This window comes from uncultured Pseudoteredinibacter sp., from assembly GCF_947502065.1.
GTDB lineage: Bacteria > Pseudomonadota > Gammaproteobacteria > Pseudomonadales > Cellvibrionaceae > Pseudoteredinibacter.
On sequence record NZ_CANMYE010000001.1, the window covers coordinates 115,344 to 1,038,089 of the forward strand.

The 922,746-nt window shown below is 46.2% G+C and carries 761 protein-coding genes, 11 tRNA genes, 1 pseudogene and 1 riboswitch (1 of these 774 cut by a window edge); of the genes and pseudogenes, 438 read left to right on the top strand and 335 right to left on the bottom strand.

Going from position 1 to position 922,746, the window contains the following annotated elements; genetic code table 11:
* A protein-coding gene (locus Q1A41_RS00490) for a M23/M56 family metallopeptidase (RefSeq protein WP_299973172.1) crosses the window boundary here: on the top strand, positions 1 to 1,080 show its 3' portion. It extends 369 nt beyond the left edge of the window; 1,080 of the gene's 1,449 nt are visible here — the last part of the coding sequence; the start codon falls outside the window, past its left edge; it ends in the stop codon at positions 1,078 to 1,080.
* A 56-nt stretch (positions 1,081 to 1,136) separates the two neighbouring features.
* On the opposite strand, the gene Q1A41_RS00495 is transcribed toward Q1A41_RS00490, so the two are convergent.
* Entirely contained in the window at positions 1,137 to 1,730 is a 594-nt protein-coding gene (locus Q1A41_RS00495; RefSeq protein ID WP_299973175.1) for a 2-hydroxychromene-2-carboxylate isomerase, read from the bottom strand.
* Between the two features lie 221 nt (positions 1,731 to 1,951).
* On the opposite strand from Q1A41_RS00495, the gene Q1A41_RS00500 reads away from it, so the two are divergent.
* The gene (locus Q1A41_RS00500; RefSeq protein WP_299973178.1) at positions 1,952 to 2,842 is read left to right on the top strand and encodes a DMT family transporter; all 891 of its coding nucleotides are present in this window, start codon (positions 1,952 to 1,954) and stop codon (positions 2,840 to 2,842) included.
* Positions 2,843 to 2,961: 119 nt separating this feature from the next.
* Here the strand turns inward: Q1A41_RS00500 and Q1A41_RS00505 are convergent, their stop codons facing one another.
* Positions 2,962 to 3,225, bottom strand: a complete 264-nt coding sequence (locus Q1A41_RS00505) for a hypothetical protein (RefSeq protein WP_299973181.1) — start codon at positions 3,223 to 3,225, stop codon at positions 2,962 to 2,964.
* Between the two features lie 314 nt (positions 3,226 to 3,539).
* On the opposite strand from Q1A41_RS00505, the gene Q1A41_RS00510 reads away from it, so the two are divergent.
* The 5 genes from Q1A41_RS00510 (at position 3,540) to Q1A41_RS00530 (ending at position 7,882) form a co-directional block, all read left to right on the top strand.
* Positions 3,540 to 3,884: a BolA/IbaG family iron-sulfur metabolism protein gene (locus tag Q1A41_RS00510; RefSeq protein WP_299973184.1), complete on the top strand. Its 345-nt coding sequence runs from the start codon at positions 3,540 to 3,542 to the stop codon at positions 3,882 to 3,884.
* 3 nt (positions 3,885 to 3,887) lie between these two features.
* On the top strand, positions 3,888 to 4,898 hold the full coding sequence (locus Q1A41_RS00515; protein WP_299973187.1) for a rhodanese-related sulfurtransferase: 1,011 nt from the start codon (positions 3,888 to 3,890) through the stop codon (positions 4,896 to 4,898).
* 18 nt (positions 4,899 to 4,916) lie between these two features.
* The gene (locus Q1A41_RS00520) at positions 4,917 to 6,296 is read left to right on the top strand and encodes a hypothetical protein (protein ID WP_299973188.1); all 1,380 of its coding nucleotides are present in this window, start codon (positions 4,917 to 4,919) and stop codon (positions 6,294 to 6,296) included.
* A 64-nt stretch (positions 6,297 to 6,360) separates the two neighbouring features.
* Positions 6,361 to 7,161: a 3-hydroxybutyrate dehydrogenase gene (locus Q1A41_RS00525; protein ID WP_299973191.1), complete on the top strand. Its 801-nt coding sequence runs from the start codon at positions 6,361 to 6,363 to the stop codon at positions 7,159 to 7,161.
* A gap of 55 nt (positions 7,162 to 7,216) precedes the next feature.
* Positions 7,217 to 7,882, top strand: a complete 666-nt coding sequence (locus Q1A41_RS00530) for a response regulator transcription factor (RefSeq protein WP_299973193.1) — start codon at positions 7,217 to 7,219, stop codon at positions 7,880 to 7,882.
* A gap of 40 nt (positions 7,883 to 7,922) precedes the next feature.
* Here the strand turns inward: Q1A41_RS00530 and Q1A41_RS00535 are convergent, their stop codons facing one another.
* From Q1A41_RS00535 to Q1A41_RS00545, 3 genes are all read right to left on the bottom strand, one after another.
* Entirely contained in the window at positions 7,923 to 11,318 is a 3,396-nt protein-coding gene (locus Q1A41_RS00535) for a PAS-domain containing protein (protein ID WP_299973195.1), read from the bottom strand.
* Positions 11,319 to 11,412: 94 nt separating this feature from the next.
* Positions 11,413 to 13,368, bottom strand: a complete 1,956-nt coding sequence (locus Q1A41_RS00540; RefSeq protein ID WP_299973198.1) for a 3-hydroxybutyrate oligomer hydrolase family protein — start codon at positions 13,366 to 13,368, stop codon at positions 11,413 to 11,415.
* Between the two features lie 10 nt (positions 13,369 to 13,378).
* Complete coding sequence (locus Q1A41_RS00545; protein WP_299973201.1) at positions 13,379 to 14,683, bottom strand: GntP family permease; 1,305 nt, start codon at positions 14,681 to 14,683, stop codon at positions 13,379 to 13,381.
* A gap of 354 nt (positions 14,684 to 15,037) precedes the next feature.
* Here Q1A41_RS00545 and Q1A41_RS00550 point away from each other — a divergent pair, with 354 nt between their 5' ends.
* The 3 genes from Q1A41_RS00550 (at position 15,038) to Q1A41_RS00560 (ending at position 19,007) form a co-directional block, all read left to right on the top strand.
* Positions 15,038 to 17,272: a TonB-dependent receptor gene (locus Q1A41_RS00550; protein ID WP_299973204.1), complete on the top strand. Its 2,235-nt coding sequence runs from the start codon at positions 15,038 to 15,040 to the stop codon at positions 17,270 to 17,272.
* Positions 17,273 to 17,824: 552 nt separating this feature from the next.
* On the top strand, positions 17,825 to 18,553 hold the full coding sequence (locus tag Q1A41_RS00555; RefSeq protein ID WP_299973207.1) for a hypothetical protein: 729 nt from the start codon (positions 17,825 to 17,827) through the stop codon (positions 18,551 to 18,553).
* 145 nt (positions 18,554 to 18,698) lie between these two features.
* Positions 18,699 to 19,007 (top strand): hypothetical protein, encoded by a 309-nt coding sequence (locus tag Q1A41_RS00560; protein ID WP_299973210.1) that lies wholly within the window; start codon positions 18,699 to 18,701, stop codon positions 19,005 to 19,007.
* Here Q1A41_RS00560 and Q1A41_RS00565 read toward each other — a convergent pair.
* The 15 genes from Q1A41_RS00565 to Q1A41_RS00635 all read right to left on the bottom strand — a co-directional run bounded on the left by Q1A41_RS00565 (position 19,004) and on the right by Q1A41_RS00635 (position 31,961).
* Positions 19,004 to 19,555, bottom strand: a complete 552-nt coding sequence (locus Q1A41_RS00565; protein WP_299973213.1) for a hypothetical protein — start codon at positions 19,553 to 19,555, stop codon at positions 19,004 to 19,006. The genes Q1A41_RS00560 and Q1A41_RS00565 overlap by 4 nt on opposite strands.
* A gap of 232 nt (positions 19,556 to 19,787) precedes the next feature.
* The gene (rdgC, locus tag Q1A41_RS00570) at positions 19,788 to 20,702 is read right to left on the bottom strand and encodes a recombination-associated protein RdgC (RefSeq protein WP_299973216.1); all 915 of its coding nucleotides are present in this window, start codon (positions 20,700 to 20,702) and stop codon (positions 19,788 to 19,790) included.
* Between the two features lie 154 nt (positions 20,703 to 20,856).
* Complete coding sequence (locus Q1A41_RS00575; RefSeq protein ID WP_299973219.1) at positions 20,857 to 21,255, bottom strand: SirB2 family protein; 399 nt, start codon at positions 21,253 to 21,255, stop codon at positions 20,857 to 20,859.
* Between the two features lie 64 nt (positions 21,256 to 21,319).
* Positions 21,320 to 21,901, bottom strand: coding sequence for a DUF4202 domain-containing protein (locus Q1A41_RS00580; RefSeq protein WP_299973221.1), 582 nt, complete (start codon positions 21,899 to 21,901; stop codon positions 21,320 to 21,322).
* Complete coding sequence (yjgA, locus tag Q1A41_RS00585) at positions 21,901 to 22,449, bottom strand: ribosome biogenesis factor YjgA (RefSeq protein ID WP_299973224.1); 549 nt, start codon at positions 22,447 to 22,449, stop codon at positions 21,901 to 21,903. Before yjgA ends, Q1A41_RS00580 begins: the two co-directional genes overlap by 1 nt.
* 45 nt (positions 22,450 to 22,494) lie before the next feature.
* Entirely contained in the window at positions 22,495 to 23,859 is a 1,365-nt protein-coding gene (mgtE, locus tag Q1A41_RS00590; protein ID WP_299973227.1) for a magnesium transporter, read from the bottom strand.
* A 173-nt stretch (positions 23,860 to 24,032) separates the two neighbouring features.
* On the bottom strand, positions 24,033 to 24,893 hold the full coding sequence (gene rapZ, locus Q1A41_RS00595; protein ID WP_299973230.1) for an RNase adapter RapZ: 861 nt from the start codon (positions 24,891 to 24,893) through the stop codon (positions 24,033 to 24,035).
* Between the two features lie 139 nt (positions 24,894 to 25,032).
* Entirely contained in the window at positions 25,033 to 25,323 is a 291-nt protein-coding gene (gene raiA, locus Q1A41_RS00600; RefSeq protein WP_299973233.1) for a ribosome-associated translation inhibitor RaiA, read from the bottom strand.
* Positions 25,324 to 25,492: 169 nt separating this feature from the next.
* Positions 25,493 to 27,055 carry an RNA polymerase factor sigma-54 gene (locus tag Q1A41_RS00605; protein WP_299973236.1) on the bottom strand — a complete coding sequence of 521 codons (1,563 nt, stop codon included), beginning with the start codon at positions 27,053 to 27,055 and terminating at the stop codon, positions 25,493 to 25,495.
* A gap of 402 nt (positions 27,056 to 27,457) precedes the next feature.
* A complete protein-coding gene (gene lptB / locus Q1A41_RS00610; RefSeq protein WP_299973239.1) occupies positions 27,458 to 28,183 on the bottom strand; it encodes an LPS export ABC transporter ATP-binding protein in 726 nt (241 codons plus the stop codon).
* A gap of 8 nt (positions 28,184 to 28,191) precedes the next feature.
* Entirely contained in the window at positions 28,192 to 28,734 is a 543-nt protein-coding gene (gene lptA, locus Q1A41_RS00615; RefSeq protein WP_299973242.1) for a lipopolysaccharide transport periplasmic protein LptA, read from the bottom strand.
* Entirely contained in the window at positions 28,718 to 29,302 is a 585-nt protein-coding gene (gene lptC / locus Q1A41_RS00620; RefSeq protein WP_299973245.1) for an LPS export ABC transporter periplasmic protein LptC, read from the bottom strand. Before lptC ends, lptA begins: the two co-directional genes overlap by 17 nt.
* 17 nt (positions 29,303 to 29,319) lie before the next feature.
* Complete coding sequence (locus Q1A41_RS00625) at positions 29,320 to 29,856, bottom strand: HAD family hydrolase (protein WP_299973248.1); 537 nt, start codon at positions 29,854 to 29,856, stop codon at positions 29,320 to 29,322.
* Between the two features lie 45 nt (positions 29,857 to 29,901).
* On the bottom strand, positions 29,902 to 30,867 hold the full coding sequence (locus Q1A41_RS00630) for a KpsF/GutQ family sugar-phosphate isomerase (protein WP_299973251.1): 966 nt from the start codon (positions 30,865 to 30,867) through the stop codon (positions 29,902 to 29,904).
* A 110-nt stretch (positions 30,868 to 30,977) separates the two neighbouring features.
* Positions 30,978 to 31,961 carry a calcium/sodium antiporter gene (locus tag Q1A41_RS00635; protein WP_299973254.1) on the bottom strand — a complete coding sequence of 328 codons (984 nt, stop codon included), beginning with the start codon at positions 31,959 to 31,961 and terminating at the stop codon, positions 30,978 to 30,980.
* A 549-nt stretch (positions 31,962 to 32,510) separates the two neighbouring features.
* On the opposite strand from Q1A41_RS00635, the gene Q1A41_RS00640 reads away from it, so the two are divergent.
* From Q1A41_RS00640 to rhlB, 12 genes are all read left to right on the top strand, one after another.
* Positions 32,511 to 35,885 (top strand): sensor histidine kinase, encoded by a 3,375-nt coding sequence (locus tag Q1A41_RS00640; RefSeq protein WP_299973257.1) that lies wholly within the window; start codon positions 32,511 to 32,513, stop codon positions 35,883 to 35,885.
* Positions 35,886 to 36,276: 391 nt separating this feature from the next.
* Positions 36,277 to 36,897, top strand: coding sequence for an ABC transporter substrate-binding protein (locus Q1A41_RS00645; RefSeq protein WP_299973260.1), 621 nt, complete (start codon positions 36,277 to 36,279; stop codon positions 36,895 to 36,897).
* Positions 36,898 to 37,069: 172 nt separating this feature from the next.
* The gene (locus tag Q1A41_RS00650; protein WP_299973263.1) at positions 37,070 to 37,300 is read left to right on the top strand and encodes a BolA/IbaG family iron-sulfur metabolism protein; all 231 of its coding nucleotides are present in this window, start codon (positions 37,070 to 37,072) and stop codon (positions 37,298 to 37,300) included.
* A 74-nt stretch (positions 37,301 to 37,374) separates the two neighbouring features.
* Positions 37,375 to 38,637: a UDP-N-acetylglucosamine 1-carboxyvinyltransferase gene (murA, locus tag Q1A41_RS00655; RefSeq protein ID WP_299973265.1), complete on the top strand. Its 1,263-nt coding sequence runs from the start codon at positions 37,375 to 37,377 to the stop codon at positions 38,635 to 38,637.
* 49 nt (positions 38,638 to 38,686) lie between these two features.
* The gene (hisG, locus tag Q1A41_RS00660) at positions 38,687 to 39,304 is read left to right on the top strand and encodes an ATP phosphoribosyltransferase (protein WP_299973268.1); all 618 of its coding nucleotides are present in this window, start codon (positions 38,687 to 38,689) and stop codon (positions 39,302 to 39,304) included.
* A gap of 144 nt (positions 39,305 to 39,448) precedes the next feature.
* Positions 39,449 to 40,759, top strand: coding sequence for a histidinol dehydrogenase (gene hisD, locus Q1A41_RS00665; protein ID WP_299973271.1), 1,311 nt, complete (start codon positions 39,449 to 39,451; stop codon positions 40,757 to 40,759).
* Positions 40,760 to 40,925: 166 nt separating this feature from the next.
* On the top strand, positions 40,926 to 41,294 hold the full coding sequence (locus Q1A41_RS00670) for a hypothetical protein (protein WP_299973274.1): 369 nt from the start codon (positions 40,926 to 40,928) through the stop codon (positions 41,292 to 41,294).
* A 306-nt stretch (positions 41,295 to 41,600) separates the two neighbouring features.
* Entirely contained in the window at positions 41,601 to 42,059 is a 459-nt protein-coding gene (locus Q1A41_RS00675) for a hypothetical protein (RefSeq protein ID WP_299973277.1), read from the top strand.
* Between the two features lie 70 nt (positions 42,060 to 42,129).
* Positions 42,130 to 43,002, top strand: a complete 873-nt coding sequence (locus tag Q1A41_RS00680; protein WP_299973280.1) for a DUF692 domain-containing protein — start codon at positions 42,130 to 42,132, stop codon at positions 43,000 to 43,002.
* Entirely contained in the window at positions 42,995 to 43,774 is a 780-nt protein-coding gene (locus Q1A41_RS00685) for a DNA-binding domain-containing protein (RefSeq protein ID WP_299973283.1), read from the top strand. Before Q1A41_RS00680 ends, Q1A41_RS00685 begins: the two co-directional genes overlap by 8 nt.
* Positions 43,775 to 43,854: 80 nt before the next feature.
* Complete coding sequence (locus Q1A41_RS00690; RefSeq protein ID WP_299973286.1) at positions 43,855 to 44,514, top strand: DoxX family protein; 660 nt, start codon at positions 43,855 to 43,857, stop codon at positions 44,512 to 44,514.
* A gap of 124 nt (positions 44,515 to 44,638) precedes the next feature.
* Positions 44,639 to 46,138 (top strand): ATP-dependent RNA helicase RhlB, encoded by a 1,500-nt coding sequence (gene rhlB, locus Q1A41_RS00695; protein ID WP_299973289.1) that lies wholly within the window; start codon positions 44,639 to 44,641, stop codon positions 46,136 to 46,138.
* Between the two features lie 83 nt (positions 46,139 to 46,221).
* Here rhlB and Q1A41_RS00700 read toward each other — a convergent pair whose 3' ends face one another.
* A complete protein-coding gene (locus Q1A41_RS00700; protein ID WP_299973292.1) occupies positions 46,222 to 47,454 on the bottom strand; it encodes a serine hydrolase in 1,233 nt (410 codons plus the stop codon).
* 227 nt (positions 47,455 to 47,681) lie between these two features.
* Between Q1A41_RS00700 and Q1A41_RS00705 the strand changes: the two genes are divergently transcribed.
* Complete coding sequence (locus Q1A41_RS00705; protein WP_299973295.1) at positions 47,682 to 48,818, top strand: alpha-hydroxy acid oxidase; 1,137 nt, start codon at positions 47,682 to 47,684, stop codon at positions 48,816 to 48,818.
* On the opposite strand, the gene Q1A41_RS00710 is transcribed toward Q1A41_RS00705, so the two are convergent.
* From Q1A41_RS00710 to Q1A41_RS00720, 3 genes are read right to left on the bottom strand one after another with little or no spacing between them, the layout of a single operon-like run.
* The gene (locus Q1A41_RS00710) at positions 48,815 to 50,371 is read right to left on the bottom strand and encodes a DHA2 family efflux MFS transporter permease subunit (protein WP_299973298.1); all 1,557 of its coding nucleotides are present in this window, start codon (positions 50,369 to 50,371) and stop codon (positions 48,815 to 48,817) included. The two genes, Q1A41_RS00705 and Q1A41_RS00710, sit on opposite strands and share 4 nt — an antisense overlap.
* Positions 50,361 to 51,479, bottom strand: a complete 1,119-nt coding sequence (locus tag Q1A41_RS00715; RefSeq protein ID WP_299973302.1) for an HlyD family secretion protein — start codon at positions 51,477 to 51,479, stop codon at positions 50,361 to 50,363. Before Q1A41_RS00715 ends, Q1A41_RS00710 begins: the two co-directional genes overlap by 11 nt.
* 7 nt (positions 51,480 to 51,486) lie before the next feature.
* Positions 51,487 to 51,954 (bottom strand): MarR family transcriptional regulator, encoded by a 468-nt coding sequence (locus tag Q1A41_RS00720; protein ID WP_299973305.1) that lies wholly within the window; start codon positions 51,952 to 51,954, stop codon positions 51,487 to 51,489.
* A 223-nt stretch (positions 51,955 to 52,177) separates the two neighbouring features.
* Between Q1A41_RS00720 and Q1A41_RS00725 the strand changes: the two genes are divergently transcribed.
* Positions 52,178 to 52,948, top strand: coding sequence for an enoyl-CoA hydratase (locus Q1A41_RS00725; RefSeq protein ID WP_299973308.1), 771 nt, complete (start codon positions 52,178 to 52,180; stop codon positions 52,946 to 52,948).
* Between the two features lie 215 nt (positions 52,949 to 53,163).
* Here the strand turns inward: Q1A41_RS00725 and Q1A41_RS00730 are convergent, their stop codons facing one another.
* From Q1A41_RS00730 to miaB, 6 genes are all read right to left on the bottom strand, one after another.
* Positions 53,164 to 53,697, bottom strand: coding sequence for an energy transducer TonB (locus Q1A41_RS00730; RefSeq protein ID WP_299973311.1), 534 nt, complete (start codon positions 53,695 to 53,697; stop codon positions 53,164 to 53,166).
* Positions 53,698 to 53,812: 115 nt separating this feature from the next.
* Positions 53,813 to 54,034 carry a DUF3820 family protein gene (locus Q1A41_RS00735; RefSeq protein ID WP_299976124.1) on the bottom strand — a complete coding sequence of 74 codons (222 nt, stop codon included), beginning with the start codon at positions 54,032 to 54,034 and terminating at the stop codon, positions 53,813 to 53,815.
* A 45-nt stretch (positions 54,035 to 54,079) separates the two neighbouring features.
* Positions 54,080 to 54,937, bottom strand: a complete 858-nt coding sequence (locus Q1A41_RS00740; RefSeq protein ID WP_299973314.1) for a transporter associated domain-containing protein — start codon at positions 54,935 to 54,937, stop codon at positions 54,080 to 54,082.
* An 83-nt stretch (positions 54,938 to 55,020) separates the two neighbouring features.
* The gene (gene ybeY, locus Q1A41_RS00745) at positions 55,021 to 55,467 is read right to left on the bottom strand and encodes an rRNA maturation RNase YbeY (RefSeq protein WP_363322340.1); all 447 of its coding nucleotides are present in this window, start codon (positions 55,465 to 55,467) and stop codon (positions 55,021 to 55,023) included.
* An 11-nt stretch (positions 55,468 to 55,478) separates the two neighbouring features.
* Positions 55,479 to 56,462 (bottom strand): PhoH family protein, encoded by a 984-nt coding sequence (locus tag Q1A41_RS00750; RefSeq protein ID WP_299976128.1) that lies wholly within the window; start codon positions 56,460 to 56,462, stop codon positions 55,479 to 55,481.
* A gap of 315 nt (positions 56,463 to 56,777) precedes the next feature.
* Entirely contained in the window at positions 56,778 to 58,178 is a 1,401-nt protein-coding gene (gene miaB, locus Q1A41_RS00755; protein ID WP_299973316.1) for a tRNA (N6-isopentenyl adenosine(37)-C2)-methylthiotransferase MiaB, read from the bottom strand.
* Between the two features lie 200 nt (positions 58,179 to 58,378).
* On the opposite strand from miaB, the gene Q1A41_RS00760 reads away from it, so the two are divergent.
* From Q1A41_RS00760 to Q1A41_RS00770, 3 genes are all read left to right on the top strand, one after another.
* Positions 58,379 to 58,711 (top strand): DUF1820 family protein, encoded by a 333-nt coding sequence (locus tag Q1A41_RS00760; protein WP_299973319.1) that lies wholly within the window; start codon positions 58,379 to 58,381, stop codon positions 58,709 to 58,711.
* Between the two features lie 2 nt (positions 58,712 to 58,713).
* Positions 58,714 to 59,502, top strand: coding sequence for an alpha/beta fold hydrolase (locus Q1A41_RS00765; protein WP_299973322.1), 789 nt, complete (start codon positions 58,714 to 58,716; stop codon positions 59,500 to 59,502).
* Positions 59,503 to 60,017: 515 nt separating this feature from the next.
* A complete protein-coding gene (locus Q1A41_RS00770) occupies positions 60,018 to 63,533 on the top strand; it encodes a PAS domain-containing hybrid sensor histidine kinase/response regulator (protein WP_299973325.1) in 3,516 nt (1,171 codons plus the stop codon).
* Between the two features lie 56 nt (positions 63,534 to 63,589).
* Here Q1A41_RS00770 and Q1A41_RS00775 read toward each other — a convergent pair whose 3' ends face one another.
* From Q1A41_RS00775 to acs, 3 genes are all read right to left on the bottom strand, one after another.
* The gene (locus Q1A41_RS00775) at positions 63,590 to 64,384 is read right to left on the bottom strand and encodes a response regulator (protein ID WP_299973327.1); all 795 of its coding nucleotides are present in this window, start codon (positions 64,382 to 64,384) and stop codon (positions 63,590 to 63,592) included.
* 254 nt (positions 64,385 to 64,638) lie between these two features.
* Positions 64,639 to 65,292, bottom strand: coding sequence for a response regulator transcription factor (locus tag Q1A41_RS00780; RefSeq protein WP_299973329.1), 654 nt, complete (start codon positions 65,290 to 65,292; stop codon positions 64,639 to 64,641).
* Between the two features lie 305 nt (positions 65,293 to 65,597).
* Positions 65,598 to 67,547, bottom strand: coding sequence for an acetate--CoA ligase (acs, locus tag Q1A41_RS00785; protein ID WP_299973332.1), 1,950 nt, complete (start codon positions 67,545 to 67,547; stop codon positions 65,598 to 65,600).
* 326 nt (positions 67,548 to 67,873) lie between these two features.
* Here acs and Q1A41_RS00790 point away from each other — a divergent pair, with 326 nt between their 5' ends.
* The 5 genes from Q1A41_RS00790 to Q1A41_RS00810 all read left to right on the top strand — a co-directional run bounded on the left by Q1A41_RS00790 (position 67,874) and on the right by Q1A41_RS00810 (position 74,586).
* Complete coding sequence (locus Q1A41_RS00790; protein WP_299973335.1) at positions 67,874 to 69,247, top strand: DcaP family trimeric outer membrane transporter; 1,374 nt, start codon at positions 67,874 to 67,876, stop codon at positions 69,245 to 69,247.
* 654 nt (positions 69,248 to 69,901) lie between these two features.
* Positions 69,902 to 70,168 carry a DUF4212 domain-containing protein gene (locus Q1A41_RS00795; protein ID WP_299772706.1) on the top strand — a complete coding sequence of 89 codons (267 nt, stop codon included), beginning with the start codon at positions 69,902 to 69,904 and terminating at the stop codon, positions 70,166 to 70,168.
* 4 nt (positions 70,169 to 70,172) lie between these two features.
* On the top strand, positions 70,173 to 71,876 hold the full coding sequence (locus Q1A41_RS00800) for a sodium:solute symporter family protein (RefSeq protein WP_299973338.1): 1,704 nt from the start codon (positions 70,173 to 70,175) through the stop codon (positions 71,874 to 71,876).
* Between the two features lie 197 nt (positions 71,877 to 72,073).
* On the top strand, positions 72,074 to 73,948 hold the full coding sequence (locus Q1A41_RS00805; protein WP_299973340.1) for a DUF294 nucleotidyltransferase-like domain-containing protein: 1,875 nt from the start codon (positions 72,074 to 72,076) through the stop codon (positions 73,946 to 73,948).
* Positions 73,948 to 74,586 (top strand): exonuclease domain-containing protein, encoded by a 639-nt coding sequence (locus tag Q1A41_RS00810; RefSeq protein WP_299973343.1) that lies wholly within the window; start codon positions 73,948 to 73,950, stop codon positions 74,584 to 74,586. The genes Q1A41_RS00805 and Q1A41_RS00810 overlap by 1 nt, the downstream gene beginning before the upstream one ends.
* 15 nt (positions 74,587 to 74,601) lie before the next feature.
* On the opposite strand, the gene Q1A41_RS00815 is transcribed toward Q1A41_RS00810, so the two are convergent.
* The 9 genes from Q1A41_RS00815 to Q1A41_RS00855 all read right to left on the bottom strand — a co-directional run bounded on the left by Q1A41_RS00815 (position 74,602) and on the right by Q1A41_RS00855 (position 85,080).
* Complete coding sequence (locus Q1A41_RS00815) at positions 74,602 to 74,976, bottom strand: YkgJ family cysteine cluster protein (RefSeq protein ID WP_299973346.1); 375 nt, start codon at positions 74,974 to 74,976, stop codon at positions 74,602 to 74,604.
* 95 nt (positions 74,977 to 75,071) lie between these two features.
* Positions 75,072 to 75,911 carry a S1-like domain-containing RNA-binding protein gene (locus tag Q1A41_RS00820; RefSeq protein WP_299973348.1) on the bottom strand — a complete coding sequence of 280 codons (840 nt, stop codon included), beginning with the start codon at positions 75,909 to 75,911 and terminating at the stop codon, positions 75,072 to 75,074.
* Positions 75,912 to 76,506: 595 nt separating this feature from the next.
* Positions 76,507 to 76,968 carry a YccF domain-containing protein gene (locus Q1A41_RS00825; RefSeq protein WP_299973351.1) on the bottom strand — a complete coding sequence of 154 codons (462 nt, stop codon included), beginning with the start codon at positions 76,966 to 76,968 and terminating at the stop codon, positions 76,507 to 76,509.
* Between the two features lie 108 nt (positions 76,969 to 77,076).
* Entirely contained in the window at positions 77,077 to 77,589 is a 513-nt protein-coding gene (locus Q1A41_RS00830; RefSeq protein ID WP_299973354.1) for a methylated-DNA--[protein]-cysteine S-methyltransferase, read from the bottom strand.
* Positions 77,590 to 77,599: 10 nt separating this feature from the next.
* Entirely contained in the window at positions 77,600 to 78,994 is a 1,395-nt protein-coding gene (locus Q1A41_RS00835) for an AlkA N-terminal domain-containing protein (RefSeq protein ID WP_299973357.1), read from the bottom strand.
* A 110-nt stretch (positions 78,995 to 79,104) separates the two neighbouring features.
* Complete coding sequence (locus tag Q1A41_RS00840; RefSeq protein ID WP_299973360.1) at positions 79,105 to 82,335, bottom strand: sensor histidine kinase; 3,231 nt, start codon at positions 82,333 to 82,335, stop codon at positions 79,105 to 79,107.
* Between the two features lie 172 nt (positions 82,336 to 82,507).
* Positions 82,508 to 83,617 (bottom strand): NADH:flavin oxidoreductase, encoded by a 1,110-nt coding sequence (locus Q1A41_RS00845; protein ID WP_299973362.1) that lies wholly within the window; start codon positions 83,615 to 83,617, stop codon positions 82,508 to 82,510.
* 21 nt (positions 83,618 to 83,638) lie between these two features.
* A complete protein-coding gene (locus Q1A41_RS00850; RefSeq protein ID WP_299973364.1) occupies positions 83,639 to 84,247 on the bottom strand; it encodes a TetR/AcrR family transcriptional regulator in 609 nt (202 codons plus the stop codon).
* 362 nt (positions 84,248 to 84,609) lie between these two features.
* Positions 84,610 to 85,080, bottom strand: coding sequence for an Lrp/AsnC family transcriptional regulator (locus Q1A41_RS00855; protein WP_299973366.1), 471 nt, complete (start codon positions 85,078 to 85,080; stop codon positions 84,610 to 84,612).
* 285 nt (positions 85,081 to 85,365) lie between these two features.
* Between Q1A41_RS00855 and Q1A41_RS00860 the strand changes: the two genes are divergently transcribed.
* Positions 85,366 to 86,142, top strand: a complete 777-nt coding sequence (locus Q1A41_RS00860) for an SDR family NAD(P)-dependent oxidoreductase (RefSeq protein WP_299973367.1) — start codon at positions 85,366 to 85,368, stop codon at positions 86,140 to 86,142.
* A 200-nt stretch (positions 86,143 to 86,342) separates the two neighbouring features.
* Here the strand turns inward: Q1A41_RS00860 and Q1A41_RS00865 are convergent, their stop codons facing one another.
* The 3 genes from Q1A41_RS00865 to Q1A41_RS00875 form a co-directional block, all read right to left on the bottom strand.
* Entirely contained in the window at positions 86,343 to 87,248 is a 906-nt protein-coding gene (locus Q1A41_RS00865; protein WP_299973370.1) for an ion channel, read from the bottom strand.
* A gap of 90 nt (positions 87,249 to 87,338) precedes the next feature.
* Entirely contained in the window at positions 87,339 to 87,737 is a 399-nt protein-coding gene (locus Q1A41_RS00870) for a VanZ family protein (protein ID WP_299973372.1), read from the bottom strand.
* Positions 87,738 to 87,764: 27 nt separating this feature from the next.
* The gene (locus Q1A41_RS00875) at positions 87,765 to 88,217 is read right to left on the bottom strand and encodes a MarR family transcriptional regulator (RefSeq protein ID WP_299973375.1); all 453 of its coding nucleotides are present in this window, start codon (positions 88,215 to 88,217) and stop codon (positions 87,765 to 87,767) included.
* Positions 88,218 to 88,454: 237 nt separating this feature from the next.
* On the opposite strand from Q1A41_RS00875, the gene Q1A41_RS00880 reads away from it, so the two are divergent.
* The 9 genes from Q1A41_RS00880 to Q1A41_RS00920 all read left to right on the top strand — a co-directional run bounded on the left by Q1A41_RS00880 (position 88,455) and on the right by Q1A41_RS00920 (position 99,053).
* Complete coding sequence (locus tag Q1A41_RS00880; protein WP_299973378.1) at positions 88,455 to 90,827, top strand: bifunctional salicylyl-CoA 5-hydroxylase/oxidoreductase; 2,373 nt, start codon at positions 88,455 to 88,457, stop codon at positions 90,825 to 90,827.
* 238 nt (positions 90,828 to 91,065) lie between these two features.
* Positions 91,066 to 92,067, top strand: coding sequence for an ELM1/GtrOC1 family putative glycosyltransferase (locus tag Q1A41_RS00885; protein ID WP_299973380.1), 1,002 nt, complete (start codon positions 91,066 to 91,068; stop codon positions 92,065 to 92,067).
* Positions 92,068 to 92,070: 3 nt separating this feature from the next.
* Entirely contained in the window at positions 92,071 to 93,183 is a 1,113-nt protein-coding gene (locus Q1A41_RS00890) for a glycosyltransferase family 4 protein (protein ID WP_299973382.1), read from the top strand.
* Between the two features lie 8 nt (positions 93,184 to 93,191).
* Positions 93,192 to 94,229 (top strand): glycosyltransferase, encoded by a 1,038-nt coding sequence (locus Q1A41_RS00895; RefSeq protein ID WP_299973385.1) that lies wholly within the window; start codon positions 93,192 to 93,194, stop codon positions 94,227 to 94,229.
* 174 nt (positions 94,230 to 94,403) lie between these two features.
* Complete coding sequence (locus tag Q1A41_RS00900; protein ID WP_299973388.1) at positions 94,404 to 95,681, top strand: O-antigen ligase family protein; 1,278 nt, start codon at positions 94,404 to 94,406, stop codon at positions 95,679 to 95,681.
* A 31-nt stretch (positions 95,682 to 95,712) separates the two neighbouring features.
* Complete coding sequence (locus tag Q1A41_RS00905; protein WP_299973390.1) at positions 95,713 to 96,747, top strand: glycosyltransferase family 9 protein; 1,035 nt, start codon at positions 95,713 to 95,715, stop codon at positions 96,745 to 96,747.
* 8 nt (positions 96,748 to 96,755) lie between these two features.
* Positions 96,756 to 98,033, top strand: a complete 1,278-nt coding sequence (gene tviB, locus Q1A41_RS00910) for a Vi polysaccharide biosynthesis UDP-N-acetylglucosamine C-6 dehydrogenase TviB (RefSeq protein ID WP_299973393.1) — start codon at positions 96,756 to 96,758, stop codon at positions 98,031 to 98,033.
* 166 nt (positions 98,034 to 98,199) lie between these two features.
* A complete protein-coding gene (locus Q1A41_RS00915; protein WP_299973396.1) occupies positions 98,200 to 98,598 on the top strand; it encodes an AraC family transcriptional regulator in 399 nt (132 codons plus the stop codon).
* A gap of 65 nt (positions 98,599 to 98,663) precedes the next feature.
* Positions 98,664 to 99,053, top strand: coding sequence for a VOC family protein (locus Q1A41_RS00920; RefSeq protein ID WP_299973399.1), 390 nt, complete (start codon positions 98,664 to 98,666; stop codon positions 99,051 to 99,053).
* Between the two features lie 704 nt (positions 99,054 to 99,757).
* On the opposite strand, the gene Q1A41_RS00925 is transcribed toward Q1A41_RS00920, so the two are convergent.
* Complete coding sequence (locus Q1A41_RS00925) at positions 99,758 to 102,151, bottom strand: TonB-dependent receptor (RefSeq protein WP_299973402.1); 2,394 nt, start codon at positions 102,149 to 102,151, stop codon at positions 99,758 to 99,760.
* Positions 102,152 to 102,562: 411 nt separating this feature from the next.
* Between Q1A41_RS00925 and Q1A41_RS00930 the strand changes: the two genes are divergently transcribed.
* From Q1A41_RS00930 to Q1A41_RS00940, 3 genes are all read left to right on the top strand, one after another.
* Positions 102,563 to 103,531 (top strand): flavin reductase, encoded by a 969-nt coding sequence (locus Q1A41_RS00930; RefSeq protein WP_299973405.1) that lies wholly within the window; start codon positions 102,563 to 102,565, stop codon positions 103,529 to 103,531.
* 87 nt (positions 103,532 to 103,618) lie between these two features.
* Positions 103,619 to 104,425, top strand: a complete 807-nt coding sequence (locus tag Q1A41_RS00935; protein ID WP_299973407.1) for an SDR family oxidoreductase — start codon at positions 103,619 to 103,621, stop codon at positions 104,423 to 104,425.
* 613 nt (positions 104,426 to 105,038) lie between these two features.
* Positions 105,039 to 108,215 (top strand): glycoside hydrolase family 9 protein, encoded by a 3,177-nt coding sequence (locus Q1A41_RS00940; protein ID WP_299973412.1) that lies wholly within the window; start codon positions 105,039 to 105,041, stop codon positions 108,213 to 108,215.
* Positions 108,216 to 108,275: 60 nt separating this feature from the next.
* On the opposite strand, the gene Q1A41_RS00945 is transcribed toward Q1A41_RS00940, so the two are convergent.
* Positions 108,276 to 109,322: an AraC family transcriptional regulator gene (locus Q1A41_RS00945; RefSeq protein WP_299973415.1), complete on the bottom strand. Its 1,047-nt coding sequence runs from the start codon at positions 109,320 to 109,322 to the stop codon at positions 108,276 to 108,278.
* A 240-nt stretch (positions 109,323 to 109,562) separates the two neighbouring features.
* Between Q1A41_RS00945 and Q1A41_RS00950 the strand changes: the two genes are divergently transcribed.
* Positions 109,563 to 110,324: a head GIN domain-containing protein gene (locus Q1A41_RS00950; RefSeq protein WP_299973418.1), complete on the top strand. Its 762-nt coding sequence runs from the start codon at positions 109,563 to 109,565 to the stop codon at positions 110,322 to 110,324.
* 57 nt (positions 110,325 to 110,381) lie between these two features.
* Here the strand turns inward: Q1A41_RS00950 and Q1A41_RS00955 are convergent, their stop codons facing one another.
* Positions 110,382 to 111,962: an NAD(P)/FAD-dependent oxidoreductase gene (locus Q1A41_RS00955; protein ID WP_299973421.1), complete on the bottom strand. Its 1,581-nt coding sequence runs from the start codon at positions 111,960 to 111,962 to the stop codon at positions 110,382 to 110,384.
* A 234-nt stretch (positions 111,963 to 112,196) separates the two neighbouring features.
* On the opposite strand from Q1A41_RS00955, the gene Q1A41_RS00960 reads away from it, so the two are divergent.
* Positions 112,197 to 113,402: a styrene monooxygenase/indole monooxygenase family protein gene (locus Q1A41_RS00960; RefSeq protein ID WP_299973424.1), complete on the top strand. Its 1,206-nt coding sequence runs from the start codon at positions 112,197 to 112,199 to the stop codon at positions 113,400 to 113,402.
* Between the two features lie 79 nt (positions 113,403 to 113,481).
* Here Q1A41_RS00960 and Q1A41_RS00965 read toward each other — a convergent pair whose 3' ends face one another.
* The 10 genes from Q1A41_RS00965 to Q1A41_RS01010 form a co-directional block, all read right to left on the bottom strand.
* Positions 113,482 to 113,745, bottom strand: coding sequence for a hypothetical protein (locus Q1A41_RS00965; RefSeq protein ID WP_299973427.1), 264 nt, complete (start codon positions 113,743 to 113,745; stop codon positions 113,482 to 113,484).
* 161 nt (positions 113,746 to 113,906) lie between these two features.
* Positions 113,907 to 115,535: a long-chain-fatty-acid--CoA ligase gene (locus Q1A41_RS00970; protein WP_299973430.1), complete on the bottom strand. Its 1,629-nt coding sequence runs from the start codon at positions 115,533 to 115,535 to the stop codon at positions 113,907 to 113,909.
* Positions 115,536 to 115,769: 234 nt separating this feature from the next.
* Positions 115,770 to 117,254: a M48 family metalloprotease gene (locus Q1A41_RS00975; protein WP_299973433.1), complete on the bottom strand. Its 1,485-nt coding sequence runs from the start codon at positions 117,252 to 117,254 to the stop codon at positions 115,770 to 115,772.
* 5 nt (positions 117,255 to 117,259) lie between these two features.
* Positions 117,260 to 117,937, bottom strand: coding sequence for a hypothetical protein (locus tag Q1A41_RS00980; RefSeq protein ID WP_299973436.1), 678 nt, complete (start codon positions 117,935 to 117,937; stop codon positions 117,260 to 117,262).
* The gene (locus tag Q1A41_RS00985) at positions 117,924 to 118,589 is read right to left on the bottom strand and encodes a hypothetical protein (RefSeq protein WP_299973439.1); all 666 of its coding nucleotides are present in this window, start codon (positions 118,587 to 118,589) and stop codon (positions 117,924 to 117,926) included. Before Q1A41_RS00985 ends, Q1A41_RS00980 begins: the two co-directional genes overlap by 14 nt.
* Before the next feature lie 146 nt (positions 118,590 to 118,735).
* Positions 118,736 to 119,746: a VWA domain-containing protein gene (locus Q1A41_RS00990; protein WP_299973442.1), complete on the bottom strand. Its 1,011-nt coding sequence runs from the start codon at positions 119,744 to 119,746 to the stop codon at positions 118,736 to 118,738.
* Positions 119,743 to 120,816, bottom strand: coding sequence for a VWA domain-containing protein (locus Q1A41_RS00995; protein WP_299973445.1), 1,074 nt, complete (start codon positions 120,814 to 120,816; stop codon positions 119,743 to 119,745). Before Q1A41_RS00995 ends, Q1A41_RS00990 begins: the two co-directional genes overlap by 4 nt.
* A 14-nt stretch (positions 120,817 to 120,830) precedes the next feature.
* Complete coding sequence (locus Q1A41_RS01000) at positions 120,831 to 121,637, bottom strand: MotA/TolQ/ExbB proton channel family protein (RefSeq protein ID WP_299772788.1); 807 nt, start codon at positions 121,635 to 121,637, stop codon at positions 120,831 to 120,833.
* 58 nt (positions 121,638 to 121,695) lie between these two features.
* On the bottom strand, positions 121,696 to 121,953 hold the full coding sequence (locus tag Q1A41_RS01005) for a hypothetical protein (RefSeq protein ID WP_299973448.1): 258 nt from the start codon (positions 121,951 to 121,953) through the stop codon (positions 121,696 to 121,698).
* Positions 121,954 to 122,023: 70 nt separating this feature from the next.
* On the bottom strand, positions 122,024 to 124,111 hold the full coding sequence (locus Q1A41_RS01010; protein ID WP_299973451.1) for an SUMF1/EgtB/PvdO family nonheme iron enzyme: 2,088 nt from the start codon (positions 124,109 to 124,111) through the stop codon (positions 122,024 to 122,026).
* Positions 124,112 to 124,238: 127 nt separating this feature from the next.
* Between Q1A41_RS01010 and Q1A41_RS01015 the strand changes: the two genes are divergently transcribed.
* Positions 124,239 to 125,069 (top strand): ABC transporter substrate-binding protein, encoded by an 831-nt coding sequence (locus Q1A41_RS01015; RefSeq protein WP_299973454.1) that lies wholly within the window; start codon positions 124,239 to 124,241, stop codon positions 125,067 to 125,069.
* Here Q1A41_RS01015 and Q1A41_RS01020 read toward each other — a convergent pair.
* The 4 genes from Q1A41_RS01020 to Q1A41_RS01035 form a co-directional block, all read right to left on the bottom strand.
* Positions 125,020 to 126,504 (bottom strand): hypothetical protein, encoded by a 1,485-nt coding sequence (locus Q1A41_RS01020; RefSeq protein WP_299973457.1) that lies wholly within the window; start codon positions 126,502 to 126,504, stop codon positions 125,020 to 125,022. The two genes, Q1A41_RS01015 and Q1A41_RS01020, sit on opposite strands and share 50 nt — an antisense overlap.
* Before the next feature lie 56 nt (positions 126,505 to 126,560).
* Positions 126,561 to 127,748, bottom strand: coding sequence for a hypothetical protein (locus tag Q1A41_RS01025; protein ID WP_299973460.1), 1,188 nt, complete (start codon positions 127,746 to 127,748; stop codon positions 126,561 to 126,563).
* 20 nt (positions 127,749 to 127,768) lie between these two features.
* Positions 127,769 to 128,794 (bottom strand): hypothetical protein, encoded by a 1,026-nt coding sequence (locus Q1A41_RS01030; RefSeq protein WP_299973463.1) that lies wholly within the window; start codon positions 128,792 to 128,794, stop codon positions 127,769 to 127,771.
* Positions 128,795 to 128,931: 137 nt separating this feature from the next.
* Positions 128,932 to 130,122, bottom strand: a complete 1,191-nt coding sequence (locus Q1A41_RS01035) for a hypothetical protein (RefSeq protein WP_299973466.1) — start codon at positions 130,120 to 130,122, stop codon at positions 128,932 to 128,934.
* A gap of 293 nt (positions 130,123 to 130,415) precedes the next feature.
* On the opposite strand from Q1A41_RS01035, the gene purU reads away from it, so the two are divergent.
* Positions 130,416 to 131,291 carry a formyltetrahydrofolate deformylase gene (purU, locus tag Q1A41_RS01040; protein ID WP_299973468.1) on the top strand — a complete coding sequence of 292 codons (876 nt, stop codon included), beginning with the start codon at positions 130,416 to 130,418 and terminating at the stop codon, positions 131,289 to 131,291.
* A gap of 87 nt (positions 131,292 to 131,378) precedes the next feature.
* On the opposite strand, the gene Q1A41_RS01045 is transcribed toward purU, so the two are convergent.
* Positions 131,379 to 131,588 (bottom strand): cold-shock protein, encoded by a 210-nt coding sequence (locus Q1A41_RS01045; RefSeq protein ID WP_299772804.1) that lies wholly within the window; start codon positions 131,586 to 131,588, stop codon positions 131,379 to 131,381.
* A 646-nt stretch (positions 131,589 to 132,234) separates the two neighbouring features.
* On the opposite strand from Q1A41_RS01045, the gene Q1A41_RS01050 reads away from it, so the two are divergent.
* Entirely contained in the window at positions 132,235 to 132,447 is a 213-nt protein-coding gene (locus Q1A41_RS01050) for a carbon storage regulator (RefSeq protein ID WP_299772806.1), read from the top strand.
* 70 nt (positions 132,448 to 132,517) lie between these two features.
* On the opposite strand, the gene Q1A41_RS01055 is transcribed toward Q1A41_RS01050, so the two are convergent.
* The 3 genes from Q1A41_RS01055 to cobB all read right to left on the bottom strand — a co-directional run bounded on the left by Q1A41_RS01055 (position 132,518) and on the right by cobB (position 135,410).
* The gene (locus Q1A41_RS01055; RefSeq protein WP_299973470.1) at positions 132,518 to 133,840 is read right to left on the bottom strand and encodes an aminotransferase class III-fold pyridoxal phosphate-dependent enzyme; all 1,323 of its coding nucleotides are present in this window, start codon (positions 133,838 to 133,840) and stop codon (positions 132,518 to 132,520) included.
* A 195-nt stretch (positions 133,841 to 134,035) separates the two neighbouring features.
* Entirely contained in the window at positions 134,036 to 134,614 is a 579-nt protein-coding gene (locus Q1A41_RS01060; RefSeq protein ID WP_299973473.1) for a CPBP family intramembrane glutamic endopeptidase, read from the bottom strand.
* Positions 134,615 to 134,693: 79 nt separating this feature from the next.
* Positions 134,694 to 135,410, bottom strand: coding sequence for a Sir2 family NAD+-dependent deacetylase (gene cobB, locus Q1A41_RS01065; protein WP_299973476.1), 717 nt, complete (start codon positions 135,408 to 135,410; stop codon positions 134,694 to 134,696).
* Positions 135,411 to 135,576: 166 nt separating this feature from the next.
* On the opposite strand from cobB, the gene Q1A41_RS01070 reads away from it, so the two are divergent.
* The gene (locus Q1A41_RS01070) at positions 135,577 to 136,134 is read left to right on the top strand and encodes a dienelactone hydrolase family protein (protein ID WP_299973479.1); all 558 of its coding nucleotides are present in this window, start codon (positions 135,577 to 135,579) and stop codon (positions 136,132 to 136,134) included.
* Between the two features lie 56 nt (positions 136,135 to 136,190).
* On the opposite strand, the gene yegQ is transcribed toward Q1A41_RS01070, so the two are convergent.
* Positions 136,191 to 137,591 (bottom strand): tRNA 5-hydroxyuridine modification protein YegQ, encoded by a 1,401-nt coding sequence (gene yegQ / locus Q1A41_RS01075; protein WP_299973481.1) that lies wholly within the window; start codon positions 137,589 to 137,591, stop codon positions 136,191 to 136,193.
* A gap of 292 nt (positions 137,592 to 137,883) precedes the next feature.
* On the opposite strand from yegQ, the gene Q1A41_RS01080 reads away from it, so the two are divergent.
* Positions 137,884 to 139,035 carry a sensor domain-containing diguanylate cyclase gene (locus tag Q1A41_RS01080; protein WP_299973484.1) on the top strand — a complete coding sequence of 384 codons (1,152 nt, stop codon included), beginning with the start codon at positions 137,884 to 137,886 and terminating at the stop codon, positions 139,033 to 139,035.
* Here the strand turns inward: Q1A41_RS01080 and Q1A41_RS01085 are convergent.
* From Q1A41_RS01085 to trmL, 4 genes are all read right to left on the bottom strand, one after another.
* Complete coding sequence (locus Q1A41_RS01085) at positions 138,956 to 139,648, bottom strand: glutaminyl-peptide cyclotransferase (protein ID WP_299973487.1); 693 nt, start codon at positions 139,646 to 139,648, stop codon at positions 138,956 to 138,958. The two genes, Q1A41_RS01080 and Q1A41_RS01085, sit on opposite strands and share 80 nt — an antisense overlap.
* 133 nt (positions 139,649 to 139,781) lie before the next feature.
* On the bottom strand, positions 139,782 to 141,884 hold the full coding sequence (gene mnmC / locus Q1A41_RS01090) for a bifunctional tRNA (5-methylaminomethyl-2-thiouridine)(34)-methyltransferase MnmD/FAD-dependent 5-carboxymethylaminomethyl-2-thiouridine(34) oxidoreductase MnmC (protein WP_299973489.1): 2,103 nt from the start codon (positions 141,882 to 141,884) through the stop codon (positions 139,782 to 139,784).
* Positions 141,884 to 142,411: a flavodoxin FldB gene (gene fldB, locus Q1A41_RS01095; protein WP_299973492.1), complete on the bottom strand. Its 528-nt coding sequence runs from the start codon at positions 142,409 to 142,411 to the stop codon at positions 141,884 to 141,886. Before fldB ends, mnmC begins: the two co-directional genes overlap by 1 nt.
* A gap of 9 nt (positions 142,412 to 142,420) precedes the next feature.
* Positions 142,421 to 142,900 (bottom strand): tRNA (uridine(34)/cytosine(34)/5-carboxymethylaminomethyluridine(34)-2'-O)-methyltransferase TrmL, encoded by a 480-nt coding sequence (gene trmL / locus Q1A41_RS01100; protein WP_299973495.1) that lies wholly within the window; start codon positions 142,898 to 142,900, stop codon positions 142,421 to 142,423.
* A gap of 204 nt (positions 142,901 to 143,104) precedes the next feature.
* Here trmL and Q1A41_RS01105 point away from each other — a divergent pair, with 204 nt between their 5' ends.
* The 16 genes from Q1A41_RS01105 (at position 143,105) to Q1A41_RS01180 (ending at position 160,874) form a co-directional block, all read left to right on the top strand.
* Positions 143,105 to 144,082, top strand: a complete 978-nt coding sequence (locus tag Q1A41_RS01105; RefSeq protein WP_299973498.1) for a hypothetical protein — start codon at positions 143,105 to 143,107, stop codon at positions 144,080 to 144,082.
* Positions 144,082 to 144,696 (top strand): hypothetical protein, encoded by a 615-nt coding sequence (locus tag Q1A41_RS01110; RefSeq protein WP_299973501.1) that lies wholly within the window; start codon positions 144,082 to 144,084, stop codon positions 144,694 to 144,696. Before Q1A41_RS01105 ends, Q1A41_RS01110 begins: the two co-directional genes overlap by 1 nt.
* Positions 144,686 to 145,396, top strand: coding sequence for a hypothetical protein (locus Q1A41_RS01115; protein WP_299973504.1), 711 nt, complete (start codon positions 144,686 to 144,688; stop codon positions 145,394 to 145,396). Before Q1A41_RS01110 ends, Q1A41_RS01115 begins: the two co-directional genes overlap by 11 nt.
* A gap of 6 nt (positions 145,397 to 145,402) precedes the next feature.
* Positions 145,403 to 145,756 (top strand): hypothetical protein, encoded by a 354-nt coding sequence (locus Q1A41_RS01120; RefSeq protein WP_299973507.1) that lies wholly within the window; start codon positions 145,403 to 145,405, stop codon positions 145,754 to 145,756.
* A gap of 21 nt (positions 145,757 to 145,777) precedes the next feature.
* Entirely contained in the window at positions 145,778 to 147,406 is a 1,629-nt protein-coding gene (gene mshL / locus Q1A41_RS01125; RefSeq protein WP_299973510.1) for a pilus (MSHA type) biogenesis protein MshL, read from the top strand.
* 9 nt (positions 147,407 to 147,415) lie between these two features.
* Entirely contained in the window at positions 147,416 to 148,315 is a 900-nt protein-coding gene (locus Q1A41_RS01130) for an AAA family ATPase (RefSeq protein ID WP_299973513.1), read from the top strand.
* Entirely contained in the window at positions 148,312 to 149,580 is a 1,269-nt protein-coding gene (locus tag Q1A41_RS01135) for a hypothetical protein (protein WP_299973515.1), read from the top strand. Before Q1A41_RS01130 ends, Q1A41_RS01135 begins: the two co-directional genes overlap by 4 nt.
* On the top strand, positions 149,577 to 151,310 hold the full coding sequence (locus Q1A41_RS01140) for a GspE/PulE family protein (RefSeq protein ID WP_299973518.1): 1,734 nt from the start codon (positions 149,577 to 149,579) through the stop codon (positions 151,308 to 151,310). Before Q1A41_RS01135 ends, Q1A41_RS01140 begins: the two co-directional genes overlap by 4 nt.
* Before the next feature lie 2 nt (positions 151,311 to 151,312).
* Positions 151,313 to 152,536 carry a type II secretion system F family protein gene (locus Q1A41_RS01145; RefSeq protein WP_299973521.1) on the top strand — a complete coding sequence of 408 codons (1,224 nt, stop codon included), beginning with the start codon at positions 151,313 to 151,315 and terminating at the stop codon, positions 152,534 to 152,536.
* A 41-nt stretch (positions 152,537 to 152,577) separates the two neighbouring features.
* The gene (locus Q1A41_RS01150) at positions 152,578 to 153,015 is read left to right on the top strand and encodes a type II secretion system protein (RefSeq protein ID WP_299973523.1); all 438 of its coding nucleotides are present in this window, start codon (positions 152,578 to 152,580) and stop codon (positions 153,013 to 153,015) included.
* Between the two features lie 15 nt (positions 153,016 to 153,030).
* Entirely contained in the window at positions 153,031 to 153,456 is a 426-nt protein-coding gene (locus Q1A41_RS01155) for a hypothetical protein (RefSeq protein WP_299973526.1), read from the top strand.
* Positions 153,453 to 153,935, top strand: coding sequence for a type II secretion system protein (locus Q1A41_RS01160; protein ID WP_299973529.1), 483 nt, complete (start codon positions 153,453 to 153,455; stop codon positions 153,933 to 153,935). Before Q1A41_RS01155 ends, Q1A41_RS01160 begins: the two co-directional genes overlap by 4 nt.
* A complete protein-coding gene (locus Q1A41_RS01165) occupies positions 153,935 to 154,720 on the top strand; it encodes a prepilin-type N-terminal cleavage/methylation domain-containing protein (protein WP_299973531.1) in 786 nt (261 codons plus the stop codon). The genes Q1A41_RS01160 and Q1A41_RS01165 overlap by 1 nt, the downstream gene beginning before the upstream one ends.
* Positions 154,710 to 155,180: a hypothetical protein gene (locus tag Q1A41_RS01170; RefSeq protein ID WP_299973534.1), complete on the top strand. Its 471-nt coding sequence runs from the start codon at positions 154,710 to 154,712 to the stop codon at positions 155,178 to 155,180. The genes Q1A41_RS01165 and Q1A41_RS01170 overlap by 11 nt, the downstream gene beginning before the upstream one ends.
* Before the next feature lie 152 nt (positions 155,181 to 155,332).
* Positions 155,333 to 157,981 (top strand): DUF6701 domain-containing protein, encoded by a 2,649-nt coding sequence (locus Q1A41_RS01175; RefSeq protein ID WP_299973536.1) that lies wholly within the window; start codon positions 155,333 to 155,335, stop codon positions 157,979 to 157,981.
* 262 nt (positions 157,982 to 158,243) lie between these two features.
* On the top strand, positions 158,244 to 160,874 hold the full coding sequence (locus Q1A41_RS01180; protein ID WP_299973538.1) for a DUF6701 domain-containing protein: 2,631 nt from the start codon (positions 158,244 to 158,246) through the stop codon (positions 160,872 to 160,874).
* Between the two features lie 41 nt (positions 160,875 to 160,915).
* Here Q1A41_RS01180 and Q1A41_RS01185 read toward each other — a convergent pair whose 3' ends face one another.
* Positions 160,916 to 161,440, bottom strand: coding sequence for an ACT domain-containing protein (locus Q1A41_RS01185; RefSeq protein WP_299973541.1), 525 nt, complete (start codon positions 161,438 to 161,440; stop codon positions 160,916 to 160,918).
* Positions 161,441 to 161,515: 75 nt separating this feature from the next.
* Between Q1A41_RS01185 and Q1A41_RS01190 the strand changes: the two genes are divergently transcribed.
* Positions 161,516 to 162,337, top strand: a complete 822-nt coding sequence (locus tag Q1A41_RS01190; protein ID WP_299973544.1) for a methyltransferase — start codon at positions 161,516 to 161,518, stop codon at positions 162,335 to 162,337.
* Positions 162,334 to 162,561, top strand: coding sequence for a YheU family protein (locus Q1A41_RS01195; RefSeq protein ID WP_299973549.1), 228 nt, complete (start codon positions 162,334 to 162,336; stop codon positions 162,559 to 162,561). The genes Q1A41_RS01190 and Q1A41_RS01195 overlap by 4 nt, the downstream gene beginning before the upstream one ends.
* A 73-nt stretch (positions 162,562 to 162,634) precedes the next feature.
* On the opposite strand, the gene Q1A41_RS01200 is transcribed toward Q1A41_RS01195, so the two are convergent.
* A complete protein-coding gene (locus Q1A41_RS01200; RefSeq protein WP_299772864.1) occupies positions 162,635 to 162,916 on the bottom strand; it encodes an antibiotic biosynthesis monooxygenase in 282 nt (93 codons plus the stop codon).
* A 42-nt stretch (positions 162,917 to 162,958) separates the two neighbouring features.
* Positions 162,959 to 163,363 (bottom strand): hypothetical protein, encoded by a 405-nt coding sequence (locus Q1A41_RS01205; protein ID WP_299973552.1) that lies wholly within the window; start codon positions 163,361 to 163,363, stop codon positions 162,959 to 162,961.
* A gap of 134 nt (positions 163,364 to 163,497) precedes the next feature.
* Between Q1A41_RS01205 and tusA the strand changes: the two genes are divergently transcribed.
* Complete coding sequence (tusA, locus tag Q1A41_RS01210; RefSeq protein ID WP_299973555.1) at positions 163,498 to 163,770, top strand: sulfurtransferase TusA; 273 nt, start codon at positions 163,498 to 163,500, stop codon at positions 163,768 to 163,770.
* 98 nt (positions 163,771 to 163,868) lie between these two features.
* Here the strand turns inward: tusA and Q1A41_RS01215 are convergent, their stop codons facing one another.
* On the bottom strand, positions 163,869 to 164,573 hold the full coding sequence (locus tag Q1A41_RS01215) for a hypothetical protein (protein WP_299772874.1): 705 nt from the start codon (positions 164,571 to 164,573) through the stop codon (positions 163,869 to 163,871).
* 260 nt (positions 164,574 to 164,833) lie between these two features.
* Here Q1A41_RS01215 and Q1A41_RS01220 point away from each other — a divergent pair, with 260 nt between their 5' ends.
* The 4 genes from Q1A41_RS01220 to Q1A41_RS01235 are packed head-to-tail and all read left to right on the top strand — an operon-like array spanning position 164,834 to position 167,934.
* Positions 164,834 to 165,289 (top strand): gamma-glutamylcyclotransferase family protein, encoded by a 456-nt coding sequence (locus Q1A41_RS01220; RefSeq protein WP_299973558.1) that lies wholly within the window; start codon positions 164,834 to 164,836, stop codon positions 165,287 to 165,289.
* Positions 165,286 to 165,852 (top strand): elongation factor P hydroxylase, encoded by a 567-nt coding sequence (locus Q1A41_RS01225; RefSeq protein ID WP_299973561.1) that lies wholly within the window; start codon positions 165,286 to 165,288, stop codon positions 165,850 to 165,852. Before Q1A41_RS01220 ends, Q1A41_RS01225 begins: the two co-directional genes overlap by 4 nt.
* The gene (locus Q1A41_RS01230) at positions 165,849 to 166,748 is read left to right on the top strand and encodes a 5'-3' exonuclease H3TH domain-containing protein (protein WP_299973564.1); all 900 of its coding nucleotides are present in this window, start codon (positions 165,849 to 165,851) and stop codon (positions 166,746 to 166,748) included. The genes Q1A41_RS01225 and Q1A41_RS01230 overlap by 4 nt, the downstream gene beginning before the upstream one ends.
* 40 nt (positions 166,749 to 166,788) lie before the next feature.
* The gene (locus Q1A41_RS01235) at positions 166,789 to 167,934 is read left to right on the top strand and encodes a 4-phosphoerythronate dehydrogenase (protein ID WP_299973566.1); all 1,146 of its coding nucleotides are present in this window, start codon (positions 166,789 to 166,791) and stop codon (positions 167,932 to 167,934) included.
* 64 nt (positions 167,935 to 167,998) lie between these two features.
* Here the strand turns inward: Q1A41_RS01235 and Q1A41_RS01240 are convergent, their stop codons facing one another.
* The 9 genes from Q1A41_RS01240 to map all read right to left on the bottom strand — a co-directional run bounded on the left by Q1A41_RS01240 (position 167,999) and on the right by map (position 177,127).
* Positions 167,999 to 168,208: a PA1571 family protein gene (locus Q1A41_RS01240; protein WP_299973569.1), complete on the bottom strand. Its 210-nt coding sequence runs from the start codon at positions 168,206 to 168,208 to the stop codon at positions 167,999 to 168,001.
* A gap of 234 nt (positions 168,209 to 168,442) precedes the next feature.
* Positions 168,443 to 169,570 carry a succinyl-diaminopimelate desuccinylase gene (gene dapE / locus Q1A41_RS01245; protein ID WP_299976129.1) on the bottom strand — a complete coding sequence of 376 codons (1,128 nt, stop codon included), beginning with the start codon at positions 169,568 to 169,570 and terminating at the stop codon, positions 168,443 to 168,445.
* Between the two features lie 123 nt (positions 169,571 to 169,693).
* Positions 169,694 to 170,725, bottom strand: coding sequence for a 2,3,4,5-tetrahydropyridine-2,6-dicarboxylate N-succinyltransferase (gene dapD, locus Q1A41_RS01250; protein WP_299973571.1), 1,032 nt, complete (start codon positions 170,723 to 170,725; stop codon positions 169,694 to 169,696).
* Positions 170,726 to 170,773: 48 nt separating this feature from the next.
* A complete protein-coding gene (locus tag Q1A41_RS01255) occupies positions 170,774 to 171,124 on the bottom strand; it encodes an ArsC family reductase (protein WP_299973574.1) in 351 nt (116 codons plus the stop codon).
* A gap of 157 nt (positions 171,125 to 171,281) precedes the next feature.
* Positions 171,282 to 171,578 carry a DUF4190 domain-containing protein gene (locus tag Q1A41_RS01260; protein ID WP_299772891.1) on the bottom strand — a complete coding sequence of 99 codons (297 nt, stop codon included), beginning with the start codon at positions 171,576 to 171,578 and terminating at the stop codon, positions 171,282 to 171,284.
* 91 nt (positions 171,579 to 171,669) lie between these two features.
* Positions 171,670 to 172,323: an endonuclease III gene (gene nth, locus Q1A41_RS01265; RefSeq protein ID WP_299973577.1), complete on the bottom strand. Its 654-nt coding sequence runs from the start codon at positions 172,321 to 172,323 to the stop codon at positions 171,670 to 171,672.
* 22 nt (positions 172,324 to 172,345) lie between these two features.
* A complete protein-coding gene (gene dapC, locus Q1A41_RS01270; RefSeq protein WP_299973580.1) occupies positions 172,346 to 173,542 on the bottom strand; it encodes a succinyldiaminopimelate transaminase in 1,197 nt (398 codons plus the stop codon).
* Between the two features lie 81 nt (positions 173,543 to 173,623).
* A complete protein-coding gene (locus Q1A41_RS01275; RefSeq protein ID WP_299973582.1) occupies positions 173,624 to 176,350 on the bottom strand; it encodes a [protein-PII] uridylyltransferase in 2,727 nt (908 codons plus the stop codon).
* Between the two features lie 6 nt (positions 176,351 to 176,356).
* Positions 176,357 to 177,127 carry a type I methionyl aminopeptidase gene (gene map / locus Q1A41_RS01280; RefSeq protein WP_299973585.1) on the bottom strand — a complete coding sequence of 257 codons (771 nt, stop codon included), beginning with the start codon at positions 177,125 to 177,127 and terminating at the stop codon, positions 176,357 to 176,359.
* A gap of 684 nt (positions 177,128 to 177,811) precedes the next feature.
* Here map and rpsB point away from each other — a divergent pair.
* The 16 genes from rpsB to Q1A41_RS01360 all read left to right on the top strand — a co-directional run bounded on the left by rpsB (position 177,812) and on the right by Q1A41_RS01360 (position 197,432).
* Positions 177,812 to 178,549 (top strand): 30S ribosomal protein S2, encoded by a 738-nt coding sequence (gene rpsB, locus Q1A41_RS01285; protein WP_299973588.1) that lies wholly within the window; start codon positions 177,812 to 177,814, stop codon positions 178,547 to 178,549.
* A 117-nt stretch (positions 178,550 to 178,666) separates the two neighbouring features.
* The gene (tsf, locus tag Q1A41_RS01290; protein ID WP_299973591.1) at positions 178,667 to 179,542 is read left to right on the top strand and encodes a translation elongation factor Ts; all 876 of its coding nucleotides are present in this window, start codon (positions 178,667 to 178,669) and stop codon (positions 179,540 to 179,542) included.
* Between the two features lie 176 nt (positions 179,543 to 179,718).
* A complete protein-coding gene (pyrH, locus tag Q1A41_RS01295; RefSeq protein WP_299973594.1) occupies positions 179,719 to 180,459 on the top strand; it encodes a UMP kinase in 741 nt (246 codons plus the stop codon).
* Positions 180,449 to 181,006: a ribosome recycling factor gene (gene frr, locus Q1A41_RS01300; protein ID WP_299976131.1), complete on the top strand. Its 558-nt coding sequence runs from the start codon at positions 180,449 to 180,451 to the stop codon at positions 181,004 to 181,006. The genes pyrH and frr overlap by 11 nt, the downstream gene beginning before the upstream one ends.
* An 8-nt stretch (positions 181,007 to 181,014) precedes the next feature.
* A complete protein-coding gene (uppS, locus tag Q1A41_RS01305) occupies positions 181,015 to 181,764 on the top strand; it encodes a polyprenyl diphosphate synthase (protein WP_299973597.1) in 750 nt (249 codons plus the stop codon).
* A 62-nt stretch (positions 181,765 to 181,826) separates the two neighbouring features.
* Entirely contained in the window at positions 181,827 to 182,654 is an 828-nt protein-coding gene (locus Q1A41_RS01310) for a phosphatidate cytidylyltransferase (protein ID WP_299973600.1), read from the top strand.
* Positions 182,654 to 183,835, top strand: coding sequence for a 1-deoxy-D-xylulose-5-phosphate reductoisomerase (gene ispC, locus Q1A41_RS01315; RefSeq protein WP_299973603.1), 1,182 nt, complete (start codon positions 182,654 to 182,656; stop codon positions 183,833 to 183,835). The genes Q1A41_RS01310 and ispC overlap by 1 nt, the downstream gene beginning before the upstream one ends.
* A gap of 22 nt (positions 183,836 to 183,857) precedes the next feature.
* Complete coding sequence (rseP, locus tag Q1A41_RS01320; protein ID WP_299973606.1) at positions 183,858 to 185,216, top strand: RIP metalloprotease RseP; 1,359 nt, start codon at positions 183,858 to 183,860, stop codon at positions 185,214 to 185,216.
* A gap of 124 nt (positions 185,217 to 185,340) precedes the next feature.
* Entirely contained in the window at positions 185,341 to 187,947 is a 2,607-nt protein-coding gene (bamA, locus tag Q1A41_RS01325; protein WP_299973609.1) for an outer membrane protein assembly factor BamA, read from the top strand.
* Positions 187,948 to 188,042: 95 nt separating this feature from the next.
* Positions 188,043 to 188,546: an OmpH family outer membrane protein gene (locus Q1A41_RS01330; protein WP_299976133.1), complete on the top strand. Its 504-nt coding sequence runs from the start codon at positions 188,043 to 188,045 to the stop codon at positions 188,544 to 188,546.
* A 193-nt stretch (positions 188,547 to 188,739) separates the two neighbouring features.
* Positions 188,740 to 189,789, top strand: a complete 1,050-nt coding sequence (lpxD, locus tag Q1A41_RS01335) for a UDP-3-O-(3-hydroxymyristoyl)glucosamine N-acyltransferase (RefSeq protein WP_299973612.1) — start codon at positions 188,740 to 188,742, stop codon at positions 189,787 to 189,789.
* A gap of 100 nt (positions 189,790 to 189,889) precedes the next feature.
* Positions 189,890 to 190,330, top strand: a complete 441-nt coding sequence (fabZ, locus tag Q1A41_RS01340; protein WP_299973616.1) for a 3-hydroxyacyl-ACP dehydratase FabZ — start codon at positions 189,890 to 189,892, stop codon at positions 190,328 to 190,330.
* A gap of 37 nt (positions 190,331 to 190,367) precedes the next feature.
* A complete protein-coding gene (gene lpxA / locus Q1A41_RS01345; RefSeq protein ID WP_299973619.1) occupies positions 190,368 to 191,153 on the top strand; it encodes an acyl-ACP--UDP-N-acetylglucosamine O-acyltransferase in 786 nt (261 codons plus the stop codon).
* A 6-nt stretch (positions 191,154 to 191,159) separates the two neighbouring features.
* Positions 191,160 to 192,314, top strand: coding sequence for a lipid-A-disaccharide synthase (lpxB, locus tag Q1A41_RS01350; RefSeq protein ID WP_299973622.1), 1,155 nt, complete (start codon positions 191,160 to 191,162; stop codon positions 192,312 to 192,314).
* A 53-nt stretch (positions 192,315 to 192,367) separates the two neighbouring features.
* Positions 192,368 to 192,985, top strand: a complete 618-nt coding sequence (rnhB, locus tag Q1A41_RS01355; RefSeq protein ID WP_299973625.1) for a ribonuclease HII — start codon at positions 192,368 to 192,370, stop codon at positions 192,983 to 192,985.
* Positions 192,986 to 193,289: 304 nt separating this feature from the next.
* On the top strand, positions 193,290 to 197,432 hold the full coding sequence (locus Q1A41_RS01360) for an EAL domain-containing protein (protein ID WP_299973628.1): 4,143 nt from the start codon (positions 193,290 to 193,292) through the stop codon (positions 197,430 to 197,432).
* A 20-nt stretch (positions 197,433 to 197,452) separates the two neighbouring features.
* Here Q1A41_RS01360 and Q1A41_RS01365 read toward each other — a convergent pair whose 3' ends face one another.
* The gene (locus Q1A41_RS01365; RefSeq protein WP_299973631.1) at positions 197,453 to 199,171 is read right to left on the bottom strand and encodes an amidohydrolase; all 1,719 of its coding nucleotides are present in this window, start codon (positions 199,169 to 199,171) and stop codon (positions 197,453 to 197,455) included.
* A gap of 151 nt (positions 199,172 to 199,322) precedes the next feature.
* On the opposite strand from Q1A41_RS01365, the gene Q1A41_RS01370 reads away from it, so the two are divergent.
* Both Q1A41_RS01370 and Q1A41_RS01375 read left to right on the top strand, forming a co-directional pair.
* The gene (locus Q1A41_RS01370; RefSeq protein WP_299973633.1) at positions 199,323 to 200,720 is read left to right on the top strand and encodes an aldehyde dehydrogenase family protein; all 1,398 of its coding nucleotides are present in this window, start codon (positions 199,323 to 199,325) and stop codon (positions 200,718 to 200,720) included.
* Positions 200,721 to 200,750: 30 nt separating this feature from the next.
* Positions 200,751 to 201,467 carry a GMP synthase gene (locus tag Q1A41_RS01375; protein ID WP_299973636.1) on the top strand — a complete coding sequence of 239 codons (717 nt, stop codon included), beginning with the start codon at positions 200,751 to 200,753 and terminating at the stop codon, positions 201,465 to 201,467.
* Positions 201,468 to 201,584: 117 nt separating this feature from the next.
* Here Q1A41_RS01375 and Q1A41_RS01380 read toward each other — a convergent pair whose 3' ends face one another.
* Positions 201,585 to 202,004, bottom strand: coding sequence for a nuclear transport factor 2 family protein (locus Q1A41_RS01380; protein WP_299973638.1), 420 nt, complete (start codon positions 202,002 to 202,004; stop codon positions 201,585 to 201,587).
* Positions 202,005 to 202,280: 276 nt separating this feature from the next.
* The gene (gene tauD, locus Q1A41_RS01385) at positions 202,281 to 203,108 is read right to left on the bottom strand and encodes a taurine dioxygenase (protein ID WP_299973640.1); all 828 of its coding nucleotides are present in this window, start codon (positions 203,106 to 203,108) and stop codon (positions 202,281 to 202,283) included.
* 223 nt (positions 203,109 to 203,331) lie between these two features.
* Between tauD and Q1A41_RS01390 the strand changes: the two genes are divergently transcribed.
* From Q1A41_RS01390 to Q1A41_RS01410, 5 genes are all read left to right on the top strand, one after another.
* A complete protein-coding gene (locus Q1A41_RS01390; protein WP_299973643.1) occupies positions 203,332 to 204,069 on the top strand; it encodes a sulfite exporter TauE/SafE family protein in 738 nt (245 codons plus the stop codon).
* Positions 204,070 to 204,120: 51 nt separating this feature from the next.
* Positions 204,121 to 204,558, top strand: a complete 438-nt coding sequence (locus Q1A41_RS01395; RefSeq protein WP_299973645.1) for a hypothetical protein — start codon at positions 204,121 to 204,123, stop codon at positions 204,556 to 204,558.
* Positions 204,555 to 205,034 (top strand): hypothetical protein, encoded by a 480-nt coding sequence (locus tag Q1A41_RS01400; RefSeq protein WP_299973648.1) that lies wholly within the window; start codon positions 204,555 to 204,557, stop codon positions 205,032 to 205,034. Before Q1A41_RS01395 ends, Q1A41_RS01400 begins: the two co-directional genes overlap by 4 nt.
* A gap of 401 nt (positions 205,035 to 205,435) precedes the next feature.
* Positions 205,436 to 206,443: a lipid A-modifier LpxR family protein gene (locus tag Q1A41_RS01405; protein ID WP_299973651.1), complete on the top strand. Its 1,008-nt coding sequence runs from the start codon at positions 205,436 to 205,438 to the stop codon at positions 206,441 to 206,443.
* 138 nt (positions 206,444 to 206,581) lie between these two features.
* Positions 206,582 to 207,817 (top strand): serine hydrolase domain-containing protein, encoded by a 1,236-nt coding sequence (locus Q1A41_RS01410; RefSeq protein ID WP_299973654.1) that lies wholly within the window; start codon positions 206,582 to 206,584, stop codon positions 207,815 to 207,817.
* Positions 207,818 to 207,945: 128 nt separating this feature from the next.
* Here the strand turns inward: Q1A41_RS01410 and Q1A41_RS01415 are convergent, their stop codons facing one another.
* The 4 genes from Q1A41_RS01415 to Q1A41_RS01430 form a co-directional block, all read right to left on the bottom strand.
* Positions 207,946 to 210,726, bottom strand: a complete 2,781-nt coding sequence (locus Q1A41_RS01415) for a valine--tRNA ligase (protein WP_299976135.1) — start codon at positions 210,724 to 210,726, stop codon at positions 207,946 to 207,948.
* 200 nt (positions 210,727 to 210,926) lie between these two features.
* Positions 210,927 to 212,321, bottom strand: coding sequence for a hypothetical protein (locus Q1A41_RS01420; RefSeq protein ID WP_299973657.1), 1,395 nt, complete (start codon positions 212,319 to 212,321; stop codon positions 210,927 to 210,929).
* Positions 212,322 to 212,418: 97 nt separating this feature from the next.
* Positions 212,419 to 212,862, bottom strand: a complete 444-nt coding sequence (locus Q1A41_RS01425; RefSeq protein ID WP_299973659.1) for a DNA polymerase III subunit chi — start codon at positions 212,860 to 212,862, stop codon at positions 212,419 to 212,421.
* A gap of 41 nt (positions 212,863 to 212,903) precedes the next feature.
* Entirely contained in the window at positions 212,904 to 214,382 is a 1,479-nt protein-coding gene (locus Q1A41_RS01430) for a leucyl aminopeptidase (RefSeq protein WP_299973662.1), read from the bottom strand.
* A gap of 321 nt (positions 214,383 to 214,703) precedes the next feature.
* On the opposite strand from Q1A41_RS01430, the gene lptF reads away from it, so the two are divergent.
* Both lptF and lptG read left to right on the top strand, forming a co-directional pair.
* Positions 214,704 to 215,822 (top strand): LPS export ABC transporter permease LptF, encoded by a 1,119-nt coding sequence (gene lptF / locus Q1A41_RS01435; protein WP_299973665.1) that lies wholly within the window; start codon positions 214,704 to 214,706, stop codon positions 215,820 to 215,822.
* Positions 215,809 to 216,873: an LPS export ABC transporter permease LptG gene (lptG, locus tag Q1A41_RS01440; RefSeq protein WP_299973668.1), complete on the top strand. Its 1,065-nt coding sequence runs from the start codon at positions 215,809 to 215,811 to the stop codon at positions 216,871 to 216,873. The genes lptF and lptG overlap by 14 nt, the downstream gene beginning before the upstream one ends.
* A gap of 110 nt (positions 216,874 to 216,983) precedes the next feature.
* Here lptG and Q1A41_RS01445 read toward each other — a convergent pair whose 3' ends face one another.
* From Q1A41_RS01445 to Q1A41_RS01455, 3 genes are all read right to left on the bottom strand, one after another.
* Complete coding sequence (locus Q1A41_RS01445; protein ID WP_299973671.1) at positions 216,984 to 217,448, bottom strand: RDD family protein; 465 nt, start codon at positions 217,446 to 217,448, stop codon at positions 216,984 to 216,986.
* A 139-nt stretch (positions 217,449 to 217,587) separates the two neighbouring features.
* Positions 217,588 to 218,004, bottom strand: a complete 417-nt coding sequence (locus Q1A41_RS01450; protein WP_299973673.1) for a hypothetical protein — start codon at positions 218,002 to 218,004, stop codon at positions 217,588 to 217,590.
* 349 nt (positions 218,005 to 218,353) lie between these two features.
* The gene (locus tag Q1A41_RS01455; RefSeq protein WP_299973676.1) at positions 218,354 to 219,274 is read right to left on the bottom strand and encodes a YegS/Rv2252/BmrU family lipid kinase; all 921 of its coding nucleotides are present in this window, start codon (positions 219,272 to 219,274) and stop codon (positions 218,354 to 218,356) included.
* A gap of 174 nt (positions 219,275 to 219,448) precedes the next feature.
* Between Q1A41_RS01455 and gltX the strand changes: the two genes are divergently transcribed.
* The 5 genes from gltX (at position 219,449) to Q1A41_RS01480 (ending at position 226,014) form a co-directional block, all read left to right on the top strand.
* A complete protein-coding gene (gltX, locus tag Q1A41_RS01460) occupies positions 219,449 to 220,936 on the top strand; it encodes a glutamate--tRNA ligase (RefSeq protein WP_299973678.1) in 1,488 nt (495 codons plus the stop codon).
* A 304-nt stretch (positions 220,937 to 221,240) separates the two neighbouring features.
* On the top strand, positions 221,241 to 223,616 hold the full coding sequence (locus tag Q1A41_RS01465; RefSeq protein WP_299973680.1) for a LysM peptidoglycan-binding domain-containing protein: 2,376 nt from the start codon (positions 221,241 to 221,243) through the stop codon (positions 223,614 to 223,616).
* A 256-nt stretch (positions 223,617 to 223,872) separates the two neighbouring features.
* Positions 223,873 to 223,948 (top strand) — tRNA-Ala (locus tag Q1A41_RS01470).
* A 54-nt stretch (positions 223,949 to 224,002) separates the two neighbouring features.
* The gene (locus Q1A41_RS01475; protein ID WP_299973683.1) at positions 224,003 to 225,460 is read left to right on the top strand and encodes a site-specific integrase; all 1,458 of its coding nucleotides are present in this window, start codon (positions 224,003 to 224,005) and stop codon (positions 225,458 to 225,460) included.
* Positions 225,461 to 225,684: 224 nt separating this feature from the next.
* Positions 225,685 to 226,014 (top strand): hypothetical protein, encoded by a 330-nt coding sequence (locus tag Q1A41_RS01480; protein WP_299973685.1) that lies wholly within the window; start codon positions 225,685 to 225,687, stop codon positions 226,012 to 226,014.
* 523 nt (positions 226,015 to 226,537) lie between these two features.
* Here the strand turns inward: Q1A41_RS01480 and Q1A41_RS01485 are convergent.
* Positions 226,538 to 226,825, bottom strand: a complete 288-nt coding sequence (locus tag Q1A41_RS01485; RefSeq protein ID WP_299973688.1) for a hypothetical protein — start codon at positions 226,823 to 226,825, stop codon at positions 226,538 to 226,540.
* A 153-nt stretch (positions 226,826 to 226,978) separates the two neighbouring features.
* On the opposite strand from Q1A41_RS01485, the gene Q1A41_RS01490 reads away from it, so the two are divergent.
* The 5 genes from Q1A41_RS01490 to Q1A41_RS01510 all read left to right on the top strand — a co-directional run bounded on the left by Q1A41_RS01490 (position 226,979) and on the right by Q1A41_RS01510 (position 229,276).
* Positions 226,979 to 227,227, top strand: coding sequence for a hypothetical protein (locus Q1A41_RS01490; RefSeq protein ID WP_299973691.1), 249 nt, complete (start codon positions 226,979 to 226,981; stop codon positions 227,225 to 227,227).
* A gap of 424 nt (positions 227,228 to 227,651) precedes the next feature.
* Positions 227,652 to 228,329, top strand: a complete 678-nt coding sequence (locus Q1A41_RS01495; RefSeq protein ID WP_299973694.1) for an AAA family ATPase — start codon at positions 227,652 to 227,654, stop codon at positions 228,327 to 228,329.
* An 8-nt stretch (positions 228,330 to 228,337) separates the two neighbouring features.
* Complete coding sequence (locus tag Q1A41_RS01500; RefSeq protein WP_299973697.1) at positions 228,338 to 228,562, top strand: hypothetical protein; 225 nt, start codon at positions 228,338 to 228,340, stop codon at positions 228,560 to 228,562.
* A gap of 71 nt (positions 228,563 to 228,633) precedes the next feature.
* Positions 228,634 to 228,810 (top strand): hypothetical protein, encoded by a 177-nt coding sequence (locus Q1A41_RS01505; protein WP_299973700.1) that lies wholly within the window; start codon positions 228,634 to 228,636, stop codon positions 228,808 to 228,810.
* Between the two features lie 19 nt (positions 228,811 to 228,829).
* Positions 228,830 to 229,276, top strand: a complete 447-nt coding sequence (locus tag Q1A41_RS01510) for a hypothetical protein (RefSeq protein ID WP_299973703.1) — start codon at positions 228,830 to 228,832, stop codon at positions 229,274 to 229,276.
* A 51-nt stretch (positions 229,277 to 229,327) separates the two neighbouring features.
* Here Q1A41_RS01510 and Q1A41_RS01515 read toward each other — a convergent pair whose 3' ends face one another.
* Together Q1A41_RS01515 and Q1A41_RS01520 are read right to left on the bottom strand one after the other, a co-directional pair.
* A complete protein-coding gene (locus tag Q1A41_RS01515; RefSeq protein WP_299973706.1) occupies positions 229,328 to 230,038 on the bottom strand; it encodes a hypothetical protein in 711 nt (236 codons plus the stop codon).
* Between the two features lie 154 nt (positions 230,039 to 230,192).
* On the bottom strand, positions 230,193 to 230,417 hold the full coding sequence (locus Q1A41_RS01520) for a hypothetical protein (RefSeq protein WP_299973708.1): 225 nt from the start codon (positions 230,415 to 230,417) through the stop codon (positions 230,193 to 230,195).
* Positions 230,418 to 230,580: 163 nt separating this feature from the next.
* On the opposite strand from Q1A41_RS01520, the gene Q1A41_RS01525 reads away from it, so the two are divergent.
* Positions 230,581 to 230,826: a helix-turn-helix transcriptional regulator gene (locus Q1A41_RS01525; protein WP_299973711.1), complete on the top strand. Its 246-nt coding sequence runs from the start codon at positions 230,581 to 230,583 to the stop codon at positions 230,824 to 230,826.
* Positions 230,827 to 230,834: 8 nt separating this feature from the next.
* Here the strand turns inward: Q1A41_RS01525 and Q1A41_RS01530 are convergent, their stop codons facing one another.
* The 5 genes from Q1A41_RS01530 to Q1A41_RS01550 form a co-directional block, all read right to left on the bottom strand.
* Positions 230,835 to 232,208 carry a DUF6602 domain-containing protein gene (locus Q1A41_RS01530; protein ID WP_299973714.1) on the bottom strand — a complete coding sequence of 458 codons (1,374 nt, stop codon included), beginning with the start codon at positions 232,206 to 232,208 and terminating at the stop codon, positions 230,835 to 230,837.
* A gap of 155 nt (positions 232,209 to 232,363) precedes the next feature.
* Positions 232,364 to 233,110: an MAE_28990/MAE_18760 family HEPN-like nuclease gene (locus Q1A41_RS01535; RefSeq protein ID WP_299973717.1), complete on the bottom strand. Its 747-nt coding sequence runs from the start codon at positions 233,108 to 233,110 to the stop codon at positions 232,364 to 232,366.
* A gap of 3 nt (positions 233,111 to 233,113) precedes the next feature.
* Positions 233,114 to 234,211, bottom strand: a complete 1,098-nt coding sequence (locus Q1A41_RS01540) for a DUF262 domain-containing protein (protein ID WP_299973720.1) — start codon at positions 234,209 to 234,211, stop codon at positions 233,114 to 233,116.
* Positions 234,212 to 234,323: 112 nt separating this feature from the next.
* The gene (locus tag Q1A41_RS01545; protein ID WP_299973723.1) at positions 234,324 to 235,856 is read right to left on the bottom strand and encodes an N-6 DNA methylase; all 1,533 of its coding nucleotides are present in this window, start codon (positions 235,854 to 235,856) and stop codon (positions 234,324 to 234,326) included.
* A gap of 3 nt (positions 235,857 to 235,859) precedes the next feature.
* Complete coding sequence (locus Q1A41_RS01550; RefSeq protein ID WP_299973726.1) at positions 235,860 to 236,084, bottom strand: ribbon-helix-helix domain-containing protein; 225 nt, start codon at positions 236,082 to 236,084, stop codon at positions 235,860 to 235,862.
* A 640-nt stretch (positions 236,085 to 236,724) separates the two neighbouring features.
* Between Q1A41_RS01550 and Q1A41_RS01555 the strand changes: the two genes are divergently transcribed.
* Positions 236,725 to 237,474, top strand: coding sequence for an HNH endonuclease signature motif containing protein (locus Q1A41_RS01555; RefSeq protein ID WP_299973729.1), 750 nt, complete (start codon positions 236,725 to 236,727; stop codon positions 237,472 to 237,474).
* A 611-nt stretch (positions 237,475 to 238,085) separates the two neighbouring features.
* Here Q1A41_RS01555 and Q1A41_RS01560 read toward each other — a convergent pair.
* Both Q1A41_RS01560 and Q1A41_RS01565 read right to left on the bottom strand, forming a co-directional pair.
* A complete protein-coding gene (locus Q1A41_RS01560) occupies positions 238,086 to 238,466 on the bottom strand; it encodes a Fis family transcriptional regulator (RefSeq protein WP_299973732.1) in 381 nt (126 codons plus the stop codon).
* A 56-nt stretch (positions 238,467 to 238,522) separates the two neighbouring features.
* Positions 238,523 to 238,798 (bottom strand): hypothetical protein, encoded by a 276-nt coding sequence (locus Q1A41_RS01565; protein WP_299973735.1) that lies wholly within the window; start codon positions 238,796 to 238,798, stop codon positions 238,523 to 238,525.
* A gap of 154 nt (positions 238,799 to 238,952) precedes the next feature.
* Between Q1A41_RS01565 and Q1A41_RS01570 the strand changes: the two genes are divergently transcribed.
* Positions 238,953 to 239,681 carry a pseudouridine synthase gene (locus tag Q1A41_RS01570; RefSeq protein ID WP_299973738.1) on the top strand — a complete coding sequence of 243 codons (729 nt, stop codon included), beginning with the start codon at positions 238,953 to 238,955 and terminating at the stop codon, positions 239,679 to 239,681.
* A gap of 104 nt (positions 239,682 to 239,785) precedes the next feature.
* On the opposite strand, the gene Q1A41_RS01575 is transcribed toward Q1A41_RS01570, so the two are convergent.
* Positions 239,786 to 241,015 carry an NADH:flavin oxidoreductase/NADH oxidase family protein gene (locus tag Q1A41_RS01575; protein ID WP_299973741.1) on the bottom strand — a complete coding sequence of 410 codons (1,230 nt, stop codon included), beginning with the start codon at positions 241,013 to 241,015 and terminating at the stop codon, positions 239,786 to 239,788.
* Between the two features lie 171 nt (positions 241,016 to 241,186).
* Between Q1A41_RS01575 and Q1A41_RS01580 the strand changes: the two genes are divergently transcribed.
* Both Q1A41_RS01580 and Q1A41_RS01585 read left to right on the top strand, forming a co-directional pair.
* On the top strand, positions 241,187 to 241,591 hold the full coding sequence (locus tag Q1A41_RS01580; RefSeq protein WP_299973744.1) for a MerR family transcriptional regulator: 405 nt from the start codon (positions 241,187 to 241,189) through the stop codon (positions 241,589 to 241,591).
* 345 nt (positions 241,592 to 241,936) lie between these two features.
* Positions 241,937 to 245,767 (top strand): leucine-rich repeat protein, encoded by a 3,831-nt coding sequence (locus Q1A41_RS01585; protein WP_299973746.1) that lies wholly within the window; start codon positions 241,937 to 241,939, stop codon positions 245,765 to 245,767.
* A gap of 14 nt (positions 245,768 to 245,781) precedes the next feature.
* On the opposite strand, the gene Q1A41_RS01590 is transcribed toward Q1A41_RS01585, so the two are convergent.
* Positions 245,782 to 246,336: a PadR family transcriptional regulator gene (locus Q1A41_RS01590; RefSeq protein WP_299973749.1), complete on the bottom strand. Its 555-nt coding sequence runs from the start codon at positions 246,334 to 246,336 to the stop codon at positions 245,782 to 245,784.
* A 209-nt stretch (positions 246,337 to 246,545) separates the two neighbouring features.
* Here Q1A41_RS01590 and Q1A41_RS01595 point away from each other — a divergent pair, with 209 nt between their 5' ends.
* Positions 246,546 to 248,186: an NAD(P)/FAD-dependent oxidoreductase gene (locus Q1A41_RS01595; protein ID WP_299973752.1), complete on the top strand. Its 1,641-nt coding sequence runs from the start codon at positions 246,546 to 246,548 to the stop codon at positions 248,184 to 248,186.
* Between the two features lie 3 nt (positions 248,187 to 248,189).
* On the opposite strand, the gene Q1A41_RS01600 is transcribed toward Q1A41_RS01595, so the two are convergent.
* Positions 248,190 to 248,816 (bottom strand): TetR/AcrR family transcriptional regulator, encoded by a 627-nt coding sequence (locus Q1A41_RS01600; RefSeq protein WP_299973755.1) that lies wholly within the window; start codon positions 248,814 to 248,816, stop codon positions 248,190 to 248,192.
* 199 nt (positions 248,817 to 249,015) lie between these two features.
* Here Q1A41_RS01600 and Q1A41_RS01605 point away from each other — a divergent pair, with 199 nt between their 5' ends.
* The 3 genes from Q1A41_RS01605 (at position 249,016) to Q1A41_RS01615 (ending at position 255,223) form a co-directional block, all read left to right on the top strand.
* A complete protein-coding gene (locus Q1A41_RS01605) occupies positions 249,016 to 251,340 on the top strand; it encodes a TonB-dependent receptor (protein WP_299973758.1) in 2,325 nt (774 codons plus the stop codon).
* Between the two features lie 75 nt (positions 251,341 to 251,415).
* Entirely contained in the window at positions 251,416 to 253,182 is a 1,767-nt protein-coding gene (locus Q1A41_RS01610; protein ID WP_299973761.1) for an amidohydrolase, read from the top strand.
* A gap of 154 nt (positions 253,183 to 253,336) precedes the next feature.
* Positions 253,337 to 255,223, top strand: coding sequence for a DUF3604 domain-containing protein (locus Q1A41_RS01615; protein ID WP_299973763.1), 1,887 nt, complete (start codon positions 253,337 to 253,339; stop codon positions 255,221 to 255,223).
* A 50-nt stretch (positions 255,224 to 255,273) separates the two neighbouring features.
* On the opposite strand, the gene Q1A41_RS01620 is transcribed toward Q1A41_RS01615, so the two are convergent.
* Complete coding sequence (locus Q1A41_RS01620) at positions 255,274 to 256,032, bottom strand: methyltransferase (protein ID WP_299973766.1); 759 nt, start codon at positions 256,030 to 256,032, stop codon at positions 255,274 to 255,276.
* 253 nt (positions 256,033 to 256,285) lie between these two features.
* Between Q1A41_RS01620 and Q1A41_RS01625 the strand changes: the two genes are divergently transcribed.
* Entirely contained in the window at positions 256,286 to 256,702 is a 417-nt protein-coding gene (locus Q1A41_RS01625; protein ID WP_299973769.1) for an energy transducer TonB, read from the top strand.
* Here the strand turns inward: Q1A41_RS01625 and Q1A41_RS01630 are convergent.
* From Q1A41_RS01630 to Q1A41_RS01640, 3 genes are all read right to left on the bottom strand, one after another.
* Positions 256,695 to 256,961, bottom strand: a complete 267-nt coding sequence (locus Q1A41_RS01630) for a hypothetical protein (protein WP_299973772.1) — start codon at positions 256,959 to 256,961, stop codon at positions 256,695 to 256,697. The two genes, Q1A41_RS01625 and Q1A41_RS01630, sit on opposite strands and share 8 nt — an antisense overlap.
* A gap of 536 nt (positions 256,962 to 257,497) precedes the next feature.
* Positions 257,498 to 257,665 carry a hypothetical protein gene (locus Q1A41_RS01635; protein WP_299973775.1) on the bottom strand — a complete coding sequence of 56 codons (168 nt, stop codon included), beginning with the start codon at positions 257,663 to 257,665 and terminating at the stop codon, positions 257,498 to 257,500.
* Positions 257,666 to 257,675: 10 nt separating this feature from the next.
* The gene (locus tag Q1A41_RS01640; RefSeq protein WP_299973778.1) at positions 257,676 to 257,855 is read right to left on the bottom strand and encodes a hypothetical protein; all 180 of its coding nucleotides are present in this window, start codon (positions 257,853 to 257,855) and stop codon (positions 257,676 to 257,678) included.
* Between the two features lie 395 nt (positions 257,856 to 258,250).
* Here Q1A41_RS01640 and Q1A41_RS01645 point away from each other — a divergent pair, with 395 nt between their 5' ends.
* Both Q1A41_RS01645 and Q1A41_RS01650 read left to right on the top strand, forming a co-directional pair.
* Positions 258,251 to 259,489, top strand: a complete 1,239-nt coding sequence (locus Q1A41_RS01645) for an HlyD family efflux transporter periplasmic adaptor subunit (RefSeq protein WP_299973781.1) — start codon at positions 258,251 to 258,253, stop codon at positions 259,487 to 259,489.
* Positions 259,490 to 259,506: 17 nt separating this feature from the next.
* Positions 259,507 to 261,630, top strand: coding sequence for a peptidase domain-containing ABC transporter (locus tag Q1A41_RS01650; protein ID WP_299973784.1), 2,124 nt, complete (start codon positions 259,507 to 259,509; stop codon positions 261,628 to 261,630).
* 9 nt (positions 261,631 to 261,639) lie between these two features.
* On the opposite strand, the gene Q1A41_RS01655 is transcribed toward Q1A41_RS01650, so the two are convergent.
* Complete coding sequence (locus tag Q1A41_RS01655; protein WP_299973786.1) at positions 261,640 to 262,254, bottom strand: tRNA-uridine aminocarboxypropyltransferase; 615 nt, start codon at positions 262,252 to 262,254, stop codon at positions 261,640 to 261,642.
* Positions 262,255 to 262,373: 119 nt separating this feature from the next.
* Here Q1A41_RS01655 and Q1A41_RS01660 point away from each other — a divergent pair, with 119 nt between their 5' ends.
* A complete protein-coding gene (locus tag Q1A41_RS01660; RefSeq protein WP_299973788.1) occupies positions 262,374 to 263,084 on the top strand; it encodes a DUF599 domain-containing protein in 711 nt (236 codons plus the stop codon).
* Positions 263,085 to 263,156: 72 nt separating this feature from the next.
* On the opposite strand, the gene Q1A41_RS01665 is transcribed toward Q1A41_RS01660, so the two are convergent.
* From Q1A41_RS01665 to Q1A41_RS01680, 4 genes are all read right to left on the bottom strand, one after another.
* Positions 263,157 to 263,414: a GIY-YIG nuclease family protein gene (locus tag Q1A41_RS01665; RefSeq protein WP_299973791.1), complete on the bottom strand. Its 258-nt coding sequence runs from the start codon at positions 263,412 to 263,414 to the stop codon at positions 263,157 to 263,159.
* Positions 263,401 to 263,880: a molecular chaperone DnaJ gene (locus tag Q1A41_RS01670; RefSeq protein WP_299973794.1), complete on the bottom strand. Its 480-nt coding sequence runs from the start codon at positions 263,878 to 263,880 to the stop codon at positions 263,401 to 263,403. Before Q1A41_RS01670 ends, Q1A41_RS01665 begins: the two co-directional genes overlap by 14 nt.
* Before the next feature lie 174 nt (positions 263,881 to 264,054).
* Positions 264,055 to 265,980 carry a GGDEF domain-containing protein gene (locus Q1A41_RS01675; protein ID WP_299973797.1) on the bottom strand — a complete coding sequence of 642 codons (1,926 nt, stop codon included), beginning with the start codon at positions 265,978 to 265,980 and terminating at the stop codon, positions 264,055 to 264,057.
* Between the two features lie 159 nt (positions 265,981 to 266,139).
* Positions 266,140 to 267,591 carry a Ppx/GppA phosphatase family protein gene (locus tag Q1A41_RS01680; protein WP_299973799.1) on the bottom strand — a complete coding sequence of 484 codons (1,452 nt, stop codon included), beginning with the start codon at positions 267,589 to 267,591 and terminating at the stop codon, positions 266,140 to 266,142.
* Positions 267,592 to 267,967: 376 nt separating this feature from the next.
* Between Q1A41_RS01680 and Q1A41_RS01685 the strand changes: the two genes are divergently transcribed.
* From Q1A41_RS01685 to Q1A41_RS01730, 10 genes are all read left to right on the top strand, one after another.
* Positions 267,968 to 270,202 (top strand): bifunctional diguanylate cyclase/phosphodiesterase, encoded by a 2,235-nt coding sequence (locus tag Q1A41_RS01685; RefSeq protein ID WP_299973802.1) that lies wholly within the window; start codon positions 267,968 to 267,970, stop codon positions 270,200 to 270,202.
* A 110-nt stretch (positions 270,203 to 270,312) separates the two neighbouring features.
* Positions 270,313 to 272,631 carry a YgiQ family radical SAM protein gene (locus Q1A41_RS01690; protein ID WP_299973804.1) on the top strand — a complete coding sequence of 773 codons (2,319 nt, stop codon included), beginning with the start codon at positions 270,313 to 270,315 and terminating at the stop codon, positions 272,629 to 272,631.
* A gap of 70 nt (positions 272,632 to 272,701) precedes the next feature.
* Positions 272,702 to 273,931, top strand: coding sequence for an MFS transporter (locus tag Q1A41_RS01695; protein ID WP_299973807.1), 1,230 nt, complete (start codon positions 272,702 to 272,704; stop codon positions 273,929 to 273,931).
* A gap of 10 nt (positions 273,932 to 273,941) precedes the next feature.
* Positions 273,942 to 274,505: a transcriptional regulator BetI gene (gene betI / locus Q1A41_RS01700; protein ID WP_299973811.1), complete on the top strand. Its 564-nt coding sequence runs from the start codon at positions 273,942 to 273,944 to the stop codon at positions 274,503 to 274,505.
* Between the two features lie 269 nt (positions 274,506 to 274,774).
* Positions 274,775 to 277,156, top strand: a complete 2,382-nt coding sequence (locus tag Q1A41_RS01705) for a TonB-dependent receptor (protein ID WP_299973814.1) — start codon at positions 274,775 to 274,777, stop codon at positions 277,154 to 277,156.
* A gap of 57 nt (positions 277,157 to 277,213) precedes the next feature.
* A complete protein-coding gene (locus Q1A41_RS01710) occupies positions 277,214 to 278,902 on the top strand; it encodes an alkaline phosphatase D family protein (RefSeq protein ID WP_299973817.1) in 1,689 nt (562 codons plus the stop codon).
* Positions 278,903 to 279,193: 291 nt separating this feature from the next.
* Positions 279,194 to 279,952, top strand: coding sequence for a helix-turn-helix transcriptional regulator (locus tag Q1A41_RS01715; RefSeq protein ID WP_299973820.1), 759 nt, complete (start codon positions 279,194 to 279,196; stop codon positions 279,950 to 279,952).
* Between the two features lie 82 nt (positions 279,953 to 280,034).
* Positions 280,035 to 281,918 (top strand): MFS transporter, encoded by a 1,884-nt coding sequence (locus tag Q1A41_RS01720; RefSeq protein ID WP_299973822.1) that lies wholly within the window; start codon positions 280,035 to 280,037, stop codon positions 281,916 to 281,918.
* Between the two features lie 350 nt (positions 281,919 to 282,268).
* Positions 282,269 to 282,481 (top strand): hypothetical protein, encoded by a 213-nt coding sequence (locus Q1A41_RS01725; protein ID WP_299973824.1) that lies wholly within the window; start codon positions 282,269 to 282,271, stop codon positions 282,479 to 282,481.
* Between the two features lie 207 nt (positions 282,482 to 282,688).
* Complete coding sequence (locus Q1A41_RS01730) at positions 282,689 to 284,236, top strand: AMP-binding protein (protein ID WP_299973827.1); 1,548 nt, start codon at positions 282,689 to 282,691, stop codon at positions 284,234 to 284,236.
* A 65-nt stretch (positions 284,237 to 284,301) separates the two neighbouring features.
* Here the strand turns inward: Q1A41_RS01730 and Q1A41_RS01735 are convergent, their stop codons facing one another.
* Together Q1A41_RS01735 and udk are read right to left on the bottom strand one after the other, a co-directional pair.
* The gene (locus Q1A41_RS01735; RefSeq protein ID WP_363322327.1) at positions 284,302 to 285,531 is read right to left on the bottom strand and encodes a NupC/NupG family nucleoside CNT transporter; all 1,230 of its coding nucleotides are present in this window, start codon (positions 285,529 to 285,531) and stop codon (positions 284,302 to 284,304) included.
* Positions 285,532 to 285,578: 47 nt separating this feature from the next.
* On the bottom strand, positions 285,579 to 286,214 hold the full coding sequence (udk, locus tag Q1A41_RS01740; protein ID WP_299973830.1) for a uridine kinase: 636 nt from the start codon (positions 286,212 to 286,214) through the stop codon (positions 285,579 to 285,581).
* A 118-nt stretch (positions 286,215 to 286,332) separates the two neighbouring features.
* Between udk and Q1A41_RS01745 the strand changes: the two genes are divergently transcribed.
* On the top strand, positions 286,333 to 288,396 hold the full coding sequence (locus Q1A41_RS01745; protein ID WP_299973833.1) for a M13 family metallopeptidase: 2,064 nt from the start codon (positions 286,333 to 286,335) through the stop codon (positions 288,394 to 288,396).
* Positions 288,397 to 289,071: 675 nt separating this feature from the next.
* Here Q1A41_RS01745 and Q1A41_RS01750 read toward each other — a convergent pair.
* Positions 289,072 to 289,431 (bottom strand): cupin domain-containing protein, encoded by a 360-nt coding sequence (locus Q1A41_RS01750; protein WP_299973835.1) that lies wholly within the window; start codon positions 289,429 to 289,431, stop codon positions 289,072 to 289,074.
* 157 nt (positions 289,432 to 289,588) lie between these two features.
* Here Q1A41_RS01750 and recJ point away from each other — a divergent pair, with 157 nt between their 5' ends.
* From recJ to ppk2, 3 genes are all read left to right on the top strand, one after another.
* Entirely contained in the window at positions 289,589 to 291,334 is a 1,746-nt protein-coding gene (gene recJ / locus Q1A41_RS01755) for a single-stranded-DNA-specific exonuclease RecJ (RefSeq protein WP_299973838.1), read from the top strand.
* 183 nt (positions 291,335 to 291,517) lie between these two features.
* A complete protein-coding gene (locus Q1A41_RS01760; RefSeq protein WP_299973841.1) occupies positions 291,518 to 292,471 on the top strand; it encodes an NAD(P)-dependent oxidoreductase in 954 nt (317 codons plus the stop codon).
* Positions 292,472 to 292,764: 293 nt separating this feature from the next.
* A complete protein-coding gene (ppk2, locus tag Q1A41_RS01765; protein ID WP_299773110.1) occupies positions 292,765 to 293,775 on the top strand; it encodes a polyphosphate kinase 2 in 1,011 nt (336 codons plus the stop codon).
* 197 nt (positions 293,776 to 293,972) lie between these two features.
* Here ppk2 and Q1A41_RS01770 read toward each other — a convergent pair whose 3' ends face one another.
* The 6 genes from Q1A41_RS01770 to Q1A41_RS01795 all read right to left on the bottom strand — a co-directional run bounded on the left by Q1A41_RS01770 (position 293,973) and on the right by Q1A41_RS01795 (position 298,614).
* Positions 293,973 to 294,539 (bottom strand): hypothetical protein, encoded by a 567-nt coding sequence (locus tag Q1A41_RS01770; protein WP_299973844.1) that lies wholly within the window; start codon positions 294,537 to 294,539, stop codon positions 293,973 to 293,975.
* Positions 294,540 to 294,657: 118 nt separating this feature from the next.
* Positions 294,658 to 295,092: a hypothetical protein gene (locus tag Q1A41_RS01775; RefSeq protein WP_299973846.1), complete on the bottom strand. Its 435-nt coding sequence runs from the start codon at positions 295,090 to 295,092 to the stop codon at positions 294,658 to 294,660.
* A gap of 65 nt (positions 295,093 to 295,157) precedes the next feature.
* Positions 295,158 to 295,703 carry a hypothetical protein gene (locus tag Q1A41_RS01780; protein ID WP_299973849.1) on the bottom strand — a complete coding sequence of 182 codons (546 nt, stop codon included), beginning with the start codon at positions 295,701 to 295,703 and terminating at the stop codon, positions 295,158 to 295,160.
* A gap of 2 nt (positions 295,704 to 295,705) precedes the next feature.
* Positions 295,706 to 296,194: a DUF4303 domain-containing protein gene (locus tag Q1A41_RS01785; RefSeq protein ID WP_299973852.1), complete on the bottom strand. Its 489-nt coding sequence runs from the start codon at positions 296,192 to 296,194 to the stop codon at positions 295,706 to 295,708.
* A 72-nt stretch (positions 296,195 to 296,266) separates the two neighbouring features.
* Positions 296,267 to 298,054 carry an ATP-binding protein gene (locus Q1A41_RS01790; protein WP_299973855.1) on the bottom strand — a complete coding sequence of 596 codons (1,788 nt, stop codon included), beginning with the start codon at positions 298,052 to 298,054 and terminating at the stop codon, positions 296,267 to 296,269.
* A gap of 98 nt (positions 298,055 to 298,152) precedes the next feature.
* Positions 298,153 to 298,614: a hypothetical protein gene (locus tag Q1A41_RS01795; protein WP_299973858.1), complete on the bottom strand. Its 462-nt coding sequence runs from the start codon at positions 298,612 to 298,614 to the stop codon at positions 298,153 to 298,155.
* A gap of 358 nt (positions 298,615 to 298,972) precedes the next feature.
* On the opposite strand from Q1A41_RS01795, the gene Q1A41_RS01800 reads away from it, so the two are divergent.
* The 4 genes from Q1A41_RS01800 (at position 298,973) to Q1A41_RS01815 (ending at position 304,536) form a co-directional block, all read left to right on the top strand.
* The gene (locus Q1A41_RS01800; protein ID WP_299973860.1) at positions 298,973 to 300,874 is read left to right on the top strand and encodes a sodium:proton antiporter; all 1,902 of its coding nucleotides are present in this window, start codon (positions 298,973 to 298,975) and stop codon (positions 300,872 to 300,874) included.
* A 353-nt stretch (positions 300,875 to 301,227) separates the two neighbouring features.
* Complete coding sequence (locus Q1A41_RS01805) at positions 301,228 to 301,878, top strand: hypothetical protein (RefSeq protein ID WP_299973863.1); 651 nt, start codon at positions 301,228 to 301,230, stop codon at positions 301,876 to 301,878.
* A 152-nt stretch (positions 301,879 to 302,030) separates the two neighbouring features.
* A complete protein-coding gene (locus Q1A41_RS01810; protein WP_299973866.1) occupies positions 302,031 to 303,203 on the top strand; it encodes a saccharopine dehydrogenase NADP-binding domain-containing protein in 1,173 nt (390 codons plus the stop codon).
* A gap of 148 nt (positions 303,204 to 303,351) precedes the next feature.
* Positions 303,352 to 304,536: a Xaa-Pro peptidase family protein gene (locus Q1A41_RS01815; RefSeq protein ID WP_299973869.1), complete on the top strand. Its 1,185-nt coding sequence runs from the start codon at positions 303,352 to 303,354 to the stop codon at positions 304,534 to 304,536.
* A 460-nt stretch (positions 304,537 to 304,996) separates the two neighbouring features.
* Here the strand turns inward: Q1A41_RS01815 and Q1A41_RS01820 are convergent, their stop codons facing one another.
* The 8 genes from Q1A41_RS01820 to Q1A41_RS01855 all read right to left on the bottom strand — a co-directional run bounded on the left by Q1A41_RS01820 (position 304,997) and on the right by Q1A41_RS01855 (position 313,839).
* Positions 304,997 to 305,995 carry an AraC family transcriptional regulator gene (locus Q1A41_RS01820; protein WP_299973872.1) on the bottom strand — a complete coding sequence of 333 codons (999 nt, stop codon included), beginning with the start codon at positions 305,993 to 305,995 and terminating at the stop codon, positions 304,997 to 304,999.
* Between the two features lie 86 nt (positions 305,996 to 306,081).
* Positions 306,082 to 306,828, bottom strand: a complete 747-nt coding sequence (locus Q1A41_RS01825; protein WP_299973878.1) for an alpha/beta hydrolase — start codon at positions 306,826 to 306,828, stop codon at positions 306,082 to 306,084.
* Positions 306,829 to 306,868: 40 nt separating this feature from the next.
* The gene (locus Q1A41_RS01830; RefSeq protein WP_299973881.1) at positions 306,869 to 307,207 is read right to left on the bottom strand and encodes a zinc ribbon domain-containing protein YjdM; all 339 of its coding nucleotides are present in this window, start codon (positions 307,205 to 307,207) and stop codon (positions 306,869 to 306,871) included.
* Between the two features lie 79 nt (positions 307,208 to 307,286).
* Positions 307,287 to 308,360 (bottom strand): alpha/beta hydrolase, encoded by a 1,074-nt coding sequence (locus Q1A41_RS01835; RefSeq protein ID WP_299973883.1) that lies wholly within the window; start codon positions 308,358 to 308,360, stop codon positions 307,287 to 307,289.
* Between the two features lie 55 nt (positions 308,361 to 308,415).
* Complete coding sequence (locus Q1A41_RS01840; protein WP_299973885.1) at positions 308,416 to 309,075, bottom strand: DUF4253 domain-containing protein; 660 nt, start codon at positions 309,073 to 309,075, stop codon at positions 308,416 to 308,418.
* Between the two features lie 430 nt (positions 309,076 to 309,505).
* Positions 309,506 to 311,221 (bottom strand): amidohydrolase, encoded by a 1,716-nt coding sequence (locus Q1A41_RS01845; RefSeq protein WP_299973888.1) that lies wholly within the window; start codon positions 311,219 to 311,221, stop codon positions 309,506 to 309,508.
* Positions 311,222 to 311,364: 143 nt separating this feature from the next.
* Entirely contained in the window at positions 311,365 to 312,096 is a 732-nt protein-coding gene (locus Q1A41_RS01850) for an OmpA family protein (protein ID WP_299973891.1), read from the bottom strand.
* 3 nt (positions 312,097 to 312,099) lie between these two features.
* Complete coding sequence (locus Q1A41_RS01855) at positions 312,100 to 313,839, bottom strand: hypothetical protein (RefSeq protein WP_299973894.1); 1,740 nt, start codon at positions 313,837 to 313,839, stop codon at positions 312,100 to 312,102.
* Between the two features lie 296 nt (positions 313,840 to 314,135).
* Here Q1A41_RS01855 and Q1A41_RS01860 point away from each other — a divergent pair, with 296 nt between their 5' ends.
* Positions 314,136 to 314,699 (top strand): YeeE/YedE thiosulfate transporter family protein, encoded by a 564-nt coding sequence (locus Q1A41_RS01860; RefSeq protein ID WP_299973897.1) that lies wholly within the window; start codon positions 314,136 to 314,138, stop codon positions 314,697 to 314,699.
* Between the two features lie 12 nt (positions 314,700 to 314,711).
* A complete protein-coding gene (locus tag Q1A41_RS01865; protein WP_299973900.1) occupies positions 314,712 to 315,269 on the top strand; it encodes a DUF6691 family protein in 558 nt (185 codons plus the stop codon).
* A gap of 79 nt (positions 315,270 to 315,348) precedes the next feature.
* Here Q1A41_RS01865 and Q1A41_RS01870 read toward each other — a convergent pair whose 3' ends face one another.
* Positions 315,349 to 315,786, bottom strand: a complete 438-nt coding sequence (locus tag Q1A41_RS01870; protein WP_299973903.1) for a YtoQ family protein — start codon at positions 315,784 to 315,786, stop codon at positions 315,349 to 315,351.
* A 336-nt stretch (positions 315,787 to 316,122) separates the two neighbouring features.
* Here Q1A41_RS01870 and Q1A41_RS01875 point away from each other — a divergent pair, with 336 nt between their 5' ends.
* On the top strand, positions 316,123 to 317,253 hold the full coding sequence (locus Q1A41_RS01875; protein WP_299973905.1) for a zinc-binding dehydrogenase: 1,131 nt from the start codon (positions 316,123 to 316,125) through the stop codon (positions 317,251 to 317,253).
* A gap of 232 nt (positions 317,254 to 317,485) precedes the next feature.
* Positions 317,486 to 320,737: a glycosyl hydrolase gene (locus Q1A41_RS01880; RefSeq protein WP_299973908.1), complete on the top strand. Its 3,252-nt coding sequence runs from the start codon at positions 317,486 to 317,488 to the stop codon at positions 320,735 to 320,737.
* A gap of 68 nt (positions 320,738 to 320,805) precedes the next feature.
* Here the strand turns inward: Q1A41_RS01880 and Q1A41_RS01885 are convergent, their stop codons facing one another.
* Complete coding sequence (locus tag Q1A41_RS01885; RefSeq protein WP_363322328.1) at positions 320,806 to 321,234, bottom strand: helix-turn-helix domain-containing protein; 429 nt, start codon at positions 321,232 to 321,234, stop codon at positions 320,806 to 320,808.
* 84 nt (positions 321,235 to 321,318) lie between these two features.
* Between Q1A41_RS01885 and tmpT the strand changes: the two genes are divergently transcribed.
* Together tmpT and Q1A41_RS01895 are read left to right on the top strand one after the other, a co-directional pair.
* Positions 321,319 to 321,957 (top strand): thiopurine S-methyltransferase, encoded by a 639-nt coding sequence (gene tmpT / locus Q1A41_RS01890; protein WP_299973911.1) that lies wholly within the window; start codon positions 321,319 to 321,321, stop codon positions 321,955 to 321,957.
* A gap of 433 nt (positions 321,958 to 322,390) precedes the next feature.
* Positions 322,391 to 323,176 carry an isocitrate lyase/phosphoenolpyruvate mutase family protein gene (locus tag Q1A41_RS01895; protein WP_299973914.1) on the top strand — a complete coding sequence of 262 codons (786 nt, stop codon included), beginning with the start codon at positions 322,391 to 322,393 and terminating at the stop codon, positions 323,174 to 323,176.
* 41 nt (positions 323,177 to 323,217) lie between these two features.
* Here Q1A41_RS01895 and slyD read toward each other — a convergent pair whose 3' ends face one another.
* The 4 genes from slyD to purM are packed head-to-tail and all read right to left on the bottom strand — an operon-like array spanning position 323,218 to position 326,405.
* The gene (gene slyD / locus Q1A41_RS01900; RefSeq protein WP_299973916.1) at positions 323,218 to 323,706 is read right to left on the bottom strand and encodes a peptidylprolyl isomerase; all 489 of its coding nucleotides are present in this window, start codon (positions 323,704 to 323,706) and stop codon (positions 323,218 to 323,220) included.
* A 15-nt stretch (positions 323,707 to 323,721) separates the two neighbouring features.
* Positions 323,722 to 324,630 (bottom strand): DUF3108 domain-containing protein, encoded by a 909-nt coding sequence (locus Q1A41_RS01905; RefSeq protein ID WP_299973919.1) that lies wholly within the window; start codon positions 324,628 to 324,630, stop codon positions 323,722 to 323,724.
* Positions 324,631 to 324,681: 51 nt separating this feature from the next.
* Entirely contained in the window at positions 324,682 to 325,350 is a 669-nt protein-coding gene (gene purN, locus Q1A41_RS01910; protein WP_299973922.1) for a phosphoribosylglycinamide formyltransferase, read from the bottom strand.
* 8 nt (positions 325,351 to 325,358) lie between these two features.
* A complete protein-coding gene (purM, locus tag Q1A41_RS01915) occupies positions 325,359 to 326,405 on the bottom strand; it encodes a phosphoribosylformylglycinamidine cyclo-ligase (RefSeq protein WP_299973925.1) in 1,047 nt (348 codons plus the stop codon).
* A 373-nt stretch (positions 326,406 to 326,778) separates the two neighbouring features.
* Between purM and Q1A41_RS01920 the strand changes: the two genes are divergently transcribed.
* Together Q1A41_RS01920 and hda are read left to right on the top strand one after the other, a co-directional pair.
* Complete coding sequence (locus Q1A41_RS01920; RefSeq protein ID WP_299973928.1) at positions 326,779 to 328,050, top strand: DUF2066 domain-containing protein; 1,272 nt, start codon at positions 326,779 to 326,781, stop codon at positions 328,048 to 328,050.
* Positions 328,051 to 328,206: 156 nt separating this feature from the next.
* Positions 328,207 to 328,923 (top strand): DnaA regulatory inactivator Hda, encoded by a 717-nt coding sequence (hda, locus tag Q1A41_RS01925; RefSeq protein WP_299973931.1) that lies wholly within the window; start codon positions 328,207 to 328,209, stop codon positions 328,921 to 328,923.
* A 74-nt stretch (positions 328,924 to 328,997) separates the two neighbouring features.
* Here the strand turns inward: hda and Q1A41_RS01930 are convergent, their stop codons facing one another.
* From Q1A41_RS01930 to arsC, 5 genes are all read right to left on the bottom strand, one after another.
* A complete protein-coding gene (locus Q1A41_RS01930; RefSeq protein WP_299973933.1) occupies positions 328,998 to 330,011 on the bottom strand; it encodes a hypothetical protein in 1,014 nt (337 codons plus the stop codon).
* A 157-nt stretch (positions 330,012 to 330,168) separates the two neighbouring features.
* Complete coding sequence (sppA, locus tag Q1A41_RS01935; protein ID WP_299973936.1) at positions 330,169 to 332,007, bottom strand: signal peptide peptidase SppA; 1,839 nt, start codon at positions 332,005 to 332,007, stop codon at positions 330,169 to 330,171.
* Positions 332,008 to 332,125: 118 nt separating this feature from the next.
* On the bottom strand, positions 332,126 to 332,548 hold the full coding sequence (locus Q1A41_RS01940) for a DUF2069 domain-containing protein (RefSeq protein WP_299973939.1): 423 nt from the start codon (positions 332,546 to 332,548) through the stop codon (positions 332,126 to 332,128).
* 8 nt (positions 332,549 to 332,556) lie between these two features.
* Complete coding sequence (wrbA, locus tag Q1A41_RS01945; RefSeq protein ID WP_299973942.1) at positions 332,557 to 333,153, bottom strand: NAD(P)H:quinone oxidoreductase; 597 nt, start codon at positions 333,151 to 333,153, stop codon at positions 332,557 to 332,559.
* A gap of 59 nt (positions 333,154 to 333,212) precedes the next feature.
* On the bottom strand, positions 333,213 to 333,557 hold the full coding sequence (gene arsC / locus Q1A41_RS01950) for an arsenate reductase (glutaredoxin) (protein ID WP_299973945.1): 345 nt from the start codon (positions 333,555 to 333,557) through the stop codon (positions 333,213 to 333,215).
* A gap of 269 nt (positions 333,558 to 333,826) precedes the next feature.
* On the opposite strand from arsC, the gene Q1A41_RS01955 reads away from it, so the two are divergent.
* The 3 genes from Q1A41_RS01955 to Q1A41_RS01965 all read left to right on the top strand — a co-directional run bounded on the left by Q1A41_RS01955 (position 333,827) and on the right by Q1A41_RS01965 (position 338,199).
* Complete coding sequence (locus Q1A41_RS01955) at positions 333,827 to 335,134, top strand: YihY family inner membrane protein (RefSeq protein ID WP_299973948.1); 1,308 nt, start codon at positions 333,827 to 333,829, stop codon at positions 335,132 to 335,134.
* 37 nt (positions 335,135 to 335,171) lie between these two features.
* The gene (locus Q1A41_RS01960; RefSeq protein WP_299973951.1) at positions 335,172 to 335,687 is read left to right on the top strand and encodes a TlpA disulfide reductase family protein; all 516 of its coding nucleotides are present in this window, start codon (positions 335,172 to 335,174) and stop codon (positions 335,685 to 335,687) included.
* Between the two features lie 187 nt (positions 335,688 to 335,874).
* Entirely contained in the window at positions 335,875 to 338,199 is a 2,325-nt protein-coding gene (locus tag Q1A41_RS01965) for a TonB-dependent receptor (RefSeq protein ID WP_299973954.1), read from the top strand.
* Positions 338,200 to 338,257: 58 nt separating this feature from the next.
* Here Q1A41_RS01965 and Q1A41_RS01970 read toward each other — a convergent pair whose 3' ends face one another.
* Entirely contained in the window at positions 338,258 to 338,704 is a 447-nt protein-coding gene (locus Q1A41_RS01970; protein WP_299973958.1) for a fibronectin type III domain-containing protein, read from the bottom strand.
* Positions 338,705 to 338,967: 263 nt separating this feature from the next.
* Between Q1A41_RS01970 and Q1A41_RS01975 the strand changes: the two genes are divergently transcribed.
* From Q1A41_RS01975 to Q1A41_RS01985, 3 genes are all read left to right on the top strand, one after another.
* The gene (locus tag Q1A41_RS01975) at positions 338,968 to 339,522 is read left to right on the top strand and encodes a MarR family transcriptional regulator (RefSeq protein ID WP_299973961.1); all 555 of its coding nucleotides are present in this window, start codon (positions 338,968 to 338,970) and stop codon (positions 339,520 to 339,522) included.
* A 95-nt stretch (positions 339,523 to 339,617) separates the two neighbouring features.
* Complete coding sequence (locus tag Q1A41_RS01980) at positions 339,618 to 341,012, top strand: cytochrome ubiquinol oxidase subunit I (RefSeq protein WP_299976141.1); 1,395 nt, start codon at positions 339,618 to 339,620, stop codon at positions 341,010 to 341,012.
* 1 nt (position 341,013) lies between these two features.
* Positions 341,014 to 342,030 (top strand): cytochrome d ubiquinol oxidase subunit II, encoded by a 1,017-nt coding sequence (locus Q1A41_RS01985; protein ID WP_299973964.1) that lies wholly within the window; start codon positions 341,014 to 341,016, stop codon positions 342,028 to 342,030.
* A 45-nt stretch (positions 342,031 to 342,075) separates the two neighbouring features.
* Here the strand turns inward: Q1A41_RS01985 and Q1A41_RS01990 are convergent, their stop codons facing one another.
* From Q1A41_RS01990 to Q1A41_RS02015, 6 genes are all read right to left on the bottom strand, one after another.
* Entirely contained in the window at positions 342,076 to 342,828 is a 753-nt protein-coding gene (locus Q1A41_RS01990) for an SDR family oxidoreductase (RefSeq protein ID WP_299973967.1), read from the bottom strand.
* Between the two features lie 44 nt (positions 342,829 to 342,872).
* Complete coding sequence (locus tag Q1A41_RS01995; protein ID WP_299973969.1) at positions 342,873 to 343,637, bottom strand: SDR family oxidoreductase; 765 nt, start codon at positions 343,635 to 343,637, stop codon at positions 342,873 to 342,875.
* A 96-nt stretch (positions 343,638 to 343,733) separates the two neighbouring features.
* Positions 343,734 to 344,708 carry an NADPH:quinone oxidoreductase family protein gene (locus tag Q1A41_RS02000; protein ID WP_299973972.1) on the bottom strand — a complete coding sequence of 325 codons (975 nt, stop codon included), beginning with the start codon at positions 344,706 to 344,708 and terminating at the stop codon, positions 343,734 to 343,736.
* A 36-nt stretch (positions 344,709 to 344,744) separates the two neighbouring features.
* On the bottom strand, positions 344,745 to 345,770 hold the full coding sequence (locus Q1A41_RS02005; protein WP_299973975.1) for a phosphotransferase family protein: 1,026 nt from the start codon (positions 345,768 to 345,770) through the stop codon (positions 344,745 to 344,747).
* 96 nt (positions 345,771 to 345,866) lie between these two features.
* Entirely contained in the window at positions 345,867 to 347,075 is a 1,209-nt protein-coding gene (locus Q1A41_RS02010) for an acyl-CoA dehydrogenase family protein (protein WP_299973978.1), read from the bottom strand.
* 49 nt (positions 347,076 to 347,124) lie between these two features.
* A complete protein-coding gene (locus Q1A41_RS02015; protein WP_299973981.1) occupies positions 347,125 to 347,802 on the bottom strand; it encodes a histidine phosphatase family protein in 678 nt (225 codons plus the stop codon).
* Between the two features lie 267 nt (positions 347,803 to 348,069).
* Here Q1A41_RS02015 and Q1A41_RS02020 point away from each other — a divergent pair, with 267 nt between their 5' ends.
* The 6 genes from Q1A41_RS02020 to Q1A41_RS02045 all read left to right on the top strand — a co-directional run bounded on the left by Q1A41_RS02020 (position 348,070) and on the right by Q1A41_RS02045 (position 353,768).
* Positions 348,070 to 348,987, top strand: coding sequence for a LysR family transcriptional regulator (locus Q1A41_RS02020; protein ID WP_299973984.1), 918 nt, complete (start codon positions 348,070 to 348,072; stop codon positions 348,985 to 348,987).
* 84 nt (positions 348,988 to 349,071) lie between these two features.
* On the top strand, positions 349,072 to 349,776 hold the full coding sequence (locus Q1A41_RS02025) for a response regulator transcription factor (RefSeq protein ID WP_299973986.1): 705 nt from the start codon (positions 349,072 to 349,074) through the stop codon (positions 349,774 to 349,776).
* Positions 349,763 to 351,001 carry a HAMP domain-containing sensor histidine kinase gene (locus Q1A41_RS02030; protein WP_299973989.1) on the top strand — a complete coding sequence of 413 codons (1,239 nt, stop codon included), beginning with the start codon at positions 349,763 to 349,765 and terminating at the stop codon, positions 350,999 to 351,001. Before Q1A41_RS02025 ends, Q1A41_RS02030 begins: the two co-directional genes overlap by 14 nt.
* 89 nt (positions 351,002 to 351,090) lie before the next feature.
* Positions 351,091 to 352,158, top strand: coding sequence for a type 1 glutamine amidotransferase domain-containing protein (locus Q1A41_RS02035; protein ID WP_299973992.1), 1,068 nt, complete (start codon positions 351,091 to 351,093; stop codon positions 352,156 to 352,158).
* A 158-nt stretch (positions 352,159 to 352,316) separates the two neighbouring features.
* On the top strand, positions 352,317 to 353,126 hold the full coding sequence (locus Q1A41_RS02040; protein WP_299973995.1) for an ATP-binding cassette domain-containing protein: 810 nt from the start codon (positions 352,317 to 352,319) through the stop codon (positions 353,124 to 353,126).
* A gap of 27 nt (positions 353,127 to 353,153) precedes the next feature.
* A complete protein-coding gene (locus tag Q1A41_RS02045) occupies positions 353,154 to 353,768 on the top strand; it encodes a LysE family translocator (RefSeq protein ID WP_299973998.1) in 615 nt (204 codons plus the stop codon).
* A 55-nt stretch (positions 353,769 to 353,823) separates the two neighbouring features.
* Here the strand turns inward: Q1A41_RS02045 and Q1A41_RS02050 are convergent, their stop codons facing one another.
* The gene (locus tag Q1A41_RS02050) at positions 353,824 to 354,705 is read right to left on the bottom strand and encodes an alpha/beta hydrolase (protein WP_299974000.1); all 882 of its coding nucleotides are present in this window, start codon (positions 354,703 to 354,705) and stop codon (positions 353,824 to 353,826) included.
* A gap of 284 nt (positions 354,706 to 354,989) precedes the next feature.
* On the opposite strand from Q1A41_RS02050, the gene nhaA reads away from it, so the two are divergent.
* The 4 genes from nhaA (at position 354,990) to Q1A41_RS02070 (ending at position 358,603) form a co-directional block, all read left to right on the top strand.
* Positions 354,990 to 356,210 carry a Na+/H+ antiporter NhaA gene (gene nhaA / locus Q1A41_RS02055; RefSeq protein ID WP_299976143.1) on the top strand — a complete coding sequence of 407 codons (1,221 nt, stop codon included), beginning with the start codon at positions 354,990 to 354,992 and terminating at the stop codon, positions 356,208 to 356,210.
* Positions 356,211 to 356,268: 58 nt separating this feature from the next.
* Positions 356,269 to 356,880 (top strand): HD domain-containing protein, encoded by a 612-nt coding sequence (locus tag Q1A41_RS02060; protein ID WP_299974003.1) that lies wholly within the window; start codon positions 356,269 to 356,271, stop codon positions 356,878 to 356,880.
* 166 nt (positions 356,881 to 357,046) lie between these two features.
* Positions 357,047 to 358,276 (top strand): threonine/serine exporter family protein, encoded by a 1,230-nt coding sequence (locus tag Q1A41_RS02065; RefSeq protein WP_299974006.1) that lies wholly within the window; start codon positions 357,047 to 357,049, stop codon positions 358,274 to 358,276.
* 48 nt (positions 358,277 to 358,324) lie between these two features.
* Positions 358,325 to 358,603: a hypothetical protein gene (locus Q1A41_RS02070; RefSeq protein ID WP_299974009.1), complete on the top strand. Its 279-nt coding sequence runs from the start codon at positions 358,325 to 358,327 to the stop codon at positions 358,601 to 358,603.
* Positions 358,604 to 359,002: 399 nt separating this feature from the next.
* On the opposite strand, the gene Q1A41_RS02075 is transcribed toward Q1A41_RS02070, so the two are convergent.
* A complete protein-coding gene (locus Q1A41_RS02075) occupies positions 359,003 to 360,949 on the bottom strand; it encodes a M1 family metallopeptidase (protein WP_299974012.1) in 1,947 nt (648 codons plus the stop codon).
* Between the two features lie 760 nt (positions 360,950 to 361,709).
* On the opposite strand from Q1A41_RS02075, the gene Q1A41_RS02080 reads away from it, so the two are divergent.
* Complete coding sequence (locus tag Q1A41_RS02080; protein ID WP_299974014.1) at positions 361,710 to 363,935, top strand: S9 family peptidase; 2,226 nt, start codon at positions 361,710 to 361,712, stop codon at positions 363,933 to 363,935.
* 114 nt (positions 363,936 to 364,049) lie between these two features.
* Positions 364,050 to 364,526, top strand: a complete 477-nt coding sequence (locus Q1A41_RS02085; protein ID WP_299974017.1) for a GNAT family N-acetyltransferase — start codon at positions 364,050 to 364,052, stop codon at positions 364,524 to 364,526.
* Between the two features lie 37 nt (positions 364,527 to 364,563).
* Here the strand turns inward: Q1A41_RS02085 and Q1A41_RS02090 are convergent, their stop codons facing one another.
* Positions 364,564 to 365,214: a TetR/AcrR family transcriptional regulator gene (locus Q1A41_RS02090; protein ID WP_299974021.1), complete on the bottom strand. Its 651-nt coding sequence runs from the start codon at positions 365,212 to 365,214 to the stop codon at positions 364,564 to 364,566.
* 190 nt (positions 365,215 to 365,404) lie between these two features.
* Between Q1A41_RS02090 and Q1A41_RS02095 the strand changes: the two genes are divergently transcribed.
* Complete coding sequence (locus tag Q1A41_RS02095) at positions 365,405 to 366,907, top strand: amidase family protein (RefSeq protein ID WP_299974023.1); 1,503 nt, start codon at positions 365,405 to 365,407, stop codon at positions 366,905 to 366,907.
* A gap of 75 nt (positions 366,908 to 366,982) precedes the next feature.
* On the top strand, positions 366,983 to 367,495 hold the full coding sequence (locus tag Q1A41_RS02100; RefSeq protein ID WP_299974026.1) for a GNAT family N-acetyltransferase: 513 nt from the start codon (positions 366,983 to 366,985) through the stop codon (positions 367,493 to 367,495).
* Positions 367,496 to 367,499: 4 nt separating this feature from the next.
* Here Q1A41_RS02100 and Q1A41_RS02105 read toward each other — a convergent pair whose 3' ends face one another.
* The 3 genes from Q1A41_RS02105 to Q1A41_RS02115 are packed head-to-tail and all read right to left on the bottom strand — an operon-like array spanning position 367,500 to position 369,977.
* Entirely contained in the window at positions 367,500 to 368,714 is a 1,215-nt protein-coding gene (locus Q1A41_RS02105; protein ID WP_299974028.1) for a hypothetical protein, read from the bottom strand.
* Complete coding sequence (locus Q1A41_RS02110) at positions 368,711 to 369,598, bottom strand: ABC transporter ATP-binding protein (protein ID WP_299974031.1); 888 nt, start codon at positions 369,596 to 369,598, stop codon at positions 368,711 to 368,713. Before Q1A41_RS02110 ends, Q1A41_RS02105 begins: the two co-directional genes overlap by 4 nt.
* Positions 369,591 to 369,977, bottom strand: a complete 387-nt coding sequence (locus tag Q1A41_RS02115; RefSeq protein ID WP_299974034.1) for a GntR family transcriptional regulator — start codon at positions 369,975 to 369,977, stop codon at positions 369,591 to 369,593. The genes Q1A41_RS02110 and Q1A41_RS02115 overlap by 8 nt, the downstream gene beginning before the upstream one ends.
* Positions 369,978 to 370,554: 577 nt before the next feature.
* Between Q1A41_RS02115 and Q1A41_RS02120 the strand changes: the two genes are divergently transcribed.
* The gene (locus tag Q1A41_RS02120; protein ID WP_299974037.1) at positions 370,555 to 371,580 is read left to right on the top strand and encodes a GGDEF domain-containing protein; all 1,026 of its coding nucleotides are present in this window, start codon (positions 370,555 to 370,557) and stop codon (positions 371,578 to 371,580) included.
* Between the two features lie 176 nt (positions 371,581 to 371,756).
* Here the strand turns inward: Q1A41_RS02120 and Q1A41_RS02125 are convergent, their stop codons facing one another.
* On the bottom strand, positions 371,757 to 372,437 hold the full coding sequence (locus Q1A41_RS02125; protein WP_299974040.1) for an OmpA family protein: 681 nt from the start codon (positions 372,435 to 372,437) through the stop codon (positions 371,757 to 371,759).
* 304 nt (positions 372,438 to 372,741) lie between these two features.
* On the opposite strand from Q1A41_RS02125, the gene Q1A41_RS02130 reads away from it, so the two are divergent.
* The 4 genes from Q1A41_RS02130 (at position 372,742) to Q1A41_RS02145 (ending at position 378,985) form a co-directional block, all read left to right on the top strand.
* Positions 372,742 to 373,170, top strand: coding sequence for a hypothetical protein (locus Q1A41_RS02130; protein ID WP_299974042.1), 429 nt, complete (start codon positions 372,742 to 372,744; stop codon positions 373,168 to 373,170).
* 79 nt (positions 373,171 to 373,249) lie between these two features.
* Positions 373,250 to 374,590, top strand: a complete 1,341-nt coding sequence (locus Q1A41_RS02135) for a TolC family protein (protein WP_299974045.1) — start codon at positions 373,250 to 373,252, stop codon at positions 374,588 to 374,590.
* Positions 374,591 to 374,605: 15 nt separating this feature from the next.
* Positions 374,606 to 375,850: an efflux RND transporter periplasmic adaptor subunit gene (locus tag Q1A41_RS02140; RefSeq protein ID WP_299974048.1), complete on the top strand. Its 1,245-nt coding sequence runs from the start codon at positions 374,606 to 374,608 to the stop codon at positions 375,848 to 375,850.
* Positions 375,851 to 375,862: 12 nt separating this feature from the next.
* The gene (locus tag Q1A41_RS02145; RefSeq protein WP_299974050.1) at positions 375,863 to 378,985 is read left to right on the top strand and encodes a CusA/CzcA family heavy metal efflux RND transporter; all 3,123 of its coding nucleotides are present in this window, start codon (positions 375,863 to 375,865) and stop codon (positions 378,983 to 378,985) included.
* A gap of 60 nt (positions 378,986 to 379,045) precedes the next feature.
* Here the strand turns inward: Q1A41_RS02145 and Q1A41_RS02150 are convergent, their stop codons facing one another.
* Positions 379,046 to 379,528 carry a hypothetical protein gene (locus Q1A41_RS02150; protein WP_299974053.1) on the bottom strand — a complete coding sequence of 161 codons (483 nt, stop codon included), beginning with the start codon at positions 379,526 to 379,528 and terminating at the stop codon, positions 379,046 to 379,048.
* Positions 379,529 to 379,613: 85 nt separating this feature from the next.
* Entirely contained in the window at positions 379,614 to 379,898 is a 285-nt protein-coding gene (locus tag Q1A41_RS02155; RefSeq protein WP_299974056.1) for a hypothetical protein, read from the bottom strand.
* 326 nt (positions 379,899 to 380,224) lie between these two features.
* Between Q1A41_RS02155 and cueR the strand changes: the two genes are divergently transcribed.
* The 4 genes from cueR to Q1A41_RS02175 all read left to right on the top strand — a co-directional run bounded on the left by cueR (position 380,225) and on the right by Q1A41_RS02175 (position 387,418).
* Positions 380,225 to 380,647, top strand: coding sequence for a Cu(I)-responsive transcriptional regulator (cueR, locus tag Q1A41_RS02160; RefSeq protein ID WP_299974059.1), 423 nt, complete (start codon positions 380,225 to 380,227; stop codon positions 380,645 to 380,647).
* Positions 380,644 to 381,849: a permease gene (locus Q1A41_RS02165; RefSeq protein ID WP_299974061.1), complete on the top strand. Its 1,206-nt coding sequence runs from the start codon at positions 380,644 to 380,646 to the stop codon at positions 381,847 to 381,849. Before cueR ends, Q1A41_RS02165 begins: the two co-directional genes overlap by 4 nt.
* Before the next feature lie 177 nt (positions 381,850 to 382,026).
* The gene (locus Q1A41_RS02170) at positions 382,027 to 383,073 is read left to right on the top strand and encodes a 2-dehydropantoate 2-reductase (RefSeq protein WP_299974064.1); all 1,047 of its coding nucleotides are present in this window, start codon (positions 382,027 to 382,029) and stop codon (positions 383,071 to 383,073) included.
* 187 nt (positions 383,074 to 383,260) lie between these two features.
* Positions 383,261 to 387,418, top strand: a complete 4,158-nt coding sequence (locus Q1A41_RS02175) for an EAL domain-containing protein (protein WP_299974067.1) — start codon at positions 383,261 to 383,263, stop codon at positions 387,416 to 387,418.
* A gap of 5 nt (positions 387,419 to 387,423) precedes the next feature.
* On the opposite strand, the gene Q1A41_RS02180 is transcribed toward Q1A41_RS02175, so the two are convergent.
* Positions 387,424 to 389,340 carry a carboxylesterase family protein gene (locus Q1A41_RS02180; RefSeq protein ID WP_299974070.1) on the bottom strand — a complete coding sequence of 639 codons (1,917 nt, stop codon included), beginning with the start codon at positions 389,338 to 389,340 and terminating at the stop codon, positions 387,424 to 387,426.
* 233 nt (positions 389,341 to 389,573) lie between these two features.
* Here Q1A41_RS02180 and Q1A41_RS02185 point away from each other — a divergent pair, with 233 nt between their 5' ends.
* Together Q1A41_RS02185 and Q1A41_RS02190 are read left to right on the top strand one after the other, a co-directional pair.
* Complete coding sequence (locus Q1A41_RS02185) at positions 389,574 to 391,001, top strand: DUF4331 family protein (RefSeq protein ID WP_299974073.1); 1,428 nt, start codon at positions 389,574 to 389,576, stop codon at positions 390,999 to 391,001.
* A 35-nt stretch (positions 391,002 to 391,036) separates the two neighbouring features.
* Positions 391,037 to 392,335 carry a hypothetical protein gene (locus Q1A41_RS02190; RefSeq protein WP_299974075.1) on the top strand — a complete coding sequence of 433 codons (1,299 nt, stop codon included), beginning with the start codon at positions 391,037 to 391,039 and terminating at the stop codon, positions 392,333 to 392,335.
* Positions 392,336 to 392,367: 32 nt separating this feature from the next.
* On the opposite strand, the gene maiA is transcribed toward Q1A41_RS02190, so the two are convergent.
* The 5 genes from maiA to Q1A41_RS02215 all read right to left on the bottom strand — a co-directional run bounded on the left by maiA (position 392,368) and on the right by Q1A41_RS02215 (position 397,781).
* Positions 392,368 to 392,997 (bottom strand): maleylacetoacetate isomerase, encoded by a 630-nt coding sequence (gene maiA / locus Q1A41_RS02195; protein ID WP_299974078.1) that lies wholly within the window; start codon positions 392,995 to 392,997, stop codon positions 392,368 to 392,370.
* Between the two features lie 89 nt (positions 392,998 to 393,086).
* Positions 393,087 to 394,403: a fumarylacetoacetase gene (gene fahA / locus Q1A41_RS02200; RefSeq protein ID WP_299974081.1), complete on the bottom strand. Its 1,317-nt coding sequence runs from the start codon at positions 394,401 to 394,403 to the stop codon at positions 393,087 to 393,089.
* A 112-nt stretch (positions 394,404 to 394,515) separates the two neighbouring features.
* Positions 394,516 to 395,868, bottom strand: a complete 1,353-nt coding sequence (gene hmgA, locus Q1A41_RS02205; RefSeq protein ID WP_299974084.1) for a homogentisate 1,2-dioxygenase — start codon at positions 395,866 to 395,868, stop codon at positions 394,516 to 394,518.
* Between the two features lie 20 nt (positions 395,869 to 395,888).
* Positions 395,889 to 396,086: a DUF2783 domain-containing protein gene (locus tag Q1A41_RS02210; RefSeq protein ID WP_299974087.1), complete on the bottom strand. Its 198-nt coding sequence runs from the start codon at positions 396,084 to 396,086 to the stop codon at positions 395,889 to 395,891.
* A 48-nt stretch (positions 396,087 to 396,134) separates the two neighbouring features.
* Positions 396,135 to 397,781 (bottom strand): FAD-dependent oxidoreductase, encoded by a 1,647-nt coding sequence (locus Q1A41_RS02215; protein ID WP_299974090.1) that lies wholly within the window; start codon positions 397,779 to 397,781, stop codon positions 396,135 to 396,137.
* 344 nt (positions 397,782 to 398,125) lie between these two features.
* On the opposite strand from Q1A41_RS02215, the gene Q1A41_RS02220 reads away from it, so the two are divergent.
* From Q1A41_RS02220 to Q1A41_RS02270, 11 genes are all read left to right on the top strand, one after another.
* Positions 398,126 to 399,088 (top strand): MBL fold metallo-hydrolase, encoded by a 963-nt coding sequence (locus Q1A41_RS02220; protein WP_299974094.1) that lies wholly within the window; start codon positions 398,126 to 398,128, stop codon positions 399,086 to 399,088.
* A 527-nt stretch (positions 399,089 to 399,615) separates the two neighbouring features.
* Positions 399,616 to 401,157: a peptidoglycan-binding domain-containing protein gene (locus Q1A41_RS02225; RefSeq protein ID WP_299974097.1), complete on the top strand. Its 1,542-nt coding sequence runs from the start codon at positions 399,616 to 399,618 to the stop codon at positions 401,155 to 401,157.
* Positions 401,158 to 401,643: 486 nt separating this feature from the next.
* Entirely contained in the window at positions 401,644 to 403,917 is a 2,274-nt protein-coding gene (locus Q1A41_RS02230) for a TonB-dependent receptor (protein ID WP_299974100.1), read from the top strand.
* A 48-nt stretch (positions 403,918 to 403,965) separates the two neighbouring features.
* Positions 403,966 to 405,681: an arylsulfatase gene (locus Q1A41_RS02235; RefSeq protein ID WP_299974103.1), complete on the top strand. Its 1,716-nt coding sequence runs from the start codon at positions 403,966 to 403,968 to the stop codon at positions 405,679 to 405,681.
* A gap of 92 nt (positions 405,682 to 405,773) precedes the next feature.
* Entirely contained in the window at positions 405,774 to 407,198 is a 1,425-nt protein-coding gene (locus Q1A41_RS02240) for an aldehyde dehydrogenase family protein (RefSeq protein WP_299974105.1), read from the top strand.
* A 334-nt stretch (positions 407,199 to 407,532) separates the two neighbouring features.
* Positions 407,533 to 408,756, top strand: coding sequence for an amine dehydrogenase large subunit (locus tag Q1A41_RS02245; RefSeq protein ID WP_299772042.1), 1,224 nt, complete (start codon positions 407,533 to 407,535; stop codon positions 408,754 to 408,756).
* Positions 408,756 to 409,292 (top strand): MauE/DoxX family redox-associated membrane protein, encoded by a 537-nt coding sequence (locus tag Q1A41_RS02250; protein WP_299974108.1) that lies wholly within the window; start codon positions 408,756 to 408,758, stop codon positions 409,290 to 409,292. Before Q1A41_RS02245 ends, Q1A41_RS02250 begins: the two co-directional genes overlap by 1 nt.
* Positions 409,292 to 409,876: a redoxin domain-containing protein gene (locus Q1A41_RS02255; RefSeq protein WP_299974111.1), complete on the top strand. Its 585-nt coding sequence runs from the start codon at positions 409,292 to 409,294 to the stop codon at positions 409,874 to 409,876. The genes Q1A41_RS02250 and Q1A41_RS02255 overlap by 1 nt, the downstream gene beginning before the upstream one ends.
* A gap of 63 nt (positions 409,877 to 409,939) precedes the next feature.
* Complete coding sequence (locus Q1A41_RS02260; protein WP_299772048.1) at positions 409,940 to 410,479, top strand: methylamine dehydrogenase light chain; 540 nt, start codon at positions 409,940 to 409,942, stop codon at positions 410,477 to 410,479.
* A 17-nt stretch (positions 410,480 to 410,496) separates the two neighbouring features.
* Positions 410,497 to 410,985, top strand: a complete 489-nt coding sequence (locus Q1A41_RS02265; protein WP_299974114.1) for a cytochrome c, class I — start codon at positions 410,497 to 410,499, stop codon at positions 410,983 to 410,985.
* A 39-nt stretch (positions 410,986 to 411,024) separates the two neighbouring features.
* Positions 411,025 to 411,582: a c-type cytochrome gene (locus Q1A41_RS02270; protein ID WP_299974116.1), complete on the top strand. Its 558-nt coding sequence runs from the start codon at positions 411,025 to 411,027 to the stop codon at positions 411,580 to 411,582.
* Positions 411,583 to 411,590: 8 nt separating this feature from the next.
* Here Q1A41_RS02270 and Q1A41_RS02275 read toward each other — a convergent pair whose 3' ends face one another.
* The 3 genes from Q1A41_RS02275 to Q1A41_RS02285 form a co-directional block, all read right to left on the bottom strand.
* The gene (locus Q1A41_RS02275) at positions 411,591 to 412,082 is read right to left on the bottom strand and encodes a GNAT family N-acetyltransferase (RefSeq protein WP_299974119.1); all 492 of its coding nucleotides are present in this window, start codon (positions 412,080 to 412,082) and stop codon (positions 411,591 to 411,593) included.
* Between the two features lie 11 nt (positions 412,083 to 412,093).
* Positions 412,094 to 412,642: a GNAT family N-acetyltransferase gene (locus Q1A41_RS02280; protein ID WP_299974122.1), complete on the bottom strand. Its 549-nt coding sequence runs from the start codon at positions 412,640 to 412,642 to the stop codon at positions 412,094 to 412,096.
* A 78-nt stretch (positions 412,643 to 412,720) separates the two neighbouring features.
* Entirely contained in the window at positions 412,721 to 413,107 is a 387-nt protein-coding gene (locus Q1A41_RS02285) for a VOC family protein (protein ID WP_299974125.1), read from the bottom strand.
* Between the two features lie 267 nt (positions 413,108 to 413,374).
* On the opposite strand from Q1A41_RS02285, the gene Q1A41_RS02290 reads away from it, so the two are divergent.
* The 3 genes from Q1A41_RS02290 (at position 413,375) to Q1A41_RS02300 (ending at position 416,324) form a co-directional block, all read left to right on the top strand.
* On the top strand, positions 413,375 to 413,869 hold the full coding sequence (locus Q1A41_RS02290; RefSeq protein ID WP_299974128.1) for a hypothetical protein: 495 nt from the start codon (positions 413,375 to 413,377) through the stop codon (positions 413,867 to 413,869).
* A 200-nt stretch (positions 413,870 to 414,069) separates the two neighbouring features.
* Positions 414,070 to 414,462, top strand: coding sequence for a lactoylglutathione lyase (gene gloA / locus Q1A41_RS02295; RefSeq protein ID WP_363322341.1), 393 nt, complete (start codon positions 414,070 to 414,072; stop codon positions 414,460 to 414,462).
* A 293-nt stretch (positions 414,463 to 414,755) separates the two neighbouring features.
* Positions 414,756 to 416,324 carry a SulP family inorganic anion transporter gene (locus tag Q1A41_RS02300; protein ID WP_299974134.1) on the top strand — a complete coding sequence of 523 codons (1,569 nt, stop codon included), beginning with the start codon at positions 414,756 to 414,758 and terminating at the stop codon, positions 416,322 to 416,324.
* A gap of 109 nt (positions 416,325 to 416,433) precedes the next feature.
* Here the strand turns inward: Q1A41_RS02300 and Q1A41_RS02305 are convergent, their stop codons facing one another.
* The 9 genes from Q1A41_RS02305 to metG all read right to left on the bottom strand — a co-directional run bounded on the left by Q1A41_RS02305 (position 416,434) and on the right by metG (position 426,407).
* Positions 416,434 to 417,006 (bottom strand): DUF4124 domain-containing protein, encoded by a 573-nt coding sequence (locus tag Q1A41_RS02305; RefSeq protein ID WP_299974137.1) that lies wholly within the window; start codon positions 417,004 to 417,006, stop codon positions 416,434 to 416,436.
* A gap of 240 nt (positions 417,007 to 417,246) precedes the next feature.
* Entirely contained in the window at positions 417,247 to 417,933 is a 687-nt protein-coding gene (locus Q1A41_RS02310; RefSeq protein WP_299974140.1) for a TetR family transcriptional regulator, read from the bottom strand.
* Between the two features lie 56 nt (positions 417,934 to 417,989).
* Positions 417,990 to 418,712, bottom strand: a complete 723-nt coding sequence (locus Q1A41_RS02315) for an electron transport complex subunit E (protein WP_299974144.1) — start codon at positions 418,710 to 418,712, stop codon at positions 417,990 to 417,992.
* Positions 418,705 to 419,361 carry an electron transport complex subunit RsxG gene (gene rsxG, locus Q1A41_RS02320; RefSeq protein ID WP_299974147.1) on the bottom strand — a complete coding sequence of 219 codons (657 nt, stop codon included), beginning with the start codon at positions 419,359 to 419,361 and terminating at the stop codon, positions 418,705 to 418,707. Before rsxG ends, Q1A41_RS02315 begins: the two co-directional genes overlap by 8 nt.
* On the bottom strand, positions 419,358 to 420,410 hold the full coding sequence (gene rsxD, locus Q1A41_RS02325; RefSeq protein ID WP_299974150.1) for an electron transport complex subunit RsxD: 1,053 nt from the start codon (positions 420,408 to 420,410) through the stop codon (positions 419,358 to 419,360). Before rsxD ends, rsxG begins: the two co-directional genes overlap by 4 nt.
* Positions 420,410 to 423,046, bottom strand: coding sequence for an electron transport complex subunit RsxC (rsxC, locus tag Q1A41_RS02330; RefSeq protein WP_299974153.1), 2,637 nt, complete (start codon positions 423,044 to 423,046; stop codon positions 420,410 to 420,412). The genes rsxD and rsxC overlap by 1 nt, the downstream gene beginning before the upstream one ends.
* Positions 423,043 to 423,681 (bottom strand): electron transport complex subunit RsxB, encoded by a 639-nt coding sequence (rsxB, locus tag Q1A41_RS02335; protein WP_299976145.1) that lies wholly within the window; start codon positions 423,679 to 423,681, stop codon positions 423,043 to 423,045. Before rsxB ends, rsxC begins: the two co-directional genes overlap by 4 nt.
* A 9-nt stretch (positions 423,682 to 423,690) precedes the next feature.
* Entirely contained in the window at positions 423,691 to 424,266 is a 576-nt protein-coding gene (gene rsxA, locus Q1A41_RS02340) for an electron transport complex subunit RsxA (RefSeq protein ID WP_299772076.1), read from the bottom strand.
* A gap of 113 nt (positions 424,267 to 424,379) precedes the next feature.
* Complete coding sequence (metG, locus tag Q1A41_RS02345; RefSeq protein WP_299974156.1) at positions 424,380 to 426,407, bottom strand: methionine--tRNA ligase; 2,028 nt, start codon at positions 426,405 to 426,407, stop codon at positions 424,380 to 424,382.
* A gap of 424 nt (positions 426,408 to 426,831) precedes the next feature.
* On the opposite strand from metG, the gene apbC reads away from it, so the two are divergent.
* The 6 genes from apbC (at position 426,832) to arfB (ending at position 432,633) form a co-directional block, all read left to right on the top strand.
* Complete coding sequence (gene apbC, locus Q1A41_RS02350) at positions 426,832 to 427,935, top strand: iron-sulfur cluster carrier protein ApbC (protein ID WP_299974159.1); 1,104 nt, start codon at positions 426,832 to 426,834, stop codon at positions 427,933 to 427,935.
* A gap of 163 nt (positions 427,936 to 428,098) precedes the next feature.
* Positions 428,099 to 428,668 carry a dCTP deaminase gene (dcd, locus tag Q1A41_RS02355; protein WP_299974162.1) on the top strand — a complete coding sequence of 190 codons (570 nt, stop codon included), beginning with the start codon at positions 428,099 to 428,101 and terminating at the stop codon, positions 428,666 to 428,668.
* 503 nt (positions 428,669 to 429,171) lie between these two features.
* Positions 429,172 to 430,350 carry a M15 family metallopeptidase gene (locus Q1A41_RS02360; RefSeq protein WP_299974165.1) on the top strand — a complete coding sequence of 393 codons (1,179 nt, stop codon included), beginning with the start codon at positions 429,172 to 429,174 and terminating at the stop codon, positions 430,348 to 430,350.
* An 8-nt stretch (positions 430,351 to 430,358) separates the two neighbouring features.
* Complete coding sequence (locus Q1A41_RS02365) at positions 430,359 to 430,544, top strand: hypothetical protein (RefSeq protein WP_299974168.1); 186 nt, start codon at positions 430,359 to 430,361, stop codon at positions 430,542 to 430,544.
* Positions 430,545 to 430,722: 178 nt separating this feature from the next.
* Positions 430,723 to 432,177, top strand: a complete 1,455-nt coding sequence (pyk, locus tag Q1A41_RS02370; RefSeq protein ID WP_299974171.1) for a pyruvate kinase — start codon at positions 430,723 to 430,725, stop codon at positions 432,175 to 432,177.
* 42 nt (positions 432,178 to 432,219) lie between these two features.
* Entirely contained in the window at positions 432,220 to 432,633 is a 414-nt protein-coding gene (gene arfB, locus Q1A41_RS02375) for an alternative ribosome rescue aminoacyl-tRNA hydrolase ArfB (RefSeq protein ID WP_299974174.1), read from the top strand.
* A 182-nt stretch (positions 432,634 to 432,815) separates the two neighbouring features.
* On the opposite strand, the gene Q1A41_RS02380 is transcribed toward arfB, so the two are convergent.
* The 5 genes from Q1A41_RS02380 to hutC form a co-directional block, all read right to left on the bottom strand.
* Positions 432,816 to 433,919 (bottom strand): glutathione S-transferase, encoded by a 1,104-nt coding sequence (locus Q1A41_RS02380; RefSeq protein ID WP_299974176.1) that lies wholly within the window; start codon positions 433,917 to 433,919, stop codon positions 432,816 to 432,818.
* Between the two features lie 118 nt (positions 433,920 to 434,037).
* On the bottom strand, positions 434,038 to 436,449 hold the full coding sequence (locus tag Q1A41_RS02385) for an ATP-binding protein (RefSeq protein ID WP_299974178.1): 2,412 nt from the start codon (positions 436,447 to 436,449) through the stop codon (positions 434,038 to 434,040).
* 246 nt (positions 436,450 to 436,695) lie between these two features.
* A complete protein-coding gene (gene hutH / locus Q1A41_RS02390; RefSeq protein ID WP_299974180.1) occupies positions 436,696 to 438,225 on the bottom strand; it encodes a histidine ammonia-lyase in 1,530 nt (509 codons plus the stop codon).
* An 11-nt stretch (positions 438,226 to 438,236) separates the two neighbouring features.
* Positions 438,237 to 439,913 (bottom strand): urocanate hydratase, encoded by a 1,677-nt coding sequence (gene hutU / locus Q1A41_RS02395; protein WP_299974183.1) that lies wholly within the window; start codon positions 439,911 to 439,913, stop codon positions 438,237 to 438,239.
* A 76-nt stretch (positions 439,914 to 439,989) separates the two neighbouring features.
* A complete protein-coding gene (gene hutC / locus Q1A41_RS02400; protein ID WP_299974187.1) occupies positions 439,990 to 440,691 on the bottom strand; it encodes a histidine utilization repressor in 702 nt (233 codons plus the stop codon).
* A gap of 335 nt (positions 440,692 to 441,026) precedes the next feature.
* Here hutC and hutI point away from each other — a divergent pair, with 335 nt between their 5' ends.
* Together hutI and hutG are read left to right on the top strand one after the other, a co-directional pair.
* Positions 441,027 to 442,229 carry an imidazolonepropionase gene (gene hutI, locus Q1A41_RS02405; protein WP_299974190.1) on the top strand — a complete coding sequence of 401 codons (1,203 nt, stop codon included), beginning with the start codon at positions 441,027 to 441,029 and terminating at the stop codon, positions 442,227 to 442,229.
* A 114-nt stretch (positions 442,230 to 442,343) separates the two neighbouring features.
* Positions 442,344 to 443,336: a formimidoylglutamase gene (gene hutG / locus Q1A41_RS02410; protein WP_299974193.1), complete on the top strand. Its 993-nt coding sequence runs from the start codon at positions 442,344 to 442,346 to the stop codon at positions 443,334 to 443,336.
* A 79-nt stretch (positions 443,337 to 443,415) separates the two neighbouring features.
* On the opposite strand, the gene Q1A41_RS02415 is transcribed toward hutG, so the two are convergent.
* The 3 genes from Q1A41_RS02415 to Q1A41_RS02425 form a co-directional block, all read right to left on the bottom strand.
* Positions 443,416 to 443,631 carry an NF038104 family lipoprotein gene (locus Q1A41_RS02415; protein ID WP_299974196.1) on the bottom strand — a complete coding sequence of 72 codons (216 nt, stop codon included), beginning with the start codon at positions 443,629 to 443,631 and terminating at the stop codon, positions 443,416 to 443,418.
* 160 nt (positions 443,632 to 443,791) lie between these two features.
* The gene (locus Q1A41_RS02420) at positions 443,792 to 445,075 is read right to left on the bottom strand and encodes an MFS transporter (RefSeq protein WP_299974199.1); all 1,284 of its coding nucleotides are present in this window, start codon (positions 445,073 to 445,075) and stop codon (positions 443,792 to 443,794) included.
* A gap of 123 nt (positions 445,076 to 445,198) precedes the next feature.
* Positions 445,199 to 446,650: an aspartate aminotransferase family protein gene (locus tag Q1A41_RS02425; protein ID WP_299974201.1), complete on the bottom strand. Its 1,452-nt coding sequence runs from the start codon at positions 446,648 to 446,650 to the stop codon at positions 445,199 to 445,201.
* A gap of 138 nt (positions 446,651 to 446,788) precedes the next feature.
* Positions 446,789 to 446,918: riboswitch (SAM-I-IV-variant riboswitch) on the top strand.
* A 214-nt stretch (positions 446,919 to 447,132) separates the two neighbouring features.
* On the opposite strand from Q1A41_RS02425, the gene Q1A41_RS02430 reads away from it, so the two are divergent.
* Positions 447,133 to 447,468 (top strand): hypothetical protein, encoded by a 336-nt coding sequence (locus tag Q1A41_RS02430; RefSeq protein WP_299974204.1) that lies wholly within the window; start codon positions 447,133 to 447,135, stop codon positions 447,466 to 447,468.
* A 36-nt stretch (positions 447,469 to 447,504) separates the two neighbouring features.
* A complete protein-coding gene (locus tag Q1A41_RS02435; RefSeq protein WP_299974207.1) occupies positions 447,505 to 448,683 on the top strand; it encodes an MFS transporter in 1,179 nt (392 codons plus the stop codon).
* A 17-nt stretch (positions 448,684 to 448,700) separates the two neighbouring features.
* Here the strand turns inward: Q1A41_RS02435 and Q1A41_RS02440 are convergent, their stop codons facing one another.
* Positions 448,701 to 449,822 carry a hypothetical protein gene (locus tag Q1A41_RS02440; RefSeq protein WP_299974210.1) on the bottom strand — a complete coding sequence of 374 codons (1,122 nt, stop codon included), beginning with the start codon at positions 449,820 to 449,822 and terminating at the stop codon, positions 448,701 to 448,703.
* Between the two features lie 55 nt (positions 449,823 to 449,877).
* Positions 449,878 to 450,663 (bottom strand): RNA methyltransferase, encoded by a 786-nt coding sequence (locus tag Q1A41_RS02445; RefSeq protein ID WP_299974213.1) that lies wholly within the window; start codon positions 450,661 to 450,663, stop codon positions 449,878 to 449,880.
* 206 nt (positions 450,664 to 450,869) lie between these two features.
* On the opposite strand from Q1A41_RS02445, the gene Q1A41_RS02450 reads away from it, so the two are divergent.
* The 3 genes from Q1A41_RS02450 (at position 450,870) to Q1A41_RS02460 (ending at position 453,081) form a co-directional block, all read left to right on the top strand.
* Positions 450,870 to 451,328 (top strand): MaoC family dehydratase, encoded by a 459-nt coding sequence (locus Q1A41_RS02450; RefSeq protein ID WP_299974216.1) that lies wholly within the window; start codon positions 450,870 to 450,872, stop codon positions 451,326 to 451,328.
* Between the two features lie 50 nt (positions 451,329 to 451,378).
* A complete protein-coding gene (locus Q1A41_RS02455; RefSeq protein WP_299974219.1) occupies positions 451,379 to 452,293 on the top strand; it encodes an SDR family NAD(P)-dependent oxidoreductase in 915 nt (304 codons plus the stop codon).
* Positions 452,294 to 452,481: 188 nt separating this feature from the next.
* Positions 452,482 to 453,081: a hypothetical protein gene (locus tag Q1A41_RS02460; RefSeq protein WP_299974222.1), complete on the top strand. Its 600-nt coding sequence runs from the start codon at positions 452,482 to 452,484 to the stop codon at positions 453,079 to 453,081.
* A gap of 389 nt (positions 453,082 to 453,470) precedes the next feature.
* On the opposite strand, the gene Q1A41_RS02465 is transcribed toward Q1A41_RS02460, so the two are convergent.
* From Q1A41_RS02465 to Q1A41_RS02490, 6 genes are all read right to left on the bottom strand, one after another.
* Positions 453,471 to 454,256, bottom strand: coding sequence for a hypothetical protein (locus Q1A41_RS02465; RefSeq protein ID WP_299974225.1), 786 nt, complete (start codon positions 454,254 to 454,256; stop codon positions 453,471 to 453,473).
* 167 nt (positions 454,257 to 454,423) lie between these two features.
* Positions 454,424 to 454,903 (bottom strand): YiiD C-terminal domain-containing protein, encoded by a 480-nt coding sequence (locus Q1A41_RS02470; protein WP_299974228.1) that lies wholly within the window; start codon positions 454,901 to 454,903, stop codon positions 454,424 to 454,426.
* Positions 454,900 to 455,541: a trimeric intracellular cation channel family protein gene (locus Q1A41_RS02475; RefSeq protein WP_299974231.1), complete on the bottom strand. Its 642-nt coding sequence runs from the start codon at positions 455,539 to 455,541 to the stop codon at positions 454,900 to 454,902. Before Q1A41_RS02475 ends, Q1A41_RS02470 begins: the two co-directional genes overlap by 4 nt.
* Before the next feature lie 50 nt (positions 455,542 to 455,591).
* Complete coding sequence (locus Q1A41_RS02480; RefSeq protein WP_299974234.1) at positions 455,592 to 456,467, bottom strand: Rossmann-like and DUF2520 domain-containing protein; 876 nt, start codon at positions 456,465 to 456,467, stop codon at positions 455,592 to 455,594.
* A 105-nt stretch (positions 456,468 to 456,572) separates the two neighbouring features.
* Positions 456,573 to 456,977: a CBS domain-containing protein gene (locus Q1A41_RS02485; protein WP_299974237.1), complete on the bottom strand. Its 405-nt coding sequence runs from the start codon at positions 456,975 to 456,977 to the stop codon at positions 456,573 to 456,575.
* A gap of 127 nt (positions 456,978 to 457,104) precedes the next feature.
* Complete coding sequence (locus Q1A41_RS02490; protein ID WP_299974240.1) at positions 457,105 to 457,869, bottom strand: pyridoxine 5'-phosphate synthase; 765 nt, start codon at positions 457,867 to 457,869, stop codon at positions 457,105 to 457,107.
* Positions 457,870 to 458,344: 475 nt separating this feature from the next.
* Between Q1A41_RS02490 and xerD the strand changes: the two genes are divergently transcribed.
* From xerD to Q1A41_RS02515, 5 genes are all read left to right on the top strand, one after another.
* Positions 458,345 to 459,310: a site-specific tyrosine recombinase XerD gene (gene xerD, locus Q1A41_RS02495; RefSeq protein ID WP_299974243.1), complete on the top strand. Its 966-nt coding sequence runs from the start codon at positions 458,345 to 458,347 to the stop codon at positions 459,308 to 459,310.
* A gap of 243 nt (positions 459,311 to 459,553) precedes the next feature.
* Complete coding sequence (locus Q1A41_RS02500) at positions 459,554 to 460,351, top strand: DsbC family protein (RefSeq protein ID WP_299974246.1); 798 nt, start codon at positions 459,554 to 459,556, stop codon at positions 460,349 to 460,351.
* Positions 460,352 to 460,598: 247 nt separating this feature from the next.
* On the top strand, positions 460,599 to 461,903 hold the full coding sequence (locus tag Q1A41_RS02505) for a homoserine dehydrogenase (RefSeq protein ID WP_299974249.1): 1,305 nt from the start codon (positions 460,599 to 460,601) through the stop codon (positions 461,901 to 461,903).
* A 180-nt stretch (positions 461,904 to 462,083) separates the two neighbouring features.
* Positions 462,084 to 463,478, top strand: a complete 1,395-nt coding sequence (thrC, locus tag Q1A41_RS02510; RefSeq protein ID WP_299974252.1) for a threonine synthase — start codon at positions 462,084 to 462,086, stop codon at positions 463,476 to 463,478.
* A gap of 152 nt (positions 463,479 to 463,630) precedes the next feature.
* Complete coding sequence (locus Q1A41_RS02515; RefSeq protein WP_299974255.1) at positions 463,631 to 463,915, top strand: hypothetical protein; 285 nt, start codon at positions 463,631 to 463,633, stop codon at positions 463,913 to 463,915.
* 99 nt (positions 463,916 to 464,014) lie between these two features.
* Here Q1A41_RS02515 and Q1A41_RS02520 read toward each other — a convergent pair whose 3' ends face one another.
* Positions 464,015 to 465,109, bottom strand: a complete 1,095-nt coding sequence (locus Q1A41_RS02520; protein ID WP_299974258.1) for a site-2 protease family protein — start codon at positions 465,107 to 465,109, stop codon at positions 464,015 to 464,017.
* Positions 465,110 to 465,401: 292 nt separating this feature from the next.
* Positions 465,402 to 465,782 carry a GFA family protein gene (locus Q1A41_RS02525; protein ID WP_299974261.1) on the bottom strand — a complete coding sequence of 127 codons (381 nt, stop codon included), beginning with the start codon at positions 465,780 to 465,782 and terminating at the stop codon, positions 465,402 to 465,404.
* 188 nt (positions 465,783 to 465,970) lie between these two features.
* Here Q1A41_RS02525 and Q1A41_RS02530 point away from each other — a divergent pair, with 188 nt between their 5' ends.
* Entirely contained in the window at positions 465,971 to 466,561 is a 591-nt protein-coding gene (locus Q1A41_RS02530; RefSeq protein ID WP_299974264.1) for a carboxymuconolactone decarboxylase family protein, read from the top strand.
* Positions 466,562 to 466,720: 159 nt separating this feature from the next.
* A complete protein-coding gene (locus Q1A41_RS02535) occupies positions 466,721 to 467,242 on the top strand; it encodes a MarR family winged helix-turn-helix transcriptional regulator (protein ID WP_299974267.1) in 522 nt (173 codons plus the stop codon).
* On the opposite strand, the gene Q1A41_RS02540 is transcribed toward Q1A41_RS02535, so the two are convergent.
* The 7 genes from Q1A41_RS02540 to Q1A41_RS02570 all read right to left on the bottom strand — a co-directional run bounded on the left by Q1A41_RS02540 (position 467,237) and on the right by Q1A41_RS02570 (position 473,217).
* Positions 467,237 to 468,241, bottom strand: coding sequence for a kelch repeat-containing protein (locus Q1A41_RS02540; RefSeq protein ID WP_299974270.1), 1,005 nt, complete (start codon positions 468,239 to 468,241; stop codon positions 467,237 to 467,239). The genes Q1A41_RS02535 and Q1A41_RS02540 overlap by 6 nt on opposite strands.
* A 159-nt stretch (positions 468,242 to 468,400) precedes the next feature.
* Complete coding sequence (locus tag Q1A41_RS02545; protein ID WP_299974273.1) at positions 468,401 to 469,177, bottom strand: MipA/OmpV family protein; 777 nt, start codon at positions 469,175 to 469,177, stop codon at positions 468,401 to 468,403.
* 713 nt (positions 469,178 to 469,890) lie between these two features.
* Complete coding sequence (locus Q1A41_RS02550) at positions 469,891 to 470,253, bottom strand: hypothetical protein (RefSeq protein WP_299974276.1); 363 nt, start codon at positions 470,251 to 470,253, stop codon at positions 469,891 to 469,893.
* Complete coding sequence (locus Q1A41_RS02555) at positions 470,240 to 470,554, bottom strand: Bor family protein (RefSeq protein WP_299772164.1); 315 nt, start codon at positions 470,552 to 470,554, stop codon at positions 470,240 to 470,242. Before Q1A41_RS02555 ends, Q1A41_RS02550 begins: the two co-directional genes overlap by 14 nt.
* 14 nt (positions 470,555 to 470,568) lie before the next feature.
* Complete coding sequence (locus tag Q1A41_RS02560; RefSeq protein ID WP_299974278.1) at positions 470,569 to 471,930, bottom strand: ATP-binding protein; 1,362 nt, start codon at positions 471,928 to 471,930, stop codon at positions 470,569 to 470,571.
* Between the two features lie 2 nt (positions 471,931 to 471,932).
* Positions 471,933 to 472,613 carry a response regulator transcription factor gene (locus tag Q1A41_RS02565; protein ID WP_299974281.1) on the bottom strand — a complete coding sequence of 227 codons (681 nt, stop codon included), beginning with the start codon at positions 472,611 to 472,613 and terminating at the stop codon, positions 471,933 to 471,935.
* Positions 472,614 to 472,620: 7 nt separating this feature from the next.
* Positions 472,621 to 473,217 carry a hypothetical protein gene (locus Q1A41_RS02570; RefSeq protein ID WP_299974284.1) on the bottom strand — a complete coding sequence of 199 codons (597 nt, stop codon included), beginning with the start codon at positions 473,215 to 473,217 and terminating at the stop codon, positions 472,621 to 472,623.
* 468 nt (positions 473,218 to 473,685) lie between these two features.
* Between Q1A41_RS02570 and Q1A41_RS02575 the strand changes: the two genes are divergently transcribed.
* The 8 genes from Q1A41_RS02575 (at position 473,686) to Q1A41_RS02610 (ending at position 482,310) form a co-directional block, all read left to right on the top strand.
* Positions 473,686 to 475,302 carry an AMP-binding protein gene (locus Q1A41_RS02575; RefSeq protein WP_299974287.1) on the top strand — a complete coding sequence of 539 codons (1,617 nt, stop codon included), beginning with the start codon at positions 473,686 to 473,688 and terminating at the stop codon, positions 475,300 to 475,302.
* On the top strand, positions 475,299 to 476,555 hold the full coding sequence (locus Q1A41_RS02580; protein ID WP_299974290.1) for a thiolase family protein: 1,257 nt from the start codon (positions 475,299 to 475,301) through the stop codon (positions 476,553 to 476,555). The genes Q1A41_RS02575 and Q1A41_RS02580 overlap by 4 nt, the downstream gene beginning before the upstream one ends.
* A gap of 2 nt (positions 476,556 to 476,557) precedes the next feature.
* Entirely contained in the window at positions 476,558 to 477,031 is a 474-nt protein-coding gene (locus Q1A41_RS02585) for a zinc ribbon domain-containing protein (RefSeq protein ID WP_299974292.1), read from the top strand.
* A 25-nt stretch (positions 477,032 to 477,056) separates the two neighbouring features.
* Positions 477,057 to 477,800, top strand: coding sequence for an SDR family NAD(P)-dependent oxidoreductase (locus Q1A41_RS02590; protein ID WP_299974294.1), 744 nt, complete (start codon positions 477,057 to 477,059; stop codon positions 477,798 to 477,800).
* 95 nt (positions 477,801 to 477,895) lie between these two features.
* On the top strand, positions 477,896 to 479,221 hold the full coding sequence (locus Q1A41_RS02595) for an aromatic ring-hydroxylating dioxygenase subunit alpha (protein ID WP_299974297.1): 1,326 nt from the start codon (positions 477,896 to 477,898) through the stop codon (positions 479,219 to 479,221).
* Positions 479,222 to 479,232: 11 nt separating this feature from the next.
* On the top strand, positions 479,233 to 479,724 hold the full coding sequence (locus Q1A41_RS02600) for an aromatic-ring-hydroxylating dioxygenase subunit beta (protein ID WP_299974300.1): 492 nt from the start codon (positions 479,233 to 479,235) through the stop codon (positions 479,722 to 479,724).
* A 186-nt stretch (positions 479,725 to 479,910) separates the two neighbouring features.
* Positions 479,911 to 481,689 carry an FAD-dependent oxidoreductase gene (locus Q1A41_RS02605; protein ID WP_299974303.1) on the top strand — a complete coding sequence of 593 codons (1,779 nt, stop codon included), beginning with the start codon at positions 479,911 to 479,913 and terminating at the stop codon, positions 481,687 to 481,689.
* Positions 481,690 to 481,917: 228 nt separating this feature from the next.
* Complete coding sequence (locus Q1A41_RS02610; protein ID WP_299974306.1) at positions 481,918 to 482,310, top strand: hypothetical protein; 393 nt, start codon at positions 481,918 to 481,920, stop codon at positions 482,308 to 482,310.
* A 17-nt stretch (positions 482,311 to 482,327) separates the two neighbouring features.
* On the opposite strand, the gene Q1A41_RS02615 is transcribed toward Q1A41_RS02610, so the two are convergent.
* Together Q1A41_RS02615 and Q1A41_RS02620 are read right to left on the bottom strand one after the other, a co-directional pair.
* Positions 482,328 to 482,549 carry a DUF3565 domain-containing protein gene (locus Q1A41_RS02615; protein ID WP_299974308.1) on the bottom strand — a complete coding sequence of 74 codons (222 nt, stop codon included), beginning with the start codon at positions 482,547 to 482,549 and terminating at the stop codon, positions 482,328 to 482,330.
* A gap of 55 nt (positions 482,550 to 482,604) precedes the next feature.
* Positions 482,605 to 482,850, bottom strand: a complete 246-nt coding sequence (locus tag Q1A41_RS02620; protein ID WP_299974311.1) for a DUF5062 family protein — start codon at positions 482,848 to 482,850, stop codon at positions 482,605 to 482,607.
* Between the two features lie 278 nt (positions 482,851 to 483,128).
* Between Q1A41_RS02620 and Q1A41_RS02625 the strand changes: the two genes are divergently transcribed.
* The 4 genes from Q1A41_RS02625 to Q1A41_RS02640 all read left to right on the top strand — a co-directional run bounded on the left by Q1A41_RS02625 (position 483,129) and on the right by Q1A41_RS02640 (position 486,429).
* Positions 483,129 to 484,730 carry an ABC-F family ATPase gene (locus Q1A41_RS02625; RefSeq protein WP_299974314.1) on the top strand — a complete coding sequence of 534 codons (1,602 nt, stop codon included), beginning with the start codon at positions 483,129 to 483,131 and terminating at the stop codon, positions 484,728 to 484,730.
* A 73-nt stretch (positions 484,731 to 484,803) separates the two neighbouring features.
* Complete coding sequence (locus Q1A41_RS02630; RefSeq protein ID WP_299974317.1) at positions 484,804 to 485,160, top strand: YibL family ribosome-associated protein; 357 nt, start codon at positions 484,804 to 484,806, stop codon at positions 485,158 to 485,160.
* A gap of 240 nt (positions 485,161 to 485,400) precedes the next feature.
* The gene (locus Q1A41_RS02635) at positions 485,401 to 485,601 is read left to right on the top strand and encodes a DUF4177 domain-containing protein (protein WP_299974319.1); all 201 of its coding nucleotides are present in this window, start codon (positions 485,401 to 485,403) and stop codon (positions 485,599 to 485,601) included.
* Between the two features lie 45 nt (positions 485,602 to 485,646).
* Entirely contained in the window at positions 485,647 to 486,429 is a 783-nt protein-coding gene (locus Q1A41_RS02640; RefSeq protein WP_299974322.1) for an alpha/beta hydrolase, read from the top strand.
* Between the two features lie 31 nt (positions 486,430 to 486,460).
* Here the strand turns inward: Q1A41_RS02640 and Q1A41_RS02645 are convergent, their stop codons facing one another.
* Positions 486,461 to 487,012: a TetR/AcrR family transcriptional regulator gene (locus tag Q1A41_RS02645; protein WP_299974325.1), complete on the bottom strand. Its 552-nt coding sequence runs from the start codon at positions 487,010 to 487,012 to the stop codon at positions 486,461 to 486,463.
* 110 nt (positions 487,013 to 487,122) lie between these two features.
* On the opposite strand from Q1A41_RS02645, the gene Q1A41_RS02650 reads away from it, so the two are divergent.
* Together Q1A41_RS02650 and Q1A41_RS02655 are read left to right on the top strand one after the other, a co-directional pair.
* Positions 487,123 to 487,587, top strand: coding sequence for an HPP family protein (locus tag Q1A41_RS02650; RefSeq protein ID WP_299974328.1), 465 nt, complete (start codon positions 487,123 to 487,125; stop codon positions 487,585 to 487,587).
* A 72-nt stretch (positions 487,588 to 487,659) separates the two neighbouring features.
* Positions 487,660 to 488,142: a VOC family protein gene (locus Q1A41_RS02655; RefSeq protein ID WP_299974331.1), complete on the top strand. Its 483-nt coding sequence runs from the start codon at positions 487,660 to 487,662 to the stop codon at positions 488,140 to 488,142.
* 71 nt (positions 488,143 to 488,213) lie between these two features.
* Here the strand turns inward: Q1A41_RS02655 and Q1A41_RS02660 are convergent, their stop codons facing one another.
* A complete protein-coding gene (locus Q1A41_RS02660; RefSeq protein ID WP_299974334.1) occupies positions 488,214 to 489,161 on the bottom strand; it encodes an ROK family protein in 948 nt (315 codons plus the stop codon).
* Between the two features lie 142 nt (positions 489,162 to 489,303).
* On the opposite strand from Q1A41_RS02660, the gene Q1A41_RS02665 reads away from it, so the two are divergent.
* The gene (locus tag Q1A41_RS02665) at positions 489,304 to 490,017 is read left to right on the top strand and encodes a YebC/PmpR family DNA-binding transcriptional regulator (RefSeq protein ID WP_299974337.1); all 714 of its coding nucleotides are present in this window, start codon (positions 489,304 to 489,306) and stop codon (positions 490,015 to 490,017) included.
* 645 nt (positions 490,018 to 490,662) lie between these two features.
* Positions 490,663 to 491,754: a glycerophosphodiester phosphodiesterase gene (gene glpQ, locus Q1A41_RS02670; RefSeq protein ID WP_299974340.1), complete on the top strand. Its 1,092-nt coding sequence runs from the start codon at positions 490,663 to 490,665 to the stop codon at positions 491,752 to 491,754.
* 53 nt (positions 491,755 to 491,807) lie between these two features.
* On the opposite strand, the gene Q1A41_RS02675 is transcribed toward glpQ, so the two are convergent.
* The 3 genes from Q1A41_RS02675 to Q1A41_RS02685 are packed head-to-tail and all read right to left on the bottom strand — an operon-like array spanning position 491,808 to position 493,368.
* Entirely contained in the window at positions 491,808 to 492,419 is a 612-nt protein-coding gene (locus tag Q1A41_RS02675; RefSeq protein ID WP_299974342.1) for a DUF998 domain-containing protein, read from the bottom strand.
* Between the two features lie 44 nt (positions 492,420 to 492,463).
* On the bottom strand, positions 492,464 to 492,886 hold the full coding sequence (locus Q1A41_RS02680) for a MarR family transcriptional regulator (protein WP_299974345.1): 423 nt from the start codon (positions 492,884 to 492,886) through the stop codon (positions 492,464 to 492,466).
* Positions 492,886 to 493,368, bottom strand: a complete 483-nt coding sequence (locus Q1A41_RS02685; RefSeq protein WP_299974348.1) for a MarR family winged helix-turn-helix transcriptional regulator — start codon at positions 493,366 to 493,368, stop codon at positions 492,886 to 492,888. Before Q1A41_RS02685 ends, Q1A41_RS02680 begins: the two co-directional genes overlap by 1 nt.
* Positions 493,369 to 493,741: 373 nt before the next feature.
* On the opposite strand from Q1A41_RS02685, the gene Q1A41_RS02690 reads away from it, so the two are divergent.
* The 3 genes from Q1A41_RS02690 to Q1A41_RS02700 all read left to right on the top strand — a co-directional run bounded on the left by Q1A41_RS02690 (position 493,742) and on the right by Q1A41_RS02700 (position 498,527).
* Complete coding sequence (locus Q1A41_RS02690) at positions 493,742 to 494,521, top strand: cyclase family protein (RefSeq protein WP_299974351.1); 780 nt, start codon at positions 493,742 to 493,744, stop codon at positions 494,519 to 494,521.
* A gap of 182 nt (positions 494,522 to 494,703) precedes the next feature.
* Positions 494,704 to 496,980 carry an indolepyruvate ferredoxin oxidoreductase subunit alpha gene (locus Q1A41_RS02695; protein WP_299974354.1) on the top strand — a complete coding sequence of 759 codons (2,277 nt, stop codon included), beginning with the start codon at positions 494,704 to 494,706 and terminating at the stop codon, positions 496,978 to 496,980.
* A gap of 23 nt (positions 496,981 to 497,003) precedes the next feature.
* Positions 497,004 to 498,527, top strand: coding sequence for an indolepyruvate oxidoreductase subunit beta family protein (locus Q1A41_RS02700; RefSeq protein WP_299974357.1), 1,524 nt, complete (start codon positions 497,004 to 497,006; stop codon positions 498,525 to 498,527).
* Positions 498,528 to 498,634: 107 nt separating this feature from the next.
* Here the strand turns inward: Q1A41_RS02700 and Q1A41_RS02705 are convergent, their stop codons facing one another.
* Positions 498,635 to 498,994, bottom strand: a complete 360-nt coding sequence (locus Q1A41_RS02705) for a DUF3703 domain-containing protein (protein WP_299974360.1) — start codon at positions 498,992 to 498,994, stop codon at positions 498,635 to 498,637.
* Positions 498,995 to 499,129: 135 nt separating this feature from the next.
* Between Q1A41_RS02705 and Q1A41_RS02710 the strand changes: the two genes are divergently transcribed.
* The 15 genes from Q1A41_RS02710 to Q1A41_RS02780 all read left to right on the top strand — a co-directional run bounded on the left by Q1A41_RS02710 (position 499,130) and on the right by Q1A41_RS02780 (position 513,119).
* A complete protein-coding gene (locus Q1A41_RS02710; protein ID WP_299974363.1) occupies positions 499,130 to 499,768 on the top strand; it encodes a YigZ family protein in 639 nt (212 codons plus the stop codon).
* 191 nt (positions 499,769 to 499,959) lie between these two features.
* Complete coding sequence (locus Q1A41_RS02715; RefSeq protein ID WP_299974365.1) at positions 499,960 to 500,355, top strand: hypothetical protein; 396 nt, start codon at positions 499,960 to 499,962, stop codon at positions 500,353 to 500,355.
* A gap of 64 nt (positions 500,356 to 500,419) precedes the next feature.
* Positions 500,420 to 501,121 (top strand): orotidine-5'-phosphate decarboxylase, encoded by a 702-nt coding sequence (pyrF, locus tag Q1A41_RS02720; protein WP_299974368.1) that lies wholly within the window; start codon positions 500,420 to 500,422, stop codon positions 501,119 to 501,121.
* Positions 501,122 to 501,129: 8 nt separating this feature from the next.
* On the top strand, positions 501,130 to 501,816 hold the full coding sequence (gene cmk, locus Q1A41_RS02725; protein ID WP_299974371.1) for a (d)CMP kinase: 687 nt from the start codon (positions 501,130 to 501,132) through the stop codon (positions 501,814 to 501,816).
* Positions 501,817 to 501,843: 27 nt separating this feature from the next.
* A complete protein-coding gene (locus tag Q1A41_RS02730) occupies positions 501,844 to 503,058 on the top strand; it encodes a hypothetical protein (RefSeq protein WP_299974374.1) in 1,215 nt (404 codons plus the stop codon).
* A gap of 273 nt (positions 503,059 to 503,331) precedes the next feature.
* Complete coding sequence (rpsA, locus tag Q1A41_RS02735; protein WP_299974378.1) at positions 503,332 to 505,017, top strand: 30S ribosomal protein S1; 1,686 nt, start codon at positions 503,332 to 503,334, stop codon at positions 505,015 to 505,017.
* Between the two features lie 761 nt (positions 505,018 to 505,778).
* Positions 505,779 to 506,072: an integration host factor subunit beta gene (gene ihfB, locus Q1A41_RS02740; protein WP_299974381.1), complete on the top strand. Its 294-nt coding sequence runs from the start codon at positions 505,779 to 505,781 to the stop codon at positions 506,070 to 506,072.
* Between the two features lie 119 nt (positions 506,073 to 506,191).
* Positions 506,192 to 507,094, top strand: coding sequence for a glucose-1-phosphate thymidylyltransferase RfbA (gene rfbA / locus Q1A41_RS02745; RefSeq protein WP_299974384.1), 903 nt, complete (start codon positions 506,192 to 506,194; stop codon positions 507,092 to 507,094).
* Positions 507,094 to 507,660, top strand: a complete 567-nt coding sequence (gene rfbC, locus Q1A41_RS02750; protein ID WP_299974387.1) for a dTDP-4-dehydrorhamnose 3,5-epimerase — start codon at positions 507,094 to 507,096, stop codon at positions 507,658 to 507,660. The genes rfbA and rfbC overlap by 1 nt, the downstream gene beginning before the upstream one ends.
* A gap of 31 nt (positions 507,661 to 507,691) precedes the next feature.
* Positions 507,692 to 508,555, top strand: a complete 864-nt coding sequence (rfbD, locus tag Q1A41_RS02755; protein WP_299974390.1) for a dTDP-4-dehydrorhamnose reductase — start codon at positions 507,692 to 507,694, stop codon at positions 508,553 to 508,555.
* 25 nt (positions 508,556 to 508,580) lie between these two features.
* On the top strand, positions 508,581 to 509,624 hold the full coding sequence (rfbB, locus tag Q1A41_RS02760) for a dTDP-glucose 4,6-dehydratase (RefSeq protein WP_299974393.1): 1,044 nt from the start codon (positions 508,581 to 508,583) through the stop codon (positions 509,622 to 509,624).
* Between the two features lie 4 nt (positions 509,625 to 509,628).
* Positions 509,629 to 510,501, top strand: a complete 873-nt coding sequence (locus tag Q1A41_RS02765; protein ID WP_299974396.1) for a glycosyltransferase family 2 protein — start codon at positions 509,629 to 509,631, stop codon at positions 510,499 to 510,501.
* Positions 510,502 to 510,622: 121 nt separating this feature from the next.
* Positions 510,623 to 511,237, top strand: a complete 615-nt coding sequence (locus Q1A41_RS02770; protein WP_299974399.1) for a hypothetical protein — start codon at positions 510,623 to 510,625, stop codon at positions 511,235 to 511,237.
* 228 nt (positions 511,238 to 511,465) lie between these two features.
* A complete protein-coding gene (locus Q1A41_RS02775; RefSeq protein ID WP_299974402.1) occupies positions 511,466 to 511,906 on the top strand; it encodes an Hsp20 family protein in 441 nt (146 codons plus the stop codon).
* A 187-nt stretch (positions 511,907 to 512,093) separates the two neighbouring features.
* Positions 512,094 to 513,119, top strand: a complete 1,026-nt coding sequence (locus Q1A41_RS02780; RefSeq protein ID WP_299974405.1) for a hypothetical protein — start codon at positions 512,094 to 512,096, stop codon at positions 513,117 to 513,119.
* 26 nt (positions 513,120 to 513,145) lie between these two features.
* Here Q1A41_RS02780 and Q1A41_RS02785 read toward each other — a convergent pair whose 3' ends face one another.
* The gene (locus Q1A41_RS02785; RefSeq protein WP_299974408.1) at positions 513,146 to 514,135 is read right to left on the bottom strand and encodes a helix-turn-helix domain-containing protein; all 990 of its coding nucleotides are present in this window, start codon (positions 514,133 to 514,135) and stop codon (positions 513,146 to 513,148) included.
* A gap of 272 nt (positions 514,136 to 514,407) precedes the next feature.
* Here Q1A41_RS02785 and Q1A41_RS02790 point away from each other — a divergent pair, with 272 nt between their 5' ends.
* The 11 genes from Q1A41_RS02790 to Q1A41_RS02840 all read left to right on the top strand — a co-directional run bounded on the left by Q1A41_RS02790 (position 514,408) and on the right by Q1A41_RS02840 (position 528,279).
* Positions 514,408 to 516,273 carry a beta-ketoacyl synthase gene (locus tag Q1A41_RS02790; protein WP_299974411.1) on the top strand — a complete coding sequence of 622 codons (1,866 nt, stop codon included), beginning with the start codon at positions 514,408 to 514,410 and terminating at the stop codon, positions 516,271 to 516,273.
* Positions 516,274 to 516,387: 114 nt separating this feature from the next.
* The gene (locus Q1A41_RS02795; protein ID WP_299974414.1) at positions 516,388 to 516,972 is read left to right on the top strand and encodes a helix-turn-helix domain-containing protein; all 585 of its coding nucleotides are present in this window, start codon (positions 516,388 to 516,390) and stop codon (positions 516,970 to 516,972) included.
* A 126-nt stretch (positions 516,973 to 517,098) separates the two neighbouring features.
* Positions 517,099 to 517,488, top strand: a complete 390-nt coding sequence (locus tag Q1A41_RS02800) for a carboxymuconolactone decarboxylase family protein (protein ID WP_299974417.1) — start codon at positions 517,099 to 517,101, stop codon at positions 517,486 to 517,488.
* A gap of 14 nt (positions 517,489 to 517,502) precedes the next feature.
* Entirely contained in the window at positions 517,503 to 518,867 is a 1,365-nt protein-coding gene (locus tag Q1A41_RS02805) for a hypothetical protein (protein WP_299974420.1), read from the top strand.
* A gap of 177 nt (positions 518,868 to 519,044) precedes the next feature.
* Positions 519,045 to 519,129, top strand: a tRNA-Leu gene (locus tag Q1A41_RS02810).
* A 96-nt stretch (positions 519,130 to 519,225) separates the two neighbouring features.
* Positions 519,226 to 520,539: a trigger factor gene (tig, locus tag Q1A41_RS02815; RefSeq protein ID WP_299974423.1), complete on the top strand. Its 1,314-nt coding sequence runs from the start codon at positions 519,226 to 519,228 to the stop codon at positions 520,537 to 520,539.
* 273 nt (positions 520,540 to 520,812) lie between these two features.
* Positions 520,813 to 521,436, top strand: coding sequence for an ATP-dependent Clp endopeptidase proteolytic subunit ClpP (clpP, locus tag Q1A41_RS02820; RefSeq protein ID WP_299772256.1), 624 nt, complete (start codon positions 520,813 to 520,815; stop codon positions 521,434 to 521,436).
* 257 nt (positions 521,437 to 521,693) lie between these two features.
* On the top strand, positions 521,694 to 522,983 hold the full coding sequence (gene clpX / locus Q1A41_RS02825; protein ID WP_299974426.1) for an ATP-dependent Clp protease ATP-binding subunit ClpX: 1,290 nt from the start codon (positions 521,694 to 521,696) through the stop codon (positions 522,981 to 522,983).
* Positions 522,984 to 523,219: 236 nt separating this feature from the next.
* The gene (gene lon, locus Q1A41_RS02830; protein ID WP_299974428.1) at positions 523,220 to 525,637 is read left to right on the top strand and encodes an endopeptidase La; all 2,418 of its coding nucleotides are present in this window, start codon (positions 523,220 to 523,222) and stop codon (positions 525,635 to 525,637) included.
* Positions 525,638 to 525,952: 315 nt separating this feature from the next.
* Entirely contained in the window at positions 525,953 to 526,225 is a 273-nt protein-coding gene (hupB, locus tag Q1A41_RS02835) for a nucleoid-associated protein HU-beta (RefSeq protein WP_299974431.1), read from the top strand.
* A gap of 176 nt (positions 526,226 to 526,401) precedes the next feature.
* Complete coding sequence (locus tag Q1A41_RS02840) at positions 526,402 to 528,279, top strand: SurA N-terminal domain-containing protein (protein WP_299974434.1); 1,878 nt, start codon at positions 526,402 to 526,404, stop codon at positions 528,277 to 528,279.
* Between the two features lie 45 nt (positions 528,280 to 528,324).
* On the opposite strand, the gene Q1A41_RS02845 is transcribed toward Q1A41_RS02840, so the two are convergent.
* Positions 528,325 to 528,621 carry a hypothetical protein gene (locus tag Q1A41_RS02845; protein WP_299974437.1) on the bottom strand — a complete coding sequence of 99 codons (297 nt, stop codon included), beginning with the start codon at positions 528,619 to 528,621 and terminating at the stop codon, positions 528,325 to 528,327.
* 201 nt (positions 528,622 to 528,822) lie between these two features.
* Positions 528,823 to 529,242: a tetratricopeptide repeat protein gene (locus Q1A41_RS02850; protein ID WP_299974440.1), complete on the bottom strand. Its 420-nt coding sequence runs from the start codon at positions 529,240 to 529,242 to the stop codon at positions 528,823 to 528,825.
* 332 nt (positions 529,243 to 529,574) lie between these two features.
* On the opposite strand from Q1A41_RS02850, the gene rmuC reads away from it, so the two are divergent.
* The 3 genes from rmuC to Q1A41_RS02865 are packed head-to-tail and all read left to right on the top strand — an operon-like array spanning position 529,575 to position 532,646.
* Complete coding sequence (gene rmuC, locus Q1A41_RS02855) at positions 529,575 to 531,161, top strand: DNA recombination protein RmuC (RefSeq protein WP_299974443.1); 1,587 nt, start codon at positions 529,575 to 529,577, stop codon at positions 531,159 to 531,161.
* Positions 531,162 to 531,173: 12 nt separating this feature from the next.
* Positions 531,174 to 532,127, top strand: a complete 954-nt coding sequence (locus Q1A41_RS02860; protein WP_363322342.1) for an AEC family transporter — start codon at positions 531,174 to 531,176, stop codon at positions 532,125 to 532,127.
* A 57-nt stretch (positions 532,128 to 532,184) separates the two neighbouring features.
* Positions 532,185 to 532,646, top strand: coding sequence for a DUF2489 domain-containing protein (locus Q1A41_RS02865; protein WP_299974446.1), 462 nt, complete (start codon positions 532,185 to 532,187; stop codon positions 532,644 to 532,646).
* A gap of 4 nt (positions 532,647 to 532,650) precedes the next feature.
* Here the strand turns inward: Q1A41_RS02865 and trmA are convergent, their stop codons facing one another.
* On the bottom strand, positions 532,651 to 533,739 hold the full coding sequence (gene trmA / locus Q1A41_RS02870) for a tRNA (uridine(54)-C5)-methyltransferase TrmA (protein WP_299974449.1): 1,089 nt from the start codon (positions 533,737 to 533,739) through the stop codon (positions 532,651 to 532,653).
* A 152-nt stretch (positions 533,740 to 533,891) separates the two neighbouring features.
* Positions 533,892 to 535,145, bottom strand: coding sequence for a gephyrin-like molybdotransferase Glp (glp, locus tag Q1A41_RS02875; protein WP_299974452.1), 1,254 nt, complete (start codon positions 535,143 to 535,145; stop codon positions 533,892 to 533,894).
* A gap of 112 nt (positions 535,146 to 535,257) precedes the next feature.
* On the opposite strand from glp, the gene Q1A41_RS02880 reads away from it, so the two are divergent.
* Positions 535,258 to 535,689, top strand: coding sequence for a secondary thiamine-phosphate synthase enzyme YjbQ (locus Q1A41_RS02880; protein WP_299974455.1), 432 nt, complete (start codon positions 535,258 to 535,260; stop codon positions 535,687 to 535,689).
* Positions 535,690 to 535,873: 184 nt separating this feature from the next.
* On the opposite strand, the gene Q1A41_RS02885 is transcribed toward Q1A41_RS02880, so the two are convergent.
* The 9 genes from Q1A41_RS02885 to rne all read right to left on the bottom strand — a co-directional run bounded on the left by Q1A41_RS02885 (position 535,874) and on the right by rne (position 543,089).
* The gene (locus Q1A41_RS02885) at positions 535,874 to 536,221 is read right to left on the bottom strand and encodes a hypothetical protein (RefSeq protein WP_299974458.1); all 348 of its coding nucleotides are present in this window, start codon (positions 536,219 to 536,221) and stop codon (positions 535,874 to 535,876) included.
* A gap of 252 nt (positions 536,222 to 536,473) precedes the next feature.
* Positions 536,474 to 536,632 carry a hypothetical protein gene (locus Q1A41_RS02890; RefSeq protein WP_299974460.1) on the bottom strand — a complete coding sequence of 53 codons (159 nt, stop codon included), beginning with the start codon at positions 536,630 to 536,632 and terminating at the stop codon, positions 536,474 to 536,476.
* Positions 536,633 to 536,980: 348 nt separating this feature from the next.
* Positions 536,981 to 537,304: a TusE/DsrC/DsvC family sulfur relay protein gene (locus Q1A41_RS02895; RefSeq protein WP_299974463.1), complete on the bottom strand. Its 324-nt coding sequence runs from the start codon at positions 537,302 to 537,304 to the stop codon at positions 536,981 to 536,983.
* A 1-nt stretch (position 537,305) separates the two neighbouring features.
* Positions 537,306 to 537,593: a sulfurtransferase complex subunit TusB gene (tusB, locus tag Q1A41_RS02900; RefSeq protein WP_299974466.1), complete on the bottom strand. Its 288-nt coding sequence runs from the start codon at positions 537,591 to 537,593 to the stop codon at positions 537,306 to 537,308.
* Between the two features lies 1 nt (position 537,594).
* The gene (gene tusC / locus Q1A41_RS02905; RefSeq protein ID WP_299974469.1) at positions 537,595 to 537,966 is read right to left on the bottom strand and encodes a sulfurtransferase complex subunit TusC; all 372 of its coding nucleotides are present in this window, start codon (positions 537,964 to 537,966) and stop codon (positions 537,595 to 537,597) included.
* 7 nt (positions 537,967 to 537,973) lie between these two features.
* Positions 537,974 to 538,360 carry a sulfurtransferase complex subunit TusD gene (tusD, locus tag Q1A41_RS02910; protein WP_299974472.1) on the bottom strand — a complete coding sequence of 129 codons (387 nt, stop codon included), beginning with the start codon at positions 538,358 to 538,360 and terminating at the stop codon, positions 537,974 to 537,976.
* Positions 538,361 to 538,788: 428 nt separating this feature from the next.
* The gene (locus Q1A41_RS02915; RefSeq protein WP_299974475.1) at positions 538,789 to 539,469 is read right to left on the bottom strand and encodes a Bax inhibitor-1/YccA family protein; all 681 of its coding nucleotides are present in this window, start codon (positions 539,467 to 539,469) and stop codon (positions 538,789 to 538,791) included.
* A gap of 376 nt (positions 539,470 to 539,845) precedes the next feature.
* Positions 539,846 to 539,933: transfer RNA gene (locus Q1A41_RS02920), tRNA-Ser, on the bottom strand.
* A 129-nt stretch (positions 539,934 to 540,062) separates the two neighbouring features.
* Positions 540,063 to 543,089, bottom strand: coding sequence for a ribonuclease E (gene rne / locus Q1A41_RS02925; protein ID WP_299974478.1), 3,027 nt, complete (start codon positions 543,087 to 543,089; stop codon positions 540,063 to 540,065).
* An 895-nt stretch (positions 543,090 to 543,984) separates the two neighbouring features.
* Between rne and rluC the strand changes: the two genes are divergently transcribed.
* From rluC to Q1A41_RS02940, 3 genes are all read left to right on the top strand, one after another.
* The gene (gene rluC / locus Q1A41_RS02930) at positions 543,985 to 544,947 is read left to right on the top strand and encodes a 23S rRNA pseudouridine(955/2504/2580) synthase RluC (protein WP_299974481.1); all 963 of its coding nucleotides are present in this window, start codon (positions 543,985 to 543,987) and stop codon (positions 544,945 to 544,947) included.
* A 91-nt stretch (positions 544,948 to 545,038) separates the two neighbouring features.
* Complete coding sequence (locus tag Q1A41_RS02935) at positions 545,039 to 545,686, top strand: HAD-IA family hydrolase (protein WP_299974484.1); 648 nt, start codon at positions 545,039 to 545,041, stop codon at positions 545,684 to 545,686.
* 72 nt (positions 545,687 to 545,758) lie between these two features.
* Positions 545,759 to 546,085, top strand: a complete 327-nt coding sequence (locus tag Q1A41_RS02940) for a hypothetical protein (protein WP_299974487.1) — start codon at positions 545,759 to 545,761, stop codon at positions 546,083 to 546,085.
* Between the two features lie 86 nt (positions 546,086 to 546,171).
* On the opposite strand, the gene Q1A41_RS02945 is transcribed toward Q1A41_RS02940, so the two are convergent.
* Together Q1A41_RS02945 and Q1A41_RS02950 are read right to left on the bottom strand one after the other, a co-directional pair.
* Positions 546,172 to 549,333 carry an efflux RND transporter permease subunit gene (locus tag Q1A41_RS02945; protein ID WP_299974491.1) on the bottom strand — a complete coding sequence of 1,054 codons (3,162 nt, stop codon included), beginning with the start codon at positions 549,331 to 549,333 and terminating at the stop codon, positions 546,172 to 546,174.
* Complete coding sequence (locus tag Q1A41_RS02950; protein ID WP_299974494.1) at positions 549,330 to 550,511, bottom strand: efflux RND transporter periplasmic adaptor subunit; 1,182 nt, start codon at positions 550,509 to 550,511, stop codon at positions 549,330 to 549,332. The genes Q1A41_RS02945 and Q1A41_RS02950 overlap by 4 nt, the downstream gene beginning before the upstream one ends.
* Positions 550,512 to 550,674: 163 nt before the next feature.
* Here Q1A41_RS02950 and Q1A41_RS02955 point away from each other — a divergent pair, with 163 nt between their 5' ends.
* A complete protein-coding gene (locus tag Q1A41_RS02955) occupies positions 550,675 to 552,801 on the top strand; it encodes a winged helix-turn-helix domain-containing protein (protein ID WP_299974497.1) in 2,127 nt (708 codons plus the stop codon).
* Between the two features lie 477 nt (positions 552,802 to 553,278).
* Positions 553,279 to 556,449 carry a triple tyrosine motif-containing protein gene (locus Q1A41_RS02960; RefSeq protein ID WP_299974500.1) on the top strand — a complete coding sequence of 1,057 codons (3,171 nt, stop codon included), beginning with the start codon at positions 553,279 to 553,281 and terminating at the stop codon, positions 556,447 to 556,449.
* 42 nt (positions 556,450 to 556,491) lie between these two features.
* Here Q1A41_RS02960 and Q1A41_RS02965 read toward each other — a convergent pair whose 3' ends face one another.
* A complete protein-coding gene (locus tag Q1A41_RS02965) occupies positions 556,492 to 557,070 on the bottom strand; it encodes a nucleoside triphosphate pyrophosphatase (RefSeq protein ID WP_299974504.1) in 579 nt (192 codons plus the stop codon).
* A gap of 154 nt (positions 557,071 to 557,224) precedes the next feature.
* Here Q1A41_RS02965 and Q1A41_RS02970 point away from each other — a divergent pair, with 154 nt between their 5' ends.
* The 10 genes from Q1A41_RS02970 to tmk all read left to right on the top strand — a co-directional run bounded on the left by Q1A41_RS02970 (position 557,225) and on the right by tmk (position 565,552).
* A complete protein-coding gene (locus Q1A41_RS02970; RefSeq protein WP_299974507.1) occupies positions 557,225 to 557,779 on the top strand; it encodes a YceD family protein in 555 nt (184 codons plus the stop codon).
* A 39-nt stretch (positions 557,780 to 557,818) separates the two neighbouring features.
* On the top strand, positions 557,819 to 558,001 hold the full coding sequence (rpmF, locus tag Q1A41_RS02975) for a 50S ribosomal protein L32 (protein ID WP_166847084.1): 183 nt from the start codon (positions 557,819 to 557,821) through the stop codon (positions 557,999 to 558,001).
* An 89-nt stretch (positions 558,002 to 558,090) separates the two neighbouring features.
* Positions 558,091 to 559,134, top strand: a complete 1,044-nt coding sequence (plsX, locus tag Q1A41_RS02980; protein ID WP_299974512.1) for a phosphate acyltransferase PlsX — start codon at positions 558,091 to 558,093, stop codon at positions 559,132 to 559,134.
* 85 nt (positions 559,135 to 559,219) lie between these two features.
* Positions 559,220 to 560,152 (top strand): ACP S-malonyltransferase, encoded by a 933-nt coding sequence (gene fabD, locus Q1A41_RS02985; RefSeq protein ID WP_299974515.1) that lies wholly within the window; start codon positions 559,220 to 559,222, stop codon positions 560,150 to 560,152.
* A gap of 62 nt (positions 560,153 to 560,214) precedes the next feature.
* The gene (gene fabG, locus Q1A41_RS02990; protein WP_299974517.1) at positions 560,215 to 560,958 is read left to right on the top strand and encodes a 3-oxoacyl-ACP reductase FabG; all 744 of its coding nucleotides are present in this window, start codon (positions 560,215 to 560,217) and stop codon (positions 560,956 to 560,958) included.
* A gap of 318 nt (positions 560,959 to 561,276) precedes the next feature.
* Complete coding sequence (gene acpP, locus Q1A41_RS02995) at positions 561,277 to 561,513, top strand: acyl carrier protein (RefSeq protein ID WP_166847095.1); 237 nt, start codon at positions 561,277 to 561,279, stop codon at positions 561,511 to 561,513.
* A gap of 178 nt (positions 561,514 to 561,691) precedes the next feature.
* Positions 561,692 to 562,930, top strand: coding sequence for a beta-ketoacyl-ACP synthase II (gene fabF / locus Q1A41_RS03000; protein ID WP_299974520.1), 1,239 nt, complete (start codon positions 561,692 to 561,694; stop codon positions 562,928 to 562,930).
* 20 nt (positions 562,931 to 562,950) lie between these two features.
* On the top strand, positions 562,951 to 563,829 hold the full coding sequence (gene pabC / locus Q1A41_RS03005) for an aminodeoxychorismate lyase (RefSeq protein ID WP_299974523.1): 879 nt from the start codon (positions 562,951 to 562,953) through the stop codon (positions 563,827 to 563,829).
* 14 nt (positions 563,830 to 563,843) lie between these two features.
* Positions 563,844 to 564,899: an endolytic transglycosylase MltG gene (gene mltG / locus Q1A41_RS03010; protein ID WP_299974526.1), complete on the top strand. Its 1,056-nt coding sequence runs from the start codon at positions 563,844 to 563,846 to the stop codon at positions 564,897 to 564,899.
* A gap of 20 nt (positions 564,900 to 564,919) precedes the next feature.
* The gene (tmk, locus tag Q1A41_RS03015) at positions 564,920 to 565,552 is read left to right on the top strand and encodes a dTMP kinase (protein ID WP_299974529.1); all 633 of its coding nucleotides are present in this window, start codon (positions 564,920 to 564,922) and stop codon (positions 565,550 to 565,552) included.
* Positions 565,553 to 565,575: 23 nt separating this feature from the next.
* Here the strand turns inward: tmk and Q1A41_RS03020 are convergent, their stop codons facing one another.
* The 3 genes from Q1A41_RS03020 to Q1A41_RS03030 form a co-directional block, all read right to left on the bottom strand.
* Positions 565,576 to 566,133, bottom strand: a complete 558-nt coding sequence (locus Q1A41_RS03020; RefSeq protein ID WP_299974532.1) for a hypothetical protein — start codon at positions 566,131 to 566,133, stop codon at positions 565,576 to 565,578.
* A 140-nt stretch (positions 566,134 to 566,273) separates the two neighbouring features.
* A complete protein-coding gene (locus Q1A41_RS03025) occupies positions 566,274 to 566,906 on the bottom strand; it encodes a pseudouridine synthase (protein ID WP_299974535.1) in 633 nt (210 codons plus the stop codon).
* 130 nt (positions 566,907 to 567,036) lie between these two features.
* Positions 567,037 to 568,302: an autotransporter outer membrane beta-barrel domain-containing protein gene (locus tag Q1A41_RS03030; protein ID WP_299974538.1), complete on the bottom strand. Its 1,266-nt coding sequence runs from the start codon at positions 568,300 to 568,302 to the stop codon at positions 567,037 to 567,039.
* 232 nt (positions 568,303 to 568,534) lie between these two features.
* On the opposite strand from Q1A41_RS03030, the gene Q1A41_RS03035 reads away from it, so the two are divergent.
* From Q1A41_RS03035 to Q1A41_RS03045, 3 genes are all read left to right on the top strand, one after another.
* Positions 568,535 to 569,542, top strand: a complete 1,008-nt coding sequence (locus Q1A41_RS03035; RefSeq protein WP_299974541.1) for a DNA polymerase III subunit delta' — start codon at positions 568,535 to 568,537, stop codon at positions 569,540 to 569,542.
* 166 nt (positions 569,543 to 569,708) lie between these two features.
* Positions 569,709 to 570,062 carry a PilZ domain-containing protein gene (locus Q1A41_RS03040; RefSeq protein ID WP_299974544.1) on the top strand — a complete coding sequence of 118 codons (354 nt, stop codon included), beginning with the start codon at positions 569,709 to 569,711 and terminating at the stop codon, positions 570,060 to 570,062.
* 138 nt (positions 570,063 to 570,200) lie between these two features.
* Positions 570,201 to 570,974: a TatD family hydrolase gene (locus Q1A41_RS03045; protein ID WP_299974547.1), complete on the top strand. Its 774-nt coding sequence runs from the start codon at positions 570,201 to 570,203 to the stop codon at positions 570,972 to 570,974.
* Between the two features lie 83 nt (positions 570,975 to 571,057).
* On the opposite strand, the gene Q1A41_RS03050 is transcribed toward Q1A41_RS03045, so the two are convergent.
* Both Q1A41_RS03050 and Q1A41_RS03055 read right to left on the bottom strand, forming a co-directional pair.
* Positions 571,058 to 572,116: an MJ1255/VC2487 family glycosyltransferase gene (locus Q1A41_RS03050; RefSeq protein WP_299974550.1), complete on the bottom strand. Its 1,059-nt coding sequence runs from the start codon at positions 572,114 to 572,116 to the stop codon at positions 571,058 to 571,060.
* Between the two features lie 12 nt (positions 572,117 to 572,128).
* Entirely contained in the window at positions 572,129 to 572,665 is a 537-nt protein-coding gene (locus Q1A41_RS03055; RefSeq protein WP_299974553.1) for a phosphatase PAP2 family protein, read from the bottom strand.
* A gap of 533 nt (positions 572,666 to 573,198) precedes the next feature.
* Between Q1A41_RS03055 and Q1A41_RS03060 the strand changes: the two genes are divergently transcribed.
* From Q1A41_RS03060 to yajC, 5 genes are all read left to right on the top strand, one after another.
* On the top strand, positions 573,199 to 573,825 hold the full coding sequence (locus Q1A41_RS03060) for a dUTP diphosphatase (RefSeq protein ID WP_299976149.1): 627 nt from the start codon (positions 573,199 to 573,201) through the stop codon (positions 573,823 to 573,825).
* Between the two features lie 350 nt (positions 573,826 to 574,175).
* Positions 574,176 to 575,159, top strand: a complete 984-nt coding sequence (locus Q1A41_RS03065; protein WP_299974556.1) for a malate dehydrogenase — start codon at positions 574,176 to 574,178, stop codon at positions 575,157 to 575,159.
* 186 nt (positions 575,160 to 575,345) lie between these two features.
* A complete protein-coding gene (gene bcp / locus Q1A41_RS03070; RefSeq protein WP_299974559.1) occupies positions 575,346 to 575,816 on the top strand; it encodes a thioredoxin-dependent thiol peroxidase in 471 nt (156 codons plus the stop codon).
* A 329-nt stretch (positions 575,817 to 576,145) separates the two neighbouring features.
* Positions 576,146 to 577,324 carry an AraC family transcriptional regulator gene (locus tag Q1A41_RS03075; RefSeq protein WP_299974562.1) on the top strand — a complete coding sequence of 393 codons (1,179 nt, stop codon included), beginning with the start codon at positions 576,146 to 576,148 and terminating at the stop codon, positions 577,322 to 577,324.
* 132 nt (positions 577,325 to 577,456) lie between these two features.
* A complete protein-coding gene (yajC, locus tag Q1A41_RS03080; RefSeq protein WP_299772367.1) occupies positions 577,457 to 577,792 on the top strand; it encodes a preprotein translocase subunit YajC in 336 nt (111 codons plus the stop codon).
* Positions 577,793 to 578,549: 757 nt separating this feature from the next.
* Here the strand turns inward: yajC and Q1A41_RS03085 are convergent.
* On the bottom strand, positions 578,550 to 579,410 hold the full coding sequence (locus Q1A41_RS03085; RefSeq protein WP_299974564.1) for a hypothetical protein: 861 nt from the start codon (positions 579,408 to 579,410) through the stop codon (positions 578,550 to 578,552).
* A gap of 114 nt (positions 579,411 to 579,524) precedes the next feature.
* Positions 579,525 to 580,862: a glutamine synthetase family protein gene (locus tag Q1A41_RS03090; protein WP_299974567.1), complete on the bottom strand. Its 1,338-nt coding sequence runs from the start codon at positions 580,860 to 580,862 to the stop codon at positions 579,525 to 579,527.
* A gap of 253 nt (positions 580,863 to 581,115) precedes the next feature.
* Between Q1A41_RS03090 and Q1A41_RS03095 the strand changes: the two genes are divergently transcribed.
* On the top strand, positions 581,116 to 582,426 hold the full coding sequence (locus Q1A41_RS03095; RefSeq protein WP_299974569.1) for an FAD-binding oxidoreductase: 1,311 nt from the start codon (positions 581,116 to 581,118) through the stop codon (positions 582,424 to 582,426).
* Between the two features lie 129 nt (positions 582,427 to 582,555).
* Here Q1A41_RS03095 and Q1A41_RS03100 read toward each other — a convergent pair whose 3' ends face one another.
* A complete protein-coding gene (locus Q1A41_RS03100) occupies positions 582,556 to 582,867 on the bottom strand; it encodes a hypothetical protein (protein WP_299974572.1) in 312 nt (103 codons plus the stop codon).
* A gap of 305 nt (positions 582,868 to 583,172) precedes the next feature.
* Positions 583,173 to 583,634, bottom strand: a complete 462-nt coding sequence (locus Q1A41_RS03105; protein ID WP_299974575.1) for a flavodoxin family protein — start codon at positions 583,632 to 583,634, stop codon at positions 583,173 to 583,175.
* A 134-nt stretch (positions 583,635 to 583,768) separates the two neighbouring features.
* Between Q1A41_RS03105 and Q1A41_RS03110 the strand changes: the two genes are divergently transcribed.
* From Q1A41_RS03110 to Q1A41_RS03180, 15 genes are all read left to right on the top strand, one after another.
* Positions 583,769 to 586,360, top strand: a complete 2,592-nt coding sequence (locus tag Q1A41_RS03110) for a DNA internalization-related competence protein ComEC/Rec2 (protein ID WP_299974578.1) — start codon at positions 583,769 to 583,771, stop codon at positions 586,358 to 586,360.
* A 490-nt stretch (positions 586,361 to 586,850) separates the two neighbouring features.
* Positions 586,851 to 587,480: a MotA/TolQ/ExbB proton channel family protein gene (locus Q1A41_RS03115; protein ID WP_299974581.1), complete on the top strand. Its 630-nt coding sequence runs from the start codon at positions 586,851 to 586,853 to the stop codon at positions 587,478 to 587,480.
* Positions 587,480 to 587,899: a biopolymer transporter ExbD gene (locus tag Q1A41_RS03120; protein ID WP_299974584.1), complete on the top strand. Its 420-nt coding sequence runs from the start codon at positions 587,480 to 587,482 to the stop codon at positions 587,897 to 587,899. Before Q1A41_RS03115 ends, Q1A41_RS03120 begins: the two co-directional genes overlap by 1 nt.
* Positions 587,899 to 588,963 carry a tetraacyldisaccharide 4'-kinase gene (lpxK, locus tag Q1A41_RS03125; RefSeq protein ID WP_299974586.1) on the top strand — a complete coding sequence of 355 codons (1,065 nt, stop codon included), beginning with the start codon at positions 587,899 to 587,901 and terminating at the stop codon, positions 588,961 to 588,963. Before Q1A41_RS03120 ends, lpxK begins: the two co-directional genes overlap by 1 nt.
* Before the next feature lie 60 nt (positions 588,964 to 589,023).
* The gene (kdsB, locus tag Q1A41_RS03130) at positions 589,024 to 589,785 is read left to right on the top strand and encodes a 3-deoxy-manno-octulosonate cytidylyltransferase (RefSeq protein WP_299974588.1); all 762 of its coding nucleotides are present in this window, start codon (positions 589,024 to 589,026) and stop codon (positions 589,783 to 589,785) included.
* Between the two features lie 38 nt (positions 589,786 to 589,823).
* Positions 589,824 to 590,357, top strand: a complete 534-nt coding sequence (locus tag Q1A41_RS03135) for a low molecular weight protein-tyrosine-phosphatase (RefSeq protein ID WP_299974591.1) — start codon at positions 589,824 to 589,826, stop codon at positions 590,355 to 590,357.
* Between the two features lie 20 nt (positions 590,358 to 590,377).
* Entirely contained in the window at positions 590,378 to 591,472 is a 1,095-nt protein-coding gene (murB, locus tag Q1A41_RS03140) for a UDP-N-acetylmuramate dehydrogenase (RefSeq protein WP_299974594.1), read from the top strand.
* Between the two features lie 33 nt (positions 591,473 to 591,505).
* Positions 591,506 to 593,449, top strand: a complete 1,944-nt coding sequence (gene uvrC, locus Q1A41_RS03145) for an excinuclease ABC subunit UvrC (RefSeq protein WP_299974597.1) — start codon at positions 591,506 to 591,508, stop codon at positions 593,447 to 593,449.
* Positions 593,450 to 593,653: 204 nt separating this feature from the next.
* The gene (gene pgsA, locus Q1A41_RS03150) at positions 593,654 to 594,223 is read left to right on the top strand and encodes a CDP-diacylglycerol--glycerol-3-phosphate 3-phosphatidyltransferase (protein ID WP_299974600.1); all 570 of its coding nucleotides are present in this window, start codon (positions 593,654 to 593,656) and stop codon (positions 594,221 to 594,223) included.
* Between the two features lie 290 nt (positions 594,224 to 594,513).
* A tRNA-Cys gene (locus tag Q1A41_RS03155) sits at positions 594,514 to 594,587 on the top strand.
* 103 nt (positions 594,588 to 594,690) lie between these two features.
* A tRNA-Leu gene (locus Q1A41_RS03160) sits at positions 594,691 to 594,777 on the top strand.
* A gap of 504 nt (positions 594,778 to 595,281) precedes the next feature.
* The gene (locus Q1A41_RS03165; RefSeq protein WP_299974603.1) at positions 595,282 to 595,800 is read left to right on the top strand and encodes a hypothetical protein; all 519 of its coding nucleotides are present in this window, start codon (positions 595,282 to 595,284) and stop codon (positions 595,798 to 595,800) included.
* A gap of 97 nt (positions 595,801 to 595,897) precedes the next feature.
* Positions 595,898 to 596,506 carry a hypothetical protein gene (locus Q1A41_RS03170; RefSeq protein WP_299974606.1) on the top strand — a complete coding sequence of 203 codons (609 nt, stop codon included), beginning with the start codon at positions 595,898 to 595,900 and terminating at the stop codon, positions 596,504 to 596,506.
* A 20-nt stretch (positions 596,507 to 596,526) separates the two neighbouring features.
* A complete protein-coding gene (locus Q1A41_RS03175) occupies positions 596,527 to 597,555 on the top strand; it encodes a Kiwa anti-phage protein KwaB-like domain-containing protein (protein ID WP_299974609.1) in 1,029 nt (342 codons plus the stop codon).
* Positions 597,556 to 597,583: 28 nt separating this feature from the next.
* Complete coding sequence (locus Q1A41_RS03180; RefSeq protein WP_299974612.1) at positions 597,584 to 598,201, top strand: hypothetical protein; 618 nt, start codon at positions 597,584 to 597,586, stop codon at positions 598,199 to 598,201.
* Between the two features lie 91 nt (positions 598,202 to 598,292).
* Here Q1A41_RS03180 and Q1A41_RS20360 read toward each other — a convergent pair whose 3' ends face one another.
* The 5 genes from Q1A41_RS20360 to Q1A41_RS03200 form a co-directional block, all read right to left on the bottom strand.
* Complete coding sequence (locus Q1A41_RS20360) at positions 598,293 to 598,469, bottom strand: YjzC family protein (protein WP_363322333.1); 177 nt, start codon at positions 598,467 to 598,469, stop codon at positions 598,293 to 598,295.
* A gap of 995 nt (positions 598,470 to 599,464) precedes the next feature.
* Positions 599,465 to 601,420 (bottom strand): replication endonuclease, encoded by a 1,956-nt coding sequence (locus Q1A41_RS03185; protein ID WP_299974615.1) that lies wholly within the window; start codon positions 601,418 to 601,420, stop codon positions 599,465 to 599,467.
* Positions 601,421 to 601,472: 52 nt separating this feature from the next.
* Positions 601,473 to 601,691 (bottom strand): helix-turn-helix domain-containing protein, encoded by a 219-nt coding sequence (locus Q1A41_RS03190; RefSeq protein WP_299974617.1) that lies wholly within the window; start codon positions 601,689 to 601,691, stop codon positions 601,473 to 601,475.
* 135 nt (positions 601,692 to 601,826) lie between these two features.
* Positions 601,827 to 602,669, bottom strand: a complete 843-nt coding sequence (locus Q1A41_RS03195; protein WP_299974619.1) for a hypothetical protein — start codon at positions 602,667 to 602,669, stop codon at positions 601,827 to 601,829.
* 588 nt (positions 602,670 to 603,257) lie between these two features.
* On the bottom strand, positions 603,258 to 604,490 hold the full coding sequence (locus Q1A41_RS03200; protein ID WP_299974621.1) for an integrase family protein: 1,233 nt from the start codon (positions 604,488 to 604,490) through the stop codon (positions 603,258 to 603,260).
* Positions 604,491 to 605,160: 670 nt separating this feature from the next.
* Here Q1A41_RS03200 and Q1A41_RS03205 point away from each other — a divergent pair.
* Positions 605,161 to 605,805, top strand: coding sequence for a hypothetical protein (locus Q1A41_RS03205; protein ID WP_299974623.1), 645 nt, complete (start codon positions 605,161 to 605,163; stop codon positions 605,803 to 605,805).
* Positions 605,806 to 606,288: 483 nt separating this feature from the next.
* Here the strand turns inward: Q1A41_RS03205 and Q1A41_RS03210 are convergent, their stop codons facing one another.
* The 4 genes from Q1A41_RS03210 to Q1A41_RS03225 all read right to left on the bottom strand — a co-directional run bounded on the left by Q1A41_RS03210 (position 606,289) and on the right by Q1A41_RS03225 (position 614,825).
* Complete coding sequence (locus Q1A41_RS03210; RefSeq protein ID WP_299974625.1) at positions 606,289 to 609,462, bottom strand: sensor histidine kinase; 3,174 nt, start codon at positions 609,460 to 609,462, stop codon at positions 606,289 to 606,291.
* A gap of 374 nt (positions 609,463 to 609,836) precedes the next feature.
* Positions 609,837 to 610,457: a glutathione S-transferase gene (locus Q1A41_RS03215; protein ID WP_299974627.1), complete on the bottom strand. Its 621-nt coding sequence runs from the start codon at positions 610,455 to 610,457 to the stop codon at positions 609,837 to 609,839.
* 205 nt (positions 610,458 to 610,662) lie between these two features.
* Complete coding sequence (locus Q1A41_RS03220) at positions 610,663 to 613,956, bottom strand: ATP-binding protein (RefSeq protein ID WP_299974629.1); 3,294 nt, start codon at positions 613,954 to 613,956, stop codon at positions 610,663 to 610,665.
* A 440-nt stretch (positions 613,957 to 614,396) separates the two neighbouring features.
* On the bottom strand, positions 614,397 to 614,825 hold the full coding sequence (locus Q1A41_RS03225) for an Rrf2 family transcriptional regulator (protein ID WP_299974631.1): 429 nt from the start codon (positions 614,823 to 614,825) through the stop codon (positions 614,397 to 614,399).
* A 284-nt stretch (positions 614,826 to 615,109) separates the two neighbouring features.
* Between Q1A41_RS03225 and hmpA the strand changes: the two genes are divergently transcribed.
* Positions 615,110 to 616,336: an NO-inducible flavohemoprotein gene (gene hmpA, locus Q1A41_RS03230; RefSeq protein WP_299974633.1), complete on the top strand. Its 1,227-nt coding sequence runs from the start codon at positions 615,110 to 615,112 to the stop codon at positions 616,334 to 616,336.
* A gap of 85 nt (positions 616,337 to 616,421) precedes the next feature.
* Here hmpA and Q1A41_RS03235 read toward each other — a convergent pair whose 3' ends face one another.
* On the bottom strand, positions 616,422 to 616,811 hold the full coding sequence (locus Q1A41_RS03235) for a VOC family protein (protein ID WP_299974635.1): 390 nt from the start codon (positions 616,809 to 616,811) through the stop codon (positions 616,422 to 616,424).
* An 80-nt stretch (positions 616,812 to 616,891) separates the two neighbouring features.
* Positions 616,892 to 617,344 carry a YHS domain-containing (seleno)protein gene (locus tag Q1A41_RS03240; RefSeq protein WP_299974637.1) on the bottom strand — a complete coding sequence of 151 codons (453 nt, stop codon included), beginning with the start codon at positions 617,342 to 617,344 and terminating at the stop codon, positions 616,892 to 616,894.
* A gap of 277 nt (positions 617,345 to 617,621) precedes the next feature.
* Between Q1A41_RS03240 and Q1A41_RS03245 the strand changes: the two genes are divergently transcribed.
* From Q1A41_RS03245 to Q1A41_RS03260, 4 genes are all read left to right on the top strand, one after another.
* Complete coding sequence (locus tag Q1A41_RS03245) at positions 617,622 to 618,557, top strand: AraC family transcriptional regulator (protein WP_299974639.1); 936 nt, start codon at positions 617,622 to 617,624, stop codon at positions 618,555 to 618,557.
* A 188-nt stretch (positions 618,558 to 618,745) separates the two neighbouring features.
* Complete coding sequence (locus tag Q1A41_RS03250) at positions 618,746 to 620,224, top strand: ankyrin repeat domain-containing protein (RefSeq protein ID WP_299974641.1); 1,479 nt, start codon at positions 618,746 to 618,748, stop codon at positions 620,222 to 620,224.
* 225 nt (positions 620,225 to 620,449) lie between these two features.
* Positions 620,450 to 621,214 (top strand): transporter substrate-binding domain-containing protein, encoded by a 765-nt coding sequence (locus Q1A41_RS03255; RefSeq protein ID WP_299974643.1) that lies wholly within the window; start codon positions 620,450 to 620,452, stop codon positions 621,212 to 621,214.
* 184 nt (positions 621,215 to 621,398) lie between these two features.
* Positions 621,399 to 621,785, top strand: coding sequence for a helix-turn-helix transcriptional regulator (locus Q1A41_RS03260; RefSeq protein ID WP_299974645.1), 387 nt, complete (start codon positions 621,399 to 621,401; stop codon positions 621,783 to 621,785).
* Between the two features lie 48 nt (positions 621,786 to 621,833).
* Here Q1A41_RS03260 and Q1A41_RS03265 read toward each other — a convergent pair whose 3' ends face one another.
* Positions 621,834 to 622,640 (bottom strand): CPBP family intramembrane glutamic endopeptidase, encoded by an 807-nt coding sequence (locus tag Q1A41_RS03265; RefSeq protein WP_299974647.1) that lies wholly within the window; start codon positions 622,638 to 622,640, stop codon positions 621,834 to 621,836.
* A 524-nt stretch (positions 622,641 to 623,164) separates the two neighbouring features.
* Positions 623,165 to 623,749, bottom strand: coding sequence for an NAD(P)H-dependent oxidoreductase (locus Q1A41_RS03270; RefSeq protein ID WP_299974649.1), 585 nt, complete (start codon positions 623,747 to 623,749; stop codon positions 623,165 to 623,167).
* A 138-nt stretch (positions 623,750 to 623,887) separates the two neighbouring features.
* Here Q1A41_RS03270 and Q1A41_RS03275 point away from each other — a divergent pair, with 138 nt between their 5' ends.
* Both Q1A41_RS03275 and Q1A41_RS03280 read left to right on the top strand, forming a co-directional pair.
* A complete protein-coding gene (locus Q1A41_RS03275) occupies positions 623,888 to 624,793 on the top strand; it encodes a LysR family transcriptional regulator (RefSeq protein WP_299974651.1) in 906 nt (301 codons plus the stop codon).
* Positions 624,794 to 624,868: 75 nt separating this feature from the next.
* Positions 624,869 to 625,447 carry a VF530 family DNA-binding protein gene (locus Q1A41_RS03280; RefSeq protein ID WP_299974653.1) on the top strand — a complete coding sequence of 193 codons (579 nt, stop codon included), beginning with the start codon at positions 624,869 to 624,871 and terminating at the stop codon, positions 625,445 to 625,447.
* 27 nt (positions 625,448 to 625,474) lie between these two features.
* Here the strand turns inward: Q1A41_RS03280 and Q1A41_RS03285 are convergent, their stop codons facing one another.
* From Q1A41_RS03285 to Q1A41_RS03300, 4 genes are all read right to left on the bottom strand, one after another.
* Positions 625,475 to 626,524, bottom strand: a complete 1,050-nt coding sequence (locus tag Q1A41_RS03285) for an AraC family transcriptional regulator (protein WP_299974656.1) — start codon at positions 626,522 to 626,524, stop codon at positions 625,475 to 625,477.
* A 17-nt stretch (positions 626,525 to 626,541) separates the two neighbouring features.
* Positions 626,542 to 628,338, bottom strand: a complete 1,797-nt coding sequence (locus Q1A41_RS03290) for an alkyl sulfatase dimerization domain-containing protein (RefSeq protein ID WP_299974659.1) — start codon at positions 628,336 to 628,338, stop codon at positions 626,542 to 626,544.
* A gap of 172 nt (positions 628,339 to 628,510) precedes the next feature.
* Entirely contained in the window at positions 628,511 to 629,641 is a 1,131-nt protein-coding gene (locus Q1A41_RS03295) for an NADPH:quinone oxidoreductase family protein (RefSeq protein ID WP_299974662.1), read from the bottom strand.
* A 155-nt stretch (positions 629,642 to 629,796) separates the two neighbouring features.
* Positions 629,797 to 630,435 carry a PepSY-associated TM helix domain-containing protein gene (locus Q1A41_RS03300; protein WP_363322343.1) on the bottom strand — a complete coding sequence of 213 codons (639 nt, stop codon included), beginning with the start codon at positions 630,433 to 630,435 and terminating at the stop codon, positions 629,797 to 629,799.
* A 181-nt stretch (positions 630,436 to 630,616) separates the two neighbouring features.
* Here Q1A41_RS03300 and Q1A41_RS03305 point away from each other — a divergent pair, with 181 nt between their 5' ends.
* The 3 genes from Q1A41_RS03305 to Q1A41_RS03315 all read left to right on the top strand — a co-directional run bounded on the left by Q1A41_RS03305 (position 630,617) and on the right by Q1A41_RS03315 (position 633,363).
* Positions 630,617 to 631,036 (top strand): globin domain-containing protein, encoded by a 420-nt coding sequence (locus Q1A41_RS03305; protein WP_299974665.1) that lies wholly within the window; start codon positions 630,617 to 630,619, stop codon positions 631,034 to 631,036.
* 163 nt (positions 631,037 to 631,199) lie between these two features.
* Positions 631,200 to 631,847, top strand: coding sequence for an arsenical resistance protein ArsH (arsH, locus tag Q1A41_RS03310; RefSeq protein ID WP_299976153.1), 648 nt, complete (start codon positions 631,200 to 631,202; stop codon positions 631,845 to 631,847).
* Between the two features lie 274 nt (positions 631,848 to 632,121).
* On the top strand, positions 632,122 to 633,363 hold the full coding sequence (locus Q1A41_RS03315; protein WP_299974668.1) for an RtcB family protein: 1,242 nt from the start codon (positions 632,122 to 632,124) through the stop codon (positions 633,361 to 633,363).
* A gap of 154 nt (positions 633,364 to 633,517) precedes the next feature.
* Here the strand turns inward: Q1A41_RS03315 and Q1A41_RS03320 are convergent, their stop codons facing one another.
* The 3 genes from Q1A41_RS03320 to Q1A41_RS03330 form a co-directional block, all read right to left on the bottom strand.
* On the bottom strand, positions 633,518 to 636,664 hold the full coding sequence (locus Q1A41_RS03320; protein WP_299974670.1) for an efflux RND transporter permease subunit: 3,147 nt from the start codon (positions 636,662 to 636,664) through the stop codon (positions 633,518 to 633,520).
* Positions 636,661 to 637,746 (bottom strand): efflux RND transporter periplasmic adaptor subunit, encoded by a 1,086-nt coding sequence (locus tag Q1A41_RS03325; RefSeq protein WP_299974673.1) that lies wholly within the window; start codon positions 637,744 to 637,746, stop codon positions 636,661 to 636,663. Before Q1A41_RS03325 ends, Q1A41_RS03320 begins: the two co-directional genes overlap by 4 nt.
* Positions 637,747 to 638,237: 491 nt before the next feature.
* Positions 638,238 to 638,909 carry a glutathione S-transferase gene (locus tag Q1A41_RS03330; protein ID WP_299974676.1) on the bottom strand — a complete coding sequence of 224 codons (672 nt, stop codon included), beginning with the start codon at positions 638,907 to 638,909 and terminating at the stop codon, positions 638,238 to 638,240.
* Between the two features lie 431 nt (positions 638,910 to 639,340).
* Here Q1A41_RS03330 and Q1A41_RS03335 point away from each other — a divergent pair, with 431 nt between their 5' ends.
* From Q1A41_RS03335 to Q1A41_RS03385, 11 genes are all read left to right on the top strand, one after another.
* Positions 639,341 to 641,425, top strand: coding sequence for a TonB-dependent copper receptor (locus tag Q1A41_RS03335; RefSeq protein WP_299974679.1), 2,085 nt, complete (start codon positions 639,341 to 639,343; stop codon positions 641,423 to 641,425).
* 88 nt (positions 641,426 to 641,513) lie between these two features.
* A complete protein-coding gene (locus Q1A41_RS03340) occupies positions 641,514 to 642,332 on the top strand; it encodes a tellurite resistance TerB family protein (RefSeq protein ID WP_299974682.1) in 819 nt (272 codons plus the stop codon).
* Between the two features lie 217 nt (positions 642,333 to 642,549).
* The gene (locus tag Q1A41_RS03345; protein WP_299974685.1) at positions 642,550 to 643,401 is read left to right on the top strand and encodes a zinc-dependent peptidase; all 852 of its coding nucleotides are present in this window, start codon (positions 642,550 to 642,552) and stop codon (positions 643,399 to 643,401) included.
* Positions 643,402 to 643,493: 92 nt separating this feature from the next.
* Positions 643,494 to 644,129, top strand: a complete 636-nt coding sequence (locus Q1A41_RS03350; protein WP_299974688.1) for a class I SAM-dependent methyltransferase — start codon at positions 643,494 to 643,496, stop codon at positions 644,127 to 644,129.
* Positions 644,130 to 644,262: 133 nt separating this feature from the next.
* Entirely contained in the window at positions 644,263 to 644,661 is a 399-nt protein-coding gene (locus Q1A41_RS03355; protein WP_299974691.1) for a hypothetical protein, read from the top strand.
* A gap of 376 nt (positions 644,662 to 645,037) precedes the next feature.
* The gene (locus tag Q1A41_RS03360; protein ID WP_299974694.1) at positions 645,038 to 646,288 is read left to right on the top strand and encodes an efflux RND transporter periplasmic adaptor subunit; all 1,251 of its coding nucleotides are present in this window, start codon (positions 645,038 to 645,040) and stop codon (positions 646,286 to 646,288) included.
* Positions 646,289 to 646,333: 45 nt separating this feature from the next.
* Complete coding sequence (locus Q1A41_RS03365; protein WP_299974697.1) at positions 646,334 to 647,020, top strand: ABC transporter ATP-binding protein; 687 nt, start codon at positions 646,334 to 646,336, stop codon at positions 647,018 to 647,020.
* 21 nt (positions 647,021 to 647,041) lie between these two features.
* On the top strand, positions 647,042 to 648,364 hold the full coding sequence (locus Q1A41_RS03370; RefSeq protein WP_299974700.1) for an FtsX-like permease family protein: 1,323 nt from the start codon (positions 647,042 to 647,044) through the stop codon (positions 648,362 to 648,364).
* A gap of 9 nt (positions 648,365 to 648,373) precedes the next feature.
* A complete protein-coding gene (locus tag Q1A41_RS03375) occupies positions 648,374 to 649,576 on the top strand; it encodes an FtsX-like permease family protein (protein WP_299974703.1) in 1,203 nt (400 codons plus the stop codon).
* Between the two features lie 87 nt (positions 649,577 to 649,663).
* A complete protein-coding gene (locus Q1A41_RS03380; RefSeq protein ID WP_299974707.1) occupies positions 649,664 to 651,016 on the top strand; it encodes a sigma-54 dependent transcriptional regulator in 1,353 nt (450 codons plus the stop codon).
* 85 nt (positions 651,017 to 651,101) lie between these two features.
* Entirely contained in the window at positions 651,102 to 652,502 is a 1,401-nt protein-coding gene (locus Q1A41_RS03385; protein ID WP_299974710.1) for an ATP-binding protein, read from the top strand.
* Between the two features lie 103 nt (positions 652,503 to 652,605).
* Here the strand turns inward: Q1A41_RS03385 and Q1A41_RS03390 are convergent, their stop codons facing one another.
* The 3 genes from Q1A41_RS03390 to Q1A41_RS03400 all read right to left on the bottom strand — a co-directional run bounded on the left by Q1A41_RS03390 (position 652,606) and on the right by Q1A41_RS03400 (position 659,909).
* Positions 652,606 to 655,116 (bottom strand): beta-propeller domain-containing protein, encoded by a 2,511-nt coding sequence (locus Q1A41_RS03390; protein ID WP_299974713.1) that lies wholly within the window; start codon positions 655,114 to 655,116, stop codon positions 652,606 to 652,608.
* A gap of 346 nt (positions 655,117 to 655,462) precedes the next feature.
* Positions 655,463 to 658,159, bottom strand: a complete 2,697-nt coding sequence (locus Q1A41_RS03395; protein WP_299974715.1) for a beta-propeller domain-containing protein — start codon at positions 658,157 to 658,159, stop codon at positions 655,463 to 655,465.
* A 181-nt stretch (positions 658,160 to 658,340) separates the two neighbouring features.
* Positions 658,341 to 659,909, bottom strand: a complete 1,569-nt coding sequence (locus tag Q1A41_RS03400; protein ID WP_299974717.1) for an AMP-binding protein — start codon at positions 659,907 to 659,909, stop codon at positions 658,341 to 658,343.
* A 199-nt stretch (positions 659,910 to 660,108) separates the two neighbouring features.
* Between Q1A41_RS03400 and Q1A41_RS03405 the strand changes: the two genes are divergently transcribed.
* A complete protein-coding gene (locus Q1A41_RS03405; protein ID WP_299974720.1) occupies positions 660,109 to 660,684 on the top strand; it encodes a uracil-DNA glycosylase family protein in 576 nt (191 codons plus the stop codon).
* Here the strand turns inward: Q1A41_RS03405 and Q1A41_RS03410 are convergent.
* The 4 genes from Q1A41_RS03410 to Q1A41_RS03425 all read right to left on the bottom strand — a co-directional run bounded on the left by Q1A41_RS03410 (position 660,681) and on the right by Q1A41_RS03425 (position 666,764).
* Positions 660,681 to 661,451 carry an SDR family NAD(P)-dependent oxidoreductase gene (locus tag Q1A41_RS03410; RefSeq protein ID WP_299974723.1) on the bottom strand — a complete coding sequence of 257 codons (771 nt, stop codon included), beginning with the start codon at positions 661,449 to 661,451 and terminating at the stop codon, positions 660,681 to 660,683. The two genes, Q1A41_RS03405 and Q1A41_RS03410, sit on opposite strands and share 4 nt — an antisense overlap.
* Positions 661,452 to 661,539: 88 nt before the next feature.
* Positions 661,540 to 662,256 (bottom strand): hypothetical protein, encoded by a 717-nt coding sequence (locus tag Q1A41_RS03415; RefSeq protein WP_299974726.1) that lies wholly within the window; start codon positions 662,254 to 662,256, stop codon positions 661,540 to 661,542.
* A gap of 139 nt (positions 662,257 to 662,395) precedes the next feature.
* Positions 662,396 to 664,492 (bottom strand): 3-hydroxyacyl-CoA dehydrogenase NAD-binding domain-containing protein, encoded by a 2,097-nt coding sequence (locus tag Q1A41_RS03420; RefSeq protein ID WP_299974728.1) that lies wholly within the window; start codon positions 664,490 to 664,492, stop codon positions 662,396 to 662,398.
* Positions 664,493 to 664,895: 403 nt separating this feature from the next.
* Positions 664,896 to 666,764, bottom strand: coding sequence for an acyl-CoA synthetase (locus Q1A41_RS03425; RefSeq protein ID WP_299974730.1), 1,869 nt, complete (start codon positions 666,762 to 666,764; stop codon positions 664,896 to 664,898).
* 174 nt (positions 666,765 to 666,938) lie between these two features.
* Between Q1A41_RS03425 and Q1A41_RS03430 the strand changes: the two genes are divergently transcribed.
* Positions 666,939 to 667,826 (top strand): thioesterase family protein, encoded by an 888-nt coding sequence (locus Q1A41_RS03430; protein ID WP_299974733.1) that lies wholly within the window; start codon positions 666,939 to 666,941, stop codon positions 667,824 to 667,826.
* Positions 667,827 to 667,842: 16 nt separating this feature from the next.
* Here the strand turns inward: Q1A41_RS03430 and Q1A41_RS03435 are convergent, their stop codons facing one another.
* Positions 667,843 to 668,661 carry an IclR family transcriptional regulator gene (locus Q1A41_RS03435; protein WP_299974736.1) on the bottom strand — a complete coding sequence of 273 codons (819 nt, stop codon included), beginning with the start codon at positions 668,659 to 668,661 and terminating at the stop codon, positions 667,843 to 667,845.
* 239 nt (positions 668,662 to 668,900) lie between these two features.
* Here Q1A41_RS03435 and Q1A41_RS03440 point away from each other — a divergent pair, with 239 nt between their 5' ends.
* From Q1A41_RS03440 to Q1A41_RS03465, 6 genes are all read left to right on the top strand, one after another.
* Positions 668,901 to 669,797 (top strand): HAD family hydrolase, encoded by an 897-nt coding sequence (locus Q1A41_RS03440; RefSeq protein WP_299974739.1) that lies wholly within the window; start codon positions 668,901 to 668,903, stop codon positions 669,795 to 669,797.
* 211 nt (positions 669,798 to 670,008) lie between these two features.
* Positions 670,009 to 670,218, top strand: coding sequence for a hypothetical protein (locus Q1A41_RS03445; RefSeq protein ID WP_299768010.1), 210 nt, complete (start codon positions 670,009 to 670,011; stop codon positions 670,216 to 670,218).
* 25 nt (positions 670,219 to 670,243) lie between these two features.
* Positions 670,244 to 671,305, top strand: a complete 1,062-nt coding sequence (locus Q1A41_RS03450; RefSeq protein ID WP_299974742.1) for an AraC family transcriptional regulator — start codon at positions 670,244 to 670,246, stop codon at positions 671,303 to 671,305.
* A gap of 383 nt (positions 671,306 to 671,688) precedes the next feature.
* Positions 671,689 to 673,488: an acyl-CoA dehydrogenase C-terminal domain-containing protein gene (locus tag Q1A41_RS03455; protein WP_299974744.1), complete on the top strand. Its 1,800-nt coding sequence runs from the start codon at positions 671,689 to 671,691 to the stop codon at positions 673,486 to 673,488.
* 54 nt (positions 673,489 to 673,542) lie between these two features.
* Positions 673,543 to 673,887 carry an SCP2 sterol-binding domain-containing protein gene (locus Q1A41_RS03460; RefSeq protein WP_299974747.1) on the top strand — a complete coding sequence of 115 codons (345 nt, stop codon included), beginning with the start codon at positions 673,543 to 673,545 and terminating at the stop codon, positions 673,885 to 673,887.
* Positions 673,888 to 674,082: 195 nt separating this feature from the next.
* Positions 674,083 to 675,678: an AMP-binding protein gene (locus Q1A41_RS03465; RefSeq protein ID WP_299974749.1), complete on the top strand. Its 1,596-nt coding sequence runs from the start codon at positions 674,083 to 674,085 to the stop codon at positions 675,676 to 675,678.
* Between the two features lie 109 nt (positions 675,679 to 675,787).
* Here the strand turns inward: Q1A41_RS03465 and Q1A41_RS03470 are convergent, their stop codons facing one another.
* The 7 genes from Q1A41_RS03470 to Q1A41_RS03500 all read right to left on the bottom strand — a co-directional run bounded on the left by Q1A41_RS03470 (position 675,788) and on the right by Q1A41_RS03500 (position 684,209).
* Positions 675,788 to 676,444, bottom strand: a complete 657-nt coding sequence (locus tag Q1A41_RS03470) for a glutathione S-transferase family protein (RefSeq protein WP_299974751.1) — start codon at positions 676,442 to 676,444, stop codon at positions 675,788 to 675,790.
* A 139-nt stretch (positions 676,445 to 676,583) separates the two neighbouring features.
* A complete protein-coding gene (locus tag Q1A41_RS03475; RefSeq protein WP_299974754.1) occupies positions 676,584 to 678,110 on the bottom strand; it encodes a SpoVR family protein in 1,527 nt (508 codons plus the stop codon).
* Positions 678,107 to 679,402, bottom strand: a complete 1,296-nt coding sequence (locus Q1A41_RS03480) for a YeaH/YhbH family protein (RefSeq protein ID WP_299974757.1) — start codon at positions 679,400 to 679,402, stop codon at positions 678,107 to 678,109. The genes Q1A41_RS03475 and Q1A41_RS03480 overlap by 4 nt, the downstream gene beginning before the upstream one ends.
* Before the next feature lie 50 nt (positions 679,403 to 679,452).
* Complete coding sequence (locus tag Q1A41_RS03485; RefSeq protein ID WP_299974759.1) at positions 679,453 to 681,375, bottom strand: PrkA family serine protein kinase; 1,923 nt, start codon at positions 681,373 to 681,375, stop codon at positions 679,453 to 679,455.
* A 572-nt stretch (positions 681,376 to 681,947) separates the two neighbouring features.
* Positions 681,948 to 682,097: a hypothetical protein gene (locus Q1A41_RS03490; RefSeq protein WP_299974762.1), complete on the bottom strand. Its 150-nt coding sequence runs from the start codon at positions 682,095 to 682,097 to the stop codon at positions 681,948 to 681,950.
* Complete coding sequence (locus tag Q1A41_RS03495; protein WP_299974764.1) at positions 682,090 to 683,049, bottom strand: NAD(P)H-binding protein; 960 nt, start codon at positions 683,047 to 683,049, stop codon at positions 682,090 to 682,092. The genes Q1A41_RS03490 and Q1A41_RS03495 overlap by 8 nt, the downstream gene beginning before the upstream one ends.
* A gap of 125 nt (positions 683,050 to 683,174) precedes the next feature.
* Entirely contained in the window at positions 683,175 to 684,209 is a 1,035-nt protein-coding gene (locus Q1A41_RS03500; RefSeq protein WP_299974767.1) for a helix-turn-helix domain-containing protein, read from the bottom strand.
* Between the two features lie 138 nt (positions 684,210 to 684,347).
* Between Q1A41_RS03500 and Q1A41_RS03505 the strand changes: the two genes are divergently transcribed.
* Entirely contained in the window at positions 684,348 to 685,805 is a 1,458-nt protein-coding gene (locus tag Q1A41_RS03505) for an amidohydrolase family protein (protein ID WP_299974769.1), read from the top strand.
* 732 nt (positions 685,806 to 686,537) lie between these two features.
* Here Q1A41_RS03505 and Q1A41_RS03510 read toward each other — a convergent pair.
* Both Q1A41_RS03510 and Q1A41_RS03515 read right to left on the bottom strand, forming a co-directional pair.
* A tRNA-Asp gene (locus Q1A41_RS03510) sits at positions 686,538 to 686,614 on the bottom strand.
* A 42-nt stretch (positions 686,615 to 686,656) separates the two neighbouring features.
* Positions 686,657 to 686,732 (bottom strand) — tRNA-Val (locus tag Q1A41_RS03515).
* Between the two features lie 250 nt (positions 686,733 to 686,982).
* Here Q1A41_RS03515 and Q1A41_RS03520 point away from each other — a divergent pair.
* The 8 genes from Q1A41_RS03520 (at position 686,983) to Q1A41_RS03555 (ending at position 697,403) form a co-directional block, all read left to right on the top strand.
* Positions 686,983 to 687,465 carry a cytochrome c-type biogenesis protein gene (locus Q1A41_RS03520; protein WP_299974772.1) on the top strand — a complete coding sequence of 161 codons (483 nt, stop codon included), beginning with the start codon at positions 686,983 to 686,985 and terminating at the stop codon, positions 687,463 to 687,465.
* Complete coding sequence (gene ccmI, locus Q1A41_RS03525) at positions 687,466 to 688,782, top strand: c-type cytochrome biogenesis protein CcmI (RefSeq protein WP_299974775.1); 1,317 nt, start codon at positions 687,466 to 687,468, stop codon at positions 688,780 to 688,782. It begins immediately after the preceding gene.
* A 197-nt stretch (positions 688,783 to 688,979) separates the two neighbouring features.
* On the top strand, positions 688,980 to 692,480 hold the full coding sequence (gene smc / locus Q1A41_RS03530; protein ID WP_299974777.1) for a chromosome segregation protein SMC: 3,501 nt from the start codon (positions 688,980 to 688,982) through the stop codon (positions 692,478 to 692,480).
* Between the two features lie 112 nt (positions 692,481 to 692,592).
* Positions 692,593 to 693,567 carry a cell division protein ZipA gene (zipA, locus tag Q1A41_RS03535; RefSeq protein WP_299974780.1) on the top strand — a complete coding sequence of 325 codons (975 nt, stop codon included), beginning with the start codon at positions 692,593 to 692,595 and terminating at the stop codon, positions 693,565 to 693,567.
* Positions 693,568 to 693,681: 114 nt separating this feature from the next.
* Positions 693,682 to 695,727 (top strand): NAD-dependent DNA ligase LigA, encoded by a 2,046-nt coding sequence (gene ligA, locus Q1A41_RS03540; protein ID WP_299974782.1) that lies wholly within the window; start codon positions 693,682 to 693,684, stop codon positions 695,725 to 695,727.
* Positions 695,728 to 695,766: 39 nt separating this feature from the next.
* The gene (locus Q1A41_RS03545; RefSeq protein ID WP_299974785.1) at positions 695,767 to 696,417 is read left to right on the top strand and encodes a transglycosylase SLT domain-containing protein; all 651 of its coding nucleotides are present in this window, start codon (positions 695,767 to 695,769) and stop codon (positions 696,415 to 696,417) included.
* Between the two features lie 66 nt (positions 696,418 to 696,483).
* Positions 696,484 to 696,909 (top strand): hypothetical protein, encoded by a 426-nt coding sequence (locus tag Q1A41_RS03550; protein ID WP_299974788.1) that lies wholly within the window; start codon positions 696,484 to 696,486, stop codon positions 696,907 to 696,909.
* Positions 696,910 to 696,974: 65 nt separating this feature from the next.
* The gene (locus Q1A41_RS03555) at positions 696,975 to 697,403 is read left to right on the top strand and encodes a PaaI family thioesterase (protein ID WP_299974791.1); all 429 of its coding nucleotides are present in this window, start codon (positions 696,975 to 696,977) and stop codon (positions 697,401 to 697,403) included.
* A gap of 59 nt (positions 697,404 to 697,462) precedes the next feature.
* On the opposite strand, the gene Q1A41_RS03560 is transcribed toward Q1A41_RS03555, so the two are convergent.
* Positions 697,463 to 698,356 carry a DMT family transporter gene (locus Q1A41_RS03560; RefSeq protein ID WP_299974794.1) on the bottom strand — a complete coding sequence of 298 codons (894 nt, stop codon included), beginning with the start codon at positions 698,354 to 698,356 and terminating at the stop codon, positions 697,463 to 697,465.
* Between the two features lie 233 nt (positions 698,357 to 698,589).
* Here Q1A41_RS03560 and Q1A41_RS03565 point away from each other — a divergent pair, with 233 nt between their 5' ends.
* Positions 698,590 to 699,975, top strand: a complete 1,386-nt coding sequence (locus tag Q1A41_RS03565) for a Na+/H+ antiporter NhaC family protein (RefSeq protein WP_299974796.1) — start codon at positions 698,590 to 698,592, stop codon at positions 699,973 to 699,975.
* Between the two features lie 32 nt (positions 699,976 to 700,007).
* Here the strand turns inward: Q1A41_RS03565 and Q1A41_RS03570 are convergent, their stop codons facing one another.
* The 3 genes from Q1A41_RS03570 to Q1A41_RS03580 all read right to left on the bottom strand — a co-directional run bounded on the left by Q1A41_RS03570 (position 700,008) and on the right by Q1A41_RS03580 (position 704,189).
* Complete coding sequence (locus Q1A41_RS03570) at positions 700,008 to 701,945, bottom strand: nucleoside-diphosphate sugar epimerase/dehydratase (RefSeq protein WP_299974799.1); 1,938 nt, start codon at positions 701,943 to 701,945, stop codon at positions 700,008 to 700,010.
* Positions 701,946 to 702,165: 220 nt separating this feature from the next.
* Positions 702,166 to 703,176 carry a glycosyltransferase family 4 protein gene (locus tag Q1A41_RS03575; RefSeq protein WP_299974802.1) on the bottom strand — a complete coding sequence of 337 codons (1,011 nt, stop codon included), beginning with the start codon at positions 703,174 to 703,176 and terminating at the stop codon, positions 702,166 to 702,168.
* An 8-nt stretch (positions 703,177 to 703,184) separates the two neighbouring features.
* Positions 703,185 to 704,189, bottom strand: coding sequence for an NAD-dependent epimerase/dehydratase family protein (locus Q1A41_RS03580; protein ID WP_299974805.1), 1,005 nt, complete (start codon positions 704,187 to 704,189; stop codon positions 703,185 to 703,187).
* A gap of 224 nt (positions 704,190 to 704,413) precedes the next feature.
* Here Q1A41_RS03580 and Q1A41_RS03585 point away from each other — a divergent pair.
* From Q1A41_RS03585 to Q1A41_RS03600, 4 genes are all read left to right on the top strand, one after another.
* Positions 704,414 to 704,490 (top strand) — tRNA-Val (locus Q1A41_RS03585).
* Positions 704,491 to 704,720: 230 nt separating this feature from the next.
* Complete coding sequence (locus Q1A41_RS03590) at positions 704,721 to 705,359, top strand: DUF4433 domain-containing protein (RefSeq protein WP_299974808.1); 639 nt, start codon at positions 704,721 to 704,723, stop codon at positions 705,357 to 705,359.
* 11 nt (positions 705,360 to 705,370) lie between these two features.
* Positions 705,371 to 706,414 carry a macro domain-containing protein gene (locus Q1A41_RS03595; RefSeq protein ID WP_299974811.1) on the top strand — a complete coding sequence of 348 codons (1,044 nt, stop codon included), beginning with the start codon at positions 705,371 to 705,373 and terminating at the stop codon, positions 706,412 to 706,414.
* A 197-nt stretch (positions 706,415 to 706,611) separates the two neighbouring features.
* Positions 706,612 to 707,088, top strand: a complete 477-nt coding sequence (locus Q1A41_RS03600; protein WP_299974814.1) for a hypothetical protein — start codon at positions 706,612 to 706,614, stop codon at positions 707,086 to 707,088.
* Between the two features lie 63 nt (positions 707,089 to 707,151).
* Here the strand turns inward: Q1A41_RS03600 and Q1A41_RS03605 are convergent, their stop codons facing one another.
* From Q1A41_RS03605 to Q1A41_RS03620, 4 genes and pseudogenes are all read right to left on the bottom strand, one after another.
* Positions 707,152 to 708,360 carry an IS256 family transposase gene (locus Q1A41_RS03605; protein WP_299974817.1) on the bottom strand — a complete coding sequence of 403 codons (1,209 nt, stop codon included), beginning with the start codon at positions 708,358 to 708,360 and terminating at the stop codon, positions 707,152 to 707,154.
* A 163-nt stretch (positions 708,361 to 708,523) separates the two neighbouring features.
* A pseudogene (locus Q1A41_RS03610) lies at positions 708,524 to 708,961 on the bottom strand (IS3 family transposase); the annotation flags it as partial.
* Positions 708,962 to 710,013: 1,052 nt separating this feature from the next.
* Positions 710,014 to 710,889 (bottom strand): hypothetical protein, encoded by an 876-nt coding sequence (locus Q1A41_RS03615; RefSeq protein WP_299974820.1) that lies wholly within the window; start codon positions 710,887 to 710,889, stop codon positions 710,014 to 710,016.
* Positions 710,873 to 711,949, bottom strand: coding sequence for a D-alanine--D-alanine ligase (locus Q1A41_RS03620; RefSeq protein ID WP_299974823.1), 1,077 nt, complete (start codon positions 711,947 to 711,949; stop codon positions 710,873 to 710,875). Before Q1A41_RS03620 ends, Q1A41_RS03615 begins: the two co-directional genes overlap by 17 nt.
* A 712-nt stretch (positions 711,950 to 712,661) precedes the next feature.
* Between Q1A41_RS03620 and Q1A41_RS03625 the strand changes: the two genes are divergently transcribed.
* Both Q1A41_RS03625 and Q1A41_RS03630 read left to right on the top strand, forming a co-directional pair.
* Positions 712,662 to 712,841: a hypothetical protein gene (locus Q1A41_RS03625; protein ID WP_299974826.1), complete on the top strand. Its 180-nt coding sequence runs from the start codon at positions 712,662 to 712,664 to the stop codon at positions 712,839 to 712,841.
* 914 nt (positions 712,842 to 713,755) lie between these two features.
* Positions 713,756 to 714,028: a hypothetical protein gene (locus tag Q1A41_RS03630; protein ID WP_299974829.1), complete on the top strand. Its 273-nt coding sequence runs from the start codon at positions 713,756 to 713,758 to the stop codon at positions 714,026 to 714,028.
* Between the two features lie 38 nt (positions 714,029 to 714,066).
* Here Q1A41_RS03630 and Q1A41_RS03635 read toward each other — a convergent pair whose 3' ends face one another.
* Together Q1A41_RS03635 and Q1A41_RS03640 are read right to left on the bottom strand one after the other, a co-directional pair.
* Positions 714,067 to 714,780, bottom strand: coding sequence for a hypothetical protein (locus tag Q1A41_RS03635; RefSeq protein WP_299974832.1), 714 nt, complete (start codon positions 714,778 to 714,780; stop codon positions 714,067 to 714,069).
* Positions 714,773 to 715,888: an AAA family ATPase gene (locus Q1A41_RS03640; protein WP_299974835.1), complete on the bottom strand. Its 1,116-nt coding sequence runs from the start codon at positions 715,886 to 715,888 to the stop codon at positions 714,773 to 714,775. The genes Q1A41_RS03635 and Q1A41_RS03640 overlap by 8 nt, the downstream gene beginning before the upstream one ends.
* 621 nt (positions 715,889 to 716,509) lie before the next feature.
* On the opposite strand from Q1A41_RS03640, the gene Q1A41_RS03645 reads away from it, so the two are divergent.
* Complete coding sequence (locus Q1A41_RS03645) at positions 716,510 to 731,839, top strand: hypothetical protein (RefSeq protein ID WP_299974838.1); 15,330 nt, start codon at positions 716,510 to 716,512, stop codon at positions 731,837 to 731,839.
* A gap of 278 nt (positions 731,840 to 732,117) precedes the next feature.
* On the opposite strand, the gene Q1A41_RS03650 is transcribed toward Q1A41_RS03645, so the two are convergent.
* Positions 732,118 to 732,288: a hypothetical protein gene (locus tag Q1A41_RS03650; protein WP_299974841.1), complete on the bottom strand. Its 171-nt coding sequence runs from the start codon at positions 732,286 to 732,288 to the stop codon at positions 732,118 to 732,120.
* Positions 732,289 to 732,823: 535 nt separating this feature from the next.
* On the opposite strand from Q1A41_RS03650, the gene Q1A41_RS03655 reads away from it, so the two are divergent.
* From Q1A41_RS03655 to Q1A41_RS03720, 14 genes are all read left to right on the top strand, one after another.
* The gene (locus Q1A41_RS03655; protein ID WP_299974844.1) at positions 732,824 to 733,285 is read left to right on the top strand and encodes a (2Fe-2S)-binding protein; all 462 of its coding nucleotides are present in this window, start codon (positions 732,824 to 732,826) and stop codon (positions 733,283 to 733,285) included.
* Positions 733,286 to 733,287: 2 nt separating this feature from the next.
* Positions 733,288 to 735,561 carry a molybdopterin cofactor-binding domain-containing protein gene (locus Q1A41_RS03660; RefSeq protein WP_299974847.1) on the top strand — a complete coding sequence of 758 codons (2,274 nt, stop codon included), beginning with the start codon at positions 733,288 to 733,290 and terminating at the stop codon, positions 735,559 to 735,561.
* A gap of 401 nt (positions 735,562 to 735,962) precedes the next feature.
* On the top strand, positions 735,963 to 737,885 hold the full coding sequence (thrS, locus tag Q1A41_RS03665) for a threonine--tRNA ligase (RefSeq protein ID WP_299974849.1): 1,923 nt from the start codon (positions 735,963 to 735,965) through the stop codon (positions 737,883 to 737,885).
* Between the two features lie 108 nt (positions 737,886 to 737,993).
* The gene (gene infC, locus Q1A41_RS03670) at positions 737,994 to 738,533 is read left to right on the top strand and encodes a translation initiation factor IF-3 (protein ID WP_299976155.1); all 540 of its coding nucleotides are present in this window, start codon (positions 737,994 to 737,996) and stop codon (positions 738,531 to 738,533) included.
* Positions 738,534 to 738,594: 61 nt separating this feature from the next.
* Complete coding sequence (rpmI, locus tag Q1A41_RS03675) at positions 738,595 to 738,789, top strand: 50S ribosomal protein L35 (RefSeq protein WP_166844586.1); 195 nt, start codon at positions 738,595 to 738,597, stop codon at positions 738,787 to 738,789.
* Positions 738,790 to 738,827: 38 nt separating this feature from the next.
* Positions 738,828 to 739,184: a 50S ribosomal protein L20 gene (gene rplT, locus Q1A41_RS03680; protein ID WP_166844588.1), complete on the top strand. Its 357-nt coding sequence runs from the start codon at positions 738,828 to 738,830 to the stop codon at positions 739,182 to 739,184.
* A 344-nt stretch (positions 739,185 to 739,528) separates the two neighbouring features.
* Positions 739,529 to 739,927, top strand: coding sequence for a hypothetical protein (locus Q1A41_RS03685; protein WP_299974852.1), 399 nt, complete (start codon positions 739,529 to 739,531; stop codon positions 739,925 to 739,927).
* 250 nt (positions 739,928 to 740,177) lie between these two features.
* Complete coding sequence (pheS, locus tag Q1A41_RS03690; protein ID WP_299974855.1) at positions 740,178 to 741,191, top strand: phenylalanine--tRNA ligase subunit alpha; 1,014 nt, start codon at positions 740,178 to 740,180, stop codon at positions 741,189 to 741,191.
* A gap of 63 nt (positions 741,192 to 741,254) precedes the next feature.
* Positions 741,255 to 743,618 (top strand): phenylalanine--tRNA ligase subunit beta, encoded by a 2,364-nt coding sequence (gene pheT / locus Q1A41_RS03695; RefSeq protein WP_299974858.1) that lies wholly within the window; start codon positions 741,255 to 741,257, stop codon positions 743,616 to 743,618.
* A 111-nt stretch (positions 743,619 to 743,729) separates the two neighbouring features.
* Entirely contained in the window at positions 743,730 to 744,035 is a 306-nt protein-coding gene (gene ihfA, locus Q1A41_RS03700; RefSeq protein WP_299768124.1) for an integration host factor subunit alpha, read from the top strand.
* Positions 744,013 to 744,372: a MerR family transcriptional regulator gene (locus Q1A41_RS03705; RefSeq protein WP_299974860.1), complete on the top strand. Its 360-nt coding sequence runs from the start codon at positions 744,013 to 744,015 to the stop codon at positions 744,370 to 744,372. Before ihfA ends, Q1A41_RS03705 begins: the two co-directional genes overlap by 23 nt.
* 312 nt (positions 744,373 to 744,684) lie before the next feature.
* Positions 744,685 to 745,164 carry a hypothetical protein gene (locus tag Q1A41_RS03710; protein ID WP_299974863.1) on the top strand — a complete coding sequence of 160 codons (480 nt, stop codon included), beginning with the start codon at positions 744,685 to 744,687 and terminating at the stop codon, positions 745,162 to 745,164.
* A gap of 189 nt (positions 745,165 to 745,353) precedes the next feature.
* Positions 745,354 to 745,430, top strand: a tRNA-Pro gene (locus Q1A41_RS03715).
* 254 nt (positions 745,431 to 745,684) lie between these two features.
* Positions 745,685 to 746,980: a serine hydrolase gene (locus Q1A41_RS03720; RefSeq protein ID WP_299974866.1), complete on the top strand. Its 1,296-nt coding sequence runs from the start codon at positions 745,685 to 745,687 to the stop codon at positions 746,978 to 746,980.
* A gap of 69 nt (positions 746,981 to 747,049) precedes the next feature.
* On the opposite strand, the gene Q1A41_RS03725 is transcribed toward Q1A41_RS03720, so the two are convergent.
* Positions 747,050 to 747,790, bottom strand: coding sequence for an AraC family transcriptional regulator (locus Q1A41_RS03725; RefSeq protein ID WP_299974868.1), 741 nt, complete (start codon positions 747,788 to 747,790; stop codon positions 747,050 to 747,052).
* Positions 747,791 to 747,907: 117 nt separating this feature from the next.
* On the opposite strand from Q1A41_RS03725, the gene Q1A41_RS03730 reads away from it, so the two are divergent.
* The 7 genes from Q1A41_RS03730 to glk all read left to right on the top strand — a co-directional run bounded on the left by Q1A41_RS03730 (position 747,908) and on the right by glk (position 757,282).
* On the top strand, positions 747,908 to 748,852 hold the full coding sequence (locus tag Q1A41_RS03730; protein WP_299974870.1) for a dihydrodipicolinate synthase family protein: 945 nt from the start codon (positions 747,908 to 747,910) through the stop codon (positions 748,850 to 748,852).
* Positions 748,853 to 749,506: 654 nt separating this feature from the next.
* Entirely contained in the window at positions 749,507 to 750,376 is an 870-nt protein-coding gene (locus tag Q1A41_RS03735; protein WP_299974872.1) for a hypothetical protein, read from the top strand.
* Positions 750,377 to 751,127: 751 nt separating this feature from the next.
* Entirely contained in the window at positions 751,128 to 752,069 is a 942-nt protein-coding gene (locus Q1A41_RS03740; RefSeq protein ID WP_299974875.1) for a sensor domain-containing diguanylate cyclase, read from the top strand.
* A gap of 258 nt (positions 752,070 to 752,327) precedes the next feature.
* Positions 752,328 to 754,526: a TonB-dependent receptor gene (locus Q1A41_RS03745; RefSeq protein WP_299974878.1), complete on the top strand. Its 2,199-nt coding sequence runs from the start codon at positions 752,328 to 752,330 to the stop codon at positions 754,524 to 754,526.
* 101 nt (positions 754,527 to 754,627) lie between these two features.
* Positions 754,628 to 755,536, top strand: coding sequence for a glycerophosphodiester phosphodiesterase family protein (locus tag Q1A41_RS03750; protein ID WP_299974881.1), 909 nt, complete (start codon positions 754,628 to 754,630; stop codon positions 755,534 to 755,536).
* A gap of 72 nt (positions 755,537 to 755,608) precedes the next feature.
* Positions 755,609 to 756,142: a L,D-transpeptidase gene (locus Q1A41_RS03755; protein ID WP_299974883.1), complete on the top strand. Its 534-nt coding sequence runs from the start codon at positions 755,609 to 755,611 to the stop codon at positions 756,140 to 756,142.
* Between the two features lie 207 nt (positions 756,143 to 756,349).
* Positions 756,350 to 757,282 (top strand): glucokinase, encoded by a 933-nt coding sequence (gene glk / locus Q1A41_RS03760; RefSeq protein WP_299974887.1) that lies wholly within the window; start codon positions 756,350 to 756,352, stop codon positions 757,280 to 757,282.
* Positions 757,283 to 757,393: 111 nt separating this feature from the next.
* Here the strand turns inward: glk and Q1A41_RS03765 are convergent, their stop codons facing one another.
* The 3 genes from Q1A41_RS03765 to Q1A41_RS03775 form a co-directional block, all read right to left on the bottom strand.
* Positions 757,394 to 758,674 (bottom strand): MFS transporter, encoded by a 1,281-nt coding sequence (locus Q1A41_RS03765; protein ID WP_299974889.1) that lies wholly within the window; start codon positions 758,672 to 758,674, stop codon positions 757,394 to 757,396.
* A 65-nt stretch (positions 758,675 to 758,739) separates the two neighbouring features.
* Positions 758,740 to 760,605 carry a glycoside hydrolase family 9 protein gene (locus Q1A41_RS03770; RefSeq protein WP_299974892.1) on the bottom strand — a complete coding sequence of 622 codons (1,866 nt, stop codon included), beginning with the start codon at positions 760,603 to 760,605 and terminating at the stop codon, positions 758,740 to 758,742.
* 225 nt (positions 760,606 to 760,830) lie between these two features.
* Positions 760,831 to 763,416, bottom strand: coding sequence for a TonB-dependent receptor (locus Q1A41_RS03775; RefSeq protein ID WP_299974895.1), 2,586 nt, complete (start codon positions 763,414 to 763,416; stop codon positions 760,831 to 760,833).
* A 473-nt stretch (positions 763,417 to 763,889) separates the two neighbouring features.
* Here Q1A41_RS03775 and Q1A41_RS03780 point away from each other — a divergent pair, with 473 nt between their 5' ends.
* The gene (locus tag Q1A41_RS03780; RefSeq protein ID WP_299974898.1) at positions 763,890 to 764,774 is read left to right on the top strand and encodes an AraC family transcriptional regulator; all 885 of its coding nucleotides are present in this window, start codon (positions 763,890 to 763,892) and stop codon (positions 764,772 to 764,774) included.
* Here the strand turns inward: Q1A41_RS03780 and nagB are convergent.
* Both nagB and Q1A41_RS03790 read right to left on the bottom strand, forming a co-directional pair.
* Positions 764,771 to 765,547 carry a glucosamine-6-phosphate deaminase gene (gene nagB / locus Q1A41_RS03785; protein WP_299974900.1) on the bottom strand — a complete coding sequence of 259 codons (777 nt, stop codon included), beginning with the start codon at positions 765,545 to 765,547 and terminating at the stop codon, positions 764,771 to 764,773. The genes Q1A41_RS03780 and nagB overlap by 4 nt on opposite strands.
* A gap of 67 nt (positions 765,548 to 765,614) precedes the next feature.
* Positions 765,615 to 766,394, bottom strand: a complete 780-nt coding sequence (locus Q1A41_RS03790; RefSeq protein WP_299974902.1) for a GntR family transcriptional regulator — start codon at positions 766,392 to 766,394, stop codon at positions 765,615 to 765,617.
* A gap of 308 nt (positions 766,395 to 766,702) precedes the next feature.
* Here Q1A41_RS03790 and pgi point away from each other — a divergent pair, with 308 nt between their 5' ends.
* On the top strand, positions 766,703 to 768,328 hold the full coding sequence (gene pgi / locus Q1A41_RS03795) for a glucose-6-phosphate isomerase (RefSeq protein WP_299974904.1): 1,626 nt from the start codon (positions 766,703 to 766,705) through the stop codon (positions 768,326 to 768,328).
* Positions 768,329 to 768,399: 71 nt separating this feature from the next.
* Here pgi and Q1A41_RS03800 read toward each other — a convergent pair whose 3' ends face one another.
* From Q1A41_RS03800 to Q1A41_RS03820, 5 genes are all read right to left on the bottom strand, one after another.
* Complete coding sequence (locus Q1A41_RS03800; protein WP_299974906.1) at positions 768,400 to 770,364, bottom strand: pitrilysin family protein; 1,965 nt, start codon at positions 770,362 to 770,364, stop codon at positions 768,400 to 768,402.
* Positions 770,365 to 770,516: 152 nt separating this feature from the next.
* On the bottom strand, positions 770,517 to 771,899 hold the full coding sequence (locus tag Q1A41_RS03805) for a B-box zinc finger protein (protein ID WP_299974908.1): 1,383 nt from the start codon (positions 771,897 to 771,899) through the stop codon (positions 770,517 to 770,519).
* The gene (locus tag Q1A41_RS03810) at positions 771,896 to 773,347 is read right to left on the bottom strand and encodes a rhomboid family intramembrane serine protease (RefSeq protein WP_299974910.1); all 1,452 of its coding nucleotides are present in this window, start codon (positions 773,345 to 773,347) and stop codon (positions 771,896 to 771,898) included. The genes Q1A41_RS03805 and Q1A41_RS03810 overlap by 4 nt, the downstream gene beginning before the upstream one ends.
* Positions 773,348 to 773,499: 152 nt before the next feature.
* Positions 773,500 to 773,871, bottom strand: a complete 372-nt coding sequence (locus Q1A41_RS03815) for a hypothetical protein (RefSeq protein ID WP_299974913.1) — start codon at positions 773,869 to 773,871, stop codon at positions 773,500 to 773,502.
* A gap of 180 nt (positions 773,872 to 774,051) precedes the next feature.
* The gene (locus tag Q1A41_RS03820) at positions 774,052 to 774,369 is read right to left on the bottom strand and encodes a DUF6763 family protein (protein ID WP_299974916.1); all 318 of its coding nucleotides are present in this window, start codon (positions 774,367 to 774,369) and stop codon (positions 774,052 to 774,054) included.
* A gap of 443 nt (positions 774,370 to 774,812) precedes the next feature.
* Here Q1A41_RS03820 and Q1A41_RS03825 point away from each other — a divergent pair, with 443 nt between their 5' ends.
* The 6 genes from Q1A41_RS03825 to Q1A41_RS03850 all read left to right on the top strand — a co-directional run bounded on the left by Q1A41_RS03825 (position 774,813) and on the right by Q1A41_RS03850 (position 779,590).
* Positions 774,813 to 775,484: a TetR/AcrR family transcriptional regulator gene (locus Q1A41_RS03825; protein WP_299974919.1), complete on the top strand. Its 672-nt coding sequence runs from the start codon at positions 774,813 to 774,815 to the stop codon at positions 775,482 to 775,484.
* A gap of 57 nt (positions 775,485 to 775,541) precedes the next feature.
* Positions 775,542 to 776,546: a beta-N-acetylhexosaminidase gene (nagZ, locus tag Q1A41_RS03830; protein ID WP_299974921.1), complete on the top strand. Its 1,005-nt coding sequence runs from the start codon at positions 775,542 to 775,544 to the stop codon at positions 776,544 to 776,546.
* 61 nt (positions 776,547 to 776,607) lie between these two features.
* Positions 776,608 to 777,735: a mechanosensitive ion channel family protein gene (locus Q1A41_RS03835; RefSeq protein ID WP_299974923.1), complete on the top strand. Its 1,128-nt coding sequence runs from the start codon at positions 776,608 to 776,610 to the stop codon at positions 777,733 to 777,735.
* Between the two features lies 1 nt (position 777,736).
* Positions 777,737 to 778,291, top strand: a complete 555-nt coding sequence (locus tag Q1A41_RS03840) for a hypoxanthine-guanine phosphoribosyltransferase (RefSeq protein WP_299974926.1) — start codon at positions 777,737 to 777,739, stop codon at positions 778,289 to 778,291.
* A 30-nt stretch (positions 778,292 to 778,321) separates the two neighbouring features.
* On the top strand, positions 778,322 to 779,125 hold the full coding sequence (locus Q1A41_RS03845) for an S-methyl-5'-thioinosine phosphorylase (protein WP_299974929.1): 804 nt from the start codon (positions 778,322 to 778,324) through the stop codon (positions 779,123 to 779,125).
* Between the two features lie 249 nt (positions 779,126 to 779,374).
* On the top strand, positions 779,375 to 779,590 hold the full coding sequence (locus tag Q1A41_RS03850; protein WP_299768220.1) for a cold shock domain-containing protein: 216 nt from the start codon (positions 779,375 to 779,377) through the stop codon (positions 779,588 to 779,590).
* 59 nt (positions 779,591 to 779,649) lie between these two features.
* On the opposite strand, the gene Q1A41_RS03855 is transcribed toward Q1A41_RS03850, so the two are convergent.
* Together Q1A41_RS03855 and mfd are read right to left on the bottom strand one after the other, a co-directional pair.
* Positions 779,650 to 780,723 (bottom strand): CsiV family protein, encoded by a 1,074-nt coding sequence (locus tag Q1A41_RS03855; protein ID WP_299974932.1) that lies wholly within the window; start codon positions 780,721 to 780,723, stop codon positions 779,650 to 779,652.
* 103 nt (positions 780,724 to 780,826) lie between these two features.
* Positions 780,827 to 784,291, bottom strand: a complete 3,465-nt coding sequence (gene mfd / locus Q1A41_RS03860; protein ID WP_299974935.1) for a transcription-repair coupling factor — start codon at positions 784,289 to 784,291, stop codon at positions 780,827 to 780,829.
* A gap of 310 nt (positions 784,292 to 784,601) precedes the next feature.
* On the opposite strand from mfd, the gene Q1A41_RS03865 reads away from it, so the two are divergent.
* The 13 genes from Q1A41_RS03865 (at position 784,602) to Q1A41_RS03925 (ending at position 798,136) form a co-directional block, all read left to right on the top strand.
* Positions 784,602 to 786,065 carry a glyceraldehyde-3-phosphate dehydrogenase gene (locus Q1A41_RS03865; RefSeq protein ID WP_299974938.1) on the top strand — a complete coding sequence of 488 codons (1,464 nt, stop codon included), beginning with the start codon at positions 784,602 to 784,604 and terminating at the stop codon, positions 786,063 to 786,065.
* Between the two features lie 868 nt (positions 786,066 to 786,933).
* The gene (locus tag Q1A41_RS03870; RefSeq protein WP_299974941.1) at positions 786,934 to 788,280 is read left to right on the top strand and encodes a Na(+)-translocating NADH-quinone reductase subunit A; all 1,347 of its coding nucleotides are present in this window, start codon (positions 786,934 to 786,936) and stop codon (positions 788,278 to 788,280) included.
* A 2-nt stretch (positions 788,281 to 788,282) separates the two neighbouring features.
* Positions 788,283 to 789,482, top strand: coding sequence for an NADH:ubiquinone reductase (Na(+)-transporting) subunit B (locus tag Q1A41_RS03875; RefSeq protein ID WP_299974944.1), 1,200 nt, complete (start codon positions 788,283 to 788,285; stop codon positions 789,480 to 789,482).
* Positions 789,475 to 790,260 (top strand): Na(+)-translocating NADH-quinone reductase subunit C, encoded by a 786-nt coding sequence (locus Q1A41_RS03880; RefSeq protein WP_299974947.1) that lies wholly within the window; start codon positions 789,475 to 789,477, stop codon positions 790,258 to 790,260. Before Q1A41_RS03875 ends, Q1A41_RS03880 begins: the two co-directional genes overlap by 8 nt.
* 3 nt (positions 790,261 to 790,263) lie before the next feature.
* Positions 790,264 to 790,920 carry an NADH:ubiquinone reductase (Na(+)-transporting) subunit D gene (locus Q1A41_RS03885; RefSeq protein ID WP_299768240.1) on the top strand — a complete coding sequence of 219 codons (657 nt, stop codon included), beginning with the start codon at positions 790,264 to 790,266 and terminating at the stop codon, positions 790,918 to 790,920.
* A 2-nt stretch (positions 790,921 to 790,922) separates the two neighbouring features.
* Complete coding sequence (gene nqrE / locus Q1A41_RS03890) at positions 790,923 to 791,537, top strand: NADH:ubiquinone reductase (Na(+)-transporting) subunit E (RefSeq protein ID WP_299768243.1); 615 nt, start codon at positions 790,923 to 790,925, stop codon at positions 791,535 to 791,537.
* A gap of 12 nt (positions 791,538 to 791,549) precedes the next feature.
* Positions 791,550 to 792,773: an NADH:ubiquinone reductase (Na(+)-transporting) subunit F gene (gene nqrF / locus Q1A41_RS03895; protein WP_299974949.1), complete on the top strand. Its 1,224-nt coding sequence runs from the start codon at positions 791,550 to 791,552 to the stop codon at positions 792,771 to 792,773.
* A 3-nt stretch (positions 792,774 to 792,776) separates the two neighbouring features.
* Positions 792,777 to 793,862, top strand: a complete 1,086-nt coding sequence (locus Q1A41_RS03900; protein ID WP_299974952.1) for an FAD:protein FMN transferase — start codon at positions 792,777 to 792,779, stop codon at positions 793,860 to 793,862.
* A 59-nt stretch (positions 793,863 to 793,921) separates the two neighbouring features.
* Positions 793,922 to 794,170, top strand: a complete 249-nt coding sequence (gene nqrM, locus Q1A41_RS03905; RefSeq protein WP_299974955.1) for a (Na+)-NQR maturation NqrM — start codon at positions 793,922 to 793,924, stop codon at positions 794,168 to 794,170.
* Between the two features lie 72 nt (positions 794,171 to 794,242).
* The gene (gene sthA / locus Q1A41_RS03910) at positions 794,243 to 795,640 is read left to right on the top strand and encodes a Si-specific NAD(P)(+) transhydrogenase (protein ID WP_299974958.1); all 1,398 of its coding nucleotides are present in this window, start codon (positions 794,243 to 794,245) and stop codon (positions 795,638 to 795,640) included.
* A gap of 229 nt (positions 795,641 to 795,869) precedes the next feature.
* Positions 795,870 to 796,301, top strand: a complete 432-nt coding sequence (locus Q1A41_RS03915) for a hypothetical protein (protein WP_299974961.1) — start codon at positions 795,870 to 795,872, stop codon at positions 796,299 to 796,301.
* 202 nt (positions 796,302 to 796,503) lie between these two features.
* Complete coding sequence (locus Q1A41_RS03920) at positions 796,504 to 797,535, top strand: GGDEF domain-containing protein (RefSeq protein WP_299974964.1); 1,032 nt, start codon at positions 796,504 to 796,506, stop codon at positions 797,533 to 797,535.
* A gap of 61 nt (positions 797,536 to 797,596) precedes the next feature.
* Complete coding sequence (locus tag Q1A41_RS03925; protein ID WP_299974966.1) at positions 797,597 to 798,136, top strand: hypothetical protein; 540 nt, start codon at positions 797,597 to 797,599, stop codon at positions 798,134 to 798,136.
* Here the strand turns inward: Q1A41_RS03925 and Q1A41_RS03930 are convergent.
* The gene (locus tag Q1A41_RS03930) at positions 798,128 to 798,979 is read right to left on the bottom strand and encodes a LysR substrate-binding domain-containing protein (protein ID WP_299974969.1); all 852 of its coding nucleotides are present in this window, start codon (positions 798,977 to 798,979) and stop codon (positions 798,128 to 798,130) included. The genes Q1A41_RS03925 and Q1A41_RS03930 overlap by 9 nt on opposite strands.
* Positions 798,980 to 799,141: 162 nt before the next feature.
* Between Q1A41_RS03930 and glyA the strand changes: the two genes are divergently transcribed.
* From glyA to Q1A41_RS03990, 12 genes are all read left to right on the top strand, one after another.
* Positions 799,142 to 800,401 (top strand): serine hydroxymethyltransferase, encoded by a 1,260-nt coding sequence (glyA, locus tag Q1A41_RS03935; protein WP_299974972.1) that lies wholly within the window; start codon positions 799,142 to 799,144, stop codon positions 800,399 to 800,401.
* Positions 800,402 to 800,421: 20 nt separating this feature from the next.
* Positions 800,422 to 801,822 carry an L-serine ammonia-lyase gene (locus Q1A41_RS03940; RefSeq protein ID WP_299974975.1) on the top strand — a complete coding sequence of 467 codons (1,401 nt, stop codon included), beginning with the start codon at positions 800,422 to 800,424 and terminating at the stop codon, positions 801,820 to 801,822.
* A 46-nt stretch (positions 801,823 to 801,868) separates the two neighbouring features.
* Positions 801,869 to 802,981, top strand: coding sequence for a glycine cleavage system aminomethyltransferase GcvT (gcvT, locus tag Q1A41_RS03945; RefSeq protein ID WP_299974979.1), 1,113 nt, complete (start codon positions 801,869 to 801,871; stop codon positions 802,979 to 802,981).
* Positions 802,982 to 803,023: 42 nt separating this feature from the next.
* Positions 803,024 to 803,395 (top strand): glycine cleavage system protein GcvH, encoded by a 372-nt coding sequence (gene gcvH, locus Q1A41_RS03950; RefSeq protein WP_363322334.1) that lies wholly within the window; start codon positions 803,024 to 803,026, stop codon positions 803,393 to 803,395.
* A gap of 134 nt (positions 803,396 to 803,529) precedes the next feature.
* On the top strand, positions 803,530 to 806,400 hold the full coding sequence (gcvP, locus tag Q1A41_RS03955) for an aminomethyl-transferring glycine dehydrogenase (protein ID WP_299974985.1): 2,871 nt from the start codon (positions 803,530 to 803,532) through the stop codon (positions 806,398 to 806,400).
* Between the two features lie 60 nt (positions 806,401 to 806,460).
* Positions 806,461 to 807,450 carry a lipoyl synthase gene (gene lipA / locus Q1A41_RS03960; RefSeq protein ID WP_299974987.1) on the top strand — a complete coding sequence of 330 codons (990 nt, stop codon included), beginning with the start codon at positions 806,461 to 806,463 and terminating at the stop codon, positions 807,448 to 807,450.
* A 376-nt stretch (positions 807,451 to 807,826) separates the two neighbouring features.
* Complete coding sequence (locus Q1A41_RS03965) at positions 807,827 to 809,200, top strand: sodium:alanine symporter family protein (protein ID WP_299974990.1); 1,374 nt, start codon at positions 807,827 to 807,829, stop codon at positions 809,198 to 809,200.
* A gap of 114 nt (positions 809,201 to 809,314) precedes the next feature.
* Entirely contained in the window at positions 809,315 to 810,508 is a 1,194-nt protein-coding gene (locus Q1A41_RS03970) for a porin (RefSeq protein ID WP_299974992.1), read from the top strand.
* Between the two features lie 320 nt (positions 810,509 to 810,828).
* The gene (locus Q1A41_RS03975) at positions 810,829 to 813,171 is read left to right on the top strand and encodes a TonB-dependent receptor (protein WP_299974995.1); all 2,343 of its coding nucleotides are present in this window, start codon (positions 810,829 to 810,831) and stop codon (positions 813,169 to 813,171) included.
* Positions 813,172 to 813,208: 37 nt separating this feature from the next.
* On the top strand, positions 813,209 to 814,201 hold the full coding sequence (locus tag Q1A41_RS03980) for a carbon-nitrogen hydrolase family protein (RefSeq protein ID WP_299974997.1): 993 nt from the start codon (positions 813,209 to 813,211) through the stop codon (positions 814,199 to 814,201).
* Positions 814,202 to 814,279: 78 nt separating this feature from the next.
* On the top strand, positions 814,280 to 815,272 hold the full coding sequence (locus tag Q1A41_RS03985; RefSeq protein ID WP_299975000.1) for a phenylacetaldoxime dehydratase family protein: 993 nt from the start codon (positions 814,280 to 814,282) through the stop codon (positions 815,270 to 815,272).
* 42 nt (positions 815,273 to 815,314) lie between these two features.
* Entirely contained in the window at positions 815,315 to 816,277 is a 963-nt protein-coding gene (locus Q1A41_RS03990; protein WP_299975003.1) for a helix-turn-helix domain-containing protein, read from the top strand.
* Here the strand turns inward: Q1A41_RS03990 and Q1A41_RS03995 are convergent.
* Positions 816,274 to 816,615: a hypothetical protein gene (locus Q1A41_RS03995; RefSeq protein WP_299975006.1), complete on the bottom strand. Its 342-nt coding sequence runs from the start codon at positions 816,613 to 816,615 to the stop codon at positions 816,274 to 816,276. The genes Q1A41_RS03990 and Q1A41_RS03995 overlap by 4 nt on opposite strands.
* A 166-nt stretch (positions 816,616 to 816,781) precedes the next feature.
* Entirely contained in the window at positions 816,782 to 817,390 is a 609-nt protein-coding gene (locus Q1A41_RS04000) for a PilZ domain-containing protein (RefSeq protein ID WP_299975009.1), read from the bottom strand.
* A gap of 217 nt (positions 817,391 to 817,607) precedes the next feature.
* Between Q1A41_RS04000 and Q1A41_RS04005 the strand changes: the two genes are divergently transcribed.
* The 3 genes from Q1A41_RS04005 to Q1A41_RS04015 are packed head-to-tail and all read left to right on the top strand — an operon-like array spanning position 817,608 to position 820,816.
* Positions 817,608 to 818,846 carry a lipoprotein-releasing ABC transporter permease subunit gene (locus Q1A41_RS04005; protein ID WP_299975012.1) on the top strand — a complete coding sequence of 413 codons (1,239 nt, stop codon included), beginning with the start codon at positions 817,608 to 817,610 and terminating at the stop codon, positions 818,844 to 818,846.
* 36 nt (positions 818,847 to 818,882) lie between these two features.
* Entirely contained in the window at positions 818,883 to 819,572 is a 690-nt protein-coding gene (gene lolD / locus Q1A41_RS04010) for a lipoprotein-releasing ABC transporter ATP-binding protein LolD (protein ID WP_299976157.1), read from the top strand.
* A complete protein-coding gene (locus Q1A41_RS04015) occupies positions 819,569 to 820,816 on the top strand; it encodes a lipoprotein-releasing ABC transporter permease subunit (protein WP_299975015.1) in 1,248 nt (415 codons plus the stop codon). Before lolD ends, Q1A41_RS04015 begins: the two co-directional genes overlap by 4 nt.
* Before the next feature lie 29 nt (positions 820,817 to 820,845).
* On the opposite strand, the gene Q1A41_RS04020 is transcribed toward Q1A41_RS04015, so the two are convergent.
* Positions 820,846 to 821,376 (bottom strand): DUF2062 domain-containing protein, encoded by a 531-nt coding sequence (locus Q1A41_RS04020; RefSeq protein ID WP_299975019.1) that lies wholly within the window; start codon positions 821,374 to 821,376, stop codon positions 820,846 to 820,848.
* A 349-nt stretch (positions 821,377 to 821,725) separates the two neighbouring features.
* Here Q1A41_RS04020 and Q1A41_RS04025 point away from each other — a divergent pair, with 349 nt between their 5' ends.
* The 6 genes from Q1A41_RS04025 (at position 821,726) to Q1A41_RS04050 (ending at position 829,534) form a co-directional block, all read left to right on the top strand.
* Positions 821,726 to 822,409, top strand: coding sequence for a GntR family transcriptional regulator (locus Q1A41_RS04025; RefSeq protein ID WP_299975022.1), 684 nt, complete (start codon positions 821,726 to 821,728; stop codon positions 822,407 to 822,409).
* A 12-nt stretch (positions 822,410 to 822,421) separates the two neighbouring features.
* On the top strand, positions 822,422 to 823,312 hold the full coding sequence (prpB, locus tag Q1A41_RS04030) for a methylisocitrate lyase (protein ID WP_299768321.1): 891 nt from the start codon (positions 822,422 to 822,424) through the stop codon (positions 823,310 to 823,312).
* Between the two features lie 384 nt (positions 823,313 to 823,696).
* On the top strand, positions 823,697 to 824,818 hold the full coding sequence (gene prpC, locus Q1A41_RS04035; RefSeq protein ID WP_299975025.1) for a 2-methylcitrate synthase: 1,122 nt from the start codon (positions 823,697 to 823,699) through the stop codon (positions 824,816 to 824,818).
* A 129-nt stretch (positions 824,819 to 824,947) separates the two neighbouring features.
* Entirely contained in the window at positions 824,948 to 827,551 is a 2,604-nt protein-coding gene (gene acnD / locus Q1A41_RS04040) for a Fe/S-dependent 2-methylisocitrate dehydratase AcnD (protein WP_299975027.1), read from the top strand.
* A gap of 95 nt (positions 827,552 to 827,646) precedes the next feature.
* Positions 827,647 to 828,825 carry a 2-methylaconitate cis-trans isomerase PrpF gene (prpF, locus tag Q1A41_RS04045; RefSeq protein ID WP_299975030.1) on the top strand — a complete coding sequence of 393 codons (1,179 nt, stop codon included), beginning with the start codon at positions 827,647 to 827,649 and terminating at the stop codon, positions 828,823 to 828,825.
* A 100-nt stretch (positions 828,826 to 828,925) separates the two neighbouring features.
* A complete protein-coding gene (locus Q1A41_RS04050; protein ID WP_299975032.1) occupies positions 828,926 to 829,534 on the top strand; it encodes a LysE family translocator in 609 nt (202 codons plus the stop codon).
* A 6-nt stretch (positions 829,535 to 829,540) separates the two neighbouring features.
* Here the strand turns inward: Q1A41_RS04050 and Q1A41_RS04055 are convergent, their stop codons facing one another.
* From Q1A41_RS04055 to Q1A41_RS04065, 3 genes are all read right to left on the bottom strand, one after another.
* Positions 829,541 to 830,278 (bottom strand): polysaccharide deacetylase family protein, encoded by a 738-nt coding sequence (locus Q1A41_RS04055; RefSeq protein WP_299975035.1) that lies wholly within the window; start codon positions 830,276 to 830,278, stop codon positions 829,541 to 829,543.
* A 164-nt stretch (positions 830,279 to 830,442) separates the two neighbouring features.
* The gene (locus Q1A41_RS04060; RefSeq protein WP_299975038.1) at positions 830,443 to 843,051 is read right to left on the bottom strand and encodes a retention module-containing protein; all 12,609 of its coding nucleotides are present in this window, start codon (positions 843,049 to 843,051) and stop codon (positions 830,443 to 830,445) included.
* Between the two features lie 540 nt (positions 843,052 to 843,591).
* Entirely contained in the window at positions 843,592 to 844,092 is a 501-nt protein-coding gene (locus Q1A41_RS04065) for an arsenate reductase ArsC (protein WP_299975041.1), read from the bottom strand.
* Between the two features lie 196 nt (positions 844,093 to 844,288).
* On the opposite strand from Q1A41_RS04065, the gene Q1A41_RS04070 reads away from it, so the two are divergent.
* Complete coding sequence (locus Q1A41_RS04070) at positions 844,289 to 844,942, top strand: TetR/AcrR family transcriptional regulator (protein WP_299975044.1); 654 nt, start codon at positions 844,289 to 844,291, stop codon at positions 844,940 to 844,942.
* A gap of 27 nt (positions 844,943 to 844,969) precedes the next feature.
* Here the strand turns inward: Q1A41_RS04070 and Q1A41_RS04075 are convergent, their stop codons facing one another.
* Complete coding sequence (locus Q1A41_RS04075) at positions 844,970 to 849,889, bottom strand: Ig-like domain-containing protein (RefSeq protein WP_299975047.1); 4,920 nt, start codon at positions 849,887 to 849,889, stop codon at positions 844,970 to 844,972.
* A 271-nt stretch (positions 849,890 to 850,160) separates the two neighbouring features.
* On the opposite strand from Q1A41_RS04075, the gene Q1A41_RS04080 reads away from it, so the two are divergent.
* Positions 850,161 to 851,063, top strand: coding sequence for a 5'-nucleotidase (locus Q1A41_RS04080; protein ID WP_299975050.1), 903 nt, complete (start codon positions 850,161 to 850,163; stop codon positions 851,061 to 851,063).
* A 42-nt stretch (positions 851,064 to 851,105) separates the two neighbouring features.
* Here the strand turns inward: Q1A41_RS04080 and Q1A41_RS04085 are convergent, their stop codons facing one another.
* A complete protein-coding gene (locus Q1A41_RS04085) occupies positions 851,106 to 851,888 on the bottom strand; it encodes a sulfite exporter TauE/SafE family protein (protein ID WP_299975053.1) in 783 nt (260 codons plus the stop codon).
* A 210-nt stretch (positions 851,889 to 852,098) separates the two neighbouring features.
* Here Q1A41_RS04085 and cysB point away from each other — a divergent pair, with 210 nt between their 5' ends.
* On the top strand, positions 852,099 to 853,073 hold the full coding sequence (gene cysB, locus Q1A41_RS04090) for an HTH-type transcriptional regulator CysB (protein WP_299975057.1): 975 nt from the start codon (positions 852,099 to 852,101) through the stop codon (positions 853,071 to 853,073).
* A 213-nt stretch (positions 853,074 to 853,286) separates the two neighbouring features.
* On the opposite strand, the gene Q1A41_RS20365 is transcribed toward cysB, so the two are convergent.
* The 5 genes from Q1A41_RS20365 to Q1A41_RS04110 form a co-directional block, all read right to left on the bottom strand.
* Positions 853,287 to 853,769 (bottom strand): phosphoglycerate mutase family protein, encoded by a 483-nt coding sequence (locus Q1A41_RS20365; RefSeq protein WP_363322335.1) that lies wholly within the window; start codon positions 853,767 to 853,769, stop codon positions 853,287 to 853,289.
* Positions 853,770 to 853,785: 16 nt separating this feature from the next.
* Positions 853,786 to 854,841 carry a threonine-phosphate decarboxylase gene (locus Q1A41_RS04095; protein ID WP_299975059.1) on the bottom strand — a complete coding sequence of 352 codons (1,056 nt, stop codon included), beginning with the start codon at positions 854,839 to 854,841 and terminating at the stop codon, positions 853,786 to 853,788.
* A 38-nt stretch (positions 854,842 to 854,879) separates the two neighbouring features.
* Complete coding sequence (gene cbiB, locus Q1A41_RS04100) at positions 854,880 to 855,803, bottom strand: adenosylcobinamide-phosphate synthase CbiB (RefSeq protein ID WP_299975062.1); 924 nt, start codon at positions 855,801 to 855,803, stop codon at positions 854,880 to 854,882.
* A gap of 127 nt (positions 855,804 to 855,930) precedes the next feature.
* Complete coding sequence (locus Q1A41_RS04105) at positions 855,931 to 856,809, bottom strand: acyl-CoA thioesterase II (RefSeq protein WP_299975064.1); 879 nt, start codon at positions 856,807 to 856,809, stop codon at positions 855,931 to 855,933.
* 19 nt (positions 856,810 to 856,828) lie between these two features.
* The gene (locus tag Q1A41_RS04110) at positions 856,829 to 858,757 is read right to left on the bottom strand and encodes a VacB/RNase II family 3'-5' exoribonuclease (protein ID WP_299975067.1); all 1,929 of its coding nucleotides are present in this window, start codon (positions 858,755 to 858,757) and stop codon (positions 856,829 to 856,831) included.
* A gap of 543 nt (positions 858,758 to 859,300) precedes the next feature.
* On the opposite strand from Q1A41_RS04110, the gene Q1A41_RS04115 reads away from it, so the two are divergent.
* Both Q1A41_RS04115 and Q1A41_RS04120 read left to right on the top strand, forming a co-directional pair.
* On the top strand, positions 859,301 to 861,643 hold the full coding sequence (locus Q1A41_RS04115) for a methyl-accepting chemotaxis protein (protein WP_299975070.1): 2,343 nt from the start codon (positions 859,301 to 859,303) through the stop codon (positions 861,641 to 861,643).
* Positions 861,644 to 861,904: 261 nt separating this feature from the next.
* Positions 861,905 to 863,134, top strand: a complete 1,230-nt coding sequence (locus Q1A41_RS04120) for a DUF819 family protein (protein ID WP_299975073.1) — start codon at positions 861,905 to 861,907, stop codon at positions 863,132 to 863,134.
* A 116-nt stretch (positions 863,135 to 863,250) separates the two neighbouring features.
* On the opposite strand, the gene Q1A41_RS04125 is transcribed toward Q1A41_RS04120, so the two are convergent.
* From Q1A41_RS04125 to Q1A41_RS04140, 4 genes are all read right to left on the bottom strand, one after another.
* Positions 863,251 to 863,571 carry a 2Fe-2S iron-sulfur cluster-binding protein gene (locus Q1A41_RS04125; RefSeq protein ID WP_299975076.1) on the bottom strand — a complete coding sequence of 107 codons (321 nt, stop codon included), beginning with the start codon at positions 863,569 to 863,571 and terminating at the stop codon, positions 863,251 to 863,253.
* Between the two features lie 88 nt (positions 863,572 to 863,659).
* Positions 863,660 to 864,886, bottom strand: coding sequence for an FAD-dependent oxidoreductase (locus Q1A41_RS04130; RefSeq protein ID WP_299975079.1), 1,227 nt, complete (start codon positions 864,884 to 864,886; stop codon positions 863,660 to 863,662).
* Between the two features lie 141 nt (positions 864,887 to 865,027).
* On the bottom strand, positions 865,028 to 866,035 hold the full coding sequence (locus Q1A41_RS04135) for a helix-turn-helix domain-containing protein (RefSeq protein ID WP_299975082.1): 1,008 nt from the start codon (positions 866,033 to 866,035) through the stop codon (positions 865,028 to 865,030).
* Positions 866,036 to 866,050: 15 nt separating this feature from the next.
* Entirely contained in the window at positions 866,051 to 866,827 is a 777-nt protein-coding gene (locus Q1A41_RS04140; protein ID WP_299975085.1) for a TetR/AcrR family transcriptional regulator, read from the bottom strand.
* A gap of 272 nt (positions 866,828 to 867,099) precedes the next feature.
* On the opposite strand from Q1A41_RS04140, the gene Q1A41_RS04145 reads away from it, so the two are divergent.
* The 5 genes from Q1A41_RS04145 (at position 867,100) to Q1A41_RS04165 (ending at position 876,190) form a co-directional block, all read left to right on the top strand.
* The gene (locus Q1A41_RS04145; RefSeq protein WP_299975088.1) at positions 867,100 to 868,119 is read left to right on the top strand and encodes an NADP-dependent oxidoreductase; all 1,020 of its coding nucleotides are present in this window, start codon (positions 867,100 to 867,102) and stop codon (positions 868,117 to 868,119) included.
* A 57-nt stretch (positions 868,120 to 868,176) separates the two neighbouring features.
* Complete coding sequence (locus Q1A41_RS04150) at positions 868,177 to 869,382, top strand: acyl-CoA dehydrogenase family protein (protein ID WP_299975091.1); 1,206 nt, start codon at positions 868,177 to 868,179, stop codon at positions 869,380 to 869,382.
* A gap of 10 nt (positions 869,383 to 869,392) precedes the next feature.
* Positions 869,393 to 870,526 carry an acyl-CoA dehydrogenase family protein gene (locus tag Q1A41_RS04155; RefSeq protein WP_299975094.1) on the top strand — a complete coding sequence of 378 codons (1,134 nt, stop codon included), beginning with the start codon at positions 869,393 to 869,395 and terminating at the stop codon, positions 870,524 to 870,526.
* A 245-nt stretch (positions 870,527 to 870,771) separates the two neighbouring features.
* Positions 870,772 to 872,265 carry a S41 family peptidase gene (locus Q1A41_RS04160; RefSeq protein ID WP_299975097.1) on the top strand — a complete coding sequence of 498 codons (1,494 nt, stop codon included), beginning with the start codon at positions 870,772 to 870,774 and terminating at the stop codon, positions 872,263 to 872,265.
* A gap of 646 nt (positions 872,266 to 872,911) precedes the next feature.
* Complete coding sequence (locus Q1A41_RS04165; RefSeq protein ID WP_299975100.1) at positions 872,912 to 876,190, top strand: sensor histidine kinase; 3,279 nt, start codon at positions 872,912 to 872,914, stop codon at positions 876,188 to 876,190.
* A gap of 75 nt (positions 876,191 to 876,265) precedes the next feature.
* On the opposite strand, the gene Q1A41_RS04170 is transcribed toward Q1A41_RS04165, so the two are convergent.
* The 4 genes from Q1A41_RS04170 to Q1A41_RS04185 all read right to left on the bottom strand — a co-directional run bounded on the left by Q1A41_RS04170 (position 876,266) and on the right by Q1A41_RS04185 (position 883,576).
* On the bottom strand, positions 876,266 to 877,969 hold the full coding sequence (locus Q1A41_RS04170; protein WP_299975103.1) for a methyl-accepting chemotaxis protein: 1,704 nt from the start codon (positions 877,967 to 877,969) through the stop codon (positions 876,266 to 876,268).
* 363 nt (positions 877,970 to 878,332) lie between these two features.
* Positions 878,333 to 880,015 (bottom strand): AMP-binding protein, encoded by a 1,683-nt coding sequence (locus Q1A41_RS04175; RefSeq protein ID WP_299975106.1) that lies wholly within the window; start codon positions 880,013 to 880,015, stop codon positions 878,333 to 878,335.
* A 94-nt stretch (positions 880,016 to 880,109) separates the two neighbouring features.
* Complete coding sequence (locus Q1A41_RS04180; RefSeq protein ID WP_299975108.1) at positions 880,110 to 882,356, bottom strand: TonB-dependent receptor; 2,247 nt, start codon at positions 882,354 to 882,356, stop codon at positions 880,110 to 880,112.
* 245 nt (positions 882,357 to 882,601) lie between these two features.
* The gene (locus Q1A41_RS04185) at positions 882,602 to 883,576 is read right to left on the bottom strand and encodes an AraC family transcriptional regulator (RefSeq protein ID WP_299975111.1); all 975 of its coding nucleotides are present in this window, start codon (positions 883,574 to 883,576) and stop codon (positions 882,602 to 882,604) included.
* A 321-nt stretch (positions 883,577 to 883,897) separates the two neighbouring features.
* On the opposite strand from Q1A41_RS04185, the gene Q1A41_RS04190 reads away from it, so the two are divergent.
* The gene (locus tag Q1A41_RS04190; RefSeq protein ID WP_299975114.1) at positions 883,898 to 884,482 is read left to right on the top strand and encodes a hypothetical protein; all 585 of its coding nucleotides are present in this window, start codon (positions 883,898 to 883,900) and stop codon (positions 884,480 to 884,482) included.
* 35 nt (positions 884,483 to 884,517) lie between these two features.
* Here Q1A41_RS04190 and Q1A41_RS04195 read toward each other — a convergent pair whose 3' ends face one another.
* Together Q1A41_RS04195 and Q1A41_RS04200 are read right to left on the bottom strand one after the other, a co-directional pair.
* Entirely contained in the window at positions 884,518 to 884,988 is a 471-nt protein-coding gene (locus Q1A41_RS04195) for an NYN domain-containing protein (RefSeq protein WP_299975117.1), read from the bottom strand.
* Between the two features lie 40 nt (positions 884,989 to 885,028).
* Positions 885,029 to 886,441 carry a DEAD/DEAH box helicase gene (locus tag Q1A41_RS04200; RefSeq protein WP_299975120.1) on the bottom strand — a complete coding sequence of 471 codons (1,413 nt, stop codon included), beginning with the start codon at positions 886,439 to 886,441 and terminating at the stop codon, positions 885,029 to 885,031.
* 151 nt (positions 886,442 to 886,592) lie between these two features.
* On the opposite strand from Q1A41_RS04200, the gene Q1A41_RS04205 reads away from it, so the two are divergent.
* Complete coding sequence (locus Q1A41_RS04205; protein ID WP_299975123.1) at positions 886,593 to 888,020, top strand: CoA transferase; 1,428 nt, start codon at positions 886,593 to 886,595, stop codon at positions 888,018 to 888,020.
* A gap of 3 nt (positions 888,021 to 888,023) precedes the next feature.
* Here Q1A41_RS04205 and Q1A41_RS04210 read toward each other — a convergent pair whose 3' ends face one another.
* From Q1A41_RS04210 to Q1A41_RS04230, 5 genes are all read right to left on the bottom strand, one after another.
* Positions 888,024 to 889,022, bottom strand: coding sequence for a hypothetical protein (locus Q1A41_RS04210; RefSeq protein ID WP_299975126.1), 999 nt, complete (start codon positions 889,020 to 889,022; stop codon positions 888,024 to 888,026).
* A 230-nt stretch (positions 889,023 to 889,252) separates the two neighbouring features.
* Positions 889,253 to 890,311, bottom strand: coding sequence for an efflux RND transporter periplasmic adaptor subunit (locus tag Q1A41_RS04215; RefSeq protein ID WP_299975129.1), 1,059 nt, complete (start codon positions 890,309 to 890,311; stop codon positions 889,253 to 889,255).
* Positions 890,312 to 890,366: 55 nt separating this feature from the next.
* Complete coding sequence (locus tag Q1A41_RS04220) at positions 890,367 to 893,486, bottom strand: efflux RND transporter permease subunit (RefSeq protein ID WP_299975132.1); 3,120 nt, start codon at positions 893,484 to 893,486, stop codon at positions 890,367 to 890,369.
* A gap of 253 nt (positions 893,487 to 893,739) precedes the next feature.
* Positions 893,740 to 894,537 (bottom strand): LytTR family DNA-binding domain-containing protein, encoded by a 798-nt coding sequence (locus tag Q1A41_RS04225; RefSeq protein WP_299975135.1) that lies wholly within the window; start codon positions 894,535 to 894,537, stop codon positions 893,740 to 893,742.
* Between the two features lie 29 nt (positions 894,538 to 894,566).
* The gene (locus Q1A41_RS04230) at positions 894,567 to 895,676 is read right to left on the bottom strand and encodes a histidine kinase (RefSeq protein ID WP_299975137.1); all 1,110 of its coding nucleotides are present in this window, start codon (positions 895,674 to 895,676) and stop codon (positions 894,567 to 894,569) included.
* Positions 895,677 to 895,897: 221 nt separating this feature from the next.
* Between Q1A41_RS04230 and Q1A41_RS04235 the strand changes: the two genes are divergently transcribed.
* From Q1A41_RS04235 to Q1A41_RS04265, 7 genes are all read left to right on the top strand, one after another.
* Positions 895,898 to 896,383, top strand: coding sequence for a flavin reductase family protein (locus Q1A41_RS04235; protein ID WP_299975140.1), 486 nt, complete (start codon positions 895,898 to 895,900; stop codon positions 896,381 to 896,383).
* Between the two features lie 83 nt (positions 896,384 to 896,466).
* Positions 896,467 to 896,542: transfer RNA gene (locus tag Q1A41_RS04240), tRNA-Val, on the top strand.
* A gap of 45 nt (positions 896,543 to 896,587) precedes the next feature.
* Positions 896,588 to 896,664: transfer RNA gene (locus Q1A41_RS04245), tRNA-Asp, on the top strand.
* A 610-nt stretch (positions 896,665 to 897,274) separates the two neighbouring features.
* Positions 897,275 to 897,796: an RNA polymerase sigma factor gene (locus Q1A41_RS04250; RefSeq protein WP_299975143.1), complete on the top strand. Its 522-nt coding sequence runs from the start codon at positions 897,275 to 897,277 to the stop codon at positions 897,794 to 897,796.
* Positions 897,789 to 898,436, top strand: a complete 648-nt coding sequence (locus Q1A41_RS04255; protein ID WP_299975145.1) for a hypothetical protein — start codon at positions 897,789 to 897,791, stop codon at positions 898,434 to 898,436. The genes Q1A41_RS04250 and Q1A41_RS04255 overlap by 8 nt, the downstream gene beginning before the upstream one ends.
* Positions 898,437 to 898,689: 253 nt before the next feature.
* Positions 898,690 to 899,853 carry a hypothetical protein gene (locus Q1A41_RS04260; RefSeq protein WP_299975148.1) on the top strand — a complete coding sequence of 388 codons (1,164 nt, stop codon included), beginning with the start codon at positions 898,690 to 898,692 and terminating at the stop codon, positions 899,851 to 899,853.
* A gap of 73 nt (positions 899,854 to 899,926) precedes the next feature.
* Positions 899,927 to 901,024, top strand: coding sequence for a pyridoxal-phosphate dependent enzyme (locus tag Q1A41_RS04265; RefSeq protein WP_299975150.1), 1,098 nt, complete (start codon positions 899,927 to 899,929; stop codon positions 901,022 to 901,024).
* Here Q1A41_RS04265 and Q1A41_RS04270 read toward each other — a convergent pair.
* Positions 900,992 to 902,149 (bottom strand): DUF1853 family protein, encoded by a 1,158-nt coding sequence (locus Q1A41_RS04270; protein WP_299975153.1) that lies wholly within the window; start codon positions 902,147 to 902,149, stop codon positions 900,992 to 900,994. The two genes, Q1A41_RS04265 and Q1A41_RS04270, sit on opposite strands and share 33 nt — an antisense overlap.
* Positions 902,150 to 902,428: 279 nt before the next feature.
* Here Q1A41_RS04270 and Q1A41_RS04275 point away from each other — a divergent pair, with 279 nt between their 5' ends.
* The 4 genes from Q1A41_RS04275 (at position 902,429) to pepN (ending at position 907,748) form a co-directional block, all read left to right on the top strand.
* A complete protein-coding gene (locus Q1A41_RS04275) occupies positions 902,429 to 903,298 on the top strand; it encodes an NAD(+) kinase (RefSeq protein WP_299975156.1) in 870 nt (289 codons plus the stop codon).
* 192 nt (positions 903,299 to 903,490) lie between these two features.
* Positions 903,491 to 904,474 (top strand): metallophosphoesterase, encoded by a 984-nt coding sequence (locus Q1A41_RS04280; RefSeq protein WP_299975159.1) that lies wholly within the window; start codon positions 903,491 to 903,493, stop codon positions 904,472 to 904,474.
* Between the two features lie 222 nt (positions 904,475 to 904,696).
* Positions 904,697 to 904,966, top strand: coding sequence for a DUF1315 family protein (locus Q1A41_RS04285; RefSeq protein WP_299975162.1), 270 nt, complete (start codon positions 904,697 to 904,699; stop codon positions 904,964 to 904,966).
* Positions 904,967 to 905,024: 58 nt separating this feature from the next.
* On the top strand, positions 905,025 to 907,748 hold the full coding sequence (gene pepN / locus Q1A41_RS04290; protein WP_299975164.1) for an aminopeptidase N: 2,724 nt from the start codon (positions 905,025 to 905,027) through the stop codon (positions 907,746 to 907,748).
* 94 nt (positions 907,749 to 907,842) lie between these two features.
* On the opposite strand, the gene Q1A41_RS04295 is transcribed toward pepN, so the two are convergent.
* The 6 genes from Q1A41_RS04295 to Q1A41_RS04320 are packed head-to-tail and all read right to left on the bottom strand — an operon-like array spanning position 907,843 to position 915,161.
* Positions 907,843 to 909,657, bottom strand: coding sequence for a BatD family protein (locus tag Q1A41_RS04295; RefSeq protein ID WP_299975167.1), 1,815 nt, complete (start codon positions 909,655 to 909,657; stop codon positions 907,843 to 907,845).
* Positions 909,658 to 909,677: 20 nt separating this feature from the next.
* Positions 909,678 to 911,633: a VWA domain-containing protein gene (locus tag Q1A41_RS04300; RefSeq protein WP_299975170.1), complete on the bottom strand. Its 1,956-nt coding sequence runs from the start codon at positions 911,631 to 911,633 to the stop codon at positions 909,678 to 909,680.
* A gap of 2 nt (positions 911,634 to 911,635) precedes the next feature.
* A complete protein-coding gene (locus tag Q1A41_RS04305; RefSeq protein ID WP_299975172.1) occupies positions 911,636 to 912,655 on the bottom strand; it encodes a VWA domain-containing protein in 1,020 nt (339 codons plus the stop codon).
* Positions 912,648 to 913,262, bottom strand: coding sequence for a DUF4381 domain-containing protein (locus Q1A41_RS04310; RefSeq protein WP_299975175.1), 615 nt, complete (start codon positions 913,260 to 913,262; stop codon positions 912,648 to 912,650). Before Q1A41_RS04310 ends, Q1A41_RS04305 begins: the two co-directional genes overlap by 8 nt.
* Positions 913,255 to 914,193: a DUF58 domain-containing protein gene (locus Q1A41_RS04315; RefSeq protein WP_299975179.1), complete on the bottom strand. Its 939-nt coding sequence runs from the start codon at positions 914,191 to 914,193 to the stop codon at positions 913,255 to 913,257. The genes Q1A41_RS04310 and Q1A41_RS04315 overlap by 8 nt, the downstream gene beginning before the upstream one ends.
* An 8-nt stretch (positions 914,194 to 914,201) precedes the next feature.
* Positions 914,202 to 915,161 (bottom strand): MoxR family ATPase, encoded by a 960-nt coding sequence (locus Q1A41_RS04320; RefSeq protein WP_299975182.1) that lies wholly within the window; start codon positions 915,159 to 915,161, stop codon positions 914,202 to 914,204.
* A 550-nt stretch (positions 915,162 to 915,711) separates the two neighbouring features.
* On the opposite strand from Q1A41_RS04320, the gene Q1A41_RS04325 reads away from it, so the two are divergent.
* The 3 genes from Q1A41_RS04325 (at position 915,712) to Q1A41_RS04335 (ending at position 922,037) form a co-directional block, all read left to right on the top strand.
* The gene (locus tag Q1A41_RS04325) at positions 915,712 to 920,580 is read left to right on the top strand and encodes an NAD-glutamate dehydrogenase (RefSeq protein WP_299975185.1); all 4,869 of its coding nucleotides are present in this window, start codon (positions 915,712 to 915,714) and stop codon (positions 920,578 to 920,580) included.
* A gap of 117 nt (positions 920,581 to 920,697) precedes the next feature.
* A complete protein-coding gene (locus Q1A41_RS04330; RefSeq protein ID WP_299975188.1) occupies positions 920,698 to 920,925 on the top strand; it encodes a DUF2835 domain-containing protein in 228 nt (75 codons plus the stop codon).
* 83 nt (positions 920,926 to 921,008) lie between these two features.
* A complete protein-coding gene (locus Q1A41_RS04335; RefSeq protein ID WP_299975191.1) occupies positions 921,009 to 922,037 on the top strand; it encodes a quinone-dependent dihydroorotate dehydrogenase in 1,029 nt (342 codons plus the stop codon).
* Positions 922,038 to 922,452: 415 nt separating this feature from the next.
* Here Q1A41_RS04335 and rmf read toward each other — a convergent pair whose 3' ends face one another.
* Positions 922,453 to 922,656 carry a ribosome modulation factor gene (rmf, locus tag Q1A41_RS04340; protein ID WP_299975194.1) on the bottom strand — a complete coding sequence of 68 codons (204 nt, stop codon included), beginning with the start codon at positions 922,654 to 922,656 and terminating at the stop codon, positions 922,453 to 922,455.
* Positions 922,657 to 922,746 lie beyond the last annotated feature (90 nt).

Sequence of the window (922,746 nt, forward strand, 5' to 3'; positions counted from 1 at the left end):
ATGAGTTTTTTAAGGGCTAGGGATAATCTCAGCAAGCAAATCAAAGGCGCATTAGCCGTAGAATCTGGTGAGGATTTACAAATCCTAATGAATGCGAAGCATGATTTATCATGCCGAAGAAGAGTGAAGCTCTTTAAAAGCAAAGATGCCAATTCAGCCTTTACGCTAGGAACCATAAACCCTGTCATATGTTTGCCAGGAAAGCTATGGGACGAATTGGATGTGCAAGATCGCCGTGCCATTATTTATCACGAACTCGCTCATGTGAAAGCCTATGATGATCTACTGCTATGCTCTTTGAACCTAATACGTTGCCTGTTCTTTTTTCACCCTGCGATGTGCTATGCACAAGCCCAGATCACCCAGCAGCGTGAGAGGCTCACCGATGTAGTAGTGGTGCAAAATTCTTCTCTAGAGCCCAAGCAATATGCCAAGGCCTTATTGAACTATATCGAAAAATCAACATTGAATCGCTTTGCGAGTGTTGCCCCCAGTGTTGGCGGTCAGTATTTACTGGTGAAATTAAGGATAGAAGCCATGGTTGAAAATAGATTGAACTACGGTCTTGCACACAAGTTATCGAGTCTGCTATTGATGATTTGCTTGCTGAGTTTTGTTTTACCAATGGAAGCTTGGTCTGAAAACCATAGCGAGGGGAGTGGAGGGAAGAGTCAGTCAAAAACTTTGCTGTTTAAAAGGCCTTTGCTCAGTAAAAAAATCTCATCGGCTTTTGGTATGCGAAAGCACCCAATAAGTGGCAAATTAAAACAGCATAATGGTATCGACTTGCCAGCCAGCCTAGGTAGCCATGTGTTTGCAGTTGCTGATGGTAAGGTTGTAAAGGTGGTTGAAGATAGAGGTTCCAAGCCTAGGTATGTCTATATCGATCATGGCCAAGGGGTGGTCAGTCGATATTTTCAGCTTGGGAATATTCAAGTTAAAGAAAATGATTGGGTTCGTTCTGGTCAGCAGATCGCAGAAATAGGATCACCTTATCGAGGAACTGGCCCGCATTTACATTTTGAGCTTATGAAAAACAAAGAGCATGTTGACCCGATGAGCTTCTTTGAGGCATTTTAAGATCTGTAGGATGCGGTGGGTATGCTGCCCACCGCGCCTGTTGGCAGATTGCCGAATTAGGCCTTCGCTAAATGCTCTTCAACAAAATCCAATCGATCTTGACCAAAGAACATCTCTCCCTCTAAGAACATGGTAGGTGCGCCAAAGATTTTCCGTTCAGCAGCCTGTTCAGTGGCTTTAATTAAATCGGCTTTTACCTCATCGCTCTGGCTTAGCTCGATAAGTGCTTTTGCATCCAGGCCCGCTTCGAGCAAAGTGCTGTTAACAATCTCCATATCTGCCATATTCTTTTCTTGTTGCCAAATAGCTTGGTAAACGCAATCGACATACTGTGCAAAGCAATCCAGCTTTTGGGCTGCAATAGCGGCGCGCATCAAATAAAGAGTATTGATAGGGAAGTGTGGGTTAAATTTGAGTTCCACTTGATAGCGTTTGCTAAAACGCGGTAGATCATGGATAAGCATGTACTCACCTTTTGCTGGGATAGCGACCGGTGAGGTATTACCCGTTGCCTTAAAAATGCCTCCCAGTAACATTGGGCGATACTCTACTTGGCAGTCATATTGCTTGGATAATTGCTGTAAGCGCATATGAGCTAGATACGCTGTTGGGCTGCCGAAATCAAAATAGAACTCGATGGTTTTGCGCATTATTATCTCCCTAGCTGCACCCCATATTGGGCCTAAGCTTTGTTAGCGGTAACTTAAGTTGTTGTTTGATGGTTCTAATATGGAACCTATAATAGATTCCTTGTTAACTCCGGTCAAAGAGTTTCTCAAAAGCCTGTTCCGAAAAGCGCTAGTGTCGCCCTAAGTCATCTGTTTTAATGTGGCCCTGCCTGTTCTGGGTATTCTTGCTTAAGGGGAAGTTTGTGTCATTCAAAGACAGTGTCATGCTGGTTCTGCTGGCCGCCATTTGGGGTGGTTCTTTCTTATTTATGCGTTATGCCGTCCCTGAGTTTGGTGTTGCTCCACTGATCTTTTTACGTGTTGGCTTGGCGGCTTTATTTTTATTGCCATTACTGTTGTGGCAGGGCAAGTGGGCGGGCCTTAAGAAGGTATGGCATTTGAGCTTTATTAATGGCTGGGCTAATTCGGCGATCCCCTTTTGTCTAATAGCTTATTCCTTGCTGACTCTGAGCTCTGGTTTCGCCTCTATCTTAAACGCTGTCACCCCTATTGCTACGGCAATCGTGGGCCTTATTTGGTTGGGGGAAAGAATGCCCCTACTTAAAAGCATGGGGATGTTAATCGGTATCGCAGGGGTGACCTTACTGGCTTGGAATAAGCTCTATGTTAGTCAAGAGGACACTGTGCAGGTGGCTCTAGCTATTGCTGCAGGTGTAGTCGCTACTTTGTTTTATGCCATATCGGCGATCTTTACCAAGCGCTACCTAAACGGTGTGGACAGCATGGTGCTATCCACAGGCTCGATGTTGGGGGCAAGCCTGCTATTGCTTCCGCTAGCGTTAATCTATTGGCCTGATCAACCACCGAGTTTGCTAAGTTGGCTGTCAGCGATAGCCCTGGCTATCGTGTGTTCAGCCTTAGCTTATCTGATGTTTTTCCGCTTGATCCATACGGTTGGGCCAGCGCGAGCGACAACGGTGACCTTTATTGTTCCAGTATTTGGCATGCTTTGGGGGGCCACTTTGCTTAATGAAGAGGTTTCTTTATTTATGCTTTTAGCTTCTGCGGTGACATTATTAGGCACAGGCTTGGCCACAGGGGTGATTTCGGGGCGAGGGGCGAAAGAATCCTGATGCCAAGCGCCTGCTTTACGGCTTAGTTGTGGTAAGGCGGTGGCGTAGTGCAATTGCTAGCTGTGCTCGCAGGGCGATAAGCCCAATGCGGGGCTTATCATGGGTAGGCTTAGCTGGGATTAGTTAATAGATGGTTTATCATCTTGATCGACTAAGCCGCCAAGCGTGCTGGGGAATTCAGCGGTATTTTGGCAGGGCTCTTCTGGCCTTGGGCCTGCTTCCATAAAAGCAAAGTAGTCTTCACTTAAGGACCGCCCCGCTGCCCTGCGATCGGCGGATTTGCGGCGTTTTCTATGGAATAAATCCAATGGGAGATCTTTACAGCGGTCCTGCTCTAGGCGGCGGTCAGCACCTTTTCGCCTATCGACAAAAATCTTACTCATATGCGTCAAACCTATAGTTACAGCTAAAGTATAGTAGAAAATGATTTAGCTGCATTATCCTTATTTTTAGTATGGTTTAATTCTTAGTATCGCTAGTGACGTAATCTCAAAGGCGATCAAATTGAACTGCCTGTCACTTTTAAAAGTTCGCTATAATGCGCCTTGTTGTGTTCGAGGTCTAGCCCTCGGCCGGAAATGACCCAGAATTGTGCAGAGCTGCCGAAATCTCTTGTGATCTGTATCTCACCGAGCCCCTTAGCTCCCTGTGAAACTGTTCAGTTGCAGCCTGGTATTAGTAATGAATTAGGACAGATATGTCACAGCAAAGAACAGAAGGCCCAGTTCAGTCGGCCATTATCGAAAAGCTGCAGGCACTTGCGCCCAGCCATCTAGAAGTCGCCAATGAAAGCCATGGCCATAATGTGCCGGCAGGCTCGGAATCTCATTTTAAGGTGGTGCTGGTAAGTGAGGCCTTTAGCGGTCTGCGCCAGGTACCGAGGCACCAAAAAATATATGGCCTTTTAGCCGAGGAAATGGCAGGCCCGGTGCACGCCTTGGCCTTGCACACATTTAGCCCAGAAGAGTGGTCTAGCCAGGCTGTTCCAGAGTCTCCAAATTGTTTGGGTGGAAGTCTGCATGATAAGAAGAGCGAGGGCTAGTTGATGAGTTTGCAAGAAGAACGCTATGTGGTCATGGCGCTGTATAAATTTACCCCCTTTGCCGACTTTGCTGATTGGCGCGAAGGCATTCAATCTGCCATGGCTGATCATCAGGTAAAAGGCTCTTTGCTTATTGCCGCAGAAGGCATTAATGGCACCGTGGCAGCAGAGCGTGATGGCATTGAGGCGATCAAAAGTTACTTGAATAGTATTGGGGCATTGGCTGGCTTCAGCTACAAGGAATCTTTCTGTAAAGAGCAGCCATTTAATCGCAGCAAGGTAAAGCTTAAGAAAGAAATTGTGACTATGGGTGTGCCTGAGATCGATCCTTTGAAAGTCGTTGGCAGTTATGTAAAGCCTGAAGATTGGAATGCTTTAATTTCTGATCCGGATGTCGTGTTGGTAGATACCCGTAACGATTATGAAGTTGAGCTTGGTACCTTTAAGGGGGCTTTAGATCCTAACACTACAAGCTTTCGTGAATTCCCTGATTATGTGGCAAAAACATTAGACCCAAGCAAACATAAGAAAGTCGCTATGTTTTGCACGGGCGGTATTCGCTGTGAAAAATCTACGGCCTATATGAAAGAGCAAGGCTTCGACGAGGTTTATCACCTAGAAGGCGGCATCTTAAAGTATCTAGAAGAAGTGGATGAAAAGGATAGTCTTTGGGAAGGCGAGTGTTTTGTTTTCGATGGCCGCGTGACAGTTGATCATCAATTGCAGCCTGGCCACTATGAACTTTGCCATGGTTGTCGGCATCCGATTGATGAGGCCGCGCGAAGCTCAGAGAAATTTGAAGAAGGTGTTAGCTGTCCGAAATGTTTCGATACCTTAAGCGAAGAGCAGCGCCAGCGTTTTCGCATGCGCCAGCAACAAATTCAACGAGCGAAAGCTCTAGGGCAGGATCATGTTGGTGGTGATGTGCACAGCTTGCAAGAACAAAATCGTACACGCAAACAAGCCTTAAAGGCTGCACAGCGTGCGGCCAGTTTAGCGGCGCAACGTAAATAATAAAGGCTTATAAAGCCAATGAAGAAGAGTAACAGCAGTGTTTTTCAATATCTAAAAACGTTGCTGTTACCTGCTTTGTTATTATTGGCATCCTGTTCCCAGCTGTCTTTAAATGATCAGTCATCTTCTAAACTCAAGGCCTTGTTAGTTGCTTGTGAGGGAGATGATGTCACGACTTCCCCTCAGCTTATTCATCATCCTCGTTGGCCAGTATTGGCGGCTAACCGCTTTTTATTAAGCTATCAAAAACAGCCGCTTAGTGTTACACAGTGGCAAGCATGGCTTGACAAGCTTTCTGCTCTGCAACAGCAAAATAGCAAACCCGCACTGCCATCAAAGTCATGCATGAAAGCACTGCGCAGTGATGCGGTTTACCAATTACGCGAAGAACTTTTCAGCCAGTGGCATTCGGGCCTCTATACCGCTTGGCCTGTGATTGCCGATATTATGGAGCCCTTGGTAAATCGTGCCGTTGAAAAAGAAATTACGCACAATAAAGGCATTGAAAAGCAATTTCGCGCGGTAGCACATCCATTAGATATGGGAATGTTATCGGATTATGAGTGGTATGGTCGAAGTGTTAGCTCAAGCCACAATTTTCAATTGTCTGATATGCCACTTAATCCATTGGGATTTCCTGAGCTGAGTGCTCTGCAAGCAGAAGCATTGCTTGATAAATGGCAACCGCTTTGGGTAATAGATCGCATGGCTGAAAATGATATACCGTTAAGCTTAGCGAGAGTTTCGGGTAAATTACAGATCGATAAATCGCCAAGCATTTATCGATATATCAGTTATGGTCGATTGCACAACGAGATTGTTTTGCAACTCAATTATGTAATTTGGTTTGCTGAGCGAAAACCAGAAAGCTGGATCGATCTTTTAGCTGGGCAGTTCGATGGGATTCAGCTTCGCAGTCATTTGGATTTGCAGGGCAATGTCTTAGCTTATGACGCAATGCATAGCTGTGGTTGTTGGTATCAACTCTTTAGTTCGCCCAAATTACGTAAGACTAAAAAGGCAGAGGGCGAGCCTGTATATCTATCGTCCTTTTGGCCGGGTAACAAAGCTCCGATAGTTGTCCTTTCGGCCAATCAGCATCAGTTGCAGGCATTACTGCCATGGCGAGATCGGGCTTGGGAGGTCGCCGGCAAAGAGCTCATCCCGCTTAATAGCAAGCCTTATAGTGAGTTGAATAATTTGTTTGATAAACAGGGCTTGCTCGCAGAGTCCGCTCGCTTGGAGCGGTTTTTGTTTGCGCCTTTGGGAGTAAAGGCAGCGGGCAGCATGCGCAGCCGTGGGCGACACCAAATTGCTTTTACCAGTGAGCGCTATTTTGATCAGCCTGATTTGCTCGAAAGCCTAGGTTTTGAAAGGGCTGAGCCAAGATCCGACTAAGGTCTTAGGGGCAAGCCCGCAAGGCCTTGCTACAGTAGCGCCTCAATGAATAGATGAGGTTAATATGAGTACATCAGCTTGCGCCAAATTGAATAAAGTCGCCCTGGTAACCGGCAGTAGCAGTGGCATTGGTCTCGGTATTGCCCGTCAATTGGCCGCAGCGGGCTATGATTTAATGTTGCATGGCTTAATGGATGTAACCGAGGGGCAGGCAATGGCCGCAAGCTTTGCCGAACAGCATCAAGTTCGCAGTAGTTTCAGCAATGCGGACTTAAGGGATCCAGCTGCTGTAAAAGCCTTGGTAGAGCAGTGTATCGAAGAGTTAGGTAGTGTTGACATCTTGGTCAACAATGCGGGGATTCAGTACACCGAACGCCTTGAAGGTTTCCCAGAACAAAAATGGCACGACATCATAGCCATTAATCTCAGCAGTGCATTTTTTGCTATGCAGGCGGCGATTCCTGCGATGCGTGAGCGTGGCTGGGGCCGAATTATTAATATTGCCTCGGTTCACGGCTTGGTCGCTTCTGCTCAGAAATCGGCCTACTGTGCTGCCAAGCATGGTGTGGTAGGGCTAACAAAAGTTGCTGCCTTAGAAAATGCTGATGCTGGGATTACCGTCAATGCTATCTGCCCGGGTTGGGTTGAGACCGATTTAGTAAAACCACAAATTCAAGCCATCGCCGATCAGCAATCGGTTTCATATGATCAGGCGCGTGCCGAGTTGGTTGGGCAAAAGCAAGCCATGACCAGTATGACTCAGCCTGCTATGCTTGGAGCCTTAGCGGTCTTTTTGTGTTCCGACGATGCCGCTACAATGACCGGAACGGCCTTGCCGGTTGATGGTGCTTGGACATCCCAGTAATGGGCTAAACAGGCTTAGTTGCGTAACATTAGTCTACCTAGAGTTAAAGACAACCATGATTAAATTGATAGTCGCCGATGATCATCCTTTGTACCGTGCGGCATTAACGCAGACTTTAGGGCAAGCTTTTGATGGCCAAGAAACGATGCTGTTCGAAGCGCAGTCTGTTGCCGAGGTGCACCACCTATTGGAATCTGAAGAAGATATCGATTTGATCATACTCGACTTACATATGCCAGGTGCACAAGGTTTTTCGGGTTTGATTAATTTGCGTGGTTGTTACCCTGAAATACCTGTGGTGATGGTTTCTGGAAATGACAGTGTTGATGTGCAAAGTAAAGCCGCCAGCTTTGGTGCGGCGGGTTTTATTCCCAAGTCCTGTGAAACTCCGCTGTTGTTAGAGGCCATGCAAGCTTTGTTGGCCGGCGAGCACTGGTTTGCAGAATTGCCTGAAGATAGGGCGAGTGATGAAAAAGACGGGCTTGCCCAAAAAGTGGCCAGTCTGACGCCCCACCAATTTCGTGTCTTTGTTATGATTGCCCAGGGTTTGCTCAACAAGCAAATTGCCTATCACCTTGGGATTTCTGAGCCAACGGTTAAATCCCATGTGACCGCTATTTTTAAAAAGCTGGGCGTACGTAAACGTACCGAAGTGATTATTGTTGCCAATAGCCTAAGCGAGTCGGTTGAAGATTTAAATCAACAAATTCTAGAAAGCTAAGTTGTAACTGCTTTTTGAATTCTTCCCGGCTTGCTTTGATTTACTTGCTTAACTTATCGAGAAGAGCTCTAAGAGCTGCAGGTTTTACCGGTTTCTTAAGAAAGTAGTGCCCGGCATCTGTTGCTTGCTGCTTAGCGGTACCCATTCTATCTGCTGAAATTATAATTGCGTTGAGCTTGCTTTGCTGTTGCTGTTGTATCTGTGCTATCCATTCTAAGCCGGTTTCCCCTTGATCGAGGTGATAATCAGCAATCACCAGCTCAATGGAAGGCTCGCTCGCTAATTGTTGGATAGAGGTTAGATGATTTACCGCAAAGCCCCATTGTTCTAGTAGCAGTTTCATTGCATCCACAGTCTCGCTTTCGTTTTCGATAAGGTAGATCGTATGAGCTTGTTTACTGTTTGGGTGAAAACGATGTTCATTATTCGTTAGTTGAGCGCGAGAGCCGGCAAAGTCAGTGTTTTTAGCCAGTGGTACAGCGACCCGGAAAACACTGCCTTGACCAACGTTTGATTCGAAACTTAATGGCAATTTAAGTAAATTACACAGTCTTTGTACTGTTGCCAGACCTAAGCCAGAGCCTTCTTCATTGACAGCGTTCAAGCGAGTAAACTCTTGGAATATACTCTCATGGCTTTCCTTTGGTATTCCAATGCCGCTATCCCACACCTCAAAAACCAGCTGTTGGGCTTTTCTTCTTGCTCCTAATACGACTTTACCTGATGCGGTATAAATAACACCGTTGCTGACTAGGTTTTGAATGATACGCAGCAGTAGTTTAGGGTCACTTTCAATGTAGGCAGAGCTTTGTTGGCAGCGAAGTTGAATTCCTTTGCGCTCGGCACTTAACTGGAAGCTGTCACAGGCCGCCTGCATAATTTCGCTTGCCCGAAAAATGCGTTGCTGAGCTTGAATGGCTCCACTGTCGAGCTTGGCAATATTAAGTAGCTGTGAAATTAAATATTCACTGGATTGTATCGCTGAGCCAATTCGATCCAATATAGGCTCTTGATGGCCAAGTTTCTGTTGCAGTGCCTCGGTAAATAAACGAGCGGCATTTAAAGGTTGCGCTAAATCATGGCCCGCCTCCGCTAAAAACCGTGTTTTATTCTGATCAGCCTCGGCTAGCAGTGAGTTCATTCGCTGTAGTTCGGCAGTGCGTTCTGCGACTTTTTGTTCAAGTAGATTTTTGTGTTCAGTTAGCTCTGTTAAAGCGCCACGGTAATCGGTGATGTCTGTATAAGTGGTTACATAGCCGCCATCAGGTAAGGGATTGCCGCGAATTTCCAAAACTGTATTGTCGGTTCGCTGCCGTTCAAAAACATAGGGCTGGCGAGCCGCCAGATAGTTCATACGCTTTTGAATGTGTTCTTCGACATCACCTGGGCCGCATTGCCCACGCTCGGCATTAAAGCGCACCAGGTCGGCGACGGGCCGGCCGACATGAATGAGTTTTTCAGGGTAATTAAACAGCTCCAAATAACGTTGATTCCAGGCGACCAGCTGCTGGTTTCCATCGACGACACTGATACCTTGGCTAATGCTGTCGATGCTTGATTGTAGAGTGCTGCGGCTGAACTGGAAGATTTGCGAGGTTTCTTGCAGCAATTCTAAATCGGAATGCAGCTTTGGACGGTTCAGTTGACCGGCATAGCGAATAATGTGATTGGCGCTGACGCTGCCAATAACACCTGACAATAGGTTTTCAACAAAATCAATCGCTTGATCGTCTGCCCATTGTTGCTGGCTTTCACTATGGGGGTGTTGGCTGTAGAACTGATCCATTGCCAGCTTGGCCTGCTCAGCGCCAAGAAAACTGCTGGCTAATCGTTGAAGCTGCTGAGGATGAATCAAGCGCTGAGGTAAATTGGTTTCTTTGCGGCGATCCCAAAGGCTAAGCCCGATAAATGCCAGGCAGTTAAAGAACAGGCTCCATAGCACGCCATTACTGATCGGCGATAAGCCGTCGATAGAAAATAGTTGCTGGGGGCGCAGCATTTCTATACCAAAGGGACCTAGCTCTATAAAATCTGAACCTATCCAACCGGCCAAAGCCAAGGCGGGGGCCAATAAGGTATAGGCCCAAATGATAAAGCCAAGCAGTAAGCCCCCAAGTGCTCCGCGCGCGCTACGAGATTGCCAAAACAAGGCGGCTAGCAAAGCTGGGGCGAATTGTGCCACCAATGCCATAGAAAGAAGGCCGATGGAGCCAAGTGCCTCGCTTGATCCAAGCCAGCGATAATAAATATAAGAAAGCGCCAGTAAGCAGATAATGGCTAAGCGCCTAAACAGGCGTAAGGCCTTACTTAAATCGGGCTGGGTTGCTAACCATCGACTGCGGTATAAGGCCGGCATAATCAGCTCATTACTGATCATGGTAGATACCGCCACACACGCTACGATAACCATCGAGCTACCTGCTGATAGACCGCCAAGATATACCAGGGTGGCCAATACACTGTCATCGTTTTGCAAGGGCAGTAACAGGGCAAACTTTTCGGGGCTCAATCCTTGCCCTTGGAGCAATAACAGCCCACCGTAAGCTATTGGTAAGATAGCTATGCCAAAAATCAGCAGATAAACGAATAAAATACGGCCGGCAGGTTTAAGATCTTCCTCGCTGCGGCTTTCCACTACTAAGGCATGGAACTGCCTTGGCAAGCAGAGAATAGCGGCCGCCCCAAGCACCAATGCAGCAATAAAGCCTTGGTCTTGTTCGCGGCTATTGACGATTTGTTGAACATAACCATCACTGTTGATCTCTTGCCAAAGTTGCCAAGGGTTATCAAAATAGTTAAAACAGATCACCACTGCCAATAATAAAAATACCAGCAGTTTGAGTACGGATTCGAAAGCAATGGCGAGCATCAAACCATGGTGGTGTTCATTACGGTCGATGCGGCGAGTACCAAAAAGAATCGTAAATAGCGCTAATGCAATTGCGGTATAGAGCGCCGTATCTTGTAATAAGTTGGCTTGTGTAGGCGATTGCGCGCCGCTAAGAGTATGAAAACTGCCGGCAATGGCTTTTAGTTGTAAGGAGATATAGGGCAGTAGGGCAATAACCGAAATAACGGTAATGCTAACTGATAATGCTTGGCTGCGGCCGTAGCGACTCCCTAAAAAATCGGCAATGGAAGTGCTGTTTTCTTGCTTGCTGATACGGATGATTTTGCGTACCAGAGGAGCGGCCAGTATTAGTGTTAGCACCGCCCCGATAAAGGTAGGAGGAAACCACCAGCCGTTATACACAGCCTGACTGGTCGTACCGTAAAAACTCCAGGCTGTGCAATAAATAGTGAGAGATAATCCGATAACCCAAGGTTTTACTTTTTCTAACCAGGCTTTGGAAGCGCGATCGCCAATATAGGCAACTGCAAATAAGCAGAGCAAGTAGGCTATGGAAAGTACTGAGATATCAACTGGGTTGAGCATGCTTTTTAGGGACAGTTAAAAAGCTAACACTAACAGGCAAATTAAAAGGGGCCAAGTGATAGTTTTTGGCCCCTGTAACATTAAGAAGCTTTGGCTACAGTATTATGCGGTCTGATTTAATTTCAATATTGCTTGTATTGCGCAATTTCGGTACGGCCTCAGCTTCAAGCTTTAATTGCCCTTTACTATGCACGCGCTGATTTGCCGGCAGTGGCTTGTTGTGCTGCAAGTGTTGCCACATAGCATCAAGTGCGCGCTCGAAGTAAATATGCATTGGCACAAGATCTTGACGAAATTCAGGCCAGCTGAGCAGGGCATCAAAATGTTGGCCGTTGTCAATTTCGATATAGCGAGCATTGTCCCGCTTGGGGAAACGTTTAGCTCTCAAAACCATATAGGCTCGGGCGTTGTGATTGGGGCCGACCAAGCTGTCATGACTGCCTTGGATAATAATAGTAGGTTTGTTATCAAGATCGCCACTAAGTGCCAGGCTTCTCAAATTATCTTGCAGCTGTTTATTTTGGTAGAACTGGGCTAAGCACTGAAAACCTTCAAAGCTGTGGTCAGTAGGATCAAAGATATTGAGTGGCTGGCCCTTGTACGCAAGGCTTACACCGCCGGTATATGGGATGCCGCTACTAAGCCCATAAAGTGCCTGTCTTGCCGCTTTAGGCATGGCCATGGCTTTGCCGGCTTGTTGATACACAAAGCTAAAGCCGCAAAGATCATCTTTAACGCCACGAGCACCATAGGCATTGGCGTAATTGATGGCGATCGATGGCCATAGCTGATTGACGACCGCAAAAGCTTGCAGAGAATAGCTCGGGCTACGCATGCCAGTTTTTTCTAGATGCTTGCGTGCGGCTTCAGCGAGGTTTTCATTGTCTTTAATAAGGCCTGCGTTTTTTAAGTTTTCGCAGCGCTTGTTCAAGGCCGCTTGGGCCATTTGACTTGCACCATGAAACAGTGAATTTTTATTGCTTTGGGTGGCTAGTAATGCACACGGTTGATACAGGGCATGTTGAATACCGACATACAAAATGTCTCTGGCAGTTCCGCGGTAGCTATCCTGCTCATGTTGAACTTGGTACTCAAAGTTTGCAGGCACATTTAAGGTGGGCTCTGAAGCCACCACTGCATCAATCCAATCACTTTTATCAAGTTCAGCGGCTTGGATAACACTGTTGCCGCCATTAGAAATACTGGCTGCAATAACATTGGTATTGGCTTTGGTAAAATAGCGCTTACTTGCGTCGCGATGATGCTGGTTCAAAAGATAAAAGGCCATCTGGACGGCTTGTAGAGTAAAGCGTCCCCAATCCTTCTCAACGTGTCTACCGCTGTGAGCATGCTTGCTGGCGATGCGCAGATCCTTGGGGTCAAAGGTTGTTGTTTTGTCGTTGCTTAAAAGGCCGTTGCTTTTATAGTTGCCGCCATCATCTAAAAACTGAAAACCTGTGCCCGTACCTTTATCGGTATAGGCAACTGCGCAAGCATGCCTTAGTCCCCAGTCACCCGCTGTACCTATCGCTCCCCAGACACCTCGAGAGCCTGAGCTTGGAGCAGCGATGATGCAGGGCTTATTGGAATCAAAGCTATCGGGTATTTGAACAACAATATTGGCCGCAAGCTCGCCATTCGAGTAATGAATGCTGCTGCTGTATTCATGTCCGGAAATATGATTTTGTCTTGCGCTTGGCCCATAGAGGCGACCAAACCCCGCGTCAGTATTTGTGCTGACGATGGCTCGATAGTTGTTATAGATGGCCGCTCGACGTAAATCTTCTTCGCTAATATTTTCTGGGTTTTCCAAGCTTGGCTGTTTTGGACTCTGTAATCCTTTAAAGCCCAGGCCAGCGCTCAGCAGGTCGTTACCTTTTCCATCAAAATAGCTATGCTGGATATCACTGTGCTTAAAACTCAGCAGTTTTGCTTCTGTTGGCACTGCTGCTGAGCTGGCACAAGCACTGAGGCTAAGGCAACTCACTGTGCTAGCCAATAGAGTTTTGCAGGCTTGAGTAGTCGATGAATGATGACGAATAAAGCTCATAACGTGCTCACTAAATCAGTAGTAGGATGGCCATTGCCGTACCGATTAACGGTACCACAACGGTGAGGGCGCCCATGGGCCAATAGGCATCTTTATGGGTTTCGCCACAGATCGCTCGAATGGTAGTTACCACATAGCCATTGTGAGGTAGGGAATCTAAAGCGCCAGAAGAAATCGCAATCACTCGGTGTAGGGCCTCGGGGTCTACACCTGCATCGACATAATGAGGCCCTAAAATAGGTAGTGCAATCGACTGGCCTCCAGAGGCTGACCCTGTCAGGGCGGCGATTGTGGTAACGGCGATAGCAGCACCAATTAAAGCATCACCTGGAATGCCGGTGATGGCATCTACCGCCATGGCAAAAGCCGGCGAAGCTTTTGCTACCGAGCCAAAGCCAACCACCGCTGCGGTATTTCCGATGGCCAAGAGGGCGCCTGTGGTTGCAACTCCAATAGCTAGCGACATATTGCCTAAACGTTGTGTGTTAATTAATGCCGCAGCGATACAGCCGGCCAGCAAGGCCACAATCAGTGCGTATTTACCGTATATCTCATGGGTAAAAAATGTTACCCCAAGAACGGCGGCAATTGGAATCATCGCTAAAACAGGCGAGGGGAGTCTATGCTCGCTGACTTCTTTGTCCCCTTCGCGTGCAACAAATTGTTCGCCATTAGCGACGGCTTTTTTTAACATGAACTGTAGCCAGATAAAGCCCATGGCGGCCATTGCAACGGCCACCACAGCACTGACTTCCCAGGCGGCATAGGGTGAAGTGCCTAGATATTCGATTGGAATCCAGTTTTGAATTTCTGGGGAGCCCGCCGAAGTCATCGTAAAGGTGACGGAACCAAAGGCCATTACGGCGGGGATAAATCGCCGTGGTAAGTTCGCACGTTTAAATAGGCTTACTGCCATTGGGTATGCGGCAAACGCGACCACAAAGACCGAAACGCCCCCATAAGTTAAAATGGCGCAAGCGAGCACTACAGCAAGAGCCGCATTGTGCTGCCCAATGTGGCTGGTAATCCAAAGTGCAATACTATCGGCGCTGCCGCTGTCTTCCATGAGCTTGCCAAATAGCGAGCCCAGCAAAAACATAAAAAACCAAGCCGCCACAAAGCCGCTAAAACCACTCATATAACTGGTGATAAAGCTGACCGCGGATTTATCGTCCAGCGGCGGGAACATATGTAGCCCACTTGTTAAGGCTACAATCAAGGCGCACAGTGGTGCCGCAATCAAAAGGTTCATGCCGCGAATTGTTAAGACGATTAACAGGGTTAATGCGCCAGCGAGACCAATAATACTTAACATGCTGTGTCCTTGGGGCGTGGCAATGTCTTTGCAATGCCATTATTAGTAAAGGTACACATTGTTGATGTTGTCAGGTTTCGACTCCACTATACCTTGGTAGGAAGGGGGAGTTTTTACTCCAGAATAAAACCAATCTACTGTAAGCGAGGCCCTGCCTGCATGGGCTTGCATGAATATCCCAGCCTTGTCCCGCTCTAGTGATCATACCTTGGTCTAGAGGCCAGCATAAAAAAGATCCAGTACAGTGATGAGCAATAAGAAAAACTGGTGAGTAAAAGCGTCTAAACAGACATTACAGTCACCACCTACATGCACTACAAAATTATAAAGCTAAAAGAGAATAGGACTGAGACGATGAAACAGCCTTCATTTGCCCTAAAGTGTTTACCCCACGCGATTGTCGCCATCGGATTAAGCGCTGGCATTTCTGCCCCCCAAGTTTTTGCCCAAGAGACTATTGCCCTTGAAGAAGTGACGGTAACCGCACAGCGCCGCGAGCAATCGTTGCAGGATGTGCCGATCGCTGTGACCGCTTTTAGTGCCGATGCCTTAGAGCAGGCCGGCACTGCGACTATCGTTGATTTGCAGCGCTCTGCTCCAAACACCACCTTACAGGTAAGCCGAGGTACCAATAGCACTTTAACAGCCTATGTGCGTGGTATTGGCCAGGCTGATCCGCTTTGGGGCTTTGAGCCTGGTGTTGGTTTGTATGTAGACGATGTATATCTGGCCCGTCCCCAAGCTGGTGTGCTGGATGTTTATGATGTAGAGCGTGTGGAAGTATTGCGCGGCCCACAAGGAACTTTGTACGGTAAAAATACCATTGGTGGTGCGGTGAAGTACGTCACCAAACGATTAACGGGTGAGCCAGAATTTACCGCTAAAGCTGCTGTGGGCAGTTATGGCCAGCGTGAGATCGAGTTATCTGGTCAAATGCCTTTGATTGAAAATGAGCTGGCTATTGGTGCGGCGATCTCTCGCAAAAAGCGCGATGGTTTTGGTACCTTTTTGCAAAGCGGTGAAGAGAACTACAACAAGGATATTTTCTCCGCTCGCATCAGTATGGAATATACCCCTAGTGAGGATTTATTTATCAGGCTGGCTGCGGATATGTCAGATGATGATTCTAACGCTAAGGGTGGACATCGTTTAACGCCAAGCTTGCGTATTCCGACTGAAGTAACTCCAAATGATGTATTCGATACCAATGCGGATATGGATACCAACAATGAAGTGAAGAGCTCGGGTGGTTCTTTAACGGTCGAGTATGATATTAGTAATCAACTGACCTTCAAATCGATAACGGCTTACCGAGAAGGTGAGACTTATACCAATATTGATTTCGATAATACCTCCCTGCCATCACTGCATGTGCCTGCGGTTTATGATGATCACCAGGCTTCGCAAGAGTTTCAGTTAAAGTTTGAAGGTGAAGGTGTTAATGGCATCGCCGGAGTTTACTATTACACAGGTAATGCATCAGGTGCCTTTGATGTTCTTTTGGGCGCATTCGATGGTTTTTTTGGCCCTGCTTTACCGGGTAACTTCAATGCATTGACGGCAGGTAATGTAGATACCGACAGTTATTCAGTGTTTGCCGATGCGACGTTCGATATCTCTGATAAATTGAGTTTAAATTTGGGCGGGCGTTACACCCGCGATGAAAAAGAAGCGACAGTATTTAAGCAAACTCAAGGGGTAAATGGCCGCTCAGATCGACTGGGTGGTGAGGTTCTTGATTTCTTCCCTGCCGCAACAGATTACACCAACTCGGATAGCTGGAGTGAATTTACTCTCCGTGCTGGCGCAAACTATCAGCTAACTGATGACTCTATGGTTTACGCTTCATTCGCCCAAGGCTTTAAGGCTGGTGGCTTTGATATGCGCGGTGATGCGAGCAAGCTACCATCGACTGTTGATGGTTATGATCCTGAAACGGTCGACACTTGGGAAGTGGGTGTTAAATCCGAGTTGCTCAACAAGCGTCTGCGCTTAAATGCTGCCTTATTCTATAGTGATTATGAAGATGTACAGGTTACCGTGCAGCAATCAGCTGATGGTGGCTCTAACTTCGTATCCGCAGTATTGAATGCAGGTGCTGCAACTATTCAAGGTGGTGAATTGGAAGCCGTTGCTCAGCTGAGTAAAGATCTAACGGCTGAGTTTACTCTTGGCTATATTGACGCTGAGTTTGATGAAGTTATCTCCGGTGGTGTGAACGTAGCTAACACTTGGGAATTTGCCAATACACCTGATGTGACCAGCTCTTTACGTTTCGTCTACAACCATGACCTTGGTGATAACGGCAGCTTGGTAGCTTCTACTAGCTTAGCCTACCGCGGCGAAACCCAGATATTCCCGCAGGTTGCTTCTCTGGTAGATGAGGACGCCTACACGCTTTGGGATGCTTCGGTAATTTGGTATGCCCCTGACGAGCATTGGACAGTTGGTCTTCATGGTAAAAATCTAAGTGATAAAGAGTACCGCGTAGGCGGTTACAACTTTGCCAACTTAGGTTTGGAATCTTCGGTGATCGGTTACTACGGTGACCCGCGTACCGTGACTTTAAGTGTGCAGTACAAAATGTAGTTCTCCACCTTCTGTGCTACCCGGGCAATGCCCGGGTTTTTTTTGAGCTTTGTTTACCTACTGTTGCTCTCAAAATTCCTATTTTGAGAGCAACGTCGTCGCAGCTAGGCCGGCGCATTTGTGTGAAAATGCTTGCCTATCTGCGACTCGCACAGAAGAGAGCGCTTAGGCGCTCTCTTCTGTGGTCAGCACTCCTGTGCTGGTTCTTTACCTACTGTTGTTCTCAAAATTCCTATTTTGATAACAACGTCGTCGCAGCTAGGCCGGCGCATTTGTGTGAAAATGCTTGCCTATCTGCGACTCGCACAGAAGAGAGCGCTTAGGCGCACTCATCTGTGGCCAGCACTCCTTCGCTGGTTCTTTACCTACTGTTGTTATCAAAATTCCTATTTTGAGCCCAGCGCCGTTACGTTCTCATTGCGGCATTTGTTTGAAAATGCCATTGACGCTTACCCCCTGCAATGTGGTTGAATTCTCACATCTCACATCTCACATCTCACATCTCACATCTCACATTTAGCTCGTTTGACACCCCTGGCGATTAGCTGTGCTATGATGCTGCCAAAAGATAATAGAGAAAGGGCGATGACAGGCGTGCAGCGGTTGTTATTACATATTGTTGGGCTAGTGGGCCTATTGCCGATAGCGCATAGTTGGGCGATGGATCAGCAAAGCCTAGAGGTAATCTATGTTGAAATGCCTCCTCTTACCTATCTCAATAGTGCCGGTGCGGCTGACGGCTTACTGATTCGTAAAACCTCGGCTTTACTTCAAGAACTAAATCACCCCCATCACTTTAGGCGGGTAAGTCTAGAGGAATTAGCCACCATGAGCGCCGATGCCGATTTGGGTTTGGTGCACTTGATCGGCGCATTTCCGGTTCCCAAGAAAAGTGTTAGCTTCGGTTCTAGGCCTTTAAGTTATCTACGCTTACACGCCTATTTTAGCGACGCTAAAAGCATTAAGGCGCGATCCGACCTTAGAGGTAAAGAAGTTATTCTGTTGAAGGGGTTTAGTTACGGCTATTTACGTGATTATTTGAATATTCCTGAAAACCGAGTCCGAATTCTTTTTGCAGATAGCCATCAACACGCCCTGAGCCTTTTGCGCGAAAAAGCAGGCCGCTACCTACTCAACTATGAGCGTCCTTTTGGCGCAGCCGTGGGGCAGAGCGCCGTGCAGAGCTTGAAGCATTATTCCCTGTCTGAGATCCCTATTTACTGGGCTGCCGGCGAAAGCTCAGCAGCCTTGTTGCCAAAATTAGAAGCTCTATTGCCTTGATCAAACGTAGTTCAACACGCCAAGGGTCTGCGCTGCACAATAGAGGAGTTGTCCGCAGCTAGAGGCGCTTTGGGAAAAAGGGTACAATGTTGTCGGATTTATGCAAAGACAGGTATAAACCTGCGGCAATTTTTAGGGTGACAATATGAATTATGACCAGTGGGTCGTCAGTGAAGACGGCCGCTCGGCCAGCCATGCCTGTGGCTGGAGTATACGAATCGAAGGCAATCCTGCCAATCCATCAGAGGTATGTCCTAGCTCAGCACCAAAAGATTTGGATGCATTGGAGCAAGCGCGCCTATTGCGCCACGGGCTTGACGCTATCGCTAAAGCGGCAAAACAGGGCGTTAAGCCAAGTACCGCAGCAGTGGCTGCCAAAAAGGCTGCTGAGCAGTACGCCAGCGATCCCAATCGTCAGCGTAAACCGAAGCTTTCGCTGAAAAAGAAAAGCTAATCGATATTTAACTGACCGGCCAGCTGCATTTGAGTTTTGTGGTTGTCCATCAGCTTTAGCAAGTTATCAAATCGCTCGCTGACAGCGGTGAGGGAGTCATAGCCTTCATCGCTGACATATGTGGCACCATTAACTAAGGCTGCCAAAATCGTATTCACTTTATCAATCGCGCTAAAGATATCTTTAGTTGTTTTATCATTGCGAAATACTCGATACCGGCTTACCTGCTGAAGATAGTCATCACATTCTTTTAGCCACTCTTTGCGTTGTATAAGAAACTTCCTGGTGTTATACATTCCCCCGCGATGAAGATCTGATAATTGATTTTCACGGTAGCGCTGTAATGACTTGGCGGCAGTCGTTAAAAACTGACCGCTAACATCTCGACAATATTTTTTGTTGAGATAAGAGGGGTATTTAATACTTAAGCGTTCTTCGGCCTGTGCACGCTTACAGCTTTCATCGCAAGCATAGGCTAATGGGCTGCCTAAATTTAATGACATAAACATCAGTGCGCATGTGATGCGCAAACTATTAGCCTTCAACATTGTGTTGGCCTTTTTTATTATTTTCTTTTAATTATCGTCGGTAGGTATATAACAACACCATACCCGGGGTTAATAAAGATTATTCCCCGTAGGACTTTGTGTAGATAGTGGTTTGTAAAGATTTTTAAGGTGTCAGTCAAGGCTTGGGGCGATAGCGCCATGATTATGGCGAAAAAAAGTGATGTTCATCACAGTTTAGCTTTTTCGCCACCTATCAAAGCTTCTTTCACAGTCAAATTGGATCTGCTCGGCGCCCGCCAAACCACTCCAATAAGCTTGGGGTCAAGCGAGCGAGTTCAGCACTTAGCAAAGAAAAATCAGCATCGAAGCGTGCTATCGGATCAGCGTCACCGGCTTCTTCACCTTCAGTGATCAGCTTGTCTGAGAACTTCAATCGTTTCAGGCTTAGATCGTCACCCAGTATGAGCTGAATACAGTCTTGCCAATTTAATGCCAGTTTCACCACTTGCTTGCCTGCATCTAGGTGCTGGCTGATCTCTTCGCTGAGAAGATCTTGATTCTTGCAGCGGACAATACTGCCTTCTTCACCGAACTCTCGAAGCTCGCATTCATTGCCTAAGACAATGTCTTCAGGTACACCTTCAGCGCGCAGCCATTGGCTCATAACAACGGCTGGGGACTCTTGTACCTGGGGTAGCATCAGCGGCAAGCTGCCGACTGTCTCGCGCAGTAAGTTAATAAGAGCTTCGGCTTTACTGTGGCTACTGGCATCGACATAGAGCCAGTTATTACGGGTATCAATATAGGCGAATGTGCGTTGCGACTTGGTGAAAGCTTGCGGTAAGCAATCATGAATAATATCGTCTTTAAGGGTTTGCTGCTCTTTGCGGTAAACCTTACGGTCTTCGCGGGCTTCAATCAGTTGCACTTTTTCCTGTAGCTTGTCTTTGATGACCGCAGCAGGAAGAATTTTCTCTTCTTTACGAGCGCATATCATAAAGCAACCATTGCCCCAGTGTTGCAGCTGATTATGATCCTGGCCGAGTGGTGATACCCAGCCATATTTACTGGGTTCTCGCTTCTTGCAAGGGCTAAACCTCAGCTTTTCAAGCTGCTCGGCAAGTTTGTCTTCATCCCAGTGCAGATCGTCACTTAGGCGATAAAATAGACAGTTTTTAAACCACATAAGAATTTCCAAACTAGAAGGGCTGCCTCTGAGCTGAGGCAAAAAAGCGCGCCATTATGGCGGAAAAGCAAGCCATTAACCAGCCAACTTGTGGTGCCTGGCTGGTCCGTATCTGAAGTGCTTATTGAGCTATGTTGTTAAAATAACCAGCCTTTTAGAAAAAGCCCATGGCTTGCAAAGGTGATAATTTGCTAAATGCTGTACTGGCTATAAGCCCAAATATAAGCACTGCGCAGACTGCTGCAAAAGCTCTAAGCGCAAAAGGAAAGTGAGCCTTCAAGGCAACAATGCCAAAACCGATATAGAGAAACAGCATGAACACTTTACTTAACAGCCAAGGCTGACTGTGAGGTGATAGCTGCAGCACAATAGTTAAGCCGATAGCGCTTAACAATAAGAAAGTATCCACGATATGCGGGCTAATTTTCACCCAGCGTTTTTGTAGCATTTCTGATCCTTGAAGTGACCAGAATGCACGCACCATAAAGCCTAAGATACTGATCAAGGCTAAGCTCATATGTAGATGTTTCAACATCGGGTAAAGGCTGCTCACAGTTTGTCCTTTTTGTTTATTTGGTATTGTTATTAACTTTTAAGCGCAGTGTATCGTATTTGGCTTAGGACGCTAGAGCTTTCTGGACAAGAGATAGTTCTTGTTCGGCAAGTGGCAGCTGCAGTGCGGCGGCCTGACCATGTTCAGACATTTTTCGCCAGGTTTTTTGCACAATGCTTATGATCTTATCTTCGCTGTGGGATTTGGCAAAATCGGCAAAGTAGTACTCTAAAAAGACTAGACAGGCAACATCCTCTAGGCATTGACTGTCTGGGTTCTTCTTAAGCTGCTGTTTGCGTAATATGACTTTGGCTTGTTCGGTCTCTTGCTCGCTGTAACCACAGCTTGCCATGATCGACGCACACAGTTCGGCGTGGTGCTTGGCCAACTCTTGGCGCCAGCGTAAGTAGCCAGGCCTGTCCATTGGGGATTCTTTGCGGGCAATGTGCCAGCGTTCAATATGTTGTGCCCGAACCGCTATTTGCAAAACTTCTGAGGCATCGGGTTTGAATGTCGCCAGGGCGGCACTCATGCGCTGACCATAAAGCAAGCAGGCAGGAATACTGTTGCCGTCTTTATCAAGCTCTTGCTTTGGATCTTGACGGTTTACCTCATCAATGCGAGCAAGGCAGGCTGCTAGGGTCATTACTGCAGCTCCATTGCTTCAAGCAGGCATTGTTGCAGTTTGCTAAACTGAGTCTTGCTGGCTTTTTTGCCTTCTTCTAATTTTGCATTGGCCGCCGCTTCTTTTGCAGCGCCGCGTTGCAGTTGTCTAAGTTGTTGACGATCGCCTTGATAAAACTCAGTTAAGAACTCTTCAACAATGCTTGGGCCTTCTTGACAGATGCGTTCAGCCCATTCGATAGACTGCTGGCGATAAAGTTGATGACGTTGCCCTTGGGTGCGAATCTTTTCGATGGCTTGGTGAATAGGCTCCATGTCAGTATTGCGTAGCAATTTGCCGATAAACTGGATCTGTCTGCGCTTAGCTTCGCGGCTCTTAAGGCGGCGCGCTAATACGATGGCTTCACTTAGCTCTGGATTCAGGGGAATATTGGCCAGTTGATTTTTACTCATATCCACCAGCTGCTCACCCATTTCTTGTAGCTCTTGGGTTTCGCGCTTAATTTGGCTACGGCTGACAAGCTCAATTTCTTCTTCGTCAGAGTAGCTTTCGAAATCTTCTTTACTCATTTTCTAGCTTCTGTGTTCTGGGGTTGCTTATATAGACAAAAGGCCTTAGGCGTAAAAATAGGTGGCCAAGCCTAGAAAGGCGAAAAAGCCTACCACGTCGGTGACGGTAGTAAGGGCAACGCTGCCCGCTAAGGCTGGGTCAATTTTCATGGCCCGCAATAATACGGGTAATAGGGCGCCCATGGTAGCGGCCGTGAGTAGATTTATCACCATGGCGGCGGCAATGATTATGGCCAGATTGATATCCTGAAACCAATAGGCCGCGATGCCACCCATGACTAAAGCCCAGATGAAGCCATTGATAAGGCCTACTGTGGCCTCTTTCGAGAGCAGGTAGCCAAGGTTGTGCCTACCCACCTGGCTGAGTGCCATACCACGAATAACTACCGTCAGGGTTTGGCTGCCGGCGACACCGCCCATGCTGGCAACGATGGGCATAAGCACCGCGAGTGCGACGACTTTATCGATCGTATCTTGAAAGATGCTAATAACCGCCGAGGCGGTGATGGCGGTAAGCAAATTAACGCCGAGCCAAATTGCGCGCCTGGGTGTGGTGCGCATTACTGGCGCAAAAGTATCCTCTTCTTCGTCGAGGCCGGCCATGCTCATCAATGAGTGATCGGCATCTTCGCGAATTACATCAACAACATCATCAATGGTAATACGGCCGACAACTTTGCCGTCTTCGGCGACCACCGGTGCTGATACCCAGTCGTTGCGCTCAAATAAGTTAGCCACTTCGGTATCCGGAAGGTTGGCATCGATAGCTTCGACATCGGTGCTCATTACTTCTCGAACGGTTATGCTAGGATCAGTGGTCAGAAGCTTTGACAGTGGTAATAAGCCGAGGAACTCATCTTTGCGATTGACCACGATTAAGCTATCAGTGGAGGCGGGTAGCTCCTCATGGCGACGCAAATAACGTAATACCACGTCTAGGGTAAAACGCGGGCGCACTGTGATGGTATCGGTGTCCATCATGCCGCCGGCGGTATCCTCATCATAGCTAAGGACGGTCTCAACACGTTGGCGGTCTTGCTCCCCCATGGCTTTGAGGACTTCTTTGATCACCCTATCTGGCAGCTGCTGAAGAATGTCGGCGATATCATCAGTATCCATGCCTTCGGTGATATGGGCGACTTCTTGGGCGTCCATGCGGCGTAGGAACTGCGCCTGAATATCATCGGGCAGCTCCTGTAAGATATCGCCTTCTTTGTCTTTGTCGACCAAGCGCCATAGGGCTCTTCGTGAAGCAGGGGGAGAGGATTCTAGTAAATGAGCAATTTCAACAGCTGATAAACCGTTAAGCATGCGCTTAACCTGCTTAAAGGTACCACTATCCAAAGCTTCAAAGAGCTCCCCAAGCTGGGTTTGGGTCTGGATGTGGAGTTCGTCTGAATTTGCCTGCATGTCGCTCTCCGCCGTCACTGGGGCCAAGAGTGGCCGGGGCAGCAATGTGCCTGTGAGAATTCAAACTATTTTAACGCAGAAAAACCGATTGAGCATCAAGCACTTAGCATGGCTTTCTAAATAGCTATCCACAATGGCTAAGCTACCGAGTAACGCCATTATTAGCCTAGCTACTATTTACGTAGTTCTCGGTGGCGCAGCTGCACATTATTAAAAGCGGGCGCTAGGCTTTGATACAGTTGCTCGGCGATAAACACCGAGCGATGCTGACCGCCGGTACAGCCGATTCCAATGGTCATATAGCTGCGGTTGTCATCCGCAAACTTTGGCAGCCAACGTTGTAGGTATTTTTCGATATCTCCCAGCATATCCCGAACATCTTGATGACTGGATAAAAATTCAGCTACGGCCTCATCCTGCCCTGTTAAGGCGCGCAAACTTTGATTCCAGTGTGGATTGGGAAGGCAGCGAACATCAAATACCAAATCGCAATCATTGGCAGGGCCATGCTTGAAGCCAAATGATTGCAGCAAAACAGCCATGCCGGGTGATTCACCTCCAGCAACGCGTTTTTTCACCAGGTCTCTAAGTTGGTGCAGCGATAGGTGGCTTGAGTCAATAGTTAAATCCGCAATAGATGCGATAGGGGCTAGAAGCTCACTTTCTTGATCTATCGCTGCACGGAGATCGGTTTGGTCGTCCGTTAAGGGATGTTTGCGGCGGGTCTCGCTAAAGCGTTTTAGTAGCGTACCTTCATCAGCATCAAAATACAGTAACTGACAATCTAGCCCTTGTTGACGCAGTGCCACGACAAAGTCTGGAAATTCCTGCAGGTCATCTTGATCATTGCGAGCATCAATGCTGACTGCGTAAGAGTTTTCATCTTTCTCGCCGTGGCTGCGTACTTGGCGGATTAAGGTGGGTAACAGGCTGGCAGGTAAATTATCAATACAGGTAAAGCCTGTGTCTTCAAGGACATTGAGGGCGGTACTTTTACCTGAGCCAGAACGACCACTGATGATGAGCAGGCGCATACAAATCTCTATTGCTAATGGTTGAAGCTGCGTAAGGCAGTATCTTTATTGCAACTATAGCTGAAATGCAGGACGGCTGTATGAAGTTTTTAAGATTATTTAGACACTCCTCAGGCAGGAGGAGTGTCTGTGCTATGAATTAGCGGTGTGCGCGAATTTTTTCTTTATGTTTGATCAATTGGCGATCAAGTTTGTCTGAAAGTTGATCAATCGCGGTGTACATGTCTTCGTGGGAGGCATCGGCAAATAGGTCTTTGCCACTCACATGAATTGTGGCTTCGGCTTTCTGGATCAATTTGTCGACAGAGAGGATGACTTTGGTGCTGGTTATTCGGTCGTGGTGCCTGCTTAGTTTCTCCAGCTTGTTATTGACATAATCATGCATGGCCTCGGTTACATCTACATGGTGGCCGCTGATAGTGATTTGCATAGGCAGATCCTCGTGTCGTTGCGTGGATGTCGGTTATTCCGACGTTTAAAACAAACTCACTTTTCAAGTAAGGTCGCAAAAACTTTTAATTTAGTCTAGCAAGTTAGACAACAAAGGTCTTGCAGATTATCCCTAAACTTGATGCGAATCAGTAAAAAATCCCAATTTTTTAAACCAAACGTTTACGTTCGTTTGAGGGAGGGATGTTTAAAGACTCGCGATATTTTGCAATTGTTCTTCGTGCGACTTTAATGCCTTGTTCTTCAAGCAATTGAGTAATTTTATTATCACTTAATGGCTTTTTAGGATTCTCTGCTGCAACTAATTTTTTAATGATCGCCCTAATGGCAGTAGAGGAACACTCTCCGCCTGAGCTGGTTGCTACATGGCTGGAGAAAAAATACTTTAATTCAAAAATGCCTTGTGGTGTGTGCATAAATTTCTGTGTAGTAACACGAGAAATTGTTGATTCGTGCATATCAACTTCATCAGCTATGTCATGCAAAATCATTGGCTTCATGGCCTCAGGCCCGTAATCCAAAAAGCCTTGTTGCTTTTCAACAATACAGCTGGCAACCTTTAACAAAGTTTCGTTTCGACTTTGCAAGCTTTTGAGAAACCAGCGAGCTTCTTGTAGGTTGTCGCGCAAAAATGTGTTTTCGCTGCTGCTGTCGGCACGCTTAATTAATGAGGCGTAGTCATTATTAATTCGAATTTTTGGTGCTATTTCGGGGTTGAGTTGCACCATCCAGCGGCCTTCATTTTTGCTTACAAAAACATCGGGTACGACATACTCTGCCGTACTTTCGCTGATACTATCACCCGGACTTGGGTTTAGTGATTGAATAATCTCGATAACACTTTTCAGCTCAGCTTCTTTTAGCTTAGCTTTCTTCATGATGGTTTTGTAATCTCGATTGCCTAAAAGGGCAATGTGTTCACCGACAACAGTTTTCGCGGCAGCTAAATGTGGAAGATCGGCAGGCAGCTGGCGCAGTTGAATCAATAAGCAGTCGGCGAGGTTTTCACCGGCAACACCTGGTGGGTCAAACTGCTGAACTCGATGCAAGACGGCCATAACTTCATCGATTTCCAAGCCGTTTTCGGGCTCATTGAGTTGATCGCCAAGGCCCAAGAAAATTTCTTCGGCGCTACTGTCCAATAAGCCGTTTGGTTGCACAGCATCAATGATAGCCATAGCGATTACGCGATCGCGATCTTCCATTGGGGTAAGATTAAGCTGCCAAAGTAGGTGGTCTTGTAGGCTTTCACCAACACTGCGACGCGATTCGAAATCGCTATCATCGTCCGGAGCTGGGGCGCTGCTAGCTGGGGAGCTGCTTTGATATACCGCATCCCAGTCAGTGTCGACAGGTAAATCTTGTGGGATGGAATCACTCCATTCGCCATCAGCATCTGCATCAGTTTCGGCTGTAACGGTGTCGCTGTTGTTATTGACGCTAAGATCTTCGGGGCCTTGGCTTAAGCCCTCGGTTTGAGCGGGTTCACTGCTCTGGCTGGCGGTTTCTGCTGAATTCTCGTTATCGCTTTGCTCCTGACGCTCATTGTCAGCTTCACCTTCGTTAACCTCGAGCATAGGGTTAGACTCCAAAGCTTCTTGGATTTCTTGCTGGAGGTCGAGTGTAGAAAGCTGTAACAGGCGTATGGCCTGTTGCAGCTGCGGTGTCATGGTGAGCTGCTGGCCGAGCTTAAGTTGTAGCGACTGCTTCATCGAAACGTCTAGAGTCCTTAGCTCAAAGAGCAATATGGCCGGCGCCGGATTTGCGGCGGTTGGCCGGTAACGCGAATAGACTCAGGCTATCGAACCTTGATTGTTTTTACAAGCAAAATATATGCCGTTTTAGTCGTTTTTGATTATAAAACAATCGGGCTTAATAAGGAGTCTTGATAACTCAAGCTGGGCGGGGCTCTTTGAGCTATGGTTGTTTAGCTTAGGGTTAGTTTTTGAGGATTTGCTAGATCTTAAGCTTAAATCTTAGCCTCTAAAACAATGGCGCCAAACAAGGAATCTACTTTAGAGTTTAGTTAATGGTGCCAATATTTCAAGGCTTTCTTTGGTCTAATTAAAAGTGCCTGGAGCTCATGGCTTGATGCTGTTGGGCTATGGTCGTTTTTAAAGAGTGAATTGTTCGCCTAGGTAAACTTTACGAACCTTGGCATTGTCGAGAACCTCGCTAGGGCTGCCTGAGGCGATAATGCTACCTTGGTTCACAATATAGGCGGTCTCGCAAATATCGAGGGTCTCGCGCACATTGTGGTCAGTAATTAATACCCCGATGCCGCGATTTTTAAGGTGACTAATAATGCTTTTGATGTCGCTAACTGAAATGGGATCCACGCCCGCAAAAGGTTCATCAAGCAGAATAAAATCGGGCTCGGTGGCGAGGGCGCGAGCTATTTCAACGCGACGCCTTTCACCGCCAGAAAGTGCCATGCCAAGACTGTCGTGAATGTGGGTAATATTAAACTCTTGCAGCAGGCCTTCTAGTTTTGCCAGCTGTTGCTCACGGTTTAGATCTTTGCGGGTCTCAAGTATGGCCCAGATGTTTTCGGTAACGGTAAGTTTACGGAATACCGAGGCTTCCTGGGGTAAGTAGCCAATTCCTGCTTTGGCGCGCTTATCAATGGGGAGCATGGTCAAATCGCGTTGATCAATACTGACCTTGCCTTTGTCGGCGTTAACAAGGCCGGCAATCATATAGAAACAGGTGGTTTTACCTGCGCCATTAGGGCCAAGTAGGCCAACAATCTGACCGCTTTCTACGCTTAGGGATACGTCGCGCACGACCGCGCGTCCTTTATAACTCTTGGCCAAGTTGGCCGCAGATAATACAGGCATGATTTAACTTATTTTTCTTCGCGATTAAGTTGTTTGGCAGGAATAACCACTTGAATGCGGCTGTTGGCCGTTTCGCCTTTGTCGCCTTGCCCTGTGGCCGTAGCCATGGAAGCGCGTACGTCGTAGTCAATTCGGTGGCCTTTCACTGTGGCGCCGTCTTGGAGTAGATAGGCGTTATCGAGCAGGTGTAAAGTTTCTTTGCCAACGAGGTATTCTATGGTGTCGGCCTTGGCGATAACGAGGTCTTTTTCGGCATTGGGCTTTTGCTGATATTGAGCTTGGCCTTTGTTGCCTTTGGCGACAATACGGCTGACCTTTTTTTCCTGATTGAAAATGGTCACTTGGTCAGCAAGAATTTTCATGCTGCCTTGATTGATAATGACGTTTCCCTTGTAAATTGTAACGCCGGTGCTCTTGTCTATCTCGGCCTTGTCGGCATCCACATAGATAGGCTGGCGAGCATCTTCGGGCAGTGCCCAGGCGCCACTTGTTAGGCCAATGCTCAGGGTGATAGCAAGCAGTAATCTGCTGAGCTTACTGTTTAAATTCATGTACACCTCTTACGCGCTGTTTTAGGCGTAATGATTCTTTATTGAGATCGGCTTCTAGGCCGATGGCTTTGATGTTATGGCCACTACTGCTGATGATAACAGCTTTGTCCGTTTCCACGTAATTGCGCTTTGTATGTATGACGAGCTCATCGGTGTTTAGTTCATTTCGCTCACCTTGTGCCACTTGTTGCCAAGCGTGAACATCGGCTTTGAGGTGGATCTTGCTACCATCTGCATTACTCCGTCCTGAAGCGGCACTAATGTGCCATGGCTTGCCATTGGCGGTGTAGAGAGTGATATTGGGCGCACTGATATCGGCGTGATCGCTTTCTTGTTGACGCCCTGGGGTGGCCTGATAATGAACTACCTTGGCCGCTTTGATTTCATAGTTGAGCTTACCGTCCTTATCAAAGTACTGGCTGTGGCTATCAATCATATAGGCTGCTGGAAATTCCGCTTTGCTACTCGGTTTTGTACCGCTCAATAGGGCCGGCGGTGATTCCCAGAACACCAGGAACAAAACCGTTAACGCGATTAATAAAAGCAGTGATATCCAATGCTTAGGCATACTTGCTGTACCGCTGCTTATAAATAGGGCGCCAAGGCGGCATCAAAGCTACCTTGGCATTGCATGATAAAGTCACAGGCTTCACGGACAGCGCCCTCACCACCACGGCGCTGGCTCTGCCAAATGGCATGTTCTGCCACCACCGGGTGTGCATTGGCAGGCGCCATTCCTAGCCCTACGCGCCTTATGAGAGGCAGATCTGGGTAATCATCGCCCATATAAGCAATCTCAGAGAAATCGAGTTCTAAGGCATGCTCGCTGAGAAGTTCATTAAGAGCTACTAATTTATCTTCACGGCCTTGTTTTAGAATTTTAATGCCGAGGTTATTGGCACGGTTTTGGACAAGCTGGCTGCTACGGCCTGTAATAATGCCTACCTTTACTCCGGAGGCTTGCAACATTTTGATACCTTGGCCATCTAGAGTGCTGAAGGACTTAAATTCGCTGCCATCATTAGCAAAATACAAACGGCCATCGCTCAATACTCCATCTACATCCAGCATGAGTAGTTTGATGGCTTTGGCGGCGTCATTCGCCGGTAGCGTTTGCGGCATATTATTGTCCTTAGCGTAATCGTTTAGGGCTCTAAGCTTCTGGGCTTAAACTAAGCCTGCCTTCAGTAAATCGTGCATGTGTAGCAGGCCGACGGGTTGCTGCTTTTCATCTTCAACAACCAAAGCTGTGATTTTCTTTTCATCCATCAGGCCTAGGGCTTCAGCCGCTAAGCGATTTTGATTGATGGTTAAAGGCTTGGCCGTCATGACTTCGGTCATGGTGGCGGTATTAAAGTCTACTCCTTGATCTAGGCTGCGACGTAAATCACCGTCGGTAAAGACTCCTAGTAGCTCTTGCTCGTCCATGACGGTAGTCATTCCAAAGCCCTTGGCGGTCATTTCCATTAGAGCTGTGCTGATCAGGGCATCTTTATCCACTTTAGGCAGCTCTTTTCCGCTGTGCATCAGGTCTTCAACTTTGAGCAAAAGTTTGCGCCCTAGCGCTCCACCTGGGTGGGAGAAGGCGAAATCATTGGCGGTAAAGCCGCGGGCCTCCAATAAAGCAACGGCCAAAGCGTCACCCATTGCCAAAGTGGCTGTGGTGCTGCATGTCGGGGCAAGGTTTAACGGGCAGGCTTCCTGTTCGATGCTGATATCCAAATGTGCATGCGCGGCTTTTGCCAGTGGTGACTGGGTTTGGCCGGTCATGCTAATCAGTGGGTTACCCATGCGCTTGAGTAGCGGTAATAGGGTAATTACTTCGGCTGATGAGCCAGAGTTCGAGATGGCGATGACTACATCGTTTTTGGTGATCATACCCAAATCGCCATGGCTGGCTTCACCTGGGTGAACAAAAAATGCTGGGGTACCAGTGCTTGCCAATGTAGCGGCTATTTTCCCGCCGATGTGCCCAGATTTGCCCATGCCAGTGACAATAACTCGATGTTGGCAATTTAGAATCATTTCGCAGGCTTTGACAAACTGATCGTCGATGCGCTCACTCAAGGCATGCACGGCTCGTGCTTCCAGGTCGATAGTGCGTTTGCCGGCGTCGATTAAAGTGTCAGTCATTCCTATACCTAAGATATTGCTCAAACAAAAAGCCATTATAGCGACAAAAGCTACCCGCTAGGCAGCTCTTTGAGTTCGTTGGGTTTTTTCAGTTCCAGAGGATTAGTTTCTTACAGCGCTCCGGCGGCAAAAAGCCAATAGTAGTAGGCACCATATAACGCTAAAAAGACCGCGCCTAGGCTGCGGCCAATGCGTTTCTTGGTGCTGGAGCGGCGTTGGCTCCAGGCGATCGCCGCAGCCAGTAGCAGGGTAATAAGCGCCATTGATAAGTAATCGCGGCTCAGCAGTGCTGGGCTAATTTCAATATTGGAAATCAAGGCGGGTGTCGACATAACCGCAAGAATATTAAACAGGTTGGAGCCAATGATATTACCAATAGCGATATCGTGATGACCTTTCAGTGCGCTCATAATTGATGCGGCAAGCTCTGGCAGGCTAGTACCTACAGCAAGCAGTGTCAGGCCAATAACCAATGGGCTAACGCCGAAGTCGAGGGCAATCTGCTCGGCGCCCCAAACTAGGGTTTTGGAGCTGGCTATTAATAGTGTTAGCCCGACGATGAACCAAAGTGCGGCTGCTTTATTACTCAGGTCAGGGATTTCCTCTTCCTCTTCTTCTTTTTCGGTCGCGCTCATATCGCTTTGCTGGCGCTTTGACATGATAAAAATGATAGGAATGATCGATAGCAGCATCACGCTCGCTTCCCACACGGCAATGTGCAGATCCCAAAGTACGAAGCCAGCGAAGGCTGTTACGGCCAGCAAAAAGACCATTTCATTGGTGATTAGGTGCCGTTGAGTAGGCAGCGGAGCCACCAAAGCCGTAATGCCAAGCACAAGGCCTATATTAGCCAAATTGGAGCCTACGGCGTTACCAATGGCCATATCGCCAATATCATTAAGGGCCGCATTGATAGCAACCAAGATTTCGGGTGCGGAGGTGCCAAAGGAGACAATCGTTAGACCAATAATCAACTTGGATATGCCCAGATTGCTGGCCGCGGCTGCGCTACCGGCCACAAATCGGTCGGCACTCCATACCAAAACAGTAAGGCCGCCGATGACGGCAATCCAGGCGAGTAATAAATCGGGCATTAGGTTGTGTCCTCTGAACGGAGCCTTGGCTAAACGCAGCGGATGGTATAGTGCCTAGGTGTGGTCTTCAAGTGGAATAACGGCTTGAAGGCAGAGTAATGACTTAAAACTCAGCTTTGTCTTGCCCGCACTGGCCGCCAGTAAGCTAGCCGGCCATGGGTTGGTAGAGCGAATACCTCTTAGATTAACAGCTATTAGGCAGGGAAAGGCTGCTCATTCTGGCTTAATTTTGATCTTCTTGCTTCATGGCTTGCATCTGATTTATTTAAGCTATGCTTTAAATAAATAGGGGCTGCTTAATGGGGGTAGAGAGTAGATCCGGGTGAGTAGATTAGGCGCTTGTTAGAGCTGTTATGCATTGAATCGCAATCTAAAATTTTTTAGTTAGAAGCTGAGCGCCTATTAAGGTTGATTGATCAGTAGGCGGCGCCGATATTCCGTCAAAATCAGTCCTTGATAACGTGAAAGTTGATCCTTCGCTTTCATTGTTTGTTGCCTTTCGGTAACTTTATTCATGTTTTAAAAATTTAGGGTTTGGGTGACCTGTTTATGCTGACGACCTGGTTTTCCGGGGGCGTTTGCATAATTGTAATGGGGTCTTTGTGTGGGTCTTTGTTTGGGTCATTGATTGGTGATCGTAAATCTATGCGTTGGTATTCTGTTGTCGCTACATTGTTGCTAACTTGGGTTGATGTGGTTTGGTCTGATTTTCCTCCTCAGGCAAGGCGTGCATATTCTCAGCTACAAGCCGGCCAATTGGATGACAGCTTACGTACCCGGGCTATGACCCAAGATAGCTTTGGTTTCTTATGGTTGGGAGGCAGTAATGGCCTGTGGCGATATGATGGCTATAAGCTGAGGCACATTCCTCACCGTAAGGATGATGTTCATACGCCTAGAGATAATGATATTTACTCCGTTGTTGGTGACTCTCGTGGCGGCTTGTGGATTAACAGTTCTCACCATATCTCATATTTCGATATACAGTCCGAAACCTTCAAACATTATTCCGCTGGAGAAGCTGAGTCAGGCTTACCCATTACCACTGAGCTCAATCAAATATTTATTGATTCGCAAGGCGGTGTTTGGTTTGCAGGATATGGTGGCTTAAGTCATTTGCCTGTGGGGGTAAGCAAGTTTGTAAATTTTGGGCCCGGTTCTGGTCTATCGGTAGGTGATGATAATTTTGTGGTCACATCGGTTACTGTGAATAACAGGGGGGATGTGTATGTAGCCACAGATAGGGGTTTAGGGTTTAAGAAAAAACAGGATAAGGACTTTCGATACTTATTCACCAAGGAAAGTGCTGAGCTTAAAGGGAGCGCCTTAAATGTTGTTGTAGAAGATGATTTTGGAAATATTTGGATAGGCTCTCAAGGTGGGGGGCTGTTTTGGTTGGATGCCCAAGGTAAAGTCCATAGTCACGAGCGTCGAGATGGGGCTTATAAGGCTCTTTCTGAATCGGTAACTTGGGATATTGTTCCCATGGGGGATGAGGTTTGGGTATTCAATTCGACCAACGGAGTGTTTGTAATAGATGCCCACTCAGGTGAAATTTTATCTCATGAGGTAGAGGATGATAGTTATCCATACGGTTTAAAGCTTCGTGATGCAAGAGTTGGTTTTCGATTGCGCAGCGGACAGCTGCTTTTAGCAGGAGAAAAAGACGATAGCGGCGCATCACCTGAAATTCAAATGTTTTCACCCCAAAAAGACTACGCAAGATGGATTACCAAAACTGATATTGGAAATTCAAGAGCGCAGGAGATTTTTACTGGGGTTAAATACGGTGATGACTTTTTATTTTTTGGGAAAAAAGTTGTTCGCTATGATTTGGCCAAAGGCGCTTACGATGATACCTCTGAATTCTTAAAGAAATTTTCTGAAAAAATTGAAAATAATCATGCCTACTTGATCCATGCTGATGAAAAGGGTCGCCTTTGGGTGACTACTTCAAACACGAGCAATTGGCTGATAGATCTGGAAAACGAAACCTTTGAATCGATTTGGGTTGGCCAGGGGCGGTGCACTCCTTATGATTCTCATCCGCTAAAAGGTGGCCTGCTGGCATTTGAATGTGAGAAAGATGCGGGTGTATTGGTGCTTGATATGCAATCTCTTGAACAGCGCTACTTTGCTTTCGATGTGAATGCACAGTTTGTGTCCTGGTCAGGGATAGAGCCGCTCGATAATGGAGACTGGGTCTTAGGCAGCAGCTTAGGTTTGATGTTGTTAAAAGCTGAGGAGCAAAACGTTGTAGGTGCCAAGTTTAGTTTGGTTGCCTTGGAAGGAATTCGTTCAGGCAGAGTTTTTTTTGATGGTGATAGAAATCTATGGGTCGATACAGATTTGGGATTGTATTTTCTGGCAAGAGGGCGGCCATGGAGGGAAATCGAGCTCCGTTTCCCAGGTGCAGAGCAGCGTTTTACTCAATTTGCTTATAGAGACGAGCAAGATAGAGTGTGGGGGCGAGAGGGCTATCTCGATTTAAAGGCGAGCCGTTTCGTCGCTCTTAATCGGATCGATAATTACCATATGAAAGGCGTGTTCTTAGGTGAGCCGCTTCAATTCCCTGGCGGACAATGGGCCGCATTTAATTTTCAAGGCATTCAGATTGTAGATTCAGCAAGGTTTGATGAGTGGAATCAGTCAGTGCCAATCCAAATAAGTGAATTAAGAATTGATGGGGTTCGCCAAAAGGGGGTTAACTTCCCTGAGATTGAGTTGCCCGCACAAGTAAGAAAGATAAGCTTTGATATAGCAGCTCTAGATTTCGAGCCCAATAAGCGCAAGCAATATCAGTATAGATTGAAAGGCTACAATAAAACCTGGCAGAAAGGTGATAGTGAGAATCGTCACGTCGATTTTGAAAACTTACCACCTGGAAATTATCAATTGCAAATAAAGGCCAGTAATTATCGTGGTGTCCTAAGTGAAAACGAGCTTTTTGTAGATTTAAGTGTGCTCCCAGCTTGGCATCAGACTTGGTGGTTTAGAAGCTTTTTGCTGGTTGCCGCATTAACCATGGTTTTGCTGTTTATTCGTTATAGAGAAAGATATTTACAAGGAAAACGCAAAGAGCTTGAAGGTATTGTTGCTGAGCGAACCAGTGAACTGGCTGAGAAAAACGAAACCTTAAATATGACGCTCGACGAATTGCATACTACCCAAGAGAGTTTAATCGAACAAGAGAAAGTTTTGGCTTTAGGAAAGATGGTTAAGGGTTTGGCGCATGAGGTTAATACGCCACTAGGTGTCGCCGTGACAGCAGCTTCTGACATAGATTCTCGTACAGAGGCCTTGGAGCGAGATTTTCATGGTGGAAGCTTATCCGCCGATCAGCTGCAGAAGTTGATCAAGATCTTGCGTGCTTCTTCTGGCATGGTGGTTCAAAACCTTGCTAAGGCGAACGAGCTAGTGAGCAGTTTCAGGGGGCTTGGCTTAGATGAAGGGGGTGAGGCCAAAACCAGTATTGATGTTTTTCAGACAATACAGGGCGTTATTAGTAGATATTCTCGAAGGGATGAGCTGGAAGCTAAGGTAACTTTCGAATGCCCAGAGAAATTATTGGTATTGTTGAATTCGCAAGATTTAGTTGAAATCAGCGAGCAATTATTAGAAAACGCCATAAAGCATGCCAAACAAACTGAGCAAGAGCTTACGGTCGATATCAATGTATTGCATCAGCTAGGACGTCTAGAGTTGCGAGTGAGAGATAACGGCAAAGGTATTCCCAAGGATATTGTTAAGCATATCTTTGAGCCCTTTTTTACCACTTTGCGTGCTCAAGGCGGGGTGGGCCTGGGTTTAAGTCGAGTTTATAACGTCGTCGTGCATAAACTCGGCGGAAGCATTTCGGTGGAAGCAGATCTTCCCCAAGGGGCTGAGTTTTTGGTGGTCTTACCGTGTGAGAAGCTTTCGTGAAAGTGCTGCCTGTTTTTTGTTCACCCATCCTATGTAGCTAACTGATGGAGCTTTTTCAGCGCTAATATTGGCAAGCCTTAAGCTTGTTAAAACTGGATATCCATTCTTTTTTAAACGGCTAATCATTGAGCTTTTGAACTATTTATCTTCGTTGAAATCCATAAGTCGTCAATCGGATTTTGTCTGTGCCTTTGAGTCTTTAGGTTTCTTGGGTACTCAAAGGGTAGTCAAGTATTACTAAGGGTTTAGGCTGTAGTCATATTCGAATGTATAGAATTGTTTGATCCTTGATCGATTTACTTGCTTTGTCGTCTCAGCTATCTATATTATTGATTTTTAGAGACTATTGGCCTCAGATATACAGATTCATACTTTATAAGGCGAACACATTATGATGCGTAATCTACAAGCGCTTTGGCTGGCAACTGTGCTGCTCATCGCTAGTTTTTCCATTCAGGCGGCTGAGAGCCCAGCGCACGATCTTGTGCGTGATGTTAGTCAGCAAGTTGAAACTCTGTTGGCCGATTACCGGGCTGGAAAGCTTGCTGGTGATGAGGCCCTGAATGATGGGGTAGCCAAGATTTTGGATCCCGTTGTGAGTTTTAAACGCATAGCCGCGGGTGTAATGGGTAGCCACCGCAAAAGCGCAAGCCCAGAGCAGAAAAAGGCATTTATTGAAAAGTTTAAAACCGAGCTAATTCGCACTTATGCAAAAGGTATGGTGGGTCTTGGTGAATTCACCATTACGGTAATTGACCCGACTGAAGATATTAGTGGCAAGCGCCGTGTCTCGGTACTGCAAGATGCAGTTACTGCCAAAGGCACAACCCGCATTGCATATACCATGGCTCAGTCTCGTAAGACAAAGCAGTGGAAATTGATTAATGTTGTTCTTGATGGCGTCAATATGGGTAAGACCTTCGCGGGTCAATTTGACGACGCTATGCAGCGTCATAACCAAGACTTAGATGCCGTTATCGCTGGCTGGGGGGCTGAAGTAGAAACCCCATAAACCAGGGCGATAAACCTAAATAGCCCCAAAGCAAGGGGCTTTAAAGCTATATTGTTAGCGGCAGGGTATAAGCCATGGCCGCAATCCATCCTATCTGGCCTGTCAATGCCTAAAAACAGGTGAAATATAGCCCTGCATTCATTAAACTAGCGGGTTTTTACAGGGGCCCGCTATGCAAGCCGAAGAAATCAAAGCGCTGATCGAATCTCAACTGTCTGATTGCCAAGCAGCCGTAGAAGTACAGGGTAGTCATATCGCCCTGGCTATCGTTAGTCCAGACTTCGAGGGGCTAACTAAGGTAAAGCGTCAGCAAAAGGTCAACGCCATCTTATTTGATGCAATTACCAGTGGTGCTATTCATGCGATCGATCGCATTGATGCTCGCGCGCCGTCAGAAATTTAAGCCTAGTCCTGTTTTGACTAGACCTAAGAAGTTTTGCAGGTACACAAGCCTGTACCTGAGAATTTGGACGCACTATGGATAAATTAATTGTAAAACACAGTGAGCCGTTAGATGGTGATATTCGCATCAGTGGCGCCAAAAATGCTGGCTTGCCGATTCTAGCGGCTACTTTGCTGGCTGATGGGCCGATGCATATTTGTAATCTGCCTCATCTCAATGACATTACCACTATGTTGGCCTTGTTGCGTTGCATGGGGGTGGGTGTAACCATCGATGAGAAAATGTGTGTCGAGGTAGATCCAAATTCGATAACAGACTACACCGCACCTTATGATCTTGTAAAAACCATGCGCGCTTCTATTTTGGTGCTAGGTCCTATCTTGGCGCGCCATGGGGTTGCCAATGTGTCGTTCCCAGGTGGTTGTGCTATCGGTAGTCGCCCTGTCGATATTCATTTGCGTGGCTTAGAGGCCATGGGCGCAGAGATTGAAGTTGATGATGGCTACATTCGTGCCCGAAGCAATGGCCGTCTAAAGGGCGCCCATATTTTTATGGATACAGTGACCGTAGGTGGAACTGAGAACCTTTTGATGGCCGCAGTGTTGGCTGATGGTAAAACCGTCTTAGAAAATGCAGCGCGTGAGCCTGAGGTTGTCGACTTAGCTAATTGTTTGATTGCCATGGGCGCCGAAATTGAAGGTGTTGGCAGTGATACATTGGTCATTCACGGTAAAGAGCGCCTAAACGGTTGTACTTTCCATGTGATGCCTGACCGAATTGAAACGGGTACTTTCCTAGTTGCGGCCGCTGCAAGCCGTGGTCGAGTAAAGCTACGTGATACCCGTGCAGACATTCTTGAATCGGTGTTGTTGAAGCTCGAAGAAGCGGGTGCTCATTTAAGTACTGGCGATGATTGGATCAGCATTGACATGAAGGGGAATCGTCCGAAAGCGGTCAACCTTCGTACGGCTCCTTACCCTGCATTCCCTACGGATATGCAGGCTCAGTTTACTGCTATGAATGCAGTCGCTGAAGGTACGGGTACAGTTGTTGAGACTATTTTTGAAAACCGCTTAATTCAGGTTCATGAGTTGAATCGCATGGGGGCGGATATCAAGTTAGAAGGCAATACAGCAATAGTGACCGGTGTGGAATGCTTGAAAGGTGCGCCAGTTATGGCTACTGACTTGCGGGCATCTGCCAGTTTGGTGATTGCGGGCCTAGTTGCCACTGGGGAGACCTTGATCGATCGCATTTACCATATCGATCGCGGTTACGAATGTATTGAAGAAAAACTGCAACAGTTGGGCGCCAATATCAGGCGTGTACCCGACTGATCTTGGCCGGATAACCGGCCAGGGCAACCATAGCAAGTAAGAAAAAATTATGTTAACCATAGCCCTGACCAAAGGTCGTATTTTAAAAGAAACGCTGCCGCTGTTAGCCAGTGCTGGTATTGAGCCGGCCGAAGATATTGCGAGCAGCCGTAAATTGCAATTCGCCACCAACCAAGACGATGTTCGTCTATTAGTCTTGCGTGGTGTTGATGTGCCTACCTATGTGCAATTTGGTTCCGCCGATCTAGGTGTTGCTGGTAAAGATACCTTGATGGAATCTGGCAGTGATAACCTCTATGAGCCACTCGATCTAGGTATCGCGCGCTGTCGATTAATGACCGCGGGTATCAAAGGTGTACCTCCAAAGCAAGGTCGCATAAAGGTCGCTACCAAATACGTCAATGTGGCAAAGCGCTACTATGCCGAACAGGGGCGCCAAGTCGATATCATCAAGCTATATGGTGGTATGGAGCTTGCGCCTTTGATGGATTTGGCTGATGAAATTGTCGATATCGTTGATACTGGTAATACCCTTGTCGCCAATGGATTGGAAGCTCGAGATCATATTGCTGATATTAGTTCTCGGATCATTGTGAATAAAGCCTCCATGAAGATGAAGCATCAAAAGATCGAAACAATCTTAGATGCGATTTCCGAAGTTTTATAAGCGAAGCGTAAAGCTAGCTCTTAAGCCTTGATGCCCAGCTTTATCAAATCGTGTTTTTAGCATTATTTGATATTGCAGCTGGGCGTGAATAATTCTTTGGCTCCAAGCTGATTGGGGCTGTCTGTAACAAAAGACGAACTTATCATGAACTGTGCCATTGCAAAATTAGATGCCAATAGTGCCAATTTCGAAAGTGCATTGAATACCTTGTTAGCTTGGGATTCGGTTTCCGATCCTACGGTGAACCAAGCGGTTGAAGAAATTATCTCTGCGGTGAAAACCGATGGCGATAAAGCAGTGCTTCACTTTACCGAAAAGTTTGATGCTATGTCGCTAAATCATTTTGATGAATTGCGAGTACCAAAGCAACGCCTGCAGCAGGCCCTTGAGGCAATTGATCCGGCGCAACGTCAAGCCTTGGAGCAAGCCGCTGAACGAATTCGAGCTTATCACCTGCATCAACGTCAAGATTCATGGCAGTACCGTGAAGCGGACGGCACATTACTAGGGCAACAAATTACCCCCTTAGATCGCGTGGGCCTTTATGTGCCCGGTGGCAAGGCCAGTTACCCCTCTTCGGTTTTAATGAATGCTATCCCTGCTAAAGTAGCAGGAGTGCCTGAGCTGATAATGGTGACGCCAACACCGGGTGGCGAAGCCAATGATATGGTCCTAGCGGCAGCGGCCATCGCGGGTGTCGATGAGGTTATCTGCATGGGCGGTGCGCAGGCGGTTGCTGCGCTAGCTTATGGAACCGAAAGCTTGGCAAAAGTTGATAAGATTACCGGCCCTGGAAATATCTTTGTAGCTACCGCAAAGCGAGCTGTGTTCGGTCAGGTGGCGATCGATATGATTGCTGGGCCTTCTGAGATTTTGGTGTATTGTGATGGCGCAACCGATCCTGATTGGATTGCGATGGATCTGTTTTCCCAGGCAGAACACGATGAGCAGGCCCAGGCCATATTAATTTCCGAAAGTGAAGAATTTATCGCAAAGGTACAAGCTAGCATCGACCGCTTATTGCCTGATTTAGAAAGAGAGGCGATTGCGCGAGCATCTTTAGAAGGGCGTGGGGCATTGATTAAAGTTGCCAATCGTCAGCAAGCTTTAGATCTAATCAATCGCATAGCGCCAGAGCATTTGGAATTATCTGTTGAAGATCCTGAGCTGTTATTACCTGAGATTCGTCATGCGGGTGCCATCTTTATGGGGCGTTATACCGCTGAGGCGCTAGGCGATTATTGCGCTGGGCCAAACCACGTTTTACCGACCTCAGGTACCGCTCGCTTTTCATCTCCCTTGGGCGTCTACGATTTCCAAAAACGAAGCTCTTTAATAATGTGTTCCGCCCAAGGTGCTTCAGATCTTGGAAAGATCGCATCGCCTTTAGCGCGCGGTGAATCCTTAGAGGCGCATGCCAGGTCGGCTGAGTATCGAATCCTGCCAGAAGATTAATTGTTTTATTGATAGCTATTTGCTGGCACTTGCCAGTGAGTAGCTTTTAGACGGTTCGCCAGCATAATGTAGATTGTCAGATTTCCATGAGGATTTGGTAATAATTTTTGTCGAAATTTCGACTATAGTTGAAGGGTCTGGATAATCTTACTTGAGGCCCGTCCTAATGAAACTCAATATTCAACGCACTCTGATCTCATCTTTTGTACTTGCCGGTATCCTCGCTCCTGTTACTTTTTCTTCTACGGTTTATTCGCAAGCTGTTGAGCTTGAAAGGCCCAGTTGGGATGGCAAAGAGAACGTTGAGATGTTTTGGCAGCGTTATATCGCCTTTAAGGGTGGATTAACTTGGGGGCGTTCGAGCGAATACCCTGATTATGACAAGCTTAGTGAGGGCGACATCTTTATGGTTGAGATGAAGCAAGGGCCGTGTTTGATGGAGTTTTTTCATGGCCGCTGGCGCCGAGCCAATGATGTCTGGCGCTGGGGAGAGGCCATGAATGAGTACGCCGCTTGCCCCTATGTTTTTGATTAACAATATTGGCGTTTAACTTCCCATACATCTCACTCGTGGCGGCAGCGCTGCGAGTGATTTTTCTAGATTGTTTATTGCTCTAATAGACTAAGCTTGGCTTTTAGCTGGGTGTATGTCTGGATTTGTCAATCTATTAATAAAAGCCACCTTTAAATCAATATATGTTTGCCATTATATGATTACCCCTCTGTGATAATTACGTTAGTTTTGCCTCCTACACTATGTTTGTCTTCATCATAAAAGCCACCTGGCTGTGATGGCGAACTTTTATCACAATGTTAATAGACAAAAGTAGAGAGAAAGCTCATGAGTCAACATCAACGCCTATTACGCGGTGCCGGTTTAGCTGTAGCTGCCGCTGGACTTGCCGCTTGCGGTACTGCCCAAACCACTGCTCAGCCAGCTGTGGCTGCTGAAAAAACCGATCTTATCCATTGTTATGGCATCAACGTATGTAAGGGTCACAACGATTGTAAGACAGCTAGCAATGCTTGTGCGGGTCACGGTTCTTGTAAAGCTGAAGGTTTTGTTGCAATGCCGACCAAATCTTGTAAGGACGCGGGCGGCAAGGTAAGTCGTGAGTGGGTGGGTGAAATTGCTCGTGCGGATCTAATTCACTGCTATGGCGTGAATATCTGTAAAGGCCACAACGATTGTAAAACCAAAGAAAATGCTTGTGCGGGCCATGCGACCTGTAAAGGCACTGGCTTCATCGAAGCACCAGCCAAGTCCTGTAAGGATGTTGGCGGTACTATTGGTAAGTAAGTGCTGTGAGCCCCGCCTTTTGGCGGGGCTTGGTTTAGAGTTTGTTGATTGACGGCTTGGGGAAGCTGAAATGGAAGGGCATGTAAAAGCAGTTAAAGACGATTATCTTGGCTTTGGCCTAGGCTTGCGAACAGATCATTTCGAAGAGGTTTTGCAGGGAAGTCCTAAGGTTGATTGGTTCGAAGTGATCTCTGAAAACTTTATGGTAGCTGGTGGAAAACCACGTTACTACTTGCAACAGGTGCGCGAGCGTTATCCTATAGTGATGCACGGCGTATCAATGTCTTTGGGGTCCACTGATCCTTTGGATATGAATTATTTAAAGCAATTAAAAGCGTTGACTGATGAAATCCAGCCGGCTTGGATATCGGATCACCTATGTTGGTCGCAGCTTGGCGGTATAAATAGCCACGACTTATTGCCAATGCCTTATACCGAAGAAGCTTTGAAACATATTGTTAGCAATATTAAGCAAGCCCAAGATTTTTTAGGGCGTCAAATGTTGATTGAAAATGTTTCTAGCTACATCAGTTATCGCGAATCGGCGATGACGGAGTGGGAGTTTTATTCTGCCGTAGTAGAAGAAGCCGACTGTTTAATGTTGCTGGATATTAATAATATTTACGTTAGCGCCCGCAATCATCATTTTGATGCTGAACAGTATTTGGCGAGTATTAATCCTCAGCGTGTTCGGCAAATGCATTTGGCCGGGCATAGTGATTATGGCGACTATATTATTGATACCCATGATCACCCAGTAGTTGATTCAGTTTGGCAGCTTTACGCTAAGGCGATTCAACGCTTTGGCCCGGTGAGCACGATGATTGAGCGTGATGATGATATTCCTGCTTTGTCCGAGCTTATTGGTGAATTAGATCAAGCGCGCCGAATCAGCGCTGAGGCCCTGACTGGTCTTTCCGTTGGGAGTCTAGTTAATGGTTAGCTTGCAAGAACGACAAGCCCAAATGATGGCTTTTCTATTAAATGGCGACGAGCAAATTGCCGAGCATATTAGTAGCAGTGAGCTTGTTAATGGAAATCAGCGATTAGAAATTTACAGCAACGGTTATCGTTTGCGCCTGAAGGAAACTTTGGCTGTTGATCACGATATTTTAGCGGCTTATATGGGAGATGAGGCTTTCGATGAGCTGGCTAATAAATTTGTTGAGTCTTGCCCCTCTCAGAATAAATCGTTGAGGCACTTTGCTCAAACATTACCGGACTTTTTAGTAGAGCATTATGCACAATACCCGCAATTGGCTGAGTTGGCGGCATTTGAGAGGCGTTTGTTGTTCAGCTTTGACGCGGCCGATGCTGAGCCTTTGGACAATGATTTTTTACAGCGATTGGCCCCCGAAGACTGGCCCATTTGTCGCTTTAGTTGGCACCCGTCATTGCAGATATTTGACTGCCAATACAATGTGGTACCTATTTGGCAGGAGCTAAAACAGGAACAAGCGCCGCCGGCTCCTATCGAACAGCGTAGTCGTTGGGCTATTTGGCGAAACGCTGAACGTTTAACCCAATTTACCTCCCTTATGGGGGTTGAAGTTGCCTTGCTGCAATCACTGGCCAATGGTGACAACTTGAGCCATGCTTGTGAGCAATTACTGGATTATTTGTCGGAAGAGGAAATTCCTAGTTTCTTACATAGCCGCTTACAAAGTTATATCAGTAACGGCATGTTGTGCCTGGCTAAAGAATCGAAAGATTAAATCAAAGCTTAAAATGTTAATAAAATCTCGGCGGTACAAATCTAAATGAGAACTTCCGCCAAAATATTGAGGATTGAGTTATGTCTCTAGTTGCAAATGTCAGTGCACTTTACTATCGCACCGTAGATGCCTTTGCCCATATTGATGGTCTGCCGGCGCTATTGTTACGCTTGTATTTAGCGCCTATTTTTATTACCGCTGGCCTGCACAAGATTAATCATATTGATGACATTATTTCCTGGTTTGGCAATCCAGATTGGGGCTTGGGTTTACCTGCGCCGGAGCTGATGGCTTACTTGGCGGCTTATACTGAGTTCCTTGGCGGTTTTGCGCTGTTATTGGGCTTGGCAACACGCCTAGTGGCGATCCCTTTGATGGTGACTATGTTAGTCGCTGCACTGACCGCTCACTGGGATAATGGCTGGTTTGCTATTGCATCTAGTGGTCAAGAGACCAGTATTGCCTATGTACTTGAAATGGTAGGCTTTCCTGGCGCCAAAGAGAGTTTAGAAAACAGCCTAGAAGTAGCGACTCGTTTAGGTAGAGCAAAGGAAATCCTTGAAGAAAATGGCAACTATAGCTGGCTGAGTGGCAAGGGTAGCTTTGTCGTGTTGAACAACGGTATTGAGTTTGCAGCGACTTACTTCATCATGTTGCTAAGCTTATTCTTCACAGGCGGTGGGCGTTATGTTAGTGCCGATCACTATCTGGCAAAGGTTTTCCCTAAGCCTCAGCACTAAATCCCTGCTAATTGGTGATAAAGAGGGTCAATTGACCCTCTTTATCACCACATTCTTTAGGGAACAATTCGACGACAGTCGTGTTATACTCCGCCGATTATTTTATCCACAATAGGGCTGTATTTTGATCGGCAGGTTGTTTAAGCGAAAATCCGCTGCCCCTGAGGCAGAAAAAAACAAGTCTTCTCAGCAAGAAAAGACCTCTAAACCCAATAAGGCTAATGCGCCAGCTGGGCAACAATCTGCTGAAAATAAAGCTGATCCCAAAAAATCACGCAATCGCCGCCGAAAGCCCAAAGTTAAAAAGCCTGCCACACCATGGGATATCAGTCAGTTTCCAGTAGAGCCTGTTGAGGGTAAGACTCGCTTTCATGACTTAAACCTACATAATGATTTACTGCATGGTATTGCCGATCTTGGCTTTGAATATTGCTCTCCCATTCAAGCTCAGTCTTTGCCACACAGCCTAGATGGCCATGATGTTGTCGGTAAGGCGCAAACCGGTACCGGTAAAACAGCCGCATTCTTATTGACCATCATTGATGATTTATTGCGTAATCCCATAGAAGGTGAGCGCTTTGCCGGCGAAGCCCGAGCATTGGTTATCGCACCCACACGCGAATTGGTGATTCAGATTGCAGATGATGCCAAGGAGTTAGTAAAACATACCGACTTACAGGTTCACACCTTGGTAGGCGGTATGGATTACGGTAAACAACAGCGCAAGCTGGAAGATTCTTATGTAGATATCCTTGTGGCTACCCCAGGGCGCTTATTGGATTTCTGTGGCAACCAAGATGTGCATTTAGATCAACTTGAAATCATGGTAATTGATGAAGCTGATCGTATGTTAGATATGGGCTTTATTCCTCAGGTGCGTCGTATCATTCGTCAAACACCTAAGAAAACCCATCGCCAAACGCTATTATTTTCAGCAACCTTTACTCAAGACGTGTTGAACCTTGCGGAGCAGTGGACGATCGATCCGGTAATGATCGAAATTGAACCTGAGTCGGTTGCTACCGATACCGTTACTCAAAAAGTCTTTATGTTGGCCACAGAAGAAAAATACACCTTGCTGTATAACGTATTAAAGCAGGACGATGTGGAAAGCCTAATTGTATTTGCTAACCGTCGCGATCAATGTCGACGCCTATTTGAGAAACTAGAAGCTCATGGCTTTAAGGTTGGTATTTTATCGGGTGATGTGCCTCAGAATAAGCGTGTGAAGACCTTAGAGGGATTTAAAACAGGTCAATTGAATGTACTGGTTGCAACCGATGTGGCGGGTCGCGGTATTCATATCGATGGTATCAGCCATGTAGTGAACTACACTTTGCCAGAAGAGCCTGAAGATTACGTACACCGTATTGGTCGTACGGGACGTGCGGGCCGTTCAGGTACGTCGATCAGTCTAGCGTGCGAAGATGATGCTTTACGTTTAGAGCCTATCGAAACACTTTTGGGTGATAAGTTAAAGTGTGAAGTGCCGCCAGAAAATTTATTGTTAGAGCATCCGCCGCTGCCTGCACGAAAGCGTCAGTCTCATCAATCCCAGGGACGAGGTCGTACTGGTGGAGGACGGTCTGGAGGTGGAAGATCAAGTGGCAATCGCCGTAACTAGCTGACTTGCAATGGCAATTGCTCTTCTAAGCCCATAAAAAAACCAGCTATTTAGCTGGTTTTTTTATGGGCTTAGATATCGAACTAACCTTTGTCACTTTGCTCGGCAATTGCTCTAAATAGGGCCAGGGTTTTTGGCAAGGAGTCGTAGTTATCTTCAGTGTAGTACGGGTTTCCCGACAGTTTAACAATAACTAACGCTCTTGCTCGGTCGATGTAGATATATTGATCATAAATACCCACAGCCATAAAAACAGCTGGATGCTTCTCTGTTTCGGGTGGCAGCCACCATTGATAGCCATAGCCCCAGTTGTCCAAGCTGCGTTCATCTTGCTTAGGTTTTAAGTGAGCGGCATCCATGGTCAAAGAATCTTTCATCCATTGAGCTGGAATAATTTGCTTGCCGTCACGTTGCCCGTTCTGCATCGCCAGTTGCCCAAAGCGTGCATAGTCTCTTAGTACAGCGTTTAAGCCCCCAAGAGCCATTTCCATATTGTGGCTATCGGTAACCCAGTAAGCATCGCTTTCGGCACCCATCGGCTGCCACAACTTTTCTTGCATATAGTCACTGATGCTACGGCCAGTTGCTTCCCTTAATATCATTCCCAGAACTTGGGTGTCGATGCTAACGTAAAGTCGGCGAGTGCCAGGTTTAACTTCGTTTTCTAAGCTGGCGGCAAATTCATCGAAGCTTCCCCCAAGCGCTAGAATTCGGCCGAAGCGATTAATATCTGAATTTAAATCGGCGTAGTCTTCGTTGAAGGCGACACCTGACGACATCTGTAAAATGTCTTTGATGCGAACGCCTTCATAGCCACTGCCTTTAAGGATAGGGAGGTAGTCGTCAGCGTTTTTATCGATGTCTATCTTGCCTTCAGAAACAGCAATTCCGAATAGGGCTGAAATAAAAGACTTAGCGACAGAAAAAGAAATATGACGGTCGTTTTCGGTTTCACCACGAAAGTAATTTTCGTAGCGAATATCGCCGTGCTGCATCACCAACAGGCTGCCAGTGTGGGTATAGCCTATATAGTCAGCTGTGTTTAGTACTTCATCATAATAATTAAAGGTTTCAGGCAAGCTTAATGGCTCGCCTTTGTGGAGCTGCCACGTCTGCTTAGCAGCTTCAACATTGCTGGAAGTATAATGCTGATCAGAGTTGCGCATGTTTTCGACAATATTGGCTTTGTCGAATAAGGTCAGTCCATGGTAGATCCGTTGAATTTCCACTCTAAAGAAGAAGACGCTTAGAATCAAAATGGCGAGCAGCCCCAGTAGCAGTTTGCTGGCGCTAAAGCCTTTTTGCGATAAGGACATTTGTTGGGTTCCTTGTGTTTGGGTTTTTATTGTTATCTTGCTCTATTGTAGCGTTACCGCATTAGGGCCCAATAGCGCCCGGATCACAATCTACTAATTGCTATCTATATTGATGAAAATTAATCACCTACTATAAATAGCAATAGGCTTGTCAGCTATATGACAGTCATTGTAGCCCTGTTAGGGTAATCTGTGGCTCGCTAAAACAAACATTACTGAGGCCAAATATGACCACTGTTGTTGAAATCAACGATCTTAAAGAAATGGCTCGTCGCCGTGTACCTAAAATGTTCTTTGAGTATGCTGACTCTGGTTCGTGGACCGAGTCGACGTATCGTGCCAATGAGGCGGATTTCAACCGGGTGTATCTACGCCAACGCGTCGCTGTAAATATGAGTGACCGAAGTTTAGCCACTAAAATGTTGGGTCAAGATGTCAGTATGCCGATTGCTCTAGCGCCAACCGGTTTATGTGGCATGCAGTATGCTGATGGAGAGATTCTAGCGGCCCAGGCCGCAGAGGAAGCAGGAGTGCCTTTTACTCTATCTACCATGAGTATCTGTTCTTTAGAGGCGGTCGCTGCGGCCACTAAAAAGCCATTTTGGTTTCAGCTTTATGTCATGCGTGATCGTGGCTTTGTAGGCGATTTAATCGATCGCGCAAAAGCAGCGGGCTGTTCAGCCTTGATGTTAACTCTAGACCTACAAATATTAGGACAGCGCCACAATGATATACGCAATGGTTTGGGCACTTTTGGCCCAAAGCAAATCCTGCAGTTAATCTCTAAGCCTCGCTGGTGTATGGGGATGGCCAAAAGTCAGCACAAGGGCTTTGGTAATATCATGGGGCATGTGAAGGAAATTGCTGACAATGCTTCACTTTCGGAGTGGGTGGCCGGTCAGTTTGACCCGGATCTATCCTGGGATGACATTGCTTGGATCAAAGAGCGCTGGGGCGGGCCTTTGATTCTGAAGGGGGTGCTGGATAAAGACGATGCGAAACGCTGTGTAGACGTAGGTGGCGACGCCCTGGTGGTATCGAATCATGGTGGCCGCCAACTTGATGGAGCTCGCTCTTCGATTCGTGTTTTGCCAGAAATTGTTGATGCCGTCGGAGATGATATTGAGGTGCAATTTGATGGTGGCATTCGAAGTGGTCAAGATGCCTTAAAGGCTATGTGCTTGGGTGCAAAAGGCACTTATATCGGTCGTCCATTCTTGTATGGGTTGGGAGCGATGGGTAAAGCTGGTGTCAGTAAAACTCTAGAAATCATGCGCGCAGAAATGGACACCACCATGGCTTTATGTGGCGAGCGCCAGCTTATTAATATGGGGCCACATAATCTTGATGGTATCGAATTTTAACGTGGCGCACGTGCCAGAAAATATACCGGTACAATCAATAAAGTGAACAGCAGTGCACTCAAGGCAAAAGTATCTTGGAAGGCTAAGGTAGCGGCTTGCCGGTAAAATTCCTGCCCCATAATGGCGCTTGCCAGTTCAATTTGCTGTAGATAGTCGATGCCCTGTTGTTGAAGATAGGGCATGATTTGCTGTACCGCAAAAACCGATTGCTGATTGCCTTCGTTTTGTTCAGCCAAGATATGCCCCATATGAAAACTGCTGCGACGCTCGAGATAAATCGCACAGAGGTTCACCCCTAAGGCCCCGCCGAATTGACGAATAAAATTACTCGCACCAGAGCCTTGGCTGAGCTTTTCCATGGGTAAGTGCTTAAACGATGCTACTGTCAGTGGCGGCATTATGAAACCCATACCGATACGGCCAATAATGACCCACCAAGTAAAAATAATAAAAGGTGTCCGAAAATCCGCAGCGGCGGTTAGCCAGCAGGAATAGGCAAACAAAAAGATACCGAAGGCGATGAGGAAACGAGGTGAAATTTTATCTGCCAAGCGCCCGGCAATCGGTAGTGATATGCCCAGCATGATTCCACCAGGTAATAGCACTAGACCAGCTTCGGTAGCGCTTAAGCCTTGAATATTCTGTAAAAAGAGCGGCGCGAGATAAAAGCTGCTATAAAGGCCGGCACCAAAAACGGCAGCAACGATGGCCGCCGGTATAAAGCCTTGATAATTGAATAAGCTGAGATCTAGCAAGGGCTTGCTGGCATGCTTTTGACGATAGATAAATAAGTAACTAAAAATAAAAAACAAGGCATAGCATATTAGAGAGAAATCAGAACTCCAGCCTTTGCTTTGGCCTTTACTTAAAGCCAGCAAGAGAACAAAAATGCCGGCGCTAAGCGCGCTTATGGAGATTAAGTCTAACCTGGCAATTGGGCCTGTGGTTTCTCGCTCCGGCATAAACTGTAAGGTCAGTAGCGCACCTGCTATAGCCAATGGTAGTGGTAAGAAAAATGCCATCCGCCAGTTAAAAGCATCTACTAGCAGGCCGCCAAGGTAGGGGCCAAGTGCAGGCGCCATCACCACAATAATGCCAAAAAGACCCATAGCCGTACCTTGCTTTTCAGGAGGAAAAACTCGGCTCATCACATAGGTGGCCAAAGGCATAAATATACCGCTGGCAGCACCTTGGATAATTCTTGAGGTAATCAATAACTCGATATTGCTGCTAAGCGCACCCAGAATCGAACTGGCTGAAAATAGCGCAAGTGCTGCAATGACGGTTCGGCGAATTCCTAAGGATTCAATTAGCCAGGCCGTAATCAACATGGTGATGGTAGAGGCCGCCAAATAGCCAGAGGAAATCCACTGCGCAGTACTTTGGGTGATACCAAAAGCGCCCATGATAGGAGGAATAGCGACATTAACACTGGTGCTACTCATGGCTGTGGTAATAGCACCAATGCCGATCGTCAATACCGCCAACCAGCGGTAATTCTCACCGTAATGTGCGAACAGAGAATCGAAGTTTTTACTGTGATTAGTGGTCACGGGTATCGATTTCTACTTCTACCATCATGCCAGGCTTTAACAGGCCTTCTTCTTGCTCTATCGCTAAGCGCAAGCTCAAGCGTTGGGTCACTTTAGTGAAATTGCCACTGGGGTTGGGGTTTGGTAATAGGGCGAATTGGCTGCTAGTGGCATGATCGATGCGTTCGACTATGGCCGTAAAGCTTTTGTTTGGGTAGGCATCTACCGATACCGAGGCTTTATCACCAATACTGATATGCCGAACCTGGGTTTCTTTAATATTGGCCTTGATCCAAATGTCGTTTGGGTCATGCAGCATCAGTAAGCGTCGGCCAGCCGGCATAAACTCGCCTGCGTGAACAAAGGTTTTATCCACTACGGCAGTTGTTAAAGGGCTATAAATTTTACGATCGTTTAAGGCAATCTCGGTGTTGTGTTTTTCAACCTGTAGTAGTTCCAGTTCGCGCTCTAAAATGGCCAGTGTTTTGGTTTGGATTTCACGCTCTTGTAAGGCTGCCTTGGCTTGAGACATGGCGGATTCTAATTGATGCAGTTGTGCCTCGGCTTCATCATATGCGTGACGAGATTTTGAGTGCTCTAATTGCGCATCTTCCCAAACTTGTGCACTAATGAGTTTTTTTTGCCACATGCTCTTTGAGCGTTCAAAATTTGACTGTGCTGCCGACACGACAGATGCGGCTTTTTTCAAGCTGGCTTGGTTGCGCTCAACGGCAGCAACGCTGGCCGCATATTGATTGTCAACATTACTACCCACTAGTTGTAATTGAGCGCGTGCACGTTCAATACTGAGTTGTTGATTGGCAATTTTTAATTCGATCGTTTTCAGCGACAGCTCTGTTTGTCTTGAATCCATCTGAATTAGTAGTGTATCTCTATTGACGGTTTGGCCGCTGTTTACCGGCATTTCCACAATCCAGCCAGGAACTCGACTGGAGAGTGAAACAATATTACTGGCAATATGTGCATCATCGAGATAAATCGTATAGCTGCGCTTATAAAGCCATTGGCCAATAATGACTAAGGCAATTAAGCCCGTAGCAATAATTAAGGGGCGCTTCTTGTTGGCACTAAACTTCTGCCTGGTATCGTTCGTATTAGGCTCGTTCATGGTAGTCTCAACGATCCCTTTGCATATTGAGTTTCATGTGATTTAAATTCTGCGAAAGTTGCATTCGTCTAACTTTGCTCAAGCCTTCCAGTGCTTGCTGTGCTAACTCTTCTGTTAACTTGTCGATATCTGGTAGTAGGGCTATTGCTTTTTCAGTGGCATAAACTAGGCGTCGTCGGCCATCACTAGGGTCAGGGCGCCGTTCTATTAATTTTGCACTTTGCATTTTGTCGATGATGGTACCTAGCGGTGCTTTTTCCATGCCTAGACTTTCAGCAAGTTCAGTTTGGCTTTGACCATCTTGGCGCGAGAGGCGAATTAGGATTCGAGATTGGGAGCGACTTAATTCAAAGCCTTGCAGACGCAAGCGGCGGTTGAACTCGTTTGTCATAATACGAGTTAAATCATTTATTAACCAACATAGCTCCTGCTCACCTTCTTCTTCAATACTTACGCCCATTTGATGGTGTTGCATGTATTGCAGCTCTCCTTGTTCGGACTATGTACGTTATTGACACGATGATCATCTTGGTAACATATGTTACTAATTTGCTCGGCTTTTACACTGGTATAAATTGCCGAAATAAGGGCTAAGGTCGACGGCTTTGCGCTTTTTCGTCAATTGAACCGCCTAAGCATAGATTTATAATTTGAAATCAGAAAAATAGACACAGACAAATAAAACAGTGGAGCCGGTGATGACGGACGATATTCAGATCAAATTGGAAGGGCGCAGCCTACACATCGTAATGGATCGCCCCAAGCGTAAAAATGCGCTGACTATGGCGATGTATACCGCTATGGCAGATGCTATCAATAACGCTGTAGAAAGCGACGAGGTTCGTAATATCGTGCTTCGTGGTGAAGCCGACTGCTTTACCAGTGGAAATGACCTTGAAGATTTTATGAAAAACCCGCCCCAGGGTGACGATAGCCCTGTGGCGACTTTTATGCGCAATTTATACAACTGCCCTAAACCGGTCTTGGCGGCAGTCGATGGTGATGCGGTTGGTATTGGTACCACAATGCTCTTGCACTGTGACCTGGTGTACGCAGCAGACAGTGCCCGTTTGCAAATGCCTTTTGTAAGCCTGGGTTTGTGTCCTGAGTACGCTTCAAGTTATGTCTTGCCGCGTATTTGTGGACATGTAAAAGCCTCTGAGCTGCTTTTGTTTGGTGAGCCTTTTGATGCCCAAACTGCTAAAGAGTGCGGTATTGTCAATGAAGTCGTTGGGTCATCAGAGCTGCTTGCATTGGTCACCGAAAAAGCCAATAAGTTGGCTCAGCAACCTCCGGCCGCAATTCGAGCGACCAAGCAGTTATTGCGTGCTCCTCGTCGCCAAGAAGGTGCCGATGTAATGGATGAAGAGATGGTGCTGTTTAGTAAAGGCTTAGAGGGCAAGGAGTTTATGGAAGCTGTGACCGCGTTCTTTGAAAAGCGGGCGCCGGATTTTTCCAACTTCAATTAACAAGCCAGGCAATTGAAAAACGTTTTCGAGGCAGTCAGCGCTAGGCAAAAACAAGCGAAAAAGCGCAGTTTATGTGTAATAAATGAGCATTTTGAGCTTGTTTTTAACAACGCGATGGCAACGCAGATAGTTTTGCAACAGCCTGCTAATTTGGGAAAGGGGGCTGGAATATATCCGGCCCCTAAGTATCTTCTTTTAGAAGCTTTTTAAAGCGATTAGGCGGCTATTAAACGGTCGTAACGCTTGCTCAATAAGTCATAAAACTTTTCGCGCTGGGTCGCGACATCTTGCTTCATGCTGACAATATCGGCTTCCTTGATATCTTGGCGCCCCACGAAGACTTCTTTGCGAAAGTGAGCAATCTTGGCGCCATAGAGACGTAAGCTTCGCTCCATTAGCTTTTCACCTAGCATCAAAAGCCTAGTTTCAGCATCCGCGAGTTTTTTGAATTCTTTGATCAAATCAGCATTAACTTGAGATAGTTCTTCACGTCGCCCCTGTGGCCATTGATCGCCAAAGCGGTAAGACTCGATGACCAATGCCGAATACTTAGCAAAGATATGATTCACCTGGCCGACATCGGTGGAGATGGCCTCCAATATGTCTACCCGGCGGTCACCGTTCTCGAGTTTATCTTGATATACATCTTTTTGACGCATGACCACCCAAGTGCTCACGCCCGCAATAATGGCGCCTAGGGCGATATTGATAGAGGATTCCAGCATTGGCCAGTAGTTTAAGCTTTCCATGGTGCGTAGCTCAGTGTCGATCGGTTGACGGAAAAAGAATACTTAGCAAGTACTAAGCACTCTTTGTGCCAACTGTGAGCTTTCGAGGCGCTAAGCCCTTAGCCGTGCGCAAGAATCAATGGAATTTCGGAACTTGCCCATTGCGCAGGGGTTCAAGCAGGTATTCCAAACCATTGAGCTTGATTTGGTACAGCAAGGCCAGTTGCCGGCCTAGCTTATTGTCAGGAAAGCCACCTTTGGAGTGCATCCAGACTAAATAGGGTTCAGGCAAGTCGGCCAGTAGGCGACCTTGGTACTTGCCATAGGGCATTTGCTGCTGAACCAACTCCAGCAGCATGCGAGGGTCTAGATCTTCCACTATCGCCAGTTTTCCTTGCTTGGGCTAGTCGTCGTTACTGGGTATTGTTAGGCGCAGTAGATGTATCTTGCGACTATCAGAGTAGAGTACTTTGAAAATATAGCCCTGTATCTCTACCTGCTCATTGCGGCTGGGTAGGTGACCGAAGGCCTGCATTACGATGCCGCCAATGGTATCGAATTCATCTTCACTGAAGCCAGATTCAAACTGCTCATTGAACTCTTCAATAGGCGTCAAGGCTTTGACAATGTAATCGCTGTCAGAGACCTGACGAATTGAGGCCTCTTCTTCCTCTTCATCGGTCTCATCTTCGATTTCACCCACAATCTCTTCGAGTAGGTCTTCAATCGTAACAAGGCCGGCGATACCGCCATACTCGTCGATAACCATGGCCATATGGTAGCGATTTTCTCGGAATTCACGCAGTAGCACATTCAAGCGCTTGCTTTCAGGAATAACGACCGCAGGGCGGATAATTTTGCTGAGATCGAAGTCTTCAGTGCCACCGAGAATAAGGGGCAGCAGGTCTTTGGCTAGCAGGATGCCTTTGATATCGTCAATCGATTCCCCAATCACTGGGAAGCGGGAATGACCAGATTCAATCACTTTCGGGAGTAACTCAGCTGGGCTGTCTTCGATATTGAGTACCACCATCTGTGGGCGGGGAATCAATACTTCGCGAACCTGTTGGTCGGCTACATCCAGAGCCCCTTCAATAATGCTTAGGGCTTCTTCATCTAAGAGTTCGCGCTCGGCGGCTTCCTTGATGATGGCCAGCAGCTCCTCGCGGGAGTTTGGCTCACTGGAAAAATTACTAAAAAAGCGATCTAACCAAGATTTCTCTTGGCCATTAGACTGGCTACTCGACGGGTCTTCGCTCATGGCGAATTAGGCTCCTCTATTTTTTGGGGCGACTATTCTAGCACTGCATTTCATAGAAAAACCATGATTTTAGCTGGGCTGCACTAGTTGCTTTCGTCTGGGTAGGGCTCGGCGTAGCCAAGCCCGGTAATTAAACGGCTTTCCAAGGCTTCCATCTCTTCGGCCTCAGTATCTTCTATATGGTCGAAACCCAGTAAATGCAAGCATCCGTGGATCGCCATATGGGCCCAGTGGGCCTCCAGTGATTTATTCTGCTCCTGAGCTTCCTGCTCTACGACGCTGGCACAAATAACCAAATCACCCAAAAGTGGAATGTCCACTTCAGGAGGAAGATCGGCTGGAAAAGATAGAACATTAGTGGGCTTATCTTTATCACGGTACTGCTTGTTTAAAGCTTGGCTTTCGTCCCTATCGACAATGCGAATGCTGAGTTCGGCCTCATCACGCACGCCGCTTAGGGCAGCACTTATCCATCGGGCAAAGTCGGCTTCCCCAGGGTTGTCTCCGTTCGAAACATCCTCAAGGTCGATATGCAGCGCTGTCACTTGTCGTTATTCTCTTGCTGCGTATCGAAGTCATCGTAGGCTTCGACAATGCGTTGCACTAAGGGATGACGTACCACATCTTTAGAATTGAAAAAGGTAAAGCTGATACCGTTAACACCTTCTAACACTTCAATAGCATGCCGTAAGCCTGAAGCAATACCGCGAGGTAAATCGATTTGGCTTGGGTCGCCATTAATAACCGCGGTAGAGCCAAAGCCAATTCGAGTTAGGAACATCTTCATTTGTTCGCGTGTGGTATTTTGACTTTCATCCAGAATAACAAAGGCATTGTTTAAAGTTCTACCACGCATATAAGCCAGTGGGGCGACTTCAATCACATTGCGCTCGATGAGTTTGTCGACGGTTTCAAAACCCAGCATCTCATAAAGCGCGTCGTATAGCGGGCGCAAGTAAGGATCCACTTTCTGTGATAGATCACCCGGTAAGAAACCGAGTTTTTCACCGGCTTCTACGGCAGGGCGTACCAGTAAGATGCGCTCAATCTCATCTTTGAGAAGAGCTTCCACAGCGCAGGCAACCGCCAAATAGGTTTTGCCGGTACCCGCAGGTCCAATACCAAAATTAATATCATTGGTTTGCACAGCGCGAACGTATTTTTGTTGGTTTTTTCCTCTAGGCTTAACCGTACACTTTTTAGTGCGGATTAAGGTAAGTGGCATTTCAACTGTGCTGTTGTTTTGTTCGGCTACGGGAGCTTCTGACATATGTTCTGCTACGCTGTTATCTTGTAAGGCGAGGTGAATTTCATCTGGGGTTAATTCTTCTTTTTCGGTAATACGGTAAAGCTGCTGCAAAATTTTTGCGGCGGCATGGGCTTTACCCTGTTGACCGATAAAACTGAATTGATTGCCGCGATTTCTAATTTCGATCCCTAAGCGCTCTTCTATTTGGCGCAGGTGGCGATCGAATTGGCCGTTAAGATTGGCCAAGCGGCGGCTGTCGGCAGGCTCTAAAGCAATGCGGTGGCTGGCATCGGCTTTAGAGTTCTTGTTCCGGGCGTCTTTCTGCTTACTGTGTTTAGCAGTCTTTGCCTCGGTTTGTTTGCTGGTGGTACTGTCCAAAAGTGTTTCTATTCTCGCGGTGTCTGTTAATGGCTCCAGCTTACTGCAAAAGCCCAATAGGCGAAATATCGCTTATGTCCTAAAAAGTACGCTGTTATTGCGCTTGTTTATTAGCCCAGCGTGAAAGCTGAGCTAATACTGTTTAATGCTTTAAATGCCTAATATAAATATAGACGATGCTTATGGTCTAAATGTGACAGCAGGGGGAGTATTCTAGGCTTCGTCTAGTTCACTGCTGATTAAAGTGCCGCGCAAAGAGTTTGGCAAAGCTTCTTCAATAAGGATGTCGGCAAACTTACCGATCAGCTCGGCTTGATCGCAGCGGAAGTTCACCACACGGTTATTCTCGGTACGACCGGCCAACTGGCCTGGGTCTTTCTTCGAATAACCACTAACCAACACGCGCTCTACGTTACCCACCATTTTGCGGCTGATATCCATAGCTTGCTGGTTGATGCGATCCTGCAGGATTTTCAAGCGCTGCTTTTTAACGGACTCATCTGTGTCGTCTGGCAAATCGGCCGCTGGTGTTCCCGGGCGGGCGCTATAGATAAAGGAAAACGACATATCAAAATTCATATCGCCAATTAACTTCATAGTGGCTTCAAAATCTTGTTCGGTTTCACCTGGGAATCCAATAATGAAATCAGAAGAGAAGCAAATATCTGGGCGAATGGCTTTTAGACGGCGCAGTTTCGATTTGTATTCGATGCAGGTATGGCCACGTTTCATGGCCATTAAAATTCGATCTGAACCGCTTTGTACAGGTAGGTGGATATGGCTGACCAGTTCCGGTACTTCGCCATACACATCAATTAAACTGTCTGAGAACTCAACCGGATGAGAAGTGGTAAAGCGGATACGGTCAATGCCATCAACCGCCGCCACATAGGTAATTAGTTCGGCTAAATCGACGATGTCGCCAGCTCCGTTATCACCGCGGTAGGCGTTAACGTTTTGGCCAAGCAGATTAATTTCACGTACGCCTTGGGTGGCCAATGCGGCGACTTCGGCCATCACATCCTGCACCGGGCGGCTGACTTCTTCACCACGGGTGTAGGGCACAACGCAGAAGGTACAGTATTTAGAGCAACCTTCCATTATCGATACAAAGGCGCTAACACCGTCGGCTTCTGGGGTTGGTAAATTGTCGAACTTTTCAATTTCAGGAAAGCTAATATCAACCACCACCGCGCCATTGTCGGTTTTGTGGGTTTCCATCATCTCCGGCAGGCGATGTAAGGTTTGTGGACCAAAAATCAGATCCACATGGGGGGCACGTTTAGCAATAGCATCACCTTCTTGGCTGGCAACACAGCCGCCAACACCAATGATGAGATCGGGGTTTTTATCTTTGTACTTTTTCCAGCGCCCTAGCTGATGGTAAAGCTTGTCTTGGGCCTTCTCGCGAATAGAGCAAGTGTTTACCAACAATACATCGGCTTCAGCTGGATCCTCGGTGGTTTCCATCTGATGGCTATCACCCAATAAGTCACGCATGCGGGCCGAGTCATATTCATTCATTTGGCAGCCATGGGTCTGAATAAACAGTTTTTTCACGCTGCTTTCGGCCGCTTCAACTGGGCTGGCTGGGTTTGACTCGTTGGCTGACATATCACTCTCAATTGCTTAAAAAACGCGCTAATTCGCGGGCGGAGCATTATAGCCGCACAGAGGGTGAATGCCCAGTACCTAATTTGCCTCAAAGGCGCTTGTATTCTGAGCTTTCGCCCCCATTTAAAAGGCCATAGCCCAAGGGCAAATCCCCTATTTTTTATGCCTCTATATTATTGAGGCCGTTATTTGAGAGCGTTATGGCTGAGCAGTCTTTTTATAAAGTGATTTTTTACAATCAGAGTCAAGTGTACGAAGTGTATGCAAAGGCGATTTACCAAAGCGAAATGTACGGTTTTATCGAAGTTGAAGAGTTCGTTTTTGGTGAGCGTAGTCAGCTATTGGTTGATCCGGGCGAAGAAAAGCTCAAAAACGAGTTTGCCTCCGTTAAGCGTTCTTTTATCCCTATGCAGGCCATTATTCGTATCGACGAAGTTGAGCAGCAGGGTACGGGTAAGGTCAGTGATATCAGTCCAAGCGATAAGATTGCTCAATTCCCTGGCATGCCAAGCAAGCCGAGCCCAGCGGAGTAAGCATGGCGGAGCTGCTGAACTATCGCATTGATGATGAAAATGAGGATAAGAGCAAAGAGACAGTGGTATTGATCCACGGTTTGTTTGGTTCTCTAGAAAACTTAGGTGCTATCGCTCGGGTCTTGCAAGAAGACTATCGCGTAATTTCTGTAGATTTGCCTAACCATGGTCGATCGCCCTGGGTTCCAGAGAGCCAAATGAGTTTGCCTGCCATGGCTGCACAGTTATTAGCGTTATTAGATCAGCTAGCTGTGGAGCGCTGTGCTTTATTAGGGCATTCCTTAGGTGGTAAGGTTGCGATGGAGTTAGCGATGGCTGCGCCCGAGCGTATAACGCGCTTTATTGCTGCAGATATAGCCCCAGTTCAATACCAGCGCCGTCATGATGGCATCTTTGCGGCCCTACGGGCCTTGCCATTAGATAATTTGAGCGGACGCCGAGAGGCTGATCAATTTCTACAAGATAAAATAGAGGAGGCTGGGGTAAGGCAGTTTTTACTCAAGAGCCTGTATAAAAACGAGCAAGGTCAATACCAGTGGCGAATGAATTTGGAAGGCTTGTATCAGGCTTACAATGAGTTTGTTGCTGCTCCTAGCCTTGGGCACTACCAAGGGCCAAGCTTATTCATCAAGGGTGAGCTTTCCGACTATGTTTTAGAAGAGCACCGTGAGGCCGTAATCTCTCGCTTCCCCAATGTGCAACTTAAAGTTATGCAGGGCTGTACTCATTGGCTGCATGCCCAAAAGCCAGAAACCTTTGCTCGGCTGTGCCTTAAATTTCTTAGCAATTGAATAATGTTAGATTGCGCGGGCTGTGGATAGCACCACATTGGCACCTATTTCCTTTTCGTTAAAAAGTACCAAGTGACAGTAAAGCCTGCTTCTTGGGCCAGCAAGTAAGTGATTGCCTACTGGTTTCCTGCGTTTTTTATTCACAAGTGTCAAAAAAACTGTGAAATAGGCATGGTAAATGTGCTGTTAATCAGTTTTATGCTGCAAAAATAGCGTAACTTGTTGTTTTTTATGCCGTATAAAGAGTTGCTTAAAAAATATACAAAATGCTGCTAGGGCCGAGCTGCCGTGTATTGCGTTGGTTTTCACCGAACTTTTAACACACTTATCCACAGAAGATGTGGGTAACTCAAAATGTGGATAAAATTTGGCTTTATTGTTGTATAGACAATCAATTTGCAGGGAGAATCATCAGTAGTCTCCTAAATTGCCAGCTGCGACTAATGTCTAATGGTTCTATGATAGTTGCTGGACCATGCTAAAACGTTTTTTACCCAAAGCACTGTGGATTATTGATGATTGATCAGCCGTTTCTGTTGTTGATAGCTCTTCTTTATGTGGGCTTATTGTTTTTGGTGGCCTGGTGGGCCGATCAATCTCAGCATTGGTACAACCGTCATAGACCTATGCTGTTTGCGCTTGCCTTAGGGGTCTATTGCAGCTCCTGGACCTTTTATGGTGCGGTAGGGCAATCCATGGACAATATGTGGAGCCACTTACCGATTTATCTGGGGCCAATTTTGGTCTTTTTGCTGGGCTACCGCTTCTTAAGAAAGTTGCTAAGAGTTGGCGAATATCACAAGGTTACCTCCATCGCCGATTTTATTGGTTCGCGTTACGGTAAATCTCAATGGTTGTCTGCCCTGGTGGCCATATTAGCCATTGTCGGTTCCTTGCCTTATATCGCCTTGCAGCTACGAGCTGTTTCTATGGCTTGGGAAGTACTCGGCAGTCATGGTCCTTCTGCACAGCTGAATATTGATACCGCTTTGATTACCGCCCTTTTAATGGGGGTGTTTGCGGTGCTCTTTGGTACTCGTCATTTAGAAGGGCGCGAACGTAATCGTGGTGTCATGGCGGCCGTAGCCTTGGAGTCGATTATTAAGCTGATTGCTTTTGTGGTGGTCGCTATGGCGGCAATTGGTTTGTTGTTTAGTAATATCGAAAAATCCAGTTGGCCACAGTTGTTAGAAGTTTCAGGATTTAATAGTAATCCAGGAATGGCCAGTTTTGTTACCCAGACTTTATTAGCAGCGGTCGCCATTATTTGCTTACCTAGGCAGTTCCATATGGCGGTGGTCGAATACCAAGAGCCAAGAGATTTACGCAAGGCGCGTTTTATTGCGCCTATATATGTGGGCTTGTTTGCTGTGTTGGTGATACCAATCGTATTAGCGGGGCACTTATTAGGTGCAGAAGCCGCTGGCGATACTTTGGTGCTGAGTTTGCCAAGTGGTCAGGGTTATACGGCCGTCTCGGTATTGGCTTTTATTGGCGGTTTCTCAGCAGCTACCGGTATGGTGATTGTCGCGGCGGTTACCTTGGCCGTGATGATCTCCAATGAATTGGTTGCACCGCTGTGGTTGCGGATCAATCGAGACCGCTCTCTGTCTGTTGCATCGCTTAGTAACCATCTGCGCCTAATTCGCCGCCTCAGCATTTTCGCTTTGTTGATCTTAAGTTGGCTGGTTCACAAAGCAATCACTTCTATGGAAGGGCTTGCCCCGATCGGCTTGTTATCTTTTGCAGCTGCAGCACAGTTTGCACCGGCGATTATTGCAGGCTTGTACTGGCACAAAGCCCATCGTTTAGGTGTGTTAATTGGCTTGATTGCTGGCTACAGTATTTGGTTGTATTGCTTAGTGTTGCCCGCCTTGGTGCCTGAGCACAGTATTGTAGAACTTGGACCTTGGGCAATCGACTGGTTGCGGCCTCAACATCTCTTCGGCGCTGAAAATTGGGACCCATTGGCCCATGGGGTTTTTTGGAGTCTACTTTTTAATGTCTTAGCGCTATTGCTCGTGTCGAAGTTCAGCACCTTAAGTTACAAGGATACCCAGCAAGCTCGCTTGTTTATCGATCACCTTAGTGAAGAAGAAAATAGCGAGCCTTTGGCCCTTACTGATGTGCATATGGGGCAGGTACAAAGCTTATTAGAGCCCTTGGTCGGGCGTGAGCGGATGCAAGAATATTGGCGCTTATTCGAGCACAGAAGCGGGCAGCGTTTGATGATTGATGATTACGCCCCGAAATTTGTTTTGCAAGAAGTCGAAGGCGTAATGGCAAGTATTTTGGGCGCCGCAACTGCGCAGCGCTCAATGAAACTATTGAGCCGTGATCGGCCATTAAAACTGCAAGATTTTGCCGAGCTAGTGGACAATGCCTCACAGCAATTGCAGTTCAATCAAGACTTGTTACAAACCACGGTAGAAACCGTCAGCCAAGGTATTAGTGTTGTAGATGCTGAGCTACGGTTGGTTGCTTGGAACGAGCATTATGCCAAATTATTTGATTATCCAGAGCGTATTTTATATATCGGTTGCCCAGTGGAAAATCTATATCGTATTAATGCCGAGCGCGGTATGTATGGTGATAACCCCGATAATTTTGAGCAAGATGTTGCAAGGCGTTTAGATCTATTACGACACGGCAGTGCCCATCGTTTTGAGCGTAAGTTGCCCAATGGCATTGTTGTAGACGTGCGTGGTACGCCAATGCCTAATGGTGGTTTTGTAACGACTTATACTGATATTAGTGATTTTAAGGCGGTGGTTAATGCACTGGAAGAAACCACTGCAAGTTTGGAGCAGCGCGTCGCGCAGCGCACCCAAGAGCTTTCCATTAGTAATGATGAGCTAGCCGAAGAAAATAAACGCCGAGCCGATGCCGAGCAACGTTTGTGGGAGCAACACAACGATAAAACTCGCTTTCTCGCTCACACCAGTCATGACCTATTGCAGCCAATTAATGCTGCGCGCTTATTCGCCGCTAGCGTGCAAGAGAAGCTCTCTTTGCGACGTTGGCATGAGGTTGCAGAAGACATCGCCAATATTGATTCGGCGTTGGCCTCTGCTGAAGATTTAATCGGTGCTTTACGAGAAATATCGAAGCTTGATGCCGGTGAGTTAACGGCCAAAAAAGACGCCTTTGCCCTAGATGATTTGTTGCAAACGTTGGCTGCAGAATTTGCCGCTGAAGCAGCGAGAGTAGGATTGAGCTTTCATTATCAGAGTTGCTCAGCTTGGGTTGAAAGCGATGCGCACTTACTGCGTAGAATTTTGCAGAACTTTTTAAGTAACGCTCTGCGCTACACCGAAAAGGGCACCGTTATGTTAGGTTGCCGACGTCGTCCGAATGGAATTGAAATTCAAGTTTGGGATAGTGGCCCAGGTATCGAGCCCCATGAACAAAGTCGAATTTTTGAAGAATTTGTGCGTTTAGGCGGTAGTCGTAAAAAAGCGGATAAAGGTCTTGGCTTGGGCTTGGCAATTTCTAAACGAAGTGCGGATATACTTGATCATCCCATCAAACTGCTTTCGGCGACAGGTCGTGGAACAATGTTTTCGATCCTGGTTCCAAAAACCCAGCCTGTAGCGCGCAAAGCGGCTGTTAATATAACCAATCTGGCAGGTGCCGATTTAAGTCAGGCGAGGATTCTTTGTGTTGATAATGAAGCATCGATTTTGCAGGGTATGCGTGGCTTGCTGGAAACTTGGGGCTGTACTGTTTGGGGGGCACCGGATATAAAAACGGCACAAGAAATCTATTTGACAGAGCAGACCGACTTTATTATTGCAGATTATCATTTAGATAATGACGAAACGGGGATCCAGTTAATTGATCAACTGTCGGAGTTGGATCAGGCCAAGCAGCAAGAACTGGCCGGAATTGTGATTAGCGCGGATAACTCAGAAACACTAAAAGATGCAGCAACCAGCCGTGGATTTTACTACTTACCTAAGCCAGTTAAGCCAGCCGCTTTGAGAAGTTTGATTCGCCGTCTGTGCCGTAAAAAATCTCATGGTCATTAAACCGCCTTGGCACCAAGGTGGCGGCGGTTTAATAGGGTAATCGACAAGCTTCAGCGCTAGTTTTCGAGCAGCTGGTACAGCAGGTGGCGAACCGTTTCTGGCTCGAAGGGTTTGTCGCACAGCGCATTAACACCTGAATCTTCAATCTGCTGTAAGTGAGTTTCATTAGCTTCAGAGGATACCATCAAAACTGGGATATGGGATTGATCGCTTTGGGTGCGAATGTACTCGGTTAGCTCACGACCATTTACGTTGGGCATATTGTAATCAGTCACCACCAGATCAAACATTTGTTCATAAATTAAATCGATGGCTTCTCTTCCATCTGTGGCATAGCTAATACGTTGCATGCCCAATGTGCCCAGTACTTTAGAAATGTATTTTCTTGCTAGGGCGCTGTCATCTACAACCAGTACGCGCAGCTCAGTAACATCGAAGAGCTCTAACTCAAGCTCTTCGAAATTAAGTAAGTCGACGGTGGCGTTGAGTGCTTTGCCCAGGTGCTCTCGACTAAACGGTTTAGGTAAAATGGCCACTACACCAGATTGTTTGAACTCCTCGAGCTGCTCTTTTCGCCACTCACTGGAAACCAACATAAAGGGGGTTTCTCCAAGCGCGGTATCGGAGCGAATGGATTTTAGCAAATCAAGGCCTGTACCATCACTGAAATACATCGCACTAGCGATTAAGTCAGGGTGCTGACTTTGCAGTAGCTCTCGAGCTTCGCTGACCGAAGAGGCGATGCTGACATTGGTGACGTCTTCGGTCTCAAGCTGGGCGCGAATAATCTTTTGTTGGGTGCTTGATGGCTCAACCAACAAAAGCGAGAGATCGGAAGGTGCAAAATCCATAAAATAAACCTTATTGATTAAAACTTACTATCAAAGGGCAGTTTGGTGTGTCGAATAGCCTTTTATCGGCAAAAAAATGAAAAGCTTAAGGCGACAAAACCTAGTGCTTATCTTTATTTAATATAGCTCGATATGGGTCAACTGCTGTTTGATTGAAGAATTTTGACGTCGTATAGATCTTTTTAGTGAGTATTTCAACAAAAGCTAGGGTGGCGAAAGCCAAGGAGGGCTGATGTGCTCAGCCCGGATTGGAATTACTTATCCATTTGTGGGGGGCTAATATCGAGCTGGTTCATGGCCAGTACCGCTTGGGTGCGTGAATGAACACCCAGCTTTCTAAATATGGCCGTTAAGTGGGCTTTCACAGTTGCCTCGGTAACATCCATTTCGTAGGCAATCTGCTTGTTCAGCAATCCATCAGCAAGCATATTGGCTACTCGAAATTGCTGAGGTGTAAAGCTGGCCACGACTTCGGCGATAGCGGCTTTATCATCGTTATTGAGTGCGTCAGCTGGGGGTAGATCCGCAGGAAGCCATATTTCACCGTCGAGAACTTTTTCGATGGCTGAGCTGATCATTTCTGGTGGCGATGATTTGGGTAAAAAGCCAGCGGCGCCATATTCAATAGCTTGGTGAATGATACTGCTTTGTTCATTGGCAGAGACTACCATGACCGGAATTTGCGGATATTGGCCATTAATAAAAATTAGGCCGCTGAAGCCATTTGCACCCGGCATATGCAGATCTAATAGAAGTAAATCTGCATCACTGTGGGTTTGTACTTGCTTCTGCAATGAGTCGATATCTTCTGCCTGGATCACCTCGGCATCGGCAAAGTGCTGCCCAAGGGCTTGCACGAGTGCACCGCGAAACAATGGGTGATCATCTGCCACTATGAATTTTGGCATGTTTATTCCCCTCACTCTTATCACATGAATGCGATAGACCGACTGTGTAGTACTTAATGTATTATTGCTTTGGCTTACTGCTGTGAGCCATTTATTGTTTTACTTATTTAATCTGGGCTGTTTATGGCCCTTTGTTTTAGCATACCTTAAGTAAAGATATTCGTCTGCATCTAGATAGACAGCTTGGCAACTGTCCGCACTTTATTATTGTATTGTAGCTGTTGTAGAAATACTTATGGCTTGCGCTATTAATACAACAGCTTCCTTAGCACTCATTGTATTAATAGCATTGCTCGGTTTTACCATCAGCTGATGGCTTTGTGCTCGGCGATTAGATCCTCGACTACATGGGGATCGGCTAAGGTAGATGTATCGCCTAACTGATCGTATTCGCTGCATGCAATTTTGCGTAAGACGCGGCGCATAATTTTCCCGGAGCGAGTCTTTGGTAAACCTGGAGCCCATTGAATAGCTTCAGGTGTGGCGATGGGGCCAATCTCTTCTCGAACCCAATTGCGTAATTCCTTGCGCAGCGCTTCGGTGGCTTCTACATCAGCAGCTAGGGTGACGTAAACATAAATCCCTTGGCCTTTAATATCGTGCGGGATACCGACCACGGCCGCTTCTGCAACTGTAGTGTGTGCTACTAAAGCGCTTTCAATTTCAGCGGTTCCCATACGATGTCCCGCGACATTTAGCACATCATCCATGCGACCGGTAATCCAGTAGTAACCATCTTCATCTCGTTTGGCGCCATCGCTGGTAAAGTAGCAGTTATCAAAGGTGCTGAAATAAGTATCGATAAAACGCTGATGATCGCCATAAATAGTGCGCATCTGTGATGGCCAGCTGTCTTTAATAACTAAGCTACCTTCGCCGGCTCCATGGATTTCATTACCGTCTGTATCCATCAGCGCGGGCTGTACACCGAAGAAGGGGCGGGTAGCCGAGCCAGGTTTTAAATCGGTGGCGCCTGGCATCGGGGTAATCATCATGCCGCCAGTTTCGGTTTGCCACCAAGTGTCCAAAATAGGGGCATTGTTATCGCCAAATTTTTCATGGAACCAGCGCCAAGCTTCAGGGTTAATCGGCTCGCCTGCGGTTGCTAGAATTCGAATGCTGCTTAAATCGGTACCTTCTACGGCTGCATCGCCATCGGCCATCAAAGCGCGAATTGCGGTGGGTGCTGTGTAAACAATGTTGATTTGATGCTTTTCAATCAAGCGAGCCATGCGGCCACAATCTGGATAATTGGGTACGCCTTCGTACATCACCACGGTCGCGCCATTACTTAGGGGGCCGTATACCGCATAGCTATGACCGGTAATCCAGCCAATATCGGCCATACACCAATAGATTTCCCCGGCTTTATAGTCAAATACGGTTTCATGGCTTAAGGAAACATACGTTAGATAGCCGCCGGTGGTGTGCAATACGCCTTTGGGTTTACCTGTGGAGCCTGAGGTGTACAAAATAAAGAGTGGATCTTCAGCGCCCATGGTCTCGGCGGGGCAGTCGCTGCTTTGTTGATTGACGAGCTCGGCAAGATCCACATCGCGATCGGCATGCCAGTCAATTTCGCCTTGGGTGTGACGCAGTACTAAAATCTTTTCAACTTCGCTGTGCTGGCAGTGATCAAGAGCACTATCAACATTTTGCTTTAGTGGAACATGCTTGCCGCCACGCAAGCCTTCATCAGCGGTAATCACGATGCGGGAATGACCATCGTCGATTCGTCCAGCAATGGCTTCCGGTGAAAAGCCGCCAAATACCACTGAATGAATAGCACCGATGCGGGCGCAAGCCAGCATTGAGATGGTGATCAACGGAACCATTGGAAGGTAAATGGTTACCACGTCGCCTTTCTTTACTCCCAAGGATTTTAAACCATTGGCCAGCTTGCAAACTTCGCTGTGCAGTTCACGATAGCTGTATTTAACAACTTCTGCACCTTCTTCATCGGGTTCCCAAATCAGGGCAATTTGATCTGCGCGTTCTAGTAAGTGGCGATCTAGGCAGTTTTCGCTGGCATTTAGCTGGCCGTCTTCGAACCAGCGAATGTGCAAGTCATCCTTGGCGAAGGAAACATCTTTAACTTTAGTAAAGGGTTTACGCCAGCTAAGGCGTGCGGCTTGCTCAGACCAAAATTCATTGGGGGAGTCGATTGAGCGTTGATACATGTCCAGATAGCGCTCGTTGTTAATCAGTGCTTGTTCGCGGTAAGAGTCGCCAACGGGAATCCGTTCATTGCTCATAATCGTTTCTCTCTATTATTGTTCTCTGTCCTTTCTATCTATTGTCTAGAAAGAGTGCAAAGTGTGTTTATAGCTTTTATTCGAATAGCTCGATTTTGCTGCAATTGCTAGTGTGTAAGCCATTAGACATAGGTCGAGAAGTGGTTGTTCTGGGATTTGTGTATTCATTTGTTCGACTTTAGTCGAGCCTCTGCGTAGCTTCTGTCTTAGACATTAGTCGAGTTAGAGTAAGCTTTAGACTAATGGCCAATATTCGAATAGCTCATAGCCTTCGACAATGCCCTCCAGCTTCAATAGCCAGAAGTCATTCTGAGGAGAACTATTCGATGTTTAAGAAAAATAATGAAAGAAAATCTTGGCCACTTATGTTGGCCGGCGTCGCAGCAATTAGCTTAAGCACCCAGGCCGCTCATGCGGCAAGCAATGCAGAGCTGGAACAACAGGTTGCCGAGTTGCAGGCACAGGTAAAAACGCTAATGCAACAAATGAATAAAAATAAGGTGGCCGTTCAGGATCTAGGTACAAAGGTTGCTAATGCTCCAACCGCTAAGTCTTCGAAAGGTAAGACCTTTGGCGGTGATCCAGGTAATTTTCGTATCGGAAACACTGATGTGAATATCGGCGGTTTTGTGAAGTTTGATATGAACTTCTCTGACTATTCAGACGGCGCAGCTGCAAATGCCGGTATTGGTGAAGACTTCTTGGTACCTTCAGTGATTCCTGTCGGTGGTGAAGGTGGTGATGTTAAATTCCACGCTCACGCCAAAACTTCTCGCTTTAATATTTCCACTAAGACGAAAACCGATACTGGCCATGTACGCACCTTTATGGAGTTTGACGCCATTGCTAGTGGTCAAGGTGATGAGCGTATCTCTAACTCATCTGCTGAGCGCTTACGCCACGCCTTTATCGATTGGAATATTGACGGTAAGAATTCGGTATTGGCCGGTCAAACTTGGTCTACCTTTTTTAACGTAGGCACGCTGCCAGAGTCTCTAGACTTCGTTGGCCCTGTTGGCACCATCTTTGAGCGTCAACCGCAATTACGTTACACCCGTAAGCTCAATGGCGGCAGCTTTATGCTAGCGGCCGAGAACCCAGCTACTACCTTATACGGCGCCAGCGAAAACCCCTATGACGATAACAGTATCCCTGATCTAATCGCTCGTTATAACGGTAAGTCAGGCAGCTTTAGTTACTCTCTAGCGGCTATGACGCGCGAGCTAAAATACGATACCGGTGCGGCGAGCGCTGATGATCAAGGCTATGCTCTAAGTGTTGCTGGTAAGTACACTATGACCAGTGATGAAATCCGTGTGATGTTTAACTACGGTGATGCTCTAGGTCGTTATATGGGCCTGAACGGTTTCCGTGCGGGTGCTATTCGTGATGATGGTGAAATTGAGCTGATTGATGCTTGGGGTGGTTTCATTAACTGGAAGCATCACTGGAATAATAAGTGGCGTTCGAATTTAACCTTGTCTGCTTCAAGTGCGGATAACCCGGATTACTTGGCGGCGACTACGGCGGCTGACTACACCAGTATTCATGCGAATCTATTGTACTCTCCAATCAAGCGCTTAACGCTCGGTGGTGAATACATTTACGCGACTAAAGAGCTTGAGAACACTGGTAACGTTCTTGATGATGATAAAGGTTCCCTTAAACGCTTGTTGTTGTCTGTGAAATACGCTTTCTAAGCTGAGTTGATCACAGTCTTTGTTTACTGGGCGATTTCCGAGAGGGAATCGCCCAGTTTTTTTATGGACCAGAAAGCTATCGTGCACTTAGACCGGCAGAGGGTGGGCTTAGCCCTGGCTCACGATCTGCGGCCTTCCAGGCTTCCCTCAGTCATGAAAAAGCCTCGCAAAAAGACGCGAGTCTTTTTCATTCGTTCGGCGCTAGATCTGAATTGTTCGCCAAGACTAAGCCCACCCTCTACCTGCTTAGATATTCACCGGAACGGGCTGGTTCACGTCTCAATGTAGCGACTTAAGGGTATGCAAAGCTAGCAGGAACCGTGGAGCGCCATGACCAATCCTGATGGAGAGGATTTGGGCTTGGCCGAAGGCTGAGCACCTGGATGGTGTGAATCCACGGCGCGAAGTCGAGCGCCCTTGGATGGTTTTAGCGCGTTCCAGCTAGCTTTGCATACCCTTAAGTTGCGGCCGGAATTAACGAATGTTCAACATTCATGCTCGCAAAAAGAAGAGTGATAAAAGAGGGGTTTATACCTTAGTAGATCAATAGACCAATGTCTAAATTCGATTTGACTCCGGCTTTGTTACATTGCCAGTGTCCGAAACCAAAACGGTAAACAATAAATGCCCAGAGGGCAAAAAGGGGGAAGCGTAATGGCTTTTGAAAGTGGTGATAAGGCGAAAGCCTACTGGTCGGAGAATGTCCGACTCATGCTGATATTACTATCGGTATGGTTCGTAGTCTCATTTGGCTGCGGGATTCTATTTGTAGATGAACTTAACTCTATCCGCATGGGTGGTTTTAAACTTGGCTTCTGGTTTGCCCAGCAAGGCTCAATCTACGTATTCGTGTGCTTGATTTTCATCTACGTTTGGTTGATGAACAAGCTCGATGCTAAATACGGCGTGAGAGAGGAGTAAGCTCATGGATGTCCAAACTTTAACGATAATCATGGTAGGTGCGAGCTTCGCACTTTATATCGCCATCGCAATCTGGGCTCGTGCGGGTTCGACAAAAGAATTCTACGTAGCTGGTGGTGGTGTTCACCCCGTTGCTAACGGTATGGCAACAGCCGCCGACTGGATGAGTGCTGCCTCCTTTATCTCCATGGCCGGTATCATTTCCTTTATCGGTTATGACGGCTCGGTTTACCTAATGGGTTGGACTGGTGGTTATGTACTGCTTGCCTTATGTTTGGCACCTTACCTGCGTAAGTTCGGTAAGTTTACCGTGCCTGACTTTATTGGTGATCGCTACTACTCCCAGGTGGCGCGTCGCGTAGCGGTATTGTGTGCGATCTTCGTCTCCTTTACCTACATCGCAGGTCAAATGCGTGGTGTTGGCGTGGTATTTTCTCGCTTCTTAGAAGTGGAAGTGGCCACCGGCGTAATTCTGGGCGGTATCGTCGTATTCTTCTATGCCGTACTAGGTGGCATGAAAGGTATTACTTATACCCAGGTAGCCCAGTACTGCGTATTGATTTTCGCCTACACCGTACCGGCAATTTTCATCTCTATGTTGATGACTGGTAACCCCATTCCTCAGCTAGGTTTTGGTGATAAAGAAGCGGGCACCGAAGTGTTTATCCTAGACAAGCTAGATGGGCTCTCGCGAGAACTCGGCTTTACGGAATACACCAGCGGGAATAAATCGACCATCGATGTATTCTTTATTACAGCTGCGCTGATGGTAGGTACTGCAGGTCTTCCTCACGTAATCGTACGTTTCTTCACCGTGCCTAAAGTCCGTGATGCGCGCAAGTCTGCCGGTTGGGCACTATTGTTCATCGCTTTCTTGTACACCACCGCTCCTGCTGTAGCGACTTTTGCTCGCGTAAATATGGTGAACACCATTAACGGCCCTGAAGCTCATGGTACCGAATACGCCAAAGCGCCAAGCTGGATCAAAAACTGGGAAAAAACCGGTTTGATCAGCTGGGAAGATAAGAATGGCGACGGCAAGATGTTCTACTCGGGTGATGAGCGCAACGAAATGAAAGTTGACCGTGACATCATCGTATTAGCTAACCCAGAGATTGCTGACCTACCTGCATGGGTAATTGCACTGGTAGCTGCCGGTGGTATTGCCGCGGCACTATCGACTTCAGCAGGCTTGCTCTTGGTAATCTCGACGTCGATATCCCACGATTTACTCAAACGGGATTTGGCGCCAGATATCAGTGATAAGAAAGAGCTTATGTTTGCTCGAATAGCCGCCGCCACAGCGATTGTCTTCTCAGGGTTACTGGGGATCTATCCGCCTGGATTTGTGGCCCAGGTAGTAGCCTTCGCCTTCGGCCTGGCCGCAGCCTCCTTCTTCCCTGCCATCATCTTGGGTATCTTCACCAAGTCGATGAACAAAGAAGGTGCGATCGCCGGTATGGTTACAGGTGTGCTGTTTACTACCGCTTATATTGTTTACTTTAAGTTTGTCGATCCTTCTGCCAACAATGCCGAGCACTGGTGGTTTGGTGTGTCTCCAGAAGGTATTGGTACGCTAGGTATGATGTTGAACTTTGTGGTATCCATCGTGGTTAGCCGCATGACCCCATCTACCCCAATTGAAGTACAAGAGTTGGTTGAGAGTATTCGCTTCCCGAAAGGTTCTGGCGCCGCTCACGACCACTAAGTACTACTAAATACCAAGCCCGGCTGAATGGCCGGGCAATTTTTTAATCTCTTTTGAGGTATCGCAAGACAGAAAACTCTTCATCAGTCACAATCTGTTTTGCGAATGTACGGTTCCCAACCGCACTTTGGCAGCTTACTCTTCCCCCAAACCGACTAGAGTAAGTTGCTTTTTTTGTTTATGGGCAAGGAGTGGATATGAGCGAAGAGAGTTCAATTGAAGTTCAAGAGATTGAACAGTTCTTATTGGAGTGTGTGCCCTTTGATCATCTAGAAGAGCCCCTTTTACTGCGGGCGGCCAATTCCGTCAAAATTGCCTACCACCGTCAAGGTACAGCGCCAGATCTCTTTCAAGAAGAAAATCCCAAGCTTTTTATTGTTCGCAGTGGTGCCTTCGAAATTCGCGACCAGAATAATGAGCTGGTTGATCAGGTTGACGTTGGTGGTTATTTCGGATTTCCATCACTGTTAACCGGTCATAAAGTCACCAACCACTGCGTAGTGTTGGAAGATGGTTTGCTGTATCAAATCGATGAGGCCACCTTTCAAAGTCTGCGGCGTGAGAATAGAATTTTTGATCGCTTTTTCAATCAGGCTCATGCCAAGCGATTAAGGCAGGCGGTACGCTTTAAAGAACGAAACTCCCAACTTACCGAAACAGTGGCCGATGTTATTAGCCGGTCGCCCATTACCATCGCCATAGATGCGGCGGTAAGAGAGGCCGCCCAGAAAATGACTGAAGATAGAGTATCTAGCTTATTGGTGGTTGGCGATACGGGCTTAAGTGGCGTATTAACTGATAGGGATTTACGCTCTAGAGTCGTGGCTGCTGGCCTAGACTATGGTGCGGCAGTTGCTGAGGTTATGACAACGGAACCTATTACCGTCGCGCACGATGCCATGCTGTTCGAAGCGTTGATGATCATGTCTACCCATAACATTCATCACTTGCCAGTAGTTGACCAAAATGCTGAAGGTAAAGAGCAAATCAAAGGTATTCTTACCGCTACCGATGTGATTAAGCACCAGCGCTCTGAACCTGTCTATTTAATTGGTGAAGCCAGTCGCGTCAAAGATCGTGCGGGCTTAGTACAAATTGCTAAAGATATTCCCACGCTATTACGTAATATGATTGCCCGTGATGCTCGTGCTGAAGAAGTTGGGCGAGTCGTCACTACTGTAACCGATGCTATAACTCGACAATTAATTCATCAAGCTATTGCAGAGTATGGCGAGCCACCGGTGCCGTTTGCTTGGCTGGCATTTGGCTCCCAAGGGCGACAAGAACAATCGGCCAAATCTGATCAGGATAATGGTTTACTGTTGTCTAACAAAGTACAGCCAGAGCATGACGCGTACTTCAAATCCCTCGCCAGTTATGTTTGCGATGGCTTAAACGAATGTGGTTATGTGTATTGTCCAGGCGATATTATGGCCACCACAGACCGTTGGCGTCAGCCTTTGAATAAATGGCGTGAGTGCTTCTTTCGCTGGATTGATCAGCCATCTCCTAAGGCCTTAATGCACTCCAGTATTTTCTTTGATATGCGAATGATTTATGGCGATGAGCCTTTATTTGAAAATTTGCAAGATTCCGTGCTTAAACGCTGCCAAGGAAATAGCATATTTCTAGCTAGTCTTACTCATAATGCTTTGCAGCTTACTCCACCGTTGAGTTTCTTTAAGAAGTTTGTACTTACTCGTGATGGAGAGCATAAAAACACCTTCGATATGAAATTGCGCGGCGTAATGCCGGTAACGGATATTGCCCGCATTTATGCGTTGGCCACTGGCTGCAAAGAGGTCAATACCTTAAAGCGCCTGCAACAAATCTCACAGGGTAAGATGTTAGCCCTAAAAGATGCCCGTGATCTTTGCGATGCCTATGAGTTTATTTCACATTTACGCCTAGAACACCAAGGGCGTAAAATGGCCGCTGGAGAAAAACCTGATAATTATCTACGCCCAGAAGATGTTTCTAGTTTATCAAGACATCAGCTGAAAGATGCTTTTGATGTGGTGAGTCGAAGCCAGTCGGGTCTTAAGCTCAAGTTTACTCGAGGTATGATGTAATGTTGCAGTGGCTCAACAAATTATCTTTAGGGCGCGGCCAGGAAGATTGGTTTGTTGATGCCCTGAATAAAGATTTTCGTCAACTTGAATTTCTCGCCTTGGATCTAGAATTAACCTCTTTAGACCCTCAGGAAGGAGATATCCTAAGTATTGGCTATGTACCCATCATCGAGGGTTTTATCTGCCCTGGTGAAGGACGTCATTGTTTAATCAGTGAGCATTCTGGGGTGGGTGATAGCGCGATTATCCATGGTATTCGCGATTGTGATACTGATGGTGGCCATACCATGGAAGACGCCTTGTCGCGCTTAGATCAAGCGCGACAAGGGAAAGTGCTGCTGTTGCATCACGCGGGTTTGGATTTAGCTTTTCTCGCGAAACATCAGAGTGAGTACAGCAAACTGCTGGCGGCAGATACCATGCAGATTGAATTTCAACGGCGCACCCGTCAAGGCCAGCCCGTGGCGAATTCGCTGCGCTTAAATCAATGTCGTGATCGTTATAACCTTCCTGCTTACAAGGCCCATAATGCACTAACAGATGCCTTGGCGACAGCAGAGCTGTTCCTTGCCCAAATGAGTTATATGGGCGGGCAGGACGCGATAAGTTTGGCAGAGATAATTCGCTTGAGCCGATAAACTCACAATTAAGGTTTAGGAGTGTTTCTCGAGTGAGTGCTGCGCTTTGCTGATATCGAGCAAATCTATGGCTTCTATCATTTCACACTCATCTCTAACCATCTCGCCAATCTCGCTGGGATATAAGCGACAATCTTCTGGGCGATTTAGGTAAATATCACATAGGTATTGTGTGGCCGAGCCAGTTACTGATTTTGTCTGCAATCGTAAAAAAGGGCACTTGTGCAACTTTGCCCCTGTATCTGGGTCGTGCCATATTTTGCCGTTTCTCACATATCGGTAAATCTCAGGGTTGAAAATCTCCCAGAGCGCAATCTCTTCATCATTGGTAGCCAAGTTTTGGCCGCCATATTTTAAACAGCATTTGCCACACTGATTACAATCTTTCACAGTTGCTTAACTATGAATTGATGTTCGTTTATTCCTAAATGAATTTTCATGTCTATCCATTTTTATGGCTTTAAAAAGCAAAAGCTGCTCTACACCTAGCGCTCGATGAGTCGAATACCATCGCTTTCAATAGTGATGATGCGGTTTTTATACAGCTTTCCGATGGCCATTTTATACACTCGTTTACTAACACCAAACTCGGCTTCTATGAGATCGGCAGGGCTTTTGTCAGCAAGGGCGATATAGCCTCCAGCACTTTGCAAGCGTTCAAGTATTTGATCCGATAGGCCGCCGACTTTCTTATAGCCAGGCTGCTCGAGTGAAATATCCAGTCGCTTATCGTCTCGCAGTTGCCGAATATATCCATCAACACGCTGCCCAATTTTTAGTGGCTGACGTATATTATCTTTGTGTATTAGCCCCCAATACTGGTGATCGACAATCACTTTTTGACCAAGCTCACTTCGATTTGCAATAGTTAAACGAACCTTTTCGCCAAGTTTATAATCACTGCTAAAGTCCTTTATGTGGCGATCGAGAAGAGTTGTGGCTGTAAGTCGATCCTCATTGTCGAGATAGACATAGATTAGAATATGTTGTCCCGCGACGACTTTATTGCTTTGATTCGAATATGGCAGAAATAAGTCCTTACTCAAACCCCAATCTAGGAAGGCACCTGTACTGTTTACATCGAGAACTTTCAAATTAGCGACTTGGTGGAGTTGAACTTTTGGGCGTTGGGTAGTTGCTATGACTCTATCTTCGGAATCTCGATAAATGAAAACTCGAATTGAGTCGTTGATTTCAATATCTTTTGGTACTTGCCGGCCAGGTAATAGTATATTCCCCAGTTTGCCTCCATCGAGCAGCGCACCGGCAGGGTGAAAGTCGACGACGTTTAAATGCGCATAGCGACCCATCTTGGGCGTTTTCATAGTGTAGTAATTCAAGAGTTCTTCCGTCCTTATAGGGTGCTGATTGCAGTATCAGCCCGGGCATTGTATGTCGCCACTGTAAAAATCAAAGCTAATGTTAACCTTCGTGATGTGACGTAGGTAAATTCGAGTACTTATTTAATCGGTGTCATTTGATGGTCTATTGAGCGTCAGTTAACTGACTCTAAAAAACAAGGACTAGTAAATACGGACTTTATTGTTTAGCACGTGAGAGTAATAAACCGCTATCGTTTAAGCCTCCAGGCAAGCGACTACTCGGTTGTGACGGTTTATTGCATTGCCAAGCGTATTGCTTTGAATTTGGCTTTTGAAGGCGAAATCTTTCAATAAGCACATAACTTGGACGTCACTTATAAACTAGGCGGCGCTATTTTAGCAGTTTTAGCCGAAATGTCCCATGGGGCGCTAAATGAGTGCTACGCCGCTAAAACTCGGATAGATAATAGGGGGGATCCAGAAGGTCGATCAGTTTGTTTTCTAAAGAACGACTTGGCCTTGCTTAATAAGCAGAGGTGGACAGTAGAACAAAAAAAGCGCCCCAATAGGCGCTCTTTGTAGAGAAAGTACGAATAAGTTAAGACCGCATGGCGTCAACTTTGGCCGCTGCATTTTTCGCTTTAGCGGCTGCTGCTACTTCATAGCTCACGACGGACTTTCCAATCGGCGCCAATGAAATGCCAGCAAACTTAATATGCTGAATGGCGAATGGGATACCGATGATGGTCACGGCATAACAGATTGCTACACACACATGGGCAATAGCTAACCAAATACCGGCTAGGAAAAACCAAATGATATTACCGATAGTGCCAAAGGGGCTGGTACCAATATCATCCCGCCCGTTGAGTTCCTCGCGATCGATGGCATCACTACCAAATGGCCAGAAGCTGAATAGAGCAATATTGAAACATGCACGTCCCCAAGGGATACCGATAATGGAAATAAAGCATATTAGGCTGATAAACATCCACACTAGACCGGCCACGATACCGCCGCCTAGCAATAGCCATAAAATATTGAGCACTAAACGTAACATTGCTTCTCCTCGCTGATTGTCTTACTGCGTTAGACGTCATTATCTAAGACTTAGAGGCGAAGGTTAACGTTTCTTGATAAAAATGGCGAATAGTAGCCCTATTGCTTGTTAAACCAACAAATAACCCTCATGGCGTAGTAGCCATTCTTTCATAGCTAACCCCCCGGCGAAGCCGGTTAGTGTGCCATTGCTGCCAATGACTCGGTGGCAAGGCACAATAATAGGTAGCGGGTTGCGCCCATTAGCTGCCCCAACGGCGCGCATGGCTTTGGGCTTGTTTATCGCCTGGGCAATATCGCCATAGCTTCGACACTCTCCAAATGGAATGGCCTTTAGTTGCTGCCAAACCTGTTCTTGGAAGTCCGTTCCCTTAACGCTCAAGTTAAGTTGAAATTCTTTGCGTTTACCAGCGAAGTATTCCAGTAATTGCTTTTTTGCCAATCGGCTGTGTTCATTGCCTTGTTCAATTACTCCCTTTTCAGGTGCATAGAGAAGGGCACAGATACCATCAGCTCGAGCGCATATCTGTAAGCAGCCCACAGGGGTTTCAATAAATTCTCGAAATGGATATCGGCTACTATCGATATTGGAATTGCTGTGGATTTTGCAGCTGTTATTCATAACGACCTCTTTAAGAAAGTTGTTCCCAGAGTTGTAGGGTTAAGTAGCTACGCCATGGCCCCGCTAAATGGCTATCGATATCGATGCTATACTTATCCAGCGCTTTTTTTACACCTAAGTCACCATCGAGCAGTATATCGGGCTGGCTGCTTCCCCGCAGTGCGGCATAGTTAATGGTCCATGGCCCAATGCCTTTAATATTGGCCCATTCTTCAGCGTTAAGCTGCCAGGGGAGTCGGCCTTGGTAATAGTGAGCGAAGTTCCGTAAGCATTGTTTGCGAGCCCCAGGCATTTTAAAAATGTCGAAATCTTGCTGAGCCAAAGTACTTGCTTGAGGAAAGTACACTTGTCCATTTTGATAATCTCCGTAATGCTGCAAGAGATTTTCCATATGTTGTTTCGCGGCGCCAACGGATATTTGTTGTCCTAATATGGCCCGGATGCCTGCTTCAAAACAGTCCCAGGTTCCCGGTAAGCGCAAGCCTTCACAGAGCTGTAACTTTGGCGCTGCTTTTTGTAAGTGTTGTTCGATAAGAAGACTGTTCGCATCCAGGTCCAGAAGTCTTTTGATATTAGCAATGACAGCGCGTAAGTCTTCTAGACGATCAATCTCAAGTTTCAATAAAAAGCCGTTTTTATCCGGTAAATGTTGCGCGGTAAATTTCCCATAGCTCAAATGCTCTTGGCTTTGCCAACTAAAGCTTCGGCCATAGCTATCGTCACTGAGCCATTCTAAACCTGCCAAATAGCGCTTACTTAAAAAGTTGTGCAATTGCTGCCAGTTATAAGGTGGTCGATAGTATAGGGGTAACTCGATGAGGTTTTCGGTACTTGTTTTTAAAGCTTTTTTACGTAATGCTGAAGGCGTTTGGCTGGCGTACTTTTTAAAAATATCGTTGAACTGACGAACACTTCCAAAACCGCTGGCGAGCGCGATTTCGGTGATACTGAGTTGGCTGTTCTGCAGGAGTTGTTTGGCAAAGTCGCAGCGCTTTAGCTGAGCATAGTGTTGGGGAGATAGGCCGATATGCTCCTGGAATAATTTGCGCAAATATCTATCACTGACACCAAGACGTTCAGCGAGTTCAGGCATCGATTGCTCATCCAATACACCGTCATCAATCATGCCCATTGCTCGAGTGACACTACTATGAGTACCACGCCATGCAGCCGATCCGGGGCTGGCATCAGGACGACAGCGGTAACAGGGACGATAGCCTTCTGCCTGGGCTTGCCAGGCGTGCTCGTAGTAATCGACGTTTTTCTCTTTCGCTGCCGGCGCCGGGCAGATAGGGCGACAGTATATGCCTGTTGTCTTAACGGCAACGAAGAATAAACCGTCAAAGCGGGCGTCGCGGCTGAGTCGAGCCTGATGAAATTGTTCGATATTGAGCGTTCGGCTCATGATGTTTCTCGCTAGTGATTTCGTCTATTGTAGCGTGAATATCGCTGTTGACTAGCGGGTTTCGGAACTGAACCATTTAAGGTGCTGGTCGGTGATTGATAGCTTATTGCTTAAGCGCCACCTGGTAGAATTAGCACTATGGATGTGCCTTTGTCGGGAAGTGAGCGACAGATAATTCTCGCATTTAAAATCTGGTTTACCCAATTGAAGACCGAGTGCATTCCAAGACCGATTCGTTCAGCCTCCTGCGAGCTGGTATAGAAGGGCTCAAATATCTGTTTTCTTTCACTCGCTGACATACCGCGGCCGTTGTCAGAGATTGAAACTCTATAGTTTTTGGCCAGCTGTCTTACTCTAATTTTTATAGTGGCCCTAGACGAGCCTTCGTTCAGCCCAGCAAACCCGTGATATAGACTATTACTTAGGATTTCGGTGACGACATTTTTTAGTACCACTGGATAGCTATCCAACAGTACAGATGTATCACAGTCGATATGTATGTCTACATCATGTAAATCAAGAGTGTCTTTTATGGTGGCAAGGCTTGCTTCGAGTATTTTATGTAGGTAAACAGCTTGCTTTTCCACTGGTAATTCTTCAGCAGCACTTTGTTTGAAGCGGCTAGTCAGCTGCGCCATGCGTTCAATATTTCTGGCCATTAAGTCGCTGCTGTTAACCGTGTTTTTCATTAGTGACTTTAGCTTTTGTTCGGTCAGCTGTCCGCTATCAAAGGCGTTTTGAGTGTCCTTAGCCAGATTCTGTAGTCCGCTATTACTGCTCTTTAGTATGCCAATCGGCGTATTAAGCTCATGGGAAACTCCTCTTACCAGGCGTCCGAGAGAGGCTTGCTTTTCACTTTCGACTAACTGGTTTTGCGTTTTCTGTAAGTTATCTAAAGATTCATTTAATTCGCTGGTCCGCTCCTTTACTGTTTCTTCAAGCCACTTTTGCTTGTTGGTAAGTTGTTGTATGCGCCAGCGATAAAGTAGATAGAGAAATAAAATGGCAAGGAGTATGAGTGCTGAGCGAAACCAATAGGTCTCATACCATGCAGGGAGCACATTCAGCTGCAGCTTTAGAGTTTGGTTTCCCCATTTGCCTAGGCGGTTACTGCCTTTCACCTCCACTAGGTAGGGCCCAGGGGGAAGTTTGTTTAGGCTGATTCTTCGGCCTTGTTGGTCGGATTCTAGCCAGCTATCTTGATAGCCTTTGATTCGGTAGGCATATCGATTTTGGTCGGGGGCGCTGTAATCCAATGCTGCTACGGTAATTTCGAGTAGCTGTGCATCGGCTGCAACTGTAATAGTTTGATTTATAGTATTGGTCGTTAAATCTGTGCGGTGACCATCAATAGTTACTTTAGACAGAACGATAGGTGTATCAAAGAGCCAGTCGGTCAATTGCTCACGTTTAAGAAAAACCAAACCTTCTGCACTACCGTGAAGTTGATGATTATTGGTGAGTTCGACTTGCGCAAAGTACCGATCAATGTGGGGCAGGAGGCCTTCTGCTCGACCAAATTTCCGATATTTGCCAGAATATATATTTGCGGTTTCATGAGAAGACCATAGTTGGCCGCTATCATCTTCAAAGAAGCGACCTGATACTGCTTGTTCTAAAGGAACTTCTTGCAAGGATATGGTTTGCCCTTTGCTTTGATAGTTTGCCTGATACAGCTTACCACCAAAGGACAACATGGCTTGTTGACTGCGCGTTGGAAACGCGTAGCGAATACGAGTGTCGTCGGAAATTTCTTTTAAGTGCCCTGCATGCAGTAGTGCATTAATCGAATCACTGCCCGCCGCTATGACGGCAACGTAGTCTTTGCCGGCAAACCATAGATTGTGGTTTTTGTCTTTAAAAGAATGATTGGTTCTGGGAGAGTATGGTCCCAGCTCGTTTAAATCTATTTTCTCGAACTTTTGCTGTTTGGGTGAGTGTTTGAATATACCGTGGCTTCCTGATGCGTAAAGCTGCTGATTTTTGTCAAACACAAGGTTAAAGTACTTTCTCCCGGTTTCATGCTTGCGATCGGCCAAAGCTTGAATGCTCTGCAAATTGGGGCTGATTTTATACACACCTTTTTCACCAATGGAGGCGTAAACATTCGCCGAGCTATCTTCGACTAAAGCGTAAATGGGCCCTTGGGGTAATTCATTGTCTCGCTTTTTCTTACTGCTCTTTAAATGCGTATACAAACTGCCGTTAGCCTGCAGAATACTGATTCCTTGGCGCGAGTGAGCAAGCCAAATACGCTCAGAGCTGTGTTTTAATAGATAGAAGATCGAGTTATTTAGCAATTGATCCTCCAGCCAGGGGTTATGGACGATATTGCGAATAGCTTGCCGTTCGGGATTGATGTACATAGATGGCTTTGAAAAACGACCTAACCAAATAATGCCAGCATTATCTTCATAGATTGCGTTAACGGTGTCCGCTCCAAGCGCCAGTCCGTGTACCGAGTTAATCGGGTGTTGTTTGATGACGCTGCCGTTGTTTGGGTTTACTTGCCATACGCCGTTACCGCGAGTTCCGATCCACAAGCTACCATCGATGCTGTAGATCATTTCGGTTATTAAACCAAGGCTTTCAACTTTGCGGTCTATTTGTTGGTCTTTAAGTCGAAGTAAATTTCCTTCGCTGGAAAACCACAGGCCACCTTGTGGGTCAGTAATCAGCTTAGAGTTGACTTTGCCTGTAAAGCCAAGGGAGCTAAGTTTTCCCTCGCCGTTAATACCAAATAGCCCATCTTGGGTGCTAAAGAATATCTGTTCCTGTGAGCTATAAATGTAGCTAATAGAATTCTTGCTGGGGTGTATTTCTGTAATGTCAAAGTTGAGGCTTTTGTTATCAAAAACTATTTTGTATATCCCTTTATCACTGGCAACCAGCAGATCACTTCCTTGATATGCGACGATATCCTCAGCTTTAAAGTGCTCTAGTGTTATATCACTAAACTCTCTTTTCGCAGCGAAAGAATAAAATGAAACGGTTTTGCGGTGTGTTAGAAACCACATGCCTTTAGCATTGGCGCTAATTAATTTGTAGATTGGGGCTTGCCCGCCAACCGTTTTATCATCACTTTTTATTCTGTGATAATCAAAGCCGTCATACCAAACGATTCCATAACGCCCTCCCATCCAAAGGCGGCCATAGTGGTCTTTGGCGAAACTGAGAATTGAAGTGGTTTCAAAGCCTTCACGTTTTAGCTCGTGAAAATAGGGCGAGCCACTTTGAAACAATCCCTCATAATTATTGCTGCTGTCGCTGCTTCTGGCGTATAGCGCACAGCTCATCAGCCAGAGCATTAACAGGGTGATCAAGCGATAATATTGTCGCATGGATTATGCTTAGCCTGCCTTTCTTTTCGGTTGGAAATTTGCAGGGAAAAACTGCTATATAGAATAGTTATAGCTTAGGAATGGGAGTTTGGCCTAATGGCGTTTGAGAGATTTTTTTGTACATCAGAAGATTGTGCTAGAGCCATCGCATTGGCTCTAGCATACTACTGGATTAGACTAACTTAAACAGCATGTCTTTTTCATAAGCGGCCATGTCATCCATTCGGCCTTCACGAACAATCTTAGGCCAGTCTGGGTTGGCAATAAGTGCGCGACCCACGGCAACTAAATCAAACTCGTCTGCCTCCATGCGTTGAATCAAGTTGTCTAGACTTGCAGGCTCGGCCTCGCGGAACATTGGCGTGCCATCAACCGGTAGGAAATCTTGGTTCAAGCTTACGCTACCAACAGTGATGGTGGGCTTTGCGGTTATTTTCTTCACCCAGCCTGCAAGATTAAGATCGCTACCTTCAAACTCCGGTTCCCAGAAACGGCGAGTTGAGCAGTGGAAGATATCAACACCGGCTTCAGATAAAGGCTTAATGAACTGCTCAAGCTCTGCTGGAGTGTTCACCAAGCGGGCAGGGTAGTCTTGCTGCTTCCACTGGGACCAGCGGAAGATAATAGGGAAATCTGGGCCTACGGCTTCGCGACAGGCTTTAATGATTTCGATGGCAAAACGTGAGCGGTTTTCTAAGCTGCCACCGTATTCATCGTCGCGTTGGTTGCTGCCTTCCCAGAAAAACTGATCGATAAGGTAACCGTGGGCACCATGTAGCTCAATAGCATCCATTCCAATTGCTTTTGCATCTTTGGCGCCTTGAGCAAAGGCAGCGACAACATCGGCGATATCTTCTTTACTCATCGCATGACCGGTAACTTTACCCGCTTTGGCCATGCCACTTGGGCTATAGCCTGGTACGTCTTTATCGGGCTCTGTTCCTGGGCGGCGAATCGCACCTACGTGCCAAAGTTGCGGTGCGATCTTGCCACCTTCAGCGTGAACAGCGTCGACAACTTTTTTCCATCCAGCTAAGGCTTCCTCACCATAAAAGTAAGGAACATTTTCGTAGCCGTTGGCCGCTTTATGATCGATACAGGTACCTTCGGTAATGATCAGGCCAGTACCGCCAGCAGCGCGGCGACGATAATAATCAACGACCATATCATTAGGCACATTACCGGGTGATGCGGTACGGGTCATCGGTGCCATAACGATACGGTTTGGCAATTCTAAGTTACCCAGCTTGGCGGGGCGAAATAAGGTTTCTGAGTTGCTCATAATGCTCTCTTTGAACGATGGTTAGTGATCGCCTGCTAGCAGCAATTGATCAAGTTGTTGTAAGACAGGGGCGATCCACTCGCCACCATGAATTCTGGAATACTGCAGCGCGCCTTTTAGGCTTAAAACAAAAATGCTCGCCTGGGCATTGGCATCGCCTGGAAAATTAAGCTCACCATCTTGGCGACCCTCTTCCAATATTTGGCTGATAAAGTCGAGCTCGTGTCTGTCTAAATCCTGCAATGTTGGTAATAAGACCGTTGGTAGTTTGGCAACATCTGCTTGTAGCGAGCTTAAAGGACACACTTTATTGGAGCCTTTGGCATAGCTCAGTAGGGCTTGTACAAATGCATGTAATTTTTCATGGGCACTCATGTCACTGGCTCGCAAGTGCCGAAAAAGATCCTCATGCCATTGTTTAATGGCTTCGCAAAGCGCTTGCCCTAGATCTTCCTTCTTGGGAAAGTGGTAGTGAATACTCGCTTTTGTAATGCCCAAGGCGCTGGAGATATCTTGATAACTGAAGTTTTCATAGCCATGGGTTTGCAGCAACTCAAGGCTGATTTGAATAATCTCCTGCTTACGGTTCTTTTTACGAACCTGCTTGGTTGGGTTGATGGGGTAGGGCATAGGGGTTTTCCACTATTTAGTGTTGCATAAATTAACCTACTAGTAGGTAAGTTAAAATGGGCAAAAATGACCTTACCCGTCTTAATTGACCGTTGGGTAGATATTTACGGTTAATTTCCCGAGATCTTGTCAGGGTGCGGAACTAAGCAGAGGTATGACAGACTAAGAAGACAGCAAGTTAATTGCTCTCCTCCTATATTGAATACTTAACCCGTCTTAGCAGGCGGGTTTTTTTTGCCTGTAAAAAAGTCGCGTGGTTGAGCTGCCGCTTGGGAAAGTACGCCGTTGTGCGTCTGAAGTAGAAATGATGAAAGCTTAGGGAAGGTTTTAATTGCTCTTCCCTAAGTGCTTGATGGCGCAGCTTAGATTGGCAGCTGGGTCGTAAACTTTACCTGCTTCAATGCAAAGGTAGAATTCACTGAGGCTACATTTGGTAAATGCACTAAGCGGGTTTTGAGCACGGTTTCATAATGATCAACGCTGCCTACAACGACCTTTAGCAAATAGTCTTTCTCGCCACTGGTGGAATAGCACTCCACTATTTCTGGAAACTCTTGCACGGCATCCTCAAAGGCCGTTAGCGAGGCTTCATCATGTTTGCTCATGGTGATGTAGGCGTGGACTGAGACGCCAAGCGATAGCGAATCCGGATTTAACAAGGTGACTCGGCCTTGAATAATCCCTTCTTTCTCCAAGCGTTTGATACGCCTCCAGCAGGGGGTATGGGAAAGGCCAACCGTCTCTCCTAGCTCGGCCATAGAATAATCAGCATTTTCCTGCAGAGCACGCAGAATCTTGCGATCAAATTCATCCAGGGCGAAGGTATCCGACATCCTAATATCTCTCTAACTTTTAGTTTAATGTCCTAAGTCTAGTCAGATATTTGGATCTGTCACTAAATGCCAATAAATTTACTGACAAATTAGACGAGCGTAACATGTACGAAAATTAGCCGATTCTTTTGTTGCATGGTTGATTAGGGCGCCAAGCAGGCTGATCAAGCCAATTGTAAGAATCGGACAGGGGGGGATGGTCATCTTTGTGGTATAACTGCTCACCAATTTGTGATCGCCTAGCGCTTAGCTGGGCTACTAAGAAAACAATCCTTTGGAGATCTTATGGAACTCAATAATAAAGTCGCAATTGTAACGGGCGGCGCCTCTGGTTTGGGTCGCGCTACTTGTGATCAGTTGGTTGCAGCTGGCGTTAAAGTGGCCATCTTCGATATGAACGAAGAAGCCGGTCAGCAGGCCGTTGCCGATTTAGGCAGTGACCGGGCTTGTTTTAGCGTGGTAAACGTAGCTGATGAAGCTTCGGTAGCGGCGGGTATCAGCGATGCTATGAATGCCTTTGGTGCGATTCATATTCTCGTTAACTGTGCAGGTATTGCGACTGCAGGGAAAGTGCTGAATCGTGAAGGCCAGGCCTTAAATCTAGGTGATTTTAATAAGGTAATCAGCGTAAATCTTATTGGTTCTTTCAATGTTGCTCGCTTGGCTGCTGAGCAAATGGCCAAGAATGAGCCAATGGGTGAAGCTCTTGAGCGTGGTGTAATCATCAATACCGCATCGGTTGCGGCATTTGATGGTCAAATGGGGCAAGCCGCATACTCTGCGAGTAAAGGCGGAATTGTGGGTATGACTTTGCCGATGGCTCGTGATTTGGCTGGCGTTGGTGTTCGCGTCAATACTATTGCTCCTGGCATTATGGGCACGCCGTTGTTGGAGTCTTTACCTGACAATGTAAAAGATGCCTTAATCGCTAATGTTCAATTTCCTAAGCGATTGGGTTTGCCATCCGAGTTTGGTGATTTGGTGGTGAGTATCGCGCAGACTGCTTATCTGAATGCCGAAACTATCCGCTTGGATGGTGGTATTCGTATGCAACCGCGTTAAGCTTGCTTCGCATACATGGGTGGAAGCTCTTTGCTTTTGCCCATTTTATTTCTTGACGGCTTTGCACTGGTGTATTTTTATTTTGTGGTGTAAAAGCTTCTTTCCTAAATCGCTAAAATCTCTCTTCGTTAATTTCTAAAAGCTGCTGTGTTGCTTGGCTTTAGCTATCGAGTTTGGAGTTTCTAAATAGAAATTCACAACTAGCGGGTCATCTTTTTAACAAAAACCACCACAAACAAAGCCAGTGTGAAACTACCCATTAAGGCTTCTATGGCGGCAAATAGCCTGGATAAACCTGTGGGGGTTATATCCCCGTAACCGAGTGTGGTAAACGTTACAATGCTGAAGTAAATGCTTTCTAAGTAGGCCATGGTGTTTTCTTTAGCGCTATGTGAAGCGTTAAAAGCCACTTCCTCGCCAGAAAAGTTTACCCCAGAAAAAAAGTAAAGCGTGGCAAAGCCTAGGATAATAATACTGCTGAAAACCACTACTCTTATCGGTTGCTCGCCGTAGCCACAAAATAAATCCACTATTTTTGATATTAGGCGTTTGGTGGAGTATTTTGGCATTTGCTTACGTCGCACCACCATTTCACGCTCAAAAAAGTAACCGGCGTTTTCAAATAGCCCCTGGTTTTCGAAAACTTTACGCAAGTGGCGATAGATTTCTTCAGCTTGCTCATAGAGGTCTAATTTCTCTTCTGGATTGTCGCTGTTGCCGGCTTGTTCCTCCTGGATAACTTTATTGCCCCAGTTAACATTTTCTAGCTTTGCATCGTGGAATTTGGTGCCTAATAGATTGCAATTACTGAGATTTGCACAATGTAAATTTGCGCCAGTAAAGTCAGCTTTCATTAAAGAACTGCCGCTAAGATCAAGCATAAAACAGTGTGCACCGCGCATATTGGCACGATATAAATCACTATCGATCAGTCGGTGACCATGCTTTGAATTACGATTAACGAGATTGATATTTTCGAGATTACAGGATTTTAATTTGAAGTTGCGCATGGCTTGGCCGGTGCCTGCGCGCTGTTGTAAAAGTGTGGCCACTTCGCCCTCGGACAGCATTTCACCTTGCTGCCATTTACTATCATCTTCGAACACCCATGACCCCTTCTTGTAAGTTCACTATGCCGCCACTGCTATTTTGAGCATAGTCAAAACTTCCAGCTTTGCTAAACGTGAAACGAGAAATTAGTTGGGGCTATAGTGCTTACGTAAATGGTTTATGGTTCGCCAAATGATGAGCGCCGAAGCAATGCCTAAGCTGTTGGCGAGAAGGTCCGCAGGGTCAAAGCTACGACCCTGCACCCACAACTGGCCTGTTTCTGCCGCGCTGGAAATCAACAGCATAGCGACGGCGTCGACGTTTTTAATAACAGTAGGGTAGCGGGCTAAACCCAGTGCGCCGGTGACAGCTGCCCAACAGATAAAGTGAAGGGCTTTATCCCAGATGATGGTGAAGCCTTCACCGGGGCTTGGGCTCAAATTCAAAAACAGGGCGATCGCCAGCAATGCCCCAAACAGATACCAGCGCAGGTGGCGGGTATGGTGAACAAGGGAGCTGTTTTCAGGGTGGGTCCAAAAGCGCACGGGGCTTCCTGCCGATGGGGTTAATGGTTATTCGGGTTCGGTGGCTACCTTAAAGGCACTGTTCGCGCGTTTCAATAAATGTAAGAGCTGATCGATCTCTAGCGCAGTGAGGTCGCCAAGTAGTTCTTGGCTCCAGTCTGCATGCGCTTGGGCCATTTCCTCAAACAGCTGCAAACCCTTATCGGTAATGCGAATTTGTATTACGCGTCGATCCAATGGGCTGGCGCTGCGCTCAATAAGGTGCTCGTTGACCATTCTATCGACTAGGCGAGTGATATTACCTCGGCTCGCTAATAGCTGCTCAGCAACTTTGCCCATAGGCAGGCCTTCAGGGGAATAGCGGTATAACTGAGCGAGTACATCAAAGCGAGACATGCTCTGCTTAAAGCGCTGGTGAAAGCGGGTCTCCATCTCTTGCTCAATGGATTTAGAGCTTTTCGCTAGTTGTAGCCAAACTCTTAGGTATTTATCACTGCTCATGCGGCTTAACTTCCTTCCTCGCCTTTGCTGTTGTTTTTTTAGGCGTCTGGGGAGGTATTTTAAGGGTAATTATTCACCAGGGCAAAATATGACTTGTTTATATATTACATGTAATATATATTGCCATCATAAAGTTCAAAATCTGGGTGCGTTTGCTGGCTTTCAAGGCGAGTTAAGGCGGACTCAAAGTAAACAAATGCTCTTAACAAGTGCTCTTAACAAGAAGGGGTTATGGCCATGAAAATTACAGTGATCGGCGGTGGACCTGGCGGAATGTACTTTGCGCTGCTTACCAAAAAAGCGCAGCCAGATTGGGATATTGAGATATACGAACAGAATAAGTGTGATGACACCTTTGGTTTTGGTGTGGTCTTCTCTGACGATACCTTAGATGAGTTCCTATCCCGCGACCCTGAATCCTATGAGCGTATTCGCGATGATTTTGCCTACTGGGACGATATCGTTATCAGCTATAAGGGCGAGAAGATTCGCTGCTCCGGTAATGGTTTCTGCGGTACTTCCCGCGTTAGTTTGTTGAACCTATTGCAGGGACGTTGCCAAGAATTGGGCATCAAGATGCACTTTGAGGCACGTATTGACCCATCTGAGTATGAAACTCGCTTTGCTGATTCCGATCTGATCTTGGCCTCTGACGGCATTGCTTCAGCTACCCGTGAATACTTCAAAGAAGGTTTCAATCCTAGCACCGAGATTAAATCTAACCGCTTTGTTTGGATGGGCTCTAAGCGTCCGCTAAAAGATTTTACCTACTTCTTTAAAGAAACTGAGCATGGCTTGATTTGTGCCCACACCTATCAATATGAGCCGGGCATGTCGACTTGGATCTTTGAGATGTCGGATGAGTGCTACCAGGGCTTTGAGTTCGAAGAGCAAAATGAAGAGGACAGCCGTGCCAAATTAGAAAAGATTTTCGAAGAAGAACTGGAAGGTCATGGCTTAATCCTAAACCGTAGCTGGTGGCGTCAATTCCCGCGTATCTTCTGTAATAATTGGTACCACAAAAATATCACCATCTTAGGTGATGCGAAGGCTTCAGCCCACTACTCAATCGGTTCGGGTACTAAGTTGGCGATGGAGTGTGCCATTGGTCTACACGATGCGGTAATGGAGAAGCATGAAGAGGGCGTTGAGGCCTGCTTTAAGCGTTATGACGAATTACGTCGTACCCCGGCACAAATTGTACAGCACAATGCTGATGTATCCTTGGCTTGGTTTGAGCATATGGATCGCTCATGGGATATGGATCCAATGCAGTTTGCGATGGTGGTTATGTGTCGTGCCAAGTCGGTAACCTATGACAACTTGATTTTGCGCGATGAAGGCTTCGTGGAAAAAGCCGATACCGAGTGGTATCAGCGCTACTTTGAAGAAACTGGCGTTGATGTGCGTGAATCTCGCCCGACTCCAATGTTTACGCCTTATAAATTGCGCGACATGGAGTTACGCAACCGCGTGGTAATGTCACCGATGGCGCAATACTCGGCGGATAAAGATGGCAATCTTACCGAGTGGCATCATATTCACTACAGCAGCCGAGCGACTGGTGGTATGGGTTTGATGTACACCGAAATGACTTGCCCGTCTGCTGGTGCGCGTATTACCGAGGGCTGCCCGGGCATGTGGACCGACGAGCATGAAGCTCAGTGGAAGCGTATTGTCGATTTTGTGCACGACAATACCGAAACTAAAATTTGTATGCAGCTTGGCCATGCTGGCCGCAAAGGTTCTACCCAGTTGGGTTGGGAAAAGATGGATATGCCAATCGCCGATAGCGACTCAAATTGGCCGCTGGTTTCCGCCTCACCGTTACCTTACTTTGATGGTATTTCCCAGGTGCCTGCTGAGCTTGATCGTGCGGCGATGGATCAAATTATCACCGATTTTGTACAGGCTGCAGCCCGTGCAGATCGCGCTGGCTTTGATATGTTGGAGCTTCACTGTGCCCACGGTTATTTGTTGGCAAGCTTCCTATCCCCGTTAACGAACCAGCGCAGCGACGAATATGGTGGCAGTGTCGAAAATCGCATGCGCTTCCCATTAGAAGTCTTTAAGGCGATTCGCGATGTGTGGCCAGACAATAAGCCGATGGCGATTCGAATTTCTGCCTGTGACTGGGTAGAAGGCGGTATTAGCGAAGAAGATACGGTCGAAATTGCCAAAGCCTTTAATGCAGCTGGCTGCGACCTCATTGATGTTTCGGCTGGGCAAACGGTTGCCGAGCAAAAACCAACCTATGGCCGCATGTTCCAGGTGCAGTTCTCAGAGGCTATTCGCAATATAACCGGCTTGGCGACAATGGCGGTCGGCAATATCACTGATGGCGGCCAAGTTAATACGGTATTGCATACTCGCCGAGCGGATCTGGTAGCGATTGGACGACCACATCTTTGGAACCCATACTTCACCCGCCACGAAGCGGCCCGCTATGGTGTGGAAGTGGATCAAGGTTGGGAGAAACAATACCTTAGTGGTCAGGCTCAAGCCTATTCAGTACAAGGTAAAGCTCGCGAGCAGCAGCTAGAGTTGCAGCGCAAAGCTAAGCCGAAGCGTCACGCGACTGACCGCACTGATGATTTTCGTCATTCATAAGCTGTAAGAATTCCCATAGTGAGCCAGCCCGCAAGGGCTTGGCTCTTTTAGTTAAAACTTCGTTAGCTGCAGTATTTCCAACACGCGCCCTCCAAGCCTTTCACAACAAGCCCCCAAGACCTATCCCTATTGCTATTATTCATGGCCTCAACTGCGCAGATTTGGTAGTCTTGCGCTTTTGATTTCACCTGCCCTAAAGGCCCGCAGAGCGCCTTGGCAACTCTATCTGGAGACCTAAGTGAGCTATTCGGGGGCTGCCAATTCACCATTGCCAGAGCTGAAGCTGCTGATTATCAGTGACGGTAAGCCTGGGCACCTAAATCAAAGTTTAGGTTTACAGGCAGCGCTTGAAAGATCTTTGGCGAAGCGTGTTGTTTGCAACTGCTCAATTCAGCCACCACTATCGTTCTGTCAAAACCTTGGCTTAGTACTTGGAAGAAGGCCAGCTGGCTGGCCTGAAAAAGCTGATATTGTGATTGGTGCTGGGCATGCTAGCCATGTAACCATTCTTGCAGCGTCAAAATACTATGGTGCTAAATCGGTGGTGCTGATGAAACCGAGCCTCCCGAGAAAACTCTTCGATTTCTGTGTGGTGCCCGAGCATGATGGCTTAGCGGAAACTGGAAACACCTTGCTAAGCCAGGGCGCTTTAAACCCGGTGTATTACCAGGGGCAAAAGAAACGCCATAACATGATATTACTGGGCGGTCCTTCTAAGCATTTTGAGTGGTTGGAAGACGACTTACTGCGGCAGCTTAAGGACGTTTTGAGCGATGCAGGCCCCAATCAAGCTGAGCCGTGGATGATTTTGACCTCTAGACGCACGCCAGATAGTTTTAAGGTAGCGCTACAAAATTTGCTGTTGAATGACACAGAAGATGAAGACCGTGCTGCAGCTGCGTTTAAGCTTATTCATCCCGATGATGTTGCCAGCGGTTGGCTTGCTGAACAGTTCCCCTTGGCGTCGCTTTGCTGGGTTAGCCCAGATAGTGTCTCTATGGTTTATGAAGCCTTAACGGCTGAGGCCCGGGTTGCTTTGTTTGATATGCCGACCAAAAAACCAATAAGTCGAGTTGCCAAAGGTGTACAAGAACTTTCAGAACAAGAGCGAGTCGATAACTACCTTGCTTGGAGTGAGCGTGGTAAAGGTGAGCTGAAGGCCAACAAAGAAGCTTTCAATCAGGCGGATAAAATAGCCCGAAAACTATTGGCTTTAAACATTGTAGATCGGGTGATTTAGTTGATGCCTTTAAAAGTGATTCAGTTTTTACCTAGCTTGCGTGGCGGAGGTGTCGAGGTTGGCACTTTAGAGCTTGCAAAAGCTTTAGTGGAAGACGGGCACGAGTCCATAGTGGTGTCTGCAGGTGGCCCAATGGTTGAGCGTTTAACGGCTGATGGCTCAACTCATGTGTTTTGGGATTTAGGCAAAAAATCCCCTTTAACCTTTCGCCATATTTGGCGCTTGCGTAAATGGATTGCCGCTCAAGACGCCCATATACTGCATGTTCGCTCGCGTATGCCTGCATGGCTGGTGTATTTAGCTTGGCGTGGCTTGCCTGAAGGCTGCCGCCCACATTTGGTAAGCACTATGCATGGCTTACATTCAGTGTCTGCCTACAGTGAGATCATGTGCCGTAGCGAGAGACTTATCGCTGTATCCGAAACCGTTAAGCAGTACATTGCGAAAAATTATCCTCAAACTGATATGGGCAAGGTACAGGTTATCAATCGCGGGGTAAGCCCTGAAGAATACCCATGGGGCTATCAAGCATCGGCACAATGGCAAGAACAGTGGCACAATGAATTTCCGGAGTTAAAGGGTAAGCGACTGATTTGTCTTCCCGGCCGGCTTACTCGTTTGAAAGGCCATCAGTTTTTGTTGAATCTTATGAGCTCCTTAAAGAGCCAGTTCGAAGACCTACACGCGATTATCGTTGGGGGTGAAGATCCAAAGCGCCTGGCCTATGCTGAAGAGCTAAGGCAGAAAGTTCTAGATCTGGGATTAGCGGATAAAATAACTTTCTGCGGGGCTCGCTCTGATATGCGCGAAGTCTACAGCCAGGCAGCGATTGTGCTGTCCTTATCGAGCAAACCAGAGTCATTCGGGCGAACAAGCACGGAGGCCCTGAGTATGGGGGTGCCGGTGGTCGCTTTTGATCATGGTGGCGTTGGAGAGCAACTAGCGAATTTGTTTCCCCAGGGCAGAGTGCCTTGCTTTGATGAGGAGGTTTTGATTAAAACCGTTACTCAAGTATTGGAAAGCGGCACTTTACCAATTAAAAATACTTTATACCTAAAAGAAGAAATGCTAGAGCAAACCCTTGCTGTTTATAAAGAGTTGGCTGGCAGGTCTTAGAGTCGAATATGAAAATTTGTGAAATATTAGCTAGCACGGGTGAAGGCGGGCTAGAAAAACATATGCTGGATTTATGCAATAGTATGGCTGCCATGGGCAATGAAGTTCATGTTATTGTCGATCCGTACTTTGCCGAACGTTTTAATGCGGGCGTAACTGTGCATTGTTTAAATATGCAGCGTAGCCGAAACAATCCATTGTTATTATGGCAGCTGCTGAAGCTGATAAAAGCCATTAATCCCGATGTCGTCCACGCACAAGCGAACAAAGCCGCTAGCCTACTGAGTCGAGTAAAAAGATTTTTGTCTGTGCCTTGTGTAGGCACTATTCATAATCAGAAATCCAAATCCGCGATGTTTCGCTCCATGGATGCGGTTATCGGTGTCAGCAAGGGTGCTTGTTCAGTCGTTGATCACAATAATAAGCACTGTATCTATAACGGTGTAGATCAAAGTTTGTCCCTAGGTGCTGAAAGTTGCCGACAAGAATTAAAAGATCTAGCAGGAATAGAGGGTAAGCGCCCGATTGCTGTGGCTTTGGTGCGCTTGGTGGAAGTAAAAAGAATTGATGTTTTGTTAAAGGCTTGGGTGGGCGTTGATGCCGATTTATTGATCATTGGCGATGGTCCATTACGCAACGAGTTAGAACAGCAAGCTAAGGGCTTGATTGAGCAAGGTAGCGTGCACTTTTGCGGTTTTGTAAAAGATGCCGCTAATTTGTTACCAGGAGCAGATTTTATGGTAATCAGCTCCGATCGGGAGGGTTTCCCCTATGCAATGGTAGAAGCTCTTTGTGCTAAGGTACCGGTTATTTCAACTCAAGTTGCTGCCGCCAAAGAAGCTCTACCATTGAGCTTGCAGGTTCCCTTAGCTGACGCTGTCCAGCTTGGCGATAAAGTTAAACACTTTATCGCCGAAGGCGCCGAATATCAGGGTGATCTCAATAAGCTGTTTACTTGGGCGGGAGATGTTTTGAGTGTTGAATATATGACCCGGGCTACAGTGAATGTTCTCTGTGCAGTGCAATCTAGTAAGTTGAATGATTGAGCCTGCAAAAAACAAATATTACTGGTATCTCATTATGAACTTCAAAAGTAGAGTTGCTGGCAATGGCACTAACTACCTGGGGTCGTTTCTAGGAATTGAATATAGCGTCAGTTAGATAGCGAGGATACCTAAATAAATATGAATGGTAGAATTTAGAATGAAAGAAGAGTACATGTGAGCTTGTCGAAAGATCTGAAAGCAAAGATATTTATAGTTGAGGGAGATACCTGGTTAAGTGGTGTTTTATCAGGCCTTTGGTTGCTAGTATTGCTGTTTAGCGCATATACCCCAAAGGTAATTGGCGTTATCCCATTCGTATTTGGCCTTGTCGGTTTATGGATTTTTGTTAAAAACGGTGAGTCTAAAAATGTTTCTCTTTTACTCAAGGGACGCTTTCGTTTGATGGGAATTGCTACCATCCTATTCCTATTATATATGGGGTTAAGTAGCGCTTTTACTTCATTTCCCGAAGCTGCTTTAAAGAGAACTGTGGGTTTATGGTTAATATTTGTTTTATGCGTAATCAGCCTTCTTCTGGTCACTCGATTTGATATATCAGTATCACGTGCACTTTTACGATGGTTACCGCTAGTTGTTTTTCTAGGGATTCTTTTTAATATATTTGAATCACTCACAGGCTACTCCCTGTATGCTTTGAATCTAAAGGATGATGAGGCAGTAGGTGCTTATGTGATAAATCGCTCCTTGAGTGTACTGTTGTTGCTAGCAGTTCCAAGTTTGTTAGTTATTAGGGCCTTGTTTGAGGGTAAAAAGCGGCAAATATTTCAGGCGATATTCCTTTTGAGTTTAGCTTTCCTTGTCCTGCAAAGCGATTCTGAAACCGCAAAAGTAGCTGTTATTGTAGTTGCCGTTAGTGCTGTACTACTACGCTTACTGGCTTCGCTTTTTTTGTATTTTTGTGGAATTTGTATTGTGGTGGGTATGCTAGCAGCTCCTTTTGTCGCACCATTGGCCTACCAATATGTTGCCAAGGGTATAGATCAAAACCACCTTTTTGGTAAAGATGGTGCACATGCTGCGCAACGTTTAGAAATCTACGATTTTGTGGCGCGTTATTCTATGAAGAAGCCAATCCTAGGGCATGGCTTAGATGCTGCTCGCGAGATTAGTGATTTTAGTTCTCAAAAGAAATTTATGCAGGAGAGTGTAATATCTCACCCACACAACTTCGCATTGCAGATTTGGTTGGAGCTGGGTGCGATAGGTGTGATCCTGGCTGCTTTTTTTATACTCTCGCTACTAGTGAGCCTTGCAAATAGGAAAACTCTAAGTCTTTCTTATTTTTCCGTATTTCTGATCGGTTTATGTGCCTATTCCTTCAGCTACAGCCTGTGGCAGGCATGGATGATCGCTGCAATTGTGGTAGCAATAATGCTTTTGAGGTTAATTGCTAGGGCTTACCCCGGAAGTGACCAGAGTGGTAAATATTAATCATCTAAAGGTGAAGGTAGTGTAGAGATTTATGGGCAAAGACGTGTTTGCAAATGGTAAGAACATTCCTGGCGTTAAAAAGATACTGATTATGCGCTGGGGAAGTATGGGTGACGTGGCCATCTGTTCAGCTGTAATCAACGATATCTGTAAGCATTTTAGTGATGTTGAGATTCATCTGAACGTAGAGCCACCGTGGGATAAATTATTCCAAGGCGATACCCGATTTGCCAAAATTCATAATATGAAAGTACGTAAGGCTCCGCGCTTGAGCTCTACACGGGCTTGGCTGTCTATGTTACGTCGTGAAAACTTCGATCTTATTATTGATTTGCAGCGCAACGATCGCAGTATGATATTACTGAATTTGGCTCGCCTATTGGGTATTGCGCCAAAAAATCGAATGGGTACAAAGTCGGGGTTTGCCTACAACCTTGAGGCGCCAGCATATGGTGAAAAGGCGCATGCTTTAATGATTATGAGAGCTGCAGCAAAAGGTTTGGGTGTTGATTGTCAAACCGAGCAACCAGTATTGAAAATTTCTGAGGATTACCAACGATCGGCCGAAACGCTATTGCACGAGTACGACTTACAATCTAAACGCTTTGCGATTCTGGTACCAGGTAGCAGTTTGAGTGGGGCTAAAAAGCGTTGGGGTGTTAAAAACTATGCTGCCATGGCCGAATTGTTTTTTGAAAAGGGCATAGAAAGCTGTGCGATTTTAGGTGGGCCCGATGAGATTGATCTGTGTAGCCAATTGGCGGATAGCATTGGTGAAAAAGCAGTAAATCTATGTGGTAAAACTCAGTTGCTAGAAATTCCCGTAATTGCTGAGCGAGCACAATACATGGTGTCAAACGATACGGGAACGGCACACTTGGCCGCGGCAGCCGATATTGCGATGGTGGTAATATGTGGGCCAACCGATGCTTCCAGAGTACACCCTATTGGTAAGCGGGTGGCTACTTTGCAAGCGCCGATGGAATGTTTCACCCAGCATCCGGCTGAACAATGTATGGCCAAGGTTAGCCCGAGCCAAGTGTGGCAGGCATTAGAGAATCTTTGAGGATAGAAATGGTGCAATTAGAGCAGTTAAAAATCGCCGTTATCGGCCTTGGTTACGTTGGCTTGCCTTTAGCCGTTGAGCTTTCTAAGCATTTTAAAACTATTGGCTTTGATATCAATGCCCAACGCGTTGGGCAGTTAAGTAATGGGCATGACTCGACCTTAGAAGTCTCTGACGAAGAAATGGCCGCTGCCGGGGATATTAGTTTCAGCACTGATATTAACGCCATGGCCGAGTGCAATGTTTACATCGTGACGGTACCTACCCCAATTGATGATCATAAAAATCCTGATCTCAATCCGCTGCGTAGAGCTAGTGAAACTGTAGCAAAGGTGCTCTCAAAAGGGGATGTGGTTGTTTATGAATCGACGGTTTACCCAGGTGCAACCGAAGAAGTTTGTGTGCCTGTACTGGAGCGTGATTCCGGCTTAGTCTTTAATAAAGACTTTTTCGCGGCCTACAGCCCAGAGCGAATTAATCCAGGTGATAAAGTTAATCGTCTGCCAAATATACGTAAAATTACCTCAGGTTCAACAGCAGAAGTAGCCGATTTAATTGATGCTATGTATGGCAAAATCATTATTGCAGGTACTTATAAGGCCAGCTCCATTAAGGTTGCAGAAGCGGCCAAGGTTATTGAAAACACCCAACGTGATGTCAATATTGCATTAATAAATGAGCTGGCTTTAATTTTCAATGCCTTAGATATCGATACAGAAGAAGTGCTGCTAGCCGCTGGAAGTAAATGGAATTTCTTACCCTTTCGCCCAGGTTTAGTGGGTGGGCACTGTATTGGTATTGATCCATACTATCTATCCCATAAGGCGCAGGCTGCTGGTTATATTCCAGATATCATTATCGCTAGTCGTCGCATTAACGATGGTATGGGTGGCTATGTGGCAGACACATTAGTCAAAGAGATGTTGCGCAAGGGCGTTCCTGTTGCTAAGGGTAATGTTTTGGTAATGGGCTTTACCTTTAAGGAAAACTGCCCTGATGTGCGTAACTCTCGGGTCTATGATGTGGTAAAGGGCTTGGAAGACTTCCACTTAAATGTTGATGTTTATGACCCTTGGGTGGATCACGATGAGGTGGATGCTGAGTATGGCTTACGCCCAATCGATCAGCTGAAAGAAGGGCATTACAATGCCGTTATTTTGGCCGTCGCTCATGAGCAATTTATCGAAATGGGCGGTGATAAGATACGTGATTTGTGTACCAAAGATGGTTTGGTATATGACCTGAAATATGTATTGCCCCAAGAGAAGAGTGACTTACGTCTGTAGTCTACTACGCTCTGCTAATCTTATTAAGCCCAGTTAATAGCTGGGTTTTTTTATAGCCCTCTATTTAATTGGCAGCGTCGGTCGGCATAGTCAGTTTTTTTGAATAATAGTACATCCCCTGGTTTATATGATAAGTTGGCTTCAAAGGTCGCAAGCAGCCAAGTATATGTCAGATAGATCGCCATCATTCTATGAAGCTGAGTTAGAACGAATCTATCATGAGCTTCCATTTCGCCAAGAGCAGTTTGCGCAGCTGAGGCAATCAAAGGTGTTTATGGAGAAGCACTACGGCTCAAAGCTTGTGATTGATGCTTTGGCAGATAGAGCCGCCATGTCTCGTTTTCATTTTATCCGAGTTTTTAAGGCGATGTACGGAATAAGCCCTATGACTTATTTACGTGACTTGAGAATAGCGAAGGCTAAGTTCCTGTTGCAAAAAGGGTTTTTAGTTACAGACGTCTGTCTCGAAGTCGGTTATGAAAGCCTGCCAAGTTTCTCTACTGCTTTTAAAAAATGTACTGGCTACACTCCAAGAGAGTATCGAAGTATCAACATAGCAATCTAGAATAAGTATATAGTCCGCAGTTGAGCTATTCTCGGGGTTTGAATGTCGCTTGGGGAGTTATCATTATGATTAAAATTTACGTAACTAGCATTCCGGTAGAAGATCAGGACAAAGCCTTAGACTTTTATACTAGGGTATTGGGCTTTATCAAAAAGAAGGAAATTCCACTAGGTGAACATAAGTGGCTAACGGTGGTCTCGCCGGCTGAACAGTCAGGGGTAGAGCTTTTGTTAGAGCCAATGGCTTTTGAACCAGCTAAGGTTTACTACAAGGCGTTAAAAGATGCCGGTATACCTTGTACATCATTCGAAGTAGATGATATCGATAGCGAGTATAGGAGGCTTGTGGATCTCGGAGTGGAATTCTCGGTAACGCCTAGAGAGTCGGGTACGGTAAAGATCGCGGTACTTGATGATACTTGTGGAAACTATGTTCAGTTGATGCAAGAGCTATGACAGTTGCTTGTTCGTGAGGTGGTTTTCTGAGTATGGTGAGACATTTGAAGCTAAAGCCGATCCGCATATGTTTTTGTATTTTCTGCTTTGCGTTATTTACAGAGCATGTAGACGCATCAGTACCAAGCTTAAATTCCTTGTTGGATAAAATCAGGCTGGCTAAGAAAAGTCAATTTCAGTATAAACCTTGAAATACGGAGCTTGAAGAATACACACTCTTTCTCGATATCCAGAGAGATAAATGGACGAGTGAAATCCACAAGATCTATCTTCCAAAAGGGTTTTTGAGCGAGGATAAGTTTTGCGGTAAATGGAGTTCCGAGGGCGATCATCCGCTTCAAGGATGGAGGAGAGATGAAGTCATGATTTCTTTAAATCCAGATAGCTCGGATTCAAATCTATATTTGGTTTTCAAAACCGATTCGTCGGGAGATGTAAAGTTAGTAAACTATTCCGGTGGGGGCTTGGTTGGTAGTTTTCGTCTAGAGAGCCATAAAAACTAGCTGGTTACTCTTAAACCTATTAATTCAGTAAAGTGATATTGTCATTGGAGAGGGAAGTGTGAGTCTTCAGGGAATATGTATTATTGTATTGCTTATAGGCTGGTTGGTAGCGGCCCTTATCAATTCGTCAGTTGAAGGAACCTAACTTCGTTATAAAAAAGCCCGGAATTATCCGGGCTTTTTTGGGACTAGCGGAGTATTTTAAAAATGATACTGCGCCGTCAAACTAAACTCGCGCCCACGATTGTATATACCTTCATAGGTTTGGAAGGCATCTCCAATAATGCCGGTCATTAGGTATTTCTCATCACTTAGGTTTTTCAGTGCGAGTAATACTTCCCATTGCTCATCGGCGCTGGTCCAGTTCAAGTTGGCATTAATGAGGTCATAGCTGGGTTGTGCAATCAGCTCCGTGTTAAAGGAATCCATATATTCCTTTGAACGGTAAGACCAATCTAATCTACCCGTTAAAGTACCTGCTTCTCCTAAATCCCAGTCATGGTTGATGGCGATGCTGGCGGTTCTTTCTGGTACACGTTCAAACTCATTGTCCGCACGAATAAATGTTTCTTCGAATGAAATGTCATCATAGCGAGCATTTAGCCAGCCGTAGCTAGCTTCAATAAGCCAGTTTTCAGCAGGCAGCCATTGGGTTTCCAGCTCCCAGCCGGTAATTTTCGCCGAAGCGGCGTTTTTGGTTACCGGTGCTACGCTGGTAAATACTTGTACTTGCAGGTCATCGTAAACGGTATGGAAAACGGCACCATTGATTCGAAGGCGACCATCCAAGCCGGTGTACTTGGCGCCCAGTTCATAGACTTCTACGAATTCTGGAGCGAAGTCTGGAATTAATTCCTGATCGGTTGCGCCAGTCGGCGCAGTAAATCCGGCAATCTGTGGGGGGAATACACGCTGGGTAAAGCCACCTGACTTAAAGCCTTCTGAATAGCTACTATAAACCATCAACTCATCATTGACGTGAAAGCTGGCATTGACCATTGGGGTCAGCTCAGAGATAGCTTGGCTATCGGTAGCGAATGGCAGTACTCGGGTGCCGACTTGCATAAACGGCGCATCTAATAGTGGGTGACCGGAGCCTGCAAAGTAGTTGTTTAAAATTACCTGGTCAGGTGAGAAAGACTTATCTTCTTCTGTGTAACGAAGCCCCATGGTTAGGCTAAACCAATCATTGATATTCCACGTGGCCTGGCCGAATGCCGCTTTGGACGTATTTTCAAAGCGACCGCCACTGGTAAAGTTGGACATGACAAAATCTAGGGTATTTACATTATTACCGTCTTCTTTGAAGTAGTACAAACCAAAAATCCAGTTTAAGGAGTCATCAAAGTGATTGCCCAAAAGCTGGAATTCTTGAGTAAATTGCTTCTGCTCTAAGGTGTCATGAAACTGAGAAACGCGGTGGGGCGAGTGATCGCCATCGCGGGCAAATTCAGCGTCAAGATCACGCCATGCAGTAATGGATTTAAAACTGATATTATCGTTTAGATCTAAGCTAACGTTTAAGTTGCTAGCCATAAAATCGCTGTTGGAAAATGCTGGTGCGGTACCAAGGTTCTGATCATCACCGACTTTATAACGAAGATCGTAACAGCCAGGTACAGCCAAATTAATCGGCATGCCAGGGGTAGCACAAGGTGCTCCATTGGTCGCGCCCGCTGCTGCATTAGCGCCAACGTTATGAATGACCGCCATTGGTGGGGTTTCTGGATCGATAGGGTTTCCAAGGTTGATGCCTAGCAGGCTCATAGCAGGGCCGTTTTCACGATCTTTTGAAAATTCTAGAGAGAAATTCACTTCGCTGCTATCGCTTGGTGTCCATAGCAGGTTTAGGCGGCCGGTTTGAGTGTTGTCATCACCTAGGTCGATGCCGTCTGTGCGATGAACATAGCCATCTTGCTGCATGTCCGCGAAGGAAATTCGGCTTAGTAAATTGTCAGATAGCGGGATATCTACACTGCCCTTGATAACGCGTTTGCTATCAGTGCCGACTGTGGCGCTTATTTTCCCGGAGAACTCTTCGCTGGGCTTTTGGCTAGTGATGCTGATGGCACCACCGATGGTGTTGCGGCCAAACAGCGTTCCTTGTGGGCCGCGCAGTACTTCTACTTGGGCGATATCCACAAGATCCAAGATAGCGCCTACGCTACGGGCGATATACACACCGTCAACATAAAGGCCTACACCTGGCTCTGTGGTTGGTAAGAATTCTTTTTGACCAACACCGCGGATATAAATCGATGCAGCGTTAGAGGCGCCGCCAAAGCTTGGGTTGCTCTGAAAGCTCATGTTGGGGCTATAGGCCGCTATGCCGTTAAGCTTGGTCATGCCACGCTTTTCCATGCCTTCACCACTAAATGCCGTTACGGCGATCGGCGTATCCTGCAGGCTTTCTTCACGTTTTCGGGCGGTAACGGTAACTTCTTCGATTTGCCAGCCAGAGCCTTCTTGGGCGCTAGCGGGTAGGGCAGTGGCGAGTAAAGCGCTACTGCACAGTAGGCTGAAGGGTAGTGCGGCTCTATTACTTTTACCGGCTTGGTGAACGCAGTGGGCAAGCTTTTGTGGCCGTGGGCTCATATTCATATCCTCGGGCAATATCATTATTGTTTATTTTCTTGAGCTTGAGTTTGAATAGGTTACATGTAATTAACTATTCGCTTTTTGCAGTCTGTATGCAAAAAGTGCTAGGCGATGGGGAAAGGTTTGAATAAGAGGAGGTATTTATAAAAGCAGAAGCGAATGGATTGTCATCGAGAAGTTTTGATTAGCGTTGCCTCTTCTTACGTAAAGGTGATGTAGATGAACTATCTGCCCTCTGTGCATAACGATGTCTTTTTCCGCATATCTAACAAGTGCCTGCTCAAAATAGCATTGTTCCATCGACGTACAGAGCGATGTCTAACCGAGTAGCGGCAAGCAATTAAAATAAGTCATTACTTATACCGAATTGCAGCCAGCAAAAAAGTGCACATAAAAGAGATAAATATTATGCCTAGTACTGCACAAGCCAATCAGGGTATTGATCCAATGGCCTTTCGTCAGGCCTTGGGAAGTTTCGCCACTGGTGTAACGGTGGTTACCGCAAAAGATAATTCAGATAGCTCCAAAAGCAGCTATGTGGGCACCACGGCCAGTAGTTTCAATTCAGTATCGTTAGATCCGCCATTGATACTTTGGAGTATTGATAAAAAGGCCCGTAGCTTACCGGTATACGAAAATGCAGAGTATTTCGCGGTCAATGTATTGGCGGCAGATCAGGTGTCTTTATCAAACCACTTTGCGCGTCAGCAAGAAGATAAGTTTGCGGGCATTGATTTTGAAAACGGAGTCGGAGGCGCGCCGCTTTTAAAAGGTTGTGCCGCTCGCTTTCAGTGTCGAACCCAGCATATTTATGAAGGTGGCGACCATCTGATCATTGTGGGAGAGGTTGTTGATTTTGATACTACTGGCCGTAAAGGTTTGATGTTTCATTCAGGGCGCTATGTGGTTTCCAGCTTTCACCCCTGCAATCAAGATCCTTCTGCCGAATCTGTAGAAAACAAAGCCTTTGTTGATGATTATCTTCACTACTTGGTAGGTAAGAGCTTTAGCCAAATTATGGATAAGCTTGAAGTGGTACTGCGTGGCCAAGGATTAGATGAAAATGAATTTCGCGTTTTGGCCTCTCTAGGCGGCTTGTCAGGCTGTACTCTATCGGAGCTAGTTCATAACGCGATTTTATCTGAGGATGAGGTGAATGATCGTTTACGCCATTTAGAAACCATGGGCTTGCTTAGCCGGGAGTACAAAGAAGACGAAACCTATATTCATCTCACTAAGGCCGGAGAAGAGCGCCTAAAACCCATGTTGAAAGCTGCCAAAACCAATGAGGCGGATGCCCTTGGTGTTTTTACTGCTGAAGAGGCACGCCAGCTAAAAGCATCGCTACGTAAATTGATCGCCTGGACAGGTGAGTAGTGTTGTTGGCGAGATCTAAAAATCTCAGTTAGTGAATCAATCTTAAAGACTTTAGATAAATATATTTAGAATAATGAGGAAAGAACTATGCGTGGACTACAAGGTAAGGTGGCTATTGTTACCGGCGGGGCAGCGAGTATTGGTGAAGCTGTAAGTCGTGCTTTGGTTAATGCCGGTGTGAAAGTAATGATAGCGGCGCGCAGCGCCGATGTTGGTACGGCTTTGGCAGCAGAGCTGGGTGAGCAGGCGGCATTTACCGCGACAGATCTACAGCAAGATAGTGATATTCGAAAGCTTGTAAGCACTACTGTTGAAAGTTTTGGCCAAATTGATTTTATCATCAATGTGGCGGCCTTATATGCCGACGATGGCATGAATTCAACCCGTGAGCAGTGGCGTGATACCTTCGATACCAATATTAATGGTCATGCGATTTTGGTGCGTGAAGCATACCCGCATTTATGTAAAAGCGAGGGCGCGGCGGTTGTTAACTTTGGCAGTATTTCCTCCAATATCGCTCAGGCAGATCGCTGGACCTACCCGGTATCTAAAGCGGCCATCCATCAGCTGACTCGCAATATGGCCTTGGATTTGGCCAAAGATAAAATTCGAGCGAATACCATTATGGCGGGCATCACTTGGAGTGTTCCGGTTGCGGGATTAACCGAAAATAATCGTGATATTGCAGATCAGGTATGTGCAAACTATCAACCTCTAGGACGTGTAGTAGAAGCTGAAGAGGTTGCTGATGCGGTATTGTTCCTATGTTCTGATTTAGCTTCTTTTATTACCGGAGCAGAACTTCCGGTCGACGGCGGTTACTCGGCGCTTGGCCCTGAAGCGGCTGAGTCCTGTATGGTGGCAATGATGCGCGCAGTGGAAGCTGCTAAATAAAGCTCCGTAAAACCCATATGTCGTAGGGATTTCGAAATGAATTGAAAGTCAATGTGCTTATTGTGACAGTTTGTCAAACCCGCTCTTAGCGGGTTTTTTTGTGCTTGTTTGCAGTCTAATGAAACAGACTTATGGCGTTCAGTCCCAAAAAAAGTCTAGGCCAATGAGGAATACAGTAGGACGCATTTGAAGTATGAACTGCCTCTTAATGCCTCTTATGCCAATATTTCTTTGCTCAGGCTGATCGCGATGGAGCGGCTACTTATAAGTTGAAGCTCTAGAAACTTCCAAATTTATAATTTCTTCCCCTGAAAAACATATAAGTGCCCAGTTGAGCAGGCTGCGAATTCTTAGTTTTAAATCCCAAGTGCGAAGCTTGCACTTTGAAACTAAAGAGAACAATCGATACGTCTCCCGGAATCGACGGCTTTCGTTCTGGCACTTTTCTAACATTGATTGGGATTTTTCAATGCATTGTTTTTGTTTAATTTGCCATGAAAACAATAGTTACTATTAATTAAGTAACCATTATTTAGCGCAGAACTGCTTCAATAAATATGAGCTTTATTTGTTGGGGAGTTCATAACAATAACGAAGAAAAAAGGAAACCCTGATGTTTAGAAAAACGAAAATAGCTACGGCAATAGGTCTTTCTATGTTGTCGCAGATGGCCTCTGCTTCAGCTGTTCACGATGTCCATTTTCGCTATAACCTGGCGGGCTATTCACCGGATAGGCCGAAGAATATCGTGATTATGAGTGATAAAAACCTAAGCTCTGATGAGCAGGCCGCCCAGTGGGTTTTGACACGAGATGGTGAGCAAGTTGCTTCGGGCGCGATTACTGATGATATGAAAGTTGCTGATAAAAGTGATCACCATTCACCCATGCAATATAGCTATCACCTGGATCTGCGCCAGCAAGCCAATGTTGAGGGAAGCTACGAGCTAAGCATCGAAGGGGAGAACCATGAGGATGAAAATGCCTCTTTTGAGGTTGTAGTCGATCCTTACGGTGATATTGTCGCTGAGATGTTAGTGCATATCAGCTCCCGTCGCAGTGGTATGCAAAACCCCATTAAAGCCTATCGCGATGCGATGCGTGATGCGTTAACTTATTCAACTGATAGTGGGCCGCAATTGGGAGTCTTAAACGCTAACGAATCCCTAAGTGAAGAGCAAAAAGAGCTGGCCTTAAAGCCCCATTACTTTGATCAAACGGCCGCCTTACCTGTATATAAATTACGAGATGTAGGCAGCTCGCACCCCAATTATATTGCTGAACAAGGTGCGAATAACATAGCGGGTAATGCGCTATGGGGCGAAGATAGCAGTGTTGCAAGCTTTGATGTCAGTGGCGGTTGGTACGATGCAGGTGATTATATTAAATTCACCCTAACCATTGCTCATGCCGCTTACTATATGCTGCGCGCTTATGAGACTAACAGTGAGCTTTTTAATCAGCACAGTTTGGCTTCTAGCCATTACTATGACGGATATGAAGGTATTATTCATTCTGGTGCCGCTAATACTGGCCGCGATGCGCCCATTATTCTAGACGAGGCAAAATTCGGCTTGGATTTTTTGGCCAGAACCTATGACCTTAGTCGTCCCGATGAATTTGTCGTGCAAGTCGGTGATCAGCGTGATCATTTGAATGAAGACTTAAATAATGAAGGTAAGCGATTACCGATTTATGATGGAACACGCCATTTATTGGCAGACTCCGAATCTGCGGAACAAATCGCCGCTAAGCGTCCCATCTTAAGCGCCTTATCCCCTAGTCATATGGGGCTGACTTTAGCTGCCTTATCGCTGGGCGCGAAAGTGTTTGAAGAAGCGGGTTATACCGAAGATGCCAATTATTACCGGGCCAAAGCTGATGCGCTCTATCAGCGTTTATTTGATCAAAATACCAAAAATGGTCAAACCAAAGAGGGTATTTTAATAGCCAGTGCGCACTCCTATGAAACTTCAACGGGCACAGATGCCATTACCGATGGTGTTCAAAAAGGCACGTCTTGTGTCGATTATTCCTATGCCAGTTTAGAAACGAGTAATATTACCAACAATTTTTACAATGACAGTGTGTACTGCTCACCTGAATTACCAGGGCTTTATCGCCGCAGTGATGCAGCCAATCAGAAAAGTACCTATGATAATCTCGGCTTGGGTGCAGTTGAATACTATCGCTTAAATAACGGTCAAGCCAATGCGCTTTCAAATGCTAATGCACTTGCTCAGAAAGCCGGCGTAGCGGCTTGGGCGTCCTGGAGCAATGTGAATATTTCGCTGCACTATCGTTTGGCGCAGTTACAGCAAGCCAACAATCAATTTAAATCAGAGATTGATAGCTTTCGGCGTTATAGCGACCGCAAGGGCAGTGGTTTAGATTCTGCAAACAATTTATTTGGTTTGCCTCAGCAGATTGTTTGGAGCTCTTTGGGGAACCACTTAATTGCCGCACCGTATGCCGCATTAGGCGCACTGCTGGATAATAGCGGTGATTCTTCAGTGGCCCAAATCGACCCTAAATCCAATATGTTGTACAACGTGTTGGACTATACCTTAGGGCGAAATAACTGGGGAGTTTCAATGGTGCACAGTGAATCCGTTGAACCAGAGGATCGCTTAGAAAAATACTATAACTGGATTTATACCAAGCTGGACCTGCCTACCGTCGGGGCAGTTTCACAGGGGCCGGCTTCCAAAGCTGATTACGATTCGCAAGCAATTAATGGCATGACCCCTGTTTCTCTGGAAGAAAAAGAGAAGCGCGATGAGTTTAATACGGCGGGCTCGGTTTTTTATGAGTATTCGAAAAACTGGGTCAATATGGAAGCCATGGGCTATCAACAAGCGGCTGCCTTATATACCTGGGCGGTTGCTAGCAAGTTGGAAGCGGCAGTAGGTGACTCGCAAGCGGGAAATAATAAGCCCAGTATTAACTGGCAAAGCCCCGTAGACACTTCCGTTATGTTGGGTAATTCGCTAAATATCAGTGTTTCGGCCAATGATGCTGATAGTGGTTTAGAGTCGGTGACATTTCGTGTCGAACAAGGCGGGCAATTATTGTCTAGCTATAGCGATATGGATACTAGTGATGCGTCCTTTTCTTACACTTGGCCGGCCACTGAATTGGGCAATTTTGACTTATCGGTGGTGGCAACAGATACCGAAGGGTTGAGTTCTTCTCTTGCTCATTCTTTCACGGTGACGGATTTGGATATTCAGCTCGACCTGAGTTTATCGTCAACCGTTGTCGAGAAAAATGAGCAGTTCTCAATCGCAGGGAACTTAACGGGACAGAATGCTGATCAAGTAGATTCGGTCAAACTCTTTATTGATGGGCTTGCTGTTGGTGATGAAGATCAAACCAGTCCCTTTGAATTTAGTCATGCTTTTGGCAATGCCGGTAGCTACTCGGTTCAGCTCAGGGGCTATGATTCAAGCGCCAGCGAGATCGTACAATCGGTTTCGAATACCGTAACGGTTAATGACGCAGATGGCAGCAGTGGCGGTGAGCTACCAATGTGCAGTGCTCTGGGCTTGAGCTTAAACCCTTCTGATATAGGCGGAATTGTTGCCAATAGCTATAACAAGAATGGTGTTTGGCATCGCAAGCCTTGGTCAAACGCAACCTTTTATGATCATTCGGCAGTTGGTGATTTGATGCTGGATGGTAACGTTGTTTATGAGGTAGTCAGTGGGTCTTGGGTAGAGCTGCTACCAAGCAGCACCCAGTATTCACAGTACTGGAGTCAGTGGGCAAAGTATTGCCAACATCAATAATCTATAGAAACTTTCTCTAGCGCCCGTTTAGCGGCCCATTTATGGGTCGCTTTTTTTGTTTTAATACATTGCTTTTTTAAATGTTTCTGAAGGGGATTCCCCATACACCTCTTTATACGTCACTGAAAAGCGACCAAGTTGAGTGAAACCCCAGCGCGTCGCAATGTTTGTGACACTATTACCATTGGCGGCCAGTAAGTCTTTACGAGCGTGCTCTAAGCGCAGCGCCCGTAAGTAGCTAAGCGGGCTTTGGCCGCGAAATTTACGAAAGCCTTCGTGTAAAGAGCGTGGGCTGACGCCCGTTTCCTGCACTAAATCATCAATAGTGATCGCCTGGGTAATGTGGTTGCGTATGTATTCTTCAGCTTTTTTAACATGGGCCGGGGCTATGGACTGGCCTTTGGCCTGTAGCGCATCACTATAGTTGTGGCGCTGGGCGTGCAGTAGCTGAGTAATAATCAATTGCTCCATATGCTCAGCACCCGGGCTATTGGTAATAGGGCATATCGATTCAAATTCGGTCAGCATATAGTCGATCAGGCGCCACCAAGCTCGAACCTTAGGCTGGTCACCCTGCATTAGCAAATCAAACTCTAAAGGCTGATTAAGCGGCCGTGAGATTATTGCTGATAGCTTTTGTTCGATGGCTTGCCTCGGAATCTGAACCATTAACTGTTCGCAGTCTTCGCTCCAGCGCATAGAAAGGTGTTTATTAGGCGAGGGGATAGACGCGCAATGCTCAGTGGAGATGGCGCTTTGTTTACCTGAATTAATCTCGGCCCAGCCGCTTAGGGGCAACTGAATGAGAAAGAAGCGATCGAGTTCGCCAGGTTCTATCTCTACCTCATTGCCGTATCGCATGTAGTTGAGGGAGATGTCACTCATTTTGGCATGGTGATGCTGAGCGTTTAAGCGGCTACCTCGAGCCAAGCCCAGCTTATGGTCACAATAGACCTTGGCCACTTCGGCTCGTACAAAGTCGAGGTTATCGGAGTGAAATAACTGGTGTTTGGGCAGAATCATCATCTCGGCAGCCGTCTTATTATTGTCTAAGGCACTCTTTACAACACTGCTTTTAGCAGGGTGCTTTTCACTGAATATACCCATCCAAACTGGCCCTGACCAGATGCTAGCGCATAGAAATCGTGGTTTTTGGGAGGTTTTGAATAATGTCTGCGTTTTTTGAATAGCCAAGATTTCCTTTAGTTACTAAAGGTTATTAGCTGTTGTCTGCTTATATCTTAGTGTTACATGTAAAGTAAATAATTTTTAGCGTGATGTAACCCTTTTCAGAAAAGTGCTCGTCTAAGTTTGTAACCAACACAATAAGATATCGAGACACACATTATGAACCTACGTTCTTACACTAAGCTTGCCGCCATTGCTCTAGCCACCGCTTCATTATCGGCCTGTCATATTCATTTGGACCTGGAAGATGGTGACGGTGATTGGTCGTACAGCTCAGGTCGGATTAAGGGTTCTGGTGTGAAATCTACCCAGAGTATTGATATCGGCAGTTTCGAAAATCTGCGCTTAAACTCCTCCGCTGATGTTCAGATCAGCCTTGGTAAGTCCCAGCAGATTACCCTTACTACAGACGATAACCTGCTCAGCAACGTCAGCTTCACCATCAAGGGCGATACCTTGGTAATCTCTAACGATAAAAGCTACCGCACTAAACTGGGCACCAAGATTGATATCGAAGTACCTGAGTTGGACACGGTGAAAGTATACGGCTCTGGCGATATCGAGTTAGACGGCGCTGAGCATATGCGTGACTTTGCTGCTCGGGTATATGGCTCTGGTGATATTGCACTTGACGATATTGAAGTGAGTAACCTTGAGCTTGAGGTTAATGGTAGCGGCGATATCGTAGTTGATGGTCGAACGAAAGATCTGCGTATTAAAGTTAATGGTAGCGGCGATATCGATGCGCGCTCACTGGAAGCGCGCAATGCTCAAGCTAGAGTAAATGGTTCGGGTGATATTGTATTGCATGCGACTGAAGAGCTTAATGCAGCCGTTTCTGGAAGTGGTGATATTCGTTACAAAGGATCGCCTAAGGTTTCTGTTAAAGATAATGGTAGCGGCGATGTTCGCTCTCTGTAAGATTTAGTTTACGAGCTAAAAGCCCTGCTTAGGTTTCCCTAGCGGGGCTTTTTTTGTTTATCCCGTAATAGATTTTGCGACCAAATAACCTGAGCCGCCACCAAGTCCAGGCCCTGGGTGTGTGGATGCTCCAATGTGATAAACATTACTTACTGGCGTTTGGTGGTTTTTAAGGGCTTTTAATGGGCGCCAAAACAAAAACTGATCCAAGCTGCAGACGCCAGAATAGGCATCGCCGTGCAATAAATTAATATTGGCGTTTTCCAAATCTTTGGGTGAGTAAACCACACGTTTTAGTGTGGCGCTTTTCAGGTTAAGAATATTTTCACTCAGCTGTTCAATCACCCGATCAGCATAGGTTTCTCGAATATCTTCGTTCCATTGTCCATCAGCAGGGCATTCAATTTCGGCTCGAACATCACCTTTGATAAGTTGAGGAATTTCCTGTAATTGAATCCATAAAATCCACTTGCCATCTGGCGCTCGGCTCTGATCAAGAGCTACCGGTTGGCATACGACAATGGTGGATTTATCAGGTAATAACCCACAATCGGCTTCGGTAACGGCTTTAGATACCGCATCTAAACCCGGGGTGACGTGAAGCATAACCACATCTTTTATTTGGGGATCTTGCCATTGGGCCGGTTCATCCATGGCGATGTGGATCATCATCATGCCGCGACCGTAGCGATAGTCTTTTGCTTGCTGCTTTACTTCAGTCGGGATGCTGGCTTGTGGTAAGAGCTGGCCGTATAAAGCAGTGGGTGTCACATTGGCGATTACGCCTTTGTTGGCGGCAAAGCGGGTCCCATCTTTGCTAATTACCGCAGTAGCTTTATTGTTTTCAACAATAATTTCACTGATATCTTGTTGTGCAATAAGCTTGCCGCCATTTTCTTCGATAAGAGCTTTGTAGGCATCAACAATACCTTGGTTGCCCCCTTTAACGACGGGGTTGCCGGTTTGCTCAATACTAAAGGCCATCACTTGGTTCATTAAACCGGAAAACGAAGATTCTGGACCGAGGCCCGCATGTAGCACCCACGGTGCTAGCATGGCACGTGATAGTGGGGATTTAAAATCACGCTCCAGCCAGCTACGGGTATTGGCCATTGCATCAGCTGCAAAGTTTAGAATGCCTTGCAGTCCAAGTTTCCAAGTGTATTTTAGTAACAGTTTTACGGTTGCGAAGCTCCATAGTGAAGAGCCTAGCAAGCCAAAAACCAATTCGGCTTTGTGCTCTAAATCTTGCATGGCGGCCTGGTAGCGATCACCGTCGCCAGGGCTAAGCTCATTCATAGCGTCGATGTTCTTTTGGCGGTCACGTTGCAGTACCAAGCTGTCCCCATTTGGAAGTACGACGCCGGTAGGGCTATCGTTATTGCAATACTCTAGCCCTAGGCGATGTAAGTCTTCTCCTAATTCGGCATAGGCTGGTGAGGAAACTACTAATGGATGTACCGCTGAAAACACTTCGTGTTTAAAACCAGGCAGACTTATTTCTTCGGTTTTAATGCAGCCACCAAAATGATCGTTTCGCTCTAACACAATTACAGAATACCCAGCTTTGGCCAGCAGTGCTGCGCAAACTAATGAATTCATGCCGCTGCCAATGATGATGTAGTCACTGCTGTGCATAGAAGGTTCCTCACTCGTTGTTGTTATTTTTACCGCTCTAACATAACCCGACTCCAGCTTTCAAAGAACCGATATTTAGCGGCGATTAGGGATTTATGCGCGGCTTGTACAGGTGCTGCGTAAGCCGCATAGTTTTCGCGCTCGGCGACACGTTAAATAAAAATAAGCGTGGAAATAAGCGCGGTGGAAGAGTGTGTATAAGCGCTTCTTAGCCGTAACATAGAGGATAAAGTGATGAGAAAAATAACGATTATTGGCGCTGGCCAAAGCGGTTTGCAGTTGGGTATTGGATTGCTGAAACATGGCTACGAGGTGAAGCTTATCACCAATAAGACGGCAGAAGAAGTTGCTGCCGGCCGGGTGCTTTCTAGCCAGTGCATGTTTGATATGGCTTTACAAAACGAGCGCGATCTTGGTTTGAATTTCTTTGATGACGATTGTCCTTGGGTAGATGGTATTGGTTTTAAAATTAAAGACACCCCTATTGCTTGGCAGCACCGTTTAGATAAACCAGCCCAATCGGTGGATCAGCGCGTAAAAATGCCAGTATGGATGAAAACCTTCACAGATCGTGGCGGTGAACTAGTGATCGATGAAGTGGATGTGGCTGACTTAGATCGTTTGTCGGCTGAGTGTGATTTGTTGCTGGTCGCTTCGGGTAAAGGTGATATTGGCAAAATGTTTGAACGCGATGCGGTGCGTTCATCTTTCGATAAACCTATGCGTGCTTTAGGCTTGACCTACGTAAAAGGTATGAAAGCACGTGAAGATTTCTCGGCGGTAGACTTTAATCTTATTCCTGGGGTGGGTGAGTATTTTACCTTTCCTGCGCTAACGACCAGCGGCCCATGCGATATCATGGTGTTTGAAGGTGTACCAGGTGGCCCTATGGATTGTTGGCAAGGCGTAGATTCACCTGACCAACACTTGCAGATCAGCAAGGATATTATCGCAGAGTTTGTTCCGCAAGATATGGAGCGCATTAAAGATATCGAACTAACGGATGATAACGGTATTCTCGCTGGGCGCTTCCCCCCTACCATTCGTAATCCAATTGGTCGCTTACCATCCGGTCGAATTGCCTATGGCATAGCTGATACGGTTTGTTTGAATGACCCTATTACCGGGCAAGGTTCGAATAATGCCAGCAAATGCGTCGCCGTTCACTTAGCCAGTATTTTGGCCAATGCTGATCAGCCCTTTGATGAAAAGTGGATGTTAAAAACCTTCGATAAGTATTGGAGTTACGCACAGTGGGTTGTGTCTTGGACCAATGCTTTATTGCTGCCGCCCACCGAAAAAATGGTACAGGTTTTGGCAGCCTGTGGCGATGACGAAGCTATGGCTCAGCGCTTTGTGAATGGCTTTGATGATCCGCGTGATTACTATCCTTGGTTTATGGAGCCAAACCAGGTTGATGTGGCGGGTAACTGGACTTAATAGCTGTTATTAACTTTGGTACTCAATGATTGAGTAAAAAGAGGAATGGCTGCTGGCTGAGACAGTCAGCGCTTTTTCTTTAATTGGCTATCGGTAAAACATAGCGGCCACGAAGCTGACCATCTATATAGGCGGCTTCGACAATGGAGCCTTCAAAGCGTGCATTTTCGTCAATAAGATAAGCTGGTACTTTTATCTGAATGGCGGGATCTATGTCTAAAGCGAGCAGGGCATACCAGCGGGTATCGCTTTGATTGAGATGTCGTACATTAGGAACTACGCGCCCTTGCTCGACAACGCCGATAACGCGAAATTTACGCCACTGTGTATTCTGATTGGCCAATGGCCTGCCTCGCTATTGTGCTTCCTGCTGCCAATTTATAGCAATTAGCAAATAATTCAATCCATTAATAAATAAGGGTAGCGGTGAATTTAACAATTTAAAACAGGCCACAAAAAAACGGGCCATTAAGGCCCGCATTTTTTATTTTCGTGGAAGAGGCTTTACACATCGCTCCACTGAAAGTTTTGGTACTCGTCGCGTAAATCTTTCTTGCTCAGTTTACCTGTTGCGGTATGAGGCAATTGTTCAACGAACACGCAGTCTGCAGGAATCCACCATTTGGCAACTTTACCTTCAAACCAGTCTAGCATTTCCTCTTTACTGATTTCTTCGCCTTCTTTAACGATGGCTAACAGCAGAGGGCGCTCGGTCCATTTCGGATGAGACACACCAATAACCGCCGCTTCGGCAATCTTAGGGTTATCTACCGCACAGTTTTCCAGCTCGATAGAAGAAATCCACTCGCCGCCAGATTTAATCACGTCTTTGGTGCGATCGGTAATTTGCATCAGTGAGTTTTCATCCATAAAGGATACATCACCGGTTTCAAACCAGCCGTCTTCAGCGCCGCCAGTGTCAAGCTTATGGTAGCGCTCGGTAATAAATGGGCCACGCACTTGTACCGCGCCGGAAGATTCTCCGTCCCAAGGCAGTTCATTGCCATCTGGATCAACAATACGTAGATCTACCCCATAAATCGGGCGGCCTTGACGCAGGCGATGGGTATCGAACTCTTCTTTGCTCATGTTTTCATGGGCATCTTCAGCAACACGGTTATAGGTTCCAAGTGGGCTCATTTCCGTCATACCCCAAGCGTGCTGCACGGTAACATTGTACTGTTCGCGGAAGGCATCGAAGATGGATAGTGGGCAAGCTGAGCCACCAACGGTTACACGATTCAGCGTATCGACGGTTTTGCCAGTTTTCTCTAGATACTGTAGTAGCGCTAGCCAAACGGTTGGAACGCCTGCCGAGCAAGTAATGCTCTCAGAGTTGATTAAGTCGCATAAGGTTTCGCCGTCACCCATCTTAGGACCAGGCATTACCAATTTCACACCTGCCATCGGGGCAGAGTAAACCAAGCCCCAGCCATTAACGTGGAACATAGGCACGATAGGCATGGTCACGTCATTACGTGATAAACAGAAGGCATCAGGCAGTGAGCTGGCATAGCAATGCAAAACGGTAGAGCGGTGGCTATAGACCACACCTTTAGGGTTACCAGTTGTACCTGAGGTATAACAAATCGCCGATGCCGAATTCTCATCCAGCTCTGGCCAATCAAAGCTATCGGATTCGCCTTCCAGCAAAGTTTCGTAGCAATGTACATTGCGCAGGCTGGTTTCTGGCATATGGGCTTCGTCGGTAAGCACAACATAGCCTTTTACGCCGCTCAGCTGATCTTGTAAGCGCTCCATAGTGCCAACAAAGGCCACATCGATAAATACCCACTGATCTTCAGCGTGATTAATAATGTAGTCGATCTGCTCATCAAATAAACGCGGGTTCACGGTGTGGCAAACCATGCCAGAACAAGAGATCGCGTAATACAGCTCTAGGTGACGGTAGTCATTCCAGGCCAAGGTGCCGATGACGTCGCCTTGCTTGGCGCCAATCTTCTCTAATGCATTGGCGAGTTTGCGTACGCGGGCAAAGGCGTCTTTATAGGTATAGCGGTGGCGAGGGTTATCAGCGGTTACTGAGACCACTTCGACATTTGGGTAAACTTTGTCCGCAAAGTTCATCACAGAAGTGATGTTTAGCGGCATATTCATCATCGTGCTTTGCATGGGATGCTCCATTTTATTTTCATCGCGGTGCCTGGGCCAATGTGGTTTATCGCTAACCACAATGACCACCAAGGCTTTAGCCTTGAGGGACGGGCTCAAGTATAAATTCAAACGCTTGTTTGATGCTAGCCTGAAAAGGGTGAATTGTTTTACATATTACGCCCTTTTGCTTGGTGCACCACTGAATAATGGCGTTGGAGCTGCCCTTTAAAACGACCGCTTACAGATATGCTTTTATTGAATGATTTTTATAACCTCGCCCGGGCGAGGTTCGCCTGAAGGGTAGTAACCATTAATGATGCGAAGTAAGTCGGCGCCATTGCGCCCTAAACGAGCCTGGCGGGCTAAATCTTCAAAACGAGTACGATGGTTAGCTTTTACAAAATGCAGGGTTTTATTACCCTTTTGGGCCAGCTGACGGCGCTCTGGGCGGAAGCTACTGATAATATCCATTACTTGGCTATCGAACTCGCCTTTTAACTTTGGAGATTGCCATTTGCTGCTTAAGGTGTACATGAGGCGTCCACGAGCAATGGCGGCGATTCTTTGCTGGCCTTTGTTGTTATCGTCGATGATTCCGGTATGGCCCGATAAGCCTTTTAAATATAAAGGCTCAGATTGTCGCAGCAGCTTTACCTGGTAATGTTTACGCAACCATTCTTCTACCGCCGTGCCTGAAAATTTATTGATACCTACGCTTAGCACAGTCTGGCCTTCAGGGTTATTGACGTTGATACTTTTGCTGCCTTGTTTTACATCCCAGCCGGCCGGGTAGGCAAAGCTAAAGCCAAGGCTGTTGTGGCGATAGCGTTGCTCTTTTTCCTGTTCAGATGATGACTCGTCTTGCTGGCTGAGCTTACCGACGGTTGCTTCGCTATTGTGTCCAAACACCATACCGTTTACCGCTTGGCGAAAAGCACTGGTCTTACGCTCGCCTTGATCCGCTTCGGCAACATTGATGAGCTTTTGCAGGCGCTTGTCATTGCGTGGGTGGCTAGAAAACACTCCGTGGTAAGCCGTGGCTTTGCGACCTGAGGCACGCGCTAAACGTTTTTGATAGACCTCATGGTCTTTTAGGATTGCAATAACCTCGTACATAGCTTTAGCAGGGTAGCCGACAGCGCTAAGGTATTTTGCGCCTAGGCCATCAGCTTCTAGCTCCATATCGCGGCCATAGCCTTTTACTGCCGCACTGGCGTACAAGCCGGTAGCCTCGCCAACTTCTGCGCTACGGGTGAGAATGGCGGTTAAGATGGATAGGGTTTTTGCACCGGTGGCCGCGCTTTCTTGCCGCACTGAATGACGCGCTGTTACATGGGCAATTTCATGGCCAAGGATTGCAGCTAACTGCGCTTCGTTTTCAAGGTAGGCAATCAAGCCGCGATTTATGTACACAAAACCGCCGGGTACCGCAAAAGCATTTACATCGGGGCTATCCACAATAAAAAACTGATAGTTGAGTTCTGGGCGATCGCTGACGGCGGCCAGTTTTTGGCCAACTTCATTGACATAGCGATTTAGTTTTTCATCTTGGTATAAAGGCGTGCTTTGTAAAAGCTTATCGTGTACTTCTTGGCCTTTTTTTATCTCGGAAGACTCAGAGCGAAACACCACATCTGGAGAGCCCGTCGCTGGATTAACCGAACAAGATGTTATTTGCAGTAGTACGCCGACGAGTAATAGGCTTAAGCTAAGTTTGTAAAAAATAGATTTGGACATGAACCTTATGCTCCTGCGTTAGCGGAAGAATCTGGAACGAAAATTTCTCGAAGTTGAGCCCCTAAGCCTTTACAGGCATTACTTTGCACCCTTGCAAGCAGGGGGATAGGCACCACAAGCGCGGGCATATAACTGGTTCCTTTGGCGTCGGCACTGACTTTGGCCACTAGGTCCTGTTTTTGATAATCCCATACTTCGGCCTCGTAATCTGATTTGTCATCCCAGGTTCCAAAGCCAAAACAACCGCCTCCTCCAGGGCCAACAGCACAACCAACAGAGCCTGCTGAGCCGGTCTGTTGGGTGCTGCCATCAATCCAAATGACGTAGCGCAGCTTGAGATCTTCGATTTTCTCTCTTACCTGGGGCTGTTTCATCAAATACTCAAGTCGCTCAGGACGCATCGGTGCCATACGAGGTTCGAACCAAGGATAGAGCTCATCGACAAACTGTTTTTCAGGGATGACTGAAATTCCACTTTGATTGGCGCTGATTACTTTGCCAACACAATTGATCAGGTCGGGCTCAGTTTCATAATCTGGGGAGTGCCTACGACCAAGCAGTACGATGCGATCTCCGCTGGCCAGACTGGCTTCTGCTCGCTGATATTCATCGATGGTAACCGATGTGCAAGCGCTTAAGCTAAGTAGGTAAAGGCAAGCCAATAGATAACTAGGGTGTCTCATTTTGCACTCCTCCTCGATCAGCAGATTGTTGCTGAACACTTGAGTCACGCTTACCCATCCAGTCTTGTAATTCTGGTACGCGAGAAAAATTCACAGTGAGATTGGCCCCGAGGTCGCGTAGCGCGACTATTATGGCTTCATTCATTGCCGCTTCATCTGATTGCATAAAACCAGATGGGGTTTTGCCATAGGCGGTAATAAACCAATCGGCCAGGAGTTGACCGTCGTTTTGGTAAAGTTGCATATTGTACTTAATCCAAACCTCAAAAATTTTACTGCGGGTTTCTCGAGGTAAGCTGTATTGGAAGTCGCTTAGTGTTGGTTTAACAATAATGTCGACCCCAGGTAATTTGAAGGCTTCACCTTCGGGGTCTGGGCTGTGGCCCGCCCACTGTTGAAAGAGCGCAGGGAGTAGGCTGTCGAAAAATTCCTGTTGTGCGGCACCTGTTTGAATATTCCATTTGACGCGATCTTCGTCGTCTTCTGCATAGCTGTGCGAGATTAATTCTGGGCTGTAGTAGGCCGCGCCATGCAATGGCATAGCGGTTGTTAAAGGGCTCGGGAACTGGCCTTTTACCGTAAGTTGGCTGGAGCAAGCTGCTAAAATCAGACTGCTTAGCATCAGTAATGATCGGCTGAGCTGTTTTTTCATATTAGACTCTTTCTATTATTGTATAGCCCGATTACACATTAATAGCACAATTCGCTTTTCCTGTCTGGCCTGTCATGATTTATTCATCAACTGACGGTCGTGACATCTTCATTTAAGACGATGCTGCAAAATCTTAAAGCAAAGTATTATCGATAATCATTTAATCCTACAAAGGTGCCGCCATTTTGGTAGCTTAGCTCGCGCATTAAGGCCGCGAATCGATAGGCGCTTTGTTGTTCTGCCGGTGCCGCCTCTGCAAGCAAAACAGGGAAGCCTACAGCGTGAATGCGAACACGCCTCTCACCCTTGTTATCACTAGCGTTTAGGCGTTCAACTGTTTTAATGACTCGACGAATCGAACCACCAGAAAAGTCATCACCAAACACATAGAGGCTGATTTTTTTATCCTGTGCATAATATTGGCGGATCGCACCTTGAATGCCTTCGACTGGGCTGGAATTACTAAAAGGATTCCAAGTTCGCATGCGTTTAATAATCGCTTTGCGCCGTGAAGGGGAGTCGGGTATCCATTGTCCGCGATAGCTGCTGAACATATAGTTCCCCATATCGTTCATTACCTGGATCCCTTTTACTTTCGGGTAAATATTCAAAGTGGCGATTATCTCGTCCATAACCCTAGGCCAGGCATAATTAAACATACTGCCTGAGGTATCGATAATAAAAATAATGTATTCACTGTCGACCGGGATACCACCAACTAGACTATTTTTAGCCGAGTGACTGCGCCCCAAAAGGCGCTCCATCTCTTCATTGAGATCCTGCAGTGCGAGTTGCAGACGGGCGCGAATTTTATCATCGGCGGCAGAGGCATTCGCGAGCTCGGTCAGTTCACTCTGCAGTTGCTGGCGTCTAGATTTTAAAATAGCCAAACGCAGAGTTTCATCATCAAGTTGTTCGGTCTTGGCGGTGAGCTCACGATTTAAAATACGGGTCTCCCCGCGAATCTCAAAGAGCTCTTGCTGCAATCTTTTCAGCTGCCCTTGCTGTTGAACATCACTGACTTCAAGTGCTCCAGGCAAAGAGCTCTTGGTGATCATTAGTAGCAAGACAATAGCACCAAAACCACAGCAGATTACGTCTAGAAAGGAAACGTTAAAATCGTCGCCTTGGCGCTCGCGTTTTCTTGAATTGCTCATGGCCAATCCTTTGATGGGCTCATAAAAGAACCTTTGCTGCGATGGGCGAGTTGCCAATAAGCGGCCGCAGCCATGGTGTCGCCTTCCATCGGTGCCAAAATGATATTGATCGGTAGGCCTCTGGGAAGAGCGTTCACCGCGCGATTGTATAAGCGCATACGTTCATTGCCATCTACCGTTTTCTTGCGTGGTGCTTGTTTACCTTGAGTTGGCAAACCATCGGTAATTAAAAAGACATTGTCAGGAAGCTGTTGAAAGCTGGATAGACTTTCAAAGGCTCTGATTAAGCTGGTGCCGTTTTTGGGGGTGAGCTGATCAAGTGCATCGAGCCCTTGTTGTAGTTGGCGACGATTACTGACATCGAGCCACTGTCCTTTAGTGTTGGCAATTAATGGACTCACCTCAGTATTGAAGGTATAAATTTGGTACTGGCTGTTAACTGGAAATTTGGCGATTAACCACTCCACGGTAGCAACCGCGCGTTGCCATTTGGCGGCTGCGCGTTGTTGCTCTGGGCTCATATTGCGACGACGAATAACGTTAACAATGGTTTCATCCAGCATACTGGCGGATGCATCCAGTAAAATCACAATGCGCTGGCCGCCGAGTTTTAAGCCTGTTAAATATTGCCGATTACCTTGGCCGGTAATTTCCCGTAAATCGTTGCCGCGCTTATTTTCTTCTTCAAGCTCGGACTTTCTTAGCTGCAGATTCTGAATTTCCTGTTTGAGTTCTTCAAGCGTGTTTTTATCGGCACTGCCAATGTCCGCAAGGCGAGTACGGGTAGCTTTAATATCTTCATTGACTTGTCGCGCTAAACCCTGGGCTTCCAGCAGTTGCTGGTCAACATCCGATAGACTGTTGCGGGCTCTAACCTGTAAGGCCTTGGCAGCCTGTATATCTTCATTGAGCATATTGACTTCGGCGCTGAGCTCGTTTGGGTTTTCCAGCTGACGTCGATCCATATCATGTTTGATGATTAGAAAAATCAGCGCCACCGCGCCAAAACCGCAGGACATAATATCCAAGAAGGATAAATTAAAAGTAGTGAACTTGCGTTTACGAGCCATGCTGAATTAATTGCCTACTGCTCACGTTGGCCAAGTTGTAAATTACGTAGCAAATGTGTATCGGCGTAATCTTGAGTATCTAACACCAGGCGTTCTTGCATGAGCTGTAACTGATGCGTAAAAAACATGATGATGATACTAATTACCAGCGCGATAAACGTTGAGTTAAAAGCTACACCAAGGCTAACAGTTACGCCGACAATATCACCTTCGACGGCTTTATGGGCCTGGCTAAGCGCCTCGCCAATGCCTCGTACGGTACCGATAAATCCAATGGAAGGAATGGCCCAGGCAATATAGCGAACCATGGCCAGTTCCGAATCCAAGCGGTCTGATTCGGTGGTGCAGGCTTCCTTTACGGCAGTTGCCGCATCGGCCATGGTATGACTGGAGCCAAAACGACGTAAAGCTTGCAGTAGTGCCCTTGGCAACAGGAAGCGTTGTTGTTCTTCTGGAAGTTGCTGTAGTGGAGCAATAAGACGATCACAGTCCTCTACGCGAATGGCGCTATTTTCGCTAATGCCCAATAGATCCAACTGTAAAAATTGCCGCTCCTTTCGGCCTTGCCAGGCTTTAAAAGCCATGATGGACATGGCCCAGAGCATCAAAATAAAACAGGCTTCCTGTTCGTAATCGCGCAGTACCACATAGAGTGAACGCTCTACGACGACGGTCTGACCGCTGGCTTGCATGGCGGCTTGGGCCTGCAGTATGGCGTCGGCATTCGGACGAATAACGGTGACGAAAATAGCGTGCACGATAATGCTGGCAATGATTAAAGCAAAAAGCTGAAATAAAAATTCAGAACCATTTCTGCGCATTTGGTTTGTCCTGTTGTTGTTTAACGCTGTTAATTTCTGTTTTACTGACTGACTAAATTTAGATATCGACAGGGAAGGCGACTGGTAGATCTTCAGATATCTCTTCTGTCGGTTTAAATACCTGCTCATTTCTAGCGCCCTTGGCCGCTTTGCTGGCTTTGTCTTTGTTTTTTACGGCTTGCTTTTCGGTTTTAGCGCTCTGTTTTTCTTGCTTTTGTAGCTTGCCTTCCACTTTTTGAGAATCCTGGCTCTGGGCAAGGCTTGCTAGGGCTAAGCTCAACAGCAGTATGCATACAGTTCTGGTGGTATTAAACATTAGCTTTACTCGTTGCTGTTCTTTAAATATGGTTTCATTGTTGCTTTTTCGTTTGACCCATCATTTGCTGCTAAAGTGCATTACGAGCAATTCTAAAGCCAACATGGCGTTTGCCTGCATTGCCATAGTCACGGAAGGCCAAGCGTAAGTCACTCATTGTCCCGCTGGTCCAGTTAGGGCCTCGAATAACATAGTGTTGGCCGCTTTGTTTACCCATAGGGTTTTCTAGTTCAGTCTTATTTAGGCCCGTGCTGATGCCATAAACATCATGTACCCATTCGGCCATGTTGCCACCTAGATCATAAATTCCGTGCTTATTGGCAGGGAATTTTCCGCTTGGTGCACTGGCCGCAAAGCCGTCATCATAGTTATTGAGTATGCTGCCAACTTGAGTGGCCGCAGAGCGATCCGCATAATTACCTGCATAGCTCGCTTTGCTGGCAGAGTGCTGCATTCGATCGCCCCAAGCGTATTTTTTCATTTTTCCGGCATTATATCGTGCAATCCAGGCCCATTCCGCTTCTGTTGGTAAGCGATAGCCATTGGCGCTTTCATCGAAGCCGCTGACTTTGCCTTGTTGCACTTTATAAAACGGTTTTAATTTCTCCTTCTGGGACAGCCAATTGCAGTATAGGGCTGCATCTTGCCAGCTAATATTGGCTACAGGATATTTATCATTGTTTAAGCTGACGCCCTTACTGTGGTTTGAGTTATGGCTGCTTTTAAATTGACGAAAGGCTTTATTGCTCACTTCATGGGTGGCCAAATAAAAAGCTCTATTTAATTTAACCTTACGCTGACTTTCATTGGCGCGTCGCCCTTGCTCACGCCTGGACGCACCCATGGTAAAACTGTGTTTGGGCTTAAATAGTTTAAGTTGTTCGCCATTGCTGTTGCGGTACACTGGTTTTAGATTCGCAAACTTTTGCTCGGCCAAAGTGAGCAATTGAATATCGAGTTGCAGTGGCCTGTTTTGACTTGGTGTTATTCGATGGCTCTGGCTAGCATAGCCAGGAGCCTCAAAGCGAAGAGTTTGTGGATGACTGGCCAAATTGATGACGCCCTTGTTTAGCTTTAAGGTTTTATTGTTTAAGAAAACTTTTGTACTACTGGGGAAAAGCTTCAAGCTCACTTTGCCTAAAACCGGTAATAGAGAGGCTTGTAATGTTTGTTGCTCCTTCTCTTTTAGCGTCACGGTTTTGCTGAAACGTTGATAGCCATCTTTATAGAGCTTAATGCTTTGAGCTTCCCCGGGGCTAAGGGCTAGGGTGATTGGAGTTTGCCCCTGGAACTGGCCGTTGACAAGCACATTGGCAGCGCTAGGTGTTGAACTCAAAGTCAAGCTGGCATCGGCTGGCAGTAGTTCAGCGAAATCAACGGCCAGTTCTTGTTTTGCGTCCAGCTCTACCCAATGGCATTGGCTTTTGTAGCCTTCCTGTTCTAAACATACATCGTAATCACCCACAGCCAGAGCGATTTTTTCCTCGCTAAGGTTTTCTTCTTTTTCATTGACTCGCAGTTGAGCCCCAGGGTTTTTGTGAGAAATATGGATCAAGCCATAGTCGGCTTGTAGTACAAGCTCTTGCTCTTGGCTTTTGCCCATTCCGGTGATTTCAATGTTTTGCTCTAGGGGGAGATACAAAGGGTGTTCAACACGCAATTGGTATTGGCCTGCTTCTACACTTGGGAAATCTGTTGTTGCTGAGTAGCTCTCTTTTAACGGGCTTAACTGGATTAAGGTGCTCTTCAGCTCATCGTTAATTGCTTGTTGCGTCCAGCCGTCTTTGGCATTTAGTTTAAGTTGACCTGGCAACTTTTTCATATTGATGTTGAGCTCTAAGCTATCATCGCCAAGCTCGAAGCTATCTTCGTAGGGATGATAGCCGGGCGCAGTGGCACTCACCGTGTATTTTCCAGGCAACATCAATACATCCTGGCCAAAAGGCAGTTTTAACCAATATCCAATCTGAGTTTGGGCAAAAGCGGGCGTTGGTCGAATTAACACTGCGCTCGCTGCACTAATAAACCAAGCTATTAGGGCGGTTAAGATAAAGAAAGCCGCAATTAATAGCTGCTTTTTACGGCTAAAGCGCCCTTGCTTTTGTATAGGTTTAAATAACTCTTTGGCGGCGTTGGCCTGTGCGTTTTGGTCGCTCAAATCTTTGTCTCGCTTTAAATAAGCTAACTATTGGTCGAAGATGACTTTATTTGTTAGCTGCAAAGGCATAAAGTTGCATTTAAACATTAAAATATTTCTATTTACCGTCAGCTGGCTGGAGGCCCAGATGCCATTGTTTAATGAGAATAAGTTAATCAATTGCATATGCCTTGTGCTAGCCACGCTTGCTAGTGTTCTATCCAGTACTTCAATTCGCGCTGAAACCACTAAAGATCTCACCTTGCTAGTGGGGCAGGCAATGCCACCGTATATCTGTCCTGATAATGAGCAGGGTTTAGAGCTTGAACTGGTTCGTATGGCCTTGGCGATCGAGGGTTATCGTGTAATCCCCAAGCGAATGCCACTGGCCAGAATTCCTCGTGCTTTAAATGCTGCCCAGGCGGATGGCGCGCTGACCCTGAGCCCCGATCTACCTTTAGAGCATGTTTATCTTTCGGATTCTCATATCAGTTACCAAAATGCCTTCTTCAGCCTTGATAAGTTCGATATCACGCTGAATTCTATTAATGATATTAAAGGCAAATCTTTAGTCGCTTTTCAAAACGCTCAACATTATCTTGGTGATCACTTTAGTGATTTGGTAAAAGGTAATCAGCTATACCAAGAGCATCATAATCAAGCAAAGCAGGTATCCATGTTGCTAAAAGAGCGCACTCAGCTAGTCGTCATGGATAAGCACATTTTTCAATATTACTATAATAAATCTCCCCAAGAAGCCATGTCGCAGAAAATACGCAGCCATGATCTATTACCGGTGAACCAATACCATGTCGGTTTTTTGCGCGATAGCTGGCGTGATGCCTTTAATCGAGGTTTAAAAAAACTCAAACAGCGCGGTATTTACAAGCAGATCACCAGTAAATACCTTGATTGCGCCCAGTTATATGTTAAATCAATTCCTGACAAGCCACCTGAAGTGGCGGAATGTCCTTGTTAAGTTCGACCTCAAAGTTTATTCGTACATCTCGATAGCCTTTTCGCTGTCCTAGTAGCGTGTAGCTGCCGGGTGGTAGATCCATTTGAAGCTCTGAAAATAAGCCTAAGCGTTTATGCCGTAATAGGCTAACCTGGGTGTGCCCATCGGACTGCAGGGTTATCTCCACCGGAGTTTGGGATTTAATCAATGCTACTTTTAACTCGGCTATTTGGCGATTAAGATTGTCATCATTGCTTTTAAGTTGACTGGCCTCTTCGATAAGCTCTTGCGCTCGCCGTCTTATTTGCTGGTCTTGTAAGGTGCTCGGTTGCTCAAGAATGGCTTTAAATCTTTGATCAATACCCAAGCGGGCTTTGGCTTTGATTAAACCGACCCTTGCACTCACTTCGGCAGGTGCCATTGATTGTACTTTCTGATATTGCTCCACCGAGCGCTGCCAGTCTTCATCTTGGGCCGCTTTTTCAGCGCGGTTTAAATGGCTTTGTATTGATGCCTGTAGTCGAGCAGTCTTGGTTTCACTCAAAGCTGATTTAGCCGAGCTATCTCCAAGCTTTAATTTTTGGGCTTTACTGAACCAGTTTTCGGCCGTTTTGTACTGCTTGTTTTCCAAGGCTGAATAACCATTGCTCATTGCTTGTGAGTACTGCTGCTCCGTAGTCGCACTGGCCATGCGTTGTGCGGCTTCACTGGCGACTTCACTTTCGGGATCAAGTTGTAGGGCTTGTTGATAGAGTTTTTCGGCATTTGGCCAATCTTGTTGGCGTTCGAACCGCTTGCCCTTGCGTATTAGGTCGTTGACTTCATCAGCAATATCTATTCGTTTGAGCAGCTTTTGGGCATCATCTAAGTTGCTCGCTAAACTGGTTTTGAGTTTGCTGGCTAAGGTTGCTTGTTCTTTGGCCTGTGTTAGCTTTTGTTCACGCAAATTTTGCTTGGCCAAGTCCATGTATTGTTGATAAACATCGTCGACTTGTCCTAGTAGATCTTCCATTGCTTTTAAAGCGGCCTGATATTGCCCCATGGCTTGCTCGAAACTTTGTTGGCGATAGAGTTGATCACCAGATTGAGCGAAATCTACAGCGCTTTGAAAATCTTGCTCAGCCCATTGTTCAACCGCCTGCTGTTCAAGAGCTTCTTGACTCTGAAGCAGTTTGGCAAGTATGTCTTGGGCGGCGCGGCGCTGTTTGCCCAATTGAGCATCTTGCCATGGGGACTGCTGAATAGGCTTGTTTGCTGATGCTGGGCTAGCATTGATTTGTGGGTTTATTGTTTCTGCAGACGGCTCTTTAACCATACTGGGCAGCCAAAACACGACGCTTAGCAATACTATTGCCAAAATGCTCAAGACAGGTATTAGAAAACGCTTTTGTTTTAAAACCCCTGGCTCTTGAGTGGGTGCTAAGCTGGCGAAGGTTTGTTCTGCTTTGTTTGGCATTGTTTTAATGAATATCTCAAATTCTTAGTTAGCGGCTTAATTTGGCGTTGGGCTTCTTAGAGGCTTAATTGACCATTTTCCACTTCATAAAGTTCACGTAGGATTTGTCGCCACTGTTGATACTGCTGTTGCACTGAGCCGCTAAGGGTAATCGTTCTATCTTCCAGCTCGATAACCTGTGGTTGAATAGCGGCCTCTAGTGAATCTCCGAGCTCGCGAATGGTTTCACTGTGCATATCGGCTTCGGCCCGCTTACCAAAGCCTTCTTTTACCAAAAAGCCACCGCCGCCAATGGCGACAGCACCAGCAGTTCTTACTGAACGGTTGTTGCTCGTTGCAGCGGCGATACCCGCAAGTACGGAAACAATTCCAGCAATGGTTTGATTGCGAGCCTGCTCTTTGACTTCTCGTAAGTTCTTAACTTCTTGATAGGTTTGTTTGCGCCAATCTCTATAAGGACTGTCTATTTGTTGAATAAAACTACCATAAAAGTCCTGCAGGGTGTCGACATATAAGTGATCGCGCTCACGAATTGTTCTAATACGTTCTAGCATTGGGTCGTTTTCTGCGGGAAGGCGTTCTATTTGGTAAATACCTTTTTTATCTTGCTGAAGCTGGCCAGCGAAAGACTGGGGTGCAAAGCTTTCGGCAAAACGCAACTCGCCGATTAGACGGGCGCGGCGAAGGTATTCGCCATCAAGCTGCTGGCGGTATTGTAAAAGATCGTTGGATATCTGGTGGTAAATAGTTTGGAAGGGGTCTGCCTTGCTCGCAGTTTCACGACGATAGGCATAGCGACTAGCTATAGCTTTATATTCCTTGCTATACCAATGTTGGCCGGTCACATCTTTAACATCAATGGCAAGTTGTAAGGTTTCACCATCGGAGTGAAGAATTCGGCCACTGAGTTGTACATCGACTAAGGTTGCTGCGCCAGGAATGAGCCGCACCGCGCCCCAAGCTGAGCTGGCCTGAATAGCATCACGAATATGCCCCGCCATGTAATGTGATTCAGCTTTGCGAACCTCTGCAAAAACCAAGGCATCGTCGTCTTCAATTTGCTCTAAATTGGGATCTAGAATTTCGACTCCAACATCTAATAGCTGGCTTTCAGGTATCTCAGCCGTTTCTTGCTGTAGTTGAACATAGCGAGTTGTCTTCACTGTATGTGAGGCGCAAGCACCCAATAAAAGACTACAAAAAATGGCGCATAGTGCAGGCCAGGGCTTACTTGAAAGCGACATATTAAATCCTATTAATCTGACTAGCGTTGCTTGTATTTGCGGTATTCCTCCCAGAGCTTCTCTCTGAGTTTTGGATCCTTTTCTGCCATGGCCGCTTCGCGAATTTGGCGGGCGACAATATCGTCGTCGCTACCATCGGGAATGTCATCGGGAACAGGGGGAAGACCGTTATTTGCTGGTTTGCCTTTCGCCCCCTGATAATCGCCGTTGTTTTCCCCTCTAGTGGCAGGGCCTTGGCCATCACCGCTATTAGACGAGTCTGTGCCAGATTGTGTGTTAGGTGCACCATAGGGGCTATTGCCACCTTCTCCTGCTCCGCCGCCTTCTCCAGCTCCGCTACCTTGGCCAAATCCCGGATCTTCTTGTTCTAGCTGGTCTTCTGCGCCCCTAGCGGCGCCATCGGCTAGCACTTTATCGCGCTCTCTCAGGATCATTCCGTCATAGCGACCAAAGGAGCCTTCAAGTTCAGCTTCCAGACTGGCTTGTCTTTCGGAGGAAGATTGGCCGTTTCCTCCGGCTGTGCTTTCATCAAAGCTGATGTCAGCGGTTTCTGCGCGAGCTCCAGGGGATGTGCTGGCATCGCTGACATCGGCATCACCGTCACTAGCAGGGTCATATTGCTCATAAAGCGGGCTATCTTCCGCTCCTGCAGCACCGTCACCGGTCTCCATGCTGCCATCTTCAAACTCTCCAGAGCTTCCGCTTTGAGGGCCAGGGCTGCGGGGCAGACCCGAGGAAGAACCTTGCTCACGATCTTGGCCGTTACTCGATCCTGATGAGGATTGCTGGCCTGTATCACTGCTAGCGGTGCTACTTGGCGCACGGCTTGCTGGCCTTGGGCTGCCTGCGCTAGGCGCGCTGCTAGGATTAGAAGAGGGGGTGCTCGCCGATGGGCTGCTATTCGGGGGTTTACTCGCTGGCACACCGCTAGGGCTCTGGCTAGTGGTAGATTGAGTTTTACAAGCGCTCAGGCTGAAACACAGCGCTAAGCTTAGCAGCGCTGTGCGGGCAGAGAATTGCTTATTTTTAGAAATACGTAGGTTCATATTCGTGCCTGAGTCACTATTTGTAGAGCATAGGTTTTTGATTCAATCAAGCTGCGCAAGTTCCCGAGTTATCACTGCAATACCCTTGCTTTCTATATGGCCGTATAAGTGGGCCAGGGGAAGTTTCCCTTATAGTATTATGGAAAACTAAAGCTCTGCTGAATATCTTTGCTGTTTTGGAAGTTGCCGTCAGCATTGATGCTTGGGCGAAACTGCGTTTTGCGCAGCTGTCGCTTGATTTTCCCGCGATACTTCTTATTCTCTTCAGCCACTTTAAGATTTCTAGCTTTGCCGTCTCTACCAATGTCGTAGCTAGCTTTAATGTGTATGCGCGGTTCCAGTTCTAAAAAACTCTCTTCCCATTCAGGTAATATTGGAATTACTTCTGGAGTTGCGAATAGTGCCGGTCGCTGGTCTTCTTCACTAAAAGCCAGAGCCTCGCGATAGTACTTTTTGGCAGTACTGTACTTACCAAACATCAAATGCCAATCACCATTAAGAATTGAGAGCCTTTGTCGGTCTGTACTGTCAGTTTCGATTGCTGACATACTCTCGAGGGCTTTTTTTCCATTAACAAAGATGTTGTTTTTTTGTTGTTGGAGTTCATTACTTGCTTGCTGTTGGCTTAGTGGATCATGCCGAAGTGTGGTTACGGAAAAACCATTACTTTGCTGGCCTTGTTCGATGATGGTGAGTTTAAAGTAATTGCTAGCTATAAAACCTTGTAGAACTTTTGAGAGGTCTTCGTGCTGCCTATCTAGCTCTGGGCTTTGTCCATATAGTTCTATGTATTGCAGATACAAACTGTTTGCAGCGTTTAAATGAGCAACATCCCTTCGGCCGTTGTATACATAAGCATGTAACTGCCACTGCCCAAGGGTCATTAGGGTTTTTAACAGCCTTTTTTTGTCTCCAAGTAGAGATCGATTTGCCAACCAATGTCTAAACTCTTGTTGTTCTCGAGCTTTTCTCCATTGACCCGCCGCGACAAGATTGGTCACTAGTTGTTTAGCAATGGGCTCTTGCAGCTCACTGTATAAGCCATGATTGACTCTCTGAGCCTGCATGGCTTGGCGAAGTAATTTGCTGGCCTCATCGTACTGCCGGGCAGATTGGTAAATGGCTGCCATATCGGCCAGTACCTCGCTACTGGCTGAAGCAAAATTGCCATGTAACTCCTGCAGTTTCCATAATCTACTTTCTAAGATACTGATTTGCTCCAAATCCTGTGCGGAAAGCGTGTTAATGGTTTTTGTGGTGGCTTGCTGTTTGCTGTCCTTTTGCGGGCTAGCTGTTGAGCTTGAATCTTGCTCTGAGCTGGAGTCCATTACGGGCTGCTCTGCGTTAGCAGGGGGGATATTTGTTGTTGCAGTGGCAATCTTGGAATCAGTTTGTGCTAGGCTAAGGGTCGAGCACAGTAGGCCGCACATTAAAATTAAAGTAGCGCTGCCTATTTTGCTTTTCATGGCAGGAAACATAAGCACTCCACAACGAATTTAGTATTGTTCTCGGGGCTCTTGTTTTCGAGCAGCCCTAATATAGGTGGTTGCTGTAGCACTATAGCAAATTGCAGCGCAGATGTGCTTGTTACATTTTCGCTAGATAAATTAAGAATTAAACAATGAATCAACAAAGCGAGTTAGTATCGGAGATTGTCTTGACCTTTAGCTGCGACGACAAGCCCGGAATTGTGGCCGCTGTGGCCAATCTGTTTGCCTTACAAGGCTTTAATATCCGTGAGTCATCTCAATTTGAAGATGTGCATAGTAAGCGCTTCTTTATGCGTACGGTCTTTGAAACGGCCGAAGGCAGCAAACCGATAGAGGACATTAAATCCGCTTTTAGGGCGGTGGCTGAACGCTATAGCATGGAGTGGTCTTTATGTGATCTACACCGACGCATAAAAGTAGTTATCGCTGTGTCTAAGTGGGGGCACTGTTTGAATAATCTGCTAAACAGTTGGAAGCGTGGCAGCTTAGCAGTGGATATTGTGGGGGTAGTATCTAACCACGAAGATATGCGTGAGTTGGTTGAGTGGTACGGGGTTCCTTATTACTTTTTACCCGTAGGACCCGACAATAAATCAGAACAAGAAGCGCAGATTTTGGAGCTTATTGATAGCGTGTCTGCAGACTTGCTTGTATTGGCGCGTTATATGCAGATTTTGTCGCCTAAAATGACTGGGGCGTTGCAAGGCCGTGCAATCAATATTCACCATTCGTTTTTGCCAGGTTTTAAAGGCGCGAAGCCGTACCATCAAGCGTATGCAAGGGGCGTTAAGCTTATTGGCGCTACAGCGCACTTTGTCACAGAGGACTTGGACGAAGGCCCGATTATCGAACAGGATGTGGAGCGGGTGAGCCACGTCAATCAACCGGAAGAATTGGTAGAAATAGGGCGTGATATTGAATCGCGAGTGTTGGGAAGAGCGGTGCGCTGGTTTGCGCAGCAAAGAATCCTACCTAATGGCAACAAGACCGTAGTCTTTAGCCGCTAGTCACCGGTTTGCTATATACCTACAAACAAACGGCGCCGTGCTCAAGGCAGGGCGCCAATCGTTTTGAAACGAAAATTTCCAGCTGAATTAAAGCGGAACTACGTTTTCTGCCTGAGGGCCTTTTTCGCCCTGAGTTACTACCATGCTCACACGCTGGCCGTCTTGCAAACTACGACGCCCTGTACCTTCAATGGCACTGTAATGAACAAACACATCTTTACCGCTTTCTTGCTCAATAAAGCCGAAGCCTTTTTCATCGTTGAACCACTTAACGGTTCCTTCAACTGGACTGGACATATCTCTCTCTTTCTTCTTGTTGCTCCGCATTTGCGGATCCAGGGCCTCAATCATTGAGGCATTTACCAACCTGGATTGGCTGGATTCGTGTAAAAACGATAGGCGAAGGTTCAAATGCAAATCGCTTTCAACAAATACTTGTACTCGCACCTTATTATTGTGGTTATGGCTGCTGCGATCAGAGAGGATCTCAGTTGCACAACGACTACTTTGATGCAGAGATTCTGACATATAATTTCCCTCTGGGAAACTCATTCTGCCTATACAGAAACGATTTTTGCCAGATCAATGTTTCAATTCGATGACTTCGTCAACAAATTCCTGCTTTCATCTACCTTCTAGGTAGTTGACTAATTCTCAGACCTCTGTGTGATTTTACGGGATTTGTTCACCATTGGACCCTTTCCATGCTTACGCATGAGTCAAATAAACTACTTTTTGTGACAGAGTTAACTTTCCAGTGGCGTTGAATCGTTACTCACATTGATAGACGGCTAGCGGCAGAGCACCAGCGACAGCGGTTTTGCACAAGGAGTAGTATCAGCGGTTGATCAAGTGAGTAGTGGCCATTGGAAGGATAGCCAAACGGTACTTCATGGATGGGGAATTTGGCTGAGGAGAAACGTAGTAATTTTGGACTTTAATCATGCTTACCTTGACACGAAAGGCCGGCCAAAAATTGATCATCGGCGATGATGTTTGTATAGAAATTGTGTCAATATCAGGTCGCCAGGTCGCTGTGGGTGTTAGTGCGCCCGATTCGGTGAGAATCTACCGTGAAGAAATTGCACCGGAAGGCTTGCTTGATAGCATCATGGACAGCTTGCATAAGAAAAAAGCGAGCAATGGAAATAAGTAGGGGCAGCTCAGCTACCCCTCTTATTTTGTAAACCTGCCATTTTAGATAGATTCTGAAGCCTTGGCTGAAGCTATTGGACTTCCGTAATAGCTTCAAGTAGGGCGTCGAATATCTGATCGATATGGCTTTGTTCGATAATCAGCGGAGGTGACATCATAATGGTGTCGCCAGCGGCGCGCACAGTGATACCTTTCTCTAAGGCCTTGGCGGCAACGCTCTGAGCCCTTGTCATTCCTTCGATACCATTCGCCGCTGGACCACTCTTAAAGTCAATGGCACCCACTAAGCCCCAATTGCGAACATCAGTAGTTAGCTCGCTATCATCTAAGCGGTGAATACCGTCTTCCCAGGCTGAGGAAATCTGCGCAGCACGCTCGAATAAATTTTCATTTTTGTAGATGTCCAAAGTCGCTAAGGCTGCCGCACAAGCAACCGGGTGCGCCGAGTAGGTGTAGCCGTGGAAGAACTCTGGTGCATTCTCAGGGCCTTGCATAAAGGCATCGTGAACTTCTTGGCTGACCAGTACGGCTCCCATTGGGACTGCACCATTGGTTAAACCTTTAGCGGTGGTAATGATGTCTGGTGTAACGCCAGTTAAGCCTGCAGCAGTACCATCACCCATGCGGCCGTACGCGGTGATCACTTCGTCAAAGATTAATAGAATGTCATTGTCGTTACAGATTTGACGAACCTTCTCCAAGTAGCCTTTAGGAGGAATTATCACGCCACCGGCCCCGGCCATTGGCTCGATAATAACGGCTGCAATATTGCTGGCATCGTACATAGCGATTTGCTGTTCCAGCTCATAGGCCAGCTTATCGGCGCCATGCTCGCCCTGACCGCGACTAAAGGCATTCTCTTCTAGACGAGTGTGACTCAGGTGAGAAACCTCTAAGCCTTGGCCAAATACCGCACGGTTAGGGGTTAGGCCAGCAACAGAAACACCACCCATGTTCACACCGTGGTAGGCCTTCTGGCGCGCAATAAAGCGGGTTTTGCCACCTTGGCCGCGTTTACGCCAGTAAGCCCTAGCTATTTTTAAGGCTGTATCGACTGACTCTGAGCCAGAATTGGTGAAAAATACGCGATTTACGCCAGCAGGAGCAATTTCTTCTGCCAGGCGAGTGGCTAGCTCAAATGCTTGCTCATGGGCAAAACCAAATGGGTTGGCATAGTCCATTTCCAATAGCTGTTTATGTACTGCTTCAGCGATTTCAGGGCGGCTGTGGCCTGCATTGGTGCACCATAGACCGGCAGTGGCATCTAGAATCTCGCGACCATCGGCCAGAGTCATGGTCATGCCTTCGGCTTTTGTGTATATCTTAGGGTTCTTTTTAAAAGCACGGTTGGGGGTGAAAGGCAGCCAGTAGTGCTCAGTATTAATGGTGCTCATAGGTTTCTCGCTCTTTAAACAGTGGCTAATCTAGCCTAAATACAATTCAATAAACCCTGGCAGCATAGGTAAGTTTAATGCGTCGGTAAATTATTATTTATCTACTTAAAGGTTGGGTATTCTAGACTTAACTTCTGCGGACACACCCAGCTTAGATAGGGCCCGCTAATAGTAAGTTGGATGATTGCTGAGAGCTTAGAGTTGCCAGTTGTTTTTCTTCAGCCAGCAAAGCGCCAGTACATCGTAAAAACCATGCCAGACGACGACTAACATCAGGCTGTCGCTAGCTTGGTAGACGTAACCAAACAATAGCCCCATAACGAAGGTGATCAGGAAGTACATCCAAGAAAGACCGTGCAGGGCCCCAAAGCAGATTGAAGCCAAAACTATACCTAGGTGGGGTGTCCAACCCTCAAAGTCCAGCAGGTTTACCAGCCAGCTTTGCAAGAAGCCACGAAACAGCCACTCCTCTGAAACACCCGCTAATATCCCTATCAAAGCAAGCTGTGGGTAACTGAAGTGGCCGATGAGGCTTTGGTATTTTGCCAGGTCTCGGTTGACGGCTTCTTTAAGAAAAGGCAGGCACTTTTCCATGATTAGCAGTGCCAGCATCATGGCACTGGCCAGTAGCAAGCCTTGCAAAATGTATTCGAGGCCTGAAAAGCTATTTAATTTGTCTTGCCAGCGAGCCAATAATAGACCCAATACACATATAATGAATTGGCTGCGTATAACCTTGCTATAGGGCACCTTGTCCTTGGCGATATCATCCATTGCAAATAATTCCTGTGCGCGTTTATTCGGGTGTTGATTATTTAGTTTGTGATTGTTAAATCAGCGATTATTTATACCATTAGGGCAAAAGAGCTTCGAAGTATTCAGCAACTATTTGGGTCGCTGGTCCATAGTGGCCTTCATCAAATTGTCCACCAGAAGCTTCGAGGTTCAGCTCAACCGTATGGGCGCCATAAGCCTTGGCTAATTGTACAAAGCCAGCGGCTGGGTAAACTTGGCCAGAGGTACCAATAGAAACAAAAATATCACAAGCCAATAGTGCTTGCTCTATTTCATCCATAAACATGGGCATCTCACCAAACCAGACGATATCTGGACGTAACTGTCCAGGGCTTTGGCAGCAAGGGCAGGGACGATCGATGCTGATTTCCTCTTTGCAAGGGTAAACCTTGCCGCTTTGCTGGCAACGGATTTTCAGCAACTCACCATGCATATGCAGTAGTTTTTCGCTGCCGCCTCGTTCGTGTAAATCGTCTACGTTTTGGGTTACCAGTAAAAAGTCGCCCAGGCCAGCCTTACGATAGCTTTTTTCAAATTCTGCGAGTGAGAAGTGAGCTGCATTGGGTTTCGCCTTTTCCAATAAAGCGCTACGTCGCATATTGTAAAAGCGTTGTACTAATTCTGGGTTGCGAGCAAAGGCTTCAGGTGTGGCAACATCCTCGACGCGATGTTGCTCCCACAGGCCGCCATTATCCCTAAAGGTATCTAAACCAGATTCTGCCGACACTCCGGCGCCGCTTAACACGACAATATTGCGGCTGTCTTTTTGGTGCATAATCGAAAATCCAATGAATTTAGCTTCTGTTGTTATGGCAATTCTGTGTGCTATGTTACGTCGTATTGATTGAGTTTGCTAAGATCAATGTCTGTTGCTATTAAATGTCTGTTTTATTAAAAGTAAAGAGCTCAAAAACTGAGAAGGGTAGGAGTGATAAGAGTATATGCGTATTGTTGTTGCAGCTGATATTTTTGGAAGAACAGATGCGTTATGTAGCCTAGCTGCCTCATTACCCTTTAGCACTGAAGTCGTTTCTCCCTATGCTGATAGTGAAATAAGTTTTCACAATGAACAGGAGGGCTACCGCTATTTTTCTAAACATGTTGGTATCGAGGCTTACGCTGCTTCCCTCTTAAATCTTATCCTCGAAATATCTGAACCTATCCAGTTAGTCGGTTTTAGTGTTGGAGCGGGAGCAATTTGGTATCTGGCAGGCCATCATAATCCTGACAATGTTATTTCGGGGATAGGCTTTTATGGCTCGCAGATTCGACATGCTAGAGAAGTTGAGCCGAATTTCCCAATTCACCTTATTTTTCCTGAATCGGAAAGCCATTTTAGTGTGGATAAGCTGATAGAGGATGTCACTCAATATCGGGCTGTGTCCGCAGAGCGATCAGCTTATTGTCATGGTTTTATGAATCGTCGTTCGATAAATTTTAATGCCGAAGCTTACGAAATTTATTTGGAGAAGCTTAAACAGAAAATCGAAGAGGCTTGATAAGCAGAGGGAAAATCTGGGCTTTGCTCAATTGGCTAAGCCCAGCTAGAAAAGGCTTAGGCGGTATAACGCATCAATAGCGTATAATCAGCATCTTGTTCAGATAACTGAATGTGTTCAGGTAAATCAATGGTTACCTGATGGCCAGAACCTGGCGCAGTTTCGGCATCCTGCCCGTGTTTATCCAGCATATGATCCAGAGTAAAGCTATGGTTACCTTGCGGGGTAATCAACTCTAATTTATCTCCTACACTAAAGCGGTTTTTCACTTCTAGGTGCAAGCGATTGTTGTCACTACCATTAACTTCAGCAACAAACTGCTGGTTTGGATTGGTCGAAACGCCTTTTTCATAGTTTTGATATTCAGCGGGCACATGACGGCGATAGAAACCTTCGGTGTAACCACGGTTGGCTAGATGCTCAAGCTCGGCCATTAGGTTCTTGTCAAATGGCTTGCCGGCCACCGCATTATCAATAGCGCGGCGATAAACTTGTGCGGTTCGTGCTACGTAATAGTGACTTTTGGTGCGACCTTCAATTTTCAGAGAGTGAATGCCCATATTCACAAGGCGCTCAACGTGCTGTACAGCGCGTAGATCTTTGGAGTTCATAATGTAGGTGCCGTGCTCATCTTCATAAGCTGGCATCAATTCGCCGGGACGGTTCTTCTCTTGTAACAGCACAGGCTCTACTTCATTGACTCCACTAGGATCGTAATCTTTGGGGGTATAAACCGCAGATAGGTCATCGGTGTTCACTGGGTTTTCGCTGCTGCGCACATCGCGTCGCTGATCGACGGCGATGAGGTCGCCCGTCTCGTTTTCTTTAGCGCTGTGGGCATTGTATTCCCAGCGGCAAGAATTGGTGCAAGCACCTTGGTTTGAATCACGGTGGGTCATATAACCAGAGAGCAGGCAGCGACCTGAGTAAGCGATGCAAAGCGCGCCATGGACGAACACTTCAATTTCCATCTCTGGGCATTGCTGGCGAATCTCTTCGATCTCATCCAGTGATAATTCACGGGAAAGAATCACCCGGCTAATGCCTTGGCGTTCCCAGAATTTCACCGAAGCCCAGTTAACCGCATTGGCCTGAACTGAAAGATGCACTTCTTGCTCTGGCCAGCGATCCTTCACCATCATAATGAGGCCAGGGTCCGACATGATTAGCGCATCTGGGCCCATCTCGATGACAGGCTCTAGATCGCGGATATAGGAACGAACCTTGTCATTGTGGGGCGACAGGTTTGAGGCCAGATAGAACTGTTTACCCATACCGTGGGCTTCTTCTACCGCCGATGCTAGGTTTTCCAGCTTATTGAACTCGTTGTTGCGCACGCGCAGGCTGTAACGGGGTTGGCCCGCATAGACGGCATCGGCGCCATAGGCAAAGGCATAGCGCATGGATTTTAGGGTGCCAGCGGGTGAAAGTAGTTCAGGGGTAAACGGGGTACTCATAAAGCCTTAGTTCTATCTGGGTTAATTGGGGCGCGCATTGTACGGCAAGCTGGCTAGATTTTCATCACCTGAATCGGCCTGATTTCAGTCTGTAAGCGCAATTTGGGCAGGCAGTTAAACCCCTTAGTTTGTTTAATAGCCCTACCTTTGATCGGTTTGTTAATGGCTTTGACGGATTTGTTTGAAGAATTATTAACTACTGTCGATAAGCACATTGCGACCCAAGCTTGGTGTTGGGCGCGCTAGGCGGCATGGCGGCCTGTGTAAAAATCGGTAGCAAGCAACGGCGACGATGAATCTAGAGCAAGAAAACAAGCGATTGCAGGGTACAGTAAAGTTACTGCTGCGACGTATTGAACAAAATCACAGCATTCAGCAACATTTTCACACTTTTGAGTTTAAGTTGCTGGCTTGTCAGTGTCTGCGTGACTTGTTGAATTTGTTATTGATTGAGGCCCAACGCCATTTCAATTTATCTGCGGTAAGCCTGGTCATTATTGATTCGGATTATTCTATTCGTGAGCTGATGGATCAGTTAGACCTCACCGATTACGGCTCCTGCCTACAAATGCGTAACGGCGTCGATTTTCTAGCGACTTTGTACCCCCAGCAGCATGAAGTGACTTTGGGCGATATGGATGTGCTGACTGCTGGGCGGATATTTCCTGGCGCTGGTCGGGTTGTCTCTAGTGCTTGTATGCCGCTTGTAAGACAAGACAAGCTGGTAGGCAGCTTACATTTTGCCAGCGATTCGACAGAACGCTTCCAGCCAGACATGGCCACCGATTTTCTTTCCCATCTTGCCTCCATTGTGTCGCTGTGTTTGGAAAACTGCATTGGCAGAGAACATCTGAGTCGTCAAGGCAAAGTGGATATGCTGACTCAGGTGAATAATCGTCGCAGTTTTGAAGCTGAATTGGAACGGGAGCTGGAGCGAGCACAGCGTAACCAAGAGCCTTTGAGTTGCATGTTTGTCGATGTTGACCACTTCAAGCAAATTAATGATCAATTTGGCCATCAGGCGGGAGACTTGGTGCTTAAACATTTGGCCTATGAGGTTTCGCTGCAACTACGGAAGACTGATTTCTTGGCTCGTTATGGTGGCGAAGAGTTTGTTGTCTTGGCACCACGCTGCCCACAAACGAATGCGGAGCGTTTAGCTGAACGAATTCGTGCAGCTATTGAGAAAATGGCTATAGATGTTTGCGGCAGTAAAAAAGTTCGCCCTACAGTCTCGGTAGGTTTAGCAACTTGGTGTCCAAAGCAGCAAGGACGTTGTGATTTGCAGCTTGTGGGGCATGGTTTGTTAGCTGCCGCTGATGAGGTGATGTATCAAGCTAAGCGTGGCGGCCGCAATCGAGTACTTAGTCAGCGTTATGAGCTGCTTGAGTCTGCGGCATCTTCAAGCGGATTAAGTGGCGCTTCGGCCAAAGCTTCCCAGTAACCCAAAACGCATCTTGTTCTTTATCATAAGCAATGCCATTTAAAACAGCCTCTGGGTGTTGGTTTTCTTGTGCCAATTGACTGAGGTCTAGCTGGTATAATACCTCTCCTGTCTCTGGGCTTATAGCAATGATGCGGTTCTCTTGCCAAATGTTTGCCCACACTAAACCTTTGGCGCATTCGAGCTCATTAAGGTTTTTCCAGTGCTGTTGGTCTGGGCTATGCACCGCTATGGTCCGGCTTAATTCAAAGCGCGCATTAAACTGTTGTAAGTCATTACTGCCATTGCTCATAAATATGTTGTCACCAAAGCTACACAAACCCCAGCCTTCGCCTCGGTACTTAAATTGTGCTAATGGTTGCAAGTCTTTAGTATTTAGGACCAGCCCTCGTTGCTGGCGCCAGCTCAATAAAAAAAGCTTGTCGTTTTGCACGGTTAACCCTTCGGCAAACCAGTGTGCAGGTAGGCGTTTCTCCAAGATTTTTTTGTTATCGGGGTAGCTGCTTTTTCGAATAAAAGAGCGGCCATAGCCTCCGCTACTTTCAAATATATGCGCTTTTGAGATCTCCCAGCCTTGAGTAAAACTAAGCTTGTCATGGCTGGCGGTTTGCAAGACCTCAAATTCAAGTTGCGTGGGGATGGGCCTTTGGTCTGCTAAACAGTGCGCGCTAAGCAGTCCGCCCACCAAGCTTAATAAGTGTACAGGCCATCTTCTACATACAGCTCTTATCAACAAAACAATATTCCTAGTGCTTGGCTTTGCGTCGAATCATATCACGAATAATAAAGCGAGCCGGGTTAAGTGCTTTACGTAATTTGGCTCCCATGGGGCTTGGGCTGCCCTGTATCTGGCTAAGCAGTTCCGCTGCAGCTAAGGGTGCATAGCAGAGTCCGCGAGATCCGTAGGCTAGGCTGACGTAAAGATCTTCATGGTAGCTACCGGCATGGGGAATGGCGGCCTTTGCGTTACGTGATAATAAGTTAAACCTGCTTTGCATATCTTGCTGCTTGGGTGCTGGGCCTAGTATAGGTAGATAATCCGGACTGGTACAGCGTAGCGCCACACGTCCCTTTAGAGCGGCGGTGTTTTGTTCTGTAGAGCTTCCAATTTCCAAAGCGTCAAAAATACTTGGGCAATCTTCCTCTAGGTGTTTTAAGTTGCTGTATTGTTCTTGCTCTTTGAGCTCTAATGATTGCTCTTTTAAATTAAAGCTTGCTCCTAAACAATGTTGCTGGTTGTTGGCTGGCGCTATGTAACCTTGACCGCAAATAACGGTTTTAAGTTCATTGCTACTTTCGGTGGCCGGCAGATAACTGACCTGCCCACGTACAGGTTTTAAAGGTAGCCCAGCTGTTTGTTCAAAGCGTTTAGCTTCATTGGCATTGGCGATTATCAATATGTCAGAGCTGTGAATTAGGGATTGGTTTTTGTCATAGCATTCCCAGTGTCCTTCCACTCGTTCAATTGTTTGCACCTCTTGCTGAATATGAATGGTGATGTTTGGGTGTTGGCACAGTGCATTGCAGGCGCTAGCGGGATTCAGCCAGCCGGCTAAAGGAAAGTACAAGGCGCCATGTTTAAGCTCTACGCCTGCGGCTTTACTTAATTGCCGCGCATCAAGTTGTTGCACAAAATCAGTGGTGCAGCCAAATTGACTGAGATAGGAGGTTAGTTTTTCTTGTTGCTGACATTGTTTTTCTGTTGTCGCTAGCTGAGCGACGCCACAGAGATCGGCCTCGATGCCCTGTTGAGTTTTAAAATGATGATAATAACTTTGCGCATAATGTAGGCATTGCAAATTAAACTGGCTTAGATTTTCGGCTCGATGAGACAGTTTTGCATAGAGTACCCCTTGGGGGTTGCCTGAGCCTTCTTGTGCTAAAGCCTGCTGGCGTTCAATAATACGTACTTGAAAGCCAGCTTCGGCCAATGCTCTGGCCGTGCAGCATGCGGCTATGCCCCCGCCAATGATATTAACTTGTTTTTTGAAGGTGCTTTTTTTGCGCAGTGCTAAAGCCCAAGGCGCTTCGTGGGGGCAATTGTGTGCGGACTCTGGCCAATTTAGCGATTCTATTTCGGGCTCATGAAAAGAACCGGACATCATCTCACGCTTAAGGCCGTAGCCAGAGCTTTTTTGCATATCAAAGCCTAAGGCAATGAGGCCTTTACGAACGGCAGAGGCGGCTGTAAATGTCGCTAGACTTGCACCATCCATGCTAAGTTCGGCAATACTTTGCAATACTTCTGCTCGCCACATATCCGGGTTTTTAGCGGGCGCAAAGCCATCCAAGAACCAAGCATTAATTTTGCGGTTGTATTGAGCGAAGCGCGGATGTTGACTGTGATATAGCTCTTTAAGCCCTTCTGCAACATCACCGATAAACAAATTTAAACTTACCGAGGGAAACTCTAAGCGGTGCCAGCCGGGGCTTGTCAGGCTGGGATAGGCTTCACAAAGCTGCTTTATTTCCGCACTTAAGCTAGACCATTGTTCCAGGGCTTTAGAGAGTTGTTGGCGGTTTAGTGGATATTTTTCAAAACTGTAGAATTCCAATTTGGAATTGTTGTTGCTCTGTTGCCACAGCTGCCACGTGGTAAGAAAGTTGAGGCCGGTTCCAAAGCCTGTCTCTGCCAACCGAAAGACCTCATTCTCGCCGAGTTGTTTGAAGCGAGATTCAAGTTGGCTTGGTCGAATAAAGTTATGCTGCGTTTCTTCTAAGCCATTGTCACTGGAAAAGTAATAGTCATCGAAGCGTTGGCATATTGGATGCTGATCTTCTTCCCAGCGAATGTCAGCTAGAGATTGCTGAGCATTTGCTTTTGATTCGGGCTTTTGCGTTTGTGTCATTAGGTTTGAAATTCCGCCATGATTTGCTGACACCACTGGCTTATTCTTGCTTCGGTTTGTTCAAATTCATTTTCTTCATCTAGTGCTAAGCCCTTAAAGAGGGTTTCGTCTTCAGTCAGTGCTGTAGAGCCATCAAAGCTATAACCTTGGTTTGGCCAGTAGCCACACATTTGTGCACCCAGTGCAGCGACCTTATCGTGTAAATAGCCCATAGCATCTAAGAACCACTCTGGGTAACCCACTTGGTCACCCAAGCCGAAAATGGCTACTTTCTTCCCACTGAAGTCAATATCGTCGATATTGTCCCAGCAATCTTCCCAGTCTTCCTGCAGTTCGCCGTAGTCCCAGGTAGGGATGCCAAAAAGCAAGTACTCGAAGTCCTGGGCTTGAAGAATATCTTCCTCAGCGATATTGAATAGCTTGATGCTAACATCAAACTTGTCTTGTAACTCGGTTTGTATCTTTTCCGAAGCGATCTCTGTGTAACACGTTGAGCTACCGTAAAAGAGTGCTATTTCTGTAGTCATGCTGTATTTCTACTCACCTATCCAGTCGGCGGCGCCGGTAAAATCCAATTGTCGCCAAGCTTCGTAAATCAACACTGAGGCGGCATTGGACAAATTCATGCTACGGCTTCCTGCACACATTGGTAGGCGCAGGCGTTCAGTAATTCGTTCGTGGTAGCGAATCTCGTCAGGTAGCCCCCTTGTCTCGGGGCCAAATACAAAAAAGTCACCGGCTTCAAACTTGCACTCACTAGGGGCTCTATGGGCTTTAGTTGTCATGGCAAATAGCCGTTTAGCTTGGCTGTTGTCTAGGAATGCCTCCCAATTGGGGTGCACTTTCATATCCTTGTACTCGCCATAGTCCAGGCCAGCGCGGCGCAGGCGCTTATCATCAATGGCGAACCCGAGCGGCTCAATTAAGTGCAGTTGACAGCCTGTGTTGGCGGCCAAGCGGATGATATTGCCGGTATTGGGGGGTATTTCCGGCTCAAACAAAACAATTTCAAACATATTTTAATACTACAAGCTGCAATACAAAGTGGATAAGGGCGACATTCTACCTCCTTATTTCAGCGCGATTGTAATCCCTATCCTACTATTTATGAAAAGCAATTAAAGATCTTATGAAAACCGCTAAAGATCGGTCAAATTTGTCCGATGTTATAAACAACGATGCTACATCCTAATAAGTAGAAATAATTGGGACAAGATACGATGAGCTGGTGGAATGCCGCAAATAAAAACCGCAATTTGGCCGTTGGCTTAGTGAAACACGCCGAAGGCTGGGCTGTGGCTAAGGTAGAGGCGCTAGGGGGCGGTCGATGGCAGCTTTCGGCCTATCGTTGGTTAGCTAGCAGTGGCTCCATCACTGAAGATCGAAAGTCTCTACAGATGCTGGTTAAGGCGATGGGCCTAAAGGGCCTCCCCTGTCATTACGTCTTGGCTGATGAAGATTATCAGCTTTTTCTACTTGAATCCCCCAAGCTCCAAGGTGATGAGCTAGTTCAGGCAATGGGCTGGCAGATTAAAGACCTCTTGCCATATCCAGTGCAGGAGGCGGTTGTTGATGTCTTTAGTGTGCCTCAATCGACGGTAAAAGCCAGTAAAACCATGGTGAATGTCGTAGCCAGTCCCCAAGAGCAAATCTTAGAGATCGCCAAGGAGGTTGCTGAGCTGGGGCTTGAGCTGGAAAGTGTGGATATTTCCGAGCTGGCTTTAGGTGCAGTAATGAGAATGAGTGGTGCGCACCCGCGAGGAGAGGCTTTAGCAATTTTACAGCCAGGACAGGGAGAGCTTTTGGTCTTTTCACAAGGTCAGTTAGCGATGTCGAGAAAATTTGATCTGGCCTATCGTGCTGAAGTAGATGAGCCTTTGCCAAGCGAACAGCTATTGCTGGAACTTCAAAGAACGCTGGACTACTACGAGCGACAGCTGGGTCAATTGCCACCAGCAAAAATTCGTCTCGCCGCAAAGCATCTTCATGAATCAAAACTTGATGATGCCTTTAAACAGGCGCTGAACACTCCCATTGAATTACTGCATTTAGATGCTCAATGGCTAGCTTACAAAGATGAGGCAGAGGATGAGTTCAGTGCTTTGTTGGCAGCTGGCGGAGCCTTGCGCGGTCTCCTAGCGAAAGGCCGCCTAGTATTAGCGGATGATGCGGATGATAGTGAACGGGGTGTTGCCTGATGCACGATCAACTGCAGCTAATCAATTTATACCCACAGCGACTACGTCCTCAAAAAGACCCATTAGACTGGGGGCATTTGAAGCTCTATGCCGGCTTGCTAATTGCCGTCATGTTACTTCAATACGCATGGCAGTGGCGTAATTTGCAGCAAAATTACCAAGAGCAAGAAGTTGCTAGGTTAAACCAGCAGCAGTTGAAGTCAAAACTAGCAGATCTCAAATCTAGTGTCCCGGCTGGCGAAAAGCAACGTTTAGAAAATCGTTTGGCAAGGGAAAAGGAGCGTAGAGCCTTATTGTTGGAAAGTCAGCAGTTGTATCTGCACAACGTAGGTGCAGAACGATACGGGTTTTACAAATCAATGGCCGCAATCGCTAATACGATCGAAAATAGCGTCAGCGTCGAGCGAATTATTATTTCAGGAAAGCAACGGCAAATTAGTATGTCGGGTCGCGCTTTGAATGCGTCGTCTGTCCCGGAGTATTTGGGGCGATTACAGCAGCAATCAGCCATGAACAGTACTTTGTTTACAGAGCTTCAGCTAAGCCAAAAGAGCGATATGGTGAATTTCAGTATGGGTACTCTCAATAGTAATGAGGGGCGAAATGAGTACTGAGGATACAGTCTTTGCAAAAGCTAAAACCAAGTATCAAGAGCGGAATATACGTGAGCGCCTACTACTCTTGCTGGCTTTGTTAGCGCTTTTATATGTGATTCTAGAAGCAAGTATCGGTGCTTGGTTAACAAAACAGAGCAAAGTAGCAGAGCAGCAGCTATCGCAGCATAGGCAAGCGCAAATTGAAGTTGAAGCTGAGCTGGCTATTTTTGCTGCGAGCAATTTGTCTCGCAGCAATCAAGAGCAGGAAACTCTAATTCGTCATCTGCAGGAAAAGAATTTACGCCTAGAAGAGGAGTTAGGTCCTTTAAAGCAACAGGTATTAAGCCGCAATCAGTTTATGAACTTGCTGCAAAGAGTTGCAGAGAATGATAGAGGCGTGAATTTATTGAGTTTGATCGAGTTGCCAAGAGAAAGTGAAAAAGCTGAACAAACACAAGGCAAACAGAAGCAAGCCAAGGTGCTTGATAAGTATCGCTTGAAATTGTCCCTCGAAGGGAATTATTTGTCACTGGCTAAGTTTGTCGGTGGCTTAGAGAACAGTGAATGGCCTATTTTCTGGTCTTCAATGGACTACCGTTTAGTTGCGTATCCAAAAGCTGTAATGGAGTTGGAGATTTACAGCCTTGCGCCTAATTCAAGCGAAGTCGCAGCCTTAAAGAATACGATGGAAGTAGCTTCCTTAAAAGCTGGGGAGTAGATGCTGATGAATAAACTGTTTTTCATCTTACTTATTTCGACATTGACTTTGTGCTGTGCTGTACAGGTGAGCGCTCAAGGAGAGCTTGCCCAAATACTGAAAAACCCAAGTGAGCCGATTAATGCTAAACCGGGCTTATTGGTGAGAAAAAAACCAAGTTATGTCCTGCAATCGATACTAATTTCCCCGAGTCGTCGGCTAGCACAGATCAATGGAAATCTACTGAATATCGGAGATAGCTTAGGCAGCTATAAATTGATCGAAATTAGTAAAAACAGTGCGACTTTGAAATCGTCAAAAGGAAAATTAGTGCTGAAGACACAGTCTTCTTCAACAAATACCAAGATCACGTTGCGTTAATTTCGCATCTGAGGATTGAGAATGAAAAATATTTATAGCAAATACTGCCTGGTTTTTTTCAGCGCCATATTGCTTTCGGCCTGCGCTAAGCAGCCCGAACAATTAGCGGTTGAGAATCATTTGCAGCAAGCTTATGAGGAAGCGGCTAGCTATGATGCAGAATTGGCAGCTGAGCTAACTGAACAACTAATGGCAGATGATATAAGCGCAGAGGCCGACGAGGAGGAGCGTTTTGATATTGCGGTGGAATCTGCAGCGGCAAAAGACTTCTTTAAAAGCCTAGTGGCCGGTACTAACACCAATATTGTAGTGCACCCAGGGGTTGCTGGGCGAATCTCTTTGCAGCTCAGTAATGTAAGTATACAGGAAGTGCTAAATGTTGTTCGCGATATCTATGGCTATGAATATCGTTGGAGTAACAACATTTATACCATTTTTCCGGCTACGATGCAGACACAAGTGTTTACTGTCGATTATCTAGACGTGGATCGTCGAGGAGTTTCAGATACTAGTGTGATTGTCTCGAAAATTAAATCTAACTCTGGAAACCCAAATACCAATACAGCCAATAGCAATACCAATAACAGTGAGGAAGAAGTTTCTGGAGCTAGGGTTAAGACCAAGACACATAACGATTTTTGGCAGTCTCTAGAACACTCCATTCGTTCAATTGTTAATGCTGATGTGTTGACCGAAGCTGGAAAGGGCAATGGTCGCTCGGTCATGGTAAATCCACAGGGTGGTATGGTAGTGGTTAAAGCTCTGCCGCGAGAGTTAGCCTTGGTGAGGGAATTTTTGGAGCGATCGCAATTAAGTGTTAAACGTCAGGTAATTCTAGAAACCAAAATTCTAGAGGTTCAGCTCAATGACAGTTATAGCGCTGGCATCAATTGGGGAGCGATTAATGGCCAGTTGACTTTGGCGAATAATGTATCTGAAATTGGTAGCAACTTCAGTATCGAAGAGCTAAATGAGGGAGTTGGTGAAGTCTTCTCCTCTGTGGTTGGTGTGAGTGACATTTCACAGCTACTTTCTTTACTACAAACCCAAGGCTCTGTGCAAGTACTTTCAAGCCCTAGGGTATCTACTGTCAATAATCAAAAAGCGGTTATTCGTGTCGGTTCTGATGAATTCTTTGTAACGGGCGTCAGCAATTCAACGACCTCTAATGCAGCCTCCACCACAAATACACCAAACCTGGAGTTGTCATCCTTCTTTAGTGGGATTGCTCTGGATGTAACTCCGCAAATTGCTGAGGATGGTGATGTGATACTTCATGTGCATCCGGTGGTGAGCAGTGTAACGGATCAAACCAAAAATATTACTGTTGGTGACCAACAGTTCAGCCTACCTTTAGCGCTTCGCGAAGTTCGCGAGTCAGACAGCATTGTTCGGGCTAAACATGGGCAGGTTGTGGTGCTAGGCGGGCTAATGAAAGAAAATTTGGTCGATAGTCGAGGTAAGCGTCCTGTGGTTGGCGATATTCCAATTGTAGATACTTTGTTCAAAACCAAGAATTACCACCGTGTTAAAGCCGAGTTGGTTATCTTAATGAAGCCCATTGTGGTTGATGATAAAACTTGGGCTAAGGAAGTAAAACGAAATCAGTTAAATGTGCAAGCATTAAGTGAAGAAGTAAGGTCGCTTTAGGTGAGTGCTATGTATCTGGAACATTTTCAACTACAGCAAAAACCTTTTAGTCTCACGCCAGACCGAGATATGTTTTACTTGGGCGATGCCCAACAAAAGGCATTAAATACGCTGGCCATTGCTCTTCAACAAGGTGAAGGCTTTATCAAAATTAGTGGTGAAGTGGGAACTGGGAAAACAACCTTGTGCCGCAAGTTGATTGCTATGCTCGGCGAAAGCTATCACGTTGCTCATATCAATAACTCCTTCGTAAATCCATGTGAGTTCAAACTGCTGTTGGCTCATGAGTTGGGAGTAGCCTTAAATCATGATGTCCCTAGTTACAGAATTTTGCTCCATATTCAAAAGCAGCTGGTGCATTTAGCACGCCAAAACAAAAAAGTAGTACTCATCATCGATGAGGCTCAAGCGATGCCCAGAGACACTTTAGAAGCATTGCGGCTAATTAGTAATCTGGAAACAGGTAAACGCAAATTGATTCAGATTATTTTGCTTGGCCAGCCTGAGCTGGATGAGCTGTTGGCGAGGCAGGATATGCGACAGCTCAACCAACGTATTGCTTATCAAGCTGAGTTAAAGGCAATGGATAAGGTTGACGCAATGAGCTACCTGGCCACTCGTGTAAAAATTGCTGGTGGACATGAAGACCTTTTTACAGAGAAAGCCAAAAGTTTATTATTTCGTTTCAGTTTGGGAAATCCTAGGATTCTTAATATCTTGGCTGATAAGGCACTGATGTGCGCCTTTGCAAAAGGTGCTAAGCAAGTGAGTAAAGCTGAGGTTGAAGCAGCGGCTGCTGATAGCAAGGCGGCCATCGGAACCAAGGAAAGATCCTTACCGAATTGGGCCTTGGCAGCCTGTTTGGCGGCGGCCATTATTATTCCTGGGGGACTTGGATTGTGGATGTGATACGAGAAAAAACAGCCCCTTCACAGCATACTGCAAGGCAGTATTTTACTACCGCAGGTCATAAATTTGGGGTGTTGAACCCTAAGTGGATAAAGTTATCATTGTTCTTTTTGCTGTTGGGCGTTGTTTCGAGTGTGAGTTTCTTTCTAGCTAGAGAGCAGAAATTTGTTCCTTATCAAGAGGCACCTATTATCAATGAACACTCGGGGCTGGTAAAAGGTGAAGAGAAAAATGATGCCGAGGTCGATCTAATTGCTACGCTGCAGCGCTTACCTGCCGCAGCGAGTGCCGCTAGTGGATCTTCGGCTCACCGAGAATTACTAGAAAAAGTTCACAGTTACAATCAAAGTTATAAATTGATTCAAGAGCCAAAGTTGGCTCTACCAGCAATTGATGAAACCGAATATCCAAGTCTTGCAAAGCTTGAAGGGCAGGTTTTTCCAAAACCCTTAATGGTGGGCGAGGATTATTCGGAAAAACCTTCGATGCCGAAGAAAAAAACTCCTTTGCAACTGGAGGCGAAACTTGATGAAAGGGCGTTCGTCCAGGCTGCCAGTGATGATAATTCGAAAGAAATTACTTTGAAAGTTGAAGCTGATAATGCTCACAATATAGCCATTAATGGTAGTGATGCGGAGGCGTTAAGCATACAGTTCAATCTTGATAGCCAGTTGGCTTCTCGACTAAAAGCGGCCAAAAAGTTGTACGCTCAAGGAAAAAAGAACGCTGCAATACAACGGCTAAGTGACTTAATGGGTCGCCATAAGAATAACTGGTCCATCCAGAAGGCTTTACTGAAAATATTATTGAAAGAGCAGCGTTGGCAAGACGGCGAAGCGCTGATAAGAAAACTGCAAAAACCGAAGCTTCAAAGGCTTGCGGCAGCGCAGTTGTTGCAGGCTCAAGGTCGAAGCCAAGAAGCCCTTGATTTACTTTCAAGCGAATTGCCAAATTTGGAAGAAATGCCTGATTATTATCAAAGTATGGCGACCTTGTCCCAGCGTCTCGAGCAGTTTTCTAAGGCAGAAAGTATTTATAAGAAGCTACTTTTGATTGATAACCAAAATGGGGCTTATTGGCTTGGTTTAGCGAGCGCTCAAGATGCTCTGGAAAGCCCTAAGGCGGTGAGTAGTTATTGGAGAGCCCGACAGTTTAATAGTAAACATAAGAATGTTTTGAACTATATTAATCAAAGAATTCGAAGCTTGAGTAAAAAACCAAACAGTGCCGCCTTGGCCGTACGTGAAGAAGGCTTGCCGATATGACTATGCAAGCTCCCAAAATACGTATTGGTGATATTCTTATTGAGCAAGGCGTAATCTCTGAAGGTCAACTTCAAGAAGCGCTTGCCGAACAGAAGAAAACGGGCCGTAAACTCGGCCGTACTTTAGTTGAGATGGATTTGGTCAAGGAAGATCGCTTGCTCAAGATTCTGTCCGAGCAGCTTAGTATCCCCTATCAAGACTTGGATAAATTACAGCTAACGATTTCTGATGTTCAAAAGCTCCCAGAAACTCTGGCTCGTCGCTATAGAATTCTTTGTTTAGGGCAGAGCAATGGCGTTGTTCAGGTCGCTATGGCAGATCCAAGTGATATCTTTGGCTTGGATGAAGTGCGTAAGCATTTCGGTGGCCCGGTAAGTTCTGTAATCGCTCGTGAAGGGCAGATTATGGATATTCTTGATAAGGCTTATCAACAGGCTGACGAAATTGCCAACTTGGCGGGCGAGCTTGAGGATGAGCTGGCCGAAAATGCTATCTCGGTGACAGGCTTATTGGGCGAAGTCGAAGAGAGTGATGCGCCAGTTGTTCGCTTGCTTGAAAAGCTCTTTGAAGAAGCGGTTCAGAATAAAGCTTCTGATATTCATATTGAACCCGATGAAAATGTCTTACGCATTCGTCGACGAATCGATGGCGTGCTATATGAGCAGATTGTTAATGAAAACAGTATTGCCGGTGCCTTGGTTGTTCGTCTAAAACTCATGGCCAGTTTGGATATCTCCGAGAAACGCTTGCCTCAGGATGGACGCTTTCACTTAATGGTACGGGATCATAAGGTCGATGTTCGACTTTCTACAATGCCCGTGCAATATGGTGAGTCTGTTGTATTGCGTATTTTGGATCAAACTGAAGGCATTCTGCCGCTGGATAAAGTGGGTATGACCAGAACGCACACTGAACGCTTTCGGGCATCTATTCAGCGTCCACATGGCCTGATCCTCGTAACTGGCCCTACCGGATCGGGTAAGACCACCACGCTTTATGGCGCTGTGAGCGAACTGAATAGCGCCGACAAAAAAATCATAACTGTCGAGGACCCCGTCGAGTACCGCTTGCCTCGCGTTAATCAAGTTCAGATTAACGAAAAAATTGGTCTCGATTTCTCTACCGTTCTGCGTGCCACTTTGCGTCAGGATCCAGATATATTGCTGGTGGGTGAAATTCGGGATGCAGATTCTGCAGAAATCGCTATGCGTGCAGCGATGACCGGTCACTTGGTATTGTCTACTTTACACACCAATGACGCGCTCAGCTCAGCCTTACGCTTGGTTGATATGGGGGTCGATCCATATTTGGTAGCTGCGTCTTTAAAAACCGTTGTTGCGCAACGCTTAATTCGGCGCGTTTGCCGCGCTTGCGCAGAGCAGCATCAAGCAAGCGATGCCGAGCTGAAATACATTGAAAGTATACTGGGGCTAGGACAGCACGATACCTCTCGCATGAAAAAAGGACGCGGCTGTGCAAGCTGTAATCACACAGGCTATCGTGGTCGCATTGGTATCTTTGAAATTCTTGATATTAACGAGTCAATGGCTAAAGCACTACGAAGCCGCGATGTTGATGGATTTAATAAAGCCGCTATTAATCAGAAAAGCTTCATTCCTTTAGGGCGCAGCGCACTAGCTTATGCCTTGCAAGGCTTAACTTCTATTGAAGAGGTTATGCGTATATGTGCCATGTTGGATGATGAAAGCCAGCTGTTGGAGGCTAACTGATCATGGCTAGCTTCTCGTATATAGGTCGATCTGCAGATGGTCAACGGCTAAGCGGTAGCTACGAAGCGGCAAACGCTGAGTCGGTAGCAAACAGGTTGGCTGAGCGCGGAATAATTCCCCTGGAGATTCAACCGCAAGTAGAGCAGCAGAGTTTTATTGATGAGCTTAACAAGTCTCTTGGACTTGAGCGTGTCGAAAAACAAGAACTGATCATGTTTGCGCGCCAAATGTATACCATTAGCCGTTCTGGGATTCCGCTAATCAAAGCGATCAGAGGTCTAGCATCGACTACCAAACAACGGGCTCTTGAAAAAGTACTGCTGGCTATTGTCGAGCAATTGGAGTCAGGGTCCAGCTTGGCAAACGCAATGCGTCATCACCCAAGGGTTTTCGACAATATGTTTGTTTCTATGGTTGATGCTGGTGAGAACAGTGGTCAACTAGAGCAAACCTTTAAGCAAATTGCAGAGTATATTCAGCAGGATATCGACAATAAAAAACGTGTGTCGGCGGCTTTAAGGTATCCGAGTTTTGTCATTATCGCACTTAGTATTGCGATTACCGTTGTTAATATAAAAGTGATCCCCGCTTTTGCATTGATGTATGCAAAGTTTAGTGCCGAATTACCGTGGACAACCAAGTTCTTAATCGGAATGTCGGATGTCTTTGTGAATTATTGGCCCTATATGTTGCTTGCTGTTGTCGCGTTGGTACTGGCAGTTCGTCAGCACTTGAAGACAGAGATAGGGCAACGCCAGTGGGGAAGATTGAAGCTGCGGATGCCAATCATTGGCTCAATTATCCAGCAGGCATCAATGGCTCGCTATGCCAGGGGCTTAGCGTTAATGCTTCGTTCCGGTGTCCCAATTAATCAGTCATTGGGACTGGTGGCCTCTGCCATGGATAATTTATATCTCAGCGAGCAGATTACACAGATTCGCCGCTCTGTAGAGCGTGGCGATAGTCTGTTACAGGCTCATGGTGGTGTAGGAATTTTCACGCCATTAGTGCTTCAGATGATAGCTGTAGGTGAAGAAAGTGGTCGTGTCGAAGAGTTACTCGATGAAGTTGCCTTGTTTTATGAAGAAGAGGTCGACTACGACCTCAAACGGTTAAGCGCCAAGATTGAGCCTATTATGATTGTAGTGATGGCAGCATTTGTAATGGTTTTGGCTTTGGGCATATTTTTGCCCATGTGGGACATGTTATCTATTCAAACACGTTGATTGAACTTTTGTTAAAAAGCCTTTGTGGCTTGGAGGATGTTATGAAAACGAACGCAATACCTAACGTTAAGGCGCAAGCAGGTTTTACCTTGATTGAGCTGGTGGCAGTGATTGTGATTTTAGGGATTTTATCGGCAACAGCATTGCCCCGCTTTGTGGATCTTTCAGATTCTGCAGAGCAGGCCGCGCTTAAAGGTGTGGCGGGTGCCTTAAGTAGTGCCTCGGCCTTGAATCATGCTAATAACTTAGCGGCGGATGCAGGCTTATCCACAGGGACAGTTACGGTTGTTACATCTTGTGCGAACGCTGTAAATTTATTAGAGGGCAATTCATTGCCGAATAGTAATTACGCCGTAAGCGGGACCGCTCCTGCAGCCGCGGACCCTGAGGGTACGCAGTTTACTTGTAATGTGACCTATACCCCTTCTGGTGGTACAGCAATTTCTGAGTCTTTTGTTGCCTATAAGGCGACTAACTAAAAACTAGTAGCCCCAATGAAGCGCTTCGAAGGGTTCACCTTAGTTGAGTTAGTCTCCATTATTGTGATCTTAGCCATTATTTCTATCACCGTAATGGGAGTTAGTAACAGTGGTGACGCTCAACGAGTACAAGCAAGCCGAGATCAAGTTTTGCTTGCATTACGTAGCGCTCGTCATTTAGCCATGGCAAAAGCGAGCGCTGGGCGTAGTATTCAATTTGTTGCACTCGCGTCGAACGATACTATCGATGTACAGGATGCAGGCACCAGTGTCAGTTTGGGTGCTGCCAACTATCCTTATGTGTTAGGCCAAGGCATCGAAATCAGCGATGCCAGCTTTCGCTTTGACAAGATGGGCAGGACCAGCGCTGGATCAATTTCTATTAGTGCTAGCGATGCGAGTGTGACGATCTCTGTCTCGGCTAATGGTGCAACTCAATGAGAAGCTTAATGCAAAATGGCTTTACCCTGGTGGAGTTGATTGTATTTATCGTTCTTTTGGGAATCGTAGCCGGTGCTTTTAGTTTGGCCTTTAGCCAAGTGAGTCGAGACAGTATCGACCCAATTGAGCAACATAGAGCATTGCAGTGTGCAAAATCCAAATTGGAAAGCATAACTTTATTGCGCTTTTCATCCACGAGCCCTGTTGGCGGTTTACCAGCCTGTGGAAGTGGGCAAGATGGCGCACAAGTGTGCGGGGCAATCATCGCATCCTCCGTAAAGGATGATATCGGTGATTATCATGGCGATAGTGATAATAGTTTTGAGGCTTGTTCGATCAGTGTGTCTGTGAATGAAGGGGCTGCTGGGGTTTCTGTAACAGGATTAGCGAGCAGCGGAGCACAGCTTCGTAGGGTTGAAGTACGGGCTGTGGTTGGCAGCAGTGAAGTGGTCCTTAGTAGCTACAAGGGTAACTTCTAATGCATTTTTCTGCTGCCAAAAACTCCGGTTTTACTTTGGTTGAGCTAATTGCCGTTATTATTATTGTGGCTGTTATTGGCTCCTTGGGCAGCTCTTTTTTCTTACAGTATTTAAGCAGCCAACAAGCTATGCAGCAGCGTATCGATTTATTTAGTCGAAGTCGTTTAGCTATTAATTTAATTTCCAGGGAGGTAGAAAATGCACTTCCAAATAGCGTACGTGCGACAGCGGGCGGCCAGTGTGTAGAGTTTATTCCCGTTATTGGCGGTGGCATCTTGGAAAGTGAGCCCCCTACCAATGGTAATCAAGCCCCAGCAAGCTCAGAGCTTGATCTTTTAGCTTATAGCATTGATCGTGGAACGGCTAATACTGTGGTAATCGCTGCGGTGAGTTCTACGGATATCTATAGTGGTGCGGCACTTGGCAGCTTAGCTTCACCTTTGGCTACTGGCCAAGGAAGCGGCACCGTTAACCTGTCCAGCCCGACGGTGTTCTCGCAATCGTCTTCGAGTCGACGTGTGTTTTTTATTGCTGGAAGTCGGGCGTTTTGTATCTATCAAGGTGGCCTGTATGAATACAACCGTGCAGGGGTCTTTGCTGCAGCGTTTGCTCCCTCGGCTACGGGCATACTTGTGGACAGCTCGGTGAATGCCAGTGGTGGTGGGTTTACCGTACAATCTGGTGCACTAAATAATGGTGCCGAGCTTAATGTCGATTTGGTTTTCACCAAAGGCAACGCGCAGTTTATAAGTAGTGATAGGGTTTATATACGCAATGTTCCCTAAACGAGCTCTCAGTGCTATCTCCTCTGTATCGCCAAAGAAAGCGCGAGGCTTTATGTTGCCTGTAGCTATCTTTCTGATTATCGCAATAGCGGCGCTAGCCGTAGGGCTTAGTCGATCCAGTTCAGTGGTACCATTCGTCTCGCTTCAAGAAGTATTCTCGCAGCGAGCATTTTATGCTGCAGAAAGTGGTGCAAATTATGCTTTAAGCCATCTTTTGTTACATCCCGAGGCGAATCGCCCCGCAGGAGATGCCGCTTGCCTAGAGCTGAGTGCTGTTACCTTGTCATTTTCCAGTAGTGGCTTAGAACAATGTCAGGCAATTATTAGCTGCCAAATTCAAAATGGCGTCGTAAATGATGCCAGCTATTACACTATTAGCAGTCAGGGCAGCTGCGGTTCTGCGCCTTTAGATGCGTTAAGAAGCTTATCGGTAAGTGCCTATATTCCTGGTGAGCCATAATTAGGTATTTTGAGTAAGTCCATTCCTAGTTCTCAAAATTAATCGTAATACTTGATCAAGCTTTAGTTGTCCACTTAGCGGCCGATACAGCAACTATGGGTTTTTCTGTGCTATTTTTAATGCAGTCCAGAGTATGATTTCGAGGTAACGCTTTGTTGACACGCTTTTTATTAACAGCTCTTGTATGGCTTTGTTCGGCCGCTCAAAGCCAGGCTGAAGTTGTTTTTAGTGACAATTTGAACGATCAAGCTGAAGTGCGTCGTAACTGGAACTTTATCGGCAGCGTTGACTTTCGAAGTGGGCAAGCCGCTGAATCTGGGCAGGCCATAGGGGTAGGTCCAAACTCTTATTTTTATCGCTTCTTCAGGCAATCTGAAACACCTGATAGCATGCAACTCACCTTTTGGTTCCGAGTGGGTAGAAACGATTTTAGCTGGAGCCCAAATAGGCGCTCTCGCTTCTACGTTTACTGGTATGGCTCTGGTGTATCAAATGGTTGGTATATAACCGAATTACATAGAGGGTCTTCTGGCGCAGGCAGCATCCGCAGTGTCACTATTGATATACCAACAAATCAAATTGGCCGCGATAACTACGTACTGTTTTATAACTCCGGCAGCGCAGGTTACTATCATATTGATAATATTGTCGTTACCCGAAATCAAGAGCAGGGCTTGGACCACTTTGATATCGCTTCTGGTGGTACAACAGCAAGCGTTTGTGCAGCTCAGGAGATTCTGATTGAAGCAAAAGATAGTTCAGGTCAGTTACTAAGCGACTACCAAGGTTTGGTCGACATTAGCACCAGCAGTGGCCATGGTACATGGTCCATGCCAAACGCTAATAATCGCTTTAGCGCAGGCCCCGCTGACAGCGGCCAAGCCAGCTATCAATTTCATAGCGATGACAATGGTCAGCTAAGGCTGCGTTTGTCAAATGAGCATGCTGAAAGTCTAAGTATTCAGCTTAGAGAAAACTCCGGCTCGATTTCGAGTAACAGCTCCACAATTCGCTTTTCTGAGAATGCCTTTGTTGTTGAATATGATGACCCACTCAATGATGATGTGATCGCCTACCGCAATCATGATTTACAAATAACCATGATGAAACGTGATTCCAGTGGTAATTGTGGTGCAGCACTAAATTACAATCGTACTGGAGTTTATGTGCGCAATATCGATATGGCTGATGACCCAGGAGGACTCAGTCCGCAGTTGCTGCTTGGGGGATCTACAGAAACTCTGAGTAGTGGTTTCTCTGAATTACCGATTAGCTTTTCTCAAGGTCAAGCTCGTGTGCAATTACTCACGAGAGATGTTGGGCATTTTCGATTAGATATCGAAGATCGCAGTAACAGTTTTAGTGACTCTACTATTTATGGCAGCAGTGCTGAAATTTCGGTAAGACCCTTTGCTTTCGCTATTTCCGTGCCGGGTAGCTCCAATAGCTTGCAGGCCAATGCGCCAGCATTTAAAGCTGCCGGTGAGAATTTTTCGGCAAATGTTAGTGCTGTTGGCTGGCAGCCCAGTGACGATACTAACAATGATGGTATGGCTGATGGCCATAACGATAGCAATTCACAAAACAATGCGGATTTATCTAATAACCCTGTTTTAGCGGCATTCGGAAGTGAAACACCGAGGTATAACGTGCAACTAAGCGCACGATCTGTTGCACCGCTAACGGTGGCCCATCAAGAATTAGGAGGTTCCATCAGCCTCACTGGTTTTAGTAGTGGTAGGGCAGACGCTGAATTAAACTATTCCAATGCTGGCATTATAGAAATAGATCTTAGCCTTGGCGAAGCTAGTTATCTTGGTGGATCTACTCAAGCTGCCGCTAAAATAGTTGGTCGTTCAGGGGTGGTAGGTAGGTTCACCGCCGATCATTTTCTTGTTCAAAATGCCAATGTGGACGTATTTTGTAGTGCAAGCAATCTGACTCATCTGTCCCAGCCATTTACAGTCTCTGCAGAAATTTCAGCTCGTGCTAGAGATGGCCGAGTATTGGATGCATATAGTGGAGAGTTCGCAAAACTCAGCGATAGTGAGGGCCTGCGAGAGCTCGATGCTAAGCCTCTTAACGGCAACGTTTTAACGGGAAGAGCTGATGTCGTATCAGAACTGTTAAATTTCACGCAGGGACAGGCGACCTTGAATGCGTCCTTAAGAGTTAATAAAACTGATCAAAAAGAATCACCATTACGGGATGTCCAGCTAGGCCTGCGCTTAGTTGATTCGGACGGTATTCGTCTTAATTCCAGTAGTATGGATCTCGATATTGATGGTGACGGTGATACAGATTCGAAGTTGCTTGGCAGCTCGGACTTTTATTACTCACGGTTATTTGCCGCGAGCAGGCATGGCCCTGAAACTGAAAACCTTCAGCTGCCCTTAGAAATACAGTCATGGGCAGGGCACTCCTTTGTCAGAAATGAAAATGATAGCTGCAGTCAAATTAATCGTGTTGATGTTCGCTTTGCCGCTACTGGCCCTTTAGATGTCCCATCAAATCTTACAGTTCCTATTGCAGCTTCCAGCACGACGGCGAGTTTTGCGGATATGCAGGCCCAGACTATTAATTTTAGCGCTGGCAACGCGGGTATGCAGTTTTCTGCGCCGGGCCTCGCTAACCGAGGCGAAGTGGAGGTAATTATCGACTATAGTGCGGCGCCTTGGCTGTCACATGATTGGAATCAAAATGATATAGACGACGAGCTTCAGCTACCGACTGTGCTGGCAAAGTTTGGAGCGATAAGAGGGCATGATCTTGTCGTATATTGGCGAGAAAATACTCGCTGAGACATTTTCATTCTTGCCCGCTTCATGCAGGCTTAAAAATATACCGACTATCAATCTTAGCTGGAGAGTTTTACAAAAATTACCTATTACTTAATAGATGACTACTTTTACAGTAGTTGAACATAAAATCGATTAAGCCATAGGTGCCATGTTGACCCGTCAAAGATTAAAATCTTTGCTCATGCAAGTGGCTAGCTTGATTGGCCACCTTTACCCTAATTTTTTCAAGTTTATAGGGGGCCGCAAATTTAGTAAAAAGGGTTTGCTAATATACCTTTTTCTGCAGCTGTCTCTGCCCTCTCAGCTTTACGCCGCAATCATTTTAAATGAAGACTTTGAATCGCCCTCAGATGTTATCAATGACTGGGTATTGTCCGGTACTTATGGCTTCCCTAGCAACCAAGAGCAAGCTCAAAATGGTACTGCCATCCTTTTAGGCCCTGGCCGGGCATATGCATATGCCTTTGTTGATCCTCCGTCAGATTACACCGCTTTGCGAATAAAGTTTTGGTTGCGAATTGGTCATGATAGCTTTAGCCAGACGCCCTCTAATAATGCGAGGGTAGAATTTCAATGGCTTAACGAAAATAGCAGTTGGGACGCAATTGTTATAGACAGCGGGAGTGCTAGGGCTGGCGAAGTTATCAACTACGAGCTAACGCTCCCTGCTGAACGAATTCGGCCCAGCGGTCGACCGACAGTATCTGCAGATACTTTTGGTTCTAGAGGGCATTATCATATTGACAATTGGACGGTTGAAGCGATAACGGATTCTGAACCAGAGAGAATATCGATTCAGAGCGCTCAAAGCTCAGCCAGTGTTTGTGTACCTAATCAATTTACTTTTTCTGTAATGGATCAAAATAATGATGTTATTACAGACTTTGAAGGAATTTTGGATATCACAACCAGTACCGCGAACGGTTCTTGGTCTATGAGTTCTGCAAATGGACGGTTTACCGCTGGAGCCGCTGATAGCGGTGAAGCAAGTTATCAAATGATAGCTGATGACCAAGGGCAGGTAGTTTTACAACTTGCAAATCAAAGAGCTGAGTCCTTGACCGTCAATGCGGAAATTCGTGGAGGCATGGCACAAGGGCAATCGAATACTATTAGCTATGCGGATAACGTCTTTGTTTTCGATTTTTCACAAGACGGTAAAGATTTTATCGCCTATCGTGCGCACAATATCGCAGTAAGATTAATGCGTAGGGACCCTGATACTGGAGATTGCGGCGTTGCTAGCGATTACAATACTGAAAATCTTCGCTTAAGGTTAAGGGGAGCTGACGGTGATGTTATGCAATTGCGCTCGCAGTGGATAATAAATGGGGATTTACACGGTACCAATAACAACTATTCAAGGAAGCCTCTTCGTTTTCGCAATGGCTTTGTGCAGTATCAATTACTTAATTACGATGTTGGTCGTTTTACCATTGGCATTCAGGATAACAGAAGAAATTTTGCTCAACAGACAATATCGAGCGTCAGTGAAAAGCTAATCTCTAGACCGTTTGCTCTTTTTGTTGAAGTGCCAAACAACCCAAGTGCTCAAGATCACAATGGTGGCGTTTTTGTAAAAGCTGGCGAAGAATTTTCTACACAAGTAAAGGCTGTTGGTTGGCAAGCTGATGATGATGCTAATGCTGATGGTGTGGCTGATGGTCATAATGATAGCGACATCAATACACTTGCTGACTTAAGTAACAACCCTGTATTGGCCAGTTTTGGTAATGAAGCCGATCCAGAGTCTGTTGTGTTAGCGGTTCGACCTTTTTTACCGGTGGCAGTAAGTCATGCCGACCTTTCTGGCAATTTGATACTGAGCGGATTTTCTGGAGGAGGCAGCGGGGAGAGACAATACAGTTATTCCAATGTCGGCATTGTAGAATTATCGGCCGCAATTAGTGGTGGCTCCTATCTGGGTGCAGATGCGCAAATAAGTGCAAAAATACAAGGTCGCTCAGGGGGCCTGGGGCGTTTTGTGCCAAGTCATTTTACGATAAGTGACGAAGATTTGCTTTCAGCCTGTGCAAGTACAGGTATAACTCATTTAGGCCAAGAATTCGAGGTGTCAGCCGAGCTACAGGCTGTCAATCTACAGGGACATGTTGTCGATGGCTATCATGGGGAATTCGCTAAATTGACTACAAGCCAGGGTTTGATTAGCTACCAAGCACAACAGCTGTTAAATAGGGTGGAAAAAACTAACGAGAGCTTCGAGTTTGATTTGGGGGTGGCGAGCTTAAAAAGCACTTTGCTCTTGGCACGTACTACAAACCCAGAGCCGCCGCTGGAAAACTTAATGGTTGCTCTAAAGGTGAACGATAGTGATGGTATTGAACTCGCCGACAGTGAATTAAATATGGATTTTGAAAATTCAGATGCGGTTGCTGATCATGCTTTACTTGGGAGTTCGAGCTTTTATTTTTCTCGTCTCAATATGCCCTCTCTACACGGTCCGGAAACCGAGGATTTACTGAGCCAGTTGCATATCGAATCCTGGCAAGGCAGTAGCTTCCAGCGAAATCAAAAGGCATCTTGTTTTTCTCTCGGTAGGGGGCAAATACGTTATGAGCAAACAGGCGACCTATCGGACGGTGGAAATAGAATTGTTACCATAGGATCCGGCCAAAGTACCGGCAGCTATGCAGATATGGGGCCTAATCATATTCATTTTTCACAAGGGGATGCTGGGCAGTATTTTACCGCTCCTGGATTCGGAAATCGTGGCTTTGTTGATGTGGATATAAACTTGGCCAATTATCCGTGGTTACGATATGACTGGAACCAGGATGGGAGCTTCGACGATGAAAACCTACCCACAGCCCGATTTCAATTTGGCGGCGTAAGGGGGCACGACAGGGTAGTTTACTGGCGCGAAAATAATTGATTCTCGCGCCTCTACTTTAATAGAATTCCGTATTCTATATATTAGGCGGTTGGCTCTTCAATCTGAATGTCTAGGGCCAGGTCATCGGCAATACTGTCAAGATGCTCCTGCAGCTCATCCATATTGCAAGCACTCTGCACATGCAATTGATAATGCGCTTCAAACTGTGGGTCACCAGACCAGGGCATGCTGCTGCAGTCGGTATCAAGCTGTGCAACGTTTATTGAGCGCTGTGCAAATGCCCTGGAGAGTTCTAGTACAATACCTGGGCGGTCTGGACCTATTGCACTGATGTTAATACTCTGCAGATTAACGGCTTGATTACTTTGACCTTGACTTAGCAACACTTGAATACCCTGTGATTCCAGAGCTGATAAGGCCGTGCTAAGTGACTCTAAATGCTCGGTAGCGCAGCTGACCCTCAAAATACCGGCAAATTTACCGTCTAGGTGCGCCATGCGGCTTTCTTGCCAGCTGCCTTTGTGCTGATCAATACAGTTGGCTATTTGCTCAATCACCCCAGGGCGATCATCACTGATTACGGTTAAAACTAAACATGTATCCATGGTAACTATCCGTTTAAACATCTACTGATATAGGGTAGGCTTTAGCCTTCTTTTAGGTCAAGTATGGATTAAAATATGTTTGCAGCCAAACCCATCATCAGTAGCTTAGTACTAGCCCTTAGTGCCGGCTTTAGTGCCTATAGCCTTAGCCATGCTGATCATAGTATCGAAAAAGCCGTAGCCGCGGATCATCGCGCCGAGAAAAACAGTTCTCGTGATGAATTCCGAAACCCAGTATCAACGTTGGAATTCTTCGAGCTGGCTGAAGATCAAACAGTGGTCGAAATTTGGCCAGGTGGTGGCTGGTATGCTGAGATTCTGGCACCTTATGTCATGGATAAGGGACAGTACTACGCAGCACATTTTGACCCCAATGCCGGCATTGATTTTTATACCCGTTACCAAAAGAAGTTCGCTGAGAAGATGGCCGCGAACCCTAATGTATATGGAAAGGCAAAACTAACAGCGTTCTATCCGCCAAATAAAGTTAATACGGTAAAAGGTAGTGCGGATCGCGTTTTGACTTTCCGTAATGTGCACAACTGGATGAAATCAGGTTTTGCACAGGAGGCCTTTGATGAATTTTACACAATGTTAAAGCCAGGTGGCCTATTGGGAGTTGTTGAGCATAGAGCTAAAAAAGGCACTGATTTAGATACTATGATTAAATCAGGTTATGTAACTGAGCTTAAGGTTATTGAATTTGCTGAAAAAGCTGGTTTTAAATTAGTGGCTGCAAGCGAAATCAACAGCAACCCTAAAGACAGCGCAGATCATCCTAAAGGCGTTTGGACTTTACCCCCGCGTTTGGCCTTAGGTGATGAAAAGCGTGAACACTACCTTGCTATCGGCGAAAGTGACCGCATGACCCTTAAATTTGTTAAGCCTGTTCAGTGATCATCCCCTTTCAACAATTAGCGCCAGAGACTCTGAAAGCGGTTTTAGAGTCTTTTGCTTTGCGTGAGGGTACTGATTATGGCGAACAGGAAGTTGGCCTAGAGAGCAAGCTCGAACAGCTTAAAGGGCAGCTGCAGCGCGGGGAATTGTTGCTGTGTTTTGATGAGCCCAGTGAATCGATAAACCTGATTACTCCACAACAAGCTCGAGAGATGGGTTTGTAGTTCTGCTTTCAAATATTGCTTAATGAGAAGGGCTTGATCAAGCCCCCCTCATTCTAGCATCGCTTCTGCCGATTTAGTTTTCCAAGAAAGTGATCTTTTCTGGGCCATCTAAAGTCGCGCCCAACTGGCTAATCATTTTGCGTCGCTCATCACTTTGGAACCAACGCTGCCAATCACTAAGTGTGCGCCACTTGCTGAGCACATAATGATGTCTTGGGTTGTTCATATCATAGAAGGTTTCACCGTTAATAAAGCCAACCGCTTGGTATGCCCCTTGGAGAGTTGAGCGAGCCATGGCTTCATAGGTGGATTCTAGGTCAGCGCCGATATGGCGCTCGATTAATACGTGAATCATGATTTGTATCCGGACAGCCAAAAGCGTGGATGGTACGCAATCCTAAGCAGAATGGGTAGCGCTCGGGGCAGGTAAATGTTGTTCAGATTCGCTGATCATCCATTCGACTAACCCCATCCATTCTTCAAGCAGAGAGAGAATAATGGCTTTACGGCTGGGGCGAACATCGCTTTGTTCAATAATGTTCCGGCCTATAAGGGTTAAAGACGAAATAATCTGGCCGACGATTACCGGATCTATAGCCACCATAAAAAACTCACAGCTGCGGCTAAGGTAAGGTGGTAGGGTTCGGGCCGAAGGCGCATCGTTAGTTTTACCCGCTAGGATATTTTGCACTTCAAGGGCAAGTCTTGGCTCGCGGTGGCGCAGAAGCTTAAAGCTAAGCTCCAAGCTATGGCGGCTAAAAATATCCGGGCGGTTTATGGTTAAATCTTTCAGTAGAGACAAAATACTTCCTCGCTCTGTGCTGAATCATCAGCTGCAAATCACAGTTACAGTGTAGTCCACAAGATGGTTTTCGCTGTTAAAATAGCTGCCGTATATCGGATGACAGAGCAAACAAAAGGTACAGAGTTAAGGAAATGACAGCGATAGACATAGAAACTTTAGTAGTTGATTCGACATTAGATGCACGTGGCCTGCTATGCCCCGAGCCCGTAATGATGCTTCATAAGCAGGTTCGTGAATGTCAGCCAGGCCAAGTGTTACAAGTGTTAGCGACAGACCCATCAACCACCCGTGATATCCCTAAGTTTTGTAACTTTTTAGGGCATGAGCTGTTGAAACAGTCAGAAGGCCAGGGCGAGAGTGCTAACGAATTCCATTATTGGATCTGTAAGGGGGCTGATGCCTAGTGGTGTTTGGTATCGTAAAGTTGTTGTTTTACAGAGAAAAGTAGACAGAAGGCAGCTTGAGCGGCTGCCTTAGAGTGAATGAAAAGTATGCTTCTTGCTTACTTTTCTTCAACCAAAATCGAGATGGCCGCTAGGGCCTCAGGATCTTCGGCTTTAATACGATTAGCAATCTGGTGCTGGAAGAAATAGCGAAATTCTTCTCGGCTTTGTACCTGATATAAGCAGTCATCACCTGGTAAAACCGGGGTGCTGACAACCTCAGACTCATCGGCCACCATGCCAGAAATCTTACCGTCACCATATAAGCGCCAGCTTATTACTTCCGTTAGGGTAATATTTTCATAGGCTTTATCGGCCAGTACTGCGTGGGTACCAATGGTGTCCGGTATCTCCTGGATGCTAAATTCACCGTTGAGCTCGGCGGCTTCGTAGTCATAATACTCAGCAGCGGTTTCTAGCTCGACAACCTTGTGAATAGGGGCGTCATAAAAGACTTCATCAACGCCTGGGTCGTAATAACCTTCCCATTGGCCGTTGAGGGGGTCCTTGATGTCGATACAGGCGACAATGTCATTGAGCCACGGTACTAGACCGACCACATCGCCGTTAGCGCGCAAACCCCAGCACAACACCTTAAGGCTGAACAGCTTATCAGGGCTGGCATCATTGCTATAAAGCATCTCCAGACCGTCGAGTTCAGGCGCAAGGCGAATAAAACGGGTATCATCCTCAGGCGCGTATTTCTGGCCCGTGAACAAATCAATGACATTACTCTTTTTAGAGCGGTTTTCCATGGTCTTCATGCGACTACCTCCCTTCTGGGTTTTGGCAGCTTAGGTGCCTACCCCAGTTTCAGAGTAGGCTTATTATTATATGGCACTCAAATTTGCGTAAAATTCCCTTTTAGGCGCTTAAACTTCAGCAGAAGGGGCGGTGCCATTAAAATTCTTACTATATAAAGTATAGCTAGATTGGCATAAGTACAACATTTTGACAAAATATTTTTTATTGGGCCCAAGATCACTATATGTAGTGGTTTTATTTTGATTGATTAGGTTGAAAATTGAACAGTTATTATTTCGCTTACGGTTCTAATATGAACCCAGATAGGATGCGTACCCGAGGGCTAGAATTTGATTTGGCAGTCTCCGCCACTTTGCCACAGTCACAGCTGCTGTTTAACAAACGTGCTGCGGACGCCCCACATCGCTCCTACGCCAATATCGGCTTTCACCATAGCTCGGTAGTGGAAGGGGTTGCGTATCGCCTTAAAGATCATCAGCAGATCTTTAAAATGGACCCATTTGAGGGGGCGCCGCGCTTATACAGTCGCGATATATTCACAGTGCACAGCAGTGATGGGCCTATCGCAGCCTGGGTCTATGTCGCTAATAAGGCCATGTTGCAGGACGATTTAAAACCAGCCCGCTGGTACTTGGAGCATTTATTGGCAGGGCGTGAGTTCCTAAGTGAGGCATATTATCAGCGTTTGACTCAAGTAGAGTGCGTTCCTGAATGAGTTGTTTTAATAGCAGGCCCGAGCTTGAGCATCGTTGCCAAGATTTGGTAAACATTTTTGCTGAGTGTTTTGAGCGAAGCCACAATACGATACTCGTTGCCGGTGCCGAAGAGCCCCTCTATCAGGTGGCCGATTTGGAATGCTCTAAGAATAGGATCCATTTCACTCTAGACTATTATGCCAGCGGCTTACATGAAATCGCCCATTGGCTCGTCGCAGGAGAAGAGCGCCGTCGCTTGGAAGATTACGGCTATTGGTATGCCCCCGATGGTCGAAGCGCGGAGCAGCAAGCTGAGTTTGAAAAGGTTGAAGCTAAGCCTCAGGCCTTGGAGTGTATTCTGTCTCGTGCGGCGGCTTTTCCGTTTCGGGTAAGTGCTGATAATGCTGAAGCGGGCTTACTGCCCAGCGAGGAATTTTGTCAGGCTATTTTTTGCCAGTTACAGTGCTATTGTGCAGGGGCCTTAAATGAGCGTAGTCAAAAGTTGATTGAAGCTTTAAGTCGCTTTTACGGTACTGAAGGCGCTGATCAGATTGCTAACTACCGTCGGGAAGATGTGCGATGAAACCATTAGCCGCAACTTGCCTGGTTGATGCTTCAATCTACATTTTTCAATATTACTTTTCTTTGCCTGCGAACTGGACGGCGCGCAATGGCTTTTCAACTGAAGCGGTCTATGGCTTCTCTACGTTTCTATTAAAACTAAAAGAACAATATGGGCCAGAGCGTATTGGCTTATGTTTTGACGAGAGTTTAGGGCAAGGTTTTCGAGAAGAGATCTATCCTGAGTACAAAGCGAGCCGGGCATTGCCAGATGAAGCTTTGGCTTATCAGTTGGAGGCATGTCGAGAAGTTGCTGAACTAATGGGTATTCCCTGTTTCGGATCGACGCGCTACGAGGCTGATGATTTAATTGGTAGTTTAATGACTGTGTCAAAGCGCAGTAAGCAGCCGGTCGCTGTGTTAACTCGTGATAAAGATCTGGGGCAGCTAATTCGCCGAGAGCAGGATTATCTTTGGGATTTTGCTAAGGATGTATGTTCTTACCCTGCGGATATACAAGAAAAGTGGGGAGTACCTGCAGAGGCGATGGCTGATTACTTAGCCTTGGTGGGCGATGCGGTTGATGATATCCCTGGTGTGCCAGGAATTGGCGCCAAGACGGCCGCTGCCTTGCTGCAAGCCCATGGCAGTGTAAAAGGTGTTTACGCCAATATAGAGCAGTTACACAGTTTGCCAGTTCGCGGTGCGAAAGGCTTGGCGACTAAGCTAGAAGAGCACCTCGAGCAGGTTGCCATGGCAAAAACACTGGCCACGATTGTTTGCGATGTTCCTTTGGTGAGCTCAATCAAAGAACTGCATTGGCAGCCAGCCGATATGTTGGCTTTAGAAAAGTTTTGCCAAAAACAGGGCTTTTCGCGCTTAGCGAGCCGAATGAACAAAGTATTTGCTGGCTCTTAATTAGAGTCAGGGTGGCTCGAAATCAATTTAGGAGTATGGTTTGATCATTCTGTTGGATGAAAACATTCCCGAGGCAGAGGTCTATTTTTCACGTTTTGTGGAAAAAAACGGTGGCGAGCTGCGATTTAAAGCAGGCCGCGAAATTGCCGCAGCCGATGTGAGGGATGTTGATGCTTTAATCGTTCGCTCTGTGAGTAAGGTTGATAAATCACTGCTTGAGTTTAGCCCTGTAAAATTTGTAGGCAGCTGCACCATCGGTATGGATCATATTGATACTGCCTATTTGGATCAGAGAGGGATTGTGTATTCAAACGCAGCGGCTTGTAATGCCAACTCGGTAGTAGAGTATGTTTTCGCGGCCTTGGCACACTTGAATTGCGATTGGCAGGGTAAGCGTCTAGGCATCATTGGTATGGGTAATGTTGGCTCGGCGCTTTATAAACGTGCCGCAAAACTTGGTATAGAATGCGTTGGCTATGACCCGCTTATTGAGCAAGATCGATACCCTGTTTTGACTTCACTTGAGGAAGTATTGGCAGCTGATATTGTATCTATGCATGCCCCGTTGACTCGAACTGGGCCATACCCAAGCTATAAAATGATTGGGCAGGCCGAAATTTTACGACTCAAGGCGGGTGCTGTTCTGCTTAACTGTGGGCGGGGTGATTGCTTGGATAATCGCGCTTTATTGGAGCGGATTAACAATAAAGGTGATTTGTTAACAGTGCTGGATGTTTGGCAAGACGAGCCTAATTTACATGCCGATGTACTTGCGGCTGTTGATATCGCGACGCCCCATATAGCGGGTTATAGTTATGATGGTAAAGTCACTGGCACAAGGATGATTGCGGAGCGCTTGTCGGAGTTTTTATCATTAGATTGGATAAATCCCAGAGGTTCACGGCAAGATCCTGAGTCACTTTCCAACTTGGCTGCTGATTCAGCCTTTGAGCTTCTGCGCCAGCTAATTCCACATTGCTACGATATATCTCAAGATGACAAAAACCTTCGCGAGGCTATGCATCTACAAGCCGATGATGTTGCCAAAGCCTTTGATGCCTTGAGAAAAAACTATCCCAAAAGGCGAGAGTTCTTTCATTATCGTCTTGCTGAAGTTGATGGGCTTACAGAAAAAGAAAAGCAGCGACTAGAACAAAGTCTAGCCGCTTTGGGATTTTCCCAATAAGTATGAGGAGAGTTTAAAACTGATACTGCTAAAATCCAAACCTGCAAACTGGCGTTTATCAGGTTTAAGAATTTGCCGGTGCCGATAGGGGATGTAACCAATTAGGTAAATAGTTAATGAGCTGATCAATAGCTTGATCCACCGCCTGATTAACCATTTCTTCAGTAATGGGCGTTTCCGTTCCATCATCGTTAATGATGGCAGCACCGTGAAAATTGCGACGAGGAAAGGGAATTACCTTGGCGCAAGGCTGTACGGCCGTTTGCTCAGACATTTCACTGTCCCGTCTCAATTTCAATGCTGGCTAATATAATCGGCAAATATGACTGCTATGTTACAGCCTTTCATTTGAGGGGCTAATTTAATGGTTTAAAGATTCTACAAAGATAGGCGGTCGATATTCTTGCTTGGAGGGGGCTTCGAAAAGTTATTTATGCCACTATATCTGGTACATTTCAGACGATTCAATTTACGAGATAAAGTGGCACAGCACTGCAGATTGCGGCGTTTAAGTTAGAAGGTTTTCTAAGATTCCTTGATACACTTCTTGTAACTTGTTTAAGTCCTCGGCGCAGACGCATTCATCAACTTTATGAATGGTGGCATTAACGGGGCCAAGCTCCAGCACTTGTGCGCCAGTAGGAGCAATGAATCGTCCGTCAGAGGTGCCGCCTGCTGTAGACAACTCAGTGTCGATATTGCAGTGATCTTTAATCGCTTTAACGGCAGCATCAACCAATGGCCCTTCAGGCGTAAGGAAGGGATGGCCGCTAAGCTTCCAATTGATGTCGTACTCTAAGCCATGTTTGTTGAGGATAGTCTCGCTGCGTTCGCGGAGAGTGGTCTCGGTCAATTCAGTAGAAAAGCGAAAATTAAAGACTATATCAACATCGCCAGGTATTACATTAGTGGCACCGGTGCCGCCATTAATGTTGGAAATTTGAAAACTGGTTGCTGGGAAAAAATCATTGCCTTGATCCCATTCCTCTGCAGCTAGCTCGGCAAGGGCCGGTGCCGCTTGATGAATGGGATTGCGTGCTAGGTGCGGATAGGCAACATGACCTTGAATACCTTTGATCTTTAGTTCACAACCTAAAGATCCACGACGACCATTTTTAATGACATCACCAACTTCATTGGTGCTAGAAGGCTCTCCTACCAAACACCATGTGATTTTTTCATTGCGTTGTTCTAGCCATTCAACAACCTTTACCGTGCCATTAATCGCGGGGCCTTCTTCATCTGAAGTAATCAGAAAAGCAATTCGGCCCTCATGATCTGGGTTAGCCGCTACGAAGTTCTCTACCGCGACCAGCATGGCGGCCAAGCTACCCTTCATATCAGCTGCGCCACGCCCATAAAGCATGCCATCTTCTATGATGGGTTCGAACGGCGGGTGCTGCCAGTTACTCTCTGGGCCTGTTGGTACAACATCCGTATGACCGGCAAAGGCAAAGATTGGGCCTTGTTCACCCCGGATTGCCCAGAAGTTATCAACTTCTCCAAAACGTAGATTGTGGATCTCAAAACCTATGGTTTTAAGTCGTTCGCACATGAGTGCTTGGCAGCCCTCATCTTCAGGGGTGACCGAGGGACGGCCCATTAAATCCATGGCTAATTCAAGGGTTGGGGACAGCTTGGCGGCGGTGCTCATAATTATCTCTTGCTAGGTACGTCAGGATTAACTGCGCTTTGATTGTTTTAATACGATGGCGATGGTTTACCACGCCACTGCCCAGCAGCGTGGTAGCAAGGAGGCTTAGTTGTTAGCGTGTAATTCTTCGTTAAGCGCAATAGCGTTTTTATTGGTTTTACACTCAACCGCGCCACTGCTTGAATTGCGACGGAACAGCAAATCAGATTTACCGGCTAGATCACGAGCTTTAACTTCTTCGACTAGCTGGCCTTTATCATCAAGCAGCTGTACTTTAGTTCCCGCCGTAATATATAAGCCGGCTTCAACCGTACAGCGATCGCCAAGGGGAATACCGATACCGGCATTAGCGCCAAGCAAACACTCTTTGCCGACTGAAATAATTATATTACCGCCGCCGGATAAGGTGCCCATGGTTGAGGCGCTACCACCAAGATCGGAGCCGGCGCCGATCATCACGCCAGCAGAAACGCGGCCTTCGATCATTCCTGGGCCTTCGGTGCCCGCATTAAAGTTAACAAAACCTTCGTGCATGATGGTGGTGCCTTCGCCTAAATAGGCGCCCAAGCGCACGCGAGCTGTGTGGGCAATGCGCACACCAGCAGGTACAACATAGTTGGTCATTTTAGGGAATTTATCGACGCAAGAAACTTCCAGTACCTGACCTTTTAAGCGTGCGGCTAGCTGACGCTCAGCTAGCTCGCTTAGGTCGATCGCGCCTTCATTGGTCCAGGCAACATTGGGGAGTAAACCGAAGATACCTGATAAATCCGTGCCGTGGGGTTTTACTAAGCGGTGCGAGATTAAGTGCAGTTTTAAATACGCTTCTGGCGTATTATTAGGAGCGGCATCTTCAGCTAATACTGTTAGCACTAGAGGGCGTTCACTGCTCGTTAAAGACTGAGCAATACCAGCTTGTTCAGTTTGGCCGGCATTGTTCAAGGCTTCCGCTAGCTTGCTCATAGTGTCATTGTCTAGTGCAATTGCCGCATTGCCACCTGTGTAGCCAGCGGCAGTTAATGCTTCTGATATGGCGCTATCGGCGTTCAGAAGAGGAGCTGGGTAAAATACCTCTAGCCATTCGCCGTTTTGATTTTGCGTGCCGACACCTAGGCCGACGCTGTATAGATTGCTCATGGTGATACCTTTATCAATTTTGTTATTTGGGCCTGAGTTAACAAGCTCTTAAGAATTAAAAATGTTCTCGTAGTCGGCCACTTTAAAGCCGACTTTGCGTGCTTTGCCGTCATCAAGCAGTGGGCGCTTGATAAGTGTTGGGCTTGCTATGATTGCTGTTAGCGCTGCGCTTGCATCCATATTGCTGCGCAAGTTCTCATCGAGTGCTTTCCAGCTGGTGCTGCGTTTGTTCAGCAAGGTTTCCCAGCCCAGCTCATCGATCCAAGCCGCGACTTGCTCTTTACTCAAGCCATCTTTTCGAAAGTCGTGGAAATCATAGCTGATGCCAGCTTGTTCTAGCCAGGTTCGGGCCTTCTTGACGGTATCGCAATTGGGGATGCCATATAGGGTAACGCTCATTATCACTCTCGCTATTTGACGTTTCTGTTTGCTGCTGTGCTTTGTATTAAAAATTAAGCAATACAGCTGGCTTAGTGGCCTCAAAAGGCGCTAAGCATAGCAAATCCTTACGGGCAGTATAATAGTGACGCCGCTGGATTTATCCGTTTAGCTGGTATTAGCCAAAGAACGCCATTAAAAACGCTAAGCCGCCCAATACCACAACCCAGATAAAGGCCAAGATAAAGCCGATGTAACCGGTAACTAAGCCGGTAAGGGCCAGTGCATCGCCTTGCAGTTGGCCGCCGCTTTTGCGAATCTCTGAGCGCGCCAAGTGACCGGTAATAATGCCGACTAGGGAGCCTAAAAAGAATAGGCCTAGAATGCCGAACACTAAGCTGACAATGGCCAGTGTTGATGTTTTTGCAGGAATAGCTTGGGTGCTTACTTCGGTATTACTTTGATTGTTTTCCATGTTTTTACTGTGTCTTTACTGCTTTGTTTGTGGGTTATTGGTCTCTAAAACTCTTTAAAAAAAGCCCTTGGCTTAACTGTTCAGGCCTATTTTAGGGTTTTAAGGTTACTTTAGGGTTTTTGCGTTTGGGGTAGCAAGTCGTACAAATCTCACAGACCGTGCCATCGCAGCCCCTTGCCGAGCAAAACTCGCGACCCCAATAGATAATCTGTAAATGCAATGCATTCCAAGAGTCTTCGGGGAATAGTTTTTTTAAGTCTTTTTCGGTTTGCGCAACGTTTTGTCCGCTGGTGAGGCCCCAGCGTTGGGCTAAACGGTGAATATGAGTATCTACTGGGAAGCTAGGCACATTGAAGGCCTGTGCCATGACTACTCCAGCCGTTTTATGTCCCACGCCGGGTAGCTTTTCTAGTGCTTCCATATCGGCGGGTACTTCGCCTTCGTGCTCTTCAATTAGAATCTGTGAAAGCTTGGAGATGGCTTTAGACTTTTGTGGCGACAGGCCGCAGGGGCGAATGATAGCTTGAATATCCTCAACCGTTTGCTTGGCCATATCTAATGGATTGTCAGCGAGTTCCCATAAAGCCGGAGTAACTTGATTGACGCGCTCGTCGGTGCACTGTGCCGACAGTAAGACCGCCACCAATAGCGTATATGGGTCTTTATGGTCCAACGGAATAGGTGGTTTTGGGTATTCCTTTTGAAGTCGGCCAAGGATGTAACTGGCTCTTTCTTTTTTTAGCATTTAGCGATAACTCTTTCGCAATTTATTTTGAAACAAAATCGACGATTCTTTCTGCAGCCACAATACATTCATCAAGTGGGGCGACAAGCGCCATGCGAATATAGCCGTTGCCTGGATTGACACCTTGGCTATCTCGCGCCAGGAATTGACCAGGTAAAACAGTAATGTGTTGCTCTGCAAACAGTCGTTGAGCAAAGTCTTTATCGCAGCCTTGCACATTGGGCCATAAATAAAAGCCTGCATCGGGTTTTTTAACCTCAAGTTTTCCGTCTAAGATCTCCAACACAGCAGAGAACTTCTCTTGGTAGGCCTTACGGTTTTGCAGTACATGTTCCTCGTCTTGCCATGCCGCAATACTAGCAATCTGGCTGGGAAGGGCCATAGCACAGCCGTGATAAGTTCGATAGCGAAGAAACTGCGCCATGATGTCGGCATCACCCGCCGCAAAACCGGAGCGCAAACCAGGCAGATTTGAGCGTTTAGATAAGCTGTGGAATACCACGCAGCGTTTATAGTCATTGCGTCCCATCTCGGCGCAGGCTTGTAAAAGGCCTGGGGGTGGATTCTGTTCATCAAAATACAACTCGCTGTAGCACTCATCGCTGGCAATAATAAAATCATATTCATCGGCCAGCTTAATCAGCTTCTGCAGCTGTTCACTGCTCATCACCGCGCCCGTTGGATTGCCCGGCGTGCATATAAATAGCAGCTGACAGCGTTCCCAAAGCTCTGGTGCGACTTGCTCAAAATCAGGAATATAACCGTTCTCGGCTTGGCAGTTTAGAAAGTGTGGCTCAGCGCCGGCCAATAGTGCGGCCCCTTCATAAATTTGATAAAAAGGGTTGGGGCACATAACTAAAGGAGCTTTCTGCTGCCGATCAATGATCGCTTGCACAAAAGCAAATAGAGCCTCACGGGTGCCATTGACGGGGAGAACGTGGCGCTCTGGGTCTAGACTTTCTTGCTTAAGTTTAAATCGTCTCTCTAACCATTTGCTGATGGCCTCGCGAAGTTCGGGAACACCTTTGGTGGCGGGGTAGTTTGCCAACTTGTCGAGATTATCTTTCAGGGTCTCTATCACAAACTGGGGAGGTAGATGTTTGGGCTCCCCGATTGAAAGTGCAATATGGCTTTTGTCGCTAGCTGGGCTAACAGCTGCCTTTAGCTTGGCGAGTTTTTCAAACGGGTAAGGCTGAAGTTTATTGAGATCTGGGTTCATAGCTATGGTGGCTTATTTGGTTTTTCTTTTTTGCAAACACAAGCTTGATTATGCTCAGGTCTGCTTGTTGAATTTTAAAACTTAACCTGCTTCTTTTTGTACTTGTCTATCAAGGCGTCGGCAAATTGTAGCCTGTAGCTCCTCACAGGTCTTGGCGTCGCTAAGCGGTTGCCCGTCGGCATCGCTAATAAAGAACACATCCTCTACACGTTCGCCTAAGGTGGTAATCTTGGCGTTTTGAATTTGAATGCCAAATTCACTAAAGGCCGCAGCGATAATGGCTAAGAATCCAGGCCTGTCCGGGCTTGTTACTTCTAGAACAGTATGGCCGCTGCGAAAATCGGTATTAATGGATGTGCGTGTCGGCATGGCGAAGTATTTTAACTCGCGAGCAGTGCGACGCTTAATGATGTCGGAATATTCGCCGACCAAGGCCAGCTCTTCTTTTAGTGCCTGCTCGATTTTGAATGCGCCACTGTCGTCGTCACCCAATGAGCTGCCATTTTCATCAAGTATGTAGAAAGTGTCGATGGTATAGCCGCTTGAATCGGTATAAATCCTGGCATCCACAATGCTTAATCCCAGTTGGCTAATGGCGTTGGCGGCAGCGGCGAAAATATTGGCTTGGTCTTTAACTCGTAAAAATATTTGCGTAGCGCCTTCATAGCCATGGCTGGTGGTTTCGCTGACTAAAACTAAGGGCTCTTCGTCTTCATTGTCTTGCTGGCGGTGTTGCAATATGGCTTCGGTTTGCCAAGCGATATCAATATGAGTTTCACGGAGGAAGTATTCTTCGTCCATATCCTGCCAAAAGCTCAAGGCTTGCGCTTCGTTAATGCCTTTGTCTTCGAGCTTGGCTAGGGCATTGTGGCGAGTTTCTTCAATGAGGTCTTGTGCATCGACAGGGTGTTCTAGGCCGCGGCGTAGGGCGCGTTTTGTCTCGATATATAATTGGCGCATTAAGCTAGCGCGCCAACTGTTCCATACATCTGGATTGGTAGCGTTCATATCGGCAACGGTTAAGGCATATAAATAATCGAGTCGGGTTTGATCGCCTACTTCTAACGCAAAGTTGTGAATAACATCTGGATCGCTAATATCTTGTTTCTGAGAAACAGTGGACATCAATAGGTGTTTTTCTACCAGCCAAGCTATCAAATTGGTTTCGCGCTTACTTAAACCGTGACGCTCGCAAAACTCCCTTGCGTCAACCGCGCCTAGTTCGGAGTGGTCGCCGCCTCGGCCTTTGGCAATGTCGTGATATAGACCGGCAATATACAGTAGCTCTTGCTTGGGTAGGCGTTTCATAACATGACTGGCAATGGGGAAGCGCTCTTCTGCACCAGCTTGTCTAAAGCGGCGCATAAACTTGATCACCAATAAGGTATGGGCATCTACGGTGTAAATGTGAAAGAGGTCATGCTGCATTTGGCCGGTAACTCGGCCAAATTCTGGTAGGTATAGACCGAGAATTCCATAGCGCTTCATGCGGCGTAGCTGGGTAACCAGACCAACGGGGGAGCGCAATAGTGTTAGGAATAGGTGTTGATTGTCCGGATCGCTGCGGTAATTGTCATCGATTAAATGACGATGCTCGCGAATCAGGCGAATAGTGCTGGCTCGTACACCTACTAGACTTCGATCTAGCCCCAGTAGTACAAATATTTCTAATAGGGCCGAAGGACTGTCTCTGAAAACGTTTTCATGGGTAACTTCGATATAGTTATCCACTCGCTGGAAGCGGTCATTGATCACCTTGGCTTCGCTGTGCTGGCCAGCTTGCAAGATGACTTCATCCAAATAATGAAGCATGACGTCGTTAACTTCGCGTAGAGCCAAAACGGTGCGGTAATACCAGCGCATAAAGCTTTCAACGGCCAGCTTAGAGTCATCATCCTGGTAGCCTAATAATTTGGCAATTTCTTTTTGGTAGTCAAATAGCAGCCGCTCTTCCGCTCTACCCGCTAGCATGTGTAAGGCATAGCGAACTTTCCATAAGTCTTCTTCGCCGGCCAATAGAATGTTGTACTCTTCGTCGGTAAAGAGCCCGCGTCCAGCTAGTAATTTAAAATTGTTTACGCCGAAGAATCGTTTAGCTACCCAGCTAATTGTTTGGATATCGCGTAGGCCGCCTGGGGCATTTTTAATATTGGGTTCTAGATTGTATTCGGTATGGTTGTGTTTTTTGTGGCGCTCATACTGCTCTTGGTATTTGGCTCGAAAAAAGTCGGCAGCTGTCCAAATTTTGTCGGCACTGGTGTGGGCTTGCAGTAATAGTTGTAGCTTGGCGGAGCCTGCGAGCGTTCGGCATTCCATTAAGTTGGTGGCAATGGTGATGTCGTTTTTGGCAAGTTCTATACACTGGGGGATTGAGCGTACGCTGTGACCAATGGCCAAACCAAAATCCCAGAGTAGGGTGACAAAATCTTGAATGCTTTCGATATTGCTCTGCGGGCCTTGGTTTAGCAGCTCGTCATTTTCGGTGAGTACCAGTATGTCGATGTCGGAGTAGGGGTGCAGTTCGCCACGGCCGTAACCGCCAACGGCGAGTAGGGCGATTCCATCGCTCCACTGAAAGAGATGCCAAGCATAATGCAATAAGCAATCGATAAAGGTTGCGCGATCGTAAATTAAGCGGCGTATATTTTCGCCTTCACGAAAGCGCAGATCGAATTGTTCGTTAACCTCGGCGATGGCTTCTTTAAAAACGACAATGGCATTGCGCTTTTGTAGCTGTTTGCGAAACGCTCCCTGCTCAAAAAATAATATGGGTTTTTCAAAGTAGGGAATCGATTCGATATCGCTCATTGTGCTTTAAAAGCTCTCTTCAGTTCGGGCGGTTAATACTTCAACACCGGTAGCCGTTACCGCTAGGGTGTGTTCCCACTGCGCTGATGGGCGGCCGTCGCGGGTTTCCACTGTCCAGCCATCTTTTTTCAGTTTGGTGTGGGCTTTGCCGGCGTTGATCATTGGCTCGATGGTGAAGGTCATGCCTTCTTTTAATTCTAAGCCGGTATCTGGTTTGCCGTAGTGAAGTACCTGTGGATCTTCATGGAATTCGCTACCGATTCCATGGCCGCAGTATTCGCGCACTACGCTGTAGTAGTTAGATTGAGCATGCTGTTGGATGACGTGGCCGATATCACCTAGGCGAGTTCCAGGCTTAACAAGTTCGATGCCTTTATATAGGCATTCTTGAGTTACTTGAACTAGACGCTCCATGTGCGAGCTGCGTTTGCCAACAAAGTACATTTTGCTGGTGTCGCCGAAGTAGCCATCTTTAATCACGGTCACGTCGATATTGATGATGTCACCATCTTTCAGAATTTTCTTTTCTGAGGGGATGCCGTGGCAAATGACATGGTTCACTGAGGTGCAGATGGATTTTGGGAAACCGCGGTAGTTTAAGCAAGCTGGGATGCCGTCTTGCACTTCGACAATGTGTTTATGAATGATTCGATCTAATTCTGCCGTGCTTACCCCTGGCTTTACATAGTCTTCGATCATTTCTAGACATTCGGCAGCCATGCGGCCAGCTACGCGCATTTTGGCGATTTCTTCAGGGGTCTTGATGGATACAGACATCGGCTAGTATTTTCCTACATTTATGTATTCTGTTGGTTTTTGGCGGCAATTACCCGCAAAGTTCAGGGTTTTGGTCAATTTGGCCGTCCAAGCAAAAGACCGACTATTGTAAACTGTCATGGTGCGCTTCTCCAAGCGGTAGCCTTCTATATGTCGAATGCAGTTTGGAGGGGCGTTATTGATTTGTGCTGACTTGACCGTTTTAGGGGTGGCTAACTCTCTTCTGGGGGGCGCAAAAAGCGGCCTCCATGCCAGCTCACCTTCTCCTCCAAGTCGAAGATGCCCCCAAAAGAGAGTTAGCCACCCCTAAAACTGCTATGGAGATCTGCGTCGAGGTTGATACAGCAGAATGTCTTGGGGTGGGGTATGGTTTGCAGGGACGTGTGAGCCTTGGAGGCGAGCGCGAGCTGGCATGGAGGCCGCTTTTTGCGATCCCTGCAAACCATACCCCACCCCAAGGCAGGCGGTCAGATCTCCATGTTTTTAGGTTGGTTGTCGAAAAAACTAGAAACAAGTCCATGTCTATGGTATAAAGCGCGCCCCTGTACCTAGAGTGCAGGGTAAATTTGATGATTTTAACGTCACACATATACCGACACATCCGTTTGGGTGCCCATCTTCCTTTGGCAGGAAAGGGTTGAGCGGCTGGGGTATATGGAGGCCTAACCCTAAGGAAATAGACATATGCCTACCGTAAGCATGCGCGATATGCTGCAAGCTGGTGTTCACTTCGGTCACCAGACTCGCTACTGGAACCCAAAGATGGGTCAATACATCTTTGGTGCTCGTAACAAAATTCATATCATTAACCTGGAGCACACTGTTCCTGCGTTCAATGAAGCCCTAGCTGCTCTAACTAAGCTTGGTTCTCAGAAGAAAAAAGTATTGTTCGTTGGTACTAAGCGCGCAGCCGCTAAAGTAATCAAAGAGCAAGCTGAGCGTTCTGGCCAGCCATACGTTAGCCACCGCTGGTTGGGTGGTATGCTAACCAACTACAAGACCATCCGCGCTTCAATCAAGCGCTACCGTGATCTGGAAGCCCAGAGCCAAGATGGTACTTTTGATAAGTTGACCAAAAAAGAAGCGCTAATGCGCACTCGTTTGATGGAGAAGCTTGAGCGCTCTATCGGCGGTATCAAGGATATGGGTGGCTTACCTGACGCGATCTTTGTGATTGACGTTGAACACGAGCGCATCGCTATTCAAGAAGCTAACAAGCTAGGTATCCCAGTATTTGGTGTTGTTGATACTAACTCTGATCCTGCTGGCGTTGATCATGTTATCCCAGGTAACGATGATGCGATCCGTGCTATCAAGTTGTACGCCTCTGCAGCAGCTGATGCTGTTTTAGAAGGTGCAGCTAACGGCCAGAGCGTTCCTAATAAGGACGAGTTTGTAGAGGTTGATGGCGAAGCTAGCTAAGCCCTCGCACAGCTGTAACACAAAGGCTGCAGGCTGGTAATTACTGGTCTCGGCCTAAAAGGGGGCGCTCGCCCCCTTTCGTATTTATGTTTCAAATATATTGATGAGGAAAAAATCATGGCGGTTTCTGCATCTTTGGTAAAAGAACTGCGCGAGCGCACTGGCCTCGGCATGATGGAGTGCAAAAAAGCACTTAAAGAAGTTGATGGCGACATCGATAAAGCGATTGAAAACCTACGTAAAGCCTCAGGCCTTAAAGCGGCTAAGAAAGCGGATCGTACTGCAGCAGACGGCGTTGTAGCGGCGAAGGTTGCTGAAGACGGCTCTTACGGTGTATTGGTTGAGGTTAACTCTGAAACTGATTTCGCCGCTCGTGACGAAAACTTTGTTGGTTTCGCAGCTAAGGTTCTTGATAAGGCATTTGCTGAGAAGATCGAAGACGTTGCCAAGCTAATGGAAGGTGAGTTGGATTCAGCTCGTGAAGCTTTGGTTCAGAAGATCGGTGAAAACATCGGTGTTCGCCGTGTAGCTGTTGTTGAAGCTAACGGTGGTGTTGTGGGTTCTTACATCCACTCTAACAACCGTATCGCAGCTATCACCACTATCTCTGCTGGTGCGATGGAAGTAGCGAAAGACGTATCTATGCACGTAGCGGCTGTTAACCCACAGGTTAACCGTCCAGAAGATATGCCAGAAGAAGCGCTTCAGAAAGAAAAAGACATTATCAAGGCTCAGCCGGATATGGCGGGTAAGCCAGACGAGATCGTTGAGAAGATGATGACAGGTCGCATCAAGAAGTTCTTGAAAGAAGCTAGCTTGGTTGAGCAGCCATTCGTTAAGAACCCAGATCAGACCGTTGCTCAGCTAGTTAAAGAAGCTGGTGGTGAGGTTGTTGGCTTTGTTCGCTTCGAGGTAGGTGAAGGTATCGAAGTAGAAGAAGCTGATTTCGCTGCTGAAGTTGCTGCACAGGTTGCTGCTTCTAAAGGCGAATAATCGCTAGAAAGCTGAATTTCAGCAGTCGATGATGAAAAACATCGATTTGAAAGGGGTGGGAGTCGCATCTTCCACCCCTTTTTTGTTAGAATTCAGCCGCTTAGAATATTGTGCGCTTAATGGGTGCCGATTCTGGGCGTAAGCTCCCAAATCACGGTCAATGTAGGAAGTCTTCCATGCCCACCAAAGACAAAAAATACAAACGTATATTGCTTAAACTCAGCGGCGAAGAGCTGATGGGAGAAGAGGGCTTCGGTATAGACCCCAAAGTACTGGACAAAATGGCCTTAGAGATTGGTCAGTTAGTCGGCATTGGTGTCCAGGTTGGCTTGGTAATTGGCGGCGGCAACCTATTTCGCGGTGCTGCGCTGAGTGCGGCTGGTCTTGATCGTGTAACCGGCGACCATATGGGTATGCTGGCTACTGTAATGAACGCGCTAGCGATGCGCGATGCCCTAGAGCGCTCAGATATCTCCTCTCGAGTTATGTCTGCAATCCCTATGAGTGGCGTGGTGGATCACTATGATCGCCGCAAGGCCATTCGCTTTCTAGATTCCGGGGAAGTGGTAATATTCTCTGCGGGTACTGGTAACCCATTTTTTACAACCGATTCGGCCGCTTGTTTGCGTGGAATCGAGGTTGAGGCTGAATTGGTGCTTAAAGCCACCAAAGTAGACGGTGTTTACACGGCCGACCCAATGAAAGATCCTACAGCGACTAAATACGATGCCTTAACCTATGATGAGGCTCTCGAGAAGAAGCTAGGGGTGATGGATCTAACAGCAATTTGTCTGTGTCGCGAACATGATATGCCTGTACGTGTTTTCCGTATGGATCAAACTGGCGCTTTAGTCAGTATTGTTCGCGGTGGTAACGAAGGTACTTTAATTCAAGAGACTTTAGATGATGATCAATGATATTAAAGCGGATGCTGAAAGCCGCATGCAAAAAAGCTTAGAAGCATTGGCTAGTAATTTCGGTAAAATACGTACTGGCCGAGCCCATCCGAGCATTTTGGATACTGTAACTGTTAATTATTACGGCTCTGATACACCATTGAATCAAGTTGCCAATGTATCTGTTTTGGATGCTCGTACGCTTTCTGTTAGCCCTTGGGAAAAGCCCATGGTGCCAGAGATCGAGAAGGCTATTATGAAATCTGACCTGGGTTTAAACCCAGTGACCACCGGCGAACTGATTAGAGTGCCAATGCCACCTTTGACGGAAGAAACCCGTAAAGGTTATATCAAGCAGGCCCGCTCTGAAGCTGAAAATGCCCGAATTTCGATCCGTAATATCCGTCGTGATTCTAATGCAGATGTTAAGGATCTGCTGAAAGAAAAAGAAATCACTGAAGATGACGATCGTCGCGCTCAGGATGATATCCAGAAAATCACTGATAAGTTTGTAGCTGAAGTGGACAAGGCGCTATCAGTGAAAGAAGCGGATTTGATGGAAATCTAAAAGGGCTATTGCACTTGAGTGAGCAAAACTTGCCAGCGGCGTCTCCACGTCATATTGGCATCATCATGGATGGGAACAATCGCTGGGCTAAACAGCGGGGTATGGGTGGTGGCTCTGGCCATAAGGCTGGGGTCGAAAAGATTCGTGCCGTATTGAAAGCTTGCCGAGAGCACAAGGTAGAAGTGCTGACTTTGTTTGCCTTTAGTAGTGAAAATTGGCGCCGCCCTCCGCGTGAGGTAGAGGCGCTGATGAGCTTGTTTTACTCCTATTTGCGCCGTGAAGCACGTAAGCTTCGTGACGAGGGGGTAGCGCTGAGAATTATCGGGCGCAGGGACCGATTTAGCCCGAAGTTGCAAGACGCAATTGCCGAAGCCGAAGCGATTGCTGATCAAGGTGAGGCTACCTTAGTTATTGCCGCTGATTATGGTGGCCGTTGGGATATAGCCCAAGCCAGCAAAAAATTGGCTGAAAAGCTGCAGGCGGGTGAGATTGCTGTAGCTGATATTAATGAAGAAAGTTTACATCAGCATACTTGTTTGGCAGATTTGCCTGAGTTGGATCTATTGATTCGCACGGGTGGAGAGCTTCGTATTAGCAACTTTTTGCTCTGGCAGAGCTCTTATTCAGAATTGTATTTCAGTGATTGCTTGTGGCCCGATTTTGGCCCTGAGCAAGTGGACGCTGCGGTCAATGATTTTTATCAGCGCCAGCGTCGTTTTGGAAAAACATCTGAGCAAGTGCTGGCGGAACAAGCCTGATTATAGCTGTGATAATAAAAACTGATCGATAAAAGATCGATTGAATCAAATTTGGGGGCCGAGTGCTAAAACAACGTATCATCACAGCTATTATTCTCGCTGTAGTGTTTCTGGCAGCTTTGTTTAAATTGCCTTTACCCTTGTTCTCGGCTTTTATCGCCACTGTTGTATTAATTGCCGCTTGGGAGTGGGCGAATCTCTCGGGGCTTTCCAAAGTTTGGCAGCGAACTGCCTATGTTGCCTTAATTGCTTCTATTTTGGCGGTATCCGCCTTTGTTACCCATAACTTTGATGGTCAGAGCGCTGATATTTCTAAGGCGATATTAATGGCTGGTTGCCTATGGTGGGCGATTGCCTTGTTGTGGGTGCAGTCCTACCCTGGTAGTGCCGCGCTATGGGGGAGTCGCTGGTTTAAAGCTCTTATGGGAATGGCTGTACTCGTGCCCACGTGGTTGGCGTTTTCCTATTTGCGTGCCCAGACCTCAGGGGCATGGTTGATTCTTATCGTTGTCTTAATTGTTGCCTGTGCGGATATAGGTGCTTACTTTTCTGGTAAGGCCTTGGGTAAACACAAATTGGCCCCTGCGGTTAGTCCAGGTAAATCTTGGGAAGGTTTTTGGGGGGGAATGCTAAGCTGTGTTTTACTCGCAATAGCGGTTTCTATAATGGCTGATGTTTCTTTGCTGTTAACCCTAGCCATTATTATTCCCGCCGGTTTGGCATCTGTTTTGGGTGATTTACTTGAAAGTATGGTGAAGCGTCAGCGTGGAATAAAAGATAGCTCTCGTCTTTTACCTGGACATGGTGGTGTTTTAGATCGCGTAGATAGCTTAACGGCTGCGGCTCCAGTATTCGCATTGGCGATGAGTTTGAGTGGCTGGTCGCTATAATGTCGAAACCCGAGCGTTTAACGATATTAGGAGCGACCGGCTCCATCGGTAAAAGTACCCTAGATGTTGCTGCACGGTACCCTCAAAAATTTCATATCTATGCACTTTGTGCAAACCGTAACTGGCAAGCACTGCTACAGCAGGCGATTCAGTATCACCCCGAATTTGTTGTTATGGCGGATGAGTCAGCAGCGCAACAGCTGCGTGAAGCTATACAAGAACATAAGCTCAACAGCGAAGTCTTGGCAGGTAAAGATGCTTTGGAGCAGGTCTCTGCAGAAGCTGATACTGTCATGGCTGCAATTGTGGGTGCTGCTGGGTTGTTACCAACTTTAGCGGCGGTAAAGGCGGGCAATAAGGTTTTATTGGCTAACAAGGAAAGCTTGGTAATGGCCGGTAGCCTGTTTATGGATGCCGTAACTCAGCATGAAGCGTTATTGTTGCCAATCGACAGTGAGCACAATGCGATCTTCCAGTGTCTACCAGAGAATATGAGTAGTTTAGCGAGCGCTGGAATTCGTAAGATCTTGTTGACCGGTTCTGGAGGGCCGTTTCGAGAAACGCCTCTTGCTGATTTATCCAAGGTAACGGTTGCACAAGCCTGCGCGCATCCTAACTGGTCAATGGGGCAAAAAATCTCTGTAGACTCGGCGACCATGATGAATAAAGGGCTGGAATATATAGAAGCTCGCTGGTTGTTTGCAGCGCGGCCTGAGCAGATCGAGGTGGTTTTACACCCACAAAGCGTTATTCATTCTATGGTTCAGTACAATGATGGTTCGGTTTTGGCGCAGCTCGGCCAGCCGGATATGCGTACTCCTATCGCGCATGCCATGGCCTGGCCTGAGCGTATTGAGTCTGGCGTTGAGAGTTTAGATTTTAGCCAGCTTGGAGGCTTGAGCTTTGCGGCCCCTGATCTGCAACGTTTCCCTTGTTTGGGCTTGGCCATTGAAGCTAGTAAAGTCGGTGGTAGTGCAGCAGCTTGTCTTAATGCTGCAAATGAAGAAGCGGTTGAGGCATTCTTGATGGAGCGAATAGGCTTTACCGATATTGCAAAAATAAATAATGAAGTCTTGGAGCAACACTCGGTGATTGAAGTGAACAGCATAGATGCTGTTTTGGCCGTTGATGCGCAGGCGCGTCAGAGTGCGCAGCAATTAATCCAAGCTTTGGCGTCCTAGGTCGCGTAGAGGGGAGTATCACTTGAGTCTTATCGCTACCGTATTTTGGTTTATCTTAGCCCTAGGGGTGTTAGTAACTGTTCATGAGTTTGGGCATTACTATGTCGCTCGCCGTTGCGGAGTAAAGGTTCTGCGCTTCTCGGTTGGCTTTGGTAAGGTCTTGTTTAGCTGGCGCAATAAGGAAGGCACTGAGTTTGCTTTGGCGGCGCTGCCGCTTGGCGGATATGTCAAGATGCTTGATGAGCGCGAAGGAGAAGTTGCTGAGCATGAAAAGCATCTAGCCTTCACTCAAAAACCTGTTTTAAGCCGAATTGCCGTCGTAGTGGCAGGCCCGGTGGCCAACTTTATTTTGGCCATCTTGCTTTATTGGTTTCTTACTATGCCGGGTTATAACGAGCTCACAGCGGTGGTGGGCAAGGTGGAGCCAGGTTCAGTCGCTGCGGAGGCTGGGCTAGAGCCGGGCCAGCGAATAATCGCAGTAGATGGTCAGCCAACAGCCACCCGCCAAGAATTTGTGCAACAATTGCTGAACCGCTTAGGTGAAAGCGGTGAGATCCTGTTTCGCGTCCAATATCCAGATTCAGATTTAAGTTATGACTCTGTTGGAGAGCTCAATGAGTGGCTGCGCGGTGATGCGGAACCCAGCCCAATCGCAGGGTTAGGGCTAACCCTTTTCTACCCACCCATTTCGATGGATCTGAGCTATATACAAGCTGATAGTCCTGCGGCAAAAGCAGGCCTAAAGGTTGGAGATAAGCTGCTAGCGGCAGACGGTAAGCGTGTTGAAGACTGGGATTGGTGGGTGGAGTATGTAAAAGCCCGTGCCAATCAAAGCTTTAGCTTGAGCTATGAGCGCGACGGTAAGCTGATCGAGACGGACATTACCCCTGCGGCAGTAACCTTAGACGATGGCAGTGTGATCGGTCGTGTAGGGGTTAGGGCCACTCAGACACCTTGGCCAAAGGACATGATCATCAAGCGCCAATATGGCTTTGTACAGTCCTTTGTGGTGGCTGTCGATAAAACTTGGGAACAATCCATATTTGTACTTGTCTCTTTGAAGAAGCTGATTGTTGGGCAAATATCCACGAAAAACTTGAGCGGACCTCTTACCATTGCTAAAGTGGCGGGCGATTCGGCCAAGGCTGGCTGGCAGCAATTTATCACATTGCTGGCTTTGCTAAGTGTATTTCTCGGGGTTATGAACCTATTGCCGATTCCGGTTCTGGATGGCGGCCATCTGCTCTACTACGTTATTGAGCTGGTTAAAGGGAGTCCTTTGCCAGAGCGGGTACAGTTATGGGGGTATCAGATTGGCATGGTTATGGTGCTTTGCATCATGTGTGTAGCGTTGTACAACGACGTCATGCGCTTGTTTTAAGAATACTTGTTGTATGCAGCCGCATTAAGACCAATTAAGCGGGTACATGAACTAAGGCTGGGGCACCGGCTTTAGTGTAAATATAAAGAGCTAGGCTCAACACTAATTAATGATTAAGCATAATATGAAGCGTATCAGAGACTTTATTCTTATCTTCACCTTACTGCCAGCACTGGCATATGCCCAAGCATTTCGGGTGAACGACATTCGCCTTGAGGGGCTGCAACGCGTTTCGGCGGGTACCGTATTTGCCTCCTTGCCTATTCAGATTGGTGAAGAGTTGGACAGCTTAGCCATTCAAAATGCGACTCGAGCCTTGTTTAAAACTGGCTACTTTGCAGATATTCAGATTGGTCGCGATGGCAACGTTCTGGTGGTAACTGTGATAGAGCGTCCTGCGATTAGCGAGATCTCTATTGAAGGTAACAAAGCCATTAAAACTGAAGATCTGATGAAAGGGCTAAATGATAATGGCCTAGCGGAAGGTCAGATCTTTAAGCGAGCCACTTTGGAAGGTCTGACCCAAGAATTGCGTCGCCAGTATGTTGCTCAAGGTCGATACAGTGCTGATGTAGAGGCCACCGTAGTTGATTTGCCTCGAAACCAAGTTAAATTGCAGATTGATGTTGATGAAGGCGATGTAGCCTCTATTAAGCATATCAATATTGTTGGTAACTCGGCCTTCGATGATGAAGAGCTAATTGAGTTGTTTGAGTTAAAGACCTCGGGCTGGTTTTCTTGGATGAGCAGTGATGATCGCTATGCCAAGGAAAAATTGAGCGGTGATATTGAGCGTCTGGAAAGTTATTATCTTGATCGCGGTTACCTTAAATTCGAAATTGATTCCACTCAAGTGAGCCTAAGCCCTAATAAAGAGGCCGTATTTATTACGGTAAATATCAACGAGGGTGATGTTTACGAGGTCAGCGAGGTTGAGTTGGCAGGTGACCCGGTTTTACCTGAAGAAGAGATGCGTATACTTCTTTTGATGCGAGAGGGGCAAAAGTTCTCCCAAGTGTTAATGACCACCACTGAAGAGTATATGACCAAGCGTTTAGGCAATGAAGGCTATACTTTTGCAGAGGTTAAGGGAATGCCTGACGTCGATGAAGAAACAGGTAAGGTAAAAATTACCTTCTTTATAGACCCTGGTAAACGTGCATACGTCAATCGTATTGAGTTTCGTGGCAATACCACCACGGCTGACAATGTTTTGCGCCGTGAAATGCGTCAGTTAGAAGGTGCTTCAGCATCCTCGCTAAAAATTGAGCAGTCTAAAGTTCGTCTTGAGCGTTTAGGTTTCTTTAAGGAAGTAAAAGTAGATACCAAAGAGGTCCCGGGTTCCGCGGATTTGGTAGATGTAGAGTACACAGTTGAAGAGCAGCCTTCAGGTAGCGTGGGAGCGAGCGTTGGTTACGCCCAGGGCTCCGGGTTAGTGTTAGGAGCTAATGTTCAGCAAGATAACTGGCTTGGTACAGGCAAGCGCGTTGGTTTTAATGTTAGTCGAAGTAGCTACCAAACAGCTTATAGTTTTAACTATACGGACCCTTACTTTACACCTGATGGAGTAAGTCGCGGTTTTAGTGTTTTTTACCAATCGCGTGACTATTCTCGTATCAACGTATCTAGTTATTCTACGGATAGCTATGGTGCCAGCGTTAACTTTGGTTATCCGATTTCTGAAATCGAGAGAATTGGTTTTAATATAGGCTATCAGAACCTATCGATTGAAACTGGCCCGTTTGCGGTTCAGGAAATTATTGGAAGTCCACGCCGGGTTAATAATGCGGTTGATATGTATCTGAATCAGTCTGATGCCGATGAAATTGCTGATATATTAGGTACATCCCCATTGGAGGAATATGACTTCTCTGGAAGTTTGAGCGACGCAAGCAGCTTACTTGATGCTCAATCACCTCAAGGCTTTGTAGACGAAAATGGCGATTCGTTTAACTTGGTGACGACTTCGGTAAACTGGGCCAAATCTACTCTTAACCGGGGTCGGTTGGCTACGCGTGGCGTTTCCCAGAGATTGTCTCTTGAATTATCTCTGCCAGGTGGTGATCTTGAATACTATAAGCTGAATTATACAGCGCAATATTATCGCCCGATAACTAATAGCTTGACCTTACGCCTGCGCACCCGTCTTGGTTATGCCGACTCATATGGGGATACTACAGAACTGCCATTCTTCCAGCACTACTATGCTGGTGGCTTTGGTTCGGTACGTGGCTTTAAACGTAATACCCTGGGCCCTCAGAGTACGCCTGCAGAAGTCTACCAAACCCAGTATGCTACTTGGGAAGATACCAATGGTGATGGTATTCGAAACACTAACGAGGTTTCCAATCTGGCCTATATTATTAACGCCGATGGTGAGCTAGTTACTACTCAGTTAAACAATAACACTGATCGAAATAATCCATTTGGTGGTAACATATTGATCGAGGGTAGTGCTGAGGTCTTGTTCCCTCTGCCATTTATTAAAGATCAGCGCTCTTTGCAGTCTGCTTTCTTTATTGATGCTGGTAACGTATTTGATACTGAATGTGGCTCAAGTCAGCAAAACTGTTTTGATGTTGATATAAGTAAGGTTAGCGCCTCGGTTGGTATCGGTGTTACTTGGATATCGGGCTTTGGTCCATTAACCTTTAGCATCGCTAAACCGATTCGCGAAAACGAATTTGATGAAACCGAGTTCTTCCAGTTCTCATTGGGTACTCAGTTTTAATCACACGGCTGTGCATTTGCCAGTCAATAACAACAGCAGCCGTGCTGCATAGATTAACCATTATGGTTAAATATTGGAGATAGATAGTGAAAAACATGAAGATCGCTTTGGCTTTTGTCGCAGCCGTATTGTTCTCAAACGTGACCTTGGCCCAAGGCAAAATTGGCGTGATGGATTTGCAGACGGCGATTATTCGCAGCGAAGCAGCTCAAAAAGAGCTTAAAGCATTGAGCGCTAAGCCTGAGTATGTTGCTCTGACCTCTCAAGCGGAAACTCTAAATTCAGATATGAAAGCGTTATACGAAGAGATGCAAACCAAAGGTTTGACTTGGTCGGATGAGCGTAAGGCCAAGCAACTTAAGGAGATCGAGTACAAGCGTGCTGATCAGCAGCTACTGGCTAAGAAATTGCAGCAAGAGCAAAACGAAATCTACCAGAAGCTATTTAAAAAGTATGGTAAGCAAGCAAACGATATTGCCAAAGAAATCATCAAAACCGGCGGTTACGGTTTGGTTTTGAATCCGCAATCTGTGCTTCACGCTGATACCGGTTACGACATTACTTCTCAGATTACTGATCGCCTTAATAAAGCTAAGTAATCTATAAGCCCTGTTGAATGGGCCGTAAAAGCTGCATCAGCTAAAGCTGCATGCGGCTTTTTTTATGGCTATTTGAGCTGAAATTTCATTGTAAGCCTTAGCTCAGAATAAGGCCCTAGAGTTAGGGCATCGTAAATCAAAGCCTAATTTGATATGGTTCCCTATTAAATTTAAGTAGAGAAGGGAAAGCCTCGTGGCAAATAATCAAACTTTCACCTTGCAAGAGCTACTTAACCACCTGCAGGACGTATTACCGGAAAATCTCGCCGTAGAGTTGCAGGGGGCTGATCAAAGCTTGCAGATTAGAGCGATGGCTACATTGCAAACAGCCCAAGCGGACGAAATAAGCTTTTTAGCTAATCCAAGCTATCGTAAATACCTCGCCAGCAGTGATGCCGCTGTCGTTATTTTACACCCTAATGAAGTAGAACATTTTAGCGGCCCTAAAATTATCTGCGCTCAGCCTTATATTGCTTTTGCAGTATTAACATCCTTGTTCAAACGCTCCCCGGCGCAAAGCCAAGGGATCCACCCGAGTGCCGTGGTGGATGCGAGCGCTAAAGTGAATGAGAGTGCATGGGTTGGGCCAAACTGTGTTGTGCAGGCTGGTGCTCATATTGGAGCCAATAGCCATTTGGAAGCCGGAGTGTTTATTGGTGAGGATGTAACTATAGGGCAAGGTTGCCGGCTGCACTCCAATGTCAGTATCGAGGCTGCTGTTTGTATGGGTGATCGGGTAGAGATCCATAACAACACGGTAATTGGCTCGGAAGGGTTTGGCTTTGCATCAACTGGCCAAGCTTGGTTAAAAGTTCATCAACTAGGCAGTGTGCAAATTGGCAATGATGTGGAAATCGGTGCATCTACGACGATTGATCGTGGGGCTTTGGACAATACCGTCATTAGTGATGGCGTAAAGATCGATAATCAAGTGCAAATTGCGCATAATGTTCGTATTGGAGAGCATAGCGCGATTGCCGCATGCGTTGGTATTTCTGGTAGCGCCGTTATCGGTAAACACTGTACCTTAGCCGGCGGAGTTGGCTTGGTTGGGCATATCGAATTAGCGGATAAAGTTCATATTACCGGAATGACGATGGTGACTAAGTCTATCACCGAAGCTGGCTCATACTCTTCAGGGACGCCAATGATGCCTACGGAGAAATGGCGCCGCAGTGCGGTAAGGTTTTCCCAGCTAGATAAACTGGCTGGAACCGTTAGGACATTGAGCAAGGATAAGTAAAAGCTCGAATTGTCATATTCTGGCAATAACATGGGCATGCAAAACTGACAGTGAATACGCTGTCACTGCTTTTAAGCTGAGTACCTTAGGAAGTGAATACATGATGGAAATCCAAGAGATACGCGAGTATCTACCCCATCGCTACCCTTTTCTGCTGGTTGATCGTGTGACCGAACTAGTCGAGGGTGATTATATTGTGGCCTATAAGAACATCACTATAAACGAGGAAGTTTTTAATGGGCACTTTCCTCAAATGCCTATTTTTCCGGGCGTGATGATTGTTGAGGCTATGGCCCAGGCCGCTGGTATCCTGGGGTTTAAGACCCTGGATAAAACCCCTGCCGATGGGTCTATTTACCTGTTCGCCGGCGCAGATAAAGTTCGTTTTAAACGCCAAGTCGTTCCCGGTGATCGCTTACAGCTGGAAGCCAAAATTGTTTCAGAGAAGCGCGGTATCTGGAAATTTGATTGTAAAGCCAGTGTTGATGGCGTTTTAGCGGCATCTGCCTCTATAATGTGTGCTGATCGACCGGTAAAATAATTACCGTAGCGTCACCGATACAAAGAGAGAGAAATTGTTGACTGAAGCAAGCCTTATTGACCCCCGGGCCATTATCGACCCTAGTGCGCAGATCGCTGATGATGTTGAGGTTGGCCCTTGGTCGATCATTGGGCCTAATGTGAGCATCGCTGAAGGCACTGTCGTGCATTCTCATGTGATTATTAAGGGGCCAACTAAGATAGGTCGTAATAATCGTATTTTTCAGTTTTCCAGCATTGGTGAGGACACCCCGGATCTTAAGTATCAAGGTGAACCTACTACTCTGACTATTGGTGATAACAACACTATCCGCGAAGGCGTAACGATTCATCGCGGTACCGTTCAAGATCGCGGCGAAACGCTTATTGGCAGCGATAACTTGATCATGGCCTATGCCCATATAGGCCACGACTCTGTGGTCGGTAACAATTGCGTCTTAATTAACAATGCAAGCTTGGCGGGGCATGTACATGTCGATGATTGGGCAATCTTGGGAGGCTACACCTTAGTTCACCAGTTTTGTCGTATTGGTGCCCACAGCTTTACGGGTATGGGCTCTGCCATTGGCAAAGATGTTCCGGCCTATGTGATGGTCTCTGGTGCACCAGCAAGTGCTCGCAGCATTAATGCCGAAGGTCTGCGTCGCCGCGGGTTTAGCAAAGAAGATATTGCTGCTGTAAACAAAGCCTATAAGCTAGTGTACCGCCGTGGTCTCACTGTTGATGAAGCGCTTGAGGAGCTAAACGCCCTCAAACAAAACAGCAGTAAAGTCGAAGCCTTAATCGAGTCCTTGCAAAAGTCCACCCGCGGCATCATTCGCTAAAATATCATGCATATCGCAATAGTCGTCGGTGAGATGTCCGGAGATATTCTAGGCGCAGATTTAATGCTGGCATTACGTCAGCGTTTTCCAGATGCCAACTTTTCGGGTATTGGTGGTGAGCGAATGCTGGCTCTAGGCTTCGAGTCTTTTTTTCCGCAAGATCGACTAGCGGTTATGGGTTTTATTGAGCCGCTTAAAAGGTTGCCCGAACTACTACGGATACGGAAATTTCTTCGCCAGCATTATTTGGCCAATCCACCCGATGTTTATATTGGTATTGATTCACCAGATTTTAACCTGCCCATCGAAAAGACACTCAAAGAAGCGGGAATCCCAACAGCTCATTACGTTAGCCCTTCGGTATGGGCTTGGCGGCAGGGGCGTATACACGGGATTAAGCGCTCAGTGGATTTGATGTTGACCATTTTGCCCTTTGAAACTGAGATATATAAAGAACACGATATTCCCGTTCAATTTGTGGGGCACCCCTTGGCTGACGAGTTTGATATCGAAACCGATACTAAAGCGGCACGGCAAGATCTAGGCTTGGGCTTAGATGAGCATATTGTGGCCCTAATGCCCGGAAGCCGTAGCGCTGAAGTAAAACACTTGGCACCGGTTTTTTTAAAAGCCGCGACGATATACTCGCTGGCTCATAAGGTGCGTTTTATATTACCCGCCGCTAATCAGGACCGACTAACACAGCTAAAAGAGATTATTGCTGAGTTAAAGAGTGCAGGGGAGATTGGGGAAGACTTTTCAATCGATCTATATTTGGGGAACTCTAAACAGTTAATGGCTGCTGCTGATGGCGTGTTAATGGCTTCTGGTACGACTAGCTTAGAGGCCTTGTTGTTAAAAAAGCCAATGGTTGTAGCCTATAAAAAAGATTGGTTCAGTGCTTGGTTGACCCGCCGACTGATCAAAACCAAGTATATTTCGCTGCCAAATTTATTGGCAGGGGAAGAGCTGGTACCAGAAATTCTTCAGGAAGACTGTACTGCTGAGAATCTAGCCCAAGCTTTAAATCAGCAGCTGCAAGATCAAGCGCATCGTGATCAGTTAATCCATAGGTTTACAAAAATTCATCGGCTGCTGCAACAACAAGCCGGTGAGCTTGCCGCTAAGGCCATAAATAAACAGCTACTGTCTGCTAGCTAGTTCTTTTCAGCTATTTTAAGCCACTACATTTATCTACCACCGAGAATAGTAATATGAGCCAAGATCTAGGTCCTTTTATCAGTCAATATCAAGGGGGCCTTGTGGCGGGGGTTGATGAAGTAGGGCGTGGGCCTTTGGCTGGTGATGTGGTTACAGCGGCAGTTATTCTAGATCCCGAAAACCCCATCGAAGGATTGAACGACTCGAAGAAGCTGAGTGAGAAAAAGCGAAATGCCTTATTTGAAGAGATTCAAGAAAAGGCTTTATGTTGGGCAATCGCCAGAGCCAGCGTGGCGGAAATCGATGAACTTAATATATTACAGGCTAGCTTGTTGGCCATGAAGCGCGCGGTAGAAGCTTTGGCCGTTCAGCCGGAACATGTACTGGTTGATGGCAACAAAATTCCTAAATGGACCTACCAGGCCGAGGCTGTAGTTAAAGGTGATGGCAGAGTGGCTTGCATTGGCGCTGCATCCATATTGGCTAAGGTCACTCGCGATAGAGAAATGGCTGATTTTGATGCGGTGTATCCGGGCTATGGTTTTGCAGGCCATAAAGGGTACCCAACTAAAATACATATGGAAGCTGTCGAGCGACTTGGCGTTTGCCCAATTCATCGCAGGTCTTATGGCCCTATTAAAGCTAAGCTTGAGCAAATTGAATTATTTTGATCGAGCCTTTATGTGGCGTCTAATTCTAAGCCTGTAATCGCCTTAGCTTTTATTCGTCGAGAGTAAGTTTAGTAGCTGCTAGAATTTAAAACTTTTGAACCTGCCCCTGTGTTGCTTTTAGCGACAACTGCTTTGTTTGGCGCCTCATTCTTGATTTAATTGATGCCTAGTTTCTATTTTAAAATTAAAACACTCCAAATTTGGAACTTTAGTGTCAGAAAAATAAAGCTTATTCATAGTTTTAGGTGGTTGATAAGTAGCGCATTTGTGCTGATATTAAAGAAAATCACCTGTCGAGTTTCCAATGATGTGGAATGCTGCTCTCGCCATATTTTTAATATGGACAAGATTTGCATTCGCCGCCTCATTTCTAGTCGTATTGAGTTTGTCGAGTGTAATAAAAACATTTGCTGATACCGCAAACCTAAATAGCCATGTAAGCCAATCCGTCAGCCTGTCTCCAGATTTTCAGCTTGAAGCCTCGACTCGAAATCTCAAAAATTTATCTTCGGGGACAATTCGTTCGGCCAGAGACCAAGATGGTTTTTTTTGGTTTTTGCATAAGGATGGAGTCTATCGTTACGATGGCATTGAGTTGCTGCTGGTGTTGGATAGATACGGCGATTCATTAGGGGGTTCGGCAATATACGATCTACTCATCGATGATCATCATCTATGGCTGGGTGGGCCTCATGGTTTATTTAGACTCAATTTAGGAACCTATGACGTACAAGCGTTCTCCAGTGACAAAAATGATACAACTTCTCTAGGTCATAACCATATCACCGCTTTAACACGAGATCAGAAAGGGCGTATATGGATATCTCATCGGCAGGGACTCAGTTTGTTCCAACCAGGCGAAAACAATTTTAGAAATTATCCTTTTCCCGAACATCTTGCAAAAAATACCGATTCAACCAGTGTGCAAAGTGTCGCCCTTGATCGCACGGGCTTGCTCTGGCTTAGCGCTAGGGAGAATGGTGTTTTCCTTCTCGATGTAGAGCATGGTGTCTTCTATCCAGCAAGAAATATACTCAATAAGTACAGCGAAGAAAGTTTTTTTAGTCATCTTGAAAACCCAGGCAAGGGAAGTGTCTTTCGGGATGTCAGTGGTAATGTAATGGTGGCTTTATCCAGCTATTTGTTAGAGTTCTCCGATATTAATAACTTGCTTGTAGCACACGAGTTGCGTTCCGTGGACGGAAATGATGCGTCGGCACCGCGGAGATTTGTCAATGATCAAAATGGCGACCTTTGGGCGATTCATGGCCCTAGAAATCTGATTAAACTATCGAGAAGTGCTAATGAGATTAGTTATGGAAAGGTTATCAATGCTTCGGGCGATATAGGTAAGTCATTCCTATACGGAATTTCAATAGGTGACGACGGAACAATGGTGTTGAACTATTCTGAGCTTGCACCGCATTTCTCCCATATAGAAGCAATACAGATCGAAAGGGTGAATTTTCAAAGCTTAATCAAGGGAGCGAAAAGTCAATTTAATCTTTTGAAAGTAGAGGACCCACATTCTTGGTGGTTGATGTCTGAAGCGGAATTGGTGCTTTATGATCATGAGAATAGCCAAGCTGAGGTAGTATTCAAAGCTAGCTCCAATGATAGTGTGCTCAAGCAGCTGATGTTCGATTATTCTGATGGTGTTTGGCTTCGAACTTATTCCGGGATTTATAGATTTGAAGAGAATCAGGGGTTTAAGAAAATTTTTAGTGGGCGTTACTATTCCATGAGGGCCACTAAAAACCGTCAAATATTCCTCCAAATTGACAATGGTAAGGTCTTGCAATACGACCTTATAACGCACAAGAAAACAATCCATCGATTATCAGGCTTAGGGGTTTCATCTATCCTGTATATGGTAAATGAGGGGCATTATTTTATCGTTGTTCATAAAGATGGAATGCTGGCCTTTGATGATTTGGCTCAATCATTTGTCAAGGTCGATGTTTCCTCCCTGGATAACGATATTTCGCTGGCGTCTATTTATGCCGAAAATGGAGAGTTATGGCTAAGTTCAGGTGATCTACGACGCTATCGATTAGACAGGATGGGCTCAGATTTTATACTGTCTGCTGTGGGGAGTTATCAATATCATGATGGTTTTACTTATGGACGAATAAAAGCCGTTACTGAAGATGGGGTTTGGGTACTTGATAGAGATAGTAGTCTACTACTCAATATTGACCCAGAAACCAAAAAGACAAATATTATTGATGTTGTCAACTTGATGTCTGTGCTGAAAAATATCTCGGATTTGGAGTTTATAGGCAATAATAAAATAGCGATCTTAGGTGCATTCACAATTAATATTGTCGAAAGTAAGTATTTTGACAATTTAAAAAGCCTATATCCTCAGACGCTTAATTCTATTCATATTTTTAGAAACTCATCGAGCAAAGAGTTTATTTTCAACCCAGTAAACGATGTTAGCTTTGATGATGATGTGGGTCTTATCGAATTTCATTTTTCTAATAACTCTATTAACTCCGGCTTCAAGGAGGGGGTGAAATACCGTCTGAAAGGTCTAAATGATTCATGGGTGTCTTCAAGCTCAGGTAGCGCCAGTTATGGTGGTTTGAGTCCGGGTAAATATCAATTCCAAGTTCTTGATTTTGACAATACATTGTCGGTCGATTATGCCTTTGAGATAGAGCCTCCTTTTTGGGGGCAAGTGAGGGTGTATTCTACTGTCGCTGCTTTTTTATTCTTCTTGGTGCTTTTTGCTTTACACCTCTGGCGGTCTCGATCGTATATTAGACGTAAAGCTGCCGATATGTTGCGAATATACTCTCATGGCTTTGAACAGGCGACCAATGCTTTTTGTGTTGTTAATGAGTCAATGGAGATTGTAATTAAGAATAAAATATTTGATCAGTTATTGAAACAGGAAGAAGCAGGAGGGGTTAAGCTTTTTTCAGAGCTTGACTTGTATGCAGATGAAAATAAATTAGATGGGAAAGGTTATTTAGAGGAAATCGTAGAAAAAGGAAAGTGGGAGGGTAGCCTAATCTATGATTATCAGAACGGGAATTTTATCCCTTTTTATTGTAAGGCCGTTGAAGTTATCCAAGAGCTGGCTAAGCAGAGGTTATTCATGTTTATCCTGGAAGATAGTACACAACGTTACCTCTATGAGTCGGAGTTGAGGCATGTCGTAAATACAGACGCCTTGACTGATTTGCCCAATCGGCATTATATGGCCTCTTTCGTGGATGCAAAGGTGAACAGCTCAGCTGAGGGTACAGCCTTTGCGCTAATTTATATTGATCTAGATCGATTTAAAAATTTCAACGATAGCTTCAATCATGGATTTGGAGATAGATTGTTGGTGGCCTTTGTGGCTCGTCTTAAATCTTGCCTTGATGGAGATTATTTGCTGTGCCGTATAGGGGGGGATGAGTTTGCATTACTTGTGAGCGGTAGAGCGGCCATTGATCGTTGCACGCTGATATGTAAAAACATAATTTCATCGCTTCAAAATCCATTCACCCTCAAGAAAAGAGAATTGTACTGCTCGGTCAGTATTGGCGTAGTGATGTACCCGCATCATGGCGAAAACCTAGACATACTGTTACAACACGCAGATGTGGCTATGTCTTCGGTTAAAAAGAGTGGTGGGAATGGTTATTCGGTATACCACAAAAGCATGCTTGCTGAGGGAGAACGCAGCATGCAGATTGAAGGGCAGCTTAGAAAGGCTATAGCAAGCGGAAACTTAACAATTTTCTATCAGCCCAAGATTAAGCTAAGTACTTTGCAAGTCACAGGATATGAAGCTTTAGTGCGTTTTACATTGCCCAACGGCGAGCTGGCACCTACAGAAGAATTCATTAATGTAGCTGAGAATACCGGTTTAATAATTCCTGTTTCTAGATTAGTCGTTGCTTTGGTGTGTGAGCAGCTGTGCAGCTGGAGAAATCAAAATTTAGAGATTAAGCCTATCGCAATAAATTTGTCTGGATGCTTATTCTCTCGCTTTGATTTACTTGATGAGCTTGATAACTATCTTCGATCTTATGATCTGCCGGCTCCTTATATCGAATTTGAAGTAACGGAAAATATTTTGATGCAGGATATTGATCAAACCGTTAATTCATTAAAGGCTCTACGAGAGCGTGGCCACCCCATATCAATTGATGATTTCGGTACTGGTTACTCTTCTCTTTCTTATCTAGCGCAACTGCCGCTTAACACCATCAAAATTGACAAGAGCTTCGTTCATAGTGTGGATCGAGATTTCAACCAGCAAAGTATTATTCATGCTGTCGTTGAATTGGCGTCAAGCTTTGGCTTGGAAGTGGTCGCAGAAGGAGTAGAGAGTAAGAGGATTCATAATTATTTGCATAGTATGGGTTGTGACTACGGGCAAGGCTACTATTACGATAGGCCTATGCCTGCCGAGAAGCTAAATTATGGTTCTTGGCAGGCATGAAAACTTAACTCAATACTTGCTTACTGTTGGTAGACTTGCCCTTCAAATATTGTGCCCCAAATGGGGATGTCCTTAAGTGTTTCTGGAGCTATCTTGTATGGGTCTTGCTCAAGCACAGTGAAATCCGCAGCCTTACCCACCTCAATACTGCCGATCTCCGACTCCATCTGAATGGCGTAAGCGGCATCAATTGTAATTGCTTTCATCGCTTCATGAACCGTCATGGCTTGCTCATTTGCCATTTGCAATCCTCCGGCACCTTGGCGGTTCACCGCCACCCATGCAAGCCTGAGGGGCTGTGCTGGAGCCATGCTGAAATCAGAGTGCAAAGACACTTTTACGCCCTCGTCAAGAAGATCGCGTGCACGGAAAATATAGTGCGCTCTATCTGGCCCTAGGCCCATCTCTGAGTAGGTTTCACCCAATGTGTGCAAATAGTAAGGGTTCGCTGATACGATTACGCCAAGCTCCGCAATTCGCTCGGCCTGATCCGGGCCGATATAACCAAGGTGGTGCAGGGTAGTCCGGTGATCTTCCTTGGGGTGCTTGTAGTGAATACGTTCGATCATATCCAAGACAACTTCGGTGCCTAGATCGCCATTACTGTGAATATGTAATTGATAGCCCGCTTGCCAATAGGCGGTCGCTAACTCTTCAAGTTTTTCAGGCTTAGTAATCCACTCGCCATGGTGGCCGTCAAGATAGCCTGGGTCGCGCATTTGCATAAGTTGAGAGTAAAAGGCGCCGTCGGCAAGGAGCTTAATTTGTTTTACAAATTTAAGTTTCTCATTGCCCTTTTCAAGCAGGGCGTCGTTTTCAAGAATTGCTTCGGCTGAGCCTGGGTTCTTACCCATTCGGTCGGCCATCGGGATTAATCGTGTGCGAAAGCCCACATCCTTATCGTCGAGCACCCACTTAAAAGCCTGCCACTCCATATCAAGGTCAAACATACCATTGGCCATATCGGCAATGGTGGTGATGCCGCCGGCATGAACCACATCCACTACTTGCTCTAAGCCACCCATAAAGCGGCCAGTTTGAATAATATATTCCCGAAACTTTTCTAAGCCGAGCAGCAAACCTGATTCGTAAAAGTGACCCTCTTCGATATTGACATGATGCTGATCTTTTAGCTCTTCTTCGCTAATGCTTACCAACTCCATTGCTTTGGAATTCACCCAGATCTCATGGAATGAGCGGTGCCAAACCAAAGCCGGGCGATCTGGAATCAGCTCATCCAAAACCTCTCTAGACATATCGCCATGAAAATAATGATGGAAGCCCCAAGTGATAAACCACTCACCTTCAGCTTGCTCATCGGCGGCTGCCTTGAGGCGTTTACGGTATTGCTCTTTCCCTTGAGTGGCAGGTACCTGCTTTCCAGGCAGTTCCCATTCGAAGGGTGTAATCCAATGAAAGGGCAAAAGTAAAGCAGCCATGGCGGGGTGAAGGTGATTTTCGATAAAGCCAGGAGTCAGGGTTTTATCTTCGAGCTTCAGTTGTTCAGCATTTGGCCAGCGCTCTTGCATATTGGCTAAAGAGCCAAGCGCGATAATTTTGCCATCCTCTACCGCAACAGCCTCAACACGGGGTTGTTTGCTGTCCATAGTAATAATGCTTTTGGCGCTAATAATACGTAGGCCCGGTTTTGAAGACGGCCACAGCCACCAAGCAGTTATGCCGATACAGAGTAGTGTTAGGATGATAAAACGTGGGGATTTTAAAGTTGAAGTTGCCATAGCCTGTCATTTTTTATTGGTATTTTGTTGTTACTATAACTGATGTCAAAATCATTGGCTAAGTAAAAAGACGTATAGCAGGACATTCATCAACCTTATGGTTGGCCCAGTATTTCTGCCCGAGAGGGCGTTTTTTACGAAAGGATGAGTTATGCCAGATCAATTGCGCTGTTACTCCCCGGTAGATGGGAATCAGTATGTACAACGCAGCTACTGCAGTGATGAAGAGCTAAGTGCGAGTCTTGAACTTGCTAAAGAGGCGCAGCGCAAATGGCAGGCTGTGCCCCTCGCTGAACGACTAAAACTCTTGCAAGGGGTGTTAACGTATTTTAATGAGCACCGGGATCTCATTGCAGAACAAATAAGCTGGCAAATGGGGCGCCCGAGTCGATACGCCGATGGAGAGATCAATGGCCTACTAGAACGCGGCCGCTATATGCTATCGATAGCAGAGCAATCTTTGGCTGATATTCAACCTCCTAGCCCCCCAGATACGGAGCATTATATTGAACTTACCCCAGTTGGGTTAGTGCTTACTGTAGCCCCTTGGAACTATCCTTTACTAACGACGGTTAACTCAGTCATCCCGGCACTAGCCGCTGGTAATGCGGTAATACTTAAACCATCAGCCCAAACCCCCTTAACAGGCGAGCATTTTCAACGAGCCTGCGCTCAAGCGGGCTTGCCAGGTGGTTTATTGCAGTGTGTACACCTGCGGCATGAACAAACCAATAAGCTGTTGAGTGAGGCTAAGGTTGATTTTGCTTGCTTTACGGGCTCTGTAGCTGCTGGCGCTGAATTTGAAAAGTCGGCCGCTGGCCAGTTTATTGGTTTGGGGCTTGAGCTGGGTGGAAAAGACCCTGCCTATGTGCGAGAGGATTTAAATGCTGAGCAATTAAAAGAAGCGGCCGAGGCCCTAGCGGACGGCGCCTTTTTTAATTCTGGTCAGTCTTGTTGTGGGATAGAGCGCATTTATGTCGCGAATTCGCAATTTGAAGCTTTTTGTGAGCATTTTGCTGCAGAGGTTAAATCCTTAAAGCTAGGGGTTCCAACGCTCAGTGAAACAACACTTGGGCCAGTGGTTAAGACGTCAGCGGCTAATTGGGTAAGAAAACAGATTAATGAGGCGGTGGCTCAGGGAGCCAAAGCGTGGATCAGCAGTAATGATTACCCTCTAGACGATGGCGAGGGTGTCTACTTGGCGCCACAAGTGCTGACGAATGTTAATCACAATATGTCGGTAATGAGCGAGGAAAGCTTTGGGCCTGTCGTGGGTATTATGCCGGTTGATTCAGATCAGCAGGCCATCGAATTAATGAACGATAGCGACTACGGATTAACGGCCTCGATTTGGACCAGAGATGTAGCCGCGGCCAAACTGATTGGCAAGCAGATAGAAACAGGAACGGTATTTTTAAATCGCTGTGATTATTTAGATCCAGCCCTCGCCTGGACAGGCGTAAAACAAACAGGTCGTGGCATAAGCTTAAGTACACTAGGCTATGCCCAACTTACCCAAGCGAAATCTTTTCATCTGCGCTTGGGCTAAGTCTATTAAGATGAATTGATTGGTAGCAATATGGCAAACACAACTTTAACCATTGGTATTTTAAAAACCGACGATGTACGTCCTCAGTTAGTCGACGAGTTTGGTGAGTATCCAGAGATGTTCGCACGCTTATTGTCTGAGTGTGATGGCGATTTGGAATTTAAAACCTATGAGGTTCAACGAGGTGAATTACCGGCCGATGTTGATGAGGTGGATGCCTATTTGATTACTGGCAGTAAAACCTCTGTCTATGAGCCACTACAATGGATCGCCGATACCGAAGCATTTCTTCGTAAGGCCCATGCGGCTAAAAAGAAAATGCTGGGTGTTTGTTTTGGGCACCAACTATTGGCACAAGCTTTAGGTGGTAAAACCGTAAAAGCCGAGCAGGGCTGGGGCTTGGGTGTGCATCATTATCAGCTAAGCGAAGCCGCGGCCGATTATGGTCAAGCTGGGGATGATTTCTCTATGCTGGTATCTCACCAGGACCAAGTGGTCGAAAATATTCCAGGCGCTGAAGTACTGGCCAGTAGTGACTTCTGCCCAAATGCCATGGTAAAAGTTGAAGATCACATCTTGAGTTTCCAAGCTCACCCAGAATTCACTAAAGATTACTCTGAGTCTTTGCTGAAACTGCGCCGTGAAGTATTTGGTGATGACAACGTAGAAAAAGCGCTGGCGAGCTTAGATGATCAAGTGAGCTTCGATCGGGTAACAAATTGGATGGTTCGCTTCTTTCGTGCCTAAGCTAGGCGAATGATTTTGCGCCGCTTTGCTGCCCCCAGCTCAATCACCACAATCACAATTGTGCATGATGACTTAGAGTCATCATTGAACTGTAAGGGCAGCTTTAGTTCCCCGTACTTAATGAATAGGTGGGAACCAGAGCTTAGTAATCTTTCCTTTTCTCACCTCATAGGCGGCCAATAAATCCAGCGGAAACTGTCCATTGGCTCTGCCATGCAGTCTTTCATGCAAAATCACTACCGGCCCCACCACAGAGGTGCTAATCACCTCTACCTTAAACTCCTTTGGTTTACGCTTAAGGAAGCTGTACTCCTTTTTTAACATCTTTCGGCCCTTAATGGTTGGCCTGCTGCCATCAAGCTGTATGACTTCAATATCTTCTGAAAAGCAGGATACAAACAAATCAACATCATGGGCGTTGTAAGCGTCTATTTGTGCCTGGACGACAGTTTTTGGAATGGTGCTTTCAGTGCATGCTGCAAGATATGAGGCTTGCAGTAAGGAGAGAAATACTAAGGTTTTAATAATAAGCTTCATAATTCGCCTTCCTGTTTTTCAATTGAAGTGACTAGCGATTGTTTCTTCCGTGAGAGTTGGTGTTGAACGTTTACTGTACTCTTGTTGGCCAATTTATTGCTATTTGCTACGTCACATTAAAGTGATTTTTGGCGTTTTAAAACTCAAAGTCGGTCTAACTCATCGAGTTCCCCCAGAGAGGTAGATGGCACGTAATTCTAGCGATATTAGCTGCTCAAAGAGGCCTCTATATACATTTGAATCATGCTAACTTTACTAGTTGTTAGGTAGCTGTGACTAAAAAGGCTTCCCACCATCAATGGTTATCCTCTCCATACGCCGATGCGCGGGAAAATAATCATTAATCGGTTTATGCAAAGTACTGCGATTATCCCAAAAGGCGATAGAGTTTTCTTCCCAACGAAATCGGCAAGTAAACTCATCCTTAATGCAGTGTTTAAATAAAAAGCCTAACAAGGCTTCGCTTTCACACTCATTCATACCCACAATGTGAGTCGTGAATAGACTATTTACAAAAATCATTTTACGCCCGCTCTCAGGGTGAGTACGAATCACAGGGTGTTCCACCGGCGGGTTTTCTTCTAGAGCTCGCGCTAAGCGCTCGCGCCCACCAGGCTCAGCTAAGCTATGGCGAAAGCCATGCGCAAAATCATGCACTGCGCTTAGGCTAGAAAGGAAACTTTGCATCTTATCCGACAAGCCATCGTAAGCAGCCCCTAGGCTCGCCCAAGAGGTGTCACCGCCGACCTCGGGGCTAATTCGGGATCGCAAAATAGAGCCTAAAGGAGGTTTGGGCATAAAGGTCATATCCGTATGCCACTCTTCGATCTTAGTCGGCTTGTCAGGGGTGCTTTCCAGAATAGTAATCTCTGGGTAGCCCTCTACGGTTCCGTAGGCAGGATGGCTTTGTAATGGACCAAAGGCTTCGGCAAGCGCCTTGTGCTGGGCTGAGTCGATGTCTTGATCGCGAAAAAAGATCACCTGATATTGTGCTAAGAGCTGTTTTAAAGTGCTGATGGTTTCAGCGTCTAGTGATTTGCGTAAATCGATACCGGAAATCTCAGCACCTAGTGCAGCGGCTAATGGCTTGGCCTGGATCATCATTTCCCCTCTATATCTAATTGCTAATACAGTGATGCTTTATAAGCACAGTAGGGAGGATCTAGCTGTGCTAATTTCGCCATTTGTTTTTTATTGGCTTGGCATTCCCGCAATGGCGCCTTAGGCTTCCGCGGCGGGCCTGTTACTATAGGCAAGCTGTAGCTTGTATAAAAAGTGCAAAAGTGTCGATATTTTGGTCTAAATGGGCAAGAATTAAGGAAATTACATGGCAATTGAGGCCATTGCTTGGCTAGCGACGGTAGCCCTATTGGCGGGGGTGATTCAAAGTACCGTAGGTTTTGGCTTTGGGATAGTGTTTTTAGCACTGGCAGGGCTACTGGTTGACGTAAAAATGGCCAGTATGGTGTCGGCCTTTGTATCGGTGGTTCTCAATGGGAAACTATTACTGAATTTACATCGTCATATTAATTGGTTGCGCTTAAGGCCCATTTTATTATCGGTGATTATAGCGACCCCATTTGGGGTGTTGTTTTTACAAAGAATTAGTAGTGATTGGTTTAATCTGTTTTTAGGCTTATTGATAATCTGGGCCTTAAAGCAGCAGTTTTTTCCATCTCAGGCTGAGACTCGGCCGAATAATGCCCTAGTAGGTATTCCGATGGGGCTGGTTTCTGGACTATTTGCCGGAGCCTACAATACTGGTGGCCCCCCGCTGGTAGTGTATGTGCAGTCTCAGGGGCTGGAAAGGCTTGAAAAAGTGGCCAGCTTGCAACTTCTGTTGCTGGTTGGAAGCCTAGTCAGGGTTGAAGAACTATGGCGACAAGAGGCCCTGTTGCCGGGCCTTTTATGGCCAATTCTGATCTGCTGTGTGGGCACCATTATTGGCAGTGCCATTGGCCTGCGGTTGCTGAATCATATCAGCGACCTATGGTTTAAGCGTATTATGGGGGTGATGCTGTTAGCGATGGCGATTTATTATATGGGGCAATGGCTGTTGTCCTAAGTAGTGCGGATAAGCCTAGGATTTGCCCTGTTGTGAATAGGAAGATGTGATTTGTTTAAGAAACGAGATAAAAGCAAAACTGAGGCTCCCAAAGGTGAGGTATTAGAAGCCGAAGCGGTGAGCGTTAGTTTTGAGCGAGACAAACAGTATTTTGATGCGGCGATGAATTTACCGAGCCATCAAGATGATCCGGAATTAGAAGCAATTTTAGAGGCTGAGGTTGAGCAGCCGGGCTTCGCAAAAAAGCTGGGTGATAAAATTACCCGTCCATTTCGCAATGTAAAAAGCAAACTGCGTACAAATATACGTAATAAGGCGATTGAGAAAGCACGCACTCGTATTTTAATTGCCGGTCAAAAACCTGAAAACCTGCCTCTAGAGACACTCGAAATTGTTGTTCGTGAAGAGGAAGATCAAATCAAAAACCAGATCAAAGAAAAAGGCTTATTATTTGTGATTGCCTCTTTGGGCCTTGGGTGGTGGTTGTGATCAAGCAGTTTGTACGTTTAGCCATCGTTGCAACGGTATGGCGTCGTTACAAAGCCAGTATTCTTAGTGTGCTGGCCCTTTTGATTTTTTGGTTTGCGGTGAGTTTTTTTCACGGTGAATATATCAGCTACGCTGAAGCGACGGGCGAGCGCCAACATTTGGCGATTTCCTTCTTTATTAAATGGGGCTTGGGAATCGGAGCGCTTTCGCTATTTATCTTGTTTCATTTGGGCTGGCTATCAAAAGCCAGTGAGCCTGAGCAGCCTCCAGAGCCAGAGCCTAGCCAGTTTGAAAAAGTGAAAGCAAAGGCGAAGGAAAAAGTTGCTGACTTGAACGGCGAGCCTGAAGTTCCGCCTGCCCCTAAACCTGGCGATGAAGCTTATAAGCCTGCAGAAGATCCATTTGCGAGTCTGCGCGATAAGCCTAAATTGCGCAGCCGGGGCGATGTTGAGCTGGCCAAACAGAAAAACTCCTAGTTTTTCTGTTTGGCATGGCTTTTATTGAGGTTTTATAGTTTTCTGATTTGCTCAATTTCAGCGGCATTGATTCCCAAAGATTCCAAAAACTTCTGGTGCTCCTCCGACTCCATTCTTTCAAAGTTGTCGGCTGAGACTGGTAATTTCGGTCGAGCAGCTTGCCCTGCCTTATAGGCTTATTCGCAAATTACTGAGAGCATAAATTTTCAGTTTTTTACCTTCCTTATCTCAGCTTCTTGTTGCTGGCCCTCAGAAAATTAAAACTGACGAATACCTATTGGGAGCGTTTTACTCTAAGTGCCTGTTTTTATTGATTAAGTGCTATTGGCACGCTTTTAGCTCTGCGCCAAACAAATCTATTTTGTCTTTCGGCGCTCTTATAGAGCTTAGGAGTAAACCATATGAAACTGCCCTTATGGCTGAGGGGAATCAGCACTGCGATTTTGTTGTCAGCAAGCCCCTTATTGCAATCGGCCTCTTTTACCATTCAGCATGACAATGATTTGTTAGTCCCTAGCAGTCGGGACCAAGATTACACGGCGGGTTTAAGTTTGCGCTACAGCAATAATGATCGTGCGGCACGCCTGCCGATTTATTCAAGGCTTCATGATGCTGCGGCTGGTTTTATTGCTGAAGGATACAGCTCCGATAATCATTACAGTATCGAAGCCGGACTTTATGGCTTTACCCCAGAGCAGCGCGAAGGGGAGGGTTTAAATCCTAATGACCGCCCCTTTGCCAGTTTGTTCTATTTATCTTCTTCAGAGCGTTGGTTAGATAGCAATGGGCGCCAATCCATCGACAGTCGATTTACCGTAGGCATACTGGGTCTCGATTTATTTGCTGATTTGCAGGACGGAGTGCACAGCTTAACAGGCAGTCGTGACTTACGTGGCTGGGATCGCCAGGTGTCTGATGGCGGAGAGTTAACCGCGCGCTATGAATTATCTCAACAATCATTGTTGCGAGAGGCTTTAGGGAAATACGATTTAAGCTGGGGTAAGAGCGCTTCACTTGGCTATATTAGCGAAGCCTCACTATTTGTTTCTGGCCGATATGGTTCCTTGATTTCACCTTGGTGGCAACACCAAGCTCAGTTAAATAGTTACGGTGAATCTGCGGCAACTAGCAGTGCGAAAGGGACAGAGAGCTTTTGGTTTTGGGGTGCGGCGTTAAAATTGCGAGCCTATAACGCCTTTTTACAAGGGCAGTTTCGAGACAGCGAAATAAAGTTTAGCTCTAGCGAGCTTAATCATGCGCTAATTGAAGGCTGGTTGGGTTATAGCCATAGTTTAAATGAAAACCATAAAGTGAGTTTTATGCTGCGGGCCCATACTTCTGAGGTGCGCAGTGGTGTGGCCGATAGAAACGTCGTCTGGGGTGGTTTGGTTTACAGCCATAGCTGGTAGTTTTTCATTGATGCATAAATGCCGCCAACTAAGTCGTACCGTTTGGCTTTTATTGAATCGTAGTTTTGTATAATATGTGTATACACACTATAATTTCGCGTTTGTATAGTTTTGGTTATTAATTGATAGGAGCACGCTGTGCAAATCTTTAAGAGGATCTTACTGTTTGTTGTTGTCGTGGCCGCTTGGGCGGCGGTGAGTATTTACGGCGGCCTTTACGGTTGGTGGTTGAGTGCTGTTGCTCCGAAAGGTGATGTAGATGCCTACATGAATGCTCAGCAGGCGCTTATTACTGAGCAAAACAAAGGTAATGTGAGTTGGTTTTTATACCAAGATGGCAAAAGTCATTACGGCCAACATTCAGCGGTGGGTGACTCGCTAGATAAGGATACTCTTTTTCCCTTGGCTTCCATGAGCAAAATGGTGGCGGGGCTTGCAGCCGCAAAACTGTCCGAACAAGGGCGCTTGGACCTGGATGCGCCAGTTTCTAGTTATCTTAAGCAGTGGCAGCTTGCTGAGAGTAATTTTGATAATGATAAGGTAACGGTGAGAGCTTTGCTGTCGCATACGGCAGGCTTAGGTGATCGGCTTGGTTTTGGTGATTATAGCGCTGAAGAGCCTCTGCCTAGCACAGTAGAGTCTCTCAATAAGCCTCGTGGATCAAAAGCTGATGTTAACATTGCGGTGGTACGTGAACCGGGCAGCGATTGGAGTTACTCTGGGGGCGGTTACTTAATTGTTGAGCATATTATCGAAGAGATTACCGGCCAGTCTTATGCTCAGTATGTAGAAGAAAATCTTCTTAAGCCACTGGCTATGCAACGCAGTAGTTTCGATTACCTGGGCAAATTTGACAATATTTCCAATTCTTACGATGAAAACGGAAAACAAGTTGCTTTAAGCCAATACGCATCCAAGGCGGCAACGGCGCTATCCGCTTCAAGCCATGACATGAGCTTGTTGGCATTGGCCCTATTAAATGAAAAATCTTCAGCAATCTTGAGCCAAGCTTCTATTAAACAATTACGCAAGCCAATCGGTTTTCAGTCGGGTGCTCCGATTTGGGGAGCCGGTACAATGCTCTATGTGCCCGTCGCCAATGACGATTTTATTTATGGCCATGGGGGCTCTAATGACCCAGCCATCAATACCAGCATTCGCATCAACCCCGAGAACAAAAGCGCCTTTGTTATCTTAGCGACAGGTAATAAAAAGCTAGCCTATAACATGGCCTATGAGTGGACGCTTTGGCAAAGTGGAATGCCAGATTTCTTGGCCTTTGAGACCGCACTAGGCAGTGCTATGTTGCCCTTCGGGATTGGTTTCGTGTTGATTGTTTTGTTCTTTGTGTTTCGGGTGTTTAGGAAGGCATAAAAAGAAATGGGGTCAGATCCCTAAAAGCAAAACGCCAGTACTTTTAAGTACTGGCGTTTTGCTTTTAGGGATCTGACCCCGGGTAGCTTCTACATTTGGGAATTTAACCCTGGGTAGTTCAAGTTAGTTTAAAGCTCAGCGATCTTCTGAGCTTGATCCTTAAGCTTCGCTAAAGCCGCTTCATAATCTGCGAGCTTATCTTTTTCCTTTTGCACAACTTCCGCTGGGGCCTTGCCAACAAACTTTTCATTGTTCAGCTTGCCCTGGGTGCGGCTCACTTCTTTCTCTAGCTTTTCAATCTCTTTGTTTAAGCGAGCGGTTTCAGCGTCTTTATCGATAAGGCCGGCCATAGGCACTAGGATTTCCATGTCTCCAACTAAAGCGGTTGCTGACATAGGCGCTTCATCACCAGGGTTTAACCAAGTGATTTTTTCTAGGCTGGCAAGCTTTAATAAAAACTGGCGGTTTTCTTCTAAGCGGCGCTGATCTTCGCTGCTGCCATTGGCAAAGTAGAGAGGCAAGTCTTTCGCTGGTGAGATGTTCATTTCACCGCGAATATTACGAATACCCACAACAACACCTTTTACCCATTCGATATCGGCCAGCGCTTGTTCGTCGATCTTGCTTTCATCAGCAATTGGGTATTCGGCCAGCATAATAGTCTCGGCCTTGTCACCCGTAATTGCGCCCGGAATATCTTTAATACGTTGCCAAATCTCTTCAGTGATAAATGGCATTAGTGGGTGTGCTAAACGTAAGGTGGTTTCTAGAACACGCACTAAGGTGCGGCGAGTGCCACGCTGTAGCTCGGCGCTGGCTTCTTCGTTCCACAAAACGGGCTTAGAAAGCTCTAGATACCAATCGCAGTATTCATTCCAAATAAAGTCATACAGGGCCTGTGAGGCTAAATCGAAGCGGTAGGCCTCAATGCCTTCTTGCACGGCTTTTTCAGTTTGTTGCAGCTTGGCAATAATCCATCGGTCGGCCAGTGAAAGCTCAACTTCGCCAGTTAAGTCATGGCCTTCGGTATTCATTAATACATAACGTGAGGCGTTCCAAATCTTGTTACAGAAATTACGGAAGCCTTCAATGCGACCCACATCAAATTTGATATCACGACCGGTAGAGGCCAGTGAATAATAGGTATAGCGCAGTGCATCGGTACCGTAAGCTGCTAGACCTTCTGGGAATTCCTTACGGGTTTGCTTTTCAATTTTGCTTGCCGCTTTAGGGTTCATCATGCCGGTGGTGCGTTTTTTCACCAAGGACTCAAGGTCGATACCGTCAATCAAATCGATAGGGTCTAGAACATTACCTTTTGATTTAGACATCTTCTGACCTTGGCCATCACGCACCAAGCCATGCACATATACCGTGTGGAAAGGAATCTCTTCACGGAAGTGCAGGGTTAGCATGATCATGCGAGCAACCCAGAAGAAGATAATGTCGAAGCCAGTTACCAAAACATCAGTAGGGTTAAAGATCTTCAAACGCTCGGTTTCATTTGGCCAACCTAAGGTGCCGAAAGTCCATAGGCCTGATGAGAACCAAGTGTCTAAAACATCATCGTCTTGCTTAAGCTTGATGTCGTCGGCAATATTATTCTCTGCGCGAACTTCGGCTTCGCTGCGGCCTACATAAACATTACCGGCATCGTCATACCAAGCGGGAATGCGATGGCCCCACCAAAGCTGGCGAGAAATACACCAGTCTTGAATGTCACGCATCCAAGAGAAGTACATGTTTTCATAGTTTTGAGGAACAAATTTGATGTCACCATCTTCAACAGCTTTAATCGCCTTGTCGGCCAGTGGCTGGGTTTTTACATACCACTGGTTGGTCAGATAAGGTTCGATCACCACACCGGTCCGGTCACCGCGAGGTACCTTTAATTTGTGGTCATCAATCTTATTCAATAAGCCAAGGGCTTCAAAATCGGCGACGATTTCTTTGCGAGCGGCAAAGCGCTCCATGCCACGATACTTCTCTGGCACAATGCTGTTTAGGTTGGCATCGTCGTCCAAAATGTTGATCATTGGCAAGTTGTGACGCTGACCCATTTCATAGTCGTTGAAATCATGGGCAGGAGTAATTTTCACACAGCCAGTACCAAAATCTTTATCGACATAATCATCAGCAATGATGGGGATTTCGCGATCTGTAAGTGGCAATTTAATCATTTTGCCAATCAGGTGCTGATAGCGCTCATCTTCTGGGTGAACGGCTACAGCGGTATCGCCCAACATGGTTTCAGGGCGAGTGGTGGCTACGGTTAAATGGCCACTGCCATCGGCGAGTGGGTAGTCAAAATGCCACAGGAAACCATTTTCTTCTTCACTGACAACTTCCAAATCAGAAATGGCCGTATGCAGTTTCGGGTCCCAGTTAACAAGGCGCTTGCCGCGATAAATCAATCCATCTTTGTGCAGCTGGATAAAGACTTCCTGTACCGCTTTGTAAAAGCCTTCATCCATAGTGAAGCGCTCGGTGCCCCAGTCAGGGCTGGCGCCTAGGCGGCGAAGCTGTTGGGTGATGGTGCCACCGGATTGCTCTTTCCAATCCCACACGCGCTCGGTGAATTTCTCACGACCTAGCTCATGGCGGTTGGTACCCTCAGCGTCAAGCAAACGCTCAACAACCATTTGCGTGGCAATACCGGCGTGGTCGGTACCGACTTGCCAAAGGGTATTTTTGCCCAACATGCGTTGGTGGCGAATCAAGGCATCCATAATGCTTTCTTGGAAGCCGTGGCCCATGTGTAGGCTGCCGGTGACATTTGGTGGCGGAATCATGATGCAATAGCTGTCACTGCCATCATCGACTTCACTTTTAGGCGCAAAATAGCCAGCTTCTTCCCAGGTTTTATACCAGGACTGCTCAATGGCCTGTGGGTTGTAGGTTTTATCCAACTCGTTCGATGGGGTGTTATCGCTCATGACTACGATCTAAATCCGACTGCGTGAAATTAAGCCCTAGGCACTCGCTTGTTAGCTGGACTCTAGGACGGCTTAGCAAACCGCCCATTATACAGGGCTGAGCGGCCAGATTTAAGGCCGTTGAACAAATTCTAAGGTATTAAATTGAGCGGTTTAGGCCTAATTTGACTGGCTTAGAGTTCCAGTTCGGCGCAGAGGGCTTGGGTTAGACGCTTGCGAAGCTCGGCTTCCAGCTTGGGGAGTTGCTCTTGGACGAGCTCATCCACCATGGCGTTGATATCAATCGCTTCAATGGCCGCTTGGTTGCTGGGTTCTTCAGTCTCGGGTAGGGTAATTTGTTCAGCTGTTACTGCTTCGGGCTCTATTGATTGCGATAGCGATAAGCTTTCTTGTTGTTCGAAAGGGCTCGCCTTGGGCTTTTCATCTGCCTTTACCGCTTCACCTGCTGAAGTATCGGGCTTTATCGTATGTTGCGGTTTAGGCCTGCGCATGGAGCTAAGAAGGCTGGCCGGAGGGTAAGCGGAACCGCTTTTGTTACTGCTCTTAAACGGGTTTTGAGGCTTTGTTAACTGCTCTTCGCTAAGGCTATCTGGGTTTTCCTGTTCTGAGGTAGCTTGGTCTGAAGCTACTTGCTCTGTGATGACTTGGCCAGAGTTATTCGCGTTCTCACTGTCTTGGTCGAACAGCTGCTGTTGTCCAGGTAGTGGGGCTTCGGCCTGCGCCTCGCCATTAAACAAGTGCAGCTTACGGTTTGGCGCCGGGAATGGATTTTGTTGTGGCAAGGTGGTGTCGCTATCTTTCTGGGTTTGTAGTTGGGCGTTCGCGGCGGCTATCAGTTTATCGCTGATCAGCCCTTCCTTAGGAGTGTAGATATCATGGGATTCTTCTACGGCGAACGACTCTGTTGTGTGCTCTTGTGGGGTGCCGTGATATTCGACGTTTGATTGTATTTCTGGCTCGTCTTGATTCTCTATGTCTGTGTTTTCTAATTCGGTGTTTTTTATTTCGCTATCGGTCGCTTTTTCTGGCTCTAGGGTGGCGCCAAAAGGCAGCTTAGCAGTTTCAATATCGTTATCTGAAACATCTGCCGAATTTGTATCTGCATCATCGACTCCAAAAAGTGTCTGGCTATTGGGCACTTGCACTTCTGGAATCTTAATGTCGATTTCCATTGCTTGGCGCAGCTCATCATCAAGTTCAGAGCTAAGCTGCTGGCGATCTTCCAGAGCTGGCGCCATTGCTTCGCCAGATTGAGCTTCGCTGATAAGCTGTTCAGAAATCGCGGCTTGGCGGTTCACTTCAACCGCACGTTTTTGTTCGCTTGCTGCAGGCTCTGCCTCAGTTGTTAATGGCTTTTCTTCACTCGCTGGTGGCTCTTGTTTACTCGCAGATGGCTCTTGTTTACTTGCTGATGGCTCTTGTTTACTCGCTGAAGGCTCTTCTTCACTTGCTGATGGCTCTACCACAGTATCCAAAGTAGGGATGACGGCATCATCGTCCAGCATGGACATGATGGATTCCAATTCGGCCAATAATTGTTGTTTAGTTTTGGTTGGCTGATCTGTCATGCTCTGGGTCCCAAGCGTTTAGCTATCCTGATTCCTTGCCTTGAAGCTATTGTGAAAAGGCTCGCCGAGTTTACACCGATTTTCATAAGCCTGCTATTTATCGGCGCATATCGTGATTAGCAATTGGATAGCCGCGTTCTTGGTAAAAGCGGTAGCGTTGTCGGCTGGCTTGCACGACATCTTCATCTGGCACCACTATTTCCAATAAGCGTTCAAAGCGTGAAAAGTGAGAGGGTTGCTCACAGGATAAGTTTACCAAGACATTGTGGTGCTGAAGTAATTCATCACCGTGCGTAATCCAGACCTTATCGGCCTGCTCATGGCTTTCGCTTTGCTCGTCTGTGCGGCAGCGGTGGGGGATGAAACTGGTGGGGTTGTATGCCCACAGGCGTTGACCGAAGTCACTGCACTGCTGGGCATTAGGGGTAAGCACGCAGACATCCTGGCTTAGGCGATACATCTTTTCTACCAAGCGGCAGGCAAAGTTGTGCCGGGCATCAAGCCCGGCCTCTGGCAATATATAAAAATCAACTCGGGTCACGCCTGCTTCCTACTTAGCAGCTTCTATTTAAACTAAGTGGCTTATTTGCCGCCTGATTCATTGATCAAGTACTGCACTAGCATGCTAACAGGGCGGCCAGTTGCACCTTTGGCAGCGCCTGAGTGCCAGGCGGTACCGGCAATATCCAAGTGTGCCCAATCATACTTTTTAGCAAAACGTGACAAGAAACAAGCTGCGGTGATACTGCCACCTGGCATGCCGCCAATATTCGCCATATCGGCAAAATTACTGTCTAGCTGTGGCTGGTACTCATCCCATAATGGCATGTGCCAAGCCTTATCTTCGGCTTGCTTACCGGCATCTAGCAGCTTCTCAGCCAGTGCATCTTTGTTTGAGTAAACGGCAGTGGCGTGCTTTCCTAGAGCCACAACACAGGCACCTGTCAGGGTAGCAACATCAACGACGGCTTTAGGCTTATAGCGCTCGGCGTAGGTAAGAGCATCACACAAAACCAAGCGACCTTCGGCATCAGTATTTAGCACTTCAATGGTTTGCCCAGACATTGAAGTAACAATATCACCTGGCTTGGTAGCGTGGCCGTTTGGCATATTCTCAGTAGCTGGCACCAAAGCCACAACATTGATCGGTAGGGCAAGCTCAAGCAAAGATTGCATGGCGCCAAATACGGCGGCAGCACCGCCCATATCAAACTTCATTTCATCCATGCCGGCGCCAGGCTTTAGGCTGATGCCGCCGGTATCAAAGGTTATACCTTTGCCCACCAGCACGATAGGCTTGGCAGATTTGGCGCCACCTTTGTACTCCATGATGATGAACTGCGAGGGTTCATCGGAACCTGCAGCAACAGATAGATAAGAACCCATGCCTAGCTTCTCAGCCTGCTTTGCTGACAGCGCTTTGGCACTCATGTTTTTGTATTCTTTGGCGAGGCGCTTGGCATTGTCGGTAAGGTGGGTAGGGGTACAAACATTACCTGGGCGGTTTGCCAGATCTTTAGCTAGACTAACGCCTTTTGCGATGGCCGCGCCAACGGCTGCGGCTTTTTTAACGCCGTTTTGCGCTTTTTTATTGTCGATAACTAGAGTAATTTTCTTCAGTTTAGCTGGGCTTTTCTTATCGCTTTTAAGTTCTTCAAAACGATAGGCCTTGGCATTCATGCGCTCAGCGGCAAAGCGCGCTTGGCTCTCTAAATCTACTCCATTATCGGAATCCAAAAACAAGCTAGCGTCTTTGCAGGCACTGCCAGCAATCGCTGCATAGGCTTTTTGACACGCATCGCCAAAGCTCTTTGCGTTTAAGTCTTTCGCTTTACCTAGGCCTAAAAGAACGATGCGCTTGGCTTTTGCGTTACCAGCAATTACTTGTGTTTGACCGGCTTTACCAGTGAAATCACCCAAGGCGCAAACAGCAGATATCGCGCCATTGTCATCTAAAGCTTTTGCTGCTGTGCTTAGTTTGGCTTTTTCATAGACCGCCACAATGGCGCAATCGGTGCTTAACTCGTTAGCTTTAGCTGTTTTTGTTTGAAAATTGATCATAGTGAATTCCGAGACAAAGTATCCTGTTTGCTGGATAATAGACAAAATTAGAGTTTAGGCCATGTTGGCTTCGGCACTGGCCATAGTTAAACCAGCAATACTCAAAACCGACACTTTAGCATTTTCGCGCTATGTCTACCAAGACGCATGAAACAGCAAGATCCCCATTGTTGGGTGAATTGGGATCTAAGATTGTTTTTATTGGTCTTATATGGATTCATAGCTCTAGAGCTTAACCCTGTTGCTAGTATGGGCAAACCGGCAAGAATGACAGTGCGATAAAAAGAAGGTTGCTGATTTGGCAAAGAGAAAGGACAGCGAGTGATTATTTTTCGTTACTTGGCCCGTGAGGTCATGTTTACCATGTTGGCGGTAAGCAGTGTATTGCTGCTGATTACAATGAGCGGGCGCTTTGTGAAGTATCTTGCGCAGGCAGCTGCCGGTCAGCTCGATGCGGATGTATTGCTTTCGATTATGGTGTTTCGTGTGCCAGGCTTTTTAGAGTTGGTTCTGCCACTGGGTTTATTTATTGGTATTTTGCTGGCCTATGGCCGACTATACATGGAAAGCGAAATGACCGTGCTTTCGGCTTGTGGCTTTAGCCAGGCTCGCCTGACTCGCTTCACCTTGATCCCTGCGCTTTTAGTTGCCGCCTTTGTCGCTTTGCTATCCCTGGCAATTACTCCAATGGGTGTAGATAAAGCCGAATTGATTTTAAACGAACAAAAAAAGCGCAGTGAATTTGATGGTCTATACCCTGGTCGTTTTATGCCTTTGAGCCGTGCGGGTGCGGTTAGCTATACCGAAAGCTTGAGTGAAGATCGTAAAGAAATGCAGCAGGTTTTTATGGCCGGTCAAGCCAGTAGCCAAGGTGATGTAGGCGTAGTAAAGGCCAAACAAGGACGGCAGGTTGATAACCCTGAGTACGGGCAGCGCTACCTAGTGCTTAATGATGGCTATCGATATGAAGGGAAGCCGGGCCATCAATCTTATAGCGTTACAAAATTTGCTGAGCAAGGGCAGTACCTGCACGTCGATGACCCGGGTGCAGTTATTCCTCGCAAAACAGATCGTAAATCCACGATGGAATTATGGCAGTCCCAGGCTGTATCCGATAATGCCACTTTGCACTGGCGCTTTTCTCTTCCAGTACTGGTATTGATCGTGAGTTTATTGGCCGTACCATTGAGTAAAACTAATCCTCGTCAGGGTCGTTACGTTAAAATGATTCCAGCGATCTTGCTATATATTATTTATCTTGTTTCTTTAAATGCTGCTCGTGGCGCAGCGGAAGATGGCAAGGTTTCAGTTTGGCTGGGAATCTGGGGGATTCATGGAATATTTTTGGCGATCTCGGTATTGCTAATGCTTTGGCCAGATTGGATGAGAAAGGTAAGTTATAAACCAGATGCACAGGAGACAGCTAATGCTGCAGCTTAGTTGGTATATTGCTAAGTCAGTGGTAGGCGCTGTGGCGATGGTTTTGTTGGTCATCTTATCTTTAGATGTTATCTCCGCTTTGGTAGACCAGCTCAGTGATATGCGTGGCGATTACAATTTTACTGAGGTTTTGATCTACGTTGGCTTAACGATTCCTCGCCGTATTATTGAGTACATTCCTTTTTCCGCCTTAGTGGGCTGCTTAATTGGTTTGGGTATCTTGGCAAGCTCTAGTGAGCTTGTTGTAATGCGTGCGGCTGGGGTTACGGTTGCTCGAATAACCGTTGCGGTGCTAAAGCCCGTACTACTGTTTATTGCCTTAGGTTTATTGCTAGGTGAGTATGTAACGCCATTTACCGAACAAGCTGCCGAGAGCCGACGTTCGGTTGCTTTAGGGCGTGGTTTAGCGCTTGATGATAAGGGTATGTGGAATCGTGACGGCGACGAATATGTGCATGCCAACACGGTATTACCTGGTGGTGTATTAATGGGGGTGACCCGTTATCAGTTTGATTCCGAAGGCAAGATGCTTTCATCGAGCTTTTCGGATCGCGCCACTTTTCAAGGCGATCATTGGCTAGAAGAGAAGGCCAATGTGTCTAGCTTTTCCGCTAGTGGTAAAAACATTGAGCAAAAGTACTTTCAAACTCGTCAGTGGCAAACCGATTTAACACCCGCGCTTTTATCTTTGTTAGTGCTAAGCCCGGAAGGACTGTCGATCAATGATTTGCATCGTTATACCGAATATCTAGACCAACAGGGGCTAGAAACTAGTCAGTATCGCTTGGCTTTTTGGCAGAAAGTTTTACAGCCGTTTGCAACCGCTAGCTTGGTTCTGATCGCGGTAAGTTTTATCTTCGGCCCTTTGCGCGAAACTACCATGGGCTACCGTATTTTTACCGGTGTCTTGGTTGGAATTGTATTTCGCACATCACAAGATCTTTTAGGGCCTTCTAGCTTGGTTTTCGGTTTTCCGCCGGTGATTGCCGTGGCGATACCTATTGTCATATGTGCGATAATAGGATTCTTGCTGCTTCGTAAGGCCAACTAATCGTTGCTAATTATTTAGAGAGTGCACAATAAAAAAGGGCGTTGTTTAACGCCCTTTTTTATTGGGGTGAAGTATCTTGCCGCTTGATATTGGCGCTAAATACTCAGCGCTTATTTACTTTTAGGCAACTGCAGCATATAGGTTTTACTAATGATGTCATGCAGGCAGCGTGAGTCTTTATCGATCAAAGCGTATAGATACCCGATGCCAGCTGCCGCCAGCATCACAGGAGCGAGAAAACAGCGTAAGTAGCACTGCCCCCAACTTGGGCGCTTACCGTCTTCGTTCACCAGTGCTAAACGCCAGGCTTTCATGCCTAAAGTTTGCCCGCCTTTTTGGCGCCAACAAAAGCTGCAAAAACTGCTTAAAAATAATACCAGTCCGATAAAGCCAATGGTGCCCATGGAGGCTCTTTCGCCAGCTGCTGGCTCACCACTGATTTGTACCTGAATGAATAACACTAAGGCTGAGTAGGCCATCGCTAAGGCCATGTAGATTAAGCTGTCGTAGATAATGGCAAATATGCGCTTCCATAGGGCAGCTGGGGGCAGAGCCGTGTTGTTGCTATCAGACATAGATTTAACGCCAAAGAAAAAGGCGCAGTGTAGCAAAGTATGGAGCCATAAATTAAGAGGCCTAGCCGCATAATTGTGACTAGACCTTTTTGAAAAGTGCAGTGAGAAGCGTTACTGAGAGGGGGCCGGCCCCTTGAAACTAGAAAAAGCGATGTTCGAATGCCAGTTTCAGGGTATCGCCAGACATCTTTAAACCGTAATTGGTTTTACCTAATTTGTTGTCATCTTTTAGGCCGTTGTAGCGTTTTTTCTTAGCGCCACTCTCAACCCAATATTGCTTAAAGTGCTTTTTGAAGGCTTTTTTAATGGCCTTGTTGCTGCGCTTGGGGCCAGTTTCATTGGCATGCTGCGCCATCCACTGATAGTTAAGAGCCTGTTGAGTATGGCTCATTTCAGAGTTGCGTTTGCTTTTTGCAGCTTCGTGCAGCTCTTCATTGCTCATACTGTGAAGACTCTCATCTTGCCAAGTCTCAGCGTATTTCTCCGCCATGGTGGTGGAGATAAAACACAGGCATAAAGATGGCGCTAGCCAGTATTTGATAAGTTGTTTAAGCATTTTAAACCTCCCTCGCCATACCCCATGGCGACTGTCTTGCAAGATCATTGTGCGACCTTTCTTTACAGTTTAGAAGCTTATTTTGCTAAATGGTTTTGTCCCAAAGCGCTTGTCTAGGCGGATTAAAAATTGGCCACTAAGACAGGTTTTTTTCAAAAACAGGGGAACTCGCCCAATTAAAATATATTCTGCCGAAGTAAACACTAACATTAATTTCTGGCTTGATGAATAAATGCTCACTTTAAGAATGAAAGCTAGAGTGGCGGGTGGGTTTTTATGGTTTATTGATCTAAGTGTTTCGCCGACGAGCTGTGCGAATGCGCTTATTGTGGCGCTTTTTATCGCAATGTTAATGAGCTTTGTGGATGAATTTCAGACAGTTGTCACTACTGCTAATCCTGCAGGGCAGCATGCCAAAATCGTCGCCATCTAGCTGAATGGGCTCATTTTCTTGTGGGGATGTAATCTCGATATCCGCAACTCGGTATTGATCGACCCCGGGGCATTTATGCATTAAGCCTAAGGGTAATGCCAGTAACGCCAATATGAATTGTGCCGTATTGCCTGTAATTGTGGTTACAGTGAGGTGTTTGTCCTCTAGCCTGCCGTTTGGGCAAAGAGTGTAGGAGCCCGCATAGTATCGGCCATTGCTGACGATAGCAGCATTAACTTTATGTATTTCATCCTCAATGCTAAGGTCATAATGTCTCTGGCTAGCATGAGACAGCTCCTTGAACATAGATACAACATAAGCCAGCTTGCCAAAGCGTTTTTTTAAATTTGAATCCAGCTTGTGTACAACCCACGCATCAAAGCCGACCCCTGCCATTAACAGCATAGCTTTTTGATTAATCGTTGCCAGCTGAACTTCTCGAATTGGGCGCTGCTTGATCAGAGCCATAATCTCGGGAATTTTATGGCGCTTTGCTAAACCATTGATGCCAAGTTCTCTCGCAAGGACATTGGCGGTACCTGTGGATAGCGCCAGTATTGGAGTGTCAAAGCATTGCTTGGCAAGCAGGCCAGCGGCCACCTCGTTGATTGTGCCATCACCGCCGGCAACGATAATTAGATCGGCCTGCCAATTTTCTTCGATAAGATAACGGGTAGCATCGCCACTAGATTGGGTGTCGTAGCGCTGCCAAAAATATCCGTCTTGATTTATTTGTTCACACAGTGCATCTAGCCAGTATTTATCGCTGTAACCAGAAATTGGATTGCAAATTAGCAGTATTTTTTTAGCAGTGGGGCGGGTGGTATTAATGATCAATGTTCCTTTGAGTGCAGCTTGTTATCAACATAGGCGGTTAATAGTAGCATGAAGGTGGGGCTACTCTAGTGGACTTGCTAGTGCATGCAGTATAATTGCGGCCTTTGAATATGCAGCAACTGCTGCTCTGATAGATTTGCCCTGCCTTTATGGCGTATTTTGGAACCATACAACATGACTGTACGCACGCGTATTGCCCCTTCACCTACTGGAGATCCCCACGTAGGTACTGCTTATATTGCTTTGTTTAACCTGTGTTTTGCTAAGCAGCACGGCGGTGAGTTTATATTGCGTATCGAAGATACCGACCAGCAACGCTCCACTCTCGAATCTGAGCAGGCTATTTATGACAGCTTGCGCTGGTTAGGTTTAGATTGGGCTGAAGGCCCAGATAAGGGTGGGGATTTTGGCCCTTATCGCCAGAGTGAGCGTAAAGATATCTATGCACAATATGCTCAGCAATTGCTTGATAGTGGGCATGCCTTTAAGTGCTATCGTACCCCAGAAGAGCTAGACGAGTTGCGCACCGCACGCCGCGAGGCAGGTGGTTTTGCGGCACTTAAGCCTAGCGAGCTTAAGCTTACTGAGGAAGAAGCGGCCAAGCGTGAAGCTGATGGCATGCCTTATGTGGTTCGCATGGTGGTTCCAGAAGGTGAAGGCCCATGTCCGGTAGAAGATATGTTGCGTGGCACTATCGAGCTTGACTGGGGGCAGGTGGATGCCCAGATTCTATTAAAATCTGACGGTATGCCTACCTACCACCTAGCGAATGTTGTGGATGATCACCTAATGGAGATTACCCATGTGTTGCGTGGTGAAGAGTGGATTAACTCGGCCCCTAAGCACAAATTACTGTATGAATACTTCGGCTGGGATATGCCTCAATTGTGTCATTTGCCGCTGTTGCGTAATCCTGACAAATCTAAATTGAGTAAGCGTAAAAACCCAACGAGTATTTTATATTATCAACGCATGGGTTTTTTGCCAGAGGCCTTGCTGAATTACCTAGGGCGTATGGGTTGGTCCATGCCCGATGAAAGCGAGAAGTTCAGCCTTGATCAAATGATGGCCAACTTTGATATTCAGCGTGTGAGTTTGGGTGGTCCAATCTTTGACGTGGAAAAGCTTACTTGGTTAAACGGCTTGTGGATTCGTGAAGATTTCTCGGTAGAGCAATTGGCCGATCGCCTGCAAGAGTGGGCTTTAAACCGCGATAACTTAGTGAAGGTATTGCCATTGGCGCAAAGCCGAATGAACACTTTGAGTGATTTTGCGCCACTGGCCAGCTTTTTAGCGGCCGGGCAGTTGCCAATCAACGAAGACAGCTTTGCCCAAGTTAAGCTGGAAGAAGAGCAGTTAAAGCACGTGCTGCAATTTGCCTTGTGGCGCTTAGAAGCTCTGCGCAGCTGGGAGCGAGATGAAATCTTCAATTGTTTGAAAGAGCTGTCTACCCAAATGGACATCAAATTGAAGGATTTCTTGGCGCCGCTATTTATTGCCATTGCGGGCACAACGGCATCATTTTCGGTTATGGATTCCATGGCCTTGTTAGGCCCCGATATGAGTCGCGCCAGAATCCGCCATGCCTTAAATGCTCAATTTGGCGAATTTGGTAAGAAAGCTATGAAAAAGCTGGAAAAATCCTACCAAAGTTTAGGGTAGCTCCACCCAGAAATCAGAAGTGTGGCATGGAGGCAGATAAGGAATTAGGCGCTATACTTATCTAGTAATTTGAATTTATGGCGGAATTTTCCGCCTAAATTCCAATCTTGGCGTGATAAACCATCACTCTAAGGGTGAGTTGTTGTGAATTAGCTCACATTTGACTAAAATTCCATAAGTAATATAAGAAGTAATTAGGTTGGAACCTAATAAACGCCAACAAAATAGGCGACTAGGATGGTTGAAAGGGGTAACGCTATTAAAAAGACAATTGCTAACTTACGGTTTTTCACCGAGCAAAAACATGGAAGTTAAGTTGAAGCGAAGCAGCAATTTTCTGCGCAGTGGCTTGGCCAGTTGTTTATTGCTGAGCCCTACGTTGGTTGCAGCCTTGGGTCTCGGAAATATCGAGCACGATAGTTGGCTCGGTGAGCCTCTGCGCGCCCAAATTGAAGTGCTTGATCCCAAGCGCGAATACAATCCAGAAGATCTTCATTTACGTCAAATCTACCCAGAAGAAGCCGCTGAGCTTGGGGTAGATGTTGTCGCCATCCGTTTTCCCTTGCGTACCAAAATCGAAAGGACGGGCGATAAACTTGTTATCCAACTTACCACCAATCGCCCTGTCAATGAGCCATTTTTAAACTTCATGTTGGCCTTAGAGTGGCCAAAGGGCAAAAGCTACCGTGAATACAGTTTGCTGCTAGACCCAAAAGGGCAGCAATTAATCCCAGCGCCCGTTGTGCAACAGCCAGCACAAGCCGCAGCAAATGTTCGCCCAGTTCTAATTAACGAAGGGCAGGCCAATCGACCGGCTGCCAGTTCATCTAGAGTAATTGCACAAGCCGCACCTATGGTGCCGGTGAGCAGTGGTGAAAACGCTGAATATTGGCGCGTTCGCCCAGGGCAAACACTTTCTCAGATTGCGCAAAAAGTGCGTATCGATAGCAATATCCAATTGCAGGCGGTAACCAATCATTTGTACCGCAGTAACCCGCAAGCCTTCGAAGGTGGCATAGACCAGCTACAAGTTGGTGCGAGCCTGCGCCTGCCGAGCAAAATTGAATATGCACAAATGCCGCGCTGGAGAGATGAGCCAGTTGCGGCTCTGCAGGATATAGAGCCAGCGCCACAGCAAGCTGCGCCACAAAGAGCTGATAACTCGAACGCTAAGGTAGATTACACCGTGCAGCCTGGAGACACCTTATCCCAGGTGGCTCAAAAGATGCGCCAAGATCCTAATATCTCTTTGCAAAAAGTTATTGACGATATCTACCAGCAAAACCCCGATGCTTTTGCCGGTGGCATGAACCAATTGCGAGTGGGTGCAAAATTAGAGTTACGTGGCGAGGCCGCCGTACCTAGCCGCGCATTAAGCATGAATTCGGTAGATGTATCCGATGTAAGTCCTGAGCTGCCAAGTGCCGAAGATTTTAATAACTCCGCACAGCAAGCTAGCAACGGCGAAGTCAGTGGGCGTCTGCGCTTAAGCGATACCCCGCTGAGCGAAGAGCAAATCCTAAATGGTGATTTGCCATCTGGCGATCAGCTGCCGATAAATCAGCAAATTCAAATGGTTTCAGAGCTTACTGATAAGCTCAATCTTGAAAACCGCGATTTGCGCCAGCGCATAGATGCAGTGGAGGGTGATGACAGCGTTGCTTTATTGCAAGAGCTGGTACTACTGCAATCAAAACAGATTGAACATTTTCAGCAACAGCTACAACAAACCCTAAGCATGCTGGAGAAGCAAAAGGGTAATGGCAGCTTAGATGCTAATTTGGCGGGCTTAAACAGTGCGGCAAGCGAGCAGGCTGGCCAAGACGTTGATACTGAAAGCTCTATAGCCAATGAAAGCGCAAGCAATGATCTGCTTGCTACTCAAAACACTAACGAAGCTGAAGCAACGAGCCCAGAATCATTAACGGGTGACATTGACTCAACAGAGCCAAGTGCCGCTAGTGAGATCGCAAACGACCTAACGGATTCTGCTGCTAACACCAGCAGCGATCAAGCCAATGATATATACGAAGGCCAGGGCGTTGGTGCTCAACTGGCCGATAAGGCGAGTGTAAATGAGGTTACTGCTGCAGCGCAGCCGACGGTAAACGACAGTGGCGTACAAAGCGATAGTGATTCGCGCTTTTTGTGGTTAGGTTTAATTTTAGCCGCTGTATTGGCTGGCCTAGCTTGGCTTGATTTTCGTCGCCCAGGTGGTTTTTTAAATCGCTTTAATAAGCCCGCTGAAGACAAGCAAGAGCCTTCTCTTGATGTTAATAAATCAGCGGCTCCAGTGGAGCCAGTGGTTAGAGTGCGCAAACGCGAAGAGTTGGAAATCGACGAGCCAGACGTGCCAGAAGAGCCGATTGTCCAGGTACCTCTTGCTCCGGCAGAAGAAGAACCGGTAGCGGATGAAAACAGTGATATAGAGCCGTTAATATCTGGTGTTGCACGCTGGAACCGCAAAGACATTCCAATGCTGCAAGTGGAAGAATCCGAGTTGGGCGAACTGCCTAATGAAGACAATAGTGATAGTGACGATAGCCTGCATTTCGACGACTTCGGACTAATGAACACCATCTCTATCGATGATTTAGATATCGATCTGGATGAAGGCCTAGATCAGGGCTTTAAGCTAGATCTAGATGACGAAGAAGACGAGAAGCAGAGCAAGGCCTAGTAAGCAGCAAGTCAAAAGTTGAGCTCAGCCTGAAAGACATAGATAAGTGCCAAATATAGACCCAGCAAGCCCTTAGCAGCTGGGCCTTTTAGTTTTAGGCATCCGCAAGAACGACTATCGCCAAGCCCAAGTAAATCCTTGAAAAACTTACCAATTGTTGTTGACAGCACCGGCCACAGTGATAGAATGCGCCCCGCTTTCAACGAAAGCCATCCCTCTCTAATTGGCGTGATTAGCCTAGATGAGAAACCTATATGGGGCCTTAGCTCAGCTGGGAGAGCGCAACACTGGCAGTGTTGAGGTCAGCGGTTCGATCCCGCTAGGCTCCACCAAAATTGATACAAAGCCCGCCTAGTGCGGGCTTTGTTGTTTCTGGAAGTCAGAGTGTGGCACAAAGTGTGGTACACATGGCAACTTCACGGTCACGAACACCTTCTTACCTTACAAAAAATCGACTGGGTATTTACCAATTCCAGTACCGGGTTCCCCGGCGCTTCACTGTCAATTCAAACACCCTTCAGCGGCTCAGGAAATCTTTGGCTACAAGGGACAGGAACACTGCACTGATATTAGCTCGACGATGGGCTGTAGTGTTGGATGATATTTCCCAAGCCTACGGCAATCAGCCAGAAAACTATTCAAATGCTGTGCGGGCGCTGGTTAAGCATTCGAAGCAAGTTCCTATCGGGTTGCCACAAATCAAAGAGGTTGTAGCGGGCAAGCCAGTAGCCCAAATGCCTATCCAACTGAATACAAAATCTTCCTTTTCCCTATCGGGTGCCCTGAAGAAGTACCTGGCAGAAAAACGCAAAACTTGGAGTCCGAAAGCCATTGCTGCCAATGAAAGGAACCTAGGTTTGAAGATAGAAACCTTTATTCAAATTGTCGGTGACAAAGATTGCGCTATTTTGAATACGCCCCATGTGTTGGACTACAAAGGCAAGCTGCTCCAGCTACCCGCCAATAGGACCAAGCGGAAGGAATACCGCTCACTGACTTTGGATGAGGTCTTGGTAATGGATATTCCTGAGAGCCACCTATTGAGTGCTGAGACCCTATCAGGACATCTGAACAAGGTATCGGCATTCTTAGATTGGGGTTACCGTAATGGGTTGATGAAAGCTGATCTCAAGTTGCCTTTGCAGCGGGTAATCAAAAAGCCCAAGCACGCAATCAGTCAACGGGATGCATTCAGTCCCAATGATCTAAAGAAGCTATTCAACTCTGATCAATATTTGAATGGCACCCATAAACAGCCAAGTCACTTTTACGTACCTCTGCTCGCTTTATTTTCAGGGGCGCGACAAAACGAGCTGTGCCAGCTATACAAGGCTGATGTTTATCAGGAGCGAGAAACCGGTATCTGGGTATTGGATATCAATGAAGATGGTGAGGAGAAGCACCTCAAGAAACCATCACATGCCCGGTTGGTGCCAATTCATCCGAAATTGATTGAGTTAGGGTTTATTGAATTCGTAAAGCGGGTAACGACTCAGCGCCTCTTTACTGACCTTAAATTCAAGAGGGACGGCTATGGGCAAAGCTTCTCCCGCTGGTTTAATGAAACCTACCGAAATTCCAATAACTGCAATGTGGGGCAAAAAGCCGGTGAGCATAAGAATTTCCATTCCTTCCGCCATACATTTATCACCTGTTTAACGAATAAACACAATACGCCTCAGCATAAGCTTGCGCACATTGTGGGCCATCGCCCCGGCGATGGCAGCGAAACTATTCAGCGTTATACGAAGCTTACCGAGCTGAAAGACCGCTACAACATCATTCGCCAGATTGAATGGGATTCAATTGATTTCTCGGCTATTCAAACACTCAGAACTGCATGAAGGTGATATAATCTAGGGCTACCTATTGCGAGGTGGCTCTAATCAAATCGGTGATTGGACATGACTAACATGGAGCTACGTCAATGCAATTGGACTACCTTAAAATACTCAATGATTGCGGGTTACCTGAAGTCCCCGATCCTGAAAATACAACTCTTGCCTTCTGTCACGAAATCAATAACACGCTATTCGATGACGACTCCCCATTCGATGTGAAGCAATCCATGGTTATTGAATTGCCAAGCAACTTGAATTACATGATCCAGTGTTCACTGCCGTTGAAATCTGGAATCGCTACCGAAGATGGTGTTCGTTACTTGATGAGTAAGTGGTATGAATGCCTAGCCTACCAGAACCCCAAGTTTGAAAGCGTTCAGCGTACAAGTAGCTGCTTTGGGACTGATGTAAGAATACTCACTATCACAGTTGGTTCTGCATGTTCATTTCTATTTTCGGTCACTGATGAAGCTGCTCAGAACTTTGAAGACGAATTTATAGATGGATACTCACCTGTTGATGATCCAGACTCTTTACTGAAAAGACTTCAGCAATGATGTTGCCGTAGGCAACCCCGGCATAGCCGGGTACTTATTGTTATATTATTTTCCCCTTCGGGGAGTGGCTTCGCCACATCTTCTTTATTATTAATATATTTCTTAATTTATGCGGTTTCGTTTCCAGTAGACACACGAAACCAATTGGCTTCCATGTGTCTACTACATTATGCGTATAACGTACCATTCAACACAGTCAACAAGACAACCTGTAATCAGGTAGGGGGGTTAGCCTGTCACCTTTACGTCTACGAAACTTCCACGCAGTACCAACTACGGCATTTATGGAAACCAGCGGGAGCAATTGGGAGCCTGTTGACTGACTACCCCAATCACTTGTGGTTGCTTTTTACTCAGAGCCACAATCCAAGCGATCAATTTTGATTTCATTGGTCTATCGCCTTCGACCAACATCATAATATAAAGGGGGAGTCATACCCTCCATCGGCAACAAGCTAGGCTTGGCAGAATCGGTAGTGGACTCCGGTCAACCACGCCACAATGTAGGTGGCGATAATATTATTTATACGTACAAAATTCCCTCATTCGAGGTTTTGGGCAATTTTTCGTATTTTTTTGCTTCTTCGATAAATGGTCGATTCTGACCAGCCCCTTTATCTTTAACTTCAGCCATGGCATCTGTGATGTACCGTTCTCCGAAGGACATTACAGCTGCTTCGATGATTGCGGTCTCTGTGGTCTCATAATAAGCACTGAGGGCATTTAGCCAGTGTTGGGTGTGGTTGGTGATACGCAGCTCCTTACGCTTGCGCTTAAACTTCGCCAGACGGCGTTTCTTCTCTGTATCCATATCTCTTCTCCTGTACGGTGGATTGCCAGTACAGGTATTTAGACAGGCTCAGACATGACATAGGTATTTGGCCGTAGGCCAAATACCGCAGTATAATTCATGGAGATTCTAGGCAATATTTTCAGAAGAAATCGCCATAAGCAGGAGGCTTATATGATGAGTCAGGCAGGATACGTTATCTTTTTTATTGGTGTGGTGCTTGTATTGGCTATTTTGGCAATTGGTTTGCCTGCCGAGTTAGCTGCGATTATTGCTTTCGCAGCAGGGTTTTTGTGTGCCAAAGATAATAATGAAGAAGTTATCGGAGAAAAGCTTAGATTTCAGAAAATGTTTGTTGAGTTAGAAAGGGAGCATTTGGAGTTAGAGCAAAAACATGAAGCCTTGTTGGAAAAGCTTGATTAGGTGCTAAATGCAAGCTTAGCCTTGGACAGGTAGAAGAGATGCGCTAAAAGCATAATGAAGGTGTTTTAATTAAAGACCTGCTTACTGAAGCCTGAGTGGTTTGCCTTGAAAAAGGCCGGGCGGAGCCCGGCCTCATTGTGAATACATTAAAAATTTAGCCAAAGTATGTATGAATAAAGCGTTTAAATAATTTATTTTTCTGTAGTTTTAGCAGTTTTTCGGGATCAAAAAATCTTTGAAATCAAAAGGTTATACTCCGAGAAAGAATAGTTGAACATGTTCAACTATTTGATTTTAAAGGGTTTTTTCAAAATTCCTGTTGACAGGTGAAGAACTTGTACGTACATTAGCAACCGTGGGCATGAAGAGATGTCTACGCTAAAAATTAATTTAGTCATATAAAAATTATAATAGGAGTATTCCAATGACTATTCAGAAAACACAGGACAAATCCGTCCTGTGGGTAGAGAAATATCGCCCACAAACAATTGCAGAATGTATTCTGCCAACTGCGTACCGTATAAATCTGGAAGGATTTATATCTAAGAGTGAACTCCCAAATATTGTGTTCTCAGGACCAACAGGCGTTGGTAAGACGACTGTTGCACAGGCGCTAGTTAATGATTTTGGATTAGATTCCATGCTTGTTGACGCGACCTTAACCCCAAATGTTGATGGTATTCGTGAGCGAGTAATTTCTTTTGCGTCGACTCGTGGTTTAACGGGTGATAAAGCTATTATCTTCGACGAAGCTGATCTTCTCAATAAACGGCATTCACAGCCTACGTTGGCTCGTTGTATAGAGAAGTTTCCTCGTTGCCGCTATGTGCTAACGTGCAATGACCCCAAGAAAATTATTCCTAGCCTTAAGTCTCGTGTAATCGAGTTTGATTTCCAATTCACGGAAAGCGAACACCTTGAAGTGCAGGAGCTGCAATGTTTGCGTGCATGCGAAATCCTAGATAAAGAACGAATCAGTTTTCAGCAGCATGATGTAAAAGAGATAGTAAGTTTCCATTATCCTGATTTTCGTCAAGCATTGATTGTTTTGCACAATCAGAGTGTTACCGGCACCTTGCTGCCAATGCGCAAAGTGGCATAGGGGGTGATATGAAAAACGAACTTAAACGCTTTCAGATACAAGTTCCACAAAAGGTGATTGATTTGTTTGATGCCCTCTGCGAATCAAGTGATGTTGATCGCAATACAGGCTTTCACTGTCTCTTGCTGGACTTTTTTTCTGGCAATCCCTACATGCAAAGCCAGTTTGGTCATGCCGATTATATGTACTGGCAGCATAAGACCCGAGAATTTGTGATTAACCACTGCCCCTAGTGTGATTCACAATAAGGCCCGCCCTTAGGGCGGGCCATACACCCACAATAATAATAACGAAGGTGTGTTTCATGAAAAATACTACTATTGATACCTATACTGAGTATGAGCTACTTTGGAGCTGTTACTCAGAAGATGATTTATATCCCGAAGAGGATATACCCTATTCATGTTCAGAAGAGGCTGAAGCCGCTGAGCTTGAATTAAGTCTAGCTGAAGCGGCGGACGCTAAATCACTAACACAATAATAAAAACAAGGTGACTATTATGTTTAACAAAACTGTTATTTATCCATTTTTCGATATGACAATATTTAAAGGACAAACACTGTCTTCTCTAGAAGAGTTGATTCCTTCAGGGATTACTGTTTGCAAGACGATAATTCATTACGCTGATGGTGCCACCGGTCGACTACTAAATGGCTTGTCATTACATGCAATGGATATTGCTGCTCAAGCAAATCACATTCGTCCAATGAACCCCCTCACTGTAGATTTGAGCCGTTACGGAGAAATGACTCCTAAGTTTGCGCTGCTTTTTATGGCGTTGATCCGGCTATATCTAAAACCTGAATCATTAGCATTGGTCATGTTTCAATCAGCGGAGAATGAGTTTGTCACATGTCGTATTGAAGGTGATGATGAAGAGTATGATCTTTGTGATATCAGCCTCTTTGATTTTGAGCCATGGTTTGATAGCTTCGAAGCAGCGTAAAGAAACTTGAGAGATAGCGGGCCGTGCCCGCTATCTCATAGCTGGATGAACTCAAAGTTCGGTTTCAAAAGACTTTTGTGCTTTAACCAGATTTCGAGAGTCTGCAATTGCTTTCCCTGAATGGACTTTGGTTTCCGTCTTCATGAGTGCAAATGATGCGCCGTGTGAGTACATTTCGCACTGTATATACGCTTCGTACTCTTCAAGTTTGACGTTTCCTTGGCGAAGATTTGGTTTGCTGCTGTAATCCCAAACTAAGTGTTCAAAGGTTGCGCCACGTTTTTCATCTTCACGGTGAATTGTAGGCTTTCCGTATTTGTTGATTAGGCTGCTTATCATCTTGGAGCGACGGTCTGTGCAATCTGAAATATTCGGTCCTACATTTAAGTGTTGTGAGTTCTTAATGTAATAGACCATGTTATTTTGCGACTTGACTTCGATACTGTCAAAACGAACTAGGGCTCCGCCAATTTTTTTGTCGTACAGCTTATAGCCACCGATACAGCCTGTACGATTACTCTCACTGGAGGGATGAATTTGGCGATCAACATTGAGCAACCAATCAGGTGACTTACGCGGAATGCCAAGTTTATCTTTCATGCTCCTTTCGTCATTGAAGCTGGTTGAGAGGGTAGTGCAAGATTCTTGAGAATCAGAGCCGGGGGAAATGCCACGGATAGTAAAGTCGCTTAGGTCATTAGCTATCGCAAAGCTTGAAACAAGCACGACAGCAATCATAAATCCAAAGTTGATGGTTTTCATGTGGGCATATTCCTTACATGCATTCACTGGTTGCTACAGCTATAGCGCCAAATTTTTCCATGGCTTCGGTTTCGCTGTATTTACGATTGTCGATCATTCGGAAGTCACCAGTGCCCCCGGTAGCTTCCATATAACTATCATGGTCGGAGCTTGATCAGCCCTGATTCTCTAGCGACTGAGTGAAGCAAGAGACCATGGCTTTAAATTCTGGCTGCTTTTTGAACATTTTAAGCATCTGTTCGTTTTCGGCGCTCTTTGATACACCGGATATGACTATAGCTTCAGCTGTGGCTTCGGCATCGCCTGAGCTGCTACAGCCTACGATAGCTGTGAAACTTGATAACACTAAAATGGGTAAAAAATTGATCAATCTAGTCATTTCTATTCCTTGTTGTAGTTAGCTGTGGTGCTGAATATTTCTTGGAAAGTCTAAAAATGTGACTTATAGTCTTCATTATACCCTATTTGATGAAAAATGGGACTTATAGTCCGTTGGATGATGAGTCACATCGAAAGACCATGTACCCTTTTGGAAGGGCAACATGGCAAAAGAGAAGAAACCCTTTCCCTGTCCAGAATTCGGGGTATATCTGAGGGAGCTAAGAAAAGCGGGTGGGTTTACGCAAGAGAGTTTTGCGGGAGCTGCTGGTTTTGATAGAACCTATATCAGTGGAGTTGAGCGCGGGGAGCGAAATGTAAGCTTAGTTAATATATGCCGGTTCGCTGATACTCTTAAAGTACACCCGTCTAAATTATTCAGTTTTTACGAGCCAGATAAAGGTAAATAAAAAACGAGTTATATCTTCAAGTAATTTTCGAGGTGTGGAGATATGTTGTTGGCTTCACACCAAAAACGAAGACGCCCTTGGTCGTTAGAAATCGCGCACTCTGATTTGTTGATTTCAACTACATGAAGTGAACTTCCAATATAATCTAGCCAGCCAGATTCAGACACGGAAAATAGACTACTTTCTACTAGTGAATCTACTAATTCCTTGGGCGATTGTTTAATAGACTGAGCTGTCTGGTTGATGTAATCCGAGTTAATTTCAATTCCACCAAAAATGGAAATCTGTCTTAAAATACTCAACACGGGCAGAGGAGCTATTTGAGGGCTCCATTTATCTTGTCGAGAAATTTCCGCGAGAGTGCTTTCTTTTGGTTCGATCGAAGATAGTTGCCAGCCTTCTTTCCCTGTTTCTTCATCGATGAAATACTTCCCGCTAAGTAATCCAGCCATAATATCCACATCCATATCATCCCCCCAAGGCATGTGAACATTGCATTCATGAGAGATTTTAGTCCAAATGATTTCTATCATAATGGCGATAGGGTTACTGCGGTTAGATGCGATCAGCTGCCAAAATCCAGACTTTAATCTCTGAGTGTGAAACGGCATCCCAGTAATCTTGGCAAGACTAAACTCTTCGCTGGATATTAAGTTCGGGAGATGTGGAATACCGAATCCATGTTTTTCTTGTCGATCCTCGATGAAGTTCAAAAATGCTGTTCTTAGACCATGCTCGGTTTTGTAACCAGCGTATCCATGAATAATCTTTATGGGAGAGTAGGTGTCCAGAACTACAGCATAAAATATATGGGCGTCTTCCTTGTTCATCCGGTGGATTTCATTGAACTCTGTTGGCTCAGGATTTCCAGTAATTCGAGCATAGGTCTTTGCGGCGATTGATATATTTGGTATCCACCCATTATCTAACTCTGAATCAAAACGCCTAGCGTATGCTTTTGACACCTCTGATAAGTGTTCACAAGCGTCCTCTAGATCCGCTTTAGCTAGAGTTTTTTTAACTTCAAAAACAACAAGTACATCTTTTATGTGGCACTCGTATGAATCGGTAAACCCGAGTCTTTTAGGTTTTCCCTTAGTTAGCATTCTATCGATTTCTCCTGACCTGAACCCAGAGTTGTCGTATATAAATCCGCTTACCAGATTTAAATCTAACGATTCGTGAGTCATTCTTCTTACTGATTCCTCGGTCAGTGCTTCAAACATAGAACCCCAAGTTGGGTTGTGATTGTAATCAAATTCCTCATATTTTTGTCTTTCGACAGAAATTAGATCACTTATAATTTCTGACAGGCTGAATACATTGTTTATTGGTTTTCTTTTATTGATTTTTAATATGGACTTCAATCTTTTCTCTCTCATTCTCTTTCTTTTAAGATCGGATATCACTCTGATTGTATGAACTCCAGAATACTTACGTTTTATAGATTTGTAGCTGGAATTGCAAATGTCCATATTGTTGAGTCCTATTGGTATACTTGGAAGTTCTTTCCTGATTATTGATTTTTTGTATTTCCCTATGGCAAGGAATCTCTTATTTCTTCACGTTTTAATTCTAAGTACTCTTGGGTGTCGTCGGATTTATCGATGAAATATAATTCATTTTCTACAAAGAACTTTAGATCGTCAGCAAAACACCCCATCAAATAGAAGATCAAATTTTTTATTGTTTTTAATTCGTCAATGTTGACGTTGAACTCGTCGTCAACACTTTCAATTCTATTTCCGTGGGCGACCTTATTTCGGTTTTCGAGAAGCTTTTCGTCTATGAAAGTACGCTTGGTGTCAATGATTTCCTGATAGTCGATTCCAACAATTTTTAAGATTGACTTGAAAACCTTTATGCTAAGATTATCTTTGGTGTTTATTATTGATTTGTCTCTTTCATTTGTTATGATTTCCCTAGAAACTCGAAATTTCTTGTTTGAGTCGTCCTTCATCTTGTCTAAAAAGTTAAGCTCATTAGATAGGCTCAGGGAGTCACAAGATTCATACGCTTTTGCTATTACATTTTTTAGAGAAATCGCCTTAAAGTTATCGGTTAGCTGATTAATGTCCAAATTCTTTCTAGATACGTGTATTAAGTACAATTTGCTAGCATTTTTAATATAACCTTCCCAGTGAGAATAAATCAGCAATAAGGTTGACTTTATTATCACTAGTTGATTTTCAGGATTTTCTAGCAAAATAAGGTTCGATACTTCTCTCTTTCGCCATGCGAGATCGGCATCTATTAGTCTCGTAAATTCGTCAATGCTATCCATGTTTTAAAAAAACTCTCTGGCAAATTTTGTTAAATCTTTGAATCTCTTAATAGGCTTTATTCCTCTTGCTAGTGAAGCTTGTACTTCATCTTGCCTATGGATTTCTTTAATCTTTTCTACAATCTCACCATTTCCTTTGTTTTCTATTGATTCAATGTTTTTAGCTATTCCTGATGAAATCATTTCAAATGTACTAACATTGAAGGCACCACTAAATTCTTCTTTTTCTAAGTCGTACTTCTTAAATGAATTTTCGCCCATGGCAGATTTCATTTTGTCAAAGGTTCTTTTGAATATGTCCTCGAATTTCGCTAAATCAGAATCTTTCATAAGTTTGATAGTTTCTTTATCAATAAATTCTGATATTACAGCTTTACTTATAGGTTCATAGTCCTGAAAGTTAGTCTTTGCCTCTAAACCAATAAACATCCGAAGAATAAGCTCCATGTGGAATTCTTTTTCAAGCTGATGTTCTTTAAGAGGCTTAATGCACTCCAGAAAATTGCTGTAATTTTTAAGATGATTAATTTTTTCATAGAACTCTGTGTTTATCATCAGCATTAAACAATTTCTAACTTCCTGCTCTGAAAGTGCCGTGCCCCCGGTATTAAGTCGTTGGAATAATTCGTATTGGGCTTCATCGCTATTTTCGGTAAGGATTATGTTTACACGAAGTTTCGACTTCTTGAACTCACGTTGGGTGCTCACTGGCAGATCAGCCCATGACATGTCATCAAGTGATGGAATGTACTTGCAAGTGGTCAATTTTAACGGGGCAGTGTCTTTTAGTTCGCCCACTAACTGAAATATTGTCGATAGACGCTGAACGCCGTCTACAACATGCCATGTCCCATCACTTTTTTGAGCAACAAAAACTTCGGGTACCGGGATTCCAATAAGTATCGACTCAATCAATTTGGTTTTTTGCGTGTCTTCCCATCGAAATAGTCTTTGAAATGCAGGATCAAGTGTAATTTCTCCATCTTTATACAAATTAATTAATTCCCCGACTGACATTGAATAATCATCAGTTTTAATAGTTTTCCTTGCTAGGGAAATTTCATTTTGAATGGCTTCTTGTGACTCTTCGGTGATAGGCATTGTTAAACTCGTATTTAGTGGCTGTGATAAATTAGGACGTTAGCTTGGAGGTAGGAAGACCTATTCTCTATTTTTAAACTCTAGCTTTACCTCCTGTAGTTGTGTTTTCCTTTTATATACCCTGTTTTACCTTTAACGCATTATTTACAAGGTCATCAATTTTGTGTTGATCAAAGTTCTTTATTCTCATTGCTTTCTTACCGATATCCTTTACCTGATCTCTGTTCGGAAATCTCATCATTCTGATTTCAGTAGCATTCACTTGAGTACTTCCTGAAATACACCTGAAGTATCGGTCATAAAACGAGCTGTTAAAAATTGCGCATAACCCAAAAGCTTCTGTCTTGGTTAATTCTTCAGATTTTACTCCAATATAATTAACTTTGTTTTCGATACCAATGTATTGATGCTCTTTGAAGCTATCAGCTAAATAGATACTAGAAACCAGACAGCGTTTCTCATCTTTTGGTGAAAATCGTTTCAGAAGAACATAATTCCTGCTGTCCAAAGTGTGTCTTTCATGCCCATTTAACAATTTAAAGCACATGTCCTTTTTACTTTTACTAGACCAGATCGCTTTTAAAGGAGTAATGTTTCTAGTTTTCAATAGAGGGATAAGATTTTTTCGATTCTGAGGGGCTTTAATGAAATCTCTAGTACGGTGCTCTACAACAGGTCCTGTAGATATGAAATAACCAGAATCTGAAAATGTAGATTCTAATTTTTCTGCCTGTTTTAAGAAGTTGGCTTCAGTTAATGACTCGGGTATACGAATAAGGTTTTGGTTGTTTGAAGAGTCAATAATTAGTGATCTGGGGTACTTTTGGGTAGTTGCAGACGTAAGACCTGCATCACAATTACTTGAGTGTACGTCAACAAAGTCATATTTTTTATTTTTTACAAATTTACATATAACGTTCTCTTGAAGTACATTGTTTTCATCAGTTTTAAATACTCGGTCCCTATGTTTAAAAATATGAATTGACTGGATGCCCATTTTGTTGAGCAAATAATCCCTAAAATTCCTGAAATAAAGTCCATTAGTATAGCTTCTTGGTGTAATGGAAACCATTTGACCGGAATTACGTAAACTGGCGATAGTTATAGCCATGAATGAAGCGTAAATGTTAGGGTCACCTTTGTATAAATCACTCACTGCCTTGGCGTAAGGCGAGTCTTTCAGTCTATATTTGAAGTAGGGTGGATTTATTACTGAAATATCAAATGACATTTCCCTTTTATCAGGGCGGTCTAAGACAAAGTCAAAGTTTCTGATTTCAAAGGAGAATTTTCGATTAAGCCCATGATAGTGCCGCTCAATAACCTTCATCGTATTGTTAAGATAAGGAATCACTGCAGAATCGACTTCATACAATACGGCTTGAACGGATTCACAGCCAAGGTTTAGCAGGTGTATCGCAGTTGTTGCAGTTAAAATACCTGTACCTGCTCCGGCATCAAGGATAGAAATTTCCTTTTTGGCTCTTGGCTTATGAAGCATTGACGCCATATATCTAGCAACTGATGGGCTCGTGAAAAACTGACCTAGTTTCTTTCTCTCTTCGCTGCTTTTAGTGCATAGATAAGTACTTTGGAGCTCAAGCACTTCATCCAAAGGATCTGAATATGTAAGTTTTTCAAGCATCGCCTATTCCGAATGAGTCTTTGTATTTTCTGTGTTGTTTTTTTCTGGTTGCGAATGCTGAGCAATTGCGTTTTTAATAAATTCAGTTTTACTGACTCCTTCGATTGCACATATATCATCCAATTTTTCAGCCTCTTCACGATCAATCACAACTTGAAGGCGCTTCTTATCCCCCTTGGCGATTTGCTTACGATATCGTTGTTGACGCACTGATGTAGTTTTATCCACGCGGAGCCTCAGTTTAAGTGTTTTTCCGTTATACTGTAACGGATTTAAGGAAAGAGGTCGAAGCTTTATTTAACAAAGTGGTAGTTAGTATTTTGTGCAGTTTGATTTTTGGGCGAGCGGGTCGTCCTGTTCTCGAATGCTACGACTCAACCAGTTTGAGGGCTTCGACTTTTTAGAGTGCGTTCAAAGGTGTGATACACTCACTCCAATATTAACCTAATCACGATGGCTTCAGTGTCAATTTGGTAAGTGCCTGCAAACCCCGCAGGGGTTGCAGTAGCTCAGCTGGGAGAGCGCAACACTGGCAGTGTTGAGGTCAGCGGTTCGATCCCGCTAGGCTCCACCAAATCTTAAAAACCCGCAAGTGAAAGCTTGCGGGTTTTTTTGTGCCTAAAAATTGGTAGCGGTTGCTTAGGTCGTTTCCCAACAGCCGGCTCTACCCCGTTAATGATGAAGAGCCCAACAGCCCCGGTAAAAGTAGTGATTTAGTTACAAATAGGCATTATAGTTTGTCGTTGAGAGAGCAATGGGTAATTGCACAAAGGGGTTGCATTTACTGGCCCCAGTAAATAGAAGAGCTTTTTATTGATTGCCAGTGTTAGCTTCAAAATTGCAAATATAGGCTTACGGTGAGCCGCTAGTGTACATATGGATGGTGGGTGTTATTTTGCAGAACAATTCTAAGGCATCAAGTTTTCATCAATGGCTAGTAAGTATCGGTAAATCTGAAAAAACCGCGAAGAATTATTCGGGCGCCATACAAAGCTCGATCAGTAACTGGGCATTAGACGGAAACATTATTAAAGAAAGTCTAAGTGAGATAAGGGAGCCCGCCCAGTTTTATGCTCTTATCGAACCTATTCAGCAACTTCCTGTTTTTTTAGAAAAGAACACCAAAGGGAATGGGATGTACAGCGCGGCTCTTCGTCAGTACGCTGAATATCTCGATTGCCAGACCAATCAGTCCGTCCAAGAAGATATTGAAGAAATCTTAAGTAGTGATGGAACTTCGAGTACGGACAAGGCGACTTTGGTAAATGCTCGTGTCGGCCAGGGCAAGTTTCGTAGTCAGCTGATCGATCAGTGGCAGGGATGTGCCGTTACAGGCTATCGTGATGTTCGTTTTTTGGTTGCTTCTCACATCAAGCCTTGGAGGGCATCTAATGACGAAGAAAGGCTTAGTAGGTTTAACGGGCTGCTGTTGCTGCCTAATCTTGATAAAGTTTTTGACCTCGGTTACCTTACTTTTGAGGAGTCGGGCAAAATTCGCCTTTCTAGGCAATTAGAAGATACACAAATGTTAGGTGTTCACTCGGATATGGGTATTAAGCTTAATGACTGCAATCAGTATTTCATGGCGTATCATCGTGAACAGTGCTTTAGGGGATAATAATACCGCCGCCACTTACCGAGAAAGATGAAGCTCAAACCCGTTTAGAAATTTATGCCAAATTAGAGGTCGCCGGTTGGGTCATTAAAGATTAAAAGTGCATTAATTTATAGGCAGTCTTGGGTGTGGCTACAAAGAGATATCGAGGGTTAGTTCATACTCTCTTAGTTTGCCTATTAACCTGCTCACCACAACCCCATCTTTTTCTAATCGAGACAGCTGTTTTTACGTGGCATTAGGTGATAGCTCATAGAATTCAGCAATGGCTTTGCTATAGCCTGTCTTCCTTGTAAGCAAGTAGATAAGGATTTTCTCCTGAGTTTCTGCCCGCAGGATACCTTTAAGGATAAACATAATTAATGCTCTGTAACTACCAATGGATGGTACACGTATACGTGAATGACTTTAGGAGTATTATGCACTGGGGTAAAGGTATATCTGAGCGCGTATCAATGAAAAGGCGGCACTTCGCCATTGGTTTACGCTGTATGGGAAGTCATTCTGGTGGCTTCTAAATCTTTCCATATTAAACGAGTGAATCCACATAGAGTGGGTGTGGCATCAATGTAATGTAGTATTCCCTTCCCAGTAGACGGCTACAAATGATTTCACTATTCAGGCCTATTTTTTGGTATGGAACGCCCTTTCAATCTTTCCAAGCGCTCATTCCACTTTCCATCATCTTCATGTGTGCAGGCTTCTTCAGAATCAAACATGACCTGTCTCTCAGGCGATTTGAATTTAACCCCAATTTTCAGAAGCTTACTTTGGATAACTTTATAGATTTTCGGCTTATTTGTGTGATTACTGCTTTCCTCAGTATCAAAAACACAAGTGATCATCAGGCTGGCTGGGAAATTAGTGTAATTAGCCTGGTGGGTTAACCACTGAAAACCCGGGATATCTTCAAGAAACTGATCGCAAGCAGCGGTTAGCGCCAGGCGGATATTGTTGTCAATTTTCTTTTCGGTTTTACTTTTTGCTTTGGCCATGGAGTGTCATCAAAGGTTATAATTTCAATGGGCGTGTTTTCGTTTCGAGAGGGAATTTACGCCCGCTTTATCCGTACTACCTTCATTATTTCAAAAGCCATACCCGCTACTGATTCTTGATCTGGGTAATAGGTCATATTGACCCTTGCGCCTTTTAAGTTTTGATAGTTGTCTTTACGCTTAAACTTAAAGGGTACGTCCTGACCTTCTACCATTACGGTATGCAATATCCAATCACCTTGTTCGCGTTGGACATGGGATACTACTTTCATCATCTCTGAATGAATGAGGTTCTTATTCTTGGCGACTAGTTTCTTTGGGTCTGATTGCATAGCGTTGTTTTGAGTGTTTAGTAATAGTGATGTAGATAGTGGTATAGCTATAAAAGCTTATAATTTCCCTAGCTGGCATTATAATGCCAGCTAGCTGTGCCTCGCCAGCATTAGCCCAATTTCCCTAATATTCCCTACAAATAGGTTGTTTTAAGTGCGTTTAGATCGATTTCTAATTCACAACGCTAATATTAGCCGTCAAGATTGCTTAGCCTTGATTAAAGCTGGGCGAGTGCAGGTTTCTGGTAAATTGGCTGAGAGTGTTGCGCAGTTGCTAGAAAGGGAGGATACGGTGAGCTTGGATGGCCAGCCTTTATGTGCAAAGCCTTTTAGTTACCTAGTTGTGAATAAGCCAGCTGGGGCTGTAAGTGCTAGAGCCGATAAAACCCATCCCACGGTATTGGACTTTATTAAAGCTGACAATTTTGTAGGTGAGCTGCCAGCGTTTGAGGCGATCAATATAGCTAAGCTGCAAATTGTTGGCCGCCTGGATATCGATACTACAGGTTTACTGTTGCTTACCGATGATGGCGAGTGGAATTATCGTTTAACAGCACCTGAGCATCATTGTGTGAAAACCTATCGTGTGCAGCTTAACTCAGAGCTGGCCGATGGTTTGGTGGAAAAGTTTGCTGACGGTTTTTTATTGCAGGGTGAACAAAGCAAAACGCTAGCTGCCAAGTTAGAGCCGGTAGCGCCTAAAGAGGTATTGTTGAGTATTTCTGAAGGGCGCTACCACCAAATTAAGCGCATGTTTAAAGCCAGTAAAAACCGTGTTGTCGGTTTACATCGTGAATCTATTGCAGGTTTGGATTTGATAGAAGGTCTTAGTCCTGGTCAGTTTCGTTTTCTAAGTGCAGAAGAAGTTGCTAGGTTGGAGTAATGAGATAAAGAGCTAATGAGCAGGCCTATATTTTGGCCCGCTTATAGTTTTTTAAAAATACTCGCGTAAGGCTGCTATTAAAACCCGCTCAAGGCTGCTTAAAACTAGCTAACAAATCGTTCGCGATAGCGCTTCTGCAGTTTGCTGGATCGAAATTGTTCCTTGATGAGCGAGAACAATGGAGAAGGCTTTGCTAGTGGCTTTTTGCCATTACCCATACGTCGCATCTGCCGTTTAACTACTGCCATTGTGGCAAAGGCGGCCAAATCTTTATTTTTCATTTCAATCGGCGGTACAATCGCATCAAGCATACTGTTGTTTTGCCAGTGGTTGGGCAAGCTAGGGTGATAGGCCAGTGCGGTGGCGATACCTACTGCTGCCACGCCTGAGCTAACAACTTTTTCGGCAATTTCTAAGCGACGAACGCCACCCGTTGTCATAATGGCGATATCTGTCGATTGGGCGATTTCTTCGGCAAATTCTAGGAAGTAGGCTTCTCTTGCCAGTGTGCGTTCATCCGAGGTGCGACCTTGCATGGCCGGGGTTTCGTAACTGCCGCCGGATAGTTCGATCAAATCTACGCCCATATTGTCGAGCATGGCCACTACTTGCTTGGCATCCTCAGGTTGGAAACCGCCGCGCTGGAAGTCGGCAGAGTTCAGCTTAATGCCTACCGCTGCATCGCTTGGTAAGTTCGCGCGGACGGCTTTTACCACCTCTAAAAGTAAGCGTGCTCGATTCTCGAGTGAGCCACCCCATTGATCGGTTCGTTTATTGCTTAAAGGCGAGAGAAATTGGGTGATTAAATAACCATGGGCGGCGTGAATCTGTACTCCGTCAAAGCCCGCAGCAACAGCATTTTTGGCAGTGGCGGCAAAGCGTTGAATCACATCCTGAATCTCTTCTTCGCTCATGGCCTTGGGTTGAGCGAATAGCTTGGAGTTCTTACCCAAATCCAAGGGGATATCGGAGGCAGAAAGCGCCTTACCCTTCATGCCCGCAAATACTTGGCGGCCAGGGTGGTTGATTTGCATCCAGACCTTGCTGCCACCCGCCTTGGCTGCATTTGCCCAATCTTGAAAGCGCCCTAGTGGGGTGTTGGCTTCCAGTGCTACACCGCCTGGGCCAGTCATGGCCATATGATCCACCATAACATTGCCGGTAAGCAAAAGTCCGCAGCCACCTTGCCCCCATTGGCGGTATAGCTCTATTAGGGCGTCACTGGGCAGCTGATCCTCTGTTGCCAGGCTCTCTTCCATGGAAGCTTTAACAATGCGGTTTGGCAGCTCGCCACCACTGGCGAGTTTTAATGGCTGAAATAGCGGCTTAAGCATGATTTACCTCTTGATGAATTTGTCGTGCTTAGCGCCTTTTGGCTGGCTAAGCAGTTGCTTCAGTTGTCTCTTGAGTGGCAGCTAGTGTAAGGTTAAAGTGAGCTTTAAGGTCAATGCCCTTTTTGGCTTGGCTTAGTAAAGAAGTGATATGAGGCTAGGTGGTATTGCGTTATGAAGATTGGTGAACTTGCGAAAATCTCGGGGGTGGCGGCCCATACTATTCGTTTTTACGAATCTGAAGGCTTGTTGAAAAACGTTCCTCGTGGCAGCAACGGTTATCGGCAATATGGTGAAACTGAGCTAGATACTCTGTTTAGAATTCAAGTCGGACAAAAACTGGGCCTAAGCCTGCAAGAGCTTAAATTAATGTGTCACCACCATGACGAGTGGGATAAAGACAAAATGATTCAACAGCTCCATAACAAATTAAATGATGTCCGGGAATTGCAGAAAACACTTGCTGCTCAGGAGCAGAGTTTGCAATTGATTATTAACAGTCTTGAAAGTGGTGAGACAGATTGCCAGCAGCGGGATCAGTTGTTGGCGACATTGAACGGTCAGCTGCATGACGCTTGATGTTTAGCTGTAATTGAATTGTATAAAACATGATTTCCAATTTTTCCTAGTGTCCATTATGGATTAAAAACTACCAACTCTAGGTATAGGCCAGCTAGCAGCTATTTTTTTAAAATAGCAGGCTCGAAAAGTGAGCGGCCAATACTAATAAAATTCCACCTTGAACCTTGTCACATTACCCTTGTGATGTGGTTTTAGTTTCTGTCGTCTAAATGGTTTTTTAATAATTCCACAGCAACATATTGTTAATGGTAACGGTATGTAATGGTGGCTATGGGCCTTTGGTTTCACGATTAACTGAATTTACTACTAAAAACCTAGCCCGCACAGGCTCACGGAGGGGATGTGTTTTCTCGAATTATCACTCTTGGTTCAGCATTATTTTTGTGCTTACTTTCAAGTCAGTTGATGGCGCAAACTTTTACCTTTGGTCCGGCGGATACGGTAACGGGCTGTAGTGGTTGTTCGAATATGCCACTCGTTGTTCCATCTGATAACGCTGGGACCCCTGTTACTAGAATCGCCAATTTAGCTTTTGCCAATTTGGGGATTAACGATACGGTTACCATTCCAAATACCATTACAGATATCGGGCAGAGCGCTTTTTTAAATAGCGGTATTACAGCTATCAATATTCCAAGCTCCGCTACCACTATAGGTATTGGTGCCTTTGCCAGTAACAATATAACGTCGGTAAGTATTCCAGCAACTTTAACCGTCATCCCGCAATCGCTTTTTGTTGGCAACAGTATTAGCAGTCTAACAATTCCTTCCGGCGTTACTAGAATTGGGGCATCAGCATTTGCGAACAACTCTATAAGCTCTTTGTCTCTACCGAGTACATTGACCAGAATAGATGACAATGCCTTTCAAAATAATTCCGCACTAACTACGGTTAGCCTACCAAGTAGCTTGTCTATTTTAGGGCAGGGAATTTTTAGTAACTGCGGGCTGACTTCGGTAACCATAGCGAATGGTATTCCCTTTATTAGTCCCTCAGCTTTTCTAGGTAATAATCTTACATCAGTTTCTATTCCCAGTAGTGTTACCACGATTGGTTCAGATGCGTTTAGGGGTAATTCTATATCTTCAGTTTCCATACCCAGTAGTGTGACGGGAATATTTTCTCGGGCATTTCGTGACAATGGTATGACATCGGTTTCTTTGTCTTCAGGCCTTGAGACCTTGGATGATGATGCATTTGCGAACAATAGTTTAAGCTCGCTCACTATACCGGACACCGTAACTGTGGTTAGAGATAATGCTTTTGCCAATAATGCCCTAAGTACTGTGGCACTTGATGGCAACAGACCAATCATTTTTCCACTGGCCTTTGCAGGCAATAGCTTAACAACCATTACCTATATTTCGGGCAGTACAGGCTGGCCAGGTGCCGATATTCAAGGGGTAACTCCGACTCCCATTGGAGGCGGAGGTGGAGGAGGTGGCGGAAGCACTCCAGAGGTCAGCGTTAGCGCAGTTAATAGTGTCCTAGAATCTGAAGGCCCAGTTACTGCAACGGTAACTATTGACTCCTTGCCTAGTAGTACTGCGTCGGTAGAGCTGGTTTCCACTTCGGGTACACCCAATCCGGCAAGCAGTGACGATTTTGAAGAAAAAACGGTATTTATTGTTTTTGATATATCAGGTGCACAGCCAGGAGCGGGCTACACAGTAGTAAGTCCTACCTCGGTCACGGTTAATTTCGGGGTCGTAAACGATACTGATGTAGAGAGTGATGAAGTTTTCGATATTTTCCTCAATCAAGAAAGTGGATTAATACTAAGCAGCATAGACAGCTTCCAAAATATCACTATCGTTGATGACGATTCAGTAGTAGCGGCTCCGCCACAGATTAGTGTAAGCCCTCAGCGAAGCTTTTCAGAAGATTCTGGTGAGATTAGTTTAAGCTTTAGCCGAAGCGGCGATCTATCGTCTTCATTAAGTTTTGATTTTGCCACCATCGATAGCAGCCCACTTATAAAGTCAGCAGCTACTAGCTCGGGCACGGCAACCGCAGGTAGTGATTATACGAGCGTTAACACAACAGTGAGTTGGGCGGCGGGCGAATCTGGCAGTAAGTCAATCAGTATTCCCTTATTGGATGATAATGAATTTGAAGGCGATGAAACTTTCTCTGCGTTGGCAAGTAATTTAAGCAGTGGCGCAAGTTTTGGTTTTGATCCAAGTTTTGTTTTTACTATTGCTGAAAATGAAATTGAGCCGGCAGGCGAGTTCAACTTCAGTGAAGCGATGTATGAAGTTAATGAAGATGCTGGCAGTGTGACCATCTCCGTAATTCGCAGTGGTGGTGCCAACGGTGCTGTGAGCGTGAATTACTCCACTGCTGATGGTAGTGCAACTGTGGGCAGTGATTATTTGGCCGCTTCCGGAACCTTAAGTTGGGCAGCGGGCGATACCAGCGATAAAACCTTCGTCGTGTCGATTAACGTAGATATTCTGAATGAGGCTGCCGAAGATATTTCTTTAAGCCTAAGCTCTCCATCTGGCAGTGGCTCCTTAGGAAGCTTGGCAACCTCCCAGGTTAAAATTGTCAATGTTAATGAAGAGGGTGCACCAGATATTTCAAAAGAGGATATCTCGGTAACCGATTTTGATGGCGATGGCTTGGTCGAAGTGGTATTGGACGCGACCGGTAAGATCATTTCTGATAATCCGATCAATGATGTTAGTTGGTTAAAAGAAGGTGAAGTTATAGCAACAGGAATGGTTACAAAAGCTGAACTGGCTGTAGGTACCCATCCACTACGAGTCATTGCAACTGATAGTAATGGCAAGCAAGCGGGAGTCGATTTTATTGCTGAAGTTAAGGAGTTGGATGCCGACACCACTCGCATGCTAAGTGATACCGGTGGACTAAACACTGAGCAAGGTACAGTGGCGGGGGCGCTTGATGAGTTATGTCCGCGGCTATCTGAAATGGGCCAGCAAAATGGTCTTAGTACTGGGCAGACCAACTTGAGAAACCGTTGCGAAAGTCTACGCGATCCTGATCTCAGTGATGAGGATATTGTGTTGGCACTAGATCAAATCGCAGGCGAAGAAGCTGAGGCAATTATTATTACTGCCGCAAGATTCACCAATATGCACCAAAGTAATTTGCGTAACCGCTTTACCCAATTACGTCGCGGTGGCAGAGCTATTATTGATGTTAGTGGCTTAAATCTACAATTAGACGGCGGCAGCTTAAGCGGGAATATGTTTGCAGCGGTAGGCCGAGATCTACTAGGGGGTGCAGCCAGTGGTGATGAGGAACCTGAGATTTATAGTGACTCACGTTTAGGTCTGTTTATAAACGGTAATGTTGCTTACGGTGAGCGAGACCCAAGCAAAAATAACAGCGGCTTTAAGTTAGATATCAATGGTATTACGGCTGGTATGGATTATCGACTTACTGATAAATTGATAGCCGGTGTGGCGGTAGGTTATTCCCGTAGCGATTTAGATTATGCCAATGATGGTGGTGTGCTAGAGGGCAATAGTACCTTCTATTCGGCATACAGCTCTTTCTATAGCGATAAAAATTATTATATCGACAGCAGTATTACATACGCAGATTCTGATTTTGATGTTACCCGTCATATTAAGTATCGCGATACTTCCGGTTTAGTAGATTTACAACGCAGTGGTAATACCGGCGGTGATCAGCTATTGGCCACTATTGATTTTGGTTGGGACTATAACGATGGGCCGTGGACATTTGGCCCCAATGGTAGCTTCAGCTATAGCGATACCAGTATTGATGGCTTTGCCGAGCGTGGTGAGTCGGGGTTGGAGCTGCAATACAGTGGCCAGGCCAATATTACCAGCACCTTTGGTTTAGGCTTCCATGGCTCGCGGGTATTCCTAATGGACTGGGGGGTATTGATTGCCAATTTAAACGGCAACTACTATCGTGAGTTTAAAAATCAAAACAGCATTATTCGCGCAAGTTTTGTGCACGATCCTTTCCGTTTCGACACTTCGAATCCGACCAGTGAAATGTTGATTGCCTCGGATATCCCAGATCGTAATTACTTTAACCTAGGTATTGGTTTGGCGGCTCAGTTCAAATATGGATTATCTGGCTTTGTGGATTATCAGACACTGCTTGCTGCCGATAATATTACTTCAAGAGAATTGGCATTCGGCCTTCGCTACGAAGCTAAGTTCTAAAGCAATGGCGGGGGTTATTTATTGGCCCCTGCTGTTTGTTTTTGTAGGTAGTTAATAACTTCCTCAGCCCATTCAATACACGCTTTTTCGCCAATGATGCCGCGGCGTAAGGTCAAAAATGGCATGGCTAATTCTTGCTGCTTCTTTTTACTGCTATTGCGGTATTCATCTTCAATAGCCAGAAAGGTTTGCAACATTCGCTTATGGCTATCTCGGTAATGCAACATTTCTTCTAGTAGCTGCTCTTTATTGGCTAGGTGGCCCGCGTAAATTTTAACTAAAAGGGCGTCTTTTACTTTACCCAGCTTCAAGGGTTGCTGAACCCACTCTGAGAGCGCCTGTCTTCCTGAGTCAGTAAGGGTGTATATTTTCTTGTCGGGCTTATCGTCTTGGGCTTCTAGCTGGCAGTCGATAAGGGCCCCTTTATGCATCGTTTTAAGCTGCGCATAAATTTGCTGGTGGCTCGCGTTCCAAAAATACCCTAGGTGATCCTCAAAGCGCTTGAGCAGATCGTATCCTGTCCCGTCTTCGGTTTCTAAAAGGGTGAGTATGGCGTGCTTTAAAGACATTGGGGCCGTATATCTTCTGATCTTAGTGGGTGAGTGCGCGGCTATTGTAGCCTGAAAACCTGTTATGCAAAAGTTTGCATAATGAGTCTCGCTTGTATACTCTAGTCAATATTGATATGCAATAAGTTGCATATTACTGTTGGCAAAGGTAGCGCCTGCCACAGTTATCTGATTTAGCGGCTAAAACCAACAATAAGAAGAGTGCTTCTATGGCTAAAGCAAAGAAAGTTAATGTTCGAACTGGCAAGCGTTATCGCACAGGGCGTGCTGATGAGCATTACGATGTTATTGTCGTCGGTTCAGGAATGGGTGGCTTAACGACAGCTGCCTTATTGTCTTTGTTGGGTAAAAAGGTGTGCGTACTAGAGCAACACTATACTGCCGGTGGCTACACCCATGCTTATGAACGTGAAGGCTATGAGTGGGATGTAGGAGTGCATTATATTGGCGAGGTACATAAGCCGTCGACAATGAAGCGCATGTTTGATGTGCTCAGTAATGGCCGCTTGAAGTGGGCCGCGATGGACCCTGTTTATGATCGAATTATTATTGCTGATAAGGCCCATGATTTTGTAGCCGGTCGCGATAATTTTATTGAAGAGCTCGTTAAGCACTTTCCCCAAGAGCGTGAAGCCATTGAAAAATATGTCGCGTTAATACGGGATATGTCCAGCTCCACGCCTAAGTTTTTTGCCGGCCAAGCCATGCCACGGTGGATGGCGGCCATATACAAACGTATTCGTCCCTTGATAGTGCGTAAGGAATTTTTTCAGTCTACTCGTGAGGTTTTAGAAGGTCTAACTAACAATCAGGACCTGATCAGCGTGCTCACCGGCCAGTGGGGCGATTACGGCCAAACGCCACGCGATGCAGCTTTTTTAATGCACGCTCTTATCGCAAAGCACTATCTTGCCGGTGGTGCTTATCCAGTGGGCGGAGCCAGTGAAATAGCCCGCTCCATTATTCCAACTATTCAAGTCAGTGGCGGTGAGGTTTTCACCTATGCCGAAGTTGAAGAGGTGTTGGTGAAAGATAACAAAGCCTGCGGCGTTAAGATGGCCAATGGTGATGAGCTCTACGCCGATCTGGTTGTGAGCAATATCGGATTGCATAAAACACTCGGCAAGTTATATCCAGAGTCCAGTAGGGCACAGCACAATGTGCAACAATGGTTAGGTGAAGAGAAATTAAATCACTCTAGTTCAAGTTACTGCCTTTACGCTGGTTTTAAAGGCAGTAAGGAGGCCTTGGGCTTGGATACTACCAATCTATGGATTTATCCTAGTGGTGATCATGAGGGAAATGTTGACGCTTTTCGAAAAGGTGAGCACAGTGATTTTCCATTGATTTATATCTCTTTCCCTAGCACCAAAGACCCGCAGTGGAATGAACGCTTTCCCGATAAGAGTACGGTAGAAATTGTAACGATTGCCAATATTGAAGACTACGAGCCCTGGCAGGGAACCATGTGGCAGCAACGTGGTGATGATTATGAGGCAAAAAAAGAGGCGCTTGCTAAAGAGCTATTAGAAAAACTATTTAAGCAGCGTCCTCAGCTTCGAGAAGCTTTGGATTACTACGAGCTATCGACTCCGCTTTCCACTCAGTTTTACCAACATAATAACGCCGGCGAGATTTACGGTGTCGATCACTGGGTAGAGCGATTCGACAAGGCCTGTATGCATCCAGAAACGGACATCAAAAATTTATATATGACCGGTGCCGATGTTATGACGGCGGGAGTTGGCGGCGGCCTCATGGGCGGGGTGATGTGCACTATGCGTATTCTTGGTTTGCGCCGAAGCAAAGAGGTGATGGGGCTTTTTAAAAACTACACTGAGGCTAGCTAATTGCTAGCCCTCAAAGCTCAATAGGTAGTCTTCAAGAACAGCGGTGGTGGCCACTTTCTCCCAGTGATTCGCCTGCTTAAGTTGCTTAGGGCTACTAAAGCGAGTGCGATATGACCAAGTGCCAATATTTATCGCATAGGTGAAGTTCATCAGCTGCTCTAGTTGTGATTTACTGCCAGGAAAATCGTAGTGTTTGAGTACTTGAATCAAAAGGGCGCTCACTTCTTTTTGGTGACGCTCGTCTAAGGCCTCCAGCTCAGGGTAAAGCTGCATCGCTTGGTTAAGCTCGCTCATTGTCCCCGATGCTTGCTCTGCCTCAAACAAGTTCTCCAGGAGCTGTCCCATGCCGTCTTTCCAGTTTTGGTATTCTGCTAGCTGAGGTAGGAAGTCGCTAATGAGCTGCCGCAGAGTAAATAGATAATCCTCGTACAAGGCCTGCAACACGGCCTGTTTATTCTCGAAGTATTGATACAAGGAGCCAACCGATACATTGGCCGCTTTTGCCAATTTGGGCATGGTTAGGCTTTGTAAGCCCTCCTTGCGAAGCAAATCGCTGCAGCTTACTAGTATTTTTTGTACCCGCTCTTGAGACCGCTTTTGGCTGGGCTGCTTTTTTAGGCTATTGCTCATAATAATCTATATATCAATGGCTTAGCACGCAGTATACCAGCATGTCTGTTTTCACAGCTATGCCCTATTGCTAGCTGAGCCTTGGCCAATTACCCCAAAAGGGTTATGTGAATAATTATTCACTTTAGTTGACGCCCGTGTTGTCCTTGTTGCAATATGAATGTGAATAATCATTCATATAATAACATCGGAGTCGACTATGAATCGCCAAGCAATAGGTTTAGCCAGCTTTGCTCTTGCCTGTTTACCACTCGCTGTTAAAGCACAGAGCTCTGCAGGACTTGAAGAGGTGGTAGTCACGGCCCAAAAACGTGATCAGAGTAGCCAAGATATTTCTGTAGCTGTTAGCACATTTAATGGCGATCAGATTTCTAAATTGGGTAACACCGGCTTGCAGGAGCTGGCCGAGAACGTAGCTGGCGCAGAGATTTTCGATGATCGCGGATCAGGTCAGCCCACCTGGGTGATTCGTGGCGTGGGTTTATCAGACTTCAACCCCAACAACACGCCAACAGCGGCCATTTTTTACGATGAGGCCTACATGTTTTCCAATGTTTTAGGTGGCATTGGTTTATTCGATATAGAACAAGTAGAGATTTTAAAGGGGCCTCAGGGTGGCTTATACGGCCGTAATACGAGCGGTGGCGCTGTTAGGGTCAATTCCAGAGCTGCAAAAGTAGGCGAAGAAAATAATAGTTATCTACGAGCGAGCTATGGTCGCTGGAATAAAAGTCGTATAGAGGCCGCTAGCGGTTTTGATCTAAGCGATTCAGTTGCACTACGTGTGGCGGCGGTAACGAGCCAAGGTGGTGGCTGGCAGGACAGTTTGGCCACAGAAGCTGACGACGAGTATGGCGATCAAAATTTTAGCGCTATTCGTGCCCAACTGGCTTGGCAGCTAAACGAAAACACCGAAATGTTATTAAAGCTTGATGCCGGTCGTGACAAATCCGAAACCTATTTAGCGCAAGGCCAGGCAAGCCTATTGGGCGATGCTTCGGCTCGCTGCCCTAGTGTCGCAGCAGGTGGCCAAGCTAATGAGCAGTGTTTTGCTTTAGCGAATGTATTGTCGAACTTTGTCTTTGATACCGGCACTGGGCCCTTGGCAAGCGAGCAAGACTCTCAGGGCCGCCGTGCCACATCAAATCCGATTAACGCTTTAGATAATGATTGGCGCAGCGCCAATATGCGTTGGAATTGGGAAGGTGAGTCCCTGAGCTTTACCTCCATTACGACGGTAATGGATTATAACTTTAAGCAAGATTACGACTTTGACGCTTCCCATCTCACCTTATTTCATGAGTTTAGCCAAAGTGAGTTAAAGGGTTGGTCCCAAGAGTTTCGCTGGCAAGGAGAGTTTTCTGAACAGCTCTATTGGTTATTCGGAACAAATTACAGCGATGAAGAAATCAAGGCACGGCGTGATACCGATCTTAGTCAGTTAGTCGATTTTCCCGCTATAGGTTATCGGGCTTTCACCCAAGAAACCCAATCGCTCGCGGCATACGGCCAGCTGGAATGGCAATTTACAGAAGCTTTGAAGTTACATGGTTCGCTACGTTACACCAAGGAAGATAAAGATCTGATTAATTATCGATTCTTTGAATCGGAAGCCAGTGGTATCGATATCAATGGCGACGGGGCATTGGCGCCTTTCTTCTGGTTGAATAATGTTAATCAAGAAGCCGATTTAGACAGCCACTTTTCTGGGCATATAGGATTGGATTGGACGCCTGATGATAATTTATTGTTTTACGCCAAGGCGACCCGTGGCTTTAAATCAGGTGGCTTCTTTGGTGGCTTTGCCTTTAGCGAAGCAGAGCTTAGCGCCTACGATGAGGAAATTATCTGGTCCTATGAGCTTGGCTGGAAGACAGATTTATTGGATCGCCGCCTACGTTTCAACGGCGCTTTGTACTACTACGATTACCAGGATGTGCAAGGCTTTACGCAAGTGTTTAGCGATCAATTGGGTGAAGTGCTCACTAAATTGGGCAATCTCGGCGATGCTGAACATAAAGGTGTAGAGCTAGAATTTGTTTATTTACCCGAGTCCATAGAGGGCTTGCAGCTTTCCTTGCAGGCTAATTATCTGGATGCAAGCATTTCCGATAGCGCGACGATAGGCTTAGATCCAGACGGTGTAGAGGTTCCACTTCAAGGCTTACAGCGCACATTTGCACCAAAATACAGTTTAGGACTTCAAGTAGATCATCACGTTAATCTTGGTGATAACTATGAACTTAACAGCTCCTTGAATTACAGCTGGCGAGATGATGTTAATGCTGATGCTGCCTACGGCACCGATCTAGACAGGGCCTTATTTGGTATAGAAGCCTATTCCTTGTTAGGTATGCGTTTCGAGCTGGTGCCTCTAGCAGCAGACTGGAAGGCGGCTCTACGGATTAATAATTTGACTAATGAATCCTATACCTTAAGCCGCAGCTCTGATGATCTTGGAAGCTTTAATCGGGTGCAAGGCATGCCTCGAACTTGGGCGATAGAGCTTTCTTACGAATGGTAAGCCCTTCGATTAAATAACATAAGTCAAAGTAAGAAGCCGTCTTCTGATAAGGCGGTTTTCGAATAGGTGATCCTGATGATGAATTTTAAAAAATCCCTGAGCGGTGTTTTGCGTTGTAAAGCTCTTACCGGCCTAGCGGCCGGTCTTTTTAGTACCCAAATATTGGCAGCCACCACGGTTTACAGTAATGGCCAGATCTATACCATGAACCCGGAGCAAGCCTGGGCGCAATCGGTTGTGGTCACAGATGATCGCATTGTCTATGTAGGCGATCGAGAAGGCGAGAAAGCTTATCTAGATCAAGGTGCACAGCGAATTGATCTGAACGGCAAGCTGATGTTACCCGGATTAATCGAAACCCACGCACACCCGGTATTCGGCTCTGTGTTGGCGTCGGGCTTGGTCTTTAATGTGGAAAAACCCAATGTTGATTCTTACATAGAGCAAATCAAGTCATATCTAAAGGCAAATGCTGATGCCCCAGTTATTTTTGGTTTCGGCTTCTATGCTGATAGTTTCGCAGAAGCAGGTCCACGCAAAGAAATATTGGATAAGCTAGATGACAAAAGACCCATCGTCTTTCTTGATGATGGCGGCCATAGTGCTTGGGCAAACTCGAAAGCACTCGCCTTAGCGGGCATTGATAAGCATTCGAAAGATCCTGTACCTGGCGTACATTTTTATCGACGTGATAAAAACGGTGAACCAACGGGTTATGCATTGGAAACCCAAGCTGTAGAGCCTCTAGTAGAAGCCCTTGGTGTTTACTCGGCTGAAAATGTAAAAAAACAATTAAGCGGCTTAATGCCGATGTTCCCAATGTTGGGTTATACCACGGTTTTTGATGCAGGCATGCTCAGTATGACGGAAACAGGGCATCAAGCTCTGCAGTCCTTAGAGCAAGAAGGGCAGCTAAAAACCCGCATGATGACCTCGCTAAGTTTATTGGATCCGCGCAAGGCAAGCAGTGCCGTTAGTGATCTTCAGTCACTTTATAAGAAGTACAAGTCTGACTTGGTTTGGCCGAACACTTTAAAGATCCACAATGATGGAACTACAGAAGCAGAAACGGCAGCTCAAATAAAGCCTTATCTAAATGACACAAGTAATTATGGTGGTTTGATACTTGAAGGCAAAAGCTTGGCTGATTTGGTGCTGTCCGTAGATAAGGCAGGCTTTAATATCCATATTCACTCTATTGGGGATAGGGCGATTAAAGAAGCCTTAGATGCTTTTAAATTTGCTCGCACCAACAACCCTAATAGCAGCAATCGCTTTTCTACAGCGCATACAGAGCTGGTTCGTCCTGAAGACAATAAACGATTTGCTCAACTGGATGTCGTCGCGCAAACAACACCGTTATGGTTTGGTATGGATCGTGCGCATTCTGCCAGGGTGCTCGGTAAGCACCGATCGTCTCAGTTGTATAGTTTTGCTGATATTTATCGCAGTGGCGGTAAAGTCACCTTTGGTAGTGATTTTCCAGTAAGTGGCGGTTTACCAGGCTTGGTTGCTATGGCTCAAATTGAATCAGGTATGACCAGAAGCCTACCAGGTAGCAGTCCCAATCAAGCGCAGCCGCAAGCCGAGTCAGCGTTCAGTCTAGATGCAATGTTAAGGGGCTACACCATTGATGCGGCCTACCAAATCAATCGAGAGAAGGAGCTGGGTTCAATTGAAGTTGGGAAAAAAGCCGATTTGATTGTGATGCAAGAAAACCTTTTCACTTTACCCCCTCAGAAGATTCATAAGGCAAAAATAGAGCGCACGATTCTTAATGGTGAGCTTATTTATCAGCGTGACGCTGAGTCGGCAGCGATGGAAGCAGAGTTGGGTTTGTAAATAGGGGAGCGATTAATACCGGCCCTATATAGCAAGGATGAAAATATAGGGCTCCTTCTTGTTCTTTGCTTTATCTCTTAAGTAAAAGGCCTTTACTTGAAAAGTTAGTCATAGCTAGTATATATTCTAGGCATACACATTGAGGTGCTGTGCCATGAATATACGTGTTGCTTGCTGCCTAGCGGCAGCTTTATTAATGCCAGCTGCTTTTGCATCTGAAGAAGCTGATCAGTTGCTGTGGGGGGATACCCATGTCCATACCAAGTTATCTTTCGACTCTTTTTTGAATGGTAATCTCAGTATTGGTCCGGAGGAGGCCTTTCGCTGGGCCCAAGGGGAGCCCCTAGTTCATCCATACAGTAAGGCAAGGGTGCAAATTAATCGTCCACTAGATTTCTTGGTAGTCGCCGACCATGCCGAGTTTATGGGTGTAATCGAGACAGCGTATAAAAGTGATGAGCACTATCAAGAGTTAGGGTTCTGGGCGGGTTTAAAACGTTGGCTCTTGACCCGTGTTTTGCGTTATAAAATTTCGGCCGGAACTGGCCATGAGATTGAATCAGATAATCAGCCTAAACCACCTGAAAACCCACAAGGTGACCCAGTAACGGATCTGAATAATGAGCCGCCCAGTGGATTCTTTGGTGATACTGAGCGCATTGAAACAACGGCGTGGAGGCAGGTTGTGGATGCAGCTGAAAAGCACAATCAGCCCGGTAAGTTTAGTGCGATTATAGGTTGGGAGTGGTCCTCAACACCAAGTGGCAATAACCTTCATAGAGTCGTGATAACGCCTAATGGCGCCAGCGAAGCTTTACGTTATCTTCCTTTTGGTTCAGATCAAAGCCAGTATCCAGAAGATCTCTGGAATTGGCTGGACAAAACAAGTAAGGCGAGCGGGTCCGAGTTTATAGCGATTCCACATAATCCAAATATTTCCAATGGCTTTATGTTTCCAGACCATCGTATCGATGGGCGTGAAATGGACAAACTTTATATTGATCAACGCCGGCGATGGGAGCCGGTTATTGAGATGACTCAGTTTAAGGGGGATTCAGAGACCCATCCTGTACTCTCACCTGATGATGTGTTCGCTGATTTCGAGCGTTACAACTTTATTATTCAGCAGGGGGCCGATGATAGTAGTTATAAGGCAAAAGCGGGCAGCTTCGCTCGCCCCGCCTTAAAGCGAGGCCTAGAGCTGGAACAGTACTATGGTGCTAATCCATTCAAGTTTGGCTTTATCGGTTCTAGTGATACACATACAGGTTTGTCATCAGCCGAAGAAAATAATTTTCACGGAAAAATGGTAAGGGATTCGATACCTGAGAATAAAGCCGATACACGAATAGACGGCCGTGTGAGCGGATGGTCCATGTCTGCTCAAGGTTTAGCGGCTGTCTGGGCAAGTGAGAATAGCAGACAAGCAATCTTTGATTCTTTTCGACGTCGAGAAGTTTATGCAACGACAGGCACGCGTATTCAGTTGCGCTTTTTTGCAGGTAGTGATTTATCCAGTATTAAAAAGCTAAGCGGGACAGAGCTAAAACAAGCATATCGCCTAGCAGTTCCGATGGGCGGAGACCTTCTGCTCGATTCTGATTCGAGTTCTCCGGACTTTTTGGTGCAAGTAAAACGAGATGAGCAATCTATCGGGCTGGATCGGGTTCAAATTGTAAAGGGCTGGTTGGATGAGCTGGGGAACTTAAGGGAAGAGGTATTTAATATCGCGTGGCACGGAGATAGGGCGCTTGATAAGAAAGGCCGACTCGTAGCAGCAAAGGTGGATATTGATCTAAGAACAGGGCGATTTAACCCTGAGCAAGGAGCTCGGCAGTTTTTTGTGAAGTGGCAAGATCCAGAGTTTAATCCGAAGGAGAAGGCATTTTATTATGTAAGGGTGTTAGAGCTGCCTACAATGCGACACTCACAATACGATGCTATTGCACTAGGTTTGAATAAAGCGAATGCTGAGCCAGCTTTAATACAAGAAAGAGCTTATTCTTCGCCAATTTGGGTAAGCAGTGTAGTTGAAGAATAAATAGGGTTGCTAACGCCTCTCAAAAGAGGCGCTACTTTTAGTGCGAGGTGTTATTTGGGTTTTCGGAATTTTAATGTCCAGCGATCGGTATTACCGCTTACAGATTTGGCGCCAACTTCATAGCGAAGCTCGTCATCTTCGCGGTAATGAATATCACTATAATCTACGAACTCAAAGCCTTGGTCCTGAATTTCTTTAATGGCTTTTACAGGGTCAAAACGACGTCGATTACTGTTATTTCCTACTTCCATATGGCGTGCAGTATGATCTACAACGGCATAAATACCACCCGGCTTTAAGGCCATCCAGGCACCCTTGTTCATAGCCGCACGGCCGCTATCGCTCAGATTATGGTAGTTACGGAAGGTAAAAACGATATCCGCGTCTTTTACGCCAATTTTGCTAAGTTCCAAATCTGAGAAACGAGCGCCTGGCTCTCGGCTGAACTTAGCGTCGTTTTCAGTGATGTTCATCTTCTCAAAGCCGGCTTTATCCGCTAGAGATTTACTAATGCGACTGGTGCCTAGAGCCGCATGATACTCACCCTTTTCGGCTACAACTGGCACCAGTAATTTGGTGTACCAGCCGCCACCTGGGATAAATTCAACGATTTTCATATCATCTCGAAGGCCAAAAAACTCCATAGTTTCAACGGGCTTTCGATTATGATCTCGGGCGGTTTCTTTTTCAGTTCGAATATCAGCTTTCATTGCAGCTTCAATTTTGCTCTTGGTGCTATCAAAGCTGTCTGCCCAGCCATTAGCGCTAAGCGCTAGGGAACTAATAAGTATTGCGGAGCTTAATCGCATAATGAGATCCTAGTGTCTAATTTATCTGTTTTAGTAGGGTTATCGCAGTCAGTTGCAATAGTTTGCTTCGGGCTAGAGATTAACATTCAAGCAGAAGATCTTAGTGTTGACTCTATCTCCTAATGCGCTAAGGTGAGCTGATATGGCGGTGAGTGGTTAAAGCTTGACGATAGATTGAACAGCTTGTTAACGGGAGTGAGCCTCACCGCCACTGCGTTTTTACGAATCAATGTTTATTGAAAAGGATGTCTACATGCTGCCTAAAAATTATCCAGTGCTTTCTATTACTTTATCAGCGTTAGTTTTAAGCTTGGCGGCCTGCGAAGTAGTTCCACGAAACAAAGGCTATAAGAACAAACAAGATCTTCCTAGTAGACAGCTCGAAAAGTGTCAGCCCGCTACAGATACTCTGCCTGTATTTCTCTCAGGTAAGTCTCCGATTTATCCAGCGCAGAGATTAATGGCTAGGCAGCAAGGTGAATCCATTGTGTCCTTAGTGGTAGACGTTCACGGGCGCGTGAAGAATGTAGAGGATGTTAAATCTACCCACCCAGCGTTTTTCAATCATACTGCGGCTGCGGTTGATGAGTGGACTTTTAAGCCTGCTTACCATCAGGGTAAGCCTGTTGAAGTGCAGTGTAAATTTCGCATGGGCTATTCCGTTAGATAGTTTTGGAGATATCGCCGATTAGGCTAACTAAAACTAAAAAAGTACCTGCGTAGCCTACAAGCGCTTGGCTTAGCTCGATTTCTTTTGCTGGAAGTGGGTTACTAAGGCTAATTACAGTGCTGCGAAGCTCTTGGAATGAGTAGGGAAAGCTAATGGTAATTAAAAAAATGCCCAAATAAGCTATGGCGTCTAGAAAATGGCCGGCATCAAGTTGAACCGCAGTGATTAGCAATAAAACAAGGGCACATGCTATTTTCATTTCGTTGTTTCCTTTTTAGGTGCCCACATCCCTGTGGGCTCAAATTATATTTAACCAAATCTGAGGTCTAATGTTTTTCCAAGGGTTTTTATTTTACTGAAAAATCTAATGATTCAATTGGAAAAAGGCGTACTGATATTGAACTTAGTTGGTGAGTTGCTCCAGTAGAATTTTTATTACACGAAAGCTCAGTACTAAATATCATTGTCCTCTACTAGCGGCGAAAATAGAGAGATCAAGGGCGTGGCTATTATGAAGCTGAATAGCCCACAAATCCATATGTCATCGCTTCTGCCAATTAGCTCGTGGAAGTCTAATAGCGACAGGGAAACGAATATAACAAAGTTCAATAACATATACTTTTTGTTATTATCTATCCATTTTGGCTTTGCTAACTCACCACAATGCGGGCATTGACAGGAAAGAGCAGTTAATATGGATGACCTTTGGGGTAAAGATATATCAAAGTTGCATTTTGGACATTTCATGGTTTTCTGCCGAGTAAAAGTGGCTGTTTCCAGCCACTTTAGCCTAGTCTACTTTTTCAGAGCTTTTTTAGTTGCTTTGTAAGTGTAGTACCCAGCGGTTGCACCTGCAGCTCCAGCTGCTGAATAGGTAACTACTTTCCCTATAGCAATAATTACTGGTACAAATAAGAGGCCGCCAGAAGTCTGTTGCGTCTGATTTCTGCTTAGAGTTTTCATTTCTACCTCCTTAGTCTTCCAGAATCGCGGTTGTGGCACCGCCTGCAGCGCCGGCAACAGCTGCAGCTGCTATCTTTCTGGCTGCGTATCGAGCAGCAACTCTAGCAGCAACGTGCGCCACGATTACAACTCCAATTGGAATGAGTCCACCTGTAACCTGGATTACATTAGCTTTTTGTAGTGTTTTCATTGGTATCTCTCCTATAGTAGTTGAAACTTGTGTATTGGTTTCGCGTATGGCAGTGACGGATTGGTGTATGCGTCTTTATCTAGCCTTATGTTCCAGTTTCTATTTTTGAAATACCCACCGGAGATTAAATGCAGAGTGCTATTGCTAAGTGTTTTCATGTCGATACCTATATTTTCTTAAAAGGCCGCTTCTTCCTTTACATTTGTGATTCCTATCTTGCGACATATGTAATTTAATTTTTTGCTTGATATATTAAATAAGCCATAAGTTGATTTGATACTATTTGTCATCGTTTGCCTTACTTACCACTCATAGATTTACACTCTTTGTCTGATTCTCCCTATATTCACAGGTATCTATTATGCAAGTCTCTGAAAGTAGCTTGGAGTTGACCCGTGTTCAGACAAGAAGCCATTAATCAACAAATTCATAGGCTGGAAGGTCGTGTTTTACTGACTCACTCGAAGGGATTGCTTTTTTGGATTTCGATTTTCCTAGGTTTCTTTTTGGTCGCATTAGGTTTCTTGACTGTTGCGGAGTATTCAAAAAAGAACTTTGCCCAAGGCTATATTGTTTCATCCGAGGTTATAACTCGGCACACTGTGGATAAGCCCTCGCTTATTGAGGAAGTCTATGTTGCAGAGGGTCAGTTAGTGGAAAAAGGGCAGAAGCTCGCCAGTATTACTCACAATAGAATTACTGGTGACTCTGGGGTGTCTAAAGTTGAGGCGGCCATATTGAGTATCCAAAATGATCTTTCTCGTCTGTCAGAGGAAGAGCATCTCCATAAAGAGAGTACAAAGACAGAGCTTCGAGCTTTGCACTTGGAAATCAAGACTCTAAATCATGAGCTGGAAATTCTGAACACGCAAAAGTCTCTTGCAAAAACCAAGTTGGTGATAGCTGAACAGCAGCTTGCCCGAAGTCAATTACTTGTCGAGAAGTCCTTTATCAGGGCTCAGGATTTAGATCTGGTACGCGAGAAAGTTGTATCAGAAAAAAGTCAGATAACACATCTTGCATATCAAGCAAGCCTAAAGCGTCGGGAAATATTTAAGATCGAAAATTCCTTAAAGCGCTTAAAGCACGATCTTGACTCAAGGCTGCTGCTTTTAGAGCAAAAAAGAAGTCAGTTAAAGTTGAAGCTGCAGGATATTAGTTCTGAGAAACAGTCTTATCTTGTGGCGAAGAGTTCAGGAAGGGTATCTAGCTTGCTACTTCGTAAGGGTGAGCTGGCCAATCCAGCTGTTTCGGTGGTTGATGTTCGCCCGAAAGGTTCCAATTGGCAGGCGGTTTTATTATTGCCTGCTAACAGCTCTGGGCTGATAGCTGAGGGACAGCCAGTGAATCTTCGTATGGATGCCTTTCCTTATCAGCAGTTTGGCACATTGAAAGGTAAGTTATTGAAACTTGATCAAAGTTTAAGTCACCCTGGCGAAGTAAGGATGGAGCTTAGCCCGCAGACTGCGGTATATCGTGCTTGGGTAAGTATTGATTCACAGACCATTCAATATCAAGGCAAGGAATATGGTTTGCGACAGGGGATGTTGCTAAGTGCTGATGTTATTCAACAGCGAAAATCAATACTAGCGTGGCTGATTGGAAGTCTGAGTGAAGCCATCGATAGATTGTAGATAAAGGAGAATGCCTGATGGGCTCTACAGCAGAACTACTGGATTTCGGATTTTCAAAAAAAGTACCTATTATTCTTCAGTCTGAAGTCGCTGAATGTGGTTTAGCTTGCCTCGCCATGATTTTGTCCTTTTATGGTTATAAGTCGAGTGTGGCCAATCTAAGGGGCTGTATGAGCGGAGGCCTGCAAGGTTGTAATCTGCAGCAACTTATGGACGCCGCAGAGGAAAAACACCTAGGTAGCCGCGCTTTGCAGTGCGAGTTGCAAGAAATTGCTCAATTACAAACACCCTGTGTTCTTCACTGGGATATGAATCATTTTGTAGTGCTAGAAAGCGTCTCTTCTTCTAACAAAAAGGTGGTCATAGTCGACCCCGCGAAAGGGCGACTAACAATGGCTTTATCTGAGTTTTCCCAGCATTTCACGGGTATTGCCTTAGAGCTTAGTCCTAATGAAGGGTTTGAACTTAAGGATATCCGCAACCCCTTACGCTTAAAGCAGTTATGGTCGGGTATTCAGGGCCTTCCTAGCCAACTTGTGCTAATGCTATTGCTTTCTGTGGTGCTTCAACTCTGCGCACTGGCTATGCCTTATTACATGCAAATCGTCATGGACGAGATTTTGTTGTTAGCGGATAAATCTCTGATGTTAGTGGTTTTCATCGGTTTTTGTTTGATCACTTTATTTTCTACTGTAGCCTCGATATGTCGATCCTTTCTTTTATTGCGCTTATCCAGTCTTTTAAGCTTGTTTATGGGGAGTAATCTGTTTCGCCATTTAAGTCGCTTATCAATGAGCTTCTTTGAGGCTCGCCATGTTGGCGATGTGGTTTCTCGATTCGCTTCATTAGGGTTTATTCGTGAGCGAATTACTCAGGGTGTAGTAGAAACCATCGTTGATGGTGCAATGTCATTTCTGGTTTTGGCGTTGATGTTTATCTACTCGCCAAAACTGACATTTTGTGTTTTGGCTATCGCCTTGGCCTATTTCCTGTTTCGTTTTACTTTGTATAGTCGTTTTAAAGAAGCTAATGAAAGCTTAATTGAGTGCACCGCTAAAGAGGATAGTTGTTTTTTGGAAACCGTTCGTGGCATGCAAGCTATTCGCCTATTCGGCGCAGAAAATAAACGTTTACAGAATTGGCAAGGGCGTTACGCAGATAAGATCAATGCTGAGATATCAATAGGCCATTTAAACATACTCTATGAATCTTTTGAAAAGTTACTATTTGGTATTGGTAATCTATTAGTTGTTTATCTTGGGGTTATGGCGGTTATAGGAAATACGATCAGCATAGGAGTACTAATCTCATTTATAGCGTATAAACGTCTCTTGCTAGAGCGCTTGATTGGTCTAACCGAGCAAATCATTCAATTTCGCCTACTAAGGCTGCACCTTGATCGGGTTTCGGATATTGCCTTGGAGCAACAAGAAGCTTATAGGGAAGGGCACGGCGTCGCTAAAAAGGTAGCTAGCAATGTACCTCTTCTAGAGCTAAAAGGCCTTTCGTTCACGTATCCGGGGCAATATTCAGCTACGTTTAGCGACGTTAATTTAAAGATCATGCCAGGGGATTCACTCGCTATTACCGGTCCATCGGGCAGCGGAAAAACAACCTTGTTAAAAATCATGCTGGGGTTATTACAGCCTACAGAAGGTGCTGTTCTTTTTCAGGGTGTCGATATCCGAGAGTTAGGTTTACATCAATATCGTCAGCAACTAGCAGCTGTGATGCAAAACGATACTTTAATGGCGGGCACCATAGCTGATAATGTGGCTTTCTTTGATGCCCAGATCGATATTGAACATTTGCAACGCTGCTGCTCTATGGCATGCATAGATGATGATATTCGGGCTATGGTGATGGGCTACAACTCCTTAGTTGGTGATATGGGAAGCAGTTTGTCCGGTGGGCAGTTGCAAAGAGTGCTGCTGGCTCGAGCTTTATACCGAAGGCCAAATATTCTGTTTTTAGATGAGGCCAGTAGCCACTTAGATATTAATAATGAAAAACGGATCTATGAATCGCTTTGTGGTTCTGGTCAGACTGTAATTTCGGTTGCTCATCGCAGTGAGGCCATTGCCAGTGCAAAGCAGGTATTTTGCTTAGAGGGAGGCTGTAATCATCGCTTACTTGCGTAAAGTCAACGTTTAGGCTTGTGAGAAATTCTGCCAACGTCGATTGAACTCCATAAAAGAATTCAGTAACGAGTCGTACTTCTTTTCAGTGTTTTCCAGCTCCGATAAGGTATAACAGCAAGCTTCTAAAGTCGAAAGTTGGCCTTTCTTAGGGGCTTTGCGTATCTCATATTGTGATTCCAAGCTGTAAGCTGGACTGACCTTTGGGAGTTTTTGCAATGCTGGGTTTAATTGCAATATCTTATAGGCCTTTTTCCAAGTGCCATCTAAAACCCATAGCCGTGTTGTTTGGCGAGGTTTTCGATTCAAACAATGGCCATTTTCTTTTTGATCCTGACTTTCAAGCTCAGGATAGAGCAAGAGATCATAATAGTTTTCATTGCTCAATTCGGCTTCCAGATTTGGGAAGTACTCGCCTTGCCAAGTTTCGATATCCTTTAAGCTAAGCTGTAACAATATGGCACTACCCTTGGGGTGTTTGGCTTCTTTGGGGTGTTGGAGTAGGTGGACTTTGACATGATTGTTTATCTTTTGAGCTAAATCACAAATGCAATTGGAAGCAGGACGATGGCAGCTATGACAGCTTTGTCGTCTGTTGTCATTTACTTTGTGTTTGTCCGTGCCCATGTTGCTACTGCCTTTAGTATAGCCACTAAGTTTACTCAGCTTAAGAAAGCGGTTTTATATGCTACCATAGCTTTAGCCCACTAAGTTTAAATGAAAAACGCACAAGTATTGAATAGACTATGGAAATGCTCGCCTTTATTCAGCTCATCGATGCTCTGGCTCTAGTTTGGTTATTAGGGTGCTGGTTTGCTTATACGCGTTTCGCTAAGCGTAAGGCTAAAACTACGGATTGTTTGGCTTCGGTGTTACATCGCTATCGCGTAGATTGGATGGAACATTTTCTAAGGCGTGAACAGAGAGTAGCAGATGCAGCTCTGCTGGCGAATATTGAGAGAAATGTAAGCTTCTTCGCTTCCACAACTTTATTAGTGTTGGCGGGTCTGGTTACTGCTCTTGCGGCGGCAGATAAGGTTCAATTGACCCTAGAGTTATTGCCGTTTACTTCTCCGTCAACAACGCAAGAGTTAGAGCTAAAGTTTGTAATTTTAATCAGTATATTTATCTATGCTTTTTTTACTTTTACCTGGTCATTGCGTCAATTTGGTTTTGTATCAGTTTTATTAGGCGCAGCCCCGCAGTACAGCGACGAAACCAAAGATGCCGTGAAGCGTTATGCCAAATATACGGCCAAGGTCCTCGATCAAGCCGGGCATAGTTTTAACTATGGGCTACGTTCTTACTATTTTGCCTTAGCTTGTATGGCTTGGTTTATCGATGCCAGGTTAATGGTGCTATCGGTGTCCGTAGTGATATTTGTATTATATATTCGCGAGTTTCGCTCTAGTAGTTTGAGCGCAATGCTGAGTATTGCTGAGGATGAAAAGCCCTAGAAGCTTCTCGACGCTAGGCTTGCTGCTTTTGTGAAGGGCAGCTGTGCTAGAGCTGCGAGGGTAGATTAATAGCTACTGTGCGATGAGTTTGAGTTTATCTCTTCGGCTAAGTTGTTTAATCGCATATTCTCTTTTTGCTGCGCTCCGTTTGTCGTGTGGATATTCTATCCATGCCAGTTGCAAAGGGCTGCGACTGCGAAAAAATTTTGCACCTTTGCCGCTATTGTGTTGTTGCCAGCGGCGCAGTAAGTGGTTGGTGATTCCGGTATATAGGCTGCCGTCATGACACTCAATGATATAAACCCACCATGGATCGTCATTCGTCATCATTGAGCTCTTTAATTAATAGATCTTTCGCTTGATTCAGCATGGCGGCCAGATAGTCGCTGCCACCTTGATCTGGATGATTCTTTTGCATCATTTTACGATGCGCCTGAATGATCTCTTCACGACTGGGTTGTTCACCTAGATTGAGTATTTGCAGCGCTTTTGGACGGTCCATGTCGCTTTGAGGTGATAGCTCTTGAGCGCTGCTATTTTTATGATCCATTTCATTGAGTTTACGCTGCATAAACCAGAGTGCGAACTGACGTAAGAATGGCACGCTCAAGGCCATTAATCCGCCGATCCAGTGAAGCCGCCCAGTTAAGGCCATTGCTACAACAATCGCAACCGTTAACCATAGTAGCCAGCCGGTTATTAGCCTTTTTCTGTCAGCTTTTGGGGTGCTAATAAAACGGTTACGTAGGTACCAAGCCAAGAATATAAAGGCTAAGAGAATAATCAGCTTTGCCATGGCTTTAGCTTCCTATTGTGAATGTGTGGATGGTGTGAAATTCTGCCCTATCATTCGCTTAAAAACTAGGGGGCTGAGCAGCTGATATTGCTAAAACTTTCGATTTGATGAGGGTGGCCGTTTCTGCTATTTCTTATCTGGCCGAATTTTAAGCGTACCGGCTGTGCTGTATTCTCAGTTCTTCTTGCTTTTATTGGGAGCCGGTGCGCTAGACACTCGAACACAATTACGCCCCTCGCGTTTAGCTTTGTACAGAGCCTGGTCGGTAGCATTCAGTAAATCTAGGGGCTGATGCTCAGGTCCCGGAGTTAAGCCGCAGACACCAATACTGATAGTAATATGAAGCCTCGACTCAAGATATTCAATTATTTCCTGCTCAACTTTTTGTCTCAGCTGCTCGGCTAATACACCTGCTTGGGTGGTGGTGCTATCACTTAAAATGACAATAAACTCTTCACCGCCATAGCGACAGACGATATCGCTGCCACGCTTAAAATGCGACTGCAGCACTTTAGCAATACGCCGTAAAATGCCATCCCCTGCTGAGTGACCAAATTCATCATTGATCTTTTTGAAGTGGTCAACATCGATAAGCATAAGGCAAAGGTGCTTTTGGTCTCGACGAGATCGCTGCCATTCAGCAATAAACTGTCGATCAAAATACATACGATTATATACCGAGGTCAAACCATCGGTCACAGATAAGGCTCGCAGCTCCTGATTGGCTTTTGTGAGCTCTTGCTGGGTTTTCAAGAGTTCTTGGTTTTTTAGATGCAGATCAGCAGTTTGTTTTTGTACGGCGTCGCCTAAGCCTTGAGATAACCTAGAGGCTAGTTTGCTCACTCTAGCGAGCTTTTGACTTTGGTTTAAACCCTGAGCTACGACAAGGAAGACGATGGCGGCAACAAGAAGTTGATTTTCGCCCAAAAAACCAAGGTATTTTGCAAACTCTACCGGGGCGGCTATAAGTAGCGGGAGTGTATATAGGGTTATGCGCCGTGCGTACATAAGTCTATTTTGCAAGGCCTGACGTAATAGATATAAGACCAATAAATACTGCACGCAAGCGAAGCATGCCACGATAAATATAAGGTCACGGCTATAGCTTGCCGGTAACAAGAATAAAGGTAAGCTAAGTGTGAAAGCGATTAGTAAATTCGCTTTTACAAGGCGGTGGCTAAAGAAGTTCACCTTAAAGCTGTGATGGATGAAACCTAATATTAAAGCGCCGCCAAGTAGAATAGTGCTATACAGCAGGCTAAAACTAAATCGGTAGCTGCCATTGATTGATTCATCTGGTGTGAGGTTGTAAAAATTTCCTAGGCTTGCTTTTGTCAACGCCACCAGTACCGCGGCACTACCAATCCACAGGTAAGATCGGTTGCGGCTGCCAGCAATTGAAGTACCAATGGCATAAAGACCGAAACTTAAAATAATTGCAACGATAAAACCCTGATTTATTTGCTGTAACTGTTCAAGGCGTTGTATAGATTTACCCGTTGCTATGACCGGCGCCTGGCACAGCCCAGGATTGGGGCTATTGTGTCCTGCCACTTGAATAAGTAGCTCATAGTGCAGTTTGTTTTGCTGCAGTGGGAGTGAGGCATGAAAGCGGCCCAACTCCGCACTGTGGCCCTTAGATTCCTTGCTGACTTTACCCACTTCTAAGATGGGCTTAATTTGATTTTGCTCGCTGCCAAGCGGATAAAAGAAAACAGTGGCGCTATTACATACGAAGCTTAGGCTTAGGCTAAGGTTTTGTTGGTGAGCGTTTTTTGGAAGCTTAAGGCGCAGTCTATAACTGCCGAAATTTTGGCGCTCACCACGTAAGTGTTGTTGCCCAGAAAAATAGTGGGGTAGCGCTACAGCTTTGTGCTCTGCGTCATTTGATATTTTACCGGGGCTGACTAACTGCTCTGGATGCCATTGCCAATGTTGGTCCAATTTAATAGCCCGGTAGTTCCAATCGCTTAGGTCTAAATCTCCAAATGGTGCAGTTGTAGGAAATTCATGTGCCGGTGGCGTCCTGCTATAAGGCTGTAGCGTAGATAAAATGGCGATAAGTATTGCGACCACCAATGGCCAAAAATCCCTAACCATTTTGTTATATGTCCGTAAGTGGCCTATTGGGGCGTGGTGATTATTTGAGCAGGTGCGAATAGTGTCATGTCAAGCGAGCGGATACAAGATTAAAATGTGTACCAGATCACAATCAAGGCAGCTTGGTCATTTAAGGCATAACATGCCAATTACAAGGCCCTAGGTATCTAGTTCGAGCTTGAGTCCGAGCGCTCTTAATTGCTCTTGCTCTTGTTTAAGGTTCTTTTGTGTCAATGGGTGTTGATCTAGATTTTCAACTTTAAGAGTAATGGTATTACCGTTTTGCTGTAAATGGACCGCAAGACTTAAATCTTGACGCTTTCGGTGCAGTAATATGGCCAGTCTTAGGCAAAGCACACAGGCGCTTAGATTTTTAGGCAGATTGTTGGCGAGGGTTTGCGGAAGCTTTTTACGATGCAGCAGCAGCAGTTGGGCTAGCCAGTGCTGTTCTAAGCGGCTAAAACCGGCCATATCGCTATGGCGCAATATATAGTGCCCATGCAAATGGTAGTCATTGTGTGAAATCGTAAGGCCAATTTCGTGCACCATTGCTGCCCAGTGTAATAATTTGTGGGGTTTAATCAGCTTGTGATACTCCTCTTCTAGTTCAAGCTCTTGTAACAAGGCTTGGGCGAAGAGGCTTACGCGTTTAGCTTGTGCAACATCGACACGATATTGCTTGCTCATTTGGCCAATGGTTTGGTCGCGAATATCCTTCTCGCTAAGACGGCCAACGATATCGTAAATTAAGCCTTCTTTTAGAGCGGCATCCGAAACATGCATGCTGTCGATGTCTAACTGGTCAAAAATTGCCTTTAGAATGGCTATGCCAGCCGGTAAAACCTCTCTTCTAAGCTTTGCAAGCTCTCCTGTGGTAGCGATACCGTTTTCGCCAACAGCAAGGAAGAGTTGTGCAAGGTTTTCGCGGTCAATATAAGCACTGTTTTCACCAAGGTAGCTCGCGACAGCTTTAACTGTGCCGGAAGCGCCAAAGCAAACATCCCAGCCACACTGGCGATAGTTGCTGCTGATCACTTCCAATTCAGAGCAAGCCGCTAGATAGGCGCTCTGCATGGCTTGTGGAGTACAGCCGTTACTAAAATATCGTTGGCTAAATGTTACACAACCCAAGCTTAGGCTTTCGAGTAACAGCGGGGTTTGCTGGTGACCAATAATGAATTCAGTGCTGCCTCCGCCGATGTCAACGACCAAGCTTTGGCCCTGTTGCTGTGGTATGGAGTGGCTTACCCCTTGAAACACCAAGCGCGCTTCTTCATAGCCCGATATAGTTTCAATTGGATGTCCAAGTGCATCTTGGGCGACTTGTAGAAATTCACTATTATCGGCACTACGCAGAGCCTTTGTACCCACGGCTCGCACGCTGGAAGCGGGGAACTCTGCTAGTCGTTCGCGAAAGCACTCCAGGCACTCCAAGGCTCTTTGTTTCGCATCTTCGGCCAGTTCGCCATCACCACTGATGCCTCGAGCAATTTGGACCATCTCTTTTACGCGATCGATCACCGTCAGGCTACCTTCCAATTCCTGAGCGATAATCATGTGGAAGCTATTAGAGCCTAAGTCAATGGCAGCATAGTAGCGGGGGTCATTCATAGTACAGCATTGCTTTGATCGATATAGAGGTGCTTAGGATACTTTGCCCTTAAGCATTTGGCTATGGTCTGATCTATTGGGCGTTAATGGTATAGTTTTCAAATATCTTGAATTGATCGTTTTTAAGCCTGATTGTTCGCAAGCTGTTAACTTTGATTACTAAGCACTTAAGTGCTAGGTGCTAGCTTTGGCAGACCTAGTTAATGCCGCTAAATGTGTTACTCTACGGGCCGCAGTTTTGATGATTGAACGGGTTGGCCGGCTTTTCGATCGAGCCCCCTAAAAATAGAAAAACAAAAAATTAATAGATCACCACAAACGCCTACGGCGCATATTGTTAATTATAAGTGGTGACCCGTAGTTTATTGGAGTTACTTTGGCTGAGCCATTGCACAAGCGATCTACAGCAGTCTTGTCGCTTACCCTAGGCAGCGTTGTTTTATGCCTAGCTTTGCTGTTGACTTTATTAAGCTATAACGCCTTTAACTCTCACAATGATAACCATCAGTTCAGTAGTGCCAGAGCCTTAGCGCAGCAGTCTCAGCATAATAAGATAGAGAGTCTGCAACAATTAATTAGCGTTAGTTCTACGTTGCTACATTCAAATAATGAGCGCTTTAAAAACAACGTTCTTTCGCAAGCTTCAGATACATCCAGCCTGGATGAGCTACTTATTCAATTGCAAGCCCGTAAAGGTGTAACTAAAGCATTTCTTATTGCCAATGATTACACTATCGTATTGCCAAAAGCCCTGGCTGGATTGCAGCTGCATGAGCAATTAGGCGGAGCCTTTGCGAATGGTTTTTCAGGGCCGCTTAGCGAATCAGTTTTGCTTGATGAAGATCAGGGTTTGCTGTTTCAAGCGCTAAACCAATCAGCAGCCGAGCCTCAAATTGTTGCTTTGCTGTTGTCATTAAATCAACTTGAGCAATACTCCGCAGAGCTGATTGTTCTGCCTGAGCTAGGCTTGGATTGGTGGCTGTTCTTGTTAATGTTCGCCTTGTGTTTGGCTGCAGTAGCGTATTTCTCTTGGGTTCTGTCCCGAAGTGAAAATGCCTCTTTAGCAACGCTTAATCGCTATGCCAATACATTGGCTGAAGGTGATTATTACTCCACCCTCAAACTCAATAGCAAAGACCCATTGCGGGGCATGGCCGCATCATTGCAAAGCATTGGCGAGCAGCTGCATGAGCAGCAGCGTCGTTTAATCCGATTAAGTTATAGAGATAGCTTAACAGGCTTGGCGAACCGCCATCAGTTTTTTAAATGGCTGGCCGAGGAGCTGGAGCGAAATAAAAAGAGCGGGCAACCTTTTGCCCTGTTAATTATCGATCTAGATCAGTTTAAACGTGTTAATGACTCTCTCGGGCATGAAGTTGGCGATGAAATTTTACTCGAAGTGGCGGGACGTTTACGGCAAGTTATTACTGGCTTTTATCATGATTGTGCCGAAGATGAGTTGGCTTATTTAGCACGTTTTAGTGGCGATGAATTTGGCATAATTTTACCGAAAATCGACGGCGGCCACGATGCGATTGTGTTGGCGCAAAGGATTCAGGCGGTTATGTTAGAGCCGTTCCGTAATGGCGATCATGTCTTACATTTGGGCGCGAGTACCGGTATTTGTCTATGTCCAGAAGATGGCAAGACTCCAGCGTTATTGTTGAAAAATGCTGAAATGGCGATGTACCAGGCTAAGTCTGTAGGGCCCAATAATTTTCAGTTTTTCGCCGAGTTTATGAGTATCTCAGCGATTAAACGCCTAAAGGTAGAGGTAGAGCTTCAGCGAGCGCTAGAGAACCAGGAGCTGCGATTGTTTTACCAGCCTAAGTTCGATGTCCGCCGCCGGCAAATGGTGGGTAGTGAGGCACTATTACGCTGGCAGCACCCTCAACGTGGTCTGATAGGGCCGGAGTACTTTTTAGAAATTGCTGAGCAAACCACTTTAATTGCTCAAATTGGTCGTTGGGTAACCCATGAAGTCTGCCGCCAATTGGATGAATGGCAAAGTAGTGACTTGGGGCATCTACCGGTTGCTCTAAATGTCTCTGCGGCTGAATTTCAGCTGCGTGATGTTGTCGCTGATCTTCGCGATAGCATAAATCGCTATCAACTCGATCCTAAGCTATTGCAGATGGAGGTCACGGAAACGACCATCGCCAGCCAAGAAGAGAAGATAGGGCGTGATCTGGCCGCAATTCGCCGCTTGGGGGTGAAGGTCTGGATTGATGACTTTGGCACTGGTTACTCTTCGCTGGGATACTTGCGCCGTTTCTCGGTAGATGGGGTAAAGATAGATCGTAGCTTTGTTCATGAAGTTGCTGAAAACCCAGCTGATGCAGCGCTGTGCAGCGCCATTGTAGCGATGGCCAGCCAGCTTCACCTCGACGTGGTCGCCGAGGGGGTGGAGGCTCGTGAGCAGTTTAATTTGTTGCTTGAGTCTGGTTGCTCCCAAGCCCAGGGCTATTTTTATGCTCGGCCAATGTCCCCCGATGTATTACAAAAGCAGGCCGGCCAGCTTATACAACTGAGCGCTAATCAGGGTTCTCTTGTTAGTGACTCAGCTCAGCTTAAGCCAAGCCAAGATAAGGCCTCGGACTACTGTATCTGAGCCCCTTTCTTTTTCGGATCATACAAAAACTAGCCGCTTATGCCTCTAGGCTTTGCCCGGAGCCCATTTTTTGGGACAATAGGCCTCAACTAGCCTGATATATCCTCACAATGACTGTACCTATTTCCAGCAATACTCCTGGTCCTATTGCCGCACCAGATCTCTTTTCTTATCCCAAATACTGGGCTGAGTGCTATGGCACGGCGCCTTATTTGCCTATGTCCCGCGAAGAGATGGACCAACTGGGCTGGGACAGCTGCGATATCATCATTGTGACCGGTGATGCTTACGTCGATCATCCAAGCTTTGGGATGGCCGTTATTGGCCGCTTTTTAGAGGCTCAGGGCTTTCGCGTAGGGATCATTTCCCAGCCAGATTGGACCTCAGCGGAGGCCTTCAAGGCACTCGGTAAGCCGAATCTCTTTTTCGGCATCACTGGCGGCAATATGGATTCCATGATTAACCGCTATACGGCTGATCTAAAGGTTCGCAATGACGATGCGTACACCGCCGATGCCGAGCCTGATAAACGCCCGGATCGCGCAGTGATTGTATACAGCCAGCGCTGTAAAGAAGCCTATAACGATGTGCCTCTGGTACTTGGCGGTATCGAGGCGAGCTTACGTCGCATCGCCCAGTATGATTACTGGAGTGATGAGGTGCGCCGCTCGGTTATCTTTGATGCCGCAGGCGATATTCTACTGTACGGAAACGCCGAGCGAGCACTGGCTGAAGTGGCACATCGCCTAGCGGCAGGTGAGCCCGTTGCAGAGCTGGATGATGTGCGTGGCACGGTGGTTATTCGTAAGCAGCTGCCACAGGGCTGGCTAGAAATTGATTCCACTCGAATTGATTGGCCAAAGAATATTGAAAGCTTGGCCGAAGCTTACGGTAAAAGCCCATACGATTATGAAGAGCCGAGTGGCTGCGCCGTCGATAAGCAGCCGGCCCCAGAGCAGAAAGCGGAAGCGGCCGCTGAGCCTATTCGTATTATTCCTATGCCTTTACAGGCCGAAGCTCGAGAAAGCGATAAGCCTTCCTATATTCGTTTGCCTTCTTTTGAAAAAGTAAAATCAGATTCGGCGCTGTACGCCCATGCTTCAAGAGTACTTCACCAAGAAGCTAACCCACACAATGCACGAGTACTGGTGCAGCGTCACGGTAAGCAAGAGTTATGGGTGAACCCGCCGCCGATTCCATTAAGTACAGAAGAAATGGATGCGGTATTTGGCTTGTTCTTTCAGCGCAGGCCGCACCCAGTTTATGGTGATGCCAATATCCCAGCCTACGAGATGATTAAAACCTCGGTCAATATTATGCGGGGCTGCTTTGGTGGCTGTAGTTTCTGTTCTATTACCGAGCATGAAGGTCGAGTGATTCAAAGCCGATCGCAAGAATCTGTGGTGCGTGAGCTCGAAGATATTCGTGATAAGGTGCCAGGCTTTACCGGGCAAATCTCTGATTTGGGTGGCCCAACCGCCAATATGTATCACTTAAACTGTAAGAGTGATGAGATTCAAGCCAGCTGCCGCCGCTTATCTTGTGTATTCCCGGGCATTTGTAAAAACTTAATAACCTCCCATAAGCAGACCACAGAGCTCTATCGTAAGGCGCGTGCGATACCAGGTATTAAGAAAGTCGCGATTGCCTCGGGCTTACGTTATGACTTGGCGGTTGAAGATCCTGAGTACGTCAAAGAGCTGGTGACTCATCATGTGGGGGGCTATTTAAAAATTGCGCCTGAGCACACCGAAGATGGGCCGCTCAACCAAATGATGAAGCCTGGTATCGGTACCTATGATGCCTTTAAGAAAATGTTCGATAAATATTCGAAAGAGGCAGGCAAAAAGCAGTATTTAATTCCTTACTTTATTGCTGCACACCCAGGCTGTGAAGATGAAGACATGTTGAATTTGTCGCTTTGGTTAAAGCGTAACAAGTTCCGGGTCGATCAGGTACAAACCTTCTACCCATCGCCAATGGCCTTGGCGACGGCAATGTACTATGCCGAGCGAGATCCGCTGAAAAAGCTCAGCTACAAAGGGCGCAAGCTTTACGTACCCAAAGATTACAAGCAGCGTCGATTGCAAAAGGCCTTGCTGCGTTATCACGATTCTAAAAACTGGGATTTACTGCGCGAGGCGGCCCGAGAAATGGGGCGCGAAGATGTTATTGGTGATGGGCCAGAGCACTTGATTCCCTCACGTAATCAGCCAGTGCGTGGTCGTGGTGGACAGCGAGCAGGGCAAGGCCGCGGACAATATCAAAAAGCTCGCGGTGGCCAATGGGATAAGCGTTCTGCTGGGCCAGCTAAAAGTGGCGGACAGAAGCGTTCAGCTTCCGGTGAGCGCCCTGCGGCTAAGAAACCATCGGGCTCTGCGAATTCAACTAGAAAGCCCAATAAGTCTAGGCCAAATAAGAAGCGTTAAAGCTTTCATCAAACTGACATACTAATGCTTATTATAGGGTAGGTATTTTCCTAACGGGCTTTGCCTACCCATGATAAGTCTTCCAGCTGCGGTCTTTTCGATTTCATTGCGCAAAGATATCGCAATCTTGCTCCTTGCCACTGTGCTATTGCTCGCGGGAAACGGCTTGCTGGAAACGAGTGTTAGCTATCGCACCTCGCTCCTGAGTCAATCTTCACTGTTAACCGGCATTATTATGGCCTGCTATTACAGCGGCTTTTTAGTGGGCAGTTGGTATGGTCCTTCCTTACTTAAAAAATTTAGCCATCAAGCTTACTTAGGCTTTGCGGCCTTCTTTTTTACTCTGGCAATCAGCCTATTGGGTTCCGTACACCTGGCAACTGCAGTGGCCTTACTACAGTTTTTTTGTGGCCTATGTATCGCCAGTATCTATGTTACAGTCGAAAGCTATATTAACTCACGCAGCTGCAGTAATAGTCGGGGGCGGTATTTCTCCTACTATATGGCGGTTTGGTATATTGGCGTAGGCTGCGGGCAGCTGCCATTGCTGCTTAATACTGGTTTTTACAGTCACTTCTTTTACGTTGCTGCTGGTTTGGCTGTGCTAGCGTTTGTTCCTTGGTTTTTTTGGCAGCCAGTACAGGCCTATAGATCTAAACCGCAAAAACCATTTGAATCTTCTGCCGAGATGAATTTTGCCGGCCTGTTTAGTTTGGATCCTAAACCTTATCTTGTTTCGCTTATCTCGGGACTTATGATTGGGGTGTTGTTCGGCATGGGGCCGGCATTTGGGGAGCAGTTCTTCTCGAATAGTTATACCACGTCCAAAATGATTTTGGCCTTTGTCATCGGCGCCTTATTAATGCAGTTGGCTCTCACCTTGGCCGCTCGTTATTGGGAGCCTAGCCGCTTACTGCTGATGCTATCTAGTGTTGGTGTGCTTGCTGTTATTGGCTGTATTTGGGTAACAAAGACGACAACAGGGACGAATAATTTTATAAACTTGTCGCTACCTTCGCTGATGCTGGGGGCTTCATGTTTACCCGTGTATTCCTTGGCAGTGGCTTTGGCGCAAGATAAAGTGCAACACAGCTCGCCCATTACCGCTAGCGCTTTGCTGTTGCTATGCAATGGCCTTGGTTCCATTATCGGTCCAATATTGGCGGGTTATTACATGCAGCATTGGGGCCATCATAGCTTTTATGTTAGCCTGCTGTTTTGTCATTTGTTACTTATGCTGTGCTTTTTAGGCGTTGCCACTCGTAAAAAACTCAGTAGCTTATCGATAGGTTCAGCCTAGGAATTAGATTGTGCCCAAAGTTGGAATGGAAAAACTGCGTCGTCGGCAATTGATAGAGGCGACCATTAAAATTGTTGGTGAGCATGGTTATGCTGACACCACCATCAGTAAAATCGCCAGCGAAGCTGGGCTCTCGGTAGGTATTATTTCCCATTACTTTGGTGGCAAAGATGAACTGCTTCAAGCCACCATGTGGCATCTGATGTGTGATCTGCAACAGCAAATGGTGGTGAGTCGCAGTCGTTGCGATCAGCCGCTGGAGCGAATCAATGCTACCGTAGAGGTTATTTTCAGCGCTGAGCAAAGTGATGTTTACGTCGTGAATGCTTGGTTATCGTTCTGGGCTCAAGTGCCGTTCAGTGAAGCCTTGTTTCGCTTGCAGAAAGTCTATGAGCGCCGCTTATTGTCCAATCTTCGTTATGATTTATCGCAGATATATGATCGTAGAACGAGCCTTGAAGTCGCCAGCACCTTGGCTGTGTTGATCGATGGTTATTGGCTACGCTCGGTATTGGCCGCGGTAGATCCAAGCCCTGCAATCGCTAAAGATCTGCTTGCCAAGGCTTTGCCCTAGCCAAAGTGAAAACCATCTTTTCTGAGCTTCTGAGCTTCTGAGCTACGGAGCTATGTTTCCAGCTGTTTTTAGTTGTAAATAGACTCAAAATTAGTCCTGTTGCTCACTTTCTAAGGGCGCGATAAAAGCTTCATCGTTTTGTCATCCAATTGTCATCCCCCAGGTTTAAATTTTCCTCAGATTTTTATTGAATAGGTGTTCAATAAAAATATTTTTGGGGGAATGAAGCGCCCATTTCAATTAAAAGTGACAATATAGAGGATTCAGCAATGCGTTTTACTACCACGGGCAAGCCGCGTTTGCCGATGTTTTTACATTGTGCCTTGGCCGCTGCTATTTCAGCCGCCGCAGGCAGCGCCGTAGCGAGTGACAGCATCGAAGAAGTTATCGTTTTAGAAAAACAGGTTTATAGTAATAACCTGGTTTCAGAAGGAATGCAGCAGCAGCAATCCAGCATCACTAGTGTTAACTCAGTGATTGATAATCTACCTGGAGTTACCGTAAACGAAGGCGATGTATACGGCTTTGACGATTGGTCAACAGCTATTACTATTCGTGGTTTCACTACCAACTTATCTGAACAGCAAGTAGGTACTACCATCGATGGTATTCCTAATGGTGGTTCAAACTACGGCGGTGGTGCAAAGGCTAACCGTTTTGTTGATCCTATGAATTTAAGCGGTGTTGAAGTATCTCAAGGTACGGCTGATATTGCTTCACGCTCTCACGAAGCCTTGGGTGGTACACTAAATTATCTGACAGATGCGCCTCTAGAAGAACAGCGTATCCGTGTTGAAGGCTCAGTAGGTGAGCAAGATGCTCGACGTGTGGCCGTGCGTTTCGATACCGGCTTAATGGGTGAAGATACCTATGCGTGGATTTCTTTTGCTAAGCAAGAGGCAACGGACTGGGTTACGGAAACCGCTGAGAATGAGCGCGAGCACGCTGCCGCCAAACTGGTTTCTAATGTTGCAAATACAGAGATCAGCGCATACATCTCTTATGATGAAATTCATGAAGATAACTACCAGCGTATCTACTCTGAGGCGCAGTTTAATCAATTGCCTTACGAAGATGGTTTGACCGGCCCTTGGTCAGGCGTGCCATTTGAGGATCAGTTGTTTCGCCGTGGTTGGTCAACGAATCGTGAGAACCTATTGGGCTACGTAAAATTCGATAGTGACATCAGCGAAGATTTAAACATTGTAACGTCCTTGTACCATCACAAGAATGCCGGTCGTGGTGATTGGTTGCCGCCTTATTTAATCAACGCTACCGATGATCAAGGTGGTAATACTGAATTTCTTGGCGGTACGACTGCAGCGCAGGCGGGCATAGACACCAGTGATCGCATTTATTTTGTTGATGCTGATGGTAATGCACTGAGCCCAGATCCAAACTGTACGCCAAGCTACACGGTTAATAACTGGTATGGCGTCCCTGCTGCCACAGCATCTGCACAATACGATCCTTCTTGCTATGCCGATGGTGCCATCCCTGTGATGTCATTCCGTAACACGCACTACAAAAAATCACGCAGTGGTTTGGCCGTGGACCTTACTTGGGATATGCAGCTTGCAGGTATGGATAACGAGATTCGTGCCGGTGTTTGGTACGAAGACCAAGAGCGCGATGAGTATCGTGATTGGCATAGTGTTGATACCCGTGTGGGCTTTGTTTATAACCCGCAGCCATACTTTGTGCAGTACAGCCGTACTTACCCACAAACCACTACCAAATGGTATTTACAAAATAGTTTAAGTACCGGCCCTGTTACCTTTACCCTAGGCGTAAAGCAATTTTTTGTTGAGGTCGAGCGTGAAGATCACTTCGACTCGAGCTTAAACGCGAAGGTAGATTCTGATTCCGATGTATTGCTATCAGGTGGTTTCGTTTGGGAAACCGATATCGATGGCTTAGAAATATTTGCCGGTTATGCGGAGAACTTTCGAGCGCTTAACGACCTAGTATTAGAGCGTCCTGCCGCTGATATTGATGGCCTAGAGCCAGAAACTTCAGAAAACATGGAGCTTGGTCTGCGTTACAACTCTGGCGATATCACTGCATCAGCGGTTTACTTCCAAAACGATTTTGAAAATCGCATTATCTTTTTGGATAACAGTACTACCGCTGGCCCCGACTTTGCCATTGGCACTAACGGCACCTTCTTTAATGCTGGTGGTATCGAAGCGAGCGGTCTTGAGTTATCAGTAGATTACGCGATGAACGATCAGCTTAATCTGTTTGTCGCCTACACCTACAACGATGCCACTTATCTTGGCTCTGGCGATGCGGCTGTTGATGCTAGCAATGGAATTGATCCGGGCAACGATGTAGCCGGCATTCCTGAAAGCCAATTTGCGGCGAGCGTAGATTGGACTAGTGATATGTTTTATGCGGGTATCTCAGCTAAATACACCGGAGATCGCTTTGTGAATCAGAGCAATAGCTGGACGGCCGATGCCTATACAACAGCAGATCTTTATGTAGGTGCTCGTTTGGACAATGTAGCGGGCTTCGCGAAAGGCGCTAATGTGAAGCTGCTTGTTAACAACGCTTTCGACAAGCAGTATCTTGGCACCATTGCTGAGAACGCTGCTTGGCTAGGTGGTCCACGCACGATTTCTTTATCAGCTACTCTGGATTTTTAAGAGTCCCTTATACGAGGCCTTCGGGCCTCTTTTTTTATTTGATTTAGGTTGTTTGTTATGCGATTCCCTCTCTCCCGTCGCCAATTATTAGCCGGTGTAACGGCAGCGTCCGCTCTTTCGGTAGTGGGCTGTACTACTGAAAATAAAAGCCGCTCAGCGGCCAGCTCTTTCCAGCATGGTGTAGCCAGCGGTGATCCGGATCACAATAGCTTGGTTATCTGGACTCGAGTGAGCACGGACAAAGATTTTGAAAACGTGAGTTGGGAAGTCGCCAAAGATATAGATTTCAACGATATTGTTGCCAGTGGTAATCAGACTACAAGTGCCGAGCGTGATTTCACGGTTAAAGTCTTAGTGAATAAATTACTACCGGGCAGCCGTTATTTCTATCGTTTTAAAACCGCTGCTGATAGCTCAATGATTGGTCGTACAAAAACGCTGGCGAGTGGGCATGTTAGCCAGCTAGGCTTGGCGGTTGCTTCTTGTTCTAACTTTCCGTTTGGTTATTTCAATGCCTACGATGCCATCGCCAAAGATGAACAAGTTGATTTGGTATTGCACTTAGGCGATTACATCTATGAATATGCTGAAGATGGCTGGGGCGGTAAAGTTGGCAAGGAAATAGGGCGCGTGCACCTGCCTGCCCATGAAATTGTTTCTTTAGAAGATTATCGTCAGCGGCATGCTCAGTATAAGACAGACCGTGGTTCACAGCATATGCACGCGGCTCACCCGCTAATTCCAATCTGGGATGATCATGAGACAACGAATAACCCATGGATGAATGGTGCGCAAAATCACCAGCCAGAAACCGAAGGTAATTGGTCCAATCGTCGCAGTGCATCCTTACAGGCTTATTACGAATGGATGCCAATTCGTGAGCCTTCTATCGGTATGAGTAGAGCCCAGTACTGGCGTAACTTCAGCTATGGTGATCTGGCCGATATCATTACTTTGGAAACGCGCCATACCGGGCGTGCCTTGCAAATTGATTATGCTGAGCACTTACCGAATATTAAAACGGCGCAAGATCGTGATCGTTTTATGCAGGAAGTGCTTGCGGCCCCAGAGAGAAACATGCTCTCAAAAGATATGGAGTCTTTTCTCGATAAATCTCTGCGTAACTCTGTATCTGAAAAACGCCGCTGGCGCATTATTGCCAATCAAATCCCCATGGCTCGAACCCATGTCCCCAGTTTAAAGCATCCATTTTTTAACGATCTAATCAAAGGTTTAAGCAAAAAGGACCCTAGCGATGCGGTTGCAGAAGAATGGAAAGTGATGGGGCGCGTAGGTGAGTTGGACTTGCCATTTTATCTTGATACCTGGGATGGCTACGGGGCGGCTCGTGAACGTTTTTATGATTTGTGTGCGGCTGCGGGCGCCAAAGACCTTTTGGTACTGACGGGTGATAGCCATGCCTACTGGCAAAACCAGCTCTTTAATCAAAAAGGTGAGCGCATGGGGGTAGAAATTGGCACTACTGGAATTAGCTCGCCAGGTGACTTTCTGCGCTTAGGTATTGAGGGGGCAGAGCTGCTTGATAATTTGGTCGCTGAGCATAACCCTGAAGTGATTTACACCGACAACCGCTATAACGGTTATGTACGAGTAGTGCTGGATCACGATAAGGCGGCCACTGAGTTTGTGACGGTTTCTACGGTGCTAAAGCCCGAGTACAAAACTGAAGTTGTTCGCAGTTTTAATGTGGTTAACGATCAGGACAGCCTTAACTATACCTCTTAACTGCCATCATTAATTGGCATTCCCAATTGGCAACACTAAACAGTATTTCGGGGCAGCTACTCAGCTGCCCCATCTTCGTATTTTTGAATCGTTCAAAAAACAGACAGTTTATCTCTTAATCTTATCGTTGGACATTTCCCTGCATTGCTCTGAAATCTGATTGGTATCGTTATTTGATGCTTTATGTTGAGATTTACGCAACTATTGACTTTAATGGTTGCGAAATATAATCCTTAAGGCCAGTATTGCCCCAGTTCGAAAGCAAATATCTGCCTATTGATTGAGGTGCTTATGTCCCAGACCCAAGCTATTGTTGATGGCCTGAAACGAGAATTGAAGGCCCAAGGTAAGACCTATGCCCATGTGGCTAAGGCCTTAGAGTTGAGCGAGGCTAGCGTAAAGCGCCTGTTTTCCTCAGCCAATATCTCCCTACAAAGGCTCGATAGTCTCTGCGAACTGCTTGGTATGACGGTTGCCGAGTTGGCCAATAAGGCCCAGGCCCAGCAATCTATCAGCCAGCTAAGCCAAGAGCAGGAGCAGCAACTGGTTGACCAGCCCAAATTACTTTTGGTGGCGGTTTGTGCATTGAATAGATGGCAGTTTCACGAGATCGTGCATACCTATCAACTCAGTGGCGCAGAGTGTGTGCAACTCTTAGCCAAACTCGATCGTCTTCGTTTGATTGAGTTGCTGCCCAATAATCGCATTAAGTTATTGGTTGATCGTGGCTTTCGCTGGTTGCCTGAAGGTCCAATTCAGCAGTATTTCCGTCAGCAAATTCAAAGCGATTATTTCGCCAGTAGCTTTGATGGCGCGGGCGAGCTAATGTTGTTCCAAAATGCTATGTTATCCCCAAGCGCCAATGCCATTATGCAGCGCAAAATAGAAAGTTTGGCACGCGAGTTTAACCAGCTCGCCGAAGAGGATAAGAACCTACCGCTTGAGGAGCGTTTTGGCAGTAGCCTGATGTTAGCTATTCGCCCATGGGAAGTTCAAAGCTTTCAGCGTCTTCGCCGTCCGGGTACGGACAAACAGTTTCCAGCTGCATAGTCACTAGTGGCTCATTGGAATGCCCCTGTGGTTAACAAGAGTGCCCCTAGTGGCTCATCAGATTTATTGAAAAGGAATTAGCATGTCACATCATAGTAGTCAGTTTGAGTTGCTCGGTCAGAGACGGTTTTTGCCTCTCTTTCTGACACAGTTCTTTGGTGCTTTTAATGATAATGTTTTTAAAAATGCGCTGATCGTTTTACTGGTTTTCAGTATTGGTCAAAACAGTGAGCAAATGGCGGTATTGAGTAACCTTGCCGCCGGCTTGTTTATTCTGCCGTTCTTTTTGTTTTCTTCATCGGCTGGCCAGTTGGCCGATAAATTCAATAAAGCCGCTTTAATAAAATGGATCAAGGCCTTTGAGGTTGTCATCATGGGCTTTGCTGCATGGGCGATGTGGCAAAACAGTGTGCCAGCGATGATGAGTGTGCTCTTTTTGCTGGGCTTTCAATCGGCGATGTTTGGCCCTGTTAAATATGCCATTCTTCCCCAAGCCGTGCATGAAACCGAGCTGGTAGGTGCTAATGCCCAAATCGAAATGGGTACCTTTAGTGCCATTTTATTAGGTACTGTATTGGGTGGTGTTTTAGCTAACAGCGAGCAGGCCACACTTTGGGTATCTATTGCGGTGGTAACCGTATCTGGAATTGGTTTTATGACGAGCCTTTTTATTCCTAAAGTACCGGCTTCCAACCCAGATCTAAAATTTAACTGGAACCCACTGAGCCAGACACTGCGTGTTGTAAAAATGGCCCGCTCAAATCACACCGTATTTCTATCGATCTTGGGTATTTCTTGGTTTTGGTTTATTGGCGCCGCGTATTTAACTCAGCTGCCCGTATTCACCAAAGATGTTTTGGGCTGTGATCCTACCGTCGTTACCTTTTTGTTGTGTGTGTTTACTGTTGGCGTTGCGCTGGGTTCTTTATTGTGTGAAAGAATGTCTGGCCAGAAGGTAGAAATGGGTTTGGTGCCTTTTGGTGCTGCCGGTATCAGTCTATTCGGTATTCACAGTTATTTTGCAGCAGCCGGCTTTGTAGCCTTGGATAACGGTGATTTCTGGCAGTTTCTAATGGCGCCGGGAAGCTTGCCAGTTATCTTTGATCTGATGATGATTGGTGTTTTTGGTGGCTTCTATATTGTGCCGCTGTATGCCGTGATTCAAATTCGTTCAGAGGAAAAAACACGCGCTCAAATGATCTCCGTAAATAATATTATGAACGCTTTATTTATGGTGGGCTCAGCCTTGATGGGGGTTTTATTCCTAGCGGTGCTTGATCTGAGCATTCCTTATTTCCTACTTACCATAGCTTTAATGAACATCGGCATTGCACTGTTTATCTTTTATCAGGTACCTGAATTTACCATGCGATTTTTGGTATGGATTCTTAGCCACACCATGTACCGTGTTAAGCACAAAGATCTGGATAAGATCCCCGAAAAAGGTGGCGCAATCATTGTTTGTAACCACGTGAGCTATATGGATGCCTTGTTACTGGCTGGTGCAGTACGTCGCCCGATTCGCTTTATCATGTTTAAGCCCATCTATGATTTGCCGGTATTGAACTTTATTTTCAGAACAGGGCGTACTATTCCTATTATTTCCCAGCATGTTGATAAAGAAGCCTATGAGCGAGCTTTTGATGAAATATCCGAAGGTCTAGAAGCCGGGGATTTATTGTGTATCTTCCCAGAAGGCAAGCTTACCGAAAGCGGCGCAATCAATGAGTTCAAAGCTGGTATCGAGCGCATTCTTGAACGTAATCCAGTACCTGTAGTGCCAATGGCTCTTAAAGGATTATGGGGAAGCTTCTTCAGTCATAAAAACGGCCAGGCAATGCTCTCCTTGCCAAGACGTTTTTGGTCCAAGGTTGAAGTCGTTGCGGCAGACACAGTCGAGCCCGAGCAAGCTACAGCTGCTGATCTGGAGCTGGCGGTAAAAGAACTGCGTGGGAATGCGGCATAGTGTTTAATAAGGCTCAAGGGGGTAATCGATTTTTGAAAATACCCCCTATAGCTGTTTTGATGGCGGCTTCTTTCTTGCCTCAGCTGGCGGAGGCAAATGGTGGGCTTCCTATTATTTTTATGGTGAACGCTTACGCATTTTTGTTTGGAGCTGTCCTTGTATTTTTGATCGAGCTTGCGTACTTAAAGCGATTGGCCCCTGAGGTAGGTTTCAAACAACTGGCCCTATGTGTTTTTAAATTCAACTTATACTCTACCCTGACGGGTGTCTTTATAATTCCGGCTGTTTTTCTTTTACTGCGAGTTGATCCGTTAATATGGTCAATTTTCTACGAGCCCTCAGAGGCCACTATGAACTTTGTGTGGTGGTCCTCTCTAATTCTTGATTTCGTATTGGCTTATGCGGCCACGATTTATATTGAATACCGTATGTTGAAAGCCTCAAGGGTGGCAGAGCTTTTAGCTGAGCGTGCTAACTTATTACGCCATGTATTTCAGTTTAATGCGCTGAGTTACTTTGTATTACTCACTATTGTTTACCATGGCTATCAGCAGTTCTTTTAGCTTAAGGTAGGTAGCTCCGTTTCCGGGGTCAGACCCTCTAGGGTCTGACCCCTTTTAAGAATTAGATCCCTAAATCATACCTCCATACATCCTTAGCTAGCCTCATTCCCCAGCTGAATGTCGTCTTCCACCATGGCCAATATCATCAAATAGTGAGAGCCTAGTGATAGGGCTTAGGCCATCCAGAAATAACAATAAGGAGCCGGTATGTCATCTACGATTTATTTTGCCGATCAGGCTATTGATGAAAGCAGTTTTCACAGTGCTGCCAGAAAAATTGCCGCGGTATTAAAAGCCAGTGGCGTTGAGCCAGATGATGCGATTGCTATATTAATGCGCAATGAGCCGGTCTATCTGCAGATTATCGAGGCCTGCCGCTATGTTGGGGCTCGCTATGTGGCGCTAAACTGGCACGGCTCTGCCGCTGAGATAGCCCATATCTTGGAAGATTCTCAATCTAAGGTTTTAATCGCCCATCAGGACTTATTGGGTGCTTTATCTGGCAATGAGGTCTTTAATCAGCAATGCGATAAGATCTCTGTGTTTTGCTGCAACACACCGAAATCCATTGTTGAAAAATACAATCTCGACAGTAGTGAAAAGCAGTCTACCGTTCAGTCATTAGAAGCGGCAATCGACAAAAGCGAAGAGATCGCTACGGAGCCTCAAAAGGTACGGGGCTTATTCGCTTATACCTCCGGCAGTACTGGCCGACCCAAGGGGATCACTCGCCCAGCCAGCCCCGATGCCCCTGATCGCTATATGATGTACCAAATGCTAGGGCAGGGCTTTATGTTCCTACAGCCTGGCGATAAGTTTTATATGGCCGCACCCATGTATCATAGTGCGCCCAATACATTGAGCTTATCGGCACTGGCCACGCCGCAAGTGGATATTTACATAGAGCCTCAGTTTGATCCTGAGGCCTTCCTTAAGGCTGTAGAAGAGCACAAGATTAGCCACGCCTATATTGTCCCCACCATGATGGTGCGCCTATTAAAACTGCCCCAAGAAGTGCGCAGCAAATACGATGTGAGCAGCTTGCGTTATTCCGTGTCCACCGGCTCGCCCTGTCCGGTAGATGTAAAAGAAGCTATGATCGATTGGTTTGGCCCAGTGTTTAATGAAAGTTATGGCGCTAGCGAGCTGGGCTTTATGACCTTAATCAGCTCGACTGAAGCCCAAGAAAAACCGGGCTCTGTTGGTCGTGCCCGCGAAGGTACGGCCATTAAAATTTTCGATGATGAGCTTAATGAACTGCCAGCGGGCGAAACCGGCACCATCTATATCCACTCCATGCTCGCATCGGGCTTTGGCTACACCAATAGCGAAGGCGATCTCGGCGATCAGGAACTGGGAGGCTTTGCCACGGTTGGCGATGTGGGCTATCTAGATGAAGAGGGCTTCTTGTTTATTAGCGATCGCAAAAAAGAGATGATTATCTCGGGCGGTGCCAATATCTTTCCGAGTGAAATCGAAGCTGAAATTTTACGTCTGCCCGAAGTATTGGACTGCGCCGTATTTGGCGCGCCTGATGAAGAGTTCGGTGAAAAAATCGTCGCCGCTGTACAGCTACAAGCTGGCAGTGAATTAAGCCTGAAAGCTTTGCAGCAGGCGTTAGAAGGTAATTTGGCAAGATTCAAAATGCCTCGCAAGCTGGATATCCACGATACCTTGCCAAGGGAAGATAGCGGCAAGATATTTAAGAAACGCTTGAAAGATCCTTATTGGGAAGGCGCAGGCAGAAAGGTTTAAAAGACTAAAACTCTGGGGGCTTGCAATTAAAGCCCCCAGAACAGCCAGGCTACTGAATTTAGCGCTTAGCCAGCTAAGGTAAAAGACAAGAAGAAACCAGCAATACAAGCACTCATCAGGTTGGCCATAAAGCCACCGATTACAGCTTTTAGGCCGAGTTTGGCAACATCTTTGCGACGCTCTGGGGCGATAGTGCCAAAGCCACCCAGTAAGATACCAATCGAAGAGAAGTTAGCAAAACCGCATAGTGCAAAGGTAATAACGGCTTGGCTGTATGGGCTTAGCTGATCTTTGATCTCGGCAAAGTTGGCGTAAGCGATAAATTCATTCAGTACCAGCTTCTGGCCAATTAAGCTGCCAGCGGTAATGGATTCTTCCCAAGGCACGCCCATTAATACCGCCACAATGCGGAAGACATGACCTAAGATCCATTCAAGAGATAAATGCTCTAAACCAATCCAGCCACCTACAGCACCTAGGATGCCGTTTAGCATCGCAATCAGAGCGATAAAGGCGATCAACATAGCACCGATATTGGCCGCTAGAATCAGGCCTTGTGAGGTACCGCTTGCGGCGGCGTCGATCACATTGACGTATTCTTCTTTATAGATTTCGCCTTCTTCGCTGGCGGCATCCAGCTCTTCGGTTTCAGGCTCTAAAATTTTAGCCATCAGTAGGGCGCCTGGCGCCGCCATAAAGCTGGCCGCAAGCAAATACTTAAGCTCAACACCTAGCCCAACGTAGCCGGCCAATACCGAACCTGCAACGGTGGCGGTACCACCTACCATCACCGCAAATAACTGTGAGCGGCTAAGTGTAGGAATATAAGGTTTGATGGTAAGCGGGGCTTCGGCCTGGCCGATAAAAATATTCGCAGCCGCCACCATTGATTCTGGGCGGCTGGTGCCTAGTAGCTTACGTAGGCCGCCACCAATAACCCGAATTACCCAGATCATTACGCCCCAGTGGTAGAGTACGGCAACCAGAGCAGAGAAGAAGATCACCACGGGCAGAACATGGAAGGCGAAGATAAAGCCCATCTTCATACGGCCAATGTCACCAAACAAAAACTTAATACCATCTTGGGCGTAGTTTAAAACGCTGGAAACGGTTTCCGAGAGGCTGGCCAGCATGGTTTGGCCAAAGGGCACATAAAGAACCAAGGCGCCTAAGGATACTTGCAGCATAAAGGCGGCACCAACCGTGCGCCAGCTTACTGAGCTGCGGTTTTTCGAAAATGCAAAAGCAACGGCCAGCAGGCACAGCATGCCCACTAGAGGTATCAAAGAAGTCAAAGGACGCTCCTTGGCGGTATTGTTGTATTTGTATAAGCCTTGCGGCCCTATGCCTGCGTGTTCACATTATGGGATAGGTGATCACGAAGTAATGCCAGGCTGCGTCCCGGCTCTGCGGTGCCAGATAATACCACATCCGCTTGCTGACGGGAGGGCAGAATATAAGCTTCGGCCATGGGGCGCACGGTGGCTTGATATTGGCTCAATACGGACTCCATATCACGCCCGCGTTGCTGGATATCCCGTTCTAAACGTCTTATTAAGCAGATATCCATGGGCGTATCGACGTAGATATTAAGATCTGAAAAGTTGCGTAATTTATCTTGTGACAGCAACAAGATGCCTTCCACAATGATGATGGGGCAGGGCTTCAGGGTTTTTACCTGGTCGCTGCGGGTATGTTGGCTAAAGTCATAAACCGGCATATCAACGCTATGCCCAGCTTGCAGTTGCTGCAATTGCTGTAATAGCAGCTCATGCTCAAAGGCGCTCGGGTGATCGTAATTCTGTTCACAGCGCTCGGCGAAGGGTTTATCGTTCTGATTCCGATAATAGTTATCTTCGTGGATGATATTTACACAATCAGGCCCTTGGCTTTCACTGAGTGAGGCGGCTAAGGCTTCGCTAAGGCTGGATTTACCTGAGCCCGAGGGCCCACTGATCAGAATAATGGTTGAACGCATTTGGCAATTTCTATCGTCTAATGGAGAGGCCGCACTATAGCAATACAGGCGCCGCAATTCACGCGTCGAAGAACATAAGTGCCAATACTATTGGTTAAAATCCGAACAGGAGAGGAAGATGAAACAAAAATTACTGGTATGCGCCGTTGCCCTAGCGGTAAGCGCCTGTAGCGGCCCCCAAACGGGTGGTGACAAAGTAGCCAAGGCTGATGCTGAGCAAAGTGCTCAACAAGTCATTATGAACTCCGGTATTGATACCACTGGCATGGATAAAAGTGTGAAGGCGGCTGATGATATGTTCCGCCACACCAATGGCCATTGGTTGGATACTCATCAGATCCCGGATGATAAGTCCCGTTGGGGCACGTTCAATGTCTTGGCTGAAAACAGCAAAAAGCAAATTCGTGCGATTATTGAAGAAGTCTCGCAAAAAGCCGGCTCGGCCTCAGGTCAGCAAATTGGCAATTTGTATAACAGCTATATGAATGAAAACTTGGCGAACGAGTTGGGCATGAAGCCCTTAGAATCCGAGTTTGCCGCCATCGATAAGCTGCAAAGCAAAAAAGATGTGGTGGAATACTTCGCTCGCGTCGGCATTATGAGCGATCGTGCGCCAGCTGCCTTCTGGGTATACGCCGATAAAAAAGATCCAAATACCAATGTGGTGTATCTCGTTCAAGATGGCCTAGGCTTACCGGATCGCGATTACTACTTTGACGATACCGAAAAAGCTAAAAAGACCCAGGCAAAGTATCAAGAATACTTGCAAGCGCTGACCGACTTGGCTGGCCTAAAAGGCGATACCGCTAAAGTGTACGCTTTAGAAAAAGCCATGGCTGAGCACCACTGGACCAAGGTTGAAAACCGCGATAGCGAAAAGACCTACAACCGCATAAGCAATGAAGAAATCAATGGCTGGATGTCTGACATCGGTGCCGATGCTTGGCAGGGCTTCTTAAAGGCGGCCGGTGTTGCTGGCCAAAAAGAATACATTGTTTATCAGCCAAGTTATTTGCAGGCGCTTCCCAAGATCATTAATGACACAGATCTAGCAACCTGGAAGCTCTATTTCAAGCTTCATCTAATGGACAGCTACGGCTCAGAAATGCATAAGCCGTTATTTGATGCCCGTTTTGATTTCCGCAGTGCACATTTATATGGCGTAAAAGAGCCAAGTGATCGTTGGAAGCGTGCAGTAAGCGCCCTTAACAACAATCTAGGTGAGCTTTTAGGTCAGGAGTACGTAGCGCGTCACTTCCCACCAGAAGCCAAAGCTCGCATGAAGAAGCTGGTTAACAACTTGATCGCGGCCTATGGCGATTCCATCGATAAGCTGGAATGGATGGGTGATGAGACCAAGGTTGCAGCGAAAGATAAGCTCAGCAAATTCCGCACTAAGATTGGTTATCCGGATAAGTGGCGTGATTACAGCGCATTAGAGCTTAAAGCCGATGATCTAGTGGGTAATATGCAGCGCGCTCGCCAGTTTGAGCACGACTACATGATCGATCAGTTGGGCAAGCCTGTTGACCGCGAGCGTTGGGGGATGAGCCCACAAACGGTTAATGCTTACTTCAACCCAATTCTGAACGAAATCGTATTCCCTGCTGCCATTTTGCAGCCGCCGTTCTTTAATCTAGAAGCGGATGATGCGGTTAACTATGGTGCGATTGGTGGTGTTATTGGCCACGAAATTGGTCACGGTTTTGATGATCAGGGTTCACGTTACGATGGTGATGGCTATCTGCGTAACTGGTGGACTGATGAAGATCTGGCCAAGTTTAAAGAGCGCACTAAAAAGCTTATCGATCAATACAATAAGTTTGAGCCGCTACCAGGCGAGCATGTAAATGGCGAGCTAACCATTGGTGAAAACATTGGTGACCTTGGTGGTTTGAGCATTGCCTATAAAGCTTATAAGGCAACCTTAAACGGTAAGCCTTCACCAGTAATCGATGGCTTTAGCGGTGAGCAGCGTGTGTTCCTAGGTTGGACTCAAGCTTGGCGTAGCAAGGCGCGTGATGAGTATTTAAGCAAGCAGCTTAAAACCGATCCTCACTCACCAGCTTTGTATCGTGTAAACGGTGTGATGCCTAATATCGATGCATTCTATGAAGCTTTCGATGTGAAACCGGGTGATGGTATGTACTTGCCGCCTGAAGAGCGCGTTTATATTTGGTAAGTTAACAAATAAATCGTTTATAAAAACCGCTTGGCTAAAACAGCAAGCGGTTTTTTTGTTTTTAAAGTAGCGTTTTTTAATATTTGCTGTAGGTTTTTTGTTCGCTGTTTTATTGATCAAAATAAAACTAAATTAGGTGAGCAAAAAATAAAAGCTACCGCTTTGGTGGTGAGGGTTTATTTTTCTTGCTGGAATATAAACGTATTTCATGGCGCTCTCACTAGACTTTATTTCCTTATCCGTTAACCTATGTTTCATATTGGGTGGCGACAAAATATATTTTATAAATACTGTCCGAAAAAATCGAAACTGCTAACCAGTTCTAGTGATTTTTCAAAAGCAGCACTGTTTATTTTTATTTTGCCATCTATACTGAGTTCACAATCGAAATATAAATTAGTTAATTAACTATTTAGTTTTGGTTGACAAGTTTGTAAGGAAACTGGCGGCGTTTAGGTCAAATCGAAGCAAGGAAGTGTTTAAGTCGATTTGCACTAAGGAGATAGGCAGGAAGCCAATCACACCGGTTTACCGGCTAGGATAGGAAAACTAAACGTCGCACCATTTTTATCTCCCCTTCGATTTTTCATTCTGATAATTAATTTTGTCGCAGTCATCTTGAGCCCACTCCAATCCATAGAGCGAAGCTCAAAACACTTTACAATCTAAAACTGATTATTCGCTTTCTTCGTAAATAGCGTAAAACTTTTGGGCGTGCCCAATACTCTCCCAGGTGCCCTTAAAGCCAGCCGGAATGGTAAAGGCATCGCCGGCTTTTACCGTTTCGGTTTGCCCATCTTCGCTACAGATAATGGCTTCGCCGCTGATCATGTAGCAAAACTCATCTTCGCTGTATTCAATATTCCATTTCCCTGCATCTGAGCGCCACACACCACAGAAAAAATTCTCGGCTGTATTAGTGAACATATTATGGGTTTCTTGCATGGGTTGACCGCTAATGAGCTTGCTTGGGTCAATAGGGCTGCTTTCGCCGCCGGCGCTGCTGGCAGGCATACGTAGAATCGATTTGGACATTATTTGCTCACCTATTAAAGTTGAATGATGGTTCGGTTAATGCTGGCTAATTTAATGGTTCGCTGTTTGCGGGTCAAGGCAGTTATACTCTGGATATTCCAACAGCGTACTTAGCAAGCCATTGATAAGTGCATAGATCCAAGGCCATCATTTATTAATGAACACCGTTATTCACCAACGCCAATCAGACCCCAGTGCTGAATTACAACAATCAGATTTACCCCCTTTATTGCAGCGTATCTACGCCAGCCGGGGGATTGCGCAACTGGCAGAGCTTGAGCTGCAGCTGGCTAAACTTCCTTCACCTGATTTGCTCAAGGGCATGGCCCAAGCGGTTGATCGCTTAGAGCTTGCTTTGCAGCAGCAGCAAAAGGTTTTGATTGTTGGAGATTTCGATGCCGATGGCGCCACCAGCACCAGCGTGGCCACATTGGCTTTGCAGTCGATGGGGCTGCAGCAAGTCGATTTCCTAGTGCCTAACCGTTTTGAATACGGTTATGGCCTAACCCCAGAAATTGTAGAAGTAGCCGCGAATGCACCCGATAAACCTGATTTACTGGTGACGGTAGATAACGGCATCTCTAGTGTGCAGGGCGTTGCTCGGGCGCAGGAGCTCGGCATGGAAGTGCTGGTTACCGATCACCACCTGCCAGGCGAGGAGCTGCCCGATGCGGTAGCGATAGTGAATCCGAATCAACCAGGCTGCGAATTTCCAAGTAAAAACTTGGCGGGTGTGGGGGTGATCTTTTATGTCATGTTGGCTCTGCGGGCTAGGTTACGATTGCAAGGCTGGTTCGCTGAACAAGCTATAGCAGAGCCTAATCTAGCCAGCCTATTGGATTTGGTAGCTTTGGGCACGATTGCCGATGTGGTGACTTTAGATCATCCCAATCGAATCCTAGTGCAGCAGGGCTTAGCGCGTATCCGTGCTGGCCATTCGCGGCCGGGCATTCAAGCGTTGTTAAATGTCGCCGGTCGGCCCGCCAATAAAATCAGCTCGGTCGATTTAGGTTTTGTATTGGGGCCACGCTTAAATGCCGCAGGCCGTCTTGATGATATGAGCCTAGGTATCGATTGTTTGTTGGCACCCCATGAAGGCTTAGCGGCCGAACTGGCAACCCAATTAGATGATTTAAATCGCGATCGCAAAAGCATCGAGCAATCTATGCAAAAACAAGCCATGGCGACCTTATCGCAACTGGCTTTGGATGAAGCCGATATGCCTTGGGGGCTCACACTGTACCAAGCTGATTGGCATCAAGGGGTTATTGGTATTTTGGCCTCGCGCATCAAAGATAAATACCATCGCCCGGTGATCATTTTTGCCGATGAAGACAGTGAAGCCGGCACCATCAAGGGCTCGGCCCGTTCCATTCAAGGCTTACATATACGAGATGCCCTAGATACAGTAGCCGCGCGCAACCCAGGCCTACTGAATAAATTTGGCGGGCATGCCATGGCAGCAGGCATGAGCCTAGCGAAAAATCGCTTTGCTGAATTTCAAACTGCCTTTGATGAAGTGGTGCGCGAGCAGCTCAGTAATGATGACCTACAGGCCAAAATTAATAGCGATGGTGCCTTAGCGGCCAATGAGCTTTCCATGCCGATGGCAGAGATGCTCCAAAGTGCTGGCCCTTGGGGGCAAAACTTCCCAGAGCCTAGTTTTGATGGCGAGTTTTATTTGGTTAATCAAAGAATAGTGGGTGATCGACATCTAAAATTTACGGTCAGCCTAGAAGAGGGCAGTCAGCAGCTTATTGATGCCATCGCTTTTAATGTTGATACTCTTCAATGGCCGAATTATCGAGCCGAGCGCTTACATCTATCGTACAAATTGGACGTCAATGAGTTTCGTGGCCGTCGCAGCTTACAACTGTTAGTGAATCATATTGATGTTCTGTAAGACGCGAGCGAATAATCCAAGGCCTTCAAATTTCTCTGTAAATAACTGTAAGTTCACTATGGCAACTTAGTAGCTTCGGAATAAAGTATGGTTTGCTAGGGCCTGTTAACACCAATTCGGCAGTGACGACCGAACTGGTGTTAACAGGCCCTGATAAAACAACAATAACGAATAGGCAATACCATGAAAATTTTCCTTACTGGAGCTTCTGGCTTTGTGGGCAAGGCTGCCTTGCAAATGCTGGTAAAAGAAGGCCATGAAGTCGTCGCCATGTCTCGCAGGGCTGAGAGCGATCAACTTATAGAATCCCTAGGGGGAACCCCTAAACGCTGTGATCTGGAATCGATAGATGCCGAGCATATTGCCGGCTGCGACACTGTGATACACAGCGCGGCCTATGTAGAGCAGTGGGGGCCAAAAGACGCTTGGCACAAGGCCAATGTAATCGGCACCGAGAATATGCTCGCCGCGGCTAAGCAAGCCGGAGTAAAGCGCTTTATTCATATTGGCACCGAGGCAGGCTTGGTTCATGGCCAAGATTTACATCATGCTGATGAAAGCTACCCACTAGCCCCAGATTCCCCTTACCCCTATTGTGCCAGTAAGGCACAAGCCGAGCAGCGGGTTATGGCGGCTAACAGCGAACAGATGCCTTGCTTGGTAATACGGCCAAGATTTATCTGGGGCCCCGGCGATCAAACCTTATTGCCCGCCATTGAAAAAATGGCCAAGCAAAATGCTTGGGTATGGATAAACCACGGTCAAGCGATGACCTCATCAACCCATATTGATAACCTGATTCACGCCATCAAACTGGCACTGCATAAAGGCGAGGGCGGTGAGGCCTACTTTGTATTGGATGATGGCGATCATAGCTTACGGGATATGATCGAAGGCATGGCGGCCAGTAAGCAGCTGCAACTGGGCAATAAAAATCTTCCGCTCTGGCTGGCCAGTGCCTTAGGGGCAATTTGCGAAAATAGCTGGCGCTGGCTCAATCTAAGTGGCGAGCCGCCGCTGAATAATTACACCGTCATGGTGATGTCTCGCAACTGTACTTTGAAAGACGATAAGGCACGCTCAGAGCTTGGCTACCAGCCAGTTATTAGCTGGGACGAAGGTATGGCAAATCTCTAATAATGGCATGAATTATGGGTATGAATTTGGGGTGTGGTTTTGTTATCCGAAAGCGGCGGTTTTTAAGCTAAAAATAGTACTTTTGAGCGTTTTTATCAGCCCAGATAACAAGGCCATTCTTTACTTGTTTTAGATCAGCAAATTGCGTTCTTTCCTATGGTATATAAGTGTAATACTGAACATATAAACTAATTGAGCTTCTGTCGGCCTTGGTTTCTAATGAAGCTAGCAAAAAGGCCTGTTAAAAACTCAGCTCAGCCAAGTGGAAGCATTTAAAACTAGGAGAGAAACCCGTGAAAGACGATACAGTGAACACTAGCCTACCGGATACCAGCGAATTGGCCGAGGTCGATTTTAGCGCTGTGAACGAGGAGACATTGGAAACCTTAGCTGGTGAAGCCGCCAGCGCCATGGTGGAAGGTGAGGATTCAGTGGATCATTTACACCACTTGGCCGAAGTACGCAAAGACCCTGAAGCGATTCGAAAGCTATTTCTCAGTGGTGAGTACCCCTACAAAACCAAACTAAAGCGCCAAGATTACGATCGCAAAAAGCGCCAACTTCAAATTGAGCTGTTAAAAGTTCAAAAGTGGGTGAAAGAATCTGGCCAAAAAATTGTAATGATTTTTGAAGGTCGTGATGCGGCCGGTAAGGGTGGTGCCATTAAGCGTTTTACCGAGCACCTAAATCCTCGTGGTGCGCGAGTCGTTGCTCTTGAAAAGCCCACTGAAAACGAAGCTGGGCAGTGGTACTTCCAGCGTTACATAAAGCACCTACCAACCCGTGGTGAAATGGTACTGTTTGACCGCTCTTGGTATAACCGTGCTGGTGTAGAGCGTGTAATGGAGTTTTGTACTCCAGAAGAATACCTGGAATTTATGCGCCAGACTCCTGAGTTAGAGCGCATGATGGTGCGCAGTGGTATTCGCCTATTCAAATACTGGTTCTCTGTAGGCCAGGATGAGCAGCGCCGCCGTTTTGAAAGCCGTGGTAACGATCCGCTAAAACAGTGGAAGCTATCGCCAATCGATAAGGCTTCTTTAAGTAAGTGGGATGAGTATGCCGAAGCGAAAGAGGCAATGTTCTTCTACACCGATACCGCCGATGCGCCATGGACTATTGTGAAATCCAATGACAAAAAGCGCGCACGCTTAGCCTGCATGATGCACTTCTTGAATAGCTTGCCTTACCCAGATAAAGATGAGCATGTTGTACGCCGCCCAGACCCGCTGATTGTTGGGCATAGCGAGCATATCATTGCTAAATCTAAGCATATTCTTGGTCATCACTTGGGTGATTGGTAATCAATCCTTAGGCTCAGTAGGGCAAGAAGGCTGATTCTGAAGGTGGCTGCCGTTTTGATTTTTCGTTAATCAAGCGGCGGCCTGTGAGAGGGAAGGGGGCAGCTAATGGTTTATCGGCACTGACGCTATTTGCTGCAGCGTACTGTCTTTTTCTCTCGGCCTACCAATATATTTCTTCCCAGCCCTTTTTGGGGCGACTACTGCTTTTTGTTAAGTCCATCGTCACAATGATTAGCTTTAATATAGTCTCGCTTAAAAAAGCTCCAATTGCTTTTACATGAGTCAATGTAAATATAACCGTGTGAATTTCCTAAATGTCTACCATGACCTGGTAGCCCTATAAAATCAGATGGGCCGACTTTGTACCAACTTTTTAGGTTAAGCCTAACGTCTTTGGCTTCTTGGTTATATTTTTCAATTGCAGTATTTCTGATGTAAGACTCGCCTAAGTACTTAGATATTGGGAAATAGATAGATACGAATAGTATTGAGGAAATTAATACGGTAAATCGTAATTTAACATTGGCCTTGTTTTTAATACTGATTGCCAAACTAACTGAAAGTAATGTTGATAGCAGTAAGGCCGGATAAAGAATATCTATGAATTTAGCTGTTATATAAAAGGGAAATAATATTAGTGAGATAATTGGTGCTATTAATATCCATAAGATAAAAAGTGCTCTAGGGAATATAATAGCGATGACAATCATGCATGCCAAGGTAATGCCTATAATAATTAATATTTTACGAATCTTGGGCTTCATGCTCATTCTAAGGGTTCGAGTTTCAGCACACCGGCAGCCACAGCGCAGCAGAGTGAAGCAATGGCTGTCCAGTACGGTGGCTTTTTGCCGTTCGTTGGTGCTTTACCTTGTAATGCACTTACTTACTAAGTTTCCTTAATTGGGAAAATTCACTTACTGAAAGTTGAGTAATGGATTTACTCGGCCCATATCCATTAATCTCCCAGTATTTCCGATGATCATCTGGCCTCAAAGCATAGATTACATAAGCTTTGCCTTGCTCGAAGTGCTTTTGGCACAAGCAACACCCAGCGACCCATCCGGTGCTGAAGTCATCTTCTAGCCCCTTAAATGATTCAAGGACTTTAAAATGGGTGTCTACTTCCCCAGAGTCATTGTCTTTGGAGATATTTTGTACATATACGATCGCAACCAGATCGGCTTCATCAAATGAATTAGATATTGTTTCTTTCAGCGGCTTTTTGTCCGAGCTAATAACAGGCTCACATGCATTCGCAAGCGGGCCGAGAAGCAAAACCAAAGTTAAAATTGTCAGTTTTATCATGTTATGCATAACGCTCCGCTAAATGGTGCATGCGATTAACATGTGTTCTGGCCTGAACGTCTTGTTGGTTGTGGCTATATTACGCATAGCTCTTTGGCCTTTTCATAGCTTAAACTACTAATAGCGAGTTCTTTATAGACTTCCTCGCCCTCGCGTTCCTCAAAAATGCCGATCACAAAGTCATTACATTTAGGCCAACCTCTAAAAGGAGAATCTTGGTTATGAATTTCTGAATTTAGTTTATAACAAAGCTCGGAATAGAATTTCCACTGATATTCTATTAGTTTTCCCCATTCCTCATCAGACTTTCCCTCCATGAGTTTTGATAGCTTTTCATAAACAGGGGTTAGAGCATCATAAACGGAATCATCAACATCTACCTCCCACTCTGAAGGGGCCCACCTATCATATTTTTCATTATAAGATGCGTTGTAGGCAAAGCATGGAGGGCTAATCACTGTGTAATCACAATAGAAAAGCCAGAAACCACATGCGTAGATCTCTGCTTTAATTTCTAACGACTCTAAAACACCTACAAAGGTGTCTTCGATTTCAGCGAATATGTTCGCTATAATTTGATCCATGAAATCTCTATGCAGCAACTTATTAGCTGCGGCCATGTTTAAGAAAACTCTTTTGCGTATGCCTCATATACACTAGAGCTATTCAGCAGCTTAGCCGACTTCTTCATGATTGGATCATCAGAATCAGCTATGCAAATAGCAATGAACCTGCCAGAATCTTTAGGCTCAAATAAATTACTTTTATCTAGTTCGGACAGAGTGCATAGGCATGCCTCCAGAACTTCTTGACGCCTTTCTATCCACTCAGGGTGATCACAGTCCATTATTTTCGCTAGCCGGCTGTTTACACCATCAAAGATACCAAAATCTTCAAAGTTCGACCACCCTACTGCACTGTACTTGTAGTAGGGATACATCTCATCTGATTCTGGAACTGTAATATCTGATTCCCGATTGCAGACAGGTCCTATGCTACAAAGACTGCCATCGGTATAAAGAGTGTAACCGTATAGATCATCATATAATTCGCGAACCCTCGCATAATGGTTCGCGATGGCTTTTTTTAGCTCTTGTTTAAATCTATCCATATGTCTCAATATCCCGGACCGCTAACGCTGCGCCTTGCGCAAAGCTTGTCCGATAGCAGAGCCTTGTTAGCCCTAGCTACATCTTTGCAGTATTTCATTAAACCAAACAAAAAGTTCACCATCTGGATCTCTCTCGTCAAGTCTCTCTTTAGTCATTTTTTTGGCTGCAATTCGATTCAATCTTCTCTTTGCAGTCCTATCATTGACTCCCATTTCAGCGCCTACTAGCGATGGCACATCACAGTCGTCTGTAAAATTAACCTGAATATCAAGAGCTTCTTTAATTGCATCTGAGTGTAGATAGTTTTCAGCTTCTCGCTTGGATGTAATGAATGCTATGGAGTCATCGTCTCTAGCATTTACCGCATCACATGTTCCTTGATATTTAGGAGGGTTCTGTTCATCCCGATCGTAAATATGTACTTCTGGCTTGCCAATATTTTTAAGATAGTGACCATTAACCCAATCTCTAAGGGTGTCTCCTCCCAGTGGAAGTAACACTATTCTTGGATCATTTTCGAAATCAGGCACTATATGACCTTCATCGAGTAAGAGAGCAGATAGGTTTTTAAAGAATGCAATATCATTTGGTCCTTCAACGCAAACGATCACCTGCGCCCTACTATCAGGGAGTACGCCTAAATCTCTAGCGATAAGTTTATATACATTTTCTTGGTTAGAGTTAACTGCAATTTCACCTTCCTGATTTTTGAAGATATGCCTTATGCTTTCGATAGGAAGCTGCTCAGCAAGAGCAGGAACATGAGTAGTAATGACTATTTGGCAGCCATCTTTATCAGCCATCTCAGAAAATGCTTCGACGAGTAACTTTTGCTTGTCTGGGTGTTGTGATGTTTCAGGCTCTTCGATTGCGTAGATAACACCTCGATCCTGATATTCTCGTTTGATGCGCTCTGCTTCTGCTTTAAAAAAGCTGATCAAGATCAATCGCCTTACTCCACTTCCTCGCTTGTTTATAGGGATTTCATCGTCCCCGGATAATGAGAGTTTAAAAATACCTTCCCATTTGGGGTCTGCCTTGAAATCTGGAGTAAGCGACATAGCAAGCTCGGGATCTAAATCAGCCAAATGAGTTAGGGTGCTGTTTGCGACGGTAAGAGCTCTTCCCTTTACCTGGTTTTTAATATCTTCTAGCTGTGGAGATATATCCTCAATTGCCTGAGAAATAGCCACTTTCATTGGGTCTTGAACTTCTGCTTCTTCATCAGTACTCGGCCTGTCTGCTCTAAACAATGCAAAATGAGGCAAATGATTTTGTATTTGTTCTAGAATCGCTTTTCCATCTTCCTTTGACAGGGCTACAGATTGACCCTTAAGTTTAAGATCGTCAACTGCCCCGTAGATAGCTTCTCGCAGGCTTACATTTGATCGATTATCATCTGCCTCTATTTCAAGCGATTGTGCAATTGATTTCAACTCTTCGTTCTTTTTTAGAAGAATTCCCTTAGCACTTCTGGCGCTAGGGTGAATGCAATTAGCTACATATGCTCCTGCACCTTTTCCTTTTTTAAACACTCTCGATAGTGAAAGCGTACCTTCTTCAGTTAGCAGGTATTCTCGCTCAAGACTGGTTCTAGATGTAGCATCTAGGACTATTTCTTCAGGTAGCCCGTCAAACTCGCACGTAATGATCACATCGTCATTTTCACCAGCATATACACATTTATCCCCTGCTTCATACTTGCATAGCTTATGCCCAAAAAATATTCCAAGCGCGTCGAGTATCGTTGTTTTTCCAACATCATTTCTGCCAATAAGACCGGTCATGTTATCGAAAGGGATTTCCGTTTCTTCTTGATATGCTCGAAAGTTTTGAATTTTAAGTTTCTTGAGCTTCATACATCTTCCTTGATACTTGGGGTTTAGTTCTTGAAAGGGGTTAACGCCGCAGGCAGGAGCCGGAGCACGCGGTGCGGAGGTACCCCTGGCAGGCATTGTTAGGACTTCGATTCATGAGGCTGTTCAATGCCTAGCGTATATTTAACAGCCCTTATCATTTGGTTGATAATTCCAACCATTAAATCTGAGCTAAATCCCGCAAGAAATGGGAGCCATAATTTTTGACTTCCAGGCGCATCCTCTATTAAAACGAATGTAATCCAGCCTGCTATAGGACCAACAATTAGCCGAACAAAGTTTCGCGGGTCGTGCACAGAAATTCGTTGCTCCGTGATCACACCCAGCGTGTTGTATAGAAGGTATAAACAGGCACCAAGCAACCCCATCAAGATTGCATAGAGAACTTTATAGAACGAGAGTTCTTTTCCAATGATTTCTGGTGTAATACTCACGACGTAAATAAAGGAAAATAGCGCTATAACTGAAATAACGGCCGGCATAACCAGAGATCTCCTCTCAGCAATTCCGAGCCGTCTTATATATCCATCATCGTGATTCATTTATCTCTCCTTGTTTGAATTTGATTGAGTTCTAACAGCTTATTCAACAGACCGGTATAAATAAAACCAAAAAGCGGACGCGTCTTAATAATTCGGGGATATCGGAAATAATAGGATGGTGTCCATTTTAATACCTAGCTGCATTCCTTTGTCTAAAGCCCTAATTTATTGTTTTCTCAGCACTTTTACAAGCATTTGTAAAATCATGCCAAACCCAGGAGGCTTGGCGCTTAAAACTTCAATTATTGGGTCTCCTTTTGCTTGTTATCTATATATTAAAAGCCATTCCTCTGTGTGCCCTAGGGCTTACTATGGCTTATGCTGTTATGCTTGCAGAAAAACACCATAAGGATACCCGATGCCTCATTTGGAACTCACTCTTGCATTAGTACTCGTTGTCGCCATGCTTTGCCAGTGGTTGGCTTGGCGGGTAAAGCTGCCCGCTATCTTGTTTCTATTATTGAGTGGTTTGATTGCAGGACCGGTGAGCGGCTGGATCAATCCAGATGCAATGCTGGGCGATTTATTAATGCCCATGGTTTCCATGTCCGTCGCAATTATTCTTTTTGAAGGCAGCTTAACCTTAAATTTAAAAGAGATTCAGGGCGTCGATAGGGTGGTTCGGCGCATGATCACGGTTGGGGCGCTGGTTACCTGGGTTGTGGTGGCGGTTGCTACTCATCTGATTTTTGAATTCAGTTGGCAAGTCAGTGCTTTGTTTGGGGCCATCGTTATTGTGACTGGCCCAACCGTTATTGTGCCAATGCTTCGGGCGGTAAGGCCGACAGCAAAGATTGCCAATATTTTACGCTGGGAAGGTATAGCCATTGATCCGGTTGGTGCCTTGATGGCGGTTATTACTTTTGAGTTTATTCTTGCCAGTGTTAACAATCTTCCTGCTAGCCATGTTTTATTGTTGTTTTTAGAGGCCGTAGCCGCTGGTACTGCAATTGGTATTGCCGCCGGCATAGTATTGGGCCTACTCCTCAGCAAAAACCTTATCCCCGAATACCTGCAGAACATTGCCACCTTAAGCTTGGTGTTAATCGCTTTTAGCGGCTCCAATGCTGTTGTTCATGAATCGGGTTTAATTGCAGTTACTGTAATGGGCATGTGGCTGGCCAATAAATCGGATTTGGATATTCACCCCATCTTGAACTTTAAAGAGCATTTGAGCCTGCTGCTGATCTCTATGCTGTTTATTCTTTTGGCGGCACGTATCGATTTGCAGCAGCTGGCGGACATTTTTTGGCCAGCATTGATGCTGTTACTGGTTTTGCAGTTTGTTGCCCGCCCATTAAAAATTTTGGTCAGTACCTGGGGCTTGGATGTCAGCTGGCCAGAGCGTGGCCTATTAGCCTGGATTGCACCACGAGGTATTGTGGCGGCGGCTATTTCCGCTATTTTTGCCGATCGCTTACTGGCCGCTGGTTTTCAAGAGGCCGCCTTATTAGTGCCGATGACCTTCTTTATGATAATCGGTACGGTGGTATTGCAAAGCAGCACCTCACGTTTATTGGCCCGCTGGCTGGGGGTTGCCGAGCCAAGTGCACGTGGCTTCCTTATGGTGGGGGCAAATGCTTTCTCTCGCGCCTTGGCGAAAGAGTTTCAGCGCCATGATATTCCTTGCTTGCTGGTAGATTCCAACTGGAACGATATTCGCCAAGCTAGAATGGAGGGCCTGGAAACCTTCTATGGCAACCCCGTTTCCGATCACGCCGAAACCTATTTAGATTTAAGTGGTATTGGGAATCTATTGGCTATCTCAAGGCAGGCTCATCTTAATGCGATATCAGCCGTGCATTTTAGAGCAGATTTTGGCAGCGAGAGAATCTACAGCTTGATGTCTGTAAGGGATATGAACAGCTTTGAGAAACATCAATTTGCCGATAGCTATCAAGGCCATAAATTGTTTGGCGAAGAAATCAGCTATTACGATCTCGCTAACAAAATGAATAAAGGCGCCGAGATCAAAAGCACCAATATCACCGAAGAATACAGCTGGGAAATGTATCAAGCGGACTACCAAGATAAGCGAACCCCTTTGTTTATGCTGGATAGCAAGGGCAAGGCTAAACCGTTTTTGGTGGCTGACGAGCTAAAGCCTGATGCCGGCACCACGATCTTAGCCTTGGCCGAAGCCGATGCCCAAGAGGCCGTTAAAAAGCAAGAAAAGCAGTTAGAGAAAAAGAAGAAAAAACAAAGCAAAAAACCAGTTGCTGAAGAACAGGCCAGCCTTCCTGGCTTTGACCAGATCTGATCAATCTTTTAGCAGGGTTGCCCTATCGTTACTGGGGCTGCCTTGCTACCTTCCGATTACTGTCTAAGTTTCCTTCTATACCCTCTATATCCTTTATATCTTCTATACCCACTATTCGCTGACATGAGTCAAAAGCGGCGTACTTTTTGGCAGCTATAATGGGCAAACTCCAAAATTAACAAGTGAATGTCATATTTTGTAAACCTGAATTCTTTATAAAGACAGTAAAATAATAAGTGGCCAATAAGCTACTTGGGCTTGTTTTAAACTAAGCAATTCACTCTATTAATTTATCCATTGAAGGATGCAATAACATGTATTATTTCTGGCAGCGATTCAGAAAAGTTCTTGTATTGAAATCAACAGTAATCACGCTTTTCTTCTCGGCATTTAGTCTTGCTGATGGTAACCCCAATACCGTTTCCTCAGATCTCTTTGACCTAAGCCAAGGAACGGTTGTCGTTAATTCCGATGCCTTTGCAACACCGGAGAGTACTTTCAGCCCTACTGGGCCTTTTGAAGGTGGTCATACTCTGATGAGGACAGGCAACCCTGGAGACAGCAGCTTTATTGAATTTAGAACCTCAGGGCGAGTTTCCATTGAGGGTTTCCGTTTGTTTGCGGGCAGCGATTCCGGTGCTGGAACTCGCCGAGCCATGTCGAATTTTCGCTTGTTAGCGGATCTCGATAACAATGGATCGTATGAAACCGTTGTATACGATGAGCCCATTTCAGCTACTTACTCTTTACAGCCAGGCAACGCGGCCACTCTTGCAGAGCAGTTGGATTTAACGGTCATGCTTCCTGCTGTTGTGAGTAGTCAAAATTGGCGCCTAGAAACTATTCAGGCTTCAGCTGGTGCATTTTCAGAAGTCCGTCTAATTGAGCTAGATGCCATTGCGGCTTCCTCTATCTCAAGACCAGTGCCCGTATTGCCGATGCCTTTGTTGTTTGTATTGGCCTTATCACTATTTGGTTTTGTGGCTAGAAAGCTCAAAGTCTAGCTAACAGCCCACGATATAGGCGTCGAATGTCCAATCGGGCAGACGACGCCATCTCTGTCACTTACCACCATTACCAAAGCTGCTAGATTCCCCTAATATCCCTTTAAGCGATTTTGCGATCGCAATCATTATCGGCAAAGAGAGAGAATAAAATGGCTGAGAACAGAGAATTTGGCATAGTAGTTTATGGCGCCACAGGCTATACCGGGCGATTAGTGTGTGAATACCTAAACCAGCAATATGGTGTAGCAGGGGAGGTCAACTGGGCAATGGCTGGCCGCAGTGAGGATAAGCTTATTGCTGTGCGCGATGAGATGGGGATTCCCGATAATGTCCCCATGCTGGTAGCCGATGCTAGTGACCCCCAAAGCATCAAGGATATGGCGGCTCGCACCCAGGTGGTATTGACTACTGTTGGCCCGTATCAGCTTTACGGTAACGATCTAGTACAAGCTTGTGCCGAAGCCGGCACAGACTATGTGGATTTATGTGGCGAGCCTGGCTGGATGCACGAAATGATCGCCGCCCACCAAGAAACCGCCAAAGCCAGTGGTGCCCGTATCGTGTTCTCCTGCGGCTTTGATTCAGTGCCTTTTGATTTGGGCGTGCACTTTCTTCAACAGGCTGCCCAAGATAAGCTTTCGGCGCCATTGCCACGCGTTAAGGGCCGTGTAAGGGCGATGAATGGCACATTTTCTGGCGGTACTTTAGCGAGCTTCAAAGCCACCATGGCGGCAGCCGCTAAAGATCCAGAGTTGGTGAATGTATTAATGAATCCGTTCTCCTTAACCGGCAGCTTTAACGGCCCAGAGCAGCCCCATGGCATGGCGCCCATCTATGAAGATGATCTACAAAGCTGGTCGGCTCCCTTTGTAATGGCCACCATTAATACCAAGAACATTCACCGTTCCAATTTCTTAATGGGGCATCAATATGGTGAAGATTTCACCTACGACGAAATGATGCTAACCGGCCCTGGTGATAATGGCGAGGCAATGGCCAAGGCTATTGCCGAAGATAAATCTATGGCGAACGACCCTAAAAAGCCGGGTGAAGGCCCAAGCAAAGAAGAGCGTGAAAACGGCTTTTACGACGTTTTGTTTGTAGGCAGCAATGGTGCTGGCGATCAGTTAATGGCGAGCGTTAAAGGTGACAAAGACCCAGGCTATGGTTCAACCTGTAAGATGATTTCTGAAAGCGCCGTATGTTTGCTGAAAAACCCAGAAGCGGCCAGTGGCGGCATTTGGACACCGGCAGCCGCAATGGGCAGTTTGCTGATTGATCGTCTGCAGGCAAACGCGGGTTTAACTTTTACGATGGAGTAAGCCCAGACTTAACCAGACCTAAGAAGTACTAACTAGCAATACTAGGTAGCAATGCCTTAATTTAAACTCTGCGGCACAAAAATTTGTTTGAGCTGCAGAGTTTAGCGTTTTCACAAGGCTTATCCTTGATTAAAAAGAGGATAAGCCTATGAGCCCTAACAGTAACGACTCCACTCCCAATCAAGCCCATAGTCAGCATCCGCCGACGGACGAAGTACAAAATCGAATTGATAAGCTGCAAGCCGAGCTCCTGTGCCATGGCTTCGATTTTTATCTCTGTCACGATCCAGACAATATCTTTTATCTAACGAACTTCGCAAATTTTATACATGAGCGGCCCTTTATCTTAATAATTCCTGCGAGCGGCCGGCCAATCTTTGTGATGCCCAAGCTGGAAAGAGAGCATGTAAAATCGCGCTCAGTTATTGAATTGGATTTTGCAGAATATCTGGAGTTTCCAGCTCCGGTAGGTCACAACTGGTTTGATCGTATAGCCGATTATATTGATGATCACCATCGAGTCGCCGTAGAGAGCCTTTGCCCTTTAGAAGTTTATCGCAGTATTCCCGGTCAAGCTGTGCAAAGCGATATGGTGGATCAGCTTCGTCAAATTAAATCAGCATTCGAGATTCAGCGTATTCAATATTGCTGCGATCTATTGACCGAGGGGCATAAAACTCTATTGGAAATGGCCGCGCCAGGTCAGCTGCCAGTGCTTATTCATAAAGAAGTCTCTTCCCAGCTTATGCAAAAATTATTGCTGGAGAACCCGACGAGTAATTTGATAAACAGTAAATTCAATGCCGTTACTCAGCCTGGTGTGCTTTCGGACGACCCTCATAATTTTAGTGAGATCTTTGCTACCTTGGCCGAAGGTGGGCCCAATGTGACTATTGTTCAGGGAAGTGCCAATGGTTATGGGGCTGAGCTAGAGAGAACTTTCTTTTTAGGGCAAGTACCAGAGGCTGCTAAAAAACCTTTTGCAGCAATGCTGGAAGCCAGAGAGCTGGCCTATGAGTTATTAAGGCCAGGGCAGTGTATGTCTGAGTTGGATGACAAAGTAAATCAGCGCTTACGAGATTTAGGTTATGGTGATTATCTATTGCACAGAACTGGGCACAGTTTTGGTGTAACTGATCATGAAGCACCGTTTTTAGCAGAGGGCTACCAACATAAGATAGAAGCCAATATGATTTTCAGTATTGAACCCGGTATCTATATACCAGGCTTGGGCGGGTTTCGATTCTCCGATACGGTATTGGTCACTGAATCTTCTTATCAAAAAATGACCAAAGCACCGGAAACACTAGAGAATCTTTGCATTGCCATTTAAGCGGTTTTTATTTTGGGAAAAGCTATTGTTGCTATGGTGGTTTAGCGCAACGGCTTACAACTTGCTGAGCATACTAAGGGTATATTGGGGGTTGCCGGCGCTTAGCCCTTCTCAGCCTTTAATAGGCTTGCTATTTGTGTCGTTGATGCCGGTATTACTATTGCTTGGGCGCTGTAAACCTATGCCATTTATTTGGCTTTTCCCAGTTTACTGCTTGTTCTTAGGCTACTCAGGCGTAATAAAACACCTATTAGAATTTTCACTTAACGGGCTTGAAGGGTATGCATCTAGCGCTGCTTTTATAATGGCGATTAGCCTTAATTCCTTTGCTTTGTTGTGCAGCTACTTTTTATGGAGAAAGCTGATTAAAGGGGGCTATCCTAAGAAAAGCTAAATCCGTTTTATTTCTTTTCTTGTTGAAGTTGCTCTTGTTAAATTCGTTCTGGTTAAAGTCTTGTGCTTAATTTCTATCTTGCCTAGGCGTGCAAGAAAAGTATCGCTTATAGGCCCGCCCAAATGCGGATTGATCCTTATAGCCAACGGCTAGGCTGATATCAACAATACTGTTTGGGCTGTTTTTTATTAAGTTTCTTGCAGCTAGCATTCTTTGTTGTAATACATACTCAGAAAAGCTCATGCCGCAGCTTTCTTTAAAGCTATTCAGTAAATTACTTCGGCTTAGGCCAACCTGCGCGGCCAGTTCATCAATACTACTGGGTGCAGCAAGATTGCAGTTTATATGGTTGATAATTGCGGCAATAGCACGGCTTTTGTGTTGGCTAAGGCGCATACTGTGATCTATGCCAGATTCAAGTGCATAAAAGCTCTTAAAACTGTAGCAAAGCAACTCGGTTAGCTTTGCTTCTAGATAGAGTTTGGCGCTATGGCCTTCGAAAGGGTGCTGAACTGTAGCATCCAATATTTCGCTAATCTCCCTTTCTAGGCTCATGCTGAATACTCTAGCGCTTCGAGCACTTAGTAACTCCTGAAGGATTGGGGGTAACTTATCGAGCTCGGGCTTTAAATATTCAGTAAGCTTTTGGGGATCAAGCCATAGGCCCAACCCTTTGATGACTTCCCCTTTACGATGAATACGAGTTTGAGTTCCTTGTTTTAAGTAGCTGGCCGCGTAGAGTTTAGGTGCCCCATCATGGTGTAGTGTTTGCCGGTTAAGCTCCATATCGCTGCCGCCAGATAGCAAATACTCGAAGCTCAATAAGTTGGCGATTTGATTGCGATTAATAAACGACTCTTTAATCGTAAGATTGCGGATGCCAACCAAACCAATATCACGATATTTCGCTATCCAGTACTCGCCATCGATCAAACTCGCAAATTCACTGTGCCCCATAAGGTGTACCGGGATCAGAGAATCATCTTCTGCCTTTGAAATATCAAAAAGCTCTTGGGCACTTATTGAGATGACCGTTGGCTTTGCGTTGTCGTTATCGATTGTCACTGCAGCTTTTCTACTTTAGCCTAATTGCTAAAGACTATACTGGGCTTATTGGCGGGCAACAAGAAGGTATTATTTTGCTTCCTTTCTTATTGCTGTTGGGTAGGGTGTTTTTCGAAATGGCCTTTATCTAGAAACTGAATGACTTGCTTGATAACTGATGAGTTTTTCATCATGAATGGGTGAGTTACTGGCATTTCGATATGGTCTTTCATACCTTCAAGCTTGGTATTTCTAACGGAAACCTTGCCATCATCGGCCTCAGGAATGAGGCTGGATAAAATTAGGTTAATACTCTTGTTTCCAGCAATAATACCCAGTTCGAAATTAGCCTTCCCAAGCTGCTTAGGAACGCTAAGAGCCCCAGTCCCAAGTTGTAAACCGGCATCACCATTTATAAAGTGAAACCCTGGTACGTTTCTGAGCTTATCGACAACTTCACTACCTTGGTTTGGTGGCCCCAACATAACGACTCGTTTTAGTTCGCTTATGACGATTCCCTGTAAATACTTGCGGACTAAAATTCCACCCATCGAATGGGTAACAAAGTTAACTTTATATGATTGAGGGCAGTGCTCTAAAGCTTCACTAATTGCCTTTTGACTAAGACTCTCGATAGCAGCCTGTCTTGAGGGGTAGCCCTGGTTTACAACGTGATAGCCTTCTTTACGTAAAGCTAAGCCCAGTTTCTCCATTGAGCTACTGCTGCGTGCAAGGCCATGCAGCAAGATAACGCATTCAGCCTTGCTGTTGACTGGCGAGTCGTTTGGTGAGGAAGCAAAAGCGCCTAACGAGGTGGTAAGAGCAAGAAGAAAGGGTGTTAGTCGTTTAATCATAAACTTCTTGCCATTTTTAAGTTAACCAGCTTCTATCGAGTTAGGCCTTTTTAACAAATTTAGACGTAATCATCATTTCGCCACCGCCAATGATCTTGCAATCCAGCTCATGGTCCTTGCCTTCAACAATACGGCGAATTAGGGCTTTGGTACCGATTTTTAATACCTGCGAGCTGCCTTTCACCTTTAAGTCTTTAATAAAGGTTACCTTATCGCCAGCTTGTAGCACGGCACCGTTGATATCTTTAATGGCGGCGGCTTCGGCCGCAGCAGCCTCTTCTTCGGGATTCCACTCATAGGCACACTCTGGGCAGATCATTTGGCTTTGATCCTGGTACACGTACTCAGAGCTGCATTTAGGGCAAGGTGGGCAAGACATAAGGTCACTTCTTCTACAGGCTAAAAGCGCAATGGTAATGCCTTTATGGATTAAAGGCGAGAAGCAATTGATTGCTGGTTTACGAGTTTGCTACTGGAAACTTTCGCTGTAACCAACTGATAATTAGCTTATTGAGCGCCTCGGGCTGCTCTTCTGGTACAAAATGCCCACAGCCTTTAAGTTCTACCTTTTCTAGATCCGCAATGTAGTCTTCCATGCCTACCTCTAAACCATCTTGATTGATTGGATCTTGATTGGGCCATATATAGAGATAGGGGACTTGCACCCCCCAATGCAGTTTACGCTCAGCAAATTCAGCAACACTTGCAGGAATGGCGCGGTACCAATTAATGGCGCCAGCAAAGCCCGTTTTACTGAATACCTTTGCGTAGTAATCAATAGCGGCTTGTGGAGCAAAATAACTGGGCGCTATCGGCTCATTTTTAATCATTTCGACCAGATTAAAGCTTCGCTCGGGAGCATCCTTGTTTAATTTAGCTAGATTGCTAGCGCTTAAGTAGCCTTTTTGAAAAATGCGCTGAAAAAGCGCCTTACTGTTAAGATCTAAAAAAGCTTCAGTGCTGGCTTTCTGAATATGTTGATTAAAAGCTTCCTTATCAAGTAAGTCATTAGCCGCAAGCTTTGGCCATTCAAGATTTGGTGGCCGTTGATTATTGTGGGCGCCAATACCAATAATACCAAGGCAACGCTCGGGGTAGAGTAGCGGCATAGTATCGGCAATAAAACCGCCCCAATCGTGGCCACAGAAAATGGCCTTTTCGATATTCAAGGCGTCCATCATGCCTACAAGATCATCACAGATGGTTGCGACGGTGTAGTCTTTAATAGATTTTGGAGCGCTACTTAAGCCGTAACCTCGCAGATCTGGCGCGATGGCTTGATAGCCTGCTTGTTCTATAGCCGAAAGCTGCTTACGCCAAGTAAAAGCCAGCTCTGGAAAACCATGGCAAAAAATAACTGGCAAGCCTTTACCAGATTGGTAAACGGCAAGGTCAATTCCATTGCTATAAACAAATTTCGGAGTGGGCATACCCGGTGCATTTAGATTTGAACGGCCCGAGCCCGCCCGACTTGTCATTGCAATGCTTGCTGAAAAGGCGGCTGTGGTTTTTATAAAATTTCGTCGTTTCATTATTATTTTTGCTTAATTTTATTTTATAAAATTGGTTTTTATCCAGCGATATCTCTTAATCCCACCAAAAATACCAGCAGTGATTATTCATCAATAAAGCCGCAAGATTGGCTACTGTTTCTACACCTTGATCCACGATATCCGCACAGTAGAGGTATTGCTCCAAGGCTAATGCCATTGCTTCTTCTTGCGTTGTTGGCGGGTTTTCAATATGAGCTTCGATAATATCATTGCTAACAGCGACAATATGAGCGCCATATTTTTCTTGCCAATACTTCCAAATGGCACAGTGAACTTCCGGCATAGGGCAGTCATTCCAACCACCATAGCCAAAAAACGCGGGAACCTTCCAGGCATTGTCGGTCTCGATAAGAGCACCGACTAAGCTTTGATGGGCCTGACCACTAAGCATATCGAAAGCCAAGCTAAAGCCCGGCTTCTCAAGAATCTCGCCAGGCCATTCACCAATGGCCTCATCTAAAAAGGCACTGTCTTCTTCACACAGTTCCTGCTTGCGAGCGTCCAACCAAGCCTGCACATCGACATTTTGCATACTGGCAATGATTTCATCTGGAGAACTATCATTCAACTCCATCGCCTCATCAATATATTGCTTGTCCTCTTCAGAACCGCAAACAATAAGACGTTTATCTGAATGAATAGACTCAACCGCCTGCGCAAAGGCAGTCTGGGTGTTTAAACTTAGAAATTCCACATGGACCTCGCTTTACTGGAATTCTTGAGATGTCAGATTATATTCCAATATCAGCGCTATAAATAGGTGAGTTCCTTTGATCGTTTGTAATCGAAATACTAGAGCTGAATATAAGTTTTGTTGGTATTTTAATCCGTTATCAGGGTATTCGCGGAGCGATACTGTTTGTGATTTTTGGGTTAAACATTTGTAGCTTGATTGAGCCGGGGGGTAAGAGTCTAGCTTAAGGTAGTGGTTTGGAGCGACTAGGCTCCTGGATGGAACGGGTGGCTGCATGGACGCAGCGTTGGAGCGGAAAACCACTGCCTTAAGCTAGACTCTGGTCGATGGTCCTAGGATTAACAAAGCCTGATGTCGTTTCCAATATCAGGCTTTGTTACTCCTTAGGAATCATGAGAGTTGTAACTTAATTTTCTGAATTAAATTTAAATCACTGCGTATTAGGGCTTCGCTTATACACCGTCTTACCACCCTTAATCGTCTCCAGCACTTCAATATCCTTCAACTGCTGAGGAGGAATCATCAAAGGATTACGATCAAGAATCACCAAATCAGCCAACTTACCCGCCTCAATACTCCCCTTAGAATCCTCTTCATAATGCTGATAAGCCGCATTAATCGTGATCGCCTTAAGAGCATCTTTAATATTCGCGCGTTGATCTTGCCCAAGAGTTTTGCCGCTGCGGGTTTCACGATTTGCCGCCGTCCACAACAACAACGGCATATCAGGTGGAACAATCGGCGTATCATTGTGAATGGTGTACTTAATGTCCTGGCGCTTAGCACTGATTAAAGGACTAATACGTTTCGCTCGATCCAAACCCAAAACCGAATCACGGTGCCAATCGCCCCAAAAATAAGTGTGGGCAACAAAGAAAGAAGGAATAATACCGAGCTCTTTCATACGTGATAACTGATCATCGCGTACAGTTTGAGCGTGGATCATCACAGTACGATCTAAATGGACACCTTTCTTTTTCAGTTTACTCATCACCTGAATAAGCTGCTCTGCCGCGGCATCACCATTGCAGTGGGCAAGAACCTGCCAGCCCTTATTGAAAAACTCAGTTAACTGCTTTTCTAATTGTTCATCTGTAAGAATCGGATAGCCCTGGTAATCTTCGCCTTGGCCATGTGGAGGGTGATGATAAGGCGCCGACAACCAAGCCGTTTTACCCTGCGGTGAACCATCTAACACCAGCTTTACCCCAGCATTACGAAAATGATTCTGATAAGGCTGCTTAGCGCCAGCCGATGGCGTGTATTTCGAAAAATCTGCCCAGGCTGTATACGGGTAGCTAATTACATCAAGGCTTAGTAATTGTTTTTGAGCTGCTTGCTGCAGCAGAGCCAAGCCAGCATTGGAGGTCGCGCCATCCTGTACCGTAGTGATTCCGTACTGCGCATAGTATTTATCAAGCTCTGGAATTCGAGCGAGCTGCTCTTCTAGCCCTTGTTCCGGAAATACCGAATGAATAGCATCCAAGGCCGTTTCTTCTAACACACCATTAGGTTGCTGGCTGCCAGCTTCACGTCTAAATACACCACCTTCCGGGTTTTTTGAATCGGCCGTAATGCCCGCGAGCTCCAAGCAACGACTATTGCAAACACCTAAGTGACCAGAAACATGACGGATAAATACCGGCTGTGTGGTACTGATTTTATCTAAATCTTGGCGGGTAGGGTGGCGTTTTTCGGCCAGCAAGGAATCGTCATAGCCCGCACCTAAAATCCAATGCTCACCGCCACCCTTACCGCTGCTCTGGTTTTGTTGCTGCATCTGCTCGATAAGCGCCGCTATATTTTTAACCGGGCCGACCGGAGGTGAGGCGACATTTTTGTAGGCCAAGAAATCAAGAGTCATGGTGTAGTGGCCGTGGGCATCAATAAACCCAGGCAATAAACTATGCCCCTGCAAATCTATCTTTTGGCAAGGTGTTTGGCAGTTAACTTCCAGCTCGGCCAACCTACCGGTTTGCTTTATTTTATTGCCCCTAACCAAGACCGCATCAAGAAAAGGCGCATCATCTACCATGCTGACTATTGGGCCACCATGGTAAATGGTATCGCTCTGTGCGCTATGGGCAATCAGGCCCGCGCCAAGAATGGCAATGAATGTGCTAATGGGTTTTGGATAAGGCGACATTGTTGGCCCCTTTTACTTGTCATTATTGTTAAGGTTTATAGCACTTAGAATAGGGGAGACGTACATCGCAAGCAATTGTTGATGGATAAAAATTGTTGCGAATTCACGCCAAAAGTTTCACTTTAGTGGGGCGCTGGTGAATATTAGTCCACTTCTAAAATTTGTTGGATTTTGGTCTCCGCGTTGGTCATAACCCGAAAGGTCACTCGGCGGGAGCGATCTAAATCTTCTTGACCAAAGCGATTGGTGATTGGGTGGGATGAGGAATAACCTACGGCGGCGATATGCCCTTTGATCCAGCTGCGATAAGGGTTCACCGATGGCAGTTGATACACATAGTCGAGTACTGAGCGAGTCCGCTCTTGCGAGAGCTCCATATTTAAAAAGTACGCCTCGGTATCACTCGTGTTCTCGTTCCAGATACTGCTGGTGTGGCCCTCAATGCGTACTTCACTGATGGAATCCGAGAAGCGCTCCAACACCTTCATATAACGCGGGAAAAAGTTCTCTAAGAGTGATTGATAACTCGGGCTTAGTTCGGTTTCGCCGTCGTTAAACAGTGTTTCTGAAGAGTTGAAGATAAACGTTAGGGTATCTTTATCAATCTCCGCATTCCAGGTGGCAAGGTTTGGGCCGAACTCTTGTTGAAGTGCTTGATAAATCTCTACCTGATTTTCGCGATAGGCGATGGCAACCTGTTTGATTTTATCGCGCTCTACCATGGCATCGCGCATTAATGCCACCGCGATAAACAGAAATACAACCATTAAGCCCGCCATAAGATCCGATACCGTCAACCAATGATCCTTTTCCTGCTCTAAGGATTGGGATTGCTGGCGCTGACTTTGGGCCAGCTTTTGAATCGGATCGTTCATGGTTTAGTTCGCGTGGGTCAAAATGCGATGCAAATCTTGAGTTAGCTTAATATGCAGCTCAACGATTTTTAGGGATTCTTCAGCATGTTGGGCAGACATCTGCTGCATGCTATCGCTGACGCGCTCAACCATGCTTTGCATATCGTTATCGAAAGCCTCTCGGCTACGGCCGGCCACTCGCATAAGGGCGTTGCCGCTTTCACGGATCTGCTCGGCAAACTCTTGGCTTTCTAAGCCAATATCTTTACCCAAGTCTTCAAACTGTTGTTTCAGTTTTTCTTGGCTTTCCTGTAAGGCTTCATAATGACCATCGCTTTGTTCGCGAATGCTCTGGGCCAACTCTTGCAGTAATTTGTTGTTATCGATTTGACTTTGGCTGATGGCCTCGGCGGCCTTGTTGAGCGCTTGGCTACTTTCGGCAAAGGCCGACATCATTTGCTCTTGGCCGTCTGCCAAACTTTGCTGCAGGCTTTCTTGCTGGGCCTTGCTGCTATCACGCAGCATATTACCTGTTTCTTTAAGAGCATCGCCGCTATCTTGCATGGCCTGGCCACTGGCGTTAATTTTTTCTGCGCTGCTCTGCAGGGCGCTGTGTAAATGCTCAGTATTATCCTGCAAAGATTGCTGCATAGCCTTGCTGCCTTCGGCAATGCTTTGCTGCATATGCTCGCCACTTTCTTGCAGGCCCTTGCCGAGTTGTTCGCTCGCGGTTTGTACACTACTCAAGGTGTCTTTGATATGTTGCTGCATATCCGGCACGGCTTGTGAGGCTTCTTCGCGCATATGGGCAAAGGCTTCTAAATGACGCTCCAGCTCCTGAATTTGGTGCTGGTTAACTTCCATAACAGACTGCCAGCTGGCCAAGTTATTGCCAATTTGCTGGGTTTGATCGTTGATATTGGCGAGTGCATTTTCGGTTTGGCTAATCGCTTGCACACTCTGATCATAGTTGCTGCGCATATCCGCTAGCTGATCGCGGTAGTTATTTTGCCATTCCACCATTTCCTGTACAGCGCTATTTAAGTGCGCAAAGTTGCCGCCAAATTGCTCGCTGAAGTTTTGATTAAAATCGCGAATCACCGTCTGCTGAGCCTTGGCCATTTGCTCGGCCGCCGCTTGCGACAAGTTTAAGGCAAAGGCGTCGAGCTTTAACCATAGGTTTTTCTGGAAAGCTTGGAAGGCCACTTGCTGGTGCTTGGCTTCTTTATGTGCAGCTTGAATATTCTGTTTGGATTCTGAACGTAAGGCTTGAATCTGACCATTGAGGCTACTTTGATGTTCCCCGGCAATGGCAGATTGCAGGCCTAAAACACCATCGCGTTGCTCGCGCATGACCTGGTATAGATCTTCAATGCCAATAAGCTCTTCGCTGGGAATATCTTCTTCGGTCTTGGGAGGGCTGAGTAAACCACTGGCAATAAGACTTTTGAAAACAATGGATAAGCCCATACCCACGAGGCTGGTGGTAAAGGCCGTTTTCATGCCTTGTAGCAGCATATCGATGCTGCCATCAATATCGGCAATATTAAAACCGAGTAGGCCTGCCACGATACCGCAGAAGGTACCCAAGATGCCTAGGGATGTGAGCAGAGTAGGGGTGTAATTACAAAACGCTGGGGATTTATCCATGCGTTTTGCATAGGCCGCGTAGATAAAGGCGGCCAGCATCAAAATGATGAAAGCCTCGGTGATGGCCAATGCGCCCGAATTAGCGATCAGTGCTTCAATAGGCTTGGAAAACATCGACTCTCCTTATTGGCCAAGTCACTGCTTATACGAATAATTTATATCTGCCGCACTATGCCTGTTCAGACCCTGCATAGCAAGACTTCTATGGATTGAAGCCAGTGGCTTTAGGGCATTATTGCTGCATAGACAACAAATCTAGGTTGGCTTAGCTGCTATGGCAATAAGTTTAGGCCAAAGTTTTCACTTAGCCAGTGGTCGCCCGCACTTTGACCGAATAAGCAGTAATATTGTATATTATTAATGTCTAATTTAATGTTCGTTAATTAAGTCCATCTTGTTGCGAGGTTTCTATGCAGTCCTATTGGTCCTGGTTTGGTGGCGGCTTGGCATTGGCCTGCTGCTTTTTATTGGCGGTTACTTTGGTGAAGCCGATTGGGGTTTCTACTCAGTTTGTTATTGCTGATGGTGTGATTTGGTCGCTATTCGATAGTGAGTTGCTGCAAAGCTCCCAAGACAACAAGCATGGTGTAGCCAGCCCAAATGCGTATCTCAATAAAAGCGGTGGTAAATACGCAGCGGCAATCGAGAATCCAATTAATTATGGATTTATTTTTGTACTGGCGATGATTGGCGGTGCCTTTCTTGGTAGTCGATTTTCCAAAGGCGAAAGTGAAGCAAAAGTAGAACCTTCAAGCAGCTGTGCGTTAACTCAGCGCCCAGCATCTCAGCGTTATGCCATGGCGTTTATTGGTGGTGCGATTGTATTGTTCGGTGCCCGCTTGGCAGGGGGCTGTACCAGCGGCCATATGATGAGCGGAATGATGCAAACTTCCTTAAGCGGTTATTTATTTGCCTTGGCGGCGTTTGCCGCCGCCGTGCCGACAGCTATTTTGCTGTATGGCCGCGACATTTAATTAGGAGGCATCATGACTATTTTATTAGCGGTTGTTTTGGGTGCTTTGTTCGGTTTCGTATTGCAAAGAGTGGGTGCGACTGATTCCAAAGTTATTTGGGGAATGCTCACTTTAAAGGATCTTCGTTTAGCGAAAACCATTTTGTTTGCCATAGGCGTAAGCTCCTTCGCTTTGTTCGCCGGTATGCAGTTGGGTTTAATCGATGCGGGGCATATGTCGGTTAAAAGTGCTTATTACGGTGTGTTAATCGGTGGCTTGTTATTGGGTTTAGGTTGGGCCGTAGCTGGCTACTGCCCTGGTACAGGTGTTGCGGCCTTAGGTGAAGGTAAGCGTGATGCAGTAGTTTATGTTTTAGGCGGCTTGTTTGGTGCGCTGATCTATACCTTGGTGTATGAAAAGATTGCAGATACTTGGCTTTTTGAAAAAATAGCTGGTGGCAAGGTGACTTTGGCGGGCTCTGATAAATATGCCAGTTTAATAACCGATATTTCGCCTATTTTAATTGCCGGTGCTTTTGCAGCGGTGTTTGTTGTGTTGGCCGCGCTATTGCCTCGCCGATTAGCGGCTTAAGATTATTTGATAAAAAACTTCGTGCTGAAATTCAACTGGGGTCAGACCCTATAGAGTCTGACCCTGGTAATTGCTTAAATTATTTTTGAGTAATGTAGCGTAAGGTTTCCACAACCTGGGCTGGGGTTTGTGCCCAAGCCATCGCTGAAGCATCCACTTCTTTTAGTGGGTGGATAATATTTTCATCGTGTAGAGTGATATACGGTACATCTAGGGCGGCGCAGTAGCCCGCATCAAAAGCGGCATTCCATTGTTTGTATTTGTCGCCAAAGCGAATCACTGCAAAGTCGGCTTGTTCGATCAAGCTTTTAATGCGCATAGCATTTACCTTGGCTGATTTGTGGTCACGCCAAAACTGCTTATCTTCTTCGCCCAGGTGGTCACCAGCGGCATCGCTGCTGTCATGGTCAGTATTCGCTGAGGTAAATTCAATATCCAAACCTAGCTCTTGGGCGCCAGCTTTAATTTGATCACGCCAATCGGTATGGATTTCTCCAGATAGGTACACGGTCCACATGGGTAAATTCCTGTAGTTGTTGTATTAGTTTGTTGCTGTATTGCTAAGGCGGTGTATTTTATAGGAAAGCACAGAAATATCGTAAGTTTTGGCGTTCAATTGCTAGGCAGGCAGCTAATTTAACGGCACGCAGCCCTGCTGCTGTCACTATTTCCCCTATTAAGTGTCATAAAAGCAGGGTATAAATGGCTTCCCTTGGTATGGAACAAAAGCTATGGAGCTAAAGCTATGGAACCAAAGCTACTGAACAAGAGCTACGAAACCAGAGCTTTAAAACAACGATTGGGCCCTTAGCGGCTGCTAAAGAATAATACAAATATAATAAAGGAAACCCTAATGTCTAGAAGTGCACTGCAGTTACGGTCTCTCGTGAGTGAAGACAAAACTCTGACTTTAAGCTTGGAAGAGGTGGAAGTACCTGAGCCAGGCCCGGAAGAGATCATTGTTCAAATGGAGGCCGCGCCTCTGAACCCTTCGGATTTAGCCTTGCTGATTGGCCCGGCTGATATCAGTAAAGCGCAATACAGCGGCACTCCAGATCGACCTATTGTGAAAGCGCCTATTCCCGAGCATTTGATGGGCATGGTAAAGCCGCGTATTGGTCAGTCCTTGGCTGTGGGCAATGAAGGCGCTGGCGTGGTGGTGGCTTCGGGCAATTCTGATGCCGCAAAAGCCTTATTGGGCAAGCGAGTAGGCATTGTTGGTGGTGATATGTACAGCCAGTATCGCTGTGTGCACACCATGATGGCTTTACCATTAGAAGAGGGTACGACTTCGCGCCAGGGAGCTTCTTGTTTTGTGAATCCCCTTACATCTCTAGCTATGGTGGAAACCATGCGGGCTGAAGGACATAGCGCTCTTGTTCATACCGCAGCGGCGTCAAACCTTGGGCAAATGCTGAATCGTATTTGCTTGAACGAAGGTATCGATCTGGTAAACATCGTTCGAAAGGAAGAGCAGGCGGCTATTTTGAAAGGCTTGGGGGCTAAGTATGTTGTTAACTCTAGCAGCGATAGCTTTTATGCCGATCTGACTGAAGCCTTAGCGGCGACTGGTGCGACGCTAGCCTTTGATGCAACCGGTGGTGGTGAGCTGGCAAGCGATATCTTAAATTGTATGGAAGCGGCAGCAGCGCGCAATATGGCTGAATACAATCGTTATGGATCTGATGTTTACAAGCAGGTTTATATCTATGGTGGCTTAGATCGCAACCCTACGGTTCTCAAGCGTGGCTTTGGGTTCTCTTGGGGAATTGGCGGCTTTTTGTTAACACCGTTCCTAGCTAAGGTTGGGCTTGAGAAGAGTATCGAGATGCGCGCCAAGGTGGCGGCTGAATTACATACCACCTTTGCCAGCCATTACAGTGATGAGGTTTCTTTGGCGGGCGCGCTGAGCAAAGAGGCTTTAGAGCGTTATAGCCAGCAAAAGACCGGCGAGAAATTTTTGATTGTGCCAAGTGCGAGCTAACAAGCACACAGGCGGGGTCAGAACCAATAGGTTCTGACCCCTTTTCGTTTGCAGTATTTCGTTCTGCACCATATCTATATCTATCTCTACGTCTACCTCTATCACCTTTCTCCTCCCACCTTTCAAAGCCCTCATTCTGCCGAATTCCAAAGTGGCCCGTTGAGCTAAGTGGGGATCTATTCGTTACAGCTAATGGACCATCCTAAACCTAAAACTCAGATGGAGAATCGATGTGAAGAAGACCCGTTTATCCCTTGCGGTAATGCTGGCAGCTGGCTCTTTAGGGCTAGGTCAAATAGCCCTTGCCAAAGACGCCCCCTTAAGCGGAATGAAGCTGCGCAACTTGGGTGCAGCCCATACCAGCGGCCGTATATCAGACTTGGCCATCGTGCCGGGCAAACCATCTCAGTACTATGTAGGTGTGGCCTCAGGTGGTGTTTGGAAAACTGAAAACGCGGGTACCACTTTTACACCAATTTTCGATCGCTACGGCTCCTATGCAGTAGGTGTGGTAGAGCTAGATCCAAAAGACCCGCAAGTGATCTGGGTAGGCACGGGTGAAAACAACTCTCAGCGTTCTGTTGCCTCGGGTGATGGTGTTTATAAATCCACCGATGGTGGTAAAACCTTTAAAAATGTTGGCCTGAAAAACTCCGGTCACATTAGCCAAATTATTATTGATCCGCGTGACAGCAATACCGTTTTCGTAGCAGCACAAGGCCCGCTATGGTCTAGCGGCGGTGATCGTGGCTTATACAAAACCACTGATGGCGGCAAAAGCTGGACGCGTATTTTAGAGATCGATAAGCACACCGGTATTAACGAAGTCGTGGTTAATAAAAACAACCCCGATGAGATGATCGCCTCTTCTTATCAGCGTCGTCGTCATGTTTGGACCTTGATTAATGGTGGTCCGGGTTCTGGCCTGCATAAAACGACCGATGGTGGTAAAACCTGGCAGAAACTAAGCCAAGGTTTGCCAAAGTCTGAACAGGGTCGTATTGGCTTGGCTGCAGCGCCAAGTCAGCCAGGTACGGTTTACGCCATTATCGAAGCGAACGATAAAGAAAAGGGTATCTATCGCACTGATGATTTTGGTAAGACTTGGGCCAAGCGATCTTCTTATATGAGCTCAAGCCCACAGTACTACAATGAATTAATTGTTGGGCCTAAAAACCCAGATCGCTTATTTGTGATGGATACTTTTTCTAAAGTGTCTATGGATGGCGGTAAGACATTTAAGCCTTTAGCGTTTAAAGCGCGCCACGTTGACGATCACGCTTTATGGGTAAACCCAGAGCATACTAATCATATTCGTATTGGTGGTGATGGTGGTATTTACGAGAGTTTTGATAATGGCGCCCATTGGAATCACCTACGCAATTTACCGCTGACTCAGTTTTATCGTATTGCGGCAGATAACGACAAGCCTTTCTACAATGTTTATGGCGGCACACAAGATAACAACACCTTAGGTACTGCGGTACGCAATACTTCTGTTGAAGGTATTACCAATGCCGATTGGTGGGTAACCTTGGGTGGTGATGGTTTTGAGCCCGCCATTGATCCTAATAATCCAGACATTGTTTACTCTCAGTATCAGTATGGCGGTTTAGCGCGTAGCGACCGTAAAACTCGTGAGGCGGTTTATATTACGCCTCAGCCAGCTGAAGGTGAAAATGCATTGCGTTGGAACTGGAACGCCCCGCTATTGATCAGCCCCCATAAAGGTGAGCGTTTGTATTACGGTGCAGAGAAGTTATTCCGCTCGGATGATCGTGGTGATAGCTGGGTTGCTATTTCTGGTGATCTAAGTCGCGGTTTAGATCGCAACAAGCTGAAGGTAATGGACCGTGTTTGGAGTGTTGATGCCATTGCTAAAAACGATTCAACGTCGGTTTACGGCTCTTTAATTGCTCTAGATGAAAGTACTCTGCAAAAAGATCTACTAGCCGTGGGTACGGATGATGGCTTGATTCATATTAGTGATAATGGCGGTGAAAGCTGGACTCGCTACGACCGCTTTAAAGGCGTGCCAGATATGAGTTTGGTAGAGGACCTGCAGTTTTCTCGCCATAGCAAAGATGTGATTTACGCGGTATTTGATAATCATAAGCGCGGCGATGAAAAACCCTATCTGTTGAAGTCCACTAACCGTGGTAAGAGCTGGAAGTCAATTGCTGGCAATCTACCTGAGCGCGGCACTGTGCACACCATTATGGAAGATCACATCGATCCTAATTTGCTATTTGTAGGTACCGAGTACGGTGCATTCTATAGTCAGGACGGCGGTGAGAATTGGCACAAGTTTAATCAGCTACCTACCGTAGCGGTGCGTGATTTGGATATTCAGCGTCGTGAAAACGATTTGCTGTTTGGCACCTTCGGTCGCGGCATCTATGTGCTGGATGATTACTCGCCACTGCGTACCAACCACGCTAGCCTGAAAGATTCCGCTGCGACGGTTTTCCCTGTTAAAGATTCTCCAATCTATATGGAAACTCGACGCTGGGGTGGTTATAGCAGTGATAAAGGTATGATGGGCGATAACTTCTTTATTGCACCAAACCCAGAATACGGCGTGGCTTTACGTTACTACTTGCGCGATGGTTTAGAAACATTAAAAGCCAAGCGTCAGCAAGCCGAAGCCAAGTTGCAAAAGGATGGTAAAGATACCCCATACCCAAGCTGGGATGCCTTGCGTGCAGAAGCGAATCAAGAAGCGCCAAGCATGTGGTTTGAAATCAAAGATGCCGATGGTAATTTAATCCGCAAGGTTAGCGCTAAAGCTGCGAAGGGTTTGCAGCAGGTTAACTGGGATTTCCGTCATGAAGCAATCAAGCCCGTTAGCTTGAAAAAGTCCAAGCCTAGCCCATGGGGCAGTTCACCACAGGCGCCATTAGCTTTGCCAGGTAAATACAGCGCCCAGTTAATGCAACGTGTGGACGGTAAAGTGTCTGTTGTTGCTGCGCCACAAAACTTCTCTTTGAACACCATGAGTGATGTTGTGTTGCAAGCTGAGGACCGCGAAGCGCTATTGGCCTTCCAGCAAGATACTGCCAAGACACAAGCAAAAGTACTGGCCGTTGGTCGTCAGTTTGCTGATATCAATAGCCGTTTGAAGCATGTACTTAAAGCGATCGATATGGCGACGGTTGATACTGGAGCAATCTCGAAAGATGCGCGCGACCTGCGTAGCCAGCTACAGGCATTACGTGTCGAGCTATATGGTGACAGGGTTAAAACTTCAGCCAATGAAGTGGCACCATGGGGCATTATGTCTCGCGTGAATGCTGTTATTGGCAGCCATTGGCATACCCAAGCGGCAGCTGGTGGCAACGTGCGCACTGGTTTGGACATCGCCAAGCGCCAGCTTACGGCCTTTATGCCGAAGCTAGCCAAAGCTGAGCAGGCCATGAAAGGCTTGGAGTCACAAGCCGACCAGCTTGGCTTGCCCTGGACGCCAGGTCGCCCTGTTCAATAATTAATATTTAGGGCTTCGATACCGGGGTCAGAACCTAAAAGGTTCTGACCCCTTTTTGTTTGCGCGCTTTATTTATCCAATTGCTTTTCAGTTTCTTTCACTTTCTGCTGCTGTGTAAAACGCAAAATTCGTTGAAATTTAGGGCATTCGGCGTGAGTTGGTGCGTTGCAATTAGCGGCGTGTAATAGGCCGTCGCGCATTAGGCTTAGGCGTTGAATTTGTTTGTCGATTTCTTCGGCTTTATTGCTGAGTTGTTGGCGATCTAGCTCATAGCCATCGTTGGTAAGCACTTCAGCTATTTCATCCAAGCTAAAACCCGCATGCTGCCCTAGGGTGATTAGTGCCAGACGTTCGGTAATCGATGGTGGGTATAGGCGTGTTTGACCTTGTCGGCTTGCGTGTGCGATAAGTCCTTTTTCTTCATAGTAACGCAGTGCTGATGCCGCTATGCCGCTGCGCTTTGCGACTTCTCCAATACTGATAAACTCTTCGCTCATGGGCTTGACCTCAAGTCGACTTGAACCGCTATGCTGGGCTTTTTGAACACTCATTATTCTTTTAAATACTAACAGGAGAACTCAATGGAAGCAGCATTTTGGCATCAAGTTTGGAAGGATAGAAATATTGGCTTTCATCAGCAGCAAGTCTACGCCGTTCTCACTGAAAATATTCACTATCTTGGCTTGAAGCAGGGCGACAGGGTATTTGTGCCGCTGTGCGGTAAGACCAAAGATATTGCTTGGTTACTTGGGCAGGGCTATAGAGTGGTGGCGGCCGAGCTGCATGAAGCAGCCGTTATTGAGTTATTTGAAGAGTTGGGTGTAGAGCCTGAAATAGAACAGTTGGCCAAACTTAAGCGTTATCACTTTGAGCATATTGATGTTTATGTGGGTGATATCTTTGATCTTACTAAAGATCAAATAGGCGTTGTTGATGCGATTTATGATCGCGCTGCATTAATTGCTCTGCCTGAGTCGATGCGTAGGGATTATGCGACGCTATTAAATCAATTAAGTGATGCGGCACCACAGCTTTTGGTGATCTATGAGTATGATCAATCGCTTATGGCTGGGCCACCGTTTTCTGTTGGTGCTGATGAAATTGGGGCCTTATACGGGCAGTCTCATAGCACCAAAAAATTGGCGAGCCCTAAGCTAATAAAAGATTTTAAAGATGGTGTTGATGGCCATGAAGCGATTTGGGTTTTGACCAGTCGTTGATTGCTGTAGCTTGTTATTGCTTTCGATAGAGATAGTGGATGCAATTAGTAAGGCGGCTTCGAAGCGGGGTCAGACCCTATAGGGTCTGACCCCGCTTCGAAGCCGAGATGTTGTGGTGACAAGCGGGCTTATAGTCTTACTGCCATATCTTAAGCTTGTCATCCCCATTAGCATCTACAGAATTTTAGATTTGCTGCGGATATCAATGAGCTGACCAGGGTTTTGACTAGTCGTTTAGCGTTGCGGTTTGTTATTGGCTTCGATAGGAGTAGTAGGAAGTAATTGGTAATGCGGCTCCGAAATGGGGTCAGACCCTATAGGGTCTGACCCCGTCTTGGTGGTAAATTAAACGTTCAGATCCGAATTCCGCCAGCTCTTTTAGCTTAAGGCTGTCATTCTTACTTCTCTTTAAGTTCGCGAGGAAGTTATGAGTATGGAAAAGGCTTTAAAGTTTAGAGAAATACACAGCCGTGCCGATGGTATAGTATTGCTTAATGTTTGGGACGCGGCTAGCGCGGCGATAGTTCAAGCGCAGGGTGCTGAGGCTGTAGCAACGAGCAGTGCTTCTTTAGCCTGGGCGAACGGCTACCCAGACGGAAACGCTATGCCGGTGGAAGTGCTTGTTGCGGCCGTTGGGCGTATTTCTAGAGTTTGTAAGGTTCCGCTAACCGTTGATATTGAGGCTGGCTATAGCGATTCTGAAGGCGATATTCTTCAGCTACTAGACAGGCTAATTAGTCTGGGCATTGTTGGTATTAATATCGAAGATGGCCAATCTGAGCCGCAGGTGTTGGAGAGGAAGATACAAGCGATTCGAAACCACTTCGGGAGTGAGAGTTTATTTATCAATGCCCGCTGTGATGTGTATTTAAATGGAATTCACCCAAAAGACAGTTGTTTCACAGAGCTAAAGCGACGATTAGAGATCTATGCTCAAGCGGGTGCCGATGGTTTATTTGTGCCGGGCTTATTAGACTTGGCGCTTATCAATGAACTGTCCAAAGAATTGACGCTACCACTCAATGTAATGCTCTCTTCAAGTGAAACTAAACAGGCTGATTATATTGCGGCCGGTGTAAAACGAATTAGCTATGGGCCCGCTAGTTTTTTAGCTGTGTATGAAGGGCTTGGAAAATTTTCAAAGCAGCAAACTTGTGAATCTAAGCTTGATTATGCTGTTATGAATACACTTATGAGCAAACGGGGTCAGACCCTATAGGGTCTGACCCCACCTCGAAGCCGAGATGCTAGCCGCGAGTATTAGTGCTCGTGGCCACAACCTTCAGCGCTGTGCACGTGACCGTGTTGCAGCTCTTCAGCAGTTGCTTCGCGAATACCAACTACTTCAATCTCGAAGTTTAAAGTTTGTCCGGCTAGCGGGTGGTTGCCGTCGATGGTTACGGTGTCTTCGTCCACTTCGATAACTTCTACCGTTTGCATGCCGTTTTGAGTTTCAGCGTGGAAGGCCATGCCAACTTCAACTTGATCTACGCCTTGGAACATTTCTTTGGGTAGCTCTTGCACTAGGTTTGGATCGAGTTCGCCGTAGCCTTGCTCTGGCTCTACGCTCACTTTAAAGCTGTCGCCAACTTTTTTGCCGTTAAGTTCGGCTTCTAGGCCAGGCACAATATTCTGAAAACCATGCAGGTATTCCAGCGGCGCTTCACCTTCAGAGCTATCGATAGTGACACCATCATCGTTTTTTAAAGTGTAATGAATAATGCCCACTAGCTCGTTTTTAATTTCCATAAGTTCCTCAGTAATTTATTGACCGAGGCTGTTTAATTCAGCCTCGAATGCGGGCAGTTGGGTCGGTAATAACTCTTGGCTTTGCCCTAAACGAGGAGTTACGGTTTTGCCGTCAACCTCTGCACGGAGCAGGTCGATAGCGTAGGTTTTGCCGTCTTCTTCGGTTTGCTGCAGTTTTACTAGCAGGTAATCCCAGTGTTTGGCCATCCAAATATAAGTGACGCGTTTTTTGCCGGTAGCGCGTACTTTTTTAATTTTAACGGTGGCTAATTTGCCTAGGCGTGTTTCTAACAGCTCTTCACCTACCATTTCAAACAAATAGGTTTTTAGGCGGCCGCCATCGGCGATATCGTATTTTAGAGTGCGCTTGCCATTAAGTAGATCGCTACGAAGCTGTAACTGATAGCTGAGCTTATCCAATGCGCCGTCCGGGATATCCATGCGCCAAGGCTTATCTTGCACATTGTTGACGACTTTACGTTTCGCCCAATCAAACTCTAATACCGCATCGCGACTGCGACCTAAACCTTCGCGGTGATATTGATAGCGGTTTGGCACTAATTGGCCTTGGGCCCAGTTGAAACGTGAGCTTTCGCGTAACTTTGCTAGCCAAGTGGAGGCGCTGAAAATCAGCTCGTGCTCACCGCTTGGGTGTGTGCCAAGCTCACGAGTGGCTTCAATGGTAAAGCCGGAAAACTTGGCTTTATAGGTAGCATGAAAAGGTTTGGGCAATTGGCTACTTTGAGTGGCTAGCGTTGCCGCCTCAGGCGTGCTTTTTATAACGGCTTCTGTATTAGGAAGCCCGGCAGCTGCAGTAGGCTGTTCAGTAGCATTCTCGCTTTGAGCAAGTGCCACAGTGCTGGCTAAGCAAATGGCCAGCAGTCGGCTTGAATTAAGCAGCAGGGGACGCAGTATTTTTAACATAAATCTTTGCTTGCAATGGCTATGGTCGATATTTGTTCAATAAAGTGCCCTTTAACGGGCCTTTATTAGACGACCACTTATAGGCAAAGGTTCACCATCAAAAAGGCTAACATGGTTTTTGTTTTCTTTATGTAGTCTTAGGCGACCTTCGCAAAACCACTGCACGGCGATCGGGAACATATAGTGTTCTTGATACTGCACCTTTTTAGCAAGGCTTTCAGGGGTATCGTCGGCTTCAATATCGACGGCCACTTGCACAATCGCCGGGCCACCATCGAGCTCAGCGGTGACAAAGTGTACCGTAGCGCCGTGCTGGGCATCACCTGCATCTATCGCGCGCTGATGAGTGTTAAGGCCTTGGTGTTTAGGTAGCAAAGAGGGGTGAATATTGATCATGCGCCCCAAGTAATGCTCCGTAAAGGCTGGAGTAAGGATGCGCATAAAGCCCGCTAGTACTACAAGATCAGGCTGATACTCATCGATCTTAGCCTGTAGAGCTTGATCAAAGGCTTCGCGATCGGCAAAACCTTTATGATCCAAGCAAAGCGCTTCAATGCCGGCGGCATCGGCGCGCTCTAAGCCTTTAACGGCAGGGCGATTGCTGATAACAGCCACAATCTCGCCGCTTAATGCGTTTGCCTGCTGGCAATCGATCATGGCTTGTAAATTACTACCGCTGCCTGAAATCAGAACAACAATTCGAGCTTTCGGCTTGTTCATTTTAATGCTTACAGGCCTTTTAGCTCTACTTGCTCTTCGCCTTCAGCAGCTGGGGCAATTTCACCTACGATAAAGGCATCTTCGCCCTCAGCTTTTAATAGCTCGATCGCCGCTTGGGCTTTATCGGCGGGTACCGCGATGATCATGCCTACACCACAGTTAAAGGTGCGATACATTTCAACGGCATCTACATTGCCAGCGCTTTGCAGCCAATTGAATACTTCAGGCATTTGCCATGACTGGGTGTCGATAACCGCTTTTGCACCTTCTGGTAGTACACGTGGAATATTTTCCAACAAGCCGCCGCCAGTAATGTGGGATAGAGCATTAACCTGGTTTTCTTTGATCAGCTTCAGCAAGGATTTAACGTAAATGCGAGTCGGGGCCATTAGCGCTTTAGCCAATGGCTGGCCAGCAAGATCTTGCTGTAGATCGGCGCCGGATACTTCAATGATTTTACGTACCAAAGAATAACCGTTTGAGTGTGGGCCACTAGAGGCTAAACCAATCAAGGTATCACCCGCTTTAACTTGGCTGCCGTCAATTAGTTCGCTCTTTTCTGCAACGCCCACACAGAAGCCGGCTAGATCGTAATCTTCGCCCTCGTACATGCCTGGCATTTCAGCGGTCTCACCGCCTACTAGCGCGGCGCCAGCTTGTTCACAGCCAGTACCGATACCGTCTACAACCGCAGCGGCAACATCGACGTTAAGCTTGCCTGTGGCATAGTAGTCCAAGAAGAATAGTGGCTCTGCACCAGCTACCACCAAATCGTTAACACACATGGCCACCAAATCGATGCCGATAGTATCGTGCTGGCCTAAATCCATTGCTAAGCGCAATTTGGTGCCCACACCGTCGGTGCCAGATACTAGTACTGGCTCACGGTAGCCTTTTGGCAGCTCGCACAGGGCGCCAAAACCACCAAGACCTGCCATCACTTCCGGGCGACGGGTACGCTTGGCTACATGCTTAATGCGGTCTACCAGGGCATTACCAGCGTCGATATCTACACCGGCGTCTTTATAACTTAAGGAAGGCTGTTTATCTGTCATGGCTAAGGTCTTCGAGTAGTCTAAAAAACGGGCGCGTATTTTAGCTTGAAAGCTCGCCAAGCTCATTAGTTTTATTGCCTAATTTGCATTTTCTTTTAGTGATTGCTGCCATTTGCCAGTGGCGAAGCTACAATGAGCCACTTATCTGGCGGGAGCGGAGCCAGAATTAGCTAAATGCTGCGGTTTGAGCGGGGGTTTAGCCCGAGTTCATACCGTTTTCGCTATAATGTATAAAAGTTCGGAGCTGTTGGAACCGTCGCAGCATTTGGGCATCAATAGGCTTATTATTGATGGCTTGCTTTCCAAGATATTGAAAATAGAAAACATACATAGCTGAAACAAGATTTTGAATACCGAGAAGATTGGGGGATATGTGGGCAAAGTAGTGGGCAAAAGCACCACCTGGATGCTGATGTTTTGTGTGGCATTGCTGTCGCCATTGAGTCATGCGGTAAAAGTAGAAAACCTCTACCGTGCTAGTTTTCCGGTAGCCGATCAAACCCCTCAAAGCCGTGACAAGCTTGCGGCAGCTGGCTTGACTCGCGTTATCGTACGGGCCAGCGGCGCGCGTGAAATTCCTGATAGTGAACAGCTTAGAAGCGTGTTGGCCCAGGCTAATCGTTATATGCAGCAATTTAGCTATGAAAATGCTGAAGAAGGCTACGTTGTTAACTTGGATTATGCCAAGTCTGCGGTTGACACTTTATTGCGTAAACTGGATCTGCCCATTTGGCCGGATAAGCGTCCACAGGTGCTGTTATGGTTAGCGCAAGATGATTTCCAGCAGCGCCAAATGCTCAATGTTGCCGAACAAGAATTGCTGCTTGAAGCCGTACAGCAAGTCGAAGCTGAGCGGGCTTTGCCTATTTCTTTACCAGTGATGGATTTGGATGATCGCTTGGCCTTCCCGGTTGCCCAGGCTTGGTCTTTAAACGAGCAGAGCTTAATGGCGGCTTCCAGCCGTTACCAAAGTGATGTGGCGGTACTTGGTCGTTTGAGTATTACCGGAAGTGGGCAATGGCTGGCTTCTTGGTTGCTGGTTGATCGCGGCAAATTACAGTTGTTTGATGGCCGCGCCGCATCGGCTGAGGAGTTGGTTCAGGACGGCTTAAACCAAGTGGCGGATTACTTGGCTGCCCAGCATGCCATTGTTGCCAGCCCAGTAGATAGCAAGCCCCACTTCATGCAGCTTGATAATATTTCTGATTTTAAGTCTTATCGAAAGGTGTTGGACTATCTCAATGGCCTGGCCATGGTGCGCTACGCAGAGCCTGATCTCGTGCTTGCCGATCAGCTACGTTTACGTTTATTTATTGATGGTCAGTTGCAGCAGCTGGTTGATGCGATTGCCTTGGATAAGGTATTGCAGGCGAATCAGGCCATTGCTGAGGCCAGTCAGCAGGGCGTGTTGTACTATCAGTTACCAGAGACCCAGTTACCACAGACCCAGCCAACACAGATGGATAATGTCTTGCAGCCCTTGGCCCCACAAGGTGAAAGCTCTAGCTCTGCAGAAGAGGGTGCGAGTTTAATTCCAGGCATTGCTGAACAGGCTGTTGGCACAAGTGATGGTTCTGAAAACAGCGTTGGCCTTACGGACGCTGCGGCAATTGATGCCTCGCAGCGCCCGAGGCCCCCACAATAAGGCGTTCATAGGCCTTTAGACCTGCCAAGTTGTTGATTCTTAAATTAAATTTCTGAAATTTTAGCCCCAGAATTGATCTGGGGCTTGATTCCATAAAGAGCAAAAGGTTAAGCTCGCCCTTATTTTTTGCTAGATCCGATATTAGATCCGATACCTGTGGAACAGTCGAACCCCCAACAATTGTCCTTGGGCGTAGCACTTGCTGATGGCGCCACCTTCGAGAACTTCTATACCATAGAAGGTTCTGGTGCTGCCCAGGCTGTTTTCGCATTGCAGACATTCTTGCAGAGCCCAAGCGAGCATGGATTTTTCCTTTGGGGCAGCAGTGGTAGCGGCTTGAGCCATCTGCTACAAGCTAGCTGCCATAAAGCCAATCAGATGCGACAAAGCGCTCAGTATTTACCTCTTGCTGATTTAGTGGGCTTTGCCCCAGAGGCTTTGCTTGAAGGTATGGAGCGATTCGACCTGCTATGCTTTGATGGCTTGCAGCATGTTGCCGGCAAAGCTGATTGGGAGCAGGCGTTGTTTAACTGCTTTAATCGCAGTAAAGATAGGGGGCGCAAAATTATCTTTAGCGCCAATGCCAATCCTTCGGAGCTGCCTGTAAAATTACCGGATTTATCTTCACGTTTAGCTTGGGGCTTGAGCTTTCAAGTTCCTTTATTGGGTGACCAGGAAAAGCTAGAAGCATTAACCATGCGATCCAAGGCAAGAGGTTTGCAGCTGCCAGAAGAAGTAGCGCAGTTTATTTTGAATCGAGCCCCAAGACATATTGGCGAGCTATTTGAAATTCTTGATCGTCTTGATAGGGCTTCTTTAAGCGAGCAGCGCAAGCTGACCATTCCTTTTGCTAAGCAAGTTTTAGGTATGTAGCTGCAGCTGATTTTGTGCGGGCTCTGTCTAACTCTTTCTCGTTCTTGAATGCCGATTTACCCACCTTACTCAGACTAATTGACCTTCTCTAGATAAAGCTTTTCGGCAGGGTAATCGATAATCATATTAAGATATTGAAAAGCTGAGCCACCCAAGGCGCCATCTATTTTTTTATCCATCATGGCGGACATATGTTCGTGGAAGTTGTGATCGGCGCGGCGTGCAAACCAAACTGGGCCGACACTAAATGTAGCTATTTTAATTTCGGGAACCTGTATCATTGCTTCTTTAATGTAAGCGTCACCGGCCTCAATGTATTTCCATTCTGGGTGTTTAGCTCGCCATTGATCAAATACTGAAGCGACCATAAAAGAGGCGGCCATTGTATTGCCAGCTATATCTATAATTGATTTGGCCTCGCTGCTGAGTGTCGCTTGTGCGCCAGTATCTAGCAGCAAATCAAGGCTTTGCCCATCGACAGTAACTGGCATCCGAGGGAAGGCCATCGTGTAGCTACCATGCTGATCCTTTTGGAAACCCAGATTCAAAACTTCCATCTTTGCTGAACTTTTGGGTAACTGATCCAGCACTGCAAATTGCTGTGCTGGATAATTGATATTAATGATTTTCTCTGCATGCCAACGTCCACCCAAAAAGCCATCATAGCCGAGCTTGTCTTCGTCAATTTTGTTGCTGGGTGCGATAAAAAGCTGGCCTTCCATGAAGTTGTTTAAGCCTCCCTTAGGTATCGATTTTTCCTTCGTAAAGCTTGGCATGCTGCTTAATTTTACTGGGCCTCTTTTAGATGCTTTCTCGATGCTTGGCCACTGATATTTATCAAAAAGTTCCTGGCTAATAACATTCCAGCCACCGCCAGTATCCGTATAAAAACGAATCTTAGTGCCGTCAGTTAATGTGGGGGTGAGATACACCAAATTGTTTTTGAATTCGGAAGGTAGTATTTCTGCAAAGAGCGCTTGAGTGGGTGCAGCAAATAGAAAGCTGGCGATAGCGATCTGAATTGATTTGTGTGGAGGGTGCTTACAGTTTTGTTTGTTGCGTTGTTTATTGTTCGTGTAAAAACGCATATCAAAATCCTTTTTGCCAATAACAAAATGGGGGCAGATCCCTAAAGAGAGTGGCGCATAGCTTTAGACGAAAATGGGGTCAGATCCCTACAACAGCGGGGCATAGCTTTAGCTATGCCCCGCTGTTGTAGGGATCTGACCCCGCTTTAACGAGAGTTTAAGGTGCCGCGCAAGCTACGCAGCGTGCGTACATACCTTTCGGATCATTTAAGCTATTAAGCTCATCAATGGCTCCCACCACTGGGCTAAACCAGCTCGCTAATTTTTGATTGATAGGTTTCAACCAAGGGTTAACGCTGGCTTTCGCATCAAGATTGTTGGCAAGCTCCTGCATAAACTGTTCGCTTGGGCTTAATTTACGCTTGATCTCAATAACATCATAATCGCTGATCTCGGCTCGCTCAGCGGCGGCCTTAATGGCATCGTTTAGGCCACCTAGCTTATCAACAAGACCGTTGGCTAAGGCTTGCTCGCCACTCCAAACGCGGCCCTGAGCAATTTCATTAATGGCCTCTGGGGTGCTTTCACGGCCTTCGGCAGCGATATCTAGAAATTGTTTGTATACCTGCTCAACGCCTTGTTGCACAACACGCTCGGCCAATGGGCTTAGAGTGCGATCAACACGCATGCTGCCAGCAAGTAAAGTAGTGCCTAATCCGTCCGTATGAATACCCAAGTGCTTTAAGCTTTCTTCAAGGGTGGGGAAGGCGCCAAATACACCGATGGAGCCGGTAATTGTGGTTGGTGTTGCCCAAATTTCATCGCTCGTTGCCGAGATCCAGTAACCACCAGAGGCAGCAACACTGCCCATGGAAACGATAACGGGGATGTCTTCTTGCAAGTCGAGGAGCTGCTGGCGAATAATTTCTGAGGCAAAGGCACTGCCGCCGCCAGAATCTACGCGCAGTACCAAGGCTTTGAGTTTTTCTTCCTTAGCTTGGCGAATCAATTCTGCCAAGGTATCGCCACCAATAGTGCCTTCTGGTTGTTCACCATCTAAGATGGTACCGCTGGCAACAATTAAGCCGACTTTGTCTTCTTTGCTATCAAAGCTTGGAAGCTCAAGGGCAAGATAAGAGTCGCTATCGATGCCGCGATAGCCATCGCCGTCTTCATTCTTACCGACTTTTTCCTGCAGCTTGGCAAGTTGTTTATGGCGTGGCAGTAGCTCGTCTACATAGCCTGCTGACAACGCTAATGCTGCGGAATCACCATTAGCTTCGGCTAGGCGAGTATCCATATTGTTTATCAATGCATTGATACTGCCGCTTTCCAATTCACGCTGTGTTTCCACGCTTTGAGTATAGTGTGCCCACAACTGGTTTAGCCATTGTCCGTTGTGCTCCTTCGATGCTTCAGACATATCGTTGCGCATATAAGGCTCAAGAAAATCTTTATACTGACCAACCTTAAAGACATGCACATTGACGGCAAGTTTATCCAGAGCATCTTTATAATAGTTACGATAAGACGCGAAGCCCATTAGGCTTACACCGCCCATTGGGTTGAGATAAATTTCATCGGCATAGGCGGCCAAATAATATTGGCTTTGTGAATAGTAATCGCCAACCGCATAGACGGGTTTGCCTGTGCTTTTAAAGTCCTCAATGCTTTGGCCAAGCTCATCTAGCTTACTTAAACCGCCGGCCATGCCACCTAGATCCAAGACCATCGAGTTGATCATGTCGTCGTCTTTGGCTTTTTCGATAGCTTTTTGCAGATCGCGTAGGCGGGTTTCATTGCGGCTATTGTTGCCCATCAGCTGAGCAAAAGGATCTTGGGCGCTAAGCTGATCAACTAAGTAACCGGACGGTGCGATAACCAGAGCCGTTTTTTCAGTGAGAGGCTTGGGCCCTTTGGGCTGCAAGGCCACAATAAAGGCGATCAGTAAAAAGAAAAATAGAATATTCAGGACGATTCGGCGCAGGCCATTAATGGCATCCCAGATGCCTGATAGCAGGCGCAGTATCAATGGGCGTTTAGCGGTTTCAGTCATATGCGATCCTTCTCAATCGGCTGCCTTTGGGGCAAGTATCTCTTAAATCAAACGTAGTTCTATCAGGCCAATGGTTTAATTTAACTGCAAGTGCTTTCTGGTAAAGCTTTGTTAGGGCTTACTCTGCTGCGCTGTTTTTATCGTGTTCGCGCCAGTATTTTTGGTATTGAATCCAGCGGCTGCACATCATCGCCGTAAAAAACAGCGTAATGCTCAGTATCACCTGTAGCCAGTGGTAGCCCTTTACATGTTCTGCTGGCATACCAACACTGACCACAGCGGCGGTGAAATAGAACAAAATGATAAAGCAAAACCAGCTATAGGCTTTGTGATTTGCTTTTAACATGCTCCATAAGGGTAGCAGTAAGGGCACCACTTGAAACAACCATACTCCCCAGGCGCCATTTTCATGGGTCAGGTTTAGCCAGCTATACAGGGCAATCAAAGCGCCATAGCATAGCCAGTGTAGGCGTAGCCCCCAGTGTAGCTTGTTATCTAAATTGGCAATGCGCTTTACTTCTTTGACGGTGTTTTCACTCATGTGCGCACTCATTTAGCTAAAAACTTTATTGCGTGTTTGGCTAGGCGTTGGCCCTGGGCCTTGGCAATTTGGCCCTCGTCTTCACTTAGGCTGCGGCCTTCTTCACCGCCTAGGTGAGAAGCGCCATAAGGCGTGCCACCAGTCTGGGTAGTGCTTAGCTCGTTTTGAGAGTAAGGCACACCCAAGAGCACCATGCCTTGGTGTAATAAAGGTAGCATCATGCTTAGCAGGGTGCTTTCCTGGCCGCCGTGTAGGCTGGCGCTGGATGTAAACACACAAGCTGGTTTATCGATTAAATCACCATTCAACCAAAGGTCACTGCTCTGATCGATAAAGTACTTTAGCGGCGCTGCCATATTGCCAAAGCGGGTGGGGCTGCCCAAAGCAAGGCCTACACAGTTGCGTAGATCTTCTTTGCTGCAGTAGGGGGCGCCACTGTCTGGTATATCGTTGCTTATCGCTTCACAGGTGGCCGAAACAGCCGGTACGGTTCTTAAGCGGGCTTCAATGCCTTCGCTTTCGATACCCCGTGCGATCTGCTGGGCGAGCTGTAAAGTGCCGCCTTGGCGACTGTAATACAAAACCAGAATATAAGGCTTACTCATAACTGTCTCTTTGTTGGCTTTGGGCTAAAACGTTATCTTTCTAGGTTAAGTGGTACTGTTTAGATCAGCTCTAAGACATTTTCCGGCGGGCGGCCCAATACAGCCTTATCACCTTTAACCACTATTGGGCGCTCGATAAGCTTGGGGTGGCTGCACATGGCTTCAATTAAGGCTTTATCACTGTGGCTGTCATCGGACAGTTTTAGCTCTTTATAGGCATCTTCACCCTTACGTAGCAGTTGGCGTGGGCTTATCGCTAATTTGGCAAGGATACCGGCTAGCTCCTTTTCGTTGGGAGTATTCTCTAGATACAGCACGATTTCAGGGCTGATTCCCTTTTCTTCCAAAATGGCCAAGGTTTGACGAGATTTTGAACAGCGTGGGTTGTGATAAATGGTGTACATAGCGAATTCCTTCAATAATCGCGACTTGGTTCTCACGCAGGCTTCACCTAGCATAAGTAGGCTTGCGCTTAATGGACTAAACTGCCTATTGTATGTCGATGAGGCAGTTAAGACTAATCCTAAATGCTTGTGCTAAGTGTACGCCATGCATAGGGAAAACTAGATTGCCATGATATAAAGGGCGCTTAGAAAAAGGGAATTTGCAAACGATATTATTCAATTACCCGTCGATGGGGAAATACCCAAAGACACCTACTATTGAGGACAATATGATTACGATTGAGACGGTAAAGCGTTTTATCCAGCAAATCATATTTCATTATCAGGATAAACAGTGCCAAAAGAGTGCTGCAGCCCTGACGTATATGACCTTATTTGCCATCGTGCCCATGATGACGGTGAGCTATTCCATGTTTTCGGTGATTCCCGCTTTCTCTGGCTTGGAATCCCAGCTGCAAGCGCTGATCTTCAATAATTTCGTACCCTCCACGGGGCAAGAGGTACAGCAGTACTTATCCGGCTTCTCTTCCCAAGCCCGCAGCTTAACTTCGGTTGGTGTCATCATGCTGGTGGTGACCGCTTATCTAATGTTGAAAAACATTGAGGGTAATTTCAACTCTATCTGGGGAGTGAAAGAGGGGCGTAAAGGCCTAGCTAACTTTTTGCTGTATTGGGCTGTGCTAAGTCTTGGCCCGTTACTGTTGGGAATGGGCTTGGCCGTAACCACCTACCTTTTATCTTTAAAATTGTTTGAAGGGGTAGAAACTCAAGGCCTCTTTGCGGGTTTATTGGGCTTTTTGCCTTTTGTATTGGCAACAGCGGCGTTCACGCTTTTATTTGTGGCCGTGCCCAATTGCAAGGTAAACATAAAGCATGCAGCGATTGGCGGCCTGCTCACTGCGATTGCTTTTGAGCTGGTTAAAAAGCTGTTCGCCACTGTTGTGGGAATGACTTCCTTAGAAGTGATTTATGGCGCCTTTGCGGTTGTGCCTTTGTTTCTGGTGTGGATCTACGTGATGTGGATGTTGGTGCTATCTGGCGCTATTTTAGTACGGGTTTTATCTACTTTCTCTCAGGGTGCAGAAGGCCAGCATTACCCAGATTTGATTGCGGCGCTTTTGGTTTTGTGGGCCTTTCATCAACGCTGGCAGCAGGGTGAGAGTTTGACAGATAGACATGCGGCTGAAGTGGGGGTGGATGGCCGTCAGTGGGCAGGCATTCGTGAATCCTTAATTCAGCAGCAGATAATCGCGGCGACTAGCAATGGCGACTATGTATTAAGTAAAGATCTTTCCCGCGTGCGATTGCGCAGCTTGGCAGGGATGGTTGGAATAGAAAGCCAATTGCCGGGTGAATCTCGCTTCTTGCAATCTTTGCCTTGGTTTCCTTCGGTGGCTGCCAGAATGCTCGCCATCGATCAAAAAACAGAGCTGGAATACGATGTCTGTTTAACCGAGGTGTTTAATACGGTTCCACAAACCTTAGAGCTACCAGAAGAAGATGCCTTAATTAGTGACGAAGGGGTTTTTCCTATTCATCAAGCGAAGCAGGGCAATGGCTCTAATGATACCCAGTAGTAAAGTAAGTAATCGGCTGAAAGGATTAGGTAGATTTGTGAAGACTAAACGATTTTCTAACAACCTACTGGCTGGCGCCTTTGTGCTTGCTGGATTGCTGTTGAGCGGCTGTGATAGTACTAACAAACTGCCACTGGCCAGTGGAAAGTCGCTAGATTTACAAGCCGAGCAAACTCTGGTGATTAACTACTGGGCCGATTGGTGTAAACCTTGTCGCCATGAAATTCCAGAGCTTAATCAGCTTGATAAAGAAGAAGGCATTACTGTCATCGGTATCGACTTTGATAAGCATCAGGGGCAGCAGTTGGATGACTTGATTCAGGATATGAATATCGATTTTGCTGTGCTTGCTGGTGATCTAGAGCCCAATGCGATTCACCCTGAGCTGAGCAGACAGGCAAAAGCTTTGCCTATGACCTATCTATTAACAATACCTGCGAAAGCTTCCGGTAAGACTGCACGGTTGAGCCCTGTTTTTTTGGGGCCGCAAACTAAGGATGGGTTGCTGAAAAAAATCAGTACGTTTAAAACAGCCCAGGCTGAAAAAAGTTAAGCGCTGGCCTTATCTCAATATTATTGAATTTCTTTTAAAGTTTTATTAATTCTACCGCTATCGTGATGCCGCTCTCATTAAGAGTGGCATGCTTGCATTGTCATATTTACATCACCGCTCCGTCATAAAGCCTTGTTAGATTGCTTTGCGTTTTATGCTATCGCACCCTAACAAAGGATTTAATCTAGTGAAGCCGTCATCCGTTTTTTCTAAGTTGTTACTAAGTAGTGCCATTTCTGCCATTGCTATGCAAGCTGCCGCAGAGAATGCCGCGAGCAATAATCCTGTTTACGAAGAAATTATCGTAACTGCACAAAAACACAGTCAAAACCTACAAGATGTTGCCAGCGCCGTTACTGCCTTAAAGGGCGACCAATTGGATGTTATGAATATCTCAGATCCTTTTGATATGAGTGATAAGGTTCCTGGTGTAGTGTTTAGTACGGTGCAGGGTTATCGCCGCACGGTCACCATTCGTGGGGTAGGTAATGAAATACCCGATAACGCCGGTACCAAGCCAGCGGTAGCTTTTCATGTTGATGGTGTATTTTTAGCGAATGACTATGCTTTAAACGCAGACATGATTGATGTGGAGCGCGTGGAAATTACACGGGGCCCTGATGGCACTTTGTTTGGTAATAGTTCCACAGGTGGTGCGATTAATGTTGTTACTAAAAAGCCAGACTTTGAAGAATTTTCCGGCTATGTAGATGCCACTGTGGGTAACTTTGATCAGGGAAATATCCGCGCTGCTGTCAATGTTCCTCTATCTGATAGTGTCGCAATTCGTGTGGCGGCGGCTCATCGCGAGCATGAAGGCTATACGCAAAATGTCTACTTCGATGACTTTTACTTAGATGACGAAAACGATAACACCGTAAAGGTCCAGCTGGCTTGGGACATTAGCGATAATTTTTCGGCGCTTGTCCAGCATCAAATTTATCGCAGTGATACCAATGGCCCGGCACTAAAAGGGACCTTTGATACCGTATCCAGTGATCCTCGCAAGGTATCCCATGACACTCGAGAATTCTACAAGCTGGAAAATGACATCAGCAGTTTGCATTTAAACTGGGATGGCGAATTGTTTAATGTCAGCGGTATTTTTAGCTATCAAGAATACGATATGAAACGCTTGCTGGATGTGGATCGTACCTCTTTGACCGCTAATGATCCTGCACCTTTACCATTGGAAGGACGCCTTGATCTTCTGGGTGAGGCACCGCTGCCACAGTTTATCAGCGATCTTAAGCAGCAAGATGAATCAAAAACCGCAGAAATCAATATCACCTCAAATGACGATAGCTCGCTGCGTTGGGTCTTAGGAGCCTTTTACTTAGATACTACGGTATTCAGTAATACCAGTAACTTCTTTGATGCCGGCCGCGACGGCAACCCAATTAGCCAGCTAATTGCGGGGCCCAATGTATTTGCAAACAATCCGGATTTGGATTTTATTAATGCGGATTACCGTAATTTTCAATCTCGTTCGATCTTTGGTCAGTTTAGCTTCAATATTAGCGAAGCCTTCGCGATCACAGCAGGCCTGCGCCACACCAATAATGAGTTCCAAGATGAGCGCTGTAATTTCAATTGTGTACCTGATCGCGCCAAGATATCCAGTCGTCCAGCAAATAAAACCGATAATGTGACTGGTAAAGTTGCCCTGGAGTATCGTCATAGCGATGACAACTTGCTCTATGCATCGATTGCCACAGGCGTGAAGCCGGCCGGTTCTAACAGCAGTAGTGATACTCGATTCTTCCCAGAAGTATTTGATAAAGAGTTGGTAACGGCCTATGAAATTGGTTCTAAGAATATGTGGTGGGATAATCGTGTGCGCTTAAATGCCGCGGCCTTTTACTACGACTATGAAGATTACCTGTTTGAATCCAGCGGCATTGGCCGATTTGCAGCAGGCGCATCTAACTTGCCAAAGGCGGAAATTTACGGCTTAGAAATTGAAGCCGATGCTGCACTCAGCGACAGCCTAAACTTAGCTTTTACTCTAACGGCTATGGAATCGGAAATCACCGAAGGGCGTGATGCTATTGACCGAGCCACCGCAGAAAACGCCACCACCGGCCTTCAAATCAGCGGTGCTTCCACTGAAGACGTAAATGCTGCTCGTGAGGCAACAGCGGTTAATTTAACGGGCAATGAATTAGCGAAGATTCCAGACTTGGTGGCCAACATTCGCTTAAGTCACCGATTGGAGTTAGATCAATTGGGCAGCTTAACAACAACCTTTAGCCACACCTATCGCGGTGAGTATTTCGCTCGGGTATTTAATTCACCAGAAAGAGATGTAGTGGATTCCTACAACATCAGCCACTTGAATTTCCGCTATCAGCCCAATGGCGCCAAATGGAATGCCGAGCTAAACATTCAAAACCTATTTGATAAGGATGCGATCTCATCTCGTCATACCGATACCTATGCGCTGGGCATGACCAGTAATCAGTATTTGGCCCCTAGAACTGTGAGTTTGGGGGCGCGGTATAAGTTTTAGTGTTTTTGCGTATCTATCAAGCTACTTGCCGCCCATGAAGGGGCAAGTAGCTTTTCATTTACTGAGCTTCCAAAGATTGTTTAACTCTTTGTTCAGTCAAATCATAAATTGTCGAATTATGAGATTGGTCGAAGACTGTTGAAAAATGAAAAGCGTCGCTTTTACGAGAGCGGTTTCCCTCGCTATCGACTGATATGATGTAAGCGCGGTATTGTTGATTTACTGCAAGCTCATCGATAATCATTTGGCTCTCACCTACGATAGAGTAGGCGTTTTCTTCTTTAAAGTTTTTCTCGGTACCTTCTTGAAATACATAGATTTGATATTCAATGCGATTCTGCGCAGTTTTATCGTCTTGGCTTTCAGTCCAGCGTAGAGTCACTGTGTTGCCAGCCACAAAAGATATATCAATGGCGGTAGGGCTAGGTGCAGATGATGCTTTGGCTTGGCTTCCATAAAGGCCTATAAAGCCAATCAAAATTAGAGCTCGTATCAGTAGTTTCATAGCGCTTGCCTGTAGAAGATGTTCACAGCGCCAATCTATAACTCGAATTGGTATAGCAAAATAGGCCAATGGGTTTAACTGTGCTGGGTGGTCAAATCTGTGTTGGCTTAGCCTCTGTGTCCTTGAGTGTAGGCGTGAGCATAGCCTCACATATAAATCATTTACCCTTTAAGACTTGATCTAGGGCAATTAAAGTTCTAAACTTTCAATAATTTCTGAAAATACAGAACTTGCTGAAATTAGCCGAGTTAAGGATTTGATTTATGACCATGACGCCGCAAATAGAGGCCTTTGTTTATCACTTTGGTGAAATGGGTAGTCGTTGGGGCTTTAATCGCACGGTGGGGCAGATGTATGCCTTGATTGTGCTGAGTGAGCACCCGCTATGCGCCAATGACTTGAGTGAAGCCCTGAAAATCTCCCGAGGCAATGTCAGTATGGGCTTGAAAGAGCTGCAATCTTGGCGTTTGTTGCAGGAAAAACGCGTTCCTGGCGATCGTAAGGAATACTTCACTGCCGCTGGCAGTATCTGGGATATGGCGATCCGAGTGTTGGAAGAGCGCCGCCGTAGGGAAGTGGACCCAACGCTAAGCCTGCTGCGCGATACCTTGCTCGAAAAGCCCAGTAACGATCAAGAAGTCTATGCCCAGGAGAAAATGCAAGAAATTCATGACTTGCTAGAGCTTTGTGGCGGTTGGGCTGATGAGTTATTAACCATGCCCCCTAGTAAGCTGAAGACCTTGATGAAACTTGGTAGCGGCATGGGCAAGGTGCTGGAGTTTACCGATAAGCTCACCTTGCGCAGCCCGGATACCTGACGCCTTTCCTAAGATTGGCTTTGTAGCCTTCTCGCTCTAAGCCACAGCTTTTCAAATCTCGCTTTTTTAAATCCACGAGGTACATCATGGATATTGTGATCGATACGATTATGTTATCGAGGGTTCAGTTCGCCCTGAATATCAGCTTTCATATCTTGTTTCCCACCATCACCATCGCACTGTGTTGGGCGTTGCTGTTTTTTAAAATTCGCTTACACCAAACCGGCGATGAAGTTTGGATGCGCTGTTATCGTTTTTGGGTAAAAATCTTTGCCTTAACTTTTGCTTTGGGTGTGGTCAGTGGTATTACCATGTCTTTTCAGTTTGGTACCAATTGGCCGGGCTTTATGGAAAAGGCCGGCAATATTGCGGGCCCGCTACTGGGCTACGAAGTGCTGACGGCCTTCTTTCTAGAGGCGACTTTTTTAGGGGTGATGTTATTTGGTATTGATCGTGTAACACCGCGTATGCATACCATTGCTACCGCCATTGTCGCCCTAGGCACCACGGCTTCGGCTTTTTGGATATTGGCGCTAAATTCTTGGATGCAAACACCAACAGGCTTTGAAATTCGAGACGGTGTTATTTTCCCTGTGGATTGGTGGGCGGTGATATTTAATCCATCTTTTCCCTATCGATTCTTCCATATGTTATTGGCCTCTCTGATTACCGCTTGTTTTTTATTGATGGGCGTATCGGCCTATCGATTGCTAAAAGGCGATCACAAACCCGCACCTAGAATTACCTTAAAGCTGGCTGCCATGGTAGCGGCAGTGGCCGTGCCGGTGCAGATTTTTGTGGGGGATTTGCATGGCTTAAACACTCTAGAACATCAACCTGCAAAAGTGGCTGCGATGGAAGGTGTGTGGGAGACAGAGCGTGGCGCCGATCTATTATTGTTTGCTTTACCCGATGAAGAAAAACGAGAAAACCATTTTGAAGTTGGTATTCCCAATATGGCCAGTTGGATTCTCACTCATGATGCCAATGGCGAAATCAAAGGGCTGAATGAATTCAAAGGTGAGCACCCACCAGTGGCGCCGGTGTTCTGGAGTTTTCGGGTGATGGTGGGAACAGGCTTACTGATGTTGCTGATTGCCTGGGCCTTAAGCTGGCAGCTATGGCGAAAAGGTGAGGCCAGCCCCTTGCTACTCAGAGCGACGGTAGCGATGAGCTTCTCCGGTTGGTTAGCGACCTTGGCTGGCTGGTATGTTAGTGAGATTGGAAGGCAGCCCTTTCTGGTACAAGGTGTGCTGACGACTTCCGAGGCTGCTACCACTATTCATGAAGGCAATGTGTTGTTTTCTCTGATTCTTTACGCGGTTCTTTATGGCGGTTTGCTTGTGGCTTATATCCACACGGTGTTTTTGATGGCACGAAAATCGGCCAAGTTAGAAGCGCCAAATACCAATAACAGCGGTATTGAAACTGGGGTCAGATCCCAATGGGATCTGACCCCTAACAGCACTCAAGCAAATAAAGGAGCCTAAGATGAATCTACTCGGTGTATTAATTGATCCTAACTACCTAGGCCCAATATTTATTGGTCTAATGGCCTTGGCTGTTTTGGTTTATGCAATCCTAGACGGCTATGATCTTGGGGTGGGCATTGTGCTCCATCGTCAAGACGAGGCCATGCGTGACACCCAGATTGCCTCTATTGGGCCTTTTTGGGATGCCAATGAAACCTGGCTGGTGCTCGCCATTGGCTTGATGCTGATTGCTTTTCCTGATGCCTATAATATTTTGCTACAAGAGCTCTATGTGCCTGCAACTATAATGTTGGGCGGTTTAATTTTACGTGGCGTGGCTTTTGATTTTCGGGCAAAGGTAGCCATGGAAAACAAAAACCTCTGGGATCATATTTTTAGGGCGGGCTCGTTGACTGTTGCTCTCTCTCAGGGCTATATGTTGGGGCAATATATTTGTGGCTTTTCAGATGATGGTTTGACGATTGTATTTTCGCTGCTTAGTGCCTTTGGTGTGGCCGCGGCATACAGCTATATCGGCTCTTGCTGGTTGGTGATGAAAACCGAAGGTGAATTGCAAAAATACAGTGCTAAGGCGGCTCGGTTAAGCGGGCTATTAATGGCCCTTGGTATTGCCTCGGTGTGTATTGTAAACCCTTGGATAAATCCCGAAGTTTATGATCGCTGGTTCAGCTTTCCTAATAACCTTTTATTGTGGGTAATCCCCATTATTAGTGCCGCGATATTTCTTTTTGCTGATCAGGTGCTAAAGCGCGTGCCAGCCGAAAATGACTATGGCTGTTGGATTCCTTTTGTTTTAGCCGTGGTGATTTTTCTAAACTGCTTTCAAGGCATTGTAGTGAGCTTTTACCCCGATGTTATTCCCGGGCGCTTGAGCCTATTTGATGCGGTGGCTGCACCGGAAGCTCTGGGCTTTATTTTCTGGGGGGCGGTAATTGTGGTGCCGGTAATTCTGGCCTATACGGCTTATTCTTATCGAGTGTTTTGGGGGAAGGCGACTGCTTTGCGCTACTTCTAGGCTTGTAGTGGGGTCAGATCCCTGGGATCTGACCCCGGTAGGTGGTTAGATGGCTGATACCGCGCCATCTACAGCGATGGCTTGGCCGGTCATATAGCTGTTGCCTGGAGATAGGATCAGCATCATGGCATTGACCATTTCTTGTACGGTGCCGTAGCGACGCATTGGGCAGCCGCGTACTAGCATATCTTCCACGCCATCTTCTTTTAGCATGCCTGCACCAATATTGGTTGGCGAAAAGAATGGGCAGATGGCATTTACGCGTACGTTTTTAGCAGCGTATTCCACCGCAGCGGTTTTGGTAAGGCCGATTACGCCATGTTTTACTGCAGCGTAGGGGCCAAGCTTAGGTGCGCCGCCGATGCCTGCCATAGAGCTAACATTTAGAATAGCGCCGCCATCTTTTAGCATATTGGGAATCTGGTGTTTCATACCCAACATAACGCTCTTCAAATTAACTTCATACTGACGATCAAAAATATCACCCGTTTGCTCGTGGGTGGCCAGCATTTCATGACCAACGCCAGCATTGTTTACGGCAATATCTAAGCGACCAAACTTATCTGCAGCAGCTTGCACTAGTGCTTGGCAATCTTCTTCTTTGCTAACATCAATGCGCAGTAATACGGCATCATCGCCATAGGCTGCACTGGCTTCTTCTAGGCCGGCAATATTAATATCGCCGAGCACTAGTTTGGCGCCACGCTCGTGCAAACCTTTTGCTAGTAAGGCACCAAAGCCACTGGCAGCGCCAGTAATTAAGGCAACTTTACCGCTAAAATCTAATAATGAATCCATAGCTTATCTTCTTTGTAGAGCCAGCCATAAGACCGGCCTGAAAATTAAACAATCATACCGCCGTCGACGACGATACATTCACCGGTGGTATAGCTTGATGCATCTGATACCAAGTACAAGACGGTACCAGCCATTTCACGGGGCTCGGCGTGCCGCTTCATTGGAATTTTATCTACGGCCATTTGGTAGATTTCATCGTGGGTAAATAGGGCGCCGGCGAACTTGGTTTTAGTCAAACCAGGCAGTAGTGCATTACAGCGAATGCCATGTTCGGCGCACTCACGGGCGAAGGCTTTGGTCATACTGACAACCGCCGCTTTAGTGATTGAGTAAATCGCTTGTGCAGGGCCTGGGTGAATGGCATTTACAGAAGCGGTATTTACAATGGCGCCACCGCCGTTTTCCTTCATTAACTTGCCAGCTTCAATCGACATAAAGAAGTAGCCGCGAATATTCACATCGACTGTCTTATTGTAAGCGCCTAAATCGGTATCTAAGATATGGCCAAAATAAGGATTGGTCGCGGCATTGTTCACCAGAATATCCAGCTTACCGTGCTTCTCGCGAATGTAATCGAAGGTATTGCTGATGTCTTCCATGTTACCTACGTGGCAAGCCAAAGCTTCGGCGCTGCCACCGGCTGAGGTGATAGCATCAACGACATTTTGGCAGCCTTCTTTTTTACGAGAAGTTACCATGACGTGAGCACCTTGCTCAGCCAATAATTTGGCTATCTCTTCACCGATGCCACGGCTGGCGCCGGTTACTAGGGCGATCTTGCCGTTTAAATTAAATAATTCTGTACTCATGTTACGCTCCATAAATCGCGGGTGGAGTTGTTTGTAATATTGCAGCTTTTAGTCATGCTGCTTTATCTTAAATTTTGCTGTTGTTTATGATCGTGATTATGGCACTAAGACCATTTTCCCTTTCACTTGTCGGCCCATGACTTTTTCTAAGGCGGATTTAGCATCACTGAGCGGGAGTGCTTCATCGACTACCACTTTAACCTTACCTTGTAGGTACCAGCCTAATAGCTCGCGCATATTATCGGCAAAATCTTTTGGTTGATGGGCTGTAAATGAACCCCAAAAAACGCCAACTACCGAATAACCTTTTACCAAGGCTAAATTCACCGGGAATTTAGGGATGTCGCCAGAGGCGAAGCCGATAATCAATAAGCGGCCATTCCAGGCCATGCAGCGACTGCAAGCATCAAAGGCATCGCCACCAACGGTGTCGTATACCACATCGATACCTTTACCATCGTTAATGGCTTTTAGCTCGGTTTTTAGGTCTTTCTCTTTGTAGTTAATGAGAATGTCAGCACCGTTTTCTTTAGCCAGCTGTAATTTCTCTTCACTGGAGCAAGCGGCAATAACCGTAGCCCCCATAGCCTTACCAATTTGCACAGCGGCCAAGCCGGTACCACCGGCAGCACCGGTTACTAACAGGGTCTCACCTGGCTGGATATTGGCGCGCTGTTTTAGGGCATGGTGTGCGGTAGCATGTGCGGTGGTTAGGCCTGCGGCTTCTTCATCGCTAATACCGTCTGGAATTGGAATAAGATGCGTGGCGGGGCATAGGGCTTTTTCAGCATAGCCGCCTACACCGACGAAACCGATAACGCGATCGCCCGCTTTTACATGACTTACACCATCACCGACTTCACTGACAACGCCAGCAACTTCAGAGCCGGGGGTAAAAGGGAAGGGCGGCTTCATTTGATATAAGCCTTGTACCATTAAGCCGTCAGGGTAGTTCACGCCAGCCGCTTTAATATCCAGAACGACATTACCTGCACCTGCAGCAGGTGCATCTACGTCTTCATAGCTGAGTTTTTCTAGTGGGCCAAACTCGTGGCAAACAATCGCTTTCATTCTCGTTTCCTTGTAATTATTTTTCTGGCTTTAATCTTATGCTTTTGCAATGGTATCCAGTGCAAACTGGGCCATCGGTTTCACATAGGCGCCCATGCCAGCGGCTTTCTTGCTGGAGGCATTACCGTCGGCGGCGCGCTTGGCAACACCCTGAATAATGGCCGCTAGGCGGAAGTAGCTAAAGGAAATATAAAACTCCCAATTTGGAATTGAATCCATACCCATACGCTTGCAGTACTGAGCCACGTATTCTTCTTCTGAAGGAATATTCAGCTCGGCGCGATCGACGCCCATTAAACCTTTCATATCACCGGCGCCAGGCATGCGTAGCTGCATACACTGATAGGCAAGATCGGCATAAGGGTGGCCAAGGGTGGAAAGCTCCCAGTCCAATACGGCGATAATGTTTTGATTGTCTTGATCGAACATCACATTGTCTAAGCGGTAGTCGCCGTGTACCAATGAAACCCGTCCATCGTCTTCTGGCTGATTGTTTTCAAGCCAATCAATCAGCTGGTCCATTTCTTCGATTTTATCCATCTCTGAAGCGCGGTATTGCTTTGTCCAGCGATCTAGCTGGCGGGCAAAGTAGTTACCAGGCTTACCGTAATCTTCTAGGCCAGCAGATTTTAGATCAACGCTGTGCAGAGCCGCTAGAACACGGTTCATTTCGTCGTACATTTTTCCGCGTGTGGCATTATCTACTTCGGGTAGCTGGGCATCCCAATGTACATTGCCATCGCAAAATTCCATGACGTAAAACATAGAGCCAATAATGTCGCGATCTTCACAAAGGTGGTAAACCTTGGCTACTGGCACGTCGGTATCAGCAAGGGCAGCCAACACGCGGTATTCACGGTCAACGGCGTGGGCACTTTTCAGTAACTTGCCTGGAGGTTGGCGACGTAAAACGTAAACGCCAGACTCGGCGCTGATTTTAAAAGTGGGGTTGGATTGGCCACCTGGAAATTTATCCGCGCTGATAGGGCCTTTAAATCCTTCGATATTGGCTTCTAGATAGCTTGCCAGTTTAACCACATCTAATTGGCTAACATCTGCCATGGTGATTTCCTCGTATTTTTACGATTTGTTTTTAACGACTTGCTTTTAACAACAAAACCGGGGCATGCCCCGGTTGTTTAATTCTTCAGTTTTCGCTTAAGCGTGTGCTTTGGCCAAGTTGCGACCCAGCTGCATCATGTGCACCTGATCTGGGCCATCAGCCAAACGAAGCGTACGCTGGCCAGCCCACATATGTGCTAGGAAGAAGTCCTGGCTCACACCGGCAGCACCGTGCATTTGGATGGCGCGATCAATAACGTCAAGTGCAACATTCGGCGCAACAATCTTAATCATAGCGATTAAGTCTTTAGCATCTTTGTTACCAGCGCTATCCATTTTATAAGCGGCTTTCAAAGTCATTAGGCGAGCTTGCTCAATCTGGCAGGCCGATATAGCAATGTCTTCACGCACTGATTGGTTTTTAACAAGAGGCTGACCAAAAGCAACACGCTCATTGGCGCGTTTGCACATCATTTCTAGGGCACGCTGTGCCGCACCGATAGAGCGCATGCAGTGGTGGATACGGCCTGGGCCTAAGCGACCTTGAGCGATTTCGAAACCGCGGCCTTCGCCCAAAATAATATTGCTAACCGGTACACGCACATTATTAAAGATAACCTCGGCGTGACCTTCTGGAGCATCATCATAACCAAATACATGCATTGGACGTTTGATTTCAACACCTGGCGTTTTTACGGGCACTAAAACTTGAGATTGCTGCATGTGGCGGTTCGGATTCTCTGGGTCAGTTTTACCCATCACAATCATAATTTCACAGCTCTCGCGGCAGGCGCCAGAAATGTAAAACTTACGGCCATTAATAACGTACTCATCACCATCACGAACGATAGAGGTTTCGATATTGGTGGCATCAGAAGAGGCAACTTCTGGCTCGGTCATGGCAAAGGCTGAGCGAATCTTGCCAGCCAATAAAGGCTCTAGCCACTGCTTCTTCTGCTCTTCATTACCGTACTTGGCGAGTACTTCCATATTGCCAGTATCTGGAGCGGCACAGTTAAAAACTTCTGGTGCCCAAGCAACGCGGCCCATCTCTTCGGCGAGCGGTGCGTATTCAAGGTTAGTTAAACCACCGGAGTATTCACCATAGGCAAGTGGTAAGAAGAAATTCCACAAGCCAGCTTCTTTGGCCTTGGCTTTTAGCTCTTCCATAATTGGCGGAGTTTTCCAGCGATCGGCATTAACCTGCTCGTGGAAGGTACCTTCATTAGGGTATACATGCTCGTCCATAAAAGCACGAACGCGTAGTACTAGATCTTTGACCTTATCGCTGTATTCAAAATCCATGGTTTTCTCCAGGTTGTTTTTATAAGAGCGTTATAAAATTAGCTTGATATTAACTATAAGTTACTGCATCACTTCGATCGTTATCATCCAAGTGGGGAATACTGTTAAAGCTGGCGAGGCGCACATTTCTTGGGCTAAATACAAAGCGGCTGACGCTGGAATTAATGACCTGCATATTGATGTTCATTACCATATCGTCGCCATAGCCCAAAATATGTTTCATGGCCATTGCGATGGCGCCACCAGAGCTGACCACCAAGAGCTTCTTACCGGCGTAGTTATCTTGAATAAAAGCCAAGGCTTCGCCTACTCGTTGCTCAAACTGCCCCCAGCTTTCCGGAACAGGAGCGCTTAGCTCATCATTACGCCATGCTTCCATGGCTTTTTTGAGTATTTTGAAGAAAGGGCGTGCATCACTTTTATCGCTGGGCATTTCTTGCGGGAATTGGCGCAGGTAAGCACTAACCACCGAGTGGAAGTCAAACTCATTAAGGCCGCCGTGTTCGGTAAAAGCGTCTCGATTAAGCCCTAAACCCTCGCAAATGCCTTGTGCGGTTTCGCGATGGCGAACTAATTTACCGGTGATGATGTCATCAAACTGTCGATCTTTTTGTTGAAAGTACTCACCTAGCCAGCGGGCTTGTTGCCAGCCTAGATCTGACAGCTGGTCATAGTTATCGGAGCCAAAGGAGGCTTGACCGTGACGTACTAACAAAAATTCAGACATATCTCACTCTAGATTCACTTTGAAAGTGGCCCAAAAGCCATGAAAAGAGAATATTGAAGTGGTCACTATCATTGAAGTTTATTATTTTAATGTTGCATTATTAATTTTAGTGATTATGATCTAGGGCCAATTTAAAGAGTATATTGGCCGGATTAGACTCAAATTAGAGCTAGGGAAGCTCGCCAGTTGAGTTCTATTGTTTAGGTCCTTCCATTGAAAAGGGCCTTTTAAAAAGGGCCTAATGAGTAGCAACAGGGTAGCCACAGCATGCGCTTGAGCCAGGTAGATTTAAATTTATTTGTCGTGTTTGATGCCATCTACACCGAGAAAAACCTTACTCGGGCGGCAGAGGTGCTGTGTATTACTCAGCCAGCAGTCAGTAATGCGCTAAATCGCTTGCGTAAAACCTTTGATGACCAGCTATTTGTACGTACCCCAGATGGCATGATGCCCACGCCGGTAGCCGAAAACATCGTGGGCCGGGTTCGTGAAGCACTGCAGTTACTAAATATGAGTGTTCAAGAGGGGGATAAGTTTAGCCCTGAAACCTCAGAGAAGGTCATTGCCTGCAGTATGAACGACCTGGGCGAAACCTTGATCTTGCCGCCCATAATGTCTCACTTACAGCGTCTTGCCCCCAAGATGACACTCACCAGCTATTACGTACCCCGTGAAGATATGGCTAAGGAGCTAGCCGCCGGCAGCTTAGACTTTGCCATCGATGTACCCTTAGTGGTTGATAATAATCTTTGTCATGCGCCTTTAAGTGGGGAGGACTATGTTTGTGTGGTGCGTCCTGACCACCCGGCCGTTCGCAACGAGCTAAGCCTAAAGCAGTATCTAGAGCTCGGGCATATTAATGTATCGAGCCGCCGCAAAGGCCAGAGCATAGTCGATCACGCCTTGAACGGTATGGGCATGAGCCGTAACATCAAGGTGCGGGTTCAACACTATATGGTTGGCGCAAAAATTGTCGCCAATACCGATCTAGTGTGGACGCTGCCTATTCGACTCGCTCGCCAATTGGATTTTAAAATTCTACCTCTGCCTTTCGATGTGCCAGCCCTAAATTGGCATCTGTTCTGGCATAAAAGTGCCGATGACGACCATGCGAATAAGTGGCTTCGTAACCTGTTCTTACATGGCATTCAGGACGGCATTGCCTTGATCGATGAGGTGGAGTAGCTCTGTTTGAGTGGCATCGCTTAAATTGCTAGATTTCACTTCCATTTCACCCCATCAGCTGTAGTCTGGTAGCCGGTACAAGGATTGATTAAGGGCTGCGAAGACTTGAAGGTTTTACTGATAGAAGATAATGCAACAATCGCAAAACAGGTGCTTGAATTTTTAAGCGCTCACGGTTGCGAGTTGGACTATGCTGAGCGCGGTAAGCGCGGAATTGAGCTGGCGAGCGCTGAAATCTTCGATGTGGTGTTGCTTGATTTAAATTTGCCCGATATCGATGGTTTGGAAGTTTGTGAACAAATCAAGCAACAGGCCAGCGTAACACCCCCCATTTTAATGTTAACAGCACGTGATAGCTTTGCCGATAAGGCCGCTGGCTTTGGTCAGGGTGCAGACGATTATCTAAGTAAGCCTTTTGATTTGCGAGAACTGCTGCTGCGCTGCCAAGCTTTGTCTCGACGCAATCAATTGCACCGCAGCCAGCAGCTTAGCTTAGGTTGTTTGCAGTTGGACATATCACAGCAAAAAGCAAGTCGCGAAGGGCAGGACATAAAGCTCACCAGTATCGGTTTTCAGATTCTGGCTTTGCTCGTTGAAAGCTATCCCCAGCCGGTAAGTCGCTCCTTAATTAGCCACAAATTATGGTCAGATTCCCCTCCTGATAGCGATGCTTTGAAATCGCACATTTATTCTTTACGCAAAGCGCTCGACAAGCCCTTTGATAAACCGATGTTAAAAACCGTGATGAATCTTGGCTACAAACTGGAATTAACAAATGACAGTGATTAAGAGTATACGTCAACAGGTTCTTTTGTTGTTTATGGGCTATGCCGTTGGCATGGGGTTGTTGTACTTGGCGCTAACTACGATCATCGCTTATGTGGTGGAAGATCATATGATTTACAGCTTGCTAAAAATAGAAGCGAGCTATGTTAAAGAGCATCATAGAAAAACAGGGCAATTACCGGAAAGTCGCTTAAGTTTTGGGAGCATTCACCCCAGCTCTGGTTTGGAGGTGGCTACAGAGTTAGAGCAAATCCTTAAAAAAGATTTTGGCAAAGCGATCGTCGAAGTGGCTGGTGATGATAATGAAATTTTTACCCGCGATGATGACCACTATCACTACCAGTTGATTCAAATGGAAGGTGGGCAGCAGGTTTACCTTATTGCTGAAGTCTCCGCTTTACTGGTAGTAAGTAAAAGCCCTGTATTACTGCAGCTATTTCTTGCGGGGTTTGTGATTACCTTATTGTTGGCCTTTTTACTTGCCGTAAAGATGGCATCGAAAACAGTAAAGCCGGTATTGCAATTGGCTGGGGCGGTAAAAGAGAAGCAGCCATTGCCAAACTTACAGTTTGAGCTGGGTGACTTATCGCAAATTTTATCAGAAGCTTTTGAGGAAAGGGATAAGGCCTTACAGCGGGAGCGAGATTTTAGCAGTGATGTTAGCCATGAATTACGTACGCCATTGACGGTGTTGAGCAATACCTTAACCTTGGCAGAGCGGCGGCCATTGACGGAATCCGATATACAACAGTTACGTCATATCGACCAGCAAATGCAGCAGACTGTCGATACCTTGCTGGCATTAGCTCGCCGGGAAAGCCTGCAAGAAGAATCTATTTACCTTGCGCCGGTTTTGGAGCAAACGTTGATGGATTGCAGTTTGGCCGCCAATAAGGAGCTTGATCTAAACATGGCGGTCCCAGAGCATTTGGCGGTGAACGCAAACTCCAGTTTGCTGACTTTGTTATTTACCAACTTAATTAACAATGCCTTGTATCACGGCGACTCAAATCAGCTAAGCATTATGGTCGACGACGGTATGTTGATCTTTCAAAATCAAAGCAATAAGACCTTGCCCGCTAACTTCTTTGATATTGGCGTAAAAGGTGATGATAGCCCGGGCATTGGCCAAGGCTTGTATCTAGTGGCTAGAATTTTAGAGGCTATGCAAATGAGCTATGAAATTCAGCAGGCTGATGGTCTATTTAGCGTAAAAATTTCACTCTGATTTCACCACCCTCTCTTTAAGCTGTCTCTATCCTATTCATTCTTCTTCATTGATTGCTAAGTGAAGTATCGAAAAGAGAGAGCCAGATCATGCTAAAGAAAATTTTGATAGTTTTAGCTATTTTGATAGCTAGTGTATTTGCAGCTGGTAAGTGGTTTTTTAGCCTATTACCTGATGCCTCCCATTACGAGGGAGTTAAAACGGCTGAAGTGAAAGATATTCCCTATTTAAATCAAGCTCGGCCGGAAAACAGAGGGAAGATTTTAGCGGTAGTGACCAGTGTTGATCAGATGGGTACGAGTGGAAAGTCTACGGGGTATGAATTAACCGAGCTGGCCCGTGCCTATTGGGTGTTTAAGGTCAATGGCTTTGAGGTGGACATTGCCAGCCCCTTAGGCGGCGATGCGCCAAAGGTTTTGGATGGCGATGATATGGGGGTGTTTGATTACGCCTTTCTCAATGACGGCTCAGTGCAACAGCAATTGGAAAATACCCTGCGCATCGAGGATATTAATCCGCTGGACTATCAAGCGGTCTACTTTGTTGGTGGCAAAGGCACTATGTTTGATTTTCCTGGCCATAAAGCTATAAAAAGCCTTGTTAGAGATCTCTATGAAGCGGGCCGAATAATCGCCGCCGTATGTCACGGCCCAGCAGCCTTGCTTAATGTGCAGCTTAGCGATGGCCGCTGGCTAATAGCTGATAAGAAAGTCAGCAGCTTTACGAATAGTGAAGAGTTGTTTTTGATTCCAGAAGCTCGCGAAATATTTCCATTTCTATTGGAATCAAAGTTAATCGAGCAAGGTGCAAACTTTATCGGCGGTACAGACTATTTAGAATTAGTGGTACGTGATGGTCAGATAATTTCAGGGCAGAACCCATGGTCGGTATGGACCTTGGCAGAAGCGACAGTGGAAGCCTTAGGTTATGAGCCTGTAGCCCGTGTTAGAACCGCTGAGGAGCATGCAGTAGATTTATTGGCTGTATATGAACAGCAGGGTTATCAAGCTGCTATCGATCGTCTTTCCGAGCCAGCGAAGAACTATGAGCGAGTCCTTGTTTTAATGCATGGGGTGCTGGCATTTATGAAGTTTGAACTGATCAAGGGGTGGGACATGCTGATGCTAACCCAAAAAATTAAGTCAGCTCAGCAGTAAGTTGGAATCAGCTTATGTCCTAGCTACAACTACAACTACAACTACAACTACAACAACTACAGCCATCACAGCTAGAAAGCATGTTGTCGATGGCTGTTCGCAAGCTTCAAAATTCGTTACTATGCGGCCTGCTTAAAACGATTCAGGTCACGTCTTCAATGCCCGCCTTGTTAGAAATTAAAAATGTGAGTGCCCATCAAGGCAGCCAACAGGTATTTGCCAATTTAAACTTAACTATTGAAGAAGGCGAAAGAATCGCAATCTTGGGCCCTAATGGTGCCGGGAAATCTACTCTCTTAAAGCTACTCAGCCGAGAAATTTACCCAAAAGTGAATGCGGGTAGCTATGTAAAAATCAATGGTAGCGAAACCGTTAAGGTTGATGAGCTCCGCCAGCAAATAGGTATGGTTTCCCACGATCTTCAGGCTTCCTATAACGTCGTTAGTACTGCCTTGGAAGTGGTGGTTTCTGGTTTTGTGGGGGCTATCGGTTTGTTATACCAGCATTACCCTTTGGAAGATCATCACTATCAGCATGCTCTGTCGAGCTTGCAGTTATTAGGTTTGGCGGAGCTGGCTGAACGTAAGTTTCACCATTTATCCACCGGCCAACAGCGGCGAGTACTGCTGGCAAGAGCAATGATTCATCAGCCCAAAACGCTATTGTTGGATGAGCCAACCGCCGGCCTTGATGTAAAGGCCAGCTATGAATTGTTAGACCAGCTGTCAGCGCTTTGTAAAAACAGCCCAGCAAACGACGCTGGATCAGAGCAGGGTATATTGCTTTGTACCCACCATATTGAAGAGATAATCCCTGAAATAGAGCGCGTGATTCTTTTACGCAATGGAGAAATCATGGCCGATGCTCCTAAAAACGAAGTTCTTAAGCCTGAATTTTTAAGTGAGCTTTATGGCCTGCCATTGCAGCTACATCAGCACGACGGCTATTTTCAATTGCAGCGTGCTTAAGACTACAAAATTCGAGATTTCAATACGATGGAATGGGCGCTAGTAGCGGTATTTGTACCCACCTTTTTCTTGGTGTCGATTAGCCCGGGAATGTGTATGACCCTTGCCCTAACATTGGGTATGGCGATTGGTGTGCGTCGTACTATGTGGATGATGGCCGGTGAGCTACTCGGTGTGATCTCTGTGGCAGCGTTGGCAGTGCTAGGGGTTGCCCAGTTACTTATGCGCTGGCCCACGGCCTTTACGGTAATTAAAGTTGCCGGCGGGGCTTATCTTTTTTATATCGGAATTCAATGCTGGCTATCGAAAGGTAAGTTAGCTTTTGTGCAGGGCGAAGCTCGTTCACCTGGGCGGGGCGATCTATTTATGCAGGGTTTACTGACGGCCTGCTCAAACCCAAAGGCTTGGGCCTTTAATATCTCTATTTTGCCGCCGTTTTTGGATTTTGATCGTCCTATAACGTTTCAATTACTAACCATGCTGGCTCTAATTGCGATTTGTGAATTTATCTCTATGACGATCTATGCAAGCGGCGGGCGCAGTTTGCGTTATCTTTTGGAGAGGGATAATGGCGCACAGTACCTCAATCGAATCTCCGGCAGTTTGATGATCGCCGTAGCTTTATGGATGTGGTTCTTTTAGCGCTTTAGTTTCGGCATTTTATGGGGTGGGTAGATCTTGCACTTTCTAAAAATGCCTAGGCTTGAAATTTTTTGATCCACTCTAAAATTAAGCGATTAATTTTCTCAGGCTGCTCTCTTTGCATAAAGTGCCCAGCACCATCAATAATATGCAGTTGATAGTCGGCCAAAAATGGCTTCTTGCGCTGTAAAATTTCAAACAATCGCACGTCCATACAGCCATCGTTTTCCCCGGCGAGAACCTGGCAGGGGACGGACACTTTTTTAACGCTTGCTGCTTGGCTAGCTTCACGCCCTTTGCGGTATAGGTGGCGATAGTAGCTCAAGCTTGCCTTTAGCACGCCAGGTTGTGACAGTGCTTGCTTTACAGGTTTGATATCATCTTGAGTAAAATCCCAACTGGGCGACCAGCGTCGCCATAGCCATTCGATAAATGAAAAATTGTTGCGACGGCACCACCACTCGGATATCCATGGTAGCTGAAAGAATGCAATATAAGCGCTGTTTCGGCGTTGTTTAGGGACTTCTTTTAGCCCCTGATTAAAGATCGAAAGATGAGGAATGGCTAGGCAATTTAAGCTAAGAAGGGCGTTCGGATACTGCGCCGCAAAAGCGTAGCCAATAATGGCGCCCCAATCGTGACCAATGAGGTGAAACTTGTCGATGTGCAGCTGCTTTTGAATGGCGCGAATATCTTCCACCGAATCCAAAACGAAATAGCTCTGACTTATCGAGCTTTCTTCATATCCACGTAAGGTGGGTGCGATGCAGCGGTAGCCAGCAAGCACCAGTGCATCAATTTGTGCCTGCCATGTGGTGGCAATATCAGGAAAGCCATGTAACAGCATAACGGCAGGGCCCTCGCCTTGGTCGCTGAATGAATATTGGCGGCCATCGATGTCGAGCTGTCTTATTGTATTTTTACAAGCTGTATTCATATCGTGCCTTCTTATGCTGTATCTGTGAATCTTCCCTAGATAGCATTATGCTAACAAGCTTCAACTCAGTGAAATATGGCCGAGTAGGATAAAATCTGGTCATTTAAGTCCAAGAAAACTCATTCGAACTTCATTGATTGATTGGGCTAGAGCAGGCATTTGACTGGCCCAAAATAAACCAAATAAGCAGTAGGGCCAATTTACAAAAATTTGCCCGGTTTTCCTCCGCTGAAGGATAAACTTCAGGCATGCTATGGGGCGATATGCCCAATGAATGGAAAGCCATGGAAAACAACAGCTACAACTCTTTAAAAGACGATCAATCCTTTATCTCCATGGAGGCCTTGGCAGGTTTGCTGCTAATGGGGGCTTCCGTGCTGGCAATGCTGGCCGCTAATTCGCCGCTGAATGAATACTATCAAGGTATTTTGCAATTGCCCTTTAGTATCCAGTTGGGTGAGTACGGCATTGCCAAACCATTATTGCTGTGGATCAACGATGGCCTGATGGCGGTTTTCTTCTTTATGGTTGGGCTGGAGTTAAAACGCGAGTTACTGGAAGGGCAGCTTTCAAAACCGGCCAATATTCTTTTACCAGCGCTTGGCGCCATAGGTGGAATGTTGGTTCCTGCGACAATCTATGCCGCGATAAATTGGCAGGACCCTATCGCGTTGAAAGGCTGGGCAATTCCCGCCGCTACCGATATTGCATTTGCTTTGGGTATCCTGGCTTTGCTTGGGCCAAGAGTGCCCCTTAGCTTAAAAATATTTCTGAGCTCATTGGCGATTATTGATGATATTGGTGCGATTTTAATTATCGCCTTTTTCTACACCGCAAAGATTTCAGCCACAGCATTAATTATTGCGGCCGTCTGCCTTGTTATTTTATACGCGGTAAATAAATCGGGTGTTGAGAGTAAAAGTATTTATTTGTCTATCGGTTTGGTGATGTGGGTGGCACTGCTCAAATCTGGCGTGCACGCTACTCTCGCTGGTGTATTGCTGGCCTTCTTTATTCCCATGACGGCAAAAGACGGAAGTTCTCCGGCGAAAGATTTAGAGCATGATTTGCACAGTGCAGTAGCCTTTTTTATCTTGCCGGTTTTCGCCTTCGCCAACGCGGGTTTGCCCTTGGCGGGTATTGGCTTTGAGCAGCTCTTGCACCCAGTACCGCTGGGTATCGCTCTGGGCTTATTTGTGGGCAAGCAGCTCGGTATTTTTGGCCTATGTTGGTTGGCGGTAAAATCAGGCTTGGCGAAGCTCCCTCAGGGTATGAATTTGTGGGCACTGTATGGTACGGCCTGTTTATGTGGCGTGGGTTTTACCATGAGTTTGTTTGTTGGCTCCTTGGCCTTTGAAGAAACCGGCGTAAACCTACTGTTTGATGAGCGCTTGGGAATTATATTTGGTTCTCTGCTTTCGGGGCTCTTAGGTTTCTTCGTGTTACGCCGCAGTTTACCAAGCCCTAAGCTAGATGAAAGCCAACTGAAAGCTAGCAAAGCGTAAGAAATCTGTAGGCTAAATGAGCTACACTGTAGGCAGTGTTATTTATGGACCCCGATTTATGCAAGAACTACAGCTTCAACAACAATTACAGCAACAGCTAGCCTTCATTGCAGAGATGGATCGCCTTAAGGCCGTATATCGTCAAACGACGGTAAAGGAAGATGGTGATCGTTTTGAAAACAGCGCCGAGCACAGTTGGCACATCGCTTTAATGGCACATGTGTTTGCGCCCTTAGTGGGTGAGCCGGTTGATATCAATAGAGCCTGCCTAATGCTGCTCTTGCATGATATTGTTGAAATCGATGCCGGCGATACCTTTGCATTCGCCAGCGCCGCTGATATTGCAGCCAAAGCGGATAAAGAAAGCGAGGCCGCCGATCGCTTATTTGGCCTGCTACCTAGCTCACAAGCAGCGGATTATCGGGCTCTATGGCAAGAGTATGAAGATGCCGAATCGGCAGATGCGCGCTTTGCGAAAGCGATGGATTGCTTACTGCCGTTGATTCAGAATATGAACAATGAAGGCGGCAGTTGGCGCCGCCATCAAGTGAGCCGCAGCAAAGTCTTAAAGCGCAATCAGTATTTAGAGCATAGCGCCCCACGCTTATGGGCATATGCCTTGGAGCAAATAGATTTAGCTTTAGCTAATGGATGGCTCACTGACGATTGATGCTTAACTCGTGTTAACAGGCCCTTGGTCAGTGATTTTTCATAAGTTCATTGACCCCTTTAACAAACTCGCTACAATCGCCGCCACTGTTACAATGGCCCCACAGCAGCGCATGTGGGGTTTCAGTCTTTCGCAAAACCTTGCAAGAATCAGTTTGAGTTAGCTTATGACGTCCGCTTCGTTTAAAAACAAACGTAAGTTTTTGATCCGCTTGGCAAAAGCGCTGCACAAGTTTGGTACGCCTGCCCACCGGTTGGAGGCCCACCTTAATAATCTGGCAGCGGCGATGGAGCTAGAGGGATCTTTCCTGGTGGCCCCTACGGCATTAACCTTTGTATTGTGGCCAAAGGGTGAGCGGGGTAATCAAGAGTATCATTACACGGTACGAGTAAAGCCCGGTGAGCTCGACTTGGGCTCTTTAGCGCGTACCGATCTGTTGGTCGATGAATTAATTAATGGCGAGCGCGATTTAGCGGATGCCTTAGCGCGCTTGGAAGATATTACCAGTCGACCACCACCATATCCGCATTGGTTAAACCTCATTGCCTTTGGCGTATCTGGTGGTGCCTTTGCAATGCTCATGGGCACCAGCTGGGACGATGTCGTCGTCGCCTTCGGCATCAGTTTATTGGTTTACGGTTTGATCTACGCGGCTCAGTTTTCAAAACGCTTAGCCGATGCGCTCGAACCATTATCTGCCATGTTGGCCGCCTTTATCGCTGTTGGTATTTCCCAGCTCGATTTTCATCTCAATGCATCTTTAGTGGTTTTAGCCAGCATCATCGCCTTTATACCGGGCTTGGCTTTAACCGTGGGCTTGGCTGAATTATCGGTAAGAGAACTCACCTCCGGAACAGCAAGGGTAATGGATGCCCTGATGCTAATGTTTAAGCTGTATTTCGGTGCGGTATTAGGCATGGCTTTGGCCTATGTGTGCTGGGGAGAGGTAAGCTATCAAGCCAGTGCGCCACTGCCGTGGTGGACTTCGTGGACAGCAGTACTGATGTTATCGGCCAGTCTCGTTATTATGTTTAAAGCACGCTTGCGTGATGGTGTCTGGGGTATTTTATCCGGCATCATTGCCTATGGCGTTAGTATCATGGCTGCTGAAGTTTTTGGCGTGGCATTGGGGACTTTCTTTGGTGCCTTAGCCGTGGGTGTTTACGGCAACATCTATGCGCGCTGGTTAAAGTCGCCCGCTATTGTGGTGACATTGCAGGGCATGGTGATCTTGGTGCCGGGCAGTAAGATTTACATTGGTATTAATGCTGTGGTGAGTGGTCAGCAGATTGTGCCTTCCGATCAAATTGGCAGTCAGGCTTTTTTAATTCTGATGTCTCTAGTTGCAGGTTTTATCTTTTCTAATTTGCTGGTGAATCCGAAGCGCAGCCTTTAATCGAGCTAGTGATCAAATAACAGAATCTATATAAGAAGGGATTAAGATATGAACACTTACTTAAAGCGAATAGCCCTGGTAGCAATAACTGTTTTGACCTTGGCAGCTTGCGATAAAATCAACAATGCCAATCGCACTATGGATACCATGCTAGGCGGTGATTTTAAGGTGTATATTGCGGGCCACGATAAAGTCTACTTGGTGCGCAATGGTAAGGTGACATCTATTCCAGAAAAAGGCTATTACGTATTTTACGCCACCATAGACGGCAAAAAGCGTATGGTGCAATCGCCTATTGCTACGACGACGATTGAGAAGATTGATTAATACGCGTCCGCTTTTAAATTTTGCTATCTGACCAGATTCTAGCGTGGAGCAGTGCTTTTCCGCTCCAACGCTGCATCCGTGCAGCCACCCGTTCCATGGATTCGCGCCGTCCAGGCGCTCAGCCTTCGGCCAAGCCCAAAACCTTTCCAGAAGATTTTGTCAGGAGCCTAGTCGCTCCAAATCACTGCTCCACGCTAGACTCTTACTTCTGTGGCTTAGATAAAGAACTATGTTTAATGACCGCCAGGATTGGTGGTAACCCATAAATTGCATTACAACTAGTTTCAACTTTTCAGTATGCTGATGCGAATACAGGTACCCTAAACAATAAACCCCAGTCAATTGACTGGGGTTTATTGTTAATCTTCTAGGTTTTTTGTTAACGATTTCTGAGTAGCTTTACTGCTCTGGGTACAAAATCGCGCTGTTCACTTTAACGCTTAATGGGTGATAACCCACTTTAGCTTCGTTAAAGATCTCACGGGCCAGCTCCAGCTTACCGCTTTCTTTTAAAGCTCGGTATAAGGGACGCAAGAATTTGTTACGGCCAATGCTGGTTAGGAAGCTATGAACGCGCTCAAAACCCGGCTGGTAGTCATTCTTCACAACCAACATTAACCAGCTGTGGGCGACTTCGTTGTTGCCTGCTTGAGTCAGATTAAATGCACCGTCCAACGCTGCCATTTGTTCCTGGCTTAGCGCTTCAGGCATACCATCTAGGAAGTACTTCCACTCGTGGCTGGTCCACTTGCTAACGTCGATAGCCGCTAGCTCCTGCTTGCCTTCTAACCAACCGTTGCGATGCTTGTCGACATTGTCGAAAGCCGGTGATTGAGGCTTAGGTGCATCAGCCAATAAGCCTGGCTGGAAAATCCACTGTTCAAAACGCTCTTTTGAAAGCTTGTCTGGGTACTGAGCAATCAGCGTAGATTCCACGTAGGCTAAGAAGTCCTCTGTGGTGATACTCTGGAATGCAAAGTGATCAAAATAGCTGCGTAGGAACTTGTCGAAGTTGTCACGGCCGATGGTGTTTTCTAACTCGTATAGGAATAGCGAGCCTTTCTCGTAAGGTACGTTAGAGAATACGGCATCCGGGTCTTTGCCGCGTAAATCAATCGCCATAATCTCGGCGGAGTCAGGCAGGTCGGCCATATCGGATTTTAGATCTTCGTAGCCTAGGGCCATTTCCATGCGGTAGCGGTCATCACCGTAAATCAACTGCATGATGCGGTTGGTTAAGTAGGTGGTGAAGCCTTCGTTTAACCATAGATCGCGCCAAGAGGCATTGGTTACTAAGTTGCCAGACCAAGAGTGTGCCAGCTCATGCGCAATCAAAGCGGTAAGGCTTTTGTCACCGGCAATGACGGTAGGCGTAATAAAGCTTAGACGTGGGTTTTCCATGCCGCCAAATGGGAAGCTAGGTGGCAAAATCAATAGGTCGTAGCGATCCCAGCGATATGGGCCATAAACTTTTTCGGTTTCGATCAGCATCGCTTCGGTGTCTTCAAACTCCTTAGCGGCGGATTCTAAAACGCTTGGTTCTGCGTAAACGCCAGTGCGCTCACCCATGGCTTTAAATTCTAGGTCGCCAACGGCTAGTGCGATCAAATAGGAAGGCACTTTTTGCGGCATTTCAAACTGGTATTCGCCGTCTTTCTCGGTTTTAGGATCGTTGTTGGCGCTCATTACCGCTAGCAAATCTTTTGGTGTGCGGATGGTGGCGCTATAGGTGATACGAGCTTTTGGTGAATCTTGTAGCGGTACAAAGCTACGTGCGTGGATAGCTTGAGCCTGGGTAAATAAGAAGGGGTGCTTTTTACCGGCTGTTTGCTCAGGAGTTAGCCATTGCACACCGGAAGCTTCTGGTGCTGTGCTGTAGCTAATGCGGATTTTTTTCTGGCCGGCCAAATCAATGGATAGTGGGGTACCTAGATGATCGTCTTTTTTACCCATGTTGAATTTTAGGGCGGCGGTTTGCGGGCCATCTAAACCGTCAACGGCATTGATGCTCAGTGCACGAGTATCCAGCAGCAGTGGTTTGCCGCTGTCGTTTAAGGCATCAATATCCAGTGTTGCGGTGCCAGATATGGTTTTGTTGTCGAAATTTACATCCAGGTCTAGGGCGATATGCTGTACGCGATAGTCCTGCATGTTGGCGTAGGAGTGATAATCGACGCCAGATTCGATAGCCTTTTCTTCCATAGCTGCTACCGCTGTGGTGGCGGCTTGTTCGGCAGCTTGGTTGTCTTCAACAGTTACGGTGGCTGGTGTTTGATCTTTTTCTGTACAGCCTACGCCTACCGCGACAAGGGCGGCTAGGCAGGTATGACGTAATGTCAGTTGCATAATGGTCTCCAATTCGGTGGGCCCGCTAGAATGGCCGCTAAGTGGCACATCCTAGGTTAATTCGGCGCTTAGCTTGGCCTGTTTTGGGCTAGCTTGCAATATCTCTGTATATACAGCTTGGAATTAATGGCATTTCAGTAGATATGACGGTTATTGTTTTCTGGGCCTCAGTTTGTTCCTGTCATTGTGAGGTCTTGATGAATGGGGAAGTAAGGTTGCGTGAATTCGCAAAGCGGCTTGCCTAGGGGGAAGGTGCTTTGCTCCACGAGCGGCGGCCCTCCCGGCTTCCTTCGTTCCCTAAAAAGCCAAGCAAAAAGACGCTTGTCTTTTTAGCTCTCTCAGCGCTCGCTCTTTATTGTTCCGCAAAGCACCTTCCCCCTAGGCAAGCCACTTTGCTGACTCATGTGGGCAATCCGTCGTAACTTGGATGAATATCATCTGCAGACTGTAGTGAACCAAGTAGGCTCTGCCGGGTCGTCTTCGACTTGACCAAATCCCCTGGACGGTGCGAATCCAGGAGAAGGCGAGCTTGGATGGATCCAGCTTTTTGCGTACCAGGCAGAGCCTACTTGGTTCATTACAGTCGGTCGGGTCTGCAGGGAATTACATCGATTTGACCAAGTCTCTTGGCTGAATTTTGGGAGTGGCTGCATGCTGAGAGCTTGGGCCAATTCACTTGCTTACTGAAGTTACATGGATGCTTGCTTGCCAAAACCCCAAGCGCTATGCTCGGCCAGTTAATCTATTACTAGGAAAAGCTATGAAAAAGTTGCTATTGGGGGTGGGCTTAATGAGCAGTGTGCAGGCCATGGCGTTTGAGCCTTTGACCATTGAACGTCTATTTGACGATCCTGACTTATCGGGCACAGCACCACGAAGCTTAAAACTCTCCCCTGATGGCCAAAGAGCCACATTTTTGCAGGGCAGGGAAGATGATGCCGGCCGTATGGATCTTTGGCAATACAATATCGCCAGTGGTGAAACCAATATGTTGGTGGACTCCTTAAAGCTGCGTGGTGGAGCTGAAGAAGAGCTGTCGGATGAAGAAAAGGCTCGTCGCGAGCGTGCTCGCATTTCTAGCTTGTCGGGCATTGTTAGCTATCAATTTTCAAACGATGGCCAGCAGTTGCTCTTTCCTTTATCAGGTGATTTATACCTCTACGATATTGCCAAGAAGAATACCCGAGCGCTAACCAATGGCGAGGGCTTTGCTACTGATCCTAAACTGTCACCGAAAAGTAAATATGTTGCCTTTGTTCGTGATCGTAACCTTTGGGTAGCGGACACCAAGGGTGGTAAAGCCAGACCACTCACCCGCACCAGCAATAACGATGAAGCCTGGGGCATGGCGGAGTTTGTTGCCCAAGAAGAAATGAAGCGCATGACGGGTTATTGGTGGTCTCCAAATGAAGATGCCATCGTTGCGGCCAAGTTTGATGAGTCACCTGTGCCAATTGCCAAACGCTCAGAAATCTACGCCGATCGCACTGAGGTTATTTCACAGCGTTATCCAGGAGCTGGTACTAACAATGTATTAATCAGCCTGGCAATTTTAGATCCAGAAAATAAGCGTGCCCCGATTGAGTTGGATCTTGGTGAAAACAAAGATATCTACCTAGCCCGAGTCAACTGGTTGGCCGATGGATCAGGGGTTTTGGTTCAACGCCAAGACCGTAAGCAGCAGCGTTTGGATCTATTGCTGTATTCCGCAAAAGGCGGTAAGCCGACAACTCTATTGAGTGAAGAATCACCGACTTGGGTAAATCTACATGAAGATTTACGCCCACTCAAAAATGGTGATTTTATTTGGGCCAGCGAGCGCAGCGGTTTTAAACATCTGTATCTGTATGATGCCAAGGGTAAGTTGAAAAATACCATTACCCAAGGTGATTGGCAGGTTGATGAGATCGAGGCCGTTGATCAAAAGCTGCAGCAGATCTACTTTACCGGCACTAAATCTTCACCCTTAGAAAAACAGCTATACCGTGTTGACTTCAATGGTGAAAACCTAACGTCTATCAGCCGCAAGCGCGGTTGGCATAATGTCAGCTTTGCTAAAGATGCCAGCGTTTATATTGATTCTTGGTCGGATGATTTGATTCCAAGTCAAGTGAGTTTGCATGAAGCCAGCGGTAAATTGATTACTAATCTAGCGGCAAATCAAGTGAAGGATGGCCATGCTCTGTTTCCTTATTTTAAAGGTTTGCAGCAGCCTGAATATGGCAAGCTAAATACCAGCTTGGGTGGCGATCTTTATTACCAGATGTTAAAGCCTGAAGGTTTTGATGAGCCTCAAAACAAAAACAAGAAGTACCCAGTGTTCCTGCGTGTTTATGGCGGGCCAGGTTCACAGCAGGTGCAGCGTCGCTGGGATGGCCGTTGGGGTTTGACCGATCAATATATGGCGCAGCAGGGCTTTGTGGTATTCACCCTAGATAATCGCGGCTCTGAGCGTCGTGGTAAAAAGTTTGAAGATCCAATTTACGAAAATATGGGTGATCCAGAAGTGCAGGATCAGCTAGTGGGTATTCAATATCTGAAAACTCTGCCATTTGTTGATCCAGAGCGTATTGGTGTATTTGGTTGGAGCTACGGCGGGTACATGACTTTAATGATGCTATCTAAGGCCTCTGATCAAATTGCGGCCGGTGTTTCTGTAGCGCCCGTTACCGACTGGATGCTATACGATACTCATTACACCGAGCGTTATATGGGCTTGCCTCAGGAAAATGCAGCGGGCTATGAAAACAGTGCGATCTTCCCGCATTTAGATGGCTTAAGTTCAGATCTATATCTGATCCACGGCATGGCCGATGATAATGTGTTGTTTACCCATGCCACTACCTTAATGGCCAAACTGCAGAAAAACGGTGTTAAGTTCCGTTTGATGACTTACCCGGGTGAAAAGCATGGTATTACCGGTGATGGTCAGCGCACCCATGTGTTTACTGAAATTACCGATTATTTTATCGAGAAATTTAAGTAAACTCCTTGTTTGAATAGGGCTCTTGTTACAGCTGAGCGTTGATATCAGGTCAACAAATCACAAAAAGTGATTAGATGTAACAAGAGCCCTTTGTATTTGTAGTAGGCCTGCCTAATGATTCAAATCGTTCCACTTTCCAATCACTTAGAATTTATTGATGAGCTTGCGGCTTTGCATTACAAGGAGTGGCGTCACTTTAGCCCGGAATCAACCGTAGCCGATCAAAAGCAGTCTTTAATGGATTCTGCGAAAGAAAGTGGTATCCCGTCGCTATATATCGCGATAGAGGGTGGTGAGTTGTTAGGTTCGGCAGCCTTAGTAGAGTCAGATCTAGATGAGCGTTTTGCTCATATGGGGCCATGGCTTGCGGCCGTTTATGTGAAAGAGCAAGCTCGCGGTAGGGGCTTAGCTAGTTTGTTGGTGCAACATTGCGAGGAGGAGGCCAGCCGTTTAGGGCTTAGCCCCTTGTACTTATCGACGGAGCATGCCGGCCCACTTTATGAAAAACTTGGCTGGATTAAATTGCAAGACTGTAATTATAAAGGCTACCCGCTGGATGTTATGCAAAAAGACCTGAGTGATGCGTGCTAGTTGGCCTTGGTGCTTTTACCGCTCTGCAACACGCTTATTATTCCTGGCTCATTTCAATCGCTGCTTTAACCATTTCATCACTCAATCTCAGTGAAAGTTTTAAATTGATTTCACGAGCCTTTCCTTTTTGTAAAGCGGTTTGATTCAGCATAGTCACGGCTAGTTGATGAAAGAAAACGCTGAGCTGCTTAAGGTTTTGCTTGTTGCTGCTGTAGCCAAAGCGCTCAAAAAGAGCGAGTAATCTGTCTGCGAACTGCTGATTATGGCTGCGCTGTAGATCCGCTAGCTCGGGAATAGAGGCAGCGATCTTATCGATGTCGGCGTAGGCTCTATAGTGCTGGTATTGCCGCTCTAATATTTGAATATAAATGCGACGCATCAGCTCGTAAATGTCATCACTTTCTTTTCCGTTTTCCTCAGTGCTGGCAACGGCATTTTCAAACTCCTTGTTCAGGGCCTGGTACCAGCGTTCTACCAAGGCGTATAGCATGGATTCTTTATTGGGAAAGTATTGGTATAGAGTGCCAATGCTCAGCCCAGCCTGTTGGGCGACGTGATTGGTGGTGAGTTTTGCAAAGCCATCGCTTGCTAACAGCTCGCGGCAGGCATCCAAAATCTTCGCGACTGATTCTTCGCCCCTAGGGGTACTTGGGCTTCGGCGCACAACGGCGGTAGATTTCTTACTCATCATTTTATCCAATAGCGTTCAAACGCTAGTGTACCTCGCGCTCTGGTCGCTCGAAAGATTGACTTTAGCTTAGCTGCATTTTAACATCTGAGCAATTGCTCATATTGTGTGTTTTTGCAGCAATGTCTGTGGTGACAAATCAACCGGCGTATCGATGAGTTGCCGAGAATAATAAAGTTAAGCGAGGACCATGATGAAACGTAGAGACTTTTTAGGGCACAGTGCAGTAGCGACATTGGCTGCTGGCGCGAGTACAGGGATTGCAGCAAATGCCTTGGCAAAGAGTCAGCCAAAACTTACTAGCTCGGAGCTGGCTAAGCTGGATGCGCTAGGTCTTGCAGAGACCATTCGCACAGGTCAGGTGAGTGCGCTAGAAGTGCTTGATGACACCATCGCGCGTATTGAAACACTTGATCCGAAGATTAACTCGGTGGTGATCAAAACATTCGATATTGCAAGGCAGCAAGCGTCGAAGAGCAAGCCCCAGGGCGTCTTTGCTGGGGTTCCTTATGTCTATAAAAATCTTGCTCCTTATAAAGATGTACCCTTTACGGGCGGTTCTCGGGCCTTTGTAAATCGTATTCCAAAAACAGCCAATGATTTGCAAAAATCCATTGATGGCTCGGGTGCTGTATTAATGGGAATGTCCAATTCCCCTGAATTTGGGTTGGTGGCCACGACAGAGCCGGTGCTATATGGCGCGACTCATAACCCTTGGGATTTAACTCGCAGCCCTGGTGGCTCCAGTGGTGGCTCGGCCGCAGCGGTTGCGGCAGGTCTTGTGCCCATTGCTACGGCCAGTGACGGAGGTGGTTCTATTCGAGTGCCGGCCTGCCAGTGTGGTTTGGTGGGTTTAAAGTACAGTCGTTATCGCGAATACAGCAGTCTAAAAACTGGTTTTTTATCTTCCAAGGGTTGTCTAAGTCATAGCGTAAGAGACACCGCAGCTTTCTTGGCCGTTACTGAAAGACCAGATTTTAAAGGTGGTAAGGTGGGCTATGTAACGGCCGCCAGTAAGCAGCGTTTACGAATTGCCTACCACACAGAGGATGCCAATGGTTTACAGCCCCATGCTGAAGTTAAGCAGGCTATTGAATCAACCGCGAAACTTTTGGCGGGTTTGGGGCATCATGTTGAAGAGAAAAAATTCGAGCTTAATGGCGAAGAGTTGATGTATCACTTCTTAAGTTTGTGGTCTTCATCACCGGCCGCAAAAAAAGTAGAAGCAGAAGCCTTATTAGGGCGAGCCATTGATTCACGCGATTTTGAGCCCATGAGCTTTTATCTAATCGAGATGTATAAAAATCGCCCGGAAGGCAGTATCCAAAAGGCGGTGGCTTATTTTAAAACCCTCGCCGAAAGCGCCGCTAAGTTCTATCAACAGTATGATGTCTACTTGAGCCCGGTATTAAACCAAGTGGCGGTTAAGCTGGGCGAGCATGGCCCTAAGATTGATCCTAAGAACCTAATAGAAAGTAGCGTTGCCTATGTCAGCCATACGCCAACAGCAAATGCGACAGGCTTGCCGTCACTGTCATTGCCCTTACATTGGAGTGATGCTGGCTTGCCAATAGGTAGCCTATTTACCGCAGGCTATGGCCAAGAGGCAAAGTTGTTGGCCTTAGCTTATGAACTTGAAGCGGCCCAACCTTGGCAGGGCAAATGGGCGCCTAATTCGGTTGTTAATCTTTAGTAAGCGATCGATAATGGTGGGGCTGGCGCCAGCTGAGCCCAGCCCACTGTTTTCTTGATAATATAATTCCTTCCTATGAGCACTGATTACCAATTTGAAGCCCTTGCTTCTGTTCATGTCGAGCCCTTACTAAAGTTCGAGCTTCAAAATCGCTCTTGGTTTGAATCGCTTATTGCGGCACGTCCGGCAAGCTTTTATTCAATAGATGCCGTTGCTGATCATATTCAGCAGGCAATAGATATGGCCAAAGAAGGGATGGGGCGCTCTTATGTGCTTTGTCATTCAAGAAGCATTGTTGCCCGAGCGAATATTAAGGGCATTGATAATGGTAGAGGGGAGATTGGATACCGTGTAGCGAAGAGTTATACCGGCCAGGGCTTGGCCAGTTATTGCTTAGAGTGTTTGCTTCAAGTGGCCCAAAAAGAATTGGGCCTTAAGCTATTACAAGCGAAGGTTTTAGACAATAACCCCGCTTCTTTACATATATTGCAAAAGCAGGGTTTTGAAATTTTAGGGAAAACCGAAAACTTTTTAAACCTTCGTGGCGAAATTCTGACGGTGTTTGATTTACAAAAATCGTTTAAATAAAACCCTAAACCTTTGCTACTCCAAACGTCGGTGCCGAAAGTCGGCCATTATTGAAGCCATATCCTTTCGCATAGTAGTAGAGACCTACGGTATATAAGGCCCCGGCAATAGTGATTGCCCATACAGGGGTTTTTATAAATAGGTAAAAGAGGCTAAAGCTCAGTAATGTGCATAGAGGAATGGTAAACCTCTTTTTAAGGGAGATAAAACTCAGAGCTGATAATAGTAAGTAAAAAACGATGAACCAAGGTAGTATTATCATAGTGTCTGGGCTTCTATAAATGGCGTACAAGTAAATTATTAATAGTGCCCCTAAATTTATGATGAGGTTTTTTAACGATAGTTGTAATAAAAACGAAGCCTTATTTTCAAATTTTGATGATAGCCAAAGGCGATCGATATTGCTGATAGTTGTAGTTATTCGAATGGAGAAAAACGCGAAAAGCCCTGCGATAGCCCAAGCCCTATCCGATAGGTCAGCTTCGTTTTGAGCCGTAATGATGGCCAGTTCCTCTAGCAGGATAAAGCCGATTAAAACGATAAAAGCAACCTTAATTGGGTTGGCTCGTGGAACTATTTTGTCAGAGCTACTATTGATGCTCCAGTTTTTTTGTTCGCTATTCATTGTCTGCCAGAGCATTTTTTTTCGAGCTCCGATATAGGATTGTCGAATGAACGCACCATATGTCCAGCAACTAAGAGCGAGAAGCACCACTATAACAAACGCAAAAGTATCGCTGTAAATAAATGTAACAGGCTTAACTATTAGGTAGTTTGCAGGCTCATCAAAACCAAATGCGCTGGCAAACAGAGTCAGAGGAAGTAAAGCAAATAACCAGGCTGTAATGTGGATGTGGAAACCAAAGAACAAGCCGAGACTGCAAAAAAAGATGGCCAGCTTTGCTGTCTCGCGTGTAGTGGATTCTACACTGATGGGTATATAAACAACCATCGCAAGAAGTAAAAATGAGGCGCTGATGATAAGGGGTAGAGTTTTAATAAATCCCGGAAGCAAAACGAGTTGTTGCTGTTCCTTAATTCTCTGGCTCAATAAGCCACTACAAAATCCGAAACTAAGAAGTATAAGTGGATATGTGTCATCGGCCTCAGCCCTTACCAATATAAAAATCATAAAGGCCGCATACAGCGCAATACTTGCTACTTCCCGTGTCGCCATCAGCTTTCTGAAAAACCATAAGTCGTGTCTTAAAGTGCTCATGCGTGCAGCTCCATAAAGAGATCTTCTAGGTTTAGCTGCTGTTGTAGGATATCGCTGGATAATTGTGGAACTGGCTGGCTTACCGTAACAATAATGTCGTTACCGCGTTCACGTATAGCGACTTTGTTTTCGATGCCATCGATCAACGATTGACGATCTTCTTGCTCGGGTAGGGTAATCTTATGGTAGTTAGCTTTTAATTGATCTAGGTTTTCCTGCAGCAATATTTTGCGATCTTTAAGAAATATAACATCGCTGGCGATACGCTCGATATCGCTAGTGATATGGCTAGAAAATAGAATGGTTTTATTCTCATCCCAGTAATCTTCCAAGAGCACTTCGATAAACTGCCTGCGAGCCTTTGGGTCAAGTCCAGCGACGGGCTCGTCGAGCACTAATAGATTAGGGCGATGGGCAATGGCCATAATAATGCTCACACATTGGCGCTGGCCGACCGATAATTGCCCGGTCTTTTTAGCTTTATCGATTTCAAATTTATCCAGTAGAGCGAGGGCAAAGTCGTGATCCCAGTTTTTATAGTAAGCGCCCCAGTGCCTTAAGAGTTCTTCGTTTTTGGCGTTGTCTAGCAAACCACTTTCTTGGGGGACATAGCCTAATTGCTGTCGGCTCTCGGTGCTGGCATTCCAGCTGTTTTCACTAAATATTTCAGCATGACCTTGTATGGGTTGGATAAGCCCAAGCGCACATTGAATCAGCGTGGTCTTACCAGCACCGTTTTTACCGAGCAATCCAGTGATGCTCCCCGGCTCGAGAGAAAGATCGATGCTATCTAAACAATATTCATCTTCATTTGCTTTAGCCCAGGGCCAAAGGCTCTGACTAAAACCATGACTTAAGGATTGGATATCCAGTGGCTTATTCATCTTCACTCCAGCTCTGCTCGATAAGTTTATAGGCTTCACTTTTGCTAAGCCCCAGCTGTTTCGCTTGAAAAACAAACTCTTTTAGGGTGGGTTTGAGCAGGGATTCTTGCTGCTCTTTGGGGTCTTGTGTACTGGCTTTAACGATCATGCCAATTCCTTTTTTGCGCTCCACATGACCTTCCAGTTCCAGCTGGCTATAGGCTTTGGAAACCGTCATGGGGTTGATGGTGAGTTGCTTAGCAACTTCCCGGGTTGAAGGAAGCTGGTCGCCAGCCAGTAATTGCCCGCGAGCAATTAGGCGCTGCACCTGATCTACCAACTGCTTAAACACAGCGGTGCCAATGTTGGGATTGATGTTTAGATTTAGATTCTTCTGCATTGGTGTATTATTGCACTGATACACTGTTTGGCAAGAACTTTTTATGTGATTTTAATAAGTCTAATAGATTCAAAGGCTTACTGGTTTTGAATTTTAGGTTTTGGCTCCAAGCTAATCTAGGGTGTATAGCTTGGTATGATGCAGGGTACGACTTGTGATCTGCTGTATTTAGAGTGAATACTGATTTTTATAGCTTAAGGTTCATTCCTAAACGTTTGAAAATCTCATTGCTAATAATCAAGCTTCAAAGGCGGCCTGCGCCGGTACTGAGCTTCAGTTGCTAGCTTGGGTGAAATGTATTTTCCATGCGAAGTCATAACCACTTAAAAATTACAACTATAGTGTGATTCATTGCTGGCTTAACTCTGGTTAAAGTATTAGGAAGTTCTTAATTTCCCCGTCTTCAATACTTAGCATACGGCTCTATTAGACGGTATGGCTTTAGTAAGATTGGCATTGCAGCGTTCTTGCCATGTTGTGTAAGGGGACAGAGAAAAATGGCGCTTAGCCCGGCTCGTTTCTGAGTTGAAGAACAACAATCGCGATTTAAACTCGACTTTAGCTATGGGGCTGCTGAGTGTCACAGGGAAAAATACTATACGACCTAGATCTTTCTGAGTGGGAATCGAGTGATAACCTAGCGGCAGCTAATATTCACAAGCAGCGCCTTGTAAAAGGCCTGGCGGTATTCTGCTTATTAATATTCATTCCTTTCTCTATCCACAATTACCTCCATGAACGCTGGCCCTTACTGATCATTAATCTGCTCTTTTTAGCTGCCTTTGTGCCCAGCATGTGGTACATGTTTCGCGAGGGCAAGCCGCTGCCTACTTGGGTAATTGTGCTGGTGACGACTCTGTTGGTACTGGCAACCTCGATTCCCATTGCTTATCACGGCTTGGTATCCGTTTTGTGGGCCTTCACCATTACCACGGCTTTTTACTTTTTACTTTCAAGACAATTGGCCTTTGCGATGTCGCTGGTGGTCCTGCTGTGTTATGGCGGTGTGAGCATTTATAGCCTAGAGACGTATCCAGCGATACGAGTCTTGATTGCACTCGTTGTAAATTTTTACTTGGTAAGTTTATTGGCGAGAAAAATACAGCGCGCTCAGTTCCTACTTAGCGAGCTGGCGAATAAAGATGCAATGACTGGCGCTTTCAATCGACGTTTGTTGGACGATTACCTAAATGAATCCCTTGGCAGTTATGAGCGCAATGCTAAACGTTCGGTGGTTGCTATATTTGATATTGATTTTTTTAAGACGATCAACGATGAGAAGGGACATCAGGCTGGCGATGCGGCAATAGTGGAACTGGTGAAACTAATTAAAGAAAGCAGTCGCAAGAGTGATTTGGTGTTCCGCATGGGGGGCGATGAAATGCTATTGTTGATTCGTGATGTCAGTATTGCGCAAGCGGAGGAGATGCTGGAGAGAATTCGAGCACGCATAGAGAACTGTGATTTGATCGGCACTTCATCAAGTGTCGGGGCCGTGTGCTGTAGTTTGGCGAACAGTTACGATGCCTGGATCAGCCAGGCAGATGAGGCGCTCTATCGAGCTAAGAGTCTTGGTAGAAATAGAGTGGTGTTCTTGTCTTGAACCGAAACTTCATGCGGCAAATTAAAGTCTGGCGACTGCCATTGTAAAACGTTTGAAGGGTAGCTAACCAACTGCTTGGAGAGAGCACAGTGTTTTAGCATACCCTCTTAATCAAGGGGGAGACTAAGAGGGCCGAATTACAGGGAGCAGGCAATCGCCAGAAAACCGATAAATAGCTATACACCAGTGCTGGTTACAAACACCTCAACGCGACGATTTAGTTCGCGTCCTTCGGCGGTGGTGTTGCTGGCTCTTGGCTCATCTTCACCACGCCCTTCGGTGCTGACTCTATACGAGGCAATGCCTTTTTGAGCTAAATGGGATTTCACAGAGGCGGCTCGTCTTTCGGAAAGGCTTTGGTTATAAGTTGAGCTGCCTTTTGAGTCGGTATGGCCGACGATGGTAATCGTCGTATTCGGGTAGCTGTCTAATACCTGTGCCATTTTATTTAGCGTATTACGAAAGCCCGGTTTTATGCTGGCGGAGTCATAATCAAATGACACTTCGTTATTGAGGACTAATTGAATGGTATCCTCCTTAACTCGTTTAACTTCAATCTCCCGATTGCGCTGTTCGGTAGCTAGCTCGTCTCGAAAAGCTTGTTCTTGATTATCCATATACTTGCCAACACCAGCACCCGCCGCAGCACCGACCAGTGCGCCTACAATACGGCCACGATCACGATTGCCGTCATTATCCATTTGGCCACCAGCTAATGCGCCGATAACCGCACCGGCCGCGGCGCCAATCGCAGTATTGTTTCGATCTTGTTGGCTACCTGTTCCGGCGCAGGCGCTGAGTAAGGCTACACTGGATAAACCTAGTAATAGGGTTTTGCCGAATTTGGAAAAGTACATAATGGGAACCTCATTTACTTCAAATATGGCCGTTTGATTATCTGTCTACGGCTCAGTTCCATGCCATTGTCTTGGAGTAAGATTAACGGCAGGTGAAGCAGATAAACGTAATACGAGTTTATTTGTGGAGCTTATATTGCCAAGCAATCATGCAGTAAATATGCAGAAAATAAGTAAAGCTCTGTAAATCTGTGAATTCTAGGGCTAGTGTTGGCTGGGGGAGTTTGTTAATCTTGCGGCCATCAAACTAGTGGTGCTCATTGTGGCTCTTCGTTTTCTTATCACATTCATGGTGTTCAGCCATATGCTAATTAATAGCATTGCGGCTTTTCACTATGCAGCCGATCTGGATCATCACGCAGGTGAAGGCTTTCACTTGCATGCCGATGAGCAGCTGTTTGTGGGTTTGGGCGATTTATTGAAAGACCACCATTTAGATAATGGCGTTGACTCGGTAATTACTCAGTTTGATGATTCAGCTAGTAATTCTGAAGTCGGCAGTGATCATTCAAATGGTCAAAGCCACTATTTACCCAGTGATACCCTAAACTCTGCTGCAATGGATCTTGCAAGTGAAGAACATGATGATGGTAACCATGTTCATTTGCAATTGGAGTCCATGCCAGCCTCCTTAGATGTTATTACTAGAAGTGCGCCCGATATTCTTCATAATCGAATTCCAGCCTACTTAAGTCAGGCTTTCTCTCCGCCGGTTCCTCCACCGACTGTTTAACTCCTTCGAAATTTTCCTTATTTAGGTTTAAACCGAATTAGGTAGTGCCTTTGCTGGCGGCTGCCTTGTGGAGTTATACATGATTTTTAGAAAGAAAATGAAGCGACAGGCTGGTAGCCTGTGTGGATTATTGGTTCTGACGCTGTCAATTAGCGGTTTGTCGATGGCAGAAGCGTCCGACGATATCAAAAGCCTTAGCAAGTCGTCAGCTGAGAGGGCAGAAATTCAAAAAATAAGCCTGACGCAAGCATTAGCTAAGGCCTTAGAGCAAAACCCGCGCTTGACCCAATACCCGATGTACTTACGCCAGTACGATCTAAAGAAGCTAATTGCCAGCCGAAAACCGGCCTGGGAGCTGACCGTAGCAGCTGAAAATATTTTGGGCTCTGGTGACTTCAGTGGCATCGATAGTGCCGAAATCAGCGTTATGGTTCAGCGCCTATTTGAATCAGCGGACAAAGCCGAGAAACGCGCTCAATTGGTTGATAGTGAGCTGCAGTTGGAGCAGCAATCGTACCAGAGCTTAAAGCTTGAGGTACTAGCTGACACCCGACGAAACTACTTTCAATTGCAAAAGCTACAGTTGCTTGAAGCCTGGGCGAAGGACAACTTGAAGCAACAACTTGCCGCCTTAAAAACAGTGCAACGCTTGGCAAGAGCTGGTGCTATTAATCAGGCCGATAAACATAAAATGCGCCTGCAAGTTGAAGCGAGCCAGAGCTTAAAGAAAAATATTCAGGCGGAATTGGCTGTACAGAGCATGCGTTTGCAAGGCTTATGGAGTGGCTTGGATACGTCGACAGCCGAGCTTGCTGATGACAGGCAATGGCGAGTAGAGCTGCTAGCCGAGCTACCTAAGGCGCCAAGTAAAGCAGATATATTGTCAGGCCTAGATTCCGCACCTGATTATCTAGTGGCAAGTGCCAAGAGCCGGGTGGCCCAATCGGCTTGGCAGCTAAGCAATAGCTTGCAGCAGCTGGATTTTAACGTGGGGGTAGGCCTGCGTCGTTTTCAATCTAGCCGCGATCAAGCCCTGTTGCTTGAGTTCTCTATACCCTTACAGCAGGCCCAACGCGCCAAAGCAGATATCAAGCTAAGCCATAGCGACTGGCAGATTAAGCAGGCCGAGCAGGCGCAATTGCGTTGGCAATTGCAACAACGCTTGTTGTTGTTGCGGCAGTCTCTGCTGAATGATCAGGCACAAATGTCGCGTATCAAAAAGCAGCTATTACCCGAAGCGCAAAATTACCAAGACGCCGCCAAGATTGCCTACGAGGCCGGGCAGTACACTTTGCTGCAATGGTTAGATGCGCAGCTAGAGGTTGCTGATATCAAGCGCCAACTTATCGAAATACAAGGCGACTACTGGAACAAGTGGATCGAGCTTGAACGCCTTATTGGTCGTAGTACGGCCAACTAAACAGGATTTAGTCATATGAAATCAAATCTAAAATTAAGTCAGCTTTTAATGTTGCTGCCTTTGCTAATCACTCTAGTTTTTAGTGCCAGTGTTTCTGCTGGTGATCATGACCATGGTGGTCAGCAAGCCGAGGAAGAACAAAAAGGCCCTCGTGGTGGCAAACTGTTAATTGATGGCGATATCTCTGCAGAGATTACCGTTTTTGAAACGGGTGTTCCGCCGGAAATGCGCGTTTTTGTTTACCGCTCGGGTGAGCCAGTAGCAGTGAATCAGCCCCAGCTTAAAATGGAACTACATCGTATTGATGGGCAGATAGATCGCCTGAGCTTTTTGCCAGAGAGGGATTACCTTCGCGGACAGCAAACGGTAATCGAACCTCACTCATATGATGTGAAAGTGGAGCTGCAGTTGAACGGCAAGACTCATCGCTGGGCTTATGAGAGCCATGAAGGGCGCAGCACCATCAATGATGAAATGCTGAAAGCTTCGGGTATTGAGTTGGCAAGGGCTAGCTCACAAACACTCGATATTAAGCGCCAGTTGTTTGGCGTTATCGAGGCTCCTGTTGATCGCCAAGCGGGAATCTATGCGCCGTATCCCAGCATGCTTGAAAAAATCCATGTCAGTATTGGCGAAAAGGTAAAAGCCGGGCAGAAAATTGCCACTTTGCGCAATATAAAAACACTGCAGCAATACACGGTTAAAGCCCCAATCGCCGGTGAAGTGACCGACTGGATGGCGAGCCTTGGTCAGCGTATCGATCAGGAGGCGATAGCCAAGGTGGTAGATCTGTCTTCTGTGTGGGTAGAAATGTCTGCATTTCCTGAAGATATTGAACAGTTGGCCCTGGGGCAGCCGGTAACCGTGGCCGACATGCATCAGCATGAAAAAGCCTTAGGCGAAATCATCTATATCGCACCACAGATGACTGGCGGCCATATTGCTCGCGCTCGTGCCTTAATCGATAACAGTGACGGTCATTGGCGCCCTGGTATGCACGTAAAAGCGGATATTCGTACTGCTCAAAAGCCGGTAGCACTTGCAGTTCGCAATGAAGCCTTGCAGAGCTTTAGGGATTTTACTGTGGTGTTTGCGCGTTTTGGTGAGCAGTTTGAGGTACGTATGTTGGAGCTTGGCGACAGTGATGGTCGCTATACGGAAGTGTTGGGCGGCTTAAAGCCGGGCAGTCAATACGCCACTAAAAACAGTTTTATTATTAAAGCGGATGTGCTGAAAGACGGCGCAGCGCACGATCACTAAGGAGGCACAGCTATGAATAGTTTAATTGCCTTTGCGGTGCAGAGGCGTTGGTTAATTCTCGCATTTACGCTGTTATTGGCGGGGCTTGGCGTTTATCAAGCCAAGCAATTACCTGTCGATGCAGTGCCGGACATTACCAATGTGCAGGTAATGATTAATGCCCAGGCCGAGGGATATTCCCCTTTAGAGGCTGAGCAGCGCGTTACCTATATTATTGAAAACGCTATGGCGGGCATTCCTGATTTGGACTATACCCGTTCTCTATCTCGTTATGGCTTGTCTCAGGTTACTGTGATCTTCCATGAGGGCACCGATATCTATTGGGCTCGACAGCAAGTAGCGGAGCGTTTGCAGGCTATTCGAAATGAGTTGCCCGCAGGTGTTGAGCCTGCACTTGGTCCTATTTCCAGTGGCCTAGGTGAGATATTTAGCTATGTGGTTCGAGCTAAAGACGGCGCCTTACGTGAAGACGGGCAGGCATATACCCCGGAAGATCTGCGGACCATTCAAGACTGGATTGTAAGGCCCCAGCTCATTCGTGTTCCAGGTATTACTGAAATTAACAGCATCGGCGGCTACGAGCGTGAATATGAAGTCGTGCCGGAGCCCGGCAAGCTACTCGCATACAAAGTTGATCTTCAGGATTTGTTGCAAGCCCTACAGCGAAACAATCAAAACCGAGGCGCAGGTTTTATTGAAAAAAATGGCGAGCAATGGCTGATACGTTCACCAGGGCAACTCAATGATCTACAAGATATTGGCGCGGTAGTGATTGCCAAGCGCGATGATGCGCCGGTGCGCGTGCGTGATGTGGCCGAGGTACGTTATGGCAAGCAGCTGCGCAGTGGTGCCGCAACCCAAAACGGTGCCGAGGTAGTATTAGGCACGGCTTTTATGCTACTGGGTGAAAACAGTCGCACGGTATCGGCAGCGGTCGCAGATAAGTTGAAACTGGTTAATAGCAGTTTGCCTAGTGGTGTGGAAGCTGTTGCGCTCTATAGTCGTACAAGCCTAGTAGATAAAACCATTGCTACGGTTCGCACTAATCTTTTCGAGGGTGCGGTCTTAGTTATCGTCGTATTGTTTACCTTGCTTGGGAATATTCGCGCTGCTTTTATTGCCGCATTAGTGATACCGCTTAGTATGCTATTTGCTATCACGGGCATGGCCGCCAATCGAGTAAGCGGTAACCTAATGAGCTTAGGTGCGATCGACTTTGGATTAATTGTCGACGGGGCAGTAATTGTTGTTGAAAACACGCTACGCCGATTGGGATTGGCTCAACATCGCCTGGGGCGTGTATTAACCATTGAAGAGCGTCTACGTGAAGTGGTGGCAGGCACCCGTGAGGTGATCCAGCCGGCGGTTTTCGGCATGTTTATTATCATGCTGGTATACCTGCCCATATTTGCCTTGTCCGGTGTTGAAGGAAAGATGTTCCACCCGATGGCGTTTACCGTAGTTGCGGCATTATTGGGGGCGATGTTGTTTTCAATCACCTTCGTGCCGGCTGCTGTGGCGATTTTAATGGGCGGCAAAATCAGTGAGAAGGAAAACTTCTTAATGGCTAGAGCGCGCCAAGCGTATCAGCCTTTGTTAGCGCTCTCGCTTCGTGCTCCATTGGTGGTTTTGCTTAGCGCTGCCTTGCTAGTGGGTGGCAGTGCTTGGCAGCTTAGTCGATTGGGCTCTGAGTTTTTACCGCAACTTGATGAGCACGATATCGCTATGCATGCTTTGCGCATTCCTGGTACTGGCTTACAGCAATCGATTCAAATGCAGTTGCAGTTGGAAAAGGTCGTTAGTGGTTTTCCTGAGGTTAGCCATGTATTTTCCAAAATTGGTACGCCTGAGGTCGCGACTGACCCAATGCCGCCAAGTGTGGCTGATACCTATGTGATTCTAAAGCCGACTCAAGAATGGCCAAACCCTGATAAGTCCAAAGCGAAGTTATTGGATGAACTAAGGGCGGCTGTATTGCCTGTTCCGGGAAACAAATACGAGTTTACCCAGCCCATTGAAATGCGCTTTAACGAGCTAATAGCAGGCGTGCGTGCCGATGTTGCTGTTCGTGTTTATGGTGATGATATGGAAATTTTAGAGGCGGCTGGACGACAAGTTTCAGAGTTACTAGCCAAGGTAGAGGGCGCAAAGGATGTACAACTTCAGCAGTTAACCGGCTTGCCTATGTTGAGTGTAGAGCCTGAGCGTGATCACTTAGCTTTGCTCGGTTTAACTGTCGACGATGTGCAGCAAAACTTGCGTGCTGCTGTGGCGGGTATCGATGCTGGAGTAATCTATGAGGGAGATAAGCGTTTTCGTTTGTTAGTGCGCTATGACAATGCGTTAAGGGAAAATACTGAAGCCTTGGCTCGTTTGCCAATCGCGTTGCCTGTCGATGCAAATCCTGAGCTGCGCTATGTGCCACTTGGTGAAATTGCAACGATTAAATCAATCGAAGGGCCTAACCAAATCAATCGCCAAAGTGGTAAACGCAACGTCGTTGTGACGGCGAATGTTGAAGGTAGAGACCTCGGCAGCTTTATCGCTGATACAAAAGCCGTTATGAATCAGCAGTTGGATATTCCTGCGGGATACTGGATTGATTATGGTGGTACCTTCAAGCAACTGCAGTCGGCCAGCGAGCGTTTGAGTATTGTTGTGCCTTTAACTTTGTTATTGATACTGGGTATTTTGTACAGCACCTTTAATTCTCTGCGCGATGCTTTGATTATTTTCAGCGGTGTGCCATTGGCGCTTACCGGTGGGGTGATCGCATTGAGTTTAAGGGGCATGCCTCTATCAATCTCGGCGGTTATTGGTTTTATCGCGCTTTCAGGCGTGGCCGTACTTAACGGTGTAGTTATGCTGAGTTTTATTCGTGATTTGCGTGATCAAGGCAAGGACCTGCTCGTGGCAATTAGGGAAGGAGCCAGTGCGCGTCTGCGCCCAGTACTGATGACGGCGCTTGTTGCTAGCCTAGGCTTTGTGCCGATGGCCTTTAACACCGGGGCAGGCGCCGAAGTGCAAAGGCCACTAGCAACCGTGGTTATTGGAGGTATTGTATCTTCAACCTTGTTAACCCTGGTTTTGTTGCCTGCACTTTATCGCATGGTTTATCAGCGCCGTTCTTCATAAAAGCTAGGGGCCAGCTGTTGCTGGCCCATTTACTACGCATTTGGCTCTGCAGGCCATGGCTTATTCGCTTTGTTCTTCCGTTAGCGCATTGTTCATGGCTCGCAGCTGTCGAAGGATTTCCTGCAAGGGAGGAATATTATTCGCGATTCTCTCTTGATCTGTTTTTGCATGGCGGTCAAAGGGTTCTAAGCTGTATTCAAAAGTACCTACAAACTGTGTGCCCCACACTTGAGGTCTTCCGATGCTATGCAAATACCTATCTTCCGTTGCGCAGGCCAACCAGCGCGCTTGTTTATGGTTTGGCTTTAACAGAACGGCCTTCTTTGCCAGAGCTATGGCTTGTTTGTAATGATCTGAATCTTGCCCATGCTGCATTATCAATGCAGCGCGGTAGTAGTCTTCGGCATTCTTAAGTTTGTTCTGCTCTAGCAAAGACCTTACCAGTTTTATTCGTTGCGCGTCACGGTAAAGAGACAAGCTTCCATGTTTTCGATCTTCTTGGTCTTGCTCGTAAGCCGCTTTTAATTGAGCATTGGGTTCCATCTGGGCTACTCCATATGGAGAGATCAATAGGGCTAGTAACAAAAGTACAATTTTGTGCAAACTCTTATAGTCCTTCATTTAAATGCTACTTACGGATAATGGTTTGTAGCTTTGTAAATAGCTTTTTTCCTAGAGGCAATAAACAAATCGCTGATAGATAAACGCTAACAAATTGAGAGAGCGTTAGTAGCGCCAGTTTAGGCCAGAAATCGATCTCTTCAGAAAAGAACCCAAGAACTAAATGCCCCGGAAATGCCAACACTTTATACGCCCAAAGCCATTGCCATTGATAAGCGAATGCAACCGAGAGCAAAGCCAGTACCGACATCAGTAGGGCGAGGAATAAGGCTGTCTGTTGCTGTTGAATCATACCTGAACTTCAATTCCTGTCTGATTTTATATCTTCATTCTGGAAGAACTGAGAGCTGCTTATGAATGCTCGATAAATGCACAGTGTTTGCTGAGTATGCCCACATTTCTTTTAATACTGTTTGGCCTTGCGTTCTGATTTTCAAGGAGAGATAAAAAATATCTAATTAAATCAAAGATCTACTGTTCTCTTGAGGTGCTTATTTGGATTTTTATATTTGTCAGTCGTCCTGCTTGACCTTATAGTTGCTGGAAGCTTTAGTATGCTTGGCCATTGGAGCTAAAACGTCAGTTTTAGCAGATAGAAGGCTGAATAGGAGTCTATCAATGAACATTAGTGAAGCGGCTAAGCGCAGCGGGCTAAGCAGCAAGACAATACGTTACTACGAGAGTATTGGGCTGGTAAAAGTGGCCAAGCGTTCTGATAACGGCTACCGCGATTATAGCGAGTCTGATGTTGAAGCCTTACGCTTCTTGCAAAGAGCTAGGGCAACTGGCTTCGGAATTGAAGAGTGCCGGCAATTACTCGGCTTATACGACAATGAGCAGCGCCACTCATCCCACGTGAAATCCTTAGTTTTGGAAAAGGTTGAGCAAGTAGAGAGCCAAATCGCTGAGTTGCAGGCAATGCGTAACACCCTAAATACGCTTGCTAGCCGATGTGCAGGTGATGAGGGGCCGCACTGCGCCATTCTTGATGAGCTATCGACTCTTGGCGAAGAAGAATCGAACTTGGAGGAAGGAAAATGAGCTCCTGCTGTTCAAGTAAAAATAAATCTGGCGCTGCGGAAGTTAGCCCAGCTGAAGAGACAGCTGCCCAAAGCAGTTGCTGTGGGACTAAACCGGCAGCTCCCAGTACTTGCTGCCCCAGTGAACCGCAAGAAGCGCTGAGTAGTTGCTGCGAGCAAGCCGCTGATCAGCCCGATTGGTTTTTGCGCATATGTCTGGTTTTAGTACTGTTCTTCTACAGCTTAAATCTATCTGATTGGGTTTATGATTTAGGTATTGAGGAGAGCTTTGTATGGTCCTTATCCCCGGCGCTCGGAATAATGGCCGATACGGTGTATGAATTAATCAATACGATGTGGTTCAGTGTTGTATTGGCGGCCTTGTTTGTCGGCTTTTTAGCAAAAATACCCCAAAGCTTTGTCTTATCGATATTGGGTAAAGGGGGCAGTATTAATGGCTTGGGCCGCGCTACCGTAGCGGGCGTGCTAATGGATTTATGCAGCCACGGTATTTTAATGGTGGCCATGCAGCTATACCGCAAAGGCGCCAGCCTAGGGCAGGTGATGGCCTTTTTGGTGGCAAGTCCTTGGAATTCGCTTTCTTTGACATTGATTCTAATCGCCTTAATTGGCTGGGAGTGGACCCTAGCATTTATCGGTTTATCGATGATCTTAGCGTTTATTACCGGATATCTTTTCGACCTCCTAAGTCGCCGAGGGACTTTGCCCGAGAACCCCTATTCGGCAGAGTTGGAGGAGGGCTTTGAGTTTTGGCCAGAGGCCAAGCGCCAGTGGGGCGAGCTGCGTATTGATAAAGCTTGGTGGCTAAGTGTTTGGGAAGAAGCCTTGGCTGGCTCTAAAATGGTTGTGCGCTGGCTGTTATTTGGAGTCCTGCTTGCAGCTTTGATCAGGGGCTTTGTCAGCCTAGATGACTTCCAGCAATATTTTGGTCCGAGCTTAATCGGCTTGGGGGCTACTTTACTGGCAGCGACTATTATTGAAGTTTGCTCAGAAGGCTCCACTCCAATAGCCGCTGATTTAATGACAAGAGCGAATGCTCCTGGCAATAGCTTTGCGTTTTTAATGACGGGTGTTGCGACGGACTATACCGAGGTGATGGTAATTAAAGACACTATGAAGAGCTGGAAAACGGCTTTGTTTTTACCGCTTCTGTGTGTGCCTCAGGTGGTGGTAGTTGCTGTAATTCTCAATCAGTTTAGCTAGGGCCAGTTATAGCCTGTTAGGTAAGGGTAGTTAAGAGCAGAATAAATGTCAGCTTTCGCCCTGTGATTTACTGCCGCTTCAAACCAATATGGGGCCACTCGAGCCCCTTTGTAAGCTTTAGCACTGCTTTATAAGCCCCAACCAAATAAGATAATAAGAACTAAGGCCAAAAACACTATGAGTCAGCCCCAAAATTCTAATCCGCCTCCTAAGCAGTTCCCTGAAGGCAGCAAAATTGTTGTGGCAGGGGCAGGCAGTATTGGTTGCTTTGTTGGTGGGCTTTTGGCGGCCCAAGGGCATAAAGTGTGTCTTTGGGGGCGAGCAAGAATAATTGATGCCATTCAAGAAAAGGGCTTGCAACTCAGTGATGGTGACGGCCTAGATATCAAACTTGCAGCAGAACAGCTGGAGCTGAGTACAGATGCCAGCTGCTTGGCCCAAGCCGATATTGTTTTATTAGCCGCTAAAAGCTTGGTAACAGAAGAAATAGCAAAAGATATTGCACTGCATGCGCCCAAACAGGCGGTTGTTTTAAGTCTTCAGAACGGAATAAGAAATCCTGCAATTCTGCGAGAACATTTAGAGCAAAAAGTTTTCGCGACCATGATCCCTTTCAATGTTGTTCATAGTGAAGGCAATCGATTTCATAGGGCGACATTTAGTGCTGAACTGATGATGGAATGGCAGCCAGCTTTGGCCAAGTTCTTGAGTGGTGAGTACATCAACTTTAAACCGCTGGAGCAATTTAATGAAATTGCTTGGGGCAAGCTACTGCTCAATATTAATAATGCCGTCAATGCTCTGGGTGGTTTGCCACTTAAACAACAACTAATGAACCGTCAATGGCGCTGCCTAATGGCTGATGTGGTCAGTGAGAGCTTGGCTGTACTTTCTGCCGCTGGCATTAAACATCTTTCAGTAGCTCCGGTGAATATGAAAATGTTCTGCTGGATCCTTCGCCTGCCCACTTTTATGTTCAGCAGGATCGCCAATTCCATGCTCAAGGTCGACCCACAGGCGAGAGCGTCTATGTATGAAGATCTAGAGCAAAAACGCCTGACGGAAATCGACGAATTTCAAGGGCTCATTATCGAACTATCCAAGCAGCACCATTGTAAGGCACCATTGAATCAGCGTATCTATCAGCTGATTAAAGACGCTGAATTGAGGGCCGCAGGATCACCGGCTTTGTCTGTTGATGATATACGCAGTGGGATATTCTAAAGCTACCATAGTGCTGGCATTTACTTCTGACTTATTGGTTTTAATTCTTTCGTTAAATTTTAAGGAGCTTTGATGGTTCTTTAGTATGACATTCCGTTCGCCTAAACAGTTTAAAAAACGGATTGTTGAGTGGCGCCCAATGCCGCAGACTTCCCACTGAGGGATCATTTTTTCAGATGGGAATGTCATGCTTTATCGCCGCTTGCTGGTCAGCGTTATCGGCTTTTTAACTCTTATATATGCCGCTTCAGGTATAGCTTTGAATCAAGAGCTTTCAGTGTTGCAAAGAGAGACCTTGACCGATTCTAAAGACGCTACAATAGTGCAACAGGAAAGATTGGCAATGCACTTGCATCAGCGCGATATTCCATATGCTAATGAGCAAAGCCTAACGATTATTCGCGATAGCCTAGGATATTATTGGTTGGGGACGGGTTTAGGCTTGATTCGTTATGATGGTAACGAGTCCAACAAGGTGGTGAGTAACGCTAGTGGTGATGCCACAGGTTCTGTTGTTTTACGCCTGTTAGAGCATAAGGGCTATATCTGGGCTGGGACCGCGGCCCAAGGACTATTTAGGGTCGATTTAGATGACCATAGCATTAAGTCTTACGCTAAAGGAGAGGGAATCAGCCACGGTTACGTTACCGGCTTGATTGAAGATCAATATCAACGTTTTTGGGTGCTAACCATTGATGGTTTAAACCTGTATCACGCTAAAAGCGATAATTTTCAACAGTTTTTCTTGCCCAGAAAGAAGCAGTCCAATTCTACTCCAGCCTATGCCTTTAAAACCCTAGTCGCACTCGATCGCAATACGCTTTTACTCTCGTCGTTTTCCGAAGGCGTCTTGTTGTTTGATCTTCGTTCTCAGACTTTTACATCAGCCAGTCAAAGCTTAACTCAGGTTTCCGATAAAGAATTTAAACACTTTCTAACGGTAGCCGGTGGTGAGCTTCTTAGAACAGCTGCGGGTAATTATGTTTATGGCGTAGACGATAAGCTATTTGAATTTGATAGGACAGGCAGATTGATTCACTCTGCAGCGATTCTACCGGAGAAGTTAAAGCTGCCTTTGCAATTGCCAAAAAAATCCTTAAAAAATGTACAAATTAGGCGGCTGACGGCAGATCATCATGGAAATATTTGGATAGTCCCTATGGGGGGAGGGCTGTTTCAATGGTCAGCAGATCGCAAGATTGTCTATCACAGTTTTAATGCAGCGAATAATACACTGGGCATCGGTAATCCTTACAATATCAATGTGGATAAAGACGGTACGCTGGCGCTCAGTTATCTAAAATCCTCCCCAAGATTTTGGAATCCTATCGGTAGCCAGGTAAAAACCATAGATCTTAGAAAAGCCAATGCTGGCCTGCGAGACTTTCAGGCTTTTATTGCGATTGAGGGGGAGCAGGGCACTTGGTTATTTGGTGATTCGGATCATTTCCTTCTATTGGATCATCATGGTCAACTAAGTCGGCTTGTAGAGGTTCCTGGTCAATTGATCGGTGCTGCCAAACGAGGCGACCAGCTTTACATCAGTACTTACCGTGGTATTTATCGATACGATATTCCAACTCAAACTCTTGAGCAGCTTGATAAAATCTATCCAGCTAATGTTGATGTTGTTCATAAACAACAAGTTTGGGTTCGAATGCCGACCAATGAAGTATTGCGCATCGATCCACAGGGTGGTCAGCATAACTATAAGTTTGACGGAGACTTCACTACGGTCGAGAGTAACTTTTCCGTATCTGATGAGGGGCTGCTCTATTTTCTTGCTAGAGGCTTTCTTTATCGGTATGACGAGAAGCAAGATCGTTTCGAAAAGCTCCATCAACAGCCTTTAAAAATCCATAGTCCTGCGGACTTTTATGTTCGTGCGAATGAGCTATACCTTTTTTCGGAAGGTGCTTATCGTTTGAGTCTAGATGAGCTGGATGATTCTCAATTTGCTACAAAATTGCTACGGGGAAATCGCTTTTTTCGGCGTGTTCATTGTAGTACCGAAGGCTGCTGGCTTCGAAATGACCACAACTCAGATCTTGAGTTTTTCGAGTTCAACAGTGAAAAATGGTTCGATTATTATCATACCCAAGGCTTTCCTTTTTTGCGTGGAGTAACCCCACTCAAATATAAAGCCGGGGAATTGTGGCTATCTTCTCATGGGGTAGTTTATAAAGTTCAGTCTCCATTGCCTTATGCCAATAGTGGGACACCCACTAAAATACACAGTTTTTCGCTCTTTTCTTCTGATCAACCCCAGGAGACCTATCTGTCGCCATTTGAGAATATCGAACTCGGTCACGATGTTAGCGCTATACGCTTAAATTTCGGAGACGGGCAGTTTTACAAAAATGGCGACGAAAAACCTATGTATCGTTTATTGGGGCTGAGTAAGCAATGGTTAAGTGCAAGTCACAATCAAGCCACGTTTACTGCACTAAATCCAGGCGAGTACATTTTTCAGGTTAAGCCTGAAGCCGCAGACAAGGTAAGCGACCAACTTATTATTCGCGTTACAGCAGCGTGGTGGAATTCCTGGTTAGCTAGATCGATTTATCTGATATCTGCGCTATCAATACTGTTGCTTTTGATTTATTTACGTTGGGACAAATATCGTTCGCAGTACCTAGCCAACAAGAAAATACTTGAGTATGCCAAAGGCATTGATGGTGTAAATCAGGGTGTCTGTGTTATTGAATCTAATGGCCGTATAGTATCTGCTAATCGGGCATTTAAAGCTTTTATTCAAAGCGATGTCTCACAACGATTTATCTGGGAATTTGTACACAAACTTAATGCCGAAGATGATTTCGAGCAGCGTTGGTTGCAACTTCGAGAGCAGCGTAGCATTCGAGGGCGTCTACGCCTTCGAAGCCCATCACGCGCGATGCCTGTGGAATACAGCATCTCAATTATTGATCAACTCGACCATGAAAATTCGCGTTATATTGCTTTGTTTTCTGATATTTCCGAACGTATTGAGCACGAAAATGAGTTGCGTGATTTAGCGAGCTGCGACACTTTGACAGGCTTACATAATCGCTATTACCTGAATTTGCATCTAAGGAAGCTGATCCACTCAGAAGTTGAAAAAAACGGCAAACGCTTAGCTCTTGTTTTTTTAGATGTTGACAGGTTTAAGAACATCAATGACTCACTGAGTCATTATTATGGTGATATGTTGCTGGTGGCATTGGCTAAACGTTTGAAGTCGTGTTTACGTGCAGGTGAATTCCTTGCGCGCCTAGGTGGTGATGAGTTTGTTATTGTCTCTTGCCAAACAGCAAGCAATTGGGATGTGACACAGCTCGCTCAACGAGTCCTAGCACAGGCTGATCAGGCAATTGTGGTTGAAGATAAAGAGCTTTATGTGTCATTGAGCCTTGGTCTAGCTGTAAGTCCAGATGATGGCGCGAGTGTTGATGAGCTTCTAAGAAATGCTGATGCTGCAATGTACAGTGTGAAAGCCAAAGGCGGTAATGATTACGCTTTTTATACTCAAAGAATGAGCGAAACATCGCGGCTTGAACTTGAGTTGGAGTCCGAGCTACGCCGGGCTATCGATCAACGCGAATTTCGACTCTACTATCAGCCCAAAATTTGTTTAGCTACCGGCCGCTTAATGGGCTTGGAAGCGCTTTTACGTTGGGCTCACCCTCAACGAGGCTTAGTTAGCCCGGGGCTGTTTATACCGGTTGCAGAGAAAACTGGCTTGATTATTAAAATCGGACTCTGGGCAATAGGAGAGGTAGCAAGGCAGTTACGAGCTTGGCAATTAGATGACTATGATGCGGTGCCAATAGCGGTTAATGTTTCTCCACAACAATTGCTGCAACCTAATTTTGCTGACGAGCTTAACCGCTTGCTGCGAGCCAGTCATATTGCTTGTGAAATGGTAGAGCTTGAGATTACCGAAAATATGGTGATGGAGAATATGGAGGTCTGCATTGAGCAGCTCGCCAAGCTTAAAAGCATGGGCCACCTAATTTCAATTGACGATTTTGGTACTGGTTATTCCTCTTTGGCGTATTTAAGAAAGCTACCGATTGATGTCTTGAAGATTGATCAGTCTTTCGTCTCTGGCATGTTTGAGGACGCTGAACAACACAGTATCGTGAAAACCATTATTGAGCTTGCCAATAATTTACAGCTCACTGTTGTGGCTGAGGGAATCGAAACTAAAGAAGTGCACTTTACGCTACGAGACATGGGTTGTAGCCTAGGCCAGGGTTATTTTTATGCGCCACCGATGGCCGCCGACGACCCATTTTTAAAAGACTGTCTAAAAGAAGGGGAGATAAAAATTCCCCTTCATTTAGGCCAGCGATTAATTTAGAGCGATTACGGGTAAAATTTTTCGAAGGGATGTTCACTGCAATCGAGTCGATTACTTTGATTGTAACCACTCTTGAGCCACAGCGTAGGGGCTTCGTGGATCAGCGAAGCCCACACTTCGCAGCGTTGTTGGTCACTTTTGAAGCGAGAATCCTCGATAATTCGTTGATAGAAGCTCTCAGGGATAACCGTTTTATCACTGTGCATGAGGTCGGTGGTATCAAATAGGGCGTATTGTTTTAACTCTTGTTGTTCGGCCCATGAAAGCCATTTCTTCTGCTGTTGATGATTTGGGGAACCTGTTTTCGCAAAGTGTGCCCAGTAGCCCCGCATAATTTTTGACAGTTGTTCACGCCCTGCTGTGTTTTTTCGATTGATCATTGGGTCAAATAGACCGCCGCTATCGGTGAAACCAAAAACAAAGGGAATCTCCATGCCGTGGGAAGCTCCCAAAAGCTGATCAAGTTTCATACCCAAGGGGCGGGCTTGTTCGTCCCAGTCGAAACGATAGGCCCAAACCTTTTCTCCGTCGGCTTTGCTGAGCGCTTCGGCAATACGGTCAACCCCTTGGTATTTCCAGCGTTCAGAGTGGTATTGGGCCCTAGCGTTGTAATAAGGGAGGTCTTTGATGATGGCGTAGCGATTGAAATACAGATCGACATATTTGGGATCTTGATAGTAATAGAGTTTAAGCTCGTCTCGATTGCTGCCGATAATGACTGGCACATTGTTATGGCGTTGAATGTCAGTAAGATCTGTTATGGGGTCGGCGCTACTGATTACGGTGCCATCTCTGAATACTCTTGGTATATCTGGTTTGCTATTGCCTAAATGATCATAGGCCGTAAATATATCTTCAACGCGAACTTCTCGTAAAAACTCAGCTCGAGCGCTTATCTTTTCTTGCTCAATTAAACTTCGTGTCGCTTTGGCGCCTAAGCTCCAACCATTGAGCATACGTAACTGACGTTCAATTTCTAATGCGCTGTAGTCGCTGCCGCCATCTTCTGGGTAGGCAGTGGCTGTTGCAATATCATCAAACCATAGACCACCACTTTGTACGATTGCGCGATGAAATAGATTCTTTGCGAGCGGTGAAAGCATGAGACTTAAGGTGTTAAAACCGCCGGCTGACTCCCCGAATAAGGTAACTCGATCTGGATCACCACCAAAAGCCTGAATGTTTGCCTGTACCCATTGGAGGCTAGTTAAAATATCTAAAGTACCGAAGTTGCCGCTTTTGCCCAGCGTCTCTTCTTCATGTGCAAGCGCTGGGTGCCTAAACCACCCAAGGGCGCCCAAACGATAATTAAGGGTGACAACAATGACGTTGTTCTCTACCGCCAGGCGAGAGCCATCATAGATATCAGCCGCACCATGGGTGTTGCTGCCGCCATGAACCCAGACCATAACGGCCAGATTATCCGCGTCCTTCGGGCTATAAACATTTAGGTAAAGGCAGTCTTCTTGACCGATCAAACCATTAACGTCAGCGCTCGCACTGACCGTTCCGCTTGTTGTCTGGGTGCAGCTTGGGCCATGTTCTTGTGTAATGCGGGCCTCATCCCAGGGTTTAATCTTTTGTGGTGCTCGCCAACGTAGATCCCCTATGGGGGGCTCGGCATAGGGAATTCCGCGCCATTGCCGGCCGCCCAGTGAATTGTAACTACCAATGATTTCACCGGAGGAGATTTGTAATGCAGGCAATGCCTCTGCTTGTTCTGCTTTTTCCGCACATGCACTCAATAGCATGACTGCTAAAACTAGTGAGATAAAGGCAGCAGAAGGCTTAGATGGGCGCCACCAATTACTCAGATTAGGTGATGGCACAGCCCAATGAAAAAGATGACTATAGTTTTGTTGACTTGTTTTATTCGTTTGCCAGTAAAGGATTTTTGCAATCATCTGCCAGAGTAATTTCATTGTCGCTTAGATTCTTAGTATTTGCTTTTAATGCTAGCAGAAGCGAAAGAGCATAGAAACGACATTACTATAGATATTGTGAAACAGTTTACGTCGATAGGGCTCTGATGTAAGCCTTGGTAATCGAATCACATCGTCAATGTCTATAACAATCTACAACTTGTTCGCTATGCAGTAGCTACCCGGGCGCGCTCAGAGCCTGATTACTCCAGGGAAACTATTCAGGAGTTACCATGAAATACCTTCTATGTTTACTCGCTATCCTCGCATTCGATATTCGAGCAGCCGATCACGGAGAGGCTCCCCAGGTTAGGGTGGATAGTTTGGCTGATTTAAATGACTTATACGCCTTTATCAATCCTAATAATGCTGATGAGCTTATTATGGTGGCAACCGTTGCTCCTAATGCCAATGCCAGTACGCAATTTTCTGATGCGGTTGATTACCGATTTCATATTAGTACGACAGATAATCCTAGCGATTACAGTGTGCTCAGTTGTAGCTTCGAAGAGGCTGACGAATTTAGCTGTGCATTCGGCGATAATAGCCCAGTTTCAGGTGCGCTAAATACTACTGTCGAGGGTGGTTCCTTTCGTGTTTATGCTGGCTTGAGGGATGACCCTTTCTATTTTGATGGCGCAGCCTTTGCCGAAACCGTGGCGGCCTTAAGCCCGCAATTCAAAACCGACGGTGTAAATTCTTTCGCCGGTCAAAATGTGTTGGCTTTGGTCATTGGAATAAGATCATCAGATTTAACTAAGGCGGGCAGTGAGCCTGTCTTAAGAGTTTATGCCTCAACGAATCGAAAATCCGGTGCTGTACTCAATGGCAGCACCAGTGGCTCTTTTTACAATGTCGATCAATCTGGTCATGGCTTTCAGTTTCAGGTGATTAGTCAGAAAAATGCCGATGATCAGACTCAGGTGTCAGCCAATTGGTTTGTCTTTGATGATGATGGTAATCCAATCTGGTTGACTGGCGAAGGGCCGGTGGATGGCTTAACGGCAAGAATCCCAGTGCAGCGCTTAAGCGGTGGGCGCTTTCCGCCAAATTTTAATACCGAAGATGTCAATCGCATAGCAGCTGGCGAGTTGCTGTTTACCTTCAGTGATTGCAATAACGCGAGTGTTGAATTCGAAACGGCAGATGCGAGCTTTCTTGCCTCAACGTCTCTTGGGGTACAGCGTTTAACTTCAGTGCAGGGATTGCCTTGCGGCCATAAGAGCTTAGGGCAGGTGGATCGTGTAGGACGACCCGCAATTGCGACAGCCTTGATCGATATTACCGGCGCGCAGGGCACCAAAGATACTTACAACGCGGCTGCGGATCCGAGCAAGTGGTCAGAGCAGTTTGAGGCCGAAATTAGATCTCACTTGGAGCTTCTTGATAGCCTCGATGGTGCCACCAACGCATTATTACCGGCGGCAAGCTTAGCCTCTGTTTTGGTGGATGATGTGCTTTTGATTGACACCCGTGAGTCCGCCTGTGATGAGTACTTAGCAGTTGAGCTTTCGGTGGCCGGTAAATGTGGTGGTAGAACCCTGGCAAGGGATGTTATCGATGATACCTTGTCGGCGGTGGTTGCTCCGGGCGCTGGTGATGGCGTAGCCAATGACAGCACCTTCCTTGACGATTTTCCTTTCTTAGCTGAGCCAAATTAATTGGCAAGCCAGAGAGTTTTTTAAGGAGGTGATTTATGCAGCTTGGATGCATGGCGTTTTTTGCCGGTTATTGTTTTAGTCGTAGATTTATTCTTAGTTTTGTCTTTGGATTTTTATCACTTGGGCTCGTTGCGAGCCCAGCATTTCCGGCATCATTTGAGAATCAGGTAGCTACGGCGGCCAATTGGATTGGTAAGACTTGGCCGCAAGATGTTGAGCATCGTGCCAGTACTGATTCCAATATCTATATTGCACACTTGCAAACTAGCATTGCAAACGATGAAGCCCAGTGGCTTAGTAAACCTAGTTTAGCGCTTGGCCAGCGTTTACTGGCCAACTATCTTCTCAGGTATCAATTGTTTCAGCATAGCCGTGATTTGCTTAGCAGCGAACGACTCGCAAAGCGAATGCAAAAGATGTTGGGGACTAAGAAGCAGGCCTCAGTTCAGCTCAAACATTTGTTAGCCAAACAGGCTTCAATGAACCACCGTTTTATAGAGGCGCAAGCTCTGTTTGAGCAGGAGGCATTGCCCCTTGAATTGTCTTTGCTGATTGCACATGCGCAAGGTGATTATAGCGACCTTAAAGCCTTACCCAATTGTTTGAGCGCCGATGGGCAAGACAGTTTTGTATTAAGTAATATTGCTGAGCGTTTGTTAATGCTTGGGCGTTTTAAAGATGCTATCGAGTGCTTTCAGCTGGCGGAGTATCGTTATCAAGATGTGAATCCCTTTGTATTATCTTGGCTGCAAACACAGGTGGGCATTGCCTTCTTAGAGGCTGATGATATTCCTAGCGCCAATACAATTTTTCGTCGTGCCTATTTACGTTTTCCGAGTTATACCTTGGCGGCTGAACATTTAGCGGAAACCGAGCTTCTGCTGGGTAATCTAGCGGAGGCGGAAGAACTTTATCTGGCTGTCATTAAGGTGAGTGATCACCCTTTGTTTATTGCGCAGTTGGCCAAGGTGCAGCATAAGCTGGGGAAGCATAAAGCTGCAAAAATAAACAAAGAACTGGGGCTTCAGGGTTTTAATCGCATGCTAGAAAATCATCTTGGAGCTTTTGCCGATCATGGTGCCCAATATCTGCTTGAACAAGGAATGCATCAGCGGGCCTATGAGATAGCACAGATTAATATTCGTAATCGGCAGGACAAGGGTGCCTGGCTATTGTTAGGAGAAAGCGCCGAGATAAACGGCGATCAGGCGCAAGCCTGTAAGGCCTGGCAAAAGTTAAAAAGCCTTCAGGAAAGCTATCAATTGCAAATGCGTGGGCTTGATCTCAAGGATAAAATTAAGGCCAGTTGTGATACTGGCCTTAAGCGGGTATAGCGCGTCAAATTGAACCGACAGATATCAGTGTCTTAAGGAGCGTCAATTTGATTTTCTGGCATGGCCTGAATAAACGCATCCAAGCTATTACAGTGATCGCAAATGGCGCTTATCTTTGGAAACTGAGACATATCGACATTAAAACGCTTGGCGTTGTATACCTGAGGGACTAGGTATACATCGGCTAGGCTTACGGTATCTCCAAAGCAAAAGGGGCCATCTGAGATTTGTTCTTCTAGTGCGGTAAAGCCAAGCTCAATCCAGTGCTTGTACCAGTTGTTTTTGCTTTCTTCTTCAACGCCGAGCTCGCCACTTAAGTATTTCAGTATACGAAGATTGTTTACTGGGTGAATATCACAAGCGATTTGATTTACCCAGCTGCGCACTATGGCAGCATCAAAGGGGTCACTGGGCAACAAGGGGGTACTGGCTTGGGTGCTTTCAAGGTATTCCAGTATGGCCGTCGACTGAGTTAATACTCGGCCATCAGCAAGCTTTATTGCGGGCACTAGGCCTTGCGGATTAATGGCTAAGTAAGCTTCGGATTTATGTTCGGCTTTGAGTAAATTGACAGGCTTGATACTATGTTCGATGCCTTTAAGGTTGAAGGCGATACGTAAACGATAGGCTGCCGAAGAGCGAAAATAACTGAATAATTCCATGCTAGACCTGAAGTATTTAGACAGGAAAGAAAATGGCCGAGCTTAGCAAGATGAACGCTAAACATAATGCAGCTCGGCCAATGAGCGGTTTATACCTTTGCAGGTAATACGGTACCGGCTGCTTCGCCGAAGCCGATGCGTACATGTCCATCACGAGCACAGAAGCCGCGAATTATAATGCAGTCACCATCTTCTAAGAAGGCACGTTGCTCGCCATTCGGTAAGCTAACTGGGTTTTTACCGGCGGTAGTAAGCTCGATCATGGCACAAGCCTGCTCAGCTGAAGGGCCAGACAAAGTGCCGGTACCTAATAGGTCACCAGGCTGCATATTACAGCCATTGACTGTGTGGTGAGCAACCATCTGCGCCATAGTCCAGTAGCTGTATTTAAAGTTCGAGGTGGCTAGGCTAACGGCTTCTTCACCGGCCGCGCGCATTTTTTCAGTTTGAATTAATACGTCCAGTTCCACATCAACGCCACCGCTGCTGTTATTGGCATCGCTTTCTAGGTAGGGAAGCGGTTGCGGATCTTCGGCAGGGTGACTGTAGCTGGCGCGGAATGGTGCTAGCGCTTCGGTGGTAACAATCCAAGGAGAGATTGTTGAGGCGAAGTTTTTCGCTAGGAACGGCCCAAGTGGCTGATATTCCCAAGCTTGGATATCACGGGCCGACCAATCGTTAAACAGGCACATACCAAAGATGTGATCTTCGGCGTTTTCAATCGTTACCGGCTCGCCTAAATCATTGGCGCTACCAATAAAAATACCCATCTCCAATTCAAAGTCCATGCGCTTACATGGCCCTACGCTGGGCTCGGCTGCATCAGGGGCCTTAGTTTGACCAACAGGGCGTGGAAAACTCTGACCAGAAACATCAATAGATGAAGAGCGACCGTGGTAGCCAATTGGAATCCACTTGTAGTTTGGCAGTAGCGGGTTGTCTGGGCGGAATAGGGCGCCGATATTGGTGGCGTGATGGATAGAGGCGTAAAAGTCGGTGTAGTCGCCTACCACACAAGGCATACCATATTCCGCTTCAGACTGATCCACTAGGCAACTTTTCAGAGTAGCTTCCATCGCTGAGCCAGTGCGCAATGCGGCTGACAGTGCGGCACGCAAGCGGCTCCAAGATTCCTGGCCCATAGCCATAAAATCATTCAGCTTTTCTTTTGCAGCCGCTTCGATCTCAGCTTGTGCTTGGCTGGAAAAGATACCGCTTTCGGCGGCGGCTTTTAGATCGACAATTTGATCACCAATGGCGACACCGCCACGAAAGCTCTCATCGCTATTTTTACGGCGAAAGCTCGCAAAAGGTAAGTTCTGGATTGGGAAGTCGCTCTGGCCGTTGTTGGCGCTGCTAACCCAGCTGCTTAGGCTTGGGTCATGGGTTTCATTCAGATTAGACATAGTCATCGTGTCCGCAGTTAGGCCATCTGGGGATGGCCGTTGATTATTTGTCCGCTAAAACTAGAATTTCTAAAAACTAGGGCTTCTAGCGCTATAAAAATGTAGCGCTGGTCTATTCGATACCAGCGTCGATATCACCATTGTAAAACTTTTTCAGGCTCTTCCAACAGTCTGGGTATTTGTGTTGGCGTAGCGGGCCTTCGAGGGCAAACTTGCTGACATTGAAGGCGTAACGAGATTCAAACATAAAGGCCATGGTATCTTTGTAGCGCACCGGTTCCAGCTCTGCTGTACTGGCCTTTTCAAATACCGCCGCTTCTGGCCCATGGGGCGACATGCTGTTGTGCAAGCTGCAGCCACCTGGGGTGAAACCGTCCTCTTTGGCATCGTAGACACCTTCAATGAGGCCCATAAACTCACTCATTACATTGCGGTGATACCAAGGTGGGCGGAAGGTATCTTCGGCCACCATCCAGCGCGGTGGGAAGATAACAAAATCCAAGTTTGCCACGCCAGGCGCGCCTGATGCTGAAGTCAGCACTGTGAAGATCGACGGATCAGGGTGATCGAAGCTGACCGTATTCATGACATTAAAGCGGGCCAACTCATAGCGATAGGGGGCGCTTGTGCCGACCCAAGCGACAACATCAAGTGGCGAGTGAGATATATCACAACGGTAATAGTGGCCGCCGTATTTAGTCACCAGCTCGAAATTACCTTCAATATCTTCGAAGGCGGCAGTGGGGTATTGGAAGTCACGGTCGTTGGCATAGCCATTGGCGCCCACTGGGCCACGCTCTGGCAGCTCCAATAATGAGCCATAGTTTTCGCAGATGTATCCGCGTGCTTGGCCCTCTGGTAGCTCAACTTTAAACTTCATGCCTCTTGGGATAACGGCGATATAGCCGCTGGGAACATGAAGTTTTCCGCATTCGGTAAACAGCAATAAAGACCCTTGTTGAGGCACGATCAGTAGCTCACCATCGGCATTGCAAAAAAAGCGGTCAGCCATATCTTGATTGGCGCAAAAAGTATGAACGGCGACGCCACTTTGGCCAGCGGCGCTGCCGTTGGCGGCCATGGTCACCCAGCTATCGATAAAATCGGTAGCATCAGTGGGCATTGCTGGTGCGTCCCAACGCATCATGCTCGGTGGTGTAACAACCTCATCTATGGGGGCCGTGCGCACCCAATCTTGGGCTTTACAATCTAAGGCTTGATATTCACCTTGGACTACAGATGGTCGAATGCGATACATCCATGTGCGACGATTATGAGCTCTTGGCGCGGTGAATGCCGTGCTGCTAAATTGCTCGGCGTATAAACCATAGGCGACCTTCTGTGGGCTAAATTGCCCTTGGGGGAGGGCGCCAGCAAGGGCTTCGCTTTCGTGTTCATTACCGAAACCATGGAGGTATTGTAAATCTTCAAGCTTGCTTGTTGTTTGGCTGTTAGTCTGACTCATTGTGGCAGTTCCGGTTGAAATTATTGTTCAAGCTGGGCGGCAATATCTAAAGCTTCCAGTAAAACCTGCTTATCGCCAATATGATTAGCTAACAGCAAAATCAGTCTGGCATTTAGCCGTTCACTGTCTACAGTGCTTAATTCCCGATGAGCATCGGTTAGCGCGGCATAAAATGCATCGGCATCGCTGAAGTGGTTTTCGGTGATTAATTTACTCATGCTGTATTCTCCACTTAAGTTCTCCACTTAAATTTTCCACTTAAGCCTTTAAGGATTTTCTTGGGCGCTTTGGTACCCTAAAGCGCGCTGTAAGGCGCTATTGATTTGCTCGCGGCTCAATTGCTCGAACTTGGCAGCAACATACTGATCAGGACGAATAAGATAGCCTTGTCCGCCACTCATGCAATAGCGTTCTGCAAGCATACCCTCTTTATCTTCAAGCTCGCGGCTATCGAGCAATACTAAATCATCACTGATGCTCGATAGGGTTTTAAGCTCATCGTTATCGATCCCTTCGCCGTTGTACAGTAAGACAAAGCGATTACCCAGTTGCTCCAGCAGCCAGCCGTCTTCGCCATTGATACCAATTGGGGCGTCAAGACAAACAAAGCCAGGAGCGATACCCGCATCGAAGCCGGTATTTAAAGCTGAACTTTTAGTGATCAAGCTGGAGTGCTGATAGTCGCAAGGCATGGACAGTCGGCCGCTATTCACTAAGCTGCGTGCGAAGGGATAATGCTTTGCAAGGCGCAAGGTCTCATCACGAAAGGCTCGCGAGATATCATTTTTGGGGGTGATGAAGTCGGTAGCGCGGGTTGAGTTTAGGATGTTCTCGGCGGCGCCATGTTGACGTTCTTCGTTATAACTATCAATCAGTGTGGCTGGCGCTTGGCCTTTGAGTACGCGAGCCAGCTTCCAGGCAAGATTTTCAACACTTTGCACACCGCCATTGGCGCCACGGGCACCGAAAGGTGATACCTGATGTGCAGCGTCGCCCATAAAGATCACGCGATTATGAATAAAGTCGTCCATTTTGCGGCATTGGAAGGTATACACGCTGGCCCATTCGAGTTCGAACTCCACGTCCTTACCCAGCATTGCTTCGATACGCGGGCGGATCTTGGCTTCCTGCTTTTCTTCTTCTGGATCGGCATCCCAGCCGAGCTGAAAATCAATACGCCATACATCGTCGGCCTGCTTGTGTAATAACACAGACTGATTGGGGTGAAACTCTGGATCGAACCAAAACCAACGCTCGGTGGGAAAGTCGGCTTTCATGACTACATCAGCAATTAAAAAGCGATCCTGGAATACTTGGCCTTTGCTTTCTAGGCCAAGCTCAGTGCGAATCTTCGAGTTGGCGCCGTCAGCGACCAATAGATAGTCACAACTTAATGCATAAACACCGTCTTCGGTTTCCACTTTGAGCTGATTACCTTCAGCGCTGCTATCCAGTTCTACCAGCTTGTGCATCCAGCGTAGGTCAATCAGAGGCTCTTTGGCTATTTGATTAACCATATACTCTTCAAAGTAATACTGCTGCAGATTGATAAAGGCCGGTAGCTTATGGCCGCTCTCGGGCAGCAAATCGAACTCATAAACTTGCTCTTGTTTAAAGAACACTTTGCCTTTTTGCCAGGTGACGCCTTTTTCAACCATCGGCTGGGCACAGCCATAGCGATCCATGATCTCCAGTGTGCGCTTTGAGAAGCAAATGGCTCGAGACCCCACACTCACCGTGTTGTTGTCATCAAGGATGACGGATGCTTGGCCTTGCTTGGCCAAATCTAAAGCGGCGGCCATACCGCAGGGCCCTGCACCAATAATGATGACGGGGTGGTGAACCGGCCGTTGTGCCTCTTGATCTGCACTTTTTCGGTATGGATATATAGGATTGCTATAGGTTTTTTGCATTGTCTCGGCCACTGTCTGTGGGCAATCTGCCCTTTATTATGCAAGGAGTTACCATCTGTCCCTGGCATTCCATAGAATATTTACAGGGAATGGATTGATCTTCATCAATGGTTTCAATTGAGAGGAATATATCTCTGAATGATGATGTTATCAAGGTTTTGATGGTTAAAAGCTGGCTTAATGGATAATTATTGGTTGTTATTGAAACTAGTTGTGTTATCTTGCAGGGCTTGAGCAAGGCTGTTGCGCTGAGTTGACGGCCTGATCAGATCTCTTGTTTATGGTTTTTGCCATGGACAATCTAGCAGTGATAACAGATAAAATGACAATCGTAAGGTGCAGCCATGGCTAAAAAACCCTTTGCCTCATCCGCCGACCTAGGCGACAAACAAGAAACCCTAGAAGTTCTAGCCGAAGGCGTCTATGCCTTAACCGCTGAGGGAGATCCCAATGTAGGCGCAATTGAAGCTGAAGATTTTATTATTGCCTTCGAAGCCCGTGCGACTCCTAAAGCGGCCAACGATTGGCTGGAGCAACTGCGTGAGCATACTCAAAAGCCGGTGAAGTACTTGGTGCTTTCACACTATCACGCTGTGCGTGTTTTGGGTGCAAGTGCTTATGGCGCAGAATCTATCATCGCCCATGAGAAGACCAAGTTCTTGATCGAAGAGCGTGGTATGCAGGATTGGGCCAGTGAATACGGCCGCATGCCTCGATTGTTCCGTGAACCTGACGATATCCCAGGTTTAACGCACCCTGATTTGGTGTTTAACGATCGCATGGAAATCCCTCTGGGCGGAGATCGCGGCAGCTTGATCTTGGAATATTGTGGTCGTGGCCATACCGCTGGCGACATTGTGGCTTGGTTGCCAAAACAAAAAGTACTGTTTGCCGGTGATCTGGTAGAAGCTGCAGCGGCTTTATATACCGGTGACGCTTTCCACTTTGATTGGGCGAATGAAACTCTCGATAAAGTTAAAGCCTATGAAGCCGAGGTACTGATCGGTGGTCGTGGTGCTGTGGCTCATGGCCGCGAAGCGGTCGATGCGGCTATTGAGCAAACCCGTGGTTTCCTAAATGGCATGATCGAGAAAGTCGGTGAAGTTCATAAGCGTGGCGGCACTTTAAAAGAAGCCTTCTTGGCAACCCATGAGCATCTGGCGCCTAAGTTTGGCATGTGGCCAATCTTTGAGCATTGCTTGCCTTTCGATGTTCAGCGTTTGTGGGATGAATTTGATGGTATTGATTGGCCGCGCATCTGGACAGATGAGCGCGACCAAGAGGTGTGGGATCAATTGCAAGACTAAATTGATCGCCATCAGCTAAAGCATAAAAAACCCGGTTGAGCAGCCGGGTTTTTTTATGGCGCTGTCATAAGTGAGCAAACTGTTGTTTGAAATCTGCTTAAGGCTAGAGTTTTTATCAACTAGGTCAGCCTGTGAAGAGCCCTTGATATTGTTAAATTGCATCAAAATATTAAAAATATTTTAAAAATATATTTCCATAGTTATTTTGAATGACAAAAATAACTTTTTTACATAATTTCCGAAAATGCTGAATTATTGTTAAAAAGTTTTCCCTCGTTATTTTTTTTCTGAATGAAAGCTGAACTTTATTCCTATTTGTAGTTTTGGCTTGGCTAAGCGCGTCCAGTTCATTTGGCTTAGATTAAGGTTTGGGGTCGCTATAATTGCGCCGCCAACTCGGCTGGTGCTGGACTAAAAATGCTTATATGGATGACAGAGCATTTGTTATAGAGGGGTCTGCACGGAACGCAATGACACTCAAAGTAGTAAGAGTGTTCAGGGTGAAAATTCGAAATGGGAATGAGAAAATGTATACAAAAAAACTTGCATTAACTGCAACCTTGCTTTCTCTGGGAGCTTGCTCCTCAGTGCAGCAAGATTTTAGTCAGGAAAACGCTGAACTTAAAGAGCGCCTGAAAGAACAAACGTTTAGCTTAGAGCAACGAGAGCAGCGTATTACCGATCTTAACGCAGAATTAAGTGCTGCGCGTAGCAGTGGAACGCAAAGCTCTCAAATTGCGTTGACCGATTCATTACTGCCGCCCAATGCAAAATCAGGTGAGTGTTACGCGCGAGTTTGGGTAGAGCCGCAGTACCGCACAATTACTGAAAGCTATGTGGCACGTGAAGCTTCTGAAGAAGTTAGCATTCAGCCAGCTGTTTACGACTGGGATGTGAAAAGCGTCTTGGTTAAAGAAGCCACTGAAAAGCGTATTGCTATTCCGGCCGAATATGGTTTTGAAGAGCAAACGATTAAAGTTTCTGATGGTGTTCGTCAGTGGCGCACCAAACTTTCTGGCTCAGCTCCAAAAGCCAATCAGAACACTCTAGAGGCCGCTCGTCGCGGTGGCATCAATCTAGACACTGCACCAGTAAACAGTTGTTATCATGAGCACTATATCGCGCCAGAATACACTTATGAGACAGAGCGCGTGCTGGTAAGCGAAGCTTCAGAAAAAATTGAGCTGAGTGAGCCAGTTTTTGAAACGGTTGAAGAGCGCGTGTTGGTTAAAGAGGCCACCACTAAGTTGATCACTGTGCCAGCGACTTATGAGACAGTTACCGAGCAGGTTTTAGATAAGCCAGCACACACAGTTTGGAAAAAAGGTACAGGCCCTATTCAGCGCATCGATGCAGCAACGGGCGAAATCATGTGTTTGGTTGAAGTTCCGGCAACATACAAAGCGGTTAGTCGTCGTGTATTAAAAACTGCGGCTACAACTAAGACCGTTGAAGTGCCTGCAGAATACAAAACGGTAAAAGTGCGTCGTCAGGTAAGCGCAGCCCAGGAAAATCGCATTAGCATTCCAGCAAAATATAAGGATGTTAAAAAGCGTGTTTTGGCTAAAGACGGTTCTTATGTATGGCATGAAGTTCATGATAAAACCATGAGCAAGGAATCTCGTACTGGTCAGCAAATTTGTTTGACAGAAGAGGCTCCACAGTACAAAACCGTTAAGCGTCGTGTGGTAACTAAAGCGGCGGGTTTCCGTACCGAAACCATTCCAGCTGTTTACAAAGATGTGAAAGTTCGCAAACTAGTATCAGCGGCCAAAGAGATTCGTAATGTAATCCCTGCGATTGAGAAAACCGTTTCTCGTCAAGAGTTGCTGAAAAAAGGTCAAATGGAATGGCGTAGCATTCTTTGTGAAACCAATATGACCACTGACCGTTTGCGTCAAATTCAGGTATCTCTCGATGAGCGCGGTTACAATCCAGGTAAGATTGATGGTGTGATCGGTCGCGAAACCATGGAAGCGGTTAATAAGTTCCAGCGTGATAAAGATCTGCCGGTTGATCGTTATCTAAATATCGAAACCCTGCAAGCATTGGGTGTGTCTGCCAAGTAAGCTCCCAATAGGCTCTTGCACTGTGTATAGAGCCAAAGCCCTGGTCTATCGTGGCCAGGGCTTTATTTGTTTTTACTAGGGCTGAATTAGTATTAACAGGCTCTAATGCACACCTGTGCAATTCCCAAATCCTATAGCCAATCTCGAAAACCTATAAAAATCATAGGTTTAAATTGATTTTAAAACAGTTGTTTTAGTTTTTTCTGCTAAAAAGTGAATTAACTTTTCCCTTAGGTTCCATTTTTCTTTTCCCTCTGGTGCAAGAAATTGATTCTTGTCAAAGCGTAAACTGCTGTACATGGTAAGCAAAAGGGCATAAACCATAACAGCCAGCCCCGATGTTTTCCGCGACAAACCGAGCTCAGCAACGATAACAATAGGTGAGCCTTTGTCTTTTAAAGCCGAGTCCAGTCTTCAAGCTGTAGCCTGAGTCCCCTCTGGATTTCGCAAAAATCATAACAACACTTTGGGATTTGTGAGGAAGCTATGTTGAAATTAAGCACCGCCAGTAGAGGGCGTCAGTTTTCATTGTCATTATTGACGCTTGCCATTGCCGCCGGTAATGCATCGGCCGCCGTTTTAGAAGAAGTTACGGTAACCGCGCAAAAGCGTGAGCAGAATTTGCAAGATGTGGGCGTTTCGGTATCGGCCTTTAGTGGCGATCAAATGAAAGCCCTGGGCGTGACCAATACCACTGAGATCACTCAGCAGGTTCCTGGTCTTCAGGTAAATACTTGGTCGCCTACCATTACCACCTTTAACTTGCGTGGTGTTTCTCAAAACAACTTTACTGACAACCTAGAAGCGCCGGTAGCAGTTTATTCTGATGATGTATATATCGGATCTATGAACGCTATTTCTGGCCAGCTTTTCGATGTAGAGCGTGTTGAAGTATTGCGTGGCCCGCAAGGTACTTTATTTGGACGTAATGCTACCGGTGGCTTAATTCACTATGTCAGCCGTGATGCTTCTGACGATGAAACCAATGGCTATGTTGATGTATCAGTTTCCGAATACAGCACCCGCTCTTTCGAAGGTGCGGTTGGCGGTAGCCTAAGCGAAAATGTTCGCGGCCGTTTCTCAGCACGTTGGGAAGAAGGCGATGGTTATGTTGAATCCACTATCCCTGGCGTTAGAGCCTTAGGCGGTCGTGATGGTTATGCCTTGCGCGGTCAGTTGCAGTTCGATGTTAACGAAGGCACTACCGTAGATCTTAGCTTGAAATACAGCAAAGATGACGATGTGCCAACAGGTGGCTATGTCGTTTATTCCCAAGGTGGAGCGGCTGTTGATCCAAACACCGGCCTAGGTGTGCGTGATGGCACAGTGGTTCGCCCGTTTGAGCACGACTCAGAGTACGAAGGTTACTTTGATCGTGAGGCTACCAGCTTTACCGCCAAGGTCACTAAAGCTGTTGGTGATAATATGGAATTCGTATCCATCACCAACTACACCGATATGGAAAAGTTCTACACCGAAGATGGTGACGGCTTCCCAATTCTCGCAGTAAATTTCACTACGATTGCTGACTACGAGCAGTTTTCGCAAGAGTTTCGTCTATCCGGTGAAAGCGAGACTCAGCGCTGGCAGGTAGGTGCTTACTACTTAGATATGGAACAATTCAACCGCGCCATTACCGCTGGTATTCCAGGCGCTGTAGGCGGCTGTGCAGCTGGCACCATCGCACCTCCAGTATTGCCAGATGGAACAGTTCTTGGCTGTGCCGATTGGGCACCACCAGGCGTGGGCGCGCCCGACAGCATTGTTGTACCTGAAGGTGCGGCTACGGATTACAGTGTGAATCTAGAATCTCGTAACTGGTCTGTGTTTGGTCAGTTAGAAACTGATATCAGCGAAGATCTAACCTTAATTACTGGCTTGCGTTGGTCACAAGACGATAAAGATATCGATTTTGTTAACACTTATGGCGACGTAAATACTCCGAACCAAGTAATTTCAACCGTGCGTGGCCTACCGCAAAACACCATTGATTACGGCGATTATGCGGCACGTATTCAGTTAGATTGGCGCGCCTCTGACGAGACCTTGGTTTTTGCCAGCTATAACCGTGGCATTAAAGGTGGTAACTGGTCAGTAAATGCGGGTGTATTGCCAAGCACCACTAACTTCCAGCACAAAGAAGAAACCTTGCACTCCTATGAGATTGGTATCAAAACTGAGTTTGCTGATTTTGCTCGCTTGAACGCCACAGCGTTCTACTATGATTATCAAGATTACCAGGCCTTTGCATTAACCGGCTTGACACCTCAGGTAGATAACTCTGATGCAACCGTTAAAGGTGGTGAGATTGAGCTGTTCCTAACTCCAGGCGAAAACTGGGATTTCATCTTTGGCCTAGCTTTAAACGATTCTGAAGTGGATACCGTTTTTGACGCCAATGGCGGCACTATTTCAGGTAATGAAATGCCTAATGCTCCAGGCTATAGCGCCAACTTCCTTGGTCGTTATAACTGGGATGTTGCCGGTGGCAATATGGCTATTCAGCTAGATGGCGCCTCTTACGGTGATCAATATCTTGAAGTGACTAACTCTGATGTTTCATTTGAAGATGCCTACTCTGTTTGGAACGCGAATGTTTCTTACACCTCAGACGATGAGAGTTGGAAAGTCGCGCTATGGGCGAAAAACATCACTGATGAAGAATATCGTATCTACAACCTTGATCTAGGTGCCTTAGGTGCGACTTCGTTCTATGCGCCGCCGCGTTGGTTTGGTGCAACTTTCAGCTATAACTTCTAAATCGCTGAAAAGGCCCCGGCATTGCCGGGGCCGATAGAGTCCAAAGTGATGAATAATAAAAAAGCCAACATAAATAAACAGCACAACAGCCAGGCTTTATGGCTGAAGGGGCTGATTTATTGCAGTGCTTTTTTATGCTTGCAGCTAGCATTGGTACTTGATGCCAGTGCTAGCTCGCAGCCACCCAATATTTTATTGGTGGTAGCTGACGACCTTGGCTACGGTGATCTGGGATATTTAGGCAGCGAAATTAAAACGCCAAATATCGATCGTCTTGCCGCACAAGGTGTTCAGTTTAAAGATTTTCATACGGCCTTTACCTGCTCTCCGACCCGAGCCATGTTGTTAACGGGTGTGGATAGTCATTTGACGGGTTTGGGCAATATGGCAGAAGAAATGGCTGACAATCAACGTGGTCAGCCAGGTTATGAAGGTTATTTAAATCAACGAGTAGAAAGCCTAGCCAGCATTTTAAAGCATGCGGGTTACGACACCTATATGACGGGCAAATGGCATTTAGGTAAAGGCGAAGGGCAGGGCCCAGAAAGCCATGGCTTCGATCGATCGTTTGTGCTTTTGCCAGGTGGGGCCAGTCATTATGGTGATATGAAACCAGCCTATGCGACCAAGAAAGGGCAAAAGGCTTTATATCGTGAAGACGGCAAGTTGCTAAGCGAATTGCCTAAGAATTTTAAATACTCCTCAGAGTTTTATGTTGATCAGCTGATGGAGTATATCGCTGAAGGAAAACAAAATAATACAGCAAAGCCGTTTTTTGCTTACTTGGCGTTTACGGCGCCCCATTGGCCCTTACAAGCTCCTAAATCAGCGATTGAAAAATACCAAGGGCGTTACGAGCTGGGTTTCGAAGCTCTGCATCAAGCGAGATTTAAAAAACAAAAAGATCTCGGTTTGGTCAGCGGCGAAGCCGCAAAAATGCCGAAGAATAGTCGCAAGTGGAACAGTCTTAGCGATAGAGAAAAACAGCGTTCCGCAAAATCCATGGAGATCTATGCCGCCATGGTTAGCGAAATGGATCGACATCTTGGGCGCATGTTGAACTCGTTGGAGCAGGCTAATGAGCTAGCAAATACCATTGTTTTGTTTTTGTCTGACAATGGTGCTGAGGGGCATGACCTGGATGCGACTTGGCCACCCGAGCAGTTCCCAAAAGTGAACCGCTGGATTCGCGAGAACCATGACTTTGCGATGTCAGCGATGGGTAATGCAGACAGCTACGTACTTTATGGCCCGGAATGGGCCTGGGCCGGCGCTCCTGCATTTTATGGCTACAAGGGTTATGCCAGCGAGGGCGGATCCCATGTGCCTGCTTTGATCAGTTTTCCGGGCAAGATAAAGCCTGGGCAGGTCGATCAATTAGTGCGAGTGAAAGATATGGCGCCTACCTTGTTGCAGCTGGCAGGTATAGAGCGAAGCGCTAAAGCTGCCAATGAGCAGGTGATTCATCCCATTACAGGCCGCTCAGTTGTACCAGCCTTGCAGGGTGAAAAAATGGCCCCGGTTAGTTTTATCAGCGAGCTATTTGCAAAGCGAGTAGTGCGTTTGGGAGCTTGGAAAGCGACGCATATGCCAAAGCCGATAGGGCGTGAGCAATGGCAGCTTTTTAATGTTACTGCGGATCGTGCAGAGCGCCATGATTTGGCGAAACAGCACCCCGAGAAATTGAAAGAACTTATTGCGCTATGGGATGACTATGCGCAAAAAAATAAGGTGATATTGCCAAACTGGGTTTCAGGTTACTAACGCTTCCTAAGCGGTGATGACTAACGAGTAAACCAAGTAAGAGCGATGATTGAAAACACAATGCTAATTAAGACAGCAGCGGGAGACAGAACGTGTCAGAGTATTCTTTAATTATAAATGGTGAAAAAGTAGCGGGAGCAGGAAGCTTCGATGTTATTAACCCGGCCACCGAAGAGGTGTTGGCAAAAGCTCCCGATACATCCGTTGAACAACTAGATCAGGCTGTAGCTGCAGCAAAAGCCGCTTTCCCGGCTTGGGCCGCTACCGACAATGAAACTCGTAAACAAGCTTGTTTGAAGTTGGCAGATTTGTTGGAAGCCAATATCGATGATTTGGCTCAGTTGATTACCCAAGAACAAGGGCGCCCTCTACAGGCTTTTGGTGGTCAAGGTGCCTACTTTGAAGTTGGTGGTGCAGCAGTATGGTGCCGATCCAATGCCGAGCTTGAATTGCCCGTTGAAGTGTTGCAAGACGATGATGAAATTCGCGCAGAAGTTCATCGCAAGCCACTTGGTGTGGTGGGCTCTATCACTCCATGGAACTGGCCATTACTGATTGCGATTTGGCATGTGATTCCGGCTTTGCGTGCGGGTAATACCGTTGTAATCAAGCCATCTTCATACACGCCGCTTTCGACCATTAAGTTTGTTGAATTAGCGCAGTCTGTGTTGCCAGCTGGTGTACTGAATGTGGTAACCGGTGAAGGTGAGGTTGGCACAGCCATGAGCACTCACGCTGATATCAATAAAATTGTTTTTACTGGCTCGTCTGCAACCGGTCGAAAAATTATGCAAAGTGCTTCGGTAAATCTTAAGCGCTTAACCTTGGAGCTAGGCGGTAACGATGCGGGTATTATTTTGCCTGACGTTGATGTAAAAGCCATGGCGCCAAGAATCTTTGCTTCTGCCTTCACCAATAGCGGTCAAACCTGTGCGGCATTAAAGCGTTTATATGTTCATGAAAGTATTCATGATGAGTTGGCAGCGGAGCTTGTCGCTATCGCTCAGTCTGCAAAAGTAGGTAATGGCTTAGAAGAAGGTATGGATTACGGCCCAGTAAACAACCGCGACCAATTAAATAAGGTTGTAGAACTGGCGGACGATGCCAAAGCCCAGGGTGCGAATTTCTTGGTAGGTGGTGATGTGCAAGAGGGCGCAGGCTACTTCTACCCATTGACCATCGTAACGGACGTTAAAGACGGCATGCGCCTAGTTGACGAAGAGCCGTTCGGCCCGATCTTACCAATCATCAAATACAGTAGTGTCGAAGACGTTCTAAAGCTAGCCAATGACAATGAAAATGGTCTTGGTGGTTCGGTATGGTCTAGTGATATCGCAAAGGCAACCGATTTGGCAATGGAGCTAGAAGCGGGAACAGCTTGGATTAACAATCATGCTGCCATCCAGCCCAATGTGCCATTTGGTGGTGTAAAGCAGTCTGGCTTTGGTGTTGAATTCTCTACCTACGGTTTGGAAGAGTATACCAGCATCCAGTCGGTGATTATTAATAAGACCTAATGTAAAAATGGTTTTACTGTTAAGTGATTTGAATCCCGTGAACCGTTCTGCTGTGGGAAGCAGTGCAGAGCTTGTTGTGTCTCATTATCAAATGTGACTTGGCGGGCCCTATCTTTGCCGATGTGGGCCCGCATTTTTTTCGCTTTTACGGGAGCCAAAACTGTAAGCAGTCAGACCAGTTGCAGCTCTTAGCGAGTTGCGCCGTCAGACAAGTTTGTCTTTCACTTACAGACTAGATGAAGTTATCCCATGTCGGTATGTTATGGGGTATGATGCTGATGGTATAGCGATAATCATCAGCGAATAATAAACGATAAAAGCCGTGGAAACGATTATGAAATCTCTAAGGAGTGCGCTTCGCCTAGGCGCCTGCAGCGTTTTGGCATCTTCTGTTTTGCTTTCTTCTCTCGCCTTGGCGGCTGCTAAGCAAGAACAAAAGGCCGCAACGCGTCCCGATTTACCCCCTTTACCGATTGAAGAAACTGGCGCCATTCGCAGTTTGCCAAAAAACATGCCAGAAAGCTGGATGTATGTTGATGAGGCGGCGTTCTTCAGTATGTTTGGCGGGAAGGTTATCGTTCTTGATGTTATGGAAGAACGTCCGGCAAAGCGTATCAAAGCGATTGCCGATAAAAACCTATTGGGTAACTTTAAAGCCGCTCAAAAGCGCGATGAGTTTTATATCATGGAGTCATTCCATGCACGCGGATCCCGTGGGCCCCGTGAAGATGTTTTGGCCATCTATGACAAAACGACTTTCAAAATTTTAAAAGAAATTGTTTGGAAAGATGCCACTCGTTTGACAGCCTTACCTGAGCGTTACTCAATGGGCTTGTCTAAAGACGAGCGTTTTCTTTATGTTGCTAATTTCAGCCCGGCAGCTTCTTTTTCGGTAGTAGATTTAGATAAGCGCGAAGTTGTGGATGTTATTGGTACGCCTGGCTGTGTGCTGACTTATCCTACTGGTGAGCGCAGCGTGACGTCTCTATGTAGCAACGGTGGTTTGTTAACCACTGTTCTAGATAAAAACGGTAAGAAGTCGGCGCAGCATCGCATCAAGCCTTTCTTTGATACGGATAAAACCCCAATCTTTGAGCGACCAGCGATTATCGATGGTATGGCCTATTTCCCTGGCTTTGCTGGAAAAATGCATACCATTGACCTGCGCGGTGATGTGGCCAAATTTGTTGAAACTTGGGATCTTATTACCCCAGAAGAACGCAAAACTAATTGGCGTCCAGGCGGCCTTGGGCTCAACGACAAGGATGAGCAAGGTCTGATGTACATGATTGCCCACGAAAATGGAGCTGATGGTACTCAGACCCATGGTGGTAGCCATGTTTGGGTGATCGATGTGAAAAATAAAAAACGTTTGCGCAAATTGGCTTTGCCTGGCTGGGGAATTTCCATCGCCGTTACCCGCGGCAAAGAACCTAAACTTGTAGTAACCAATGGCGACTTAAACTTGGACATTATTGATCCAAAAGACGGCAAGCTAATTCAGACCATTTCTGATTTTGGTAACGTTACGCCACTGTTGGTTCATAAGGCTTACTGATGTTAATTAGTTTACTTGCCCAAGCGGTTGCGCTGTTTTTTGTTTGGCTACTATTGCATGCAGCCAAGCATAAACTGATGCCCGATAATCAGCTGTATTACCAAGCGCTGATGCAAGATTACGCCTATGTGCCGAAAGCTTTGCAATCGATTTCAGCGGTACGATTGATTGCCGGTATCGAAATAGCGATCGCACTGGCTTTATTGTTGCCGGCTAGTAAAAGCATCGCAGCCGTAGCCTGTGCGACCTTGATGCTAGTTTATGGCGCTTTATTAGCTGTGCAATGGTTTCAGGGTAAGCGCGATATGGATTGCGGCTGTGCTGGCCCGGCGGCTGGCTTAAAAATCAGTCCGGCCTTGTTATGGCGCAATGTGGTATTGGCTGCGCTTGCACTGTTTGCTGCGAGCGAGCCCTATGTATTAGGTGCTGAGCTGTGGTTGTCGCTGGCACTGGCTATTGTATTTAGTTTGGCTTACAGCTGCTGGGAAGGTTTATTGGCCAATTTCCAGCGCATAGAAGCAATGAGGTCTCGTTAATGGAATTTCTCGTCGTATCAAATATTGCCCTTTGGATCGGTCTGATCGTAATGGCAATTATTAATTATGCCTTGATTCGTCAAATCGGTGTTTTGTATGAGCGTGTCGCTCCAGCAGGCGCCTTAGCAATGAATCAGAAACTCGAAGTTGGGCAAAAGGCCCCAGAGTTATCTTTGCAAGCCTTGGCCAATCAAATGGTGAATATTGGTGGTCAGCGCGATAAGTCTCAGCTGATTTTCTGGGTTTCTCCAGATTGCCCAATCTGTAAAACGCTTTTGCCTGCCTTGCGCTCTGCGGCGGCGGCAGAATCCAAGTGGTTGGATTTGGTGTTGGCCAGTGATGGAAAGCAGCACGATCACCAAGCCTTTGCAAAAGCGCAGGACTTAGGCGGTTTTCCCTATATCGTTTCTGAGCTTCTGGGCAAGACCTATGGTGTCGCAAAGCTGCCTTATGCGGTCTTAATTGATGAGCAGGGTAATGTTGCCTCTATGGGGATTGTGAATTCTCGTGAGCATCTAGATAGTTTGTTTGAAGCCAAAGAACGTGAAGTGGCTTCTATACAAGAATATATGGCAGGGCGCTAAGCGCTCTGTAAGACCTAAAGCAAATAAACGTGCTAAGAACAAAACAAAGAAGAGGCCTGATCCATGTCCCTGTTCGATAAGTTATTTGAAAAAACGGCTCGCGGTGCAGCTCAAAAGGGCTCTCGACGCGGCTTTATTCGAGGTTTAGGTGCTGCATTGGTTGGTGCGGGCAGCATTCCACTTTTGCCGGTAGCACGTGCTGCAGATGGCGGTCAAAAACTTCCACAGGATAATCGTCTACCCCAGGACAGTGAGGCGGGTGATCCAGCAAGCTGTGATTACTGGCGTTACTGTGCAGTCGATGGTTTCTTGTGTGAGTGTTGTGGCGGCACCTATAACACTTGCCCGCCGGGTACAGAGATGTCGCCGATTACTTGGATTGGTACTTGTCGTAATCCTGTCGATGGTCGCAATTACGTTATCTCTTATAACGATTGCTGTGGTACTACCCAGTGTGGCAGTTGCCTGTGTCAACGTGATGAAGGTGATCGCCCACTGTATCGCGCCGATAAATCCAACGATGTTAACTGGTGCTTGGGTGCAAATAGCTCGGTCTATCACTGCTCCACGGCGATTGTTGTGGGCTTGGCCTTTGAGCAATAAGGCTTGGAGTTAAGACCATGAGCAATAGCCTAACAACTGCTTTTGCTTTGTCGCTAGTCTTAGTGGCCAGTTTCTTAGGAACTGGCCAAGTGAAGGCTGCCGATTTAAGTGCAGAGCAACGTGAAAAGCGCGCCGAGTTTAACTACAAAATGTTTTGCCGCGGCTGTCATGGCCCTGCCGGTGAGGGACGCAAAGCGGTTCCTCATATGAACAATTTTGTGGGTAACTTTCTAAAGTTCCAAGCTGGTCGCGATTACCTAGTGCAAGTTCCAGGTTCGGCCAATGCCGCCTTGGATGATGAGCAGCTGACTGAAGTTTTGAATTGGATTGTCTTGAATATCTCTGGCGAAACTTTGCCGAAAAACTTTAAGCCTTATACCGTCGCTGAAGTAGCAAAATTGCGGCAAGAACCCTTATTCGAGGCCTTCGAGTTTAGAAAGCAATTGCTAAAAGATATGCTAGCCAAAGGCATTATTACAGAACTGCCTGAACAACCATTAAAATAAGATGTCGTTTATCGGCAACGGCAAAAAGAGTAAACAATTATGATTTCTTCCGTGTGTAAGCGTGCAGCACTTTCTCTGGCTGCCTTGTTTCTAAGTGTGAATGTGTCGGCGGTGGATATTACGGCGCAGGTTCAGCAGTGCAGTTCTTGTCATGGTGTTGACGGTCGATCAAGTAGTGATCTTTGGCCAAATTTAGCGGGTCAAAAGGCTGGCTATATCGCCAGTAAACTTCGAGCGATTCGTGATGGTGAGCGTATCGTGCCGACGATGATGCCTTTTGTACAAGCTTTGAGTGACGAGAAAATTGACGCTTTAGCAAAACACTTTGCTTCTAAAAAACGCGCAAAAGCAATCGGCTCTAAAAAAGAGTTGCCGGGTGCTCATGTTCGAGCTCGTTGTGTGTCCTGTCATGGCATGCAAGGCATAACTGTTAATCAGTTATGGCCTAACCTTGCCGGTCAAAAAGCTGGCTATTTATTGAAGCAGCTTCGTGATTTTCGCAGTGGTCAACGCAAACACCCAATTATGGAAGTGATTGCTGGAGAGCTTAACGACGAGCAAAGCAAGCAGGTTGCTGAGTATTATTCCTTACAGTAACTTTGCAATTACAGTGACCATTGGTACATGGTCACTGTTTTCCCTTCTGGGTGCTTCACATTTTCTAGCGCAGAAAACCCCAAGGCCTTATGAAACAAGTGTGAGTTGGGGTTTGGCGGAGAATGGTTTACTTCACAAACCACATTATCAATTCCCTGCCGCTTACACCAATTTTCGGCGTTTTTATATAAACGCTTTCCTATACCTTGGCTACGGGCCCAAGGTGCCACAATAATGCGATCAACATAGAGAAAATTATCGCAATGTTGTTGTAACCACTGAAAGTTAAAGCTTTGATATTCTGTGTTATCTTTTTGAAAGCCAATCAGAAAGCCAAAAATTTCATCGTCATCATCAAAGATACAATCGCAATAATCCGCCTGTTGCAGTAATTGTTGGAACTCGTTTTGCTCAAGATGATTCACATGGGGCACTTCAACATTGTTGATGGCGCTCATATGAGCATGGGGCAACTGCGTAGGGTTGAAATTCTTTGGCATATTCTTTTGACTTAGTGTTTAAACAAAGGGTGTTGCGGGTCGATATAATAATGCACGGTTTCGCCGCTATCGGAAAGGCAAATATCATCGCTGCGTTGAAATCCCAGTTTAAGCAGTATATTTCCAGAGCGGATATTGTGGGGGGATGTGATGGCAACAATAGGTTGGATCTTTAACTGCTCCACACCATAGTGATAAATAGCGTGGCAGGCTTCAATGGCATAGCCTTTGCCCCCAGCATCGGCTAGAAAGGCATAGCCTATATCAACATGTTCAAGAGTAGGGCGGTCAATAAAGCCGACACTGCCAATGGCTTTATTGTCGCTATCACATACGACATACATGCCAAAACCGTTTTCAAGATAAGATTGATGCACATTGTTCTGTATATGGGCTTGGGCATCACTTAACTGGTAGATTCCTCGATCGCCAATATTTTCAAGCCAGCCTTTAGAGGTCATCAGCTCTAGAAAAAACGGGGCATCATCGAGAGATGCTTGACGTATTGTTAAGCGTTCGGTTGCCATAGGTAAATTAGGCAGCTCTATCATTATGTTCATTAATCCCTTTTGTATGTTGGGTGTATTTCTGGCTTTTGGTCTTGAAGCTTTGAGCCCCAGTGTTTTTCGTTTTGTTATTTAGTAGTAAGGCTCATCACTCAGCCGTTTTGATATCCACCAATAATTACCAAAAGGATCTTTTACACCCGCTTGACTATCACCATAGGGCATATCTTGGGCCTCAAACAAATATTCGGCGCCTGCCTGAGATGCGCTTTTGAGAACTTGGTCGACATCATCTACATATAAATAATGGCTGCTTTGCAGAGGGTCTATTTTTGCAGCCTCGCTCACCATAAAGGTGCAGTCGATAATACGCAACTGGGCATTTAACAGGCGCCCATTGCTGCACTCTCTACCGAGTTCTTCAGCTCCAAATGCACTGTGCATAAATTCTATAAAGTCGCTGGCGTTTTCCACAAAAAAGTAGGCGCTCAGACGTGGCGTATCAATTGCTAAGACCATATGTCTAGCCCTGGCATTGTTATTTACGCCCTAGCAGGCTGTTGAAAAACTACCTACGTTGCCATCGCGTTGTTAAAAACAAGCTCAAAATGCTCATTTATTACCTATAAACTGCGCTTTTTCGCTTGTTTTTGCCTAGCGCTGACTGCCTCGAAAACGTTTTTCAACAGCCTGCTAGTCTGCGATGAGCGATTGCTTAAGGTCAAGTTCATGTTTCTGCTGTAGCTTTCAAGTGGTATCGTTTAGGGCAAGTCCCAGGAGGCTTTTATGCACCGTCTAATCGCATCACTGTTTGGCGTTACATTGTTATTGAGTTATGGCAGTCATGGTCTTGCTCATGAAACTTATAATTCTTATGGTCACTCTCATAGCGACTCACATAGCCACGTTTATAACAACAGTTATAACAAGACACACAAAAACAAGCACAATAGTAAAAAATTATATTATGCGGCTCCTACCATTAAGCATACGGGTATAAAACTCAGTAAGCATAAGCACCATGGTAATAAAGATAGGCATAACAAGAACAAACATTATCATCGCCATTACAGCGGCTACCACCAAGGTCATTGGCATGAGGGGCAGCATTACCATTCGTCTGATCATCGCTATTGTCAGCAGCGTCAAGCTAGCTACAGTAATCATCAACCAACTTATATAAGTTATGGCAACGGTAGTTATAGCGTGACGCATTATTATCGCCCCAAGTACTATGGCAAACAGAAAAAACCAAAGTTTAAGGTTGTACTGGGTTTTTGATCAGTTCTATTCATTTTACTGATTGTTTTTTCAGACAAATTAACTGGAGTTTATAGCTCAAGAGTGCTTTGTTGATCAGAGTCTAGAAAGCCTCTTGACCTGCCAAAAACTCTGGCGCATAGTCGGCCTCCCAGTTAAAGAGTTGGCAAAGTAACTGGGCCGATAAAATGACAAAGAAGATCTGTTACGAGAAGCGGACTATGCGTTTGATGCACACTATGCTGCGAGTTGCCAATCTTGAGCGCTCGATAGCATTCTATACCAAAGTCATGAATATGCAGTTGCTGCGCCTGCAGGAGTACCCTGAAGGGGAGTTCACTCTGGCTTTTCTCGGTTATGGTGACGAATCTGATAATACCGTTTTAGAGCTCACCTATAACTGGAGCGAGGCCAACTATGATCATGGTAATGCCTATGGTCATATTGCTATTGAGGTGGACGATGTCTACGACGCCTGTGAGCAGATCCGCGCTGCAGGTGGTGATATCACTCGAGAAGCCGGTCCCATGAGGGCAGGTACCTCTATTTTGGCCTTTTGCCAAGACCCAGACGGCTATGCCATTCAACTATTGGGCAAGCGCGGGCTACAGTAGTCGCTTGGCTGATTGAGACCAAATTGTAAAATTGGCCTTGTTAAGCCACAAAGCAATACTTTATTCCCTTTTATAGGTTCCGTTCGCGCTCGACTTATTGAGTTACGGCGCTTTGCGCTATTACCTCGCACATTGGTTGCATCCGCAAAACCTGTTAGAATCGCGCACCTTTTTTAACCTAAGCTATGCTGTATGACATTCCTTGGTCATATAGCTGTCCTCTAATGTAAACCCTTGTTGAAGGGCTCATGTTTGGACACCCAAGCCCTGTACCCATAGATTTCGAGGCTCACATGTTTAATCTGATTCACGAGAAGGCGAATCAATACAATATCAAGAACGATGTTCTATCCGGCACCACTGTAGCACTGGCGTTGGTACCAGAAGCGGTTGCCTTCGCCTTTGTGGCAGGCGTAGAGCCGATGGTAGGTCTATACGCAGCCTTTATGATGGGTTTGCTAACGGCGGTCTTTGGCGGTCGCCCTGGTATGATCTCTGGTGCCACAGGGGCCACGGCTGTAGTGATGGTCTCTCTGGTTGCTCAGCATGGTGTGCAATACCTATTTGCTGCGGTTCTGTTAGCCGGTGTTATCCAGATATTAGCGGGTGTGTTTAAGCTCGGTAAGTTTATACGCATGGTGCCACATCCGGTGATGCTGGGCTTTGTAAATGGCCTGGCGATTGTGATCTTCTTAGCGCAACTAGGGCAATTTAAAGTGCAGGGCGCCGACGGCCTGGAATGGATGCAGGGTAACGCGTTGGTGATCATGGTGGGCTTAATTGCATTAACCATGGCGATCGTGCACTTCTTGCCGAAATTGACCACCGCAGTACCAGCAGGTCTAGTCGCTATTATCGCGGTAACATTGATTGTGATTGGCTTGGACCTGGAAGCGCGCTCCGTAATTGATTTTGTGCGAGATAGCCTGCCAGCCGATGAGGCAGCGACTGCAACGCTTAAAGGAGAGTTGCCGAGCTTTGCCATTCCAGCGGTACCAATGACCCTTGAAACCCTTTGGATTATCCTGCCGTACGCGGGCATTATCGCCGCTATTGGCCTGATTGAATCGTTATTGACCCTCAGCTTAATTGACGAGATTACCGAAACTCGTGGTCAGGGTAACCGTGAGTGTGTGGGCCAAGGCATCGCCAACAGCGTAAATGGTGTTTTCGGTGGTATGGGCGGCTGCGCCATGATTGGTCAAAGCATGATCAATATTAATAATGGCGGTCGTGGTCGACTGTCAGGTATTACTGCCGCATTAGTGCTGCTCGCCTTTATTTTGTTTGGCGCAAAGTATATTGAAATGATCCCGCTGGCCGCTTTGGTGGGCATTATGTTTATGGTAGTACTAGGTACCTTCGAGTGGTCTTCTTTGCGTATTATGCGCAAGATCCCGCCGTCTGATGCCTTTATTCTGATCTTGGTATCTGGTGTCACCGTAGTTTACGATCTGGCGATTGCAGTGGTTATCGGGGTGATTGTTTCGGCGCTAGTGTTTGCGTGGAAACACGCCAAGCACATCATGGTAGATACTTATACCGATGAGAATGGCTACAAGGTTTATGATCTGCGTGGGCCGATATTTTTTGGTTCTGTTAGCCACTTCCGTGAGTTATTCGACCCTAAGAATGATCCAGAGCATGTGGTTATCGAGTTTAAGCGCTCTCGTGTTAGTGATCACTCTGGAATTGAAGCGCTTGATGCGCTGGCAGTACGTTATCAGAAAGAAGGTAAAACCTTACATCTGCGTCACCTGAGTCCAGAGTGTCGTAAATTGCTGAAGAATGCCGGTAATTTATGCGAGGTGAATGTATTGGAAGATCCAAATTATCGAGTAGCCACAGATATTTTGGCTTAACCGGTATAGCAAAGTAAGTGCTTATCCATTTGAGCGTTGGGCCAAAAGGTACCCAGCGCTGTTAGTTTAAAAGCCAGCTAGTAGCTGGCTTGAATAAAACTCGAAAGGTTTAGCTGCAATCGCGGCTGACCAGCTTTTTCTGTCGTTCAACAGAGCGCTGTAAGTAATCCAAGGTTTGCTCTGGTGCGCCTTCCAGCTTACGCTGCTGATACTGCGCCTCGAGTTTGCTCATTCGAGTGCGACTGCTAGCGCAGCGGCGATGCTTTCGACTTAGCTCTTTTAAGCGAGCTTGATCGTCTTCACTCATCCGTTCATTTTCAATGGCTGTATTCGCTTGTTGGGCAGTGGCCGCACGGGGCACTTCCGCCTCTTCATCTTTAAGCTTTGGCTGCTCAGTTTCAGGGTTATCGCCGGGCTTTTTAGGCTCGATTTCATTAGGGAGTGCGAGCAATACATCTTCAGAGGAGACGAGGCCTTCAGCCTTGGGCTTTTTATCGGCTTCCTTGATCAGTTTGGCTCCTGGCCTAGGTTTATCGCTGTATTGAAATTTACCGGATTCATCCTGCCAGCGATAAATTTGTGCGTGGCTAGCCGTACTGGTGAATACAAATGCGGCGCTTGCCACCAGTGCAAGATGAAAAGAGAAGTTTGTGGCTTTAGGTTGATGTGTTGCTGGGGCCATCCGAGAAAACCTGTCTAGCGTTTAGCGTGTAAAGCCGGACACACCACGCCGACTGCTTAATTACATCTTAGCATTGTTAGAGGAGATGAGCCTGTTAACTTTGCCGCAATTTATTGGCTTGCTACTGCCGTTCAAACTATGGAATTGACCGCTCGCGGAGCTTGCAGGACTTTAGTTCAGAATTTATTGGGAAAGGAGAGTATTGAACTTAGAAGCTGTAGGCATTTGAGGCTGCCGAACCTAGATATTGTTAAAAAGTCTCTGTATCTGTCGTTCGATGGTCAGCTCGGCCAGTTGCCAATTGGCTTCGCAATTCTCCACTACAAGTAAATACTCGAGCCACTGGATAATTCCATGCAGGGAGTGTGCATCGGCTGCGGGCGAATCATTGCCGATCAGCTGTAAAAAAGCTTCTATTGCAGCTATGACATCATTTCGCAGGTTTTCATAACGCGCTTCTAAGTCATTATTGTGGAGAGTTTCATTTAAAAAGGCATGTTCGAGGCGTCTAGCTTGGGTATCTTCAACTTGGCGCCGAACATGTTCCAATACTAGCTTTGGGATTGAGCCGGCAAGCTCGGCTCTCATCTGCTGTCCGCTAGGGTCGCTGCTCAATGTGGCTTGGCTGCTTTGGTAAGTCGCTAGGGTTTGTTCCTGTAACCATGAATTACGCGCTTGGCTTTGCTCCACAAATAACGCGAAGGCATCATTAATGAGATCGTTGATGTCTTTAAAATAATAGGTAGTGGCAGACAGTGGGACGTCCGCTTCCTTGGCAATGGCTCTATGGCGCACAGCTCTGATGCCATCGTTCGCAATAAGACGCAAGGTGGCCTGCAAAATCTCATTGCGGCGGTGTCGGCTATTGGCTCTGAGGGGCTGTCGCCCCTTAAAGTTGCTTTCCTGATTCTTGTCTACATCAGCCATGATGATTTGCTACCTCAGTTTAGGCCTATGGTTGGCTGAAAGGTGCTGTTTACAGTTTAGCTAATGTGGCCGGTTGTGCGAACACGTCGACTTCCGGCCACGACGGGTGCTTGCTTGGCCTTGGCTTTTTCTTGCTGGTGATGGTCTATCGCATTCTTTGCAGCGATCAAGAAGCCCGTCACGATAAAGGCTCCAGGTGGCAGCAGCGCTACTAATAAGCCGGGGTAATCATCACCCATTAGCTGCAACTCCCAATTGGCCGCCATGGGACCTAAGAGCAGATCCATACCGGCAAACAGCGTGCCGGCACCCAAAAGTTCTCTGATACCGCCCAGTGCCAGTAAAACCAATAAAAAGCCTAAGCCCATCATGACGGCATCTACGGTTGAAGCCAGTACACCATTTTTACTGGCAAATGCATCAGCACGCCCAAGGATGGTGCAGTTGGTAACAATCAACGGGATAAAGATACCGAGAATTTGATACAGCTCGTAGGTGAATGCCTGCATCAACAATTCGGTTGCGGTGGTAAACGAAGCGATAATCATCACGAAGGCCGGTAGGCGAATCGCATCGCTAACCGCGTGGCGAATCAATGAAACGCTAATGTTGGACCCTAGCAGTACCAACATAGTAGCAAGACCTAAACCCAGCGCATTAACCACCGAGCCAGTAACGGCCAGCAATGGGCAGAGCCCCAACAATTGCACCAAGGCGGGGTTGTTTTCCCACAAGCCTTTTTTGCTGATGTCGGCGTAATCAATGCTTTTATCAGTCATTGCTAGGCTCCTGTTGCGTTAAATGGCTTTGCTCTTTTAACAGCCAGCTATTAAAGGCTTCTACAGATTGTTTAACTTGTTTGACGACGGCCCTAGGGGTAATGGTCGCACCAGTAAATTGATCAAAATCACCACCGTCTTTTTTAACGGCCCATGCTGAACTATTCTCAGCCGTTAACGATCGGCCGGTAAAGCTCAAGATCCAATCGCTTTTTTTAGTTTCAACTTTATCACCTAGGCCGGGGGTTTCTTTGTGGGCCAATACCCTAACTCCACTGAGCATTCCTGATGGCGTAATACCGATCAACAGTTTTATATCGCCGCTGTAACCCTCAGGGGCAATGGCGGGAATTAAATAGGCGATCACTTTTCCAGAACGCTTGGCCAAATAAACGTTTTCATCGCCTTGCCAGTGCAGTGTTTTCTGCAGGCTTGCAGGAATATCTAAGCTGTCGGCTAGCAGGTCGTTGTCATGTTTTTCTGGCAAGCTGGCGATAATTTCTAATAGCGCTTGCTCTGCGGCTTTGCGTTCTGCGGCTGCAATACGGTCTTTGGTCATTAAGTGGGTGCCAGCTAATACCGCTGCCGTCAGCAAGGCAAAGGCACCCAGCAAAATGGCATTTTTGCTAATTGAATCACCTAGTGTCATGGCTCTTGTTTCTCCGTGGCCTTACGTGGCTTGGCGTGGCCGTAGCTGCGCGGCACGGTATAGTAGTCGATAAAAGGCGCTGCAAAGTTCATTAGTAGAACCGCAAAGGCCACCGCATCAGGGTAGTTACCCAATACTCGAATTAAGTAGACTAGAGCGCCTACGGCCGCACCAAAAATAAGCCGGCCTTTATTGGAGACCGCTGAGCTAACTGGGTCGGTAATAATAAAAAAGGCACCTAACATGGTAGCGCCGCTAAACAGATGCAAGCTTAGGGAGCCACCTGACTGGGAGCTGCCTGAATCATAGCCCAGAAGGGCGAACAGGCTTAGGCTCGCCAGCATGGCCACAGGTGCATGCCAGGTGAACACTTTTTTATAGAGCAAATACAAGCCGCCCATTAAAAAGCCCAGGTTGACCCATTCCCAGCCAGCGCCGGCCAGTGAGCCACTGCGTATCAAATCACTGTCAGCGTAAACTTGGCTAATGAGTTGGCTATTGTTTTGTTTGACGATATCTAATGCCGTCGCAGAGGTGTAAGCGTCTAGACCCTGGCCAGTAAATACCTGGCTTAAACTGGCACTGATAGAGGGTAGGGACTCGAGCAGCGGGGCAGGGCTTGGCCATTGGCTCATTTGCAAAGGGAATGAGATCAGCACAACAACATAGCCAACCATGGCTGGGTTAAAGGGGTTATAACCCATGCCGCCATAGAGTTGTTTGGCGATAACAATGGCGCTAACGCTGGCTACCAGCACTACCCACCAAGGGCAATACGGCGGTAGCGCCAGACCCAAAAGTACAGCGGTAACGGCCGCGCTGTAATCACGCAAATAAAATCCTAACGGGCGTTTGCGTAAGCGTAAGACTAGTGCTTCACCTGCCAAACAAAAAACTAAGGCAAGCAAAATATTGATAATGCTGCCCGGACCAAAAAACACCGTTAAAGCCAATAGCCCGGGAAGGGTGGCCAGCAACACGGTCTGCATAACATTAGCGGTGTTATTGGCCGCGTGGGCATGTGGCGAACTGGCGCGCAAAAATGACATTATTCGGACTCCAATTCTTTAAGCTTGGCTTGTAGCTTTTCTAGCCCAAGGCGGAAGGCATCCACATTGTCGTTGCCTTCTTCAATGGCCTTATCTAGGCGTTGCTGTGCTTTTTGAATGCGCTGCTGCAGCGATTCGATTTGTGCTGCATGTTTTTCACTGTCGCTCATTTGAGCTTGAGCAGCCGCTTTAGCTTTGGCTTTTTCAATTGCCGCGCTGGCCGCATCAAGCGGTACGCCAGAGCTCTCGTTTGTACTTTCGGCAGGCTTTGCAGGCTCTTGCTGGGCCTTAAACTCAGCAATCTCCTGCTCGACGGTTTTGATTTTCTCTTGCAGCTTTTCGACAGCTGCCTGCATAGCGGGGCGTTTGTCTTCGTCTGCCGTGGCCGCTTTTTCTTCGGCCTTGGCTAATCTTGTTTGCAAAGCTTGCAGGCTATTTTGCAGTTTTTCAGCTGGAGACATATTGAGTCTCTGCATAGCTTTTGCTTTTGCCCGCTCAATAGGGTCTTCAATACTGTCAGGATCTATTGGGCTTTCAGCTGTGGCGGTGTTTTCTTTAAGCGGAGCCTGGGCTTTTAACTCATCAATTTCTTTTTCGAGTGCGGCTTTCTTCTGCTTCAGCTTTTCGACAGCGGCTTCCATAGCCGCGCGTTTGTCGTCATCGGCTTCGCCGGCTTTCTCTTGTGCTTTTTTAAGCCTGTCATTTAGACTGCTCAAGTTGTTTTCAGCTTTTTCAAGTGGCGACATGCTGAGGCGCTGTTGAGCTTTGGCCTTGGCTCTTTCTATCGGATCGTCACTGTCAATATTGAGTGGCGCAGTTGGCTTTGCCGAAGCCGGGTTTGTGGTGGCTGGGTTTGATGTCGCTGGATTTTCGCCAGCAGACTGCTGTTTGAAATCGTGCAGCTTGCTTTCTGCATCTTGCAGTCTTAGTTGCGCCTGTTTAAAGCGAGATTCCAGTTTGGCTTTTTGATCTCCCTCAGCCTGCTGCCATTTTTCTTCGGCGCTGTTTAGTCGATTGCGTGCATTGTTAACGGCGCGCTCTAACTTAGCCAGCTGCTCGGCTGGGTCAGACTGCTGCGCTTGCACTCTCGCCATGGCTGCTGCCACTGGGTCTGCAGCGGGGGCTGTTTTGGCAGTACCTGCATTAGCGGCGGCCTTAGCCTTAGCCGCTTCGGCGGCTTTTTTACGAGCCAGACGCTTCGCTTCTTTTTCAGCTTCGGCACGTTCAATGCGTTTTTGGCGAAACTCAAAGCGTTGACGAGAACGATCAGATTTCTCTTTTTCAATCTCAGCCTGTCGGATTTCACCTTTTGAAGCACGGTAGTACTGCACCAATGGAATGCTACTGGGGCAAACAAAAGAGCAGGCGCCACATTCAATGCAATCCATTAAATTATGGGCCAGTAGACGGTCGTGCTCTTTAGCTTGGGCATACCAATAGAGTTGCTGTGGTAGCAAACCCGCGGGACATGCTTGTGCGCAATGGCCGCAGCGAATACAGGCTTGTGCTGGTGCTGGATCAGGCATTTCTTGGTGGCTGGGTACTAATAAACAGTTACTGGTTTTCACTATGGGGGCGCGGCTATCGGGCAGGCTAAAGCCCATCATGGGGCCACCCGCGATAAGGCGAGCACAGGATTTTTCTTGGAAACCAAATTGCTCCAGTACAAATTGGCTAGGGCTGCCTAGTTTTACAATCGCATTGCCTTGCTCTTTAAGGCTTTCGCCCACCACGGTGGTGATTCTTTCGATCAATGGCTTGCCGTGCTTGATGGCTTCCCATATCGCAACGGTGGTACCAACGTTCTGAACCACAATACCGATATGTGCGGGTAGGCCACCACTGGGAACTTCTTTGCCAGTTAAAATTTGAATTAGCTGCTTCTCACCACCAGAAGGGTACTTGGTAGGGAAGCTGACCACTTGAACACGATCAATGCCGGGCAGATCTTCCGCCGCGAGTTTGAGCAGTGATTGCTCGAGTGCAGCAATGGCCTTTGGCTTATTGTCTTCAACGCCGATTAAAATTCTATCGGGGCTGTTTAAAATATGTGCCAACAGGGTGCAGCCACGAATAATATCTTCGCTACGCTCTTGCATCAGTACATCGTCAGCCGTGATATAGGGCTCACACTCTGTACCATTGATAATCAAGGTGTCGATATTGCTATTGGGTGGTGGATTTAATTTAACGGCGCTTGGAAAACCTGCGCCTCCCATGCCAGCAATCCCCGCATGGCGAATTTTTTCAATTAAGGCTTCGTGATCAAGCCCAAAAGGATTTTCACAGCCTTCAAAATCGATGCTTTCATCTTTGCCATCAGCCGCCACAACAATGCAGTCGCCCCACAATCCCGAGGCGTGAGGGATAGGTCTGGCTTCAATGGCGCTGACAGTACCTGAGGTGCTGGCATGGATGGCAGCACTGAATGGGCCATTTGGCTCGGCGATCATTTGGCCTGCTAAAACGCGATCGCCAATTTCCACCACGGCTTTGGCAGGCGCGCCGATATGCTGCGCTAAAGGAAAAACCAACTCCCTAGGAATAGCTAAACGCCGCAATGGTGATTGCAGTGATTGTTGCTTATTTTCTGGTGGGTGAACGCCGCCGCGTAAAGGGTAAATCAACTGACTCATGCGGCCGTATCCTCTTGCTTGGTTTCTTGAGGCGTTTGGCGGTCACTGGCAATGATGTCGGAGTTTACTGCGGCGAGCGGTGAGGGTAATTGCCACTTCCAGTTTTGCATGGTTACTTCAACTTCACGCATTTCAATACAATCAACGGGGCAGGGTTCTACACAGAGATCACAGCCAGTGCACTCATCGGCAATGACGGTATGCATTTGTTTTGCGGCGCCCAAAATGGCATCCATTGGGCAGGCCTGAATACATTTAGTACAGCCAATACACTCGTCTTCACGAATGTAGGCGACTGTAGGCAATTCTGATTCCGTGCCATGCTCGGCATCGAGCTCAGGGGCATCGACGCCCAATAGGTCGGCGATTGAATTAATTGTATCTTGTCCACCTGGCGGGCATTTATTAATTTCTTCGCCGTTGGCAATGCCTTCGGCATAAGGGCGACAGCCAGGGTGGCCACACTGGCCGCACTGCGTTTGTGGCAATAGATTATCGATTTGATCAACGATCGGATTGCCTTCGATTTTATAGCGCACAGCGGCAAAACCAAGGATGGCGCCGAACACTAATGCTAGGCCACCGAGAACCAGAAGCGCGAGTACAAGCGGATGTAAGCTAGAGATATCCATGATGCTCCCGGTTTACACCAGGCCTCCAAAGCCCATAAAGGCAAGTGACATCAAGCCAGCGGTTATCATTGCAATGGCAGGGCCTTGAAATGCTAAGGGTACATCGGCAACCGCTAAGCGCTCACGCATGGCGGCAAACAGCACCAGCACCAAAGAGAAACCTAAGGCTGCGCCAAAACCATAAACTGTAGACTCAAAAAAGTTATGGGCTTTGTTGGTGTTTTGCAGTGCCACACCCAATACGGCGCAGTTGGTGGTGATTAGCGGTAAGAAGATCCCTAAAACTCGATAGAGCAGAGGGCTGGTTTTTTCGATGAACATTTTGGCGAACTGAACAACAACAGCGATCACCAAAATAAAAGCAATGGTACGTAAATATTCTAAGCCAAAGGGTTGCAGTAGATAGCTATTGACTAAGTAACTGCAAATACTGGCTAAGGTCAGCACGAAGGTGGTTGCGCCGCCCATGCCAATGGCGGTTTCCAGTTTATTGGAAACCCCCATAAACGGGCACAATCCAAGAAATTGCACCAGCACAAAGTTATTCACCAGAATGGTGCTGATTAAGATAATGGCAAAATCGGCCATTGTTGCTCCATTGCTATTGTCGGCTTTAAATCAATCGGGCTCATGGGCCCATAAAAAATTGGCAAGCTTAGCTCTAAGGCTAATAGCTTGCCTTGTGTTATATCAGCTTTTACTTACATAACCCTTTGGCCAGGCTGGGCGCCGCTGTGTGGCTCGAGCAGATAAATTTCTTTATCGCCTGGGCCAGCCGCTAGAACCATGCCTTCGGAAAGACCAAACTTCATCTTTCTCGGTGCGAGGTTAGCAACCATAACGGTCAGTTTCCCTTCCAGGTCTTCAGGTGCATAGGCACTTTTAATACCCGAGAACACTTGTCGAGTTTCGCCGCCTAGATCTAAAGTCAGCTTTAATAGCTTCTTGGCACCATCGACATGCTCAGCTTGTTTGATAAGTGCTACACGCAAATCGACCTTGGCGAAATCATCGAAATTAATTTCGTCGGCAATCGGCTCGTCCGCAAGTGGACCAGTGGCGGCTGGCTTTGCCACCTGCATCGCTTCGGCGGCCGCTTGTTTGCTGTCTTCAACCATGGCAGCAACCTTATCGGGTTCAATACGAGTCATCAGTGGCTTAAACTTATTGATGGCACCAGCACGGTAGGCCAATGGCTCTTGCCAATTTAAGGTTTCATCCAAGAATAGCTCGGCTTTTTCAGCGGTAGCTGGCAGCACTGGCTTTAAGAAACGCATCAGGGCGCGGAACATATTTACCCCTAGGCTGCAGATGTCTAAAACCTTTTGCTCATTACCTTCTTGTTTTGCCAGGCTCCAAGGCGCTTGTGCTTGGATATACTCATTGGCCGCATCCGCCAAGGTCATAATCTCGCGCATGGCCTTGCTGTATTCGCGTTGCTCATAGAGCTCAGCAATAAGATTTTCAGCGTTTAAAAACTGCTGCCAAAGCTCGGGATTTTCAATGTTGGCGGACATCTCTCCACCGGCTTTTTTCACAAACGATGCTGTGCGGCTAGCGATATTAACAACCTTGTTAACTAGGTCAGTATTCACACGCTGAACAAAGTCTTCTAGATTTAAATCTAGATCGTCAACACTGGCGGTTAGTTTGGCGGCAAAATAATAGCGCAGGTATTCAGGGTCTAAGTGATTCAAATATGCCGCAGCATTAATAAAAGTGCCACGCGACTTAGACATCTTCTTGCCATCAACGGTTAGAAAACCGTGTACATTAACGCCGCTTGGTTTACGGAAACCCGCAGAGTGCAGCATCGATGGCCAAAACAATGCGTGGAAGTTGACGATGTCCTTGCCGATAAAGTGGTAAAGCTCGGTTTCGCTGTCAGGCTTCCAGTATTCATCCCAGTCTAAGCCTTCGCGATCGCAAAGCGTCTTAAAACTGGCCATATAGCCAATCGGGGCATCCAGCCAAACGTAGAAGTATTTACCTTTTTGGCCAGGAATTTCGAAACCAAAATAAGGTGCATCGCGGGAAATATCCCACTCTTGTAATCCTGCATCTAGCCACTCGGCAAGTTTGTTGGCGACTTCATTTTGCAAGGTGCCACTGCGGGTCCACTCTTTTAGAAAATCGCTAAACTCAGGCAGCTTAAAAAAGAAATGCTCTGAATCTTTGGCAATCGGTGTTGCGCCAGAGATGGCTGACTTAGGGTTAATTAACTCTGTTGGTGAGTAAGTCGCTGAGCATACTTCGCAGTTATCACCGTATTGATCTTCAGCTTTACATTTAGGGCAAGTGCCCTTGATGTAGCGATCGGCCAAAAACAATTCTTTTTCTGGATCGTAAGCCTGGGTAATAGTACGGCTGGCGATATGACCATTTTCCTGCAAACGCTGGTAGATCATTTCTGAATACTGGCGGTTTTCTTCACTATGGGTAGAGCCATAGTTATCAAAACCAATATGGAAACCGGCAAAATCTTTTTCGTGATCGGCCTTTACGTTAGCAATTTGCTCTTCGGCAGTAATACCTAGCTGCTCGGCTTTTAACATGATGGCCGTGCCGTGGGCGTCATCGGCACAGACATAGTGGCAGTCGTGACCACGCAGCTTTTGGAAGCGCACCCAGATGTCGGTTTGGATGTATTCGACTAAATGGCCAAGATGAATTGGGCCGTTGGCGTAGGGAAGTGCGCTGGTGACCAAAATTTTTCGGCGCTGACTCATTGATGGAAACTCGCTCTCTAAAATGCCCCTGAGGGGCTGTTCAATCTCATTAATTCGGTGGCATGTGCCAAATGCTGTGCCCAATTTGCTTTGTTCTAAGCTTCACTCATCTGTCCAGAAATAGTGGATCAAATGCAATATGTCTTAATTAGCTAGCCATCAGGCGGCAAAACCCGCGGATTATAGCATTGAAAACTATCGCTAAATACTCTTAAAACCCTTTTATTTAGGCATAAGCTTAGTCTTTGGCTTGGGTTGTCTAGAGCAGCTTGGAAAGCCATTACTGGCTTTGTGTTGATTGAAATATGCACTTTTTAAATGGTTGTAGCAGCGCAGCTTAGAGCTAAAAATTGCCTTTAGGGCGTTGTCATTTGGATAAAGCGTCCCCATTATATTGGCAGTTAATGTATTCAAGAGAGTCACTATGAGCCAAGACATCCAGCCTTTGTGCGACGAGCTATTAAGCCGTGTATTAGACCCTTTACTGCATCGAGAGCTCAATCGCTTAGATTGCCTAAAGCAGGCCGTTGTTGAAGGGGAGGCCTTGCAGCTTAAACTTGAGTTTCCATACCCTATAGATACTTATCGTTGGTCTGTTGAGCAGCAATTACAGCAGGCATTTATGCAATTAACTCAAGAGCAGTCTTGGCCGCTCAAAAGTCTTGAGGTCAACATAAGCTGGAAAGCCCCTCGTAGCATGCCGGCTGACATCCCAGGCCTAGAAAATATCGCGAATGTGATTGCGGTAGCTTCTGGTAAGGGAGGGGTGGGCAAATCCAGCACCACAGTAAATTTGGCTTTAGCCCTGGCAGCATCAGGCGCAAAGGTGGGCATTTTGGATGCGGATATTTACGGTCCTAGCCAAAGCCATATGTTGGGCTTAGATGGACAGCGCCCAAGAGTAAAGGGGGAGAAACAAATGTACCCTCTAGAAGCCTATGGTTTAGCAGTGATATCGATGGCCAACCTGGTCACCGATAAAACGCCTATGGTTTGGCGAGGCCCTATGGCGGCCGGAGCCCTGCAGCAACTGCTTTTACAAACGGCCTGGCCGCAATTGGATTATCTATTGATCGATATGCCCCCTGGCACGGGCGATATCCAGCTAACCCTATCTCAGAAGGTGCCTCTAAGTGGTGCTCTTATCGTGACCACCCCCCAAGATATTGCCTTGATAGACGCTTTGAAGGGCATTGAAATGTTCAATAAGGTTAATGTGCCTATCTTGGGGGTGTTGGAGAATATGAGCCATCATATTTGCAGTCAGTGTGGCCACCAAGAGGCGATTTTTGGCGAAGGTGGCGGCGAGCGGATTGCTCAACAATACGGAATAGAAGTCTTAGCACAGTTACCTATCGACAAACAGTTGCGTGAGGATTTAGATGGCGGTATGCCGACTGTGGTGAAGTCACCGAGCTCTGCGTTAGCGATGGCTTATGTTGAGGCGGCCAGTAAATTGGCTGCTCAGCTATTTTTGCAATCAGAGTCCGGGCAGGCCGGGCCTGAGTTGGTGTTTAGTAACGACTAGTATTGTGGCCGCGGGCGCCTCCCTTTGGGGGGCATAGTGGAATGCCGAATAAGGTGCGCTTTTCCCATGGTCGAAAACACTATATGATTCGGCCCACTTTCTGTCCTGCTGCAGGGCAAATATCAATTAACGAGTTAATTAAGCAATAGGATAGAGGCTGTTTATGTCCATTAAGTCTGACAAATGGATGTGCCGTATGGCCGAAGAGCACGGCATGATCGAACCTTTTGAGCGCGAGCAGGTGCGCTACGACAGCCAGGGCCAGCGTCTGGTTTCCTACGGTACTTCTAGCTATGGCTATGATGTGCGTTGTGCCGACGAGTTTAAAATCTTCACCAATGTTCATTCAACCATCGTGGATCCAAAGAACTTTGATGAAAACAGCTTTGTGGATATCAAAAGCGATGTCTGTGTGATTCCACCGAATTCATTCGCGCTGGCACGTACCGTTGAATACTTCCGCATTCCTCGTAATGTGCTGACCGTATGCTTGGGTAAATCCACCTACGCGCGCTGTGGGATTATCGTGAATGTAACGCCACTTGAGCCAGAGTGGGAAGGTCATGTCACCCTAGAGTTTTCCAATACCACGCCTTTACCTGCAAAAATATACGCCAATGAGGGCGTTGCTCAAATGTTGTTCTTTGAATCTGATGAGGTTTGCGAGACTTCGTATAAAGACCGAGGCGGTAAATATCAGGGGCAGCGTGGTGTGACTTTACCAAGAACCTAAAATCCTTTTTGGTGGGCAGTGATAGATTCTGCCCGCCACTCCCTCTTAAGTACTAATTTTACTCACAGCCTTCGATATTTTTCCTCCGATATGGACTCTTGGCGCGCCAAAATGGGTTCTGTTGGGCTTTTATTCCAGAAAAACCAGCTTTTTAAATCCCTTAAAACTATACAGTCCTACACAAAAGTGCTTACTCATCATATAGTTAGCCACTATTGTTGAGGTGCTTTGTTATTTTTTTGCGTTCATTGAGTCAAAAACTGGACGTTTTTTCAAATGCTCTACTATTATTGTTATTAGGTGTCGGTAATATAGGTGCAATGATTTGCCATTGGCTGACAATAAGGCGCCTAGCAGGCTACAATAGCGAATCAATAAGCGATAACTATATATAGAACCTGTTAAACAGGTCGTGGGTTTAGAAATACCCAATCTAGGAAATTAGGGCTGTGGTTTAGCTCAGTTTGAAACTGAGAACAGGCAGTTTTTCGGGGATATAGAAAGTGAAACGACGGGATTTATTAGTGGGTTTTGTTGCCGGTGCAGGTGTTACTGGGACAGGCTCATATTTATTGCAGTCTTTAGCCAACGAGGCTTTAGATGATGCACCAGTGCAAGCCGAGCTAGGTGATATTGATCCTATCCCCCTAGATCCGCCCAGCGACGCTGAATTTGTTATGCCACACCCGGCTGATACGATTTCATCTGCAGCTCACGATGCCAATAACAAAGTGGCTTTAGAGGCGGATGCAAAGGCGAATAATCCAAGCATTCAATTAGACCCAAAGACCCCAGTGGATAATGGCGAACTGTTTGACAGCAACTCGCTTAGCGGTACGGTTATCCGTGAAAAACTCCCAGCTATGCCTGCAGTTGATGTCAATCAGGCGGCTGGTTCTGAGCAAGCTCAGCAAATTGTTTCTCAAGATCGCGAGCAGGTCGTTCTGGTGGACCCCAATGCCGAAGGGGATATCAATCTCGATAAAGTGAAGTTCTTTGAAAATGAATTTCACGATGATGTCTACCTACCGAAAGACCAGCGCCGTATTCTACTTTCAGTAGCTTTGCGTTTGGGGCGAGCCCAAAAAATTGTGGGGCATGGTAATTTCAATGTCTTGGGCTTTGATGAGGTCATTCGCTTTGGGCGTAAGTACAGCAAAATTGGTCGCTTTACCGACGAAGAGTTGGCCTTTATGGAAATGATCTTCGAAACTCAGGCCAGTGAGTATGGTTTTTTTGGAGAAAAGGTTTCGGGTAGCTTAAGCGATCGTATTGCTAAAAAAGATATTGTAAAGGTTCCATATTCAGGGCATTACCTCTTCGCAGGTGATTCCTTAAATTATTACAACAAGCTTAAAAAAGATGTCGGCAAGAATATTATTTTGACCTCTGGCATTCGCAGTAACGTTAAGCAGATGATGTTGTTTTTAAATAAAGCTGTCGAGTCAGAATTTAATCTTTCTAAGGCCTCTCGCTCGCTAGCACCCCCTGGCCACTCTTTCCATGGCATCGGAGATTTTGATGTGGGCCGTATAGGTTGGGGAGCAAAGAACTTCACCGATCAATTTGCGCAAACCCGTGAGTTTAAAACCATGGAAGATTTAGGTTATGTGCAGATTCGCTATACCACTGATAACCGCCTAGGGGTTCGCTATGAACCTTGGCATATCAAGGTAGTTTAACTCTTCCTATGGGCGAGGTTCTGCCATTTAAAAGAAAAACCGCTGCTGAAAAACACAAGGGCAAAAGCTTGTGTCGCAGCGGCTTTCACAAATGGAAAATCTGCTCCGCAAAGCAATTTGACGTTAAGCAGGGTAAATTGGTTACCCGCTATCGCTGTGAGCGTTGTGGCGCTGAAAAGGTTAAAGCCCACTGATTGCTTTAGTAAGTAGCGATAACATTTAGCGACAACACCTAGTTACTAAACTTAGCTACTATACCTAACTGCTTTGGCTAGAACGTCGCCTTCTTCTTTATGCATTTATATCACTGTCATTTAAAGCTGGTATAGTGTCTGTTTTAAACCCGAAACATTGACTTAATTGGAGTTATTTGTGAGTACCATTCGCCGTACCAAAATCGTAGCCACTTTAGGACCATCTACTGACGCCCCTGGTGTACTAGAGAAAGTGATTAAAGCTGGCGTTAATGTGGTGCGCATGAATTTCTCCCATGGTAGTCATGATGATCACCGTCAGCGTGCTCAGCAGGTCAGAAAAATTGCTCGTCGCCTACACCGAACCGTGGCCATTCTTGGTGACTTGCAAGGCCCTAAGATTCGTATCGCCCGTTTTGCTGATGGCCCTATTGAATTGGCTTTGGGTGATAGCTTTGCTTTGGATGCCAGCTTGGAGCGCGAGGCTGGTAATCAACGAGAGGTTGGTATCGATTACTCTGAGCTGCCAAAAGACGTTAGTAGCGGTGATCGCCTGTTGCTAGATGATGGTCGAGTAGTATTGGAGGTTACCGCTGTTAGCGGTAGTCGTATTGAAACCAAAACCGTTGTCGCAGGCAAGCTATCGAATAACAAAGGCATTAATCGCGAGGGCGGGGGCTTATCGGCCGAGGCCTTGACGGATAAAGACAGAGCCGATATTAAACTGGCCGCTGAAATTAAAGCCGATTATTTGGCGGTTTCTTTTGTGCGCAGCGCTGACGATATGAATTTGGCCAGAAAGTTAATGGAAGAGGCTGGAGGTGAATCAAGTTTGGTCGCCAAGGTTGAACGGGCAGAAGCCGTTTCTGATAAATCTGTTTTAGACGGCATTATCGAAGCATCAGAATGTGTCATGGTGGCCCGTGGAGACCTTGGGGTAGAAATCGGCGATGCCGAGTTGATTGGTGTTCAAAAAGACATGATTAGCCGCGCTCGCAAGGCGAATCGTTTGGTGATTACGGCTACCCAGATGATGGAATCCATGATTGATAGCCAGCTGCCTACCCGCGCTGAAGTATTTGATGTGGCCAATGCGGTACTGGATGGAACTGACGCGGTTATGCTTTCTGGGGAGACGGCCGCAGGGCAGTTTCCAGTTGAAACCGTAGAGGCAATGGCGCGTATTATCATTGGTGCTGAACGCAGCCCTGAAATTCAACAATCCCAGCATCGTTTACACCAACAGTTTGACGCCGTAGATGAGTCGATTGCGATGGCCGTGATGTATACCGCCAACCACCTTGAAGGTGTAAAAGCGATTATTAGCTTAACCGAAACCGGTAAAACGCCCCTGTGGATGTCGCGTATCAGCTCGAGCCTTCCGATTTTTGCTTTTACCGCGCAACAAGATGCCGAAAATCGTATGGCGATGTTTAGAGGGGTGGTACCGGTGACCTTTAACACCCTGATTGTAGCGCCTGAAGAGATGAATCAAAGTGTTATCAATGAACTTCAACGTCGCGGTGTGGTAGAGCTCGGTGATCTGGTTATCTTGTCTAAAGGTGATTACATTAATGTGCATGGCGGTACCAACACCATGAAGGTGGTTCGCGTGGGTGATGCCATTGCTTAAGCGTTTTTTGCAGTCCAATGTGAGGCTCTGAGTAGGGGCCTTATGTTTAGAATTTCCAATAATGTTGCGCTGGCAGATGATGAGATTGAACTGAAAGCTATTCGTAGCCAGGGCAGTGGTGGCCAAAACGTCAATAAGGTCTCCACGGCTATTCATTTAAGGTTTGATATTCACCGCTCCAGTTTGCCTGAATTCTATCGTGATCGCTTGTTAGCACTTAAAGATCAGCGCATCAGCAAAGAAGGTGTTGTGGTTATTAAGGCCCAGCAGTTTCGCACTCAAGATAAAAATCGCGAGGCCGCCCTCGACAGGCTGCGCGAGTTAATACAATCTGTCGCATACACACAAAAAAAGCGTATCGCTACCAAGCCAAGCCGTGCGGCTAAAGCGCGCCGTATGGATAGCAAAAACAAACGTGGTCAAATTAAGGCAGGCCGTGCGAAGCCAAAGTTTTAAACGCCCAGATTGGCGGTTTAATTGCCGGGGAATTTGAAGCAGGCGGAGGCCAAAATTCAGAGAAAGTGAGAGCCGCTCATCCGTGAGCTACCCAAAGGGCTTGAGCTCTCAGGGCATTATTTTAGCCATTTGGGAAAGCTTGGCTTTGTTATTTCAGCCTTAAACCTTCCCAATTTCGGCCTTTAGGCTAAGACAAGGCGATTTCGTTCAAATTTCACCTTACTTTGTAAACTAATATCGAGCGGATTTGAGCCATCATTAAAATGGGCAAAATACTCGCCGCTTAAGGATTTTTCGTCCTCATTTAGATCCTGGTAGTGATCAAGTACCCGTTGCAGCATCCATTGGCCATAAGTCAGGCTCATTTGCTGTGCTGTAGTATTTGCTATTCGAAACTCCTGCATGCCTAGCATGCGTGGTAGGCGGCTTCCAGGAGCCTGATCTTTTGCCCAGTGCTCAATGTTTTTACAGCTATTGAGGAGTGATGGCCAAAATTCCGAAAACAGTCGCTGTAGTATTGGCTCTAGCGCTTTGGGAATCTCATCATCGGCTAAAAACTCACCTTCAATATCGCAAGAGTTGTTCATACGCTCAACCCAGCTGGCGACATTGGGGGCTTTTTCCTTCATCAGTTGCCCAGGATAGGGGTCTCTATATAGGTGTGCATAGAGTGGCCCCATCAAGCCAAAGTCTCCAATGCATGGAGCACTTCCCAATAGAAAATCCTGCTGGCTAAACAGCTCATTGAGCTGAGATAGAAACTCTTCATACCAAGTTTCTATAGCGCTAATATTGCCCTGGGTGATACCAAGAGGTTCGACATAGCCTGAAAACTTGTCGACAACTTTCTTCCCGAGCCAGCGTTGCACAAACTTTGGCATTTTAGGTGCAACGCTGGCACCAAACTCTGATTTGATAAACTCTAAATTTTGCTCGGGGAAATTCCAGCGGTAGTGCATGGCGGGTAGTCTTAGCCACTCATCACCGTACATTTCGAATAACAAGGCCAGCATTCTCTGTTTTGGTGATTTTGGCAATATTGGCTTGCTGGGGAATCGCTGTTCGAGCTTATCTAATATAACGCTGCTGTCCTGCCAGTATTCTTCCTCTGGGCTTTTGACAACAGGGATCATAGCAACGCCAGTTTTTGGTAATATGATCTTTTTGTATACCCCCATGGAAGAAATCTGCTCTTGATAGGGGATGTTTTTATACTTCAAATAGGCTCGAACTTTACCGGTATATAACGACGCAGGTGCGCCGTATAAGGTATAAATCTGACTCATAGTGCCGCTCTAGTGTTTATTGTTGTTTGGGGCTTGTTATCCTAAGGCATTATATGAAAGCACAGATGAAATTAAGAGGGGCAAATGTGCCTCTAGCTGGTAATTTAGGCGCCCTGAGCTAACTGGTTTCAATTTCAGCTTCTGCATCTTTTGTCTTGCTTTTACTACCCTCTACCTTAGAGGGAGGAATCCCAAAATAGCTTTTAAAGAGCTGACTAAAGTGGCTCATTGAGTTGAAACCACATTCGAAGCAGGCCGTTTTGGTGCTGGCTCCTGCTTTTAGTAACTGTTTAGCGATTTCTAGACGATAGTTTCTTAACAGCTCGGCGGGGCCAGCGCCTGCTAAAGATTGTAATCGGCGACTGAGTTGGCGCTCCGAGACAGCCATATGCTTGGCCAACTGTGGGCTGCGTATTTCGTTGTCGGTATAGAGTTCGGAGAGTGTTTGCCTAAAGCGCTGTAAAAATTCATGCTCGCTTTTATTTTCATTGTTCTTCAATGAGTTGGGCAGCAGGGATGCTCTAAACCTCTCTTGAGCCGCTCGGTGAGTGTTCTTCCAGTTTCTTAACTTTTGCAGTAACAACTCAACACTGAATGGTTTGCCAATATAATCATCTGCTTGGGCTTGAATGCCTAGACGTCTACTCTGATTGTCGCTCTTGGCGCTGAGGAGAATCAAAGGTATGTGAGCAAAACGAAGGTCATTCTTTACGCTGTGACATAGTTCTAGGCCGTCAATATTGGGCATCATGACATCTGACACAATTAGCTCAATGTTGGCGCCATCATCTTGATTCAGTAGTTCGAGTGCGGCTTTGCCATCTATGCAATGACTGACCAAAAATTCTTCTCGCAAAGAGCGTATCATGAAATCTGCGAGTTCATTATTATCTTCTACCAATAAAAGTTGTGCTTTCTCCGTGTCTTCCTCTTTATTCGGAGCAAGTTCTATAGCCATTTTCTCCGCCGGGTACTCTATGCTATCGCCTAGATTTGCCTCAATCAATGGCAGCTCTAGAGTAAAGCAATTACCGCGTTGGCTTGTCTGAAGTGAAATTTTTGCACCGATTTCATCGCAGCATTCCTTTACAATAGCGAGACCTAAACCATGGCCTTCTTCTTGACTTTCGCCGCGAGTGAATCGTTCGAACAGTTTCGATTCAAGATCGGGGGAGATAAGTGGGTTTTCATCTTCCACTTTAATAGAATAGTATTTTTCACTTTCATCTAGGTATACAGAAATTGTTTTATCTGGGGGGCTGTACTTAATGGCATTGCTTAGGAGGTTTCCAAACATGGTTTCCAAAGCTTGATCGAAAAGTCGGATTTTTGCCTTTCCCTGAATTCTATTCTGTACCCTATAGTTGATTTTTTTCTGATCCAGCAGAGCGGTAAATCCGGCGGCTATTGTTTCAAGCTGCTGTGGTAAATCGATGACGAGCTCTTGCGGCTTAACCAGCTTGATCTCCGCGAGATTTAATACTTGTTCCACTAATGCTTGAAGCCTTTCAGAGTTACTTTGTGCTTGTACGAGCAGCTGGTTTTGCTCGTTACTAAGGTTTTCTCGGCTTAATAGTTCTAGTGGCCCGAGAACTAAGCTAAGAGGTGTCTTGAGTTCATGGGAAATGTTTTCGAATAGGCGTTGTTTTTCATGCAGCAAGTTCTGCAGCTCATTGGTTTTTTGCTCAACCAGTAAACTTAGTTTGGCTTCGCGTTGGGCTTGCTCTTCGAGTAACTGTTGATAATAATCTTCACTAAGTTGGCGTTGTTTTTCCTTTTCAATGATCTCCTGCTCAAAGCTCTTCGCAAGATCCCCATGATAGTTTTTAATGACATCTGATGATTGCATGTAATGAGCGAAAGGGCGGGTGAAAATCTTTCCAGCAAGCCACCACAAGCGCTTCCAGCGACTTTCTTTTTCCCATTTAAACCAAACTTCAGTCCGCGCCCCAGGAGAGCTAAACTCTTGCGCGCCATAATCGGTAACGTGGAAGCCAGAATGTGCCAAGATTGCAGAGTAAACCCCGATATTTTGCCGGGTTACCTGCTCATTGTGCTCGCAGCCAGGGTGATATCGAAGAGTTAGCTTAGCACCATCATCCGCAATGGAATCGGCAGTTACTGTTTTGGTACGGTTGTAAATACCATTGACCTGATTGGCCTTTTCAATAATGCCCTTTGGGCTCATAAGGCGCATATATGCAAGGATCGCGGTATTGAAAGTTTCCTTGGCGTGGCTAATGGTGTATTGGCCAGTATGGTAGGCATCAACTCCCATTGCGCTTAAGTTGGCGAAGAATTTTAAGTTAATTTCATTGCTATACCAGTTATTAACATCTAAGAAATATTCAACGTCTAGAGCTTTACCCATATAGCTGTATTGATCTGAAATAAGGGTATCTGGGTTGAGTATGTCAGCAAAGAGTTCGGAGAGCTTATCTTCACCCAGAATATCTCGTACGTAGGCGATTTTTCCGCGTGAATTTCGACAGCTAATGTGAGCGTGTTCAGTTCCAGAAATATCCTTCACAAGCAATCCTTTCTGCGCTGAGAATAAGGGGTAAGTTAGTAACGGCTAATCATACCTTGGGATATTGAATATTGCATGTGAAAGAGCGTGCTTGGTCGTTTTTTGCCCATAGGGTTTTATATTCGGAGCAGCTCCATTGAGAGCATGTGAGCAATTCGTCGCGTTAATCTATTCGGGGCTTATGGAGGGAAAAATTGCTAGGCCCAAAGGGCCTAGCTTTCGGCAGGGCTGCGCTTAGGCGCAAAATCAGTGGCTAATGCGAATATTTGTATCAACAAAGTTCATTAGCTTGCCGGAATTGATCAGCTCGGCGGCTTGCTCAATATCAGGGGCGAAGTAACGGTCTTTGTCGTAGAAGGGCACTAGGGCGCGCAATTCGGTTTTGGCTTGCTCTAAAGTCTTAGAACTTTTCAGTGGTGTACGAAAATCCAAGCCCTGGCAAGCTGCCAAAAATTCTACCGCTAGAATACCGCAGCAGTTTTCAGACATATCTTGTAAGCGCCTGGCCGCAAAGGTGGCCATGGATACATGATCTTCCTGGTTTGCTGAGGTCGGTAAGCTGTCCACAGAAGCTGGGTGGGCCAGGGTTTTGTTTTCACTGGCCAAAGCGGCTGAGGTTACCTGGGCGATCATAAATCCGGAGTTAACACCACCATTATTTACCAAGAAAGGTGGCAATCCGCTGAGCTTCGAATCAATCAATAGAGCCATTCGGCGTTCAGATAAAGCACCGATTTCAGCGATAGCAATGGCCAAATTATCAGCGGCCATGGCGATTGGCTCCGCGTGGAAGTTACCGCCAGAGATAATGTCGTCTTCCGCTTGGAATACCAATGGGTTGTCGGAAACTGCGTTACATTCAGTCAGAATAATATCGGCCGAGTTACGAATCTGTTGTAAGCAGGCTCCCATCACTTGCGGCTGGCAGCGAAGCGAGTAAGGATCTTGTACCTTTTCGCAATTCTCGTGGCTCTCTTCAATCTCAGAGTGATCTAGCAATGTACGATAAGCTTGCGCCATATCGATTTGCGTTTGATGGCCGCGTACTTCGTGGATACGGTGATCGAATGGAGAGCGTGAGCCTTGAGCGGCGTCAACACAAAGTGCACCGATAACGGTTCCGGCGGCCAACATATTTTCGGCGGCGAACAAGCCTTGGAGAGCTAATGCAGTTGAGGCCTGGGTTCCGTTCAGTAGAGCCAAGCCTTCTTTTGGCGCTAGCGTTAAAGGCTCCAAGCCCGCAAGCTCAAGTGCAACCTTTGAAGAGATAACTTGGCCTTGGTAGAGAGCCTCACCTTCACCGAGAAGTACACAACTCATGTGGGCGAGGGGGGCGAGATCACCGCTGGCGCCGACCGAGCCCTTTATTGGGATGCACGGGTAAATTTCTTTGTTCAGTAAGGTTACCAGTGCTTGAATCACTTCTAAGCGAATACCAGAAAAGCCGCGTGCCAAGGAATTAATTTTTAATACCATTAATAAGCGAACTGTTGCTTCACTCATGAACTTGCCAATGCCAGCGGCATGGGAAAGTACAATACTTTTTTGCAGCACTTCTAGCTCGGAAGCATCGATGCGAGTGTTAGCTAACAAGCCAAAGCCGGTATTAATACCGTACACAACGCGATCTTCTTCAATCACCTTGGCTACGGTAGCAGCCGATTTATGAATAGCTTCAAAGCAGCTAGGGTCCAGCTCAATTTTATGAGGAGCCAGATCCAGTTGTTTTAGTTGGGCCAAGTTCAACTGACCCGGAATAATGTTTAAAACTTGCATGGCAATATCCCTTATTGGTCAAGCATCGGAAGATTCAGGCCATTTTCTTTGGCGCAGTTAATCGCGATATCATATCCTGCATCGGCATGACGCATGACGCCGGTAGCCGGGTCATTCCACAGTACTCGCCCTAAACGTTGCTCGGCTGCATCTGTACCATCTGCAACAATCACTACACCTGCATGCTGACTAAAGCCCATGCCAACACCGCCACCGTGATGTAAGCTCACCCAAGTAGCGCCACCGGCCGTACTTAATAGCGCGTTCAGTAATGGCCAATCAGAAACCGCATCAGAGCCATCTTTCATGCTTTCGGTTTCACGATTAGGTGAAGCTACTGAGCCGGAATCTAAGTGGTCGCGACCAATAACGATTGGCGCTTTAAGCTCACCACTTTTAACCATTTCGTTAAAAGCCTTGGCCAAGCGGGCGCGATCTTTTAAACCAACCCAGCAGATACGGGCGGGTAACCCTTGAAACTCTATTCGCTCACGGGCCATGTCCAACCAGTTATGCAAATGGGCATCATCTGGAATGAGCTCTTTTACTTTGGCGTCGGTTTTGTAAATATCTTCTGGATCACCACTTAGGGCAGCCCAACGGAAGGGGCCAATACCTTCACAGAAAAGTGGGCGGATATACGCCGGTACAAAGCCTGGGAAATCAAAGGCGTTTGCAACGCCCACTTCCTTGGCCATTTGACGGATGTTATTACCGTAATCCAAAGTCGCTGCGCCGCGCTCTTGCAAGGTCAGCATGGCTTGCACCTGCACCGCCATAGATTCTTTCGCCGCTTGTACAACAGCCGCTTCATCTTTTAAGCGCATTTCGGCGGCTTTTTCCATGCTCCAGTTTTGCGGCAAATAACCGTTAAGTGGATCGTGGGCACTGGTTTGATCCGTTACCACATCAGGGATGATATTGCGCTCAGCTAGTTCAGGGAATATATCGGCGGCATTACCCAGTAAGCCGATGGAGATGGCTTTGCCTTCTTCTTTAGCTTCGTAAATCATCGCCAAGGCTTCGTCTAGGCTCTGCGCCTTTTTATCCAAGTAGCGATTAGATAAACGAAAATCGATGCGGCTTTCATCGCATTCAACCGCGATCATTGAAAAACCTGCCATGGTTGCCGCCAGTGGCTGAGCGCCACCCATGCCACCCAGACCACCGGTTAATACCCATTTGCCGCTGGCATCGCCATCGAAATGTTGACGGGCCACTGCGCCGAAGGTTTCATAAGTACCTTGAACAATGCCTTGGGAGCCAATATAGATCCAAGAGCCGGCGGTCATTTGGCCATACATCATCAGGCCTTTTTTATCGAGCTCGTTAAAGTGCTCCCAGTTGCCCCAATGTGGCACTAGGTTTGAGTTGGCGATCAAAACACGTGGCGCATCGGCGTGAGTTTTGAATACACCAACAGGCTTGCCGCTTTGAACCAGCAATGACTCATCATCTTCAAGATTGGTAAGAACTTCCACAATCTTGTCATAGCAGGCCCAGTCGCGAGCAGCGCGGCCGATACCGCCGTAGACCACTAAGTTGGCCGGGTGCTCAGCAACCTCAGGGTCAAGATTGTTCATCAGCATGCGTAGTGCAGCTTCAGTTAACCAGCTTTTGGCGGTTTTTTCTGTACCGGTCGCGGCTTTGATCAGCCGCTTCGGATCGTGGCGAGTATCAGTTGTCATAAGTCACCTATTTATCACTGGGCTTGTGGCCCGCTTTACTGTGTATTTGTACCTTGTGTGTCAAACAAGAGAAAAATTATTGTTTTACGTGGCCGCCCAAACAGTAGCGGTCACCGGGGTGTATTAATGTTGCCAAGCTCACCACACCTTTAGCCGACCAGGTACGTCGGCTAATTTGTAGGCAAGGTGACATTAGATCGATGTCTAAAGCGCTGGCAATTTGTGCGTCTACTAGCACAGCTTCAATTTTGTGGCTGGCTTCGGTTAAAGGGGCTACTTGGCTTAAATAAGCATTGGGCGTGCGTTGACTAAAATCTTGGTGCAGATATTCAGGAGCCATGCTTGGATTCACCAAACGGTCTTCCCATTGCAGCGGAATATCGTCTTCATAATGCACGATCAAGCTATGGAATAGCTCCGTTCCTGGTTTTACATTTAATAACCAAGCTTGCTGCTCATCGGCAGGGCAGTTTTCCATTTTTAAAATTTCGGCGCGGTAGCGGTGGCCACGCTGCTGGACTTCGTCGGCGATATTGCGCACTTCCATCATCGAAGCTACCGGCCTTTGTTCTGCAACAAAGCTCCCTAGGCCGGGTGTTCTAATGAGTAGGCCATCGTCCGTTAAAGCTTGCAGGGCGCGGCGAGCGGTCATACGGCTAACATCAAACTGCTCACATAATTGATTTTCAGAGGGCACCCGATCGCCAGGGCGCAAGTCGCCTTGGTTAATTTGAGTTTCGATATGTGCCTTTATGGTTTCAAAGCGTGGTGTCGCCATTTATTCCCTGCCTGGTTTGTTCCATTGCTTAGGGTTTTCCCTGCGGATTAGGAACAATTAAGGTTGTCTATGGTTGTATATACAACTAGAATGCCATTAACTTGTCAATCTTGGCAAGCGATAATGTCGAGAAAAGCAGTGGCCCAGGGCCTGTTAATATAACGGCAGTCCGTATTGTTAGAGCTAAAATCATCTTAATCGCGGCGCGAGGCGCGCGGTTTAGTCTCGCTAAATGAGCAACGAGCAACAATGAATAAAGTAATTTTAGCTTTAACAATACAGGCTGAATTCGTGTTAACAGGCCCGAAGGGCCAATAAGCATAAAAGGCCTGAAAATGCTGGATCAGCTGATAGAAAATGTTCATCTCATTACTTTAGACCCAGAGCAGCCAGCTGCTTATGGTTTACTGGAAAACGCCTGGTTGGCCATTGATCAGGGCAAAATCCACAGCCTAGGGCAGGGTGCTGCGCCAGAGGCCGAATTGACGGTTGATGGGCAAGGACAGTTTATTAGCCCAGCACTGATTGATTGTCATAATCATCTTATCTGGGGTGGTAATAGGGCGCAGGAATTTGAATGGCGCCTACAAGGGCGCAGTTATCAGGAGATAGCCCAAGCGGGCGGAGGAATTGCCAGTACCGTAATGGCTACGCGAGCGGCAACGGATGAAGAGCTCTACCAAGGCGCAGCGCAGCGTTTGCAGGCATTGCTGGACGAAGGTGTCACAACTATCGAGGTTAAATCGGGATATGGGCTAAGTTTAGAGCAAGAACTGCGAATGTTGCGCATCGCCAAACAGCTATCGGCCGAGTTTCCAGTTCATATCAGCACGACCTTATTAGCAGCCCATGCCCTGCCGCTGGAATTTAAAGACAATGCCGATGCATATATAGATCTTGTTTGCCGCGAAATTATTCCGGCAGCTGTAGCCGAGAAGCTTGCCGATGCCGTCGATGTGTTTTGCGAGGGAGTTGGTTTTAGTCCTGCTCAATGTCGTCGGGTTTTTGAAGCCGCCAAGGCCCATGGTTTGGCGGTCAAAGGCCATGTAGAGCAATTAAGTGATCTTGGTGGAGCTAAGTTGGTGGCTGAATTTGACGGCTGGTCAGTGGATCATATTGAGTATTTGCAAGCAGCCGATGTCGCGCACTTAAGAAAATCAGATACAGTGGCCGTATTGCTACCGGGTGCTTTCTATTCGTTAAAGGAAACACAGTTGCCACCAATTGCCGCCTTACGTAATGCCAATGTTGCTATGGCGGTTGCGACAGATTTAAACCCTGGTACATCTCCTTTGGCTTCGCTGCGTCTAGCGATGAATCAAGCCTGCGTGTTATTTGGTTTAACACCGGAAGAGAGTCTGCGTGGCGTCACCCAGCATGCCGCCCAAGCTTTGGGCTTGTCGTCTCACAAGGGACTGCTAAAAGTTGGTTTAGATGCTGACTTGCTCATGTGGAATATAGGACACCCTAGCGAGCTGAGTTATGGTTTTAATTTAGTTAAACCTGCGGCCATTATTCGTGAAGGTAATTGGTTGTAAGCAATTTTGGCATTAGGCTTTTAGCTTATGGCTTTTTAACGCTAGCCTTTTAGCTAATGGCTCTTACAGCCTTAAGCTCTTAAAATACTGATAAATAATAACTGAGGTATGCTGATGTACAGCCCATTTGATGCGAAATTATGGCAGGGCCGGGTGGATGACGAGGAAGATCGTCCTGCGCCACGTTGGCACCAAATTGTTAAGGATTTTGATCGGGCTGCCGGTAAATTGGAGCAAGCTCCGGTTTTACTGGGCTTTGCCTGTGACGAAGGGGTTCGTCGCAATAAGGGGCGAGATGGTGCTGCAGAAGGCCCAGCAGCCTTGCGTCAAGCTTTGGCCGGTTTAAGCTGGCAGCCGATAACTTACTTAGGTGCCGAGCTGAAAGAAAGCTTATTTGATGCCGGTACTGTGACCTGTGTTGGCCCAGACATGGAAGCGGCTCAGCTTGAGTATGCCCATAAAGTCGCGAAGATTATTCAATCGGATGGTTTAGCGATTGGCTTGGGTGGTGGTCATGAAATTGCTTGGGCGAGTTATAGCGGTTTAGAAGCTGCGCTGCGTCAGCAAGATAAGGATGTAGCACAATTGGCGGTACTCAATATCGATGCGCACTTGGATCTTAGAAAACCGGCTGAGCATGGTTCTTCCGGAACGCCTTTTCGACAAATTGCTGAGCATCGTGAGCAGCATGATTGGCCTTTTCACTATGCATGTTTCGGAGTAAACCCCAGCGCAAATACGCGTGCTTTGTTTGATTTTGCCGCTGAAAAGGAGGTTTATTGGCGTGCCGATGTAGATTGCACGGAGTTAGATCTTCCTGCGATGGATTTGGCGCTACGCGATTTTCTTGCGGATAAATCCGGCCTTTACCTGACCATTTGTTTGGATGCGATCTCAGCGCCCTTCGCTCCGGGTGTTAGTGCGCCATCGGCCCTGGGCCTATCACCAAATGTCGTGCTTCGTTTAATTCACCAGCTGCGCCAAATTTGTGATGAGCTAAATGTGCCTTTGTTGCTGGTCGATGTAGCCGAGATGAATCCTAAATATGATATTGATGGTCGTACCGCAAAGCTGGCGGCACGTCTTATTCAGGCTTGTGTAGAGTAGAGGCGAGCACAAACTAACATGGTTGGGGCGAAAGCCCCTTTAGCAATTTCTTTCAAAGTAAGCTCTAAATCCGCCCCCATCACTCTTCATCATTATCAGGCTCATCGTCTTCCTGATCTTCGTCATCGTCGTCATCGTCTGGAATCGCAGCATCGACAACGGCGACGGTTCCTTTTACAGCAACTTTTCCAACGCCGATGACCGTAGATGCGGCCGCATCGGCAATGGCGACGACGGTACAGCCTTGCAAATTTAAAAGAACAAAAATAGAGAATGCTAATAGAAGTGTTTTCATAGAGTGGGTCTTAATGGAGTCGGGAATTGCAAATGGTGGCAGCAATAAGTCCAAAACACAACGTACTATGTTTACGGGCTGGGCTATATGGACAGGATTGGCTCTCGAAGGTTCAAAAGCGCGGCTTAGGAATCAATACCAACATCTAGTTTTGCAGCTATTAAAAGCGAATGATTTTATGAAGAAACACACCGCTAATACTGGCGGCAACACATAAGAAAAATAAAGGCCAAATATTCACTTGGAAGTTACTGTCAGCCATGATTTGCCCTACTAAAAAGGTACCCAAGCCACCACCTAAAATCATCGCGGTGCCGTTAAAAATACCAGAGCCCTGAGCGACCAAGTGTTGGGGGAATAGGCGTTGAACGACTGGGTGCTCACAGGCGGTAAAGGCCGTAATGCAGCATACCCCAAGGGTGAATCCCAGCATGGTGACCATGAGTGACTCTTGATTAAAGGATAGAAATAAAGTTAGACCGCCCAAGAAAAAGCAGATGGCTGCGTTTAAGGCCCGGCGACTGGTCTTATCGCCTATCCACGTGAAGGCAAACAAGGCCAAAAGAGAAAAGGCGTAGGGCACGGCATTGAGATAGGCAAGGTCTGAGTATTCTACGTCATCTCGACTGGATAAATAGCTAGGCATCCAATTGCTGATGCCAACTGCCAGCATATTATTAAAAACCCCCATGCACTGGGCGGCAATATACGCAGGGCTGCGAACCACTTGCCATAAAGCATAGCGTTGTTGCTGACTGCTGTTATCAAAATCGCTGTGATCGTCTTGCTTAGGTGGGTGGTCTTTAACAAATAGATATACCAGAGGAAGGCTTAGAATCAAGCCAGCAATTGCCAGCAAGTGAAAGCCACTGCGCCAACCAAAATGGTGCATCACCGGCACCAGTAATAGTGGTCCGGTTAAGATAGCCATAAATAAGCCTGCCATCCAAATACCGGTGGCTCGGCTGCGCTCATTATCGCTAAACCAGTTTTTGGTGAGCTGGTTCATCATCGGAACGTGCGTACCTTCAGAAATGCCCAGCAAGATTCGGCTGGCAATAAAAACCAATAATAAATGACTGAAAACAGCGCCAAGAGAGGTAAAAACAGACCAAAGTACAATGATAATAAGAAGGCTTTTTCTTGGCCCTAGCCGCGCTGCAAATGGCGTTAAAAATAAATTGGCCAGGCCATAAGCCATATAAAAGCAGCTCATCAATAAGCCGCCATAGTACTGTTTATCGCTGAGGCTCCACTGCATTTCTTCTGCGATTAGTGGTAGAGCTAAGCTGATATTCATGCGGTCCAGATAACCAATGTACATGGTTACCATCAAAACCAAGGGGATTTTCCAGCGGCCTGGGTGCTGAGCGCTTGGCGTGGTATTTCCTGCCGGTACTTTTAGCTTGGCATTTTGAGCAGCACTTGTTTGCGGGGCTGACATAGGGCGAATTCTCGCTCAGCGTTCTATTATTTGTTGTTATGAACCTGCTCACCTTAATCTAAGCTTAAGGTGAGCAAAGCCCCAAAATTCAACTGTGCAATTTAGCGGGTATTGTTCTAAAAGTTAAGTGCTAAACATACGATTTACAAACTCAGTGATAAGTTGGTCACGTATATTATGCGGCATGGCGTTTAATAGGTTATTAATTTCATCCATATTTTCAGGTGGCTCGCTGCCATCACCACCAAACATAGCGGCTAAGTCACTAAATAATTGTGGGCTTGGATTTTCAAATAGGGCGGCAATTTCTTCAGGCAACTCGACCATGGCAGCTTTGGCTTCATTATTGTCCAGTTCTTGCACACATTCTTTTAGATCGACTAAAAACTCTCTAAATCCATGTAAGTTTCCATGGCTGATGGTGAGGTGAATATTGGCAGGTGAAGCGCCAAAGGCGAATTGTGGCTGAATGTACCAGTTGCGCTTCTTCATTTGTTCGGCGAGCTTAAAGACATCAATTTTATCTGAACTGAAGGCCAGTAGATTCATTCTGGCATCACCTAATAGATTGAGTTGTGGGATGTCCGCGATAGCACCACGAATTTCATCGGCAGCGGCCTGGGTTTTTTCAACCAGCTCCAAATAGCCTTGTTTACCTAACTTATTCATAATGGCCCAGCAAGCAGCGACAGGGCCGGCACTTTTAGTGGACATCACTGTAGGGTTTATTACCGAGTAGCCAGTCCAGCCAGACCAAGCAAAGTATTGGTGGCGGCGCATTAAGTGGCCATGCTTATACAAAATAGCGGAGGCACCCTTAGCGGCGTAGCCCAATTTGTGGAAGTCCATAGATATCTGAGTAACGCCAGGTACGGAGAGATCAAACTCGCCAGTATCAAAGCCGAGCTCTTTCGCAAATGGCAGATACATTCCGCCGACACAGCAATCGACATGAAACAAGATGTCTTTTTCTAAAGCAATTTCACCCAGTTCACGTACCGGGTCAATAACACCGTGTGCATAAGAAGGCGCTGAGGCTACCATCATAATGGTATTGGGAGTAATCGCCTCGGCCATAGCGGCAGGGTCGGCAGTAAAGCTAATCGGGTCTACCGGCACCACAACGGGTTTGACATCAAAATAGTGGCAGGCCTTAAAAAAAGAGGCGTGTGCTGTTTCCGGAAGTAATAATTCAGGCTCGCGGATTTCTGGCTTATTCTCTCGCGCAAAGTCCCTTGCGGTTTTTACCGATAAGAGCAAGCTTTCGGTACCGCCACTAGTAAAGCTGCCCTCGGCTTCAGACCCGCCGTTCATAAGGTCTAGGGCCATACGCAGCACATCCTTTTCCAGTTCCATCGCCGAGGGGAAGGTGGTTGGATCCAAGCCATTCTCGGTTAGGTACATATTGAAGGCGTCTTTCAAGAGCGACATGGCCTCGGGGCCGGCGTCGTAAACGTAGGAGAAGACACGGCCCTCGCGCCAATTAAGGTCCTGCTTTTGGCGGTCTTTCAGTTCCTTTAACAGTTCCTCACTATCACGTCCTTGCATTGGAAATACGGCGTTTTCTTGGCTCATGGTTTTCTTCTCGATATCAATTTCTATGGCTTAAGTCCTTATTGGTACCATGGTACCAATAAGCTGATTAATGATACAAGAGGCATTGTTGTATTGATTATCCCTTGACCAGCTTGATTGCTGCCGTTAGTATGCTCGCACTTTCATCCAGAGGGTGGCATTTCGCCATCGCCAACCTGCCAACTTGGGCAAGGTGGTTGCTGAGAAGGGACGACATAAGATCGTTCCCAGCGATGAGGCTAGCCGATTTACAAGACAAAGTTCTTGAATCGCTGGCAACAAAGCAAGGCTTCAGGCATATCGAATATCGAGCCCTCACTGGATGTGTTTTTTAACACTAAACCTTTGAGGGCTTTTTTGTGGCTGTCTATTTGAACACGCTGTTCAAAATGTACTGTGGTAAATCCGATTTATTGCCAGAACGAATGTGAAGCTAATCCCTTAGCTATCACCTTTGTACTGTCATAATTTTGGAGAACATCATGTCACGGGCCATTGATTTTTGGATAAGAAGTAACAGCCCCTTTTTAGGTTTGAACCGCAAGCGCTGTGTCAGCGAAATAAATCGTCAGAACTGTTTTAAGGCTGGCGTTTTGTTGAACGATTCTTTGTACTTATATTTAGCCGAAGGTAAAGTACCCGGTAAGCGGGGCTCAATTTTTGCGTTGATCGCGTATAATCCTTTGAGTAAAACTACCCTTTGGCAAAAGAACTATACATGTCTGGATACGGCTATAGAGCAATGTCAGCTACAAGTTGTCGCATTAGCTTTACCGACACCTTGTCAGCAAAGTGCATCGGAGAACGACGCGGCCTAATTTGTTGTTTCAGTTGTCGCTGCCTTTTGGTGGCCTATGAATAAAATGCAACGCTACCTGGGGGTGGTGGGCAGCGCCTCTTTTGCCAATGGTATACAAGTGGTGTTGTTACCTTGGTTGGCGCTGCTGAGTTTAAATTCATCAGCACAAGAGCTGGGCTGGGTGCAAGCTAGCGTCTTATTACCGAGCTTATTGCTAATGCTCGCCGGTGGGGTCTTGGCTGATCGCTACCCCAGCGTGAAATATTTAGCAGCTTTATATGCCTTACTGGCGCTAGCTCACTTCTCATTACTGGGTTTGTTGCACGCAGATAATCTAGAGCTGCCCGCTTTAATTGTCTACGGTATGGCTATCGGTGCCATCAATGCCTTTATTCAACCCTTGCGCGAGCGCCTATTAGCCAATGTTTCGAATAGCTCCGTGCAACGTTCTGTTAGTTGGGCCAGCTTTTTTCAGTACAGCTTACAGGCCAGTGGCGTATTGTTAGCTGGGCAATTAGATCAAGTAGGCATAGGCTGGGTGTTAACTCTACAGGTCTTAGCTTTATTAGTGGCTGCTATTTTGTGCCTTAGTTTGGGGGAGGTTCAAGCGAAGCGTTTTGAGCTTGCCGCTTGGTCTTATGGTTTAGAGTATTGTTGGTGCAATAAAATTACCCGTAGTCTGACCGTCTTGGTCGCTTTTAATGGCTTTTTGCATATTGGTGCCTTTGTGGTGGTGCTACCGCTGTTGGTGCGCGATGTATATCAACGCAGTGCCGATTTTTATGCCTGGTTGCAGCTGACCTTTGTGATGGGAACAATCATGGCTACTATGGGCTTGCTGCGCAGAGCTGAGGTCAAGCGACCCGGAAGGGCCTTGTTTCTATGTGTGCTCTATGCAGCACTGATTATGCTCGCGATCAGTGCGGGGCCCTTACTCAATGGCTTATTTATCTTAGTGTTTTGTTGGGGCTTGCTAACCGGGGTTTCGGCCAGTTTGGGACGCAGCTTAATGCAAAGCCAAGCGCCACAGTCCTTACGCGGGCGTTTGTTATCAATTTATCAGCTGGCATTATTTGGCTCGGCGCCTCTAGGGGCGATTGCTGCTGGCTACGGTGCGCAGCACTTTGGCTTAGCGTTGGTGTTGCAGCTCTCAGCAGCAGCCAGTATTTTATTGTTTGTATCGGCTTATTTTTTTAAAAGTCTTTGGCAGGCAGAGTCAATTCAAAACAACTAATATCTTTTCGAGATTTTTTATCCGCATATTGCTGGAATCTGTTGCTCAAAGAAAGCTATGCGATGCTTGATGGTCTTCTGGATAGTTTCTTGCTTGCCTTGACTCAGGGTTTCGGGTAAACAATTGAGAAGGTAATAGGGTAAATAAGATTCGGCTAGATCTTCAGTGTAAGGACTTTTCATAGCGTAATCGGAAATGACAGTTTGATCCTGACTTTGCGCTTGCCACCATCTGTGGTCGTTCCTGAACTTAGGGTCTAGCGCGATGTGTGTCATCTCATGAAAGAATGTACTGTCGATGACACCGTATTGCTTTAATTTATTGAATGTATCAACCCCCATGGTAAAGCTGTGCTCTGAATTATTGGCACTTGGCCAGCCTTCTCCTGGATGTAGTTCAATTTGCTTGCTGTGTTTGGCTAGATAGTGCGGGATGCGGGCAGCTATAGCGGCGAGCTCATCTGCCAATTCTTGCCTTTTTTCTTCTGCGATGCTATCGATAATTACAAGCCTTAAAATTTGCCATGGCTTAGCTTGTTGTGGTGTAGATTGCGTGTTAGAAGGGCCAAGTTTCACTTCAAAAACTTCTGCGGATAAATCTTGTTTATTGTTATTTTTGGGGGTGCGTAATGATAGTTTTTTTATTCCACTGGAATCGATAGACAGAATATTGCGAGCTTGGCTAAAGGAAGTGTTTCCTAACAGTTTTACTAGGTAGCCAGTACTTTGAAAAGGCGCCTTGAAATCCGCCTTGTGGAATTGACCGTTGTTGAAATACAAATCCTTAGATTGCCCGTAAACGATAGCTTGTACTCTCGTATTACCGATCATAAAACAAGGCTTGGGTTTGTCATTCTTGCCGAGGCTAAAACGATGGCCTTGCTTTGAGGTGAACCGAAAGCTCTGCTGGGCGGCAAGTTGTTTGAACGGGTGAGCGGTCCCGTTGTTGTCAATCCAATGAAGCTTAATTGGCTCGCTCGACTGGTTGGCAAAATAGACGTTGTGTTTCTTTGAGGGTTTACTCTCGCTGGCAGAGCAGGAAGCTACGTTTGCTCCATAACTGTCATTGGCACTGCCTAGGCTGATAAAAGCCAATATCAGTAGCAATTTAATAGATTCGGTGAAATGGTTTGTTGGCATCGGACATTCCCTGTCGTTGGAAAACGAAAATTTAACAATTCATGCTAGGCATAGCCTAAATTTGTCCCCTAAAAGCAATCAAGCTGGCCGTCACCGCAACATTTAAAGACTCGACATCGTTATTCATTGGAATGGCCAACATTTTATTGCAGCGTTCGGCGACATGTTCGCTTACGCCATGGGTTTCATTGCCGAGTACAAATATATTGGCGCGATTATCGGGGACATCTTTCAGTTGATTTTTTGCGTGTGAACTTAGGCCATATACATCGGCTGGGTTTTCTTCGTGTTGGCGAAAATCATCTAGGCATTTGTGCAGCTGCTTACAGCGCAAAATGCGGGTTCGAAATAGGGTGCCGGTACTGGCTTTAATTACTAGGGCATCCAGCTTGGCACAACCTTTCTCGGGTAAGATTAAACCATCGACAAAACCTGCACAGACCGAACGAATAATCATTCCAAGGTTTTGTGGGTTGGTGATGCTGTCTACCGCCAACAACTGATAATTGTCTCGGCTTGGTTCATTTAGAAAATCTTGGTAATTACCATATGCACTGCAAATCAAATCAGCGGCGACTCCTTGATCTTGCTTGGCATTTTTAGAGATGCGCGAAAGCTCTTGGCGATCGTGGTACAAAATTTCGGCGCCTTTGGCTTTGGCCAGTTGGCTAATTTCTGTGATGATGCCGTCGCTACGATTGCTGCTTGCAAGGTGTAGGCGGTGAATTTTTACACTGTCGTCCTGCAGCGCTTCAAGTACGGGTTTGCGCCCAAAAATAGTTAGCAGGCTCTCAAAAAAGCGTTTGCGCTCTAGGTACTCAGGGCTGTCATTTGTGTTCATAGATTGAAACTACATTAAGGAAAACAGAGGGCGCAGTATACCGACATTGCGGTTAAAACTGACAGTTTCTTGGCCCTCTAAGATGATTTTTAATTTTTAGTGCTTAACAAGGTGCACCGGCGTGAAAAAATCGGTATGTTTACTCTTCATATAAGTTATTGTTTACCATTATCACTATTCATAATATTTATAAGGTGCTATTTAACATGAACATTATCAAGCGGGAAGATATTGCATCGGCAGTGGGTAAAGTGGCTGAGCCAAGCGCGTGGCATACAGTAACCCAAGAGCAGATTAACGCTTTTGCCGATTGTACTTTGGATCATCAGTTTATCCATGTTGATCCAGAAAAGGCGAAGCAGTCACCGTTTGGCACCACTATTGCCCACGGATTTTTGAGCTTATCTATGCTGTCTCATTTTTCTGAAACCGCCGGTTTTATGATCGAAGGCACTCAGATGGGCGTAAACTACGGTTGTGATAAAGTACGCTTTTTGGCACCGGTGAAGGTGAATAGCCGAATTCGTGGTGTGGCTAAGTTGATGTCTATTGAAGAGAAGCACCCAGGCCAATTTATGGTGAAATCTGAATTTACGGTAGAGATTGAAGGTGAAGCAAAACCAGCCTTAATCGCCGAGTGGATCGGAATGTTGTTTGTTGCCTAAGGGTAGCTTGTAAAGTTTGTTGATTAATATTGCTGGCAAGAGGAAGAGCAATGAGTGTTGATTTTAGCGGCCGCGTGGCCATTGTAACGGGTGCTGGTAACGGTTTAGGTCGTAGCCATGCTTTAGAACTGGCCAAGCGTGGTGCCAAGGTTGTGGTGAATGATCTCGGTGGTGCGCGCGATGGTACAGGTGCATCCAGCGCGGCAGCTGATGAAGTGGTTAAGTTGATCACTGATGCTGGTGGTGAGGCCTTTGCTCATGGCGCCAATGTCGCGAAGTTTGATGAAGTGGAAGACATGGTTAAACAAACCATGGAGCTCTGGGGACGAGTTGATATTTTGATCAATAATGCCGGCATTTTGCGTGATAAATCTTTCAGCAAAATGGAACTGGCTGATTTTCAGTTGGTGATGGATGTTCACGTTATGGGCACCGTCAACTGTACTAAGGCCGTTTGGGAAATCATGAAAGAGCAGCAATACGGACGTATTGTAATGACCACTTCTTCCAGTGGTCTCTATGGCAACTTTGGTCAGACCAATTATGGTGCTGCAAAGATGGCTGTGATTGGCTTGATGAATACCTTAGTATTGGAAGGCCAGAAGTACGATATTCGCGTGAATGCACTAGCGCCAACAGCGGGTACTCGTATGACGGAAGATCTGATGCCAGAAGAAATTTTGGCCATGCTGAAGCCAGAGGCCGTAACAGCCGGTGCAATGACCCTCGTTACTGATGATGCGCCGAATAAGTTTATTTTGTGCGCTGGTGCAGGTGGATACGCGGCGTCTAAAATCGTTGAGACAGACGGAATCTTCCTGCCTGAATCCGAGCAGAGCCCTGAGGCGGTATTGGCCCAATGGGATGCTGTAGTGGCTTCTGAAGGTGAGCGTGAGCTAGAAAGTGGCGCGAAGCAAAGTGAGAAGTTCTTAACTAAGGCTATGCAAGCTTTACAAGGCGCTTAATCGCACATCTGGGCCCCCAAATCGCTCTGTTGTTGGGTGAGTTTGGGGGCTTATTTTCATATCAGCAAATCTGCATGTAACCCATCGCAACATTTTCTCGTCTAATCGTAGATAGTGACCATATCGCCGCAGGGTCTATTTAGCCGTGTTATGGTTCTTCTTCTAAGAAAACGTATTGTGGGGGCAGTATGCAAATAATAGGAAGCTCGGCCGTATCCAAAGATCGGCATTCAAAGATGGCCGTTACGGCTGTTATGACAGTTTGTGTAGCGACGTCTATTGCGCTTGCCAACGCTGGTGTTAATGATGTCTCCCATACGCCACTCAGCGACAAGTCTAGTTACATCAATTCTAGTTACACCCATTCTAGTGACATAGAGCTACAGCAAGCTATCGGCCCCCAGTATTGGCAAAGTGGTTTGGGCTCAGTTGGTCAAGCCTACAGCGAAAAACCCCAATCCTTAGCGATCATGTCGAACGTATCCAGCTATAGTTTTGCGTTTTCTAGCAGTGCAATCAGCACTGTGATGGATTTTGCCCCCAAGCGCTGTGAAGATCGCCGCTTGATTCAGTGGCCGGCTCCAGGTTACTGGGATGAGTTGGTGCAAATTAAAGATGCCGCCCGCCACGGTGAATGGCAGCAGGCTTTCAGTCTGTCGTTGGTGCAGCTGAATCAGTTGGGCGAGCGCAGTACCCAAACGATTAGCCGTATCAGTCTGGCGGTCAATGCGGAGATTCAGTCTTTGCTTGATTATCGTCGTCGTTTAATGAGTTTATTTGGGCGTTAGTACAAGTCTGTAGGTCATCCAAATGCTCGAGTTTAGGTTTGGGCTTTAGATGGCTAACAAAACCTCAGTTGTTTCACTGAGGTTTGTTGTGTTGAAACTTTCCTTCGGAGCTCTATCAAAATTATACATATTGAGTTTGTCCTGACTTCTAGGGAGACCTTTTAGCATAGTTCTTTATAGGAATTGCGAAGGTAAGACTCTAGCTTGGGGTAGTGATTTGGAGCGACTAGGCTCCTGGATGGAACGGGTGGCTGCATGGATGCAGCGTTGGAGCGGAAAAGCACTGCCCCAAGCTAGAGTCTGGTCGGAAGCCATTTAATGTAAAAAGCCCGATATTGTCGCCAATATCGGGCTTTTAGAATTGGTGGGTTAGCGTTAATCGCTAATGATCAAGAATGCACACCCTGTTTTTGCGCTTCTAACTTCTTACGATATTTAGATTGAATAATATCGACAATAACCAGCACAGTAACAGAGAAGTAGAAAGTGGCTTTAGACATCGGCTCTACAGCATGACCAAAGAGTTTAAGGTGGGCTTGATGGCCACCTTCACCCAGTAAAACCACGCCAACAATTAATAAAATAAACAAGCCCAAGACTTCATATTTACGGTTTTTCTGAATAAATTCCGTGACTCGATCGGCCAGCAAATACATGGCGGCGCCAGACGCTAGAATTGCTACGGCCAATACCGCGAAAACATCAGTGATGGCTAGGGCAGAAAGAATAGAGTCAAAGCTGAAAATCAGATTCATAAAAACAATCATGGCCGTGACTTTCATGGCCGAGCTTGCACCGCGATCGCTGTGCTCGGTTGCTAAATCATCGATCGACAATAAATGAAAGATCTCTTTGACCGCCGTGTACATAATAAAAACACCGCCAAACAAAAAGACGATGGTGGCAAAGTTAAATGAGCCCTCAATTACCCCTGTCCAATTGATATCAAAGAAGGGTTCGGTCAGTGAAGAGATCAGTTTGATCATCACAAATAGCAGGATTACCCGCAAGGCAACAGCAATGATAATCCCCCAGCGACGCACTGCAGCTTGTTGGGCAGCAGGGGCCCGCTGTGATTCGATGGAAATATAGAGCAGGTTGTCAAAGCCTAATACGGCTTGCAAAAAGATGAGTACCGCCAAATTGGCGAAATTTTCGACACTTAAGAGTTCCATGAAAACATCCTGATGTTTTAACTTTTATAGTCGTGATTATTGGTACAGCTTATTGTAGATATCCTAAGCCAAGCTGGCTATACATGGGCTTAACAATCTTATCGGTAGGCCTTAAGTAATTGCCTCAGATAGCTGTCTTTAGTCAGGGCGCTTTTCGCAAGAGTGCTTTAGCGCACAGTTGCCAGGTACTTGCCAGTATAGCGTGCGCTGGCACCTGTTTGCTGTTGAGATGAGTTGGCCTGACCGAATATCTCGACATCCACTGTTAACTTGGCGCGGCCCTCTTTTTCGAGTTTACCCGAGAAGTTCTCTAGGTCTTCCGAAGGCACTTTGGCAATACTATAAAGATCCGCCGTAATGGGGGCATTAAAGCTCTGCTCACTGTGATAGACGACAACCTCAGAGGGTAGATTAAGCTGGCGGCTAATTAAGGTCACAAGGCTCCAGCCGGAAAGGGTAGCCAGGGTGGCAATGCTGCCACCAAAGGCCGTGTTCTTATCGTTAAGGTTGGGCGCTAGGGGCAGCTCGGTATAGAGCTCAGCCCCGGCTTCAGGCGCGCAGCTAAATTTACAAAAGCGAAACCCCATATGTTGGCTTAGGGGAATATCGCGATGAATCTCAGAGTTAAATCCTTCTAGATTTATCATTTCTTTTTGAGCCTGTAAGGGTCGCGATCACCAAATACCGGTAAGCCCCAGTGCCAATAAATGGCGGCCATACGTAAGAAAAATATGATGCTCATTGAAATAGCCGTGGCCAATAGTGGCTCCATGCCTAAAAATTGCAAAGTGATATAGCTGGCGCTGCCCAAAATGCAAACAGTGGCGTAGAGCTCTTGTTTTAAAATCATCGGGGTATTTTGTACCAGCACATCTCGCAGCATTCCTCCAGCCACGCCAGTGGCCGTTCCCATGATGACGGCAATTAAATAACTTACCCCCACATCAAGTGCTTTTTGAGTGCCGACGATTACAAAAAATGCTAAGCCTAGGGCATCAGCTGTTAACAAGACTTTTTTGGGTAGATCACCATAGATTCGTAAAACAATTACCGTAATAGCGGCGGCGGAAGCGATGGTATAAAACACGCTATTATCCTGAATCCAAAATACTGGCACATCCAATAGGATGTCTCTAATGGTGCCGCCGCCAATAGCCGTTAGTGAAGCTAGGACTAAAACACCAAAACCGTCGAGCTGTTTTCGGTGTGCTAATAGAGTACCTGAGGCTGCAAATACGGCAATGCCTAAAAAGTCGAAGATGGCAAACCATAGTTGGTTGGTCATTTGTTTTGCATCTCTTTAAATTACACTTTCGATTTATATTCTAATCGTTTTTAAGATTCTAATAATTCTTTGAGTTCCAGCAACTTGCTTTGTACTTCTTTGGCGTTTTCTCGCCTTAAGGCTAGGCGTGTTGTGTGTTTCGCCATGTCTTGGTAAAGCTCCGCCAGATCGTCGTCATTATTTTGCAGAGCTTGCAGTTGTGCAATGACAAAATCGGCATCACCACGTGCAATTGGCCCAGTTAAAGCACTGGCTGGTCCCTGCTCTCGGATGTTGGATAAGCTGCCCTCGATTAGGGGCTTTAGCAAATTAGCGGCGAGCTTATTGTCGATACCAGCTGCCGAGAAGGCCTGGTAGCTAGCATCTAATAATGGCGCCAAATAGTTGCAAGCGATAACCGAAGCTGAATGGTACAGCCATTTATTGCCGGAAATGGCGAAGCAGTTTGCTCCAATTGTTTCAAAGGCAGAAATAAGTATTTCAAGTGCCTCTTCGTCACCCTCATAAGCGCAATAGCTGCCGGCAAACCCCAAAACTGACTGGCTGGGTTTTGCAAAACTATGAAGAGGATGAATGCTGGCGGTATAAGCGCCAGCTTTTTTTAGACTATGTAATGTACTGCTGTCGAGGGCACCGCTGCAATGAAATACGATATCACCCGCTCGGATAATTGGCAGCAAGTCTTGGCAGGCTTGCTCAAAGGCACTGTCGGGGGTGGCAATTAGCCAGAACTCAGACGATTGAAGTTCGCCTAATGAAGCTGCGCATTGCGCTTGTGAAAGCCCGATAAATTCTTTCGCTTCTTGGCGTGAGAGTTTTTGGCGAGAGTATATCTGTTTTATTTCAAAACACTTTTTGTCTTGCAATAGCTTCGCTAAGGTTTGCCCTAGGCGACCGGCACCAAAAATAGATAGGGAAGAGGGCATAACTGGAAGTCTCATAGCTTGGCGTTAAAATGCCATTATAAGGCTCCCAGTGCTTATCGTCAGCCCGCAACTGCAGGCTTAGTGATTTCGCTAAGTGGTAAAGGGTTAATCGTTTTCAAGCAATGCTTGCAATACATGCTTGCGGCTAATTAAGCCGACCAGTTTTCCATCGCGTACAACCGGATAATTTTTGGGTTTATTGCTCATCATTGCTTCGGCGAGTTCGATAATACTGCTATGGGGATCTACGGTAACCGGGTCATTAAACATAACACTGGTCACCTTGTCTGGGGCTTCGTGATAAAAAGACCCGTTAAGCATGTCCTTCATACAATCGTGTTCGGAGACAAAGCCGACAACATTTTGTTGCTCATCAACAACTGGTGCCCCTAAAACACCTGCTGTGAGTAAGCTGTCGACAGCTTCTCGTATGTTGGCAGTGTGGGGGATCGCATGTGGGTCGTGATCCATAAAATCAGCAATGGTTAAGCTTTTAACGGCCAGTTCCATAATCAGCTCCTTGTGCAGCAATGGTAATGCCTCTGCCATTCTCAATGGTATAGGGCTAAGTTCATATTAGCCCTGGCTGCATGCTTCGACAAGTTGATATTAGCGAATGCTGATATAGGTCAAGATTTTAGGATTCACCCTGGCAAATATCACGATACCGTGAAACCACATGGCTCATCCCCATGGTCAATGACTCTATAGTTAAACCATGGCCGATAGAAACCTCTTGCAGGCCAGGGACCGTGCAGTATTTTGCTAGGTTTTGTAAATTAAGATCATGGCCGGCGTTGATTCCCAGTCCAATTTCTCGAGCGGTAATGGCTGCTTGGCAATGTGCCTGGAAGATACCCTCTAACTCAGCGCTCTGTTCTTTAAAAGCCCATGCATAAGGGCCGGTATAAAGTTCGATACGATCAGCCCCAACTTGTTTTGCCAGTTTGATCTGCTCTACATCTGGGTCCATAAAGAGGCTTACTCGGATCCCTAAGCTTTTAAGCTTGGCGATAATTGGCGCGAGTTTGTCACCACTTTGGCGTAAGTCGAAGCCATGATCGGAGGTTAATTGATCGTTGCTATCTGGCACCAAGGTGCACTGATCGGGCAGCTGTTGCTCAACCAAAGCGATAAAGCCTGGATAATCGCCGAGATCTTCTGCAAAAGGATTACCTTCGATATTAAATTCAATATCATCGATATCGCGTACTAGCGCACCCAAGCGTTTTACATCATCTGGGCGAATATGGCGTTGATCAGGCCTTGGATGAACAGTAAGGCCATCGGCACCATTTGCTAGGCAGATTTTTCCAAACTCTACTGGGTCTGGGTAATTACCCTCTCTGGAGTTTCTTAATAGGGCAATTTTATTTAAGTTTACGCTCAGTGCTACGGCCATATGGGGAATTCTCGATCGCTACGGCTAGTTGGGCTGCTAAGTTAAAGTTACTTTTAGTTTGCGCTTGCGCAAACCAATGGGTTTAAGTCGCTCAGTTAGTCAGCTTAGCTATGGGTTTGAAAAAGAAAATTATGCGCTTCTAAACCCGCTCTAGCAAGCTTCTATCAAGCGTCTGATTGGCGCATAGTTACCTCCTATCAGCTATTATGAATAAATTTACTAATCATTGATTAGCCATATTTTTGTCTCTGTTAAGCCGAGGTTGGGATTTCCTGCGTAAAATTGCTCTCGATCTCTCTTGGAATGGTTATCGAGTAGTAACTCATAGCAGGGGTTTTGGATAGGCTTAAGGCGAAATATTAAAGCCCAATAGTCAGTAATGGAGCTAATGGATTAATATTCCATTGAAAAAGGGGCAGTTTTGCCGCTTTGAAAACGAGTATGCGCACTTTTAACGGCGCATAAAAAGGTATCTATGCCTACAGCAAGCCCGAATAAAACGCACAGCAATGCTAAAAACACTAGAATTGATGTGAGCCTATTGCCCAGCAAGCTTCAGCAGCAAGTTGAGTCGTATCTGGATGCGACTTGGATGGAAAAAGGTCTGAGTGAGAATAGTTTAAGTTCATACCGTCGAGATTTGTTCAGCTTTTGCGCTTGGCTTCATCATGAAAAAGGCAGGGATGATTTATTAGGGGTGAATGCTGAGTGGATTCAGCGGCATTTGGCTTGGCGCCTTGAGCAAGGACTCAGTGCTCGCTCAACCGCTCGCTTTATGTCCTGTTTACGTGGTTTTTATAATTTACAGCAGCGCGAAAACCGGCTGGCCGAAAATCCAGCGGCCTTGATTGAAAATCCTAAATTACCTAAGGGTTTGCCTAAATCTTTAAGCGAAGAAGACGTCGATCATTTATTGGCGGCGCCGGATGTAGAGGACGCCGTAGGGCTTCGCGATAGGGCAATGTTAGAGCTGCTATACGCATGTGGATTACGGGTCAGTGAGCTGGTTGGTTTGAGCGAATCCCAAGTGAATTTGCGACAAGGCGTTATTCGTGTGTTCGGTAAAGGCAGTAAAGAGCGATTAGTCCCTATGGGTGACGCCGCTATACATTGGCTGCAGCAGTATTTGTCAAAAGGGCGGGGCGCTTTATTGAAGGGCCCTAGTGATGTAATGTTCCCTAGCAATCGTGGCCAGCAAATGACGCGCCAAACCTTTTGGCACAGAATTAAACATTGGGCCAAGGTGGCTGGGATTGAAAAGCCTTTATCACCTCATACGGTACGTCATGCCTTTGCTACCCATTTATTAAATAATGGTGCCGATTTAAGAGTTGTGCAGCTTTTGCTTGGGCATAGCGATCTTTCGACAACACAGATCTATACCCATATTGCCAAGGAGCGTATGAAGACACTGCATGAGAAGCATCACCCTCGCGCATAAAAAGAAACCATTCTTAAAAGCAATCAAAGGGAACCTTCGAACGTTTAGAATGTTAATAGTCCTTAAGAAGCTTAAAGGACCGCTAAACTTTGCTCTTACGTGAAAGATTTGTGAGATTAGCGGGGGTATAATGCCCGCCAATGTAAATTAGAGACTTATCCTTGGTTGGAAGCCGTGAAGCCCACAAAGAGCTTGGATAAGGTGATGGATTAACCAGTAAAAGTGAGTATTCCTGTGAGTTTGATGACAACTTCTATCAAAATGGCCGGCAAATTAGCCTTGTTGGCCTCTATGAGCATCGGCATGAATATGGCGGCCCAGGCTCAATCTACTGAAATAATGGCAGTGGATGAAAAGGTAAAGGCCAAAATTACAGAGAATATGAGCAAATCTGTACCGGGATTTGCCATTCAGTATATTAGCCACACGCCCGCGGAAGGTCTTTATAGTGTGCAAGTAGAGCAGGGCCCTAAAGTATTTGTTAATGCTGATGGCACCTTCATTATTAATGAACAGGGCCAAGCCATTGTTCCAGAAGACGGCACGTTCGTCGCGTGGATGGATCCAGTGCAGCGTCGTGTGGAAGAAGAAATTAAGCGCATGGCAGAAACCACGCTTAATAAGATTCCTGACGATGAATTGATTGTGTACCCAGCTAAAGGCGAAAAGAAAGGTCAGGTATATGTATTTACCGATGTGGATTGTGGCTATTGTCGCAAGCTGCATTTAGAAGTGCCCAAGATGAATGAGATGGGTATTGAGGTTAAATATTTAGCCTTTCCTCGTTCTGGCCCTGTTGGCGCATCCGCTGATAAATTAGCCCGAGCCTTCTGTGCTAAAAATCGTGGTGAAGCGCTCACCGAGCTGAAAAATGGCGGTGGCTTAGATCGTGAAGTTTGTGCAGAGCACCCAATCCAAGAGCATCTAAAGCTGGTTCGTGCCTTTGGTTTATCTGGCACTCCAGGTATTTTCTTGGCCGATGGCACAAAAATCGCGGGTTATGTACCGGCTGAAGAGCTGGCTCGTCGCCTGAAGATCTAATTACTTTATTCGGCGTCTTTCTTCTGTGCGCATCAAAACGCAGGAAAGACGCCAGCTTTCTACTTCTTTACTCCTATTTCTTAGCCCTAGCTTCTGAGCCCCTGTAAATTCCCGCGCAAAGCCCCAGTGGCGTTTGACAGCCCTAAGCCCGAGCAGTATTGTTCTCTTCCTTTGCCCGAAGCGCCAATAAGAGCGGTGGCAATCAGCCCAATTGGGTAAAACCTAAGCAATCAGCGAGGAAACAGTTTTGAAACCGGTAAAAGTAGGATTATGTGGTCTGGGTACTGTTGGCAGTGGTACCTTCAATGTATTACAGCGTAATCTGCAAGAGATTAGTGCCCGAGCTGGCACAGCGATTGAATTAATCCACATTGGCGCCCGCCGCGACAATCCTGCTTGTGATACGTCAGGATTTAAAGTGAGCCGTGACATCTTTGCTGTGGTTGAAGATCCTGAAGTACAAGTTGTTGTTGAATTAATTGGTGGCACCACGGTAGCCAAAGAGCTGGTGGAAAAAGCCATTGCCAATAATAAGCATGTAGTTACCGCGAATAAGGCCTTGATCGCCGAGTTTGGTAATGAGTTGTTTGCCAAGGCCCAAGCTCAGGGCGTTTGTATTGCTTATGAGGCGGCCGTTGCCGGTGGTATTCCAATAATTAAAGCGATGCGTGAAGGTTTAGCGGCGAATCGCATTGAGTGGCTGGCCGGCATTATTAATGGTACCGGTAACTTTATTCTTACCGAAATGCGCGACAAGGGTCGCGATTTTGCTGATGTACTAAAAGAAGCCCAAGAATTAGGTTATGCCGAAGCCGATCCGACCTTCGATGTTGAAGGTATCGATGCGGCCCACAAATTGGTGATATTAGCCTCCCTAGCCTTTGCCATGCCATTGCAGTACGACAAAGTATTCTGCGAAGGTATCAGCAATATCCAGCCTATTGATGTGAAATACGCGGAAGAGCTAGGTTATCGCATTAAGCACTTGGGTATTGCACGTCGTCGTGATACCGGAATCGAGTTGCGAGTTCACCCAACCTTAATTCCTCATAAGCGCTTAATTGCCAATGTTGATGGTGTGATGAACTCAGTCTTAGTGCAGGGTGAGGCGGTAGGTCCGACTCTTTACTATGGCGCCGGTGCGGGTGATGAGCCAACCGCATCTGCGGTTATTGCTGATCTGGTTGATGTGGCCCGAGCTGTTGCTAATGACACCAGTACAGTACCTGCGTTGGGTTTCACTGCTGAATATCTACAAGACCAAACCATTTTACCGATCGATGCCGTTGAAACAGCTTACTACTTGCGTATGTCAGCCTTAGATCAGCCAGGTGTTATGAATCAAATCACTCAAATCTTGAGTAATGCTGGTGCCAGCATCGAGGCTTTGGTGCAAAAAGAGCGTCAATCCTCAGCGCAAGATTATGTTGATGTTGCCTTGCTGACCAATAGTGTATTAGAGGCCGATATGATGACGGCTATTGCTGAGATTGAAGCCTTGGAGAGTATTTCTGGTGAAGTTAGCCGAATTCGTATGGAAAGCTTAGGCTAATTCAGTAAAAAGCAGGTTCTGGGCTAGTGCCTCTGCTACCTTAGCCTAACTTTGTTAGGCTAAGGAAATCCGCTAAACTTAGCCCCCATAACTATTATTAAACCGCATAGCTCAATTTAGGGCTAACAATAGCAATAGGGGTAAGGCCCAAGTGCTTACCCTCACGATAGGAACTATCCCGTGAAATACATCAGTACGCGTGGGCAAGCGCCTGCGCTCAGCTTTGAAGAGGCTATCTTAACTGGCTTGGCCAGTGATGGTGGCTTGTATGTCCCCGAAACCCTGCCGCAGTTTAGTAAAGAAGAGATCGCCAGCTGGGCCGGTCTTAGTTACCAAGAGCTAGCCTTTAAAATCATTGAGCCTTTTGTTGCAGGGGATATTCCCTCAGAAGATCTCAAGGGCATTATCGATCGGGCCTATGGTAGCTTTCGTCATGGGGCCATTGCTCCAATGGTACAAACCGCCCACAACGAATGGGTGTTAGAATTGTTCCAGGGCCCGACACTGGCTTTTAAAGATTTTGCCTTACAGTTTTTGGGGCAGCTGCTGGACTACGTACTGAATAAACGCCAGCAAAAAGTTGTCGTTATGGGGGCAACTTCAGGTGATACTGGTTCGGCGGCTATCGAAGGCTGCCGTCGCTGTGAGCATATCGATATTTTTATTCTGCACCCACACCAGCGTGTGTCTGAAGTTCAGCGTCGCCAGATGACCACTGTGTTGTCAGACAATGTTCACAATATCGCTCTGCATGGCAATTTTGATGATTGCCAAAATATGGTGAAGGCGAGCTTTGCGGATCAGAGCTTCTTGCCAGAAGGGCGTCAACTGGTTGCCGTAAACAGTATTAACTGGGCCCGCATCATGGCGCAGATTGTTTACTATTTCTATGCCGGTCTTGCTCTAGGTGCGCCAAACAAAGAGGTCGCTTTTTCGGTGCCAACCGGAAACTTTGGTGATATTTTTGCCGGCTATTTAGCCAGCAAAATGGGCTTGCCAGTGGATCAGCTTATCGTAGCGACCAACAGCAACGATATTTTGCATCGCTGCTTGGCCAATAATGATCACAGTAAAAAAGAGCTGCAGCATACCTTGTCTCCAAGCATGGATATTATGGTATCCAGTAACTTTGAGCGCTTGTTATTTGATTTGTATGATCGCGATGGTGCCGCTATCCAGCAGCTGATGGATAACTTTAAGTCTGGCTCAATGACTTTAAGTGATGAGGCGATTTCAAAAGCTGCTAAGTTGTTCAGCAGCTATCGTCTTGATGACGAGGGGATGATCGAAACCATTGCCAAGGTTTACGATAGCACTGAATATCTGCTTGATCCTCATACTGCCATTGGCTTGGCTGCAGCTCGTAATGAGCGTCGCAGACAAGATATCCCTATGGTGTGTTTGGCTACCGCTCATCCAGCTAAATTTCCAGAGGCGGTTGAAAAAGCCATTGCTGGCATGCACCCAGCTTTACCACATCACATGGCCAATTTATTTGAGCGTGAAGAGCGTTACGATGTATTGGATAATGATATTGCCAAGGTGCAGGGTTTTGTGACTGAGCATAGTCGTTAAAATTTAAAGCGGCATTTTTGTTTTTAAAAGGCTCCTTTCTAGGAGCCTTTTTTATTGGCGACACCTTTGGCCTGTGGCCTTTTTATTAGCCGCTTCATTGTTTCCTAATCAAACTTTGCCAAGTTCTATAAAAACATAAAAGAAATACGGCTATGGCTAAGAAATCTATCAAAAAGCCTCGGCCAATCGAGAAATCACTGAATGGCCAAGCCAGTGAAATCGGTGGCGGAAGCTGCAGCCAAGCCCAATCACCGATTGGGCGAAAGATTTGTGATGCTGGGGGAATAAGTGCAAACACAAAGCCCCAGCGTATATTTTTCCATATCAAGATAGCCGCTGCGGCGGCGCAAAAAATATGGATGTCAGCGTACAGTGCTATTTGTATAAAGCTTAATGAGCTAGCGCCGTTCTGCAGTATAAAGGACAGTAGTGTATAGGATGCGATCAACGCACAAATGGCGAAATAAACGGCGAATGCACGATGTAACATCTTCGATTTCCTTTAAAACCTGGGCCTTGACTGAGTTTGCAAAAACTTAGGAGTTTAAAACTGCGGTAGCAATTTCAGAACCCGGCAAGCCATCGCTGGCGATGCTCAAAATAATAAATACGAAAGCCGCTAAGGTAAGCAGGTACCAAGCCAGTGAGAACAGAATGCCATAGCGGTCCATTGCGGCTACCGTTTGATGTTTAAACTCTCGCCAGCTGAACAGCAAATCCAAGGCACCTATAACAATAAAAAAGCTAAGCAATGCCAAGCCCAGTTGCAGGCTCAAGGCAAATAGGGCCGCCGAGATAATCATTAAGCCCAAATAAGGCCAGTATGAACGGCCAGAAAATACCATCGATTTTACAACCTGCCCGCCATCTAAGGGCAACACAGGTAAAAGATTAAACATATTGAGTAGGGCGCTGATTGATGCCAATAAACCAATAAAATGATTGCCTGTGATTAGATAGGCTACATAGCAGGCAGCACTCATTAGTAGGCCAAAGCAGGGCCCCATCATGGAAATAAAAACATGTTGCCAATGACTGCTGGCTCTATCGCCAATAGCCATACCACCAACAAATGGAATCAGGTAGAAGCCTTTGGTTTTTAAACCGCTGCGTTTCATGGCCCAGACATGACCATATTCATGAAAACACAGCACTAGAATCAAGGCCAAGGCAAACTGCCAGCTAAAAATAATGCTGTAGCCAGCTAGCGCGGTGCCTGCTAAAACGACTTTGATGGTTTTGGCGCTTTTAAATAATTTAAAGGCCAGCCCGATTAAACCAATTTTACTGTTACCGCTTGGACGCTCTTGGGGGGCGTGGCCGTTAATTTCGTCGACCAAACTTTCCTCGATATCCACTTGTCCTTGATTCAACAGCTCATCTTCATGCAGTAGCATAAAGCGGCATATATTCTGGTCCGAGAAAATCTGGTAGCGCACGACGAGCTTGCCGAGCTCCGGGTGGCCCAGCTGGTATTCACCATAGCTTTGTAGGCGACGTTCACTTTGCAGGGCTTCGCCATTGACGAGCAGTGTTTCCAAGCCATCGTTGGAACGCAATAGCTTAAAGTTTAAATCTTCATGGTTTAGCTCAAAAATTAAGCTATGAGTAGGCTTCTCTGTCTCGTTCATTAATTTTCTTCAATTTGGCTTTTATGTTTCAGGCTAGCGGCATTGGCTTCCCAGTTTTGACCATCAAAGGCCACAATCTTCATTTTACTAGGGGGCGCTAGGGCCTGTTAACACTAATTCGGCCGTCACTGCCGAACTTATTTCGTCGATTCGGCAAGGCAGGGTAAGCGTATTGTGATCATTCCACTATAGCGAGCACTAACACAGCCGAGCGATGAAATAAGTCGGCCCGAAGGGTTAGGCTAAAATCGCCTTACTCGGTGTTGCTCGTTGCTTATTTGGAACGACCAAACTACGCGCCTCGCGCCGTGATTAAGGCGATTTTAGCTCTAACAGTGATGGCCGAATTAGTGTTAACAGGCCCTAGACAGCGAATATTAACATCCACACCACCCGGATTGGACCTGGGAATGTAAAAAGGTTTTATGCCACAGCGCTTGCAGAAATAGTGCTTCGCGACTGCCGTGTTAAAGGTGTAGCAATTCAGCTGATCTTCCCCACTGATCAAACGAAAGCGCTGCTTTGGCACTATAAGGTGTAAAAATCCGCTCTTGTGGCAGATAGAACAGTTGCAATCTTCAACTTCTGGGGCATCGGTGCTGTCGACTTCAAACTTTACGGCACCACAGTGGCAGGACCCGGAATAGGTGTTTAATTCTTTAATTTCAGTCATTTAGCTTGGGTTATCTTAAGTTTTTTATTCTTGCTTGGATCGAGGGAGTATTGGTGTTAGTCTAAATATGCTCTCACTTAAGAGTAATCTAAGAATAACGACAGTTCCGCTATCGCTTTAGCCAAGTCGATTTCACGAAAGTCATTGGCCAGTGCTTTTAAGGTAATAGCGCCTCTAGGAGATAAATTATGGCCCATTTACGCCCTCTAGATCGAGAAGAAATGGATGATGAGCTGCAGGCTCTTTATCAGCATTATGAGAACACCCGTGGTTTTATGCCAAACAGCATACGTACTATGGCACGTCGCCCTAATATCGCTAAACGCTTCGGGGCATTAAATCAGGCGGTTCTGTACGAAGGTACGGTAAGTGAAGAATTGAAGATGCTCGTCTCTTTGATTTCTAGCCAGGCTTCTGGTTGTCGCTACTGCCAAAGCCATATGGCTAACCTGTCTTCCATTTATAAGGCATCGGATAAAAAGATCGCGGCGGTTTGGGAGTTCGAAAGTAGTGAGCTGTTTAGCGACGCTGAACGCGCAGCGCTGCGTTTAGCCTATAAAGCATCGCTTCTACCCAATGAAGCCTCTGATGGTGACTTTGCTGAGTTAGCCAAGCATTTTGACGAAGGGCAGGTGGTTGAAATTGTGGCCTCGGTTGCTTTGTTCGGGTTTTTGAATCGTTGGAATGATACTATGTCGACAGAATTAGAGACTCTTCCAAAGCAGGTGGCTGAAAGAGCCTTACAAGAAACTGATTGGGAAGTTGGTAAGCATCAGTAGAATGGCCAAAGGTGGAGCGACGCCATTTGGCTGTTGGCGTCGTTAGCTAGATGCTTGCTAATCTTTTATTAGAATATATATCGCAAAACTAGAATATCGTATAAGTACCAAGTCGTTTAAAACACTGTGTACAAATACCAATAGAGGTAAGGCCGTTACATGAGTTCGTCGGAAAAAGACAAGCTGCCAAAAGCCATGTTGCAAGAAGCACAGTTAGAAAAAGAGCCGAGCTTGATTCTTAATCAGTTTTTGCCTTTTCGTTTGGTGAACATTGCCAAGCGAGTGAGTGATACCTACTCCTGGGTGTACAACCGAGAGTTCGGCTTAAGCATTCCTGAGTGGCGGATTCTGGCGCGTTTGGGTGAGCAGCCAGGCCTTAGCTCAAAACTGATTGGCGAAATAACCTTAATGGATAAATCTAAGGTTTCTCGCGGTGTTAAACAGCTAGAAGATAAGGGCTTGTTGACAAAAAATAAGGATCAGCAAGATAACCGAGTTTACTACCTCTCTTTAACTGAAGAGGGGCAACAGCTCTATCACTCTATTGTGCCAACCGCGCTGGATTGGGAGGCAGAGCTGCTGCAGGCTTTAGATGTTTCTGAATATCGAGATCTATTTAGAGTGTTAGAAAAGCTTGATCGTCGATTAGAAGATATGGCCGATAAAAAGTCAGACTTATAAGCGAAATACTTCATTGAGATTGCTGGTTCCGTCTCCACTTGGACCAATTGCACCACCAATAACATAGATATCGTTTTCAAAGCGCCCAGCGCCAAGCCCATGTCTTGGCGTCGGCATATCAGGAAGGGCAGTCCAGCTATCCTGGCTTAGTGAATAACGCCAGACTTCTTTAAAAACCTTCGCTTGTGGGATAAAAATCTCACCACCAAAAACAATAATCCCGTCATCGACAGCTACGCAGGCACTGCCAGCTTGAGGCAAGGGTAGCGGCATCGCTTCGCGCCATTTACCGCTGGCTAGATCAAATATCTCAGTATTGGCTAGATTTCCCTTGGCGGTTCGGCCTCCGGTGATAATTAATTGTTCACCCACCCAGGCACCGGTCGCACTGTTTCGAGCGGTAGGAATTGGAGCTAGCTCCTGCCGCTGCATATCTTCGGGTGACCAGCGATAATGCTGGTGAATTTCATGGTGATCGCTGCGTTTATTATTGGCTGTGGCCTTGGGTGTTTGGCCTGTCACCCAGTGAATTGCACCGTCTGGTGCTTGGGTTAAAACACCTTCCGCCAGTGGCATTGGGAGGGCATCGATTTCAATCCACTTTCCCTTTATCAGCTCGTAAACTTTATCTTGCATGCGCCAAATATGGGTATAGCCACCATGAAAGCCTCCAAAAAGAAACAGTCTTTCCCCATTGCTCACTAGGGTGGCGTGGTGCATAGCTTGGGGGAGTTCGGCTTCTTCACGCCATTGATTCGCTGCGGGGTCAAAGCTGTAGCAAGCTTTACTAAAGTAGGGCACACCCAACTTCGATGCAATACCGCCGGCGACGTAAAAGCGCCCTTGGTGTACGGTAGGGTAAATTTCTTGGATGTTAATGGGTAATGCTGCTGCAGGAGCTAACCACTGACCTTGTGGTGAGGCTTTTGCTGCTTGCATAAGTGGGTGAAAGCTCAGAATGCCGGCTGCGGAGCTCAGTACAAAGGTGCGTCGATTCATGGGGCTGACCATTGTTAAATTATTATGGTCGTTGATTATCTATGAAGCGCAAAAATATGCAAAGGGGGTACAAGCTAAGAGGTATCGACAGTGAGGCAAAATGAACTGCCTCACGATCAACACCTTCAATACCTTTAGCGATATCTTTAAAAGGACAAATTAAAAGTTGTAGTTTACACCGACTGTTCCATAGTAGATGTTTTTATCTTCAATAATCGGGCTGTCGGTAATACCACTGCCCAAGCGGCTGTAGCCAGTATTAAAGGTAAAGTCCCAGTTTTTATTAAAGCTGTAACGGCCGCTAACCCCGGTGTTAAAGCTAAAGCTGCTATCGGCCTTGTATAATGCACGGCTGTCAGTCACTTCATTGGCGCGAACACCAAAGTGATGGTCGGCTTTATCATCACTAATCCAGCTTACACCGGCATAAGGGTTGATATGCCAATCGCCATATTCCATATCAAAGATATATTCAATCTCAGCGGTTTGGCCTTTATGGGTATTGCTAACATCATTTAGGGCGGTGAATCGTAAACGACCCATATCGCTTGTGTGGTTGATGTATAAGCCTGCTTCAATCGCAATATCGCGTTCACGCAAGCCGGCAAGCTTCGGGTTTGAGCGAAACTCCTTGGCATCATGTAAAAAAGAGCCGTCGCCGCGAACAATCAAACCACCACTCCACTCACTACGAGTGAATAAGTTTAGACCCAGCCCTTTTTCATTAAAGAAGAAGCGTTCACCGTTGTAACGAATGCGCGGGATAACAATCGTTTCATTATCTTCACCGGCATATGGGTTATTGATGGCACCGGCGCCGATGCCGACTACCCAAGTGTTATCCGCTTGTCCTGGATCAACCGCATCTTTTGCTTCAAGATTGCTGGCCAATAGTACACAAGCGGTTAGTGTTCCAAGTTTAGCTAAGTTTTTCATACAGTCCTCACTGGTTGAATATCATGTGTTTGTTTATGTGAGGTACTTTAAGTGACTTAACTAAACCCAAAATTAATTTTTTCTGAATGAAACATTAACGAGTGTGGAAGGTTATTGGTTTGTTGATGATTTTCAGAAAAAAGCTGTTTAATTATAATTAGAAGCAAGTTATTTTTTAGATTGGAGCGTAAGAGTGGCAGCTGCCAATTTGGACTATTCCGGCTTATGAGATGCAAATAATATCCATCTCAGATTGCGAGCTTTAGGCACTTGATAAATACAGTTCATTACAGAATCCATAGAAGTAAGACTCTAGCTTGGAGCAGTGATTTGTAGTGACTAGGCTCCTGACCAAACTTCTTGGAGAAGTTTGGGGCTTGGCCAAAGGCTGAGCGCCTGGACGGCGCGAATCCATGGAACGGGTGGCTGCATGACTATTCTGCTTGGAGCAGAATAGGGCTTGCCCGTAGGGTGAGCAACTGGATGTTACGAATCCGCGCAGCGTTGGAACGGAAAAGCACTGTTCCAAGCTAGAGTCTGGTCAGGAGGCACAAAACCCTAAAATTCCGACCTTGTGCACAAGGCTATATCCAGGTTTTATCGGTATCTTGCTGCATGCCTCTAACTACTAAGATGGATAAAGGTTTATTCAAAGTCCTGCCGAAAAGCTGGATTTCTCACAGTCGACAAATCAGAAGTTTTGTTTTTTAAACCTAGGGGCTTGCTGGCTTTTCTTCTTCATCTTTGGCGTTTGCCATTGGCACCTGAAAGCACTGCACGCGGTTTATTCTAGGCGAATAAAGCACTACATATGGAACAGCCGGATTCAACAAACTCACAGCCCAGTTACTAAAGCTGGTTTCAGTGCTTACATAGTTCCAAGCTTTTCCCCGACATACCTCGGAAAGATTCAATGGGGCGCTAAGTTCAATCAAGCCATTCATAGTGGTGTGATGCCAGCGACTTTCTTCCTGGGTATTGCCTTCTTGCTCATATTGCACAAAGTTAATACGGCTGCAGCCACTTAACAAAGTGCCTGCAGCTAGCAGCAGCGCTATCGAATTAAGCTTCTTCATAACGGCACCATACTTTCGCTGTTCTGGGCGAGTAAATAAATAGCGTAATAATGTTGAGCAAGTAATCATTGCTGGAGATCACGGTTTGCATCTGTTCAATTTCAGCGCCATCACATACCTCATTGACATCTACGGTATGCTCACCAATAAGGCCAAATAAGTAAAAGGGTTTGCTGTCGACATAACTAGGCTCAGTATGTAACTTTTCACCGCCATTGGGGCGGATAGTTACACTGGTGCATGCGCTAATACTGATAAGGCAGGCTAAACTGATAATCCTTTGCCAAACTCGTCTATCCACTTGAAACCCTCCATTTACTCGCTAGACCGAATATTGCGAGGAAACTTCAATTGTATCTTTGCTCCCCCCCACTGATTATGCTCTATTTTTAAATCCGCTCGGTAAGAGGCCAAAATTTCCCTTACCAAGGCTAAACCAAAACCTTGCCCTTCGGCTTGGCTATCTAAGCGTACACCGCGCTCGAAAATGCTGTCCCGCTCAGTTTCTGGAATGCCAGGGCCGTCATCGCTTACTGAAAAATACCATGCTGACTTATCACGCCAGGCATTAACTTCTACTTTGCTACAGCCGTATTTAAAGGCGTTATCACAAAGGTTGCCAAATACCTCGGCCATATCTTGTTCGTCGGCATACACCGATAAGCCTGGTTCTACCTTCAGCGTGCTCTCTATCCCTTTATCAAAATAGACCTTGTGTAACGCTTTTAGTACGGCGCTCACTTCCTGCTCTATAGGCACAGCCACAAAGCTCGCTTGCTGGTCACCGGTAACCGCTCGTTGCAACTGATAGTCGACAATGTCGCGCATACGTCGAAGCTGCTTATTCATACTTTGGCTGAGTTGTTTGTTCTCAATCAGCTCTTCTTCCGCTTCATGACTTAAGCCCCGTAAAACGGATAGCGGTGTCTTTAAGCTATGAGATAGATCGGCCATGCGGTCATGGTAGCGCTGGCGTTGCCGGCGTTCGTTATCAATCATCAAATTAAGATCTAAGGCCATTGGGTTAAGATCCCTAGAGTAATTCTTTTCCAGCTTGCCTTTATTGCCGCTGTTTAAAGCTTGAATATCGCCGCTTAACTTGGCTAATGGCTTCAGGCTTAGTTTTACAATGAGCCATTGTAAAGCGAGTAGGGTAAGCAAAACCAAGGCGGTGCTAATGGTAATGATCCAATAGACATTACGCTGTCGGCTTTGATACTCATCGGCTTTTTCTAGTACGCTAAACACAAATGGGCTGTGGCGACCAAATTCATCTGGCCAGCTAGTGCCGTAACTCAAGCTGTAGTAGTTTTGCCCTTGCTCATCAACCGCCAGCCCAAATAGCCATTGACCGGCCTCAGGTTGAGGTAATTCAATGCTGTGGTTGGCTGTGGAAATACTGCGCCATGCTAAGTTGCCTTGCTCATCATAGACCTGTGCCAGCAAAAAAGAATCCTGTTCATTAAAGCGCTCATCATTGACTTCGGCGGGTAGGTATATTTCACCATTGTAATTGTCGGCTTCGCTAAGCAGGCTGTAATTGATGAGCTTTAGGCGCTCGCGAATCAATGTTTCAACGCTAAGACTGTGGGCTTTACTTAAGCCAATAGCAACCACTAGGGCGATAAAGCCTAGTATCAGGAAGCTAATGACAAACAAGCGCCCGGCGATCGACATAATTAATCGGCCAGCTGCTTAAAGCGGTAGCCCCGCCCACGTAAGGTTTCGATGGGCTTAATGCTACCATCAGGGTCTAGCTTCTTTCTTAAGCGAGCGATGATAACTTCCAGCACATTGCTATTGTTTTCATCAACAGGGTCATCGTAAAGACGCTCAAGCAATAGTGGTTTACTGGCGATCTTGCCTGGGTTGAGCATAAAGTGCTCCATCAGTCGGTACTCAAAGCTGGTTAGTTCCAGCTCTTCTTGCTCCATAAAAAAAGCATTGCCAGTGATATCTAATTGATAGGGGCCATTACTCAAGCGTTTGCGATTAGCACCGGTGGAGCGTCGTAATAGGGCGTTAACACGTGCCGTGAGTTCTTCGGGCTCGAAAGGTTTGGTTAAATAATCGTCTGCACCAGCATCTAGGCCTTGAACCTTAGTTTTCCAACTTGATCTCGCGGTGAGGATTAGGATGGGAAAGCTTAATTCCTCTTCGCGTAAGCGCTCTATTAGACTCATGCCGTCAATGCGTGGCAATCCTAAATCGATAATGGCCAGGTCGATGGGAAATTCAGTCGCAAAATACAGCCCTTGAGCGCCGTCATTGGCCAGCTGTACTTGAAAGCCATTATTGCTCAGCTGTCTAGACAGTTGGGCTTGCAACTCTTGATCATCTTCAACAATTAAAATTTGCATAATAGTCCTAAGGTGAAAGCTCTTGGCCGTCGATGGCGCTGAGATAAAGTATTTGTATGACGCCCTGTTGGCTAATTAACTTAACTCGGTAGCGAGCATTGGCTAGTGATTTGATGTGTAATACATCTCCCGCGTAGCGTTGTTTTACCAGTTTGCGTATTTGATCTTTGCTGAGTCGCGGGCCACTGCCTTGATGAATATTCTGCTGGCTGTTTTCAGCGCTGCCTTGTCCTGTTGCTTGGCTTTTTTGTTGGGCTTGAGGGCGTGTTGTACGCTGCTTTTGGGAGCCCTTAGGATCTAGCTGCACCTGATTTTCTATCCATCGAGTGAGAGGTTTGACGGCTTTTTCTAACCATTGGGTGCTAGGGTTGAGCTTTTCTTCCAGCCAAATGGTTTTACCGCCTTCGGGTGGCGGCTTACCTGTATCCTCTTGCTTTGACGACTCTCGCTCAGCATTTTGCTTCTCTGACTGTGTTGGCGTTTCTGCTTCGGTCTCAGCTGTGGTCTGGGCATAGGCCGCTGTTGGACTAACGCTGAGCGCTATCCATAGCAGTCCGCCAATAAGAGGCGCAATGTAGTGCTGGGATACAAGGCGATTATGCATGCCGATATGTTTAATGCTGTGAAATCATTGGGTTAAAAGCTCAGTAGTAGCTGACTTTAAGACAGGGGGACTATAAAAGCGATAGCTTAATGAAACATTAACTGCTTTTGCTTGGCAGCCGCGCCCTGCTGCCTGATGGTAATACAGGCTAGTCTTTCAGCTTAATCAAGCGCTGCGGGCTATAAATGGTACAGCGCTTATAATAAATATTTACATATAAACATATTCCAATTCATATTTAATTGGGTTATGGTGTGTTTAATGTGAAAAAGCCCCTGCCTAAATAGCGCTCATAGCTCTTAGGCAGACCACTGATTAGCAAAGTACAGCTTTAAGAAGTACTGTTAAGAGCCCTTCGCCCACCCAATAAATGAGCAGCAAGACAGCTGTTGGTGGAGAGGTTGACGAACCATCAGTACTGTTAGCATGTACTCAATAAAAACCTGATAAGAATAAACAGGAATGCACATGACAAGCGTATATCAGCAGTGGCAGGCCAGTGTGGCGAAATATGCAAACTGTGAGTTTTTGCATATCCCGGCTAGTGCCGCCAAAAGCTATAGTGATCAGGAAATTACTCTAAGTTACAGTGCCATGGATGCCCAGATTAAGCCATGGCGTGAGGCTTATGCTGAAGCGGGCTATGGCGTAGGTCACCGGGTGGCATTGCTATTAGAGAACCGCCCAGATTTCTTTGTCCATTGGTTTGCGCTTAACGCTCTTGGGGTGTCCGTTGTTCCGATCAACGGTGATATGCAAGATGAAGAAATCGCTTACCTACTGGAAAACAGTGAATCTTGCTTGGCCGTTGCGGTTCCAGAGCGCATCGAACAGATTCAAGGCGCAGCCACTTTAAATGGTGGGCAGTTGGCCGTTTGCAGCGCCCACGATATCGGCAGTTTAATCCCCGCAAAAAGTAAAGCGAGTCAGCAGCAGGGCGATTCCCAAAGTGAATGTGCTCTGCTCTATACCTCGGGCAGTACCGGTAAGCCTAAGGGCTGTATCTTAAGTAATGAGTATTTTGTAGAGTTTGGTCTTTGGTATCAAACTGTGGGCGGTTACATTCAGCTAGAGCCTGGCAAGGAACGCCTATTAACCCCTTTACCCCTCGTTCATATGAACGCCATGGCGGTTTCGACCATGGGGATGGTGATGAGCGGTGGCTGTTTGATTCAATTGGATCGTTTTCATCCTCGTAGTTGGTGGCAATCAGTGGCCGAAAGTCGAGCTAGCATTGTGCATTATTTGGGAGTTTTGCCTGCGATTCTTCTCAATATTGATGAGGCTGAATGGGAATCTAAGATCAAGGTGAAATTTGGTTTTGGCGCTGGTGTAAACCCTGCTCACCACAAAACTTTTGAAGATCGTTTTGGTTTTCCGCTGATTGAAAGCTGGGCGATGAGTGAGTCGGGTTCGGGGGGCTGTATTACTGCTGCCGCTGAGCCTCGTCATGTAGGTACCTGTTGCTTTGGAAAGCTACCAGACGATATTGAAGTTAAGCTGATTGATGAGCAAGGCCAAGAAGTGGCCTATGGTGAACCAGGCGAATTGTTGGTAAGGGCTAAAGGCGAGAACCCACGTAAGGGCTTCTTTTCTGGCTATTACAAAAATCCTGAAGCAACCGCTGAGGCTTGGGAAGGCGGCTATCTGCATACTGGTGATGTAGTGCGCCAAGGTGAAGACGGCAGCTTTCACTTTGTTGATCGCCGCAAAAATGTCATCCGTCGCAGTGGTGAAAATATTTCAGCGCTTGAGGTCGAAGCGGCCTTAAGCCAAGATCCTGCTATTGATCAATTAGCCGTATGTGCCGTACCTGATGAAATTCGTGGTGATGAGGTCATGGCTTTGATCATCCTCGAATCTGGTGAGCAAGCGAATCAGGATCTTGCCGAGCAGATTATTGAGCGAGCTCGCGAACGGTTAGTGTATTACAAACTTCCAGGCTACATCAGCTTTGTTACTAAACTGCCTACGACAGCATCTAACAAGCCTCAGCGCGGTGAAATTAAAAAGCTGGGGGCTAAAATTTTGCAAGAAAAAAATTGCTTCGATCTTTGCCATCTGAAAAAAGGTAGCAAGCGATGAGCAGTACTTTTCAGAATTTTCAGCAAGCTAAAAGTCAGCCCAGCAGTTATCAAGGCATAGCTTTGGTTTGTCCGGTGAGTGTGGGTTACGCCAAACAAAGTGAAAAGGGCGCGGCCTATTTTATTGGCCGAAGCCTAGGCGAAATGATCCAACAGGCAGGTATTCATAAAGACGATGTCGATGGCTTGGCTATTTCCAGCTTTTCGCTTGGCCCCGACTCGGTTATTAGCTTGTGCCAGCATTTCGATATCAGTCCACGCTTTTTAGAGCAGTTACCTTTTGGTGGCGCATCGGGCGTTATTGCAATGCGCCGCGCAGCCCGAGCGGTGCAGATGGGCGATGCTGATATTGTGGCTTGTATCGGGGGTGATACCAATCAGGCAGGCAGTTTCGCTGATTTAATCGCCGACTTCTCTACCTTTACCCGCGATGCTTCTTACCCATATGGTGCTGGCGGCCCTAATGCGGCTTTTGCGCTTATTACGCAGCACTATATGGAACAATATGGTGCGACTCGAGAAGATTTCGGTCGTATTGCAATCGCGCAGCGCTATAACGCTAATCATTACCCAACGGCCTTGCTAGGCCACAAAACTTTGAGCATGGATGACTATCTGAATGCTCGCCCAATTGCCGGGCCGGTGCATATGTTTGATTGTGTTATGCCTTGTGCTGGGGGTGAGGGTTTTTTAATGATGAGTGTTGAGCGAGCCAAGTTTTTGGGCTTGCCCTATGTCTCCATTCTCGCTGCAGACGAATTGCATCATGCTCACCGAGATGACCCGGTTCAATATCGTGCCGGCTGGACGCTTTATGCGAATAAGCTTTACCAGCAGGCGAATATCGGCCCGGACGATATCGATATGCTGCAAACCTATGATGACTACCCGGTGATTTCCATGATGCAAATGGAAGATCTTGGTTTTTGCGCTAAAGGTGAAGCTAAGCAGTTTGTGAGAGAGACAGCCTTAACGTTTGACGGTAATAATCTTGGTTATAGCTCTGGCAACAATTGTTTGCCCCACAATACCTCCGGTGGTCAGCTGTCCGTTGGGCAGGCGGGCTCGGCTGCAGGCTTTTTAGGTTTGGTAGAGAGTATTCGCCAATTGTTAGGGCAGGCCGAAAAGAATCAGGTTCAAGACGCTCGCCATGCCATGGTCAGTGGTTATGGCATGATTAATTATGATCGAGGCCTATGTTCTTCTGCGGCCATTTTAGCGTCGACAACATCTGACACAGCGGGAGGACAATGATCATGGCTGATTCTAAGCAAATGCCAGTGACAAAAAAAAGACCACCCGCAAAACGAACCAACCTAGGGGCTCAGTTGAAGCCCTTCGCCGAGCAAGGTGAACTGCGTTTGCAGCAGTGTTCAAGTTGCCAACAGTTTTCATATCCGCCTAGAGAAGTTTGTGGCCATTGCTTGAGTGGCGACCTTAGCTGGCAAGTCTGTCCTGCTGAAGGCCAGGTGCTTGCCCGTGTGGATCTACATAACAGCTTCGAGCCTTTCTACGCAGAACAACTACCTTGGGTTTTATTGTCCATCAAATTAGATGCGGGCCCTGTCGTTTATGCCCATAGCGCTTCACATGCTGGTTTGGAAAATAGCGGTTCGGAAGTAGAAGCTTTGGAAATAGAAAGTATAGCGAATAGCGGCGATAGAGTAGAGCTGAGTTTGCAACTGGATGAGGCTGAGGCACCAGTATTTGTTGCTGAGCCTTTAAAATGAAAAAAGAATACATCCGTGGTGATTTATGAGTAAAACAGAATGTGTTTTGGTAACCGGTGGCAGCACCGGCATTGGTGCCAGCATCTGCGCTGAATTTTTAGAGCAGGGCATGCAGGTCATCAATTTGGCTCGCCGCCCACTTGAGCTTGAGAATCCAGCTTGGCAAGAGCGATTGCATAATATTGCTGTAGACCTAACAGACAGGGAAGCCACTAAAGCGGTAGCAGAGCAGGTGGCTGAGCAGTTTAATGTGACACGTTTCGTTCACAATGCCGGTGTCATCAAAGCCAATCTTATTGAAGATGTCGCCCTTGATGAGCTCGATTACGTTAGCAATATACATTTAGCAGCCACCATTATCCTCACTCAGGCGGTGCTTCCGGCTATGAAAGAAGCGAGCTTTGGCCGCATCATTTTGATCACCTCCCGTGCCGCCTTAGGTCTGCAAACGCGCAGCGTCTATTCTGCGACGAAATCAGGAATGATGGGAATGGCGCGTACCTGGGCTCTGGAGCTGGGTCAGTACGGCATCACGGTGAATACTGTGGCACCGGGCCCTATTGCGGCGACTGAAATGTTTCATGAAGTGATTCCAGAGAACAGCGAAAAAATGCAAAAGCTGGCGGCCAGTATTCCGGTACAAAGAACAGGTTTACCAGGTGATGTTTCTAGAGCAGTTAGCTTTTTTGCCGATGAAAAGAACAGCTTTGTCACCGGACAAACTCTCTTTGTTTGTGGCGGTTCAAGTTTGGGTTCGCTTAGTCTGTAAAAGCACTTTGCTTATAACAGCACTTTGCTTGTAACAGCACTTGGCAATCCATAAAAATAATGAAATTAATGTGAAGCGAGATAGGGAGTTGCCCCATGAGCTATTCCGTAGAAGATATTGAAAAATTAGTAGAGCCAGCCAGAGTGCATCGCAAGGTGTACACTGACGAGGAAATTTTTGACCTGGAAATGGAGCGAGTCTGGGGCCGTACCTGGATCTTTGCCGGCCATGCCAGTGAGGTTCCTAATGGTGGCGATTATAAAACCTTTAATATTGGCTCCCAGTCCATGTTAATGGTGCGAAATCGTAAAAACGATAATATCTCGGTGTTTTACAATCGCTGTACTCATAAAGGCGCTAAATTGGTCGGTGATGGAAAAGGCTGTGCGAAGGCTTTTCGTTGCCCTTACCATGCCTGGACCTTTGATACCGAAGGCAAGTTATTAGCAACTCCGCCGACCAAGACACTAGAAACCAGTGGCTTTGCTCCGGATGATCCGGAATATAATCTTCGCCCCGCCGCCCAGGTTGATATTTATCATGGCTTTGTGTTTGTAAACCTCGATGCCAATGCCGAAGGCTTGCACGAATACTTTGGTGATTCCTTAACCTCAATCGACAATATGGTGGAGCGTTCACCTGAAGGTGAGTTGGAAATGGCCGGTGGTGTACTTCGCTATCGCCATGATTGTAACTGGAAGAGCTTTGTCGAAAACCTCAACGACAATATGCATCCAATGGCAACCCATCAATCGGCCATCGAAGCTTGTCAGGGCTATGCCCAAGATTTACCTGAGGGGAGTGAAGTTCCCGAGACGGTTCATATTCTTGGCCCATTTGGTAGCTCCTATGACTTCTTTGAAGATATGTCTCATGTTGTCTTCAAGAACGGTCATAGCTACTCCGGAAATAAGGTGAGTATTCACAGTGCCTACCCGCCGGTGCCTGACTATGTTGATGCGATGGAAACAGCCTATGGCAAAGAAAAAACCAAAGAGATTTTTTCTTGCGCTCGCCATAACACGGTGTATTACCCCTCGCTTACCATTAAAGGTGCGATTCAGGCTATACGTGTGGTACGCCCAATTTCGGTAAATCGTACGGATATTGAAACCTATACTTTTCGCCTTAAGGGTGCTCCTGATGAAATGTTGCAGCGTACCTTATTGTACTCGCGCCTGATCAATTCTCCTTCTTCCATTGTGGGCGCTGACGATCTTGAGGTCTATGAGCGTGTACAGGCTGGTTTGCACAGTCATGGGCATGACTGGGTAAGCATGGAGCGTCAAAAAGATCATGATCAACCTCAGGAAGATGGTTCAATCGAAGCGACCGGTTCCAGTGAGCTACCGTTCCGTAATCAATATAAGTATTGGCTGCAGTTAATGACCAATACTGAAGCCGTAAAAATTAAAGCTTAAGGGGAATAACAATGAGTCAATATCAACGCCCTGGGCTAAAAAAGATCGAAGAGTTTTTGTATCACGAAACAGGCCTTCTAGATCGAATGGAGATTCGTCAGTGGATTGATCTGTTTACCGATACCGGTGACTACTGGATGCCTGTTACTCCTGATCAAGAAGATCCGATCAATCATATTTCTATTTTTTATGATGATCGTGATTTGATGGAAATTCGTTTGCGTCACCACGATAACCCTCGCTCGCATTCAAAAGATTTTACTATTCGAAGCTCTCATGTTTTGGGTAATGTACAGATTGCCAGCTTCGATGAGAGCAATGGTGATTGCCAAGTAAGCTGTAATTTTCAGTGCGTCATGTATTACCGCGATCAGCAGCAATTGTATGCTGGAACCTGCCAGTATCATCTGCGCTTAATTGATGGTCGTTACCATATACAGCGCAAGCGTGTTGATCTGATTAATTGCGATGCGCCCCATGGTTCAATCCAAACCTACGTTTAAGTATCCGGAGCTCTCAGAGACTGTTGTTGCTGAGAACATCACAGTATGTGGAGATACTGCCAGGCAGCAATAACTGCCTGTCGCTGAGAAAACAAAACATTTGGGGTTTCGCTGATTTTACTTGGCGTTAATCCAATCTCTGAAGAATTACTGATTGGATGACCATTCGAAAGAAAGAGGTATGGCATGAGTGATTGTCATCAATGTTATGAATGTGGGTGGGTGTACCTTGCAGCACAAGGTTGCTTGGCTGATGGTATCGCCGCGGGCACGGCTTTTGAGGATCTAGCAGAGGCTTGGGCTTGCCCAGATTGCGGCGCGCCGAAGAGCGGCTTTTATCCTGCCGACAGCGACTCTTTAGGACAGGCCCACAATCAATTTGCTGGGATGAGTGATCCGCATCAAACGGCTTCTGCAAATATCTGTGTTACCAATATAAAGACCGAGGGCTCGGCGAGCGTGATTCAAGGTGCAGCCTTTGGGCCATTGGCAGGCAGTTCAAATAAAAGCGCAGGCAATAATGACGATGGCTCTGATGAAAGTAGCTCAAAATCATCCGATGGCTTTCGCATTTGGGAGTGTATTGTCTGTGGTTGGGTTTACGATGAGTCGAAAGGTTGGCCCCAGGATGGTATTGCCCCTGGAACTCGCTGGGAGGATATTCCAGATGACTGGGTTTGCCCTGAGTGTGGTGTTGGTAAAGATGATTTCGAAATGCAGCTGGTATCGGCTGCCGCCGAGCAAGAAGAATCGGCTATAGCTGTATTGAGTGATTACGAGATCGATTACAACCGCGAACCACTGGTTGTTATTGGTACGGGTTTGGCGGCCTATCAGCTGGTGCGTGAATGGCGACAAAAAGATCAACGTACACCTTTGGTCATGATCAGCCGAGATGACGGGGCTTATTATTCCAAGCCCTTGTTGTCGACAGGCTTTAGCAAAGCTAAGACTGCACAAGATCTACTAAGTAAAACGGCCGAACAAATGGCCGCGGAACTTTGTGCGGATATTCGTATTTTCAGTCATGTTGAAGCCATTGATACTCAGTCAAAAACCCTATTGTTAAAAGGACCGGCGCTAAATGGACAGCCGTTTACTTACGGTAAGCTGGTACTGGCCCTTGGTGCTCAATGTATACAGGCGCCTTTGCAGGGCAATGCGCTCGATAGGGTGTATCAGGTAAATGATTTATTAGACTACCAACGTTTTAGAACCGCTTTAGCTGGGCTTGGCCGACAGGCGAGGGTATTGATTATTGGTGGCGGACTTATTGGTTCTGAGTACGCCAATGATTTAGCGGCAAGCGGCTACCACATCGAAGCGGTAGAGGCGATGGATCGGGTGTTGGGCACTTTATTGCCCATTGAGGCTTCCTATGCGGTACAGCAAGGTTTAGCGAAACTTGGTGTGACACACCACTTCAATACGGTGGTTGAGAAAATCGATCGCAATAGCGAAGGTTTAACGGCAACACTCAGTAATGGAGCTGAAGTTAACTGCGATATTGTACTTTCCGCAATAGGCGTGCGCGCCAATGTGCAGCTGGCCGAGCAAGCTGCTTTGGCAACCGAGCGTGGAATTTTAGTGGATCGCCAACTACAAACATCGGCGCCCGATGTTTATGCCTTGGGTGATTGTGCACAAGTGGATGGCCATCTGCTTTACTATATTGAACCACTCAATCAATGCGCCAAAGTACTGGCCAATAATTTAGCCGGCGAGCCTCGGCAGTCAGTCAGTTACGGCGTGATGCCGGTGACCATTAAAACGCCAGCTTGTCCAACCGTGGTTTGTCCTCCGCCTCGTGACCTTGCTGGGCAGTGGAAGATAATGGGTGAAGGTATCAATATCAAAGCAGAATTTGTGGATGATAGCGGAGAGCTGCGTGGCTTTGCCTTAACGGGTGCTGCGGTAGAGTTAAAGGGGCAGTTGAGCGCAAAAATGCCTGCAATGATGAGCTAAGTATTGCTGTAGTGATGTTCAGTGCTTGGCCTTCTACGTATGGAAGCTAAGCACAGGGTTAAGCCAATAGTTTAGATTTCCTTGCAGTGACTTGCCCGAGCCTCTTTCGAGAATCATAATGCCAGTGTCTTATCGCTTAGGTCTTTTTTGATCGTTTATTTAGATGATTCTTAAAAAAGGCCGAAGTGATTTACTATGGATCTGCAAGGTACAAGGTGCTTAAGCAATATGAGCAATATGGAAGCCAACGGCGCAAAGGACTTAAATTCATCCCAAGAATCTGAGCCTAAAAAGCTCTATATTAGACTGGTAGCGACGACGTTATTTTCCGTATTGGCTTTTGTCATATACATCAGTCAATACATCGCCCTCCCTAACTTTAAAGAAACCTTTGAGTACTTTGGCTCAGATCTCCCAGGCTTAACCCTGATTGTCATTGAACTTGGGCCAGTTTTATTGGGCTTAGCTATCTTCTCGCTGCTTTTTATTGCTGCATGGTTTGTCCCCAACGCTTTGGGGGGCAAAATGTTTAACTACTCGATTTTTAACTTCGTGCTGGCTGCAATTATCTGGATAACATGTTTTGTTGCTATATCCTTACCTGTGATGCAGACAACTTAATCGAGTAAACAGCCTTTTTAGATTTCAGCTCTGGTATCGAAATCGACTGCCTCAGAGCGATCGCATTTTTTGCAATCCAGCATTATTCCTAACTTAGCCTGGCGGCCATCAGGGTTTGTTACCCAGGGGCGATTCGTCCACGGCGGATCATGGCGGACATGCTGAAAGTGCCCGCAAGCCAATCGAGCTACCCAATGATTTTCTTCATCTAGGTGATAGCCCACGATAGGCTGCTTCATTAGCAATATCGCCATTGTGTAGGCATGGGTATCTCTCTTGGGGCACTCTTGTGGGTTAAGAGCTTGTCTGTTGTTTGGATGCCCAGATCGCCAAACGATGGCGGATGGACTTTTGGGAGACCTGTTCTTCGGGTAAAGGCTGCAATAAGCGGTCATGCACCAGTAAACGATAAATATACAACAGGCGGTCGTTAACGGAGTCTCCTGGCTCAAACTTGGCGGCGCCACGCCTCTCGACATAGGCTTGGCCTATCTCTAAGGCCTTTCTAATGAGTTCCTTTTCATCTTTCAGCTTTTTCATCGAATTCTCGCCAATGCAGTGATGGTATGAATGCAGTTCGCAAAGTACAGCTTAACAGACTTAAGCCGTAAAATAGCCTGTTTGTCCTATGCTTTGTTTAGCTCTTATGTCAAAGCGATAAGACTGTTCAAAAAAACATCGTATCCTGGCGTCCATTCTGCTATGGTCGCGCCCCAGATCGGCCCCTCAATAATCTTCGCAGCATGGGTTGAATAGGATCGTAGGTACTTTCTACGACTAAAGCTGCGCTTTGTTCACCAATGTTTAGGAATACCCTTTTGATCTCCACCGCAAATATCACCATGCAGTTTGGCGCTAAGCCCTTATTTGAAAATATCTCCGTTAAGTTTGGTAATGGCAATCGCTATGGCTTAATTGGCGCAAATGGCTGCGGAAAATCCACCTTCATGAAGATCCTCGATGGCAGCCTAGCACCAAGCTCAGGCACTGTGAGCATTACCCCAAATGAGCGGGTGGGCAAGCTTAGCCAGGACCAGTTCGCCTTTGAAGAGTTCAGTGTGGTGGATACGGTGATAATGGGGCACGCTGAGCTTTGGGCTATCAAGCAAGAGCGCGACAGAATCTATGGCTTGGCGGATATGTCCGAAGAAGAGGGCATGAAGGTTGCCGATCTGGAAACTCAGTTTGCCGAAATGGATGGCTATAGCGCGGAAAGTCGTGCTGAAGAAATTTTGATAGGTGCCGGCATTAGCCAGGATTTGCACTATGGTCCAATGAGTGAAGTGGCGCCGGGCTGGAAGCTGCGTGTATTGCTGGCGCAGGCCTTATTTTCCGACCCTGATATTTTATTGCTGGATGAGCCGACCAACAACTTGGATATGGATACTATTCGTTGGCTTGAAACCGTACTCAATGAACGTAAAAGCACCATGATTATTATTTCTCACGATCGGCACTTTCTTAATGCTGTTTGTACGCATATGGCTGATATTGACTATGGTGAGCTGCGTGTATACCCCGGTAACTATGATGATTTTATGACAGCATCGACCGCCGTGCAGGAGCGACTGCAATCTGAAAATGCTAAGAAATCAGCGCAAATCGCAGAGCTTCAACAATTTGTCAGCCGCTTTTCTGCGAATGCGTCTAAAGCTAAACAGGCCACTTCTCGTGCCAAGCAGATCGACAAAATCAAATTGGACGATATCAAGCCGTCGAGCCGAGTTAGTCCTTACATTCGCTTTCAGCAGGAAAAAAAGCTCCATCGCCAGGCATTAACCTTGGAAGGGTTTGGCCATGGCTTTGACGGCGACATGCTATACAGTGGCGGAAATATGATTTTAGAGGCCGGAACGCGCCTTGCGGTAATTGGTGAAAACGGCGCCGGCAAAACAACCTTCTTGCGATGTTTAATGGATGAACTAGAAGCTAGTGAAGGAAAAGTTCAGTGGGCGGAAAATGCTAGTTTGGGTTACTGCCCCCAAGACGCCACTGCTGAGTTTGACAGTGAACTCAATCTTTTTGATTGGATGAGCCAGTGGCGAAAGCCTAGTCATGGTGATCAAATAGTACGTGCTACACTGGGACGAATGCTATTCTCAGCGGATGACTTCAAGAAGAAAGTAAAAGTTTGTTCCGGTGGAGAGAAAAATCGTTTGCTCTTTGGCAAGTTAATGATGACGGATGCTAATGTTCTGTTAATGGATGAGCCAACCAACCACCTTGATATGGAATCCATTGAGGCGCTCAATCTAGCGTTAGAACATTATGCGGGCACTTTGATCTTTGTCAGTCATGATAGAGAGTTTGTTTCTTCACTGGCTACTCGGATTGTGGAAATTAAAAATCACAAGCTGGAAGACTTTCAGGGTAGTTATGATGAGTTTTTGGCAGAGAAAGAACGCTTAGAGAGTAAGTAAAATACCGGTTGCTAGGGCTAGAAAAATTGAATCTGGCCGTAGATTTACAAACCATGTTTTTGAGGCATGATCATTGAATAGAAAGCAAGAACTACAAACTATTAACAACAAATTGGATAAATTGCGTCGTCGATTAGAGAAAGCTAAGCTTGCGCATAATCAAGCGGCGATGGTGAACATTAAGTGGGAGCTCGATCAGTTAACTAAACAGAAGGCTGAAATTAGCGGCCAGCAGGCTCGCCACAATTCTTCGAAGGCTGAAAAAATCAAAGCGATGGCCTTTAGTCGAGTGCTTAGCAAGGCGGAGCAGGCTGATATGGGGAAGTTAAAAAAATCCGTGCGAGGTTTAGTTGTAGTACATCCGATGACGGCTTTGGGTAAAGAAATGAACCTAAGTGAAGTTACAGGCTTTGCTCCTAAAAAATTCTAGACCTTGTTTCTAGGGGCGTACGCTTTATGCCCCTAAGTAAGAATGTTGATGTTGAGATGATTTGCCCGCCAGATGGTTAATCGACCCTATGGGTCGATTAGGCTTTCAATCGCTTTTTGCGCAGCTTTATCTTTTTATTAGTGAATGCTGTAATATCTTTTCTGTGCTGTGTCTTTTGTCAGCTCTGGGCTGAGCTGTCGCTTGGCGTCATTAGAAATCTAAACCAATCTGGAGAAAGCCATGTGGGAATATAAAATTATCGACTCTAATAAGGCTGAAAAAGGTGGGTTCTTAAAGGGGCGGACCATTGAGCAAGCCGAATCTTATTTAAATGAATTAGGCGCGCAAGGCTGGGAAATTATAGATCTTGATTTTAATATGGATCCAACCATGCCCGGTGGGGCTACCCATTTTCATGGTGTCGCTAAGCGGACAAAGTAACATCAATTTGGAGATTGCTAATAACCTGATCAGCTAGGGGTGTTTATGCGCCAGTTTACTTTTAGCGTTAGTGTTCTTTCTTTGTGGCTTCTTTTTAGTCAAATATCCATGGCGGATTACTTTTTGTCTGCCGGTCACCGTATTTACTATAGTGATAACCAAGCGAGTGGGCAGAGCGTTGTTTTGGTTCATGGTTTTGGCATGGATTCCAGCATGTGGCATAACGCGGATTTTTATAACTATCTAGATAGCAACTATAGAGTCATCAGCATTGACCTTAGAGGTCATGGTCAGAGCGACAAGCCCACTTCAGTTGACGAATATGGCCCCAATATTGGCTTAGATATAGTCCGGCTGTTAGACCAGCTTAAAATTGAATCCAGTCATATGATCGGCTTTTCGATGGGCTCTTATATGATCGCTAGATTACTGGTTACCCATCCTGAAAGGATTAAATCAGCCGTTTTAGTCTCCGGTTTCTTTCCTGGAAATAGCAAACAAGAGAAAAAGTTCCAGGAACACATTGCTGAAGATATGCTTGCACATGGGGAGTTGGCCTTAGCTGCTGTCGCCAAAGGTTGGGCATATGATGCCGTCACTAAAAAGCAAGTTTCAGCCATAGTGGTTCCACTGCAGTTTGTGTTTGGAAGTGAAGAGTTGGATGACTTTTATCATTCCCAAAAAGCCATGCTAGAGCTGCCAAGAAATTCGCAGCCCATTAAAGTTATAGCAGGAGCGGATCATGATAGTCAAAAGGCCGCCATTTTACACCTTGAGCTTAGGTCTATCATTATTGATTTTTACCGGGCACTTAAGCCAGAACTCTGAACAGTTGGAATTATAAATATTACTGGCGAGATTATTGGAAGTATAGGCGCTTGATAATATCGAGGCTGTGTTTTGCGGATGCATTATCATCACAAACATAAGCTCGATTAATGGCACCATCAACCAATAGACAGATAGAGTCGAGGAGTTCGGTCGAGTCTGTTGGAAGCTTACTGTTAATAAGATCTCTGAATCTGAATTGATGCGCTTTGCAGTATTCGGTGATCTCGCCACTATTTCCTTTGTATTCATAAGCGACATTGATAAAGAAGCAACCCTTAAAATCACCTAGTGCTTCGTTGCTTCCTGAAAACCAAAGATCAAGACCTGAAAATAGCGCTTCAACAACTTCTTGTTCACTCGCACCAGTAGGAATTATGGCATTAATCCATTGTAAATATTCTTCACTGCGTAATTTTAAAGCCTCTAAGATCAAACTCTCTTTGCTATCAAAGTGTTTATAAAGAGTTTTCTTAGAAATTCCTGAAACCTGCAGGATTTCATTGATACCCACGCTGTTTACGCCCTTTTGGTAAAACAGTTTGAGTGCACATTCTAGTAATTCTTGTTTTTTATCTGACATATTTAAACGTATGGTTTTGTAAGGCATATTGACGAGGTACACCGATCTGTCTACCATGGTAGACAGATCGGTGTACCTCAATGGTAATGCCAAATGGATTTTCAAGTAAAGTGTTTAGTTTAAATTATATGTTGAGTGTATTTTCAGGCCTGTGTGCGGCGGTAGCCATTGCTATACTGGCTTTTTCCAATGAATTGTTTCCACAATACGGCATGCTAATGGCCCCTTTTGGAGCGACTGCGGTATTGGTGTTCGGTTTGCCAAATAGCCCTTTGGCGCAGGCTAAAAATGTGATTTTTGGCCATGTCATTACGGCTAGTATTGGAGTTATCGTGTTTTACGCATTAGGGGCTAGCCCTTGGTCAATGGGCTTGGCAACTGGCTTAGGCATCTCGGCGATGTTGCTAAGCGGAACAACACATCCCCCAGCGGGTGCAAATCCTATTTTGGCGATTATGACCGCCCAAAGTTGGGAGTTCATTTTGTCGCCTGTCTTGCTTGGGGCTTTGAGTATTTGCCTTATGGGGTACCTGGCGAATTTAATTCGCTCTCGAATAGAGCCGATAGGTATGTAGTTTTTAAGCTGATCGGTACATGATTCAAAACTATTAATAATGTCAAAAACACTAGGTGAGTAGGTAAAAATAATGCTTAAACGAAAACTTCTGAATGTATTGGCGCTTTGTCTATTGGTTTTAAGTCCATTGACGAGCAGCTACGGACAAACACCTTATACCAAGGGGTTTGACCATATAGGTTTAACCGTTAAAGATCTGCAAGCCTCTACAAGCTTCTTTGTGGACACCTTGGGCTGGCGCTTAACCTACGAAGATAAAGAGTATCCGGCAAGTTTTGTCAGTGACGGCAATATGTTTTTAACGCTTTGGCAGGTTAAAGATCAGGCTCAAGCCATAGATTTTAACCGCAAGCAAAATGTCGGCTTGCACCATTTGGCGATTAAAGTAAAGAGCTTTGAAGCTCTCGATAAGCTGTATGAAAAGTTGAAGGAGCATCCGGGTGTCGTTATCGAGTTTGCCCCAGAGCTAGCCTATGGCGGCCCGGCAAAACATATGATGGTTCGCGAGCCTAGTGGCAACCGCTTAGAGTTTAAACATTCTCCGGCTCGATAGTTGTTAGGTTTGGCGCTGCAAATTTCTAGAAATTTCTGCCATTTCTTAGGTGGCTAGCATACCTTAAGTGTCTACCATAATTGGGCCGCGCCAATGACACCCGCCGAGTCACCTTGCTTTGCCGCAACAGTGCGGCACAGTAGCTCGTCACTAAAAACATACCGCTGTAATGCTGTAGGTAAATCTTCATACAACTGATCAATATTAGAAAGCCCACCACCGAGTACGATAACCTCTGGATCAAGAATATTGATGACGTTTGCTAAGGCGAGGGCCAACATTTCTACATAGTGCTTCATTGTTTGCTGGGCTTTGGCTTCTCCTTCGGCGGCTGCTTGGGCAATGCTCGCTGCATTTCTGAGAGATGCCGGTTTGTTCAGTTCCCAGTCGCTTTGGCTTAGGGCGGGGCCGCTTAACCAGCTTTCTACACAATTGTGGCGGCCGCAATAACAGACGCGTTTGTTTTGGTAGTGGCTTAATTGATCGAGTTTTAAGTTCTCGCTATCCACTAAAGCGCCTAGGGCCAGCGGGTTATGGCCCCATTCACCGGCGATATGGCTGGGCCCTTGTAAGAGTTTCTGATTGATGACAATGCCGCCACCCACGCCTGTGCCCAAGATGACGCCAAATACTGAGTTGGCCCCTTTTGCGGCACCGTAGCAAGCTTCTGCCAAGGCAAAACAGTCGGCATCATTAGCTAGTCGCACAGGTCGTTGCAATAAACTCTCAAGATCGCTTTTGAGTGGCTGGCCATTCAAACAGGTGCTGTTGCAGTTCTTCATTAAATTGTCGCGAGTGGAAGGGGAGCCAGGGCTGCCTATTCCTAAAGGTAGCGATTCACTTGAGTGTTTTTTGTCCAGCTGCTCTAGCAATGAGGCTATGCTGTTTAGGGTCGCTTGATAGTCATTCTGTGGGGTGGCCACGCGAATACGTTCTATGACGGCCCCATCGACATCTAATAGAGCCGCTTCTATTTTGCTTCCGCCTAGGTCTATACCTAGTTTTCTCTTATCGGTCATTTTTATATTGCCAATCCCCAATTGTTGGCCGCTGGCTTTATGCCCAATCACTCAATTCGTCATGGTATCGCTCGTCTCACTTTCTTGCTACCGCCTGAGCTGCTAAAATCACGCCCTTTTAAAGCAGTGATGGACGATTCCTATGGGCAGAGCTTTCCAAAACCGAAAAGAGTCGATGGCCAAAACATCGAATATGAAAGCCAAGGTTTACAGTAAATATGGTCGTGAGATCTATGTTTGCGCCAAATCTGGCGGTGTTGACCCTGATGGTAACCTTGCTTTGCGCTCGATGATCGAACGCGCTAAGAAAGATCAGGTGCCAAGTCATGTGATCCAAAAGGCTATTGATAAAGCCAAAGGTGGTGGTGGGGAAGACTATTCTACCGCTCGATACGAGGGGTTTGGGCCGAGTAATACCATGGTAATTGTTGATTGCCTCACGGATAACCCCAACCGTACCTTCGGTGATGTACGCACCTGCTTCAACAAGGCTAAAGCCAAGATTGGCTCTCAGGGTACTGTAAGCCATATGTTTGATCATTCCGCGATTTTGGTTTTCGCCGGTGATGATGAAGACGCTGTTTTGGAAGCGTTGATGATGGCAGATGTCGATGTTACTGATATCGAGCTGGAAGATGGTAAGGTAACAGTATTTGCGCCACACACTGAGTCCCATAAAGCCAAGCAGGCCTTGTTAGAAGCCATGGGTGAAATCGAATTCGATGTCGATGAAATTCAGTTTGTGCCACAAACCACAACCCCTGTAGCGCCTGATGACCAAGAAAATTTCGATAAGCTTATCGATATGCTAGAAGACTTGGATGATGTTCAGCGAGTGTTCCATAACGCTGAATAATACGCCTCTGTATCTAACCATTAACCTCAAGACCTAGTTTTGAGGTTAATGGTGTTTAATCTATTTTTAGCTAAATGTTGATTTGATTTTTAGCTTTTTCTTCTCTTGCCTCCCCCCCCTTTCTAAGATCTCGAATTTTAAATACAAGCACAATGTAGCGTGTTCTGGTGGCCTTAGGGCTTCTCAGGGCTTGTCCGAATCGGATGAGGACGAGAGCTAGCATGGAGGTTGCTTTTTGCGACCCTGAGAAGCCCTAAGGTCGCCAGAGCATGCGGCTGTCTAAATAACTAAAGTGCAGTTGGGTCGATTTTAGCCCTTATGGTAGTTGGTCTGGAACACGCTTAAACCATGGATTCGCGCCATCCGGGCGCTCAGCCTCCGGCCAAGCCCAAAATCCCTCCAAGGGATTTGGTCGCGGGCGCTCGACTTCACAGCGTGGATTCGCATCGTCCGGGTGCTCAGCCTTCGGCCAAGCCCAAATTTCTTCCGGGGAAGTTTGTCATGCTGCTCTACGGTTCCTAAGCAACCACCATAAGGGCTAAAATCTACAAAGTGCCACCTTTAAAAAAGAGAGATAATTGGCTTTTCATATAGTCTTCATATCCAAGCACTAAGCTACAATCGATAAAAATACAGGATATTGATATGCGTACTCCTTTAGCTTCACTGCTACTTATAAGCACATTCCTGATGGCATCGCTTGCAGCTCAAGTTATGGCATCACCGAAACAAACCCATGCAAATAACAGCAAAGCACTGGTGATAGCCCACCGTGGCGCGAGTGGCTATTTGCCAGAGCACAGCCTTGCAGCAAAGGCTCTAGCGTATGGCATGGGAGCTGACTATATCGAACAAGATGTGGTGATGAGCAAGGATAATGCTTTATTGGTATTGCATGACCCTTATTTAGATCGTGTCACCAATGTAGCCGAGATATTCCCAGGGCGTGCCAGAGAAGATGGTCGCTATTATGCAATCGATTTCACCCTAGCAGAGATCAAGCAGCTAGAGATGACCGAGATTTTCGAGCGCAAAGACGGCAAGCCTAAACAAAAATACCCCGAACGATTCCCCGTCTGGAAATCCAGTTTTAAAGTCTCCACTTTGGCGGAAGAGTTGGAGCTTATTCAAGGCCTCAACCAAAGTACCGGTAAAAATATCGGTATATATCCAGAAATTAAAGCGCCGGCCCTGCACCGAGCTGCCGGAAAAGATATTAGCTTGGCCGTATTGAAAGAGCTAAAGAAGTTTGGCTATAGCAAAGCAAGCGATAAGGTGTTTTTACAGTGCTTCGATGCGCATGAGCTGCAGCGAATCAACTCAAAGCTGATGCCTAAACTGGGAATGGATCTAAAACTGGTACAGCTGATTGCAATGACTGAGTGGGGTGAAACCCTGCGTAATAACGCCATGGGCTTAAAACCAGAGCCCTATAATTATGACTGGATGATGAAGCCGGGTGCGGCGCAGAAAATCGCCGAATATGCCGAAGGTATTGGCCCTTGGTTTCCCATGCTGGTCGATAGAAATACCGGCAAGCCAAATCATATGGTACAAGAAGCCCATCAAGCCGGCTTGCTGGTTCATCCATACACATTTAGGGCCGACAAAGGACAAGTTCCGCCTCAGTTTAAAAACTTCGAAGAGTATTTGGCCTATTTCTATAATGTTGTAGGCGTTGATGGCGTTTTTACAGACTTTCCGGATAGGACAGTGAAACTGCGAGATTCACTATAGAAAAGCGCTGGCTTTTATGGCCTGTGATCTTCTCGTTCAATAGAACGGCTTTCTTATGCAAGTGCCAATTGAATTGATAGTAGGCTAAGCCAAATAAGCTGCACCCAATACGATAGTCGCTGATACAAGCCGACAGCGCCTTTTTCGTTAAAGACTGTCGCCAATTTATAAAGAAAGTAGCCCGCGAGTAACACAGCCAATATAGATACCGCTCTAAACCAAGTCGGCAGAAAAGTTTTCTCTGGCGCGAATGCGATCAGTATAGGAGCGATAAACAAAGAAAGCAGCATAAAAAAACCGGCCCAAGAATGAATTTGGCAGGCGCTGCTGGGCGTTTCGGTATACGGGTCTTTATCCATAGGGAAAAAACCTGCGACCCAGGTGCCCAAGCCGTGCACAATAATCATCACCCCGCTGAGTGTTAATGCCCAATTGTTTTCTGGCAGTGCTAACAAATAGCCACCAAAGGCGCAAAAGATAAAGCCTAGTGGATAATTATTAATAAGTGGCGACAGGGTTTGGGTAGGGCTTCCGGCAGCGCCTAACTCACTACAAAATTGCCGGCGATGATTATAGTTGGGGTAAAACTTTGCGGCGATATACACGCCGAGTGAAATCCAAACAGTGGCAATTAGGCCACTTAGGGCAAATAGCTGCTCTAGCACGAGCTTGATCCTTGTTGGCTAATAACAAACGTCGAGAGCTGATTTTATTTGCCTGTGATGGTCTTTTGCAATAGGGCCGTTAATTGCTGCTTCTCTTCTTGGCTTAAATGAGAAAAGGTTTGTTGTTCGTGGGTATTGGCCAAAGGAATCAGCTCCTCCATCAAGGCTTTGCCCTTGGGAGTAAGTGAAACAAAAACCTGACGCCGATTCTCGATATCTTTATTGCGCTCTAGAAGGCCATCTTTGGCTAAGCGATCTAGGGATTTACTGACCGTGGGTTGATTGAGTAAAACCATTTCCACCAATTCACTGACGGTGCGTTTATCATCCCAGCAGCTGGCGAGAATGCGCCAACTGCTTATAGGAATCTGATACTGCTTGAGCCGTAAGTGGAATTCACTGCTGGTGATATGGCTGGCTTTAGCCAATAAAAAGCCCAGGTAATTCTGTGCAAATCCGTGGGGCATCAGACAACCGTGTTTTCTAAGTGCTTACGAAGCTTACCAACGGTTTCAATCAGCATCTTTTCTTCTTCATTGCTGAGTACGCTAAAAACATGGTCTACCCAGTTTTCATGATCATTTACCATGCGCTGAAACTCTTCACGGCCTTTGTCGGCTAAAAATACATCGCTGATGCGACGATCCTCTCGGTTTGGCTTGCGAATGATTAATTGGTCTTCTTCCATTCGGTCAAGCAAGCGAGTGATGTTGCCTTTGGAGGCCAAAAGGCTCTTGGCGAGCTTGGTGGTGCTGACTGTGTCACCGTCCATAGCGTCTAGGTTCGCCAGTACATCAAAGCGAGTGAGCGAGCTTTTAAAGGTCTTGTCTAGATGACTGTTGGTCATTTGCTCCATGCGCTTGGAGCATTTCAAAAGCTGTAGCCAAGCACGCAGGGCGTTTTTACTGTGACTGTCGTTATAGGTTTTGTCTTGTTGTGCTGTGTCCATGGATTCTTATCGTCTCAATTGCGGGTGCCTACCATTGCACCATTTGGCCATTGTACCCCTGATTGCCAGTGTAAAAGAACCTTACACGGCATGTATTTGACCCAGATCGTAAAAACCAAGCTTATTTCTTGGTTTTTATTGGCGCACTGAGATTTATGCGATTTTACGGGGTTGAGAATAGTGCGTGCTAAAATTGTTTACAAGTTAAAGAATTACTCATAATATATATTTCAACATAAGGCATGAGCTGCGTTTGCAGCATGGCCGTAGTGTGGCAAAGTATGGTTTTGCAAGTACGGAAAATAAGGGTTAGCCCCATTAGTGGGTGCTAATCCATTGAATCGAATTAATAAGAATAGCGAGAGGATTCCCTATGTCTGCGAATAGTCTGATGCAGTTGGCCCAGCAGCTAAGCTCTGGTGCGGTAAAAGTTGTCGATCTAACCCAGGTTTTAGGTCCTGATACCCCAGTTATCCAGCTTCCTGAGCCCTTTGCCAATTCGCCGGCCTTCAAAAGTGAAGTGATTTCAGAGTTTGATGATGGTGGCCCTGCTTGGTACTGGAATCAAATTAGCTGTGGTGAGCACACTGGTACCCACTTTGATGCCCCGGGTCATTGGATCAGTGGTAAGGAATACAGCGACGGCACTACCGACACCATTGATGTGAATAATTTGGTAGGCCCAGCATGCGTGATGGACTTCAGTAAAGAGTCTGCGGACAACAATGACTTCCTGCTTGAGCCTGAGCATATTAAGGCTTGGGAAGCTGAGCATGGTGATATCGAAGCAGGTTCTTGGGTTTTGATGCGCACCGATTGGTCAAAGCGTGAAGGGGCTGATTTCCTGAACGCTGATGAGAATGGCCCTCACACCCCAGGACCTTCAGAGGCTGCCATCAAGTACCTCATTGAAGAGCGTAATATCATGGGTTGGGGTGTTGAAACCGTAGGCACCGATGCTGGTGCGGCTGGCGGCTTCGAAACTCCGTTCCCAGCGCATACTTTGATGCATGGCGCCAATAAGTATGGCTTGGCCAGCTTAAACAATCTTGATCAACTGCCAGCAAAAGGTGCCATTATCATCGCGCCGCCACTAAAAATTGAGAATGGCTCTGGCAGCCCATTGCGTGTACTGGCACTCGTAGAGCAATAGAGCACGAGCAGTAAAGGGCAGGCAATAGAAAGCGAGCGCAAGAACTAGAGCGACAAGCCACAAATAAGCTCGCTGTAACACAGCATTAAACCTGATTAGTAAGGCCGCTGCGAACGTGGTGGCTGTTTTCCTCTCGAATAGATAGGCAGGGCCTTTACTGTGCCTAGCTGAAGGTAGTTCCCATGGCCGAGCGGTCGTTTAAAAAAGAAGTTCAAATTCTTAGAAAAGGTGCGGGCGAAGAGCTCCATGTTGAAGGTATTCTTGGTGTGACCAAGGCACTTTTACAATCTGGTGTCGCCTATGTTGGTGGCTACCAAGGCTCACCAATTTCGCACCTCATGGATGTTTTAAATGATGCTCAAGAGATTCTCGAAGAACTCGACGTGCACTTTGAATCCAATGCTAGTGAAGCTACCGCGGCGGCGATGTTGGCGGCGTCTGTTAACTACCCACTGCGCGGCGCGGTCGCTTGGAAATCGACTGTAGGCACTAATGTAGCCTCTGATGCCTTGGCTAATTTGGCTTCGGGTGGAGTAAAGGGTGGGGCATTAATCGTAGTCGGTGAAGACTACGGCGAAGGCTCCAGCATTATGCAGGAGCGCTCCCACGCTTTTGCGATGAAATCTCAAATGTGGTTGCTCGACCCGAGACCTAATCTGACGTCTATCACGGATTCGGTGGAATGGGGCTTTCAGTTATCCGAAGCCAGTAGTACTCCGGTGATGTTAGAGCTGCGCATTCGTGCTTGCCACGTGCATGGCAGTTTTACCGCCAAGGACAATGTTCGCCCGCCCTTGACTGTAAAAGAGGCGATGGAAAACCCCGAGCGTGATACCAGTCGAATCGTATTGCCGCCTTCAGTGTTTTTGCATGAAAAAGAAAAGATTGAAGATCGTTTACCTGCGGCAATTGATTTTATCAAAACCAATAAACTTAATGAGTTTTTCGAGCCGCGTAATGGTGGCAATGACAAGCTTGGCATCATATTGCAAGGCGGTTTGTACAACACATTAATTCGCGCCCTAAATATTTTAGGCTTGGCGGATGCCTTTGGAAATAGCGATATTCCACTTTACTGCATGAATGTGACTTACCCTTATGTTGATGATGAAATCATCGAGTTTTGTCGTGGTAAAGATGCGGTTTTGGTGGTTGAAGAAGGGCAGCCAGATTATATCGAGCAAGCCATCAATAAGATGTTACGTAATGCCGATGTAGCAACGCGTTTGCATGGTAAAGGTATGCTGCCGGTCTATGGCGAGTATCAAGGCCAGCCTTTGAAAGAAGGTGTAGAGAAATTTATTCAGGCTGAAGCGCCCCAAATGCTGAAAGCTGAGGTGTTGCCCGCCAACGACGCGGGCGTTGCCAATGCAAGTACTAATGATAGCGCCAATGTAAGCCCAGTAGTCCAGAGTTTTGATCCTAAAGCTGCGGCGCAAGACGTAATCGCAAAAGCCACTGCTCAGCCAAGCGCCAAAGCGGATAATCTCATTCCACTTACCGATCTTGATGAGCTAGTGCCGCCAAGGCCAGCAGGTTTCTGTGTAGGTTGCCCAGAGCGGCCGATTTTCTCTGCTATCAAGCAATTGCAGTTTGAAAAAGGTGAGTTTCACGTCAGTGCGGATATTGGTTGCCATCTGTTTTCTATCTTGCCGCCTTTTAATTTGGGTAATACCACTATGGGTTATGGCCTGGGTGGTGCAGCAGGCTCGGCCTTTAATGTTGATGGTGTTCGTCGCACCATCAATGTGATGGGCGATGGTGGTTTTTGGCACAATGGCTTAACCAGTAGTATTGGTAGTGCGGTATTTAATGAAAACGATAACGTCTTTTTAATCGTAGATAATAACTACTCAGCGGCAACGGGCGGCCAGGATGTTCTTTCCTCTAAGTTTTACGTTGATCACCGCAGCACCCAAAACCCCATCAAAAAAGCGGTGCAAGGCGTAGGTGCCAAATGGGTGAGGGTAGTAGATACCTATGATGTGGAAACCGTAAAAGCTACCTTTAAAGAGGCGATGGAGACCCCAATTAAGGGCCCTAAAATTATTATCGCCCAAAACGAGTGTATGCTGAATAAGCAGCGTCGGGTTAAGCCGCAAGTTCGTGCCGCCATGAAAGATGGTAAGCGCGTGGTACGCGAACGTTTCTTTGTGGATGATGAAACTTGTACTGGCGATCACGCCTGTATTCGTTTATCCGGCTGTCCATCTCTAACCGTGAAAGAAAACCCCAACCCATTGAAGTCTGATCCTGTCGCTTATGTTGATAATGATTGCCTGGGTTGTGGTCTGTGTGGTGCTAATGCTCATTCGGCCGTCTTGTGTCCATCTTTTGTAAGAGCGGAAGTCATTTCAAACCCTAGCAAGATGGATAACTTTTTGCACGGTATACGTCAGAAAGTGATTGGCTTTTTGCAGGCTAAGCTGCAAGCCAAAATTGATAAACACGCTTTTTAACGCGCATTTGTGAAGAATTCTCTATGACTGAACAGACAGTAAAACCGATTACTATTGCTATTTCTGCCATGGGTGGCCAGGGCGGCGGCGTGCTATCAAATTGGATTCGCGACCTAGCGGAAACGAATGGTTATGTGGCGCAATCAACCTCGGTGCCGGGCGTGGCTCAGCGCACTGGTGCGACCATTTATTATTTGGAGTTATTTTCTCAAGCTGCCATGAAAGAGGCCGATCAGGAGCCGGTGTTGGCAATGACGCCAGTGCCTGGTGATGTGGATGTGTTGATTGCTGCGGAGCTTGTCGAAGCCGGTCGTGCCTTACAGCGCGGCTTTGTCAGTGCTGATCGCACTACTCTGATTGCAACGACTCATCGTTCATATACGGTTGCTGAGCGCCAAGAAAAAGGCAATGGTTTAGTGGATGGCGATAAAATCGTTCAGATTGCCGAGCAACAAGCAAAGCGTCTTATTGCCTTCGATATGAATCAGGTGGCCATTGAAAATGGCTCGGTTATCAGTTCTGCCTTATTTGGTGCTTTGGCGGCATCCGATGCTTTGCCGTTTAATAAGGCTCAGTTTGAGGCGGCCATTGAAGCGGGCGGTGTGGCAGTGGCCAGCAGCTTGGCAGCTTTTAATGCAGCCTATCAAAAGGGACGGGAGGATAAAGCCTGGGAGCAAAAGCAGCAGTCAGTTAGTAAAGAAGCTTTTGCCAGCTTGCCGGCAGAGGTGGCTAGCGAATCGGCGCGTGAGCTATTGCAGCGCGTAAAAGATGAGATTCCTGAAGTGTGTCAGGGTTTGGTTTTTGAGGCGGTCAAGCAGTTGGTGGACTACCAAGATCCAGAATATGCCCATGAGTACTTGGATCGTCTAAAACCACTTATCAGCGAAGATAGCAGTGAGCAGGAGTATCTGCTTAGCCAGGAAGTGGCTAGACAGTTGGCCTTGTGGATGGCCTTTCAAGATACGATTCGTGTTGCAGAGCAGAAAATCCGTGCTGATCGCTTTGAGAAAATTCGACGTGAAGTTAAGGCCAATGATGCCCAGATGGTTTACCCAGTGGAGTTTTTACATCCCCGGGTAGAAGAGATTTGTGACAGTATGCCAAAAGCTTTGGGGCAGTGGGCCTTGAATAATAGCTTTGCGCGCAGCTGTATTTCGGCCCTTTTTTCTCATGGTCGCAAGCTGCAAAGTGCAAAGCTTAGTGGCTTCTTGCAGCTGTATTTTTTGGCAAGTATGAAGTCAGGGCGAAGAAAAACCCTGCGCTATTTTCATGAAAACAATAATATTGAAGCTTGGCTGGAGCGTGTCCAAAAGGCTGCATCGAAAGACTATCAGACAGCTTTTGAGATTGCCAAGTGCCAAAACTTGATCAAGGGTTATAGTGATACTCACGCCCGTGGCTATGAGAACTTTAATGCCATTATGGCTGAGGTTGATACTTGGCTTGCTAGTGGGCAGGGCAGCTTGGCTGATCGTGTTGCAAGCCTAAATAAAGCCGCTTTAACTGGCGAAGATCGAAAAGCCTTTGAGGCAGAGTTGGCCGCGTAATATTTCAGCACTGTTCTCAGGCTGTTGAAATTCAAGTGAGGAGTGCAACCTTACTCCTCACTTTTATTTCTCATCCAAGTCTCCTGCGATAATCCAATACAATTGAGCTATTCCTTAAAGTAGGACTTTAATTCTTCTCGCAGCGGCATTGGTTTTATCGGGCTAATATTGGCGCCTCCTGTATTACCTAGTGGCACCCAAATGGGTGTTATAAATGGGCTGGCGGCGGCTCTTAATAGTTGCCCAAGAATTTCTTTCCAGTTATTTAGCTTCCAGCCAACTTTTAACATCCAAAGATGGCTAAGTGTATGGGGCCAAATTTGCTGCTGGCCAAGCACGTGAGCATTCTCAAGCTCATAAAAGCAAGCTTGCCACTGTTTCTCATCATACAAATCTCGGGCTTTATTCATATGTTGCTCAAAAGCGGCTCGCAATTTCTTTGAGTGTTCCTGGCTATTTCTCTTCATTTAGATGACCTCCCCGTAAAGTGATTGAGGCAATTGTTATGCTTCCAGTTGCCGTAAGGTCAAGTCTTGTTCCTAGCTGGCTTGTGTTATTATCTAAGCGATCCCCTTGACCTTAATAGCCATACTTCAGTAGCTATGACCGAAACACCGCAAAAAGAAACACTGATTGGGCAGTTTATGCATCCGGCTCAGTCCATTGAACACTGCTACGAAATCAAAAAAAGCGAGTTTATCTGTCAGTTGCATCAGGTAGAAGATCGGGCGGCGGCCATGAAAATGTTGGGTGCTGCTCGTGAACAATACCCCGATGCGCGTCATCACTGCTGGGCTTATATTTTGGGCGACCCAAAACAAGCCATGTCTCAAGCGTTTAATGACGATGGTGAGCCTTCGGGCACTGCGGGTAAGCCAATTCTAAATGTCTTACAGCATCGGGATATGGGAAATACTATGGCGATTGTCGTACGCTATTTTGGTGGCATAAAACTTGGAGCAGGAGGCTTGGTCAGGGCTTATTCTCAAGCGACTCAACAAGCGATTGAGCTTTGCTCCTTGTCACCTTTTATAGCCAAGCGACAGTTAGCGCTTGTCTGCCCTTATGAATTAGAGCCGAGCTTACGACGGTTTCTAGAGCAAAATCATGGCGCTATCGAAGCTCAAGAATATGCCGAGATGGCCAAGCTTTTAATATCCTTGCCTGAGCAATCAATAGCCAGCTTTAAAGTGTGGCTTAGTCATCATTTTCAAATTAAATGCTCTTTTGATGAAGAATGATTGGCCGATATTGCTATTAAAGGGAACCTAAGGCGTACAACTGAGTCTTTCCTTTACATTTTATCTTTGTCTTAGGCAGTGACACTTGCTGGCTAAGCTAAGATGTTTGATTCACCCTTGGTTAAGTTGCAATCGCTGAATATAGGCAAGTGGAACAAAGGGCTTAGGCAGGTTTAGAGGTATCAAGTAGTATGTTTCAGTTGGGTGTAAAGCCTGTGTTGTTAGCGGGTACAAAAGCCGCTGCAATTTCGGCAAGTTTGATGTTTGCTTTGCCTGCAGTGGCTAAGTGTAAATACTACTCTTACTTAGATTATGGTGTAGACCCTCAAGTAGGAAAGGTTTTTCGAAGCTCTGGTGTGCGTATGTATCAGCCAGGTTTTGAGGCTGCCTACAGCCCCTATGGGCACGTTAAAAAAGACGGCTTTGTGGTAGAGAGTTTGGGGCCATTTAATAGCTCAAATGAAGCAAAGCTGCATTTGCAGCGTGTACTGGCTAAGCTCAAAAGTGAGGGTTATCAGAAGCGTACAGCCGCCACCTTTCCAAGAGTAATGCTGCTTAATAAAAAGCTTTGCGCGGCAACGGGCTAAAACTCTGCTGGGAAAGCTGCTAAAATCAGCGCCGCAATTTTTCCGTATAGAGCCTGAAGACGCTATGAGTCAATCTCCAATCGTTGTCGCACTAGACTATGATAACGCTGCTGATGCTATTGCATTGGCTGATCGCTTGAATCCTTCTGAATGTCGACTGAAAGTCGGTAAAGAGCTGTTTACCAGCTCTGGTCCCGCAGTGGTCGAGCAATTAATGAAGCGCGATTTTGATGTATTTCTGGATCTTAAGTTTCATGATATCCCTAATACCTGTGCCAAAGCTGTGAAGGCGGCCGCTGAGTTGGGTGTTTGGATGGTGAATGTTCACGCCAGTGGTGGTCAGCGTATGATGGAAGCTGCGCGCAATGAGTTAGAAAAATACTCTAAACCTCCCTTGCTGATTGCTGTCACCGTATTAACTAGTATGGATGCGCAAGATTTGCAGGGCTTGGGTATCGACTCTTCGCCTCAGCAGCAGGTGTTAAAGCTAGCGAAGTTGGCGCAGCAATCCGGTATGGATGGCGTGGTTTGCTCTGCTCAAGAGGCTCAGTCACTGCGTGAACAGTCAGGAAATGATTTTTGCCTGGTAACTCCGGGTATACGGCCGGTCGGCAGTGCTGCTAATGATCAGCGAAGAATAGTCACACCGGCGCAAGCCTTAGCGTGGGGCAGCAGTTATTTGGTGATTGGACGGCCAATCACCCAAGCAGAGGCACCTGCCGAAGCATGCTCCGCCATTGTTCAAGACATTTTGGCGGCGGGCTAGATTCGGTTATGGTTCAGCAGTCAGCTTTTATTATTACCATTGATGGCCCTAGTGGGGCTGGCAAAGGCACGGTTTCGGCAAGCTTAGCTCTGCGTTTAGGTTTTGCTCTGCTCGATAGTGGTGCACTCTATCGTCTAACGGGTTTGGCGGCGCGTCTGTTAGCTTGTGATTTTGACGATCATGCTGCTCTCGGTGAGGTGGCCAGGACACTAGATGTTGAGTTTCGCTCGACAGAGCATGGGGTGACAATTTACTTATCTGGCCAAGATGTTAGTAAGGCTATTCGTACGGAGCAGGCCGGAATGGATGCTTCTCGGGTGGCGGCGGTTCCTGCTGTTAGAGATGCTTTGTTACAGCGCCAGCGTGATTTTGCCGAGGCGCCGGGTTTGGTTGCTGATGGTCGAGATATGGGAAGTACTGTATTCCCCGAGGCCCCCCTAAAAGTTTTCTTGACGGCGAGTGCTGAAGAGCGTGCCAATCGTCGTATGAAGCAGTTACAGTTAGCAAACGCTGAGCAAGAATACGATTATCAGCAAATATTAAGCGATATTGAGGCACGTGATAAACAAGATAGCGAACGCAGCAGCTCGCCCTTGGCGGCTGCAGCCGATGCTGTTCATATCGATAGCAGTCACATGACAATTGAGGAAGTGTTGACCAAAATTCTAGATTTATATCGCACTTTCGGCGATTAAATATCAAGGGTTGATACAAAAACGATAATGGATTTCTGGATTCTGCCTCTGCTGCTGATTTTATTATTGGCGGCATACTACATTGGGCGACGTGTGCAGCGTCGCCGTTCGCGCCAGCGCCGACAAGATCGCCACTTGATCTTTGATAGCAAGGCGCAGCAGTACATTTCTGGCTTGAATTATCTTTTAAATGAAGAAGGTGATGCTGCTGCAGAGGCGTTTATTGATGCCTTGCCGGTCAGTCGCCAAACTCTTCAAACCCACCTTTCTCTCGGGCGCATGTTGCGCAAAAACGGCGAAATTTCCTCGGCCATCAGAACTCATCAAAGTTTACTAGCCTCACCATATTTAGAGGCTGATGATGTTGATTTGGTGCAGCTTGAGCTGGCCGTGAACTACGTGGTGGCGGGCCTACTTGATCGGGCTGAAGCTTTGCTCAAGGACTCACTAAAGGCTCATGATCCAAGGATCCGCGCTCAAGCATTGGAACATTTAGTGGCGCTTTATCGTGAGGAAAAGGAGTGGCAAAAAGCCATCGAGGTTATCAATCGCCATGCTGAGCGCCGGTTTGGCCGAGCAACAGAAGATTGGGCCTTGCAGCAGAGCCACTTCAGCTGCGAAATGGCTGAACAGTCCATAGCGAGAGGCGCTTACCAGGAGGCTCAGCGTCAGCTTAGGGCAGCATTGGCCTTCGATAAGCGTTGCCAGCGTGCTCAACTGCTGCAAGCCAAGTTGCAGTTGCTGCAGGGTGATTATGTAAGCGCACATAAGAGGCTGAAAAAGCTTATTTTGTCAGGTTCTGATCTGTGGGAGCCGATGGCAGATTTACTGGTGCAGGTATATCAGCAGTGTGGATATAGCGAAACCATACTGCTGGAGCTGCGCGAGTTGAGCGTGAATTACGGTGTGGAGCAGCTATTGCCTGTGGTTTATCAAGGTATGCTGGCTTTGGATAAGGAGCAGGCCCGTTGTTATTTGCAGGATATGTTTGAAGCTTCGGCCTCCTCTGCGGCCCTGCTTGAGATCCTAGCTGATCAAGAGCAAGAGATTGCGACACTGCGGCCGCTATTTCAAGGGTATGTTATTGCCCAGAAAGAGTCCCAGATGCCGCACATATGCTCAAGCTGCGGCTATAGCTCCCAGCAGCTTTATTGGCTGTGCCCAACCTGTAAATCTTGGGGAAAAGGACGTCGCAATATTAAGCCGAAGGCGGCTGAATTGGGCCGTGTGGTGAATCCGTAATTTTCAGTTCTGCCCCTTACGCGCTAAATTGGCACTTTTTTTGAGTTAACCCCCCGCCATAACTGGCTTTTCGTTGAATTTCTTTTGGCTTTCTGGTAGTCTCCGCCCCTCGCAATTTCCTGCCAAGTGTATTTGGTGTATTGCGGTGGGGGTAATGCCAGCCATGTTTACCTCCAATTTCATTAACAGACCCATGCGACTGGCCGTGTGGCAGAGTGGTTTACAGGCACCGTCTTAATAAAGCCGTAACCACCTTTATCTATAGGTATTGTAATGAGCGAAAGCTTTGCAGAATTATTTGAAGAAAGTTTAAAGTCCGTTGATATGGTTCCCGGTTCGATCGTAACCGGTGTTGTTATCGACGTAGACAAAGATTGGGTTACCGTTCACGCTGGTTTGAAATCTGAAGGTGTGATTCCTGCGGCCCAATTCCTGAACGAAAGCGGTGAGCTAACACTAAACATTGGTGATGAAGTTCAGGTTGCTCTAGAAAGCGTTGAAGACGGTTTCGGTGAGACTCGCCTATCTCGCGAAAAAGCCAAGCGTGCTGAAGCTTGGACTGTACTTGAAGCGGCTCATGAAGCCGACGAAGTGGTTACTGGTGTTATCAATGGTAAGGTTAAAGGTGGTTTCACCGTTGACGTTTCCAGCATCCGTGCCTTCTTGCCTGGTTCTTTGGTTGACGTTCGCCCAGTTCGCGAAACAGCTCACCTAGAAGGCAAAGAGTTAGAATTCAAAGTTATCAAGCTAGACCAGAAGCGCAACAACGTTGTTGTTTCTCGTCGCGCAGTTCTTGAGCACGCCAACTCTGCTGAGCGTGAAGAATTGCTGGCCAACCTACAAGAAGGTATGGCGGTTAAAGGTATCGTTAAGAACCTAACCGACTACGGTGCTTTCGTTGATCTAGGTGGCGTTGACGGCTTGTTGCACATCACTGACATGGCTTGGAAGCGCATCAAGCACCCAAGCGAAATCGTAAATGTTGGTGACGAGATTGACGTTAAAGTATTGAAGTTCGACCGTGAGCGTAACCGCGTATCTCTAGGTCTTAAGCAGTTGGGTGAAGATCCATGGATCCAGATCACCAACCGTTACCCAGAAGGTGCTCGCATCAAGGCTGTGGTAACTAACTTGACTGACTACGGTTGTTTCGCCGAGTTGGAAGAGGGTGTTGAAGGTCTAGTTCACGTTTCTGAAATGGATTGGACTAACAAGAACATTCACCCATCTAAAGTCGTTAATGTTGGCGACGAGTTGGAAGTGATGGTTCTAGACATCGACGAAGAGCGTCGTCGTATCTCCTTGGGTATCAAGCAGTGTCAAGAAAACCCATGGGATGCCTTCGCACGTACTAGCGCCAAGGGCGACAAAGTTACCGGTAAGATCAAGTCTATCACCGACTTCGGTATCTTCATCGGCTTGGAAGGTGGCATCGACGGTTTGGTTCACTTGTCTGACATTTCTTGGCACGAAGCTGGCGAAGAAGCCGTTCGTAACTACAAGAAAGGTGACGAGCTGGAAACCGTTATCTTGGCGATCGACCCAGAGCGTGAGCGTATCTCTCTAGGTATCAAGCAGTTGGATGCTGACCCGTTCTCTGACTATGTTGCTCAGAACGATAAGGGCGCCATCGTTGTTGGTACTATTAAAGAAGTAGATGCGAAAGCTGCGATTGTTGTACTAGCAGACGACGTTGAAGCTGTACTGAAAGCCTCTGAAATCAGCCGTGACAAGGTAGAAGATGCCCGTAACGTTCTGAAAGAAGGCGAAGAAGTAGAAGCTAAGATTGTTAGCGTTGACCGTAAGAATCGTGCGATCAACCTATCTATCAAGGCGAAGGACTTCGACGACGAGAAGAGTGCTATGAAAGAGCACTCTGCTAAGCAGACTGAGCAAGTAGCTCCTGCGACTATTGGTGACCTGATTAAGGCGCAAATGGCTAGCCAAGACAAGCAGTAATCTCTGCGAGTTCTTAGCGAAAGCTTGAAAAAGGCGGGTTTATCCCGCCTTTTTTGTGCCTGTTCGCTTTTTGTTGTGTCAGTGTAGCTCCTTTGTTCCATTCATGGCGTGTCGAGCTGCTCTGCTGTGATTTTTAAGTGAAAGGCTGGCCAGACTCTAGGGTGGGGCTAGTGTTTTTCCGTTCCGGTGTCGCATCCATGCGACTGTGCTGTGTTTCTTAAAGTTGGCCCACCCAAGACGCTAGCCTCTCCATATCACTAGTCCCATCCTAGGGCACCAACGCCATTATTCAGAGGTGCCCTAGAATCTTATTTAGGTTGCTTTCTTCTATATCTTGGAGCACAAGTAATTATTGGTCAGAGCTTGGTTTATCCAAGATTGATTTTGCGCAGATCCAGGCATCAACAAATGCAGCATGCACTAGGTAGGGAGAAGCTTCGCAGGGCTTGCCCGACTTGGAGGAGGGCGAGAGCTTGTATGGACACAGCAGTTTGCGGTCCTGAGAAGCTTCTCCCTACCTAGTGTATGCGGTCCAGGAACCCGGTAAATTGATTTTCAAATCCTGGCTACCACTCACACGAGCTAAGTTACTGAAAGCCCTAAAAAAGCCCAAATTCACCCCGTCAAAGCCCTAAATAAGCCTAATTAAGAGCTAAAATCAGCCCAGGCGACTATAATTTTACTTAACTTGTTGATTTTTAATGTTTTATCAGGTTATCGTTGCACTGAGGTAGATATTTCAGGTTGACTGAAGGTATGCCATGACCAAATCAGAATTGATCGACAAAATAGCCCTACACCAAGACCAGCTGTCTCAGAAAGATGTCGAGTTAGCGGTAAAATTGATGTTGGAATATATATCCACCATGCTGGCGACTGGTGAGCGCATCGAAATTAGAGGCTTTGGGAGCTTTTCATTGCACTATCGTGCTTCTCGTGTGGGTAGAAACCCAAAAACAGGAGATTCGGTAGAGCTTGAAGGTAAGCATGTACCCCATTTCAAGCCAGGTAAAGAGCTTCGCGACCGAGTAAATGAAGGCTTGCTTAGCGATTAGCGCTACTCTGCTGTAAAATCACGCCATTAATAGATAGGGCCGTGTAATGCCCTATACCTTCTTACTGACTGCCACCTAGTAAAATAGGTGGCTTTGCAGTTTATTTGGGATGTAATTAAATGACTGAATCAATAAATCCGAACGGTCGTAAGGGGATAATCCTCGCGGGCGGGTCGGGTACACGCCTGTATCCAATCACTCGATCAATCAGTAAACAAATGGTGCCAATTTATGACAAGCCCATGGTTTACTACCCTCTTAGCACTTTGATGATGGCAGGTATTCGGGATATTTTGCTGATTTCTACGCCTCGGGACTTGCCTGCTTATGAAGAGCTGTTAGGTGATGGCAAAGAGTGGGGCTTGAATATTCAATACGCGGTTCAAGAAAGCCCAGATGGCTTAGCGCAAGCTTTTATTATTGGTGAAGAGTTTATTGGTGATAGTGATTGCGCCTTAGTGCTAGGCGACAATATATTTTATTCTCAAGACTTCCACAAAGTTTTGCAGCGAGCCAGTGGGCAACATAGTGGAGCGACCGTTTTTGGTTACCATGTCGACGATCCTAGAGCCTATGGCGTGGTGGAATTTAGCCCAGAGGGCAAAGTTCTGTCTATCGAAGAAAAACCATCGGAGCCTAAATCGAAATATGCAGTCACCGGCCTCTATTTTTACGATAACCGAGTTATCGAGATCGCAAAATCAATTAAGCCATCCGATCGTGGCGAGCTAGAAATTACCGATGTAAATCGGGCTTACTTAGAGGATGGAAGCCTGACAGTAGAGTTATTAGGTCGCGGCTCGGCATGGCTTGATACTGGCACACACGATAATCTTCTTGAGGCAGGTTACTTCATTGCAACTCTTGAAAAGCGTCAGGGCTTGAAAGTGGCATGCCCTGAAGAGATCGCTTATAGAATGGGGTATATCGATGCAGAGCAGCTAAAGGCGCTTGCAAAGCCTTTAGAAAAGAGCGGTTACGGCAAGTACCTATTAGATGTGCTAGAGGATCAAGTATTCTAATGGAAATAGAACAATGTAATATACCTGAGGTTTTGCTGCTCAAGCCTAAGGTTTTTGGTGATGAGCGTGGTTTTTTCCTAGAAACATTTCGCCAAAGCTGGTTTCAAGAGCAGGGGCTAGACCATCAATTTGTGCAAGACAACCATAGCTCTTCCGCTAAGGGCGTTTTACGCGGCCTGCATTATCAAATGGAGCAAACACAGGGCAAGTTGGTTCGAGTGGTTCGTGGTGAGGTATATGATGTTGCTGTCGATATGCGTCAGGATTCGCCAACCTTTGGGCAATATGCCGCGGCCATTTTATCGGAAGAGAATAAACACTTGTTCTGGGTTCCTCCAGGTTTTGCTCATGGCTTTTTAGTGCTAAGCGAGATGGCTGAATTTGTTTACAAATGTACAGACTACTACCACCCCGAAAGCGAAGCCTCTTTGCGTTGGGATGACCCTACAGTAGCTATCGATTGGCCACTTTCGCAATACGGTATAAGCGCCCCAAGCTTATCAGATAAGGATAAAGATGGATTCTTGCTGCCCGACGCGCCGACTTTTGATAGTCGCAAATTCTGAGTGTGAGATTAACTTTGGACTTTGAGTTTTCATGAAAATACTGATTACCGGCGGCAGTGGGCAGCTGGGCTACCATTTGCAAAAAATAGCGGCAATAGATGGTAAGCATGAGCTTCTCTGCCCCAGTAGCGCTGTATTCGACCTAGCGAATAGCGAGCTTATTGAATCTTTTTTAGCATCAAATAGGCCCGATGTGATTATCAATGCGGCAGCTTACACGGCCGTTGATAAAGCCGAAACAGAGATTGACCTTGCAATGGCAATCAATGGCAGCGCGGTTGAAAGTCTCGCCAATTATAGCATTGAGCAGCAATGTCCTTTGATTCAAGTTTCCACAGATTTTGTGTTTGATGGCCAGCAGGGCATACCTTATGCACCCCAGACAAAGTGTCAGCCCTTGGGTATTTATGGTGAAAGTAAATATTTAGGTGAACAGGCTGCGCTAAGGTCACCGTACGCCAAGATTGTGCGTACCTCATGGGTTTACAGTGAGCATGGCTCCAACTTTGTGAAAACCATGTTGCGTTTAGCTGCTGAGCGTGAGCAGCTTAGCGTAGTGGCCGATCAAGTTGGTAGCCCGAGCTACGCGGGAAATCTTGCCAAATTTATTTGGCAGCTGTTGGAAAGCCCTGGCGATCAAATTATTTTGCATTGCAGTGATGCAGGTGTGTGTAGCTGGTATGATTTTGCTCACAGCGTTTTTGACTTAGCGAGCTCAATGGGTAAGTTAAAAAATGTGCCTCAGCTTACCGCTATTAGGAGTGATGAGTATCCGACTCCCGCAAAACGCCCTTCCTACAGTGTATTGGATTGTAGTGAAAGTTATAAATCAGTGGGGCTTACGCCGCAGCAATGGCGTGAGGCCTTAACGGTAATGTTAGAAAAGCTTAACTAGCTTGAATTATTTCTGAGTAAAAAATATGAAAACTTTATTGGTAACCGGTGGTGCAGGTTTTATCGGTTCTAATTTTTGTCACTATTGGGCAAAGCACCATCCAGAAGATAAAATTGTTGTGCTTGATGCCTTAACCTATGCAGGTCATGAAGAGTATCTGAGTGATCTCAAAGATAGCGCTGGCCTAGAATTTGTCCATGGTGATATTTGCGATTACTCCTTGTTAGAAGCTCTATTTGAAAAGCACCCTTTTGATCATGTTGTGCATTTTGCAGCGGAGTCTCATGTTGACAGATCGATAAGCGGACCTGATGCTTTTATTGAAACCAATATTATCGGTACCCATAATCTGCTGAAATTGGCGAAGCTGCACTGGTTAGATAAAGGCGTTTCTGAGCACCGTTTTCATCATGTCTCGACAGATGAAGTTTATGGTAGCTTGGAGGCCGATGACCCTGCATTTAGTGAAAGTACAGCTTTTGCTCCAAATTCTCCATATTCGGCGAGTAAAGCCGCATCCGATCACTTGGTTAGAGCTTATCATCATACCTTTGGGTTGAATGTGAGCACTAGTAATTGCTCTAATAACTACGGTCCAAGACAAGACAAAGAAAAGCTAATACCGCTAATTATTCATAATATCTTGCACGGAGAAGCGTTACCTATTTATGGTGACGGTATGAATATTAGAGACTGGTTGTACGTCGATGATCATTGTTATGCGATTGATCTAATTTTGCAGCAGGGCCTTAACGGTGAGGTGTATAACGTTGGTGGTGAAAACGAGTGGGCCAATTTGCATATCGTAGAGTTAATTTGCGATTTAATCGATAAGAAGCTTTTGGCAGAGCCGACTTACCTTACTAAGTTTTCTGAATCACCAATTGCTAAAGGTGGCAAGGCCAAGGATTTAATCAGCTTTGTTAAAGATCGCGCCGGACACGATCGTCGTTATGCTATCGATCCAAGTAAATGTCATGCAGAACTCAACTACCACCCACGAGAAACGTTTGAAACCGGCATAGCTAAAACGCTCGATTGGTATTTGGCTGAAGCCGTCAAGGTTTAGTGCATTGCAAGCTCCGCATCTTACGGCGTCGGTTGTTCTATATTTTAGTAAGACCGAGGTATTGCAGCAGCAGTTAGATTCTTTGCAAAGTGCCATGCTTGAGCTCTGCAAAGAGCATCCTGCTGCTGCTTTAACGCTTTACTGGGTGGATAACAGCGTAAGTAGTGATTATCACCAGTCTTTGATAAAGCTGCTCGCTGATAAAGTTCTGCCTAGCAATATAACAATCGAATTGATTCGAAGCCCAGCTAATCGTGGATATGGTGACGCCCATAATCAAGCATTGGGTCGACTGAATGTTGAGTCAAACATCGACAATAATACCAAGAGCCTTGTATCCGAGGCGCTAGCACATGATTATCATCTATTATTGAATCCTGATGTCTATTTATCGCCTGGGTGTTTGCTTGAATGTTTCAGGCAAATGGAGAGCAGCCCCGAGATAGGCTTGCTCACAGGCCAAATTGCTAATAATTATGAGGCTGTACCTCATGTGGCCAAGCGCTTTCCAGGGTTAAGGACTTTGCTGGGGAGGTATTTGCGCCTTCCGCTTTGGTTGCAGGAGCAGCAAAAATATATATATGCCGATAAAGACCCTAAAGATGTTTTTGATGTGGAGTTAGCGGGTGGCTGCTTTTACTTTTGTAGGCTTTCGGCATTGCGTTCGGTGGCAGGCTTTGATGATCGATATTTTCTTTATTTCGAAGACTTTGATTTATGCCAAAGATTACGAAATCAAGCGTGGGTTTTACGTTACAGCCCAGACATAGCGTTTGAACATGATGGTGGCGGAGTGAAATCCAAATCACTACGACATCAGTGGTTTTTCTTTTGCTCGGCGTTTCGCTTTTACCGTAATCATGGTTGGCGTTGGTGATTGTCGGAGTGGCCTATTCAAAAGTGTGCGCTAGCTCTCAAAACCAAGCAAGCCCTAATGAATATTACTGAGTAGCCACTCTTGAGTTTCGTTAGATCTACATAGCTATGTAGGTGACTTCATGAGATTCAAAATCCATTCTTTTATTTTATTAACCTTAGTGACCTTGGGTTCGGTTTTGCAAGCTGCAGACTTGCCATTAGAACGAGATATTCTTACTCGCCTGCAGCAGCTTTCAGAAAATAATGCTTTGCAGGTGCAAGACAGGGAAAATAGTCTGCAAGATTTCGAGCGTAAGTTAAATGCTGCCAGGGAAGATTTAGCGGGTTTGAGAATCGGCTTACAGAATAAAGAGCAAGAGTTGGCTCAACTAGTGGCAGCAGGTGAATCACAAGCAAGGCAACGCAAGTTGGCAGAACATGCGGTTGCAATGGCAAAACGCGGTATTAAAAATCGTCAAAAACGTGTTGAGCGAATTGAAGGCAAGCTCAGTCAAGAGAAGCTATTACTCGAGCATGCTCACAACAGGCTCGTTAAAAATAGAACTGATATAGCTCGCCAAGAAGTTAAGATTGCTCGCTTAAAGGAAGAGCAGAAGAAGCGGCAGTCGAAAGTGCTCGAAGAGATAAGTCCCGCCCAGCAAGAAGGCTTGAGCCTAAAAACGAATCAGGCGCACGGGGATAGTAAGCCCAGATTTAACCTAGCAGAGCGTAAATCAGAAAATGGTCCTAAGTAGCTTTTGGGGTGAAATAGGTGTTTACACAGGATGCACAGCTGTCCTAGAGAGACTTTGAGACTTTTTGAAAACTATCTTCTATTTTACTTGATATCCTAATTTGCAACCCCATATAGATAGTAAGCCCGCCTGATGGGGGCTTACTGATTAGACAGCAACGGCGCTGTCTCAATGCTAGGACTGAAAGTCTGGCAACTATTGATATTGCTTATTTAAAGGATATTTCTTATGCGTAATTTTGATTTAACCCCGCTATACCGATCCTCCATTGGCTTTGATCGCATGGCCAATATATTAGATAGCTTGAGTGCGACTGAGCAAAACCAACCAAGCTACCCACCATACAATATTGAGTTAACAGGAGAGGATCAGTATCGAATAACCATGGCTGTGGCCGGTTTTTCCGAAGCTGAGTTAGGTATAGAGGTTGAGGAAAACAAGCTGTCTATTTCAGGCAAAAAAGAAACTGGCGCAGAAGACAAAACCTATTTGCATCAAGGTATAGCAGCTAGAAATTTCGATCGCCGTTTTCAACTTGCTGACCATGTAAGGGTTGAACATGCCCATAAGGAAAATGGTCTTTTACATATCGACTTACGCAGAGAGATACCCGAGGCGATGAAACCACGTAGCATCGCAATTTCTAAAACCGGCTTATTAGAGTCGTAAGTCTCCCCCTCATTGGCTTAGAGAAAAGCTTGTATCTTTCGGGGTACAGGCTTTTTTTGTGAATCCTGTCTCATAGGGTGATTGTTTTTGCCATAGAGCTTGGCTGCTTTCGCCTATTATAATTTGTCACTTAAGACGTTAGGGTAAGCCCCAGTTTTTAACTCTTAAAATATTACAGTGACATGTTATGAATGCCACAGCTATAGCCGCAATTTTGTTATCTTTGTGTATTTTTTGTTCAGTTTCTTTTGCTCAGGCTCTTGAGCAAGAAATTAAAGACACAAAACAATCGATAAAGCAGACTCAAAGACGCATCCCTCAAATGGAAGTACTTGCAGAAGAGCTCGAGCTCGAACTGCAAAGCTTCTCCCGTAAGCTTGATTCAGCTGAACAGGATCTAGCGAAGTCAAATCGAGATGCCGCGACTGCTCAATCCTCTCTGCAGGCGACTAAGTCTGCTCACCAAGCACACGCTTCACAAGATACTGATCGCGCAATGCGCAAGGCAGAGCATGCTTATGCAATGGCTGAAAGAGGCGTTAAGAATCGCAGTAAGCGAGTAGAGCGAATTCAAGGCAAATATCAAGAATTGTTGCTGAGCAAAGAGCGTTTGGCGCAACAGCGTAATTCACTCAGTGCTCAATTAAATACGCAGAATTCAAAACTAATACGGCTTCAGAAAAACTTAGTCGAGCAGCAAAAAGCCGCACTGGAAGATCAGCGAGCCAATGAACTAGCAGAGCAAAATCGCGCACAGCAGTTAGTCGCTCAAAGGCTAGAGGCTGAACGACGTGAGGCTGAAAAAAAACAAGCGACTATCGTTCAAACCATGGCTAATCAAGCTGCCGCGCAAAAAAATGAGCCCAAGGGTTTGAGTGCCGCAGATCAGGCTGCGAAATCTAAGGCTGAATCACTAATAGCTTCGCTTAGACAAGACATTGAGAGCAAGCCAGGCCGCAAGCCGCTCTATAAGCGCCTGGCATTAAAAGGACAGAAGTTAATCACAGTGCCCTTTGAATTTATGGGGGCAAACTACTATCGAGCTGAGGCTCGGGTTAGTTCAGGGGAGCAGTTTTTTGAAGTGTCAAAAAATCGCTTTAATCGAAATGTAACTGAGGCCGATGACGGGCAAATTTATGTGTTTATCTACCAAGCAAAATCGGCGTCTCGAGGCATCTTAAATTATTATAAAAAGTCTCTGCTTGAAAAATAGCCCGAGGGCTCAGCATTGCTGAGCCTTTATTGATTGGCTGAGAAAAGTTTTGCTCGCACAGTTGTACGATATTCGCTCGGTGTGGTTGCTAAGAGCTTTTTGAATAAACCCGTAAAGTGCCCCATATCCTGGTAGCCTACTCGAAATGCAATTTCGTTGATTGATAAGTTGCTGGTTTTAAGTAGGTCTTTGGCTGTTTCGATACGCACTTCCTGCAAATATTGCAGCGGTGATTTACCGGTAGCGCCTTTAAAGCGGCGATTAAAGGTTCGCACGCTCATATCAAACTTCTCTGCCACATCACTCAGTTTTACTTCTTTGCCGTAATTGTCTTGCAGCCAAATCTGAGCTTGCACAATATCTTCATCCGGGTGGTTGTTTGAGCAGCCCTCAAAGAATCCACTTTCCTCGTATGAGCGTCTGATTTCGTGGGAGAAATGACGCTCTACATGGTTGGCTGTTGGGCGGTCATATAAGCGTTGAATAAAATGAACGGTCAGATCAGCCAAGGCATTTACACTGGCCGCGCAATAAAGGTTTGAAGCTTGGGTAATAAAGTACTGCCGTTTTAGCTGTACCTGAGGGTAGTCTCTTTGAAACTGGTCAAAATAATGCCAGTGTGTGGTGGCTGGCTTACCGTCCAAAAGGCCTGCTTCAGCGAGTAGGCAGCAACCTGTTCCCACTGCGCTAATGGTGGCACCACTTTCATAGTGTTGACGTAACCAACTTAACAGCTGGGGCTGCTTTTTCATTAGGGGGCGAGGGTTTCGCCAAAGTGCGGGCAGGTAAATCATATCGCTTTGATCAACCTCGGGTAAGCTGAGGTCGGGTTGAAACGAAAAGCCAGCTCGAGTACTAACCGCCTTTCTTTCGATCGCGGCCGTTTGAATAGTCAACCTTTCTGCTTTGCGATTTTGTGCCAGTGCAGCTGACTCGGCAGCACGCAGCATTTCAATAGGCAAGGTGGTGCCAGTCGCTAGCATGTGGTCACATAAAACAAAGGTAATGGTTGGCACAGTTAACTCCTAACACTCAAATTACTGGGCTAAATGCTCTGAAAATGGCATGAAAATAAATCATGGCCACTATGCCTGTAATATTGGCTAAAGTTGCCCCTGGGTGGTTATGGTTATTCTGGTCTTAATTGTTGCCATACTGGCCAAATAAGCTCATAAATGGAGCGGGTGGCGCTTTTCCCGAAGGTGCTGGCTGAAATCACAAAATTTTTGTGCTCATAGATTCATAAAATAATCCTTTCAGTTGTCTCTGCAAATAATTGGGGTTGTCTATGTCAAAGCTGCGTTTACCTGTCATTGTTTCAATGGGCGGAATTAATGCCGCTGGTCGCAGTTCAGGTCATCATGCATATCGAAGAATGGTGTTTGATAAGCTTGATGGCTCCTTACAACATGGCACCTTGAGTTCTTTAGCGTCGATGTGCGGGCTCGAATTGGCAGAAAGCTTCTCTGCAGAGCAGCGGCAAGATATTTTGTCGCGCACCCTAATTCGGCAAGTTGAGCAAAACCATTTTGATGTAGAAAACTTGGCCTGGATGACACCTTTGGATACCCATGACCGAGCAGGAAAGGCTATGGAGTTTGAGTGTCGCCGAAAGCAATTGCCCCGCGATTTACCACCTAATTGGGTGGTTCAAGATTTAGCCGATGACCGAGTTAGCGTTCGAATGGAGGGGCAGGGCCGGTTGTTTGTTCCGAACACTCGCATTGCTCCGGTGCAGTCTGCGGGGCAGCTACCTAAAGGCTTTGATCCTGCAAATTTATACCCTTCGCGTTTTCACCCGCGCGGTTTACAGATGTCGGTGGTGGCCGCTTCTGATGCCTTAAATAATATGGGCCTAGCATGGGAAACGCTGTGTGCTGCATTACCAGCCGATCAAATTGCTGTCTATTCCGGTAGTGTCATGGCGCAACTGGATGACAATGGTTACGGGGGTTTATTGCAATCGCGCATGAAAGGTGGGCGGGTTAGCTCTAAGCAGTTGCCTTTGGGCTTAAACACCATGCCAGCCGATTTTGTGAACGCCTATGTTTTAGGCAGTTTAGGTGCTACCGGCAGTGTAACAGGGGCTTGCGCCACCTTCTTATACAACTTGCGAATGGGTGTTGAAGATATTCAATCGGGTCGTCGTCGAGTGGTCTTTGTGGGTAATGCTGAAGCCCCGTTAACTTCAGAGGTATTTGAAGGCTATGGTGCGATGAGCGCTTTAGCTACAGATGAGGGCTTGCGTAAATTGGATGGCAGCGATCAGGCAGATCACCGTCGTGCCAGTCGTCCTTTCGGTGAAAACTGCGGTTTCACATTGGCTGAGTCGGCGCAGTATATCGTTTTGATGGATGATGAGTTGGCGATTGAGTTGGGTGCCGAAATCTATGGCGCGGTAAGCGATGTATTTATTAACGCCGATGGTTATAAGAAGTCTATATCTGCGCCGGGCCCTGGCAATTATATTACTCTTGCAAAATCAATGGCAGCCAGTGCGGCTTTACTTGGCGAGAGTAGTGTGCGCGACAGAAGCTACATTCAGGCCCATGGTTCGAGTACGCCTCAGAATCGGGTTACCGAGTCAAGAATCTTGGATAAGATGGCACGCAACTTTGGTATAAGTTCTTGGCCTGTTTCTGCGGTTAAGGCCTATGTGGGCCACTCACTTGCGCCGGCGAGCGCCGATCAAATGATGGCCGTACTCGGTCAGTTTGCACACGGCTGGTTGCCAGGGTTGAAAACCAGTGGTGCGATTGCTGATGATGTTTATCAAGATAATTTGAATTTTCCTCTAGACGATACTGAGCTGCCAGATAGGGATGTGGCATTTATTAACTCCAAGGGTTTTGGGGGAAATAATGCGACCGCAGCTGTTGTTCATCCAGCTAAGGTCGAGCAGATGTTGAGTAGGCGTTACGATGCGCAAACCATGACCGCCTATCAAGCTAAGCTTGAGCAAACACGTGAGCAGCGTGCCCAGTATGAATCTTCAGTAAGTAAGGGCGATTGGCAAGTGCGCTACCGATTTGGTGAAGGCATGATCGAAGAGTCCGAGTTAGAGCTGCAGCGTGATTCATTGCGCATTCCGGGGTGGGCCAAAGCGGTTGAGTTGCCAACGTCGACGCCTTACGACGACTTGCGCTTAGACTAAGTTCCTCACACAACAAACGGCTTGTTGGCAATCAGTAGTTGCTGCCTGTGACACTAGCTCAGCGAAGACTTCCGAGGTTATACTGATATACGAATCAATCTAGGAGAGGTTGCTGTGTCTGAATCGGGAGATAATGCCCCTGAACTTGTTAACTCTGAAGCCGGTTTGCCATTAGGTCGAAGATTACAACTTTTAAGGGAGCGCAATGGTTGGTCGCAGCGCGAATTAGCCAAGCGCTCAGGTGTTACCAATAGTGTTATCTCCACCATCGAGCAAGGGCGGGTAAGCCCTTCGATCAGCTCCTTAGAAAAAATACTTTCCGGCTTCCCGGTTTCCTTAAGAGAGTTTTTTACCTTTGACCCAGATGCCGAAGCGCCGGTGTTTTTTGCGGTACAAGAGATGGAGCTGCGTCAGTTTGAGGGATTGCAGTCTCGTCGCCTTTTCGCTCACCAAGGCGTTGCGGTTACCCATGTGGTCTACCAGGGTTCTTTAGGTGAAATGGCCAGCTCTTCGCCGAGTCTATACCAGCGTGATGGGATGACTGTTGGAGTAATTATATCGGGGCAATTAGAGGTTACCGTCGGTGGCCAGGTTAAATTGCTCAATGCTGGAGAGGGATATCAGTTCGATCAAAGCCGCCCCCATTGCATTCGCAACCTCAATGAAGAAGAGTGTGTCGTATTATCGGTAAGTTGTTAAACTATGGCGCCTCTGCATAGTCAGAGTGGTCAGGTGATTATTAAATATAGCCCAAATACCTAATAGCTTAGATACATAGTAGTGGGCACCTGAGTAAAAACCATAGCAACTAACAAGAGATATAATATGAGCAGTAGACGCCAGCGTGGTGAGGAAATTCGCCGAGAAGTAATGAGCGATCCATTTGTTGACCGAGCGCTAAACAATACCTCGGATTTCGACGCCCCTTTACAGGAGCTAGTAATGGAAACGGCTTGGGGAACGGTTTGGGATCGAGACGATTTACCGCGTGCTACTCGAAGCCTAGTCACTATAGCGATGTTGGCAGCAATGAAATGCTCCAATGAATTGAAAGGGCATGTGCGTGGTGCTCTGCGAAATGGCTGTACAGTAGAAGAAATTCGCGCCGTCTTACTTCATGCTGTCCCTTATATAGGTGCGCCAGCTAGCCTTGAGGCCTTTCGTTCGGCTCGAGAAATCATTGAAGAGCATGAGCGTGCTCAACAGGCTGAGTAACAGAATACGCCTTTATGTCCGTAATGGTAGAAAATCCCGCTGACTATATTCAGCAGTGTATGTCTTCAGGTTTGAGCTCAAGCTATCGCTTTTGCTTTGAATTTGAAAATATGCTGCTTGGGTCAGAGTTGTCACAAAAAGAAGTGTACCAGATCTTGCTTTATAAGCAGGACGGGCGATGGCGGGTTGCCATTGCTTTGCTTAGTGATTTAGCTAAAGGGCACAATGATCAAGTAAATGCTTTGGAAAATAGCCTAGCGGTTGATGGCCCTTGGGTCTTCAAAACGGTCAGCATCCCAAAACCTTGGGGGCAAGAAATTTGGTATAGCGCTTATGAGCAGCGTGGGGTTTGTCACTTAGCTGACGATAATCAGCAAAGCGGTGTGCCAGTGCATTTATGGCTTTACCTCTTCCCTGAATTGTTAAAGCCTTCTACCGAGTTAAATTTACTTAAAGTTCTCGCGCCGTTTTCTAGTCCTTTGCTTGGCGAGCTTTATTTTGAAATGCATGAGAAAAAACAGGAAGTTTACGTTGTAAGTCATATCGACGAGACAGCCTGGCCGGATGGTGTCGCGCAAATGCGTTTCGGTTTTTGCTCTGAAAAACAAAAGCAGTTTTCTTCTTTTGAGGCATTTAAGGTTGCGTATTTATCTGTAGTAAAGCGCTATGAGGGTTTACGTAAGCAAATCGATGCGGCCTTGCAAAGTCAGTTTCAAGCTGTATTTACAGAAAGTAACGAACAAGCAAAAAGTGAATACCTAAAGCAGTTGCCAGAGGCTCTGTTGCGTAAGGAACAGCTGCTGGCCGATGAAATGACCTCCTTTATTGCAAAGCGACCTTTGCGTTTGGGCGATGTTATTCAGGTGCCTAAGTTGCTGCCCCACGGCTTATTGCATGGTGTGAGAGTTGTTGAATTCCAAACTCCGGTGTACGAGCGGCTTATCTTATCGTTTCGACAAAAAGTACTGACACAGGATGGCTGGGATACCGAGCAGGCACTGGCATTACTGGCCGAGCCTCCAGTGAGTCAGGGTATACAACAGGGCGTTTGCAAGCTTCATACCCATTTCGATGAGCTGGTAAATTTAGAGCGAATTGTTGAATTTGATGGTTTTGAGGTCTTTCGTTTGAGGTTTTTGCAAGCTGGGACAGTGGGTCTTGCTGAGCTGTTATGTCCTGTAGTTGGCCAAAATACGAATTTTGGGAATATTTTGATGCTGGCTTTACATGAAATTGCCATTCAAAACGGCCCGGCGGAATTATTATTGCAGCCGCAAGAGGGAGCTTGCCTACCTGTCTGGGAAAACTTCTCTGAAAACTCTATGCAATTGCAGGCTAAAAAAGGCTCAATTGTGCTATTAAGTCGTCCACTTTTATAAATTTTGACCATTGTTTAATAATTTTTTCTTCTTGGTGTTGATCCTTCAAAAATAGTGTGGCAGTATTAGCACCCCTTTGGCGCAGAGCGCTTTGAATTCAAGTAAAATAATGTTTGAAATCAAAGGCTTACGTGCTAATATAGCTCATCGCTTCTGAAGCGAGAGCCCACAAGTAATGCGGACGTGGCGGAATTGGTAGACGCGCTAGATTTAGGTTCTAGTATCGCAAGGTGTGAGAGTTCAAGTCTCTCCGTCCGCACCATTTTTCTAGAGAATTTTGGCTTTAGGGAGTTGCCCTAAGGCTTTTTTGCGTTCAGCGCTCTCGAATAGCGCAAGCGCTTATTGTGAGAGGAACATCATGCAGGTTTCAATCGAAACAACTACCGGTTTAGAGCGTCGCTTGACTGTAGGCGTGCCAGCAGAGCAAGTCGACAGTGAAGTTGAGAATCGCCTGAAGCAGGCCGCTAAAACCGTACACCTAAACGGCTTCCGCAAAGGTAAAGTGCCTTTGAAAGTAGTTAAGCAGCGTTTTGGTGCTGGCGTTCGCCAGGAAGTTTTGGGTGAAGTGATGAGCCGCAGCTTCTACGAAGCTGTGCAGCAAGAGGGTGTAAACCCTGCTGGTCAACCTGCAATTGAGCCTAAAGAAATGGGCGAAGGCAAAGATATCGAGTTCGTAGCGACCTTCGAAGTTTACCCTGAAATTGAGTTGGCCGATGTTTCCGGTATTGAAGTTAATAAGCCAGTAGCTGAAGTTACTGACAAAGATATTGCTAATATGATCGAGACTCTGCAAAAACAGCAGGGTACTTTCAAAAACGTACGTCGCAAAGCAGTTAAAGAAAACCGCTTGAACATCGACTACGTTGGCACTAAAGATGGCGAAGAGTTTGAAGGCGGTAAAGCTGAAGGCCAAGAATTGGTGTTGGGTTCTAACAGCATGATTCCTGGTTTTGAAGATGGCCTAATTGGCGCCAAGAAAGGTGAAGAGGTTGTTTTAGATCTAACCTTCCCTGAAGACTATCATTCTGAAGAGCTAAAAGGTGCTGCGGTTCAATTTACTGTTAAGGTAAACCAGGTAGCGGCGATAGAATTGCCAGAATTGGATGAAGAGTTCTTCAAGAAGTATGGCGTTGAAGAAGGTGGCGAAGAGAAGTTCCGTGAAGAAGTGCGTAACAACATGGAGCGTGAGCTAAAGAACGCCGCTAAGAACAAAATTAAAACCCAGGTTATGGATGGCTTGTTAAACGCCAACTCTGTTGATGTGCCTAAAGCGCTTGTGGCTTCTGAAATTGACGCATTACGCGGTCAAATGATGCAGCAATTCGGCGGTGCCGCTGAAAATATGGATCTGAAATCTATCCTTCCAGATGATATGTTCACTGAGCAAGCTGAGCGTCGCGTTTCTCTTGGCTTAATTGTTGGTGAGTTGGTTAAGAAGGAAGAGCTTAAAGTAGATGCTGACGCTGTTAAGGCGATGGTTGAAGAAATGGCTTCTACTTATCAAGATCCAGAAGAGGTTGTTAACTACTATTACAGCAACCGTGAATTGTTGGCTGGTGTAGAGTCTGCGGTATTGGAAGATCAGGTTGTTGACCATATCTTGGACAAGGCCAAAGTAGAAGAAGTTAAGAGCGAATACGAAGACGTAATTAAGCCTGAAGCTCAGGCGTAATTATTTTTAGATCGTTTCGTGATCAAGACGCCGGCATTATGCCGGCGTTTTTGTTTAAGCTTTAGGCATAATTGAATTTTTATGACTGAAAACTGGCATAGTTGCGATCTTGCAGTTAAGCTCAAGGTAGATTATTGCCGGTAACGCCCGAGGACTTCAGTGTGCGCTGCCAAGGCCGATATAACAATCAATGGCAGCTAATGCCCAGCCAATCAGTTAATCAGGCGGCCGTATCTAGGTTTGCCAGGTAGCAATAAGGAATCTGAAATAACAATGTCCAATATCGACACTATTAACCCGCTTTCTCCAGTAGCCAGTGGCTTGGTACCCATGGTGGTTGAACAAACCTCTCGTGGTGAGCGTTCTTATGACATCTATTCCCGCCTTTTAAAAGAACGAGTCATCTTTCTGGTTGGCCAGGTAGAAGATCATATGGCCAATTTGGTGGTCGCTCAGTTGTTGTTCTTGGAAGCTGAAAACCCAGACAAGGATATTCATCTATATATCAATTCTCCAGGTGGCTCGGTTACAGCTGGCATGTCAATCTACGATACTATGCAGTTTATTAAGCCGGATGTGAGCACCATGTGTATTGGTCAGGCGTGTAGCATGGGTTCATTTCTATTGAGCTCTGGTGCGCCTGGTAAGCGTTTCTGCTTGCCGAATGCCCGTACTATGATTCACCAACCAAGCGGTGGTGCTCAAGGTCAGGCAACCGATATTCATATTCAGGCGCAGGAGATCTTGAAGATCAGGCAGCGTTTAAACGAAATATTAGCTAAAAATACCGGCAAGTCGGTCGATCAAATAGCAGAAGACACTGAGCGTGATAACTTTATGAGCGCTGAAGAGTCTCAAGAGTACGGTTTGGTCGATCAGGTGTTGAGCGCTCGTTAAGCAGCATTGCATTATAAATGTTGAATGGTGCGCCATTTATCTTTCTAAGACTAAGGTGGGCTTGAAAAAGCCAGTGAAAGCACTCATCTTGTCTGTACGAACACATATTATGGCAGGCGCCGGATTTGATTCCGGTATATCGTATAAGACATCCGTTTATACGATTTTAAAGACAAAAGGTTGCCCAAGGCGATCTTTCGTGAAACTTTCTTGAAGAGAAAGGGCCATAATTACAAGGTCAAAAGTGGAGTGGTTTGATGACCGATCACACAAATGAAAATGGGGATGACAACGGCAAACTGCTGTATTGCTCATTCTGTGGTAAAAGCCAGCATGAAGTTCGCAAACTGATCGCTGGTCCGTCGGTATTTATCTGTGATGAATGCGTTGATTTGTGCAACGATATTATTCGCGAGGAAATCCAAGAGGCGGCCGTAGAGGGTAACTCTGATGCTTTGCCTACCCCGCAAGAGATTTCGTCAATTCTTGATCAATATGTTATTGGTCAAAAGCGCGCCAAAAAAGTCTTGGCGGTAGCGGTTTATAACCACTACAAGCGCCTGCAGATCGGCGAGAAGAAAAAAGACAAAGATGAAGTTGAGTTAAGCAAGAGTAATATTTTGCTTGTGGGCCCAACCGGTAGCGGTAAAACCCTACTGGCTGAGACTCTAGCTCGACTGCTAAACGTCCCATTCACCATTGCTGATGCAACGACATTAACCGAAGCGGGTTATGTCGGTGAAGATGTTGAAAATATTATTCAGAAGCTATTGCAAAAGTGTGACTATGATGTCGACAAGGCCCAGCGTGGTATTGTCTACATCGATGAAATCGATAAGATTTCTCGCAAGTCTGACAATCCTTCCATCACCCGCGATGTGTCTGGTGAGGGTGTTCAGCAGGCATTGTTGAAGCTTATCGAGGGTACGGTTGCTTCTGTACCGCCTCAGGGTGGACGCAAGCACCCTCAGCAAGAGTTCTTGCAGGTAGATACCTCTAATATCTTATTTATCTGTGGTGGTGCATTTGCGGGCCTAGATAAGGTTATTAGAGATCGCTCTGAGAAGGGCGGCATTGGTTTCTCTGCGGAGGTTAAGAGCAAAGCTGATGACAAGGATTTTGGCGAAACTCTGCATGAGTTAGAGCCAGAAGATTTGGTGAAATACGGCTTGATCCCTGAATTCGTGGGTCGATTGCCGGTTATTGCGACTTTGGAAGAGTTAGATATCGCCGCACTTGTACAGATTTTGACAGAGCCTAAAAACTCTTTGACCAGGCAGTACAATAAACTGTTTGAGATGGAAGACGTTGAAATCGATTTTCGCCCAGATGCCCTGGAAGCTGTTGCTAATAAGGCTATGGTGCGCAAAACCGGTGCTCGTGGCTTACGTTCTATTATGGAATCTGTATTGCTCGATACAATGTATCGAATTCCATCTGAGGATAGTGTTGTTAAAGTCGTGGTTGATGAGTCGGTTATTAAGGGGGAGTCTGAACCCTTATTGGTTTACGAGACCAACGAGCAGGCCGCGGCAGCGGAAGAGTAGTCGTTTAGAAAGCTTAGTAAAAAGGGGTGCTAGTCACCCCTTTTTTGTGCCTCCAGTTTGCATAGATTTATTGGTAGCGCATGCGGTGCTGGTTGGGCTAAATGGCGCCTAAAGGCAGTTTTACTGGCTTGTAATTTGCTAAGTAGCCCCAATGATAGGAATATAAGGCCAAAAGACCGGCGCTTTACGGTGCTGGAATACTGATGGTGAAATGTAGAGATTCCAAAGAGGCATAGATGGAACAGAGCAGTGAAGTAAGCACCAATTCTCTAGAGTTGCCACTATTACCCCTGCGTGACGTGGTGGTTTACCCCCATATGGTCGTGCCGTTGTTTGTTGGCCGCGAGAAGTCTATTGAGGCTCTTGAGGTTGCCATGGCGGCTGATAAGCAAGTAATGCTTGTAGCCCAAAAAGATGCTGGGGAAGATGACCCCAATATTGACGGTATCTACGAGGTGGGCACCATTGCCTCGGTGCTGCAGTTGCTTAAGCTTCCTGACGGCACGGTTAAAGTGCTGGTTGAAGGCTCCAATCGAGCTTCCATTAAGGCCATGCGCGAAGAGGATAATCACTACTTGGTAGAAGTCGAGGCTCTTGAGGTAGACGAAATCGAAGAGCGTTCTGCCGATGTGCTGATAAGAACAGCTATGGCTCAGTTCGAGCAATACGTCAATATGAACAAAAAAATACCGGCTGAGGTGGTTACCTCGCTATCGGGTATTGACGAGCCGGGGCGTTTTGCAGACACGATAGCGGCTCACATGACCTTGGAGTTGCCTCAGAAGCAAGAGATTCTTGAAATCGCGGATATTCAGGTTCGTATCGAACATTTGCTTGCTTTAATGGAAGCCGAGTCCGATCTTTTCCAAGTGGAAAAGCGTATCCGTGGCCGCGTTAAAAAGCAGATGGAAAAAAGCCAGCGTGAATACTATTTGAATGAGCAGATGAAGGCGATTCAAAAAGAGCTGGGTGATATGGGCGACGAGCCTAATGAGGCTGAAGAGTTAGAGCAAAAAATCAGTGACAGTGGTATGAGCAAAGAAGCTGAGAGCAAGGCGATGTCTGAGCTTTCCAAGCTTAAGTTGATGTCTCCTATGTCGGCTGAAGCCTCTGTTGTGCGTTCTTATTTAGACTGGATCGTGAATTTACCTTGGAAAAAGCGCAGTAAAGTACGTCACGATTTAGTTCGAGCCGAAAAAATTCTAAATGACGATCATTACGGACTGGAAGAAGTTAAAGACAGAATTCTTGAATACTTGGCGGTTCAAAAACGCGTTAAGAAAATCAAGGGGCCGGTGCTTTGTTTGGTGGGGCCTCCCGGTGTAGGTAAAACCTCTCTGGGTGAGTCAATTGCGCGTGCGACTAATCGCGAGTATGTACGTATGGCTTTGGGTGGCGTACGTGATGAAGCGGAAATACGTGGTCACCGCCGTACTTATATTGGTTCTCTACCTGGCAAGTTAATCCAAAAAATTTCAAAGGCAGGTGTTAAAAATCCTCTGTTTTTATTGGATGAAATCGACAAAATGGGTATGGATCACCGTGGTGACCCGGCGTCAGCACTGCTAGAGGTTTTAGATCCAGAGCAAAACAAAGCATTCAACGACCACTATCTTGAGGTGGATTACGATCTGTCGGATGTGATGTTTGTTTGTACATCGAACTCTATGAATATTCCTGGGCCATTGCTTGATCGAATGGAAGTGATTCGCCTTCCAGGTTATACCGAAGATGAAAAAGTTAACATCGCTGAGCGCTATTTAATTCCAAAGCAGATGAAAGCTAATGGTTTGAAAGAGAGCGAGATTAACGTAGATTCTGATGCGGTTCGCGATGTTATTCGCTATTACACCCGTGAAGCCGGTGTACGTGGCCTTGATCGCGAAGTGGCTAAGGTGTGCCGTAAGGTTGTTAAAGAGATCGTTAAAGACGAAGTGAAAGGCTCTGTAACCGTTGACGCGGATAAACTAGAGCATTACTTAGGTGTGCGCAGCTTTGATTTTGGAGTGGCTGATGAGCAAAATCAAGTTGGCCAGGTAACTGGTTTGGCTTGGACGCAGGTCGGTGGCGAGTTATTAACCATTGAAGCTTCTACCGTACCCGGTAAGGGGCGTATGGTTAAAACTGGCTCCTTGGGTGATGTCATGCAGGAGTCGATTCAGGCGGCTACCACAGTAGTGAGAGCCCGGAGTCAGAATTTAGGTATTCTACCGGATTTTCACGAGACCTCAGATATTCACATCCATGTTCCAGAGGGTGCCACTCCTAAAGATGGCCCAAGCGCTGGCATTGCAATGGCAACAGCCTTGGTATCAGTTTACAGCAATATACCGGTAAAAGCCGATGTGGCAATGACGGGTGAGATCACATTGCGTGGCGAAGTGCTACGTATTGGTGGTTTGAAAGAAAAGCTACTGGCGGCTCACCGCGGTGGTATTAAAACGGTTGTTATCCCAGCGGGTAATGAGCGCGATTTAAAGGAAATTCCTGACAATATTAAGGCTGATTTAGACATTGTGCCCGTTAAGTGGATCGATGAAGTTCTGAAGGTAGCTTTGCAGGATGTACCTAAGCCATATAGTGATGAGGAATATGCCAAATTGCGTGAAAAGCTCGAAGGTGGCCTAAAACAAGAGTCAGCTAAAACCCATTAATTGTTGAGTGAAAATTAAGCGATTGTGAGTTTCCTATTGCACTTTGCTGTTCACCGCTGGTTCAGCTTGAATAGCAAAGTTCTTGGATTTGTTGTGGAATACCGTGCATTCCACCGTAATTTGGTTATAAATTGCTCGGCTTTGCAAATTTAATAAACCTGTCCTTGACCCGTCCGACGGGGCTTTGGTATAAATCGCTATTCGTTTGCCCCATGCGGGCTGCTGATAAAAGTAAAGAGATTCTACGACAGGATTCTGAAGGATGATTAGCGTTCTTTGGGTCCGAACAGACCGAGTAACGTAAGAGGGGTTATTGTGAACAAATCTGAATTAATCGAAGCCATCGCTGCATCTGCTGACATTCCTAAAGCTGCTGCGGGCCGCGCATTGGACGCTATGGTAGATTCTGTAACTGGTGCTTTGAAGGAAGGTGACCAGGTAGTACTAGTTGGTTTCGGTACTTTTGCTGTTAAAGATCGTGCAGCACGCACTGGCCGTAATCCACAGACTGGTGAGCCAATCGAGATTGCAGCGGCCAAAATCCCAAGCTTCAAAGCGGGTAAGGCTCTGAAAGACGCCGTTAACTAAGATTGGTGTTTTTCGATAAATCTAAACTGCAGTGTATTTGTTTAAAACCCAATTCCTCAGTTAGATTTGTTTAGCGAGAAGGCGTGCTTAAAGAGCGCGCCTTTTCTGTTTGTATTACCACTACTAAATTAGCCACCCCGATAGGTGAGCTCTAAGAAAGAATAAGCAGGCTGACCATGATTCAGAGTTTTCGTAACAAACTGCAAGGAATTTTTGCTGTTGTCCTTGTTGTGTTGATTTCAATTCCATTTGTCTTGTTTGGTGTTGATTCACTATTTACGTCGGACTCCAATCAGGGTGAAGCCGCTCAAGTCGATGGTGAAGCCATCACAGAGACAGAGCTTAACCGTGGCATTGCGATGCAAAAGCAGCAAATGATTAACCGCTTTGGTGATCAATTGCCTGCTGAGTTTTTGACTGATGAACGCTGGAGAACCCCGGTTCTTGAACAGTTAATTGAGCAGAAACTACAAATTATCGCTGCGAAAGACAGTGGTGTCGCGGTGTCGGACGCCCGTATTGACCAAATGCTATTGGCCGAAGAAGCCTTCAAGATCGATGGGAAATTTTCCCCCCAGTTGTATCGCCAGCGTTTGGCCAGTTTAGGTTATACGCCAACAAGTTATAAAACGATCTTGAAAGATGAGTTGGTTGCCGTACAGCTGCGTCAAGGTATCGGTCTAACCGCTTTTGCTACAGACTCTGAGTTGACCAGTAGCTTGGTTCGCGCAGGCCAAACTCGTGATTTTTATTTTGTAACTCTTCCTAAGGCAAGCTTTGCTGAAGGTGCAGAGCCCGATCAGGCGGCCATAGAGGCTGAATACAATGATAACTCGGCTCAGTATATGGGGCCGGAGCAGGTCATTGCTCAGCTGGTGGCGCTTGATGTTAATGAGTTAGCCAAGAATATAGAAATTAGCGAAGATGAAATTCTCGCGCAGCATGAGCAAGAGGTTTCGGTATTCGAAGGATCGGAGCGTCGCCGTGCAGCCCATATCTTGGTAGAGGATCTAGGTGATGGTGTTGATCAAGCTAAGGTCGATGAAATCGCTGCAAAATTAGCCGCTGGTGAGGCCTTTGAGGCTGTCGCAGCGGCGATGAGCGATGATATCTTAAGTGCCGAGCAGGGAGGTGATCTAGGTTTTACTGATGGTACTACATTCCCGGAAGCTTTCGAGGAAGCTTTGGCGGCAATGTCTGAAAATCAAGTGTCGAGTGCTGTTAGCACTGAAGCAGGTGTTCACTTCATCAAGCTACTTGAAATTGATGCGCCGCAGCCCCCAAGCTTTGATTCTGTAAAAGATGAAATACGAGAGCGCTTGATTCAGGATAAGGCTCTAGCCGAATTCGAAGAGCTCACTTTGTCCTTTGAAGAGCTGGCCTATAATGCGGAAGATTTGAGCGAAGTGGCCGATGAGCTAGGCTTAGAGCTGAAAACGAGTGAATGGTTGAGCCGATCTGGTGCGCAAGACTTATTAGGAAACCCAAAGGTACTCGAAGCGATTTTCTCTGAGCAGGTGTTGAAAGATCGTCAAACCAGTGATCCTATCGAAATCTCAGAAACCCAGTTGGCGGTTGTTAAGGTTACTGATTATAAGGCGCCTGCTGTTAAGCCATTGGCAGAGGTAGAGGCCGGGATTAAGCTAAAACTAAGTAATGAAACAATTTTGGCTCGCCAGCAAGAAGCTGCAAAAACCCTTCAGGCAGAAGTTTCTGCGGGTAATGACTTAGAGACTGCTGCAAAAGCTAAGGGGTACGAATGGAATGTTGTGATTGCGTCTCGCAAGGATAACTTCCAGGTAGAGCAGCAGCTATTGAAATCGGTATTTTCTATCAAGCCAATGTCCTTACCCACATTTGAAGAGTTATCTCTGCTGAACGGAGATATGCAATTGATTCAATTGAACGGTGTAACTGAATTGGCCCCAAGCGAGGTAAATGCTGGCGATAAGGAGCAGCTATCTGCACAGGTAGTGCAGGCCGAAGCAGCACGCGATTTCGCCTCGTTTCAAAATCAGTTAAAAGCTGACGCAAAAATAGAAATATTTAACTAATAAAAAAGGCCAGCAAAGCTGGCCTTTTTTAATTCTCTTAATGCATTAGCTGCCTTGTCGCTGCTTATACTCACGTATAATTTGGTTGAAGTTGTTCGCTAGGCTTTGCATTTTATCTACCATGGCATTGTGTTGGCGCGTGTTTAAACGCTTGCAGTTTAAATAGTGGTCGACGTCAGCCATATACTGCTTTACATCTTTCTTGGCTTTTACCATTTCAGGTGTTACTGCCGTTTCAGGGTTAGGTAGTTGTGGCTGAGATGGCTCGGAGCAAGCGCTCCAACCTGGCTCGGAAATCAAAATAAATGCGCTAAAGGCGATTGCGGTTGTAGTTTTATTCATAATGGGCCTCGTTTAATGCTCTCCTGTAGAAATACATCGCATCCTTGCTGTAGCAGATGTCTTTTCCACGAATCTTTGCTTAATCAAAAAATAGCAGCTATGGACCGCTTAGCCAGTTTGACTATGCAGCTATTGACGAGCGGTAATATTGATAAGTCAAAAACGTGATTTCAGCGCCAAATTCGATTGAAATATGACGGACTATCTCTTAAGGCGGGTATTTTTGATGAAAAGGCGGTATTTTGGCGCCAGTTTTTGCGTTTGCTTGGGGTCTAGTTCTTCTGCTTTTTGAAAGTGCTGAGCTGCATTATTTTTGTCGGCAGTTTCATAATAGGCCTGCGCTAAGCGCGTATGAATAAAGGCGAGCTGCCCGCCGGGGCAGTGCAAGGCTGAGCTTAATGCTTCAATACTCTGACTAAAGTTACCAAGCTTGTAGTAGCTGTCACCTATTGCGGTAAGTACCCAGGCCGCTTGCTGGTATTGTGATTGTGGTTTGGGCAGCTTGAGCCAAGCCTGATAAAAAACGCGTAGCGCTGCTTCGTAGGACTGTTGATCATAGAGCTGATAGCCCTGATTGCACAGTTCTTCGATTTGCTGGGCCGATTCGGCAGTAATGCTCATATTTGCGTTTCTATCGTCAATGTGGGTGCTGTGCTTTGGTTTTATGCTATAGCGCACAATAAAGCTCTATTGTATTGGCTTTGTCGCTACATGCAAAGCAAGCTGAGTTATACTAGGCCCAATTAGTCAGTGGTAGTTTTTATAGAGTAAGACTGGTTTTTAATCGGCTTTGAGGGTGGGGTTTTAAATCTAGCTGCGTACTACCGAAACACCATTATTTAATTGCGTAACCTTAACTCGCTATGTTGCACATTGCTAAGCTGCCTTTTAGCAATACGCTGCCAAAATTTAGCGTAAGCCCCTTTTAATGTTTGTTATTAGATAGGATAAGAATGAAGTCACTTCCTCTGAGTATTTTGGGTTGGCCCAGCCACTTAGTTTTTTTTGCAGCGGCGGTGTTTCTGTTGTTGTTATTGTTGTGGCGTATATGGCGTTATCGTAAAGCTCAGCGAATAGATGCACTGCAGAAACTTGAACAGCAACAACACTTTGAGTTACTGCGCGAACAAGATTTGGCAAAACTGGATGCGCTGCAGTTGCAGCTTATGGAGCTTGGTAAAGAGTCAGAACGTATATTGCAAGAACGCCAGGATTTAGCTGCGCAAAAGCATGAGCTGCAATTACAGGATGTCCAGCAAAGACAGAAAATTGAAATGTTAGAGCAGCAGCTTGCAAGCATGCCTGAGAAGGAACAGCAATTAGTAACACTGCAGGCCCAGCTATCGAGTACCGAAACTAAGCTACAGGAACAAAAAGAGCATCATCAATCTCAGATGGCATTTGTTGAGCAAAGCCGACAGCAGATGATGACGCAGTTTGAAGCTCTGTCAGCGAAAATCTATGAGCAGCAAGCTAAAAAGTTTAACAGTGATAGCCAGCAATCCTTAGGGCAACTACTCAACCCTTTAAAAACTCAACTTGGTGAATTTAAAGCTAAAGTGGAAGCCAGTCACGAAAAAGAAAGTGCTGAGCGCCATATGCTGGCCGGCAAAATCTCTGAGCTGCAAAAGCAAACCCAGCAAATCGGTAATGATGCTATTAATTTGGCCAAGGCCTTAAAGGGCGAGTCAAAGACACAGGGTAATTGGGGGGAGCTGGTACTTGAGCGGCTTTTAGAGGAGTCTGGTTTACAGCGAGGGCGTGAATATGAAACCCAGATTTCGCTGCAGACAGAAGAGGGTGATCGACGCTATCCTGATGTGCTGATTCGTTTGCCGCAAGAGAAAGATATTGTTGTTGATTCAAAAGTCTCTCTGCTGGATTACGAAGCTTATTGCTCAAGTGATGATGAACAGGAAAAAGCGCTGTTCCTTAAAAAGCATGTGCAATCTATTCGCAACCACGTTTCGGGCTTGAGTTTGAAGGAGTATGAAAAGCTTGAGGGAATAAGAAGTTTAGATTTTGTATTCTTGTTTGTACCAGTGGAGGCGGCATTTATGGCCGCTTTGCAAGCGGACAATCGGCTGTTTCAAGATGCTTATAACAAGCATATTGTATTGGTAAGTCCTACCACTTTACTCGCTTCGCTTCGTACTGTGGAGAATTTGTGGCGTCATGAGAAGCAGCATAAGAACGCTCAGAAAATTGCCGATCAGGCAGGTGCTTTGCATGATCAGTTTATGATGATGCTGCAATCTTTAGACGACTTGGGTAAGCAGCTGGATAAAACCCATGGCGCCTATGAAACGACGAGAAAGCGCTTGTTTAGCGGGCGCGGAAACTTGGTGAAGCGTACATTAGACATCCAGAAACTAGGCGCCAAGACCAAGAAGACGCTACCGGAAAGTTATTTAGATGAGTTGGAATCCAACGAGGCTGAGCAAGATGATACTGTCGTCCGATTGGGAGCAAGCCTTGAAGATGGCTCTGCTGAGGACAGGTCCATCGAGGAAGGCTCGGTAGATAATAAAGGCTCCTAAGAAAACTCCTTGATGTTAGAATCTTTTAGTTTGGCACTCTCAGTTACAGCGCCCGTATTCCTTCTGGTGCTGCTGGGAGTGTTGCTTAAGTACTTTAAGTACCTTGATGATGTATTCGTGGCTAAAGCATCTGAGTTGGTATTTTATTTATTTTTGCCCTGTCTATTTTTCTTTACTCTGCTAGATACAGATCTAGCCAGCTTTTTGTCGCCTAGCTTAAGCTTGGTTTTGGTTCTGTTTACTATAGCGTTTTATCTGTTTCTTGAACTGCTTGTTAAATTTATGCCTTTGCTAAGGCCCGTCGCAGGGGAGTTCTGCCAATCTAGCTTTCGCAGCAATCTGGCATTTATAGGACTATCCTTTTGCGCAGGGGCTTATGGGGAGGAGGGTTTGGCCAGGGCGGCTGTCCTGGTCGCTTTTATCACTGTGGTTTACAATATTCTTTCTGTGCTCACACTTGAGAGGCACCTCAATAGCTCCGATAAAAGCTCAATTTTTTCTCTACTTAAACGTATAGCCAAAAACCCTCTCGTTATGGCGATTGTATTGGGTGTAGTTTGTAACTCACTGGCTGGACTGTTTCCTGTCCCATTGAAACAAAGTGGGGCTTATCTAGCCCAGATAACTTTGCCTATGGCGCTGCTTTGTATAGGGGCAAGCTTGAGCGTAAAGTCCTTGGCGGCCGGGCAGAGCAAAGTAATTGCCTTAGTATTGTTCTTTAAGCTGCTATTGATGCCCCTTTTGGCGGTATTCATAGTATGGTCTTTAGGCTACGGCGCTATGGATATTGGCATTGTGTTTCTGCTTTTGTCTGCCCCCACAGCCAGTGCCAGTTTTGTGATGGTGGCGGCTATGGGCGGCGATGCGAGACTAACGGCGAATTTTATTGCGGCCACGACGATAGGATCATTGTTTACTGTCAGTTTGGGATTTGCGGTGCTTAACATATTTATGCCCAGCGGCTAGATTTGTGGCACAATTCCTTTCTTGATTCAGGCTCACCTTTTCTAAAATGGTTTTTTCATGTCAGCGTTAACTATTTTGCTTATTTTAGCAATTCTGGTAGTAATTTCCCTAGCCGGCTATGCACTCTATTTACATTTGCAGCTGCGCAAACAGGAGCAGCGTAGAGAGGCCCAGCTCGACGAGTTAAAGCAAGAAGCCGATAAGCAGCGCGAACGTATCAATAAGAGTATTCAGGTGATTGCGGCGGCAATGGGCAGTGAGCAAATGACCCTAACAGAGGGCGCAATGAGGCTTTCCGTATTGTTGCAGAGTTTAGGTTTGGCTGAGGAAGAGCTTGAGCCCTACTCAGCGTTAATTAAGCTGGCAGAGGCGACTGCGCATATACCCATTTTAGAAGATTGGAAGAAACTCTCTACTAAGCAAAAACTGGCTTTTGATCAGCAGAGGACAGAACTTGAAGCTCAGTATGAGGATCTAGTTCTGGATTCTTCTAAAAAACTACTCAATAAAAGCTTCTAGGACTTTATTTTTTACGAAGCCAGACACCACATTCAATGTGATGGGTGTAAGGAAACTGATCAAATAGGGCGAAGCGCTCGATGTGATGGCTCTGGCAGAGGCTCTTAAGATTCTCCGCTAAAGTATCAGGGTTGCAAGATATATAAAGAATATTGTCAAAACCGGCGACCATTTTTTCAGTATCTTTATCTAACCCTGCGCGAGGTGGATCGACTAAAACTGTACTTAGATCATAACTGCTAAGATCTATACCCTCTAAGCGGCGAAAACGTCTTACGCCTGACATGGCTTCGCTGAATTCTTCTGCGCTCATGCGGGCAATCTGAATATTATCCGTATTATTTAAACGCATATTTTCTTGTGCCGACTTTACTGAGGTTTTGGAAATCTCTGTGGCTAGCACTTTATCGAAGCACTGAGCCAGAGGAATGGTGAAGTTACCATTGCCGCAATAAAGTTCGATCAAATGGCCCTGGCTACCCTTGCAGCAGTCGATGGCCCATTCGATCATGGTTTCACAGATGCCTGCATTTGGCTGGGTGAAGGAGCTTTCCACTTGTTGATAGCGAAATTCCCGATCATTGATTTTAAGGGTCTCAAAAATATGATCACGGCTAAGAACAATCTTCTGCTTTTTGCTACGACCTAGAATACTGCAACCAAGATCTTGCTCTAATTGTTTCGCCTCGGCTTGCCATTGTTCATCTAGGGGCTTGTGATATATAAGAGTAATTAAGCCGTCGCCAGCTTGGCTGCATAGAAACTCTATTTGAAACAGTTTACGCTTTAATTGCTCATTGGCGTTTAGTTTTGGCAGCAGGGCGGCCATTAGCTCATTGATATATTCAGAGGCAACGGGGAAACTATCAATAATATAGGGCTTTTTGTACTCGCCTTGAGCATACATAGCGTAATGAAGTTGATCGCCTTCATGCCAAGCTTTAAATTCAGCTCGTTGGCGGTAGTGCGTCGGCTTAGAGGCAAAAACCTCAAGCTTGGGTATATTAAACTCCGCGAAATCAGCTTCAACACGCTGTTGTTTCTCAAGTAATTGTTCTTGATAGCGCTCTGGGTGTACTTGATGAACTGACATGCTTAAATCTCGCTTGGCTTAACGACTCAGCTGCCTTTTTATTTACGCCGCTGAACGAATCTTATAAAAAGGCGGGATTATACATGTCTATATTGGTGCTGTCTTAACCCCGATTTACCTTGTGTTTTCACTCTATCTTGCAGGCTATGAGCTTAAATAATCCAGCGGTCAAAGGGGATAACCTCCACCTCTTCACCGGCCTTAATGTTGCCTCGTTCGCGTTCTAATTTGATATAGCAGTTGGCGGCTGCAAGGGTGCTTAGCATTCCTGAGCTTTGAGCTGAAAACGCGTTTAATTCCAATTGTCCCTGTGAGCTCATTTTTAGTGTTCCGCGTTGGAAGTCGGTTCGGCCAGGGCGTTTTCGTATATCCTGTGGTGCGGCTAATCGCAGGCTAAAGCTATCTGCAATGTGTTGTTCGCCAGCCAATTTACGTATGCAGGGCAGGGCAAGCTGGTGAAAGGTTATGGCTGCTGAGCTCGGGTTTCCTGGCAAGCCAAAGAAGGGAACCTCTTGCACACGGCCAAAAGCAAAGGGCTTACCGGGTTTGATTGCCAGCTTCCACATGGAGATCTCGCCGACCTTGTCGAGTACCTCTTTAGTGTAATCAGCCTCTCCTACTGATACCCCGCCACTGCAAACAATGGCATCGGCATGCTCAGCGGCCTTCAGGAAGGCGTTTTCTAATGCGGCGGGCTGATCTGGGATGATTCCCAGATTCAGTACTTCAATGCCAAGGCGAGCCAACATACTCTGTACTACAAATCGATTGCTTTCATAGATGCAGCCCTGCTGTAAATCCTCCCCAGGTGCTCTGAGCTCGTCACCACTGGCAAATATAGCCACTCTAATTGGCTGGTATACCGAAAGCTTAGCGACGCCCAAAGAGGCCAAGACGCCAAGTTTAGCGGGGCTTAGGCGCTCGCCTTGATGGAGGATGGCATCTCCTGCAGAAATATCATCACCCTTGAGGCGAATGTTATTTCCTCTATTCACCGTGGCCTGCAGCGCTATGTGATCGCCATCAACGGTACACTGTTCTTGCATAACAACGGCATCGCATTCAGAGGGAACCTCGGCCCCCGTCATTATTCGGATGCATTCGCCCTCGGCTACCTGGCCTTGGTAGGACTGCCCAGCAAAGGCTTCGCCAACCTTTCTAAATGTCTGTTGTGTGCCAGCTTCTTTGCCGGTAAATCGCAGCGCATACCCGTCCATTGCGGAATTATCGAATCCTGGTACGTCAATACTCGAATAGATATCTTCGGCCAGGATTCTATCTGAGGCCTGTTCGATAGTAATTTCCTCGATCCGCTCAATTGGGGAGATCAAAGAAAATAACTCATTTACCGCTTCCTCGAGTGGTTTTAGGCTGGGTGCTTCGCAGCTGTTTTCAGTAGAGGACATAAGGCGTGGCGCTCTTGTAAAATAAAACGCTATGTTAGCAGAAATCCACTTAGGGGCTTTGGCTAAATAAACCCGAAATATTGCAAACTTGACCAGAATATAAGGCAACGCTATGTGGCTGCAAAAAAGTATCAGCTTAAAAGCAAAACCTCGCGGTTTTCATATTATTACCGATGACATTGTTCGGGCTTTACCCGAAATAGCCAGTATCGATGTGGGCCTCTTGCATGTGTTTATCAAACACAGCTCGGCCTCGCTGACCATCAACGAAAATGCTGACCCTACCGTAAGGCAAGACTTCGAGAGCTATTTCAATCACAGCGTGAAAGAGAACGAACCCTACTATCGTCATACCTATGAAGGTAGTGACGATATGCCTGCACACCTAAAGGCTAGTTTACTGGGCTCTAGTGTCTCCATACCCATCGCAGCTGGTGAGCTACTGTTGGGCACCTGGCAGGGCGTCTATCTCGGCGAGCATCGCAATTATGCGGGTGGGCGAGAGCTGGTGCTGACATTACAAGGGCAGCGGGTGGGTGCCTAGCACCCAATCATGGACCCGCACCGAGACCTTGTTCTAATTCGCTTTTTGCAAATGGAATAGGTTTTTAAAAATCCTTATCTACCCCCGCCCTTAGGTACTTTTTGGCTCTGGGTGCTTTACTTTGTTAGTTTATGAACGACCAATTCATTGGCATGTTTTTAAGTGGGGGGGGGGCTTTGAAATTCTAGTTATCAATACAACCGCTAAATGTTTTCCCATCAAAGGTATTTGCTATAGCATAAACACTATTGCTATTTGAGCATAATGGTTGCGATTCTAAGGTGGTTGTTTTCAAAGTTTTTTCCAAATCATTCAAGCCAGAATAATGACCTAAACCAATATATGCAGTTTCAAGTGGATTTAATGAATCATTAACCCCTAAATCAATTAATCTCTTAATATTCAAATTAGCTGGAAAAACAAGTTTTGATTCTTTAAAGTCATAACCAAAACCTAATCTTGCAAAAAAATCTTCGTTTCCAAATCCTCCAAATATATCAATTATAGGTTTGTTCCAACTTGAATTGGACAAAATATCTATGCCTACCCCATAAGATGTGAAATCTTCAGAATGTAAATTCGTTGTAATTAAATTCTTAGTATCATTGGTTCCAGTGCCATCATAGATTTTAGCTTCGATATGTGTTCCAAGATATGAAGATGGCAGCCAAGAGTAATTTTGAGCATAAATTCCAGCATCATCAAATAAATGCTCAGCGTTTAAGCTTGAACTTGTTTCAGTACTTGAGGTGGTGCTAATGTTTTCATACTCATAAGCTCCAATTTAAATTCTAACCCTCTCGGGCATTCCAAAAATTGACTTGCCTTCACCCAAAATTCTCTTGAACCCTATGCCTACATATTCTTCTGCTGCATTTGCTGCTACAGACCCTAAAGACATTAAAGCCATCAACATTCCAGCCAACAAAATTCTCTCACCCATAATAAACTACCATCTCTTAAGGATTGATAAAATCAGCTTTTGGGATGGCCTTGTTGCAATAAACAGCAAATCAAATCGACCCCAAAAAAGAACGAAAACTACACAAAACCTTGGCTGGGCTTTCCGAGCATTGCCCTAAAACAGCGCCGTCGCCACTATAGTCTTCAAGTATATAAAACAAAAATACCAGAGCTTGTTCTTTTTAGGACATTCGTTGTTATTTTTAGGACATCTACGGTTAATTTTCTGGTTTACATGGTGATGTGGGTGATTAATATGAATGTTGATTGTTAACTTGATGAATTTAGCTACAAAGCCTGGGGATTGAAAGGGCAGGTTGAAGATGAGTTATAGGCAATTCAGTGGTTTCGGTAGCCCTGCTAACTTGCTAGCCAATTTAGCTGGGCTCCCAGGAAACAAGCGCATAAAGTAAATGCTGCTACCTTTTTCTTTACCCAGTTTTAGTGCAGCTTGCTTGACCATAATCCGCATAGCGGGAGACTGCTCAAATTCGTCGTAAAAGTCGCGCAGTAACTCAATAATCTCCCAGTGTGCGTCTTCAAGCTGGAGGGATTCTTCTTGGGCTAACTCTTCGGCAATTGTTTTGTTCCAGTCACTTACGTTAACTAGGTAACCTTCGTTATCGCGTGCAATGTTATCGAGTGCAGCCATATTAACTCCAGTTTACGCTGTTCTTGTAGCTCTCTGTTAAGTCTACCCAGCGATCGTAGTCAATGGCTTGAACGTGGCTTGAATCAGTGGGTAGGCCGCGAGCGATCAAGTCATCGCTCAATGCATAGAGTGCAATACCTTTTTGCTTAAGTGCTGCCATTTCTTTTTGTATGAGTGTGTGAACCACGCCGTCGGCAAAAAATAGGATGGCGTCCTTGCTTGTACAGCAAGTGCTGCAATGTTGCATTGCTTCTGTCTGTTGGGTGTTGATGGTATGTAAACTGCTCATTTTATAGGCTCATGCAAATATCTTGTTCTTGCAGCCACTCTTGTATGCTAAGGCTGTTTTTTAGCAAAGCTACATCGAGCAGTTGTTTTTCTTCGATGCCAAACTGCTCAAGTGCCTGCTCGTGCACAAAGACATTTTCCACATCGTACAAGGCCAGCATGCTCAACATTTTGGCAAGGTTTTTTTGCTCAATTGCGCTGGGATTCTGTTCTTCTACGAGCTGCAATATTCCAGCGCCCATAAACAATAAGCTAATATTTTGATCAAAAGCCGCTCCAGCTAATGCGGCATCAAGTAGCTCGCGGGCCTGACTGCCTCCGTAAGGAGAGTGGCGGCAGATAAAGGTAATGTTCTTTTTTTGTACTTCACTCATGTTCTGCTCAGCTAAAGGTAATACTGCGATCGGCGAGTACAGCCCCTTCAATCATTTGCCCAAGGCCACTGACGATAAAAGGCGCCTGAATATTGCTGGCGGGCTTATTGTAGCGCTTGGCCTCTTCCTCATTGAGTAGGCCGCGGCGCACGGCGGCGGCGATGCAAACCACCAGTTCTACCTCTTCGTTGCTGCCAAAATCGCGCCAGCGCTGCTCCATATTGTTTTCGTCACTCGGTGGGCTTAATAAGCTGTTGGCGTTGTAGACGCCGTCACCATAGAAAAACACTCGGCTGATGTTGTGGCCCTTTTTCAACAAAGCTTGGCAAAAGCGCAGAGCGCTAAGGCTTGTTTGCGAGCTGGGCGGGGCAGTGACATTAATTAGGTAGTTCATGTGCGGATTTTATCGGATTCCTGCGGTGATAGAAAACGCCATTGTTGTCGCTGAGGCGTCTAGGCTCTCATTTTCGTCCTTTGACGTGTTTTGGAAATTTTTTCGGTGTAGATATTACCGTTCTTGCGCCAACGGCAGGCATACCTCCCATCCATGGGCATCGCCATTCCTGCGCGTCCATGCGCTCACGGCATACCGCCCATCCATGGGCATCGCCGTTCCTGAGCATCCATGCGCCCACGGCATACCTCCCATCCATGGGCATCGCCGTTCCTACGCATCCCTGCGTCCACGGCATACCTCCCATCCATGGGCATCGCCGTTTCTACGCATCCCTGCGTCTACGGCATACCTCCCATCCATGGGCATAAAAAAGCCCAGCATTGCTGGGCTTTTTACGAAGCGTTTTTGAAATACTTGGGTGACTATTAGTCGTCGCCCATAACGCCAAAGATATGTAGCAAGCTGCTGAACAGATTGTAGATATCTAGGTAAAGCGCAGTGGTGGCCATGATGTAGTTACGCTCGCCACCGTTAACAATACGGCTGGTGTCGAATAGGATAAAGCCGGACATCAACAGCGCGACAACAGCGCTAATCGCTAGCTGTGCACCTGGAATATGAACACCAAAGAAGCTTGCTACGAACAGCGCTAGCATGGCCACGATTGCAACGATAAGGCCGGTCATTAAGAAACCACCCATAAAGCTAAAATCTTTCTTGGTGGTCAGTACATAGGCAGATAGGCCAAAGAATACCAGGGCCGTAGTGCCTAGGGCTTGGAAGATAATTTGGCTGCCGCCACTCACGGCCATGTAGTGGTTGATGATTGGGCCTAGAGAGGCGCCCAATAAGCCGGTGAAGCCGAATACAACGTAAATGCCCGCGCTGCTATTAGCTGTACGTGGTAGTACGAACCATACAAGCGCTAGGGCGCCTAATGACATAATTAAGGAAACGCCACGACCAAGGCCCATGGCCATGGATAAGCCGCAGGTTAATGCGCTAAATGCTAAGGTCATGCCTAGTAACATGTAGGTATTGCGCAAAACCTTGCTGACTTCAAAACTGCTGTTCTGAGCCTGGGCGCTGCTATAGATTTCTTGCATGGAAATTCTCCTTGGTATCATCGCTGGTCTTAGAAAGACCCAATCAGCCTTAATAATAGGGCAGCTGGCAGTGAAGTTCTAGCCCCAAAAGCGGTTAAGTTATGCTAAAAAACCGTTGGTTTTTCAAGGGCTTGTAATATTACTGTAGCGTCTATCAGGCTTATAGCTTTCTTTGACACGAAAACGCGTCATAAAGTTCTGCGGGATGAACGCAAATGACCTTGGGGCCATTTGCGCCCTGCGGGCGTCGTCGCTGTGCTCCTTGTTCAAAATGCTCAATCGCATTTTGTCGAACCGTCAGGCTTCTCTCACACCCAAGCCCCACCGCCATATACAAAAAAACCCCAGTACTTCCGTACTGAGGTTTTTTTGTATATGGCGGTGGGGCAGGGATTCGAACCCTGGGAGCTATTACACTCAACGGTTTTCAAGACCGCCGCTTTCGACCACTCAGCCACCCCACCGGAAGGCCGCTATTATACATAGGGCGAATCCAAGTACAAGATGCTAAACCATTATTTTTTATAGAAAAAAGGCCATTGTTCTTTAAGAACAATGGCCTTTAGAGGCTTTTTAATCAATGTGATTAAAATTTAGCTGGCTTTCGGGCCGCGAGGATCATTTGCTGCGCGGGCTAACGGGCGCGGATCGTGATTAATCGGTGAAGGCTCGGCAGTATCTAAGGCTTGGCCAAGATACGCTTTGGCTTGAACAGATTGCACGCTAACACTCACAGGTTGTGGGTTTAAGCGCGGGTCGTTGCTTGGGCGGGTGTATTCACGCTTAGCGGTGGCCGTTTCCTCGTTGCTAGCTGCCACTTCTTGCTGTGGTTCCTCTGCCAATTCGCTTGCAGCTTTTGCTACCGCTGGCGCGGTATTTTCTGCAGCCGCTTCGTTGGCATCGAAATTAAGCTCGCCCTGGGTTTCAGCAGAAGTTTCGGAGCTTGCTTGGGATGCGCTTGCAGCTGTCTCTTCAGAGCCGATTTGCTCGGCAGGCTCTTTGCTTTCAGTTGCTGCAACTTCAGTAGCTTCTACGGCTGTCTCTTGGCTGGCTTCCTCAGCTTGAGCAAGCTTTTCACCTAAGGCTTCTTCGACCGGTTGTTGCTTGGCTTTGGTTTCTTCATCAGCTCGAACCTTGGCGTCAATGGCGGCGGCAAGTTGCTGCTCCAAGTCGACGTTTTGCTGCTCATCGGCTGGCGCAGCAGGGCTTTGAGATTCCTGCTTAGCTTTCGGTTCTTCCTCGGTCAGCGCGGCTACTGCGGTAGCGGCCGCTAAAGCTGTCGCGGCTACGGCTGCGGGCGCCTGGCTGTCAGCCGGTGCTGGTTTGGCGTCAGCCTTGGGCTGTTTTGGCTTGGCAGCTGTCTGGGGCTTTTCGGCTTTTGCCGTATCGGCTTTGGCTTCTGCTTTTCCTGTTTCTGGCGCTTGGGTGGCCGCGTTGCCTTGCTCGGTATTTCCTTCCGCGTTGCGGTTTTCACCTTTTCCACGACGGCGTTGCTGAGGGCGGCCACGACGATTGCTAGGACGCTTCGCAGGACGATTTTCGTCGTTGCTACTTTCGTCTTTATCTTGCTTGTTAGGCTCGTTTACCGCTTTGTTGTCGTTATTGCGCTCATTGCGGTCGTTATTGCGGTCATTGTTACGACCGCGGCGGTTGCGGCGGTTCCCACGACCTTCATTGCTACGCTCCTGTTGGCGATCGTTATTTTCTGCCTCAGGGCGATCTTGATTGCGCTTGTTCTTATCGCGATTTTTATTGCGGTTATCGCGACTGTTCTCGCTCTTGTTGCTGCGGTTATCGTCACGATTGTTGCGGTTGTCGTCGCGATTTTTACCTTGGCCGTTGCGGTTGCGGTTGTTGCGATTATTACGGTTGCGATTGTTCTGGTTGCCGCGACCTTTGCGCTTATTGTTGTTAGACTTTTTCTTGTCTTTTTCATCGCTGCTGAATAAGCCAGCAAGCGCGCTTAAGAGTTTGCTGATTAAGCCTGGCTCTTTCTTTTCTTCAGCTTTAGGTGCGGGTTGGCTTGGCGCTACAAACTGTACGGCTGGCTTGTTAACCGGTGCTGCTTTATCAGCAGGTTTGGTGTCCTCTGATACTTCTTCATTGCCAGTTGTGATCTTGTAGCTGGTTTCAACTGTTACCGCCTCATCATCGCGAAGGCGTTGAACGTCGAAGTGAGGAGTGACCATATCGGCATCAGGTACGATAACGACACGGGTCTCATTACGCTGCTCGATAGCTGAGATCGTGGAGCGTTTTTCATTAAGTAGATAGGTCGCCACAGCTACCGGAGCAATAGTGCGAATTTCAGCGCTACGCTCTTTTTTCGCTTCTTCTTCAACTAAGCGAAGAATAGATAGTGCAAGTGATTTGGTTCCTCGGATAGTACCTTGACCGCTACAGCGAGGGCATACCTTAGAAGTGGTTTCTCCAAGCGATGGTCGTAGGCGTTGGCGTGACATTTCTAGTAAGCCAAAGCGAGAAATGCGACCGACTTGGACTCGGGCTCGGTCCATATTCAGCGCTTCGCGCATGCGGTTTTCAACTTCACGCTGGTTACGAGCCGGTTGCATATCGATGAAGTCGATAACGACTAAGCCGCCCATATCACGTAAGCGTAGCTGGCGAGCAATTTCATCGGCTGCTTCTAAGTTGGTTTGCAATGCCGTTTCTTCGATATCGCCGCCTTTAGTTGCGCGCGAGGAGTTGATGTCGATAGAGATCAACGCTTCTGTAACGTCGATTACAATCGAGCCACCTGATGGCAGCTTAACTTCACGCTCAAAGGCGGTCTCGATTTGGCTTTCAATCTGATAGCGATTGAATAGAGGGATATCGTCTTCGTAATATTTAATTTTGCTGTGATAATTTGGCATAAAGTGCGAGATAAACACTTGAACCAAATCATAGGCTTCGCGGTTATCAACCACGACTTCGCCAATGTCCGGACGTAAATAGTCACGAATGGCGCGGATGATGACATTGCTTTCTTGGAATAAGAAAGCTGGGGCGGTTTCATTGTCTGCCTCAGTTCTGAGCTTACTCCATAGATTCAGTAGATTGTCTAAATCCCACTGCAGCTCTTCAGAGCTGCGGCCTACGCCAGCTGTGCGGACAATGATGCCCATGCCCTGCGGTACTTCGATAGATGAAAGCGCTTCACGCAGTTCACTGCGATCATCGCCATCAATACGGCGTGAAATGCCGCCGGCACGCGGGTTGTTTGGCATTAATACAAGATAGCGGCCCGCTAGGCTAACAAATGTTGTCAGGGCTGCACCTTTGTTACCGCGCTCTTCTTTTTCAATCTGAACGATAACTTCCATGCCTTCTTTAACCACATCTTTAATCTTAATGCGGCCTTCGATGTCTTTAGGCTGTTTGAGGAAATATTCGCGGGAGATTTCTTTAAGAGGAAGGAAGCCGTGACGTTCAGCGCCGTAGTCTACAAACGCGGCCTCAAGGCTTGGTTCGATGCGGGTAATTTTACCCTTATAAATATTTGCTTTTTTCTGTTCGCGGGTGCGATTTTCAATATCAAGATCGTATAGCCATTGGCCATCGACAAGTGCTACGCGCAGCTCTTCTGGCTGTGTAGCGTTGATTAACATTCTCTTCATGGTGTTCCTACCATTGCTGCACGGGCATAGGTAGAACTATGGACGAGGTTGTGCTTAAGATAGCAACACAGGCCCACAGGCCCTGTGTTTACGCACTTTAGTTAAAGCTCAGTGCTCTGGTTACAGCTCATAGCAAGCCTATGCCTGTTAGGGGGGTAGCGCCTATTTATGGCGACGTTTAGCCCCTTTAGCTATGGCGGTTTTACTTAACCGCTGGCCACCTTTGAGGTGGTGCTGCACCTTGTGCATTCTCTAAACTTCTGCGCTGATGCCTAAAAAGTAGCAATCATACTGCTTATCAAGAACAAGCCGGTCTTTAGGTATTGGCTTGCTTGGCTTTTTCTGTTGCCTGCTTTGTTAATGCAGTCATCAGCGTATAAAACTTCGTCAACAGATCTACTCAGCGCCACGCGCTGTTACTTCATTATCTATCCGCTGGAGTAAGCCGCAGCTAAAACTCGGGGATAGGCCTTAAGACAATCTGCTTTTGCAGATGTCACTGTTGAATCATGTGCAGTCGCCACTGGCTAACTGCTTGGCCCATATAGAGAGCCTGTTTGGCGGTATTTTCTGGGAGGATCTGGCGCCAATCTATGCCTGTTATACCCGCTTGGGGTAATTCTCATCTTTAGTACAGCCTATACATCATCTTTCATAGGCTGCTGTGGATTTTAAGCTCCTCACTTATTAAAGGTAGCACTTCCACGAACAGGCGCGCCGGACTTGTCCGAAAACCAGCCCAAACTGCTTGGCGAGTATAGCCCCTTGCCCCTTGCCCTGCAAATATAAGTGCTTTGAGCTTGTTGTGCAGTTATCTGCTAAGATGGCCGGCTTTTGATTACAAAGACGATTTGTCGTCTAAATACCTTATTTCGAACGTATAAAGGAAGGTTGAGTGGATTCCGCTGATATTGGCCGCAAAGTGGTATTGCTTGAAATTGATGCCGATCAGGCGGGGCAGCGCGTGGATAACTTTTTGGCGGCACGCCTTAAGGGAGTACCGCGTTCGCGAATATATCGCTTGCTGCGTAAAGGTGAGGTACGTGTTAATAAAAAACGTATCAAGCCAGAGTATAAGTTAGCTGCTGCTGATGTGGTACGTATTCCACCGGTAACCCTAAAAGAACAGGCGCCACAAGCAGCGGTAAGTCAGTCCATGGGGCGTTTGCTCGAAAACTCCATTTTGCTGGAATTGCCAGGTTTATTGGTGGTAAATAAACCGGCCGGTTTAGCGGTGCATGGTGGTAGTGGTGTAAACCTAGGTTTAATTGAGTCGCTGAGGCAGCTACGGCCTAATGACCGCTATTTGGAATTGGTGCACCGTTTAGATCGTGATACCTCAGGTTGTATATTAATAGCCCGCAAGCGCAGTATGTTGCGTTATTTACAAGAAGAGCTTCGTCAGCGCCGTAATATCCAAAAATTTTACCAGGCCCTAGTTATTGGGCAGTGGTCAAAACGTAAGCAGTATGTAGACGCGCCTTTATTGCGTATAGAAGTAGCAGGCGGCAATCGAATTGTTAAGGTCTCACCTGAAGGCAAGGCCAGTCGAACAGAATTTAAAGTCCTACGTCGTTTTGATGGCTTCAGTCTAATACAAGCCAAACCGGTGACAGGGCGGACCCATCAAATCCGTGTGCATGCCCAATCGCAAGGGCATGCTTTGTTGGGGGATGAAAAATACGGCGACGATGAGCTTAACCTTCAAATGCGCAAGCAAGGCTTCAAGCGCCTATTTCTTCACGCAGCAGCCCTACAGTTTACCTTGCCAGACGAAGAACAGCCGCGGCTTGTTGAGGCGCCACTGTGGCCCGATCTAGCCGAGCCGCTGGCAAAGCTACAAGAGATACCTCTATAGTTGTTTCAAGTAGCGTAAACGAATTTAATGCTTGGCAGTGTAAGCAAGGTCAGCATAAATCTAGATGTCATTGTAAATAGGAACCCTTTAAATGCTGTGTATTTTCGATTGGGATGGGACGCTCAGTAATTCAGCTGACAAAATTGTAAGTTGCATGCAGTTAGCCGCAGATGATGCCAAGCTACCAGAGTTGCCGGGCTCACAAGTGCAGAAAATTATTGGCTTGGGTTTGCCTGAAGCTATTAGCACGCTATACCCCGAAGGTAGCCAAGCCCAGTGGGATACCATGCGTGAAATGTATTCCTCCCACTACATTAAGGCCGATCAAATACCAGCGCCGTTATTTGACGGTGTTATTGAAGGCTTAGAAAAGCTAAAAAGTAATGGTTTCACTTTGGCGGTTGCTACCGGAAAAAGCCGCAGAGGCCTGGATCGGGTTTTAGCTCGTTTAGAGATGGAAGACTACTTCCATGGCAGCCGCTGCGCCGATGAAACTCGCTCTAAACCCCACCCCTTAATGTTAGAGGAGCTACTTACGGAGTTTGGCCGTCCAGCGCAACAATCGGTGATGGTTGGAGATACAAGTTTTGATCTGGCAATGGCTGAGGCAATAGACATGCCTCGTATTGGTGTGAGTTATGGAGTGCATGAGGTGGATGTACTACACCAACACAAGCCCGATTTGATCGCTGATCATTTTGATGAAGTCATTGATTGGGTGTTGCAGGCTAACTCCTAAATTTGCCTACTTATTACCATTAGCCTGTCCGTGGCCTTGTAGCCTTAAATATAGAATTCACAGAGTATTTCCATGCAACTACTAATAGCCTGTCATGATGAAGAGCTTCTAGAGCACAAATCCGAGCTGGATGAACAGCTGGAAACTTGGGTCAAGGATAATGAACATTTTTCCACGGTTTTGGATGAGCGATCGTGCGCATTATTGGTGCAGGTGAAAAAGGCTGAGCAATTGAAGTTGCCTTTAAATTTCCTGTACAAAATGGCCAAACAGTACAAGCTAGAGTTTGCGATTTGTCAGCTTGATGAAGAAAGTAGCGAGTGGGAAGAAGTTTGTTACTTCGGCAATGAAGAAGGTAGGCCTGATATTTTTGAAGTTGCTTGTTATGTAGGTTTGTAGCAGTTGCGTAGATTGTGATTCAGGCCTTTCTGGTATATCCCAGAGTGAGAAAATGGCAGGCGAATATTGACACCTGCCACTTCAAGCTAGATAGGAAGTGCTGCTTCATTTTGGGCGTGGGGCAGCTTAGCTGTTTCTGAAGGTGCTTTGCTGTTTTTAAAGAACGGCAATGATAGCAATGCACTCATAAAACTGATACCAAATAGTGCGCTAAACAACATCCCCCCGCAAATTACCGCTGCAAGCCCACGATAAATCTCCGCACTACTGGCGGGATTGATCATCAGAGGAAGCATGCCAAGAATGCTGGTACTGGCACTCAAATAGATAGCCTGTTTGCGCGCGAACACTGCACTTAAAATGGCTTCTCTTTGGGATTGTCCTTGAAGTGCAGCCTGCTGGTACTGGCTTACCAGTAAGATTGCGTTGTTAATGACCAGTCCCATTAGAATAACAAAGCCGATCATGGTAATGATATCCAGATTCTGCGGCACAAATAAACTTAATAGCTTTAAATTCAACATGCCTCCTAATATCGCAAGTGGCATTGATAATAGAACGGCCAAGGCGAATTTCCAGGAGCCAAGGGTCAGCTGCATCAGTACGGCTAATAGAGCGACAGCAATCAAGAATATTGCGACGAACTCCTGCAGGAAAGCGCCCAATTGATCAGCGCTACCGCGATAACTTAAGTGTAAGTGGGGGTGCTTTGCTTCCATATATTCTGCGACATCGCGCTGTAATTGTTCGCTAAATTTTCCCATTGGGGTGCCGTCTGGCGGGGTTACGCTAATAGAGCTTGCGACTTCACCGTTAACTCGAAAGATTGAATCGGGTACCGATTTGATCTTAACGTTGCTCAGCTGGCGCAGCGGAACTAGCCCGTGATGGCGAATATAAATTTCGGTGTCCAGTAGTTCATCCAGGTAGTCAGCTTGCTTCGATTTTAAATAAAGGGGCAGGGTAGCTGAATTGATATAAAAATCACCTAAATACATACCGTCGCTTAATACTAATAGCCGTTGCTTAAGCTCCTCAGGGCTTAATCCTAAGTGGATGAGTTGATCTCGTTTAGCTGTGAATTCCACCTGTGTCGATCTGTTTATCAACGGGGTAGCTTCCTCTATTCTCGCCTTAGGGTGCTTGGCCTTTAGGTACTGAAGAAGACCCAACCCTGCTTTTTGTAGCTGTGGTAAATCGGCACCTTTGATATCCAGCCAAGTGCTGCGATTATTAGGGAGTGCAAAACGCAATAGGCTTCCCTGTACGGTAAATACACTGGTGCCAACTAAATCAACAGTGACTCTGCTCTCTAACCATTCTTTTAATACGCTAAATTTCTGTTTGCCATTGGTATGAAAATACAGTTGACAGCGATTTGGAAAGCAAAATAATCCATAAGTTCTTATACCCAAGTCTATGCTTTGTTGTAGTTCGCGCTCAATTCTATCCGCCAATAGCTTGGCGTACTCTTCTCTAACAGTGTCCTTTGATAGTGGCTCTTCAAAGCGAATAAAACTCGACATAATATTTTGCTTTGGATCAGGCAGGACATCGATCGCTGGGCGAATTTCTATGATAACGAATGTAGCTATTGGAATGCTGAGCAGGAGGAGGCAAATCGCCGCAGTTCGATTGTGTGCCCCAAGGGTAAGTAAGGTAGCAAGTTTTTTCTTAAAGGTATTTTTTGCTGGTGATTTTATCGTTGGGGGTTTGGAGGGTGCTTGTGCTAAGTCGGGTTCATTATTTAAGATCGGCTTGTTTGCTCTGGCTGAGGTTTTCCAATTTTTTGAGGGCATGAGGCGTTGATAAAGAATGGGTAGCACCCACAGTGCAAAGACCGCTGAAGCGGCTAGCGCAGCAGATATTGTAAAAGCCAAATCCTGAAAAAGCTTCCCTTCGATTGAACTCATAAATAGCATCGGCAAAAAAACGATAATACTGGATAGGGTTGATGAGAATAGTGCTGATCTTAGCTCTTTCAAAGTTTTCGCCAGGGAAAGCTTTTGTTGTTTTGATCGATTTAAGGCCTCAATGACGATAATGGCAGCATCCATGATCAAGCCTATCGAAAGAGCAATGCCGGCCAGTGAAATAACATTAAAACTGTAACCAGAGACAGACATCAGTAGGACGACTATTGATAGGCAAAAAGGAATGCTTAAGAATGTCAGGCCGACAGAAATGTGGTTTCTTAAAAAGTAATAGAGTACGGCACAAGCTAGCAACATCCCCAAAATTAAACTGCCATAAACTAATTGCAAAGCGTTTGTGATGGCGAGCGAGTCATCACGGCTGATGGCAAGCTCTATGCCCCGAGAATGTAATGGGCCGTTATTGAGTTCTGTTATTGTCTGTTTGATACGAGCGATGGTGTTGAGCGCATTTATGCCGCTACTTGGCTGTACGAAAAAGTAGAATGAGGGTTTGCCTTCGAGTGCAAAGTAATCCCAGGGTGAGCTAAGCTCGGTTTGGATATTGGCGATATCGCCGAGCCGTATAATGTGCTGCTCGTTTGCTGTGATTGGCACCGTACTTAACTGAGCAAAAGAAAGCTGTCCTTTAAACTGAAGATCGTATTCGCGTGCGCCGAACGTCAGTTTGCCCCCAGATTGGTCGCTAAAGCCACGGAGTTTTTCGACAATTTCGGGTTGTTCTAATGAATTTTGTGAGAGCCGCTCTGGATCTAGCTCAATATTGATACGCCGCTCAACTGGAGTACCTACGACCGCACCTGAAACGCCTTTTATCTTGGCGAATGCAGGCTCAATGTATTGTTTATAGGCATCAATTAATGCGTTGGGATCGCTCTGAGATTTATTTTTGTGATAAACAAAAAAGCTCGCAAGAGTAGCGCCAGCACCATTGCTATAATCCCGAATTAATGGTTTGGCTACTTGGCTTGGCCAGCTTGGAACTTGGTTGGAAGCGGACAGTACATTTATATAAGCTTGATTCATATCGGCCGCTGATTGAAATGTCAGTGTGGTGGTGGCGTTGCCTGCTCTGATGTCGGAGCGCATCTCACTCATCTCGGCAATGCCCCTTAATTGTTGTTCTAGTGGCGCGATTAAGCTTTGTTCTATTTGTCTTGCTGTCTTTCCGGGCCAGCGGCTAAATAACTCTATCTGTGGCCGGGAAAGATCGGGCAGTAGACTGTTTGGCAGGCTAAAGGCTGCAACAATACCGCTAAGTATAATGAGCAGTGTGCAAGTTAATATCAGGCTGGCTCGCTTTTGATCATTCATGTTGGCTCTCCTGCCACAAAGACAAGCTGCTTTTCCTTTAGCTCGCGCTGTCCTCTGGTAATCACTTTATCTCCCGCTCGTAAGGGTGATCGAATAATAAAGTGATTCTTACTGGTCGATACGATATGAGGATAGATTTTGCTAACGCTGTTATCGTCTTTTAGCTGCCATAGTTCATAGCTATTGCCTGATAGACTTATTGCATCATAGGGCACTCGGCTGATGTCAGCGTGTTGCTGCTGAACTTTCACTTTAACCCGCTGACCAATTAATAATCTGGGGTGCTGCGGATTTTGCAGCTCTAGGTAAATGTCTAAGCTTTGCGTATCTTTGTCGGCTTTGTGGCTAAGCGCACGCAAGCTTAGAAGCTTACTACTCTCTTCATTTGGGCCTACTGTATAGCCGGATTCATAGCTCACAGAAAACTGTAGATCTGCGGCACTAAAGCTTGAAGATTGGGCCTGTGTGTAATGAAAGCTCTGTCGCCCAAGCAGCTTAAGCTCTTTGGCAATATCAAGGGGGAGCTTGCATTCCAGCTGTTTGTATTCAAGTGGCAATAGTTGGAATAGGCTTTGCCCTGTGCTCAATTGCTGACCAGGCTCAGCGTCCACCCTTAAAACCTGGGCCCTAAATGGCGCACGATGCTCTAAACTTTCTATTCTTCTTTCTAAGGTTCGTGTTTTGTTGTTTAGACTCTCAAGTTGCAGTTTTGCTCGGGTTTGGATTAGTGCAGCTTCGCTCAGTTGCGCTTTGCTGATCATGTCTTTTTGGCTCAGCACGGCTAACCGCTGATACTCACCGCGGGCGTGAGCTAATTCAGCTTGAGCCAGTTGTTCATCTATTTTTAACTGTTTAAGGTCTTGCCTAAGGTAAAAGTCGTCCTGTAGCGCGACCAGCTCGCCGGCCTTAACTTGAGCCCCGATGGGTAATATTGTTAAGAGTTCTGAGCTGCTTTGGCTATTGCTTTGAAAAAGTTGAGGGGTGCTGACAACGCAGTAAAGTGTTTTGCTAAGACCTGCTGGCCACGCCTCCACCTTGGCCGTTTGGACTACGGGTTTATCGAGGCTTTGGGCGTTTGTGAAGTTTGCTATGGTGGATACGCCCAATAGACAAAAAGTGAGTACTTTACTCAGTTGTTGTTTATTGGCTAGATAGTGAATAAATCGTTGCTGCTTCATTACCTTTTCCTGTGTACCGGGTTCTTTAGTGATCGCCACCATTGGCGAAGAGGCCGACTAAAGCAGTTCTATTGACGGCACGCTAATGAGTTTTTAGGATCTTCTGTTACCGTGGTGTAAAATATCTGATCACAAATAGTCACAGCTGTAAGTTATTGAATTAATGGAAAATTCTAAATCTTTGAATCAAGATGTTGAGATCCTAGAAATAGCCGACTGGAGTTTTAATCCAGGTCGCTGTGAGCTTCAACGCGGTGAAACGCTGCTTAAATTGGAGCCTTTACTGTGTGATTTTTTGCTGTACCTAGCTCAGAGACCGGGGGAGCTGGCCTCTCGCGAAGAATTACTTGAACATGTCTGGCGGGGGCGTGTGGTGTCTGATGATTCCTTGCGCCGGGCGGTCAAAAAGCTGCGTTTAGCGTTGGGAGATGACGCTAAAAATCCTATCTATATCAAAACCAAGCCTTTACAGGGCTATGTTTTAGTTGCTCCGGTTCGTGCAATTCGTCCTCGCCTAAACAAGACGCTGCTAAATCACAGGCCTATGCTTGCGGTCATGTTATTGCTATTTCTAGCGGTCCTAATGACTCTTGGCGTAGGCCTTTTCAAGCAAAAACCGACTGATTCCATAGAGCTTTCTTCAAGTCCCAATACGGAGCGGCTTACGTCTTTATCTGGCGCAGAGGCCGATGGTAGTTTTCACGAGGCGAGCCAGCGGCTTTTGTTTTCTTATCGAGCTCAGGATGATGAAAGAAGTCAGCTTTATGTTAAGGACTTAGGAAATGCCTTGCTTACAAAGATAAGTCATGGAGATGGTGATTTTTATCATGGCTTGTTCTCACCAGATGGACAAAAAATAGCCTATAACCATAAGGCAGAAGAAGCTGGGCCCTCCGCAATCTATATAGCCGATTTTGATCCCGATCGAGGTTTGGTTACGCCCAAACGGGCTTCTTTAGGAGATCATGCTCGCCGTTTGATCAGTTGGTCGGCTGATGGGGCGGCGGTATATTTTTTACATGAAGCGAGCTATTCAGAGCCTTGGGAGATTTTTCGCTATCACATTGAGACCGAAGAGATTGAGCAGATTACCTATTCAGCTAAGCAAGGCTATGGTGCATTCTATGCAAAAGAATCACCCGATGGGCATTATTTAGCCATTCTCAAAAACGTCGTAGGTCGTCGTTACGCAATGACAATTATGGATTTGCAAAACAATAGTCTGGTGGTAGAAAGAAATTTAAGTTTCTTTGGAAACAAAGTCTTATGGTTATCAAAGTCCAGTGCCATTGATTCAGATGATGGTAGTCGGGCGGGTCTGATCATTGGCAGCTTTAAAGGTGAGCTGAGTTATTACAGTATCGCAAGTGATAGAATCTGGCCTCAGGGTGGGACCTTACCAGGGCTAAATGATGCTTTTTATGATTGCGGTCCTAGCTGCTTTTATATGCGGCAACATGGTATGAATTATACCGATGTAAAAGAGATCGCCAATCCATTTGTTGTCACTAGCAATAAGGCAATGTTGCTGCTCGAATCCGAAAAGGCTGAATTTCACCCCATGTACAGCCGTGATGGGACCTCTATCTTCTATACGCAAAAAGATGAAAAGACGGCAGCTATTGTGCAGCATAATCTTAGGGGTAATGCCGATGTCTTATTGGAGTTTAACCCTCGTGAAGTCGTTCGCGAAATGGTGCAAAGTCCGGATCAACGATGGTTGCTTGGTAGGCTGGAGGATCGTTTATTTATTCTCGACTTGACGAGCCTGGATTTCAAATACATCAGTAGTGAGCTGGAAAAAGTAGGACCGCCTTCTTGGAGTCGGGATTCTAAAAAAGTCTTTTACGCCCGTATAAATGGCGATAATAGTGATCTTTACAGTTACGATATTGCAAGCGAAGAGACTCGCTATCTGGAGGCTGGGCTAAGTTATCTAAGGCAGCTAAAGGATGGCCGCGATTTTCTGATTGATCATGAGTTAAAACTGTACCAGCGTGATGAGCACGGCGAGCGACAATTTATTCATAATTTCACCTATCTCAGTGGCAGCACCTGGCAGGTTCAGGGTGACTATGTGTATTTTAGCGAACCGGTTTATGGACACAGCTACTTAGTACAGTATGATTTAAAAACTAAACAAAAGCGCAAGCAGCTACTTTCCAAAAGTACGGATTACTGGGAGTTTCATTTACATCCGGATGGCGATCGCCTGCTGAAAACCCGTTTTCAAACCGCTGATAGTGATTTGCTGAAAGTGCAATGGCCTAGCTCTTCCAATAGACCTTAGCTCTTGAGAGGGCACTACTCATTAAGTGCTCGGCTTAGGGTTTTCTTTGGCATATAAAATGGCTTGCTAGATGTTTGGCTGTATGGGAGTGGTGGTGTGGCTCATGGAATTAAAGCTCCACTGGTGGTAGCAAGAGTGGCCTTTTCCATCATCGAGAAAACATAATTGATTTGCATCTCCCTTGCAATTGACTAACCCCGCTTCCCCCGCTCGGCAATGGTTGCTCTTTAAACTGTTTGCCTATCAATAGTTGCTGATATAGGTGTTTGTACAAAAATTCACTTATGTTTCTGAAATGCCTGTCATTTAAAAGAACGAATACTTGACCGCCCGGGATTGGCATTAGGAAAAGTACAAATCTTTATTACACTTAAAGGTATTCTCTTCCAGAGCAAGCCTTTAGATATCATGCGACTCAATTATATTTGGTATTCGCTACTAATAACCATTTTTACTTCAATATCTGCAAGGTCAGAGGTGGCCAGTATTTTCGATCTTGGGCAGCCGAATTTCCTAAAGGTTGATACAGATGCTCGATCAATTGGCATCAATAAAATAACTCAGTCTACAAGCGGCCTTATTTGGATAGCGAGTATGCATGGCCTATTTACTTATGATGGTTATAGCTATTTGCCAGCACGTCACCAAGATAACGAAGGAAGCTCTCTAAATAGTGTGGAGTATACATCAATTGAAACAGGGAGTGAGGGCGTAATATGGGCGGGTACTAAAGGCTATGGTTTGTATCGGTTGGACGAAAAAAGTAGAAAGTTTAGAAGATTTAACCATCAGCCAGCAGACGATAGAAGTTTGGACTCCGATTACATTAAATCGATTCAAGTTGATGAACAAGGTGGCGTTTGGGTAATTACCAATGTGGGGGTGAATTTTGTGGATCCCATGAGTCATGAGGTAGAGCGCTACCCAATAATCGGGGGAGTTTCAGGGGCTCTTGAGGATGGTGTTTTAGATGATAACAGTCACCTCGTTATCGCGGATCTTGATGGTGTTTATAGGCTTAAGTTAGTTGGTAAAACATTTGAAGTTATTACGAAGGTAATTTCTAAAGACTATAAGGTCAACAGGCTCTATATCGATGATGTAAAGCGCCTATGGATAGGTGGTGCCTTTTCGAGTTTGAAGATTGTAAGTCCAGATGGAATTGTAAGCGATTGGCCTGATGTGGTTGATGTCCATGATGTTACGGCAGTAGGAAGTGATGAGCTGTGGGTGGCATCATACCGAAAAGGAGTTTATGTTTTTGATGCCAGGGACGCTACCATTAAGAACAGGTATGTTGCCGATAAATTTCGTCCCGGTGCATTTAATAATGATAATCTGCTGAGTTTGTATGTTGATGAAAGTGGCCTGGTTTGGTTGGGGATGCGTGATGCAGAATTGTGGATTTCAACACCTTCAAGAGAGTTTACGCGATCGATTATTTATTCGCCTATCAATAAGAAGCCTGAGTATAAAAGTGAGTGGTCAGGAGCAACAGAGACTAATGGTGGGAAGTTTTGGTTCTCTACATATACGGATGGAATTGATGTTTATGATCCTAAAAAAGGGTTTGAACGCTCGATCAACACTAGCCCCGACAGTAAGCCTAGCCTGCCGACCAATAAAATAAGATGGCTTCATAGAAGTCGTGATGGTTACATCTGGATCGCCACACAGGATGCGGGTTTACTAAGGTATACGGATGCAGATGTAGGAGGCCGAAAAAGTAGCGATTTACTCGAATGCGACTTCAAAACACCTTGGGATGGCATGATCTATAGGGTTTTACAAACTATGGACGGAGGACTATTGGCATTCTCAAGAACTCCTAATGCTGTCTTTCGGCTTTATAACGATGCGCACTCTTGCTATATGGTAAAAATTGAAGGCGACGCTCCTGTAGAGTCTTCTTGGGTTACCGATGTGGATGAAAAAAAATCTATATTAACTCGTAACGGAAACAATTTTTTATTAAAAGCTGGGAGCAAGCGCGCAAAGCAGCTCGATCTGGTTCTTGAGTCGAATGACAGTGAACAGAAGCCTGATTTTGTTGGGGGATACCGTACGCAATCTGGGCAACTGTACTTTTCCAGCAACAGTACAATTTACCAAATGACCCATCTTAGCGAGACAAGTCTCCATTTAAAAAAGGTTCATTCTGATAATCGGGAAGTTTGGATTTTCGACGAAGATGAAATGGGTAATGAATGGGGTTACGGCGTGTATCGTTTGTCCGGCCAGAATAGTATTCAGCGTTTGGGGGTGGCCGATGGTGAGCTGGAAGGCTTAGGACAATCCATTGAATTTCTTCGCTCAAGCGATGGAATCCTGATTAATATGAGCAGATACGGCATTCAGCTTCATAAGACTAACAGCTTTAAATCGTGGCGATATCAGCCGCCTTTGGTATTAACGGATATCGAAGTTGATAGCATTAAACGTGACAGTGTTGCTGCCCCCCTTGTGCTATCTGAAAAAGAGAGTGATTTCAGTATTAGCTTTGCGGCTTTGGATTACTCCGGCTCTGCAGATATTCGTTACAAGTTCAAGCTTCAGGGTTACTCTAAAAACTGGAATGAGGTGAGTGCAGATGCCCGTGTGGCAAACTATATAGATGTGCCACCAGGGGATTACCAGTTTCGATTGCGCTCAACTAACCGAGTAGGAGAATGGTCGGATTACGAGCTTTCATTGCCCGTTATCGTTATTCCAGCTTGGTATCAAAGTTTGTGGTTTAAATTTCTCATTTTTTTGACGCTAGTGGCCTGTTTGTATGCCTTGTACCTCTGGCGCCTAAGCTACTATCGCCAAAAGAAGGTCGAGCTCGAAAATCTGGTGGCTGAAAGAACCGATGATCTATTGGAAACGCGGGAAAAGCTGGCCGTCAATGAAAAACAGGCTGCGTTAGGTCGATTGGTTAGTGGTGTGGCTCATGAAGTGAATACGCCGTTGGGAGTGGCTAAAATGGCTTCTTCGGTGATTGAAAGTAGCGCTATTGATATCTTCAAGGAGCTTAGCAAAGACACGGTGAATGAAGTTTTTGTAAATCAGAGGTTTAAGAAGTTTGAGTCCAGCGCTGAATTATTAAACCGAAATTACGACCGCTTGTCTGGCTTGGTGGATAGCTTCAAGGATATATCAATAGATGAGTCCCAGTGGCAATTCTCTGAGTTTTGCTTACCTGAAAAAATAGCCACCGTGCAAGATATGTTTCAAGAGCGCCTGCAAGAGCGGGCTGTAGCGGTAGAGCTGGATGTTGCTGAAGATTTGCTTTTGTATAGTTGTTCTTCTTTGTTTAACAAATTATTAGAAGAGTTTTTTGAAAACGCCTTAGCGCATGCTTTTGAGGGTGAGGCGGCAGTCGCTAGGCATATAAATATATCGGCGTACTGGAGTGGCCAGCAAAAGGGGGGCGATCGGTTTTTCGTTCTAGAGTTTAGCGATAATGGTAGCGGCGTTGCTAAAGAGATGGCGCCGGTAATATTTGATCCGTTTACCGCGCACAGTCCTTCGAATATCGGCTTAGGTCTACATGTTTTACTTAACCTGGTGGCCAATGTTATCGATGGTAGTTTGGAGTGTTTTAGCGAACCGGGTAAGGGGACGAGTTTTGTTCTTAAGTGCCCAGAAATCTCAGCCGACCTTTAGTGGTAAACTTCTGGCAATAGTGGGAGCTTTGCCTGCTTTATTTCACAATGGGCTAAGCCCTTCTTGGTTCAGCAGGTCGATCAATTTAATTAGCGGAAGGCCGATAAGGCTGTTGGGGTCGTCGCCTTCAAGCTGTGTAAATAGGGCGATACCTAAGCCTTCGGACTTAAAGCTGCCTGCGCAGTTTAAGGGTTGTTCTTTCTCTATATAGCTCTCTATTTGAACTTCGCTTAAGCTGCGAAAGTGCACCTTGAATCGAGATAGTTCTACCTGGCAATTTTGGGTGAGGCTGTTATAAACACAAAGCCCGGTTAAAAATTCGACGCTTTGCCCGCTAAAGCTTCTTAATTGCGCTTTGGCGTTTGCTATGTTGCCGGGTTTGCCAATAATTCGTTGCTCAAAGCAGGCAACTTGGTCCGATCCGATTATAAGGTGCTTGGGGAATTGTAAGGCTAAGGCTTTAGCTTTCTTTTCCGCTAGACGTTTAACTAAGGCTGTAGCTTGTTCATTTGCCAAAGGGCTTTCATCAATATCAGGGCTAGCTTGAAGAAAGGGTATTTGTAACTTGCCCAGAAGTTCGGCCCGGTAAGGTGAGCTAGAGGCTAAAACAAGCTGAGGCATGGTGGATTCCTATGGTTAAAAAGCGCTATTCTAACGAATCTTATCGATGCTACCTTAGCAATTTGAAAAAAATCGCCCAATGCCCATAAAATCAGGGGTTTGGAGTGATTTTTCCTTTGACAGCAGGCCCCTGCATCCCTATTATGGCGCGCTTATGTTGAATGCCCCCTCTTCAAAGATTTTACCGAGGCAAGTAGACCCACGTAAATTTGCCCAGCAAGGCATTGATTTACAAGGGAATATACCCCTCGAGGCTCTGGATCGATTAGCGCAAATCGCCGTAGGCGAGAATGCTGATATCGAGGTTGAGCTACACTTTGAGGTGGATGATCAGCGTCATCGCTTATTACGCGGCCAGGTTAGTGCTAAATTGCAGCTTACCTGTGAGCGTTGTATGGAACCCTGTGATCAACATATTGAAGGCAGCTTAGCTTTAGGTATTGTCTGGGATGAAGACCGGGCGAAAAACTTACCGAAAAGCATAGATGCATGGATTGCCCCTGAAGGGGTATCCGATTTATACGAGGTGATCGAGGAAGAGATCTTGCTGTGCATACCCATGGCGGTCTATCACGATCATCAATGTGTCGACTTGGCTCATTACTCCGCAGGAGATAATGATGCTTCTGATGAAACAGCGGAAGCAGAAGCTGAGCGGCGAAATAACCCGTTTCAAGTTCTGGAGCAACTTAAGGGCTCGCCGAAATAACGAGGCGCCCCGGTTCCAGTAAATAGTTAAGGAGCTATCATGGCTGTTCAAAAAAGTAAAAAGACTCGTTCACGTCGCGGTATGCGTCGCTCTCACGATGCCCTAAGCGGACCAACCCTATCTGTTGATCCAACCAGTGGCGAGAAGCACCACCGTCACCACATCACTGCCGACGGTTTCTACCGTGGCCGTAAAGTGATCGACACTGGCTCCGAAGACTAATATTCTTCGACGCGCTTAGCGCTAGTCGTTGATATTCTGACGCCAGTCACTAGGATGTTTAACATCCTCACTATTAGGCGCTGAATAGATTGACTGATTCAATTCGATTAGCGGTTGACGCTATGGGCGGGGACTTAGGTCCCCGCGTTGCGTTAAACGCCGCTTACTCCTTGGCTAATGATCGTACTCTGGAATGCCAGCTGTATGGTCCGTTCGACATATTAGCCGAGCAAGCTCCCATCTCCCTCGATATTTCCCAAAGCCCTTGTGTGCACGAGCTAGCTAACGGCTCAAAAATGCTCTTTTGTCACACAGATGAGGTGGTCACCATGGATGATCGTCCTGGGCAGGCTTTGCGACATAAGCAAAATTCCTCAATGTGGCTGGCTGTTGATGCTGTGCGCACGGCAAAAGCCGATGCGGCGATTAGCGCCGGTAATACCGGTGCTTTGATGGCGATGGGGCGGCATTTATTGAAAACCTTTGCGGGTGTGGATCGCCCTGCGATCGCTAAATCTATCCCTACTGCTAAAGCCGATTGCCTAATGCTGGACCTTGGTGCCAGTGTAAAATGTGATAGTGAGCACCTTATTCATAATGCCTTGATGGGTTCTGTATTTATGGAGTCGGTAGCTGGAGTAGAGCGCCCGCGTGTAGCTCTGCTGAATATTGGCTCCGAAGATATCAAAGGAAATGAACAGATTCGCTTGGCAGCCAGCAGTTTGCAGGCCAATGAAGCGCTTAACTTTATTGGTTATATCGAGGGCGATCAGATTTATCGCGGTGAAGCCGACGTAGTGGTTTGCGATGGTTTTGTGGGCAATGTGGCGTTAAAGGTGAGTGAGGGGGTGGCACAGCTGATGGTGGCCGAAATGCGTGAGGCCTTTTCAAGTAGCTGGTATGGTCGCCTAGTTGGCCGATTTGCCCGCCCTTTATTACGTAAATGGCAGCGTCAGTTTGATCCTGATCGTTATAATGGCGCCAGTTTTTTGGGCTTGCAGGGCCCGCTCATTAAAAGTCATGGTGGGGCTGATGAATTAGCCTTTCGCAGTGCTTTAGAGTTGGCTTGCGAGCAAGTCAACAGCGAAGTTGCGCCGCGTATATGTCGGCGCTTTGAGCAAGAACCGTTTTAATTAGCCTTGAGTAATTGTGCTTCAGGGTTAACAGTTTTAGAAGTAACACAGAAAGAATATAAATAGTTAGCTAAAAGGTAGCGTTATGGTGCAATCTAATTTGGCCTTCGTATTTCCAGGGCAAGGTTCTCAAAAAATCGGTATGTTGGCAGAGCTGGCCGCCGAATATCCTGTAGTACAAGAAACTTTCGCTGAAGCCTCTGAGGTTTTGGGTTATGACTTGTGGGATTTGCTGCAAAATGGTGAGCAAGAAACCATTAATATGACCGAGCGTACCCAGCCCTTATTGCTAACAGCCAGTGTTGCCTGCTGGCGTGTTTATGGTGCTAATCAAGATGCTCGCCCAGCATTGATGGCTGGTCACAGCTTAGGTGAGTGGTCAGCTTTAGTTTGTGCTGAAGTCTTGGCATTGAAAGATGCAGTCCGTTTAGTGCAGCAGCGCGGCAAGTTTATGCAAGAAGCGGTTCCAGCGGGTGAAGGCGCTATGGCTGCTATTATTGGTTTGGATGATGAATCTATTAAGGAAGCCTGTGCTAAAGCTTCTGCTGATGGCGTTGCGTCGGCGGTAAACTTTAACTCTCCGGGCCAGGTTGTTATCGCGGGCAGTAAAGCGGCAATTGATAAAGCTATTGAGTTGTGTAAAGAAGCAGGTGCTAAGCGCGCTATGCCCTTACCGGTAAGTGCACCTTTCCATACCGAGTTGATGAAGCCAGCTGCCGATCGTTTGGCGGAACAAATCGAAGCCACATCGTTCCAAGCCCCGGCTACCCCAGTTGTGCATAACGTTCATGCACAAACTGAAACGGATCCTGCCAAAATCAAAGCTCTAATGATCGAGCAGATCTACAGCCCTGTTTTATGGGTTGATTGTGTGAAAGCTATGAAAGACGCTGGTATCGAGCAGGCCGTGGAATGTGGTCCGGGTAAGGTTTTGGCTGGCTTGGTAAAGCGCATCGATAAGAGTATTGCTGCCAAAGGTTTGGAAACTCCAGCTGATGTTGAAGCGCTGAACGCGTAAAAGAATAGATAATCTTGCAGCCCAGCTTATGGCTGCGAGGCCTAACGAAATAGGAATTAACTATGAGTATTGCAGGAAAGATCACCTTGGTGACAGGTGCAAGCCGTGGAATTGGTGCGGCTATTGCGGATGACTTGGGTGCCCAAGGTGCTGTTGTTATTGGTACCGCGACCAGCGAAGGTGGGGCTGAAAAGATTAGCGCTCGCTTGGCTGAAAAGGGGATTCAAGGTAAGGGCATGGTGCTGAATGTCACCGAAGCGGATTCCATTAGCGATTTGATAAAAGCCATTAATGATGAGTTTGGTGCAATCCAAGTCTTGGTGAATAACGCCGGTATTACCAAAGATAACTTGCTCATGCGTATGGGTGAAGATGAGTGGTTTGATGTGATCAATACCAACTTGAGCGCTATCTATCGCTTAAGCAAGGCCTGTCTGCGCGGTATGATGAAGGCTCGTTGGGGGCGCATTATCAATGTCAGCTCTGTAGTGGGTTCAATGGGTAATGCCGGTCAGTCTAACTACGCCGCATCTAAAGCAGGTGTAGCTGGATTTGCCCGTTCATTGGCAAAAGAAATTGGCTCACGCGGTATTACCGTAAACACCGTTGCCCCGGGTTTTATCGATACTGATATGACTAAGGTGCTGGATGAGAACCAAAAGGAGCTGATGCTGTCTCAGATTGCATTGGGTCGTTTAGGTAAGCCTGAAGAAATTGCCGGTGTGGTAAGTTTCTTGGCAGGTGATGCGGGTGGCTATATTACCGGTGAAACTTTGCAGGTAAATGGCGGCATGTATATGGCCTAAATGCCCCGTGCAGCCGTCACAATTTGGCGTAAAATAACGTCCAAAGAATGCTTTAGACGGCTGCAATTGTTAGGGTTTTTAAGTCTAAGTTGTTGTTAATTAAGAGTATTTTTTAAAAATTCACAAAAATTTATAAGATCCGTTACAACTCGGCGTAAATCCATGTAAAATGCGCGCTCGTGTTGGCCGGAGCTTATATTTGAGCCGTGACCGAACAACCGTTATTTTGTTCGCTCTTGCACAGAAGCAGTTCAAAGTAATTCTAAAGTAATAGAGAGCGGCTAAACCGACGTAGACCACTAGGAGTTGAAAAACGTTATGAGCAGCATTGAAGAACGCGTAAAGAAAATCGTTGCTGAGCAACTGGGCGTTAAAGAAGAAGAAGTAAAAACTGAGGCGTCTTTTGTTGAGGATCTGGGTGCAGATTCTTTGGATACCGTAGAGCTGGTTATGGCGCTGGAAGAAGAGTTCGAAACCGAAATTCCAGACGAAGAAGCGGAAAAGATTACTACTGTTGAGCTTGCCATCAAGTACATCAACGAAAACTTGGCTTAATTTGAGTCATTCGTTGTTTGAGGCCTAGCCTAAAAAGCCGTTCTATGACTCATAGAGCGGCTTTTGTTGTTTATACACCATCACTTTTTGTCCCGATATACTAGCGGAACCAGAGTGAGCTGGTGGGAGTGTGTTTGACAATAACAAGCGATGATTGAGCATCGCCGACGGAGGCAATATGTCCCGCAGACGAGTTGTGGTAACGGGTTTGGGTATGGTTTCACCGGTAGGTAATACGGTGGCAGATACCTGGCAGAATATTTTAGCGGGTAAGAGCGGTGTAGGCATGATCGAGAAATTCGATGCCTCGGCTTTTACCACACGCTTTAGTGCGGCGGTTAAAGACCTTGAGGTAGGCGACTATATGCCTGTTAAAGACGCCCGCAAAATGGACCCATTTATTCAATACGGTATGGTGGCTGGTATTCAGGCAATGGAAGATTCCGGCCTGCAGGTGACCGATGAAAACGCTCCACGTATTGGTGCGGCTATCGGCTCTGGCATTGGTGGTATCGGTTCTATTGAAGATGGTGCCAAAACCATTGCTGAGCGCGGCCCTCGCCGTATTTCTCCATTCTTTGTTCCCGGTGCCATCATCAACATGATCTCGGGCAACCTATCTATCAAGTATGGTTTCCGTGGCCCCAACCTTGCCGTCGTAACCGCTTGTACGACTGGTACCCATTGTATCGGTTTGGCAGCTCGCTCAATTCAGTATGGCGAAGCCGATGCCATGATCGCAGGTGGCGCGGAAATGGCTACCAGCCCTGTAGGCTTGGGTGGTTTTGCCGCAGCACGTGCACTTTCGACTCGCAATGACGATCCACAAGCGGCCAGTCGCCCTTGGGATAAAGACCGTGATGGTTTTGTATTAGGCGAGGGCGCCGGTGTAATGGTGCTTGAAGAATACGAACATGCTAAAGCACGTGGCGCAAAAATTTATGCTGAGCTGGTTGGCTTTGGTATGAGTGGTGATGCTCATCATATGACTTCACCGCCAGAAGATGGAGCGGGTGCCGCTTTGTCCATGCAAAATGCCATCAACGATGCAGCTATCGAAACCTCTGCCATTAACTACATCAATGCTCATGGCACTTCAACGCCGGCAGGTGATGTCGCTGAGTGTATCGCTGTTAAAAGTGTGATGGGTAATGATATTGATCAGGTTGCGGTGAGTTCGACCAAATCCATGATTGGCCACTTGCTGGGTGCTGCAGGTTCGGTAGAGGCAATCTTGTCAGTATTGGCGATTAAAGATCAGGTTGCCCCTCCGACCATCAATCTGGATAACCCAGATGAAGGCTGTGACATTAATCTTGTACCTCATACCGCTCAGGAGCGTGAGATCGATGCGGTCTTAAGCAACTCCTTTGGTTTTGGTGGTACGAACGGCTCGCTCATCTTCCGCCGCGTTTAAATGGCATAAGCCGAGCTAAGATGACTCAGGCCGCGCTAATTTGCCGTGTTAATGGCCGCGATCAGCAGCAGATCAGTCTGTTTGATCGCGGTTTTCAATTTGGCGATTCTATTTTTGAAACCGCCCGCTTCTATATCGATCGATGCCCATTCTGGGCTTTGCACCTTAAGCGCTTTTCACAAGCCTGTGAACGTTTAGCTTTTCATTTTGATGTCGCCAAGCTCCAGGCGGAATACCAAGAGGTATGTCAGCTGCTGCAGGCACAAGGCCAGCGCGAAGCAATCGTTAAGTTTCAGCTGTCTCGTGGTGAAAGTCTGCGTGGTTATGCTCGTCCAGATGGAGAGGCGAATCTTGTGGCCTTGGCCTTTTCGGCCGAACCCTGTGATCAAAGGGTTTCTCCAAAAAAATTAGAGCTTAGCCCGATCAACCTAGCAAGACAGCCTTTATTGGCAGGGCTTAAACATGGCAATCGCTTAGAGCAGGTACTGGCTCGTCGGCAGCTTAGCCCGGGCTGTGATGATGCGATCTTATTGGATAGTGAGCAGCATGTGATTGAAGCTATTAGCAGCAATTTGTTCTATAAGCAGGATGGTTGCTGGCTAACTCCGGATTTAAGCTTCAGCGGTGTTGCCGGAGTAGTGCGGGCCTATTTGCTTGAGTGTGAAGCGTTAACGGTTTCTCAAACCCCGCTTACAGTAGAGCAGCTGCTTCGATCTGATGCCATTTGCTTGGCAAACTCTGTACAGGGTATTCAAGCTGTAGAATCTCTGCTGATAAGCTCTGGGCCACTGCAAGGCCTCCATAAGTGGCAAGGGCAAGGCGAAACAGTCATGGCCTGTGAATCGCTGTCGCAGATTTACCAAGAAGGGTTTACACTGCCAGTGCTTAGCTCAGAATAATTGGAACAAGAAGTATGTTGGATGCATTAGGCCCCTGGCGGCGTTACCTGATTGGCTTTGTGGTGGCCATGGCACTTATGTCGGCGGCACTGCTGGGCGCCTATCTTTGGGCGAGTCAACAACTGCAGCGCAACTTGCAACTGGCCGACGGCCAATTGCTTTATACCATTCCTGCTGGTGCCAGCTTGGCAAGCGTGAGTCGAGACCTTGAAAAGCAAGGTGTTATTCCTTCTGCACGTTTGCTGCGTCTATATGCTCGCATTACTGAGCAAGGTGGTATTCGTCGCGGAGAATTTCAGCTGGATGAAAGCTTGAACTCCATCACCTTGTTGGCAAAATTCCGTAGCGATGATGTGGTGCAATATCACATAACCTTGTTAGAGGGCTGGCGCTATCAGCAGGCACTGGACTATATTCACAGTAAGGACAATATTAAAGCTGAATTACAAGGCTTAAGCTGGGATGAGCAGAAGCTAAAATTAGGCATTGAGCTGGATCACCCGGAAGGTTATTTTTTTCCCGATACTTACCGCTACCAAAATGGTGAAAGCGATGTGGCTATTTTAAAGCGAGCCCATAAAAAGCTTCAGAGTATTTTACAGCGAGAGTGGGAGAATAGAGCCAAAGCACTACCTTATAAATCGCCGGCAGAAGCCTTGGTAATGGCATCAATTATTGAAAAAGAAACCGCGCAAGATAGTGAGCGAGAAACCATCTCGGGTGTTTTTATTCGACGCCTGCAAAAAAATATGCGTTTGCAAACCGACCCTACTGTTATCTATGGCATGGGTGACAGATACAAAGGTAATATTCGCCGCAAAGATTTGCGTGAAGCGACGCCGTACAATACTTATGTGATTAAAGGTTTGCCGCCCACTCCGATTGCCCTAGTAGCGGAACGCTCTATTTACGCCGCGATGCACCCTGATAGCAGCAACTATCTATATTTTGTTGCTAAAGGTGACGGCAGCCACAAGTTCTCCGCAACTTTGGATGAGCATAATCGCGCCGTACGTGAATACCAAATTGAGAACAGAAAATCTAATTATCGCTCGGCCCCCAAAAGCTAAGCGTGACTAAGGATATTGATATGAGCAGCAAGAAGCCGGGCTTGTTTATAACGGTTGAAGGCACCGAAGGCGTGGGTAAAACCAGCAATATGAATTTTATCCGCGAAAACCTTGAGGCTCGGGGCATTGAGGTGGTTTGCACTCGCGAGCCAGGGGGCACGCCATTGGCTGAAGAGTTGCGAGAGCTATTGCTGGCTAAACGCGAAGAGAAGGTGGATGAAACCGCCGAGCTGCTGATGATGTTTGCTGCCCGTTCGCAGCACTTACAGAGTCTTATCATACCAAGCTTGATGCGAGGTGCTTGGGTGCTTTGTGATCGCTTTACCGATGCCACCTATGCCTATCAAGGTGGTGGTCGCGGTTTATCCATGCAAAAAATCGAGCAGCTCGAATCGCTGGTTCAGGGACAGTTACAGCCGGATGCCACTTTTGTGTTGGATGTTGATGTGGAATTGGGTTTGGAGCGAGCCAGCAAGCGCAGCGAAGCCGATCGTTTTGAATCCGAGAAGGTAGAGTTTTTTGAGCGTGTGCGTGCTTGCTATTTGAGCAGAGCCGAACAAGACCCTAAACGCTTTTTTGTTATCAATGCCGGGCAAGAACTAGCGGCTGTGCAACAGGATATTGCCCAGCAATTAGAGCTGCTATTGCCATAGGGCGATAACAGCTTTAATACACGCTATTTAGCCAGCTCACTCAGTGGTAAGGCTTTGGCAAAGCTCTTGAGGGATTCATCGCTGGCGGAGCTTGGTGTTAAAGTAATAAAGCGACCTTCACCCATTGGAATCATCAGGGTCTCGCCAGAAATAAGCGTGCCCTTATAGGCTCCTAGGCGAACTCTGCTACCCGCTTGCATCATCCCCATTTGTGCAAATGCAGCGCCAGCAAAATTATTACCCCCACCGGTAATATTAAGCTCAATGCTTTCAGAGCCTTTGCTGTATCGAGCTTCAGTAACAGTCATGCCTAGAGCTTTATTGCTGCTTAGGCTTTCACGTTTCCAGCCGTCAATATTGGCCGCTAATAGTTCTTTTTGGGCTTTCTGTTGCATTTGCTCTAGGCCTTCCACGCACCAGCGAGCTTCTTCCAGTGCGGCTTTTACATCACCGTCTTTTAGAAGATCATAAGCGGCTTTACAAGACTCTTCGGTATCTTCAGACAATACCATCGGGCTAGCCAGGTTGAGGCATAAAAAAATTGGGGCGCAAAGCAGTATCGAGGTTTTATTCTTAAGCATTACAAATCCTTATGGTTGGGCTTAGTCACGTAAAAATGGCTTAGTAGTGAATAACTCAGGCAATTGTTGAGTGCTATTTTATGCCTTTAAGCCACAACCGCGATTACACTCCCTTACCAATTTTCTCGCCTTGAAATGAATCAAAAATCGGCAGGACAATTTATGCTTAATGGTGATTTTGTGATGGGGTGCAGTAGTTGCAAATGTTCTGCATGGAGACACAACCTTGACGTCTTTTGTTTTATTTCAGTAGGAGCGTAGAATTCATCTCCTAAGATGGGGTGCCCAATAGCTTGCATATGAACTCTTAATTGATGGGAGCGGCCAGTAAGGGGTTTTAACTCTAGGCGGCTGCAGTCAGCGTCTTGGTCATATGACAGCACTTTAACTTGGGTTTGAGCGCTCTTGCCATTCTCATGGTCGACAATTTGCAGAGGGCGGTTTGGCCAATCACAAATCAGCGGTAGGTCTATCAGTTGCGAATCGTGTTCCAGTTTGCCATCTACTAGAGCACAATAGCTTTTATACATGCTGCGCTTTTCAAACTGCAAACCCAGTGCAACCTGAGCCTCGTGACTTAATGGAATAAGAATAAGGCCAGATGTGGCCATATCCAAGCGGTGAACAATTCGTGCGTTAGGGTAGTGGGGCAGCAGACGATTGATTAAGCAGTCCTGCTTATCGGGGCCTCGTCCAGGAACAGATAATAAGCCAGGTGGTTTGTTAACGGCCAACATATGCTCGTCTTGGAAGACAATCTCGATATCTAACATGCTGCTTACTGTGTTTAATTAAAGCTTAAGCTGCTATAGATAATACGATATCAATAGCGTAAAGAAGGGCGGCATAGTAAGGACTTAAAGAAGGGAAGGCAAGCCAGCGGGCGCTGGCTGCCTTAGACATTTATAGTTCTTTGCGAATACCCAAGACCCACTGTGAGCGATCAAAACTGCTATTACTCTCTTGCCATTGATACTCAAAGTATGGAATCCAGCCATTGGGCAGAATAGCCACTAAGCCAAGTGCCGCATTGATATAGCTATCATCAGGCGATTCACCGGCAAACTGGTATACGGTATTGCTGTTGTCCTGCACAAAGCGTGCACTCATTGACTGCGGATCGCGGTCAAACTCTTTTTCAAACTCAACTCGCAACTGTGGAATCAGTACGCCAAAATCCTGATTAAATACGCCGCTAATATTTAGGCCGAGATTGGCAATTCGGGAATCTCTTTCCATTTTGGAAAAGCTCATGTTTAATCCGGTATTGCTTAGGTCGCGCTCGCTAAAGCCGTCAATCTCAGAGCTGGCCCACAGCAGCGAGGCATAAGGTGTAAATGACCACTGTTCGACATTTATATTGTAACCGCTATTTAAGCTAAACCACTGACTTTCACCATCTGCGCTGCCAGAAGTTCGAGAGCTGATCGCCGTTAATGAGCGTGTGGATTCTTGAAAGATAGAGTTACGACTGAAATCATTATCGCTGCGACTGAATCCAGCGCCCGCTTGTAGATACCAGTTGGCGTTTAAGTCGGCAGTGGCAAAAAAACTCAAGGCTGACTGCGAACTGTCTTTGCGACCAGCAGAGTTTACTGGAGAAAAGTTTACCCCGGGTAGTTCTCCGCGAAAATCCAGTTCGGTATCTTCATAGGCGTACATAGCGCCAATCACTAGGCTGTCATTAACTCGATAATCCAGACCGAGCTCAAAGGCGGTGCCATCTGAATTGTAGCCACGCTCAGTGCCAAAGCTTGCTTGACGCTTAGAGTCTTCTTGTAACTGCCGAACATTGACTAAGACGCTGAAAGGGCCAATAGGTGTCTCACTGCCACTGCTACCTCCCTTAGGGTTTTGTTTACGCTCTTGCTGCAAGCGTGCGTTGGCGCGTGCAAAGCTTAGAGCGGCATCATTACTGCTGAGCATTTGGCTTGGATTGAGTGAAGCCTCACTGTCTGTTGAAAGATCTCCCGGTTGGGCGGGCCCAACAAAACATAAGCCAGTGAGCTGGCCGTGATCTTGGCTATTATTGCTCTGTTGCTCACAAACATTAAAAAAGTAATCTTGGAAATTAGCTGGGCCTGCTTGGCTACTGCTCGCCAAAGCAAATGTTAAGCATGCCCCTATGCTTGCAACACTCTGGGCTGGCTTGGTGAATTTGCTAATCATTATCGAACTCCATGGCGTAGGGTAAATAGGATAATATTAGCTTTAGCTGACATTGGGTAAATCCCTAGAACTGACCAGCTGATAACAGTAATACCTCTTCCAGGCTGCAAATCTTAGTTATTGCCGTACTCAATAATGGTTAGTTTGACCCAGGTAAGCACTAAAGGGTGTGGGGATAAATGCGATCTGGCATAATTAAAGACCCGATCAATGAATAAACGGCGAGGTTTGAGTGTCCGTAACGCTTCCTTACCCTTGGCAGCAGGAAACCTTAAGTGGCTTGCTTGCACGGTTTAGCCAAGGACAGCTTCCCCATGGATTACTATTTAATGGCACAGCTGGTGTCGGCAAACGGCATCTGGCGAATTGCTTGGCAGAATATGTTTTATGCGCCGGGCCAAAGAATGATGCTGCCTGTGGTCAGTGCAAGTCATGTGAGTTAATAAAGGCCGGAACGCACCCAGATCTTCAAAGCGTGGCACCTGAAGAACAAGGTAAAGCTATAAAAATTGATCAAGTGAGAAAGCTCAATAATTTCTTAGGGCAAACCTCACAGCAGGGGGGATACAAAGTAGCCATATTGGCACCGGCAGAGGCAATGAACATTAATGCGGCCAATGCTCTATTGAAAAACCTCGAAGAGCCCAGCGCACGCACGCTGATTATATTGATCAGCGATGCCCCCAATCGCCTCATGGCAACAATTCGTAGTCGCTGTCAGGCAGTTGCCTTTGCGGTGCCAGCTCTGGCAGAAGCCAGTCGCTGGCTGGCCCCCTTATGCGGTGATTATGAGCCCGAGGCCTTGTTAAATATGTGTTCAGGGGCGCCATTGGCCGCCAGGGATCTATTGGACGAAGGGCGATTAGAGGCTCGTTTAAGCTTTGCCGATGATCTCAATCAAATTGCAGCGGGCCAAATGTTCTCATTACAGGCGGCTGCGCGTTGGATGGACGCCGAGCCCTTATTATTAATTGAAGCCTTGCTGACTTGGCTGCAATCGGCCAGTCGGCAGGAAGTTCAAGGTGACATCGGCCAGCTTATGGAGGCCGAATTACAGCTGTTACAACTATTGCAGACGGTCGGTGTAAAACTGCGATTTCGCTTATACGATAAGCTGCTGCAATCCAAGGCTCAGATTCTTAGTGGAGCCAATCCTAATCAGCAGCTTTTATTGGAAGAAATTGCGATGGATTGGCAGGCAATGATGGCCTCGCGAAAACCCATGAGGCCTGCTATTTAGGGGCTATTTGATCCTGCTTGATGGCCTTGGCCATTGAAGGCTGCTATATTAGTGAATGATTTCGAATATTGTGCTGCTAGCCTTTTATCGGCTGAAATGTGAACAGTTAGCAGCTATTTGCCGTTATAAAGCGGCTACTAGAATGGATATTTAAAAGGACATTGTTATGGCGGGTTTGGGCGGCAACGCTCGTAACGGTATTTTATCCCTTACGATTAAAGACAAAGCAGTGCTCTATGCGGCTTATATGCCCTTTATTGAGCATGGTGGCCTTTTTATCCCGACCAGCAAGCAATATCAGTTAGGTGATGAAGTGTTTATGCTTTTGAACCTGATGGATGAACCAGAAAAAATCCCTGTAGCTGGCAAGGTTGTTTGGATCACGCCCAAAGGTGCCCAAAGTAACCGTGCGGCCGGCATTGGTGTTCAGTTTAGTGATCATGATAATGTGGCGCTAAACAAAATCGAGACCTATTTGGCAGGCTCAATAGACTCTGAACGTCCAACTCATACCATGTGATTTGAACCCCGTATTTTACGGCCTAATCGGTTTGCCGGTTGGGCCGTTGTTCGTTTTAAGGGCTGGAAAATACTAAACCTAGTAAAATATTAAGCCTAATAAAATACTAAGCCCAATAAGTAAAAAGAGATTTCTACCGTGTTAATTGATTCCCATTGCCACCTTGATCGTTTGAAATATAAAGAAGGTGAAACCTTAGATAGCGCTGTTAGCTTCGCATTGGAGCGCGGCGTCGAAAAAATGCTTTGTGTGGGGATCAGCACAGAGAACCGTGAAGCGGTAACAGCAATTGCTGAAAAATATGAGCAGGTCTATGCCTCGGTTGGCGTTCACCCTTTAGATGTTGAAACGGGCTTGGCCAGTATTGATGATCTTATTGCCTGGTCGAAGCATGAGAGAGTAGTTGCCCTTGGTGAAACCGGCTTGGATTATTACTACAGTGCTGATCAAAAAAGCTTACAACAGGAAAGTTTTGTGATGCATTTACAGGCTGCGGCCCAATGTGGCTTGCCAGTAATTGTTCACACAAGAGATGCACGCCAAGATACCCTAGATCTTATTAAGCAGCATGGTGATTTAGAGAAGGCGGGTGTCTTGCATTGCTTTACCGAAAACTGGGATATGGCCTCGAAGGCGCTAGATATGAACTATTACATTTCTATCTCGGGGATTGTAACCTTTCGCAATGCCGATGAGCTCAGGGATGTGTGTAAAAAAATTCCTCTTGAGCGCTTATTGATTGAAACTGATTCGCCTTACCTTGCGCCTGTACCTTATCGTGGCAAACCTAATCAGCCTGCTTATGTGCGCGAAGTCGCTGAGTTTATTGCTGAGTTAAAGGGCGTGAGCTACCAAGAGCTAGTGCAAACCACCGCCGATAATTTTCATCGCCTGTTTTATAAATCGGCCTAAAGCTCGTCCTGTACATTCAACACATAAAAAAGAGAGCCTTGTAGAGCTCTCTTTTTCCAACCGAAATTCCATAAGTCGTTTTATTAACTGGTAATAAAGTTTCGATTACCCTCGGCAGAGGTTTTTTGCCAAAGATCTTCACTTAAATCCCGGTAGCAATCCCAGTTGCCACCTTGTAGCCAGTTGACAATATGTTTTGCAACATCAGGGTAGTGAACCTTCTGGCTTTTATTCCATTGTAACCAAGCATCTACGGTTGGCCTTTGCAGTTGATCCATGGCGATACCCAAATCCAATTCATACAGGGCTCTCGCATTAGATTCCTGCTCTGTTTGTCCTTGTAGTGGTTTAACCAATAGCTTCTTACCTAGAGTGATTGCTTCGCTGGCAAGTTCAAATCCCGCATTGCATATAACACCCTCACAGTGGTGTAAATCTTGATGGAAACCTTCGCGGGAAGCAGGTTTGAACTTCAAGTGTTCTAGCTCGCAAGGCTCATAAAATGGGCCATAAATTGCAAATTGAAAATCTTTAAAGGGAGCTAATAACTCTACAACGTCGGCCTGAGCTTCAAAGCCCAAGTAGACTAAAATGAGAGGTTTTTGACCGGTAGGAGCTTGTGTAGCTTCATGTAACTCAACAATCGGAGGTAAAATATTTTGATCAAAATGGTGCCAGTGTAAGCCTAGCCCTATGCTAACCGGCGCAAAGTTCTGCATGATTTTACGCGATAGAAAATCATTCCCCGCTTTAGGTACAGCATGATCAAATGCATATTGATGACCAATGCCAATACAGGGCTTGCCGGCAAGTTTTGCCGCCCAGGCCGATACTGGCTCAAAATCACTGACCACGACATCGTATTCTTTAAGGCGCTTGCGCATGGCCGCAACATCTTTAAAGAACTGCAGCCAGTGATTTTGTTTGAGAGTTTCTAAATTACTAATTTTGCCATTTTTAAAAGCAAACGATAAACCAGATAAACACTCCCAATCGCCAAACTTTTCCATATCAAAAAAGTCTTCGCGTTTGCGACCGGTGAATACATATTGTGTGTTTTCGAGGGGGAGGTGTTTAGCCATAGCATGGGCGCGAGAAATGTGGCCATTACCCGTGGCCTGCACCCCGTAAAGAATTTTCATGCAGTGTAAAACCTATAAATAACTCAAAATCAGAAAAGCAATGCCATGACCCAAAGTAGCGCCAGCAACAATATCGGTAGGAAAGTGAACGCCTAACATGACCCTAGAGCTACCCACCATAACTGCCCAGATATACAACACAGGTGTGAGCGCGGGATAGAAGCTCGAAAGCATGGCTGCCATTAAAAAAGCCGCTGAAGTATGCCCAGAGGGGAAGCTAAATTGATCAGAGGGCTGTACTTCGCTTTTAAAGTTGGGCAGCGCTGCCGGTGGGCGATTGCGTTTAAAATGATTTTTCAAGATGTAATACAAGCAACGCTCTACAACAAAACCGGCGGCGAGTAATACGAAAAATTGATTGCTGCCTTGTAATAGCAGTAGCAAACCAAACAGCGCATACAAGGGGCCGTCGGCGCTTTTAGAAACCCAGTAGCTGCCTTGAATAAACAGCTGACGATGCTTTCTACGTAAGCACCAATAAAAGGCGGCCACATCAAATTGATGGATACTGGCGAGAATTTGTTGTCCGGCACTGATTGGTGAGGCCATATTCTTCTTCTCCTAGTTTTTGCTGAGTCTAGGGAGCCAATATTTCAGTTGGGTGTTGCTTAGATTACAGTTGTATGAAAGTTGAGCAGTTGCGCATTGTAGAATGCTAGGAGCTTCCCTCTGCCTTGCTGGGCCATCTCCGAGTCGGATGAGGAGCTGAGCTTGGATGGATCCAGTTTTTTGCGTGCCCAGCAAGGTAGAGGGAAGCTCCAAGCATTCGGTCCGGGCACCTCAGTGTCTTTTCTGCTCTTCTGACATTGCGGGACCGCCTCCGAGCGGGCGAGGAGCTGAGCTTGGATGAGGCCAGCTTTTTGCGTGCCCAGCAAGGCAGAGGGAAGCTCCTAGCATTCGGTCCATTCACCTCAGTGTCTTATTCTGCTCTTATGGCCTTACTGTACCACCTCCTCAGTGGGGTGATTCAATATAGCCTTATTATGGTGTTCCACTTTTACGGACTTGTAGTTCGCTTATGTCTGCTTCATCGCTATGGTAAACTTCAGCACCTTATCAAAGCCAATCAACAAGGGCAGGGCATGAGCCAGAAATTACAGCAACAAATACGCATAATGTTGGATCTTCAAGACAATATGAACAGCAAAGTTCATCAAGACTGGAGAGCGCAAAACTTTGAATGGTATCGCGCCATTTGGATCGAGTGTGGCGAGTTGTTGGATCATTACGGTTGGAAGTGGTGGAAAAAGCAGAGCCCTGATATCGAGCAGGTACGCCTAGAGCTTATTGATATTTGGCATTTTGGCTTAAGTATGTTGCTGATGAGTCAGGGCGATAAAGATGCACTAGCTGCGGACCTTACTGAACAAATGCAAAGCAGCACAGCGCCAGAGAATTTCCCCATTGCTTTGGAAAGTTTCACCGCTATTGTATTGGCCGAGAAACGCTTTCCTATTGATAGCTTTATGAGTTTGTTAGCCGGCGTAGAGCTTGATACCGAGGGCCTGTATACCAGCTATGTTGGCAAAAACGTTTTAAACTTTTTCCGCCAAGATAACGGCTACAAAGATGGCAGCTATCGCAAACTATGGGCTGGCCGTGAAGATAACGAACACCTTGTCGAACTGGTGCAAGAGCTTGATAGCAGCTCAGCGAGTTTTGCTGATGAGCTATACCAAGCGTTGCAGAGTCGTTACCAGCAAGGCTAAAGTTCTCTAATGAGTTTATGCCTACTCCAGTTTGTGGGATCGGGGCGCGACTAAAGTCCAATTGGCCCGGCGCTCATGCCGGGTACACTTCAGATATTTACCGGCCAATCTGCTTGGCTTGTCGTTTTTTTGATCATTAAATTTGATCTGGCTTACATGCAGAGGCATCAATGTGCCAAGAATCGTTCTTATTGATGCAATTTCGCCGTTAAATCACTATAATTGCCGCGCTTTATCTGGGCTCAAATGCTCGGAACGGCAAAGAATTTTGGCCTGGCGCTGACGCCAAACCTATTGCAGGTGGCGCAGGGCGGGGCTTAAGCACCTACCAAACTGCACGGAGATATACTGTGAAAGCACCTGTACGCGTTGCTGTAACCGGAGCCGCCGGTCAAATTAGCTACTCTCTTTTGTTCCGTATCGCTGCTGGCGAAATGTTGGGCAAAGACCAGCCTGTAATTCTACAAATGCTGGAAATTACCCCTGCCTTGAATGCACTGAAAGGTGTAGCGATGGAGCTGGACGATTGTGCCTTCCCTCTGTTGGCCGGTATGGTTTGCACTGACGATCCAAATGTTGCCTTTAAAGACGCCGACTACGCCTTGCTAGTAGGTGCGCGTCCTCGTGGTCCAGGTATGGAGCGTAAAGATCTGCTAGAAGCTAACGCTGCGATCTTCTCTGTACAGGGTAAAGCGATTAACGATCACGCTTCTCGTGACATTAAAGTATTGGTTGTTGGTAACCCAGCAAACACCAACGCGTTGATTGCTCAGCGCAATGCTCCTGACATCGATCCTCGTCAGTTTACCGCCATGATGCGTTTGGACCACAACCGTGCCATGAGCCAGTTGGCTGCTAAGACTGACAAGAGCATTAATGATGTTAAGAATGTCATCATCTGGGGTAACCACTCAGCCACTCAGTACCCAGACATTCACAATACAACTGTTGACGGTACAGGCGCGATGTCTTTGATCGACCAAGCTTGGTACGAGAATGACTTCATTCCAACCGTTCAGCAACGTGGTGCAGCTATCATTGAAGCCCGTGGCGCTTCTTCTGCGGCGTCTGCTGCAAATGCGGCTATCTTCCACATGCGTGACTGGGCTCTAGGTACTCCTGAGGGTGACTACGTGACCATGGGTGTATACTCTGATGGCTCTTACGGTATCGAAGAAGGTTTGATCTACGGTTACCCATGTACTTGTAAAGATGGCGACTGGACTATCGTTCAAGGTATTGAGCTAAACGAGTTCTCCAAAACCAAAATGCAAGCGACGGAAACCGAATTGCGTGAAGAGCGTGACGCGGTTAAAGACTTACTACCTGCTTAATATTACAGTGAGTGAAGGCTTAAAAAACGCGGCTAAGCCGCGTTTTTTTATGTCTAAGATTTATCATAGGTTTAGAACTTAATGATAAAAATAAACTTTTATTAAATAAACACTTGAGTTTCTTTGATCAATAATGACAATGTTGATCAGGCAAGTGCATGATAGTCCAAAGGAGAGGAGCCTCGTATGGCACACCCAAAGATCGGAAATATGGCCCCAGCGTTCACCCTTAGCAACCAAAAGGGTGAAAAGGTTAGTCTTAAAGACTTTCGCGACAAGGCCAATGTACTGCTGTATTTCTACCCGAAGGCCTTAACACCTGGTTGTACCACCCAAGCTTGTGCACTGCGTGATATTCCTGCGGAGTTAAAGGCTCGCGATTGCGTTGTTCTGGGGGTAAGTCCAGATCCTGAGGCCAAACTACAGCGTTTTATCGATAAGCATGAGCTTAATTTCGACTTGTTGTCCGATGAGGATCATGCCATTGCTGATAAATATGGCGTTTGGGGCTTAAAGAAATTTATGGGCAAGGAGTTTATGGGGCTTATTCGTACCAGTTTTATCATCGGTAAAGATGGGCGTCTAAAAGTCATTCTCGATAAGTTTAAAACCAAAACCCACCATGAAGACGTACTGGCCGCTTTAGATGAGCTGTAATTAAACTTACGTTTGTCGCATAAATCAAAGCATGGCTATTAGTATAGGCTTTTATTAGAATAGTCAGTATTGTGTTGTATTTGCTTTAGAATGAGTTTTTTGGTGATATGGCAGTCAAAAGTTTGACATTCCTTAGGATGCCTATCGCTTAAGTTCCTAAAAACTATGGGTTTTTTAAGCAAAACTGGATTTTTGGCATATAAAACAACTGCTTGGCGTCGGGGAGGGTAGTTATCCAAGCGCCAACAGATCATAGTCGAGTATCAGTTTTCTAGTATTCGACTATGCTGTAAAGCATGCGAAATTATCAAGAGAACACAATAACGGCCTTGCAAAAAGAAACCGACTTTTTGAAAGCTGTTCCACCGGTGGGGGTGCCGGTGGTGCAAGGCGCTCATAGATTCGCAATTAGATTCCATTGCCGGCGTGCCGGTGTCGAAGTAATTGATAAGCGGGACCCAATGGCAGATTTTCAAAGCAATAAAAACACGCAGTCTTTGGCCGTACAGCCGACCTTTTCAACGGGTGGGTTTAATGAGTCCCCGCAAGAACAAACTGAGCGATTATTAAATAAAATCTCAAGCTACGATTTTCAATCGTTTACTGATCGATTACGTTTTTTGCATCACCAATTTACCGATCCAGCCCTAAATCAAGATGACTTATGGAAAAGTTATTTATTAGCGGGCTGTAAAATGTTCAGCATGGAGCAAGCTGGATTTTATAAAGTACTTAATCCATCACGTCCACGTTCACTGGCACAAAGCGATGGCATGCCAGCAATGTGCGAAACGGTAGAAAATACCGAAAAATGGTTAGAAATTGTAGCGTCGGAGTTACAAAATAGTGAAATCAGTGCTGGAAATTTAATCACGGAACAGGTTACGATGGACACCGGTTCAGGTGCCCCGTATGGCCAAGCGAAAAGGTATTTCGCTGCTTCGGTTAAAGTTGGAGAGAAGGATTTCGGAGTTTTATTGTTTCTCTCGCCCTCAACTTGTGAAGTAGAGCACAGTGAACTGGACCGCGAGACATTAAAACTCATGGCAGAAGGAGTGGCCCGTATGATCGAGCTTCGCAATGTGCAACCGGCTGGAGGATCCCTTGACCTCGAGCACTTTGCTACGGATGGTGTTAGTGGTTTAAGGGAATATATGGAGCGAGCAGCTTTGCCTCAGCTTTATGGTATTCCCAATCGCGTCGTTGAAATTTTAGTAGAGCGAATTGGTACCCAGCCGTTGGGTATTGACCATATCGCCGAAACATTGAATCTTTCAAAGCGCACTTTACAGAGGCGATTACAGCAGCAGGATCTCTGTTTCGCTGATATTCGCGATCAAGTGCGATTTCATTTCGCGATCGAGTATTTGATTCGTGGTCAGGATAGTATTGATAGCATTTCATCGTCGTTAGACTTTTCTGATCGCACCAGCTTCACAAACGCCTTTAAGCGTTGGACTGGCTTGTCGCCAAGCACTTTCAGAAAGCTATTCCGCGATTACGCCTAGCTAAGTAAGACGGCTTAACTCAAATAGTTGAGCCGATTTTATCTTCCGAGCCTGCAATCCTCGCGGGCATATTGCCCCTTTCTCCCAAACAGGTTAGAGTTCGCCTCCGAACGAATCGTTGGAGAACGCTAAATGAGCTTTTTTATACCTTCCGCCATGGCACAGTCTGAAGCTGCCGCTGCACCAGGTGGCGACCCTATCGTGACCATGCTGATGTTTGGCGGTCTGTTTATTTTCATGTACTTGTTCATTATTCGTCCACAGCGCAAGCGCCAGAAAGAGCATCAGCAGCTTACAGAGTCTGTTAATAAGGGCGATGAAGTGGTGATGAATTCCGGCCTGCTCGGTAAAGTTGTGCAGGTTGACGAAAACTACTTGGTATTGGACTGCGGCAAAGGCCAGGAACTTAAATTCCAGAAAGTGGCTCTGCATGCGGTATTACCTAAAGGAACCATCAAGCAGATCTAAGCTTGAGCTCCTAAAGCCATAAAAAAGCCCCGTACCACGGGGCTTTTTTATGCCCGCCCAACCGGGGTCAGATCCCGCGGGATCTGACCCCATTCGAAGCCGAGGTGCCAAAGCTATCAAGAAGTAATGTGAAGTCAAAAAACTAAAGCTTTAAGCCAATGAACTATAGCTTCACAATATTTCGAGCAGGAGAAACGCCAACCCTCATTGCGGGGTGGCCTCGATTAGAAATCGAGGCATCATCAACACCGTGCCAAAACCCCGGGGTCAGATCCCATGGGATCTGACCCCTTCTCGAAGCCGAGATGTCAAAGCTATCAAGAAGTAATGTGAGGTCAAAAACTAAAGCTTTAAGCCAATGCGCTATAGCTTCACAATATTTTGAGCAGAAGAAGCGCCAACCCTCATTGCAGGGTAGCCTCGATGAGTAATCGAGGAATCCTCAACACCGTGCCAAAACCCGGGGTCAGATCCCATGGGATCTGACCCCTTTTCGAAGCCGAGATGCCAAGTTATCAAGAAGTAATGTGAAGTCAAAAAACTAAAGCTTTAAACCAATGCGCTATAGCTTCACAATATTTTGAGCAGGAGAAGCGCCAACCCTCATTGCAGGGTGGCCTCGATTAGAAATCTAGGAATCATCAACACCGTGCCAAAACCCGGGGTCAGATCCCACGGGATCTGACCCCTTTTCAAAGCCGGGATGCCAAAGTAATCACTTAACCATAGGTGGTAAGCTCTAAAAAACTCACCAACGCTAAGCTGTGGCTTGCTCCTGAGTCTCCTCATGCCAGTCCAATATATTCAAATCGATAAATATAAAAGCCACTAGCCATAAAAAGGCATCCCAAAAATCTAGGAAGGAGCCGTCAATCCACCAATACACGGCAGCCCCTAAAAGAATAAGGTAGAGGACAAACTTGATGTATTTACTGCTCTTTAAAAACCCCTCACTCAACTTTTGATAGAGCTGCAAAATAACTTCGAGTTGCAAAAGTGCAACCAAAACAATCCAAGCACCGGCATTAAGCACATCAACAAAGGCTAAGTTATGTAGCAAGGTAATACTCTGATCATCGCCAATAATCTGGGTGTTGTTAAGCTGCTGTAGTGGGCCCTTAAGGCTTTTGCAGTTATCAGGGGTGATTGCAGGGTATTCGTTTAAAGAGTGGATTAAAGACCAGCCTTGGCCACTTAGCGCGCAGGCGTTTTGTTGTGCCGCTGGAATCAAATCAGTAACGGAAAGGTATTTGCTGAAATAGCCGTAAAAGGCATAGCAGATAAAACCATAGCACACGGCTTTTACGCTGCTGAGCAAATACCCCTGCCAGCTTTTTAAGCGCTCATCGCTAAGAATGGCGGTTTCTAATTCAAAGATCAGCAATAAAACGACCCATGATGCGGTATCAATGCTCGCTGAGTAGACTTCAATCAGATTGTTTAAGTTAACACCTTGAGGGTAGGCCTCTGGAATCGCTCCGGTGTCTTCGAGAATAAATAAATAGAGGTTATAAGTTAGCAGGGCATAAATAGTGTATTTAAACCACTGGAATGCACTAAGCCCGGCTAGAAGCGGTTTGTGTTTAATTAAGTAAATGTAATTTAATCGCTCAGTCATGGTTCATTCGCTGTTATTGTTAATGGCTGCCGCGATCGTAATCGCGGCAGATTTCCATGGACTTATGTTTTGTTCTGGGAGCTTCCTTAAACGCTTTAGTAAAAACCTATTGCTTTAAACGTTCAATAGTAGGTATTCACGCTCCCAAGAGCTGATGACCTTATTGAAGTTTTCATACTCTACTTCTTTAACGGCACTATAGGCGGCGATAAAGTTAGGGCCCATCACTTCAGCAATTTCTGGGCTATCACGCAATAAGCGAATGGCTTCTTCTAGGCTACGTGCAACATCAATACCTTCTTCATAGGCATCGTCGTCAAAAGGCTCGCCCGGGTCGATTTTATTTTGCATACCTAGATAGCCGCAAGCCAAACTGGCCGCAATAGAAAGGTAAGGATTGGCATCCATTCCTGGAAAGCGGTTTTCGACGCGAGTGTTTTTCGGCGAGCTGTCCGGTACGCGAATGCCAGTAGTTCGGTTATCAATACCCCAAAGCATATTCACGGGCGCAGCTACATCTCGAGTAAAGCGACGATAAGAGTTAACATTGGGCGCATACATTGAGATGCACGATGGTGTGTACTTTCTTAAGCCGCCAATATAGTGGTGGAAGCGCTCATTGGGTTTATCGTTTTCATCAATAAAAATATTACGCCCGGTTTTCTTATCAATAAAACTTTGATGAATGTGCATGGCGCTGCCGGGCTCGTCTTCCATAGGCTTGGCCATAAAGGTAGCGTATAGGCCATGTTTAATGGCAACTTCACGTACGGCGCGTTTAAACATAAACACTTGATCGGCAAGATTTAGCGGATCACCATGCTCAAAGTTAATTTCAAATTGCGCCGCACCGGATTCGTGAATCAAGGTGTCGACATCTAAATTGAGCACTTCACAGTAATCGTACATATCGTCGATGATATGTTCGAACTCATTTAGTGCGTCAATAGAGTAGGGTTGGCGGGCAAATCCTTCGTGCCCTGTGCGGCCGGTTGCGGGTTCAATTTTATCGCCTGGATCGTTGTTTTGTTTTACGAAATAAAACTCGGCTTCAGGGGCAATAACAGGCTGCCAGCCCTTATCTTCATAGAGTTTGATAATGCGCTTGAGTACATTTCGTGGTGCTAGCGGGTGGGGCTCGCCATCTTTGGTAAAGCAGTCATGAATGATTTGGGCGCTGGGGGTGTTTGACCAAGGTACTAAGCGAGCAGTATCTAGATCGGGTTTGAGGAACATATCTCCGTCAATACCGCTGCCCAGCAAATCATCGTGCTCTTCGGTAAAGCTACCATCGATACACTGGACCATAATGCTCTCTGGCAAGCGTGATTCTTCTTGGAAGAACTTCTTCACTGGAATCAGTTTGCCCCGGGCATTACCGGTCATATCTGGGATTAAACACTCGACATCCTCAACTTTATGTTGAGTAAACCATTCATTTAGCTCTGGCATAAATCACCGTTATTGGAATTTTAAGCAATATAGCGCGTAGCCCGCGATATTTCGAGCTGGCCACACATCACCCCACTGGGCTGAGCTTGATTATTGCAAAAACCCGAATTATCATTCAAGTAAATATTGAGTAATTATTCAAAAAATTATGAGATTTCAGGATAAAAAGTGATCAGAAGGTCAAATGCGGCCTTATGATAGGATCTTTGTGTTCTCGAAAACTCGGCAATCTGTAATGTAGGTAGGTAAAGCTATGTCCCAGCAAGACGCCAAAACCATAGGCTACGAGCCATCGTACTACTCGGCGACCGCTATCGGCGCCCAAGAAAGTCCGCAAATTCAAGGTGAAGTTGAAGCTGATGTCTGTGTGGTGGGCGGTGGCTATACGGGCCTAAGCGCAGCACTTCACCTCGCTAAGAAGGGCTATAAAGTCGTGTTGCTTGAGGCGGAACGCGTGGGCTGGGGTGCTTCTGGTCGTAACGGCGGACACTGCGGTGTTGGCCAGCGTAAAGACCAAGAAGAACTTGAGGCCATGGTGGGCAAAGAGCGCGCCGCTGAGCTTTGGCAATACAGCCTAGAAGCGGTTGATACCGTCGCTGAGCTAGTACGAGAACATAATATCGATTGCGACCTAAAGCAGGGTATTTTACATGTGGCTTCCAAGCCTAAACATGCCGGCTGGATGCAAGAAGATGTAGCCTTGCTAAGAGAAGACTATGGCTATGAGCAGTGCCGCTATGTCGATAAATACGAAGTATCCCAAATGGTGGGCTCGAAAGGCTTTCACGGCGGGCAAATTGACGAGCGCTCTTTACATTTGCATCCATTAAATTTTGCATTGGGTTTAGCGCGTGCTTGTCGTGAAGCGGGTGTGCAGATTTTCGAAAAGAGTCGCGTAAGCCATTATCAAGGCCAAGACAATCTAACGATTCACTGTGAAGACAATGGTCGCGAAATTGGCCAGGTAAAAGCCAAGTTTATGGTGATGGGTTGTAACGGTTACTTGGGCAAGCTGGAATCGAAAATGGCGGGCAAAATCATGCCCATCAATAACTTCGTTCTAGCGACCGAGCCTTTATCCGATGATTTAGCGCGTGAACTCATTCGCGACGATACTGCGGTTGCCGATACTTTGTTTGTAATTAACTATTGGAAACTCAGCGGCGACAATCGATTGATTTTTGGTGGCGGCGAAAATTACAGTAGCCAATTTCCAGCAGACATTAAAAACTTTGTGCGCAAATATATGCTGCGTATCTATCCGCAGTTAGAAAATACCAAGATTGATTACGGTTGGGGTGGCACCTTAGCCATTACTTTAAACCGTATGCCGCACTTTGGTCGCCTGCAGCCTAATATTTTATTTGCCCAGGGTTATTCTGGGCATGGTGTTCCAACAGCTGTTATGGGGGGTAAGTTGCTGGCAGAGGCGGTATCGGGCACGGCCGAACGTTTCGATGTGATGGCCAATGTACCGACTCAAACCTTTCCTGGCGGTACCATGCTGCGTTGGCCAGGTTTAGTTGCCGGTATGTTGTTTTATAGTTTGATGGATAAGTTGTAATAGAGAGTGAATTTAAAAGAAAGCCAGGGTTTCAAGCCCTGGCTTTTTTATTTGGGCTGTACGGAAAACTGCACAGATTTGTAGCAACATGTTCCAAACTAGTGCTTGTAGTTTACTGGCTAGTTCTATCTACGCCTCTATAATTTGCCCGCGATAAACGCGTTTAGGGCGTTCGTCTTTAGTCCTTTCAGTTTGCGGCACCTTATCAAAACCCATTTTTTCACTTGCGTTGATATCGTAAAGGGGCTCATCTAAAGATCGGTTTTGCTCGATAAACTCGCGTATAAGTACTTTGCAGACAGAGTCTCGGCTTTGCTCGAAGGCATTGTATAGTTCGCTAATTAGCTCAGGGTTGGCCAGTTTAATGGCCGGTTTTTGATGGCTGGGCACACGACGACGAATTTCTCTCAGCAAATCGATCATATGTTTGTTAAAACGCATAACTACCCCCAGAAAGTAAAAACTAGTGGTCTATACGCAAGTACCGTGCCGAAACCCCGGGGTCAGATCCCACGGGATCTGACCCCTATATCGGGGCCGAGTTGTTTGATCGTCTCACATCACTTTAACAGATGCTGAAATTTGCAGGTGTAAAGTGCGAGTCGCAAGAAGCTGCCAAGTAGGGTCGCTACATAGTGGTTTGATCTAAAAATCAAAGAGATATGAACACCGCGCCGAAACCCGGGGTCAGATCCCATGGGATCTGACCCCATTTCGAAGCCGGGATGTTTGGGGGCTACAAATAACTAAAAGATCCCCATACACAAGCCAGTTGCAAATGCCTCGCCATTCTCTTCTGCTTGCTGTAAGTGGCTATCTAAAATCTCACCTTTGGCAATTAAATCCGGCAGTGCTTTTTTCATCGGGTAACCACATAAGATTCTGTCCATCTCCCGCACGGCGCCACTGCCATCATTACCTGCGGAAACTAATAAACCATAGGGGCGATTTAACTCATAAGGCTCGGCCGGGTAATAGGTGCGATCAAAAAAATCTTTAATGGCACCACACATATATCCAAAGTTTTCCGGACTGCCGAATAACACGCCGTCACACCATAAAAGATCTTCCAGGTCAGCATCGAAAGCTCGCTTAATGCGCGGCTCGCAGCCTTCCTCTTTCCTTGCTCCACGAGCAGCGGCCAAGACTAATTGCTCGGTATTGCCGGTTTGGCTGTGGTAGACGATAAGTAATTTAGCTTGACTCATGAGTGCATTGTAAACCCCTTCTATAGCCTATGAAATGCTTTTGTCTGATAGGCAATGCCACATCAAGCGCTTTTGGCTGCTTGGCTATATTCAATCAAAGGTAATAATGCGCTTTACACTTAGGAGGAGTCCTTGTGCGGGCATTGCTTTTCTTGATTGCTATGGTGCTTGCTGGCCAGCTATCCTTAATGCCACCAAGGATGGTGCTCTATGGGGGAGGGCTACTTGCTTTGCTGTTATTCGTAGCAAGCTGGTACTGCTCTGACGATCAACCCAAAGGGCGAAAGAAAAATAAACACTGGCTTAGCCAACATCTAAGTATCTCTTACTTATTAAACCTAACAGCCTGCTTTCTTCTCGGCGCCTGTCTGATATTAGTGCGTGCAGATTTTCAAATGCAAAAACAGTGGCCTGCTTTGTTGGAAGGTCGTAGCTTAGTCGCCGAGTTTGAAATTATCAGTCAACCAGAGATAGGACAGAGATCCTATCGCTTTCAGGCTCGCTTGAGTGAACTGGCCTTTGCGAACGGCCAGCCCTTAGATAGTGCATTCTGGCAGCGACAAAAACAACACAAGCTGAATTTAAGCCTCTACTATACAACGGCTTTAAAACTAGACCCTGAATATAAACAGCAATCACCCCAGCGACTGCAATCACAGATCGGCCTATTTACCGGTGCTATTGTTAAAGCCGAGGTCAAACTTAAACGCCCCAGAGGCTTACACAATTTTGGCGCCAGCGATTATCAAGCCAGAATGCTAAGCCAGAGAATAGTCGCACAAGGCTATATAAAAAAACTTCACGCTATAGAGCCGAGAGATTACTCCAGCTTACGCATGCGCTTGGCGCAATATCTAGATGATCAAGCTATACAACACGGTGCCTATTTAAAAGGTTTATTGCTGGGGGATCGTAGTGATTTGGATAAAGAAGATTGGGCATTGCTCCAGCAAACCGGCACAGGGCATCTGTTGGCGATATCCGGTTTGCACATCGGCCTAAGTGCGGGCATTGGTTTGCTGTTGTTTAGTGCAATAGGGCGCATTGCCCAACTATTCAGTGAAAGAATGCCGGCGGCACAAATGCTGGCAATGTGGGGCAGTGGCTTTACCGCCCTGGCTTATGCCTATTTAGCGGACTTTAGCCTACCGACACAGCGCGCACTAATCATGTTATGGGTTTATTTGCTAGCGGCTTTAAGTGCTCGTCAGGTTTCTTCTTGGCAAGTTCTAATTGTTGCATTAATTGCGTTATTGCTCCTCGATCCTTGGTCGCTAGAGCAAGCTGGAGGCTGTCTTTCCTTTGCCGCCGTCGCAGCACTGGTATACGGATATTGGGGGCGTAGTAACAAATTTGGGCTGGCGAAAAAAGCAAAGCCAACAATTTCTCGAAGCTTAATGGACAAGCTTAAACATTACATCTGGCAGTTGCTGCGTGCACAAATCATTATCATGAGCTTCTTAACAACGGTGCTATTTAGCTTGCAGCTTCCTTCGGGCAGTCTATCAATGCCCGCTAACTTGCTGGCCATTCCATGGCTGAGCTTTGTGGTAATGCCTTTACTTATGCTGTTCTGTATCCAATGGTTGCTAGGCCTAGACTGGCACTGGCCGTTACAGTGGGCCGATAAGGCAATGGATGTGTTGCTATTTTATTTGCAGCAGCTTTTATACTGGAAATCTGAAACTCTAAGTAAATATGACATTGAATTGGAAACCCTCTGGTGGCCAAGCATAGCTTTCAGTAGCACAACGTTTTTTTTAATGTTGCTTTCGGGCTTATTATTTTGGCTGCCAAAAGGCTTTCATGGTCGTTTACTATTTTTGATTCCCCTTATCATTTTGTGCACGACATCAACCAGGGAGCAAAGCAAAGATCTAACAATCACCACGCTGGATGTTGGACAGGGCTTAGCGGTTTTGATCGAAAAAGGCTCACGCGTAGTGCTCTACGATACCGGCCCAATCTTCGGCCAAGAGTACAATGCCGGTGCAAGCATCATCGCCCCTTTTCTAAGGTACCGCGGTATTAAAACTATAGATCACCTGGTCGTTTCACATGGAGATTTAGATCACGCAGGCGGGGTTAACTCAATCGCTCAGCAATTTAATCTGGAAGAAGTTTGGACAGAAGGCAATTATCAAAACACCTTACAGCACTCTGAGTTTATATCTAAACCCGTAAAAAGCTGCCAGGCTGGTGAGAGCTGGTACTGGCAAGGAATAAAGTTCACCTGGCTGTGGCCCAATGCAAAAAAACACAAAGCCTCGGCAGCAAAGCGCCGTAATAATCGATCCTGCGTATTACTCTTGCGCTATCAAAATCTAAAAGTACTATTGCCCGGCGATATTGAAAGTTGGGCAGAAAAGCAAATTCTCAAAGAGCTAAATGGCCAAGCGCAAGAAGGTTTAACCGCGAAGCAGAACCGAGCTAACATCTGTCAGCTCAATGCCATGCTGCTACCACACCATGGCAGCCACAGCTCTTCCCATAAAGCCTGGGCAAAGTGCACCCAGCCGGCGGTAACAATTAGCAGCAGTGGCTGGCAAAATCATTTCGGCCACCCCAGCCCAAAAGTACTACGGCGATACCCCAATAGTATTCAGTTAGACACAGGTAGAGATGGTGCAATCAGTTTGTCCTATGGGCAGGATGAAAACGGTCTTATTCGATTGCAAAGTATCAGCAGGAGTCGAGATCTGCGACGGCGATATTGGCATGATTGAACCCATCAAATCGACATGAGCTCTACGTCCCGAATAGTTACTGCTTTCCAAAGTAGGCCAGTTAAGTCATAGCCGTGAAGGGGAGGCCTAGACCGCAATAAAGAGCGAGCGCCGATTAAGCAGCAAAGACTCACGTCTTTTTGTGAGGCTTTGCTGTGAAATGAGGGTAGCCGGGAGGGCCGCTGCTCGCGGGCTGGGCCTCTCCTTCACGGCTATGGCTTAGCTGACCGGTCTAGTTTAGGAACATTGAAACTGAGAAATTAGCAACACTCATACTCATTCACAGCCCCACCATAGCTGTGCTAAAGTGACGCCTTTTAGGGGCCTGCCCAACAGTCGCTAAAAGCGGAAAATCGCAACTAAAAGCCGCGTTGAACCAAATTACCAATCAACGCTCAAAAAAGCGGCAAAAGCTAGCTCGCTGCCTTAACCTGCAGATGAGCTGATACAGCTAACAAGGCAACATAACAAGACCAAAGAGGAAAGCTAAGTGCTAGAGATTGTCGTCGCCGGCGGATGGGTAATGGGAATACTAATTTTGTGCTCCATTGCCGTAATTGCGATCAGTGTAGAACGCTACTGGACCCTCAACCCTGAAAAGATAGCCCCCAAGAACACCCTCGGCCAAGTCTGGAACTGGATCAAAAATAACCAGCTCGACAGCCAGCGTCTACGAGAATTAAAACAATCCTCCGAGCTCGGCCGTATCCTAGCCGCCGGCCTAAGTAACTCACGTCATGGTCGTGACGTCATGAAAGATTCCATCGTCGAAGCGGCCAATCAAGTGGTGCACGAAATGGAGCGCTATCTTGGCGCCTTAGGCACCATCGCCTCAATTGCCCCACTACTTGGCCTACTAGGCACCGTACTGGGCATGATCAAAGTATTTACCGCCATCGTCCTAGAAGGCAGTGGCAACACCGCTGCTCTTGCAGGTGGTATTAGTGAAGCCCTGATTACCACCGCTGCCGGCCTATGTGTGGCAATCCCTGCCATGATGCTGCACCGTTTTTATACTCGCCGTGTGGATACCTTAGTGGTTACCATGGAGCAAGAAGCCGTAAAACTGGTTGATGCCCTGCACAGCGAACGCCGCGTAGATGTGCGCGAGGCCAGCTAATGAAGTTTCGCCGTCAACGCACTGATGAAGACAGCGTAAACCTAACACCCTTGATCGATGTGGTGTTCTTACTGCTGATCTTCTTTATGGTGTCCACCACCTTCACCAAGGAAACCCATTTAACGGTAACCTTGCCAGAATCCAGCGGCGAATTGCAGCCGCAGGTGCAAGAGCCGCTAATCGTCGTGATTGGTGCCGATGGCAGCTATGGCATTAATGGCAAAGGCCTGGTGAACAGCAAAGCCAGCACCTTACGCCTTGCCCTAGAAGAAATTGCCGGCGATAACCGCCAGCAGGCATTAATTATTACCGCCGACGCCAAAACACCCCACCAATCGGTAGTTACCGCCATGGATGTGGCCGGTCAACTGGGCTTTGTTAACCTGAGCATTACTACCCAAGCGCCGGGAGAGTCCTAATGGCTAAGGCCAGCTTGGCCCAACGCATTAGCGAGGCATGGTATCAAGACAGTGGCGATGATGGCCTATTAAAGCTGCTTCGCCCCTTATCGAAACTCTTTACCCACATTGCCAAAAAGCGACGCTTAAAAGATAGCCGTGAGCCTAATTCCAATCGGCCCATCGTCGTTGTAGTTGGCAATATCGCCGTGGGCGGCACCGGCAAAACACCTCTGATTATTGCCTTGGTAGAAAAGCTGAGAGAGCAGGGCTACAAGCCCGGTGTTATTTCCCGCGGCTATGGCAGCAAAGCACCGGCTTACCCTTATGAGGTATCGGCGAGCAGCCCAGTAGAGCACTGTGGTGATGAGCCGCTATTGATTGCCAACCTATGCGATTGCCCGCTGGTGATCGATGCTGATAGAAACCAGGCTTTGCAGCAAATACAACAAGATCACGATGTCGATATCGTCTTGAGCGATGACGGCCTACAGCATTACCGCTTAGCTAGGCATATCGAAATGGCTGTGCTTGATGGCAGCCGAGGGCTGGGCAATGGTTGGTGTTTACCAGCGGGCCCACTGCGCGAGCCAGCTGAGCGCCTAGTAGAAGTAGATTTTCGTATTATCAATGAAAGCCCAAAGCAATCACTGCATTCCACTTTAAAAGGCATGACGCTTGAAAGTCATAAGATGGCTTTGGCGCCAATGGGTCTAAGGAATCTACACAGTGGTGAGCAACGCCAATGCAATACCCAAGAGCTTCAAGCGATTGCAGGCAAAACCAATACCGTGCAAGCCATAGCGGGTATTGGTAACCCAGCGCGCTTTTTCGATAGCTTAAAAAGCTATGGCTTAACGGTTGAGGCGCATCCTTTTGATGATCATCAGCAATACAGCGAGCAAAATTTAAGCTTTGCCTTCAACAAGCCTCTGCTAATGACCGCCAAAGATGGGGTAAAATGCCATACATTGGCCCAGCAGGCCGCCTGCAAAGACTGGTGGCAGCTTGAAGTGCAGGCACAATTAGCAGAGGAATTTTGGTCAGCATTTTTGGCACGCTTAGAGCAACTGAAGGCAAGCTAAACGCCGCTAAAACCTATCACCAAAGACAAAACGCGAAATTATTAAGAGCCCAAAGTCATTATGGAATTTTTTGTTGTTATCCCCGCCCGTTACGCTTCTAGCCGCCTGCCGGCCAAACCGCTGGCGGATATTGCTGGCAAACCAATGATTCAATGGGTAGTTGAGCGTGCGCGATTAAGTGATGCTAAGCAAGTTATTGTTGCCACTGATGATGAGCGAATCGAAACGGCGGTAAAAGCCTTTGGTGGTGAAGTGATCATGACACGCGCCGATCATCAATCGGGCACTGATCGCTTGCAAGAAGTGGCTGAGAAATACGGTATGGCACCAGATGCTATCGTGGTTAATGTGCAAGGTGATGAGCCTTTAATACCACCAGAAGTAATCAACCAAGTGGCCAATAATCTTGATCGCGCCAAAGAAGCGAGCGTCGCCACCTTGAGCGAGCCAATTCACAGCGTAGAAGATTTTTGTAACCCCAATATTGTAAAAGCACTCAGTGACGAGCAGGGCATTGCGATGACCTTTAGTCGCGCGCCGATTCCTTGGCCCCGTGATGCTTTTGCGAAAAGCCAAGATGCCTTACCCGAAGGTTTTGTACCCCAGCGCCATATCGGCATCTACGCTTATCGCGTAGCCTTGCTTAATCGTTTTGTTACCTGGGATGTAGCACCCATTGAAGCGACAGAATCCTTAGAGCAGTTACGGGTACTTTGGCATGGCGAAAAAATTCACCTAGCTGAGGCCTGCGCAGAAGTTCCTGGTGGTGTTGATACCCCAGAAGATTTACAGCGCGTGATCGATTTTATTAATAGCCAATAAAACCGTATCAATACGTAAAACAAAACAGGGCGTAAGACATGGCAAAAACTCAGCCAGAACGAAAACTGGAAAGAAAGCTGCACCCACCGGTAAAGGTACTGTTTGTTTGCCTTGGTAATATCTGTCGCTCGCCAACCGCTGATGGGGTGTTTCAGCATAAAGTGAAAGCCGCCGGTTTAGATAATCTAATAGAGATTGATTCGGCTGGCACAGGCGGCTGGCATATTGGCAACCCTGCCGACCCGCGCGCTTCTGAACACGCCGCCGAGCGTGGCTACGATATGAGTAGCTTGCGTGCGCGCCAAGTCGCACAAAGTGATTTTGAGCACTTTGATTATGTGCTGGCGATGGATAAAAACAATCTGCACGATTTACAAACCTTATGCCCGCCAGAGTTTCAAGAGCGTGTAGAGCTTATGCTTGATTATTTGCCAGCGGATTTCCCAACGCCAATGTGCGAAGTGCCCGACCCTTATTACGGTGGTGAAGATGGCTTTGAGTTGGTTTTAGATTTGATTGAAGCGGCCAGTGATGAATTATTGGCTGATATTCAAAGCAGGCTACAAGCTTAGAACGCTTAGGAACCCGATATATGCCAATAGGCTTAGTAGAAAACCAAGATCTTAGCTCATTCAATACCCTGGCGGTAAACGCTAGCGCGAAATACTATTGGGCCATAAAAAGCGAAGCCGATTTAGCGAGCGCTTTGGCTTGGTATAAGCAGCACAGTAGTGATTTGCCGCTCTTAGTATTAGGCGGCGGCAGTAACTTAATTTTATCGGAATCTTTTCCTGGTTTAGTGCTGCACATGCAAAGCCAAGGAATAGACCTGCTAGAAGAAGACAGTGAAAGCGTTTTAATCGAAGTGGCGGCCGGTGAAAACTGGCATGATCTGGTTTGCTATTGCACACAGCAGGGCTGGTATGGCTTGGAAAATCTCGCCTTAATTCCAGGTGCCGCAGGCGCTGCTCCTATTCAGAACATTGGCGCCTATGGTGTAGAGCTTTGCCAAGTACTGGAAAGTTTGCATTGCGTCGAGATAGATGGCATTGAGGTAGATGGCCCTGATTGTGATGATGTCGAGAAAAGCAGTCACGAGCTAAACAATCAGCAATGCCAGTTCGCTTATCGCGATAGTATCTTTAAAAACCCGAACGAGCCACGTCGTATAATCACCAGCATTCGCCTTCGCTTAAAGCGCAGCGCCAGCTTAAATATTCAATACCCCGGCATTCAGCAAAGCTTAAAGGCATTGGGGGTGGAGCCAGAACAGGCGCGCCCGGAAGATGTCTTGCAAGCCGTCTGTAATTTACGCCGCGAAAAACTGCCTGATCCAAGTGAGTTACCTAATGTAGGCAGCTTTTTTAAAAACCCCATTGTCAGCGCTGAGCACTATCAAGCATTAAAAGCCGAGTTTGCCGATTTGGTCGCCTATCCACATGGGGAGCAGTATAAACTCGCTGCGGGCTGGCTAATTGACCAAGCGGGCTGGAAAGGGCATCGCGATGAAAAGGTGGCGGTGCATGATCGCCAAGCACTTGTGTTAGTAAACTTTCAGCAGGGCAGTGCAAGCGATGTACTGGCCTTGGCAAAAAAGATACAAGACGATATTTGGCAGCGTTATCAAGTAGCATTGGAAATCGAACCTCGCCACATTATGGCCAATGGCATGCTTGTCCAGAACTAAAATAAGAGAGCTTTAAGAGCTAAAACACGAAACATGAGTGATAAACGCAGCCCAACTCCACAAGAGCTTTCTAAGCAGCGTGCCGAAGAAATAACGGCTCGCAAAGTAGAAGCTCGCGCCAGCGCCGATGGTATCGCCCCAGCGCCAGAGGGCGGCTGCCAGTTTGATCACAAAAGCTTTTTAAAGCAGCTTACCCAGCGCCCAGGTATCTACCAGATGTATGATGCCGACGGTAAAATTTTATACGTGGGCAAGGCAAAGAACTTAAAGAATCGAGTTTCCAGCTACTTTCGCTCTAGTGGTTTAAACAATAAAACCATGGCCTTAGTGGCTCGTATCGCTCGGGTAGATGTTACTGTAACCCACACCGAAGTCGAAGCGCTGATTCTGGAGCAAAATTTAATTAAGGCGCAGCGCCCGCCTTTTAATATTTTGCTGCGCGACGATAAATCCTATCCTTATGTATTTTTGTCCAGCAATGAAGACTACCCGCGCGTGGCTATGCACCGTGGTGCCAAGCGTAAAAAGGGCGAGTACTTTGGGCCTTTCCCCAATGTGATGGCGGTAAAAGAGAGTCTGAGCTTTTTGCAGAAGACTTTTAAAGTGCGCCAATGTGAAGATTCGGTTTTTAAAAACCGCTCGCGCCCTTGTTTGCAATACCAAATCAAACGCTGCGATGGCCCTTGTGTAGAGGCCATCAATAAAGAAGATTACGCCGAAGAAGTTCGCCATACTAAAATGTTCTTACAAGGCGAGAGCGACGAAATTCTAGCGGAGCTGGCCGATCGTATGGAAAAGGCCTCGATGAATCTAGAATTCGAACAGGCCGCGACCTATCGTGATCAAATCAGTGCCTTGCGCAGCTTGCAAAGCCAGCGCGTGGTGGAATCGGGCAATGCCAATGTGGATGTAATCGCCATTGCTACTGAGCGCAATGCTTGCTGTATCCATCTGCTTTATATTCGCCAGGGGCGTATTTTGGGCAGTAAAAGCTACTACCCAAAGGACAATTTGGCTGCTGGCCCTGAGGTCATGTTAAATGATTTTGTAGGGCAATATTATCTGGGTAATAAGGGCCGCGATGTTCCCCGCGATGTTATCCTAAGTCATCCATTAGCCGATGCTGAGCTGTTAAGTGATGCGATAAAAGAGGCCTTAGGTAAAACCATTGCCCTGCGCCACAATGTGCGTAGCGAGCGACAAAATTGGTTGCAGTTGGCCATGAGCGCCGCTGAGCAAAACTTAAAATCTCAATTGGCACGCAAACAAAACCTGCAGCAGCGCTTTGAGCTACTGCAAGAGCGCTTGGGCTTAGAATCCATTCCCCAGCGTATCGAATGTTTTGATATTAGCCACAGCAGTGGTGAACTTACCGTAGCCTCTTGCGTGGTGTTTGGCCCAGAGGGTGCCATTAAATCCGATTACCGCCGCTTTAATATCGAAGGCATCACAGGCGGTGACGATTATGCCGCGATGGAGCAAGCCTTAAACAGACGCTATAGCCGTATTCAAGCCGGCGAGGGTGTGCTGCCTGACATTCTCTTGATCGATGGAGGTAAAGGCCAGCTTAGCCAAGCCAAGGCGGTATTGGGCGAGCTGGGTGTGCAAGATGTCACCATGATCGGCGTTGCCAAAGGTACTACCCGTAAGGCCGGTTTTGAGGTGCTGCATATGGCCGATACCGGTGAAGAGTGGGTGTTAGATTCCACCTCTCCAGAATTGCACCTAATCCAGCAGGTGCGCGATGAAGCCCACCGTTTTGCAGTAACAGGCCACAAGGCCCGCCGCGATAAAAAGCGTCGCAGCTCAAGTCTAGAGGATATACCAGGGGTAGGGGCCAAGCGCCGCCGCGAGTTACTGCGTCACTTCGGTGGCTTAGCTCAAATAAAAGGCGCCAGCGCAGACGATATGGCCAAAGTAGAGGGCATCAGTAAAAAGCTTGCCGCCGAGATATACGCTCACTTCCACGCTGAATAAGCCCCGCCATTTTAGCCAATAGCCAGTAAGCTTTACCTTGCTTGGCTAGCCAAGTTGTGCCAGATCGGGTAGGCTGGCGCCCATTATTATAGAACTTGAATTATTCGACCTAAGTGTCTGTTTTTTGCACTAAAACTGCAAATAAGATGTTGGAAAAGGCATCTTCAATAGATATTTAACATAGGCACTTTAAGCAGCATAAGTATGACTCTAGCGAACCAACTAACATTATTGCGCGTGATTCTAATACCGGTAATTGTATTGGTATTTTTCCTGCCTTTCGGCTGGAGCTATCCGGTAGCCGCCTTTATCTTTGCATTGGCAGGCGTAACAGATTGGCTAGATGGCTATATTGCCCGCCGCTACAATCAATCTACGGCATTTGGTGCCTTCCTAGATCCAGTCGCCGATAAGCTTATGGTGGCCTCGGCCCTGGTGCTATTGGTGCAAGCCCATGCCACACTTTGGTTAACCGTGCCGGCCGTGGTTATTATTGGCCGCGAAATTGTCATCTCGGCATTACGCGAGTGGATGGCTGAGCTTGGCGAGCGCTCAAATGTGGCGGTATCGTTTATCGGCAAGGTAAAAACCGCCGCGCAAATGGCATCCATTACCGTATTGCTGGCTTTCCCTGTCGATGATCGCTATTGGGTATTGGATGTGGGCTATGTGCTGCTTTATATTGCCGCTGGCCTAACCTTGTATTCAATGATTTTGTATCTAAAAGCGGCTTGGCCATCTTTGATGGGCCAGGATGGCAGTAAAGATGCATAAGAATGGGGCCAAATAGGTCCCGTTTTTCTATCTGGCGTTAAAACCCCTAATGTTAGCCGAAAGCCCTTGCTGGTTGATAAGCGCTCAGCTTGTTTGCAACTTGGCCAAGTAATAGCTTGATACGGCAGAAAAGAAGCCATTACTTGACACAGAGCCTCGAATCCATAGAATAGCCGCTCTATTGAAATCAAAGCCCTAAAAGGCCTTGATAAAAGGGAAGGCAATATTCGCTAAGTCCTAGAAAGTACTAGGAATTTTTAAGTGAATGCATTAGAATTGCCGCCCTTGATGGCGCGATGTCAGAGTGGTTATGTCACGGACTGCAACTCCGTTTACTCCGGTTCGATTCCGGATCGCGCCTCCACTTTTCCTTAAGTTGAACCCTTCAGCTTAAGCGCCGCAAGGCAAGATCAGCCAAGCTGATCAAAGTAGGGCCGCCATACCTACTATAAAAAATACCTCTCGATGCCCGGGTGGTGGAATTGGTAGACACAGGAGACTTAAAATCTCCCGCTAGCAATAGCGTGCCGGTTCAAGTCCGGCCCCGGGCACCACTTCTAGCGACAGTAAACACTAACACTATTTTCATAGTAGACGTATAGTAGACACTTCCTTTGCATAATCTTTTGCTGTATTCGCTCTATTTCCTTGGTTTACCTTTCACTAAGAATATTTGACCGTAGCCCTAAATATATTAGGGTCTTGTTTAGTTGGTTCTTTAGTATTAATCTCCGGAGCGCAGTCCTTTAGTCTGCCTTCGCTGGCTCTTTGCGGATATAGTGATTTTAAGGGGGTGTGTTTCTGTCTTAATCAGGGATGTGAGTTGTATCGCATGGAAAAGCCGTCTTTGCTGGGCTTGAGGCTTGGCCCTTTTGTGTTTGTAGTGCCCTCGCGGTACGTTTCAACTCTTAAATTATCTTTTGCGAACTAATTCAATTTTCACTTTCCATTTATTGGGGTACGAAGAATATCAGTTGAGTATTGCAATTGAATATGACTGTTAATGACACTGGTGCATTGGAGTTATGAAAAGAATTTTCACAATTGGATAGATGTGTATGAGTAATACGGTTGGCTCTTGGGCATTAGCTGCGGAACTAGAAAAAGACATTGATATTATGGCTGGTTACGTTGTTAATGATCAATCTTGTTTGACTCTGCGACGGTCTTATATCCGGGCTGTACTTTCTGCTCTTGAAGGGGTGCTGTACACATTGAGGGAAGATATTATTCGTCATGGGGATTTAGGGAGCTTCTCACCTAAACAGAGAGCCAAGTTGTTAGAAAAGGTGTATCGCAATGGAGTTGTGCAGTCGGCGGATAAATATTTACCACTAGAGGAGGCCATAAAATTCATGCCGAAGTGCTTTGCGAGGCATATGGGGATTAAAGGCTTTGAGTTTCCACATGGTGATGAGGGTTGGGCGAGAATGAAAGAAGCAATAAGAATTAGAAATAAAATCACGCATCCAAAGTGTTTAAACGATCTAAATGTGAGTGTTGCGGATTTGGCAACTGTAGCGACTGCCAAGGTGTGGTTCAAGGAAAGAGTTTCATCTCAGCTTATTGTGCCGTAGATAATATTCTAATTTGACTGTCTGTTGAAGTGTAGTTCATTTATGAAAATTTCATCTGGTTATTTAATTTCAGACTCAATGAAATCGAGGTTGATACGTGATAGATCATAATCCAAAAGACATGGCCCCGGCTATCTGGTTTGAAGCTTTGATTTTTTTGTCGTCCTATTATCCATTGTTTCTTATTCTATTAATAAGGGATGTCGACCATAAGGTTGAGGGTATAAGTGTTGGCTGCGTGTCTTTGGAGCTAAGTATCAGTGGTTGGGCTTTGAGTTTATTTCTTCTCTCTTCATTGTCTAGCTTAATAGTCGGAACTATGGTTCGAAAGCTATTGATGCATCAAGAGGGGGGGACATCTGTAAAAGTTAAAAAAGTTAATCAAATACGAGGTGATATGTTGAATTATACGTTACCGTTTTTGATTGGTTTGTTCGCGTTCGACTACGAGGATTATCAATCTATTGCTTCCCTTTTGATTTTTCTTGTTTTCATATTTTCATTCGTACGAAAAGAACAGATATCGCTTCTAAATCCGATGTTTCTATTGATGGGGGTTAGATTGTATGACGTTGAATACAAAGAGGTTGGTAGGGCAGCGATTGGTAATGGGACAGTGCTTTGTCTGGGCAAAGTTGTAGAGTCAAATGAAATACTACAGATAAAAGAAACTGCTGGTATTTATTTTATTTTCCCTAAAAAATGAATGGAGTGATGGAGTCTGTTATGGGAGATTTGAATGGCGTTTCAGCAGTGGAAGCTGTGAAGGTTGAGATTAGTCAATCGATACTAAACCAGAAGCTGAAAGATCTAAAAGAGCTTGATCTTGCTGGCTCGGTGCTTAATTTTTATGTTGCTAAAATTAGTACTAGCAATAAGAAAAAGCGCTTTATCGATGTTAAGCGTTTGAAAATACACGGTGATGACCAAGTGATTTTTCAAAACTATGTAGAGGATTGTATTCGGGGTAATGATTACATTTGTGAATTGAAGCATATTCAAACAAATCAGGATAACCGTTTTTTTTATGTTGAAAGTACTTCGACTGATTTTTCTCAAATGGAAGAGGCTGTTGCCTGTGGTGAGTTGGAGTTTGTAAAGGCGCCTAAGGAACTTAATAACTATAATGCATACGTTATTCAGCTAACTTTTGGTGAGGATGAAGATAGTATTTTTGCTTTTACGTATTTAAGTAGTGCATGGTCTGCCAATAAGGTTTCCGGTAACTTCTTAGACTTTAAGCCTATCAAGAATGATTTGATAGTAACTGTCGATAATGATCCAAGGTTTCAAATAACTCCCAATGTGGATTTTATACAGTTTAACGGTGACGTTTTTATCAATAATATTGGGCGATTTGAAACGGCTATGAATTATCATGAGCGGTTGCAAGAAAAGAAACTCGAGGCGATAGATTCGATTTTTTCCAGCGCTGCAATTGTCGAGTCTGGACGGAATCTGTTTCAAGATCTTATTGGGAATGATAAGCACCTGATGAGACAATTGGCTTCTGTTCATGATAAACGCTATTACTGTAGCAAAACTTGGTTGGATAAGTTGAAAGCAGCAGCTGATTCAGCTGGAAACTGGATGTTAAAGTTTGATTCGGAAGGGAAAATAATCATTGAGGATGATAAAGATTATATTCGCGAGTTACTCGTTCTATTACAGAATAAGAGGGTGAAGACAGTAGTCGATGGTGTTGTTTTTGATGTTGATGGGGAATTGATTGAGTTTGATGTGGGTGCTACTTAGAGCAGTTTTATGCAGTGGGTGATTAAATATGAGTGAGTTGAATTTTATGTCTGACGGTTTCCTCAGGCAGCGGAGAAACTTGCTGATTGTATGCTTGATGCTTATATTTTGTAAGTTTTCAAAACTGGAAATATCAAAATTTTCTATCTTAGGTGTTCAGTTTAATAGTTTTGAGAGCCCAGAATCCGTTTATGTAGCTTTGTGGGTATGCTGGGTATATTTTTTGTTTCGTTATTATCAGTATTTTTGTCAGGAAGGCCTCCCCAAATTTATCGCTGTATATGTTGATCTATTAAACGACATGTGCAAGCTGAAAATTGACAGGGTTGTTCTTAAGCAACACCCGATGAAAACCGGTAATAAGATAAATTTTACCACGTTGAAAAGTTGGAGTTGGGTTTATCATGGGCAAGAAGATAACATAGAGAATGGCCTCCATGGAGTAAATATTAGCAACTTTGAAATGCCTTTCCCAATGAGATATTTGTATTTGGAGATTATTCTTAGTTTTCTACACGTCTGTTTTAATAGATCAGCATTCACGGACTATATATTTCCTGTGCTGATCTCAGTTTTTGTAGTTATCTACTGTTCGGTTGGTTGGGCAGGAAGCCTGATTGGAGCTGTACTACATCTATATTCCTAGTGAGCAAAAGCTATTATCCTGTTCTTAGATGTTTGTATGTTGCGTCAAGGCTCTCTGGGGGCTGTATTAACAGCCCCCAGAGAGCCTCCGGCTATCTGTGTTTTGTTGCGTCACTTAGTTTATACATCTGCCCAGGGCTCCGAGTAGGAGGCATTGGTTCACCTTTGGTAATGGTGCGCTCTATACCTGTTTGGCCACCTCGTGGCCCCACTATTTCATACTGTCCAGACTTGGGGGCTTTTTGACCAGGCTTGTATCGTTTAGTCATGTTCGTCACCTCAAGAAGTATGGCAAGAAGGGTTGCAGTTTTTACAGCCGTTTGCTCGCCTGTACGTTTCTTTCGCAAGCCTCACAGCTTCAACACAAGAGCTGTGATACCCGAGGTTTAGTCTGTTATGGGGTAGTGCGGGTGTAGGGCAGTTGTCCCGGTGGACTTCATGGTCGCCATTAGGTTGGGCATTGGTATTTACATAGAAATTCGTCATGTGAATGACTCCTAATTTAAAGCAGGTAATTGGGAATTCAACTTATGTATAAATACACAGTTGAAAACTGAGTGCTTTAGAGCCACTATCTTTGTGCGAATGTTGTGACGAACTAAAGCAAGGTAATATAGCCCTGCTGTTGCTACATTATCTTTTCCGCCCCTTACTCTTAGGTCAGAGTTTGAGTAAGGGGTGGGAACCTTTCCTATTAGGCCTTTCTATTTGTTCCACTATATATTGTGCTTCCTTTGGAGTTATTAGCAAGATAGTGTGTTTTGTTTGGATAATCAAGCTAATGGTTTTGGGGGTATGTTGTGGATAAGTTGTTTGCTTTTTGCTCTTCATGCCGATTTTTTATTCTAATTCATTGTTCTATATGGGGTTATTAAGTTTTCGGAATTTGAGTCAAGATGGGGTTAGAGTAAGTAGTTATAGATATTGGTACTCAAGTACTGTATTTGATTGACGAATAGGACACAGAAGTAGCACTGGGTGATTTGTCAGAGGAATTGGTTTACATAGTCCTGAAACTTGATGTTGGCTGCTTTGGATCGGTGTTTATTGTGCTGTGGTCGGTGCGGTATCTTAAATGAATCAAATTTTAGTAGTATCGCTCCAGCCTTTTCCTTGATCGATACAAGAACTTCTGATCTACAGCCGCATTCGTGACACTTTACTATGAACGTATATTCAGTCATATGGCAGCTCACGGCTATGTTTGAATTGCAGTGCGCGCAATAAGCCGGAGCTGATATCAATGGTGCTGATTGTGTATTGGTCATTGAGTCACCTCCATGCCGTTACCTTGTGTCTTTATTCCGGTCTCACCCCCCGGTTTATCGGGTGGTGATTCGGTACAGTTATTGACACAAGTCCAAGTGGACGATGAATCGTCCTGAAAAGAAAAAGAACTTTCATTGGGTTCTATGGCGTTGTCATAGGGTTGGGCTGTGTTGCTTGATTGGGTGGGGCATTGGGTCGCAAACCCAGTGGTATTGGGTGGTGTGGTGGGTACATCACCCAGTGCTACTGGATTTGTTATGGGGTCGATAATTGGGTTGGCTTCGGGTTGAAACCCCGTTGAATGGGGTTTGGTGCGGTTGCTCCCGGCTTCTTGAACAGCTTTTGAGATCGGTCTAACCGTCCATGTCTCGGTTCTGGTGAGTATTTCGCGATTCTGGGAGAGTAGGCCAACTAGATAGTTTACGGTTTCACCGTATTTGTTGAGCTCTTCTCTTTGGATGATCATGGGGCGAATAGGACGGTCTACTCGCGGGCAGATGGCGCCACCCATTAAATCGGTGTAGCTCTGCCAGTCACCCGCGTCCGCGGCCTCTATAACCGCTTTAGCAACTGGGTCTAATGCGATATCTGTCTCGGTGTCGATACGGCGTGCTTCCCGGTATACGGTAACGCTGGGGCCGCCAATCTGTTGGAACTGGCGAATTCCCCAAGTCGTGGCCCATGCTTCAATTCTCATGGCTGACATGATCGCGTCTTTACCGTAGGAGTCGGTTTCCACACCGAATCCGTCGATGTTCTTGGCAACATATTTGGCGCAGTAGCCAGCGGCACTGCCTTTCATTGGGTCTATGTTGACCACGTCTACCCGGTTTTTTTGCGCGCCTACCTCGTCACCGTCTTCTTGTAGGGCGTAGTGTTTAAAGATGCTTACCGCGTTGTTTACTTGGTGCTTAGGTAGAAATAGCACCATATGCCAATGGGGCGTTCCGTCGTGATGGGGTTCAGCCATACGAAAACCGAATGGAAATATGTTCTGGCGCTTCCACTCAGCCCTTATCTTTGACCAAAGCTTGCATAGGTATGCGTTGGTTTCACTGGGTGTAGACCCGTTAAACTTGGGGTTTGGATAACTGAGCTTCTTGCTCTTAATCGTCTTTCTTGTGGCCTGGGAGTGGTATTTACTGGGTGTGGTTAGTGTCAGGAACAGCCCGTCATAAGCGTGTGATTCACCCGTGTCGGCTTGGGTGTAAGTGTGAGATTTTGCATACTCTTCAAAACCGCGAATACGCGTCATGAGTTCGTTGCGACGGTTGATCGGGTTTGATACCGAAAGGTCGGCTAGCTCTGCAAGCGTGTAAACCTGGCCAGTACTGTTTTCAGCTTCCAAATTCTCCAGTAAATGGCGGTTGCGGGCTTTTTGTAGGGTGCGCCGTTGTAGGGTCAGGTCGGTGCAATAGATCTGGCGAGTTTGTGAAATAAGCCCGAGCTTGTGCGCGTAGGCTTCAAATTGGCGGGCTGCGTTTTTGCGTATCTGCCGGCGCCACCATATTGGGTCTACTAGGCGTCTTATGGCTGCTTTTATCGGGTCTTTCTCGCCTTCCAGATTCGCTGGGAATTCTATTCCAGCTCGTGAGCAAACTTCTCCCAGAAATTCGGTTAGGCACTCTAAAGTAAGCAGTTTACCTTTGAGGTGGGATGCTTCGATAATCTGCTTTTCGGTGAGCTTTGCCTTTGCTTCGCAGTAGTCGACAAATTCATTATCGTTGCTATCACAATAGAGGCCGGTGTTGGCGAGTTTTAATTGCTGTACTTGGTTGTATAGCCAGCGGTTGGCTTCAACGTAGCCAGATTTCTTGCGCAGTTCTTCGTGTTTGATACGCCAGATCCAAGCAAGTTTCGGGCGTTGTTGGTAAATCCTTTCTCTCCATGCTTCGCATTGAGAAGTGTTACCAGCACTTGAGCTAGCTTGTGTACCTGTGACTTGTTTCATTGTAAAAGCCTAATTGTGGGTTAAGAGTTGTGGCCAGCCCAGGCGCGAAAAACTAACCTTGCAATGTAGGTTTACTGGTGTATTCAGAAGTAGAAATAAAAGAGCGAGACTCAATGTATTGATTAAGGTCGGTCATGCGGTATCGAATTGAGCGCGCACCTACACGAACAAAAGGCACTTTGGCCCCTGCCCAGCGATCACGTTCCAGAAAGGCCGCGCTTACATTCAAGTGAGCTGCTGCTTGTTTGGTAGTTAGTAAGTTTGTTTGCATTTGATTTGCTCCTCAGTTGGTGGAGGGCAAGTTACAGGATGCGCTGGAGTATTTGAAACCTGGGGAAGGGTGTTAACTGTGTTGGTTGCTGGCGGAGAGCAGATAACTAAGTTAAATGCTCTCCCTGATTGTTATTTATACAGGGTCTTTGCTGGTAATTGGGTTTGCTTTATCGTTTTTAGCGCAATGCTCATTGAGTTTTTTGGCCATAGCTCTGTGAGTGTTGGTAGAGACCAGTCGATAATAATCAGGGTGTGTTTGTTTTAGTTCGTTTTCAATAAAGTACTTCGCTGCATCACTGCTGTATCGAATTGGAAGCTTGCTCCCATGTTCAAACGCCCACTCTATGAACAGGCTGAAAATAGGCTCTTTATTGGATTTGCTGCCCCCTTTTGATTTGGTGCTCTTTAGTTTAGCTTGGTGTAGTAACAGGGCGTTTGTAAATCGGTTAATGCGCAGTGCAGTGTAAGCATTGCTTATGCTGTGGGTGTATTCCTGTAAGGCACTATTGGCGTCGATGTAGCTAACTTCTGGCGAGCTTGCCAATAGCTGGTTTTCCTTGTCCCTAAGCCTAATTATAGAATTGGCTGTCAGCAAAACACCTTGGTGCAGGATTACTTCTAAACCTTTTAGGTCGTCGCCCCAAGTTTCGATAATATCTTTAAACTCATTTGCACTTATATCGTCTTCGATTTTACTGATTATCGCTTCTTGGGAGTTTGCGTTCAGGAGGTAGGCGCTTAGCCATGCCGGTGCATTGAAGAATAGCTGAGCGAGTTTCCCCCCTAGGCCAGATTCTTGGTTTTGTGCTTTTTCAATCTGGAGTTCGGTATATTCAAACAAGCTTTGATCGACTCTGTGATCTGGGTCGTTGGGGTAGTTGTCTGGAGAGTAATGGCTTTCTAAGTACTCTGCTATTTCGGTCAGAAGTGGTCTGTTGTAAAGGGGTAGATAGTTGTTTAAATCTTCTTCTGTCATCTTTGTTGATCCAGGGCGATTAGTGCATTGGGCTTTATTTAGTAGAGCTAGACCATCCAAAACTGAGGTACCAATTTCCTATTAAGTGAGCAGTGCATTGCCTAAAGCTTGAGGAGTGATCCTGGTTTGAGCATGTCATGGTTTCAGGAGGCTTATTGGTTAGGTGAACTAGGTTTGATCTCATTGTGTACGTTCCGATTGTCGCGTTCCCAGCGTAGCTTCGTAGGTCTTTACCGTGTTTGTCTATACGCCTTATTTTTGCCGCATCCAGTACGAATAATATTTTGGAATTGAGAGCTGGATTGCCGATAGGTCTGGGTGTTGGCAGTTTGTTTGGTGGTTCGCTGTAATGTGCTAAATCCACTGTAGTCATGTTTCTGCGTTCTACGTATGCTATTTCGGCGTCACTAAGCAAGAAGTTGGCTAGCCAATTGAGTTGGGCTTCGCTCTTCGCAATGTGCTTTTTTGACTCTTCGATGACTCTATTTTCCTCGTCGTATACTGACTTGGGAATGTCAAAACTTCCTGCTGAGCATACATGTGCAGAAATATTCAGTAAAAGGCCTAATAAAAGGGTCTTTTTCATGTTCATAGGCTTTCTGATAATGAATTTTTGGGGTTTTCTAGAGCGCCGTTATTCCAGTGATCAACAATATATCTTGATATTTTATTCATGGGCTCTCGAATCCGTTCTGTGCTGGCAATAATATATCCCGCTGTTACATCATTGGGGTCTTTGTGGTTCAGCAGCTGCTTGAGGGCGTAGGCTGGTATGTCTAAGCTCTCGGCGATGGTGATAAAGGTACGCCGTAAATCATGCAGTGTAAATGGCTCGCTTAGCACCTGTGATACTTGTTTTATAGATCCTCTTGGCTCTCGCAGGTGAGTATTGTCGACCGGGCTGGGGAATACCCATTGATAGCGTGTACAAGCTTTACGCCGTATTAGTATCTCCATTAGGTGGTCGGTCAAAGGAAGTGAGTGGGGCATTTTATTTTTAGTGTCATGGATGGTAAGGCTCTTGTCTTTAAAGTCGATGTTCTCCCAAGTAAGTTTGGCGGCTTCCATCTTGCGCAAACCGGTTAATAATACAAAGTGCAAATAATCCCGGCTCACTTCGTTTTCAAGATTTAGTGTCGCTTCGTACCAATCCTTCAATTCGTTAGATTTAATGAATGATCTGCGACGTTCAATTCGATACCAAGCTCGGTTTTGGCTGAGTCGATCAACAGGGTTAAAAGACAATAGGGGTTTACCTTTCTCGTCTTCAAATTTGGCGATAGCGTGATTGAAGACAGCACGGAGTACCCGCATGGTGTTGTTTGCTCGGGCTGGAGCGCGTTGACCTATCTCGCGGTGGCGTTCCTCAACCTGATCTTTGCTTATATCGGCAAGGCGTTTTTTTTGCCAATCCTTAAGGCAGCCGTCTAAACACTTTCTATAGTTGTTAATTGTTCCAGGCTTCAGGTCTTTACGAATGTCTAGATAGTCCTCAAAGGCTTCTAGCAAAGTGATTTGCTGTGCTTGATAAACCTTCTTTTGAGCTACGGGGTCTTTACCAGTGGCAATTTCTCCCAATGTTTCCATGGCTCTTGAGCGGGCCTGAGTGGGAGTGAGGTGGCCATAGCGACCTAGGCTCATACGCTTAACTCGGCCATTGATTCGTTTTTCAATAAAGAACGACTTGGTTCCGCCGCTGCCAACAAGGATACCAAAGCCTGGAATGGCGTCGTCACGGTAAATACTCTGTGTGGCCGCCCCGTTGGGTTTTTTAGGGGGGAGGGGAAGGCGATCTATGTAGGATTTAGTCAGTTTTGCCACGTTCGTTTTGCTCCATAAAACAAGGTGCGGTCTATTACGTGTCTATTATGGGCTGAGAGGCGCAAACTCTTTGTAAAAAGTCTCCCTTTTCGTCTATTTTTTCCCATAGTAGACGTATAGTAGACAAAATTGTACAAAAAACAGCAAAAACTATCAAAATGTTTCAAATAGATTCGGTGCCAGGAGACTAAATTAATTTTTATAACTAGCTGTATTTAAAAGAAAAAATATATTACTGCAAAGAGCTTCAAAGAAATCGTGTTAAAGACTTAAAATCTCCCGCTAGCAATAGCGTGCCGGTTCAAGTCCGGCCCCGGGCACCACTTCAACATCCAGTAGCTTCCAATATCATCGCTAAGCCCAGTAGTATCATGGTCTACAGACTATTTTGGCTCCAGCAAGGTTTAGCTAGATTGATTGTCACCTGGTGCTATCTGGTGCTACATTTGCTGCTACCTATCTGAATTCAGTGAAAAGTAGAACCAAATGGCCCTTATAGTCGTTCAAATCAAAGCTTTTAAGGCTCTACCCCATTAACGGGGGATGGCATTCAAGCTGGTCTGCTTATAATTCCATCCCAGCCACAGTGAACCATCACTGGTAGCCGATAATTTTCAATAGCTCTTTTGACAGAGCTATTTTTGTTTTAGCAAAAGGATTAAGAGTTGTTATGAAAATACCCATTGTATCGAGTTTAGTTATTGTTGTTATTGCTCTTGGTAGCTCTGTCGCTGTGGATGCAGCGGGCTCAAAGAACACGAGTGGTAAATCCGTGGTTTTGCCTGCGCCACAGGTGTCTATCGCAACCCATGATGCTTTTTTTGAGCATTTAAAAACACATTGTGGCAAAGCTTACCAGGGGGAAATTACCATTGACAACGCTAAAGGCGGCGGTTTTGCTGGCAAGAAATTAATCATGCATGTTCGCCGTTGTAGTGAGCGTGAATTACAGATCCCATTTCACGTAGGTGATGATGCTTCACGCACTTGGATTTTAACCAAAACGGGCTCTGGTATTTCGTTAAAACACGATCATCGCAAAGCTGATGGTAGTTATGATGACTCGACTATGTATGGCGGGCATACGCTTGATGGGGGCTGGGATCGCGTGCAGTCGTTTCCTGCCGATCAATATTCAAAAGAGCTATTTGCCAAACATGGTATTCCGCAATCGAGTGGCAACACCTGGCAAATGTTCATTTACCCTGATAAGTTCACTTATCGCATGGTCCGTGAAGGACGTGAATTTAGAGTGGACTTTGATTTAACTAAGGCGATTTCGCCACCAGCAGCGCCTTGGGGTTACAGCGATTAATGGGCTGTTATTAAATACTAAGGACATTCACCTTCATTGGCTCTTTTAGTCATAAGCTTAAGGTTTGTATGAATCCATTAGGGTGAACAAAAGTGCACAGCTTGTAGCTTGTAAATAAAAATAGAGGACATCCACTTCCACTGGCTTAGCCCCGAGAATACGGTGGCTCGGCCAATCACCTCATTTTTAATTTCAGATTTAAATAAAGCTAAGTTGTCGTCCAAAAGGAAACATCAGGATGCCCAACAGTGCATTTGATTTTGTTATGAAATGGTCGGTTATGTAAATAGATATATCAGTTCAAAATACCATTGGTACCGCCTCCAATAAGACAGACTCTATATTTCCCTCAACTCGCTTAAAACGCTATATTTCTAGGGTTTATGCTCCGCTATCCATTATCAGGCAGTATCCCATTGGCAGGGGGGTGGCATTCAAACTGGATGGTTTGGCTTCTGTAGCTTAGCTGCAAAAGGTCTGTGTTTATTTTTCCGAGGCTCCACGTATCTGTACTGGAAGACAAATTGTGAATTCAGTGCGCCCGCCCAATTCGCTCTTGGTATCAATACTGCCGTGTAAGCGAAATCGAACAATGTTTTCTACCATGTATAGGCCAAGCCCTGGGGAGCCGCCACCGGATTTGGAGCTGTAGAAAGGTTGGAACATTTTTTCCATGATTTCTGGCTTTATGCCGCATAGGTGATCGTGAACACTGACTTCCAAAAGCGGTTCTTCAGGCTTGCCTTTGATCTGGTAATGAATGGAAATATCATCGCCGCCATGACTAGAGGCGTTTTTTAGCAGCTCTTTGATTACTTGGCCTAAAAGATTTTTCTGGTAGTACAGTTCAACATCGGGGCCATCTATATTGCAGGGCAGTTCCGATGTCTCCATTAACATTTCAATATGTGCTTTGATTGATACCCACTGTTGCGTATCTTGATCTTCTTCTATATCAACAGATTTGAAGTGGCGTACAAGGTTTACAGACTTTTCTAAATTATCACGCAAAAGGCTTAGGGTTTTATTGGTCGATTGATAAAAACGATGACCGGCGCTTTCAGAATGATCGGCAATAAAGCGGGCCGCTTCTGTTATTTTTTCTCCCAGAACCGATTCTGCCATTTTGCTTACGCTCAATGGAGTGTTGAGTTCATGGGCTAGCCCGCGAACTAGACGGCCAAGAAGAGCCTGTTTTTCTGAGTCGATGAGCTTTTCTTGAGTGGCTTGTAGGTCGTTCAAGGAGTTTTGTAGCTCTAGGGTTCGCTCGTCTACAAGGCTTTTGAGTTGGCGCTCGCGTGCTCGGTGATGTCTAAGTTTTAAGAGGTAACCTGCCCATATAAGAGCCAAGCAGCAGATAGCTAGGGCGATGCGAAACAGAGCGGTTTCATGCACTGAGGCCGCTTTTATAATTGTGATTTCCTTTTCTAAGGGGCTCCATTGTTTGGATGTGTTGGCACCTTTTATCTTGAGGCTGTAAGTGCCTGCAGGCAAATTTGTGTAATTGATCCTTCTATTCTCGGCATCGGTGTAAAGCCAATCGCTGTTTAAGCCCTCTAGCTTGTATGCGTATGTACTTCCCTCAGGGTTGGAATAGTCTAAAAGTGCAATGTCGATCGAAATACTTTCATTATTGGCATCCAGTTCTATAACAGCAGGTACTGTGGCGAGGGGTTTATTATCGATGAGTACGCGGGTGGCAACGATTGGCGCGGCGTAGTCCCAGGGAGTGTACGCTTCAGGGCGAATTACCATGAGTTGGTTGTCACTGCCAAATAGCAACGTGCCATCATCAAGCTTTCCAAAAGAGCCAATCCAATTAGGGCCAAGCCTTTGCCCGTCTCCCTTGCGTAATGGGTGAAAGCTTAAGCTCCCTGTGTCGAGCGCGCCTTCATCTCCCCAAATCCATCCTTTGTTGTCAAACATCATATTACCAAACTGCTGGTCAGAGGATTGCTTATCCGTAGCTGCAATAGGGGTGAAGGTCCAACTACCGTTGCTTTTTTTCCCTTGGAAAAGACCGGAAAAGCCATCAACCCAAATATCACCGTCCTGGTTGAACAAGACCGATATAATATGGTGGCCTGAAAAAAATTCTATCGGCAGCAGATCGATTTTCCCTGAGTTGGACGGGATTAATTTGTAAAGCCCATTTGTAGAGCTAATCCAAAAGTTTCCATCGGGCCCTTTTTGAAGGTTGTTGATTAAGCCGATAGATTCTTTTTGGTTTTCATTAATAAATGTAATACCGTGATTTTTTATGTCGTAACGAATTAACTTGGATCCCGAATGACAGCTCAACCATAACTGGTCAAGCTTGTCGAACAGCATTCCTGTTGGATCCCGGCAATCAAGCGCGTCGGAGTTTGGAAGCTTTTCTATAGTTTTAGTATTTGGGTGGAAAGAAAACAACAAACTGGTGCCGGCCATAAAATAGAGAATTTCGCTGCCGTCAGGATTTAACCTGTTTGTGGAAAAGTAGATGATTGCGTCGTCGGCGTCTTTCAAAAACTCATTAAGTGTGGGCCAGTTGTCAATTTTGTAGTTCTGGCTTGGATCGAGGCTGATGGCTTTTTTACCACCGAGTAGCCAAATACCTGTCTGCTTTGTAACCTTTATATTTTCGACCCTTTGAAAGCCTGTTTGCTGTTTGCCTACTGACCGAAGGGAGAGGGGGCGTACATATTGATTTTGTGCGTTATAAAGACGTATGCCTCCCCCCCACTGGCCAACCCAAACGATACCCGATCTATCCTTCAAAATTGCCTGCACATCAGTGGATGCTAGCGAATGCTCAATGAGAGGATCGGGTAGCATTTGCTTAATTTTTTCATTGCTTTGGGAATTGTAAATAATGATTCCACCGGAGTGTGCCATCGCCCAAATTTCGGTGTCGGATATAGGGACGGTGCCGCTGTATCGGCCTTCGCCGATAAGCGTGCTTTGCAAGTCTTCAAGAGCCAAACTATCGGCATTCGCAATTTTGCGTAAACCATGCCCTAAGGTTGAAACCCATAGATTACCTGCAGAATCTAGGGTGATACTGCTGATGTTGCTGCTTATATCTTTATCAACTTTAGTGAATTCGCCGCTAGCCATATCGTATACAAATAGCCCAGAGCTCGTCCCCACCCAAAGGCTTCTGTCGTCTCGAAATAGTATGGAATTTACATTGATTTCAGTTTCTTGAAATATTGGTCTACCTATAAGCTTCGCTGTTACAGTCGATGGATTAACCAGAACAATAGATTTATTCGCAACGACCCATAATTCCTTATCCTTAGGTAACATGTCTGAAACGTGGAGCATGGATATTTCTACTTCACCGTCAGCAATGGAATGGTAGTTTTTGAATGTTCCTGTGGATGTATCGAATATGGAAAATCCTTTTCGTGATCCCACCCAAATATTACCTGGGCTGACTTCAACAAGCGATTCAACCCATGAGTTAGCAAGTGCGCCTGGGGTATTTTGATCGGGTGCATAATGCGTAAATCGGTAACCGTCAAAGCGCAAAAGCCCCTTTTGGGATCCGACCCATATATAGCCCTCATGATCCTGCATGAGGGCTGTAACGACACCCCAGGGAATCTGTTCATTGTGTTTAATGGGGTAGAAAAATGTGTCTGCTTGTTCAAATAGGCTGCTTGATGACACTGGCGAGGCTAGTGCTGGCAGCAATATTGCAAAAAAATAAGTGAGCCGCAGTGTTCTAATCAGCATTGAGAGCTAGGTGGTGGTTTGTTTTAGGTATCTATAGTGTAGCTGGGGTTTTCATTTCTATATTGCCTTGTCAATTATCGGGGCATCGTGTGTCTAGGCGTTGTAGTTAGCATTTGTAACGCCTCAATTGATTTTTTATGTCATGCAATAAGAGGGTTTTCTAAGCCCAAGGGAAAAATTTCGGGCAAGAGATAAAACTGAAGGTGGCTGGTAGATTAGGTGAGCCGATAAATCCTAGTAGTGGCTGGGCGTGTGCTATTGAATTTTGGCTTGAATTTTGGCTTGAATTTAAGCAAGGCTAAGTTCTTCTACGCCTCAGACCAAATCTCCCGCTTCACCATAATGGCAATAAATTCATCGCTACCTACTAACCCCCCAAGCCACTGTTGTACTTTGGGGTAAGGCGCTTGCCCAAACCAATCTATGTCTACATTGGCAAACTGTCGTATAAAAGGGAAGATGCCAATATCAGCGGCGCTGAGCTTTTCACCCAGTAAATAGTTGTGCTGGTTTAGTGTGTCTTCCAGTGCTTGTATAAACACCTCAGCGCGTTGACGATAATCGAGTTGGCTAGCTTCTGGGTAGCCTACCCAGTATTTGTATTTATCCAGCTCTGGCTTAAAGTTGTTATCGCAGTCATCTAGCCAGGCTTCTATTTTATGTTGCTGCTCTTGATCGCCCAACAAGCCGTGCTTATCTTCACCATGTTGCAAGGCCCACATCATAATATCGCGGCTTTCATCAATTACTTCGCCATTGGCTAGTACTAATACCGGCACGGTGCCTTTGGGTGAGGCCTCAAGCATCGCTTTGGGTTTGTCTTTTAGCAGAATGTCTCTTTGATCTACTTCCACATCGCAATAGTGTATCGCTAGGCGGGCTCGCATAGCGTAGGGGCAGCGGCGGAAGGAGTAGAGTATGGGAAGCATAGCAGTCCTCAAATGGGGGTAACAGCGAGCGTTTCTCAGGATTTATTCGGGCGATTATAACGTGGGTCGGTTCTAGCTTGTAGGTTTTAAATGCGATTTTATCTGTATTAATCGAGCTTGTTGAAAAAGATCAAGATTTAGGTTTGCTCGCCAAGAAATATTGATCTCTCGAATGGCCGCCTATAGATAAGGTTTTTTAAGCTTGCTATGGATTTGAAAGGTGTTTTAGCTTCAGCACAAACATGCTTCCCTGCTCTGGTTTTGATCGGCAGCTGATTTTCCCTTTCAGTGACTGGGTGACCCAGTTAATTACAGAATGAAGTCCCAATCCGATATTTTGAGCTTTTGTTGATTTGGTGAAAAATGGCTCAAATATCTCCGTTAAGGTGTCTTGATCCATTCCGCAACCATTATCAGCGAATACAATTTTAACCCCATCGAATGTAAATTGACGTATTTTAATATAAATAGTCGGTTTTCTATTTTTCATTTTATCTGCAGAAAAAGAATGTTGAATCGCGTTTTCGATCAGCTGGTTCAATATGCTATTTAGTACGGTAGGGTAAGATCTTAGGCCAATAGTTTCATCGCAATCTATCTCAAATGATAACCCAATCTCATTGGCTTGTACTTTCCAAGGAATAATGCAACGTCTAATTGTTTCACTTAGATTTATATCGACTAGTTGCATTTTTGAATCTTCTGCAAGACTTTCTTTAAAGCGAGAAGTTAAATTTGCCATCCGTTCAATATTTTTTTTCAACAATGATGAATTATTGGCAACGGATTCCACGAATGATAGCAGCTTGGGCTCGGTGAGGGTACCTTGCTGCAGCGATAGCTGGATATTAGAGGTGGAATTTATAATTAAGCTATTTGAGGAGCTCAGTATGCCAATAGGTGTGTTGAGCTCATGTGATACCCCTCTTACTAGTTTTCCAAGTGAAGCGTGCTTCTCGCTTTCGATAAGTTGATCTTTGGTGGTATTTAACTCCTCCAAAGACTGGCTTAATTCATAGGTTCTTTCGTTCACAAGTGATTCTAACTCGATCTGTTTTTCTTTTAGGTGCCGAACCCTAAGTAGAAATAACAGCCAAATAAGGCCCGCAATTGATAGCAGGATTAGAAGACGGAACCAGTAGGTTTCGAACCACTTAGGTTGAACAGAAATATTTATGTGAAGCGGTTTTGACCCCCATACTCCGTTTCGGTTACTCCCTTTGATTTCTAGTACATAATCACCAGCAGAAAAGTTACTTAGGCTAAAACGACGCCCTTGAGAATCAGATTCAATCCAACTGTCTTGATAACCGGCTATTCTATAAGCGTATCTAGTCGAATTAGGGGCTGTATAGTCTAAAGAAGCTACTGCTATAGTCACACTATCGTTTTCGGGGGTAAGCACTAAATTCTTCCAGTCACCTTCATAAGGCTTGCCGTCAACATAAAGAGAAGTGATCACCACAGCTGGGTCAAAGCGCCATGGTTTGAGAAATTCAGGTCGAATAACGATTAATCCGTCTGCTGAGCCATGAAGATAGCTTCCGTCTGGTAAAATTGTTCTAGAGAAATAAAAATCTAGAGTGGGGAATAGGCCGTCAGATTTTCCGAACGTTTCAGTGGAGTTGTCCTTTAAATTTATCCGAGAAAATGGTGACCACAGGAATCCATCTTTTTCATAGTATCTTCCTGAAATTGGATCGCTGATGGGATTTTTTTTGTATTCAATAGAGTTTTTTTTCGGGTTGTAATTGGCGCTAAAAAGCAGTTTCCCAATACCCAAGTAAGCTTGGTTGCTTACTCCCTTAAAAGCAGAGGTTAGGTATTTTCTTTTTATAGCTGCTGGAAAATCCTTGGATTTTATATAGGTTTTTACATGACGTTCCCCGCTGGGGATCACGGCGATGTACTGTCGGCCCGCAGACCATAAATTACCATCTTTGTCCTCAAAGGTGTGATTTGTCTTTGTGTAGAAGTCAACGTTATGAGGCTCAAAGGAGTCCTTTCTACTTAAATCGATATTGTCTAAGTAAAAAAGGCCTTTGTTTCCAGATAAAAATAGAGTTCCATTGCGACTAATTACCAAATTAAAGTACTTGTTTTCCCCATCTTTGTCGGCATAGATGTGTTCAATATTTTTTAGATTAGCATCAATTTTATAAATTCCCTTACCTTTGATTGAAATCCATACGTGGCCGCTATAATCCTCGGCCATTGTGTAAACCGCACCGTTAGGCAGTTTTAGTTCATTTTTATTATTGTTTTTATCGTTTTCCTCAGCTTTTATTACTCTTTTAACTTGGCCGTTTGGCTTTAGGATGGTAATTCCACCGACAGAGTGGCCTAACCAAATATCTTTGTTTTGTCTTTGCAGGATGTAGTAAATAGAGTTTCCAATAAGGCTGTTTTTGCTCTTACTGTTTTTTACTATGTTTGAGATGGCTCTGTAGCCTGGGTTAATTCTAAAAATGCTTTTATTAAACCTTGAACCCCAAATAATACCCTCTTTACTTTGATATAGGTCTCTAACCAAGTCGGAGTTAATTGAGAGTTGCTCTTCGCTGGGTTCGTTCATTCTCCTTAGCAAATTTCCGTTTTTGCTATCAAGTACTAATAATCCTTTGCCAGATATGGCCAGCCAAATCTCACCCTCGTCGAACTGTATTAGCTCGTTAATATCAATTTCATCCATTCTAAAAGACTCAACTCCACCCTCGAACTTCACTAAGCTGTTATCCAAGTCTAGCCAGATGTTGTTATTTCGATCAATTAACATGTGATTTCCAAGCAATCCCTGATAGCTCAATATGGGTTCGGTCTTGGTGGTTTTTAAATCGAGTTTATGTATCTTGGACTGGCTTGAATAATAAACGGTGTCACCATGTTTTTGCATGATCTTAATATCGGTTATTTGGGGTAAGTGTTCAGGTTTATCTAGCCTGATCTCTTCGTCGATGTATTGAGCAGTCCAAAACCCTTTATCAGTCGCCAATAGAATTTTCCCGTTTTCAGAATATTCTACGAAACTGCTTACTTTGAATTTTTTCTCGTTCAACGATAAGAATTCTTTAGTATTTTTAATGTGGTAGAAGTGGATGTCACCGATTCTATTGAGAATCCAAAAGCCATTTTTTGTGTCAAACGTGAAATTTTCTACCGTTTCTCCGCCAAATGCTACCTTTCCTTGTTCATTAAAGGCGACGTGAAATTCTGAACCATCATACCAAGATAAGCCTGTAACTCCCGCTTGCCATAGGCGGCCTTCATTATCTTGAGATAAGATTCCATTGTTAACCCCCTTGGAGCCAGATTCTTTGTGGATTATAGGGTGCCCACTATAAAATAGAGCCTGATGAGTATCTTTGTTACTTGCGTAGCTGATTGCTGTAAATAGCTGCAGTGCTAATACACAATAAAAACGCTTTCGCCTCACTTCCTTTCGCTGTGAAAAATTAGAGGGACATAAGGTCCATGTTGATTCATATAAAAACACTAACATATAAATCTATATTCGATATCAAGTACAAAAAATGGGAGTGAATTGCCTGCTTTTTTGGCGTTTCAATAGCCTAATTAAAGTTATAGGCGAAAAACAAAAAATATGCTCTTTTTGTTACTGAATTTTTTTCTGGAAATCAACAGAATGGAGGTGCAATCTAGATAAATTGGCGTCAATTAACAAGTGGTCATCTAGGGTAGCGGGCAGCTTTATTGTTGACTATGCACTTTTCAAGTTAAAGGGGTTAATTGTAAAGGCAGGCAATCGTGGGTGCTGATTTTTAGTCTTTGTTCAGCATTTTTAAGAAACTCTAGCAAATACTATTCGGGCATGATTGCAAAGTAATTTGCTACCGCTAATGTTAGAGAAGGTGCTGTTGCAGCTTGCAGCTTGCAGCAATTACGTGGAGGATGAATGTAAGTATGTAGAGGTAGCGGTAGTTAGGACACCTCAATCGCCAATATTGTTTCTGGCATGGGGGCCTTTACTAAATCAGCTAGGGTATAGGCGTCCAGGCTCTCCATAAATGCTTGCTGGGCATTGTCTAGAATACCGCGCAGATGGCAATGGGGGTTTAGTTTGCAAAGCGGGGCCTCGCAATTCACTGGGCTTAGGGTTTGTTCCATTAACTCTACCACCTCACGCAGCTTTAGAGCCTCGGGGGCTATGCCTAGTTTTATACCGCCATTTTTACCTCGGCTGGCGGCTATCCAATGGGTGGAAGCTAGCTTGTTAACCACTTTTTTTAAGTGGTCATTTGAGATTTCTAAAGCTTGTGAGAGCTTTTGAATGGTTGTCTTTTCCTCACGCATTGAGGCGATATAAATCAAAACTCGAAAAGCATAATCCGTGTGTTTGGTTAGTCTCATTTTCTCGTCCTTTTGTAGGATTAAGCTTGCTGGATGAATTATAACTTGACCGCCTATAAAAAGTATATAACATGCACCTTTAAAAGGGGTATGTAAAAAGCACCTTAATAAGGAGCTTTTAAAAAAGTACTTTTAACGAGAACCGCGTATCTGAGTATTAATAGCTGGGCTCTGTGTAATTCAAAAGAAAGTAGCGTGGGCAACCCTTGCTGTATGGCCGGCGTAATACTTCAGTCCCTGGCTAGCAAGCCAAGTAATCCGTAAAACAATCGAGTGATAAATACATGTTAAGTGAACAAACCATACAGGTGGTGAAAGCCACTGTACCCGTTATTGAGGGTGCATCAGAAGTCCTGACCGACCACTTCTATAAGCGCTTGTTTCTGCATAATCCTGAGCTGCAGGATGTTTTTAATATGAGTCATCAACGTTCTGGCAAGCAAAGGGCAGCGCTCTATGATGCCATTGCGGCCTATGCCAAAAACATCGATAACTTAGCGGTTCTAAGCACCGCGATAGAGCGCATTGCCCACAAGCACAGTAGCTTTTCGATTCAGCCAGAGCATTACGATATTGTTGGGCTCCATTTGATTGAAACTCTGCGTGAGCTTTTAGGGGACGACTTTACGCCCGAAATTGAGAACGCTTGGGTAGAGGCTTATGGCTTTTTAGCTGACATATTCATTGGACGTGAAGAGGAAATTTACAGCGGTGCTCAATTGCAATTTGGTGGCTGGCGTGGCGAAAGGCGTTTTGTACTCAGTGAGAAGCGGATAGAGTCTAGCTTGGTAACCAGCTTTGTATTTCGACCTGAAGATGGTCAGCCAGTTGTAGCTTATCAACCCGGGCAATATCTAGGGATAAAAGTTAAACCTAGCACAGCCGAAAACATTGAAATAAGGCAATATTCCTTATCGGCATGTTCGAACGGACAAAGCTATCAGATCTCGGTTAAACGCGAGGGGACTGAGCATCCGGGCGTTGTTTCTCATTACCTGCACAATGAGCTGCAGCCTGGTGATACGGTCGAGATTATGCCGCCTTGTGGGGATTTCTATTATCAAGAAAGGCAAGCGCCCACGGTATTGCTTAGCGCGGGTGTGGGTTTAACACCAATGCAAGCTATGTTAGAAAGCTTGTACCAACAGCGTAGCAAGCAGCCGCTGCTTTATTTGCATGCTTGTAATCACCCAGAAGAACACTCCTTCGCTGAAACCTTGAAAGAAATCATGGCTAGTGATCATGCTCTAGCAAGCGCCTGGCAAAGTCATGTATGGTATGCAGAAGGTAGCTCAAAGAGCTATGAAAACAATCCTGTAGGCCAGCGATCTGGTTTCATGCAGCTGGCCCCTTTGCAAGATTCTCTTCACCTTAAATTGGCTCACTTTTATATGTGTGGGCCGGTGGCTTTTATGACTGCTATTAAACAGCAGTTGTTAGAGTTGGGGGTCGATAGCGATAGGATTCACTATGAAGTGTTTGGGCCCCATGAGAGCTTGGGTGTTGTTTAGGGGCTTAAAGCCTTGAAAAGCCATGCGAATGGGAATTTCCTAGAGCTCAGAGCTATGCCCTGTATGCAGGGCATAAGTGCTCAAATTATTGATTAAAGCCAGCAAAAATAGCTTCCAATTTATTACCAAACGGATCGCGCACAAAACAGGTATAAACATCAGGTATTGGGTAGGCCTTTCTTGGCCCTGGCTCGCCTGCACAATACCCGCCATTGTCCACAGCTACACGGTGAAAGTTATCCACTGCCTCTGGGCTGTTAGCGATAAAGCTAACGTGGCAACCATTGCCAGCACTGGCTGCTTCTTGATTTTCGGGTTTCATAATTAAAAACTGCACAGTATCTTTCCCGTAGGCTGCAAAGCCTTCTGTGTTAGCAAGCAGTTTTACGTCTAAGGTTGCCATTAGCTCATTGTAAAAGCCTTGGCCTTTATCAATGCAGCTGACCCCTAAACTCAAGTGGTCGATAATGTTCATAATTCCAATCCTTTACACTACTGAGCCCCACACTTTGTGCTTCAAATGGCGCAAAGTGTGGGTTCGTTTTTTTGAAGGGTTTACAGTTCGGCAGGTGATTTGTCTTTAATAGTTTTCCACTGGGCATCCGCGCTCTTAATGCGGCCCGGTACATCCTTAAACCATTCGTCCTGAATACCAGTATCTAGGTTTAGGTAGAGCTTGCCGTTTACAACGCGCCATACTTCAGGGTCGCCTATGAATTTTTTACCAACAGATACACCAAAGGCACAGTAGCCACCGTATGCTGGTACATATTTTTCTGGGTTGCTTTTAAAGCTTGCCAGGTTAGCTTTACTTGAGAACTGATACGTGGCGCCATTGTGGGTAGCCACAAAGTTGCCATTGCCGCGTATTGGGCGTTTAGCTGTGTGATAAGACACTACATCGTAGCCTTGCACAGCAGGTGCGCTGAATTGGTATTTATCGGCCAAGGCGCCAGCCGATGCTAAAACGGTAGCCACAAGGCCTAGTAGAAGTTGTTTAAAGCTCATTTTGGTTTCCTCAAAGGTTAAAAAACTTTCCTAGAAAGCGTTAACTTTCTTGGGGTTTATGTTCCTTGAGGAAGCTAAAAATCTAAATATTACAAACACCGCCATTCCTACTAAATCGTCCAGCTCGATACCTTGGCTGCTAATCTGTCTAAAATTAACACTGAATCGTACGACAATTTGGATAGTTTCGTGATCTCGCTATGGCCCTATGCTAGTTTTGAAAACAAGGTGTTCAGTGGGAAGGGGCTGGGCGTTAGTAACAGTAACGGAGTTTGTTATGGATGCATTAACCGATATTTTGAATACCCTTAGGCTTTCTAGTAGCTTGTATTTTCGCACTGAATTAAGTTCCCCTTGGGGAGTAGAAGTACCCGCTAAAGATAATGTTGCACGTTTTCACGTGGTTATTCGTGGGCAGTGCTGGCTCAAGGTGGCGGGGCAAGAGCAGGGCATACACCTTTCTAACGGAGATCTTGCAGTTGTGCCGCATGGAGCCTCGCATCAGCTGGCAGACGCGAAAACCACTGCGATAAGGCCACTAGAAGACGTTTTAAATGAAGTCGACTACGTGGGTAACGGGCCCTTGGTCTACGGCGGTGATGGCCCGGGTTGTTGCTTAGTTTGTGGCGAATTTAGGTTTAGTGATTTGGGGCAACACCCTTTATTGGAAAATCTTCCCCAAGCTCTCCATATCCCAGGAAATCAAAGCTATAACAGCCAGTGGTTAGACAGTGCTATTGGCTTTATCTCCCATGAAGCTACCAAGCTAGAGCCCGGGGCCCATGCCATTATTGATCGGCTTTCGGAAATTATGTTGATTCAGGTTATTCGGGCCACATTGAATAATACTGAAGAAAAGATCCCCTTTTTATCGGCCTTTGCCGATGCGCGTATGAACCGTGTGCTAGCGGCGATACATGAAAACCCAGCCCATGATTGGACCGTTGAAAATCTCGGCCAACTGGTGAATATGTCTCGCTCGTCCTTTTCCAGCAGCTTTACCGAGCTGACCACTATGTCTCCGCTACAATATATTATTTTTGTACGGCTTGAACGGGCTAGTAGGCTATTGCTTGAAAGTGATACCTCATTGATCCAAGTGGCTGAAAGCATTGGCTATCGATCAGAGGCCGCTTTTAGTCAAGCTTTTAAAAAGCAATTTGGTATGCGCCCGGGGGAGTTTCGCAGACACCACAGTAAGCTTGCGGCGTGACTGTTACCCTTCGCCCATTTGAAGGCGGCTTTTGCGCCCCATTTTTTATGGTCTGTACTTTATTTATCCGGTGCTGCTTTCCTGGCTGAAAATCGCTAACGCTTTGGCGTAGATTGAACAATTCTAAATACACAACTTAGTACACTTGGGGCCACTAATATGGCCATTGATGTACTAGGAGTTTTATAGTGAAGCAGCTAATTAAGAGTTGTTGTGTTCTGCTTATTTTATGCGTAGCTGGGGAGAGTTCAGCAGGGGTTACTATTAAGTCGGTGGACAAGGCTGTAAACAAAGCTATAAACGATGCTTTAGATAAAACTGAAGTTGATGATCGTCTTCGTAAAAAGTTTCGCGATGAGGTCTATGACCACTATGGCTTAGATAAGCGTGTTTTAACTCCTGAGTGCGACCGTGCCATCGATGATTTGATGAAGAAAGTTATGCCCGGCGGCAGCCAGTCCCAGGAAATGCCTGAATTCTCAGCGGCGGTTAACTGCAAAAGACCACAAGTAAGTCGGAAGAAGAGAGAAGAGCTTTCTGAGTCACTTTGGTTCTATGTTCACTTGCGCAAAAACTGTGATGCTGAAAAGCTAGAGGAGTATTTGGCAAAAGGTGCGGATCCAAATCAGGCCCAAGTCTTGAATACGGGGCAAAGTGCATTACATATGGCGGCTCAGTATTGCACAGACAAAGAAGTAAAGACCCTATTGAAATGGGGGGGCGACCCCAATTTGCAGGATAAGAATGGTCAAACCCCGCTGTTTTGGCAAATGGAGAACTTTAACTATCCCGGTAGTTACTTTTATGTAAAACGGCATTTTGCTATTAAATCCATGAATGCCCTGATTGCTGCGGGTGCCAATCCTAGGCACATTCGAGATGACGGTGACAATATCTTGCATGCCTTTTTAAAGAGTGAAAACCCTTTTTTTTCGCCAAGCGAGGGCCCTTCCATTATTGAGCATTTGGTCAAATTGGTCGATGTTAATCATTTAGATGCGAGCGGGGCTCGCCCTTTGGATAGCGCTGTCCGCTTTAAGCCAGAGCTTGCCCAAGAGGTTTACCGCTTGGGTGGAAGCAGCGACAAGCCCGAAACATGGCGCAACTACCCAATGTCTTTGGGGGAAGCGGCAATTCAAAATTTAGCCAAACAGAAACTTCCCCTACCTCTGCACGATATGATGGCCAACACGGCTATTGGTTTTCTGGAAGCGGGGCGCTTAGATCGGTTCGAGAAAGGCAGCATTGATAACTTTTACCAGCTTGCTTTATTGTTTGGCTACCCAAGCGCAGCACAGGAGTTTTTGTCCTATGGTGCGAACCCCAGTCGTGAAATCTATCAAGAAGGGCCATTGTACTTCCTAGTTTTTAATGGCAAGACATATGAAAGCCAGAAGTTATTGGATCAGCTAAAAGCACTGATAAAGGCCGGTGCTGATCCTCATGTCTTCGACAGCGAAGGGCTATCTCCTTTGGGGTACGCGCTCAAGCATGAAATGGAGGACGCTGTGTCGCTGTTTTTACAGAATGATATACGTGTCTTAAATCGCGAAGGTGACAGCCATCACCCGGAAAGGCTGATATGGCTGTTAGCGGCTTTGTTATTCTTGGCTATTTGTTTGTTCTTTTATCGCAAGGAACTGATGACCTTGCTAGCCAATAAGTGAGCAGTATTAAACTTAAGCTGCGTGCCTATGCTTGATGTAGCCATTATCAGCTCTATAGGCGCTGATATAGGGCTAAAAGAGCAATGGGAAGCTTAAATTTAGAAGCCTAAAACAGTTTAGGGAAGTGAATCTGGGTATATAGTCTATTCTAAAAAAGTATGTTGCTTCAGGGGTAGGGCCGGTTTGTGGCCCTGATGTTGAGAGTGCACAGAAATTGACATAGTTATGAGTAGACGGATTCTGCTGGTCATTCTATTACTTGGCTCTGCCTTTACACAGGCGGAAGTGGTGAGTTTTGCTCAGTTTGATGTAGAGTATCCACCCTTACAGCAGCATATAAACGGTGAGCTGAAAGGGCCGGATATCGAGCTAGTTAAGGAAATTTTTAGGCGTACCCCTCAATATCAATTAGATATTACCCAAATGCCGATAGCTCGGTCATTTAAGGCTTTTGTTGATGGCGAGGTGGATACCGTTTTAAGTTTTGCGACAGGTAAATTTAAGAATGATTCTATTTATCTCGATCGCCCCATTCGCCAATCATCATATCGCTTAATTACCCTGGCCAACGTGCGACATTCTTATCAATCGTGGAAGGACCTATCGGGTAAGCGAATTGCCACTTTGAGAATCGTTACTTTGCCTCCTGAGGTACAACCAGCGGTTGATATCGGTAAAGCTGAGCTTCGCCGTGTTGCGAGACATGAGCAGCTGGTTCAAATGCTTAAAAGGGGGCGGGTAGATGTAATTTATATGTATTATGATATTGCCCTTCACTATGCAAAACAGCTTGGTGTAGAGATTAGTACCATACCAGGCGCACCGACTGAGAATCGAGATTACTTTCTTGGTATTTCAATAAAATCGCCATTGCTAAATAAGCCTAAGCTGCAGGCAGAACTTTCTAAATCTCTTGATTCCATGTATGAAGATGGCACACAAGCTGAGATTCTATCGCGCTATGGTATTTTAAGCACTGTGGCTGATTAGTGCTTAATTCCCCCCATAATCATTCGCCTTGTTTAATTACTCATTTATTTTTGTCAGAATAGATTAAAATTCAATCAAATTTTTGCCCGTGTCGCGTACTTATATGAGGGTGTCGCGACAGTGTCGTGTTGTTGGGTGGAAATATTTGCAATAAATAGGGCTCATTGTCGTTAAGGTTAAAATTATGAGTGTGAAGCAACGTCGTCTACAAATGGCCTGGTCTCAAGAAGAGCTTGCCCAGCATGCTGGTTTAAGTACGCGTACTATTCAGCGAATTGAGGCTGGTCATAAGGCGGGTTTGGAATCTCTTAAGTGCTTAGCGGCCGTGTTTGAAACATCGATTAGTACCTTGCAGGAGGAACAAGATATGTTACAAGCAAAGCCTAAAGCCCAGAAGGCGGCTACAGAAAGCAGCGATTCACCGCTTTTACTTGAGATTGAGCGTGAAGCTATTGAATTTGCTCAGTCTCTGCTTAAGGGCTCATCCAAGGATGGGAGTAGCTCCCTTAGTAAGCTAGAAAGTGATGCTGTGCAGTATGCTAAGAATCTATTGAGGAAGTTTGGTGAGTAGAAGGCTAAGATGTAGTGGCTTGCCAGGCAGCAAGCCACTGTTTTTGTATTAACCTACTTGTGCAGCTGAGCTGTTTTCAAGTTGCTTTTCTTGTTTGTAGCGCACCATAAGGACTAGGGCATAAATTAAACATGGCGAGGTCAGCAAGATTATTAGCAGCGCGTTTTCTAGCGAGCCGGCTTCAGCCACCTTCTCTTTGATTGGCATACCCACTTCATCCAAATCTGCAAATAGATCGATAATCGCGTGGATGATAATGAGCGGGTAGATACGTTTGGTTAATACCAATACGATACCGAACATTAATCCGATAAAACTCGCAAAGGCTAATTGAGCTATTTCACCATATAAGCCGCTATCGAATTTAATGAGATGCACTAAGCCAAAAAATAAAGAAGCCAAAATTACCGCGCTGAGTATCCCTCTCTTTGTATTTCCAAAGTGTTTAATTAAAAAAGACTGTAAAAATCCGCGGATGGTGAGCTCCTCAGCAAAACCTATCGATAGGCAGTATATTAAAAATATTCCGATAGCTACTGCTGTTACTTCGCTGCTTGGATCATCGCTGATCAAAAGATTTAAACCGACAAGGTAAATAAGTGGGAACAGGAGCAAATACCATTTTTCTGTCTTTACCTTGCCAAGGCCAGCAATATCGCGCAATCCGTTTTGATTGATTAATACAATAGAGATCAGGACTAATAGGATGTTGGCGACAATACTCACTGCAGTATGAATTTGATAATCGTGAATACCGTTTTGCAGCAATAGATGAGTGCTGAATTCACGTAGCATCAAGATAGCGATAAAAGTGACGGCAAATAAAGAAAGTTGACTCCAAAACTTCGGCTGCATATGGCCCCCCATAATGTATTCATAGTTTTCGTTTGTTCGATTTGTTAGACGAGGGAAGTTGACGCTTGTGTGCAACTTCTATGCTGTGGTGTTGGGGGGCAGGTGTTAGGGGTCAGAACCCATGGGTTCTGACCCCGCTGTCGGAGCCGTGATGTTTGGGGGGAGCTGCTGGGTTTTAGGATGCTGTGGGTTTGATTATCAAGCGGGCAGTTAAATGAGGTGGTTTGGTTTGGGCTTGTGGGTTTCTAAGTGGTTAAGGGAGTTCTTCAGCATCCCGGCTTCGATTTGGGGTCAGAACCCATGGGTTCTGACCCCGTTGTCGGAGCCGTGGTGTTTGGGGAGTTGCTGGGTTTTAGGATGTTGCGGGTTTGATTATCAAGCGGGCAGTTAAATGAGGTGGTTTGGTTGGGCTTGTGGGTTTCTATGTGGTTAAGGGAGTTCTTCAGCATCCCGGCTTCGATCTGGAGTCAGAACCCATGGGTTCTGACCCCGCTGTCGGAGCCGTGATGTTTTTGGCGTTGTGTTTAGGCGTTGACTAGGGATTCTTCTTTATCGCTCAGCAGGGCATTTGTTAAATGTTGCTGCCATTGCTGTTGGATGTATTCGGGCTCTGGTTTACCCACAACATCATGGGCTGTAAAACTAGGCAGTGGCTTCATACCAACATATTGCTGGGCCTTGTGCATACCTACCAATACCTCGTCAGTGCTTTGCCCTTCAAAAAACTCATCGGGTTTAGAGAAGGCAATCCTTGGGGCATTCCAAGTAGTGGATAGCATATAGCGCCTGCCTTGCATCAGGCCGCCTTCGCCGTAACGTTCGCTACCACCAAAGAAGACACCCATTTCATAAACTTCATCTAAATAACGTTTGAAGTCACTAGGCAGGCTAAACCAAAACACCGGGTACTGAAAAATCACAATATCCGCTTGAGCAAACTTCTCCTGCTCTTGGCGAATATCATAGCCTTGGCTTACTTGGGTGCTAAGAATATTAAAGTGTGGCGACAGCAGCTCAATCGCTTGATCAAATAGGGTTTTGTTTAGCTGGCCTTCGGCAACACCTTGGCTTTGGGCACCATTAATCAATAATACAGTTTCATGTTTCATAAGATCCGTCCTGTGTTGTATGAGTGGAATGGCGGCCATTCTATGGGAAGGCTATATTTTCGATAATGGGTGAATGTGGAAATTATTATTCCGTATATGCAATAATCAAGATTGATTTGAGCAGAGAGAATGTGACTAATGCATGATCTAAACGCATTGAGAGCCTTTATAGCTGTTGTCGAGCAGGGCAGTTTTAGCGCCGCCGCCGAGCACTTGTCTTGTGCCAACTCCTCTATCTCGCGTCAGGTAAGTCAATTGGAACAGCAGTTAGGCGAAACCTTGCTGGTACGCAGCACGCGTGTGGTACGCACCACAGATGCGGGCGCGGAGCTGTTTGTCCGTGTGCGTGATCTATTACCCCAGCTGGATGCGGCCTGCAGCAGCCTGCCAAGCCATGCAGGGCAGCCCTCGGGGCGTTTGCGGGTCAGCGTGCCTTGGTGGTTCAGTGATAGCCATATAGGGCCAGCACTTAGCCACTTTCATCAGCGCTTCCCTGATATTCAACTAGAGTTAATTGCCAATGATAGCTTGGTGGACATCTTGGCCGATGGCTTTGATGTGGTAATTCGCTTAAGCATATTGAACGATTCAGAGTTGATCGCAAGGCCTTTGGGAGCGCATACCTTTGTATTGGCGGCCAGCCCAGAATATCTTGCTCAGCACCAGGAAATTGAAAAGCCTGAAGATCTCGAACAGCACCAGCTGATGACCTATGCCTTCCCAAATCGCTCTGCTGCATGGCTGTTGCGCAAAGGTGACGAGCAGATTCGCATTAATGCTGAACACAGTTGGCTTCGCAGTAATAATGCTAAGATGCTATATCAATGCGCCATCGATGGTGGTGGAATCATTATTCAGCCAACCTGGGGTGTGAATGAAGCCCTGGAGGCTGGGAGTTTACGGCCGGTATTAGAGGGCTATGAAGTAACCCCCAGTAACTTTAACAGCGGTGTCTACGCGGTCTATTCAAAGCACCAGCGCAATTCGCCTAAGATTAAAGCGTTTATTGAGTTTTTGGAGTCCAGCTGGAGCATTCCCCAGTAAGGCTCTGGCAATTAGCCACTGTTAAGGGCTTACATTTGTGTATAATCGCGGCCCCCATACCATTCGGAGCTTACTGTGAACGACGAGATTAACTATAAGAACAACCCATTAAACGGGGTTGGCCTTAAGCAAATGCTAACGGAAATTGTCGATCACTATGGTTTCGAAATCCTCTATGCCTATTTGAATATCAATTGTTTTAAGAATAACCCCAGCCTTGAATCGGCCGTTAAGTTCCTCAAGAAAACTCAGTGGGCCAGAGAAAAAGTCGAAGCATTTTATATGTACCAATATAAAAGCTTGCCACGTGCTTCGGCGGATCAATTTGAGTTGCCACCGCGCGATAGAATTGTTCCTGATGGCGATGTCCCTGGCGAGCCGGCCGAGCTAAGTATTGAAGATGCCGAAGAGCGTAGAGAAACTAAAGCGAGAAAGGCGGCCGAGTGGGATGCCCAGCGCCGCAGCTCTAGAAGCGACAATCAACGAGCTCGATCCAATTCACCTTGGGGAAATAGTGGCGGTGAGCGTAGTAATGATAGAAGCGATCGCAGAAATAATAGCGGTGATAGCGGGAGCTGGGGGCGAGCTGAGAAAAAAAGCAAGCCTAGTAGCCGAGGCGGCAAGCCAGACCCTTGGGGTAATTTCAAAAAATAAAGATTGGCCTCCAGTATTAGGCTCTGTTTAAAGTATGCTTTTGCCCTGCAGGCGATATTCGCTGGGGGTGCAATTTTTCCAGCGCTTAAACATGCTGACAAAATTGCGGGTTTCACTAAAACCGCAAAGCTCGGCTATTTCACTTATGGGCAATTCCGAAGATCGTAAATAGTCGCTCGCAATATCCTGCTTGGCCTCTTGTAATAGGCTTTGATAGTTGCTGTTTTTCTCGTTTAAGCGGCGGCGTAATGTTCTCGTGCTGAGCCCAAGCTTTTCAGCAAGCTGTTCAAGGCTGGGAAAGTGCCCGGGACGAGCCTTGAAGGCAAGAGTTACTTGTTCGGCAATGCAGGGCTCTTTTTGCAGGGCCGATTTTAGTTTGATGCACTGTTGCTCTAAATTATCCACCATGCGTTGATCGTAATTAGGCAGGGTGACGTCAAAAGCACTCATCGGAAAGCGAATAATAAATTGCCGGCCACCGTAAACAATCTCGCCTTTAAAAATTCGATCATGTATAGCTAATTCATTGTCCTTAGCGGCTGGTAGTTGTAATAAATCTGCTTGTAAGTTTTCGTCCAATCTCGCGGCTTGATGCAAATGCATGCTGAGCATCATATCAATTAAAAAGCGCTCAAGCCTTTCAGCTCCTTCCTTTGAAAGACTTTTTTTAAGTGACTCTGGAATCTGGGCTTTGTATTTAAGCGATAGCGATTTTGCTTTTACAAGCATATCCCACTGCAAAAGTGGCATAAACATAGGCATATATTTTTGGCCTAATGCCATGATGTGCCGCAGTGTTTTTGATGCAAGCTGGGCATGGCCAAGAGCACTTTTGTCAGCAAGGCCAATGGCTTGCCCAACGTCAAACGCAAGCTCTTTGGGCACCTCCAAGGCAGCTGCATGGCTGAAACAAATCGCCAACTGCTGGTGGGTGATAATTTGGTAGGGGTCTTGCAGTACTGAGCAATTTAAATCGGCCGCTGCAAGCATAGAGCTAGAATCAAGATTGTGCGCCTTCAACACCCTAATTAAAGGACGTAAAAAGTGCGCATAACATTGTGTTTTTATTTCAGCCATGGGGCTTATTGTAGGGCTTATCCTGTCGAGAAATCAAAAGAGGCCAAGAAGTCTTTGAACGCCTCAGGGTTACCTGTGATATGCACCTTGCCAGTTGCCATCTCTTTTGACCAACTGCTTTGTAAGGCTAGCAGTCTCTCTAGGGTAGCTCGATCAATGGTCACTGTGACATCGCTGCCTTTCACACTTCGATCACTGTGTTGAAAAATGCCATGGCGAACAGTTATAAAGTGTTTGCCGACGCTCTTGTCTGCGTTGCTTATATTCATTGCAACGGTGATATCTTTATCGAGGCTTAAGGCTGGGTTTAGCTGTGGCCCCATTAGCCTTAGTAACTCTTTTGCTGCTAAAGGCTTAAGTGGAGCGGTGCTGCGTGGTCGGTTGCGCACTTGCTCAGAACCAATGCCCAGTTGTAATGCCATAGCATCACTCAGCATATAGTGACGTTGATTTCCACTTGCAGAGTTGTAGGCCATAGCTTTTAACGATGCAACCTTTAGCGCTTTAGCTGTTTGGACGTGGCGCTCTGTCAGCAATAGATAATTAGCGAGCTGTGCAGACCATTGATAGTCTTTGTCTTTAAATGCTTTATTGGCCTTGTCTAAGAGCTTATTACTGCCGCCGGCTAGCTGGATAATTCGCTTGGCTTCTTCAGCTTTTTCTAAAGGATTGAGGTCCACTGAGTCACCGCTAAACCAGCCTCCATAGCGAGAATACAAGCCGCGGACTATCCAGGCTACACGATGATAGCTTTCGCTTAGCAAGGGGTGCTCGCTAAGATGCTTTGGAAGTTTTACAAACTCAGCCGCCTCCCTTGGCCCTAAATTCATATTCAGTGCGCGAATCGTTTGATCATATATAAATTGGGCGGCATCACGCTGCACCAAAAGGGCGTCCATCGCCTGGCTATTACCAGCAATCGGTAGTGAATGCCCAGCAACTAAATGCTCTATAGGCTTGCTCATCATAAATTCCATGGCATCAATAAACCCCAGTGGTGAGCGATCGGGTTCATTTCGTGGTGTTGATAGAATGGGGAGGGTGCTGGCCGCCACATCGGCTGCATGCATCACTTTATCTTCGGGTAACCAAATAAACAGTTGGTCGATAGTTTCTGATGGGATGGGCGTAAGTTCTATGGGCACACCGGCAATATTAATCAGTGCAGCCTGCTGAATTTCTTTAGTGGGCGGCACAAATTCAATGTGAACATCTTTGATTTGCATTTTGCCCACGCCAATATTAACGCGGCCGTGTTCGCCGTCGGGCAATAATGCGCCCAACTGTGCGGCAGCCCGCATAGTAACATGAGCCGATAACGCAGTATTAAAATGCTTTTGCTGGGCTTGCCAGCTACCAGCGGCATAAATATCCACGGGGGTATCTGCTTGTTCATTAACAAATATCTTAGCGCCACCAAGATGATCACCGTGGCCGTGGGTATAGATTAGAGCAACGATCGGCTTTTGACTGATTTGACGATAATCTTCCAAAACGCGTTGAGCTGCAGCAGCCGACCAGCCAGAATCAATTACAATAATGCCATCATCGCCTTCAATAAAAAATATATTGGAGAAATCATAAGCAAAAGCTTGATGGATGCGATCGTTAATCTTAATGAGCTGTGGTTGTTCAGCTTTTTTCCCGCGTTCTATAAGATTAGGATGCACGGAAGGTTTTACAGGGAATAAAGAAGTGCTTTGTAGCTTTGATTTTTTTAAGACAGGAGGCGATGTTGTGGAAGCGAAAGCTACAGTCGTTAGAGCCATTAAAAGAAAAGTGAAGCAGCGTAAAAACAGAGTGTTGATGTTCATATCGAGCCCTTTTTTCTTTGATTATAGATAGACTGGGAATCGAAAGGTATATTTTGGGTGGCCACAATATACGTTTATCAGGCCAGGCTGGGTAGGGCCTTGCATTTTCGTGCAAGAGGGCCAGGGGATAGAATAGCACTCCAGAGGTTGGCCTACTGGAGTGCTAAATTATTTATAACTCAGGGAGATTTATGGCGCAGCCGCCAATAACATCACCATTCCACTTAGCCAGCAATGCTTCACGCACTTCATCTAAGCTAAACTGGTGTGAAATAAAGGGCTTAATTTTCCCCTCGTTCACCCACTGCATAATCTGATTGAAACGGGGAGCTCGGCTACTAGGATCAAACTGTGTTGAGATAACAGTCGGACAGCCCAATACCTGCAAGCTTTTCATCATGATCAAATTGGTGGGCAACATATTGGCATTGCTCTCGCCTTTTTCACCTTTTGCGACAAAGGGTGTAGCGGCCCAGCCGACCACCAAAAAGCGCGCATTAAACTTAACACAACGCATGCTCTCCAATGATATAGCACCGCCAACACCATCATAGACGACATCTACACCCTTGCCGTTAGTAAGCGCCTTAACTTCATCGCGAAAGCGGGTAACTCCCTTAGGGTTATTTGGGTCTTTGCAGTTGATAATGTGATCGGCGCCTTGCTCTTGAACGACTTTAAGCTTGGTGTCCGAGCGGCCAGTAGCAATTACATTAGCACCCAGTAGCTTGGCAATATGCACTGCAGCCATACCTGTTGCGCCCGAAGCACCATGAATTAGCACAGTCTCACCGGCCTGCAGTTGGCCGCGTGTCACTAGGCAGTGATAGGCGGTTTCATAACTGCCAAGAAGATTACAGGCTTGTGCAAAACCAAAGTCGGCTGGGATTTTATGGGCGGCCTTTGCAGGTGCAACAGCGTAAGAAGCAAAGCCGCCATATTGTTGGTAATTGCCCGCTGAGCGTGGGCCCGCCTGAAAACCATCAACTAAAACTCTATCGCCAACGGCTGCTTGCTTTGGGTCAACCTCTGCCCCGGTCCATACCACAATGCCGCTGTACTCAAGGCCAGGGCTATAGGGTGGTGGCGGGGTGTGTTGATATAGGCCGCTGGTCATTAAAAGATCTACCCAGCCCACCGCAGCGCTCTTTACCTGCACAATAATATCCTGTGCTTGTAAATTACGGGTATCGGGAACTGCCTGGTCTTCGAGCGTTATACGCTCATTCACCGCTTTTACGGGATCTTCAGCAAACTCTGAAACGAGTGCGCGCCTGCCAGTGGGCAATGTATTTACGTTCATTGGCTTGCCTTCTTTCGACTAAATAAACGGATAAAAGCTAAACTGCTAAGGCTAAATAGTAACGGCTAGCGTTGAGAAGGGCTTTCTTTCCGGCGCCAATGACATTTTAATTGGCGCCATATAAATAATTTAAAACGAGGAATGCGGCTGTATTTTCAGCTAATCAGGTAGGTTAAAAATAGAATTAAGCTACTAGAGGCAATTCCAGCGAATGCCATAGCTTTATAACGTGGGCTAGACAGTAATAAAAGCAAGCCACTGATGGCACTAAATAGTAGACATAGACCAAAGATAATCCCCAAGATTTTAAAGACAGGGCCGGCTAGGCCAAAGTGGATATACAGAATCTTCTTCCAAAGGCCGTGACGATTAAACTCGATAGTAAATGGCTCATTGGGTGTATTGCTTTTGCTTAGCGCGGTGCTGTAATGATAGCCAAACCAACTATGGCGACTGGCACTGCTAAAGTAATTATCGGGCAGGCTTGTGATCTCGATGGTGGAATCTTTTTCATGTAATTGCTGCACTACAAAAGTCTGCGCGGCTGCCTGATCTTCAGGCCATGCGTCGCCAGCAATGGAAAAACGCAATTCTTCGCTGTTGCTGCCTTTAACGTCTAGAAGGTAGAGAGTGCCGGTGATAGAAAACAACACAATAAATGGCAAGAAAAAACAGCCGATATAGGCATGCCACTGCATCCAGCTTTGCCGCAGCTTGGGAGTTATTTTCATTCGGTACCTATTGTTTGAAGAAATGGTACATTCTAGCGGTTTATGAATAAAAATACCTTTTATTTTGCGTTAAAACCTAGATTCACCAAAGGGTGGAAAGCTACATGTGCTCAATCGTTCAAGCGCTAAGATCCCCTGCTTAAGTGGCGACTGATTAGCTTTTATGACGTTGACAAACGCCGTTTTCGGGCTAACTTTATGGGTATAGCTATGTACATAGCATTCTAGGAGGAAGGTGCCGCTTATGGTGGATGCGAGCTACGATGATACTCCAAAATCTCGCTTTTTGGCCAGCTTAGAGCGCTGCTCCGCGCAAGACGAATTTATTCCATCTTTCTATCGTCGATTTATCTCGGCTTCACCAGATATAGAGCGACGCTTTCGTTATACTAGCTTCGAAAAACAAAACAGAATGTTACTGCGATCCTTGCAGCTTTCAGCACTTGCCATTGATGGCGACCCAGAGGCCTTGGCTGAACTAAAGCTGCGCTCAGAAACCCATGATCGTCATCATCTCAATATAAAACCAGAGCTCTATAACTTATGGCTCGATTCGTTGGTACTTAGCGCGGCAGAATTTGATGAGCATTGGTCTGCAGAGGTCGACGAGGCCTGGCGAACGGTTCTTGGTTTCGTTATTCGGCGAATGATATCCAGCTATTAGCACAACAATGGCAGGGAATATCGGCTTGGTTTCTTAGGGGCTCTTGGGAAAATCTATAGCACTTAACAAAATATTACTTGAGCAGATTAGAGTATTTGATATATGGTAAATCATATATGTATAAAGTCGTATTTGAGGGGTTATAGTGCGAGATCTAGAAAATATCCAAAAGCAGGCGTTTAAGACGCCAAGCACAGATAATTTGGCAGAAAAGCCGAAAATACTTTTGTTGTATGGCTCCTTGAGAGAAAGGTCTTTCAGTCGAATGGTGGTGGAAGAGAGTGCTCGGATATTAGAGTCTCTGGGCGCCGAAACAAAAATATTTAACCCTGAAGATCTCCCTTTAGCTGATACTGTCGATGCATCGCACCCTAAAGTTAAAGAGTTGCTTTCGTTAATGGAATGGTCAGAAGGGCAGGTTTGGTGTTCACCTGAACGTCATGGTTCTATGAGTGCTGTATTTAAAAACCAAATAGATTGGGTGCCATTAAAAATAGGCGCAGTGCGCCCTACCCAGGGCAAGACCCTTGCGGTTATGCAAGTAGAAGGTGGCTCCCAATCTTTTAATGTGGTCAACCAATTGCGGGTTTTGGGCAGGTGGATGCGTATGATCACCATTCCAAATCAATCTTCTGTTGCTAAAGTCTGGCAAGAGTTTGACGCAGACAATCGTATGAAACCTTCTGCTTTCTACGACAGAATTGTCGACGTGATGGAAGAGCTTGTTAAGTTTACCTATTTAAGTCGTGAGCAAAAAGATTACCTAGTTGATCGTTACTCAGAGAGAAAACAGTCTGCCGCGAGAGATTAATTAAAAAATAGTTGACATTAAATTATTTGTTACTATTATTGCCGCCTGAAATTCAATCACAAAATTATTGAGGAGCACTCAAATGAAACAAGGAACACTACAACTTAATAAACAAAGATAATCTTTTGAGTGCTTATGCTTGGAAGGTTATTAATGCCTTCCAATGCGGATCTTTCTTTTAAAAGCCCCGGTTGGAAACAATCGGGGCTTTTTTATTGGCTCCTATGGAAGGAAACAAAAATTTATGCCTCAAAAAAAGAGGTAGGGAACTATTATGCCTGTAAAAATGGAATTAAATGCTGGCGCTCAAAATGGATATAAGCCAGTAAAAATTTATACTCGAGATGTCGAACAAGGTGCGCTTAGCCAACTAAAAAACTTGTCGCAGCTGCCTTTTATTCATTCTCATATCGCAGCGATGCCAGATGTGCATATGGGGATTGGCGCCACTGTTGGCTCGGTTATTCCCACTAAATCGGCCATTATTCCGGCCGCCGTTGGTGTGGATATTGGTTGTGGCATGGTGGCAGCAAAGCTAAGCCTTAAAGCGTCGCAGCTGCCAGATAGCTTAAAGGAAATGCGCAGTAGGATAGAGCGGGCGGTGCCGGTAGGTGCTGCGGCCCACAAGATGATCTCTGCTCGCACTTCGGCCTGTAAGGTGTTGGAGCCTGGCATTTTACGTCTTTTTGAAAAGCATCCGGTGCTATTAAAGATGTTTCGCCAGCCACAGCAAACCTGGGTAAAGCAATTGGGGACGTTGGGTAGTGGCAACCATTTTATTGAGCTATGTGTCGATGAAAGTGATGATGTTTGGATAATGCTGCACTCTGGTAGTCGGGGCGTTGGTAATGCTATCGGTCGTTACTTTATCCAGCTGGCTAAAAAAGACATGCAACGCAACTGGCAAAATATGCCGGACAAAGATCTTGCCTATTTTGTAGAGGGCAGTGAACACTTTGCTGATTATTGGGAAGCGGTGGCTTGGGCTCAAGAATATGCCCGAATCAATCGTGAGGAAATGTTTAATCTTGTGGTTCGTGCGATTAAACCGCTGTTACCTGACTTTAGCCTGGAGGCCAAAGCCATCAATTGCCACCATAACTACGTTAGCCTAGAAAACCACTATGGTGAGGATGTCTATGTTACTCGTAAAGGCGCTATTCGTGCAGGCGAAGGCGAACTGGGCATCACCCCGGGTAGCATGGGGGCACGTTCTTATATTGTCCGTGGTAAAGGGCAAGAGGAATCATTTTGTTCTTGCGCTCACGGTGCAGGTCGCAAGATGAGTCGCACAGAAGCGCGACGTCGTTTTAAACGCGAAGATCTTTTGCAGCAAACTCAAGGTGTGGAGTGCCGTAAAGATAAAGGTGTGATCGATGAGATACCTGGGGCCTATAAAGACATTGATACGGTGATGGAAAACCAAAAGGATTTGGTGGATGTATTGTATGTATTAAAGCAAGTTCATGCGTTAAAGGCTAGGCCAAAAAAAGGAATTGAAATGGAGAGGATATGACAAAGAAAGCCGTTAAACTGCATCGACGGGGAAACCCGATTTCACAAAACCCGCTAATGAAAAAAGGCGGGGTTCATGAGAAAAGCCGCTCGGCAAAGCGGCAACTAGCGAAGCGGGATTTGCGAAAGCAAATCCCGTTTTTTATGGACTTATGTTATTCAGCTAACTCTGTTATAGGTTTGGCTTTGCTCTCTGGCATTACTGCCATCAGCAGCGCAGGCAAAAAGCTCAGACTCAAAACTGTGGAAGCCAAGATGCCACACAGTACAATGATCCCCACACCTCGGTACAATTCTGTACCTTCGCCTGGAATTAACACCAGTGGTGCCAAGCCAAACAAGGTTGTGGCTGTAGACATCAAGATAGGTTTTAAGCGCTTTTTCACAGCTTCACGCACCGCTTCTTGAACCGCAATACCCTGCTCCATAAAGCGGCGGGTTTGGTCAACAATCAAAATTGGGTTATTGACTACTGTACCGAGTAGAATCAGAAAGCCCAGCATGGTGATCATATCGAAGGGCTGGTGGAAGCCGGCCAAACCAATTGCGCTGCTGAGGCTGCCAAGTGCATTAGCGCCGATTAAACCTAGCAGGCCTCCAGCCATTCCGAGTGGCACGGTAGCTAGGATAAACAGCGGCATTTGCCAATGACTAAAGATCGCTACCAGCAGTAGGTAGATTAATACCAAAGCAATCGCAAAATTACTGGAAAGCGAGGTGCGAGTTGCTTCGAGCTGATCAGCTGCACCGCTGATACTGAGCTTGATACCCTGAGCAATTTTGCCTTCCTTCCAGAGGCTTGTAATCAATTCTTCACGTACCAATGCTTCAGCGGTTTCCAGGGCAACTTCACGCGGTGGAATAATGTATACGGTTACTGTGCGGTTGCCATCTACGCGGCGTACGGAATTACTGTTTTTACTTTCAATAAGGTCAGCCAGTGCGCTAAGTGGAAGAATATTCCCGCTTGGGCTTACCATTGGAGTGGCTGCCAGCTGCTCCAAGTTTTGCTCAGTACCGGCGCCACTAAACAAGAAGATATCCACTTTGTCATCATTAAGAATAAACTCATCCACATAGGCACCGTCACTTAATGCAGCAACCGCGTAATTAAAGTCTTGGTTGCGAATACCTAATTCGGCCAGACGATTCCAGCGCGGTTTTATCTCAATCAAAGGTTGATCTAAGCTCAATGAGCGGGGCTCGGAGTTTAATTGGGGATCATCAAACACCAGCTGCGCCTGTTGGTAAACGGCTTCGGCGGCCTTGTACAACTCCACGGTATTATTGCCAGCAATGTCGACCGCCACTGCTCGAGTGCCGCCGTCATTACTGGAAATAATCGAGCCGCGAGAGGAAAAGGCCCGCATGCCCTCGTAGCTTTTAAACTTGCTAGTGATGCCATCCATCATGGAGCCAATCAAAGCTGGGTCTTTCGGGGCGCTTAAGAACCAAATGCGTCCAGCGGATACCGTCATACTGTAGTATTCCATAGGTGGCATACTGTCAGCTTCTGGCTGGTAAGCCTCAGCATCTTGCTTAATGTAATGGGCAAAGTGCTCTCGTAATTCACGGGCGATATTTTCCATTTGGGTTAGATTGTAATCCGGTGGGGCAATCATCATGGAGAAGGCTTTGGGCTCTTCGCCTTCGGGCAAGTATTCGGCCGCGGGCATTAGCGCATAGGCCAAGATTAATATACTGCCCGCAATCGCGGCCGCCATAGTGCGCGCTCTGTTTTTACTTTGCGTCACAAAGTTGACCATGCCTAACCAACGTGGCGATAACTTGTAGTTACGATTAGGCTTTAAATCACTTCGGCTGCGCAGCTGGGCTAGCGCAACGGGCACTACAAAAATTGCGACTAGCATAGAGGCGATAATGGCCGCCGCGATCGCAATAGCGATATCAGAGTAGAGCTGGCCGGCTTCTTCGATAACAAATAAAATCGGTGCAAATACCATAACTGTAGTCGCGGTAGAGGCTAAGACAGCAGGCCAAACATCTTGCACACCTTTGACCACAGCTTCCATTTTATTGCGGCCTTTTTGCTTGGCCTGCACGATGGACTCAAGAACTACGATAGTATTATCTACCGTCATGCCGATGGCAAAGGCAACCCCAGCAAGAGAGATAACGTTTATGGTCCTAGAAAAGGCAAGCAAACCGATAAAGGCCGCAATGGTGCATAGTGGAATACCAAATACTCCCACCAAAGTCGCTCGGCCCGATCTCAAGAAGTAGTACATGACCAAGGTGGCCAACAAAGCACCGAGGCCTAAGTTAAACCAGACGTTTTCCAGTGAGCTTTTAACGTATTTAACATCATCGCTTAATAGACGTAACTGTAAACCGTTTTGTGCTAATAGTTGTTCATTAAGCTCGTCTATCAGTGGCAGCATTTGCTCTTTGATGGCAAGCACATTAGAGCCACTTTCACGTCTTACAGAAAGTCGTAAGGTACGCTCGCCATCAGCAAAAGAAAGTGCTCGAGCTTCAAAGTGATCCAACTCGATATCGGCAATATCCTGCAGCAAAATATTGGCATTGCCTTCACGTTTTACGATGAGTTGTTTTAGTTCCTTGATCTGTTCAAATCGACCAACGACACGTAGCAGATAACGGCTCTTGCCGCTTTCAATATCACCCGCAGAAGCATCACGGTTACGATCACGAATAGCATTGCGAACCTCAGCAAGGCTTATACCTCGTTGAGCGAGACGCTGTGCATCCACTTTGATTTGAATTTGACGGCTTGCCCCACCAAAAACACCAACCTCGGATACGCCGCTAACAGATTCCATCCGCGGACGGATAAAATCCTCGGTAAAATCTCGCAGTAAATCTACATCCAGCTCTAAGGGGTTGCCTTCCAGCGGCTGCAATAAGAAGAACATAAAGGCGTTACTGGAAAAGGAGCTGGAAAACAGGCGGGGTTGATCGACATTCTCAGGGTACGAAGGTACTTGGCTTAGTGCATTGTTCACTCGAATTAGAGCGTCGTTAACATTGGTGCCGAATGGGAATTCTAATTCAATTCTAGCTCGCCCGAGCTCCGCGAAGGAAACCATACGTTGCAGATTGGGCAGGCTTCTAAGGTAGCGTTCTTGCTCTATAAGAATCTCTTTCTCGACGTCTTGTGGGGTCGCCCCAGGCCAGCCGGTCTGCACAGTAATGCTGCGAACCTCAAGATCAGGAATCATTTGCACAGGAATTTTGAGCGCAGCGACTATTCCTAAGATAGTGCTGATCAGAACAATAACCGCGACTAAAAGCCCGCGATTAGCAGCGGCAGCGATCATTGTTGGGGCTCCTTGCTGGGTGCAGAAAGCTTTGAATCTAGGCTATCGCCATCTCGGAGTAGCTCCACACCGCTTCTGACATAGGCCGTGCTAGCTGGAGCACCACTAACGGCAATGCGATCACCTTCACGCTCAACGACTTTTACGATGTAACGCTTCGCTCGATTATTTTGCACCGCGAATACGCTAGCCCCTCCATCTGGATGCTGCTTGATGGCACTCTTTGGGAACCACAGACGTAGGTCTTCTTGTTCTGTGAGCGCGATATTCACTGTGGCTGACATACCTACAGTCAAGCCGGCCGAAGTTGGAATGGTGACAAAGGCTTCAAAAGTACGGGACTGTTGATTTGAAATTGGCACGATGCGATCGATGTTGGCTTTGAATACAGAAGCCTTGCCGTGGTCGGAATGGATTTCCACTGGGGCGCCCAGTGTAACTTGCGTGAAGTACTCCTGTGGGATTGCTAAGCGCAGGCGTAATGCGTCCTGCTGAACTAGGCTCAACACGGTACTTTGCTGATTTACCCACTCGCCGATATTTGTTTGTCGTTGTGCAATGACGCCGTTAAAAGGTGCTTTTAAGCTGTGACGTCGTAGCTCTTCTTGTTTGATAGCTAGGGCGGCTTTTTGTTTGCTCAATTCAGCTTGGCTTTGTGCCAGTTGCGCACGGCGTTCACTAATTTGAGTTGCTGCGACGAATTTTTTACTGGCTAGCGCTTTCAGTTCCTTGTGCAAACGCTCAGCTTCATCCTTGGCCACCTGCGCAGCCTTTAAGCTGGCTTTGGCTTGATCGACTTCTAACTTAGCAAGCTGGTCGTCGAGCTTGAGTAAGATGTCGCCAGCTTGGACAGAATCACCCACTTCGACATAAAGCTCGGACAGTAAACCGGCTTGTTGTGTTGCTAAGTTGGAATATTGCAATGCTTCGACCGAGGCACTTATTGGCAATGCATCACTAGCTTCATCAGTTTGCGGGTATACCAGCTCTACATCATTGGCCATGAGAGTTATTGGCAAGCTCAAACACAATGCAAGTAGGCTTTTAGCAACAGCCTTGCTCTTAAAAGAAAGAAGTGACATAGAGTCCTCATAAATAGGTTAGGCACCACTCGAGCATGTTAAAACATGCAGATTTGTTAGGCGGTGCGCACAAGGCAGTGGTTAGCTGCTTAGTCTTCAAAATACATAAACACCTATGATGTGGAATATCCGCATAGGCGATTTTTTAAGGTCTTATCGGGCGGTCGCAATTTTATACAACACAGTGTGACATGCTTGTTATTAGCTGTACGACTGTGGCTAGCCAGCGGTAGTTGTTTTATGTGAACTTAGGGCAAGCTAAGATTATTTGGCTAAATAAAACTAGCAATATTGAAGAGTTGCCGTTGATTTTACAAGCTAAATGCGATTAATTGCTATTTGGGGGCGGCGAGACGTACTTGCTATAGGCTCTGGGTCTTCTATCACCGACCAAGAGGGCTTCGGTGGTATGGAGTGAAGGAGCTTCAAATCTCCAAAAAGCCCTAAAAAAGCAGCCTTCAGGTGTATAGGCTCAATTACCCACATTAAAATCATTCTGCTAGTGGATTAAAAGGGCCATTTTTTTCCATAGCCCGCTTATAGGCCGGGCGCTCGCGCATGCGTTTTAGAAATCCATGAATATGACTGTATTTTTCATCAATTCCCGTTCGAACCTCGGCAACTTGCAAGCAATAGCCCATAACAATATCTGCTGCGGTGAGCTCTTCGCCAGAAAGCCAGGTTGAGCGACTTAGCTCGGCTTCCATAAAGTCCATATGACGATTGTAGCGTTGCCATAGATAGTTTTCCCGCACCTTGTTAACTACGAGAGAGATGATCGGACGGATGATAAACGGAGCTTTAGATTCCATACGCTTAAATATCAGCGCCTCTAGCAGCAGGGGCATAAAGCTGGCTTGACTGGCGTGCATCCAATATAAATAACGTGTTCGCTGTGGGCTATCGGTCTCTGGTCGCAGTTTGCCACAAGGATGCTTATCGAGAATGTAATCCATAATTGCCCCTGTCTCTGGCAATACAACATCTCCATCACTTATGGTAGGCGAGGTGCCAATGGTGTGGAGTTTACGATATTCGTCCGGGGCTAAAGTCTGCGGTCCCACTCTTTTGTAGTGTTCAAGATGATAGTCTACGCCTAGCTCTTCGAGCAGCCATAAAATTCTAATCGATTGAGAATTTTCAAGATGATGTACGGTAATCATAATTACTCACTTTAATAGAATTTCAGATGACTTAAAATTCAGTCGTAGTTCACGGTAACAACATGTATCGATTAATCGATTAGTTCATTAAAAGTACGATATTGCATTTAATCGGGCAAGCGTTGTATCACGACGCTCTATTGAGATCCCTATATGGATCTTTTTCAACAGGTATTGCTGGCGCGCTTGAAACCTTGCGGAAAAATAGCCTTGAGAGGGCATCTGAAAACCGCTTTAAGTAATTTGATTTTAATCAACTCTATCGCGTTTAAGCCTTTGCTAATGCTCATAAGCTGCAGGAAATAAAGGGCTGCGTAAGAAAGCGCGACAATTTGACACATCCCTAATCAGTAACAGGCTTTTTATAATCCTTCTATCAATTTCGCGGGACTCTATGGGGTAGATCTCGTTAACAAATTTAAGGAAGGTTTATGCTGTCATCATCAAAAATAAAAGCCAGATCCTGCTTTATGCCATGTAGCTTGGCGATGGCTATCGCGGCACTTAGTGTTACAGGCCATGCTGCTGGTACGCAAAGTAATCACGATATGGCTATTGAATTGATTGAGGTGACGGCTGAGAAGCTCCAAAAGGTCGACAGCGAAACACTATTAAGCGAGGCGCCAGTTACTCGCCCCACCCATGACGCTGGAGAGCTTTTGCGATCGGTTACCGGTATGACAGCTCTTCGCCGAGGTGGTCGAGGTTTTGAGCCTATTATTCGTGGTCAAAGCCAAGCGAATTTAAACATCATTAGTAATGGTGCTTTCAACTACGGCGCATGCCCTGGGCGCATGGATCCACCGAGTACTTATGTGGGGGTGGATAGTTTTGATTCGGTGCAGGTCATTAAAGGGCATCGTTCTGTGATTCATGGCAGTGGTGGCAGCGGTGGCACTTTATTGTTTGAGCATCTGCGCCCAGAATTCCTTGATGGTGCCATTCAAGGTCATGTAAAGGCCGGTTACACCAGCAATTCAGAGCTGCAACACCAAGGTATCGATCTGGCGGCGGGCGGCGATCAAGGCTATGTTCGTGTTTTTGCAGCCCGAAAGCGCTCAGAAAACTATGAAGATGGCAGCGGTCAAACTGTGGCATCAGCTTTTGATTCCGATAGTTGGGGTTTAGTGGCGGCGTGGGATATTACCGCCAGCGATGTTATCGAAATTAGCCACGAAGATAGTCGTGAAGGGGATGTTTGGTACGCGGGTAATGGTATGGATGCGGTATTTGCCGATTCTCGCAGCACCGCCATTAAATGGACCCATGACGCTGCACTCGGCTTTATCGATAGCATGGAAGCCAATATTTATCGCAGTGATGTCGAACACCTGATGGATAACTATAGCGTACGCAATCGCAATATGATGCCAAATGGGATGGCGGCACCTTCGGCTTCAGATACATGGGGTGGGCGCTTTTTAAGTACTATCGAATCTGAAAACAGTCAGTGGCGAGTGGGTGTTGACTATCAAGCGAACGATAGACTCGCGACTCTATACATGGATGCTGGCAAAAACGGTAGCTTGGATATGTTGGTGGCACGTATGTGGCCCGATGTTGAACAGCGCCAGTGGGGTGTATTCAGTGAATTAGATTATCAGCTTAATGATCATTCAAGCCTGCGTTTGGGATTGCGGGTGGATGATTACCAGAGCAGTGCGCAAACAGCCAATGTCAGCACTGGAATGATGGGCGGAATGATAGGAGCGACAACTCCGAGCCGCCTATACGCAAACTACTATCAAGCAAGCCCTGAACGCAAAGACGATACTGCAATCAGCGCTGTATTGGGCTGGGATGTCGAGTTGGCTGAAGGTCGCCGTTTTAATGCCAATCTAAGTCGCTCCGTACGTCGCCCAGACGTAACCGAGCAATGGATAGCGCGTTCAGCAATGGGCCGTTTTTGGGTAGGCAACCCAGATATCGACGCGGAAACTCACCATCAGCTTGATCTCGGCCTGCAACAATCCAGTGGTAAATTGGAATGGAGTGCCACCGCTTTCTATAACGATGTCAGTGATTATATCGAGCAGTTCAAACAGGATAATGCCACTTTGTATCGCAATATCGATGCTGAAATCTATGGCACAGAGCTGGATGCCAAGTGGCAGTTTAGCAGTGCCTTCAGTGCACGCGCTGGCGTTTCCTATACTCGTGGCGAAGGCGATAACGGCGACCTGGCACAAATAGCGCCGCTTGAAGCACGTATCAATGTCGATTATCAAGCGGCTGATTGGGCTGTGGGGGCTGAGTGGTTAGTGGCTTCTCGGCAAACCCATTTTGATCCAGATGTTGATGTGAACGAAGAAAGTGCCGGATTTGGTGTTTTGCATGTATATGGCCATTGGAATATTACTGAGGCCTTATTGCTAGAGGCCGGTATCGAAAACCTCAGTGATAAAACTTACGCCTACCACGTCAACAGCGCCAACTCGGATCCCTTCAACCCTGATGCGGTTAGGGTCAATGAGCCAGGCCGCCAAACTTGGGTGAAAGTGCGTTATCAGTTTTAGCCTCGTCTAATAAAGGGTATGGCATCGTGCTTGAGCTTGGCTTAAGCGCAATGCTATATTCTTTGTGAACTATAGACTTGGAGCCAATATGTTTGATGCCGCAAAAATTATGAACCAACTGCTAGGGGCAGGGGGTTCGCATTCCTCATCGGGCAAGGGCGATTTACTGCAACAGGGCAAACAAATGCTCGGTAATAGCGGTGGTGGTTTTGCTGGCGGTGCAGCAGCCGGTGGCCTTGCGGGCTATTTGTTAGGCTCTAAAAAAGGCCGCAAGATGGCCAAAAAAGCGGCGAAATACGGCGGTATGGCTTTAGTCGCCGGCTTGGCCTACAAAGCTTATAACAACTACCAGTCTCAAAAGCAGGCGCCAGGGCAGGCGACTCCTAGCCAAGGTGCTCACAGCCAAGCGACTCCTGGCCAGACAACTGCCAACCAGGCGGGTAACACGGCAAACTATCGTAATGATGCGCTTGAAGTGGTTGATCAACAGGAAGTACCTGCTGTGCCCCAGAACTCGGCGTTTGCATTACCGGATAATAGCCAAGGCCAGCAAGATTTCTCAGCCATGCTAATCAGTGCCATGATCGCAGCCGCAAAGGCCGATGGGCAAATTGACGGCGCTGAGCATCAGGCGATTTTCGGAAAAATTGAAGAGTTGGGTTTAGACACTGAGGCCAAGGCTTTTGTGCTCGATCAGCTTAACAAGCCTTTGGATATTGATAGCTTAGTTGCTTCAGCGGCCAATAAAGAGCAGGCCGTAGAGCTTTACTTAGCCTCATTAATGGCCATTGAGGTAGATACCGCGGCCGAGCAGGCTTATATGAATATGTTGGCCGCACGCCTTGAGCTAGAACCAGAACTTGTTGCGCAAATTCATCAAACAGTGGCGCAGGCCCAAGCAGAATAAAAGGGTTTTTGCTGGCGAGCATTTTTTGTGCTCGCCAGCCTTTCCCGCTCAGTAAAAAGTTGCACCTTAGTTTTTTGTTCCCTCTTTCTACTCCAGCTTTCATCCTCTCTTTTGCTCGTTAGGCAATCTTCTCTACGATTAAGGCTTTCTTTCCTCGCTTAAGGCTATGCTACACTGCCGCTTTTAAATGGGCGCGAGCGTCAATCTTAGGTCAACAATGTTCAGTCAAATCTTAACTCGTATTAAACATGCTAGCCTGCGCTTTTTAGGTCTAAAGGCCGCGGAGCCTAAAATTCAATGGCAACAGCAGTGGAGCGATTTTCTTCAGCAGCATGTCGAGTTTTACCGCCAGCTAGACAATGAGCAAAAAACACTCTTTGATCAGCGCGCATTGCTGTTTATGGATACCACGGAAGTTTTTCATGGTGAAGAAATAGCAAGCTTCGAAGATCAGTTACTGGTGGCGGCCAGTGCTATTATCCCTGTGTGGTCCTTCCCTAGCTGGCATTATTTTAATTTAAAAACCGTATATTTGTTGCCCGCAGCTTTTAATGATGATTTTCAATGTGGGCAAAAAGATTCGCGTTATACAGGTATGGTTGGTACAGGCCCTATGGCTGGGAAAATGGCCCTGAGCCGCCCAGCCTTGTACCAAGGTTTTAGAAACCCTCATGATAAGCAAAATGTAGGCATCCACGAATTCGTGCATCTTATCGATATGGCCGACGGCGATATGGATGGCTTTCCAGAGCGTTTGCAAGAATATCGCTTTGCCTTGCCCTGGTTTGAGCTGGCCGAAAAGAAAATGCGTGCCATTGATAAGGGGCGTAGCAATATCGACCCTTATGGCGCCAGTAATAAGTTGGAATTCTTTTGTGTTGCCTCGGAGTATTTTTTTGAGCGCCCATTAATGTTACAGAAAAAACACCCTGTTTTATATCAGGCGCTAGAAGACTTCTATCAGCAAGATAGGGCGGCGATTGTGCAGGATATTAAGCAGCGCGAAAAACAACCTTGTTCATGCGGTAGTCAAAAACGCTACCGCGATTGCTGTTTGCCACAGGATTGAAACAAGATTGTGAATAATAGTTGCAAAGCAAGTGAGCCTAACAATAAAAAGAGCAATGGGAAAAGCAATAAACAACGCAATGGAAAGCACAAATGATTTGCCCCTTATGTAGCCGTGATAAAACCATTGAGTTTTATCAGGATAAAAAACGACCCTATTGGCTGTGCCAGCACTGTGAGCTAGTGTATGTCGCCGAGGCGGATATACTTGGCCCAGCAGAAGAAAAAGCAGAGTACGATAAGCATCAAAATCAAGCTGAAGATCTAGGCTACAGACAGTTTTTAAATCGCTGCTTAGAGCCATTGATCAATCGTCTATCGCCCGGGGCAAAAGGCTTAGACTTTGGCTGTGGCCCAGGACCTACTTTATCGTTGATGGCAAAGGAGCAGGGCTTTGATATGGAGAATTACGATCCATTCTATGCCCACAAAGCCGAGCTGCTAAAACAACAATACGATTTTATTACCATGACCGAGGTGATAGAGCATGTGCGCCATCCTCGCTTGGTTCTGGATCTTCTCAAGGGTTTGTTAAAGCCGGGTGGCACACTGGCAGTTATGACAAAAAGACGAGCTGAGCCAGAACGCTTTGCCGGCTGGCACTATAAGAACGATCCTACACATATTCGTTTTTACAATGAGTTTAGCCTTGGCTACATTGCTCAACATTATGGCTGGACTATGGAGCTGATTGATAAGGATGTGGTGTTTTTTAGCGCTGGTCTCTAAGAGGGCTATTTATTGAAGCATGCAATGGGTCTGAAGTGCACTTACTATCTGATAAGCCCGTTTGGAAATTTTCTTGATCGTGAAATGGTCTATACTCAAGCGCAACAACTGCAACTGACAACAAGGATAGTGTGTGAATAGCAACGATAGCTATTACAGAAGCGCCAATGTGCATTGGTTTTATTGCCTGATGTTCGCAACTTTCTGTGCACTGTTAGCCTATGGTTTATTCCGCCCGGAACCCATCGCCGTTCCCTTTAAAGAAGCCGACAAGATCGCCCACTTTGGGGTGTTTTTTATCTTCAGCTTGAGCTTTCGCTTACTTCTTTTAAGACAATGGCACTGGAGCCTGTGGTTAATTGTGATTGCGTTAGCGACTATCGCTGAGCCGGTCCAGGCGTATTGGCGCCCATTACGGGTATTCAGCTATGGTGATATGTTGGCGAATATTGGGGGTGCGCTTCTGGCACTGCTAATGATGATCCTTTTACAGCTGGCCAATAAGTGGGGTACAAAGCCTAGTCTCGGCTAGTGCTATCCTCTAATTGCCTTAGCTTCTAACTTCCTTAGCCTCCAATTTCCTTATCTTCCCTTTCTCTTGGGTTCAATATCCTCTTTCTTTCTCTCATAACCGACAGCCATTAAGAAGCATATTTTGGGGCGTAAAAGTTGGACTGTCCGCGGACACTTTAATTTTCGTGGCGGACAGTGAACGGACACTGTACGGCGGACAGTTTGCTTCGAAAATATTGAATATTCCTTTTAAAACAATGGCTTACAATGTTGGCACAAAGATTGATATACCTAGGGTAAATGATGACTAAGCGCGCTGTCCAACAGGCTTCAAAGTCACGCAGATTAGCAACTGGCAGTCATTTGTCACTGCCTGAAAGAGCGAAGGAAATTTTATGATTCGAGATACATCTGGCCAAGATCGAGTGATTGAGCCTAAATCCAACTGGGGCAAAAAAGCCGGTATTCCGATTGGTCTTGTGGCCTTGGCTGCCGCGACTTGGTTTTGGAGCCCTTGGCAGGCTGAGGCCTCATTGTCGGCTAGCAGCTTGCGCTTTGGTGAAGTAAAGCGTGGCCTGTTTGAAAGGGCTGTGAATGCCACCGGTCGTGTTGTGGCGAGCCACTCTCCAGCTTTATATAGCGCTGCAACAGGCCGTGTTCGCCTTTTGAAAAAACCTGGTGATAAAGTTGCCAAAGGTGAGTTAATTGCCAATATCAGCAGCCCGATTCTTGATAATCAACTCAAGCAAGAAGAAAACCGCTTGGAAAGCTCCATGTTGGATTTAGAGCGTATGAAGCTTGAAGTTGAGCAACGCAAATTGGCCTTGAATAAAACATTGGATCTAAGCCGAGTTAACCATCGTGCAGCAGCGCGAGAGCTGCAAAGAGCAGAGGCTTCTTTCAATATTAAGGTGGTATCTGAGTTCGATTATGCCAAAGCTAAAGATGATCTTCATAAGGCCGAGCTGGATTTAAAAAATGCCGAGCGCGAAGCCAAGATCAGCGCGGATATGATCGATTTTGAATTAAAGGCCAGTAAAGTCGCACTAGCGAAACAGCAATTAGTGGTGGATGAATTACGCCGCAAGCAAGAGGAGCTGGAGTTACGTTCGCCAGTATCTGGAATGATTGGTAATTGGCTAGTTGCCCAAGACAGCCAAGTTGCCGAGCATCAATCGTTGTTAACCGTGGTAGATCTTAGTGCCTATGAGGCTGAGTTAGAAATCCCGCAAAGTTTTGCTGATGATTTGGCCCCAGGTATGACAGTGCAGCTGAATGTCGCGGGTAAAAAGTATGCAGCAGAACTGCGCTCTGTTTCTCCTGAAGTACAAAACAACCATGTGGTCGCACGAGTTGTATTTCTCGATAACAAATTGCAGGGACTTCGCCAGAACCAGCACCTAAGCGCGCGCATCAGCTTAGCGCGTAAAGAAAACACTTTATATCTACCTCGAGGCTCCTATCTAGAAGCCAATAATGCCGTGTATTTGATAGAAGATGGTATTGCAACAAAAACTACCGTTCGCTTTGGCGCGCGCAGTATCGACCAGGTAGAAGTCCTTTCCGGCTTAAAGCAAGGCGACCGAATCATTACCTCTTCGGTTGATGAATTTATTGATCATGAAACACTGTTTGTAAACGAATAAAACCATAACCAAATTTTAAATATTGAAGAATAAGAAGGAATTACCATGCTGAGAATGAATAAAATATCGAAAGTATTTAGCACTGACCTTATCGAAACTCACGCCTTAAGAGAGTTTGATTTAAGTGTTGCTGAAGGTGAGTTTGTAACCGTAACTGGCCCATCAGGTTCCGGTAAAACTACCTTTTTGAATATCGCAGGTTTGTTAGAAACCTTTAACAGCGGTGAGTACTTTCTGGACGGTGAAGACGTGGCAAGCTTGAACGATCGCCAGCGCTCTCAGCTGCGCAATCAGAAAATCGGTTTTATCTTTCAAAGCTTCAACCTAATTCCAGATCTAGATCTGTTTGATAATGTTGATGTACCTTTGCGATATCGTGGATTTTCTTCAGCGGAGCGCAAAAAACGCATTAATTATGCCCTTGAGCGTGTTGGCCTAGCGGCGCGAGCCAAGCACCTGCCATCACAGCTTTCTGGTGGGCAACAGCAGCGTGTGGCAATCGCTAGAGCTTTAGCGGGTGAGCCACGCTTTCTTTTAGCGGATGAGCCAACCGGTAACTTGGATTCCTTAATGGCGCGTCAAGTTATGGAGTTGCTAGAAGAGATTAACTCTGAGGGCACCACCATTGTGATGGTAACGCACGATCCGAGTTTGGCACGTCGTTCACAGCGTAATATTCAAATCATTGATGGCCAAGTGAGCGATCAGCAACAGCTGGCCCAAGCGGTTTAAATAAAGGTATAGGAGCAGCATATGTTTACTTACTACTGCAAACTTGCCTGGCGGCATATTTTACAAACACCTGCACTGAGTTTGTTGATTATTATGGCAATTGCCCTTGGTATCGGTGCTTCCATGACCATGATCAGCTATTACAAAGCAATGGCACATAACCCGGCTGGTGATCGTTCAGACAAGCTACACGCGGTACAGTTGGCGGCCTATGGTAATGATATGGAAACCTGGGGCATGTCGGATGGCTTTCCTCGTCAACTTACCCATCAGGATGTAAAAAACTTACGAGAAGCTGATTTAAGCTTTCCGAGTACTCCGATCTATCAGTTTATGACTGTAATCGTGAGTCAGAGAGAAGGTGTCGCCCCTAGTAATGATTATGCAGGCAGATTCGTCGATCGAGATTTCTTTTCGATGTTTGATGTGAAGTTTCTTCACGGTGGCCCTTGGTCAGAATCTGTGGACGAACAGCCAGAAAATCAAGTCGTTATCTCTAAGGCTCTTAGTGAATGGATCTTCGGTGAAGTCAACAGCGTTGGCAAAACCTTTGCCATGCTTGATGGCATTATGCAATTCACCGTTGCAGGGGTTTATGAAGAGTTCAACCCACAACCGGCCTACTACGATCTGACGACAGGCTACTTCCCAAGGGAAGGCGCTGGTGTCTTTGCCCCATATTCCTTGGTGGAACAACTGGAAACTTTCCCAATGGGAAATATCAGTGGTTGGCAGCCAGAGGAAGTAAACGGTTTTAAAGATATTTTAAAAAGCGAGTATGTCTGGCAGGTTTTTTGGACCCAGCTTGATAACGAAGCAGCTAAAGCTCAATACAAAGAATTCTTGAAAGGCTATGTGGAGCAGCAAAGAGAGTTAGGTCGTTTTGCTAACCAGAATCCTCGTGGCGATATTAAAGATGTTGAAACTTGGCTGAACTATAACGAGGTAATCAGTGAAGATAATCGCGTGATGGTGGGCATGAGTCTGTTGTTTCTCTTAGTTTGCTTGGTAAACGCCGTTGGTCTTCTGCTGGCCAAATTTATGCGCAAGATGAACGAGGCGGGTGTCCGCCGTGCCTTAGGTGCAAGCAAGGGCCAGATCTTTTCTCAATATTTAGTTGAAGTTGGTATGTTGGGCTTCTTTGGTGGCTTAGTGGGTTTGCTACTGGCCTCTATAGGCTTGTGGGCTGTGCGTGAGTTATACGGCACCGATATTGCGCGTTTAGATTTCAGCTTGTTTATCGGTGCATTACTACTGTCGCTGCTAGCATCACTATTAACCGGAATACTACCGGCGCTGCGTGTATGTAATAGCAATCCATCCATCTTCTTAAAGGCCCAATAGGAGCACATCATGGCATTCGGACCTATTTTTCGCAGCACCCTGCGTAACCCTACGGGCGCTTTACTTATCGCTATCCAAATCGCGCTCACTTTAGCCATCGCCAGTAACATGTTTTATATGGTGAATGAGCGCGTCGAAAAGATGAGTCGTGATACCGGTGTGGTAAATGAAGAAGTTATTGCTGCAAGAGTGTTTTATTTTGGCAAGGCCGTTGATAAAGCCGCTCAAGCGGATATCGATCGTAAGACGCTATTAGAAATTCCCGGGGTTAAGAGTGTAAGCTATTCAAACTCAATGCCTCTTGGTGGCAATAACAATACCAGTAGTTTGTGTTTTGAGCAGGAAGGTGATGAGGATAGCTGTCCTCATAGCCCTTCATATTATCGTTCAGATGTGAACTTTCATGAAACTCTGGGCTTAGATTTGGTGGAAGGGCGCTGGTTAAACGATAGTGATAATGTCACGACTGATGCAATTTCAATTGCTGAAACGCGCACCATGATGTTAAGTGAAGTTCTTGCTAAGCTGTACTTCCCGGAGGAGAGCGCCTTAGGCAAGCAACTCTACCTAGGTGGACGTGAGTTAACCATCGTTGGGGTTTATCGCCAATTGCTGAGACCTGGAGCACGTGCGACTGAGGCGGATCACACTATCTTAACGGCAGAGCGCAGGACCAGTGGCTATCTTGCTATTCGAGTGGACCAGGACCGCATTGAGCAGGTAAAAGAGAAACTCGAAGCTACCATGGTGGGTTTGAATGATCAGCGTGTGATCACTGAAATCGAAACCATGGACGAAATGGCGGCAGACGCCTATCGACGCGATAAGGCCATGGTTGTGCTGTTGTTGAGTGTTGTGGCTTTATTGTTACTGGTTACCGCATTAGGTGTCGCGGGCTTGGTAAGCTTTACCGTAGCCAATCGTAAAAAGCAGATCGGAACACGACGTGCACTGGGTGCCAGCAAGCGAGATATTCTTGCTTATTTTATAAGCGAGAACTTTGCTATTACGGCGCTTGCTTTGATTGTGGGCTCGGGAATGGCCTACGCCTTAAATCAGTACTTATTGCAAACCTACGAGCTGGCAAGGCTAGAGTTGGTTTATGTCTTTGTGGCGGCTGCAAGCTTGCTATTTATCAGCCAGTTTGCAACATTGTTACCCGCACTAAAGGCCAGTAAAGTATCTCCGGCAATTGCGACTAGAACCGTGTAACTTTCGCTGTGTATTGTCGTCTAATAGGGGGTAATTTCCCCCTTACTTTTGCTAGCCTGTAACTAGAGAGAATAATAAGGAAAGCTTGTGATATTGATTGTTGATGACAATCCCGCCATTGGTGAAGCGCTTAGCTTATTGTTAGAGCTAAACGATTATAAGGTTCGCTTTGTGGAATGCCCCGATGCTGCTCTAGAGGTGCTTTCTCAAGAAAGTATTCAGTTAGTCATTCAGGACATGAATTTCAAAGCAGATACTACCTCTGGCGGCGAAGGGCAGCAGCTTTTCTATGATATTCGTGCGCAACAGCCAGATCTTCCTATTATCTTAATGACTGCTTGGGCCAATCTCAGTATGGCCGTAGAGTTGGTGAAAGCCGGTGCGGCTGATTATATCAGCAAGCCCTGGGATGACAGTAAGTTGCTCGTTACCATTCGCAATCTGCTCGAAATGTCGGAATTGCGAGAAGAGAATACGCAACTGCAGGCTCAACAAGACTCTGAACTTTCGGTAAAAGGCGAAGTTGATGATCAGCTCTCAACAGCTAATCTCTGCGGCGCAATCGTTGAAAGCCCCCTTATGCGACGCCTGATGGATATGGCTATACAAGTGGCCCCTACCGATGTACCTGTGCTTATCACAGGGCCTAACGGCTCAGGAAAAGAGAAAATAGCTGAAGTTGTACAGGCTAACTCTCGGCGCAGCGATAAACCCTTTGTTAAGGTAAATGTGGGTGCGCTATCGGCTGATCTAATCGAAGCGGAGCTTTTTGGCGCAGAGAAGGGTGCCTATACCGGTGCCGATAAGGTTCGCATCGGACGTTTCGAAAGTGCCGATGGTGGTACTTTATTCCTTGATGAAATGGGTAATCTGTCTTTAGAAGGGCAGCAAAAGTTGCTGCGGGTGTTGCAGTCAGGTGAATATGAACGAGTGGGCAGCTCCCAAACCCGCAAGGTTGATGTGCGAGTTATTACAGCCACTAATGAAGATCTGCCTGCTGCAATCAAGCGCGGCGACTTTAGAGAAGATTTGTATTATCGCTTAAACGTAATTGAGCTTAAATCACCGCCGCTTAGCGAGCGTCCTGAAGATATTATTCCATTATTGAACCATTTCATTCTCCAAGTGGGCGGGGAGAATAAAAGCATCGCGCAAACCGCCAAGCAAGCCTTAAAGCAATACGCTTGGCCTGGAAATGTTCGTGAGCTTAGCAATAAAGTTCAAAGAGCTTTGTTATTACAACAATCGAGCGAGCTGCAGCTAGAAGATTTTGACTTGCAAGCCGATGGCAACCTAAGCGTAAGTGCGGTAGATTTAAGCATTGAGGACATTCAGCGAGCCCTGGATGAGCATGGTGGAGTGGTTTCGCGTGCGGCTCGTCATTTAGGTATTTCGAGACAAGCTTTATACCGCCGATTAGCCAAATCAGAATCAAGTTGAAATATACCCCGAGCTTAGTCTTAGCTCTAGCTAGGGCACCTCTGAATAATAAGCCATTAAATTAACACGCGCTGGAATCGCATTCATGTCAATTTTGCCAAAGACCTTGAGTCAACGCCTGTGGTACAGCCTGGTTTGTTGTGTGTTATTAAGTGCTCTATTGACGGCAATTTGTGTCGTCTATTTGGTGCATATGCCTTGGTTGATGGCCATCGTGTTGTCAGTACTATTCTTGTTGATGCTTGCTGTGGCATGGCGATGGTCTAGCCGTATTGCCAAAGATATATCAAGCCTAGAGGTGGCGCTGTTAAACTTAAGCGATGCCAATTTCAGTGTTTCCATGCCCAGGGCTGAGCTGCCTGAGATGCAGGCTATTGTGCAACGCATGAATCGCAGTTTTAGCGATCTTCGTAGCCAGCGTCAGAGTATTTATCAGCGCGAGCTAATGCTTGATACCATGATAGAAACCTCGCCGGTAGCGATGATCCTATGTGGCTCGAGCGGGCATATTTTCTTCGCGAACGCCGCCGCAAGAGCTTTATTATTTCAAGGGCGCCGTTGTGAAGGGCTTCATCTGGTTGAAGCTTTAAGTGAAAGCAAAGGTGATGATGGCGAGGAGTTCTCTAGAGTTATCTTACAAGGACGAGAAACGTTCTTTAGTTTGCTACTGAATTCTAATCACCAGCAAGATCAGCCTCTGGAAAGCGAGCAAGCAGAGGAGTCCGATCAAGTCGATATGATAAGTGGCTTGCGCAGTTTTCATTATCTATGCAGCGAATTTAGCATTGATCGACAGAGTCATCGTTTGCACTTGTTAAAAGACATTACCCGTGAAGTCAATCGCCAGGAAGCAGCCAGCTGGAAGAAGACTATTAGAGTAATAAGTCACGAGCTGAACAATTCTCTCGCGCCCATTTCTTCCATGGCACATTCTTGTCAAACTCTATTAGAGCGTGATGATCGCGAACGCCTGGCAATGGTATTGAAGCGTATTGAATCTGGAGTCGGCTCACTGCATGAGTTTATTCAGCGCTATGCAAGCTTTGCTCGCCTTCCGAAACCTCAATTATCACCCTTGAGCTGGAATAGTTTTGTGCAGCAGTTACAAGAGCATTTTCGATTTAGCTGCCCTGACGGTATTCCCGATTGGGAGCTAGAGGCTGATAATGCACAGCTGCAACAAGCGCTAGTCAATCTGCTTAAAAACGCCCATGAGTCGGGCTCTGATTCAGATAAGATTCTGATACGCTTTAAAGAGCTACAGCAGGGCACTCGCATCGAGGTTATCGATCAAGGGGGCGGTATGAGTAGCGAAGTTATGGAGCAGGCGCTATTACCGTTTTATTCTACCAAGCCTTTAGGCTCCGGTATCGGCCTAGCTTTGTGTCGAGAAATTGTTGAAGCTCATCAAGGGCAGATGAGCTTGGATAACTATCGCGGGGGACTGCGGGTATCCTTAAGTATGCCTAACAAATCAAGAGATTAACTCGACTATTGGTTTCTTTACCTGTGCGGGTTCTTGAGCAATTGAGTTTATTAAGCTGCCCGTACTGAGCTTGGCAGCTTAACAAGTGAATATCTCGATTAACCTAGGGAACATAATCGGGAATGTTGTTCCCCCAGCTTGCCCCCCAGAGTCGTCCTCCTTCGTAGTAGATTACTTGATCATTATAGATACGACTTCTAGCAGAGAGGGGAGCATTTTTTACATAGTTGGTAACAGCACTGGTTTGACTACTATAAGTTATGAGCTTTCCGTCGAAATTAAAGGAACTGTAATCACTGCTTAAATTGAACTGATACAAACCACTTTCTTGCCATTTGCTGGAGCCCGGCCTTGGTTGGGATGGTATAGGGTATTTGTAAATACTCATAGGAATAGCAAAACGAGCTGGCCTATTGCTGGAGGCTGGTAGGTAGCTGAAGCCAAGGGGGCTGTTGTTCACGGCTGATTCGCTACCTTCATCACCAAAGGTTTCGCTTTGCAGTAAAAGTGGCTGTTCAGGATTACTGATGTCGAATAAACTAATTTGATTCCCTTGATCTACGCCTTGACTTTTTTCGGATCGGCCTATGCCAAGAAGCTTACCGTTAGGTAATGGGTGTAAGTAGTTTGAATATCCTTGAACTTCAAGCTCACCTTCAACATAGGGGGCATCCAAATTCTCCATATTGATAATATATAGAGGGTCGACTTGCAAAAAGGTCACTGCATAAAGCTTGTTTCCAACAAATTGCGTAGATTTTAACAGCTCATTGGGCTTGCCAATGGGCCTTGGTTTAGCATGGTTGGGTATGTGAGATCTGTATACAAGCAGCCCTTCTCGCTTCATGGAAGGCGTCATTATTGAAAGCTGGTGTGATCTTTGATTAATATCGTTGAGATATGTAGTTACTATTGCCAGATCCCCGTCGATTTCACTAAAGCGATAGCGCGCACGATCCGGATTTGAGTCTAAGTAGCCGTCAACGCTCCCGCTAGCGCTGTATTCCAGCTTTTGGCCTAGAGCAATCTTGTGTATTTGCGTGCTATAGCTATAGGTAGAGAAGTCATCAGGTGCCGCGTTTCTATAGCTTTTAACACTGCTTGCTAAATAAGCAGCATTGGTTGAGACATAGAGGGATTCAATCTGTCCTGCTACAGCAATAGTTTCAATATCGCTTGGACTATTTAGGTTAATCCGGGTAAGCAACACTAAATTGTTTACGGGGTTCTTTCTGCCTGCGACAACAAATGTATTGTCTTTGTTCAAGACAGCTTTCCATGGGCCGCTGTCGACTTTGATTTGAGGGGAAAGGTCTTCCAAAGTGGCATCTTGAATTTTTGTTATAAGGCTACCCTTTTTCCGAATTTCCCTTAGGTCAATCGAACTACGCCAAAGTAGGTAGAGATTATCATTAATTCTTCGGTTTGCTAACATATAGCCCGATAAGCTAATACGCTGCATATCTCTTAACTCACAACTATCGCGTCGATAAGTATCAACATAGCTAAATCCACCACGCCAAGCCTTATCGACTTGCCAAGCGCTTGATAGTTTGTTTTGGTAAGCTATAACTTTTGTGGTGCTGATAGTTGCGGCGTGAGTAGAGCTGAGATACATGCCTAATTCTTCAATATCATCGATATAAATAGATCCGTCGTAGTCGCGATAGTTGGGCTTTCTGAACTTGCTTTTACTTAAAACAATGCCATCTTCATTAACTCTATAGCTCTCGATTGATTGCCCTTGATAGGTTGGAAAGGTAAAAGCGCATTGGTCGTCAACTTTCAAAGATTCGAGTTCGTCGACACCTGCTTCTTGTAGGTTTGCGTTTGATAGGTTTGGGATAAGGGTCGCGGTCGGGGAGCCGGGGCCTGAAGAGAAATCGTTATCTTCATTATATCCAGTTAAATGGAGTACTCCCTCGCGAAGATATTCTGCTAGATACTCATCGCTTTCGAGTTGGCTTAAGGTGGTGTAAGACGGGTACTCGCTTTCTGGGTTTGACAGCATTTGAATAGGTGCTTTTGTAAAAGACCAGTTGTTCGAACCCACGTTCGTTGTTACCAAGCCCTGTGTTGCACCGCTGAAGTCAAAAGTTAGTGTGCCTGCATCATTTACGTATATATAACTAGATGAAAGAGTACAGCCTAGACATTGTTGTTCTCTGTAGGAAAAACTGAGATGGCTTTCCCCTAAATTGGAGCCGTTTGTGCCAAACAGCCATGTTGGTTTGCCACTTTCATCGTAAAAATAATAAATGGCGGTTCGCCAACGATGTTGTTCAATATAAGTAAAACCATAACCAGAATTCTCTGGGTTGAACCATAGGCCTGTTTTTGGTGCTTCCTTACTCGTGTTACTTTGCCCAAAGGGCACCAACTCTAATGTGCTGGTAATATTATTTACGCTGATTTCAGCGCTTATTTCACGAGGAGCATTTACTGTGAACGAGATTTGTCCTGCTTTAGTATAAGAATCATGCAGGTTAAGGCCTGTATCCCATTTATGAAACAATAAATCCGCTTTAAAAGATGTAATTCCATTTTCACTCGATAACTCAGACTGTGCTGTATACCAGACTGGCTTGCCTTCTAAGTCATAGGTGTAGAACACTATAAATACGAGGTTTTCAGCGAATTGTATGTCGAAGCCGTGGCCAGAGTGATCGTGCCGAGGAGAATACCAGAGCCCTGATTGAAAGGGGAAGAGCTCACTATAAAGGCTTGCTACTCTATCACTATCAGCGTGCGAGATGGCGCTGAAAATTGCAGAGGAACATAGGAGTGTGGTTAATAGTAGTAATTTGTTTAGTAGGCGCCTTATCACAATAACTTCCATATTGGTTGGGGTATTTCATAATTAAATCTAGGGCAGGCTATATATAGATTTCTTATTGAACCCCCAAATTGTAAGCCATAGCCATAGCCATAGCCATAGCCATATTCACTTGCCTTTTTCTTTAGGGGACATAATCCGGGATATTGTCGCCCCAGTCGGCGCCCCACAAACGGCCACCTTCATAATACAATACACGATTTTCGAATATTGTCGCCCGTCCACCTAAAGCTGAAATACGTTTTTCGAAAGGCACGACAGTTTGATGGCGATCGTAAGTTATAAGTTCAGCCACCTTTTTAAAATCTGTAAAGTCTTCGTTAAATTCAAATTCAAATAAACCGCTGGCTTGCCACTGATCATCGCTGCTATTCCCAGTAGCCATCATCATGGGGATAGTAAAACGCGCCGGGCGATTATCGGTCTTTTGCAGATAGCTAAAGCCGTGATGGCTAGTGCCAAGTGCATTAGCGCTGCCAGCTTGTCCCAATACCATACTTTTCACGAGAGTTGGGTTCTTGGCGTCGCTTACATCAAATAGGCTAATTTGATTTCCTGCCTTTTGGCCAAAGCTATCGGCGGCGTGACCTACACCAAGCAATTTGTTGTTAGGCAGGGGGTGTAAGTATTCCGACCACCCAGGTACTTCTAATGTTCCTTCTATAAAAGGCGCATCGTGATCCTCTAAGTTAACCACGTAAAGTGGGTCAACCATTTCAAAGGTTACTGCGTACATTTTGTCTCCAACAAAACGAGTTGCTTCAAGACGCTCATTTAATTTACCCAGTGGTTGGAAATTTACCGGGTTGGGTAAATAGGATTTATAGACAAGAAACCCCTCTCGTTTGTTAGAAGGTGTTAAAATAGATAGCTTATATTGGCTTGCACCCAGTTCAATAAAGCGTGTGACTACGGCTAGATCGCCCTTGCTTTCACTCAGGCGAAACGCCGCAAGGTCTGAATGTTCATTTAGATAACCATCGACACTGCCGCTTCCAGCGTAACTTAAATCTTGATCTAAATTTACCTTGTGGATTTGGGTGCTGTAGGCATAGGATGAAAAGCCATTTGGAGCTCCGCTGCGGTAGCTATCCGCGCTGGTGACAAGATAGGCAGCATTGCTAGACATATACACTGTATCTAAGTGACCAGCTAGGGCAATGGTTTTAACATCGTTAGGGTCGCTCAAGTTAATGCGTGTTAGCATCATAAAATTACTGGCAGGAAATTCCTTACCGGCCAGCACATAAGTGTTATCCTTGTTTAAAGCAGCCTGCCATTCTTGGTCAGCGAGTTTTACTTGAGGAACTAATTCATCGAGACTCATTCCAGCTAGTGCAGCTTGTAGTTGTTCGCTGTGTTCTGAGTTCCAGCTTACAGAAACATTGGTGACACTGCGCCATAAAACATAAAGGCTTTGGCCTATACGGCGACTGTTAACGGCATAACCTGATAAGGCGATACGACGTGGCTCTTGTAGGAGGCAGTCTTCTCGTGGGTAAATATCAACGTAGCTGTAACCTCCTTGCCACACTTCATCTTGTTGCCAAGCATCACCGTAATGCTGCAGGTAGCTAGAGCTTACCGTGGCAATGTGTTCATCTGTTAGGTAAAGGCCCAAATCATTTGGATTGATAACTACATTACTTTCGCTCGATGCCTGGAATGGAGCCTTGGTATACTGTTGTTTTGAAATTACACTGCCATCATCGGCTAAAGTATGGCTAGCTACGCTGTTGTCTTTGTCGCTTGGGAAGGTAAAGGCACAGTGACCATCACTTTTGATATAATCAATTTCATCCACGCCTTTCTCTTGCAGGTTGGTACTGGATACAGCAGAGCTACTACTGCTTGGCGGTGGTGCAGGGGAGAAGTCAAAATCTTCAAGTATTCTGTGACTTAAGTTTAAATATCCAGCTCTTAAGTAATCAGTTAGGCCCTCGCTATTACTAAACCTGCTTAATTTAAAAAACGAGGGTCGTTCGCTCTCGACCTGAGATAGCATATGGATCGGCGAATTATTTAATGCCCAGGGACTTTGTTGCACTAGGCTGATCGTTACCTGCCCACGCTGTTGCTGGCTAAAGCTAAAATTCGCGCTGCCTGCTTTAACACCGCTAGGGGCGCTACCGGCACAGCTAAAGCATCTACCCTCAAATCGAAGTAATTCAATATCTGGCTTTACTCCGCCATTACTGCCATAAAGCCAGGTTGGTTCACCAGCGTCATCATAATAATAATAGAGGCCGAACTTCCAACGTTGCTGCTCCACATAGGTGAAGCCGTAGCCTGAATTTTGCGGATTAAACCATAAGCCTGTCTTTGGCTCTTCTGCACTTATATTACTCTGAGCGAAAGGCTCTAGTTCTAGGGCAGTGCTGCCACCTTGTACCTCGATATTGGCGCTTATCGATGTCGGGTTGTTAACCTCAAAGCTTATCTTCCCGTCTTTAACAAAGCCTTCGTATTTTTGAGTCTCAGTGTTCCAGCTGTGCAGCAGTAGGTCTGTCTCATACTTACCGTCGACAAGTTCGGCTTGCGCGGTATACCAAATTGGCTTGCGGTCGCGGCTATAGGTATATAGAACGATAAATACAATATCTTCAGCGAATTGAATATCGAGGCCGTGACCGTTGTGACGTTGTGACCACCACAAGCCCGATTGAAACAAAGGCAGGTCTTCGTATATTGTGGCGGCGTCTTTGTTGGCGGAGGGGGTATTCGGCAGATTTAGTCCGCCAGATGAAGATACGCTATAGAGTGCTAGCGCGAATGCGAGCGAAATAATACGAGTTGGCTTGCGAATGGAAAAAGACAGCATGATATTTTCCTTTGGCTGAAAAGGCCCGACTGCTGCAATTGCAGTGCATCCCTGGGTGATTTTGTTTAAGTATACCCCTATTTACTGTGGGAATATGTGATATAAGGCGCCAAAAGCGTGATAATAGTTTAACGGTCGAATTAGACTGATAGCCGCTCGGCGGCCATCAGTAGCGTATCAATTATGAATTTACTAATTTGTCACGTAGCTCTTTTTTGGCGACTTTATTGAGCAAGGAGCGTGGTAGTTCTTCTACGATATGAAACTCACGGGCCTGCTTAAAATCAGCTAGCTGGCTAAGTTGGTGCTGTTGTAGCTTGTCGATTAGCTCCTGATTGCTCAGCTCAGTCCCAAGTAGTGGACTTCTTATGATAAAGGCGGCTGGGACTTCGTCCAACATATCGTGGGGCTTGCCTACGACAGCTACCTCGTCTACTAAGCCGCTTGCCATAATAACGGCTTCAACTTCAGAGGCAGCGACATTCTCACCACCGACTTTAAGCATATCTTTGGCTCTATCGGCAAAGAAATAGTTACCCGCATCATCTAGAGTGATTCGATCACCCGTTTCAAACCAACCATCCACAAAACTCTTGGCTGTAGCCTCAGGGTCGTTTAAATATTCTTTAAATAGATTAATACCGGCAATGCCGCGAATAAATAAATCGCCTGTTTCACCTGCCGTAATCGGCCCCCCTTGCTCGTTGCGAACGCTAATTTCATAGCCATGGCAGGGGCGTCCAATACACATTTCAGGCCCTGGGTGATTTAAATCCCCGGTGATAGCTTGGGTTATGGTTTCGGTCATGCCGTAAAGTCCAAAAGTCTTCACTTTAAAATGATCTTCAATGCTGGGCAGAGCAACGGCAGGTGTCCAAAAACGGAAGTGATGCTCAGGAACGGCTTCTTCCATTAAGGCCTTAATGCAAAACGGGATCATCGATGCCCAGCTGGCTTTATATTGTAAAGCGGGTCGCCAGAAATGCGTTTTAGAAAAACGTGGCTGCAAAATATAAGTGCCACCCACCCATAAACTACCTAGCAAAGAATAGGATTGGTTATTGGTGTGAAAGAGCGGCAAAAAGGCTTGGCAAACATCATTGTGATGCAAAGCAAAGTTGCGGGCGTTGGTTTGAGCGCCCCAAATGGCATTGGCGTGGGTCCAGAGTACAGCTTTCGGGCGGGAGGTGGTGCCGGAGGTAAATTGGATAGACAGATTTTCATGAGTTTGCGGATGAGCATTCAGCGGCAACTCTTGATCTGCGATTAGCTCATCAAAGGCTAGCAGCTGATCGTTATCGGCATTGTCAGTGCAGGCAATAAACTCTAACGATGGAGCATCTTTTGGAAGGCTATCAATAAGGCTGGCTTGGCTAATGACCGCCTTTGCCGAGGTCTTCTCAATAAAATAGTCCATATCCGCTGCGACACTGCGGGTATTGGTTGTGACGGCTACCGCACCCAGCAAAGCACAGGCGTACCAGCTAAACAAAAATTCTGGACAGTTTTCTAAATGAATAACAACGCTGTCGCCTGGTTTAATACCTTTATCAGCGAGGCCTTGGGCGACGCGCCCACCTTGTTGGCAGAATTCTTCATAGCTCCACTGTTTGTCTTCACCTTCAAAGGCGGCCCAAATCAAAAAGGTTTTATTGGGGCACTGCTGACGCCAGTGCTGAAACAATCGCGGTAGGTCTCGGCCTGCAACGGCCTGTTCGAGGGTTTGTGAGCTGTGGCTGTTTGTGTTCATTGTTATCATTATCCATCCAGTGAAGAAACCCTTGAAAGTATATCGGTATAGGGCTTGGCCTTACCTGCCAAATTCTTGGGTGTAAAGTGACAATTGCAGTATTGCTATAGGATGATATTGAGCTGTGCTCTAACAAACAATCGCTTTATTTAGTACAGTAAGTTTTTACTTAATCGGCTGGCATAGGTGGAAAATGTAAATGACTGAGCATGCGGAGCTACTGCAGGAAGTTCGTGATTGCCGACGTTGTGAAGCGGAGTTGCCAATGGGCCCCAGACCAGTTATTCAGCATCATCCCGAAGCAAGAATCCTAATTGTCGGCCAGGCACCTGGGCGAAGAGTGCATGAAAGCGGCAAGCCTTTTGATGATCCCAGTGGTGTGCGTTTGCGTCAGTGGATGAATATTAGCGCTGAGCAATTTTATGACCCAAAACAGTTGGCTATTTTGCCAATGGGCTTTTGTTATCCGGGTACAGGGGCTTCAGGAGATCTGCCACCGCGTAAAGAATGTTTGCCGTGGCGAGAGCCGTTGATGGCTATGCTACCAAATATCAAGTTAACAATATTGTTAGGTCAGTACGCCCAGCGTTATCATTTTCCAGATCATAAAGGCAGCTTAACTGATTTGGTAAAGCAAGCCGATGTGAATAGCGATCTGATGATTCCTTTGCCACATCCAAGCCCGAGAAATAACCGATGGTTAAAACAGCAGCCATGGTTTGAAAAAGATTTTATTCCTTTATTCCAACAGCGTCTGTCGAAAATAACTCCCTAGTAAGTCTCCGGCACAGATTTTTTAAGGATATAAGCCAGCAATGGCTTCGGTAAAATTCTCGCTAGTCGAATTAAGCTTGCCGTAACAAAAGGGAATAGTACATCGTTCTTTTCTTTTTCAATGCCGCGAATCATATATTGGGCGGCTGCTTGTTCTGTGATTTCAAAAGGGGCAGGAATACCATCATCAGCTACCCGTTCAGTCGCGACAAAGCCAGGGTAGAGCGAGATAAACTTTAAGCCTGCGTTGGCCAATTCGATACGACAACTGTCCATCAGTATTCGGCAAGCGGCTTTTGCGGCGCTGTAGGGCCCTTGCATAGGTAGGCCAATAAATCCGGCTAGTGAGTTGGTGTGGGCAATAGTGCCATAGCCTTGGCTTTTCATGAGCGCAATAAGTGGAATGAGAAAGTTCACCAAGCTTTGATAGTTTAAAGCTAGGTTTTGCTGAACCTCATCAACACTGACATGGTTCATATTAAAAGATGGGCCATCTCCAACATTTAATAGGGCCAGGTCGAGAGCTTTTCCTTGTGAGGCAATTTTATCGATCAGCTCTTGTGCTTGCTGCTGATTTAGAGCGTCTATGATGTGAAATTCGACGGTGGAACCATTGCCTTCAATCTCCTGAGCCAGCGATACAAGTAAGTCTTCGCGGCGAGCGCAAATAATCAGGTGGTTATTTCGCTTGCTTAACTCCACAGCGAATGCTCGCCCAATACCTGAGGAAGCGCCGACGACTAAAATATTTTTATTATTGAGCTGCATAGGAATCCCTTTGTATTAATGCTAGTTATAACTAACATTGTGGTTTCAGGCAAGCTCGAATTGATGGTTTTGATAATGGATTCAAAGTCTAAGTCGATTTTGGAAGAGGGTTGGAAAGCGATTTAAAAAGTGAATCGGCGCAATCCTTATTGTAAAAGAAACCCAATTGCACATGCGCCCCTTCAAACTGAGATGGAGAAAAGCTTAGCTTTTCGTAGAGTTGCTGCTCTTCAAGTTTTAGATGAATACTGTAATTATCACCAAAGGCATAGTCCACGCGCTTGTTTAGAAGCATTCGCAAGCCTTGACGAATACTGTCTACCATAACAAGTTCAGCTCCGGCGTCTGTTAGGCTTTGATGGACTGGGCCAAAATCTAAGCTGCGTAAAATGGCAACCCTTTTATTGTTGAGAATGCTAATTTTATCCCAAGAAAAATATTCTTCTTGCTTAAGCTGATAGAGACCAAGTTCTACTTCTTCATCAGAAAGTGATTGAAAGATGGCGTGGCTGTTGTCCGTTTTTGGTGGGTAAAAAGAAAGGCACCAATCTGTGCCTGCAATAATTCGCTGTGCTCTTGCTGGAGGAAGAAATACTGGCTGAATAGGCTGTTTGATTTTGAAGTGTTCTTTTGCGTAACGCCTAAATAGCTGCATTAAATAGCCATTCTCAGGTATATCTTCACTGATTAAGGGCGGATACTCCATGGTCATGATAGTGTTGTTGGGCCCCTGTGCGGATACTGTATTGTTGCCGCAGATTAGGCCGAAGAACGCTAGGGCAGTGCGGGTTATAGATATAGCCATTTTAAAATGCCTAGGGCGCAGAAAATTAGAATAAAGTTACCCTAGAGTATATATGATCAAAACTGGCTATCTATATTTTTTACCTATAAAAAAGGAGGGCGATAGGCCCTCCTTAATATTTCCTAATTAAGAGATTGGCTTACTTGCTGGCCCAATCCTTAAAGGTTTTACCTGATTCGGCTAGCTCTTTCAGTAACGTGGATGGTGCCCAATACTGATCACCATGTTGCTTGGCAAACTCGCTAATGCGTGCAGAGATTTTGTCTAAGCCGATATGATCGGCGTAGTGCATTGGGCCGCCACGATAAGCTGGGAAGCCATAGCCAAAGCAGTATACGACATCAATATCACTTGGGCGTTGGGCAATGCCTTCTTCCAAAATCTTAGCGCCTTCGTTAATCCAAGCGTAGGTTAAGCGCTCTAGAATCTCTTCGTCGCTGATGGCTCGGCGTTCAATGCCTTGAGCCTTGGCTTGTTCTTCAACAACTTTCATTACTTCTGGATCATTAATGCGAGCGCGGGTTTGGGCGTCGTATTTGTAATAACCGGAGCCTGACTTCTGACCTAGGCGTCCCATCTCTACTAGAGCGTCGGCAATACAATAAGTCTTTGGCTCACCTTTTTGTTCGTCGCTTAAGGCTTGACGTGCTTTATAGCCAATATCTAAACCGGCCAAATCCCCCACAGCTAGAGGCCCCATGGCCATGCCCCATTTTTGCATGACGCTGTCGATTTGCTCGGGGCTTGCGCCTTCAATCAAACACAATTGGGCTTCGCGACCATAAGGACGCAACATGCGGTTGCCGATAAAGCCGTAACAGTTACCTGCCAAAACCGGCACCTTGCCAATCTTCTTGGCTAGCTTCATCGAGGTTGCAATCACGTCATCAGCACTGTCGCTGCCGCGCACAACTTCGAGCAGTTTCATTACATTGGCAGGGCTAAAGAAGTGCAAGCCGATAACATCTTGTGGACGCTTGGTGGCATTGGCGATGGCATCGATATCTTGGTAAGAGGTATTGGTCGCTAGAATGGCGCCTTGTTTACAGACACTGTCTAGCTTGGTGAAGACTTCTTTTTTGATGTCGACATTTTCGAAAACGGCTTCGATCACTAGGTCAACATCACCTAGATCTTCATAGTTTGTGGTGCCGCTGATTACGCTTAAGCATTTGGCCTTTTGGGCTTCGCTCATTTTGCCTTTGCTTACGGTAATGCTGTAGTTTTTATCAATAATGGCTATGCCGCGATCTAGGCCTTCTTGATTAATCTCCAGCATGGTAACCGGAATACCGACATTGGCGAAGTTCATGGCAATGCCGCCGCCCATGGTGCCGGCGCCAATAATGCCAACGCGCTTGATATCACGAAGCTCGGTGTCTTTTGCTAAACCGATTACCTTGGCCGCTTCACGCTCGGCAAAGAACATATGACGCATTGCAGAGGATTGTGGGCCTTGCATCAATTCTACAAAGAGCTCACGTTCGGTTGCCAAGCCTTTATCCATATCTTGGCCAACAGCAGCTTCAACACAGCGGATAATATTCTGCGGAGCAAGCTGGCCGCGAAAGCGCTTAGCCGCTTTTTTGCGTGCCGCTTCGAATACTTCTGGGCCCGCTTGGCTGGCTGGAATTTCGATGTCGCGCACGCGCTTAAGCTGTGCCTTATCGGCGGCAAGAGACTTGGCAAAGGCAATCGCGCCTAGCTCTAAATCGCCTTCAACGACAACATCAATAAGATTCATCTTTTCGGCTTTTTTGGCCGCTACCGGGTTGCCGCTGGTGATCATATCCAACGCTGCTTCAACTCCGGCTAGACGAGGGGTGCGCTGGGTACCGCCAGCACCTGGTAACAAGCCCAGTTTTACTTCGGGTAAACCAACTTTGGCGCTGTCTAGTGCAACACGATAGTGGCAGGCTAGGGCCGTCTCAAAACCACCGCCCAGTGCGGTGCCATGAATGGCCGCCACCACAATCTTGTTAGAACTCTCAATAACATTGAGCATATCTGGTAAAGAAGGTGCTTTTGGTGGCTTGCCAAATTCGGTGATGTCCGCGCCCGCAATAAAGGTGCGACCTTCGCAAATGATCACAATAGCCTTGCTGTCATCTTTTTGAGCTTTCTTGATGGCTTTGCAGATGCCATCGCGTAAGGCGTGTGATAGGGCGTTTACGGGTGGGTTATTGAGTCGAATAACACCAACACCGTCAATAATTTCATATTGGGTAACGGACATGAAAAACTCCTGCTTGGGGGTTCTTGGGTAATGCCTGCCATTTTACTTTATGTGTAACCAAAATGGCATGCCTTTACGAGCAAATTTGTTCTAGAGGCACTAACAGTGGCGATCTTTCTTCTTGTATAGCGGCTATAGCGGCGCACAGAGGGCAGCTTGTCATTCCTGGGCCGTGTTTAGCCGCAACAAATTGAAGCGCTAAAGCGTGTAATGCTAAGAAGAATACCAGTGACGATAAATGCCGAGATCTACCGAAGTGTATAAATTCCAGGGTGATAATTTTATGACAAGCTGGAGATTACTCCAACTTGTCATGATGAGTTTTTCAGCATGAAGTAATGATTTTTTCGGCGTCATGCTTGTGCTTAAGAAAACATCAAAACCACCCTGGTTTAAGCTCGCCTTATTTAATCGCGATGGTTAAGGCATAGCCTTGCAGTGCTTCCTCTAGATCTTTAACACGCGAGGCGTCGGCTACCTCTATGCTAGTGGTTAAACCTTTCTCGGTATCATGAATACACTCAACGCGAGCTTGAATGCCTAGCTCGGCTAAACGCTCCAATAAAACTGTCTCCGTTGCCATACGGCGCAGCTCTGGCTTAAAGACTTTGCCGACGGCGGTAAGTGGGATTTCTTCCAGCACGGTGATGCGTTTGGGTACGGCTGCTCGCTCAGAGATGGTATCTGCCGCATAGGCCATCATTTCTTCTTCGTCATAGCTGGCACCAGGATGAAGGGTGATGTAGACCACTGGCAACTCGCCAGCATAGTCGTCGGGCTGGCCAACAGCGACAGCCTGCGCCACGCTTGGGTGTTTAAGCAGTGGGTCTTCAATGATAACCGGGTCAATATTATGACCGCCGCGGATAATGAGATCTTTTGCACGCCCGGTTAGATACAAAAAGCCATCTTCGTCCTCATAGCCCAAATCGCCAGTGTTAAACCAGCCGTCCACCCAAGCTTTCTCGTTATCGCTATCCTCAAGATAACCGGCAAATATATTGGGTCCGCGACTCAGTACCACACCCACTTCGCCGGCCTCGCAGCGTCGAGTTAGCTTATTGCCGTCGATATGACCAATAATGCGCTCTGCATATGGAATGCGCAGGCCGGTAGCACCAATCGGTGGTGGCTTTTTATAGCTGGTTACTGACAGCATCACAGTGGTTTCCGTCATGCCATAGCCATTCAAAATGGTGCAACCAAAACGCTCTTCAAAGTTTTTCTTGAGTTGCACGGGAAGTGGGGCAGCGCCACTGAGAACTTCCGTCAAGCAGCTGATATCGGCGTCGCCTACAGGAACTTCGTAAATCAGTGACAAAATGGTCGGCACACAAGGGAAGGCGCTAAATTGGAAGCGCTCGATATGATGCCAAAAGTTTTCGATGACATTGGGGTTTCTAAATCCGCTAGGGGTCATGATGACAATATTAAGGCCCGCGGCGATGGCGCCAATACCGGAAACCATCAAGCCGTATATATGGAACATCGGCAGTGCGGCAAAGACATTCTCTCGTGGCCGGTCACTTACGCGATCTTTATAGAACTGGGCAATAAAGGCAAAGTTGGCGTGGCTGATCTGGGCCACTTTGGGACGACCCGTGGTACCGCCGGTGTGCATGTAGCAGGCGATATCTTCGCCTTTAAATTCTCGCTCACTGTCTAAGCTTTCAGCGTTTTGCAGCTCCAATTGCTCGTTGAAATCGCTTACCTGAACCGACAAATCATCGGGAATAGGGTCGGTAATGCCTGGTAGTGAAATCAATACTAGGTGTTCAATTTGAGGGCTGAGCTCCAGTACCGCTTTGGTAGTTTCCCATAAGTGTGGTGCTGATGGCATTGGCGCCATAGCTACGAAGACTTTTGAGCCAGTCACTTCAATAATTTCCGCAATATGACGGGGCTCTAGCAAGGGGTTTAATGGGCTGGCAATGCCGGCACATTGAGCGCCCCAAATTGCGTAAACGGTGTGGGGTAGAGTAGGCAGCATGATGGAAACCGCATCGTTACTGCCAACACCTAGCTTATTGAATAGATTGGCGGTTTGATGCAAGCGAGCCGAAAACTGTTGGTAGGTGACAGGAATAGCCATGTCATCTTTCACTCCGGTGGGTAGAAACTCCATCACCTTATCTTCGGCGTAGTCGCGACAAGCCTGTGTGATGATGGCGTAGGTGTCGCGCCAAGGGTAGCGCTGCTCTACCGGTGTTTTTTCAAACTCAATGGTATCTGCCAGGGTCAGTACATCGGCTACAGATTGTAGCTTGCTCATAATGTCGCCTCTATTGTTTATTATTTGAACGCTTCAAGGTGCTATTTTCATAATAGGGAAGTTTTATACCACTCCTTGGTTTTTTGTTCCACTGTGCGGAACATTGTTTTATGATTATGCGGTAAAGGCATCATTTAAAAAAACAATATAAAAGACCATCGCAAGGAGTTTTGGGTGAGCAGCTATTCACCAGCTTTATTTGAGTTTGATAGAGATACCGAGCTGACGTTGATCGAGCAGCAATTGAATCGCCGTATTTATGCGTTGGAAGTCAGTGATCGCTGGTCATTTGGCAATGCGCCCAATGGTGGCTATATGGCCGCTTTATTAGCCAAGGCGGGGCGTTTAGCTCTGCCTGATCACCCGGACCCAATCTCTGCCACGACTCAATTTATTCAGCCAGCAAAACCAGCCAGAGCTGAAATTGAAGTGCGCTTATTGCGTGTGGGTGGGCGCTTAAGCCAAACCACAATTGAGTTGCAGCAAGATGGACAGATTTGTGCCCAGGCGACGGTAGTGTTTTCAAATTTAATGAAGCTAAAAGGCGTTAGCCATTTCCAGGGCGATCGACCCCGCTTGCCTACCCTCGAAAGTTGCCAAGCAGTCACTGGTGCTAATGCGAGCTTTCGCGATCGGGTAGATGCGCGCTTTTTTCCAGATTGCGCGCCATTTTGGCCGGGCGGAGGCAGCGATACAATGAGCAATGCCGGTTGGATCCAGATGGCCGATGGGCGTCCAAATGATGCCTTAAGCTTGTTGGTGTTTGCCGATGCCTTTCCCCGAGCGGTGGCAATGCGCAGCGGTAAAGTGGGATGGATTCCAACCGTCGATATGACGGTGCAAATACTCCAAACACCGGCTGAGGGGCATGTCGCCTGTTTGTTTAATACCCGCAAAATTCACGGCGGAATCTTAGAAGAGCAGGGTGAATTATGGGATAGTGAGGGCAATTTAGTGGCTTTGTGCCGACAATCGGCCGTGCCTAGAATTCCGCAGGAAGCGGCGCTTTGGGCAGATGATGCTGCAGACTTGGCGGCATCTTCTGCCAGCAAAACCTATTGATGCCCGGAGCTAGTTACTAATAACGAATCAGGGTCGCCTCAACATTACGAACCATACGTTTTAGTTGAGGCGCAACTTCTTGCTCTAAAAACTCTTTCGATAATCGATACGCCGGGCCGCCGGCATTAAAGCTATAAATTTGATTGCCAACTAGCAGCGGTACCGAGACACCGTTAATATCTTTATCCCATGAGCCGAAGCCTGTGCAATAGCCTTTTTGTTCATAGCTATCGATAGCGGCTTGGATTCCGTCGCGTAATTCTGGCCAATTCTCAGGGTTACGTTTTTCGATATAGTGCAAAAAGTACTCACGCTCATTATGTGGCAATAGGGTGAGGTAGGCTTTCCCAAGGGCTGAATTGGCAAGCGGCACACGATCACCAACTTCATTGCGAAAGGTCATCACGTTAGCTGGTGCACAGTACTCAAGATAAATCATTTTGAGCCGGTCGCGATCGGCCAGGCCAACCGTTGTGCCGGTATTATTGGCCAGCTCCTGCATGAGGGGTTTGGCTAACTGGCGAATAGCTAAGTTAGCGGTAAAGGCATAGCCCAGTGCCAATACGCCGCTGCCCAATTGGTATTTCTCTAGCCGCTCAGAGTAAACCAGATAGCCTAACTTGGTTAAGGTATAGGTTAATCGAGAAACGCTGGATTTTGGTAAGCCTGTTCTTTGTGCAATGTCTTGGTTGCCTAAAAAACCATCCCCGGGCTGAAAAGCCCGTAATACATCCAGGCCGCGCGCAAGGGCGTTGATAAATTTTCGATCGGGTTCCTCGTCGTGCAATACATCACTGGGAAGGCTGTAAATATTATCGGCGCTTGGCTTGTCCACTTTTTAATCTTCTTTGTTGTGGCTTGGATATGATCGGAGTAAGGCTTGTCGTGTCACTGTGCTAATGGTGTGTTAGCTGCCTAATTCCGAAAGGGGATTATAGGTGACTATAAATAATGATTATAGTCCCAGACTGTAATTGGGCTACAATAGCTTTGCATTTACTCTATTCGCTATTCTATTCACCGTCAGTCTGATCGAAGCACAGATGATCGTTGTTTTCTAAAAGTCCAAGTTTTATGTCTAGCCCCAAACCCTTTGCTCAATTAAATCCGGATGTTGCATCCAATATACAGCTCATTTTCTTTGATGTTGATGGCACGTTGCTGGATAGTTCCGGGCACTATAGTGCTGAGCTACAGCAGTCCTTAGCAATGCTGCGAGCGAGAGGTTTTAAATTGGCCATTGCTTCAGGGCGTCCTCCTTTCGCCTGTCAGTTTTTGATTGATGAATTGGGCTTGATCGACACAGGCCTATTTTATACTGGTGGCTTGCTGTATCGAGCGGCAAATAAGCAGTCAATTACTCAGCATAGTCTAGCCCTCAATGACGCCCGAGCCTTGTTTGCTGCAGCCCAAGAGCTGGGGCTTTATTTCGAACTCTACGATGATCAGCAGTTTATCGTCGACCCTAAGCACATCACCGTGCCTGAAATACTGGCCGAGCACAGCAAGCAGTTGCGGGTGCAGCCGCGTCAAATGGATATTCAGGAAGTATTGGATTTGAGTGCTGAAAAGGATGTGTATCCATCACCTTGGTTAAAAGTCCTGCTGGGGGAGGATGCCAGGCAGAGCAGTTTGCTAGCGGATCTGGAAAGACGCTTCCCGCATTTGCATTTTGCTTATGCCAAGTTGCCAGCTTATTCAAATTGGCGCTTTGCCAGTGTTATCCCCAAGGCGGCTGACAAGCACTTGGCTTTCGATGCCTTACTGAAGCACTACGGTCTGACTGCACAAAATGTTATGGCTTTTGGTGATGCGGGCTCCGATAAAGTGTTTTTGCGGCGTGCGGGCTTGGGGGTGGCTATGGGGAACGCGGCTGCCGATGTGCAGGCCTGCGCCGATGTTGTTTGCCCGAGTTCCGATGAGAATGGTGTCGCCTTGGCGCTAGGCCACTTTTTTGGCAAACCTTGCTAGCCGCCGATGGGCCAGAATTACACTATCCTTGTCTCAGTCTTAGATCAGCCCTTACCTACCTTTAGGTAGGCAAGGGCTGCTTTATTTAATGGCTCTTTCAACGCTTACTCATTAGCGGGAAGTGGCCTATAATGCGCAGCTTATTGGCGCTGGCTAAGACGGCGCCGCAGCTTGTTCTTAAGCTGTTCAAAGTAGGTTCTAAAGTGAGACTATGATTAAAGTCGGTTTTAAAAAGCGTTCCCTGTTTGTTTCTCTATTATTGGGTTCCTTGGCGTTTATCGCCGCAGCGATATTTGGTTGGGATCTTCCAGTAGATAAAGCGCTAAATTTTTTAATAATGACTGTGCTGTTGTTGGCTATTGTGGTGGCGGCAGCCTTTTGTACTATTGTTGTGATTAAGCTGATTCGACGTTTATTTTAAGTAGAGTATTTAAGGAATATTAAGCTTGAGAAGCCCAGATACAACCTGTGTACCAACCGCTTATGCAAGATCATTATTGCAGGCAGCTGAAGAAAAAGGCTGCGATATCGATCGGCTGCTGAATGATCTAGCGATTGACCGACAAGAGTTGGAAGATGCTTTGTATTTTTCCGCCGTAAAATATGGCCAGCTTTATCAGCAGGTCATGATTGTTATGCAAGATGAGCTGTTTGGCATGATCAGCTCAGGTAAAGTGCGTTTGGGATCTTTTCGCATGCTTTGCTATGCCGTTCTGTCTTGTAATACCTTACGACAAGCAATTAGTCGTGCCGCCGAATTCAGTGAAGTTGCTCGTGGATTTATCGTTCGAGGTGAGCTGCAAGAAGACGGTGATAAGGCCCAAGTCGTTATGCGACGAATTAATGGGCCTGAAGGGGAAGGGGCGGCGGATCTAATCGCCAATTCTAGCCCTGACAAGATTCGTACTACCATGGCAGTGTGGCATCGCTTTAACTGCTGGTTAATCGGCCAAGAAATTCCCCTTAGTGCATTGTGTTTTACTTTTAACTGCCCTGAAGAATTTCAGGTTTTGGCAGAAAGCTACCCGGCTGAATTGTATTTCGAGCAGTCCGAAAACCTGCTGGAATTCCCAGCGGAATATTTGGACTATCCGCTGGTACAAAATCGTGAAACCCTATTTGATTTTTTACGGTCGGGACCCTATCACTTAGTCATTAATGACAGTGCTCAGCGAAGTTTAAAAGCCAAGGTGCGCGCTATTCTTTCGAAAGATGTGAGTGATGCAATGCCGAGTGCAGAAGAGGTGGCTTCGCGTTTAAATCTATCGGTGACGACATTGCGCCGAAAGCTTCAGGCTGAAGATACCTCTTATCAAAAGCTTAAAGATGAGTGTCGAATGGAAGCGGCATTTCACTATTTAAGTTGTCCAGATCTAAACAACGCCTGTATTGCCGAACGTTTAGGTTTTGACGAAAGTAGCGCCTTCTTCCGCGCCTTCAAAAAGTGGACGGGCGTAACGCCTGGTGATTACCGTAAGCAACTTGCTAATCACAAGCCTGCCAAATAGCGGGCTTTAAAAGCCCCTTGTTTAAAAGCCTCATATTTATTGGGGCTTGTTATTTCCCGCGGTTTTTATTGCGGAGCTTTATATAGCGACTGATTATTGATTCCGCTAAATAAAGTTCTTTAACTGATCGCTTGATTAAGCTGATTTATCAAAAGCCCTCTTGTCTCGTCTTTCAAAGAGATCTTAATACATCAACTGAAGGGAAGCCCTATGCCCCTGGCCACTCCGCTGTATAGCTTTTGTGTAACATTTGGTTGTTGCCAGACTGTCACTTCTGGCCCGATTTGTCAGCCAAACTGGTCAGTCTGGCTATTGTTGGAAATCGAGCTTTCGGCGATTCTCACTCACCATAGAAACCCTATAAATTCTTAACCGAGGTTAACATGGCCGAATATAAAGCCCCGATGCGTGAAATACAGTTTGTGATGAACGAACTGTTGGACTTTCCAGCTCATTATCAGTCTCTACCAGGCTGCGAAGATGCCACTACCGACGTAGTTTCAGCAATTATCGAAGAGTCCGCAAAGTTTTGCGAAAACGTATTGGCACCGCTAAACAAAGTAGGTGATGAAGAAGGCTGTAAGTGGGAAGACGGTGTTGTTACCACGCCTACGGGTTTTAAAGAAGCCTATCAGCAGTTTGTTGAAGCTGGCTGGCCTTCGATGACCGCTGATGTTAACTACGGTGGTCAAGGTTTACCTGGCTCTCTAGGTATTGTTCTTTCAGAAATGCAAGGTTGCGCCAACTGGGCTTGGGGTATGTACCCTGGTCTTTCTCACGGCGCGATTAATACCGTTGAAGAGCATGGTAGTGAAGAGCAAAAGCAAGTTTATTTGACCAAGATGATCGAAGGTTCTTGGACTGGCACTATGTGTCTGACTGAGCCACATTGTGGTACTGATCTAGGTATGTTGCGTACCAAAGCCGAGCCAAATGCCGATGGCAGCTACGCGGTAAGCGGTACTAAGATTTTCATCTCAGCCGGTGAGCATGATATGGCCGAGAACATCGTACATATCGTTTTGGCGCGCCTTCCGGATGCTCCGGCAGGTACCAAAGGTATCTCGCTATTTATCGTTCCTAAAATGAATGTTGATGCCAATGGCGAAGTTGCTGATCGCAATGGCGTGCACTGTGGCTCAATCGAGCACAAAATGGGTATCCATGGTAATGCCACCTGTGTGATGAACTTCGACAATGCTAAAGGTTATTTGATTGGTGAGCCAAACAAAGGCTTGATGGCCATGTTCACCTTTATGAACACCGCTCGCTTGGGTACTGCGGTACAGGGCTTGGCCCATGCCGAAGTGGGTTACCAGAAATCTCTAGATTACGCTCGCGAGCGTTTGCAGATGCGTTCTCTATCGGGTGTTAAAAACCCTGAAGGCCCAGCTGATCCAATTATTGTACACCCAGATGTTCGTCGCATGTTGCTAACTCAGAAGGCCTTCGCTGAAGGTGGCCGTATGATGATTTACTACGGTGCGCACCTTGTAGACATCATGCAGCACTCTGAAGATGAAGAAGCTCGTAAAGCGGCTGATGACATGTTGTCTTTCATCACTCCAATTGCTAAAGCCTTCTTAACCGAAACCGGTTTTGAGTCTGCCAACCTTGGCTTACAGTGCTTTGGTGGTCATGGCTTTATCTCTGAGTGGGGCATGGAGCAAAACGTCCGCGACTGTCGTATCTCCATGTTGTACGAAGGTACCACAGGTATTCAGGCACTCGACCTACTGGGCCGTAAGGTTCTAGGTTCTGGTGGTGAGCTGCTGAAGGGCTATACCAAAATGGTTCACAAATTCTGCCAGGCCAATGCTGACGTTGAAGGTATGCAAGAGTTTATCGCTCCTTTACAGCAAGCCAATAATGAGTTGGGTGAGCTAACCATGCACATCGGCGGTAAAGCGATGGAGAATGCCGATGAAGTTGGTGCGGCTTCGGTCGATTACCTAATGTACTCTGGCTATGCCATGTTGGGCTATTTCTGGGCTTTGGCCGCCAAAAAAGCACAAGATACTTTGGCTGCGGGAACTACTGATGAAGAGTTCTACAAAGCGAAAATTGCAACAGCACGTTTCTACTTCGAGCGTATCTTGCCGCGCACCAGCAGTTTGGCGATTACCATTAAGTCTGGTTTGAACAACTTGATGGAGTTGGATCAAGAACACTTCGCCTTTTAATTTCAATAAATTTGAAAGAGTTTGAAGTAAATCTGAAGTGAAGTTGGAGTAGACATGAGCCCATTTGATGGCTTACGAGAAGAACTGATCGCAAATTTCAATCGCGAAGCGGCCGCTGATTTAACGGAAGTGGTACAGTTTGAAATTTCTGATGCAGGGAATTACTTTTTAGTCATTGATAAGGGCGAGTGTCATATACAGGTAGGGGAGCATGAATCCCCTTCAGTTTGTATTAGTATGGACTCCGAAACCCTGTTAGATATTTTGGCCGGTAAATTCAGTGGTATGCAGGCCTTTATGTTTGGCAAGGTGAAAGCCGAAGGTGATCAACGTTTGGCGGCAATGATCGATAGCTTGTTTGTGCCCGAGCGTGCAGCTAAGCGATCTTCGCAGAATTAGTTGGCGCTTAAATTTAAAGGATCACTTCGGTGGTCCTTTTTTGCTATGTGGCTAGGCAAATTTTCCATGTGGCTAGGCACAATACTCTTGCTGGGATAATAAAAATTAACAAACAACACAATAAAAATAGAATAAAGTTAAGGCATTAAAACAACGATATTTAAATGCCTTTAGTACGGAATAGAGGACGCGATTGTGAACCAAGATAAACGCACGATTATTGATGTGCTAGACGACGTATTCAAGAAATACGCCGCAAATAAAGCTTTTAGTTGTATGGGGCAGACACTGACCTATGGCGATCTCGATCGTTTAAGTGCTCAGTTTGCAAGCTACTTACAGAATCATACCAATCTCGAAGAAGGCGATAGAATCGCTATTCAACTGCCGAATGTGTTGCAATATCCCGTAGTTGTTTATGGCGCAATTCGTGCGGGTCTAGTGGTGGTTAACACCAACCCATTGTATACCGCTCGTGAAGTAAAGCATCAGTTTAACGATTCTGGCGCAAAAGCCTTAGTGGTTTTATCCAATATTGCCGATGTAGCGGCCAAGGTGATTGACGAAACCCAGGTAGAGCAGGTTATCGTTACTGATATTGCCGATATGCACCCGCCGCTTAAGCGCACCATTATGAATTTTGCGGTGAAGCATCTAAAGAAGATGGTGCCTGAATTCCGTTTCCCTAATCAGCTAAGCTTGCGTGATGCTTTGGCCAAAGGTTCTGCCCCTTATAAGCCCGTGGTAAAAGACATTAACGATGTTGCTGTACTGCAATATACCGGCGGTACTACCGGTGTAGCCAAAGGTGCCATGCTAACCCACAACAACCTTGTGGCGAATATGGAGCAGCTGTTGGCCCATGTTGGTGATGATATTCAAGAAGGGGTTGAGTGTGCTATCGCCCCCTTACCGCTTTATCACATCTATGCATTCACTTCGAACTGTATGGCTTTGGCCATGACTGGTAACCACAGCGTTTTAATTCCTAATCCACGTGATATCCCTGCATTCATCAACGAAGTTAAAAAGCACAAATTTACTTCTTTGGTGGGTATTAATACCTTGTTTACCGCTCTGGCGCGTAATCCGGAATTTAGAAAAATTGATTTGTCTTCCCTACGCCATACCGCCTCTGGCGGCATGGCCTTGACGGAGGATGCTGCAAACCAATGGCAGGAACTTACTGGTGTTATGCCTGCTGAGGGTTACGGCCTAACCGAAACCAGTCCTGTAGTATCTTCAAACCCATCCCATGCGATTCAGCGTGGCACTGTGGGTACGCCTGTTCCTGGGACCGAAGTAAAGGTGGTTGATGCTGATGGCAATAGTCAGCCCGCGGGAGAGCCTGGCGAGCTGTGTGTTAAGGGCCCACAGGTAATGAAGGGCTATTGGCAGCGCCCTGAGGCAACTGCTGAAGTGCTTAGTGAAGACGGTTGGTTGCGAACTGGTGATATGGCCGTTATTCAAGAAGATGGCTATATTCGTATCGTAGATCGCAAGAAGGATATGATTATTGTTTCCGGCTTTAATGTATTCCCGAATGAAATTGAAGATGTTATCTGCCAGCACCCACAAGTTGTCGAAGCCGCCGCTATCGGTGTCGAAGACGAAAAATCCGGTGAGGTTGTGAAGCTGTTCTTGGTTCGCGATGGCGATCTGAGTGAGAAGCAGGTGATTGATTATTGTCGCGAAAATCTAACGGCATATAAAGTACCTAAGCACATTGAATTTCGAGATGAACTGCCAAAAACGGCTGTAGGTAAAATTTTACGTAAAGACTTACGTTAGTAGCTCGCTTTTATTCGGTCGCAATTAGTTATCGTTTAACTGATTGCGACCGAGATTCCTTTAACTGAGTGCTAATCCAAAAGCAATTTATCCTAGCGTTTTTTCTGATTTACTTTTTAAATTTCGCGAAGTAATCCATTAGATCTTTCATGGCGGCCTGAGAGTCTTGATCGACTTTTTGAGAGATGGGGTCCTCGCGCATTAGCTTGTTCCATGCCTTAAGGGCTGGGTATTCGTCTAGAGGCTTCCAGTCGTAGATCTTTGCGGCAACCATATTTCCAACCACCAAAGCGTATCGTACGAAGATATCCGCAGCAGTCATTTTGTCACCCATTAAATAGGGGGAGCATTGGCAGAGAGTGTCTAGTGCCTTAAAGCCTTTCTCCATAAGCGGACGTGCTTCTTGGTAGGCGGTTTCACAGCGTGGATTACCTATCAGCACTTCTGGATTGTTGCGGCGTGCAGGTAGCTCTATATAAAGCTCTGCAACTTTCATGATTTCACGGCATTTTGCTTTTTCGAAAGCGTCTTCGGGGAAAAACTTGGGGCCTTCCAAGCCATCGACATAATCCATGATAATGTCGGTTTCTGAAATAGCACCTTTCTCTGTACCGAGCGCAGGCACTTTACCAAGAGGGTGAATTTCTAAATAGGCCGGATCTTGGCTAGGGAATTCTTTAACTTCTTCGAATGTTAAACCTTTGGCAAGTAGTAGGTGCTTAACAGCGTTGTAATAGTTACTTGCACAAAATCCATACAGTTTCATATCGCGCCTTCTTGTAGTAAGGGGGGGATTTAGCCAATATTGACAGCTTCTACCGCTTTGTTGGCATCATTGGCCGGAAAGCTGAGGCCATAAAAAAGGCCTCATCTTTTATAAAGGATTTAAGAAGGATTTGCTAGCGCTACTGTGTCAGCTCTAGCTTGGGGCAGTGGAATTCTTGTAGCGGGATAGGGCAAACTGAATCGTTTTGCGGTTCTACCGATATGAGTTTTACTGGGAAACCCCACAAGCGATGAACATGTTTAAGAACTTCGTCTGCGCTTTCATCAAGTGGTTTACGCTCATGGCGAATATGATGCAGAGTGAGTGATCTATCGCCACGAACATTAGCATTATAGACTTGTATATTAGGTTCTCGATTTTGCAGATTGTATTGATTGCCCATGGCTTCGCGCAGAGACTGGTAGCCGGATTCGTCGTGGATTGCCGAGATTTCCAGCTCAGAGTCTTTGTCGTCGTCTACTAAGCTAAATAGCTTAAAATCACGCATTAGCTTTGGTGATAAGTACTGCAGAATAAAGCTTTCGTCCTTAAAATCTCTCATTGCAGCGTGTAAATTCTCCAGCCAATCCTTACCGGCCAGCTCAGGGAACCAATAGCGATCTTCATCGCTGGGGTTTTCGCTAATTCTGCGAATATCAGACATCATCGCAAAGCCCAGGGCATATGGATTTATACCATTGTAATAGGGTGTGTCGAAGCCGGGCTGCATAATGACCCCGCTATGGGATTGCAAAAACTCCAGCATAAATCCGTCGTTCACGAGGCCTCTATCATATAAGGTGTTCAATAGAGTGTAATGCCAGAAGGTGGCCCAGCCTTCATTCATAACTTGCGTTTGGCGTTGAGGATAAAAGTACTGGGCAGTCTTTCGAACAATACGTACGATTTCTCTTTGCCATGGCTCTAATAAAGGCGCATTTTTTTCAATGAAATAGAGTAAGTTTTCCTGGGGCTCACTGGGAAAGAGAAGCTCTTCTTGATAGTTGTTATTCTTTTCGGACTCCGGAATGGTGCGCCATAATTCATTCACCTGTTGTTGTAATAAGATCTCACGTTCTTTTTGGCGATCTTCTTCTTCGGCGGCCGAGATAGGGTAGGGGCGACGGTAGCGGTCAACACCGTAGTTCATTAAGGCGTGGCATGAATCCAGTAATTCTTCCACTTGACTGACGCCATAACGTTGCTCGCACTCGGCAATATAGTTTTTGGAAAACAGCAAATAATCGATAATGGAATCCGCATCTGTCCAGCTGCGGAACATATAGTTGCCCTTAAAAAAAGAGTTATGACCATAGCTTGCATGAGCGATAACTAAAGCTTGCATGGTCATGCTGTTCTCTTCCATAAGATAGGCAATACAGGGGTTTGAGTTAATAACAATCTCGTAGGCTAAACCCATTTGGCCACGACGGTAAGATTGTTCGACATTAATGAATTGCTTACCGTAGCTCCAGTGGTGGTAGCCCAAGGGCATGCCAGCACTGGCATAGGCATCCATCATCTGCTCTGAACTGATGATCTCGATTTGATTGGGATAGGTATCCAGTTGAAATTCATTGGCAATTTTACCGATTTCCTGATCATAACGCTCTATGAGCTCAAAGGTCCACTCTGAGTCGGTAGAAATATAGCTGCTGTTTTTCATGACGTGGCCCCTATATTTTCTTGCCCTAGCTTACGTTGAAATAACTCACGAAAAACAGGGTAGATATCAGCGGCGGTACGAATATTTTGCATGGCGAAAACGTCGCTGAATTGACCTTGAATTTGCTGATACTCGTGCCATAAAGACTGATGATCTTGCTCGGTAATCTCGATATAGGAAAAGTGCTGTACTTTTTCGAGTAGACCGTTAGCTAGTATTCTGGAGCAATTACTGGAATCATCATTCCAGTTGTCCCCATCTGAAGCCTGGGCGCCATAGATGTTCCATTGGGCAGGGGGGTAGCGTTTGTCGACGATTTCCTGCATGAGCTTAAGAGCGCTAGATACGATGGTGCCACCAGTTTCTCTGGAGTAAAAAAACTCTTGTTCATCGACTTCTTTGGCGCTGGTGTGATGGCGAATAAAGACGACATCAGTATGTTCATAATTTCTTTGTAAAAACAGGTATAGCAATATAAAAAAACGCTTCGCAATATCTTTGATGCCTTGAGTCATCGAGCCCGAAACATCCATTAGGCAAAACATAACCGCCTGGGAGCGCGGTACAGGCTGCTTAACATGCAGGTTGTATTTGATATCAAAGTCATCAAGCCAGGGAATGCGCTTAAGGCGTCCCCTTAGGTGATGGATTTCGTTTTCTAGTTGTTGCTGATGCTCGGTATCGGGAATAGGAGCTAGCATGAGCTGCTGTAACTCGGCCTCTAGAACTCTAAGGCGCCTTCTGTCTTTACCACCTAGCGCCATACGTCTTGCCGAGGCTGAACGCATACTGCGAACAATATTGATCTGGCCTGGATTACCCACATCGGCCACACCAGCCCGATGAGTTTTGTATTCTACATCGCCCATTAAATGGCGTTTTACTAGATTAGGAAGCTCGAGGTCTTCGAACATGAAATCGAGAAATTCGCTTTGGCTGATTTCAAATACAAAATCATCCATGCCTTCGCCGCTATTGCTGGCTTGACCTGGCCCTGAGCCTTGCCCGCCACCGCCTTCAGGGCGCTTAAAGCGGTCTCCACTGATAAACTCCTTGTTACCAGGGAGAACCTGCTCTTGGAAGCCGCCTTTACCGTGACGAAATACGGGTTCATCGGTGTCTTTTCTTGGAATACTGATTTTTTCGCCTTTATTGATGTCCGTTATCGAGCGATCGCCCACGGCTTTTTCTACCGATTGTTTGATCTGCTTGCGGTAGCGCTCTAAAAACCGCTGGCGATTTACCAGACTTTTTTGCTTGCCGTTTAAGCGACGATCGATAACATAATTCATAAAAGATCCTTATGACATTGCTAAACCCTGTGTTTTTTGAGCTGTATATATCACTGCGATTTCCTTACCCTCAAATACCACTCAGATAGCAAGCGAACTTGTTTCTCGGTATAGCCGCGATCAATCATGCGGGCAACAAAATCTTGGTGCTTCTTCTGGTCATTGGCCGAGGCCTTGGTGTTAAATGAAATAACGGGAAGAAGGTCTTCGGTATTTGAGAACATTTTCTTCTCAATTACCCGACGAAGCTTCTCGTAACTGTTCCATAGCGGGTTTTGTCCGTTGTTGTTAGCTCTAGCGCGCAGTACAAAGTTAACAATTTCGTTACGGAAGTCTTTAGGGTTGCTAATGCCAGCCGGCTTTTCAATTTTTTCCAGCTCCTCATTGAGCGAAGCACGATCTAAAATCTCGCCAGTTTCTGGATCTCGATATTCTTGATCCTGTATCCAGAAATCGGCATAGGTGACATAGCGGTCAAAAATGTTTTGACCATATTCGGTATAGGATTCTAGGTATGCGGTTTGAATTTCTTTGCCAATAAATTCTACATATTTCGGTGCTAAGAACTCCTTAATAAAAGAAAGGTATTTCGCTTGAATTTCTTCTGGGAATTGTTCTTGCTCAATCTGTTGCTCCAACACATAAAGCAGGTGTACAGGGTTGGCGGCGACTTCGGTGGCGTCAAAGTTGAAGACTTTGGAAAGAATTTTAAAAGCAAAGCGGGTAGAAAGTCCGTCCATGCCTTCATTCACGCCTGCTATATCGCGATATTCTTGAATAGATTTTGCCTTAGGGTCCGTATCTTTTAAGTTTTGGCCATCATAAACCTTCATCTTCGAATAGAGGTTGGAATTTTCTGGCTCTTTCAAGCGAGACAGTACAGAGAATTGCGCCAACATTTTCAAGGTATCTGGTGCGCAGGGAGCTTGAGACAGAGAACTGTTTTCAATCAGTTTATGATAAATCTCAATCTCTTCGGTAAGGCGCAAGCAATAGGGCACTTTAACAATATAGATTCGATCTAAAAACGCTTCATTGTTTTTATTGTTGCGGAATGTCTGCCACTCTGACTCATTTGAGTGCGCTAGAATCACGCCTTCATAGGGGATTGCCCCTAGACCTTCGGTGCTGTTGTAGTTGCCTTCTTGGGTGGCGGTTAATAGTGGGTGCAATACCTTGATGGGGGCTTTGAACATTTCCACAAATTCCATCAGCCCTTGGTTTGCACGGCATAAACCACCGGAATAGCTATAGGCGTCGGTATCATTTTGAGGAAAGTCTTCAAGTTTTCGAATATCGACTTTACCCACTAACGACGAAATATCTTGATTGTTTTCATCGCCAGGCTCGGTTTTCGAGATGGCAATTTGATTTAAAATTGAAGGCTTGAGCTTTACAACCTTAAACTGGCTGATATCGCCATTATATTCTCGCAAGCGCTTTGCCGCCCACGGTGACATGATGGTGCCTAGGTATCGCTTAGGGATACCGTATTCTTCTTGCAGGATGTCGGCATCTTCTTTTGGGTCGAATAGGCCCAATGGTGATTCAAAGACGGGGGAGCCTTTTAAGCAATATATAGGCTCTTTTTCCATAAGGGCTTTTAGACGTTCAGCCAGTGAGGATTTACCACCACCCACTGGGCCCAGTAAATAGAGTATTTGTTTCTTTTCTTCTAAGCCTTGCGCGGAGTGTCGAAAGAAGGCAACGATTTGTTCGATGCATTCTTCCATTCCGAAGAACTCTTCAAAAGCACTATAGCGCTTGATAACTTTGTTAGAGAAGATTCGACTTAGCCTTGGATCAAGAGATGTGTCAATCAATTCTGGCTCACCGACGGCATTGAGCAAGCGCTCAGCAGCTGTGGCGTAGACACTTTTATCCTGTTTGCATAAAGCTAAGTACTCTTGAATGCTTAGCTCTTCTTCTTGGCCAGCATCGTAACGGTCTTGAAAGTGATTGAAAATGCCCATCTTACTGTCCTCCGCTCTGAGGGGAGTTTTGGCAAATCACCCGAGAGCAAAATTAGTGTAAAGAAACAAGAAACATACTTTTTAAAACACTCTTCTAATAAAGATTACTACGTGAAAAAACATCCGAAAATGCCGTTCATAAGTTTCAGCATTTACTACTAACTGTAATGATTAAACGCCTTTTTATTTGCAAAGGCAATTACCACTGGTAAATATATTGTTAAGCTAACTAGTAACTAAGACCATACATCATAAAAAAAAGTTGCTTAGTAATTAATGTAGTTGAAGTTATTTATATCTGTAAAGCTCAGTGAAGGTTCTGTGCTAATTAATTGACGCTAACTGATAGCATAGTTTGATATGTGCATAGTTCGTGCCATAGAATGTAAAGTTTTTGTTTTATTATAATCTTTACAAATTATTGATGTTTTTAAAGAGCTATATTGAATTTACTTGATATAGCCTTTGAATTATCCGCCCGTCGATATCATTTGATGATGTATAAACTAAATGCAAGCCCGAAACTTTAAGCTGGTTTAAATCATGTCGTTTGTGGCGCCAGAGACTAGTATTCATTGCATCAAATCAATGGCAAAAAGATATCGAAGAATGCTGTCGGTATATAAATCGATATTTTCCGGTTGATTGAGTGCGGCGATTACTAATAGCCCTAAGCCGGCGAGGGTTAGTTCACAAAGTCTTTGGTAGGGTTTGTTAAACATCGTTTGCCTCCTGCGGGTTCGTAGCGTGATCGTCCTTCGATTTGCCGTTTTCCAAATTGTCGTTTGCCGAATTGTTTACCGAGATTTCTACACTTGAAAAACAATTACTGTTTGATTGGCTATGTGATAGGAAATCTTCAAGTTTAATATCACCGTATCTCCTGGCTGACATGTCTATCGATGAGGCTTCTAAAATGAACTCGGCGCTTCCCGTCCAGCGCTCAGGTGCAAGCCTGCATATGAATTTTGCAGCAGCTTGCAAATGCGATCCTAGCTGAAATGTTTTTGTCGGCTTTTTGCAGTGGCTTTGAATAAGCTGGGCTAATTCCTTTTGGGTATAGTTAAGCGGGCCACCGATATTTAGTTCGCGTTTTGTTAGTTTGAGTGCCTCTGCGCAAAACTGGGCCAGGTCTTGGCCGTGAATTGGGTTTAGCGAATTTTGGCCGTTGCCCAAGATAGGTAAACACTTGCCGTCGCATTGCTGTAGCATGTTCTGGATATCACTAAAAAAGCCACTGGGTCGAATAATTCGATAATCAATATTTGAGCTTTTTAACTGACGAGTAAATTTTGTCTTTGCCTGACATAGGCGATTTTGCATTTTCTCGGCGTTCAGTACGCTGATGTACATGAACTGTTTGGCTTGTGAGTTTTGGGCAAACTCAAGCAGGCGAGCATTCATGGCATAATCGACATCCTCGTAGCTTAAGCCGTCTTGCTGCTTGGTGATCCCTAGGCAAGAAACCACGATGTCGCAGCTTGGGATCTTATGCAGCAGGTGATCGCTATTTCCAAAGTCTGTTTTGACGACATAATGGTGCGGAATTTGTAAGCGCTCTAGTTTTTTCTCGTCTCTAAGCAGCAAGCCTAGCTGATGACCATCCCGATAAAACTGCTGGGCGAGATAGCGCCCTAAGTATCCTGTTGCGCCTGCTAAAACAATATGTGCCATGTTGGCCTCCTTGTTCAAAGTAATGAGGCCTATCTTGCGGTTTTGTTTTAGCTTAAGCGTTCAATATAGGGATTTTGCACGTACAGAATCATGATCCTGATCTTAGATAGCTTGGTGCTGGTCATTTAGTTGAGAGCTTCTTTTTGAAATTGACTTGGGGTTTTGCCGGTCATTCGCTTGAATACGGTATTAAAGCTGGATTTCGAATTAAAACCTGCCGCTAAAGCAAGGTCGAGCAGGCTCCGATTGTCGTTGTATCGAATCTCTTCGCAAATTTCATCAATCCGTAGGCGGTTAATATAGTCCGCAAAGCTTTGTCCGCCGCCTTGGTTGATTGCCCAGGAGATATCCTTTTCAGTAAGGCCTGTGTGCTCAGATAGATCAGATAAGCTTAGTCTCGGTGTGCGATAGAGTTTTTGCTCAAGCAGTTGCTTGTTAATTTGTTCAAATAGGCTGTTTGCTGTCTCATCCAATGGTGGGTCTAGGGCCTCTAGAGCCTCCTTTTGATATTGCTCTAGGCCATCAAAGAGCTCGGGTTGATGTACGCCCTTATAAATCAAAAAGCAGCAGAGCCCTAAATAGACTAGTAGAGTGGCGATATACCAAGGCTCCAGTATTGAAATGGGCAGCTCAGTTTGTAGGTTTTGCCTAATGGCATCCACGGCTATGGCAGTGATATAGAGTATGAGGACAAGCTTCAGCCAAGTTAGCGTCAGGTTTTGTGCATCGGAGCGCCGGTCGCGACTGGCTTGCTCGTAATCACGCATTAGTTTCCAGCAAAGACTTAGATAAACCACCAAGCTGATGGTGCCAAGAGCAATGATAAGCTGTGGCATAGCGGCAAGGGAGAATACCAGCAGCATAGGCAAAAAGTGTATGGCTTGATCGAAAGCTAGTCCTTTGTTTGAAAACACCAGGCCTCGTGTAAATAAAAATAGCGCTGGCCCAAAGCCCAAACCAAAGATGGGAGTAATCAGAGTTTCGCCCCAGAGTTGCTGGCTTAAGCCACTTTCCTCAGCGAAATTACACAGCATTAAGGAAGCTTCCATCAATAGCGCAAGGCTTAGTGGGCGGAAGCGGGTGCTAGGCCAGACCAGAATGATTCCAAACATGGCCGTAAAGGCAAAAATTAATTGAATGGCATTGGCTGCATCTATCATCGCTTATCTCATCAGAAGTCGATATTTACGGTGTATTCTAGCCCCATATTTATTCTGAACCGTTCACAATCACGATTCTGCACGCAACATTTTGCTTAAGTGGATAAATTTTAGGCTTTCAAACTCTTAGAGGGCCAGATGGTGTTGCTTAAAACTTTTCAAATGATGCATAGATTGTTAAAGGCTTTACTCATAGTAGTGCCTGCTTCTATGTTGGCGATATTGCTTTTACTGGTTAGTGCTGTGCAGTGGCAGCGTATGGTTGACGAGCAAAGGTGGGAATTGGGTGAGGCTCAGGCCATTGTCATTAATGATGTGGCGATACTCGATGTATCAAATACGAGAGTGATTGCCAGGCAGAATGTTTACCTAGCAGATGGGCGAATAAAGGCTATAGAAGGTGCGAGCCAATCCCTTAAGCCTGGCTATAAAGTTGTGCCTGCTTCCGGTCACTACTTAAGCCCCGGTTTAATCGATAGTCATGTGCACGTTTATAGCCCAAGTGAGCTGGCGCTTAATCTTAGTTATGGGGTGACAACGGTCCGAAACCTGCGTGGATTTCCAGTGCATCTGCGCTGGCGTGATCAACAGAAAGCTGTGGCCTATGGAGAGGCCAGCTTACTGACTTCTTCGCCAGTACTGGATGGCCCGAAATACGCACATCTTATGCAGGAGGTGGTGAGTAGCCCTGAGCAGGCTAGGCAGCGTGTTCGACTTTACAAAGAGCAAGGCTTTAATTCGCTAAAGGTCTATAGCTATCTCGATCAGCAAGTACAGGAAGCGATTTTTGATGAGGCGAGAAAGATCGGCTTGCCCGTGGCTAAGCACGGCCCCCATGCAGGGCAATCCTCAATAGGCATCTTGGCTGAGGCTGAGTCCTTAGAGCATCTAGAAGATATTGTGCAGGGGCCGCTGGCTTATAAGTTGGATATTGAAAAGGCCCGCGAGTACTTGCAACAGCTTAGTGAATTGGACCCTTATCTCACGCCGACTCTGGCCTCGATAGATCATTTCACCCGGCTGGCTCGAGATAAACAAAGTTATGTGGACAGCTTGCCCCTGGCGGCCATAAATCCTTTTTTTCGGTTTCTAAATGCTGAGTTTTCAGTGAATCGTTGGCTCGCAGCGGGCATTGATGATCAGAAGTGGAATGAGCAGTTGCGAGCCTTCTTATTGTTGGTGCTGCAAGAGGCCGACAGGCAGGGTATCACTTTATTGCTTGGCTCCGATGCGGGCACTTTGTATCTAACCGCGGGTTACTCAGCTCATCAAGAAATGGCGATTTGGGAGGAAGCAGGGCTTGATAAGTGGACTATTTTACAGGCCGCTACCGTGAATCCTGCTAGGGCTTTTGGCTTGGCTAATGAAATAGGGCAGCTAAAGGTGGGTTTAAAGGCGGATTTGTTGTTGCTAGAGGCTAACCCCCTGGAAGATCTTGGTGTATTGCAGAACCCAGTAGCTGTGATTAAAGCCGGGCTCATTATTGAAGGGGAAGAACTGGTGGCCTTGCGGCAGCGGGGGATGGAGTCGTTTTCTTGGTTTTATGGTTTGGGTGTTTTTGTTGAGGATTTGTGGTGTCGTTGGTTGAATCGTTGAAAGTGGAGTGTTGGAATGGAAAGGTTCCGCCTAAAGCAATGGCTATTCCATCAACATTGTGCAGGCCCTCGGGGTCAGAACCCTTGGGTTCTGACCCCAATTCGGAGCCGGGTTGGTGAATTTGTTATGGTTGTAGATTTGCACGGGACTGATCATTTGCTCCTATAAATCATTAAGTAGGGAGATGTTTGGTGACTTTGTGGTAGCGAGAGGTGGAGCCGTTTTCTTGGTTTTATGTTTTGGGTGTTTTTGTTGAGGGTTTTTGGTGTCGTTGGTTGGTTGAAATTCGGGTGTTGGATTAAAAGAGTTCTCCCCCAAGCCAGAATCAAACATGGTTGTTCCGTCGCATTGTGCAGGAACCCGGGGTCAGAACCCTAGGGTTCTGACCCCACTTCGGGAGCCGAGTTGGCGAATTCGTTGAGGTGCCAGATTTGGACGGGGCTGATTCGCTGCTCCTGCAGCTCACCCTACGGGCAGCTATCGCTCCTGCTATCGCTGCATTAGTGCTTCCTGCACGTCGTTGCTCCTAGGGTCGCAATCCAAAACTGCTTCCTGCAGTTTTGTCGAACCCGATACGCGTGCTTTGACCATTTGCTCCTGCAAATGTCCCTTCGGGTTGCTCCCAAGGTCGCAATCCAAAATCACTCCAAGTGATTTTGTCACCCATCCGGCCCAAATGCTTTCTTTCAGGCATAAAAAAAGGCTGCAATTGCTTGCAACCTTTCGGAATAGTGGCGGACCGGACGGGACTCGAACCCGCGACCCCCGGCGTGACAGGCCGGTATTCTAACCAACTGAACTACCGGTCCGCTATATCTGACAGTTACTCACTTTCGTGTCACGCTTGAAAGTGGTGGGTGGTACAGGGATCGAACCTGTGACCCTCGCCTTGTAAGGGCGATGCTCTCCCAGCTGAGCTAACCACCCGCTGTCAGGAGCGGCGTATAATAATGATTAATCTTTTCGCGTCAACCGTTTTTTAATAAAAACTTCACCTTTCTTGCGAAAAGCTGAAATTTGCATAAAAACTCAACAAAAGCAGTGGCTTAGGCTCAGAAATAGCCGCAAGCTATGGGTTACTGCTGCTGGCGTTGATATACTGCGGGCTATTCGGAGCTCTCTGGTGATTACGGGGTAGATGTATAGAGAGCGACTTCCTCAACAGTGTGTGAATAACATGACGTTAATTAACCGCCTAATTGTTTCCTTACTGCTCGCTCTAGTGGCGACAACAGCCAGCGCAGTGGTCGATCTTTATGAATTTGATGATCCACAGCTGCGCGAGCGCTACTTAGTCTTAGTAGATGAGCTGCGATGCCCTAAGTGTCAAAATCAAAACCTGTCGGGGTCCGACTCGCCCATCGCGGCTGATTTACGGCGTGAACTGCATCGTTTATTGCAAGAAGGGCAAAACGATACCGAAATTAAAGACTATATGGTTGCCCGTTATGGCGATTATGTTTTATATCGTCCACGTTTAAGTATGAAGACGATTATGCTTTGGGGTGGCCCGATTGCGTTGTTGTTGGTGGGTTTGGTGATTGCTTTGTTGATTTTTCGTCGCCAGCAACCGATCGAGAAGACTGTTGAAATCGATAAAGGCCGTCTTGAAGAGATTTTGCAACAAGCCCGCGAAGAAAAAACTAAGGATCAAAACTAAATGTTATCTATCTGGTTAGCGGCCGCCACGCTGTCTTTATTGGCTTTGTTGTTTGTTTTTTGGCCGTTGTTATTCCAGGGCCGTGAGCAGTTAAAGGCCCAGCAGCGCCAATCGCTCAATGTTGATTTGTACGATCAGCGTTGTGCTGAGCTGATTGAGCAGCGTAATAATGGTGATTTTGATGATGCTCAGTATGAAGCCCTTAAGGCTGAGCTTGATTTGGAGTTGCTTGGTGCTGATGGGACTGATAGTGGCGAGCCAAAGGCAGCTCAACAGGCACAAAGCTCTGGGCGAGTCGTCTTTCTAGCTTCAGCAGCAATCTTGGTGGTGTTTGTTTTTGCTTTCTACCAATACAACGGCGCCAGCCAGGACATTGTCCTGACTAAGGCCATACAAGATAAATTTGCCGCTGACACTATGGCGGTACAGTCAGGGCAAAACCCAGATCCAGCCCTTGCAAGGCGCTTGATGTCTCAGCTCGAAGAGCGCTTGGAAAAAGACCCTGAGAACGTCCAGTACCGTTATCTATTGGCTAGAAATGCCACTGATTTGCAGGAATATCCAACGGCTATTAACGCCTATCGCGCCATTCTAGAGATAGACAAATCACCGTTAGTGATGGGAGAGCTGGCGCAGCTATTGTTCGTCGTAGCGGGCAATCGTGTAACGCCTGATATTGAAATCTTGATCGACCAGACCTTGGCGCAAGACCCCAATAGCCATGTTGCACTTGGCCTAGACGGTATTCGTTACTTTCAGGCGGAAGATTACCAGCAGGCTATCGCCCAGTGGGAGAAAGCTATTAAGCTATTGGGGCCGCAGAGTGCGGGCGCGCAGTCTTTAGCGGCGGGCGTTTTGCGGGCGCGAGCCTTAATGAATGAACAAGGCGGGGCTAAACAAGGTGGTGCGCAATTACTCGCCAATTCTGCTTCTATTGAAGCCGGCGCAGAAGAAAAAGCGCCTACGGAAGCTAACGGCCAGCTAAGTCTTAAGCTCAAGGTTGAGTTGGCAGAGGGGCTTAGCTTAAATCCTGAGCATGCGGTTTTCGTCTATGCCAGAGCTTGGCAGGGAGCACCAATGCCATTAGCTATTGCGCGTATCAAGGTTAAAGACCTGCCTGCCGAGATCGAGCTCAACGAGGCGATGGCAATGGCGCCAGGCATGTCGATTGCTACTTTCCCTCAGCTAGAGCTGGTGGCGAGAGTTTCGGCCAGTGGGCAGGCAATTCCGCAAGCGGGCGATTGGCAGTCAACCTTAGGCCCGATTGCCAATAGCAGTGCTGAGCAGCATCGTATAGAGATCAATACGCAAATCTAGCCTCCGTTCAGCCAGTGGCAGGTTAAAAGGCGCTAATATAGGCGTCGATTGCCACCGGCTGTGTCTTTCCAGGGTGCCAAAACTCAGTCAAACGTGTAGAATGGCGGGTTTTAGGTTGTGTCTCTGAAAACTGCTTGGCTGTTCAGAAAACTACAATAAAATCAATATATTGCAAGACTATTGAGTGAAAAGGATTTATGCGGCTAAAGTGCATTAAGCTAGCAGGTTTTAAATCGTTCGTAGATCCGACGACGGTTTCCTTTCCATCGAACCTGTGTGCCATTGTTGGTCCAAACGGTTGTGGTAAATCCAATACCATCGACGCAGTGCGTTGGGTAATGGGTGAATCTTCCGCGAAGAACCTTCGTGGCGAATCCATGACTGACGTTATTTTTAACGGTTCTGGTGGTCGTAAGCCTGTCGGTCAGGCATCAATCGAGCTGATCTTTGATAACAGCGACGGCACCCTGGTGGGTGAGTATGCCGGTTACAGTGAGATTTCTGTAAAGCGTAAAGTAACCCGTGATGCCACCAATACCTATTATCTAAATGGCAACAAATGTCGCCGCCGTGATATTACCGATATTTTCCTAGGCACCGGCCTTGGCCCACGCAGCTACGCCATCATCGAGCAGGGTATGATTTCCCGCTTGATTGAGGCGAAACCTGAAGAGCTGCGAGTTTATATCGAAGAAGCCGCTGGTATTTCCAAATATAAAGAGCGTCGACGCGATACCGAAAACCGTATGCGCCGCACTATGGAAAACCTAGAGCGCTTAACCGATATTCGCGATGAGCTTGAGCGCCAGCTCTCCCGCTTAGAGCGTCAGTCTGTCGCTGCTGAAAAATATACCGAATTCAAAAAAGAAGAGCGTTTACTCAAGGCGCAATTGCAAGCGCTGCGGTTCCAATTGTTGGATGAACAGGCTAAGTCTAAGCAGGGGATTATCACAGAGCTAGAGCTTAAAGTTGAATCCTTTGTCACTGACCAAGTAGGTAAAGATACTGAAATCGAAGAATACCGCCTACAGCATACTGAAATGGGCGATAAGTTTAATGAAGTTCAAGGTCGCTTTTATGCGCTAGGTTCTGAGATCGCTCGTATCGAGCAAAATATTCAGCATGCTCAATCTCGTTCGCAAGAGTTGCAACGTGATTTAGAGCAAACCGAACGCGATTGCAAAGAAGCTGAGCAGCATCTTCTCACCGACACAGAAAAAACCAAACAGTGGGAAGAAGAGCTACTTGAAATCGAGCCCGAATTGGAAATGATTAAAGCCGCCGAGGAAGATTCCGGTGACTTTTTGCAAACCGCTGAAGATGCCATGCAAGATTGGCAGATTGAGTGGGACAGCTTTAACCAAACAGCAGCCGAACCCCGTCAGCGTGCAGAAGTTGAACAGTCCAAAATTCAGCACCTAGAGCAAGTTCAAAGCCGTTTGCTAGATCGCATTAAGCGCTTAGATGAAGAGCGCGGCAATTTACAATCTTCTGAGGTTGACGAAGAAATTGCCGAGTTAAGCGAGCGCATGGCTGAGCTGGATATTGATGCCGATGCAAAACGTGCTGCCGTTGAAGAAATGGGCGAAAGCATTAATGAACAGCGCGAGCAAAGTAATAGCGACAGCGAAACTTTGGATCAGTTGCGCAATCAGTTATCCAGCATGCGCGGTCGCCACGCTTCTTTAGAAGCTTTGCAGCAAGCCGCTATGGGGCAGCAGAATGAAGCGGTTAGTGAGTGGTTGAGCGAGCAAGGCCTGGCCGATAAACCTCGCCTTGCCGAGCAGCTACAAGTAGAAGCTGGCTGGGAAATGGCGGTAGAAACTGCTTTGGGTAATCATTTACAAGCTGTTTGTACTGATGGCATTGATGATATCGCGGATGTATTTGCCAAGCTTGATCAAGGTGAGCTTGTCCTTCTTGATGCGAATAGCGGCAAAGCTGCAGTCGATTCGAAAAGCCTGGCTAACTTTGTCAGCGGCAGTGCTGATGTTAGCCACTTCTTAGCGAATGTTTTAGCGGCAGAGAATATCAGCGAAGCCTTGGCTATGCGTAGTAGCTTGTCGGCTGGCCAATCTGTGATGACGAAAGAGGGTATCTGGGTTGGTGCCAACTGGATGCGCGTTGCCAAAGATAACGACGCTGCCTCCGGTGTTTTGGCTCGCAAACAAGAGCTAGAAGAGCTGACCGCCGCCATAGCCGAGCTGGAAGAACAGGTTGAGCAGCTGAGCGATGCTATGGAGCAGCGCCGCGACAATATTAAAGATTTAGAACAACAGCGCGAAGCGAAACGTCGCGAAGCGGAAGATTTGAATCGCCGCTATGGCGAAATGCGCTCGCAGGTGAGTGCCAAGCAAGTGCAGGTTGAACAAACCAGCATGCGCCGCCAGCGTTTGGATAGTGAAATCACTGAAGCCAAAGAGCAAATGGATGCCGAGGCCGAGGCGCTATCTGAATCGCGTATGGTTCTGCAAGAAGCCATCGATGCGATGGAGCAGGATACCGATAAGCGCGAAGAGTTATTGGGTAAGCGCGATGAGTTGCGCGAGAAATTAGATCAGGCCCGCCAGCGCGCGCGTCATGATAAAGATCGCGGTCATGAGTTGGCGATACGCTACCAATCATTGCGTACTCAGTTAGACAGCATGCGCTCTGGTATCGAGCGTTTGCGTGATCAGGTGCAGCGTTCACAAGATCGCCGCGAGCAGTTGCAGGCTACCCTTGGTGAAAACCGCGATCCGATTGAAGAATATAAGATGGAGCTCGAGGAGCGCCTAGAGGATCGTCTAAGTGTTGAAGGTGAGCTAGCGGATGCCCGCCGAGCGGTTGATGATGTTGAAGCAAAACTGCGCCAGATCGAACAAGACCGCAGCAAGGCTGAGCACGAAATACAATCGGTTCGTACGCGTCTAGAGCAAGAGCGTTTATTTACTCGCGAAGTAGAAGTTCAGCGCAGTACGGTAGAGACGCAGTTGGTCGACGATGGTTTCCATTTGCCAACTCTTTTAGAGCAGCTACCAGAAGATGCCGAAGAAAAAGCCATGGAAGAAGAGCTAGAGCGAATTGGAAATCGCATTAGTCGTCTTGGCCCGATTAACTTGGCGGCGATCGACGAATACAAAACAGAGTCTGAGCGTAAAACCTATTTGGATACCCAGAATAAAGATCTGGAAGATGCGCTAGAAACTCTGGAAAACGCCATCAAGAAAATTGATAAAGAAACACGCTCTCGCTTTAAAGAAACCTTTGATCAGGTGAATGAGAGTTTACAGGAGCTTTTCCCGAAAGTATTTGGTGGGGGACATGCTTATCTCGAGTTAACCGGCGATGATCTGTTGGATACCGGTATCGCCATTATGGCGCGCCCTCCAGGCAAGCGTAACAGTACCATCCATCTACTTTCCGGTGGTGAGAAGGCGCTAACGGCGATTGCTTTGGTATTCTCGATCTTCCGTTTGAATCCAGCACCGTTCTGTATTCTCGATGAGGTTGATGCACCATTGGATGATGCCAACGTGGGCCGTTACGCGCGTATGGTTGAAGAAATGTCCAAACACGTACAGTTTATTTATATCACCCACAATAAGATTGCTATGGAAATGGCCCATCAGTTGTTGGGTGTTACCATGCATGAACCGGGTGTTTCCCGCTTAGTAAGCGTGGATGTTGATGAGGCCGCCGAACTGGCCGCCATGTAAGAGATTGAACTTTTGCCCTTGAGTTTTTTCTATTAAACAAGGGGCAAAGTTGATTCCCGCTAGCTGCCAGGGGGGTGGCCGAAAGGGAAGAGATTGAGAGGCAAGAGAAAGGATGAATTTCGATTTTGAAATGCAGCACGTATTGACCATTATTATCGTGCTGTTAATTGTTGGTGTGGTGTTAGACGGTATTCGACGTATGCGTCAGAATCGCCGGGATTCCATTCGCATGTCTTTAAACATGCAGCACAATCTAGATAAAGATGAAGAATATGGTAGTGAGCTTCCCAATGGGGGTGCGCGAGTCGTTAATCGTGACCTCTCAGAAGCGGAAGATCTGAATACCGAGGTGCGTAAAGCTTTTGTTGCGCCTGGTGAAAAACCCCGTCCAGTGACCGAGCAGGTTAGCCTGAATCTTGACGAGCAGGTTCCGATGTTGATGGATTCTGTGAGTGAGCAGGCCGAAGACTCCGTGCAAGAGCTAGAGGCGGATTACCACTCTGATCGTTTAGAGCCCGTATTTAATGAGGCTGACTCAGGTGCCTTATTGGACGAAGGTGTAGTTTCTGCAACTCGTACAGTTCGTCGAGAGGCTGAATCCTCTGTCGCTTCCCATCATCAAACCAGTGTCGATCAGGATAACTCAGCAGGTCAAGATCCTGAAGAAGTGATCATTATTAATGTCATGGCGCCAGCTGGGGCACGTTTCCAGGGTGAGGATCTTCTGCAGGTGCTTTTGGCTAAAGGTATGCGCTTTGGCACCATGAATATTTTTCATCGTCACAGTGAGCCTGATGGGTCCGGTGAGATATTATTCAGTATGGCGAATATGGTTGTACCGGGCACTTTTGATCTAGATGCCATGAGCAGCTTTGAAACTCCAGGTGTTAGTTTCTTTCTTACCTTGCCGATTAATGGCGACAGTTTAAATGCCTTTGAGGCTATGGTAGATACCACTCAGGCGCTTTGTGATAGTTTGGGCGGCGAGCTAAAAGATGAGAACCGTAGTGTGATGACACAGCAAACCATTGAGCATTGCCGCCAGCGTGTGCGTGAATTTGCACGTCGACAGTTATCTCGTCAGTAATCGTTTTACTTTTAGTTTGGCTCGCTCTGCATTCGTTAGGGCGTGCCTGATTTCTTTTGCGATACCTCGTCGCAAGTCTAAGCCTCAAGGCTTCTTAAATAATCACAGAGAATTATGAGCCAGCAGAATATAGAACCCTGTGCCAGCCGTGAAGAATATTTGGCTTTAGTGGCAACCTTACAACGTTACAGCCATGAATATTATGTGCAAGATGCTCCTAGTGTCCCAGATGCTGAATACGATAGGCTGTTTCGTCAGCTTCAAGCCACAGAACAAAGCCAAACAGAATGGGTGGTTGCTGATTCACCATCGCAACGTGTGGGCGGTAAGCCCTTGGCCGCTTTTAGCCAGGTCGACCATCGGGTTCCAATGCTGTCTTTGGATAATGCGTTTAATGATGAAGATTTAGAAGATTTTAATCGACGTAATCAAGAGCGCTTGGCCACTAATAGCGACTTAGAATATGGCTGTGAGCCAAAGCTAGATGGTATAGCGGTGAGCCTGATGTATCACAATGGGGTATTACAGCAGGGAGCTACTCGTGGTGATGGCAGTACCGGTGAAGATATTACCCAGAATGTGAAAACGATCGGCTCTATTCCATTGCGCTTGCAGGGCGACGACTTTCCAGAAATCTTGGAAGTGCGCGGTGAAATTTATATGCCCAAAGAGGGTTTTGCGCACTTAAACCAGAAAGCTCGAGATAAAGGTGAGAAGGAGTTTGCCAACCCGCGTAATGCTGCTGCAGGCAGTCTAAGACAGCTGGATTCTAAAATTACAGCGTCGCGTCCATTAGAAATGTGTGCTTATAGTGTTGGCTTTGTCGAATTAGGTAGCGCCCCTGAGTTACCCGAAAAACACACTGATATTCTCTATAAGCTCAGGGATTGGGGCTTCTTAATTAATGCCCAAATGAAAGTGGCGGCCAATATTAAAGAGTGCATTAGTTATTACCAACATATTGCCGAGGTGCGTGATGAGCTTGCTTATGACATCGATGGTATCGTTTTTAAGGTTAACAGTAGCGAACAACAGCAACGCTTAGGTTTTGTGTCGCGTGCCCCGCGCTGGGCAATTGCTTATAAGTTTCCAGCCCAAGAAGAAGTCACCATACTGCAGGATGTTGAATTCCAGGTGGGGCGTACAGGGGCAATTACGCCTGTAGCGCGATTGGAGCCAGTTTTTGTGGGCGGTGTTACTGTGTCTAATGCTACTTTGCATAATCGTGATGAAGTTGCCCGTTTAGGAGTAAAAGTCGGCGATACAGTTATTGTGAGAAGGGCGGGCGATGTTATCCCACAGATTGTTTCGGTAGTGGAAGACCGTCGCCCCGATAATGCAACGGATATTACTTTCCCAGAGCAATGCCCTGTCTGTGATTCCCCTGTAGTCAGTAAAGAAGGCGAAGTTGTCGCTCGTTGTACTGGCGGTTTGATATGTGCGGCCCAGCGCAAAGAAGCCTTGAAACATTTTGTTTCTCGTAAAGCCATGGATGTAGATGGCTTGGGTGATAAGCTTATTGACCAGTTGGTTGAAAACGGCTTAGTAGAATCGATGGCCGATTTGTTTCATCTTGAGCTAAATGCCGTCAGCGCATTGGAGCGAATGGCTGAAAAATCCGCTCAAAACTTGCTGCAAGCCTTAGAGCAGGCCAAACAAACAAGCTTGCCCCGTTTTTTATTTGCTTTGGGTATTCGTGAAGTAGGTGAGGCCACCGCTCGAAATCTAGCTCAACATTTTGGTAATCTCGATGCTTTAATGAGCGCCAATGCGGATAAGCTGTTGGAGGTCAGTGATGTTGGGCCGATTATGGCTGAATTTATCTTGGGCTTTTTTGCAGATTCTCGCAATCGACAAGAGATTGAGCGCTTGCAAGCGGCTGGTGTTCAGTGGCCAGATATAGAAGTGAAAGCCGCTGATGAGCTGCCAATGAATGATTTGACCTATGTGTTGACCGGTACGCTTGAGCAAATGTCGCGCAATGAGGCTAAGGCCGCACTGCAAGAGCTGGGTGCAAAGGTAGCTGGAAGCGTATCAGCTAAAACCAGTGTGCTAGTGGCTGGCCCTGGAGCTGGCTCAAAATTGAAAAAAGCTCAGGATTTAGGTGTTGAGATTATTGATGAAGATGCTTTAATAGCTTTGTTGCAGCAACATCGATAGCGCATAGATTTCAAAAACGAATAATATAACGACTATAGCATGTGCGAATTTAATCATTCGAAGAGAGTTCTACTACGTTTATGGCGCGGCTTACGCTTCTTTGCTTTATCGTTCGCATTGCTGTCCCTGTTAGCCTGCGCAAGCTCACCTCCTTCAAATACTTCCAATATTTGCGATATCTTCGATGAAAAAGATGATTGGTATGATGATGCGGCGAAATCAAAAAAGCGTTGGGGTAGTCCTATTGAAGTGATGATGGCCATCATGAAGCAGGAATCCAGTTTTAAGGATGATGCGGCGCCACCTCGTACTAAAATTTTGTGGTTCATTCCTGGCCCCCGTAAAAGTAGCGCCTATGGTTACGCCCAAGCAAAAGATGGCACTTGGGATTGGTATATGAAATCAGCTGGCCGCTGGAGTGCAGATCGGGACGATTTTGATGATGCGGTTGATTTTATCGGCTGGTATAACCATCAGAGCTATAAGCGATTGGGCATCAAGAAAACCGATGCCTATCGTTTGTATTTGGCCTATCACGAAGGGCATGGTGGCTTTGAGCGCAAAAGTTATCGCAAGAAATCTTGGTTGATCAACGTGGCTAAAAAGGTTGATCGACAATCAAAACGTTATGGCCAACAGCTAAAAAAATGTGAAAAGCGTTTGCAGTCTGGTGGTTGGTGGATTTTTTAATTTAATTAACGACGGATTAAATGGGTTTGATAAAGCTCACTATGTCGTTTGCTTTAGGTGTTTACTATGTCTGCTGATTCAGAATCCATCGTATATGGCTGCATAAAAGATGCCGTGGGCTTGAGTACTGAGCAAGAGCGCCGCCGCATAAATCGCTCTGCTATGTTGGCTTTGCCCAGTGCAGAGCAGTGGCCATTTCTAAGCCAGGAAATGTTTGCCATACCCAGAATCGAAACCAGTATGACTGGCTATCAAACTGAGGTTATGCACTTTGGTGCCTCCTATCAGGCTATCGAGTACGAATGGGAAGAATGGCTAAAGGCTTTCGAGGAGCTATTGGCCAAAATGTACTGGGTTGATGCTACTGTACATCTAGAGACTGAGTTGTCAGGGAATCACACATTCAGTTGGAGTTGTGACGGTGATTATCATAGCCCGGGTAGCAAAGTTTCTCGCATTCGCTGTCAATGGCAGCATGAAACCGGTCTTTGATCACCATTGTCCTCCCAATGGCTTTGGTTGAAACTGTTCTGTCTATTACGACGAGAGTCTAAGCAATGAGTCACTGGGAAGATAAAAAACAGCCCCCATTTAACGATCACCTCGGAGTGAAAATCGAGGAATGGAGAGATGGCTTTGTAAGAATTTCGGCTGAGGTGCTACCGCATTTTCAAAACAGTCAGGGGGCTCCCCATGGCGGTTTCATCATGAGCTTGGCGGATATCGCGGCTTCTTTTCCTGGCGTTTATTGCCCGCATCCAGATCGCCGCCGTTTTGCCTCTACACTCTCCCTAAATACTAGTTTTCTTGGCTTGGCCAAAACTTCGGTGATTTATGCTGAGGGGCGAGTTAGCAATTCGGGGCGCAAGATTTTTTATTCTGAAGTTAGAATATTTGATGCTGAGGATAATCCGGTGGCCAGCTGTCAAGGGGTGTTCCGTTATCGAGGTGGATCTGAGAGCATTGATGGCGTAGCCATTGAGTAAGCGCCAAGTTCGATGGCTGTTTTCTTGCTTATTGTTTTCATAAAAGCAGTTTGGAGATTTCAGCTTTTCGAGTTCAGCTTAGCATTTTGCTTTTCTTCTCTGGCTGATTGCCAAACGGTAATAAGCCCGGCGAAAATCACGACAGCAATTCCGATAAAGGCTATGGCATCCGGCAGATGATCCCATATTAGCCAGCCTAGAATTCCGGCATTTACTACCGAAAAATATCCGATCGGCGATACCACGCTGGCTTTGGCGTAGCTATAAGCTTTGGTATAAAGCCACATTGCCACAAAGATAGACAAGCTGTTGTACAGCAGATAAGGCCAAGCCCAGGCGGGAATTCCTTGCCAAGTGTAAAGCGCCAATGGAAGGCTTAATGTTAAGGCAATGATGTGATAATAAAAGAGAATCTTAGAGCTGCTTTCGTCATGGGATAATAAGCGAGTGCCGACCATCGAGATCGCTAAGCTGAGCCCTGAGCCAAGACCTGCTAGGTGCCAAATACTAACAGAGCTGCTTGGGCGTAAAATGAGAGCAATGCCTAAAAAACCAATAATCATGGGTAGCCAGCGACTCTTAGGTACTTTCGCGCCTACCCATAGATAGGCCACTATGGCGACAAACAACGGGGCGCTATGACGTAGTAAACTACTGTCGACTAAGGGGATATGTTGTAGGGCAAGGTAGAAAAAGCAAAAACCTGCAAAGCCCGCTAAACCACGAATAATATGACGCTGCCAATGTTCGCTAGCTAGGCCGCTAAGGCCTTGGCGATACATCCAAGGTGATAATACGAACAAGCCGACGACAAATTGAATTAGAACAATACTGCCCAGTGGGACTTCACTGGAAATATATTTGGTGGCGGCAGATGCACTAGCGCCGACAATGGTAGTGGCAAAGGCGAAAGCCATTCCTAGTAAGGGCTTGTCGTTACTGCTGTTTGCCACATTGCTCACCGGATTGTTTAATGGGAAGGAGCGGAAAAGTCATAAAAATAATTGCACAATATTGTAACCTAAAACGTCTACTCAATAGAGTGTTGAAATTGTCATTGGCGGTCTGCTTAGTAACACGGTTATCGCCGATTCGTGCAGCGCTGTGATGAGTGCGGCGGCGTAGTGGAAAAAGCACAACGATTTTACTTAAGTCATAAATACAAATAATAGATAAAGGTCCATACATGCAGGAATTGGGATTTACGGTTTTATTGCCATCGCTATTAGCCATTGTTTTGGCGGTATGGACTCGCAAGGTATTTGCCGCACTTATCGCCGGTATCTGGTTGGGCTGTTATTTATTAGGCGGCAACCCTTTGACCGCTATAGCGCAGAGCATTGACCGGGTGGTAAAGGTTTTATCCTCGGCGGGTGATGCAAGAGTGGTTTTGTTTACCCTCTGTGTCGGTGGCTTGATTGCATTGCTTGAGGCCAGTGGAGCGGTTAGAGCATTTGTAGCTTGGTTAGAGTCAAAGCGTTGGGGCCAGTCACGCAAACAAGCGCAGGCCGTCGCCTGGTTAAGTGGCGTGTTAATTTTTATTGAATCCAATATCACGGTCTTAGTTTCGGCGACCACCGCTAAGCCACTATTTGATCGTTTTAAGATCTCTAGGGCTAAGTTGGCTTACATTATTGATTCAACTTCTGCTCCAATTTGTATTTTAATTCCCTTCAATGCCTGGGGGGCATTTAACTTAGGCTTGTTGTCGGGTGCTGGGGTTGAAGATCCATTAACTGTTTTCTTTCAGGCGATATTGCTGAACTTATATGCCATTTTCGCAGTGCTGCTGGTAGCGGCGGTTATTGCCTTTGATTTAAACTGGGGGCCAATGAAAAGCTCCGAGGCGCTAGCTAAGGCAAACTCTAGTAATACACAGGCTGCACAAGAGGATATCCCGAGCGCGAAAGCAGCGCTAAATGAAAGCGCCAAGCCCCTAGCGATGATATTACCTATTCTTACTTTGGTTCTAGTGATGCCATTGGGCTTATGGATAACCGGTGACGGTGATTTAAGGCAGGGCTCTGGCTCTACCAGTGTTCTGTGGGCTGTATTGTCAGCTTCGGCAGTCGCCGCCAGCTTTATGTGGCGAAAGCAGCAGAGTATTGCCGAGCCATATTTTGCGGGCGCCGGAAAAATGGTCCCGGTAGCTCTGGTATTAATGTTAGCTTTGGCATTAGGAGCGGTTTCCCGAGAGTTACAAGCGGGAGATTATTTAGCGCAGCTTCTACATGGAGCAATGCCTAAAATGCTATTGCTGCCGATTATCTTTCTGTTGGCTTCAGTGGTGGCCTTTGCAATTGGCTCGAGCTGGGGAACTTTTTCACTACTGATTCCTTTAGCGGTTCCGCTGGCAGGCTCCATGGAGCTGCCTTTGGCGGCGCTTGTTGCAGCTGTGCTGTCTGGTGGTGTGTTCGGTGATCACGCCTCGCCGATAAGTGATACCACCGTAATATCTAGCATGGCGGCGGAAGTTGATCATATTGAACACGTAAGAACACAGCTGCCTTACGCTTTGCTTGCAGCGGCAGCAGCGACTATAGGATTTATGCTGATTGGGGTAGTGAGCTAAAACCGAATTGGCTTGGGATAATTAGGCGAGCTTTATGAGCTCGCCTGGGCAGTAGGAATGCTATCTTCGCATATTGCCTGAATAGTGCGGCGAAACTGCGGTGTTAGTGGCTGCTGGGTTTGATAGTCAATCGCTGAAGCTTGCAAAAGCTTGGCAATTTCAGTGTTGCTTTCAGAGCCGTCTAATTGCTTGATGGTATTGATAAAGGCGTTAACTTCATACCAGCTCATCGCCTCTTCACGGCTGCGCATGATACGAGGATGGCGAGTGCGCTCACATTCTTCTTTGACAAGCAGTTCTTCATAAAGCTTTTCGCCTGCACGAAGGCCAGTGTAGTGAATTTCAACATCACCATCTGGATTGTGTTCATCTTTTAGCTGCAGGCCAGATAGCAAAATCATTTCTTTTGCCAAGTCTGAGATTTTCACGGGTTCGCCCATATCTAATACGAATACATCGCCCCCCGAGCCCATGGCGCCGGCTTGAATCACTAGCTGAACAGCTTCACTGGTCACCATAAAGTAACGAGTGATATCAGGATGGGTTACCGTAATAGGGCCACCTGATGCAATTTGCTCTTTAAAGTGCGGAACAACAGAGCCAGACGAACCCAAAACGTTACCAAATCGCACCATACAAAAGCGAGTATGCTGTTGTTTGCTGTCCATCGCCTGCAAGATAAGCTCGGCGATACGCTTTGAGGCGCCCATAATATTGGTTGGGCGCACCGCTTTATCTGAGGAAATCAATACAAAGCTGTCAACACGGTACTCTACAGCGGCTTTGGCGGTATACCATGTGGAGAGTACGTTGTTGCGTAAGCCTTCAACTTTGTTGTCTTCAAGCAGTGGTACATGCTTGTAGGCCGCAGCATGATAGACAGTATCGATATCGTAGCTTCTAAAAATACGTGCAACTAGCTGCTCATCGGCTGCCGAGCCGAGTAGGGTTTTTACTTGCAGCGGTACTTCTTTATCTTCTTTAAAATCTCGTAATTGCTCGTTAATACGATAAAGGTTGAATTCATTCTGCTCCAGCAATAGCAAGGTCTTTGGCTTTAGCAGAGCAATTTGTTGGCAAAGCTCCGAGCCAATTGAGCCGCCAGCGCCGGTCACCAGTACAACTTTATTGTTGATATTGGCGGCCATCAGCTTGTGATCTGGCAAGCTAGGGTCGCGCCCTAAAAGGTCTTCAATCTCAATATCTTTAATATCATTTAGATTGGCTCGCCCCGATAAAATCTCAGCCATATTGGGAACGGTCTGAATCTGTACCGGCATAGTTTCTAGGTTTTTAACCACTTCATGGCGTTTGGCGCGTGGGGTTCTACCTAAAGCGAGCAGCACCTTGTCGGTCTGATAGCGCTCAATCAGTTTTTCAAGTTCAGCAGGGGCTGATACATAAATGCCTCTAACGGTGCTGTTATGTAGGCGTTTGTTATCGTCAACAAAGGCCACTGGCTGGTAATCAGGTGAGAGTTGCAGCGCCGCTGCTAACTGGCTGCCGCTGACGCCGGCGCCATAGATAATCACCTTTTCGCCCTGCATAACATCGCTAATCTGGACTAAGTTGCGAATCAAAAGACGTGGTAAGCCGACGAGCAGAAGGGCAGCAAAAACATAAATAACCGGTACCGATCTTGGCATAAAGCTATCGGTAAAGAAGCTGCTGGCAATTAAGGCGACGGCCGAAATAACAATACCAAGCACAATCGTGTAGATGGCTTGGTAGGTCATATAGCGCAACACGGCGCGATACAGGCCCAAGCGTATAAAAGACGCAACAGATATGACAGTCGTTAAAGCGTAGGTGTTTAAGTCCGCCGAAAGGGTAAATTCATAGCTTTCGCCTAGGCGAATAGCGAAGGCAATATACAATGCAGTAGCAATCGCTAGCACATCATACAGTACTGAAAGGCCTCTTTTTAAGGCGCGCGGTGTCTTTGCCAGTTGTTTATGTAATAGATCCAATGACTTCTTCGCTGTATTGTTTTGGCTCTGGGGCCTTATTTTTGCCTTTTACTCAATCTTTTACGCTATCCGGGGCACTTAAGGCTTTTTTCAAAACACTAGCCAAATTAGATTGCCTAGGAAGAGCGCCTGAGTACAGTCATTCTAACGGTCTCGAAAGCTACAATTGCAACCGCCTATTCTAGCTTTGATCTGCAGTATGCGCTAGCGCTTGATAAGGCTACAGTTGCGTTTTATGACCGGCTTTTAATTTGTGACCAATGGTCGCAAAAGGCAGGCACGCTAAGATAAAAATTGCTGCCCCCCAAGCTGGATAGTGGTTTGCTAACATCGCCAAGGGCAGTAACCAGAAGGTGTTTACTGCAAGCATAGCACAGACTACCTTACCGTGACTTTCCCAGCGCCTACTTAGAATTTGGTAGCTATGGCTGCGATGGGGCTCGTTCCATGCTTGTTTGCTTAGTATTCGGTATAACAATGTCCAGCTGGCGTCATAAATAAAGGTAGTCAGTAAAATAATGGCAGACCATAGGGAGATGTGATAACGATCGCTGCAATAACAGGCAATAGCGGCTAGTACCAAACCCAAAAAGCAGCTGCCAATATCGCCCATGAAGACCTTGGCGGGTGCCCAGTTGATGAAGAGAAAGCCACTGATCACAGCTGCTAGCCCCATTAGAATCTGATCGAATCCCGCACCGTTCGCCGTAATAATGATTTGTAGGCCAAGCAATAAGCAAATGGCTTCACTGGCGGCTATGCCATCAATACCATCCATAAAATTATAAAGATTGATAAGCCAGCTAATGGCTATGAGGCTAAAGGGCAGTGCCCACAAGCTATTGATAGCGATGTTGAATGAGGCAATTTGCAAGCTACTAGTCGTTGGCAGTAGATATAAAAAAAGGGTCGCGCAGGACATATGAACCAGCATTCTGAGTCGGCGTGACAAGGGGCGGTGGTCATCTACAAAGCTAAATAAGCCCAGGGCGCTGGCCGGAAAAAAGATAGCGATTAGCCAAGCTGTCATTGATGGATCTTGTTGGGCTAGATAGATTGCCAGCAGGCATGCGCAAATCACAATAGCCAAACCACCGCCGCGAGGTGTAATTTGGCTGTGGGAACTGCGCTCTCCAGGTATATCGACAACCTGAGCTTTTATGGCATAGCTGCGCACCGCGTGGCTTAGTAGCCAACAAAGAGCGGAAAATAAGGCTAATTCTAGCGCCATTGTTAACATCACTGTACTACGTCTCTGCTGTTTTGTTGCGGGCCGTGCTGGGCCTCTTTAGCAGTACAAAAGCTGTGCTCCAACAAACTTTGTTCTGCTGTAAAGGGCGCTTGCCAATTTAGCTGCTGCTTAGATTGCTGGCTGTCTAGTGCAAACTCGCTGCTAAGTTTGCTCCATTGCTGATTAAATGCTGGCAGTCGCATTAGCAGTTGCAATAACCATTTAGGCAGCTGAAATAAACGCGCTTTTTTGCCCTCAGCTTTTGCCAGTAATAAAATTAATTCGCGGCTGCTCAAGGGGCTATCATCAGCTGCAATAAAGGTATGTCTTGTTGGGGGAGGGCATTTGATACAGTGTTCAATAAGGTGACACAGATTGGCCAGTGAAATCATGTCTCTGCGCTTATTTAGGCCTGCAAATGGTAAGGGCAGTCCGCTATTTATAAGGGCTTGTAGTTTGGCTATATTGCCTTTAGCGTGTCGATCATAGATAAGGCCTGGACGCAGAATAATGAGCTCTAACTGATTAAGACTGCAAAAGCTCTCGAGCCATTGCTCGGTTTTCCATTTGGCTTTGCTGTAAGGATCGGCTGGTCTGACGTCGCTTTCTTGTGCAAATGCTTGCGCATTACCGTCGCTGTTTTCGGCAAATACTTTGGCGCTGCTAATATAGATGAAACGCTTGGCTCTTTTTGATTTGGCTGCATTGGCCAGTTCTTTACTGAGTGTTAGGTGGGACTGCTCTTGTAGCTTGGCTTCTTCCATCGGGCATTTGTGCCCTTGATGCGCGCGGCCGGCAAGATGGACAATACTATCGCCTGCATTGATAGTTGCACTCAATTGATCGCAGTTCCAATTGCCAATGAGCTGATACTCAACCCCATCGATAGGAGCTTTGGGCAATCGGCGACACAATGCGACAATGCCTTGGTCGCGCCCAATTACTTGGCTATGCAAATGCTGAATAAGGGCCTGGCCGACAAAACCACTGCTTCCGCTGATGACAATGGCCATTGTTTTGTTGAGGCTCCTAAGTATTGGGGGTGGCCAGCAAGTACCGTGCAATCCCTAGCTTATGGGGCTATGGCTGTGGCTAAGTAACTGCTGTAAAAGGGTATTTTACGCAATTAGCTTGGGAATGATATGACTTTTTTCACTCTTTAGGCCTTGCCAGCTATTATACTCACTGGTAGAGTACGCGCCTCGATTGCCAAGGCATCCGCTGGGTAATCTATTGTACGACCGTAGCTCAGCTGGTTAGAGCACCACCTTGACATGGTGGGGGTCGGTGGTTCGAGTCCACTCGGTCGTACCAATTTCTCAAGTTTAATCAATAGCTTAAGTGATACCGAAGTTTGAGCTGTATTGTTCTTACGCACAAACTTTCAATGTTTACGCACAAAAGTACTATTTTAAGAGTATTGGGCGTGTGATTGATGCTTTGGTTACTAAAGTTCCTTAAATGCTTATTGTTGTGAAAAGATATATTTCTCATTTTTTTCTGAAGATATAGAATGTGGTTTACTTTAAACGCAAGGCAACGGAATGACAGCACCAGAAAACCCCAAAATTTATCACATATTGCATGTGGATAGGTTGAAGTCGGTGATATCTCAAAATGGACTTCTAAGTGATTCGAGAATTGCAAGCCAACCTAATGCTGGAACCAATATTGGAGCTCCGCATATCAAAGAGCGGAGATTGAAATCAAACGAACTCGCGTCACATCCAGGGTTATTTGTAGGTGAGTGTGTTCCGTTTTATTTTGGTGTTTGGTCTCCAATGCTATATGTTATTCATAGGCAAGGGCATGATCTCACTTATAACGGAGGACAAGCGCCTATTGTCTATTTAGAGGCAGATTTGAAGACAACTGTTTCTTGGGCTGAGTCCCACGGTCTTAAGTGGGCGTGTACAACTGGGAATGCTGGAGCATCCTTTTTTGATGATTTTTCGAGCTTAAGTGAGCTAAATAAAATAGATTGGGATGCAGTCGGATCAAAAATGTGGAAGGACTGCAGGGATGCCAAACAGGCTGAATTTCTTGTTCAAGCTTGCTTCTCGTGGTCTCTTGTAGAGCGAGTAGTAGTTTATGACAACACAAGGCATCAATTAGTAATGAATGAAATTTCTGTAGCTGATCATAAGCCTTCGGTTCAAGTTAATCCTGCTTGGTATTATTAGGGTTACTAAAAATGAAAAGCAATTTCAAATACACGTCTGGCGACATTCTAAAAGCTGACACCGAGGCTGTGGTTAATACAGTCAATTGTGTTGGTGTTATGGGGCGCGGGATTGCTTTGCAGTTTAAGAAGGCTTGGCCTGATAATTTCAATGCCTATGAGAAAGCGTGCAAAAAAGAGCAAGTTCAACCTGGCTCAATGTTTATTTATGAAACTGGTCAACTTACAAACCCTTTATATATTATCAATTTTCCAACCAAGCGACATTGGAGGGGGGCAAGTAGGGTTGAAGATATAGTTTCAGGCCTAAAAGCTCTACGCAATGATATAGAGAGGCTAGGTATTAAGTCTATTTCATTGCCTCCATTAGGGGCTGGATTAGGTGGACTTGATTGGGGGGTTGTTAAAGGTCATATTGAAAATGAGCTTCGGGGAATTCAAGATGTTGAAGTATTTGTTTATGAGCCTAGCGGTGCCCCTACAGCTGATAAAATGGTAAAAAATAAAAAGGAGGTCAGGATGACCGAAGGTAGGGCTGTTCTACTTGAACTTATTGAGCGTTATCTGAAGGGACTTTTAGATCCAATGGTTAGTTTGTTGGAAGTCCACAAGCTAATGTATTTCATGCAGGAGTCTGGACAAGAGTTGAATTTGAATTATAGCAAAGGTGCTTATGGTCCTTATGCTGAAAAGATTCGGCATGTGTTGAACCACATCGAGGGACAGATGATAAGTGGTTATGCAGATGGTGGCGACAACCCTTACAAAGAAATTGAGCTAATTCCTGGTGCTATTCAGGATGCACGAAAATGTTTGAGCACCAGATGTGATGTAAAAGATCGATTTGAAAAAGTCTCTAAGCTTATAGATGGTTTTGAATCTCCAATGGGATTGGAGCTTTTATCGACAGTTCATTGGGTAGTCAAGAGAGAGGGTGCTAAAACTGTAGGAGATGCTACCAACCTAGTACATGCATGGAATGAAAGAAAGGCGCAGTTCAGTGATCGACAAATATCTATAGCCTTTCGAGTTCTTAGCGAACATGGGTGGGTTTAATCAGTACAGTGTGATTATGGAGATTTTGTGGGATTAAGGATAATCATTTTTGCGCTTCTAGTGTCTGTTTTTTTGTCATAGCTTATTCGAACCAATTTGGCTTGGGGTTTTGGAATGAGCATTCAAAATGGGCTGAATTAGGGGGCTTTTTGGGGGGAACGCTTGGGACTTGGTTGGCTTTCGGGGCTTTAATGGTTATGGCCGCTCAGCTTGACCAGCAGCGGCGTGACAATGCTCTTCTTATAAACCAGCAAAGGCAGGATAGCGCTGAAACTCGGCGTCTGGCTGAGGTTAGCTATCTAGAGAGCAGCATTTTTACAAATTTGGAAATATTGAAAGTAAGGTTGCTTTCTTTTGATTCGGTTGTAAATGCTCCTTTGTCTGAACTCATATTGGCTATATATAGATCTGGGGATTTAACACAAGCTCGTGTTGAGGAGTTGAAGGAAGGGTTATCTGCAAGAAAGGAATCTTTGGTTACGTGGGTAAACCTATCCGCAAAGCTTACACGTCTACGGGAGGAAGACCAAAAGCGTTACGTAGACCAGCTACTATTAGTTAGTATTACAGTTGATCATGAGTTATGTGTAGCGCTGGACTATATAGTGAAGCTTACGACGGGTGTTAGTTTTGAAGCTCATTTTAATAAAAAGGAAAGAGAAAGATCAGGCTAGCGTATTGGTCATCATTCGACAGGTTTCACCGAGCCTGTAAATAATTCTGTGTAACTGCCAGGGTTAAACATAATCTTTTAAGCGGTCTTCGAACTCGATCATAAAACGATTCAAGGCCGTTTTCCAATTTCTAATTGGCATGGTCCACTTTTTAGATGCATCCATAATCGCCAGGTAGATTACTTTCTTGGCTGAATCATCCGTGGGGAAGAGTTTACGCTTCTTGATGGCCTTACGGATAACGCTGTTGAGTGACTCAATAGCGTTAGTGGTATAAATCGCCTTGCGGATATCTTCTGGGTAGCTGAACAGCGTGTTGAGATTTTCCCAGTGGCTACGCCAGGAGCGGCTAATTTGCGGATACTTACCATCCCATCGCTTGCTGAAGTCCTCCAGTGCTCGTAAGGCTTCCTCTTCTGTGGCAGAGCGATAAATCTGCTTCAAATCCGCCGTGACAGCCTTGTAGTCTTTCCAGGGCACATACTTCACCGAGTTACGTACCATATGGACGATACAGAGCTGTATGCGAGCATTTGGAAAGGCTGCATTGATCGCATCAGGAAAGCCCTTGAGGCCGTCAACACAAGCGATCAAAATATCTTTCACTCCGCGATTTTGCAGTTCGGTGAGTACGCCGAGCCAGAATTTGGCACCCTCATTTTCAGAGATCCATAGACCCAGTAACTCTTTGTGGCCTTCAAGGTTAACGCCCAAAGCGAGGTAAATCGATTTGTTGATGACCTGCTTGTCCTGGCGAATTTTCACCACGATACAATCAAGATAAACAATGGGGTAAACCGCATCCAGTGGCCGAAATTGCCATTCCACTACCTGTTCAATCACTGAATCAGTGACTTTAGATATCAGCGAGGCAGAGATGTCAGTATAGTACATTTCCTTGAAGGTGGCGACGTTCTCGCGGGTAGTCATACCCTTGGCGTAAAGATTGAGAATCTTATCGTCCATGGATGTAAAGCGGGTTTGCTGCTTCTTGACTAGCTGGGGCTCAAAACTGCCGTCTCGATCCCTAGGTGTGCTTAATTCAAACTGACCATCATCTGTCTTGAGGGTTTTGCTGGTGTAGCCATTGCGACTATTACCACAGGGAGATGGCTCATGCCTATCGTATCCTAAGTGCTCGTCAAGTTCGGCATTGAGAGCCGTCTCGATCGTCACTTTGGTCAGCATCTGTCGAAAGTCATTGAGATCTTTCTCGGATTTGAAGGACTTAGCGGCTTCGCGTGCGAAGGCCTCCAGTTCTTTCTTGTTCATATCTACCTATCCTTAGCCCTTGCAGGCTTCTAATGATAGGCAGTTACACAGTTTTATCTACAGTCTCGTTTCACCCGGTCCAAGTCATGTGTATAGCTGTCCTTAATTGCCTGGTCTTTGTGGCCTCCTGATCTTCACCCGCAAAAATGGACACCTTTCCATATCACGCTGCCATTTGTTCATATTTAATCGGTGAGGTGTAACCCAATCCTGAGTGCAGCCTTACCGAGTTGTAAAACTGGTTTATATATCGTCCAAGCTCTCGATGCAATTGCTTAAAGCTTCTAAACTTTCTTTTTCGTACCAGCTCAGCTTTTAGTGAATGATAAAATGATTCCATAAATGCATTGTCTGTACAATAGCCCGGACGATTCACACTATGGTGCATTCCATTTTCTTTTAATAAACCTTGAAAGCCAGATCCGGTAAACTCTACCCCTCTATCTGTGTGCAATACCACCGACTCACTATTTCGGCCTTTACTGATGGCATACTTCAGAGCGGTCATCGTTAACTCTGTAGTTCGCGTATACGCTAGCGACCAGCCTAAGATCCGCCGAGAATATTGATCCATAATAGTCGCCAAATAAGTCCAGCGTCCCGCTAAGCGAAGTCTTTAGAAGCCTTTCTTGCGATGATCAAAAGGTGGTTAGGCGCCTTCGTGATCTCTATGTTGAGGAGCGGCAAGCTGATATATCTAGCGGCCAAAAGTGACATTCCCATTGCTTATTTAAGTTTTCATTGCCGTTTGTCGGGTAATACTTAGCTAGAACTAGTTGCACATTTGATTAGAGCTTTGATTATGCCATATAGATTTAATGTTACTGTAGGATGTAGTATTTCCAACTAATGAATTGTGATTTTGTTACAAAGCCGGTGTGCGGTTTGACGCATGCACATACAGTAACCCTGGGAAAGATTTGTGGGCGGCTGAGTTTATTGATCTGGTGATCCAACGAGCTGAAGAGTTGCTTGCGATAGACTCGTTATATAATCGCGTGAACCTTACTACGAGCTTTGCCTGCGAGGACAAGGATTTACTAACAATTGAGCTTTCAGGTAGGCCTGTAAAGGGGGGACCTTTCAAGTCTAGAGTTAGAAAGAGTCGCGCAGAATCTTATCAGCTGTTTGACCAATGAATTCCCAAATTGTATTGCAAGCACTTCCTGTGATTGGGGGCCATCTGAGGAACTCTCTTTAACCTTGGTTTTCGACAAGCACTATGCATAGCCTTTTAACGTGCCATTTTGACATAAAAAAGCCGCAGAAGCAGCAGCTTAAAATCATGTTAGTCCATGACTGAATGCACATTGCGAGAGATCTGCCGATTAAGTGTGCTGCTGCGTTTTCATACAGGCATTTAGCATATGCGTAGTCTTTTTAGCTGATTTCTATGACGTTAATGTGAAGGTGTTAAGTCGGTATCCGTCCAACATTTGAATTCTTGCCTGATTCTAAGAGTGAGCCAGATACAAGCTCATCGAAGATAGGAGGCCAAATCCGATTACATTCACGCCTATTTAAGATCATACGGGTGTTGATTTGTACCCAAACCCACCCCCACCCCTATGTAATTGCGGTTACTGATCAGTGGGGACTGTATAACGAAGGGCTTTTCAAATAGTGAAAGGCCCAGCTATTAGTATGCGAAACTTAGTTTCTCATCGGTAAACACAGTTCGTTTCTTTTTCTGTACCCTGGGTTGCAACGCCAAGAATTCCCTGAATAGTCAATGTTGGCATTTTCAGGAACTGACATTTCTTCGCAGGTTTCTCCAACTCTTTTGGATCCTCGTTTACATTTCCATGCGTTCCCAGTGTCATTCAGATAGGTATCTGGAGGCAAAACTATTTCTTCACAGGCTTCCCCTTTTTTAAGAAAACCACGACTACAAGCCCAACCTTGCCCAAATCGCTCCAAAAAAGCATTCTTTGGTATTTGAATTTTGTCACAGGATTTTCCTTTGTCTTCGTACCCGTGATGACAAATCCACCCCTTTCCATACTCTTGAATTGTCGGGTAGCTATTAGATGGAAGGATGATCTTTACACAGTCTTCTTTCGTTTTTTGGTATCCATAGTGGCAAGCCCAGCCAAGTGTTTTATTTGTACCATCTAAGTATCCATTTAGGGGTACTCTTATCTTTTGACATTGGTTTTTAGTATCGACATAACCGTAGTTACATTTCCAGCCTTTATTGTACTTTGAGTCTTCTAGCAAGTAGCCATTTTGAGGTACTTCGATTTTGATGCATTGATCCATGCTTTTTTTATAGCCTCGCTCACACTCCCAGTTTCTTCCCGACGAATCGAGGTAGGCTCTAGCGGGCATTTGAATAGTCATGCATTCTTCGTTAGATTTAATTAGACCATAACTGCATGATATCTGGCTTCTAGATTTTGAGGGGTGAGAGTTGTTTTTCTCTTCAAGGTTTTCACTGCTCTGAGAAAAACCGGGTTGTGACAATAATAATAGAATTATTTTAAAAAGGAATATAATTGTCAATTCAGTTTTATTGAGTGTCATCATCTTGCTTCATTTTTGTGGAAGAAGAGGGACCATAGGTTGGCATCATCGAATGATTGATCATGTTTGTTGGCAAATGAGGAGGGCGCGATGGAGAAGTTGGAACTTTATTATTAAGGGAGTGCTCAATCATGTGAGCAATGGTTTCATCGTAAGATTGTTTCAATCCAATTCTGAAAGCTTCAGGGAAGTAACTTGATTCACGGGTCATACCTGGTACCAAGTTGGCTTCAATGAAGTAGAGTTTGCCAGAGCTATCCGCCTTTATATCTATTCTGGCAAAGCCCTCTGCGCCTAGTTCTACATATGCATCCATAGCAATTTTGCTAACTATATCCTTTACTTTATTGTCTGTTATCTCAACTAGGGCTTCAGAGTTATCCCTTTTGATTTTCCCAGTTAATATTCTGTGACCTTTATCAGATATGGGAGGAAATATCTCTACCCCAGATACAATGGGAGGGCCTTTGGCTGTGTCGAGTATTGCGACAGTGTATTCTCTACCAGATAAGTATCTTTCAACAAGTATGGGTTCGCCATAGGATTTCTGAAGGGAATAAATTTTTTGATTGAAGTCCTTATAACAAGATACAAATGATAAATCGCTGACCCCATTTCCGTTTGCGGCCAAGTTGGGTTTCAAGAAGAGAGGGTATTCAATAGGTAATTTATCCTGCTGTCGGTATTGCCCTACTGCAGCTAAGAAGAATTCAGCTGTAGGAATCCCTTTTCTTTTCAGGTAGTGTTTTGCAAGTGCTTTGTTTGAGTCATACTCTAGAGCGTGTCGAGAAGATCCAGTGTGGGCAATTGAACACTGCGAGAAAAACTCTGATAGCCAAACTTTTTCTCCGCAGTCTAGTTTGATGTATTTAACTGCTAAGACAACCAAATCAGGGTTTCTCCAAGAGACCTTTTTTAAGTCGAGTAGCGTCCTGCATGACCTGAGGCGGCAGTTATGCCCCATCCTTTGTATGGAATTTAAGACATTTTGGCAAGATTTATAGTTGCCGAACCCTGATTCAAGAAGGTCCTTTGTTGGTGTGGTGATAATTTCAATATTCATAGCAATCCTTGTTTACACTAAATGGCGGTAAATGAAGGTGCTGGGAGTGATTAAATCGAGGGGAATATGTGCGAGGCTTGAGAAGCCTTGCGCTCAAGATACACTTGATAAAAGCAATTTCAGCAAGCCAGTATGTGCTAATAATGAAACGGTGTATACATTAATTCTGATATTGTTGGTGTAGACGTGATTATAGTGGGCGACGTGAGGCTGCCAATTGTCAATTCAGGCTTGAGTTCGAGATAAGCTGAGATGCAAAATAGTTGATAACTTCTCCTGCTAAAAGATAAGTGGTGATAACCAGCATTACTGGCCCGGATGTAAATGCCGATAAGACCCAGATTAACGCTGAGGAATTAACACTGACAACAATGGCTTTAAACCAGCCTGTGACAGTGACGGCAAGTGTGCCCCACCCATTTCCCCGCCAGAAGAGCGCTGGGTAACACCGGTTCAGGGGCCTAAGAACGAGATGTTCGCCAATACCCATAGGCCTGCTGGATCTACTGAGGTGGAGATCACTTTCACGCCAACCGGTTCGGGGTTATTCCTGCTAACCAAGTAGCACATCAATAAAGACCTGAGTGGTGCCAGATATGATTTCGCCGGCCTCTCTATGCGGGTAACAATGGAAACAACCTAAGTATGAAATAACCCAGAGGTGCTGTATATTTATACAGCACCTTGAGTTTCAATATTAAAGGGAGGAGTGATGGAAATTCATACAATTTCATTTTTTCCGCCATACCTGGTTAGGTTTGAAGATGGCGAAGAGTTGAACTTGGAAGAATTAACTCCTGCCAGCGAAGCCTTTAAAAGCCTTTCTTGCGATGATCAAAAGGTGGTTAGGCGCCTTCGTGATCTCTATGTTGAGGAGAAGGCTCATCCCTGAGCCGCCGAGCCTCTGTTAAGGCAACTCCAGTATATTTGTGTTGGTTTATAGCTATATTAGCCAAGTTCACCATTTGTCAGAGTGATGATTGAAATGCCAAAAAATTATGGCTATATTGGAACTATGGACTCGACATAAAAAGGGTAGGGTGACATGGATGAAAAAAGGCCGCCAAGTAAAGGCGGCTAAAGGGTCTTAGGGTTCTTTTCCAACACCTGAGTAGGGTAAACCTAGTGCCAGCGTTCGCTGGCATTACTATAAGTAATAGCAGAAATACCGATTAATCAAAGACTTGATCTAACAAACACTAGTTTTAGTGACATCTAAATGGACAGTGCAGGGTGCGCAGGGTCACGGCGGGTAAAAAAACTCTTCCTTGAGCATAGTTACTTTCCTATATATCGCAGTTATATCTTAAATTCTTTATGGGAATATGCCATAAGAAGTAACCACCAATTAAGTACAAATTTGATCCAGTCAAAAGTACTGATTTGGGTGCTTGGTTATTGTTTGTAATTGATTGGGCCACTAATTGGAAAGCATAGTGTCGCCCGCTAAGGGCAGGGGTGTCCAAGTGAAAAGCGTAAAAAAGTCGCCTAAATAGGCGGCGAACGCTCAAAGATTTATCGTTGTTTAAACAACGAGGCACATCAATAAGGTTAGTCTAATCAAGTAGACCTTTAAGGATATTCATAAAAAGAGCCGCTGAGCGGCAGCGGCTATAAAGGCCTTTATGCTTAGGGGGCACAAAGAAAGGAGTTACATCGGTATTTCCGATAAGGCCTCGGCAGGCATATCATTTCAACTGGCGCTAATTCTAGTGCTTTTGGCTTAACGCTGTATGAATAATAATCAAGATTGCTTCTAACAGCCTGAATCTTGATAAATCCCAAAGCACTGTTTAAATATACAGCATGGGAATACTCTTTAAGCACAATTTCAGCAATCTAACCGCCAATCGCCACAGTCGTGACGCCATTAAGGTAGAGGGATTTGATCGGCATTTATTCTTGGTGGGCTTTGTAGATAAGCGAAAAATTGCCCCTGGTGTGCCCAGGGTAAAGCTTATTTCGAATGGTTGGTGTAACAATTTCCTAAGTCCATGGACCTATTTGGCTGGGGGTGAATACATCGAGGGGGCGCTGATAGACGACGATGTGGTGGTTACGGAGTGGTGGTGGGGTTAGAGTAGCGGAGTGGGTAGCGTAAGTTAAAACGTACCGGCTCAACCTGTCATTGAGTCAAGTTTGTTGGCTCCATAATAATTTAGGGCCATCAAAGGAAACGCGGACAAAGCCGCAACCTTCTTATTTAGGTGCTGAGCTTTTTGAGCTGAATAGATTTCTTCCTGCGTAATTACTTTGTGTGGAAATTCTCCTTTTTGATTGACTAAGTGGTTGGCTTTTGAACAATGTATTCGGGTTAAATGTTTCCAGTCTGTTTCGCTGAGACCTGCAACGTTGCGATATTTAACCTCGGTTTCGTTGTGCACTAAGCTTTTATAGCCTTTCCCTAAAGTTACGTCGGTTATAGTGTTATTAAAATCAGAATTATTGTTGACATGTTTGATTGCTTCAACCATGGGGTAGCTTATATGAATTTTTCCATTTTCTGTTTCATTGTCAAAATAAGACAATATTGCTTCTACCCGTTCACAGCTATAACTAGGATCATGAGAGTCGAGGTCAAAAAACAGATGCACTTCGGAAATTTTTTCGCGATCAATAGAGTTTGACTTACCCATTCTTTCAATTAGGTAGGCCCCGATATCTAGATCTGGATCATCTCGTAATTGACTGTAAAGGGAATAGATATTGGTTTTATATGCAGCCTCGATAATGGTGCAGCTGTTTGATTCAATAAAAAACCGTCTAAAGCTGCTGAGAACCTTAGACTCTGTGACTTCGCCCTCGAAAACAAACAGCAAAATGTCAGACATTAAAGGATCCAGCGCGATACATCTTCTCAATATTATGAGCCTGCCTAAGCTCTTTGCTTGTTTTATTCATAAGCGGGTCTATGCGTCCTGCCTGCATCTCAAAGCAGCAGTCTGGTCGCATGACCTCATTGGACATCAGTTGAGTGTTGTGCGTTGTTAGCAGCACCTGCTGAGGCAGCCTCTTAATGTGGGACAGAATCAGTTTAGATAGCTCAAAATGATAGTAGGCATCGAATTCATCAATAAAAACAAATGTTGCTTCAGGTCTTTCGTATAGGACTAGCATCCAATAGTAAACGAGCATTAAAGATCTAGAGCCAGAGGACGCCACTTTGTTAAAGGGAATTAAATTGTGCCTGTGGCGCATTCCAATTGTTTGCTGGCCGTTTATCTCCATTGCCTCTAGAGAGCAGTGGACGCCAGCAGCGTTAAGAAGTTGTTGAAATTCCATCAACTTACTTGAGTTGATAATTCTCTTTTCCAAAGTATCGGAGCCGATATCAATACCTTGGTACATATTGTAGTTAACAGATCGAAAATACAGCATGCCTTTTAAAAAGTTAACAAAGTCTACAAATGCCTTGCCGGCATCGATTATGTCAATTAGAGCGTTATTCTTGATATAGGCAATCAGTGAAACGTTTGACTCTCCGAGATTGGTTTTCAAGCTCTCGGCGCCTGGCAGGTTAATGTAGGCATTTTTGCTCGTCTGGCGGTCAAGACTGGCTACTACCCGCCCGTTAACACTAAGGTGTTCGTAAGCTATTTGGTTATAGCTAAACTTACCGTATTCATATGTGACTTGATTGCCATTAAAGTTAAATACAAATTTAAATTGGGCAATCAAGCCGCCGTGATCTGCATTTAAGTAATAGCTTTGATAGAGCTCTGATGCAGTTTTGTTATCTGTAGTATGAGATATTAGATCAAACAAGGCGTGACCTAAATTTGACTTACCAATACCGTTTTTTCCATAGATTAGCCCTTTGGCCACTATGCTTCCTTTAGTGCAATCTTGATTGAATTCAAAGGATTTCGCTTTATCTAGGTCAAAAATGAAGCGCTCATTAAAGCCCTTAAAGTTCTCAACTTCGAATCTTGTAAGCATGTTCATCTCTACATATATAAATGGGGACAACTAGATTGTAGGCAATCCTACAGAAAGTGCCGTAAAAAAAATACGGCAATATCAAGGGGTGGCGATAATAGCTTGCAAGTTGTCTGTATAGGCATATTTTTGTTTGATTGAGTTTGCGAACAAGAAAAGCTAAGTATTTGATGTTTTTTGGCTGATTTTGATGTTTTTGCGAACAATCGGACTTGCTAAGAGTCTGAATTTAAACAACTAAATACCACCCTGACATGGTGGGGGTCGGTGGTTCGAGTCCACTCGGTCGTACCAATTTCTTTTTATGTTCTCTATGTCGGCAATAGCCATAATCATCGCAATAAGTATTTCTACAATTACGCTTTCTCAAATGTAGCTCTGCAACCGCTTTTGACTGCTCTGTTAGTTGATCAATCTATTTAAATTCTTCGTTTGTCTAAGTCCATGCTCCCTTGCTTGCGGTATTGTCCTAATAATTACGGGTTATATGGTAACTCGTCCGTCTAACCCTCTATGTAATCAAGAAATAATTCTAAATTGATAAGCTACCTGTCTTGGTCTTAACTTTAAAGTATGGGTTTTTTATACGAATAAAGACTTTTATAAGAATAGGGTAAGTTTATGGACGAGCAGCCTGCTCACAGTGATCTAGGCGCCATAGTTGGCGTTGTCGTTGAAGCTACTAACGATGTGCAAAATATGCCTCTTGCCCATCCTCTGGTCGAGGGTAGTCATATTACGCTGGGCGATACCATTGTAGTGGGAGAGGAGGCATCAACTAATCTACAGTTGTTTAAAATAGGCACTTTAATTTTAGGGCCGGGGCTGAGTCTGCGAATCGATAAAGAACTATTACTTCGCTTGCAAGAAACCCCTTCAAAAGTTCTGGCGCCTGGGTTGGAGTTTATTCACTCTGAACAAGAATCAAATACATCGCCTCTAGGCTTACGATTTGAGCGAAACGATAGCTTCGACTCTATTCTGAATTCCCTTGTCTTCAAGGGCATTGATACTGAGGGCCTTGGCGGACAAGGCGGCAATGGTCTGCAGGGTACTGACGATAGTACACCTTTCTACTTTTACATTGAGCGACTTGACGGGCCTATTGAGCGTTCGGGAGTAGATGACCCAGATTCAGTTAATCGCCCCCCTTTAAACAATGGCGAGGAACATGCTGGTCTAAGTATTATAACGGCGGCAGCTGAGGAAAATACGGCCACAGAAACTACGCCACCCGTTTCTGTCTATGAGGATATTCAGATACAAGGCGTCGATGTATCTAATATAGATTCTATCAATAGTGCATTAAATACTATTGAGGTTGAAGGCGCGTCCGTGGATAGCGTGCCTGAAGTGCAGGCTTTAGTTGATAGCTTCAATGTCGTGCTAAATTCCGCTGATGGTTCTGACGACGATGACCCTAACCCTTCTCAGGACGATTACGCTCGTATTGGTGTGACTGGCGTTGACAGCGATGTAGAAGAAAGTTTGCTGGGTGATGTGATTGATATCTTGCAGCGCGATGACGTCAACTTGGTTGAGAAATTACAAGGTTTGGCTGATGCCGTACAGGCAATTATGGATGCAGCTGCTGGTACTCCTGGTTTACCTAGCCAAGAACAGCTAGAGCGTTTAGGAATTGATGGCGTCGATGGCAGCAATTTACCCGCCGTACAAAAAGCGATAGAAGGTAGCGCCGATGATGGTTCCGAGGTCAGTCGACTTGATGATTTACAAGATCTTGTAAATGCTGCTATTGCTGAAGCTGCTGAAGCTGCTGAAGCTGCTGAAGCCACTGAAACCGAAGAAGCTTTGTCAATAATTATGTCTGCTGCCGAAAACGACAGTGCGACAGATCAAACCCCTACATTATCGACTTATGAAAGTTTGGGAATCAGCGGTTTAAATAGCGGAAATTTAGCGAGTCTGAATTCGGTATTAAATACTCTTGCAGTAAATGCTCAGGCTGTTAATACCAAAGCAAAAATACAAGACCTGCTTGATAGCTATGCGGTAATCCTCAATGCGGCAGATGGTGTCGATGATGATGATCAAAAAGCCAGTTTGAATGACTATTCTCGCATCGGAATAAATGGTGTCGATACCGCCGTAGAGCAAAGCCTTTTAGGGGATGTTATCGATATCAAGACGAAAAATGACGTCGATACTACCAATAAACTGCAGGCACTAGCTGATACTGTTCAAGCGATTATGGATGCGGCGGCCGGAGCGGAGTCTGTTCCCAGTAAAAATCAGATTGCGAGTCTGGGTATTGAAGGGGTTAGCGATGAGAATTTAAACGTTGTCCAAGAGGCAATTCAAAATAGTGCGGATGATGGCAGCGATGTTGCCAGTCTAGATGATTTGAAAGCACTGATAGCAGCCGCGATTGCATCCTTTGTGGAGCCGGTAGATCCTATTATTCTCGATCCGCTAGATATCATCAGCGCAGCCGCTCAAAATAATACGGCAACGAATTTTAATCCAAGTTTGCAAGATTACAACGATGTTGGCGTGACAGGCGTGAGTAACACGAATCTCGCGGCAATTAATTCGGTGTTAAATACCAATCTCGTCGATGGTGCGGCAGTTGATAGCAGCGCTAAAATCCAAGCAATAGTCGATAGTTATCAGGCCATTTTAGATGCGGCCGATGGTGTAGATGACGACGATCCCAAGCCGAGCATTGCCGATTACAATAAGCTAGGTCTCGTTAATATTGACAGTGTCCCCGAGCTTGATTTGCTGGGTGATGTGATTGATATTAAAAACAGCTCCGATGTTGACAGTGCGTCAGAGCTACAAGTTTTGGTTGACGCAGTACAAGCGGTTATGGATGGTGCTGCGGGCGCGCCAGGTACGCCGAGTCGAGCGGAACTCGAAAGCTTAACCATTAGCGGTGTGACTGATAACAACATCGTAGCTGTCCAGAACGCTATTGCTGCCACCGCCGATGACGGCACGGATGTGAACAGTTTACCGGCCCTGCAAAGTCTCGTGGATAATGCCGCCGCTGCAGTTGTGACAGCACTTAATATCATTGTAACAGCGGCTGAAAACGACACGGCTAATGCATCTAGCCCCGGATTAAATGATTATCTAAGCATCGGCGTTACGGGAGTCAATGCTAGTAATCTTGCGGCCATTAACAGTGTTTTAAATACGGCCGCTGTTAATGGCGCAGCCGTCGATACCACTTTGGAAGTTCAAGCGTTAGTTGATAGTTATGCGCTAGTACTTGCGGCTGCCGATGGTACTGATAACGATGCCCCTAAGCCCAGTCAGGCCGATTATGCACGCCTTGGCATAACAGGCGTTGATAGTGATTCTGAACAAAGCTTGCTAGGCGATGTAGTTGATATTAAATCAAACGTTGAGGTAGATAGCGCGGCTGAATTGCAAGCCTTGGCTGATGCCGTGCAGGCCGTAATGGATAGTGCTGCAGGAAACCTAGGTACACCAAGTCGAGCCGAACTCGAGAGTTTGAGCATTACGGGTGTAACTGACGCTAATTTGAACGCTGTGCAAAACGCCATTCAAAATACGCTAGATGATGGCTCCCAAGTCAACACGATACCGGCCTTGCAAATTTTAATCACTAATACGATTAATAATGTAGGTAATGCTTTGTCGGTGATTACCACCGCGGCAGAAACGAATACAGCCAGTGATTCGAGTCCATCCTTGCAGAATTACACTGACGTGGGTGTTACAGGCGTTAATAGTAGTAATTTGGCGGCCATTAATTCGGCACTCAACACTGCCGCTGTCAATGGCGCAGCGGTTGATACAGCCGCTGAAATTCAAACACTGGTCGACAGCTATCAAGCTATTCTCGATGCAGCCGACGGCACCGCCGATAATGCAATTGACCCAATCGCTTCCGACTACAGCAATATCGGCATCACTGGTGTAGATACCGCTGTTGAACTCAATTTATTGGGTGATGTGGTTGATGCCAGTGATACTGTTGATGTCGACACAGCCACAGAAGTGCAGACTCTAGCCGATGCTGTGCAGGAAGTTATGAATGCGGCAAGCGGCAGTGCAGGAACCCCGACAAAAGCGCAGCTCGATAGCTTAGGCATCACCGGTGTTACTGACGAGAATTTAGTCGCCGTGCAAGATGCCATTCAAGGCACTATCGATGATGGTACCGCGGTTGATACCTTAGTTGAGTTACAATCACTAGTTACCGCTGCAACAGCAGCAGTAAGCAATGCCATTACTATCATTAGAGATGCGGCTGAAAATAATAATGCGACAGCTATCTCGCCGACTGCGCAAAACTATATAGATGCAACGGTCACCGGTGTTACCGGTGCAAACTTGGCGGCCGTTAACTCTATACTCAATACTGCGGCCATTAATGGCGCCGCGGTTGATACCGCCGCAGAAATCCAAGCCTTGGTAGACAGTTATCAAACCATTTTAAATGCTGCTGATGGTATAGATGATGATGATCCAAAGCCGGGCCTGGCTGACTATAATAATCTTGGCCTCACCAATATTGACAGTGTCCCCGAGCTTGATTTACTTGGTGATGTTATCGACATTAAAAATACTACTGATGTTGATAGTGCATCCGAGTTACATGTCTTAGTTGATGCTGTACAAGCGGTTATGGATGGTGCTGCGGGCACACCAGGTACACCGAGTCGAGCGGAACTCGAAAGCTTAACCATTAGCGGTGTGACTGATGACAACATCGTAGCTGTCCAAAACGCTATTGCTGCCACCGCTGATGACGGTACGGATGTGAACAGTTTACCGGCCCTGCAAAGTCTCGTGGATAATGCCGCCGCCGCAGTTGTGACAGCACTTAATATCATTGTAACAGCGGCTGAAAATGACACAGCTAATGCATCTAGCCCCGGATTAAATGATTATCTAAGCATCGGCGTTACGGGAGTTAATGCTAGTAATCTTGCGGCCATTAACAGCGTTTTAAATACGGCCGCTGTTAATGGTGCGGCCGTCGACACTACTTTGGAAGTTCAAGCGTTAGTTGATAGTTATGCGCTAGTACTTGCGGCTGCCGATGGTACTGATAACGATGCCCCTAAGCCTAGTCAAGCCGATTATTCACGTCTTGGTATAACAGGTGTCGATAGCGCTTCCGAACAAAGCTTGCTCGGCGATGTAGTTGATATTAAATCAAACGCTGAGGTAGATAGCGCGGCTGAATTGCAAGCCTTGGCTGATGCCGTGCGGGCTGTAATGGATAGTGCTGCAGGAAACCTAGGTACACCAAGTCGAGCCGAACTTGAGAGTTTGAGCATTACGGGTGTAACTGACGCTAATTTGAACGCTGTGCAAAACGCCATTCAAAATACGCTAGATGATGGCTCCCAAGTCAACACGATACCGGCCTTGCAAATTTTAATCACAAACACTATCAACAATGTTGGTGGTGCTTTGTCGGTGATTACCACCGCGGCGGAAACGAATACAGCCAGTGATTCGAGTCCATCCTTGCAGAATTACACTGACGTGGGTGTTACAGGCGTTAATAGTAGTAATTTGGCGGCCATTAATTCGGCACTCAACACTGCCGCTGTCAATGGCGCAGCGGTTGATACAGCCGCTGAAATTCAAGCGCTGGTTGATAGCTATCAAACTATTCTCGATGCAGCTGATGGCACCGCCGATAATGCGGCTGATCCGGTTTCTGCCGATTACAGCAATATCGGAATTACCGGTGTGGATACAGCCGTTGAACTCAATTTATTGGGTGATGTGGTTGATGCCAGTGACGCTGTTGATGTCGACACGGCTGTTGAGGTTCAAGCTTTAGCCAATGCAGTTCAAGAGGTGATGAATGCGGCAAGTGGCAGTGCAGGAACTCCGACAAAAGCGCAACTCGATAGCTTAGGCATCACCGGCGTTACTGATGAAAATTTATCCACCGTACAAAATGCGATTCAAGCCACCCTTGATGACGGTACAGCGGTTGATACCTTAGTTGAGTTGCAGGCCTTGGTGAGCGGTGTGGCTTCGACCATAAGCGCAGCCATTAGCATTATTAGTGATGCCGCTGAAAATGATAATGCAACGGCCACTTCCCCAAGTGTACAAAATTATATCGATGCAACCGTCACGGGTGTAAACGGTGCAAATTTAGCGGCCATTAATACAGCACTCAACACGGCTGCAGTCAATGGTGTAGCCGTTGATACTGCTGCTGAAATCCAGGCTGTTGTCGACAGTTACCAAACTATTCTCGATGCAGCTGATGGCACCGCCGATAATGCGGCTGACCCTGTCACTTCTGATTACAGCAATATCGGAATCACCGGTGTGGATACAGCCGTTGAACTTAATTTATTGGGTGATGTGATCGATGCCAGTAATACTGTTGATGTCGACAGCGCCGTTGAAGTTCAAGCCTTGGCTGATGCGGTTCAAGAGGTGATGAATGCGGCAAGCGGCAGTGCAGGAACTCCGACAAAAGCACAACTCGATAGCTTAGGCATTACCGGCGTTACTGATGAGAATCTAGCGGCGGTGCAAAATGCGATTCAAGCCACCCTTGATGACGGTACGGCAGTTGATACCTTAGTTGAGTTGCAGGCCTTGGTGAGCGGTGTTGCTTCGACAGTAAGTGGCGCGATTACGATCATTAGTAATGCCGCTGAGAATGATAATGCAACGGCCACCTCCCCAAGTGTACAAAATTATATAGATGCAACGGTCACGGGTGTTACCGGTGCAAATCTTGCGGCCATTAATACCGCTTTAAATACAGTGGCCATCAACGGGGTGGCCGTTGATACTGCTGCTGAAATTCAAGCGCTGGTTGATAGCTATCAAACTATTCTCGATGCAGCTGATGGCACCGCCGATAATGCGGCTGATCCGGTTTCTGCCGATTACAGCAATATCGGAATTACCGGTGTGGATACAGCCGTTGAACTCAATTTATTGGGTGATGTGGTTGATGCCAGTGACGCTGTTGATGTCGACACGGCTGTTGAGGTTCAAGCTTTAGCCAATGCAGTTCAAGAGGTGATGAATGCGGCAAGTGGCAGTGCAGGAACTCCGACAAAAGCGCAACTCGATAGCTTAGGCATCACCGGCGTTACCACTGATAATTTAGCTACGATACAAAATGCGATTCAAGCTACCATCGATGATGGGACAGCGGTCGATACATTAGTTGAACTACAAGCTTTAGTGACAGGTGTGGTTTCCGCAGCAAGCGCGGCTATTACTATCATCCGCGACGCTGCTGAAAATAATAATGCTACAGCTATCTCGCCCACCGCGCAGAACTATTTAGATGCAACGGTCACCGGTGTTACCGGCGCAAATCTAGCGGCCATTAATTCCGCACTCAACACGGCTGCAGTCAATGGTGTGGCCGTTGATACAGCTGCCGAAATCCAGGCTGTTGTCGACAGTTACCAAACTATTCTCGATGCAGCCGATGGCACCGCTGACAATGCGGCTGATCCGGTTTCTGCCGATTACAGCAACATCGGAATTACCGGTGTGGACACAACCGTTGAACTCAACTTATTGGGCGATGTTGTCGATGCCAGTGACACTGTTGATGTAGATAGCGCCGTTGAAGTTCAGGCCTTGGCGAATGCGGTTCAAGAGGTGATGAATGCGGCAAACGGCGGTGCAGGAACCCCGACAAAAGCACAACTCGATAGCTTAGGGGTTACCGGCGTTACTGATGAGAATCTAGCTGCGGTGCAAAATGCGATTCAAGCCACCCTTGATGACGGTACGGGGGTCGATACGTTAGTTGAGTTGCAAGCTTTGGTGAGCGGTGTGGCTTTGACCGTAAGTGGTGCGATTAGCATTATTAGCGATGCCGCTGAGAATGATAATGCAACGGCCACTTCCCCAAGTGTGCAAAATTATTTGGATGCAACAGTCACGGGTGTTACCGGTGCAAATTTAGCGGCAATTAATACCGCTTTAAATACAGTGGCCATCAATGGGATGGCCGTTGATACTGCTGCTGAAATTCAAACGTTGGTTGATAGTTATCAAACTATTCTCGATGCAGCCGATGGCACGGCTGATAATGCGGCTGATCCGGTTTCTGCCGATTATAGCAATATCGGAATCACCGGTGTGGATACAGCTGTCGAACTCAATTTATTGGGCGATGTTGTCGATGCCAGTGACACTGTTGATGTAGACAGCGCCATTGAAGTTCAAGCCTTGGCTGATGCAGTTCAAGAGGTGATGAATGCGGCAAGCGGCAGTGCAGGAACCCCGACAAAAGCACAACTCGATAGCTTAGGCATCACCGGCGTTACTGATGAGAATCTAGCTGCGGTGCAAAATGCGATTCAAGCCACCCTTGATGATGGGACGGCGGTTGATACCTTAGTTGAACTACAAGCTTTAGTGACAGGTGTGGTTTCCGCAGCAAGCGCGGCTATTACTATCATCCGCGACGCTGCTGAAAATAATAATGCTACAGCTATCTCGCCCACCGCGCAGAACTATTTAGATGCAACGGTCACCGGTGTTACCGGCGCAAATCTAGCGGCCATTAATTCCGCACTCAACACGGCTGCAGTCAATGGTGTGGCCGTTGATACAGCTGCCGAAATCCAGGCTGTTGTCGACAGTTACCAAACTATTCTCGATGCAGCCGATGGCACCGCTGACAATGCGGCTGATCCGGTTTCTGCCGATTACAGCAATATCGGTGTTGCTGGTGTGGATACAGCCGTCGAATTAAATCTATTGGGCGATGTGACCGATGCCAGTGATACTTTTGATGTCGACACAGCCGTTGAAGTTCAAGCCTTGGCCAATGCCGTACAGGAAGTTATGAATGCGGCAAGTGGCAGCGCAGGAACCCCGACAAAAGCACAACTCGATAGCTTAGGCATCACCGGCGTTACTGATGAGAATCTAGCTGCGGTGCAAAATGCGATTCAAGCCACCCTTGATGACGGTACGGCGGTTGATACCTTAGTTGAGTTGCAGGCCTTGGTGAGCGGTGTGGCTTCGACCGTAAGTAGTGCGATTACGATTATCAGCGATGCCGCTGAGAATGATAATGCAACGGCCACCTCCCCAAGTGTGCAAAATTATTTGGATGCAACGGTCACGGGTGTTACCGGTGCAAATCTAGCGGCAATTAATACCGCTTTAAATACAGTGGCCATCAATGGTTTGGCCGTTGATACAGCTGCTGAAATTCAAGCGCTGGTTGATAGCTATCAAACTATTCTCGATGCAGCCGACGGCACCGCCGACAATGCGGCTGATCCGGTTTCTGCCGATTATAGCAATATCGGAATCACCGGTGTGGATACAGCTGTTGAACTCAATTTATTGGGCGATGTGATCGATGCCAGTGATACTGTTGATGTCGACACAGCCGTTGAGGTTCAAGCCATGGCGAATGCGGTTCAAGAGGTGATGAATGCGGCAAGTGGCAGTGCAGGAACCCCGACAAAAGCACAACTCGACAGTTTAGGGATTACCGGCGTTACTGATGAGAACTTATCTACCGTCCAAAATGCGATTCAAGCCACTCTTGATGACGGTACGGCGGTCGATACCTTAGTTGAGCTACAAGCTTTAGTCACTGGTGTGGCTTCGACCATAAGCGCAGCAATTAGCATTATTAGTGATGCCGCTGAAAATGATAATGCAACGGCCACTTCCCCAAGTGTACAAAATTATATAGATGCAACGGTCACGGGGGTAAACGGCGCAAACCTAGCGGCCATTAATACCGTACTCAATACGGTTGCAGTCAATGGACTAGCAGTTGATACAGCTGCTGAAATCCAGGCTGTTGTCGACAGTTACCAAACTATTCTCGATGCAGCCGATGGCACCGCCGATAATGCGGCTGATCCGGTTTCTGCTGATTACAGTAATATTGGAGTTACCGGTGTGGATACGGCCGTTGAACTCAATCTATTGGGCGATGTGATCGATGCCAGTGATACTGTTGATGTCGACACAGCCGTTGAGGTGCAAGCTCTAGCCGATGTTGTGCAGGAGGTTATGAATGCGGCAAGCGGCAGTGCAGGAACTCCGACAAAAGCGCAACTCGATAGCTTAGGCATCACCGGCGTTACTGATGAGAATTTATCTACCATACAAAATGCGATTCAAGCTACCGTCGATGATGGGACAGCGGTCGATACTTTAGTCGAGCTGCAAGCCTTGGTGACTGGTGTGGTTTCGACCATAAACACAGCGATTAGCATCATTAGCAATGCCGCTGAGAATGATAATGCAACGGCCACCTCCCCAAGTGTACAAAATTATATAGATGCAACGGTCACGGGTGTTACCGGTGCAAATCTAGCGGCGATTAATACCGCACTGAATACGGCTACCGTTAATGGTGCAACAGTTGATACAGCTGCTGAAATTCAAGCGCTAGTCGACAGTTACCAAACTATTCTTAGTGCAGCTGATGGCACCGCCGATAATGCAGCCGATCCAGCCGCCGCCGATTACAGCAATATTGGAATCACCAGTGTGGATACAGCCGTTGAGTTAAATTTATTGGGCGATGTCGTCGACGCCAGTGACGCCGTTGATGTGGATACAGCTATTGAAGTTCAAGCCTTAGCCGATGCGGTTCAAGAGGTGATGAATGCCGCTGGCGGTGCAGGGGCAACACCCACAAAAGCACAACTCGATAGTTTAGGCATTACTGGCGTTACTGATGAGAACTTATTTGCGGTGCAAAATGCGATTCAAGCCACTCTTGATGACGGTACAGCGGTTGATACATTAGTCGAACTACAAGCTTTAGTCACTGGTGTGGCTTCGGCAATAAGCGGAGCGATTAGCATCATTAGTAATGCCGCTGAAAATAATAATGCGACCGCTATATCTCCGGGTGTGCAAAACTATCTAGACGCAACAGTCACCGGTGTAAACGGAACAAATCTAGGGGCGATTAATACCGCACTCAATACGGCTACCGTTAATGGTGCAGCAGTTGATACAGCTGCAGAAATTCAAGCGCTGGTTAATAGCTATCAAACCATTCTCGATGCAGCCGATGGCACCGCCGATAATGCCGCTGACCCTGTCGCTTCCGATTACAGCAATATTGGAATCACCGGTGTGGATACAGCCGTTGAGTTAAATTTATTGGGCGATGTTGTCGATGCCAGTGATACTGTTGATGTAGATACAGCTATTGAAGTTCAAGCCTTAGCGGATGCGGTTCAAGAGGTGATGAATGCGGCAAACGGCAGTACAGGAACCCCCACAAAAGCACAACTCGATAGCCTGGGGATAACCGGCGTTACTACTGATAATTTAGCTGCGATTCAAAGTGCCATTCAAGCCTCCATCGATGATGGTACGGCGGTCGATACCCTAGTTGAGCTGCAAGCCTTAGTTACGGGTGTGGCCTCGACAATCAGCGCAGCTATTACAATTATTAGCGACGCTGCTGAAAACAATAACGCGACGGCCACCTCACCGACTGTGCAGAATTATTTAGATGTTGGCGCCAGTAATGCCAACGCTACAAATTTATCAGCGATAAACTCCGCGCTTAACAGCTCAGCAGTTAATGGTGCCGCTGTCGATACGGCTGTTGAAATTCAAGCCTTGGTGAACAGCTATGCCACTATTTTAAATGCGGCTGATGGCAATGATGACGACGATACGAATCCATCGCAGGCTGACTACAGTCGTATTGGTGTAACAGGGGTTGATACAGCCCAAGAAGAAAGTTTATTAGGCGATGTGGTCGATATAAAAGCAAACGCCGATGTTGATACTGTTGCAGAAGTGCAAGCCTTAGCCGATGCGGTGCAAGCGGTAATGGATGCGGCATCTGGGACCTTGGGCGTGCCATCAAAAGCAGATCTTGAATTGCTGGGCATAACTGGTGTTACTGATCCTAATATGCCTGCGATTCAGACCTTGCTGCGTAGTACCTTGGATGATGGCAGTGAACTGGATACCTTGTTGAAACTTCAAACTAAAATAGACTCGTTGGGGCAAGCTCCGGAGACAACGGGAGAAGTACTTAGGTTTACCGAATCGACCGGTCTAGGTGTCGTTCAAGCGATTGAGTTCGAGGCACGGGATGCTTTGCCGGGCAACCAATTATCATCCCAAATATCGGTATTTGAAGATGGCAGCTATGCGGTGACTTACCAGGGGATAATATTACCAGCAGGCACAAATGTTGGATTTTTTCAAAAATATGATGATGTCGGAGTTAAAGTCCCTCCAGAAAAAAGCGTTATTGGTGCCCAAGCGTACACCCAAACCGCTGTGCTAAATGACGGTAATTTGGTCATCACCAGTGGTAACTTTGCTGGGAACTCAAGCTTTCGGATTTACAATTCTGATGGTGACCCTGAAGGCCTGGAAGTTGCGGTGCCTGGTGGAGCTAGTGATTTTCGCGCAGTGGATATTAAGGCGCTTTCGGATGGAGGCTTTATTATAACGACAGAGCACACCGGCACAGCGGTCAACAAGATCGCAATGGTGACTAAATATAACAAAGACGGCGTGCCTCAATCTACTATTAATATAGATCGAGTCGATACAGGGGCTGACATTTTATTAAGGTCGCCTTCAGTGGTAGAACTGGAAAATGGAGATATCAGGATAACCTGGGCTGAGCAAGATACTGGCATAGATCGATCTAAAATCTATACCAATACAATAGACAGCAATGGCAACCTAGGTACGCCTGAGTTGTTATACAGTGGTGTGTATGAGTTTCCAAAGCCTGCCATAACGTTACTCGATGACGGCGGCTATATAATGACTTGGAGAGATGCTTGGGTTGTCAGTCCACCTGCCTTTCATATTTATGCACAAGTGTTTAATGCCGATGGCAGTGCCCGCAGTAGCGCTATCCAAGTATCGAATGTCGGTTGGGTTGAAACCACCATTCTTGCTCAGGACTTTTCAACTGTAGTATTGGAAAACGGGAATATTGCGATCACATGGGAGCAAGTGTTAGATAATGGAAGCTCAACTGTCATAGGGGATGTTAATGTAATGGTTCGCATCCTGGCGCCGGATGGGACACCGCTTGGTGATCCGTTTTCTGTCCATGACAATTCAGCAGGAGAGCGCGCAGCCCCTAATATTGAAGCCATGCCTGACGGCAGTTTTATGGTTACTTGGGTAAGTTATACTTCGAGTAAAGATTCAGGCGAGATAATACTTAGACGCTTCGAAGCCGATGGTAGCCCATATACTGGTCTGAAGCACCGTATTGATGAAGATACTACGGTCACAGCGGATGTGTTAGCGAATGACTCTGATCCGCAGGGTGATACCTTATCCATCACAAAAATCAACGGCCAGGCAGCGGCTTCGGGCGAGATTATTACCATCTTAGATACCGATGGGCTTACTGTCATTGGTCAGGCGCAAATAGTAGCAAACAAATTAGTATTCACACCGGGAAATGAGCTTGATAAGTTAGCCGTGGGTGAATCGAAATCCATTGCTATTGAATATACGGTCTCAGACGGCACCTTTGAAACCCTTACCACGGCTACCTTAGATGTCGCCGGTGCTAATGATGCACCGGTGATAACAGTGATTAACGATACGCTTGTAAGTGGGCAGCCAAATTATGTTGTTGCGAATATTCAGGATATCGACAATGGCAGCGACCTAAACCAAAGTACATTTAGCGCATTAAATGGAACCGTTGCTATCGCGGTTAATGGCGATGTGATTTATACCCCTAACCTTGGTTTTTCAGGCGCCGATACCTTAACTATAACTGCTATTGACGAAACCGGCGCCCAAACTCAACAGAATATTCCTATTACCTTAGGCGGCGATACTGATAATGACGGTGTTGCAAATGATAGTGACCTTGATGATGACAACGATGGCATATTGGATGTAAACGAGCAGGGTTCTAACGTGGGAGACAATGTTTATAATGTGTTTTCTGCTACTGTTGATCAAAGTTATTCGATTTCGAATGAGGATTCCTCTCCAACGGGAATGATCTTTAACAATGACGGTACTAAACTCTATTTGGTTGGGCTTAACTCCGTAGCTGTTAGTGAGTATGAGGTTACGACCCCCTATGATCTGTCATCGATAACTTTAATTAACACCTTTTCTACCAGTACCCAGGAGTCACAACCACAGGGAATTGTTTTTAATAATGATGGTAGCAAAATGTTTATTGTCGGTAGTGCCGATGATGAGGTTAATGAATATGATTTGAGTGTCTCTTTTGATACAACGTCAGCGTCATTTACTGCTTTTCACTCTATATCAGGCCAAGAGTTTGCCCCCGAAGGTATCCGTTTTAGTCCCGATGGCATGAGACTATTTATCATCGGCTCTAATGGAGATGAGGTTAATCAGTTCTCCTTGGCTAGTCCATACAATGTTGGCAGTCGAAGCTTTGATACCGCGTTCTCAGTTTTAGGGGAGGAAACAGTAGCCAGTGGAATGGCTTTTAATCATGATGGGACTGTGCTGTACATTATTGGTTATCAAAATGATGAAGTGAATGTTTATCAATTAGAAACACCGTACAGCATGTCAGGAAATATTCAACACAGCGGCATATTTTCTGTCGCAGACCAAGACACCGAGCCTAAAGATATCACTTTCAACAACGACGGTACTAGGATGTTTGTGCTCGGCCGTACTGGTGGTGACATTACGGTATATGATATCCAAGAAGGCATTGTGACCAATGATATTGATGGCGACGGCATTATCAACGCACTTGATCTGGACAGCGATAACGACGGCATTGCCGATAATATTGAAGCTCAAGCCACGGCTTCGTATATTGCCCCGAGTGCTACATTTACGGATATTGATAATGATGGTTTGGATGATGCCTATGATGCAGATACCGCTTCTACGGATGCGGTTGCTTCCCAAGGTTTAAACCCTGTCAATACAGATGGCGATGCTCGCGACGATTATCTAGATACCAACAGTGACAATGACGATAAGCTCGACAGCGTTGAATCGGGAATAGCGCCGACTAGCGATGCCACTTATGCCGATGTTAATGGCTCGCAAAATACAGGCGCCGCAGGGCTAACAGATTCTGGTGGCGATGCCGAGGTGGATTTTCGAGATGCGACGGTAACACCGCTGATTTTAGATTTGGATGGCGATGGCATAGAAACCTTATCGATTGATTATGGAGTTAAGTTCGATGGGGATGCCGATGGCGACTTAGACAGCGTTGGTTGGGTGGCTCCGGATGATGGCTTGTTGGTACGTGACATTAATAATGATGGATTAATTAACGATGCCAGCGAACTATTTGGCAGCTCTACTCGAAAAACCGATGGCACAAGAGCCAATGACGGCTTCGATGCCTTGGCGAATTTGGATTCAAATAGTGACGGCGTGATCGATGCAGAAGATGAGGCTTTTACGGAACTGCAGGTTTGGCAAGATAGTAACGCTAATGGCATTGTTGATGATCTTGAACTACGAACCCTCAACGAAGTTGGAGTAACTCAGTTGGGGCTTGACGCTGAAAAAGTCTCAATTGATAACAACGGAAATACCATTGGTTTGCGTGCAAGCTACTTAGATAGCCAAGGTACAGAAAAAGAACTGGTTGATGTCTGGTTCGAATTTAATGACAGCATTGCAGGCTTAATGGAAGAGCAGGAAGAGTTATTTCCAAATCATGCTGGGGCTTTAAAAGAGGTTGTTAGCCAAGGGGCTGTTGATCACGCTGGCGAGTTAAAAGAGTTTGAGACTCTGGGGTTCGATGATGTTTTGGATTTGGCGGGGAGTGACATCATTGCTTTGAGCCCACTGTTGGGCGCGAGTAATGAAGGTGTTACCCAACTGCCGGCTAATGTAGAAGCTGAGAATACCTCCGTGATGCTAGCCTCTGAATCTCTTTCTTTAGCTGACGGTTTAGAAGGGCCAGATGTGGAAGAATTAGCTTACCTAGTCGATGACAGTCTCGATGTGTTACAGAGCCAGCCTGACATTTTGTTTTACTAATAAGGTTTTTAAGGGTTACTTTTTACCCATCTGCTTTTATTCATAAAGTTGGGCTACCACAAGCGCTAGCTATTGCTATCACTGTTTTGATTAAGACGATTTAATTTATTATAAGTTGCTTCGAGAAAGGAAAAAGGCCGCAAATTTGGCGGCCTTTAATTATTGTTATTAAAACGATCAGGACTCCGGTTTTGCTCCGGTACTGCTACTTGTTCCGGTATTGCACTTGTGCTCGATTACAGCGTTGAGCTCATTGCAGCGGTGATTGGAGAGCGCTGCTAACGCACTGTGACAATGCACTTTCCGGCTTCAATATCGTGGGTCACCTTGGTGACATAGTAGTGAACATCTTCCATGACTAAGCTTTCTCCCCTTGATGGTACAGCAGGCATAAGAACGTCTTTTAACGCCATGCCCGAAAGTTCCACCTCAATCGTTATGGGTACCATAGTATTTCCTAAATCAAACAGTATTTCTCTGCTTACCATTCCTATTCTGGCTCGGCACAAAACCCGTGGGTGAGCAGGGCGCGCATTCTACAAGAAAGAACTGGCTAAAAACCAATCAAATTTGCTCGAATGTTGCCTTGGGTGCCATTTATGTGATTTTTGCTTTTTTATGTCGGAAAAATAGAGAATTTGAGTCAATAATTCTAATCACTTACAAATTCATCTTGCGTTTGACTCGTTTTAGCACGCTGTTAATTGGCAAAAATCTAGAACTGCAGTAGCGTTGTTTGAATTCTTTGCGTAGGCCGTAGGCTGTATTGCCCAATGTTAAATGAGTGGTTATTTATTTCTCAGTTATTGGGCTGGCCTTTGACGCTCACCTCAACTGATAATATCAGCGGCCTAATAACACTAGTTTAAGTTTAAGTTTAAATTCAAGTTTAAGTTCAAATTTTTATATCTGTTTTGTTTCTATTAGGTGATGCGTTTGTTTATATTCCACATCATCTACCCATAATAAAGTGAATGTATCCTGATGATTACTCTGACAGTAAACCAAAAAACACACACTTTTGACGCGGATGAAAATATGCCCTTATTGTGGGCATTACGCGATGTATTACAGCTTAGTGGTACTAAGTATGGCTGCGGCAAAGGTTTATGTGGTGCGTGCACCGTGCATCTAGATGGTGTGGCTATACGCTCTTGTTCGATCCCACTTTCGGCGCTCGATGGACAAGCGATTACAACCATCGAGGGTTTGTCTGTTGATGGCTCACACCCCGTGCAGCAAGCATGGCAGGACATTAATGTTCCTCAATGCGGCTATTGTCAGCCTGGTCAGATCATGAGTGCAGCGGCTTTACTGGCTCATAATGCAATGCCGAGTGATGACGATATAGATAATGCTATGAGCGGTAACATTTGCCGCTGCGGTACCTACCCGCGTATTAAGCAAGCCATTAAAAATGTAGCTAAATCTGGGCAGGAGCAGTAATCATGAGTGAACAAAAACGAAACGATGTTAGCCTGCTGAATCGACGCCAGTTTTTACATGCCAGTGGTGTGGCCGGTAGTGGTTTGTTATTGGGGGCACCTTTGCTGCAAGCAAAACCTTCAGCAGTTCCTATGGATGTGCTCAGTGGTGCTAAGAGTAGTAGTGGCGATTTTTTGCGTTTGAATTTATTCGTCGAGCTCGCTTTAGATGGTACCGTTAGAATTGTATGTCACCGCTCGGAAATGGGGCAGGGGATTCGCACCGGTTTGCCGCAAGTTTTAGCCGATGAGATGGGTGCAGATTGGAGCAAAGTTCAGGTGATTCAAGGGCAGGCGAATCGTGAGTACGGATCGCAAAATACGGATGGCTCGCGCAGTGTGCGTGATTTCTATTTGCCCATGCGAAAAATGGGCGCCGCTGCCCGCGAAATGCTGCGCCAAGCTGCAGCTAAAAAATGGGCTGTTGAAATTAGTCAAATCAAGGTTGAAGACCATCAAGTAAGTGACGGCAAAAACACCGCAACATTTGCTGAAATGGCGACATTGGCTGCCCAGCAAAAGCTGCCCAATTTAGACTCTTTGCAGCTCAAGGCAAAAAAGGATTTCAATTATATCGGCAAGCCTTTGGATGGTATTGATGTGCCGGCTTTTGTTCAGGGTAAAGCTGAATTTGGTGTCGATGTAGAGCTTGCCGATATGGTGCACGCCAGTATTGAGCGCAGCCCTGTTCTGGGTGGTAAATTATTATCGCTAGATGATAAAGAAGCGTTGGCAGTGCCAGGGGTCATTCGTGTAGAACGGATTCAGGGCCGGCCTTTGCCCGCTGCCTTTAATGCGATTGAAGGTGTAGCGGTTATTGCCAGTAATACTTGGGCGGCGCAACAAGGGCGCAAAAAACTCAAATTAAAATGGGACTTAGCTGCGAATCAATCGCACGCATCAGAGAGTTACAATAAAGCCTTGGCCGCAAGTCATGACGTAGATGAAGGAAGCTTGAAACTCTTTGAGCAGGGCGATGTGCAAAAGGCGTTTCAAGTTGCTGAGCATGTTATCGAAGCGAGCTATTTTGTGCCGTATTTGGCGCATGCCTCTATGGAGCCACCAGCGGCCACTGCAATATTTAAAGATGGTCATTGCGAGGTTTGGGCGTGTAGTCAAACGCCACAATCTGCTCAGCGCCAAGTGGCGGGCAGCCTTGGTATAAAACCGGAAAACGTGACGGTGCATGTGACGTATTTAGGTGGAGGTTTTGGTCGTAAATCGAAGCCCGATTTTGTGGCCGAGGCAGCTTTGCTGGCCAAGCAAATTGGCAAGCCAGTAAAAGTTACTTGGAGTCGTGAAGACGATATTCGCCATGATTACTTGCATGCGGTTTGTGACACCCGGCTAAAAGTGGGCTTGGATAAGTCGGGCAAAATTACCGCTTGGCAGGGCAGTGCCGCTTTGCCATCCATTGGCTCGACTTTTGGTCCGGCTGATAGCATGGCGGGCTGGGAATTGGATCAGGGCTTTACGGATTTCCCTTTTGAGGTTGCTAATGTTGAACTGCATCGTCGTAAAATAAATGCCCATATGCGCATTGGGTGGCTACGCTCTGTAATTAATATCCCGATGGCGTTTGCCAATGGCAGTTTGATGGGGGAGCTTGCGGCAGCTGCTAAGATGGATGCTAAAGCTTTCTGGTTGCAATCGATTGGTCAAGATCGCTCGATCAAGCCGCGCTTACCCAGTTACAGTAATTATGGCAAAAACATTGCCGAATACCCGAACGATACGGCTAGAGCGAAAGCCGTCATCGAAAAAGTTTGCGCAAAAGCGGGCTGGGATGATCCCCGTGAGGTAGGGGTTGGATTTGGTCTTTCCTATCATTATAGCTTTTTAGCCCACGTGGCTGTGGTTGCCAAGGTTGTTATGGATGGAAAGTCGCCGAAGATCTTGTCTCTGTATTGTGTGGCAGATGCGGGGCAGCTGGTGAATCCTGATCGGGTTAAATCGCAGTTAGAAGGTGCGATGATCTTTGGTACGAGCATTGCCATGTATAGTGAAATTACGACTAAGGATGGCATGGTTGAGCAGGGGAATTTCGATGGCTATCGATTAGCGCGAATGAATGAATGCCCTGATATCCATATTGATATCGTTGAAGCTGATGATGCTCCGCGTGGTGTTGGCGAGCCTGGGGTTCCGCCTGTGGCGCCAGCTATCATTAATGCTATAGCTGATGCTGGTGGGCCGAGAATTCGTCGTTTACCCGTGGCGAAGACTTTACCAGTCTGAGCTTATATAGAAAGTATAAGCATTGAGATTTGTGCCTTCGATCAAGGTCAGATCCCTAGGGATCTGACCCTGTTTGTTGGTTAGGTGGGGCGAGAATTCCTCGTTTACCCGTGGCGAAGACTTTACCAGTCTGAGTTTAATAGTAGGTAAGAACTTTGAGCTTGGGGCTTCGATGTGGGGTCAGATCCCGCGGGATCTGACCCCGGGTTTTGGGACCCTTTATTTGCAGGCTTTACGGTGGTAAAGTTTGCGCCCGAAATTAGCCCGCTATTTGCGGGCTTTTTCGTGTGAATTTTGAATATTCTTCTACACTGGTGACTATATTCTATACAGCTTATGGATAACCACCTAAATTAATTCATGTGGCCTTTGGTAGGGGTCACCACTGAAAGGATTGAACAATGCCTGTAATTACACTTCCTGATGGTTCTAAACGCGAATTCGATAAACCTGTAAGCATCTACGATGTTGCTGCTGATATTGGCCCTGGTTTGGCCAAGGCAACATTGGGCGGCCGAGTAAACGGCCAGCGTATGGATGCTTGCGACATAATCGAAGCAGACGCTGATCTTACCATCTTCACCACCCGCGACGATGACGGCCTTGAGATCATCCGCCACTCCTGTGCGCACCTATTGGGTCATGCTTTAAAGCAATTGTACCCAGATGCCAAAATGGCGATCGGCCCAACCATTGAGCATGGCTTTTACTACGATATCGATATGGAGCATGCTCTCACTGATGAGGATGTGCAGGCCATCGAAAAGCGCATGTTGGAGCTGGCTAAGACTAACTATAGCGTGGTGAAAAAGAAGGTAAGCTGGCAGGAGGCTCGCGATGTGTTTGAAGCGCGCGGCGAGCCCTACAAAATGGAAATCTTGGATAACGATATCCAAAAAGATGACCGCCCAGGCCTGTACCATCACGAAGAATACGTGGATATGTGCCGTGGCCCACACGTGCCAAATATGAGCTTCTGTCATCATTTTAAACTGATGCGCACCTCTGGTGCTTATTGGCGTGGTGATTCCGACAATAAAATGCTGCAGCGTATTTACGGCATTGCTTTTGCGGATAAAAAAGCCCTAAAAGCCCATTTGCGCTTTTTAGAAGAAGCCGTAAAACGTGATCACCGCAAGTTGGGCAAGAAATATGATCTGTTCCACCTACAGGAAGAAGCCCCGGGGATGGTCTTCTGGCACCCGAAGGGTTGGGCCGTTTACACCGCGGTAGAAGAATATATGCGCCAAGTGCAGCGCAATAATGGCTACCAAGAAGTGAAAACTCCACAGGTGGTCGATCGCAGTCTATGGGAAAAGTCCGGTCACTGGGACAAGTTCCGCGAAGATATGTTTACCGTGAAATCGGAAGATAAAGATTTCGCCATCAAGCCAATGAATTGCCCATGTCATGTACAGGTGTTCAACCAGGGCTTGAAGAGTCACAAAGATCTACCCTTGCGTCTGGCGGAGTTTGGTTCCTGTCACCGTAATGAAGCCTCTGGTTCCTTGCAGGGTATTATGCGAGTTCGTGGCTTTGTACAGGATGATGGCCACATTTTCTGTGAAGAAAGCGCTATTCAGGATGAGGTATCCACCTTTACCGATCTGCTTTACGCCGTATACGCCGATTTCGGCTTCTCTGATGTGATCATTCGTCTATCTACTCGCCCTGAAAAGCGTGTAGGTAGCGACGAAGATTGGGATCGTGCCGAGAAAGCCTTGGCCGATGCACTAAACGCCAAAGGGTTGGAGTTCGAATACCTGCCAGGCGAGGGTGCCTTCTACGGCCCTAAGATCGAATTTTCCTTGAAAGACTGCCTAGGCCGAATCTGGCAGTGTGGCACCATGCAGGTTGATTTCTCTATGCCTGGTCGCCTTGAAGCACAATATGTGGCCGAAGATGGCTCCCGCCAAGTGCCAGTAATGCTGCACCGCGCTATCTTGGGTTCTTTTGAGCGTTTTATCGGTATTTTGATCGAGCACTACGAGGGTGCATTCCCAACTTGGTTGGCGCCTGAACAGGTGGTTGTCATGAATATTACCGACAATCAGTCAGAATATTGCCAAAAAGTAGAAGAAACCTTGCGAAACAAGGGCTTTAGAGCTAAATCGGACTTGAGAAATGAGAAGATCGGCTTTAAAATCCGCGAGCACACGATTCAGAAGATCCCTTATCTTGTGGTAATCGGAGATAAAGAGGTGGAATCGCAAGCAGTGGCCGTGCGTACACGCACTGGTGAAGACCTCGGCAGTATGAGCCTTGAGGCCTTTGAAGAGCTGCTTGAAAAAGACGTGGCGCAACGTAGCCGAGCTGCTTCCTAAGGTTACCGCATAGACGGTATAACATGGGAAGTGCCTCGGCATTCGCGCTTGAAGGGCCCTAACTCACCCACGGGGGGAGAGCCGGCCCATATTTAGGAGAAAAGAGCAATTAAAAGAGATAATGCAAAAGGCCGTAGCAAAAAGGCCAACATCAATGATGCCATCGTTGCGGACAAGGTTCGACTGATTGGCGCGGATGGAGAGCAGGCGGGTATTGTAAGCTTGGATGAAGCTTTACAGGTAGCACGTGCTGCGAGCCTAGACCTAGTACAAATTGCAGGTGATTCTGATCCTGTTGTATGTAAGGTCATGGACTACGGTAAACATCTCTTTGACATAAAGAAAACCAAAGCCGCTGCCAAGAAGAAGCAAAAGCAGCAGCAGGTTAAAGAAATGAAATTTCGTCCGGGAACGGATATTGGTGATTACAACATTAAGTTGCGTAACATCACCCGTTTCCTCGAAGCAGGGGACAAGGTCAAGATTTCTTTACGATATCGTGGCCGAGAAATGGCTCACCAAGAGCTTGGTATGGAGATGTTAGGCCGTATCGAGACTGACTTGGAAGAGATCGCGATTGTCGAGCAGCGTCCGAAAATGGAAGGACGTCAGCTGTTGATGATCATTGCCCCGAAAAAGAAGAAGTGATCGGGCTTTTAGCTGCCTTCTCACTCTATATTAACCATCAAATACATCTGGAGTTATTCTGATGCCAAAAGCTAAAGTACACAGTGGCGCTGCCAAGCGCTTCAAAAAGACGGCTGCGGGCTACAAGCATAAGCACGCTAACAAAAGCCACATCCTAACCAAGATGACCACTAAGCGTAAGCGTCAACTGCGTGGTACCAACATCCTGCATGAAGATAATGTAGGTTTGGTAGATCGCATGATGCGTGCCAAGTAAGCAACACTGGTTTATCAATTTTTTAAGAGGATAGGATTATGGCACGTGTAAAACGTGGTGTGGTGGCGCGTCGCAGTCACAAGAAAGTATTAAAGCAAGCTAAAGGTTACTACGGAGCGCGTTCACGCATCTTCCGCGTAGCTAAGCAAGCGGTTATTAAAGCTGGTCAGTACGCTTATCGCGACCGTCGCGTTAAGAAGCGTAACTTCCGCGCTTTGTGGATCACTCGTATCAATGCGCAATCACGCAATGAAGGTTTGAGCTATAGCCGTTTGATCGCTGGTTTAAAGAAAGCCAACATCGAGTTGGACCGTCGCGTATTGGCTGACCTAGCCGTTCACGACAAGCCTGCTTTTGCGGCCATCGTTGAAAAAGCCAAAGCTGCTCTCGCTTAAGCACAACGATGAAAACACCCTTTGGGGTGTTGCCTAGAAAGATGCGAAAGAAAGGGAGATGGCCTCGGCCTCTCCCTTTCTTTTTGTCTTTTTACCTACTGTCAGTCTCAAAACTCCTGTTTTGAGACTGACGTCGCTAACTAAAGGCTGGCGCCGTTTGCGAAACGGCTTGCCTTTAGCTAGCTCGCAGAAATGGATGCGCTTAGGCGCACCCATTTCTGGCGACACTCCTGTGTCGTAGCAGCACTTGAAGTCCAGGCGATGACAAACTGCTGGGGCTATAAAGATAGCTAATGAGTTAGAAGAATTTAGAGGATGAGGTACTGAATAAATCTGCTGTTGAATTGGATCGCTTTTTTGGCCGCTATGCGGAATCTTTTCTGAAAGCTGATGCTGAATTTATTGCCGGTGTGTATGAATTCCCCATGACGTTTTATACCGAAGCAGGTGAGGCGGTTGCGTTTACGGAAGAGGCATTTAATAACAACAGTAAAAACCTTATTGCGCTTTATAAAGAGCTAGGTGTTGCCGCAGTTAATTTTGAGCGGCTTGATCAGTACGTGTTATCTAACTGCCTCAGTATTGTCACGCTTAAATGGTATTTTTGTGATGATGCAGGCGCTGAAATATACAATGCCACTACACGGTACTTAATAGGCTTAAAAGAAGGCAGTTTGAAGATTAAAGCCGTTTTTGTGATTGATGAAACGAGTAAAATTGCAGTTTTAAAGAGTGCAAGTTAACGAGAAGTGACTGGCTTAAAAGGAAGTGGCCAAAAAAGAAGTAAATAGTGAAAGCAAATTATCCAGTTGCTCTGTAAAACCATAAAAGGCCAGGACGGCCTGACCTGAGCGACCCAGGGATGGGTTTAAGCGTGTTTTACAGAGCAACTGGATAATTTGCTTGTGGGTCAGCAGTGAATGCCTTACGGCTTAAGTTGGAAAATTGCTGGCAAGCAACACGGTTTAATGACATTCAACATTGGAGACACCAATGGAAAATCTTGAAGCGCTAAAGCAACAAGCGCTTGAACTTGTAGCAAAAGCCGAAGACATGGCTGCACTGGATGCCGTACGCGTCGACTACCTTGGCAAAAAAGGTGAAATCACCGCACTACTAAAAGGCCTAGGCAAACTGAGTGCCGAAGAACGCCCAGCCGCCGGTGCCGAAATTAACAAAGCCAAGCAAGAAGTCCAAGATCAAATTACCACCAAAAAAACCGCCTTCGAACAAGCGGCTATTAACGCAAAATTAGCAGAAGAAACCGTCGACGTCACCTTGCCGGGACGCCGCGACGAACAGGGCGGCTTGCACCCAGTAACCCGCACCCTACAACGCATCGAAGAGATCTTCGCTGTCGCAGGCTACAGCGTAGAGCAGGGCCCAGAAGTAGAAGACGACTACCACAACTTTGCCGCGCTCAATATTCCCGATCATCACCCGGCGCGCGCCATGCACGATACCTTTTATGTCGATGCAAGCCACGTACTACGTACTCACACCTCACCTGTGCAAGTACGAACCATGGAAACCCAAGAGCCGCCGATTCGCATTATCTGTCCAGGCCGCGTTTACCGCTGTGATTCCGACTTAACCCACACCCCAATGTTCCACCAGGTAGAGGGTTTAGTGGTTGATAAAAATATCAGCTTCGCCGATTTAAAAGGCACCATGGTGCAATTTTTGCGCGCCTTCTTTGAAAAAGATGTCGACGTACGCTTCCGTCCTTCTTACTTTCCATTCACCGAGCCATCGGCCGAAATGGATATCCAGTGCACCGGTTGTGGCGGCGAAGGCTGTCGCATCTGTAGTAAAACCGGTTGGTTGGAAGTGGGTGGCTGCGGCATGGTACACCCCAATGTATTTGAAATGAGCGGCATCGATACCGAAGTGTATTCCGGTTTTGCTTTTGGTATGGGCGTCGACCGCCTAGCCATGTTGCGCTACGGCATTAACGATTTGCGCATGATGTTTGAAAACGATCTGAAGTTTTTAAAGCAGTTTTAACACAGCCTAAAACAAAAACGATCGAAGACAACAATACAGAATTAAATTGGAAGAAAGACCATCATGAAAGTATCAGAAAGCTGGTTGCGCGAATGGGTTAGCCCAAACATCAGCACCGAAGAGCTGGTAGAGCAGCTAACAATGGCTGGCTTAGAAGTGGATGCCGTAGAAGCCGCTGCTGGCGAATTTAGTAAAGTTGTTGTGGGTGAAATTGTTTCTATTGAACAGCACCCCGATGCCGATAAATTGCGCGTTTGCCAAGTGGCTGGCGGTGAAGATGAGCTTACCCAAGTGGTTTGCGGTGCGCCGAATGCACGCGCAGGTATCAAAATACCTTTTGCTTTGGTAGGCGCTAAACTGCCTGGCGATTTTAAAATCAAAAAAGCCAAACTGCGTGGCGTAGAATCAAAGGGCATGTTATGTGCTCAAACCGAATTGCAGTGTGGCGAAGATGACGATGGCATTTGGGAACTACCAAGCGATGCCCCAGTGGGCACATGCTTGCGTGAATATTTAAACCTAGATGACAGCATTATCGAGGTCGATCTAACGCCAAACCGCAGCGACTGCTTAAGCATGCAAGGCATTGCTCGCGATGTGGGTGTATTAAACCGTGCTCCGGTAACGCCACCACAAATGCCGGTTGTTGACGCGGATACCAAAGAAACCCTAAAAGTTTCTTTAGAGGCCGAAGGCGCTTGCCCACGATATTTAGGCCGAGTGATTCGCGGGGTAGATCTTTCCAAGCCAAGCCCAACTTGGATGCAGGAAAAACTGCGCCGCGCAGGTTTGCGCTCTATCGATGCTGTAGTCGATGTAACCAACTACGTTTTGCTTGAACTGGGTCAGCCTTTGCATGCATTTGATATGCAAAAACTCAGCGGAAGCATTCATGTACGCCAATCTACAGCCGGTGAAAAGTTAACCTTGCTCGATGGCCAAGAAGTCGAGCTAAAAGATAATACTTTGTTAATTTGTGATGGTACGGGCCCGGTGGCCATGGCCGGTATTATGGGTGGCGAATCCACCGCTGTAAGCACCGAGACTACCGATGTCTTCCTAGAGTGTGCCTACTTTGATCCAATTGCGATTGCCGGACGTGCGCGTAGTTACGGCTTGCATACAGATGCCTCGCATCGCTATGAGCGCGGCGTTGATTATCAGCTGCAAGAAAAAGCCATCGAGCGTGCTACTGAGCTATTATTGGCTGCTGTAGGTGGCAAGGTTGGCCCGACTGACGTTACCGAGCTGGCAGATCAGGTGCCGGCTGAGCGCAAGGTGGAACTGCGTCGTCACAAGATTGAAAGCGGCCTTGGCTTTTCCATGGCTGATGAAGAAGTTGTCGATATTCTGACTCGCCTTGGATTGCACTTGGTGGAAAACACTGACAATGGTTGGGTATTCACCGTACCAAGCTATCGCTTTGACATCTCAATTGAAGCCGATTTACTAGAAGAGTTGGCCCGGGTGTATGGTTATAACCGCTTGCCAACCACCAATCTAGAGGCAGAAATTAAGATTCTGCCTCGTAATGAGAGCAAGGTGGGCTTATCGGCGCTTCGCCAGCAGCTGGTTGCCCAGGGCTTCCAAGAGGCTATCTGCTACAGCTTTATTGATGCTGAGCTGCAAAAGGTATTTAACCCAGAGCAAGCTCCAATTGAACTGCAAAACCCAATTAGCGCCGATATGGCGGTTATGCGTACCTCATTATGGCCAGGTTTAGTTCAAGTCTTGCAGCATAACTTAAAGCGTCAGCAGAGCCGCGCCAAGCTATTTGAAACCGGCCTAAGCTTCCACTCCATTGAGAAGCAGGTACCGATGTTAGCTGGTCTAATGTATGGCAATCGCCAGCCGGAAGGCTGGAGTGCCAAAGGCGAAGCCGTGGACTTCTTTGATCTGAAGGGCGTTGTGGAAGGTTTGCTGGATATAACTGATCAAGACTTCCGCTTTGTGGCCAAAGCGCACTCGGCATTGCACCCAGGCCAAAGCGCCGCTATCGAGCTAGCTGGTAAGGTTGTGGGCTATTTGGGCGCCTTACACCCACAAATTCAGCAGGAGCTGGGCCTAAACCAGTCCGTTTATCTGTTTGAGATAGAGCAGTCAGCCCTGGCAGAAGCTAAGTTGCCGGCCTTTAATCCGCTATCTAAGTTCCCAGAGGTTCGCCGTGATCTGGCCTTGCTAGTGGCGCGTGAAACCACGGCTGATGCGCTTTTGGCGGGGGTTAGAGCCGCTGCAGGTGAGCAGTTAATCGACTTAAAGGTCTTTGACGTATATACGGGCAAAGGCATTGATGCAGAAAGAAAAAGTATCGCATTGGGCTTGACGTATCAGCATCCTTCACGCACTCTTACAGAAGAAGAAATTAATTCCTCAGTTGACGCGGTGGTCAAGCGTCTAGAGGACGAACTGGGTGCCAGTCTGCGATAAACTATGACAGGAAAGGGAGGCTCCCTTCCTTTCTATAGTGTGGCCAATTTGGTTTTGGGCCAAATTTAGCAGGCATGGCAATAAGTTTCAGGAAGGAGCTTTGTCTCAATCATGTCAGCACTGACCAAAGCCGATTTGGCCGAAAAGCTGTACGAAGAACTTGGCTTCAACAAGCGTGAAGCCAAAGAGCTTGTCGAGCTGTTTTTTGAAGAAATTCGCGCCGCGCTTGAAGCCAATGAGCAGGTAAAACTCTCGGGCTTTGGCAACTTCGAGTTGCGTGATAAAAGCCAGCGTCCTGGCCGTAACCCCAAAACCGGTGAAGAGATACCCATCACGGCACGCCGTGTAGTGACTTTTCGCCCCGGGCAGAAACTTAAGGCACGTGTAGAAGCTTATGCTGGAACCGACGAACAATGACGAACTGCCGGAGATCCCCGGTAAGCGCTATTTCACCATTGGTGAAGTCAGTGAGCTGTGCGCCGTAAAACCCCATGTACTGCGCTACTGGGAACAGGAGTTCCCACAGCTAAAGCCGGTAAAGCGCCGCGGTAATCGCCGCTATTACCAGCGTCAAGATGTCCTGACTATTCGCCAAATTAGAGCGCTGCTATATGAGCAGGGCTTCACCATTGGCGGTGCTCGTTTGAAAATGACCAGCGAGCCAGAAGAGGGTGAAAATAAAGAAGATTTTAAAGCACTGGTACGTCAGATGATTACCGAGCTGGAAGACTTGCTGATTACCTTAAAGGCATAACCGCAGCCTAATGACACACAAAAAAGCCGAGTTTAGCTCGGCTTTTTTGTGTCAGCTTGCTATTGCTGGGATGCTATGATTTTGCTTACGCGTCTTTAATGATTGGTGATTGGTGAAGCGGTTGATTTTAGTGGGCCGAGCAAGTGAGGTTAAGAATAGCTTAAATGGAAAGGCGTATCTGCAAGTCGGTTCGTATGTTTACGTATTTAAAGTGTATAATCAATTAGCTTTCTAATGGCGTGTAAGAGCTGCGATTAGCTTTTAAAGTTAAGACAGCTAACGCAAAAAATATCTAAAACGGAAGAATTAATAATGTACAAGCTCAGCAAAATAATAGGGCAAGCTGCTTCGCTAGCTTTATGTTTGTTAGTGATGTCAGTTCAAGCTGCTGATGATTTCCCCGGCGTAAAGAAATTGATGACTTCAGAAGAGTATAAATCTTCTGGTTTGGAAAAGTTAAGTGAACAAGAGCTGGCCGAGCTAAATAAATGGTTAATTCGCTATACTGCCAAAGACGCATTGGTAATTAGCAAAACAGTAGAATCTGTTCGAGAAGAAAGTAATACAGCTATTGAAAGTAATATCTTGGGAACATTTACAGGTTGGGATGGAAGTACGGTATTTAGATTGGCAAATGGGCAGGTTTGGAAGCAACGAAAGTTAGCCTCGAAGCGCCGTTGGAGAACCAATCTTGAGGCGCCGAAAGTGATAATAGATAAGAACTTGCTTGGCTATTTTCAGCTGACGGTTGTGGGCCCTGATAAAACCACTAAGGTTAAGCGAATTCGTTAAGACGAAGAAAGGCTAGCTAAAACAACGGCTAGCCCTGGTATGCTTAGAGGCAGCTGTTTTATCAATAATTGTCTTGCAATCAAGGGCTTATAGGGTATTATACCCGCCTTTCCCATCTCGGGATCTCTTATAAAGCTTGCTGAATTAGCTGTATTTAAGGCTTAGGTATTCAGTAATCTTTACTCCAAGCGGGGCGTAGCGCAGTCTGGTAGCGCACTACACTGGGGGTGTAGTGGTCGTAGGTTCAAATCCTGCCGTCCCGACCATTTTTTCCTTTTGATGTCTCTTCGTCATTTTCATTGTTGCTAAGAAACCTAGCTTTCGGTCAAACATTAGAGCCCGGTACTCAATATCTTTTATTTGAATTAATTAAACATATGGCGCTGCAACCCGAATGCTGTATGGCTTTATCTATTTTCAGTCGCTCGTGGTCAATATTGCCAGATAAGGTTTTTTTAGCTCTACTTGGGGTAAGGGTAAATACGTATAGTGTGTTTACCCAAACCTAGGAGCTATAGCAATGCGCTTGATAATTTTCTTGTTATTCTTTTCTTGTTTTGCTTATGCCGAAACGGCAAAAGAAACGAAGCCTACTCAGATTCCTGTCGCTTCTTATACTGATGTGACTTTACAAAATTGGCCATTGCCACCTTATAACCGCTGGGCCCTGCGAAATATGGGCATCCTGCATACGCTAATGATCCCAAGGGCTGGTGATGTTTTTGAAATACCACGCGCTAAGCAGCAGGATTTGTCCTCGCTACAATTTGAGCACCGTGGTAAGCGCTATTCAGTAGCCCAAAGCCTAGCGGCCGATCAAACTGATGGCATTGTGGTGTTAAAAGGTGGCGAGATTGTTTGGGAAGCATACTACGATGGCTTTGGCCCCCATGATCATCATTTGTGGGCGTCTAGTACCAAATCTTTAATAGGCATGGCGGCTGGTATTTTAGTTGAGCGAGGGCAAATCGATCTAGAAAAGAAGATCAGTGATTATTTGCCGGAGCTAAAATCATCTGCTTGGTCTAGAGCAAGTGTTCAAGATACGCTGAATATGTCTACGGCGATTGATTACCAAGAAGCCATGATTAGTTCACAACCTGGCTCGATAGCATTCGAATATTTCAAGCGAATTGGTTTATTGCCTGCTTTTGATTTGATGATGCTAAAGCAAGACAGTGACCAAACGCCCCGCAGTGTCAGGCCTTTGTTACAGCGTTTTCAAGCTAATACCGAGTTGCCGACGGCACATATTTTTCAGTATCAGTCACCTAATGTCGATGTAATTGGCTGGCTTATTGAACGTGTGAGTGGCAAAAGTCTTAAAGCTTTTATTACCGAAGAAATTTGGTCGAAGTTAGGCGCCGAACATGATGCTTTTATCACGGCTGATTCTGGCTTTGTACCGGTGGCTACCGGTGGTATGAATACCACTTTGCGGGATTTTGCACGCTTTGGTGTTGCAATAATGAATGACGGGAAGGTGGCAGGGCAGCAGGTTTTTCCTCAATCTTCAGTTCAGGCGATCACTGAAATTTCTGCGCAGAATAAGCAAGGCGTTAAGCGCAGCGTTTATCGTCAAGCAACTAGCCGGTTTTATGATAGCGAGCTACAGGGCTATAAAAATTTCTGGTGGGTACATGATGAGAAAGGTGTTTTCACGGCGCGCGGTATTTACGGCCAAATTCTATATATCGATAAGCCTAAAGATATTCTTATTGCGACCTTTGCCAGTGCAAAAACGCCTTCTAATGCGGCAAGAGAAACCGCAAAGCGCAGGATGCAGGCCTTTAAGGCGATAGCTGAGCAATTGTAAAAACTTTAATCGACTAACCTGGGGGCTGCATTGCAGCCCAACTTAATTGGTGCTCACTAATGTTATTCATCATTCGCGTAGTTTTCTAAACGTAGAAGGTGTTTGCCCCGTCGTACGCCTAAACTGCCGTGTAAAGGCACTTTGATCGGCATAGCCGCAATCCATTGCAATATCGGCAATAGAGCGGTCGCTGTTTAACAGCAATTGGCTGGCATGATCGATTCGAATCTTTAACAACCATTGGCCGGTGGGCAAGTCGTAGAGCTTTTTCATGCGTCTATCTAACTGGTAGATAGACATGCCCGCTATCTCGGCCATCTCGGCAAGAGTGGGTGGGTTTGCTACCCGCTCTTGGGCGTATTCGATAACCTCTGAGATTCGCTCAAAATCTTCGCTGGTAACATCGGGGAGTTTTAGATCTCGCGACACGCCAACTAAGCCAACAATATCGCCGTTTTTCCCTACCAAGGGTCGCTTGGCCGTTAAGCACCAGCCAACTTCGCGATTTTGATAAACATGCAATTCCAGTTCATCAACCAATTGTTGGCCAGATTGTAAAACCTTTTGATCTTGCTCTTCATAGCCCTTGCCTAAGTGACTGCCCAAAATCTCTGAGGGGCTGCAGCCAATCAGCTCGTTTTTGCTTTTGCGGCCGCTTCGATCGACGAGGGTTTGGTTAACGCTGACATAGCAGCCTGCGCTATTTTTGACAAAAAACACAACATTAGGAATAAGGTCGAACATCTCTTCAGCAGGGAAGGGTTCTGCTAACTGTGCATATAGGCTGGTGGCGGGGGTAGTATTAGTCATATTTAAATTGTGCCAAAAATCAAGTTTGCATTATAGTCATGGTAAAGACACAATTGCGAGTAATTTATAGCATATGCCCATCTTCTGGCCATAGTGAACAGTGAAAGAGAGAATTCTATGTCTGCAATGCAATCTGTATTTAGCGGCTGTATTCCAGCCTTAATGACCCCTTGTAACGCCGAGGGTACACCGGATTTCGCGGGCTTGGCCCGCAAAGGTAAAGAGCTAATCGAAGCTGGTATGAGCGCCGTGGTGTACTGCGGCTCCATGGGTGATTGGCCTTTGCTAACGGATGAACAGCGTATGCAAGGTGTAGAAGCCTTGGTTGAAGCCGGCGTTCCAACTATTGTGGGGACCGGTGCCCAAAGCCCAGCTCGTGCTGTGGCTCTAGCTGCTCACGCCGAAAAGGTGGGCGCGGCTGGTTTAATGGTGATTCCTCGTGTGTTATCACGCGGTATTTCAGCAACCGCTCAGCGTGCTCACTTTGCGGCCATCCTACAAGCAGCACCCTCTATTCCCGCGGTAATTTATAACAGCCCGTATTATGGTTATGAAACCAAAGCGGATTTGTTCTTTGCCCTACGCCAAGAGCATGCCAACCTAGTGGGCTTTAAAGAGTTTGGTGGCGCTGAATCTATGAGCTATGCTGCCGAGCACATTACCAGCGGCGATCCAGATCTTACCTTGATGGTGGGTGTAGATACCCAAGTCGTTCACGGTTTTGTTCGTTGTGGCGCTGGTGGCGCGATCACCGGTGTCGGTAACGCTTTGCCAAAAGAAGTGCTTCGCCTAGTAGAGCTATCAGAGCATGCCGCTAAAGGTGATGCCACGGCATTTCGTTTGGCAAACGAGCTAAACGATGCCATGGCAGTATTATCTAAAATTGATGAAGGCACCGATTTGGTATTGTTCTATAAGCGCCTAATGGTGCTGGAAGGCAATACAGAGTACGAACATCAATTAAACCCAACGGATCGATTAACTGCCAGCCAGCAAGCATGGTTGGATGATCAGTGGCAGCAGTTCCGCAATTGGTGGGCAAGCTGGCCGGGTGCGAATTAATTTTTGCGTTAATTTTTGAATGAAAAGCCAGGCAATCGCCTGGCTTTTTTGTGCCTTTTTATTGGCTCATTTCACATTACTTTTTATTTATTGTTCAAAGATAAGTCCGCGCCCCTAATACGGCCCTCGCATGCTCGGGATATCTAACCCCAGCATCTCACCGAGCAATTTATGTTTACGCTGCCCTTGCTTTAGAAAATATATTAAACAAAGCCATGTGGGGTTTTTTGCGATAGCTAAATGCTCACCTTCTTGTGATATTGAAAAGCAGCAAGCTGGCAAAGAGTGACAAGCCATTACTTCGCGGGTTTGCAAGATACTATGTTGCCTATTTTTACTGCGTATCTCACTTTTTAAGTTCGAGCTACAGAGGTAGCTATTCAATCTAAACAGCATCAAAAGTTATGGATGGATGCAGATAAAACTTGATTGAAAACCAATGGTTAAAAGGGCTCTTAGATTAAGGTGATACCCAGAATAGCGTTCGTTCAAGAAAAAGTGCTCTCAAGCCACCCCTTATAAAGGTTTATCGACTTTTTTGTCGCTAAAACTAGCATGTTGTTATTTCCTTTACTAAAGTTTTGATTGAGCAATTAGTTTCTATATGTCAAATAATTATAGCTAATATAAATAACATGCATGGAGCAGTTATTAATGAATTTTGGATTGTTTGGCGCAGCGACGTCATCCTTAAAAGACCTTGTTTTAAAGTTTGTTTTATTGGTAGCCACTATAGGGCAACTGGGGCAGTGTGTAGCAGGGCCGCAGTTTTCATTACAGGGGCAGCAATATGAAGCGGTGGATTGGCCCGATAGTGGCGGCGCAATAATAAGCTTGTCTGGCAGCTGGACAGGTGGCAGCGGCGGAACGGTGACGACATCAAGCAATTGGGTCGAAGGTAACGCTCCCACGACCATGGATTTTATTAATTCTGAGTTTCAGTCGGTTGGGTTTGACATCAGTGGCTTACCTTTCTTCCGGTCCAATGCAGGCCAGGGTAATGGCTCTAATGCAAACACTCTAAATTACAATTTCACCGCAGGCGATCTCCCAAGAGATGTTTTGTACTATGTGGGTGATGGTATCAATGGCATGAAATACGGCTCTTGGGAGTGGTTTTCGAGTAGTCCTACTACGGTGTTTACATTGATAAATCAAAGTGCCTCTGTGCAGGATATTACGGGTGATGGTACAGGGGCGTTGACCTGGCGGACTTATGGCTCCTTTAATAATACGGCGAGTGTATTAGTCAGAGTAAGCGATCCCAATGGCGTTGCTAATTTTTCGATAAGGTCTAACCGCCTAGATGCTGCAGGTGTTGATATAACCTATGCGAGTCCTGGGCCAAAATCTGATTTCAGCAATACGGGTGTACTTATCAATATTAGCCCGGCTTCCTCTGCAAACCATGCCACCTCGGTGCCAACTTTTACGCCAGTCCATGTTTTACTGCTTGCGTTGGCCTTATCGGTAGCAGTGCGACGTTATGCTAAGTTAAGGGTTATTCAGCAGAGTAAGCGTTGAGTAATTACAGAGGCTAATTAATAACTTCGCTTTTGAGTTCTGTCCAGCAACGGGTTTTAGTCATCTCAAAAGCGTTAAAAGTACTTTTTCGATTTTAGTATCTAAGCCTTTATTTTATCCTAGCTATCAAGCACTAAGTGCTTTCAGGTATAAGGTGTATGTGAAGGCATTTTCTTTCTTGTTGATAGCACTGGGTGTTCTGTTACTGCCTAAATTGCCTAATTGTTGCAAGCGTTAGACAAACCTAAGTGCAGCAAGCGCCTGTCTAGCTTCCCTCAAAGTAATGGATAAACGCTGAATTCAAAGGGTAGGGTGTTTCCTTGTTGCTGTGCCTGCGTGTACGGTTTAGCGGCTGTGTGTTTTGTAGTCAGGCGCTGCTATATCCTCGAGCAAGCACTCTTGTGCTGTGCTGGCATGTATTAAATGCACCTTCTCTGGTCTTTGTATTTAACAACGGAGAGAAGATTACGACTTTAGTTGAGTAGTCTGTAATGGTCGTGTCCACCAGAATTTACGCTTTCGATGCCAGTTTTTTATAGGGCTTTACGGCATAAATCAAAAAATTGTTGGATAATGACCCTGTTTTATAAAAGAAGTGCTAATTTAGCTAAATATAGCTTCTAAAGGCATGTTATATCGCCTACTGCGGAGCTAAAGTGTGTCTGGTTTATCAGCGCTCAAACTAAGCCGTGGTGGGCAGAGCGTAACCTTATTTACTAGTGCTTACTTAAAATCAGTTATTGGATTCTTTATGTTAACCCCCGATCATTGGGTGCTAGAAGACAAGGAAGGTCTGGTGCCTTTGTCTAAATGGCAAAAAACAGTTGACGTTATGGCGAGAATTTTCTCGGCCCCAGCGGGTTTCATTGTGCAATATAGCCCTGATGGTTATCAGGTCGTTATAGCTAGCGATCAGGAAAGTAATATTTACCCTGCCGGTGGGCTAATTCCAGGCGATACTAATATTTTTTGCCGAAAAATTGTAGAAACGGGGACGAATCTTTACGTTAAGAATGCCTCGAAAGATCCCTATTGGGATGATAATCCAGAAGTTAAAAATGATGGCTTTCTATCTTATTGCGGTTTGCCGATCAACTGGCCCAATGGAGATCCATTTGGCACCATATGTGTTATGGATTTTGTAGAAACCGATTATCAAAATGACTATATCGATTTAATGCATGAGCTAAGAGATTTAGTCGAGGCAGATTTAAATTTATTAGACCAATATCATGCGATCGTCAATATGGCGATGAATGATGATCTAACCAAGCTTAATAATCGCCGTGGTTTTCTAATTGCCGCCAAGCATCGTTTGGCTTTGGCTAAACGCCACCATCATAACTTGGGTCTTTTGTATCTCGATATGGATGATCTCAAAGTGCTTAATGATAAGCAGGGGCACAAATTTGGCGATAACTCCTTAAGGAAGCTCGCGCAGTTAATCAAAGATGCTACTCGCCAAAGCGATGTCGCTGCGCGTATTGGCGGCGATGAATTTGTTATCCTAAGCCACTGTAATGGAATGAACGAACTCAACTCGCTTCGTGATCGAATTTACGAGCGTATCAATAGTACTGATTTAAGCGTTAGTATTGGTGCGGTATTAATTGATGATCCGAGTGTCGCGATCGAAGCTTGGATGGATACGGCTGATCAAGCGATGTATCGTGTCAAACTTGCAAAACCTTGATGCTTTTTCTTGTTGTTTTCAGAGGTTGTGCTTGGCAGTAATGTTAGCGCTGTTACTTTTTGCTGGCTGCAATGATCGTTAATGACAAGTTGTGCTTGTTTTTAACTGAGTATGATAAAAAACCTTTAAAGCCTCCAAACGGATAAAAAATTCAATTGTCTTATTACTGTCCTTAAACTGTAGTTTTTCACTGTTAGCTTTCCTCTACGTTTTATTACTTACTTAAAAAGGCTGCCAAGGCCCGTAAAGGAAATCTACATGAAGTCTATAAGCCCGCTAATTGCATTTCCTGTGTCAGTGCTCTCTTTAGCTGTTTCTTCAGCTTTTGCCCAAGATGCTGTGTTAATGGAAGAAATCGTAGTCACTGCTCAAAAGCGTGAACAGAGTATCCGTGATGTGCCAGTAACCGTATCGGCTTTTGATGGTGACTTTCTAAAAGCTCTTGATGTCAGTCGATATGATGAGCTCGCTGATTTAACGCCGGGTCTTACGGTGCAGCAGCAAAGCGTAAACAATAATGGCTATGTGATTCGTGGAATTACCTCGGATGCCGGTGAAGCGACAAGCGCACCGAGGGTGTCAGTCTATTTGAATGGTGCAGACGTGTCACGTTCACGGGCTTCCTATTTTGAAGTATATGATATGGAGCGTGTAGAGGTCGTGAAGGGGCCGCAAGCTACTTTATTTGGCACAGCTTCTTCGGTTGGCGCTATGAGTTTCTTTACTGCTAAGCCCGAACAAGATTTTTCAGCAGAGATTGGTATCGGCTTTGGTGATTATTCGGCTAGAAAATACAGTGGCCATATCACTGGTGGCAGCGAGGTCTTACAGGGGCGCCTAGCTGTATTTGCCAAACAACGGGATGGCTACGTAGAGAATAACAGCGCTGAAGATGATTTAAATGGCTATGACAGGCTTTCCTTTCGACCTAGCATTCGTTGGACTCCAAGCGACGATCTTAGCGTCGATATTGTTTATACCAAAGAGCGCGCAACAGATCCAGGTACGGCTTTTTTAAATCAAAACCTAGTATTTAGCGATAATGCCGCATTGTCGGTTCCTGATAATAACATTCTGGGCTTGAACGATGTGGGAGTTGATAGAAACACCAAAGATATCAATGTTCGCGTCAGTTGGGATATGAACGATCAGCTAACGTTAAACTATATTGGTTCAAATCGTCGTTATGATTCACTGGAGGCCTTCGATGCAGATGGCATTCCACAGGAATTTTTAAACTTCTCAGAAGATGCCCATGGTGAGATTAATAGCCATGAGATGCGTTTAAATTTTCAAGGTGATCGATTAAGTGGCTTTGCGGGGGTATCACAATTTGAAGATGAAGCCGAGCAGCGTGTTGGTTATAGCGGAGACGAGTTTCTATTTTTAGCCTGTGCCGGAGTTCTTCCTGGAGGTTGTCAAAGTCCTTCACCTATTAAGTTAGTTTATGAAGGTGAATACAAAAACAAGGCAGATAATCGTAGCCGTTCTGTCTTTGGTGATATTAGTTATGCACTCAATGATCGCTTAGAGCTCAGCGCGGGCCTACGTTGGACGACAGAGGATCGTTGGTCGGCCTATAGTTCCAACCTCCCGGTATCAGTACTGCTTCAACAAGCTACAACTTTACCATTGGATTTGTTTGCCGGCCGAATTCTCAACACCCAAGGGCAGCAGGTAGAAGGGGCGCTGGACGATCACTCGTTGTTACCAAGGTTGGCAATTAATTACGACTTAACTGAGGCGCACAGTGCTTATTTGACACTCTCCAAAGGCCAGCGCTCTAAAGTACTACAGATGGATACAGGCTCGCCGGTGAGTATTGACCCCGAGGAAGTTCGTAATTTCGAAGTGGGTATTAAAGGCTTTCTCGGTGGTGATGGCATAAGTTACAGCGCGGCAATTTTCTACCAAGATTATGAAAACTTCCGTGTACGTGTGCTCAATGACGGTGGTAATTTTGTTTCTGCAAGTGCGGGTAACGCCACAAATATTGGTATTGAATTGGAAGGGCAATGGCAAATCAGCGAAGCCTTACGTCTATTCGGGAATATCGGCTACATCGACGCAAAGGTGGATGAGGATAAAAAGAATGGCGAATATGCGGGTAATCGCTTCCGCTTACAGCCTAAACTCAGTGGCGCTTTGGGCTATTTGGCCAGCTGGCCAGTCAGTGATCTGCTGTCCTTAACTTCATCCGCCACTTTAACGCATCGCTCGTCTGTGTTCTTTGATATCGCCAATACCTATGAAGAAGATGCCATTAGCCTGTTAAAGTTCAAAATAGGAATCGCCTCGAAAAGGGGGGATTGGTCTGTTGAGCTTTATGCCGATAATTTATTCGATAAAGAATACCTAATTGATGCGGGTAATACAGGCGCTTCTTTTGGCCTGCCAACCTATATTCAAGGCGCGCCAAGATCGTATGGCCTACAAATGCGAAAGAGCTTTAATTAAAGGGCGTCATCAATTACTGAAGAGCCCCAAGTGCTGCTTGCAGCAGTACTTGGGTTTAACGATATTTCTATACAGTCCGCAGCCTGGATGAGCACTGTTTGATGCGTATCTTGACCTTTGTTTCTTTGTCTCTAGCCATAGCGCTAGGGCTTAGTTTGATATTGATTTCCTATCTTTTGTATCCCGGTGAGGAAAGGGTAACAAAGGCTGATACCGAATTGTGGGCCAAATGGAGTGGTGGATCTTTTGTTGTTGGGCATCGTGGTGCTCCAAAGCATTGCCCAGAGAATACAGCGCTTTGCTACCAGCTAGCCTTGGATCAAGGCGCAGATGCCTTCGAAGCCGATCTTCAAGTGCTGGGTGACGGTAGCTTAGTTATCTTCCATGACGATAATATCAAGCGGCAGACGGGTATTGATCTGGATTTATCGGACCTAAGCTTAAGTGATTTTAAGCAGTACAATATGGCTTGGTATTTCGACCACGCTGCTAAAGGTGTCTACCCTTTCACAAAGCGAGCCGTTCAGGGCATGAGCTTTAAAGAATTTTTGTCTTTATTTCCCAGTACCCCAATATTATTAGATATTAAACCGGAAAGTTTAGAGATGTCCCGGGCATTATTGGCGTTTATTCCCAAAGAATTTTCGCCAGCGGATTATCAAAGAGTTTTTATTAAATCGAATAGTTTATGGCTGCCTCGCCAGCTAAGGCAGTTGTCGCCTCAGCCGCGGGTCGCTTTTTCGCGTTATGAACGCGCCTTACTACTTTTGTTTCCTTCTCTACTCAATGAGTTACCTGCCAGCTGGATTGATCTAGAACCACAGTATCATAGCGTCGAAATAAAATCCTGGGCCCGCTCAAAACATCATATTTTGAGTGCGAGCACTCTGGATACTACGGGGCAATTTGAGGCACTGAAAAATCAGCTCAATGGGCAGCTTCCGGATGCTATCGTGACTAATCAGCCTGCTCAATTACGCAATTATCTTTCTGGGCTGGTAGAACAATAGGGCTGGTCAGTACATTACAGGGGCGGTTAGAATACCGATTAAGAGAACTCCACCCAGTGGTAACGACCAGCAATGAACGATGTATTACAAAATTACCTGCGAGATAGGCCCGAGTTAAGCTATGCCTTGTTGGTCAGCGTTGCTGAGCAGAGCTGTTATTTACTTGATCGTGACGCGAACGTTTTAGAGTCCTATTCGGTTTCAACGGCGCAGCGGGGTGTATGCGCCCAAGAGGGCAGTTTTGGTACGCCAGTGGGCCTGCATTGTATTCGTGAGCGTATCGGTGCTGATATGCCGCTTGGGATGTGCTTTAAGGGTCGCCAAGCTACTGGAGAGATTGCGAGCATTGAAAATCAAGCCCCCCCATGTCGTACAGAGGGAGATTTCATCTTAAGCCGTATTATGTGGTTGGAAGGACTAGAGCCCGGTATTAACCAGGGGCATGGTATTGATTCTCATGCACGCTATATTTATATTCATGGCACCAATGAAGAATACCTAATAGGTCAAGCCGCCTCGCATGGTTGTATTCGCATGCGAAACTCTGATGTTATAGAACTTTTTGATTTGCTAACAGAATACACGCCAGTGCTGATCCTGCCTTAATATCATCGCCTTAATATCTAAAGTTCGCCTTATCTAAACGCACTTGTTCAGCTCAGCTTTGATTGGATTCTAGTGAAAGAGCATTCAATAGTATCACTCTTTGTTAACTGGCTCGGGCAGTATGTGCTAATGGGGCAGGGTGATTGCGCCAGGGATATTGCTGTGTACGGGTGCACAGCTTATTAGCTAGCAGATAAAGAGAATACGATGACTGAAAAAGTTCTAATTGGCGATATAGGTGGTACTCATGCAAGGTTTGCCCTAGTGCAGACTGGTCAAACGGCATTAAGTGCATTGGTAACCTATCAGTGTGACCATTTTGATAGCCTATATTCGGCGATACAATATTATTTGCGTGCTCATGGCGGTCAAGGTGTAAGCCGTTTATGCCTGGCGGTTCCAGGGCCTGTTAATCTGGATCAGATCCAACTTGTTAATAACCATTGGAGCTTTAGCCAGGAAGCTCTAGAGAGTAAGTTAAATCTGCCCTTGAAGTGTATTAACGATTTTGATGCTCAGGCTCTCTATGTCAAGCAGATTCCTGATAAGGAGTTGTTTTGGTTCGATGCTGTTAGACCAAGCGAAGAGCAGGGAAGCTGCCCCAGACTGGTGATTGGCGCTGGTACAGGTTTAGGCGTTTCTGCAATCATGCCTGGTGGCGAATTAGTACCATCAGAGGGCGGTCACATTGCTTTTGCGCCTTACGATGAGCACCAAATACGTATACTCAAAGTTCTACAGCGTCGCTTTAAGAGAGTATCAATAGAGCGTATCTTATCGGGCCCAGGGCTAGAAAATCTGTATTGGGCAAATTCGATATTACTCAATAAGGAACGTTGTAAGACCGCCCCCGAAATTACGGAAGGTGCTGAAAACGGCGACGAAATTGCGCGTAAAAGTATCGACGACTTCTTGGATATTTTTGCCGGTGTATGTGGAGACTTTGTGCTTTCAATGGGGGCATGGGATGGGGTTTATATTAGTGGGGGAATTATTCCTAAAATTAGACCTTTTTTGAGCCCTAGTCGCTTTAGGCAAAGGTTCATTTGCAAAGGAAGATTTACATCGGTTTGTTCAGAGATTCCCATTGCATTGCTAACCTCAAATGAACCAGGCTTGCGAGGCTGTGCACTGGCCTAGAGAAAAGTGCTAGCCAATACTGAAAAGGCCGCCTCGAGGGCGGCCTTTTTTTGGGGGGTACATTAAGCTTTGGAAAATTTAATCGTCTAGGTAAGCAATTGATTTTCCTGATCAAGATTTACTGAATAGCGTCTTATTTTCTATGATCGGTTTTGCTTTTATGCTGACAAACAAAATATACAGAAGTGGCACGATAATAAATAATGCCCCCGCCCGATAGCTTTCGCTGAAGTCAGTTATCGACCCGCATATAACCGGAACGAGTGCGCCTCCAGCGATGCCGGAGCATAGAATGCCCGCAAATGAGCCATGATTCTTGTCGAGAGAATTAAGCGCTAGTGACATAATCGCTGGAAACATCACTGAAAGGAAAAACCCCATCGCACTGTAAGCCAATAAACTCTGTTGGGTTGATCCCCACAGGGCTAGGCAATAGCTGGCTAGTGAAATAAGGCAAAACACAGCCAAAACATATCTGGCATTAAAGAGCTTCATCAAAAATAAGCCCACTACGCAGCCTAAAACCATAAATTGCCAGAAATTAGCAATCGCTGCGCTACCTTCGGTAATTGGGTCGAGATGATGGTATTCCTGTAAGAATAAGGACATGGTGGTGGTGATGCCAACTTCGGCACCAACGTAAGCCATAATGGCAAAGAAAAACAGCAATACCGTTTTATTCTTAAACATGCTGATACAAAGCGCAATACCACCGACACGCTCGTCATCTTTAAGCTCCACATGAGGAAAGCGATTTAGGGATACTGCCAGAATTAAAACCAGAGCCAAAAGTACAAATAACTGATACATGCTTATCCAAGACATTGGCTGGCCCGCAAGGCTGATCAGCTGCTCGCTGTTTTGGACCAAATCAGCTTGGCTGGCTAAATAGCTGTATATTTTAGGTGCAATCATGCCTCCACATGCAAAAACCAACTGCCCTAGCATAGAGTAAAATGCATAGTGTTCTTCGCCACCAGAGACTCTCAGTAAGGGGTTTATAACCACTTGCAGTAAAGCCATGGCAGAGCCTATGCAAAATAAGGAAAACAGAACCACACTCATGCTGGGCAGAGTTGCTACTAGCAAACTACCAAGGGCCGCAATAAGTAAGGCAATTAACATTACTCTTTTTTCACCGAGTAGTTCGGTGAGCAGCCCAGCCGGGATAGACATCACCCCGTAGGAAATAAAAAACGCAAATGGGAAAAACGCTGTAATGGTATTGCTTAGCTGAAAATCACTTTTTAACTGGGGGAATATAGGCCCCATAATGCTGGTAATGAGGGCGATACTAAGAAAGGTGGCCATTACCAATAGCACAGAGCTAAGACTACGGCCGGTGTTATTAACTGTACCATCATGATGGATTTGTGTGAGATTTGTTTTCATGAGACACCTCTACAGCCGTTGCCAGCGCATCATTGGCTATTAACGGCTGAGTTGTTAAATTGAGTTTATTGGATTTGCGAATCGGCTTCGCTTTTCTCCATGGCGGTAATAGCTAGAACAAACCAGCTAGAATGCTGTAGCCATTGTTCAACCCAGCGCCAATTGTTATCTTCAGGGCCTTCTGCCCATCCGATACCACGTCCATTAGCTAGCTTGCTGGAACCGGTAATGCCATTGGATATGCCGCCTTTGACCATATCTCCGCCGCTTGGAGAATAGGGCGGGTTAGTTGATCCAAAACCGTAAAGCATGCAGATATTGTAGGGGTTACGTCCCAGTATCCAGTCAAGCTGATGTTGCGCAAAGCTGCTCAGCCTTGCTTTCAGTTTGCCTGACTCAGATGTATGTGTGTGGCGGCCAGCTTCTAGCGCGGCTGTGGCTAAAGAGGCTAGTCGTGCATTTTCTCCTTGCCACCAATAGCCTGTTTCATTTTTATGAGGCATAAAGAAGCCGCTTTGTTGTTTGGAGTATGCGCCTTTACCATAGATGTCTGAGTAGCTTTTATAGGTTTGACGAGGATAATTAAAGGGGTTGTTAACCTCGAAATTTAATTGCAGTTGGTAATTAAGTTGCCGTTTTATAGTATTTAAAGTGGCTGTTCGTCGATCCGGATTTTCAGCAAATGATAAATAGTCTGAAAGGGCTATGAGTGGCATGCCGGCTTCAACAGCATGGTAGTAGGGGCGATCTGTATTGTCGCTAATTAGCCAGCCTTCGGCGCTAAGGCGACGATTGATGCTATCCACTCGCAACTGCATGTGCTCAAAATATTGTTGTTTTTGGGTAACGCGGTAAAGTTCTGTCGCGGCAATTAGGGCCGTGTAATCATCAATTATATTTTCTTTGCCGTTGTCGCAGTACTTAAGGTTATTTAGCAGTAAGTGTGCGAATGCTCGTTCAGCGTCATTTAGATACTGATCAGCGCTAAACTCGCCTTGTACATTGAGTTCAACGCCTAGGGTTTTTGAAAGAGTGTACGCTCTGGCTAGGGCGGCTATCGCAATACCAGCACCTTCGCGGAACGCTGCCTGATGATCTTTGGTAAGCTTACCCTCGAGGCCGACATAAGCGCTGACAAAACGTTGTGGGTTGCTTCCCCATTGATCAAAAACGGTTAAATAGAAGTAACCTTTAGGGTCTAAAATTCGATGTAAGTAATCTGCACCCCAAAGAACTTCTTCAAGTAGCTCTCTTTCAATTTTGTGCTTCCTATAAAGCTCAGGTAGAGTTTGATAAGATCGCGCGAGTGACCATGGTACGATTGCGCCCTGTTGTGGCGTTAGGAAGTTCGAGTAATTAAGGTGAGATAAATATTTGCCTGGATCACCACCTGCGTCTTTCCAGCCACCCCAAACATTGACAACACGATCGCTGCCGTAAATCGGAATGTTCTTGTCTCTTTCATCGGTGTGACGATTCTCGCGGAAGTAATGCAAGATGGCAGGCATTATTTCTTTAAAATAAATACCGTCTTTAATCCTGATCGTAGTTTCAGTTGAAGTGATCTCTTGTCCGTCTTGCGCCATCGCGATGATTCGATATTCACCTTGCTTCTCTATACTGCTTAAATCCATGGTATAGAATAGTCGATCCTTAACCCATTCATTAATTTTAGTGGGGCCAAGAAACTTAGATTTCAATACTGAAATATCATTGTGAATAACTTCGTATGACTTTGCTTCTAGTGAAGAATCGATGGATAGCAATATATGTTTATTGCTTTTGCTAGTATAAGCGACTTGATTAGCGTATATCTGAATTTTCTGTTCGTTTACGCTGCTTTGATTAGCTGTTTTGCAGGCACACAGGATAAGGCATAGAGAACAAAGCAAGCTCTGTCTAAAATAATTGCCTAGTAACATTTTTTTCATAGTGATTTCCTGACAGGCATAAGTAAGTTTGCGTCACTTCTTGTGCTGACTGCAATCAGAAACCATGAAACAGCAATAAGAAATCCAGCTAAGCCTAAAGCTATGTAGCCAGTAGAGCAAATATTCTTGTCCTGAAATAGAGTTATATTTAAAAAAAGCCAGCGGCAAAGCCGCTGGAAAGGACACCAAGTTTTATGGTCTTCCAGGAGGGAAGCTGTATTTAACTTAGAAGTTGTAACCTAATCGAAGCATGTATCGACGAGGGGCATCATAGCTGCCTTTTACAACACCTCGGTTAAAACCAAAGTAGTTTTTGGTATCTTCATCGGTGAGATTGGAGCCGCGCAATTCGATATAGTATTGGCCGTCACTAGGTTCATAACGTAAGCTCGCATCAACTTTCGTATAGGCTTCTTGTTTTTGTGACAAGTGCTTACCATCATAATTGGTGATATCTAGCCACATATCATCTTGCCAGCGAACTGAGATATACGGCTTGAGGGTGGCGCCGTTACTTAGTTCAATGCTGTGCTCATAATTCAGTGTCATGGATAAACTGGGGGCAAAGGGAAGTTCATTGCCTTTAATGCTGCTATAAGAACCTTCATTACACTCGGTTTGCCCATATATGGTGCGTTCGGCACAGGCGTAACTGTCTGAATAGTCTCCTTCACCAACAATCTGAGAATCGAGCATGGCAAGGAAGCCGGATACGCGACCGTTTTCCCACGGGATTGTATCGAACTCAACTTCTAAGCCCTTAATTTCAGATGCACGTAGGTTATCCGTCGTCCAGGCATTAACGGGATCACCAAAATTCGGGGAATCTGGATTTTCGTTGACGCCTACTTGTTTCTCACCTGTATGTTGCATGTCAGTGTAGTCGCTAAAAAACGCCGTCACACTTAAACGTAATTTTTCGTCAAATAGAGTGCCTTTATAGCCCAGCTCATAGGTTTTAACGTATTCTGGGTCGTAACTTAGCAATTCTAAACAGCCGTTGGCACAGGTGTCGAACTCTTCATACATGCCACCCATTTTATAGCCGGTAGCGACAGAAGCGAAAAGCATTTGCTCATCGTCATGGAAATACTGAGCACCAAGGCGATAAGTATTTTGACTCCAATCTTGGGCGACATTATTGGGACCATAAACCGGTAGGACTGTGCCTAAAGGAGCCGTGTTGCCCATGCCGAACTGTAAATCGTTGGATTGATGAGCGCGAATGCCGCTAGGTGTGTGTAGGCCAGCGTACCACCCTTCATTACCCCACCAGAATGCGTGTGTCATGCCGCCTTCATCAGTTTTACGATCTTGCGTATGACGTGCTCCAAGCGTAAGGTTCAGTTTATCTTGAATGCGATAATCAAATTGCACAAAGGCAGCTTTTGATTGTGTGGTACGACGATTTTGATCAAATACCCAGCTGTCTGGTAGGCCGTCCGGATTAAAACCTAATGGGTGGTCATCACTTGGGTAATAGGTTTTAATCGCTAACATTTCCATGTCATAACGAATTTTCTTTGTTTCGTTTAAATAAAACAATCCGGCTACATATTGTAGGTTTGAATCACCAGACGATTTGATTTGAAGCTCGTGAACCGTAGTGCGATAGCGGCTATGAACGGTTTCCCAGCTCTCATCATGAATTGGGTAGTAACCGGTTAAAGCTGCAGCTTCAGTCTGAGCTTCTCCGATATCTGACCAAGCCGCGGCTGGATGAGCACCGCCATCAACGTCAGAGATTTGCGCGCGAGTCATATCTTGAAAGCTAGCACGGTAGTCCAAATCGATGGAGTCGCTAAGTGCATAGTTAATATGAAGCCGTGCGTCATCGATATCGAGATCTTTCTCACCTGGCACATTGATTTTCGCGTATCTAAGGCTGTGATCACATGCATTGACGGTTCCCGCTGCCTGCTCACAGTCCACATGGGAGATATTGCCGGCACCATTGTCTGCGAAGTGTTCAATGGTTGCTAAGATGCTTAAGTCGTCACTTGGGGTCCATTTTGCAATTGCACGAGCACCCCACTGGTCAGAGTTGTTGTAATAGTCGGCGGAACTTAGTTCTCGGTTACGGCGCTGATCTACATCTGGAATACCGTCAGCTTCGATGCCATTGTGAGGCGAAGCTAAGTCAGTAAGATCCATTTCTTGATCCATAAAACCGTCGCGTTTGTCGTACATGAACGTTGTACGCACAGCCAGATCTTCTGTAATCGGCAGGTTTAACATGCCGCGTATTTGGCGCGAGTTGTAATTACCAATTTCACCTTCAATGCGCCCAAATGTTTCACCGAAAACGGGTTTGGCCGGAATAATATTAATGCTACCGCCGAGTGAATTCATGCCAAACAAGGTGCCTTGTGGGCCACGCAGCACTTCGACTTGCTCTAAATCGTACATCAGTGCAAGAGCGCCTTGTGGTCTCGGTGAGTAAGCACCATCAATATGATAAGACACCGCGCTCTCACCGACTTCAGTAAAGTCAGTTGATGTTACTCCGCGAATGGTGGTCGCTGTTCCAGAGTCACTACCGGCAGCCAATTGTATGTTGGGTAATCGGCCAGCAAGATCGCGGGCGCTATTAATACCCTGTCTTTGCAGTTCTCCTTGATTCATTGCGGATACTGCTAGGGGAGTATCCATTAGATTGGTTTTTCTTTTTGTTGCTGTAACAACAATCTCCTCTAAAGTTGAGGCACTATTGTTTTCGGCCACCGCCTGTACAGCTAATGGTAAATTCGCAGCCATGACAGCCAGCGATAAGATTGATCTTGGTTTTGGAATTGTTCTAAGGCTAAACATGCTTTCTCCAACTGCTCCCTATTTATAATTCGCAAACTCATAATGCCGAAATCTGATTTTTAAAGTGGCACTATTACAACCGGTGTTGATACTTTTAATACAAGAAGGCCAAATAATTTGATAATCAAATAAATCACTCGTTGTTGCTGTGCTTATTTCCCAAGGAAGAAGAAATTATTTTTAAAGCAAAGCTAGTTATCACTACAAAATTAAAGGCACTTGGAGCTGTGACTGATTTCTCAAAAATAATTGTGCAAAGTGTCAAGATTAAAAGACCCTCTATTTTTGTTAATGCATCTGTCGTTTAATTGTTGCGCCTTGAACGTTTGGTCGTTTATCGTAGCTTCAACTGTTTATCATTGAAGCGCAAGGTGAAGTGAAATCAATGAATAATAAGTAAGAAAATTAGATATAGCACTAAAGTATTAGGTGGAAGTTTTAGTTTTGGGTAAATTAGGTTTTAGTGTGACGCAATGAAAGCTATGTACGAAAAGGTGTTGCCAACACCGAACTCTTCTTGGCGGTTTCATCTCTATCGTTTAGATGAAATACCATTTAATTGGCATTATCACTCCGAGTATGAAATATGCTTAACCTTAAACAGTAGGGGGCAGCGCTTTATTGGTGATGATATTTCAAATTACGATAACTTCGATCTGGTATTTTTAGGGCCTAATCTTCCCCATACCTGGCACTCAAAAGAACTGCTGCATGAATTGGGTGAGCAACACTTTACCTTCGTGGCGCAGCTGCCAATGCAATGGCTCGAAAATTTTGCTGGCAGCATGCCAGAACTTGATTCTTTGGGAGATTTACTGCAGCGCTCGGCAAGGGGGGTGGAGTTTTCCAGGGCGACGGCAGTTAAGTGTGCCAATTTGTTCTATAAAATGGTCGACGCTGATCCGATGTCTAGGTTTGTCATGCTATTTCAGATATTGGAGTTACTCATCTCGGATAAAAACGCTTCGACAATTGCCAGTGTCGGCCAAGATTTAAGGACTGGATATGATAGCTCCTCAAGTAAAGCTGAGCGAATAATCAATTATATTTTCGAGCACTATACTGAAAACTTAAAGGCGGCCCAATTAGCTGAGTTCGCCCATATGAGTACTAATCACTTTCATCGTTTTATCAAGCAACGGACGGAAAAAACATTCACCGAGTTGGTAACCCAGCTCAGGATTGGAAAAGCCTGCTCTTTGTTGGTGAATAGCAGCTTGCCAATTGCTAATATTTCTGAGCGTTGTGGTTTCAATAATATTTCAAATTTTAATAGAAGGTTCTACCAAGAAAAGTCGTTAACCCCTAGTGCTTTTCGTAAGAAGTACTTAAGCAAAGGGGGCGTCACCTTGCTCTAGCTTGCCTGTTTACGTCTGTCTTCTTCTAACATGTAGTAATCTCGACTGCTGAGTAATTGTGCTGCAGCTTCGTCAATTACAATAGTGCTATCAGCGTGCTGCTGTAGCGCTGAGGCCGGAAAAAAGGCACTTATAGGCCCTTCTACGCAGTGCTTGATAGCGAGGGCTTTTTGCTCTCCTGTAGCGATTAGTAGTATTTTTTTTGCCTCTAGGATAGTTCCGATACCCATAGTGAGTGCAGAGCTAGGCTGAAACTCTTCAGGCTTAAAAAAACGGCTGTTTGCTAGGATAGTATCGTTGCTGAGAGATTTTACACGGGTGCGTGAAGATAAGCTTGAGCCTGGTTCATTAAAGCCAATATGGCAGTTTCTTCCAATACCCAAGAGTTGTAAATCAATTCCCCCGAAAGCTTTTATTTTGTCTTCATAGCATTTTGCTTCATGCTCCAAATCTGAGCTACTGCCGTTTGGGATGTGGGTATTGAGCAAGGGGATATCGATATGTTTATACAGCTGCTCGTTCATAAACTGACGGTAGCTTTGATCGTTGTCGGGACAGATCCCGATATATTCATCCAAGTTAAAGGTAGTGCAGTGTTTGAAGCTAAGTTGTGCTCTTTGGTGCGCTTGGATTAACTTTTGATAGCAGGCAATAGGGCTTGATCCGGTAGCTAAGCCGAGGACAGCATTTTTATTTGTTGTAACAGAATGGCTAATGAAGTCCGCACTGTATTGTGCGACTTCATCTTCCGTTTTCAAGATAACTACTTTCATTGGTATTACCTGTGGCTGTGTGATTTGCCGAGAGCATACCAAAGCAATACCAAAATGACAAAGGTACTTATTTACTATTTTCGGCCCACAGCTCAGCCACGAAATCAAAGCGCTCAGCTAGATAGTACGAGCGTGTAAATTCGACAGCTTGATCATTTTGATCGTAACTAATACGTTGCACGGCCATGGCGACAGAGCCATTTTCTACCTGCAGTAATTGCGCAATATTGTTGTCTAAGGCACAAGCATTTATTCGTTGAATTGCCCTTACTGGAGCGTGTCCGGCCGCTTGCATGGCGCTATATACTGAAGCTGTGATCTCGGTGTCGTCGCCAAGAATCTGTACGGGTATAGCGCAAATATCGTAAGACATGGGCTCGCCATTGCTTAAGCGAACACGGTTGATGCGATGTACCTCTTGCTGTTTTAAACCTAGGGCAAGGGTTTCTTCTGCATTGGCTAATCCAATTTGGCTGCTGATCAGTTTGGAGCTGGGATTTAAGCCTTTTTCCTCCATATCTTGAGTGAAGCTTCGAAGCTTGGCCATCGATTGTGGCAATCTAGAGCAGCTGGCGGCTTGTTTCGGGTTAAGCGCGAATGTTCCGGATCCTGGTCGTTTAACACAGTACTTTTGTTCTTCAAGCGCCGCTATCGCTTTGCGCATAGTGACTCGTGAAACAGCAAGCTCCTCGGCAAATGCGCGTTCTGGAAGTAGTGGGCTATTGTGTTGGATGTTCCCTGATTCAATGGCCTCTTTGATGGCATCGGCGATTTGTACATATAGCGGGATATTTGCGTTTTTGTTGATGTTTATACTGCTGTTGCTACTCACTAGGTGTTCAGTCATTTTCCGTCCTACGCCTGCACAATTACTAACTGTTTGCTTGTCTAATGGATAATACCAAAGTTTAAATTGGTATTGCTACTATGGAAAGATCTTTATAATTTCAATCCAAAAAACTTACAGATTGATTATATTCATACATATAATAATACCATTCTATCAAAGGTTTTATCTTGGTATTAGATGGTTTGGCAAAGGCTGATAACCTTAAGCAAAGCAAGGTTCTCGTGTGGCATTCTGGACTTATCAAAATGCCGGCTCTTTTGGGTGAATAGCGAGGTTTATAGTGAGTTTTGCCGGGGGCAAAGATTGTGTCATTGATCTCTAAATCAATAATTTGGCAGCGTTTAGCTGAACACCAAGCTGATATCAGCAAGAAAAGTCTGGTGGATCTGTTTCAGGCAGACCCCTCAAGGGCTCAAAAGCTCCGTATTGAGGCCGCTGGTGTGACCTTAGACTATTCCAAGAATTTAATTAACCAGCAAACGCTGGATTTGCTTTATGAGCTCGTCATAGAGAAGAATCTTGGTGAACAGATTAAGCAGTTGATGAAAGGCGGGGTTGTTAATTGCACGGAAAACCGCCAAGCGCTGCATACTTCATTACGATGTGATTCTGGACGTGAAAACTGTCAGCAAAAGCGTGTTAATACAACATTTCGTCGAATGGGAGAGTTTGTTAACCGTGTACACACCGGTGATTATCGCGGCAGTAACAATAAATTTATAACAGATGTTGTGAATATAGGTATAGGCGGCTCTCATTTGGGGCCCATGATGGTGAATGAGGCCTTGTTGCCATATAAGCGCAGTAGTTTGCGTTGCCACTTTGTCTCTAATGTCGACTCTTCGGAGATCCACCACGTACTTGAAGATTTAGACCCAGAATCAACCCTGTTTATCGTTGCTTCGAAAACCTTTACAACAACAGAGACGCTGACCAATGCAAATACGGCGCGGCAGTGGTTTGTTGATAACAGCTTAGCTGATGCAGATGTCGCTCGTCATTTTATTGCAGTTACGGCCAACGTAGAAAATGCTAAGAACTTTTCGATTGAAGAAAGTAATATATTTCCGATGTGGGACTGGGTTGGCGGCCGCTATTCTCTGTGGTCAGCAATTGGCCTACCCATAGCATTGTGTATGGGGATGGATATTTTTGATGAGCTGCGCGCTGGAGCTGAGGAAATGGATTTACATTTTCTCGATACGCCATTCGAGCAAAACATGCCTGTAATTATGGCGTCTTTGTCTTTGTGGTATATAAATTTCTGGGATGCTCATTCTACAGCGGTGTTGCCTTACGACCACCACTTAACTTACTTTACCAAATACCTACAACAGTTAGACATGGAGAGTAATGGTAAGCAGGTTACTAATTTTGGCGAACGCGTGCCATATCATACCTCTCCAATTATCTGGGGGGATGTAGGTACTAATGGGCAGCATTCCTTTCATCAGCTGTTGCACCAGGGTACGCGATTTATTCCTACTGACTTTATTATTAGCATGCAAGCCGCTTACCCAATGAGAAATCACCATGCTTTGCTTTTTGCCAATTGTTTGGCGCAAAGTAGGGCATTGATGACTGGTAAGACCGAAGCGGAAGCTGTAGAAGAACTAATTAAGCAGGGGCTTGATAAAGAGGACGCAGAATCCTTGGCTCCACACAAGGCAATGCCAGGAAGTCGCCCCAGCAATACCCTGTTACTTAAGGAGCTCTCCCCTAAGAGGCTAGGGGCATTGATAGCATTGTATGAGCACAAGACTTTTGTTCAAAGTGTGTTGTGGGATATCAATGCCTTTGATCAATGGGGCGTGGAATTAGGTAAAGAGCTAAGCTCAGAAATATACAGTGCGCTATGTGGCCATGATTTCCCAGAGAAAACAGATCCGTCGACGAGAAATTTAATAGAGGATTACCGCTCGGCAATCTAGATATACCCCCCCGCCGTCGCGGGCGGGGGCGCTTGAAATGTTAAACTAATAATTTCTGCTGGCTGAAGCGTTCAGCGCCTTAGCTTAAACTGTTGAATAAGCTCTTGATGGTCGCGCATTTTTATAAAATAACTACTTTTCCTAAGCTTGATCAGTAAGCCTTTACTGAATGGATTCCAGTGTAATAAGCGGCAAGGGAAGGCCTTAGCACTGAAAAGAGTTGTAATTAGATAGCGTTCTTCTAGCTCGACGACGTCATCGTATTGATAGCATCGGCTGCGATAGCTCAAACACTTAATACGCCAATGATCTTCAGCAAGGATAATCTTCCTAGGAACTCTGGCGGGAATATTCATGATGACAATTGTTGCTAGCGCGAGTAGCAGTAGTATCCATCCGCTCTCTACCCAGTAGGAATCGATGGTTGAAATTACATATCGTTGAAACAATCGCGAGCTGTAAGCGAGCGCCTGGATGATTAACAGTGTTGCACAAAAGAAGGCAAGTAAGGCCAGTAAGCTAAGTAATGGGCCATAGACAATTTTTCGTGTGTATAAATGTTGCTTAAGGTTCAACGGTTTGATTAAAAATCGTCTTCCCATGCTGAAGCTAAAGATGATCGTCAGTACGAAAAAGGCAACATTTACCAGGGGCCACGTCGGATTTGGACGCTGAGTTCGAACGACGCTGAGTTCATCCTTAATATTGTCTGTCATCCATTGCGCCAAATCAGAGGATGAAGCCTGTTTGGCAAATAAGTAGAGATCTGGAAAACCTTCGCCGATTAGATTTTTATCAAAAAACATGGAAGCCACCCAGTTGCTGATGTTCCATGGTGATTGGTGATCTAGCACAATCGCATCTAATAGTTTTTTGCGCAGAGTTTCAAATTGCTCTTGTGGCATTGTGCCATTACGCAATTGCTCATAAATTTTATTGCTGTAGTCAAACGCCTCTTGCTCTTGTTCCGGGTCGAAGTTCCCATTACTGATTAAGCGGCCATGGCCTTGAATAAGATTAAAACTGACATTTACACCGTACGCGGCTTGTCTATTTTGTCGTAGCTCGGTGTTTAGGTCATGGTGAAGTAACGCTCTTAAAAACCACAGCCACTGCATGTCTTGCTTATCAATATCGGTTATATAATGCCGCCATTCGTGCAGGTGGCCTCGACGTTCACTAAAATTGTAGTGCCTTCTGTGGTGATACACGGGCTTGGCTGGTTTGAAAGTTTGTATATATTCGCCATGAGGTTCGATGGTAGAAAATTTTTGTTCGATAAGTGCTTTTACTTTATCACGTGGAAAGTTACCAGCCAGCATGATGGTCATATTTTGAGGGCCGTAATAACGATCATAAAATGCTTGAATATCGTCTGCCTGTATTGCGTTAACATCGTCCCAGCTACCAATAAGGCTTCGGTAGGGGATCTGTAAGCCTAACACTTGGGTCCACTGGTCTTGTGTTTTGATCCAGTCTGGAGAGATGAACCATTTGTTTAATAGGTCTAATGGCGTCTCGGGTTTTAAATCGCGCTCGAGTATGACCGCACGCCGCTCTTCATCGACATGTTTGCTTTTAAATTGGTGGTTGAACAATAGCTGCGAGAACCAATCGAGGCCAAATTCCCATTCCTTATCAGGCAGCTCTAGCCAATAATCGGTGCGTCTAGTCGACGTGGAAGCGTTGTTTTGGCCACCCTTGTCATCAATGAGCTTTTTAAATTCGGCTTTACTGTATCCTTTAGAGCCAGTGAACAGCATGTGCTCGGTGAAATGCGCTAGTCCCGTGCGTTTATCTGGGTCTTGCCAGCCGCCCACCGGTATGGTCATTCGAAAGGTAACTACCTCTGTTTTCGGCATGGCCTTGAAATACACCTGCAGACCATTTGGGTAACGCCAGCTTTCGATATCAGCGAAGGGGCCTGGTGAATCTGCGTGTTCTGCAGATATTGAAGGCTGGGTTTTTGCCTGTTCACTGACAAGCAAGGCCAAGCAGAAGATTATCGCAGTGATAAGTGGGTAGCTTAAACGCATTCCTTTTAAAGACCTTCTCGATTCCATGTGTATTAGCGCCGCCTGTTGCAGTGCTGATGTAATAGTTTTTATGGTTGCAAATTTAGGCGACAAAAGCTCTAGCACTAAAGTGCTAGAGTGACATGAGGCTCGGTTAATTGTTTAAAATGTGTTCAGTTCCGGCTGCGCAAACTGGCGGGTTTAGATTGCTCTAAGGCTTCCAATTCCTTTTTTATATTGGCCACATAGTGCTGATAGGGCTGTGCTTGTTGCGCCCCGTTAGGCAATTTGTTCAAGCAATTCACCATAAGCTCATAGGCTTCTACAACAAGCCTTTTATCCTGGGATTCTTTGTGGAAGTTTTTCAGCAATAGGGCAGCTTGTTTAAAATCGCCGCTGTTATCCATATGTTGCGCGAGCTGCAAACGCAGCCCCATTTTTTGTGGGCGGTAGTCGGGAATAAGTACCTTTAACTGTTTAAAGCGACTGCCAATCTTGTAATGTTGCTCGGTGATAAACAGTTGTGCAAAGTAATCCTCAGATACCTTCGCCAGGGTTTCCTTATCTTCCAGCTCTATCAAGAGGTTCAACAGGCGTTCGGCATTTTCTCCATCAATAGGAGAGCGTGCAAGCTGATTGCGCATGAGTTGCACCGCTGCTTGATAATCGCCATCTTTTAACAACATGCCTAGCTTGGCATCGAGCTTCTGTTTATCACTGCGTTTGTTTTTATTCTCATCTTGTTGTTGGGCGACAATGCCGAGCTTGTCTTGATACTGAAAAACCACATAGCCCATTAAGTGAAACATCACGACTGAGTAATAGTTGGATACGAAGGTAGAGCTTAATTGCCCCAAGGTCGAAAACTGCTCGCCAATTAGCCAGTGAAGAAGGCCAACAGAGCTCATCATAATAAACAGCAGCATAAGCAGCAGAAAATACGAGGGGCCGATTGCAGCCATCACTTCAAGTTGACGCTGTGGGTTGATCGCTTGGCTGAAATCTTTATTAATCGATAGAATCATAAAGGCGGCAGGTAGGGCAGCTGCCATAAAAATCATCCATAGGACAGCTAAGGTCACACCTAGAAATGCTGAAATTATGATCGTGCTTCCAATCGACAATATCAGTAGGCCAATGATCTGCAATAGGATTTGCAAGCCACCGCTGCTTGCTTTAGCTACATCCGGCGCCTTCATGTTTCCATGGGCAGTTTGTTCCAAGCAGAAAAAGCAATATTTGTATAAAAACGCTAGGGCAATGAGATTTACCAATGGAATATAAATACCAAGCAGCGCAATAAGGGCTGTAATAATGAGTGCGGTAAGGGCTTCTTTACCGAGGGCATATCGAAAAGCCTTACCAATACGTCGCCAAAACGGCTCCGCAGTTAAGCTTGCACCCAAAGAGCTCAACTCGCGTTTACATAGAAAGCACTGCGCCGATTGCTCATCAAAGCTATCGCTGTCATTGCTGCAGTGTTTACAGGCATGATAGTGGCAGCTTTCGCAATAATAACTCGCGGCTTCTGTTGGGTGGTAACGACAATAACTCATAGGCTTTTTTGCAATTGTAATTCTAAGGCTTGTTCGAATTGCTGGGCTTTTGCTGGGTTTTCAAGCTGCTTATAGAAAACCGCCAACTGACCTAATAACTTAGGCAGCATGGCTTCTTTGCTATCAGTTTTAAAAAGTTCGATAGCAATAGCTTCGGCAGCCTCTTGTTTCTCGCCGTCTAATAGGCGCAGCGCGAATTGGCAGCGAGTAAAATGATCAATTTTTTCACGCCCTTCGGGAGGTAAGCGTTGCCACAAAATAAGCTGGCGAGCCAATAGCTCCCGATCACGGTTGCTGCGTTGTAGGTATTGGATGTTTGCCTTAATCCATTGGCTATCTTTTTTTAAAGCCAGCAAATTTATGGCAATAAAATCGGATTCTGCACAGTGGCCAAACGCTTGCTGATGTTGATCTAATAGTAATTGCGCCGATTTAAATTGCACCAGTTCTATTTTCTGAAGAATATTTTGAAGGCTTTCACGGCGTGGATCGACCCCTTGATCCTCTTCAATAAATTCTTCGTCGACACTCTCTGGCTGAAGCCATTGCAGGAGAGCCAGTAAGGCCGCACCAGTTAAAAAGCCACCGGTATGCGCCATATAGGCGACTTGGCTATCTTCGGAGCTGAAATACAAAACGACTTCTTTGGCGATATACAATGGCAAAATATAAAGTGCGGCTGCTCGAAAATAGCCGATAAATATAAATAACCAGTAAAAAAACTCGATCTTACGTAGCTTGAACAGCATTAAATACATGGCCATAACGCCAGATATAGCGCCTGAAGCCCCCACGAGTGGAACACCACCACGGCTGGACGCCAGCTCGATACCACTGTACAGCAATCCTGCACCAAGGCCGCTGGCTATGTACAGCACTAGAAAACGCAGCGAACCAAGCGCCGCTTCAACAGCAAAACCACAGATAAACAAAAACAGCATATTACCTAAAAGGTGAAAAATATCACCGTGTAGAAATTGGTGGCTAAACAGGGTAATCAAACTGCCATGTTGTGGGATTAGCCCGAGTTTTATACTGCTTATCGCTGCTATATTCTTTTCGATATTGGGTCTTACTTGCGCCCAATCACTGCGTTTCTCTTTAGGTATCCAGTGATTTTGCTGCTTTTTTAGATAGGCTAGAAAGTCACGATCAAATAAAATATTTTGACTAATAGAGCTAGGATCGCTTTCGAAGCTCTTTACTAGCTCTTCATAGAGCTCTGGGTTGCCTTGCAAAATGCCATTTTGTTTTCGGTAATTGAGATAAGCTTCGGCTTCAAAATCAGCAAATTCGTGCTGCTCATAGATCTCAATCGCGCGTTGGTACTTGCTGAAGTCACTACTTTGATAAAAAGCAAAGATGGCAATGTTGATCAAAATAAGTGCGATAACAGCGACGGGAGGGCGACGCCAATCAATGCGTTTCTCTGTAGGTATGATGATCATAGCGCTTTAGCACATGGAATTAGGGTAAAAGCGCTAGCTTAACAAGTCATTGCTTGAGAAACAAAATTCAAATAGAGAAGGACTTAGCAAACTGAAGTAATTAGCTATCAGCCCACAGGCTATGGCCCTATTGCACGGGACAGGATAATGGCTTATTGGCTTAAGCCTGCCATCAAGCCAATGCTCACGATAAACCAGCCTATATAGATATATAAAGCGAGAACTGAAGCAAATACTACATTGGCAGGGTGGAGGCGATTTAGTGGCCGATAATGTGAATCAACGCCCTTCAAGCCAAATTCTGGATAATAGATCTGCACCGCTGGGCGAATCACATGAATAATTGTGAAAATGTAAATAAAAAACAAGAGAGTGAGGAAGATAAGCACAAAGGGAATCAGTTTATTGATGTCGCTTTTAACTTCTGGGCCACCAAATCGAAAGATCGCACCTATAAATGCAAAGTAGGCCAGCGATTGCATAGCGTCCTTGATCAAATCTTTATCTAAAGCAATTTTTTCCATTGTTCTTCCCTAAGATAGTAATCCCTGAGCTGCTATTATTCTTTTGGCTACATTAGCATTAAACAATGTTCTTAAAGAGGTTTTAGCTGTCTTTTTCCTTCCTATTAATGATGGGGACCCCCAATCGATCGAAGCGAAAAGGGGAGTGGGCAGTTGTGTGGCAGCTGTTGGTAGTGGTCTTTAGAAGTCGTCAAAGCCTGAAAAGCTATCGGGTTCGATGGAGGCCAGTGGATTGCCACCGTCCATTGGGATCATAACCTCATCACCCACATAGCTGTCTTCTTGGCTCATTTCATAGCCGGCTGATGCATCCTCTGGAGCTTCAGCAGGTCCTAGAGTGAGCTGTTGCCAAGATTCCATATCGTATTCACCCAATCCACCATCAGCGTATTGGATCTCAATGGTGGCCGCATGCTCATCAATGGCTACCACTTCAAAAATCTGTCCCACAGCTAGGTCGTTGTACCAATCACCGATGACTGGGAGTTGATTTGCCATTGTTTATTACCTCCAAACCCTCGAATTTATTTATGGCTATTGGCCCTGCGGCTACCACAACACTTGTGGTTAAAAGCTGCATTGCTTGTAGGGCAAAATACCATGGTGACGGGGCATGTACAGTGTTTGAGGTCATGACTTTAGGCGCCATTTCTTGATGGTGATCATTGAAAATTCCCTTTGTCTCTCTAATTGATTCATTTTCCTAGAGTTTTATTTCCGGGAAAAAATCGGGCCAATTTTGCTTAAAAATTTCTGTTCTATACAGAATTCTGGACATAATAAGATTGTCTAAAAATTGCTCGACAAAATCACCTGCTGTCACTTAGAAATGGAGGTTTGTGGGGTATTTGCTTGGTTTGCTGAACTGAATGATGACCTTGACAAGGGCTGTGCAGCTCAGTATTTTCAAGCCCTTATAATGAATCGATTGGACAGGCTGGATGGCCCAAAAAGAAACTGTAGAGCGCATACTTGATGCAGCGAGCGTTCTATTTGCTGAACGAGGCTACGCGGAAACTTCATTGCGTACTATCACCACCGCTGCCGGGGTGAATCTAGCGTCTGTAAATTACCATTTTGGCTCTAAAAAAGCGCTTATTCAGGCCGTGTTCGCCAGAACATTGGATCCTTTTTGCCAGCAACTGTCAGAGAATCTTAATAAGCTTAAGGGCAGTGACCAGGTGGAGGCCTTGTTTCGTTGCTTGTTTAGTACTTTGATGGAAACGGTTGCCGCCAAGCCTGGCCTGAATCAAGCAGAGCAAGTTATCGAATTGCAGCGCTTTATGCGCCTTTTAGGCATGGCGTACACTCAATCCCAAGGCCATTTAAGGCGGTTTATTGTTAGCCAGTATGGTGACTTGTATCGTCGCTTTCTAAACTTACTGCGAGATACGCTTCCTGGGATCAATCCAGTCGATTTCTATTGGCAGCTGTATTTTTTGTTGGGGGCAACGGTGTTTACTTTATCGAGCATTGATTCGATTCAAGGAATCATCGAAGACAACTTCTCCGAACACAGTGGCGTTGAGCGCGCATTGGAACTATTGATCCCTACCTTAAGTCGTATGATGCAGATACCGGCTGTAGATTCTTCAACTCCAGCGGCCGATTAAGCCCTATCTATTGAGAGACCTAAATTGACGACGCAGACTATGGGCCCAGGCCCACTTATGATTGATGTGGATGGGCTAGAGCTCAGTAAAGAAGACGAACAGCTATTGCAGCAACCTTGTGTTGGCGGTTTGATTATATTTCAACGCAACTTTTCCAGCCGCTTGCAATTGTGCGAGCTGGTGAAAAGCATCCGGGCGATTCGCCGAGATATTATCATTGCGGTTGATCAAGAGGGTGGTCGGGTTCAACGTTTAAAGGACGATGGTTTTCAACGACTACCCGCAATGCAAAAGATCAAGGAGTATCAACAAGCCTCAGAAGCGGCGAGCGAACTCGATATTGAGCAGTTAGGCTTTTTGATGGCCAGTGAAGTATTAGCTTGCGGTATTGATATCAGCTTTGCGCCGGTGTTAGATGTTGATGAAAGTTTTTCCAGTATTATTGGTGACCGTTCCTTTTCTGATGATCCAAGAGAGGTAGTTCGTCTTGGAGCAGCCTTTATGCGCGGTATGTCTGCAGCAGGAATGGCGACTACCGGTAAGCACTTCCCGGGGCATGGGGCGGTGCAAGAAGATAGCCATCTGACTTTGCCAATCGATAAGCGCAGCTGGGCGGAAGTGGAGCAGCGGGATTTGCTGCCTTTTGCAGAATTATTGCCCCAGCTAGATGCTTTAATGCCAGCACACATTATTTTTAGCCAGATCGACGAGCAGCCAGTAGGTTTCTCTGATTACTGGTTGCAAACAGTCCTGCGCAAAAAAATGACTTATAACGGCGTAATCTTCAGTGACGACCTTAGTATGGAGGGCGCTGTGCAAGCTGGTAGTTATGCTGAGCGGGCAAAACTGGCCCTCTATGCTGGCTGCGATATGGTTTTGGTTTGTAATAATCGCCAGGGCGCCTTAGAGGTTGCTGATGCACTGCAAGATTATCAGATGGCGCCAGAAAGTCAGGAACGCTTACTGACTATGCTGGCACGCCGGAAATGGTCATGGGGTGATTTAGCGAGTGATTCGAGCTGGCAGGCTGGAAAAGCCTACGCTGAACGCCTGTTGGCATAAGCCAGTTTATCTAAATGAACTTTGTTAGTTTAATCAGTTTTTTATTCACAGGAAGTTGTCGATGATTCATTCTGCGGTAGCGATGCCAGACTGGCTGTCTGAAATTACCGGGCGAGAAAATATTTGGATCGCTGAAGTTTTCATTATTGTAGTTGCTACTTTGTTAGTGGCGTTTGTAGCTCGTGTGGTGTTCAACAATTTGATGAAACAGGCTGCCAAAAGTAAAAACCTTTGGGACGATGCCCTAATCGAAGCGGCGCAAAAGCCGGTTCGTTGGTTAATATGGCTTATTGGTTTGTGCTGGGCGCTAGAGATCTCAGCGCACCAGTCAGAGGTTAATTTGCTTGAAGCTGTGCAGCCTATTCGTGAAGTGGGTGTGGTGGCGATTATTGCTTGGTTTTTGGTTCGCTTTATTAGTCGGGCTGAAAAAAACCTTGTTGATCCAGAGTATGCTCATCAACCTATGGATCAGACGACCGTTTCCGCAATGGGTAAATTGCTGCGTGTTTCGGTGATCATTACCTCGGTTCTAGTCGTCTTGCAAACCTTAGGCTACAGCGTCTCTGGTGTTTTAGCTTTTGGCGGTATTGGTGGTCTAGCGGTTGGTTTTGCCGCAAAAGATCTTTTGGCCAATTTCTTCGGTGGTCTAATGATCTATATGGATCGCCCATTCAAAGTAGGTGATTGGGTGCGTTCACCCGATAAGAATATTGAGGGCACCGTGGAAGATATCGGTTGGCGCCTAACGCGCATTCGTACCTTTGATAAGCGCCCTTTGTATGTTCCCAATGCTACGTTCACTCAAATATCCTTGGAGAATCCTTCAAGGATGCTCAATCGCCGAATTTATGAAACCATCGGAATTCGATACGACGATGCTGCAAAAGTAACCGCCATCGTTAATGACGTAAAGGCGATGCTTGAAGCTCATGATGAAATTGATCATGAGCAAACTTTAATGGTGAACTTCAATGCCTTTGCTCCATCATCGTTGGACTTTTTTGTGTACACCTTTACCAAAACCGTCAATTGGGCGCACTATCATGAGGTGAAACAAGATGTGTTACTTAAGATTCTTGCGATTATAGATAGTCATGGTGCTGAGTGCGCTTACCCGACATCAACAATTCATTTAAATACAATGCATTCAGAACTTCCGAATACAGAGCTTCCTTCAGGGCAGGTTTGATATGAAGCTGGTAGATAAAAAGCTGCAGGCTGTTTGGAACAGTGCAGACTGCTTACACAGTGCCGATGAGCTTGAGCAGGGTGTGCAAGGTATGGCCATGCGGATACGCAAGAACTTACATGATCAAAATCCTTTGATCTTGTGTATTATGAATGGCGGCCTGGTAACCTGTGGCCAATTACTGCCCTTGTTGGATTTTCAGCTGCAACTTGAATATGTTAATGCGGCATCTGGCCCTAGTGGCAAGCAGGAAACGCGCTGGCCAGCCTTGTCCCAAATCTCTATTGCAGGGCGCAGTGTACTTTTGTTGGATGATATTTTTGATTTGGGCTTAAGCCTGCATTCTCTTAAAGAGTACTGCTTAGAGCAGGGGGCCACCCAGGTACAAACGGGGGTCTTGGTTGAGAAACAGCATGAACGTGAGAAAAAAGATATTGCCATTGATTATCGTGCTGTTGCGGTAGGTGATCGTTTTATCTTTGGTGCTGGTTTGGATTATCAGGGTTATTTACGTAATGCGCCTGGTATATACGCCGTTGCTGAAAAACAACTTTAACTTAATATTTATTAGATTATAGGACGCTTAGTGAGCTTAACTATTAATGCTGAGCTGCAGGCGTCGTGCTTGCAGCAAACTGTTCAAGGGGCTGCAAGCCTTCCTGTCGCCATTATTGGTGGCTCGGGTTTAGATGACTACCCGGGTGCCGAGACGGTCGCAAACATATCGATTCCAACGCCATTTAGTGATCAGCCTGTCTCACTGCAGCAGATTAGGCTTCCTCTAGCGAAGGAGATATTGGTTTATTTTTTACCGCGCCATGGTAGTGAGCACAGTATAGCCCCTCATCTAATTAACTATCGCGCCAATATCTGGGCGCTTAAAGCCCTGCAAATAGAAAAGCTGATTGCTGTTAACGCGGTCGGTGGTATTGCTAAGGAACTGGCTCCAGGGTCCTTGGCCTTAGTCGGTGACGTTATCGACTATAGCCACAGTCGATCATCTACCTTTTTTGATGGTCTAAGTTACCCTTTGGACCATATCGATTGCTCCGAACTCTTTAATGCCCAAATGAATCGAGATATTGCCGATCTGGCGGGTATTCCTAAAGGCTTTGTTTACGGCTGTACACAAGGACCGCGTTTGGAAACCCCCGCTGAAATTAAGCGTCTTAAGGGGGATGGCTGCGATCTAGTGGGTATGACCTTGATGCCTGAAGCCGCTCTCGCCGCCGAGGCCAATATTTCCTATGTAGCACTTGCGATGGTCGTGAATTGGGCTGCGGGAATCAGTTCAACACCCATTACCATGGATGAGATCTACTCTCAGTTAGGTAGTTGTACTTCCCAAGTTCGTAAAATTATCGAGTCCTATTGTGTAAAGATGCACTGAAAACCCCCAAAACCCAACAATAGGTACTAGACAATCAATATTAAATATCATAAAAAGTACTAGTCGCCATAATCCTTGTGGTTTTATCTTTAGGATTTTGGCGCCAGACGGAAGCGGTTGTCGCTATCTGAGGGTAGTTTGGCTCCGTCTTGGCTTGATGTACGATCAGTGTAAAGCTGGCAAATGCCAAGGGAAACGGCGGAGATAAAAAACTAGTTATGATTAGTTTATCAGGAAGGGTGGTTAGGAATGTCTGATCGTGCAAATGGCGTAGTCAAGTGGTTTAACAATGCACGCGGCTATGGGTTTATTACAAGGGGTGAGGGTAGTGATGATGTTTTTGTTCACTATCGAAGTATTCGAGGGGAAGGATATCGATCTTTAGCCGAAGGCCAAAAGGTAGAATTCGACCTGCAAAATGGCGATAAAGGTTTACAAGCCGAAGACGTTGTTTGCGTTCAGTAGGACAGCTAGAACCTTGCCATTGTGCGCAGCTGCTTAGCTGCGCACTTCATCTTTAGAATCTATTTACTTCCACGCAGCGATATACCAGCGGGAGTTGGGCTGTCGGTTTCTGTATTTTCTACTTCTGGTATTTCTGATTCGATATCCGGCTTAGGTAGGATAGGAAGTAAGGAATTATCAAATGGCCAAACCGGTGTTTCAATAGGGCTTAGTTTTACCAGTAATCCAAATGCCGGGTGATCAATATAGTGCAATTCGCCGCTACGCATTCTACGCTTTTGTTGTAATTGCTCGATGCTGTTAACGACATAATTACTGGCAGTAGTTTGTTGCAGCTCAGTAGGTCTAATTGCCTCAGGCGTATTGCTAATCGATTCGGCTGTTTCCCAAGCGTTGTTTAAACTTAGTTCCGTTGGGTTTTTAGGCGCTATTACTTCGAAAGGACTTGGACGCTCGGGCAAGTCGAGCCAGCGGCCGAAATCCTCTGCTTGAGCCATGGCAAATTGGCTGAGCCAGACATTGGTTTCAATATGCAGGTAACGGGAGCGGCTCAACTGGATATAGCCTTCTAGCTCTTGGTGATCGCCAAAGCTTTCTCCACCGTTAATAGCGATATTGTACTTCTTTTGTTGTGGTGGTAGCTGCAAGTTCCAGCGATGGTGAAATAACACGCGCTGATTGCGGCTGCGGGCAAGACTGCTGGCCTGTGGATTTAATTCCTGCTCCGCCCTGGGGGTGGCCACAAGGAATGTACCTGGCATCAGTGTTTTACTCATAAGGGGGGCGTGGGTAAGCGTGCCGCTATCGCCTTGCGTGGAATCGCCGTTAAAGCTAGCGATAGTGGTATTGCTATCACTACTCGCTATAGCTTCAGTTTTTTGCTGGGTGTTCAATTCAGCCGCAGTCTCAGCGTTGATTATGCTCATGCTATTTGTGGGGTAGCTCAAGCTTAGACGTTCGAGATTAATCGGTCGCTCGTTTTGATTGATTTGCAAGCGTTTAAAGGCGATTACTTCCACCGCATACCAATGCTCTTGCTCCGCGGTGGCAGCACTTGCTTGAGCTTGAACTAGGCTAATGCCACTTAGGTTGGCGGCAAATAGGCTAGCCAATGCGATGGAATATTGTTTCATTGAATCTAATCCTTAGCGATTAACGAATAATCTTGCCCCTGATTTTAGTTCAAAGGCCTTGCGGTGAGTGTAGCTAGGACCTTTTATCGTCCTTGCAGGTTCCTCAGCCCTTATTTTGTTGGCCACTGAGCGCGCTTATTAGCTGCTCAATAGTACTGATTCGAGTTTCGTTATTGTCCAAATCTAGGCTGAACCTTAACTGATTGGCGCCATTGAGTTTAAACTTCTGAGGCTGCTGTTGCACCATATTCACAATAGTAATGGGATCAACTTTGGTTTGGCTCGCAAATTCCACAACACCGCCTTGGCTGCCGGCTTCCAATTTTTCTATACCAAGCCCAGTTGCCTGTAGCTTGAGCTCGGTAACACGAAATAGATTTTTGATGGCATCGGGTAATAGGCCAAAGCGGTCGATCATTTCGACTTGTAGCTCACGCAGTTGCGCACTGTTTTCGGCGCTGGCGATTCGCTTGTATAGAATCAAACGGCTGTGAGTGTCCGGTAGATAGTCTTCTGGAATTAAGGCTGGTACGCGCAAGTTAACGTCCACCTGAGTATCCAGTGGATCTTCTATATTTGTCGTTTCACCGCGCTGAATGGCCTTAACGGCGCGATCGAGCATATCCATATACATGGTAAAGCCAACCGCTTGCATCTGACCGCTTTGATCATCGCCTAGCAGTTCACCGGCGCCTCGGATCTCTAGATCATGAGTTGCCAAGGTGAAACCAGCACCCAAGTCCTGTGCATTGGCGATGGCTTCAAGGCGTTTTTGCGCATCGCGGGTCATGGACTTTTTATTAGGAGTTAACAGATAAGCGTAAGCTTGGTGGTGGCTACGTCCGACTCGGCCGCGTAGCTGGTGCAACTGGGCCAAACCAAATTTATCCGCACGATTAATGATAATGGTATTGGCGTTAGGCACGTCAATGCCGGTTTCAATAATTGTGGTGCATAGCAAGACATTAAAGCGCTTATGGTAAAAGTCGCTCATGACTTGCTCCAGTTCACGCTCACGCATTTGGCCATGCCCAATAGCGATACGAGCCTCAGGCACCGCAGCGGCGAGCTCGTCGGCGACTTTTTCTATAGTTTTAACTTCGTTGTGTAGGTAATAGACCTGACCGCCACGCAAGAGCTCACGCAAAATGGCTTCTTTTACCAGGCCAGAGTCGCTTTCACGGACAAAGGTTTTCACAGATAGGCGCTTGGCAGGAGGTGTCGCAATAATACTCAGATCACGGATACCCGACATGGCCATATTGAGGGTGCGCGGAATCGGTGTTGCGGTCATGGTCAGAATATCGACTTCTGAACGTAGCGACTTTAGTTGTTCTTTTTGGCGAACACCAAAGCGATGTTCTTCATCGATAATCAAAAGGCCTAGCGATTTATAGTTCAAGCCAGATTGCAAAATCTTATGTGTGCCAATGAGAATGTCGACATTACCATCTGCGAGTTTGCTTTCGACGGCCTGGGTTTCCTTGCCGGTACGGAAGCGGGAGATAACGTCGATGTTCACCGGCCAGTCGGCAAAGCGATCCTTAAAATTCTCATAATGCTGCTGTGCAAGCAGGGTGGTAGGCACCAGCATGGCAACTTGTTTACCTGAATGCACGGCTAGGAAGGCAGCGCGCATGGCGACTTCGGTTTTACCAAAACCTACATCACCACAGACTAAGCGATCCATGGCCTTCTCTTGGGTCATATCGCTAAAGACAGCCTCAATCGCGGCAACCTGGTCGGGTGTTTCCTCAAAGGGGAAGCCGGCCGCAAAATCATCAAAGGCGTCTTTCGGATCACGGAACTTGAAGCCCTTACGCGCTGCTCGGCGGGCGTAGATGTCCAAAAGCTCGGCGGCGACATCACGAACTTTCTCGGCGGCTTTGCGTTTGGCTTTTTGCCATTGTTCACTGCCTAGGCGGTGCAATGGTGCCAGTGATTCTTCAGCGCCGTTATAGCGCGCAATTAAATGGAGGTTGGCGACGGGAACATAGAGCTTTGCTTCGTCGGCGTATTCCAGCATCAAAAACTCATCGCTTTGACCATCGGTGTGAAGGGTCTGTAGGCCTCGGTAGCGGCCAACACCATGGTCGATATGTACAACGGGGGCTCCGATATTCAGCTCGGCCAAATTTTTAACGACAAAATCGCTGTGCTCAGATTGCGCTTTACGTCGACGGCGAGTTTGCTGTACCCGTTGCCCAAATAGTTGGGATTCACAGATGACGCTGACATTTTCTTTCGCCAGTACCAAACCGCGATCTAATGGTGAAACAATAATGGCTAAATCAGCCTCGCCATCGACAAAGTCCTGCCAGCTTTCTACCTCGGTCGGTTGTAGGCGGTTTTTTCGCAGTAGGTCGAGCAGTGACTCACGACGCCCCGCCGATTCAGCGCTGAACAGCACGCGATTATCATCTTGCAGTAAAAATGCCTCTAAGGCGGTAAGGGGGTTCTCGGCCTTAGCGTTAACTGGCAGTTCGGGAGGCTTTCGGCAGTCGTATTGAATGCTGTTAGGGGAGTCTTTCTCAGGGTTAAGCTCAATACGTGAATACTGTTTTAAGGCCGCAAATAACTCGCCAGCGCCTAAAAACAATCGGGCCGGGCTAAGCAAGGGGCGTTCTACATCACCTTTTCGGCTCTCGTAACGCTCGCTGATATCGCGCCAAAAGTTTTCACTGGCCTGGTGACATGGACCACTCATAACGCATAGGGTGTTGTCCGGAAGATAGTCAAACAGACTGGCGCACTCTTCAAAAAATAAGGGCAGGTAATATTCAATACCAGCTGGGGCGATACCGGCAGCGATATCTTGATAAATACTGCAGGATTTTGGGTCGCTATTGCTGAACTCTTCGGTCCAGCGTTGGCGAAACTGCCTTAAAGCGGCGGCATCGACGGGGAACTCTTTGGCGGCCAGTAATTCGACTTTTTCTACTCTATCTTGGCTGCGCTGGGATTCAGGGTCAAAACTGCGTAGAGAATCCACCTCATCATCAAAGAGATCGATACGATAAGGTACCGGCGAGCCCATGGGGAAAATATCCAATAATGAGCCTCTGACAGCAAACTCGCCATGCTCGTATACCGTATCTACACAGATATAGCCCGCCTCTTGCAGTAGCTTTCGTTGCTGCTCGATATCAAAGCGTTGCCCAACTTCGATTAACAAGCTGGAGGCGCTAACAAAGCTGGCCGGTGCCAAGCGGTGCATTAGCGTAGACATTGCGCACAAGATAATCCCAGATTTCAATTGCGGTAAGCGGTATAGGGCGCTTAAACGCTCAGAGATAATATCTTGGTGGGGGGAGAAATTGTCATAGGGCAGTGTTTCCCAATCCCCAAAATGAATAATGTCTTGATGGGGGCTATAAAAGCCAATTTCAGCTTCAAGTTGAGCGGCTTCGGCACCATTGTGGCATATCACCAGTACGGGGCCTTGGTGTTCATCAGCACTGCGGCTAATCGCTAAGGCGCCTGCTGAGCCATGCAGGCCTTGCCAATAGAGACTGTGTTGCTTGCTGGTCTCTATATTGGGCTGTAATGGGCTAACACGTTGGCTCATCTGTCACTCTCTAATTAACTCAATCAACGGTTTCGGCGGGGCTGTAGAGCGCCCGATGACCTTTAAGGCGGGCTATTGTAACCAGTTTAGAGCTTGGAGCCAGTGTATCCATTAGATTTATGGTCAGCATTCGCCATTGTCCCTTGCGGAAGGGGCATTGAATCACGATAATAGCGCCCACTCACCAGCTGGGCGGGCATTTAGGCCAAATTTTAGCCTCTGGGGGTGGGACATCCAATGGAATGGGTGTGACAATTTTGTTCAACCGTCACTGGCGCTGAATGTGCTAGTTCAACAAAAGGTAAGTACCGTGAATCGACCAAAGCCGGACGACTACTTTAAAGATTGGAAAGAGCGCGAAGCGCTAGCAGAGGCCATGATCCCAATGATCGGCCGTTTAAACCGCGAAAAGAACATTGGCATCTATATGTATGGCCGTTCTTTGGTTAATCGCTCTGTAATCGACATTATGAAGTCGCACCGTTTTGTGCGTCAGGTTGAATCCAATGAATTGTCTGAGTTTGAGACCTTCCCGATTTTAGAAGCCGTATGCGCAATGAACCTGGGCCCAGCCCATATCGATCTGGGTAAGATCACCGTTGCTTATATGAAAGAAGGCGGCCCAATGGAGCAGGGCGTTAGCGCTGCCGATTTCGTCGCTCAAGAATTATCAGGCTTGGTAGGTGGCAATGAGAAGCCTTTGCCTGAGTCACAAGATATCGTGCTATACGGTTTTGGCCGTATTGGTCGCCTAGTCGCTCGCCTATTGGTTGAGAAGGCCGGTAGTGGTGATGTTATGCGTTTGCGTGCCATTGTTGTACGCAAAGGTAGTTCACCAAATGACCTCGTTAAACGTGCTAGCTTGTTGCGCCGTGATTCTGTTCACGGTTCGTTCAAGGGCACCATCCGAGTCGATGAAGAGAGTCAATCTTTGGTTCTTAACGGTAATGAAGTAAAAGTTATCTACGCCAACTCGCCTAGCGAGGTAGATTACACTGACTACGGCATTAAAAACGCAATCGTTGTAGATAATACCGGTGTATGGCGCGACGAAGATGGCCTTGGCCAACACGTCGCCTGTAATGGTGCTTCTAAAGTTATTCTTACCGCTCCAGGTAAGGGCAACATTAAGAACATCGTATACGGTATTAACAATAGCGAAATTAAGCCAGAAGATAAAATTGTATCGGCGGCTTCTTGTACCACCAACGCTATTGTTCCTGTATTGAAAGCCATGATGGATGGTTTTGGTGTGAAGCACGGTCACGTAGAGACTGTTCACGCTTATACCAATGACCAGAACCTGATCGATAACTATCACAAAGGTGATCGTCGAGGTCGTTCTGCTGCATTGAACATGGTAATCACCGAAACCGGTGCGGCAAAAGCGGTTGCAAAAGCCTTGCCTGAATTGGCCGGCAAGCTAACCGGTAATGCGATCCGTGTTCCGACGCCAAACGTATCGATGGCTATTTTGAATCTGCAGCTGGAAAAAGAAGCCACTGTAGCAGAGGTTAATGCCTATATGCGCGAAGCCGCTTTGCACTCAAGCTTGCAGCAGCAAATCGACTATACCAACTCACCAGAGGTGGTTTCCTCGGACTTCGTTGGTTCGCGTCACGCTTCCGTATTCGATTCCGAAGCAACCATCGTTGATGGTACCAGCGCGGTATTGTACTGCTGGTACGATAACGAGTTTGGTTACAGTTGTCAGGTTATGCGCTGCTTGGAAGATATGGCCGGTGTTAACTACAATATGTATCCGCAAGCTTAAGGAATACTTAGGCGAAAAAAGCCGGGCTAGTCCCGGCTTTTTTGTGTCTTATTTTTGTAAATGGCTTATGCAACGGGTAAGCCTGCGCCATTTTAAGTGAGGTGGCTTGGTTGGCTTTGGTTGAATTGTGATCGCATTGTCGAAAATTCGACAATCCCTAGTTATCTCCTTCTTTTTTACAGAAAAAAAGGCGAAAACTTTGCGCTTATGCTGGCAAGCTAGTCGTGGCATCTTTATAATTGCGCCGTTTTAGTTCTATGCGGCTAAAACTCGCCGTGAAATCAGAAGCTTAATCCTAAAAATGATGCTTTAGGTGTCAAAATGGCGGATTTTTCGGCGTCTCGTGCGAAATATGAGGTTTCTACTAAACTGGTAAGGGTTCATTTTGCAATGCTGTGGGAGTCAGCCTGCAATTAGGATGAAATCCTAAGATGGAACCGTAAGCGGTGCCGGTAAGCTCAACGGTGCCAGTGACCTTAAATAAGACGATGTAACGCTTTGATTGGTTCCATGGTCACCATTAAAGAATCACGAGAATAACAAGATAAAGATAGGGCGATAAGAAAAGCAAAAAGTCGCCTAAATAAGCTAAGGCTAGTGCCTGCTTATTGTTGTACGAATTTAGAGCAGCAGCCGTTTGATGTCATATTAGCCTCTGGCTAGCCGTGCTTACCTTATATAAAAGGAAGCAGGGCTTCTGTCTCAATACGCCTGCCGCGGGTTTGCCCACGAGGGTAACCATATGCCGCAGCACTGTACGGGTGCTGGGCACAGAATACATGGACTGGTTTGCAGTTGCCGCTTACAAGGCGGGACGTAAGACAATCTGGTCTATCCACTTTTCTTTTAAGTGATTAGGCAGAGACGTATGATAAATATCCGTCGGGGACTCGATCTACCCATAACTGGGGCTCCCGAGCAGACCATCCATGATGGTCCGTCTATTCGCTCTGTCGCCGTTGTTGGACCTGACTACCATGGTATGAAACCTACCATGGCGGTATCCGTAGGCGACAAAGTGAAGCTTGGGCAGCTGTTATTCACCGATAAAAAGACCGAAGGCGTGCGCTACACCGCACCCGCTGCCGGCACCGTAGCCGCGATTAATCGCGGTGCTAAGCGTGTGTTGCAGTCGGTTGTGATCGATGTAGAAGGCGAAGAGGCAGAAAGCTTCGCCAGCTACAGCGTTGAGCAATTGTCTTCGTTAACTGAAGAGCAGGTGAAAGATAACCTGAACAACAGTGGTCTTTGGGTGGCGTTGCGCACTCGTCCGTACAGTAAAGTACCGGCACTAGACAGCGCACCGAACTCCATCTTTGTTACCGCCATGGATACCTCTCCATTGTCGGCTAACCCAGAGGTGATTATTCGCTCCCAGCGTGACGATTTCGTGAACGGCTTGACCGTGCTATCACGTTTGACGACAGGCAAGGTTTACGTTTGTAAGGCTTCCGGTGCAGATGTGCTAACGGGTAACAGCAGCCGTGTTGAGAGCCACGAGTTTTCAGGTGTTCACCCAGCGGGTAACGCCGGTACACATATTCATTTCCTAGACCCTGTAAGCGCCACCAAGACTGTGTGGACTGTGGGCTACCAGGATGTGGTTGCGATTGGTAAATTGTTCACTTCTGGCCAGATCAGCACTGATCGTGTGATCGCATTGGCAGGCCCTAGTGTGGAACAGCCTCGCCTGATTCGCACGCGCTTAGGTGCTAACACTGATGAGCTAACTGCCGGTCAGCTAAAAGCCGGTGAGCAGCGCGTGATCTCTGGTGGTGTTTTCGGTGGCCGCAAAGCCAACGGTGCTTTTGCTTATCTTGGCCGCTACGCCAATCAGGTGGCGGTATTGGAAGAAGGTGAGAGCGAGCGCGAGTTTTTACACTACTTGCGCGCAGGTGTTAATAAGCACTCTAGCTTGGCGATTTTCATCTCCAGCCTAATGAAGGGTAAATTGTTCGACTTCAATACCTCGGCCAATGGTTCTGAGCGAGCCATGGTGCCAGTAGGTGCTTATGAGAACATCATGCCACTGGATATCTTGCCAACTCAGTTATTGCGAGCCCTGATTGTGGGCGATACCGATATGGCGCAAAAGCTGGGTGCTTTGGAGCTGGATGAGGAAGACTTGGCCTTGTGTACCTATGTGTGCCCAGGTAAATACGAGTACGGCCCCATCTTGCGTGACAACTTAACGCGTATTGAGAAGGAGGGTTAAGTATGTTGAAAAAGCTATTAGACAGCATGTCCCCCCATGTGCACCCAGGTGGCAAGCACGAAAAATGGTATGCCCTCTGGGAAGCCGTTGATACCGGTTTCTTTAAACCAAAAGACGTAACCAAAACCACCGCTCACGTACGCGATCATATCGATCTAAAGCGTATTATGATCACAGTGTGGATTTGTACTTTCCCAGCAATGTTTTGGGGCATGTACAACGTAGGTTTCCAAGCCAACACCGTTATGGCCGACATGGGTATTACCCAAGTTGAAGGCTGGCGTGGTGCTTTGATCGCGCTATTTGCTGGTCACGATGCGGCGAGTATTTGGGATAACTTAGTACACGGTGCGGCTTATTACTTACCAATCTACATGACCGTATTTGCGGTAGGTGGTTTCTGGGAAGTATTGTTTGCGACGGTACGTAAACACGAAGTAAACGAAGGCTTCTTCGTAACCTCGGTACTCTTCTCTTTAACCTGTCCTCCAGATCTTCCTTTATGGCAAGCGGCCCTAGGTATTAGCTTCGGTGTTGTAATTGCCAAAGAAGTCTTCGGTGGTACAGGTAAGAACTTCTTGAACCCAGCCTTGGCCGGCCGTGCTTTCCTATTCTTCGCCTACCCATCTTATATGTCGGGCGATGCGGTATGGACAGCGGTTGACGGCTACACCGGTGCAACAGCCTTGTCTGTATTGGCCAGTGGTGGTGTTGAGACGGTTGTGAACAACGGTTTGAGCTGGACTGATGCCTTCCTGGGTAAGATGCAAGGTTCTATTGGTGAGACCTCTACCTTAGCCTTGATCATCGGCGGTGGTGCATTGCTGGTTATGCGCATTGCAGCTTGGCGCATTGTGGCCGGTGTCTTGATTGGCTCCTTCCTGATGACCACTTTGTTCAACGCGATTGGCTCTGAAACTAATCAAATGATGAATGTGCCTTGGCACTGGCATGTGGTTGTGGGTGGCTTCGCCTTCGGTTTGTTCTTTATGGCAACCGACCCAGTATCAGCTTCGATGACCAACACCGGTAAGTGGGTGTTTGGTGCTCTGATCGGCATCATGGTGATTTTGATTCGTGTGGCAAACCCAGCTTTCCCAGAAGGCATGATGTTGGCCATCCTGTTCTCCAACTTGTTTGCTCCGCTGATCGACCACTTTGTGGTGCAGGCTAATGTTAAGAGGAGATTGGCTCGTGGCTAATAACGATACTATTAAGAAGACGCTTATTGTTGCACTGTCCCTGTGTATTGTTTGCTCCATCGTTGTATCAACAGCGGCGGTAGTACTGAAGCCAGCACAAGACGCCAATAAGAAATTAGACTTCAACAAAAACATTCTTGCAGCAGCTGGCCTGATGACTGATGGCGCTGATGTTAATGAGTTGATGAAGAAGGTAACCCCTAAGCTTGTTGATTTGAGCACGGGTAAATTTGTTAGCGCTGAAGATGTTGACGGCATTGTGTCTATCGATGCTTACGACCAAAACAAAGCGGCAAAAGATCCTGCGCTTTCTGAAACTCTTACAGCGGCCAATGATCCTGCGAAAATCTTGCGCAAAGAAAAATACGCCAAGGTTTACTTGATCAACAATGACAGTGGTAGCTTAGAAACCATCGTTTTGCCGGTAAAAGGTTATGGCCTTTGGGGTCAGCTATACGGCTTTATGGCATTGGGTTCTGATCTAAACACCGTGGTTGGTACCGGTTTCTACGATCACAAAGAAACTCCAGGGCTAGGTGGTGAAGTTGATAACCCATTGTGGAAAGCCATTTGGGTTGGCAAAGAGATGTACTCTACCAATGGTGACGTTGCGGTTCGAATCTTAAAGGGTAAAGCGCCTAAAGATTCAAAGCACGAAATCGATGGTCTATCAGGTGCAACTCTAACCACTCGCGGTTTGGAAAATCTATACCGCTACTGGTTGGGTGAGAACGGTTACCGTCCGCTGTTAAACAATTTGCAAAAAGGGGAGGCCTAAGCCATGAAAGCAAAAGAGCTTTTAGTTACCCCAATTATCCAGAATAACCCTATTGCTCTACAGATCTTGGGTATCTGTTCAGCATTGGCGGTTACGGGTAGTTTGAAAGTAACGCTGGTTATGTGTGTGGCTTTAACCACAGTAACAGCGTTCTCTAACTTGTTTGTGTCTTTGGTGCGTAACCACATTCCAAACAACATTCGTATTATCGTGCAGATGACCATTATTGCCTCTTTGGTGATCGTGGTTGATCAGGTACTGAAAGCGGTGGCTTATGATGTATCTAAGCAGCTTTCAGTATTTGTTGGTTTGATTATTACCAACTGTATCGTGATGGGTCGCGCTGAAGCCTTCGCCATGAAAAATGGCCCAGGTGCAAGCTTGCTAGACGGTATCGGTAATGGCTTGGGCTACTCGGCTCTATTGATTGCCATTGCGATTCCACGTGAGCTATTCGGTGCGGGTAAGTTGCTAGGCTATGAAATTTTGCCATTGGCTACCGAAGGTGGCTGGTACGTTTCTAACGGTCTATTGCTATTGCCGCCGTCTTCATTCTTCATTATTGGCCTAATCATCTGGGGTATCCGCGCATACGATAAAGCGCAGGTCGAAGAGCCAGATTTCAAGATTTCGCCTAATACGAAGCCAGCGGAGGCCTAATCATGGAACATTTTATTAGTTTGTTTGTTCGCTCGATTTTTATCGAGAACATGGCCCTGGCGGCATTCTTGGGAATGTGTACTTTCTTGGCGATCTCTAAGAAAGTAGAAGCGGCTATTGGTCTTGGCGTTGCGGTTATCGTGGTATTGGCGATCACCGTACCGGTCAACAATGTCTTGTACACCTACTTGCTGTCTGAAGGTGGCTTGTCTTGGTTGGGTGAAGACTACGCCTCTGTTGACCTGAACTTCCTAAGCTTGATTACCTTTATTGGTGTGATCGCGGCGATGGTTCAGATTCTAGAGATGGTCTTGGATAAATTCTTCCCAGCTCTATACAACGCCTTGGGTGTATTCCTGCCGTTGATTACCGTGAACTGTGCCATCATGGGTGCAAACCTGTACATGGTAGAGCGTAGCTACAACTTCAGCGAGTCTGTAGTGTTCGGTGTAGGTTCTGGTGTAGGTTGGGCTTTGGCTATTGCAGCCTTGGCTGGCATCCGCGAGAAGATGAAATACTCCGACGTACCCGATGGCCTGCAAGGCTTGGGTATTACCTTTATCACTGTTGGCTTGATGTCGTTGGGCTTTATGTCCTTCGGCGGTATCAGCCTGTAAGGAGTAGCCAGTATGAATCTAACTATTATACTTGGCGTTGTGATGTTCACCGTGATTGTAATCGCGCTTGTGTTCATCATTCTTGGCGCCCGCGCTAAGCTGGTTAATTCCGGCGATGTAAATATTGAAATCAATGGTGAGAAAACCTTAACCGTACCGGCCGGTGGCAAGTTGCTACAAACCTTGGCAGGTAACGGTTTGTTCTTACCTTCTGCCTGTGGTGGCGGTGGTACCTGTGCACAGTGTAAATGTGTGGTGAATTCAGGTGGTGGTTCTATGCTGCCAACTGAAGAGTCACACTTCACAAAGCGCGATGCCGCTGAAGGCTGGCGTCTGTCTTGTCAGACTCCGGTTAAGCAGGACATGGTTATTGAAGTGCCTGAAGATGTATTCGGTGTGAAGCAGTGGGAATGTACTGTTGAATCTAACCCGAATATGGCGACCTTCATTAAAGAGTTGACTTTAAAGCTGCCTGAAGGTGAAAACGTAGACTTCCGTGCTGGTGGTTACGTTCAGCTTGAATGTCCTCCGCACCACGTCAAATTCTCTGACTTCGATATCGAAGATGAGTACCGCGGTGATTGGGAGCACTTTGGTTTCTTCAATTTGGAATCAAAAGTTGATGAGCCGGTTATCCGTGCTTACTCAATGGCTAACTACCCAGAAGAGAAGGGTGTGGTGAAGTTCAATATCCGTATTGCAACTCCGCCACCGCGCACCGAAGGTTTACCGCCAGGCCAGATGTCTTCTTATGTGTTTAGCTTGAAGCCAGGCGATACTATTACTGTATACGGTCCATTTGGTGAATTCTTCGCTAAAGATACCGATAACGAAATGGTATTCATCGGTGGTGGTGCCGGTATGGCGCCAATGCGTTCACATATTTTCGATCAGCTTAAGCGTTTGCAGTCTAAGCGTAAGATGAGCTTCTGGTACGGTGCTCGTTCACTGCGCGAGATGTTCTACGACGATGAATACGACATGCTGGCTCGTGAAAACGATAACTTTGAATGGCATGTTGCTTTATCTGATCCTCAGCCAGAAGACAACTGGGAAGGCCTCACGGGCTTTATCCATAATGTGCTTTATGAGCAGTATTTGAAGGATCACCCAGCGCCTGAAGATTGTGAGTACTACATGTGTGGGCCTCCAATGATGAATGCGGCTGTGATTGCCATGTTGAAGGATTTGGGCGTAGAGGATGAAAACATCCTGCTTGATGACTTCGGTGGTTAATCAATGAAGGCATTATCCAAAGTGGTAACTGCCTATAGGAAGAGGCCAGCATTGCTGGCCTTCTTCTGTTTAGGTACGGCCGTTTTTTTATCGGGCTGCAGCCAAAAAGTTGAGCCTTGGCGCTTTAGTGGCCCCACTATGGGGACGCAATACAATGTTGCGGTAGTGCCCCCAAAAGTAGTGCCCCCAAATGGGGAGCGTAATGAAGGCTTCAGTTGTGATCGGGCCGAACTTGCCAAGCGTATTGAGAATAGCTTGGCGCAGACCAATCAGCAGATGTCACACTATATAGCGGATAGTGAACTCAGTAAGTTGAGTGCAATGGCGGCCGGTGAGAGCGCTCAGCTTTCAGCTGATATGGAAAAGGTCCTACGCTTAAGTGAGAGGCTATATAAACTCAGTGACGGTGCTTTCGATATCACTATTGGCCCTTTAGTTAACCTTTGGGGTTTTGGACCAAAATCTTCACCAGAAGATGCTGTGCCAAGTGAAGCACAAATAGCGGATGCTATGGCGCTCAGCGGTGGTGATAGCATAGAAATAAGTGGCTCAAGTCTTAAAAAAGGTAAAGCGGTTGAACTCAATTTATCCGCTGTAGCCAAAGGTTATGGGGCCGATAAAGTTGCAGAGGCCCTTGAGAGCTGCGGTGCGTTTAATTATCTAGTGGAAGTGGGTGGTGAGCTAATGCTAAAAGGTATGAGTCACCGTGGCACACCATGGAAAATTGCAGTAGAAAAACCCAGCAGCAGCTTGGCAGGTCAAAGCTCGCAGCGTTTAATTGCTGTAAGCGATAAAGGCGTGGCCACTTCAGGCGATTATCGCAATTATTTTGAGAAAGAGGGCGTGCGCTACTCGCACACTATTGACCCTAGAACAGGGCGCCCGATTACTCATGCCTTGGCGTCAGTAACTGTTCTAGCAGCAAGTTCAGCCGAGGCCGATGCTTGGGCGACAGTAATTACTGTCGCTGGGCCTGAACAAGGCATGGCTTTAGCGGAGCAAGAAAACTTGGCGGTTTTTATGTTGGTAAAAACCAATAGTGGTTTTAAAGAGAAGTATTCCAGCGCTTTTGCGACCTATGTCCAATAGCGTAAAAACCCATCTTATGGTGGGATAGACGATTGACCCTAATAGGGGTGAGGTGAACCATGATTTATGTAGTCGCGTTTGGAGTCATTACCTTATTGGTTGTGATGATGTCCATAGGTGTCCTAATGGGCCGTAAGCCGATTTCAGGCTCTTGTGGCGGCGTCGGTGATGCACTGAAAGATCCTAATTATGTATGTGACATTTGCGGTGGCGACGAAAGCAAATGTGAAGAAGAAAAAATGGGCAAGTCGAACGCTGCAGAAGAAAGCGGTAAAAATGATTTGTTCAATGATGCTATGAAAAAGTAAGTATCGCTGTAATTTTTATTAGACAGTTTTTGTTAAAGAAGCAGTAACGGAATAGAGAGGTAGTAATCGGCAATGAGCGATTACCATTATGATGTATTAGTAATCGGCACGGGGCCTGCTGGTGAAGGTGCTGCAATGGCAGCAGTTAAGCAAGGCATGCGTGTTGGTGCGATTGAAAACCGTGGTGTTGTAGGGGGCAACTGTTCTCATAAAGGGACGATTCCATCTAAAGCACTGCGTCATGTGGTAAAGCAGATTATTCGCTTTAACCAGAATAATTTATTTCACCATATGGGTGAGTCGACTCGCGTCAGCTACCCTAAGGTTTTGAAATCCGCAAAAACTGTTATCCCTAAGCAAGTTGATTTGCATACCGGTTTCTACAATCGCAACCGTGTTTATTTGCATATTGGTGAAGCTAGCTTCTGTGGCGAGAATGAAGTACGTGTGCGCTTGCCAGATGGTGCTGTGGAAACCATTCGCGCTAAACATATCGTTGTTGCTACTGGCTCACGTCCATATCGCCCGGCTGATGTTAACTTTAATCACCCGCGTGTTTACGATAGCGATACCATTTTGGAAATGAATCATACACCTCGCCATATCGTTATTTACGGTGCTGGTGTGATTGGTAGTGAATACGCGTCTATTTTTGCCGGTCTTGGCATTAAGGTCGATTTGATTAACAGCCGTGAGCGTTTGCTGTCATTCTTGGATGATGAAATTTCTGATGCCTTGAGTTATCACCTGCGCGATAGTGGTGTGACTGTACGTCACTTAGAAGAGTACGAGCGAGTCGAAGCCAATGAGCGCAGTGTAACCTTGCATCTTAAATCCGGTAAGCGCCTACGTGCTGACGCCTTACTGTGGTGTAACGGCCGAACGGGTAATACCGATAATCTAAATTTGGATGCCATTGGCCTCGAAGCAGACCATCGCGGACAGCTAAAAGTAAACGATCGTTATCAAACCGATATCGACTATGTTTACGCCGCTGGTGATGTGATCGGTTGGCCAAGCTTGGCGAGTGCTTCTTATGATCAGGGCCGTGAAATCGCCATGGCCATCAATGGTGAAGAGTGTCGCTTTGTAACTGATGCGCCTACCGGTATTTACACGCTTCCAGAGATCAGTTCTTTGGGTAAAACTGAGCGAGAGCTAACCGAAGCTCGTGTGCCTTACGAAGTAGGACGTGCCTTCTTTAAGAACACGGCACGTGCGCAAATATCCGGTGAAGACGTGGGTATGCTGAAGTTGCTATTCCACATTGATACCCATGAAATATTAGGCATTCACTGCTTCGGTGCAGAGGCTTCTGAAATTATTCATATTGGTCAAGCGATTATGAATCAAGAAGGTGAGGCGAATAATATCAATTATTTTGTTAACACCACCTTTAACTATCCGACCATGGCCGAAGCGTATCGTACCGCGGCGCTTGAAGGCTTGAATCGAGTAAATCGTATCTAAGTCTTTTCAGTTGTATTTGCGGTATCGCCTAGCATTCGCTGGGCGACACCCTCTCATCCAGCCTCTTATCCCTTTGTTTTGCTTTGGCTGTATCCATTTAATTCGGGTTAAGCGGCGTCCTATGGGCCTGGCGGCTGTTTAATACTCATGCTAATCTTGTGTTTTGCTGTATTTCTCACAAGGCGTTCCAAAGTATTGATCTTGGAAAAGTTAATGGGGCCTAGTCAGCATGGACAGTAACATTCTAGAGCGTCGTCTAAAGTTCTACTACATCACCGTAGTGCTCAGTGTTTTTTCAGCTTGTGTTAGCTTTGCTTACAATGCTTGGCGCCTTGAGATTAGCGAAGACAACAGTACAACGCGAACGGCTGCCTTCCAGGTATTGCTTAAACTTTCCGAGTTGGAGCAGGGCATGTACAGCCTGCACTACGACCGACAAGAAAGCTGGACTCCCAGAAATGGGTGGGTTGCTGTGGTTTTAGTGAAAGATCTCAGCATGTTGATCGGTGAAGACGCAAAGCGAGAGGCTGATGCGCTTCATCAGGCTTGGTCTGATCAATGGGGGCGGCTGGATCAGGATGAGGCTGCCATTAAGCTTATGGTGAACAAAATTGATAAACTTCGTCAGGCGATTACCCTGCGTTTGGCACGTTTAGAATAAGTGTGACATGTCACACACTACAGCTGATCCAATTTGTATTTCTGTCAATTCAATCTATAGACATAGCTTCGGGTTTTAAATTACCCCGATTAACTCATGGTGGCGTAGCTCCGCGTTTACAGGAAATACGCTTGAAGTCATAAGTAATAGATAGAATCGCAGCTAAAGGATGTGTAGCTGTCTAAATTCTATGGTTGTTGTTATGTATGAGTTTGATTTAGCAAATTGGGACGATACCCACACTTTGGCGGCTTCTAATAAGCAAAAGCACAAATTGTTGTTGTTTATTTGCGGCATGCTGAGCAGCATTTACATAGTGATGACCTATGTGAATGTGATCAATGAGCGACTGCTTTTGGCGGTATTGGACGGAGCCTTTGTTTGCTCTTTGATTGCAGCATCGCTTTGGATGTACTTCAAAAATGCTACTTTGCCAGCGGTGATTGTATTTCTTGTACTGTCTTTGTTGGTTGTTTCTGCGACCACCCCGATTGCCTTTTTAGGAGTGACGGGCACGTTTTGGTGTTATCCAATTCTGGTTAGTTCCGCATTTGTGCTGCCTGTTTGGGTTGGCTTAGCGGTGAACGCTGGGGTAATTATCTTATGCGGAGCCTTTGGCTATCAAACCATTGAACTGGGGCAGTGGTTTCGTATCGAAGCTTCGTTAATTGCTGCGGCTACTTTGGCGCATGTATTTGCTTATAAAATCCGTAAAATGCAGGAGCTGTTACGAGTACACTCGACAACAGACCCACTTACCGGTGCCTATAATCGCCGCCAGTTGGAAACTATTTTGCAAGACAGTATTACCTTTGCAAAGGAATTCGATCGCCCTTGTGTTTTAGCCATTTTCGATTTAGACAACTTCAAACGTATTAATGATGAGCTAGGTCATAATGCTGGTGATGATGCCATTGTCAATCTTGTTGACTTACTTAAAAGTAATTGCCGGGCTACGGATCTAGTGTTTCGTCATGGTGGCGATGAAATCTTGCTGCTTTTACGTGATATAAAAATGGAAAATGCACAGACATTGCTTGATAAAATCTGTCGCAATATTGAACGCAGTCAGAGGATACCCACCAGTAGCAGTATTGGTGCGAGTGCGATCACTGGAGAAACCGCAAGAGATTGGCTCGCCGCCGCCGATAAGGCGCTGTATCAAGCTAAGGAAAATGGAAAAAATCAGCTGGTAATACACGCTGATTGTGGAGAAAAATTGAAGTTTTCCTAAGCCCGAAACTCTAGTCAGGAAATCAAATCATATAGGCTACTGAATACAAAAAGGAGCCTATATGAACCACTATACCCAGCCATTACCCCTTAAATTGGCAAAGTCTTCCCTTATTATTTTCGCCTGCAGTGTCTTTGTAGCGGCATGTAGCAGTACTCCGGAAAAAGAAGGCTTTAATGAAAACTTTGTTACTCAAATAAGCGACGACGGATCGAAACGTTTTCAATATACCTTGCACAAAGAAATCCCTGACGGCGGCCGCAAACGAGGAGGTCGAATGAACGGTGGTGGTATGAAAGGGGGTGGAATGATGGGGGCCGGCGGAGGTCAAGGCGGCGGTAAAAATCGTAGCGATATGATCGCCAAAATGCAGCAAAAAGTAAAAGCACAGGCGCAGGGCTCTTTAGAAGAGAAGCTGGCTGAAGTGGAATTTTGCCGTGAAGATTACATGGTATTGCATGAAGCTTTTACGATGGGGCGTTTTCAATTGCAGGGCGAATGTAGGGATACCGCTAATGAGGAAGATCGACAGCGCTTTCCTAATTCTTCGAGCGAATCCATCAGCAGTGGCCCCTACAGTATGCCAAAAAGCTTACCCTAAACTCGCGGTAATATATTCGCTTAAACGCTGGGCGGCTTCGCTTTGCTCGCTCGGCTGTTTAACTAAACTAATACCAATTTTGCCAAGCTTGGGTAGCCGGGTAGAGTTATTGATGACTTTTAAACCTTCAGGAACACTACTTTTCGCAAGCACAGTGACCCCAAGACCTTCTTCAATGGCCGCTTGAATACCCGATAGGCTTGGGTTGGTGTAACTGATTTTCCACGGTAAGCCAGCTTCGGCAAGCATGGTATTGGCACGGTTGCGGTAAATACAGCCTTCCGGTGCGACGATTAACGGCAGCACCGAGCGCATATGGCAGTCATGGCTATGGCTGCTTACCCATACCAGCTCGTCTTCTTTGATTAACTCTGTACCTGCTTTATCAGGATCGTCATGCAGTACCAAAACTAGATCGTATTGTTTTTGAGCGCTGGCATTCATTAGGTTGCGACTAAGATCGCTAATAACCTCCAAGTTGACGTTAGGGTAGGTATTGGCAAAACGACTGAGAATTTTAGGCAGAAGAGTCGTCGCAAATTCACTCGGTATGCCTAATTTTAACTGGCCGCTAACGCTGGTTGCATTAAAGCTCGCCACGGCCTCATCATTAAGCGCTAATATACGCTTGGCGTAGTAGAACAACTGTTCACCGGTTTTGGTCAGCTCAATGTTCTGTCCGTTTCTTGAGATAAGCTTTTGATTTAAAAGCTCTTCCAACCTCTTGATTTGTAAGCTTATAGCGGGTTGAGAGCGTCCAAGTAAATCACCGGCTTGGGTAAAACTACCCAGCTCCACAATCGTTACAAACGCTCTTAATACTTCGATCGGAAGGTTTTTCATCACTCTTCTCCTACTTGCCCACGGGAAAGATCACGACCTTCCATTTGGGATCTGTCATTAGTAATTGTTATGAAGACATTATAACTATTAATTTAACAAATCGTTAAGCCCTGATTAGTATCCAATCAAACTCCTGTCCGAACCACGAATTGAGGGAAAGCGATGTTTGATTATAACGATAAAATTGCCAATTTTGATCAAGAACTTTGGGCGGCTTTAGAAGCTGAAGATCGCCGACAAGAAGAACACATTGAATTGATTGCTTCTGAGAACTATACCAGCACGCGTGTGATGGAAGCTCAAGGGGCACAATTGACCAACAAATACGCAGAGGGCTATCCGGGTAAGCGCTACTACGGCGGTTGTGAGCATGCCGATGTGGTAGAGCAGTTGGCTATTGATCGAGCCAAAGAACTGTTCTCAGCTGATTATGCTAATGTCCAGCCGCACTCAGGTTCGCAAGCAAACGCAGCCGTTTACATGGCCTTGCTTCAGCCAGGTGATACTATTCTTGGTTTGTCTTTAGATCATGGTGGTCATTTAACTCACGGTGCCAAGCCAAATTTCTCTGGAAAGATTTACAACGCTGTTCAGTATGGACTGAACCCAGAAACTGGTGAAGTGGATTATGATCAAGTAGAAGCTTTAGCCCTTGAACATAAACCTAAAATGATCGTTGCGGGCTTTTCAGCTTATTCATTGGTTATGGATTGGCAACGCTTTAGAGATATCGCCGACAAGGTAGGGGCCTACCTATTTGTTGATATGGCGCATGTCGCCGGTTTAATTGCGGCGGGTCTTTATCCTAACCCTGTGCCGGTGGCCGATGTGGTTACCACTACTACCCACAAAACCTTACGTGGCCCACGCGGCGGCTTGATTGTCGCGCGCTCTAACCCGGAGATTGAAAAGAAACTTAACTCGATGATTTTCCCTGGCATTCAGGGTGGCCCGTTAATGCATATTATTGCGGCCAAAGCCGTGGCTTTTAAAGAAGCTCTAGCCCCTGAGTTCAAGGATTATCAACAGCAAGTTGTTAACAATGCTAAAGCTATGGCTAAGGCATTCCAGCTGCGTGGTTATAAAGTCGTTTCGAACGGCACTGAAAACCATTTATTCTTGTTGGACTTAATTGACAAGGGGATTACCGGTAAAGCCGCTGATGCGGCTTTGAGCGAAGCCAATATTACCGTTAACAAAAACACTGTACCAAACGATCCGCAATCACCGTTTGTTACCAGTGGTGTTCGTCTCGGCACTCCTGCGGTAACCAGTCGCGGCTTCAAAGAAGAGCAAGTTTCCGAATTGGCTAACTGGATGTGCGATGTTCTCGATGATATTGATAATCGTGAAGTCATTGAGTTGGTGAAAGAAAAAGTGCTTCAGCTTTGTGCACAATTCCCAGTTTACGTTAACAAGTAAATCTGGATTGGGTGATTAACATGGCGATCAGTATTTTTGATCTGTTTAAAATCGGAATAGGTCCCTCAAGTTCTCATACTGTTGGGCCTATGAAAGCTGCGCAACAATTTGTTGAGCAGCTTAAATCTGATGGGCGCCTTTCTCAGGTGGCGAGAGTTAAGTCAGAGATGTTTGGCTCATTGGGGGCTACGGGTGTTGGACACGGAACCCCTAAAGCGGTCTTGCTGGGTCTTGAAGGTGAACTGCCAGAAAGTGTTGTAGTGGCAGATATTGGCGCTAGGGTAGCGGGCATTCGTGAACAAGGTCAGATTAATTTGGCGGCTTGTCATAAAGTCGTTTACCAAGACGAGACTGATCTGATTCTAAATCGCCGTAAAGAGCTTCCATTTCACTCTAATGGTATGCAGTTTAGTGCCTATGCCGAAGATGGATCTTTAATAGAAGAACGCTGCTTTTACTCAGTCGGTGGTGGCTTTGTTGTCGGCGAGGATGAGGCTGGCAATGATGCCATTATCGAAGATTCTCGTGAGCTGGCATTACCGTTTTCTACGGGTGCCGAACTACTGGCGATTTGCCAGCAAAAGAATCTTCGGATTTCTGACGTAATGTGGGCTAATGAAGAAGCTTGGCGGCCAACATTCGAAACGCGCAATTACCTTCATAATATTTGGCGTACCATGCAGGAGTGCATTGATAACGGCATAGCCGCTGAAGGCATTTTGCCTGGTGGGCTGAAGGTAAGTCGAAGAGCAGGGCAGTTATATCAGCAATTATTGCAGCGACCAGAAGCTTCTCTCTCAGACCCGCTTACCGTATTAGATTGGGTAAGCCTCTATGCATTGGCAGTGAATGAAGAAAATGCTGCTGGCGGAAGAATTGTAACCGCACCAACTAATGGTGCGGCCGGCATTGTTCCTGCAGTGCTTAACTATTATCGACAGTTTGTGCCAGGTGCCAATGACGATGGTGTAGAGCGATTTTTATTGACCGCAGCTGCGGTGGGCATTCTATATAAAAAGAATGCTTCGATTAGTGGCGCGGAAGTTGGTTGCCAAGGTGAAGTGGGCTCTGCTTGTTCCATGGCGGCCGCGGGTTTGGCTGAGGTGTTAGGCGCGACTCCGGAGCAGGTAGAAAATGCGGCGGAAATCGCAATGGAGCATAACCTTGGTCTGACTTGTGATCCTATTGGTGGCTTGGTCCAGGTTCCCTGTATTGAGCGTAATGCGATGGCCTCAGTAAAAGCGATTCATGCCGCGAGGATGGCTATCCGCGGCGACGGATCTCATTTTGTATCACTTGATAAGGTGATCAAAACCATGCGTGATACCGGCCGCGACATGCAGGCTAAGTACAAAGAGACAGCACGCGGAGGTTTAGCCATCAATGTGGTTGAAGTCCCCGTTAACATTGTTGAGTGTTAATAAAAGCTTGAAGCAATAATAACGAATATTTTACGAGTATCGAAATATGACAGAAGAATTGAAAACTCCACTTTACGACTTGCATGTCGAGCTCGGCGCGAAGATGGTGCCATTTGCGGGTTATAGCATGCCGGTTCAATATCCGCTTGGAATTAAAGGCGAACATTTGCATTGTCGTGATCAGGTTGGGCTATTTGATGTTTCTCATATGGGGCAACTGATTATTCGCGGAGCGAATGTAGCTTCAGCCCTTGAGAAACTGATTCCTGTTGATCTTGAGGCGCTTAAGCCAAATCAGCAAACTTATGCGGTACTGACCAGTGAGTCTGGAGGTATTCTTGATGATCTCATTATTTGTAAATGGGATGAAGAGACATTTTTCTTAGTTGTAAACGCCGCCTGTAAAGAACAAGATATTGCTCATCTTCAATCGCACTTAAAGGGTTTCGAATTTGAAATTCTTGAAGATCAGGCCTTATTGGCAGTGCAGGGGCTTAAGGCTGCAGCCCTTATGCAGGAGTTAGCACCGCAAGCTTGCGAGCTGACTTTTATGAACGGCTGCCATAGCGAAATTGACGGCATGCCGATATATATCACTCGCTCTGGGTATACCGGTGAAGATGGGTTTGAGATCTCTGTGGCCAATGGGCAGGCTGAAAAACTAGCGCGCTTATTATTAAGCTACCAACAAGTGGAAGCTATTGGCTTAGGGGCTAGAGATTCACTTCGCCTAGAGGCTGGTCTGTGTCTTTACGGACATGATATGAACACCGAAACAAGCCCAATCGAAGCCTCCTTGATTTGGAGTATTAGCAAGAATCGCAGGTCCGGTGGAGATAAAGAAGCTGGATTTTTAGGTTCGGCAAGAATTTTGAATGACATCGCCGAAGGCGTTTCACGTAAACGTGTTGGCTTTTTAGTCGAGGGTAGAGTTCCAGTGCGCGAGGGCGCAGGGATATTTGATGCTGAGGGTAACCAGGTTGGTGAAGTTACCAGTGGCGGCTTTGGTCCTAGTATAAATGCCCCCTTAGCAATGGGCTATGTCCCAGCATCGCTGGCCAAAACTGATACAAAGTTGATTGCGCGAGTACGCAATAAAGACATTCCGATAACGGTAGCTAAAACACCTTTCGTGCCACAACGTTATTTCCGTGGTTAATCTTAAGTCGATTGAATTAAACAATAAATAATGGTGAATATGATGAGTGAAATGAAGTTTACAAAAGACCATGAGTGGTTATTGATTAATGGTTCCCAAGCGACAGTTGGAATTACTGAATTTGCCCAAGAGCAACTGGGAGATGTGGTATTTGTCGAGCTTCCTGAAGTGGGCAGTGAATATGATCAGGGCGACGAGGTGGCTGTGATTGAATCTGTGAAAGCCGCTGGTGAAATTGTTGCTCCATTAGCTGGAACTGTTGTTGATGTGAATGAAGAGCTTGCTGATAACCCGGAGTTGGTTAACGAATCACCGCTGCAAGATGGTTGGTTTGTGAAAATTCAATTGAAAGATGGCGCGGATCTTAGCGAACTGATGACTGAAGAACAGTATAAAGAATTTACCGCCGATTAAGTTAATTTGTGAATCAGAAAAACTCTGGCTCTAGGTATTATCTTAGAGTCAGAAGTATAGATTTATATTTGTTTCCTGCTGAATATTGAGCTGGGTGGACATACCGTGCCCAAGCTTAGTACTTGGAGCTGTGTATGTTACAACCTAAAAAGACCATTAAAGAGCTTGAAAACTCAAGCGAATTCATCGCTCGCCATATTGGAGTTAGCCACCAAGATAGAGATAAAATGTTGGCCTATCTTGGTTACGATTCTATGGCTAGCTTTATCTCGGCTGTAGTCCCTGAAAACATTCGATCTAATGGATTACCGGGGCTTGCCTCTGCGTGTAGCGAATCAGCGGCCCTGGAAGAATTGAAATCGACAGCCGAGAAAAATCAAAGTTTTCGTTCCTTGATAGGCCAGGGTTATTACGATAGTCGACTACCTACCGTTATCCTACGAAATCTATTAGAAAATCCAGCTTGGTATACAGCTTATACGCCTTATCAGCCAGAAATCTCTCAGGGTAGATTAGAAGCGCTGTTCAATTTTCAAACCTTGATCACTGAATTGACAGGGATGGAAATCGCCAATGCTTCCATGCTAGATGAAGCGACTGCGGCAGCAGAGGCGATGACTCTGTGTCAACGTATGTCAAAATCAAAATCTCGACGTTTCTTGGTAGACCCGCAGTGCTTGCCTCAAACCATCGATATTCTAGCAACAAGAGCCGAGCCACTTGGTATTGAGTTGCTCATTGCTGATCCACTACAAGCCGAATCCCAAGACGATGTTTTCGGGGTCTTGCTGCAATATCCTGCGGCTGATGGTGAACTGAGAGATTACTCTACACTTATTGAAGCTATCCATAGCAATAAAGGTCTTGTCGCTTTTGCAGCAGATCCTTTAAGTTTATTGTTACTAAAATCTCCAGGTGAGTTGGGTGCGGACGTGGTTATTGGTTCTGCACAGCGTTTTGGCGTGCCGCTTGGCTTTGGTGGGCCGCACGCGGCGTATATGGCCACTAGAGCATCTTTTAAGCGTTCTTTACCAGGACGTCTAGTCGGTAATTCTGTAGACAGCAATGGTGAGCCAGCTTATCGTTTGGCGCTGCAAACGCGTGAGCAGCATATCCGCCGCGAAAAGGCGACCTCGAATATTTGTACTGCACAGGTACTGTTAGCCGTTATTGCCAGTATGTATGCGGTATATCATGGCCCTGCAGGCCTCCGTAAAATAGCAGAACGCGTACATAGCTTGTGCAGTGTTTTCGCACAAGGGCTTCGTCAGCTTGGGTTTGAAGTAAAAAACAAATCTTGGTTTGACACGCTTACCATTCATAGCGGGGCACAGACCGAAGCGATTGTTAATCGTGCTCGTGATGCGGGCATCAATTTACGATTAGTTGATGACTCGCAGCTAGGCCTTTCATTTGATGAACTGAGTTCACGATCTGAAGTCAGCAAGCTCTGGGAGATATTCAAGCCGGAGGGCGAATTAAGCTTTGATGAAATTGAGGCTCAGACAGCTTATATTATTCCAGGCAATCTTCTGCGCAATGATAAATTGCTAAGCCAAGAGGCTTTCAATCAATATCATAGCGAAACGCAGATGCTACGTTATCTACGCGAGCTTTCAGATCGTGATATCGCCCTAGACAGAGCCATGATCCCGCTGGGCTCCTGTACCATGAAGTTAAATGCCAGCAGCGAAATGCTCCCCATTAGCTGGCCAGAGTTTGCCAATGTGCACCCCTTTGTTCCCTTGGATCAGGCTGAAGGCTATTTGCAAATGATCGGCGAGCTTGAGGATATGTTGTGCGAGATTACCGGCTATGATGCCGTTTCTCTGCAGCCGAACTCAGGTGCCCAAGGTGAATATGCTGGCTTGTTAGCGGTGCGTGCCTATCATGAAAGCCGTGGGGAAGGGCAGCGTGACATATGCTTAATCCCAAGTTCTGCACATGGAACCAATCCAGCTTCTGCACAGATGTGCGGCATGAAAGTAGTTGTTGTGAAATGTGATGAGCAGGGCAATATTGATGTCGCCGATTTGCGAGAAAAGGCCGAGCGTCACAGTCAAGATCTTGCCGCCATTATGGTGACGTACCCGTCGACCCACGGTGTGTTCGAAGAAAGTATTGTCGAAGTGGCCCAGATCGTTCATCAACATGGTGGCCAAGTTTATGTTGATGGTGCCAACCTAAATGCGATGGTAGGGCTGTGCCAACCAGGTAAATTTGGCGGAGACGTATCCCATTTAAACCTCCATAAAACTTTCTGTATCCCACATGGCGGCGGTGGCCCTGGTGTTGGCCCTATTGGGGTCAAGGAGCATCTGGAGCCCTTCCTGCCTGGCCATCGTGTGCTGTCTGCTAGCTCAAAAGGCGCGGCAGTGTCAGCCGCTCCATGGGGCAGTGCGAGTATTCTACCGATTACTTGGATGTACATCCGTATGATGGGCGCCAGTGGATTACAACAGGCTACAGAAGCTGCGATTTTGAACGCGAACTATCTAAGTAAACGATTAAGCGAACACTACCCGATCTTGTACACCGGCCGAAATGGTTTGGTGGCACATGAATGTATCGTTGATCTTAGACCGATCAAAGACAGCTCAGGAATCAGTGTTGATGATGTTGCTAAACGTTTAATTGACTATGGATTCCACGCTCCGACGATGTCTTTCCCGGTAGCGGGAACGCTAATGATCGAACCGACAGAAAGTGAATCTTTGTGGGAAATCGACCGCTTTTGTGATGCGATGATTAAAATCCGTGAGGAGATTCATGCGGTAGAAGATGGTGTGTACAGTTTAGACGACAACCCTCTGGTAAATGCTCCGCACACAGCTGAATCCATGCTGCGAAATGATTGGTTGCATAGCTATTCTCAAAGTTTGGCAGCCTATCCAGTAGATTCACTACTGCGCCAGAAATATTGGCCACCTGTTGGCCGGGTGGATAATGTTTATGGTGATAAGCACTTGGTTTGCTCTTGCCCGCCAATGAGCGACTACGAATAAGATCTTTTCAGTTGCAAAAGCCATGGTGTTTTCACCATGGCTTTTTTGAGGTTAAAGATAATGACATCTGAATCTGTTTTGCCCGTTAAGCGAAGTGAGCGGCATAAAGCTGGTGATAAACATCGTGATGCAGCGAAGTTAGAGCGTATCCCCGTTAAAGTTATTCCCACAACGGATATTCCACGCAAGCCCGCATGGTTGCGAAGCAAATTGCCGGTATCAGCAGAGGTTTCCCGAATTAAAAAACTGCTGCGCAAAAGTAGTTTGTCGAGTGTGTGTGAAGAAGCCTCTTGCCCAAATTTAGGTGAGTGCTTTTCAAAAGGTACGGCAACTTTCATGATTATGGGGGAAATATGCACACGCCGATGCCCTTTTTGCGATGTTGGGCATGGTAAGCCCAAGCCCTTAGATACTAATGAACCCAAGCAATTGGCTGCCGCAGTAGCGCAATTGAATCTTCGTTATGTGGTCATCACGTCAGTAGATCGTGATGATTTACGAGATGGTGGCGCAGAGCACTTTAAGTTGTGTATCGAGGAAATCCGTGCGGCGGTGCCTGGAATTCAAGTGGAGATTCTTACGCCTGATTTTCGTGGTCGTATGGAAGTTGCCTTGGAAAGGCTATTGTTATCACCACCAGATGTCTTTAATCATAATCTTGAAACAGTGCCTCGTTTGTATCGACAGTCTAGGCCGGGTGCAAATTACCAATGGTCTCTCGATCTATTAAAGCGTTTTAAAATGGCCAAGCCTGATGTCTTGACTAAATCGGGTTTAATGGTTGGTTTGGGCGAAGAAAAGCAAGAAATATTTCGTGTAATGCAAGATATGAGAGCCCATGAGGTGGATATGCTGACAATTGGCCAATATATGCAACCAAGCCGTGATCATCTTCCCGTGCAACGCTTTGTACACCCAGATGAGTTTTCGGAGTATCGTGACTACGGCATGAAGATTGGTTTCAAACATGTCGCTTCTGGACCTTTGGTACGATCTTCCTACCATGCTGATTTGCAAGCAGGGTCTACTTTTGAAAGTAAAGATCGTTAAATCAAGAGATTTACTATTCTTATCGAGCGACTGCCGAGGCAGCGCTCCTTCGGCTTAGACCTTTTTGTCATTAAGACATAAAGCCAAGTGCGAATCTTGAGTTTTGGAATAATTTTATGCGCTTATAAAGCGCAATATTTTACTCATATACCGGCTATTAATGCAGTTTTCTTGTTCCTTCATTGCTGTTTATCACGAAAGTCTCACGGCCTAGTCCCTTTGGCTTAACGCATTTAAAAAGTAAATGTGTCCATATTGATTATTAATTTCTACGCCAAAACTTTCTGCGCTAGGATCAAGCTTCCTCCGAATGACTGCGCATTGAGTTTATCAATTGCAGAATAATTAATAACGAAGCGATGATGAGGAATTATCGATGGAAATACTGAATAATATCGTTAGCACGATTAATGGAGTAGTTTGGGGGCCCTATATGTTGGCGCTCCTGCTCGGGACGGGCATCTTTCTAACCGTGGGCTTAAACGTAATGCCCATACGCAAAATCCCCACTGGCTTTAGGTTGTTATGGGGTGGTCGCCGTAGTGATCGTTCAGACGCCGGTGAGCTCTCTCCATTTAATGCGCTTATGACCTCGCTATCAGCCACGGTAGGCACCGGTAACATTGCTGGTGTTGCTACAGCGGTTGTATTGGGTGGCCCTGGTGCACTGTTCTGGATGTGGATTACAGCCTTGGTGGGTATGGCTACCAAATACTCTGAGGCCGTTTTAGCTGTTAAATATCGTGAAGTGGACGACGAGGGCAATCACTCGGGCGGCCCTATGTACTATATCCGTAATGGTCTTGGTGAGAAATGGACTTGGTTGGCTGGTACATTCGCTTTCTTTGGTGCTTTTGCCGCCTTTGGTATTGGTAATACTGTACAAAGTAACTCTGTGGCTGATGGCCTTAATAGTGCCTTTGGTATCCCCAATTGGATTTCTGGCTTGGTTCTTTTCGTACTTGTAGGCGCAGTTGTCCTAGGTGGTGTTAAGCGAGTTGGTGAAGTAGCCGGTAAGTTGGTTCCACTGATGGGCATTGGCTACTTTATCTGTGGTCTTATTGTATTGTTTGTTAATGCAGCTGAGATTCCAGCGGCTTTTGCCTTGATTGTAGACTCCGCATTTAATGGTCACGCCGCTACTGGTGGGTTCGCAGGCGCTGCAATGGTTGCTGCCATTCGTTTTGGTGTTGCACGAGGCGTGTTCTCTAACGAAGCCGGCCTTGGTAGTGCGGCAATAGCACACGCACATGCCAAAACCAAAGATCCTGTTAAGCAAGGCATGGTGGCTATGCTTGGTACCTTTATCGATACCATCATCGTTTGTACGGTAACTGGTTTAGCAATTGTTTCCACAGGCGTATGGCAAACCGGTGTAAAAGGTGCACCACTTACTGCCGCTGCATTTGAGGCCAGCTTGCCGGGGGTAGGTGAGTATATGGTTGCCATCAGCTTGGCCATCTTTGCATTTACTACCATCTTGGGCTGGAGTGTTTATGGTGAGCGCTGTGTCGAATTCTTGTTTGGCAAGGGTGCTATTAAACCGTTCCGCTTCGTATGGGTATTGGTTGTGCCGGTAGGTACTGTGGTGGGCCTAGATTTTGTATGGCTCTTGGCAGACACCTTCAATGCTCTAATGGCATTACCCAACCTAATTGCTCTTCTATTACTAAGCCCCGTTGTATTTAAGCTGACACGCGAGTATTTCGATAAGAACAAAAATGACAGCAGTGCAGCAAATGAGGCTTAAGCCTCACCTTTAAACACACTACAAAAAAAGACAAGCGGATTGCCAGCTTTCGGGCTGGCAAGGGGCCTCATCGGCCTGAAAAAAGCCGCACTACAGGAATATCAGAGGTAAAACATGAAAACTACTCTAAGCAAAACAGTTCTAATGTCATCACTACTGTCAGCCGCATTCAGCAGTTCTGCTTTGGCGGATGATGCAAAGATGCAAGCTCTCGAAGCGCGCATCGCACAGTTGGAGTCTTTGTTAAAACAACAGGTCCAGGTTCAAAAAGCCCAAGGTGCAAAGCTGCAATCTGTGGTAGTGAATGTTGAAGATGTAGAGCAGATCGCTAAGGCTGCTAAAAAAGCAACAGTTGAGTACAAGCCCAAAGCATCAAATTATGGTTTAAATATCTATGGTAGCTTGCGACCACGCTTGACCTTACGTGATGAGGGCGATCGTAGCAGTACCGATATTACTGATGCGCTATCACGTATTGGCATCAAGGGCAGTAAGAAAATTTCATCGGGCTTAACGGCTTTCTACCGGGGTGAGTGGGACGTCGATATCGAAGCTAATGGTAACTTTGGTGATGCGCGATTGGCCTTTGTTGGCTTGGAGGGTGATTTTGGACGTGTGGCGATTGGTAAACAATGGAGCCCTCATTACAACTTGGTTGCTGAGCGTTCAGATATTTTCAATCATCGCTCTAGCCCATTTGGTTACGATACCGTAGCGCCCTTTAGAACGGCAGAGCTATTAAGCTACAGCTATAGCAAAGGTGGTTTCCGCCTAGACAGCGGCGTGCAGATTAATGGTGATCCGGCTATCGCTGGAAATACCGGCGATAGCTCTCGAGTATCGGGCCCAAGCCATGTGGATTCGGGTTCATTCGGCATGAGCTATGATTTTGGTAACGCTTATATCGGTGCATCGTTTTTACAGCAGCAAGGCGATAATGATTACGAACGCGATTTGCTGGGTATTGCCGGTAGCCTCAATGCCAGTGAAAACTTGTATTTAGCCTTTACCTATCAGGATATTTCTGTGTCTGAATCTGCTGCGCCAGAGTTGGATCAATACACCTTTGATCTGGTCGGCTCTTATGCACTAGGTGACGGTTACAAATTAAAAGCCGGTGTGTTTGTCTTTGATGATGATATCAACGGCGCTGACTCAGACAGCCACGACGGTTACAACATCACCTTTGAAAAACAGTTCAGTGATGTACGATTATTTGCTGAGTGGCTAACGCGTGACTTTGATTATAGAGAAGAACGTAACACTCTTAGCTTAGGCTTGCGTTACGATTTTGATCTGGCGCTGTAGACCCAACTCTTATACAGCATATTTATTAGTTTTTCAGTGTAGAGCAGCAGTATGGCCAAGTGATCTTCAATAGCTTGGCCCATTCCCCCGTAAGATATGGACTTGTAGTTTCAGTCCACTTCTCGCATGTGTAGCCCTTCCTGCGAGGGCTACCAACGCTTTCCCGGCTCTTCGTGGCCGGGCCTTTTTAAGCCTTATTCTGGGCAATCTCTTTTATAGTTGTGCGTAATTTATCATTTCGCTGTGCTGGCATTGTCATGGTGTCAGGGTGTTTGCTTGTCTAATCTCTTAGGCCATAAAACATAATAACGAGGAGATAAATGATGAAGGTAATAGAGACACCAGATGAGCCCCAATATTCAAAGGCGAGTCCTACAATAAAAACTGCAGTAGCTCCATTAAGTGCTGCCATCAGCTCTGCTGTGCTGATGGCGCTTATGCCGCTGGCAAATGCACAAGGCACCTTAGAGGAGGTTATTGTTACTGCCCAAAAGACCGAAGAGAGTTTGCAAGATACGCCAATAGCGGTCTCGGCCTTTACTTCGATGGCGATCGAAAACAAAGGTATCGATAATATTGCGCAGGTGGCTAATTTTGCCCCGAATCTGGTTTTTGATACCACATCTCCCGTGAGTGGCCTGTCTTCAGGAGCAGTCGTGTACATTCGAGGCATAGGCAACACTGACTTTAGTTTAACCACTGACCCTGGAGTAGGGACTTATGTGGATGGCGTTTATATGTCGCGTTCGGCCGGTGGGGTGCTCGATGTATTGGATGTAGAGCGTATTGAAGTTTTACGCGGGCCACAGGGGACGTTATTTGGACGCAATACCATTGGTGGTGCAATAAATATCACTTCCCGAAAGCCGGCCGATGAGTTTCAGGGGAAACTAGATCTTACATTAGGTAATGATAGTCGTCAGGATGTAAAGGCGGCCTTTGATATACCAATGGGGGATTCAATACGCAGCGCTTGGGCCTTATCGAGTAAAAAACGCGATGGCTATGTTCAGCGAGTGACCGTTGGTGATGAGTTAGGTGATGAAGAAAAGTTGTCTTTTAGAGGCAATATTATCTATGAGCTTAACGATCAGTGGGACTTCGCTTTAAACTTAGATTACACCGACATTAATGAATCGAGCGCGGCATCTTCGCTATTGGGGTTTACAGCAGGAGCGGGTGTCATTGGTTATAGCTTGGCAAACTTTTCTGACATCCCATCGGGTATAGCCGATCTATCACAATACATTCCGCGGCGGGCAGAAGATATTACATATGCGACTGGAAAATCAGGCACCAAGCTTGAAATACAGGGCGCTGCTTTTATTGCGAATTATCATGCCGAGAACTTTGATCTGAAATATACCTTTGCCGGTCGGGAGACAGAGGGCGAATTCAATCGCGATCCTGATAATTCGCCCCACGCCATTACCGAAACTCGAAACCCTGATTATCAACATGAGCAGACTAGCCATGAGTTTCAAATTAGCGGTAGTCTGCTAGACGAAAAAATAAAGTATGTTGGTGGTCTGTACTATTTTGAAGAGCAGGGCACAGACAATGTGTTTGTTGATGTCTTTCTACCGACTCCTGATTTAAGTGCCGGTTTCCCCGCAACAATCAATAATTATGCGGATGTCGATAATACTTCTGAGGCTGCTTATCTTCAGCTGAGTTGGCAGCTCAATGAGGTTTTCAGTATCACAACGGGCCTTCGACATACTCGAGACGAAAAATTCTTTCGTTATACTCAATATATAGGCGCGGATGATCAGGGTAATGGCTATCCATTTTTTCCAGGCGCGGTTAACGAGGATGGAGTCTTTGCGCCAGGATTAGCCCCATTGGTAGCTAATGGAAGCGGACAGGCCAGTGATGCCTTTGAGCAAAGCAATTATAAGTTGGGTATGGATGCGACCTTAGAAGACGGAACATTACTTTATTATAGTTTTTCACAAGGCTTCAAAAGCGGTGGTTTTGTACTGCGTTATGTAGAGGCTGTTGATGAGGTGCGAACCTTCGAGCCTGAAACGCTCGATAGCCATGAAATAGGTATCAAATGGCAGGGTTGGGATGATCGACTAAGGGTAAATGCTGCGGCTTACTGGTCCGATTATGAAGATGTGCAAGTCACTTTTTTCGACAGTCTAGGTGGGCCCGTTACCGCTAACGCGGGGGTTGTGGGCATTAAAGGTCTAGAGTTTGAAGTGACCGCTATTTTGTATGAAAACCTGCAAATGGACATGGCCTATGGCTACACCGATGCTAGCTATGATCAGATCAATCCAATAGAGGGATTGTCTCTCACAATCGATGAAAATGCCAAGCTGGTTAACACTCCCGAGCACTCCTTCAATCTCGGTTTTGAATACCTTATACCGCTTGAAAGCAATGAGTTAGCGTTTCGAATTGACTACCGTTACACCGATGAAATTCACAATGACTCTCAGAATTCACGCTTTCTATTCGAACAGGCCTATGAGCTTTGGAATGCCTCTTTACGCTATAGCCTTGGGGATGAAATAGACCTGGTGCTGTTTGCTAAAAACCTAAAGGACGAACGTTATATCGAAAGCGGAGACTCTAACTTTGGTTTGGGGTTTCACGAAGGGAACTTCAACCGCCCAAGAGAATACGGTTTAACACTGCGCTATAGATTTTAAGAATAGATTCAATTAAGGCCCCGAATTGGAGTAGATTATGACACATGTATTTAAAGCAGCTGCGGTACAAGCTGCACCAGAGTTTATGAATATTGAGGCTGGGGTAGATAAGGCCATTGCGTTAATCGAACAGGCTGCCAGCCAAGGTGCTGCTATTGTGGCTTTTCCAGAGTGTTGGTTGCCAGGGTATCCGTGGTGGCTTTGGCTGTCAGCAACCGCTCATAATATGAAGTATTTTCAGAGCTACCATGAGAATTGTATTGAGCTAGGTGATCGACACTGTCAGCGTTTATGTGATGCGGCACGTGATAACAAAATAATGGTATCGATGGGCTTTAGTGAGCGAGATCACGGCTCCCTATATATTGCACAAATGTTGATATCCGATGATGGTGATATCTTACAAGCCCGCAGAAAGCTAAAGCCAACTCATATGGAGCGTACCGTCTTTGGCGAGGGCGATGGCAGCGATTTCGATGTTATTGATTGTGGTATCGCTAGAGTTGGCCAGCTTTGTTGTTGGGAGCATCTTCAGCCTTTAAGTAAGTATGCAATGTATAGCATGCATGAACAGCTGCATATTGCCGCATGGCCAAGCTTTAGCTGCTACCCACAGGCCTTCGCATTGGGTGCTGAGCTCAATAATGCCCTGTCTCAAGTCTATGCCGCAGAAGGGCAGTGCTATGTGCTAGCGCCCTGCGGTGTGATTTCCTCACAGATGATTGATATGCTGGTTGAAAATGATGAGCAGGCTGAGCTTATCTCTACAGGTGGCGGAGCCGCCCAAATTTTTGGGCCCGATGGTCGACCACTGTGTACGCCACTTTCAGATCATGAAGAAGGCTTGCTCGTGGCTGACATCGATCTATCTGCCATTACTATTGCAAAGAGCTTTGCCGATCCTGTCGGGCATTATTCCAGACCTGATGTTACAAGGCTGCTCTTAAATCGTCAGGCGATGACGGCTGTTGCTGATGCTGCGAATGAAACGGTGCAAGTCGAAGAGGTCGTGGTAGAAGAAGATAGCTGATGACGGGTTTCTTAAAGTAGATTACCGCTAGCGATAAATTTCAATATAACAATAAGTAAAATGCATCGAGGTCGTAATATGAAAAATAATATGCCGCCTAATTGGCAGCCGCCAGCACCAGCGTGGCAAGCCCAGTGGGCTGACCATCAGGATTTACGTGTGGCTTATTTTGCTATTCAAGCTGATCAGCCGGATTTGTTGGAGTCGTGGTGTAAAGTATGCCTTGAGTTGAATGACGATCCTCAATGCCCTAGGCCCCTGTTGTTGGAAAGGGGCCACTTTTTGGATTCCGTAGAGCAGAGCAATTTTTTAATTATCAGTTACTGGCGTGAGGATGACTACCAGCGTTGGTGGGCCGATGCTCATGTTTCCTGGTACGAAATGACACAGGCTAACAATATAGGCTTTTGGCGCGAAACCTTATGCCTGCCATTGGATAACTTTGAAACATTATTATCTAGCCCAGATGTGCACGGTATCGCGAGTTGTAGCAATAGTTTAGAAGGGCCGATCTTAGAACATGGATATCCTGGTGGAATGCGAGACAGAATTAAGTCTTGTACGATCAAAGATGTGAGTGGCAATATAAAACCTGTGGCTGTACAGCATAGTGAGCAATCGATCATACGTATTGCCGCCCCCGAGAACTTATGCATGATCCGTTCAGGGCAAGATTGGGGGCACTGTGATGATCAGCAAGCTCAAGACTACCTCGAAAATGTACACCCTGTATTGCAAACAGGCATGAATTATCTGCGCGATAATGGCCATGAATGTGAATGTTACAGTATGCGTTTAGTTAATGTGCTTGATGATTCTTGGCGGGAAACTAAGCAGACATTTGGGCTTGGTTTTGCAAAAGACATTTTTGTTTTTGAGAACTGGGCTAAAAGTCATCCTACACACCTAGACATTTTTGGAAAGTTTATGACCATGGCCCAAAGCTACGGCGAAAATCTTCAGTTACAACTTTGGCATGAGGTAGCCGTCTGCTCGGGCAGTACAGGGGAATTCGAGTATATACAATGCCATGCAAAAACTGGCATATTACCCTTCGCTCATTACGAGTAAATGGTATCTCATAATAATTCTGGGCTGGTTAGCGAGGCGACTATGAGTTTTCTTCTGCAGCAAGGCTACATTCGATCAACTGAAGATGTTCCAAGTAAAGATCGTCAAGCATTCTGGTGCGATGCGGTCTGCCATGAATACGTTAAGCTCGACTGTAATATTAATGCACAAAGCCCATTTAGAGGATCGGTTCGTGGTGGTGTTGGGCTTTCTAAGCTGCGTTTCTCTGAAGTTTTAGCAGATCCCCAAGAGGTTCGTCGCGATAAGCATTTAATCTCTCAATCTACCGAAGAAGACTTCTTGATTAGCTTTCAGCTAAGTCAAGAAGGTTTTGTTCGCCAAAATGGACGTGAAGCGCATTTAAAACAAGGGAACTTTGCCTTATACGATAGTACCGAACCCTATACCTTATCGTTCAACAAACCATTTCATCAATTAATCATTCAGATGCCGAAAGACGTTTTACGGCAACATTTGTTGGAGCCAGAGCGTTATACAGCAGTGTGCATTGATGGGCAGCAGGGCATAGGGGCGGTCTTGTCTAATTTTATACTTTCTTTGGCGCAGGAATTAAATACTGTACCCGATGTATGCGACGAGTTGAGTGATAACCTTTTGAATATGATTGCTATGGCTTATAGCTCTTCTGTTCGGGTTAAGAGTGTTGTAGATAGTCAGCAATTACAGGAGAGTTTTAGAAAGAAGATACTGCGATTTATCGACAATAATTTATCAGAGCCGGAATTAAATAATCAAAAAATTGCTGATGCTCAAGGAATTTCACTCAGGTATTTGCAAAAATTATTCGAAGGGCAGGAATATAGCCTTCATCAAATCGTCTTGGATAAAAGATTACAAAAAGCCCAAACTATGCTTTTGGATAAGCGCTGCCCGGTATCAAACTTAGAGCAATTGGCCTATAGCTGTGGTTTTAACAGCTACGCGCATTTTTCGCGTAGCTTTAAAAAACACTTTGGCCTGTCTCCGAGTGAGCTGAAAGCTTAATTGTTTGTTTTTAACTTTGGCTTTTGAACCGAGTGAATAACGTAATCACCCTCAAGGTAAACAACAAAGCTGGCATAGTGCCACTGACTGATCGGTGGTTGTCCTACGGGGCCGGAAACATGATTAGGCTCTCCAAAATCACCTAGTAACTGTTTGCTATTTAAGCCTCGTTTGGGAAGCTCGCTGTTCATGGTTCCTTGGCTGCCAATTGGCACTCGGATTTGCTCGGCATGCGCTATGGATGCGAATGAAGCGCCTAATAGCAAACTGCTTGCAATGACTGAAGTACTAATAAGGGCACGATTTATTTTTTTGTTTAGCAAGTAACTGCCAATCATAATCTAGTCCTTTCCCTAAGTGTGTGTCTAAAGTGCTTTGTTATAGGAATATAATAAGGGATATAGAGGGAAGATTGTAGCTGTGTTTTGCTGGCGGCTATGTAGGGTTAGCTCTCTTTAAGAGCCTTTGCAGTGTTTGACCTAAGGCTATTCGGTGGGCTGGTTCTCACTCTAGGCCTTGCTTGCGTCGATGGCTTTGCATTTGTTTTTTGAATACTCGGCGAGTGAGCTGTTTTTGTTGCTCATCATCAATATCGCAAAAGGCAATGGCAACTTGGTGCCCTTTAGGAACCGCGGCTAAGCAGCGAACGACTCGGCCGTAGAGGTGCAGCTGCCAGCCATCTTCGCTTATGCCTAAAGAGACGGCTACATAGTCGCCGACATTGAGCCCGCTGTCGTGATTAAAGGCTAAACCACCCTCGCTTAGATTAAGCTTTACCATTTGCTGAGCGCTTTGGGTTTGACAAAGGTGTTGGCTTAAAAGCTGTGTTTTACGATTAAGTAAACCTAGATAAATAGCGACAGCTCGATGTTCCTTAGCAATCTCGCGCAGCAAGTTCTGGCCTTCATCGTCTAACTTGCTTAACTCGGCTAATAGCTGTTGCTCGCGTTGTTGAGTGAAGAGCTCGCTAGCGAGGTGGTTGCGCATGGTTTTAGGTTCAACCAGCTTAAAGTCGAAATGCAACTGATCATCCACCCTGTAGTGGCAACGTCTATCTCGACCAGGCGTATCAGATTTCGAGGATTGGGACTTAGGTAGTGGTGATTCAGTCATAGCGCTTAAATCTTTACGTTTATGCTGAAAGTCTAGCAGTTAATCTGCGCTTTGCTTTGACTCTTAAATCCTCTTTTTCTTATTTTGGATCAGTGGCTCCTGAGGGCTAGCTGAGGCTTGGCTAAAAAACCATCAGGCGTATTGTAGTTATCGATAGTAGCTTGGCTACTGTTATAGTAAGCTATTAATTTATAAAGGAATTCGGTTTAATAAGGCTATGTCAAATCTAGCGCGATTTATAGGGCTTCGGTATACCCGGGCTAAAAGTAGTCATCAGTTCCTTTCTTTTGTTAGCGGTTTTTCATTTATCGGAATGATGCTGGGCGTCATGGCCTTGGTGGTTGTGTTATCCGTAATGAATGGCTTTGACCGGGAGCTCAAGCAGCGGCTATTGGCGGTGATTCCCCATGGCTTTATTGCCACTGAACCTTACACAGAGGATTGGCAAACACTGGCCAAGTTGGCAAAACAACAGCCAGATGTCATAGGCGCCGCCCCCTATATTGAAGGATTCGGTTTACTGTCTCATCGTGGCTTGAACATGGATGCGGCCTTGGTAGCCGTTGATCCAAGCCTCGAGCGGGAGGTTTCCATCATTGATCAGCACATCATTGCAGGTGATATGGGTAAGCTGCAAGCGGGAGAATATGGCGTTGTAATTGGTCGTATTTTGGCACAAAGACTCAGAGCTAATATTGGTGACAAGATCACCTTAACGCTACCTGAGGTCAGTATCACACCAGCCGGTGCTTTTCCTCGCAGCAAGCGCTTCACTGTGGTTGCGGTGTTTAAAGTAGGGGCTCAAGTAGATCAATCTTTAGCAATGATTCATCTGCAAGATGGCAAAAAACTCTTTAAGTTGGGAGATAAGGTTCACGGTGTGCGAGTTGCCTTTGATGATATCTATCAAGCGGAAGCAGGCCTAAAAGCGATTCAGTCTGCGAGCCCACAAAGTACCGTCACAAAAAGTTGGGCGCAAACCCAGGGCAGTCTTTTTCAAGCTATGAAAATGGAAAAGATCATGATTGCTATTATGTTATTTTTGATTATTGCCGTGGCTGCTTTCAATGTAATCACCTCTTTGGTGCTGATGGTTGCAGATAAACGCAGCGATATCGCAGTGTTACGAACAATGGGGATGAGCCAGCGTCAGGTGATGGCTGTATTTGTCACGCAAGGTATGGCCTTAGGAGGGTTAGGCATCCTTTTGGGGCTGCTGTTGGGTTTGCCTCTGGCCTATTGGTTGGGGGATTTAAGTTTATATATTGAGTCTCTAAGCGGCCAACAACTATTCGATCCGGATATCTATTTTATTGCGGAGCTGCCATCGGAAGTACGCTTCAATGACGTTTTAATTGTTACTGTGATCGCTTTTTTAATTACTTTGTTGGCGACCTTGTACCCAGCTTACCGCGCCAGCCGAATTGAGCCTGCCGAAGCGTTGCGCTATGAATAGACAGTTAAAGACCAGTATTAGATGCATGGAAAAAAAATTATGAGCGCTGTTTTGGAATGCGTGAATTTAAGCAAGTCCTATGACGAAGGGCCCGAGCCTGTTCATGTGCTAGAGGAGGTCAATTTCAGCCTGCAAAGCGCCGAGCGAGTGGCCATTGTGGGTGCCTCTGGCTCCGGTAAATCGACTCTGCTGAATCTATTAGGTGGTTTGGATCAGCCGAGCTCTGGATCAGTAACCTTAAGCGCCCAAGCGTTTTCTTCGCTGAGCCCAAATGAACGCGGTAAAATGCGTAATCGACATATGGGCTTTGTTTACCAGTTCCATCATTTACTGCCTGAGTTTAGTGCCCTAGAAAACGTCGCTATGCCTTTGATGATTGGTGGCCAGAGCTTTAGCGAGGCTAAAGATTCAGCATCGCAAATGCTAGCGAAAGTAGGATTGGCAGAACGTCTGAGTCATCGCCCTAGTGCATTATCCGGTGGTGAGCGCCAGCGCGTTGCAATTGCCCGTGCCCTGGTTAATAAACCTGATTGCGTACTTATGGATGAGCCTACCGGTAATTTGGATGCTGATACCGCCGCCGAAATTGAATTACTAATCGGTGATTTAAACCAACAGCTTGGTATTAGCTTTATTTTAGTGACCCATGATCAAGCTTTGGCATTGCGAATGGATCGGGTGTTGATGCTCTCGAAGCGCAAGCTGCAGCAGGTTGAAAGCCTATGATGCGGCGATACGCACCACTGATAGGTTTGCGTTACAGTGGCAGTCAGCGTAAAGGTGCGGGCTCGGTTTTGGTGAGTTTTATCTCCCGCTTGTCGATGGCCGCGATGATTTTGGGTGTAGCGGTATTGATTGTTGTTTTATCACTGATGAATGGCTTTGAGGCCGAACTGCGTCAGCGTATTTTGGGATTGGTGCCACAGGTATCTGTGTATCAACGAGGTGGTATTGAAGACTGGCAAAGCCTGGCGAGACAACTAAAAGATAAACCCGAAGTGACCGCAGTTGCGCCATTTGTGGAAATGCAAGGCTTGGCGAATCGCAAAGGTAAAACCATGCCTGTCGTGCTCTATGGTGTAGAGCCACAAAGAGAGCTAAAGGTTTCTGTTATTGGTGAATTTATTGATAAGGCGCGCTTATTGGCTTTATCGCAAGAATCACAAATTCCACAGGTAATCATCGGCTCTGCCTTGGCCAAAAAACTTGAACTAAAAGCTGAGCAAAGCTTTCGCCTAGTGATTCCCGCAGAGCGTCGTGGTAAAAGTGCAAAAATTGAAGTCCTGCGGGTGCTGGATATTGTTCACACGGGTACAGAGTTGGATCAGCATTTAATACTGGCTGGCTTAACCCAGGCTGCAAGGTTATCGCCTTATAGCAATAAAGTTACTGGCTTACGTTTATCTTTAAGTGATTTAGACTTGGCGCCACAGCTACGTTTATTTTTAAGTCAAGAGCTTGGTTACAGCTACTATGTCTCAGATTGGACTCACAGCAAGGGAAATTTATATCACGGCGTAAAAATGTCAAAACGCTTAGTGAGCCTCATCCTTTTATTGATCATCGCCATCGCGGCTTTTAATGTGGTTTCAACCTTGGTGATGGTGGTTATCGAAAAGCAGGGCAGTATCGCTATTTTACGGACAATGGGTGCAAGTACCGCAGGTATTATGACGATATTTGTTATTCAAGGGGCGGTAATTGGTTTTGTTGGGGCTGGGCTCGGTGCTGCCTTAGGTGCAGTGTTAGCAACTATACTGCCCCAGATGGTTGCAGGGCTAGAAGTTTTGTTAGGCTTTCAGTTTTTGCAATCGGATGTTTACCCCATTAGCTATGTGCCGTCCGATTTGCGCTTAGAAGATGTTCTAACGATCGCTTTAAGTGCTTTGTCTATGAGTTTGTTGGCTTCTCTCTATCCGGCTTGGAGGGCGGCGAATATTGGGCCAGCTAAGGTCTTACGCTACGAATAACAAATAAATACGGTGAAAGGTCAGTGGCTTTATTTGCTGGTTTTTTTTCGTCGCGCTTCTTTTCGTTTTTCCCAATTGCTCACTACATGCCAGCGCCAAAAGCCTTGTATAAATAGATAGCCAAGGCAGCCAAACAAAATGGCACAAAATAAAGAGCCGGTTAGCAGTGGGACCCATAACTTGGGAAACTCATGTTGCACCCAGGCCCATGAAAGCTCGATGCTGAATTCAAGTTCTGGGGTTTGAAGCATCCAGGCGCCTAAGCGGTAACAGGCGTAAAAAATAGGCGGAATCGTAATGGGGTTACTTATCCAAACAAGGCCGACTGAAATGGGCAGGTTGCTGCGCAAGACAAATGCCATAAGTGCTGCCATCACCATTTGGCCGGGCAAGGGTACAAAGGTACAAAACAAGCCCACAAAAAATGCGACAGACACCGAGTGGCGATTTAAATGAAATAAATTAGGATCGTCCAGCAAAGAGCCGAGCAGATGTAGACCGGGTTGGCGCTTTATTTTTTCCGGATCTGGGATCCAGCGCTTTAACAACTTCTTTGGCATTCGGTCTAGCGGCCCTATATTAAGCTTGAGGTTTACCTTAACAAGCTATGGCAAAAGTAAAAACAGGATTATGCCTTGTAATTGTGACAACCACTAGACTGAAATCCTTCAATCTTGGCGAATCTTGATCTAGGGGCGGTAAACTCTGTTCCTATGGCTAAGCTTTTAATAGCTTTCGGCTATATTGTCGACAAAAGTAGGGTCTTCTTCGCCTTGACAGGGGCTATTCTGGCCAATAAACTGCCTTTCTATTAAAGATTGTCAACAATCTCGGGGTTGGAGCTTAGAAACCGGCTTAGCTGTGTGCTTAATGCTTCAATTGTCTGCAAAGTGATCAAATGGTGCGCCCTTGGAATCCATTCCACTTAGAACCATCGCTGATAAGGTCTTTCAAGATCTAGTAACCGCTATTGTGGAAGGCAGCATTCCTGCCGGCAGTAAAATCTCTGAACCCGAGCTCGCAAAATCTCTTGGTATTTCACGTGGGCCTTTGCGTGAAGCTATTGCTCGGCTGGAAGCCTGTGGCTTGTTGATCCGTAAACCCAATGTCGGTGCCAGAGTTGTTACTCTGTCTGCGCAAGACATGATTGAGGTCTCTGAAGTAAGAGAGCCGCTTGAGGGTATGGCCTGTCGCTTGGCAGCTGAGCACCGCAGTGATGAGGATCTTGCAGAACTACGCCGCTTATTAGAGCAACACATGACCATGGATGCCTTGCAAAAAGGGCAGTCCTATTATCAAAAAGAAGGTGATCTGGATTTTCACTATCGTATTGTCCAGTGCTGCAAAAATCAAAAGCTGATCGGGCTTTTGTGTGATGATCTTTACCACTTGGTGCGTATGTATCGCTACCAATATGGCATGTCTAGCCCGCGCGCCCACCGAGCCTTTCGTGAACACACTCAAATTATAGATGCCATCGAAGATCGCGATGGTGAGCTGGCCGAATTCTTAATGCGACGCCATATCCGTGCGTCGCGTAACAATATTCAAGCTCGCCTTCTACAAGAAGCCGAAGCACAAGTTAATACCTAAAAGGAGCCACTTATGAGCGAACGACTCTCACCGGGAGCCAAATTCCGCAAAGCCCTTGCCGACAATAAGCCGCTACAGGTTGTTGGTACCATCAATGCTTACACTGCAATGATGGCTAAGCAAAATGGACACCAAGCTATCTATCTTTCTGGTGGTGGCGTTGCCAACGCTTCATATGGCTTACCGGATTTAGGTATGACCTCTCTAAATGATGTTGTTGCCGATGTATCTCGCATTACTTCCGCTTGTGACCTTCCTTTATTGGTGGATATCGATACTGGTTGGGGTGGTGCATTTAATATCGCAAAAACCATTCGCGATATGGAAAAAGCCGGCGCAGCTGCAGTACACATTGAAGATCAGGTTGCTCAAAAGCGTTGTGGCCACCGCCCGAATAAAGAAATCGTTTCCACCGAGGAAATGGTTGACCGAATCAAGGCCGCTGTTGATGCGCGCACTGATAAAGACTTCTTCATCATGGCAAGAACAGATGCATTTGCCCAAGAAGGTTTGGAAGCAGCCCTAGAGCGCGCCAAGGCTTATGTTGCGGCCGGCGCTGATGGCATCTTTGCCGAAGCGGTTAAAACCGAAGAACATTACCGCGCCTTCTCTGAAGCCCTAGATGTACCTATCTTGGCTAATATCACCGAGTTTGGTCAAACCGAATTGTGGAGCCGCGAGGAGCTGGGCGAGTGGGGCGCAGGTATTGTGTTGTACCCACTATCAGCTTTTCGCGCAATGAACAAAGCCGCTGAAAATGTATACCGAGCGATCTTAGAAGATGGCCATCAGCGCAACGTTATCGACACCATGCAAACCCGCATGGAGCTTTACGATTATCTTGGCTACCACGATTACGAGCAAAAGCTAGATGCTCTTTTCGCGGAAGGTAAGAATAAGTAAACGTTAGAAGTGAGACGTGAGACGTGAGACGTGAGACGTTGGATGTAAAACGTGAGACGTAAGACGTTAGACGTATAGAGGTAGAAGGTGGGGCAGTGTTTGCTTTGCAATAAAGAGCGAGCGCCGAAAGAACAAAAAAGACTCGCGTCCTTTTGCGAGGCTTTTTTGTGAAAGAGGGAAGCCCGGAGGGCCGCCGCTCGCAAAGCAAACACTGCCCCAGCTTCTACCGAACTTCAGGCACTTTGTATTCGGATATTCACGATATTCGGAGTTACACCATAATTGGATGTGTCCAAACAAAATACGAAAGATCAAAGAAAATATTTGATCAAAACTTAAATCAACAGCAAGCGATTTGAAAGATAAAAGTCTGGGAGAAATATAATGGCTAAAGTACTAAGCGGTGCCGGCCTACGAGGCCAAGTAGCAGGTAAAACAGCATTATCAACCGTAGGTAAATCCGGTTCAGGCCTAACTTACCGCGGCTACGATGTAAAAGACTTAGCAGCAAAATGTGAGTTCGAAGAAGTCGCCCACCTAATCCTAAAAGGTCAGCTGCCAACGCAGGCCGAGCTGGATGCCTACAAAACCAAACTAAAAGGCTTGCGTGGATTACCCGCACAGCTAAAAACTGTATTGGAAAACATTCCTAAAGAAGCCCACCCAATGGACGTAATGCGCACCGGCGTATCCATGTTGGGTAACCTAGAAACCGAAATGAGCTTCGATGAGCAAGGTGATCAAGCTGATCGTATCTTGGCAACGCTAAGCTCAATGATCTGTTACTGGTATCGCTTCAGTCACGATGGTGTAAAAATCGAAACTGAAACCGATGATGACACCATTGGCGCACACTTCTTACACATGCTACGCGGCGAAAAGCCAAACGAACTGCATGAGCGCGTAATGAACGTTTCTTTGATTCTATACGCCGAGCACGAATTTAACGCTTCAACCTTTACCGCTCGCGTATGTGCTTCTACCTTATCTGATATGCACAGCTGTGTGACTGGCGCAATTGGCTCACTACGTGGCCCACTGCACGGTGGTGCTAATGAAGCCGCCATGGAAATGATTGAAAACTGGAAGTCTGCCGACGAAGCCGAACGCGAAATGATGGGCATGCTAGAGCGCAAAGAAAAGATTATGGGCTTTGGTCACGCGATCTACTCTGAATCTGATCCACGTAATGCCATCATCAAAGAGTGGTCTGAAAAATTGGCCGCTGATGTAGGCGACGTCGTACTGTACCCAGTATCTGTACGCTGTGAAGAAGTCATGTGGCGCGAGAAAAAATTGTTCTGTAATGCTGACTTCTTCCACGCTTCGGCTTACCACTTCATGGATATTCCAACCAAGCTGTTTACCCCAATCTTTGTGGTATCCCGTGTAACGGGTTGGGCAGCACACGTAATGGAGCAGCGTGCGGACAACCGTATTATTCGTCCTTCGGCTGAATACACCGGTGAAGAGTTACGTGAAGTAACTCCAATCGCTGAGCGTTAATTTTAAGCAATAAAAGTTATACCTGGTGACTGCTGGCTTCTTGCAATCACCGGGCTTTCTTGTATTTACCGTTTTGTCTTAGTATTTAGCGACCGATAAAACGTCTAGAAATTTTCAAATAGGTGTTACATGAACACTGAATTCCGTAAATCTCTACCGGGCCACGATATCGATTTCTTTGATACCCGAGCCGCCGTAGAGGCGATAAAGCCTGGTTCTTACGACAAATTAAATTACACTTCAAAGGTATTGGCTGAGCAATTGGTGCGTCGCTGTGAGCCAGAAACTTTGAACGATTGCCTAACTCAGATTATTGAATCTCGCCGCGATTTGGACTTTCCCTGGTATCCCGCGCGAGTGGTGTGTCACGATATTTTAGGTCAAACAGCCTTGGTTGATTTAGCTGGCCTGCGTGACGCGATTGCAGAGCAGGGTGGTGATCCTTCAGACGTTAACCCGGTGGTCCCAACGCAATTGATTGTCGATCACTCTTTGGCGGTGGAAGCTCCGGGTTTTGACCCTGATGCTTTTGAAAAAAATCGCGCCATTGAAGATCGTCGTAACGAAGATCGTTTCCACTTTATTGAGTGGACCAAAACCGCATTTAAAAACGTTGATGTGATTCCTGCCGGTAATGGCATCATGCATCAAATCAACTTGGAAAAAATGTCACCGGTTATTCAAAACCGTGATGGCGTTGCTTATCCAGATACATGCGTGGGTACCGACTCACACACGCCGCACGTCGATGCCTTGGGTGTAATCGCCATCGGTGTGGGTGGTTTAGAGGCGGAAACCGTAATGCTAGGTCGTCCATCGATGATGCGAGTACCTGATATTGTGGGCGTTAAACTTACCGGCAAACGTAAGCCTGGTATTACCGCCACCGATATCGTATTGGCGATTACCGAGTTCCTGCGCCAAGAGCGAGTCGTTTCTGCTTATCTAGAGTTTTTTGGTGATGGTGCCGCAGATCTTACCATTGGTGACCGCGCGACGATTTCCAATATGACGCCAGAATACGGTGCCTCGGCAGGGATGTTCTATATCGATGAGCAAACCATCGATTACTTAAAGCTAACCGGCCGTGAACCAGAGCAAGTGGCTTTAGTAGAAGCTTACGCTAAAGAAACGGGCTTATGGGCGGATCAAATGGTGGAGGCGCAATACGAGCGTGTATTGGAATTCGACCTCTCCTCTGTAGGTCGTAATATGGCTGGCCCATCTAACCCGCACCGCCGCCTACCTACCTCGGCTTTGGCAGAGCGTGGCATTGCTGTTGATTTGGATAAAGCCAAAGCAGAAGAAGCCGACGGCAAAATGCCAGATGGCGCTGTGATTATCGCAGCCATCACTAGTTGTACGAACACTTCAAACCCACGCAACGTTGTGGCGGCAGGTTTGTTGGCCCGCAAAGCCAATGAGTTAGGTCTAATTCGTAAGCCTTGGGTGAAATCATCATTTGCCCCTGGTTCCAAGGTAGCGCGTTTGTACTTGGAAGAATCGGGTCTATTACCTGAGCTAGAAAAACTCGGTTTTGGTATTGTGGCTTATGCTTGCACCACCTGTAATGGTATGTCCGGTGCACTGGACCCTGAAATTCAGCAAGAAGTGATTGATCGCGATTTGTATTCGACAGCGGTACTGTCGGGTAATCGCAACTTCGATGGTCGTATTCATCCTTATGCAAAGCAGGCCTTCTTAGCTTCGCCTCCGTTAGTTGTGGCTTATGCGATTGCGGGTACTGTCCGTTTTGATATCGAACAGGATGTATTGGGTCGAGATGCTGACGGTAAAGACATTACCTTAAAAGATATCTGGCCATCCGATGAAGAGATTGATGCGATTGTGAACAAGCATGTTAAGCCTGAGCAGTTTAAACAGGTTTATATTCCAATGTTTGATCTGGGTGCGGTGGAAGAAGCTGAGTCACCTTTGTATGACTGGCGTCCACAAAGTACTTATATCCGTCGACCGCCATATTGGGAAGGCGCATTGGCAGGTGAGCGTACATTAAAAGGCATGCGTCCGCTTGCTGTGTTGGGCGATAACATTACCACTGATCACTTGTCACCGTCGAATGCGATTTTGGCCAGCAGTGCTGCCGGTGAGTACCTAGCCAAAATGGGTTTGCCTGAGGAGGACTTTAACTCTTACGCAACTCACCGTGGTGATCACCTAACGGCCCAGCGTGCAACCTTCGCTAACCCGAAATTGTTAAATGAAATGTGCCGTGACGATCAAGGTGATGTGATTCAGGGTTCTTTGGCTCGCGTAGAACCAGAAGGTAAGCAGACCCGTATGTGGGAAGCCATTGAAACCTATATGGATCGTGGTCAGAACCTCATCATTGTAGCCGGTGCGGATTACGGTCAGGGCTCTTCTCGCGATTGGGCGGCAAAAGGTGTTCGCTTAGCAGGTGTTGAGGCGATTGTTGCTGAAGGTTTTGAGCGCATTCACCGTACGAACCTAGTGGGAATGGGTGTATTACCACTTGAATTTAAAGCGGGTGATACGCGCGAAACCTATGGTATCGACGGTACTGAAACCTTTGATGTGATTGGTACGCCAGCACCACGTGCCGAGCTAACTTTGGTAATAAATCGTGCTAATGGTGAGTCAGTCGAAGTGCCAGTAACCTGTCGCTTGGATACCGCCGCTGAAGTCCATGTCTACTCAGCCGGTGGCGTACTGCAGCGTTTCGCGAAGGATTTCCTAGAAGGAAATGCCTAAAGGTTAGATGTGAGATGTGAGACGTGAGACGTCTTGCATCTCCACATCTCACCTCTTACATCTCACGTCTCACATTCAATCTTTTGGAGTTTATTATGGCTTTTGCTCCGCAAATGAAAATACCAGCCACTTATATTCGTGGCGGCACCAGTAAGGGTGTATTTTTTAAACGTGATGAATTACCCCAGGCCTGCCAGCAACCGGGCGCTGCGCGTGATGCCATGTTGCTGCGTATTATTGGTAGCCCAGATCCTTATGCTAAGCAAATTGATGGTATGGGTGGTGCCACCTCAAGTACGTCTAAAACCGTTATATTAGATAAAAGCAGCCAGCCAGAGCACGATGTCGATTATCTATTTGGCCAAGTGTCAATCGATAAGCCCTTTGTGGATTGGAGCGGTAACTGCGGTAATTTAACAGCGGCCGTTGGTGCGTTTGCGATTGCCAAAGGCATTGTTGATGCCGAGCGTGTACCTCAAAACGGTATTTGTACGGTTCGCATTTGGCAGGTCAATATTCAAAAAACTATTGTTGCCCATGTGCCTATTTGTAACGGCGAAGTGCAAGAGATAGGTGACTTTGAATTGGATGGTGTGACTTTCCCTGCAGCCGAAGTTGAAATCGAATTTATGGACCCTGCCGATGGTGAAGGTTCCATGTTCCCAACGGGCAATCTCGTTGACGATCTGGATGTGCCTGGCGTGGGCACACTGAAAGCCACCATGATTAACGCCGGAATTCCCACCATTTTTGTTAATGCCGATGCGATTGGCTATACCGGTACTGAGTTACAAGAAGCCATCAATGGTGATGATGCAGCGCTAGAAAAATTTGAAACTATTCGCGCCCATGGCGCTGTCGCGATGGGTCTTATTAGTGATGTAAGTGAAGCTGTGGCTCGCCAGCATACCCCCAAAATAGCCTTTGTCGCTCCGGCTACTAGCTATAGCTCGTCCAGTGGTAAAGACGTTAATGCTGTGGATATTGATTTGTGTGTGCGTGCTTTATCAATGGGTAAATTGCACCATGCAATGATGGGTACCGCGGCGGTAGCTATTGGCACGGCGGCGGCTATTCCTGGCACCTTGGTGAATGAAGCCGCTGGTGGCGGTGAACGCAATGCGGTCCGTTTTGGTCATCCTTCAGGTACTCTACGTGTAGGTGCTGAAGCGAAATTGGATGGTAGTGAATGGACTGCAAGCAAAGCCATTATGAGTCGCAGTGCTCGAGTATTGATGGAAGGTTGGGTACGTATACCGGCTGATACTTTTTAGGAAAGAGTTATTGCTAAGTAAAGCCCGCCTCTAAAGCGGGCTTTTTTATGTGGGGCTTCTTTATTTGGGGGCCCGTTAATAATTTCAACACTGTCTGTCTATGCTAGAAGCCATTATTACACTTATCACTGCCACGGCTTTACTCTTGGGTTCGCCTGGCCCAGCGCCAATGGCTTTAGCCGCGGTCGGTGCGGCTTATCCATTACAGCAAGGTTTAAAGTTTCTTGCTGGTATATTGGCGGGTTTAATATGGGTGATGCTATTTTCGGCTTTTATTTTAAATGGGCTAATTAGTATTAGCCCGTATTTGCTCAGTACAATGCAAGTTCTTGCGGCTTTATACATTATTTGGGTGGCCTATAAAATCGCGACAGCGCCGATAAACCCGAGTAATGCAGGAACTTTGATGGAGCCTGGATTCTGGCAAGGCTTTGTTTTCAATCTAATAAACCCAAAAGCTTATGCTGCGTTTGTAGCCTTGTTTTCAAGCTTTATGTTGCCAGGTAAGGACAGTTTGCATGCTTTGTTAACTACCGCTGTTTGCTGCTTTGTGGTGGCTGCGCTTGTGGATGGGCTTTGGCTAATTGCAGGGCGTTTGCTAAGAACTGTATTTACAACGCCGAAGCAAGGCCGATATTTGAGGGTTCTATTTGCAGTATTGATGGTGACAGCCGTTTTGTTTGCGGCTACGAAAAGTGTGCTTCCATAATCCTTTTTATTGACGGATTAGCTCGCTCAGAGGAACGACCTGATAACCTTCATTGTCCAAATGCTTAAGCAGCATGGGTATTAATTCGACAACGTTTTGCCCTCTATTTGACTCAGGGTTCGCATCGTCACCATCATGAAGTATTAATATTCCACCTGGTTTTAAATTGTCGGCAATGGTTTTTAGTTGCTTCTGTGCACTGTTGCTTGCCTCCGGGAAGGGCAGGATGCCGGTGATCGTAGTGAGCTGTAATTGTTCCACCTGCCGCCAAAGGTTTCGACCGATCTGACCTCCGGGGGGACGAAAATACCTTGGTTTTATGCCGGTAGCTTGGTAGATGCTGGTTTCGGCCTTTAATAACTCCTGGTCGGGAAGGCTAGGGAGATAGAGTTTGTCTAAGGACTGTTGAGCGATTAGCCCATAACCGTGGTTACCTATCTCATGGCCTTGAGCCGCTATTTCTTTAGCGACTTCTGGAAAAGCGTCTACTTGGCGCCCCATAAGGAAGAATGTGGCTTTCGTCTTCTGCTCCTTTAGCAGCTTTAATACCTCTGTAGTGTACTTCGAAGGACCATCATCAAATGTAATAGCGATTACTTTGCTATTGTTCTTGTTGGCTTGCCAATAGGTATTTCCACCCCACTGGGCGGGCCATACAAACTCAAATACAGCCGTGTAATACTCAAATACAGCGATTGCGATAGACAGCACAAGCGCTGCGGGCTTTATTATTTTTAATAGCATCTCTGTCTTATTTCGGCAGTTTTGTTGAGATGCTTTATGTTAGATAGCCTGGCGTCAGCTGGCAAGCACCAAAATAGGAACACGCTTTTGTTTAGCATAAATAAGGCAGCTTAGTAACACTAAGCTGCCTTATTAAATAGGGCTTGCAAGCATTTATCGGTGGCCTAAATAATGATATCCACAATTTCTGCTTCCACCTTCACAATCACGGATGGGTCAGCGCTGTTGGTGTAGATATCATAACCAGCGTCGGACCCAGTGCCTGCAACACTTGTCCAGGTATCGTTAAGCCCGTTTTCAAAACTTACGCTATCGCCGTCGTCGCCTTTGATGATTAAGACATTATTGCCATCAGTGATGTCGAGCACATCTTGTAAGCTAATAGCGATAAGGTTGTGGTCTTGGCCGTTTGGCATAAGATCGATGATTTCAAAGTTACTGAGATTGGCAATATTACTGAAATCAATATCTTCACCTAAGCGTAAAATTAAAGTGTCTTCACCATCTCCAGCATCCATGGCATTGCCGTCATAAAGTAGGCTGTCATTGTTCGCGCTAGGGTTAACGGCAGTTATATTAATTGTGGCGCTGCTGTTTACACTTGCTGATGAATCACTGCCGTCCTGAGTTGAGGCCGTTACGGTTATAGTTCCTGAGTGATTGGCAGATTGAATAAGACCTAGGTCATTCAATTGATCCTCAGTTAGTCCGCTTAAGGTATAGCTGTCTGTTGCTTGATCGTAACTGCTATTGAGTAACTGGCCTTCGCTGTAAAAGGCCGCAAACTCGCCGAGCCCGGTTAGTGTTAAAGTAACAGTCTCTGAGCCATCGCTATCAAGCAGGCTAGGATTGAGCTGTAGTGGTATGATTTCGCCTTCGTTGCCGAAGGAAGTCGCAGGTGCAATGCTTAATCCATCGGCGACGGGGTTAACTATCAGTTCAAAGTTGGCAGTGCTGAGTGTCGGTGTCAAACCTTGTTCGCGGCTCAAAACACCAACTTGTAAATTGTTGAGTGAGCCACTCCAATTCTCTGGTGGTAAAATGGCAATGTAAGCAGGGAGGTTGTTGCCTATAGCTGGAATTGCCCAACTATTATTGTTGCCATTGTCACCGGTATTGTTGGCGATCTGCGCTGAGCTGGCGTCGGCGCCATATTTCACGATAAAGCCATCGGGTAAGCCGCTTAGAATAACCGCGTCGACAATTTCTGAGCCGTCATTATCGATCAGCCCGCTGCCACCAAGTTGTAGTTCAATCTCTGTATCTTCAGCGCCATTGATATTGCTGGCTGTTAAATCAAAGCCATCGTTTATCGGCGCTATTTCAAGCGCTGAAACTTCACTTTGGCTGCTGGCAATATTGCTGGCGCCAGTTTGCTGGTTGTTGACAAAAGCTTGAAGGCTCACATCCCCATGGCTGTTGGCGGGGGCTTGATAACTTAAATTCAGCGTTTCGTTAGCGCTGCTGACATTATCAATAATGTAGTACTGGCCGTCTGGTACACCAGGTACTCCACTAACTGCTTGCAAGCTAAGAGTTGTTCCTTCATGGCTTAGAGTGCCGCTGCCTACGGGGTTAAGATTACTCTCATCGACGGCGATATAAAGGCTGTTATCAACGATATTAGCGCTAGCGCCATCGGCGGTATTGCTTAAGCTAATGGTGAAATCACTGATTGTGTCTTCTTGTCCGCTTGAAGTATTTATTTCAACGAGCGTAGGGTCACTAATCGGTGTTATTTCTTGGTCAACCAGCGTGCTGCTGTCATTGCGTTCACCTCCAGGTGCATAGCTGGTTAAACTGGCATTAAAAGTAAGATTGCTAATATTACTGTTAAAATTTGCCGGCGGGGTGATATTAATGCTCGCCAACAAGGCCTGTAGCTCGGCATCGCTGCCAACGCCATCGGCTGTCCAAACGTCAACGCCATCTACGCTGGTCAAGGTCATGCCGCTGATTTGAGTGCCAGGTGGAAGGTTGGTTAGGGTGATTGAGAAATCACTACCCGCCACGCCTAGATTCGCATCAATTAAATCGACAAGGCTAACACTGCTATCTTCGTTAACCGTAGGCGGCGTATCAGTAAATTGCCACTGATTAACATCGGCGGCTTCATCGTCATCGGCATCACTATCATCGAAGTTTACATCGGTGCTGATCACTAAGCTTACGGTTTCACTAATTGCCGCTGAAGGTTCGTCTGCAGTAATAGCGGTGATAGAAATGGTTTCATTAAGATCAGCCAATTTATCGGCATTACCGTCTAGAACAAAAACGATTTCCTGGTTTATGGTGGCAGAGTTAAAGTTTGCACTGGTTTCGATGATCCATTGTGCTGTATCAGGGTTGCCATCCGTGTTGCCGACGTAAACACCGTTTTCGACACTGACCCCAATAGGTACATTGTCAATAGTTAGGCGCTGCAGTGTTTCACTGCCATCAATATCCGCATTGTCATTTGCATCGCTATCGGGCAGCTTTTCGATAACTACACTCACTGTAAAGCTAGTATTCGCAGTAGCTGTAATAGTGTTACCAGAAAAGCTAGCCTTGCTTGGGGCGGCGATAGTGACATTGCTAATGGTGGCATCAATATCATCTGTAACTGCGGTAATCCCGAAGCTGTAATTCGCAGGGTTTTGTACAGTGGTGCTCGGCACTGTGCCATCACTAGAAGGATCAGTTATTTCAAAAAGGATCGATAAGCTTTGGTTGCCAGAATAGTTGTCACTGCCTTTAACATAAATATTGTCTAGGGCAGGCTGTGTGAGTTTAAAATAGCCACCTTCAAGAGTGACTCCAGGCTGGCCGTCAGCCAGGGGTATATCAATACCGTTGCCATTAAATAGTTGCAGTTCACTGGCCGCAAGAACGTTCGCATCAATCCATACAGACGTGAGCACTTCATCCGTATCACCATTTTGATGCAGTACGCTAAAGTCCATCAGAGCGAGAGTATCTTCGTTTAGACTCGCTTCGATATTAATCTGAGCCTCGGGAGAAGGTGTAACGATCACCGACGTGGGAATTAACAAGCCTGTTGTGGTGGCACCGTCATTATCGGTAGTCGTAGCGCTTAAATTAAAATTAAGCGTACCGCTGTAGTTTTGTGGTACGACCAGCTTTATATCATTCAGATTGTCGGGATCTATGGCCCAGCTGCGTGAAGTTCCGCTTCCCCCCAGTGGTATTGCACCGATTAACTCAAACTCAGAATCAAGACCTGTAAGTTTTAATGAAAGGATTTCCGAACCATCAATATCCGTCGTCAAGGCCGTTGTTACCACTTCTGATAAGGCTATTTCACCTGAGTTATTATCGAGCGTTACCTCAGACACCTCAGGAGTAGTAACCACAACATTGGCCGGATCAGCAACGCCTTTAACAGTTACATTAAGGGGGAGGGTGACAATCGGTGAGGTATCACTGATGGGGCCTTCGGTGTCTACCGAAAAGGCTTCAACCTCTAAAACGTGATCGGCATTACTGTCTAGAGGAGGCACAAAAAATAGTGGCTTGCTTTGATCGAAATCGACAATCGTGATTGAGCCACTCAGAATAGTGAGAGGGCTGCCGTCATAAATTATCTGTGCGCCATTGGGAATATCGTTAATGTTTATATTAAAGGTCTCAGAATCATCGCTGCTACTTGGGCGAATGGTCAAAGCAATTGGCGTATCTTCATTGCCCTGTGCGGGGCGAACCGTTAATGATGTGCTATCGGCAACTGGGTCAACGCTAAAGTTTAGGTTGGCGCTACCGGAAATATCGGTAGAGCTCGCGCTGCTATCCACATCTTGGTCAACGGTTTTGCCCTGAATATGTAGACTCACATTACCCGCAATATTATTAGGCGCCTTGTATTCTAAGCTGGCTAGCGAAGCCAAAGGGATTTCTATAGGAGAACCATCGTAGCTAACGGTTTGGCTTTGGCCAGAGGCATTAATAAAGCGTAATTCTGAACCGAGGGCCAGTGCGTTGTTATTATTGATAGCAATAGTGATCATTGCAAAAACGGCTTCGTCGCTGTCCTCATTAGTCCAGTCGTCTACCAAGGCAAAGCCATCACTGTTTAAATTAAAAAACGCATCTTCCTGAGCACTGTTTGAATAATTGTGTCCAGGCGTAATGGTAAAATCGGCATTACTATTTTGATCGGAATCATCTGTGGTATTTTCAGCAATAGGGGTAACACTGATATCTTGATTTAGCGTAACCGTTTTACTGTCGTTGACGATAAGGCCATTAACTGTATTACTGTCGGTACTACTAATATCCAACTCAAGTGTAATATCAGCACTTGAGTGTGCGGGAGCCTGCAGGCTGTAGTTTTCAAAATCTCCATTGGTGATGTCGGCGCTGTTTATACTGAAATCACTGCTGCCGTCTCCGGTAAATACGGTATTACCGCCGGCATCTTTTAAAACCCAACCGCTAGCCAGAGCTTTGAGGGTAATGCCGTCAATCACTTCTGTACCGCTGTCGTTGTCGGTCAGTACTAGACTGCTTAAAAACTCAATCGGGCTGTCTTCTTGGCCGCTTGCGTTGCTAATGCTCACGTCACCAGCGATAGGGTTTACAAAAAGATTAAGGCTTACTGAGTCATCTTCTACATTGATAGTGCCTGTGCTATCACTATCTGTGTCCATTGAGCGCAGGCGAATGTTGATGCCGGTGAGATCGCCACTAAAGTTTGCAGTGCCGGCAATGCTTATCGCCGGTATGCTACTTGGATCACTGCTTAAGCCTGGCGCATTAATGGTAATGCTATTACCTGCACTCACTATGGTGCCATTGACTATAATATCGTCATTGCCTATCGGGTTGCTGATTATAATGCTGCGATTTTCGCTGCCATCTAAATCTTGAAAACTGGCGCTTAGTAGGGCAGCTAGATCTAAGGAGGTATCTTCGTCGATAGTGGCATCATGGCTTAGATCTGAACCATTGATCTTGATATCTACAGGATCGGTAACGGCTTGAATATCAAAATTCTTATTCAGTGTCCTTGTCGCTGAAGTATTGGGTACGAGAGGCGTACCAGCGTCATTCACTTCCCAGCTGGTGGCTGAGAGGCGAGCTGTAAAATCTGCGCCGCTATGCGTTATTGGGAGGAGGGCGAGTTGTTCAAATTGCGTTTCCGTCAGGAACAGAATATCACTACCCGATATGTCGGATCGCATATAGGGCAGTAAATCTCCGCTGCCATCAACAAGTGCAATTTTTATATCAGCTCCGGTACTCGTAAGCAGCTCTATGTTGCCATTACTGCCATCAAGTAATTTAGTGCCTGCTGGTATTGAGCGAAGCAGAATTTCTCCTAGTCGCTCTGGATTATCACCGCTATTTGCAGCGTTGCCATTTTGGTCAACAGTGTCTACTAATTGGGGCAAGCCAAAACCTAGCGCAACGATACTGTCTTCATTGCTAAAACTGGTACTGGCATCACGGCTAAGATCAGGCCTGTCTGCGCGTGGGTTAACGGTAAAGGTGACAGTTACGGTATTGCTGACACCCCCTGGTTCTTGGGTAACATAAGTTAAAGTGTCTGTACCGCTATAATGTTGATTTGGGGTGTAGACCAGCTTGCCATCAACATTAATGCTGGCTGTGCCAAAGCTCGGGTTAATTGTGATGTTGGTATTGGCTTGGGTCGCATCGGCATTGGTGTTATAAATCTGGGTCCCGGAATCTTCATTGATTGTGTGATTAATGGATTCGACCTGAATGTCATCATTGATAATGACTGTTAGCGTGTTGTTGTCACTGTCTCCGTCTGCATCTTCCACGCTTAGTGCAAAGTCGATAGAAATAGGCGTGCTGCTGCTATCATGGTCGATGGCTTTACTGAGGACAAACTCGTAACTGGCGTTATTGCTATCGGTATCATCCAACTGTACCGTAAATACAGTTTCGCCGTTAACACTTGCGGTAAGAGTATGGCCATTTGCGCCCACTGCATAACTTAAATCTTGCCCGCCCGACTGTAAGTTAAGTGCCTCTAGGCTGGCAATAATTTGACTATCAAACTGTGTATCGACAGCATCAGCAGCAGTCGTCAAATTGAGACTGCCGGAAACCGAGGTGGCTACACCGGCAGGGTTAGTGCCGCTGCTTAAACCGGCTTCGTTAACGGTGCCAGAAATCGTCGCGCCAAAGCTGGGTGCTGTGTCGCTGATAACGATTGTTTTATTGGCGCTACTTGTAGAGATGTCGCCATCGCCATCAATAAGTCGGTAAGAAAAACTTTCGCTTTCGGTTAAACCGTCAGTGCTGTGATTAACCGTGTTGGAGGTGAAATTCCAACGGCCATCAGAGAACACCTGCAAGCTACCAAACTGTGTTTGCACGGTAGTAGAGCTGCCGGCTGTTACATTGGCCGTTTGGGCAACACCGTTTTCATCGACAAATTCGAAATCGTATATTCTCGCTCCATCAGCGCCTTCAATATCGTTATCTATTAAATTACTTTGACCGCTGCTATTGTGACCGACGATATTGCCACCTTCTTCAACGCTGGCGTTACCATCAGTATTGGTACTCGCTTGATCATCCAGAATATTAACGTTCAGTGTTCCGCTGCGAATATCCCCATTATCATCATGCACAGTGATGATGATGGGATCATTTAAGGCATCACTGTTGCCATGATTTTGGGCATCTAGTAAATCAAAACGATAGCTGACCACTCCTGTTGCTTGATCAAAATTACTAATCACGATACGGCCGTGAGTCGTATTGATAGTGATGTGACTCGCAGGATTGGTGCTTGATACAGTATTAAGGGTTGCGGATAGAATATCGGTGCCGCCCACGGTGATTTTATTCAAGCTATCCGGGGCAACGGTTAAAGTAAATTCACCTGTGGCACTTTCTGTCGTGAGGCTAGGATCAGAACCATCGGTCAAGGCTGCTTCATCAACGGTTACATGACCATCTTCCGCACCATTTTCGTCGTCGATAACCAGGCGGGGTAGATTCCGTTCAGCATTGTTAGTATTGCCGTAAAAATCCGTGGCATTGGCGCTGATTAAGTCGATGTTCGCTCCTAAAACTGCCGGAGTATTGAATGTCCATGACCCATTGCCAGCAACTGTTGTATTTCCAAGTACAACGCCATTTGCACTAATCACAATGGTAGCGCCAGCCTCACCACTACCGCTAATGGTACTTGGTCCATTTTCATTAATCGAAATTGGATCTATAGATACCGTGGTAACGGTATCTTTTAATATCTGATCAGAGCTGCTCGCACTTGCCCCATTACTATCGCTGGCACTAAGGGAGATCGTAAGATCGCCATCGTTTAAACCACTGCTGTCGATGAGTGCTGAAAAGGTGCCGTCAGGGTTAATAGTGATGCTCGCTAATGGCACGTTAAGACTGCCACCATTTGAGCTGTTGATGGTTAAACTCGTGATGCTGCCGCCACTAGGGATCTGACCGCTGATCGTTGTTTGAGTCAAATCATCGATGCTGCTGATCACATCATCATTGCCGCTATCATCTTTGATGTCGACAGCGATAACGTTAATAATTACGCTGGCATCATCGCTTAGGTTTCCATCACTGACGGTGTAATCAAAATTCACCTCGCCCATAAAATTGGTATCAGGCGTAAAGACAAGTTGACCTGATTCCAATTTGACGCTGCCTTGACCGGCAAGTGTTAGGGATTGACCTTCGCTGATGGCTGTACCATTAATGTGACTGACGAATAGATTGGCGCTATCGATATCGTTGTCGTTTGCAATGACGTTGATGGTAACTGCTTGCCCTTGGCCGGTAATTGCCGAATCGTCATTTGCAGCGGGGGCGTCATTGACAGGTGTTATAGTGATTAAAACTGTCGCTTGATCAGTGCCGCCTTCTCCGTCGTTCACTTCATAACTAAAGCTATCGGTACCATTAAAGTCGGCGTTCGGTGTATAGCTATAGCTGCCATCATTGTTAAATACCAAAGTGCCGTTGCTGGTACTTGTTAATAAGCTAAAACTTAAATCATCACCATCAGGATCGCTGTCATTGTTGGAAACGTTACCGTTTACGGCCGTGTCTTCCTGTGTGCTGTTGCTGTCATTTGTCGCTGTTGGGGCTGGGTTATTGACTTGCCAGATAAAGGTATCGCTAACGGCTTGGCCATCAGGGTCTTGAGCCGTAATTGTTACTGTGTGGGCACCTAAATTTGGAGTTAAGCCAAATTGTGAAGCACTATTATCGATCGTACCAGTAATAACTCCGGCGGCGGAAATACTTAAGCCTGCGGGTAAACCTGTAGCTGTGAACGTAAGGTTGTCGCCATCAATATCGGCGAAATTACCACTAATGTCTAAATTAATACCGCCATCGGCATCGTTATTGTTTTGGTCAACGATCTCGCTATCAACTACTGGGGCATCGTTTACCGGAGTAACGGTAATCACCACAGTGGCTTGGTCTGTACCACCTTCGCCATCGTCTACTTGATAGGTGAAGCGGTCTGTGCCATTAAAGTCGGCATTAGGTGTATAGCTGTAAGTGCCATCGTTGTTTAATACGACTGTGCCGTTGCTTGGAGTGTTAATAACGCTGTAGCTTAGGTTGTCACCATCAGGGTCACTGTCATTGCTGGCGACGTTACCGTTTACGGCGGTATCTTCCTGTGTGCTGTTGCTATCATTCGTGGCTGTTGGGGCAGGATTATTGACTTGCCAGATAAAAGTATCGCTGACGGTTTGGCCATCGGGGTCTTGAGCGGTAATCGTCACTGTATGGGCGCCCAGATTAGGCACTGTGCCAAATTGCGAGGCGCTATTGTCAATAGTTCCGCTAATAACACCGGCAGCGGAAATGCTTAAACCAGCTGGTAACCCTGTTGCGCTAAACGAAAGGTTGTCACCATCAATATCAGCGAAGTTAGCACTGATATCTAAATTAATACCCGAGTCGGCATCATTATTATTTTGGTCATTAATCTCGCTATCGACAATTGGAGCGTCGTTCACTGGGGTGACGGTAATCATCACTGTGGCTTGATCCGTACCGCCTTCACCGTCGTCTACTTGATAAGTAAAACTGTCGGTGCCATGGAAGTCGGTATTGGGTGTATAGCTGTATGTGCCGTCGTTGTTTAATACAACTGTGCCGTTACTCGGATTGTTAACAATACTGAAGCTAAGATCGTCGCCATCCGGATCATTGTCATTAGTCGCAATATTACCGTTTACTGCGACATCTTCTTGGGTGCTATTACTGTCATTGGTAGCTGTTGGGGCTGGGTTATTCACTTGCCAGATAAAGGTATCAGTTACGGTTTGCCCGTCGGGGTCTTGGGCGGTAATCGTTACCGTATGAGTACCCAAGTTGGGCGCCGTGCCAAATTGCGAAGCACTGTTGTCGATTGCGCCAGTAATAATACCGGCAGCAGAGATACTTAAACCAGCCGGAAGGCCTGTAGCGCTATAACTTAGGGTATCGCCATCGATATCGTTAAAATTTCCGCTGATGTCTAAATTGATACCTGTATCAGCATCGTTATTGCTTTGATCATTAATTTCACTGTCTACAACGGGTGCGTCATTTTCTGGCGTCACAGTGATCAAGACTGTAGCTTGATCCGTGCCGCCTTCGCCATCATTTACTTCGTAAGTAAAACTGTCAGTACCATTGAAATCGGCATTGGGTGTATAGCTGTAAGTGCCGTCGCTGTTTAAAATGATTGAGCCATTGCTTGGGTTGCTAACAAGGCTGTAGCTTAAATCATCGCCATCAGGGTCGGTATCATTGCTTGATACATCCCCGTTTACCACCACATCTTCCTGGGTGTTGTTAGTATCATCTATGGCGGTAGGGGCAGGGTTGTTCACTTGCCAGATGAAGGTATCCGTAGCACTTAGTCCATCGGGGTCTTGAACTGTGATTATAACCGTGTGCGCGCCCAGGTTGGGAGCGCTTCCAAATTGTGAGGCGCTGTTGTCAATCGTGCCGCTAATAAGCCCGTTTGCTGAAATGCTTAAGCCTGCCGGTAAACCTGAAGCGCTGAAGCTTAGATTGTCTCCATCAATATCAGCGAAGTTGCTGCTGATATCTAAGTTAATGCCCGCCTCGGCATCATTGTTGTTTTGGTCGTCGATTTCACTGTCGACAATCGGTGCATCGTTTACGGGAGCTACGGTAATCACTACGATGGCTTGAGCGCTACCACCTTCACCGTCGTTCACTTCATAAGTAAAGCTGTCGGTACCGTTAAAGTTTGTATCGGGTGTATAACTGTAGCTGCCGTCGCTGTTAATAACGACGATGCCGTTGCCTGGGTTGGTAACAAGGCTGTAGCTTAGATCATCACTATCTGGATCGCTGTCATTGCTGGCAACATTTCCATTTACGGTTGTGTCTTCCTGGGTGCTGTTGCTGTCAGCTGTAGCCGTCGGAGCAGGGTTGTTCACTTGCCAGATAAAACTATCACTAACCGTTTGACCATTGGGGTCTTGAGCGGTAATTGTCACTGTATGAGCGCCCAAGTTGGGCGCGGCTCCAAATTGTGAAGCGCTGTTATCAATGGTTCCAGTAATAATACCTGCAGCTGAAATGCTCAAGCCTGCCGGCAAGCCGCTTGCACTGAACGTTAAATTATCTCCGTCAATGTCTGAAAAGTTTCCGCTAATATCCAAGCTGATGTTGTTATCAGAGTCGAGGTTATCCTGATCATTAATGGAGGCGCTAAGACTTGGGGTATCATTCGTACCTGTAATCGTAATGGTTAATACAGCTGACGCGGTTTCGCCATTTAAATCACTAATGGTGTAATTGATTGAAGTTGTGGTGCTCGCGCCCAAAGCAAGCTGGTTAAACTCCCCGTTGCTGTTAAAGCTATAACTGCCGTCGGGGTTGATAATAAAAACACCGCCATTGCTACCGGCTATTGCTACACCGGTATTGTTACTTTGGCCATTCAAAGCAATTACAGAGATGCTATCGCCAATATCCGGATCGCTGTCGTTGTTTAATAGCCCGTTGGCTGCGTTAACTACCAGCGACCCATCTTCGTCTATGCTGTTATTGTCGTCGGCGGCAGTGGGTGCGTCGTTAACATTTGTTCCCACTGTTACTGTTACTGTCGCTGTGCTGCTGGCTCCACTGGGATCTGTAATGGTATAGGTAAAGCTATCGGTCCCAACAAAGTTTAAGCTCGGTGTATAAATCGGATTGCCGCTCACAGGATCTATACTGACACTACCATTGCTGCCTTGTGTGACTGCTGTTACGGTCAAAGGGTCATTTTCCGGGTCGCTATCATTATTCCTTACAGAAATCGTGATGGCCGTATCTTCTGGGGTTGTGATACTGTCATCGATAGCAATAGGTTGGTCGTTAATATTGGGGCCAACAGTTATCGTAACTATAGCGGTATCGGTAGCGCCGCTTGGATCGGTAATGGTATAGCTAAAGCTATCGTTACCAACAAAGTTGAGATTGGGAGTATAAATTAACGCGCCTGTGTTGGGGTCCAAGCTAACACTACCATTAGCCCCTTGAGTAAAGCTTTGGATGCTCAGTGGATCATTATCTGGATCCGAATCATTGCTTAATACACTAATGCTGATCGGAGTGTCTTCGGCCGTAGAGCGTTGGTCATCTATGGCAATAGGGCTGTCATTTTGGTTAGGACCAACAATGATTCTTACAACCGCCGTTGATTGCAAGCCGCTTGGATCACTAATGGTGTACGTAAAACTATCAGGCCCAACATAGTTTTCATTGGCGGTATAAACAGGGTTTCCAGTATCTGGATCAATTGTAACGCTGCCATTTTCGGCATTACCTAGATTTATTATCGTAATACCGTCGCCGTCTGGGTCAATATCGTTTTGTAATACGTCGATAATAATACGGCCATCTTCTGGAAGATTGGCTTCGTCATCGATGGCAATAGGCGCATCGTTTACTGCTTGAACATCGTTAATAATCAATTGGGCAGTATCAGTCAGGCTACCGTCACTAATTGTGTAGCTGACACTAGGAACTGGACCGTTATAGTTTTGATTAGGGATAAACTCAAAGTTACCATCATTGTTAAGGGTGATTTGACCGACACCAGGAATTTGAGCGGTATCACCTGCTTGGTAGATCGTGCTGTCGCCAGCGATGCTAAAGTCAACTAGGGATAAGGGGTCATTATTTACATCGCTATCATTCGCCAGTAGGTTTCCGTTTACGATGGTGTCTTCAGTGGCCGAAAAGATTTCATCTTCGGCAACTGGCGCTTGATTGCTTGCGCTTGTCTCATCAAGTTGTGATAGTGCAGAAGGTTCGAAATTATTTGTTTCAAAACCAGCGCTAGGCAATACTTGTTCTGCGGTAAAGGTAAAGCGAACACCAACAGTTCCGGCAGATGAGTTAGCGGCTGCTGTTCCCCCAGCGGCCGCAGCGGGTAAAAGCTCGCTCAAATCTGAGCCGGATTCTATTGCCTGCTCTAGCGCCTCAAAATCAATACCTTCATCTTGCCCTTTTTGATTTTCTTCACTCAGCTGGCTAAGTTGTATTAAGCTAACGCTTTGCTTAGAGCCTAAAATCGCGCCGCCACCATCTTGGTAGCGAATAGCAATGGCGCTTTCGCCTGAGGTCAATAATTGCGATTGTGATGAAAGCTTGTCACCGGCAATAAGTACACGGCTATTGCCCTCAGCTGATTGATAAACCTTTCCTTTTACGGCGCTGACATGGGCCACAATTTTTTCTTCCTGTTGAAAAGATTGTGGCGCAGTAGCGCTGTTTGGGTTCGCAATATTTGACACAGAAGAATCCCCCTTCGGTTTATTGCTGTTCAGAACTGCACAAGCTATCAGGAGTCGGTTTTCTTGCCTTTTTGCTGCGGCCTTATCCTGGGCTCAATGAAAATAGGGCCCCTCGCTTAGAACTGATGTATTAGCTAATTATTCAAATTTCTGTGAATTCTATCACGAAAAGTATGGGGTGATTTACGCTGCAGCTTGTCGGGGATTAGTGGTATGGGGTTAATGATAATGATGGAAAAGTGTTAGAAAATAGTTGGCGAATGGGTTTTCTTTAGTGAATAAGTACCTGAAATTAAGTGAATGATTAATCAAAGATGAACCATGCTTATAAAACGCCTTTCGGCTCAAGATGAATGGCGATTTAGTTTGCTGAAAATCAGACTTTAGTATTGGTGATGCTGTTTAATATCTATCGCTCATCCATTCAAATTGCGGTTAGATAAGCGTGTTTCTATATAGGTTCATCTTTGATTAATATATAAATACATAGTTATTGCCTAATTCTTTTTAATCTTAACTGTTCACGGTGACCAATATCCGTCAATGCGCAGCAGCATTGGAGGGGATTCTGTGTTTAGCTCCGTACTCGATTAGGCAATCAATGGCACTCTTTGCATCTAATATGTCAATGCTTTTATGAAACGCTCTCGCCGCTGACTGCAATAGTGCGACAAGTTCATCAAAGGCTTTGCTTCGATCATGCTCTGAGCCCTTAATGGATGACGGGTCTTTTAAGGGCCAATGCAGAACCTGCGCTGAAGAAAAATAGTGTGGGCAGCTTTCCTGCGCAGCGCTGTCACAAACGGTAATGATTAGGTCGCATGGCCACTGTGAAAAATCTTGCCAAGATTGACTCTGTAAGTTCTCACTGGGAATGTTGTTTCTGCGCAAGGCCAGGAGTGATTCCGGATGCACTATGCCGGCCGGCTGACTGCCGGCTGATTTTACATTCAATGATAAATTTTCAGCTTCAGAACTAAATATCGCTTCGGCTAAGATACTTCGGCATCGATTATGGGTACATACAAATAGAATATTCATGTCCCCATGTTGGAGATTAGACTCTCATCTGTCTAGGGCTGTATAGAAATGTGATAAAAATATGAGAAAGCAGGTGCTTATGGGGTGGGTAAAAAATGATCGACTAGGGCGCTTACTGTTCCATTGCAAATTATAGGCTCCTATATAGTCAGCAACTGTCAATAGGGCTAGAATAGGGCGATTTTATTGGATCTGGATGATTATGACCTTAGAGCGCCAAAAAGACCGAAAAAACAAACTGGCCCCTCGTCGTCAGCCTATTCAAGAACGTGCAAAACAGAAAACTCAGCAAATATTGGATGCGACGGCAAGGTTGTTGGATGAAGTCGGCTTTGATGATTTAACCACCATATTGATTGCCAAAGATTTAGGGATTTCTGTTGGTGCCTTGTATCATTATTTCCCTAACAAGCATGCTATTTTGTATGCCTTGGGCGAGCGTTGGCTAAGCCGCATGACCGAAGCCTTGGAGGCGACGGAGCGACTCGATATTGAATCTATGAGTTTAGAAGCGTTCATCGCCTGCCAGATCGACCTGATGTTAGATGTTTACAAAGAGCAGAAGGCGATTTTACCTCTTGCTCAAGCGCTTTGGGCAATTCCCGAATTACGTGAGCTGGATGCACAGCATGACCATGTCGTGATCAGTCATTTTTCCCGCATGTATCAGCGCTTGGGGTTTCAACAAGAAGAGGAGGAGCTAGATAGGATCGCAAGGCTTCATCTGGAAACCAGTCATGCATTGCTATTAACCGTGGTTGATCAAAAATCCGAACGTTCCGCTAAGAGTCTCTGTGATCTAAAAGCAATCTGCCTTTTTATGCTAACAAAACACCACAAACCGCAATAAGCGGTTTGTGGCAAAGGGCTTAGGGTGTTAGGGGTGAATGTCGATATCCGCTTGGATGATTAATAATTGCTCCAACTCTTGCGCTAATTGTTCTGAACCATAGCTATTTATTGAGCTGGGGAAGTCGGGCGAATTTGAAGGTTTACTATCAATGTCTTCGGTAGTAGTTGCACTGAATTGAGCTGCATTTAGCTCTGGAATCTCAACTTCAAGCTGACTAAACAAGCCTTCAGCTGAAGCGTCACCGTCAAGCAGCGAGCTCCACTCCAGTGGCGATGAATGCGCTGGTGATTGCGACAATGGGGCTGTGAGGGCGTTGTTTGTTACCATCGCTTGTGTGAGTTCGCTATCGATTAGGCCCTCGAAGCCAAGGTTAATTTCATCAAGATCTAGCAAGCCACCATTGTTACTTTCTGAAGTTTTCTGGCTAAGGGGGCTATCATTATTGTCAAAGCTGCCGTCGACTGTACCCACCTCAAATACATCAGAGAAAGATTCACCGTTGCTATTAAAGCGCTGACCAAATACCGCCGTAGTCCCAGAGTTATTATCGATACTTGTCCAGGTAATTAGGTAACCACCATCCTCCAGGGTAACAATATGCGGCTCTATATTTGAGCTATGTTGATTGTGGGCAATAATTGACTCAGTGCTGATTATTTCTCCTGCTGAGGAATATCGGCTGCTATAGATGCTGGCAACACCGTCGTTTACCTCAGACCAGACCACGACAAAGTCACCGTCACTTAAACCGCTCACTTCAGGGCGCCCTGTGAAAGTGGCACTACTATCTGTTGGCGAAATATTGACGGTATGCTCAAAGCGGGCCTCACCACTGGCGCTAAAGCTTTGAATTTGAATTTCATTGGCGCCATCAGATGTAGTACTTACCCAGCTAGCAATGAATCCACCGTCTGAACTGCTGCGAATATTACTTAGGAACTGTTCGCCCGCTACATCGTCATGCAAAATGAAATCGTCTTTGATTACATTGCCATTTTGATCGTAAATTTTAGCCCAAATATTGTTGCCGCTTTCATCTTGGTTAGCGTGCCAACTGACGGCAAATAGTCCATCACTTAATTCAGTTATCGAAGGTAGTGCTTGGTTGCCTTGGCTTTGAGAATTCACCTGAAGCTCGTTTCCCCGTGGATTGCCATCAGCTGAGAAAACACGTAGATAGACACCAGCAGCATTACCATCTTGGCCATCACTCATCCAGCTAACAGCAAAACCGCCGTTTTCAAGCGACGTGATTTCTGGGCGACTTTGGTCCGAGCTGTAGTACTGGTTAACTTGGAATTCACCGCCGACTTTTTCACTGTTGGCATCATAGCGCTGCGCAAAGATGCCAAATCCGTCGCCATCCTGATCATAGGATTGCCAGGTTACTAAAAACCCACCATCTTCTAGACCGGTTACATCTGAGTTGGCTTGTTCACCTAAACGGAAGCTATTGACCACAAAGGCTTCGTTTACGGTATTGCCGTTAACATCGTATCGTTGAGCCCAAATGTCTAGACTGCCATCTTTGCTGGCATTTAGTGATGCATAGGTGACGATATAGCCACCATCTTTTAGGGCGGCGATTGGGTCGATCAGGGTTGGCGTGAGCAACACAACTAGCTCGTTACCGGCTAGGTCTTGCAGGGTCGCTTGGAATGTATACCAGACATGATCCCAGGCTGAAGTATCTCCGCTGATATTTCTGAACCAATCAGGCTTGATATCAGTATCGCTGCTGGCGCTTCCTTCTGCTCTGGCTAAGTATCCATCGGTTAGGCTGTTCATTCTAGTGCCACCGCCATTATTGGCTTCGATATCTTTGATTTTGTAGTCAACAAATTCGGTGGTAGTTAAACGCCAAGCTATTTCGCTGGCTCTTGCATGGTAAACTGAATCACCATTATCAACTTTACCGCCGTTTTGAGTAGTTCGTCCGGTAAAGTCATAAGCGTTATTATAGGTTCTTCCAATGTTCACTACATTGGCGTCTACTACTGTATCGATAGTTACCGCTAGTGGGTCAGAGTCTTTTGACTCATCGCCGCGGCTACTTACTACCTTAAGGTTATAGTTACCGTCATTTAAATGAGTGCTGGTAATTGTCCAACTGCCATTGCTGTCGGCTACACCTTCGCCAACTTTTATTTTGCCATAAAGCAAAGTAATGGTTGTACCTGCTGTGGCTGTACCGGTGAAAGTAGGTGTGGTGTCATTGGTTAAATTGTCATCATTAAACTTGCCGGAATCACTTGAGGCTTTTAAATCTATCGTAGGTTTCTCAAGTGGTGGGACAATATCAATAATAACTTTGGCGGTATCGAAGCCGCCTCGGCCGTCACTGATGCGGTAGGTGACGGTATCTGTTAGAGCTTTGCTTGCCGGGTTATCGAGCTCGTAAACAATTTCACCTGATTTGCTAATTTTAGCGCTGCCGTACTTTCCTTGTTTGGTAATTTCTTCAATCTTCAATTTATCGCCATCCGGGTCTTTATCGTTGGCGAGAACATTCACTTTTACAGTGTCAGTTGTTGTTGTTCTATCGTTCTTAGCATCAGGGCCCTGGTTTGACTGAACTTCGACTTCAAACCCTTGGGTTTTCGGACTCACATTGCCAGCAATGTCGATTTGTTTTGCGCGAACATCGACTGAGCCATCATCCATTTCATTCTTAACTTGGTAGACCCAATTGCCATTCACATCCGCTTCTATGCGCCCATCTTCTTTACCGTCAACATAAATAATAACTTCAGCATGGGGTTCAGATGTGCCATGAATTTCCGGCAGCGGGTCGTTGAGGGTTTCGCCGGGTGATACATTTTTTGAGCCGCTTAGGTCATCAACAAGATGGCTGATAATAGGAGGCTCAACTTCTGTATCGATGGTTACCTTTAATGTTGAAGATGATTTCTTCTCGTTGCCGATCACACTGACGACTTTGAAACTGTGATTGCCGTCGTCGTATTCGCTGGTAGTAAAGCTCCACTTGCCATCACTATCTGCGCTTGTCTCAGCAATTTTTTTCTTGCCTTTATAAATAATCACCTGGCTTCCAATAGTAGCCGTGCCCACTAATTCTGGAGTGTTATCCTTGGTGATATTGTCATCGTTATAACGGCCCGAGTCGCTTTTCTCATCGAGATCAATCGTCGGTTTTATATGAGGGGGGAGGAGGGTGATGTGGACCGTCGCCGTGTCGGTACCCCCATTGCCATCATCGATCTTATATACAATGGTATCTTGTTGTGGTTCGGTGACTTTACCGCTAGGCCTGTAGATGATTTTGCCATTTTTAATCTGTGCACTACCATGTTGGCCTTGGCTAACTATTTCACTTAAGGAGATTTTGTCGCCATCGCTGTCACCGTCATTTTTAAGGACACTAAATTTAGTGGTTTTGCTAATCGTATAATGATCATCAACAGCGTCGGGGGCTTGATTAAGAGAAACAGTAAAGGTGAAAGCATCAGACATTGTGCTTTCATTTTCGGCCAGATCGTATTGCTTTGCTGTGATCTCATGCTGACCTTCATCTAAAAACAGTGGCGACTGAAGCTCCCACTCGCCGCTGTTTTCGTCTGCTCGTGTAAATCCTGCAAAGGCTCCATCAATATATACATGAACTAAAGCGCCTTTTTCGGCACTTCCGACGATTAATGGTTCAATATCATCTGTATTTCCACCGTCATTAACTTCACCGGTACTTGGCCCTTCATCATCTACAATGTAAAGAACTTTGGGCGGCTCGACCTGACGATCAACCGTGACCTCAAAATCTTTACTGGAATCACTTCGGTTGCCCGCTTTATCGAATGCAATGGCAAAGAAGGTTTGTTGGCCCGTCAAAAAGCTGCTTGTTGGTTGGTATTCCCAGCTGCCATCACTCTTTACAACCGTTGTCCCTAAGAAACTATTGCCATGGTAGATCGCAATAATATCGTTAGGCGCTCCTTGTCCATGTAGGCTAAAAGCGTCGTCATCAGTCGATTCTTCATGTTCAACACGACCTTGATAGGCACCGACATCGTCGTTCGCATAATCAATGGTTGGGGCGTCAGGGGCAATGGTATCTATGGTCAGTGTAAAACCATCATAAGCTGTACCTGCATCATTTACAGCTTTGGCTCGGAATAGATGCTCGCCTTCATCGAGAGGTTCTAAGATTTGTACTTGCCAATTACCTTGATCGTCAGCTTCAATCGGGCCGTAATGTTGGTCGCCTACAGAGAGGTAAACCATGGCTTTTGCTGTAGCAGTGCCGCTAACTAAAGGGGTGCTGATATTGTTATATCCGCCGTCTGCAACGCTGGTTCCTGGAGGCAGTGTGACGCCCGTACCGTTAGCTGGGTTACTTAGCGCCAATACTTCAAGTTTAACTGGCTCGGATGATTGGCTGGTATTACCAGCATCGTCCTTTACGGTAGTGCTGAGTTCATGCTGACCTTCTTCGAGATCCACGCTAAGGCTCCAGTTGCCTTTGGCGTCACTGTTAGTCGTGCCAATATGTTCGCCTTTATCATAAACCTCTACGGTTGAGTTGGCCTCAGCTTTGCCGCTGAAATGATGCTCTCCGCTGCTTAGTTGGTCGCCATTTACAAAGGCTTTTGGCACGCCATTTACGGCTAGCTCACTGGCCGTTATAGCCTCTTGATCGACTGATACTTGAAACGCTTGGCTAGGCAAAGACTCTAGGCCGTTTGCGTCGGTCTCGCTGACGGTAAATTGATGTAGGCCTTGTTCTAATTCAGGGCTTTGAAAGACCCAAAGTCCTTGCTCGTCGGTTTGACTGTGGCCAATTAAAACGCCATTTTGGTAAACATTGATAGTGGCATTAGGGTTGCCAGTGCCGCTTATAGTCAATAGGCTGTCATCCGTTGTGCCCAAGTGCGTTAGCGCTCCTTGAGAACTGCCTTGATCATCCATAATATTTGAAATATTGGCCATGGTGTAGAGTTTCCGCTTGTCATTAATAGAGTGTTTGAGACGTTGTGCCTGAGAATATTCAAACAGATATTATTGAATATGTGAGCTGTTTCTAGCTTCGGTGCCAAAAATCATGCTTTTGTTTAATTAAAGTTCGCTAGTGGTAAATTTGCTAATTCGAAATGATGAGTTGCAGCATTCTTGTTTTGGTTATTTAATCTTGAAACAATTGAGCTGTTAACTTTTAAGGCACGGTTAGAATGGTAGGAACTTATGAATTTATTGAGGTTATATGTCTTCTGTTTTAGGTGACAAACTAATTATTGCCATCTCTTCGAGAGCTTTATTTGACTTAAGCGACAGTCACCTTGTGTTTGAGCGCGAAGGCCTTGCGGCATTTGCAGAATATCAACGTAAACATGAAGACGATATTCTTGAACCCGGCGAAGCCTTTCCTCTGGTCAAAAAGCTGCTTGCTCTCAATGAAGATAAAAATCGCGTTGAGGTCATCTTACTATCTCGAAATAGTGCAGATACTGGGCTTAGAGTGTTCAACTCAATTGAGCACTATGGACTTGGCATCACAAGGGCTGCGTTTTGTGGCGGGGAAAGCCCGTATCGCTATGTATCCGCCTTCGGCTGCCATTTGTTTCTTTCTACTCATGCTGAGGATGTTCGTCAGGCGCTCGATGCTGGGGTGGCGGCAGCTACGCTAATGCTGGCCGGAAGCCGCCTGGGGGATGATGGGGAGTTACGCTTTGCCTTTGATGGTGATGCTGTTTTATTCTCTGATGAATCTGAGCGAATCTATAAACAAGAGGGGCTTGAGGCCTTTGCTGAAAACGAGAGGTCTAAAGCAAAAACCCCATTAAGTGGAGGCCCCTTTAAAACCTTCCTTAAGGCCCTGCAGCATTTGCAGGCCGATTTCCCTAATGGTGATTGTCCTATTAGAACCGCTTTGGTGACAGCACGCTCAGCGCCTGCTCATGAGCGAGTCATACGAACTCTTAGGCAATGGGGGATTCGTCTTGATGAATCACTGTTCTTAGGCGGTTTGGATAAAGGGGAGTTTCTACGCTCTTATGGGGCTGATGTATTTTTTGATGATCAGCAAAGCCACTGTCACTCCGCTAGTCAGCATGTGGCTACAGGGCATGTTCCCCATGGGGTGGCAAATGAGCCTAGTAAGAACTAAGGGCTTCCCCAGTATTACTTATAGTTCTTGAGCCATGGCACTTTATAAAAAAGCGAACTTTACACCCAGTAGCATCAGCAGTGAGGCAAGGGCAGGTTGTAAGATGCTGTTGGGCAGCTGAGCTGAAAGCTTGCTACCAAAGTGAATGGCTGGCAACGATCCTAGCAACAAGCAGCCCAGCAATACAAAGTCTACATTGCCTAAGAAGAATAGGTGTCCAAGGCCAGCAATTAGGGTAAGTGGGACAGCGTGAGCGATATCAGTACCTACCACCTCGGTTGCTTTTAGCTTGGGGTATAACACTAAAAGTAGCGCCGCACAGAAAGCCCCTGCGCCAACCGAAGACAGGGTAACCAACACGCCTAGTATGACGCCACTAACAACAGTGATTAGACGTCCATGCTGGTGCACCTTTGACATCAGGCCATCTTCGTTTTGACTGGCTTTCTGTAAGCGCTTTTTGAAAAGGATAACAGCCGAAGTAATAATCAGCATCAGGCCGAGACTGTGTGTCAGCAAGCCTTGGTAGTCATGGGCTCCCTGAAAGAAGGTTTGTAACAATAGGGCCGTAATCAGCGATGCTGGAATACTGCCAGCTGCCAATGCCATCACCAGTGACCAGCGTATGTTGCCTAGTTTGTGGTGGGTACGAACCCCTCCAGCCTTGGTAACAGCGGCAAACAAAAGATCGGTACCAATGGCCACGTTGTAAGGAATGCCAAACAGGATCAGCAGAGGCGTCATCAGTGAGCCACCGCCGACTCCGGTCACTCCGACGGCGAATCCGACGCCGGCACCGGCAAATATATACGTTAAGGCATCCATATAAACAATAAGTAGGAAACAGGTGAATTTTTATAGCTAAATTAGCAATTAGTGCTGGCAAATATACGGATAAGACTCTATTCTGGAAAAGAATATTTACTTATATTTTTATAAGTAAATACTTGGATGAGAGCTTGGCGTACAAAGCTTCATTTCTGGGTGCACTTGCGCTCATGGTCTTACCGTGGCCAATACAAAGGGGAGAAAGCTATGAAACTGCAGCAGTTGCGTTATATTTGGGAAGTTGCCCACCATGACCTCAACGTCTCGGCGACGGCTCAAAGCCTTTATACATCGCAACCAGGGATCAGTAAGCAGATTCGTCTATTAGAAGACGAATTAGGTGTCGAGGTCTTTTCCCGCAGTGGCAAGCATTTAACCCGTATTACCCCGGCCGGTGAGGCCATCTTAAATACCGCCGGCGAGATCCTACGTAAAGTTGAAAGTATCAAGCAGGTCGCCCAAGAGTTTAGTGATGAACGCAAAGGTAGCCTTTCTATTGCCACCACCCATACCCAAGCGCGCTATGCCTTGCCGAATGTGATCGGCGACTTTATTAAAGAATATCCAGATGTTTCCCTGCATATGCACCAGGGAACACCTATGCAGATCTCTGAAATGGCCGCTGATGGCACTGTAGATTTTGCTATTGCCACCGAAGCGATGGAGCTATTCAGTGACCTGGTAATGATGCCTTGCTACAAATGGAACCGTTCTATTGTCGTACCTAAAGACCACCCACTATGTCAGGTTTCTAAACTGAGCTTAGAAGATGTTGCTCACCATCCCATTGTGACTTATGTGTTTGGCTTTACAGGACGATCCAAATTAGATGAGGCTTTTGTTGAGCGTGGTTTGGCCCCTAAAGTAGTATTCACTGCTGCTGATGCTGATGTTATTAAATCCTATGTAAGACTGGGGCTAGGCATCGGCATCATTGCTCACATGGCTTATGATGAAACTCTAGACAGTGATCTGGTGGCTCTCGATGCCAGTCATTTATTTCAATCGAGCACTACTAAAATTGGAATTCGCCGTGGCACCTTCCTTCGCGGCTTTATGTATGAATTCATTCAAAAGTTCGCACCTCACCTAGAGCGTGATCTGGTGGCCGATGTGATTGGCCGCAGTAGTAAGGCTGAAGTGGATGAACTGTTTTCTTCGATTGAGCTGCCGGTGTACTAGTCCTTTGGCGCGATGCCTAGGCTTTCGTCAAAATCGCTCAATAAAAAATGTGGCTCATTAAAACAGCTCTCTTGGAATGCGCAGCCTTGTTGGTACAGGCTGCCGCGCTCGTTTGGAGTACTAAGGCCGTTTGAGCCCACTGATATAATAAAGCCATTTATTTGGTCAAGGGGCTGAGCCTTTTCGGCAAATGGGTCCTGTAAATCTTCTGCATCAACAATCCATCAAAGGATACCCTGAGTGATGTATCTGAATTGCGCGGCAAGTCGATATTTCAACAAGGCTACAGTTATTAAGTGTTTTTTTGGGGATAGCCAAACTATGGCAAAGAGCGTCAAATACACTTCCATGGGAGATTATCAAGGTATTTGCTTTTAGTGAGTTTAACGCAGCCGTGGTCAATCTTAGGGAGTGAGAGCTTTGTCGGGCTATGCTTATCTCTTGCCACGCGGGGTCAAAACGTACTGAGCAATTTAACTGCAGTTGCTCTAAAGTTTGCCTAGCTCTTAGCATTGGGCTGCAGATACAACTATTTATCTCTAGGCTTTCTACGAGAGGCACCATTGATTTAGCCTGTTGTAGTCCGGCTTTGTTGAGGCTGACATCATTAAGCCCTTGTAACTTTCTTTCTAAGTTCCAGTTTGTTTGGCCGTGTCTTAAAAAGAATATTGGCGCTGGTAGTTGTTTTTCTCTCATGGGAGGTTTTACAAGCTTAGGATTTTGCCATGTAGGTCGTTATTGCTCTGCTTAAACGTTCAAGTCCATGGGTGTCGCACAAGCCGAATCGCAATAGATTGTGGCCTGCGATAGGATCGAAAACTCGGCAATAAATTGCCTGGCTCAATAAAAAATTGTGCAAACAGGCAATTTTATCCTGTTCACCTTTTAAGGTGATGAATAAGCCTCCGTTTAGCAGGTTGGCTGAAACTGTATTGCTAGTAACTTGTGATTTTAGCTGTTTTAACAGTTGGTAGAGTGATTGATTGGCTGCATCAATTCTTTGTCGTTGCTCGCTATGCCATTTGTGATCTTGTAAGCATTGTTTAGCGATATAGCGCGCAGGTCCATTTACCGACCAAGGCTCAGCGATCCCTCGCAGTTGTTCAATGATCTTTGTAGGCCCAAAAACAAATCCAAGTCGAATTCCTGCTAAACCGAAGAACTTTCCGAGCGATCGTGTGCAAATTACATTGTTCGCTGAATCGACTGGAGGGACGTCAGCTGCCGCAGTATCTTTAAAAGCTTCATCAACGATTAAATAGCCGCCTCTCGTAGCGCATAGCTTTGCTATATCTTCACAAATTCCATGTGAGTAAGCTTCGGCGCTCGGGTTATTTGGGTTGATTAATACCACGGTATTCACTTCGGGCGTTTGTTCTAACTTTGCCATGAGGTCTTGCTGGTTTTTATATAGTAGTAGCTTATTTCCGCTTAGCAGCCATGCTTTATGATGTTCTTGGTAGCCTCTTTCGGGCAGTGCGACGGTTTCAGTTTTTGGCAAGCATACAGGAAGGTGTTGAATTAACCACTGTGTTCCCGCTATCGCTAGTGCTGCATCGTTTTTTTGATAAAAACTTTGGGCTATCTTTTCAAGTTGATCATTATCGTTGGGGAGTTCACGCCATACGGCTTCAGGTATATGGGGTACAGGCCAACTCCAAGGGCTGATGCCGGTCGATAGATCTAGCCAATGTGTTATGTCGATGTCTGATGCTGCTGCGATCTCAGTGAGACGACCACCATGGGTGATGCTTGTTGTGAGCTTCATTGTTTCGATATTTTACGTAGCTAATATTATGTGCCTAATTATCGTATAAGCAGAGCAAGGCAGGCTACTAATATCGAGAGGAATATTATACGTCGATTAACAAAGCGATTTGTTCGAATAATATCGTTAGCTGTTGCTGCTTGGCCGTAGCCCATTTCCGCCTTATGTACCTTTTTACCGTGGTAAATGGCTGGGCCGCCGAGTTGTAATTCTAGTGCGGCGGCTCCTGTACACATAACCGGCCCACCGTTGGGGCTGGCACAGTGTTTGGCTTGTTGTTGCCAGGCTAGAAAGCTTTGCTTGGAATTTTTACTGCAACAAAATAACAGGGCGCAAATTCTAGCAGGAAAGTAATTAAGTAAGTCATCAATTCTCGCTGAGATTCTTCCAAATCTCAGATAACGCACGTTTTTATAGCCCCACATAGCATCCAGGGTATTGCTCAATCGATAGAAGACTATTGCGGTTGGACCAAGCAGGAGAAACCAAAAAATAGGTGCTATTACGCTGTCGTTACAGTTTTCTAAAGTGGATTCAATGGCGGCGTTACTTATGCTGCGAGCATCCATTTGTGAAGTTTCTCGGCTTACAATCATGCTGACGGCAATGCGGCCGGAGTTTAGATCTTTCTTCAGGGCTGTAGCCACCGCCTCGCTATGCTCTAATAGAGCCCTTCTTGCGATACCTAGGTAGACAATTAAAGAGCCTGCAATAATTTGTAAGGATACCGGCCAATGACTTAGGTAAAAGAGAGTATAGACTACGATACTACAAGGTAGGACAGCCAGTATCCAAGCAAGTGCGCCTTTAACGATGAGATGATCGCCGCGATTGAGAAGGTTTTCGAGCTTTGAGGCTATGTTTCCAAAGCCTACTAAGGGGTGAAAACGTCGGCTTTCACCAAGTAGGGCATCAAGAAATAGGCCGATGATAACGCAAAGGCACAGTTCACTAAAGCCCACAGAAACAGCTGCCTTGTAGACCTTGGGAGATATAGTTGCAGCCCAGCGAGGCTGCAATAGGAAGCAGCTTGAATCGAATAGATTCTCTACAATTTACGTTAATTAAAGAAATCAATGATTCGTTCAGCTACTGGCCATCCACCATGCGCATCAAACATTCTTGCGCTGCTGCTGCTACAAGGCAGCCGTCTTGGCGATAGATTTTTCCAAAGTTTAAGCCACGGGCACCAGCGGTTTTGGGGCTATCAAGTTCATAGTAGTGCCACTCGCTAGCATCAATTTGATCGTAAAACCACAGCGCATGATCCAAGCTGGCGCTTTGTAGTTTAGGGTTGTAATAGGAGATGCCGTGGGGCAGTAGAGAGGTATCCAACAGGTAGCTGTCCGACATATACGAGAGCAGCGCTTGGTTCAGAATAGGGTCATCAACTTTCCCGCTGGCGCGCATCCAAACTCCCACGCGAGGCGGCATGGGGGCAGGGTTTAAATGATCAAACGGATTGGTGCTGCGATATTCGATTTCTAAGGTGCGCTTATCTGGATCCAGGCCTTTCGCTTCACAGTATTCAATTTGACGCTCATGTTCTGTCTGCAAGCTTTCAACTGGAGCGTCGGCTTGGAAATCACATTGCTGCTCTAATCCAACCTCGGGTCTTTGAAAAGACAGGGAGGATATTAATATTGCTTTTCCATTCTGTAAGGCGGTAACACGGCGAGTGCAAAAGCCTCGGCCATCGCGCACGATCTCGACTTCAAAATCAATATCAATATGGACTTGCCCAGGACGAATAAAATACGCATGTTGGGAATGAACTTTATATTCTTTGCTCACCGTTTGGTGGGCGGCATAAAGTGCCTGGGCGAGTACTTGCCCGCCATAGACGCGCCCCCATGGCACCTGCATATTATGCCCGCGAAAAAGTAAGTCATCCTGTTTTTCTAGCCGTAATACTTCAAGTAGGCTTTGAAAATCTTTGGCTTTCTTTTCCGCGAAGGCATCGCTCATTGGGTAGTCCTTATTATTGTTACTGTTCGACAATACTTACAGCGATACGGCGAAGTGCGGTATCAATGCTGTCTACCTTAACTTTAAGGGATTGACCAAGCTGGTAAACAGTGTCACCGCGGACGAGTTTTAGGCGGCGATGGTCTAACTCCCAAGGGGCTTCTTTATTTTGTAAAAGAGCAAAGCCTTCAATGCCGCTATCATCAAATCGTAAACCGACGCCTTGACCGTTAACCAAGGCAATGGTGGCCTGATGCTCACTGCCAATTTTATCGGCCATGTATTGCACGGTTAGCCACTGCTCCATTTGGCGAACGGCTTGGCGACCGGCCATTAGTTGCGCCTGTATTTTTTCTAGTTCTTCTGCGTTAACCGTCGCTGGAATAGCTTGCTCAGAGAGTTTCGCCTTGATGATTAGGTGATTGTAATAATCTTGGTAGCGGCGAATTGGTGAGCTGATGGTGGCATAGCCAGCCAAGCCAAGACCTAAGTGCGGTGCAGTTGAAATATGCAGCTCGCTGGCCTGTAAAAGACGCTTGCAGGTTAGCAGCAGCTGAGGGTCGTCTTGGTTTAAGCACTGCATCAAGTCTCGGTAGCCTTCTAAGCTATCAAGTTTTAGGTCGGCAAGCTTGGGGTGATCTTCTTTAAGAACTTCCTGTAGGGTCTCTAGCTTGTCTTCTTTTATCCCGGCATGATGTGAAAATAGGGCGGGGAGCTGATTGTCGCTAAAGAAGTTGGCGGCGCTGATATTACAGGCCAGCATGGCTTCTTCTACCATTAGGTGAGCTTGTGTCTTACTACGCTTGTGAATTTCAGCGATCTTGCCTTGCTCGTTCAGCTCGATGTCGTAATCGGCTTTATCTTCCATTACTAGGGCATGTTCTAGACGGTAAGCCTGGCGCTGCTGTGCGAGCTCGTGTAGGGCTTTTAGGCTTTCACTTTGCGTGTCGTCTAGGCCCAACTTATCGTCATCTTCGCAAAGCCAATCTGCTACTTCTTGATAGCTTAGCTTTCTCTGGGATTGAATGTTGGCCAGCTCAAATTGAAATGCAGTGATTTCCCCTGATTTGCTGATACCCATATGGCAGATTAAGGCAGGGCGTTGCTGGCCTTCAACTAAGGAATAACGATTCTGAGACAGCTCAGTCGGGAACATATGTCGGCTTTGGCCGGGTAGATAGACTGTCTGGGCGCGATTGAGTGCGGCTTGGCCAAGGGAGGAGTCTGCGGCGACTTCAATGCTAGGGTCGGCAATCGCAACACTTAGCTTATAGTTATCTCCATCGCGTACAACGGCGATAGCATCATCCATATCTAAAGTGCTAGATGAATCGATGGTAACAAAGGGCAGGTCACAGTCGTTGGGATAACTAGGGATATCGGCTTTGGCCAGCGCATCGGCCTGTTCCTGGGCGCCTTTGCCTAATTTACCCGGCAAATTGTGTTTGCTGGCCATGTAGAGACCTTCAATGCCAGGAGTGTTCTCGTTACCTAGGTTTTCTAGCACACGTACCTGAGCTTTACCCTCTTTGTGAAAAGGGTGTTGGCTAATACGACAACGGATAAAATCGCCAGCTTTTAGACCTTTGCGTTGATTAGGGGGAATAAACAACCAGCGGTTAAATTGAGGCAGATCTGGCTGAACAAAATGGCCCTGACCACGCACCACATAATGGCCCACAAAGTCTTGCAGGGGGCTTTCTAGTAACTTTTCTAGCTCGGCTTGGGGCTTACCACCTTTACCTTCAACGACATTAATACGAATACGGTCTCCTGGGAAAAGGCGATTCATATCATTAGGGGTTATAAATGCTTCGCGACCATCATCAAGGCTGGCAAAGCCAAATTTGCCATTGCTGCCTCTAACTGTACCTTTAGCGATGTCTTTTGTAGATCGGATATCTTTCTTCAGTTGGCTCAACTGGCTGAGCGCATCTTTGTTTAGCATGTAAAACCCTTATTGAGAGGGAGAGTGTCATTAGATCAAGGCTGCAGATCGGAGCATTGAAAGCAATCTATATGGTATCGCTTCCGAGCCCTGCATCGGCCCAAAAGGGCGTGATTATATCAGCTATCCTGAGCTTGGCGATCCTGTCTTGACGACAAATTCTCTGACCATCTATCTGTTCTATATATCGATTCTCTATACATAAACTATCGCCCCAACAGGGTGGCTATAACTTGAGCGTTAAAGTGGTGCATCGGAGTGCCTCACAAAGGGGCGTTTGCGCACTAAATGATCAAAAATGGAGCGCGTTTATCTTGGGTGGGTGAATTTTATGCAAATCCATTGGGTTTATGAGGGATTCTGCAAGGCCGCGCACCATCAGGGGGCTGGCGATTTTCTGTATTTTCGGATAAGCGTATTTTGTAAGAAGTGAAAATAATTACTAAACCTTTAGTGTGAGTTGGTCGATGTAATAACTGTCGCGTCAGCATTCATTCGCGCTGCGATGGCCAGATAACGTAAAGACATAACGAGAATTTACACATGAAAGTTAAAACTAGGGTCTCTTTGTTTGCTTTAGCCCTATCATTGATACCGCTTTTGGCTGTAACAGTGGTACTGGGTTGGTTTTCATATTCATCCGCACAAGAAGCACTCAATAAACAATTGGAAAGCAAGTTGGTCTCGCGCCGAGAGGCGAAAAAAACCGAGTTGGAGTCGTATTTCCAAACGGTAAATGATCAACTATTGAGTCAAGCGCAAAGTAATATGCTGGTCTCGGCGGCGAAAGAATTTAATGATGCCTTTGCACAGCAGAGCTTTGTTGATTCACAGGCCTCAGCTGGCTTTTTGGGCGACGCTCAGCAATCGTTAGATGGCTACTACCAAAATGACTTTGCTAATCGCTATAAGGAAAAGAATACGGGCAACTCCATTGATGTAGACAGTATTGTTAGCTCGCTCAGTGAACGCGCTAAGTGGTTTCAATACTACTATATTAGCGACAACGAAGAAGCGCTCGGTGAGAAAGACAATATGCTGAGTTCTTCGCTGGGCGGAAGCTATGATCAGGTACATGAACTCTACCATCCAGCTATTCAGGCTTTTCTCAAACGTTTTGGCTTCTACGATATTTTTATTATTAATCCCGATACGGGCGATGTGGTGTATTCGGTCTATAAAGAGCTGGATTATGCGACAAATTTGGATTCCGGCCCCTATCGTAATTCAGGCTTAGCGCAGGCCTACAGGGCAGCTAAAGCCTTAGGTGATAACCGAGAAGTTGCCGTGGTGGATTTTAAGCCTTATTTGCCTAGCTACAATGACAATGCGGCTTTTGCTGCGACGCCAATATTGGATGCTGATGGTAATCAACATGGTATTTTGGTTTACCAGATGGCTCTAGATCGTATCAATCAGTTGATGACCTTAAACCAAGACTGGAAGTCTCAAGGTTATGGCGTAACTGCCGAGCTTTACCTTGTTGGTGATGATCAGCATATGCGCTCGGATAGCCGAGTTTTTGTGGAAAGCCCAACTGCCTTTAAACAGTGGGGCTATAACAGCAGTTTTGGCCAATCCGCGACCGATACGGTATTGGCCAAGGGCACTACGATTGCCGCGGTCCCAGTAAATACCCCAGCGGGTAAAGCCATTGCTGCTGGCCGTACTGGCGTATCCCATTATGAAAACTATATGGGCGAGAAGGTGATTGGGGCCTATACACCATTAAATATTAATGGCTTGAAGTGGGGGATTGTCGCTGAAATCTATCAAGATGAAGCATTCCAGGCAGTTGAGTCCCTTGGTGAATTGATCGCCTTATATGGCGGGATCACCTTCGTTGCAGTGTTAATTGTGGCTATAGCCGTGGGTTTATGGTTTGCCCATGGTTTATCGCGCCCCATTTCCAGGCTTAGCGAGACGGTCGCTGAAATCTCGGCAAATAACGATCTTACATTGTCTATTTCCGAGGTTGGCGATGAAGAGGTCTCCCAAGCGGCCAGCAGTGTGAATGCGTTGATTCGCAGACTTAGAGATAACTTTTTACAGATCAGCTCTTCTTCGGGGCAGTTGGCGCAAAGCGCTGATGGAATGTCTGAATTAATGAATACTAATCTGCAAGAGATCGACGCACAAAACCGTGAGTGCATGAAAGTAGCGCAGTCGGCCACTCAGCTAGAGCAAGCGGCCCATGAGGTGGCCCGAAATGCTAGTGAAACTGCTGTACAAACTCGAGAGGCCAATACCATATCTGGCCGCTTGGCTGATATGGTGGAGCGATCAGTGGCCTCTACCCAAGCGGTAGCGGGTGAGATTGGCAGTGCGAATGAGGCGATGGAAACATTGGCTGAACGCACCAGCGATATAGGCTCTGTTCTGGATGTGATCCAAGAGATTGCTGAGCAAACTAACTTGTTGGCATTAAACGCGGCTATTGAAGCGGCTAGGGCGGGCGAGCAGGGGCGCGGCTTTGCGGTGGTTGCCGATGAGGTTCGTAACCTAGCGCGTCGTACTCAAGATGCCACCGGCGAGATTTCATCTATGATCGAAGGCTTGCAGTCAGACTCTGGTGTAGCGGTTGGAGCTATGCGCACAGGCCTTGAGAAGGTTAAATCGAATGTGGCCGAAGCGGAGTCGTCTAAGGAAGCCTTAGCCGAAACCATGGATATTGTTCGTAAGATCTCCTTGATGAATGAACAGGTCGCTACTGCCGCTGAAGAGCAAAGTGAGGTGATCAAAGAGATCACCGGTAGCACTCAGGACCTTAGTCATTTATCGGATCGCAGCACTGAGCGCAGCCATGAATTGGATAGCATCAGCTCACAGCTCAGTGGTTTGGCTGGAAACCTTAAAACCATGGTGTCCGCCTACAAGGTTGGCTAACAAGGTTTAGCTTAATCTCTTGTCTATGCTAAGCCCGAACTTGTTTCGGGCTTTCTTTTTTGCAGCGGTTAAAAACTTCTATTCCTAGAGCATCACCGGACTAAAAGCAGACTTTACGGTGCACTGAACGTAATGTTTTATATGCTTAGATAAATTATCATCAATAGCGATGGCGCATTCCCTATCGCGCTCTTATATACTGCCGGTTTACCAGTGAGCCATCCGCGCTAACGCTTCCATAAAAACAATAATGGATTAATTATGACCTTTAGTTTAATTCCCCCCGATGCACACTTTGCGGTTGCAGCCGCTTTATTTGCCATTGCTTTGTTTGGCTTTTGGGCCGAGAAGCAAGCGTGGGGTAGGGTGCTAACGGGGGCAGTATGGGTTTTACTGCTCGCGATACTGGCATCAAATGTTGGTCTGATACCGAAGTCGGCGGACTTCTATAATTTAGTTTTTAGCTATTTTGTGCCTGTCCTAATCCCTTTATTTTTATTACGCGCCGATGTTAGAAAAATTATTGCAGAGTCTGGCCGTGTGGGGGTGGCGTTTTTACTGGCGGCTTTGGGGAGTGCCTTGGGTGCTATTATTGCTGTTAGTTTTATAGACCTTGGAGCAAAAGCAGCCGAGTTAGCAGGAATATTTACCGCAACCTATGTAGGGGGCTCAGTAAACTACGCTGCGCTGATTCAAGCTACCGGCTTTGATGATGCCAGTGTGATCTCGGCCGCTACCGCCGTTGATAGTTTAATGAGTGCGGTATTTTTAGCGGTCATTGCCTTGATGCCAGCATCAAAATGGCTGCTGGAACGCTTCGCTCAGCGTGATCATAGTGCAGTAGATGCCGCTGATGAAGCAGGGGGTGGCGATGGTAAAGCGGAGCAAACTGCGCTACCTGATAATACTATCAGCGCTTTTTCTCTTTGTGCAGCAATCGTTTTTAGTATCTCGGTTGTGGCCCTATCGGATGGCCTAATTGCGTTTTTACAACACAGCTTCGAAGGCAGTAATTTCAAGCCGCTGCGCTATATATTTATTACCCTGTTTTCGGTATTACCTGCGACATTCGCGCCCAAAACGATGCAATCCCTACGTGGGGGTGAAGAGGTCGGTTTGATTTTGGCCTTTGTGTTTTTCGCTGCTATATGTGCGGGCGCAGATGTCTTCGCCCTTATTGGCACGGCGCCTATTTTATTGCTGTTTGTGATTGTGCTTTTATTGATACATGGCTTAGTGGTGTTTGCTGGGGCCTACTTAATTAACTGGTTATTGCGAACCTTATCGAAAAAATCGGATTCCGCACAGCTGTCATTGCCTGAACTCATTATTGCTTCTAATGCCGCTATACTGGGAGCAACTACCGCTCCAGCGCTAGCGATGGCCAGGGGCTGGCCGGCCTTGGTGACGCCAGGAATCTTAGTCGGTGTGGCGGGTTATATTATCGGCACACCCCTTGGCATTTTAGTGGTAAGCCTGCTGGCCAAATAAGCTCAAAAGGAAATCTTTGTTGATCAGCTGTTGCAGCTAAGCTTGCCTGAAATTTCTATGTCCACAAAAAAGCCCAGTTGAAGACTGGGCTTTTTATGATCAGTTAAAAACTGAAATCAATATTGCGAAGCGGGTAGATGCACTACCATACCATCCATTTCTTCAGTGACGACTAACTGGCAGCTAAGGCGGCTATTGTCTTTCGGGTCGACAACGGCTTCCAATAGGTCTTGCTCGGCGCTTTCAACAGCTGGCACTTTATCTTGCCATGCTTCGTCGACGTAGCAATGGCAGGTAGCACAGGCGCATGCACCACCGCATTCAGCCAAGATACCATCGATCATATTGTCGACAGCACCCTGCATGACATTACTGCCAACCTCGACTTCGGCTTCAAACTGGTTGCCACTGGCATCGACATAGTTAATTAAAGGCATGGTTTTCCTCTTTTCCTTTGGCTAATCACTTTCTTTTGTTTGCTCCGTTTATACTGAAGTTTTATACGGAGCTTTGTTTGGCTGTAGCCTAAGCCAACAGCGATTTTAAATCAAAATCTGTATCGCATACGTGTCCAGGACTCGGATTTATGCCTTTGGCGAGTAATTGCTTGGCTTGCATAAACTCTTTGGCTTGGTTGATGCAATCAGCGGCTAATAATTGTTCACCTTTAAAATACCAAACACTGAAGGCACGGCTATTATTGTCTCCGCGTACCAGTACCTGATCATAGCCCATATTAAAGCCGGCAATTTGCAGTTTAATGTCGTATTGATCTGACCAAAACCAAGGGTGCGTGTGATTGTCGATTTGCTTGCCGCAGATACTGGCTGCAGCGGTTTTGGCCTGCTCAGTAGCGTTAGGTACGCTTTCGAGTCGCACCCGGCTACCAATCAGTTTATGAGGGTAAGAGCTGCAATCACCGGCGGCGACGATATCTGGATCGCTGGTTTGAGCGTAGGCGTCTACGGCAATGCCATTGTCGATCGTAAGGCCTGCTGCTTCGGCAAGTTCGATGTTGGGTATGATACCTGCGCCAATAATCACCACATCGGCAGCAAAGGTTTCGCCATTGCTACAGAGCACAGATTCCACTTTAGCTTCACCTTGAATGGCATCGACACCCATTGAGGTAAGAATGTTTACGCCAGCTTCTGTGTGGATGTTCTGATAAAACTCTGAGATAACGGGGGCGGTAACCCGCTGTAAAATTCGCTCCATCATTTCTAAAACAGTAACTTCTACACCAAGCTTATTGAGTGCCGCTGCCGTTTCTAGACCAATATAACCGCCACCAATGATGACGGCTTTCGCGGGTTTTTGGCTCTTATCTAAATGTGCACGAATGCTTTCGATATCGGCGACTGTGCGCAAATAATGCACACCAGAGAGCTCGACTCCGGGCAATGGAATCTGGCGCGGTCTTGAGCCGGTGCAAAGTGCGAGCTTTTCGTAGCTAAGGGTTTCGCCATTATCAAGGGTGATGCTTTTGTTTTCGCGATCAATGCTATCTACACGTTGTCCCAGCATAAACTCGGCGTCAATTTTGTCGTAAGCCGCGAGTGGGCGAATCAATAATTGTTGTAAGGTTTTTTCGCCGCTTAGAAATGTTTTTGATAGCGGTGGGCGGTGGTAGGGGGCATGTGGCTCGTCGCCGATAATGATAATGCGGCCTTGCCAGCCTTCCTGACGCAAACTTGGCGCAAGCTGCGCGGCGGCGTGTGAAGCGCCGATAATGATACAGTTGCCTTGCATAATGTCTCTCTATTATCCCACTGTTGTTTGACTTCTATCGCGCGAATGCGACAAAGCAGTTTATTATAGGCTGTATAGAACAGTGGCTACCATATTAGGGTAGCCACATCGCATTGGCAGTGACAATTTGCTGCAAATCTCTTAACCGTCGGTACCGGAACGCTGCTGATTATGGAAGCGCTGGCGATAAGCTCGTGGAGTCAAACCGGTTTTTCGCTGGAACAGTCGACTAAATGAACTCAAGTCTGTGTAGCCAACTTGCAGCATGACACTTTCTACCGGTAAGCCGCTGTTTTCCAGCATGCGCTTAGCGGTATCGATACGCAGATTCTGCAAATAGCGATTGGGTGTTTCATCCAATACTTGTTTAAAGCGACGAATCAAAGTGCGTGTGCTAACAGCCAATTCGTCGGCTAACTGATTCAGTGAAAAACGCTCTTTCATATTGCGTTGTAGCCAAGCCTGAGCTTTGCTGACCAGTGGATCGTTATGCTCAAGCTGGTTTTCTAAAGTCAAAAAGGCGGTTTGTTCAACTTCATTGGTATTCAATAAGGTGGCTTTCGCGCATTGGTTGGCAATGCTCTTGCCCATAAAGCGTTCAATCAAACGCAGGGTCATTAGCTGTTCTGAGTTAGCAGCAGCACCTGTCATCACGCGCTGGTGTTCGATATACAACTGGCGGATATTGAGCTCAATATTGGGGTAACGTTGGCGAAATTTCTTTTCTAACCACCAACTCGTGGTAGCGATGCCGCCATTGAGCAAGCCGGTTTCCGCGATAATAAAGCTGCTGGTGCAATGCCCCATAATGGTTTTACCTTTGCCATGTTGTTGGCGAAGCCAATCTACCATCGGTGCCATTTGTTTGAGCTTGCGACCAAAAGGCAATTCACCTTCGTAAAACAAAGAGGGCACCACAATGACTTGGCAGTCATCGGCAAGGCTTATGTCGCCGTCAACATTAAAGCTAAGGCCGCCGACAGAGGCAACACCTTGACCATCCATGGACAGCACCTTGGTGGCAAATTGCCCCTCGGTATCCCCATGTTGTTTGCGCCAGTAGGCGTTTGCGATGTGCAGGTTGTCCTGCACCTTAGCGAGGCTTGAGGTGTAGCAGCCGTCGTAAGCAATCAGAGCAATATTTGGCATGGCTATATCTGCTGTCTATTGGTTATTTTTGCCAGAGTGGTCATTGTAACCAGTCTGATCATGAGTGTGTTGGTCATTATCGGCCAGTAACTTGTCCATCAAGGACACTAAGAAATTCGCGTAATCGTCCGTACTGGTCTCGTTTTGTTTGTACTTCCAAGATTTCAAATACCAGTCTTGAATTAAGGCCAGTAGCGCAGATGCTGTGAGCTCGCTATTGGCGCAATGCATCTCTCCTGCGGCGACACCTTCTTCAATCACTTCTTTAAGTTTGGCGGTATCAACGAGGTCAAATTGTTTGGCTTGATCTCGTTGTTGGCGCGCCATAGATTTTGATTCCATGTACACAAAGCGATACCAGGGGCGAAACAAGCTGCCCATATAAATATAGATGCGAAGCCTTGTGGCTAGGCGTTGCCTTGGGCTGCCGCTTTCTAAATTCAGGGAGTAGGCCAGTGGCGCCAGTCGTTGGCTAAGGAAGTCATTTACCATTTGGGCCAGCATGTCTTTGCTGCGGATATAGTTGTATAAACCGCCCATACTGATGCCTGTGCTTTGGCTAAGGTCACGCAGGCTCATCGCATCAAAGCCGCCCTTACTGGCCAGCTCAAAGGTTGCATCAAAGATAATCTTAAGATTTTTTACCGCAGCACTTTCTCGCTTAACCTTAATATCTTCGCGAAAAGCTTCAAAGAACTCGCTATATACCGATTCACGACAAACGGGCAGGCAATGCTTGAAGCTTGCAAAGCACTGTTCTTGGGGCCAATTGGCCGTGTTGTCGTTCCTCATATTGCTTCCCCATGGTTTGCTTGTGGATGCATGCCTATTGTTCTGCGTCGCTGGGACTGTGCAAAAGAGACAAATTTGGCGCTGAGTACGCCGAAACTTGACCAAAGCTTTCACAGGTCTTGACGAATGTCTCGCTATCTAGGATAAATAGCGAACGCTCGCTCTTTTTTAAAGAACCATAACGAATTTGTTTCAGTCTCGCAACGAAATTTACGTTTTGATGATGACTGCAACGGCGAGATTTTTGTCAATTCAAACAATGAGGCACCGCTATGACTGCGCCAATGAACACCGCGATAACCCTTAAGCAACGTCCCAATGGCGAAGTTCGTGACGAGGATTTTGAAATCAAGCAAAGCCCTGTACGTGAGCTGCAGGATGGCGAATTTCTAATAGAAAACAAATACTTATCACTAGATCCTTATATGCGTCCACGGCTGAACGATATGCAGGGTTATATGGATCCTGTAGAGATTGGTGCTGTGATTGTTGGTGAAGCCGTAGGTGAAGTAGTCGCCAGCAAGACCGATGCCTATAAAGTAGGGGATGTGGTGACCGCCTACACCGGTTGGCAGACCCATTATATTGCCAAGGCCGATGAGCCAATGATTTACAAAGTAGATGCTAAGGGCTTGGCGCTGTCTGTGTTTTTGGGGGCGGCAGGTATGCCTGGGCGTACGGGCTATTTCGGTTTGACTGAAGTAGGCAAACCACAAGCGGGCGAAACTATCGTGGTGTCTGCGGCATCGGGTGCGGTGGGTTCATTGGTTGGCCAAGTTGCCAAGTCGATGGGGTTGCGCGTGGTGGGTGTTGCCGGCGGCAATGAAAAATGTAGCTATGTCACTGAAGAATTAGGTTTTGATGCTTGCGTTGATTATAAAGCTGGCAATTTGGATGCTGATCTAGCGGCGGCCTGCCCAAATGGCATTGATATCTATTTTGAGAATGTCGGCGGTGCTGTTACTCGTGCCGTAGCCAAATTACTCAACAAAGGTTCCCGTGTGCCGGTCTGTGGTTATGTATCAGCCTATAACGCCGAAGATATGGCTGCGGTTGAAACTCCGTTCCATGTTTTTGGCGCACTAGAAGAGCCACCTGAGCACCGTTTCTTTTTAGTTACTGAGTGGCAAGAGCAACATGGCGAAGCGACCGCACTACTGGCCAACAAAATCAAAAACGGTGAGCTGAAATACCGCGAGTCCGTTGCCGAAGGTATCGATAATGCTGTTGAGGCGTTCCGCGGTATGCTAAAAGGCAAAAATTTTGGTAAGCAAGTGGTAAAGCTAGGCTAAAAGCTGGCTTTACGAATTTTGAATATAAATACCTAGCAAAAGTAAATGGAGTAAATCATGAATATTGACTTTACCCAAGAAGAGCTGGACTTTCAGCAGGAAGTTCGTCAGTTCTTTGCGGAGCATTATCCAAAAGATATTCAGGAAAAAATTAAGAATAATATACACCCAACGAAAGAAGATTTTATTCGTTGGCAAAAGATTTTGAACGACAAAGGTTGGTTGGCTGAAAACTGGCCGGTGGAGTATGGTGGTACCGGATGGACGCCTACCCAGAAATATATTGTGCAACAAGAAAAAGCCAGAGCTCATGTTTTGGGTACTATTCCGTTTGGTGTCACTATGGTGGCGCCGGTGATTTACACCTACGGTAATGAAGAGCAGAAAAAACGCTTTTTACCTGATATTTTGGAATCCAATGTATGGTGGTGTCAGGGTTACTCGGAGCCTGGCGCAGGTTCTGATTTGGCCGCTTTAAAAACCAGTGCCGTACGTGATGGTGATGACTATATCATTAATGGTACAAAAACCTGGACGACACTGGGCCACTGGGCTGAATGGATGTTTTGTCTAGTGCGTACAGATCCTGATGCACCAAAGAAGCAACAGGGCATTAGCTTTATCTTAATCGATATGTCGACCCCGGGTATTAGTGTTTCACCTATTTTGACGCTGGACGAAGAGCGTGAAGTGAACGAAGTTCATTTCGATAATGTGCGTGTGCCAGCGGTCAATCTTATTGGTGAAGAAAACAAAGGTTGGACCTACGCTAAGTTGTTGTTGACTCACGAGCGTACCAGTATTGCCAATGTGCAAAATTCTAAAGTGCGTTTGGAAAAAGTTAAGAGCTTGGCTCAAGAAACTCCAGCCCACGACGGTGAAGGTATACTTTGGCAAGATGAAATGTTCCGTACCAAAGTGGCTAATGTTGAGTTGGATTTAACCGCTTTAGAATACACTGAACTACGTACTTTAGCTGCAGTTGCTTCTGGCGGTGCCCCCGGCCCTGAATCTTCTATTTTGAAGATTAAAGGTACGGAAGTTATGCAAGCTATCGATGAGTTGTTTGTTGAGCTTGCAGGTTACCACGCCATGCCGTTTACTCAGGCACAGTATCATGACGGCTTTGAAGGCGAGCGAATTGGCGATTGGTTTGAAACTAATACTGGTCCGCACTATTTCAATAACCGTAAGCAATCGATTTTCGGCGGTACCAACGAAATTCAAAAAGGCATTATTTGTAAGGCCGTGTTGGGTCTGTAAGGAGAAGAACATGGACTTTTCATTAAGCGAAGAACAACAGCTGTTAAAAGACAGCATTGAAAAATTTGTGAGCAGTGACTACGACTTTGAAGCACGTCGTGAATTGGTGAATTCTGATTTGGGTTACAGTGCTGAGCACTGGGCCATGTTTGCCGAATTAGGCTGGTTAGGCATGGGTTTTTCCGAAGCCGATGGCGGCTATGGCGGCACAGCCAGCGATTTAATGGTAATCATGCAGGCCTTTGGTAAAGGTTTAGTGATTGAGCCATTCTTGGCCAACTGCGTATTGGCCGGTGGCGCTGTGGCTGAACTAGCTTCAGGCCCACAAAAAGAAGCGCTGTTAGCTTCAGTGATCGGCGGTGAGCAACAACTGGCGCTAGCCTATGCAGAAAAGCAAGCTCGCTACAATGTGGCTAATTGTAAAACCCAAGCTGAAAAATCAGACGATGGCTATAGCATCAGTGGTGAGAAGATCGCGGTTTTAAACGGCGGCAATGCGGATACAATTTTAGTGCTTGCTCGCACTAATGGTGCCCAAAATGATGAGGCAGGCTTGTCATTATTTGCTGTGCCTGCTGAAGCACAGGGGCTAGAGCGCGTGGCCTACACCACCGTTGATGGCTTTACCGGTGCCGATATTAAGCTTAGCAATGTGCAAGTAGCGGCCGATGCCTTAATTGGACAAGAGGGTAGTGCTTTCGCTGCGCTAAGTCGTGTGATGGATCGCGCTCGCCTAGCGGTTTGTGCAGAAGCTTTAGGTAATATGGAAACTTTACTTACTAAAACGGTAGAGTACACCAAAACTCGTAAACAATTTGGCTTTACGCTGTCTTTCTTCCAGGCTCTGCAGCATCGCATGGCAGATATGTTTGTTGAATGTCAGCAGGCCCAATCAATGTTGCTAATGGCGGCTATGAAATTTGACGCTAATGCTGAAGATGCCGGTACTGCTGTTTCGGCGGCAAAAGCTCGTATCGGTCAGGCCGCAAAGCTGGTTGGCCAGGAAGCTGTGCAATTGCATGGTGGTATGGGTGTGACGGATGAGCTAGATGTAGGTCACTACTTTAAGCGCTTAACCATCATTGACACTTTATTTGGGAATACTGATTACCACTTAAAGCGTTATACGCAGGCGATGGCCTAAAGCGTATTGAGCGTTTCCTGCTACATTATGCAAATCAAAGGGCAGCCTGAATAAGGCTGCCCTTTTTTGTATGAGCGGCTTCGAAACTGGATTGAAAGCTATTTTATGCCGTTACGCATGTGTTTGGCGAAGCTGCCCAGGAAAGTAATTGGCAAATACGTCTGAGCGAAGATAAGATTAGCCTTAACCCGATCTGACGTTAATCTCGTTATTAAGGATAAACAATCAAAAAGAAAGGATATCTTATGCTACTGTTGCAAGGTGTGAAGGGCTTTGTAATAAGCTTGCTGGCTGCTCTTTTACCTGCCTTTACAGTATTGGCACAGCCAATAGTCTCCGATTTTAATGATTTTTCGCCTTTAGCTAGTGCTAAACCAGAAGACAGTTTACCGTTAATTTCTTGGCGTTATTCTGCCAAAGGGAATGCTGCATTTCGTCATGTTAAGCGGGCAGATGGCAATACCGCTATCGGTATCGATGCTGCAGGGGAAAAGGCTATGGCTCGTTTGATGTCATCCCCTGATATTAAGTTAATTCAAGAAAACACAACGGTATTTAGAGCTTCGGTGTACAGTGATGGCGTGGAGGGTGGTGCCCACTTGTTTCTAACTGTGAAGTCTGGCCATCAGAGAATTTTTAAAGAGGATATGAAAGCAACACCGATCTTCGGAGATAGTGACTGGCAACAGTATGAATTTGTTGTCCCGAGGTTGGAAAATGCCAGCTCGGTTAGCCTAGGGCTAATGTTGTTTGGGAAAGGGCGGGTGCTCTTAGATGATGTTTCGCTAAGCCCTTATATTATAGGCCCAAGCTTGGGATCCGCTAAAAAAGGTGAATCAGCCAAGATAACTGAACAATACAATGCTTTACCCTTAGCGGAGGAGTTTTACCAGCTGCTTGAAGATAACTTTTATTTTTCCGATAAATTAGATATGACACAGTTATACGCTGATCTAATCTCAGCAGCGAGATCGACTCGTAGTGAAAGGGAAGTCGTTGCTTATTTTAAGGCCCTTGTGGCCTCGTTAAATCACAGACATACATCTTATATAGATAACAATATTCTAGGCTATCCTAAAGCTATTTCTAGGAACACTCGAAACATTGTTGAGCGGCGTGATGGCTATGCTTATGCAAAGATTGTTTACCCTCACTCTTCCATTGAGCATATTCAGGCTTCAATTGAGAGTACTTCTGCCCGTATCAGTGAACTTTATCAAGAAGGATTGACCTCGTGGGTTTTGGATTTGCGAGGCATGTCAGGTGGAAATAGTGTGTCACTTATGGATATGGTCTATCCTCTGCTCGCAAAAGGGCGAGCTTCTGGCATGATCACCAATAAGGGGCGGCAGCTCTTTTACCATATTTCAGATGCAGGAATCAGCCTGCTTGATGGTGCTGTGAGAAAAGAAAGAGTCACGTATTCCCATAAAATAGTTTCATTACTCAACCCTAACTTTCCGCTTGCCGTGCTTATAGATAAAAATACGGCAAGTGCTGCGGAATCCCTTGCTCTGGCCCTCAGAGAAAGGCCGAATACCCGGTTTTTTGGTGAAGCTAGTGCGGCGATGCTGAGTGCTAATGCGGCAATGCCACTATCTAATGGTGATATTCTTGTCTTGAGTGGTGCGCAGGCCATTGATAACGAAGGTAATAAAAAACTCTATATAGAGCCTGATGTAAAACTAAAGCCTGCAAAGGCATTAGAGGCCGCACTAAAATGGCTGGAATCTCAATAGGGTTCAATTTACGGATCTCTCGTTCTTGTGTGTACTTATTTATTGCGGCTGTTTGCCTTCGCCTAATGAACATTCATGGGCCATTATTTTTCTGGTTGATTTTAGGGTTCGGGTGCCTAAGGTGTTCGCTTGTCCGGCGGATGTTTCAAAAAAGCATAGTCTGACTGTCGTTGCTTGCTTTCCTCATATGAACTTGCTACCCAATCGTTAAGCTATTGAGTCATCTGTCTATTTGACACTTTAATGACAAATTTACATAGCGGTGTACCCGTAGTTTCCTACTGCCCTCCAAAGAAAGGTGGTCAGCTCCACCTCGTAATCATAGGCCTAAGCTTTTTGCTGTGAACTCAGGTGAGTAGCGCTTACTGTAAATCAAATGTTCTCCCATTTTGTTTTGCGTCTAAAAATACTTACTTTGATGATCTGACAGACCTTATTGCTATGAGCTTTGTTTTGACTATCCCCTTGTCTTGAAAGGTGAGTGTGGATCTTCAGTAGCTGTATTACGTGCCTAGTCCAATAAGGCTTGGATTGAGGAATGGCACGACATGTTTGGCCGTAAACTTAGCAAAGTTGTGGGTATTGATTACACTTGTTTTGTCCTTCCTTCTTTTATTAGTTGCTTATGCGTACGCTATTATCAATTGTGAAATTGGTGTTGTTGCTGCCTTTATTGGCTCCAGCAGCTTCAATTGAACTTAGTTTGTTTGATCAAGCAAGCCCAAATTATCTCAAAGTCGATACGGGTAATGTTCCTGTTTATATAGTTGCTATGGCCACCTCGACCAGTGGTCTTCTATGGGTAGCTTCGGGAGACGGGGTATTTAATTACGATGGTTATGACTATAAGAAACTGGACTATCGAAACCAAGATGGTGAGCTTTTGGGTAAGGCATACATCTCGTCAATTATTGCGGCTCCTGATGGTGTTATTTGGGCAGGGGCAATTGGAAATGGTCTTGTTAGGATTGATGAGCAAAGTAGGCAGTTCGAAGTGTTTGCCCATAAACCGGGAGATGACAGTAGTTTGGTGAATGACCGCATTCATGGTCTGCTATTGGATGGCAACGAAGGTATATGGCTGGCAACCGATAAAGGGCTCGATTATTTTGATTTTGAGAGCGAAACATTTCAGCACTATGATTTGCCTGATAAAAAAGGTCGCAAGTTCAACGTAATTCGGCAGGGCAACAGCGGTGATCTTTTGCTTGGATCTATCAGTGGCATGTATTCCTTTGACATTGAGTCGCATGTTTTTACGAATATATCGGGGGAGGGCAGCGTCAATCTGAAAAAATCAAATGTACGTGATATCTACCTGGACGAGAAAAACCGGATGTGGGTTGGGACTTGGAGCAGTGGCGTATATTTGTTTGATGGTAAAGCGCAACCCCAAAAAATAGGCTCGTATGCTCTAGCTAGAAAGTTTTTACGTGTCGAGGATGAGGTATGGTTGGGTTCTCGTGATAACGGGCTTATTATTTACGATTTTGAGACCGCAGCGCTTAAGAAAAAAGAAGAAGGTGATCGTTATCGCCCAATGACATTCCCTAAAAATACCATGTCAACACTTCATGAAGACAATAATGGGATAATATGGTTTGGAACTTGGGGGGGGAGCATATGGTTCGTTACGCCCTCTAGGCGTTTCTCGCGCTCATTACTTTACAGTCCTAGCGTAAAGAGACCTGGTGTCAGCTCAGAGATTACAGCGATAGTGGGCTTGGAAAATGGTGAATTATGGGTGTCGAGTTTAGGAGGCGGTATCGATGTTTTTGATGCGCAAGACCGTTTTCAATACACGATTACAAGCCAATCTGACACAGTACTCCAGTTGCCGAGTGATAATATCAAAGAAATGGCGTTCGATCGTTCGGGGGATTTATTCATTAATACTTCTGCGTCGGGAACGTTTAGATATAGAAAAAAGCTTACTAGTGACGAATCTATTGGGGGCCTACAGTGGCAGCGCGTTCAGTGTTTTACCGCATCCGGCCTCAGCCCCAATGATGCTTTGGATCTAAAAGCGTTACCCGATGGCGGGATGTTGCTTACCGACCCTGCAGATGCGTTTGTTGTCAAGAGTACAGAGGATTTTTCATGCGATATGCAAAGCCTGGATGTTTCAGACAGAGCCTCACCTTTTAGTGCGGTCATACTCGATGATGATAGAGTTGTTTTAATGGCCTATGGCCAGCTCTATTGGTTAAAGCCGGGTAGTTATCATGTGGAAGATTTTAAATATACTTTTGAAGGTGTTGATACCAAATCCGAGCCGCAGTTTATTATTGGGTACACCCTTCCTTCAGGCAGGACGTTTTTTAGTACCAGTTTTTCAGTGTTCAGTTTAAAAGAGAAGCCCAATAAGTCCTTTGTGTTAAAGAAGGAGTTCTCCAGTGATAATAATAGTTATTTATGGACGGAGCATGATGACAACTATCTATGGGGGGATGGAGTCTATTGGTCGAAAGAAAGTAAAGCCTATAGAGCAATTACAGAAGGTGATGGAGCACTTCGCAATACTGGGTTTTTATTGGGCTTTGTGACTAGAAATAATGGGGATGTCGTAACTGCTCGGCGTTCAGGATTGCAAGTTTTTCGGTTAAAGAATTTCTCCGAATGGGAGCATCAGCCCTTGCTTAAGATTAATGATGTATTTGTTAAGGGCATGGCAAGGCAAGGCAGTTTAGAGTCGCTTGTGTTAGCAGCTGAGGAGAGAGAGTTTTCAATAAGTTTTTCCGCATTAGAGTACTCAGGCCCGCAATATATTAGATATAAATACTTTCTAGAGGGCTTTTCGGAGGAGTGGGGAGAAGTCGGCGCTGATTTTCGACGGGCGACCTACTCTAACTTACCTCCTGGCGACTATACGTTTAAACTGAAATCGACCAACCGTCTAGGTGTTTGGTCCGATTTTGAATTAACAATGCCTATCACAGTCTTACCAGCTTGGTACCAAAGCTATTGGTTTTATGCCTTGGTGCTTATCGTTTTTATAGGTTTTTTATTCGCTATTTATCGCTGGAGGATTAGTTACTATCGAAAAAAGAAAATGGAGTTAGAGCAGCTGGTGCAGGAACGCACAGAGAGCTTGCAGAGCGCACATACTGCATTGGCCCTAAGTGAGAAGCAGGCCGCGCTTGGGCGCTTGGTTAACGGCGTTGCACATGAGTTTAATACCCCCTTAGGCGTGATAAGCATGGCGCTTTCTGTGTTACAAAAAAATACCTTGGAGTTGTTTCAAGCATTTGGAATAGACCGAAATGAAGATAGGCCAGTGTCATCGCGTTACCGAAAAGTATCAGATAGCCAAACACTGCTAAATGCCAATGTAGAACGATTAAGTAATCTGGTGGGGAGTTTCAAACGAATTTCAGTAGAGGGGAGCGACTACAACTTCGGGGAAGTCAATGTATCCGAGGTAGTTCATGCTCTGCCCAAGTTACTAAAAGAGAAAATAGCGGACAGTCCAGCTAGACTGTCTCTAAAGGTTGATGGGGATTATGTGGTTCACAGCTGTCAGGTCCTTGTGTCGGAGATACTTGTTGAGCTGGTTTGCAATGCTTTGCAACATGGTTTTTCTGGTCAAAATTGGGCACAACTTAATAGCGATGATAGTGATGGCAGCACAGCAGTAGAAGATCCTTTGGTGGTAGTAAGCATGCAGTGGGTCACTAGTACGCAATCTAAACGGCCGCAATTACTGATAATAGTGGAGGACAATGGTTGTGGCATACCCCCTGATCTGATGGGATCAGTTTTTGACCCATTTACCTCTAAAGACACTTCAAATCTTGGTTTAGGCTTGCATGCATTGGTTAATCTGGTTTCGAATGTATTGGGTGGACATATTGCATGCGAAAAAAGCAAGCTCGGGGGAGCTTGTTTTACAGTGCTTATGCCCACCCAAAAACAGCAAGAATAAAGTCTAAACTTCCCAGACTATACTTAGCGCTGTTTGAAGCAAATAATAAGCCTTTAAGCATTCCGAGTAATTAATTTATACCTTAAAACGACTAATGAGCTGGCTCGCCTGGCTGGTCATTTGGCTTGCCCGGATACTGTTTTCGGTGGTGAGCTCAGCGCCTTGCGAAGTGCTCGAGAGCTGTTGTTGAATACTGTCCACAAGCTCTTTCACGGACAAGATGGTTTTGCTTTGCGCCTTACTGGATTGCGCGATCGCCTGATTTTTATCATCAATTGCATTGATTGCGCTATTGATTTTTCCAAGCGAGGCACCAGCGCTGCTGGCATTGTCCGCTGAGGCGCTTGCTTTTTCGGCGCTTTGACTCATCGAATCTACCGCCTTGCCAGCACCTTGCTGTAGCTTTTCAATCATGTTTTGAATTTCTTGTGTAGAGTCTTGGGTTCGTTTGGCCAGCTGCCTAACCTCATCGGCAACGACTGCAAAACCCTTACCTTGTTCACCGGCACGGGCGGATTCAATTGCGGCATTAAGTGCGAGTAAATTTGTTTGCTCTGCAATGCCGCGAATAACATCGATTACTGAACCAATTTCATTCGTGTCGGTGGCTAGATCGGTGACAACCTCCGAAGCCGATCGAATATTACTGGATAGTTGTTGGATATCATTTATTGAGCCATCTACGATGGCGATGGCCTGTTGAGTTTCCTCGCTGGATTCCCGTGCTTCTTCGGCTGCTGATTGAGCATCCCTTGCGATACTTTGCACGGTAGGAACCAGTTCATCAATATCTCCATGGAGATTTGTCAGCATTTGCTGTTGTTGCTTTATGGATTGATTAGTATCTTGAGCCGTAGTACTGAGCTGTTCCGATGAATCATGTATATTATGAAACGTGCCATTCAAGTCTTGCACCATTTTTTGAATATGATTGGCAAAACTGTTAAAGGCTTTCGATAAGTCGCTGATTTCACTGTCGCCTTTATAGAGAAGTCTTTGGGTTAGATCACCTTCGCCATTGCTGATATCAGACATGGCCATGGCCGCTTTTTTTAGAGGCCGTAAGATATAGTGCGTACTAAACAACAAAGTAGCTATGACAATTGCCAGAATGGCGAAGCTAATACCACTGGAAATATTTCTCCATAATGCAGCCTCACTTTTACTAGCCTCCAATGTCGCGGCAGTCCTATTGTCGAGTGCTTTAAAGAAACGGTTCACAGGCATCATAATTTTACTGACTTCTTGATGATAGTTGTCATCAAATAGGATGCGGCTAGCAAATGCTCTAACACTTTCCTCGCCTTGGGCCTGATAAGGGCCTTCGACGATAAAGCCCTCGCTAATCGAATCCATGGCTTGGGTTTCAGTGGCAATCAAGTCATCGGAAAGCTGCCCAGCTTTTGCAAGAAGGTTTAGCTCTTCATTGCTAAAGCCTAAAGACCTCATTAGATCTATTTGTGCGATTTTCTTATCAGGACTTAGCTCGGTATGAACATCTGTTGGTCTGGTAGAATCGCCGGAGCGCCACTTTACAATATCCCAGTAGGCGTCCTTGAATGATTCATCGCCGGTAATTACATAGCTGCGTCCTAGACGGGTTAAGTCTTGAGAGGTTTGGCGAAACTCATCGGCAAGTTGAAAGGATAGATATCGCAGCTTAGCTTCTTCGGCGAGTTTCAGCTCTTTGGTTTCTGCAAGCTTTAGTGCGATGAGGTTGGCGATTAATAGGGCAATGGCCAAACCAGAAAGGGCTGTCAGTTTACTCCGTATAGACATAGCAAGTCCGTTTGTTGATCAGTGAGTCGTTGCTTAAGCTATCGGGTGCATAGTTGAAATATTTAGGCAACCTAGTGCTTATTTTGACGTATAAAACCTCTTATCCGTGAATTTGAAGGCCATTGTGCAATTTTGCAGTACGGTAACGATTAAATTGAGTTTTAAATCACCTTGAACCCTGTCGCACTGACTTCATGGCGGTTAATCTAATAGATAACAGAAAGGGCGAGGTTTGCTGTCGGAAAATAAGCTACATTAAGAGGGCGGTAATTGAGTTAGGCTTAAAGCCTATCAATAAGAAGGCAGGTTTAGTAAAAAATGCTCAGCCTTTCGAGGACGAAGAAAGGCTGAGCCATTGCACTGCTAACTCATCGTTTGAATCATCTGGTCACGCATGACAAATTTCTGAATCTTTCCAGTTACTGTCATTGGGTACTCATCTACAAAGCGGTAGTAGCGCGGGACTTTATAGTGGGCAATTTTCCCCTTGCAGTATTCTTTTATATCTTCCTCACTAAGCTCGAAGCCTGGCTTAAGTTGAACCCAGGCACAGACTTCCTCACCAAATCTTTCGCTCGGTACGCCAAATACCTGTACCTCGGCAATGGCTTCGTGATGATATAAAAATTCTTCGATTTCACGGGGGTATACATTTTCACCGCCGCGTATGATCATGTCTTTGAGGCGCCCGACAATCATGCAGTAGCCATCACTATCAATAATGCCCAGATCTCCAGTGTGCATCCAGCCTTCGGAATCGATGGCCTCCTGAGTTTTTTCCTCGTCGTTCCAATAGCCCTGCATTACAGAATAACCGCGGGTACAGATTTCTCCTTTTTCGCCACGAGCAACGGTTTGGTTGTCTTCGTCTACGATGCGGACTTCCAGCAGTGGGTGAACTTGTCCTACTGTGGTCGTTTGCTTTTCAAGACTGTCGCCAATTAAGGTTTGAAAGCTTACCGGGCTGGTTTCTGTCATGCCGTAGCAAATAGTGACATCCTTCATGTGCATCTGAGCAATAACTCTGTTCATTAATACCACAGGGCACGTTGCACCGGCCATGATTCCAGTGCGTAGGCTCGATAAATCGTATTGGCTAAACTCTTCATCATCGAGCACCATATTAAACATAGTTGGTACACCGTAGAGAGCTGTACACTTTTCATTTTGTACGGCATTCAGTACGGTTTTTGCATCGAAAGCCTCGTCAGGGAGTACAATACAAGAACCGTGCGAGATTGCCGCTAGAACCCCCATCACCATGCCAAAACAATGGTATAGAGGTACAGGGATACATATGCGATCTAGTTCTGTAAGCTCGATACCTTCCCCGACAAAGTAGCCATTATTAATAATGTTTTTATGACTGAGAGTTGCGCCTTTTGGGTGTCCGGTAGTGCCGGAGGTAAACTGAATATTAATTGGATCGTCAGCTTGCAAGGTGCTGGCTAAGTCCTCAAGCTTTTGCGTAGTTTTTTCCTGGGCGCTATCGAGTACTTCTGAAAAAAGATGATAGCCCGCTTGCGCTTCTTTACCGATGAGTATCAGCTCTCGTAGTGCGGGCAGGCTCTCGCTCTGTAGTTGCTGATCACCACGTTGGCTTATTTCAGGTGCCAGTTCATTCATCATGTCGACATAGTTAGACGTTTTGAATTGGTGCTCTAACACCAAGGCTTTACACTCGACTTTATTGAGGGCATAGGCCAATTCCGAGCTTCGGTAAGCGGGGTTGATATTTACCAGTACCATGCCGGCCTTTGCGGTGGCAAGCTGAGTAATTATCCATTCAATATTATTGGGAGACCAAATACCAACTCGATCACCGGGTTCCAATCCCAATTCTAATAAAGCAATGGCAAAATTCTCGGCTTGTTGGTTGAGCTCGCGGTAGTTCCAGCTGATACCTTGTTGGCAGGCGACAATGGCTTCGTGTTCAGGGTATTTCTGCGCCGCTTCAGTGAGTAGGCCACCAATGGTTTGCTCGATTAAGCTGACATCTTGTCGGCCGATTACATGGCTGATGTTAGGATCGATTGCCTGTGTCATGAATGATTTCCTCCGCGATATAAAGCTAGGCCCGAAGGCCTAGCCATGATGCTTACAAAAAGGTACTTCTGAATCTCTTTTGAAAACGTTAATTCTAGAAACTGTAAGTAAACTGTACCCCATAGGTTCTAGGTGGTGTTAGCCAATTTGATTTTACCGCTAAACTCGATGTCGAGAAATCGGTACCAAAGGCGTAGTAAACTTCATCTTTTAAATTACGGCCAAACAGCGATAAACGAATATTACCTGCATTATCATGGAAGGTAACACTGGCATCCCACAGCTCGTATTGGCTTAATGGTGCCGTATTTGTATCATTTGCAAAGGTATCGTTAACAAAAACATAGCTAAGACGGAAATCTAAGCTGCCTAAATCTTCGATATCCATGCTGTAAGTTGTCGCAATGCTGGAATTAAATTCGGGCGACATGACAAAGTTAAAGGCACTGGCAGGTTTGCCGGTAAGGTTTTCTACGTGCTGAAATTCATCATAGGCAGCGTCAGTCCAGCCCGCAGCTGCTTCTACCACTAGATTCTCGCTAAGCAACCAAACTGTTTCCAGCTCTACGCCGCGTACGGTTGCGGTCGCCGCATTTAATGTTGCTTGGGTGCCGGCAGCATCGAGAACAGTGCGTTGTAAATCATCGTAGGCATTACGGAATATTGCGCCGTTGATTCGCAAGCGATTATCAAACAACGTTGTTTTAAAACCGGCCTCTAGAGCATCTACTACTTCTTCATTATAAGGCCCTGGGCTTGCCAGTGGGTTAAAACTAGTAAAGCGAACATTGTAACCGCCGCTACGGAAGCCTCGGGTGAAGCTGGCGTAAGCGATAGTATCCTCATTGATATCCCAATTGATGCCCAGCTTTGGAGTAAAGTTACTCCAGCTTTCTTTATCTTGGAATGGTTGCTGACAATCTGCCATGTCAACACCGGCATCCAGATCATCAAAACCGGTTCCTGCAGGCTGTTGTCTTAAGTCGATAGTCGCGCAACCACCTGTGGCATTGGGGTCACCGATGATACCGATTGCCGCGTCTTTAGTTTCTCGGGTAAAGCGTCCTCCCAGCGTGACAACAATATCGTCACTCATGCTGATATCCGCCTGAGCGAATAAGCCGGCTGTACTGTGCTCGATAGTAGAGCGGCCGCGGCGATCAAGAATATTAAGCAACAGGCGGCGTTCACTATAAGTATATTCTTGATCGAACAGGTGTAGGCCGGTCGTTAGGCTAATAGCGTCACCAAGCTGTCCTGCCCAGCGCAACTCTAAGCTAGATTGATCTTGTACTAAGCCGGTGCCGTGGGCCCAGCGAAATCGATCTGTGTTATAACCGTCTAGATCTGAGCCGAAAGACTGCTCTAGATCGCGGTAGCCTAGAACGGCGGTCACCGTGCCATCCCAAAGGTCCCAGTTTGCTTCAACGATAACGTTATACCAGTCTAAATCGCTGCTTTCGGTTTTATTTTGTAGGGTAAAGTTATCCGCATAAGGATTAAAGAGTTGCTCACCATCGGCCCAGTAGGTGCGAACACCCGCGCCATCACCCTCCATGGAGCCAAACTCAGTCAGTAAGGAAATATCAAATCCTTCGCTGTTATAACTTATGGCAGGGCGCACAACGGTTGATTCAGCCTCGCCGTGTTTGCGTTTGAGAGTAAGGTTATCCCAATAGCCACCATGTTCTTTGTAGAGTACGGAAACTTTGCCATTAAGGTTCTCTGTGAGTGGGCCGCGCACTAGCGCTGACAACTCACGTGTTTCATAGTTGCCAAGGCTTGCCCTAAGTTTTGCTTCAAACTCGTCGCTAGGGCGTTTGGTTCGCAAGTTTAAGGCGCCGCCGGTAACGTTTCGGCCAAACAGTGTACCTTGTGGTCCACGTAAAACCTCAATGGATTCAAGATCAAATAAATCAGTAACTACACCATAAATAGTTCCATAGGCCATTCCATCGACGACCACACCTACCGCTGGATCTTGTGAGGGGATGCTGGCACCTACAGTTCCCATGCCTCGAATCACGAAGTTAGCGACTCCTGGGATGGTTCCAATAGGGGCTAAGTTGGCATTCGGTGTTGATACACCAATATCGGTAAGCGTGACCGCGTGTGTAGCTTCAATCTTCTCGTCGCTAAAGGCGGAAATCGCAATCGGTACATCTTGTACATTTTCAGCCGCGGATTTCTTGCGAGCGGTTATGGTGACCTCTTCCATAATCGCTCCCACACTATTGGCCATGAGTGTAGGCGCTTGAACAGTACTAAGGAGTGCCGTTGCTAAAAGAGTTTTTTTCATGCGCGAGTGAGTGCCCGCAAGGTTTTGCTTTTGCTGTTTCATTATGTCTCCTCACAACCGCCTATTGTTATTATTGGGTTGCTCAAATTACCGTGGATGCCAGTGTTATTATTAATTGAGTGGGCGCTATATGGCCCCTAGCTGGCTTTATTGTCAGCATGCTTACCGACGCTCTGCAGTGTAAGCAGGGAAATCAAGAAGAAATATGCAATTCCGGTCAAGGCTTATGCCAAACACGGCAGTTTCTGCCATTTGCGACATTGGAATTGATGGTGAAAGAGGGGGGGCTACTTTTTAAGGGTATCGCTGGGTTTACAACCGTAGCGTTGTCGGTAGTAGTGCGCAAAGCGCCCAAAGTCTGTAATACCGTAATCCAGCAAAATACGGGTTAATTGTCCGGCTTCTTTATCTTTTGTAGCGAGTAATACGCTGTGGATGGCGCTAAGTCGTTGTTTGCGAATGTAAGCCAAAGGTGTGTCGTTCAGGCATCGGCTAAAACTACGCTGTAGTGTACGCACTGAAGTGTTGCAATAGGCTGCCAGTTCAATCATAGAAGGTGGGTTACTGATATTGTCCTGAATAAAATCAACTGCCTTTCGTAAATGTGTGGGCATCATAATGTCGCCGGGCTGCTGTAAAGCCTGCTGGTAATTATGTCGTTGGGTCTGCAAAAGTTGGGCTATTAAAAGATCGGATAATGCTTTTTTACCAGCTTTACTTTCTATCAATTGAGGAGCTAGTTCGATTTGCTGCAAGGCATAGTTAATCGTATTTTTCCAGCTGCCCTGATTGTCTTGCTGGTGAAATTCAAATTCCAGAGGCTGTTCAATTTCGGCTCCCAAAGCCATTGATAGCTGTTTTTCAAGGGCTTGTTTATTGATTTCAATGGCAATTCGGCTGCATTGCTCCTCCAATTGCATCTGGTATTGCAAGCTAGGTGAGACAACTACGGTGTCACTGCTTTGGGTGTTAATTTCCTTACCCTGATGTTGAACTTTGCCATCGCCTGATAGGGTGTATTGGATAAAAAAAGATTCTGATTCACTATGAGGGTTTACCCTGACAGCAGCACCGTAATAAACATGAAACAGAGATATATCACCCAGATTTAAGCCGTCGAACTGGACGTTTAATGCCGACTCCTTTCCCGCAATTTGAATGCTGTGGGGCTTTACGTGTTTGGCAACGAGCTCATGAGCCTCATCAATATTATGAGACTTAAACAGTGGGTGCCGATTTAGAGGGCGTGTGACGTTTAACATAGGCTATGGCATATCATTATTGTTTTGTGGGTCGAGATTCTAATTCAGCCAATTGATTTGGCCAAGTTTTGTGCCTAACTGTCTATTAGACAATGGTAGACGCTTAGACCTCCTACAAATTTTTTAGAGATGTGCGCTGTGCGAATTAAGCCACATTAAAAGACGGTTATCGTTGCCAATGCCATATAATGGCATTTAAGTCATCCTTGCTGCTGTTAGTAGGCACGTTTTCTGTAAAACTGAGCGACTCGGCGTCTGTATTTTCAAGCCATCACTCGCACCCTGATCGGTAGATGATGTTTTATATGGAAATAGATGATTATGTTTAAAGGTATTCTTGCAGCTTATAGAGATCTGGAAAAAATAGAGCGTGTGGGCTTATGGGCTGCGGTATTCCCAATGAGTCTGTTATTGATATTTATTAGTGTCTACGAACGCCCGCCTTATATCTTATTCGATGTTTCTGATATGAAACGCGGAGAGCTAAAAGTTTTTATAAGACGAGAGTCGGCCTACTTAATTGTTCGTCTGAAACCTGAAAATACCCATTTTCTGCGTAAAAGTAGGACAAACCTTGATGTTCCTATCTATGTACGCCCTAAGCGTGAATTGAATTCACAGTTTCGTGTTTTCTCGGTGGAATCAAAATTTGGCTTAAAGCTATTGGCCTATAAACAGCATCGTTACCCTAGCCGATCTTGTGAGTATTTAAGTTATGTTTCTCAGCAAATAATCATAGATGATATCCTGTTAAACGGCGGAATTATTTGCAATGATCCTATCAGTGAACGTAAGCGGAAAACATTTGTTTATGATTTGAGTGGTCGCAGTGTCAACGAGAGTGTCGCTCATTTGTTTTCGCCTGCTTTTAGCCTAGAAGGTGGGGAATTAAAAATTGGGATCTAGTTTATAGGGAAAATGGAAGCAGTTTGTGGCAAACCCTAGAGTAAAAGAGATTCTTCAATGGGAAAAAACTGACTGGCTGAGTCTATCAAGCTGTCGGCTGTCAACGCGGGAACACCGAACACATCTGCTTTCACTTTATGTTTGCGTTTGATCTTTTCCAGTAATAAGTCGAAGTCGCCATCACCAGATAATAAAATAACACGATCTACTTGTTCGGCCGCTTCTAAAACATCAATGGTAATCCCTACATCCCAGTCGCCTTTAGAGGAACCATCGGCACGACTGATATAGGGTTTGAGTTTTACGGTAAAGCCAATGTGTTTTAAGGCATTTTGAAACTTCAATTGCCCATCATCGCCTCTATGCGTGGCGTAGGCATTTGCCAGGGTGATTTCACCTTCGGCGCTGATAGTTTGCCAAAATTTACGGTAATTGAACTGCCGCCCATACGCCTGTCGGCAGGTGTAGTAGATATTCTGAACATCGACGAAGAGGGCGGTTTTCATTTTTTATCTTATGTGTTGTCTAATATTTTATTGTTTGCTACTAATTCTTGGCTTTGCTTTTTGCCCAAGGTCCACTTTTCTTTTTGCTGCTCTCGCCGCTTCCTTTGGCAGCTGATGTTTTAGTTGCAGCTCGGCGCCTTCTTGTTTGCTCCCCCGTATTGGCCTTGCTATTAGGCGTTTTATTACTGTTTGCTTTACGGGCGGCAGGCTTAGCTTTAGTGGTGTTCTTTTGCTCAGCCCCGTTGTTTGCTGTCTGTTTTGGTTTTTTAGGTTTCTTGGGCTTTTTAGGCTTATCGCTAAGCTTAGATACCGGAAGCGCCGCGCTTGCTTCAAAACCTGGGAACTCCTGTCGAGGCAGGTGCTTTTTAATCAGGTTCTCGATATCCGATAACAGTTTACTTTCGTCTTGGCAAACTAAAGAAACCGCCTGGCCTGTTGCGCCGGCTCGTCCCGTACGACCAATTCGATGCACATAATCTTCGGCAACGTTGGGCAAATCATAATTTACCACTTGGGGTAGCTGCTCGATATCAAGGCCGCGAGCGGCAATATCGGTGGCTACAAGGGCTCGGATACGACCGCTTTTAAAATCTGCCAAGGCTTTGGTTCGCGCGCCTTGGCTTTTATTGCCATGAATCGCTGCGCTCTCAATGCCTCGCGCTGTAAGCTGCTTACAAAGGCGATTGGCGCCGTGTTTGGTACGAGAAAACACCAACACCTGTTGCCAGTTGTTATCGCTGATCAGCTTGCTAAGTAATTTTGATTTGTTGGACTTATCTACCGGGTAGATCCATTGCTCGACCGTATTAGCGGTGCTGTTGGCTGGCGTTACAGATATCTCAACCGGGTCATACACAAGCCCTTTAGCTAAGGCACGTATCTCGTCAGAAAAGGTCGCTGAGAACAACAGGTTTTGGCGCCTTTTAGGCAGTAGCTTCAATATACGTTTAATGTCGTGAATAAAGCCCATATCCAGCATGCGATCGGCTTCATCAAGTACCAAAATCTCTAATTCATCAAAAGCGATGGCGTTTTGGTTGTACAAGTCCAATAAGCGGCCTGGGGTGGCCACTAAGATATCCGCGCCTTTGCGAAGCTTTTGCATTTGTGGGTTGATCTTAACCCCCCCATAGACAACCGCCGATCGCATGGGGAGCTCGCTGCCGTAATTTGCAACGCTATCGCCTACTTGGGCCGCAAGCTCGCGAGTGGGGGTAAGCACGAGGGCTCGTGCCTGATTGCTCTTGGCCAGTTGCCCACCATTTAACAGTTCTAATAAGGGTAGGGTAAAGCCAGCGGTTTTACCGGTGCCGGTTTGGGCCGCCGCCATAACATCGCGGCCGGCCAAAATAGCGGGGATAGACTGGGCTTGGATAGGGGAAGGTTCGCTATAGCCCTGCTTAGCTACAGCACTCAAAATTTGGGTACACAGACCCAACTGTTCAAAACTCATATATAAGGAAAACTCAATCAGTACGCCAAATTTGGCAAGCGCGCAGCTTACCGTAAATGGCTTGCAGCAGCTATGGCTAAATTGCAGGCGGCGAAAATACCCATAGAAAATGATACTGTAATGGGCACTTTTGACAGGCAAGGGTGTGTTGATGGAAAAAACATCAGTGGCTCAATCAATCGTCAGTCAGCTTTGGCAGGACTTTGGCCTAGATCCCTCTGCCATGCACCGCTTAGAGTTGCCACAGGGTAAAGCTATGCTGTCTAGTAGTTTTGCGCTCAGTGAACTCGCCCAAGGCTGTATTGGGGCTTCAGCCTTAATCGCCAGTGAGGTGCATAGGACTAGGAAGCAAGCTCATAGCGAAAGTTGGCAAGAAGGCAAGGTACAAGTCCCGCTTAATGCCGCTGAAGCTGAATGTACGGCGCTATTTACCATTAATGGTCGAAGCCCTGAGGCTTGGGCGAAGTATTCTGGGGTATATAAGTGTCAGGATGGCTACATCAGAGTTCATGCAAATTTTGATCACCACCGTGATGCTTTCTTGGGAATGATTGACCTGGTCGCTGCTGATTCTTGTAGCCCAGAGCAAGTCAAACACAGGCTTCTTAGCTATCCAGCACAAGAACTCGAGGATAGAGCCGCAAATTGCGGGGCAATTGTTGCCAAGATGCGCAGCCCTGAAGCTTGGCAGGGACATCCACAGGCTTTAGCGTCAGCTAAACTACCGCTTTTACAGATAGAAAAGATTGCTGATAGCCCTCCAATAACGCTCCCTGGGAATGCAAAGCGCCCTTTATCGGAGATTAAAGCTCTAGATTTAACACGCATATTAGCTGGCCCAGTAGCAACACGAACTCTCGCAGCTTACGGTGCGAAGGTACTTAGTGTGAATGGACCTGGGCTCCCTAATATAGATCATGTAACGGACACCGGGCGAGGTAAACGATCCTGCCTCCTTAATCTTAAACAGGCCTCGGGTAGGGATTCATTATTGGATTTAGTTTCCGATAGCGATATGTTTGTGCAAAGCTACCGCCCTGGTAGCTTGGAGAAACTTGGCTTAGATGTTGAGTTTCTATGCAAACATAAGCCCGGTTTGATCTATGCGGAGCTGTCAGCATTTGGGCACCTTGGCCCTTGGGCGAAAATGCGGGGTTTTGATTCAATAGTACAAACTGCTTGCGGTTTTAATTGGGCAGAATCTGTTGCTTACGATTCATCCGCTGCATCTACCGAACTACCAATGCCTAAGGCATTCCCTGTGCAGATTTTGGATTTTGCTACTGGATTTCTAATAGCCTTTGGCTGCCAGGTCGCACTGTTAAAGCGAGCCCATGAAGGCGGCAGTTGGCGTGTGCGTTGCTCGCTTTTGCAAACGGCTAATTTTTTACGTTCATTGGGGCCAAGCTCGCTTCAAACAATGAATTCAGGCCAGAATTTTAGATCTTTCCTTCAACCTTATAAATGCGATTATGGCGAATTAAAGGCAATGCCCCACGCTGCTGAATTTAATGGGGCTTCTTGCGTATTTGAGCAGGCCTCCGTTAAACCTGGAGCTAGTGGGGCTTGTTGGTGGTAAGTTTTATTTCAAAAATTCAAATATCCTAGATAGAGCCTGCTGTTGAACCTTCTTTCGATCAACACCTTTTTTGTCCGTACACAGCGCAATTCCATGCACCTTAATATCAAGCTCGCAGCTATCTTGGAAAACAAAGTGGCCCTCATTACCTTCGAAGCGGTACAGTTCAGAGTTTTTAATGTGTTCTTGATAAAAACCGGCGTGGTATTGCAGTGGAAGAAAATCACCGTTAGCTAAGCCGAAAATTAGAGCTTTGGCGGTAATCTTAGTTAAGCTTTTGGTGCTAGTGATATGGCCTGCGGCTGGGTCTAAAGCGATAACTTGTTTAATTCGATTATCCTTTAGGCTTTGTTTCGCTCGTTTTGGCAGCTCGGGTAAATCATCTTGGGTATAGCGGCAGCTTAGATCCACCTTGGCGGCGTTCTGGCAATGTATACGGGCTTGCTCGAATGCATAGCGAGCGCCAGCCAAGCTTAATACGGTAGAGCCGCCCGAAGAAAAGCCGATTGCCGTGGTATTTTCGATATCTAAAGGAAGCTGAAAGGGTGACTGTTTGTTGAATTGGTCTAGCACATAACTAATATCTAGTGGGCGTTCCCATAGTTTTAATGCGGCTTGAGTCTGAGTGTTTTCGCGACCATAGACCCAGGATTCGCCAAAGTGATTAATGCCCGCCACGATATAACCTTTGGCCGCAAGCGGGTAGGCTAACCAATTCATAGATCGTACCGATCCCATTGCGCCATAACTTAATACGACAAGTTTGGCTTTGCTTGAACTTGTTGCTAGGCATCTGCTGTTGGCGCTCGATTCGCAGCTATTGCCACTTTCTCCACTTAGGTACCAAACAGTCACTTTTATAGGGCGCTGCCGGTCTTGATCGTAGAAGTCCGTTTCATAGCTTACAAGTTTGCTCTGGGAGCTGGCGTGTAGGGCTGCGCCATGTAGAAGTACGAGGATTAACGCAATACAAGTAAACAGAATTTTAGCAAGGGTTTTCATTGGGCACCATTTACATCTCAGTGATTAGTTGTGAGCAGTATAGGAGCCAAGGGGGGACTTGTGACTTGTCGATTGTCAGCAAATGAAGATGACATATGTCATAAATGTGAAAATGACTTTAAACAGCTAAAAGAAAGGATAGAGATAAAGAAAAAGTTATTTCAAAGCGATGCGCCTGATTAATAGGGCTTATCAGATTAACCCCGCCGCTGGCACAGCGGGGTTGCACTTTAGCCATTCGCCGCCGTAATTATTTTGAGCGACTGCCCATCTTTTAGATTTTCCGCCCCTCTAACAATAACCTTATCTCCTGCCTCTAGTTCGCCATTAATACTGATTTGGTTTCCTTGTCCAGCACCGGGCTCTACCTCGATTCTTTCGGCCTTGCCGTCACTATTTACACGAAATACATAGACAGCTTGCTCTCTTAGTACTAGAGCGTCGCGGGGTACGCTAAGTTGTTGTCGACTAGCCGCTTGGGCCAGCTCTACGGTAACGGCTTCACCAATCAGCCATTCACTACCTTGTAATTTTAAACGCAACTCCATCATGCGAGAGCGTTCATCGCCGACGGGAACCGCGCCGCGAATTTCTGTGCTGATCTCTTGCTTGTCTCTATGTACAGCCACCATTGTTCCGGGCTGGTTAAAACGAGCGACTCGTAGGGGAGCGTTTACACTAATCTCTAGCTGTTTGGTATCCACCAAACGCAATAATGGACTGCCGACTTGAGTAAGCTCGCCTAAGTTCATTTCGCGATTAGCAATTACGCCACTAAAAGGCGCTACAACTTTACTGCGCTCTAGTTGATATTGGGCGCGCTCGGCGTTAATTTTTGCAATGGCTAAGTCTTGTTGCAAAATACCAATGCGAGACTCCACTTGGTCTAACTCGTTTTTGGCTACGCTATTGTTTTGCAAAAGCTTGCTAAGGCGTTCTTGCTGTCGGCGCTGATAGTTAAGATCCGCCTTAATGCGTTTGATTTGTGCTTGATCATTACGCAGCTGAAGGGTAAGTAGGTGATCATCAATTTTAGCAATTGTATCGCCTTTCTCTACGGTATCTCCAACTTCCGCCAGCCATTCTAAACGCCCACCAATCTCTGCGGAGAGTAGGGCATCACGTAGGCTGATTACCGTTCCAGGTAAGCGTGCCAAATTATCATTTTGGCTAAGGCTAACTTGGGCAGTTTCCACTGCGGTCGCCGGAGCTTGGGCCTGGCTTGCAGCGCTCAAAAATACAGCGCTGAATGCTAGGCCTGAATAAAAATATGTTTTAAGTCGTTTCATCACAAGTCTCTCTTGTGCAGCATTATTTGATATGGTGAGTTTCTATGGTTCACAGCTAAGCGCTGGGCTCCGTTACTGTTTTTGTTTCTATATTTAGCGTATCGCTTTGATTTGATTCGATAGATTCCTGCTTGCGTCCCATTCTTAAAAAACAGGGCAATAAGACAAGCGTAAATAGGGTACTGATACACATCCCACCAACAATAACGGCGGCAAGGCCACGATAAATAACACTGCTAGCGCCCGGCATTAATAGCAGGGGCAGCATGCCGAATACACTGGTGGCCGTGCTCATAAATATTGGGCGTAGGCGCGTCATTAAAGCTGAACGTACGGCTTCATCTCTGCTCATTCCTTCTCGCTCGGCACTGCGAGTCTGGTGCACCAGTAAGATGGCATTATTGACAACCAAGCCCAGCAAAATCACAAAGCCGATCATGGTTAGCAGATCTAAGGGTTGAAAGGTAAATACATTGAGTATTTGCAGGGCAAAAATACCCCCGGCCATTGCTAAAGGCATCGCTAAAACAACCAGTAGGCTATCTTTCGCTGATCGAAACAATGCGGCCATGAGTAAGAACAGCACCAATAATGCAATGGCGAAATTACTGGCCATTGAGTTAACGGCACGCTCCAAAGCATTGGCACTACCACCGTAGAGAATGCTTGCATCTTCTGGTAGTTCTTGGCGCAGCAAAGGCTCCACGTCGGCTTTGATAACTTCCATAATATGTTCGAGCGACATATCTTCTGGTGGGCGAATATTAATGCTTATCGTACGACGTCGATCAATACGGCGTAATTGCTGGGGGCCAACCGTTCTATCGACTGTAACCAGTTCGCCGAGTGGCACGATATTGCCTGCCGGAGTGGCCAAAGGTGTCGTTGCTAAGGCTTCAGGTGAGGCCCAAGGCTGGGCGCGAAGAATAATATCTAAGCGTTTTTCACCATTAAAATGTTCACCGACATAGAGCCCATTGCCCATAGAGCGAACAATCTGTGCAATATCACTACGACGCCAGCCAGTTTCGGCGATTTTCCGATCATTGGGGTGTAAGCGTAATTCCGGCTCGGTTTGTTCTAAGCTTGGATTAACGCGCACATCTTGTATCTTAAGCACTTCACGCAATTTGCTTTGGCCAAGCGCAGCGGCTTTCGCTAATGCGGCACGGTCTTTCGATTGCAAATGAATGGCGACGCTGCGATCGCCACCAAATCCGCCAAATAGATTTCCCTGAGCTGGATAAGCACGTAGGTCAGGAAGATCTACAAAAATTTCTTCGCGCATGATTTTTTCTAACGCTTTGACCTGGGATTGATCTTTAACTCGCGCACCCATGGTGCCGCCAAAGCTGCCAAAAGTCAGAATGTAATAATTTTTAAGGGCGGGCTCGCGAGTACCTTCCATAAAAGGTTTCATACGCTCATCGAGTACCTGAATATACTCTTTAGCGACGGTATCTTTATTTATGCCAGGCGGTAGTCGGAAAAAGGCATCTACGGCATCACGCTTAACTGGCGGCAAATAATCCATTTCTGGAAGTAAGATATAGCTGGCGGTAACAGGCACACAGATTAACGTCGCTGCGACAATAACTCTTTTCTTAGTAGAGCTTGTCAGTCTCATGACGGTATTGCTTATTTTTTCCCACAGCCCAAGGTTGTGATCGTTTAAGCTTAAATCTTTCAGCCAATATTTTGCCGCCAAGGGTAAAATACTAACCGCAATAAACAGCGACATAACAACAGCAATGGCGATAGTGATTGCTAGGTCGGAAAAAAGCTGGCCTTCAACTTCTTTCATAAACATCACAGGTAAGAAGATGGCAACTGTAGTGGCGGTAGAGGCCAGCAATGCTCCCCAGACTTGCCCGGCACCCTGTAAAGATGCTTGATCATCGCTCAGGCCTTTTTCACGCAGACGTACAATGTTCTCAAGCACCACTATGGCAGCGTCCAGTACCATGCCTACGGCAAACGCTAAGCCCGCTAGTGAAATAATATTTAAACTGCGGCCGGTAAGCTTTAGCATGATAAAAGTTGCCAACAGGGAAGTGGGGATAGCAATGGCAACAATTAAAGTAGCCCGCAATCGTCTTAGAAACCACCAAAGAATGCCAACCGCTAACAAAATGCCCAATACAATATTGCTGGTTACCAAGGTGATGGCCCGGTAAATAAACACACTGGCATCAAAAGACTGAGCCATTATTAGCCCTTTGCTTTGTAATCGCTCTTGGTTCAGTTTCTCAACGGTTTCTTTTACAGTAACAAGTGTTTGTAGGGCATTGGCGCTGTTTTCTTTATCGATGCGAATTGAAATAGCTGGGTTGCCATTTTGCGTGTTGTGAAGCAGTGTTTCTTCACGAGTCACTTTAATATCGGCAATGTCGCCGAGCTTAATAGGGCGCCCATCACGCCACTCTAGAACCAGTTCTTTTAGCTCCCAAGGTTCATAGCGTCCAGTAAAGCGCAAGGTATATTGGCGGCGACCAACATCGACAAAACCGCCGCTGACATCATTGGCACGGCCAAGTCTTGCTGCGGCGGTGCTTAATGGAATACCAAGTTCAGCGGCTCGATATGGATCAAAGGAAATCACCAATTCTTCTGGGCTTGCCGATGAGTCTTGTGCGGTAACGCGAGCCACACCCGGCACTGCTTCAATTGCTGGGCGGATCACATCTTCAGCGAAAGATTGATAATCGTGAATATTGCCTTTGGTACCCGGAAGTTGCTGTAAAAAGAAATAGGTCAGAGCGGGGGTGTCGCCACCACGTCCGCGACCTAAGGTTACAACGGGTTGGGAGGCGTCTCTAGGCAGTGGGTCTAAACGGTTCATGCGAGCGATTACTTCCATTAAGCTGCGCTGCATATCGGTTTCTAAACCAAACTCCATTTCAATAAAGGCGTTACCTTTGTTGGCGAATGCCTGCATGCTTTTCATGCCAGGTAAACCGCGTAACACCGATTCGATTGGCTCGACGATTTCCGATTCCACTTCTCGTGGTGATGCTGCGCGCCAACTGGTTTGCACAGTAATGGCTGGGTTTTGAATGTCTGGAAATAATTGCACCGGCAGCTTACTTAGACTGTAAAGACCAAACAATAAAATCATGGCCAAAATGACGAGTACGGCGGCGGGGTTTTTTAAGGCACTGGATGTCAGCTTCACGAGCTTCTCCGAATTTTTACTCTTGCGATGGTGTAACTTTAGCAATACCTGCCGCCACAATTAAGGTGGTGTAGCCAGTCCGGTTAGGGCTTGCGTTAATTGGGAATATTCTATTTTTTAGAGAGTTTTAGCTGAGACGAAATGAGTGAGGGAAACGTTAGAATTATTTTTGACGTGCTGATAGAACAGGGTAGGTAAAAAAACGGCGCCATCGGCGCCATAAGTGATTTACATTGTGGGGTATTCGTTTTTCTTAGTTGCCAAACAGCTGTTTGATTTTATCGCGATAGCTGCGGCTAACTTTTAACTGGCTTCCATTCTCTAGACTTAACATATACTCGCCATTATTTAGTGTCTGGGCGCTTTTAATACAGCGAGCATTCACGATAGTGGAACGGTGAATGCGTAGGAAAACATCTGGGTTTAGCAGGGTTTGCAAATCCTTCATAGTTTTGCGCATGATATGGGTATTACCGCCAGCGTGGACACACATATAATCGCCGGCAGCGTCGATCCATTCGATATCGGAAGTTTTAACCCTCTGAATCTCACTACCGTCTTTAATATTGATAGTGTCTGGGTAGGTATTGCCATTACTTTCGATAAGAGCGTCAACATCATTGCTGCCAGTGTATTCCATGAGCAGTTTCATGAGTTTTTCTTTGCTGTCAGCATTTTGCTGTTGCTCAATGTGTTTTTGTGCACGCTCTATTGCTTCTTTAAGACGCTCATCGTCGATAGGTTTAAGAACATAGTCGACAGCATGCACTTTAAAAGCATCGATGGCGTATTGATCAAAAGCCGTTACAAATATGATCAACGGTAAATTATCGCCCTGTAAGCGTGAGACTACATCAAAGCCACTCATCCCTGGCATTTGAATATCTAGGAATACTACATCGGGTTGTAAGGCCGAGATCGCAGAAATAGCCTCTTCGCCATTACTGCACTGAGCCTTAACTTCAATGTCAGACAGTTCCTCAAGGCGCAGTTGTAGTCCGCGGCGAGCCAGTTGCTCGTCATCGACAATAATGGCGCTGAGTTTGCTCATATTTTCTTCCTTTTGAATCTGCATAGTGCTTAGGCCTTTGCTTTATCGGCACGTTCCAGTGGAATTCTAATATTAATTGTCAAACCGTGCGGTTCTGTATGGCTTAGTCTGAAAGATTGCTCACTGCCATAAAGCTCTTGTAAACGTTCACGGCAATTGCCTAAGCCGACACCACTGCTACTGCGGCTCTGGGGGTTGTGCAAGCTGTCTATACCTGGGCCATCGTCAATCACGGCGAGCAATAAGTCATTGCCAAAGGTTTTGGCTTCGATGGCGATGGTACCGCCATTCACCGCTTGCGCAATGGCATATTTAATCGCATTTTCTACTAGTGGCTGTAATAGCAAGCTTGGCATCAAGGCGTTTTTGGCATCGCTATCAATATCAAATTTCAACTTGAGTCGTTCGTCAAAACGAACTTTTTCAATATCCAAATACAGTCGTAGTGCTTCGACTTCCTCGTCAACGGTCACCTTTTGCATGGGGTCATTATCTAAGGAGTAGCGCAAAAAGCGGCTCAAGCGGGTGACCATCGTGTTGGCCAGCTGAGTATCTTTATCCAAGATCAACGTGGAGATGGCATTGAGCGTATTAAACAAAAAATGCGGATTGAGCTGGTAGCGCAACATTTTAAGTTGGGCTTCGTGGGCCATAGATAAGGCCTTTAAACCACGCTGACGCTCTTCTTGCAACAGCATATAATATTTGATGCCGAAGTAGAGACCGCTCCATACTAGTATTACCCAGCTAGCTGTGGTCGCACCGTCAAAGTACGCCACCAGCTTCTCTATGCCGTCATAGTCCTCGTACTTGGGTTTACGACGTTCTGGGAACATGTTGTAGAACACCCAGCTACGAGAGGCCATCCAAACACAGCCGGCAAGATAGGAGGCGAATACGACCGCAACGAGGCGGCGGATAGCGCTCATTTCCCACATATAGCGGTACAGTGCTCGTAATGGCAACGTTAGTAACATGCCAATGGTACTGACAACGGGCAGATAGATTAGATAATCGTTGGGCAGTTTGCCCCAGAACAACACGCCCAAATAGAATGAGACCCCCCATGCCGTCCAGCCGGCAAATTGTAGGGCCCAAAATAAGTAGCGTTTGTCTTGTAGGAGTTTTGAAAGTTTCATGGTCTTATTATAACGGCCTGTAACAAGGGCAGGCTTTTCTTTATCGTGGCTTTTGCTCAATTGGGCGCTAAAATAGGCAGGTGGCTCTAGGCGCCGCGGAACATGATTAATTTTACCTGTAAAGTAATGGGTTTTTTCGATCCGGCTTGATAAGCTATCGCTTAGAGTAAATAACAAGTACAACAACGTTAATGAGTGATCTCATATAAGGCATCAAGTGTATGAATTGTGAACAGGATCTGGGCGCGGCAATGAAAGCAGGTATGCGCCGATTGGCTTCAGGCGTGGCCGTAGTGACCTGTCGTGACGAAGAGAGCGGCCGTCAAGCGATGACCGCGTCATCGGTTACTTCTGTATCAGATAGTCCTGCTTCTTTGCTAGTTTGTGTGAATAAAGCAACTACCATGGCCGCTTCACTGCAGCCAGGTGTAGCTTTTGCGGTCAATATTCTCAGTGCTGACCAACAAGATATTTCTAATGCCTGTGCAGGCGGGGAGCAAGGGGAAGGGCGCTTTACTATTGGTCAATGGCAAGATAATGCCGAGCAGGTCCCGCTGCTCAAAGGTTCCCAAGTAAGCTTTAGTTGTAAGGTGGATCAAGTTCATTCTTATGGCACACACGATATCGTGATTGGCCAAATTGATGGGGTTTGCTTGGATAATGATCAATTTGCCCCCTTAATCTACGGTGATGGTGGCTATTTATAATCCCGCTTTGCTATTGTAAAAAAATCTATAAAAATCCTTGACTTAGAAAAGCGATTCGGTAGAATGCGCAGCTCTTCTGAAGGGGGTGGTTAGCTCAGCTGGGAGAGCATCGCCCTTACAAGGCGAGGGTCACAGGTTCGATCCCTGTACCACCCACCAAGTTTAAGCGCGTGAACTTAAATTTGGCTCTTAAGAAGATATAGCGGACCGGTAGTTCAGTTGGTTAGAATACCGGCCTGTCACGCCGGGGGTCGCGGGTTCGAGTCCCGTCCGGTCCGCCACTATTCCAAAAAGGCTGCAAGCAATTGCGGCCTTTTTTATGCCTTTTTTATAGTCGTTTAATTTAATTCAGTATCTCGACTCCGAATTGGGGTCAGAACCCTTGGGTTCTGACCCCGTCGACCCGGTATGCCTGTTTCTTTACTTCAAAGCCGTTAAGCCAAGCCTCTTGTTGGTCACTAAACTGCAATAAAAATTTAACTTGCTTGCCATATCGGCCATCTAATCTGTATGGGTAAAACATTTATTTGGTGAATACTATGCAAGACTATTTAGAAGAGTTGCTGGAGCTGTTGCTCGGTGACGAATATGAGGATGATGAAGTCGACGACTTCTGTGAGTTTTAATTCACTCCTCGTTTGCCCCCCTGTAAACCCTGGCGACATCGAGTTCGTTAGGGTAAATCCAAGCCCTAGCTACCCGCTAAATTTCTGTTCAAAATCGATTGCCCAATCCAAGGCGCCGCTATTCATTGCAATCAAATGAGTTTTAGTAGCGTTATTAATGATGCGGCAATGTACTAATTACAGCAGAGCTTTGTTTCACAGCGAATATGCCTGTGTCATGATTCTGTTGGGTTTATGGTATTTAGATTGTCCTTAGAAACACCCTGTGAATTTTAGAGAGCCAGGTGGGATGATAGAAGAGCAAAACTTAAACCGATTGTATCGTTATGCGCTGTCCCTTGGTGCGGATGCCGATCTCGCCTACGATTTGGTCCATGGTGCAATTAGTAGATTCTTAGAACCGCCGATACCCGATTTAGAAGATCCCATCCCTTATTTGATACGAAGCGTTCGAAACGCTTTTATTGATATTAAACGTCGCGATGCCCGTTATCAGCATGAGACTTATGATGAAGAAGGGTCGCCTCAAGATTACGACATTAAAGCGCTCGAGTCTTTATCTATTGATCAGAACTTTATTGCTCAATTGTTGGGCGAGCTGAGCTCGCAGGAGCGTGAAATATTGTTCCTTTGGGCTGTGGAGGGCTATAGCACAAGTGAACTTGCCGATTTGTTAAACATGCCAAAGGGCACGTTACTTTCAAAAATTTATCGTTTGCGCAATCGTTTGCTGTCCACAGCCTTTGTAAAAGATGCTCTTCAAAATAGTGGGAATTATTATGCCTAAGCCTTTGAAGTTGGAACTACAAGATCATTATCAGTCGGCCAAGCTGACTGATAAACAGCTGGCGCGATTGAATTCGCTTCAAGAGCTAAATCATTCCAATAGTAAGAGGAGGGCAGAGTCGCTAACAGAGTCTTCTTCTGCCAAGCAATTCTCGAATCGCTTATTTCCAAAATGGGCTTTGGCCTGCTGTTTTTTGTTGGCTGTTATGGCCTTCTTTCAATATCAATGGCGTCCACTCGATGATCCATGGCCGAAGGCTGATGCGATTGCTGCCGAGGTGGTTTACAACCATCTGAAGCAAAGACCTCTCGATTTTATAGAGAGTGATTTTCATGAGCTGAAACAGAGCTTCGTGCAGTTGGATTTTAGATTGCAAAAATCGGCGTTATTGGACAGTTTCATTTATGGCGGTGGTCGTTATTGTTCTCTGTTAAGTATCCCGGCGGCACAAATTCGCAGTGCCAAGAGTATCCAAGGAGAGTATGAAACCTTATATCAAGTTGATTACCGAGAGTCGATATTTGGGGCTTTACCCAAGCTGGTGCAAGGGCAGGCCTCAATTATTCGCTACCACAAGGGAGTTGCTGTTGAGATATGGGTGGATAAGGGGATACTTTTCGCAAAAACCCGCAGTATTTAAATGCTGTAGCCTACTGCAAGCGCTATTGTCGATTCACCGTTGCTCTTTGCCTGTGGCGTATAAGTTAACTAAGGATCTTAAAAGTTAGAACTCGTCATGATTTTGCCCTAGAAATTAGATAGCCCTAGGTTTAGACTTAGCTGACAAGTAAAGCAACATGACAAGGATGTTGTCTACTTAACATTTCCACCGAATTTTTGCTCTAGGAGAGCCATTGTGTGGAAGTTTGTTAAGGGCCTGAGGAGGGAAGTCGATGGGTGAAATAAGAGCTGATCAGCATCAGCTGGTTGTGTTTTTCGAGGGCGCAGAAGTCAGCCGACAAATGTTGGTAGAAGAGTTTGAATCTGTGCTTGATGGCTTTGTACCTCTGGTTGACTATATCGGCCGACGCTGCCAGTGTGCTTTTCTCCTGGTGAACCCTGATCTAAGCGTAGACGCTGTTGTTTTCTTCCATCTGAATTTTGATGTTTCAGGGCGTCCTGATTTACATTGGAATACCCCAATTAAACAACTCGCTTGCCAGGCTAGCTCGGAACATTCCCTTGATTGTGGTATCCGTATCGCCAGCTACTCTAATTGCAGTATTGCTTGGCATCAACAAAAGCTCTGGGAGCCATTTGCAGAGCAGCTTGATGCTTTGTGCCGCGTAATTAAGGAAAATCAACTCGGATTAGGCCAAATAAATAGGCAGCAAAGTTTAACCAGTGAAATTCCTGCTTTGCAAATTGATGATAGCGAGGCTCCCTTGGTGTTAACCAACCTGGCAAGTCATGTGCAAAGTGACATTGATGAGCCTGTGCTAGAAAAGCAGCGTAAGGCCTTTGAGCAACAAATAAATTTGCAGCAGCTCGAGCTTGCGAAGCTAAGGGATCAAAATAGCGCTTTAAATTCTCAAATTAAGCATCTTGAAAGCCGTTTTCAAAAATCTTTATACGACACCCTTAGCCAAACAATTGAGCAGCGTGAGGTGAAATGGCAGGCGAAGCTTCGTCAGGCGAAACTCTATATCAAGCAGCAGGCGAGGCAAATAAAAGATCTGGAGTCGGAGTTAGAGCAAGAACTTGGAGAAGGTTTTTCTGATCAAGCTTCGCTGCTAAAACAGTTACAGCTGCGCAGTGTAAAACTGCATGTTGATCACCCGGGCATTGGTGTTGTTCATATCCCATATGATGAAGTTGTGGATTACTTGGCGGCGCCTTTGGTATATGTTGCAAATTTATGCGGCGTGTCGCCGGATGTTTATGGCGCCTGGTTAAAGCATAGGCACCAGCCTATATGCCAAGGGTTCGATGAGACCGGGGTGATGTGCAAGGTGGCGTTGGATGCAGTGAGAGATTTGTCAGCATTTGTACCTGGGCGTAGTGACTTTTGCGTGCATCATCAATGTGAGGGTTCGCCTAAGGAATCACTTGCTTAAGTAGCTTGAGTTGCTAGAATTTGCTTTTCCCGATCTTGGGAGTAAATTTCGCTGCTTATAGAACGGCATGGTTATGATTCAATTTGGGGACTTTAAAGACTTTTCCGGCTCGACTCAGCAGAATCTACTCGATAATCTATACCACGCAGCACTGGCCCAAGTTTGTCAGACAATTGATGCTTGTTCGAACCTAAACGGGGAGCTTGTAGCAATAGATGTTTGGCGTTTGGACAAGGTTTGCCAGCGTGCTAGTGGCAATAAATTTTTTAAGCAAGCATTGTATTGGCAGTTAGCCGAGCAGCACCCTGATCTTCCTCTGCTCAGTTTTGGTGGGCATTATTCGAATCACCTGTATGCCTTGGCGGCTGAGGCCCAGCGTCGAGAAACGAGTTTGATATGTGTATTAAGGGGGCTCCATCAAGGTGAGTTGAACCCTTGCTTGTCGGACTTACAGTCAATGGGTGCTCGATTGCATTTTGTGAGCCGTAAGGACTATCGTAATAAGCAAAGCTCGGCATACCTGGAAGGTTTGCAGCAGCAGCTTGGCTCATTTATTTGTATCCCTGAAGGTGGCGGTCAACTTGTTGGTGCTTGGGGTGCCCAGGCCATAGGTATGGCGGCGTTTAATAAAGAAGCCAGCACCATAGTCGTGGCAGCAGGCACCGGTAGTACGGCGGCAGGTATTATTGCAGGCTTAGATTTGGCTGCGGCTCGCTCAAGATTACAAGGGAAGTCTCCCGCTGCTCGTCGTGTCGTCATTGTTCCAGTAATAAATTTACACACTATAGATGGCCAACAAGGTCTGTCAGAAGACATTGCACTGCTGCGACAACAGCTTGCTGAGTTAAATGCTCATCAGTGCGATGCTCTTAATGACGCTAATTGGTCAAACACTGTTAGTTGGCAGCTTTTAGATGGGTTTCAATTTGGTGCTTATGGAAAATTTCCAATTGAGTTGCAGTTGTTTTTATCAGAATTTGAGCATCGCTATGGTATACCCCTAGATCCTGTATACACAGCAAAAGCGATGGCAGCAATATGGTCATCAAAAAATTTAGCAACGTCAGCTAGTTTGGCAAAAGCAAATAATAGTTTTCTTTTTGACGCTGAAAAAATTCTCTTTATTCACAGTGGTGGTTTACAGGGGCGAAGGGGTTATGGCTTGCTTTGAAGCAAGTTCTGTCCAGCTGTCTGGAACAACGAACAACCTAAGCTCGGTAAAGCCCATATTAGCTGTTTGACTTGTTGTTGGGCTGAGAACCAGTGGTAGGGGGCGCGCTAGTTTTACCTGATTTTTTGCTTTCCCTTGTACGCCATTTCGAAAGTAATCGTCGATATAATTTTTGAAACGATCTTTAGACAGTAAAGGGTGCTGATAACAATGGCTTGGGCGAGCGGCCATAAACTCCAGTTTATTGAGTTGAGTGAACCACCAGTCTTGCCACATTTTACTCATGTCTTCATAGAATTTCTCAACTTCGCTATGACAAATCCATAAGCCTTTAAGTTGGTCTTTTGAAGAGTGTTGTGGTGCAGCCATGGCCTTGTAAGCGGGGAAGAATAGTCTTCCTCGTAATAGATACTGCGCGTCAACTGGGGTGATTGCGAGCTCCATCAAACGTTGTTTCGATGCGGGGTGTTCACTTAAGGTGAGCTGACGTTCGATGAGTCTGGACATTTTAATATCTAGACGATCATTGCAATTTGGCCCCAGCCAATATTGCCAGGAGCTTGTGGCGCTTTCTTTTTCTTCGGTATTATTCGCCTCGGTGATTGCCAAGCCTAGGTAGAACTTACAGCACATTTCAGTATGCAGGTATCGCTTGCTGCGTCTGTCTTGAGTAAGAAAATCAAACTCTCCTACGGTTCTACCTTCATTAAAACCTGGGTTTTGTATTTGCAAGTTTCTCGAGATGAGGATTTGCGAACTCTCGGGGTGGGAAAAATAGGCGCTTAACAGGTCTTCGGCATATAGACCCAAGCGGCGTTGCTCTGATACATGCTGAGTCTCAAGTAGGCAGCGTGTTTCTGGACGTTGAAAGCAATCGATATGAAGCTCGGTTTCGCATTGCGAAAGGTAGGGTTTAAGGTCGAGCATGTCGCTTGAACTCAATAGCCAGTCTAAATCTCTTTGGACGTTACTGATTTTATGATCATTAATGCTGGCTTTTTGATTATGAGCGCCAACTTTCCTGCTTTCTGTTTGAATCGCCGACAATACCTTATTGGGGTCGAAATCACCCTGTGCTGTCGCCTGGCGACTTTTGGCTTGATTGGGTACGGAGGCTAAACTCATTATTGTTCTATATCTCTAACTGGTTTGCGTCTCTTAGATAGGCTACTGGTATTGTGTTTACCTTAGAGACTTTGCATTAGAGAATTCGCTATCATTGGTGAATTCTCTGTAAGAGCCTTATTAAGCGTGGGCCTTATACCTCGGCTTATCATATAATAAACTCAGTGTGTAAGCTCTGTAGTCCTACACAAGTACGGATTTTAGGTGGTTGGGTGTCAAAACCGACCAAAATGTCAGTTTAGGCAGTACCACTGGTCTGCTAACAATTAGAATTACACTATGGCTGAATTTAAACGTATTGGCTTGATCGGCCGTTTGGGCAGTGAAAGCGTACAATCTTCGCTCAAAAACCTGATTAGCTTTATTAATACCCGCAATCTGGATGTGGTGCTTGAAAAGGAGACCGCGACGTTATTGCCTGGTCATAATATGGAGGTTTGTAACTATGAGACTCTCGGAAAAACCTGCGATTTAGCTATTGTGGTAGGTGGTGATGGCAGTATTCTGAGCGCTAGCCGAGCCCTGGTGAAATATAAGATTCCTATCTTAGGTGTAAACCGAGGGCGTTTGGGCTTCCTGACTGATATTGCGCCAGAAGACATTGATACCTTAGTTGGTGAGGTTCTCGATGGTAAGTATGTCATGGAGGAGCGTTTTCTTCTGCAGATGACGGTGCAAAGGAATGGCCAGTGGGTAAGCGGTGGAGATGCTATGAATGACGTGGTTATTCACCCAGGTCAATTTATTCGCATGATTGAATTTGAACTCTATATCGATGAGCACTTTGTTTATCGCCAGCGTTCTGATGGGCTAATCATTTCCACCCCAACAGGTTCTACGGCGTATGCCTTAAGTGGTGGCGGCCCGCTGATGCATCCAAAGCTGGATGCCATTGTCTTGGTGCCTATGCATGCCCATGCTTTGAATAGCCGGCCGATTGTGGTCGATGGTAGTAGCGATTTGAAAATTGTAATCGGCACTAATAACACGGCTAAACCCCATGTAACCTGTGATGGTCAAACTCACGTTATCACCGAGCCTGGCGACGAAATCTTGGTGCATAAGAAGTCTCGTAAAGTAAAGCTTATGCATCCACTTAATCAAAATTTTTACGAGACTTGTCGATCTAAGTTGGGCTGGAGCAGTTAAGGGAAGATTAATCCGGCTTTGCTAAGCTAAAGCTTCAATTAATACTGGCGGTAAAATTCTAGTGTTAATGGCCGCTAGATAGAGTATGAAGCGCTGAATTGATTGCTAATGGCCGTAATTAAAAACGGTCACTAAGCCAGAGCATTCTTTAGGATTGCTAAGTATGAGAGAAGCCTGCTAGAAGAACACGAGATGATGCACAGCAGTACCTCCACAGCCCGTGAAATTACGGGGTTTGACATTATTGGCGATATCCATGGCTGCGCCCAAAGCTTGCTATGCCTATTGGAAAGGCTCGGCTATTCTTGCAGCAACGGCCTTTACCAACACCCCAGCCGTCAAGCTGTGTTTTTGGGTGATGTGATAGATCGTGGCCCAGCAATACGACGCTGCGTGCAAATTATCAGGCCAATGGTGGAGCAGGGCGCTGCTGTAATGGTTTTGGGCAATCACGAGTTGCATGCAATTGCCTATGAACGTCTACGTGGAAAAGGTGCTACTACGAGTGATCGCTTAATCGAGGAAACAAGGCTGCAATTTGAAGGCTACGAGTCTGAATGGCAATCCCATGTTTCCTGGTTTGAAAGCCTCCCAATTTTTCTTGAGTTGCCTGCTTGTCGAGTTGTCCACGCCTGTTGGGATGAAGATATGATCATTCAATTCAAGCGTGACTTTGCCGGTTTGACGCCCACAGATTTCTGGCGGTTGGCGATGACCCGGGGTAGCTTTATTTCTCGCTTTCTTGACCGCTTAACTCGTGGAACTGTCTTGCCGCTGCCCGATGGGCGCAGCTTAAAAAGCCAAGATGGTTATACTCGTCGATTCTTTCGTACTAAGTTTTGGGCCGAAAAACCAGCAACTTATCGAGATGTGGTATTCCAGCCAGATCCTTTACCTGAAGATATAGCCAGCCGTGAACTGGATGCTGACGAGAAGAATAATCTACTTAACTATAGCGGTGATCAGCCACCTATTTTTATTGGGCATTATTGGCTTAGCGGCGAGCCAAGGGCCCTACGACCAAATGTAGCCTGCTTGGACTACAGCGCGGTAAAGGATGGCAAGTTGGTTGCCTATCGCTTTGACGGCGAGCAGAGCCTACAAGACGAAAAGTTTGTATGGGTAGATGTCGCCAAAGAAACTCTTAATGATTCCCAAGAGCACGGTATTCTCTAGTTTTATACGCAGTGCTTAGTTTGTAGGCGATATACGATTCTGCCAGTAATTACTTCCTGCGTGTGCATCGAGCCTTATACAGCTGGTCTAGCTGCGGTGTATAATAAGAAGCACAATTGTACCGGTGTAGCCTTGTTTGCTGCCGATTGGCAATTAACACAAGGCTATTATCTGGCTAGTGCTTGCCTGCGCAGGCCTTACTTCATTCCTTATGGTCCAGCTATGAATTTTGAACAACTTTTAGACAGTATTGACCCGGCCATCTATCAGAACCTAAAAAGGGCTATTGAGCTGGGTAAGTGGCCTGATGGCAGGCCGCTAAGTAAAGAGCAAAGGGAATTATGCCTACAGGCTGTCATTGCTTATGAGCACAAGCATATCGCTGAAGATGAGCGCACCGCTTATATCCCGCCTAAGCCTCATCAGCACTGTGGTGGCAGCGGCGAAATTGCCGAAGCCGATGAAGAGCAGCCTTTAAACTGGAAACACTAGCCAGACTCTTTGATTCAGTAAAAATTACCTACCCCCTATCCAAAAGTGAAGTGTCATCGTGAGCGATAAAACCATATACCTAAAAGACTATAGGGCGCCAGCCTACTGGATTGATCGTACGGATTTGTATGTCGATTTGCACGATGACAAAACCACTGTTTTTAATCGAATGAGCATGCGTGTTAATCCAGACGCTAGTGCTGAAGAACGATTGAGTTTGGCCTTACATGGGCAAGATTTGGAATTGCTGTCGCTGGAGTTAAACGGGCAAGCCATCTTGGAAGAAGATTACTCGCTAGATAAGGCGGGGCTGTCCATCCGTATGGATCATTTAGCTCTGGATCTGGCGAACAATGACTTGAGTTTTGAGTTGGCGGTTAAAACGCAAATAGAGCCTCAAAACAACACCTCATTGGAAGGCTTGTATAAATCCAGTGGCATGTATTGCACACAGTGTGAGGCAGAGGGTTTTCGAAAAATCAGCTATTACCTCGATCGCCCTGATGTGATGAGCGAATTTTTTACCAGTATTGAAGCCCGAGGCAGTGCGTACCCGGTAATGCTCAGTAATGGTAATAAGATTGAAGATACAATTTTAGAAAATGGACGTCGATTAGTTCGCTGGCACGATCCCCATAAAAAACCGGCCTATCTTTTTGCCTTGGTGGCAGGTGACCTTGAATCTGTGGAAGATTATTTTGTTACGAAAAGTGGTCGAAAGGTATTGTTGCAAATTTTTGTCGAAGCCAAAGATCTCGATAAGTGTCAGCATGCTATGGATTCCCTTAAAAACTCTATGCGCTGGGATGAAGAAGTTTATGGGCGTGAATACGATCTCGATATATTTATGATTGTCGCTGTCGATGACTTTAATATGGGGGCGATGGAAAATAAAGGGCTCAATATCTTTAATACCTCCTGTGTATTGGCTAAGGCAGAAACAACCACAGATGCAGGTTTTCAAAGGGTGGAAGGCGTTGTGGCCCATGAATACTTCCATAATTGGTCGGGAAACCGGGTGACTTGCCGTGATTGGTTTCAGTTATCTCTTAAAGAAGGTTTTACTGTTTTTCGAGACGCACAATTTTCCGCAGATATGGGATCGTCAACCGTCAAGCGAGTAGAGGATGTTAGTTTGCTTCGCAGCGCGCAATTTGCCGAGGACGGCGGCCCCTTAGCTCATGCGGTCAGACCGGCATCTTTCGTAGAGATCTCAAATTTCTACACCTTAACTATTTATGAAAAAGGCGCTGAAATTGTTCGTATGCTGCATACCTTGTTGGGAGAAGAACTTTTTCGCCAAGGCTCTGATTTGTACTTTGATCGCCATGATGGCCAAGCGGTCACTGTAGAGGATTTTGTGGCGGCAATGGCTGAAGTATCAGGCCGTGATTTTACGCAGTTTATGCACTGGTATCAGCAAGCGGGAACCCCTGAGCTGAGCGTTACTGAAGACTACGATGAAGAGGCCCGTGAGTACAAGCTTCGTATCGAACAGTATTGTCGCCCAACGCCTGAAAGCAGTGAAAAACAGCCCTATCTCATTCCGCTGAATGTCAGTTTATGGGGCGAAGCGGGGGCGTTAGCCATTCGTCTAAAAGATCAAGAAGCGGATTTTGAAAGCTCTGATAACACCCAGGCAATTATTGAGCTAAAAGAAGCGGTAACGGAGTTGTGTTTTAGTGATGTTCCGGAGCGCCCAACGGCTTCTCTATTGCGTGGTTTTTCAGCGCCAGTCAAGTTGCATTTTCAACGTGATCACCAGCAACTATTGCGTTTGATGACCATGGAAAGCGACGGTTTTACGCGTTGGGATGCCTGTCAGTCTTTGTTGCTAAATGCTATTGAAGAGCTAGAAACGGTCGCGCTAGATGATGTGCAAGAGCAACAGTATTTATGCCAACCTATAGCGGAAGCATTTAAAGCACTATTGCGGGACGAAAACGCAGATCCGGCGATGGTCGCATTGATGTTGCAGCTTCCTTCTTTAAGCTACTTGATTGAATTACGCCAACAAGTGCAATTGGAAAAACTGGATGCGTCTCGCGAGACATTACGTTTGGCCATAGCAAACGCCTGTTTTGATGAGTTTCAATCTATTTATCAGGCCTACGATCATGGAGTAACTTATCAGGCCAAAGCCACGCAGATTGCTGGGCGAAGTTTAAAAAATACGGCGCTTAGTTATTTAATGCTAGCGGTAGATAAGGGGGAGCAGGGCGCTGCATCTGAACAACTTATTCAGTCTTGTGTTGAACAATTTCAGCACGCGAATAATATGAGCGACCAAATTTCTGCATTACAGGTTTTACTAAATGCAGATTGTGCCGCACAACAAGCTGAACAGGCTCTAGATAGTTTTTACCAGCAGTGGAAAAGTGAAGCGCTGGTGGTCAATTTATGGTTGCAAAGCCAGGCCTTGCGAAGATCAAGTGATGCGCTGGCAAGGGTGGTCACACTAAAACAACACCCGGCCTATGATGCTTTAAACCCAAATAAAGTACGCTCCTTGATTGCGGCCTTTTGTGGCCAGAACTTAATGGCTTTTCATGCCTGTGATGGTGAGGGCCAGCCAAGTGATAAAGCCTATCAGTTCTTAGCTGAAGAGGTTCTTGCCTTAGATAAGCACAACCCCCAAATTGCCGCTCGATTGTTAGTTCCTTTAACTCGCTGGCATAAATTTGCGGGGGCTAGGCAGTCTCTTATGAAATCGGCGTTAAAAAACATTGCCGACTGTGAGCTCTCTAAAGATGTACGCGAGTTGGTAGAGAAAAGCCTTTAAGATTGACACTCTGTTAATCAAAAAAGCCAGTATCTAGCTGGCTTTTTTTGTGATTTCAGAATTAATTGGCCACTAAGAGGCAAGCCACTTTGGCCTAATGGGGGTAGAGAGGTGGCAGCGCAGAGTCGCTTTGCTGCTCTTGATTAAGTTGTGCTTCAAGTGCCGAGATGGCCCTCCTGAGAGCAGCTTGATCAATCGCTTGTGCAGCTTCTGCTTGGGCACTATATAGCTGTGCTTCTAAATTTTTGAATAATTCTTGCAGTTCACTGTGTGCATAGTAGTTTTCAAAGTTGCTGTGCTGGCTCTTCTGGTCATTGATATAGCTTTGCAAGCTTTGAAATTGTGTTTGCGCATCAGCCTCGGCAATGACAGTTTCCGCGCTTGCCCCATTTTGTCTTTCATTACTTGGCTTAACTTGGCTTAGCTTAAACTGCTGTTTCAATTGTTTGTTGTCTCGCCAGAGCTTGGCGCTCAGTAGAGCAAGGGCAATTACTAAAATGGAACTGAGCAGGGAAAAGATAATCCACGTGCTCGCTGTATCGCTGCTGGCTTGGCTAAGCTTATTTCTGTTTGCCTGCTCTTCTTCAGGCAACGCACTGCCTGATAGCTCTTTGCTGTCGCTGGATACGGCGCTAGCTACTGAAGGTTCCAGGTCTTGGGTTTGGCTCGGATTTGCTGTCGAAGCTTTGACATTAATATCCATCGCGGGAAGCTTGGCGCTTTGCCATTGTTGGCGAGCGGTATTCCACCAGCGTATTTCAATAGCTGGCAGGGTAAGCGGGCCAGCTTTGCTGGCAATGATTGCAGTGGAAATACGACGAGTGCCGGTAATTCCGCTGTTGTCTTTTTCGTCCTCGCTTTGAGGCTGCTCTGGGTAGGTTTTTATGTGGCCTTGCAGCTCAGTTGCCTCGCCCATATCAATATTAGGCAGTTGTGCGGCGGTTAGGCCTTTAGCCGTGATTTCAATTTTTCGAGTGATGGGCTCGCCTACCTGCATTTGTTCTGGATCGCTACTCCAGCTTTGGCTAATCGTGAGTTGTTCCGCTGGTAACCAGTCGGTGGATTTTTCAGGACTCGCTTTAATCTCTAAGTCTATTGCATCGCTTTGTAAGCGATGTATTCGGCCGCTGCTATTGTTGAACGGGTCGAATATATTTCTGCGACCGCCACTAACACCAATGCTCCAACGAAGATTAGGTAATGTAAGCTTGCCGCTGTGCTGTGGGTAGATTGCATAACGGGTTTCAACCACGACGTAAGGGCGGCCATTAATGCGAGTCTGGTAGTCAAACTGAGCAAGCAGTTCAACTTTCGCCTTGTCCAGCTGCAGGGGTTCTGGATCAAAGCTGCTTATATTGACTGCGCTGTACAGTTTTTGTGTGTAAATGATTTGCTCTTGAACATAGGCGGTATTTTTATCTGTCGTGGATTCTAAGAAGATATCCCGTTTTACTCCGCTACTATTGCCCTGTTTACTCACCGTAATAGGGATGGCATCGGAAAACTCGCCGTCGTATTCAAAGCTAGGAATAATTAGCTGCCCTTCGCGTTTAGGGCCTAGTGTTAACACCCACTCGGTGATTGAGCTAACTTTCCCATTCATGCTCTGGTAGCGATTACTCTTATGCTGCCTCAATATATCAAAGTTTTGTTGTAGCTCGTCAAATGACGGCGCACTAAAAGCGGCTTGTTCGTCTATGGCCACTGTAAGAGTGAGTGTTTCGCTCATTGCTATACTGTTTCTATCGACTTTGGCCGTGATGTTCAACGCAAAGCTGGCGCTGCTGAACACTAAAAGACTTAAAAGGGCCAAGGCCTTAGCTCGTAAAGAAAGCCTTGGATTTTTTTCTATGCACTTATTCTTTCTGTACTTAGACGCGGCGCCATTGTTGTTTTGTTTGCTCATCATTTTTTTTGTTGAATCTCGTCCTAATAACGCTTATGGGCATCGTTCTTGGGTAGCTTTAGCTGGCCATTGCGAATCGCCAACTGCTTTTGGCGTTCTTCATAAAGGAACTTTTCCCGCAATAGGCCAGAGGGGTCATCTGGAACCTGCTTTAACCATTGCTCTAGCGCCTGCTTCTCTTCATCGCTTAGCGACTCCTCTGGGCCAGCCATGGCTTGTGCTTGCTCTTCTTCAGTCTCTTGTTCTTGGGTGTCTGATTCATCGTTTTGCTGGCTCTTAGCTTCTTGCTCTTCTTTGTTTTCTTCTTCGTTATTCTCTTTTGGCTTATCGGAAGGTTCGTCTTGTGCCTCTTCGTTTGAGTTATCAGACGACTCTTGATCTTGTTGCTGGTCTTCGGCGTTTTCCTTATTGTCAGAGCCTTGCTCATCTTGCTGGGAATCTGATTCCTGTTCATTGGAGTCTTGCTGTTCAGATTCTTGATTTTGCTGATTTTGATCGTTTTCTTGCTGATTTTCCTGTTTTAGTTTTTCTATCAGCTCTTTGTTGAATTTGGCGTCCTCAAAATCGGATTTAAGTTTAAGCGCACGATCATAGGCTTTGATGGCCTCATCGAATTGGCCAGCCTTAGCGAGCGCATTGCCTAGATTGTAATGCAGTTCTGGGTCTTGGCTGTCTTTACTAAGGTTTGCTAATGATTCTGCCGCCTTATCGAATTGTCCACCTTGGTAATCAGAAAGGGCCTGCCATTGCGGGTTTTTAAACAGCTCACTGGCCTTGTTATAGTCTTGAGCTTGGTAGGCCTTTAGGGCGCGCTGATCTTTGGAGTACCAAAGTTGATCTATCAGACTGTCTTGGCTTTCACTTTGAGCGTTAGCAGAGCGGTTTTCCTGCTCGACTTCAGCCATAGCAGGAACAGATGGCAGGCCGAGTAACGAGCTCAATAGGGTGAGAGTTGCAAATGTGCTTATAAGTCCGCCTTTACGGAAGGCAAAAGGGAAAAATGCTAACAACAACAGTGCCAGCCAGTGTCCATTATCTTGCCATTGGTCAAACTCGCGATCGACTTGGCTGTCTTGCTGATCTTGCTTGCCAAAGGGTAGGTCGCCGCGATTTTGCCAAAACAGCTCTAAAGACTGTAAATCTTGCTCGCTTGGGCTTAGCTGGACAAATTTTCCGCCATTGTCATTTGCTAGATTTTCTAGCGCTTTAATATCGGTTTTTGCAATAACGATATTGCCTTGTTGGTCTTTGATAAATCCTCTGCCGCTCGGAATTGGGCCGCCTTCTTGGCTGCCGACAGCCATTACCGATAATCGAAAGGGGCTGCCGTCCAATAGATCGTTGATCGCTTCACTGGCAACAGGGGTGACGCCATCGCTGAGCAATAGGATGTCGCCATACTGGCGGCCGCTATCTTTTAATAGTTGGACAGCGCGTTCAATCGCAGATTCAGTATTACTACCCGGTATTGGCATTAAATTGGGTTTCAGTACTGGCAGTAAGTTGATGATCGTTTCGACATCATCTGTTAAAGGGGTAACAATATGCGCTTCACCGCCATAAACTATCAAGCCGGTTTGTCCTTCTTTGCGTAGCTTCATCAAATCGATCAGCTTAAAGCGACTTATACTCAAGCGAGAAGGTTTTATGTCCTGGCTATTCATCGATGGCGAAAGGTCGAGAACAACGACTAGGGCATCTTGCTTTTGAATAATCGGTTGCGGAATTTTTTCCCAACTTGGCCCGGCCAGCCCCACAACCCCAAAGCACAGAATTATAGCCATTAGCCACCATGGTGTTTGACGTTGTAAGGCATCTTGGTCAACTAATAGAGACGCTAATAATTTTTTATCAATCCACTTATTCCAAGCGGAACGTCCGCTTGCCTGCTGTACTGATAGGTAAAGCAATGTGACAAGCACAGGGATCAGTAAGAGTGCCCAAGGGCGTAAAAAGTGAAAATTATCAATGACTTCCATCTTTAGCCCTCCATCTCGCTGCGGCGCATTTTAGCGCTTAGTTGAAAGGCATTTTTAAGGATCAGTAGTAAGCTAATCAAAAGTAAAGCAATACCCAATGGCCAATGTGTAAAAGATTTTTGTGGTCGGTAAGTTTCTTCGGCCTGTTCAATCGGTTCTAGCTGATCAAGCAGGTGATAGATTTTTTGCAGCTCCTGCGGATTGCGGGCGCGAAAATACTGACCACCTGTCATCTGTGCGATTTTCTGTAGGCTGTCTTCATCTAGATCGGCCGATGGGTTAACCGTGCGGCTGCCAAAGGAACTGCCAAACACACCAGGTATAGTCATCTGATCGGCGCCTATGCCAATGGTGTAAATTTTAACTTGTGTTTGCTTTGCCAGCTCCGCGGCTTTGAGCGGGGCAACCTCGCCCGCTGTATTGGCGCCATCAGTTAGCAGAATTAACACGCGTGAATCGGCCGGACGTTCACGTAAGCGTTTAATGGCCAAGCCGATCGCATCGCCAATAGCGGTTTTCTCACCAGCAAACCCCAATTGGGCCTCATCTAGTAGTTGCTTTACGGTAGCGCGATCAAAGGTCAGCGGGGCTTGTAAATAGGCACGGCTGCCAAATAATACTAGGCCTAAGCGATCATGTTTACGGCGTTCGACAAATTCGCCGACCACCGCTTTAACAGCCCACAGTCGAGGAACCTGCTCGCCTTCCACTTCCATATCTGGTGTTTTCATGGAGCCTGAGATATCTACCGCCATTAATAGATCTCGACCGCTGGAGGGCATTTCGATGGGTTCGCCAATCCATACCGGTCTGGCGCAGGCCAGCAATAGGCAAAGCCATATAAGCCACAAAAGCAGCAAGTGCCACTTGGCTTGGGCTTGATGCGCTTGTGGTTGAGCCAGCTGCTGGTAAAAGGGTACTTTCAACGCGGCACTACTATCTTGCTTGCTAGATAAAATTTTTCTAAACAGCAAAGGTAGAGGCAGTAGTAGGAGTAGTATGGGCCAGAGAAATTCAAGCATGACTTCCTCCTTGGTGGCGTAATAACCAAGTTCGACAAGCTTGTTGCAGTGGCGCGATGTTGCTGTTGGATAACTTTTCAGCAGGCCAGTAGGGCGCTTCAGACAATAGTTGCAAGGCCTGCGGATCGAGCTCAGGGCAATGCCTAGATAAAAAGATCAGCCATTGTTGTTGATTCAAGCCCGCCGGATTTTCTGTAGAATAGTGTACAATAGCTACGCGTTTTAATAGGGCATTGGCTTGCTGAATAAACTCCAATTTGTTTTCTTGTGGAATTGCATCAAATTCTTTAATCGCCCACTGGTTTTTTAATTTACTATTGTAATTTGCAGACTGCTTATATTTTCGCAATGCAATTAGGGCTGTAATAAGAGCGATAAATACGATTAACGAGAACCAGAGCAAGCCTGGTGGAATTAAGTTTGGCTCTGCAGGTAGGCGAATATCACGTAATTCTGCAAGGGGATCCGTACTTCCTGGCTTGGCTCCGCTTGTAGCAACTTGCGCGAATGCTGGACTTATTAGCATGAGCTTAGAAAAAATTGCAGCCGCAAGCAGGGTAAATACATAAGGCACACGGGCAAACACAGAAAATAAGTTCTTATCCATTTTTACCCCTGCGTTTTATTTTTTGTGAGAAGCGTTCTTTCAAAAAGGCAACGGGGTTATCATTCGTTTGGCAGTGCAGCAATTCAACGGCCGACTTTTTACAGGCTTGCTCTAGCAACTGTGTACTGTTTATTTGCTGTCGCTCAAAATCCCGCAGTGCTTGCCCAGCACTTAGTTGGCTGCGTTGCTTGCCATCAGAAATGGAGAGGCCGTGAAGTTTGCTCAGTTGGCTTTCGAGCGGGTCGCTAATCTTAATACAGCTAACGTCGATATGGCGGGCCAAGCAGTGTAATTGGTGGTGCGCTGCGTCATCAAAATCATGAAAGTCACTCAAGATAAACACCGCGCTTCCTGGTCGAGCGACACGGCGGCTGTCCAATAAGATGTCGGCAATGCCGATGGCGTCTTGTTGAAGATCTAGGTCTGCGTCGTCGCAAAGTGTGTGAAGTAACTCCATAACTCGGTGTTTACTTCGGGCTGGGCGAATATCATGCTGAGTTTTGGCATTGAAAACGAGCCCGCCAACACGATCTTTATGGTAAATAGCGGCCCAAGCTAATTGCGCAGCAAGATTAGCGAGTTGTACAGATTTGAAGCGAACCTGACTGCCAAAATACATATTTGGTCGCAGATCACAAACTAATAGAACAGGTCGCTCTCGCTCTTCACGAAACAATTTAGTATGGGGCACTTGAGTACGAGCCGTTACCCGCCAATCAATCGTGCGGACATCGTCGCCAGCTTGGTATTGCCGAACTTCTTCAAATTCCATTCCACGACCGCGTTGGGAAGTTCGCTGCTGTCCTAGCAATACCGAGCGACTGTATTGGCGACTATAGATATTTAGCTCTTGGGCAGGGTGGCGAAGTTGCAATAAGCTGGCTAAATCGCTGCGGCTGCCGTCGAGTTGCAGATCTTGATTGCTTTTCATTGATCCAACTACGCCACCGGGACTAATTGCAGTAAACGATCAATGACCTGGTTGGGGCTTATACCATTAGCTTCGGCTTCGAAGCTCAACAGCAAGCGGTGACGGATAACGTCGTGCGCTATCGCTTGTACATTTTGTGGACTCACAAACTCTTGTCCGTTTAGCCATGCATGGGCACGCGAACAGCGATCAAGGGCAATGGTGCCTCGTGGGCTGATTCCGAACTCTATCCAATCGGCCAGTTGCGGATCGTAAGCTGCTGGGTTACGGGTGGCAGCTGTAAGCTGCACGATGTAATCTTCAACGGCATCGGCCATATGCAGTCCTAGGCAGGCTTGGCGCATTGCAAATATATCCTGCTGTGTCACCGGTGTAACTGGGCTTTGCTGGAGCTTGCTGTCTTCTTGACGAGTTAGCTGAAGAATGCGCTTTTCGGCTTCTGTATCGGGATAGCCGACCTCTACATGCATCAAGAAGCGATCTAACTGTGCCTCAGGCAAAGGGTAAGTGCCTTCTTGCTCAATTGGGTTTTGCGTCGCCATGACCAAAAACAGCTCGGGAAGAGGGTAGGTTTTGCCGCCAACACTGATCTGACCTTCGGCCATTGCTTCCAGTAGGGCCGATTGAACTTTGGCTGGTGCGCGATTGATCTCATCGGCTAGCACGAGGTTGTGAAAGATTGGCCCGGGCTTAAATTCGAACTCGCCGTTTTGCGGGCGATAGATGTCGGTTCCGGTGACATCAGAAGGCAACAGGTCAGGGGTAAACTGAATGCGTTGAAAATCTCCTTCTAGGCCATCGGACAGGGTTTTAATGGCTTTTGTTTTAGCCAGCCCCGGAGCACCTTCGACTAAAAGGTGGCCATTGGCAAGAATGGCGATCAACAATCGTTCACTAAGCTCTGGTTGGCCAATAATGTGCTCATTCAGCCATTGGCTTAAATCGGCCAGTTTAGCGCTATCTGTCATAAAAATGCCTTTATCTTCGGTTTACATGGCGGTTTCTGATGGGGGCTAGGTGAAAATTTCACCAGTTTTAAAGACCCTTTATGCTTTGTGTTGTAATGGTGTCTAGGTGCCACTTTTTCAAGAGCTAAAACCACCAGTGCTTTTTGACCTATGGTTTTTGCGTGAAGTTCCTAGATCAGCAAAGCCATTTTCCTTAGTCCGGCTGTTAATGGGACGCAGCGTGCAAAAAAAGCGGAAATTTGAGCATTTTCAACTATGCTTAAGCCTGCTAGTCTAGGGGCCAATAAATAGTCATAAACTCCTCTTATTTCATACGTTTAGAGGATAAATTTCATATTTACACTTAATTAACATTATTTCCCTGCTTAGGGCCTGGATTTCGATAGAAAATTTGGCTTTATTAGGCGTATGCTGCGCCTTTTTAATCGCCGCTCTGATCTTACTGTAGGCCCAATAAGATCAGCTAGTGAGCTTGGCGTATAAATCATTCTCTTGACCTTGTTTGACCTGTTCAACAAGGCCATTAAAACAGCGATGACGGACACCACTGATGAGTGTATTAACAATTCACGATAAAGCGAGTTTTATAGATCAGATGACGCAGGCCATTATGGCCCATCATCGAGGCGAGGAAGCGCAGGCGCTAATAGACTTTGTGTCCTTGTTTTACGATCAATATCCAGTGACGGAGCTTAATGGGCGTAAAGTGTCAGATGTGTATGGCGCCAGTTTCGCCAACTGGCATTTCGTCCAAGAAAAGCCAAGTAAGCGCGCTAAGGTTCGTGTATACAACCCGACCTTAGAGCAGGACGGCTGGTTGAGCTCCCATACCATTGTTTCTGTTATGCACAATGATATGCCTTTCTTGGTGGATTCGATTCGTATGGAGATGAATCGCCGTAACATTGCCATCCACTCTGTGAAAAGCACCATTGCTTTTGTTCAGCGCGATGGGGCTGGGAATATTGAATCTTTCCGCCCAGCTCAAGGCGAGCTTGCTGAAAACGAACAACGAGAAGCCTTGGTTTATCTTGAGGTGAATCGCCTTATTGATGACTCTGCGCTGCAAGATTTACAGCATTGCTTAGAAGATATTTTGGGTGATGTCGAAACCGTGGTGAGTGATTATGCCCCACTGACTGCCCAGTTAAATCATGTCACTGCAGAACTGAAGAAAGCCGATAGTGATTACGATCACGAAGGTCTGCGTGAGGCCAGTGAGTTTTTGGCATGGTTAAACAATCACTTTACCTTTTTGGGCTATTCCGAATATGACCTTGTTGGTGACAATGAAGAGCGTCGTCTAGAGGAGAATAAAAGTAAGCGTTTAGGTTTATTTCGTCGCCATGGAAAGCTCAATACCAGCCTGGATTGGAATGAGTTCAACCCTGGAATGCAGGCGTTTTATACAACAGCTCAGCTGATTTCATTTTCTAAATCTTCGATGCGCTCTCGCGTGCACCGAAATGCATATTCCGATTATGTTGTTGTAAAGCGCTTTGACGAAGATGGCCATGCTTGCGGAGAATCACGCTTTATTGGTTTGTTTACCTCAGAGGTGTATACCCAAAGCCCAACGCAAATTCCGCTAATTCGTCAAAAAATTGCAGAAATCGTCGATGGGTCTGGCTTGTTGCCAGGCAGTCATAGCTTTCGCATGTTTAATCTTGTCATTGAATCAATGCCTCGTGATGAACTGTTCCAAAGCACCATTGTCGATTTATCAGAAACGGTTACCGGTGTGGCGCATATCAACGAGCGACGCATGGTGCGCCTGTTTATGCGCCAAGATGCCTATGGCAAATTTGTCAGTTGTTTGGTTTATGTGCCAAGGGATATGTTCAGTACCCGCGTACGCCATTCGATACAGAAAGTTATCTCAGATGCTATTGGCGCCATTGAGTATGAGTTTACAACTCATTTTTCTGAGTCGACCTTGGCACGAGTTCATATGGTGTTTAAGGTGGATCCAGCTACGCCTTTAAGCTATGACAAGCGCAGCTTAGAAGAGCGTATCGCTGAATTAGCTCGCTCTTGGGATGATCATCTGTTGTCATCCTTAAGTGATAACTATGGTGAGGGTGTTGGGCATAAACTGTATGAAGAATTTGAGCAGGCTTTTTCGCCAGCGTATCAGTCGGCCTACGATGCACGGACGGCCGTGCAAGATATTGATACCTTAAATCAGTTAAAGGACGCCAGTGAAATTGCCATGAGCTTTTATCAGCCTATTGGCTCTGGCAAAAACGACGTGCGCTTTAAGGTCTTTCACCTGGATGAGTTGTTAGAGCTTTCTGATGCGATTCCTGTACTGGAGCGTATGGGCTTGCGCGTAATTATGGAGCACCCATACCGAATTACGCGTAGTAGTGGTCAAGAAGTTTATCTGCACGATTTTAATTTGCACTATGATCTGCCTGTGGAAGCAGAATTTAACGTCGTGCGCGATCGATTCCAAGAAGCCTTCTCTGCGATTTGGAGCGGCGAAGCAGAAAGTGATGCCTTTAACCGTTTGATCATTGGGGCAAATCTCAGCTGGCGCGAAGTTGCTATTTTAAGAGCTTATGCACGCTATATGAAGCAAACTCGATTCGCATCGAGCCAGACTTTTATTGCTAATACGCTTTCAAACCATACATCGATTGCAAAGCAGTTAGTGTCGCTATTTGCCGCCTATTTTGAGCCGGATAACCGTGCTGATGCGGCGCTTATAGAGGCGGCAATTCTTGAGTCTTTAGATGAGGTTGCCAACCTCAATGAAGATCGTGTTATTCGTCGCTACTTAGACATGATGCGCGGCACATTGCGCACCAACTATTATCAAAACGAAGAGGCGAGCGATCAGCATAAGTCCTACATCTCTTTTAAATTTAGCCCGCGTGATATAGCTGATATCCCAGAGCCTCGTCCGATGTTTGAGATATTTGTTTACTCGCCACGCGTAGAAGGGGTGCATTTACGGGGTGGTAAAGTTGCTCGAGGCGGTTTGCGCTGGTCTGATCGTTTGGAGGACTACCGCACAGAAGTGCTTGGTTTGGTCAAAGCGCAGCAAGTGAAAAACTCGGTAATTGTTCCTGCTGGCGCCAAAGGTGGTTTCGTGGCTAAACGCCCTCCCTCAGATGGTGGGCGTGAAGCATTCCTGGCGGAAGGTGTGGAATGCTATAAGATCTTTATTCAAGGCTTATTGGATGTTACTGATAATTTGCTGGACGGCGCTATTGTACCGCCAAGAAGTGTTGTTCGCAGAGATGAAGATGATCCTTATCTTGTTGTTGCGGCTGATAAAGGCACGGCAACATTCTCTGATATCGCCAACGAGATTTCGATTCGTTATGGACATTGGTTAGGCGATGCCTTTGCATCCGGCGGAAGCCAGGGCTATGACCATAAAGGTATGGGGATTACCGCAAAAGGTGCTTGGGTTGGTGTGCAACGACACTTTAAGGAAAAGGGCGTTGATGTACAAAAAGAGGATTTCAATGTAATCGCCATCGGTGACATGGCCGGCGATGTGTTTGGTAATGGTATGTTGCTGTCGGAGCATATTGCTTTGCAGGCGGCCTTTAACCATTTACATATTTTTATCGACCCTACACCTGATGTTGCAGCAAGCTTTACTGAGCGTAAACGTTTATTTGAATTACCACGATCAAGCTGGACTGATTATGAGAAAGAATTAATTTCAGCCGGTGGTGGTGTGTTTGATCGCTCGGCCAAGTCAATCAGAATTACCCCGCAGATGCAAAAAGCCTTCGATATTAAAGAAAGCTATATGACGCCTACCGATCTTATTAATGCTTTGCTAAAGGCACCGGTGGATCTAATCTGGAATGGCGGTATTGGTACTTATGTAAAGGGGAGTTCTGAAAGCCATGCCGAAGTAGGCGATAAGGCCAATGATGGCTTGCGTGTTAACGGCGGCGATCTGCGCTGTAAGGTATTTGGTGAAGGTGGTAACTTAGGTTTAACCCAGTTAGGGCGTATGGAATATGCCCGCAATGGCGGTGCCTGTAATACTGATTTTATTGACAATGCGGCTGGTGTTGACTGCTCAGACCATGAAGTGAATATCAAAATCTTGCTGGATGACTTGGTTTCTAATGGAGATATGACCGGCAAGCAGCGTAATCAACTATTGGCCGACATGACGGATTCGGTTTCTGATTTGGTGCTAAGTAATAACTACCGCCAAACTCAGGCGATTAGTTTGGCCGAGTACCAAACAGTTTCTCGCATGGGGGAATATCGCCGCCTAATTAATCGTTTAGAGTCAGAAGGGCGCCTGGTTCGTGAGTTGGAAAACTTGCCGCCAGAGGATGTCTTGCAAGAGCGACAAGGGCAGGGCGAAGGTTTAACTCGTCCAGAGCTTTCGGTGCTTATTTCCTATGTTAAAGTAGCTTTAAAAGAGTTGCTTGCTGATTCTGATATCGCCGAAGATGATTATATGGAGGCGGCCATTGAAAATGCTTTTCCTCAAACTCTGCGTGAGAACTTTAAAGAGCAGATCTATAACCACCGTCTGCGTCGAGAGATAATTGCTACCCAGGTTGCCAATGATATGGTCAACAATATGGGCATCACCTTTACACATCGATTAATGGAAGCTACCGGCTCCGACGCCGGGCTGGTCGCTAAGGCCTATGTTGCGGCGAGAGATATTTATCGCTTGCAAGATTACCGTCAACAAGTGGCTGAGCTTGATTTTGTCGTTCCTGCCAATATGCAGTTTGAATTGCTGGATAATATGAATCGTCGTGTTCGCCGTGCTGCTCGTTGGTTATTGAGACATCGTCGTAGTCGTTTGAACCCTGGGCAAGAGGTGCAGGAATTTGCAGGTGGATTTAGCGATATTATTACAGCATTACCTACTGTGATGAGTGGCGAGGCTCTATGTGAGTGGCAGGAGCGGCGCGCAGAATTGGAAGCGGCGGGTGTACCTGAATCCTTGGCGGGTGATGCAGCAATACGGGCCAATTTGTATTCAGGTTTGGATTTGGTTGATGCCTTATCGGCCAGTGGTGCCCAGGCCTCGCAAATTGCTGATGTATATTTCCGCCTAGGCGAACATTTGGGGCTGCATGATGTTGCTCGCCGTATTCAAGAGGTTAAGCCGGATAATTATTGGCAGGCGATGGCTCGCGAATCGTTTATGGATGATTTGGAGCAGCAAATGCGTAGCCTGGCGGTTTCCTTCATCCGTTTAAGCCCTGATGATATGGCTTTAGAGGACGTGCTTGGTCTATGGGACGAGGAGCACCGTGTATTGGTAGACCGCTGGAAAGATATGATCAGTGAGCTACAAAACACCAGTGCCGCTGACTTTGCAATGTTTTCTGTTGCGTTGCGTGAGCTATTGGATCTGGCTCAAGCAAGTGAGCATTGTGAAACCTTGTTGAAATGCGAGCTCGAAGAGTCATAGAGAGCATTCAGCCACACAGGGTATCGCCCCTGTGTGGTTGACGTATTTTCGCGGTATTACATTTGCTTCAGTCTAATCTTTAAAATCTCACACCTTTGCTAAAAAATTTATAGCGTCATGAGCATCAACTTTCTGATTGTGGATCTATCTATCTCGGCAGAGGAATACCAAAAGCTCTACCGTTTTGCGATACGAGATGTACATGCTCGTAGCCGTGATGGCCGCCGGGTGCGATTCCCTGTCAATGTTTTAAGGCCCTATGTGGGGCATAATGGTATCCAGGGCTCTTTTCGAATAGGTTTTGATCAGCAGCACCGCCTTGCGAGCTTTGATAGGATGGCTTAAAGCACCACATTCCTTTTTAGAAGGGGCTGCGTGAATCTATGAGGGCTGCTAAAATAGCGGTAATACGATTTAGGAACGCCCATATGTATTCATTATTGCGCAAATGCCTCTTCGCACTTGATCCAGAGTATTCACACGAGCTGAGCTTGGATTGCTTAGGTGCGGCTTCTCGCTTAAATCTTTTAAACAAATTCGTTAGCGCGCCGGCGAATAACCCGGTTGAATTGTTTGGCTTGAGTTTTCCCAACCCTGTTGGTTTAGCAGCTGGTCTAGATAAAAATGGAGATTACTTTAACGCTCTTGGGCAATTGGGCTTTGGTTTCGTGGAAATTGGAACCATAACTCCTCGCCCGCAAGCGGGTAATCCTAAGCCTCGTTTGTTTCGCCTAGAAGAAGAAAAGGCGATTATCAACCGCATGGGCTTTAACAATAAAGGCGTTGATTACTTGGTCGAGCAAGTGAAAAAACGTCAATACGACGGTGTTCTAGGAATCAATATCGGTAAAAACAAAGATACGGCCGAAGAGGACGCGTTATCGGATTATCGTATATGCCTAGAAAAAGCTTATGGGCTAGCAGACTACATTACGGTAAATATCTCTTCGCCGAACACACCCGGTTTAAGAGATTTGCAGTTTGGAGGCAATCTTAAGCGTTTGCTGGAAGGGTTAAAAGAAAGTCAGCAGCAACTCGCCGCACAGCATGGTCGTAAAGTACCTATCTTGGTGAAAATCGCACCGGATATGGATGACGAGGCGGTAGTCGCTGTAGCCGCAACCATTCAAGGTGCTGAAATGGAAGGTGTAATCGCTACCAATACCACTGTAACCCGCAATGGTGTTGAAAACAGCGCATTTAGAGACGAGGCAGGTGGACTGAGCGGCTCGCCACTTACGGACAAAAGCACTGAGATTATTGCCAAATTATACCAAGAGTTGGGAGATGAAACGCCAATTGTAGGTGTAGGGGGTATTGATTCAGCGGCGGCGGCGATCGCCAAGTTAGAGGCGGGAGCAAAGCTATTGCAGATATACTCCAGCTTTATTTATCAGGGGCCGCAGTTGATTAAAGATGTGGCAGATGCCTATCAGAGTTTCCAGGGCCGAAAATAAAAACGCCGCCGCTACAGCAGTGAGGCCTAGGGCCTCGGTAGCAGTGAACTACATGGATGTAGTGAATAGCGTAAATGCAGAGCAATTTACGGCAGCTCGTCCAGAGCATGTCCTGTTTTTGTGCCATCCGGGCACCCACTGGATACAGGTCGTCCAGACCATATCCTGTTCTTGTGCCATCCGGGCACCCACTGGATACAGGTCGTCCAGACCATACCCTGTTTTTGTGCCATCCGGGCACCCACTGGATACAGGTCGTCCAGACCATACCCTGTTCTTGTGCCATCCGGGCACCCACTGGATACAGGTCGTCCTGACCATAAAAAAGCAAACGCCGGGGCGTTTGCTGAAAGGGGATGTGCTAGAGAGAAGAAAGAAAAAACTAAGCCGCCAATATCTAGCGGCTGCCTTGCGCTTACATGTTGCTTATTTTCTGAGCTTGAGCCATTCGGTTGAAGCCGTTCCAGTGGTCTTCGCGACCTTCACGCCATCCATTAATCCAATGTTGTCGAGCTGGGCTATTTTCGTGTGGGCAGCTACTTCGTGATTTTTCTTCAATACCGGCCTGATAGCCTTTGGTAAACGCTCGGTTAAATGGATCGCGCTTGCTTCGTTTCATTATATTAATCACCTCATACTTGTTCTTAAATGCCGCGCTTTATAGTCGCAGCCGTCGTTCCGAGAGAGAAGGGGGGGCTCCTGTTTTAAT

Excerpts from the sequence above, each read along its gene's own strand:
- Q1A41_RS00495 (WP_299973175.1), bottom strand. The coding sequence starts at position 1,730 with ATGCGCAAAACCATCGAGTTCTATTTTGATTTCGGCAGCCCAACAGCG.
- Q1A41_RS00505 (WP_299973181.1), bottom strand. The coding sequence starts at position 3,225 with ATGAGTAAGATTTTTGTCGATAGGCGAAAAGGTGCTGACCGCCGCCTA.
- Q1A41_RS00510 (WP_299973184.1), top strand. The coding sequence starts at position 3,540 with ATGTCACAGCAAAGAACAGAAGGCCCAGTTCAGTCGGCCATTATCGAA.
- Q1A41_RS00515 (WP_299973187.1), top strand. The coding sequence starts at position 3,888 with ATGAGTTTGCAAGAAGAACGCTATGTGGTCATGGCGCTGTATAAATTT.
- Q1A41_RS00520 (WP_299973188.1), top strand. The coding sequence starts at position 4,917 with ATGAAGAAGAGTAACAGCAGTGTTTTTCAATATCTAAAAACGTTGCTG.
- Q1A41_RS00525 (WP_299973191.1), top strand. The coding sequence starts at position 6,361 with ATGAGTACATCAGCTTGCGCCAAATTGAATAAAGTCGCCCTGGTAACC.
- Q1A41_RS00530 (WP_299973193.1), top strand. The coding sequence starts at position 7,217 with ATGATTAAATTGATAGTCGCCGATGATCATCCTTTGTACCGTGCGGCA.
- Q1A41_RS00535 (WP_299973195.1), bottom strand. The coding sequence starts at position 11,318 with ATGCTCAACCCAGTTGATATCTCAGTACTTTCCATAGCCTACTTGCTC.
- Q1A41_RS00540 (WP_299973198.1), bottom strand. The coding sequence starts at position 13,368 with ATGAGCTTTATTCGTCATCATTCATCGACTACTCAAGCCTGCAAAACT.
- Q1A41_RS00545 (WP_299973201.1), bottom strand. The coding sequence starts at position 14,683 with ATGTTAAGTATTATTGGTCTCGCTGGCGCATTAACCCTGTTAATCGTC.
- Q1A41_RS00550 (WP_299973204.1), top strand. The coding sequence starts at position 15,038 with ATGAAACAGCCTTCATTTGCCCTAAAGTGTTTACCCCACGCGATTGTC.
- Q1A41_RS00555 (WP_299973207.1), top strand. The coding sequence starts at position 17,825 with ATGATGCTGCCAAAAGATAATAGAGAAAGGGCGATGACAGGCGTGCAG.
- Q1A41_RS00560 (WP_299973210.1), top strand. The coding sequence starts at position 18,699 with ATGAATTATGACCAGTGGGTCGTCAGTGAAGACGGCCGCTCGGCCAGC.
- Q1A41_RS00565 (WP_299973213.1), bottom strand. The coding sequence starts at position 19,555 with ATGTTGAAGGCTAATAGTTTGCGCATCACATGCGCACTGATGTTTATG.
- rdgC (WP_299973216.1), bottom strand. The coding sequence starts at position 20,702 with ATGTGGTTTAAAAACTGTCTATTTTATCGCCTAAGTGACGATCTGCAC.
- Q1A41_RS00580 (WP_299973221.1), bottom strand. The coding sequence starts at position 21,901 with ATGACCCTAGCAGCCTGCCTTGCTCGCATTGATGAGGTAAACCGTCAA.
- yjgA (WP_299973224.1), bottom strand. The coding sequence starts at position 22,449 with ATGAGTAAAGAAGATTTCGAAAGCTACTCTGACGAAGAAGAAATTGAG.
- mgtE (WP_299973227.1), bottom strand. The coding sequence starts at position 23,859 with ATGCAGGCAAATTCAGACGAACTCCACATCCAGACCCAAACCCAGCTT.
- rapZ (WP_299973230.1), bottom strand. The coding sequence starts at position 24,893 with ATGCGCCTGCTCATCATCAGTGGTCGTTCTGGCTCAGGTAAAAGTACC.
- raiA (WP_299973233.1), bottom strand. The coding sequence starts at position 25,323 with ATGCAAATCACTATCAGCGGCCACCATGTAGATGTAACCGAGGCCATG.
- Q1A41_RS00605 (WP_299973236.1), bottom strand. The coding sequence starts at position 27,055 with ATGAAGCAGTCGCTACAACTTAAGCTCGGCCAGCAGCTCACCATGACA.
- lptB (WP_299973239.1), bottom strand. The coding sequence starts at position 28,183 with ATGCCTGTATTATCTGCGGCCAACTTGGCCAAGAGTTATAAAGGACGC.
- lptA (WP_299973242.1), bottom strand. The coding sequence starts at position 28,734 with ATGAATTTAAACAGTAAGCTCAGCAGATTACTGCTTGCTATCACCCTG.
- lptC (WP_299973245.1), bottom strand. The coding sequence starts at position 29,302 with ATGCCTAAGCATTGGATATCACTGCTTTTATTAATCGCGTTAACGGTT.
- Q1A41_RS00625 (WP_299973248.1), bottom strand. The coding sequence starts at position 29,856 with ATGCCGCAAACGCTACCGGCGAATGACGCCGCCAAAGCCATCAAACTA.
- Q1A41_RS00630 (WP_299973251.1), bottom strand. The coding sequence starts at position 30,867 with ATGACTGACACTTTAATCGACGCCGGCAAACGCACTATCGACCTGGAA.
- Q1A41_RS00635 (WP_299973254.1), bottom strand. The coding sequence starts at position 31,961 with ATGCCCGATTTATTACTCGCCTGGATTGCCGTCATCGGCGGCCTTACT.
- Q1A41_RS00640 (WP_299973257.1), top strand. The coding sequence starts at position 32,511 with ATGCTGACGACCTGGTTTTCCGGGGGCGTTTGCATAATTGTAATGGGG.
- Q1A41_RS00645 (WP_299973260.1), top strand. The coding sequence starts at position 36,277 with ATGATGCGTAATCTACAAGCGCTTTGGCTGGCAACTGTGCTGCTCATC.
- Q1A41_RS00650 (WP_299973263.1), top strand. The coding sequence starts at position 37,070 with ATGCAAGCCGAAGAAATCAAAGCGCTGATCGAATCTCAACTGTCTGAT.
- murA (WP_299973265.1), top strand. The coding sequence starts at position 37,375 with ATGGATAAATTAATTGTAAAACACAGTGAGCCGTTAGATGGTGATATT.
- hisG (WP_299973268.1), top strand. The coding sequence starts at position 38,687 with ATGTTAACCATAGCCCTGACCAAAGGTCGTATTTTAAAAGAAACGCTG.
- hisD (WP_299973271.1), top strand. The coding sequence starts at position 39,449 with ATGAACTGTGCCATTGCAAAATTAGATGCCAATAGTGCCAATTTCGAA.
- Q1A41_RS00670 (WP_299973274.1), top strand. The coding sequence starts at position 40,926 with ATGAAACTCAATATTCAACGCACTCTGATCTCATCTTTTGTACTTGCC.
- Q1A41_RS00675 (WP_299973277.1), top strand. The coding sequence starts at position 41,601 with ATGAGTCAACATCAACGCCTATTACGCGGTGCCGGTTTAGCTGTAGCT.
- Q1A41_RS00680 (WP_299973280.1), top strand. The coding sequence starts at position 42,130 with ATGGAAGGGCATGTAAAAGCAGTTAAAGACGATTATCTTGGCTTTGGC.
- Q1A41_RS00685 (WP_299973283.1), top strand. The coding sequence starts at position 42,995 with ATGGTTAGCTTGCAAGAACGACAAGCCCAAATGATGGCTTTTCTATTA.
- Q1A41_RS00690 (WP_299973286.1), top strand. The coding sequence starts at position 43,855 with ATGTCTCTAGTTGCAAATGTCAGTGCACTTTACTATCGCACCGTAGAT.
- Q1A41_RS00700 (WP_299973292.1), bottom strand. The coding sequence starts at position 47,454 with ATGTCCTTATCGCAAAAAGGCTTTAGCGCCAGCAAACTGCTACTGGGG.
- Q1A41_RS00705 (WP_299973295.1), top strand. The coding sequence starts at position 47,682 with ATGACCACTGTTGTTGAAATCAACGATCTTAAAGAAATGGCTCGTCGC.
- Q1A41_RS00715 (WP_299973302.1), bottom strand. The coding sequence starts at position 51,479 with ATGAACGAGCCTAATACGAACGATACCAGGCAGAAGTTTAGTGCCAAC.
- Q1A41_RS00720 (WP_299973305.1), bottom strand. The coding sequence starts at position 51,954 with ATGCAACACCATCAAATGGGCGTAAGTATTGAAGAAGAAGGTGAGCAG.
- Q1A41_RS00725 (WP_299973308.1), top strand. The coding sequence starts at position 52,178 with ATGACGGACGATATTCAGATCAAATTGGAAGGGCGCAGCCTACACATC.
- Q1A41_RS00730 (WP_299973311.1), bottom strand. The coding sequence starts at position 53,697 with ATGGAAAGCTTAAACTACTGGCCAATGCTGGAATCCTCTATCAATATC.
- Q1A41_RS00735 (WP_299976124.1), bottom strand. The coding sequence starts at position 54,034 with ATGCTGCTGGAGTTGGTTCAGCAGCAAATGCCCTATGGCAAGTACCAA.
- Q1A41_RS00740 (WP_299973314.1), bottom strand. The coding sequence starts at position 54,937 with ATGAGCGAAGACCCGTCGAGTAGCCAGTCTAATGGCCAAGAGAAATCT.
- miaB (WP_299973316.1), bottom strand. The coding sequence starts at position 58,178 with ATGTCAGCCAACGAGTCAAACCCAGCCAGCCCAGTTGAAGCGGCCGAA.
- Q1A41_RS00760 (WP_299973319.1), top strand. The coding sequence starts at position 58,379 with ATGGCTGAGCAGTCTTTTTATAAAGTGATTTTTTACAATCAGAGTCAA.
- Q1A41_RS00765 (WP_299973322.1), top strand. The coding sequence starts at position 58,714 with ATGGCGGAGCTGCTGAACTATCGCATTGATGATGAAAATGAGGATAAG.
- Q1A41_RS00770 (WP_299973325.1), top strand. The coding sequence starts at position 60,018 with ATGATTGATCAGCCGTTTCTGTTGTTGATAGCTCTTCTTTATGTGGGC.
- Q1A41_RS00775 (WP_299973327.1), bottom strand. The coding sequence starts at position 64,384 with ATGGATTTTGCACCTTCCGATCTCTCGCTTTTGTTGGTTGAGCCATCA.
- Q1A41_RS00780 (WP_299973329.1), bottom strand. The coding sequence starts at position 65,292 with ATGCCAAAATTCATAGTGGCAGATGATCACCCATTGTTTCGCGGTGCA.
- acs (WP_299973332.1), bottom strand. The coding sequence starts at position 67,547 with ATGAGCAATGAACGGATTCCCGTTGGCGACTCTTACCGCGAACAAGCA.
- Q1A41_RS00790 (WP_299973335.1), top strand. The coding sequence starts at position 67,874 with ATGTTTAAGAAAAATAATGAAAGAAAATCTTGGCCACTTATGTTGGCC.
- Q1A41_RS00795 (WP_299772706.1), top strand. The coding sequence starts at position 69,902 with ATGGCTTTTGAAAGTGGTGATAAGGCGAAAGCCTACTGGTCGGAGAAT.
- Q1A41_RS00800 (WP_299973338.1), top strand. The coding sequence starts at position 70,173 with ATGGATGTCCAAACTTTAACGATAATCATGGTAGGTGCGAGCTTCGCA.
- Q1A41_RS00805 (WP_299973340.1), top strand. The coding sequence starts at position 72,074 with ATGAGCGAAGAGAGTTCAATTGAAGTTCAAGAGATTGAACAGTTCTTA.
- Q1A41_RS00810 (WP_299973343.1), top strand. The coding sequence starts at position 73,948 with ATGTTGCAGTGGCTCAACAAATTATCTTTAGGGCGCGGCCAGGAAGAT.
- Q1A41_RS00820 (WP_299973348.1), bottom strand. The coding sequence starts at position 75,911 with ATGAAAACGCCCAAGATGGGTCGCTATGCGCATTTAAACGTCGTCGAC.
- Q1A41_RS00825 (WP_299973351.1), bottom strand. The coding sequence starts at position 76,968 with ATGTTACGTTTAGTGCTCAATATTTTATGGCTATTGCTAGGCGGCGGT.
- Q1A41_RS00830 (WP_299973354.1), bottom strand. The coding sequence starts at position 77,589 with ATGAATAACAGCTGCAAAATCCACAGCAATTCCAATATCGATAGTAGC.
- Q1A41_RS00835 (WP_299973357.1), bottom strand. The coding sequence starts at position 78,994 with ATGAGCCGAACGCTCAATATCGAACAATTTCATCAGGCTCGACTCAGC.
- Q1A41_RS00840 (WP_299973360.1), bottom strand. The coding sequence starts at position 82,335 with ATGCGACAATATTATCGCTTGATCACCCTGTTAATGCTCTGGCTGATG.
- Q1A41_RS00845 (WP_299973362.1), bottom strand. The coding sequence starts at position 83,617 with ATGAGCAACTCAGAAACCTTATTTCGCCCCGCCAAGCTGGGTAACTTA.
- Q1A41_RS00850 (WP_299973364.1), bottom strand. The coding sequence starts at position 84,247 with ATGCCCTACCCCATCAACCCAACCAAGCAGGTTCGTAAAAAGAACCGT.
- Q1A41_RS00855 (WP_299973366.1), bottom strand. The coding sequence starts at position 85,080 with ATGTCGGATACCTTCGCCCTGGATGAATTTGATCGCAAGATTCTGCGT.
- Q1A41_RS00860 (WP_299973367.1), top strand. The coding sequence starts at position 85,366 with ATGGAACTCAATAATAAAGTCGCAATTGTAACGGGCGGCGCCTCTGGT.
- Q1A41_RS00875 (WP_299973375.1), bottom strand. The coding sequence starts at position 88,217 with ATGAGCAGTGATAAATACCTAAGAGTTTGGCTACAACTAGCGAAAAGC.
- Q1A41_RS00880 (WP_299973378.1), top strand. The coding sequence starts at position 88,455 with ATGAAAATTACAGTGATCGGCGGTGGACCTGGCGGAATGTACTTTGCG.
- Q1A41_RS00890 (WP_299973382.1), top strand. The coding sequence starts at position 92,071 with ATGCCTTTAAAAGTGATTCAGTTTTTACCTAGCTTGCGTGGCGGAGGT.
- Q1A41_RS00895 (WP_299973385.1), top strand. The coding sequence starts at position 93,192 with ATGAAAATTTGTGAAATATTAGCTAGCACGGGTGAAGGCGGGCTAGAA.
- Q1A41_RS00905 (WP_299973390.1), top strand. The coding sequence starts at position 95,713 with ATGGGCAAAGACGTGTTTGCAAATGGTAAGAACATTCCTGGCGTTAAA.
- tviB (WP_299973393.1), top strand. The coding sequence starts at position 96,756 with ATGGTGCAATTAGAGCAGTTAAAAATCGCCGTTATCGGCCTTGGTTAC.
- Q1A41_RS00915 (WP_299973396.1), top strand. The coding sequence starts at position 98,200 with ATGTCAGATAGATCGCCATCATTCTATGAAGCTGAGTTAGAACGAATC.
- Q1A41_RS00920 (WP_299973399.1), top strand. The coding sequence starts at position 98,664 with ATGATTAAAATTTACGTAACTAGCATTCCGGTAGAAGATCAGGACAAA.
- Q1A41_RS00925 (WP_299973402.1), bottom strand. The coding sequence starts at position 102,151 with ATGAGCCCACGGCCACAAAAGCTTGCCCACTGCGTTCACCAAGCCGGT.
- Q1A41_RS00930 (WP_299973405.1), top strand. The coding sequence starts at position 102,563 with ATGCCTAGTACTGCACAAGCCAATCAGGGTATTGATCCAATGGCCTTT.
- Q1A41_RS00935 (WP_299973407.1), top strand. The coding sequence starts at position 103,619 with ATGCGTGGACTACAAGGTAAGGTGGCTATTGTTACCGGCGGGGCAGCG.
- Q1A41_RS00940 (WP_299973412.1), top strand. The coding sequence starts at position 105,039 with ATGTTTAGAAAAACGAAAATAGCTACGGCAATAGGTCTTTCTATGTTG.
- Q1A41_RS00945 (WP_299973415.1), bottom strand. The coding sequence starts at position 109,322 with ATGGGTATATTCAGTGAAAAGCACCCTGCTAAAAGCAGTGTTGTAAAG.
- Q1A41_RS00950 (WP_299973418.1), top strand. The coding sequence starts at position 109,563 with ATGAACCTACGTTCTTACACTAAGCTTGCCGCCATTGCTCTAGCCACC.
- Q1A41_RS00955 (WP_299973421.1), bottom strand. The coding sequence starts at position 111,962 with ATGCACAGCAGTGACTACATCATCATTGGCAGCGGCATGAATTCATTA.
- Q1A41_RS00960 (WP_299973424.1), top strand. The coding sequence starts at position 112,197 with ATGAGAAAAATAACGATTATTGGCGCTGGCCAAAGCGGTTTGCAGTTG.
- Q1A41_RS00970 (WP_299973430.1), bottom strand. The coding sequence starts at position 115,535 with ATGCAAAGCACGATGATGAATATGCCGCTAAACATCACTTCTGTGATG.
- Q1A41_RS00975 (WP_299973433.1), bottom strand. The coding sequence starts at position 117,254 with ATGTCCAAATCTATTTTTTACAAACTTAGCTTAAGCCTATTACTCGTC.
- Q1A41_RS00980 (WP_299973436.1), bottom strand. The coding sequence starts at position 117,937 with ATGAGACACCCTAGTTATCTATTGGCTTGCCTTTACCTACTTAGCTTA.
- Q1A41_RS00985 (WP_299973439.1), bottom strand. The coding sequence starts at position 118,589 with ATGAAAAAACAGCTCAGCCGATCATTACTGATGCTAAGCAGTCTGATT.
- Q1A41_RS00990 (WP_299973442.1), bottom strand. The coding sequence starts at position 119,746 with ATGAGCAATTCAAGAAAACGCGAGCGCCAAGGCGACGATTTTAACGTT.
- Q1A41_RS00995 (WP_299973445.1), bottom strand. The coding sequence starts at position 120,816 with ATGGCTCGTAAACGCAAGTTCACTACTTTTAATTTATCCTTCTTGGAT.
- Q1A41_RS01000 (WP_299772788.1), bottom strand. The coding sequence starts at position 121,637 with ATGCGCAGAAATGGTTCTGAATTTTTATTTCAGCTTTTTGCTTTAATC.
- Q1A41_RS01005 (WP_299973448.1), bottom strand. The coding sequence starts at position 121,953 with ATGTTTAATACCACCAGAACTGTATGCATACTGCTGTTGAGCTTAGCC.
- Q1A41_RS01015 (WP_299973454.1), top strand. The coding sequence starts at position 124,239 with ATGCCATTGTTTAATGAGAATAAGTTAATCAATTGCATATGCCTTGTG.
- Q1A41_RS01020 (WP_299973457.1), bottom strand. The coding sequence starts at position 126,504 with ATGCCAAACAAAGCAGAACAAACCTTCGCCAGCTTAGCACCCACTCAA.
- Q1A41_RS01025 (WP_299973460.1), bottom strand. The coding sequence starts at position 127,748 with ATGTCGCTTTCAAGTAAGCCCTGGCCTGCACTATGCGCCATTTTTTGT.
- Q1A41_RS01030 (WP_299973463.1), bottom strand. The coding sequence starts at position 128,794 with ATGAACCTACGTATTTCTAAAAATAAGCAATTCTCTGCCCGCACAGCG.
- Q1A41_RS01035 (WP_299973466.1), bottom strand. The coding sequence starts at position 130,122 with ATGGACTCCAGCTCAGAGCAAGATTCAAGCTCAACAGCTAGCCCGCAA.
- purU (WP_299973468.1), top strand. The coding sequence starts at position 130,416 with ATGAATCAACAAAGCGAGTTAGTATCGGAGATTGTCTTGACCTTTAGC.
- Q1A41_RS01045 (WP_299772804.1), bottom strand. The coding sequence starts at position 131,588 with ATGTCCAGTCCAGTTGAAGGAACCGTTAAGTGGTTCAACGATGAAAAA.
- Q1A41_RS01050 (WP_299772806.1), top strand. The coding sequence starts at position 132,235 with ATGCTTACCTTGACACGAAAGGCCGGCCAAAAATTGATCATCGGCGAT.
- Q1A41_RS01055 (WP_299973470.1), bottom strand. The coding sequence starts at position 133,840 with ATGAGCACCATTAATACTGAGCACTACTGGCTGCCTTTCACCCCCAAC.
- Q1A41_RS01060 (WP_299973473.1), bottom strand. The coding sequence starts at position 134,614 with ATGGATGATATCGCCAAGGACAAGGTGCCCTATAGCAAGGTTATACGC.
- cobB (WP_299973476.1), bottom strand. The coding sequence starts at position 135,410 with ATGCACCAAAAAGACAGCCGCAATATTGTCGTGTTAAGCGGCGCCGGA.
- Q1A41_RS01070 (WP_299973479.1), top strand. The coding sequence starts at position 135,577 with ATGCGTATTGTTGTTGCAGCTGATATTTTTGGAAGAACAGATGCGTTA.
- yegQ (WP_299973481.1), bottom strand. The coding sequence starts at position 137,591 with ATGAGTACCCCGTTTACCCCTGAACTACTTTCACCCGCTGGCACCCTA.
- Q1A41_RS01080 (WP_299973484.1), top strand. The coding sequence starts at position 137,884 with ATGAATCTAGAGCAAGAAAACAAGCGATTGCAGGGTACAGTAAAGTTA.
- mnmC (WP_299973489.1), bottom strand. The coding sequence starts at position 141,884 with ATGACACAAACGCAAAAGCCCGAATCAAAAGCAAATGCTCAGCAATCT.
- fldB (WP_299973492.1), bottom strand. The coding sequence starts at position 142,411 with ATGACTACAGAAATAGCACTCTTTTACGGTAGCTCAACGTGTTACACA.
- trmL (WP_299973495.1), bottom strand. The coding sequence starts at position 142,900 with ATGTTTGAAATTGTTTTGTTTGAGCCGGAAATACCCCCCAATACCGGC.
- Q1A41_RS01105 (WP_299973498.1), top strand. The coding sequence starts at position 143,105 with ATGAGCTGGTGGAATGCCGCAAATAAAAACCGCAATTTGGCCGTTGGC.
- Q1A41_RS01110 (WP_299973501.1), top strand. The coding sequence starts at position 144,082 with ATGCACGATCAACTGCAGCTAATCAATTTATACCCACAGCGACTACGT.
- Q1A41_RS01115 (WP_299973504.1), top strand. The coding sequence starts at position 144,686 with ATGAGTACTGAGGATACAGTCTTTGCAAAAGCTAAAACCAAGTATCAA.
- Q1A41_RS01120 (WP_299973507.1), top strand. The coding sequence starts at position 145,403 with ATGAATAAACTGTTTTTCATCTTACTTATTTCGACATTGACTTTGTGC.
- mshL (WP_299973510.1), top strand. The coding sequence starts at position 145,778 with ATGAAAAATATTTATAGCAAATACTGCCTGGTTTTTTTCAGCGCCATA.
- Q1A41_RS01130 (WP_299973513.1), top strand. The coding sequence starts at position 147,416 with ATGTATCTGGAACATTTTCAACTACAGCAAAAACCTTTTAGTCTCACG.
- Q1A41_RS01140 (WP_299973518.1), top strand. The coding sequence starts at position 149,577 with ATGACTATGCAAGCTCCCAAAATACGTATTGGTGATATTCTTATTGAG.
- Q1A41_RS01145 (WP_299973521.1), top strand. The coding sequence starts at position 151,313 with ATGGCTAGCTTCTCGTATATAGGTCGATCTGCAGATGGTCAACGGCTA.
- Q1A41_RS01150 (WP_299973523.1), top strand. The coding sequence starts at position 152,578 with ATGAAAACGAACGCAATACCTAACGTTAAGGCGCAAGCAGGTTTTACC.
- Q1A41_RS01155 (WP_299973526.1), top strand. The coding sequence starts at position 153,031 with ATGAAGCGCTTCGAAGGGTTCACCTTAGTTGAGTTAGTCTCCATTATT.
- Q1A41_RS01160 (WP_299973529.1), top strand. The coding sequence starts at position 153,453 with ATGAGAAGCTTAATGCAAAATGGCTTTACCCTGGTGGAGTTGATTGTA.
- Q1A41_RS01165 (WP_299973531.1), top strand. The coding sequence starts at position 153,935 with ATGCATTTTTCTGCTGCCAAAAACTCCGGTTTTACTTTGGTTGAGCTA.
- Q1A41_RS01170 (WP_299973534.1), top strand. The coding sequence starts at position 154,710 with ATGTTCCCTAAACGAGCTCTCAGTGCTATCTCCTCTGTATCGCCAAAG.
- Q1A41_RS01185 (WP_299973541.1), bottom strand. The coding sequence starts at position 161,440 with ATGGATACATGTTTAGTTTTAACCGTAATCAGTGATGATCGCCCTGGG.
- Q1A41_RS01190 (WP_299973544.1), top strand. The coding sequence starts at position 161,516 with ATGTTTGCAGCCAAACCCATCATCAGTAGCTTAGTACTAGCCCTTAGT.
- Q1A41_RS01200 (WP_299772864.1), bottom strand. The coding sequence starts at position 162,916 with ATGATTCACGTATTAATCGAGCGCCATATCGGCGCTGACCTAGAATCC.
- tusA (WP_299973555.1), top strand. The coding sequence starts at position 163,498 with ATGACAGCGATAGACATAGAAACTTTAGTAGTTGATTCGACATTAGAT.
- Q1A41_RS01215 (WP_299772874.1), bottom strand. The coding sequence starts at position 164,573 with ATGAAGACCATGGAAAACCGCTCTAAAAAGAGTAATGTCATTGATTTG.
- Q1A41_RS01225 (WP_299973561.1), top strand. The coding sequence starts at position 165,286 with ATGAGTTGTTTTAATAGCAGGCCCGAGCTTGAGCATCGTTGCCAAGAT.
- Q1A41_RS01230 (WP_299973564.1), top strand. The coding sequence starts at position 165,849 with ATGAAACCATTAGCCGCAACTTGCCTGGTTGATGCTTCAATCTACATT.
- Q1A41_RS01240 (WP_299973569.1), bottom strand. The coding sequence starts at position 168,208 with ATGTCTGAGCAAACGGCCGTACAGCCTTGCGCCAAGGTAATTCCCTTT.
- dapD (WP_299973571.1), bottom strand. The coding sequence starts at position 170,725 with ATGAGCAATCTATACAGCGTCGGCCTAGGTGTCGGCACGCAAAATCAA.
- Q1A41_RS01255 (WP_299973574.1), bottom strand. The coding sequence starts at position 171,124 with ATGAGCGTTACCCTATATGGCATCCCCAATTGCGATACCGTCAAGAAG.
- Q1A41_RS01260 (WP_299772891.1), bottom strand. The coding sequence starts at position 171,578 with ATGGAAAACAATCAAAGTAATACCGAAGTAAGCACCCAAGCTATTCCT.
- nth (WP_299973577.1), bottom strand. The coding sequence starts at position 172,323 with ATGCTAAAAAAAGAAAGAGCCAGTTACATCCTTGGCCGACTTCAAAAG.
- dapC (WP_299973580.1), bottom strand. The coding sequence starts at position 173,542 with ATGAACCCAGATCTCAATAAACTTCAGCCTTACCCGTTTGAAAAACTC.
- Q1A41_RS01275 (WP_299973582.1), bottom strand. The coding sequence starts at position 176,350 with ATGAGCGATATCGAATCGATTCCCTACTTTGAAAAACCCATATTATTT.
- map (WP_299973585.1), bottom strand. The coding sequence starts at position 177,127 with ATGTCTGTATCCATCAAGACCCCTGAAGAAATCGCCAAAATGCGCGTA.
- rpsB (WP_299973588.1), top strand. The coding sequence starts at position 177,812 with ATGCCTACCGTAAGCATGCGCGATATGCTGCAAGCTGGTGTTCACTTC.
- tsf (WP_299973591.1), top strand. The coding sequence starts at position 178,667 with ATGGCGGTTTCTGCATCTTTGGTAAAAGAACTGCGCGAGCGCACTGGC.
- pyrH (WP_299973594.1), top strand. The coding sequence starts at position 179,719 with ATGCCCACCAAAGACAAAAAATACAAACGTATATTGCTTAAACTCAGC.
- frr (WP_299976131.1), top strand. The coding sequence starts at position 180,449 with ATGATCAATGATATTAAAGCGGATGCTGAAAGCCGCATGCAAAAAAGC.
- ispC (WP_299973603.1), top strand. The coding sequence starts at position 182,654 with ATGTCGAAACCCGAGCGTTTAACGATATTAGGAGCGACCGGCTCCATC.
- bamA (WP_299973609.1), top strand. The coding sequence starts at position 185,341 with ATGAAGCGTATCAGAGACTTTATTCTTATCTTCACCTTACTGCCAGCA.
- Q1A41_RS01330 (WP_299976133.1), top strand. The coding sequence starts at position 188,043 with ATGAAGATCGCTTTGGCTTTTGTCGCAGCCGTATTGTTCTCAAACGTG.
- fabZ (WP_299973616.1), top strand. The coding sequence starts at position 189,890 with ATGATGGAAATCCAAGAGATACGCGAGTATCTACCCCATCGCTACCCT.
- lpxB (WP_299973622.1), top strand. The coding sequence starts at position 191,160 with ATGCATATCGCAATAGTCGTCGGTGAGATGTCCGGAGATATTCTAGGC.
- rnhB (WP_299973625.1), top strand. The coding sequence starts at position 192,368 with ATGAGCCAAGATCTAGGTCCTTTTATCAGTCAATATCAAGGGGGCCTT.
- Q1A41_RS01360 (WP_299973628.1), top strand. The coding sequence starts at position 193,290 with ATGATGTGGAATGCTGCTCTCGCCATATTTTTAATATGGACAAGATTT.
- Q1A41_RS01365 (WP_299973631.1), bottom strand. The coding sequence starts at position 199,171 with ATGGCAACTTCAACTTTAAAATCCCCACGTTTTATCATCCTAACACTA.
- Q1A41_RS01370 (WP_299973633.1), top strand. The coding sequence starts at position 199,323 with ATGCCAGATCAATTGCGCTGTTACTCCCCGGTAGATGGGAATCAGTAT.
- Q1A41_RS01375 (WP_299973636.1), top strand. The coding sequence starts at position 200,751 with ATGGCAAACACAACTTTAACCATTGGTATTTTAAAAACCGACGATGTA.
- Q1A41_RS01380 (WP_299973638.1), bottom strand. The coding sequence starts at position 202,004 with ATGAAGCTTATTATTAAAACCTTAGTATTTCTCTCCTTACTGCAAGCC.
- tauD (WP_299973640.1), bottom strand. The coding sequence starts at position 203,108 with ATGATGATCCAGGCCAAGCCATTAGCCGCTGCACTAGGTGCTGAGATT.
- Q1A41_RS01390 (WP_299973643.1), top strand. The coding sequence starts at position 203,332 with ATGGCAATTGAGGCCATTGCTTGGCTAGCGACGGTAGCCCTATTGGCG.
- Q1A41_RS01405 (WP_299973651.1), top strand. The coding sequence starts at position 205,436 with ATGAAACTGCCCTTATGGCTGAGGGGAATCAGCACTGCGATTTTGTTG.
- Q1A41_RS01420 (WP_299973657.1), bottom strand. The coding sequence starts at position 212,321 with ATGACAGATCAGCCAACCAAAACTAAACAACAATTATTGGCCGAATTG.
- Q1A41_RS01430 (WP_299973662.1), bottom strand. The coding sequence starts at position 214,382 with ATGATCAATTTTCAAACAAAAACAGCTAAAGCTAACGAGTTAAGCACC.
- lptG (WP_299973668.1), top strand. The coding sequence starts at position 215,809 with ATGCTGCAGCTTAGTTGGTATATTGCTAAGTCAGTGGTAGGCGCTGTG.
- Q1A41_RS01445 (WP_299973671.1), bottom strand. The coding sequence starts at position 217,448 with ATGTCTGATAGCAACAACACGGCTCTGCCCCCAGCTGCCCTATGGAAG.
- Q1A41_RS01450 (WP_299973673.1), bottom strand. The coding sequence starts at position 218,004 with ATGCTTAAACAACTTATCAAATACTGGCTAGCGCCATCTTTATGCCTG.
- gltX (WP_299973678.1), top strand. The coding sequence starts at position 219,449 with ATGACTGTACGCACGCGTATTGCCCCTTCACCTACTGGAGATCCCCAC.
- Q1A41_RS01465 (WP_299973680.1), top strand. The coding sequence starts at position 221,241 with ATGGAAGTTAAGTTGAAGCGAAGCAGCAATTTTCTGCGCAGTGGCTTG.
- Q1A41_RS01480 (WP_299973685.1), top strand. The coding sequence starts at position 225,685 with ATGGTTATTGAATTGCCAAGCAACTTGAATTACATGATCCAGTGTTCA.
- Q1A41_RS01485 (WP_299973688.1), bottom strand. The coding sequence starts at position 226,825 with ATGGATACAGAGAAGAAACGCCGTCTGGCGAAGTTTAAGCGCAAGCGT.
- Q1A41_RS01490 (WP_299973691.1), top strand. The coding sequence starts at position 226,979 with ATGATGAGTCAGGCAGGATACGTTATCTTTTTTATTGGTGTGGTGCTT.
- Q1A41_RS01495 (WP_299973694.1), top strand. The coding sequence starts at position 227,652 with ATGACTATTCAGAAAACACAGGACAAATCCGTCCTGTGGGTAGAGAAA.
- Q1A41_RS01500 (WP_299973697.1), top strand. The coding sequence starts at position 228,338 with ATGAAAAACGAACTTAAACGCTTTCAGATACAAGTTCCACAAAAGGTG.
- Q1A41_RS01505 (WP_299973700.1), top strand. The coding sequence starts at position 228,634 with ATGAAAAATACTACTATTGATACCTATACTGAGTATGAGCTACTTTGG.
- Q1A41_RS01510 (WP_299973703.1), top strand. The coding sequence starts at position 228,830 with ATGTTTAACAAAACTGTTATTTATCCATTTTTCGATATGACAATATTT.
- Q1A41_RS01515 (WP_299973706.1), bottom strand. The coding sequence starts at position 230,038 with ATGAAAACCATCAACTTTGGATTTATGATTGCTGTCGTGCTTGTTTCA.
- Q1A41_RS01520 (WP_299973708.1), bottom strand. The coding sequence starts at position 230,417 with ATGACTAGATTGATCAATTTTTTACCCATTTTAGTGTTATCAAGTTTC.
- Q1A41_RS01525 (WP_299973711.1), top strand. The coding sequence starts at position 230,581 with ATGGCAAAAGAGAAGAAACCCTTTCCCTGTCCAGAATTCGGGGTATAT.
- Q1A41_RS01530 (WP_299973714.1), bottom strand. The coding sequence starts at position 232,208 with ATGAGAGAGAAAAGATTGAAGTCCATATTAAAAATCAATAAAAGAAAA.
- Q1A41_RS01535 (WP_299973717.1), bottom strand. The coding sequence starts at position 233,110 with ATGGATAGCATTGACGAATTTACGAGACTAATAGATGCCGATCTCGCA.
- Q1A41_RS01540 (WP_299973720.1), bottom strand. The coding sequence starts at position 234,211 with ATGCCTATCACCGAAGAGTCACAAGAAGCCATTCAAAATGAAATTTCC.
- Q1A41_RS01545 (WP_299973723.1), bottom strand. The coding sequence starts at position 235,856 with ATGCTTGAAAAACTTACATATTCAGATCCTTTGGATGAAGTGCTTGAG.
- Q1A41_RS01560 (WP_299973732.1), bottom strand. The coding sequence starts at position 238,466 with ATGGCCAAAGCAAAAAGTAAAACCGAAAAGAAAATTGACAACAATATC.
- Q1A41_RS01565 (WP_299973735.1), bottom strand. The coding sequence starts at position 238,798 with ATGCAATCAGACCCAAAGAAACTAGTCGCCAAGAATAAGAACCTCATT.
- Q1A41_RS01575 (WP_299973741.1), bottom strand. The coding sequence starts at position 241,015 with ATGCTTAAGCCGCTATTTCAGCCATTAAAACTCGCCAGTGGTGGCGAG.
- Q1A41_RS01580 (WP_299973744.1), top strand. The coding sequence starts at position 241,187 with ATGAAGATTGGTGAACTTGCGAAAATCTCGGGGGTGGCGGCCCATACT.
- Q1A41_RS01590 (WP_299973749.1), bottom strand. The coding sequence starts at position 246,336 with ATGTCTTTAAAGCACGCCATACTCACCCTTTTAGAAACCGAAGACGGG.
- Q1A41_RS01595 (WP_299973752.1), top strand. The coding sequence starts at position 246,546 with ATGGCTAAAGCAAAGAAAGTTAATGTTCGAACTGGCAAGCGTTATCGC.
- Q1A41_RS01600 (WP_299973755.1), bottom strand. The coding sequence starts at position 248,816 with ATGAGCAATAGCCTAAAAAAGCAGCCCAGCCAAAAGCGGTCTCAAGAG.
- Q1A41_RS01605 (WP_299973758.1), top strand. The coding sequence starts at position 249,016 with ATGAATCGCCAAGCAATAGGTTTAGCCAGCTTTGCTCTTGCCTGTTTA.
- Q1A41_RS01610 (WP_299973761.1), top strand. The coding sequence starts at position 251,416 with ATGATGAATTTTAAAAAATCCCTGAGCGGTGTTTTGCGTTGTAAAGCT.
- Q1A41_RS01615 (WP_299973763.1), top strand. The coding sequence starts at position 253,337 with ATGAATATACGTGTTGCTTGCTGCCTAGCGGCAGCTTTATTAATGCCA.
- Q1A41_RS01620 (WP_299973766.1), bottom strand. The coding sequence starts at position 256,032 with ATGCGATTAAGCTCCGCAATACTTATTAGTTCCCTAGCGCTTAGCGCT.
- Q1A41_RS01625 (WP_299973769.1), top strand. The coding sequence starts at position 256,286 with ATGCTGCCTAAAAATTATCCAGTGCTTTCTATTACTTTATCAGCGTTA.
- Q1A41_RS01630 (WP_299973772.1), bottom strand. The coding sequence starts at position 256,961 with ATGAAAATAGCATGTGCCCTTGTTTTATTGCTAATCACTGCGGTTCAA.
- Q1A41_RS01635 (WP_299973775.1), bottom strand. The coding sequence starts at position 257,665 with ATGAAAACTCTAAGCAGAAATCAGACGCAACAGACTTCTGGCGGCCTC.
- Q1A41_RS01640 (WP_299973778.1), bottom strand. The coding sequence starts at position 257,855 with ATGAAAACACTACAAAAAGCTAATGTAATCCAGGTTACAGGTGGACTC.
- Q1A41_RS01650 (WP_299973784.1), top strand. The coding sequence starts at position 259,507 with ATGGGCTCTACAGCAGAACTACTGGATTTCGGATTTTCAAAAAAAGTA.
- Q1A41_RS01655 (WP_299973786.1), bottom strand. The coding sequence starts at position 262,254 with ATGGGCACGGACAAACACAAAGTAAATGACAACAGACGACAAAGCTGT.
- Q1A41_RS01660 (WP_299973788.1), top strand. The coding sequence starts at position 262,374 with ATGGAAATGCTCGCCTTTATTCAGCTCATCGATGCTCTGGCTCTAGTT.
- Q1A41_RS01665 (WP_299973791.1), bottom strand. The coding sequence starts at position 263,414 with ATGATGACGAATGACGATCCATGGTGGGTTTATATCATTGAGTGTCAT.
- Q1A41_RS01670 (WP_299973794.1), bottom strand. The coding sequence starts at position 263,880 with ATGGCAAAGCTGATTATTCTCTTAGCCTTTATATTCTTGGCTTGGTAC.
- Q1A41_RS01675 (WP_299973797.1), bottom strand. The coding sequence starts at position 265,980 with ATGGTTAGGGATTTTTGGCCATTGGTGGTCGCAATACTTATCGCCATT.
- Q1A41_RS01680 (WP_299973799.1), bottom strand. The coding sequence starts at position 267,591 with ATGAATGACCCCCGCTACTATGCTGCCATTGACTTAGGCTCTAATAGC.
- Q1A41_RS01690 (WP_299973804.1), top strand. The coding sequence starts at position 270,313 with ATGACTGTACCTATTTCCAGCAATACTCCTGGTCCTATTGCCGCACCA.
- Q1A41_RS01695 (WP_299973807.1), top strand. The coding sequence starts at position 272,702 with ATGATAAGTCTTCCAGCTGCGGTCTTTTCGATTTCATTGCGCAAAGAT.
- Q1A41_RS01705 (WP_299973814.1), top strand. The coding sequence starts at position 274,775 with ATGCGTTTTACTACCACGGGCAAGCCGCGTTTGCCGATGTTTTTACAT.
- Q1A41_RS01710 (WP_299973817.1), top strand. The coding sequence starts at position 277,214 with ATGCGATTCCCTCTCTCCCGTCGCCAATTATTAGCCGGTGTAACGGCA.
- Q1A41_RS01715 (WP_299973820.1), top strand. The coding sequence starts at position 279,194 with ATGTCCCAGACCCAAGCTATTGTTGATGGCCTGAAACGAGAATTGAAG.
- Q1A41_RS01720 (WP_299973822.1), top strand. The coding sequence starts at position 280,035 with ATGTCACATCATAGTAGTCAGTTTGAGTTGCTCGGTCAGAGACGGTTT.
- Q1A41_RS01725 (WP_299973824.1), top strand. The coding sequence starts at position 282,269 with ATGAACTTTGTGTGGTGGTCCTCTCTAATTCTTGATTTCGTATTGGCT.
- Q1A41_RS01730 (WP_299973827.1), top strand. The coding sequence starts at position 282,689 with ATGTCATCTACGATTTATTTTGCCGATCAGGCTATTGATGAAAGCAGT.
- udk (WP_299973830.1), bottom strand. The coding sequence starts at position 286,214 with ATGCGTTCAACCATTATTCTGATCAGTGGGCCCTCGGGCTCAGGTAAA.
- Q1A41_RS01745 (WP_299973833.1), top strand. The coding sequence starts at position 286,333 with ATGAAACAAAAATTACTGGTATGCGCCGTTGCCCTAGCGGTAAGCGCC.
- Q1A41_RS01750 (WP_299973835.1), bottom strand. The coding sequence starts at position 289,431 with ATGTCCAAATCGATTCTACGTATGCCTGCCAGCAGCGCCGGCGGCGAA.
- recJ (WP_299973838.1), top strand. The coding sequence starts at position 289,589 with ATGAACACCGTTATTCACCAACGCCAATCAGACCCCAGTGCTGAATTA.
- Q1A41_RS01760 (WP_299973841.1), top strand. The coding sequence starts at position 291,518 with ATGAAAATTTTCCTTACTGGAGCTTCTGGCTTTGTGGGCAAGGCTGCC.
- Q1A41_RS01770 (WP_299973844.1), bottom strand. The coding sequence starts at position 294,539 with ATGAAGCCCAAGATTCGTAAAATATTAATTATTATAGGCATTACCTTG.
- Q1A41_RS01775 (WP_299973846.1), bottom strand. The coding sequence starts at position 295,092 with ATGCATAACATGATAAAACTGACAATTTTAACTTTGGTTTTGCTTCTC.
- Q1A41_RS01780 (WP_299973849.1), bottom strand. The coding sequence starts at position 295,703 with ATGGCCGCAGCTAATAAGTTGCTGCATAGAGATTTCATGGATCAAATT.
- Q1A41_RS01785 (WP_299973852.1), bottom strand. The coding sequence starts at position 296,194 with ATGGATAGATTTAAACAAGAGCTAAAAAAAGCCATCGCGAACCATTAT.
- Q1A41_RS01790 (WP_299973855.1), bottom strand. The coding sequence starts at position 298,054 with ATGAAGCTCAAGAAACTTAAAATTCAAAACTTTCGAGCATATCAAGAA.
- Q1A41_RS01795 (WP_299973858.1), bottom strand. The coding sequence starts at position 298,614 with ATGAATCACGATGATGGATATATAAGACGGCTCGGAATTGCTGAGAGG.
- Q1A41_RS01800 (WP_299973860.1), top strand. The coding sequence starts at position 298,973 with ATGCCTCATTTGGAACTCACTCTTGCATTAGTACTCGTTGTCGCCATG.
- Q1A41_RS01810 (WP_299973866.1), top strand. The coding sequence starts at position 302,031 with ATGGCTGAGAACAGAGAATTTGGCATAGTAGTTTATGGCGCCACAGGC.
- Q1A41_RS01815 (WP_299973869.1), top strand. The coding sequence starts at position 303,352 with ATGAGCCCTAACAGTAACGACTCCACTCCCAATCAAGCCCATAGTCAG.
- Q1A41_RS01825 (WP_299973878.1), bottom strand. The coding sequence starts at position 306,828 with ATGATTAAACGACTAACACCCTTTCTTCTTGCTCTTACCACCTCGTTA.
- Q1A41_RS01830 (WP_299973881.1), bottom strand. The coding sequence starts at position 307,207 with ATGTCTTGCCCACCTTGCCCTAAATGCAGCTCTGAGTACGTGTACCAG.
- Q1A41_RS01835 (WP_299973883.1), bottom strand. The coding sequence starts at position 308,360 with ATGAAACGACGAAATTTTATAAAAACCACAGCCGCCTTTTCAGCAAGC.
- Q1A41_RS01845 (WP_299973888.1), bottom strand. The coding sequence starts at position 311,221 with ATGTCGCCTTATCCAAAACCCATTAGCACATTCATTGCCATTCTTGGC.
- Q1A41_RS01850 (WP_299973891.1), bottom strand. The coding sequence starts at position 312,096 with ATGAACGATCCGATTCAAAAGCTGGCCCAAAGTCAGCGCCAGCAATCC.
- Q1A41_RS01855 (WP_299973894.1), bottom strand. The coding sequence starts at position 313,839 with ATGTTTTCCAAGCCTATTGAAGCACTGATCGCTAATTCGGGCGCATTG.
- Q1A41_RS01860 (WP_299973897.1), top strand. The coding sequence starts at position 314,136 with ATGCAGTCCTATTGGTCCTGGTTTGGTGGCGGCTTGGCATTGGCCTGC.
- Q1A41_RS01865 (WP_299973900.1), top strand. The coding sequence starts at position 314,712 with ATGACTATTTTATTAGCGGTTGTTTTGGGTGCTTTGTTCGGTTTCGTA.
- Q1A41_RS01870 (WP_299973903.1), bottom strand. The coding sequence starts at position 315,786 with ATGTGGACCGTGTACCTATCTGGAGAAATCCATACCGATTGGCGTGAT.
- Q1A41_RS01875 (WP_299973905.1), top strand. The coding sequence starts at position 316,123 with ATGTCTAGAAGTGCACTGCAGTTACGGTCTCTCGTGAGTGAAGACAAA.
- Q1A41_RS01885 (WP_363322328.1), bottom strand. The coding sequence starts at position 321,234 with ATGAGCGAAGAGTTTATCAGTATTGGAGAAGTCGCAAAGCGCAGCGGC.
- tmpT (WP_299973911.1), top strand. The coding sequence starts at position 321,319 with ATGGAAGCAGCATTTTGGCATCAAGTTTGGAAGGATAGAAATATTGGC.
- Q1A41_RS01895 (WP_299973914.1), top strand. The coding sequence starts at position 322,391 with ATGGAAAAGGCTTTAAAGTTTAGAGAAATACACAGCCGTGCCGATGGT.
- slyD (WP_299973916.1), bottom strand. The coding sequence starts at position 323,706 with ATGGAAATTAAAAACGAGCTAGTGGGCATTATTCATTACACTTTAAAA.
- Q1A41_RS01905 (WP_299973919.1), bottom strand. The coding sequence starts at position 324,630 with ATGTTAAAAATACTGCGTCCCCTGCTGCTTAATTCAAGCCGACTGCTG.
- purN (WP_299973922.1), bottom strand. The coding sequence starts at position 325,350 with ATGAACAAGCCGAAAGCTCGAATTGTTGTTCTGATTTCAGGCAGCGGT.
- purM (WP_299973925.1), bottom strand. The coding sequence starts at position 326,405 with ATGACAGATAAACAGCCTTCCTTAAGTTATAAAGACGCCGGTGTAGAT.
- Q1A41_RS01930 (WP_299973933.1), bottom strand. The coding sequence starts at position 330,011 with ATGCGTTTTTACACGAACAATAAACAACGCAACAAACAAAACTGTAAG.
- sppA (WP_299973936.1), bottom strand. The coding sequence starts at position 332,007 with ATGACTGAAACCGCTAAACGCCCATTGATACTGCGCCTGCTATCAGGC.
- Q1A41_RS01940 (WP_299973939.1), bottom strand. The coding sequence starts at position 332,548 with ATGAGTGAAAACACCGTCAAAGAAGTAAAGCGCATTGCCAATTTAGAT.
- wrbA (WP_299973942.1), bottom strand. The coding sequence starts at position 333,153 with ATGAGTAAGCCTTATATTCTGGTTTTGTATTACAGTCGCCAAGGCGGC.
- arsC (WP_299973945.1), bottom strand. The coding sequence starts at position 333,557 with ATGTACACCATTTATCACAACCCACGCTGTTCAAAATCTCGTCAAACC.
- Q1A41_RS01955 (WP_299973948.1), top strand. The coding sequence starts at position 333,827 with ATGATTACGATTGAGACGGTAAAGCGTTTTATCCAGCAAATCATATTT.
- Q1A41_RS01970 (WP_299973958.1), bottom strand. The coding sequence starts at position 338,704 with ATGAAACTACTGATACGAGCTCTAATTTTGATTGGCTTTATAGGCCTT.
- Q1A41_RS01975 (WP_299973961.1), top strand. The coding sequence starts at position 338,968 with ATGACCATGACGCCGCAAATAGAGGCCTTTGTTTATCACTTTGGTGAA.
- Q1A41_RS01985 (WP_299973964.1), top strand. The coding sequence starts at position 341,014 with ATGAATCTACTCGGTGTATTAATTGATCCTAACTACCTAGGCCCAATA.
- Q1A41_RS01990 (WP_299973967.1), bottom strand. The coding sequence starts at position 342,828 with ATGGATTCATTATTAGATTTTAGCGGTAAAGTTGCCTTAATTACTGGC.
- Q1A41_RS01995 (WP_299973969.1), bottom strand. The coding sequence starts at position 343,637 with ATGAGTACAGAATTATTTAATTTAAACGGCAAGATCGCCCTAGTAACC.
- Q1A41_RS02000 (WP_299973972.1), bottom strand. The coding sequence starts at position 344,708 with ATGAAAGCGATTGTTTGCCACGAGTTTGGCCCACTAGAAAAACTCAGC.
- Q1A41_RS02005 (WP_299973975.1), bottom strand. The coding sequence starts at position 345,770 with ATGGCAGATGTTAGCCAATTAGATGTGGTTAAACTGGCAAGCTATCTA.
- Q1A41_RS02010 (WP_299973978.1), bottom strand. The coding sequence starts at position 347,075 with ATGGATTTTGAATACAGCGATAAGGTCAAAGATCTAGTACTACGCGTT.
- Q1A41_RS02015 (WP_299973981.1), bottom strand. The coding sequence starts at position 347,802 with ATGTCTGAATTTTTGTTAGTACGTCACGGTCAAGCCTCCTTTGGCTCC.
- Q1A41_RS02020 (WP_299973984.1), top strand. The coding sequence starts at position 348,070 with ATGCGCTTGAGCCAGGTAGATTTAAATTTATTTGTCGTGTTTGATGCC.
- Q1A41_RS02030 (WP_299973989.1), top strand. The coding sequence starts at position 349,763 with ATGACAGTGATTAAGAGTATACGTCAACAGGTTCTTTTGTTGTTTATG.
- Q1A41_RS02035 (WP_299973992.1), top strand. The coding sequence starts at position 351,091 with ATGCTAAAGAAAATTTTGATAGTTTTAGCTATTTTGATAGCTAGTGTA.
- Q1A41_RS02040 (WP_299973995.1), top strand. The coding sequence starts at position 352,317 with ATGCCCGCCTTGTTAGAAATTAAAAATGTGAGTGCCCATCAAGGCAGC.
- Q1A41_RS02045 (WP_299973998.1), top strand. The coding sequence starts at position 353,154 with ATGGAATGGGCGCTAGTAGCGGTATTTGTACCCACCTTTTTCTTGGTG.
- Q1A41_RS02050 (WP_299974000.1), bottom strand. The coding sequence starts at position 354,705 with ATGAATACAGCTTGTAAAAATACAATAAGACAGCTCGACATCGATGGC.
- nhaA (WP_299976143.1), top strand. The coding sequence starts at position 354,990 with ATGGAAAACAACAGCTACAACTCTTTAAAAGACGATCAATCCTTTATC.
- Q1A41_RS02060 (WP_299974003.1), top strand. The coding sequence starts at position 356,269 with ATGCAAGAACTACAGCTTCAACAACAATTACAGCAACAGCTAGCCTTC.
- Q1A41_RS02065 (WP_299974006.1), top strand. The coding sequence starts at position 357,047 with ATGACGTCCGCTTCGTTTAAAAACAAACGTAAGTTTTTGATCCGCTTG.
- Q1A41_RS02070 (WP_299974009.1), top strand. The coding sequence starts at position 358,325 with ATGAACACTTACTTAAAGCGAATAGCCCTGGTAGCAATAACTGTTTTG.
- Q1A41_RS02075 (WP_299974012.1), bottom strand. The coding sequence starts at position 360,949 with ATGCAACTGACATTACGTCATACCTGCCTAGCCGCCCTTGTCGCGGTA.
- Q1A41_RS02080 (WP_299974014.1), top strand. The coding sequence starts at position 361,710 with ATGAAAAAGTTGCTATTGGGGGTGGGCTTAATGAGCAGTGTGCAGGCC.
- Q1A41_RS02085 (WP_299974017.1), top strand. The coding sequence starts at position 364,050 with ATGATTCAAATCGTTCCACTTTCCAATCACTTAGAATTTATTGATGAG.
- Q1A41_RS02090 (WP_299974021.1), bottom strand. The coding sequence starts at position 365,214 with ATGAGTAAGAAATCTACCGCCGTTGTGCGCCGAAGCCCAAGTACCCCT.
- Q1A41_RS02095 (WP_299974023.1), top strand. The coding sequence starts at position 365,405 with ATGATGAAACGTAGAGACTTTTTAGGGCACAGTGCAGTAGCGACATTG.
- Q1A41_RS02100 (WP_299974026.1), top strand. The coding sequence starts at position 366,983 with ATGAGCACTGATTACCAATTTGAAGCCCTTGCTTCTGTTCATGTCGAG.
- Q1A41_RS02105 (WP_299974028.1), bottom strand. The coding sequence starts at position 368,714 with ATGAGCACTTTAAGACACGACTTATGGTTTTTCAGAAAGCTGATGGCG.
- Q1A41_RS02110 (WP_299974031.1), bottom strand. The coding sequence starts at position 369,598 with ATGAATAAGCCACTGGATATCCAATCCTTAAGTCATGGTTTTAGTCAG.
- Q1A41_RS02115 (WP_299974034.1), bottom strand. The coding sequence starts at position 369,977 with ATGCAGAAGAATCTAAATCTAAACATCAATCCCAACATTGGCACCGCT.
- Q1A41_RS02125 (WP_299974040.1), bottom strand. The coding sequence starts at position 372,437 with ATGTACTTTTCCAAATTCGGCAAAACCCTATTACTAGGTTTATCCAGT.
- Q1A41_RS02130 (WP_299974042.1), top strand. The coding sequence starts at position 372,742 with ATGCTAATTAATAGCATTGCGGCTTTTCACTATGCAGCCGATCTGGAT.
- Q1A41_RS02135 (WP_299974045.1), top strand. The coding sequence starts at position 373,250 with ATGATTTTTAGAAAGAAAATGAAGCGACAGGCTGGTAGCCTGTGTGGA.
- Q1A41_RS02140 (WP_299974048.1), top strand. The coding sequence starts at position 374,606 with ATGAAATCAAATCTAAAATTAAGTCAGCTTTTAATGTTGCTGCCTTTG.
- Q1A41_RS02145 (WP_299974050.1), top strand. The coding sequence starts at position 375,863 with ATGAATAGTTTAATTGCCTTTGCGGTGCAGAGGCGTTGGTTAATTCTC.
- Q1A41_RS02150 (WP_299974053.1), bottom strand. The coding sequence starts at position 379,528 with ATGGAACCCAATGCTCAATTAAAAGCGGCTTACGAGCAAGACCAAGAA.
- Q1A41_RS02155 (WP_299974056.1), bottom strand. The coding sequence starts at position 379,898 with ATGATTCAACAGCAACAGACAGCCTTATTCCTCGCCCTACTGATGTCG.
- cueR (WP_299974059.1), top strand. The coding sequence starts at position 380,225 with ATGAACATTAGTGAAGCGGCTAAGCGCAGCGGGCTAAGCAGCAAGACA.
- Q1A41_RS02165 (WP_299974061.1), top strand. The coding sequence starts at position 380,644 with ATGAGCTCCTGCTGTTCAAGTAAAAATAAATCTGGCGCTGCGGAAGTT.
- Q1A41_RS02170 (WP_299974064.1), top strand. The coding sequence starts at position 382,027 with ATGAGTCAGCCCCAAAATTCTAATCCGCCTCCTAAGCAGTTCCCTGAA.
- Q1A41_RS02175 (WP_299974067.1), top strand. The coding sequence starts at position 383,261 with ATGCTTTATCGCCGCTTGCTGGTCAGCGTTATCGGCTTTTTAACTCTT.
- Q1A41_RS02180 (WP_299974070.1), bottom strand. The coding sequence starts at position 389,340 with ATGAAATTACTCTGGCAGATGATTGCAAAAATCCTTTACTGGCAAACG.
- Q1A41_RS02185 (WP_299974073.1), top strand. The coding sequence starts at position 389,574 with ATGAAATACCTTCTATGTTTACTCGCTATCCTCGCATTCGATATTCGA.
- Q1A41_RS02190 (WP_299974075.1), top strand. The coding sequence starts at position 391,037 with ATGCAGCTTGGATGCATGGCGTTTTTTGCCGGTTATTGTTTTAGTCGT.
- maiA (WP_299974078.1), bottom strand. The coding sequence starts at position 392,997 with ATGGAATTATTCAGTTATTTTCGCTCTTCGGCAGCCTATCGTTTACGT.
- fahA (WP_299974081.1), bottom strand. The coding sequence starts at position 394,403 with ATGTCTAATCTGAATGAAACCCATGACCCAAGCCTAAGCAGCTGGGTT.
- hmgA (WP_299974084.1), bottom strand. The coding sequence starts at position 395,868 with ATGAGTCAGACTAACAGCCAAACAACAAGCAAGCTTGAAGATTTACAA.
- Q1A41_RS02210 (WP_299974087.1), bottom strand. The coding sequence starts at position 396,086 with ATGAGTAAATTAATCACCGAAAACCACTTCAGCGATGCCGATGCATTT.
- Q1A41_RS02215 (WP_299974090.1), bottom strand. The coding sequence starts at position 397,781 with ATGCAAAAAACCTATAGCAATCCTATATATCCATACCGAAAAAGTGCA.
- Q1A41_RS02220 (WP_299974094.1), top strand. The coding sequence starts at position 398,126 with ATGGCTAAAAAACCCTTTGCCTCATCCGCCGACCTAGGCGACAAACAA.
- Q1A41_RS02225 (WP_299974097.1), top strand. The coding sequence starts at position 399,616 with ATGTATACAAAAAAACTTGCATTAACTGCAACCTTGCTTTCTCTGGGA.
- Q1A41_RS02230 (WP_299974100.1), top strand. The coding sequence starts at position 401,644 with ATGTTGAAATTAAGCACCGCCAGTAGAGGGCGTCAGTTTTCATTGTCA.
- Q1A41_RS02235 (WP_299974103.1), top strand. The coding sequence starts at position 403,966 with ATGAATAATAAAAAAGCCAACATAAATAAACAGCACAACAGCCAGGCT.
- Q1A41_RS02245 (WP_299772042.1), top strand. The coding sequence starts at position 407,533 with ATGAAATCTCTAAGGAGTGCGCTTCGCCTAGGCGCCTGCAGCGTTTTG.
- Q1A41_RS02250 (WP_299974108.1), top strand. The coding sequence starts at position 408,756 with ATGTTAATTAGTTTACTTGCCCAAGCGGTTGCGCTGTTTTTTGTTTGG.
- Q1A41_RS02255 (WP_299974111.1), top strand. The coding sequence starts at position 409,292 with ATGGAATTTCTCGTCGTATCAAATATTGCCCTTTGGATCGGTCTGATC.
- Q1A41_RS02260 (WP_299772048.1), top strand. The coding sequence starts at position 409,940 with ATGTCCCTGTTCGATAAGTTATTTGAAAAAACGGCTCGCGGTGCAGCT.
- Q1A41_RS02265 (WP_299974114.1), top strand. The coding sequence starts at position 410,497 with ATGAGCAATAGCCTAACAACTGCTTTTGCTTTGTCGCTAGTCTTAGTG.
- Q1A41_RS02270 (WP_299974116.1), top strand. The coding sequence starts at position 411,025 with ATGATTTCTTCCGTGTGTAAGCGTGCAGCACTTTCTCTGGCTGCCTTG.
- Q1A41_RS02275 (WP_299974119.1), bottom strand. The coding sequence starts at position 412,082 with ATGCCAAAGAATTTCAACCCTACGCAGTTGCCCCATGCTCATATGAGC.
- Q1A41_RS02280 (WP_299974122.1), bottom strand. The coding sequence starts at position 412,642 with ATGAACATAATGATAGAGCTGCCTAATTTACCTATGGCAACCGAACGC.
- Q1A41_RS02285 (WP_299974125.1), bottom strand. The coding sequence starts at position 413,107 with ATGGTCTTAGCAATTGATACGCCACGTCTGAGCGCCTACTTTTTTGTG.
- Q1A41_RS02290 (WP_299974128.1), top strand. The coding sequence starts at position 413,375 with ATGCACCGTCTAATCGCATCACTGTTTGGCGTTACATTGTTATTGAGT.
- gloA (WP_363322341.1), top strand. The coding sequence starts at position 414,070 with ATGCGTTTGATGCACACTATGCTGCGAGTTGCCAATCTTGAGCGCTCG.
- Q1A41_RS02300 (WP_299974134.1), top strand. The coding sequence starts at position 414,756 with ATGTTTAATCTGATTCACGAGAAGGCGAATCAATACAATATCAAGAAC.
- Q1A41_RS02305 (WP_299974137.1), bottom strand. The coding sequence starts at position 417,006 with ATGGCCCCAGCAACACATCAACCTAAAGCCACAAACTTCTCTTTTCAT.
- Q1A41_RS02310 (WP_299974140.1), bottom strand. The coding sequence starts at position 417,933 with ATGGCTGATGTAGACAAGAATCAGGAAAGCAACTTTAAGGGGCGACAG.
- Q1A41_RS02315 (WP_299974144.1), bottom strand. The coding sequence starts at position 418,712 with ATGACTGATAAAAGCATTGATTACGCCGACATCAGCAAAAAAGGCTTG.
- rsxG (WP_299974147.1), bottom strand. The coding sequence starts at position 419,361 with ATGACACTAGGTGATTCAATTAGCAAAAATGCCATTTTGCTGGGTGCC.
- rsxD (WP_299974150.1), bottom strand. The coding sequence starts at position 420,410 with ATGTCATTTTTGCGCGCCAGTTCGCCACATGCCCACGCGGCCAATAAC.
- rsxC (WP_299974153.1), bottom strand. The coding sequence starts at position 423,046 with ATGAGTCAGTTGATTTACCCTTTACGCGGCGGCGTTCACCCACCAGAA.
- rsxA (WP_299772076.1), bottom strand. The coding sequence starts at position 424,266 with ATGGCCGATTTTGCCATTATCTTAATCAGCACCATTCTGGTGAATAAC.
- metG (WP_299974156.1), bottom strand. The coding sequence starts at position 426,407 with ATGAGTCAGCGCCGAAAAATTTTGGTCACCAGCGCACTTCCCTACGCC.
- apbC (WP_299974159.1), top strand. The coding sequence starts at position 426,832 with ATGAGCCAAGACATCCAGCCTTTGTGCGACGAGCTATTAAGCCGTGTA.
- dcd (WP_299974162.1), top strand. The coding sequence starts at position 428,099 with ATGTCCATTAAGTCTGACAAATGGATGTGCCGTATGGCCGAAGAGCAC.
- Q1A41_RS02365 (WP_299974168.1), top strand. The coding sequence starts at position 430,359 with ATGGGCGAGGTTCTGCCATTTAAAAGAAAAACCGCTGCTGAAAAACAC.
- arfB (WP_299974174.1), top strand. The coding sequence starts at position 432,220 with ATGTTTAGAATTTCCAATAATGTTGCGCTGGCAGATGATGAGATTGAA.
- Q1A41_RS02380 (WP_299974176.1), bottom strand. The coding sequence starts at position 433,919 with ATGAGTCAGATTTATACCTTATACGGCGCACCTGCGTCGTTATATACC.
- hutH (WP_299974180.1), bottom strand. The coding sequence starts at position 438,225 with ATGCAAGTTTTAAACATTATTCCGGGTCAGTTGAACTTGGCCCAACTA.
- hutU (WP_299974183.1), bottom strand. The coding sequence starts at position 439,913 with ATGACAACTGATACTCGCCACGATCCGAAGCGGCTGATCAAAGCCGCG.
- hutC (WP_299974187.1), bottom strand. The coding sequence starts at position 440,691 with ATGGCGACACCACGCTTTGAAACCATAAAGGCACATATCGAAACTCAA.
- hutI (WP_299974190.1), top strand. The coding sequence starts at position 441,027 with ATGCTGGATCAGCTGATAGAAAATGTTCATCTCATTACTTTAGACCCA.
- hutG (WP_299974193.1), top strand. The coding sequence starts at position 442,344 with ATGTACAGCCCATTTGATGCGAAATTATGGCAGGGCCGGGTGGATGAC.
- Q1A41_RS02415 (WP_299974196.1), bottom strand. The coding sequence starts at position 443,631 with ATGAAAACACTTCTATTAGCATTCTCTATTTTTGTTCTTTTAAATTTG.
- Q1A41_RS02420 (WP_299974199.1), bottom strand. The coding sequence starts at position 445,075 with ATGTCAGCCCCGCAAACAAGTGCTGCTCAAAATGCCAAGCTAAAAGTA.
- Q1A41_RS02425 (WP_299974201.1), bottom strand. The coding sequence starts at position 446,650 with ATGAGCCAAGAAAACGCCGTATTTCCAATGCAAGGACGTGATAGTGAG.
- Q1A41_RS02430 (WP_299974204.1), top strand. The coding sequence starts at position 447,133 with ATGTCACGGGCCATTGATTTTTGGATAAGAAGTAACAGCCCCTTTTTA.
- Q1A41_RS02435 (WP_299974207.1), top strand. The coding sequence starts at position 447,505 with ATGAATAAAATGCAACGCTACCTGGGGGTGGTGGGCAGCGCCTCTTTT.
- Q1A41_RS02440 (WP_299974210.1), bottom strand. The coding sequence starts at position 449,822 with ATGCCAACAAACCATTTCACCGAATCTATTAAATTGCTACTGATATTG.
- Q1A41_RS02445 (WP_299974213.1), bottom strand. The coding sequence starts at position 450,663 with ATGAACACAAATGACAGCCCTGAGTACCTAGAGCGCAAACGCTTTTTT.
- Q1A41_RS02450 (WP_299974216.1), top strand. The coding sequence starts at position 450,870 with ATGAACATTATCAAGCGGGAAGATATTGCATCGGCAGTGGGTAAAGTG.
- Q1A41_RS02455 (WP_299974219.1), top strand. The coding sequence starts at position 451,379 with ATGAGTGTTGATTTTAGCGGCCGCGTGGCCATTGTAACGGGTGCTGGT.
- Q1A41_RS02460 (WP_299974222.1), top strand. The coding sequence starts at position 452,482 with ATGCAAATAATAGGAAGCTCGGCCGTATCCAAAGATCGGCATTCAAAG.
- Q1A41_RS02465 (WP_299974225.1), bottom strand. The coding sequence starts at position 454,256 with ATGGAACTCTTAAGTGTCGAAAATTTCGCCAATTTGGCGGTACTCATC.
- Q1A41_RS02470 (WP_299974228.1), bottom strand. The coding sequence starts at position 454,903 with ATGATAAATCTAGAAGGATTTAACTCTGAGATTCATCGCGATATTCCC.
- Q1A41_RS02475 (WP_299974231.1), bottom strand. The coding sequence starts at position 455,541 with ATGACCAACCAACTATGGTTTGCCATCTTCGACTTTTTAGGCATTGCC.
- Q1A41_RS02480 (WP_299974234.1), bottom strand. The coding sequence starts at position 456,467 with ATGCCCTCTTCCCTATCTATTTTTGGTGCCGGTCGCCTAGGGCAAACC.
- Q1A41_RS02485 (WP_299974237.1), bottom strand. The coding sequence starts at position 456,977 with ATGGAACTGGCCGTTAAAAGCTTAACCATTGCTGATTTTATGGATCAC.
- Q1A41_RS02490 (WP_299974240.1), bottom strand. The coding sequence starts at position 457,869 with ATGGCCGTAGCACTGAGCGTAAACTTAAATAAAATTGCCCTATTAAGA.
- xerD (WP_299974243.1), top strand. The coding sequence starts at position 458,345 with ATGCCTACAGCAAGCCCGAATAAAACGCACAGCAATGCTAAAAACACT.
- Q1A41_RS02500 (WP_299974246.1), top strand. The coding sequence starts at position 459,554 with ATGACAACTTCTATCAAAATGGCCGGCAAATTAGCCTTGTTGGCCTCT.
- Q1A41_RS02515 (WP_299974255.1), top strand. The coding sequence starts at position 463,631 with ATGGCTAAGAAATCTATCAAAAAGCCTCGGCCAATCGAGAAATCACTG.
- Q1A41_RS02520 (WP_299974258.1), bottom strand. The coding sequence starts at position 465,109 with ATGAACGAGACAGAGAAGCCTACTCATAGCTTAATTTTTGAGCTAAAC.
- Q1A41_RS02525 (WP_299974261.1), bottom strand. The coding sequence starts at position 465,782 with ATGACTGAAATTAAAGAATTAAACACCTATTCCGGGTCCTGCCACTGT.
- Q1A41_RS02530 (WP_299974264.1), top strand. The coding sequence starts at position 465,971 with ATGGCCCATTTACGCCCTCTAGATCGAGAAGAAATGGATGATGAGCTG.
- Q1A41_RS02535 (WP_299974267.1), top strand. The coding sequence starts at position 466,721 with ATGAGTTCGTCGGAAAAAGACAAGCTGCCAAAAGCCATGTTGCAAGAA.
- Q1A41_RS02540 (WP_299974270.1), bottom strand. The coding sequence starts at position 468,241 with ATGAATCGACGCACCTTTGTACTGAGCTCCGCAGCCGGCATTCTGAGC.
- Q1A41_RS02545 (WP_299974273.1), bottom strand. The coding sequence starts at position 469,177 with ATGAAAAACTTAGCTAAACTTGGAACACTAACCGCTTGTGTACTATTG.
- Q1A41_RS02550 (WP_299974276.1), bottom strand. The coding sequence starts at position 470,253 with ATGAAGAAGCTTAATTCGATAGCGCTGCTGCTAGCTGCAGGCACTTTG.
- Q1A41_RS02560 (WP_299974278.1), bottom strand. The coding sequence starts at position 471,930 with ATGTCGATCGCCGGGCGCTTGTTTGTCATTAGCTTCCTGATACTAGGC.
- Q1A41_RS02565 (WP_299974281.1), bottom strand. The coding sequence starts at position 472,613 with ATGCAAATTTTAATTGTTGAAGATGATCAAGAGTTGCAAGCCCAACTG.
- Q1A41_RS02570 (WP_299974284.1), bottom strand. The coding sequence starts at position 473,217 with ATGCATAATCGCCTTGTATCCCAGCACTACATTGCGCCTCTTATTGGC.
- Q1A41_RS02575 (WP_299974287.1), top strand. The coding sequence starts at position 473,686 with ATGACAAGCGTATATCAGCAGTGGCAGGCCAGTGTGGCGAAATATGCA.
- Q1A41_RS02580 (WP_299974290.1), top strand. The coding sequence starts at position 475,299 with ATGAGCAGTACTTTTCAGAATTTTCAGCAAGCTAAAAGTCAGCCCAGC.
- Q1A41_RS02585 (WP_299974292.1), top strand. The coding sequence starts at position 476,558 with ATGGCTGATTCTAAGCAAATGCCAGTGACAAAAAAAAGACCACCCGCA.
- Q1A41_RS02590 (WP_299974294.1), top strand. The coding sequence starts at position 477,057 with ATGAGTAAAACAGAATGTGTTTTGGTAACCGGTGGCAGCACCGGCATT.
- Q1A41_RS02595 (WP_299974297.1), top strand. The coding sequence starts at position 477,896 with ATGAGCTATTCCGTAGAAGATATTGAAAAATTAGTAGAGCCAGCCAGA.
- Q1A41_RS02600 (WP_299974300.1), top strand. The coding sequence starts at position 479,233 with ATGAGTCAATATCAACGCCCTGGGCTAAAAAAGATCGAAGAGTTTTTG.
- Q1A41_RS02605 (WP_299974303.1), top strand. The coding sequence starts at position 479,911 with ATGAGTGATTGTCATCAATGTTATGAATGTGGGTGGGTGTACCTTGCA.
- Q1A41_RS02610 (WP_299974306.1), top strand. The coding sequence starts at position 481,918 with ATGAGCAATATGGAAGCCAACGGCGCAAAGGACTTAAATTCATCCCAA.
- Q1A41_RS02615 (WP_299974308.1), bottom strand. The coding sequence starts at position 482,549 with ATGAAGCAGCCTATCGTGGGCTATCACCTAGATGAAGAAAATCATTGG.
- Q1A41_RS02620 (WP_299974311.1), bottom strand. The coding sequence starts at position 482,850 with ATGAAAAAGCTGAAAGATGAAAAGGAACTCATTAGAAAGGCCTTAGAG.
- Q1A41_RS02635 (WP_299974319.1), top strand. The coding sequence starts at position 485,401 with ATGTGGGAATATAAAATTATCGACTCTAATAAGGCTGAAAAAGGTGGG.
- Q1A41_RS02640 (WP_299974322.1), top strand. The coding sequence starts at position 485,647 with ATGCGCCAGTTTACTTTTAGCGTTAGTGTTCTTTCTTTGTGGCTTCTT.
- Q1A41_RS02645 (WP_299974325.1), bottom strand. The coding sequence starts at position 487,012 with ATGTCAGATAAAAAACAAGAATTACTAGAATGTGCACTCAAACTGTTT.
- Q1A41_RS02655 (WP_299974331.1), top strand. The coding sequence starts at position 487,660 with ATGCTTAAACGAAAACTTCTGAATGTATTGGCGCTTTGTCTATTGGTT.
- Q1A41_RS02660 (WP_299974334.1), bottom strand. The coding sequence starts at position 489,161 with ATGACCGATAAGAGAAAACTAGGTATAGACCTAGGCGGAAGCAAAATA.
- Q1A41_RS02665 (WP_299974337.1), top strand. The coding sequence starts at position 489,304 with ATGGGCAGAGCTTTCCAAAACCGAAAAGAGTCGATGGCCAAAACATCG.
- glpQ (WP_299974340.1), top strand. The coding sequence starts at position 490,663 with ATGCGTACTCCTTTAGCTTCACTGCTACTTATAAGCACATTCCTGATG.
- Q1A41_RS02680 (WP_299974345.1), bottom strand. The coding sequence starts at position 492,886 with ATGCCCCACGGATTTGCACAGAATTACCTGGGCTTTTTATTGGCTAAA.
- Q1A41_RS02685 (WP_299974348.1), bottom strand. The coding sequence starts at position 493,368 with ATGGACACAGCACAACAAGACAAAACCTATAACGACAGTCACAGTAAA.
- Q1A41_RS02690 (WP_299974351.1), top strand. The coding sequence starts at position 493,742 with ATGTCTGCGAATAGTCTGATGCAGTTGGCCCAGCAGCTAAGCTCTGGT.
- Q1A41_RS02695 (WP_299974354.1), top strand. The coding sequence starts at position 494,704 with ATGGCCGAGCGGTCGTTTAAAAAAGAAGTTCAAATTCTTAGAAAAGGT.
- Q1A41_RS02700 (WP_299974357.1), top strand. The coding sequence starts at position 497,004 with ATGACTGAACAGACAGTAAAACCGATTACTATTGCTATTTCTGCCATG.
- Q1A41_RS02705 (WP_299974360.1), bottom strand. The coding sequence starts at position 498,994 with ATGAAGAGAAATAGCCAGGAACACTCAAAGAAATTGCGAGCCGCTTTT.
- Q1A41_RS02710 (WP_299974363.1), top strand. The coding sequence starts at position 499,130 with ATGACCGAAACACCGCAAAAAGAAACACTGATTGGGCAGTTTATGCAT.
- Q1A41_RS02715 (WP_299974365.1), top strand. The coding sequence starts at position 499,960 with ATGTTTCAGTTGGGTGTAAAGCCTGTGTTGTTAGCGGGTACAAAAGCC.
- pyrF (WP_299974368.1), top strand. The coding sequence starts at position 500,420 with ATGAGTCAATCTCCAATCGTTGTCGCACTAGACTATGATAACGCTGCT.
- cmk (WP_299974371.1), top strand. The coding sequence starts at position 501,130 with ATGGTTCAGCAGTCAGCTTTTATTATTACCATTGATGGCCCTAGTGGG.
- Q1A41_RS02730 (WP_299974374.1), top strand. The coding sequence starts at position 501,844 with ATGGATTTCTGGATTCTGCCTCTGCTGCTGATTTTATTATTGGCGGCA.
- rpsA (WP_299974378.1), top strand. The coding sequence starts at position 503,332 with ATGAGCGAAAGCTTTGCAGAATTATTTGAAGAAAGTTTAAAGTCCGTT.
- ihfB (WP_299974381.1), top strand. The coding sequence starts at position 505,779 with ATGACCAAATCAGAATTGATCGACAAAATAGCCCTACACCAAGACCAG.
- rfbA (WP_299974384.1), top strand. The coding sequence starts at position 506,192 with ATGACTGAATCAATAAATCCGAACGGTCGTAAGGGGATAATCCTCGCG.
- rfbC (WP_299974387.1), top strand. The coding sequence starts at position 507,094 with ATGGAAATAGAACAATGTAATATACCTGAGGTTTTGCTGCTCAAGCCT.
- rfbD (WP_299974390.1), top strand. The coding sequence starts at position 507,692 with ATGAAAATACTGATTACCGGCGGCAGTGGGCAGCTGGGCTACCATTTG.
- rfbB (WP_299974393.1), top strand. The coding sequence starts at position 508,581 with ATGAAAACTTTATTGGTAACCGGTGGTGCAGGTTTTATCGGTTCTAAT.
- Q1A41_RS02770 (WP_299974399.1), top strand. The coding sequence starts at position 510,623 with ATGAGATTCAAAATCCATTCTTTTATTTTATTAACCTTAGTGACCTTG.
- Q1A41_RS02775 (WP_299974402.1), top strand. The coding sequence starts at position 511,466 with ATGCGTAATTTTGATTTAACCCCGCTATACCGATCCTCCATTGGCTTT.
- Q1A41_RS02780 (WP_299974405.1), top strand. The coding sequence starts at position 512,094 with ATGAATGCCACAGCTATAGCCGCAATTTTGTTATCTTTGTGTATTTTT.
- Q1A41_RS02790 (WP_299974411.1), top strand. The coding sequence starts at position 514,408 with ATGTCAAAGCTGCGTTTACCTGTCATTGTTTCAATGGGCGGAATTAAT.
- Q1A41_RS02800 (WP_299974417.1), top strand. The coding sequence starts at position 517,099 with ATGAGCAGTAGACGCCAGCGTGGTGAGGAAATTCGCCGAGAAGTAATG.
- Q1A41_RS02805 (WP_299974420.1), top strand. The coding sequence starts at position 517,503 with ATGTCCGTAATGGTAGAAAATCCCGCTGACTATATTCAGCAGTGTATG.
- tig (WP_299974423.1), top strand. The coding sequence starts at position 519,226 with ATGCAGGTTTCAATCGAAACAACTACCGGTTTAGAGCGTCGCTTGACT.
- clpP (WP_299772256.1), top strand. The coding sequence starts at position 520,813 with ATGTCCAATATCGACACTATTAACCCGCTTTCTCCAGTAGCCAGTGGC.
- clpX (WP_299974426.1), top strand. The coding sequence starts at position 521,694 with ATGACCGATCACACAAATGAAAATGGGGATGACAACGGCAAACTGCTG.
- lon (WP_299974428.1), top strand. The coding sequence starts at position 523,220 with ATGGAACAGAGCAGTGAAGTAAGCACCAATTCTCTAGAGTTGCCACTA.
- Q1A41_RS02840 (WP_299974434.1), top strand. The coding sequence starts at position 526,402 with ATGATTCAGAGTTTTCGTAACAAACTGCAAGGAATTTTTGCTGTTGTC.
- Q1A41_RS02845 (WP_299974437.1), bottom strand. The coding sequence starts at position 528,621 with ATGAATAAAACTACAACCGCAATCGCCTTTAGCGCATTTATTTTGATT.
- Q1A41_RS02850 (WP_299974440.1), bottom strand. The coding sequence starts at position 529,242 with ATGAGCATTACTGCCGAATCGGCCCAGCAAATCGAAGAACTGTGCAAT.
- rmuC (WP_299974443.1), top strand. The coding sequence starts at position 529,575 with ATGAAGTCACTTCCTCTGAGTATTTTGGGTTGGCCCAGCCACTTAGTT.
- Q1A41_RS02860 (WP_363322342.1), top strand. The coding sequence starts at position 531,174 with ATGTTAGAATCTTTTAGTTTGGCACTCTCAGTTACAGCGCCCGTATTC.
- Q1A41_RS02865 (WP_299974446.1), top strand. The coding sequence starts at position 532,185 with ATGTCAGCGTTAACTATTTTGCTTATTTTAGCAATTCTGGTAGTAATT.
- trmA (WP_299974449.1), bottom strand. The coding sequence starts at position 533,739 with ATGTCAGTTCATCAAGTACACCCAGAGCGCTATCAAGAACAATTACTT.
- glp (WP_299974452.1), bottom strand. The coding sequence starts at position 535,145 with ATGTCCTCTACTGAAAACAGCTGCGAAGCACCCAGCCTAAAACCACTC.
- Q1A41_RS02880 (WP_299974455.1), top strand. The coding sequence starts at position 535,258 with ATGTGGCTGCAAAAAAGTATCAGCTTAAAAGCAAAACCTCGCGGTTTT.
- Q1A41_RS02890 (WP_299974460.1), bottom strand. The coding sequence starts at position 536,632 with ATGGGTGAGAGAATTTTGTTGGCTGGAATGTTGATGGCTTTAATGTCT.
- Q1A41_RS02895 (WP_299974463.1), bottom strand. The coding sequence starts at position 537,304 with ATGGCTGCACTCGATAACATTGCACGCGATAACGAAGGTTACCTAGTT.
- tusB (WP_299974466.1), bottom strand. The coding sequence starts at position 537,593 with ATGAGCAGTTTACATACCATCAACACCCAACAGACAGAAGCAATGCAA.
- tusC (WP_299974469.1), bottom strand. The coding sequence starts at position 537,966 with ATGAGTGAAGTACAAAAAAAGAACATTACCTTTATCTGCCGCCACTCT.
- tusD (WP_299974472.1), bottom strand. The coding sequence starts at position 538,360 with ATGAACTACCTAATTAATGTCACTGCCCCGCCCAGCTCGCAAACAAGC.
- Q1A41_RS02915 (WP_299974475.1), bottom strand. The coding sequence starts at position 539,469 with ATGCAAGAAATCTATAGCAGCGCCCAGGCTCAGAACAGCAGTTTTGAA.
- rne (WP_299974478.1), bottom strand. The coding sequence starts at position 543,089 with ATGAAGAGAATGTTAATCAACGCTACACAGCCAGAAGAGCTGCGCGTA.
- Q1A41_RS02935 (WP_299974484.1), top strand. The coding sequence starts at position 545,039 with ATGCTGTGTATTTTCGATTGGGATGGGACGCTCAGTAATTCAGCTGAC.
- Q1A41_RS02940 (WP_299974487.1), top strand. The coding sequence starts at position 545,759 with ATGCAACTACTAATAGCCTGTCATGATGAAGAGCTTCTAGAGCACAAA.
- Q1A41_RS02945 (WP_299974491.1), bottom strand. The coding sequence starts at position 549,333 with ATGAATGATCAAAAGCGAGCCAGCCTGATATTAACTTGCACACTGCTC.
- Q1A41_RS02950 (WP_299974494.1), bottom strand. The coding sequence starts at position 550,511 with ATGAAGCAGCAACGATTTATTCACTATCTAGCCAATAAACAACAACTG.
- Q1A41_RS02955 (WP_299974497.1), top strand. The coding sequence starts at position 550,675 with ATGGAAAATTCTAAATCTTTGAATCAAGATGTTGAGATCCTAGAAATA.
- Q1A41_RS02965 (WP_299974504.1), bottom strand. The coding sequence starts at position 557,070 with ATGCCTCAGCTTGTTTTAGCCTCTAGCTCACCTTACCGGGCCGAACTT.
- Q1A41_RS02970 (WP_299974507.1), top strand. The coding sequence starts at position 557,225 with ATGTTGAATGCCCCCTCTTCAAAGATTTTACCGAGGCAAGTAGACCCA.
- rpmF (WP_166847084.1), top strand. The coding sequence starts at position 557,819 with ATGGCTGTTCAAAAAAGTAAAAAGACTCGTTCACGTCGCGGTATGCGT.
- fabD (WP_299974515.1), top strand. The coding sequence starts at position 559,220 with ATGGTGCAATCTAATTTGGCCTTCGTATTTCCAGGGCAAGGTTCTCAA.
- fabG (WP_299974517.1), top strand. The coding sequence starts at position 560,215 with ATGAGTATTGCAGGAAAGATCACCTTGGTGACAGGTGCAAGCCGTGGA.
- acpP (WP_166847095.1), top strand. The coding sequence starts at position 561,277 with ATGAGCAGCATTGAAGAACGCGTAAAGAAAATCGTTGCTGAGCAACTG.
- fabF (WP_299974520.1), top strand. The coding sequence starts at position 561,692 with ATGTCCCGCAGACGAGTTGTGGTAACGGGTTTGGGTATGGTTTCACCG.
- pabC (WP_299974523.1), top strand. The coding sequence starts at position 562,951 with ATGACTCAGGCCGCGCTAATTTGCCGTGTTAATGGCCGCGATCAGCAG.
- mltG (WP_299974526.1), top strand. The coding sequence starts at position 563,844 with ATGTTGGATGCATTAGGCCCCTGGCGGCGTTACCTGATTGGCTTTGTG.
- tmk (WP_299974529.1), top strand. The coding sequence starts at position 564,920 with ATGAGCAGCAAGAAGCCGGGCTTGTTTATAACGGTTGAAGGCACCGAA.
- Q1A41_RS03020 (WP_299974532.1), bottom strand. The coding sequence starts at position 566,133 with ATGCTTAAGAATAAAACCTCGATACTGCTTTGCGCCCCAATTTTTTTA.
- Q1A41_RS03025 (WP_299974535.1), bottom strand. The coding sequence starts at position 566,906 with ATGTTAGATATCGAGATTGTCTTCCAAGACGAGCATATGTTGGCCGTT.
- Q1A41_RS03030 (WP_299974538.1), bottom strand. The coding sequence starts at position 568,302 with ATGATTAGCAAATTCACCAAGCCAGCCCAGAGTGTTGCAAGCATAGGG.
- Q1A41_RS03040 (WP_299974544.1), top strand. The coding sequence starts at position 569,709 with ATGGCGGGTTTGGGCGGCAACGCTCGTAACGGTATTTTATCCCTTACG.
- Q1A41_RS03050 (WP_299974550.1), bottom strand. The coding sequence starts at position 572,116 with ATGAAAATTCTTTACGGGGTGCAGGCCACGGGTAATGGCCACATTTCT.
- Q1A41_RS03055 (WP_299974553.1), bottom strand. The coding sequence starts at position 572,665 with ATGGCCTCACCAATCAGTGCCGGACAACAAATTCTCGCCAGTATCCAT.
- Q1A41_RS03060 (WP_299976149.1), top strand. The coding sequence starts at position 573,199 with ATGAGCCAGAAATTACAGCAACAAATACGCATAATGTTGGATCTTCAA.
- bcp (WP_299974559.1), top strand. The coding sequence starts at position 575,346 with ATGGCACACCCAAAGATCGGAAATATGGCCCCAGCGTTCACCCTTAGC.
- yajC (WP_299772367.1), top strand. The coding sequence starts at position 577,457 with ATGAGCTTTTTTATACCTTCCGCCATGGCACAGTCTGAAGCTGCCGCT.
- Q1A41_RS03085 (WP_299974564.1), bottom strand. The coding sequence starts at position 579,410 with ATGACTGAGCGATTAAATTACATTTACTTAATTAAACACAAACCGCTT.
- Q1A41_RS03090 (WP_299974567.1), bottom strand. The coding sequence starts at position 580,862 with ATGCCAGAGCTAAATGAATGGTTTACTCAACATAAAGTTGAGGATGTC.
- Q1A41_RS03095 (WP_299974569.1), top strand. The coding sequence starts at position 581,116 with ATGTCCCAGCAAGACGCCAAAACCATAGGCTACGAGCCATCGTACTAC.
- Q1A41_RS03100 (WP_299974572.1), bottom strand. The coding sequence starts at position 582,867 with ATGCGTTTTAACAAACATATGATCGATTTGCTGAGAGAAATTCGTCGT.
- Q1A41_RS03105 (WP_299974575.1), bottom strand. The coding sequence starts at position 583,634 with ATGAGTCAAGCTAAATTACTTATCGTCTACCACAGCCAAACCGGCAAT.
- Q1A41_RS03120 (WP_299974584.1), top strand. The coding sequence starts at position 587,480 with ATGAAGTTTCGCCGTCAACGCACTGATGAAGACAGCGTAAACCTAACA.
- lpxK (WP_299974586.1), top strand. The coding sequence starts at position 587,899 with ATGGCTAAGGCCAGCTTGGCCCAACGCATTAGCGAGGCATGGTATCAA.
- kdsB (WP_299974588.1), top strand. The coding sequence starts at position 589,024 with ATGGAATTTTTTGTTGTTATCCCCGCCCGTTACGCTTCTAGCCGCCTG.
- Q1A41_RS03135 (WP_299974591.1), top strand. The coding sequence starts at position 589,824 with ATGGCAAAAACTCAGCCAGAACGAAAACTGGAAAGAAAGCTGCACCCA.
- murB (WP_299974594.1), top strand. The coding sequence starts at position 590,378 with ATGCCAATAGGCTTAGTAGAAAACCAAGATCTTAGCTCATTCAATACC.
- uvrC (WP_299974597.1), top strand. The coding sequence starts at position 591,506 with ATGAGTGATAAACGCAGCCCAACTCCACAAGAGCTTTCTAAGCAGCGT.
- pgsA (WP_299974600.1), top strand. The coding sequence starts at position 593,654 with ATGACTCTAGCGAACCAACTAACATTATTGCGCGTGATTCTAATACCG.
- Q1A41_RS03165 (WP_299974603.1), top strand. The coding sequence starts at position 595,282 with ATGAGTAATACGGTTGGCTCTTGGGCATTAGCTGCGGAACTAGAAAAA.
- Q1A41_RS03175 (WP_299974609.1), top strand. The coding sequence starts at position 596,527 with ATGGGAGATTTGAATGGCGTTTCAGCAGTGGAAGCTGTGAAGGTTGAG.
- Q1A41_RS03180 (WP_299974612.1), top strand. The coding sequence starts at position 597,584 with ATGAGTGAGTTGAATTTTATGTCTGACGGTTTCCTCAGGCAGCGGAGA.
- Q1A41_RS20360 (WP_363322333.1), bottom strand. The coding sequence starts at position 598,469 with ATGACTAAACGATACAAGCCTGGTCAAAAAGCCCCCAAGTCTGGACAG.
- Q1A41_RS03185 (WP_299974615.1), bottom strand. The coding sequence starts at position 601,420 with ATGAAACAAGTCACAGGTACACAAGCTAGCTCAAGTGCTGGTAACACT.
- Q1A41_RS03190 (WP_299974617.1), bottom strand. The coding sequence starts at position 601,691 with ATGCAAACAAACTTACTAACTACCAAACAAGCAGCAGCTCACTTGAAT.
- Q1A41_RS03195 (WP_299974619.1), bottom strand. The coding sequence starts at position 602,669 with ATGACAGAAGAAGATTTAAACAACTATCTACCCCTTTACAACAGACCA.
- Q1A41_RS03205 (WP_299974623.1), top strand. The coding sequence starts at position 605,161 with ATGAAAATACCCATTGTATCGAGTTTAGTTATTGTTGTTATTGCTCTT.
- Q1A41_RS03215 (WP_299974627.1), bottom strand. The coding sequence starts at position 610,457 with ATGCTTCCCATACTCTACTCCTTCCGCCGCTGCCCCTACGCTATGCGA.
- Q1A41_RS03220 (WP_299974629.1), bottom strand. The coding sequence starts at position 613,956 with ATGTTAGTGTTTTTATATGAATCAACATGGACCTTATGTCCCTCTAAT.
- Q1A41_RS03225 (WP_299974631.1), bottom strand. The coding sequence starts at position 614,825 with ATGAGACTAACCAAACACACGGATTATGCTTTTCGAGTTTTGATTTAT.
- hmpA (WP_299974633.1), top strand. The coding sequence starts at position 615,110 with ATGTTAAGTGAACAAACCATACAGGTGGTGAAAGCCACTGTACCCGTT.
- Q1A41_RS03235 (WP_299974635.1), bottom strand. The coding sequence starts at position 616,811 with ATGAACATTATCGACCACTTGAGTTTAGGGGTCAGCTGCATTGATAAA.
- Q1A41_RS03240 (WP_299974637.1), bottom strand. The coding sequence starts at position 617,344 with ATGAGCTTTAAACAACTTCTACTAGGCCTTGTGGCTACCGTTTTAGCA.
- Q1A41_RS03245 (WP_299974639.1), top strand. The coding sequence starts at position 617,622 with ATGGATGCATTAACCGATATTTTGAATACCCTTAGGCTTTCTAGTAGC.
- Q1A41_RS03255 (WP_299974643.1), top strand. The coding sequence starts at position 620,450 with ATGAGTAGACGGATTCTGCTGGTCATTCTATTACTTGGCTCTGCCTTT.
- Q1A41_RS03260 (WP_299974645.1), top strand. The coding sequence starts at position 621,399 with ATGAGTGTGAAGCAACGTCGTCTACAAATGGCCTGGTCTCAAGAAGAG.
- Q1A41_RS03265 (WP_299974647.1), bottom strand. The coding sequence starts at position 622,640 with ATGCAGCCGAAGTTTTGGAGTCAACTTTCTTTATTTGCCGTCACTTTT.
- Q1A41_RS03270 (WP_299974649.1), bottom strand. The coding sequence starts at position 623,749 with ATGAAACATGAAACTGTATTATTGATTAATGGTGCCCAAAGCCAAGGT.
- Q1A41_RS03275 (WP_299974651.1), top strand. The coding sequence starts at position 623,888 with ATGCATGATCTAAACGCATTGAGAGCCTTTATAGCTGTTGTCGAGCAG.
- Q1A41_RS03285 (WP_299974656.1), bottom strand. The coding sequence starts at position 626,524 with ATGGCTGAAATAAAAACACAATGTTATGCGCACTTTTTACGTCCTTTA.
- Q1A41_RS03290 (WP_299974659.1), bottom strand. The coding sequence starts at position 628,338 with ATGAACATCAACACTCTGTTTTTACGCTGCTTCACTTTTCTTTTAATG.
- Q1A41_RS03295 (WP_299974662.1), bottom strand. The coding sequence starts at position 629,641 with ATGAACGTAAATACATTGCCCACTGGCAGGCGCGCACTCGTTTCAGAG.
- Q1A41_RS03305 (WP_299974665.1), top strand. The coding sequence starts at position 630,617 with ATGGTGGATGCGAGCTACGATGATACTCCAAAATCTCGCTTTTTGGCC.
- Q1A41_RS03315 (WP_299974668.1), top strand. The coding sequence starts at position 632,122 with ATGCCTGTAAAAATGGAATTAAATGCTGGCGCTCAAAATGGATATAAG.
- Q1A41_RS03320 (WP_299974670.1), bottom strand. The coding sequence starts at position 636,664 with ATGATCGCTGCCGCTGCTAATCGCGGGCTTTTAGTCGCGGTTATTGTT.
- Q1A41_RS03325 (WP_299974673.1), bottom strand. The coding sequence starts at position 637,746 with ATGTCACTTCTTTCTTTTAAGAGCAAGGCTGTTGCTAAAAGCCTACTT.
- Q1A41_RS03330 (WP_299974676.1), bottom strand. The coding sequence starts at position 638,909 with ATGATTACCGTACATCATCTTGAAAATTCTCAATCGATTAGAATTTTA.
- Q1A41_RS03335 (WP_299974679.1), top strand. The coding sequence starts at position 639,341 with ATGCTGTCATCATCAAAAATAAAAGCCAGATCCTGCTTTATGCCATGT.
- Q1A41_RS03340 (WP_299974682.1), top strand. The coding sequence starts at position 641,514 with ATGTTTGATGCCGCAAAAATTATGAACCAACTGCTAGGGGCAGGGGGT.
- Q1A41_RS03345 (WP_299974685.1), top strand. The coding sequence starts at position 642,550 with ATGTTCAGTCAAATCTTAACTCGTATTAAACATGCTAGCCTGCGCTTT.
- Q1A41_RS03350 (WP_299974688.1), top strand. The coding sequence starts at position 643,494 with ATGATTTGCCCCTTATGTAGCCGTGATAAAACCATTGAGTTTTATCAG.
- Q1A41_RS03360 (WP_299974694.1), top strand. The coding sequence starts at position 645,038 with ATGATTCGAGATACATCTGGCCAAGATCGAGTGATTGAGCCTAAATCC.
- Q1A41_RS03365 (WP_299974697.1), top strand. The coding sequence starts at position 646,334 with ATGCTGAGAATGAATAAAATATCGAAAGTATTTAGCACTGACCTTATC.
- Q1A41_RS03370 (WP_299974700.1), top strand. The coding sequence starts at position 647,042 with ATGTTTACTTACTACTGCAAACTTGCCTGGCGGCATATTTTACAAACA.
- Q1A41_RS03375 (WP_299974703.1), top strand. The coding sequence starts at position 648,374 with ATGGCATTCGGACCTATTTTTCGCAGCACCCTGCGTAACCCTACGGGC.
- Q1A41_RS03385 (WP_299974710.1), top strand. The coding sequence starts at position 651,102 with ATGTCAATTTTGCCAAAGACCTTGAGTCAACGCCTGTGGTACAGCCTG.
- Q1A41_RS03395 (WP_299974715.1), bottom strand. The coding sequence starts at position 658,159 with ATGCTGTCTTTTTCCATTCGCAAGCCAACTCGTATTATTTCGCTCGCA.
- Q1A41_RS03400 (WP_299974717.1), bottom strand. The coding sequence starts at position 659,909 with ATGAACACAAACAGCCACAGCTCACAAACCCTCGAACAGGCCGTTGCA.
- Q1A41_RS03405 (WP_299974720.1), top strand. The coding sequence starts at position 660,109 with ATGACTGAGCATGCGGAGCTACTGCAGGAAGTTCGTGATTGCCGACGT.
- Q1A41_RS03410 (WP_299974723.1), bottom strand. The coding sequence starts at position 661,451 with ATGCAGCTCAATAATAAAAATATTTTAGTCGTCGGCGCTTCCTCAGGT.
- Q1A41_RS03415 (WP_299974726.1), bottom strand. The coding sequence starts at position 662,256 with ATGGCTATATCTATAACCCGCACTGCCCTAGCGTTCTTCGGCCTAATC.
- Q1A41_RS03420 (WP_299974728.1), bottom strand. The coding sequence starts at position 664,492 with ATGTCCGTTACCCAATATGAAATTATTGACGGTGTTGGTGTTATTCGA.
- Q1A41_RS03425 (WP_299974730.1), bottom strand. The coding sequence starts at position 666,764 with ATGAGCAAGCTACAATCTGTAGCCGATGTACTGACCCTGGCAGATACC.
- Q1A41_RS03440 (WP_299974739.1), top strand. The coding sequence starts at position 668,901 with ATGTCTAGCCCCAAACCCTTTGCTCAATTAAATCCGGATGTTGCATCC.
- Q1A41_RS03445 (WP_299768010.1), top strand. The coding sequence starts at position 670,009 with ATGATTAAAGTCGGTTTTAAAAAGCGTTCCCTGTTTGTTTCTCTATTA.
- Q1A41_RS03455 (WP_299974744.1), top strand. The coding sequence starts at position 671,689 with ATGGCCGAATATAAAGCCCCGATGCGTGAAATACAGTTTGTGATGAAC.
- Q1A41_RS03460 (WP_299974747.1), top strand. The coding sequence starts at position 673,543 with ATGAGCCCATTTGATGGCTTACGAGAAGAACTGATCGCAAATTTCAAT.
- Q1A41_RS03470 (WP_299974751.1), bottom strand. The coding sequence starts at position 676,444 with ATGAAACTGTATGGATTTTGTGCAAGTAACTATTACAACGCTGTTAAG.
- Q1A41_RS03475 (WP_299974754.1), bottom strand. The coding sequence starts at position 678,110 with ATGAAAAACAGCAGCTATATTTCTACCGACTCAGAGTGGACCTTTGAG.
- Q1A41_RS03480 (WP_299974757.1), bottom strand. The coding sequence starts at position 679,402 with ATGAATTATGTTATCGATCGTCGCTTAAACGGCAAGCAAAAAAGTCTG.
- Q1A41_RS03485 (WP_299974759.1), bottom strand. The coding sequence starts at position 681,375 with ATGGGCATTTTCAATCACTTTCAAGACCGTTACGATGCTGGCCAAGAA.
- Q1A41_RS03490 (WP_299974762.1), bottom strand. The coding sequence starts at position 682,097 with ATGTTTAACAAACCCTACCAAAGACTTTGTGAACTAACCCTCGCCGGC.
- Q1A41_RS03495 (WP_299974764.1), bottom strand. The coding sequence starts at position 683,049 with ATGGCACATATTGTTTTAGCAGGCGCAACAGGATACTTAGGGCGCTAT.
- Q1A41_RS03500 (WP_299974767.1), bottom strand. The coding sequence starts at position 684,209 with ATGATAGATGCAGCCAATGCCATTCAATTAATTTTTGCCTTTACGGCC.
- Q1A41_RS03505 (WP_299974769.1), top strand. The coding sequence starts at position 684,348 with ATGGTGTTGCTTAAAACTTTTCAAATGATGCATAGATTGTTAAAGGCT.
- Q1A41_RS03520 (WP_299974772.1), top strand. The coding sequence starts at position 686,983 with ATGACGTTAATTAACCGCCTAATTGTTTCCTTACTGCTCGCTCTAGTG.
- ccmI (WP_299974775.1), top strand. The coding sequence starts at position 687,466 with ATGTTATCTATCTGGTTAGCGGCCGCCACGCTGTCTTTATTGGCTTTG.
- smc (WP_299974777.1), top strand. The coding sequence starts at position 688,980 with ATGCGGCTAAAGTGCATTAAGCTAGCAGGTTTTAAATCGTTCGTAGAT.
- zipA (WP_299974780.1), top strand. The coding sequence starts at position 692,593 with ATGAATTTCGATTTTGAAATGCAGCACGTATTGACCATTATTATCGTG.
- ligA (WP_299974782.1), top strand. The coding sequence starts at position 693,682 with ATGAGCCAGCAGAATATAGAACCCTGTGCCAGCCGTGAAGAATATTTG.
- Q1A41_RS03545 (WP_299974785.1), top strand. The coding sequence starts at position 695,767 with ATGTGCGAATTTAATCATTCGAAGAGAGTTCTACTACGTTTATGGCGC.
- Q1A41_RS03550 (WP_299974788.1), top strand. The coding sequence starts at position 696,484 with ATGTCTGCTGATTCAGAATCCATCGTATATGGCTGCATAAAAGATGCC.
- Q1A41_RS03555 (WP_299974791.1), top strand. The coding sequence starts at position 696,975 with ATGAGTCACTGGGAAGATAAAAAACAGCCCCCATTTAACGATCACCTC.
- Q1A41_RS03565 (WP_299974796.1), top strand. The coding sequence starts at position 698,590 with ATGCAGGAATTGGGATTTACGGTTTTATTGCCATCGCTATTAGCCATT.
- Q1A41_RS03575 (WP_299974802.1), bottom strand. The coding sequence starts at position 703,176 with ATGGCGCTAGAATTAGCCTTATTTTCCGCTCTTTGTTGGCTACTAAGC.
- Q1A41_RS03580 (WP_299974805.1), bottom strand. The coding sequence starts at position 704,189 with ATGGCCATTGTCATCAGCGGAAGCAGTGGTTTTGTCGGCCAGGCCCTT.
- Q1A41_RS03590 (WP_299974808.1), top strand. The coding sequence starts at position 704,721 with ATGACAGCACCAGAAAACCCCAAAATTTATCACATATTGCATGTGGAT.
- Q1A41_RS03595 (WP_299974811.1), top strand. The coding sequence starts at position 705,371 with ATGAAAAGCAATTTCAAATACACGTCTGGCGACATTCTAAAAGCTGAC.
- Q1A41_RS03600 (WP_299974814.1), top strand. The coding sequence starts at position 706,612 with ATGGCCGCTCAGCTTGACCAGCAGCGGCGTGACAATGCTCTTCTTATA.
- Q1A41_RS03605 (WP_299974817.1), bottom strand. The coding sequence starts at position 708,360 with ATGAACAAGAAAGAACTGGAGGCCTTCGCACGCGAAGCCGCTAAGTCC.
- Q1A41_RS03615 (WP_299974820.1), bottom strand. The coding sequence starts at position 710,889 with ATGATGACACTCAATAAAACTGAATTGACAATTATATTCCTTTTTAAA.
- Q1A41_RS03620 (WP_299974823.1), bottom strand. The coding sequence starts at position 711,949 with ATGAATATTGAAATTATCACCACACCAACAAAGGACCTTCTTGAATCA.
- Q1A41_RS03625 (WP_299974826.1), top strand. The coding sequence starts at position 712,662 with ATGGAAATTCATACAATTTCATTTTTTCCGCCATACCTGGTTAGGTTT.
- Q1A41_RS03630 (WP_299974829.1), top strand. The coding sequence starts at position 713,756 with ATGGGAATACTCTTTAAGCACAATTTCAGCAATCTAACCGCCAATCGC.
- Q1A41_RS03635 (WP_299974832.1), bottom strand. The coding sequence starts at position 714,780 with ATGTCTGACATTTTGCTGTTTGTTTTCGAGGGCGAAGTCACAGAGTCT.
- Q1A41_RS03640 (WP_299974835.1), bottom strand. The coding sequence starts at position 715,888 with ATGCTTACAAGATTCGAAGTTGAGAACTTTAAGGGCTTTAATGAGCGC.
- Q1A41_RS03645 (WP_299974838.1), top strand. The coding sequence starts at position 716,510 with ATGGACGAGCAGCCTGCTCACAGTGATCTAGGCGCCATAGTTGGCGTT.
- Q1A41_RS03650 (WP_299974841.1), bottom strand. The coding sequence starts at position 732,288 with ATGGTACCCATAACGATTGAGGTGGAACTTTCGGGCATGGCGTTAAAA.
- Q1A41_RS03655 (WP_299974844.1), top strand. The coding sequence starts at position 732,824 with ATGATTACTCTGACAGTAAACCAAAAAACACACACTTTTGACGCGGAT.
- Q1A41_RS03660 (WP_299974847.1), top strand. The coding sequence starts at position 733,288 with ATGAGTGAACAAAAACGAAACGATGTTAGCCTGCTGAATCGACGCCAG.
- thrS (WP_299974849.1), top strand. The coding sequence starts at position 735,963 with ATGCCTGTAATTACACTTCCTGATGGTTCTAAACGCGAATTCGATAAA.
- rpmI (WP_166844586.1), top strand. The coding sequence starts at position 738,595 with ATGCCAAAAGCTAAAGTACACAGTGGCGCTGCCAAGCGCTTCAAAAAG.
- rplT (WP_166844588.1), top strand. The coding sequence starts at position 738,828 with ATGGCACGTGTAAAACGTGGTGTGGTGGCGCGTCGCAGTCACAAGAAA.
- pheS (WP_299974855.1), top strand. The coding sequence starts at position 740,178 with ATGGAAAATCTTGAAGCGCTAAAGCAACAAGCGCTTGAACTTGTAGCA.
- pheT (WP_299974858.1), top strand. The coding sequence starts at position 741,255 with ATGAAAGTATCAGAAAGCTGGTTGCGCGAATGGGTTAGCCCAAACATC.
- ihfA (WP_299768124.1), top strand. The coding sequence starts at position 743,730 with ATGTCAGCACTGACCAAAGCCGATTTGGCCGAAAAGCTGTACGAAGAA.
- Q1A41_RS03705 (WP_299974860.1), top strand. The coding sequence starts at position 744,013 with ATGCTGGAACCGACGAACAATGACGAACTGCCGGAGATCCCCGGTAAG.
- Q1A41_RS03710 (WP_299974863.1), top strand. The coding sequence starts at position 744,685 with ATGTACAAGCTCAGCAAAATAATAGGGCAAGCTGCTTCGCTAGCTTTA.
- Q1A41_RS03720 (WP_299974866.1), top strand. The coding sequence starts at position 745,685 with ATGCGCTTGATAATTTTCTTGTTATTCTTTTCTTGTTTTGCTTATGCC.
- Q1A41_RS03725 (WP_299974868.1), bottom strand. The coding sequence starts at position 747,790 with ATGACTAATACTACCCCCGCCACCAGCCTATATGCACAGTTAGCAGAA.
- Q1A41_RS03730 (WP_299974870.1), top strand. The coding sequence starts at position 747,908 with ATGTCTGCAATGCAATCTGTATTTAGCGGCTGTATTCCAGCCTTAATG.
- Q1A41_RS03735 (WP_299974872.1), top strand. The coding sequence starts at position 749,507 with ATGAATTTTGGATTGTTTGGCGCAGCGACGTCATCCTTAAAAGACCTT.
- Q1A41_RS03740 (WP_299974875.1), top strand. The coding sequence starts at position 751,128 with ATGTTAACCCCCGATCATTGGGTGCTAGAAGACAAGGAAGGTCTGGTG.
- Q1A41_RS03745 (WP_299974878.1), top strand. The coding sequence starts at position 752,328 with ATGAAGTCTATAAGCCCGCTAATTGCATTTCCTGTGTCAGTGCTCTCT.
- Q1A41_RS03750 (WP_299974881.1), top strand. The coding sequence starts at position 754,628 with ATGCGTATCTTGACCTTTGTTTCTTTGTCTCTAGCCATAGCGCTAGGG.
- Q1A41_RS03755 (WP_299974883.1), top strand. The coding sequence starts at position 755,609 with ATGAACGATGTATTACAAAATTACCTGCGAGATAGGCCCGAGTTAAGC.
- glk (WP_299974887.1), top strand. The coding sequence starts at position 756,350 with ATGACTGAAAAAGTTCTAATTGGCGATATAGGTGGTACTCATGCAAGG.
- Q1A41_RS03765 (WP_299974889.1), bottom strand. The coding sequence starts at position 758,674 with ATGAAAACAAATCTCACACAAATCCATCATGATGGTACAGTTAATAAC.
- Q1A41_RS03770 (WP_299974892.1), bottom strand. The coding sequence starts at position 760,605 with ATGAAAAAAATGTTACTAGGCAATTATTTTAGACAGAGCTTGCTTTGT.
- Q1A41_RS03775 (WP_299974895.1), bottom strand. The coding sequence starts at position 763,416 with ATGTTTAGCCTTAGAACAATTCCAAAACCAAGATCAATCTTATCGCTG.
- Q1A41_RS03780 (WP_299974898.1), top strand. The coding sequence starts at position 763,890 with ATGAAAGCTATGTACGAAAAGGTGTTGCCAACACCGAACTCTTCTTGG.
- nagB (WP_299974900.1), bottom strand. The coding sequence starts at position 765,547 with ATGAAAGTAGTTATCTTGAAAACGGAAGATGAAGTCGCACAATACAGT.
- Q1A41_RS03790 (WP_299974902.1), bottom strand. The coding sequence starts at position 766,394 with ATGACTGAACACCTAGTGAGTAGCAACAGCAGTATAAACATCAACAAA.
- Q1A41_RS03800 (WP_299974906.1), bottom strand. The coding sequence starts at position 770,364 with ATGCGTTTAAGCTACCCACTTATCACTGCGATAATCTTCTGCTTGGCC.
- Q1A41_RS03805 (WP_299974908.1), bottom strand. The coding sequence starts at position 771,899 with ATGAGTTATTGTCGTTACCACCCAACAGAAGCCGCGAGTTATTATTGC.
- Q1A41_RS03810 (WP_299974910.1), bottom strand. The coding sequence starts at position 773,347 with ATGATCATCATACCTACAGAGAAACGCATTGATTGGCGTCGCCCTCCC.
- Q1A41_RS03815 (WP_299974913.1), bottom strand. The coding sequence starts at position 773,871 with ATGGAAAAAATTGCTTTAGATAAAGATTTGATCAAGGACGCTATGCAA.
- Q1A41_RS03820 (WP_299974916.1), bottom strand. The coding sequence starts at position 774,369 with ATGGCAAATCAACTCCCAGTCATCGGTGATTGGTACAACGACCTAGCT.
- Q1A41_RS03825 (WP_299974919.1), top strand. The coding sequence starts at position 774,813 with ATGGCCCAAAAAGAAACTGTAGAGCGCATACTTGATGCAGCGAGCGTT.
- nagZ (WP_299974921.1), top strand. The coding sequence starts at position 775,542 with ATGATTGATGTGGATGGGCTAGAGCTCAGTAAAGAAGACGAACAGCTA.
- Q1A41_RS03835 (WP_299974923.1), top strand. The coding sequence starts at position 776,608 with ATGATTCATTCTGCGGTAGCGATGCCAGACTGGCTGTCTGAAATTACC.
- Q1A41_RS03840 (WP_299974926.1), top strand. The coding sequence starts at position 777,737 with ATGAAGCTGGTAGATAAAAAGCTGCAGGCTGTTTGGAACAGTGCAGAC.
- Q1A41_RS03850 (WP_299768220.1), top strand. The coding sequence starts at position 779,375 with ATGTCTGATCGTGCAAATGGCGTAGTCAAGTGGTTTAACAATGCACGC.
- Q1A41_RS03855 (WP_299974932.1), bottom strand. The coding sequence starts at position 780,723 with ATGAAACAATATTCCATCGCATTGGCTAGCCTATTTGCCGCCAACCTA.
- mfd (WP_299974935.1), bottom strand. The coding sequence starts at position 784,291 with ATGAGCCAACGTGTTAGCCCATTACAGCCCAATATAGAGACCAGCAAG.
- Q1A41_RS03870 (WP_299974941.1), top strand. The coding sequence starts at position 786,934 with ATGATAAATATCCGTCGGGGACTCGATCTACCCATAACTGGGGCTCCC.
- Q1A41_RS03875 (WP_299974944.1), top strand. The coding sequence starts at position 788,283 with ATGTTGAAAAAGCTATTAGACAGCATGTCCCCCCATGTGCACCCAGGT.
- Q1A41_RS03885 (WP_299768240.1), top strand. The coding sequence starts at position 790,264 with ATGAAAGCAAAAGAGCTTTTAGTTACCCCAATTATCCAGAATAACCCT.
- nqrE (WP_299768243.1), top strand. The coding sequence starts at position 790,923 with ATGGAACATTTTATTAGTTTGTTTGTTCGCTCGATTTTTATCGAGAAC.
- nqrF (WP_299974949.1), top strand. The coding sequence starts at position 791,550 with ATGAATCTAACTATTATACTTGGCGTTGTGATGTTCACCGTGATTGTA.
- Q1A41_RS03900 (WP_299974952.1), top strand. The coding sequence starts at position 792,777 with ATGAAGGCATTATCCAAAGTGGTAACTGCCTATAGGAAGAGGCCAGCA.
- nqrM (WP_299974955.1), top strand. The coding sequence starts at position 793,922 with ATGATTTATGTAGTCGCGTTTGGAGTCATTACCTTATTGGTTGTGATG.
- sthA (WP_299974958.1), top strand. The coding sequence starts at position 794,243 with ATGAGCGATTACCATTATGATGTATTAGTAATCGGCACGGGGCCTGCT.
- Q1A41_RS03915 (WP_299974961.1), top strand. The coding sequence starts at position 795,870 with ATGGACAGTAACATTCTAGAGCGTCGTCTAAAGTTCTACTACATCACC.
- Q1A41_RS03920 (WP_299974964.1), top strand. The coding sequence starts at position 796,504 with ATGTATGAGTTTGATTTAGCAAATTGGGACGATACCCACACTTTGGCG.
- Q1A41_RS03925 (WP_299974966.1), top strand. The coding sequence starts at position 797,597 with ATGAACCACTATACCCAGCCATTACCCCTTAAATTGGCAAAGTCTTCC.
- Q1A41_RS03930 (WP_299974969.1), bottom strand. The coding sequence starts at position 798,979 with ATGAAAAACCTTCCGATCGAAGTATTAAGAGCGTTTGTAACGATTGTG.
- glyA (WP_299974972.1), top strand. The coding sequence starts at position 799,142 with ATGTTTGATTATAACGATAAAATTGCCAATTTTGATCAAGAACTTTGG.
- Q1A41_RS03940 (WP_299974975.1), top strand. The coding sequence starts at position 800,422 with ATGGCGATCAGTATTTTTGATCTGTTTAAAATCGGAATAGGTCCCTCA.
- gcvT (WP_299974979.1), top strand. The coding sequence starts at position 801,869 with ATGACAGAAGAATTGAAAACTCCACTTTACGACTTGCATGTCGAGCTC.
- gcvH (WP_363322334.1), top strand. The coding sequence starts at position 803,024 with ATGAGTGAAATGAAGTTTACAAAAGACCATGAGTGGTTATTGATTAAT.
- gcvP (WP_299974985.1), top strand. The coding sequence starts at position 803,530 with ATGTTACAACCTAAAAAGACCATTAAAGAGCTTGAAAACTCAAGCGAA.
- lipA (WP_299974987.1), top strand. The coding sequence starts at position 806,461 with ATGACATCTGAATCTGTTTTGCCCGTTAAGCGAAGTGAGCGGCATAAA.
- Q1A41_RS03965 (WP_299974990.1), top strand. The coding sequence starts at position 807,827 with ATGGAAATACTGAATAATATCGTTAGCACGATTAATGGAGTAGTTTGG.
- Q1A41_RS03970 (WP_299974992.1), top strand. The coding sequence starts at position 809,315 with ATGAAAACTACTCTAAGCAAAACAGTTCTAATGTCATCACTACTGTCA.
- Q1A41_RS03975 (WP_299974995.1), top strand. The coding sequence starts at position 810,829 with ATGATGAAGGTAATAGAGACACCAGATGAGCCCCAATATTCAAAGGCG.
- Q1A41_RS03980 (WP_299974997.1), top strand. The coding sequence starts at position 813,209 with ATGACACATGTATTTAAAGCAGCTGCGGTACAAGCTGCACCAGAGTTT.
- Q1A41_RS03985 (WP_299975000.1), top strand. The coding sequence starts at position 814,280 with ATGAAAAATAATATGCCGCCTAATTGGCAGCCGCCAGCACCAGCGTGG.
- Q1A41_RS03990 (WP_299975003.1), top strand. The coding sequence starts at position 815,315 with ATGAGTTTTCTTCTGCAGCAAGGCTACATTCGATCAACTGAAGATGTT.
- Q1A41_RS03995 (WP_299975006.1), bottom strand. The coding sequence starts at position 816,615 with ATGATTGGCAGTTACTTGCTAAACAAAAAAATAAATCGTGCCCTTATT.
- Q1A41_RS04000 (WP_299975009.1), bottom strand. The coding sequence starts at position 817,390 with ATGACTGAATCACCACTACCTAAGTCCCAATCCTCGAAATCTGATACG.
- Q1A41_RS04005 (WP_299975012.1), top strand. The coding sequence starts at position 817,608 with ATGTCAAATCTAGCGCGATTTATAGGGCTTCGGTATACCCGGGCTAAA.
- Q1A41_RS04015 (WP_299975015.1), top strand. The coding sequence starts at position 819,569 with ATGATGCGGCGATACGCACCACTGATAGGTTTGCGTTACAGTGGCAGT.
- Q1A41_RS04020 (WP_299975019.1), bottom strand. The coding sequence starts at position 821,376 with ATGCCAAAGAAGTTGTTAAAGCGCTGGATCCCAGATCCGGAAAAAATA.
- prpB (WP_299768321.1), top strand. The coding sequence starts at position 822,422 with ATGAGCGAACGACTCTCACCGGGAGCCAAATTCCGCAAAGCCCTTGCC.
- prpC (WP_299975025.1), top strand. The coding sequence starts at position 823,697 with ATGGCTAAAGTACTAAGCGGTGCCGGCCTACGAGGCCAAGTAGCAGGT.
- acnD (WP_299975027.1), top strand. The coding sequence starts at position 824,948 with ATGAACACTGAATTCCGTAAATCTCTACCGGGCCACGATATCGATTTC.
- prpF (WP_299975030.1), top strand. The coding sequence starts at position 827,647 with ATGGCTTTTGCTCCGCAAATGAAAATACCAGCCACTTATATTCGTGGC.
- Q1A41_RS04050 (WP_299975032.1), top strand. The coding sequence starts at position 828,926 with ATGCTAGAAGCCATTATTACACTTATCACTGCCACGGCTTTACTCTTG.
- Q1A41_RS04055 (WP_299975035.1), bottom strand. The coding sequence starts at position 830,278 with ATGCTATTAAAAATAATAAAGCCCGCAGCGCTTGTGCTGTCTATCGCA.
- Q1A41_RS04065 (WP_299975041.1), bottom strand. The coding sequence starts at position 844,092 with ATGAATATTCTATTTGTATGTACCCATAATCGATGCCGAAGTATCTTA.
- Q1A41_RS04070 (WP_299975044.1), top strand. The coding sequence starts at position 844,289 with ATGATTATGACCTTAGAGCGCCAAAAAGACCGAAAAAACAAACTGGCC.
- Q1A41_RS04075 (WP_299975047.1), bottom strand. The coding sequence starts at position 849,889 with ATGGCCAATATTTCAAATATTATGGATGATCAAGGCAGTTCTCAAGGA.
- Q1A41_RS04080 (WP_299975050.1), top strand. The coding sequence starts at position 850,161 with ATGTCTTCTGTTTTAGGTGACAAACTAATTATTGCCATCTCTTCGAGA.
- Q1A41_RS04085 (WP_299975053.1), bottom strand. The coding sequence starts at position 851,888 with ATGGATGCCTTAACGTATATATTTGCCGGTGCCGGCGTCGGATTCGCC.
- cysB (WP_299975057.1), top strand. The coding sequence starts at position 852,099 with ATGAAACTGCAGCAGTTGCGTTATATTTGGGAAGTTGCCCACCATGAC.
- Q1A41_RS20365 (WP_363322335.1), bottom strand. The coding sequence starts at position 853,769 with ATGAGAGAAAAACAACTACCAGCGCCAATATTCTTTTTAAGACACGGC.
- Q1A41_RS04095 (WP_299975059.1), bottom strand. The coding sequence starts at position 854,841 with ATGAAGCTCACAACAAGCATCACCCATGGTGGTCGTCTCACTGAGATC.
- Q1A41_RS04105 (WP_299975064.1), bottom strand. The coding sequence starts at position 856,809 with ATGAGCGATGCCTTCGCGGAAAAGAAAGCCAAAGATTTTCAAAGCCTA.
- Q1A41_RS04110 (WP_299975067.1), bottom strand. The coding sequence starts at position 858,757 with ATGCTAAACAAAGATGCGCTCAGCCAGTTGAGCCAACTGAAGAAAGAT.
- Q1A41_RS04115 (WP_299975070.1), top strand. The coding sequence starts at position 859,301 with ATGAAAGTTAAAACTAGGGTCTCTTTGTTTGCTTTAGCCCTATCATTG.
- Q1A41_RS04120 (WP_299975073.1), top strand. The coding sequence starts at position 861,905 with ATGACCTTTAGTTTAATTCCCCCCGATGCACACTTTGCGGTTGCAGCC.
- Q1A41_RS04125 (WP_299975076.1), bottom strand. The coding sequence starts at position 863,571 with ATGCCTTTAATTAACTATGTCGATGCCAGTGGCAACCAGTTTGAAGCC.
- Q1A41_RS04130 (WP_299975079.1), bottom strand. The coding sequence starts at position 864,886 with ATGCAAGGCAACTGTATCATTATCGGCGCTTCACACGCCGCCGCGCAG.
- Q1A41_RS04135 (WP_299975082.1), bottom strand. The coding sequence starts at position 866,035 with ATGCCAAATATTGCTCTGATTGCTTACGACGGCTGCTACACCTCAAGC.
- Q1A41_RS04140 (WP_299975085.1), bottom strand. The coding sequence starts at position 866,827 with ATGAGGAACGACAACACGGCCAATTGGCCCCAAGAACAGTGCTTTGCA.
- Q1A41_RS04145 (WP_299975088.1), top strand. The coding sequence starts at position 867,100 with ATGACTGCGCCAATGAACACCGCGATAACCCTTAAGCAACGTCCCAAT.
- Q1A41_RS04150 (WP_299975091.1), top strand. The coding sequence starts at position 868,177 with ATGAATATTGACTTTACCCAAGAAGAGCTGGACTTTCAGCAGGAAGTT.
- Q1A41_RS04155 (WP_299975094.1), top strand. The coding sequence starts at position 869,393 with ATGGACTTTTCATTAAGCGAAGAACAACAGCTGTTAAAAGACAGCATT.
- Q1A41_RS04160 (WP_299975097.1), top strand. The coding sequence starts at position 870,772 with ATGCTACTGTTGCAAGGTGTGAAGGGCTTTGTAATAAGCTTGCTGGCT.
- Q1A41_RS04170 (WP_299975103.1), bottom strand. The coding sequence starts at position 877,969 with ATGTCTATACGGAGTAAACTGACAGCCCTTTCTGGTTTGGCCATTGCC.
- Q1A41_RS04175 (WP_299975106.1), bottom strand. The coding sequence starts at position 880,015 with ATGACACAGGCAATCGATCCTAACATCAGCCATGTAATCGGCCGACAA.
- Q1A41_RS04180 (WP_299975108.1), bottom strand. The coding sequence starts at position 882,356 with ATGAAACAGCAAAAGCAAAACCTTGCGGGCACTCACTCGCGCATGAAA.
- Q1A41_RS04185 (WP_299975111.1), bottom strand. The coding sequence starts at position 883,576 with ATGTTAAACGTCACACGCCCTCTAAATCGGCACCCACTGTTTAAGTCT.
- Q1A41_RS04190 (WP_299975114.1), top strand. The coding sequence starts at position 883,898 with ATGTTTAAAGGTATTCTTGCAGCTTATAGAGATCTGGAAAAAATAGAG.
- Q1A41_RS04195 (WP_299975117.1), bottom strand. The coding sequence starts at position 884,988 with ATGAAAACCGCCCTCTTCGTCGATGTTCAGAATATCTACTACACCTGC.
- Q1A41_RS04200 (WP_299975120.1), bottom strand. The coding sequence starts at position 886,441 with ATGAGTTTTGAACAGTTGGGTCTGTGTACCCAAATTTTGAGTGCTGTA.
- Q1A41_RS04205 (WP_299975123.1), top strand. The coding sequence starts at position 886,593 with ATGGAAAAAACATCAGTGGCTCAATCAATCGTCAGTCAGCTTTGGCAG.
- Q1A41_RS04210 (WP_299975126.1), bottom strand. The coding sequence starts at position 889,022 with ATGAAAACCCTTGCTAAAATTCTGTTTACTTGTATTGCGTTAATCCTC.
- Q1A41_RS04215 (WP_299975129.1), bottom strand. The coding sequence starts at position 890,311 with ATGAAACGACTTAAAACATATTTTTATTCAGGCCTAGCATTCAGCGCT.
- Q1A41_RS04225 (WP_299975135.1), bottom strand. The coding sequence starts at position 894,537 with ATGAGCAAACTCAGCGCCATTATTGTCGATGACGAGCAACTGGCTCGC.
- Q1A41_RS04230 (WP_299975137.1), bottom strand. The coding sequence starts at position 895,676 with ATGAAACTTTCAAAACTCCTACAAGACAAACGCTACTTATTTTGGGCC.
- Q1A41_RS04235 (WP_299975140.1), top strand. The coding sequence starts at position 895,898 with ATGAATTGTGAACAGGATCTGGGCGCGGCAATGAAAGCAGGTATGCGC.
- Q1A41_RS04255 (WP_299975145.1), top strand. The coding sequence starts at position 897,789 with ATGCCTAAGCCTTTGAAGTTGGAACTACAAGATCATTATCAGTCGGCC.
- Q1A41_RS04260 (WP_299975148.1), top strand. The coding sequence starts at position 898,690 with ATGGGTGAAATAAGAGCTGATCAGCATCAGCTGGTTGTGTTTTTCGAG.
- Q1A41_RS04265 (WP_299975150.1), top strand. The coding sequence starts at position 899,927 with ATGATTCAATTTGGGGACTTTAAAGACTTTTCCGGCTCGACTCAGCAG.
- Q1A41_RS04270 (WP_299975153.1), bottom strand. The coding sequence starts at position 902,149 with ATGAGTTTAGCCTCCGTACCCAATCAAGCCAAAAGTCGCCAGGCGACA.
- Q1A41_RS04275 (WP_299975156.1), top strand. The coding sequence starts at position 902,429 with ATGGCTGAATTTAAACGTATTGGCTTGATCGGCCGTTTGGGCAGTGAA.
- Q1A41_RS04280 (WP_299975159.1), top strand. The coding sequence starts at position 903,491 with ATGATGCACAGCAGTACCTCCACAGCCCGTGAAATTACGGGGTTTGAC.
- Q1A41_RS04285 (WP_299975162.1), top strand. The coding sequence starts at position 904,697 with ATGAATTTTGAACAACTTTTAGACAGTATTGACCCGGCCATCTATCAG.
- Q1A41_RS04295 (WP_299975167.1), bottom strand. The coding sequence starts at position 909,657 with ATGATGAGCAAACAAAACAACAATGGCGCCGCGTCTAAGTACAGAAAG.
- Q1A41_RS04300 (WP_299975170.1), bottom strand. The coding sequence starts at position 911,633 with ATGGAAGTCATTGATAATTTTCACTTTTTACGCCCTTGGGCACTCTTA.
- Q1A41_RS04305 (WP_299975172.1), bottom strand. The coding sequence starts at position 912,655 with ATGCTTGAATTTCTCTGGCCCATACTACTCCTACTACTGCCTCTACCT.
- Q1A41_RS04310 (WP_299975175.1), bottom strand. The coding sequence starts at position 913,262 with ATGGATAAGAACTTATTTTCTGTGTTTGCCCGTGTGCCTTATGTATTT.
- Q1A41_RS04315 (WP_299975179.1), bottom strand. The coding sequence starts at position 914,193 with ATGAAAAGCAATCAAGATCTGCAACTCGACGGCAGCCGCAGCGATTTA.
- Q1A41_RS04320 (WP_299975182.1), bottom strand. The coding sequence starts at position 915,161 with ATGACAGATAGCGCTAAACTGGCCGATTTAAGCCAATGGCTGAATGAG.
- Q1A41_RS04325 (WP_299975185.1), top strand. The coding sequence starts at position 915,712 with ATGAGTGTATTAACAATTCACGATAAAGCGAGTTTTATAGATCAGATG.
- Q1A41_RS04330 (WP_299975188.1), top strand. The coding sequence starts at position 920,698 with ATGAGCATCAACTTTCTGATTGTGGATCTATCTATCTCGGCAGAGGAA.
- Q1A41_RS04335 (WP_299975191.1), top strand. The coding sequence starts at position 921,009 with ATGTATTCATTATTGCGCAAATGCCTCTTCGCACTTGATCCAGAGTAT.
- rmf (WP_299975194.1), bottom strand. The coding sequence starts at position 922,656 with ATGAAACGAAGCAAGCGCGATCCATTTAACCGAGCGTTTACCAAAGGC.